The organism is Alysiella filiformis (assembly GCF_014054525.1).
Lineage (GTDB): Bacteria > Pseudomonadota > Gammaproteobacteria > Burkholderiales > Neisseriaceae > Simonsiella > Simonsiella filiformis.
Genome location: NZ_CP059564.1, coordinates 692,060 through 1,614,805, shown reverse-complemented (window position 1 = coordinate 1,614,805; position 922,746 = coordinate 692,060). Strand labels below are relative to the sequence as shown.

The window sequence follows — 922,746 nt, the reverse complement described above, 5'->3', positions numbered from 1 at the left end:
TTTGCCTGCCTGTAAATCGGCGCGCATTTTTTCGTCATCAATTTCTTCAATGCGGGCTTTGGTATGGGCGGTGTCGGTTTTCACGGCAACTTGCCAGCCTGTGTAGCTTTTTGCGTCCACACCAATGTTTTTCAAAGCCATTGCCAGCAAGCCGATGGTTACTTGCTCGCCTGTTGCCAACACCACGTCCAATTCGCGTGGGTCGGGCAGCTCTTGCATTTCGTGCGCCAAAGCCACCAAGCGGTTGGTTTCGCCGCTCATTGCCGACACCACCACCACCACATCATGACCTTCATCACGCGCTTTTTTCACGCGCTTGGCGACATTTTTAATGCGCTCGGCAGAGCCTACCGATGTACCGCCATATTTTTGAACGATTAACGCCATTTTATTGTTCTCTCTGTTGAGTTTGCTGTTTTGTGAAAATGAGCGTGTGGCTGTGCGCCTCGCCCACCATCGCAAAACAAAGAAAAGCCGCATTTTACTATTTTTTACATGGAAAACAAGCCAAATTCACGAAACTTTTTCAGGCAGCCTGAATTGTTTTATTGAAAATGATTTTTGCCGTTTTCGCGCAATAAAATTGTGCATTGGCATTCTGTTTCAGCGCAAAACAAGGTAAAATACTGGCTATTTTTTTGATTATTTTGATTGCCGTTTCGTCATGTGGATTTTTCTTTTTATACTCGTGCCAGCCGCCGTGTTAGCGGTCATGCTGTATTATTACAACAAACAAGAACGCGCTTGGCAAAAAGAAGTAGAACAATATCAAGATACTGCGCTGCTTGACCCCAATCAAGCCGCGTCTGAAATTGCGCCCAATGAAAACGAAGATGAAGAAAATGAAAATGAAGAAAACGACTTTGACTCCACACCCAGCAATCACACCGCAGCACACGATGAAAACGCAATCTATGCCCACATTTTGCCGCAACCGCAAAGCGTGATGGGTTTCAGGCAGCCTGAACGCCAACGCTCCAATCGCAGCGAAGCGCAACCCTACACCGCATTAGAATCCCACAAAGAAGAAAAAACCAACCCCGAACAACCCCAAAATTTTCAACCCAAACAAACCATTTCCGACTCAACAGACCCCATTTCGCCCCAAGCCGCCCACCTCAACGATGAAAACGATGAAGATGAGCAAGCATGGGACGCGCCCCATCATTTTCAAGAAGTGGCGCACGATATGCCATCGGAATCCGATGACAACCCACCCACCCCCACCGAAACGCCGCCCGAACCCGAACCACCCGTTCAGGCAGCCCAACCCACACGCGCCATCACTTTTGAATTGGTTGAACCACCGCGCCGCGATGTGATTACCTTTGAAGAAACGGTACGCAATTTGCGCCACCCTTTGCGTCCGCAACTGGAAACGGTCAAATTGAACACATCAAGCCGCTTGTCCATTCCCAAAGCCAAACGTCCAGCACCCAATTTGGAAATCATCACGCTGGAAACCGCCTTGCGCGATTGGCAAAATGTGGAAGACAGCATTGCCGCCCTGCCCGAACCCATCAAACCCCAACCGCAAGCAGAATTGTTGGCAACCTTTTCATCGGTACGCGAACGCACTTTGCAACGCGATGATTTGTTGTCCAACAAATACAAAGCCCCCAGCGATGCGGAAACCATCGGCATGGACGACATTCGCGATAGCCTGATGCGCCAACGCCGCGCACGTCATCATCAAACCATTGCCGAAGCCCCCATTCACAGCACCATTTTGCACGTCATTCCCGAAAATGAAGTGATGGCAAATTTGGCGCGCACCGATTCGCCCATCAATCGCCGTACCAAAACCAAACGCAGCGCACCTTTAAACGAGGCATCGCTGATTACCGTTCAGGCAGCCCCCACAAAAAAGCACGATGATGATTTGTATCGCGTGCCGCCTACCGAAGACATGCTCATGCGCTTTGCCAAACAACGCCAACAATTAAGTTTGGCGCACCCTGTGGCGGTTGCCGAGCCAGCTTTCGTGCCAGATATGCACTTTGCCGCGCCACAAATCATGGAAAATTATGGCGATTTTCAAAGTTATCATCTGCCACAAGCCTTTTCAGGCAGCCTGAATCACGACCACAACGACCCAGACGAAGAATGGGGCAATCAAGACCCAGCCGCCTACCCCATCAGCACGTCCTACCCCCTGCCCAGCACCCAGTTGCTGCTGCCCCCCCAATTCAATCACGAAGCCGTACAATCCGCCGAACAACTGCTGGAAAACGGCATTTTGATTGAAGAAAAGCTGGCTGAATTTAAAGTGAAAGTCAAAGTGGTGGACGCGGTTTCAGGACCTGTCATCACACGCTACGAAATTGAGCCAGACACAGGCGTGCGCGGCAATGCCGTTTTGAATTTGGAAAAAGACTTGGCGCGACTATTGGGCAAAACGTCCATTCGCGTGGTGGAAACCATACCCGATAAAAATTGCATGGGCATCGAATTGCCCAATCCACGCCGCCAAATCATACGCATCAGCGAAATTTTCAATTCGCCCGAATTTGCCGAAAGCCGCTCCAAACTCACTTTGGCTTTGGGGCAAGACATCACAGGCAGCCCAGTGGTTACCGACTTGGCAAAAGCCCCCCATTTGCTCGTGGCAGGCACCACAGGTTCAGGCAAATCGGTGGGCGTAAACAGCATGATATTGTCGCTGCTGTTCAAAGCCACGCCCGATGACGTTCGCCTGATTATGATAGACCCGAAAATGTTGGAACTGTCGGTTTATGAAGGCATTCCGCATTTGCTCGCGCCCGTGATTACCGACATGAAATACGCCGCCAATGCCTTGAATTGGTGTGTGAACGAAATGGAAAAACGCTACCGTTTGATGTCGCATTTGGGCGTACGCAATCTCACGGGTTACAACATGAAAATCGTGGACGCGCAAATGCGTGGCGAAAAATACGCCAACCCATTCAGCCTCACACCCGAAGAACCCGAGCCTTTGGAAAAACTGCCCTTTATCGTGGTGGTGGTGGACGAATTTGCCGATTTAATGATGATTGCAGGCAAACAAGTGGAACAACACATCGCCCGTCTTGCCCAAAAAGCGCGTGCCGCAGGCATACACCTGATTTTGGCAACCCAACGCCCCAGCGTGGACGTGATTACAGGCTTGATTAAAGCCAATATTCCCACGCGCATTGCCTTTCAAGTGTCCAGCAAAATAGACAGCCGCACCATTTTAGACCAAATGGGCGCAGAAAACCTGCTCGGTCAAGGCGATATGCTGTTCTTGCCACCGGGAACAGGCTATCCACAGCGCGTACACGGCGCATTTGTTGCCGACAGCGAAGTCCATCAAGTGGTTGAATATTTAAAACAATTTGGCGAACCTGATTACATTGACGCCATTTTAAGCCCCGAAAGCGATGATTTCGCCCCAGCAGGCAGCTACAACAGCGACAAAGGCGAATTGTTTGACCAAGCCGTAGAAACCGTGTTGCGCACCCAAAAAACCAGCATTTCCGCCTTGCAACGTCATTTGGGCATAGGCTACAACAAAGCCGCCATTTTGATTGAACAAATGGAAGCCGAAGGCATTTTGTCGGCAGCCGACCGCTCGGGCAAACGCACGATTTTGTCGCGCAACCCCAATGCCGATGAATAACACAAATGGGTTTTCAGGCAGCCTGAAACCCATTCATTTGGCATAAACTAACACTTTTTTACAGTTTCGGTTATAATCGTTAAGTTCGTGTCAAAATGTGTGTTGCGACACGTCCATTCAAATAAGCCCAATCAATTCGCACAAAGGAACACCCATGAACGCACCAGCAACAGAAACCATGAAAACCGATGTTGTTTTAATTGGCGCGGGAATTATGAGCGCGACACTCGGCACTTTGTTGAAAGAAGTCGCCCCCGAAACCACGATTGCCGTTTTTGAACAACTGGACACCGTTGCCAAAGAAAGCTCGCACGAACTCAACAATGCAGGCACAGGACATGCCGCTTTGTGCGAACTGAACTACACCGCCGAACAAGCCGATGGCAGCATCAACATTCAACGCGCCATTGACATCAACGAAAAATTCAAATTATCGGTGCAATTTTGGTCTTATTTGGTCAGCAAAGGTTTGATTGATAAGCCAGAAGAATTCATTCAACAACTGCCCCACATGAGCTTTGTGCAAGGCGAAAAAGACGTGGCATTTTTGAAAAAACGCTACGAAGCCATGGTGCAACACCCCCTGTTCAAAAACATGACATACAGCGAAGACCGCGAAGTGTTGAAACAATGGTTTCCTTTGATGATGGAAAACCGCGATGAAACCACGCCCATTGCTGCCACCCATGTTCCCACAGGCACCGATGTGAATTTTGGCGCATTAACGCGCAAATTGTTTGCCCATTTGGATAATTTAGGCGTTAAAACACATTTAAATCAAACCGTTAAATCATTCATCAGAATGACAGATGGTGGCTGGGCAATCACCATTTTAGACAAAAACACAGGCAAAACACGCACCCATCACGCCAAATTTGTGTTCATTGGCGCAGGTGGTGGCAGCCTGCATTTGCTGCAAAAAACAGGCATTCCCGAAAGTCATCATGTGGGCGGTTTTCCCGTAAGCGGCATTTTCTTGCAATGCAAAAACCCCGAAGTGGCAGAACGCCATTTCGCCAAAGTGTATGGCAAAGCCGCTTTGGGTGCACCACCCATGTCGGTACCGCATTTGGATACGCGCTTTGTGAATGGTCAGCGCACTTTGTTGTTTGGTCCTTTTGCGGGTTTTTCGCCCAAATTTTTGAAACATGGCTCGGTGATGGATTTGCCCAGCTCGGTGCGTCCACACAATTTGACCACCGTGTTGGCGGCTGGTGCGAAAAACTTGGATTTGACGCGCTATTTGATTGAGCAAGTGAAATTGAGCAAAGAACAACGCATGAACGAATTGCGCCAATTTTATCCCGATGCCAAATCGGAAGATTGGGAATTGATTGAAGCAGGTCAGCGCGTGCAAATCATCAAAGACACACCCAAAGAACGTGGCGTGTTGCAATTTGGCACGGAAGTGATTAGCGCGGCTGATGGTTCGGTGGCGGCTTTGTTGGGCGCGTCCCCTGGTGCCTCGACTTCGGTGCAGGCGATGTTGGTTGTGTTGCAAAAATGTTTCGGCAACAAAATCCCTGATTTGGAAGCGAGATTGCAAGCCATGATTCCGTCTTTGGGCAAAAACTTGGCGGAACATTTGGATTTGCTTGACCACATTCAAACCGAAGTGCGCGAAACTTTGGGCTTGAAAAATATGTGGTAATGTGAAATGGCATTTTCAGGCAGCTTGTTTTCAGGCTGCCTGAAAATATTTTTAAAAGGAAAAACAAATGAGTAATAAAACTTGGTCGGGGCGTTTCAACGAACCCGTGTCGGAATTGGTCAAACAATACACAGGCTCGATTGATTTTGACAAACGCTTGGCAAAATGGGACATTCAAGGCTCGCTGGCACACGCGCAAATGTTGCACGAAGCGGGCGTGTTGTCGGCACAAGATTTGGCGGATATTCAACGCGGCATGGCGGAAATTCAGGCGGAAGTGGATTCAGGCAGCCTGAAATGGTCGCTGGATTTGGAAGACGTACACATGAATATTGAACGTCGCTTAACCGACAAAATCGGCGACGCGGGCAAGCGTTTGCACACAGGACGCAGCCGCAACGACCAAGTGGCAACCGATATTCGCCTGTGGTTGCGCGATGAAATCAGCACCATTCGTTTTTTAATCAAAGATTTACAGTCAGCATTACTGGAATTGGCAAGCAACAATGTGCACACGGTTATGCCGGGTTTTACCCATTTGCAGGTGGCACAACCTGTGAGTTTCGCTCATCATCTGCTGGCGTATGTGGAAATGCTGGGACGCGATGATGAACGCATGGCAGATTGCCGCAAGCGCGTGAACCGAATGCCTTTGGGTGCGGCGGCGTTGGCAGGCACCACTTTCCCAATCCAACGCGAAACCACCGCAAAACTGCTTGATTTTGAACAAATTTGCCAAAATTCACTGGACGCGGTTTCCGACCGCGATTTTGCGATTGAATTTACCGCCGCCGCCAGCTTGCTGATGGTGCATTTGAGCCGTTTGAGCGAAGAATTGATTATTTGGATGTCGCCACGTTTTGCGTTTATTGATATTGCCGACCGTTTTTGTACGGGGTCGTCCATCATGCCGCAAAAGAAAAACCCTGATGTACCAGAGTTAGTGCGCGGCAAATCGGGGCGCGTGGTGGGTCATTTAACAGGCTTGATTTTGTTGATGAAATCGCAACCTTTGGCGTACAACAAAGACAATCAGGAAGACAAAGAACCTTTGTTTGACACGGTGGACACCGTGATTGACACGCTGCGGATTTATGCCGACATGATGCGCGGCATTACCGTGAAACCCGAAAACATGAGAGCAGCCGTGTTGCAAGGCTTTGCGACCGCCACCGATTTGGCGGATTACCTTGTGAAAAAAGGTGTGCCGTTCCGCGACAGCCACGAAGTTGTGGCGCAAGCCGTGCGCCATGCCGAAACGCAACAATGTGATTTGGCGGATTTGCCTTTGAGCGTATTGCAAGGGTTCAGTGCTTTGATTGAAAACGATGTTTACGACATTCTCACGCCCGAAGGCAGCCTGAATGCGCGTAACCACGTTGGCGGTACTGCACCCGAGCAAGTGAAGTTGCAAATTGCGCGTTGGCAAAAATTGTTGGCGGAATGATTTTTCAGGTAGCCTGAAACCTTTGCAAAACCCCCAAGCAATGCAACTGCTTTGGGGTTTTCAACAAAAATGACAATATCTACCCAAATTTGCCCCATTCATACCCATTAAAAACTGTAGAAATAAACCGCGTTGTTGACACAACAGGTTGAGAAAAATAAGCTTGTATAGCTAACTAAAACTAAAATCACTACAATATTAAATTTATCATGGCTTACTCCCAAGACTTACGTAAACAAATCCTAAAAAGCGTTGCAAGCGGCATGACGATACGTCAAGCATCCACATTTTATGGCATCAGTACACATACCATTAACCAATGGAAACGAAATGGGATTGAAAGAAAAAAAACGTCAATTCAAACCATTAAAAGTTAATCATGAAGCATTATTAAAAGATGTTGAAAACTACCCTGATGCCTTCCAATACGAACGTGCCAAGCGTTTGGGTGTTACCGCAAGTGCAATTTGTTACGCACTCAAACAGCTCAAAATTTCAGTTAAAAAAGACGAGCCAACACCCAAAACAAGAACCAGAGCAGCGAAATCAGTACCATTTAAAATTGCGTTTTTACAAAAAAATGGGCTATCAAATGGTTTATATTGATGAAAGTGGTTTTGCACAAACCGTTCATCGTCCAAAAGGCTATGCCCCGATTGGGCGGCGTTGTTATGCGACTTACGATTGGCAAATACGTAAACAAACCAATGCAATAGGTGCATTGTTAAATGGGCGTTTGTTTACAGTTGCTTTGTTTCATCATACGATTAATCGTGCGGTTTTTATTCAATGGTTAAAAGAAGATTTAATACCAAAATTGAATAAAAAGAGTGTGTTGATTATGGATAATGCTCGCTTTCATGTCGGTGAAGAGATTCGTCAATTGGTGGCACAAAGTGGGCATAAGCTGCTGTATTTACCTGCATACAGTCCTGATTTGAATCCTATTGAACAATACTGGGCTTATGCCAAAAATACGCGGCGCAAATACATGATTTCTGATATTGAAATTTTATTTGACCGATATTTGTAGTGATTTTGTTTTTAATTGGCTATACAAGGGCTGATTAAGCTTAAAAAGAATGCAAGCTACACTTCATGGGGTGCGCCTAAGATACTGTTCAATCAATGAATGATTGCTTGCCCCTGTAATGGGCGAAATATAAGCTGCTCATGGAAAAATCCTCTCAATTCTTTGGTAGAGAGAATTTAGAGGATTTTTGGGGGTTTTGCAAAGGTTTCAGCCTTTTTTTGCGAATGCGCTGCCTGAAAATGCTATAATCAACCGTTTGTACACAACGAAAAGACTTTGCGCCATGTGGTTCAAACAAATGACTTTTTACCCAATCGCCACCCAAAAGCTGCCTGAATGGGATAAGCTGGCGGAAAAATTGAACAATTTGCCTTTTGTCCCCGTAACGGGTTTGGATTGGTTTAGCGAAGGCTTTGCGCCCCCCCATGCGTTTTCGCCCGAGCTGGTTTTTGTGGCAGACAAAACATGGTCGGTGGCATTGAAAAAATCGGAAAAGGTGCTGCCTGCGGCGGTGGTGCGCGATATTTTGGCAGAGCGCGTGGCGGAAATTGCCGAAAACGAAGGACGCACTTTGGGGCGCAAAGAAAAATTGGTTTTGAAAGAAAACATCATTGACGAATTGCTGCCACGCGCTTTCACGCGCAACAGCCATGTGCAGGCGATTTGTGCCATGGAGTATGGTTTTTTTCTGGTTAATCAAGCTAATGCGCGTAAGTCGGAAAATTTGGTTTCCAAATTGCGCGAGGCTTTGGGTGGCTTGGACGTGCGTTTGCCCCACACCCAACAATCGCCCAGCAGCCTGATGACCGATTGGCTGTTGCGCGGGCAATGCGATGGCGGCTTTGAATTGGGCGACAGTTGCGAATTGAAAGGTTCGGGCGAGGCTGCGCCTGTGATTAAAATCAACAAGCAAGATTTGGCTGCCGATGAAGTGATTCAACACATCAAAAAAGGCAAAACGGTAACGCAACTGGGCTTGGTGTGGCGCGAACAAATTGCGTTTGTGCTGGCTGACAATTTCACGTTTAAGCGCATGCAATATTTGGACGTTTTGCAAGAAGAAGCCGAACAATATGGCGATGATGCCGCCAGCCTTGCCATGGCATCGCAAATTTTGATGGCGGAAAATGTGTCGCAAATGATTGCGGAATTGGTGGGGCATTTGGGCGGTTGGCAGGAAAAATGATGTTTCAGGCTGCCTGAAACCGCTTTTAATCAAGCCAACGAAAGCAAAAAATCTTCAATTTAAGGGAAAAACATGACCATCAAATCCGACAAATGGATACGCCGCATGGCTGAACAGCACGGCATGATAGAACCATTTGAACCCAATCAAATCAAAACTTTAAATGGCGAAAAAATCATTTCCTATGGCACATCAAGCTATGGCTACGACATTCGCTGCGCCCACGAATTCAAAATTTTTACCAACATCAACAGCACCATCATTGACCCGAAAAATTTTGACCCCAAAAATTTTGTCAGCGTAGAAGGCGATTATTGCATTATTCCGCCCAATTCCTTTGCTTTGGCGCGAACGGTGGAATATTTTCGCATTCCGCGCAATGTTTTGACGGTGTGTTTGGGCAAATCCACTTATGCGCGTTGCGGCATCATCGTGAACGTTACCCCATTTGAACCCGAGTGGGAAGGCTATGTTACGCTGGAATTTTCCAATACCACGCCCCTGCCAGCCAAAATTTACGCAGGCGAAGGCGTGGCGCAAGTCTTGTTTTTTGAAAGCGATGAAATTTGCGAAACGTCCTACAAAGACCGCAATGGCAAATACATGGGGCAAACGGGCGTTACTTTGCCCAAAACTTAAAACACGCAAAAAATTTTTTGCCTTCGGCGACTTACTTTTTAAAAAAGTAAGCCAAATGAATTCAAGCTGAACAGTTTCATTTCAAAAATATTTTCAGGCTGCCTGAAAAGATTAAATCATTGAATAAAATGAAAATAATCTTTGTTTTTTGGTTTGTTTGGCTTGCTTTTTCAAAAAGTACACCCTGCGGTGGGCAACAGTCGCCCATGCGGCAACAGAGCGCAAATCCCCATATACCCCTATTTTAGTTGTAGGGTAGTAAAAGGCAGCCTGAAACCATGTCCAACAAAAAAATCGATGCTTATGCCAATCTCATCAAACATTTGCAAATTTTGCCCAATGTGGGCGTGAAAACCGCACAACGCATGGCGCACACATTGCTGCAACACAATCGTCAAGGGGCAGCAGATTTGGTGCAAGCCATTGAATTGGCATTAAAACAGGTCAATCATTGTCAAATGTGCAATACCTTTTGTGAAGACGCATTGTGTGGCATTTGCACCAATGTGCAACGCGACCCCACGCGCTTGATGATTGTGCATATGCCTGCCGATGTGGCAGCAATGGAGGCGGCGCGCTGTCATGATGGCTTGTATTTTGTGTTGATGGGGTATGTGAATCCCACGCAAAACATGGATTTATCACAAATTGCCTTGGAAAAACTGGTGGCGCGGCTTTCAGACAGCCCCGTTCAAGAAATCATCATCGCCACCGCATTCACGGCAGAGGGCGATGCCACCGCCTACATTTTGTCGGAATTGCTCAAACAGCAGCCGTATAAAGTGAGCCGTTTGGCGCGAGGTATGCCACTTGGCAGCGAGTTGGAGTATGTGGACGCTGGCACTTTGGCGCAAGCCGTGTATCAGCGCAATTTGTTACAGGAGCATTCATGATGGCGATTTCAGGCAGCTTTTATTTGGCGGCGTGGTTGCTGGCGGCATTGTTGGGTTGGCAGCAAAACGCGCAATCTGAACCTTTGCGCGACAATGCGCCCGAAAGGGTGGCGGCATCTGAACCGCAAATTGCCGTTCAGCTTGCCCAAAATTTGTTGGACAATGGCGAATTGTTGCAAAAAGCCAAAACCGATTTGCAATCGTTGCCTGAATTTCAGGGCAAAACATTGTTGATATACAATAAAGTGGATTTTTTCAATGGCACGCGACCGCGCATAGAAGTGTCGTTGGAAAACCCCGCTTTGCCCAATACGCTGGTGTTTTACACCTTTGAGCATGGCAAATGGACAAAAGGCGAGGCGGAAGATGTGGCGCACATCAAAAATTTATCGCGCCATTTGGTGCCGTTGGCGGAAGTGGATTTTGCCCAAGTGCCGCACATTGCCCAAGTTTGGCGCGAAAAAGCCAAGCAAGTCAATGCGGTGGAGCAAGAGCCGTATCATGTGGCATTCATTTGGCTGCCTGCACGAAACAAACGTTTTTGGCACACCGCCACTTTGGAGGCGAAAGGCAAACAGTTTTATTTAAGCACGCATTTGGACGGCAGCATTTGGGAATTTAATGGCTTATCGGGCAGCGTGGTTGATGAAAATCAATGAAAATCAAAATATTGTTGATGTACAACAGGCAGCCTGAAACCTTTGTCAAACCCATTATGAAAATGGGGCAGATGTGAAATCCACCCCTACGAACCGAGTTTGGCAAAGTTTTCAGGCAGCCTGAAAACCATTTATCTCAATCATTTATCCAAAAATTGCCCATAATCCATAATGCGCTCAAAGCGGCGATTGAGCAATTCATCGGTGGACAAATCTTGTGCTTCGCGCAACTGGTCTTCAATCACGATTTTGACGCGCTTCATCAATTCGGGATAATCGCGGTGTGCGCCACCAACGGGTTCTTCAATGATGCGGTCAATCAAATTCAATTTGAGCAAACGGTCGGCGGTAATGCCCAATGCGGCGGCGGCATCGGCGGCTTTTTCGGCGGTTTTCCACAAAATGGACGCGCAGCCTTCGGGCGAAATCACCGAATAGGTGGCGTATTGCAACATGTTCACATAATCGCCCACCGCGATTGCCAAAGCACCACCCGAACCGCCTTCGCCAATAATCGTGCAAATCACAGGCACGCGCAATTTGGTCAATTCATACAGATTTTTGCCGATGGCTTCCGACTGATTGCGCTCTTCCGCGCCAATGCCAGGGTAAGCACCAGGGGTATCCACAAAAGTGAGAACGGGCAGCTTGAATTTTTCCGCCATGTGCATCAAACGCAGGGCTTTGCGATAACCTTCGGGGCGCGGCATACCAAAATTACGGCGGATTTTTTCTCTGGTATCGCGCCCTTTTTGATGCCCAATCACCACCACGCTTTGCCCATTGAATCGCGCCAAGCCGCCCACAATGGCATCGTCATCGGCAAAATGGCGGTCGCCGTGCAATTCTTGAAAATCGGTACACAATGCACTGATGTAATCCAAAGTGTAGGGACGCTGTGGGTGGCGCGACACTTGCGAAATTTGTGCTGGCGTGAGTTTGCTGTAAATGGATTTGGTCAAATCATCGCTTTTTTTCTGTAATTGGGCGATTTCTTTGGAAATGTCCACCGCAGAATCGCCTTGCACAAAGCGCAATTCTTCAATTTTTTGGTTGAGTTCGGCAATCGGTTGTTCAAAATTTAAGAAAAAAGGTTTCATTGGACACACTTTCTGAGAAACAATCACCACATCATACGCGATTGTTAGATGTTTTGCACCAGATTTCAGGCTGCCTGAAATCCCATTATTTGAATTTTATGTGATTTTTTGCGTTAAAATGGCGAAAATCACCTTTATTTTAAGCCAATTTCATCTAAACACAAGGACTATTTATCATGAATCCCACATTTCACATTGCCCCCAGCATTTTGTCGGCAGATTTTGCCCGTTTGGGCGAGGAAGTGAGCCGCGTGGTTCAGGCAGGCGCAGATTACATTCATTTTGATGTGATGGACAACCATTATGTACCCAATTTGACTTTTGGTTCAATGGTTTGTCAAGCCATCAAGCCCTATGCAGGCAATGCGCTCATGGACGTGCATTTGATGGTTGAACCCGTTGATGATTTGATTCAAGCCTTTATTGGTGCAGGTGCCGACATCATCACGTTTCACCCCGAAGCCTCGCGCCACATTGACCGCAGCTTGTCGCTCATCAAAGCGGCGGGCAAACGGGCGGGTTTGGTGTTGAATCCCGCCACGCCAGCCTATGTGCTTGAAAATGTATTGGATAAATTGGACATGGTTTTGCTCATGTCGGTAAACCCTGGTTTTGGTGGACAAAGTTTTATTCCACAAACCCTGAATAAAATCAAGCAAGTTCGCGCCATGTTGGACGCATACGCACAACACAACGGCAGGCACATACGCTTGGAAGTGGACGGCGGCGTGAAAGTGGACAACATCGCCCAAATCGCCGCAGCAGGGGCAGACACTTTTGTGGCGGGTTCAGCCATTTTCAGCCAGCCTGACTATGCTGCCGTGATTGCCGCCATGCGCGATGAATTGGCAAAAGTGGCGTAAAATCAAGTAATTTGTGCCACCACCATGGCGGCAACATAATCTTGTTCATCGCTCAAACTCAAATGGATTTTGCCAATGCGATGTTCAGCCAGCCAGTTTTGCAATGCGCTTTCAAACAAAAATTCGGGTTTGCCCAAATCGTTGTGTCCAATGCTGATGTTGTGCAAGCTCACGGGTTCACGAAAGCCTGTGCCTACGGCTTTGGACAGGGCTTCTTTGGCGGCAAAGCGTTTTGCCAAAAAGCGCACTGCGTTGATTTGTTGATGGGCAAATTGTTCAAATTCCAAAATTTCAATGCGGCTTAAAATGCGGCGTGGCAGGGCTTCGCCGTATTTTTTGTACAATTCTTCTATGCGTTTGATGGACAAAATGTCGTTGCCGATTCCGTAAATCATGGTGGTATCCTTTTGTTTTTGGGGTGATTTTCAGGCAGCCTGAAAACATCATCAATCACATCAAGCTGCGCGCCCGATACATGGCTTCTTTCATTTGGCGTATGGCTTCGGGCAGACCCAAAAACACGGCTTGGGCAATCAGCGAATGCCCAATGTTCAGCTCCACAATTTGCGGAATTTGGGCAATGGGGGCAACGTTTTGTATGGTTAAGCCGTGTCCTGCATTGACGGTCATGCCGAGTTTGTGGGCAAATTCGGCGGCGGCGCGAATGCGTTGCCATTCTTGATTTTGATGATGAATGGGGGCATCGGCATAAGTGCCTGTGTGCAATTCAATCACGCGCGCGCCCACATCGTAGGCTGCCTGAATTTGCTGCACATCGGCAGCAATAAACAGCGACACGCGCACCCCTGCGTGGTGCAAGGTTTCCACATAATGCGCCACTTTATCTTGTTGATTTAAAACGTCCAAGCCGCCTTCGGTGGTGATTTCTTCGCGTTTTTCTGGCACAAGGCACACGTCTGCGGGCAGCACTTTAATGGCGTTGGCGAGCATTTCTTCGGTCATTGCCATTTCCAAATTCATGCGTGTTTTGATGGCGTTTTTGATGGCGAACACGTCTGCGTCTTTGATGTGGCGGCGGTCTTCGCGCAAATGCAGGGTAATCAAATCTGCGCCGTGGGTTTCGGCAAGCAGGGCTGCTTCAATGGGGCTGGGGTAAGTGGTGCCGCGTGCATTGCGTAAGGTGGCAACGTGGTCGATGTTCACGCCTAATAACATGATTTTGCTCCTTAAAATGATTTTCAGGCTGCCTGAAAACGGTTTGAATGGTGTGTGAAGGTATTTTGGCTACGTTGAATTTTGTTTCAGGCAGCTTTTTGCGCTCACAAAAACAAAAAAGCTGCCTGAAAATGTGCCATCGAATTTATTTAAAGAAATCGCCCATGCCAGCAGGCAAACCTGCGGTAAATTGCGACATACGCGCCGATGTGGTGGCTTCGGCTTTTTGGTGTGCGTCTTGCAAAGCGGCTAAAATCAAATCTTCCAACATTTCTGCGTCATCGGTGGCTTGGGCGATTAAGTCGGGGCTGATGCTCAATTTCACAATGGCGTGGCTGCACGTTGCCACCACTTTAACCAAGCCGTTGCCAGCTTGACCTTCCACTTCGGTTTGCGCCAATTCGGCTTGGGCTTTTTTCATGTTTTCTTGCATTTTTTGGGCTTGTTGCATTAAGCCGCCTAAACCTGCTTTACCAAACATATTCATCTCCAAAATTAAAGTTTCGTCAAAAATCGCGATTGTAGCAAAGAAACACGCTAAAATGCGCCTTATTTTTAAGGAAAAATCATGCACACATTCAGTTTACACACCCACGATGATGAACACATCGGTTTTGTGGCAATGCTGCCTGATGATGAGGCGCAATCGGGGCAACTTGCCATACGTTTGCTGTCTGAATTGCCGCCGCATTTGGGCAATGTTTTGGGCGATTTGCCCCATTTGGCGCAACAAACCGACTTGCATTGGCACATTGATGGCGACAAAGTGTGGGTAAACGATGCCGATGGGCAAAATTGGGGCAGCATTCAGCAAGAAATTTTTCGCGTTGGCAAACAATATTTTATTTTGAACGATTTAACGGGCGCAATTTAATCATGGAAAGTTTATACATTTTGATTCCCATCAGCATCGTGTTGGCTTTGGCGATAGGCTATTTTTTTTGGTGGTCGGGCAAAAATGGGCAGTTTGACGATTTGGAAGGCCCTGCCCAACGCATTTTAATGGACGATGACGACACTTCTCACACGAAAGAATCCCAAAAATGATAAAAAAAATGCTGCCTGAATTTGCATTCAGCCGCCGATTTGCGCCCTTGTTTGCCACGCAATTTTTGGGGGCGTTCAACGACAATGTGTTCAAAACCGCGCTGTTTGTGATGATTGCGTTTTACGGTTTGGCGCGTGATTCGTGGCTGCCTGAAAGCCAATGGTTGAACGTGGGGGCTTTGCTGTTTGTGTTGCCCTATTTTTTGTTTTCTGCGCTGTCGGGGCAGCTTGCCACGCGCCATGATAAAGCCAAATTGGCGCGTTACACCAAAATGCTGGAAGTGGCAATCATGGCTTTGGCGGGATTGGGCTTTTTGTTGCAATCGGTGTTTTTGTTGATGTTGTGTTTGTTTGTGATGGGGGCGCAATCCACGCTGTTTGGTCCCGTGAAATACGCCATTTTGCCCGAATATTTGCGCGAAAAAGAATTGATGATGGGCAATGGTTTGATTGAATCGGGGACATTTTTGGCGATTTTGTTGGGGCAAATCATCGGCACGGTCATTGCAGGCAGCAGCACACATGTCGTGGCAGGGGTGGTGTTGCTCATTGCCGCCTTGGGTTTGGCAAGCAGCGCGTTCATGCCCAGCACACCGCCGCAAAATCCGCAACAAATCGTATCGCGCCACATCATGCAATCCACCAAACAACTGTTGCGCGACACGAAAAAACAGCCTGAATTGTTCATTGCCATCATTGGGATTTCGTGGTTTTGGTTTATTGGGGCGGTTTACACCACCCAGTTGCCCACCTTTGTGAAAATCCATTTGGGCGGCAACGACAATGTGTTCAATTTGATGTTGGCGTTGTTTTCGGTGGGCATTGCCACGGGGTCGGTGGTTTGCGCCAAATACAGCAAGGGCAAATTGAATCTGGCGTGGGTGAGTGCAGGCGCAATCGGTTTGAGCATTTTGGGGACGATATTGGTGGGATTGACGCATGGTCATGCCTTTTCAGGCAGCCTTTTTCAATGCGTTTACAATGGCGTTTGGCGAATCACGCTGCTCAAACGATGAGCATCGCTCACACGATTTGACGTGGTAGATGCCCCCAAAACCACAATAATCATCGGTTGATTGTCCAAATTCGCCTGAACCACCATAGAACGACCCGCCTCACGAATGTAACCCGTTTTTTGCAAAGTGATGTCCCACACCCCTTCGCGCACCAAAGAATTGGTGTTTTTGTACGATTGCAATCTGCCATTGCTGGTGTACACAGAACCATAATTGGACGTACTCAAACTGCGAATGGTGGCATAATTGCTTGCCGCGCGCACCATCACGCTCAAATCACGCGCGGTGGAAACATTGCGTGGGTCAAGACCTGTGGGTTCATAAAAACGGGTGCTGTTCATGCCCAAACTTTGCGCTTTGGCATTCATTGCCGCCACAAATGCACCCATGCCACCAGGGTAGGTGCGCCCCAAAGCATGGGTGGCACGGTTTTCGCTGCTCATCAAGCTGATGTGCAACAATTCGCCGCGCGTTAAAGTGGTGCCAATAGACAAACGGCTGCCTGTGCCTTTCAAGCGGTCAATTTCGGCTTCGGTAATGGTAATGGGTTCATTCATGTTCAAATTGGCATCAAGCAAGACCATTGCCGACATCAATTTGGAAATGGACGCGATGGAACGCACGCTGTCCATGTTTTTTTGATACAACACTTTGCCCGTGTTGGCATTCATAATCAAAGCCGATTGGGCATTCAACAAAGGACCGTAGGCATAAGATGACGCACCATAAGTGTTAAACGGTGCATTGGACACGGCTGGCTGAAAAGCCACATTTTGCTGTGGTAATTGATTGGCAAAGGCGCGAATGGGGTCATCGCTGGTATCGGCAGCATGAATGGCAGGGAAATTCTGCTCCAAAAACGCGCCCAAAGTGTCATCGTTGGCGTGGGCAACGGTGGAAAACATCATGCTCAATGCGCTCATACCCACCCAAAAATGTTTCTTTAATTTCATCGTTCCTATTTCCTTATCTCAACAAAAAAATGATTTAAATCAATGACTTTTACTTCTCAATCTGAAAAGCCACATTTTTTATGGTAACACTTTCATCACGTCATTTAAAGCATTTGGCGCAAAAATAACGCAAATAATCCAATTTTTACAATAATCTGGCACAAAAAAACCAACACGCCATCACAATGGGGTACAAACACTTGCACCCCATATTGACGCTTTTACAGGCAGCCTTCGTTTTGCAGCAGAGTGAACAATGGCACATGATTGTCGCGGATTTTTTGCGCGCCCGACAAATCGGTAAACTCCAAAATCGCACACGCCTCCACCACATTGCCACCCAAACGGCGAATCAATTCCACACCAGCAAGCATTGTGCCACCTGTTGCCACCAAATCGTCCACCAACAACACACGCGCCCCTGTTTTAATCGCGTCTTTGTGGATTTCAACCGTGGCTTCGCCATATTCCAGCGCATAGCTTTGCGAGATGGTTTCGTAGGGCAATTTGCCTTTTTTGCGAATCGGCACAAAGCCCACATTCAGTTGATACGCCAATGCCGCACCGATGATGAAACCACGCGCGTCCAAACCTGCCACCGCGTCAATTTGCTGACCCATATAGCGATAGGTGAGCAAATCCACCAACAAGCGGAAATATTCGGGGCTTTGCAACACGGGCGTGATGTCGTGAAACAAAATGCCGTCTTGTGGCCAATTTGGGATTTTGCGGATTTTTTCCGCCAATGCGTCCACGGTCATGATTTCGGGGTGAAATTTCATGTTTTTTCCTTTCAGGCTGCCTGAAAATCAATCAATTTGTAAAGGAGCGTGTGATTTAACGGTATCGTCAATGGCTTTCACACGGATTAAGAAATCTTCCAACAAATGCAAAGGCAAAGCACTTGCGCCATCGCATTTGGCTTGGTCTGGATTGGGGTGGCTTTCCAAAAACAAGCCTGCCAAGCGCGTTGCCATGCCTGCCAAAGCCAAATCCAACACCTGACTGCGCCGACCGCCCGATGCCGCCGAACCGCTTTCGCGCTGTTGCAAGGCGTGGGTGGCGTCAAAAATCACAGGGGCATTGGCACAGGTTTTTTTCATCACGCCAAAGCCGAGCATGTCCACCACCAAATTGTCGTAACCAAATTGCGTGCCGCGTTCGCATAAAATCACGTTTTTGTTGCCTGCTTCGGCAAATTTTTCCACGATGTTTTTCATTTGGCTGGGGCTTAAAAATTGCGGTTTTTTCACGTTGATGATGCGACCTGTTGCCGCCATGGCTGCCACCAAATCGGTTTGTCGCGCCAAAAATGCAGGCAGTTGCAACACGTCCACCACTTCGGCAACGGGGGCGCATTGGTAAGGTTCGTGTACATCGGTAATCACGGGGCAGCCGAATGCTTGTTTCACACGCGCAAAAATCTTCATGCCCTCGTCCAAACCCACGCCGCGATAGGAATGCACCGATGAACGGTTTGCCTTGTCAAAAGACGCTTTGAAAACAAGGGGAATGCCCAATTTTTCGGTAACGCGCACATAATGTTCGGCAGCGTGTAGGGTGCTGTCCAAATCTTCCAACACATTGATGCCGCCAAACAAAACGAAGGGCTTTTCGTTGGCAACTTCAATTTCGTTGATTTTAATCATCATTTTGATTTTTCCTTGTTTTTATTTGAAAAATATTGTTTCAGGCTGCCTGAAATGACTTGCCACCCCACTGCACTCCCTCTCCCTATGGAGAGAGAGGACTGGGGAGAGGGTTCTTCGCCCAACAAACCCTCTCTCCAACTCTCTCCCATAGGGAGAGAGAGCCAGATTGTTGGTTATTCAAAATATTCTGCCTAAAATGGATTGATGTTTCAGGCGGCCTGAAATTCATTTGCGCTGCAAAACGGCTGCAAAAAAACCGTCCGTATTGTGTTGTGCCGTGTCCATTTGCAAAAATTTGCCCGTGTTCAAATCCACTTTTTGCGCTGCCAAAATTTCGCCACAATCCAGCAATTCAAATTGCGGATTTTTATCCAAAAATTCGGCAATTTGCATTTCGTTTTCTTCGGGCAAAACGCTGCACGTGGCGTACACCAAACGTCCGCCTTCGCGTACCAATGCGCTGGCTGCCTGTAAAATGCTTTGCTGTTGGCGCAACAAATTGTCAATGGTTTCAGGCGATTGGCGGTATTTCAAATCGGGATTGCGGCGCAACGTCCCCAAACCCGAACAGGGCGCGTCCACCAACACGCGGTCGGCTTTGCCGTGCAATTTGGCAATGCGTGGGTCGTGTTCGCTTTCAATGCGCTCGGGCGTGATGTTGCTCAATCCTGCGCGAGCCATGCGCGGTTTTAAATTTGCCAATCTTTTTTCTGATACATCAAAGGCATAGATTCGCCCTTTGTTTGCCATTTGTGCGCCCATCGCCAAAGTTTTGCCGCCTGCGCCTGCACAAAAATCCACCACGATTTCGCTGCGTTTTGCACCCACCAGTTGCGCCAAAATTTGGCTGCCTTCGTCTTGCACTTCCAAAGTGCCGTCCAAAAACAATTCGTGTTTGTTTAAGGCGGGTTTATTGGGGAAACGAATGCCGTGCGGTGCGTAGGGTGTGGCAATGGCTTGGGGAAACTCGCTTTGCAGTTGCGCCAAAATTTTGTCGCGTTTGCCTTTGAGCGTGTTCACGCGCACATCAAGCGGTGCGGTTTGTGCCACGCTGCGCCCAAAGGTTTGAATTTGCTCGTTTTCCCAATGCACTTGTAAACGCGCAATCAGCCATTCGGGTAATTCGGCAAACGTGTTCAGGCTGCCTGAAAATTCGGTTTTGCGCGATTTGACTTCTGCCAAAAAATCGCCTTCCCCTTCTTCCAATAAATCATGGAGTTGGGAGATGTTGAAACCGCGCCCCAACACCAAAGCAATCAAGGCGGCTTTGCGCGCTTGAACGTGTGGGCGGCGCAAAATGGCGGCAATTTTTTGATAATGACGCAAAGCGGCAAAGGCAGTTTCGGCAATTTCGTGGCGGTCTTGGCGACCGAGTTTTTTATGGTTTTTGAAATAATGCGACAAAACCGCATCGGCAGGCTGCCTGAAAGTCAAAATATCGGTCAAAACTTGGCTGCTGTGTTGGAGTTGAGTGGCATTCACAATGCGATTCCGTAAAGTTGAAAGCGTTATTTTACCGCAAATCAGGCAGCCTGAATTTCACGATTTCGCTTTTTTCTGTTGCAACATTGCCAGCAAATTTTGTGCGTTTTGGCGACCCATTTCTTGGCTGACCAATTTGCCCGAGCCTTCGCGGTTTTCAAACACAAGGTCTTGGACAGGCATTTCGTCCAAAAAACGGCTGGGTTCGGGATATTGCCACGACCCTGCCCGTTTGCGCTTTTTGCAATGCGTGAGCGTGAGTTGTCGCTTGGCGCGGGTAATGCCCACATACATCAAGCGGCGTTCTTCGTCCAATTTGCCCTCTTCCACGCTATCGGCATGGGGGAACAAGCCCTCTTCACAGCCCACCAAATACACAAACGGGTATTCCAAACCTTTGGCAGCGTGAAGGGTGGACAATTTGACCGCGTCCACTTCTTCGCCATCTTTGTTTTCCAGCAAGGTCATCAGCGCGATGGTTTGCGTCAATTCAATGAGATTGCGTTCGCCTTCTTCGCCTTTTCGCGCCAGCCATTCGCACAAATCTTGCACGTTTTTCCAACGGCTTTCAGCCAGCTTAACGCTTTCGGCATTCATTTCCAGCAGATGATTTTCGTATTGAATGTCGGTGAGCAAATCTTGTATCGTTTCGCCAGCGTCATCGCATTCGGCTCGGCGGCGATAATCGTGGAGCAAAGCCATAAATTGCTGTACCGATTCGCGGCTTTTGCTGGACAAATCCGCCAAAGCGTTCAGGCTGCCTGCGGCTTCAAACAAGCTGCATTCGTGCATTTTGGCATAATCGTTGAGTTTGCCCAAAGTGGTGTCGCCAATGCCGCGTTTGGGCGTGGTGGCGGCGCGTAAAAAAGCAGGGTCATCATTCGGATTGGCAAGCAAGCGCATGTATGCCAACACATCTTTGATTTCCGCCTTGTCGTAAAAACTTTGCCCACCTGAAATTTGGTAAGGTATCCGCGCCGAACGCAAAGCGTCTTCAAACACACGCGCTTGATGATTGCCGCGATACAAAATCGCAAAATCGGCATAATTGGCTTGATGAATCAGCTTGTTTCTGGCAATTTGCTGCACCACATACTCGGCTTCGTGGATTTCATCGCGGCATTGGGCAATTTTGACCGCATCGCCCTCGCCCAAATTTGACCACAAGGTTTTGGGAAACAATTTGGGGTTGTTGCCTATCACTTGGTTGGCAACGCGCAAAATTCGCGCGGTGGAACGGTAATTTTGTTCCAATTTGATGATTTTGATGTGCGGATAATCGTCTTGCAAACGGCGCAAGTTTTCCATATTCGCGCCACGCCATGCGTAAATGGACTGGTCGTCATCGCCCACCACGGTGAATTTGCCCTCAAAACCCGTGAGCAAGCGCAACAAGGCGTATTGGCAAGCGTTGGTGTCTTGGCATTCGTCCACCAGCAAATAGCGCAAACGTGCTTGCCATTTTTGGCGAATTTCGGCATTTTCACGCAACAAAATGGCAGGCAGCCTGATTAAATCGTCAAAATCCACCGCTTGATAATGCTGCAATGTGGCTTGATACAGGCTGTATGTTTGGGCGATTTGCATTTGCCATTTGTCTTGGCATTGGGCATACACTTCATCGGCTTGCAATAAATTGTTTTTCCACAATGAAATTTGGTGTTGGGCTTTGAAAATGGCATCGCGGCGATTGTCGCCCAAAATTTCGGCAATGATTTTTGCGCTGTCTGCGCTGTCTAAAATGGAAAAGTTTTTTTTGTAGCCGATGTGTGGGGCTTCTTCGCGCAAAATTCTCATGCCCAGCGAATGAAAGGTGGACACGGTTAAGCCGCGCGTTTGTGTTTTGCCCAGACGTGCTGTGATGCGCTCTTGCATTTCTTTGGCGGCTTTGTTGGTAAAGGTGATGGCGGCAATGTGCTGTGGTTTGTAGCCGATTTGGGTAATCATGTGGGCGATTTTTTCGGTAATCACGCGCGTTTTGCCGCTGCCTGCGCCTGCCAGCACAAACAGCGCACCGCCTAAATATTCAACGGCTTCTTGTTGTTGGGGATTGAGTTTCATGGTGTTGGGTGGGTATGCCGCAAAATGGTAGGGGCTAATGACAATTCGTTTCGCGATTGTTTTTTCATCAAAATCGCCAACTTCTGCGTCAAAAATACGCGCCAATGGGCGGCATTGACTCGCATTTTTTCCTTGAATTTGACAATTTTTCCTGAAAAACCAACTTCGCGCCCAAATTGTCATTAGCCCCTAGGCTGCCTGAAAAAGTAAACGATACGGCAATTATAATTTAAATTGCCATCATCATGATGATGAACGCACAATCTGCCGAATAATCAAACGATTGGGATTGAGCGCATTTTGCAAACGCCGCGACAAGGGCAAAGGCGCACCGCAAATCATCGCCGCCACATACGCGCCACAAATGGGGGCGGTTGCCAATCCGCGACTGCCATGCGCGGTGTTCACAAAGGCATTGGGATAATGGGGACAGGGCGCGTTCAGGCGATAATTTTTGTCCAAAGCCAATTTGGCATACACTTGCCGCATGGCGGTGCTGTTGCCCAATGCGCCCACCACGGGCAAATGGTCGTGGGCATCGCAACGCAAAGCGGCATGACCTTTCAGGCTGCCTGAAAAGGCAAATGATTGATGTAATTGTGGATTTAAATTTGCCAATTCGTTTTGATTGGCAAGCTCATCGCTGTTGCGCCAAGTGTCGTCATCGTTATTGGGCAGGAATGTTGCGCCAAATGTGTGCCAACCGCCCCACGCTGGCGCAATGTAGGACGCGCCCGATAATGCCGTTTTCAGGCTGCCTGAAAAAGCGGTTTCGCGCACCACGCTGGTTTGTCCGCGTATGATTTGAAAGGGCAATTCGCCCACAATGGGGGCGTGTCGGCTGCTTGCGCCCGTGCAAAAAACAATGTGGCTGCCTGAAAACGCGCCTTGACTGGTGCGCATTTGCCAATTTTCGCCATCGTGTTGTGCCGAAATCAAATGGCAATTCAATTTCAAATCAATGTATTGATGAGACAGCAATTGCTCAACCCAAGCCAATGGATTCAACCAACAACCTTGCGCCCAAAACAAACCTCCCTGCGCCACAGGCACACCAGCCAATTCGCTCGCTTGCGCGGCAGTAACGCCACGATACAAATGGGCGTGAAAATCATCTTGCGCCAACAATGCGTTACGCGCGGTTTCCGCCTTATCGTGATTGATGTGCAACACGCCACTCGCGCCCCACGTTTCGCGTTCAGGCAGCACATTCGCCAACAAACGCCGCGCATAGCCATAGCCCGACAACAAAAGTTCCGTTTGGGGCGTATTGTGTGGCGAAATTTTGGCATAAAGCAAACCTTGGCGATTGCCCGATGCGGCATTTGCCACACGCGCTGCCGCGTCCACAACGGTAACGCGCACACCGCGCTGCGCCAAAGCGTGTGCCGTTGCCGCCCCCGCTATGCCCGCGCCCACCACAATAACGTGTTGTGGTGCAGCCATTTCAGGCTGCCTGAACCACATTTTTTCCGCCAAAACAGGCTTTTGTTCAACAGGTGGCGTTTGCCAAACCATGTGTCGTTCGCCAAAAAAATCGCGCAAATGTGCCGAATGCGCTGGCGGTATCAACCAAAGCGTTTGATTGGGCAACACATTTTCCAAAACATTCACGCCAGAAAATTGCACACACGACAACGCTGCCTGTAAAATCGCATCGTCCGACCAATCGGGCAAGGCATTTTCAGGCAGGCAAACCAACAAATGCGGCACACACGAAAATTGCCGCAAAACGGTGGCAGATGGTGGCGCATTCCACGCCATGATTTCATTCACGGTCGCTTATTCCCATTCAAAATGCTTTAAAATGACCCAACTCAAACAGCCTTATTTGTAAAAGGATTTTAATATGAAACACGTTCTCATCATCAACGGGGCAAATTTAAATCTGCTCGGCACACGCGAACCGCACATTTATGGCGCACAAACGCTTGACGATGTGGTGGCGCATTTGGCGCAGGTTGGCGCAGAATATGGCATGAAAATCAGCCATTTTCAACACAATGGCGAAGGCGAAATCGTGTCGCGCATTCATGCCGCGCGTGGCGATGTGGATTACATCATCATCAATGCAGGAGCTTACACCCACACCAGCATTGCCATTCGCGATGCTTTGGCTGGCGTGGCAATCCCCTTTGTGGAAGTGCACATTTCCAATGTTCATGCGCGAGAAGCGTTTCGCCACCACTCTTATTTGTCCGATAAAGCCGTGGGTGTGATTGTCGGTTTGGGAACGTATGGCTATGAAGCCGCATTGCGTTTTATCGCATTACAGGCTGGCTGTTTCAAGACATAAAACATCGCCCCATGTGTGCTGCCCTGATTGGGACAAGGTTAAGCCCCAACCCAATTCTACCGCCACAAATGACAAGGTTTCAACCCAAAAGGAAACAGGATGAAACAACATTGCCCCCTACCCATTCAAAATGGCATCAAACCCAGCTATTTGGTTTTGCCGCACAACCCACAATATGCAGGACAAACGCTGTTGTTTTTTCTGTGCCAACACTTTCCCTTTGTGTCGCAACAGGCATGGCAAGCGCGTTTGAACAGTGGCATGGTGGTCAATCAACACGGCACGCCGCTCAACGAACACAGCCCCTTTCAGGCAGGCGCAACCATTTTCTACTACCGCGAAATCAGCCGCGATGAAGAAACCCCCATACCCTTTCACGAACACATCTTGCATTTGGACGAACACCTGCTCGTGGTGGACAAACCCCACTTTTTGCCCGTAACCCCAAGCGGACGCTTTTTGCGTGAAACCCTGCTCACCCGCTTGCGCTTGCACCCCAAATTGCAGCATTTGAATCTTGCCGCCCTCACCCCCATACACCGTTTGGACAAAGACACCGCAGGCGTGATGTTGTTTTCGCACAATCCGCAAAGCCGCGCCCTGTATCAACAAATGTTTGAGCGCAAAACCATACACAAAACCTATCACGCACTTGCGCCCACACGCTTGGATTGGGACTATCCACTTGAAATCCAATCGCGTTTGGTGCGCGGCGATGATTTTTTTCTGACCAAAGAAGAAAATGGCGAACCCAACGCCCACACCATCGTGCATTTATTGGAAAATCGTGGCGCAAACAGCCTGTATCAATTACACGCCATCACAGGCAAAAAGCACCAATTACGCGTTCACATGATGAAAATGGGTATGCCCATTTTAAACGATATGCTCTATCCCCAAGTTTTGCCAGTGGGCAGCGAAGATTACCGCAAGCCACTCCAATTATTGGCAAAACAAATCACATTCAGCGACCCCATTTCCCACCAAACACGCGTGTTCATCAGCCAACAAAATCTGTGATGCCCACAAAAAAAGCTGCCTGAAACCCATTTTCAGGCAGCTTTTTTGCCGATTTTTTACCACATCGTCCCAAAACGCAATGACGCGCGAGGCCAACCATACAACTCTTCATAAATGCGGCGGCGTTTTTGCTCAACCGTTTCATTTTGCTCGCGTTCGGAAATGGGGTAAGTGCCTTTAACCAAAATATCACGACCCACATTTTGCAAATGGCGGTGTCCCGTCAATGCCATGGAAATGTCCATTTCTTTGTACATGATTTCCAAAGCACGTAACACGCCCTCGCCACCGAATGCGCCCAAACCATACAAAAAGGCACGTCCCGTCATGAAACCACGCGCGCCCAATGCCCATGCTTTGAGCATATCCTGTCCACTGCGAATGCCACTGTCTAGCCACACTTCGGTTTGGCTGCCCACTGCGCTCACAATATCAGGCAGGGCGCGAATGCTGGATAAAGCACCGTCCAGTTGTCGTCCACCGTGATTGGAAACCACAATGGCATCTGCGCCATATTGCACGGCTTTTTCGGCATCTTCGGGGTCTAAAATGCCTTTGATGATGAGTTTGCCGCCCCACAATTCTTTGATTTCTGCCACATCTGTCCAGCTTAAAGTGGGGTCAAATTGCTGTGCCGTCCAATTTGCAAAGGCGTGTAAATCGTGCACATCTTTGGCGTGTCCCACAATATTGCGAAACTCGCGGCGGTTGGTGTTTGCCATTTTCATCAGCCATTCGGGTTTACGCGCCAAATCCCACAAATTGGGCAAAGTGGGGCGAATCACGTGCGATAATCCGTTTTTGATGTCGCGGTGGCGTTGTCCCATGATTTGCAAATCGGCGGTTAAAACCAAAGCCGAGCATTGGGCTTCTTTGGCGCGGCGAATCAGGTTACGCATGAACTCACGGTCACGCATCACATAAAGTTGAAACCAAAATGGTGTGGTGGTGTTTGCCGCCACATCCTCAATGGAACAAATGGACATGGTAGATAGGGTAAAGGGTACACCAAATTTTTCGGCAGCGCGGGCTGCCAAAATTTCGCCATCTGCACAAATCATGCCTGTAAAGCCTGTGGGGGCAAGTGCCAAGGGCATGGTTGTGTTTTGCCCAATCATTTTGCTGGCTAGACTGCGCTTGTCCATGTCCACCAGCACTTTTTGGCGCAATTTAATGGCTTGGAAATCGCTGCTGTTTTCGCGATAGGTGGATTCTGTCCACGAACCTGAGTCCACATAATCAAAAAACATTTTGGGGACTTTGCGTTGCGCCACTTGACGCAAATCTTCAATACAGGTCATTTTGTGCAAATCGTGTGTCATCGGATTTCCTTGATATGATTTTATTTGCAAAAAGCATTTTTTCGCTTTCAAGCTGCCTTGTCGTACATGAAAAAAATGTTTGGGTTAGCTGAAACCTGTTCCCTCCCCTTTTTAGGGATAAGGAACAGATGGCTGGCAATATCATCAAATTGCCGTGAACTGAAAAGCTGCCTGAAAAAATGCGTTATTATAACGGTTTTGGATTTGGCAACAAAAGGATTATTTATGCAAACTTGGCACGATGTTTTGGGCGAACACAAAACGTTGGCGTATTTTCAAAATATTTTAGCCAGCGTTCGCGCGGAACGGGAAAGCGGTCAAACGATTTATCCGCCCGCGTCTGATGTTTTTAATGCGTTTCGCCACACGCCCTTTGCCGATGTGAAGGTGGTGATTTTGGGACAAGACCCCTATCACAATGAAAATCAAGCGCATGGCTTGGCATTTTCGGTGCGACATGGACTTGCCATTCCGCCCTCTTTGCTCAACATTTACAAGGAATTGGCTGATGATATTGTGGGTTTCAGGCAGCCTGAACACGGCTGCTTGACGCATTGGGCAGACCAAGGCGTGCTGCTGCTCAACACGGTTTTGACGGTACGCGCCCATCAAGCGCATTCTCACGCCAATTTGGGTTGGGAAAAATTTACCGATTTTGTGATTGCCCAATTAAATCAACATCGTGAACATTTGGTTTTCATGCTGTGGGGCAGCCACGCGCAAAAAAAAGGCGCGTTCATCAATCGCAACAAGCATTTGGTGTTACAAGCCCCCACCCTTCGCCTTTGTCGGCGTATCGTGGCTTTTTTGGCTGCAAGCATTTTTCGCAAGCCAATGATTATTTACAACAACATCACATCAAACCGATTGATTGGCAAATCTGAATTTTCAGGCAGCCAAATGCCGTTTTTGGCTGCCTGAAATCATTTTTCTTCGGCAAAAGGGTCAATGCGGCGTTGGCGTTTGACCAAAATGCGTACCGCCCCATCGTTGTTTTTGCTCGGTTGGGCATAAGCCAGCACATCGGGGTGTTGCATGAGCCAACGGCGCACCATGGTTTTCAGCACAGGCTTGTAGCCCGATGAACCCAAACCACTGCCATGCACAATTTCGCCACACACACCGCGTTTTTGCACAAATTCAATGAATTCATTCAACACTTCTTGCGCGTATTCTTGCGTGTAGCCATGCAAATCCACATCGGCAACCACCTCATAATGCCCATTGAGCAAACGTTTGATGTCATTTGCGCCCTGCCCGTTTTTGCTGAACGTGTCGGGAATGTCCAAAATCACACCGCTTTCGCCAATGTAAAAGTGGTTTTCTTTGTCGCTTTCCGTGTCTTTGGGGCGCAATTTGATGGGCGAAGTATCACGCGGTGGCACATAATTGGCATGGGCATTTTTGAGTGGCGTAACGTCTTTCATCAAGGCGGCAAAATCAACATCGGCTTGTTCTTGTTGGATTTTTTTGGCTTCCTGTTCGGCTTGTTCGCGCAATTTGGCGGCTTCACGCGCTTGTTTGCCCAAATCTTTTAAAGCATCTTGAAAATTCATCGTTTTTCCTTTTAGAACCTGTATTCATCAGATTAACAGATGGATTTTATCGCAAAATCATGAATACGGATGCTGAACATCAATCGTCATCGCGGCTGTTTTTGCGTGAAAGTTCACGTTCACGGTCGTTGCGTCCGCCATGGGTGTGCAGGCGTTTGCGTAAGTCGTCATCGTTTTTGGGCAAACCGTCTATGCACAGTAATTGATACATGGTGCCACGTACTTTATCGGTGTGGCTCATTTTGCCGCCCAACACCGCCCAATCGCTTTTGCGCGGTGTTATCCAACGTTGATTGTGCCAATCGCCATAGCCAAAGGTTTTGACTTTCGCCCCGCCCGAATCCAAAAAGCGATAGCCTGTCATGCACAATATGCCTTCTGCCGATACGTTGTCGTAGCCCTGCGCGGAACGCTGATTCAAAATGTAGCGCACGCTTCGGTCGGGGGCGATGTGTACGCTGCTCAATAAAATGCGTGCTGTGCCTTTGTGGGTTTCGCTGATGTACAAATCCAGCCAATCGCCTTCGTTGGGATTGGGTAAATCGGGCAAGTCCATTTCGGTTTCTTGAAATTCGCTGCGGGTTTCGGTGAAATTGTCGTTCCAGTCGCGGCTTTCGGCTTGGGCAAAATGGGCAAATGCCAGCAACATCAATCCCACAAATAATTGTTTTTTCATATTTTTTTCCTAAAATCATTCACTTATCGGAATGGGGTTCATTTTTCAATAAAATAAACGCTTCGTGCTTGTTGCGCGGACGTTTGCCTTGCCACACAATGCGTTTTTGCCAATGTGATGACTCTTCTTTGGGGTGAATTTGGTGCAATTCGTAGGCGCAATCGCCTTCGTTTTGAATGGGCAAATGCCCGTATTCTTGCCATGCCAAACGTGCGGCATGGTGTTGTGGCGCAATTTTCAGGCAGCCTGAAACGCCATTTGGCATGGCGGCTTGCATTTGTTGCACAATGGGGCGATAGCTTTTGGCGGCATTGAGCCAATCGGCAAACAGGGTAAAGGTCAGTGCCCACACCAAAGTCATGCCTGCTGCCCAGTTGGTTACGGCTTGGCGACCGCGTATGCGTTTGCGCGTGATGGCAAACAACCACGCGGGGGTAAACAAAATTGCCACCATCATCGGCATGATGTCAATGTCGGGCGTGTGGTAGGGGCTGAAATAGGCGGCGCGTTCTGCCAATTTGCTTGGCACGCCATAGTGAATCGCCACAAATCCCACCCACAAAAACACCGCCGCCGCCCCAAATGCCATAATGCCAAACCAATTCAAAAAGGCGGCAACGCCACGTCTTAAACAGTCTAATTGTGCCGCGCCCAAAATCGCCAAAATGGGCAGCAACACAATCAGGTTGTCTTGATACATTTGGGGATTGAACACCAGCCACATACCAAATAAAAACAACCATGCCACGCTCAATGCGCCCAATTTGTGCCGCAATAGCCCTTTCATGCGAATCGCCGACCAAATCGCCAAAGGATAAGCTGGAAACGCAAACCACAACAGGTGTTTGGCATAATAAGGCAAATTGAAGGCTGCCTGAATGCCGTTTAAGCCACCCCAAGCACCAAAAATGTGTTGCCCCACATAAATTTGAAAAGCGGCAGGATTGATTTTTGCCAAAATAAACAACTGTATGGCAAAGGCAGGCAAAATCAGCACCATTGCGCCCACGGTAACGGTCAGCAATCGGTGTCCAAACCATTGTGGATGCGCCAGCAGGCTCAACGACAACAGCAACACCACCACCGTTGCCAACCACCCCAGCGTTTGCCCCAACAAAATCCCCCCTGCCCCCAACAACAATGCCGCCCACACCACTTGACGATTGGAAACCGCCAATCCCCACAAGCACAAACTTGCGCCTGCAAATGCCACCGACATGCCGCTCACAAAATGCGCCATCGGCAACAAACCTGCTGCACCAATCAAAATCAACACGGTGCTGCGACCGCATTGTCTGCCCAATAATTTGGATGATGCCATGCCGCTTGCGATTAAGCCCACTACGGTAAACACAACGCTTGCCAAACGTGCGGCGGCGTAATCGTTCATGATGTGGGGCGCGAACAGGGTTTTCAGGCTGCCTGCCACCGCCAAATAAAGTGGCGACAAATGAAAATGCGCCTCGCCCAACACCGTGGGCAACCACACGCTTTGGCTTTCGGTAATGGCGGCATAGGTGCGCGGTTCAATAGGATTCCACAAATCGTGCGAAAACACGCCTGCCCACAACCACGCAAACACCAACAGCAACAACAGCCATGGGTATTCGTGTGTGGGGGCTTGGGGGCGATGTTCGGGAGGGGTGTAGGTCAGCATGGGGGGTCTCGCAAGGTTTTTTCAGGCAGCATTTCAGTACACGACAACAAACGGTTGGCATTTCAAACAAACATTTCAGGCTGCCTGATGCGTTTCACGTTGCCAGCACGTTCAATCATTTGCCTGTTCCACATCTTCTTGATTGAGCGATTCTTCTTTCAACATGGCTTGATGTCGGTCTAAAAATTCTTTGGTGCTGTCTTTGCCGCGTAATTGCAAAATGTGGTTGCGAACGGCAGCTTCCACCAACACCGCCAAGTTGCGCCCTGCCGCCACAGGCAGCACCACCGAACGAATCGCCACATTCAAAATGGATTCGGTTTCGGTGCGTATGCTCAAACGGTCAAGCTGTTTCATGTAATCGTCATCGGCATTGACCAGATTGATGATGAGTTTAAGCTGTTTTTTGGGGCGTATGGCGGTTTCACCAAACATGTGGCGTATGTTCAACACGCCCAAACCGCGTACTTCCAAAAAATCACGCAACACAGGCGGACAACGCCCTTCCAAAACCTCGGGCGCGGTGCGGTGCAATTCAACCGCATCATCGGCAACCAAGCTGTGTCCGCGTGAAATCAGCTCCAAAGCCAATTCGCTTTTGCCCAAGCCCGATTTGCCCACCAACAACACGCCCACTTCAAACACGTCCAAAAACACGCCATGTTTGGTGGTGGAAACCGCCAATTCGCGTTGCAAATAAATCCGCAACACATCCATCAAATACGGGCTTTCATAAGTGGACGTGAGCAATGGCACATTGTGGGTGTGGCAATAATCGCGCAAATTTTGCGGCACAGGCAAATCGTTTGCCACAATGATGAGGGCGATGGGAAAATCAAACAATTCATCTAAATTATTGGGCAGATTGTATTGTGCCAATTTATGCAAATATTCCACTTCCGCCACGCCCAACACCTGAACTTGGTTGTGGTGTATGAAATTCAAATGCCCGACCAAAGCCAAAGCAGGTTTGTCGGCATCAACGGCAATGCGGTTGTCCAAACCGCCCGTACCTGCCACCAATGCCATTGCCAATTTTTTCTGATTTTCTTGATACAAACGGCGCACAGAAACGCTGGGCATGGGTTGATTCTCCAAAAATGTTTTCAGGCAGCCTGAAAGGGGTGTTCCGTTCAGGCTGCCTGAAAAATCCGTTTAAGCATTGACTTTAAATTCTTTGCCATTTGCCAAGAAAAGTTTGGGGGCGGTGCCATTGTCAATCACATCGCGGCTGACCACGGCTTTTTTCACCTCTTTCAAATCAGGCAGCATGTACATCGTGTCCAGCAAACAGCGTTCCACAATGGAGCGCAAACCACGCGCCCCTGTTTTGCGTTTCATTGCCAATTTGGCAATAGCAGACAAGGCTTCGGGTTCAAATTCCAAAACCACATCTTCCATCGCAAACAAGGCTTGGAATTGTTTGACCAGCGCGTTTTTCGGTTCGGTCAAAATATTGATTAAGGCAGCCTCGTCCAATTCCGCCAAAGTGGCAATCACGGGCAAACGTCCAATCAATTCGGGAATCAAGCCGAATTTGATTAAATCTTCGGGTTCAACCGTTTGGAAAATTTCGGTAATGTTGGCATCTTCATCTTTGCTGTGTACCGTTGCACCAAAGCCAATGCCGCCTTTTTCGGTGCGCTGGCGTATCACTTTTTCCAAGCCCGCAAACGCGCCACCGCAAATAAACAGAATATTGGTGGTGTCCACATCAATAAATTGCTGATTGGGGTTGCGGCGACCGCCTTGTGGTGGCACGCTGGCAATCGTGCCTTCAACCAATTTCAACAAAGCCTGTTGCACGCCCTCGCCCGATACATCTCGTGTAATGGAGGGGTTGTCGGATTTGCGTGAAATTTTGTCAATTTCATCAATATAAACAATGCCGCGCTGGGCTTTTTCCACATCAAAATCGCATTTGCCCAACAATTTGGTGATGATTTGCTCCACATCTTCGCCCACATAGCCTGCTTCGGTCAGCGTGGTCGCATCCGCCATGGCAAATGGCACGTTCAATTTTCGCGCCAACGATTGCGCCAACAATGTTTTGCCCGAACCCGTGGGACCAATCAGCAAAATATTGGATTTGGACAATTCCACCTTGCCATCTTGTGCAGGCTGGCGCAGGCGTTTGTAGTGGTTGTACACCGCCACCGCTAGGGCTTTTTTGGCGTGGTCTTGACCAATCACATGCTCATTCAGTTGCGCCACCAATTCGGCTGGGGTGGGCAAAGGGTCGTTTTCGTTCCAATCGGGTGCGCTGCTGGTGCTGGCGGCATTGCCATTTAACATGGTGTGGCAATCGCTGACACATTCATCGCAAATGAACACATCATCGCCTTCAATCAAATGTTTTACATCGTGTTCGGCTTTGCCACAAAATGAGCAAATGCGTTGTTTTTGTTTCATAAATATTCTTTCTTATGGGAAAAATCTTTCAGGCAGCCCCAAATGGTCTCGCCGCCCAAAAAACGCATTTTACCAAAATTGCGTGAATGCCTGCACATCGGTGTTTTTCGGCTCGGCTGGCGAACGGGTTGCCGTTCCCAACATAATCAGAGCGATGATTTTTTCTTTCTCATTGCAATCAAACGCGGCTTTGAGCAAAGGCGAATTGACCCACAAACCCGAAAGCCACACATTATCAAAACCTTGTGCGTTTGCCGCCAGTTGTGCCGCATAAGCCGCGCAACCTGCGCTCAAATGCTGTTCCCATTCGGGTTTGCCCGTTTTGGGGCTGGCAATCACCGCCAACACCATGGGTGCCATTTTGCCCACTTTTTCGGCTTTGGCGCGGGCTTCATCGCCCATGTTCAGCTCGGTAACGGTGTCCAACAAAATTTGGCGGAATCGGCTCATGCCTGCTTCGCTTTGAATGACCACAAAACGCCATGGGGTTAAACGCCCATGGTCGGGAACTTGGCTGGCTGCCTGTAAAATGGTGTGCAGTTGCAATTCATCAGGCACGGGCAAGCCCAATGTTTTGGTGGAACGGCGCGTGGTGAGCAATTCAAGTGCATTCATTGTGATTATCCCAATCATAGATAGCAAAAAAGACCTAGCGGTATCAGCTAAGTCTTTTGTTTTGGTGGAGGTAAGCGGGATCGAACCGCTGACCTCTTGCATGCCATGCAAGCGCTCTACCAACTGAGCTATACCCCCAAATTTTGTTGCAACCTTACGTTGCTGTTGAAGACCGCAACTATACGCGCCCAACTTGTTTTTGTCAAAACCCTTTTGCGAAAAAATTTTCTTTTATTTGATTTTTAAAAGAATTTAATTTTCAGGCAGCAATTTATTGGGGTTAAACAAATGGTGCGGGTCAAGCTGGCGTTTAATCGCCCACATCAATGCGATTTCGTCTGCGCTGCGAACGCGCGGCAACCAGTGGCGTTTCAGGCTGCCTATGCCGTGTTCGGCGGCAATGGTGCCTTGATTTTTCAGCACATTTTCGTAAACAATCGCATTGACCGCATCTTCAAATTGATACACATCGTTGTTCAGCACTTCGGGGAAAAAGGTGTTGTAGTGCAGGCTGCCATCGCCCAAATGCCCAAAAACAACCAACTGAATTTGCGGATAATGTTGCCACAAATCGCGTTCACAATCTGCCACAAAATCAGCCACTTTGGCAATCGGCACGGCAATATCGTGCTTGATGTTTGCCCCCAAAACGCGCTGGCTGGCTGAAATGTTTTCGCGCAATGCCCAAAAGTCGCGCCGCGTTTGTTCAGATTGTGCCAACACGCTGTTTTCATAGCCATTTTCGTACAAATATTGCGCCAACACATCGCCCAAATCATCGCGCGGCAAACTGTCGGTTAGCTCAATCAAAACGTGCCACGCTGCCTGAACGGGCTGCGCCAAATTACTGTATTGCGCGGATAATTTTAGTGCAAATTCGCTGATGAGTTCAAAACTGCACAAGCGTTCGGCAAAATGATTTTTCATTTGCGACAACAACTGAACGGCTGCCTGAATGTCGTTCACGCCCACCCACGCGGTGGCTTGCGCTTGCGGTGGCGCAAACAGTTTGAGCGTTGCGCCTGTGATGATGCCAAGCGTGCCTTCGCTGCCAATAAACAGGTGTTTGAGTTCGTAAGCCGTTGTATTTTTGTGCAAAGGCTGTAAATGGGAAACGATTTCGCCATTGGGCAACACCACTTCCAAGCCGATGACCAAATCGCGCATGGTGCCGTAGCGCAACACGTTTAAGCCGCCTGCGTTGCACGCGATGTTGCCACCGATTTGGCATGAGCCTTCGCTGGCTAAACTCAATGGAAAGAAACGGTTGGCTTGTTGGGCGGCTGCCTGAATGTCTTGCAAAATGCAGCCTGCGTCTGCGGTCAGGCTGTTGTCGGCAAGGTTGATTTCGCGTATGCGATTGAGTTTGCTCATGTTTAAGACGATTGCGCCATTTGCCAAGCTGCCGCCCACCAAACCTGTGTTGCCGCCTTGTGGCACGATGGGCAAGCGATGTTCGGCACAAAATCGCACCAAATTTTGGATTTTTTCCACACTATCGGGTTGAACAACAAGGCAATTTTCGCTGGTGTAGCGTTTGCGCTGGTCCAGCAAAAAGGGGCTGGGGTCGGTGGGCAAATTGCTGGGCGAGACGATTTGGGCAATTTGACTTTGCCATTTTTCTTTGAAATTCATGATGTTATCCCTTAAATGGGTTTTCAGGCTGCCTGAAATATTTTTTGAAACAAAAAACGTTCGGCTTTGATGCAACGTGAACTCGGTATGGCAACTGTAAATGTGCCAAGCAACCAGCCCTCTCTCCTCTTGGGAAAGCGTTGGAGAAAGGGTTTGTTGAACAGCTTTCCCTCTCCCCAACCCTCTCCCAAAGGGAGAGGGGGTAAAATGACTTCAACTTATCAATCACTTTTAGTCGCCAAAGGCAAAAATTTTGATTTTGTTGCACACCGCAAAGGCTGCCTAAATATCCGCGCTGCGGTTTTTCATGGCTTGGGCAATGGCTTGGGTACGCGCCAAATCAATTTGCTCGGCAATGACTTTGGGTTTATCCGCAAATTGTTTGGCAATGGCTGAGGTTTGCACCGACTGTGCCGCCGCCAACATCGCCAACAAATAATCGCGTTGCGGATAGGCTGCATTTTCGCGTCCCAAACGCCCTTGCATGTCTGCCACACACACGTTTAAGGCTGCTTGAAAGCGTTCTGGGCGGCGCAATGCGTCCACGTTTTTGAGCAATTTCAGGATTTTGCTGGGCTTTTTGATTTGCAAAACCTGATGAAACATGATGTGGTATTCGCACACCAATTCTGCCAATTCCGCGCAATGTTTGGGTACGCGCCAACGGGCATTGACTTGGCGTACGGGTTCAATGCCACGCCAATCGTGTCCGATGTGTTGCGGCAAAATATCGGCTGGCGTAAGGGCTTTGCCCAAATCGTGCAACAGCGCGGCATAGCGTTCAGGCAGGCTCAAACCCAAATCGGCAGCGCATTGCAACACCAGCAAGGTGTGTTCGCCTGAACAAATTTCGGGGTGATAATCAGCACGTTGGGGTACGCCAAACAGCGCGTCCACTTCGGGCAACAAGACGCGCAATGCGCCGCATTCTCGCAAAATTTCAATCATGCGGCGTGGATTGCGTTCCATCAAACCTTTGGCAAATTCTTGCCACACGCGCTCGGCAACCAGCGCGTCTGCCTCGCCTGCCTGAACCATTTGGCGCATGAGCTGCATGGTTTCGCTTGCCACCTCAAAGCCGTATCGCGCGGCAAATCGGGCGATACGCAAAATCCGCACGGGGTCTTCGGCAAAGGCGGGGGAAACGTGGCGCAAGATTTTGTTTTGCAAATCGGTTTGTCCGCCAAAAGGGTCAATGATGTTACCGTGTTCGTCTTGTGCCATGGCGTTGATGGTCAAGTCGCGGCGCATCAGGTCTTGTTCCAGCGTAACGTTTTTGTCGGCATGAACGGCAAAGGCGGTGTAGCCTTTGCCTGTTTTGCGTTCGGTGCGGGCTAGGGCGTATTCTTCGTGGCTTTGTGGGTGCAAAAACACGGGAAAATCTTTGCCCACGGCTTGAAAGCCTTGTTGTTGCATGGTTTCGGGGTCTGCGCCCACCACCACCCAATCGCGGTCTTTGATGGGCAAGCCAAGCAGTTGGTCGCGGACGGCTCCGCCTACCAGATAAATTTGCATGATTTTTTCCAATGAAGTGGTGTTTCAGGCTGCCCCTTTTGGCGTGCCTGCATTTTAAAGCGTGGGTGTGGCGGCGCAACGCCACGTCTGCACCCAAAAGGTTTTGCCTTCGGCGACTTACTTTTTAAAAAAGTAAGCCAAATACATGAACGCTGAACGGTTTGTGGCTCAAAAAAACTTTTCAGGCTGCCTGAAAATACGGTAAACCCAATATAAAATGGGACACCATGTAGGGTGCAACTTGTTGCACCATTTTCCTGATAAAACATGGATTTGGTGCAACAAGTTGCACCCTACACTTGTTCTATGACCCTATTTAGGCAATGCCCAATAATTGCTCGCGCGTGAGCAGGAACACGAAACCGTCTCCGCCACTTGTTTCCAGCCACACAAAGGGCAATTCGGGGTAGGCGCGTTCCAGCACTTCGCGGTTGTGTCCGATTTCCACCAGCAATACGCCTTTGGGATTAAGGTGTTTGGCGGCACGCAGCAAAATTTCGCGTGTTGCCTCCAAGCCGTCTTCGCCGCTACCGAGTGCGAGTTCGGGTTCGTGCAAGTATTCGGGCGGCAGGTTTGCGACACTTTCTGCGTCCACATAGGGTGGATTGGAAACGATGAGGTCGTAGGTTTTGTCGTCCAAGCCTTCAAATAGGTCGGTGTGAATCAGGCTAATGCGCTCTTCCAAGCCGTAGTCTTCCACATTGACGCTGGCAACTTCCAGTGCGTCTAGGCTGATGTCCACCGCGTCAATTTGGGCATCGGGATAGTGGTGCGCCATTTGAATCGCCAAAGTTGCGCTGCCTGTACACAAATCCAAAGCGGTGTGTATCAATTCATCGTGTTCAATCCATGGGCGCAAGGGTTCGCCCAACAGTTCGTAGATGAAGGAGCGTGGCACAATCACACGCTCGTCCACATAAAAATCAAAGTCGCCTTGTTTGGCGTGGTTGCTTAAATAGGCAACGGGAATGCGCTCTTGCACGCGGCGTTGGATTAAATGCAGCACATGCTCTTTTTCGCTGGGCAACACGGTGGCATCAAAAAAATGGTCAAGCGCATCGGCTGGCAATTTGAGCGTGTGCAAAATCAAATACACGGCTTCATCGTAGGCGTTGTCGCTGCCATGCCCAAAGTGCAACTGGTGGTGATTGAATTGGCTTGTGGCAAAGCGAATCACATCGCGTACGGTTTTCAGGCTGCGTTGCGCTTCGTCAAAAGTTTCGTCTAGGGTTTCGGTAAACATGGTTTAGGCAATTCAAAAAGATTGAAAAATCGCATTATATCGTGAATGGGCTGCCTGAAAACACGTTATAATGCCGTTTTTTTAACCAGAGTTTAAAGGGAATTTTGTGAATATGAAACCGATTCAATTAAGCCTTATCGCGTTGGCAACGGCTGTGGCATTGAGCGCGTGCAACCAAAATGTGGGTACGCCCACCGCCGCTTCTGGCGCAACCGCCGCCCAAGCCGCGTCAGGTGCTGCCTTGCCCAAAGGTTTGGAAAGCAATGTGCAACAAATGAGCTATATTTTTGGCGAAAACATGGGTCGCGAATTGGCGCTGATGAAAAAAGAGGGTGGCGTAGATGTGGACATCAAAGCCTTTACCCGCGCGGTTGAAGACCAATTAACCGACAAACCTTCCGCCTTGTCGCCCGAACAAAAACAAAAAGCGGTGGAAGAATTTCAAAAGATTTTAGAAGCCAACGCGAAGAAAAAATCGGAAGAAATGAAAGCCCAAATGGAAGCGAATCAAGCCAAAGCCGCCGAAACGCTGAAAGCAGGCGAAAAATTCTTGGCTGAAAACAAAACCAAAGACGGCATCAAAACCACCGCCTCAGGCTTGCAATACAAAGTGAACAAAGAAGGCACGGGCGAAACCGCCACCATGGGCGATGGCGTTTTGGTAGAATACACGGGCAAATTGATTGACGGCACCGAATTTGACAGCACCGCTCAACACGGTGGTCAGCCCTTTGCCGTGCCTTTAACGGGCAACAGCGTGATTAAAGGCTGGACAGAAGGCTTGCAACTGATGAAAGAAGGTGGCGAATACACGCTCTACATTCCCACGCATTTGGCTTATGGTCCGCAAAACAGCCCCAAAATCCCTGCCAATTCGGTTTTGATTTTTGATATGAAAATCGTGAAAATTGAAAAAGGTGCTGCCAAAGGTAATGCGCCTGCACCGAAAAAATAAATATAATGTCGTTCAGGCAGCTTTGCCGTAGGGGCTAATGACAATTTGGGCGCGAAGTTGGTTTTTCAGGCAAACACCGCTTCGCTGTCACATTCAAGGAAAAAATGCGAGTCAATGCCACCCATTGGCGCGTATTTTTGACGCAGAAGTTGGCGATTTTGATGAAAAAACAATCGCGAAACGAATTATCATTAGCCCCTACGGCTGCCTGAAAATCAGCAGAGGCTGATGACCATCATGATGTGAAACAGGTTCTCACTTCAACAAACCCTCTACAAGGAACACAAAATGAAAGTATTGTTGCTGGGCGCACCAGGTGCTGGCAAAGGCACACAAGCGCAATTCATTACCCAAGCCTTTAATATTCCACAAATTTCCACAGGCGATATGCTCCGCGCGGCAATCAAGGCTGGCACACCTTTGGGCTTGGAAGCCAAAAAAATCATGGACGAAGGCGGTTTGGTACGCGATGACATCATCATCGGCATGGTGCAAGAGCGCATTGCCCAAGCCGATTGTGCCAACGGTTTTTTGTTTGACGGTTTTCCGCGCACTTTGGCGCAAGCCCAAGCCATGCAAGACGCTGGTGTGTTGTTGGACGCGGTGGTGGAAATTGACGTGCCCGATGAAACCATTGTGGAACGCATGGACGGTCGCCGTGTGCATTTGGCTTCGGGTCGCACTTACCACATCAAACACAATCCGCCCAAAGTGGACGGCAAAGACGATATTACAGGCGAAGACTTAATCCAACGCGATGATGACAAAGCCGAAACCGTGAAAAAACGCCTGAATGTGTACCACGAACAAACCGAAGTTTTGATTGGTTTTTACGGCAATTTGCAAGGCGACAACGCCCCCAAATACCACAAAATCAACGGCACACAAAGCGTTGATGCCGTGAAAAACGATGTGTTAAGCGCATTGGGCAAATAAATATCAGAACCTGTATTCATAAGATGAATGGCTTGATTTTATGGTCAATTATTGCGAATACAAGGCGGATTTTCATGCCAATATTGAACATATTGGCGTGAAAAGCCAACGCAGTAGGCGCATAAAGTGGCGATAAAAGCAAGCTATTGAGATTGTGAATACGGGTTCTCAATATTCAGGCAGCCTGAAAATCATTTTTCAGGCTGCCTGAATCACATCAACTCATCAATCATTATTGAGGAATGCGCAATTTTTGACCCACATAAATTTTATCGGGGTGGCTCAACATGGGTTTGTTGGCTTCAAAAATTTTGGGATACTGATTGGCATCGCCATAATATTTTTTGGCAATGGCAGAGAGCGTGTCGCCTGCCACCACATCGTGATAAACCGTTGCGGCTTCTTGTGCTGCTGCGGCTGCCACTTCTTCTTGCAATTTCATGTGGTTATCCACTTTGGATACACCATGCACATTGCCTGCCGCCAAAACCGCTTTTTCAATCGCCTCTTGATTGGGGGCATAGCCACGCAAAGTAACGGTTTCGCTGGCGGTGTCGTAAATGGCGGTAAACATATTGATGCCCAAGTTTTGTTTGGCAACGTATTCTTGAATTTTGTTTTGGATTTCAAGCGGGTCGTCTGAACCAAACAGTTTTTCGCCTGCGTCTTTAATAAAGCTGAATAATCCCATGTGTTTGTCCTTGTTGAAAAGGTTGAAAAAGCGTCAAAATGACGCGCACATTGTACCGCAAAATCGGCACAATCACAGCGAATTTGGGTAAAACCGTGTATGGATTGGGTTTTCAGGCTGCCTGAAAACCCAAAGACCATCATGCCCCAATTTTCACGCCATTTGCCGCGCCCCACTCTTGCAATTTTGCCAACAGCACCTGCCCCATCGGACTGGGGTCGCCTGTAAATAAAGTTTGCAAGCCATTGTTTTCAATGATGTGGCGGCGCAATGCCAAACGCTCTTCGTGGTTTTCTGCCAAACGAATGGCACATGCCACATATTCATCTACCGTTTGCGTAATCAACCATTCAGGCAGCCCCAAACGTTTGAACAAGCCTTCGTCAATGTGTTCATGCACTTCTGCACCCGTTTTGCACACGCCCACCAAGCCCAAAGTAACCATATCAATAATCCCGTTGGTGTTGCCAAATGGGAAAGGATTGATAAGCATATCGCAGTTGTGCAACACATTCAAATAGCGGTCGTAGGCTTGATGGGGGTGCGCGGTGGCATCTGACCCCAAATACGATTTGATAAAGCGCGTAACATAAGGGTGCGTGATGCCACTAGACTGCCCCAAAGCAAAATGAAAATGCACTTTCACTTTGGCGCGGTCGCGAATCGCCTGACACGCTTGCAAGAAATAGGGATTCAACTTCATCGTGGTGGCAGCCACGCCAATGTGAACGACTTCGGGGTTTTCACGCAATTTGTATTCAATGTTTTGCGGTACAGACGCCGATGGCACATAAGGCAGCGCGTCTTTGGGCAAACGCAACAGGGTTTCGCTGAAACAATCTTCGCTGCCCACATAATCGTCTTCCACAATCACATATTCAATGAAATCGGAATGCGTGGTGGCGGGGTGTCCCAAAGCGATGGCTTGAATGGGTGCAAGGCGCGTGTTGCTGGCAAAAATGGGGGTTAAATCCATGCCAATGCTGGGCATATAGAAAATGGCTGCCTGATGGGTTTCGCAAACTTCACGCAAGGCTTCCACTTTTTCATACAGGCTTTTGCCGTCCAAAACGTGAAATTCGTCAAACACGGCTCTGCCTGCCGCGTCCACCGCATTGCCGCCCAAGCCGATTAAATAAAAATGTTCTTTTGCCGCAATCATGGACGTGGAATGCGTGCGATAAATGGAATGCGATGCGTGAAAATGCTCCAACAACACCACCATCACGGGTTTGCCATTTTTGTAGCCGATTTGTGAAACATCGCGGTCTTGCCAGCCCAAAGCCAACAAATGACGGCGAATCACTTGATTGAGCGATTTTTTCACATCGTGTTTATTGGGCGCGGTGTCGTAGCTGCAATGCATGTACACATCGTGGGAAATGCCGCTTGGCAAGCCGTCCAAATTTTCAAATTCTGCCAAACGCTGGGGAAACCATTGCAAAATCTCGGCGCGTTTGTTAAACGCATTGGGCGTGCCAATGAAACGCGGCGATTGCAAAGCAAATGCCAACGAACCTGCCAATTTGGGCGCGATTTGGTACAAAGCGTCAAATTGAATGCTGATATTGGATTCGGGCAAATACAAAATGGCGAATTTTGCCCACACCGCAGGGTTGTTTGCCAGCTCGTAATCCAAATAGGGGTTGCTGGGATTGGGGTGGCGGTTGTAGGTGAGCAAAATGTGGTCGGCATTGATAAAGGGTGAAGTGGCGAAAATCAATGCCAGCCAGCGTTGTAAAGTCAAGAAACGCTGCGTACCCACATCCGAAATGTTCAAAGCGGGGTCGGTAAATAATTGGGTAATGGCGTTTGCCATGCGCGTACAGAAATACACATAGTATTCCTGTTCCAAATTGGCATTGAATTGCTGGGGATATTGAAATTCAATGTTTTGAATCATGCCAAATTGACTGTCAATTTTGGTTAAAATGGACAGCAATTCATTGCAGGCAGCTTCGTAATCTTTTTGTTCAACGTATTGTTCAAAGCGGGTTAAACTGGGTAAGGGTTCTTGGTTTTCGGTGGACATGGGTTTTCCTTCAATTTTTTCATCAATCATGACAGTACGAGACAAAAATTGTTTGGCTGTCTGCCATTTGTCCCCTCCCCCTTACATAGGGGGAGGGAGTGGGTTTGTAGCAACATCAAAATGGGTTTTCAGGCTGCCTGAAAAATCATTCTTCATCATCGCCATAATATTTCACACCCAATTTAATGGGTTCGCGACCGCGCGCTCTGCGCCACGCATTCGTATCGCGCAAAGAATACACGCAACCGCAATATTCTTGTTGATAAAAATGCTCGCGTTTGCTGATTTCAATCATGCGCGATGAACCGCCACCTTTGCGCCAGTTGTAATCCCAATAGGTTACGCCATCGTATTTGGCGGCGGCGTTGTGTCCGCAACCGTTGATTTGGTTCATGTCTTTCCAGCGTGAAATGCCCAAGCTGCTGCTGATGACGGGAAAGCCATTTTCGTAGGCATACAAAGCCGTGCGTTCAAAGCGCATATCAAAACACATGGTGCAACGAATGCCGCGTTCGGGTTCGTATTCCATGCCTTTGGCGCGTTCAAACCAGTTGTCCACATCATAGTCTGCGTCAATGAATGGCACGCCGTGTTGTTCGGCAAATTTGATGTTTTCGTTTTTGCGAATTTCGTATTCTTTGAGCGGATGAATATTGGGATTGTAAAAATAAATGGTGTAGTCAATGCCGCTTGCCAGCAAGGCTTCCATCACTTCGCCCGAGCAAGGCGCACAGCATGAATGCAACAGCAATTTGTCTGCGCCATTGGGTAAAGTGAGTTTGGGGCGGTCAATTTGGGTAACTTGGGGGTGTGCCATGATTATTGTTTTTTTCAATCAATTTTAAAGTTGGGAAAAGGCAGCCTGAAACATCAATGCGCTTTCGCCTCGCCGTGCAAACGGTACACCGCGCCGCAATAGGGGCATTCAATTTGGCTGTTGGATTGAATCGGCAAAAACACGCGTGGGTGTCCGTTCCACGTTTCGTTGTCTGCGCCAGCGCAATGCAGGGGCAAATCGTGTGGTGTGATGTCGATGATTTGGGGGGATGGGGTGCTTTGGGTCATGATTTTTTCCAATCAAAAATCAAATATTTTATGGGGGAATTTTTTTCAGGCTGCCTCTAACTTGATTCCCTCTCCCGCTCGCGGGGGAGGGTTAGGGTGGGGGTGGTTCGTGGGGCGATACCATTTTTTGTTACTTCAAGCATTTCCCCCACCCTAGCCCTCCCCCGTTGGGGACGGGGGAGGGGACAAGTTCGCGGCATTTCAAATATTTCAGGCTGCCTGAAAACAAGCAAATTTTATGCCAAAGTGCGAATGCCAACCGCGTCTTTCACTTCTACCAGCAATTCACGCGCTTGAACACGCGCTTTGGCTGCGCCTGCCTGTAAAATGTCTTCAATGCGTTTGGGATTGGCAATCAAATCGTGATAAGCATCGGTTTTATCGTCCAATTCTTCGCCAATTTTGGCGGCAAGCAGCTTTTTCGCCTCGCCCCAAGCCAAGCCTTCGTTGAGCTGTTTTTCAAATTCGGCATATTCATCTGGCGTGGCAAAGGCTTGATAAATTTCAAAAATCGCGCTTTCGCCTTTGAATTTTGGCACATTGGGTTCTTTTAAATTGGTCACAATTTTGTTTACCGCTTTTTGGCGTTGCTTGGGCGTGAGAAACAACTCAATCGTGTTGCCATAGGATTTGGACATTTTGCGCCCGTCCAATCCCACCAATAATTCAACGTTTTCATCAATTTGCACTTCGGGCAAAGTGAAAATGTTTTTACCAAAACGATGATTGAAACGCTGGGCAATATCACGCGCCATTTCAACGTGTTGGATTTGGTCGCGCCCCACGGGTACGGTGTGGGCATTGAACATGATGATGTCGGCGGTCATCAAAATGGGGTAGCTGTATAAGCCCATTTCTATTTCAAAATCAGGGTCTTGGTTTTCGGCAAGATTTTTATCTACGGCGGCTTTGTAGGCGTGGGCGCGGTTCATCAAGCCTTTGCCTGTGATGCAGGTCAAAATCCAGTTCAATTCCAAAATTTCGGGAATGTCCGACTGGCGATAAAAGGTGGTGCGCTCCGTATCCAAACCGCAAGCCAACCAAGTGGCGGCAACCGCCTGTGTGGATTGATGAATCTGCTCGGGTTCGTGGCATTTGATGATGCCGTGGTAATTTGCCAAAAACAGGTAGCTTTCCACATTGTCTTGCGCGGCGGCGCGAATGGCTGGGCGAATCGCCCCCACATAATTGCCCAAATGCGGTATGCCTGTGGTGGTTACGCCTGTGAGAACACGTTGTTTTTTCATGATTTTGCTTTCTGTAGGGTTTTCAGGCTGCCTGAAAACGAAAAAAAGGGAAAATTGGCGTGCATTTTACCTTTTTTCAGGCAGCCTGAACATTCAATCATCAGGCAATTCCAATAAACTTGACGCTGGAATGCCCAATGTATCTGCCAATTTATGAATATTCAGTAACGCAATATTGCGCTGACCACGCTCCACGCCACTCAAATAACTTCGGGCAATGCCGCTTTCCAATGCCAATTTTTCTTGCGAAAGCCCCTTGCTCTTACGAAGTTGAACCAAACGCAAACCAAATGATTTTAATGGGTCTTGTTGCATTTTCCTTGCCTACAAAAAGGCAAATCCTAAATGATAAACCTTTATGATATAACGCTTTATAAGTTCACTCTTTATCAGTTCACGCACTATAATTGACATTTTAAAAAACAAAGTGTACGATAATTGTAACTCATAGGTTACATTTTTAACAGACAGCTTTTGATTTACAAGGAGAATTTATGCCACAATTAAAATATCGTGCAAAATGTTTGGATTGCAAACATCAGTGGACAAGCCAACTTCGCTCCGACCCACCACGTTCTTGTCCGCAATGCAATAGCAATAAAATCAGCAGTTCACCACTTTAAATCACTTAAAGGAAATGTATTATGAATAATTTTGACCCAATGAAAGATAATCTTGACCCAATGAAAGAAATTCCATCGGCAATTTCAACCATCGCAAAGGAGAACCCTGTTTTGGCTGCTCTTGTTCTTGGCTTTGGTTGTTTTTGTGCCGCTCTTTTAGGTATAGCCAATCAAAAATAGAAAGGGATACGGATGTCTGAACCAAATACAGAATACACCGAACAAGGTTTTTGGGATAAAGTCAAACGTTACGCCAAAGACATGGGCGAAAGCGTGTTGCAACCTGCCTTAAAACTCTACTATGCAACCCAAGACCCCGATGTACCAATGTGGGCAAAAACAACCGCTTATGGCGCATTGGCATATTTGATTTCCCCCATTGATGCCATTCCCGACTTAACGCCAATTTTGGGCTATACCGATGATTTGGGCGCACTTGCCGCAGCCATCGCCTTGATTGCCGCACACATCAAAGATGAACACACCCAAAAAGCCAAAGAAACGTTAAAACAATGGTTTGATTAACGTGAATTCGGGATAAGTAACTGTCAATTTGCCAATAGACCAGCCCTCTAATTAAGACAAACAAAGCTGCCTGAAAATCATTTTTCAGGCAGCTTTTTGATGATATTGGATCTGATTTTACGGCAAATCATTCTTTTGCGATTTTTTGGCTTTCAGATTTTTGATAATGCCCATGCCTGCAATCGCAATCCAAAACACTTCAATCACAAACGAACCCAAATTGAAATGCACACACAAGCTCAAAATCAACAAAATCGCCCCACCGCCATTGAGTAAATTGTATGACAAAGAAGTCGGTTTCCATTTTTCGCTGACCACCAGCCAAAACGCCAACACCACACACATCATGCCCAAAAAACCCACAATGTGTGCGGTGGTGCTGATGATGTGTGCGACTTCCTCGCCCCATTGTTGCCAATCAAATAAACTGTTCATCTTGATTTCCTTTTTTGTTGGAGACAAATTTCAGGCAGCCTGAAACGCCATTTTCGCATTTTCAGGCTGCCTAAATACCACAAAATCAACGTGTTACAGGCTTATACTTAATCCGTTTCGGTTTCGCACCTTCTTCGCCCAAACGGCGTTTTTTGTCCGCTTCATATTCCTGATAGTTGCCGTCAAAAAACACCCATTTGGAATCGCCCTCACACGCCAAAATGTGCGTGGCGATTCTGTCCAAGAACCAACGGTCGTGCGAAATGACCATCACGCTGCCTGCAAATTCCAGCAAAGCGTCTTCCAAAGCGCGCAAAGTTTCCACGTCCAAATCGTTAGACGGTTCGTCCAGCAGCAACACATTGCCGCCTGCAATCAGCGTTTTCGCCAAATGCAAACGTCCGCGCTCACCGCCCGACAAATTGCCCACGATTTTACTTTGGTCGCTGCCTTTGAAGTTAAACCGCCCCAAATACGCACGCGCAGGCAACTCAAATTGCCCCACTTGCAAAATGTCGCGCCCTTCGGCAATCTCATCAAACACGGTTTTGTCGTTGCCCAAACCTTCGCGGCTTTGGTCAATCAAAGACAATTTGACGGTTTGACCGATTTTCACTTCACCCGAATCAGGCTGCTCTTTGCCCGAAATCAGCTTGAACAGCGTGGATTTACCTGCACCGTTCGCACCAATCACGCCCACAATCGCACCTGCTGGGATTTTGAAACTCAAATCATCAATCAAAACGCGGTCGCCAAACGATTTGGAAACATTCACAAATTCAATCACTTCATTGCCCAAACGCTCTGCCACAGGAATGAAAATTTCCTGCGTTTCATTGCGTTTTTGGTATTCGTAATTGGACATTTCTTCAAAACGCGCCAAACGCGCTTTGGATTTGGCTTGGCGACCTTTGGCGTTTTGGCGCACCCATTCCAGCTCTTGTTTCATCGCTTTAATTCGCGCGGCTTCGGATTTGGCTTCGTTTGCCAAACGCTGCTCTTTTTGTTCCAACCAAGACGAATAATTGCCTTTCCAAGGAATGCCGTGTCCACGGTCAAGCTCCAAAATCCATTCTGCCGCATTGTCCAAGAAATAGCGGTCGTGCGTTACCGCCACCACCGTACCCGGGAAACGCACCAAGAATTGTTCCAGCCATTCAACGGATTCCGCGTCCAAATGGTTGGTCGGTTCGTCCAGCAGCAACATATCGGGCTTGGACAACAGCAATTTGCACAATGCCACACGGCGTTTTTCGCCACCCGACAAATGGGCGATTTTCGCGTCCCATTCAGGCAGCCTTAATGCGTCTGCCGCGATTTCCAACTCATGCTCCGCGCCACCGCTACTGGACGAACCTGCGGCAATAATCGCTTCCAAACGCGCTTGTTCTTCTGCCAGCGCGTCAAAATCCGCGTCAGGCTCGGCATAGGCGGCATAGACTTCTTCCAAACGCTTTTGCGCGGCAACCACTTCGCCCAAACCGCTTTCCACTTCTTCGCGCACGGTTTTTTCGGGGTCAAGTTCTGGCTCTTGCGGCAAATAGCCGATTTTCAAACCGCTCATTGGAATGGCTTCGCCTTCAAATTCCTTGTCCACACCCGCCATGATGCGGAGTACGGTGGATTTGCCTGCGCCGTTCAAACCCAGCAAGCCAATCTTCGCACCAGGGAAAAACGACAGGGAAATGTCTTTGATGATGGTTTTTTGCGGTGGCACAACTTTGCTCACGCGCAACATGGAATAAACGTATTGAGACATATTTCTCGCTCCAAAAAACAAATAATCAAATGCAAAAGCTGCATTTTAACAAATTTCACAAATCAAAATTTTTCAGGCTGCCGAAAGTACACGACAAAACTTGAAAAGGTTGTCTGCAATCTGTCCCCTACCTCGCTGGCGGGGTAAGGTGGGGGTGGCACATTGGTTTTCTAACCCTCAAACACGCCCAAAATGCCGCCATCAAAACAGGTTTGCAAAATGGCTTGGGCGGCAACTTGGTCCAGCACGGCTTTTTGTTTTTTACCAAACACTTGCGATTGGCGCAACAACTCTTCGGCATAAACCGATGAAAAACGCTCATCCACCCAATAAACAGGCAGCCTGAAACGCCCATTGAGCCTATGCCCAAAGGTTTTTGCCAAGCGCGTCATGTCGTGTTCGCTGCCATCGGCGTGGGTGGGTATGCCCACCACCAAAAAATGCGGTTGCCATTCGCGTATCAATTTGGCAATGGCAGCGAATTTTTCATCGTTGCTGCTGCCTGTAACGGTGGCGATGGGGTGGGCAATGTTCACTTCGGTGCTGCCTTGCGCCACGCCTATGCGCGTTTCGCCAAAATCAAACGCCAAAGCGCAACCTTGCGGACGCGACAAATCAGGCATAGCCCACTCCGTTCATCAAATTCACGGCATTGATGCCCAATTTGGATAAGGCTGCACCGTGTTTTTCTTCAATGGGGGTATCAAACAAGATGTGCGAATCGGCAGGGGCAACCAGCCATGCGTTTTCGGCAATTTCGCGTTCCAGTTGCCCTTTTGTCCAGCTTGAATAGCCTATGCTTAAAATGGCTTTGTTGATGCGTTCGTCTTTTGCCAAGCTCTCAATCACATCGCGTGATGTGCTGATGGCGGTGTCATCGGTAATGCTCAACGTGCTTTGCCAATTACCAATGGGGGTATGCACCACAAAACCCCTGTCCACCTGCACGGGCCCGCCCATCATCACAAAATGGTCAATAAAACGCTCGGGAATGCGGTTGCCGCTGGACGCAAAAACCACCTCCATGCCAATGGGCGAAGGTTTGTTGATGATGATGCCCATTGCACCATTTTCATTGTGTTCACAAACATAAACCACGCTGCCTGAAAACAGGCTGTCTGCCAAATTGGGCGTGGCAATTAAAAAGTGATGGGTTAAATTCATGGTTGGCTTGTTCCAATTTTGAAAAATAAGTTTATTCAAAGGTAAAATGGTGGCGCAAAGCGATTTTGCAAGGGCTGACACACATTCAGGCAGCCTGAACACATCAACACATACCCTTAACGTGAACTCGGGACAAGCCACTGTCAATTTGCCAACAAACCCACTCTCTCTCCCTGTGGGAGAGAGTCGGAGAGAGGGTTTATTGAACACTCCCCCAAAGGGAGAGGGCGCAAAGTTACTTAAATTTATCAATCACTTTTACCCCGAACTCGCGTTAATTTCATTCACCATACCCTTATGAAAGACAAGATTATGGCACAAGCATGGTTATATTGGGCATTGGCATCGGCGATTTTTGCGGCACTCACCGCCATTTTTGCCAAAATGGGTTTACAAGGCATTGATTCCGATTTTGCCACATTCATTCGCACGGTGGTCATCATTGGCGCATTGGCACTGTTTTTGAGCTACACCCACAAATGGCAAAGTTTGGGCAGTTTATCGGGCAGAAATTGGCTGTTTTTGATTTTATCGGGCTTGGCAACGGGTGCGTCATGGTTGGCGTATTTCAAAGCCCTGCAACTGGGCAACGCATCGCAAGTTGCGCCCATAGACAAATTCAGCGTGGTGTTGGTTACGCTGTTTGCCGTGCTGTTTTTGGGCGAACGCCCCAGTGGACAAGAGTGGTTGGGCATTGTTTTGATTGGCGCAGGCGTGTTGGTGCTGGCTTTAAAACGTTAAGCTGCCTGAAAGCCACATCAAAAACATGGCAAATGGGCGCAAAATCGGTTAGCATTAGCCCTATTTTTCAGTTGATTTTTGAAGGAAACAAAATGCGAACCATCAACATAGGTTTATTGGGATTGGGTACTGTGGGGCGTGGCGTTGCCGAATTATTGCGCGATAACACACAAGAAATGACACGCCGTTTGGGTTGCGAAATCCGCATCAGCGCGGTTTGCTCACGCAGCCAAGAGCGCGTACAACAACTCTGCCCCCAAGCCGCATGGGAAACCGACCCTTTGACATTGGTGCAACGCGATGATGTTGATGTGGTTTTGGAATTGTTTGGCGGCACCACGCTTGCCAAAGATGCGGTATTGAAAGCCATTGAATGCGGCAAACACATTGTTACCGCCAACAAAAAACTGCTGGCTGAATACGGCAACGACATTTTCGCGCTGGCTGAAAAAAACAATGTGATGGTGCATTTTGAAGCGGCGGTGGCAGGCGGCATTCCTGTGATTAAAGCCTTGCGCGAGGGTTTGGCGGCAAACCAAATTCAATCGGTGGCAGGCATCATCAACGGCACCAGCAATTTCATTTTAAGTGAAATGCGCGAAAAAGGCAGCGCATTCAAAGATGTATTGGCAGAAGCGCAACGCTTGGGCTATGCCGAAGCCGACCCCACTTTTGACATTGAAGGTCATGACGCTGGACACAAAATCACGATTATGAGTGCTTTGGCATTTGGTACGCCTGTGAATTTTGGCGCGTGCTATTTGGAAGGCATCAGCCAATTAGACAGCCGCGACATCAAATATGCCGAAGAATTGGGCTATCGCGTCAAATTATTGGGCATCACGCGCAAAACGGAAAAAGGCATTGAATTGCGCGTTCACCCCACTTTAATCCCCGAAAGTCGCCTGTTGGCAAATGTGAATGGTGTGATGAATGCCGTTCGCATCAACGCCAATATGGTGGGCGAAACGCTGTATTATGGTGCAGGTGCTGGCGCGTTGCCCACTGCCAGCGCGGTGGTTGCCGATTTGATGGACATTGCCCGATTGATGAATGCGCCATCGCAAAACCGTGTGCCGCATTTGGCGTTCCAACCCAGCCAAGTGAAAGCGCAAAATTTTGTGAGCATGGACAACATCAGCAGCAGCTATTATTTGCGCGTTCAGGCTGCCGATGAAGCGGGCGTGTTGGGCAAAATTGCCACTTTGTTGGCAAACGAGGGCGTTTCCATTGAAGCCCTAATCCAAAAAGCGGTGTTGGACAACAATCAAGCCGAAATCGTGATTTTGACCCACCACACCATTGAAAAAAATGTGAAAACCGCCATTGCCGCCATTGAAGCGCAAGATTGTGTATCAGCCCCTGTAACAATGATTCGCATGGAAAGTTTACATGGTTGATTTTGACAAAAAAAATGACGAAAACCTGCCTGAAAACGCCACACAATCGGTTTCAGGCAGCCTGAATGCCGAAAACGAAGCCCAGTTGGCACTCAAAGCGAAAAAACGCCGCACACTCATCATTTGGTTGCGCGTGATTGCTTTGTTGTTTGTGGGATTTTTCTTTTTGGCGCAATGCGGCATGAGCAAACCCAAAGCCAAAGCCGCCATTGTGGAAAGCTGTATCAAAAACGTGCCGTTTGCCCAAAAATGGCAAAACGATTTGACCGCGCGTGGCTTGCAAGACCCCGAAGGCAAATTGGTCGCCCAATATTGCGTGTGCATGTGGGACGCGCCCTTGCAAAAATTGAGCGACAAGCAAATTCAATCGTTTGCCAAAATCAGCACCGCCGAGCAGTTGGCTTTGCTTGGTGGCGAGGCGGCTTTCACAGCGCGTGATAAACAATGTGTGGCAGATTTAAAATAAAGGATAAACCCATGTTACCACACAAAAATATTTTGATTGCCAGTGCGGTTTCTTTTGTTTGCGGTGTGGCGGTGGCAAGTGCTTATTTTGTCAGCGCGCGCGATTCAGGCAGCCTGAACGCCAACCACGCCAACGGCAGCCATTCTACCGAACACGAACCTTTGCCCAGCACCCAAATTTCCGACCACGCCACCGATTGGACGGCTTTGGTGGACACCATGTGCCGCCCCAATTCCGACATCAATCATTTGGCGATGAAATTGGATTTTCCCTTTGCCCGTTGCCAAGACGCCCACGGCACAATAGACAAAGCCTGCGTGAGCGAAGATGCCAAACGTTTTCAGCCAGCCTTGCCGCAACCGTATCAAGCCAATTTGAATGGCATGACGGTGCGTTTGGATTCGGCAGATGGCTGGTACGATATGCACTACATTTTGCCTTTGCAAAATGCCACTTATCACGGTATGCCTTTGCAAGCCTTGGCGGTCAATATTGAAATTGGCGACAGCAACAGCAACGAAATGCGCGGCTGGCAAACGCCCTATGTGGTGGTGCAAGAAGATTTCAGCAAAATCAAATCGGCTTTGGCACAAAATCCGCCTGCCAGCCAAACCGTGTATTATGCCAATGTGCCAGAAAGCAGCAACGCGCAGCCTGAACCCTTTGCCACCGAAATTGAAGCCCAACAAGCCAGCAAACAATTAGGCGGCAACCCCGATTTGGTCAGCAAACAAAGCATGAAGTTGGAAGCCAATTTCAATGAACGCCTGAAAGCGGTTACGCTGGGTTGCGTGTCGCAAAGTTCTTGAACACAATTGCCAAGCTGAAACCTTTGCAAAACCTACTTTTAAACTGATGTAGAGGCGGATTTCATATCCGCCTCTTTTCAATTTATGTATATTCAGTTAAAATAAGAATAGGACACTAACGTATCAGTAAAATGCCTTCCACTAGGTAAAATGGCTCGCATATATCTCTTGATGTTTGCCCATGTCCGTTCTATGGGATTAAGCTCTGGTGAATAAGGTGCAAGCGGCAAGATTTTATGCCCCCATTTGTGCGCCATTTCACGCAAAATACCCATACGATGAAATCGTGCATTATCCAAAATAATGACAGATTTTTTATTTAAAATAGGCAATAAACATTGCTCAAACCATGTTTCAAAAAAAGCACTGGTCATTGTGTTTTGATAAATCATAGGGGCAATCAGTTTGTTGCCGACTTGTGCGGCAACAAGCGATAAGCGTTGGTACTTTTTACCACTGATTTGGGCTTTGATGACCTGCCCCTTTGGGCTACGCGCATAAGGACGAAATAAGTAAGTATCAAATCCCGTTTCATCCAAATAAACACGCTGATAGTCAAAAAATTCAGCCAGTTGATTTAAATAATCTTTTACTTTATTTGGGTCTTGTTCTTTGTATGTGGTGGTCTTTTTTTACGCGTGATACCCATTCTTTTGAGTGCATAAAAAATGGCTGATTTTGAACAATTAAAATGTTCAGCTATTTCATGCAAATAAGCATCAGGGTGTTGTTGTATATGTTCAGCCAATTTTTGGCTGTTCAATTTATTGGCATTTTGCCCCTTTACTTGATGATTTAAGCTGCCTGTTTGCGCTTTCAAGCGTATCCATAGGTAAAGCGTATTTCTGGATATTTGGTAAGCTTGGGCGACTTTACTGATATTTTTGCATTGTTCATAATAGCTTAATGCTTTATTTCGCAGTTCTGTTGAATGTGCCATTTTTTAATCCTAAAAATTAGGGTATTGTACTATTTTATTTTGAATTGACTATAAGAATGAAAATTTCTGCGAACCTAAACGGGGCAGATATGAAATCTGCCCCTACAAACCGAGTTTTGCAAAGGTTTCAAGCTGCCTGAAAAGCCCGATTGTGGTTTTTCAGGCAGTTTTTTGTTTGCCATTTTGCGTATTTTTCGCTATAAAGCGTTTGCTCAACCGATTGGCGGTAGGCTCAAATGTTCTACATTGCGCAGAAATTTGATTTTTTTGATTTTTATGGAAATTGAAACCATGTTATTTTTGATTTGCAGTATTTTGGCGAGCGTGTCGGTGGCGGCATTGCTCAAAGTGGCGCGGCAACGCGGTTTGTCCATTGAACAAATGGTGGCGAGCAATTATGTGATTGCCACGATTTTAACCATCGCCTTTTTGCAGCCGCAAACGCAACTGGGCAGCCTGAATTTTTCAGGCAGCCAAATTGCCCTGTTTGTGGCTTTGGGGGTGTTGTTGCCGACCATTTTTATTGCCATGGGGCGTTCGGTGGCGGTGGCTGGCATTGTCAAATCGGACGCGGCGCAACGCCTGTCGCTGTTTTTGCCCGTGTTGGCGGCTTTTACGATTTTTGGCGAAACCATTTTGCCGCACCGTTTGGTGGGCTTGATTTTGGCGATTTTCGCGCTGCTGTTGGTGCTGCATAAACCGCAAAACAACACCGCCACCAGCGAACAAGGCGCAGCAAAATGGTTGCTTGCCGTGTGGTTGGGTTATGGTGTGATTGATATTTTATTCAAACAGTTATCCAAGCAAGGCGCGGCATTTTCAGGCAGCCTGTTGGTGGTGTTTGTGCTGGCGGGGGCGTTGATGTTTGCATATTTATTGAGCAAAAACACACTTTGGCACAAAAACAATTTGCTCGCTGGCGCATTGCTGGGCTGCCTGAATTTCATGAACATTCTGTTTTACATCAAAGCCCACCAAGCGTTTAAAGACAGCCCCACGCTGGTGTTTGCAGGCATGAACATGGGCGTGATTGTGTTGGGTACTTTGGTGGGCGGATTGGCATTTCACGAAAAAGTGAACAAATTAAATTACTTGGGCGTGATTTTGGCATTGTTTGCCATTGTGATGTTGTATTTTGGGCAAATTTTATTCCAATAAAATCAAGGAGAAATCATCATGATACAAACTTTATCCCCCATCGCTTTTCGCCGCGCCCTGCCTGAAACGCAGCCACACCCCACCGCCCAATATTGGCGCAAATGCCAAGTGGAAGCATTGTTCAATCAACCTTTTTTGGAACTCGTTTTTCAGGCAGCCAGCGTACATCGCCAGCATTTTGACCCACAAAAAATCCAATTATCCACATTATTGTCTATTAAAACAGGTGGTTGCCCCGAAGATTGCGAATACTGCCCCCAATCCGCCCACTACCACACAGGCGTGGAAAAACAAGCCCTATTGAGCGTAGAAGAAGTGGTCGCCAAAGCCAAAATTGCCAAAGAACGCGGTGCAAGCCGTTTTTGCATGGGCGCAGCGTGGCGCGGTCCCAAGCCTGACGATGTGAAATTGGTCAGCGAAATCATCAAAGCCGTCAAAGATTTGGGTTTGGAAACTTGCGGCACATTCGGGTTGCTCCAAGACGGCATGGCAGAAGATTTGAAACAAGCAGGCTTGGATTACTACAACCACAATTTGGACACCGACCCCAGCCGCTACAACGACATCATACACACACGCCGCCATGAAGACCGCATGGACACATTGGGCAAAGTCCGCCACGCAGGGCTGAAAGTGTGTTGCGGCGGCATTGTCGGCATGAACGAAACGCGCCCCGAACGCGCAGGTTTAATCGCCAGCCTTGCCAATCTCAGTCCGCAGCCTGAAAGCGTGCCAATTAACCAGTTGGTCAAAACCGTAGGCACACCATTGGCACACGCCGAAGATTTGGATTGGACAGAATTTGTGCGAACCATTGCCGTGGCACGAATTACCATGCCGCAAAGTTTCATCAGATTAAGCGCAGGACGCACCGATATGCCCGAATCGGTGCAAGCGATGTGCTTTATGGCAGGGGCAAATTCCATTTTTTATGGCGACAAACTGCTCACATCAGGCAACCCCGATGAGGACAGCGACCAAGTTTTGATGAAAAAATTGGATTTATTGGCTTTGCAATAAACAAAAAATTTCAGGCAGCTTGTTTTCAGGCTGCCTGAAATGTTTTTTGTGTTTACGCGGCAATTTCTTCCAAACGCAAACACGCCACTTTTCTGCCCTTCCATTCGCGCAAAGGCGGTTCAGTTTGGGCGCATTGCGCGTTGGCGTGGGGGCAACGCTGGTGCAAAGCACAACCCGTTGGCGGATTAAGCGGACTGGGCAATTCGCCACGCAATTTCAAATCCGTTTTGTGTCCGTTCACGCTGGGCGCGGCGGCGAGCAGGGGTGTTGTGGCGCATTGAAAATGTCATCGCGGCTGCCGTGTTCCACCGCTTTGCCCAAATACATCACCATCACTTCATCGGCAACGTGTTGCACCACCGACAAATTGTGTGAAATGAACACATAAGCCGTGTGAAATTCATCTTGCAAATCCATAAACAAATTCAACACTTGCGCTTGAATGGAAACGTCCAAAGCGGAAGTGGGTTCGTCTGCCACCACAATTTTGGGGTTCAACATCATGGCGCGTGCCAGCGCAATGCGTTGGCGTTGCCCGCCCGAAAACATGTGCGGATAACGCTGGGCGTGTTCGGGGCGCAAACCGACTTTTCTCATCATTTCCACCGCTTTTTCGTGCTTTTCGGCACGCGATAATGAGGTGTGTATGGTCAAAGGTTCGGTGAGTTGATATTCAATGGTTTGACGCGGATTCAGGCTGCCATAAGGGTTTTGAAACACCATTTGGATTTCGGTACGCAACTGTTTTAATTGCGATTTGGAAAGATTGTGCGTGCTGGCATTGTTAATCAACAATTCGCCAGACGATGGGCTTTCAATCAATGTGAGCTGACGCGCCAAAGTGGATTTGCCACAACCGCTCTCGCCCACAATCGCCAAGGTTTTGCCTGCCTGTAATTGAAATGAAATGCCGTTTAAGGCTTTGACCGATTTTTTCGGTTTGCCAAAACCTTGCGCCACAGGATAGTATCGCGCCAAAGATTTTGCTTCTAATACAATATTTTGTGTCATGCTGATTCTCCTGCTCGCGCTTGATTGGTGCGTATGCAGCGCACCACGCCAAAGGGGTGAGATTGAATGGGCGGCGGCGTGTCGCAGGCTGCCTGAAAATGCGGACAACGTGGCGACAACAAACAACCTTGCGGACGGTCATATTGGCTCGGCACGACACCAGCCAAGCTCGCCAGACGTTTTTGCCCCACCGACAATTCGGGAATTGCGGCAAGCAAGGCTTGGGTGTAGGGGTGTTCAGGCTGCCTGAAAACGTGGGGAACTTGATTGGTTTCAATCACTTGCCCTGCATACATCACGGCAACATCACGCGCATTTTCTGCCACCAAGCCCAAATCGTGGGTAATCAGAATCATTGCCATGTGTTTTTCGCGCTGCAATTTGCCCAACAAATCCATGATTTGCGCTTGCACGGTAACGTCCAAAGCGGTGGTGGGTTCGTCTGCAATCAAAAGTTGCGGCTCGCAAGCAATCGCCATGGCAATCATCACGCGCTGGCTCATGCCGCCCGATAATTGATGCGGATAAACATTCAGGCGATTTTTTGCGTCTGGAATTTCAACCAAATCAAGCAATTCCAAAACACGCGCTCGTGCAGCCGCGCCTTTTAAGCCCAAATGGGCTTTCAGCACTTCGGCAATTTGCGTTTCAATGGTAAAACTGGGGTTCAGGCTGGTCATCGCGTCCTGAAAAATCATGGAAATGTCTTTGCCGATGATTTGGCGTTTTTGTTTGGCAGACATGGCTTGCAAATCTTGCCCATTAAACAACAATTTATCTGCCGTAATCGTGGCAGAACTGGGCAACAAGCCCATCAACGCCATCATCGTAACCGATTTGCCCGAACCCGATTCGCCCACCACCGCCAGCACTTGCCCTTTGTTGATGTTGAGCGAAACATTGTCCACCGCCCGAAACGCGCGTTCGCCCTTGCCAAAGGTTACGGCAAGGTTTTGGATTTGTAAGAGTGGTTCTGTGTTCATTTTTGTGTCCTTTTGGGGTTTCAGGCTGCCTGCAACCTGTCCCCTCCCCTGCTGGCGGGGGAGGGTTAGGGTGGGGGTGGCACGTTGCGTTTCTAACCCCCACCCCAGCCCTCCCCCTTGCATAGGGTGAGGGGGTAGGTTTGTGGCAATATCAAAAAATGTCGTGTACTGAAAGGCTGCCTGAAAAATATTTTTACGAAACCTGTTTCAATTTTGGGTCAAGCGCATCGCGCAAGCCATCGCCCGTTAAATTGACCGCCAATGCCGACAGGAAAATTGCCGTACCGGGGAAAATCGCCAGCCATACATTGCTTTGGATGTATTGGCGTGCCGTACCCAACATCGCGCCCCATTCCGCATCGGGTGGTTGCACCCCAAATCCCAAAAAGCCAATCGCGCCCGCTTCCAAAATCGCGGCAGAAAAAATCATCGTGGCTTGCACAATCAGGGGCGCAAGGCAATTTGGCAACACGGTAATGAACAGCAATCGCGGTGTCCCTGCCCCCATCACACGGGCGGCGGTAACGTAGTCGCGTTGCAATTCCACCATGGCGGTGGCGCGTGTTAAGCGGATAAAGGGCGGCAAACACACCAGCGCAATCGTGATGATGGTGTTGGTCATGCTCGGACCCAAGATTGCCGCGATGATAATCGCCAACAACAAACTGGGATAAGACATCAAAATGTCATTGACCAACATCACGGCTTTACCCCAACGTTTCGCCCAAAACGCGGCAGACAAACCCAAACTGATGCCGCCCAACATGGACAAAATGGTCGCGCACAAACCGATAAACAGCGAATAACGCGCACCGTATAACAAACGCGATAAGGTGTCGCGCCCTGCATCGTCTGTGCCAAATGGAAAGGCTTTGTCGCCACCTTCCATAAACATGGGGGGTAATTGCTCTTTGCCTGTGAACAATTCATAGGGGTCGTGCGGGGCAATGATGGGCGCAGCCAACGCCAAAACAATCATCGCCACCAACACCATCAAACCCAACACCGCGCCTTTGTTGGCACAAAATGTGCGGTAAAACAGTTGCCATTGTGTAGGCGGTTTGGGGCGTTGGATTGTGGAAACCGTTGCTTGGTTTGTGCTCATGTTTTTTCCTTTAAATTTTTTGAATTTTATTGCGCAGGTTGCCTGAACTTCTTTACTCCCTCTCCCTTTGGGAGAGGGCTGGGGAGAGGGTAAATTGCCGTTATCTGAACGTTTTTCCCTCTCCCTAACCCTCTCCCAAAGGGAGAGGGGATAAGATTTATGGTACATCAAAAATTTTGTTTTGCAGGCTGCCTGAAACGAAGTTCAGCGTAGCTAAAATATTTTTTACGAATGACGAATACGCGGATTAATCAATCCATACAAAATGTCCACACACAAACTCACCAACATCAGCGCGGTTGCCACCAGCAAAATGCCGTTTTGAACAATCGGGTAATCGCGGTTGTGAAAACCGTCCAACAGCCAATTGCCGACACCCGGCCAACTGAAAATGGTTTCGGTCAAAATCGCGCCCGCCAGCAACATTGCCATTTGCAAGCCAATTACCGTTACCACCGTAATCATCGCGTTACGCAAAACGTGTACCAAAATAATCCGCATGGGCGACAAACCTTTGGCTTTTGCCGTACGCACATAATCTTCGCCCAACACTTCCAAAAACGCTGAACGTGTCATACGCGCAATCATCGCCAAAGGAATGGTAGAAAGCGCAATGGACGGCAACACAAAATGTTTCAAAACATCAATAAATGCACCTTGTTGATTGCTGGTTAATGAGCCAAGCAGCCACGAACCGTAAAGCGGTTTCACGTCCAAAAATTGAAACACGCTAATCACGCCCGATACAGGCAGCCAGCCCAAATAATGCGCAAAAAAGCCCGTTAAAATGGGACCCAGCAAATAAATGGGCATGGAATAACCTGCCAATGCGCCACTCATCAGCGTGTAATCCAGCCACGAGCCGCGTTTTAAGGCAGCCGTGATGCCCAATGCCACCCCCAAAATGGTGGCAATGACCATGGCACACAAAGCCAGCTCCAAAGTTGGCACAAAATGCGATAAAAAGTCGTCCAACACGGGCGTGCGGTCGCGGAACGATGTGCCAAAATTGCCGCTAAAAATGTCTTTTAAATAATTGAAATATTGTATGGGCAAGGGTTGGTCTAGCCCCAAACGTTTCATGGCGGCAGCGTGAACGGCTGGGTCTACCGCTTTTTCGCCCATCATGATTTCCACCACATCGCCTGGAACAAGGCGAATCAGCGTGAATGTGGACAGGGTCAATCCCAAATACACGGGAATCAAAATCAGAATGCGTTTGATAATAAAGGAAAACATGGTTGGCTCGCGTTCTTGTTTTTTGTTTTTAGATTGGGGGGATTGGGTTTTCAGGCTGCCTGAAAACGGCTCAACATCAAAAAACCACCGCCGCAATCCCAAAGCGGCGGCGGTTGTCATTTTAGCATGGGGTGGCGAGCAACATCATTCCACTTTCACGCCATCAAAACGCATATTACCAAATGGGCTGATTTCAAAGCCTTGTACATTTTTCGCGGTAAACACAGTTACCACCGAATGCGCCATGGTTGTCCAAGGTAATTGTTCTTTGAAAATCACTTGGGCTTGTTTGTATTTGTCTTCACGTTGGGCTTTGTCGGTCAGCACACGCGCGTCATTGACCAATTTGTCAAACTCGGCATGGCAGAAACGGGAATAATTGCTGCCTTTTGCTTTACAAGTCAATAAATTGCCCAACCAGTTGTCGGGGTCGCCATTGTCGCCCGTCCAACCCATTAAGTATGCCCCACCTTCGCCATTTTTCAGGCGTTTCAGATATTCGCCCCATTCGTAGCTGACGATTTTGGTTTTCAAACCGATTTTCGCCCAGTCTGCCTGAATCATTTCCGACATCAATTTGGCATTGGGATTGTAGGGGCGTTGCACAGGCATTGCCCACAATTCAATTTCCGTGCCTTCTTTGATGCCTGCTTCGGCTAACAGGGATTTGGCTTTTTCCACATCATAAGGGGCGTTTTTCAGGGTGTCGTTGTAACTCCATTGCGTTGGGGGCATGGGGTTGGTGGCGGCTTTACCTGCACCTTGATACACGGCATTGATAATCGCATCGCGGTTAATCGCCATGTCCAAAGCCTGACGCACTTTCAAATCTTTGAATGGGGCTTTTTCCACATTGTAGCCCACATAGCCCAAGTTAAAGCCCGATTGTTCAATGATATTGATTTTACCTGCTTTTTTCGCGGCTTCCACTTCGGCGGTTTTGGGATAAGCGGAAACGTGGCATTCGCCAGCCGCCACTTTTTGAGCGCGAACGGCTGAATCTTTGGTAATGGCAAACACCAAATTGTCAATATGCACATCGTTCACATTCCAATAATCGGCGTGTTTGGCATAGCGAATTTGCGAATCTTTATTGTAGGAAACGAATTTGAATGGACCTGTGCCAATGGGCTGGGTATTGTAATCTGCCGCTTTGCCTGCTTTTTCCAATTTGTCGGCATATTCAGCCGAACCGATGTAGGCAAAAGGCATGGCAATGTTTTGCAAAAATGGCGCGTCCACTTCTTTTAATGTGATTTTGACGGTGTAATCGTCCACTTTTTCCACATTGGCGATGTTGTCAGGCAGCCCCATATCTACCGCGTAAGGAAATTCGGTTGGATAGGCTTTGTTGAATGCAAAATTGGGGTCGCTCAAACGCTTGAATGTGAACACCACATCATCGGCATTGAATTCACGCGATGGGGTAAAACTTTCGTTGCTGTGGAATTTCACGCCTTTGCGCAAATGGAAGGTGTAGGTTTTGTTGTCTTCGGAAATGTCCCATTTTTCGGCTAGGGCTGGCTGAATTTCGGTGCCATTGCGTGGGAATTGCACCAATCCATTGTAAATGGGGTATGCGCTGGCATCAAAAGACGTGCCGTCCGTCCATTGCGCAGGGTCAAAACCGCTTGGGCTGCCTTCGGAGCAGTAAACCAAGGTTTTGCTGCCTGAACTGCTGGCTGGGGCGGTTTTGGCGGTTTCGCCAGACGCGGGCGCGGTGGATTGGGCGTTGTTGCCACCACCGCAAGCCGCCAACATCAGGCTGGCTGCCAATACGCTGAGTTGTGAGACCATTTTTTTTGTCATGATGCCATTCCTTTATCAGGGTTTGAAATTGGGTTACAAGAAATAAGTTGTAATATAAACGAGTTTAGATTTGTTCGTAAAGTGTTAAATTGCGTTTATTTGCGATATTTTATGATAAAGCGCCTTTTTCAGCAGGAAAACCACACGAAAATGGGATTGATTTTTGGTGATTTTCAGGCTGCCTGAAACAAAATTTCCCCCACCCAAAAAAAAATTTGCGCTAACACAAATGCACTCGGGTCGCAAAAGCGTACAATTACACCCAGTTTCACAACACAGATAAGGAGAATTTTATGAAACGCGAATTGGGTTTCAAACCCATTCCCACCCTGATTGCCATTGCGCTGGCATTGATAATCTGGTTCAGCCCGATACCCGAAGGCGTATCGCCACAAGGTTGGCATTTGTTGGCGATGTTTGTGGGCGTGATTGCGGCGATTATTGGCAAAGCCATGCCCATTGGTGCGATGTCCATTGTGGCGGTGATGTTGGTGGCGGTATCGGGGGTTACGGCAGATAAACCCAGTCAAGCCATAGACCATGCTTTGTCATCGTATGCCAATTCGTTGATTTGGTTAATTGGTATTGCCATCATGATTTCACGCGGTTTGCTGAAAACGGGCTTGGGGGCGCGAATCGCTTATTTATTCATTGCCGTGTTTGGCAAAAAAACCTTGGGGATTGGATACAGTTTGGCATTATCCGAATTGCTGCTTGCGCCTGTTACACCCAGCAACACGGCTCGCGGTGGCGCAATCATGCACCCCATTATGAAATCCATTGCAGGCAGCTACGATTCCGACCCCGAAAAAGGCACCGAAAAACACATGGGCAAATATTTGGCATTGGTCAATTACCATTCCAATCCCATCAGTTCCACCATGTTCATTACCGCCACCGCGCCCAATCCTTTGGTGGTGAATTTGATTGCGGAAGTGGTGGGCAGCGATTTTCGTTTAAGTTGGGGCGCGTGGGCTTGGGCGATGCTGGTACCGGGTTTGGTGGCGTTTGCCTTAATGCCTTTGGTGCTGTATTGGCTTTATCCGCCTGAAATCAAAGAAACCCCCAATGCGGTTGCTTTTGCCAAAGAAAAATTGGCGCAAATGGGCAAAATGTCGCTTGATGAAAAAATCATGTTGGCGATTTTTGTGATTTTGTTGCTGCTGTGGGCGGGTGTGCCTGAAATGCTGTTGGGCAAAGCCTATGCGGTCAATGCCACCGCCACGGCATTCATTGGATTGAGTTTACTGCTGTTGAGCAACGTCTTGACTTGGGACGATATTTTGAAAGAAAAAAGTGCTTGGGACACCATTATTTGGTTTGGTGCTTTAATCATGATGGCAACTTATTTGAACAAATTGGGCGTGATTAAATGGTTTTCAGGCAGCCTTGAAACGACCATTGGCGGTTTTGGTGTCAGTGGCATGATGGCAGGTTTGCTGCTGGTATTGGCGTACATGTACGCGCACTATTTCTTTGCCAGCACCACCGCCCACATTACCGCCATGTTTGGGGCATTTTTGGGGGCAGCCATTTCTTTGGGTTCGCCACCCATGCTCACGGCTTTGATGTTTGCGGCTGCGTCCAGCCTGATGATGAGTTTGACCCACTACGCCACAGGCACATCGCCCGTTGTGTTTGGTTCGGGCTACACCACCATGGGTGAATGGTGGAAAGCAGGTTTCATCATGAGCGTGGTCAATTTCATCGTGTTTGCCGTGGTTGGCGGCGTGTGGTGGAAAATCTTGAATTATTGGTAAACGCATCAATCAAATGTTCAGGCAGCCCAATTTGGTGTTGGGCTGCCTGAAACCATTTCATACACAATCAAACATTCAAATCCGCCACATTTTGCCCTTGCAACATGCGCTGAATGTTTCTGTCCATGCGTTTGGCGGCAAAATCATCGGTGGCGTGCGACAAATCGTGAATCATCGCGCGGATTTGCTCGGCGGTGTGCGTGGGCAAACTGGCGTTCAACTTATCCATTAAACCATTGATTTTTTGGATTTCATCGGCACTCAATAAATCGCTGTCCAAAGTTAGGGCTGCCTGAATTGCGCCAATCAAGCCTTCTGCCTCCACTTTGGCTTCGGCACGGGCGCGGGCAATGGCATCGTCTTTGGCGTTGCTCATGCTGTCGCGCAACATATTCATAATCGTGTCATCGTCCAAACCGTAAGATGGTTTCACTTCAATTTGCGCTTGAACGCCTGTGGTTTGCTCACGCGCCGACACCGACAACAAACCATCGGCATCTACCTGAAACGTAACGCGAATCCGCGCCGCGCCAGCCACCATGGGCGGAATGCCACGCAAAGTGAATTTCGCCAAACTGCGGCAGTCTGAAACCAATTCGCGTTCGCCCTGCACCACATGAATGGTCATGGCGGTTTGACCGTCTTTGAAAGTGGTAAATTCTTGGGCGCGCGCGGTGGGCAAAGTGCTGTTGCGCGGAATGATTTTTTCAGCCAGCCCGCCATACGTTTCCAAGCCCAAAGAAAGCGGTGTTACGTCCAACAACAGCCATTCGCCATCGTTTTTATTGCCAGCCAAAACATTGGCTTGCATGGCTGCACCCAAAGCCACCACCTCATCGGGATTCAAATTATTGAGTGGCGTTTGCCCAAAAAACGCGCCCACCGCCTGTTGAACGTGCAACATGCGCGTGGCACCGCCCACCATAATCACGCCTTTGATGTCGGATTTGGACACGCCAGCGTCTTTCAGGGCTTGCTTAACAGGTTCAAGGGTTTTGGCGACCAAATGCTGGGTCAACGCGTGAAATTCAGCGCGTGTGATGACGGTGCGAAGTGGCGTACCGTCTTGCAATTCGGTGGCGATTTCGGTTTCAGGCAGCCTGCTCAACGCTTCTTTGGCAGCGCGAACCAAACCAAACAACAGTTGCACATCGCGTTCATCGGTAATGGAAAGTTGATGTTTTTCAACAATATGGCAAAACAAGCGGTGGTCAAAATCATCGCCACCCAAAGCAGAATTGCCACCCGTTGCCTTCACTTCAAACAAGCCTTTGGAAAGCTGCAACACGGAAACGTCAAACGTGCCGCCACCCAAATCGTACACCACAAACGTGCCTTCGGCGGCGTTGTCCAAACCGTAGGCAATGGCGGCGGCGGTGGGTTCGTTGAGCAAACGCAACACGTTCAAACCTGCCAAACGTGCCGCGTCTTTGGTGGCTTGGCGTTGCGCGTCATCAAAATAGGCTGGCACGGTAATCACCGCGCCCACCAAATCGCCCCCCAACGATTGCTCGGCACGGTCTTTCAACACACGCAAAATGTCGGCAGACACTTCAATGGGGGTTTTTAAACCATTTTTGGTTTGCAATTCAATGATTTTGTCTGACGCGCCAAAACGATAGGGCAAATGCGTGGTGTCAATTTCAGGCAGTGTGCGCCCAATTAAACGTTTGGCAGATGAAATGGTGTTTTGCGGGTCAAGTTTTTGTTGTTCAAGGGCTTTTTTTCCCACAACCGCATTATCATCGCCCAAATAACGCACCACCGATGGCACGGCAACCGCACCTGTTTCATCTGGCAAACAGCTCGCTGCACCGCTTTTAACGGTGGCAACCAAGCTGTTGGTCGTCCCCAAATCAATGCCCACCGCCAAACGGTGTTGATGGGGCGCAGCAGACATATTCGGTTCGGCAATTTGCAATAAAGCCATGATTTGTTCCTTGATGTGTATTTTTAACGGTGCGTATTTTAGCATTGTTGAGTGCATTTGTCGGTTTTTCAGGCAGCCTGAAAAGTGGATTTATGGGGCTGTTTGTCTTTATTTAACGTGAACTTGGGGTAAGTAACGGTTAATTTGCCAACAAACCAGCTCTCTATCCCTATGGGAGAGAATTGGAGAGAGGTCTTGTTGAACACATACCCTCTTCCACAATGAGAGGGGGTAAAGTTACTTCAATTTATCAATCACTTTTATCCCGAATTCGCGTTATTTAGCGCATTTTTTGCCATTTAGAAGTACCACTTCTAAACCAAAGTCAGATAAATTATTTGTTTTTTGCCTGCTTTGCTTTTAGAATGCCATTTGTTTTTTTATCAAGAATAAGGATTTGGAAAAGATGAATATTGCCAACAACATCACCGACTTAATCGGCAACACCCCTTTGGTGCAACTCAATCGCGTCAGCGAAAATTTGCCTGCCAAAATCGTTGCCAAATTGGAATTTTTCAATCCAGCCAGCAGCGTGAAAGACCGCATTGCCGCCGCCATGATTGCCGATGCCGAAAAAGCAGGCAAAATCAAAGCCAATACCATTATTGTTGAACCCACTTCGGGCAACACAGGCATTGGCTTGGCAATGGTTTGCGCGGCAAAAGGCTACAAATTGGTCATTACCATGCCCGAAAGCATGAGCCAAGAACGCCGTATGCTTTTACGCGCTTACGGTGCAGAATTGGTTTTGACCCCTGCCTCCGAAGGCATGGGCGGTGCGATTGCCAAAGCACAAGAATTGGTAAACAGCAATCCTGATGTGTATTTTATGCCACAACAGTTTGAAAATCCTGCCAATCCCGAAATCCACCGCCACACCACCGCCGAAGAAATTTGGCGCGACACAGACGGTAAAGTGGACATTTTCGTGGCTGGCGTTGGCACAGGCGGCACCATCACTGGCGTGGGCGAAACCCTGAAAGCGAAAAACCCCAATGTGCAGGTTTTTGCGGTTGAGCCAGAAGCCTCGCCCGTGTTGAGCGGTGGACAAAAAGGACCTCACCCCATTCAGGGCATTGGCGCAGGCTTTATCCCCAAAGCATTGAACACGGCAGTGTATGACGGCATCATTCAAGTACCCAACGAGGCGGCTTTTGCCACCGCGCGTGATATGGCGCAAAAAGAGGGTGTGCTGGTGGGCATTTCATCGGGTGCGGCGGTGTGGGCGGCATTGCAGTTGGCTGCCAAACCTGAAAATGCAGGCAAATTGATTGTGGTGGTGTTGCCTTCTTATGGCGAACGTTATTTGTCCACGCCTTTGTTTCAAGATTTGGCATAATTGAATTGGATTTCAGGCTGCCTGAAACTTTTGCAAAACTCAATTCGTAGGGGCAGATTTCATATCTGCCCTGTTTAAACTTGCAGAAATTTTTATTTTTATCAATACAAAATGAAACACCATGTAGGGTGCAACTTGTTGCACCAAATCCATGTTTTATCAGGAAAATGGTGCAACAAGTTGCACCCTACACTTGTCCTATTTTGAAATGCATGAAACCTAAATTGAAAAGGGGCGGATATAAAATCCGCCCCTACATCAATTTAAAAGTGGGTTTTGCACAGGTTTCAGCCTGTTTTTTTACACCGTTTGCGAATATTTGGCTTGCGTTTCTTTGTGGCGCAAGTGGTAATCAAAAATCATGGCAATATTGCGAATCAAAAAACGACCTTTGGGCGTTACTTTCAGGCTGCCTGAAACCGCATTCCACTCAATCAAGCCGAGTTTTGCCATATTGCCCAAATCGTGCATTTCATCGGCAAAATAATCCGCAAAATCAACCCCATATTCCGACAATTCCAGCGCAAAACGGCACATCAAATCTTGAATGATTTGGCGGCGCAACACATCGTCATCGTTCAACTCATAGCCGCGCAAAATGGGCAAATGTCCTGCATCCAAAGCGGCATAATATTCGGGCAACTCTTTTTCATTTTGGCTGTATGTGTTGCCCACCTTGCCAATGCTGCTCACACCAATCGCCACCAAATCGCAATCGGCATGGGTGGAATAGCCTTGGAAATTGCGTTGCAATCGCCCTTGTTTCAGCGCAATGGCAAGCTCATCTTCGGGTTTGGCAAAATGGTCCATGCCAATGAAAACATAGCCTTTTTCGTCCAACAAATGCACGGCATATTGCAAAATGTCCAATTTTTCTTCGCTAGACGGCACGGCATTGGTGTCAATGCGGCGTTGTGGCTTAAAAATGTGCGGCAAATGCGCGTAATGATACAAAGCCAAACGGTCGGGATTGAGTTCCGACAGCACCGTATCCAAAGTGGGTTTGATGCTTTCCACCGTTTGGTGTGGCAAGCCGTAAATCAAATCCACGCTGATGGATTTGAAACCTGCCTCACGCGCCGCGTCTATCACTTCTTTTGTTTCTTCAACGGTTTGAATGCGGTTTACGGCTGCCTGAACTTTGGGGTCAAAATCCTGAATGCCCACGCTCATGCGATTGAAACCCAATTTGCCCAATTTGAACACGCTTTCACGGCTGACTTTGCGCGGGTCAATTTCAATGGAATATTCGCCATCGGGCAGCAATTCAAAATGTTCGCGTATCATTTTGAACACGCGCTCCAACTGTTCATCGTTCAAAAAAGTGGGGGTGCCGCCACCAAAATGCAGTTGCGCCAAAGGGCGTTTGCCGTGCAAATGCGGTTGCAGCAAAGCCATTTCTTTTTCCAAATAAAGCAAATATTCATCGGCTTTGCGCGTGTCTTTGGTGATGACTTTATTGCAGCCGCAGTAGTAGCAAATCACATTGCAAAACGGAATATGCACATACAATGAAACAGGTTCAAGATTGTTTTTAAAGGTTTTTGCCAAAGTGTTTTCATATTCAGGCTGCCTGAAACCCACATGAAAGCGGTCGGCGGTGGGATACGATGTGTAACGTGGACCACTGGCAGGCAAACTGGCGATTAAATCGCGGTCAAAATCAAACAGCGTGTGATTTTCTTGTGTAATTGTGATTGTTTTCATGGATTTGTGTATCGGTTTTCATTTTAAGAAAGGCTATTTTAAAGATTTTGGGCGAATTTGGGGAAAATTTGTTAAAATAGCGCGATTTAAATATACTCGCTTTGATTTGTATCAAAATCAGCCGTTCTGTGTATTTGTTTTTAAAAATTTTTGAAAAATGGGCTTAAATTCATCATGGCGAACCCAATTTTGCACATCAAAACCCAGTGTTCAGAATGTTCATTACGCGAACTTTGCCTGCCTGTTGGTTTACACAAACACGATTTGGAACAACTCAATAGCGTGATTCGCCAAAGTCGCCGCTTAAAAAAAGGCGATTACCTGTTTCACGCTGGCGAAACTTTTGTGTCGCTGTTTGCCATACGCACGGGCTTTTTCAAAACCACCGTTGGCACGCAAGATGGGCGCGACCAAGTTACGGGCTTTTTCATGTCGGGCGAACTGATGGGCATGGACGGCATCGGCAACAACATCTACATCAACGATGCCATTGCGCTGGAAGACAGCGAAGTGTGTGAATTGCCCTTTGCGCGTATGGAAGATTTGGTCAAGCGCGTACCCAGCCTGCAAACGCATTTTATGCGCCTGATGAGCCGAGAAATCATACGCGACCAAAATGTGATGATGATGTTGGGCAATATGCGCGCCGAAGAGCGTTTGGCGGCATTTTTGCTGAATTTATCACAACGTTTGCAAACGCGCGGTTTTGCCGCCAACGATTTCATTTTGCGTATGTCGCGCGAGGAAATTGGCAGCTATTTGGGTTTGAAACTGGAAACGGTCAGCCGAACCTTGTCGCGTTTCAACCAAGAAGGCTGGATTTCGGTGGAACACAAACACATTCAAATTTTGCAAGCCCGTGCATTGAAAGATTTGGTGGCAGGCTGCTCGGGTAAATCCGATGTGATTTGATTTCAGGCAGCCTGAAAACACAAAAAGGCGGATAAAATGCCATTATCCGCCTTTTTGTCATTTTCTCAATTCGCCATGTGCTTGTTTTGCCAAATCAAATGCGCGATTGGCGTGGTCTGCCAACACGGTAAAATGCCCCATTTTGCGCCCTGCCCTTGCTTGCGTTTTGCCATACAAATGCAAATGCGTTTCAGGCTGCCTGAAAACCGCTTGCCAATTCGGTTCACTGCCATTTTCGCCCCACACATCGCCCAAAATATTCGCCATGCAACACGCCGACAGCAAATCGGTTTTCGCAGGCGGCAAACCGCACATCAGCCGCACCTGCTGCTGAAATTGGCTGGATAAACAAGCATCTATCGTGTGATGACCGCTATTGTGTGGACGCGGCGCAATCTCATTAACCAGCAAATGGGCTTCATCGCCCACCACAAACATTTCCACCGCCAACACGCCCACATAATCCAACTCATTCGCCAAACGAATTGCCATGCCACGCGCTTGATTTTGCAGCGTTTCAGGCAGCCGCGCTGGCACAATGGAATACGCCAAAATGCCATTTTCATGATGATTTTCGGCAGGGTCAAACGTGGCAATTTCATCATCGTTCAAACGGCACACAATTACAGAAATTTCCGCACGCAAATCCACCAGCCGCTCCAAAACACAAGGCACACCGCAATGCGCCGCAAATGCCGCCCGCAATTCAGGCAGCGTGTTCACGCGAATTTGCCCCTTGCCGTCATAACCCAAAGTGGCGGTTTTCAAAATCCCCGATAAATAGGGCAAACTTTGTTCGCCAATATCTTCTTCTTTTTCAATGACTTGATAAGGTGCAGTTTGCAAACCCGCTTGGCGTATCCATTGTTTTTCCAAAATGCGATTTTGGGCAATCGCCACACAATCGCCGCTTGGCGACACGCGCGTGTGTTGCGCCAAATCGCGCATGGCTTGGGCGTTCACATTTTCAAATTCGGTGGTGATGGCGGCACATTTTGCCAATTCTTTCAAAGCATTGGCATCATCAAATGCCGCACACAAATGCACATCGGCAAAACGTGCAGCAGGCGCATTCGGGTCAGGGTCAAGCACAGTAACGCGATAACCCATTGTTTTTGCAGCCATTGTGAACATACTGCCCAACTGCCCACCGCCCAAAATGCCCAACATGGCTGGCGGTAAAATTGGATTTATTTTCATTGGTTTAAACCTTTTTTGTTTATTTTCAGGCAGCCTGAAAAGTGCCACTATACTGTCCCCTCTCCCTGTGGGAGAGGGTTAGGGAGAGGGTAAATTTTAAGATTAAAGCCCCCTCTCCCCAGCCCTCTCCCACAGGGAGAGGGAGAGAGATTGCTGCACCCTACTGATTTCAGGCAGCCTGAATGCGTTTCACGGTATCCAGCACTTCTTGCGCGTGATTGGCAACTTTTACCTTGCGCCATTCGTGGACAATCTCGCCTTGTTCATTCAAAACAAAAGTGCTGCGCTCAACACCAAGATGTTCTTTTCCATACATTTTTTTCAATTTCAACACATCAAATTGTTTGCACACACTTTCATCTGTATCGCTCAACAATTCAAATTGAAAGCCCTGTTTCGCGCAAAAATTTTGGTGGGTTTTGACGCTGTCGCGCGAAATGCCGACCACCGTGTAACCCAATGCGCGAAATTCAGGCAGCAAATGGTTGAAATCCAAGCCTTCGGTGGTGCAACCTGCGGTGTGGTCTTTGGGGTAAAAATAGACAATCAAAGGCAAATGTTGTGCCGCGTCAAACACTTCGCCGCTTGATGAAGGAAGAGAAAAGGGCATGATTGCTGTCCTTAATAAAATGGGGAAAATGGGTTTTCAGGCTGCCTGAAAAACAACAACCGCAAACCCAAATCAGTCTTGCGGTTGCGATTTTAGAATCAGTTAAAAGTCAATTCATTCACACGTTCAAAGATATGGGTTTCGGCATTGCCCTCTTCCCACAACTTAATGCGCAAACGCAAGTCGTTCACCGATTCAGCTTGGCGCAAGGCTTCATCATAAGTAATGCGCCCTTCGGTGTACAAACGGAACAAATCTTGGTCAAACGTTTGCATACCGTCCACTTCCGAACGATTCATCAACGACATGGCTTCCATCAATTCGCCTTTGAAAATATGGTCTTGCATGGCAGGCGTGTTAATCAGCAAATCCACAATCGCCGTGCGACCGCCCTCTTTCAAACGCGCCAAACGCTGACCAATGATGCCCACCACGTTCAAAGCCAAGTCCATCAACACCTGCTGATGACGCTCTTCGGGATAGAAGTTCATAATCCGCTCAATGGTTTGCACGGCATTGTTGGCGTGAATCGTGAAAATACACAAGTGTCCCGTTTGTGCCAGTTGCAAGGCATATTCCATGGTGTGTTCGTTACGCACCTCGCCCACACACACCACGTCTGGTGCTTGACGCATGGCAGATTGCACCGCCATAGACCAAGAATTGGTGTCCACGCCCAATTCGCGCTGCGTGAAAATGGATTTAATCGGTTTGTGCAAATATTCCACAGGGTCTTCAATGGTAACAATATGACCTGCCGCGTGTTTGTTGCGCCAGTCCAACATCGCCGCCATGGAAGTGGATTTACCCGAACCCGTTGCACCTGCCAAAATCAGCAAGCCGCGTGGCTGCATTGCCAATTCTTTCAAACCTTGTGGTAATTGCAAATCGTCCACCGTCAAAATTTTGGTGGTAATGCGCCGCCACACCATGCCCACGCGACCTTGCTCGTGATAAGCATTCACACGGAAACGCACACCTGCTGACGACATAACCGAATAGTTCAATTCCAATTCTTTGTCAAATTTGATGCGTTGGTCGGGTGCCATGGTGGAATACACCAGCATTTGCGTATCAGAAGACGACAAGGGTTTCAATGGCACAGGAATCAATTCGCCATTGATTTTGAACGATGGCGGAAAACCTGCGCTGATGAAAATATCCGATGCCAAGCGTTTTTCACACTCGGCAGCCATTTTTTCCAACAAAGGGTGCAACTGTGCTGTACCACCCAACATGGGGGCTTGCCCAGCCATGCCACCACCCATGGGCATACCTGCACCCATGCCCCCAACTGCGGGCATTTCGCCACGCGAAACGGCTTCGCTGGCTGCCATGCGTGCTTGTGCGCGTTCTTTGGCGGCAAGTTCGGGGTGGGTGTTTTTGTAATCATTAACCAAACCTGACAACAGGGCTGCCACATCGGGTTTATTTTGTTCACTCATGACTTTAACTCTTTCATGATGATGATTTTTTAAACAATATGAATGATTCGGTTTCTTTTCAGGCTGCCTGAAAAAATCAGTTAATCATATCGGGGTTTTGGGCTTTGGCGCGCGCGTCTTCCAAAGAAATGATGTTGCGGCGTACCAAATCTTGCAAGCACTGGTCCAGTGTCTGCATGCCGTAGTTTTGACCTGTTTGCAATACGGAGTTCATTTGTGCGATTTTGTTTTCACGAATCAAGTTACGAATCGCGGCATTGGCAATCATGATTTCATGGGCGGCAACACGACCTTTACCGTCTTTGGTTTTCAGCAGCGTTTGCGCGATAACGGCACGCAAAGATTCCGACAACATGGAGCGCACCATCTCTTTTTCGCCTGCTGGGAACACGTCAATGATACGGTCTACGGTTTTGGTTGCGCTGGTGGTGTGCAAAGTGCCAAATACCAAGTGTCCCGTTTCGGCGGCGGTCAATGCCAAACCAATGGTTTCGGGGTCGCGCATCTCGCCCACCAAGATGATGTCGGGGTCTTCACGCAATGCCGATTTCAGCGCGTTGGCAAAACTGTGGGTGTGTTCGTGCAATTCGCGTTGGTTAATCAGCGATTTTTTGGATTGATGCACAAACTCAATCGGGTCTTCAATGGTCAAAATGTGGGCGGGTTCGTTTTGGTTCACATAGTCAATCATCGCCGCCAAGGTGGTGGATTTACCTGAACCCGTAGGCCCTGTTACCAGCACCAAACCGCGTGGGGTTTCGGCAATTTTTTGGAACACACGCGGTGCTTTCAATTCTTCCAAAGTCAAAACTTTGCTGGGAATGGTACGGAACACGGCGGCTGGCCCGCGATTGGTGTTGAACGCATTCACACGAAAACGTGCCACATTGGGCAATTCAAATGAAAAGTCGGTTTCCAAATTTTGTTGGTAATTTTTGCGATTCAAGTCGTTCATCACTGAACTAATCATGTTTCCCACATCTTCTGCACTCATTTCAGGCAGATTGATGCGGCGAATGTCGCCATGAACGCGAATCATGGGGGGCAAACCTGCGGACAAATGCAAGTCAGATGCTTTGTTTTTCACACCAAACGCCAAAAGGTCGGTAATTTGCATGGACATGGTTTAAATCACTTATCGGTAATTGTTCAAATTGGGGTTATTGTAAAGAAATTTGCGCCTTTTGATAAGCCCAATTCCACATAATTTGCCTAATTTAAGGCAAAAACGCACGTTCAGGCTGCCTGAAAGTGCGTTTTGGGGATTATCCTACATAAGTCAGATAATGTTCGTAGTCGGGATTGCGTCCTTGAACGATGTCAAAAAAGCGTTTTTGGATTTCTGTGGTTAATTCGCCACGTTCGCCAATGCCGATTTGACGGTTGTCGATTTCGCGGATTGGGGTAACTTCGGCGGCAGTGCCTGTGAAGAACACTTCATCGGCAACATACAACTCATCGCGCGTGATGCGTTTTTCAACCACTTTCACGCCCATGGCGGTGGCAATTTCCATTACGGTGCGGCGTGTGATGCCGTCCAAAGCCACGTCCAAAGCGGGGGTGTACAACACGCCATCTTTAATCACGAAAATGTTTTCGCCCGAACCTTCGGCAACATAACCAGCCGCGTCCAACAAAATGGCTTCATCGTAGCCGCTTTGATGGGCTTCGGTATTTGCCATGATGGAGTTCATGTAGTTGCCATTGGCTTTGGCTTTAATCATGGTTACATTGGGGTGATGGCGCGTGAAGCTGCTGATTTTGCAACGAATGCCTTTACGCAAACCTTCTTCGCCCAAATACGCGCCCCAAGCCCATGCCGCAACAATCATTTGCACATCATCGGCTTTGGGGGCAATGCCCAATTTGAACGAACCGTAAAACGCCATGGGGCGGAAATAGCACGATGTCAAACCATTGGCTTTAACCACATCAATGTGTGCTTGGTTGATTTGTTCTTTGGTAAAGGGCAAATTCATGCCCACGATTTTGGCTGAATTGAACAGGCGGTTGGTGTGGTCTTGCAAACGGAAAATGGCTGCGCCTTTTGGGGTTTCGTAGGCGCGTACGCCTTCAAACACGCCCATGCCATAGTGCAAGGTGTGGGTCAAAACGTGGGTTTGGGCATTGCGCCAATCAACCAATTCGCCGTTGTACCAAATTTTGCCATCGCGGTCGCTCAATGCAACGGTGGGGGTGGGTGCGCTCATACAGATTCCTTTGAATAATGGTTGTTTAAAAATGGAGAAAGATGTGTTTCAGGCAGCATTACTGTTTAAACAATATGGCAAAAGGCTGCCTGAATGTATTTTTAAGATTGCTGCACATGGCGCAACAACACTTCATTGATTCGCGTTTGCCAACCTTTGCCATCGGCTTTAAAAGCCGCAATCACTTCGGGCGATAAACGCAAAGTAACCATTTGTTTGGTTGGCATTTTTTGTTTACCGCGTGTTTTACGTTGTTGTTCACTGTGTTGATGAAGCATTGCCATAAATTCAGGCGACATCACTTCTTTAATTGGGCGAAAATGCGTCAAATCTTGACGACTTAATTCAGGTACTTCGCCCATATCATCAATCAGCTTGGGTAAACTGTTCATAATTTCTGCTCTCTCTTGAATTGGCTTTGCGAAAACTGATGACACGAATGCCACCTTCAATGGGTGTAAACACGACAACATGCAATCGCTGCTGCAACAATGCCAACGCCACAAAGCGCGGCTCGGGATAATCATGGCGCGTATCTGCACACACCCATGCCGTTTGCCAATCTAAATCACAGACCAAATCAAATGGCAGGTTGCGTTCCCGAATATTGCGCTCGGATTTTTGTGGGTCAAATTCAATTTTCATGATTTATTGTAATAACAATTTAACCCATTCGCAAGTAAAATCAAACCCTTTTTTAAGGCAATTCTGCTCATTTTACCTGCCCATCTTGTCTCAAAACCGATACGATTATACACATGAGCCACGCCGAAACAAACGCAGCCGTATCAAAAAACACGCAAATCGTTTACACTATCGCACATTTTTTCGCGGTATTTCCATTTGGAGCAAAAACATGATGAAATTTTTAAAGATTGTTTCTTGGGGCATCAAATTCATTATTTTGGCAATTTTGCTGATTTTGGCGTTCATCAACACCAATGCGGTGCAATTTTCGTATCTCCCTGGTCAATCGCTGAATTTGCCTTTGATTGTGGTGCTGTTTGGCATGTTTGTGGTGGGGGCGATTTTTGGTGTGTTTGCCATGTTTGGGCGTTTGTTGCGTTTGCGCAGTGAAGTGGCACGTTTGCGTGGCGAAGTGCAAAAAACGGCACGTTTGACTCGCCAAGATTTGTCGGCACCTGCCGAGCAGTCCATTCCCACCATTATTGAAAAGAAATAATCGTATGGATATGGAAATTTGGTGGCTGCTGGTACCGATTATTTTGCTGCCTGTGTTTTTCGGCATGGGCTGGTTTGCGGCACGGGTGGACATGAAAACCGTGCTGAAACACGCCAAAACCGTTCCCACAGGCTTTTATGCCAGCTTGGACGCGCTGGTGGACAAAAACACGGGCAAAGCAGCACGGCATTTGGCAGAAGTGATTGACCAACAACAAGGTTCTTATGATTTGAACTTGACCTTGGGCAAGCTCTACCGTCAGCGTGGCGAAAACGATAAGGCGATTGCCATGCACAAAACGCTGTTGCAATCGCCCGACACGGTGGGCGAAAAACGCGAGCGTGTGTTGTATGAATTGGGTTTGAATTACCAAAGTGCAGGTTTGATTGACCGCGCCGAGCAAATTTTTTTGGAAATTCAAAACGGCAATATGGCAAAACAAGCCAATGAAGTCTTGCTCAATATTTACCAACAAGACCGCGATTGGGAAAAAGCCATCACCACCGCCCAGCTTTTGGCGCACGATGAGCAAACTTATCAATTTGAAATTGCTCAATTTTATTGTGAAATGGCGCAAGCGGCTTTGTTTCGCAATGATTTGGTGCAAGCGCGTGAACACGTTCAGGCAGCCTTAAACGCCAACAAAAAATGCACCCGCGCCAACATGATTTTGGGCGACATTGAGCAAAAACACGCCAATTATGGCGCGGCTATTGCGGCATACACGGCGATTGAATCGCAAAATCACGCTTATTTGAGCATGGTGGGCGAGCGCATTTTTGACGCTTATCAGGCACAAAACAAGGCGCGCGCGGGTTTGGACGTGCTGATTGGCTATGCGAAAACCTTTCCTGCTTTGGATTTGCTGAATGTGATTTATGAAAAATCGCTGCTGTTGGACGGTGAAGCCAAAGCCAACCAGCTTGCCATTGAACTCATTCGCGCCAAGCCTGATTTGAATGGCATGTATCGCCTGTTGGGTTTGCAAATGTCAGATTTGAATCCGCAATGGAAGGCAGACGCAGACATGATGCGCGGTGTAATGGGTCGCCAATTACAAAAGGCGGTGATGTATCGTTGCCGAAATTGTCATTTTAAATCACAGGTTTATTTTTGGCATTGCCCTGCCTGCAACAAATGGGAAACCTTTACGCCCAATAAAATTGAGATTTAAATCATGATGTTATTTTTGTCTTTATTGATGTTGTTTTCGGGCATTGCGTGGGGTGGCTATTTGTTTTGGCGCGACCGCCGCCGTGCCAATAGCCAACCCAAAATCAATTTGTATCAACAAGTTGCCCGCAATCCTACCACGCAAACGTGGTTGCAAAATCATTTGACGGGCAATCCGATTGATGATGTTCGTGCCATACGCACCCAATTTGGCTTGTCCACCGATGACGCGGAAAAGCTGTTGCGCCGCAATGCACATTTGTTGAAAAAATGAATTTCAGGCTGCCTGAAACCCACTTCCCCCATTATGTCCAAACAAATCCTGATTATTTCCCCTTCTTGGATAGGCGATTGTGTGATGACCCAACCGCTCTATCGCCGCCTGCACCAAATCCACCCCAACTGCCAAATTGATGTTTTTGCACCAAAATGGTCAATGGCGGTGTTTGAGCGCATGCCTGAAATTCGCCATGTGCTTGAAAATCCTTTTGGGCATGGTGCTTTACAACTGCGCGAACGTTGGCGCGTAGGGCGCGAACTGGGGCAACGCGGTTATGACCAAGTGATTGTGTTGCCCAATTCGCTCAAATCGGCAATCGTGGCGGCGGCTACGGGCGCGAAACAGCGCACGGGTTATGTGGGCGAAATGCGCTATATCCTATTGAATGATTTACACAAATTGGACAAGCAAAAATTGCCACTGATGGTGGACAGATACACCGCTTTGGCTTGCGATTTTGCAGGGCAATCCAGCCAGCCACGTTTGCACATTGATTCAGGCAGCCTGAACGCCACTTTGCAAAAATACGCTTTACAACGCGACAAAAAAATCATGGCTTTGTGCGCGGGCGCGGAATATGGCTCGGCAAAACGTTGGCTGCCTGAACATTTTGCCGCCACCGCCCAGCATTATGCCGCACAGGGTTGGCAGATTTGGCTGTTTGGCTCACACAAAGATTTTGAAATTTCAGAAGAAATCAATCGGCTTTCAGGCAGCTTGTGTGTCAATTTATGCGGCAAAACCAGCTTGGCAGAAGCCATTGATTTGCTCTCATGTGCCGATGGCGTGGTGTGCAACGACAGTGGACTCATGCACCTTTCGGCGGCGGTGGGCGCAAAATTGGTGGCGGTGTACGGCTCGTCCAGCCCACATCACACGCCACCTTTGAGCGACACCGCACACATTGCCAGTTTGAATTTGGCGTGCAGCCCCTGTTTCAAGCGAGAATGCCCACTCGGACACACCGATTGTTTGCGCCAATTACAGCCCGAAACCGTGATTGCATTACACCAAAAAATGGGCAATTAAAGCCCATTCAGGCAGCCTGAAACCCAGCGCAATCTTCCCACAAAAATTTGATACAAACCAAACTTTGCCATTGGAAAAAACGCCTGATTTCAGTATAATCCAGCAAATTCATGTTAATTTAAATTAACGAATCTCAAACACAACCACCCTCAAAAACGACCACACGGCGAGGCAAACAAATGATTTCTTTGAAAAACAAACAACGTGGCTCTGCCCTTTTTACCTTGTTAAGCGGCATTGTGATTATCGCAACAGTGTTATTTTTGCTGATTAAATTGGCAAACAGTGGCTACACATCAACCGTAGCCGAAACCACCGAAAGCGCAACCGAAACCCGTATCATGCCAAGCGGCAGCCTGAAAATGGGCGATGGCACCGAACCAGGACAGCGCACAGGCAAACAAGTATTTGATAAGATTTGTTTACAATGCCACGCAGCCGATGCCAGCGTAGCCCATGCCCCCAAAGTAACCAAAAATGACGACTGGGCACCACGCATTGCCAAAGGCTTTAACGTATTGATTGACCACGCCATTAACGGTTTCAAAGACAAAGGCACCATGCCACCCAAAGGCGGTGCAGCCGATTTGACCGATGATGAAGTGGCACGCGCTGTGGCTTATATGGCAAACCAATCAGGCGGCAATTTTACCGAACCACCTGTTAAAGGCGACAATGCCGCCGCCAGCGAAGCGGCCGCTCCTGCCGACAACGCCACCAGCCCTGCCCCAGCAGCCGCAGGTTCAGGCAGCGACCAAGCCAAAGCCCACTTTGAATCCAAATGCGTGGCATGCCATGCTGCCAATTCCGCGATTCCCTTTGCCCCCAAATTGGGCAACAAAGCCGATTGGGAACCCCGAATCAAACAAGGCAAAGAAATTTTGTTCAAACACGCCATTGAAGGCTTTACCAACCCCAAAGGCGGTATGATGCCAGCCAAAGGTGGCTTTACCGATTTGAGCGATGATGAAGTGAAAGCGATTGTGGTTTACATGGCAAACCAAGCTGGCGCGAAATTCTAAAATCACAACAAAAGCGTATCTCAACACAATTTGGGATACGCTTTTTTCAGGCAGCCTTTTGTTGCCAAATCAGGGGGTTTTGAAACGCTGAATCGCCACACCCACTTCGTCCACATGCGGCAAAATGCCCTGTTTGACCACGCGAATATCCAGTTGCACAATGCCATCAAATCGCGCAAACAGCAAATCGGCAATGTCCTGTGCCAAAGTTTCCAAAAGCATGAAACTGCGCGTTTGCAAATGCGCGCGCACCACTTCGCACACCACGCCATAATGCACGGTTTCGTTGATGTTGTCGCTGGCAAGGGCAAATTGATTCACACCAATTTCCAAATCCAAAACAAGGGTTTGGGGGTGCTGACGCTCCCATTCGTACACGCCAATCAGGGTTTTTGCCTTCATGCCACGCAGGAAAATTTTGTCCATTTGGTTAAGTTCCGTTAAAATAGCAGAAATCTTATTGTAAACCATTTTTTGGGAGAAATTTATGTTCACCACTTTGTTGATGACCATTGTTGCCTATTTATTAGGTTCATTGTCGGCGGCAATCATCGTGTCGCGCTATTTGGGCATGAGCGACCCACGCACCTATGGTTCGGGCAACCCTGGTGCCAGCAATGTTTTGCGCAGTGGTCGCAAAGACGCGGCTGCCTTAACTTTGTTGGGCGATGCGCTCAAAGGCTTGCTGGCGGTGCTGTTGGCGCGTTTGGTCAGCGATAATGATACCACCGTGGCTTTTGCCGCCATTGCGGTGGTGCTGGGGCATATGTACCCTTTATTCTTTGATTTTAAAGGCGGCAAGGGCGTGGCAACGGCTTTGGGCGTGATTTTGGGCTTGTCTTTTTGGACAACCGTTTGGACTTTGGCGATTTGGTTGGTGGTGGCGTTCAAATTCAAAAAATCATCGCTGGCAGCTTTGGTGGCGGCTGCGTGTGCGCCTTTCATCTTTTTCATTGTGCAACCACATCACCCACAATGGGGTTGGTCTTTGATGTTGATTTCGGCTTTGGTGCTGTATCGCCACAAGGACAACATCAAGCGTTTGCGTGAAGGCAATGAATTGCTGATTGCTGAACCTGCTCAACCCATTAAGCCTGAAAATCAATAATCTGCTTGTTTTGATAAAGGCTGCCTGAACGCTTTTTTTCAGGCAGCCTGAAACCGTTTTTTGTAGGAATGCACCATGCCACGCACACTTCAAGATTGGCTGTCTCATTTGGAAACCGCCCACAGCAATGGCTTGATTGATATGGGTTTAACGCGCGTATCGCAAGTCAAACACAATATGAATTTGCAGCCGCATTGCCCCATTATTGTGGTGGGCGGCACCAATGGCAAAGGCTCGGTGTGCGCGTATTTGTCGCAAATTTACAAGCAGGCAGGCTACCGCGTTGGCACTTTAACCAGCCCACATTTGCTGCGTTTTAATGAACGCATTGCGCTGAACACCGAAGCGGTGTCTGATGAACAAATTGTGGCGGCATTTGAACGCATTGAAGCGGCGCGTGGTGCGATTTCACTCACTTATTTTGAATTTAACACTTTGGCGGCGGTGGACATTTTTATCCGCGAAAATGTGGACGTGATGATTTTGGAAGTGGGTTTGGGCGGTCGTTTGGACGCGGTCAATATTTTTGATGCCGATTGCGCCATCGTTACCAGCATAGACCTTGACCATCAAGCCTTTTTGGGCGATACGATTGAGCAAGTGGGTTTTGAAAAAGCGGGGATTTTCCGCGCCCAACGCCCTGCGATTTGTGGGCAAAATCCGCCACCGCAATCTTTGCAAAATCACGCGGCACAAATTGGGGCGGAATTGCTTGTCATCAAACAGGATTTTGATTTCAGCCGTTTTGAACAGCAATGGTCGTTTCAATTCACACCGCGTTCAGGCAGCCTGAAATTGGCTCAACGCAATCGCAATGCCCTGCCTTTGCCCGCTTTGCGTGGCAGCTATCAAATCAACAATGCGGCTTGCGCTTTGGCGGCTTTGGAATGCCTGAATGCGCGTTTGCCTGTGGATTTGGGGGCAATTAAACGCGGTTTGCTCTTGGTGGAAAACAAGGGGCGTTTTCAGGTGCTGGCAGGTCGCCCCATTACGGTTTTGGACGTGGGACACAATCCCCATGCTGCCCATGCTTTGCGTCAAAGTTTGATTGCCCTGCCCTTTGCCCAGCACCGCATTGCCGTGTTCAGCATATTGGCAGACAAGGACATCGGCGGTGTGTTAAGCTGCCTGAAAGACCAATTTGATGAGTGGTACATCGCCCCTTTGCACTTGCCGCGCGGCATGACTAACGACCAACTGCAACAGCAATTAAGCCAACATCACATTCAACACGTCAAAAGTTTTGACAGCATTGCCCAAGCGTGCCAAGCTGCTTTATCAGCAGCAACAGAAAATGATAGAATTGTCGTATTTGGTTCATTCCACACGGTTGCGGAAGCCATGGCGGTTTGCAAATAAATATTTCATCAGGTAGCCCATTATGTCCAGAAAACACAAGTCCCACAGAAAACAAAAAATCACCCAAAGCAACGCCCCTGCCCCCTTTGCCACCGCAAAAAAACAGGCAGCCACCCCAGCCCCCACGCAGCCTGAAAACACCGCACCTGCAATGGATAACGTTGTTGCCGCAAACACATTGCCCGAAACCGAAACCGCGCCCGAAACGGCAAGCCCTGCCACGCCCATCAATCACCTTGAAAACGAAGTTGAAGTGGCAGAAAATCACAACACGCCAGCCAATGAAGACACGGTTTATTCTTTGGACGCGCATTATGATGCACAACAGGCAAATGCCAGCGTTGCAGCCAGCCTGAATACCGAAAATGCCGCCACCACAGACACAGCACCCGACACCCCATCAGCAGCCCCTGCCGATTCAGGCAGCAGCACAACAGAAAATGTGGCGGTTTCACTCAACGAATACGAGCAATTAAAACGCAAAAATCGCCGCCGTTTGGTGGGTGCAGGTGCTTTGGTTTTGGTTGCAGGCAGCCTGTTTGCCGCCGCCTCCAAAGACAATGTGCAAAACACACCGCAATTAAACCCCGTCAAACCCGTTGAGCAAGTGCAAACCGAAATTTTGCGTCCAGCAGGCAGCGAAAACAAAATTGATTTGAGCATGGACAATGAAAAAGCCGCGCCTTTGGTTTTGAAAAACAACAGCGTAGCCCCACCATTGCCCCAACAAAACAAAGCCAAACCCACCACAATGGCAGCCGCCCCAACGGTCAGCAAGCCCACACCAAGCGTCAGCAAGCCCAGCGCACAAAGCAGCGAAGAGCGAGCCAAAGCGCGTGAAGAAGCCCGAGCTGCCGAAGAACGCCGCCAAAAAGCCCAAAGCAAAGCCGCCGAAGCCGAAGCCAAACGCTTGGAAGCCGAACGTGCCGTTGCCAATAAAGCCCGTGCAGCCCAAGCCGCCGCCGACCGCAACCGCAATGCCGAACGCGCCCAACTGACTGCCGAACGCGCTGCCGAAGAAAAACAACGCGCCCAACGTCAAGCACAAGTTGCCACCGCCAACAGCAATAAAGCCAACAATAACAACAACAAATCAAGCAGTGGTGGCAAATCCAGCATTCAGGCAGGCGCATTTGCCGACAAAGAAGCCGCACGCCGCATGCAGCAGCAATTAAAAGATTTGAATTACGCCGCCCGTTTAGAAGAAGTTCAAACCAGCAAAGGCAAAATGTATCGCGTACGCACAGGCAATTTCAGCAACGAAAGCGAAGCCCGCAGCGCATTAAATAAATTGCAAAACAAAGGGGTAAATGGCATGGTTGTTGGAAAATAATCATGGAATTTAATACCTTTGACGTTTCCGTATCTGGCGTGATTTTGGGTTGCATATTGCTCTCCACATCACGCGGCATGGTTGCCGAATTGTTTGATTTTTTTGGCTGGATTTTTGCCTTGATTTTGGCGCGTGTGTTTGCCAGCAATGTGGCAAGTGCCGCCTTTCCCAATATGCAGCCTGAAAGCATGGCAATTTTGTGCGCCTTTGTGTTGGTTTTCATTTTAACCCGAATTTTTTTGCATCTTTTGAATTACGCACTCAATCATTTTATTCATACCAGCAAATTATCGCGGTTGAATCGCTTATTGGGTGCGGTGTTGGGTATGCTCAAAGGCATTTTATTTGTTACTTTGGGGGTGTTTGTGTTGTCATTCAGCGATTTGCCCAAAAGCAGAGAATGGCAAACCGCCTTTTCATCGCGTTTTTTTGAACGCAATGTGGAAATCATGGCATCGTATATGCCCACATTTTTAGGCAGTCAAATTCATTTTCCCGAACACACTGCCAATGCAGGTGCGCCACCTGCCGCCCCCAAAAAAGAAATACTGACCCCCAACGCTCAATCCAAAAAATCGTCTCAATCAACGGAGTAAAATCATGTGTGGTGTATTGGGTTTCGTGGCAAACGAAGCGGTTAATCAAATTTTGTATGACGGCTTGCAAATGCTGCAACATCGCGGACAAGACGCGGCTGGCATTGTTACCTTAACAGGCAATCGTTTTCATATGCACAAAGGCAAAGGCATGGTGCGCGAAGTGTTCCGCACCCGCAATATGCGTGAATTGGTCGGCAACGCTGGCATTGCCCATGTGCGCTACCCCACCGCAGGCAACGCAGGCAGCTCGGCAGAATCGCAACCGTTTTACGTCAGTTCGCCTTTTGGCATTGTGTTGGCGCACAATGGCAATTTGACAAACACCGAAGAACTCTACGACTCGGTTTACAAAACATATTTGCGCCATGTCAATACCCAATCTGATTCCGAAGTGCTGCTCAATGTGTTCGCCCACGAATTGCGTCAGCAAGTTACCCAAAGCCCCACGCCCCACCAATTAAGTGTGGCGAGCATTTTTCAAGCCGTTACCGAATTGCACAAACGGGTACGCGGTGCTTATGGTGTGGTTGCCATGATTGCGGGATACGGTATGCTGGCGTTCCGCGACCCCAACGGCATACGCCCTTTGGTTTTGGGCAAACGCGAAAATGCCGATGGCACGGTGGATTACGCGGTGGCTTCGGAAAACATCGCCTTTACCTGCGTTGATGGATTTGAAATTGTGCGCGATTTGGACGCGGGCGAAGCCGTGTTCATCACTTTGGACGGACAATTTTTCAGCCAGCATTGTGCTGAAAATGCCAAATTGTCGCCTTGCTTGTTTGAATTTGTGTATTTTGCGCGCCCCGATTCGGTGGTTGATGGCATTTCCATTTACCAAGCGCGTGCCAATATGGGCATCACACTGGCTGAAAAAGTCAAACAACACATCAATTTAGATGATATTGACGTGGTCATGACCATTCCCGACAGCAGCCGCCCCAGCGCAATGGAATTGGCAAAACACCTCAACAAACCCTACCGCGAAGGCTTAATCAAAAACCGCTACATCGGTCGCACCTTCATCATGCCTGGACAAGCCACACGCAAAAAATCGGTACGCCAAAAACTCAGCCCCATTCCCAGCGAATTTGCAGGCAAAAACGTGTTGCTGGTAGATGATTCCATTGTGCGCGGCACCACCAGCCGCGAAATTGTGGACATGGTTCGCGCAGCAGGTGCCAAAAAAGTCTTTTTCGCCTCCGCCGCACCCGAAGTGCGCTACCCCAATGTCTATGGCATTGACATGCCCACGCGCGAAGAACTCATCGCCAACGGCAGAAGCCCCAGCCAAATTGCCCAAGAAATCAATGCCGATTTGTGCATTTTTCAAGATTTGAGCGATTTGGAAAACGTGATTCGTGAATTGAATCCCAAAATTCAAGGTTTTGACTCATCGTGTTTTAGTGGCTGCTACATCACAGGCGATGTGGACGAAGATTATTTAAATGAACTTTCAGCCAGCAAAAAACGCATTTTGGCAGAAAAATACCACCCCACACTCATCAACCACAATGTCAGCATCAACGACAACGAAGACGCTGCCTGATTTTTTCATAAGGAATTTTGCATGACCCCAATGCCAGACGTACAAAGCACCACCGATGTACGCAATATGCCCATCAATCAAGTGGGCATTAAAGCCTTGCGCTTTCCCATTCGTTTCAAAACCGCGCAAAGCGAACAGCACACCATTGCCCATTTTGCCATGACCGTTTATTTGCCTGCCGAGCAAAAAGGCACACACATGTCGCGCTTTGTGGCATTGCTGGAAGAAAATCAACAAGCCTTTGATTTTCAAAAATTGCGCCAACTGACCGAACAAATGTTGGACAAACTGCACACCCATTCAGGCAAAATCAGCATGGCGTTTCCCTTTTTTCGCAAAAAAGCCGCGCCCGTTTCAGGCATACAATCGTTTTTGGATTACGATGTTACCCTGACCAGTGAAATCAAAAACGGGGCGTTTTCAGGCTGCCTGAAAATACTGGTGCCGATTACCAGTTTGTGTCCTTGCTCCAAAGAAATTTCACAATATGGCGCACACAACCAACGTTCGCACGTTACCCTGACCTTGCATTCACACAACGACCAAATCAGCATAGAAGAAATCATTGATTTGATTGAACAACAAGGCTCATCACAACTGTATGGCTTGCTCAAACGCCCAGACGAAAAATTCGTTACCGAAACCGCCTACGAAAACCCAAAATTTGTGGAAGACATTGTGCGCGATATTGCGGTGGCATTGCGTCAAGATTCACGCATTCACGCCTTTGAAGTGGAAAGCGAAAATTTTGAGTCCATACACAATCATTCTGCTTATGCTTACATTGCTTATCCTTAATCCAGTCAGATAAACCCAAAAGGCGAATGGCATATTCGCCTTTTTATTTTGGATAAAAAATTCAGGCTGCCTGAAAACACCGTTTCAGGCAGCCTGAATTGATTTATGCGCTGCGAAAATTATTCAGCAGAAACCACCACCAATTTGATGCTGGCAACCGCGTCAGCGTGCAAAGCCACTTCCACTTCGTATTCGCCAATCGCTTTGAATGGACCTTCTGGCAAACGCACGTTTGATTTAACCACTTCAATGCCAGTTGCTTTAATTGCGTCAGCAATATCGGCATTGGTAACAGAACCGAACAAGCGACCGTCCACACCCGCTTTTTGTGCGATGGTAATGGTTTGACCGTCCAATTTGGCTTTACGCACTTGTGCGTCTGCCAAAATAGCGGCTTGTTTGGCTTCCAATTCAGCGCGGCGTGCTTCAAACTCTTTCAAGTTTGCTTCGGTTGCGCGTTTTGCTTTTGCAGTAGGAATCAAGAAATTGCGTGCATAACCGTTTTTTACAGTTACCACATCGCCCAAGTTGCCCAAACCAGCAACGCGTTCCAACAAGATAATTTGCATAATGTGATACTCCTAATTATTTGTGTTGGTCGGTGTAAGGCAACAGAGCCAAGAAACGTGCGCGTTTCACGGCAACTGCCAACTGACGTTGGTAGTGTGCTTTGGTGCCAGTAATGCGAGCGGGAATGATTTTGCCGTTTTCGGTAATGAAATCTTTCAGCAAATCAACTTGTTTGTAATCCACTTCTTGGATTTTTTCTGCTGTAAAACGGCAGAATTTGCGGCGTTTAAATGTTTGACGAGCCATGTCGTTTAACCTTTATATTCTGTAATGTGTTGAATCCGCAACACGGGGCGAAAAATGCGTTGGCTGCGTTGTGCCAAAAAACCGCTTACGGTAACGATTTCGCCTTGCTTGTGTTGCCATGCTTGGGCATTTTGACCGATGATTTTGGCTGGCAATTCAAATTTGATTTGGCAGGGTATGCCGTTCTCTTCTTGCCAACTGTTGTGTTGCAGCACGACTTCCAATACGGGTATGCCTGATGGGGTGTGGCGCAACACGTCCACTTTGTGTAAGGTGGCGGTCAAGGTAAATTGGTTTTCCAATTATGCTTCGGCAGTTTCTTCGCTTGCTGCTTCGCCTGAAATCAGGCTTTTGGATTTTTCTTCGCGCATCATGGGAGAGGCTTCGGTAATCGCAGCTTTGGTTTGAATGGTCAGATGACGCAATACGGCATCGTTGAAACGGAATGCGGTTTCCAACTCTTCAACAGTAGCAGGCGTGGCTTCAATGTTCATCAACACATAGTGTGCTTTGTGAATTTTATTGATGGGGTAAGCCAGTTGGCGGCGCCCCCAGTCTTCCAAGCGGTGAATTTTGCCGCTTGCTTCGGTAATCATGGTTTTGTAGCGTTCAACCATAGCGGGTACTTGCTCGCTTTGGTCTGGGTGAACGATAAACACGATTTCGTAATGACGCATGTTATCTATCCTTATGGTTTTAAATCAGCCGCCCCTTCATGCAAAAAGGCAGCAAGGTTGCAAAGGGCGCAATGATACGCTTGTTATGCGATAAGGTCAAGTTTTTCAGGCAGCTTTTTGGTGATGTTTTCAGGCTGCCTGATTTTTATGCCAAAACATGCCCGATAAAAACAACAACACGCCAGCCCACACCAAACCGAATCCAACCAATCTTTGTACATCAAACAATTCGTTGAACAACAATAAACCGCAAGTAAATTGTAAAGTGGGCGAAATGTATTGCAACATGCCCAAAAGCGACATGGAAATCCGTTTTGCGCTGGCGGCAAAACACAATAGGGGCAAGGTGGTTGCCACGCCTGCACCCAGCAATACGCTGGTTTGTAGGGTGGTAAGCTGGCTGAAAATCAAAGTGTCTTGCCATGCACACCACGCCAAATACGCCAAAGCAAAAGGCAACAGCAATAATGTTTCCAAAGTCAAACCTGCCAATGCGTCCATGGGCATGAGTTTGCGTATCAAACCATAAGCGGCAAAACTGCTCGCCAGCAACAATGCCACCCATGGAATCTGCCCCACGGGAATCGCCAGCCACAAAATGCCGCCCAAAGCCAACAACAACGCCAGCATTTGCGCGATATTGAGTTTTTCTTTAAACACCAATCTGCCCAAAAACACATTAACCAATGGGTTGATGAAATAACCCAAACTCGCGTCCAACACGCGATGATTGATGATTGCCCACAAATACACCAGCCAATTCAAGCCAATTAAAAAAGCCGACAGCGCGAACGCACCCAACAATTTAGGCTGCCTGAACGCGGCAAGCACAGGCTGGGTTTGACGAAAAACCCACAGCAAAATCAAGGCAAACACCGCCGACCACACAATGCGGTGCGCCAAAATTTGCTCGGCGGGCATGGCGGAATGATTCAAAGGATACCAATAAATCGGAAACAAACCCCACATGACATAACAAGCCACGGCATATTTCCAACCATTTTGTGATGTTTCGGTGTGCATATTGGGCAATTCTCGTGTAAAAAGGCGAATGCTAAACCCAAAGCCGCATAGCCGTAAAGCTGGAAAATCGGTATAATTCGTTTTTTTGAATTTCGCTTTTCAGGCTGCCTGAAACGCATTTTGTTCTTTAAAAACCGCCATTTTGATTTTCAATATGATGAAAGTTTTGCCATGAGTACACTCAATCCCGCGCTGAACACCGCATTCAAAGCCGCTCGCCGCGCTGGCGACATGATGATGCGCGCCGCCCAAAATTTGCCCGCCATCAAGGTGGACAGCAAAGCCTTTAACGATTTCGTATCCGATGTGGACAGACAAGCCGAAGCCATTATCGTGGACATTTTGCAAGAAGCCTACCCACACCACGCCATTTTGACCGAAGAAACAGGGCAAATTGGCAAAAAAAATGCCGATTTCACATGGATTATTGACCCACTAGACGGCACCAGCAATTATCTGCACGGACACCCCCAATACGCCATCAGCATTGCCTTAATGGAAAAAGGCGTTTTAAAAGAAGCCCTTGTTTATGCTCCCGAACGCAACGATTTGTACACCGCATCACGCGGTCAAGGCGCATTGCTCAACGACCGCCGCATTCGCGTTTCCAATCGCATTGAATTGAACCAATGCTTAATCGGCACAGGTTTTCCAGTGGTAAACCAAACGATGATGGACACTTATCTTGCCATTTTAAAAGACTTTTTAAGCAAAACCGCAGGTGCAAGACGAGAAGGTGCAGCCTCTTTGGATTTGTGCGCTTTGGCAGCAGGACGCTTTGACGGCTTTTTTGAGTTTAATCTCAAACCTTGGGACATTGCCGCAGGCGCATTGATTGTACAAGAAGCAGGCGGTATTGTTACCGATATGCAAGGCGAACAAACTTGGTTGGACACAGGCAATATCGTTGCTGCCAATCCCAAAATTTTGGTGCAAATGCTGAAAACCATCAAACAATACGTTTAAGCAGCTTTCAGGCAGCCTGCACTACCCGACAAAAAACGAATTTTGCCTTCGGCGACTTACTTTTTAAAAAAGTAAGCCAAATAAATGAATGCCCAAAGGTTTGTGCATCAACAACATTTTCAGGCAGTCAAAAAGCAGCAAGATACTGTTTTAAAAAAATAAAATAGATACATTGTAAGGTGTTTGGCTTACTCTTCCAAAAAGTAAGTCGCCCGCGCGGCAACAGAACTCAAATGCCCCTATTTTGTTTTTGTCGCGTATTTTCAGGCAGCCTGAAAACCCTTTCCCACAATAAAATACGGTTTACACATGATTATTCACCCACAATTTGACCCAGTCGCGCTGCAAATCGGCTTTGTGGCGATACGTTGGTATGCTTTGAGCTACATTGTTGCCTTTGTGCTGTTTGTGTGGCTGGGGCGCAAACGCATTAAGGCAGGCAACACCTTGTTTACCAACGAAAGTTTGGACAACCTGCTAACCTATGGCGTGTTGGGCGTGATTTTGGGCGGACGCTTGGGCTATGTTTTGTTTTACAACAGCGCGAGCTATTTTGCCAATCCGCTTGCCATTTTGAAAGTGTGGGAAGGCGGTATGTCGTTTCACGGTGGATTTTTGGGCGTGGTGTTCGCCATTTGGCTCTATGCCAAACGCCACAATATGAAATTTTTGCAAGTTTTGGATTTTGTTGCACCGCTTGTGCCTTTGGGTTTGGCATCGGGGCGCATTGGCAATTTCATCAATGGCGAACTGTGGGGACGCATTACCCAGCCTGAAAACTTTTGGGCAATGGGTTTTCCGCAAGCCGCTCATGCCGATATGCTTTTGGCACAAGCCAACGCCCAATACGCACAATGGCTTACACAATATGGCGTGTTGCCGCGCCACCCATCGCAGTTGTATCAATTTGCATTAGAAGGCGTGTGTTTGTTTGTGATTGTGTGGTTGTTTTCGCGCAAACCGCGTCCAATCGGTCAAATTTCATCTGTATTTTTAGCAGGTTATGGCATATTCCGCTTTGTGGCAGAATTTGCCCGCCAGCCCGATGAGCAGTTGGGTTTATTGAACTTGGGCTTATCAATGGGACAATGGTTGAGCGCACCCATGATTGTTTTGGGCGCGATTGGCTTTTTGTATTTTCAACGCAAATCAACATAAGGATTTGAAACCATGGCAAAAAACATCATTCACACCGACAAAGCCCCTGCCGCCATTGGCGCATACAGCCAAGCGGTTCGCGCAGGCAACACGGTTTATTTGAGCGGACAAATTCCGCTTGACCCCACCACCATGCAGTTGGTTTCCGACACCGACTTTGAAGCACAAACCCACCAAGTTTTCAAAAACTTGCAAGCGGTGTGCGAAGCGGCAGGTGGCAGCCTGAACGACATCGTGAAAATCAATGCGTATTTGACCGATTTGGGCAATTTCGCCACTTTCAACAAAGTGATGGAGCAATATTTCAGCCAGCCTTTCCCAGCACGTGCTGCGGTGGGCGTAGCCAGTTTGCCACGCGGTGCGTTGGTTGAAGCCGAAGGCGTGTTGATTTTAAACGATTGATTTTTCAAATAAAAACATTTCAGGCAGCCTGAATTTTGGTTTCAGGCTGCCTTTTTATTCCCCTACAAAAATTTTAGGCATTTGAAAAAGTGATGTGCTCTATCGCCGCGCAGGCGACTTACTTTTTGAAAAAGTAAGCCAAACACCTCACAAAACATCTCTTTTATTTTTTAAAAACAGTGCATTGCTACTTTTAGGCTGCCTGAAAATATTGTTTATGCACAAATCTTTGGGCATTCATTTATTTGGCTTACTTTTTTAAAAAGTAAGTCGCCGAAGGCAAAAAACTTGTGTCATGTTTTTTCCGCTCAACGCAAATTGGGGCAAACCGCCAAAATCGCGCTCAAAATGCTCTCGCCCAAACGCAAAGAACGCTGACCGTTCCAACCAAAATCATCATCGGGCAAATTCGCATTGTCTTTAAACGGCATTTCCAAAGTGTATGCCAAACATTGGAATGTATGACCCACATAGGCGGTTGCCATGGTCATATTGGCTTGATTGGGCGCGTCTTTTTCATAACCAAATTCATCTTGAAAATCGGGCGATGCCTGTTGAAAAGCAGTCTTAAATTGCGTTTCCAAATCGGCAATGCGTTGATTGTAAGACGGCACACCCTCCGTGCCAGCCACAAACACATAGGGAATAATCTCATCGCCATGAATATCCAAAAACATGTCCACGCCAATTTCGTGCATTTTTTCGCGCACATAATGCACTTCGGGGCTGCGTTCCAAGCTGGGATTTTGCCATTCGCGGTTCAAATTTGCGCCAGCCGCATTGGTTCGCAAATTGCCCAAAAACGCGCCATCGGGATTCATATTCGGCACCACATAAAAAGTGGCTTGATTGAGCAAAGCCCGTGCGGTTGGGTCTTGATGGTCAAGCAGGCGCGATAAAAAGCCTTCCATAAACCATTCGGTCATGGTTTCACCTGGGTGTTGGCGAGCGATAACCCAAATTTTCAAATCGCTTTGCGCTTGATTGCCAATGGTCAATAAATTGATGTCGCGCCCCTGAATGGTGCTGCCCAAATCGTCAATTTGACACAAGCCACTGCCCTGCGCTTCGCCCAGCAAATTCAAATGCTGCTCTTCGGAATAAGGCTCAAAATACGCATAATAAATGCTGTTGGACAAGGGCGTATGCTCAATGGTAAACACACCATTTTCATAACGAGATGGCACACGAAACCAGTTTTGGCGGTCGTAAGATGCCACCGCTTGATAATCTTCCCAGCCTGCGGGATAGGCAGATTGTGCCGCGTTTTCGAAGTGCATGATGCAAGGCGTGTATGCCGCGCCCTGCAAACGAAAATAAAACCATTGGGCAAATTCAGAGGCATTGTCGGGGCGAATTGCCAAACGAATGTTGCTGGGGTTGCTCAAATCTTTGACGATGATTGAGCCTGCGTCAAATTGGGTACTGATTTTCATAAGAAAATTCCTTACGATAAAGCATTTCAGGCTGCCTGAAAAGCCATTTTATTGAATTTTGTAATACGTTTCGCCAGCCTGAATGAATTTGTATTGGCTGCGTGCGATTTCGGAAATGGCTTCATAACCATTTTTTAAATCATCAACTTCTGCTTTTAATTCTTGATTACGCGCACTTAATTGTTTGTTGTGTTGTTGCATGTGCCGCGCTTTTTGTTTCATGGCTTCGTGTTGGAATTTCAAGCCGCCATTGCCCAACCAAATTTGATACTGCAAAGCAATCAGCACCAACGCCAGTGCCAATGAGATGAATTTCACTTTCTTTCCTTTTTTGTGCAAATTGCCCGAAAAGCTGCCTGAAAACCCACTTTCAGGCAGCTTTTTTGAGAACCTGTGTGCAAACGCAGATTCTGATATTAAATTGACCTTATTTTTTCAACTGATAAAACGCCGCAATACCAGGGTAGTAAGCTGCTTCGCCCAATTCCTCTTCAATGCGCAACAGTTGATTGTATTTTGCCATGCGGTCGGAGCGGCTCAACGAACCCGTTTTGATTTGCATGCAATTTGTGGCAACGGCTAAATCGGCAATGGTGCTGTCTTCGGTTTCGCCCGAACGGTGGCTCATCACGCTGGTGTAGCGGTGGCGTTTTGCCAAATCCACGGCTTTCAAGGTTTCGCTCAAAGTGCCGATTTGGTTTACCTTAACCAACAAAGCGTTGGCAACGCCTTTGTCAATGCCTTCTGCCAAGATTTTGGGGTTGGTAACAAACAAATCATCGCCCACCAACTGAACGCGGTCGCCCAATTTTTTGGTCAAATATTTCCAGCCAGCCCAGTCGTTTTCGTCCATGCCATCTTCAATGGAGATGATGGGGAATTTTTCCACCAACTGTTCCAAATAATCGGCAAATTCTTCGCTGGTGTACGATTTGCCTTCGGCAGACAAATGGTATTTGCCATTTTCGTAAAATTCGCTGGACGCACAATCCAAGCCCAAAGCCACATCTTCGCCTGCTTTGTAGCCAGCAGCCTCAATCGCCTCCACAATCAAAGACAAAGCCTCTTCGTGGCTGTTCAAATTGGGGGCAAAGCCGCCTTCATCACCAACGGTGGTGGGGAAACCTTTGCTGTCGCACAATTTTTTCAGCGCGTGGAAAATTTCTGCACCGCAACGCAAGGCTTCGCGGAATGAAGTTGCGCCAATGGGCAAAATCATAAACTCTTGAATGTCCAAGCTGTTGTTGGCGTGTTCGCCGCCGTTAATCACGTTCATCATTGGCACGGGCAAAGCCATAGGTCCTGCACCGCCCAAATAGCGATACAAAGGCAAACCTGCATCTTCGGCTGCCGCGCGCGCCACCGCCAATGAAACCGCCAAAGTGGCATTCGCACCCAAGCGACCTTTGTTGTCGGTGCCGTCCAAATCCAACATGATTTGGTCAATGTAAGCCTGTTCGCTGGCATCAATGCCGATTAAGGCTTGGGCGATTTCATTATTAACGTGTTCCACCGCTTTCAACACGCCTTTGCCCAAATAGCGCGATTTGTCGCCATCGCGCAATTCCAACGCTTCTTTTTGTCCTGTGGACGCGCCACTTGGCACCGCCGCACGACCCATCACACCGCTTTCCAGCAACACATCGCATTCTACGGTGGGGTTGCCGCGTGAATCCAAAATTTCACGCGCGAAAATATCCACAATTGCGCTCATATCCAGCTCCTAATTTAACAAGATAAAATGGGACTATGCCCCTACAAAAATCGCGCCAATTATACCTGTTTCACACGCCATTGTGTGATGTGGTGTGGGGATTTTTCAGGCTGCCTGCAAAGAATTAACTGGCTATTTTGGCGTTTTTTACATAAGATACGTTATAATTCTGCCCACTCAATAGAGTAATCATTTAAATGCGACCCTTGCCCTCAACGGGGTTTGCAAGCACACAGGAATGCCCGATGAATACTTTTTATTTGTACACTTTATCGTTAGAAGATTATGAAATGATTGCCACGCACCCCAATTTGAGTGCCGACAAACGCCGCTTGAAACTGAACAATCATTTGCTGATTTCTGGCACCAACCGCCGCGTGATTACCCAAATGCTGCATTTGAGCGCAAAACAAGACATGCAAGCCAGCCAATTAAGCCGCAACGATTTTCACGTTTATGGCTTGCGCTATGAGCAATTACAAGATGTCTTGATTCAGGAATTGCAACTGGCGGCTGGGCATTTTTCGCACACCATTCATAAAGTGAATATGGCGGCATTTTATTATTTGTCGTTTTCCACCCACCGCCAATTAACGGCGGTTTTGGTTAAAGATGAACCCGAGGGCATTTCCACCCGCAGTTGGGAGGGCAGACCCCCTACCCCCATGAACCGTTTTTATGGCGAAGAATGAACTTTTCAGGCTGCCTGAAACCCTCTTCCCCCAAAAATCATTTAAAAATTGAATTATTTGGAGTTTCCCCAAAATGAGTTGGTTAGACAAAATCCTCCCCCCAAAAATCAAACGCGAAACAAACGCCCAATCTGCCGTACCCGAAGGCTTGTGGCACAAATGCGATGCGTGTTCCGCCACTTTGTATGTAACCGATTTGGTGCAAAATGCCCATGTTTGCCCCAAATGCAATCACCACACGGCTTTGAGCGCACGTCAGCGTTTGGATTTGCTGCTTGATGAAAACAACCGCGAAGAAATCGGCGCAAACGTCAAACCCACCGACATACTCAAATTCAAAGACAGCAAAAAATACCCCGACCGCCTTTCCGCCGCCAAAAAAGCCACAGGCGAAGACGATGCCATTGTGGTCATGAAAGGCGAAATGAACGGTTTGCCTGTGGTCATTGCCGCGTTTGAGTTCAAATTTATTGGCGGTTCAATGGGTTCGGTGGTGGGCGAACGTTTTGTGCAAGGCGTGCGCCGTGCGGTTGCCGACCATTGCAGTTTCATTTGCGTTGCCGCTTCGGGCGGGGCGCGCATGCAGGAAGGTTTGAGTTCGCTCATGCAAATGACCAAAACCAGCGCGGCTTTGCATTTGCTCAATGAAAAAGGCTTGCCATTTATTTCGGTTTTAACCGACCCCACCATGGGTGGCGTTTCAGCCAGCTTTGCGTTTTTGGGCGATGTGGTGGTGGCTGAACCCAATGCGCTGATTGGCTTTGCGGGCCCGCGCGTGATTGAACAAACCGTACGCGAAAAATTGCCCGAAGGTTTCCAACGCGCTGAATTTTTGCTGGAAAAAGGCGCGATTGACCAAATCATAGACCGCCGCGAAATGAAACAGCGTTTGAGCGATTTAATCACGCTGTTGCGCCGCCAAGAACGTGTGAGCAACTGATTTCAGGCAGCCTGAAAACATTTTCCCCACAAAATTAAGGAAAAACCATGACCCCATTATACGAAAAAGCCCAAAACTGGCTCGCCCAAGACCCCGACACCGAAACGCGCACCGAATTGCAAAATCTGCTCAATCAAGCCCAATCGGGCGATGCGGCTGCGGAAAAAGAATTGGCGGCGCGTTTTGCCGACCGCTTGCAATTTGGCACGGCTGGCTTGCGCGGACGTTTGCAGGCAGGCAGCATGGGCATGAACCGCGTTTTGGTTGCCCAAGCCGCCAAAGGTTTGGCAAATTATTTGCTGGCAAACGACCGCGAACCCTCCATCGTGATTGGCTACGATGGGCGCAAAAATTCCCAAATCTTCGCACAAGACACGGCTGAAATCATGGCAGGTGCAGGCATCAAAACGCTGCTTTTGCCACGCTTGTTGCCCACGCCTGTGTTGGCTTATGCGATTCGCCATTTCAACACCACGGCTGGCGTGATGGTTACAGCCAGCCACAATCCACCCGATGACAATGGCTACAAAGTTTATTTGGGCAAACAACATGGTGGCGGACAAATCGTGTCGCCAGCCGATATTCAAATCGCCCAACAAATTGATTTGGCAGCACAAATCAACATCAACGATTATGCGCGTAGCCCCAATTTTGACATTTTGGGTGAAGAAGTCATCAATCAATACATTGAAAAAACCGCACAACTTGCCGTTCAGCCAGCCTGCGATTTGAATTATGTGTACACCGCCATGCACGGCGTGGGCAAAGAAACCTTGCTCAAAACCTTTCAGGCAGCCAATTTGCCCCTGCCCCACATTGTGGTCGCGCAAGCCGAACCCGACCCCAAATTCAGCACCGTTGCCTTTCCCAATCCCGAAGAAAAAGGCGCGTTGGATTTGGCAATCGCATTGGCAAAAGAAAAAAATGCCGAATTCATCATCGCCAACGACCCCGATGCCGACCGTTTAGCCGTTGCCATTCCCAATGAACAGGGCGAATGGAAACCCCTGCATGGCAACGTGGTGGGCTGTATGCTGGCATGGCACATTGCCAAAAATCGCCCTGAAAAATCAGGCACTTTGGCGTGTTCGCTGGTATCCTCGCCTGCTTTGGCAAACATCGCGCAAAAATGCGGTTTCGCCAACGAAGAAACGCTGACGGGTTTCAAATACATCGCCAAAGTCCCCAATTTGGTGTTCGGCTTTGAAGAAGCCTTGGGCTATTTGGTGGACCCACAAAAAGTGGGCGACAAAGACGGCATTTCCGCCGCCGTGGTTTTTGTGGATTTGGTACGCAGCCTGAAAGCACAAGGCAAAAGCATTCAAGATTATCTGAATGATTTTACACAAGAATTTGGCGCATACGCCAGCAGCCAAATTTCCTTGCGCGTCAATGATTTGGCAGACATTGGCAAATTAACAGACGCATTCCGCCAAAATCCACCCGCCCAAATTGGCGAAAATGCGGTTGTCCAATCAAAAGATTACATGAATGGCGCAGAACCCAACAACATCTTGGTTTACCATTTGAACAACGGCAGCCGCCTGATTATCCGACCATCTGGCACCGAGCCGAAAATCAAGCTGTATCTGGACGTGAAAGGCGACAACGCCCAACACGCACAAAGCACCTTGCAGCAATTTGAACAAGCCGTACGCGATTTGCTCCGCAGCGAAACTTACGGCAAACACGATTGCTGACGCATTTTCTTCATGCACGAAAATGCCCAATAAAAAACCTTTCAGGCAGCCTGAAAAACCATTTTTGGCTGCCTGAAAGGTTTTTTATGTTGATTTATTTCGCTTTGGCAAAATATTTTGCTTCAATTTGGGCGTATTCGCCATTGTCGCGCACCGCTTTCAAAGCCGCATTCAACTGACCCAAAGTTGCCGCATCGCCTTTACGCACCACAATGCCATAATTTTCCACTTCAAAATCAGGCACTTCAATAATGGAAAAACCTTTATCGCTGTTGTTTTTCACATAATTGCCCACCACCGCGCTGTCGCTGATGGCAGCGTCCACGCCACCGCTTTCCACTTCTTTGAGCAGCAAGGTAACATTTTCAAAACGCGCCACATTGCTGCTGGTTGCGCCAAAAATTTTCTGTGCCGCAAAATCGCCTGTGTTGCCTGTTACCACGCCCACTTTATTCAATTTTTTCAAATCTTCCACGTTGGTAACGTTTTTACCTTGTGGCACCAGCACCACTTGCGTGATTTGGTAGTAGGGTTCGGTAAAATCCATGGTTTTTTTGCGGTCTTCGGTAATGGTAACGGCGGAAGCCACCACATCAATGTCGCCATTGTTCAATGCGGGAAACAGGCTATCCCAAGGCGTGTGTTTGAATTCCACTTCAAAGCCGCCTTGTTTTGCCAAAGCCTGAATCAAATCCACGTCAAAGCCTTGTGGTTTTTGGTTATTGTCCAAAAATTCAAATGGGGCAAATTCGGCATTCAAACCCACGCGCAGGATTTTGCCATTGCTGGTGGCAGCCGTGCCGCTTGCGCTGCTGGCTGGGGTAGCGGCTGGCTGGCTGGCTTGTGGTGCAGTTTGGCTGCCTGAATTTTGTCCACCGCAAGCCGAAACCGCCATTGCCATGCACGAAACCGCCATTGCCAACCATTTGTTTTTGTTTACCAATAACATAAAAAACTCCGATTCAGAAAGGTTTTGAAAATAAGGCGAAATTTTATCACAAGCACAATGTGAACACATCATTTGGGCAAGATTATTTTTTAAACAAAATTATTTTTCATTTTAAAACAAAAAACTGAAATTCAACCGCCATTTTGCATTTGACACCAACGCCAATCGCCAGCATAATACACGCTTTATTGCCGGTGTAGCTCAGTTGGTAGAGCACCTGACTTGTAATCAGGGGGTCGCGAGTTCGATTCCTGCCGCCGGCACCAAATTTAAAAACCCAGTTTTTCGGAACTGGGTTTTTTGCGCTTTCAGGCTGCTTGTTTTACAATATTGGGCTTGTTCTCAAACAGATTGTTTATTCATGTCCGAAATCAAAAATTACATGACCCCACAAGGGCAAGCCGCTTTACAACAGGAATTGTACGATTTGGTTCACAAGCAACGCCCTGAAATTGTGCAGGTGGTTAATTGGGCTGCCAGCAATGGCGACCGCAGCGAAAATGGCGATTATTTGTATGGCAAACGCCGCATGCGCGAAATTGACCGCCGAATCCGCTTTTTAACCAAACGCTTGGAAGACGCGCTGGTGATTGACCCTGAAACGCGCGAACCCACCGACCAAGTCTTTTTTGCGGCAACGGTTACGATTGAACGTGAAAATGGCACGGAACAAATCGTGAAAATTGTGGGCGAAGATGAAATTGACATGAGCAAAAACAAAATTTCATGGAAATCGCCCTTGGCACGCGCCCTGATTAAGGCGCGTGAAGGCGATGGCGTGTGGCTGAATCTGCCCAATGGACGCGAGGAAATCATCATTTTGAAAGTGGAATACATCAAAATTGATTGAAAATCTGTGTTTCAGGCTGCCTGAAAAGGCAAATCGGCAATAACTCAAATTTATGAAAGAAGATATGCAAAATCCACAATTTACCCCATTATTGGAACAACTGAATACGGTCATTTTGGGCAAGGAAGACATCTTGAAACAGTTGCTGACTTGCATTTTGGCTGGCGGACATGTTTTGCTGGAAGATGTACCTGGGGTGGGCAAAACCACGCTGGCGAGCAGTTTGTCGGCGGTGCTGGGTTTGCATTATCAGCGTGTGCAGTTTACCAATGATATGCTGCCTGCGGATTTGATTGGCGTGAATGTGTTTGCGCCCAACGAGGGGCAGTTTGTGTTTCATCAGGGGGCGGTGTTCAATCAGTTTGTGCTTGCCGATGAAATCAATCGCGCATCGCCCAAAGTACAATCTGCGCTTTTGGAGGCGATGGAGGAAGGGCAAGTGTCGGTGGACGGCAAAACTTATCGTTTGCCCACGCCATTTTTGGTGGTGGCAACGCAAAATCCATCTGAACAACTGGGGACATTTCCCCTGCCTGAAAGCCAACTTGACCGTTTCATGATGCGTTTGAGCATGGGCTATCCCGTTGAAAAGGCGGAAACAATGTTGTATCACATGGGCGACCGCCGCCAGCTTGTGCCGAAAATCCCCACTTTGGCATCGCCCGAGCAATTATTGGCTTGGCAAAATCAGGTGCGTGAAATCACGGTGTCGGAGGCGGTGGCGGCTTATGTGTACCGTTTGGTTTCGGCAACGAGACAGGCGGGTTTGTTTGCGGTGGGTTTGAGTCCACGCGCGGGCTTGGCGGTGGTAAGCGCGGCAAAAGCGTGGGCGTTTTTGGCTGGACGCGATTTTGTTTTGCCCGAAGACGTGAAAGCGGTGTGGGTGGCGGTGGGCAATCATCGCGTTCAATCTTTGCAACAACAAAGCAGCGTGGCTTTGCTGGAACGCATTTTGCAAGACGTGGCAGTTTGATTTTCAGGCAGCCTTTTACGCCCCGACAAAAAATGGATTTTGCCTTCGGCGACTTACTTTTTAAAAAAGTAAGCCAAATAAATTAAAGCTGAACGGTTTCGTTTTAAACAAACATTTCAGATAGCCTGCAAAGATTAAACCAAAATACATCTTTTTATTTTTAAAACAGTATTTTGTTGCTTTCAGGCTGCCTGAAACGCCATACCCTCCTTTTATTCCAACACAAAATTTTCCCATCATGTTGTTTTTTAAACCCAAAGAAATTTTACTTTTTTCACAAAATGGCAAAATTGCCGCCCAACACCTTACCCTGCGTCCCACCAAATTGAGCGTCAGCTTGCTGGTGTTGAGTGCGGCAATTTGGATTGGCGCGGTCAATTATCAAGTGAATGTGGCGTATGCGGTGTGTTTTTGGGTGGTGGGATTTGTGGGCGTGGCTGCTTTGCTGACCAAGCGGCAATTATTGGGCTTGCAAGTGTCGTGCGATTTTCACGATGAAGTGTTTGCAGGCGAAACCGCATCGGTGCAATTAACTTGGCACGATGATGCCAAACGTTTGCGCGTGTTTTGGTGGCGCGGCGAATACGCACCCCATTTTGACGAGAAAGACACCCACTCATCTGACGCATGGCAACGCACCGACTTTTCAGGCAGCCTGAACACGCAAAACACCACATGGCACATTCCCATTCAAAAACGCGGCGCATTTCCCCAAGATTTGTATTTGAAAGTGGCAAGTTCCGCGCCATTTGGTTTGTTTCATGCCGAATGTCGCTTGTTGTGGCAGACCAATGCGGTGGCATACGCCGCGCCCTTGTCGCACCAAAATTGGGGCGCAAGCACCAGCAGCAGCGACCCCGAACAAAAACCCCAACACGCCCTATCACAAGGCGAAGACCTTGCCTATTTAAAGCCCCACCAACAAGGTGCAGGTTTGCAAAACATTGCGTGGAAAGTGTATGCCAAACGCGGCGAATTGATGGACAAAGCCTTTGACGCACCACCGCCCGCACAACACAGCACCACCATATCCTACCGCGATTATCCGCAAGGCACACCCGTGGACAAATTGGCAAGTTTGCTGACCTACCGCGTGTTGCAAGCGCACCAATTCAGGCAGCCTTACACACTGGAATTGCCGCATTTGACTTTAACGCCCCAAAATGGCTTGCGCGAAAAATGTTTGAACGCTTTGGCTTTGATGTAGGGGCTAATGACAATTCGTTTCGCGATTGTTTTTTCATCAAAATCGCCAATTTCTGCGTCAAAAATACGCGCCAATGGGTGGCATTGACGCGCATTTTTTCCTTGAATTTGACGATTTTGCCTGAAAAACCAACTTCGCGCCCAAATTGTCATTAGCCCCTAGCTTGATTAAAAAAGGCAGATAAATCATCTGCCTTTTTGATTGCCTATTTTTGCCGACTTTGATACGAAATGCCCATCAACAAAGCAAAAATCGTCATGATGGACAATGTTGCCGTACCGCCATAACTCACAAGCGGCAATGGCACGCCCACCACAGGCAAAATACCGCTTACCATGCCCATGTTCACAAAAGCGTAGCAGAAAAACGTCATCGTCAATGCGCCAGCCAAAGTGCGGCTGTATAAAGTGGGGGCTTTCGCGGCGATGTACAAACCCCGCGCCACAATCAGCAAATACATCAACACCAGCAAAATATTGCCAATCAAACCAAACTCTTCGCTGTACACCGCAAAAATGAAGTCGGTGGTGGATTCGGGAATGTAATCCAAATGCGTTTGCGTGCCTTTCAGCCAGCCTTTGCCCCACACGCCACCCGAACCAATGGCAATCATGGATTGCAAAATGTGATACCCTGCCCCCAAGCGGTCTTGGGTGGGGTCAAGCAAGGTCAGAATGCGGGTTTTTTGATAATCGTGCAAACCATAAAGCCAAATCACAGGCAAAGACGCGGCAAAACCAATAATGGACGCAAACAAGGCTTTCCACGGCAAACCCGCAAAAAAGATGACAAACAAACCCGATGCCATGATGAGTGTTGCCGTACCCAAATCAGGCTGCTTCAAAATCAAAGCCCCTGGCACCAACACAATCAACAAAGCCACCACATAATGATACCAACGCATGGTCATTTCATAACGCTGAAAATACCACGCCACCATCATCGGCAAGGCAATTTTCATGATTTCAGACGGTTGCAAACGAATGAAACCCAAATTCAGCCAGCGTGTTGAGCCATTGACCGTAATCCCAAAAAAATGCACGCCCAACAACAACATCACGCCCAACAAATAAGCAGGCGGCGCAAAATTGCTCAACACCTGCGGACGAATCCGCGCCACCAGCCACAGCAACACAAAACCCAATATGGTGTGCAAGGTTTTGTTGCGCAACTGCCCAATGTCCTGACCATCGGCAGAATACAGCAAAAACATGCTCATCACATAAATCACAAGCATGGCAAAAAACAGCCATGTGTCCATGGGTTCCCAAATCAATCGCTTGATTCTATTGAGAAAGTTATTTTCGTATGGTGTCATTTTGCGGTGTCTGTTTTCTGAATGGGTGATGCAGGCTGCGATGCCGCTTGCGCTTTTGCCCAAGCACGATAAGGCGATTCAGGCAGGTGGTGCGTTTTGCTTTGTGCGCCAGCCAACAAAGGATTGGCAGTGAATTTTGCGCCTTTCACGTCTTTGCTCAATTTGTCTTGCTGTACCAGCAGCAGGTAAAAATCGCTCAACTGACGCGCCAACGGTGCGGCTTTTGCGCCCCAACCTGCGTTTTCCAAAATCACCGCAATGGCAATTTGCGGTTTTTCAACAGGGGCAAACGCGATGAACCACGCATGGTCGCGATGGATTTCTTTTAAGGCAGCCGCATTGTAGGTTTTACCCTGTGCAATTTGCACCACCTGCGCCGTACCCGTTTTGCCACCCATGCTGTATTTCAAGCCACCGCCAATTTTGCGTGCCGTACCGCTGCGTATCACTTTTGCCATCGCGTTTTTCAAATAAACAAAATTGTCATCTTTAAAAGGCAATTCGCGTTCAGGCTGCGGTTCAATCACGGTAATGGTTTGATTTTCATGATTCAAAATTTCTTTAACCAAATGAGGGCGATACACCGTACCATTGTTTGCCAAAATTGCCGTGGCATGAGCCATTTGCAAAGGCGTGTAGGTGTTGTAGCCCTGACCAATGCTCACAGGCACCATTTCCGCAATATTCCATTTGCGGCGATTTTCAGGCAGCTTGGCAAAGCGTTTTTCTTTCCACTCGGGGCTGGGCAACACGCCACGATATTCATTGGGCAAATCAATGCCCGTTTGCTCGCCCAAACCAAATTGTTTCAAATAAGGGTGGGTTTTTTCAATCCCCAACTCAAAGCCCAATTTGTAGAAAAACGTATCGGAAGAAACCTGAATCGCCTTACTCAAATTCGCTGAACCATGCCCACTGCGCACCGAATCGCGGAACAAATGTGAAGTCCCTGGAATGCTCCACGCCCCTGGTGCTGGCACCACGGAATGTTGCGTGATTTTGCCGCTTTCCAGCAAAGCCATGCCCATAAACGGCTTGAATGTGGAACCTGGGGGATAGAGACCTTGCGTAACGCGGTTAATCATGGGTCGTTGCCAATCGGTGTTCAGCTTGTTCCACGTTTCGCCATCAATGCCATCAATAAACAAATTGGGGTCAAAGCCAGGCTTGGAAACAAATGCCAATACACCGCCTGTTTGTGGGTCTATTGCCACCATTGCGCCGCGTTTGCCCGCCATCAGGCGGTCGGCTTCTTGTTGCAAACGAATGTCCATTGCCAAACGCAAGGTTTGCCCTGTTTTGGCAGGCTGCGATTTAATCACGCGAATGATGTTGCCAGCCGCATCGCGTTCCACTTCCTGATACCCTGGTAAACCATGCAGTTGCGTTTCGTAAAACGATTCCAAACCTGTTTTGCCAATGTGGGTTGTGCCACGATATTGGTAGCTCAAATTGTTTTCAGCCAGCACTTTTTGGTCGCGGTCGCTGATTCGCCCAATGTAGCCCAAAAAATGTGCCGTTAAATGCCCAAATGGGTATTCGCGGAAGGTACGCGCATTGATTTCCACGCCTTTAAAACGGTACAACTGCGCCGCCAAACGCGATGCTTCATCGGGCGTAAGGCGAAGTTTTAATGGAATTTTTTCATAAGAACGGTATTCGGCACGAAATTTTTTGAAACGCGCCAAATCCGCATCGCTCAATTCAACATAGTGGCGCAAAGCGGCAATGGTGTCGTCCACATCGCTTTCCAATTCGCTGGGAATCAACTCCAAAGAATAGGCTGGATAATTGTGTGCCAATACCACGCCGTTTTTGTCCACCACTTCGCCGCGAATTGGCGGTGTGGGAATGAGCGTGATGCGATTGCTGGCTGCCTTAACCACATAATCATCGTGGCGTATCACTTGCAAATACACAAAATTGCCAATCAAACCCGCAAACAGCAGCACCATAAACACAAACGCCACCACCAAACGCAAAGTGAAATCACGTTGCAAAATTTGTGCGGCGCGTGTGCTGCCCTTCATTTCGCGTGGGATTTTCCAAGCTGGTCTCATCGCTGTTTCCGTTTGTTGTGAATCAGGGCGTGCATGATTTTGTTGAGAATGGGCCAAATAATCGCCCCCAACACAGGCGCAAGCAAAATCAGCCAGCCTGAAAAACGCTGCTCATTCAAAAAACGAATGCCCACCAATATCAACTCATTGCCCAACAATGCCAACAGCACCAACACCGTTTGAAAACCATAATTGAACATCACAAATTGATGATGATTGGCAATAATCAAATAAGCCGAAATCATGTATGCCAAAGAATGTGCGCCCAATGGCGAAACCGTGCCAATGTCCACCAACAAGCCAACAAAAAACGCCACGCCAATGTTCACCGACTGCGGACGATTGATGAGCCAATAAATCAAAATCAGAGCGGTAAATTCAGGCAACCAATACAGGCTGCCTGAAAAGGGGATAAAGTCAAGAATCATTGCCAACACAAAACTGCCAAAAATCAGCTTGTTGGGCAAACGATGGTAAGAATCTTCGTAATTCATGTTTTATTGAACTGGGGTTGATGCACCGCTTGCGCTGGGTGCCGATGCGCTTTCAGGCTGCCAAACGGGTTTTTGTGGCAAAACCAACACATATTTGCTGCTGCGTAAATTCGCCATGGCTTGCAACTGAACGCGATAATAAGGCGTACCCGCATTGCGGCTGGTTTGCGTAACCCGCGCCACAGGAATGCCAGCAGGATAAATGCTGTCCAAACCCGATGTAACCAAAATGTCGTTGGGTTCCAAATCCGCATCGGTGGGGAAATAACGCAACACCAAATTGCCACCACCGCCATAAATCAGGCTGCGTACCCCCGTGCGTTCAACCATAACGGGAATCACCACCGTGGTATCGGTCAGCAGGCTAACGGCAGCACTTTTGGGGTGCAATTGGGTAATTTGTCCAACCAAACCGCCTTCGTCCACCACCGCATCGCCTTGCGCCAAATCATCTTGGCTGCCCTTATTAATCACAATGCGATTGGATAAAGGCTCACGCCCACTGGACACCACTTCGGCTGTGGTGGTGGCAACCATACCAAATTGTTGCAAACCTGCCAAATTTTTCAGCTCATGCAATTCACGCAACTGCAAAGCGGCTTGTCGTGCCGCCAAAGTCAAACGCGCATTGTCGGCGGTTAGACGTTGGTTTTCTTTCAGCAAATAATCTTGCGATTGAAAAAAATTTTCAAAATATTCATAAAATTCAATGGGTTTATTCGCCACCCATTGAATCGGATAAAGCAAGGTCGCGGCATATTTTTTGCCTTGATGCACGCCCGTGTAGCGATTATCCAACACCAAAAGCACAATGGAAAGCGCACCCAATACCAGCAATTTGGTAATGGGCTTAAAGCCACGCTGCGAAAAAGAAGAATGCGACATAATTCAATTTATGGATTGGTAATGAAAACGGAATTGAGTTTACCAATCATGTCCAATGCTTTACCTGAACCACGCGCCACGCAAGTTAATGGGTCATCGGCAATGGTTACAGGCAGCCCTGTTTCTTCTGCCAGCAAACGGTCAAAGCCTTTGAGCAATGCACCGCCACCTGTTAAAACCAAACCGCGCTCGGCAATGTCTGCGCCCAATTCGGGTGGGGTTTGTTCCAAAGTATCGCGCACCGATTGCACGATTTGGGAAATGGGGTCTGCCAAAGCCTCCAACACTTCGTTTGACGTGATGGTAAATGAACGTGGCACACCTTCTGCCAAGTTGCGCCCTTTCACTTCCATTTCGCTCACTTCTGCACCTGGGAAAGCAGAGCCTATGCGTTTTTTGATTTCTTCGGCAGTGGATTCGCCAATCAACATGCCGTAGTTGCGGCGCACATAATGCACAATGGCTTCATCAAAAGCATCGCCCCCCACGCGCACCGATTGCGAATACACCACACCTGATAGGGAAATAATCCCCACTTCGGTGGTGCCGCCGCCAATGTCCACCACCATTGAACCTGTTGGGTCTTCAATGGGCAAACCTGCGCCTATGGCTGCTGCCATGGGTTCTTGAATCAAATACACGCTGGACGCGCCTGCTGATTGCGCGGCACTGTAAATGGCGCGGCGTTCCACTTGGGTTGCGCCACATGGCACGCAAATCACAATGCGTGGCGATGCCGCCCAACGGCTTTTGTTTACTTTGCGGATAAATTCTTTCAGCATGCGCTCGGTAACGCTGGAATCGCCAATCACGCCGTCTTTCATGGGGCGCACGGCTTGAATGGCACCTGGGGTTCGACCCAACATTTTTTTCGCATCTGCACCCACCGCCAAGGTCAAACTTTTGCCGCTGCCTGACGGGTCCATTTGCATGGCAACAACAGATGGCTCATCAAGCACAATGCCTTTGCCTTTGATGAAAATCAAGGTGTTGGCTGTACCCAAATCAATTGCCATATCATTGGAAAAATAGCGCGCAAAGAAACGGAAAAACATAAAAAAATTCCAAAAATTATTAAAATTCAAATGATTTAATAAACAATATTACCTGTTTCAGGCTGCCTGAAACAGCATGGGCAAACCACAAAAATCATCTCGCCCAAATCGTGTTTTCGGTTATAATTCCGCGTTTAGCGAAAAGTAAGTTCGCAATGATACCTTACATTTAGCAAATTGCCAAAATCAAATTTCAAAGGAATGATGATGTCGCTCACTTTAAACGATGTTGAAAAAATCGCCAAACTGTCGCGTTTAACCTTAAACGACACGGAAAAAGCCGCCACTTTGGATAAACTGAATGCGGTTTTCAATTTGGTGGAAAAAATGCAAAGCGTGAACACCGATGGCGTTGAACCCATGTCGCACCCACACGAAGTGGCTTTGCGTTTGCGCGATGATGTGGTTACGGAATCTGACCGCGCCGAACAATATCAAGCGGTTGCGCCTGATGTTCGTCAGCGTTTGTACATTGTGCCACAGGTGATTGAAGATTGATTTCAGGCAGCCTGAAACCGCATTTTATCAATTAATTGAATTGTTTAATACCATGAAAAAACCATTTGTTTTATTGACTTGCTCGGCATTTATCCTTTCAGGCTGCCAAATCATGACTGAAACCGAAACCACCACCCGCACCACCTATTCGGATTTGTGGACTTCTGCCGAAGTGGCGGCTGATGAAAGCATACACACACCGCCAGCTGCCACCGTCAATCCCGACAACGACCCCAATCGCATTTTGACCAGCAAAACCGAATCGGGCAATCGGGAATATTTGTTCGCCGACAGCATTAAACAAGACAATGGCAAAATCATGGCATTGATTGAATATCGCTATGCCCACACGCAAAAATTGCCGTCTAATGGTTTGCTCTATACGCACAATCATTGGTTTGAAGAAATTGATTGTGCCAATAAAATCCGTACCGTTCTCACCACCACGCACTACAATGCACAGGGCGAAATTGTGGACGCAAACGAATACCCCAGCCCCAAACTCACGCCCGCACAAATGAAATTGTTGGCGCAACCCGATGATGGCGTGATTAAAGAAGTGTGTCAGCGCGTGGGACAAAACAAACCTGCTGCCCCTGCGGTTTCAGGCAACCCTACAGCTACCCCACCAAGCAATCCACCCACCAGCACACCCAACGAAACGGGCGAATCGCCAACGGCAAACAACCCCATTGCACCCCAAGCCGCCAGCGAAACGGCTGCCCCCCAACCCACACCCAAAGAAAACAAACGCAAGAAAAAAGACAAAAACAAACCCAAACCAGCCGAACCCACCAACAACAAAAACGGCGAAATTGATTTTATCCAAAAAGGCAAACAAGAAACCCCAACCACCCAACAGCCTGAAAACCCACCTGCCAACGAAGTGGAAGAAAAAGGGGAAACGGAAACATCATCGCCAACGCACCATACTGCGCCAGCACAAGATGAATTGCCACCCGATTTTTGGACGATTGGCGCACCCAAAGAATGATGTTTCAGGCAGCCTGAAAGTGGAAAATCATGTTTAATGCGCTCTTCAATGAGATTACCAAAGGGATTATGATGCTGTTTGCTTTGCCGCAATTATCGCAACACACATTTTTATACGAGCAAAACGGCAACAAATTTTATTTACAAAACAGCAGCATTATTCTCCAACAGCACCCCATTTACACCTATGCCATAGTACGCGAACAATTTGCACAGCCCACTATTGCAGCAAATGATGTAAACGAATGGCAAAATCCCAACAAATGGGTGGATTACGAAAAACACCACCATGCCATTGATTGTCAAAATAAAGTCATTTGGTCATTTGCCACCAGTCGCCACAGTGCAAGCGGTTGGCAAATTGAGATTTTGCCCAATGAATTGACATCATACCCACCACTTGAATACGACCATTTGATGAACGGCAATGAGCGCGATGGGCTACATGACAGCCAATTAAATCAGCAGCAAAAACAAAAATATCGCGATGAACACAATCCGATTATTCGGGCTGTATGCGTGGCGTAAAAACCGTTTTCAGGCAGCCTGAAAGGTTAAAATCATGAAAAAACACATATTGATGAGCGTGTTCGCCCTATTATTCAGCCAAAGCATTTACGCGGAAACACGGATAAACAAAGATTTGGACGCAGACGGCAAATCCGACCGCGTTTGGCTGCAAAATGATGTGTTGCACATCAAATTATCCAGCCAAAACAAAGTTATCGCCGAACACAATGTTTGCGATGAACCACCCCAGTTAAAAAATGCGCGTGTTGGTTTTATCATCTCGTGCGATGCGATGAGGCACGGCAGTAGTTTTCACTACGCCTACAACCCCACTAACGGCAAAATGCAATACATAGGCTACGATTTTTGGGCTTTGGGCAACGCCGCCAATGACGGTGCAGGTCAAGACAGTTTAAATTTAAAAACAGGCGATTATGTTGCCCAATGGCGTTTGCGCGATACAAAAACAGGCAAATTGCGCGACCACCACATTAAAACACGTTTGCCCAATATTCAGCCGATTGACATTCAGCACCCCGAAATTCATCAAGAATGGCTGATGATTTTTGAAACCATTAATCAAGAAAGATTGCGCCACAAATTGCCCATTCATTAAGTAAAATAACGGTTTCAGGCAGCCTGAAAGGTTTTCCACCATGAAAAAACTTTTATTGATAAGCACATTTTTGTGTTTACTTTCCCCTGTCGCTTTGGCGGCACCAGCCGATTGGTCGGGCTTGTTCAAACCATGGGAAAAAGGTTGCGATACCAGTCCAGCATTGAGCGCGTTTACAGAAAGCATGGGCGTCAATATCAAAGCAAATGGGCAATTAACAAATGGACAATTTTATTTGGTAGAAAATTATTTGGTAGCAAACATTAAGCTGCCTGCCCAATACCTCAATCAAGTGGCGCAAAAAGCCAGCGTTCATAAAAAGCAGGACGAACGCCAAAAATACACCTTTAACCAAATCCGACTGTCGCTCAAAGGACATTATTATGGCTTGCCTGTGGTAGATTACAGCCAAACTTTCATAGCGGACGACACCGCAGGTTCGGAATATACTCATCGTTTATTGCTCGATGTGCCGATTGAACAAGCTCGCCGTGTGCTGGCAAACAAATATCGCCCACGCAAACACTTCAATATTGTTTTGGAAGAAGATGAAACCCTGCAAGCGCAATTATTGGATGTGGATAACAACGGCAAATCGCAGACTGTATTAGAGTGCAGCTATATTTATGGCTGATGGGTTTCAGGCAGCCTGAAAACCACAATATCCATGATTCTAAATTTAAAAAAAGAGAATAATCATGAACTTAAAACAAGCAAAAAATTTAATGTCCCAAGCACAATTTTGGATATTGATTGCCCAATCCAACAAAGGCGAAAATCTCTATGAAATGCTCAATGAATTAAGCGATGATGAGATTTTTGGCTTTAAATATTGGTGGAATTATTTTCATAACATCTCTTATAAACAAGATTTATGGGCAGTGGCTTATGTGGTAATGGGTGGTTGTAGCGATGATTGTTTTATGGATTTTCGGGCTTGGTTGATTGCACAAGGTCAAGAAATTTATGAAAACGCCTTAAAAAATGCGGACAATCTCTGTGATATTTTTGATGATATTGAAGATGGCGACATTCCATTGCGCGAAGATTGGGCTATTGCACAAGAAGTGATTGATGAAAAACATGGCGATAACGCATTTGATAAAATGGCAAAAATGTATTCAGATTTGTATTTTAATGACCCAGAACTTGAATTTGAATGGGACGAAGATGATGAAAATACCATTCGTAAAGTTTGCCCCAAAACTTTTGATAAATGGTGGGAAAACGATAAATTTTAAATTGGCTCAACCTTTCAGGCAGCCTGAAACTTTTTTAATTATTTTTCAATACTTTATTAACGAGAAAAAACCATGCCCACTTACACCTTAAAACAAGCCAGCGAATTATTGCAAAGCAAAAAAATCTCCGCCACCGAATTGGCAAACGAATATTTGAACGCGATTGACACGCAAAATGCCGCCATCAACGCCTACATCACGCTGGACAAAGACAAGACGCTTGCCGAAGCCGCCGCCGCAGACGCACGTTTGGCACAAGGCAACGCCCACGCGCTCACAGGCGTACCCATTGCTTTTAAAGACATTTTCTGTCAAACAGGCTGGCGCACCGCTTGCGCGTCCAAAATGCTGGACAATTTCATCTCACCCTACACCGCCACAGTCGTGCAAAACGTGTTGAATGACGGCATGGTAACGCTCGGTCGCGTGAACATGGACGAATTTGCCATGGGTTCCACCAACGAAAGCTCATTTTATGGCGCAACGCACAATCCCTTTAATGTTCAACACGTTGCAGGTGGTTCATCGGGTGGTTCGGCGGCGGCGGTAGCAGCCCGTTTAGCCCCTGCCGCTTTCGGTTCGGACACAGGCGGCTCAATCCGCCAACCTGCGTCCCATTGCGGTATCACAGGCTTGAAACCGACTTATGGCGTGGTGTCGCGCTTTGGCATGATTGCCTATGCGTCCAGTTTTGACCAAGCAGGTCCAATGGCGCAAACTGCGGAAGATTGCGCGATTTTGCTCAACAGCATGGCAGGTTTTGACGAACGCGATTCCACCAGCTTGGAACGCGAAAAAGAAGACTATACACGCGATTTAAATCAATCACTTAAAGGCTTGAAAATCGGTTTACCCAAAGAATATTTTACCGCCAACAACAGCGCGGACGTTCAGGCAGCCTTAAACAATGCGATTGAATTATTGAAACAACAAGGTGCTGAATTTGTGGACATTTCTTTACCGCAAACCGAATTGTCCATTCCAGCGTATTATGTGTTGGCGTCTGCCGAAGCCAGCACCAATTTGTCGCGCTACGATGGCGTGCGCTACGGTCATCGCGCCAGCCAATTCAAAGACTTGGAAGAAATGTATGGCAACAGCCGTGCCGAAGGTTTTGGCAGCGAAGTGAAACGCCGCATCATGATTGGTACTTATGTGTTAAGTCATGGTTATTATGACGCTTACTATTTGAAAGCACAGAAATTACGTCGTTTGGTGGCAAACGATTTTCAGGCAGCTTTTGAAAAATGCGATGTGATTCTCGCCCCCAATGCGCCCACCGCCGCACCCAAATTGGGCGAATTAAACAGCGACCCTGTTCAAGCCTATTTGTCTGATATTTATACGATTGCGGTGAATTTGGCAGGTTTGCCTGCGTTGAGTTTGCCAGCAGGTTTCAGCGCAACAGGCTTGCCCATTGGCGTGCAACTGATTGGCAATTATTTCCGCGAAAGCCAAATTTTGGGCGTGGCACACCAAATGCAGTTGAACAGCGATTGGCACACCAAAACCCCAGCGTAATCAATAAAATGTGTTTTTCAGGCAGCCTGAACGTCTTTTGGCTGCCTGAAAACGCACCCACCATTCAGACAGCCCCACAATCACAAACCCACTTGACCAAAACTTTGGGACTGAAACCATGTTGATACAACGTTTAAAAAAAACCACATCAACCGAAAAAGACCCAACAGCAAAAAGCTGGTTAAAACGCTTTCCCACTCGTTATCAACCACTTATTGTTGTTCTTTTGAGCTTATCGTTGATATTGAGTGTGATTTTTGCCGTGCAATATTTTCATTCAAACAAACACGGTCATTTGTCGGCACAAATTGATACTTTGGGCAAGCTCAACACCCACATGCGCCAAATTTGGCTCAATGCCGACACCGCCGACAGCAGAGGCAATATTCCACGCCAACTTGATGATTTGTATCAAGAAACCAAATACACCCACGCCTATTTTGCCGCCTTGCAATCGGGCGGCGAAGTGAATGCGGTCAAAATCAAAACGCTGCCTGAAAGCATACTCAAAAGCGATTGGCAAAACATTGTTTACACTTGGCAAAATTACCAATCAGAATTGGATAAAGATGCAGCCGCCATCAACACAGGTCATCGTGGCGACAAGGCGTTTCACAATTTGGTGATTTATGCGCGGCACGCCGATGACAAATTGCAAGACAGCTTTGACAACATCAACAATATTTTGGTAAAAGAAGCCTTGATTGCCACCACCATCAACAAATCTGCGTCCATTGCGGGTGTGGTGCTGATGGTCATCAGTTTCATCATTTTGATTATTTACATTTTCCGCCAATTACACAAAGACGACCAAGTGCTGAAAACCGCCCATTTGGAAGTGCATGAAATTTTGGATACCTTGTCGGAAGGCTTGTTTTTGTTGCACGAAGATTTTCACATCAATATGCAGCCTTCCAAACGCCTGAAAAGTTTGTTGCCACAATTAACGGAAAATGGGCAAAATTTTTTGGCATTGGCTGGCGAAATTTTGAACAACACGCAAAAATTGAGTGCCACCAAAATGTTTATTGAACAGCTTTACAATCCCCGTGTGGTGGAAAAGCTGATTCACAGCCTCAATCCTTTGGACAAAGTGGAAATCACTTGCCCCAAAAATCCCCATGAAACGCGCATCATCGGCTTTCAGTTTACGCGGATTATGAACGGCAACCACATCGCCAAAGTGCTGGTGAGCGTAAAAGATTTAACCGACAGCGTGCGCATTGAAAACCGCTTGCAACGCGAACAAGAACAAAATGATTTGCAAATTGAAATGATTAGCAAAATGCTCAATGCCGAAGAAAGCATCATGCGCAGCTTTTTGCACATTTCTTTGAAACAGTTGGCGCAAATCAACCAAATTTTGAAACAGCCCAACAACAGCAGCAGCGATTTGAGCGACAAATTGCGCTTGATTAGCCAAGAAATTCACGCATTTAAGGGCGAAGCCAGTATGTTGGACATGAGCGCGTTCAGGCTGGCTGCCGAAGCCTTTGAAGACATGATTAAGGATTTGCACCAGAAAAAACAATTATCGGGCAACGATTTCATTCCTTTGGTTACGGAATTGGACAGCTTGATTGAAAAATTGGCGCAAGCCGAAGAATTGCACCGCAAAATCACGGGTCGCTTAAACAATCCGATTCCCGCCCCCACCGCCGCCAGCGCAACGGATTTGGGCACGATTTTGGGCAAATTTGTGGTCAATATGGGCTACCGCCACAACAAAAACGTGATTATGGAAACGGGCGGCTTGGAATATTTGCGCCAAGAAAACGAAAGTTTCCCTGCTGTCAAAGACATCATCATTCAAATTTTGCGTAATGCGGTGGTGCATGGCATTGAACCTGTGCGCGCGCGTACGCTCAATGGCAAATCCAGCGAAGGACACATTAAGCTGAATGTGTTGCCCCAAGCTGGCAAAATCCGCATTACCATTGAAGACGATGGACGCGGCATTGATTTGGATATGTTGCGCAACAAAGCCTTGGAAATGAAATTGGCAAACGCGGAAGAAATCAAAAAATGGAGCGACAATCAATTGTTTTCGCTCATTTTCCGTCCCAATTTTTCCACTTTGCCCGAAGGCGAAAACCACGAAGATGGCGGTCGCGGCATGGGCATGGACGTGGTGCGTTCGCGGATTAAATCGCTCAATGGCAACATTGGCATTCAAACGCAGGCTGGGCAATATACGCGCTTTACGATTGTTTTACCCTTTGACAAATAAGCATTTTAAGGCGATATGCCATTGATGTATTTTGATGTATTAGAGATAAAAAAATGAACGCTGCAACACATAAACTGTTAATTGTTGATGATTCCAATGTGATTCGCAATAAAATTGAACGCGATATTCAAGCTGGGCATTTGTCGGGCTTGCAAGTGATAGGCAAAGCCAAAGATGGGCGCGATGCCTTGGATTTGTTCCGCCGACACCAGCCCGATTTTGTAACCATGGATTTGACCATGCCCAATATGGACGGCTTGTCGTGCATACGCAATATGATTGCGATTAACAGCAACATCAACATTTTGGTGGTATCGGCATTGGCTGATGAACACAGTGGTTTGCTGGCTTTGCAATATGGGGCGCGTGGTTTCTTGCAAAAGCCATTTAGCGATTATGAATTGTTGCAAGCGGTAAAAGAAATGATGGCGCAACCGATTGTGCAGTAATGGTTTTCAGACTGCCTGAACACATGATTTAGAGAAGATAATGAAACAAATCTACCTAATCCGCCACGCGCAAAGTGCTGCCAACGCAGGCAAAACCAGCGACACCGTAACCCACACCAACGCCAAAATTCCCATTACCGAATTGGGGCAACAGCAAGCGGAGCAATTATCCATTTGGTTACGGCAAAATATTGAAAATGTGCATGAAATTTTCGTTTCGCCCTATTTGCGTACCCAGCAAACCGCCGCACCTTATGTGCAAGCCATACACATGCAACCCACCATTTTGCCCAATTTGCACGAATTTAATTATCTGTCTTTCGCCAATATTCAAGGCAAAACGTTTCAAGACGTGAAAACACAATCGGAACACTATTGGGCGTTGAACGATGTGGACTTCAGAGATGGCGATGATTGCGACAGTTTCGCGTCATTTTTCCAACAAATCAGCGATGTTCGCCGATATTTTTCGGCAAAAGACGATGGTGTGTATGTGGTGTTTGGGCATGGTTTTTGGATAGGCGTGTTGTTGTGGCAACTGATTGGGCGATATGCAGACAGCCTGAATATGACAAAATTTCGTGAATTTGAATTATTGGTGCGCCCGAAAAATACCGATGTGTATTTGTGGCAAATGGATAATCAAATAGAAAGCATTGCCAAAGTGCGAAATGCCAATGATGATGTTTAAAATATTTCAGGCAGCCTGAAAACAAAATTTTTCAAATAATTTAAATCTTTAAATCAACAAGAAAGACAAAAAATGACTTGGGAAACCGTAATCGGACTGGAAATCCACGTCCAACTCAACACCAAATCCAAAATTTTCAGTGGCACCAGCACCGCCTTTGGCGCAGAGCCAAATGCCCACGCCAGCGTGGTGGAATGCGCTTTACCAGGGGCATTGCCCGTGATGAACCGCGAAGTGGTGGAAAAAGCGATTAAACTCGGCTTGGCACTCAACGCGCAAATCAACCGCAAAAACGTGTTTGACCGCAAAAACTATTTTTATCCTGATTTGCCAAAGGGTTATCAAATCAGCCAGCTTGCCTTGCCGATTGTGGAACACGGCAAATTGGACATTGTGGTTGGCGATGAAGTCAAAACCATCAACGTAACCCGCGCCCACATGGAAGAAGACGCAGGCAAATCCGTCCACGAAGGCTTGAATGGCGCAACAGGCATTGATTTGAACCGCGCTGGCACACCGCTTTTGGAAGTGGTTTCCGAACCCGAATTGCGCTCGGCAGCCGAGGCAGTCGCCTACGCCAAAGCCTTGCACGGCTTGGTAACGTGGTTGGACATTTGCGATGGCAATATGGCGGAAGGCTCGTTCCGCGTGGACGCGAATGTGTCGGTGCGCCCCAAAGGTCAAGCGGAATTTGGTACACGCCGTGAAATCAAGAACTTAAACTCATTCCGCTTTTTGGAACAAGCCATCAGCTACGAAGTGCAAGCGCAAATTGAAATTTTGGAAGATGGCGGCAAAGTGCAACAAGCCACCATGTTGTTTGACCCCGAAAAAGGCGAAACGCGCGTGATGCGCCTGAAAGAAGACGCGCACGATTACCGCTATTTCCCCGACCCCGATTTGTTGCCCATCATCATTTCGGACGCGCAAATGGACAAAGCCAAATCGCAAATGCCTGAATTACCAAAAGAAATGGCAGCGCGTTTTGTGGCAGATTTTGGCGTGAGCGAATACGATGCGCGTTTGCTGACCAGCTCGCGCGTTCAGGCTGCCTTTTTTGAAACGGCTGCCACGCAATCCAACGGCAACGGCAAATTGGTGGCAAACTGGATAAATGGCGATTTGGCATCTCGCTTGAACAAAGAAGGCATTGATTTGCAAGACAATCCGATTACGGCAAACCGTTTGGCGGATTTGGTGAAAAAAATTGCCGATGGCACGTTGAGCAGCAAATTGGCAAAAACCGCCTTTGAAAAAATGTGGGAAGAACCCGATGCCAGCATTGAGCAAATCATTGAAAAACACGGTTTGCAGCAAATGACGGACACAGGCGCGATTGAGGCGATTGTTCTTGAGGTCATCGCCAACAATGCCAAAGCGGTGGAGCAATTCAAGGCGGGCAATGAAAAGGCGTTGAACGCGATTGTCGGTCAAGTGATGAAAGCCTCCAAAGGCAAGGCAAATCCGACTGCGGTGCAGGATTTGGTGAAGGCAAAATTGGCGTAATTGCGTTAAAATTTGTTAAAAAAACATTTCAGGCAGCCTGAAAAGCCGTTACAATGCTTTTTCAGGCTGCCTGAACCGTTTTTTAATACAAGGAAAAATGCGATGAGTCCCGATATTGCCAAAATCATTTTATCGTTTATTGTGCTGATTAACCCATTTAGTGCGTTGTCCTTATTCCTTGATTTAACACGCAATTACAGCAAACGCGAACGCCGCCAAGTGGCGCAACTGGCTTCGTTGAGCGTTTATATTGTGATTATTGTGTTTGCGCTCACGGGGAATTGGCTGCTGAAAGTGCTGGGCATCAGCGTTGGGGCGTTTCAGGTGGGCGGTGGGATTTTGGTGTTTTTGATTGCGATTTCCATGATGAACAGTGGCAACAATTCCGCCAAACCCGACATCGGCACCAACGAAAGCAATGAAATCACGATTAAACATCGCCCCCAAGCCAATGTGGGCGCGATTGCGGTGGTGCCGCTTGCCATTCCGATGATGATTGGACCGGGGGGGATTTCTACGGTGGTGATTTACACTTCTACCGCGCATTCGTTTAATGATTTAATCAATGTGCTGGTGGCTGGCGGTGTGATTGCGCTGATTTGCTTTATTTGCCTGATGTTGGCGGTGAAAATAAGCGGCTTGCTTGGCGAAACGGGTTTGACCATACTCAATCGGATTATGGGCATGCTGTTGGCGGCGGTGGCGGTGGAAATTGTGGTGGCGGGTTTGAAAGCCTTGTTCCCGATGTTGGTTCACTGATTGATTGGCAAAAGGGCAGATATGCAATCTGCCCCAACAAACCGAGTTTTGCAAAGATTTCAAGCTGCCTGAAAACTCATTCTGCTGCTTTTTCGTCTTCATTTTTGCGATACAACACCAGCAATTTGCCAATGTGTTGAATCAGTTGTGCGCCTGTTGCCGCGCACAATTCGGCACAAATGTTCAAACGTTCTTCGCGCTCATCACCAAACACGCGCACTTTAATCAATTCGTGGGCGCGTAATGCGGTTTCGGTTTCTTGAATCACGGCTTCGGTCAAACCTCTTTGCCCCACCATCACGACAGGGTTTAAGTGATGGGCGCGCGCTTTCAATGCCAATTTGTCTTGTTTGCTTAATGTTTTTTCGCTCATGGCTTAACGACTTCAAAATAACAAAAGCATGATTGTACCCAAATACGCCCATAAGTGAATAAAAATTTTGCCAATTTGTTTAAATTTTGTTACCATTCGCGCTCTTGTTTGTACCCGTAGCTCAGTTGGAAGAGCGTCAGTTTCCGAAGCTGAAGGTCGCTGGTTCGAACCCAGTCGGGTGCGCCAAGAAATTTCCTTTTTTACTCCTTTCTCGTTTTCAGGCAGCTTTTATGGGCTGCCTGTTTTTTATGCGAAATAAAGCAAAATCCAGTCAAATAATGTTTTTTAGCTATGCTGAACTTCGTTTCAGGCAGCCTGAAAACCATTTTCTTGTAAATGCACCGCCAAATGCGGCAAATCATGTTCCATCAAACCTGTTGAACTGGTACATAAAAATAAATGCGCCATGTGTTTATCAAAATAGCTGGGCAAATCGTCCAATGCTGCCCACGCGGTGTGTTCACACTCAAAATCACGCAACCATTGTAAAATTTCGCGTTCACGATGACCATTCAGGCTGCCTGAACGGGGTAAATCGGGGGTTACGCCAATAATCCGCGCATGAAAATCGGGAGAAAATGGGCGACGCAAATCGTCCAAATCGCGCCCCAAACGCCATGTTGATGAAATCACAAATTGCACATTTTTCCATTCAGGCTGCCTGAAAAAGGTTTCCAAAAGCGGTAATTGGCTGAATAAACGCGCATTTGGACGCGATATGGCAGAATGCAATACACCATCAAAATCTAAAAAAATCAACACCTTGAATTATCCCATTTTATCAAATTTGCCCATTTTAACCGAAAATATGCTTGATATGCCAAGCTGTTTTTTTTGGGTTAAATCCAGTAAAATGGCGTTTTTCAGGCTGCCTGTAACCTGTCCCCTCTCCCGCTTGCGGGGGAGGGTTAGGGTGGGGGTTCGTTGATTTTCAAGACAATTAATTTATTCCACAAATTTTCCCCCACCCTAGCCCTCCCCCGTTGGAGACGGGGGAGGAGACAGGTTTGTGGTTATTTCAAAAAATTGTCGTGTACTGAAAGGCAGCCTGAAACCCATTTTTTATCACACGATTGGAAAACACCATGACCCAAGAATCTTTAAGCTACCGCGATGCAGGCGTGGACATTGACGCTGGCGACCAACTCGTTGAAAACATCAAACCCTTTGCCAAACGCACCATGCGCCCCGAAGTGCTGGGCGATTTGGGCGGCTTTGGCGCATTGGTGGAAATCAGCAAAAAATACCAAAATCCTGTATTGGTAAGCGGCACAGATGGCGTTGGCACCAAACTGAAATTGGCGTTTGAATGGGACAAACACGACACAGTCGGCATTGATTTGGTGGCAATGAGCGTGAACGACATTCTGGTTCAAGGTGCAGAGCCGTTGTTTTTCTTGGATTATTTTGCATGTGGCAAATTGGACGTGGCGCGCGCCACCGATGTGATTAAAGGCATCGCGCAAGGCTGCGAAGAATCAGGCTGCGCCCTAATCGGCGGCGAAACGGCAGAAATGCCCAGCATGTACCCAGATGGCGAATACGATTTGGCAGGTTTTGCGGTGGGCGTGGTGGAAAAATCGCAAATCATCAACGGGCGCAACATCAAAGCAGGCGACGTGGTGTTGGGTTTGGCGAGCAATGGGGCGCATTCCAACGGCTATTCGCTGGTTCGCAAAATTTTGGCGCGTGATAATCCCGATTTGGACGCGCCTTTTGATGGCGACAAAACTTTGCGTCAAGCGATTATTGCGCCAACCCGTTTGTATGTGAAACCGATTTTGGCAGCCTTAAAAGAATTTGAAATCAAAGGCATGGCACACATCACAGGTGGCGGCATTACCGAAAATGTACCGCGCGTGCTGCCTGAAAATTGCGTGGCGCAAATTGACGCGAAATCTTGGGAATTGCCCAAATTATTCCAATGGTTACAACAAGGCGGCAATGTGGAAACGGCGGAAATGTACCGCACGTTCAACTGTGGCGTGGGCATGGTGGTGATTGTATCGCCCGAAAATGCGGACAAAGCGGCTGAATTTTTGGCTGCACAAGGCGAAACGGTGTACCGTTTGGGCAAAATCCGCAAACGTGTGGGCGATGAACATCAAACGCAAATCGCGTAAATCTTTTCAGGCTGCCTGAAAATTGAAATTGTTGTGGGGGCGGATTTCATATCCGCCCTTTTCCATGAAATGATTTTTGAGAACAATATGTTGATTTGGCAAACAAATTTTCCCCAATCCGCCCACGCAATCCACGCCATTGCCACTGCCGAAAGTTTAACCCAAGCCTTGTCGCAACGCGGCAATTTTGCCGTGCAACTGGACAAATTGGGCGAAACGCAATCTTTCCCCCATTTTGCCGATTTCAGGCTGCCTGAAACGCTGTTCACGCGCCAAGTCAGCTTGTTTTTAAACGACAAAATGGTGGTGCAAGCGCAAAGTTTGTGCGAAACCACATCGGCATGGCGCGACATTTTGCATTGCGGCAACACTTCGCTTGGCACGATTTTGTTTTCAGGCAGCTTGAACGTGCAACGCAGCGAACTGCAATTTGCTTTATTGCCCAATGGTTTATTGGCACGGCGGTCGTGGTTTACGCTCAATGGCGAAACGCTGTATTTGGTGGAATGTTTTCAGGCTGCTTTAAATGATTTGTTGTAATTGTGTTTCAAGATGATTGATTTTGTGTCTTGAATTTGTTGTTTTCATACACCAGCAAGATAAAATGAATCGCCATTGGCAGATAATATTGATTTAGGTCAAAACAAATTTGCCAAACTTAACTGATAATGCCCTTGTTGTTTGAATATCTTAACAAAAAGGAAATGTTATGGACGTGTTTCAATATATGTTATCCACGCCATTTGGTTTGTTTTCTTTGGTAACGATTTTAATGGTGGTGGTCATCGCGGTGTTCTTGTTCTTTTGGGTAAAAAAGCAGGCTGAACGCGATAGCCAAAACCACAAACAATAATGTGATTTCAGATTCCTCTTGATGTGTGTGTTTGCGGCATGGGCGACCATGCCGCTTTTTTTTTGCGAAAATATGGAGCATCTGTCCCTCCCCCATCTGGCGAGGGGAGGCGCAGGTTCATGGCAAATCAAAAATTGTCGTGTACTGAAAATCAAACGTGCGGTGTAAACGCATCGCTGTAAAAGGCTTTTTCGGGCAACTTGGCTTGTTGCACCAAGGCTTGTTTGCTGCTTTGCACCATGGCTGGCGAGCCGCAAGCGTACACTTCATGTGCCGACAAATCGGCATAATCGCGCAAAACGTGTTCGGTAATGTGTCCTGTTGCGCCTTGCCAATTTTCGCTGGGGCGCGACACCACGGGCGTGTATTTGGCATTGGGCAATTTTGCCAGCAATTCGCGCAAGGCAACTTCGTCATACAAACCGTTTTCAAATCGCACACCGTGGTAAACGTGAACGTGGCGCGTGGCTTGTGTTTCTGCCAAATGCTGCAAAATGCCTTTAATGGGGGCAAAACCTGTGCCTGTTGCCAACAAAATCAGGGGGGCATTGTCTGCGTCTTCATTCAAATAAAATGAACCCAAAGGTCCACGCAAACGCATGATGGAACCCGTTTTCAGGCTGCCTGAAAACAGTTGTGGCGAAAACAAGCCACCTTCATGATGCCGAACGTGAAATTCCAACACCCCATTTTGGCTGGGCGCGTTGGCAATGGAATAGCTGCGGCTGCCATCTTTGAGCAAAATTTCCATGTATTGCCCTGCGTGAAATTGAAACGGCGGTGCTTTGGGCAATGCCACCGACAAAATCGCCACATCGCCACGAATCGCCACACTTGCCACACGCGCAGGCAGGGTGCGAATGGCAATCGCCTTTGCCCCTGCATACGATGGCATGTCCACCACCACATCGCCATCGGCTTGCGAGCAGCAAAGCAAAATTGTGCCTGCCGCAATTTCATCTGCACTCAACACATAATCATCGTATTCGCCGCTTTGCAAAATGTTGCCTGAAACCAGCTTGGCGGCACAACTGCCACACACGCCACTCTGGCACGAATGCGGCAAATTGATGCCATTGCGTATGGCGGCTGCCAAAATGGTTTCATTGGCTTGGCTGGAAAATTGGGTTTGGCTGGGGGAAACCGTAATTTGGGGCATAATCAATACATTCACAAAATAATTGAAACAGCGCGATTTTAACAAATTTCAGGCAGCCTGAAAGTAAGCGGCACCACTTTTTGATTTGCCACAACTTCATTCCCTCTTCTGTGGGAGAGGGTTAGGGAGAGGGTAAAGCTTTTGAAATGGCGGAACATTTGCCCTCTCCCCAGCCCTCTCCCACAGGGAGAGGGGGTAAAAGCGCGGCACGATACCGTTTTCAGGCAGCCTGAAACGGCAAATACACATCAAATCGCGTGGATTTGCCTTCATATTGATAAGCAGGTTTCACGCCACACAAAAATTCGCCCAAACGCGGGCGTTTGACCACCACACGCTTTTTGGCGATTTGCCGCGCTGCCTGAAAAAGATTGTCATCGGCTTGCGGTTCAGGCAGCCCCACCAATTCGTGAAAATACGCCATTTCCTTTTTCACGGCGGCGGATTTTTGCCGTTCGGGGTACATCGGGTCAAGGTAAACCACATCGGGGCGAGCGTGTTGCGCCAACATTTGCGGTGCAATTTGGGCAAAATCCGCGTGAACCAAAACCATGCGCGACACGATTTCTGCCGTTTCAGGCAACATTTGGGCGCGTTGCCAGCCGTCTTGCAACAGCGCAAACACGGCAGGATTTTGCTCAAACATTTGCACGTGCAAGCCCAAACTTGCCAACACAAAACTGTCGCGTCCCAAGCCGCCCGTTGCGTCCCACACAGTTGGGCGCGTGGTGTGATTCACCGCTTTTGCGATGAGTTCGCCACCGCCTTTGGTGCGCCGATATTGCGCGGCACCGCTTGCAAAATCCACTTGTACCCTGCCCTTTTCGCCCACTTTTGCCAAGCTCAAACCGCTTTCATCGTAAAGCAAATACACGCCATGTTCAGGCAGCGTGTTGGCGGAAAAATGGGCAAAATGCGCCAAATAATCGGGTAAATGGGAAAAATGGCTGTAAATCGTCGCGTTCATGTTGGCGTGTTTTGAAAAGAAAAACGCGATGGTAGCAAATTTCAGGCTGCCTTTCATTACCCCACAAAAAAGGTTTTTTGCCTTCGGCGACTTACTTTTTAAAAAAGCAAAAAGCGGAACGGTTTGTGTTGCAAAAAACATTTCAGGCAGCCTTTTTGTGTAAAATACGCCTGTTTGACATTCACAAAAATCAATCAAATCATGATAGAAATCAAAAATCTAACCCTACAACGCGGCACCAAAGTGTTGCTCAATCAAGCCACCGCCACGATTAACCCACGCCAACGTGTTGGTTTGATTGGCAAAAATGGCACAGGCAAATCCAGTTTATTTGCCCTGATTAAAGGCGAAATTGCCGCCGATTCAGGCGAAATCGGCTTGCCCAAAACATGGAAACTGGCTGCCGTAGCCCAAGAAACGCCCGCATTGGACATTTCCGCGCTGGATTATGTGCTGCAAGGCGACACCGAATTGCAGCATTTACAGACAGCCTTACAACAAGCCGAACGCGACAACAACGGCAACCAAATTGCCGAAATCCACGCCAAATTGGACGAAATCGATGCCTACTCCGCGCCAGCGCGTGCCGCCAAATTATTGAGTGGACTGGGTTTTTCGCAAGAAGAACACGCCAAAGCCGTCAAAGCCTTTTCAGGTGGTTGGCGCATGCGTTTGAATTTGGCGCAGGCATTGATGTGCCGTGCCGATTTGTTGCTGCTGGACGAACCCACCAACCATTTGGATTTGGAAACCGTATTGTGGTTGGAAACCCATTTGGCAAATTTGCCCTGTACGCAAATCATCATCTCGCACGACCGCGATTTTCTCAACGCGACCACCACGCATACCCTTGAATTGTCAGCACAAAAATTGCACAGCTATGGCGGCAACTACGATTTTTATTTGAAAGAACGCGCCCAAAGATTAGCCAATCAGCAAGCCGCCTACACCAAACAACAGGCGCACATCAAGCATTTGCAATCGTTTATTGACCGATTCAAAGCCAAAGCCACCAAAGCCACCCAAGCCCAATCGCGCATTAAAGCATTGAATAAATTGGAATTGATTGCCCCCGCGCATTTGGACAGCGAATTTCATTTTGAATTTGCCACGCCCGAGCATTTGCCCAACCCGCTTTTAAAATTGGAACAGGTGGATTTGGGTTACGGCAATGAAATCATTTTGAAAAACATCAATTTATCATTGGAAAATGGGGCGCGATACGGTTTGCTGGGCGTGAACGGTTCGGGCAAATCCACCTTCATCAAAGCCCTTGCAGGCAGCCTGAACGCGCAAAACGGGCAAATTATCCAATCCAATCAACTGAATATCGGCTATTTCGCCCAGCACCAACTGGACACCCTGCGCGATGACCAAAGCCCCGTTTGGCACATTCAAAAATTGTCGCCAGAGGCAAAAGAGCAGGACATTCGCAACTTTTTGGGCGGATTTCATTTTGTGGGCGACATGGCAACGCAGCCGATTGAACCGTTTTCAGGCGGCGAAAAAGCGCGTTTGGCATTGGCGATGTTGGTGTGGCAAAAACCCAATTTGCTGCTGCTTGACGAACCCACCAACCATTTGGATTTGGACATGCGCCACGCGCTGACCATGGCTTTGCAAGGGTTTCAAGGCGCGATGATTTTGGTGTCGCACGACCGCAGCCTGATTGAAGCCACCACCGACCAGTTTTTGCTGATTGATTCAGGCAGCCTGAAAACCTTTGATGGCGATTTGAACGATTACCGCGCATGGCGTTTGGCGCAAGAAAACGCGCTTGCCGCACCAGCCCAGTCCACCCAATCGCAAAACCGCAAAGACGTGAAACGCTTGGAAGCCCAAATCCGCCAAGAAAAAGCCAAACGCTGCAAACCCATCCAACAAAAAATTGACCAAGCCGAAAAAGAAATGGCACGCTTGCAACAAAAACAGGCAGCCTGCGATGAATTTTTGTCGCAAGAAAGTGCCTATTTGCCCGAAAACAAAAGCCAACTGCAAGAAAAATTGGCGCAAGCGGCAGAAGTTAAAGTAAAATTGGCGCAATTGGAAGAAAATTGGCTCACTTGGCAGGACGAACTGGAACAGCTCAACCTTGCCATAGATGCCGAATTTGCAAGCCATTAGCGAATTTTTACTCCAAACAAGCAGGCGCGTTGAACACGCCTTTCACAACCTGAAAATGGTCTTTCAGGCAGCCTGAATTGGGGTTTTCAGCCACAAAAATTCGCGTTCGTTGTGGTAATTTTGCCACATTGTTCAACACATCATTTTTGAAAAACAATTTGCGCGGCACGATTGCACATTGCGCCATTTTGTTTCAAAGGAAAACACAATGAAAAAACCTTTACTCGTTTTGACTGTTGCCATTGCCGCCAGCCCCGCGCTTGATGCGAAAACATACAGTTGCGGCGAAGGTTGCTACACCGATAACTCCAAAGCCAGCAAAGGGCAAGCCAAATTGGGACAACAAATCGGCTACTACACCAGCGTTAAACCGCAAAAACCCGCCGCCGAAGTTGCCAAAGCCGAAACCACACCAGCCGCCAAACCCGTGGTTGCCGCCCCCAAAGCCGTGCAAGTGGCGCGCCGAAGCACCCCATTAACCCAAGTGGCAAGTGCCGCCCCACAACGCCCCACAGCCAACACCACCGCCAAAGCAAGCGGTCGCCGCAGCATTTTGGAGCAAGAATTGAACAACGAACGCAACGCCTTGGCACAAGCACAAAAAGCCTTGGCAGACGGCCGTGTGGTTTTGGGTACAGCTGCCGATGCCAATCACCAAAACAAAGTGCGTCAATTGGAAAGCGCGGTGCTTGACCGCCAACAAAACATTCAAGCATTGCAACGCGAATTGAGCCGCATGTAATTGATTTTTCATGAACCAAAAAGCTGCCCGAACATGGATTCAGGCAGCTTTCGGTTTATGCTTAACGCAAGTTCGGGATAAAAGTCATTGATAAATTGAAGTAACTTTCCCCCTCTCCCTGTGGGAGAGGGCTGGGGAGAGGGCTGATTTACTGGCACATTGACAGTTACTTATCCCAAGCTCACATTATGCTCAATCAATCACGGGGCGATAAGTGCCATTTTTCACATCATCGCCAATTTTGGCGGCTTCGGCACGCACTTGTTCCAGCAATTTTTGCACGTTTTCCAGCGTGGCAATGGGACTTAACAAAGTCATTTTCAGCGATTGCACACCGTTTACTTTGGTTACGCCAATGTTCGCCTCGCCTTGTGCAAACAGGCTGTCTGCCACGTTTTGATTTAAACTGTCCAAAAATTCAACAGGATAATTTTCAGGCTGCACGCGGAACAACACCGATGCAAATTGGGGATTCACCAACAATGCCAAATCATTTTGACTGCGAATGTAATCGGCAACTTGTTGTGATAAATCAATACCATGGTCTATCATAGACGCATACAAATCCTCGCCCAACGCCTCCAAAGTGAACCACAATTTCAGCGCGTCAAAGCGGCGCGTGGTTTGCAGCGATTTGCTGACCAAATTCGGCACACCGTGTTCCGCGTCATACGCCGAATTCAAATATTCCGCCTCGTAGTGCATGAAACGGAAGTTGTGTTCATCTTTCAACAAAAATGCGCCACAGGAAATGCTTTGGAAAAAGTGTTTGTGGAAATCCAGCGTAATGCTGTCTGCCAACTCAATGCCTTGTAAATAATGGCGATATTTTTGCGACAACAGCAATGCGCCACCCCAAGCCGCGTCCACATGCACCCATGCGCCCACGCGGTCGGCGGCGGCACGAATTTCAGGCAGCGCGTCCATTGCGCCAGCGTCTGTTGTGCCTGCGGTGGCAACAATGCACGCCACGATTTTGCCGTCTTGTTCCAGTTGCGACAAGGTTTTATCCAAAGCGTGCAAATCCATGCGACCCAATTCATCACACGGCACGGTTACGACCGATTGAAAGCCCATGCCCATCATTGCCATGTTTTTTTGTACGGAAAAATGCGCGTTTTCCGAACAAACCACTTTCACACGCGACAAGGCTTCGGCAGGCAAGCCATCGCGTTGCACCGACCATGTTTCATTGTTTTCATTGACAAAATGTTTGGCGATACAGGCATCTCGCGCCAACAACACGCCCATTAAATTGGATTGCGTGCCGCCCGATGTGAACACGCCAGCCGTGCCTTTGCCATAGCCTGTTTTTTGTCGCAACCAATCAATGAGTTGCACTTCCATCAGCGAGGCGACTGGGCTTTGGTCCCACGAATCCATAGATTGATTGGTGGCGTTAATCAGCACTTCTGCCACTTGGCTGGCAACCATGGTGGGGCAATGCAAATGCGCCAAAGAATGAGGGTGGTGGACTTTCAAACTTTTGTTTAAAAACAATTCGTTCAGGCGCGATAAAGTTTCAGGCAGCCCCAAACCTTGCGCGGTGGGGGCAAAACGGATTTGTTCGCGCAGTTGGCGAATGCTGCCGCCTATGTACATTTTTTCTTCGCCCAACCATGCGGACACGGCTTGAATGGCGGTGTGCATGGCGGATTCGTAGTCGGCACGCGATTGCGGTGCGGCACAGAGCAAGGCGCGTTGGTGTTGATTCAAATAATTCATTTTATTCCTTACAAATAAAACACTTTTTATCATTTCGGTGCATGGCACAGATTTCAAAATCGCCAGCAATCGCCAAATAGTCTTTCTTCAAAAAAACATTTTGGGGTGTGATTGCTGGGTCATATCGCATAAAAAAGTAAAAGGCTTGACCACCTGAATGTTGCGGTAAATGATTATTTGCCCATTGTTCTATTTCGCTGCATTTGGGCGAATGAAACAAGGGGCTTTTGACAATAAACGTGGCATACTGATTTGGCGAAACACCCGACACTTCATCTAAATAGGGAGCGGGATAAATGTGTGTGGTTTTATCGCCGAACAGCAATAATCCAAAAGCACACGCTATCATAAAAATAATCAGCCATTGATGTTTATAAAGTGATTGCCACATTATCTACTCGCCATTTAACCGATGGTGGCACACAACCATGATAAGCATTTCATTTAAAAATAGAACAAGTGTAGGGTACACGTTATTGCACCATTTTCCTGATAAAACATGGAGTTGGTGCAACAAGTTGCACCCTACACGGAGTCCCTTTTTGTATTTGGGTTACCATAAATTTTAACAAGTTGATTTCAGGCTGCCTGAAAACCCATTGGTGCGATTTTCAGGCAGCCTGAAACCTTATCCGCGAACCGCTTTAATCGCATCTGCCAACGATTGCTTGAATTTTGCCAACAATTCCACGCAATCATCGTGCGTTAAAGTCAAAGGCGGCAGCAAGCGAATCACTGTGCCATTGCGTCCACCGCGTTCCAGCAGCAATTTGTTGTTGAAACACGCTTTTTGCACCGCCACCGCCAAAGCAGGGTCGGCTGGATGCGCGCCTGTGCGGTCGGCAGCTTGGTTTTCGTCCACAATTTCAATGCCTATCATCAAACCGCGTCCGCGCACATTGCCAATGCAGGGAAATTCGGCTTTCAAATCGTTTAAGGCTGCCTGTAAAAATTCGCCACGCACACGCGCGTTTTCGGGCAAATTTTCTTCTTTCATCACGCGCAAGGTGGCTAAACCTGTTGCCATTGCCATTTGGTTGCCACGGAAAGTGCCTGTGTGCCCAGCAGGTTGCCATGCGTCAAATTCTTTTTTGATTGCCAACACCGCCAAAGGCAAGCTGCCACCCACCGCTTTGGACATCATCACAATATCGGGCTGAATGTCGGCGTGTTCAAATGCAAACATTTTGCCCGAACGCCCAAAGCCTGCCTGAACTTCGTCCACAATCAACGCAATGCCGTGTTTGGCTGTTACTTCGCGGATTTTACGCAACCATTTCACGGGCGCAGTAACCACACCGCCTTCGCCTTGAATGGCTTCCAAAATCACGGCAGCAGGTTTAACCACACCGCTTTCCACATCTTCAATAAAGTTTTCAAAATAATGGGTCAATGCGTCCACACCCGCTGCGCCACCCAAACCGAGCGGACAACGGTATTCATGCGGATAGGGCATGAATTGCACACCAGCCATCAAATTATTGACTGCATTTTTTGCGCCCAAATTGCCTGTTAAAGCCAATGCACCGTGCGTCATGCCGTGATAACCGCCTGAAAAGGCAATCACATTGGCGCGACCTGTGTGGGTTTTGGCTAATTTGATGGCGGCTTCGGCAGCGTCTGCACCTGTGGGGCCGCAAAATTGCAACACATAATTTTCGGGAAAATAAGACAACAGCGTTTCGGTAAACGCATCTTTGAGTGGCGTGGTCAAATCCAAAGTGTGTAAGGGCAAACCGCTTGCCAACACGTCTTGAATGCTTTGGATAATGGCTGGGTGGTTGTGTCCCAAAGCCAGCGTGCCTGCGCCTGCCAAGCAATCCAGATATTCATTGCCTTCCACATCGGTAACGCGGCAGCCTTGCGCTTTGGCAATGGCGAGCGGCAATTTGCGTGGATAGCTGCGAACTTGTGATTCCATCGCGTTTTGGCGATTCAGATAGTATTCGTTGCTGGCTTGAACGGGCGAAGTGGGTGTGATGTGATTCATCAACGGGATTCCTTTCATTAAATCAAAGGATAAGAAAAGTTTCATCGGCTGACCATAAGGGGCTATTGATGATTCGTTTGTGTGTTCATCCAAATCGCCAATCTTCCCTATTCAGGCTGCCCTAAGTTATCATCTCTCGTATTTGGGGTTGGAAAAAACGGCTGCGGTGTTGTTGTGAAATGCAGCCGCCACGCAAGACCTTGCGCGGGGCGCGAATTATAGAGCCAAATCTTAAAAAAAGGGGAAAAAATTTTCGCCCCATTCAGGCAGCCTGAATGCCAATTAACAATCACTAATATTCTCTTTGTTTTTAATAATCAATGTCAGTTAAATAAGAGTTGTTTTTCCAAATCGCTCTGGCATAGAATCCGCTCCCTTAATAGAAGGGCATATCATGCGTTTGTTTGGTTTTGTGGCGATGATGGGATTGTGGCTTTTGCCCATCAACATTTGGGCTGAAACAAAAATTTGGAAAGTGGCAAATCAAGCCGTGTATGGTGATGAGCCGCCCAAATTGCGTTTGCACAATGTGCAAATTTTTGACCCCAAAACAGGGCGTTTGTCCAAAGTCATTAACGAAAAACCGATTTTGAAGAAAAATCAAGAAGATGATGAAATTGAATTGCCGCCCGAACCTTTATTAAATGAAGATGGTACGGTCAATTTGCTGGAAAATTACGCCCAAGAACCCATTGCCCCCTCTGAAATGCAAAGGCGCAACGATTGCCAAGCCGCACAAGACAAATTGCAACAAGCCATCAAACAAGGCGAAAGCAACGTCCAAAGTTTGGAAGAGGCGGTGGTGCAATATTGTATTGCGGCATAAACGGCATTTCAGGCAGCCTGAAACATTTTTTCTTTAACCCCAAGAGTTGAATTATGAAAAACACTTTAAAATTCAAAACCCTGTCTGCACTTGTTTTGGGTGCGGCATTGTCGGTGGCACACGCTGCGCCTGTGCCTTTAATGCAAGGTTTGGGCAAATCGGGCGGTGCAACCAGCCATGGCGACACTTTGTCGTCCGACACCAGCCCTTTGCGCGGACCTGCCAATTCATCTCGCGCACCACAGTTGATTTCACTGTCGGCGGCTTGCCCCAATTTGATGGTCATGTCCGATGGCAAAGTGATGGCAATGTGTGTGGATTACATCACGCGCGACCCCAAGCTGACTTTATTGGATAAAGATGGCAATGTTTTGACCCACATCATGCTCAAATCCGCCAGCTTGCTCGGCAGCGTGTATGCCTATGCCAATGAACGCGATGAAGTGATTTTTGTAGATGGACACCACAACCTGATTTCCGTTCGCGCCCAAAACCAAAATGGCAAATGGGTGTTGCACAAAAACTTCTTTGGCAATATTCCTTTGGCAAAAGCCGTGATTGGGCATTGCAAAAAATCAGGCTGCGACAGCGTGGTTGCCATCAACCCGGGTAGCGAAGCCGATGATGTTTGGTTTGTTACCCAAAATGGTGTGGTGGGCGTTGCCAATCGCAAAACCAAAAAAGTGATTCACACCAAAATTGCCAATGGTGAAACGATTGCCAATTCCTTCTCCACCGCATCCAACAACCGCGCTGCGGTGGCAACCACCCATGCTTTGTACATGCTGGATAAAAGCAATGGCAAAATCAACGTACAATGGCGACAAGCCTATGACCGTGGCATTGCACGTAAACCTGGTCAATTAAGCTGGGGTACGGGTTCTACGCCCACATTCTTTGGCACCAATGCCACCCAAGATGAGTTTGTTACCATTACCGACAATGGCAAACAAATGAATTTATTGGTGTATGCCGCCGATAAATCAGGCAAACAAATCTGCAAAACGCCCTTGTTTGGCAGCAACAATTCGGGTACGGAAGATTCGTCCATTGCTTATGGTCGTGCGATTGTAACCAGCTCCACCTATGGTTATCCTTATCCCAAATACCCCGATGGCGCGGGCAAATCCATTCCTGAAAAAGCCCCATTCATCGGCGGCATCACGCGCGTGGACGTGAAACCCGACAATTCAGGCTGCGTTACCAAATGGACGAGCGATTTGCGTTCGGCGGCTTTGCCCAAATTGTCGGTGCCTGACAATTTGATTTACACGATTGAACGCACAGGCCCTTCCGACAACGCCACCGCTTTGGACAGCTACCATTTTGTTACGCTGGATTGGAACACAGGCGCATTGCGCACGAAAAAATTCTGGAGCTTTGGCTTATTGTCCAATCCTTTGCAAACCGTTGGTAACATTGGTTTAGACCACAGCTACTGGCAAGGTACGATGAACGGCATCATTCGCGTATTGCCTTAATCTGAATTGTGCTGTTTGATTATCGCCAAATTTGGGGGATTTTTGCCCTTAAATTTGGCGATTTGGCGTTTTCAGGCTGCCTGAAACGCGATTTCACGATTTTTTATCCAGCAATGGATAGGGATTGATGGCTTTGCCACGCACATAAATGCCATAATGCAAATGCGGTGGTGTGGTTTTGGCATTGCCCGTGTTCCCCACATAGGCAATCACGGTGCCGCGTTTCACATATTGATGTGGTTGGATATTGGCATATTTGTCCAAGTGGGTGTAGTAATGCCATGCACCGCCCGCGCCCACCAACCAAACCGATGTGCCACCCAAACGATTGTTTTCCATTTTCCACACAATGCCGTCAATATTGCTGACAACGGGTGTGCCGCGTTTGGCAAAAATGTCCACCCCTTCGTGTTTGCGACCGCCACCTCGCGGTGCGCCCCATGTGTCAATAAAACGGTGCTTGGGAACGGGATTGGGCAAGGTGTTGGCTTGCGGCAAAGGCTGCAAATGAAACAGCGCAATGTGCCAATAAGCCACACCACGCAATCGCCATTCAGGGGATAAGGCAAAAATCGCGGCAAACAACAGCACCACCAAACTCAAAAATTTTCTCATATTCCATTCTCCGAAAACGCCTTATTCACGCTGTCTGAATGTTTTTATTATGCCAAATTTGATACAATTTGCCTTTATTTTTTGAAAAAGGCTGCCTGAACATGGCTGGTTTAGAAACTTGGATTGGTTTGCGTTATTTACGCGCCAAAAAACGCAGTGGTTTTATGTCGTTCATTTCCATGATTTCCATTGTGGGAATTGCTTTGGGTGTGATTGCCTTGATTTTGGTGTTGTCGGTGGTAAACGGCTTTCAGCGCGACATTCGTGGGCAACTGCTCAACATCGCGCCCCATGCCGAAATGGGCTACGTTGCCGCCACCAACGACAATCAAAATTGGCAACATTTGCAACAACTGATTGCCGATAAACCACAAATTTTGGCAAGTGCGCCCTATATCGCAGGACAAGGTTTGCTTTCCAACGCAGGCGAAGTGCGCGGCGTGCAAATTCGCGGCATTTTGCCCGACCAAGAAGCAAAAGTGATTACCTATGCCGACAAAATGGTTTCAGGCAGCCTGAACGATTTAAAACCCGACAGTTTTGACATTGTGCTGGGCAAAGGTTTGGCAGACACGCTGGGTGCAGAAATGGGCGGAAAAGTTACCGTCATCAGTCCCGAAGGCAATGTTACCCCTGCTGGTGTGGTGCCACGTTTGAAACAATTCAACGTGGTTGGCATCATGGAAACAGGCGTGGACGAAGCCGACCAAACCATGGCATTGATTCACTTGCAAGACGCACAAACGCTTTATCGCGTGGACGATGGCTCGGTGGGTTTGCGTTTGAAACTTGCCAATCCGCAAAATGCCCCTGCTGAAATGGCAAAAGTCATGCCCAATCCACGCGAACAAGGCTTGTGGGTCAATAATTGGACAGACAACAACCGCACCTATTTCAACGCTGTGGAAATGGAAAAACGCATGCTCACGATTTTGTTGGCGTGCATCATCATGGTGGCGGCGTTCAATTTGGTGTCATCGCTGGTGATGGCGGTTACCGATAAGCAATCGGACATTGCCATTTTGCGGACTTTGGGCATGACCCCCAAAGGCGTGATGAAAATTTTCATTGTACAAGGCATGGTGTCGGGCATCATGGGTACGTTTTTTGGGGTGGTTTTGGGTTTGCTGTTGTCGTGGAAAATCGGGGCGATTGTGGCGTGGATAGAAAGCATTTCAGGGCAAAAATTGATTTCTGCCAAAGTGTATTTCATAGACCATTTGCCCAGCGACATTCAGGCTGGCGATGTGTTGAGCGTGGCGATTATTTCTTTAATTTTGTCTTTTTTGGCAACCATTTACCCCAGTTTGAGTGCCGCCAAAACCCAACCTGCGGAGGCTTTGCGCTATGAATAATAATGTGATTATTGATTGTCAAAATGTGGCAAAAACCTACCAAGACGGCAGCCTGAAAGTGGACGTGTTGCACAATATGAACCTGCAAATTCAGGCAGGCGAAAGCGTGAGCATCATAGGCGCGTCAGGCAGTGGCAAATCCACGCTCTTGCATTTATTGGGCGGACTTGACCAAGCCACAAGCGGCAAAATTTTGCTCATGGGGCAAGATTTGGGACAGTTGAGCCAAGCCAAATTGAGCGCCTTACGCAACCAAAATTTGGGTTTTGTGTATCAATTTCATCATTTGCTGGCAGAATTCAGCGCATTGGAAAACGTGATGATGCCCCTGCTCATCGGCAAAATGCCCAAAGCCCAAGCCGAACAACAAGCCACCGAAATGCTCGCCAAAGTGGGCTTGGCGCAACGCATACAACATCGCCCCACCGAATTGTCGGGTGGCGAACGCCAACGTGCTGCCATTGCCCGCGCTTTGGTAACGCGCCCCAAATGCCTGCTCGCCGATGAACCCACAGGCAATCTTGACCGCAAAAATGCGATGAACATTTTGGACATGATGTTGGATTTGCAACGCGATTTGGGTACGGCATTGGTGGTGGTAACGCACGATGATGAATTGGCACACAAATTCAACCGCGTTTTGACCATGCAAGACGGGCAATTACAGGCAGCCTGAAACCCATTCCCCAAAATATTCAAAGGATGAAACCATGAATCCCCATTTGCAACAGCTCCAACCCTACCCCTTTGCCCGCTTGCGTGAAGCCATGCAAGGCATTACCCCGCCCGCGCATTTATCCGAAATTCCGCTCTACATCGGCGAACCCAAACACCCCACACCCCAAGTGGTGAAAGACGCGCTCATCAATTCATTGGACGAATTGTCCAAATATCCACTCACTTTGGGGCTGCCCGAATTGCGCGAGGCGTGTGCAGGCTGGCTCAAACGCCGCTACGATGGTTTAACGCTCAACCCCGAAACCGAAATTTTGCCCGTTTTGGGCAGTCGCGAAGCCCTGTTTTCATTCGTGCAAGTGGTGCTGAATGAGCAGGAAAACCCCGTTATCGTCAGCCCCAATCCGTTTTACCAAATTTATGAAGGCGCAACGTTTTTGGGCGGTGGCGAAATCGTGTTCGCCAACACCACCGCGCCACGCTTTTTGCCCGACTGGTCGCAAGTGAGCGCGGCACATTGGGCGCGTTGCAAATTGGTGTTTGTCTGCTCGCCCGATAATCCAACTGGCAGCGTGTTGCAAAAACAAGATTGGCAAGAATTGTTTGATTTGCAAGACAAATACGGTTTCATCATCGCGTCAGACGAATGCTATTCCGAAATTTATTTTGACGGCAAAAAACCGCTCGGCTGCCTGCAAGCGGCGGCGGAATTGGGACGCGGTTTTGACAAAATGGTCATGTTTACCAGCTTGTCCAAACGCTCCAATGTACCAGGGTTGCGTTCGGGCTTTGTGGCTGGGGACGCGAAATTGTTGAAAGATTTTCTGCTCTATCGCACCTATCACGGCAGCGCGATGAGTTTGCCCGTGCAACGCGCCAGCATTGCCGCGTGGAACGATGAAGCCCACGTTGCCGAAAACCGCGCCCAATATCAGGCGAAATTTGACCGTGTGTTGCCGATTTTGCGTCAGAAATTTGATGTGCGCCTGCCAGACGCGTCTTTTTACATTTGGCTGCACATTCCCGATGGCGATGATTTAAAATTCACGCAAGAATTGTATCGCGCCACAGGCGTGCAAGTTTTGGCAGGGCGATTTTTTGCGCGCGACACGCCACATGGCAATTCGGGCGTGGGTTTTGTCCGCATTGCGCTGGTGGACGAGTTGGAAAAATGCGTGGAAGCGGCAGAGCGGATTGTTGCATGGTACGATGAATATTTTCAGGCTGCCTGAAATATTGCCACAAAGCTGCTCCCTCCCCCTATGCAAGGGGGAGGGCTGGGGTGGGGGTTAGAAACCCAACGAGCCACCCCCACCCTAACCCTCCCCCGCCAGACGGGGGAGGGAACAGGTTTCAGGCAGCCTAAAAATTTTTGTCGTGTACACAAAGGCTGCCTGAAAACATGGCTTGCGCTATAATCGCGTTTTTTCAACCCCAAACAAAAGGGCAACATCATATGAGCATTCAAGAGCAAATCAAAGAATTGGTAACGACAAACCGCGTGGTTTTGTTTATGAAAGGCACCAAACAATTCCCACAATGCGGCTTTTCAGCGCGTGCGGTGCAAATTTTGCAAGCGGTGGGTTGTGAAGATTTCGTTACCGTAAACGTATTGGAAAATGACGATGTGCGTCAAGGCATTAAAGAATACGCCAACTGGCCGACCATTCCCCAGTTGTACATCAATGGCGAATTTGTGGGCGGTTCAGACATCATGATGGAAATGTTTGAAGCGGGCGAATTGGCAGAAGCCTTGAAAGCCTGATTTTGCCATTACCCAAACCCAATCAGGCTGCCTGAAATCCGTTTTCAGGCAGCCTGATTGTTTTTTGCGATGATTTAATCGGCAAAAATATCGTTAAACCACAACACGATACCGTCCCACAACTTGCCAAAAAAGCCAGCTTCTGCCACATCGGTTAAAGCCACGACTTTCTTTTCAGCCAGCACATTACCGTTTTCCACGAATTTCAGAATACCGAGTTCCTGCCCTTTTTGAATCGGCGCGAGCAGGGGTTGGCTGGTTTCCAAAATCGGCTTGATGTTTTCCACCTGACCTGTTGGAATCGTCATGTATGCGTCTTCCAAAAACCCCACTGGCACGGATTTTGCCGCGCCTTTGTAGAGCTTTACCTGTGAAATTTCCTGATTGGCGGCATACATTTTGGGTGTATCAAAACCTTGCAAAGCATAGTTGAGCAATTTGCTGCTTTCGGTGGCGCGGGCTTCATTGCTTGCCGTACCCACCACCACCGACACCACGCGGCGACCATTGCGTTGGCTGGACGCGATGAGATTGTAGCCTGCGCTGTTGGTATGCCCTGTTTTCAGACCGTCCACGCTGGGGTCGCGAAAGAGCAGTAAATTGCGATTGGTTTGGGTAATGCCATTGTAAGCAAATGTTTTAATGGAATAAATGGGATAATATTGCGGATAATCACGAATAATCGCCGCCGACAAAATCACCAAATCGTTTACGCTGGTCAAATGATTTTTGCTGGGCAAACCTGTGCTGTTTTCAAAATGGGTTTTGTTCATGCCCAAGCGTTTGGCTTCATCGTTCATCAGTTGGGCGAATTTGCTTTCATCGCCTGCAATGCTTTCAGCCAGCGTGATGGCGGCATCGTTGCCCGATACCACAATCAAACCTTTAATCAAATCGCTCACGCTAACCGATTTTTTCGTATCCAAAAACATGCGTGAACCTTCGGCTTTCCATGCTTTGTCGGATACTTTTATCATTTGGTCGGGTTTGAGTTTGCCCTCTTCCAAAGCCTTAAATGCCAAATAGGCTGTCATCAATTTGGTCAGCGAAGCGGGTTCAATTTGGTTGTCCACGTTTTTGCCTGCAATGATTTGATTGCTTTGCAAATCTTTAACCAAATAGGCGGTGGCGGCAATTTCAGGCTGCTTGCTGCCCAAATTGTTTTTTTGTGGGAGATTGTTTGTTGCCACGCTGGGGCTGCTGGCGGATTGGGCTTGCACATCGCTGGCGGCAAGATTGGCTTTGGGTGCTGCCAGTACGCTTGCCGATAAAACGCTTGCTAGGGCAAGGGGTAAAAGGGTCTTTTTCATGCTTTTCATTGTTGTTGAATGGGAATAAAAATGCGTTTTCAGGCTGCCTTTCACCAACCAACCAGACTTGACAAAACCGCCTGAAACCTTATCCCCTCCCCTGCTTGCGGGGAGGGTTAGGGTGGGGGAAAGGCAGTTGATGTGGAAGTCAAATTTTTGCCAATCTGCGTTTCAACCCCCACCCTAGCCCTCCCCCTTTTAAGGGGGAGGGAACAGGTGGTTGGCAACATCACAAAAAATTGTGGGTGTAGCGAAAGGCTGCCTGAAAACGAAAAATAGGTGCAATTATAGCAAATTATCGCTTATCGCGCATGGGCGTGGGATTGCGCCACATGTCTTTGATGTCCCATTTTTCCCATGCACCCATAACCCTTTCATCGGCGCGATTGGGCAGCCACATGCCCATGATTAAAGCAAATATGCCCGAAAGCGGCAGCATCATGCTGCACACAGACAAGAAATAAATCGCAATCCAAACCCCACTGGGTTCAAAATACCACGCCAACAACGCCATCACAACAGGCAGCCAAATCCACGCCAACAGCCATTGCCACGAATTAAGACAAAGCCACGCCAAAAATGACGAACCACCCAATACCAAAGCCCACACAATCATCATTTGTTCAGCCACGATTTCATCTCCACAAAAAATGGGGATTATGGCAAAACACGACTTGCCACGCCAAGCCTATGCGCCTACACTTAACGTTTTTTCACAAAACCCATTTATGATTATGACACGCAATTTCTACCCCGAATACCACGATTATTTAACGCGCATTCTCACATCATCGGTTTACGATGTCGCGGTGGAAACGCCTTTGGATTTTGCCGCCAACTTGTCGCGCCGCTTAAACAACACCGTTTATTTGAAACGCGAAGATTTGCAACCCGTGTTTTCATTCAAAATTCGCGGTGCCTACAACAAAATGAGCAAGCTGCCTGAAAACGCCTTACAAAAAGGCGTGATTACCGCCAGCGCAGGCAATCACGCGCAAGGTGTGGCATTGTCGGCACAAAAATTGGGTTGCACCGCCACCATTGTCATGCCCGAAACCACCCCACAAATCAAGGTGGACGCGGTTAAAGCGCGTGGCGGCAAGGTGGTTTTGGCAGGCGTTTCCTACAATGACGCTTACGACCACGCGATGAAACTCGCAGCCCAAAGCGGTTTAACCTACATTGCTCCCTTTGACGACCCCGATGTGATTGCAGGTCAAGGCACGGTGGGCATGGAAATTGTGCGCCAACACGCCAAACCGATTCATGCGGTGTTTGTGCCGATTGGCGGTGGCGGCTTGGCGGCGGGCGTGGCGGCATTCATCAAACAAGTTCGCCCCGAAATAAAAGTGATTGGCGTGCAAACCAACGACAGTTGCGCGATGAAAGTGTCCATCGCCGCAGGCGAACGTGTGGCTTTGAAAGATGTGGGCTTGTTTACCGATGGCACAGCAGTGAAATTGGTGGGCGAAGAAACCTTCCGTTTGTGCCGCGATTTGTTGGACGACATCATCACGGTGGATACGGACGCGGTGTGTGGTGCGCTCAAAGATGTGTTTGATGATACGCGCAGTATTTGTGAGCCTTCGGGCGCGTTGGCTTTGGCTGGCTTAAAGGCTTATGTGGCGCGTAATGGTGTGCGCGATGAAACTTTAATGGCAATCACATCGGGCGCAAACATGAATTTCCACCGCTTGCGCCACGTTTCGGAACGCAGCGAATTGGGCGAGGGCAATGAAGCGATTTTTGCGGTATCCATTCCTGAACGTGCTGGCAGTTTCCGTCATTTTATCAATGTGTTGGCATCGCGCAACATCACGGAGTTCAATTATCGTTATGGCGATGATGATGTGGCACACATTTTTGTGGGGATTCAAACATCAGGCAGCCACGACAGCAACAACATCGCCAGCGATTTTCAGGCAGCCCAAATTCCCTACATTGATTTGAGCAACGATGAAATGGCAAAAGTGCATTTGCGTTATATGGTGGGCGGTCGCAACCCCAAAGTGCAAAATGAACGTTTGATGAGTTTTGAATTTCCCGAGCGTCCACAAGCACTTGCCCAATTTTTGAACCAAATGCAAGGCGATTGGAACATCACGCTGTTTCACTATCGCAATCATGGTGCGGATTATGGTCGCGTGCTGGTGGGCATTGATGTGCCCGAATCAGACAGCGCGGCATTTGACGCATTTTTAGACAATTTGGGCTATGCCTACGAAGAGCAAACGGACAACGCGGCATACCGTTTGTTTTTGGCGGCGTAAGTTTTGGGGTTTCAGGCAGCCTTGCCCTATGCAAGTGGCTCTTTATGGCATATTTTTCAATATTGAAAATTTTGTTAAATATTCTTTAAATTATGTTAAAATTCCCCATTGAGTCTCAATGCGCAAGGCTGTCTGAAACCCATTTTACTGATGATGGTCCAACCCATGCCCCAAACCTTTATTGCTCATGTTAAACAATCTGATGGTACACAACAAACCCTTGCCACACACTTAACCGAAACGGCTGCCATTGCCAAAATTTTGGCAAGCAAGCTGGATTTGGCACCATTTGGCGAATTATTGGGTTTAATGCACGATTTTGGCAAATATTCACATGATTTTCAGGCATACATTCGTGCCATGACGGGCATTGATGCCGATATTGACAACGATTATGAACTGCCCAATGGCAAAAAAATTGACCATTCCACCGCAGGAGCGCAATGGGTGTACCAAAAATTACGCACATTTGGCGGACAAAATGGCATTGGCGAATTATTGGGGCAAATGTTGGGTTTGTGCATTGCCTCTCATCATGGGGCAGGCTTGATTGATTGTTTGAGTCCCGATGGCAGAGCCGTGTGGGACGAACGTTTCAAAAAAAGCGATGATTTAACCCACTTACAAGAATGCCTGCAACAAGCCGACCCTGAAATTCTGCTTCAAGCAAACAATTTGGCAAATGAATCTTTGGTTCAACAATTTAAGAAAAACGTTCAGTTGCTTTTCAGGCAGCCTGAAATCCGCAGCAACCCCAAAATTCAAGCGTTTTATTTGGGGTGCCTGACCCGCTTTTTGTTTGGCTGCTTGATTGATGCCGACCGCATCAACAGTGCCGATTTTGAATATCAACACCAAAAATCACTGCGCCGTTTCAACCAAAAAACCGATTGGCAACCTGCCATAAACAAACTGGAACAACATTTGGCAAATTTTGAAGTCAAATACCCCATTGACACAATCCGCCGCCAAATTTCCGACCAATGCCGCCAACGCGCCCACGATGAACAAGGCATTTACACTTTAACCGTACCCACAGGCGGTGGCAAAACATTAGCCAGTCTGCGCTACGCGCTCCATCACGCCCAAAAACACCATCTTGACCGCATTATTTACATCATTCCCTACACTTCCATCATTGACCAAAACGCCAAAACCGTCCGCGATATTTTGGGCGAAGATTGGGTGCTGGAACACCACACCAATCTCGAACCCGAACAACAAAATTGGCAGGACAAATTGCTGTCTGAAAATTGGGATAAGCCCATTGTTTTTACCACCATGGTGCAATTTTTGGACGCATGGTTTGGTGGCGGCACACGCGGCGTACGCCATGTTCATGCCATGACCAAAAGCATATTGATTTTTGATGAAATTCAAACCCTGCCCATTAAATGTGTGCATTTATTTTGCAATGTTTTAAATTGGCTACAACAATTTGGCAAAAGCAGTGCCATTTTATGCACCGCCACCCAACCTTTACTGCACAAAATCGACGATGAACTTGGCACAATCCAGTTGGCAAACAACCACGAATTGATGGGCAGCGAAAACCTCAATGCCTTATTTGACGATTTATCACGGGTTGAAGTACACCATTGCCAGCAAACAGGCGATTATGATGTTGCCAGCGCAGGCGAATTTTTATTGACCCAATTTCAGGCAAGCCAAAGTTGCTTGTTCATCGTCAATACCAAAAAATGGGCGAAAGATTTGTATGAATACTGCCAAAAACACCATGTTGCCCAAGATGCACTTTTCCATTTAAGCACCAACCAGTGTGCAGCCCATCGCCGCGCCATTTTTGACCAAATCAAATTGCGCTTAAAGAACCATTTACCCGTTATTTGTATCAGCACGCAGTTGATTGAAGCGGGCGTTGATATTTCCTTTGCGTGTGTGATTCGCGCATTGGCAGGATTGGACAGCATTGCCCAAGCAGCAGGTCGTTGCAATCGCCACGGCAAAAAAGAAGGCAAAGGTCAAGTATTTGTTTTAAATTTGAAAGAACCCAACTTTGCCACCGTATTGCCCGATATAGACCAAGGCAAACAATGTGGTGCAAGAACATTACGCGAATGCCCATCATCAACCGCCATTTTGCAGCCTGAAACCATCAATCTTTATTTTCAATACTATTTCTATCAGCGAAAAGATGAAATGGTTTATCGCTTAAAACACAATCACTCGGGCAATTTATTGGATTGGCTGTCGGACAATCCCCGAAACACCTGTCGCCGAGAACTTTTACGACAATCATTCAAAAGTGCAGGACAAGAATTTAAGGTCATTGACGCGCCCACTCGTGCCGTGATTGTGCCTTTTGGCGAAGGCAAAACCTTAATTGCGACATTGTGTGGTGCGTGGCAACCCCAAACCATGCGCGATGAATTGGCAAAAGCACAACAGTTTAGTGTGAATGTGTTTCCCAATGTTTGGCAAGCATTGATGCAACAGGGGGCAATACAAGAAGTTCAGGCAGGCTCAAACATTTATTATGTAACCGACAGCCATTATCATTCCGAATACGGTCTCACCGTTGATGAAACAGGAAAAATGCCTTTTTACGATTTATAAGGAGCAATCATGAACAACACCATTACTTTTCGGGTATGGGGCAGACAAGCACGGTTTACCGACCCGATTACCAATATTGGTGGTGAAAAATTCACTTATCACATTCCCACCTATGAAGCCATAAAAGGCATTTTAAAAAGCATTTACTGGAAACCGACTTTGATTTGGCACATCAAGCGCATTCGTGTGATGAAACCCATTCGCACCCAAAGCAAATCCACCAAACCCAAAGAATGGAACGGTGGCAACACTTTGGCAATTTACACCTTTTTGCAAGATGTGGAATATCAAGTAGAAGCCTATTTTACTTGGAATGAAAATTGGGACGAACTCAAAGAAGACCGCATTGCTGGCAAACACATGGCAATCGCCCAAAGAATGTTAGAACGCGGTGGACGACAAGATGTTTTTTTGGGCGCACGAGATTGTCAAGGCTATGTTGCGCCTTGCACATTTGGTGATGGGCAAGGTTTTTATGATGACATTGACAATTTGGATTTTGGACTGATGTTTCACAGCTTTGGCTACCCCGAAGAAACGGGCAAAAATGAATTGATTAGCCGCTTTTGGGCGGCGAATATGGCACATGGCATCGTTGAATTTCCCAGCGTACACGATTCAGGCAGCCTGAAAACCCGTTTTATCCGTGAAATGAAACCCGAAAAACCATTTCAACGTGAAAAAAATGTCAAATCGGTGGAAAATGAAGCGAAGGAGCTGGGATTATGACTTGGATACAAAAACTTTATCACACTTACGAAGCCGTATCTTGTCAAAATTTAGACAGCACAACACCGCTTACACCCATTGGGCATACCATACAAACAGCCCACATTGTCATTGTGATTGATGGGCAAGGAACGTTCATCACCGCCCGTGTTATGCCACCCAAAACAACCATCATGCTGCCCGCAACCGAATCGTCAGAAAATCGCACCAGTGGCGAAGCCCCACACCCATTGGCAGACAAATTGCAATATGTGGCAAAAGATTATTTGAATTATGGCGGTGGCAAAAAGGCTTATTTTGATGGCTACCTGAAACAATTAACCGCTTGGTGTGAATCATCATCGGCACACCCAAAAGTCAAAGCCATATTAAACTATGTACAAAAAGGTACAGTAATTCAAGATTTGATTAAAGTGGGCGTGTTGCCAGTCAATGAACACAATCAGGTATTAAGCCAATGGGAACAAGAAGGAGAAGCCCCTGAAATTTTTTCAGTCCTACCCAAAACCAAGGGGGAAATTGAATTTGGTTCTGCATTGGTATGCTGGTCGGTAGAGATGGCTGGCGACCCAAACAGCAACACTTGGACAGACAGCAGCATTCAACAAGCATGGACAAATTATTTGGCACAAACCGATGGCGAACAAGGATTCTGCTTTGTAAAAGGCGAAGAAACCACCATTTCTACCATGCACCCAGCCAAATTGCGTCATACAGGCGACAAAGCCAAACTGATTTCCTCCAATGACAAAGAAGGCTATACCTACCGTGGGCGTTTTGACACCGCAGAAGAAGCCGCCAGTGTATCGGCAGAAGTTTCTGCCAAAGCACACGGTGCCTTGCGTTGGTTGATTGGTCGCCAAGGCATCAAAAATGGCGAGCAAGTTACGGTTGCTTGGGCAATAGGTGGGCAAAAAGTCCCATCGCCATTGGCGGACATGTTTTTTGATGTGCATGCCGATACCCATGAAGACACACCCAATGAAACACCCCAGTCTGAAAACCTCAAAGATTGGTCTGCCGACATGGGCGAACAAGCCGCCGTATTGATTAAGAAAAAACTGCATGGCTATCAAGCCAAATTGGACAAACACGAACAAATTTCTTTATTGATGCTTGATTCTGCCACCACAGGTCGCATTGCTTTAACTTACTATCAAGAATTTTTACCCCAAACGTATTTTGCCAATTTGGACGCTTGGATTGATGATTTAACATGGTATCAGCGTTACAGCACAGAAAAGCCCGATGCCAAAAAATCGGATAAAAAACAAAAAATTTGGGCAAAAACCGCACCATCGCCTTTTGCCATTGCACAGGCTGTTTATGGCAAATCATTGAGCGACACGTTGAAAAAACAATTGTATGCGCGCCTGTTGCCTGTGATTGCGGGTGGGCGAAGTGTACCCATTCCCTACGATTGGGTAAAAAACAGTTTTCAGGCTGCCTGCAATCCCAGTAGCCACGATTCAATTTGGGAATGGCAACGCAATATTGGGGTTGCCTGCGCTTTATACAAAGGCTGGCGCGCCCGTCATCATGACTTATTACAACGGAGAACCTACACCATGAGTTTAGATACAGAAAACCGCTCACGCGATTATGTGTTTGGCAGATTATTGGCAATTGCCGAACACATCGAGCGCATGGCATTAAACATGACAAATGAAATGCGTGCCACCAATGCCGAACGCTACATGCAACGTTTTGTGAATAGCCCCTTTAAAACATGGCAGCAATTGGAAATCAATCTTAAACCTTACAAAGAACGATTGCGTAAAGATTATCCTGTACGCATTTCTGAAAAGTTCACTTTACAGAACCCTTTGGCATTTTTAAACAATAAAAACAATGAAATAAGCCAATTACTCGCCATATTAGATGAATTACATCAATCAGGTTGCGATTTGAATCAGCCATTAGAACCCGAATTTTTGCTGGGCTATCACAGCCAAAGAATGGCAAATCGCCAATCCAAGCAGCCTGAATCCAACACACCAGACAACCCAATCCAACAAGCTTAATTGAGGAGCATATTCATGAGCTTAACCAAAAAAATTGATTTTGCCTTAATCATCAGCGTCAAACATGCCAATCCCAATGGCGACCCACTCAACGGCAATCGCCCACGCACCGACTTTCAAGGCTTTGGCGAAATCACCGATGTGTGCTTAAAACGCAAAATCCGCGACCGCTTGCAAGATGATGGCGAGTGCATTTTCGTCCAATCCGATGAAAAGAAAACCGATGGCATGACCAGCCTTGCCAATCGCGCCAAAGATGACAATGTCGGCTTGGGCAAAGATGCGTTCAATGCCAAAAAAGCCAATAAAGACGACACCGCCAAAAAAGCCTGTGCAAAATGGCTTGATGTACGCAGTTTTGGGCAAGTTTTCGCCTTTGGTAAAAGCGAAGAAGGTGCGGGCGTATCCATTGCTGTTCGCGGTCCTGTTACTTTGCATTCGGCATTCAGCGTTGAGCCTGTCAATATTACCAGCACCCAAATCACCAAAAGTGTAAGCGGCGAAGGCGATGGCAACAAAAAATCATCTGACACCATGGGCATGAAACACCGTGTGGATAATGGTATTTATGTTGCCTATGGTGCCATGTCGCCACAACTGGCTGAACGCACTGGCTTTTCTGATGATGATGCACAAAAAATCAAAACGGTATTGACCAAATTGTTTGAAGGCGATGCTTCATCTGCACGCCCCGAAGGCAGTATGCGTGTGCTGAAATTGATTTGGTGGGAACACAATTGCAAATCAGGACAATATTCTTCTGCACAAGTGCATGCCAGCCTGAAAGTCCATGCCGATGGCAGCTATGAGTTGGCACAATTGGCACCAGACTTTACGCCAGAAGAAATCAACGGATTCTAACCATGCGCCCTATCCCACTTTCTGCCTTACAACACCATGCGTTTTGCCCACGCCAATGCGCTTTGATTCACAACGAACAAGCGTGGGCTGACAACTTCCTAACCGCACAAGGCAATGCCCTACACGAACGGGTGGACAATGGCGAACCCGAAATCCGCAAAGGCATTCGCTTTGAACGCAATGTGCATGTTTGTGCAGAAAAGTGGGGTTTAACAGGCATTTTGGATATGGTGGAACACGATTTGCATTCAGGCAGCCTCAAACCCGTAGAATACAAACGCGGCAAGCCCAAACCCACACCCATAGATGAAATTCAACTGTGCGCCCAAGCCCTTTGCCTAGAAGAAATGACAGGCAAAACCATCACCGAAGGCGCATTGTGGTATGGACAAACCCGTCATCGCGTGTGTGTGGCGTTTTCAGACAGCCTGAAAGCCCAAACCACCGAAATCATCACCCAAGTCCAACAATTGCTCAACAGCCAACACACCCCACCACCCCAATACGGCAAACATTGCAAAGCCTGCTCGCTGGTTGAAATTTGTCAGCCCAAGCTGTTTAACCAAGACCGTTCCCCACACTACACCGCACAACTATTTGGCGAAGACTGATGCGCAAACTCCAAAACACACTCTACATCACCACCCAAGGCAGCTATCTGCACAAAGAACGCGAAACCCTAGTCGTTGAACAAGAACGCAAAAAAGTCGCCCAATTGCCCATACATTCCATCGGACACATTTTCTGTTTTGGCAATGTACTGGTTTCCCCCTTTTTATTGGAATTTTGTGGCGAATATGGGGTTAATTTGGCATTTTTTACCGAAAACGGACGTTTTTTAGGGCGATTTGTGGGGCGACAAAGCGGCAACGTCCTATTAAGACGCGCCCAATATCGCCAATCCGAACAAAACCCCATTCCCATCGCCCGCAACATCATTGCCGCCAAAATTCAAGCCAGCAAACGGCTACTACAACGCCAAATCCGCAACCACGGCGAAAACCCAGACATTCAGGCAGCCATAGCCGCACTCAATTCCAGCCTACAACAACTCAAACACGCCCAAAACACAGACACCATACGCGGCATAGAAGGCGATGCCGCCGCCCGTTATTTTGGCGTATTTGGACAAATGCTGTCTGAAAAAGCGGTTTCACCTTTCAAGGCAGAAACCGCCGCCCACCACGAGACGAAGTCAATGCCCTACTCTCATTTTTATACAGCATAGTCGGCAAAGACATATCAGGCGCACTACAAGGCGTAGGGCTAGACCCACAAGTTGGCTTTTTGCACGCCGACCGTTCAGGTCGCGACAGCCTAGCCCAAGACCTATTAGAAGAATTTCACGCATGGCTCATCGACCGCATGGTGTTATCGCTCATCAATCGCGGGCAAATCAAACCCAACGATTTTGTCAAAGAAATCAGTGGTGCCGTCCATATCAAGCCCGAAACACGCAAACTCATCTTCCAAACCCTCCAAAGCAAAAAACAAGAAAAAATCACCCACCCCTTCATCAACGAAGAAGTTGCCATCGGCTTACTGCCCCACATACAAGCCATGTTGCTGTCGCGCCATTTACGCGGCGATTTAGCCGAATATCCCCCATTTTTGGTGCGTTAAACCCACCCAAGCCAGAGTAAAAAAGCAGACGTGGCGTTGCGCCGCCACACCCACGCCCCAGCAGCCCCCACATTTACAGGCAGCCCAAAAGGAAACAAAATGCTCATGCTCATCACCTACGACATATCCCTAGCAGACGAAGGCGGAGCCACACGACTGCGTCATATAGCCGAACATTGTTTAGACTATGGCGTTCGCGTACAATATTCCGTGTTTGAATGCGATATAGTCCCCGACCAATGGGTTGTATTAAAAAACAAACTGTTAAATACCTACAATCCCCATACCGACAGTTTGCGTTTTTACCATTTAGGCAGCAAATGGCGCGGCAAAGTAGAACATCACGGTGCCAAAAAAGCCATAGACATTTACCAAGATACCCTCATTTTATAAATCGCTAACGTGCAGTACACAGCCAAAACCCAAGGGTTTAGCGAATCAAAAAAGTTCCTTAAAAATCAAGAAATCACAATTTAGCACACAGCATATAGGTGCATTTATGCTATACTTTGGTTTCGCCTTTTAGGGTGGCTAGCGAAAACAGGTTCTCAAAGCCAGATGCAGCAAGGCTTCCCAAAGGGGCTTCGGGTACCCACGGGTACCCGTGTGTTTAAACTAATATTTTTACTGGTGTATCTGAATATAAACCAATCGGGTACCCACGGGTACCCGTGTGTTTAAACACTTGCTGATACAACCGTTTGTGTTTGTGCTGTTTCGGGTACCCACGGGTACCCGTGTGTTTAAACTTTGATTTTAGCGGTGATTGTGTTTTTTGTGAAAATCGGGTACCCACGGGTACCCGTGTGTTTAAACAAAGCGCACCCAATCGCTTGTTTTATCGCCCAGTTCGGGTACCCACGGGTACCCGTGTGTTTAAACATACGCAATGAGCTACAAAAGCAGTTTGACGACATCGGGTACCCACGGGTACCCGTGTGTTTAAACAATGGCGAATACACACCCATTCAAGCCTATTTTGTCGGGTACCCACGGGTACCCGTGTGTTTAAACAAGAGACCGTGTTTTAAACGATATTTAGATTGAAGTCGGGTACCCACGGGTACCCGTGTGTTTAAACATCAATTTTATGCACTTTGGCAAAAGCGTCTTTCTCGGGTACCCACGGGTACCCGTGTGTTTAAACAATTTGCAAGGGCAATTTGCCACGATAAACCAATCGGGTACCCACGGGTACCCGTGTGTTTAAACACTTGTATGGGGAAGGTTTAACAGCAGCACAGGTCGGGTACCCACGGGTACCCGTGTGTTTAAACGTTAAACCGAAAGGCAAAAAATGGGCTACCAAGTTCGGGTACCCACGGGTACCCGTGTGTTTAAACACATTAATGTTATCCATCGTTGATGTTGATAGTGCTCGGGTACCCACGGGTACCCGTGTGTTTAAACAGTTTATTGAGAGCTGTCAAATTGATTATGACAAATCGGGTACCCACGGGTACCCGTGTGTTTAAACTATTTTAAGAATTACATATTTAAGTGAACAAAATGTCGGGTACCCGTGTGTTTAAACAAAAGTTATCCGAATTGCGCCATTATGGTTTTACTCGGGTACCCACGGGTACCCGTGTGTTTAAACTCTTACTATCAAAACAATACCCACTCCAACCTATTCGGGTACCCACGGGTACCCGTGTGTTTAAACAACAATGGCAGACATCACACACTCAAAACTGGATTTTCGGGTACCCACGGGTACCCGTGTGTTTAAACTTCGCAATAATCAGCGATGAGTTTGGCATCTTGTTTGTCGGGTACCCGTGTGTTTAAACAACACCTGCACCTGAGATTTGCTCAGGGTCTTCTCGGGTACCCACGGGTACCCGTGTGTTTAAACTGTACTCTTATACGGATTGTACAAACCCTTTGCCATCGGGTACCCACGGGTACCCGTGTGTTTAAACAGTTTCAAGATTTTTTTAAAGATGAATTATAGCTAACCAAAATTAAAATCACTACAATATTAAATTTATCATGGCTTACTCCCAAGACTTACGTAAACAAATCCTAAAAAGCGTTGCAAGCGGTATGACGATACGTCAAGCCTCCGCATTTTATGGCATCAGTACACATACCATTAACCAATGGAAACGAAATGGGATTGAAAGAAAAAAACGTCAATTCAAACCATTAAAAGTTAATCATGAAGCATTATTAAAAGATGTTGAAAACTACCCTGATGCCTTCCAATACGAACGTGCCAAGCGTTTGGGTGTTACCGCAAGTGCAATTTGTTACGCACTCAAACAGCTCAAAATTTCAGTTAAAAAAAGACGAGCCAACACCCAAAACAAGAACCAGAGCAGCGAAATCAGTACCATTTAAAATTGCGTTTTTACAAAAAAATGGGCTATCAAATGGTTTATATTGATGAAAGTGGTTTTGCACACAAACCGTTCATCGTCCAAAAGGCTATTCTCTGATTGGGCGGCGTTGTTATGCGACTTACGATTGGCAAATACGTAAACAAACCAATGCAATAGGTGCATTGTTAAATGGGCGTTTGTTTACAGTTGCTTTGTTTCATCATACGATTAATCGTGCGGTTTTTATTCAATGGCTAAAAGAAGATTTAATACCAAAATTGAATAAAAAGAGTGTGTTGATTATGGATAATGCTCGCTTTCATGTCGGTGAAGAGATTCGTCAATTGGTGGCACAAAGTGGGCATAAGCTGCTGTATTGACCTGCATACAGTCCTGATTTGAATCCTATTGAACAATACTGGGCTTATGCCAAAAATACGCGGCGCAAATACATGATTTCTGATATTGAAATTTTATTTGACCGATATTTGTAGTGATTTTGTTTTTAATTGGCTATAGTTAATCGGGTACCCGTGTGTTTAAACAAGCAAAGCGCGGTTTTCTGCCTGCTCTTTACCGCTCGGGTACCCATGTGTTTAAACAAGCGGAAGTGCAAGATTATTTTGTGCAAGCTGGCTCGGGTACCCGTGTGTTTAAACGTAAGTTATTTTTTGACCCCTTGTTTTGGCTTTTTTCGGGTACCCACAAGTACTCGTGTGTTTAAACCATTACCCATTTTATTTCAAATACTCTCTAAATACCAATTATCCATATAAATAATCCCCAGTCCATTATTCAATGACTGGGGATTATTAAAATCAACACAGTGACAATATTAAAACGAAAAGTTCATATTAAATTATACTTATACCCAATAAATCAATTATTGTTATTGTTGTTATTCTGACGGCGCAACATGGCTGGAATCTCATAGTCATCTAAAACAGATTGACTGGAAAAGTCTGCCGCAACCAAATTCATGCTGCGTGTATTGCGCCCTGAACGGATTACCGTTCCCATGTCTTTTGTGCTGGGCAAATCCAAATCAAGACTCACATTAACCGAAGTGGGGCGATTGCTGCTACTGCTGCGTGGTAAACCCATATCCAACTGATGGCTGCCACGCAAACTGTTGTTGTGTCGATTCAGCATATCGTGATGTTCAGGATTTTCACGCAAACCTGTGGCAATAATGGTAACGCGAATCGCATCTTCGGGCATATTCACGTCTTCTGCTGTACCGAATTTTAACTCTGCATCAGGCGATGCGTATTCGCCCACCACAGACATAATTTCTTGATATTCATCTAAAATCAGGCAATCTGGTGCTGTTGTGATGTTTACCAATACGCCTTTCGCACCGCTCAAACTCACATCGTCCAACAATGGGCTTGAAATGGCTTGTTCAATGGCAATACGCGCACGGTCAGAACCTTTGGATTCGCCAATGCCCATCATCGCCATGCCAACAATGCTCATCATGTTTTTCACATCGGCAAAGTCCAAATTGATGAAACCAGGGCTGGTAACAATTTCGGAAATGCCTGCTACACCATTACGCAACACATTGTTTGCTGCTCGGAATGCTTCGCGTACGGTCGTGCCTTTGCCCAAAGCAGCCAAAAGTTTGTCGTTTGGCACAACAATCAGCGAATCCACATGATTTTTCAGCATTTCAATGCCTTGTTGTGCCACGATGGAGCGTTTGCCTTCGTGTTTGAATGGACGTGTTACCACCGCCACGGTCAAAATACCCAATTCTTTGGCAATTTCGGCAATTACGGGCGCTGCACCTGTGCCTGTACCACCGCCCATACCTGTGGTAATGAACAGCATGTCTGCACCGCTAATGGCTTTGACAATGGATTCTCGGTCTTCCATGGCGGCGGCGCGACCCACTTCGGGATTGGCGCCTGCACCCAAACCGCGCGTTAAACTGGCACCCAACTGAATTTTATTGGGGGCGATGTTGTCCATTAAAGACTGGGCATCTGTGTTGGCACTGATGTATTCTACACCCTGAATCGGGTTTTCAATCATATTGTTAATTGCATTGCAACCACCGCCACCGACACCGATAACTTTAATAACTGCTGGACCTGTGGGTACTTCAACAAAGTTATAAATCGGTTTTTCCATTTTATACATACTCCATCATACCCTTTGGCGGGGCATGTTCAAATCAATAGCAAAATAACCCCGCATTATAAAGAAGTCTAGTCGGCTTGGCAAAAGACTTCTGAAACACAGCCTATTTGGGGCGAATCCTTGTTTTACGTTTTTTGATGTGGTTTGGCAATCCGTTTGAAATGGATATTTAGACTTTCAGGCTGCCTGAAAATGGAAAAACAAGCCAAACCACGCACTTTTCATTTTTTGTTTGTTGCCATCACAATGTTTTGTTAATCCAATCTTTTATGCGAACAAACAAACTTTCTTTGGGTTCATCGTGCTGGTCATAACGATTGTTTTCGTATTCGGGTTCTTCAATGACAGGCTGCGGCTTGGGCTGGCGGCGATTGGGCACACCTGCACTTTGTCCGCGAGGATTGCGCTCTTTGGCTGCCTGCAACAAACCAATCACGGTTGAATAACGTGGATTGCGCACACGTTCAGACAAACCCGCCATTTCTGGGGGAACACCAATGCGTACAGGCAGGTCAAACACATCTTCTGCCAACTCCACAATGCCGCGCAACAGCGATGCGCCACCTGTTAAAACAATACCCGAAGTCAAAACTTCTTCTGGGAAACCCGAACGGCGCAATTCGTTCAAGGTCAATTCCAAAATTTCTTCTACACGCGGTTGAATCACACTTGCCAACACACGGCGTGAAATTTGACGCGAACGGCGGTCGCCCACACTCGGCACTTCCACCATGTCGTCCAAGCCTTCAATGTTTGCCAACGCCACACCATAATTCACTTTGATGTATTCGGCAGAGCTGGAAGGCGTACGCAAAGCGTGTGCCAAATCGCGTGTAATCAAATCACCCGCCACGGGAATCACGGCAGTATGGCGAATCGCACCATTGGTGTAAACGGCAATGTCGGTTGTGCCACCGCCAATGTCCACCACACACACGCCCAATTCTTTTTCATCTTCGGTCAAAACGGCTGACGCACTTGCCAAAGGTTGCAACATGATGTCGTCCACCACCAAACCGCAACGTTGCACGCATTTTTGAATGTTTTGCATGGCGGTAACGGCACCTGTGATGATGTGTACGCGCGTATCCAAACGCACACCACTCATGCCAATGGGTTCGCGCACCCCTGGTTGATTGTCAATGATGTATTCTTGCACCACGGTATGCAACACTTGGTGGTCGGGTGGAATATTGACCGCTTTGGCGGTTTCTTTGGCGCGGTCAATGTCGGCTTGGGTTACTTCGCCATCTTTGATTTTGACCACACCTTGTGAATTCAGGCTGCGAATATGGTTGCCCGCAATACCTGTGGTCAGATTGGTGATTTTGCAATCTGCCATGTGTTCAGCTTCCGACATGGCATGTTTGATGGCTTGGGCGGTGGCATCAATATTTGTTACCATGCCTGCCTTCAAACCACGCGATTGCGCTTGACCAATGCCGACAATGTGAATTTCATCGTCAATCAGTTCGCCAATTAAGGCAATCACTTTTGATGTGCCAATATCCAATGCACTGATGTATTGTTTGTTTTCCATTTCACTGTCTCAATTGAAAATTTAATGATTTGAATTGGGTTCAAGGTTGGTTTCCTCTAACGCCATTTTAGCAGCTTCTTCCGAATTGGCGGCTGCTTTGCTGCGATTGCGCGTGGCAAAACCATCGCCATAACGCATATCCACATAATCCAATAACAAGGCTTGCTCGTGCAATGAATGCTGCCAAGCATTGGCAAAACGACTCAATCGGGTGTTCACATCGCCTTTGCCCAAACGCAACTCAATGCCATTGTTCAACATCATTGACCACGATGAGCGCGGGGTATATTGTAAACGGAGAATGCCCAAACGCAAAGGCTGCAATTCTGAACTGAATATTTTGTATTGGCTGACCATTTGTGCCAACACGGTTAAATCGCCGTCAAATAAGGGCAAAGGTTTGTTGTAGGCTGCCTGAAAAACTTTGCCTTCGCCATCAACCAAACCTGCTACATGACCTTCTTGTACCCATTTGGCAACAGGTTCATGTTCTTTTACCGTAATGCGAATGGCATTGGGGAAAATGCGTTCCACCACCACATCATCAACCCATTCACTTTGACTGGCAAGGCGTTGTGCCTCGTCCAAATCCACATAAAAAAAGCTGCCACTTAAATGTGGTTTCAAACGATTAAACAATTTTTGTTTGTCCACATATTGTAAAGTTTGATGTGATTGTGGCGCAACAATGTCCACCGTGGCAATTTGAAAATAATCGCTGTATGACACCCAACGAATCGCCGCGCCCAGCAAAAACAAACCAATCACACCATACAAAAATTTGGTTAAAGCACCGCTCACGGCATTTTCATTGTACTTCATAAGCAATTTTCAAAATTTGGATACATAAATCAGCAAATTCAATGCCTGCCTGTTTGGCGGCTTTGGGAATGAGGCTGTGGTCGGTCATACCAGGTAATGTGTTGCTTTCCAAAATGTACAATTTGCCATCTGCGTCTTTTAAAAAATCCACACGACCGCAATTATTGCCACCACCAATAGCGGCAAAGGCTTGCAAAGCCAAGTTGCGCATCAATTTTTCATCTTCATCGTTCAAATCAGATGGGCACATGTAAACGGTGTCATCGCGTTGGTATTTGGCTTCATAATCGTAAAATTCATTGGCGGGAATGATGCGTATGCTGGGCAAAGCCTGACGGTTAATCACGCCACAAGTGTATTCGCCGCCCGACATGAATTGTTCTGCCAAAATTTCGCCGTGTAAATTTTGGGCGCGAAGTTCGCGGTATTTTTGTTGCAATTCGCCTGCTTGTTTGATTTTGTGTACACCCACGCTGCTGCCTTCGGCGGCGGGTTTGATGAACAGGGGCAAGCCCAATTCTTGTTCCACTTTGGCAAAATCGCTGTCATCGCGCAAAACGGCAAAAGGTGGAATGGGCAAACCCAAAGCCTGCCACAACAATTTGCTGCGGTATTTGTCCATGCCCAAAGCCGACGCCAACACGCCACAACCTGTGTAGCGCACGCCCAAGGCTTCCAATGCGCCTTGTACTGTACCGTCTTCACCATAACTGCCGTGCAAGGTGTTGAAGGCTGCCTGAAAACCTTGTGTTTTCAATTCAGACAAATCGGTTTCTTTGGGGTCAAATGCGTGTGCGTCCACGCCTTTGCTTTTTAAGGCAGCCAAAATTGCTGCGCCACTGTTGAGCGATACTTCACGCTCGGACGAAAAACCGCCCATCAAAACAGCCACTTTACCAAATTCTTTCATCGTGTGCTTTCTGTTTCACTGCCTTTCAGACAGCCTTTTTATTGTTCAAATGTGTTGTGGGAATGCCTTTTCAGGCTGCCTGAAAAAACGTTTTTTTGCCCCAACAACACCAAAATTCATTCAAAATCATTCAGCAGCAGGTGCGGTTAAATCCAACAAGGCTTGCGGTACGCGACTGATGCTGCCTGCACCCATGTTCAACACCACATCGCCATCTTGCAATACATTCAACAGCGTTTCAGGCAGCGCGGCAACGTCTTCACAAAAAATCGGTTCAATTTTGCCTGCCACGCGCACGGCACGGCTCAATGCGCGACCGTCTGCGGCAATAATGGGGTCTTCGCCTGCGGCATAAACTTCGGTCAAAACCACGCAATCGGCACGATTCAAAATTTGCACGAAATCTTCAAACAAATCGCGTGTGCGTGTGTAGCGGTGCGGCTGAAACGCCAAAACCAAACGATTATTGGGATACGCACCACGCGCTGCCGCCAAAGTTGCCGCCATTTCCACAGGGTGATGACCGTAATCGTCAATCAACAAAGCGCGACCGCCATTGGGCAAATCAATCTCGCCATAGCTTTGGAAACGCCGCCCTACCCCACTGAATTCTGCCAAACCGCGCTGAATCGCCTCCACAGACGCGCCGCATTCCAATGCCACGCCAATTGCCGCCAAAGCGTTCAACACATTGTGTCGCCCTGGTAAATTCAGCACCACATCAAAATTCAAATCGCCTGATTTGCGTTTGGCACACACGCGAAATTGCATTTGTGCGCCCGATGTTTGCACTTGGGTGGCACACAAATCGGCGGTTTCATCGTCAATATTGTAGGTGGCAAAGGGCTTGTTGATGCGCGGCAAAATGGCGCGAACGTGTTCGCTGTCGGTACACAAAAAGGCTTTGCCATAAAACGGCATGCGATGCACAAAATCAATAAAGGCTTGATGTAAATTTTCAATTTTGTGGTCGTAGGTGTCCATGTGGTCGGTGTCAATATTGGTAATCACCGACAACACGGGCGATAAATACAAAAATGACGCATCACTTTCATCGGCTTCGGCAACCAAAAAATCGCTTTTGCCCAACTTGGCATTGGTGCCTGCGGCGGTGAGTTTGCCGCCAATCACAAAGGTGGGGTCTAAACCTGCTGCGCTCAATATGCTGGCGGTTAGGCTGGTGGTGGTGGTTTTGCCGTGTGTGCCTGCAATGGCAATGCCTTCGCGAAAGCGCATCAATTCTGCCAACATCATGGCGCGTGGAATAATGGGAATGTGTTGCGCGTTGGCTGCCTGAACTTCGGGATTATCGGCTTTCACAGCGGTGGAAGTAACCACCACGTCCACATTTTGCACGTTTTCGGCGGCGTGTCCTTCAAACACGCGCACACCCAATTTGTTTAAACGGCGCGTTACGGCACTTTTGGCTTGGTCGGAACCCGATACTTCGTAGCCCAAATTGTGCAACACTTCGGCAATGCCACACATACCTGAACCGCCAATACCCACAAAATGAACTTTTTTAACTTTATTTTTCATCATTTTTACATTTCCTTACCGTGTGTTGCGATATTTCGCGCTTTCAGGCTGCCTTTGCGCCAAAAATCGGTTATTTTAAAGGTGTTAAGATATTTTGACAATTTCTTTATTGATTTTCAGAAAAATGCGTTTTCAGGCTGCCTTACAGCACACAATAAAAATCAAATTAGGGGATATTGAGGATTTGCGCTCTGTCGCCGAAGGCAAAAATTTTCATTTTATCGCGCACCATCAAAATCAATCGCAACCCAAATGACGCGCCACGCCATTGAAACTGTCGTTTAAAATGCGGCAACTTTGCTCATCGGCATTGGCTTGCAACACCAAATCGTTTTTCAATTCTTCGTTGAGGCTCAACAAGCCTTCGTGGTCGCTTTGTTTGGCAAAGCATTGTTCAACACGTTGATAATATTGCGAACAAGCTGACGGCAAGGGCGGCAAAGACACATCAGACGCACGCGAAACCGCCGATGCACTGCGGGCAATGTTTTGAAATTCGGCAATATCGGACGCGGTAATGCTTTGCATGGCTTGGCGGCTGCTTGCCAAAATGTCTTGTTCTTGTGGGCTGTTTAAAAATTTGCGATGCGATGGGCGATGATGCGGCTGCCTGTGCAAAAGTCTGCGATGCGTGTTGGGCAGTGAGCGGTGGGGCAACGGGCGTGCTGTCGGGCTGCTCGGAACAAGCCGCCAGCGTTAAAATGGCAATGATTGAAAGTGAATAAATGGACTTCATAAAATCATTCAGGCTGCCTGAAAAGGCTTTTGGGGCATTTCAGGCAGCTTTGGTTGGGTTGATTAAAACAGGCTGCTCACTTCGGCAACAATGTCATCGGCGCGCATGAACGTTTCGCCAATCAAAAAGGTGTGTACACCGTGCTGGCGCATGAAATCCACATCGGCTTTGTGGCGAATGCCGCTTTCGGTAATCGGGATAAAATCGCGCAAATGCGGCAAAAGTTGCACAGTTTGCTGCAAATCCACGTCAAAAGTCCGTAAATTGCGATTATTGACACCGCGCAAGGGTGTGGTCATTTTGGTGCATTTTGCCAATTCGCTTTCATCGTGCAATTCAAGCAGCACCGCCATGCCCAAGCTGTGCGCCACGTTTTCCAAATGCAATAAAGTGGCTTCGTCCAAAGCGGCGGCAATCAGCAAAATCGCGTCTGCGCCCCACACGCGGGCTTGATAAATTTGGTATTCGTCTATCATAAAATCTTTGCGTAACACGGGCAGCGACACGGCTTCACGCGCTTCACGCAAATAATCAGGCGAGCCTTGAAAATATTTTTCATCGGTCAAAACCGACAAACAGGCTGCCCCTGCTTTTTCGTAATCTTGGGCGTGCTGGGCTGGCTGAAAATCGGCACGAATCAAACCTTTGGACGGACTGGCTTTTTTGATTTCGGCAATGATGGCTGGCACACCTGCGGCGTGTTTGGCACGAATCGCGCCCACAAAATCGCGCACAGGGCTGGCTTCACGCGCCAGTTGTTGCATTTCAGGCAGGGAAAGGTGTTGCTGGGCTAGGGCGACTTCTTGTTGTTTGGTCGCCAAAATTTTTTGCAAAATATCAGACATAAAAACGCACTCAATTCACAGTTGAACGGATTGTAGGGCAAATGTTATTTTTGGTAAAGACACGGTGTGTGTTTTATAATAGCCGTTTTTGATTTTGCCCGATGATTTTCAGGCTGCCTGAAAACAAAAAAAGGTTCTCCACACATTATGCGCTTAACCCAAATCAAATTAGCAGGATTCAAATCGTTTACCGACCCCACCACCATTCATGTGCCAGCGCAACTGGTTGCCGTGATTGGTCCCAACGGCTGCGGCAAATCCAATGTGATAGACGCGGTGCGCTGGGTGCTGGGCGAAGCGTCTGCCAAACAATTACGCGGCGAATCCATGCAAGATGTGATTTTCAACGGTGCTGCCACGCGCCGCCCTGCCCCACGCGCATCGGTGGAATTGGTGTTTGACAACAGCGACCACAGCTTACAAGGCGCATGGGGGCAATATGCCGAAGTGTCCATCAAACGCCAACTCACGCGGCAGGGCGAATCCAGCTACTACATCAACAATCAAGTGGTGCGCCGCCGTGATATTACCGATTTGTTTTTGGGAACGGGCGTGGGCGCGCGCGGTTATGCGGTCATTGAACAGGGCATGATTTCGCGGATTATTGAGGCGCGACCCGAAGAACTCCGCGCCTATATTGAAGAGGCGGCTGGCGTATCCAAATACAAAGAACGCCGCCGCGAAACCGAATTGCGCTTAAAAGACACGCGCGAGCATTTGCAACGCCTGTCGGATTTGCAAAATGAGTTGGCGCGTCAGGTAGAAAAGCTGGAAAAACAGGCTGGCACGGCAGAACATTATCAAAAATTGCAAGATGATTTGGCGCATTGGCAAAATTTGTTGGATTTTGTGCAATGGCAAAACGCGCTGCTTGCCGCCGACCAGTTTAGCGAGGCGCATTATGCGGCACAATATCAACAAGAACAAGCGGTTGAACAACAAAATGCGTTGAGCGACCAAATCCAAACCCTGCGCCAAACCGAGCAGGAACAGCAGCAACATCATCATTCGCTCAATCAGGAATACGCGCTGTTGCGTGAACAAATTGCGCGTTTGGAAGAGCAACTTCGCGCCTATCAAAATCAGCAGCAGCGCATGGAACGCGATAAGGCAAACGCGGCAACGGCTTTGCAAAAAATCCAACAAGAACAAATCGTGATTCGCAGCGAATGCGATTTGATTGAGGCGGATTTGCTGACCCAACAGGAAACATTGAGCGAATTGGCAATGGCGGTGGCGGAACATGAAACAAGGCTGCCTGAATTGGAACAAATGCAACAAAATACGCAATTTGCCCATCAAAATCAGCAAAATGAGCTGAATCGCATCAAACGTGAATTGGCTTTGAAACAGCAGCAACAACAGCACATCATTGCCACGCTGGAAAATCACGCCAAACGTGGCACGGCTTTGCAAGAAGAACAGGCTGCCTTAAATTTGCCGCAAGAACAGGAATTGAACACAGCACAAGAACAAGCAGAAATTTTGCAAAATCAATATGATGAAAGTGAAAGTGTGTTGCTTGATGTGGAAAGCCGTTTGGCGGAAATGAAGGGGCGCGTTCAGGCTGCCGAAACGGAATATCAGCAATATTATCAACAACATTTGAATGCACAAGCGCAACAACAGGCTTTGGCAACTTTGCTGCAAGACCACAATACGGCAGATTTTTGGCAACACACCGAATGGTCGTCTGCGCCTGCGCTGTGGCAGCATTTGACGGTGCCAAGCGAGTGGCAACACGCGCTGAATGTGATTTTGGCGGAGCGTTTGCAAGCGCGTTGGCTGCCTGAATCGGTGCAATGGGATTGGGCAAATTTGCCACAAGGCGCGGCGGCTTGGATTAACGTTTCAGGCAGCCTGAACAAGAAAAATCAGCCTGTTCAAGCCCTTATCAATCAAATTCAGGTAAGCAAGGATTTTCAGGCTGCCGTCCAATATTGGCTGGACGGTGTGCTGTGTGCCCCCAATTTGGCTTATGCGGTGGCGCAACAAAATACTTTACAAAACAATCAACTGTGGCTCACGCCCGAAGGTCATCGGGTGGACAAAATGGGGGTGGTTTTGTTTGATGCCAACAGCAATCTGCAACCGATTCAGTATCAAAATCGCCACGATGAATGGGTGAATGAATTGGCGGCATTGTCGCCCAAATTGGCGCAGGCGCAAGCGTCATTTGAAAAATTAAAAGAAGAATATCAAAAACTTGAAAATCAATACCGCGATATTCAAAGTCAAAATCGCCAGCAGGCTGGGCAATTACAGGCTGCCCAACATCGGGCAAATGAATTGTTTGCGCGTACCAATCAGGGGCAGTTGCGCCGCGAACACATTGAGCGCGAATTGGCACAAATCGCCGAAGATAAACGCCATTTGCTGCAACAACGCGACAATTTACACGATGACATAGACACGCTGGCTTTGAGCGCGGCGGAATTGGAAACGCAATATTTGGCACTTTCCGACAACCATCAGGCGCAACAAAATGCGTTCAAACAGGCACAACTGGCTTTGTTGGAGGCGAATCGGCAATATGGTTTGGCAGAAATCGCGCAACACAAACAGCAGCAGCGTTTGGACAGCTTACGCCAAAAAATTGATGAACTGGAACAGCAAAAAGCCGATTGGCAAGAACGCCAAACGGAATTGAATTTGCAGGACGAAAACGAGGGCGAACCCCACCACGCACAAAGGGTACAACTGAATACTTTGAGCGAACACGCGGCGGAGTTGCAAGACCAAATTGACGCGGCACAAAAAAGGCTGGCTGAAACGCAAAATGCGGGGCGAGAATTGTATGCCCAACAGCAAACTTTGGCGGCACAACTGCCGCAATTTCAGGCAGCCGCGCAAAATACGCTGTTGCAACAACAAGAAGCCCTGTTGAACGCCAAGCGTTATCACGAAAACCTGCACGAGCGCGCTGCCGATTTGAGCCAACTGGAAAAAGCCGCCAAAACCGCACCTTCTGTGTCCAATATGGCGCAAAACATCGCCAAAATCAGCCAAAACATTCAGTCGCTGGGCGCGGTAAACTTGGCGGCATTGCAAGAATTGGCAGAGGCGCGTGAACGCGATGAATATTATCGTCATCAAAGTGGCGATGTTCAGGCAGCCATCGCGCTGCTGGAAGAGGCAATCGCCCAAATTGATGGCGAAACCAAAACCCGTTTCAAAGAAACCTTTGATGCGGTTAATGAAAAAGTGCAAACCTTTTTCCCCACGCTGTTTGGCGGTGGCGAAGCCAGCCTGAAAATGAGTGATGATGATTTGCTCACAGCTGGCGTATCCATTATGGCGCGCCCACCCGGTAAGAAAAACAGCACCATTCATCTGTTGAGCGGTGGCGAAAAAGCCTTAACCGCGATGAGTTTGGTGTTTGCGCTGTTTACGCTCAATCCCGCACCGTTTTGTTTGCTGGACGAGGTGGACGCGCCACTTGACGATGCCAACACCAGCCGTTTTTGCGATTTGGTTAAGGAAATGTCGGCACAAACGCAATTTTTGTACATTTCGCACAACCGTTTGACCATGGAAATGGCAGAACAACTCATTGGCGTAACCATGCAAGAAAAAGGCGTATCGCGGATTGTGTCGGTGGACATTCAGCAGGCTTTGCAAATGGCAGAGAGTTAATCACATGAAATCTTTTTTAAAAAACATCATCATGCTGTGGTTGCTGTTGTTCAGCTTTCAGGCAGCCGCAGATGGCATCAATGCCACACGCCATGAAGGGCGCGTGTTGTCCAATGGCAAACTTGCCATCAGCAGCCGTTTCAAAACCGAGCTGCCTGAACAACTGAAAGAAGCCTTACTCAAAGGCGTACCATTGGATTTTGCGCTCACTTATCAGTTGGAACGCCCTACCCTAACGTCTTATCGCGTGAAATTGAATCAATGGGTCAGCAACAATGAACACACGGTCAATTATCGCCTGTCGTTTCACCCATTGACCAATAAATACCGCGTGAGCGTTGGCACATTTTCCAGCGAATACAACAATTTGGACATCGCCCTACGCGCAGTTGGGGCGATTGTAAACTGGCGCGTGTTGCACGAGGGCGCATTGAGCAACACCGACACGCAAGACATACGCGCCCAAGTTCGGCTGAATTTAAGCACGTCCAAATTGCCCAAACCGTTTCAGCTCAATGCGCTCACGGCAAGCCATTGGGATTTGGATTCGGGCTGGATTAATTTAAACATCAACCCATGATGCTGCTTTCAGGCTGCTTAGGGGCTAATGACAATTTGGGCGCGAAGTTGGTTTTTCAGGCAAAATTGTCAAATTCAAGGAAAAAATGCGAGTCAATGCCACCCATTGGCGAGTATTTTTGACGCAGAAGTTGGCGATTTTGATGAAAAAACAATCGCGAAACGAATTGTCATTAGCCCCTACTACAACTTAACCCTTTTCCAGCAATCTGCCCCACCCTAATCCGCAAACAGGGGTGGGAACAGATTGCCACAAACCCCAAAGTTTTTATGCAAAAATTTTTCATCATCGCAGGCGCATTGGCTTTTTTGGCACTTTACGCCCTCACGCTCACCACCGACAGCAACAGTGCATTGTCCCCCTATTTTTGGTGGGTGGTTGCCATTTGTGGTGCATTTATGTTGGCGTTTTTGGGTGCGATTTTGCGCTATTTATTCCAAATGGTGCGCGACAAACACCATCGCGTGTTTGGTTCACAAATTGCGCGGCGATTGTCGGTCATGTTTACGCTGGTGGCGGTGCTGCCTGCATTGGCATTGCTGGGCGTATCGGCACAATTCATTTCGCACAACATCAAAACTTGGTTTGGCAACGACACGCGCGAAGCCTTGGAACGCAGCTTGGCTTTGAGCAAATCGGCGGTCAATCAATCGCTGGAAACGATTGGCAATCAAGCCATTGTGATTCGCAACCATTTGAGCATAGCCGAACAACAAAATTATCCCCAACAGGCTCTGCACACCGAACAGGCGCGCCAGTTTACCCAACTTGCCATTTGGGACATGAAAAGCCAAACCCTGCTCCACCAAAACAACCCACTCAAACTCATGCAACCCGATGTGGACGACAAAGTTTTTACCCAATTACAACAACAACATCAGTTTAATTTTGCCGAAAAAATCAACGATACGCTCTACGCAAGCGGCTGGCTGGCATTGCCTGAACGCAATGGCACACAACTTGCTTTGTTTTTCAGACAGCCCATTCCGCCCCAAATTGCCGCCGATGCCGAACTCATCGAATCCGCTCGCGCCAAATATGCCGAATTGCTGTTTGCCCGACAAGGTTTGCAAACGTTTTTCCTGATTACTTTGGCAATCGCCGCAACTTTGGCGATTTTATTGGGCTTAACCGCCGCCTTGTATTTTGCGCGTAAATTTGTTGAGCCGATTTTGCAACTTGCCACAGGCACATCTTCGGTGGCACAAGGCGATTTCAGCCAGCGCATTGTCGTTCCCAACAAAAAAGATGAATTGGGTAAACTTGCCGACTTGTTCAACCACATGACCGAACAACTCGCCATCGCCAAAAATGCCGACCAACTGCATCGCCAACAACAAGAAGCCGCACGACATTATTTGGAGCGCGTATTGGAAAGTTTGAGCGCAGGCGTTTTAACGCTAGACGATTCAGGCTGCCTGAACACCCACAACCAAAGTGCCAGCACCATTTTTGATGTGGATTTGAGCCAACTGCACGGCAAAAATTGGGAAGATTGGGCGCACCTGTCGCCACAACACCAAATTTTGAGCGACACCATCGCCCAACTGCTTGATTCAGCCGCCCACCCCAATGGCAGCGAAATCAGCTATTCAGGCACAGACGAAACACGCATACTTTCGGGCAAAGCATTCAGGCTGCCTGCCGAAAATGGCAACGGCTTGGTGTTGGTTTTTGACAACATTACCGCGCTGGTGATGGCACAAAAAGAAGCCGCTTGGGGCGAAGTTGCCAAACGTTTGGCGCATGAAATCCGCAATCCACTCACGCCCATACAGCTTTCTGCCGAACGCTTGGCGTGGAAATTGCACGACAAACTGGACGAACCCAGCCAACAAATCCTAACAAAATCAACCGACACCATTGTCAAGCAAGTGGCGGCACTCAAAGAAATGGTGGAAGCCTTTCGCAATTATGCCCGCGCCCCCAAGCTCAAATTGCAAGAAATTGATTTAAACACGCTTGTCAATGAAGTTTTGGTGTTGTATGAAAGCAGCCCTTGCACATTTTCAGCAGAATTGAGTAATATTCCTATGTTGCTAAAAGCAGACACCACCGCCATTCGCCAAGTTTTACACAATCTGTTTAAAAACGCCGCCGAAGCCGCCGAACACGATAGCCAACCGCACGTTCAAATCCGCACTTGGCGCAATGCACAAACACAAGGTTTAACCATAGAAAACAACGGCAAAGGTTTCAGCAAACACATTTTGCAACACGCCTTTGAACCCTATATTACCGACAAACCCACAGGCACGGGTTTGGGTTTGCCCGTGGTCAAAAAAATCATTGAAGACCACAATGGCAAAATCACGCTGCACAATCTGCCTGAAAACGGTGCAAGCGTGCAAATTGAATTTAATGTGATTTCGGGCGCGTGATGGCTCAAACCGATTTCAGGCTGCCTGAAATCCACACCGCCCCGCATACGTCTATTGACTTTGGAAAACAAAATGCGCAGTACAGATATTTTAATTGTGGACGATGAAATTGGCATTCGTGAAGTGTTACAAGAAACACTGGAAGACGAAGGCTACACCGTTGCGCTGGCTGAAAATGCCGAAGAAGCGCGTCAATTACGCAACCAAGTTCGCCCCGCCATGGTGCTGCTGGACATTTGGATGCCCGACAGCGATGGCATTACCCTGCTCAAAGAATGGGCAACCAACGGTCAGCTCAATATGCCTGTGGTCATGATGAGCGGACACGGCAGCATTGACACCGCCGTAGAAGCCACCAAAATCGGCGCATTGGATTTTTTGGAAAAACCCATTCCCCTGCAAAAGCTGTTGGCAACCGTAGAACGCGCACTCAAACACAGCAACAGCCACACCACCGCCCATTTGTCGCTGGACAAACTGGGCAACAGCGCCATCATCAGCGAACTCAATCGCCAACTGGAACGCGCCGCCCAACAAAACAGCCCCATTTTGCTCTTGGGCGAATCAGGCTCGCCTTTTGAAGCCGTTGCCCGCTATTTCCACAAACCCGATAGCGCGTGGCTTGAACCCGCTCGCCCCGAACACATTGTGGATTCGCCTTTGGAAATGCTGCAAAAAGCCGCAGGTGGCGTGCTTTATCTCAACGACATCGCCCAATACAACAAAACCACCCAACAAAGCATCGCCTTTTTGCTGACCAAAGCCGAACGCTACAACACGCGCATCATCTGCACCAGCACCCAAGCCCTGTCTGAATTGCTCAACCAAGCAGGTCAAGACAATAAACTCATGGGTGTGTTGTCGTCTTTGGTGGTACACATTCCGCCCTTGCGCGAGCATGCCGAAGACATCGCCTTTTTGGTCAAACAAATCGCCGAAGAGTGGGCAGAGAGCCAAAAAATGCCACCAGCCAAATTCAGCCCAGACGCGCTGGAACAGCTCTGCCAATACGACTGGCCGGGCAATTTGGAACAACTGAAAAATGTGGTCAAAAACCTGATTGTGAATGCGGAAAATGGCGAAATTCACGCCCAAGCCGTACACAGTATGCTCAATCAATTTTTGCCCCAGCAAGATGATGAATTGATTAGCGGTTTTGATTTCAACCTGCCCCTGCGCGAATTGCGTGAAGAACTGGAACGCCGCTATTTTGAATACCACATTCAGCGCGAAGGGCAAAACATGAGCCGCGTGGCACAAAAAGTGGGTTTGGAACGCACCCATTTGTATCGCAAACTCAAACAGCTCAACATCAACTTTTCGCGCCGCCACAGCCACAAAGAACACGATGGCGAATAATGCGCTTTCAGGCTGCCTGAAAACTTGGCAAAATCCATCAAACCCATGAACACACAAGGGCAGCAACATCTGCCCTTTTTCCAATTAAATTAATTTGAGAAACAAAATCTTACCCAAAAAAATGTCATCCATTGTAAGAAAACACCCCTTTATCACGACTAAATCCACATCAATCCATTATGAGCATCACATCATGAATTTAAGCACCCATACCCAAGCATTGAGTTTACTGGTTTCACGCCTGTTTATCGCCTACGAATTTTGGGAAGCAGGCATGGAAAAATGGAATGGGCAAAACTGGTTTGCCGATATTCAACAAAAATTCCCTTTCCCATTCAATCTATTGCCTGCCGATTTAAACTGGCAACTTGCCACTTATGCCGAATTGCTGTTGCCCATTGCCTTGGTCATTGGCTTGGCAAGCCGACTGTCGGCAATCGCATTGACCATTTTAACGCTGGTGGCGTGGTATGCCGTTCACGCAGGTTTGGGCTACAATATTGGCAATGGCGGCTACAAAATGGCGGTCATTTATCTGGTTGTTTTAACGCCCATTATTTTGCAAGGCGGTGGTGCGTGGTCGCTGGATAACTTGTTAAAACAAAAGTTTAAATGGGCAAAATTTTTCTGATTTTCACCAACCTTTCACTCACAAATGGAGTAATTCACATGAGCAACAAAAAAATTTCTGTATTGGCATTGGCAAGCGCATTGTCTTTGAGTTTGGCGGCACCCGTAGTGGAAGCGGCACCTGCTGAAAAACCCGCTACCAAAAAAGTCAGCAAAACCAAAGCCAAAAAAGCCAAAGCCAACAAACGTGTCGCCCCTGCTCGCAAAGCCGTTGAAGGCACTTGCGGTGGACACAGCAAAGCCGCCGAAGGTTCATGCGGTGGCAAAGCCAAAGAAGGTTCTTGTGGCGCGTCCAAAGCAGGCGAAGGTGCTTGCGGTGGCAATAAAGCAGGCGAAGGCGTGTGTGGCGGTCAAAAATAAACACCCATTTAATCAAATTATTAACTTGAATCTGTGATGGTTTAATAAGGCGATTATTGTGATAAAATAATTGGCGATTTTCAGGCTGCCTGAACCTGTTTTTTCAGAAATTTTTGATAAATTATCAAGTTGATGAAAATCGGTTTGCCCTGAATATCGTCAATTATTCAATCATTTTAAAAATTTTTATATTTTGGAGTATTTATGAACAAGATTTCTATTGCTGCTTTGGCAGGTGCATTGTCTTTGGCTGCCTGTGGCGAAGCCCAAAAACCCAGCCAACCCGAAGCCCCAAAAACCACCGAAGCCCCAGCAGCAACTTCTGCTCCTGCAAAAGCTGCCGAAGGCAAATGCGGTGAGGGTAAATGCGGTGGCGCGTCTGCTGCTTCTGGCGCAAAAGCCAGCGAAGGTGCATGTGGCGCAGCTTCTGGCGCGAAAGCAGCCGAAGGCACTTGTGGTGGCGCATCAGCCGCAGCCAAATCAGCCGAAGGCAAATGTGGCGAAGGCAAATGCGGTGGCGCAGCTTCTGCTCCTGCAAAATAATGATTTGAAATTCAACTGATTTTTGGGCTGTCTGGGGAATGTTTTTTTACAGAAAAAAGATTTTTCAGGCAGCCTGAATTGTAAGCGACACCAACATCAAGAAAGGAAAAACAAAATGATACAAGGTTCTGGACTCGGCTATCGCCGCGATTTGGCACAAGATTTTTTAAAGCTGCCTGAAAACCACCCCATTGATTTTATTGAAGTTGCCCCCGAAAACTGGATTAAAATGGGTGGCACAGCACGCAAATTGTTTGACCAAGCCGCAGAACAAATCCCCGTGGTGATTCACGGTTTGTCGCTGTCTTTGGGTGGGCAAGCACCGTTGGACATGAATTTGCTTGCAGGCATTAAATCCATGATGAATCAATACAATACACAATTTTTCTCCGACCATTTGAGCTATTGCCAAGACCACGGACACCTGTATGATTTGTTGCCCATTCCCTTTACAGACGAAAGCATAGCCCACACCGCGCAACGCATTCGCACCGTGCAAGATTTTTTGGGTTGCCAAATTGCCATTGAAAACACATCTTATTATTTGCATTCGCCTTTGGCAGAAATGGACGAAGTACAATTTTTGAACGCGGTCGCCCAAGAAGCCAACTGCTTGATTCATTTAGACGTAAACAATATTTATGTGAATGCCGTCAATCACGGTTTGCTCAAACCGCGTGACTTTCTCAATCGCGTGGACGGTGCGCGTGTTGCCTACATTCACATTGCAGGGCATGACGATGAAAACCCCGAATTGCTGATTGACACGCATGGCGAAAAAGTCCAAGACAATGTTTGGGATTTGCTGGCTTATGCTTATGACGTGTTGCCACACATTCCGCCCACATTGCTGGAACGCGATTTCAACTTCCCCCCATTTGGCGAATTATTGGCAGAAGTCCAAAAAATCAAAGACTTCCAAATTAACGCGCACAAAGAGTACCGTCATGTCGCTTGAAAATCAAACCTCTGCCGATTTCAAAAACGAGTTGGCAATGGCGGTACGTCAAGGCGTATCGCCCGACCCTGTGCGCTTTCCGCCTGAACGTTTGGCTGTTTATATGCGCTTGGTTCGCAACAATATTTTTGGTTTTGTGAACCGTTGTTTCGTTGTCGCACCAAAATATTTGGAACGCCAGCAATGGACTGATTTATTGGAAGATTTTGTGCGCGATGGCGAATCGCATTCGCCATTTTTTCAAGACATTGCTGCCGAATTTTTGAAATTTTGCCAAGAAAATCAAAAGCTGCCTGAATGGATTTTGGCTTTGATGGATTTGGAAGTGGCACAGTTGCAAGCGGAAGTGGCGATTGTTGCGCCCAGCGCTGCCGCCGCCAATGACGATGACAACGCGCCCATGCAACCGAATGCCAGTGTGCAACTCAAATCTTATGACACTGATTTTGAACAATATTATCCTGATGATGCGGATTTGAAAGCGGTGGGCAACATGGTCATTTGGCGCGATGGACGAGATTGGATACGCTGGCAATATTTGGACGACATTGACCACATTTTGCTGAATTTGGCAGCAGAAAATCCCTTGTCATTGAATGACTTGCAATCGCAACTGGCGGCAGTCATGCCCGATGGCGATGCGTGGCGCGATATGGTGCGTGCGCGTTGGCAATATTGGTTGGCGGAAAATGTGTTGCAGGCTGCCTGAAAAAGCATTTTTATGAAAAAATCATCTGAAACGCTTGCACCCGATTGGGCAGCATTGCGGCAACATTTATTGCGTTTTGCCAAAATTCAACTGCCCGATTCTCCTGATTCCATTGAAGATTTGGTGCAAGAAACGCTGCTTGCCGCCCACGCCAAACAGGACAGTTTCCAAGCCCAAGCTCAATTTGAGACTTGGGTTTTTGGTATTTTTAAAAACAAAATCAAGGATTTTTTACGCGGCAAGCAACGCTGGCAAGCGGTTTTTGTTGCCGAACAAGCCGAACGGGATTTGGACGATTTGTTTGCCGCCCAATTTCGTGCCAATGGACAATGGCAGCCTGAAACGGAAGTGGCAGATTGGCAGCACAATCAACCCGATGATTTTTTGACAGAAAAACAATTTTTACAGATTTTGCAAATGTGCTTGTACGCGCTGCCTGAAAACACCGCGCGGGTGTTTATGATGCGTGAAATTTTGGGCTTTGACGCGCAAGAAATCCAACACAAATGCGGTTTGAGCAGCAGCCATTATCATGTGTTGATGTATCGTGCGCGTGAACATTTGCGACAATGTTTGCAAATCAAATGGTTTAATACGCTGAATGAAAAAGGAAAAAAATCATGATGAATTGTTTTAAAATCACACAATGGATTTCGCAATCACAAGATGTGGCATTGAGCAGCACACAAAAAATGAGCTTGTATTTGCACATTAAAATGTGCCGAAAATGCCGCAATTATCATCAAAATATTCATTTTTTGCGCGAATTGATGAAAAAAATGTGATTTCAGGCAGCCTGAAACAAATCGCCCTGTTTCTTCATCAAATATTGTTGCAAAGGCTTGGGCAAACCCCAATTTGCCAAATCCGCCAAATCCACCCAAATGCCGTCATTTTCGTTGAAATTTACCGAAAATGCGGCATTTTTGCATTCACATTCATGGGGAATGATTTCCAAAACACGATGTGTTAAGCGATGGGCGATTGCAGCGCATTCACGCAAATCATCAAAATCAATCTCCTTATTTTTCAAAAATTTGTGAAATTCATCGCCCTGTTCAAAACACGGCACGCAATACAAGCCCGCCCAAATGCCTTTTTGGGGGCGTTTTTGTAGGAAAATGCGGTTTTGGTCGCGCAAAATCAGCCAATACAGCGTCATCGCTTGCACTTTAACCGATTTTTTGCGTGGCAATTCAGCTATGCGGTTTTGCTGTTTGGCTTGGCAAATGTCTGCCATGGGGCAAATTGCGCAATTCGGTTTGCGTTGGCACACGGTTGCGCCCAAATCCATCAAGCCTTGCGTGTAGGCTTTCATGTCTTTGTTTTCATTTGGCAAAAGTTGTTCGGCAAAGTCCCAAAGTTGATTTTCAAAGGCTTTGCCTTCGCCGTCCAAAGCGAAAATGCGGCACAAAATGCGTTTGACATTGCCGTCCAAAATCGTTTCGCGTTTGCCGAATGCGAACGCGGCAATGGCGGCAGCCGTACTGCGTCCAACACCTTTTAATTGCTGCAAACTTTCTCGATTTTCGGGGAAATGTCCGCCAAAATCGCGGCAAATTTGCTGGGCGGCAAAATGCAAATTTCGGGCGCGGCTGTAATAGCCCAAGCCTTGCCACAATGCCAAAACTTCATCTTGTTCGGCATTTGCCAAATCTTGCACGGTGGGGAATTTTTCAATAAATCGCGGAAAATATTCTGATACGGTAAGCACTTGAGTTTGTTGCAACATGATTTCAGACAGCCAAATTTTGTACGGGTCGGAAACTTGCCACGCGAGATTGTGCCGTCCGTGTTGTTTTTGCCATGCGATGAGCTTGGTGGAAAAATTGGGGTTCATTTTTGCTGTTTTGTGATGAAAAACGCGATATTATGCGCTTTCAGGCTGCCTGAAAAGGATTGCACATTTATTTTTGGAGCAAATCATGTTGAAAAAAATCATGTCATTCATACCGTTGCGATATAAAATTTTATTATTTATGGGAATTTTGATTTTCACACCATTATTTTTTCAGGAATGGAGTGGCAGAAGCATGAATGTCCCCGTTGTTTTGCAAGAAGGATTTGAAACCGAATGGCGAGTGTGGCGACCATTTGATGTTCATAAGATGGTGCGTTTAGAAATGGCATTTCCGCGTATGCCCAATACCGAATTGGAAAATGCCATTTTAGGCGAATATCAAAAAAGTAAAGGCGAACCCGTACATATTGCATTGACCTTAAATGGAAAAACGTGTGTTTTTGAACAAAATCATGGCGTATTTGCAAGGAGCGATGAGCGCGTATCGCGAGAATTATCGCCTACCCCATTCAATCCAAATTGTGCTCATTTTCAGGAAATGGCGGGGCAAAATCATTGGCATATTAAAGTGATTTGGGTCGGAGATAAATTGCGTGGCACACAAGCTCGATTATTGAGTGATTCGCCTTATGGCTCGTTCAAAAGCATACCCTATGGTATTTACGGCAAAATCATGCAATTCAATTTATTTTTAGGCTGGTTTATTGCACCGATTTTTGTGCTTTGGGTGTTTCTGCAAATTTTCTATGATTTGTTTATTCGCAGATTAAAGAAAAAACAAACGTAAATAAAATATGTTTCAGGCTGCCTGAAACAGCATTTCCTTGAAAAAAAACCTTATTTTCTCTATAATTTAGCGCATTTTTCAGTTTCAGGCAGCCTGAAAACTTTTCAGGCTGCCTTATTTAAATTTTCAATATCATTCAAGGAATTAACATGATTAACATCACCCTACCAGACGGCTCCGTGCGCCAATACGAAGCCCCCGTTACCGTTATGCAAATCGCGCAATCCATTGGCGCAGGCTTGGCAAAAGCCACCGTTGCGGGCAAAGTCAATGGCGTGTTGGTGGACGCTTGCGACCCCATTTCCCAAGACGCAACCGTGCAAATCATCACGCCAAAAGACCAAGAAGGTGTTGAAATCATTCGCCATTCTTGCGCTCACTTGGTGGGTCATGCGGTCAAACAGTTGTTCCCCAATGCCAAAATGGTCATCGGCCCTGTGATTGAAGAAGGTTTTTATTACGATATTTCCACCGAAAAACCCTTTACGCCAGAAGATGTGAGCGCGATTGAAGAGCGCATGAAACAGCTCATCAACCAAGATTACGATGTCATCAAAAAAATGACCCCACGCGCAGAAGTGATTGAAATCTTTAAAAATCGCGGCGAAGAATACAAATTGCGCCTGATTGACGACATGGAAGACGATGTTACCGCAATGGGCATGTACTATCATCAGGAATATGTGGACATGTGTCGCGGTCCGCACGTTCCGAATACGCGCTTTTTGAAAAATTTTAAATTGACCAAATTATCAGGTGCTTACTGGCGTGGCGACAGCAACAACGAGCAGTTGCAACGCATTTACGGCACGGCTTGGGCAAACAAAGATGAGCTGAAAGCCTACATCACGCGCATTGAAGAAGCGGAAAAACGCGACCACCGCAAATTGGGTAAACAGTTGAATTTGTTTCATTTGCAAGACGAAGCCCCTGGTATGGTGTTTTGGCACCCACGCGGTTGGGCATTGTGGCAAATCATTGAACAGCACATGCGCCGCGAATTGACCGCAGCAGGCTATCAAGAAATCAAAACGCCTCAAATTCTGGACAAAACTTTTTGGGAAAAATCAGGGCATTGGGAAAATTACAAGGACAATATGTTCACAACCCAATCTGAAAAACGCGAATATGCGGTTAAGCCGATGAACTGCCCTGGACATGTGCAAATTTTCAATCACGGTTTGCGTTCGTATCGTGATTTGCCCATGCGTTTGGCGGAATTTGGTTCGTGCCACCGCAATGAGCCGAGCGGTGCTTTGCATGGCTTGATGCGCGTGCGCGGTTTTGTGCAAGATGACGCGCACATTTTCTGTACCGAAGCGCAAATTACCCAAGAAGCACAAGCATTTAACCAACTTGTGATGAAAATCTACAAGCAATTTGGTTTTGAAAATGTGAGCGTGAAATTGTCTTTGCGCCCCGAAAAACGTGCAGGTTCAGACGAAACTTGGGATAAAGCCGAACAAGGTTTGCGCGATGCTTTAACCGCTTGCGGCATTGAGTGGGAAGAATTGCCCGGTGAAGGCGCGTTCTACGGTCCGAAAGTGGAATACCACATTAAAGATGCTTTGGGTCGTTCGTGGCAATGTGGCACGATTCAGTTGGATTTTGTGCTGCCTGAACGTTTGGACGCGGAATACGTTACCGAAGACAACAACAAGGCACGTCCTGTGATGTTGCACCGCGCGATTTTGGGTTCTTTGGAGCGTTTTATCGGCATTTTGATTGAGGAACACGCGGGTTCGTTCCCATTGTGGCTTGCGCCTGTGCAGTTGGTGGTAATGAACATTACCGAAAAACAAGCGGACTATGCCCTTGAAGTAACTCAAAAATTGAAACAAGCGGGTTTCCGTGTGGAATGCGATTTGCGTAATGAAAAAATCGGCTACAAAATCCGCGACAACAGCCAATATCGTTATCCGTATCAAATCGTGTTGGGCGACAAGGAAAAGGAAAACGGTCAAGTTGCCGTGCGCCGCAAAGCGGAAGATTTGGGCGCGATGAGCGTGGACGAATTTATCGCGCATTTGCAAGATGAATTGAAAGCGAATTTGGCGTAATTTGGCTTTTCAGGCAGCCTGAACACCTAGCGGTGGGCAATTCAGGCTGCCTGAAATCTGATTTTGAATTGAGAGACAAATATGACCCATAATTTTAATGATGATTTAGAAGAAACAGGCTACAACACTGCCCCATTTTATGCCAAATATGGGCGCATTGGGCGCATGCGCTATTTGGCATACACGGCGATATTAACTTTATGTGCTGTTGTTCCATTTGCGCTGGGTATACTGTTATCGGCATTGATTGGCAGCAAAGATGCCATCGCCATTACTTTAATAACGGGTATTCCAACCATTATTATTGCCATTTACGCCAGATTTGCCCCTGGTATGCGGCGTTTTAATGATTTAAACCGTTCGTCTTGGTGGGCGGCTTTGTTACTCATTCCATTGATTAGTTTGTTCGTGATTTTGTATTTGTCGTTTGCAGCAGGCGATGAAGACGACAACGACTACGGCGAACCTGCTGAACCGCCGACCACACTCATTAAAGTTGTTGGTGTAATTGGATTTGTGATTTTGATATTGATGTCATTCGCCCAATTTGTACCACGATAATCCCACAATGATTTGCACGCATTTTTTCAGGCAGCCTGAAACATCAAAATAAGTAATCTTGCTAGGTTAAAAACGCAAACGCTGTTATGATAGCCGTTTGCATTTTAAGGAAAACGAAAATGAAAGCATTGAGCGATTTTTTGGCAATCATTTTGTTTTTTGCCACCTACAACCTAACCAAAAACATGGTGTGGGCAACCGCAGTTGCCACTGTGGTGGGTGTGGCACAGGCAGCCTACACATGGTTTAAATTCAAAAAATTAAGCCCCATACAGTGGCTTAGCTTGATTGTGATTGTGGGTTTTGGCGGTGCCACCATTTTGCTTAAAGACAGCCTGTTTATCATGCTCAAAACCACTGTCATTTGTTGGTTGAGTGCGCTGGCGATTTGGGTCAGCCATTTAATGGGCAAAAACGGCTTAAAAATGATGTTGGGACAAGACTTTAAGCTGCCTGAAAACGTGTGGCGCAACCTAACCTATGCTTGGATTGCCTTTTTCTTTATCATGGGCGTGGTCAATTTGGCGATTGCCTACCCCTTTACCCCCGAACGCGAAGCCTTTTGGGTACAATACAAAATGTATGGCTATTTGCCCCTAACCCTGATTTTTTCAGTGGCGCAAGGCATGTATATTGTGAAAAACCTTCCCCCCGAAACAGGAGCATAAAATGTATTTCATGTTGATGGCAACCGATGCCGATGGTTCAAAAGAAGCCCGTGCCGCAGCGCGTCCTGCTCATTTGGCGCGATTGCAAGCCTTGCAAGCCGAAGGACGCTTATTGATTGCAGGGCCCAATCCCATGCCCGATGATGAAACCACCATGTCAGGCAGCCTGATTGTGGCAGATTTCCCCGATTTGGACGCGGCACAAGCATGGGCAGAAGCCGACCCCTATGTGGATGCAGGCGTGTATGCCGAATTGCTGATTCGCCCTTTCAAGAAAGTGTTTCCCGAATCATGAATATGCAAGCAGAAATGGCACAGCGTTTGGCGGTGTTAAATTGCCAAATATTTGAATTTGTTGATGAAAGCCATTTGCACATCGGACACACAGGCAACCAAGGCGGTGGACACTACGCCCTGCTTTTGGTCAGCGAGGCTTTTGAAGGCACATCGCGCATCGCTCGCCAACGCCAAGTGCAGGATTTATTGGCAGATTTATTCGCCAGCAAACGCATTCACGCTTTGAGCATTAAAGCCCAAACGCCTGCGGAATATTTTGCTTAACTTGACGGCTCTCTTTCACATCATGTGGAAGAGAGCGAAATTTTAGGGTTTCAACGCCCCATTTCCACTCAAAAACAGGAATGAACATGATGAAAAAAAATCAAATTGTGGCAAGTTTAACCATGTTGTTGGTTTCAGGCAGCCTGTTGGCGCAAACCGTGCTGACCGTAAACGGCAACAAAATTGACAGCAGCGACATTGAACGCCGCGCCAAAAATCTGCAAATCAACAGCCAAGGGCAAATTCAAGACAGCCCCCAAGTTCGCCAATACGTTACCAACGAACTGATTACCGAAACCTTGGTCGCCCAAGAAGCCAAACGTTTGAAATTGGACAAAACCGAAACCTACAAACAAGCCGAAGCAGAAGCACTCAAAGAAATCAAAGCCAAAGGCTTGGACAAAGAAAAAAATTTCAAACAAAATTGGGCAGATTTACAAAACCATTTTCTGATGATGGCTTACGCCAACCACATTATTTCCACAGAAAAAATTGACCCCAACGCGGTGCAAAAAGAATACACCGATTACCAAAAACGCTATCAAGGCAGCGATGAGGTACAACTGGGCGAAATTTTGACCAACGATGCCAAACAAGCCGAAGCCGCACTCAAAGATTTGAATGGCAAAAAATCTTTTGTGGAAACCATGAAAAAATACAGCATTGATGAGGAAGTGAAAGCGGCTGGTGGCATTGTGCCAGAATATGTGCCTTTGGTGGATTTGAAAGAAAGCAATGAGCAAATTTATCAAGCCGTTGCCGATTTGAACAAGGGGCAACACAGCAAAAAAGCGGTGTCTGCCAACAATTTGCATTTGATTTTGTATGTGAACGACAAACGCCAAATTCAAGTGCCAACCTTTGAAGAAATGAAACCCCATATTGAGCAACGTTTGCGTGAAGAGCAAATCAGCCGCGCCGTAGATGAATTGAGTGCAAAGGCAAAAATTGAGCCTGCTCAATAATGGATTTTTTTGAAAAAAGCTGCCTGAAAACACGTTCAGGCAGCTTTTTTACGCATCGGGCAAACGCGACATCCAAATGCCCACGCTCAAACAAATGGCAGAAACCACAATCCCCGACCACCACCACGGCGTTTGCCACATGCGATACAGCACCATGCAGCACGAAAAAGTCATCATGCTCCACGCCATGTATTTGGCTTTGCGTGGAATGGCGCGTTTTTGTTCCCAGTTGCGTACCATGGGCCCGAAATATTTGTGTTCCCACAACCATTTGTGAAATCGGGGCGAGGCGCGCCCAAAGCAGGCTGCTGCCAGCAAGATAAATGGCACGGTGGGCATAATCGGCAAAAAAATCCCAATAATCCCCAATAAAATGGACAAAAATCCCGCCAACATCAACACACCACGAATCAGCGTTTCGCGCAATTTGCGATTTTTGACGGTAAACACAATCACAAATGACGCGATTATCATTGCCGCCAAAAACCAGCCTGAAAATTGCGAAATGGATTGCCAAAAGTGATTCATTTCATTCATGAATTTTCCTTTTGTTCGGGAAACAATGCTTGCCAGCCTGCGTGTCCCATTTCTTCCAGCAGAGCAATGTTGCGTTCAAAAATCACGCTGGCATCGGGAAAGGCTTGGCTGGCTTTTTCTATGCTGTCTTCGCGGATTAAATGCAAGGTGGGATAGGGCGAACGGTTGGTGTAATTGCCAATGTCATCGGCTTGGGTGTCGGCAAATTGAAAATGGGGGTGAAACGGTGCAATTTGAATGATGCCTTCGGCTTGATTATCGGCAATGGCTTGGTCGGCAAATTCAAGTACATCATTAAAAAGCAAAAAATCGTTGAACAAAGTGGGTTGTATCAACAAGGTGGTTTCCACTTCTTCGGCTGGGGTGTGCAGCAGCAGTTGGATTTCATCGTCCAAATCTTGCAAAAAAGCGTCCAAATGTTTGGCGTGGCTCACTTGTATGCGAACCTGTTTTTTCACATAGGGGGCTTTGGCAAAGGGGCAAAAATTCAAACCGATTACGGCTTTTTCCAGCCAATTTTTGGTTTGTTGAATGATGATTTCATTGTTGATTTGCATGGTTTTAAAATGCCTTGTTTTCAATCACTTTGATTTTAACATATTTTGAATTTGATTTTCAGGCAGCCTTTCGCGACCCTACAAAAAGGTTTTTTGCCTTCGGCGACTTACTTTTTAAAAAAGTAAGCCAAATACATGAAAGCTGAACGGTTTCTTTTCAAAAAAACATTTCAGGCAGCCTGAAAAGATTAAACCATTGAATAAAATGGAAGTAAACTTTGTTTTTTGGTTTATTTGGCTGACTTTTTTAAAAAGTACACCCAGCGGTGGGCAACAGTCGTCCGCGCGGCGACAGAGCGCAAATCCCAACACACCCTTTTTTTATTTTTCGTAAGGTAAACGAAAGTCATCCTGAAACGGAACACGCGCCATTCACGATTGCCAATTTGCCAAAGCAAGGCGGGTTTTCAAACCCCAATAGCTTGCCAAACCTGTGGTGCTGTGCACAATTTTGCCATTTTTAATCAACACGATGGTGGGGGTTACTTTCACGCCCCACAGCCGCGACCATTGACCGTTTTCATCGTTAATCGTGTCAAATTGCAAATTATGCTGCTGCAAATATTGGCGAATTTGCGCGTTGCTGCCTGAACCCCACGCCACGCCCAACACCGACACGCCATCGGCGCGTAAATCATCAATCACGGGCGATGTGTGTTTGCAAATGCCACACCACGTTCCCCAAAAATACAGCACCAAAGTTTGGTTGGCACTGGCTTTTGCCAAGGTGTTGTTTTCATTTTGATAAAGTGTGGTAAAGGGCATTTCAGCCGCATTGATGGGTGCGCTGGGGCTGCGCCACCAGTCCATTGCCATGCTGATGAGCAGCAACATCAACAAGGTTTGCGCGATTTGTTTGAGCCAATATTTGAGTTTGTTTTTCATGTTTTTTCCATTTCAGGCAGCCTGAAATCAGAACCTGTATTTGTAAGAGTGATGGCTTGGTTTTATTGTCCATTCTTGCGAATACAAGGCAGATTTTTATGCCAATAGCGAGACGATTGGCATAAAAAGCAAGCTATTGAGATTGTGAATACAGGTTCTTAATCTGTGCCACGCGCCCGATTTTCGTGGAACTGCGCTTGCCAATCGGCAAATTTGCCTTGTTCAATGGCTTCGCGCATTTCTGCCATAATCACTTGATAAAAATGCAAATTGTGAATGGTGTTCAGTTGTGCGCCCAAAATTTCGCCCACTTTGTGCAAATGATACAAATAGGCACGACTGAAATTTTGGCAAGTATAACAAGTACATGATTCATCAAGTGGGCGTTTGTCCATGCGGTGTTTGGCATTTTTGATTTTGATGTCGCCAAAACGTGTAAACAGCCAGCCATTTCGCGCATTGCGGGTGGGCATCACGCAATCAAACATGTCCACGCCATACGCCACGCCATAAACCAAATCTTCTGGCGTGCCAACACCCATCAGATAATGCGGTTTGTGTTCGGGCAAAATGGGGGCAACCGCGCGTATCATGCGGTACATTTCGGGTTTGGGTTCGCCCACCGACAAGCCACCAATCGCCAAACCCGCAAAGCCAATTTCTTCCAAACCGCGCAAAGATTCTTCACGCAAATCTTCATACATCGCGCCTTGCACAATGCCAAACAGCGCGTTGGGGTTTTTCAAATCTTCAAACGCCTTTTTGCTGCGCTCTGCCCAACGCAGGGACATTTGTAAAGATTTTTTCGCTTCGGCATGGCTGGCGTTGCCTTCGGTGCATTCGTCCAACTGCATGGCAATATCTGAATTGAGAACCGTTTGAATTTTCATGGAAATTTCGGGCGATAAAAACAATTTGTCGCCATTGATGGGGCTTTTGAAGGTGCAGCCCTCTTCGGTCAATTTGCGCATTTCAGACAGCGAAAACACCTGAAAACCGCCCGAATCGGTCAAAATGGGTTTGTTCCAACCGATGAATTGGTGCAATCCGCCAAATTGCTCAATCACTTCCAAACCAGGGCGCAACCACAAATGGTAGGTGTTGCCCAAAATGATTTGGGCTTTGATGTTGTGCAAATCGGTGGGGGTCATGGCTTTGACCGAACCGTATGTGCCAACGGGCATGAACACGGGCGTTTCAATTTTGCCGTGATTGAGTTCCAAAGTGCCGCGCCGTGCGTGTCCGTCTTTTTTGTGTAGGGTAAATTTGAGCATGGTTTTTCCAAATAAAATCAAAACGTGTGATTATAACGTTTTTTGGGGCAAAATAGGCTTTCAGGCAGCCTGAAACCCCATTTTACTGCGTTTTTTTGTTAAAATAGCGCGTTTTAAAAACCCATTGGAAAAACAAAATCATGACCGTTAAAACCCGTTTCGCACCCAGCCCCACAGGTTATTTGCACATTGGCGGCGTGCGCACCGCCTTGTATTCATGGGCATTTGCCAAACACCACGGCGGCGAATTTTTGCTCCGCATTGAAGACACCGATTTGGAACGCTCCACCCAAGAATCCACCGAAATCATTTTACACGGTATGGATTGGGTGGGCTTGCACGCCGATAATTCAGGCAGCATTGTTTTCCAATCGCAAAACTTTGACCGCTACAAAATCCTGATTCAACAATTACTTGAATCGGGACACGCCTACCGTTGCTATTGTTCCAAAGAAGAACTCGCCCAAATGCGCGAAAAAGCCGAACGCGAAGGCACCGCCACCTACGACCGCCGTTGGCGACCCGAAAACGGCAAAACCCTGCCTGAAATCCCCAGCGATATTGAACCCGTTATCCGTTTCAAAAACCCCATTGATGGCGTAACCGCTTGGCAAGACAGCGTAAAAGGCGAAATCAGCATTCCCAATGCCGCGCTGGACGATTTGATTATCGCCCGAGCAGACGGCACGCCCACCTACAATTTCTGCGTGGTGGTGGACGACATGGACATGGGCATTACCCACGTCATTCGCGGCGATGACCATGTGAACAACACACCCAAACAAATCAATATTTTCAAAGCCTTGGGCGCAACACCACCCGTTTACGCCCACCTGCCCATGATTTTGAACGAACAAGGCAAAAAAATCTCCAAACGCAGTGGCGACACCGTAGCCATCACCGAATACGATGAAATGGGGATTTTGCCCGAAGCCATGTTGAACTATTTGGCACGATTGGGTTGGGCGCATGGCGATGATGAATTTTTTACCATGAATCAATTCATTGAATGGTTTGATTTAAAAGACGTTTCAGCCAGCCCCAGCCGCATGGACGGCAAAAAATTGCTGTGGATTAACGCCGAACACATCAAAGCCGCCGACAATCAACGTTTGGCAAATTTAATTGAAAACCGTTTGCAAAACAAAGGAATCAATCTTTCAGGCAGCCTGAAACTGGCAGACGTGATTGCCCTCGTCAAAGACCGCGCCCAAGATTTGAACGCACTGGCAAACGAATGCGCCTATTTCTACCAAAAAGCCACGCCCGATGAAGCCGATGTGGCAAAACATTGGAACGATGAAGCCGCCGCGCGCATGCAGCGTTTTGCCGAAAAATTGGCGCAACTTGATGATTGGACAAGCGAAAACATTCACGCCCTGTTCAAACCCTTTTGCGATGAAGAAGGCATCAAAATGGGACAACTCGGTATGCCCCTGCGTTTGGCGGTGTGCGGCACAGCCAAAACCCCCAGCGTGGACGCGGTGTTAGCCCTGTTGGGCAAAGAAGAAGTTTTGCGCCGTTTACGCGCCTAAACTTTTGTTATATCAAACAAAAATCAAAAAAGCGATTTTTTGGCAATAGCCGATTGGATTTATTGCCAAAAATCGCTAAAATACCACTTTCAACACACAAAACCTTTCAAAAGGATAACATCAATGAGCATTGAAAAAATTGCCGACTACCTGTACGTTTCGCGTCAATTAAACGAACGTACCGCAAAACAAGTTGCACAATATGAAATCAAAACAGTAATTTGCAATCGCCCAGACGGAGAAGAAGAAAACCAACCCAGCTTTGAAACCGTAAAAGCATGGCTCAACGCGGCAGGCATTGAAAAAGTCGTGTACATGCCCACCACCATGGAAAGCATGACAGACGCACAATTAAAAGAATTTCAAGACACCGTAGCCCAATCGCCCGCCCCCATTTTGGCGTATTGCCGTTCGGGTACACGCTCCGCCATGTTGTGGGCGTTGAACCAAGCCAAACGTGGTGTAGAAGTGAACAGCTTGATTCGCGCCGCAGATTTGGCAGGCATTGATTTGAGCAAAATGCGCGATAAATTGGAAGCCGTATCGCCCAAGAAAAAATAATTGAAACACACACACCCAAATTGGTACACCCATTTTGGGTGTTGTTTCATTTTCAGGCTGCCTGAAAACAAAAAAAGAGACAACCCCGAAAGATTGTCTCTTTATTTTATTTTTGGGATTAAGCCAAAGCAGCTTTGGCTTTTTCAACCAATTGAGCGAAAGCGGCTTTATCAAATACAGCCAAATCAGCCAATACTTTGCGGTCAAGCGCAATGGCAGCGCGTTTCAAACCGTTCATGAATTTGCTGTATGACAAGCCGTGCTGACGCGCACCTGCATTGATACGGGTAATCCACAATTGACGGAATTGGCGTTTGCGCTGACGGCGGTCGCGGTAAGCATATTGACCAGCTTTCATCACCGCTTGTTTGGCGATGCGATAGACGTTTTTACGGCGACCACGATAGCCTTTGGCTAACGCAATGACTTTTTTATGACGAGCACGAGCGGTAACACCGCGTTTTACGCGTGGCATAGTTTAACTCCTTTTAAGCGTAGGGCAACATTTTGGCAACAGAAGCCAAATCACGTTCATGCACCATAGAAGTGCCGCGCAACTGGCGTTTGTTTTTGGTGGTTTTTTTGGTCAAGATATGGCGTTTGAACGCATGAGCGCGTTTTACACCACCGTTGCCCAAGACTTTAAAGCGTTTTTTCGCGCTTGATTTGGTTTTCATTTTTGGCATGAGAAAACTCCAATGATTGTTAGATAAGGCATCGGGAGATTGTGAACAATACTTAAAACCCGAAACCACGCTTTTTCGCTGCTCAATAAAACACTTTCCTGACGCAGCGTTGAATCAGGAAAGCGCAAGATTATAGCTTTATTTTTTCTTTGGCGCAACCATCATGACCATTTGGCGACCTTCCATTTTGGGGAATTGTTCCACTTGCCCCTCTTCTGCCAATTCGTCTTTGATGCGTTCCAACAGGCGCGCGCCCAATTCTTGGTGCGCCATTTCGCGTCCACGAAAGCGTAAAGTGATTTTCACTTTGTCGCCATCTTCTAAAAATTCGCGGATTTTGCGCATTTTGATGTTGTAGTCGCCATCGTCCGTACCAGGGCGGAATTTGATTTCCTTGATTTGGACTTGCTTTTGTTTTTTCTTGGCTTCATCGCGTTTTTTGGATTGTTCGTATTTGTATTTACCAAAATCCATCAATTTGCAAACGGGTGGTTTGGCGGTGGGGGAAATTTCAACCAAATCCACATCTTGCTCTTCTGCCATGGCCAATGCTTCTTTTAAGCTCACAACGCCGAGTTGTTCGCCTTCTCCACTGATTAAACGCACTTCTTTGGCGGTAATTTCGCCGTTGATTCGTGCTTCGCGTTCTTGCTGTGCGATGATACATCTCCTAAAAAGGTTGGGGAAATTCAAGTTTGCCAAAACAAACTTGCTTTAAAAAATTTTTACAAATTTTACTCGTTTTCAGGCTGCCTGAAAAGTGTAATGCGCTGAAATTTGTGCCTGACGTGGCATTTTTTCGGATTTTTTGCGACAAAATGGGCTTTCAGGCTGCCTGAATGTGCCAACGCGCCCCAATATGTGCATCATGGGGCGCGTTGCGTTTGCTCAAAATTATGATTTATTGGGCGAAGTTTTGGTCATCACAAACAGGAACAACAATGGCCAAATAATCGCGCCTATCCAGAATAGCGGATTTTCCAAAATCGCCATACCGATTAAGCCAGCCTGAATCACATAGTAAGTCATGGCAACAATGGTTTTGCGGATAATCAAACCTTCACGATTGACCATACCCACCACCGCGCAGGCAGCCACCACATTGTGTACGGCAATCATATTGCCTGCCGCACCACCAACTGCTTGCAAGGCAACCACATAAGCTGCCATGGTGCCGTCCAAACCAATTTGTGTGGCGGTACTGAATTGGAAGTGCGAGAACATCATGTTGCTGACGGTGTTGGAACCCGCAATAAATGCACCCAAAGAGCCAATCCAAGGCGAAACCATAGGCCAAGTATCTTCAAACACGCTGGCTGCACCACGCGCCAAAACTTGCGGCATTGCCAATAATTGATTGGCAGCATCGGGCGCAGACGCAGAGTTGATGAACACCTGCACCATAGGCACAGAGAACAACAACGCAGGTGCGGCTGCCAACATGGTTTTGGCAGAATCCGACCAACTTTGTTTCACTTTATCGCCTTTCATGCTGAAAATCCAAATGCACAAAATGGACACCAGCAACAACACGCTACCTGGCGAATAGAGTAATTGGGTTTTATTGGTGATTTTGGTACCAAACAATTCGGCAAAGGTAATCACAACATTGCTGTTTAACCATGCTTTCAAAGGTGCAACGGTGCGCGTGATAATCAAAATGCCAATCACAATTAAATAGGGCGAGAAAGCACGGAACAAACCGATTTTTTTCGCGCTGCTGTCGTCCACACCATCGCTGGGTGGTGGCAAAGTACCCAACCATTCTTGCTCCCAAGAATCGCGTTTGCCAAAATCAAAATTTTCTTTTGGTATCAAGAATTTGGCTTTGGCAGCAGTAACCACAATCGCCAAGCCAATCACGCTGCCCAACAAAGAGGGCAATTCGGGTCCGATGAAACGCGCAGTCAGCATATAAGGCACGGTAAATGCCAAACCTGCAAAAATCGCAAAGGGTGCGGCTTTTAAACCTTCGGCAAAAGAGCGTTTTTCGCCAAAAAAGCGTGTTAAGAAACCACACAAAATCAGGGGAATCAAAGTACCCACAATGCCGTGAATCAAACCCACATTGCCGCCAATTTGAATCAAATAATCAGGCAACTGCATGGGGGCAATGGCGGCGGCAACGTCTTCTTTGTTGCTCAAACCTGTGTTCACGCCAATCAAAATGGGCGTACCCACCGCACCATAAGACACGGGTGTGGATTGGATAATCAAAATCGCCATAACGCAAGCCATGGCGGGGAATCCCAATGCCAACAACAAAGGCGCACCCACGGCAGATGGGGTACCCCAGCCTGTTGAGCCTTCAATCAGCGAACCAAACAGCCATGCAACAATAATCATTTGCACGCGGCGGTCGGGGGAAATGTCCATAAAGCCTTGGCGAATCACGGAAATTGCGCCACTCACTTTTAAGGTATTCAACAGCAAAACCGCGCTGAACACGATGTACAACACGCCAACTGCGGTTAAAACGCCATTAACGGAGGCAGCCGCCACCATCACGGTGGGGGCTTGCCAAACAAATAATGCCAGTAATGCGGTTGCCACATAGGCAATGGGCATGGCAACTTTTGCTGGCAAACGCATGATAACCAGCAATAAAAATACCACCGCAATGGGCAGCAATGCCAATAATGTATACATAAAATCAAATCCTTGAAGTCAAGATAACTGAAATGAAATTGTTGTGTTATCAATCACAAGTATTTTTGTTCCGCAAAATAAATGCGATTGATAATTGACTTATTTTTACACAGTTTAATCAAAATTACAACCGACAACACATGAATCATATCAATGATTTATATTGTATACAGAATGGAGGTTGGAAAATATGCAAAGGGAAAATCACGGCTTTCAGGCTGGAACACCTGCGAAACTCGGTTCGCAAGGGCAGATTTCATATCTGCCTTATTTGGACTTACAGAAATTTTTATTTTATCAATAAATTAAAAAAGAGGCGGATATCAAATCCGCCCCTATGTCAGTTTAAAATTAGGCTTCGCAAAGTTTTCAGGCTGCCTGAAATGTTTTTTGAAACGCAAACCGTTCAACGTTCATGTCTTTGGCTTGCTTTTGCAAAAAGAAAGTCAGTCGCCGAAAGCAAAACCGTTTTTTAATGGCTGTATGCACCACGCAAGGCTTGATTGCGTTTGTTTTCGGTGGCGATGATTTCATCGGCAATGCCCATGGCTTGAAAGCTGTCGGGGTCGGCGAGTTTCCACATGTCGTCCAAGATTTTGCGTTCGCAATTTCCTGTGAGCAACGAGCCTGCGCTGATGAATTGATAATGCTCCGACAACAATTTAATCCAACCGTCAGGCTGCCTGCGGACGATGTGGTGCGGTTTCAACTGGCTGGGGTGCGACAAACCTGCGCTGCCCACAATGTCTGCCAATGCCTTTAAGGTATTGTTGTGGAAATTGCGGACGCGAGCGGATTTATCAGGCACATCAAGGGCTTTTTGACGTGCTGGGTCTTGGGTTGCCACACCTGTTGGGCATTTGTTGGTGTGGCAGGAACGCGATTGAATGCAGCCCACGGCAAACATGAATCCGCGCGCGGAATTGCACCAATCTGCGCCCAAACTCATCATTTTGGCGATGTCAAAACCGCTAATCAATTTGCCGCTTACGCCCACTTTGATTTTGTCGCGTATGCCTGCACCCACCAGCGTGTTTTGCACAAAAATCAATGCGTCCACCAAAGGCATGCCCACGCTGTCCATAAATTCAACAGGGGCTGCGCCTGTGCCGCCTTCTGCGCCATCAACCACGATGAAGTCGGGGTAATTGTCTTCTTCAATCATGGCTTTCACAATCGCCATAAATTCCCACGGCATACCAATGCACAATTTGAAACCAACGGGTTTGCCGCCCGAAAGTTCGCGCAATTTTTGCCAAAAACGCACCAATTCACGCGGTGTGGCAAATTCGGGGTGGGTGGCTGGCGAAATGCAATCTTGTCCCATTGGAATATCGCGGGTTTGGGCGATTTCTATCGTGATTTTGGACGCGGGCAACACGCCGCCTTTACCTGGTTTTGCGCCTTGCGACAATTTGATTTCAATCATTTTCACTTGGTCTAGGCTGGCGCGTTGTTTGAAGGTTTCAGGGTTAAAGCGTCCGTTCTCATCGCGGCAACCAAAATAGGCGGTGCCGAGTTCCCAAATCAAATCGCCACCGTGTTTTTGATGATAGGGGCTGATGCTGCCTTCGCCTGTGTCGTGGGCAAAACCGCCTTCTTTTGCGCCTTTGTTGAGGGCTTCAATGGCGGCGGCGGAAAGTGCGCCAAAACTCATCGCGGAAATGTTGAACACGGATAAATCGTAGGGTTTCAGGCAGCGTTCGTTGCCCACGCGCACGCAAAATTTGTGGTTGTCAATTTTGCGGCTGTTGCCCGAATGCAAAAACCATTCGCTGCCTGTTTGGTTCAAATCTTTCAGGCTGCCAAAGGCGTTGGTGCTGTCCAAATCTTTGGCGCGTTGATACACCAGCGAGCGTTGTTGGCGCGAAAAGGGGACTTCTTCTTTATCGTCTTCCAAAAAATATTGGCGGATTTCGGGGCGGAAATTTTCCAATAAAAAGCGTATGTGTCCGCCAATGGGGTAATTGCGTAAAATGGCGCGGCGTTTTTGGGTGATGTCGTGTATGCCCAAAGCGGTAAAAGCGATGGCAATAATGGCTAACCACCAGATTTTAAACACCAATGAAATGGGAATCAGCGCAATAAACAGCCAAAACAAGCCAAAACGCGGCACGACCAAAAAGCCATAATTGGCGGATTGTGTGTTGCTGGGTTTGGGATAGTGGGGTTGTTCAGACATGGTGTGTTCCTTTGTGTCATTTACAAACATTATTGTACGTTATTTTGCCAAAATGTGTGAGAAAGCGATTTCAGGCTGCCTGCAAAGCCTGTTTCAAAATCTCAACCACTTGTTTTTGTTGTTCATTGCTCAAATCAAAATAAAGCGGCAAACTGATTGCGCCTGCATAATAATCTTCTGCATTCGGAAAATCGCCTGCCTGAAAACCAAAACGTTCGCGGTAATGCGGTTGCGTATGCACGGGTATGTAATGCACGTTCACGCCCACGCCATTTTGTCGCAAATCATCAAAGATGAACTTGCGTTTTTCAGGCTGCACCCAAATCGGATACAAATGCAAAGCCGAACGGTTTTCAGGCTGCCTGAACGGTAAAACCACAGGCAAATTTGCCAATAAATCATCATATTGTGCGGCAAGCTGATGGCGGCGCGACACGAATTCGTCCAAACGCCGCATTTGGCTCACGCCCAAAGCTGCTTGCATTTCGGTCATGCGGTAATTGTAGCCCAAATCCACTTGTTGATAATACCAATCGCCATGTGTTTTTCCTTGCATTTCATCAGCTTGGCGTGTGATGCCGTGCGAGCGCAGTTGCGCCATTTTGTTTGCCAAATGCACATCGCGGGTAGTCGCCACGCCCCCTTCGGCAGTGGTGATGATTTTCACAGGGTGGAAACTGAACACGGTAATGTCGCTGAATTGGCAGTTGCCCACCTTGCCATTTTGGTGGCTTGCGCCAATGGCATGGGACGCATCTTCAATGATTTTGAAACCATATTCTTTTGATAATGCGTGGATTTTTGCCATATCGCAAGGCTCGCCACAAAAATGCACAGGCACCACAATTTTCGGCAGTCTGCCTGAAACTTTCGCAGCAGCCAGTTTTTCAGCCAGCTTTTCGGGGCAAAGATTGCGCGTTTTGGGGTCAATGTCCACAAAATCCACGCTGGCACCGCAATACAGGGCGCAGTTGGCAGAGGCGACAAAGGTAATGGGACTCGTCCACAGCACATCGCCCTGCCCCAAACCCAAAGCCAAACACGCCAAATGCAAGGCAGATGTGGCACTGTTGCTGGCAACGGCATGGGGTACGCCGCAATATTCGGCAATTTTTTGTTCAAATTCAGGCACTTTACTGCCTTGCGTCAAATAATCGGAACGCAAAACTTCGGTAACTGCCGCAATGTCTTCTTCAGAAATGTTTTGTTTGCCGTAGGGTATCATGTTGTTTTTCTTTTCAAATTAAATGGATAAATGATTTTCAGGCTGCCTGAAAATGCTTGCCGCAATTTCGTTCCCTCTCCCTATGGGAGAGGGTTAGGGAGAGGGAAAGCCGTTGAAATTTTGGTACATTTTACCCTCTCCCCAGCCCTCTCCCACGGGGAGAGGGAGCAGGATTGTGGCAACCGTCAAATACCATCATCAAGCCAAGCCTGTTTTAAGGCTGCCTGAACCGTGTCCATGCCAAATCCGCGATACAGCATAAAACGCATTTGTTTTTGTTTTTCGGCGATATTTTGTGCAGGCTGCCTGAATTTTTTGCGCAACACTTCACAGGCATTGTGCAATTCGCTTTCCGAATCGGGCAAATGTTCGGCAATGATGTCGCGGCTCACGCCTTTTGCCGCCAATTCTTGTTGCAAACGCAAACGCCCGTGTTTGGCACTTTTGCCACGCACCCACATTTCGGTAAAGCGTTCATCGGATTGCCAATTTTTGTTGGCAAATTCGTCCAACACGCGCGTCAATTCGGTTTCATCTTGCGCGTGGGGCGCGAGTTTGCGTTGCAATTCCAAGCGGCTCATTTCGCGGCGCGACATCATTTCCATTGCCCGAACGCGCAGGCTTTTTTCGGTATGGGGTTTATCGCTCATTTTGTTTTTGCAAACGCAGTTGTTCGTAGATTTCAGGCAGGCTGTCCACCCACGCATTGGGTTGTGTGTCGGGATTTTGATTCAATTCAGATACATCGCCATAACCAAACGTTACCCCCACCACAGGGCTGCCTGCCGCTTTGGCGCACAAAATGTCGTTGAGCGAATCGCCCACCATCAGCACATTTTGCGGTGCAACGCCCAGCACATCGGCAATGTGCAACAAAGGTTCGGCGGCAGGTTTGCGTTCAGGCAGCGTATCGCCACCCACAATCATGCTGAAATAGCCGTCCAAAGCCAAATCTTGCAACAATTTAACCGCCAATTTTTCACTTTTATTGGTCAGCACCGCCAAAGGCAAACCCAAACTTTTCAACAAACCCAAACCCGTTTCGGTTTGTGGATAAGGGCGCGTGGCATTGGCAATGTTCAAATGATAATGGCGCACAAATTCACTGAAACCGCGTTCCCACAAACTTTGTTCGGCTTGACCGTGGTGGTCGGCGGTAATGGCGCGGTGTACCAGCACGCCCACGCCATCGCCCACATAGCTTTGCACCACATCTTGCGGCAAAGGGTCAAACCCCAAAGCCGCACGCATGGCATTGGCAGAAGCCGCCAAATCGGGAACGGAATCGCATAAAGTGCCGTCTAAATCAAACACCACGGCATGAATGGGAGCGGGAATGGGCATATTTTTGTCCTTTAAAAAATTGGGGAAAGGGGTTTTCAGGCAGCCTGAAACTTTTGCAAAACTCAATTCGTAGGGGCAGATTTCATATCTGCCCTTTTTTCAATTTATTGATAACGCGATTTCGGGATAAAAGTGATTAATCAATTTAAGTCACTTTGCTCCCTCTCCCTGTGGGAGAGGGCTGGGGAGAGGGTATGCTGCTCAACAAGCCCTCTCTCCAACTCTCTCCCATAGGGAGAGTTTGTTGGCAAATTGACAGTGACTTATCCCGAGTTCACATTATTGATAAAAATAAAAATTTCTGCAATTCTAAACAGGGTAGATGTGAAAAACGATAAAAATGATTTGGCTGCCTGTAATCTATCCCCTCCCCCGTCTGGCGGGGGAGGGTTAGGGTGGGGGTGGCTCGTTGCGTTTCTAACCCCCACCCCAGCCCTCCCCCTTTCATAGGGGGAGGGGGTAGATTCATGGCGACATCAAAAATTGTCGTGTAAAGCCACACCAAACCCCATTATAGCCCCAAAAACACCAAAAAGGCTGCCTGAACCACATTTCAGACAGCCTTCGCGCTCAAATTATCCGCTTACTTCGCCGCATTCGCGGTGGGCAAAGATTGATTCCACTTGTTCAAAATCTTTTCATATTCGCCATTGGCTTTGATGTTTGCCAAGCCTTTGTTGATTTTGCCCAACAAATCCTTATTGCCTTTTTTCACCGCATAAACAATGTCCGAACCGCGACCTGCTGGCAAGTTTTGCGACACAAACTTGATGTTATGGTCTTTAAAAGTGGGACTAGCTATATAATATTGCAACACGGTTGAATCCGCCACCACCACTTGCGCGTTGCCCTTGGCAACTTCTTGCAAAGCCAAGAAAACCGAATCACGAATCACCAGTTGTTCTTTCTTCACTTTATAGCGTTCAGGCAAATCCACGCTGGAATCTTCCGTATTGGAAATGGCGATTTTGGCTTGCGTTGCCCAGTCTTTCAAATCAAACTTGGCAGGTTCAAGTGCCGCAATGCGGTATGGCGTGTGATAATAGCTGTCGCTCAAATCCGCAGCAGCCAAACTTTCATCGGTTTCACTCACCGCGCTAACCACCACATCAGCCGTGTCGTTTGCCAGAGTTTTGAAAATGCCTTCCCAATCATGCGGCACAAATTGCACATTGTAGCCCTGATTGCGCGCCACCGCCGTAAACAAATCCACGTCCAAACCTTCAATTTGACCATTTTTGTCTTTGGAAGCAAAGGGGGGATAAGTCGCGTCCGTAACCACACGCAAAGTGGGCAAATTGGCATTTTGAGCCACCACGCTGGCTGCAACAGGCTCGCTGGCAACGGGTGCAGCATGGGTTTGCTCATTTTTTGGCGCGTCATCAGCACACGCCGCCAACATGATGGCGGTTGCCAAAATCGTCAATGTTTTCTTAAAAGCCATTGAAAAGTCCTTTTCTTAAAATGTGAATGGTTCTCAATTTAAGCAAAATGGCATGTGATTGTTTCAGGCAGCCTGAAAAAAAAATCCAACGTATGCCAATGCTTACGTTGGATTATGGCGGATAATGCCCCACCTTACAAGTGCAATCAAACAAAAAATGGATTTTTGTTACATATTATGCAAATAAAATGTAAGAATATTTCACTCAAATGCGCTTTGCCAATTCGCTCGCCTTGCCAACATAAAGCGCAGGCGTTAAAGCCAACAAATCCGCTTTTGCCGAATCAGGAATTGCCAAACCATTGATAAATTGACGCAAACTTTCAGGCGTGATGCCATCTTTGCCGCGCGTCAAATCTTTCAACTGCTCGTAAGCATTCGGCACAGCATAACGGCGCATAACCGTTTGAATCGGCTCGGCCAACAATTCCCAAGTCGCGTCCAAATCCGCCAACAAAGCCGCAGGATTGGCTTCCAACTTGTCCAAACCACGCAAATGCGCCACCCAACCCAAAACCGCATAGCCCACACCCACGCCCATGTTTCGCAAAACCGTGCTGTCGGTCAAATCGCGTTGCCAACGTGAAATGGGCAATTTTTCCGCCAAAAAGCCCAACACCGCGTTTGCCATGCCCAAATTACCTTCGGAATTTTCAAAATCAATCGGATTGACCTTGTGCGGCATGGTGGAACTGCCCACTTCGCCAGCCTTAACCTTTTGTTTGAAATAGCCCAATGAAATATAGCCCCACACATCGCGGTTGAAATCAATCAAAATCGTGTTGATGCGGCTGATGGTTTGGAAAAATTCCGCCATATAATCATGCGGTTCAATCTGAATCGTGTAGGGATTAAACGTCAAGCCCAAACTTTGTTCCACAAACAAGCGGCAATGGGTTTCCCAATCCACATCGGGATAAGCCACCATGTGCGCGTTGTAATTGCCCACCGCGCCATTGATTTTCCCCAAAAATTCCTGTTGATTCAATGCCTTGATTTGGCGATTCAAGCGATACAACACATTGGCAATTTCCTTGCCCAAAGTGGTGGGCGTGGCTGGCTGACCGTGCGTGCGCGACATCATGGGGACATCTGCCAAATCGTGTGCCATTTTTTGCAATTTTTGCTGAATTTCGGCCAATTTCGGCAAAATCACTTCATCTTTTGCCTGTTTCAACATCAGCGCGTGCGACAAATTGTTGATGTCTTCCGAAGTGCAAGCAAAATGAATAAATTCATTGACTTTTTGAATTTCAGCATTGTTTTCAAAGCGTTTTTTCAGCCAATATTCAATGGCTTTCACATCGTGATTGGTGGTGGCTTCAATCGCTTTCACTTCGGCGGCGTGTTCCAAATTGAAATTTGCCATCACATTTTGGATTTCAGCCAGCGTTTCATTTGAAAATTCAGGCACTTCGGCAATGTTTGGCTCGCGCGACAAAGCCACCAGCCACGCTAATTCCACACGCACACGCGCTTTCATCAAACCGTATTCGGAAAAAATGGGACGCAAATTCTCTACCGATTTGGCGTAGCGTCCGTCTAATGGGGAAAGGGCTGAAATGGGGTTAATCATTTGTTTTTCCTATATTATTTAACATAAAAATGCTTTCAGGCTGCCTGAAAATGTTTTTTCTCGGGGAAAACCACATCGGCATAAATTTCCGCGACCATAATTGCAAAATCAATGCTTTTTAATTCAATTAAATCATCGGATTGTGAATAAGTTTGCGCTTTCCAATCATCAACACGGCGATACACCGTTACCGCCATAAAATCTTGTTCCACCAACACATATTCTTGTAATGATGGGATTTTTTGATAATCGCGCAATTTAATGGTTAAGTCGGTCTCGCGTGTGCTTTCGGATAAAACTTCAATAATCACAATGGGTTGTGTGGCGGTGTATTTATCGTCTTGCTTGCCGCAATCCACAATCACATCAGGCAGATAGTAATTTTGCCCCACCTTGATTTTCTGCGTTTCCATGTACACCATGCAAGATGTGCCTTTCAAATGCAGGCGAAACGGCACATAAAAATTGCCTGCAATCACATTGTGCGATTTGGACGCATTGCCCATCGCCCAAATTTCGCCATTGATGTATTCGTATTTCACATCAGGCAGTTGCGAATAATGTGCCAAATATTCGTGTTCGCTGATAACGGTGTTTTCTTGCAATAAAGCGTGCATGATTTTTCCTTTCAGGCTGCCTGAAAACACGGTTTACTCAATCGCCAAACGGTCCAAACGATAACGCATACTGCGGAAACTAATCCCCAATACTTTCGCGGCTTGGGTGCGATTATAACGTGTGTATTCAAGGGCTTGTTGCAAAATTTGGCGTTCCACATCGTCCAAATAATCTTGCAGTTGCGTGTGTCCCATTTGGAAATTGGGCAAACCTGTTGCCGCGAGCCCTTCGGTAAGCGGAAATTGCTCCGCGTCCAAGCTCATGGGCTGATGATTGATTTGCAAATCTTCCACATCAATGGTGTTGTTGTTGGCAAGGGCAACGGCGCGTTCCAAAATGTTTTCCAATTCGCGGAAGTTACCAGGGTAGCCATAGTGCAACAATGCGTCTCGGGCAGAGGCGGTCATGCGTATGCCTGTGCCGTGGTGTTTGTGCAGCAAATGCACAATCAGGCGTTCCAAATCTTCGTGCATTTCACGCAAGGGTGGCATTTTCAGCGTAACCACATTCAGGCGGTAAAACAAGTCTTGGCGGAACGCACCGCTTTCCACCAAATTTTCCAGATTTTTGTGGGTGGCGGAAATGATGCGCACGTCCACTTTCACTTCTTGGGCATCGCCAATTCTGCGAACGGCTTTTTCTTGAATCGCGCGGAGCAATTTCACTTGCATTGCCAAGGGCAAATCCGCCACTTCGTCCAAAAACAATGTGCCACCGTGGGCGTGTTGGAAAAAACCCAAACGGTCTTGGTCTGCGCCTGTAAAGCTGCCTTTTTTGTAGCCGAAAAATTCGCTTTCCATCAAATTTTCGGGAATCGCGCCACAGTTTACGGCAATAAAAGGCTTGTCGGCACGGCTGGACAATTCGTGTATGCTGCGCGCGGCTTGTTCCTTACCCGAACCGCTTTCGCCCGAAATGTAAACGGGGACATTGCTGTCGGCAAGTTTGCGAATCAAACGGCGCACTTCTTCAATTTGCTGCGAACTGCCCAAAATGCGCGGTACGTCATTATCGCGTTTCAGGCTGCCTGAAACTTTGGGGGCGGCAGTTGGCACAATGGGGGTTTCGGCAACAGGGGCAACCGCCGCCACGCTTGCCACGCGCCGTTTTTCCATGCTGGGCGCAACGGCATTGGGCAGGGTAATGTTGTCCACAATTTTTTGCGGCACAACTTGGCTGATGGTGGGCTTATTTTTTTCGCTTAATGTGTTTTCCACATCAGCCCATTCGTTTTGTCCCCATGTGCTGTCGGTGGGTTTGCTCACAACGGGTGCGGCGGCAACGCTTTTTGGGGCTGCCTGAACGGGTGGTGGCGCAATGGGCGCATTTTGGTTTTCATCTTGCACTTTCACGGCAGATTTAACCAAAGTACGCAACTGTGCCAACGTAATCGGTTTTTGCAAATAATCAAACGCGCCAATTTTCAAGGCTTGCACGGCTTGGTCGGCATTGCCAAAGGCGGTAATCAAGGCGGTAATCACGGCAACGGGGGTATCCATATTGTTGCTCATGATGTGTTCCACCACTTCCAAACCCGAGCCATCGGGCATACGCATATCGGTCAGCACCAGTGAATATTTGTTTTCATTTAATTTTTTTTTGGCGATATTCACGCCTTCGGCGGTATCCACGCTCAGCCCCATTTTCATTAGGGTGATTTCCATTAAATCGCGAATATCGGCTTCATCGTCCACCACCAAAATGGGGCGATTCAGGCTGCTTCTAGTCATAGTGATTGGCTCTCGGTAAAATGATTTCAAATGCTTTTTTATCGGGCAAATAGCGCAAATCGCCCTTATTGGCATGGGCTAATTCACGCGCCACATACAAGCCCAAACCCGTTCCCTTGGCATGGGCTTGGGTGGTGTAAAACGGCTCAAACAAATGCGGAATGATTTCAACTGGCACACCGCCGCCATCGTCTTGCACCACCAAAGAAACTTGATGTGGATTGATGTTTTGTGCCACCACTTTGATGGCATTTTTGGCATTTTTGCTGCAATGTCGCCACGCATTGTTACACAAATTCCACAAAATTTGTTGCAAGTGCATGGGGTCAAACACCACTTGGGTTTGCATGGGAAAACTGGATTTTAAACAATCATCGGCATCAGGCTGGGTTAAAATGAACTCCTGCCTGAAACTTTTCCAAAATTCGCCCAAATGAATGTTTTCACGATTGACGCGGTCGCTTTTGTTTAACATGGAAACGTCTTCAATCATTTTATCAATGCGGGCGATGTTGTTGTCAATCATATTGGTCAAACGCTGCAAAATCAGGTCATCGGTCACATCATACGTTTCCATAATCAAACCATTGGCTTGACGCATGGCAGAAAGCGGATTGCGAATTTCATGTGCCAAATTTGCCGTCAGCAAACCCAACGATGCCAGTTTGACCGATTGCGCTTCCATTTGCAATTCGCGTTCGGCACGAATAAACAAAATCAGCAATTCGCCTTCTATTTGAATCACGGGAATGCCACGCACGCTCATGTCGTTGTCGTGTATCATCACGCGGGTTTCAAACGTACGGTTGGGAAAACCACGCCAACGCCGCACCAAATCTTGCACCGCCATAAAGGGATAGCCTATGCGTACATCGGCAAAATATTCATTGGCTTTGCGGTTGCACAGCCAGATTTTGCAATGCCTGTCCACCACCAACACGGCTTCTTGAACTTGGTTCAACACCACTTTATTTAAGGCACTCACGCGCTCAAAGGCGGTACGGTGGCGTTGGACGGATTCGCCTGCGCTGCTCAAATAGCTGGCTGAAAATGAACTCGCCCACGAAATGCCATAACACGCCACACACAGCATACCCGTACGCGCCACCATGGGCAAATACAACCATTTATCTTTATAATCAAATGGATAATATTCCAGCAACATCACAATCAACACCAGCAAACAGGCATAACCTGAATACAGCATCCAATATCGCCCATAATTGAGCAAACACGCCACCACCAAAAATGGCAAAATCAAAATGCCAAATCCCGATGCAATGCCGTCTAGCAAATACATGAGCCATGCTATCATGGTGATGTCTATCACGCTGCTGGCATTGGGCAAGTCGCTGTTTTTTTGGATTTGCCATTCTGGATAGACGATGGTCAGATAAATCACACAACCATACACGCCAAACCACACATACATGCCCACATTTTTGATGCTAATCAGTTGATTGGGCAGTTGTGAAATGTCCCTTTCGCCCAAATTGGCTTGCGATAGGGCGTAAAAAACCATGAGCGCGAAAAAAATCGTCAATCGCGCCAAATTCGCAAAACCGATGACGCGCTTGATTTGTTCGTCCCAATCTTGCCCCGTGGCGGCGGCAAGGCGTTTTTTTAAATTGACTATCATGTTTCGCTCGCCAAAATGCGTTTCAGGCTGCCTGAAAATTCAAGCACCATGCCTTTGCGACCGCGTTTGTTTTCCACATCGGCAATGTTCAGGGTTTGGGTGTGGATTTTGCCACGCGCGCCCACCGTTTCCAGCACACATTCAGGCTGCGAAATCACATTGCACCCAAGTAAACGGTCGCCATCTTGCAAAGCCATCAACTGCAAACCGCGCCCTTTTGCCATGATTTTCATCTCGGCAATGGGAAACGCCAATAAGCGTTTTTCGGCACTTGCCAGCACCACTTTGCAATCGGGATTGATGAGTGCAGAACGGTACACTTTCACAGGCGGCAAGGTGGTTTCGCCCGTATCCAAATTCATCACGGCTTTGCCTGCTTTCAGGCGCGTGTGCAAATCTTCCAATTTGGCGATGAAACCGTATCCGCCTGAATGGGCAAGCAAATAATGCTCATCGGGGCTGCCTGAAAGCAGCGACACCACACTCGCGCCATTTTGCAAATCAATCAAAGAGGCAATCGGCACACCATCGCCGCGCCCTTTGGGAATTTCGGCAGGGTCTAGGCTGTAACTGCGCCCCAAGCTGTCCCACACCAGCACGGTTTGCACGGTGCGTGTGGGCAAAACCTGTTGCAAATCATCGCCTTCTTTAAATGCGATTTGCGACAAATCCACATCATGCCCAGCCCTTGCGCGTAACCAGCCTTTTTGCGACAAAATCAGCGTAATTGGCTCATCGGCGGTGCTTTGCGTGAGCGTGGCGCGTTCGGCAACTTCCACCAAAGTGCGGCGTGGGTCGCCAAATTGTTTCATATCGGATTGCAATTCTTTGATGATGAGCTTTTTTTTCTCATTTTCATCGCCCAAAAGCGTGTTCAGGCTGCCTGATTCTTCGCGCAATTCCTTCAATTCGCTTTCCAGCTTAAAGCCTTCCAAACGTGCCAGTTGGCGCAAGCGGATTTCCAAAATGTCTTCGGCTTGCATTTCGGTCAGCTTAAATTGTTGGATTAAGTCCTGTTTGGGTTCGTCCGATTCGCGTATCACTTTGATGACCTTATCAATGTGCAAAAACGCGGTGTGTCGCCCTTCCAAAATGTGAATGCGCTTTTGCACCGCCGCCAAACGGTGCTGCAAACGGCGCGTTACCGTCATCACGCGGTAGTCAAGCCATTCTTGCAAAATGGTTTTCAGATTTTTTTGCGCGGGGCGATTGTCCAAGCCCATCATCACCAAATTGACCGACACATTGCCTTCCAAACTGGTTTGCGCCATCAGGGTATTGATGAATAAATCGGTTTCGGTTTTGCTGGATTTGGGTTCAAACACAAGGCGTACAGGCTGCTCGCCATCGCTTTCATCGCGGACTTTTTCCAGCAAATCCAACATCAATTTTTTGGTATTAAGTTGTTCTTGGGTCAGATTTTTTTTGCCTGTTTTGACTTTGGGATTGGTTTGCTCTTCAATTTCCGCCAAAATTTTTGCCGAAGAGGTGTTGGGCGGCAATTCGGTAACAATCACACGCCATTGCCCACGCGCCAATTTTTCCACTTCATAACGCGCCCGAACGCGCAGGCTGCCTTTGCCCGTTTCGTAGATTTGACGCAAATCTTTGGGCGATGAAATGATGTGTCCACCGCCAGCAAAATCGGGCGCAGGGACAAGAGCCATCAAATCATCAATTTGCAAATCGGGCTTTTTGAGCAGCGCAATGGCAGCCTGCGTGATTTCATTCAAATTGTGAGAGGGGATTTCGGTTGCCATGCCCACCGCAATGCCACTCGCGCCATTGAGCAAAACCATGGGCAAACGCGCTGGCAAGGAAACGGGTTCTTCAAACGCACCGTCATAATTGGGGACAAAATCCACCGTCCCCTGCCCCATTTCAGACAGCAACAATTCGGCAATGGGTGTGAGTCGCGCTTCGGTGTAGCGCATGGCTGCTGCGCCATCGCCATCGCGTGAACCAAAATTGCCCACGCCGTCAATAAGCGGATAGCGTAAGGTGAAATCTTGCGCCATGCGCACCATGGCTTCATAGGCGGAGCTGTCGCCATGAGGGTGGTATTTACCCAAAATTTCGCCCACCACACGCGCCGATTTCACAGGTTTTGCGCCTTGCGTTAAGCCCATGTCTTTCATGGCATACAAAATGCGGCGTTGCACGGGTTTTTGACCGTCTTGCACGGCTGGCAGGGCGCGACCTTTGACCACGCTCATGGCGTATTCCAAATAGGCGCGTTCGGCATAGGGGGCTAAATCTAGGGTATCGGCAGCGTTCATTTTTGATGACAATCAATAAAAATGCGGCATTTTAATGGAAATTCAGGCTGCCTGAAAGTGAATTGCGGTTTCAGGCAGCCTAAAAAAAGGGATTGCGAAATTGATTCAGAACAATAAACCTTAACACAATACCAAATCAAATTGACACAATTTAATAAAAGAGCAATAATTCTCAAATGAAGAATTTTACATTTTATCAATTTGTTTTTGAGAGAAAAAATCATGAAAAAGACCTTATACGCCCCACAACCCAAATTCAAACACAGCCTGTTATATGGCTTACTGATTTTGGGCTTTCAAACCAGCCATGCAGGCGTGGTACGCGATGATGTGGATTATCAGCAATTCCGTGATTTTGCGGAGAATAAGGGGAAATTTGGTGTTGGTGTAAAAGATAAGCCTATTCCAATTTTAGGAAAAAATGGAGAAACCATTGGAGCAATATTGGGCAACGGTATTCCCATGCCTGATTTTAGTTTTGCTGACAGAAATACAGCCATTACATCATTGATTCATCCACAATATGTTGCCAGTGTTGCTCATATTAGAGATGCAGAGTGGGGAGTGATTAAAAATGCAAATGTATATGAACAAATATTAAAACAACAACAGTCAAATGCCCCCACATTTGGAGGGCAAAATATCAACCCTGATGTGCATCACTTTTCTTATCACATTGTGGATAGAAATGACCCTTTAAAATATTATGACAATAATGAAACAGATGAAAAAGGGGTTAGAAGTAACTCTCTTAAATATGATTATAATATGCCACGATTATTTAAAATGGTTACCGAAGTTGCACCCATTGCAATTTCAGATATTGATGAAAATAAAGACGATTATAAAGATAAGAACTTATTCCCAGAATTAGCAAGATTGGGTTCTGGTAATCAAGCTCTTTTTACAAAAGGTACAAAAGCCACTGATTATACCGAACATAGCACTTGCTCTCGCATACATCAATGTATATCATCAGGACATAAATATCTAATTGGTGGCGTGGGGTTTGACATTGGCGAAGATGATACACCAAGTATAAGGCATGTCAAAAATTTAATTGCGATTAATGCTCCTGTACAAGACAAACCATTCAGTAATTTTTTGCTAAATGGCGATAGCGGTTCCCCCTTTTTGATTTTTGATAAACAAAAAAATGAATGGGTGTTGTTTGCCACATTCAGCAGTTATGCTTACGCTGTCTTTCAAAATAGATTAGCTTTAACCAAACAATCTTATTTTGATGAAATCCGAAAAGATGATATTGGTATTAGTTTAGATAATCAAAAAAACGATGAGAATTATCGTTGGGCTAATCAAAATAATGGTCAAAATGAATTAAAACAAAGCATAATTTCATCATCTGATGGCTCGGTTAATTTAACCCTAGATGTAAAAATTGAAAATGATGATACAAAGAATTGGCAAGATGAAAATGGATTGATTGCCACCAAACAAAATCAACTTAACACAACTTATACTATTATTCCAAAAATAAAATTACTTTCTGAAATAAGGGAGTATTTTAATCATGGCAAGGATTTATACATCAAAGGTCAAAAGGGTACATTACAATTACAAGATTCCATCAATCAGGGAGCAGGCGGACTGTACTTTGAAACCGACTTTACCGTCAAATCCGACAATCCTGATACCACTTGGCTGGGTGCTGGGGTGTCAGTTGCCGATGGCAAAACCGTTGATTGGCAAATCAAAAATCCCCAAAACGACCGATTATCCAAAATCGGCAAAGGCACTTTGCACGTTTCAGGCAGCAAAGACAATTTGGGCGACATCAGCGTGGGCGATGGTACAGTCATCTTAAATCAAACCAATGGACAAGCGTTTAATCAAGTTGGCATTGTGAGCGGTCGCCCCATTGTGCGCCTTGCCAATGACCAACAAGTTAAGCCCGAAAACATTTATTTTGGTTTTCGTGGTGGTCGCCTTGATGTGAATGGCAACAATTTGACCTTTAATTACATTCGGAATTTGGACGAAGGAGCGATGATTGTCAATCATAATGCCAGTCAAGCCGCTACCATCACGCTTAAAGCCGATGCCCAAAATCCCAATCAAGCAGCATTCAATGGCGTATTTGGCGAAACCAATCCATCTCATCACAATGGCAAATTGAATGTGGTTTATGCACCTGAAAATCCGTCTGCCAATCAGCCGTTTTTGCTTTCAGGCGGCATGAATTTGAACGGCAATTTGACGGTTGATTCAGGCAACCTGCTGTTGTCGGGTCGCCCCACGCCACATGCCTACAATCATCTTGATAAAATTGAACCATTTCAAGACAATGATTGGGTCAATCGCACCTTTTCAGCCAGCCAAATTGTTGCCCAAAACAATGCAAAATTGACCGTTGGACGCAATGTGGCTGCCTTAAATGCCCATGTTGCAGCGCAAAACAATGCCACCGTTAAAATCGGTTTTGTGAATGGGGAAACGCCTGTTTGTGTGCGTTCGGATTATTTTGGCACCACAAATTGCACCACACCCAATTACAATGAAACCGTTTTAAATCACATTCCCAGCACCAAAATGACAGGCGATGTGACATTATCAGATAAAGCCGCCTTAACTTTGGGCAAAGCGGATTGGTTGGGCAAAGCCATCACCTCGGGCAAAGATACCCAAATCCATCTTGCTGCCAATGCCAACTGGACGATGACAGCAAATAGCTCGGTGGGCAATTTGACTTTACAAGATGGCGCACAAATCACGTTAAATCCCAATTTTACTGCTGGCAATTCAACTCAATTCAATACATTAACGGTAGAGGGCGATTTATCAGGCAAGGGACAGTTCAACTATTTAAGCCATATTGCGGACAATCAGGGCGATAAGGTTGTGGTAAAAGGGCTTGCCAGTGGCGATTACATTTTTAATGTGAAAGACCATGGTGCCGAACCACAGAATGCCAAAGATTTGGTGTTGATGAAACTGGAAAACTCCACCCAAACTGCGGATAATTTAACAGTAAAACTGCACAACAACCACGACAGCAACAAAAATCATGTGGATTTAGGAGCTTGGCGTTATGAATTGGGGAAAAATAATCAGGATTTTGTATTAAAAGGTAAGAAAAATCCTGATAGCACCCTGAATACAAATACAACAAATACAAGTACACCAAGTACAAATACAAGTATCCCAAGTACAAATACAAGTATCCCAAGTACAAATACAAGTATTCCAAGTACAAATACAAAACCTGTTGAGCAACCTAAACCTGTTGAACAGCCCAAACCTGTTGAACAGCTCAAACCTGTTGAACAGCCCAAACCTGTTGAACAGCCCAAACCTGTTGAACAGCCCAAACCTGTTGAACAGCCCAAACCTGTTGAACAGCCCAAACCTGTTGAACAGCCCAAACCTGTTGAACAGCCCAAACCTGTTGAACAGCCCAAACCTGTTGAACAGCCCAAACCTGTTGAACAGCCCAAACCTGTTGAACAGCCCAAACCTGTTGAACAGCCTAAACCTTTATCCGCACTTACGAGCAAATACACCAATACCGCTTTATCGGCACAGTCTGCCCAAATTGACGGTATGCACCATGTTACCCAACACATCAATCAACGTTTGTGGGATACACCTGAAAAAGGGCGCGGTTTGTGGTTGATGACCGAATATGCCAAACAGAAAAAACACAGCACCCATTATCGCAACTATGAACATACACATCAGTTGTCTCAAATCGGTGCAGACCAAGATGTGGTTGGCAATAAAGGTACTTTGCTATTGGGTGCCGCCTTATCTCATAATAAGGGTAAACAAAATTTTGCCGAAGGCTCTGGCGACAGTGATTTGTTATTGGGCAGCATTTATGGCAAATGGTTTGCACCCAATCGGGTATTTTTGACCTTTGATGGCGGTTTGGGCGTGGGTAAGCAAAAACTTAAACTGGACGACAGCCAAGCACAATACCGACAAAATATTGCACATTTGGGCATCAGTGCAGGTCAAACTTGGCAGTTGGGCGGTTTTGAAATGCAGCCTGCCATCGGTGTACGCTACCAATATTTTTCAGGCAGCCAATATGCTTTAAACGGTGCAACAATAAAGCAAGATAAGCAACATCTTTTGGCTTATCAAGCAGGTTTACGCTTGGCACACAATTGGCACACGCCATCTGGTGCATTGATTAAACCTTATTACAGAGGAACATATACGCGATTATCGGGCGATATTGAAACCCGTGTAAATGAATATCGTTTTGCCCTGCCTTTAAGCCATTATTGGCAACATCAAGCTGGTTTGGCATTGGAAAAAGGACGCTGGGGCGCGCAAATTTATGCCAACCATGAACACGGTTCGCAACAAAGCAAACGCAACGGTGCTGGCGTGATGTTGCAATATCGTTGGTAATGTGAAAGCAAGCCGAAAAGTGATGAATCATGTACTTTTCGGCTTGCTTATTTTGTTTTTGCATACGCCAAATAATCGGTTTAAAAAAACCCACGTTTCGCGTAAAATACGCCCCAATTTTTGCTTGAAAACACGTTTTTCAGGCAGCCTGAAAACCCCATTAACACGAGAAAAAACATGACCGACCAAACCCCCAATCCCCAAATTGAAGAACAATTAGACGAAAACCAAATCATCGCCATTCGCCGCGAAAAACTCAATGAAATCCGCACACAAGGCGTGGCGTTCCCCAACGATTTCCGCCGCGACCGTTTCGCACAAGATTTGCAAAACCAATATGGCGAAACGCCCAAAGAAGAACTTGACCCACAAGAAATCCGCGTGAAAATCGCAGGACGCATGATGTTGAAACGCCAAATGGGTAAAGCCAGCTTTGCCACCGTGCAAGACATGACGGGCAATATCCAACTGTATTTAAACAATAAAGGCGTAAGCCAAGAAACGTTGGACGCATTCAACCGTTGGGACATGGGCGACATCATCGGCGCGGAAGGCACCTTGTTCAAAACCAATCATGGCGAATTGACGGTGCGCGTGTCGGCAATCCGCTTATTGAGCAAATCTTTGCGTCCCCTGCCCGATAAACACAAGGGTTTGACCGACCAAGAAACCAAATACCGCCAACGCTATGTTGACTTAATCGCCAATGCCGACAGCCGCGATATTTTCATCAAACGCAGCCAAATTGTGCAAGCCATTCGCAGTTTTATGGTGGCAGAACAATACCTTGAAGTGGAAACGCCGATGATGCACCCCATTCCAGGGGGCGCAACCGCCAAGCCCTTTGTTACCCACCACAATGCGCTGGATATGCCGCTTTATCTTCGCATTGCGCCCGAATTGTATTTGAAACGCTTGGTGGTGGGCGGTTTGGAGCGCGTGTTTGAAATCAACCGCAATTTCCGCAACGAAGGCATGAGCGTGCGCCACAATCCCGAATTTACCATGATGGAATTTTACGAGGCGTTTTGCGATTACCAACGCATGATGGAAATGACGGAAAACGTGATTCGCGCAGCCGCCAAAGCCGTTTCAGGCAGCCTGAAATTGCAATACAACGGCAAAGAAGTGGATTTGGAAAGTCCATTTGAACGCTTAACCATTTTACAAGCCATCAAAAAATTCAATCCGCACTACACAGACGAGCAACTGCATGACGCAGAATGGCTGAAAAAAGAAATCGTCAAACACGGCGAAAGTCTGCCCCACGCGAGCGGTTTGGGCAGCCTGCAACTGGCTTTGTTTGAAGGTTGCGCGGAAAGCAAATTGTGGAACCCGACTTTCATCATTGATTATCCTGTTGAAGTGTCGCCGCTTGCCCGAGCGTCCGATACCCAAGCGGGTTTGACCGAGCGTTTTGAATTGTTTGTGGTGGGACGCGAATTGGCAAACGGCTATTCCGAGTTGAACGACCCCGAAGACCAAGCCGCGCGTTTCAAAGCCCAAGTCGCCCAAAAAGACGCTGGCGATGATGAAGCCATGCACTTTGATGCGGACTACATTCGCGCGATGGAATACGGTTTGCCCCCAACAGGCGGTTGCGGCATCGGCATTGACCGTTTGGTGATGTTGCTGACGGACGCGCAAACGATTCGTGATGTGGTGCTGTTCCCGCAAATGCGACCTGAATAAAATCCACAAAATGATTTTCAGGCAGCCGAAATTGTTTCAGGCTGCCTGAAAATCAATATTTAGGTCAATTTTATGTATATTCATCCAGATTTTTCTGGCAACAACATCGCCATTGACACAGAAAAATCCTTACCCATTCTTATTGGCACCACCCTGCTCCATCGTCAAGATTTGATTGAATTAAGCGGCGCACCCAATCATGCTCAAATTCACATCAACCAAAATGCACCTGACTGTTGTATTTTAAGTGTAAGTCATGACTTCTTTGCTCAAAAAAGCATTCGCTTTATCATTTGTGAAGACGATGAAATCAGTTTGTATCTCTATAATTTGCAACTGGAACTCAAACCAGAACATCAAAAACGCTTATTGGCAACTTTTGCATTTCTCCAACAAGTGAATGCTGCATTCAGATTGGGTTTTTCCAAAATCAAATTGGAAGCAGCAGGCGATTGTCGTGATGAACAATACAATGGTTATTACACTTGGGCGCGATTAGGGTTTACCATGCCTTTATCCGATGATTTCAGGCTACCTGACAATGCTTTACACGCCAAAGAAGTTGCAGATTTAATGCAAAATGAAAACCATATTGCGTGGTGGAAAGAAAACGGGCAAGGTGGCGAAATGGAATTTGACTTGCACAAAAACAGCAAATCTTTTAAAGTATTAGAATATTATTTGGAAAGTAAAGGCATTTTATCATGCTTACAATTGTAAATAAGCAAGTATCCTATACCAAATATGTGCGTTTTGTTTATCCTCGCAAAATGATTATTGCGAAAAAGACAAGCCATGACACCACACGCATTGCTGGCAACAGCAATCGCCGCTTGGCGGAACTCAAAGCATGGGCGCAATCTCAATATGGTCAAGGACATGAACATATGCCATTGGCAGAAGTAGAAATGACACGCGATGAAATCATGCAAATGTTTCACCCTTCAACCAAATAAATTCGTTTTTGCCCTACCAGAACCCCCATTTTTCAAAAAAATGCTTGACAACACGCATTCAGGCAGCGTAAATTAACGCCAATTTTACAAGATTTTATTCTTAACCCCATTTTTCCGTTTTAAGGTACATTCATGAATCCGTTTCAAACATTCGCAACGTATTATTGGCGCAGCACTTCGGTGCGGTGCTTGTTTGTTGCGTCTGTTTAATGGATTTCTGACAAAGCCGCTCCGATTCATTTTCGTGGCGGCTTGTTTCTTTTGGTGCTTATTGCAATTTCAGTCGCCCGAAAAATTCAATCACATGATTTTTTTAGGAACGAGACCATGATTGCCATGCCAAAAATTCAACACACCCCTTCTTTTCAATCTGTTCAAAAACCCTTGCGCCATTGCTGCCTGATTGTGGACGGCAATGCCCACCGACCTGATTTATTCAATCCCAATACCACTTTTGCCCATGACGATGTGCTTTGCGAAGCCATGCTGCCTGAAATCCGCACCGTTGCCATGATGATTGCGGCAATGCGCCACGATTTCAATCAAGCCAGCCCCCGCATTTTTGCCGATGAAGCCGACTGGTTTGCGGCGCGTATTGTGGTTTTGCAAGTGCGTACTTTCCATTTGGATGTGAAATTGTGTGAAATGCTACACCTTGCCAATCAACGCGCTGCGGCTTTTGCGCGTTTGCATGGTTTGGCGTTTCAGGCTGCCCAAATTCGCCCCAGCTTGCACGCCAAACGCCCCAATCATGTGCTGTTGATGGAATGCGCTTTGGGCGAAAAAGTGTCGGATAATCGCTGCGAAAACAGCCTTGCTTTGCGCCCTTTGCTGGTTAAATTGATGTAAAGATTGGCGCAATATGCCCAAAGTGCGGTAAAGTACACGCCAACACAAACACATTTGTATGTATCAGGGAACACATCATGAAAAAAATCTCTATTGCATTATTAACGGTGGCTTTGGCGGTTTCAGGCAGCGTTGCGGCAAAAGAAAAGGAACTGAACATTGCTGCTGATACTTCGGGCTTGGCAGTGGAAATGTCGCAAAACATCGGACGCATGGCTTTGGGCATGGGCGTGAAAGAGCCTTTGCTCATCAGCAAATCGGGCGAGAGCGTGAAGGTGGCAGGTTCGGGTTCTACCGTTTGCGCGATTAAATTGGCGGGCGATAAAATTCAAGGCGTGTCTTGCAAATAATCGCTTTTCCCACCACGCTGCCTGAAAGCACATTGGCATTTTCAGGCAGCGTTGATTTTTTTAGCGGCAAAGGAAAAATTGTGTTACCATGCGCCCCTTTCATGGTGCGCCAAGCACATTTCTACAAGAAAAAAAGACTGTAAGGAAGAATAACCCATCATGGCAAAATTGACCGAACAAGACATCATCAACTGGGACGGCAACGAAGACGATTACATGAACGAAGACCATTTGGCGTTTTTTCGTGAACGTTTAATCAGCTTGCAAAATGAGTTGATTGAAAAAGCATCTGTAACCACCAACAACATGCAGGAACACGAATCCGCCCCCGACCCTGCCGACCGCGCATCGCAAGAAGAAGAATACGCTTTGGAATTGCGTACCCGCGACCGTGAACGCAAATTATTGGTTAAAATTCAAGATTCTTTGCGTGAAATTGAAGAAGGCGACTACGGTTTTTGCCATGACACGGGCGAACCCATTGGTTTGCGCCGTTTGCTGGCACGCCCCACCGCCACTTTGTCGGTGGAAGCCCAAGAACGCCGCGAACGCATGAAAAAACAATATGCGGATTAAAATCGCCCCTCATTTTCAATCGGAACAGGTTTTTTGTTCCGATTTTTCTTTTTAAAAAGCATTTTCAGGCTGAAACCTTATTCTGGAAAACCCAACCATGTCTGTGAATCATTACGAAAATTTCCCCGTTGGCTCCATTTTGTTGCCCAAAAGATTGCGCCGCCCCATTCACGCGATTTACGCCTTTGCGCGTACCGCTGATGACATTGCCGATGAAGGCGATGCCAACAACGAAAGCCGCTTGCAAGGTTTACAAAATTTGCGCGATGAATTGGATTTAATCCAACAAAATCAATCGCCCAAAAGTGAATTGATGCACATTTTGGTGCGTGAAGCGATTGTGCCTTTCAAGCTGCCTTTGCAGCCGTTTTACGATTTGTTGAGCGCGTTTTCGCAAGATGTGGTCAAAAAACGCTATGAAAATTTTGGCGAATTGGTGGATTATGCGCGGCGTTCTGCCAATCCTGTGGGGCGATTGATGTTGCATTTGTATGGCGAAACCGATGAGCGCAGCTTGGCGCAAAGCGATGGCATTTGCACGGCATTGCAATTAATCAATTTTTGGCAAGATGTGGCGATTGATTGGCAAAAAGACCGCGTTTACATTCCACAAGAAGATTTGCAAAAATTTGGGGTCAGCGAAACGCAAATCGCGGCGGGCAAGGTGGATTTTGCGTTCCAACGCCTGATGGCGCATGAGTGTGAACGCGCTTTTAAAATGCTGAAAGCGGGGTCGCCTTTGGGTCGCACTTTAAAAGGCAGGGTGGGATTTGAATTGCGCATGATTGTGTTGGGCGGTCAAACCATTTTGCAAAAATTGGACGCTTGTAAATACGATGTGTTCACGCAAAGACCTATTTTGCAAACAAAAGATTGGTTGATGATGCTCAAAAAAGCGTGGTAGGCTTTCAGGCTGCCTGAATCAACCAATGTGCGGCTTTTGCCAAACGCTGTGGCACATCGTCAAAATGTCCGCCTTCGTTCATGACGAAAATGCTGTTGCCGCCCCACGCTTGCCATTGCGCGACAATCTGTTCGGTGGCGATTTGCACTTGTGCCATGCGTGGATTTTTGGTTTGGGTTTCGGCATTGCCCAGTGAAAAATAGCTCGCTTGTGGCAAAATGGCAGGGCGATTGGCTTGAACAAAATCCACAAAACCATCAAACCACAGGCTGCCTGATACGCTCGCCACACGCTCAAAATAAGGCGACACGATTGCGCCATACACCGCCCACAATCCCGCCAACGAATAAGCCAACACGCCACGCCAAGCGGCTTGTATGCCAGCTTCGCGTTCAATTTGCGGTATGATTTCGCCACACAAACGGGCTTGATACGCTGCCGCGCCACCGCCAAAATCTGCGCCTTTTTTGAATACGCGCTCGGCTGCCCACGGTGTGAAATCGCGTTCCCAATGGCGATTGAAAATGGCAACCCAAGCCACATTTTCAGGCAGCATTTGCGCCAATTTTGTGGCTTCGTGTTCATCGTTGGGAAAGGTGTAAAACACGCCTGTTGTTGGGGCATTGGGGGCGTTAAACACCCAAATCGTTTGTTCATCAATGAGGTATTTTTGGGGCGACATGGTTTCAGGCAGCCTTCACAGGTTTTAGGGGCTAATGACAATTCGTTTCGCGATTGTTTTTTCATCAAAATCGCCAACTTCTGCGTCAAAAATACGCGCCAATGGGTGGCATTGGCTCGCATTTTTTCCTTGAATTTGACAGCGAAGCGGTGTTTGCTTGAAAAACCAACTGCGCGCCCAAATTGCCATTAGCCCCTAGGGGTTGATGGGAAATTTCACGCGATGCCCCACTTTGCCCGACCAGCGTTGTTGGCATTGCGGACACAAATGTTCGGGCAGATGATGGACATCAAACAAAGGGTGTTGGGCGCGGACTATGCCGTCCAAAGCGCATTCCAGCGTCAATTCATACACCCATTGTTGCGGCACTTTGTCGCTGGGCAAAATGCGGTAGGACAAAATTTTGAGCGGATAATGGCGGCGTTCCAGCTCATCGCACAAACGCGCCATATCGTCTTTGCTGTCAGCACTTTGGGCGCGGCGTTGCCAATACCATGCCAGAGCCAGCTCGCGTTTGCCCACGTTGGCGGTGGGAATGTGTGGCGTGAGTTGTTGACTTTTTTCAATATTGCATTCTGGGCAACCCCAATGGGTGTTTTTGATGGTATCGTAATCGTCCACAAATTCGTGGTGGTAGGCGCAAGCGAATCGGCTTTTGCCACTGCTTTCATAATCCAACAATTTCACATTGGGGTGGCGCAATGTGTATTCACGCGCTTTGTCTTGGGCGGCTGGGGTGCGTTCAGGCTGCTGAAACAGCACGGCAAGCTTATTCCACCATGCCATATCATTTTTCCAACCAAATCAAGCTGACCATGCGCCCTGTTTGCCCATCGCGGCGGTAGGAGAAAAAGCTGTCGCGTTCCAACACGGTGCAATGTTCGCCACCAAAAACGGACGTTACGCCTTCGCGTTTTAAAATCAATTTTGCCAATAAATAGATGTCTGCCAAATACTTACCGCCACCTATGCTGTGAAACGCGCTTTGGGCTTCGGTGTGATTTTGGCAAAATGCGTCCCACACATCTTGTCCCACTTCAAAGGCTTCCGCGCCAATGGCTGGGGCAAGGTAGGCGATGATTTCAATCGGTGCCACGCCCATGGCGGCAATGGTGTTTTGCAACACGCCATTTGCCAAGCCACGCCAACCTGCGTGTGCGGCAGCAACCACCGTGCCTGCGCGGTCGCAAAACAGCACGGGCAAACAATCGGCAGTCATGCTGGCACACGCGACTGTGCCTGTGTTGTCCCATGAAGCGTCTGCGTTGAGTGGGCTGTTCACGCTGTGGGCTGCCTGAACCACATCGCTGCTGTGAATTTGATTTAAATAAGCAATGGGAACAGGTACTTGTGCTTGAACAAGGGCGCGATTGTGGGCAACGTGGTCGGGATTGTCGCCAACGTGTGCGCCCACGTTCAGGCTGGCATAAACGCCTTGACTCACGCCGCCATTGCGGGTGGTGATGAGCGTTTTCACATGGCTTGGGGCAGCCCAGTTGGCATGAAAAAAGCTGCCTGAAATGGGATTGGGTAAATCAATCGCGTGTTTCAATGAATTGTTTTGCATGGTTATTTTCCTTGAAAATGGGGTTTCGGGCTGCCTTACAGTACAGTTTGGTTGCCTGCAATCTGTCCCCTCCCCCGTCTGGCGGGGGAGGGTTAGGGTGGGGGTGGTACTCTGGATTTCTAACCCCCACCCCAGCCCTCCCCCTTTCCTAGGGGGAGGGAGTAGGTTCATGGCAAATCAAAAATTGTCGTGTACTGTCAGGCTGCCTGAAAATCATTCCACCACAATTTTGGGGAAACGGCTGCTGAAATCGCGTCCCTTATCCGCAATCGCCAACGCCACCGCAAAGGCGGCTTGTTGGTAAATTTCAGCAATGGCTTGATTTTGCGTGTGTAAATCGCCCACTTTGCCCTCGTCCATCGCCACGCGCACAGGCAGGCTCAAAGGTAATTGCCCCAACAATGGCACATGAAGTTTCTCGGCAAGTGCCTTACCGCCATCTGCGCCAAAAATCGCCTCGTGGTGTCCACAATTTGAGCAAACGTGCACCGACATATTTTCCAACACGCCCACAATATCAATATTCACTTTATGAAACATATCAATGGCTTTACGCGCGTCAATCAGGGCAATGTCTTGTGGCGTGGTAACGATAACCGCGCCCGTTACAGGGATTTTTTGCGATAAAGTCAGTTGAATATCGCCCGTACCAGGGGGCAAATCAATGAACAGATAATCCACATCGTCCCACTCACTTTGAAACAAAAGCTGCTGCAAGGCTTGTGAAACCATAGGTCCTCGCCACACGACTGCTTGGTCGGGGTCTATCAAAAAGCCGATGGACATGACCTGTATGCCATCTGCGTTTTTCACGGGGATAAAATGCCCATTTTGCTGCTGCGGCTGATGGGCAGCAACGCCCAACATGGTCGGTTGGCTGGGACCATACAAATCCGCGTCCAACACGCCCACGCGCGCACCCATTTTGTGCAAGGCGGTTGCCAAATTCGCGGTGGTGGTGGATTTGCCCACGCCGCCCTTGCCCGATGCCACCGCAATGATGTTTTTCACGCCCTGAATCGTGCGTACGCCTGCCTGAACTTTGTGTGCCACAATGTTTTGATGAATGTCCAATTCCACCGATTTGCCCGTTGCCGATGAAATTTGTTCACACAAATGCTGTGCCAAATGTTGTGCGGGAAAACCGAATTGCAAAACCACGTTCAGGCTGCCTGAAAAGGTTTCATTTGCGGCAATCAGGGCTTTTTCGCTGCCTATGGTACGCTGGCTTTGTGGCAGCACAATATTGTTGATGATTTGAGATAAGTTTTCCATATTATTGATTGGGTATCGCAATAAAAAAACATTAGGATACGCGTTTCGCCAATGAAAAAGCAAGTTTTTACAGCAAACAAAATCGGGATATGAAAAAGGGACAGATGTTTCATCTGCCCCCTCAATTCATTTGAACAAGTTCATCAACCAATTGGCAAAACGCACCAACAGGGCAACCAACTCGTACAAACCTTCCATTATTCACCCCATTTGGGCAACAAATTGTGTGCAATGTGCAACTGGTCCAATACACGCGCCACCACAAAATTCACCATATCATCAATGGTTTGAGGGTGGGTGTAAAAACCTGCGCTCGGTGGCAAAATGGTGCAACCTGCCTGCGCCAATTTCAACATGTTTTCCAAATGAATGGTGGAAAATGGCGTTTCGCGTGGCACAATAATCACAGGGCGGCGTTCTTTAATCGCCACATCGGCAGCGCGTTCGGTCAAATTGTCGGACAAACCATGTGCCACCGCCGCAATCGTTCCCATGCTGGCTGGGCAAATAATCATGGCATCAGCCGTATTTGTACCCGAAGCCATGGGCGCAAACCAGTTTTCTTGGGCAAACACTTGCAAACGTTCAGGCTGCACCGCAAATTTTTCGCACAAGATTTTTTGCGCTTCTTGGGTGCTGCTGGGCAACTGGAAACCCATTTCCTGTTGCGCCACAATTTGCGCGGCTTGTGAATAAAGCAACCACACGGTTTTGCCAGCCGCCAACAATTCTTCCAACAAACGCATACCATAAGGCATGCCCGATGCGCCCGTGAATGCCAAAGTAACGGTTTGAATGCCGTCTGCAATCGTGCCATCTTGTTTGGCTGGGGCTTTGCTTGCGGCTTTTTTGGCAGGCACTTTGGGCTGTTTGGCGAGCATTTTTTCAAATTCGGCAACGCTTTCAGGGTCGGTGTGGTCGTAGTCCATCCAGCCAGCAGGACGGTTCATGCCCTGCTCCAATTTGGCAGCCATGCGGTTGCCCACCACCAAGATTTGACCATTGGGGCGTTCCAATTTGGCGCGCACTTGATACAAATACGCGGCTTTGTCGTAACCACAACGGCGCGCCAATTTGGCAACGCTGCCTGCTTCTTCAATCAACGTTTCAAAATTGACAAAACGGTTTTCATGTACGGTTTTTTTCATGGTAAAGACCTTTATTGTAAACAATCATCGTATTTCAATATGCTTGAAAATAACAAGCTCAAGAACAAAATTGATTATACAAAGTTCATTATTCTAATACAATCTTTTTTTTCAGGCAGCCACCATTCAACAAGGCTGCCTGAAAACCCCATGTCCATTTACATCACATCCAAAACCTTAATACCCAATAAATTCAAACCTTTGTGTAACACTTGTGCCGTGTGATTTGCCAATTGCAAACGGCTGTCGCGCACATCGCCTTCCGCTTTCAATATCGGACAAGCCTCATAAAAACGACTGAATAAAGTCGCCAAACCATATAAATAAGTTGCCAAATAATGTGGATAGCAAGTGTCTGCCACGCTGTTTACCACATCTTCAAATTTCAGCAATTCAAGTGCAAGTTGCTGTTCCAAAGGCTCTTTCAAAATGCAGGCTGCCTGAACTTGCCAATCGCCCGCTTTTTTGAACACACTTTGCACGCGCGTGTAAGCATATTGCAAATAAGGCGCGGTATTGCCCTCAAAAGAAAGCATATTTTCCCAATCAAAAACATAATCGCTGCTGCGGTTTTTGCTCAAATCGGCGTATTTGACTGCGCCCACGCCCACCGTTTCCGCAATTTGCGCGATTTGTTCGGCAGACAAATCGGGATTTTTTTCACGCACCAAATTCGCGGCACGTTCAGCAGATTCATTCAATAAATCAATGAGTTTAACTGTGCCACCGTCTCGCGTTTTGAATGGCTTGCCATCTTTGCCCAACACCATGCCAAAACCAATAAATTCCGCTTGCACATTTTCAGGCAGCCAACCTGCTTTGCGCGATGCCGCAAACAATTGTTTAAAATGCAAATCTTGGCGCGTATCCACCACATAAATCAATCTGTCCGCTTTCAGGCTGCCCACGCGATAACGCATACACGCCAAATCGGTGGTGGCATACAAAAATCCACCGCCTTGTTTTTGCACGATAAATGCGGCAGGTTCGCCCTCTTTGTTTTTAAATTCGTCCAAAAACACCACTTTCGCGCCATCGTCATCAACCGCCAAGCCCATTTCACTCAACTCATTGATAACATTATTCAAATCAGCATTGTATTTGGATTCGCCAGCCACATCATCGCGCGTGAGCAGCAAACCCAATTTCGCATACACCTCCTCGGCATGCTGCAAAGACAATGCCACAAATTGCGCCCACAAAGCCAGCACTGCCTCATCGCCACCTTGTAATTTCACAACATAATCACGCGCTTTTTGGGCAAACTGCTCATCTTCATCAAAACGGATTTTGGCATTGCGGTAAAATTGCTCCAAATCCGCCAATTCAAAATTGGCATTTTCCTGTTGCTGTTCAAGCATATAGGCAATAAGCATACCGAATTGCGTTCCCCAATCGCCCACATGATTTTGGCGAATCACAGTATGTCCCAACTGGTCAAACACACGCGCCAAACTGTCGCCAATAATGGACGAACGCAAATGCCCAACGTGCATTTCCTTTGCCAAATTGGGCGAGGAATAATCAATCACAATGGTTTTCGGCGATTGATTTGGTTCAAATTTCAGGCAGCCTGAAAGCGATTGCGCCAAAAATTCAGGCGACAAACGCAAATTGATGAAACCCGCGCCAGCCACTTCCACCGCAGCAAAAATGTCATTTTGTTTCAAAATTTCTGCCACTTGCAATGCCAAATCGCGTGGATTTTGTTTCAATTTTTTTGCCGCGCCCATCACGCCATTGATTTGGAAATCGCCAAAATCGGGGTTTTTAGCAGCTTGCAACACAACGGGGTTGCCTGAAAGTCCTGCTTGTTCAAAGGCTTGCTCGGCAATATGAGAAATGGTTTGATGTAATTTCATGGTTTATCTTTCAAAAATACAAATGCTTTCAGGCAGCCTGAAAAAAGCTGCCTGAAAGCGGTTTTCAAATCAGAATCGTTCGGTGCAACTGGCTGGTTTTGCACCTTTTTCGCCAAAATTTCTGCCTGTAATCGCACCTTTGGCGCATTTGAACACCGTGCCACGGTAATCCATATACAAACCGCGTTTGGTTGCATCAAGCGGTTGCGTCAGCATCACCACATAAGCATTAGTGCCCATGCCTTCCAAATGAGCATGAATATTGTAATGATTATTGACGCTGGAATTTGCCACTTTAACCCGAATCAAATCATTGATTTTATTTCGGCTTTTATCAAGCGTATCATAATCCCTAGGCTGGCTTAAACGATTGGCTTCATATTCTTGTTTCACCGTGGTCATGATTTGCTTGGCATCTGCCAAACGTCCGCGTTCCAAATATTGCTGATAAGCAGGCAAAGCAAGTGCCGCCAATACACCAATAATGGCAATCACAATCATCATTTCAACCAATGTGAAACCCGTTTGTTTGTTTTTTAACATGGTATGAATCACTTTCCAATTAGGGGCTGCGTGTCATTTCAACATAGCTTTGCAAGGTTACAACCGTATTCTTGTTTTCGCCATTGGCACGCGAAGTAACGCGGAAGTAATCATGAATGGCAGAACTGGACGGGTCTTCACGTTGTCCCATATATTCAATGATATAACGTGCTTTATTGTTTTCCGATGCAATGCTAAAATTTTTAGTGGGGTCAAAAATGTTATCGCGCTCCCAAGCGGGCTTTGAGGATTTGCCATTATCTGCATCTGAAATATTGAAATGCTTTTTATCGTTGTCATTACTCCACACAATTTTTTCAACAGGCGCACACAATCCTTTTTGACAATCTTGCGTAAATACCAAATTGGCACCCACATAACTTGTGCTGCTTGCTCCCTTTGAAATATCATTATAAACTTTATTCAAATATGTTTCACCATCACGCAAACCCACTTCTGCTTCTGTTAAAGCATATTTGCGGTCGGCTTCGTTGGCACTCAGTCGTGATTCAGTTGATGTGGTTTGGCTGGTAATCACCACCAAAAATGCAATCACAATCATCATAATCATGACCATGAATAAAGAAAAACCTTGTTGATTGTATTTATTGTTCATCATTACTTTGCCTTTTCTTAAAGAATCAATCGGTTTGCACAAGTATTGCCTGAACGAACGGTGGTATTGATGATGTAATCACGCGTTTGTGCATTGGCAAGTACGGTATCGCTGGCTTTCATGCGCTTATTGGTATAATACTTCAAGCGAATTTGCACCAAGGCTGGTAATTGATTGCCTATCGTGCTTTTATCTGGACTATCTACAAAAGAGAAATGTTCACTGTTGGTAGGTGAAGTTTCAAGTTCTTTACAGGCATTGGTTTTATCCACATAACCAAAAGCCAAAGTCATGCCGTCTGTGCCCGCAATTCCTGTTGCCAATAATTGTGGATTTTGCCATTTGCCATCTGCACCCAAATCATAGCGCAATAGGGCTTTTTCATCGTCCCATTTTAAGCCTGAATGATTCAAATCACCCAGAACATATAAAGATGCGTACAATTTGCTCAAGCTCAATTCGCCAATTTGTTTTTCATTGGCACGAATGGCAGTTGATGTAATGCTTACATTAGAGGCACTGTATGCACCTACATCTGCTACATTCACTGCTGTACTGCATGTGCTTAAAACCACATCTCCCTTACTGTTCAAAGTGCGTTTTAAGGCATCTGATTCATCTGTAATGTTTACCCGAGTCAGTTGCGTGATATTCGCTTTGGCGGTACTGTCTGTATTATAAACCGCCAAATTCAGCAAAGTGGCTTCGGCAGCTGTGGCACTTTGCCCATAAATGAAAAGCAAACCATCACTGCTGCTGGCTGTATCCAAACCTGATAACCCCTTTAAATCTTTGGCTTTAATGCGGCGCACACCCAATCCATCGGGAATACTGGAATCAATCAAAACCAATCCTTTGGCACTGGCATCTTTGGCTTCCAGTTTAAATGCGCCTTTGTCCAATACTTTATTGTCGCCCGTATTGAAACACCCAAATGCCCCTGCCATACGCGCATCACGCGCCATTTGTACCGAGGCATTGCGAATGTCTTGTTGTACAGAAATGCGTTCTTGTGCGCTGTGGTTTAATTTGCGCGTAATCATGTATGTGCTGCTGGCTGCCACAATCACAATCATTGCCAACATACTGGCAACCAAAAATTCAATCAAGGTAAAACCTTTGATATGTTGGGGAATGTGATGTGCCATGCGTCTGTTTTTATTGTGTTTCATTTTTACTCTCTTTCCAATGCGCCACGATTAGTCTGAAACCACCAGATAATACAATTGCTCACTACCTGCCGTGTCTGGCACGCCTGTTTCGGTTTCCTTTTGATTATTTAAAGAAGACCAAATGACTTTAATCACAGGCTTCACATTTGCGCCAGTATTGTCACATTTCGCATCAGTGAAACTGGGATTTTTTGCTTCTTGCGCCAAAGTGGTGGTGTCGTCCAAACAAATGGTGTATTTCAACTGTACGGTATTAGGCATTTGGCTCAAAACATATTGAAATTCACCCAATTGTGCTTTTGCCAAGTCGGCTTTTGTGATGGAATCGCTGCCCAAAGCACACGCATCTTTTGAGCTGGCAGTAGGCTTGGTTCTGTTTACACAAGTGTTGATTTTCGCCACATTTTTAAAACCTGTTTGTATGTAGTTTTTATAAGAACGCTTCCCTGTTGAATCCAAATCAGGATTAACTTGCATGGCTTCTGCCAAATTTTCAGCAGCTTGTGCCGCAATGGCGTGGTTTTCGGATTCACTCACTGCCGATACCGAACGCAGTTGCGCCGCCATCAAACCCAAAATACCAAAAGTCAATAAAAATACCGACACCAGCACTTCAATCAAGGTTGCACCTTTAACGGATTGCTTTTTCAGCATTTTGGTGCGGTTTGGAGACATTTTTTTCATAAAATCTGCTTTCAATTAAAATCAAAATTACCCATTCAGGCTGCCTGAAAAATCATTTCAAGCCACAACCCAAATTGATTTTATTGCCATCTTGTTGCACTTTTTCATCTTTACCCAAGCAAACCGTTGGCACGCCATTGGGCGTTACCGTAACCAAGCGTTTTTGTGGATTGCGGTCATTTGGGTTTTCCACATCGGTCATGGTTAAACGAACATAGCTGTCGCCAATGGTCAATGATGAGAGACTGCCTGCCTTTTTACTGCCAAATGTGCCATTGGGCATGAATACCAATTCTGTGCTGTCTTTACTGGCTGATTTGCCTGTAATATCAAAAAATTGAACAGAAAGCGATACTTTTTTCTCTTGGGCGCGTGTGCCATTTAAGCTGATGGTACGCAAATCCAAATCTTTGCTGGCATCGTAAGTGCCATTGCGGTCAATATCGGCAAAGGCACGCCAGCCGTTGCTGTCTACTCCACCACAATTATTTAATGGACGACCGTCAATCCGAATATCGGTGCCACACACCACCACGGGCGCATTCAGGCGTACCGCTTCGCCTTTGGCAAAACGCAATAAATTTGCCAACTGCTCGGCACGATTGGTAATACGCGTACTGGCAATGAATTTGGTCAAGCTGGGGGTGGCAAATGCCGCCATAATCCCCATTATGGCAACCACTATCAGTAATTCGGTTAAGGTAAAACCCAAGTTGTTTTTTTTCATCATATTACCCATGTGTTTGAAATGATGGTGGGCGTATTCAGGCTGCCTGAAAAACCCATCAATCGTCTTGTAAAATATTATCGGAAACATTGGCTGCGGTTTCAAACCGCGTATATTGTCCCAAAAAAGTCAAAAAAATGCGTCCCGTAGGTCCATTACGGTGCTTGCCAATAATGCATTCTGCCAAACCTTTGAATTGAGAGTCTTCTTTTGTGTAATATTCATCGCGGAACATGAACATAATCACATCGGCATCTTGTTCAATGGCACCCGATTCACGCAAATCGGACATCATGGGGCGTTTATCGTTGCGCTGCTCCACCGTGCGCGATAATTGTGATAAGGCAATAAGGGGTACTTGCAATTCTTTTGCCAAGGCTTTGAGCGAACGGGAAATTTCGCCCAATTCTGCGGAACGGTTGTCGCTGCGCCCCGAGCCTGACATGAGTTGCAAATAGTCAATCACAATCAAACCCAATTTGCCCCCAAATCGGCGTGCCAAACGGCGTGAACGGGCACGAATTTCCAAAGCGGTTAAGCCTGCTGTTTCATCAATAAAAATGGGCGATTGGCTCAAACTGACCACTGCTTCATTCAATCTTGCCCAATCTTCTTCGTCCAGCCTGCCTGTTTTCAATTTGTTTTGGTCAACGCGCCCAATGGAACTCATCATGCGCAATGCCAATTGTGCGCCACCCATTTCCATGGAAAAAACCGCCACAGGCAACTTGCTGTCCAAGGCAATGTTTTCGGCAATGTTGATGGCAAATGCGGTTTTACCCATAGATGGGCGACCCGCTACAATAATCAAATCGCCTGCCTGCAAACCCGAAGTGATTCTGTCCAAATCCAGAAAACCTGTTGCCGTACCCGTTACTTCATCGGGATTGTCGCGGCGATAGAGCATATCGATGCGCTCAATGTTTTCTCTTAATAATTCATCAATTTCCAAAAAGCCTTGTTTGCCTTTGCTGGTGCTTTCGGCGATTTGGAAGACTTTATTTTCTGCTTCATCAAGCAATTGTTCGGCGGTTTTGCCTTGTGGATTGTAGGCATTTCTAGCAATTTCTGTTCCAACCTCTGCCAACTGGCGCACAATGGAACGCTCGCGCACGATTTCGGCATAGCGGCGAATATTGGCTGCCGATGGGGTATTTTGCACCAATGTGATTAAATAGTTCAGCCCACCTGCGCTTTCGGTTAAATCGCTGCGCGCCAATTCTTCCTGCACGGTAACCACATCGGCAGGACGCATATTGTTGATTAAATTTGAAATGGCACGAAAAATGAGTTTGTGTTCGTGGCGATAAAAATCTTCATCGTTCAAGATATCGGCAATTCTGTCCCACGATTGGTTTTCCAACATCAAGCCGCCCAAAACCGATTGTTCGGCTTCAATGGCTTGGGGCGGTAAATTCAGGTGCGGTGTTTCTTGTTCATTGGTGTATGCTGAATTTTGCATCAAAATTCCCTAATCTGTTTACTTATGATTGATTTACCAAAACTAACGTTTTTCGGCACTTTATCCAAATTATGTTTCGCCAAGCTGAAATTGTGTTTCAGGCTGCCTGAAAACATCACGCCTTGCCTGTGCTGCCAAATCCCCCTGCCCCACGTTGGCTGCTGGCAAATTCATCAACAATTTGAAAATCCACTTGCACCACAGGCACAATCACCATTTGTGCAATGCGCTCAAAGGGTTGAATGGTAAAGGTTTCTGTGCCACGATTCCACATGGAAACCATCAATTCGCCTTGATAATCCGAATCAATCAAACCCACCAAATTGCCCAACACAATGCCATGCTTATGCCCCAAACCCGAACGCGGCAACAGCATTGCCGCCCATTGCGGATTGTTCAAATACACCGCAATGCCTGTGGGAATCAACTGGGTTTCGCCAGTCGCCAAATGAATGGGCGCATCAATGCTGGCACGCAAATCCAAGCCAGCCGAACCTTCGGTGGCATAAGCGGGTAATTGTTGCGCCATGGCTGGATTGATGATTTTGAGTTCAACTTTGGGTTTGTTCATAATTGGTTTCCTTGGATTTCAGGCTGCCTGAAATGCTGATTTTCATGAAAGATTTTGCTCGCGCCACATCGCATAATCACGCAAAGGCGGCACAGGTGGATTCAAACAATGCGGACAAATGCCCACACCTTCTTCCTCATCATCTGCCAAATGGTTGGCGTTGGGGTCAAAACGGCTTTGTTGCAAAACCGCTTGCACCAAGGCTTGCGTTTGTATCGCGTCAAATTCAAAACGCTGCACAATTTCTGCCAATAAATCGCGTTCTGCTGGCGAAAATTGGGCTGCGTATTGTTCAATCAGTTGCCGATAATGTGGGTCGGCGATTTTTTGTGCCAAAATCATCATCATTTACCTTTCAGGCTGCCTGAAAACAGAAACGGCTACCCAAACACCATGAATGCAAAACATCGCGAACACAGTATCGGTAGCCCTTTCTGTTTACGGGATTATGTTCAATCAGTTACCCAAATCCGCCAACAAGTTTTTCGCTTGCTCTTGAATTTCACCAGACGATTCAGAAATCAATTCGCGCAAGGTTTCACGCGCCGCCACAGCGTCATCAATTTCCAAATACATTTTCGCCAATTCAAATTTGGCTTCCAAAGGCTCGGTCATGTCATTGACTGAACCCGACACAAAGCCCACATTGCTTTGACCAGCTTGCTGCCAATCTTGAACATCTTCAATCACTTCCAAAGCGTCCAGATTCACACTGTCCAAGCTGCTGACTTGCGCCAAAGGTCCCGTAGCCAAATCCATCATGCCCACAGGTTGCGACACGGCAGCAGGTATCACGCTGTCAAAATCCACGTCCAAAGCCAAATCGTCCAAGCTCGCGCTGACCACAGGCACGTCCAAAGAAATGAGCGGCTCTTCCACAACAGGTGCGTCAAACGAAATGGGCGTTTCTTCAATCGCAGGCGTGGCAATCACATTGTCCACCGTATCCATCAGATTGAAATCGTCCAAACCCAAATCATTCAATGGCTGCTCTGTGGTGGCAACAGGCGCAATCTCAGAGGCAACAGGTGCAGTAAAGTCATCAAATGCGTCCAAACCAAATGCCAAATCATCTTGGATTGCTGCTGGGGCTGGTTCAGCCGCCACACTTGGAACGGCAGATTCTTCCACCACAAAAGTATCCAACGATGCCAAATCGTCAAATGCCACTTCCGCCGCAGGTGCAATGGGCGTAGGCGACTCGGTAAACGTTTCCAAAGCACCCAAATCCAATGCTGGTGCAACAGGTGCAGCTTCGGTAAACGTTTCCAAAGCATCCAAATCCAAAGATGGCGCAACGGGCGCAACTTCGGTAAATGTTTCCAAAGAATCCAAATCCAAAGATGGCGCAACGGGCGCAACTTCGGTAAACGTTTCCAAAGCATCCAAATCCAAAGATGGTGCAACGGGCGCAACTTCGGTAAATGTTTCCAAAGCATCCAAATCCAAAGATGGCACAACAGGCGCAGATTCGGTAAACGTTTCCAATGACCCCAAATCCAAAGACGGTGCAACGGCTGGCGTATCGGTAAAATCGGTAAACGCACCCAAGCCCAAATCCACATTGGATTCAACAACTTGGCTTACAGACGTAACGGTTTCACCCACGCCCAAATCCAGCAAATCATCAAATGATGTTTCAGGCTCAATCGGTGCTGCTGGCGCAATGGGTTCTGCCACCACAAAATCGTCCAAATTCAAAGCGTCATCAAATGTGGCAAGCGACTCGGGTGCGGCTGCCTGAATGGGGCTTTCGGACGTTGTGGGCACAGCAGTCAATTCTTCAAATGTGGCAAAATCGTTCAAATCGCCCAAATCTTGATTGGCTTTGACTTCTGGCACATTGGCAACTTCAGGCGCAACAAAATCTTCAAATGCGTCCAAACCAAATGACAGGTCTTCTTCCACCGCCGATGTGCTTGCTGGCGTTGAGGCAACGCTGGGTTCGGCTTTATCGGTTTCAGGCAGCACGAAATCTTCAAATGCGTCCAAACCAAACGACAAATCTTCTTCAACAGGCTTGGCTGCTGGCTGAACAAAATCGTCCAAATTCAAATCAGACACAGGCGCGGCTGGTGCAACGGTTTCAGGCTGGCTTTCAACCACAAAATCGTCCAAATCAAACACAGGCTCTTCAACCGCCGCAACGCTGGCTTTTGTTTCTGCTTTGGGCGCAACAAAATCGTCAAACGAATCCAGACTGAATGCGTCATCGTCTTGATTTTTTGGCGCACTTGCCACAGGCGCGGCTGGCTCTGGTTCAAAATCCGACAAATCAAACACGCCAGAATCATCAAACACGGGTTCGGCTGTTACGGTTTCCACCACCGCAGGTTCGGCTTTGGCAACAGGTTTGGCTGGCTCAAAGTCATCTACCACAAAATCATCTAATGAGAATGTTTGCTCGGGTTTGTGTTGTTTACCTGCCTCGCTGATTGCGTCCAATTTGTCCAACGACCAATCGTCTTCATCGGCAACGACAAAATCGCTGCTGCCTGAAACGGTGTTTTGCGCTGGTGGGTCATTATCAGGCAGCGACCAATCGTCATCTTGCGGTGCGGCTTTGGCATTGCCGCTTGCTGCTGGACTTGAAAAATCATTGAAATCATTGAAATCATTGAATGAATCAAAATTATCCAAGCTAAATTCATCTTTTGGTGCAGCCTGATTCACGGGCGATGATTTTTTGTCCAAGCTAAATTCATCTTTATCCAGCCTAAATTCATCATCGCCAAAATAAGGCTCATCATCAATGCTGCTGGCTGCTGATTTTTTAGGCGATGTGGCGGCAGGCCCAAAGTCCATGTCACCACCCCATTCGTCATCGTCTATTGACGCACCTTTGCCGCCCACTTCTTCGGTTTCCCATTCGCTGTCATCAACAACGGTGGTTTTCTTGCGGCGGCGCAACAAGGCATTGGCACCAAAACCGGCTGCCCCCAAAACGGCAGCACCGCCCAAACCCATTAAGCCCAAAGTCAGGTAATCGGTTTCTTCTTCAACGGGCTCTTCTGCCACAGGTGCTGGCACAGGTTCAGGACGTGGCTGGGGCGCAGGCGGTTGCGACACAGACGCTTGCGAAGCGGCAAGTGCCGTATTGCTTGCGGCAGACGCATTTTTGGGTTCAACTTTGCTTGCCACATCTGCTTTGGGTTCGGCTGGTTTTGCCACTTGGCTGCCATCTTGTGCCGCCACATTGCTGGCTGGTTGATTTTTCTTTTCAGGTTCAGTTGCTTTAACCGTTTCGCTTGCTTTGGTTTCGCTGGGTGCTTTTTTCACTTCGCTGGCAACTTGGGCTGGCTGAACAGGTTTGGGTGGCGTTTGAACGGGTTTGCTTTCTTCAACCACTGGGGGCTGAACGGGTTCGGGTTTGTTGTTGCGCGGCTCAACCACATCGCTTTCAACAGGAATCACGTTGGTGGGTTCATGACGTGCTTGGCGCACTTGTTTCACGCGCTCTTTAACGGTTTGTTTTTGGGCGCGTTGGGCGTAGGCATGCCATTGTGATTCGGTGGGAATATACAGGGTTACATTGCGGCGTATGGTGGTGCCGTGTTTGAACGCGCTGGGGTTTGCCAACATCAAGGCACGCATGGCGGTTTGCTGGCTCATGTTGCGTGGGCGATAACGCTCCACAATATTTGCCAAATTTTCGCCTGCGTGGGCGCGATGGCGGCGTGGGCTAACGGCAACTTTGGCGGATTTTTTTACAGAAGTCATTTCGCTGCTTGATGTGTCTAGTGGAACGCTGCTGGCTGCACGTCTTTGTTCAACAACAGGTTTTTTACGTTCAATAAAATCACGCTGCTGCGTTCGTTGTTGGCTTGGGCGCGTGGGTTCTTCTGCGCGTACGGAATGGCTTTCTTGGTGTATGGGGGCTTCTTTGGGGGTGTAGCGCACAGGGTCAATGAATGCGGTGTATTCTCGTGTTTGGCGACCTGCACTCACGGTAAAGGTAATCACGGGTTCGCGCACTGGCGATGTGGAACGCAGGCGCACCAAAACGCGGTCTTCGCCCTGCTTAATCACAGACCCTCGAATCCCACCTGATACGCTTACTGAACCACTGGCAATTAAGGCGCGTGCTTCATCGCCACTCACAACAATGCTGCCTGAAAAAGGCTGACCCAAATGCGATTGAACACTCAATCCGCCCATGCCTGCCACTGCACCAACCGATGTTGCCAATGATAATGAGGTTGCTATTACTTTGATATTCGTTTTCAAAATGAATCTCCCATCCGCCGTTGCCCCAAATCAGAATCAAACAGTCAAACGGACGTTTATTTTAATGCTTAAATTTAAATAGGCGATATGATAGCGGTTATTGCCCCATGCTGCCAAGTGATACGCGCGATTTCTTTAACCACAATTAACGAAAATTCGCCTAAATCGGCATAAGTGCCACACATTTTCAGGCTGCCTGAAACCCCATTTTACGCTTTATCGCGATTGCTGCCCGCCACCATGTCCAACACAAACAAACGACAATCCAAATTGCCATTAAACAGGGGGATTTTGCGTTTGGGTTTTAAGCGCATGAGTTTGGGCATTTCCATGTCGCCCGACAGCAAACCAATCGTCCAGCCTGCATAATGCTGTTTCAACCAGCTACCCAACTGTGGATACAGCGCGTGCAATGCTTGTACTTCCGCCAAACGCACCCCATAGGGCGGATTGGACACCACAATCCCCTTTTCGCCATTGGGTCGTGTGTCTTGCGCATCCAAAGTATTGAAATCAATAAACATATCCACTTCGGCTGCGCGTGCATTTTCTTGGGCGATTCGGGTCATGGCGCGGTCGTTGTCGCTGGCAGCGATTTTGTTTTTGGGTTTATCGTGAATTTGGGCGCGGGCTTCGGCTTTCAATTTCACCCACAAGGCTTTGTCAAAATTCAAAAATTGTTCAAATGCAAAACGGCGGTTTAAGCCAGCCGCACGGTTGAGCGCAATCCAAGCTGCTTCAATCGCAATCGTGCCGCTACCGCAAAACGGGTCTTGGAAAGGCTGCGAGCCGTCATAGCCTGCCAACAGCAACAAACCTGCCGCCAAATTTTCGCGCAATGGGGCTTCGCCTGTGTCTTGGCGGTAGCCGCGTTTGAACAGGGTTTCGCCGCTCGTGTCCACGAAAATGGACACATTTTGCTCGTCCAAAAAGGCGTGAATGCGAACATCGGGGCGATTTTTGTCTATGCTGGGGCGTTCGCCGCAATGGTTGCGGAAACGGTCGCATACGCCATCTTTGATTTTTAGGGCAATAAAATCAAGGCTTTTGACTTTGGCGCGTTTGCCTTCCACTTTCACGCGAAAGGTTTGATTGACTTTAAACCATTCTTGCCATTTGAGATTTTTGGCGGCTTTGTAAATGTCGTCTTCGCTGCGATAGCTGGCGCGTGTGAGTTGCAGCAACACGCGGCTGGCAGTTCGGCTGTGCAAATTGGCGCGGTAAACTTCGTTCAGGCTGCCTTTGCAGGCTACGCCACCGTCAGTGGGGGCGATGTCGGTGCAGCCTTGTTGCGCCAATTCTTGCGCCAAAATGGTTTCTAAACCGCGTGGGCAAGTGGCGAATAGTGTGTATTGGGTGTTGTTCATAAATATTCGTTTCTTGTTTTATTTCAATTTCAGGCTGGCTGAAAAGTTTTTAATATTTCGGATGTGGCGTTTGTTTTTGTAAAACGGCTCGGGCAGTTTGCACAATGTCCCTTGGAATGGCATTTTGATAAACATAGGAAATCCACTCTATTTCTTGACCTTGTTTGGTTTCAATCGTTATCCATGCCCCCTGTCGATTGCGATTGAAATAAATGCCACGCAAATCTTGCCATGCCACGAAAATGGTTTTTTGTCTGCGAAAACGCGGATACAGGGTCAAACCTTCACGGTTCATGTGGGCAATGATGCGCGTGGGTTTGGGCGGTTTCGTTAAATGGCGATAAGCAGCATACACACAGAATAAGAACAGGGCAACACTGCCCACTCTCTCATTCCAAACCAACAAGGATAAGAATACAACAGGGTAAATCAATATCATATTCAACAGAAATAGGGGTGTGATGCTGTCATAATCATTGGTTTGCCAAATATGCTCAAAATCTGGCTGAAATAGGGCTTGGCTGGGTGCTTGTCTCTGCCGTTGGATTTGGTGGTATTCTTTTTGGATTTCACGGACTTGTTGATACGTTAAACGCGGCAGCAGCAAGCGCGTGTACCGCTTTTCGCCATGCAAAACAGTCAAAACCACAGGCGTATCATCACGGCTTACCAAACCTGTAATATCCTCCCATGCAAATTGTCGCAAAACCTGATGACGGTAACCGATGATTTTCAAACCATCATTGTCCATGATGAGCGCGGGCGAACGGGAAAACAAATCGCGCCAACCCAAAGCATACGCCGATACCACGCACAACACCAGCACACCCGTTATCACATACCAACGCAAACCAATTACCCCCAAACTCAACCACGACAGCAAAATAATTACCGTCCAAGCCGTAAAAGCCCATGCACGCCAAATACGTTGCTGTCGGTAGCCGTACCAAATATGGGTTAGTTGTGGTGTGTTGTTCATCATATTCAGGGTAAAAAAGTTTCAGGCTACCTTACAGCACACGACACTTTGTGATGTTGCCACTTTTGTCGTGTACTGTCAGGCTGCCTGAAAACCATCATTCAGCATTATCATGGTTTTCATTGTCTTTTTTGCGTGAAAACAATTTTTTAATTGCCACCCAAATCGGAATCAATGCCAACACCAGCAGTTTGCCAAATTTCGCCAACAACACGCCCAGCATGGCAAACAAACCCAATTTTTTCGCAGCCAAGCCGCCCACCAAAGCCGCCAAACCGTATTCTGCCACTTTGTCGGTGGCGGGGTTGAAATCGGTGTAGCGCAAACCTTCTTTAAACTCAATTTTGCTCAATAAATCTTGTGCCACCAATTTGTCTTGCGCGATGGTTTTGTCGCCTGTAATCAAGGTTAAATTGATGTAACCCTTTCTGCCCAAAGCATAAGTGTTGTAATTGACTGCGGCTTCGCCATTGGGGTCGCTTTTTTCGCGCACGTCCACCGACCAAATCAGGCGATGGGTTTGCGCGTCATAATGTGGTTTTTCAATCCAATCTTTAACCATAATCGCTGAAATGCCTTTTTCGGCACGCACTTTATTTTGTGCTTCTGTGCCATCTTTCAGATTTTGCAACATTTCATCGGCTTTCCAATCTTTTGCGTCATCGTCTTTGATGTAGCCCGATTCTTCGTAGCTCAAATCAAACCACCAATCGGGGGATTTGTCGCCTTGTTCTTTGGGGAAAATCATGCCGTAGCGTTTGGAATTGACCGAGTTGCCAAACATTTCTGCCAACTGATTGGCTTCATTTTTTTGCAAAAAAAACCATGTTTTCAGGCAGGCTCAATGTGGCTTCATTGCCTAATTCAATGGTGGTTTTGCCCTGCACCGCTTTTTTGAACAAAGCGTCCAAAACCTGTTCTTGCGATGAAGTGGACGACACCACCGTTTCAGACGCTGCCTGTTGTGGTGCTGCCTGAACGTTGGACATTGCCAGCAGCAAGCTGGCACACAAAATACCCATGTGTTTTTTGATGAACATGATGGATTCTCCTTGGTAAAATCACAATAATCACGATAAAAACTGTTTGGCTGCCTGCAATCTGTTCCCTCCCCTGTCTGGTGGGGGAGAGAGTAGGTTCGTGGCAACATCAAAAATTGTCGTATGCTGTAAATGTAACGTGAGTTTGGGATAAAAATCATTGATAAATACGCCTTCTCTCCAACTCTCTCCCATAGGGAGAGAGCGAGATTGTTGGTCAATTTACAGTTACTTATCCCCAATTCACGTTCAGTGTAAGGCTGCCTGAAACTCACTCGTGCTTCTGCCCACACGCATAGCAATAGCGGTTAAACGCGCTGCTGCGTGTTTGGCAGTTGCCGCATTTTTTGAATAATTGTACGCTGCAATGTGGACAAAAATCCATGTTTTCATTGGTAAAATCCAAAGGGCGTTCGCAACTGGGGCAAATGTGTTTCGCCAAACGGTTTTGTGCCAAATCGTAGTTTAAGGTTTCGCGTTCGGTAATCGGCTGGGCTTCTTCGGCTTGTTTGCGCTCCAAATAGCGGTACATGGCGGCAATGGCGTATTTGCCCACCAACACGGTTACGGCAATGCCGACCAAATGGCGCACATAGCCGCCATAACTGGGCAAATACGGCACCAGTTCCACAAAAAACGCAAACAGCGCAAAGAAAATAAATCCCCACACAAAGGGAAACCAACGCGACTGCCGTTTGTTTTTAAACAACCAACCCGCCGCCAACAAAAGCGGCAAGGTCAAAGCCAAACGATACAAAAACACTTTCAATTCGGTGGCGCGGTCGGCGGCGGCTTTGAGCGGTTGGGCGGCGGTTTCCAAATCGTTCAGGCTGCCTGAAATTTGCTCAATGGCTTGTTCGGTGTCCAATTTTTGTTGGCGAACTTGCTCCACTTGTTTTTCCAAATCGCGTTCTTTGGCGAGCAGTTGTTCGTATTCGGCGGTGCGTTCAAAGACTTTTTCGTTTTGCTCGCGGTCTTCGCTGATTTTGCGCGTGGCAAGCGAGGCGATGTATTTTTCGCGCTGCGATTGGGTTTCGTTGCGCTGTTTTTCAAGGGCAAGCTGGGCTTGTTCCAAAGCGTTTTCGTGTTCGCCCAAGCGTTTTTCCAGTTGCGATTTTTGCGCGTTGAGTTGTTCATATTGCGCTTTGTCGGCAATGTAGTGCGACAATTCGTGGGATTGTTCCACTTTGGGCAAATCGTCCACGATTTTGCCGCCCAAGCCAATCAGAAAACTGGCAAACACTACCGCCAACAACCACAATCCGCGCCTGAACCATTTTTCGGTACGGCGATTGGTTTCTGCCAATGTGGGGGTAGATTTTTTCGTTCGCATGATGAATCTCCGTGATTTTGGCTGGAAAAAAGCGTTCAGGCTGCCTGAAAATCATTGTTTACTGATAAGAATCTTGATTGGCATTGGGCATCATGAACCACAACACCACATAAATCAAAATTCCTGGTACAGCCACGCTCACACTCGACACAATCACAAACGCAATGCGCACCAAATTGGGCGACCAACCCAAATATTCGGCAATGCCACCCATCACCCCTGCAATCATGCGGTAATTGTAGGAACGGTGTAATTTAACCAATCGTGCCATGATTTTTCTCCTAAATGGTGGTTTCAGGCTGCTATTCTACTCGTTTCAACACACATCACAACACAAAAAACAAATTCAGCGTGAGTAAAACCACATTTTACCCACGCCGAACGCTTGATTTCAGGACAAAATCACAAAGGAATCACGCCTATCATGATGGATGCTGCCAAAGTCAAAAGCGAAATGCCCCAAATCCAAAAAAATGAATAACGAATGTGTTTGCCCATAGACAGTTGCGCCAAACCCAAGCCCATCCACAAAGCAGGCGACAAGGGCGTAACAAACGTGCCAACAATGCTGCCAATCAACATGGCATAACCTGCGGCTGTGGGCGGTACACCTGCTTGTGAAGTAATTTGCTCCACCACAGGAAACAAACCAAAATAGTAAGCATCGGTACTCAACACCAGCTCCAAAGGTATGCCCAATATGCCAATGATGATGTGCAAATAGGGCAACATGGCTTGTGGCAACACTTTCACAATGTCATTGGCAATCGCGTCCAACATACCCGAGCCTTTTAAAATGCCCAAAAATGTGCCAGCCGCCAAAATAATGCTTGCCATCATGATTGCGCCACCTGCATGGGCGTTGATTCGCGCCATTTGCTCTTTGGGGCTGCGGTAGTTGATGATGAGCGTCAATGCGGTTGCAATCATAAACACATAGCCCGATGGCAAGACGCCCGAAAACAGCACCGCCATCGTCAAAACAAACAAGCCCACATTCACCCAAAACAAATGGGGTCGTGCCAATTCATCGTTTTGCTCGTTTTCTGCCACAATCAGGCTGGTTTCAATGGTGGGCAATGCACCCAATTCTTTCACAATGCGTTTTTTCTCGCGCAAGCCCAAAAAAATCGCCAAAATGGTAATCAAAACAATCGCAATCACCTGCACCGTAAACAGGGGTTGATACAATTCGTTCACGTCCATTTTCAATACGGTTGCCACGCGCCCTGTTGGACCACCCCACGGCAACATATTGATGACGCCTGCACTCGCTGCCAACAGCAAAAACAGCAAATAGGGATTCATGTGCAATTTGCGATAAAGCGGAATTAAGGCTGGCACAACCAACAAAAAGGTGGTTGCCCCTGCGCCATCCAACTGCGCCACCACCGACACAAACACCGTTCCCACGCTCACGGCAACAATATTGCCGCGCGTCAGCTTAATCAGCGCATTGATAAGCGGCTTAAACAAACCCACATCGCTCATTGTGCCAAAAAACAAAATGGCAAAAATGAACATAATCACAATCTGAATCACCGAACGTGTGCCGTCTGTGTAGAATGTTTTGATTTGTTCAAGGTCAAATCCTGCCACCACCACGCCAATCAATGGCACCAACACCATGGCGATTACGGGCGAAACTTTTTCGGTTAGCAGCAATGCCACAATGATGGCAATAATGGATAATCCAATTAAAGTGAGCATAAATGTCCCCCAAATGCAAAAAATAGCTAATCAATTTTAATTTTTGTAAAGATTGGGAATGTATCACATTTATGCGGGTTTGGTGCAAAAAATCACGATGATTTATTCTAAAATAAGCCAATCATTTGATTTTCATTTAAATTAAAATGCTTTTCAGGCTGCCTGAAAGCAATGAACGGACTGTTTTTCAAAATGAAATGATGTATTTTGTAAATCAATACCGCGCCACATTGGGGTCAATTTGCTGCGACCACGCATCAATGCCGCCGCTCAAATTGTACAAATTATCAAACCCCAAATGTTCCAAATAACGCGCCACATTCATGCTGCGTATGCCGTGATGACAATACACCACAATCGGCACATCATCGGGCAATTCATTGTTGCGCAATGGAATTAAATTCATGGGAATGTGCAGGCTGCCTGAAATGTGGCACAACGCCACTTCATCATCTTCGCGCACATCAAGCAAAATGCTGTCGGGATTATCTTGCAAAAATTGGGCGGCTTCGGTGGCGGTTAAACTTTGAATGCTCATGGTTTTCTCCAAAAATTCAGGCAGCCTGAATGGTTTTTTTAAAAAACAAACTGTTTTTGCGGTGCAAGTGCGTTTTCGTTCAAACGGGCAATTTGCGTGTCAAACAAAACCTGCTGGCGAAAATCTTTGCCATGGCGTGTGATGAGCAAGCAGCGTTGCAACACATCATCACCCACCACCACAACCATGCGTCCACCATGTTCATTCAGGCGCGATTGGAGCAATTCTGGCACGCTGCTGACGCTGCCGCCAATGTAAATGGCATCGTAAATGCCGTGGCTTTCGCCCAGTTGAAAGCCATCGGTGTTTTCATAACGCACATTATTGATTTGCAAGCGATTTAAAATGGTACGCGCAAATTGCTGTTGCACCGAATCCACATCAAAAGTTTGCACTTCGCTGGACATTTTCGCCAACACCGCCGTGGCATAACCCGAACCTGTGCCAATTTCCAAAACTTTGTCGGTGGCTTGCAAATTCAAGCCTTGCACCATACGCGCCACGATTTTGGGTTCGAGCATGCTGCCGCCATTTGCCAAGCGCAAAGGCATATCGGCATAGGCATAGCCACGCTGCTCGGGCAAAACAAATTCTTCGCGCGGAATGCTTTCCAAAACATCGAGCAAATCAAAATTCAATACGTCCCAAGGGCGAATTTGCTGCTCCACCATATTAAAACGCGCTTGTTTAAAATCCATGTTTTTGTTCCTTATTTTGATTTTCAGGCTGCCTTGCCATACATGATAAAATGAAAAATGAAAAAAGTTGTTGCCTTCGGCGACTTACTTTTGAAAAAAGTAAGCCAAATACATTAAAGCTGAACGGTTTGCGTTTCAAAAACAACATCTCAGGCTGCCTGAAACACAAAATTATACCGCAGCCACAAGCGGCTGACACATTTCAGGCACATTTAATTCGCGCGTGAGCATGGTGCAAATTTGCGACAAATATTCGGCATCGGTTTCATCAAATTGTGCCAATTCGGTATCGTCCACGTCCAAAACGCCAATGATTTGCCCGTGCCGATTGTACAAAGGCAACACAATTTCCGATTGCGACAAGCTGGAACAGGCAATGTGGTCGGGGTGTTCGTTTACATTTGGCACAATCATCACGCGATTTTGCGCCCACGCCTGCCCACACACACCGCGTCCTTTGGCAATGCGCGTACACGCCAATGTGCCTTGAAAAGCGTTTAAAATCAAATTTTCTTGGGTTTTATCCACCAAATAAAAGCCCACCCAAAACCAGCCAAAGGCTTCTTTCAATACCGCGCTGACGTTGGCTAAATTGGCAACAAACAAATCGGCATCGCCACGCAGCAGCATTTGTAGTTGGGGCAATAAAGTGGCATATTTTTCAGATTTACTGGATTCAGGTGTAAAATGAAAGTTGTGCATCATGGTTTTTCTGTGTTTTCTGTTGTAAAAAAGGAAACAAAAGGTTAATCAAGGTTAATAACAAATAAATTATGGGATTTAGTATTGATATACCATTTTGTGAAACTTTACAATACATCATCATTTAATGTTTTAATATCAATAACAAAAATCCGCTCAAAATTGCGATTGTGCGATTTTGAATTTTTCTCACACCAACCCATTTGACAAGGTAATTTATTATGAAAAAAACCGCACTGTTCTTAATCATTGCTGCATTGGTTAGCCAAACCGCCACTGCACGCTTGTTGCCCACCAGCATTCGCGTGGACAATTCCGCTTCTTGCATGGTTGCCGACCCCACTGGCACTTTGCTCAATGTACGCGAAACCCCAGCAGGCAAACGCTTGGGCTCATTAAAAAATGGCACCAAATTGACTTTGACCCATTTTGATGACGATTCACGCGGCAGAACTTGGAGCTATGTGAAATGGGAAGGTCAGCCTTTGCAAAAAACCAACGAAAAACCCAATGAAGGTTGGGTTATCCGTGAATACATTAGCTGCAAATTGTAATCATCTCGCTTGATTTCAAGCAGCCTAAAACCTTTGCAAAACCTACTTTTAAACTGACGTAGGGGCGGATTTCATATCCGCCCTTTTTTCAATTTATTGATAAGAATGAAAATTTCTGCGAACCTAAACGGGGCAGATATGAAATCTGCCCCTACAAACCGAGTTTTGCAAAGGTTTCAGCCTTACAGTACACGACATTTTTGATATTGCCACTAACCTACCCCCTCCCCCTATGTAAGGGGGAGGGCTGGGGTGGGGGTTAGAAACGCGAAGAGCCACCCCCACCCTAACCCTCCCCCGCCAGCAGGGGAGGGGACAGGTTACAGACAACCTGAAAGATTTTTGTCATGTACTGAAAGGCTGCCTGAATGTCATTTCAACAATGCCATCATCATTTTTTCGTAAATTTGCGACAGTTTTTCAATATCGTCAATCAAAATGTGTTCGTCAATTTGGTGGATTGTGGCATTGACAAAACCCAATTCAATCAATTCTTTGGCAATCGCTTTAATGAAACGCCCATCAGATGTGCCGCCCGATGTGGACAATTCGGCTTGCACGCCACACACTTCGTCAATCGCTTGTTGGGCGATTTGGGTCAATTTGCCCGCTTCGGTCAAAAACGGATTGCCCGACAAAGACCACGCCAAATCGTATTGCAATGCGTGTTTGTCCAAAATGGCGTGAACGCGCGTTTTCAGGCTGCTTTCGGTTTGTTCGGTTGAAAAGCGGAAATTGAATTTCACGTTCACATTGGCTGGAATCACATTGGTTGCGCCTGTGCCACCGTTGATGTTGGAAACTTGAAAACTGGTGGCGGGAAAATAATCGTTGCCCGTGTCCCATTCGGTTGCGGCAAGTTCTGCCAAAGCTGGGGCGAGTGCGTGAATGGGGTTTTTTGCCAAATGTGGGTAGGCAATATGCCCCTGTTTGCCATGCACGGTCAGGCTGCCTGAAAGTGAGCCGCGTCTGCCGTTTTTCAGCGTGTCGCCCAACTGTTGTACGGCGGTGGGTTCGCCCACAATGCAATAATCCATGTGTTCGTTTCTGGCTTTGAGTACATCAACCACTTTGGTTGTGCCATCGCGGGCATCGCCTTCTTCGTCCGAAGTGATGAGCAGCGCAAGGCTGCCTGAAAAATGCGGATTTGCCGCCACAAATCTTTCGCAAGCGGTAACGAAACAGGCAATGGCGGTTTTCATGTCTGCCGCGCCGCGTGCGTAGAGTTTGCCTTCGTGTTCGGTGGGCGAAAATGGGGGGAATGTCCACTTATCCACATCGCCCGTTGGCACCACATCGGTATGCCCTGCAAAACACAATACAGGCGCGGTGTTGCCCAGTCGCAACCACAGGTTTTTGGTTTGCCCAAAATTCATGGCTTCGCAAGTGAAACCGATTTTTTGCAAACGTTCGGCGATGATTTTTTGGCAATTTTTATCATCAGGGGTAATGGATTGTTCGGAAAGCAGTTGTTTGGCTAATTCTAGGGTCGGATTCATGTTCAGGCTGCCTGAAAATCAAAAAGCACATTTTAGCGCGAAACCCGCACAAAGTCGTGGCAATCAAACAAATTGATTTTGGCTAAAACATCATTATTCAAATAAGAATGATTTGACCTATATCAAAACAAAGCATGATTTAAAAAAACAAAGCACTTAATTTAAAGAAAAACATTTGCATTGCACACAAAATGCTTGTACATTGCGCTACCCAAAAAAGTTTTTAAAGTTTTAAATAAATATTAACGCTCTAAATTGATTTCAGGCAGCCTGAAATCAAAAATGCGTCTCATAAGGTTCAAGATTATGTTTATGAATGCACAAATGATTCAACTCACACTCAATGAGTTGAACGCCTCATCAGAAGATATTTTGGCTTCCGCACTGATTTCCAATGACGGCTTACCTGTGGTTACGGCACTGTCTGCCGATGTAGATGGCGACCGCGTTGGCGGTATGACTGCCGCCCTGCTGTCGTTGGGAACGCGCGTTACCAAAGAATTGCGTTGCGGCAACATGAATCAGGTTATTGTGCGTGGCGATGAAGGCTACTTGCTGCTGCTGGAAGCCAACGAAGAAATGGTTTTGGTGGTTACCGCCAAAGAAGATGCCAAATTGGGCTTGATTTTGTTTCAAGCACGCAGCGCAATCAAAAACTTATGGAATTAAAATTGTTTTTAGGAATCACACAATATGCAAATGCCTCAACCTCAACAATCATTTGATACGCACACATTAAACAACCACGATAGCACCACACGCACCGTTTACACCACCGATGTGGAAACGTCTTTTCCCGATGGCTGCCTGATTACCTCTCGCACCGATTTAAATGGCATCATCACCCACGCCAACGAAGCCTTCATCACCATGAGCGGCTGGGAACGCGATGAAATCATCGGTCAGCCCCACCACATGTTGCGCCACCCCGATATGCCCAAAGCCGCCTTTGCCGACCTGTGGGCAACCGTGCAACGCGGCGAAAAATGGAATGGCTATGTGAAAAATTTACGCAAAGATGGCGGATTTTATTGGGTTTACGCCACCGTTATCCCCAATATTCGCAATGGTCAAACCGTGGGCTTTACATCGGTGCGCCGCAAACCCGCTCGCGCCAAAATTGATGAAATGCAAAAAATTTACCAAGAAATGCTGCAAAACGAATAAAATAAACAGCAAGACAGTTCAAGAAAGAATATTTCAATTATGCTTAATTTCTTAATTGCCCCCGATTTTCCACCCAAAAATTTCATTGGCTGGCACATGTTCAACACCTGCCTGCAACGCCGTACCAGCCAGCCTGTTCATTTGCTCACGCCCACCGACCATTTGGAACAAATGGAATGGCTGGACAGCAAAACCGTTGATTTGATTTATGCCAACCCTTTTGATGCCACCAAATTGGTGCGCGAAAAAGGCTATTTGCCTGTGGCAATACCTGTGGATAAGTTTGATGAAGTGGTCATTGCCACGCATTTAAACAGCCCATATCAGCATTCTGATGAATTGAAAGCTGGCTGCAAAATCATCGCCACCGACAATTTTGACGTGCGCTTGATTGGCTTGCGTTTGCTCGAATCGGCTGGTGTACACGAACAGGACATCAACTGGGTGCCTGCGTCCACTTTCCCTGTGGCAGCGCGCAATTTGATTGACCAACAAGGCGATGCGGCATTTTTCTTGGCATCGGCATACCACAGTTTCAACAACATGACCCACAGCCAACTGCGCGTTTTGATGGAAAGCAGCCTGAAAGAATTGAGCCATGTGGTGTTGTTGCACCCCAGCCAAGCCGATTCGCAAGCCTTGTTGCAACAGGCTTTTGCCGACATGATTAACCACCCTGCCGACAAAATGGCTTTGGAAGATTTGGGCTTGGAAAAAGGTTTCCGCGTTTTAACCGAAGAAGATGTGGAATTCATGATTGATTTGATTGATACGCTCAAATAAAATTTTAAGCTGTCTGAAAAGTTTTCAGGCAGCTTTTTGCTATAATTCAGGCTGGCTGAAACATTGTGGCAAAATAAACCATGACCCGACTTGAATACATCGCACAAGAATTAACCGCCCGCAAAAAAACCGTTACCACCGCCGAGTCGTGTACTGGCGGTTTGCTTTCTGCTGCGCTGACTTCACTTTCAGGCAGCTCTGCCTATTTTCAACGCGGCTTTGTAACCTATTCCAACCAATCCAAAACGCAAATGTTGAACGTGTTGCCCTCTACCCTTCGCGCTTATGGCGCGGTGAGCGAAGAAACGGCGCGTGAAATGGCTTTGGGCGCATTGCTTGCCACGCGCAACGATTATGCTTTGAGCATCACAGGCGTGGCAGGCCCCGATGGTGGCACAGAAAAAAATCCCGTTGGCACGGTGTGGTTTGGCTTTGCCACCAAGCAGCGCATTTGGGCAAAAAAATACCACTTTCAAGGCGACCGCAACCAAATCCGCCAACAAGCCGTACAATACGCTTTGGCAATTTTGGAACATTATTTAAAAACATCGGACAAATGATGTTCAGACAGCCTGAAAGCACCAATTCATGATTTACGAATGGCACCAACCCATCTGGCACAAATTAACGGCACATTGGGACAATCAACCCAATGCGTGGTTGCTCGTGGGCAAACAAAACACAGGCAAAACCGCCTTTGCCCAACATTTCGTGCAAGCCCTATTGTGTGAAACGCCCCAAAATGGGCATGAGCCTTGTGGCGTGTGTCCGTCTTGCCATTTGTTTGAACAGCAGGCACACCCCGATTTTTACCGCCTCACACCCGAAGACAATGACGATGGCAACAGCAAAAAACTGTTACAAATCAAAATTGATACCGTGCGCCAAATCCTAGAACCTTTGCACCAAACATCGGTGCGTGGCGGTCGGCGCGTGGTGCTGATTAACCCTGCCGAAGGCTTGAACACGCAAGCCGCCAATGCCTTGCTCAAAATGCTGGAAGAGCCACCCGAATCGGTTATTTTTCTGCTGGTGGCACACAACCGCGACCGCGTTTTGCCCACCATCAAAAGCCGTTGTCGGCAACTGATTTTGCCTGCGCCCAGCGTTCAGGCTGCCTTAAATTTTGTTCAGCAGCAAAATTTGCCCGATGCGGAAAATTTATTGGCATTTCACAGCCACGCACCGCTTTTCCAACATCAAGCCGAACAAACACAATTACGCAATCAATTATTGGATTTGTTGAGCCAGCCGCGTTTATTGGGCATTTTGGATTATGCTGCCGAATTTGATAAAGCCAAATTGCCACTTGCCACGCTGTTGGATTGGTTGAGTAAATGGTTGATTGATTTGGGATTGGCGCAACAGCACATTGCCGCCCTGTATTATCCACAACGCGCCGCCAACCTCAACAAATTGGCACAAAAAACCCACGCTGCGGCACTTTTCCGCTTTCAGGCAGCCTTAAACGCGCTCGCCCCTTACGGACACCACAGTTTAAATGTTAAAATGCAAGTGGAAGACTTGTTGTGTGGCTATTTGGCTTTCACACAAAACAAATAGATTTTTAAAGGAAAAAACATGAGTGCAGCACCACAAACCCCACCCCCAGCCGCCGCGCCCAAAGCCGCGCCAGCCAAAATGCTCAGTTTGCGCTTGGAAAGTAAGCCGATTATTTACGCCAGCTACATGTCATTTACCGAATTTGGTGGCGTGTTTGTGCCAACCGAAGAAAAATTTGACATGGGCAGCGAAGTCATGCTGATGTTGGAATTGGTTGGACCTTCCCAAACCGAAAAAATGCTTTTAAAAACCAATGTTTGCTGGATTAACAGCAACCCCAGTGCAGGCGGTCGCCCCAAAGGGATTGGCTTGGCATTCACCAAAGACGAAGCAGGCGTTAAAACCAAAGCCATTATTGAAGCCATTTTAACAGGCTTGTTGAGCAACGAACGTTCAACCTACACCCTGTGATTAACCCAAGCTGCGGCGGATTGTGTTTGACCGCAGCTTTTTTATTGTTAGAAAAATCATGTATTTAATTGATTCACATTGCCACATCAATTTTGAAGGACTGGGCAACAGGCTGCCTGAATTGTTTGAGAATATGACAAAAAATCAAGTCAAACAAGCCCTTGCCATCAGCGTGAGCCGCGAAACCTTTGCCGAAGTGCGCGACATTGCCGAACGCCACGACCACATTTTCGCCAGCGTAGGCATACACCCCGACAACCCCAACGCCGCCGAATTTACCTTTGACGAGTTGGTGCAACACGCCCAACACCCCAAAGTCATCGCCATTGGCGAAACGGGCTTGGATTACCATTGGTGTAGCGGCGATTTAACATGGCAACACGAGCGTTTCATCACCCACATTCAGGCAGCCAAACACGCCAAAATGCCTTTGGTGATACACACACGCAAATCCGCCGATGACACCCTGCGCGTCATGCAAGAACACCAAGCAGAACAAGCCGTTATGCACTGTTTTGCCGAAGACACGCGCATCGCCAAAATCGCTTTGGATTTGGGTTACTACATTTCCTTTTCAGGCATTGTTACCTTCAAAAATGCCAAAGACGTTCAGGCAGCCGCACAATATTGCCCGCTAGACCGCATTTTGGTGGAAACGGACGCGCCTTTTCTCGCGCCCACGCCCCATCGCGGCAAGCAAAATGAGCCTGCTTATGTTTTGCACACAGCAGAATTTTTGGCAAATTTGCGCGGCGACAGCTTGGAAAACATCGCTCACGCCACCTGCGAAAATTTCTATCGCCTGTTTCCCAAAGCCACACGGCTTGCTGCCTGAAAAGCAAAGCTGCCTGAATCGTTTTTCAGGCAGCTTTTTGTTGAATTTATGCCCGTTTTTTCAACAAAACCCCACTCTCAATGTGGTGCGTAAACGGAAATTGGTCAAACAAGGCAGCACGTTCCACCGTATGCGTTTCACTCAAAATATCCAAATTTTCTCGCAAAGTCAATGGGTTGCACGAAACATAAATCACATTATCAAATTGCGCGACCAATTTCAACGTTTCCGCGTCCACACCTGCGCGAGGCGGGTCAATAAAAATGGTTGAAAAATCATAAGATTGCAAATCAATGCCCTGCTCTTTCAAACGCTGAAATTCGCGGCTGCCTGAAAACACTGCTGTCAATTCCTCTGCCGACAAACGCGCAATGCGAATGTTGTCGCGCCCATTTGCCTGAATGTTCCACAAAGCCGCCGCCACCGAAGTTTTGGAAACTTCCGTAGCCAAGACCCGATTGAATTGCGTGGAAAGCGGCAAAGTGAAATTGCCATTGCCACAATACAATTCCAGCAAATCGCCACCCAAATCTGCCGCACAATCTTGCGCCCACGCCAACATTTGTTCACAAATTTTCGCATTTGGCTGGCTGAAACCACCTTCAATTTGGCGATAAACAAAATCCTGCCCAGCCACATTCAATTTCTCGGTAACAAAATCCTCTTTCAAAACAATTTTTTGTCCACGACTGCGCCCAATGATTTTGACCGACAATTTTTCTTGCAATTCACGCGCCGCCACTTCCCACTCTTCGCCCAATTTTTTGTGGTAAATCAAAGTCAGCAGCATTTCGCCACTCAAAGTTGCCAAAAATTCGCATTGATACCAACGCTCACGCAAAATCGGGCTGCCTGAAATTTCCGCCAACAATATGGGCATCAAATCATTGATGCTTTTTGCTGCGACAGGAAATTGCGTCAATTCAATCAAAGAATGCCGCCCAGCTTTTTGCCCTGCCTGAAACATGGCATAGCTGATGCGTTCGCCCTCATGCCAAATGCGAAATTCCGCCCGCATGCGATAATGTTCAGACAACGAAGGCACAATATGCCAATTTTCAATCGCAAAATCTTGCAATAACGATTGTAAATACTGAATTTTGTCATTTAATTGCTGTTGATACATATTTATCCTTATCAAACAAAAAGCCACTTCTGCCCGAAAACAGAAGTGGCTTTTTGATATTGCATTAACGTTTTTGCTGACGCAAATAATCCAAAGTTTTCAATTCGGCAATTGCTGCTGCCAATGCAGCCTGTGCTTTTGCCAAAGACTCGTCATCTTGCGCTTGCTTAATGCTTGATTCTGCTGCTTTTTTGGCAGCTTCGGCACGTTCAGCGTCCATTTCCTCACTGCGAATGGCAACATCTGCCAACACCGTGATTTTATGTGGATTCACTTCCAGCACCCCACCTGCCACCGCCACCAACACTTCTTGCGAAACATTGGGAACAGTTAAACGCAAAGAACCAGGGCGAACCAAGCTCATAATCGGCTCATGTCTTGGGTAAATGCCCAACTCACCATTCACAGTTGGCACCACAATAAAGCTGGCTTCACCTGAATAAATGGTTTCTTGGTTACTTACCACTTCAACTTGCATGATGCTCATGCTCGCCTCCTTAGCTTAACGTTTTGGCTTTCTCAACAGCTTCTTCAATACCGCCTACCATATAGAATGCTTGTTCAGGCAGGTGGTCGTATTCGCCAGAGAGAATGGCTTTAAAGCCAGCAATCGTATCGCGCAATGCCACATATTTACCAGGCGAACCTGTAAACACTTCCGCCACATGGAAAGGCTGCGACAAGAAACGTTGGATTTTACGCGCACGCATAACGGTCAATTTGTCTTCATCAGACAACTCGTCCATACCCAAAATGGCGATGATGTCGCGCAACTCTTTGTATTTTTGCAAAGTAGATTGAACGCCACGCGCCACATCATAATGCTCTTGACCCAAAACCATGGGGTCCAGTTGGCGTGAAGTGGAATCCAATGGGTCTACCGCAGGATAAATACCCAAAGAAGCAATGTCACGGCTCAATACCACCGTTGCATCCAAATGCGCGAATGTGGTTGCAGGAGAAGGGTCAGTCAAGTCGTCCGCAGGAACGTAAACTGCCTGAATGGACGTAATCGAACCTGTTTGCGTAGAAGTAATGCGCTCTTGCAAGCGACCCATTTCTTCCGCCAACGTAGGTTGATAACCCACCGCAGAAGGCATACGACCCAACAAAGCAGACACTTCTGTACCTGCCAAAGTGTAGCGATAAATGTTGTCCACAAAGAACAACACATCGCGACCTTTGCCGTTTTCGTCTTTTTCATCACGGAAATGTTCAGCCATAGACAAACCTGTCAAAGCAACACGCAAACGGTTGCCTGGTGGTTCATTCATCTGACCGTAAACCATTGCCACTTTGTCCAACACGTTGGAATCTTTCATCTCGTGGTAGAAGTCATTACCTTCACGAGTACGCTCGCCCACACCCGCAAATACGGACAAACCACTGTGTGCTTTGGCGATGTTGTTAATCAATTCCATCATATTTACGGTTTTGCCCACACCTGCACCACCAAACAGACCCACTTTACCACCTTTTGCAAATGGGCAAAGTAAATCAATCACTTTGATGCCTGTTTCCAACAATTCGGTTGTGCTGGACAATTCATCAAATTTAGGTGCTGGCTGATGAATCGCACGGAATTGGTCGGCACCAATATCACCTGCTTCATCAACGGGATTACCCAATACGTCCATAATGCGACCCAGCGTAGCCCTACCCACAGGCACAGTAATTGGCGCACCTGTATTATTGACCGCTAAGCCACGTTTCAAACCATCGGTACTGCCCATCGCAATGGTACGCACCACGCCATCGCCTAATTGTTGTTGCACTTCCAAAGTCAGTTCAACATCAACCAGTTTCAATGCATCGTAAACGCGTGGAATCGCATCGCGTGGAAATTCCACATCAACGACTGCACCAATGATTTGTACGATTTTGCCTTGGCTCATTATCGTATCCTAATCTTTATTCAGACAGTTTCAGGCTGCCTTAAACGGCTGCTGCCCCTGCCACAATTTCTGACAATTCTGTGGTAATTGCTGCTTGACGTGATTTGTTGTACACCAAACGCAATTCTTTAATGGCATTACCCGCATTATCGGTTGCTGCTTTCATTGCAACCATACGCGCAGCCTGTTCTGATGCCATATTGTCGCACAATGCTTGATAAACCACAGATTCCAAATAACGGCGAACCAAATATTCCAATACCACTTGTGGGCTTGGCTCGTAACGATAGTCCCAATTAAACTTACTGTCTGATTCCACTTTTTCATTCAAAATGTGCTGACCAATCGGCAACAACACTTCAGAACGTGTTTCCTGTTTCATGGTATTGATGAAACCAGAGTAGATTAAATGAATGGTATCCAATTCGCCATTTTCATAACGCTTAAAAAACTCGTTCAAAGGGCCAAGCAAAACTTCCATTTTTGGGGTATCGCCCAAGTTGGTTGAACTTGCTACCACATTCAAACCCACGCGTTGGCAAGCTGCCAAGCCTTTGCTGCCCAAACACACCACTTCTGTTTCAATTCCTTGCTGTTGGTAATCTTGTACTTGGGCAAAGAATTTTTTCAACAGATTGGCATTCAAGCCGCCACATAAACCTTTGTCGGTGGTAATCAGAACGAAACCCACACGCTTGATTTCGCTGCGGCTTTCCAACATTTTCAAACCATGGTATTCATTGGTTTGGGCAAGTTGGTTCATCACCAATCTGACTTTTTCGGCATAAGGTCTTGCCAAACGCATGCGTTCTTGAGTCTTGCGCATTTTAGAGGTTGATACCATTTGCATCGCTTTGGTGATTTTTTGCGTATTTTGTACGCTGCGAATCTTGGTAAGAATCTCTTTTCCAACTGCCATGTTTCAGACTCCTTCTGTAAAAATCACTCGGGGATTAAGCCGCGTATTTGTTAGAAGTCTTAAACACTTTCATGGCTTCTGTCAGTGTTTTCTCTTGTTCATCAGACAATGCACCTGCTGCATTTACTGCATCAAGCAAATCACTGTGTTGCGAACGCACATACGCCAAGAAATCAGCCTCAAAAGCCAAAGCTTTTGATACAGGCACATCAGAATATGAACCGTTATTGATTGCCCATAAAGTCAATGCCATTTCAGCCGTATTTAAGGTATTGAATTGTTTTTGTTTCATCAATTCAGTAACCACTTCGCCGTGCTGCAATTGTTTGCGTGTTGCATCGTCCAAATCGGAAGCAAATTGCGAGAACGCTGCCAATTCACGGTATTGTGCCAATGCCAAACGAATGCCGCCACCCAATTTTTTGATGACTTTGGTTTGAGCTGCACCACCCACGCGAGATACCGAAATACCTGCATTGATTGCGGGACGAATACCTGAATTGAACAAATCGGTTTCCAAGAAAATTTGACCGTCAGTAATGGAAATCACGTTGGTGGGTACGAATGCAGATACGTCGCCAGCTTGTGTTTCAATAATAGGCAAGGCAGTCAAAGAACCTGTTTTGCCTTTTACTTCACCATTGGTCAATTTTTCCACTTCATCGGCATTGATACGCGCAGCGCGTTCCAACAAGCGAGAGTGCAAGTAGAATACATCGCCAGGGTAAGCTTCACGACCTGGTGGGCGACGCAACAGCAAAGAAATTTGACGATAAGCCACTGCTTGTTTGGACAAATCATCGTAAACAATCAGTGCATCTTCGCCAATATCGCGGAAGTATTCGCCCATGGTGCAGCCTGCATAAGGTGCAATAAATTGCAATGCTGCTGCTTCAGATGCAGTTGCTGCCACCACGATGGTGTGCGCCATTGCACCGTGTTCTTCCAATTTGCGAACCACGTTGGCAATGGAAGAGGCTTTTTGACCCACAGCCACATAAATACAAACAACGCCTGTGCCTTTTTGATTGACAATCGCGTCCAAAGCAACCGCCGTTTTACCAGTTTGACGGTCGCCAATAATCAATTCACGCTGACCGCGTCCAACTGGAACCATTGAATCAATTGCTTTAATGCCAGTTTGCATAGGCTGGTCAACGGATTGACGCGCAATCACGCCCGGCGCAATTTTTTCAATAGGTGCTGTTTTGCTGGTATTGATTGGACCTTTACCATCAATGGGCTGACCCAAAGCATTCACAACACGACCTACCAACTCGCGACCAATCGGCACTTCCAAGATGCGACCTGTGCATTTCACTTCATCGCCTTCTTTGATGTGTTCATATTCACCCAGTACCACTGCGCCAACTGAATCACGTTCCAAATTCATCGCTAAGCCGAAAGTATTATCTGGAAATTCCAGCATTTCGCCTTGCATTACATCTGACAAGCCATGCACCCGAACAATACCATCTGTTACAGAGATAACCGTACCACGAGTACGAACTTCTTGTTTGGTATTATTCAAGTTTTCAATTTTGGCTTTCAGCAAATCACTGATTTCAGCAGGATTAAGCTGCATGAAAACTCTCCTAATTTGTCAAAGTCGTATATAAAGCCTGTAATTTGGCTTGTACCGACAAATCCAATACTTGGTCGTCCACTTCTACTTTAATGCCCCCAATCAATTCGGGTGCCAATTTAAAGGTAGCTTGCAAACGTGTATTAAAATGTTGTTCCAAATCGCTGATGATTTTTGCTCTTTGACCTTCGCTGGCAATTTCGTAAGCTGTGTAAACAATCGCTTCTTTTGTGTGATTACCAGCCAATGATAAACTTTTGTATTGAGCATAAATTTCAGGCAGAACAGCCAATCTTTTTTCTTGCGCAACCACTTGTACAAAACTTTTAAACTCTTTATTTTTGGCAATTTTGGTGTTACTCAATAAAGCCAATAATTCGCTTGCTTGTTCTGTACTGTTTTTATCAACTTGGCTGAGTGCATCAACCACTGTGGATTGTTGCATCAGCCAAGCCAGTTCTGCAAGACTGCCCAGCCAGTTTTCAACTTGCTCTGTTTCGGTAGCAAGTTGAAATAAGGCTTTTGCATAAGGGCGAGCAACAGTTGCGAACTCAATCATAAGCTTAAAGCTCCTGTTTTAAGGCACTCAACATTTTGGCATGTTGTGCTTCATCTACTTCACGACGTAAAATAGCTTCTGCACCTTTTACTGCCAATGTTGCAACTTGCTCGCGCAAGGTTTCGCGGGCGCGGTTGATTTCTTGCTCCACATCCGCTTTTGCTTGTGCTGTAATACGAGCAGCTTCTGTTTCAGCTTGGCTTTTTGCCTCTTCAACCAGTTGATTTGCTCGTTTTTCAGCATTACCTACCATTTCGGCAACCTGTGCGCGACCTTCTGCCAAGAGTTCTGCAACTTTCTTTTCAGCCTGCTCAAAATCACTTTTACCGCGCTCGGCTGCAGCCAAGCCTTCTGCGATTTTATCGGCGCGCTCATCAAGTGCTTTTGCGATTGGTGGCCATACATATTTAATTGTAAAACTAACCAAAATAGCAAAAACAATCAATTGCGCAATTAAAGTTACATTTAAATTCACTTTATTTAACCTTCGTATCAGGGTTAATCAAATCCGTGCATAACATATGCACACGGAATTAGCCACCGAACGGATTAACGAAAGCAAACAACAAGGCGATGGCAACACCAATCAAGAACGCAGCGTCAATCAGACCAGCAATCAAGAACAATTTAGTTTGCAATGGACCAATCAATTCAGGCTGACGCGCAGAAGATTCCAAGTATTTAGAACCTACCATAGCGATACCGATTGACGCACCCAATGCGCCCAAAGCCACAATCAAGCCACATGCAATAGCAATCAGACCCATGTTTTAAACTCCTCAAAGGAAAGGTTGAAAAAGAAAGGAAAAAGTTGGTTTAGTGGTGGTCATGAGCTTGACCGATGTAAACAAAAGTCAATGCCATGAAAATAAATGCTTGTAGGGTAATAATCAAAATGTGGAAAATCGCCCAAGCTGCACCTGCAATAATATGGAAGATGAACAAAACAGGATCCATTAAGCCTACGCTGCCTGAAGCACCCCAAGCACCACCCAAAAGCGCAATCAGCAAAAATACCAATTCGCCTGCATACATATTACCAAATAACCGCATACCGTGCGAAACGGTTTTGGATAAAAATTCCAAAATATTCAAAATGAAGTTAGCGGGTGCCAACCACACACCAAATGGTGCGGTAAACAATTCATGAATCCAGCCACCCAAGCCTTTGATTTTAACGCTATAATAAATACAGAACAACAAAACACCAATTGCCAATGCCAATGATGTGTTCAAATCGGCCGTTGGTACAACACGCAACAAGGCATGGTGTTCGCCTGTCATGCCCTGCCAAATGCGTGGCAATAAATCAACAGGCAGTAAATCCATGGCGTTCATCAGGAAAATCCACACAAACAATGCCAAACCCAATGGCGCAACCACTTTGCGTGATGATTCTTGATGAATGATGCTTTTGCACATGTCATCTACAAATTCGTACAACAATTCTATGGCTGCCTGAAAACGATTTGGCACACCTGCTGTGGCGGCTTTTGCACCACGGAATAAAATGTAGCTACCCAATACACCCAACAAAATGGAGTAAAAAACGGCATCTAAATTGATATATGAAAAATCGGCAATATTTTGTAAACCTTGCCCTTGCGTTACATCGGTTAGACTGGTTAAGCTTTGTAAGTGGTGTTTGATGTAATCCGCAGAAGTAACTGTTTCACCTGCCATAACGATAAACCTTCAAAAAAAATAAAAAAACCAAATGACTTACAGCCAGCAATCCGACAAAAAAGGACAAAAAGTGCATTTTCGGATAAATCAAAAATGAGCTGACCATTAAAATGAGCGCAAGTGTGATTTTCAAACCTGCGGATACCATAAATGAGACACCAGCCAACTGGGGATAGGGCTTTAATCTGTGTACCACATAAACTGCCAATAAGGTGGGCAAGGTGTAGGACAAACCGCCCAACAGCAGTGATATTGCCCAATTTTGACCGCCCCACAAATAAGCCAGCAGCACCAACACAGCTAAAATCATCATTTGGCTTGTTGGCAATTTACTCATAAAATTTGACTTTTCGCTGCTGTTCAAATGATGCAAATATTAAAGAAAACATGAGTTTTCGTCAAGAGAAATGTTAATTTTCGTCAATGCTTATTTGCTTGCTGTTTACAGCATGGGCAATTAAGTTCATCAATTACAAAGGCTTTCATTTTACATGACTTAATCTGGGATTTCTATTTATTTTTTTCGTTTGAAATCTTTTAATTGCTGTTATTTGGTGTTAATTGGTGTGGTTTTTGTGTTAGGGCTGCCTGAAACTTATGGGGCGATTATGTTAAAATCATGCTTTTATTTGACTTAATTCAAAGGATTTTGATTATGGCTGGACACAGTAAATGGGCTAACATTCAGCACAAAAAAGCCCGTGTTGATGCACAACGTGGCAAAATTTTTACCAAATTAATCAAGGAAATCACGGTTGCTGCCAAGCAAGGCGGTGGCGACCCTGCTGCCAATCCTCGCTTGCGCTTGGCTATGGACAAGGCTTGGGACGCGAATATGCCCAAAGACAATGTGCAACGCGCCATTGACAAAGGCACGGGCAATTTGGAAGGCGTGGATTACATTGAATTGCGCTATGAGGGCTATGGCATTGGCGGGGCTGCCTTAATGGTGGATTGCATGACCGACAACAAAACGCGCACGGTTGCCGATGTGCGCCATGCTTTTACCAAACATGGCGGCAATTTGGGCACAGACGGCTGCGTGGCATTCAATTTCGTGCATCAGGGTTATTTGGTGTTTACCGATGCCGATGAAGATGCGCTGATGGAAGCGGCTTTGGAAGCCGGCGCGGAAGATGTGATTGTGGACGATGAAGGCGTGATTGAAGTGATTACCGCCCCGAATGATTGGGCTGGCATTAAGGCGGCTTTGGAACAGGCAGGTTTCACTTCGGTTGATGGCGATGTTACCATGCGCGCGCAAAATGAAACCGTTTTGACAGGCGATGACGCAGCAAAAATGCAAAAATTGCTGGACGCTTTGGAAAGTTTGGACGATGTGCAAAATGTGTACACGTCTGCGGTTTTGCATTTTGATGAATAAGGCAAACGGTGCAGCCTGAAATGGCTTTTCAGGCTGCCTTTTTACCGCGCTACAAAATTAAAGTTTTGCCTTTGGCGACTGACTTTTTAAAAAAGTAAGTCAAATACCTTAATGCTGAATTTTTGTAGCGTAAATCAAAGCTGCCTGAAATGCCCCATTTTGGCGTTTCAGGCAGCTTTGATTTATGTTGGCAAGTTCACTTTACTGTAAAAACTGCCGTGAATTTGCGTCATATTCAAATGATAAGCGCGGTAGGCTTCAAACAATTTGGCATTGGGTGCTTGCGGTTTGTGCCAAAAATCGGCTAAATCTTGTTGGTCGGTCAAACCTGCCATATCGTAATGGGCGCGCCCCAGCACTTTCACAGGCATATTGTGAATCAGGGCAGACAAGCCACTGGTGCTGTTCAACGTTACCATACCCACACCGTAGCGCAAAAACACGGGCAAAGGCACATCATGCACATAATGCACGCGCCCAATTAAATGCGGCTGTTGCGCGATAAATTGGCGAATGTCATCGGCATAATCAATGAACCCCCTGTCCATGGGGTGGTGTTTAATCAGCAACTGGGTGTGGTCGGGCGCATGCTGGGCAAACGATTGCAACACATACAACAAAAATTCACGCACACTGCCAAAATCGCTGTGTATGCGAACTTGGCTGTCGTTGAACACCTGCAAGGGCAAAACGAAAAATCGCCCAAATCGCCCCTGTTTGATTTTGTTCACAAACCAACGTTCGCTCACGGCATAATAGGCGCGTTTGCAGCCTGAAATCAGCCACAACTTCACATAATGCGGAATTTCATGAAAACGATGATGGCGATAGCTCGGAAAATCGCGCCGCCCAAAATACATCGCGCCATAATAACGCATTGCCAGTTGCGCCACAGGCAAAAATCCCCCACGCACAGGCGGTGGATTCAAATCGGCTTGTTTGGGCAAATGTGGCAACTGCGCCACAAAAAAATCGGCATCGCGTGGCAAAGGCGAATGGGCATTCACGCCCGTTTGCTCCAAAGTAACCCAAAATGGGCGAAAATAGCCTTCTTCAAACACCCAAAATTGGGTTTCAGGCAGCGTTTGGCAAATTTGCTTGGCAATGTTGTGATAAGCCCGATTGTCGCCAAAACACACCACCGCATCAATTTGATTTTTCTGAATAAAATCACGCAAATAAATGTGAAAATCCGACAAATTGTCTTTATAAGCAAAGGTGCGTGGACTGTGGGCAGGATAAAACAACTCATCGCCACAATTTAGGTTGATTTTGAACACTTCACAATGGCGTTGCGTGAGCCAATCCGCCAACTGCCGAAAAAAACCACCAATGGGACCTTGCAGCAACAAAATGCGGCGATTGGCAGCCAGCCTGAATAAATTGGGCAAAAGGGTTGCGCTGGACATAACAAAAACGATTCTTATTTAAAAATTTAATAAAAATAGATTGCGAATTATACACACACTTGCCCATTAGCCGAATTTGTCTTGTGTTAAAGCTGGGTAAAACCGTTTTGTGGGCAACATTTCAACACACAGGACAACACATAAGGCATCGCCCCATGCCATTACCCTGATTGGGACGAGGTTACACCCCGACCCAATATCATGAATAATCCATTAAAAAATAGGGGCTAATGACAATTTGGGCGCGAAGTTGGTTTTTCAGGCAAAATTGCCAAATTCAAGGAAAAAATGCGAGTCAATGCCACCCATTGGCGCGTATTTTTGACGCAGAAGTTGGCGATTTTGATGAAAAAACAATCGCGAAACGAATTGTCATTAGCCCCTAGGATAAAAGCTGCCTGAAAATGGCTGTCAGGCAGCTTTGCGTCAAACAAAAAGCAAATTATTTGGCACGTTGTGCATCAACCGCCGCCAACACCGCCATGTTCACAATGCGGCGTGTATTGGAAATGGGCGTAACAATGTGTACAGGTTTGTTTAAGCCCATCAGGATTGGTCCAATGGTAATGCCATTGGTTGCGCTTGCCAACATCATGTTGTAGCTGATGTTGGCGGCTTCCACACTGGGCATCACCAACAGATTTGCGCTGCCTGAAAGCGTGGTTTCGGGGAAAACCTGTTTGCGCATTTTTTCGTCAAACGCCAAATCGGCTTGCATTTCGCCGTCCACTTCCAAAGTGGGGTCAATGTAGCGCAACAATGCCAAAGCCTCGCTCATTTTGCGCGATTCGGCATTTTGCAATGAGCCATAGTTGGAATTGGAAATCAACGCCACTTTGGGTTGAATGCCAAACAATTTCATTTTATTGGCACTCATGTAAGCACAATGCGCCAACTGCTCGGCGGTGGGGTTGTCGGTAACATAGGTGTCGGTGATGAAGAAATTGCCTTTGTTGGTAATCACGGCATTCATCGCAAAGGCGTTGTTTTGTGCGTTGTCGTATTCCAACACATCTTCCAACACTTTGAAATGGTCGCGGTAACGCCCTACTGTGCCGCACACCATGCCATCGGCATGACCCAAACGCACCATCATCGCACCAATCAGCGTGTGGTTTGCCATCAAACGTTTACGCGCCATTTCTGGGGTAACGCCTTTGCGTTGTTGCAATTCGTAGTAAAGTTTCCAGCTTTCTTCGTAGTGGGGATTGTCCACCAAATCCACCAAATCAAAATCTTTGCCTGCCTGAATGGTCAAACCCTGTGCGACAATGCGTGATTCAATGATGTCTTTGCGACCCACCAAAATGGGGTAAGCGCATTTTTGTGTTACCAGTTGCTGCGCGGCGTGCAATACGCGGTCGTCTTCGCCTTCTGCCAACACAATGCGTTTGATGTCGGTACGCGCTTGGGCAAACACGGGGCGCATAATCAGGCTGGTTTTGTCAATTTGTTGATTGAGCTTGTCAATGTAGGCACCCATATCGCTAATGGGGCGCGTTGCCACGCCAGAATCCATGGCTGCCTGCGCCACAGCAGGGGCAATGCGTGAAATCAAACGTGGGTCAAACGGTTTGGGAATCAAATATTCTGCACCGAATTTCAGGCTGGCATCGCCATACGCGCCTGCCACCACATCGTTGGATTCTTCCATCGCCAAATCGGCAATGGCACGAACGGTTGCCAATTTCATTTCTTCGTTGATGGTGCTTGCGCCCACGTCCAACGCGCCACGGAAAATGAAAGGGAAACACAGCACATTGTTCACTTGATTGGGGAAATCGGAGCGACCCGTGCCGATAATCACATCGGGACGCGCTTCTTTGGCAACAGGCGGCCAAATTTCGGGATTGGGGTTTGCCATGGCAAACACAATGGGTTGTGCATTCATGGTTTTCAGCATTTCAGGCAGCAACACGTTTGCGCTGGACAAGCCCAAGAAAATGTCTTTGCCCACCACCGCATCGCCCAACACGCGCTGACCATTGTCGGCAATGGCATAGCGAATTTTGCTTTCGTCCATGCGTTCGCGGTCTTCGCGGGTTTGGTAAATCACGCCTTTGGAATCGCACACGGTCATGTTTTCGCGTTTCATGCCCAAAGCCACGAGCAAATCCAAACACGCAATCGCTGCCGCACCTGCACCTGAACACACCAGCGAAACATCTTCAATTTTTTTGCCCACAAAACGCAAGGCGTTCAAAACGGCGGCGGCGGTAATGATGGCTGTGCCGTGTTGGTCATCGTGGAAAATGGGAATATTGCAACGTTCGCGCAATTTTTTTTCAATGTAGAAACACTCTGGGGCTTTGATGTCTTCCAAATTGATGCCGCCAAAGGTGGGTTCTAATGAGGCGATGATTTCCACCAATTTGTCGGGGTCGGTTTCGTTGATTTCAATGTCAAACACGTCAATATTGGCGAATTTTTTGAACAATACGCCTTTGCCTTCCATAACGGGTTTGCTGGCTTCGGGCCCGATGTTGCCCAAACCCAATACGGCTGTACCATTGGAAATCACCGCCACCAAATTGCCACGCGCGGTGTAGCGATATGACTTGCTGGTGTCGGCATGAATTTCCATGCAAGGCACAGCAACCCCTGGCGAATACGCCAAAGACAAATCATATTGTGTTGCCAAAGGCTTGGTGGGCGCAACTTGAATTTTGCCAGGTACGGGAAATTCGTGGAAATTCAGTGCTGCTTCTCTTAAATGTTCGTCCATAATTCGGGTCTTTCTGTGTGAAAAAATCAAAAGGGGAAAATCAAAACGATTGTACTCTTATTACAGGCTGCCTGAAAGACCGTGAGCCAAGAAAAAATGGCTTTCATCATCACAAAAACTGATGAGGCAATTCAATTTAACCGATTGCCGTAAAACAAAAAGTGCCAATTTGCCATGGCGATACCAATATTTAAAGCTGCCTGAATCCCCGTTCAGGCAGCTTTCATTTTACTGCACCGCAGATGCCGCCGACACCTTTTCATGCGACAACACTTTAACCGCATTGACATTCGGTTTCAAATTGATGGCATAGCCTTGGCTGGGCAACCATTTTTCTTCCACCTTCCACACGCCAGCTTCATCTTCCAAACGCACATACCAATGCACGGTTTTGGGCAAAGCATTAAATTGCACCGCATATTCGGTTTTGTCGCCCGACACGCTGCCTGAATCGGCTTTTAACGTTAAGGTTTGGTCTAGGCTTTTTTTGGCGGGGTGCATAAACAGCAATTTCAAAGGGGCTTTGCGGTCGTAATCGCCACTTACAAACACTTTTGCTGATGTGGCTTCGGGGTTAATCAGCACTTGTGCTTCAATTTGGCGTTTGACCGCTTGCACATCGCGTTCAATGTGCAAATTGATGTGTTTGCCGTCTTTGTAATAGTCGTCTGTTACCAAATCGGCGGCATTGCTTTGCGCCAAACCAAACGTGAAAAACGCCGCAATGATGACAATAATGGGTCCAGACATCAAAATCCAAAATACAGGCTGTTTATAAAAAGGGTCGGTTTCTTTTGCCATGCTTTATTCTCCCATAAAGGTGGTTTTTTCTCGGATTTCGCGTATGGCTTGCTCGCCCTGCTCCAAACGATATTGGAAGGTAAACTCAATGGGGTGGCTGCCTTTACGCGCATATTCAGGCTGGGTGGCAACCTGCACAGGCACATTGATGATTTGACGCGGTGGCACAGCAATGCCATTTTCAGGCAGCCCTGTTAAGTAAATGTCTTCAAAACCTTGTACTTTGGCGGTAACAATTTGCACATCATCGCTGGCATTGCTGATGTGTAAGGTGTAAGCATTTTCCAGCAGACCTTGTTTGTTGGTACGCACCATCACGCCACGGTCTTTGATGATGTCAATTTGCATGGTTTGACGGGTTGCCACGCCTGCAATCAAACCCACCACCGCCAATGCCAACGCCAAACCATAACCCACCACTTTGGGACGCAGCAGGCGTTTTTTGATGTCGGCATCGGTGTATTCGCGTTGCAACACCGCTTCGGTGGTGTAGCGGATTAAGCCGCGTGGGTAATTCATTTTATCCATGATTTCATTGCACGCATCAATACAGGCAGCGCAGCCAATACATTGATATTGCAAGCCATCACGAATGTCTATGCCCACAGGACACACTTGCACACACGCCATACAGTTAATGCAATCGCCCAAAGGTTTGTCCTCGGGTTTGGCGTTTTTCTTGCGCGCACCGCGTGGTTCGCCACGCGCCGTGTCGTAGGAAATGACCAAAGTGTCGTGGTCAAACATCGCGCTTTGAAAACGGGCATAAGGACACATGTGCAAACAAACCTGTTCACGCATGATATGCCCAAACAACCATGTGATGAGACCATACACCGCCGCCGTACCCAAAGCCACATTGCCTGCCGTGCCGTTGAAAATGGCTGGCACAAATTCACGAATTGGCGTAAACCAGCCTGCAAATGTGATGCCTGTCCACGCGGCAACGGCAAAAATCAGCAAATATTTGGTTAATTTGATGCGGATTTTGCGGAAATGCCAAGGTTCTTTGTCCAATTTCAGGCGTTTGTTGCGGTCGCCTTCTACCAAGTGGTCTATCCACAACATGATTTCGGTGTACACGGTTTGTGGGCAGGAATAGCCGCACCACAAACGCCCCGCCACCGTTGTCCACCAAAATAAACCAAAGGCAGACACAATCAGCAATCCTGTTAAATAGAGCAAATCGGCTGGCTCAAACACCATACCGAAAATGTAAAAATGTCGCCCCAAAATGTCAAACCACACGGCTTGGCGACCGTTCCACATCAACCACGGCACACCGTAAAAAAACAACTGGGTGGCAATTATCATGAAAATGCGGATATTGGCGTATTTACCATCGGCTTTTTTGGGGTGAATGCGCTCGGTTTTTTTGTAAAGTTGCACCACCTGTTCTTTCACTTCGGGTTTGGGCTTGTTTTCTGGTTCAGACATGGCTGTGTTCCTTTATATTTTTTTTGAATATGTGGGATAACTTGGCATTATACGCCTTATTTTGCCGTTTTTTTAGCGCATAAATTTCATCTATTGAAATAAAAATTTCAGGCAGCCTGCCAAAGTGGAGCAAAAGCGCAAGGCTGCCTGAAAATGTGTCATTACCAACGATAGGTTGAACCAATCGCGCCAAACACGCCATTGTTATTGGCTTGCACGCTGGTGTGGGTGTAGGCGCAACCGTTTAATGCCAACAGAATGCTTGCCAAAATTAAAGTTTGTTTCATTTGTATTTATCCTTAAAAAATGGGTTTTCAGGCTGCCTGAAACGGGGTTCTGCGTAGCCAAAATCACATCTTCATGTTTTGAAAAAAGGTTTTCAGCGCATCGCGTTGGCTGTGGGCGGTCAAATCCACTTGCAGGGGCGTGATGCTGATTTTGCCTGCTTCGCAAGCGGCGAAATCGGTACCACTTTCATTGTCTGCCACTTCGCCAACTGTGCCTATCCAGTAAATGTCTTCGCCGCGCGGGTTGGTGGCGGGAATGATGCTTTGTGTGTGGTGTCGCCGCCCCAATCGTGTGATTTCAAAGCCTTGCAATTCATGCACTGCCACGGCTGGAATGTTCACATTCCACAAAATGGGCAAGCTCGGCGGCGTTGCCAAAACGTGCGACAACACCGTCCACACGGCACGTTCCACCGTGTCGGCATAGCTGGCAAAACGCGATGAGTTGAGCGAAAAGGCAATGGCAGGGATGCCCATTAAATAGGCTTCGGTGGCAGCGGCAACCGTGCCTGAATAGAGCGTGTCATCGCCCATGTTTGCGCCGTGGTTCACGCCTGAAATGACCAAATCGGGTTGAAAATCGGTCAGCGCGTGCAAACCCAAATGAATGCAATCGGTGGGGGTGCCGCTCACAAAATAAAAGCCGTTTTCAGCCTGCCTGATGCGCAGGGGGCGGTCTAGGGTCAGCGAATTGCTCACGCCACTGCGGTCGCGTTCGGGGGCAACCACGCGCACATTGGCAAATTCGCTCGCCACACGCGCCAGCAGCGCAATGCCTTGCGACAAATAGCCGTCATCGTTGGAAATCAGAATATTCATTGTTTTGCCTTTCTTTTTGGTGGGAAACACATTTTACGGTACAATTTCGTTTTCAGGCAGCTTTTGTGATTGTGGCTGCCTGAAAACCGTATCTTCTCAAATCAAACCCAAGTCGCCATGAACCACGCCGCCGTTTTTTCGCGCAAATTGCGCCATCTGCCTTACTTATCTGAATTTTTTCCCAATACGCACATCAGCGCACCGCAAAAATCATGTGATTGCGTGTTTGGCTGGGGTTATCGCCCCACCGCCAACCGCGCCCGTCAATACGCCCAACAACACGCCCTGCCCTATGTGGCTTTGGAAGATGGCTTTGTGCGCTCACTCGGTTTGGGTGTGGACAATTATCCCACATTTTCATTGATTTACGATGATGTGGGCATGTATTACCACACCAGCCAACCCAATCGTTTGGAAAAGCTGATTTTACAAAGCCATGATTTATCAGATGAAATTTTATCGCAAGCCCAACGCGCTTTACAAACCATGCTGGCGGCTCAAATCAGCAAATACAACCACGCGCCACCGTTTTCAGGCAGCCTGAAACGCGACAATCGCCCACTTATCTTGTTGATAGACCAAACTTTTGGCGACATGGCGGTGCAATATGGCGGCGCAGATGAACAGACTTTCGCGCAAATGTTGGCGCAGGCGGTGCGCGACAACCCCAATGCCGACATCGTCATCAAAACCCACCCCGATGTGTTGAGTGGCAAAAAACGCGGCTATTTCGCCCAAAGCCAAGGGGCTAATGTTCGGATTTGGGCGCAAGATTGCAATCCCATTTCCCTATTAAAACAAGTGGATAAAGTTTATTGCGTTACTTCACAAATGGGCTTTGAAGCCTTGATGTGTGGCAAGGAAGTTCATGTTTTTGGTGCGGCTTGGTATGCGGGTTGGGGCTTGACGCAAGATTATCATCAACAAATCAAGCAATTACAACATGAAAACAGGCGTGCGCCACGCAGTTTGTTGCAACTGTTTGCGGCGGCGTATTGTCAATACACGCGCTACATCAACCCTCACACGGGGAAATTGGGCAATTTATTGGATTTGTTGCATTATTTGCAAAAGGCGATGGACGACAATGAACGTTTGCGCGGCACGATTTATTGCGTGGGCGTGTCGCTGTGGAAACAGGCGGTGATGAAGCCGTTTTTCAGGTTGCCTGCTTGTGATTTGCGTTTTGTGTCGCGCTTGGACAAAATCCCCACCGAAAAGCTGCCTGAAAACAGCCGCTTACTGGTATGGGGGCGCGGCAAAACGGCACAACTGGATTTTGCCCAACGCCACGCGCTGCCCATTTTGCACATGGAAGATGGTTTCATCAGGTCGGTGGGATTGGGTTCCAATCTCACGCCGCCTTTGTCGTTGGTGATTGATGATGTGGGGATTTATTTTGATGCAACCGCGCCTTCTCGTTTGGAATGGATTTTGCAAAACCACGTTTTCAGCCAGCCTGAATTGACTTTGGCAACCGAAATCCAGCAAAAATTGTTGGCGGCAAACATTTCCAAATACAATGTGGGTAACACCGCTTTCAGGCAGCCTGAAACCACCCAGCCCATTTTATTGGTAACAGGACAAGTGGAAGACGATGCGTCCATACAATTCGGTTCGCCACAAATCCGCGATAATTTGGCTTTGTTGAAATTGGTACGCGAACGCAATCCCCACGCCCACATCATCTACAAACCCCACCCCGATGTGGTAAGCGGCAACCGCGTAGGGCAAATCCCCAACGACATCGCCCAACAATACGCCAACCAAATTGAAACCGAAACCGATATTTTAAGCTGCCTGAATGCCGCAGATGAAGTGCATACGCTCACATCGCTCACAGGATTTGAGGCACTGTTGCGCGGCAAAAAGGTGTTTTGCTACGGTTTGCCGTTTTACGCGGGTTGGGGTTTGACCCACGATGAAATCGCCACGCCACGCCGCACGCGCCAGCTCACGCTGCCTGAATTGGTTTGCGGCACGCTGGTGCATTATCCGCAATACATACACCCACACAGCCATCAGCGCATTGACGTATTGGGCGCAATAGAAATTTTGCGCGAACAAAAACGCCACGCCCAGCACCACATTCACCGTTCGTGGCACAGCAAGCAGCACGAAAAAATCAAACAACTGTGGCGCAGCTTGCGCGGATAAATGTTCATTTTTCACACCCAAACAACCACACATCATGCCCAAAATCAAAACCGACCACCGCGAATTTGAATTAAGCCACGGCGCAAACCTGCTGCAAGCCCTTGAACAAACAGGACACGCCATAGAATACCAATGCCGAAGCGGTTATTGCGGTTCATGCCGCGTGAAATTGCGTTCAGGCAGCGTGCGCTACGCCAGTTTGCCAATGGCATTTGTGGCAGCAGATGAAATTTTGCCCTGCTGCTGCATTGTGGAGCAAGACATTGAAATTGCTTGCCAATTACGCGAAAAATGAACGTTCAGGCAGCCTGAAACCTATTCCACGAATAAATCCCGATATTCAGGATTTTTCGCCACAAACGCCACCACAAAACCACAAGTGGCACGAATTTGCCAATTTTCCAAACGCGCCCAATCCAAAGCATGACGCACCAAAGCCGTGCCAATGCCACGCCCACCCAATTCAGGCGGCACAATCGTATGATTAAAAACGCGAATTTCGCCGTCCAAAACATAGCTCAAATAAGCCACATTGCCATTTTCATGGTATTCAAAACGCTGGTTTTGATGAACAATATTCATTTCAAACAATCCTTTCATGCAATTTTTGCCATACTTTCAAAGCATCTGCCGTTTCACGCACATCGTGAACCCGAACGATTTTCGCACCACGTTCCACCGCAAACAAAGCCGCCGCCACGCTGCCTGAAACGCGCTCGCAGGGCATTTCACGCCCTGTGATTTCGCCTATCATGCGTTTGCGCGACACGCCCACCAAATGCGGCAAATTGTATTGCGTGGACAATTTGTCCAAATTTTGCAACAATGCGATATTGTGCGCCAAATTTTTGCCAAAACCCAAACCCACGTCCAACACAATCCGATTCAAAGCCATGCCAGCCTGAACGCAAATGCCAACACGCGCCCCCAAATAATCCGCCACTTCTCGCACAACATCTTGATAATTTGGATTATTTTGCATATTTTCAGGCAAGCCTTTCATGTGCATCAGGCACACGCCCACGCCCGATTGTGCCACCAAATCCACTGCGCCCACATCTTCCAAAGCCTGCACATCATTCACAATATCCAGCGCATTTTTGTCCAAAGCGCGTTGTATGATGACCGTGCGGCGCGTATCCAAACTGATTGGTACTTGCCATTTGGACAATTCGTCCAAAATGGGGGCAACACGCGACCACTCTTCATCAGGCGAAACAGGCAAAGCATTGGGGCGCGTGGATTCGCCACCGATGTCCAAAATGTCTGCACCGTCCAAAAGCAATTTTTCAGCATGGGCGAGCGCGGTTTTCAGGCTGCCTGAATATTGCCCGCCATCCGAAAATGAATCGGGCGTAACATTCACAATGCCCATGATTTTGGGCGAGCTTAAATCAATTTGAAAACGTTGTGTTTGCCAAAGCATTTGATTTTCCTTATTTTTTATCTTAACCATTCAGCCAATTTGGGTAACAGATAAATCGTTGCCCCCACATTCGCCACCACCGTTACCCAAAATACGATAACAAATTCTTGTTTTGTCGTTTTGTGATTGAATAAATATCGCGCCAACAAACCACCGCACCAACCACCTAACAAAGCCCAAGTATGTAAATTGGCTTCTGGCACACGCCATTCGCCATCATTTGCCGCTTTTTTATCTTTCCAATAAAAACCAAATAAAATCAAAGATAAAATACCATAAATCATCGCTAATTTAGGTAAACGCCATGCACACAAGCCCAACCAAATCACCATAACCAATAAAGCCATTATCGCTTTTGCATTCAAATTCGCTTCACGTTCTGCTTGGCGGCGTTGTTGTACACGTTGAATACGTTGGCGTTGTGCGGAAGTAACCGAAGTTGCCGCCCAACGTTTGCCATCTGATTTTTTTGCGGTAAACAAAACCGCTTCACCTTCCTGTGGACGAAATTTTCCTTGATTAAGCGGTAAATCATTAACATGAAAGAAAATTTTTTCTTTAAAATTATCGGTTTGAATAAAACCAAAACCACGCTCATCATTCCATTCCACAATTTTCCCCAAAGTTTGATTTTGAAAATTGGGTTGTGATTGAGGTGGTGTAGATGGTTTTGGGGCAGCTTGAACTTTGGGATTGACTTGCTGATGATTCACTTGGGCGCGGCGTTGTGGGGAACTGACAACCGTTGCTTTCCAACCTTTTGTATCAGGTTCAGCAATCACTTGGACGGTTTCACCGACTTTGGGTTCAATTTGCGGTGAATGCAATGATTTGATATGAAAGAAAATTTTTGTTTTACAATCATCTGCCAAAATAAAACCAAAAGCGCGTTCAGGCTGCCACGATTGAATTTTTCCTATAAATTTTTGTGATGTCGTCATGTAAATTACCTTTAAACTTTGAAATAAAAGCAGCCTGAAAACCATTCCCCAGTTTTCAGGCTGCCTGAATCAAAAATTACGCTTTATTTTCCGTATCGGATTTTACCACCGTTTCTGGCTCATTTTCCGCTTTGTCCATTTGCGGCAATTCGGCAAATTCGCTGTTATCGGCTTGGGCTTGTTCCGCTTCCGATTTCACATTGTGGCTGTAATCTTTGGGCGGAGAAGGCTGTTTGCCCGCCATGATTTCCAGCACTTGGTCGCGGTCAATGGTTTCCCAGTCCATCAAGGCTTTGCACATGGTCTCCATTTTGTCGCGGTTTTCGCTCAAAATTTTGTAGGCAACGGCATATTGTTCGTCCAAAATGCGGCGGATTTCCGCGTCCACTTCCTGCTGGGTTTTTTCAGAAATGTGTTGTGAACGCGTTACGCTGCGACCCAAAAACACTTCGCCCTCATTTTCCGCATACACCATCACACCCATTTTTTCGCTCATGCCAAAGCGCGTTACCATTTCACGCGCCAAAGCGGTGGCACGTTCAAAGTCGTTGGACGCGCCTGTGGAAATGCGCCCCACATACAAATCTTCCGCAATGCGTCCGCCAAACAAAATGGACAGTTGGCTCAACATTTGGTCTTTGTACATGGAAATGCGGTCGCGTTCAGGCAGCTGCCACGTCAAGCCCAACGCACGTCCACGCGGCATAATCGTAACCTTGTGAACAGGGTCGGTAAACGGCAAACTTTCCGCCACAATCGCATGACCTGCTTCGTGGTAGGCGGTGGCGCGTTTTTCGTCTTCATGCATCACCATGCTGCGGCGTTCTGGTCCCATGTAGATTTTGTCTTTGGCATCTTCAAAATCGCTTTGGTCAACCTTTTTCTTGTTGCGGCGACCTGCAAACAAGGCGGCTTCATTGACCAAATTCGCCAAATCCGCACCCGAAAACCCCGGTGTACCACGCGCCAACGTTACCAAATCCACGCTTTCGTCCAAAGGCACTTTTTTGGCATGCACTTTCAAAATTTGTTCACGACCGCGAATATCGGGCAATGGCACAACCACTTGACGGTCAAAACGTCCCGGACGTTGCAAAGCTGGGTCAAGCACGTCTGGGCGGTTGGTGGCGGCAATCACAATCACGGTTTGATTGCTTTCAAAGCCGTCCATTTCCACCAAAAGTTGGTTCAGGGTTTGTTCGCGTTCGTCATTGCCACCGCCCAAACCTGCACCGCGTTGGCGACCCACCGCGTCAATCTCGTCAATAAAAATGATACAAGGCGCGTTTTTCTTGGCTTGTTCAAACATATCGCGCACGCGGCTTGCGCCCACGCCCACAAACATTTCCACAAAATCCGAACCCGAAATGCTGAAAAATGGCACGCCCGCTTCGCCTGCAATCGCTTTTGCCAACAGGGTTTTACCCGTACCAGGGCTGCCTGCCAACAAAATACCGCGTGGCACACGTCCGCCCAAAGATTGATAGCGATTGGGGGCTTTCAAATAATCCACGATTTCTTGGACTTCTTCTTTGGCTTCATCGCAGCCTGCCACGTCTGAAAATTTCACGGTGTTGGCATCTTTGTCCAACAAACGCGCACGGCTTTTGCCAAATGAAAACGCGCCACCTTTGCCACCGCCCGTTTGCGCGCGCATGAAGTAAATCCACACGGCAATCAGCAACAATACAGGCAGCAAACTCATAAACAGGCTGCCCAAAACGCTGGGTTTTTCTTCGGGCGTTACTTTTACGCGGACGTTGTTTTCAGTCAGCGTTTGAATCAATTTGTCGTCCAAAGGGGCATTGGTTACGAACGTGGATTTTTCCGCGTCATTGCGTTCGCCTTTAATGGTGTAGCCTGCTGGCGAACCTTCCAAGTTCACATTATTGATTTCTTTGGCTTTAACTTGTTGTAAAAATTGTGAATATTCAATTTGTTTTGAATCGGCTTTTTTCTCTTGCATGGCATTGATGCCTGCTGCAATGGCAAGAAACAATGCACCCCAAACGAGAATATTTTTGATGTTCCCCACAGAAACACGCTCCTGTTGAATGATGATTTAAAGTGGTTGGATTTTAAAACACGATTAAGCACTTGTCAGCGTTTATTTTTGCCCAATAGATAAATTTCGCTGGAACGATTGCGTGAAGCATCGGGTTTGCGCGTTTGCACGGTGGCAAAAATTTGGCGCATGGCGTTCAAGTATTCTTGATAGCCTGAACCTTGAAACACTTTTACCAAAAATGAACCGCCTGTTTTTAAATGATTTTGGGCAAAATCCAACGCCAATTCGCACAAATAATAGCTTCGCGCTTGGTCTGTAACCGCATTGCCTGACATATTGGGTGCCATATCGCAAATTACAAGGTCAAGCGGACGATTTTGTAGCAGATTTTCAAATTGTGCCAATATGTTTTCTTCACGAAAATCGCCTTGTATGAAATCCACACCTTCTATTGCGTCCATGGGCAGAATGTCTAGGGCGAAGACTTTGCCTGTTGTGCCGACCAATTTGGCGGCAACTTGCGACCAACTTCCTGGTGCGCTGCCCAAATCGGCAAGCACGGTGCCTTGTTTGATGAGTTTGTCTTTTTCGTTGATTTCCAATAATTTGTAGGCGGCACGGGCGCGGTAGCCGTCTTTTTGGGCGCGCTGAACGTAGGGGTCATTGACGTGTTCGTGCAGCCACGCGGGGGAGGATTTGGAGCGTTGTACCATGATTTTCTTTTCTGTTTTGTGTTTTCAGGCTGCCTGAAATTTTGTCGTGCTGCAATTTGAACCCCTCTCCCCTTGGGAGAGGGCTGGGGAGAGGGATTATCGCAGAGGGGTTTCCCTCTCCCTACCCCTCTCCCAAGGGGAGAGGGAATTGGGGGTTGGCACGTTTTAAGTTTGCTGCCTGAAAATCATTTATCTTGTTGCCAAAATGCTTTTTCAGGCAGCCTGAAAACAAATTGGGCTGCCTGAAACATTTGTTTATTCAATATTTTGCACTTGCTCGCGCATTTGTTCAATCAGCACTTTCAGTTCTACGGAAACTTGGGTGCATTCGCTGGCGATGGATTTGCTGCCCAAGGTGTTGGCTTCGCGATTGAGTTCTTGCATGAGAAAATCCAAACGTTTGCCTACGGTGCCTTTGTGTTCGGTAATCAGGCGGCGCACTTCGGCAATGTGGGTACGCAAGCGGCTGAATTCTTCATCTACATCGGCTTTTTGCATAAACAGGGCAAATTCTTGTTTTAAGCGGTCATCGTCTATGCTCAAAATGGCTTCGCCCAAACGCGCTCTGGCGCGCTGAATATGTGATTGCAAAATGCTGGGAAACAGGCTTTCTAGGGCGGTAATCAGGTCGTCCATCAGTTCCAAGCGTTCCAGCAAATGGGCTTGCAATTTCACGCCTTCGCGTTGGCGTGTGGCAACAAAATCCAACAGGGCATGATTGAGCAGGTGCAAAACGTGTTCGCCCAATGATTCGGTGTCGCGTTCTGCGCTCACGATGACGTTGGGGAATTTCAAAATTTCGGCTACGGTCAATTTGCCCAAGCTGGCGTGTTTGTCGCGCCATTTGGCGTTGAGTGCTGCCAGTTCATCTACCAGCTCTTCGTTGATGTGCAGGCTGCCTGAATGTTTGCCGATGTTGCTTAATTGTATGCGGCATTCAATTTTGCCGCGTGTAACGTGTTGGGCGATTTGTTCGCGCATGGCACTTTCTAAATAGCGCAAATCATCGGGCATTTTGAACTGTACGTCCAAAAAACGGTGATTGACGGCACGAATTTCCAAATCAATCCGTGTGTTACTTGATTCGCCTGTGGTGTGGGCAAATCCTGTCATGCTTTTGATGGTCATGGTGTTTCTCGCTGTTATTGTAAAAATAAATTGGGGAAAAGCGACTGAATCTTAACAGAAAATAACGGTTTAATAAACCGCAATTTTGCCTTTCAGGCTGCCTGAAAATATAATGGCGTTTTTTTGGGAAAACATCATGACTTACACACGCCAAAACCGCGCTGCCCATGCTTTGCGCGATGTTCAGATTACGCCAAATTTTTTGCCCCACGCTGACGGCTCGGTGCTGATTGCGTGTGGCAACACGAAAATCATCTGCACCGCCACGATTGATGAAGCCGTGCCGCCCTTTTTGCGTGGCAAAGGCGAAGGTTGGGTTACGGCAGAATACGGTATGTTGCCCGCGTCCACCCAATCGCGCATGAAACGTGAGGCGGCTGCTGGCAAACAATCGGGTCGCACCCAAGAAATTCAGCGTTTGATTGGGCGAAGTTTACGCGCTTGCGTGGACATGAAAAAATTGGGCGAACGCCAAATTTTGATTGATTGCGATGTGATTCAAGCCGATGGCGGTACGCGCACGGCAAGCATTACAGGCGCGTTTGTGGCATTGAAAATTGCCATACACAAAATGTTGGCAGACGGCAGGCTGGCTGAAAATCCGCTTACAGGCAGCGTGGCGGCGGTGTCGGTGGGGGTGGTGGGCGGTGTGCCTTTACTGGATTTGGATTACCCCGAAGATTCAGGCTGCGACAGCGATGTGAATTTGGTTATGCTCAATGCGGAAAAAATCATTGAAATTCAAGGCACGGCGGAAGACGCAGCGTTCAGCATGGCGGAATTGGCGGAATTGATTGCGCTGGGGCAAAAGGGGATTGCGGAATTGACGGTTTTGCAGGGAAAAGCGTTTCAGGCTGCCTGAAAAATTAAGAAACTGCTACTTAATCAAAAAACAGATTAAGTAGCAGCATGATTATGGTTTAGAGAATAAACGGTTTATTTCCCTTTGCCTGAACCACCGCCAGAAGTACGTCCACCACCACTAGGCGGATTGTTACCACGTCTACCACCAGAGGGGTTACCAGTGCGACTTGGGAAATTGGGATTAGCGTTACCAGTATTGTTTACTGCCATAATTAAAGCTCCTAAAAATTAAAGTTAAATGAAGTATCTGTCAAAACTTGGTTTTAATTGGAAAGCAGTTAATCAAAACTTTCGTTCAACAGATGTGCGGAGTATAGAGTGGAAAATACAGGACAAATGGACATTCCAAAGGACAATTCCTTTTTAAAAATGGAATATGCTGATAGGATATTGTTTATAAAAGATAAATTAGATATTCCATTAAAGCAGCTAGCAGAGAAAATTTACAGTTCTTTACGAAAAAATAATCCTAATGATGATAAAGAGGGTGAGGCTGAAAAGAAATATGTGGAAAGTTTCTTAAAAGCAATGCAGCGCTCAAAAGAAAATAAAGGGGTAACTCGTGAAAAAACTATTTTGCGATTAAAAGAAGCATTTACTGTACTTTTATGTTTACCCGAAGTTAAAAAATTAAATTTACCACCTGATTTTGAAGACTGGGAAAATAGAGATAATGCAGAATATATTCTTGATTTGTGTGAAGAATATTTTCAGTTATTGGATAAACATATTGTGGTTCAGCCAAATGAAAGATTCTTAAAGAATTTAAACAACATTATTCAGGCAGCCAATAACGGACATATTCAAGCTCAAACTGCTGTTGGAGAGTTTTACTTTAATGGTGGAACTTTAAATATTCCTAATTTTTCATTGGCGTTTGATTATTTTTCGCATGCTGCAAATCAACATTGTCCACGAGCATTATGGAAATTGGGTTTAATGCAAGAAGACAAGGATTTTGGTCTTTCGCCCAATATGCAACTGGCATTTCGTTATTTTAAACTTTCGGCAGACCAAGATTTTCCTATGGCTTTAAATCGTATTGCCTGTTGTTATGGTAATGGTGATGGAACAGAGCGAGATGATAAATTATTTTTTGAATATGCAAAAAAATCAGCAGACTTAGGAAATGAAATCGGTCAATTATCTGTTGCGTATGCTTATTACATTGGTAAAGGTGTTGAACAAGATTATGAAAAAGCTGTAGAAATTTATAGCCATATACTTTCTATATCATTTCAATACTTACCTCATTGCTTCGCACGTTTAGGATACATGTATTTAAACGGGTTGGGTGTGGAACAAGATATAGATACAGCAAATATGTGTTACGCAACTGTTAAAAGAGTATTTGATAAACGATATCCAGATGCCAAAGATGATATTGAAGGATTTGAACTATTTTTAAATCTTGACCTTGATATTAGACCCTATACTATATTAAATGGGTTCAAAAGGGGTTTAAAGGCGAAATTACTAGGAACAAATTCGATTACACTCAATGAGAGAATGGTATCTCGTTATTCAATTCCTGATGATGAATACAAAATTTTTCGTAATAATTTTCAGAAAGTATAAAATACAAAAAATTAAGGAAAAACCATGAGCAAACAACACGATGACGACAACCGCGAAGACACCATGCGCCTAGACAAATGGCTGTGGGCGGCACGCTTTTTCAAAACACGCTCTTTGGCAAGCAAGCATATTGAACTCGGTCGCGTGGCAGTCAATGGTGTGAAAACCAAAACCAGCAAATACATTGTGGTGGGTGATGTGGTGGATTTAACTTTAAATTCATTGCCTTATAAATTGAAAATCCTTGCGCTCAATCATCAGCGCAGACCCGCACCCGAAGCCCGTTTGCTTTACGAAGAAGACGCGCAAACCGCCGCCCAACGCGAAGCCCAAAAAGCCCTAGACCAAGCCAGCCGAATCACCGCCGCCTACCCAGACGGTCGCCCCACCAAACGCGACCGCCGTCAGCTTGACCGCATGAAACGCGGCGAATGGTAGCCAGTTGAAACTGATTCGCATATAATCGGCGTTCTTATTCTAAAACACTTTTGCAGGCAGCCTTTTCGGTACACGACAAAAATTTTTGGGTTACCTAAAACTCGTCCTCTCCCCCTTGCATAGGGGGAGGGGTAGATTGGTGGCACCATCAAAAATGATGTGTGTATGTGTAAGGCAGCCTGAAAAAATATTTTTATCAAGAAAGTAACACAATGGCAGCATTCAACACCCAAGAAGTTTTGTCCGTACACCACTGGACAGACGCATATTTCAGTTTCACTTGCACCCGCGATGAAAGTCTGCGCTTTGAAAACGGACAATTCGTCATGATAGGCTTGATGGTGGACGGCAAACCGCTCATGCGCGCATACAGCGTAGCCAGCGCAAACTGGGAAGAACACCTTGAATTTTTTAGCATTAAAGTTCAAGATGGTCCTCTGACCAGCCGCTTGCAACACCTAAAAGTGGGCGATGAAATCCTCATCAGCAAAAAGCCCACAGGCACGCTCATTGCCAGCGATTTGAATCCCAATGCCAAGCATTTGTATTTATTGTCCACAGGCACAGGGCTTGCCCCCTTTTTGAGCGTTACCAAAGACCCTGATATTTATGAACAATTTGAAAAAGTGATTTTGGTACACGGTGTGCGCCACAAAGCGGATTTGGCGTATTACGACCACTTTACCAAAGGGCTGCCTGAACACGAATTTTTGGGCGACATGGTGCGCGAAAAATTGATTTACTACCCAGTCGTATCGCGCGAACCGTTTGAACACCAAGGGCGTTTAACCGATTTGCTGCAAAGCGGCAAAATTTTTGAAGACATCGGCTTGCCCCCCATCAATCCGCAAGACGACCGCGCCATGCTCTGCGGCAGCATGCCCATGAACCGCGATACCGCCGCGATTTTGGACAGTTTTGGTTTGGTGGCATCGCCCAAAGTGGGACAACGTGGCGATTATGTGATTGAACGCGCATTCGTTGAGCAATAAACATTTCAAGCAGCCTGAACATCATTTTCAGGCTGCCTGAAATTTTAATTAACGCTAATTCGGGATAAAAGTAATTGATAAATTTAAGTCACTTTTCTCCCTCTCACTTTGGGAGAGGGCTGGGGAGAGGGTGCGCTACTCAACAAAGCCTCTCTCCAACGCTTTCCCATAGGAAGAGAGAGCTGGTTTATTGGCACATTTGCAGTTACCCTACCGATTTCACATCAATTACAATTCAAAATCTTCCAAATCTTCGGTTTTCACTTCCGCGTCAATTTGTCCGATTAAATAAGATGAAATTTCCACCTCTTGTGGCGCAACTTGCACATTATCCGATGACAACCATGCGTTAATCCAAGGAATGGGATTTTGCGTGGCTTTGGGGAAGGCTTGCGGCAAACCCACCGCGCTCATACGCAAATTGGTAATGTATTCAATGTATTGACACAAAATGTCTTTGTTCAAACCAATCATGCTGCCGTCTTTAAACAGGTATGCCGCCCACTCTTTTTCCTGCTCGGCTGCCTGAATGAACAAATTGAAACTGGTTTCTTGCAATTCGGCGGCGATTTTTGCCATATCGGGGTCGTCCGCACCCGCGCGCATCAGGTTGAGCATATGCTGGGTACTGGTCAAATGCAAGGCTTCATCACGCGCAATCAGCTTGATAATCTTGGCATTGCCCTCCATCAGTTCGCGCTCGGCAAAGGCGAAACTGCACGCAAAAGACACATAAAAACGAATCGCCTCCAACACATTCACGCACATCAAACACAAATAGAGTTTTTTCTTCAATTCATACAATGAAATGCTGATGGATTTGCCATTAACGGTGTGTTTGCCTTCGCCCAAAAGATTGTAATATTGGGTATATTCAATCAAATCATCGTAGTAGCAGGCGATGTCTTCGGCACGGGCGATGATGTATTCGTTTTGCACGATGTCGTCAAACACCAAGCTAGGGTCATTCACGATATTGCGAATGATGTGGGTGTAGCTGCGGCTGTGAATGGTTTCGGAAAACGACCATGTTTCAATCCACGTTTCCAATTCGGGAATGGAAACCAGCGGCAACAACGCCACATTGGGGCTGCGTCCTTGAATGGAATCCAGCAAAGTTTGGTATTTTAAATTGCTGATAAAAATGTGTTTTTCGTGTTCAGGCAGGTTTTGATAATCAATGCGGTCGCGGGAAACGTCGATTTCTTCGGGTCGCCAAAAAAAGGAGAGTTGTTTTTCAATCAGCTTTTCAAAAATTTCGTATTTTTGCTGGTCGTAACGCGCCACGTTTACCGATTGCCCGAAAAACATGGGTTCAAGCAAGGCGTTGTTGGCGGTTTTGCTGAATGTGCTGTATTGCATTTCAATGTGTTCGCAAGACATTTTTTGCTTTCCAAATCCAAATGAGAAAAGTTGTATTTTACCAAATTCCGCCCGTGGCTAAATGACATCTTTGTAATTTGATATTTTGTTTTTGGCTATCGCGCTGGGTTTTTCGGGTTGCTTTTCAAGGCAAAGTCCATGTTTGGCAGCGTAACGCAAGGCTGCCTGAAAAATCATTTCAACAATTTGCCGTCTTTAAAAATTTGGCTTTGCATCACGTTGCCATTCACGGCATACACCGTCAAAGTGCCATTGGCAGGTTGAACGCGAAAGGTATGCAGTTGTTCGCGCGACAAAATCATGGGGTCGGTGCGTTTGCTGCCGCCCATTTCGTAGAAATCTTGTACCAAATATTCGCTTTCGCTGGGTTTGGAAAGCAATTTGCGGTAAAAACCGTTTTTCACGCCACTGTCGCTGGGTGCGCCATTTGCGTCAAAATGGGTGATGATGTTGTCTTGTGGCATGGTTGTTTCGGTGCTTGGCGTGTTGTTGCCAAGTGGAATGTTTACGCTGGTGCCAATGCCAACGTGGTTGCCCAGCATACCGCCCAAACCCACGCCCAATGAAATGCCGTTGCCGTTTACGCCTGTGCAGGCAGCCAAAACCACGCTGGCGGTTAAAATCAAAGCCACATTTTTCATGATGATGTTTCCCAAAGTCAAAAAATGGGCATTGTAGCCGCTTTCAGGCAGCCTGAAACGATGTTTACATTGCCAAACGATTTTTCGCATTCCCCGACACAAAAAAGGCATATAATACGCATTTTTCGTTTTTTTGAGATAAGGCAATGGCGCAACAGACTTTTTTAACAGACGAAAATGCCACCTTGGATTTTGGCGCGTCATGGGCGCAACATTTGCGTGCGCCGTGTGTGGTGTATTTGTCGGGCGATTTGGGGGCGGGCAAGACCACATTCACACGCGGTTTATTGCGCGGCTTGGGACACCAAGGTACGGTCAAAAGCCCCACCTACGCCATTGTAGAAAGTTACAACCTGCCTGAAAAAACCATTCATCATTTTGATTTGTATCGTTTCACTTCGCCCGAAGAATGGCACGATGCGGGTTTGGACGATTTGTTTTCAGGCAGCCACATCGCTTTAATTGAATGGGCGCAACAAGGCGGCGAATATGTGCCTGCCGCCGATTTGATTTTCACATTTTCCACACAAGGCTCGGGGCGAGTTTGCACCGTGTCTGCCCACAGCAATCATGGTATTTGGAGTTTACAATCATGGCAGAATTGAGTCGCCGTCAATTATTGGGTGCATCTGCTGGCAGCTTGGTTTTCAGCCTGCCTGCATTTGCCAACACCACCCCCAACACCTTCATCGCCGCGCGAATTTGGCCCGCCCAAGCCTACACACGCATTACTTTGGAATCGCCCAATAAAGTCAAATTCAAATCGTTCACACTGGAAAAACCCCACCGTTTGGTGGTGGACATTGAAAACGTGGCAATGAGCGACATTTTAATCAACTTGGGCAAAAAAGTTCAAAAATCAGACCCCTACGTCAGCAACATTCGCGTAGGACAAAAAGACAGCCAAACCGTGCGCGTGGTGGTGGATTTGAAAGCCCCCACATTGCCACAGGTGTTTTTGCTCAATCCCGTTGCCAATTTCAAGCACCGCATGGTCATGGACATCTACCCCGCCTATGGCGCAGACGATGACCCCATTTTGGCATTGCTCAACGGCAAAAAACAGGAGCAAGCCAAAGCCAACGACAAAAAAGCCCCACCCCAAATCGCCCAAAAAGACGACAAAAAAGACGATAAAAAAGCCAGCGAACCCGATGCCATTCAACCCCAAAAACGCCGTCCCATCATCATGGTTGATGCAGGACACGGCGGCGAAGACCCCGGTGCCATCAGCCCCAATGGTTTGAAAGAAAAAGATGTGGTGCTGGCAATCGCTCGCCTTGCCAAAACCAAATTGGAAGAATTGGGCTACATCGTCAAAATGACGCGCAATGAAGACGTGTTCATTCCACTCAAAAAACGCACCGAAATGGCAAAAAAAGCCCAAGCCGATTTGTTCATTTCCATACACGCCGATTCGGTTAAAAACAACCCCAATGCGCGTGGCACAGGCGTTTACGCATTAAGCGCAAAAGGCGCAACCGATGAAGCCGCACGCCTGCTGGCTGAAAGCCAAAACGAATCCGACATCATCGGCGGCATTGAAATGAGCCACAACAAAGATGTCAATAGCGTTTTGGTGGACATGATGCAAAATCAAACGATTAACGACAGTTTGCGTTTGGGGCGTTTGGTGCTGAATCAACTTGGCAAATTCAACAAAGCCAAAACCGAAGTGATTCAAGCCAATTTTGTGGTGTTGCGTACGCCTGAAATTCCGTCCATTTTGGTGGAAACGGCGTTTTTGTCCAATGCCGAAGATGAAGCCCTGTTGCGTTCCACCGATTTTCGCCAAAAAGTGGCACAAGCCATTGCCGAAGGCGTGAAGCAATATTTGAATATTGCTGTATTGGCAAGACGTTAATTCAAATTTAAAACGCAATATGTTAGAATTTGGCTGCCTGAACGCATTTTCAGGCAGCCTTTTTGAAATTTGGCACATATTTTGCTACACGGTAACAGCAGCTTAAAATGTGATTTTTTGGAGAAACCCTTGTCCCGCCCACCCCACGACCGCATTGAATTGGAAACCGCCGAAGGCTGGATTTCTATCAAAGACTTGCAAAGCGGCAATAGCTGGCTGGGCAATCGTCTTTCCAAGCGCGTGCAAAAACGTGCCGTTGAAATTTTTTCGCTTGCCAAACAAAAATTGTGGCACACTTCCAAAATTTTGGTGGAAATGGGCAACAACATCAAAAATTTATTCGTATCCAAAGCCCACCCCTTTGAACTCACAGGCAAATCCGACCCCAGCACCAATCTGATTGTGTTGCACCCCAGTCCCATCGCCATCACATCAGGCAGGCTGAAATCGGGCGATGTGCTGCTGCTGCCCCATCATCAACACACTTATCAAATTTGCCTTTTTGTTCAACCGATTAACCTTGCCGTACGCCCCAATGAAGCCATAGGCTGCCGCCATTTACAAACGGGCGGTACACGCTACGAGTCGCGCTGGCAATCGTGGGAAATGAGCCAAATGGTCAGCACCCACACTTTGCAAATCAAATAGTGGTTTAAAATACAGTTCATTCATTTAAAAATAAAGCTGCCTGAAAATGTTTTCAGGCAGCTTGACTTATTCACGGCTCACTTGCAAAGGCATAATGCCAGATTGCGCCACCGACAAAATCGTTTTCAAACCCTGCAACTGCGTACCAATGTTTTGCGTTACCGAATCCGCCTCATCTTTATCGGTTTGCGTGATGCGCGGGTCGTGCAAATCGTACAAAAACGCCTCCAACAAACGTTCAGCGTGCATACCATCGCGGCAATAGTGCAACACCCCTGGTTCATTTTCGCCAAACAAAGTCCCCACCACGCTGTTGTAGGTGGTTGCCAAACCCAAAGCACCGTCTTCGCCACCAAATTGCTTAAACAATTCATTGCGCGGAAAGCCACCACATGCCAAGAAAAAATGTCGGCGAAACACCATATTGCCGCCCACCGTCATTTCCAAAATGCGCCACGCATGGTCAATTTTTTCGTGCTGGGCATAGCGTTCCGACAAGCCAACGGGTTTGACTTTCAAGCGAATCAATCCCAAATAATCAAAATGTTGAAAAGAAAAATACGCTGCCGCCAACGCCCCATTTTCATAAGCGTCATCGGCATCCAAAAATGCGATTAAATCCGCCTCGCTTTGCAATGCCCCCCAATTTCGCGCCCGCGCCACACCACCGTTTTCAGGCAGCCTTTCAGCACGAATTTGCGGATATTCCGCCGCCAGTTGCTGAATCAAACGCCAAGTATTGTCGGTTGAACCATCATCAACCAGCCACAGTTGGTTCAATTCAGGTTGCATGATGCAGCTCAATACCGCGCGTTTTAAGGTTGATTCGGCGTTATAACATGGAATAATGATGTCCAATTTCATTTAAATTTTCTCTTCTATCAAAGTCTTAACTTATTGCCCAGCAACCTCATTGGCAAATTAAAGTTGCTTGGCAATAAGATTTGATAACATTTCTCATTTAAATAAGTAAAAAAGCTGCCTGAAACCAAATCACTTTTTCAGGCAGCCTGCTTCAATCCGATTAGTTTTTGTCTTGGTCTACCAATTTGTTTTTGGCAATCCAAGGCATCATGCTACGCAATTGTGCGCCCACTTTTTCAATTTGATGGTCAGCAGTCAAGCGGCGACGCGCGGTCATGCTGGCATAGTTGGTTGCGCCTTCTTGAATGAACATTTTGGCATATTCGCCAGATTGAATGCGGTACAAGGCTTTTTTCATCGCTTCTTTGGTGGCAGGTGTAATCACTTCCACGCCAGTAACGTACTCGCCATATTCCGCATTGTTGGAAATGGAGTAGTTCATATTGGCAATGCCGCCTTCGTACATCAAATCCACAATCAATTTCAGTTCGTGTAAGCACTCAAAATAAGCCATTTCAGGTGCATAGCCTGCTTCAACCAAAGTTTCAAAGCCGCATTTTACCAATTCAACCGCACCACCGCACAATACGGCTTGTTCGCCGAACAAGTCGGTTTCGGTTTCTTCGCGGAAATTGGTTTCAATCACGCCACCTTTGGTGCCACCGTTGGCTGCCGCGTAAGACAAGGCAATGTCGCGGGCTTTGCCAGTTGCATCTTGGTAAACCGCAATCAAAGATGGCACACCGCCGCCTTTCAAAAATTCGCTGCGTACGGTATGACCCGGGCCTTTGGGTGCAACCATAATCACGTCCACATTTTTGGGTGGCACGATTTGGTTGTAGTGAATGTTAAAGCCATGAGCAAACGCCAAAGCCGCGCCTTCTTTCAAATTGGGCGCAATTTCATTTTTGTAAACAACGGGTTGATTTTCATCGGGCAACAAAATCATCACCACATCGGCTTTTTGGGTGGCTTCGGCAACGCTCAAAGTTTCAAAACCAGCCGCCACAGCCTTGTTCCAAGATGTGCCTTGACGCAAACCAATCACCACATTCACACCCGAATCTTTCAAATTCGCAGCGTGGGCATGACCTTGCGAACCATAGCCAATAATGGCAACAGTTTTACCTTTAATCAAAGACAAATCGGCATCTTTATCGTAAAAAACTTGCATTTCTTTTCCTTTTGCAAAAAATAAATGGGAAAACGGTTATCGGAAAAACTGTTTTCAGGCTGCCTGAAAATGCGGTTTTGTGTAAAAACAACATTTTATCGGATTAACACAACGCTTGTGCCGTTGAATTGAGCCAAACAATTAAACGGACAAATTTTACACTATTTTTACCCACAGAAAAAGCTGCCTGAAACGTTTTCAGGCAGCTTTTTTCTTTTTTCAAACGAATTGTTTTAACCTTCAATTTTCACTTCAACGCGGCGACCTTCGGCATTATCGCCTTTGCCACCTGTGCTGTTTTCAGGTTTACGCAATTCCATGCTTTCCGCTTTCACGCCTTGCTTTTTCAAGAAAGCCTGTACCGCTTCGGCACGTTTTTTGGACAATTTGGCATTGCTTTCCGCATTGCCTGTGCTGTCGGTAAAACCACTGATGACCAGTTTTTTGCCTGCTTTGGCGGCTTTCACGATTTCGGCTGCCACTTTGTCGGCTTCGGGAGCCACATCGCTCTTGGCAGTAGCGAAATAGAATTTCACCACACCGTTTTCGTTTACCACGCTGGCTTTATCAGCCGCAACAGGGGCTTTGTCTTCCACAGCAGGTTCAGAAACCGCCGCCTCCACCGCAGGGCTGGCTGAAACCGCCTCGGCAGGGCTTGCAGCAACAGGAGCAGGCTCAGCAACAGGTTCTGCTTTTGCCGCTTGTTCCTCAGCAGGTGCCACGCCACGAACCGCATTTTTGGTATCGGTTGGCAAGGCTTTGCCTTCTGGGTGTGATTTACCCCAAACATAAGCAGTCAGCAAGTGGATTTTCTCTTTGGTCAAGAAACCTTCCCAAGCAGGCATTTGGTTATGGCGACCACCTGTAATGGTTTCAATGATGCCTTTTTCGCTGCCATTCCACAACCAAACATCATCGGTCAAATTCGGTGCCATGCCTTGATTGCCACTGCCATCAGCACCATGACACACGGCACAATTTGCAGCAAAAATCTCTTTACCGCGAATGGCACGCTCTTCATTATGCTCACGACCCGACAAAGACATCACGAAATGCGCCGCATCACGCACACGCTCTTCGCCCAACACAGGTCCCCATGCTGCCATCACACCCAAACGACCTTTGGTAATGGTTTCCTGAATGTGTTCAGGCGTACCACCATAAAGCCAGTCTGTATCGGTCAAATTGGGGAAACCGCGTGAACCTTGCGCGTCCGAACCATGGCATTGAATACAATAAGTATCAAACAGGTTTTTACCCATGGTCATGGCTTCAACATTTTGTGCAGCCTCGGTAACGCTCATGCCCGAATATTTGGCATACAATGCGCCCGTTTCCGCTTCGGCTTTTTTCATTTCATCTTGATATTGGCTCACGCTGCTCCAAGTTTTTCCATTGAAACCAATGCCCTTGAAATCGCCCAAACCAGGGTAAAAAACCAAGTAGCCAATACCAAAAAGGATGGTCATGATGAACATATAAAACCACCAACGTGGCAAGGGGTTGTTGTATTCTTCAATACCGTCCCACGAATGCCCCATGGTTTTAACATCTTCACCTTTTTTCACTTTGACCACGTTTTGCGACAGCAAAAGCCAAACAATCCAGATGATACTGCCTACGACAATGGCAACAATATAATAGTGCCAAAAGGGGGAAGTGAATTGTGATTCCATTATTTTGCTCCGTTATCAGGTTTGATTTGGGCAGGTTCTGGTGTATCGGGGTCGTCAATGATGCTGTGTGCAGCATGATTGTAGTTGCCCTTATTGCGCTTGTTGAACACAATCAACAGCACCAATAAAAAACTCATAAATACGATAACGGTAAACAATACCTTTGCCCAAATCAATTCCATGATGTTTTACCTTTTATTTTTCAATGCCAAACCCAAACCTTGCAGATAGGCAACCACAGCGTCCAATTCAGATTTGTTTTTCAGCTCATCGGCTGCTTTGGCATAATCTTCCTCGGTGTAGGGTACGCCCACTTTATTCAAGGCTTTCATGTGGCGAACCACTTCATCTGCGTCCACTTTATTGCGCGCCAACCATGGGAAGGCTGGCATATTGGATTCTGGCACAACATCGCGTGGATTGAGCAAGTGAATGCGATGCCATTCATCGGAATAGCGACCGCCCACACGCGCCAAGTCAGGACCTGTGCGTTTGGAACCCCATTGGAATGGGTGGTCGTAAACCGATTCGCCTGCCACAGAGTAGTGTCCGTAACGTTCGGTTTCGGCACGGAAAGGGCGAACTTGTTGTGAATGGCAGTTGTAGCAGCCTTCACGCACATAAATGTCGCGTCCTGCTACCTGTAAAGCATTATAGGGTTTGACACCTTCGGTTGGGGTAATCACTTCCTTACTGGCAAACAGGGGAACAATTTGCACCAACAAACCAAAGCTAATCACAATCAATGTGAATACAATCAAAAAACCCACTTTTTCTTCAACTAATGGTTGTAATTTCATTTTTAATCGCCTACTTTCTGTTTAGTGGTGTTGAGATTGTGTCAAAGCAGGGATTTCCGCTTCCACAGGTTTACCCCGCGTGATGGTGCGATACACATTGTACGCCATGATAACCATGCCGCTTACATAGAACGCGCCACCCAAGAAACGAATGAAATAGAAAGGCATAGAACGGCTAACTGATGCCACAAAAGAGTGGGTTAATGTGCCGTCTGGGTTCAATTGGCTCCACATGATGCCTTGTGTTACACCCGACACCCACATTGATGTGATGTACAACACCACGCCCAAAGTGGCAATCCAGAAATGCACGTCAATCAATTTGGTGCTGTACATTTCTTTTTGACCGTACAAACGGGGTACGAGGTAGTAGATGGAACCGATGGTAACAAAGCCCACCCAACCCAATGCGCCAGAGTGAACGTGTCCCACTGTCCAGTCGGTGTAGTGGCTCAATGCGTTCACGGATTTGATGGACATCATGGGTCCTTCAAATGTGGACATACCGTAGAATGATAAAGACACCACCAAGAATTTCAAAATGGGGTCGGTGCGCAATTTGTGCCATGCGCCAGACAGGGTCATGATGCCGTTAATCATGCCACCCCAAGATGGGGCAAACAGGATAATGGACAATACCATACCCAAAGATTGTGTCCAATCAGGCAATGCGGTGTAGTGCAAGTGGTGAGGACCTGCCCACATATAGGTAAAAATCAATGCCCAAAAATGCACCACCGACAAACGGTAGGAGTAAACGGGACGACCTGCTTGTTTGGGTACGAAATAGTACATCATGCCCAAAAATGCGGCAGTTAAGAAGAAACCCACGGCATTATGACCGTACCACCATTGCACCATGGCATCAATCGCGCCATAGTACACTGAGTAGGATTTGAACCAACCTGCGGGAATCGCCATACTGTTCACAATATGCAACAACGCAACGGCTAAAATAAATGCGCCATAAAACCAGTTTGCCACATAAATGTGTTTGATTTTGCGATTGGAAATCGTACCAAAAAACACCACTGCATAAACAACCCAAATAATGGTCAGCAAAATGTCAATTGGCCATTCCAATTCGGCGTATTCTTTACCCGATGTGTAGCCCAAAGGCAGGGTAATCACCGCCAGAACAATGATGAGTTGCCAGCCCCAAAAGGTAATTGCTGGCAAAATATTGCCGCCAAACAAACGAACATTACACGTTCGTTGCACGACATAATAAGACGTGGCAAATAAGCCACAACCGCCAAAGGCGAAAATCACGGCATTGGTATGCAGTGGGCGAATGCGTCCAAAGTGGAACCAAGGCGCAACGTCTGACAAGTTTAAGGCTGGCCAGTAAAGCTGTGCGGCGGCAATCACGCCCACCAACATACCGACTATGCCCCAAACTACCGTCATGATGGCGAACTGGCGCACCACTTTGTAGTTGTAAGTTTGCGTTTCCATGAAAAAAGTCTCCATTTATATGGCGTTTGGTTTGATGGATTTCTGCTTGTGTATCAAAATATTGCACCCAAGCATCACCCAATTCTCTTCATTTTTATCCAAATTGTGTAAACTTAATGCACCATTCAGATAACTTAATTTAGCATTTTAAAACAAAACGGTCTTTCCTACCAAGTAAAATAATGGTAAAACAGCGTTTTCAGGCTGCCTGAAACGGCTTTACGGCATTTTTTGTGCAAGATTAGCCAAATTTGCGCTGGCACCACTTGATAAATATCAAATCAAGCGATTTTTACGTTTTTTTAACACAATTTTGGGTGCAAAATCGGTTTGTTTCCCACACATCATTTTTTATTTTAATTGGATTGATTTATGTTCCACTACACACTTATCCCCCAACCGCAACAACACATTTGGCACATTACTTTGTCGTTTGACCACATTGCTGGCAGCCCCAATTTGCTCAAATTGGCAAACTGGGTGGCGGGCAGCTACATGATTCGGGATTTTTCGCGACACATTTTGGGCTTTCAGGCTGCCTGCAATGGCGAAGACTGCGAAATGTATCAACTGGACAAAAACACTTGGCAATTACCCGACCAAGACGGTCATTATGTGGTGCATTATGCGGTGTATGCCAACGATTTGTCGGTACGCGCCAGCCTGTTGGACACGCAGCGTGGTTTCATTGATGGTGCGTGTTTGTTTTTGTATGCACCCCATCGCCAAAATGAAGTACACGAAGTGGAATTGGCGGGGCTGCCTGAAAATTGGCAAATCGTCAGCACCCTGCCACGCATCAGCGAAACGCATTTTCAGGCAACCAGCTACGCCGAATTGACCGACCACCCCATAGAAATGGGCGAACACATTGAAATTTTGCGTTTTGAGGCACACAGCATACCGCATTTCATCGCATTGAGCGGCTACTACCGCGATTTTGACCGCCAACGCCTGATAGACGACTGCCAACGCATTTGCGAATACGAAATTGACCTGTTTCCGCGCCCTACCCCATTCACGCACTATTTGTTTTTACTGTATTTGGGCGATGGCATTTACGGTGGCTTGGAACACATCAGCAGCACCGCCCTGCACGCCGACCGCAAAGCCCTGCCTGCCTACAACATGGGCGAAGCCAACGCCGCCTACACCGAATTACTGGGCTTAATCGCACACGAATATTTTCACGCATGGAATGTCAAATCCTTCAAACCAACCGTATTCCAACCCTATGATTTGGAAAAAGAAACCTACACCGAACAACTGTGGGCATACGAAGGCATCACATCATATTATGACGATTTGACTTTGGTACGCAGTGGCGTGATTTCAGTCAGCAATTATTTGAATTTATTGGCAAACACCATGACGCGCGTTCAACGCAACGCAGGGCGCAAATGGCAAAGTTTGGCACAATCCAGCTTTGCCGCGTGGCACAAATATTACAAACAAGACGAAAATTCGCCCAATGCCATCACCAGCTACTACCAACATGGCGCATTGTTTGCCCTGTGCTTGGATTTGGTGATTCGTGAGAACAGCGAATACAGCCTTGATTTTGTGATGCAAAATCTCTACCAACGCTTTTTGGACACAGGCGCAGGCACCCAAGAAGGCGAATGGCAAACCCTTGCCAGCGAATACACAGGATTGACTTTAAACGATTTTTTCAACTACGGCTTATACAGCACCGAAGATTTGCCTTTGGCAATGTGTTTGCGTCAAGCAGGCATTGAATTGCGCTGGCTGCCTGAAAACCGCAGCTCGGGCAACGGCAAATTGGTCAGCGAATTTCCCGATTTCGCACCACAAGCCGAACTGGGCTGCCGCTACACGCAAAACAAAGATGGCGCGGTCATTTCCCACGTTTTTTCAGGCAGCAGCGCAGAAGAAGCCACACTCAAACCCAATGACAAAATCATTGCCGTCAATGGTTTAGCTTGTACAGACTTTGCCGCACAAACGCAAACGGCGGTGGGCGATGTGCATGTGTTGCATTTTTTCCGCGAAGGCGTGTTGCGCCACACCGAATTGACGGTTCAGGCAGCCGAACCGCATACCGCCTACTTGAAAATTGTGGACGAAGATTTGTTGCAACAATGGTTATTCAATCAAAAATCGCAATAATTGAATTGAAATCATGAAAAAAATGCTGCCTGAAAACCTTAAAATGTTTTTTCAGGCAGCATTTTTTGCCAAAACGATTATTTTTTCGGCGATGAATCGCGTTTGCGCCACAAATACCACGCCGCCAACGCGCCCAACCACACAAACCACGTTTTCACAAACAGCAAAAACAATTCAAACAAAAAATGCCCACTGGCAATCAGCGCGTGTTTCACGCTCAACCACATCGGTTCGCGATATTGTTTTGCCAAAGATTCGCTGTCGGTCAGCACCGATTTCATCACATTTTCAGGCTGGCTGAAATGCAAATTGACGGTGGCATAATCCACTTTATCTTTCAATTCAAATTGTTGCATTTTCGCCTCATCTTCACGTTCACGCGCGGCAAATTGGTTTTCAATGGTGCGTTCTTTGTCGCTGTGGTCGGCGATTTTGGGCGTGGCTTGTTGATTCAACTGCTGCAAGGCTTGGGCTTTTTGCTGCTCGCGTTGGGCGGTCAAAATTTCACGCTGCATATTGACGAAAATGTCTTGTGCCTCATAATTTTGCTTTTCCAACAATGTGATATGCGGCTGCAAACCATGCAAAAACACCTGCGCTTTATCACGCGGCACACGCACAATCAAATCGGCAGAACTCACATAACGCTCAATATTCAACAACATACCGTCTGATTGTTTGAAAGCATCATGGGCGATGATGGTACTATGCGTTTGATTGGAAACGACAAATCCACCATACTGCACGGCAAGCTGTTCAATCGCCACCGAAGTTTTGCGAACATCATCGGTGCGGAACGTCAAATCCGCGCTGACCACAAATGGGCGGTGTGAAGGCAACGTGTGCGTGGCAACTTCGGTTGGCGGATTGGTCAATTTATTTTCAATGACTTGCGGATTTTGCTGGCTTGCTTGCTCGGTGTTCGCCACATAAGCTGCCACAGCCGATGCACTTGCGCCGGGCGTGTTGGCATCGGCACTCATGCTGGTTTCGGCTGCTGCTGTTTGTTGTACGGCAATCGGCTGCGATTCGTGCTGTCCACCACAGGCTGCCAAAAACGCGCTGGCAATCCAGATGGTAATCATTTGTTTTTTCATGGCAACTTCCTTTCTGTTTGTTTTTTCATACCACCTTTCAGTACACGACAAAAATCTTTCAGGCTGTCTGCAACCTCCCCTGCTGGCGGGGGAGGGTTAGGGTGGGGGTGGCTCGTTGCGTTTCTAACCCCCACCCCAGCCCTCCCCCTTACATAGGGGGAGGGGGCAGGTTTGTGGCAATATCAAAAAATGTCGTGTACTGTAAGAATGCCTGAAATTCATTTTTCATGATTTTGATTCATTTTTTGCTGCACTTTATTGAAAAATCCGCGCAAAATATCAATGTCTTCGGTGGTCGTGTCCGCCCGATTAAACAGCGAATGCAAACGGCGTACCATGCGTTCTTGGTTGCGTTTGTGGAAAAAATCCAAATTTTCCATTGTTTGTTCAAGATGTTGCACCATGCCTGCCACTTGGTCGGCGGTGGCAAGATTGCGCTCGGGAATCAGGTGCGACATATCCGCATTCACTTGGCTGAACAATTCGTAGCACACCACTTGCACCGCCTGCGCCAAATTCAGCGAAAAATAATTGGGGTTGCCCGAAATCGTCATCAGGCGATTGCAATGCTGCACTTCGTCTATGCTCAAACCAAAGGTTTCGTTGCCAAACACCAGCGCAACTTGCTGTCCATTTTGCGCCGCGGCAAGCAAGCTGGGCGTGAGTTCGCGTGGCGTTTGCAAAGGCGTGGTGAGTTCACGGCGGCGGCTGGTTAGGGCGCAACTCAACACCGTTCCCGTCAAGGCTTCGGGCAAGGTGGCAAGGATTTTGGCGTTTTCCAACACGTCCACCGCGCCCGAGGCGAGTATGAAACTTTCTTCGGGCAGCTTAAAATCGGCAGCATTTTCGGCTGAAAATTCAGGTGGTTCAGGTGTCATGGGCGTTTGCATGAGATTGGGGGCAACCAAAACCAGTTGGCTCAACCCCATGGTTTTCATGGCGCGTGCTGCTGCGCCGATGTTGGCAGGGTGGCTGGTGCGGCTCAATACAATGCGAATGTTTTGTAAATATTCGGGGACGGACATTTTGTTTCCTGTTGATTAAATTGATGTAAAGCGCATTGGCTAAAAAAGGAAATCATGCAACGGACTGCTGCATCATTTTCAGGCTGCCTGAATCATCTGAACCACTTTCTCAACGCATCTAAACCGCCAAAATTGATGCACACATCTGCCGCTTGGCGTGTTTTGGCTTTGGCATGAAACGCCACGCCCAAATCCGCCGCTTGCAACATCGGAATATCGTTTGCACCATCGCCAATCGCCACCGCTTTTCCGCCAATTTTCGCGTGAAATTGTTGCAAAATCCGTGCTTTGGCTTGTGCGTCTATCACATCGCCCAATACGCGCCCCGTCAAAACACCGTTCTCAATTTCCAATTCATTGGCAAAGGCTGCCTGAAAACCCAATCGCGTTTTCAATTTTTCTGTGAAAAAAGTAAATCCACCCGACACCAGCACAAATGCCACACCTTTTTCATGGCATTCGCGCAATAAATATGCTGCACCATCGGATAATGTCAATGTATTATCATACACTTGCTGCAAGGCACTTTCAGGCAGCCCCGCCAGCAAAGCCACGCGATTTCGCAGCGATTGTTCAAAATCCAATTCGCCACGCATGGCGCGTTCGGTGATTTCGGCAACTTGGTTTTTCAAACCTGCTTGGGCGGCAATTTCATCAATGCATTCAATGGTAATCAGCGTGCTGTCCATGTCGCTGACGATGAGTTTCACGTCATCGCCAAACGCCCAATCGGGCAACACGGCAAAATCGCATTGTGCGGCGGTCAATTCTGCCGCCACATTTTCAGGCAGGCTGAAATCGCTCGGCACAGGCACGCGCCACACATCGCCCGCGCCATTTTCAGGCAGGCTGAAAAATTGTTTGGTGGCACGCAAATCGGCTTGGGCAAAATGGGCGTGTTGCATCACAAAAACGTGGGTCATGATTTTTCTCGCGCAGACAAAATGCCATTGTAACAAAATCCATTATAATGTCGCTTTGTTTCTTTGCGATTTTGACCATGACCCACCCCTTTCGCCGCAGCCGATTTTTCCGCCACACCCTGCCCGATGCAAATGTGTCCGAACTGGGCAACATACGCTCGCTGCATTTGGGCACGCCCACCATACAAAGTTCCATGAACATCAACAACCCCAGCGAATTGGTGTTGTCATACAGTCGCGCCATGATGTCGTGGTTGCTGTTTGCGCCAGAGCTGCCGCGCCACATCACACAAATTGGCTTGGGTGGCGGTTCGTTTGCACGTTGGTTGCACGCCAAGCTGCCTGAAAGCCAACAAATCGCCATTGAAATCAATCCCCAAGTGATTAACATTGCGCGTACCTCATTTTGCCTTGATTTTGAAGGACAAAATTTCCAAATCATCGAAGCAGATGGCGCAGAATACATTCAAATTTTGCAACAACAAACCGACATCATTTTGGTAGACGGCTTTGACGGTGTGCAAATTATTGATGATTTGGTGGGCGAAAATTTCTTTCACGATTGCCGCATTGCTTTGCGTGAAAATGGCATTTTCGCCACAAATTGGTGGAGCGGCGACAAACGTTATGCTTTGTTTTTACAGCGATTGCGTGGCATTTTCCACAATCGTGTGTTGGAAATTCCTGCTGCCACGCATGGCAATGTGGCGGTGTTGGCGTTCAATTTCATGCCCGAATTAAACATGGAAAAATTGAAAAAACGTGCCGATAAATTGTCCAATCAATATGATTTGGATTTTTTCCGAATGCTTGCCGATGCAAAAGCCAAAAATCCACACAATGGTAAGCAGTTTTTGTTTGAAAAATGAATTTTCAGGCTGCCTGAAAAACAAATGCCGCATTTGAAAAATACGGCAAATGGCGTTTCTTTTTTCAGGCTGCCTGAAACACGTTATAATGGCGGTTTCCATTTTTCACAATAACAAATAATGATAAATATCAACAAATTACGCGAAATGAAATCGCATGGCGACAAAATTGCCATGCTCACTTGTTATGACGCGAGTTTTGCCGCGCTGATGAACCGTGCTGGCGTGGAAATGCTGCTGGTAGGCGATTCGCTGGGTATGGCGGTGCAGGGCAAATCGTCCACCCTGCCCGTAACGCTGGACGAAATGTGTTACCACACCGCAGCCGTGGCGCGTGGCAACACCAATGCGATGATTATTGCCGATTTGCCCTTTGGCGCGTATCAGCAAAGCAAGGAGCAAGCCTTTGAATCATCAGCCAAACTGATGGCAGCAGGCGCACACATGGTCAAATTGGAAGGCGGCGCAATCATGGCAGAAACCACCCGTTTTTTACAAGAACGCGCCATTCCCGTTTGCGCCCACATCGGCTTGACACCGCAATATGTGAATGTGTTTGGCGGCTACAAAGTTCAGGGGCGTGGCGATGCGGCGGCGGCGGTATTGGCAGACGCTTTGGCGCATGAGCAAGCTGGCGCGTCCATGATTTTGATGGAATGCGTCCCCAGCGCATTGGCGCGTGAAATCACACAGCGCGTGGCTTGTCCCACCATAGGCATTGGCGCAGGCGTGGATACGGACGGTCAAGTGCTGGTCATGCACGATATGTTGGGCGTGTTCAATGGCAAAACGGCGAAATTCGTCAAAAATTTCATGGACGGGCAAAGCAGCATTCAGGCAGCCGTAGAAAGCTACGTCCGCGAAGTGAAAGCGAAAAGTTTCCCGAGCGCGGAACATCAATTTAATTGATTTTTCAGGCAGCCTGAATGCGTTTTCAGGCTGCCTGAAATTTTTGATTAAAATGTAGAGTGCAACTTGTTGCACCATTTTCCTGATATAAAACATGAATTTGGTGCAACAAGTTGCACCCTACATAACGTCCCATTTTGTATTTGGTTCACTGTATTTTTTGGTGGACAATGTCCACCCTAGCATTTTTCCATGCGTTTTCAGGCTGCCTGAAAACTTATCCACAAAAAACAAGGAAAAAACCATGCCCAATCCATTTATCCACCACCAAGCCCACATCAACGGACAATGGCAATCTGCCCTTTCAGGCAGCCAAATTGCCGTTATCAACCCAGCCACAGGCGAAACTTTGGGACACGTCCCCAATATGGGCGCAGCCGAAACCGAACACGCCATCGCTGCCGCCCAAGCTGCACTCCCTGCTTGGCGCGACAAATCCGCCAACGAACGCAGCAAAATCCTGCGCAAATGGTTTGATTTGATTGTGGCAAACCGCGAAGATTTGGCACACTTGTTGTCGCTGGAATTGGGCAAACCGATTGCCGAAGCGCGTGGCGAAATTGACTATGGCGCGTCTTACATAGAATGGTTTGCCGAAGAAGCCAAGCGCGTTTATGGCGACACCATTCCTGCCCTCAACCCCAATCAACGCATTGTGGTCATCAAACAGCCCATAGGCGTGTGTGCCGCGATTACCCCTTGGAATTTCCCCAACGCCATGATTACGCGCAAAGTTGCGCCTGCTTTGGCGGCTGGTTGCACCTTTGTGTTGCGCCCTGCATCGCAAACGCCTTTTTCCGCATTGGCTTTGGCGGATTTGGCGCAACAAGCAGGTTTGCCCAATGGCGTGTTCAACATCATCACAGGCAACGCCCAAGCCATAGGCAAAGTGCTGACCACCCACCCCGATGTGCGTAAATTCAGTTTCACAGGCTCAACCGAAGTGGGGCGCGAACTGATGGCACAATGCGCCTCCACCATCAAAAAAGTGTCGCTGGAATTGGGCGGCAACGCGCCTTTTATCGTGTTTGATGACGCGGACATTCAGGCAGCCGTGTTGGGGGCAATGGTCGCCAAATTCCGCAACGCAGGGCAAACTTGCGTATGCGCCAACCGCATTTACGTTCAGCGTGGCATTTACGATGAATTTGTGCAGCAATTTGTTGCCGCCACACAAAACTTGCGCGTGGGCAAACCTTTGGACGAGCAAACGCAAATGGCTTGCTTGGTCAATGAAAACGCGGTGCAACACGCCAACGATTTGCTGGCAGACGCGCTGGCAAAAGGCGGCAGCCTGAAAACAGGCGGCACACATCAAGGCACATTTTATCAGCCTACCGTCATTGCCCATGCCCATGATGAAATGCGTTTGACCACCGAAGAAATTTTCGCCCCCATTGCGCCCATTTTCATTTTTGATGATGAAGATGAAGTGATACAACGCGCCAATGCGGTGGACGTGGGTTTGGCGGCTTATCTGTACAGCCGCGATTTGGCGCGTACCGTGCGCGTGTCGGAGCGTTTGGAATACGGCATGGTGGGCGTGAACACGGGCTTGATTTCCAATGCCGCCGCGCCATTTGGCGGTGTGAAACAATCGGGTTTGGGGCGCGAAGGCAGTTTTTATGGCATGGACGATTATTTGGAAGTGAAATATTTGGCGATTGGCGAAATGGGCTAAATGGGCTAAATGGGCATTTTCAGCCCAAAATGGCGCAAAAAACGTGAAATATGCTTTAAAAAGCGTATTTCACGTTTTTTTATGGCATTCAGGCAGCCTGAAAAAGCATTGACAAGCACCGAACAAAACATTACATTGCGCTACATCAACAATTAACACAAACTCACAAAATCATGATAAAAATTAACCCAATCAGCGAAAACGCGCTCGTCTGCACCCTAGAACCGCCCGCGCATTTAGAAAAACAGCAAAAACTCTGGGCTTTTGCCGACCACATTCAAGATTTGAACTCGGTTGCCGAAGTGGTGGTGGGCATGAACAACGTTACCGTATTTATGGATTATGGTGCTGATTTAACTGAATTTTCTCATCAACTGGAACACATTTGGGGCAACACCCAAGCCGCTCATTATCAAGGCAAACACGTTGACATTCCCGTGATTTACGGTGGCGAATTTGGCATGGATTTGGCGGACGTTGCCCAATATCACCATGTTTCCATTGAAAAAATCGTAGAAGAACACACAAAATACACCTACACCGTGTTCATGATGGGTTTTCAGGCAGGTTTCCCCTATTTGGGTGGGCTGCCTGAACATTTGCACACCCCACGCCACGACACACCGCGCACGCGCGTGGAAGCAGGCTCGGTGGGCATAGGTGGGGCGCAAACGGGCGTTTATCCCTTTGCCTCGCCAGCAGGTTGGCAGATTTTGGGACGCACCCATTTGCCCTTATTTGATGCCAACGCCACCCCACCCACCGTGTTGAGCGCAGGCGATACCGTGCGTTTTGTCGCAGAAAAAATTGAGAAATGAGTTTTCAGGCAGCCTGAAACTGTCAAATTACCACAAACCTGTCCCCTCTCCTTTGGGAGAGGGTTAGGGAGAGGGGAAAACTGGCGATGTTCAACGATTGTTCCCGCTCCCCAGCCTTCTCCCAAAGGAGAGGGAGTGGGTTTGTGGCAAGATTAAAATTGGTCGCATATTTTCAGGCAGCCTGAAAACAATTTTAAAAATAACAGGATAAGCAAAAATGTTAGAAATCACATCATGCAACGCATTGGCAAGCATACAAGATTTGGGGCGATACGGTTGGCGGCGTTATGGCGTGGGGCACGCAGGCGCAATGGACACACTCGCACTCAAAGCAGGCAACATCTTGTTAAACAACGAAGAAAATGCCGCCGCCATTGAAATCGCCTTGGGCGGATTGAGCCTGAAATTTGACCGCGATATGCCCTTTTGCATCACAGGCGCGATTTACGAAGCCTTTTTGGACGATGAACCCGTACATTCCTACTGGCGTTACAGCGCGAAACGCGGTCAAACTTTGCGTTTGGTGCGCGCGGTGCATGGCATGTACGGCTATTTGTGCGTGGACGGTGGCGTGGACGTACCCGAAATATTGGGCGCAAAAGCCACCGATTTAAAAGCGCAATTTGGCGGATTTCACGGTAGAAGTTTGCAAAAAGGCGACAAATTGGGCGTTTTGGGCGACACAGGCAGCCTGAAAAAAGTCGGCATCGCGCCCATTGCTTTGACCAACCGCATTCACGCCTTGCCCTCATCGGAATACGGGCAATTCAACCGCAACGCGCATTTCCGCTTTTGGCAAAACGGCTGGACGCTGCAAAGCGACAGCAACCGCATGGGCTACCGTTTTGGCGGTGGCGTGCTGGAACGCGCCAAAAATGTGGAAATGTTGTCGCACGCGGTGCAATTTGGCACGGTGCAAGTGCCGCCAAGCGGTCAGCCGATTATTTTGATGGCAGACACGCAAACCACAGGCGGTTATCCGAAAATCGCCACGGTGGCGGCTGGCGATTTGGGGCGGTTGGCACAAATTCGCTTTGGCAGCAAGGTGTTTTTCAAAATTGCCACACCGCAAGAGGCGCAAAAATTGAAAAAACGCAATCGGGCGTATTTGAATCAAATCAGGCAAATTGCGGAAGTGAAATCATAAGGAAAAACAACTATGTATGCCACACGTTCATTGTCATTCACACATCAAAAACACATTCAACTCCACGCTTTAAAAGGCAAATTATTGGCAAATAACCGCGATTTGGAAACGGTGGTTTCGGGTTACGGTGGCGGTGGCGAAATCAAAGGCAAAACATCGGGGTCGCTGTTGGGCGGTTCAGGCAGCCTGCGCGGTACGATGAAAGGCAAAATTGACCCTGTTCACATTCGCAGCGAAACTTTTGTGCATGAAGAATTGTTTTTATTGGACGAAACGACTGGGCAAGAGCATTCATTTCATTTTACCGATTGGCAAATTTCATGTCGCCCTGATAATCAAATCATCGTGGTTTGGTGGAACGATGAAAGGCGAAACTCAGTTGTTTATTTAGAAAATCAATCACTTAATCAAAATTATCAAGCACCAGCCAAATTGAGTTACCCCAATTTTATCGGTTCATTTGAAGGTTTTTTGATTGTTTTGGCACGATTGTTTTTGATGATGGCGATTTTGGCGGTGGTTTGGTTTGGGGCAGATTGGCTGTTTTTGCCCACCGACTCATTCACAAAAATCATTTATTATGTGGTGAAATTTTTTGTGATGTGTGGCGTGTTTGGGTTTGCGTGGGCAATGAGCAATGATATTGATTTTGCGAAATATTGTGCGCCCACCGCGCAACGCGATACGGCAAAATTTGAAAATGAAATCAGTGATTTGATTGATGAAGTGCGTGTGTGAATTTCAGGCAGCCTGAAAAATGAAAAACATAAAATACGAAAACCAAATTCAATCTTCCAAAATATTCAGCAAACACGCCACTTATGGCAGCTTACCCATTCCGAAAAACCGTTTATTTTTAACGCCTTCGCTTATTGGTATGCCAGACGTGTTGTGTTTTCGCTATGGTTCGCATGTCTATCGTTTATTTTGGCAAGATTTATCAATGGCTTATTGGGAAGAATGCGAGCGTTTGGCGATTAAAGAATGTCCGCCACCACCCAAATGTCAGCCGAATTTGGACGATGAAAATTGGCGCGCGTGGGACGAAAAAATTTTCGCTTTAACGCACGATATGCCCGAAAAACACAATTTAATCATGCGCCCCAGTTGTGTGATTAAACAAAGTTATTCAGGCAAAATCATCAAAATGTCTTTTCCAAACAAAGAGATTGCCCCTGAAACGGTTTACGAAATGGCATTGTCCATATTGAAACGCGAAAAAACCATGTTGGATTATTTTCCCGATGTGCTTTATACAAAAGAAGATTTTTTCAGCGAACCCAGTCAGGCAGCCTGAAACCATTTTTTGATAAAATTGTACAAAATATTGTACAATAAAACATCTGAAAAGCCCCCACTTTGATTTAAGGAATCATCATGCACACACTTTCTTATTCAGAAGCACGTCAAAATCTCGCCAAAACCATGCAAGAAGTGGTTCAAAATCATGAACCTGTCTTAATCACGCGAACAAAAAACAATGAAGATTGCGTGTTGATGTCGCTGGCACATTACCGTTCTTTGGAAGAAACGGCATATTTGCTGCGTTCTCCCGTGAATGCCCAACGTTTAAATCAAGCCATTCAACAGCTTAAAAACGGCAATGGCATGGAACGGGAATTGTCCGAATGAAACTGATTTTCGCAGAAACGGCATGGCAAGATTATGTTTATTGGCAAACTGCTGACCGCAAAATCCTTAAACGTATCAATCTCTTAATCCAAGACATTCAACGTGAACCATTTGACGGCATTGGCAAACCCGAACCTTTGCGTTTTCATTTGTCGGGCTTTTGGTCTAGGCGGATTGATGAAGAACATCGTTTGATTTATGCCATTGAAAATGAAAGTGTTTTGATTGCCTCTTGTCGTTATCATTATGGCGAATGATGTTCAGGCAGCATTCCATTACCCTACAAATTTTTACTTGCCACTCACCTGTTCCCTCTCCCAAAGGAGAAGGAGTAGATGGCAGTATTTCAACGATTATGGGCAATATTTTATTTTTGTAGGGTAACGAAAGGCAGCCTGAAACCCCTAACTCATTAAAAGGAAAAGAAAAATGCAAGTGGATTTAAACGCCGATTTAGCCGAAGGTTTCGCGGTGGACGAAGCCTTGTTGCAGCGCGTAACGTCCGCCAATATTTGTTGCGGCATACACGCAGGTGGCGCGAAAGAAATCGCCCAAGCCCTTGAATGGGCAAAACAAAATGGCGTTCGCGTGGGCGCACACCCCAGCTTTCCCGACCGTGAAAATTTCGGCAGAAAAAACATGAATTTGCCAGCACACGAGTTACGCGCTTGGCTGTTGTATCAGTTGGGTGCGGTGCAAAGTTTGTGCGACCATTTTGGCGTAGAAATGGCGTATGTGAAACCGCATGGCGCGTTGTACAACCAATCGGCACAAGACCTTGATTTGGCAAATTTAATTTGTGAAACAATCCAACAATTTAACCCCAAATTGAAATTGATGGGGCTTTCAGGCAGCCTGCACATTCAGGCAGCGCAAAACGCAGGTTTGGGCGTGATTTCGGAAGTGTTTGCCGACAGACGTTATTTGCCAGACGGCTCGCTGGTGCCGCGTTCGCGCCCTGACGCTACGGTCGCCAGCGATGATGAGGCGGTGGCACAGGTTTTGCAAATGGTGCAAGAACAATCGGTTACGGCTGTGGACGGTTCTCGTGTTGCGGTGCAAGCGGACAGCATTTGTTTGCATGGCGATGGATTGCACGCGCTTGAATTTGCCGATAAAATTCGCAAGGCTTTGGCGGAGAATGGGATAAGCATTCAGGCAGCCTGAAAAATTCAGAAAACATTTTAATCAAGGAAAGGAAAAACATGTCATCAATCAATGGTTTTGGTACAACATTTTACGGTGAATGTGATTATCAAAGTGATGGTTCATACACCTCAACTTATTGGATAATATTGGCATTTATCCCAGTTATCCCTTTATACAGCGCACGCATTTTGCACAAAGAAGGCACTCGCTATCAATATGTTAAAATACCAATTAACTGGCAACAAGTTTTCCGAATTTGGGCATTTATTGCGGCATGGATAAGCGGCTATTGGATGTGTGTCATGTGGCTAAATCAAGCACAAATCAGCAAAAGAATTGATATATTAATTTTGATTACCTATACCGCCATCATGTTATTGCTACCCAGTTTTTTGCGTTACCAAGCTAAAAAACGCATTGTATTTCAACCCCATGTGCAATTATTGCCCGCCATTTCAAAGATAACCATTTTTATGGTGGTGCTGTTAATCATTGGCGTGGCATTGTTGCAAGTGTATTTACAAATGGAAAATTGATTTTCAGGCAGCCTGAAAATATTTTTTAAGCAGAAACAGAACGAGCGAAGTTTTAATATGGCGCGTTAGCGACATGGGCGCAGCCAAAAAGATTTTTTATTTTTAATCACTTATCAGGAGGATAAATCATGCCCCAACAATCCTCACGCAGAAACGCGCTGTTGGGCGCGGCATTTTTGATGGCAACTTCCGCCATCGGGCCAGGCTTTTTAACCCAAACCGCCACTTTCACGCAAAAATTGGCGGCAAGTTTTGGTTTTGTGATTTTGCTGTCCATTTTGCTGGATATTGGCGCACAGTTGAACATTTGGCGCATTATCGCCGTGTCGGAAAAACGCGCCCAAGACATTGCCAATGAGGTATTCCCCTACGCTGGCTATTTTTTGGCTTTGCTGATTGTGATGGGCGGCTTGGCGTTCAACATCGGCAATGTGGGCGGTGCAGGCATGGGCTTGAATCTGCTGATGGGCATTACGCCTGAAACGGGCGCGATTATTTCGGGCGCGATTGCGATTGGCATTTTCTTGTTCCGCGAGGCAGGCAAGGTCATGGATAAATTCGCGCAAATCATGGGTTTTGTGATGATTGCGCTGACGGTGTATGTGGCTTTTCAAGCCAGCCCACCTGTGGGCGAGGCAGTGGCGCGGACGTTTGTGCCTGAACAGTTGGACGCGGTGGCGATTGTTACGCTGGTGGGCGGCACGGTGGGCGGTTACATCACATTTGCGGGCGCACACCGTTTGTTGGACGCAGGCATTAAGGGCAAAGACGCACTGCCCGAAGTGAGCCGCAGTTCGGTTACGGCAATTTTGGTTGCGTCTGTGATGCGTGTGGTGCTGTTTTTGGCGGTGTTGGGCGTGGTGTCGCAAGGTGTGGCTTTGGACAAAACCAATCCTGCCGCCACACCGTTTCAGCATATTGCTGGCACTTGGGGTTTGATGATTTTTGGCGTGGTGATTTGGGCAGCGTCCATTACTTCGGTGATTGGTGCGGCATACACTTCGGTGTCGTTCATTTCGGGATTCAGTCCCAGCATTGAACGCAATAAAAACGCTTGGATTATCGCATTTATTGTGATTTCAACGGCTGTGTTGGCAACGATTGGTCGTCCAGCCCAAGTTCTTGTTTTGGTGGGAACTTTGAATGGCTTTATTTTGCCGATTGCTTTGGGTTTGATTTTGCTGGCGGCACACAAAAGCAAAATTGTGGGCGATTACAAACACCCCGTTTGGCTGACGATTTTTGGGGCGATTGTGGCGATTTCCATGGCGGTATTGAGCGTACAAACGTTTATCAAATATTTGAGTTCATTCTAAAAAATGGCTGCCTGAAAGCATTGGGCATTTTCAGGCAGCCTGAAACACAAAAATCCTTATGTTCATTGTTGAATGACATAAGGATTTTTGTTTTTTATGGCTTTAATGCAATTTCAGCCTGCCTGAAACCCGTTTTTGCGCCAAACGCGCCAATGCCAAAACCGTCGTTTTACGCAAACCCAACACCTCAAAATGGTGCAACAAATGCAGCGACATATGCGCCCATTTTGCCAATAAGCCTTTTAAAAATATGGTATTTTCCTGTTTTTTGGGATTGGCTGCCACACGCCCCACGCCCTTGTCAAAACCCAAAGACACCAGCGCACCGCTATCTTGATACACAAAAGTTTCATCAAATGCGCGTTCGTTGGCAGCCGCCCACAGTAATTTTGCCAAATAGCTGGCTTGCTGGTGTGCCGCTTGTGCCGTAGCGGGAATGCGACTGCCGTCTGCCAAAGTCAAACTGGCACAATCGCCCAAAGCGTAAACGAATTTTGCCGAAGTTTCCAATTTTTCGTTAATGATGAATTGGTTAATCGCATTGGTTTGCAAATGAAATTGCGTGTTGCGGTCGGCAGCTTTAATGCCAGCCGTCCAAATCACGATGTCGGCGGCAATTTCGCCCTTGTCGGTGATGACCGATTGTTCGGTAATTTCCAGCACCCTAGTGTTGGTGTGCACGCTAACCTGTTTGCGCTCCAAAATCGGCATGGATTGTGCCGATACTTCCTCGGGCATGGCTGGCAAAATGCGCGAAGTGGCTTCTATCAAATTGATTTCAATCCGAAAACGGTTTGCCGAACCAATGATTTGGTGCATTTCATGATAGGCTTCGGTCATTTCCGCCGCCAATTCCACGCCCGTTGCGCCACCGCCAATAATCGCCACATTCAGGCAGCGTTTGTCGGAATGCGAAGTTTGCAAAAATCGCCCAAACAAATATTTTTGAAAACGCTGCGCGTCTTGGGCATTTTCCAGCGTAAAGGCGTGTTCAAAGCCTTTTGTGCCAAACGAATTGGAGCCACTGCCAATCGCCAACACGCATTTATTGAAACTGATGGTGCTTTTGGGAACCAGAATGCTGCCGTCTTCATCGCGCAATTCGCCCACCGTGAGCGTGCGTTCCTGCGGATTGAACGCGACCAATTCGCCCAACATAAACGAAAAATGATTGCGCCGCGCCACGGTGGTGTACAAAATCCCTTCCTGTTGCGGATTGAGCGTGCCAACTGCCACTTCGTGCAAAGTCGGTTTCCAAATGTGGACAATGGCGCGGTCTATCAACAAAATTTTGTCTTTGCCTGCACCGCGACCGTATTTGCGCCCCAATTTTGCCGCCAATTCCAAGCCGCCTGCGCCACCACCCACGATGATGGTATCGTAATGTTGCATGATTTTTCCTATTTAAAATAAATGTTTGTGAATGATTTTCAGGCAGCCTGAAAAAGAAAAATACCGTTTACAGGGAATGGGGAACGGTATTTTTGAAAAGGATTGATGTTGGGTTTTAAAGCCAAATCACTTGCTTTTTAATGGGTAATGGCTGCATTATAAAAAGATTGAAATCATTGGGCAAGTTTGGGATTTTCAGGCTGCCTGAAAAGGGAAAATACCGTTGCCATTGGATTGGGAACGGTATTTTTGTAGGTCCACGCGCTTGATTTGTGATGAAAGGGGATTGTGTTTTCAGGCTGCCTGAAAATATTTTTTCATCAGGAACACGGTTATTTGATGATTGTGGTGGGTGCAAGCACCCACCCTACGCTTGCTACTCTGGCTTTTTTATTTTAATTCCTTTGACTCAATAGATTCATCATCAATAATTGAGTGGTAATAAACTACTACTTTAAGTTCTTTTAATTTATTAACTAAATCATTCATCTTCGAATCATCTATATTTGTACAAATTGTATCATTCTCGCTATTACGTAAATTACTACGTAAATTACTGGGTATTAATTCATTAAACTTTTCAATAATAATTTTCCCATTTATTGTATTCTCTGAACGAGATATCTCACTAATTATTAGTTGATTTAAAATGGTAAATGTAAGCATATTATTTAAATCAATTTGATTCTTTTGAAGTTCTTTTAGTTCATCCCAAAGTGCTTTTCTTCTTCCTATAATTAATTGAGTATCACTAGAACTTAAAATAATATTTTTCTGAATAGAACTAAATGCAAAACATTCAACACCTACCTCAAACTTCTTCTCTTTTAAAATGCTATCCCATTTTTCTCTATCTAAAATATCATATTCTTTATCATCAATCTTAATCTTGTCTATAATTGCATGTCCTTTTCCAGCATTACTAATATAAATACCATGCAGCCTTTCATCATTAAAGAATTGTACTGTTACATAAGGTGTAGTAGCTTCTTTAGCAATGTGTGCTTGTGTCCAAGTAAAATAAGCAGCGAATACTGATACAATCAGACCTGCAATAGATATAATAATAGACATATTATTACTAACTGCTTTTTTATTAACATTATCATTTCCCATAAAATATCTTTCAAAAAATATTAAAATTAAACAAATTATCATAAAAGGGACAAATAGTCCAGATATTCCAAGTAATAATATAACAAAAGTTCTCACAATCATCATTCTATCCCAAACAACAAATTCTCTTTAATCAACCGAATGCGGTCGCGCAAAACCGCCGCCTCTTCAAACTGCAAATCGCGTGCCGCTTGCTGCATTTGTTTTTCCAAACGGGCGATTTCGGCAATCGCGTCTTCTTCGCTGTGGATTTCGGTTTTCTTGGATTTGGATTTGCTTTTAGCAAAACCCGCTCCGCTCGTTTTCAGGCTGCCTGAAACTTGTTCGCCACCATTTTCCGCATACACGCCATCAATCAAATCTTTCACTTTCTTATTGATTTGTTGGGGAATAATGTTGTTGTCCAAATTAAACTGAATTTGCTTTTGGCGGCGGCGTTCGGTTTCGTCTATGGCGGATTTCATGCTGTCGGTGATTTTGTCGGCATACAAAATCGCCACACCGTTCACGTTACGCGCGGCGCGTCCGATGGTTTGGATTAGGCTGCGGTGTGAGCGCAAAAAGCCTTCTTTGTCCGCGTCCAAAATGGCGACCAGCGACACTTCGGGAATGTCCAAACCTTCGCGCAATAGGTTGATGCCGACCAATACATCAAACAAGCCCAAGCGCAAATCCCGAATGATTTCAACACGTTCCACCGTGTCAATGTCGCTGTGCAAATAGCGTACTTTTACGCCCAATTCGCTGTAATAGTCGGTTAATTGTTCCGCCATGCGTTTGGTTAGGGTGGTTACGAGTACGCGCTCGCCTTTTTGTTTGCGGATATTGATTTCACTCAATAAATCATCAACTTGGGTGGCAACGGGACGGATTTCAATTTGCGGGTCTGTCAATCCTGTGGGGCGGACGACTTGTTCCACAATTTGCCCTGCGTGGTCGGCTTCGTATTGTGCTGGGGTGGCGGATACGAAAATGGTTTGCGGCATAACTTGTTCAAATTCATGGAATTTTAGGGGGCGATTATCCCGCGCGGAAGGCAGCCTGAAACCGTAATCCACCAAATTTTGTTTGCGAGACGCATCGCCTTTGTACATCGCGCCAATTTGCCCTATGGTAACGTGGCTTTCGTCTATGAACATGATGGCGTTTTTGGGCAGATAATCCATCAGCGTGGGGGGCGGTTCGCCCTCTTTTTTGCCTGAAAAGTGGCGGCTGTAATTTTCAATGCCTTTGCAAAAACCCATTTCATACAGCATTTCCAAATCAAATCGGGTGCGTTGTTCTATGCGTTGTTGTTCTACGGGTCGGTTTTCTTTGGTATAAAAATCAATGCGTTCACGCAATTCGGCTTTAATCGCTTCGCAGGCGCGGAGTACGGTTTCGCGTGGGGTAACGTAGTGGCTGGACGGAAACACGGTGTAGCGTCCCACGCGCTGGTGCAGGCTGCCTGAAAGTGGGTCAAACAAATCCAAGCGTTCAATTTCATCATCAAATAATGAAATCCGCAGGGCAAATTCGGAACTTTCGGCTGGGTACACGTCTATCACATCGCCGCGAACGCGAAAGCTGGCGCGTTGAAAATCCACATCGCCACGTTCGTATTGCATGGAAACCAGCGTGGAAATGATGTCGCGCTGGCTCATGATGTCGCCCTCTTTCACGGACAAAATCATTTGTTGGTATTCGGTGGGGTCGCCAATGCCGTAAATGGCGGACACGGTGGCGATGATAATCACGTCATTGCGCGTCATCAGGTTTTTGGTGGCGGAAAGGCGCATTTGTTCTATGTGTTCGTTGATTGCGCTGTCTTTTTCTATGAACAAATCACGGCTTGGTACATAGGCTTCGGGTTGATAATAATCGTAATAAGAAACGAAATATTCCACCGCATTTTCGGGGAAAAATTCGCGCATTTCTGCGTAAAGTTGGGCGGCTAGGGTTTTGTTGTGCGCCATGATGATGGCAGGTCTGCCGCTTTGCGCGATGACGTTTGCCATGGTGTAGGTTTTGCCCGAACCCGTTACGCCAAGCAAGGTTTGGTAAGACAAGCCGTCTGATAAGCCGTCCAAAAGTTGAGCGATGGCGGTGGGTTGGTCGCCTGCTGGGGGGAAAGGTTGGTGGAGTTTGAACGGGGAATTTTCGTATTGGATAATTTGCATTTCAGGCTGCCTGAACAATTAAAATTGGGCGAAATTATAACATTTTCGCATTTTCAGGCTGCCTGAAAAAAATCCGCCCGCAATGTTTTCAAAACATGGCAAGCGGATTTCAAAAATCCATTAACAATATTCACAATCCAAAATATCTTGGCGAATGTTTTTCAACAAAAATGCCGCCGCGTCATCGGTAGCCGTTTGCCCAAACACAAACAATTTTGCCACCACTTTGCCCAAAAACACCTTTTTCAAAGCGTCCGCATCGCTCAAAGTGTAGCGCGACAAAAATTCCGAAATGTCTTGTGGCAAAACACGCTCTTTCAGCGCGGTTAAAGTGAAACGCTTGTCGGATTTGATTCTTTGTAAAAGCGTTTGATTTTTATCCAATTTAACGCCTTGTTCTTTTTCTTCGGCGGTAACGCGCGTGAATTGGTCGTAAATTTCCGCATACAACATGTCATTGGGTCCCTCAAAAATGGTAAAGGGGCGGAAATCAATCGCAATATTGCTCGCCACATGACCGCTTTCAAAGCCTTTTGCGCCCAATAATTTTTGCAAAATTTGTGCGGCATCGTAGGTGTATTCGGTGGATAAGGTCTTGATGATATTGGCTTCCATCAGTTGATGCGACACGGGCGCATCGGGCGCAACGTGTTTGCAAGTGTAATCATACAAAACTTGTGAAACGGCATAGCGTTTTTCAATTTCTTTGCATTCAAATTCCACAAATTTGATGTCTTTTTTGGCGAATTTTCGTGTGTTTTCAACAATGTATTCCATAATGCCATGCGACATGCCCACCAACTGCAAGCGGCTGCGAATGAAAATATTTTGAAATGCACGCAAACCCAAAGCATCGTTTTCCGACAAACGCATCACGGCATTGGCGGGCATTTTGGCTGCCACGCGGTTAATCGCATAGCGCACCGCACGCAAACCTTCTGATTTTAAAACGTCAAATTGAATGTATTGTTTTGGCACAAACAGCAAATTAATCATTTTGGACAATCTGCCATTTTTGCGCTCTTTGGCGGCAACCAGCAAAAATTCGCTTTGGGAATTGCCTTGCCAATATTTTTCTGCTTCCACATAAACCGTGCCATCGCCCAAATCTTCGTAATACGATTGCATTTCACGCGCAATGGCGGAACCCGATGTTTTGGGTTCGGTAATCGCCAAGCCGCCGCCTTCGCCATTGAACACGGATTGCAAACCTTGCTGAATTTGTGTTTCATTGCCAAATTCCAGCAGGGGCTGCAAAACCAATGCGCCTTCAATGCCTGTGCGTAGGGTAACGGGTACGCCATAATGCCCTGCAATACGCAAAACTTCTTGAATTTCAAACTGATTGTTTTTGCGTCCACCGTGTTGTTCCAATAAAAATGGCAACAGCAAACCTGCTTGTTTCAATTCTAACCATTTGTTTTCAGGCAGGTATTCCATTAAATTCACGCCATCGGCAAACACGCGCTGAAATGTGCTTTCAATGTGTTGCAAAAACGTGGGGGTGTCCATGTTCAATAATTCGGTATTGGAGAAAGGTAGTGCGTTGTTCATGATGTTTGGCTTTTCAAAAAAATCATTTTAAAAACAAAAGTCTATTTCAATATCCATTCATGAAAATTGTGCCATGAACGCAGAACTAGACTCTAACCCCTATTTAATAGCATAAATAGGGTAAAAACGCAAGATTTTAATGCGATATGCCCTGATTTTCAAATCATTTTACTTTGAATTGTGGGGTGTTCAGACGGTAAAGTGCTTGTGCTATAATTTTGCCTTTTTCAGGCTGCCTGAAAGCCATTTTTGGAAAGGAAAACAATCATGTATCAACACGTTACCCCCTATGCTGGCGACCCCATTTTGAGTTTGGTGGAAACCTTTAAACAAGACCCTCGCCCCAACAAAATCAATTTGTCCATTGGCATTTATTTTGACAACGAGGGCAAAATGCCTTTTCCCAACAGCGTGTTTCAGGCAGCCCAGCGCATTGAAAATCAGGTGCAGCCTTATTTGCCCATGGAGGGACACGCAGGTTTTCGCGCTGCCGTAGCCAAATTGCTGTTTGGCGCAGAAAGTCTTGTTTTGCAAGAAAATCGCGTGGCGGCGGTGCAAACTTTGGGCGGTTCAGGGGCGTTGAAATTGGGGGCGGATTTCATTCATCGCTGGTTTCCCCAAAGCCACGTTTTTGTCAGCGACCCCACTTGGGACAATCATCGCGGCATTTTTGAAGGCGCAGGCTTTGAAGTGGGCAGCTACCCCTACTACGACCCCGCAACCATAGGCGTGAAATTTGACGCGATGTGCGATTTTTTCCGCAGCCTGCCTGAACACAGCGTGGTGCTGTTGCACCCCTGCTGCCACAACCCAACAGGCGTGGATTTGCTGCCCGAACAATGGGATACGATTTTAAACATCGTTGCCGAACGCCAGCTCATTCCGTTTATGGACATTGCCTATCAGGGTTTTGGCGACACGTTTGACAGCGATGCTTATGCGATTCGTCAGGCTGCCAAATTGAATTTGCCGCTTTTTGTAAGTTGTTCATTTTCCAAAAATATGTCGCTCTACGGTCAGCGTGTGGGGGCGTTGATGGTGCTTGCGCCCAATGCGGCACAAGCCGATTTGGTGTTGGGGCAACTGAAATTCATCGTCCGCCGCATTTATTCCAGCCCACCCGCACAAGGCGTGTTGGCGGCACAAGGTGTGCTTGGCGATACAAATTTGGCGGCACAATGGCAAAATGAAGTGTATGAAATGCGCGACCGCATTCGTGCCATGCGTTTGAAATTGTATGAAGTTTTGCGCGAAAAGCTGCCTGAAAAAGATTTTTCGTATTTTGTGAAACAGCGCGGTATGTTCAGCTACACGGGTTTGAGTGTGGCGCAGGTTCAACGTTTGCGCGATGAATTTGCGATTTACGTTTTGGATAGCGGACGTTTGTGCGTGGCTGGCTTGAATGAGGGCAATGTGGAAACGGTTGCCAAAGCATTGGCGCAAGTGTTTGCCGAATAAAAACAATTACATGAAATGGGGACAGATTTCATATCCGCCCCCATCAATTTTTGGGATTATTGTTTTGCCGCTTCAATTTGAATGGTCAAATCCACGTTTTTGCTCATGCCCACATCAACCAAATAATTCATGCCCCATTTGGTGCGGTCAATCGTGGTTTTGAAGTCGCCGCCACACACTTCGGTTTTCAGCATGGGGCTTGGGTAGCAGTTGAATTTGCTTGCTTTTAAAGTAACGGGGTGGGTTTTGCCCAACAGGGTCAAATTGCCTTCTACGGCTTTGACTTTGCTGCCTGAAAATTTGAATTTGGTGGATTCAAATTTCATTTCGGGGAATTTTTCAGCGTGGAACAAATCGGCAGATTTCAAATGCTCGGTAAAGTGGCTTGAACCCGTTTGCAAATTGGCAAGGGGCAAGGTTAAGCTGATTGCGCCTGTGCGTTTGGCGGCATCAAATTGCATGGTGCCGTTTAAATCGTAAAAGCCGCCCACATTGGTGCTGGTGGCAAAATGGTCAATCGCAAAACGGGCGTTGGTGTGATGGGCATCAATTTTGTATTCTGCTGCGCTTGCGCTGGCGGCTGCCAAGGCGATTAAGCTGCTGAATAAAATGCGTTTCATGGTCATTATCCTTAATGTGGGTGGTGAAATGGTGTGATTGTAGCAAAATGCGGCTGCCACATCATTATCTTAATCAGAAAAACTGTTTTCCATATCAAGAAAAATGGCTTTCAGGCTGAAACCTTTGCAAAACTCGGTTCGTAGGGGCAAATTTCACATCTGTCCTGTTTAGACTTGCAGATAAGTAACTGTCAATTTGCCAACAAACCTGCCCTCTCTCCCTATGGGAGAGAGTTGGAGAGAGGGCTTGTTGAGCAGCATACCCTCTCCCCAGCCCTCTCCCACAGGGAGAGGGAGCAAAGTGACTTAAATTGATTAATCACTTTTATCCCGAAATCGCGTTATCAATTATGAAATCTGCCCCTACGAATTGAGTTTTGCAAAGGTTTCAGGCTGCCTGAAACATTGCTTTAACACGAAACCGTTGGACATTCATTTATTTGGCTTACTACTTTTTTAAAAAGTAAGTCGCCGAAGGCAAAATCCATTTTTATGAATTCGTAAAAAAGGCTGCCTGAAACGCGCTGTGGGCAATTTTCAACGACAAAATCAATAAAATAAAATAAATCAATTTTTTAAAGAAAACCTGCCCCAATTTATCGCGGCATTTCGCGCCCACATACACAAAAAATACCGACACCACAGTCAGCCACACCATGATTTGTGTGGCATTGGCATCAAAATGGGCAAAATGTTTTTGCAAAAGCAGCAGTTGCACCACTTTGCCAACCAAATAGCACAAATTGCTCACTTTGGCGATTTCGTGCTTGTTTTGCGTGTGGGCAAACAAATACATCAACACCAATGGCGACATGGCATTGCTCGCCCCACCTGCCACGCCCGACACAAAACCGAAAAAAAGCATTGAACCACCGTGAGTAGGAATGGCAAGCGGTTTAACCCAATGATTTAATTGGGCATAGCCATGTATGGCATAATAAAAGGTCAGCAATGCCATCATCGCATAAACGTATTGCGCGGGCAGCCACAACAGCAACCACACCCCCACCGCGCTGCCCACGGCACTCATCACAATCAATCGCCAATATTGCCGACAATAAGCCCACAATTCTTGCCACAAATGCGGTGTTTTGCCTGCCAACAAAACCATGATGTTCATGACCAAACTGGGCAAAATCATCATCGCAATCGCCTGCGGCAAGGGCATGATGAACGACAAAGACGTGGTACCCACCATGGGAAAACCCATGCCTGTGATGCCATGCAGCGTAGCCGCCACCGCAAAAATCAGTACTTGTGTGATGTAGATGCTGTCCATGAGCGGTCTCCTTATTCAGGGCGATTGGGTGCGCCCCATGGGTGTTTGTAGCGGTTGTAGGCAAACAAGTATTGCTGCGGAAAACGTTTGGTCCAATGTGCCACGTTGTCGTTCATCAAACGCGCATCGTGGCTTTTTTCCCCATTCAGGCTGCCTGAAAGCCCCAAAACCTTTTCAGGCTGCCTGAAACCTATTTCTTCACATTCTCCGACACCCACAAACTCAAATCTTGCTTATTCAACGCCGCCGCCATCAAATCGGGGAATTTATCAGGCGTACACGCAAACGCTGGCACGCCCAAAGTCGCCAAAAATTCCGCATTGCGTTGGTCGTAAAATGGCGCACCATCATCATTTAACGCCAGCAAAACAATCAGTTGTACGCCCGAATTGACCAAATCCACCATACGTTTACGCATGGCGCGTTCATCGCCGCCTTCATACAAATCGGTTACCAAAACCAAAGTCGTGTCATTTGGGCGTGTGATTTGCGTTTGGCAATAATTCAGGGCGCGATTGATGTCCGTGCCGCCGCCCAGTTGCACGCCAAACAGCAAATCCACAGGGTCGTCCATTTCGTCCATCAAATCCACCACCGCTGTGTCAAACACCACCATGCGCGTGTTCAGAGACGGCAAACTCGCCAGCACAGAGCCAAAAATCCCCGAATAAATCACGGAAGTCCCCATAGAACCGCTTTGGTCTAGGCACAAAATCATGTCGCGCACGGCTTTGCGTTTTTTGCCGTAACCAATGCGCGTTTCGGGAATAATCGTTTGATAATCAGGCTGATAGTTTTTCAGATTTTTGCATATGGTGCTGTGCCAGTCAATTTCTTTGAAACGCGGATTGCGCGTGCGCGTGGCGCGATTGAGTGCGCCTTGAATGGCTTGTTGGGTGGGCGATGACCATTTTTTCAGCAATGCTTCAACCACTTTGCGCACAACTTGACGTGCCAATTCCTTATTTTTTTCGGGAATGACGCGGCTTAAACTCATCAAAGTCGCCACCAAATGCACATCGGGCGTGATGTTGGCGAGCATTTCTTTTTCGGTTAATAATGAATGCAAATTCAAGCGATTAACCGCGTCTTTTTGCATGACTTGCACCACAGATTGTGGGAAAAATTCACGAATATCGCCCAGCCACGCGCTGACTTTCGGGGCGGACGCGCCCAAACCACCACGCCGATTTTCGCTGGGGTCGTAGAGTGCGGACAGGGCGTTGTCCATGCGGATTTGTTCGGCGGACAGGTTTGCGCCACAACTTTCGGCGGCGGGTTCGCCCAGAATTAATCGCCAACGGGTTGGGTGTGGGGTATTCATGTTTTTTCCTTTTATTTCAATGCGTGAAATGATTTTTTATTTTTCAGGCAGCCTGAAAGGGAATGGCAATGAAAAACAATAAATCAGAAATATCACAAAATGCGTGGGTGCAAGCACCCACCCTACGCTTGCTGAAACCAATCCTGCTTTGCGCGTATTTTGTGAAAGTAGATATAATACAGAATTGACAAGTTTAGAAAAAGCGATTTTAGGGCATCTTGAAAAAGCAAAACAAAAGTAGCAAGCGAACAACTGTATTTTAATCTCATCGTGTTAAAATACAGTTGTTGCATTTTTCAGGCAGCCTGAAAATCCATTAAAATCCCTTTTCTACATTCAGGAACAAAATAATGAGCAGCAACGGCATTTACGTTTGGGACACCAAACACGGCATTCCACAAAATCACAGCGAAGCCAATAAAATTTTAGACCAATTAAGCGGCTACAAAGAAAGCGCCCCCAATCCCAATATGGCGGCATTTGGCGCAAAAATGGCAGAATTTGTGCGCCAAGCATGGCAGTTTTACGAAGGCGATGACGGATTAAGCATGTGCTTGGACATTGCCGAATACACCGCTACAACACACAAAGCGAAATATTCCTTTGAATTTCCACCCAAACAATACCCAGACAGTTTCAGTTGCGCGATTATTCGTGCGGCTTGCGAAAACAATTTGGCGGTGCTGCATGGCGATTTTGAATGCGTCTTTTTGCCAGACGGCACGGCATTTGATGCGAATAATCAACCGTTTCACTGGCATGATATGGTTGAAGAAAACGAGCAAATTTGGCAAACGCATATTCAAGAATTGATTGCCAAGCAAGATAAGCCGCAAATTCCAGCCAGTGAAGCGAAAAGAAATAGTTTGACATCTAAAATCATTAAAAAACGACTTGGGGAAAAATTTAAAGAATTATTGGAAAAATATGGTGTGAGTTCAAAACAGAGTGTAGATTACTTTATCATTAGGACAGAATTATTTTCTGAATTTTATATTTGTACTCTCACTGAAAAAGATAAATATGACCAAGAATTGTATTTTAAGTTTACGATTGATTTTAATGTAAGAGAAAAATATGTCAATCAATTAGCCACTTTTATACCTAAAGTAACTTGCTCTAATTTAGTGAATTTTTATGGTTTATCTAACGCCAATCTCATTAATCCCAATATTAAGATTAGCGAATATGAAAATGGCTATAAACATTTACGTTGGCGAGTTCGTGAATATGATGAATGGGTGAAATTAATAGAAGCCGCAGCAGATATGGTCATGTATTACTTACCTCATATTGGTACGGTGGAAGATTTTGTGAAATTCATACAAGCCCACAATGCAGGGAAAACCAATTTTGCAGAATTAACCATGCCTGAAACCGACCCAAATTTGCGGAAATTATTTGCATGGTAAATGATTAGGGTTTAGTAAGCGTAGCGTGTAGGTTGGGTTAAAAACCCAACCTATTTTGTTTTCAGGCAGCCATACCCGTTTGGCACAAGCCTTTAAACTCAATTCAGTTTTCGTAGGGTGCGCCGTGCGCACCAATTTTCCCAAAAAAATCAATATTATGGCAAATTCGGTGCGCACGGCGCACCCTACATATTTGCCGTCCGCTAGGACTTTCAGGCAGCCTGCAACAACATTCGCACCGTTTCCGCCGCTTTTTCGCGCAATGTTTCATTGAACGCGCCATGATTTTGTGTGGGCGTTTTCAGGCTGCCTGAAACCGTTTCCGTGCCATTTTGCGCCGCTTTTTCGCCCAACTGTCGCCGTTCGCCAAACTCAAAACTGCTGAACGTCCGTCTCAACAAGGGCAACAATTCCGTAAACACTTCGTCCGACAAACCGCGCAACCAATCGTCTATCATTTGCCATAAATCATTGTTAATCAACAAAATCGTTCCCGATTGATACAAAAAGCCTTCCAACCAATGCGCCGCGTGTTCATACGATTGCGCCGTAGAAAGCGATAGGCTGAATGTTTGCGACATGGTTTCTTCGCTAATACCTTGTTTGTCAAACAAAATCCGCGCGGCATTGCCCGACAACAAAGCGTGGACGTTTTCCGCAGCCATTTGTTTTTTCAGGAAAGTTTGCCACAATGCCGTTAAATCTTCATCGTTGAGCAAACCCATGGCGTAATCCGCCGCCCGAATGCGCGTAAACAGCGATTGTGCTGTGTCCGTGTCAATATTCAGGCAGCCTTGCACGCCACCCGCCGCCAGTCGCGCCAACAAAGTCGCCAATACGCCTTGCAAAGGCGCAGCGTCAAAATCGCGTACGCTGCCATAGCGCACAATGTCCACCAATTCAGGCAGGGCGTGCAAATTGTCGGCTAAATCGTGGCTGTCGGCAGACGCATTGGCGATTTGCGTGGCAATTTCATTCAATAATTCAGGCACATCGGCTGGCAAACACAAACGCAATAAATTCGCCAATTCGCGTAATTGCTTGAAATCAGCCATTTTTTGGCGCACATAATTGGCGACCGCTTTTTCCAGCGTGTTGCCGTGTACGGCGCGTTCGGTCAGTTGAATGTGGTGTTCGGGCTGATACGCCATGCGCCATGTTTCTTTGAACGTGCCTGTGCTGTTGCTGTGGACGTGTTCCGCCCAATGAATATCCAGCAAAATCATTCGGTTAATCAAAATACTGCGTTGCAAATCAAGCGGTTTGCGTAAATCCAATTCTAGGGTTTTGTGTTCGGCAGTTTCAGGCAGCCTGCATTTTTTGCGTTGCGCGGCAACATCGGCAATCAGGGGCAGTTGTGGCGTATCGTCTGGAACGCTGCCAATCTCCGCGCCAATTAACCATTTATTTTTAATTAAATCAATGATGAGCGTTTCGCCCATGCCAATAATCGCGCCAATCGCGTCCACAAAATCCGCCAAATTCGGGCGACTTTGACCGCGCAAGGCAGCAGTCGCGTTCGCCAAACGCACGGTTTCAATGACGTGAGCAGCCGACACGTCAAAACCTTTTTCGCGCAAGGCGGCAGCCGCACGACCAACCCACAACACGCCGTCATCGTCAGGATAACGCCACAAATGCGCATACCAAGCGGGCGCGTGTATGCCTGCGCCATAGCCGCTTGCGAAAGTTAAGCGATTGTTTGTCCAAGGAATAAAGGTGCAAGCGACTTTGCATTTGGGCAAATTTTTAAGTAAGGCGGTGTCGTCTTTGGCGGCGACTTTGGCGGTCAGCGCGGGAACGTGCCACGCGCCACACACGACTGCGATGTTTTGCGCGTCTTTTTCGGCTTGGCGCAACATTTTTCGCATATAGGCTTCGCGTAAGGCATTGTTTGGGCTGGTGGTTTCATGTTCACGCAAGGCGGACACGGCAATTTGGACGGCAGCGAAAATGTCTTGACCGTCTTGGCGTTGTTCCACAAATTGTTCCCAAAAAACTTCGCCATCTGGCAAGCCAACAATTTGGGCTAAATGGTCAAATGGGTCTTGATAAATTTTTGTTTCATTTAAATTTTCATCTGAATGTTCATCTGAATGTTCATCTGAATTTTCATTGTTTTCGCCATTTTCGTTTTTCAGGCAGCCTGAATATTCGTCCGCCAAACTGTGTTGCAAAGGCAAATCAAAAAAACGCACTTCAATATGGTTTTTCGCTGCAAATTGAAGGGTTTGCCATTCTGGCGAATATTCGGCAAAAGGGTAATAAATCGCATTTTGTGGCGCGTCTGGGCGATACGCCAACAGTGCAACAGGCGGTTTCATGTCTGCGTGCGCCGCCAAAGGCAACAACGATTGGGCTTCAGGTGGGGCTTCCAGCAAAATCAAATCGGGCTGTTGGGCGTTGAGCGCATTGAGCAGGTGGCGTGTTGAGCCTGCGCCATGATGTCGGATACCGTAGAATTGGGTGGGCATGGTTTTTTCTTTTCAATAAAATGAATGAGCGGATTGTTCAGGCTACCTGAAATTCACAACATATCCCGCGCTGCACGATACAAGTCTTTCCAATCATCACGTTGTTTGACAACGGTTTCCAAATATTCTTGCCACACGATTTTGTCTTGCACGGGGTCTTTCACGACCGCGCCCAAAATCCCTGCGATTAAATCATTGGCGTTCAAATTGCCATCGCCAAAATAAGCACTTAACGCCATGCCATTGTTCACCACCGAAATCGCTTCGGCTGTGGATAAAGTGCCTGTGGGCGATTTCAATTTCGTTTTGTTGTCGCTGGTTACGCCTGCACGCAATTCGCGGAAAATCGTTACAATGCGGTTGATTTCCGCCAATGCTGGGGCTTCGGCAGGCAATTTCATTGCCGTTTGGAAACTTGCCACGCGGCTGCGGACAATTTCCGTTTCTTCCGCCAAAGTCGCGGGCAAAGGCAAAATCACCGTGTTAAAACGCCGTTTCAATGCGCTGGACAATTCGTTCACGCCCTTGTCGCGGTTGTTGGCGGTGGCGATGACGTTGAAACCGCGCACCGCTTGAATTTCGCTGTTCAATTCGGGTACGGGCAAGGTTTTTTCTGACAAAATCGTAATCAGCGTGTCTTGCACGTCCGAGCCGATGCGCGTTAATTCTTCAATTCGCGCGATTTTGCCTTCACGCATGGCGCGCATCACGGGTGTTTCCACCAACGCGCTTTGGCTGGGACCTTTGGCGAGCAATTCCGCGTAATTCCAACCGTAGCGAATGGCTTCTTCGCCCGTGCCAGCCGTGCCTTGCACCACATAAGTGGAATTGCCCGACACCGCCGCCGCGATGTGTTCGCTGACCCAGCTTTTTGCCGTGCCAGGAAGACCATAGAGTAACAAAGCGCGGTCGGTGGCGAGCGTGGCAACGGCAATTTCCATTAAACGGCGATTGCCGATGTATTTCGGTTTGATTTCAAAGCCATTTTTCAATTTGCCGCCCATTAAATACGTTACAACGGATTGGGGCGAAAGTTGCCAATTTTCAGGAATGGGGTGGCTTTCCTGTTGTTTTAATTCGTGTAATTCTTCGGCAAACTGATGTTCAGCATGTTGGCGTAGGATTTCGGACATTTTGCGGTTTCCTTGTTTTTGGGGTTAATATTTTTTAGCTACGCTGAACTTCGTTTCAGGCAGCCTGAAAATGTAGGGTGCGTACCACGCACCGATTGTACAAAATTTCAATTACCAATGACTAAAATCATAATAATCAGGAAAAATGATATTTTGTTTAATTAATTGATTTTTCAATTCTAACCATTCCGTTTCAGCATTATTTTTATCATAAGCACAATATAAATTCACTCTGGCAAAATCAAAAATATCGTATATCAACTTTTCCATTTCATCAGATAAGGGCTGATAACCTGCCTCAATATGCGCGTTTTGACACGCCTCTTCCCATAAATCCAAAGATTTAATTTCAAGATACAAAGGCATAAGTGCAATCGTTGCCAAAAATATGTGTTGATGACCATATTCTTTGGGAATTTTCTTTGCCGTATTATTCGCAATCACTTTGATGAATTGACAAAAGTACATAATATTTTCCAATTAAATTTCAATGATTTGGTGCGTGATGTGCACCCTACGATTTTAATTCAACAAATTGATACACGACAACTTTTCAGGCAGCCTGCAAAGCCATTTCAAACGCCACACGTTGCTCAAATTGTTCACAAAGCTGTTGATAATGCTCGCGTTTCCAATCTGGAAAATCATCTCGTTGAATATATTGGGCAATTTGCTGCATTTTCTGCGCGACTTCGGGCGTATTCGCCAAACTTGCCGCCAAACGCTCTGGCTCTTGCGAATAAGACTGCGTCATTTCCATCATTCTTTTCACATTAAACAAAACAAATGCCGAAAATGGCGGACTAAACGCGGCAATATTTTCCCCATTGCGCCAAAAATTCGGATATTCAATCATCAAATCAACACCATATTGCTCAAAAATGCGCTCACGATAATCATCAGGCAAATTCAAAAAATGTTGAACCAAATGGCTGGGAATGTGTTTTTTATTGGCAAATACCTTGCCCGAAGCATTGGAAATTCTATTAGAAACAATCTCATAAGTAAAATCCACATGGTCAATCATGCCAATCCAATCATAATCATGCAAAGCCATAGGCAGATGATTTGCCAAAACCTTAACCGCTTGATTTTCATCACAATCCAAAAACACGCACCACATCGGCAAAGACATTCGTTCAATCAGTTGGCGCAATTGGTAATAGCTGTCGCTTTCGCGTTTGTTGGGGCTTAATTCGTCTATGCCAGCCGCTTTCATTTCGGGCGTGAACGGCTGTTCGGTTTGCACCCATTTATTTGATTGAAAAGACAATCTTTCACGCAAAAAACGGATATTTTGTTGCGCGATTTCGCTTTCAGGCAGCCTGAAAAGCCATTTTCGCGCCACATCTTTCACATTTTGACTGCGGTCTTTCAAAGCGGCATTGAGAAAATCCAAATCGTTTGCCGACAAATTTTCTGCAAATAATTCAATGTAATCCGTGCGTTGATTGGCGGGCGCGGTTTTCCAAATTTGGGATAATTGTTCGCGCATTTCATGGGGATTGCGTTGGCGCAAATTCGCCAAATACGCGGTGCGTTGTGCGTGCGGCAATAAAGTCCAATCGTTTTCTTCTGTATTTTCAATGGTTTGATTAGACTGAATTTGCGCGTTCAGCCATTTGCCAAATTCACCCAAAATGATTTCATCGGGAAAAGTCTTTTCAGGGATTTGCGGCAACAATTTTTCAGGCAGCCTGAAACCGCGTTCCGCCATTTTTTTCATTGCAAATTCAATCAAATAATCGTGTTTTTGCGCCAACCAAATCGCCAAAATCCGCGCCGCCGCGTCTGGCAAAACGGGCGTGGGGTCGTGCGGTGCGGTCGCTACGCGCTGAAAAGTCGCGCCAAGCGGCATGGGCAACGCGCCCGCGATGTGTTGCGCGTGTTGCAAAGCCGATTGCGCGAAAAAATCGGGCATGGGCTGTTTGGCGGTTCCCAATAAGGCGGTATTCAGTAGGTTTTTCATGGGGTTATCCTTTCAATGTAGGGTGCGTACCACGCACCGAATTGCCCAATTTTTTTGATGATTTGGGTGCGCTTTTCAGGCAGTCTGAAAAGTTTCGTAGGGTGCGTATCACGCACCGAATTTTCACAATATTTAATTATTTCAGTCAATTGGTGCGCATGGCGCACCCTACGCGACTACGCTTGATTTTCATCATTCATAAATATATGCTCAAAACTATCTAAATTTTCATCAAAAATAATTTGAGCATTCAAAAAATAAATATCTTCGCCATTTGGTGAATAAATTGGTGAACTCATATTATCATTACTCAAATTTAAGAAATAACGAAAGCTAATTTTATTCAATAAAAAAGGGCTATTTATTTTTAAAATATTAGGTTCAATGCCATTTTTATTTAAAAAATATTCATAATCTTTTATCATATAACAACTTTTTACATGTCCATCAGCAAATGAAATGTGCATTTTAGGATTGGCAAAATGTTCATCTAAAAATTGCCAAAGTTTTCTATAATCATTTAAAACTTCACTAGAGATAACATCATCATGAACCATAAATGGAATACACTCCCAGTCTATTTTAATATCAAGTTCATCAGTCAAACCAAATTGTTTTTTCAACCATATCCACAAGTTTTTCATAATTAAAATCCTAAATTTAAAAAATCATCCAACCACAATATTCAGGCTGCCAGCCCCATTCTGCACCGCCAACAATCGCGTTTCGCCAAACTCAAAATCGCGCAACACAAACGCCATAAAATCCGCGCCAGCCGTGTGCGCCAACACGCGGCGCAGTTGCGTTTCCGACAATTCAAGCGGCAACATGCTTGCGCCATCGCTCAACGCCCACGCTTCGCCATCGCGCCACAAATTCACTTGCGCCAACGCCATCGGCTGAACCGTCAAAAACGGATTGTCGGCAAACGCGCTGTGTGCCATTTCCCACGCTTGGGCGATGTTCAGGCTGCCTGAAATGGGCGGCGCGGTGTCCAAAAGTTCCCAAGTTTTTGATAATGCGCGTTTTTGTTGCACGCCATCGTAAAAACACAATTCGCCTGCATAAGTGCCGCCTTGCAACACACTGGGCACAGTGGCTGGCGCACCTTGTATCGTAAAATCAAGCAGATAGGCAAATTGTCCCGTCCCCAAACCGCAGAGCCAATGGGTGTGGCTTTCACCGCGTTCCAGCGTGTGATGGGTGGTGCCGATGTGTTGCCAAATATCCATAACAGGGGTGTTTGCCAACACGGTTTCTTTGGCGATGGGGAAACCGAGTCGCGCCAAAATTTCGGCTTGCCAATTTTGGGGTAATTGATTGATATTTTGGAAACTTTGTTCCAGTAAACTCAATTTGGTTAATCGGTGCAACAACACATCTTGCCGTTCAGACGGTGTGTCCGCCAATTGTGCAACCGCGCCAGACAAGGCGGGCATTTGCGCGTCTATCATGCGTTTGGCGAGTTCGCGGCAACGCTCTTGTGCTTCGTTTTTCCACGAAATCAAGCCATTACGCAACATATCGTCCAGCCACAAACGCAAATCTGCCAAGCCGTCTGTGGCTTTTTGCAAGCGGGCGTTTTGGCGTTTTTGTTGGGCGACTGGGTCGGGGACGGTTTCGGCTTTGGCGGCTTTTTTGACGGCATTTTGGGCGCGTTTGTCCAACCATTCGGCAAGCCAATCTGGGGGCGTGTCGTTTTGGAATTGTGCGCCGTGTTGTGCGTGCATAAACAGTAGGGCAAGTGCATGTTTACACGGAAATTTTCGGCTAGGACAAGAGCATTTGAACGCGGGTTCGCTCATGTCAATGGCGGTTTGGTAGGGATTTTTGCCACTGCCTTGACACAAGCCCCATAGGGCGCGGTCGTTGTGGGCGAGCAGCGTCCATTTTGATGTGCTGACAAGGTTTTTGGCGGCTTTCACGGAGCCTTCGTCTGGGGCGAGTGCCGTGATTTGTTCGGGGGTTAGGGCTTGCATGGCGTTTCTCTTTGTTTGAAATGGCGTGTTGGGGATTGTAATATCTTGATTTTGATTGGACAAGCGTGTTTCAGGCTGCCTGAAATAAACAGGCAGCCTGAAAAGGATTTATCTTTTGTATTTCGCATCAAAATGGCTTGCCGCGCTCGCCACAGTTACATAATTGGCATAGGTTTCCGCCAACAAAACGCGCGGCACTTCCGACAAAGCCACCGTTTCACTTGACCCATTTTGTTTAAAAAACAAATCGTGCAACACGGCTGGAATATTGTTTTCGGGCACAGAGCTGCCTGAAAATGAAATGTACGCCGTCCAATGTTCGCCAAATGCTTTCAAATAGGTGTCAAAACCGCCGCCGTCGCCAATTTCGCCGCGTTGATAACCCAGTTGTGCCGCCACGCCACGCAAGGTAAACGTGTCAGTTGTAAAGCCCATTTTGTCGCCAATCAACGTGTCATCATGGGCGAATTTGGGCAAAGCATGCGTCATTTGTGGGAACAAAAATGCCAATTTGTAATCCTGAAAATGCGTTTTCCATTCATTGACTTGCGTTTCATCTAACAAAACACGATGGGCAATTTGAATGCGTGAATGTTCGTGCAATTCAATTTCATCATTGTCTGCGTTCAACAACATGCCGTCTTCTTCGGGGCGGAATGATTGAAGAATTTCATTATTTTCATCTACTTCCAACCAAACCAAACGGCTGACCAAACGGCGCATAATCGGGTGTGCCAACAAATAAGTTTGCCAATCCGCGCTCGTCCAAGTGCGTTGCAAACACATCGCTTCGTGCAAACGGACTGTCTGTAATTCAAGCGTTTGTTTCCATTCTTTTTTGGCATTGCTCAATGCCGATTTGGCTTCTTTGACCAAATCCGCGTCATCGCTTTGACGTGGCGCAGGTAACGCTTTAATCACATTTTCATTTTCATCTTGCAAAACCCATTTGTCTTTCGCATCCACATAAGCGCAAAATTGGCGCGAACCGTAATCCAAATGCAAGAAACCCTGTTCGTCCAAACCCGCGCTGGGCATGCTGCGGTCGGCTAATTCGTCTGCTGTCCAGCCGTTGCGTTCGGCGATGGCTTCAATCATCGCTTTGGCTTCTGCCTGAATGCCTGCCACGCGATAACGTCTGGCAATGCTCAATAAAAATTGAATAATGGCATGATGATTGCTTTCCGAAAACGCCAACAACATCGCCTGAATTTGCGCGCGGCGTGCATAATGTTTCTTGGTAAAATCGCGCAACATTTTCGCCGCCGCCGCACCCGAACAGGCATTTGCCAATGCCAACATGCCCTTGCTTTTGATGTTGGAGCCGACAAAAGCGTTTTTGCGTTCATTGAATAATTCTTGCTCTACTTCGGCTTCGGTCAATTCTTCTTTTTCAACGCCATAATATCCTCGTTGATATTCATACAAGCGTCTATCCACATTGGCTTTGGCATAAACTTGCGCCTCATAAGCATCAAATTTCAAAGTATCGTGGGCAATGAATTGCGTCAAAGCGTATTCACCAATTTTCTCGCGGCTATGATTGTCCAATAAATTCAAATAAATATTCAATAATGGATTCGGTTTCGGGTCTTTCAATTTTTCAGCCAGCACAAACCACCATTGAACAATGCACGGCTCAACCGTTTCACCATTTTGCCATTTTGCGGCTGGCACATTCGCCAAATTAAACCATTCAAAACTGGGCGACAATTTGCCTTTCAAACCTTTTTCCGCGTCTTTTTGCAAGGCTTGCGGGGTCAAATAGGCGGAAATGTCTTCGCCCAATTTTTCCAAAGCGGTCAAAATTTGCGCGATAACCAATTCTTTTTTCTCTTTTTTCAACAATTCATACAAAGGCTGAACCGCTTCACGATTGCCCAAACGCCCCAACCAATCCGCCGCCAACACACGTTTTTCTTGCTGACTGTTTTGCAATTCGGCAATCGCCATCAAATGCACATTGGGGATTTTTGCCAACAAATCTTGAGCTTGCAAACGCTGAACCTTGCGCGAACCCAAAGCCAAAGGCAAAACCACAGTATGCAATTCATTGGGCAAACTGGGGAAATAATCGTGCAACAAAGTCAGCGCGGCATCGGCGCTGAATTCGGCTTTGGCTGCTTCGTTTTGCGGCGGAATCAAACCAAAGGCTTCGCGCAAAAAATCCATGTTTTCCAAAAAGAATGGGTAAACTTGTTCAGGCTGCCTGAAAAATTTTTTGAAATCATTAGAATACGATTTTTCTTTTAAATAAATTTCCGCCAAATCTCGTTTTGTTACTTTGTATTCAAGGCGTTGCATGGCTTCAAATAATTGGCGCAAATCAATGTGTTGCACATTTTCGACAGTCAAAAAATTCATAAAATAGAAAATGCCATATTGCGCGCCTTGATGCACAGCCAAAGCGTGCAAGAGATTAAATTCAGGGCGTTTTTGCAAAATTTTTTTGTGTTTCAGCCAATCGGGTAAAAGGCGCGTGATGTCATCATTTTCACATTTTTGTTTTAAATTCAAATGGTTGATGATTGCTTGCGCGGCAATTTCAGGCTGCTGAATTTCTGCCCATTTTTCGTATTCGCGCCGTTTCTCACGATAAGAATAAGTGCTGTCGCCCAAACGTTCTGCTTCCAGTTCGGCAGCACGGTGTTTTTGCGCAAAAATTTCCTGAAAACTCGCCACCAAAACATCGGCAAAATCATCAGAAATTGCTTGCACTTCAATCGCTTGAAATGGCGGAATGGGCAAATCAGCCAACGCATTTTCGCTGGACACAGCCATATTCAACCTTTGCAATGCGCTTTGCAAAAGTTGTTGAATGGACTTGGATTTTTCTTGCGACAAGGCTTGTTCCAAAAGGGGAATGTTGTCCGTACACACTTTTTCCAATACTTCAATGGCGATTTTGCGCTGGTTACTGTTGCCGTGAAACAGGTGTTCGCGCAAGCCGTTTTGTACGGTTTCATTGTCCAAATGGCTTAACAATGGCACGACTTGTTGGCGGATTTCTTTGTCTTTGCTCACAGCCAAATCCGTGAAAAAGAAAGGGTATTTTTGGATAAAGGCGATTTCTTGGCTATTGGGAAAATGGTTTAAAAAAACTTGCCGCGCATTAACCGATAATTCGCCCAATTTTTTTCTGACCAAATTCAGATTTTGTTCAAAAAATGCTTGGGTGTCGGGAAATTCAAATAAAACGCGCAAGTTTTCAGAGCCATGCGTATTCCAGCCCGTAGATTGCCACGACTTCAAATTTTGACGTTCAAACCATGTTTCCAATAAAACTTCTTTTGGATTTTCAATGCCTTGATGTTTTAATAAGGCGAGCAGATTTTCATGTGTCCAATCGGGCAATTCGGCTTGCGAAAATGGGGTATGACCGTAAACGTCTTTTCGGCGCGTATAAATTAAAGCGTCAATCAATAAATATAAGTAAGGCACAGGCGCATTGGGGGCGAAATGCCTTGTCATATCGTTTTCTAATGGATTGATTGCGAATAAAAATTCGCTGTAACGCGTGATTTGTGCCAAAGAAAAATGGGTAAATAAGTGCGGATACAGTTGTTTGAAACGCAATGTGTGCAAATCTGCGCGTTTTTTCTCTTCTTCATTTTCTTGATTATCAAAACGGGGTAAGCTGGTCAGACTTGGCACACCCAAAAAACGGTAAATGGGGTAATGATTTTTTCGGCTTTGGGGTAGTTCTTGCAAAATTTCGGAATTTTCGCCTGAAAAAATATACTGCAAAATGCGTTGCGGCAAATCGCCGTCCACTTCCGCCAAAGGCGACAGCCAAGTGGCTAGGGCTTCGTAAGCACTGAAATCTTGATTTTGGTGAAAATGTTTTTGGAAAGCAGAAAGATTGAGCGGCATGATTTTTTCCTTTAATCATTGAAAAATAGGGTTTCAGGCAGCCTGAATTGCCGTTCAGGCTGCCTGAAAATCATTCTGGGCGGTTGGGTGCGCCCCATGGGTGTTTGTAGCGGTTGTAGGCAAACAAGTATTGCTGCGGAAAACGTTTGACCCAATGTGCCACGTTGTCGTTCATCAAACGCGCATCGTGGCTTTTTTCCCCATTCAGGCTGCCTGAAAGCGGCTCAATGTGCAAGGCAAACCCTTTTCCCTGCGGCAAACGTTCGCCCACAAAAAACAGCGTTTGCACATTGTTCATGTTTGCCAATTTGCCTGCCAGCGTCATGGTGTAAGCCGATTGACCGAAAAAATCCACCCACACCCCCTCGCCGCCATCTTGGGGATTGGGAACGTGGTCGGGCAACACGATGGTGGCTTCGCCCGCGCGTAGGGCTTTCATGATTTGTTTCACGCCTTGCAAACTGGTGGGGGCGGTTTTGCCCTTGCCGCGCACGCGACCTGCTTGCATGATTTTATCCAAAGCCTTGATTTTAGGCGGTTTGTACATTGCCGTAAGCGGAAACGGCAAATGTTCGCTGATGTAGCGTCCAGCCAAATCGTAGCTGCCGATGTGTGGGGTAATCAGCAGCAAGCCTTGTTGATTTTTTAACGCATGTTCAATGTGTTGCCAACCATGAACCTGCTTAAACAGCGACACAATGTGTTCAGGCTGCCTGAAAAAAGCAAGGGGCAATTCCAAGCCGCTTTTTACCGTTTCTTGGCACACGCGCAGCACCATTTTGTTGTTGCTGGGCAACTGGGCAATGCGAAGATGTTGGCGAATGCGTTTGCGTTCGGCGGTGGCAAAGGCATACATCACGCAACCCAACACATTGCCCAAAATGTGCAAAATCGGCAGGGGAATATGGGCAAGTATTTGAAATATCAGTTTTAACATAAAATAGAGAGGTGATACAAAAATCCCATTTTAACGCAAAAAACATTTGTTTGTATTTATCATAAAAATCATGCAAACCAATCAAGTGAAATGTTAAAATGGCACGGTTTGTTTTTCAGGCAGCCTTGCGTATCCCACAAAAGATGAATAAGCTGCCTGAAACCCACTTTTCCCTTCAAAGAAAGAATTGATTTTATGAGCGAATATTTATTCACATCAGAGTCCGTATCCGAAGGACACCCCGACAAAGTTGCCGACCAAATTTCCGATGCCATTTTGGACGCGATTTTTGCCCAAGACCCCAAAGCGCGTGTTGCTGCCGAAACCTTGGTTGCCACCGATTTGTGCGTGTTGGCAGGCGAAATCACCACCACCGCCCAAGTGGATTACGAAAAAATCGCGCGCGAAACCGTGCGTCAAATCGGCTACAACGACCCCAGCTTGGGCTTTGCCGCCGACACCTTCAAATTGGTGCTGAACTACGGACAACAATCACCCGACATCGCCCAAGGCGTGAACGAAGGCGAAGGCTTGGATTTGAACCAAGGTGCAGGCGACCAAGGCTTGATGTTTGGCTACGCTTGCGATGAAACGCCCACACTCATGCCCTTTGCCATTTATTACAGCCACCGCCTGATGCAACGCCAAAGCGAAGTCCGCAAAAGCGGCTTGTTGCCATGGTTGCGCCCCGATGCCAAAGCCCAACTGACCGTCGCCTACGACAGCGAAACAGGTCGCGTCAAACGCATTGACACGGTTGTATTGTCCACCCAACACGATGAAAGCATTGCCTACGATGATTTGGTGGCGGCGGTTAAAGAACACATCATCTTCCCCGTGTTGCCAGCCGATTTAATCACACCCGAAACCAAATATTTCATCAACCCAACAGGCACATTTGTCATCGGTGGTCCTCATGGCGATTGTGGCTTAACGGGTCGCAAAATCATTGTGGATACCTACGGCGGCGCAGCCCCACACGGTGGCGGCGCATTTTCAGGCAAAGACCCCAGCAAAGTAGACCGTTCTGCCGCCTACGCAGGTCGCTATGTGGCGAAAAACATTGTTGCAGCAGGTTTGGCGAGCCAATGCCAAATCCAAATTTCCTACGCGATTGGCATTGCCGAACCCACTTCCATCGCGATTGACACCTTTGGCACAGGCAAATTGAACGAACAAGAATTGATTGCTTTGGTGCGCGAACACTTTGATTTGCGCCCCAAAGGCATCATTCAAATGTTGGATTTGTTGCGCCCCATTTATCGCAAATCTGCCGCCTACGGACATTTCGGTCGCGAAGAACCCGAGTTCACTTGGGAAAAAACCGACAAAGCGGAAATTTTGCGCAAAGCCGCGAATTTGTGATTTTGCTGTGATTTGATGTTTTCAGGCAGCCTGAATGGATTTTCAGGCTGCCTTTCAGTACACGACATTTTTTGATATTGCCACAAACCTGCCCCCTCCCCCGCCAGCAGGGGAGGGGACAGGTTGCAGACAGTCTGAAAGATTTTTGTCGTGTACTGAAAGGCTGCCTGAAATATTGTTATGGCTTATTCCCACTCAATCGTGGCAGGCGGTTTACCGCTCACATCGTACACCACGCGGTTAATCCCTTTGATTTCATTGATAATGCGATTGGAAACCTTGCCCAGCAAACTGTATGGCAATTCCGCCCAATGTGCCGTCATAAAATCGCTGGTTACCACCGCACGGAGCGCGACCACATAATCATAAGTGCGCCCATCACCCATCACGCCCACCGATTTCACAGGCAAAAACACCGCAAAGGCTTGGCTGGTCAAATCGTACCACGATTCGCCTTTCTCATTGAAAGTATTGCGTAATTCTTGAATGAAAATGTCATCGGCACGGCGCAACAAATCGGCATATTCGCGTTTCACTTCGCCCAAAATGCGTACGCCCAAACCTGGACCAGGGAAGGGGTGGCGGTACACCATTTCGCGTGGCAAACCCAATGCCACACCCAATTCGCGCACTTCGTCTTTGAACAAATCGCGTAAGGGTTCAAGCAGTTGCAATTTCATGTTTTCAGGCAGCCCGCCTACGTTGTGGTGCGATTTAATCGCGTGGGCTTTGCTGTTTTTCGCGCCAGCCGATTCAATCACATCGGGATAAATCGTGCCTTGTGCCAACCATTTGGCATTGGTCAATTTTTTCTCTTCTGCGTCAAAGACTTCAATAAATTCTGCACCGATGATTTTGCGTTTGCGTTCGGGGTCGGTAACACCAGCCAGTTTGCTCATAAACTGTTCGCTTGCGTCCACATGAATCACTTTCACGCCCAAGTTTTTGGCGAACATGGTCATCACGTTTTCCGCTTCATTTAACCTTAATAATCCGTGGTCTACGAATACGCAAGTGAGCTGGTCGCCAATCGCGCGATGAATCAAGGCTGCCGCTACGCTGGAATCCACACCGCCCGACAAGCCCAAAATCACTTCGTCCGAACCGACTTGGGCGCGGATTTTGGCAACGGCTTCGTCTATGTAATTGGGCATCGTCCAGCTTGGGTTTGCGCCACAAATTTCCAAAACAAATCGGTTAATCAAGGCTTTACCCTGCTTGGTGTGGGTAACTTCGGGGTGGAATTGAATGCCGTAAAATTGTTTGGCTTCGTTTGCCATCATCGCAATGGGGCAAGAATCGGTTTTGCCGATGATTTGGAAGTTTTCAGGCAGCTTCACGACTTTATCGCCATGGCTCATCCACACGTCCAAAGTGTTGGCTTGTTCATCAAAAATGTTTTTGGTTAATTTTGAATCAATGGTTTGCACTTGGGCGTAACCAAATTCGCGCTGGTTGCCTGCCGCCACTTCGCCGCCCAAATGGTGCGCCATAAATTGCATACCATAACAAATCCCCAACACAGGCACGCCCAAGTCAAACAAGCCAATATCGGCATGGTAATTTGCGTCATCGTAAACCGATTGCGGGCTGCCTGAAAGAATAATCCCTTTTGGATTGAATGCCTTAATTTCGCTTAAAGGCATATCGTAGGGGTGCAATTCGCAGTAAACGTGGGCTTCGCGGACGCGGCGGGCAATGAGTTGGGTAACTTGCGAGCCGAAGTCCAGAATCAGGATTTTGTCTTGTTGCATGATTGTTCGCCGAAAAGTGTGAAAAGAATGAAATTGGGGGCGGATTTTATCACAAATGCCCCCTTTTTCAGGCAGCCTGAAACGGCTTTTTTTGCCCAGCGCGCCCAAACGCAAAATGCCCAGCTAGAATAAAAATACAAGAACAATCAATCTATAAGCGATTTTGGGCAAAATTGTAAATGCGATTTTACGTACCATTTGAATGAATTTGGCAGATTTTGCTGGACTTTTACGCGCAAATTCGCCAAAATCACTTTTATTGAAATGGCTATTCAATCCCAATTTTTCGGTTTCAGACTGCCTGAAACCATTTATTTTTGACACATTTCACATTTTAAACGATTTAAATTAACAGGACATTGATAAAATGGATTTACGCAAACTGAAAAAACTGATTGATTTGGTTGAAGAATCAGGCATTGCCGAAATTGAAGTAACCGAAGGCGAAGAGAAAGTCCGCATCACACGTTCGGTAGCCGCGCCTGCGGTGCAAACCGTGTATGCGCCTGCGCCCGTTCAGACTGCCGCGCCTGCACCACAAGCTGCTGCCCCCGTTCAAGCGGCGGCTGCACCAGCCGCCCCTGCTGCGCGTGATTTATCGTCTGCACAAAAATCGCCCATGGTTGGCACATTCTACCGCGCCCCCAGCCCCACCGCCGCCGCTTTTGTGGAAGTGGGTCAGACCGTAAAAGAAGGGCAGACTTTGTGCATTATTGAAGCCATGAAGTTGATGAACGAGATTGAAGCAGAAAAATCGGGTGTCATCAAAGAAATTTTGGTGGAAAACGGTACACCTGTGGAATTTGGCGAACCTTTGTTTATCATTGAATAATAAGGTTTTCAGGCTGCCTGAAAAAAGTAGGGTGCGCCGTGCGCACCGATTTAACCACAAATATGTGAAAATTTTGGTGCGCATGGCGCACCCTACATTTTGATGGAAGGCAGCCTGAAAAATATACAATTCTTTTAATTAAATAATAGTGGTTTTAATCCCACTTCACGCATTTCCACAAAAGGAAATCAATATGTTAAAAAAAGTGTTAATTGCCAATCGTGGCGAAATTGCATTGCGTGTGTTACGCGCTTGCCGTGAAATGGGCATTGCCACTGTGGCGGTGCATTCCGAAGCCGACCGCGACAGCCTGCACGTTAAATTAGCGAGAGCTATGTTATGAGTGGTGAACATAAGTTATATATTTAAGTGCAGCAAAGTCAGCTCACTTTTGGGAATTATGGGAATTCATAGAATGAAAAAACTGCTGTATTTGTTATCTATTGTCGCATTATGCAGTTCATTTCAGGTAATGGCACAAAATACCAAATTAACGGAGCAGGAACGCTTTAATTTAGAAATGGCAAAACGTCATAGCCAAATGGTTCAGAAAGTTAAACTTAAATTAAAAAAATACGATAAAGATACTTTTGAAGATTTTGCTTTTTTAGGATTATCATATTGTATGGATAATTTAGTTCCTTATCCTGAAACGATGAGCCATGTTTATGTTAATTCTTTTAATTTTGGAAAAGCATTATTTCCAAGATTGATAGGACATGATGAGTTAAAGCAGGAACTTAACAAATTTCACAAAAAAAAATTTAAATATAAAAATTTTAATGGCTATTTTGATGTTGTGTACAAATGTCAATCTATTTACAACATAAAGAATCAAAATCTCCGTAAAACTTATCTTCAAATCATCAACAATCCAGAATATCAAGAAAACTGGAATTTTGATTATTAAGGTTTTCCAAAAAAGGAAATTAAAGATGCTAAAAAAAGTGTTAATTGCCAATCGTGGCGAAATTGCTTTGCGCGTACTCCGCGCTTGCCGTGAAATGGGCATTGCTACTGTGGCGGTGCATTCCGAAGCCGACCGCGACAGCCTGCACGTTAAATTAGCCGATGAATCGGTGTGCATTGGACCCGCGCCCAGCCCACAAAGTTATTTGCACATTCCGTCCATCATCGCGGCTGCCGAAGTGACGGGCGCGGATGGCATTCACCCTGGTTATGGCTTTTTGGCGGAAAATGCCAATTTTGCCGAACAGGTTGAAAATTCAGGCTTTATTTTCATCGGCCCCAAAGCAGATACGATTCGTTTGATGGGCGACAAGGTGTCTGCCAAACATGCGATGATTGCGGCTGGTGTGCCTTGCGTGCCTGGTTCGGACGGTGCGCTGCCTGATAATCCCGATGAAATCTTGAAAATTGCCGATAAAGTCGGTTTTCCTGTGATTATCAAAGCGTCGGGTGGCGGTGGCGGTCGCGGTATGCGCGTGGTTGAGAAAAAAGAAGATTTGCTTAAATCGGTGGAAATGACCAAAGCGGAAGCACAAGCTGCCTTTGGCAACCCCATGGTTTACATGGAACGCTTTTTGCAAAAACCGCGCCACATTGAAATTCAGGTGCTGGCAGACGAACACGGCAACGCGATTTATTTGGGCGAACGCGACTGCTCCATGCAACGCCGCCACCAAAAAATCATTGAGGAAGCCCCTGCTCCATTCATCACGCCCGAAGAACGCGAAAAAATCGGCACGGCTTGTACGGAAGCGTGTAAACGCATTGGCTATCGCGGTGCGGGTACGTTTGAATTTTTGTATGAAGATGGCGAGTTTTTCTTTATTGAAATGAACACGCGCGTGCAGGTGGAACACCCCGTTACTGAACTGATTACGGGCGTGGACATTGTGCAAGAACAATTGCGCGTGGCGGCTGGTTTGCCTTTGCAATACACGCAAGACGATATTGTGTTGGAAGGTCATGCTTTTGAATGCCGCATCAATGCGGAAGACCCCTACAATTTCATTCCCAGCCCTGGTACGATTGAATCGTGTCATTTGCCCGGTGGATTGGGTGTGCGTGTGGACAGCCACATTTATCAAGGCTACAAAATTCCACCGAATTACGACAGCTTAATCGGCAAAATTTGCGTACACGGCAAAACACGCCGTCAAGCGATTGCGAAAATGCTGGTGGCGATGAATGAGTTGGCGATTACGGGCATTAAAACCAATGCGCCTTTGCACCGCGATTTGTTTTGCGACAAGGGCTTTGTGGAAGGCGGTGTGAGCATTCATTATTTGGAACATTGGCTTGCTGAACGCAAAGAGAAATTGGCGAAATGATGTTGTAGTAATGTTCAGGCAGCCTGAAAATGGAAAATTCCGTTTTCAGGCTGAAACTTTTGCAAAACTCGGTTCGCAAGGGCAGATTTCATATTTTCCCTGTTTAGACTTGCAGAAATTTTTATTTTTGGGACGCTATGTAGGGTGCAACTTGTTGCACCAAATCCATGTTTTATCAGGAAAATGGTGCAACAAGTTGCACCCTTGTATATTAAAACCAATGTACCATAGCAACCAATCAGCTTATCTGTATCTCGTTTGCACCCAAGAGCCAAGTATGCACTCGCAGCGTAGCTTTGAGAGCAGATAAGCACCCATCAACACAACCGAACAGTTGCCAGAAAACACAACCGAATGCAAGGCAGGTTTATGATGAGTACCCCAATCACAAATTGCGGTGGCATTGATGTTGCCAAACGAAACTTCGTTATCGGCATTTCGTCTTTACACAAAACCAAAACCAAAACCGAAACCAACAACCCCAAAGGCTTTAACCATGCCATTGAATACCTTAAAAAACATCAGGTTCAACTGGTGGTTTTGGAAAGTACAGGTGGTTTGGAAATCCCACTTGCCAAAGCACTTCATGGTGCTGGCATTGATGTGATAATTGCTAATCCGCGTCAAACCCACCAGTTTGCCCAATCACAATCTTTGACCAAAACCGATGCCAAAGACGCCAAAATGCTTGCCTTTTACGCACAAATGATGGCGCAACGTGCAGATTTGCCTACTTTGCTGTATCAACCGCCCAGCGAAGCCGAAGAAGTGCTTGAAGCATTGCTCAATCGGCGCAATCAGTTGGTGGATATGCGAACGGCTGAAAAAAACCGTTTGGAACAAGTGCATATCAGTCAGGTCAAAAGTGTTGAACAAATGATAGCTCATTTGACCCAACTGATTGACGATTTGGAAAAGCAAATCGATGACCATAACCAAACTCATTTTGGCGACAAAGCCCAATTGATTCAGAAAATCAAAGGTGTAGGTACGCTAACCAGTGCCACTTTGCTGTCTATGCTGCCTGAATTGGGCAAGGTGTCGCACAAGAAAATTGCCAGTTTGGTTGGTGTAGCGCCACACCCTAAACAGAGCGGTACGATAAAATTCAAAAGCCGTTGCTTTGGTGGACGAGCGGTGGTTCGCAAAACGCTGTATATGGCTACTGTGGTCGCAGTACGTTTTGAACCGCGCATTAAGGCGTTTTATCAACATTTACTGGGTAAGGGGAAGCCTTACAAAGTGGCAATCAATGCGTGTATGCACAAATTGCTGACGATTTTAAACGCGATGATGCGCGACAATATCGCTTTGGCTTAACGTTTTTTGTATTTTTACCTGACGAGGTTAAAAATACAGTTGCTACACTTGTCCTATTTTTACATAAATTGAAAAGAGGCGGATATGAAATCCGCCTCTACATCAGTTTAAAAGTAGGTTTTGTAAAGATTTCAGGCTGCCTGAAAAATTTAGGAAAAAGATATGTCGCGCGTTTCACGCCCTGTTCTCATGTTTGCGTTTGTGAGCTTATTGATTGTTTTGTCGGGTTTCTTATTTTTGTCTGATGAAAGAAAATCGGTTGAGCCAAATATCATCAAAGCCCCAACAGCCCAAGCCACTTTAACTTGGCGCAAAATGCATAAAAGTGGATATGGCTCTTATCTCATTATTTCCAATAAAAATATTGGAATGTATGAAGTGTATTGCTACCGTGAATTGTGCGGCAATTATCCTGAACACAGCGAAATGTCTTTTGAGATTAAAAACTTGGGATTGGTAAGTTGGGATTATCCAAGTGGTGCATACCATTTTTTAACCCACGCTGAACTGTATGATGAAAATCGCTTGATTGCATCTTATCAAATGAAAGATGAAGAAATATTAAAAAGAATCAATCAGATAAAAGAAGAAAATCACAAAGCATATTCTTCATCTTTGAGAACCATACTGCTTGGTTTGTTTGTTCTGATTTTGGTTTTATGGCAAAAATTTTTTGCTGATGGCGATGATTGAATGTTCAGGCTGCCAAAATTTCAGGGAACAGGTGCGGTATCATTTATAATGGCGATTATTCTTGGAGCAATAAAAGCAATGTTGGATTTTCCATTTTTAATCATTTGTTTATTTGTGTTCATTTTTTTCGTGCAAACTTTGCGCCAACATCAATTTAATTGGCTGTGGTTTGCGGTGGCGATTTGGTTGGTGCTGGGTTTGTTTTCAGGCAGCGTGTTGCCGCGTGTTTTGGGGATAACGCAGCCGTTTAATTTGTATTTGGCGCATTTTTATGTGTTTATGGGCAGCATTTTTTTCTTTCTCAACAGCACGTTCAGGCTGCCTGAACGCAAGGCAACGTGGCACACACCCCAAGTGGGGGCGTATTTGAATTTGTTGGCAATTACGGGTTTGTGTATGCACTTGGCGTTTGGCATGCTGGTTGCGCTAACGTGGTGGACTTATCCACAAGGCTACGCGGCAATGTTGCCTGCCAAATTGTTTGCCATGTATGCGCTTGACCCAATTTTTTGGTATGGCACGCAATTTTTGTTGATGTTGCTGTTTGTTTTGCACCGCAAAATGCTGGGCGAATCGGCACGGATATTCAGTTTGCCGCAAATTCAGGTGGGTGTGTTGCTGTGTTTGCTGTGGCAATTTTTGTATGTCATCAACGCTTATGTGTGGTTGCCGCGTTTATTGCGCTGGCTGCTGCTGAATTTTTGATTGGAAAATCATCATGAATACCACAACTTTACCGATTTTTCGTGTGGCAGGTGTAAGCGAAACCGTGCCACGTTCCGATTGCCAAAATTTTGCGGCAACATTGAAACAGCGTTTTCAGGCAGCCGATTTGCATTTGGTGGCATTCAGCACCACCATTTATGTGATTTATCAATATCTTGATGATGAAAACGTGAAAATGCTGGCAGGCAAATTGGTGTCCACCGATTTTGCGCTGCCTGAACATGCCGATGATGTGTGGGTTGCGCCACAAAATTATGCGGTGTGCGAAAATTGGCAAGCCATCAATGCAAACCAGCTACCCGAACGCAGTTTTCGTGTGGATTTTGAAACTTATCCTGCTTTTGGTTCGCCCAAAATTTATATCGGTTTGTTGGGCGATGTGCAAATTGAAGAAGAAGATTTGTCGGAATAAGCCACTGTGTTCGTCAGATTGATGGCTTGATTTTGCAGGTTCTCAATCCCCACCATTGAAAAGGAAACCCTATGCCACATCAACTTGAATTGTTGTTTCGTCCGCAATCCATTGCGGTGATTGGCGCGTCTGACCGCTATGGCAGCACGGGGCGAGCGGTGTTCACGCATTTGTTGGCGCAGGCGGTTGCGCCTGTGATTGTGCCTGTGAATCCGAGCCACAAAATGGTGGGGGGGCGCAAATCATACGAAAGTTTGGGCGATGCGGTGGCAGAATGGCACACCGATATGGCAATCGTGATTTTGTCTGCCGATAAAATCGGTGGCATTGTGCGCGAAGCCGCCAAACACAAAGTCAAAAACATCATCTTCATCAATGACATTGAACAACCCAACAATGCCATTCGCAGCAAATTGGAACGTGCTGCCGAACAAGCGCGTAAATTAGGCGTGCATTTGCTTGCCATGCCCACCATGGGTTTGATGGGCTGGTTTCAGGCTGCACCGATGAAAGCCTGCGCCTATGTTGGGCAATCGGGGAGCATTGCCGATTGCATGCAAAGTTATTCGGCGGAACGGGGCATTGTATTCAGCCGTTTTATCACGCTCAATCCGCACACTTATCCTGTTAGTACGGGTCAAGTGATTGATTTTATTGCCAGCGAATCGGATACCACCGCCTTACTCATTCACATCAGCGTGTTGGACAATGCGCGTGAATTGTTGAGCGCACTCAAAACCGCCGCCCGTTTGAAACCCGTGGTGGTTTTGACTACCCTGCCTGACGCATATCAAGAAATGCTTTTTGAACAAGCACTTGAACGCCACCACATTTTAACTGTAAACACACTCACGCAATTTTTTACCGCCGCCAAATTGATACACACGGGCATTGCCAGCCGTGGCAAAAATCTGGCAATCATCAGCAACACACCGCAAATCAGCGCACTCACGCTCAAAAGTTTGCCGCATACCGATTTGGTTTTGACGCAAATTGCGGTGGCAACCAGCCGTGCGCTTGCCAAAATGTTGCCGCACAAACCCGAGGGTTTCAATCCGCTTTATTTGCCTGCCGACAGCGCACCCAGCGTGTTTCAGGCAGCCGTGTCGCAATTACTGCAAGATGAACACACCGATGCGGTGTTTTTGATGTATGCGGGATTGAATCATTCAGACAATCAAAGGGTTGCCAAAATGGTTGCCGAGCTGCAAAGCCAATCGCGCAAACCTTTGGTGCTGGTGTGGTTGGGCAGCGCAGACACGCCAGAAGTGCGCCACATTTTCAATCAACACCAAAATTTGCATTTCAGGCAGCCTGAACACGCTTTGCACGCCCTGTCGCAACTGAATCATTATCGCCAACATCAACAGCAGCGTCATCGCGTGGGGGCGTTTCACGATTATGCGTATGCGGCTGCGGCGGCTGGCGAGTTGCACAAACATTTGCGTACCGTGCTGCCCATGTCGGTGCTGCCAACCAGCAAGGCGAATGTGGCGCATTTTCTCGCCGCCCTGAATTTGGAAAACCAAACCGCCTCCAAAAAAAACCACGACAGCACCCTGATTGTGCAATGGGACACGCAAGCGCATTTTGGGCAGATTTTCACGCTGCTCACGCGCCACAAAACTTTGCCTTTGCTGCCGCCACTCACACCTGAAATTGTGGCAAAAGCGTTGAATTATTTGGGTTTGCCCGTTATCGTGTGGCAAGATTGGTTGCTCAATACGGCAGATATTTTGTCGCGGCTGCCTGAAATTCAAAGCACCCACATTGATGTGTTGCACGATGTGAAACGGGGCATTGTGTGCCGCGATGTGAAATTGAATTTGCAAGACCCCAACAGCGTTTCAGGCAGCCTGAATGCGTTTGCGCCCTATCCGCATGAATATGAACAACATATCGTGTTGAAAAATGGCGAAACCGTAACCCTGCGCCCCATTCGCCCCGAAGACGCAAGCCTGTTGCAACGCTTTGTTGCCGAACAAAGCGAAACCAGCCGCTATTATCGTTTTATGAGCAAAAACAGCAAATTGCCGCCCGCTTTGTTGGCACAATTAAGCCACCCCGATTACCAACGCGAATTTGCCCTGATTTTGCACGATGCCACCTTAAACCCATTGGCAATGGCAAATTATGTTGCCGATGACCATGGCGAAAGTTGCGAATTTGGCATCAGCATTGCCGACCATTTACAAGGACAAGGCGTAGGCACATTGCTGCTGGGCAAAATCACCGAACACGCCCAAAAACAAGGCTTTAAACGCATTCGTGCCGAAATTTTGCAAGAAAATGAAGCCATGCAAAAATTGGCGTTAAAATTGGGTTTTGTGCTGTCGCCACACCCACACGACCGCGAAATTATGAATGCCGAATTGATTTTTGCTTGATGATTTTGGCGTTTCAGGCAGCCTGAAACCGTAAGCCACCCTACTTTAACGTAAATTCGGGATAAGTAACTGGCAATTTGCCAACAAACCAGCTCTCTCCCTATGGGAAAGCGTTGGAGAGAGGGCTTGTTGAACAGCAACCCTCTCCCCAGCCCTCTCCCAAAGGGAGAGGGAGTTAAAGTTACTTAAATTTATCAATGATTTTTATCCCGAACTCACGTTACTTTATTTTGACGATACCACCATGACCGCCTATCAAGTTCTCGCCCGCAAATGGCGACCCAAAACCTTTGCCGATTTGGTTGGACAACAACACGTTGTCAAAGCCCTACAAAACGCGCTGGACAAAGGGCGTTTGCACCACGCCTATTTGCTCACAGGCACGCGCGGCGTGGGCAAAACCACCATCGCCCGCATTTTAGCCAAAAGCCTCAACTGCGAAACCCCCAATCACGGTGAACCCTGTGGCGTGTGCCAATCGTGCCGCGACATTGATGCAGGGCGATTTGTGGATTTGCTGGAAATCGATGCCGCCAGCAACACAGGCATAGACAACATACGCGAAGTGCTGGAAAACGCCCAATACGCCCCCACCGTGGGCAAATACAAAGTGTACATCATTGACGAAGTGCATATGCTCTCCAAATCCGCGTTCAACGCCATGCTCAAAACGCTGGAAGAGCCGCCCGAACACGTCAAATTCATCTTGGCAACCACCGACCCACACAAAGTCCCCATTACCGTGTTAAGCCGTTGTTTGCAATTCGTTTTACGCAATATGACCGCGCAACAGGTTGCCGAACATTTGGCACACGTTTTGAAAACCGAACAAATCGTGTACGAACCTGCCGCTTTGGCACTTTTGGGACGCGCCGCGCAAGGCTCCATGCGCGATGCCTTGAGTTTGCTTGACCAAGCCATCGCCATGGGTTCAGGCAGCGTGCAAGAACACGATGTGCGCGACATGATAGGCGCGGTGGACAAACGCTATCTGTATGAATTATTAACCTTTTTGATGGAACAAGATGGCGAAAATCTCATCGCCAAAGCACAAGAAATGTCCGCCAACGCCATCGGTTTTGACAGCTCGTTGAACGATTTAGCCATGTTATTACAAAGACTTGCGCTATTGAAAACCGTGCCGTCTGCCATAGAACACGATGACCCCGAACGCGAACGCCTGTTGCATTTGGCGCAATATTTCAGCGATGAACAAATTCAGTTGTACTATCAATGTGTTATTCATGGCAAAAACGATTTGCCGCTCGCGCCCGATGAGTACGCAGGTTTTGTGATGACGCTGTTGCGCATGTTGGCGTTTGCGCCCTTTGCCGCGAAAAGCACGCCCCACAACGCCACCATTGAAGGCACGCAACTGCACAGTTTGCCCGAAAGCGAAACCGCCAAATCGCCGCCCATTGCCGAAAAAACCGTTTCAGGCAGCCTGAAAAACGATGAAATCGTCAAAAAAACCTTTAATCAAAGCGAATTGCCCCCACCTTCTCCGCAAGAAATCAGGCGGAGCAGCAAGGCGATTCAGGCTGCCGAAAATGTGGTTTCACAAGACGAATCCGTTCAGACTGCCGAAAATATTGTTTCGCAAGACGAATCCATTCAGGCTGCCGAAAATATTGTTTCGCAAGACGAATCCGTTCAGGCTGCCGAAAATATTGTTTCGCAAGATGAATCCGTTCAGACTGCCGAAAGTGTTGTTTCACAAGATGAATCCGTTCAGGCTGCCGAAAATGTGGTTTCGCAAGACGAATCCGTCCAGACTGCCGAAAATATTGTTTCGCAAGACGAATCCGTTCAGATTGCCGAAAATGTGGTTTCGCAAGATGAATCCGTTCAGACTGCCGAAAATATTGTTTCGCAAGATGAATCCGTTCAGACTGCCGAAAATATTGTTTCGCAAGATGAATCCATTCAGACTAGCGAAAATATTGTTTCGCAAGACGAATCCGTTCAGGCTGCCGAAACACGGTTTGCTGCCCCCAGTCCAACGCCTCCCGAAACGTCCGCTCGCGCGTGGGACGATGAGCCAACCTATTATGGCGATTACGATTTTGACAATTTGCCCACCACACCGCCCAGCGCGCTGCCTGAAACCACACCGCCACCCAAAACAACCTTGCCCCCACCCGAATGGGCAAGCGAAAATTGGTTTCACATCACTTCCCACATCGCGCCCGAAGTGGGCGCTGCACAAATGATGTTGCGCCATTTGGCTTGGCTTGATTGGGACGGTTGCACTTTAACTTTGGCTTTGCCCGACAACAAAACGGCACAAAATACCGAATACATCAAACGGATTGAACAGGCTTTGTCGCATGCTTATCACAAGGAAGTGCGCGTGGCAATCGCCGCGTGGCAGCCTGAAATGGGCGTAGAAACCCCCAATATGCGTAACCAACGCATTGCCGCCGAACGTTTGGCACAAGCCAAAGCGCATTTAAACAACAGCCCTGTCGCACAAAAATTGCAATCGCTGTTTAAAGGCAAATGGCGCGATGACACCATAGAATTGAAATTATCTTAAAATTCAAAAAATGATTTTTTTTAACCAACAATAAGGAATCAAACCATGAAAAAACACATGATTTGGCTTGGTGCTGCCGCTCTGGTATTGAGCGCGTGTCAGCCACAACAAAATGCCACCACTTCGGCAGACCAAAAAATCGCCGAAAACGAAAAGAAAATTGAATTGCTCAAACAAGAAGCCGAAATTCAGCGTTTGCAAAAAGAATTGGCAGCCCAAAGTGCGTCATCGCCAGTGGGTCAAGTTTACCAATTGGCGGCTTCGGAAGTGGCAAACACCATTCCACAAGATGCACAAAAAAATGCCAAAGCAGGCGACATTGTGCAAGGCTCGGACGGTCAGCAATACACGTTTGACCCCGACACGGGCAGTTGGTTGCTCTATGGCGCGGTGGGGGCGGCTTTGGGCTATATGGCTGCCAATGCGATGAACAAAAACAAATACGCGCCTGTTACCAAACCCACAGCGGCGGTTTCGCGCGTTTACAATGATTATCGTGCGAAAAACCCCACGCCACCACCTGCACGTCCTGCGGCTGCTCAACCCAGCAGACAGCCTGCTCCTGCTGCTGCACCCACGCAAAATCCACAGCAAAATCAAGCCAAACCCACACCCAATTATCGCCCAACACAACAGGGATACAGCAACACCACCCGTCCAGCCATGCCCGCGCGTGGGGGATTTGGTGGTCGCCGCCGTTAATTGAAACATCAGGCAAAGGCTCAATCCTTTGCAAAACCGACTTTTCAACTGATGTAGGGTGCAACTTGTTGCACCCTACATGACGTCCTATTTTGTATTTGTAAAAATAAAAATTTCTGCAATTCTAAACAGGACAGATGTAAAATCTGCCCCTACAAACCGAGTGTTGCAAAGGTTTCAGGCTGCCTGAAACCAAACAGCCACACTTATCCACACATCAGCAAAAATCACGCTGCTTCGGTTTGCACAATCAGCGTGCCATTTTGCAAACTGGCTTGGCTAATGCGCTTGCCAGCCAAAGCATTGCGGTATGCCGCAAACGCGCTCAAATGCACCGCCACGATTTTGTCGTTAGTGTTGAGCGTGAATTTTTTGCTTTTGATGTTTTTAAACAGCGACAGCAACACATTGGCACCAAAGGGCAAAGTGTAGCGAAAATGCACGCTGTCGTGGCTGCTGCCCACCAAATCCAATTTAATGCTCATCAAATAATGGGCGGTAATTTGTTGCTCGGCAGTTTGTTCTACGCGAATTTCTTTGCCTGTTTGCTGGCTCAATTTGGCAGCAAAATCGTTTAAATCAATGTGCAAATTCATCATTTATTCCTTTTTAATCAATTTACTGAAAAACTTGGCGTTCTTCTGGCAAACGCCCTGCCCAATCGCTGGCAAATTGATAGGCGGTGCGCCCCGAACGGCTGCCACGCATTTGCGCCCAATTTAAGGCTGCATGACGGGCGGTGTCGTCCCAATCCAAGCCAAAATCGGCAAGCCAACTTTGCACGGCTGCCAAATAATCATTTTGGTCAAAGGGATAAAAACTCAACCACAGACCAAAGCGGTCGGACAGGGAAATTTTTTCTTCTACTGCTTCTTTTTGGTGGATTTCGCCACCGTTGCCCACGTTTTCGTGCATGTATTCTGGCATGAGGTGGCGGCGATTGGAAGTGGCATACACCAGCACATTGTCGGCGCGGCGCGACAGGCTGCCATCTAATGCGGTTTTGAGTGATTTGTAGCCTTCTTCGCCATCTTCAAACGATAAGTCATCGCAAAAAACAATAAATTTTTCAGGGCGTTGTGCCAGCACATTGAGCAATTCGGGCAATGTTGCCAAATCTTGCTTGTTCACTTCAATCAGGCGCAAACCGCGTTCGGCATATTCGTGCAATAAGGCTTTGATTAAAGATGATTTTCCTGTACCACGCGCCCCTGTGAGCAACACATTATTGGCAGGTCGCCCCGATAAAAATTGTTCGGTGTTGCGAACCAATTTGCCCATTTGGGCATCAACGGCTGCCAAACGCGATAAGGGAAAGGTGTGCGGACACGGCAAACTGTGCAACACGCCTGCGTTGCCCACTTTTTGCCAGCGAAAGGCGATGGTGTTGTCCCAATCGGGGGCGGCAATTTCGGGCGGTAAAATCGCGTCCAAACGATGCAGCACCGATAGGGCTTTGCGGATTAGGGTTTTCATGATGGCTGTTCCTGAAAATGGTTTTTCAGGCTGCCTGAAATTTTGACGCAGCCTGAAACTCAATAATATTATTGATTTAATTCACGAATATCGCGCCAACCGTCATTGGTTTTCACCAATGTGGCGGAGCGTGTGGATTTTTTATCCAAAATGTCTTTGTGATGTGGGTCGTCTTTGAGCAGCGATTTTGCCCATTTTTCTGGCACAATTTTCGCTTCATACGACACTTGGCTGACGGTGTAGCCGCGCACTGGGGTGGGCTCGGTAAAGAAATTCACTTTTTCGGCTTGGTGTTTGCCCACACACAATACGCCACCGTGAGGCGTACGGCGAATGGCTTGCGAACCGCGCTCGGTTAAGCGGTAAACAGAAACCACTTGTTTGTTTTCTTTGCTTTTTTCGGATTTTAATTCTTGATACAAATCGGCGCGTACCAAATGTGCCATTTGTTTTTCGGCTTGTTCGTTAATGCGTTTGCCTTCGGCGTTGCGTTGCAAAATTTTGATTTCGTCTGCACCCAATAAGCCTTGCAAGGGGGTGGTTTCGGGGGCGATTTGCACCACGTCCAATTCGTATGGCACGCACACTTGGTTGAAGTGGGCGGCGTTGTTGATGGCTTGTTTCATTTCTGATGCGGGGTCGCTGCCGCAGGCTGCCAATGCCAATGTTGCGCCAATGAGCCAGATTTTTTTCATCGCAATTCCTTTACACAAAAAAGTTGAAGAATAGCCCCAATCCACGCACACGACAAGACAAAAATCCACGAATTTCGTACAATAGCACTTATTTTTTGAATAAGGCTACGAAAATGATTCACTTATACGGCATTGCCAACTGCACCAGCGTGAAAAAAGCGCGTACTTGGCTGACTGAAAACCACATCGCCCACGAATTTCACGATTTTAAAAAAGCCGCACCCACGCCCGATTGGGTTTCAGGCTGCCTGAAAAAGGTGGATTTGGCGGTGCTGCTCAACAAACGCGGCACAACGTGGCGCAATCTCTCGCCCCAACAGCAAGCGCAAGCCGACAATTTGGACGGCGCCATCGCGCTCATGTGTGCCAACCCCAGCGTGATTAAACGCCCTGTTTTGTTGCATGGCGATGATGTGGTGGTGGGATTTGATGAGCAGATTTATCGGCAAATGTTTCAGGCAGCCTGAAAATCATGCGCACCCTATTTATTGCCGATTTGCATTTATCCGACAATGCGCCCGATTTAACCGACTTATTTGTGCAATTTTTGCGCGAACAAGCCCCCCAATCGGCGGCTTTGTACATTTTGGGCGATTTGTTTGACGCTTGGACGGGCGATGACGATGATAGCCACACCGCGCAACAAGTTGCCCAATCCATTCAAAAATTCAGTCAATTTGCGCCTGTGTATTTTGTGGCGGGCAACCGCGATTTTTTGTTGGGCAAAAACTACGCCCTGCGCGCCAACATGACCTTGTTGCCTGAAAACCACATGATAACGCTGCACGGCAAACACATTTTGCTCACACATGGCGATGAAATGTGTACCGATGATGTGTCTTATTTGCGCTACCGCAAAATCATACGCAACCCTTTGTTGTGCCAAATTTTATTGTGCTTACCGTTTCGCAAACGCAAGGCGATTGCCGAGCAAATTCGCGCAAAAAGTCGCGCCAAAAAACAGCACAATTATGCCATTTCCGATGTAACCGAACAGGGCGTTCAGGCAGCCTGCCAAAAAAATCGGGCGGTGGACATCATCATTCATGGACACACACATCGCCCCAATACCCATATTCATCAATATCTTGGCAAAAACATCACGCGCCATGTGTTGCCCGATTGGTTTGAAAATCAGGGCGGCTATTTGGCGGCAGATGAAACAGGGTTTGCCTTTTTCAGGCTGCCTGAAACCACAGCACAAACCAATTTAAACAGCTAGTCTCCCCCTTTTTGCGTCCATCATGCACGCAACAAAATGCCGTTTTTCTGCCACAAACGGCATTTTCTGTTTCAGGCTGGCTGAAAATCGCTTACAATGCCAATCGCTGTGCCTGACGCGGCGTTTGAATAACAATCATTTTGGAGAAAACACATGAAAACATTCAGCAAAACCACGCTTGCCGCCTTGATGTTGGCATTGTCGCTGCCTGCGGTGGCAAAAGGCCCGAAAGTGGATTACACCCACGCTGGCGTTACCGCCATTGACATGAAAAATGCCAATAAAGTCAAATGGCTGACCGTAGAGCAAATCCGCGATAGCCTGAAAAACACGCCACCCATGACGGTAACATTTGACATTGATGATACGGTTTTGGTGTCTTCACAATGTTTCTATTATGGCAAAAACACTTTTTCGCCCGATAGTTACGATTATTTGCACAATCAGGCATTTTGGAATTTTGTGGCAGATGGTTGCGACCGCATGTCCATTCCCAAAGAATCGGCAAAAAAATTGATTGATATGCACCAAGCGCGTGGCGACCAAGTGATTTTCATCACAGGACGCACAGGTCATGCCAACAACGACCCCAGCCGTTTGGACGTTTTGGGTACGATTTTGGAACGCACGTTTAAAGTGAAAAACATGCAGCCCATCAATTACACCAATGACACACCCGTTGAACCCTATAAATACGACAAAACCCATTATATTGTGAAACACAAATCGCAACTTCACTATGGCGACAGCAACGATGACGTGCTGGCAGCGCGTGAAGCGGGCATTCGTGGCATTCGCGTGATGCGTCCGCCTGTAAGCACCAATCGCCCCTTGCCAATCAATGGCGGTTATGGCGAAGAGGTGTTGGTGGATTCATCTTATTGATTGAATTGGGGAGAGGGTTTGTTGAACAGCATACCCTCTCCCCAGCTCTCTACCACAGGGAGAGGGGGCAAAGTAACTTAAATTTATAGTCGCTTAAAATTAAAAATACTACTGCGTTGCCCACGCCCTTATGTACCAGATGTACACGGCGGGCGTGGTCGCCTTGTCCTATTTTTATTTTAAGCGACTATATCAATCACTTTTATCACGAAAATGCCGTTTCCTGATTGTGAAACGGCATTTTGTTTTTTCAGGCAGCCTGAAACCCATCAATAGGCAATTTCGCCATCAAACACTTTGACGGCTGCGCCTGTCATCATCACGTCTTCGCCTTCCGACCATATGATGTGCAAATCGCCACCGCGAAGTTGCACGCGCACAGGCTCGCCCGCCGCCAACAAACCCAAACGCACACCCGACACCACCGCCGCACACGCTCCCGTGCCACAGGCTTGCGTTTCGCCTGCACCGCGTTCATACACGCGCAATTTGATGTTGTGTTTGTCCAACACTTCCATGAAGCCCACGTTCACGCGCTCGGGGAAACGCGGGTGTTTTTGCAAAGCGGCACCCCAATCGGCAACGGGCGCGGTTTCCACATCACCCACCAACATTACCGCGTGGGGATTGCCCATGCTCAACAGCGACATTTCCGCGCTGTCCAAATCTTGCACCACGATGTAGGTAAGCTGCCCTGCTTGTTCGTTGCTGCGCAAAATGAAAGGCAAATCTTCGGGCTGAAAACGCGGCTGCCCCATATTGACCGTTACCAAACCGTCATCGTTTAAACGTGGTTTGATGATGCCTTTGGCGGTTTCCACGATGATTTCGTGTTTGTCGCTCAAACCTTGTTCCGCCACAAATTTGACGAAACAGCGTGCGCCATTGCCGCATTGTTGCACTTCGCTGCCATCGGCGTTGAAAATGCGGTAGCGGAAATCCACATCGGCTTTATCGGTGTGTTCGACCAGCAGCAGTTGGTCAAAGCCGATGCCTGTGTGTCGGTCTGCCCATGCTGCGATGGGGGCGGTGTGGGGGTCAAAATTGTGGCGCGTGCCGTCAATGACCATAAAGTCGTTGCCCAAGCCGTGCATTTTGCTGAATGTGAGTTTGTTCATGATTTGCTCCAAAAAAAGGGGGTTTGGCATTGTAGCCGTGAATGCTTGCCAATAACAGCGTATAATGCACCTTTTTGGTTTTCAGGCAGCCTGAATATGACAAATACGCCACACGAAGCCGTGCGCCTGTCCAAACGCATGGCAGAATTGAACCTTTGCTCGCGCCGCGAAGCCGACCAATATATTGAACAAGGTTGGGTTAAAGTCAATGGCAACGTTGCCGTGTTGGGACAAAAAGTCCTGCCCAGCGACCGCATTGATTTGGACAAACTCGCCCACCAACAACAAGCCCAGCGCGTGACCATTTTGCTGAATAAGCCTGTGGGATTTGTGAGCGGGCAGCCTGAAAAAGACTACCGCGCCGCCGTAGAGCTGATTACCGCCGACAACCATTGGGAAGGCGACACCAGCCGCATTCCCTTTGACGTGAAACAATTAAAAGGGCTGGCACCTGCGGGGCGTTTGGACATTGATTCGGTGGGATTGCTGGTGCTGACGCAAGACGGACGCATTGCCAAACAGCTCATCGGCGAACATTCAGGCAGCGAAAAAGAATATTTGGTGCGCGTAAAAGGCAAATTATCGGAAAACGGCTTGGCATTGCTCAATCACGGTTTGAGCTTGGACGGCGAAAAACTGCGCCCTGCCCAAGTTTCATGGCAAAACGAAGACCAGTTGCGTTTCATTTTAAAACAAGGCAAAAAACGCCAAATTCGCCGAATGTGTGAATTGGTGGGTTTGCGCGTGGTGGGCTTGAAACGCATACGCATAGGCAAAGTGAAATTGGGCGCATTGCCCACAGGCAAATGGCGGTATTTGGGCGACAATGAGCGGTTTTGATGATGCGTCAAAAAGGCTGCCTGAAAACACACAATTTGTGTTCAGGCAGCCTGAAACCTTTGCAAAACTCAGTTCATAGTGGCAAATTTCACATCTGTCCTGTTTAGACTTACAGAAATTTTTATTTTTATCAATAACGTGAACTCGGGATAAGTCACTGTCAATTTGCCAACAAACCTGCCCTCTCTCCCTATGGGAGAGAGTTGGAGAGAGGGTTTGTTGAGCAGCATACCCTCTCCCCAGCCCTCTCCCACAGGGAGAGGGAGCAAAGTGACTTAAATTGATTAATCACTTTTATCCCGAAATCGCGTTATCAATAAATTGAAAAAAGGGCGGATATGAAATCCGCCCCTACGTCAGTTTAAAAGTAGGTTTTGCAAAGGTTTCAGCCTGCTTTTATGTTTGTTTAAGATATTGATTTTTTGGTGGTGGTCTTTTCATCATCATGGTATTTTTGTTCCAACTCATACCAATTAATGTGGCGCGTAAAATACATCACACCAAACAAGGTGGCAAACAACAAACACGAACCCACCACCAAATTGTATTCTTGCAAGCGCAGCAGCACAAACATGGTGGCATACGACACAATCAACAAACCCGCCATCAAATGCACCCCCTTTTGGCTTGCCAGCACATATTGCAAATACCACCACAGCAAGCCAATGCACGCCACAGCCCCCAGCACATACGCCGCCACAAAACCAATGTGTTCCGCAAACGACAACAGCAGCAAATAAAACAGCGACAATGCCGCCCCCACCAGCAAATATTGTATGGGGTGGATGTGCCAATCTTGCAAAATCTCACTCAAAAAGAAAACCGAAAACACCATAATCACCAATAGCATACCGTATTTCATGCTGCGGATAATCATGCGGTAATCCATCTCGCCCAAAAGCGGACTGGAATGGTAAGATAAACGCTGCTCTGCCAAATTGTTAATCAACATCAAAACCAAAGAAAACACCACGCACAATGCCAAAAAGTGCCATAATTTTTTGCTCATTTTGTTGCAACTCCATTTTGTTGGTTGGAATAAAAGACGTTCAGGCTGCCTGAAACCTTTCCCCTCCCCTGCTTGCGGGGGAGGGTTAGGGTGGGGGTGGCAAAACAAAAGTCGCGTACCGAAAAGCTGCCTGAAAACGCCATTATCGCAAAGCAAAATGAAATTACCGTGTATCAATCATGAAGATTTCATAAAGATAAAATAATGAAACCATTGCCATGAATCCACATATCCTAATCCTTGAAGATGAACGCGAAATTGCCGAATTGATTGAAATGGCATTGCAACGCGCCCATTACACCACCCAAATTGCCGTTACCGCCGCGCAAGCCCAAGCATTTTTGGCACAAGAAAAATGCGATTTGCTGTTGCTGGACGTGGGTTTGCCCGACATCAACGGCTTTGATTTTTTGAAGATGATTCGCGCTCAATCGCCTTTGCCCGTTATCATGCTCACGGCGCAAGATGAGGAAATTGACCGCATTTTGGGCTTGGAATTGGGCGCAGACGATTATTTGGGCAAACCATTTAGCCCACGCGAATTGTTGGCGCGAATCAAAGCCGTGTTGCGCCGCACCCAAATCATCAACAAGCAGCCTGAAACCCCCATCGCCGCCCCATGGCAAGACGACACCGAATCACATTGCATACGCCATTGTGGACAAGCCTTGCCGCTCACCTTGGGCGAATACCGCCTGTTGCGTACGCTGCTCCATCGGCAAGGGCGCGTGTTCAGCCGCGAAGAATTGCTCATCGCCATGTTTGGCAATCAGCACCCTTCCGACCCCAATACCATCAACACCCACATTCGCGCCTTGCGCCAAAAATTGCGTACCGCCAACATTGACGAGCAAGTCATACGCACACATCATGGTTTGGGATACAGTTTTTCATGTTGAAATATTTTAAAAACATCAGTTTGCGTTTGTTTTTTCTGCTGTTGGGTTTGTGTATTTTGCTCACAGCGTGGGCGTGGTGGCACAACAGCCCGCACATTCGCATACTCATCGGCTTGAATTTGTTGATATTGGCAACTTTGGCATGGTGGCTGGCAAAAAGCATCAACCGCATTCGCCAGTATGCCGAAGCCATGGCTGCCAATCGCGTTGCCCCCAAACCGCAATTTGGCGAAAGCTATTTGGCGCGTTTGGTCAATGCCATTGCCCATTTGCGCGATGAACTGAATCATCGCCAACAGATTGAAAATTATGTATTGGGCTTAACCCACGAACTGAAAACGCCACTCACCGCCCAACACGCCGCTTTGGAATTGCTCCAAGACAGCCATTTGAGCCACGAACAGCACGAATTGATACAGCGATTGTCGCGCAATGTGCAAAAACAGCAGCAGTTGATTACGCAATTATTGGAATTGGCGCGTTTGGAAAATTGCGATGCGCTCACTGCCACGCAAAGTGTGTCGCTGTATGATTTGGCTTTTCAGGCAGCCCAAGATGCCCAAAATGCCTGTTCTGCCAAACAGTTGCACATTCAAATAGATGAAATGCCCCACACACCATATGTGCAGGGCAACCCCATTTTGTTGCGTCAAGCCATAGACAATTTATTGTATAACGCGGTGGATTTTGCCGATTCAGGCAGCCTGATTCACCTTCATTTTGCCCACACCGCACAAACCCTGTGTTTGCACATGGACAATCAAGGCAGCCCCATTCCCGATTACGCGCTGGCAAAAATTCCGCAACGTTTTTATTCGCTGCCACGCGCCAACGGTCGGCGCAGTAGCGGTTTGGGATTGAGTTTTGGTGGCGCAAATCATGCGTTTGCACGGTGGCACGTTCAGGCTGCACAATCGGGAAAATGGGGTGCGTGCCAGTTTGATTTTTGAAAGATAAGGGCTTAATCCACCGCCGCCAACACATTTTTCAACCAAGTCCAAAACACGCCAACCGATTGAATTTGCACACGTTCATCGGGCGAATGCGGCATTTCAATCGTGGGACCAAACGATGCCATTTGCCAATGCGGATAGTGGGTCGCCAAAATGCCGCATTCCAAACCAGCGTGAATCACGCCAATTTCAGGCTGCTTGCCCAGCAATTTTTCGCCTTCACGCGCCAAAATTTGCGTGATTGCCGCGCCCACCACAGGTCGCCAACCCGCATACGCGCCACTTAATTGTGCCGTGCCGCCTGCCAATTCAAACAAATCGCTCATGCGTTGCGCCAAATGGTTACGCGCAAAATCGTTTTGCGAGCGCAACAAACAATACACGTTCAGGCTGCCTGAAACGCATTCCACCTTCGCCAAATTGCTGGACGTTTCCACCAAATTGGCAACGTCCAAATTCATCGCGTCCACACCGTTGGGGCAGGCGTTTAAAACGCGCAGTACGCGCTCTTGGCTTTCTTTTGTGAAACACATGTTGGTGGCAGAATGCGCGTGCAATTCAATTTGGCAATTCTGGTCTTCGCTGGACAGGGTTGCCTTGATTTTTTCAAACAAAACGTGAATTTGATTGTGCAAAAATGCCCATTCACGCTGGCTGAAAAACACCGCTTCGGCTTCACGCGGAATGGCGTTGCGTAAAGTGCCGCCCTGTACATCTGCCAATGCAATCTCATCGCCCAAATCGCGCAAAATCTGCACCAAAATTTTGATGGCATTGCCGCGCTGTTTGATGATGTCTATGCCCGAATGACCGCCTTTCAAACCGCGTACCGTCAGGCGAAACGCCGTGCCTGTTGCCGTTTGCGTGGTGGTGGGCAGGCTGAAAGTCGCGTCCACACCGCCCGCGCAGCCAATGCAAATTTCGCCCAAGGTTTCCGAATCCAAATTGAGCAAAATGTCGCCTTTGAGCCAGCCTGCCTGCAAGCCCAACGCACCGTCCATGCCGCTTTCTTCGCTGGCGGTAAACAGGCATTCCAAATTGCCATGTGCAATGTTGTCGCTCGCCAAAACCGCCAAGGCTGCTGCCGCGCCTATGCCATTGTCCGCGCCCAAAGTGGTGCCACGCGCCTTGACCCAATCGCCATCAACATAGGGCAAAATGGGGTCGGTGGCAAAATTGTGCTGGCTGTCGTGGTTTTTTTGCGCGACCATGTCCAAATGCGCTTGCAAAATCACGCCTTGTGCCTGTTCTTTGCCTTGCGTGGCGGGTTTGCGAACAACAATATTGCCAGTCTTATCGCGTTCGGCTTGCAAATTCAAACGCTTAGCTTCGTCCAAAACAAACTGCTGCACCGCCTCTTCCTGATAAGTGGGGCGTGGAATGGCACACAATTTGGCAAAATAATCCCACACAATTTGCGGTTCAAGTTTGGATAAGGGCATGGTTTTTCCTTTAAAAATGACTTTTCAGGCAGCCTGAAACACGCAAAACCGATTTTCGGGTAAAATTCGGCTGTTTTTATTTTATTTCAGGCAGCCTGAAAATTTTGATTGAATGAAAGACAATTATGTTAAACAAAGACCAATTCGCCGACAACCACTTTATCCGCACCATCATTGAAGACGACCTGCAAAGCGGCAAACACACCGCCATTCAAACCCGCTTCCCCCCCGAACCCAACGGCTATTTGCACATCGGACACGCCAAATCCATTTGCCTGAATTTTGGCTTGGCGTATGTGTTTGACGGCAAATGCAATTTGCGTTTTGACGACACCAATCCCGAAAAAGAAAACCAAGAATACGTTGATTCCATTAAAGAAGACGTACAATGGCTCGGCTTTCAATGGCAAGGCGAACCGCGCTATGCCTCTGATTATTTTGACCAATTATTTGATTACGCAGTCGGCTTAATCAAAGAAGGCAAAGCCTACGTTTGCGATTTAACGCCAGAAGAAATGCGCGAATATCGCGGCACGCTCACCGAAGCAGGCAAAAACAGCCCCTACCGCGACCGCACCGCAGAAGAAAACCTTGATTTATTCATGAAAATGCGTGATGGCGCGTTCCCAGACGGCAGCAAAACCCTGCGCCTGAAAATTGACATGGCATCGGGCAACATCAATATGCGCGACCCCGTGATTTACCGCATACGCCGCGCCCACCACCACAACACAGGCGACAAATGGTGCATTTACCCCATGTACGACTACACCCACGCCATTTCCGATGCCATTGAAAACATTACCCATTCTTTGTGTACTTTGGAATTTGAAGCGCACCGTCCGCTTTACGATTGGGTGTTGGACAACATTCCCAGCCCCAGCCAACCGCGCCAATACGAATTTTCGCGTTTGGAATTGCTGTACTCCATCACATCAAAACGCAAATTAAACCAACTGGTTAGCGAAAACCACGTTTCAGGCTGGGACGACCCACGCATGCCCACCATTTCGGGTATGCGAAGACGCGGCTACACGCCCGAAGGCTTGCGCCTGTTTGCCAAGCGCGTGGGCATTTCCAAATCCGAAAACATCGTGGACATGGACGTGCTGGAAGGCGCAATCCGCGAAGATTTGGAGCATGCTGCGCCGCGTTTGATGGTGGTGTTGAACCCACTGAAAATCACTTTAACCAATTTTGAACAAGGCAAAACGCAAAGTCGCACAGCCGCTTTCCACCCCAATAACGACAGTTTTGGCGAACGTGAAGTGCCAATCAGTTCAACCATTTACATTGAGCAAGACGATTTTGCCGAAGAACCACCAAAAGGCTGGAAACGTTTGACTTTGGGTGGCGAAGTGCGTTTGCGCCACGGTTACGTCATCAAATGCGATGAAGTGGTGAAAGATGAAAACGGTCAAATCATTGAATTGAAATGCAGTATTGACCACGACACTTTGGGCAAAAACCCCGAAGGGCGCAAAGTGAAAGGCGTGATTCATTGGGTGTCTGCCGAACACGCCGCGCCAATCAAGGTGCGCCTGTATGACCGCCTGTTTACGGTGGAACGCCCAGACGCGGTGCGTGGCGATGATGGCGAATATTTGCCGTTTACCGATTTCATCAATCCGCAATCAAAACAAGAAATTACCGCATTTGCCGAAAGTGTGGTGAACGATTTGCCGCCCGAAAGCCGTTGGCAATTTGAGCGCGTGGGCTATTTTGTTACCGACCGCCACGACCACAAACAGGGGCAAATGCCTGTGTTCAATCGCACGGTTACGCTGAAAGATGGGTTTCAGAAGTAATTTTTTGATTTGAAAATGTTTCAGGCAGCCTGAATTGTTGTCCGCTTGGACTTTTCAGGCTGAAACTTTTGCAAAACCTACTTTTAAACTGATGTAGAAGCGGATTTCATATCCGCCTCTTTTCAATTTATGTAAAAATAGGACAAGTGTAGGGTGCAACTTGTTGCACCATTTTCCTGATAAAACATGAACTTGGTGCAACAAGTTGCACCCTACATGGTGTCCCAAAAATAAAAATTTCTGCAATTCTAAACAGGGCAGATATGAAATCTGCCCCTACAAACCGAGTTTTGCAAAAGTTTTAGGCTGCCTGAAACGCAGTTCAGCGTAGCGCAATCATTTTTGCTTATTGGCAAACATCTGCCACAACAACAAAGCCGCCCCCAACCACAATTTGGTTTTGCCACGACCATACGTCATCGCCATTTTCCAAGCAGGATTGTTGTGGGTCATGTCGCTGGCAAGTTGCGCCATGTTCATTAATTGGCTGCTTTTTTGGCTGGGACGCGTTTGCCGTTTGCGTTGGCGCGATGTTTCCACTTTCAAACGTGCCAACTGGCATTGTAATTCCAACAGGGCGCGTTCTTCTTGTTGCGTTAATTCATTTTTTTTCATGTTCAATGGTCTCCTGTTGCGGTGCGCTGCCGTTGAGTATGCGTAAATCGTCTTGTAAGGCTTGCAGGGTGTCGTTCATCAGACTGCTGCTGTTGCGCCACAGGTGCGGAATCCAACACAATAAAGCCAAAGCCAGCAGCAAACACGCCACGGTCGTGCCAAAAAAGACCCAAATTTTGACCTCGTGCGCCAAAACGGTGTTTAAACCAAACATCAGCGCAATCAAGCCCACCAGCAACAAAACCACCGCCACCAACACCGCCGCCAAAATGGTGATGACGCTTGCCAGTTGCTCGTTCAAATCCAAGCGCAATAAGCGCAATCGCAGCAAAAGCAAATCGCTGCCTTGTGAAATGAGCGTTTTGAAATGATTGATTTCTTGTTTTAAATTCATGAAAACCCCTTTCAGGCTGCCTGAAACGTTTTCGCCCCCAATTCCCCATAACTGGGATTGGGGGCGAGACTGCCTTTGATTCAATTAAGGATTAGCGGCGATTCAACAGCACGCCCACCACCAAGCCCGCCAAAGCGGCAAAACCCATGGCATAATAAGGTTTTTCATTCACATAATCATCGGCGCGTTTGGCGTGGTGTTTCACTTGTTCCACAGCGCGTTCTTCCAAGGATTGGAAACGTTCTTGTGCCAAATTCAGTTTGCGTTCCAATTTGGCTTTCAAGGCTTGGGTTTCTTCTTCGCCACGTTCTGCGCCTTCGCGATACAAATCTTCCACATCGCGCAATACGGTGCGGATTTCTTTCAACAAGGCTTCTTTTTGGGCTTCAAATTCACGTTTCATGATGTAACTCCTTGAATAATTATTGAAAAACCATGCTTTGCAGCGATGGTGTTTTCACTATAACACCGACTTTATCCATTTGGCAAGCGAAAAAAGCATTTTTCTTTTTGTCAAAAACGACACAATCTGCCAGCCAAAAACAAAAGTTATGTACAAAAAATGGGTATGAAGGGTGTGGATAAGCCGATTAGTGAAATGAAATTAAATGATAAATTGCCCATGCCTATTTTTTAAGCAGCCCCAATCGCGGTATTGACAAAACGCATTTTCAGGCAGCCTGAAACCTTTGCAAAACTTACTTTTAAACTGACATAGGGGCGGATTTCATATCCGCCCATTTTTCAATTTATTGATAACGCGATTTCGGGATATAAAGTGATTGATAAATTTAAGTCACTTTGCTCCCTCTCTCTGTGGGAGAGGGCTGGGGAGAGGGTATGCTGCTCAACAAGCCCTCTCTCCAACGCTTTCCCATAGGGAGAGAGGGCAGGTTTGTTGGCAAATTGACAGTGATTTATCCCGAGTTCACGTTATTGATAAAAATAAAAATTTCTGCAAGTCTAAACAGGACAGATGTGAAATTTGCCCCTATGAACTGAGTTTTGCAAAAGTTTCAGCCTTTCTTTCTTTGTCCTACAAAAAATGTTTTTTTGACTTTGGCGACTTATTTTTTAAAAAAGTAAGCCAAATACATGAATGCGGAACGGTTTGCGTTTCAAAAAACATTTCAGGCAGCCTGAAAAGTGATTTTTGGTATAAAATCATGTGTTATTTTGTTTCAGGCAGCCTGAAACCCCTTTCCCATAAAAATCAAAGGAACACAAAATGCCCGATTACCGCTCCAAAACCTCCACACACGGCAGAAACATGGCTGGTGCGCGCGCCCTTTGGCGTGCCACAGGCGTGGCAGAATCCGATTTTGGCAAACCCATTATCGCCATTGCCAACTCGTTTACCCAATTCGTACCGGGGCACGTCCACTTGCACAATATGGGGCAACTGGTGGCGCGTGAAATTGAAAAACACGGCGCAATCGCCAAAGAATTCAACACCATTGCCGTTGATGACGGCATTGCCATGGGTCATGGTGGCATGTTGTACAGCTTGCCCAGCCGCGATTTGATTGCCGACAGCGTGGAATACATGGTCAATGCCCATTGTGCAGACGCGCTGGTTTGCATTTCCAACTGCGACAAAATCACCCCTGGTATGCTGATGGCGGCTTTGCGTTTGAACATTCCCACCGTATTCGTGTCGGGCGGCCCGATGGAAGCAGGTAAAGTGATTGGCGCAATTCACATTGCCGACAACCGCAAACTGGATTTGGTGGACGCGATGGTGGAAGCCGCCAACGACCAAGTTTCCAACGATGCGGTCAAAGAAATTGAACAAAACGCTTGCCCCACTTGCGGTTCGTGTTCGGGTATGTTTACCGCGAACTCCATGAATTGCTTGACCGAGGCTTTGGGTTTGTCGTTGGCGGGCAATGGTTCGCTGTTGGCAACGCATTCGGGTCGCAAAGAATTGTTTTTGGAAGCCGCGCGCCTGATTGTGGACATCACCAAACGTTATTACGAACAAAACGATGAAACCGTGTTGCCACGCAGCATTGCCACCAAGCAAGCCTTTGAAAATGCAATGAGTTTGGACGTGGCAATGGGCGGTTCAACCAACACCGTTTTGCATTTGCTCGCCGCCGCACGTGAGGCGGAAGTGGATTTCAAAATGGCGGACATTGACCGCATCAGCCGTCAAGTGCCTTGTTTGTGCAAGGTCGCGCCCAATTCCAAAGATTATTATATGGAAGACGTACACCGCGCAGGTGGCGTGATGGCGATTTTGAACGAATTGGCAAAAGCAGGTAAATTGCACACCGATGTGTACAACGTGCATTCAGGCAGCCTGAAAAATGCTTTGGCAAAATGGGACGTGTCCAACCCTGAAAATGCCGTTGCCATTCAACGCTTTAAAGCCGCCCCTGCTGGCATTCGCACGGTGGAAGCCTTTTCCCAATCACGCGAATGGAAAACCCTTGATTTGGATAGACAAAATGGCTGTATCCGCAGCGTGGAACACGCTTATTCGCAAGATGGCGGTTTGGCGGTGCTGTTTGGCAACATTGCCGAACGCGGTTGCGTGGTCAAAACAGCAGGCGTGGACGAAAGCATTTGGCGATTCACAGGTCGTGCGCGTGTGTTTGAAAGCCAAGATTCAGCCGTTGCCGCGATTTTGGACAACCAAATTGTGGCAGGCGACATCGTGATTATCCGCTACGAAGGTCCGAAAGGTGGACCGGGTATGCAAGAAATGCTCTACCCCACTTCTTATTTAAAATCAAAAGGTTTGGGAAAACAATGCGCCTTGCTCACAGACGGACGTTTCTCGGGCGGCACATCGGGTTTGTCCATCGGACACGCTTCGCCCGAAGCGGCAGAAGGTGGCGCAATCGGCTTGGTACGCGAAGGCGACACGGTCAAAATTGACATTCCCAACCGCAGCATTCATCTTGATGTTTCCGATGAAGAATTGGCGGCAAGACGCGCTGAAATGGAAAGTCGCGGCAGCCGCGCATGGAAACCTGAAAACCGTGAACGCCACGTTTCAGCCGCTTTACGCGCCTATGCCGCGATGACGACTTCGGCGGATACAGGCGCGGTGCGTGATGTGTCGCAAGTTGAGAAATAATTGATATTTAGCTGTCAATAAAGTTTCAGGCAGCCTGAAAGTCAAAAAAATGGCTTTTCAGGCTGCCTGAAAATATTTTTCGCCACATTGCCAAAGAAAATCATGATTAACGATAAATGCTTGAAATCTTGTGAATGTCGGCTCGGAGAGCCGACCTACGCTTGCTATTATTCCACCAAGTAAGAGATAAGACCATGTTTACAATCAATAATCAAAATTTAGATATGAGTCATATTTACTATCAAGAAAAAAAATATGGCATCAATACTCAACAAAAAGAAGTGTATTCTTTCTTATGGAGTGAAAATATAGACCTTTTTCTCAGTATTTGTCAAAAAAATATTGATGATTTCATTTTAGACTGTACGTTTGACAGTTATGATGATTTAAATGGACTAGAAATAGAGTATCTATATAATCTAAATTTTCCAAACTCATCTTCTCTATTAAGAAATAATCCAAATGAGTTTTGCGACTTATTATACAAATATCAAAATTTACTAATATTTACACCAATATTCCACAATAATACATATAACTGGCAGGATAGTAATATTTTTATTATTAATCCTATTCAATCAATTTCAATAGAAAATAATCATATAAAAATACAAGGAATAGGATACTTCCTAAACAAGTAATTGAAAAATACTTTTTATCATTTAAAGCAAACGTACAAGCGTAGTGTGGGTGCTTGCACCCACGCATTCTATTACTTATTGTTTTTCATTGAAATTTCCTTTCAGCACTCGTAGGTCAGCTCTCCGAGCCGACATTCACAAAATTTCAGATACTTATTGCTAAAAAAACTGAGTCGGCTCGGAGAGCCGACCTACGCCATATCCCAATATTTTATAGGGTAACGAAAGGCAGCCTGAAAACCCAAAAATGGCTTTCAGGCTGAAACTTTTGCAAAACTCAATTCGTAGGGGCAGATTTCATATCTGCCCTGTTTAAACTTGCAGAAATTTTTATTTTTATCAATACAAAATGAAACACCATGTAGGGTGCAACTTGTTGCACCATTTTCCTGATAAAACATGGATTTGGTGCAACAAGTTGCACCCTACACTTGTCCTATTTTGAAATGCATGAAACCTAAATTGAAAAGGGGCGGATATAAAATCCGCCCCTACATCAATTTAAAAGTGGGTTTTGCACAGGTTTCAGGCTGCCTGTTTTGACAAAATCACACGTTAAACAAGAAGTGAATCACATCGCCATCTTGCACCACATATTCCTTGCCTTCGGCGCGCATTTTGCCTGCTTCTTTGGCTTTGGTTTCGCCGCCGAGCGCAATAAAATCATCATAAGCAATCACTTGGGCGCGAATGAAACCGCGTTCAAAATCGGTGTGAATCACACCAGCCGCTTGTGGGGCTGTGTCGCCTTTTTTGATTGTCCATGCGCGGACTTCTTTCACACCCGCCGTGAAATAGGTTTGCAAGCCCAATAAATCGTAACCTGCTCTAATTAAACGGTTTAAGCCCGCCTCTGCCATGCCCATTTCGGCTAAAAATTCGGCTTTTTCTTCATCGTCCAATTCGGCAATTTCGCTTTCCAGCGCGGCGCAAATGGCAACAATGGGGGCGTTTTCACGGTTTGCCAATTCGGTTAATTTGTCCAAATGGGGGTTGTTTTCAAAGCCGTCTTCCGCCACGTTTGCCACATACATTGCAGGTTTTGCCGTCAATAAAAACAAAGGTTTGAGCAATGCCAATTCTTCCTTGTCCAAACCGAATGAGCGGATTGGCTTGCCTTCGTTCAAATGCGGCAGCAGTTTTTCCAAAATGGCGACCAGTTTTTGTGCGTCTTTGTCGCCTGCTTTGGCGCGTTTGCCTTCGCGCAAAATGGCTTTTTCCACGCTCGCCAAATCCGCCAAAGCCAATTCGGTGCCAATGGTTTCAATGTCGGCAATCGGGTCAACTTTGCCTGCAACGTGAATGATGTTGTCATCGTCAAAACAACGCACCACGTTCACAATCGCATCGGTTTCGCGAATGTTCGCCAAAAACTGATTGCCCAAACCTTCGCCACGACTTGCACCTGCCACCAAGCCTGCAATGTCCACAAATTCCACAATCGCAGGCTGCATTTTTTGTGGATTGACGATTTTTGCCAATTCTGCCATGCGTGGGTCGGGGACTTCCACAATGCCCACATTCGGTTCAATGGTGCAAAATGGGTAGTTTGCCGCCTCAATGCCCGATTTGGTTAAAGCGTTGAATAAGGTGGATTTTCCCACATTGGGCAAACCCACGATGCCGCATTTTAAACTCATGATGTTGCTTTCGTTGAATCAAAATAAAGGGGCGATTTTAACACAAAGGCTGCCTGAAAAACGCATTTCACGTTTTCAGGCAGCCTGAAAATCAAACCGATGATTTAGCCAAACATTTTCATCATGCTGTCCAAAATGGCAAAGTTCACAAAGTCAATGAAAAACGCGCCCACCAATGGCACAATCAAAAAGGCTTTGTGTGATGAACCGAAAGTGTTGGTAATGGATTGCATATTGGCAACAGCAGTTGGCGTTGCGCCCAAGCCAAAACCGCAATGTCCAGCCGCCAGCACCGCCGCGTCATAATCGCCACCCATGAATTTGGCGGTAACGAAATAAGCATACAAAATCATCACCACGGTTTGCACGCCCAAGATGATTATCATTGGGCCTGCCAAATCTGCCAGTTGCCACAATTTCAAGCTCATCAACGCCATCGCCAAAAACAGGCTCAATGATGCGTTGCCAAACACGTCAATCGCGCGGTCAAACATATCAAATTTGAACACGGTGGTTAAAACATTGCGCAACACCACGCCACAACCAATCGCCCACACAAATTGGGGCAATTTCAAATCGGGCAAGGCTTTAACCATAAACGATGAAAAAGCCAAACAAGCCGCAAACAATGCCATGGTTTCAATGGCAGAAGTCGCGGTAATCAAGCGTTGGTGGCGCGCATCTTCAAAAGTGGTTTCATCGTAAGATTGGGATTTTTCATCAACTGCGGTGGCTTGGTTTTCCAAAGGTTTGCGACCCATTTTATTGACCAAACGGCGTGCCACAGGTCCCCCAATCAAACCGCCTGCCACCAAACCATAAGTGGCTGAAACCATCGCAATTTCCACCGCGCTGGGTACTTTGTAGGTTTCGGTTAAAATTTTGCCATAAGCCGCACCTGTGCCGTGTCCGCCCGTCAATGTGATTGAGCCTGTAATCAAGCCCATAAGTGGGTGTTGTCCCAAAGCGGTTGCCAAACCCACGCCCACCGCATTTTGAATGATGATGAACACGCTCACAATGATTAAGAACGCCACCAAAGGCATACCACCTTGTTTCAAACGCGAAAAATCGGCAGACAAACCAATGGACGCAAAGAAAATCATCATGAACGCACTTTGCAAAGACGCTTCAAAAGTAAACGAAATGCCTTGCGTGTACAAAATGGACATGACCAATGCGGCTACCAAACCACCTGCTACGGGTTCGGGAATGTTGAAATCGCGCAAAAATTTGATTTTTTGCACCAATACACGCCCAATCAGCAACACAATGGTTGCCATAATGAGCGTGTAATAACCATTTAAAACAATGGGTTCTGCTTGCATAATTGACTCCTAATCAAATGAAAAATGCTGTTTCAGGCTGCCTGAAAAACACGGCATAATAGGATAATGGTTAAAGTTTGTCAAAAAATGAAAACGTAAATGCCAAAATCAGGCAAATTTGTTGTGTTTTATGCCAAAATCACAATCAAAAGCAGCCTGAAAAGTCCCAAGGGACAACAATTCAGGCTGCCTGAAACATCAAATGGATTTAATCTTGACTTTGATTTTCGCGTTTTGCCAAACGTTCTTCCCAGAAAGTTGCGCCTTCAATGCCCATTTTTTTCGGGTCAAAGGTATAGTGTTTCACACCTGCTTTTTTCTGTTCTTCATAGTCTTTCAAAGCATGAATGGTCGGTTTGCTCTTTAAGAAAATCACGATGATGCCGACAATATTCAGCCAAGCCATCAAGCCCACGCCCACATCGCCAATTTCCCACACATAGCCCGCGCTGTTTACCGCACCATACGCCACCGATGCCATCAAAATCACTTTCACAAACACGATGAAAAAGGTGTTTTCTTTCACTTTGCGTGTCAAATACGCCATATTGGTTTCGGCAATGTAGTAATACGCCAAAATCGTGGTAAACGCAAAGAAGAAAATGGAAAAGCCCGTAAACACATTACCAAACGAACCAAACACGCTGGAAACCGCCATTTGTGTGAATGCAGGCCCATTGATTTCGGTGGCAGCAGCCACATTTTGCACCAAAAACTGCCCTTTTTCCAAAGTGCCTTGAATATTGTATTGACCCGTAATCAAAATCATGAACGCGGTGGCAGAGCAAACGAACAAAGTGTCCACATACACCGAAAAGGCTTGCACAAAACCTTGTTGTGCAGGGTGTTCCACTTCCGCAGCCGCCGCAGGGTGTGGGCCTGTACCCTGCCCTGCTTCGTTGGAATACACGCCGCGTTTCACGCCCCAACCGATTGCCGCGCCAAAACCTGCTTGTGCGCTAAACGCATCGCTCACAATCATGCCAATGATTTCAGGCAGCTTGCCAATGTTCATAAACACAATCAACAATGCCATCAAAATGTAGCCCAACGCCATAAATGGCACCACAATTTCCGTAACATTGGCAATGCGTTTAATCCCCCCAAAAATAATCATGCCCAAAATCACCAAAATAAACAGCAAGGCAATCAATTTGTTCATGCCCACATCGCCAAACGAAGTTTGCACCAAACTGCCTTCGCCCACCACGCTCACAACCGCGTTGGCAACGCCATTGGCTTGTACCCCTGGTAAGAAAATGCCGCAAGCCACCACCGAGGCAATCGCAAAAATCGCGCCATACACTTTGCCCGTACTGCCTTTGAAAAATTTTTCAAAATAATACGCAGGGCCGCCGCGATATTGACCGTTGTCATTTTCCTTGTAAATTTGCGCCAAAGTGGATTCCACATAAGCCGTGCTTGCGCCCAAAAACGCCACCACCCACATCCAAAACACCGCACCAGGACCACCAAAGCCAATCGCAGCCGCCACACCTGCAATATTGCCCATGCCCACACGCCCCGACAAAGCCACCGCCAAAGCCTGAAACGAACTAATCCCTTCGGGGCTGGTGTTGGGTTTGAACAACAGGCGCAGCATTTCCATAAAATGACGCACCTGCATAAACCGCGTGATAATGGAAAAAAACAATCCAGCACCCAAACACAAATAAATGAGTGCCTTACTCCAAATCAAACCATTTAAGGTACCAATGATTTCCTGCATGATGAATTGCTCCTAAAACATAAAAAGGCGAAACGAACCTTACACTTCGTTACATATTTTGACAATATCATACTTTTTAAGGTGTTTTGTCAATTTATTTTTGGGTATTTTGTAATGTGATTGTTCTCATTTGTTTTTTTAATTGCGCCCAAGCCGATTCAGGCTGCCTGAAAAATCCACTTGACGAAGTTAAATAAAAGTAATTATCATTTACTTTATACCCATAAAATTTTTATGGGTATATGATTTTAATTTTTTACTGTGAACGGTAAAATTTAATGTTATCCTTAAATTTGAGAAATGGAGCAGAAAATGATGTTGTTGAATTTACGTCAATTATCCACATATTTGGGATTGGGTTTCGCACTTATGGCGTGTACCCCCAGCGAGCCACAAAAACCTGCTGACACAGCAAAAGCCGCGTCCGAAAGCGTTGCAGGCAGCCTGAAAAGCCAAAACCCTGATGGCAAACACAAATTCACAGTTGTAACCACCTTTACCGTGATTGCCGACATCGCCCAAAATGTGGCAGGCGACGCGGCAGACGTGCAATCCATCACCAAAGCAGGCGCAGAAATCCACGATTACGAACCCACACCCCAAGACATCGCCAAAGTGCAAAACGCCCAACTCATTTTGTGGAACGGCATGAATTTGGAACGCTGGTTTGAAAAATTTTATCAAGATGCGAAAAACGTGCCAGCCGCCATCGTTACCGAAGGCATCACACCCATTCCGATTGCCGAAGGTTCATACAAAGATTTGCCCAATCCACACGCTTGGATGTCGCCATCTAATGCCTTGATTTATGTGGAAAACATCAAAAAAGCCCTGATTGCCCACGACCCCGCCAACAAAGACATTTACAACAAAAATGCCGAAATTTATGCCCAAAAAATCAAAGATTTGGACGCACCACTGCGCGCAAAATTGGCACAAATTCCTGTGGAACAGCGTTGGCTCGTTACCAGCGAAGGCGCGTTCAGCTATTTGGCGAAAGATTATGATTTGAAAGAAGCCTATTTGTGGGCAATCAACGCCGAACAACAAGGTTCGCCCAAACAAGTTAAAGCATTGATTGATAAAGTCAAACAAAACAACATTCCTGTGGTGTTCAGCGAAAGCACCGTTTCAGACAAGCCCGCTCGCCAAGTTGCCAAAGAAACAGGCGCAAAATACGGTGGCGTGTTGTATGTGGATTCGCTGTCTGAACCCGATGGTGCCGTACCCACCTATTTGGATTTGTTGAATGTTACCGTTTCCACCGTTGCGAAAGGATTTGAAAAAGAATGAACGACTTAACCGCCAGCATTGAAGTTCACGATGTCGCCGTCCGCTACAACAACGGACACACCGCCTTGCACGATGTTTCCTTTCATTTACAAGGAGGCACAACCTGTGCTTTGGTGGGCGTTAATGGTGGTGGTAAATCCACTTTATTCAAATCAATCATGGGCTTAATTAAGCCACAACAAGGGCAAATTCGCCTGTGCGGTTTGCCCATTTCACACGCGCTCAAACAAAATCTGGTCGCCTATGTGCCGCAAAGCGAGGAAGTGGACTGGCTGTTTCCCGTTTCCGTGTACGATGTTGTGATGATGGGGCGATACGGTTACATGAATTTTCTTCGTATTCCCAAGCAGTTAGATAAAGAAAAGGTGCAGGCAGCCATGCAGCGCGTGGACATTGCCCACCTTGCCGACCGCCAAATCAGCGAATTATCGGGCGGACAAAAAAAGCGCGTGTTTTTGGCGCGTGCTTTGGCACAACAAAGCAAAATTATCCTTTTAGATGAACCTTTTACAGGCGTAGATGTCAAAACCGAAAAAGCCATTATGGATTTATTGGACGCATTGCGCCACGAAGGGCATTTGATTTTGATTTCCACCCACAATTTGGGAACGGTGCCTGAATTTTGCGACCAAGTTGTGATGATAAACCGCACCGTTTTAGCCGCAGGCAGCACCGAAAGCACCTTTACGCAACAAAATTTGGAGCGCGTGTTTGGTGGCGTATTGCGCCAAATTCGCTTGGCAGGCAAAGACTTACACGATGATGAAGACGCGCGCGCCATCACCATTTTGGCAGACGATGAAATCCCAGCCGTGTTTTACGGACACAAAGATTGCGATGCGCCATTCGGTTGCGTGTGCAAACAAAATGGCGATGTGAGCCATTGCCAAGACAGTCGCCACAAGCGCGTTGCCAATCAAAATATGAATGCACAACGGCAAAAAACCATTGAAATTAAAGTGGAAAAATAGTTTTCAGGCAGCCTGAAAAATCATTTCACATCAAAAATCAATCAGAAAGGAACATCAACATGTGCTACAAAGAGTAGAACAATCGCATTGAAAGCCAGCACCACCGATGTGCAAGTGAATTTTTGGTTGAATGTGGAAGATTATCCACGCATTCCCGAACACAATCGCATTCGTTCTGATGTGATGAACAATGTGGTGCAAGCCCTTGTGAAACACGATTTTTACCTGCCTGCGGACATTGTGGAAGTCAAAAAATTAAATTAAATCAAAATGCCATGTTAGAACTCTTACTTGAACCTTTTGCCTATGAATACATGAACAAAGCCATGATTTTAAGTGGCTTGGTGGGTGGCGTGTGCGCCCTGCTGTCGGGGTATTTGATGTTAAAAGGCTGGTCGCTGATTGGGGACGCGCTTTCACACGCGGTTGTACCAGGGGTGGCGATTGCCTACGCGCTGGGTTTGCCCTATGCGATTGGGGCGTTTTTTTCGGGTTTGCTGGCGGCATTGGCAATTTTGTGGGTCAAATCCATCACCAAATTGCGTGAAGACGCGGTCATTGGTTTTATTTTTACGACTTTTTTTGCGCTGGGCTTGTTCATCATTTCGCTCAACCCCACTGCCGTGAACGTGCAAGAAATCATTTTTGGCAATATCTTGGGCATTGCCGATGAAGACGTGTGGCAAGTGGTCGGCATTATGGGTGTTTCTTTATTGTTTTTATTGATTTTTTGGAAAGATTTGCTGTTGGTGTTTTTTGATGAAGTCCACGCCAAATCGGTGGGTTTGTCGCCCAAATTTTACCAAATCCTGTTTTTCAGCTTATTGAGCGCGTGTGTGGTTGCGGCTTTGCAAACGGTGGGCGCGATTTTGGTCATCGCCATGGTCATTACCCCAGGGGCAACCGCCTATCAACTTACCGATAAATTCCGCCAAATGCTGGTTTTATCGGCAATTTTTGGGGTCAGCACCAGCGTTTTAGGGGTGTATTTGAGCTACTTTTTGGACGGCGCAACAGGCGGTGTCATTGTGTGTTTGCAAACGGCTTTGTTTATTTTGGCGTTTTTGTTTTCGCCCAAATACGGCATTTGGCGTTTCAGGCAGCCTTTCGGTACACAAGCAAATTAAAGTTTTTGCCTTCGGCGACTTACTTTTTAAAAAAGTAAGCCAAATAAACCAAAAAATAAAAGTTACTTCCATTTTATTCAATGACTTAATCTATTCAGGCAGCCTGAAAAAATACCGTCATCATTTTAAAATTTAAAATCAATCATATCAATATGTTATACAATATTTACAACTGGTTTGCAGCCCCATTATCACACGGTTTCATGCAAAACGCGCTCATCACGGCGGTGGTGGTGGGGGCGGTGTGTGCGGTGCTGTCTTGTTTTGTGGTGTTAAAAGGCTGGTCGTTGATGGGCGATGCGGTTTCCCACGCCGTTTTCCCAGGTGTGATTATCGCGTTTTGGTTGGGTGTGCCGATGGCATTGGGCGCGTTTGTGGCTGGTTTGTTTTGCGCGATAAGTGTCGGATTTTTAAAGCATCACACACGCATTAAGGAAGACACGCTGATGGGCATTGTGTTTGCGGGTATGTTTGCATTGGGCTTGGTTTTGTTTCAAAAAATGGACACCGACCAGCATTTGAAACACATTTTATTTGGCAATTTATTGGGCGTGAACCGCGAATTGTTGTGGCAAACGCTGGCGATTTGCGCCATCATTTTCACGGTTATGATGTTGAAAAAACGCGATTTATTGCTGTATTGCTTTGATGTGAGCCACACGCGTGTGGCGGGTTTGTCGGTCAATATTTTGCATTATGGTTTGTTGATTTTGTTGTCGGCAACCATCGTGGTGGCAATGCAGGCGGTGGGCGTGATTTTGGTGGTGGCGATGTTGATTTCACCAGGGATTACGGCATTTGTGTTGTGCAAACGTTTTGATAAAATGCTGTTGGTGGCAATTTTAAGTTCTTGTTTAACCAGTATTTTTGGGGTTATTTGCAGCTATCATTGGGATTCGGCAACGGGCGCGACCATTGTGTTGTTTCAGGCTGCTTTGTTTGTGTTGGCGGTGCTGTGGGCAAAATGGCGCGTGTTTTTGCACGAGAAAAAACGTTTTCAGGCTGCCTGAACAACAAACCCAAACCACATTTCAATGGTTTGGGTTTGTTGATTTTCAATCGGTTTAGGCATTGAGATTGATTTCGGCACTCACGGTTTCCACTTGCTGCAAAGCGGGGCGTGGTGCAACCGTTGCCGCCGCTTTATTGTCGTGCTGAATGCTGACCGCACGCGCTGGCACAATGGTGGAAATGGCGTGCTTGTAAACCATTTGTGTTACAGAAGTATTGCGCAGCAAAACAACATATTGGTCAAACGACTCAACCTGTCCTTGCAATTTAATACCATTAACCAAATAAATGGATACGGGAACGTGTTCTTTACGCAAGGCATTCAAAAAAGGGTCTTGCAATAATTGTCCTTTGGCTGTCATTATGAGTAGCTCCGTTATTGTATTGTCATTTTAAATTGAAATCGGGCAGTTTGCATGGCGCAAGGGCTGGCTTTATTCTGATTGAAAACGACCATCTTTGTTTATTTTTGTAAAATGCGAATGGCACGAATTGTAACGGCAAATTCACATTAACACCAAATGATTTTTACATTTTTTTAAATCAAAACGCAAAAAAAGCATTCAGGCAGCCTGAAAAGCGCAAAATCAGTTAAAATTAGCCCCCATTAAACCATTGCAACACCCTATTTTTGAGAACAACCATGTTGGCACTAAACATCATCAACCATTTGCTCCGACAAAACCCCGAAGTCATGCGGCAATTAAGCGGCTTCAACGGCATTGTTTTGGGGATACAAAGCGCGAGCGTTCGCGTGGTCGGGCGCATAGACGCAAACGGCTTGCTCACGCCCACGCAGCGCATTGCCGACACCGTGTTAATTGTCCACCCCCAAGCCTTGCCCAAATTTTTACAAGGCGATTTGCCCAATTTCAACGATTTAGCCGTAGAAGGCGACATGGAATTGGGCATGAACGTGATGTTTTGCTTTGCCCAAATCCGCTATGCGCCACACCAAGATTTGCGCCAACTGCTGGGTGATGACACCGCCGATAAACTCACCGCCAAAGCCGCCAAAATCGGTAAAACCCTCCAAATTGTGGGGCAAACTTTGCTGTTTCAGGCAGCTTCCATCAACCAAGCCAGCGAACAAGCCCGAATGCAACACAGCCAAATGCACGAAACACTCAACGATTGCGTGGACGAGTTGGACGATTTACGCAACGAAATCCGCATCATCAACAAACGCCTTGAACAACTGGAAAGCAGCCTGAAATCGTATGACTGAACCCAATTTGCGCCAACATCGGCTTTCAGGCAGCCGCAGCTACCGCCTCTGCCGCCAAATCAGCCTTTATTTAGACGATTATTATTTAGATGGCATCATCGGCTTGATTCCCGTGGCAGGCAGCCTGTTAAGCGGTGCATTGAGCTTGGTTTTTGTGTATGCGGCGGTGTTTAAAATTCGCTCGTGGCGATTGGCTTTGGTGGTTTTGTTCAATATTTTGAAAGATTTGATTATTGGCTTAATCCCCTTTTTGGGCAATATTTTGGATTTTTTCTACAAAGCCAACAAACGCAATTTTGCCCTGCTAGACGGCTTTGCCGCAGGCGATGAACACATCGTGCGCCAAGTCAATCAACAAGCCACCCAAGCCCTGATTGGGTTGTTGATTTTGGGGGCATTGGCAATCGGTTTGATTTATTTTACAGTAGAAATCACATTGTGGCTGTTTGCCCATTTGGCGGCTTTAATGTGATATTCAGGCAGCCTTTCTGTACACGAGCAAATTAAAGTTTTTGCCTTCGGCGACTTACTTTTTAAAAAAGTAAGCCAAATAAACCAAAAAAACAATGATTACTTCCATTTTATTCAATGGCTTAATCCATGCAGGCAGCCTGAAATATTTTTTGAAACACAAACCGTTCAGCATTAAAGTATTTGGCTTACTTTTTTAAAAAGTAAGTCGCCGAAGGCAAAACCGTTTTCTATTATGTATTTTCAGGCAGCCTGAAAAACAAAAACAACAATAAATACAAGGAATAAAATCATGTGCCAACTGCTCGGCATGAACTGCAACACCCCCACCGACATCGGTTTTTCCTTTGTTGGATTCAGCAAACGTGGCGGCTTAACCGACCACCACACAGACGGTTTCGGCATCGGCTTTTTTGAACCCAAAGGCAAAGGCTTGCGCCTGTTTTTGGACAACCACCCCTGCGCCACATCGCCCGTAGCCGAATTGGTCAAAAATTACCCCATTCGCTCCGAAAACGTGATTGCCCACATTCGCAAAGCCACCCAAGGCAGAACCATGCTGGAAAACACCCACCCCTTTCAACGCGAATTGTGGGGCGAATATTGGCTGTTTGCCCACAATGGCAATTTAAAAAATTTCAAACCCGATTTTGAAAATGCCTGCTACAAACCCGTGGGCAACACCGATTCAGAAACCGCATTTTGCTTTATTTTGAACGAATTGCGCCACAATTTCCCCCAAAAACCCAGCAATGAAGTGTTGTTTGCCACATTAACCAAATTGGCACGACACATTCGCGATTTTGGTATGTTCAACATCTTGATTTCCAATGGCGATTTCATGTTTGCCCATGCCTGCACGCTGCTGTATTACATTGAACGCAAAGCCCCATTCGGACAAGCCCATTTGGTTGATGAAGACATTGCCATTGATTTTGAAAAATTCACCACCCCCAACGACCGCGTTGCCGTTATCGCCACCCTGCCGCTGACCGACAACGAAACGTGGGGACAATTCGCCCAAGACGAATGCGTGTGGTTTTCACAAGGCACGATTTTGTGGCGCGATTGCCCTGCCAATCCCGTCTATTTGAGCCGCGAAGAAGGCTTACGCATTGCGCGTGAAGCAGGCGCGGCTGCCTGAACAGAAAAATCGGACGGTGTAGGGGACAACTTATCACACCAAACTCATGATTTATCAGGAAAATGGTGCAATAAGTTTTCCCCTACACCGTCCCCATTTTTAAATGAATTAAGCATAAAATCACGAATGCGCTTGCTTACCACAGTTGCAAATGGCTCAATAAAATCCACACCCCCATGCCCAGCAGCAACACGCCACCACCCAAGCCCGCGTATTTGCCGATTTTTTCGCCCAAAATATGCCCCAATTTCATGCCCAAAGCCGCCATCACCGCCGTGGTGCAACCAATCAGCAATGCCATGATGATGATGTTCACGTCCAAAAACGCCAAGCTCACGCCCACTACCATGGAATCCACGCTGGTGGCTAATGCGGTAACACATAAAATAAAATATTGATTTTTATTGGGAAAATTTTTTTCAGGCTGCCTGAAATGGGGGTCGCTGCTTGTGGCGTTTTCATAAATCATCTTCACGCCCAGCCCGCCCAACAGCACAAATGCCAACCAATGGTCATAGCTTTCAATAAACGGTGCGGCTGCCCAACCCAAGCCCCAACCCATAAGCGGCGTTGCCATTTCCACCAAACCGAAGATGCAAGCATATTGAAATATTTGCATTTTGTTGGGCGACTGAATTTGTGAACCCTTGGCAAGCGAAGCCGCAAACGCATCGGCAGACATGCCCAATGCCAATAAAACTTGTGAAAAAAGACTCATGATTTGTGTGTGGTGTTTTTGTTATCTGAATATTGGGCGCGATTATACGCTATAATCGCCACCATTTTTAAAGATATAACCCCAACAATTTTATGAGAATAACCTTGGTCGCGGCACTTGCCCAAAACCGCGTGATTGGCGCAAACAACGATATGGTGTGGCACATTGCCGAAGATTTTGCCTTTTTCAAACAATACACTTTGCACAAAGCCGTGATTATGGGGCGCAAAACGTGGGACAGCCTGCCACGCAAACCCCTACCCCAACGCCGCAACATGATTATCACGCGCCAAAGTGATTTTCAGGCAGCCAATGCCGAAATTTTCCCCAATTTAAACCATGCCTTAAATGCGTGTTTGGGCGATGAGGAAGTCATCATCATGGGCGGTGCGGAAATTTATGCCCAAGCCCTGCCCCACGCCACCGATTTGCGCCTGACCGAAGTGAAATTGCAACCGCAAGGCGATGTGTATTTCCCCGAATTTTCGCGCGATGAGTGGCAAGAAATGGCGCGTGTACCACAGGTTTCCGCCAATGGCATTGCCTTTGACTGGGTGCATTATGTGCGAAAATAGCATGACACATCAACGAGCCTGAAAATCCACAACGAGAAACAACCATGTCCCGCAAATCCCCCAAAAATTTTGAAGACGCACTCAATCGCCTGCACAACATCACCCAATCCATGCAATACGATGAATTGGCACTGGAAAAATCGCTGGCAATGTATGAAGAAGGCGTGGCGTTGCTGCGTTTTTGTCATGAAAAATTGAATGCGGTTGAGCAGCAACTTTATGTTTTAGAAAACAATGAATTAAAGGAACTGAATCTTGAATCCCATGAATGATTTGGCAAACTGGCAAACCCAAGCCCAAGCCGATACCGAAATCATTTTAGAACGCATTCTGCCCAAAGAAAATCGCGTTCCCGCCACCCTGCACCAAGCCATGCGATACAGCACTTTGGACGGTGGCAAACGCTTGCGCCCCTTGCTGGTGCTGGCGGCAGCAGAATTGGGCAACCGCGTTCAGGCAGCCTGCGAAGCGGCAATGGCGGCGGTGGAGTGCATACACGTTTATTCTTTGGTACACGATGATATGCCCGCCATGGACAACGACAGCTTACGGCGCGGCAAACCCACTTGCCACATTGAATTTGGCGAAGCCAACGCCCTGTTGGTGGGCGATGCGCTGCAAACTTTGGCGTTTGACGTTTTATCGCAAACCACCGATTTGCCAGCGCAAAGACAACTTCGCATGGTGCAAGTTTTGGCAAAAGCATCGGGCAGTGTGGGCATGGCAGGCGGTCAAGCCATTGATTTGGCACACGTTGGTTTGATGATGGTGCAAGAAGATTTGGAACACATGCACAGCCTGAAAACAGGCGCGTTAATCCGAGCGGCGGTGCAACTGGGCGCATTGTCCTGCCCCGATTTGAGCGATGACGCATTGCAACAGCTTGATGAATATGCCAAAAAATTGGGCTTGGCATTTCAAGTGATAGACGATGTGTTGGATTGCGAATCCGACACCGCCACGCTCGGCAAAACAGCAGGCAAAGACGAAGATGCCAACAAACCCACCTATGTGAAATTGCTGGGTTTGAGCAAGGCGCGTGAATATGCCGAAAACTTGATTGCACAAGCCCTTCAATCTTTGGCAAATTTTGACCACCGCGCCGACCGTTTGCGCCAATTGGCACAATTTGTGGTGGCGCGCAAAAATTGATTTCAGGCAGCCTGAAAATCCACAAAAGGTCTTTTTCAGGCTGCCTGAAATGGTTTTGTCCGATTATTGCATCAACAACACATTCACTTGCTGTTCACGCAAATCGGCAGCGATTTTTTCCGCCTCAACCTGTTTCAAACGGTAGCTGCTGCGCACCACGCGCACCGTGTCGCCATTGCGGTTTTTCATGTGCACCACGCGCGATGGCAAGCCCAACAAAGACGCTTTTGCCGCCTGTTTATACGCCAAATTGGGGTCGGTAAACGCGCCCATTTGCAAAGTTACCGTTTCTCTGTTGCCACCTGCATTGCCAGCAGTTTTTTGCATATTGTCCCCTGAATGACTTGCAACTTTCGCTTCCGCTTGATTTTTGGCAACGGAAGGCGCAGGCGTTTTGGGTGGCAAGGCTTGGGCGGCGGTTTCCGCGTGTGCATGGGCGTTTAAAGCGGCAACGGTCATCGCCACAATAATCATACGCAATGATTTTTTCATGATTCATTATCCTTGTTATTTTTGTGGAAAAAATCGGCAAAACATCACCGAATACAAAAATTTTTTAATTGAAAATGGAAAGGGATTGATTTCTTTAATATTGGAAATTATAGCTGAAAAATGAATAAGCAGACTGGCAGCACCGCATTTTTGGATTTTTTTACAAATCACGCAATATGTTGTGGCAAGATAGCGACAAAACTGATTAAGCACAAACAGGCTGCCTGAAAGCCAATCAAATCTTTCAGGCAGCCTGTTTTCACATTGGGGCGATTATGCCGCGTTGTTCAACTCTTTTGCCAAATACAACCACGTTTCAATCACCGTATCGGGGTTGAGCGACACCGTTTCAATGCCCTCTTCCACCAACCACTTGGCAAAATCGGGGTGGTCGGAAGGTCCTTGACCGCAAATGCCCACATATTTATTGTGTTTGCGGCAGGCTGAAATCGCCAAATGCAACATCACTTTCACAGCAGGATTGCGCTCGTCAAAGCTGCTGGCAATGCTGCCGCCACTGTCTCTGTCCACGCCCAAAGTCAGTTGCGTCATGTCGTTGGAGCCGATGGAGAAACCATCAAAATATTTCAAGAATTGTTCCGCCAACAGCGCGTTGCTTGGCACTTCGCACATCATAATCAGGCGCAAACCGTTTTTGCCGCGTTCCAAACCATTGGCTTTCAGGGCGTGAATCACTTGTTCGGCTTCATTCAAAGTCCGCACAAAAGGAATCATGATTTCCACATTGGTCAAGCCCATTTCATCGCGCACATATTTCAAGGCTTGACATTCCAGCGCAAAGGCTTCTTTAAACTCTTCCGAAACATAACGCGCCGCACCACGGAAACCCAACATCGGATTTTCTTCATGCGGTTCGTAAATGTTGCCGCCCACCAAACCCATGTATTCATTGGATTTAAAATCAGACATGCGCACAATCACTTTGCGTGGATACACAGACGCTGCCAAAGTTGCCACGCCTTCTGCGATTTTGTCCACATAAAATGCGGTGGGCGATGCGTAACCTGCAATGCGGTCGCGGATTTCATCTTGCAAATCGCTGTCCAATTTATCAAAATCAATCAAGGCTTTGGGGTGAATGCCAATTTGACGGTTGATGATGAACTCCATACGCGCCAAGCCAATGCCTTCGCTGGGAATATGGGCAAAGCTGAACGCCAATTCGGGATTGCCCACGTTCATCATGATTTTCACGGGCGATTGTGGCATTTTGTCCAAAGAGATTTCGTCCACGCTCACATTCAACAAACCGTTGTAAATCAAACCTGTATCGCCTTCCGCGCAAGATACGGTTACTTCTTGACCTTCTTGCAAAACTTCGGACGCATTGCCACAACCCACCACAGCAGGAATGCCCAATTCACGCGCAATAATCGCCGCGTGGCAGGTGCGACCGCCACGATTGGTTACGATTGCTGCCGCGCGTTTCATCACGGGTTCCCAATCGGGGTCGGTCATGTCGGTAACGAGAATGTCGCCTGCCTGAACGCTGTCCATTTCGCTGGCATCTTTAACCAAACGCACTTTGCCTTGACCCACTTTTTGACCAATGGCGCGACCTTCGCACAACACTTGGCGTTCGCCCGAAATGTTGTAGCGGCGCAAGCTGTTACCTTGTTCTTTTTCTTGCGATTTCACGGTTTCGGGGCGGGCTTGCAAGATGTACAATTTGCCGTCCACGCCATCGCGTCCCCATTCAATGTCCATGGGGCGACCGTAGTGTTCTTCAATGATGAGCGCGTATTTTGCCAATTCGGTAATTTCTTCATTTGAAATGGAAAATTGTTTGCGCTGTTCGGCTGGTACGTCCACCACTTGCACCGATTTGCCAGCCTGTGCTTGTTCGGTAAACGTCATTTTGATGAGTTTTGAACCCATGGTTTTGCGCAAAATGGCGGGTTTGCCTGCACGCAAAGTGGGTTTATGCACATAAAATTCGTCTGGATTGACTGCGCCTTGCACCACCGTTTCGCCCAAACCGTATGATGATGTTACGAAAACCACATCTTCAAAACCGCTCTCGGTGTCAATGGAGAACATCACACCAGCCGCGCCTGTGTCGGAGCGCACCATGCGTTGCACACCAGCCGACAACGCCACCACATCGTGTGCAAAACCTTTGTGTACGCGGTAGGAAATCGCACGGTCGTTGTACAAAGAGGCAAAAACGTGGTGCATGGCTTCTTTAACATTATCCAAGCCATTGATGTTTAAAAATGTTTCTTGCTGACCTGCAAAAGACGCATCGGGCAAATCTTCGGCTGTGGCAGATGAACGCACGGCTACGGAAATTTGGTCGGTGCCTGCATCGGCAACCATTTTGTTCCATGCGGTTTCAATGTCGGCATTCAATTCGGCAGGGAAAGGCGTATCCAAAATCCATTGGCGGATTTCTTTGCCCACACGCGCCAGTTCGGTAACATCGTCCACATTTAAGGCAGCCAAAGCGTTGGAAATGCGTTCTGCCAAGCCTTCGTGCGCCAAAAATGCGCGATAGGCGGCGGCGGTGGTGGCAAAGCCACTGGGTACGCGCACGCCTTTTTCGGTGAGCTGGGAAATCATCTCACCCAAAGATGCGTTTTTGCCGCCCACGCTTTCCACATCGGTCATGCGCAAGTTTTCAAACCAAATGACGTTTTGAGACATGTTTTGTGTCCTTTCGCTGAATTGTTTTGTAAAGATAGGATTACAATGTTTCGGTGCTTATTCTAGCGTTTATGCGGAAAAAAGTCATGTTTTTTGTGTGGCAAAGTGTGTTCAGGCTGCCTGAAATAAAGCGATGAACGGTTTGTAACACATTGTAAGTCCACCGCATTTGATTGTTGATTTTTGTTAATTTGGGTGGCAAAAAAGGTTTTTTCAGGCTGCCTGAATGCGTTTATTTGGCATTTTATGCGATTTGTTTTTGATTTTAAGGGCTTTTGTTGGCTTGTTTGGGGAGATGCAGTGGGAAAATGTAATGTGTTGTAATTTTGTGAATCTTTGGGAAAACGCATTTTGGCTTGCCAACATCGATTGGGTCAAAAAAATATTGCTTGATAAAAAAATCTCAAATCATGCCGCCTCAACACCATGCCAACAACTTAAAATTTATTGCTCAAAATGAAATTTTTTTGATATTTTATACCTAATTTAACCTTTTTTAATACAAAAAATGGATTTTTCCTTTTCTTGCCAGTGGCACTGTGTTATTTTAAAAATAGAAAAAATCAATGATATTGATTTTGAAACCAAATCAATCAAATTGAACAGTGAAAGAAAGGAAATGTGATGAACACACCCTCCACCCCACCCAGTAAATTGGCACAACGCAACATCAATCCGCGCGTGTTTTTGGGCGCGAGCGGCATCATTTTGGCGATTATCATTTTTGCCGTGCTTGCGCCACAAACCGCCGATGGCGCATTCAAAAGCCTGCAAGCCCTGATTGTGGAAAACGCCAGTTGGTACTACATTCTTACCGTGGCACTGATTTTGATGACCACCGTTTATTTGGGCATGTCGCGCTATGGCAACATCAAATTGGGGCTTGACCACAGCAAACCCGAATACAGCGATGTGTCGTGGTTTGCCATGTTGTTTTCGGCGGGCATGGGCATAGGTTTGATGTTTTTTGGTGTTGCCGAGCCTGTCATGCACTTTTTATCGCCACCTTTGGGCGAAGGCAGCAATGTTCAGGCAGCCCGACAAGCCATGCGTTTGACGTTTTTCCATTGGGGTTTGCACGCTTGGGCGATTTACGCGATTGTGGCTTTGATTTTGGCGTTTTTTGCGTATCGGCACAATTTGCCGCTCACTTTGCGTTCTGCGCTTTACCCTTTGATTGGCAACCGCATTCACGGCAAATGGGGCGATGCGGTGGACATTTTCGCGGTGGTTGGCACATTATTTGGCGTGGCAACTTCTTTGGGATATGGCGTGTTGCAAATCAATACGGGTTTGAATTACCTGTTTCCCAACTTGATTGCCGTGAACACGCCCACACAAATCGTGTTGATTGCCATTGTTACCGCCTTGGCAACCCTATCGGTGGTAAGCGGTTTGGACAAGGGCGTGAAAATGCTGTCTGAACTGAATTTGGGTTTGGCGGCGATTTTGTTGCTGTTTATTTTGTTGATGGGTTCAACCGTGTTTTTGTTGCAAGCCTTTGTGCAAAACGTGGGGCATTATGCGTCCAATATTGTGAGCATGACTTTCAATATGTATGCCTACGAAAAAACCGACTGGCTGGCTGGTTGGACCATTTTGTATTGGGGTTGGTGGGTCAGTTGGGCGCCATTTGTGGGTTTGTTTATTGCGCGGGTGTCGCGTGGTCGCACGATACGCCAATTTGTGATGGGCGTGTTGCTGATTCCCACAGGTTTTACATTTTTGTGGATGACGGTGTTTGGCAATTCTGCCATTGATTTGATTTTAAACAAAGGCATAACGCAACTGGGCGATGTGGTACAAAAAGACGTGTCGCTGGCATTGTTTGCCATGTTTGAGCATTTTCCGATGTCGGGCGTGCTAACGGCGGTGGGTTTGTTGATGGTGGTGGTGTTTTTCATCACATCGGCAGATTCGGGCGCGTTGGTTATGGACATGTTGAGCGCAAACGGCGAGGGCAGCAAGGGCGTTGCTTATCGCGTGTATTGGTCGGTGGGTGCTGGCGTGGTGGCGGTGGTGCTGCTGTTGGCAGGCGGTTTGGGCGCATTGCAAACCATGACCATTGCCAGCGCATTGCCCTTTATCACGGTGCTGATGGTGGCGATGTATGGCTTGATGAAAGCCCTTGAAGTGGACATTCAAAAACAAGAAGTGCAACAATTGAGTTTAACCACCCCCCTGCCCGCCATGGGAAGCGGCGCGTGGCGCGAACGTTTGCAAGTGATTATGGATTTTCCCAAACGCGAAACGGTGGAGCATTTCATCAACCACACCGTTCAGGCAGCCTGCCAAGATTTTGCCGATGAATTGCAAAAAACAGGCGTGCTTGCCAGCGTGAAACAGGAGCGTTCGGGCTATGTGATTTTGACGGTACACCACGGCGATGAGGTGGATTTTACTTATAAAGTGAAATCGGTGGCGTATGTGCAACCCAGTTTCGCGCAACAAATTGCCGATGTGGAACAAGCCAATGAAACGCAAAAATACTATCGTGCCGAAGTACATTTGCGCGAGGGCGGTCAAGATTACGACATCATGGCGTGGAGCAAAGAAGGCGTGATTAACGATATTGTTCAACAATATCATACGCATATGCACTTTTTGCACCGTTTGCGTTAAGGAGATGGGTTTTCAGGCAGCTTTTCGTTATGCGACAACACCTTAGGGGCTAATGACAATTCGTTTCGCGATTGTTTTTTCATCAAAATCGCCAACTTCTGCGTCAAAAATACGCGCCAATGGGTGGCATTGACTCACATTTTTTCCTTGAATTTGACAATTTTGTTTGAAAAACCAACTTCGCGCCCAAATTGTCATTAGCCCCTAACAAGCTCAAACCTTTGCAAAACCCACTTTTAAACTGATATAGGGGCGGATTTCACATCCGCCCCCTTTTTCAATTTATTGATAAAAATTGCTGTAAGTCTGAAACCGTTTTCACGCACTCAAACCGTTGAACACTTCAAAATAAGTGGGAAAGGTTTTGTGTGTGCATTTGGGGTCGTTGATTTGCACGCTCACGCCCAGCAGCGACACCAGCGAAAAACACATCGCCATGCGGTGGTCGTCATAAGTATCAATTTCTGCATTATCAATGAGTTGTGTGGGCGGTGTGATGTGGATTGCGTCTTGTTCTTCAATCACTTCTGCGCCCACTTTGCGCAATTCGGTTGCCATTGCCGCGATGCGGTCGGTTTCTTTCACGCGCCACGATTCAATATTGCGAATGCTGCACTTGCCGCCCGTTGCCAACGCCACCACCGCCAACGTCATTGCCGCGTCTGGAATGTGGTTCGCGTCCAAATCAAAGGGCTGGATTTTTTGCTCTGGCGCGCGTGAAACTTCAATAAAATCATCGCCCCACAACACGGTTGCACCGATTTTTTCCAATTCGTGTGCAAACGCCACATCGCCCTGAATCGCGTTTTTGCCCAAACCTGTAACGCGAACGGGGCTGCCTGAAAGCAAACCTGCCGCCAAAAAATAGCTCGCGCTGGACGCATCGCCTTCCACATTCACGATTTTGGGCGCATGGTATTTGGCGTTTTCAGGCAGCCTGAAAATGTGATAATCTTGATTTTCCACATTCACGCCAAATTGTTTCATTAAATTCAAGGTAATATCAATATAAGGTTTGGAGATGAGTTCGCCCTGCACCACAATTTCCCACGCCTTGCCCGTGAGCGGCAGCGCCATCAACAGCGCAGTGAGAAATTGGCTGGACACATTGCCCTTAATGGGGATTTGGCGGACTTGTTTATCAATAAAATCATGAATTTGCAAAGGTGGATAGCCCTCATTGCCCAAATAAGCCACATTCGCCCCTGCAATGCGAAGTGCGTCCACCAAATCGCCAATGGGACGCTCGTGCATGCGTGGCACGCCGTGCAAATGGTAATCGCCGCCCAAAATCGCCAATGCGCCCGTTAAAGGGCGGAATGCCGTGCCCGCGTTGCCCAAAAACAAATCGGCTTGCTTATTCGGAAATTTGCCCGATTGCCCGACCAATTTCAGGCTGCCTGAATCGGTGGTTTGCATGGGAACGCCCAATTTTTCAAGGGCTTCCAGCATTCGGTCGGTGTCGTCCGATTTGAGCAGCGAGCGGATTTCGCATTCGTTGTCCGACAAAGCGGCAAGCAGCAAAGTGCGGTTGCTGATGCTTTTTGACCCCAACAGGGCAACGGTGTTGTGCGCTTTTAATTGGCGTGGCGCGAGTGTGATGGATTCAGTCATGATGTTGATGTAATTGAATAACAAAAAGGCGATTATAATGGTGCAAGCCATTTTCAGGCAGCTTTTTTGTGTTCAGGCAGCCTGAACGCAATTTAATGCTATTCAAATGCGATAAAATGAATTAGCATAATCTTTTTAAGCAACCATACACAAGGAAAAATCATGTCCATTTTATTATCGGTACAAAAATTGGGTCAGCAAATTTGGTTGGACAATTTGTCGCGCAGCTTGGTGCAAAGCGGTGAATTGGCACAATTTTTGCAAAAAGGCGTGAGCGGCGTAACGTCCAATCCCGCCATTTTCCAAAAAGCCTTTTCAGGCGATGAATTGTATTTGCCCGAAATTGAATCTTTGAAAAAACAAGGCTTGGGCGCAAAAGAAATTTACGAAACTTTGGCGATTGCCGATGTTCAGGCAGCCTGCGATGTGATGCGCCCCGAATACGACCGCACACAAGGCAAAACAGGCTTTGTGAGCTTGGAAGTTTCGCCCGAATTGTCGCGCGATGCGGCTGGCACGATTGCCGAAGCCCAACGTTTGCACGCTGCCATCAATCGCCCCAATGTGATGATTAAAGTGCCAGCCACCAACGAAGGCTTGGTTGCGCTGACCGAATTGGTGGCATCGGGCATTTGCGTGAATTTGACTTTGCTGTTTTCGCGCACGCAAACCGTTAAAGCCTATGAAGCCTATGTTGCAGGCTTGCAAAAACGCTTGGAAGGCAAACAAGATGTGTCGCACATTCAAGTGGTTGCCAGCTTTTTCATTTCGCGCGTAGATGGTGCTTTGGACGCAACCCTGCCTGAACATTTGCAAGGCAAAATTGCCATTGCTTTGGCAAAAGCGGCGTATCACGATTGGCAACAATTCTTTGCCACGCCCGAATTCAGCGCGTTGGCAGCGCAAGGTGCAAACAAAGTTTCGCTGTTGTGGGCATCAACTGGCGTGAAAAACCCAGCCTATCCCGACACCTTGTATGTGGACAGTTTAATTGGCGAACACACGGTAAACACCGTGCCAGACGCGACTTTAAAAGCCTTTATGGAACACGGCACGGCTGCCAGCACCTTAACCGTGGAAACGGAACAGGCTTTGGCGCACATCGCAGAAGCGGAAAAATTGGGCATTGGCTTTGAAACGCTGGCAACCCGCTTGCAAGACGATGGCTTGAAACAATTTGAAGAGGCATTTGAAAAATTGTTGTCGCCATTAAATTGATTGAACTGTCAAACTGACGTAGGGGTGGATTTCATATCCGCCCCTAAAAATAGGATAAGTGTAGGGTGCAACTTGTTGCACCATTTTCCTGATAAAACATGGATTTGGTGCAACAAGTTGCACCCTACATGGTATCCCATTTTGTATTTATCAAAATCAAGTCTAAACACCGAGTTTTGCAAAGGTTTCAGGCTGCCTGAAATCGCATCACAAAGTTTGATTCAGCGCGTGATTGATGTCGGCATAGATGTCATCAATATGCTCAATGCCCACCGAAAAGCGCAACAAACCCTCACGAATCCCCAAACTGTTTTTCACTTCGGGCGACATACCGCTATGCGATTGGGTGTAGCTGTGGTTCACAAGGCTTTCCACGCCCCCCAAACTGGACGCCATGCACACCATTTTCAGGTTTTTAATCACGGTGTTGGCTGCCTGAATGCTGTTGTTTTTCAAATAGATGGATACCACGCCACCAAAATCACGCATTTGGCGTTTTGCCAATTCGTGATGTTCATGTTCAGGCAATGCGGGATAAAACACCTTTTCCACCGCAGGGTGATTTTGCAAACGCAAAGCCAATTCACGCGCATTTTGACAATGGCGTTCCATGCGCACCGCCAGCGTTTTGATGCCGCGCAACACCAGCCAGCAATCCATAGGCGATGCGATTGCACCTGCCATAATCAGCATATCATTCAATGATTTGGCAAGATTTTCATCTTTCACAGCCGCCACGCCAATCAGCACATCCGAATGTCCACCCAAATATTTCGTTGCCGAATGAAACACGATATCGCAACCCAAAGCCAAAGGATTTTGCAAATAAGGCGTGGCAAAAGTATTGTCTATGCCCACCCACGCACCGTGTGCTTTGGCTTTTGCCGCCAGCGTTTCAATGTCCACCAAACGCAAAAGTGGATTGGACGGTGTTTCCAACCAAAGCAATTTAACTTGATGATTTGCCAAAATTTCGTCCAATTTTTCAGGCTGGGTCAAATCGGCAAAAATCACGTTCACACTCCAAGGCGCGTAAACTTGCGTGAGCAAATCGTAGCTGCCACCGTAAATGTCGCTGACCGCCACAATCGTGTCGTTGGGGCGCAAAATGGTGCGGAAAATCACATCAATCCCCGCAATGCCGCTTGCAAACGCGAAACCGTGTGTGCCTTGTTCCAATGCGGCAATGGTGTCTTCCAAAGTTTTGCGCGTGGGATTGGCAAGCCTCGAATATTTAAAGGGAATCGGCTCGCCAATTTCGTGCATGGCAAACATGCTGTTTTGGTAAATGGGCGGCATCAGGGCGCGATTGTGTTCGTTGTGGTCGTAAGATGAGTGAATGAGCTCGGTATTGAATTGCATGATTTTTTCCTTTGTATTTTGATTTAAAAATATTTCAGGCTGCCTTTCAATACATGACAATTTTGATTGTGCCACAAACCTATCCCCTCCCCTGCTTGCGGGGGAGGGTGAGGGTGGGGGAAAAATCTATGGAAACAAAGTCATATTTCAGATGTGCCACGAACCACCCCCACCCTAGCCCTCCCCCGCCAGACGGGGGAGGGAATAGGTTTCAGGCAGCCTGAAAATCATTTGCGGCGTTTGCGTTCCCCTGGTAAAGCCATGTCTGCCCATTTCACGATATTGGCGACTTCGGCAGGGTTCAATTCGTAAAATTGTCCGCGTTTCAAACGGTTGGGCAAGCCAATCGGACCAAATCCCACGCGCACCAAACGGCTGACCGTGCAACCCAAAGCCTCAAAAATGCGGCGCACTTCGCGGTTGCGCCCTTCTTTGATGATGACGTTGTACCATTTGTTTGCGCCTTCGCCGCCTTGTGCATAAATGCGTTCCACACGCGCCAAGCCGTCTTCCAACATCACGCCTTCGGTGGTGAGCGTGGACATTTGTTCTTGGCTCAATTCGCCCAACACGCGCACGGCGTATTCGCGTTCCACTTCAAAGCTGGGGTGGGCGAAACGCTGCACCAATTCGCCCGAAGTGGTCAAAATCAACAAGCCGCTTGTGTTGATGTCCAAACGCCCAATCGCCACCCAACGGCTGCTGGCGGCTTGTGGCAGGCGGTCAAAAATGCTCACGCGACCTTGTGGGTCATCGCGCGATACGATTTCGCCTTCTTGTTTGTAATACAAAATGATGCGTGGCAGGCGGTCTGCCCATTTCAATTTAATCGCGTTGCCTTTTACGGTAACTTGGTCATCGGGCGAAACCTTGTCGCCCAAATGCGCCACTTTGCCGTTTACCAACACCCAACCGTTGCCAATCCACTCTTCCATTTCACGGCGCGAACCGACACCGCTTGCCGCCAATACTTTTTGCAAACGTTCGGGTTCAATGCGCGATAAATCGGTGCGTTTTTCACGCAATTCTTGGGCGCGTTCTTGGATTTTTTGGTTAGGCGCACGGACAATCAATTTTTTTGCTTTGGACGCGCGTTGTTTCACATATTCTTTGGGTTCGGAAATGGGGCGATTGTCGCGGTTTTCGGTGCGGGCTGTGCCATTTTGTGAACGCGGTTTGGATGTTGTCCATTCATTTTCTTGGCGGTTTGGGCGTTTCAGGCTGCCTGAAACGGCTTTTTGGGTGGTTGAACGCGGTTTTTTCGGCTTTTGGCTGATGCCATCGCGGAATTGGCGTTTGGATTGAGGCTGTTTGTTTTTGCTCATTTTGGGTTGCTCCATAATGTTTTCAGGCTGCCTGAATTTGGGCAATATTGATGCTGCCGTCCGCTAGGACTTTTCAGGCTGCCTGAAACATTCTTCTGTGGCTTTGGCGACAGGATTGTGTTTAAAAAATAAAATTGTACCGCAAAAACCAAAAAAAATCCCTGAAAAACAGGGATTTTTTATTTTCAGGCTGCCTGAAAGCCATTCATCATGATTTCACATCATTAAACCGAATCTGTTGTCCTTTTGCTAAACCGTCCAGCACCATTTTCGCTTTTTCATGACCTTGATATGCCGCTCTTTCAAAACATGCCAACGCAAGGCTCAAATCCTTATTTGTTCCCTTGCCTTCATAATAAAAAATACCCGCATTGAACAGCGCATCTGCATCGCCTAAAAAAGCAGAATTTTGATAATATTCAAAGGCTTTTGTATCATCTGGCACACCCAGCTTGCCAAGTTCATACAACTGCCCCAAAGCCACCATGGCGCGTTCGTCATTTTGAGCTGCTGCTTGCTCAAAATAGGTTTTTGCCTGTTGATTGTCCACAGGCACACCATCGCCCATCATATAAATCACGCCCAAATTGAATGCCGCGTCCACATCCGACTTTTTTGCTGCTTTCTTCAATAATTCAATCGCTTTATTCATGTCTTTCGGCACACCATCGCCAAACAAATACGCCACGCCCAAACTGTATTGTGCATGGACATCGCCTTTTTTGGCTGCCGCTTGCCATTTCGCCACACGCTGTTCTAGGGGCATAAAATGTTCGTCAATATGGGCTAACACTTCGCTATATTGAACCAATTTTCGGCTATCGGGATTTTTTGCCACGCCTTTGCGACATGTTTCTTTTGCTTTTACCAGTACATCGTTTTCAGGTGGTGCAGTATCCTTCAAAATGCGCTCCACCATTTTCTTGCAACCAGTATAAAACGGTGAACTTTGCATTTGCTCATATGGAAAAACCCAATTCTTGGGTGCAGGTGTTTGTTCCACAGTTGCTTGCGCTGTTGGTGGGTTTTGCGTTGGCTCAACCGATTGTGCTTGATTGCCATCCGAACAAGCCGCAAGCACAAGTACGGAGACCAAGCCAAGAGATAAAAGTTGTTTGTTTTTCATCAAAAAATCCTTATTAAACTTTCAGGCTGCCTGAAAACATTCTTCTGTGGCTTGCGCGACAGGATGGGTTAAAAAAACAAAATTGTACCGCAAAAACCAAAAAAATCCCTACAAAACAGGGATTTTTCGCTTTCAGGCAGCCTGAAACTCATTTTTTCACAAACGGCATTGCCACAAAACGATTGCCCACATACGCCAAAACCAACGCCACCGCCAAAATCACAGGAAAATGCCACAAATAGCCAATAAAATTTTGCTGTTTAAATTCAAACATTTTCCACACGCCAAACCACATAAAAATGACCATACCGTGCGTGAGATACAGGGCATAACTCAAATCCCCCAACTGGCGCAATCCCCAATGATTCAATAAGTTGGCAAAACTGTAACCCTGCACCACCACCGCAAACCACACCGCCAACAACAGGCGTTGTTCCCACGAATAGGCGACCGTTTGCGTGAAAATGTATGCCGTCAAAATCAACATAAATACATGAATGATAATGGGAAAACGTTTTAAGGCTGCCTGAATCGGCTTGGCAAACACCAGCGCAGGCAATGCCAACACAAACAGCCAATAATAACGCCACTCGGAATGCCACAAAACAATCCACCACGCCACCGCAATCGCCAGCCATGCTGCTGGCTGAAACGTGATTTTCCGATGATAAATCATGTGGATAAGTGGCATTATCGCATACACCGCCCATTCATAAACCAAAGTCCACTGCACCCCTGCAATGATTAAATGCGATTGAAAACCTTGAAATCCCACATTTTGAAACAGCAGCCATTGATAAGAAAATTGCATCAATTCGCCAAAATTGTTGAAATTAACTGGTTTAAACCACAATGTGATTGCCAAAACCACGCCCCACACCGCCACATAAAGCGGATAAATCCGTTTGGCACGGGCAATGTAAAACGCACGCCAATTCATTTGTGGCGTGTGGCAAATTTTGATGAAATGCAAATAGCCGCTCATCAAAAAAAACAAAGACACGGAAACCGCACCCAAGTTGATGATAAATAAGCTGTTTGCACCCCACACGCCGCCTTCGCGCCATGTGAAATTGTAGTAAAAATGGTGCGCCACCACCGCACACGCCAAAATGCCGCGCAAACCGTCTAATTGCGTGCTGCGCTGGGCGTGGGCGTTTTCAGGCTGCCTGAACAGGCATTGGAGCGCGAATGCGGCAATGGCGGTGCCAATCGCGCTCATCAAAAACAGGCTGCTGGCGTGGTTCATTCGGTTTCGCTTTCGGCATTTTCTTTTGGCAAATCAGGGGTTTCAGGCAGCACCAATTCGCCCAATTCGGTTAAAGGCGGCAAATCGCCCAAGCTGGGCAGTTGCAAATCCACCAAAAATTGCTCGGTGGTTGCCCACAAAGACGGCTTGCCCACCGTATCGCGCTGCCCAATCACTTCAATCCAACCGCGTTCTTGCAGCGTTTGCATCACAGTTTGCGATACGGACACTCCACGAATCTGCTCAATGTCGCCGCGCGTAACGGGTTGTTGATACGCGATAATCGCCAATGTTTCCATGACCGCGCGTGAATAACGTGGCGTGCGCTGTTCGTTCAGGCTGCCCAAGCGTTCAAACGCGCTTTCCACAATTTGAAATTTCCAGCCTTGTGCGGTTTTGAGTAATTGCAACGCCCTGTTTTGCCAACGATTTTGCAATATTGCCAAACAATCTGCCAATTCGTTTTCAGAAAGGGGCGGCTCGGCAAGTTTGCGTAAAGTGCTTTCAGACAAAGGTTCAGGCTGCGTGAGCAAAGCGGCTTCGATTAAAGATTCATTTGATAAATTCATGATTATTTTAAAATTGATGATTTAAATTGATTTTCAGGCAGCCTGAAACATTAAAATTCCAAAAAATGCCGCTTTTTGCGTGTGGTAAATTGCCATGTTTCGGTGTGATTTTGCCCATTTTCACGATATTGAAATTCAACGCGATAAGGCGTATTAAATTCAAGCACTTCAATGGGGAACAAAGCAAATTCCGTTTTGTGGAGCTGGCGATTGGGGTCGTTTTGCGCGGTCAGGATTTTGGTTTGGGCGATTTCGCCCGTTGGCGCAAAAAGTTTGAATGAAATCATTTCAATATCATTTTGATTGCCATAAAACGCAATGCTAATTGGGTTGCCTGTTTTGCCGTGTTCGGGCATGGGATTGGGCTGCTCTTTGCCGTCATAGCTGGGGTCTATGTTTGCACCAATGGGAAATTTGACCGCCCCCACAAATTGCGGTGGCAACTGGCTCAATTTGATTTCGGTTTTTTGTCCCAAACATTGTGTGGTCAAAACATAGCGATGTGCGCCCGATTGGGGTGGATTGTCGCATAAAATGCGGTCTTGGCTGCTGCCTTGTTTCACCACAAACGCGCTGTATTTGCCACGCGACCACGCCGCGCCTGCCTCGTCATGGTCGGGGTGGAGCATGGCAAGGCGGTGGTAGAGTGCGGTCATCAAGCCGTCCACGCTGCGTCTGCCTGAACGGGCAAAATTGCCAATCGTCAAATTTTCGGCAATGGGTGCGGCATAGCCCACTGCGGTGGCGCGTTCTTGCGGTGTGCTGCCTGAAAAATGCGGATTGCTGCGGTTGCGTTCATCGTGTCCGTCCGCGTCTTTACTTAAATAAAGTGCGTGTTTTTGTGCGGCTTGTTGCAATTCGGGCGATACGGTAAGCGTGTTCAAACCTGCTTGTCTGCGCCATTGGTTCAGGCGGTCTAATCCCAATTTGGCTTCTTTTTTGGGGTCGTATCGCGTTTGGGAAAAATACGCCATGCCCACAATCAAAGCCAGCAAAGGCAACCAAAACAAAACCACACGGCGCATGGTCGGAGAAAGGGTTTCTAACATGATTTTTTGATTTCAATATTGGAATGATTTTTCAGGCAGCCTGAAAACCCAAAATGGACAATTCACTTCATCTGAAATGATTTATTTCATTTTTTTCAAAATGAAATTCATACAATAAGTCGCCATCAACAAAGCCACAAACACACACAAACTGATATACCATTGGTGGTCAAAACGCAAAGGCACAATCTGCCCATTTTCAATGCGATAGTCCATGTATGCCATGCCCAAACCAATTTCTTGCTGCAAGCGATAAGTGTCTTTGCCGATTTGTTTCACGCCAAAACCCATTGAATTGTCATAGGGTTGGCTTTCTTGCCATAATTCATCTTTTTGATTTAATTCAAACAATGGTTTCATACCAACAAAACGTTCACCTTTATCATCGAATCGATACACCGCCACGGAAAACCATTTGTGCGGGGTGTCGCCTTGCTGATAGCGTTGCGTGGCAAAAAGACTAACCGTTTCATTCAACAAAAAACTCAATATGGTGAACAACGTCAGCCAACACAACAAAATCGCCAGCGATGTCATTGCCTTAATAAACAACTTCCTGAAAAACAACAATATGCGTTTCATGATTCATTTTCCTGCTTTTCAGGCAGCCTGAAAGCATTATTCTTGGGGATTTTGCCCATTGCGTGCCGCTTTTTTCGCTTCACGCTGGGCTTTCAATTCCGCTTCGCGTTTGCGGGCGATTTTGAGCCATTGTTCCCACTGATTGGGCGTTTCCAGCGTAATGCGCCCCATTGCCCCTTCACGAAAATCCGTCAAAATCACTTCGGCGGCTTTTTGGTAATTCACGCGACCGCCAGCCAAACGCGCCCCGCGTTTTTGGGCAATCCATTCCAACCACGCCACATCGTCCCAATGGCTAGACGGGTCTTTGTCGGGCGAATAGCGATTTTGCAATAAAATCAAATAATGGCGGCGCAAATAATCCAGCAATGCCAACGCCACTTCTTCTTCGTCCAGCGCATTGCGCCCCACCGCGCCACTTGCCGCCAAATTGTAGCCGCTTTCTTCCACAATGATTTTCGGCCACAACATACCAGGGGTATCGTAAAGCCAAAAATCGTCTGCCAAAAACAGCCGTTGTTCCGCTTTCGTGATACCAGGTTCATTGCCCGTTTTGGCGGATTTTTTGCCTATCATGCCATTGATGAGCGTGGATTTGCCCACATTCGGAATACCACAAATCAACACACGCAAAGGCTTATCCAAACCGCCCCGATTGGGCATCATTTGGCGACAGGCTTGCGTGATTTTGGCGGTTGCGCCTTTTTCCGATGCGTCCAAAGCAATCGCTTGGGTGTGTGCTTGTTGATTGTAATGATTGAGCCAAATAGTGGTGCGTTCAGGGTCGGCAAGGTCTTGTTTATTTAAGATTTTCAGTTTAGGCTTGCCTTTGGACAGTTGCGCCAAAAGCGGATTTTCGCTGGACGCAGGCAAACGCGCGTCCAGCATTTCAATGACCATATCCACCGTTTTAATGCGGTCGGCGATGGCTTTTTTCGCCTTATTCATGTGTCCAGGGAACCATTGGATTGCCATGTTTTTGCTTTCTTTTTTATGGGAACGGATTTTCAGGCAGCCTGAAAATACACGACAAAAATCTTTCAGGCTGTCTGCAACCTGTCCCCTCCCCTGCTGGCGGGGGAGGGTTAGGGTGGGGGTGGCTCTTTGCGTTTCTAACCCCCAGCCCTCCCCCTTACATAGGGGGATGGGGCAGGTTTGTGGCAATATCAAAAAATGTCGTGTACTGAAAGGCAGCCTGAAAAGATGCTGAATACAACAAAACGCAAATTATAGATGATGTGTTTGAATTGCACTACATCATTTGCGCCGAAAAAAAAAATGCGCACACCCCGTTAGGAGTATGCGCCAAGTCTACAAAGGAGAAATAGAGGAGAAATATTCTGCCACATCTCTGTAACAGAACAGGGCGAATTATGTACTTTTCTTTCACACTCGTCAAGTGCTTTTTGCAATTAAATTGCATTAAATTGCTTTAAGTTAAGTAAACACCCACAAAATCCCCAAATCATGCTGCCTGAACAGGCATTCAGGCAGCCTCAAATGTAGTTTAGTTAAATGTCAGCCGCTTCCAAAGGCGTACTGGTGGGTTGGTCAATCAAGGCTTTCATAGACAAACGCACACGACCGCGCTCGTCCACTTCCAAAGCCTTAACCGTAACCACTTGACCCACTTGCAAATAATCGCTCACATTGCGAACGCGCTCGTGGGAGATTTGGCTGATGTGTACCAAACCGTCTTTACCAGGCATGATGGTCACAATCGCGCCCACATTGTTGTCCAACAATTTCACCACGGTGCCTTGATACACTTTGCCCACTTCCACTTCGGCTGTGATTTGTTCAATGCGGCGTTTGGCGGCTTCGCCTGCTTCGGCGGTGGTGGCGGCAATCGTTACCGTGCCATCATCGGCGATGTTGATTTCGGTGTTGGTTTCGGCTGTGATACCGCGAATGGTTTCGCCACCTTTACCAATCACTTCACGGATTTTATCGGGGTTGATTTTCATCGTGTACAAGCGTGGCGCGTGTTGCGACAATTCTTGAGGACCCGCAACAGCTTCTTGCATTTGCGCCAAAATGTGCATGCGCGCTTCTTTGGCTTGCGCCAAGGCAATTTGCATGATTTCTTTGGTAATGCCTTGAATTTTAATGTCCATTTGCAAAGCGGTTACGCCTTCGGTTGTCCCTGCCACTTTGAAATCCATGTCGCCCAAATGGTCTTCATCGCCCAAAATATCGGTCAATACGGCAAATTTATTGTCTTCCAAAATCAAGCCCATGGCGATGCCTGCAACATGCGCTTTCAAAGGCACACCTGCCGACAACAAACTCAAACAGCCGCCACACACGCTCGCCATTGAAGACGAACCGTTGGATTCGGTAATCTCGGAAACCACGCGCATGGTGTAGCTGAAATCTTCGGGTTTGGGCAACACGGCAACCAAAGCGCGTTTTGCCAAGCGACCATGACCGATTTCGCGGCGTTTGGGTGCGCCCACGCGACCCACTTCGCCTGTGGAATAGGGTGGGAAATTGTAGTGCAACATAAAGCGGTCGGTGTATTCGCCGCTCAATGCGTCAATGATTTGCTCATCGCGTGCTGTACCCAAAGTGGCAACTGCCAATGCTTGCGTTTCGCCGCGTGTGAACAAGGCTGAACCGTGTGTGCGTGGCAACACATTGGTTTGAATGTTCAATGGGCGCACGGTGCGTGTGTCGCGTCCGTCAATGCGTGGCTGACCTGCCAAGATTTGCCCGCGTACCACATCGGCTTCCAACTGTTTGAAAATGCCCTTGATTTCGTTTTTTGCCAAAGTGTCGGTTTCTTCGGTAATCAATGCGGCTTCAACGGCTGCCCATGCTTCGTCCAATTTTGCCACACGCGCTTGTTTTTGGCGGATTTTGAAGGCTTCCGCAATCAGGCTGCCTGAAATGTCTTTCACTTTGTTAATCAATTCGGTGTTGGGTTCGGGAGCTTGCCAATCCCACACTTCGGGGTTCACTTCATCGGCAAATTCGTTGATGGCGGTAATCACGGCTTGCATTTGTTCATGACCGTACACCACCGCGCCCAACATCACGTCTTCGGGCAAAATATCGGCTTCGGATTCCACCATCAACACGGCTTGGGCTGTGCCTGCCACCACCAAATCCAGTTGTGAACGGTGTAATTGGTGCTTGCTGGGGTTCAACACATAGGTGTCGTTGATGTAGCCCACACGCGCTGCGCCGATTGGACCTGCAAACGGCACACCGCTCAATACCAAAGCGGCAGACGCACCAATCATGGCGGGAATGTCGCTGTCAATTTCGGGGTCGGCAGACACCACCATCGCCACGATTTGCACATCGTGGTAGAAACCTTCGGGGAACAGGGGGCGGATTGGGCGGTCAATCAAGCGGCTGGTTAAGATTTCTTTTTCGCTTTGTTTGCCTTCGCGTTTGAAGAAACCACCGGGAATGCGACCTGCGGCATAGGTGCGCTCAAAATAATCCACGGTTAAGGGGAAGAAGTCTTGACCTTCTTTCACGTCTTTGTTGGTGGTTACGGCAACCAAAACCACCGTGTCGCCCATGGACACTTTGACTGCGGCTGCGGCTTGGCGTGCGATTTCGCCTGTTTCTAATGTTACGGTGTGTTCGCCGTATTGAAATGATTTAATGTGTTTGTTAAACATGAATTGTCCTTCAAATTTAAAAATATCCGCCGCGAAAATACTATTGATGCACACTTTTTCCCAATGTGCATGGGTAGTATTTCAGGCTGGCGAATGGTTAAAAAAACTTGCGAAGTTTAACACAAAATGGCTTTTCAGGCAGCCTGAAACATCATTTTGCCGCTTTTTGCGTTTCAAATGCTGCCTGAAATTTTTTGCTGCCGTCCAGCGTCCATTCAATTTGCCAATCGTGCCGCGCTTGGGTACACAGGGGCAAATGCACGTTTTCAGCCAGCCACGTTCCGTCATTTTGCCGTTTTAAATCAAAGCGATTGAAACCCATGTCCATATCGCGCATGCTGAAACTTGCCGATAAACTTTGTGTGCTTTCAGGCAGCCCTGTTGCCACAATCCGAAACGGTGCGTTGTTGTGCGACACGTTTTCCAGTTTCAAACGCGCATTTTGCCCAAATGGGCAGCCTGAAACGGCAATTTCACAGCTTTCAGGCAGCGTTTCGCTGGCAATTTGCTGGCTTTGCCACCACCAAATGCCACCCAATTTCAATAAACCAAACACCAATAAACCTACTGCCAAAACGATTTTTTGTTTTTGGTTCATGATGATTTATCTTTTTGTTTGGATTTGATTTTGCGCTTTTGCCGCAAAGCGTAAATCAGGGTAGAAATGCCACCCACGCCCAGCAACACAATAATCGGCACCACCAACAAATACGGCGCAAACGCCAACAACACCGCAAAACCCAATAAAGTCAAACCCAAACTCAAATAGGCGTTGGCTTCGCGGCTGTCCACAATATTGCTGCCACTGTGCCAGTTTCCTTTAAAAGCCTGTGATAATTCAAGCATTTGTCGTGCAACGGCTTTGGCTTGCTGGCGATTCATCGCTTTGAGCTGCCTGAAACGCGCTTGGCGACTTTCGCGCACGGCGGCGGCTTCAATGTCGTTCAAAACGATTTCGGTGGCGTTGTCCAAATCTTTCAAAAAATGATGGCATAATTGGGCAACCGTGTTTTGGTCTTCAATAATCACGTCCAATTCGCGGTTGAAATGCCAACTGGAAAAATTCAAATTGGTTGAACCAACACGCGCCCACACGCCATCGGCAATGGCGGCTTTGGCGTGTATCATCGTGCCGTTCCACTCAAACACGCGCACGCCTGCCTGCAACAGTTCACGGTAGCGCGTTCGCGACACACGCGCAATCCAGCGAATATCGGACGTTTTTGGCACGAGTATGCGTACGTCCACGCCTGCATGGGCGGCGTTTATCAGGGCTTGGGTGTAGAGCCGCGTGGGCATGAAATAGGCATCGGTAATCCAAAGTCGTTGATTTGCCAAAGCAATGGCGTTCAAATCCAAACGCATCATGTTGTTGTCGCTGGGCGTGGTGGCAACCACCCCTGCACGCAGGCTGCCTGAAACCTCATCGCCCGAAAACGCAGGCAAAACAATGCTTTCAGGCAGCTTTTGATTTTGTGAAGACAAGGTATCGGCAAACGCAGCCATCACATCACGCACCGCATCGCCTTGAATTTTCACACCAATATCGCGCCATTCTGCCACATTTTTGTGTGCATTGCCCTGCCACGCAGACGAAATGCACAAGCCACTCACAAAAGCGGTATGACCATCAATCACAAACGATTTGCGGTGATTGCGCGACAGCAAACCCACCCCACTGGCAAAACCAATCGGATTATAAGCCACCAACATCGCCCCTGCCTTTTGCAAAGGTTTAAAAAACCGTTTTAAAACAGGCACAATACAACCAAACCAATCGTACACCAGCACAATTTGCACGCCTTGTTGCTGTTTGCGAATGAGCAAATCGCGCATTTGTTTGCCAAAATCGTTGTCGGCAAAAATGTACATTTCAATCAAAACATAATGTTGTGCCGATTCAATGGCAGCATACCATTCGGGGAAATTTTCGCTGCTGTTGTTCAAAATTGTGATGCTTTGATTGTGGCGGATTGGGGTATTGCTGCTGCGTAAGCGGAGCTGAGCTAGGATTTGGTGATTGAGAGACAACATCTCTTGATTTTTTTCCATATTCATATCAAACTCAATTCTTGATTAATTTTTATTTTGTTGGTACTTGGCAAATGGCTGTTACATCAATCAAATCATCTCCGAAAGCCCCTCCTGCGGAAAACTGATAACAAAACTTCCCTATTGTTTGATGTTCTGATAATTCTTTTCCAACTGGGCAAAGGACATGAATATTTTTTGTTTTAATCATTAACTTACCAATTAAATAATCATCATTAGATTGGCATATTGCAGAATGTATTTCCACTTTATTCTTTTCCCGTTTATCTCTAAACATTTGAGCCAATTTCATTTTTTCATTTTCATTTAAATTTTTACTGAAATTGATATTAAGTTTAAAGATTTTAGTGTCTGTGTCTGGTTCTGTGATTCGAGATGATACAAAAACCTGACTCAAAGGCTGCTCATGTTGGGTTTTCATAATACTGGAAAACCATAAAACCCACCAAATCACAATAAAAAAAACAATAAACAATATTGAGTGAATCCATTTTACATCACGAAAATTTTTAAACTCATTGATTTTATTTCTTAACCAAGAAAACAGGACAACCAATGCAGCCCATAATAAACCCGCAATGCCACCAATTTTCCAATTTTCACTAATTAGGTAAAAACCCAGTAATGAAAAAAAGTACACCACAATAAAAATACCAAGCAATTTCCAATATCTAAACTTTTTATTAGGAAATTCAATAGCAAACCCAAAGCTAAAAAATATCATTAAAACAATGGAGAATGCCACAATCGGTATCAAACCAATATCATAAACTACCAAAGGAAACACATTTATTAAACCCAAATGGTTCAAATAATAATATAAAATTAAGGCATTGAAAAACGCTGCTATGGGTAACAGACCAATAAAAAGCGTTACCAAAGGAGACAAAATTTCTGCAAAACTTTTATTTCCATAATTAAAGCCATCTTCTTGATTAACCAACTTATTCAAATCAAGGCTCAATTTATCTAATTGGGTCGTACATTCTTGTTTCAATTCAACCAAATTGGGTTCATACCTACTTTCAAAACTACATGTATATTGCTTTATTTCATTACGAAGTTCGCTAATTTGTGTTTGTATTTGTTCAATTTCCAAATAACTTATGCGAAAATTTTGTTTAAGAAAATGGATTTTTACTCGCTCAACTTTCCATTTTAAATCAGTTATTTTATGTTCAAAATATTGTTTTTTCATAAAAATACAACATCTCATATCCATTATTTGTAATAAACAGACGTATTTCAGGCAGCCTGAAAATATCACGCTGCCTGAGACAAAGCTGCCTGAGACAAAAAAATAGCCTGAAACATCAATTCTTCATAGACTGCACAGGCGCAGGAATCCGACCACCGCGATTGACAAACACTTCACAAGAACCTTCTTTCACAGGCATAATCGGTGCATAACCCAACAATCCGCCAAATTCCACGCTCTCGCCCACATCTTTGCCCGTTACGGGGATAATCCGCACCGCAGTCGTTTTGCTGTTAATCATGCCAATGGCGGCTTCATCGGCAATAATCCCTGAAATGGTTGCCGCGCTGGTTTTGCCTGCCACCGCAATCATGTCCAAACCCACCGAACACACGGCTGTCATCGCTTCCAATTTATCCAAAGTCAAAACTCCACTTTCGGCTGCCGCAATCATGCCCTCGTCTTCCGACACGGGAATGAACGCGCCACTCAAACCGCCCACCGCGCTGCTTGCCATCATGCCGCCTTTTTTCACCGCGTCATTGAGCAAAGCCAAAGCCGCAGTCGTGCCATGTGTGCCGCACACCGACAAGCCCATGCTTTCCAAAATCCGCGCCACGCTGTCGCCCACCGCAGGCGTCGGTGCAAGCGACAAATCCAAAATGCCAAACGGAATGCCCAGCATTTTCGCCGCTTCTTGCCCAATCAATTCGCCCACGCGCGTGATTTTAAAAGCGGTTTTTTTCACGATTTCGGCAATTTCGGTCAAATCGTGGCTGTCGCAACCCTGCAAGGCTGCCTGAACCACACCCGGTCCCGACACGCCCACATTGATAATCGCGTCCGCCTCGCCCGAACCGTGAAATGCGCCTGCCATAAATGGATTGTCTTCCACCGCATTGCAAAACACCACGATTTTGGCACAACCGAAACCTTCGGGCGTGATGTTTGCCGTTTCTTTGATGATTTCGCCTGCCAATTTGACCGCGTCCATATTGATGCCAGCGCGGGTTGAGCCGATGTTGATGGACGAACACACAATATCGGTGGTTTTCATGGCTTCGGGAATACTGCGAATCAGCGTTTCATCGGCTGGCGACATGCCTTTTTGCACCAGCGCGGAAAAGCCGCCAATAAACGACACACCGATGTCTTTCGCTGCCTTATCAAGGGTTTGAGCGATGGCAACATAGCTGTTTGCACCTGTGGCTGCCGCGATTTGCGCGATGGGCGTAACGGAAATGCGCTGATTCACAATCGGCACACCGTATTTGGCAGACAAATATTGCGCGGTTTTGACCAAATCTTTGCCAATGCGCGTGATTTTGTTGTAAATATTTTGATTTAAGATGTTGATGTCGGGGTGTATGCAATCGTGCAAATCAATGCCGATGGTAATGGTGCGCACATCAAAATTTTGCTCGGCAACCATATTGATGGTTTCTAGGATTTCGTTGGTGTGGAGATTGTTCATGGGGTTTCCTTGAAATAAGATTCGGGTTTTCAGGCTGCTTCTTTGTTATGTACTGAAAAAAAGCAGCCTGAAAAGTATTGATTATTTGATTTTCTTCAAACCCAATAATGGTGTAGGTGAATCATGCCAACCTTGATAAGATAAAGCATACTCAAATTGATTAATTGGCACTTGTCTGCCATCAACCAAAATGGACGTAAACATTTCAAGATTAGGTGAAAAACCTGTACTTTCCGCGCCAGGTTTGGCAATTTCCATAGATGTTCCAAAACCATCAGATGTTTTACCATTGCATTTTAAGTGCTGCTTCACTTTTTTCAACCTGATGTATTTGTCATCAGAAGTAACGACAATACACATTGTAAATTCCATTTTAAAACGCGGTACAGTCCAATCTTTGGGGTAAACCGATAAACTGACTTTATTGTTATCAAACCTGATTTGAGCCAAAGCGATATTATCCACATTATTGCCCCAAGACTTCTCCACCTGATAATCACCAATATAATCTTGCAGCAAAGCCCGTTCTTGCTCATGCAAGATGGTATCTTTAAAACTGGGAAACGTAATTGTTGAATTTTTATGCAGCAGCCGTGAAGTCATGTATCCTCCACCCATCATGCAAGCACTCAACCCCAAACACGATAAACCAATCATGAATTTTTGAGCCAATTTCATTTTTGTTCTCCATATTGAAAAATTTTGTTACGCAATTGTTGAATATCTTCTACTGTAAATGCCACTGTATCATTGCTGAACGCACCATGTAATCTCGGGTCTCTAGCATTGGAAACCAACAAAGGTTCTTGGGTAAACTGCTCAATATCCACATACCATGCAGGCTCTGATTTAGGTACGGTAGATGAGGTGCATTGTGTTACAAGTGCCAATTGTTGATTAGCTTGTGATAAAGTCTTTTGTCTTTGTGTTACGGGTTGTTTTGCCCAATTTAAGAATGTATCGTATGTTTTCAGGCTGTCTGAAACAGATTGGGTACAATATCTTACCCTGCTCCATAAATCGCTGTACATATTAATCCGTGTGGTCATATTTTCATCATTATTCACACTGCGACACGCTTGCACCAAAACCATTCGAGGTGCAGAAGCCGTTGCCATAGAATAACGCTCATAAAATTGAGCGTCATGCTTTAAAAATAAATGGCTTTTTTTACTGAATCGCAAAACTTCCAATCCTGTTAAGCCTGTACAATCATAATGTTCGGTAGGCGATGTTGTCGCACAAGCAGATAATGCGGTAGATAAAATCAATAATTTGATGATTTTCATCTTTTGTTTTCCTTATTTAAAATGATTTTCAGGCAGCCTGAAACCTTTGCAAAACCCTATTTTTTGAACTTTTTTGAAAAATAAATTTATTAAAATTCAATATATTGAAATTTTAAAAAATCAAATTTTAGGAGTTTTGCAAAGGTCTCAGCCTGAAACTTGATTTTACTGCCAATTTTTCTTTTTAGACGTATGCCCAATCCCCACATTAAAACTGTTGGTCGGGTCAAGTTTGCGGTAAAACGCCTTCAATTCGGGCTTGGCTGCGTACAAATGCCCCACATTGTGCTCGGCAGGATATTGTGCGCCACGCGCGTCCAGCAATGCCAACATTTCGTGTTCCAAAGCCAACCAATCGTTGCCCTTTTTCACAATGTAATCTTGGTGGAAAACGTGGCAGAAAAAATGCCCATAATACAATTTATGACTGATTTTATTGGCAATGTGTTCAGGCAGCGTTTCAAACCAATTTTCATCGTTGCGGCGCAAGGCAATGTCCAAAGCCAAAATTTCTTCCACTTCATCGGGGTGGACGGCTCGGTAACGCACCGCCGCGCTCGCCACCGCAAATCGGTGCAACATGGCAGCCTGCGCCTCATCGGGCGTACATTCAAAAAACGCCCCATTTTGGCTGCCTGAAAACAGTTTTTGCAAATATTCACGCGCCTCGTTCACGCCATCGCCACCCATTTTGATGATGAGATGATGTTCAAACTGCTGGCGATAATCCAATAATTTTTGCGGCAAATGTTGCGGCAGATATTGCGACACAAATTGCAAAGCTCGGTCGGAAAAATGCGGTGGCAACACGGGCATTTGTTGTGCGAAACGGTCGGCTTTGGCTTTTAAATCAAACATTTTGGGCAAATTTGCCGTGCCTGCGTGTTTGATGATGTAAAACATGTCTTTACCATATTGCAAAGCCATATCAAAAGCATCACGATGAATGTATTCGCCCAAAATCGGCAAACTCTTGAATTGACTCAACATATCGCGGCGAAGTTGCGTCAAAACCGCCGTGTCGTTGGTGCCAAGGTAAAAAACCGCCGTGTTTTTTTCTGCCACAAAAGTGTCCAAACGCACGGCAAACACCGCCAATTTGCCCGCGCTGCCTGAAACTTCATGATGACGCGCAGGGTCGGCATTGAAACGCGCTGGCGTGTTCGCATTCACATCGCGCACATGGTGGCAATAGGCGTGGTCGTGTCCTTTGCCGCCTGCCTGAATGTCTTTGCGTTGATAGTGATGTCCTTGTAAATTCGTTAAAATTTCTTCTGGCGTGTCGCCCAAATCAATGCCCAAATGATTGACCAATTCCAACTCGCCCTGCGCGTTGATTTGCGCGTACAACGCCATTTCCGTATAGGCGGGTCCGCGCTGCACCAACGCGCCACCCGAATTGTTGCACACCCCACCAATCACAGACGCGCCAATGCAAGACGAACCAATGACCGAATGCGGCTCGCGCCCCAAAGGCTTGAGCAGCAATTCCAGTTCATTGAGCGTGGCACCTGCCAAGCAAACCACTTGTTCGTTGTTGTTAATCAGTTGAATCGATTTGATTTTCATGGTGTTGATGATGACCACATCGCGGTCGTAATCGTTGCCATTGGGGGTAGAGCCGCCTGTTAAACCCGTGTTGGCTGCCTGAAAAATCACAATCACATTTGCCGCCACACACGCTTGCAAGGCTTGCCATTGCTGCAACAACGTGGCAGGTCGCACCACCGCCAAAGCCGCGCCTTTACCAAAACGGTAGCCTTCGCGGTAGGCTTGGGTGTGCTTGGGGTCGGTTAAAACATCGCGCTCGCCCACAATTTGGCGCAGTTGGCTTAAAAGTTGTTGTGTTGTCATGATGTTATCCTTTTTCAGGCTGGCTGAAACGCCACCCATCAAATGCGGTGCATGGCGTTGAAAATTTGCTCGTTTTGCATTCTGATGTCCAACTGCAAGCGTTCACTTTCTGCCGCAAAAATGTCCAGCATTTCTTGGCGCGACTTGGGGCATTTTTCCGTGTCCACCAAAATAATCATGGTAAAAAAATCGTTCATCAGTTGCTGGCTGATATTGACGATGTTGATTTGGTTTTCCGCCAACAGTTTTGCCACTTCATACACAATGCCCACGCGGTCTTTGCCCACAACGATAATCACAGATTGAGTCATGTTTTTCCTTTCAAATGATTTTTCACAATCCAAAAATAAAGCGCATTTTAACGCAAATCTCCGCGTTCAGGCAGCCTGAAACCCTTGCAAAACCATGTTTCATAGAGCATGATTTTATATCTACCCCATTTATTTAGAAACATTTTCATATTTATCAATAAATTTAAAATAAGCGGATATAAAATCTGCCCTAACATATTAAAAGTGGTTTCTGCGACAGTTTTTAGCATTATTAGCAATAAGAAAAAGCACCCAAAAATTAATTTTGGGTGCTTCCATTTTTTAATCAATCATTTAATCACTAAATACATCAAATAATTTAGCAACAACCAGACCTACCGCAATCGGTGCAGCAGCAGTTACCAACAAACCTGCTGCCATGCCGCCGCCCACTACTGAACCAACTGCTGCCAAACCACCCGTCAAAGCAGGAGCACTCAAACCAGTAGCCGCATAACCAATACCAGCAGCAGTTGCCGCACCAGCACCGACACCCACTTTATTTGAAGTTGAATTTTCAGACATAGTCATCTCCTAAAATTTGTTCAAAGTTTAAAAAGGACTTACCCTTAACAGGCAAAATCATTCTACCTAAATTTAAAAATAAATTCAACCATAATTGAATTTATTTTGATTTTAGTGGATTGTTCTTCCCTTTTAATTTTTTAATACTGTTAAGTATGGAAAAATTAAACACCCCACACCCATACAGACTGATTTTTGCCCAAAATGTCCGACAAATACGCCGACTGAATGAAATTTCACAAGAAGAACTTGCATTAAATGCAGGTATCAGCAAAACCTATATTTGTGAAATTGAAAATGGCAGTCGCGCTGTATCCATTGACATCATGGGTAAAATTTCAGACGCACTAAATATGCCTTTGGAGCAATTATTGATACGTGATTTGTTGCAACCCCAAACATGAAAAAACGAGTTGCCGATATACATTTTTCGGCAACTCGTTTCGTTTTTTTGTTACAGTATCAAAATAAAAACCCAGCTCCGAAGAACTGGGTTTTAAAACTGGTGCCGGCGGCAGGAATCGAACTCGCGACCCCCTGATTACAAGTCAGGTGCTCTACCAACTGAGCTACACCGGCAAAGAAGTTGCTATTATGCTCATCTTTTTCATTTTTGGCAAGCGATTTGATGAAAAATCGTCAGCAAAAATCACAAGTTTTTGATAAAATTTAAAATTTATATTCAGCCTGTGCGCGGAATACATTGATTTTTTGCTTTTTGGCACCTGCAAAATTATCCACTTCCTTGCCATGCAAATAGAAAGCATTCAATTTCACATTTTTGTATGGCACATAGTTGGCACCAATTTGAATGCCTTGCACATTTTTGCTGTAATCTTCCACCGAAGACACGCCCGACATCGCACCCACATGACGCACATTCATAAACACATCATACGATTGCGCTTTGCCCCAATCCGCATTTTTGTATTTCACGCCCGCAAACACGCCATGATTGGACACTTTTTTGCCTGCCACATTGCGTACATCGTCTAAATTGGACACGCTGTATGCCGCCATTGCGCTTAAATCGGGGGCAAATTGGGTGTCTGCGCCCACTTCGCCAAACCAAGCGTCTTTTTTGCCTGTTGGGGTTTCGGTGTTTTTAACGTAGGTTAGGGTTGCGCCCAAATTGGTGCGTGGCGTGAGCGCGTATTTGCTTTGCACCGCCGCAATCGCATTGCGATGAACGCCCACACCCAAGCCATTGTCATTAAAGATTTTTGTTACGCGACCCACGGTAACTTTGGTGGGCAAGCCGCCATAGTTGAACGACAATTCGCCACCTGTTACTTCATTGTCCAACACGCGACCATAGGAAGAAAATGCGCCAAATTTACCTGCACGCAATTTCACTTGGTCGTAAACCGTGCCTTCAATAAACAATTTGTTCATGGGAATGTCTTGGTCGCCATTCATTTTGCCTGTTTTCAGGTTCAACTGTGGCTCAATTTCCATTTTTGCCGTCCAGTCTTGATACAAGCGCGCCGACAACCACAAATCGGCATTCAAATGACGTGAATTGGCGCGGGCTTTTTCCACTTCCACACTGTCAAAACGTGCGCGGATTGTGCCGTCAATTTTAACGCGGTCTTCTGTCCATTTTTGTACCTGCCCCAATGGGTTGGCAAACACGGGCATTGCCAAAGCAGCAAACAAGCCTGCAATCATCAATTTGGTGGATTTGAGCATTTTGGTTCTCCGATTTGTGGGTAAAATGACATCGGTGTCATGTGGTTTGTAAAAATAATCCAATTCAAAATTTTTGGATTTGTAAATTCATGTTTGCGTATGCTAATGCAATTGGGCTATTTAGGCAAAATATTTTTACACAAAAATACAAAAAATGCTGCCTGAAAATCACAAGCAGCATAAAATCTTTGTTTTTAAAATGTTTTTATCTGAAACAATGTTGCATTTCTACACCAAAATGCGTTTCAGGCAGCCTGAAAAGCGTGTTTTTTCTGCAAAACCCACTTCACATCATCGCCCAAAGTTTGCACCGAAACGGTTTGCCACAAAGCCTCATTTTGCAAAGCCCACTCGTTTTCAGGCAGCCTGAACAGGCTCTGCGCCCCTGCCCCCAAAATTTTAGGCGATTGATAATGCACGATTTCATCAACCAAATCTGCTGCCAAAACCGCGCTGTTTACGGTGCTGCCTGCTTCAATCATCAATTCGCCAATGCCATTGTCTGCCAATGTTTTCAATAAGTCAGCCAAATCAATGCGCCCATTATCTGCCTGCGCCCGAATGATTTTGACGTGCGGATAAGCGGCAAATTTTGCCACATCATCGCTCAACGTTACCAAAAAAGTGGGATTTTGGTCTTGAATGATGTGGCTGCTTTCGGGGGTTTTCAGGCTGCTGTCCAACACAATGCGCGTGGGCTGGCGCAAAGTGGGCAAAGCGCGCACATTCAAACGCGGATTGTCCGCCAGCACCGTGCCAATGCCCGTGAGTATGGCGCAACTTTCGGCGCGTAAAATTTGCACATCATGGCGCGATAAGTCATTGGTAATCCATTGACTTTTTCCATTTGACAGGGCGATTTTGCCATCCAAACTGGCAGCCGTTTTCATTTTCACAAAGGGGCGATTGCGCTCAATTCTTGATAAAAAGCCACGATTTAATGAACGTGCTTCATGTTCCAATAAACCCACGGCGGTTTCTATGCCCACATTTTCCAGCATATTCAATCCCTTGCCTGCCACCAAAGGATTGGGGTCGCGCATGGCAGCCACCACCCGTTTCACGCCTGCCTGAATCAAACCTTCGGCACAAGGCGGCGTGCGACCATAATGGGCGCAAGGTTCCAGCGTAACATAAGCGGTCGCCCCCTTCGCCCAAGCACCTGCCTGACGAATCGCGTGAACTTCGGCATGCGGCTCGCCCGCTTTCAGATGAAAGCCCTGCCCCACGATTTGTTCGCCATGTGCAATCACGCAACCCACGCGCGGATTCGGCGAAGTGGAAAATCGCCCTTGCCACGCCAACTCCAAAGCACGGCGCATGTGCTTTTCATCTAAATCATTGAAATGATGTTGCATATTTTTCCCTAAATACAATTCAGGCAGCCTGAAAAAACGATTCAGACTGCCTGAAAAAATCCATTACGGCTCAATGCGTACTTTGCTGATGATTTCGTCCAATGCCGCCAAATCCGCGTCTTCACTGGTCGCGCACACATTGTAAACCTGCTTATCTTGCACCGCCACCAAGCAACTTTCATTCAAAGCCGTTTCGCCACTTTCATCGGTTTGGCTAAAATGGTAAGTTAATTGATTTTCCGTCAAATTCGCTTGGCTGTTTTTCAAAGCCGCGTCATTTTTGATGGCTTGCGCCAATTTGTTCAAATAGGCTTTACCATCAGCCACTTCTCCAGCCTGAATCGCATAAATGCCGATGTTTTTATCCGTATCATGTTGCAATAAAAGCAATTCTTCGGCTTGCACGTTTTCGGGCAGCATGGTTGCATCACCCAATTTATCGGCAAAAGCACCCGAAACGGCAATCGCAATTTTGCCATTCTTGCTTTTCAATTCAGCAGGAGCCGTTTCTGCTGGTTGCACCGCCACAGACTCGGCTGGGGCAGACGCTTGCGGTGCTGCCGCCACACCCCCACTGGGCTGACCATTACAGGCAGCCAACATCAGGCTACCGATGATTAAACTTAAAAATTGGGTTTTCATCACTTGTTTTCCTCAAATCCAAAAATCAATCTTATTTTTCAAGCACATTCAGGCAGCCTGAAAATTCAGGCTGCCTGTAAACGTTTCACACCATCAAGGTTTACGCAAAGAAATCACGATTGCCGCGCTGCGTGCTTTCCAAGTAATCGGAATCACAAACGAGCGGTCTTTGCGTGGCAACAAAATTTCATCAGGCGCACCACGCAACACAATCGGCACAGAAATTTCAAATTCTTCGCCAAATTCGCTACGCGCATTACCCGCAATGGTATTTGCCACTTCGCCAACCAAGTCAATCATGAAATCTTCACTCAAATCCTTTTCGCCCATCAAAACCAACAGGCGTTCCAACAATTCACGCGGTGCAGTAAAGTAAACAATACCTTTGCTTTTGCCAGAAATGGCAATCACACCCGTAAAATCCTTGGCAGAAGGCACACTGTTTTCCACCAAATAAGGCGTTCCAACCACCAATTCTTCGGGGTCCATCATTTGATAGAAATATTTTTGTACGCCATCAAGGAATACTTGTAACTTTTCTTCTTTCATTTTAATTACTTTCCATCATTTCCATTAATGCTTGAAAAAGGTCTTCATCGGTAAAGGGCTTGCAAATAAAACCACGCGCACCGTATTCCAATGCTTTAATGCCCGTTGCTTTATCCGATAAAGCAGAAATAACCAAAATATTGGCATCTTCATCCATGGCAGTGATTTCTGAAATGCACTCCAAGCCGTCCATTTTGGGCATGGTCAAATCCATGGTAACCAAATCAGGGCGATGTTGGCGATACAATTCCAAAGCTTCTGCGCCATTGGTTGCCGTTGCCACAACCACAAAATCCATTTCTTTTGACCCGCGTGTGATTCGGTTGCGAATCACATTCGAATCATCAACAATCATAATTGTTTTTGCCATTGTTTTTCCTTAAATTGGATTATGCCACATTTTTGGGGAAGGTAAACGTAAAGCGTGTGTAAGAACCCAAAGAAGTGGAAATATTGATTTTACCGCCAATTGCATTCACACGGTCTTTAATCACGTCCAAACCTACGCCACGACCCGCATCACCCGTGGATTGCTCCAAAGTGGAGAAACCTGAACTGAACATCAATGCCAGCAATTCTTTTGTTCCCAATTCAGCAGCCTGTGCTTCAGTGTATTTGCCCAAGCGAACGGCTTTTGCACGAATGGCTTCATAATCAATACCATGACCATCGTCTTCCAAATTCAACACAAATTGCTCGGGCGATTCCAAAACTTCCATGCGAACATGACCCGCTTCCAATTTGCGATTTTTTTGACGCTCTTCAGGCAGCTCAATACCGTGTACCACCGCATTACGCAATAATTGTACTGCCACTTCATTGATGGTGGTGCGAATGGTTTCATTGCTGATTTCGCTCACGCCCACATAGCTGAAATCCACAATTTTCTTATTGCGTTCAGCCACTTCGCCCACAAAACGTTTGTAATAATCGGCAATATGAGGACGCGCTGCACTGGCTTGATTGCCTTCTGACACATTGCCACCACTGCCCAAACGGCTTACCAAATCTTCAATGGTTTGGGTCAAGTTCATCAATTCTTCCAAATGCACCGCCAAACCCAAGAAATTCTCGCCCGACAAAGTGGCGTTGGCTTGAATTTTTTTCAATTCACTTTCAATGTTCTCCGCAATCACGGTAAAGCCATATAAGCTCAATGCCGATGCCTCACCTTTCAGGCTGTGTACTTCACGGAACACATGCTCGGCTTTGGTACGCAATTCATTTTGGCGTTCACCAGGGGCTTTCAATACGTTGTTGATTGCCATATTGCGGCGTTGTGTGTTGCGCACAAAATCGTCAATCATCACGCGGTCAGAACGCAAAATGGTACTCAACATTTCCAGTTGCATGTCATTTTGTTCGCGTTCATCTTCAATTTTCTTTTCCAGCAACACGGCATCGGTAACGTCTGAAACGTTTACCAATACGCGCGAAATGTCATTACCATGATACACACGGTTGAACTTAAAATCCAAATAACGCAACACATTGGTATTGCCTTCTGGCACCATCATGGCTTGGCGTGTCAATGGGTTCAAGCTGCCAATCAAACGCTCTTTCACACGGGGATTGTATAATTGACCAATGAAACTGTGGGTGGTGTTCAAATCTTCTTGCGAAATCATTGCACCCAACACTTCCACCAAGTTGCGACCGCCTAATTGACGTTGTCCCAACAATTTTTCCAATTCTTTGGAATATTGTGAACCGATGTTCAAGTCTTTGTCCAACAAGAACAAACCTGTACTTACGGTGTTCATAATCTCATCGGTTTCATTGCGGGCTGCATCGGCTTTCGCGTCAGATGCAAGCAATTGGCGCAAGAATACGAATACGAAAATCACAAAGTAAATCACCGCACCCGCAATACCCAAACCTTGTACCCAACCCAAAGTATTGGTTCGTGAAACAATTTTGCCATTCAACACATCAATGGTGGTTTCAATGTCTTCGTTCATTTTATCATGTGAGTTTTGCGCATTCATAACCGCCAAGTCCAAATTGGACGAATTGGCAGTAGGCGAAGTGGCTTCTTTCAAATAATTTTCAATTTGACCAGCCAATGAACCCCATGTTTTGCTTAAATTTTCCATGCGTTCAGCATTGCCATCTTGGGTCAATGAACCCACTTCAATTGAATCGCCATTTTCGGTTTTGGCAACACCACCTTTACGCAAAGCTTCAATGTTGGTGGTCATGATGGTGCTGGCATCGCGCAGCATTTGCAAGCTGTGGGCAATGTGTGGACTGTTTGGGTCTTCGCCATAACTCAATTTCAAGTTAAACAAGTTCTGCATCATGTTGTGCGATGCGTGGTGCAATTCGCTGACTGCCGTCAATTCTTGGTTATTGCGACCGATTTGGGACGACAAATTGAGCGACACCGCCATCAAAGCGGCAATCAGCACCAAGAAAACCGTTACAGACAAAATCAAACCACGATAGCGCGCAAACGTGCTTTGTGATTTTATTTCTGGTGTTTTTGTAGTAGCCATTTCATTAAATTCCTAATCAATCAAAACATTAAAAATTAAAACCTTGATTTTGACTCATCAATCAGCTCGCTTGACTTGCCGACTTTTGCTTTAATTTTGTGCCATCATGGGACTTTGGCATTTTTAAAATTGCCCATTGCTGAATCTTGTATCTTAATCTGAAATGGCTGTTTTGTAAACGAAGTCAGCGCATTTTGATACAAAATTTAACAAAATGGTGTGTGATGTGATTTCAGGCAGCCTGAAATGGTATGCCCTACCCTGTTCAGGCTGCCTGAAATGCCATTTGGCTGATTTTACAATGCCGCAATCACCGCATCGCCCATTTCGGAACAAGACACCAATTTCGTGCCTTCTTCAAAAATATCGGCGGTACGCAAACCTTGTTCCAACACTTTTTGCACGGCATGTTCAATTTGTTTGGCGCGGTTTTCGTCATTCAAACTGTAACGCACCAACATCGCCAGCGACAAAATGGTCGCCAAAGGATTGGCTTTGTTTTGCCCTGCAATATCGGGCGCAGAGCCGTGCGATGGCTCATACAAACCCTTGCCCGTTTCGTTTAAAGACGCGGAGGGCAACATGCCGATGGAGCCCGTCAGCATGGACGCTTGGTCACTCAAAATGTCGCCAAAGATATTGCCAGTGGCAATCACGTCAAATTGCTTGGGCGCGCGCACGAGCTGCATGGCGGCATTGTCCACATACATATGGCTTAATTGCACATCGGGGTAATCTTTTGAAACTTCTGTGAAAATTTCTTTCCACAATTCGGTTGTTTCCAAAACATTGGCTTTGTCCACGCTGCACAATTTTTTGTTGCGTTTTTGGGCTGCCTGAAACGAAACGTGGGCAATGCGGCGGATTTCGCTTTCGCTGTATTTCATGGTGTTGAAACCTTCGCGTTCGCCATTTTCCAGCGTACGAATGCCACGCGGTTCGCCAAAATAAATGTCGCCCGTCAATTCGCGCACGATTAACACGTCCAAACCCGCCACCACTTCGGGTTTGAGCGTGGAGGCGTTTGCCAATTCTTTGTACAACACGGCTGGGCGCAAATTGGCAAACAAATTCAAATCTTTGCGAATCGCCAGCAAGCCGCGCTCGGGGCGCAATGGGCGTTCCAACAAATCGTATTGTGGCGAACCGACCGCGCCGAGCAATACCGCGTCTGCTTGGCGACACAGGTTTTGCGTGAATTCGGGGTATGGCGCACCGTATTGGTCGTAGGCTTCGCCGCCCAAAGGCGCGTAGTCGTATGCCACGTCCAAGCCTTGTTCAATCAATTTGTCCAACACGCGCACGGCTTGGGCGATGATTTCGGGTCCGATACCGTCTCCGCGTAAGATGGCGATTTGTTTGGTCATTTTGTTTTGTCCTTTGTTTTGGTTTAAGAAAAGTTTTCAGTACGCTACAAAATTCTGAAAAATTGCTTGAAAGCAGGCGATACTTTTTTGCTTACCACCTATTTATCCCCTCTCCTGTGGGAGAGGGTTAGGGAGAGGGTAAAACGGGCAATATTCAACGATTTTTCCCTCTCCCCAGCCCTCTCCCAAAGGAGAGGGAGTAAGTAGATTGAGTATCAACGATTTTAGGCAGTATTTCATTTTTTGTAGGGTAGTGTAAGAAAAGTTGAAAAATACATTTGCTGGACGCAATTCTTTTCAGGCAGCCTGAAATAGTGGCTAATCCATTTATGTTTATGATTGCTGACGCTATACATCATATTTTTTATTTTTCCGATAATCTTCAATGGCTTGCATGGTGGTGGGATTGGCTTCGTAATTGATGTTTTGATAATCCAGCGACAAAGGAATGGTATTGGTGTGCGCGATTTGGGTCAGAAACATTTTGAATGCTTGGCTAGGGGTCATGCCAAAACGTTCAATCACCGCAAAAGATTGTTTTTTCAAATCATCATCAACGCGAATATTGATGTTTGCCATATTCACATACTCCTGAAATGTATTGCAGATGTTTTACATTGTAATGCAAAATGACTGATTTGTGTTTTCAGGCTGCCTTTCAGTACACGACATTTTGTAGGTCGGGCATTCATGCCCGACGATGTGCTATGATTTCTGATGTCGGGCATGAATGCCCGACCTACGGAAATGTTTTTTGTCGCGTACTGAAAGACAGCCTGAAAACTCACGGCACAGGTTTGCCCACAGACGCGCTGTAAATCTGAATCCAATCTTCTTCGCTGAAATTCAGGCGCAGCGCGTCCACCGCATTGCGAATGCGCTCAATTTGACCGCTCCCCACAATCGGCATGATTTTCGCTGGGTGGTTGAGCAACCACGCATAAGCCAATGTATCCAAACGATTTTCGCCATATTTTTCGCCCACTTCGCGCAAGGCAGCCTGAATGCGTTGGGCGCGTTCATCGTTGCCGTCAAACAATTTGCCGCCCGCCAAAGGCGACCAAGCCATGGGTTTCATGCGTTTTTCCAGCGCAAAATCCAAATCGCCATTGTCAAACGAAGTCAAGCACATGGGCGAAATTTCAATTTGATTCGTTACCAAATTTTGCCCCAAATGCGATTGCAACATCTTGATTTTACCTACAGGAAAATTGGACACGCCAAAATGTTTGACCAAACCGCGTGAATGCAAATCGTCAAATGCCGCCGCAATTTCTTCGGGATTGGCGCACGGAGACGGACGATGAACCAGCAACACGTCCAAATAATCGCATTGCAATTCGCGCACGGAACGCTCTGCCGACCAAATGATGTGCTGGCGCGAATTGTCGTAATGTTTGCGGCGCATCTCTGGAAAGGTTTGATTGGGAAAGAGAATCCCAAATTTGCTGACCAGTTGCATTTTATCGCGCAAGCTGGGTTTTGCCGCCAATGCTTTGCCAAACGCGGTTTCGTTGGTAAAACCGCCATAGCAGGCTGCGTGGTCAAAAGTGGTGATGCCCAAATTCAACACATTTTCAATTAAATCAATGTATTGTTCGGTATTCAAGCCCCATTCGTGGGCGCGCCAATAGCCGTGAATAATGCGGCTGAAATTTAGGGTGTCGTTTAATTGGATTTGCATGATGATTCCTTGTTTTATTTTAAAAAATCGTTTTTCAGGCTGCCTGAAAATCAATTAAATGCCTGTTTTATCAAAAAATATTTTCAACCCCATTTTCTTTGCCAAATTGCCGAATAAATCATCAATTTGTTTGAGCAAAATGGGGTCGCTTTTGCCGAATAAAGTGGCGGTTTCCATTTCCAAAATCAGGTGGGCTTTGCCATTTTTATCGTAAACATTCAACAAAATCAATTTATTATCTCTGGATAAACACAGGGGACGATATTCGTACATCAAAGAAGAAACCACGCCCAACTCAATGGTCTCAACTTTTTGATTTTCATGAACAATCATGATTTCGCGTTTGCTTAAATCAAATTGTAAACGCGAATTTTTGGGCGGTTTGCGAAAAAGAAATCGGTGCAATGGCGCAAACACATAAACCCCAAAACTCAACATTATCATCAATAAAATCAACGGGATAATCATTATATCAATCACCATAAACGAATATTCCAGCCATTTCAAAGTTTGGCGCACCACCTGCGTTTGATACCAAGCCAGCGTGTACATGGGTGCGGCATATTGCTGTTGCAAAAATTCAATTATTTCTTGATTTTCAATACCTTGTGATAACATTGCCACTGTTTTGGCGGTTTCGGATGAAAGTGGGGGCAACATCAATTTTTCCTTTCAGGCTGCCTGAAAACCAAAAAAAGCGAGCCACAAATGGGCATCAAACCCTTTGTTTTTCGCTTTTATTTTATTGATTTAATTGAACAACCATGGTTGTGCGGCTTTTCGTTGTGCTTCAAAGGCTTTGATTTCATCGGCATGTTGCAAAGTCAAACCAATTTCATCTAAACCATTGAGCAAGCAATGTTTTCGGTGTTCGGTAATGTCAAAATGGAACACTTCGCCACTTGGGGTGGTCAGGCTTTGATTTTGCAAATCAATGGTCAGTTGATAACCTTCGTTGGCAAAGGTTTCTTGAAACAGTTGTTCCACCTGTTCTTCTGTTAAAACAATGGGTAACAAGCCATTTTTGTAGCAATTATTGAAGAAAATATCGGCAAAACTGGGCGCAATCACGGCACGGAAACCGTAATCGTCCAAAGCCCAAGGCGCGTGTTCGCGTGATGAGCCGCAACCGAAATTTTTGCGCGTCAGCAAAATTTGTGCGCCTTGATAACGTGGTTGGTTGAGCGAAAAATCGGGGTTGAGTGGGCGTTTGCTGTTGTCCATACCGGGTTCACCGTGGTCTAGGTAACGCCATTCGTCAAAAGCGTTGGGACCAAAGCCCGAGCGTTTGATGGATTTGAGAAATTGTTTGGGGATAATCGCGTCTGTGTCCACATTGCTGCGGTCAAGTGGCGCGACAAGGGCGGTGATTTGTGTGAAGGCTTTCATCTTGTTGTTCCTAAAAATGTTTTTCAGGCTGCCTGAAAATGCGCCATGCTGTTTTCAGGCAGCCTGAATCAAAAAATCATTGCTCTTCTTGATATTGCACTTTTTCCCAAGTGGTGGCTTCGCTGTGAACGTGGCTGCGCGTGTCGGCACAAGCAGCCAAACCCAATGCCATCAGGGTCAAAATCAATGCTTTTTTCATAATGTATTCCTTTATATTTAAAAATCAATCGGCTTTAATTGCGTCAATGGTTTTGTTCCAACGGGTTTTGGTGCCTTCTTTGGTGCGTTCCCATTGGCTTTCCACTTTGTCGCCAGCGCGTTCCAATTTGTTTTCCACTTTATCGCCCACGCGCGATGCGTCATTTTTGACACCGCTCCAAGTGCTGGAACACGCGCTCAAAGCAAATGCAACTGCGCCCAATAATGCGATTTTTTTCATGATGAACTCCATAAAAATATTAAAAAAAATGTGTTTTGAAAATGTTTAAAATGCTGCGAAACAAGGCGCATTATACGCCATGTTTTCAGGCAGCCAAACTCTACCCAAACATAACACACCTTTTCACAAGCAAAAACCACGCCAAAAACGCGCTTATTTGGCAATTTTTTGCAGCAAATCGCCTGTTACTTTCATGCTTTTGCCAATGAATTCGCTGCTGCTTTTCATCACAGAAGTGGCATTATCCACCACATCAGGGTTTTTACGGATATATTCTGTGGTTTGTTGGATGTTCTCGGTTGTGTCTTGCAAGGCACTTTTTACAGTGCTGGCACAGCCATTAAGCAATAACACACTTGCCAATAAAAAGATTTGTTTTTTCATGATACTGTTCCTTATTTAAATTGAGGGTTAAATTTATTTTGTGATTTCTTGCAAATATTCGCCTGTGGCTTTCATACCTTTGCCGATGAGTTCGCCGCCGCGTTTCAAAGTGGACGTGGCATTGTCCACCACATCAGGGTTTTGACGGACATATTCGGTGGCATGATAAATATTGTTGGACGTGTCTTGTAACGCGCCTTGCATGGTGTTGGCGCAAGCGTTGAGCAATAAAATGCTGCTGAATAAAAAGATTTTTTTCATGTTTTTCCTTTTCAGGCTGCCTGAAAATGTGGGGGACGCACGGCTCACCCTACGAAAACTAAATATTTAGGGAAAAACTGTTACTTTTTTAATTTTAGCTTTTCGGGTTTTATCCACAGCGTGATTGAAAAAATGTTCAAAAACAGGGTCATTATCATCAGGATTCAAACGACCATCTTCCAAATATTCATTCCATCGTTTTTCATCAGAAAAACAATTTAAACTACTGGGGCGATGATAGCCAAATTCATCATCAGGTGCCATGTCAAAACCAATATATTCTGATAAAACTTGATTGGTTTTAATATCTTCAAATGCAATTCTCCCACGCCTAATACCTTTTTGACGGTCAGCGACAGTGGAAATATCGTATATTGTCAAACGATAAGTTGCATAAATATGAAGATTAGGTACGGGATTTCGAACAATATCTGTATCTTTAAGACTATCCCAATCCCTAGCCCAATCTTTTGCTACTTGTGTCAATCCTGCTTCACGCCACCATTCTTTTGTACCACTTATATAGAAATATCTCATTTCAAGGGGATGTTCTAGGCTTTCACCATAAGTATTAGATAGAATATACTCTTTTTTCAACCTACCTTTTTCAAAATACGGCGTAAAATATTTCGCAGTCCATTCATTTTCCCTAATATTGTCTTGGACTGTTTGTACAAATGCAGCATCTGTTAATTTAATAATTTCATCTTTACCTTTATCCCGAACACGGTTTACCCATGAAATGGCTCCTTCATATTGTTCGTGACAATTATTGGTACATTTTTTATGCAAATCAGATAACTGCTGCTGCATCTCTTCCCTCTGTTGCTTCGGGAGAAATCTGTCTACCACAGGGTGGCTACTACCATACCTATATTCATTTCCCTCAATAAAAATACCTGATTGAGCAGGGATTTTTTGATAAACGGTCATTTTACTTTCAGTTTTACAAGCGTGTAATAAATTATTTCTGCGTCTGTGTGCTTCTGGCATCCATTCTTGTTGTTTTAATTTTGCATATTTTTCTTTCTCTATTTTATCTGTAATTTTCAGATAAGTTGGTACGGAAATCAGGCAAATAATAGCAAGTAATACAGATGGTATGATTCTATTGGTAATGAGATAACAAATAACCCCAACACCAATGCTACCAAGAATATAAAAAATCATGATATAAATCAGGATAGTATATCCAAGAGCATATGCAAAACCCATATATTTTCCCCTATCATGAATATCAGGCAGCCTGAAACCCATTTTCCACCCTTTCAGGCTGCCTGAAACATTTTACATCGTGCGAATATCGGTAAAATGCCCCGTAACCGCCGCCGCCGCCGCCATCGCTGGGCTAACCAAATGCGTGCGACCACCATTGCCTTGACGACCTTCAAAATTGCGGTTGGAGGTGGACGCGCAACGCTGTTGTGGTTGCAAACGGTCGGCATTCATCGCCAAGCACATGGAGCAACCTGGTTCGCGCCATTCAAAGCCTGCGTCCAAGAAAATTTTGTCCAAGCCTTCGCGTTCCGCTTGCGCTTTGACCACGCCAGACCCCGGTACAACCAACACGCGCTGAACATTGTCGGCTTTTTTGCGTCCTTTGGCGACTGCGGCGGCTTGGCGCAAATCTTCAATGCGCGAATTGGTGCAAGAACCGATGAACACGATGTCCACCGCGATGTCTTTCAAAGGCGTGCCTGCCTGTAAGCCCATGTATTCCAAAGCCCTTTCCATGCCAGCGCGTTTGACTGCGTCTGTTTCATCGGCTGGATTGGGGACTTTGCCGTTCACGTCTGCCACCATTTCGGGCGATGTTCCCCAAGTTACTTGCGGTTCAATGTCTTCGGCTTTGAAACGGTAAACTTTGTCAAATTCCGCGCCTTCGTCTGAAACCAAAGTGCGCCAGTAGGCTACGGCTTTGTCCCAATTTTCGCCTTTGGGGGCAAATGGGCGGTCTTTCACATAGTTGATGGTGGTTTCGTCCACCGCCACCATGCCGCTTCGTGCGCCTGCTTCAATCGCCATATTGCACAAAGTCATGCGCCCTTCCATGCTCAAACTGCGGATTGCCGAACCGCCAAATTCCACCGCATAACCCGTGCCGCCTGCCGTGCCGATTTGTCCAATGATGTACAGCGCAACGTCTTTGGCGGTAACGCCTTGTTTCAGGCTGCCTGAAACGTCAATCAGCATGGATTTGGATTTTTTTGCGGTAATACATTGGGTTGCCATCGTGTGTTCCACTTCGGACGTACCAATGCCGTGCGCCAACGCGCCAAATGCACCGTGTGTGGAAGTGTGCGAGTCGCCACACACCACCGTCATACCGGGTAAAGTTGCGCCTTGTTCAGGGCCCATCACATGCACAATGCCTTGACTTTCGTCCATAAATGGGAAATACGCCAATGCGCCAAATTCTTTGATGTTGCTGTCCAAAGTATCCACTTGCAATTTGGAAATGGGGTCTTTGATGCCTTGTGCGGTTTCGCCTGTGGGAACGTTGTGGTCGGCGGTGGAAACCACGCTGTCAATGCGCCACAGTTTGCGTCCTGCCATTTTCAAGCCTTCAAAGGCTTGTGGGCTGGTTACTTCGTGTACCAAATGGCGGTCAATATAGAGCAAAACGGTGCCGTCTTCTTCTTCGCGGACAACGTGGCTGTTCCAGAGTTTATCGTAAAGGGTTTGTGCTTGTGCCATGATGATTCTCGTTGAATGTGAATTTGAAAACAGGCATTTTAGATATTTTGGACAAAATTCGCAAGACAATGGCATTAGAATTGGACAATCAACATCATTATTGGACAAAATGTCCAATTTAATGATTTTTTGGCAAGAAAAAAGGGGGCAGATATGCCATCTCCCCCTGCTTTTCAGGCTGCTTTTTACCACACGACAATTTTTGTCGCGCATTGAAAGGCAGCCTGAAAAATCATTACTGTTGATTTTGTTTGATAATGGCTTCCAATTGCGGCATAGGCGCGTAGCCTGCCTGAACTTTACCATTTGGGAACACCATGGTGGGCGTACCGTTAAAGCCAAAACTTTCGCCCAAAGCGGTGGTTTCGTTCACAGGATTTTTGCATTCGGCAACTTTGGGTGGCATTTTGCCTTCGCGCATCCATTCGTTCCACGCTTTGGTGGGATTGGGTTGGCACATGATTTGCACGGCTTTGCGGCGACCATTGGGGTGCAACGAATCAATCGGCATCATGAAATTGTAGATGGTTACATCGGTCATTTTTGCCAATTCGCGCTCCAAGCGTTTGCAGAATGGGCAGTCGGGGTCGGAAAACGCCGCCACCACCAATTTACCGTTACCGCGTACTTCTTTAATGGCTTTGTCCAAAGGCAGGCTGCCAAAATCAATCACGTTCAAATCGGATTTGCGTTCTTCGGTTAAGCTGCGACCTTGTGTGGTTTCAATCAAATCGCCCACAAACATATAAGTGCCGGTTGAATCGGTGTAGGCGATTTGTTTGCCGTTCATCACCACTTCGTAAATGTTGGCAATGGGTGTGGTATTGACTTGCAAGACTTGCAATTTTTGGTCGGCGTAATTTTTTTCCAGCGTGCTGGCGATTTGTTTTGCCACATCATCTGGCACACCTTGACCCACTTTGGTGGGTGCGGCTGCCACTTGGGTGGATTGCATGGGCTGCTTGGCAACGGGGGCGGCTTGGCAACGGGGGCGGCTTGGGCTTTGCTTGCTGGCGTTTCGCCACAAGCAGACAATGCCAAAATTAAGGTGCTTGTGAAAATGCGTAGGGCAATGTTCTGTTTCATATTTTAAAATAATCAAAAGGAAAGGCGTGATTATGCCCAAGCCGCATTCTTTTTGCCAACAAAATTACATTTTTTTCGTTTTGGGGTTGATGTTTTGCGATTTTTTGGCAAAGCTGCCTGAAAAGCGTTTTTCGTTTACAATCCAAATGTTTTGCAAACAATAAGGTTGTTGCTTTCGGCGACTGACTTTTTAAAAAAGCAAGCCAAGTCAATGAATACCCAAAGATTTGAGCCTAAACAGCATTTTCAGGCTGCCTTGCGATACACAACAAAAGTGATTTGGCTGCCTGAAACTTTTGCAAAACTCGGTTTGTAGGGGCAGATTTCATATCTGCCCTGTTTAGAATTGCAGAAATTTTTATTTTTATCAATAACGTGAACTCGGGATAAGTCACTGTCAATTTGCCAACAAACCTGCCCTCTCTCCCTATGGGAAAGCGTTGGAGAGAGGGCTTGTTGAGCAGCATACCCTCTCCCCAGCCCTCTCCCACAGGGAGAGGGAGCAAAGTGACTTAAATTTATCAATCACTTTTATTCCGAAATCGCGTTATCAATAAATTGAAAAAAAGGGCAGATATGAAATCTGCCCCTACGAATTGAGTTTTGCAAAGGTTTCTGCCTGCAATCTGTCCCCTCCCCCGTCTGGCGGGGGAGGGTTAGGGTGGGGGTGGCACATTGGCTTTCTAACCCCCACCCCAGCCCTCCCCCTTTCACAGGGGGAGGGAGTAGGTTTGCGGCACCATCAAAAATTATCATACACTGCAAGGCTGCCTGAAAAAGCATTTCATCATTCAAAACAAGGATTTTTCCATGACCCCCATACTCACATTTGACATTGAAACCATACCCGACACAGCCGCCATTCGCCTGCTGGAAAAGCTGCCTGAAAGCCTAACGGACGCGGAAGTTGCCGAATACGCCTTCCAACAACGCCGTGCGAAAACGGGCAGCGATTTCATGCCCCATCATTTGCACAAAATTGTGGCAATTTCATGCTGCCTGCGTTGGGGCGACAAAATCCACATCGGCACACTCGGCAAACCCGACAGCAGCGAAAGCGAAACCATCGCCGAATTTTTCAAATTGATTGACAAATACACGCCACAGCTCGTGAGCTGGAACGGCGGCGGTTTTGACTTGCCCGTGTTGCACTATCGCGCTTTGGTGCACGGCATTCAGGCTGCGCGTTATTGGGACATGGGCGATGGCGATTTCCGCGACAGCAAAGATTTCAAATGGAACAACTACATAAGCCGCTACCATTCGCGCCATTGTGATTTGATGGATTTGTTGGCAATGTACACAGGTCGCGCCAATGCGCCTTTGGACGATTTGGCGAAAATGTGCGGCTTTGTCGGCAAAATGGGCATGGACGGCAGCCAAGTTTGGCAAGCCTTTTTGGACGGCAAAATCAACGAAATCCGCGATTATTGCGAAACCGATGTGGCAAACACCTACCTTGTTTACCAAAGATTCAGATTGATGACAGGCGCACTCAATCCACAAGAATACGAACACGAAGTGGAAAAATTGCACGAATACCTTGTTGAATTGGCAGATGAAAAAGCCCATTGGGCTGAATTTTTGGACGCTTGGTTGTGATGTTGCGGCAAATCACTTTAATTGGCGTGGGTTTGATTGGCGGCTCGCTGGTGCTGGATTTGAAACGCCACAAGCAAGTCCAAACCGTTTATGGCATTGATTTGGATAGCGAAAACCTCAATCGCGCTCTGGAACGCCACGTTATAGACCGCGCATTTGGCGAAATTTGTGCCGAAGCCATTTCATCGGCAGATTGGGTGGTCGTTGCCACGCCTGTGGCGACTTTGCCGTCCATTTGCGCCAAATTGGCAACATGGCTGCCTGAACACGCCATTGTGAGCGATGTGGGCAGCACCAAAGTTTCTGCGATTGAGGCTTTCAGGCAGCATTTGCCGCGTCATTTTGCGCGTTGCGTGGCAAGCCACCCGATTGCAGGTTCTGACCGAAGTGGCGCGTTGGCGGCGCAATTTGCCTTGTATCAAAACAAAAAATTGATTTTGTGTCCGCACGAACAGCAAGATTCAGCCTGCCTGAACACGGTGGCGAAATTGTGGCAAAGCGTGGGCGCACACACCCACATCATGCCAGCCGATGAACACGATGAGATTTTTGCGGCGGTGTCGCATTTGCCGCATTTGTTGGCATTTGCCTATGTTCATCAAATGCTTGACCACCCCAAAGGCGCACATTATTTGGATTTTGCTGGGAGCGGTTTTCGGGATTTCACGCGCATTGCCGCCAGCAATCCCGAAATGTGGGCAGACATTATGCTGGCAAATCAAAGCAGTATGCTGGATTTGATTGCAGCACAACAAAATCAGTTGGCGTATCTTTCAGGCTGCCTGAAATCGGGCAACAAAGCCGCATTGCGCGATTATTTTCAGGCAGCCAAGCAAATCCGCGAAGATTGGGGCGACAAACAGTAAAAAACGTGAGTTCGTGATAAAAATCATTGATAAATTGAAGTAATTTACTCCCTCTCCCTATGGGAGAGGGCTGGGGAGAGGGTTGCGGCTCAATAGCCCTCTCTCCAACGCTTTCCCATTGGTTGAGAGGGCTGGTTTGTTGGCAAATTGAAACCTTTGCAAAACCTACTTTTAAACTGACGTAGGGGCGGATTTCATATCCGCCCTTTTTTCAATTTATTGATAAGAATGAAAATTTCTGCGAACCTAAACGGGGCAGATATGAAATCTGCCCCTACAAACCGAGTTTTGCAAAGGTTTCAAATTAACAGTGCCTTATCTCAAACTGACGTTAAAAATTAGCCCATCATTTTCCAAAGCATTTGCGTGGCAATGAGCAAAAGCAAAATGCCCATTGCCATTTTCAATTTATCGGGCGACATTTTGTGTGCCACCTTCACGCCCAAAGGGGCGAAAGTCATCGTACACACCGCCAATGCCGCCACCGCAGGCAAATAGATGAATCCCAAAGTGTGTTCAGGCAGCCCTGCCACGCCCCAGCCCGTTGCCACAAAACCCAACAATCCCGACACCGACATCGCCCAAGCCAAAGCCGCCGAAGTGCCTGTTGCCATGTGCATCGGCACATTGCAATACACCATAAAGGGAACGGAAAGCGAACCACCACCAATCCCCACCCAACTGGACAACAAACCAATCACTTTACCTGCCCCCAATAAACCCCATTTTTGAGGTAATTGGCGTGTGGGTTTCGGTTTCAATTTCAACAACATCTGCACCGAAATCACATACAAAAACACAATAAAAAAACCTTGCAAAAACGCCGTGGGCAAATATTTTGCCACCGCCGAACCCACCAAACTGCCCACAACCATAGCTGGCGACAAATACCGCACAATGTGCCAATTGATTGCCTGCCGCTTGTGTTGCGCCCACGCGCTGGACAAAGTGGTAAACACCATAATCGCAAACGATGTCCCCAAGGCAATGTGTTGATTGTATTCGCCAATCACGCCCTGCTGGTGCAACAGCCACAGCACAATCGGCACAATAATCGTGCCACCGCCCACGCCCAACAAGCCTGCCAAAAAACCTGCCGCCGCACCCGCCAGCAGCAAAGCCATGATTAAATCAAATGTCCACATATTTTTTCCTTTACAAATGTGTGGCGAAATTGTACACGCATTTCAGGCTATAATTGCGTTTTCAGACAGCCTAATTTGGGCGTTTATTTGGGATTTTTCAGGCAGCATTGCCCTTTTAGGCAACCTGAAAAACACAGGAAAATCATCATGAGTATATTGGATTGGGCATTGATTTGCCTATTGAGCGGCATGGTGCTGCTGGTGTTGGCGGTGGTGTGGCAAATGTATGTGATGTTGAGCGAAACCCACACCCTAGACCGCTACGCCAACACCCCCCAAATGAAATGGGTGGCAATGTCGCTGTTTTTCAGTTTCAGTTTGAGCGTGTATTGGGTTTGCCCCAACGCACGAAAAAAAGGCGTGATTTTTGTGCTATTGGGTTTGTTGGGCAGCCTGATTTACGGCACAGGCATGTATTTGAAACGCATGGGTTTGCCCCAATAAAAATTGCCAACCCTTTGTTGATGGGGTTGGCAATGTTCAGGCTGCCCAAAAGCCATTTTAATGCATGGAATACACCGCATCTTCAACCACTTGTGTCACATACGACAACATGGTGTAGCGTTTCACAATCACATAAATTGCCACGCTTTCAAACTGCGGCACCAAATAAATAATATGATAATGCAATTTGGTGGTAATCAAAATGCGTTCGGCAACATCGCTCAATTCCAAAACTTTGACCATATTGGCATGGCGTTGCACCATATTGGCACACACTTCGCCAACTTGACGCAAATCCAAAGGCGCATTTTCTTGATAATCCAGCACTTCTTTGGTGCCAAAATTCACGATAACCGCGCCTTGAAAGCCTTCAATGGTGGCGATTTTTTGCATGGTTTTGGGGAAAAGTTTTTGCATTATGTTGTCCTTTGTAGAAAATGCCAAGCCAAATTTTAAACCCAATATGTTATCATTTTGTCAAAAAATATGCCATTTAAAACAGGAGTTCAAGCAATATGAATGAAATGACTTTGGATTTAAAGGGCTTAAAATGCCCCATGCCCATTTTGCACAGCAAAAAAGCCTTGGCAAAACTGGAAAGCGGCACATTGCTCACCGTGCTGGCAACCGATGCGGGTGCGCCCGATGATTTTGTCGCGTTTTGCCAACATACAGGGCATGAATTGCTGTCAAGTACCGCGCAAGATGGGGTGTTTACCCTTGTGATTCGGCGCAAATAACATCAATCAAGCCGCTTTTCCAAATTGTGTCGGGCAGTGAAAGGCAGCCTGAAACCCCATCAAAGCGTTTTCAGGCTGCCTGAATATCAAATATCTTGATTTTAAACGATTTCTGCTTTGGTAATCACCACCGCATCAACAGGCACATCATCGTGGTAGCCATGGCGTTTGGTTGCCACGTTTTCAATCGCGTCCACCGCGTCAAAGCCATCTGTTACTTTGCCAAATACGGCATAGCCCCATTCTTGCACCACAGGTTTGCCGTGCAATTCTTTGCCACGGAAATTCAAGAAATCATTGTGGGCGGTGTTGATGAAAAACTGTGCGCTGGCTGAATGCGGTGCGGAAGTACGCGCCATCGCAATGGTGTATTTGTCGTTTTTCAAGCCATTGTGTGCTTCGTTTTGGATGGATTCGCGGGTGGGTTTTTCGTTCATGTCAGCGTCCATGCCGCCGCCTTGAATCATGAAACCTTTAATCACGCGATGAAAAATCACACCATCGTAAAAACCGTCTTTCACATATTGTTCAAAATTGGCGGCGGTAATGGGGGCGTTTTGGTGGTCGAGTTCCAAAGTAATCACGCCGAAGTTGGTATGCAATTTCACTGCCATTGTGTCATTCCTTCAAAAAATCAGATTGTGGGAAAAAGCCATTTTATGTAAATGGGGCAATTATCGTCAAATTCAAGTTTTCAGGCTGCCTGAACATTTATTTTCGCCCAACTGCCTGTTGATACAACGGCATGACTTTGGGCAATTCGTCTTGAATCAATTTGATTCGCGCATTATTGGTGGGGTGGGTGGACGCGATTTTGTTCAAAACGGTGTTGTTGTTTTCCATGGCGTTCATTTTTTGCCACACGGTTACGGCGGCTTGGGGATTGTAACCTGCTTGTGCCATCAATTTTAATCCGCCCACATCGGCTTCGCGTTCTGCGCTGCGGCTAAATGGTTTTTGTACGCCCAAATCGCTGGCTAAATTCACGCCCAATCCCACCAATTCGGGGTTCACGCCTGTGTATGCCGCCAAAGCGTTGCCGCCTAATTGCGTTAAAATCCCCAAACCCACGCTGCGATTGGCTTCTTTTTTGCTGTGTTCCAGCAGGGCGTGGGTCATTTCGTGTCCCACAATGGCGGCGATTTCGTCATCGCTCAATTTTAATTTTTCCACAATGCCTGTGTACACCGCCATTTTGCCCCCTGGCATTGCCCACGCATTCAATTCATCGGAACGAATCACCGCCAATTCCCAATTAAAGGCTTGTCCTGTTTTGTTGGCGGCTTGGGCGTGTGGCACCATGCGGCGGAACACCTGTTGTATGCGTTGTGATGTGGCAGATGTGTTGTCCAATGCGCCTTGTTTGTGGGCTTGGGCTACGGTGGCGCGGTATTCTTGCGCGGCTTCTTGGTTGAGTGCGCCACTGTCCACCACCGAACAGGCAGATAGGGCAATGAAACTGGCACAAAGCCATGCGTTAAAGGTTTGTTTTCGCATAAATTCAATTCCGAAAAGGGTTTTCAGGCTGCCTGAATCGGCGCGAGCCAAGCACGTTGTTGAAACGACACCCAACCATGTGCCGTGATGATAAAATGGTCAAGCAGTTGAATGTCCAACAAATGCAAAGCCGATTGCAAACGTTGTGTTAAAACAAGGTCTTCGGCAGACGGTTCAAGGCTGCCTGATGGGTGATTGTGGGCAAAAACAATCGCGCTGGCGTGGTGTTGCAATGCCAATTTCAGCACTTCACGAATGTACACCGTGTTGTGCGCCACCGTGCCGCGCGACAATTCTTCACAGCTCATCAACTGATTTTGTTGATTGAGCAACAAAACAAGGGCAACTTCCACCTTTTCGCGCCCAATCCGCAAACGCAAATAATCGCCCACCTGCTGCGGCGAAGACAAAATCGGTTTATCGCGCAAGGCTTCGTGCAACACGCGCCGCCCAATTTCCAACACGGTGGCAAATTGGGCAAAACTGGCTTCGCCCATGCCTTTGTGTTGATACAATTCATCGGGCGTGGCGTGCATGACCGCACTCAAACTGCCAAAATAGCGCAACAAATCACGCGCCAATTCCACCGCATTTTTGCCGCGCGTGCCAACACGCAATAAAATTGCCAACAATTCGGCATCGCTCAATGTGGCAACGCCGTGTTCCAATAATTTTTCGCGTGGGCGTTCGTCTTCTGCCCAATGTTTGATGCTCATACAATCAAGGGAATAACATATTCAGGCAGCTTTTTATTATGTGAAATAAGCTGCCTGAAACATCATTTATTCAAAAATTGCATGGCAAGGCGTGCAATGTCGTCCATGCCAAAGCCGTCTGCGTCTGCTGCGTTGCCATTGGGGGTTAAGCCATTGACGATTTGGGGCAAATATTGTGCCAACAGGCTACTGGCTTGATTGCCATCCAAGCCCATTTGCGCGGCGGCTTGCGCCAAACCGCCACCCAAAGCGTTTTGCAGTTGGTCTGCGCCCACTGGGGCGTTGTCGCCATTGCCCACCCAGCTTTGCACAATGCTGTCCAAACCGCTTTGTTGTAATTGCGCCAACACCGCGCCCACACCACCATTTTGTTGCGTTAATTTTTGAAACAATTCAATGGCTTGAATTTGACCGTTGCCATCTGTGTCAGACAATAAAGACGAGGCGGCAGTAGAAAGCAAAGAATTGAGTAAGCTCATGATGTTTTCCTTCGTTTGAAAGCGACAATAAAAGCCGAAATTCTAACAAATTTATGGATTTGATTTGCGAGATTAACGCAATTTAGCAAACACATTCTCAAAGACCATTTTTGCAACGTTCAGGCTGCCTGAAAAGCATTTGAAAGCAGGAATGTGTGTCTTTTGGTAAACAGGGTGTATATAATTTATCAAGTTAAGTTAATCTTGTTTGGGGGTCAAAATGCACCGCAAAATACCACACTCGGTTTTGATGATGTCGGTGATGTTGTCATCATCGGCGTATGCCCAGTTGTCTTGCGAAAGCAGCTATGGCGTGATAACGCGCGTAGATGGCGTGTTGGGGCAAGCCATGTGTCAAAATCAATCGCAAATTTTCATTGATTTGGTCAAAAATCTGGAAAAAACCAACCCTGCCTACACCCGCACATCGGCAGCCGAAGTGCAAGGGCGATTCAATGATGTGGACATGACTTTGCATTATGCCGCCCATTCCAACACCCTGACTTTCACATCGCCCGAATTGAACATTGCCAACCAAACATTTACAGGCAGCACGCGCAAGGAATCGCAACGCATGTTTACCGATTGGCTGAAAAAAAGCGGTGTCATCGGTCAAATCATGAATCAGCAAGCCAAAACTTCGGCAAGCAGCCCCATTACAGGTGCAGGTGGCATGATGCCATCGGTGTCCAGCAGCGATTTTAATGTGGGCTGGCGCGACAGCAGCAATATTGTTGCCACACACAATGTGGCATTGTCATCGCCTGCCAATGCTTTGGATTCGGCAGACGGCACCTCATCTGCCAACACCACATCATCATCAAACAACCCAAGCAGCAGCCCTGCCAGTATGTTGGGATTGGGCTTGAATGTGGGTTCGTATTCCATTGATGGCAGCAAAGACAATGTGGATACCATTACTTTGCCATTGTCCTACTCGTTTAATATTCAAGAACATAGTGGGCAAAAAATCATTGTGAGCCTGCCTATAACCCTATACCAAGTGGGCAAAGCCAAAGGTTATCACGGTGGCGTGGGTTTGGGCTACCGCTATCCGCTCAACGACAAATGGACTTTAACCCCCAGCGTGCGCTACACCCTATCGGCTTCGGCAGACAGGGCAACGGTGGCTTCGGTAATGAGCGGCTCGCTGATGAGTACCTACACCGTTCCTGTGGGCAAATTTGATGTGGCGTTGGGCAATATGATTGGCTATTACAAAACAGGCAAATTCAAAACAGGCAATTATTCTTTTGACCCCAAAATCAAACAAACCATGTTGCGAAATGGCGTGATGTTGTCGCAGCCCATTACTTTAAAAGGCAAAAAATTGGCGGTGGAATATTCCGTCATTGACACACGCTATGTGGGCGGCAACAAACCCTTTTTGAGCCGAATGCAAGAATATGGCGTAACCGTTGGTTTGCACAAAGATGAAGTCGCCCAAAACAAAAAATGGTCGTCATGGCGCGGTGGCATAACCTATATGCGCGGTAAAAATGTGAAAGGTTTCACAGGCAATGTGGGCTATTGGTTTTAGAATCTGTTCAGGCAGCCTGAATGCTTTTTTTGCGAATAAATGGACTTGAATCAACATGCCGATTTTAGAAAAAATCAAACAATTCAAACTGATACTTTCGCCCATGGCGGGCATCACCGATAAACCGTTTCGCCAGTTGGCAAGGCAATTTGGTGCCGACCACACCGTCAGCGAAATGCTCACCAGCGACCCGACTTTACAAAACACGCGCAAAACCGCCCAACGCAGCGACCATTCAGGCGAACACGGCATCATTGCCGTGCAAATTGCAGGCAGCGAACCCGCTCAACTTGCCGCCGCCGCCCAATACCATGTCGCCAATGGCGCACAAATCATCGACATCAACATGGGCTGCCCCGTGAAAAAAGTGTGCAATGTGTTGGCAGGCAGCGCATTGTTGCAAAACGAAAAATTGGTCAATGAAATTCTGAATGCGGTGGTGCAAGCCGTTGATGTGCCAGTCACTTTAAAAACCCGTTTGGGCTGGGACGATGAACACAAAAACATCATGACCATCGCCAAAATGGCAGAACAGGCAGGCATTGCGGCTTTGGCGATACACGGTCGCACGCGCACGCAAATGTACAAAGGCGAAGCAAAATACGACTTAATCCACCAAGTAAAACAAGAACTTGGCATACCCGTGTGGGCAAATGGCGACATCACTTCACCGCAAAAAGCCGCGCAAGTTTTGGCAGAAACAGGTGCAGACGGCATTTTGATGGGACGCGGCGCACAGGGCAACCCATGGCTGTTTGCCGATGTGAAATATTATTTGGAAAACAACAAATTACCTGAACCGTTGCCCTTTCAGGCAGCCTGCGACACGATTTTGGCGCATTTGCAAACCATGCACGATTTTTATGGCGAAGTGGGCGGCGTGCGAATTGCACGCAAACACATTGGCTGGTATTTGGAGAATTTGCCCGATGGCGAAGATTGTCGCAAACAAATCAACCAAATAGACCATGCCAATCAACAGTTTGACACGCTGGCTGAATTTTTGCGCCAACAAAGTGAAAAACATGAATTTTGGCAACGGGATTATTTTCAGGCTGCCTGAAATATTTTTATTTCAATTTACTCAAATATTCGTTTCCAAATAAACCACTTGCGTTTGCAAATATTCTTCCAAACCGTGTTTGCCGTCTGCGCCGCCAATGCCCGATTTTTTCCAGCCAGCGTGGAAACCTTGCATGGCTTCAAAATTTTCGCGGTTGATGTAGGTTTCGCCAAACTGCAAACGGCGCGTTACATAAAACGCTTCGTTCAAATTGGTGGTGTACACGGAACTGGTCAAGCCAAATTCGCAATCGTTTGCCAAATCAATCACTTCGTCCAAAGTGTCAAAGGTGGCAATCGGCAAGACTGGACCGAAAGTTTCTTCTTTCATGATGTCCATGCCGTTGTTTACATTGGTCAAAACTGTGGGTTCAAAGAAATAGCCTTTGCCTGCCGCGCGTTTGCCGCCATACGCCAAAGTTGCGCCTTGCGACACGGCTCGTTGCACTTTTTCGGCTACGGCTTGCACGGCACGTTCTTCAATCAAAGGTCCCATTTCCAATGCGCCCGCTTCAGCTTCGGCTGGGTTGCCAAAACGCACGGCTTTCATCGCGGCAATCATTTTTTCGGTGAACGCGTCTTTCAGGCTGCTGTGAACGTAAACGCGCTCGGCGCAGTTGCAAATTTGCCCCGTGTTACCCACGCGCGATGCCAAAATGGATTTGACCGCCAAATCCAAATCCGCGTCTTTCAACACAATGGCTGGGGCTTTGCCGCCCAATTCCAGCGAAACTTTGGTGATGTTGTCCGCCGCAGCCGCCATAACCTGACGACCCGCCTCCACCGAACCCGTCAAGCTGACCATATCCACATTCGGGTGGGCTGCCAAAGCGTTGCCGATTTCCGCACCAGCCCCGTTTACCACATTGAACACGCCTGCTGGCAAGCCAACTTCATGCACAATTTCCGCGAAAACGTGGCAGTTAATCGGGGTAACGCTGCTGGGTTTGACCACAATCGTGTTGCCCGTAACCAGCGCAGGTGCCATTTTCCGTGCAATCAGGAAAAATGGGAAATTCCACGGCAAAATCCCCGCAATCACGCCCAATGGACGTTTGAACAGCAAAATGTTTTCGCGTGGGCGGTCGCTTTGAATGATTTCGCCTTCGTAGCGTCTTGCCCATTCCGCTTGGTAATCCATGTAGTCGGCTGTAAACATCACTTCAATGCGTGCCAAGTCTTTGGTTTTGCCGCCTTCGGCAACGATGATGTCGGTCAATTCATCGGCACGGGCGCGAATGCCTGCCGCAATTTGGCGCAAATACGCACCGCGTTCTACGGCTGGCAAGCGTTCCCACGCGCTTTGGGCGGCTTTGGCTGCCTGAACGGCACGGTTCACATCGTCTGCGCTGCCTTTGGGTTCGTGGGCGATGATTTCTTCGGTGGCAGGGTTCAGCACCTTGCGGTATTCGCCAGCAAATTCGGTTTCAAAACGACCGTTGATGTACATTGCGAGCTGTTTCATATTGCATTTTCCTTTGTTGAGAGACGATTGATGTAGTGCAATGTAGTCAAAAAAAGCCGTTTTGACAAGCAGATTTACCTTTCAGGCAGCCTGAAATGACCCACATCAATATCCCCATTCAGAAACATGGTCGCGCCTGTTAAATTCGGTTAAAATGGCGATTTAAGTCATTTGTGGCACAAAAATCATGCAGCACACTCCCGATATTGCCGATTGCATTACCCAAAATTTGAACCAATATTTCCGCGATTTGGACGGACAAACCGCTTGCGGCGTGTATGATATGGTCTTGTTTCAAGTAGAAAAACCGCTTTTGCAGCGCGTGATGAAAGAATGCAAAGGCAACCAATGTCGCGCCGCCGCCATGTTGGGCTTGAACCGCAATACTCTGCGTAAGAAATTGATTCAACACGGATTATTATCATAAAAGCGTTTTCAGGCAGCCTGAAAATTCAATGTAAGGAAACCACCATGCAAACCCTAACCATAATCCAACCCGATGATTTTCACGTGCATTTTCGTGATGGCGATGCGCTCAAATCGGTGGTGCCACACACCGCACGTCAAATGGGACGCGCCTTGGTCATGCCCAATTTGAAACCGCCCATTACCACAGTAGCCCAAGCACTTGAATACAAAAAACAAATTCAGGCAGCCACACCAGCAAATTGCCCCTTTGAGCCGCTCATGACCCTGTATTTGACCGACAACACCACGCCCCAAACCGTGCGTGAAGCCAAGGCAGCAGGCATCGTTGCGTTCAAACTCTATCCAGCAGGCGCAACCACCAATTCCGACAGTGGCGTTACCGATTTGTTTAAGTTATTGCCCGTGTTGGAAGAAATGGCGGCGCAGGGGATTTTGTTTCTCACACATGGCGAAGTAACCGACCCCGAAATTGACATTTTTGACCGCGAAGCCGTGTTCATGGAACGCATCATGCGTCCGATTTTGGCACAAATTCCGAATTTAAAAGTGGTTTTTGAACACATTACCACCGCAGAAGCCGCCCAGCTTGTTTGCGAAAGTGGCGACAATGTGGCGGCAACCGTTACGCCACAGCATTTGATGTACAACCGCAATCATTTGCTGGTGGGCGGTGTGCGTCCGCATTTTTACTGCTTGCCAATTATCAAGCGCGAAAGCCACCGTCAGGCTTTGGTCAAGGCGGTTACGGGCGACAAAGCGCACAAATTCTTTTTGGGAACGGACACCGCACCCCACCCCAAACACGCCAAAGAAAACGCTTGCGGTTGTGCTGGCGTGTTCAGTGCCATGACGGCGATTGAGCTGTATGCCCAAATCTTTGAAAAAGCAGGGGCTTTGGATAAGTTGGAGGCGTTTGCGTCCAAAAATGGGGCGCGTTTTTATGGGCTGCCTGAAAATCCGCGCACCCTCACTTTGGTCAAAAAACCACAACGTGTGCCTGAAAGCGTGGCGTTTGGCGACAGCGTGGTTGTGCCAATGTGCGCTGGCGAAGAGATTGAATGGTCTATCGCAGAATGATTTTTCAGGCTGCCTGAAAATGCGAAAACGTGGCGAAATAAGGGTCTCACCACGTTTTTTGTTGCAAAAATATGTTCAGGCTGAAACCTTTGCAAAATCCACTTTAAAACTGACGTAGGGGCGGATTTCATATCCGCCCTTTTTTCAATTTATTGATAAGAATGAAAATTTCTGCGAACCTAAACGGGGCAGATATGAAATCTGCCCCTACAAACCGAGTTTTGCAAAGGTTTCAGGCTGCCTGAAACTCAATCCGCCCATTCAACCCAGCCAGCCACATAAGTCAGCAAAATAATCCCACCAAAAACAATGCGATAATAAGCAAACGGCACATAATTTTTGCTCGCCACAAATTTCAGCAAAGCGCGTACCGCCAGCAAACCTGCACCAAATGCCGCCACAAAACCCACCGCAATCAACATCACATCATCTGCGGTAAAATCGTTGCGGTGCTTGTAGATGTCGTAGCCCGTTGCCGCCACCATCATCGGCACCGCCAAAAAGAAAGAAAATTCGGTTGCGACTTTGCGCTCCAAACCCCACAACATGCCGCCCATAATCGTGCTGCCTGAACGCGAAGTCCCTGGAATTAAAGCACAAATTTGTGCCACGCCCACCATCAGCGCGTCAATCGGTCGCATGTCGTCCACATTTTTGACTTTGGGAACAAATTGGCTGGCGCGTTTTTCCACCCACAAAATGATGAAACCGCCCACCACCAAAGCACACGCCACGCTAATCGGATTGAACAATACCGCCTTGATTTGCTTATTAAAAAGCAAACCCACCACCGCCGCAGGCACAAAAGCAATCGCCAAATTCAACACAAAACGATTGACCGCATTGTCGCGCCCTATGCCCGTGCAAACGCGAATAAAACGCTGGCGATATTCCACCACCACCGCCAACACCGCGCCCAGTTGTATGGCAATTTCAAACACTTTGCCCTTGCTGTGAAAATTCAGCAAATCGCCAAACACGATTAAATGCCCCGTGCTGGAAATCGGCAAAAATTCGGTTAAACCTTCAATCACGCCCAAAATTAAGGCTTTGAATAACAAAATCATGTCCATAATTTAAACTCACATTGGCAATAAAAAACGATGCCCAGTTTCCCAAACATCGTTTTTGCGTTTTCAGGCAGCCTGAATCATTTCAAAGCGGCTTTGGCAATAGACGCACCTTTGCTTTTGGGTGCAGCAGCTTTGGGTTTGGGGGCTTTCATGCCATTTTCTTCGCGTACTTTTTGTACCAATTCGTCAATGGTTTTCATGCCATTTTCAAATCCTTGATTAAAAATGACTTTGTATTTACCGCCCACAATCAGCGTGGGGGTGCTTTGCACTTGGTATTCGCGCGTGTAATCTGCCATTTGCTTGGCTTGGGCTTGGTTGCTGAATGAATTGTAGGCTTCCAAAACCTTTTTGCCATTGAATGAAGTTTGGGCATTCAACCATTGTGCGGTTACGCCCGCATCGCTCAAATTCACTTTCTCGTCAAAAATCGCGCCGAAAATGGCAGGATTGGCAGCGTATTTTTCGCCAGCTTGGTTTACGGCGGCGGTAATGCGCGCCAAATTCATGTCGCGACCTTCGTCCCACACAACGTGTTCGGTGCGGAAATAGGTGTCTTTGGCGAATGTTTTGGTGTGTTTGAGCAAAATGGGGTCAAGATTTTTGCAGTGAATGCAGAAATAACCAAAAAATTCCAACACTTCCACTTTGTCTTTTTGGATTTGCGGCATGGCTTTGGGCAAGACTTCATAGTCCACGCCTTCTGTGGCTGCCAATGCGCCTGCGTTCAAGCCCAAAGCCAGAGCCGATGCGATGAGTAATTTTTTCAAATTCATGATGTTTTTCCTTGTTTTTAAAGTGAAATGGAGAAGATTATTCGTGGCGTTCATACACACCCACACCATTTAAGCGCATAACGGCTTTGGCGTCATTGGCTTTATCGGCGTGTAATTTGGGGGTTTGAACGCGGTAAACGGTTTTGCCATTGACTTTGGCTTCGGCAATTTGGGCTTGCACGCCAAGCATGGCTAATTTGGCACGTTGGCTTTCAGCATAATCGCGCGAATTGAACGAACCTGCTTGCAACACCACGCTGCCACCTTTTTGGCTGCCTGAATTTTTGGTGTTTTTGGCGATTTGTTCGCGTTTGGCGGCTTCACGCGCTTTTTCAATGTTGCCATTGTCCAAAATTTGCTGCGGTGTGGGTTTGGGTGCAGCAGGGGTTTTGTTGGGGGCGGTGGCAACTTTGGCAGGCTGTTTGACTGCGGGTTTCACCTGTTCTTGGCGAACGGGCTTGGTTTCGCGTGGTTTCACTTTTGGTGTTTGTGGGGCAAAAGTGGGTTCATTTTTGTCGTCTTCTTCAAATGTGGGTTCGTTAAACCGTGTATCGGCATTGGCTTGTGGGGTTTGGTTGGTATCGGCAATGGTGGGTTTGACCACGGGGTTGGGCAAAGTGGTGGTTTCGGTTTTTTGGGGTGTGCTTGCCGCGATGGGTTCGGCTGGGGGATTGTTGTCGTTGGTGGTGGCTGGGGGGCTGACATTGTCGTTGTGCGCCACCACGCCTGAACCCATGCTTGGGGTTAAGGTTTGGGTGGCAGGCGGTGTGTTGTTGGACAACACGGGTTCGGTGGGTTTGAAGGTTTTTTTGCTGTTGCTGTTAATCATCAGCAGTACGGCAACGATAATCAGCGTTGCCAAGACCAAACCCGACAAAAAACCCACCAAACTTTTGGCATAGTGTTTGTTGTCGGGGGATTGATTGGGGGCTTTGTTGGGTTGTTGCGACATGGTGTTGTCCTTTTTCTGAAATGATGTATGTTAATGGGGATATTTTAACCATTTCCCTGTTGTGAATTGCCATTTTTTTCAATTTTTTAACTTTCAGGCTGCCTTAGGGGCTAATGACAATTTGGGCGCGAAGTTGGTTTTTCAGGCAAAACTGTCAAATTCAAGGAAAAAATGCGAGTCAATGCCACCCATTGGCGCGTATTTTTGACGCAGAAGTTGGCGATTTTGATGAAAAAACAATCGCGAAACGAATTGTCATTAGCCCCCTACAGTACACGACATTTTTTGATATTGCCACAAACCTGCCCCCTCCCCCTATGTAAGGGGGAGGGGACAGGTTTCAGACAGCCTGAAAGATTTTTATCATGCACTGAAAGGCTGCCTGAAACGTGTTTACAAAGCACGTCTGAAACCAATGGCGCGTAAAACATGGGCGCGTGTTACGTTTTCATCGCCAGCCAAATCTGCCAAAGTCCGCGCCACACGCAAAATGCGGTGGAAACTCCGCGCGGAAAGCGACAATCTTTCCAAAATTTCGCCCAAGGCTTCACGCGCTTCGGACAAAATGGCGGCTTGTTCGTCCAATTCGCTTGATGACAGGGCGGCATTGGTTTTGCCTTGTCGCGCGTATTGGCGTTCACGCGCTGCCAACACGCGCTGTAATACGGTTGCGCTGTCTTCGCCTTGCTGTGCGCTGACCAATTCGGCGGCGGCAAGTGCAGGGACTTCAATCGTTAAATCAATGCGGTCAAGCAAAGGTCCTGAAATGCGGTCGCGGTAACGTTTGATGGCATCGGGGGTGCAACGGCAGGGTTTGCTGGGGTGTCCCAAATAACCGCATGGGCAGGGGTTCATGGCGGCGATTAATTGAAATTTGGCGGGATAAGTGGCTTGGCGCGTGGCGCGGGAAATGTGGATTTCGCCACTTTCCAAAGGTTCGCGCAACATTTCCAAAACGCGGCGGTCAAATTCGGGCAATTCATCTAAAAACAAAATGCCTTGGTGCGCCAATGAAATTTCCCCTGGTTTGGGGTCTGAACCGCCACCCACCAAGGCGGCTGCACTGGCGGAATGGTGCGGTGCGCGAAACGGACGTTGGGTGTGCTGCGGCAGGCTGCCTGAAAATTGCGGCAACAGCGAATGCAATGCCCACACACTTGCCAATTCATCATCGGTAAGCGGTGGCAAAATGGACGGCAAACGTTGCGCCAACATGGATTTGCCCGTACCAGGAGGCCCCAGCATCAACAGGCTATGTCCGCCTGCGGCTGCAATTTCCAATGCCAAACGGGCGGTGTGTTGCCCTTTCACATCGCGCAAATCGGGCAAATGGGCGTTTTCAGGCTGCCTGAACTGCGCTACCGCTACTTGTTGCAAAGGCTCAACACCATTCAAATGCGCCACCACTTCGCCCAAACTGCGCGCGCCATAAGCGGTAATTTGTGGCATAACTGCGGCTTGTTGGGCATTTTCGTGAGGCAAAATAAAGGCGCGATTTGCCCGTTTGCTGTGCAAAGCCATTGCCAAAGCCCCACGAATCGGACGCAAGCTGCCTGAAAGTGCCAATTCGCCAGCCAATTCATAATCCGCCAACACATCGGGCGCAACCTGACCGCTTGCCGCCAAAATGCCAATCGCAATGGGCAAATCAAAACGCCCCGATTCTTTGGGCAAATCGGCAGGGGCAAGATTGACCGTGATTTTTTGCGTGGGAAATTCAAAACCACTTTGCAAAATGGCAGCGCGAACACGGTCGCGGCTTTCTTTCACTTCGGTGTCGGGCAGCCCCACAATATTGCATTGGGGCAAGCCGTTGGACAAATGCACTTCCACTTCCACCAAAGGCGCGTTCATGCCGCTTAATGCGCGGCTGTTTACCACGGCAAAGCTCATGTTCAGGCAGCCTTATTCTGCGATTTTTTGGGTGTGTTCAACATTTTCGGTGGTGTCAATTTGGGCATTACTGACCGCATTTTGGTTCAACAAGGCTTCCAAAGCCGCCAAACGCGCTTCCACCTCACTCAATTTGCTGCGGGTTTTGATGAGAATTTGTTGTTGAATATCAAACTCTTCGCGTGTAACCACGTCCATTTTATTCAATGCGCCCGAAAGCATGGCTTTGGCATTTTTTTCCAAATCTTTGGCGGGACTATTGGCGATGGTTTCGCTGATTTTGGCGGCGGCATCTTCAAAAAATTGTTTGACAATCATGGTTTTTCCTTGCATGAGCAGAAAATTGAAAAACAGCGATTGTAGCCATTTTCAGGCAGCCTGAAAAGGCAAACCGCGCATTCCCCCAAAAGAAAAAGCGCGGTTGATGACAACATTACCAAGCGTGGCGCAAGCCCACATCAAGCCCATAATGGCGTTTGAATTGATTGCCGTGTTCGGTGTGCAAATTCAAGTGAATTTGATTGTTTTTATTGAAGAAAACATCGGTTCCCACCCGTGCTGCCACGCGGCTGCCTGCGCTTTTGGCGCGGAAATTTTCCTGATTAAACGCCACATCAACGCCACGGTGGTCGCCCACATAATACACGCCCAATTTGGGTTGAAACAACACACCGTTTGCCGAAGTCCATTTGCTTTGCACATCAACACCAGCGCGACTTTGCAACAAAGTGCTGTTTTTCATCATATTGCTGCCTGAAAGTCGCCCAATGGTAACAGACGCATTCGGAATCAGCGTCCAAGTTTCATTCAAAGCCACATTTTTGCCGCCTTGTAGATTCAAGCTGTTGATGCGGAAACGGTCTCGGGCAAATTGGGGGTTTTCGGCGGTGTAGCGCGTGTGGCGTAAAGTCGCATCGCCAAACCAGCCATCGCTGCCTGTTAAGCCACCGTAAGCGGCAAAGGTGTGGCTGCGGATTTTTGAATCATCATACAAATCAACATGATAATCAATATTGTGGCGACCGTATCCCGCCAACACGCCCGCATAGCCATTGCCCATTTCTTTATCCAAGCCGATTTGCCAAGCGTTTGATTTGTCTTTGAAACCCGAAACATTGCCGCCATTCACGCTGCTGTTTTTGCGTTCAGACTGGCTGTTTTCGCCCAAAATCCACGCGCCATGCAAACGTTGCGCTTGGTGCAAAGCAAGTTGGCGTTGGTTCAAGACTTGGTTTTGTGCTTGCAATGCGCTGGTGGCAACTTGCGCGTGTGCCATGCTGCCAACCAAATCGTAGCGGAAATTTTTGTTTACGCTGGGCGTGGTGGTGTTTTGCGCTGGTGTGGTCGTGTTGGGTTGCGCGACTGGGTTCGCGTTTTGTGCAGGTGCAGTCGTGTTGGGTTGCGCGACTGGGTTCGCGTTTTGTGCAGGTGCAGTCGTGTTGGGTTGTGCGACTGGGTTCGCGTTTTGTGCAGGTACAGTCGTATTCGGTTGTGCGACTGGGTTCGCGTTTTGTGCAGGTACAGTCGTGTTCGGTTGAGCGGCTGGCTGCGTGGTGTTTTCAGGCTGCTTTTGGGTGTTGTCGTAAACCAGTTGCCAGTTGTTGCCATTTTGTTTGAGCGCATACAAATATTTGCCAGCTTCCACCACACCTTTGGCATTGCCCAATTTGAATGCGTCTGCGCCACTTGAACCTGTTTTCACAACGGTTAATTTGCCGTCTGTGGTGGCAGGTTCGCTGCGCGTGTTTTCAATGTGCAAAACATGGCTGCCTGAAACCGCACCTTTCACGTCCAACAAATCGCTTTGATTGCCCGCAATGTCGCTGTTCATGTGGAATGCGCCATTGCCCGACAAATCGCCATTGACAGTTAAAGTATTGTATCCATTGGCTTTGCCGATTTTTACGGTGGCATTGTCCAATTTCAGCGTGTCAATTTCGCTGCTGTTTTGAATTGTCCAAGTGCTGTTGTGGGTTAAATTTAAAGTGATGTTGCGGTTTGCTGTTGCATTGGCACTTTGATTGTTCAAAATGCTGGCACCCGATAATGTGCTGTTGTGGGCGTTGAGTGTGATGTTGCCGACCACATCGCCCTCTGCGAATACATCAAGGTTTTCAGGCTGGGCAACCAATAAAGCGGTGCGACCCGATAATGTGCTGTTTTGCAAATTCATGACGTAATTGAATTTGTCTTCTTCATCAGGCGTGAGAAAAATGCCATATTCGGCGGATAAAGTGCTGTTGTTGATGTTTTGTGTAATCGTGGTTTCATCGCCACCGATGTTGTCGGTAACAAATGATGATTTGCCTGTTAAATCCACCTTTGAGTTATTCAAATGAATGTTGTCGCCAATGAATGCGAATGTTTTTTCTGCGCTGCCTGAAATTTGCACATTGTCTGCGGTGATTTTGCCTTTGTTTAAGGTATCAAAACCCATTGTCCAGTTGCCATTCAGTTGAATGCTGTGGTTGCTCATGTTTACGGTGGCATTATCGTATACGCGTACACCACTGGCATTTTTGCCTGTTAATTCAATATCGGCAGAATTATTGACTTTGGCTTTGTCGCCATAGGCTTCAATGGCAGAACCTGCTTGATAATCGTCTTTTTTTTCTTCGTCATATTGTGTCATGTCCACTTGATTGACTTCGGCATAGCTGGGGTTCACAACCAAACGCGCATTTTTGTGAATGTTGGCGGTGGTGTTGCCCACAACATAAATGACCGAACTGTCTTCGGGTTGCATGGACAAAGTGGCAACGGTATTGGGCAAAACTTCCAATTCTGCGGTTTCTTCCGTTGCGAATCTGTTAAGCGCATCGCCATAAATGCCAACCACATGGTCATGTCTTTTTTCAAAACTTTGATTGGGAAAGGACGAAGGTTTGATGCCTGTGCTGTTGGTGGTTTTGTTTTTCACATTGCCCGACACCACAACTTTCAGATTGGTGCTTGCCAAGTCTTCTTTTTGCAATGGTGCGTTATTGTGCGTCCACTCAAAGTAATTTTGGTTATGTTGCCATTGTTCCACATTGTTGGGATTGTTGTAGGTAAAGTTGTAGGTAAAATGGCAAGTTGTGCTGTCATTTTCGGTACAATGACGGACAACTTGTGGGTCTGCCGCCAACGCATTGGGCGCAACAAACGCAGTCGCCACGCACATTGCCAATATTTTTTTAGAGAATGATTTTTTCATTTTGTGTGTTCCTATTCCAAATTAAAAAATGAATGCAGGCTGCCTGAACACCATGCGTTCAGGCAGCCCAAAAACATTATTGCACGCTCACATCTTTGCCGAAAAATTCTTCGCCCAATTTTTTCAACGTGCCGTCTGCTTGCAATTCTTTGATGGCGGTGCTGATTTTGGCTAATGCTTCGTCATTGCCTTTATTGGCAACCAAGCCTGCGCCTTTTTTGTCTTCCGCGCCAGCCGTCCACACAATTTGCAAACCTGAATTGGGGTTTTTCTTCAAATAATCCAAAAACGATAAGCTGTCGTTTAAGGTTAAATCGGCGCGTTGTTGTTGCACCAAAGTTAAGGCTTGCGCCATGCCATCAACAGGCACAATTTCCGCTTCGGCTTTTTTGGCTTCTTCGCCATAGTTGCTGCTCAAAGTTTGGGCGGCTTTAAAGCCTTTGATGTTGGCAAGTGCATTGAATCGGGTTTCGCCTGCGCGTGCCATCATGGCTGCGCCGCTCCAACTGTATGGTTCGGATTTGTCAAATGTGGCTTGGCGTTCGGGCGAAGTCAGCGCAACTTGGTTTGCCACCAAATCAAAGCGACCGCCTTTCAAACCTGCCAGCATGGAATCCCAGTTGGTTTCGTTGAACGCCACTTTTACCCCTAATTTGGCGGCAACGGCGCAGGTTACTTCCACATCGTAGCCTGTAAGTTTGCCGCTTGCATCGTGGTAGGTAAAGGGGGCGTAAGTGCCTTCTGTGCCAACGGTAATCACGCCTTTGTTGTTGATGCGCTCAATCAGGCTGCCTGAAACATTGGACGTGGCTGGCACAACCACAGTATCACAAGCAGAACCTTGTGCAGCAACGGGGACATTCGCGCTGCTGGCGGCTGCTGGTGTGCTGGCTGCTGGCGCATTGCTGCTTTGTGCGGTGTTGTTTTGACCGTTACAGGCTGCCAAAACAAGGGCGGCTGCGGCGGTTAAAGTGAATTTTTGAAACATGATTTTTTCCTAAATGGTTGTGTGATGTGGCGCAAGATGTGTCATCTTATCCCACAAAAAAAGGCGGATTTTACGCAAAATGCGTCTCACAAACAAATACGCAAAACACATATGCTTTATAAACAAACGCGAACTCGGGATAAATCACTGTCAATGTGCCAATAAACCAGCTCTCTCCCCGTGGGAAAGCGTTGGAGAGCGGGCTTGTTGAGCAGCATACCCTCTCCCCAGCCCTCTCCCACAGTGAGAGGGAGCAAAGTTACTGAAATTGTTCAATCACTTTTATCCCAAACTGGCGTTAAACAAAAATGCCATCTGCCTGAATGCTTTTTTATTCCTGAATGCTGTATCCATTCAAATATTTAATGCGTTCGTATGTGAGTTTGGTATCGCATTGCATGTGCAAATAATGGCTTTCGCGGTCGCTGTTGCCTTGGGCGGCGGCTTTCAGGCAGCGTTGGCGTTTTTGGCTTTCCCACGTTTTTTGCTCTTCCACCAAAGTTTGTTGAATGGCAGGGTCAATTTTGCGCCATGCTTGTTTGATTTCGGTGTCGGCACGTTTGTGTTCTTGCTCGGCTTGTGCCAACTGTTCGGCAGCAATGGTGTTGTCCGATTGTGCTGTATCGGGAACGGTGTTGGTTTCAGGCTGGGGCGCGGCAGGTGGCGGTGTGTGCGGTTTGGCAGGTGCGCTGGCAGCCTGTGAAATGGTTGGCACTTCCTTAACCGCCACTTCGGGTGCAGACGGCGCGGCAGGCTTGGGATTTTTAATCAACTCAATGGCTTGTTCGCGGCTGATGGTTTTGCCGTTGATGGTCAACATGTCTTTCACGCCATAAGGCTGCAAGGCAATCGCCAAAGCCGTGCCTATGCTGCTTAAAGTGGTGTCGTTGTAAGTAATGGCAAATTGTTGATTTTGATGTGTTACCGTGTAGGCAAGGTGGGTACTTAACGTGCGTTCATCAATTTGCGTGGCGTGTTGCGACAAGCGTTGTTTGATAATCGCGTTGGGTTTATCCATATCCAAAATAATCGCATTTTGCTGCGCCACGTTCACAATGCGCTTGGGAATGCCCACCAACAATTCTGCCGAACACGCCCCATTTTGATTTTGAATTTGCTGCAAATTGATTTCCAACAAACCTGCGGCAGCCACCAATTTGTCGGCATCCACCAAATCGGGATAATTGCTGCCTGCAATTTTCAAGGCTTCATCGCGCACCATTTTTTGCAAACTTTCACGGACATTGGGCGCAACAGCAGGGTCTTGGCACAGCAAAGCCGATTGTGCCGCTTCATTTTGTGCGCTTTGGGCTTTTTCCTGTTCCGATGTGCAAGCCATTAAGATTAAAGCGGCTGCGCTTGCCACAGCCAAATGTGCCAATTTCATCACAATTTCCTTTTGGTTTTGAAAATGGTTTTTCAGGCAGCTTTGGGGCAAATTTTCCCCCAAAAGGCTGCCTGAAACATCAATTTAAACTGTCCAACCAACGTTCTGCGTCCAAAGCTGCTTGACAACCGCTGGCCGCGCTGGTAATGGCTTGGCGATACACCGTGTCTTTCACATCGCCAGCCGCCCACACGCCTTCAACATTGGTTGCGCCCACATTGCCATCGTTGCCGCCGCGCGTTTTCAGGTAGCCTGCTTCGTCCATATCAAGCTGACCTTTAAAAATGTCGGTGTTGGGTTTGTGTCCAATGGCAATGAACACGCCTTGCACGGCAATGTCTTCGCTGCTGCCATCGTTGTTTTGCAAACGTGCGCCTGTTACGCCCTTGTCATCGCCCAAAATTTCGGCAAGTTGCGCGTTGGTTTTCAAGATGATTTTGCCTTCGCTCACGCGCTTCATCAGTTTTTCCACCATGATTTTTTCGGCGCGGAACGTGTCGCGGCGATGAATCAGCGTAACCGTTTTGGCGATGTTTGCCAGATACAAGGCTTCTTCCACCGCAGTGTTGCCACCCCCTACCACCGCAACATCTTGGTTTTTATAAAAGAAACCATCACAAGTGGCACAAGCTGACACGCCTTTGCCCGCAAATTGCTGTTCGCTGAGCAAACCCAAATATTTGGCAGACGCGCCCGTTGCCACAATCAAGGCATCACAAGTGTATTCACCCATGTCACCTTTGAGTGTAAAGGGGCGATGTTGCAAATCCACCGCATTGATTTGGTCAAACACGATTTGTGTACCAAAACGCTCGGCATGTTGCAAGAAATGTTGCATCAATTCGGGACCTTGTACGCCATTGGCAAAAGCGGGGTAGTTGTCCACTTCGGTGGTGGTCATCAGTTGTCCGCCCTGCTCCATGCCTGTGATGATGACGGGTTGCAAATTCGCGCGCGCCGCATACACCGCCGCCGAATAACCCGCAGGCCCCGAACCCAAAATAATCAATTTGTGATGTTGTGCCATAAAATTGTTCTCCTAAAAATACGATAATGGGGATAACGGGCTGCCTTTCAATACCCCCATGCGCCACACGACAAAAATGGTTTGGCTGCCTGCAATCTATCCCCTCCCCCGTCTGGCGGGGGAGGGTTAGGGTGTGGTGCTTTGGGTCTCTAACCCCCACCCCAGCCCTCCCCCTTTCATAGGGGGAGGGAGTGGGTTTGTGGCAACATCAAAAATTGTCGTGTACTGTAAGGCTGAGACCTTTGCAAAACGCCTAAAATTTGATTTTTTAAAATTTCAATATATTGAATTTTAATAAATTTATTTTTCAAAAAAGTTCAAAAAATCGGGTTTTGCAAAGGTTTCAGGCTGCCTGAAATGTTTTTATTGTTGATGATACTGGCGCGACAATTCATGCACCGCGTCCACCAAAATTTTGGCGTGTTCGGGGTCGGTGTGTTGGTTGATGCCGTGTCCCAAATTGAAAACGTGTCCCGTGCCGTGTCCAAATTCGCCCAAAATGCGGCTGACTTCGGTGCGGATATGCTCGGGCGAACCAAACAGCGCGAATGGGTCAAAATTGCCTTGCAAAGCGACTTTGTTGCCCACACGCGCTCGGGCTTGCGCTAAATCGGTCGTCCAATCCAAGCCCAAAGCGTCTGCGCCACAATCTGCCAAATGTTCCAGCCACTGACCGCCGCCTTTGGTAAACACAATCACAGGCACTTGGCGACCTTCGTTTTCGCGTTTTAATCCGCTTACGATTTGTTTCATGTATTGCAAGCTAAACTCGCGGAATGCGGTGTGGCTCAACACGCCACCCCAAGTGTCAAAAATTTGTACCGCTTGTGCGCCGTGTGCGATTTGCTCGTTCAAATAGGCGGTTACGGCTTGGGCGTTCACGTCCAAAATTTTGTGCAGCAAATCGGGGCGGCTGTACATCATGGATTTGATGGTGCGAAATTCTTTGCTGCCACCGCCTTCCACCATATAGCAAGCCAAAGTGAACGGGCTGCCTGAAAAGCCAATCAAAGGCACACGCCCATTCAAAGCCTTGCGAATGGACGCCACCGCGTCAAACACATAGCGCAAATTCGCCATATCAGGCACACGCAACTGGCTCACAGCTTGTTCATTTTGAATGGGATTCTGAAACTTTGGTCCTTCGCCTGTTTCAAAATACAAACCCAAGCCCATTGCGTCTGGCACGGTCAAAATGTCGGAAAACAAAATGGCTGCGTCCAAATCAAAGCGTTCAAGCGGCTGAATGGTTACTTCGGTTGCCAATTCGGTGTTTTTGCACAAATCCAAAAAACCGCCTGCTTGGGCGCGGGTTGCGCGGTATTCGGGCAAATAGCGTCCTGCTTGGCGCATCATCCAAATGGGTGTGTATTCAACGGGTTGGCGCAACAGGGCGCGGAGAAAGGTGTCGTTTTGTAGGGTTGTCATTTTGTTTTCCATAAAAATTAAAATTACATCATACTCGCAAAGCGTTTTCAGGCTGCCTGAAAATCTTTATCGCGTTAATTGGGCGATTTGTGTTCGCGCCATTTCATGATGGGCAACACAATCGCACAGCAAATCGCCCCCACCAGCAAACCCACCACCAAGCTGCTCAACATTTCCATTATGCCACTGTCCCAATGCAGCGCGTGTAAAGTTTCGTGCAACCAGCCCCAGTTATGCACAAAAATGCCGCCGCCCACCAAAAACATCGCCAAAGTCCCCACCACGCTCAATCCGCGCATAAACCATGGCATGAACCACAACAGCGCATTGCCCAATTTGGCTTTGCCTTGACGCACCAAATAGGCACCAAAATCGTCCAATTTAACCAAAATTGCCACCAAGCCATACACCAGCACGGTCATGCCCACGCCAATGGCAAACAGCACCAAAATCTTGACCATGGTGTCGTAGTCTTTGACCACGCCCAGCGCGATGATGATGATTTCGGCAGACAAAATGAAATCGGTGCGAATGGCACCTTTGATTTTGTCGGCTTCGCTGGTGGATTCGTTTTCTGGCTGCGTGGTGGTTTCGGTGTCGTGATGATGGCGGTGGGCGAATTTGTGCCACAATTTTTCCACGCCTTCAAAACACAAATATGCCCCACCCAACATCAACAACGGCACAATCAAAACGGGCGCAAACACCGCCAAAATCAATGCCACAGGAATCAAAATCAATTTGTTGATGAGCGAACCTTTTGCCACCGCCCAAATAATCGGCAATTCGCGTTCGGCGCGTACGCCTGTAACTTGGTTGGCGTTTAACGCCAAATCATCGCCCACCACGCCTGCGGTTTTTTTGGCTGCCATTTTGGTCATCACTGCCACATCGTCCATAATCGCGGCAATGTCGTCCAATAATGTGAATAAAGAGGCAAATGCCATGTGTGTGTATCCTAAAAAAATAATGTCAAAAAAAATGTCAAAAAAAGGTTTTCAGGCTGCTTGAACAATTTGATGTGGTTTGCCGTCCGCTAGGACTTTCAGGCTGCCTGAACAATTTGATGTGGTTTGCCGTCCGCTAGGACTTTCAGGCTGCCTGAATAATTTGGTGTGGTTTGCCGTCCGCTAGGACTTTCAGGCTGCCTGAACAATTTGATGTGGTTTGCCGTCCACTGGGACTTTCAGGCTGCCTGAAACGTGCTTACTCGCTTACCGCTTTGGGCTTGCGACCGCGCCGCACCGTGGTGGTGGTGGTGCTGTCGCTGTTTTTGCTGCTGGCAGAGGGTTTGGGCGCAACGCGGCTGCCTGAACCGCCACGCATCACATCAAAAAATTCGGCATTGTTTTTGGTTTCTTTCAATTTGTTGAGCAAAAATTCTGCCGCTTCAATATCGTCCATGCCATGCAGCGAGCGGCGCAACAGCCACATTCTTTGCAACTGGTCGGGCGACACCAACAATTCTTCACGGCGCGTGCCTGATTTGTTGATGTTGATGGCGGGAAACACGCGCTTTTCAGCCAGCCTGCGTTCCAAATTCAGCTCCATATTGCCTGTGCCTTTAAATTCTTCAAAAATCACATCGTCCATGCGGCTGCCCGTGTCCACCAAAGCGGTGGCGATGATGGTCAGCGAACCGCCCTCTTCCACATTACGCGCTGCGCCAAAAAAGCGTTTGGGACGATGCAAGGCATTGGCGTCCACACCGCCCGTCAGCACTTTGCCCGAAGTTGGCACAACCGTGTTGTAGGCGCGCGCCAATCGCGTGATGCTGTCCAGCAAGATGACCACGTCTTTTTGTGTTCCACCATGCGTTTGGCTTTTTCAATCACCATTTCGGCAACTTGAACGTGGCGTTGGGCAGGCTCATCAAATGTGGACGACACCACTTCGCCGCGCACACTTCGCGTCATTTCGGTAACTTCTTCGGGGCGTTCGTCAATCAGCAGCACAATCAATTCCACATCGGGATTGTTTGCCGTAATTGCGTGGGCGATGTTTTGCAACATCACGGTTTTGCCCGATTTGGGTGGCGCAACCAACAAGGCGCGTTGCCCCAAACCAATGGGGGAAATCAGGTCAATAATGCGCCCTGTTAAATTTTCGGCTGCCTGAATGTCGCGTTCCAATTTAAGCTGTTTGGTGGGAAACAAGGGCGTTAAGTTTTCAAATAAAACTTTGTGGCGGCAGGCTTCGGGGTGGTCGCCATTAACGGTGTCCAAACGCACCAGCGCAAAATATTTTTCATCGTTTTTGGGGACGCGCACCGTGCCTTCAATCGTGTCGCCCGTGTGCAAATTGAAACGGCGAATTTGATTGGGCGACACATAAATGTCATCGGGGCAAGCCAAATAAGAAGTGCTGGGGCTACGCAAAAAGCCATAGCCATCGGGCAGCGTTTCCAGCGTACCCGAGCAGATAAACTCCTGCCCATCTTTCATCAATTCGCGCACAATCGTAAAAACAAGGTCTTGTTTGCGTAAGCGATTGGCGTTTTCAATGCCCATTTGTTCGGCTTGGGCAAGCAATTCGGTAATGTGTTTGGTTTGAAGTTCAGAAACGTGCATGATTGAAAAGTTTTCGTGAAAAAGCGTTTCAGGCTGCCTGAAACGTTTGTGATGGAAAAAAAAATACAAAATAGGGAAATCTTCGCCTGAAACGGCACAGAATTGGGAAAAAACGCGATTGTAGTATTATCAAGGCATTGTGTCAATTTTGGCGTGTTACAAGCAGGCTTTTGGCGCACCCATCGCGCCCCAAGCCCGCCTGCACATCAATTTGCCAAAACCGTAAAAGTTTTGCCAATAGCCTGCCATTGCTGGGTTTCGCTTTCCAAAGCCGATGAAGTTAAAGGGTTTTCGTCCAGCCAAGTTTGCGCGATTTTCAACACATAGCCCTGCTCATCGCTGTGCGACAACGCCATATTGGCAGGCAAAGCCAAAGGCAAACGCGCACGGCAAAACAGCACCGCCAAACGCAAAGCAAAAATCGCGTGCCACAAACTCATTTTATCGTTTTGAATTTCCGTCATTTTTTTCAAATCGCCACGTTGCGCCAACACCAGCTTGGACAACAAATCCTGTTCAGGACGCGAAAAACCCGACATATCCGCTTGCGCCAAAATGTATGCCGAATGCTTGTGATAAGCGGTGTGGGCAATATCCAAACCCACTTCGTGCAACAACGCCGCCCAACGCACATAATCCGACCAATATTCAAAGGCTTGCACCGTAATGTGTTGCGACAAACCCGTAAAAAACTGTGCCGACAATTTTGCCACACGCGCTGCCTGATTTTTGCTCACATGATAGCGTTCTTGAAACTGAATCACGGTTTCTTCGCGCATGTCGCTGTCCAAATTTCTTTCAATAAAATCAAAAAACAAGCCATCGCGCAAAGCCGCTTCGGTAAACACCATTTCCTTGATGTCCAACTCCTGAAACGCCGCCATCATCACCGCCAAACCGCCTGCAAACACCTCAATGCGTTCGGGTTTCAAGCCCTCCAATTTGGCTTTTTTCACGCTGCCTTCGGCAATGATTTTGTCCGCCAATTTTTGCATGGCAGACAATGTGATACCACGCTCCGCCAAACCGTGTGCCGCAATCACATTCGCAATCGCCTTGGCAGAACCCGATGTGCCAATGGAAATGTCCCAACCTGCACGTTTGTACAATTTGCTGATGCGTTGAATTTCAGCGCGTGCCGTGTTGATGGCAGCCTGAAAATCCTTTTGGCTGATTTTGCCCTGAAAAAAGCGCATAGAATAGGTTACACAACCCAAAGGCAAACTTTCCATGTGTTCAGGCTGCAAATCGCTGCCAATAATGAATTCCGTAGAGCCACCACCAATGTCAATCACCAGCATTTTTTGACCATTATTGGGATAAGTATGCACCACCCCCGTGTAAATCAAACGCGCCTCCTCGCGCCCCGCAATGATTTCAATGGGAAAGCCCAAAGCCGCCTCCGCCTTTGGCAGAAATTCGCCAATGTTTTTCGCAACACGAAAAGTGTTGGTGGCAACCACGCGCACATTTTCAGGCGAAAAGCCGCGCAAACGCTCGCCAAATTGCGCCAAACACGCCAAAGCGCGTTGTTGGCTGGCAGCGTCCAAATTTTTGTGCGCGTCCAAGCCGCCTGCAAATCGCACCATTTGCTTAATGTTTTCAATAACCTGTGGCTGACCGTTGTTATTTTGGCAAATTTGCAAACGGAAACTGTTGGAGCCTAAATCTACTGTGGCTAATGTGGGCATCGCGTTCATATTCGTCAATTTTTGTAAAAAAGAATGATTTTAGCATTCTCACGCGCCGTGTCCACCTTTCAGGCAGCCCAAAAGCACATTTTCCGCAGCGTTGGCAACGTGGCGTTGCGCCGCCACACCCACGCTTTGAGCGCGCGGCACCCCCAGCAAGCAGCCTGAAACAAAATTTACACAACAGCCCTTGAAATATTTTCAGGCAGCCCTATTTAGCGAAACGTAAACCTTTTTTAACCCTTATTCATATTTTGGAGAACGATGATGACAATTCGTCCTTTACACGACCGTGTCGTGATTAAACGCTTGGAAGCCGAAGAAAAAACCAGCTCTGGCATCATTTTAGCCCCCAGCGCAACCGAAAAACCCGATATGGGCGAAGTGATTGCGGTTGGCGAAGGCAAAATCGGTCGCGATGGCAACCGCCGCGCTTTGGACGTGAAAGTGGGCGACAAAGTGATTTTCGGCAAATATTCAGGTCAAACCGTGAAGGTGGACGGCGAAGAATTGCTGGTGATGAAAGAAGAAGACATTTTTGGCGTGATTGCTTGATTTTTCAGGCAGCCTGAAAGTAAAAAATATTCGCGTAGGGTGCAACTTGTTGCACCGAAAAAACAGCGAATTAGCACAAAATGGTGCAACAAGTTGCACCCTACAATTTTGCCCACCGCTAGGTGTTTCAGGCAGCCTGAAAACACACATTTCATTGAAACAAATTGAATTTAAAGGAAAAAATAAAATGGCAGCAAAAGACGTACAATTCGGCACAGACGTTCGTGCCAAAATGGTCAATGGCGTAAACGTATTGGCAAATGCCGTGCGCGTAACTTTGGGCCCGAAAGGTCGCAATGTGGTGCTTGACCGTTCATTCGGCGGCCCCCACATCACCAAAGACGGCGTGTCTGTGGCAAAAGAAATTGAATTGAAAGACAAATTTGAAAACATGGGCGCACAAATGGTTAAAGAAGTTGCGTCCAAAACCAACGATGTGGCAGGCGATGGCACCACCACCGCCACCGTATTGGCACAAGCCATTGTTGCCGAAGGCATGAAATACGTTACCGCAGGCATGAACCCCACCGACTTGAAACGCGGCATTGACAAAGCCGTAGCCGCCTTGGTGGACGAATTGGCAAACATCGCCAAACCTTGCGAAACCTACGAACAAATCGCCCAAGTTGGCTCAATTTCCGCCAATTCTGACGAACAAGTCGGCAAAATCATCGCAGACGCAATGCAAGAAGTCGGCAAAGAAGGCGTGATTACCGTAGAAGACGGCAAATCATTGGAAAATGAGTTGGAAGTGGTTAAAGGCATGCAGTTTGACCGTGGCTACTTGTCGCCTTATTTCGTGAACGATGTGGAAAAACAAATCGCTGGTTTGGACAACCCATTTGTGTTGTTGTTTGACAAAAAAATCAGCAACATCCGCGATTTGTTGCCCGTATTGGAGCAAGTTGCCAAAACTTCACGCCCCTTGTTGATTATCGCAGAAGACGTGGAAGGCGAAGCCTTGGCGACTTTGGTGGTAAACAGCATTCGCGGCATTTTGAAAACCGTTGCCGTGAAAGCCCCTGGTTTTGGCGACCGCCGCAAAGCCATGTTGCAAGACATCGCCATTTTGACTGGCGCAACCGTGATTGCCGAAGAAGTGGGTTTGACTTTGGAAGCCGCCACTTTGGAGCATTTGGGTCAAGCCAAACGCATTGAAATTTCAAAAGAAAACACCACCATCATTGACGGTTTTGGCGACAAAGCCCATGTTGATGCGCGTGTTGCCGAAATCCGCCAACAAATTGAAGTGGCAACCAGCGACTACGACAAAGAAAAATTGCAAGAGCGCGTAGCCAAATTGGCTGGTGGCGTGGCTGTGATTAAAGTGGGCGCGGCAACCGAAGTGGAAATGAAAGAGAAAAAAGACCGCGTTGATGACGCTTTGCACGCAACCCGTGCGGCTGTGGAAGAAGGCGTGGTGGCTGGCGGTGGCGTGGCATTGTTGCGCGCGCGTGCGGCTTTGACCAAAGTGCATGCCGATAATGCCGACCAAGAAGCTGGCGTGAAAATCGTGTTGCGTGCGGTGGAATCGCCATTGCGTCAAATCGTTGCCAATGCGGGCGGCGAAGCGTCTGTTGTGGTGAACAAAGTGTTGGAAGGCGAAGGCAACTTCGGCTACAACGCAGGCAACGACACTTATGGCGACATGATTGCCATGGGCGTGCTTGACCCTGCAAAAGTAACGCGCTCTGCTTTGCAACACGCGGCTTCTATCGCTGGCTTGATGCTGACCACCGAGTGCATGATTGCCGACATTCCCGAAGACAAACCTGCTGCACCTGATATGGGTGGCATGGGCGGTATGGGTGGCATGGGCGGTTTCTAATCCCCACATACCGTTAATTTGAAATTCAGGCTGCCTGAAAACTGGGAAACTGGTTTTTAGGCAGCTTTTGATTTTTATCTGTATCAAAATTCACTAATAAGCAGACTGATTCAATTTAAGAAAAAATATTATTCATTTAAGTTAAATTGTATTAAAATTTCGCAAAAATACCTTATCTTAAAATACCCATCAGGAGTGAATACGATGTTCAAAAACATTTTTCTTATCAGCACGTTGTCTGGTTTTTTAATGGCGTGCAATGGCAATACAACCACCGAACCTCCCAAAGAGAATCCACCTGCATCGTCTCCTGTTGCAGCGACATCTCATGCGGCTTCTGCCACAGCCAGTAATGAATCCAATCCCAATTGGCAAACATTGATGGTGGCAACAGAAGCCAGTTATCCACCCTTTCAACATAAAGACGAATCAGGACAACCCATTGGCTTTGAAGTTGAATTAATGAAAGAAGTGGCAAAAGCAGCTCAATTTAATGTTCATATTGTCCATACCGAACGAAAAATGTGGCGTGAAACATTAAGTGCAGGTAATTTTGATGTGTGGTCGTCCAGCTTTACCATTTCTGATAAAGATGCTGATGTGGCAGATTTCAGCGACCCTTTTTTGCAAGTACAAAATGTGGTTTATGTGTTGGATAATGAGAAAAATGCTGCTATTAAAGATTCCAGTGGCTTAAAAGGCAAAAAAATCAGTATCAGTAAATACAGCAAATCTGCGCCACAAGTGGTGGGGCAATTGACAGGTTCGCCCGATTTGGCTATTCCTGCCGATACTTTCTATTTGGCTTTAAAAAATGTTTATGCAGGTCAAACAGATGGCGTATTTGGGCAAGATTTGGTACTGGGCTATTATGCCCGAGAGCATGGCATGAAAACCAAATCCATCGACATTGGTGAGAAGAAAAAATCACTGGCTTTTGTCGTGAAAAAAGGCAATCAAGCTGTATTGAAAAAACTGAATGAGGGCTTGGCTATCATTAAAGCCAATGGCGTTTACGATGCTTTGGTTAAAAAATATTTTTGATTAATTCATTTTACATTGCCAAAATCAGGCTGCCTGAAAACAGGGAAATGGGTTTTCAGGCAGCCTGTTTTCATTCAAATCGCAAAGGGTGGGCGAAATTTTGTACCCAATAGGTTTGCCAATCTGAATTGGGATTGTAGCCCATGCCCATACCCACATGGGTAAATTGCGGATTCATCAAATTGCGACAATGCCCCTCGCTTTTCAGCCAGCCTTCCATTGCCAATTCTGCGGTCATGGGGTGGGCGTAAATGTTTTCAGCAATGCCAGAATATTGATAGCCTTGCGCCTGAATCCTTTGGGCAAATGTGCTTTGGTCTCTACCTATGTGGCTGTAATAATTGTGTTTTGCCATATCTTGTGCGTGTAGTGTGGCAGCGCGTTCCAATTTCACACTCCAAGCCAAAGGCGGTGCGGCGGCAAAATGCTGATTGCCACATTTTCGCGCTTGCGAACGGGCTTGGTTAATCAAATTCAACATGTGTTGTGGCGTGTCCATTTGCCATGTGGTGCGATGTTGGGTAGACTGGACGGGCTTGGCACAAGCAGCCAACAGCAACACACTCATCATTAAAAAGATTTTTCCATTTCTCATTCTCATGTCCCCATAAACGCAAAATTCTCATTTTACAATATTTCAGGCAGCCCTACCCTTTCAGGCAGCCTTAATGCCCAAACAAAATAATCTGTATTGATTTAACTTGCCAAAACAATCAATCAATACAGATTATGGATAATCACGGTAAAAAAATCATTCAGAATCGGCTTTACCCAAAATGGCTTTGTTCACGATTTGAATTTGATTGCCCTTGATTTTTAAACGATAAACCACAGGCGTGGCATTGGGCAGTTCCAGTGTTGGCAAATCTTTGGGTTGAATATCGTTTTCAATCCAATAAGTTAATGCTTTTAATGCGCTACTGTGGGAAACCACCAAAATATTTTTACCTTGATACAAAGCAGGACGCAAATGGTCATTCCAATAAGGGGCAATGCGCGTTACCGTATCTTGCAAACTTTCGCCTTTGGGCAAAATTCGTGGGTCAATATGGGCATATTGGGCTTCACGAGCGGGCGAACGCACATCACCATCGGACAAAGGCGGTGGCGCAACATCCAAACTTCTGCGCCATGTTTTGACTTTTTTCTCGCCTTCTTTGGCAATCATTTCCGCATGGGTTTTGCCTTCTAAATCGCCATAATGACGTTCATTTAAACGCCAGTATCCCGTTTGTGGGGTATGCACATCGCCCATCACAGCCATGCTTGCCCATGCGGTTTTGATGGCACGTTGCAAGACAGAGGTGTGGACTTCATCAAATTTTAAGCCTGCCTTTTTCATTTGTTCGCCCGCTTTTTGGGCTTGCAAAACACCTTTTGGGGTCAAATCAATGTTACTCCAACCTGAAAAGCGTTTCTCCAAGTTAAATGTGCTTTCCCCATGTCTCAGCAAAACCAATGTGATTTCCTGATTTTCAGAAAGATGATTGGCATAAACAGGGTGGGTTAATCCACCCAATAAAAATACCATGCCCAATACAGCTTGCCAGATTTTGTTCATCATTTTGGGAGTACTCCATTCAAAATATTCATATCATAAAATGAACCATTTAATTTTAACCTACTACAAGGGAATAAAATAACCCAAAATGCTTATGGAGGCAAGCATCATCTTCATTTTTCAAGCATATTCATTCATCAATGCCATTAAGCAATCACATCAACTTGATTTGGGATTGGGGCAATCATTATAGTCAATTCAAAATAAAATAGTACAATACCCTAATTTTTAGGATTAAAAAATGGCACATTCAACAGAACTGCGAAATAAAGCATTAAGCTATTATGAACAATGCAAAAATATCAGTAAAGTCGCCCAAGCTTACCAAATATCCAGAAATACGCTTTACCTATGGATACGCTTGAAAGCGCAAACAGGCAGCTTAAATCATCAAGTAAAGGGGCAAAATGCCAATAAATTGAACAGCCAAAAATTGGCTGAACATATACAACAACACCCTGATGCTTATTTGCATGAAATAGCTGAACATTTTAATTGTTCAAAATCAGCCATTTTTTATGCACTCAAAAGAATAGGTATCACGCGTAAAAAAAGACCACCACATACAAAGAACAAGACCCAAATAAAGTAAAAGATTATTTAAATCAACTGGCTGAATTTTTTGACTATCAGCGTGTTTATTTGGATGAAACGGGATTTGATACTTACTTATTTCGTCCTTATGCGCGTAGCCCAAAGGGGCAGGTCATCAAAGCCCAAATCAGTGGTAAAAAGTACCAACGCTTATCGCTTGTTGCCGCACAAGTCGGCAACAAACTGATTGCCCCTATGATTTATCAAAACACAATGACCAGTGCTTTTTTTGAAACATGGTTTGAGCAATGTTTATTGCCTATTTTAAATAAAAAATCTGTCATTATTTTGGATAATGCACGATTTCATCGTATGGGTATTTTGCGTGAAATGGCGCACAAATGGGGGCATAAAATCTTGCCGCTTGCACCTTATTCACCAGAGCTTAATCCCATAGAACGGACATGGGCAAACATCAAGAGATATATGCGAGCCATTTTACCTAGTGGAAGGCATTTTACTGATACGTTAGTGTCCTATTCTTATTTTAACTGACTATAAAATAAAAATGCAGGATAAATCAGGATTGAATGGTGGCAAAATCGGTTTTGCAGCATAAATTGTGTTAAAATCAAGCCATTTCATTATTTTGATATTTATAAGTATTTTATTGAGATTAAAACCATGATTTCCACCAACAACATCACCATGCAATTTGGCGCAAAGCCTTTATTTGAAAACGTTTCCGTGAAATTTGGCGAAGGCAACCGCTACGGCTTGATTGGCGCAAACGGTTCGGGCAAATCCACGTTTATGAAAATTTTGGGCGGCGATTTGGAGCAAACAAGCGGCGAAGTGGCGATTGAACACGGCGTACGCTTGGGTAAATTGCGCCAAGACCAATTCGCCTACGAAGAAATGCGCGTGTTGGACGTGGTGTTGATGGGACACAGCGAAATGTGGGCAGCCATGACCGAGCGCGATGCCATTTACGCCAACCCCGAAGCCACCGATGAAGATTACATGAAAGCGGCTGATTTGGAAGCCAAATTTGCCGAATACGATGGCTACACCGCCGAAGCCCGTGCAGGCGAATTGTTGCTGGGTGTGGGCATTGAAGAGAATTTGCACAACGCAACCATGGCGGAAGTCGCCCCTGGTTTTAAATTGCGCGTGTTGCTGGCGCAAGCCCTGTTTTCCAAACCCGATGTTTTGCTGCTGGACGAGCCGACCAATAACTTGGACATCAACACCATTCGCTGGCTGGAAAATATGTTAAATCAATATGATAGCACCATGATTATCATCAGCCACGACCGCCATTTCCTGAACGAAGTTTGCACCCACATGGCGGATTTGGACTACAACACCATTACCATCTACCCTGGTAACTACGATGATTACATGCTGGCAAGCGCACAATCACGCGAACGTGCTTTGAAAGACAATGCCAAAGCCAAAGAAAAATTGCAAGAATTACAAGAGTTTGTGGCGCGTTTCTCTGCCAACAAATCCAAAGCGCGTCAAGCCACTTCGCGTTTGAAACAGGCGGACAAAATCAAGGCGGAAATGGTGGAAGTGAAACCTTCTACGCGCCAAAATCCCTATATCCGCTTTGAAACGGACGAGAAAAACAAATTGCACCGTCAAGCGGTGGAAGTGGAAAACTTGTCCAAATCTTTTGATAACACTTTGTTTGAAAAATTGAATTTCATTTTGGAAGCAGGACAGCGTTTGGCGATTATTGGTCCAAACGGTGCAGGTAAATCCACTTTGCTGAAATTGCTGGCTGGGGCGTTTGACGCGCAATATTCTGATGTGCAAGCCGATTCAGGCAGCATTAAATGGGCTGAAAAAGCAACCATCGGCTATTATCCGCAAGACCACGAAAACGATTTTGATGTGGAAATGGATTTGACCCAATGGATGCGCCAATGGGGACAAGAAGGCGATGATGAACAAGTGATTCGCGGTACTTTGGGGCGTTTGCTGTTTGGCGGCAACGATGTGGTCAAGCAAGTGAAGGTGTTGTCAGGTGGCGAAAAAGGGCGCATGCTCTACGGTAAGTTGTTGCTTTTGAAACCGAATGTGCTGATTATGGACGAACCCACCAACCACATGGACATGGAAAGCATTGAATCGCTGAACATGGCTTTGGAAAAATACAAAGGCACGCTGATTTTTGTGTCGCATGACCGCCAGTTTGTGTCGTCTTTGGCTACGCAAATCATTGAGTTAGATGGCAAAGGTGGCTATGAATATTATTTGGGCGATTATGAAAGCTATTTGGACAAAAAGGGTTTGAACAGCTAAAAATTGCTACCCAAAATATATTTCAGGCAGCCTGAATTGCCGTCCGTTCGGCATTTCAGGCTGCCTGAAAATCATTTTGCCATATTGATTCGGCTCAAAAAGCTGCGTGTGCGTTCGTGTTGCGGATTGGCAAACAAATCATCTGGAAAACCCTGTTCCACTATCGTGCCACCGTCCATGACCACCACCACATCGGCAACGTCCAGCGCAAATTTGATTTCGTGCGTTACCACCACCATCGTCCAGCCTTCATTGGCGAGTTCTTTCATGGTTGCCAGCACATCTTGCACCAATTCGGGGTCTAGCGCGGAAGTTGGCTCATCAAACAGCATGAGTGTGGGCTGCAATGCCAATGCCCGCGCAATGCCCACGCGCTGTTGCTGCCCACCCGATAATTGGTGGGGATACAAATCGGCTTTGTCTGCCAAACCCACTTTTTCCAATAAATTCAATGCCAAAGTGCTGGCTTGTTCGGGCGATTTGCCTTGCACCTGCACGGGGGCTTCCATCACATTTTCCAGCGCGGTTTTGTGTGGAAACAGATTGTATTGTTGAAACACCATGCCCGATTTGCGGCGCAATGCCAAAATGTCTTTTTTGCTGGGATTTTGTGCAAAATCAAGGCTTAATTTGGGGTCGTGTTCAAAGCTGATGCTGCCTTGTTCGGGAATTTCCAGCGCGTTCAGGCAGCGCAAAAAGGTGGTTTTGCCCGAACCCGAAGGCCCTAAAATCACGACAACTTGTCCTTTGATGATGTCCAAATCCACGCCGCGCAATATGGTGTTGTTGCCGAATGTTTTGTGTATGTTTCTGATTTTTATCATGATGTTTTCCTTATCGCGCAATGTGGCGGTTGAAATGTTGTTCAATTTTGGCTTGAATTTTGAATAAAATCATGCAGAAACACCAGTAAATGACCGCCGCTTCAATGTAAATCGGCAAAAAATCGTAGGACAAATTGGCATATTGTTGCGCCACGCGGAACATTTCGGTAACGGTTACCACCGATGCCAGCGAGGTGTTTTTGAATAAACCAATAAAATCATTGCTCAACGGTGGCACGGCAACGCGCACGGCTTGTGGCGCAATGATGCGGCGAAAGGTTTGCATATACGTCATGCCGATGGAAAAACCTGCCTCCCATTGCCCTTTGGGTACAGACAAAATGGCGGCGCGTATGGTTTCCGATGCGTAAGCCCCTGTATTCAATGAAAATCCGATAATCGCGGCGGGAATGGGGTCAATGAAAATGCCCAGCGCAGGCAGCCCGTAAAACACAATGGAAATTTGCACCAGCAAGGGCGTACCGCGAATAATGGAAACGTAGATTTGCGTTAAACGCAGCAGAATTTTGTGCCACCAATGTTCCGATGGCGACACGCGCACCAACGCCACACCCACGGCTATGGCAATGCCGAAAATGAACGAGGCAATCGCCAAGGGAAACGACACCAACACCCCTGCTTTGAGCATGGGCATGAATGCGTCCATCATCAACTGGGTGCGGGCATCGGTCATAAAGGGCAATGCCCCAAGCATTTCTTTTATCATGATTTTTTCCTATTTTTGGGTTTGCAGGCTGCCTGAATTTCAACCGCAAGCTGTTTTGGGCTTGCTTGCCAAAATGTTGATGATTTTTTTGGGCGATGGGGTTTCGTTTTCATCGTCATCGCGGTTCAGGCTGCCTGAAAATGAAATCTCTTCGCCATCAAATGCCAAATCGCCACCGTGTTTCAAATTTTGACCGCGCTGCAATCCTGCAAAATCAAACAGTTCCGTATCTGCCAAATGCGATGGCACCACATTTTGCAAAGCGGAAAACATGGATTCAATCCGCCCTGGAAAACGCTTGTCCCAATCGTTGAGCAAATCTTTAATCACTTGGCGTTGCAAATTCGGCTGTGAACCGCACAAATTGCACGGAATAATGGGAAACTGTTTCAGCTCGGCATAGCGTTCCAAATCTTTTTCTTTCACATAAGCCAAAGGGCGAATGACGATGTGTTCGCCATTGTCCGACACCAGCTTAGGCGGCATGGCTTTGAGTTTGCCACCGTAAAACATGTTCAAAAACAGGGTTTGCAAAATGTCATCGCGGTGATGCCCCAAAGCGATTTTGGTGCAACCCAATTCTTTGGCGGTGCGATACAGCACACCGCGCCGCAATCGGCTGCACAGCGAACAGGTGGTTTTGCCCTCTTCAATCACGCGCTTGACCACCGAATAGGTGTCTTCTTGCACGATTTTGTATGGCACGCCTATGCTTTGCAAATATTCAGGCAGCACATGTTCGGGAAAATTGGGCTGTTTTTGGTCAAGATTCACGGCAATCAGTTCAAAATCAATGGGCGCGGACGCTTGTAATTGGCGCAAAATGTCCAAAAGCGCGTAGCTGTCTTTGCCACCCGACAGGCAGACCATGATTTTGTCGCCGTGTTCTATCATGTTGAAATCGTTAATCGCATCGCCAACGGCATGGCGTAAACGTTTGTTTAGTTTGTTGTTTTCCAGTTCTGTTTTGGATTTTTTGGACATGATTGTTTCAATTTATTTTAAAAAACGAATTATATCAAAGCACAAAGGCGTATAATACAAAACTTTTTTTCAGGCAGGCTTTTGGGCAAGCGCATAAAAAATCACAACGCTGCCTGAAAAGCACCAACCCTTGCCTTTCACAAACTTTTATCAATCAAAATCAATATGTTTCAAATCAAAAATGAAGAACAAGCTGGCGTGTGGCGCGTGTTGGCGTTGGCGGTAGCGGCATTTATTTTCAACACCACCGAATTTATTCCAGTTGCATTGCTTTCAGATATTGGCGCGACTTTTGCCATGCCCGTTGCCGACACGGGCTTGATGATGACGGTGTATGCGTGGACGGTTAGCCTGATGTCGCTGCCCTTTATGCTGATGACCGCCAAATGGGAACGCCGCCGTTTGCTGATTGTGTTGTTTGCCGTGTTCATTGTGGGGCATATTTTGACGGTGCTGGCGTGGCGATTTGAAGTGCTGCTGTTGGCGCGGATTGTGGTGGCATTGGCGCATTCGGTGTTTTGGGCGATTACGGCGGCTTTGGTCATGCGTGTTGCGCCCAAAGGCAAGGAGCAGTTGGCATTGAGTTGGCTGTCTATGGGCAGTTCGTTGGCGATGATTTTGGGTTTGCCTTTGGGGCGGATTTTGGGACAAATGCTGGGCTGGCGCAGCACTTTTGTGGTGATTGCGATAATGGCACTCATCATTTTGTTTTTACTTTGGAAATTGTTGCCCAAATTGCCCAGCGAAAATTCAGGCAGCCTGAAAAGTCTGCCGCTTTTGGCGCAACGCCCCATGTTGTTGAGCATTTACGCGATTACCGCGATTGGCGTAACCGCCCATTTCACCACATACAGCTACATTGAGCCATTTATGTTGCAAATTGGCAACATCAATCCCAATATGACCACCGTCATTTTGCTGATGTTTGGCATATCGGGCATGGTGGCAAGTTGGTTGTTTGGGCGATTTCATCAACGGCAGCCGTATGCGTTTATGGTTGCCGCATTGGTGTTGATGATGTTGTCGCTGGTGGTGTTGCTGCCTTTTTCAGGCAGCCCCCCTGCCCTGTTTGCCGTGGTCATCACTTGGGGTTTGGGCATAGGGTGTTTAACGTTGAGCATGCTGGTGCGCGTGTTGCAATACGCCTCCGATGCCACCGATGTTGCCACCGCCATTTATTCGGGCATTTTCAATATTGGCATAGGTGGCGGCGCATTGCTGGGTGGCATGGTGATGAAACATTCGGGCTTGGGCAATATTGCGTGGGTCAGCAGCGCATTGGCTTTATTGGCTTTGATGATTTTTGTTTGCGCCCATCGCAAATATGGCAGCAATTTGCCAAGTGGCAACAGCGATACACCGATTTTACCGCATTAAAGAAAAAAGCATTTCAGGCAGCCTGAAAAAACATGACGCCATAACGTAAAAAGGGGCAGATATGAAATCCGCCTTGACGTTCGTTCAATAATCGGTTTGCAAAATTTTCAGGCTTAAAATGAAACCGTTCAGCTTTAAATTATTTGACTTACTTTTTTAAAAATCAGTCGCCGAAGGCAAAAAAAAGCGTTTCAGGCAGCCTGAAACGCTTTTTTGCTAGTTCATATTCAATTTAACCCATTCACTTTGCAATTTTGCAAACGTTTCATGCAAAGATTCATTGCCCACGTCCACAAGCACATGCGCCACTTCACGATAAATGGGGTCGCGCAAAGCATACAAATCACGCATTTTTTGAAGTGGGTCAGCCACTTGCAACAAAGGGCGATTGCGGTCATTGCCCGTTCGCGCAATCAGCGTTTCAGGCAGCACATGCAAATAAACCACCGTACCACGTTCACGCAACATGGCTCGGTTATCCGCGCGCAAAACCGCACCACCACCCGTTGCCAACACAATATTGTCCAAGCGCGTCAATTCATCAATAACCGCGCTTTCACGTTCCCGAAAACCCACTTCGCCTTCCAGCTCAAAAATGGTGGGAATGCTCACACCCGTTTTTTCACACAAAAACTGGTCGCTGTCATAAAAACGGCTGCCGTGCAAACTGGCAAATTGCTTGCCCAAAGTGGTTTTGCCCGCACCCATCAAACCGACCAAAAAAAGATTGCCTGCTATGAATTTATCCATAGCAGGCATTTTAACGCAAATTAACGCAAAATCAAAGTGATTAGTAGCGCATCACACTGCTTTCCGCACCCATAATGCGTGGGGTAATGAAGAACAGCACTTCATTGCGCTCGTTCTTTCTCTGACGAGACTTGAACAAATTACCCAACACAGGCAAATCACCCAAAACAGGTACCTTGCTAACCACATTACCCAATCGTTCTTGATACACACCACCTACAACCAAAGTGCCACCATCTTCCACAATCGCTTGTGTGGTAACTTGTTTGGTGGAAATCGCAGGTTCACCATCTAAATTGGTAAATGCCGTACTCACATCATCTTTATTGATGGCAATGTCCAACAAAATTTTGCGGTCAGGTGTAACATTTGGCGTTACTTTCAAACTCAATACCGCGTCTTTAAATGCAGTGGTATAAGCACCATTTGCATCACGGGTTTGATAAGGAATTTGGAAACCTTGTTTGATTTCAGCAGCCTTACGGTCTTGCGTTAAAACACGTGGACTGGAAATCGTTTTGGCACGGTTATCCGTTTCCATTGCCGAAATTTCCAAACCCAAAGCACCAGACGAAATAGAACGCACCAAAGAAATGGAACTGGTTGCCGCCGATACAGGCAAATTCACATTAGAACCCAATGTGTGTACGGCACCTGTACCCGAAACCACATTGCGGTTATTAATTGCATTGTCCCAAGTATTGCCCCAGCCTGTACGACCCACGCGGCTGAAACCAAATTTCACGCCCAAATCACGGCTCACGGTATCTTCCGCTTCCACAATACGCGCTTCCACCATCACTTGGTCAGACAATCTATCCAACTCATCAATCAATTTTTCAAATTTGGCAATTACCGTGGCATTGTCGGTTACAATCAAAGTATTGGTTGCAGGGTCAATCAAAACACTACCGCGACTACTCAAAATACTGTTGCGACCATTATTGCCACCCGAACCACCATCGGTAATTTTCAACACTTCTCTGAACTCTTCCACTTTCTTGTATTTTAATTGGAAATTGCGCGTCAATAAGGGCGCCATATTTTCCAATTTTTGTTGGTCTTCCAAAATGGATTGTTCTTGAGCAGAGATGTCCTTGCGTGGTGCAATATTAATCACATTGCCATTGCGTTTCATGCCCAAATCACGCGCGTCCATCACAATTGCCAATGCTTGATCCCAAGGCACATCTTTCAGCACCAAAGTCATTTGCCCTTGAACATTGTCGCTTGCCACAATGTTTGTGCCTGATTCTTTTGCCAAAATTTGCAAAATGGTACGCACATCCACATTTTGGAAATCCAAGGAAACATTTTTACCCGTAAATTTTTGTTGTTTGGCTTGTGCCACACGAGAAGAAGTGCTGTCGCCACGCACAATAATCAACTCATTGTAGCCACTTCTCTTGTTCAAACGGTGTTCCCAAGCACCTTGCATGGTAACGGTAATTTGTGTATCGCCACCCAAACGGCGCGCCACAATATTGCGCACAGGCGTAGAAAAATCGGTTACATCAAGATTTTTTTGGTCTTGTGTTGCAATGGGGTAATCTTTGATGGTAATGATTAAACGGTCATTGCGTACTTGCACTTTGGCATCGGCGCGTGGGTCCAATGAATATTTAATCACACCTGAACCATTTGCACCTTTATTGAAATCAATATTCAAAGGCGCATTGCTGGCGGCGGCATAGCTGCCTGCTGTTTGTGTACCTGATGATGCCACAGCATTGCTGGCTTCATTCACATACACCCACACTTCATTGCCTTTAACTTGGGTGTTGTATTCGCCCTCTTTTGTCAAACCCAACAACACGCGCGTGCGACCATTTGCTTGTGCCGCCACCACTTGATTGAGCAAAGAATCATTAAAAGACAATGTGTTTTGTGATAATTGCATATCGGTATTGGGGAAATCCAATGCAATACGCGCAGGCGAACCTGTGATAAAACCGCTTGGCTCAACCACATCACGGTCAAATTTAACTTTAATCACACGTTGTTGATTGGGCAATACCGATACGTTGATGTCGGTAATGTTGCCCGCAAAGGCTGCCTGAATTGCCATGCCCAAACTTAAAGCAGCAACGGTTTTGGTGAAATTTGGTTTCATAAAAAATAACCTCGTTTAATTTATCAATTATTTGGCTGTTTCATCTGTTGCATCAGCAACCACGCCATTGGCACCCAATTGAATGTGGCGATTGTCCCAACCACCATCGGCATTTTCAACTTTTTCGGTAATGATGATGTGGTCTTGGTAAATGGCACTTACGCGACCATAATTTTCACCCATATAGTTGCCCACTTTTACAGTATAAACATGCCCATCTGCCTGAATCAAAGCCGATAAACCTTTATCGGATTTAACCGAACCCACAAATTTCAATTGCGCCAAAGGATAATTTTCCAATACTTCTTTGGCACGATTCACTTCGGGTGCGCTGCTGCCACCGCTTGGTGTACGCATACGGCGTTCATTAAATTCATGTGGGCTGATTAAACCATGTGAAACATAAGTAACAGGTTGTACAGGTTCGGGTGGTACAGGCTGCTTCACTTTGCTTTTGGCTGCCTGCTTTTGTTGCGTCATCCAATCTTGCAAATTATCATCTTCGCCAACACAAGCGGTTAAAGCCAACACGGATGATAACAATAAAATTTTTACTTTCATAATGGTATCCTCTGTTTAGTTGGCAGGCTGCGCCCCAGATGCAGCATCAGATGCAGGTTTAGGAACATCTACTGCCTTATAAGTGTTTGCCAAGGCAGTCAAGGTCAATTTATTTTTATTTTTGGAGTGCGGTGTAATCGTTACGCCCGATAAAGTCACAATACGCGACATTTTACCCACATCACGCATGAAACTCGACAATTGTTCATAAGACCCCGTTACACTGATTTGATGTGGCAAACGCTCAATATTGCCATCAACTTGGGATTGTTGCGGCAACACAGATGACAAACTCAAACCATTATTGGCAGCAGCATTGTGCAACTCCTGAATCAAACCCGGAATTTCAGCACTGGTCGGCAATTGTTTAATCAAATACTCAATGGATTCTTCAATCATTTTGAGTTCAAGCTGTAAACTTTCCAAGCTGGCTGCCTGAATGGCTTTTTGCTCATACTGTGTTTTTAACTCATCTTCTTTTTCTTCGGCAGCCTTAATGTCTTCCAATTGGGTTTGGAATTGGGCAAAGTAGCCAGCTACCACAATCAGCACCGCCAAAATAATGGCAACCAAAAATTGCACTGCCTTGGGTGCCAAATGCAGTTTTTGAATATCCAATTCATTTTTTTTCTTCATTTTTCATACCTCTTACTGTGGCTGAGCAACACCAGAAGCCGCATTGGCTGGTGCTGGTTTTTGAGCAGGCAGTTTTTGCTCAATCAGCTTCGTATTTAACGTAAATTCTTGCGCTTTGGCTTCTTCGTTTTGCCTGATATTGCCCAAAATGGGATTATTAAAAACCCCCGTACTGGGCAAGGCTTCCATAAACATGGCAACTTTGCTTTCGGTTAAAGCACGACCTGTGATGGTGTAATCGTTGCTCAACGAACCGCCACTGTATGTGCCTTGCAAAGACAACAAATAAACGCCATCGGGAACCAACTGATTCAAACTGTCAATGATGCGTGCGCCTTCAAAACGTTTGTTGTCCAGCTCTTCCACTTTGCTTTTGCGCAATAAGAAATCGTGTTTGCGCTGCTCCAAGGCTTTGATGGCAACCAAGTCTTTATCCAAAGCAGCCAATCCTTCTTCCAAAGTCGCATTGCGTTGATTTTGCGCTTCTAACATTTGGCTTAAAGTCAAATAAATCAAACCAGCCGCCACCACACCAATAATGGCACCCACTGCCATAATCATTTGGAAGTGTTTTTTCAATGCTGCTTCCTTCATCTCGCGATAGGGAAGCAGGTTTACTTTAATTAAATTCATCAAAAATTCCTTTTTCGGTTGAAATGCCACACAATCGTGGCAACAAAATTGGATTTCATTTGTGCAGATACACAACACCATCCCAATTTAGGACAATGTTTGAACCTGCCTGTAAAACATCATGCCATCAATCCCCTTAATGCCAAACCGAATGCGGTGGTTAATGAATGCGAATCTTGCTCAAACTGAGCGACATCACCTTTAACTTTCACATTTGCCAAGCCAATGGGTGCCAGTTGCTGTGTTGGTACACTGGTTTGCAATTGCACTGCCTGAGCCAAACCTGTATTGGGAATGGAACCGCTGCCTGTAATGAAAATTTGCTTAATCACTTGGTCATCGCTGTTGGTGGTAGAGAAAAACTGCATGGCGCGTTGAATTTCTTGTGCCACTTGCACATTAAAATAATCCACAATGGTGGCTTGGTAATCGGAAGGACGCTGACGTTTGCCATAAATCATTTCCAAAGCTTCGCCATCGGTGGTTTGATAGCTGCGTTGAATCAACTGTACCAATTGGTCTAAACCAAATGCGGTTTCGTGGCGATACAAAATGCGACCCGACTCAATAATCAGGGCTTTTAAATTCACATCGCCAATATCAAACAGGGCAATGCGTTCGTAGAAATACTCATTATTGTGCATTTCATTGACATAGGCAAAGGCATTGAACAAGGCAAAAATGTCCACATCAATGTTGATGGCATTCAAGCCTATGTCTTCAACCAAGTCTTTGTATTGTGCCACGCTGTCTTCACGCGCTGCCACCATCAAAACGGTTTTATCGCGCTCGCCCGACAAGGGTGCCAATTCATTCCAATCGTAGTTCATGTCGTCCAAAGCACCCACTCGGCTCACTTCCGACTCCACAAACTCTTGTAAACTCAAATCGCCACCTTCAGCAAACGGCAAATTGTCTTCAATGGTTACCACACCTGCTGGCATTGCCACATTAACGGATTTGCAATTTGTTTTCATCTTGGCATAACATTGTTGCAAATGAGATACAAGCGTGTCAAAATTCGTAATCTCAGTGCCCGAAACCACATTCTGTGGCAATGCCTCAATGGCATATTTTTCCACTTGAATCTGGCTCAGGCTCTTGCCTGAAATTTGAACCATGCGCACATGGCTGGGGCTGATGTCTAGTCCGATAACGTTTTTACCAGACAGATTTTGCGCTGATTTACCTGCTTTTTTGCTTGGTTTATCAACTGCTTTGCTTGTGTTTTTATCGGTTTTTTTAAAACGCATGATTTAAAATCCTTACCTGACGCGTAAAACATTTATAATAAAATGTTCGCAGCTCGTAAATTCAGTAACAGAAAACTCTGAGTTATTTTACTTTATTTTAAAAAACAGTTGGCAACTTTTATTGGCATATCATGATTAAAAATTTCATTTACACCATTTTGGGGCTTTTTTTAGGGCTTTTTCTTTTTGCCGTGGGCTTGGTTACGGTGGCGGTTTTGGTCACTTACCCCAAGCTGCCTGAATTGGACGCGGTCAAATATTACCAGCCCAAAGAGCCTTTGACCATTTATTCTTCTGATGGCGTGATTATTGGCACATACGGTGATGAGCGGCGTGAATTCAGAAACATCAATGAATTTCCGCAAAATTTGAAAAACGCGGTGCTGGCTGCCGAAGACAAACGCTTTTATGAACATTGGGGTGTGGATGTGATTGGCGTGGCGCGTGCCATTATTGGCAATTTAACAGGTGGCGTGCGCTCGGGTGCCAGTACGATTACGCAACAGGTGGCGCGTAACTTTTATTTGACCAACGAACAAACGATTACCCGCAAATTCAATGAAGCCTTGCTTGCCTACAAAATTGAACGCACTTTGACCAAAGACCAAATTTTGGAATTGTATTTCAACCAAATTTATTTGGGACAACGTGCTTATGGTTTTGCGGCAGCGTCCAAAATTTATTTTAACAAAAATGTGCAGGATTTGACGCTGGCTGAAGCCACCATTTTGGCAGGTTTGCCCAAAGCGCCTTCGGCATTTAACCCCATTGTGAATCCAACCCGTGCGCGTGTTCGCCAAGAATACATTTTGAACAATATGTTGGATTTGAACATGATTACGCCTGCTCAACGCCAAGAAGCATGGAATGCCGAATTGATTTACGAACGCCACCGTATGCAAATCAATCAAGATGCGTTGTATGTGGCTGAAATGGCACGTCAATATTTGTATGAAAAATATGGCGAAGACATTTACACCCAAGGTTTCAAGGTTTACACCACCGTGAGCATTGAACATCAAAAGGTGGCAACGGCGGCTTTGCGTAAGGCTTTGCGCAATTTTCCATCAAAAGGCTATCGTGGTGCGGAAGCGCAACTGGATTTGAGCAAAATGGAAGATGTGGAATTGGAATTGGAACAATACCTTTCCAATACCTACACGGTAACGGGCATGATTCCTGCTGTGATTACCGAAATTAAGGGCAACAGCATGGAAGTATTGTTTCAAGGCGGCAAAAAAGCCACTTTGCCCAAACACGCTGGCGTGAACAACAAACATTTGGGCAACAATGCTTTGAAAGTGGGTTCGGTGATTCGCGTGGCTTACGATGGCAACCGTCCTTATGTTACCCAACAGCCTGAAATTCAGGGTGCATTGGTGTCTATGGATACGGAAACGGGGGCAATTCGCGCCATGGTTGGTGGCTACGATTTCCACAGTAAGGCATTTAACCGCGCCACGCAAAGTATTCGCCAACCAGGTTCAACATTTAAACCGTTTGTGTATTCTGCTGCCTTATCCAAAGGTTTGCGCGCCGACACGCTGGTCAATGACGCGCCCTTTACCTATCGCGGTTGGTCACCGAAAAACTCGGACGGCTATTATGCTGGCATGATTCCTTTGCGTACGGCTTTGATGAAATCCAAAAACGTGGTTTCGGTGCGTTTGGCACACGCGATGGGGGTATCGTATGTGCATCGTTATGTGCAACGTTTTGGTTTCCGCCCCGAACAGGTACCGCAAAGTTTGTCTTTGGCATTGGGCAGTGGTTCTGCTACGCCTTTGCAAATGGCGGAAGGCTATGCCACTTTTGCCAATGGCGGCTACAAGGTTACGGGTTATGTGGTGGACAAAATTTATGATACCAAAGGCAATTTACGCGCTGAAATGCAGCCTATGGTGGCACGTCAAAACGCGCAACAAATCATTGAACCACGCAATGCTTATGTGATGACTTCCATGTTGCAAGACGTGATTCGTTCAGGTACGGCAACCCGCGCCAATGCTTTGGGTCGCCGCGATTTGGCGGGCAAAACGGGTACCACCAACGATGCCAAAGACGTGTGGTTTGTGGGCTACAATCCCAAAATTGTTACGGCGGTTTACATGGGCTACGATACGCCACGCAGTATGGGTCGCGTGTTTGGTGGCACATTGGCATTGCCCATTTGGATGGATTACATGCGTTTTGCCTTAAAAGGCATGCCCGATAAAGGTTTCCCTGCCCCCAAAGGCAATGTTCAGCAAAACATCAAACCGCAAATCACGGTGGACAACAGCACCGACAACCCCAATGCGGTACGCCAAGCACCTGCCCGCACCACTCAAAATGAGGAAGAAAATGACGGTCAAGTGAATGACGACAACAGCAACGATAAAGATGACAAAACCGACAGTTTATTCTGATGTCATTTGATTCAGGCTGCCTGAAAAGCAAATCTACCGCTTTTCAGGCAGTTTTTTGATTTTCTGTTAAAATATCGCCATTTTGCGCTTTCAGGCTGCCTGAAAACCGCATTTTTCTTTTCAAACAAATTTTTATTTCAAAAACAAGACCATGAAAAACATCAGAAACTTCTCCATCATCGCCCACATTGACCACGGCAAATCCACACTTGCCGACCGATTTATCCAATATTGCGGCGGCTTGGATTTGCGCGAAATGAGTTCCCAAGTCCTTGATTCTATGGACATTGAAAAAGAACGCGGCATCACGATTAAAGCGCAAACGGCTGCCTTAAACTACAAAGCCCGCAATGGCGAAACCTACCAACTCAACCTGATTGACACCCCCGGACACGTTGATTTTTCTTACGAAGTGTCGCGTTCACTTTCCGCTTGCGAAGGCGCGTTGCTGGTGGTGGACGCATCGCAAGGCGTGGAAGCACAAACCGTTGCCAACTGCTACACCGCCATTGATTTGGGCGTGGAAGTTGTCCCCATTTTAAACAAAATTGACTTGCCCGCCGCCGACCCCGAGCGCGTTGCCCAAGAAATTGAAGACATCATCGGCATAGACGCGGTGGGCGCAGTAACCTGTTCCGCCAAAAGCGGTTTGGGCGTGGAAGACGTGTTGGAAGAGATTGTCGCCAAAATCCCCGCGCCCGAAGGCGATGAAAACGCGCCTTTGCAAGCCGTGATTATTGATTCGTGGTTTGACAATTATGTGGGCGTGGTCATGTTAATCCGCGTGAAAAACGGCACGATTAAATTGAAAGACAAAGTCCGTTTCATGTCCACGCTGGCTGAAACGCAGGTGGAGCAACTGGGCATATTCACACCCAAATCTGTGAATAAACAAGAACTCAAAGCAGGCGAAGTGGGCTTTCTCATTACAGGCGTAAAAGAACTCGGCTCGGCAAAAGTGGGCGACACCGTTACGCTGGCAAACAATCCTGCTGCCGCACCGCTTGCAGGTTTCAAAGAAGTGCAAAGCCAAGTTTTTGCAGGACTTTATCCTGTGGAAAGCCACGATTACGAAGCCTTGCGCGATGCGCTGGAAAAATTGCAACTTAACGATGCCAGCCTGAAATTTGAACCCGAAGTGTCGCAAGCATTGGGATTTGGTTTCCGTTGTGGATTTTTGGGTTTGTTGCATTTGGAAATCGTGCAAGAGCGTTTGGAACGCGAATTTGACATGGATTTGATTACCACCGCGCCAACGGTGGTTTACGAAGTGATTTTGAAAAATGGCGAAAAAATTGAAGTGGAAAATCCGTCCAAACTGCCCGACATCGGCACGATAGACACGATTTTAGAACCCATTATCACCGCCACAATCCTTGTGCCACAAGATTATGTGGGCAATGTGATGACCTTGTGCAACCAAAAACGCGGCGTGCAACGCAATATGCAATATCTCGGTCGCCAAGTCATGCTGACTTACGATTTGCCGATGAATGAAGTGGTGATGGATTTCTTTGACAAACTCAAATCCACATCGCGCGGTTATGCGTCATTGGACTATGAATTTAAAGAATTTCAGCCATCGGATTTGGTCAAATTGGACATCATGGTCAATGGCGACAAAGTGGACGCATTGAGTTTGATTGTGCATCGCCAAACATCGGTGCATCGCGGACGCGAATTGGCAAGCAAAATGCGCGAATTGATTCCGCGCCAAATGTTTGACATTGCGGTTCAGGCAGCCATTGGCGGACAAATCATCGCCCGCGAAAACGTGAAAGCCTTGCGTAAAAACGTTTTGGCGAAATGTTATGGCGGCGACATCACGCGCAAGAAAAAATTGTTGGAAAAACAAAAGGCGGGTAAAAAACGCATGAAACAAGTGGGCAATGTGGAAATCCCACAAAGCGCGTTTTTGGCGATTTTGGAGATTGGGGATAAGTGATTTATTGGATTTTCAGGCTGTTTGCATTTTGCGGACAGCTTGAAAAAATAGTTAGATAATTTGAAAAATACGAGAACATTTCTGGAGAATTTATAATTAACTTCTTGACAAAAATACCTATAAACGGTATTAATTGAATGTTTGGATTAGATTTTTAAATTAATTAGGAGGTGTAAAATGAAATTTTTAAATAAATGTGAAGCCTGCTCTCATATGAATGGATGGATAAATCCAATGGGGCAGTCTTGGAATGGTAATATACGAGTTGATTGTGAACTTGGTATCAGAAGTACATTAGCGGAAGGATGCAGTCAATTTTCACCCAATGTATTTATGTGCACCAACAAATGCTATCACTATAATCATGAAAAATGCAATAAAGGGCACAATATAATTACAGTCCGTAACTGTTTAGATTATGGCGTTATGGATTATTCAGCAGATGAATATTCTGAAGAATCAGAAAAATTAAATTGTATTTTGGAGCTGAAAGAATATATTAAACAGCAATTACCATACACAGATTTTAGTGAAAATGAAGTTGCTGATATTATTAGTTTATATAAAAAATATTACCAAGAAAAAACAAAACTAGCTTGGGATGATGAAGACAAACTAAACGCTCATATCCATTTAACAAGCTCGAATATTAATTTTTCTCCTGAAGTATTAAATATGATATCTAATATTGACATGGATAAACATATTGTTGATAGATTCAAAGGACATGAAGATATTGTAATAACTAAACGAATACTTCAAAACAATAAAGAGTTATCCTTCTTATCTAAATTTTTAGAACTATACTATCATGAGTCAATTCATTTGATGCAAAAACATATATACAGTTCTGTATATAATTACATACAGGCAGTTCAAGAAATAGAAAATTTAGAGCTTGAATTTACTGAAAAGTTTCTGAAAGAAGGTTTTACCTTTAATATTCATACTGGATTTATAGAATCATTCTACAAATATCTGGATAATGATAATAGTAATGCAGATTATGAAAAATATTTGTTCTTGCAATCTATTAAAGAAAATTGTTCTATTGCATTAGAAGTAACAAAAAATTTTGATAATAAATTGACGCTAATTCATTTGATAGAAGCACAAGCTGTATATATGTCAAGATTACATTTAGGAATAGAAAATTTTGATATTCCAAAAAATAATTTATACAACTTGGCTTGGGATGAATTTAAAAAATTTGGTGGGAAAAACCCTGTTGTATTTGTTTTAATTATTGATGCTAGTTTGCGGTATGGTGGACTTAAAACAGATATACCGCATCCAGTAGAAATTTTTAATGCTTTAATACTACTATCTCAAGATTTAGAAAAACTTTTTGAACTGATTGAACAAGAGGTTGAAAATGCCAAATTTATTGGAGTTCTTTCTCGCTCATCTGCTTTTGCAATGTTTTCTAAAAGAACACCACTACAAGAAGATGAAAGTCAAAGAGTTGATAAAAAAAAATTAGCAATAATAGAAGAACAATTATCTACTTTTGTAGAAAAAATTCTTTCCCAACATGGGAACAAACTATCAGAGTTGCTAAAAGATAAATTCTTTGATGCTTTGGAAGAATCTGAAGGATGTGATAATAATAATTATCAAGAACAAGTTACTGAAAAATTAAATTTCTACTTTGACAATAGCAAGATTACAGATATAAATTCACCAGAATTTATTTGTTTTGAATTTTCTAAACAAGTTGCAAAAATACTAGAAAAAAATTTATACAATGCAGAAAAAAATATTAGTGAGATAATGAATTTATACAATGACTATATTATGCATAATGTCGCTTATTTATTTAAAAAATATTTTCAAGATTATAAAAGAATAGATATATTATTTCACTTTTTATTACCAGAAAATAAATATTTTGATGAGAATGAAAACATTTATATGAAAATTATAAGATTTTATACAGAATTAAATAGTATTAATTTAGATGGATATGGTAATATGCCATACTATTTTTATCAAGAAATGCTAAAGACACCAGAAGTGATTAAAAACATATTGTCCCTTAATTTGAGTGATATTTCTACTGCTAATGGTATTTATTGTTGTAACAAGCATTCATATGTTATGTATGATGACATGAATCAGCTTTTTAAACATTTAGATTCATGTGAAGAAAATGATAGTCCATCTAGAGGTTTATGTGCAGAATTTGGCAAAAAATCTATTTTAGATTTTTTTAATTTTGATAATCCAGAAAAATAGGAGATAATCTTATGTCATATCAAAATATTAATTTTACTATCAGTTGGCAATCATCAGAAGATACTGAATTATTTGAAATACTTACTTCGCCACCTAAAACTAGCTCATTTAATAATTTAGATGGTTTTGGTGCACAGTTAGCTGTAATAGAAAAAGAAGTGACATTTCAAAAAGTTTTAGAGCAATTGATTCTATCTTCAGAAATTACTAAAAATCTAAAAGAGCTATTCCAAATTGAGGTTTTTAGTGGTTTTTTTATAATGCTTGTTTTGTATATAATATCACCCATTACAGTAACAAAGGTTCCATCAGAGCTTGAAATATTTTTTAATATATTTGAGCAAGAGAAATTTACATACAAAATTGTGAAAGAACAATTATATCAACTTATGGAAGATAATGATGTCTCACGCCAACAAATTGATTATGGTATAAGCTTCCTTATAGAAAAGAATTTAGTTAAAGAATATGAAAATGGTGATTTAATTATTACAAGAAAACTATTAAAGAAGATTGAAATAAATTTTATTTAATTTGGTTATATTATGAGGTCGGATCTTCGTATCCGACCTACATTTTTCAGGCAGCCTGAAACAAAAAATCATGGAAACCAACATTCAAAAAACCGAGCGTTTAATCTGCGAAATCAACCGCATACACACGCGATTTTGTTCAGACAGCCTGAAAAGATTTTTTCCAATGAAAAACAAAGGTTAATCATGAAAATCCCCAAAAATACTTTATTATCATGTTTATTGAGTTTGATGATTGCCCCCAGTTTCGCCCAAACGCCCACCGCCAGCGCACCACAAAAACCGCAATCGGTTCAATCAGTTGCAAAGATTGATGTGGCGCGTTATATGGGAACTTGGCACGAAATTGCGCGTTTACCCTTGATTTATCAGGAAAAATGCCTTGGCGATGTTCAAGCCCATTACACTTTGCAAGCGGACAATACCGTGCAAATCATCAATTCCTGTCGCCAAGCCAATGGCGATGTGGCGCAATCGGTGGGCAAAGCGTGGCTGCAAAATCAAGGTGGTAGCCAGTTGAAAGTGTCGTTTTTGCCGAAAATATTGCGTTGGTTGCCGATTGGGCGCGGCGATTATTGGATTTTGCGCTTGGACACGGATTATCAAACCGTTTTGATTGGCACGCCCAATCGCCAGTATTTGTGGGTTTTGTCGCGTTCGCCGAAATTGGACGAGCGCGTGTTGCAAGATTATCTGCAAACGGCGCGTGAGCAAGGTTTTGATTTGCGCCAACTGATTGTGAATCCATAAGCCAGCAATTTGCCGCAAAATCGGTTAAAATAATGCATTTTTTGCGTTTCAGGCTGCCTGAAACCCATTTGCAACAGAATAGGAAAATCATTTTGGAATTGAATACAATAGGCTATGCCGCCATTGGTGCCATTATTGTGGGGATTGTCATGCTGTTTACAGGCAGCAAGCAACGCAACAGCGATGGCGAATGGGGTTCGGTATTACAATGGGGTTATCTGCTTGTTATGGTTGGCATATTTGGTGTGCTGTCCATGATTTTGTCGTGGAGCTTTACCGCCGTTTTGTTGAGCTTTACCCTGTTTACAGGTGCCGTGTGGGCTTGGGCAAAAATCGGCAAAAAAGACAAAAACATTTTGGATAACAACCATTTCCGCGATTACATGTCGGGCTTTTTTCCCATTATTGCGGTGGTGTTTGTGCTGCGTACCTTTGTTGCCGAGCCGTTTCAAATTCCGTCCAGCTCCATGCGCCCCAATTTGGTTAAGGGCGATTTCATTTTGGTCAATAAATTCGCCTACGGCATACGCATTCCCGTGTTGAACACGGTTTTGATTCCCACAGGCACGGTGCAACGTGGCGATGTGGCGGTATTCAATTTTCCCGTGGACCCCAAAACCAATTACATCAAACGCATTGTGGGCGTAGGTGGCGATGTTGTTGAATACAAAGACAAAATCCTAACCGTAAACGGACAAACCGAACAAGACAATTTGTTGGACACCCACCAATATCCCGATGACACCCACCCACAAACCATGCGCGAAGCCCAACGTTTTCAGGCAGCTTTTGCCGATAAATCGTTTGAAGTTTTGAAAGTGGCAGACGCTTTATCCATTGAACCACAAACTTTCAACGCCTACCAACACGAATTGTCGGCGCGTGGTTTCAGCAACGATTGGCAGCAACATTGCGAATTTGCCCAAGATGGCAGCGCGTTCCGTTGCAAAGTGCCAGAAGGCAAATATTTTGCCATGGGCGACAACCGCGACAACAGCGCAGACAGCCGCTACTGGGGCTTTGTGGACGACCATCTGATTGTGGGTAAGGCATTCTTTATTTGGATGAATTTTGGCAATATGGGACGCATTGGCAAAAGCATTCAATAAACCAAAAACGGAACATTGCATCACGCAAAATGTTCCGTTTTTTTGTGGCAGACGCATTTCAGGCTGCCTGAAAACAGGCGACCCCACGAAGAAGGGGTTGGCGGTGTCCTTCGTGGGGTCTAAATTCAGCCGCAGGGGTATGGGCGGGTTGCGGCTGAATCTGTGGTGGATTATACAAAAATTTGCCGCAATCGCCAAATGTTTTTTTCAGGCTGCCTGAACGTACGCGACAAAAATCAAAACCGTGTCGCCAAAAGCAAAAATTCGCATTTATTCCGATGTTTCGTCTTTCGGTTTGCTTTCTTTCAAGCGCGTTGCCATAAGCGTGTGCAAACGGCGATTGTCGGCACGCGCCACGGTAAATTGCAAATCGCCCAACACCACTTTTTCGCCACGCACAGGCAAATGCCCCAATTCGTGTATCACCAAACCGCCTATGGTGTCCACTTCTTCGGTGCTGAAATCGGTGCCAAAATGTTGATTAATCGCGTCAATTTCCGTTTTCGCCTTAATGTGCCAACGCTCGGCAGACACGGCAACAATCTCGCCACCATCGGTTGCGTCAAATTCATCTTCAATTTTGCCCACGATTTCTTCAATCAAATCTTCAAACGTAACCAAGCCCGAAATGCCACCGTATTCATCAACCACAATCGCCATGTGATTGTGCTGCTCTTGAAATTCTTTTAACAAAATATTCAATGGCTTACCCTCTGGCACAAACACGGCTGGGCGAACGATGTTTTCCAATTTAAACTGCTCGGGATTGAGCATGGATTTGAGCAAATCTTTGGCGTGCAAAATGCCAATCACATGGTCTTTGTCATCGGCAATCACGGGGAAACGCGAATGCGCCGTGTCCACCGCATAGGCGATGACGCGCTCCATGCTGTCGGTGCTTTTCATCACGTCCATTTGGGCGCGGCTTATCATCACATCACGAACGTGCATTTCATTGAATTTTAATATTTTTTCTAGGCGAGATAGGGTTTCGCTGTCTATCAAATTTTGGGCATGCGATTGGCGCAAAATGTCGTTGAGTTGATTGATGTTGTCGGGAACGCTGCTGCCTGAAAGTCGGTTGAATAGGCGGCTTAATGGATTGGATTGTGTGTCCATATTGTTGATTGATATAAAAAATTGAAAATGGTTTTCAGGCAGCCCAAGCACATTCAGGCTGCCTGAAAAAAGATTTTAGCTGCGAATGCGCTCAATTTTCGCGCCCACGCCACCGAGTTTTTTCTCGATGTGTTCGTAGCCACGGTCTAGGTGGTAGATTTGTTCCACAATGGTTTCACCATCTGCCACCAAACCCGCCATCACCAAGCTGGCAGACGCGCGTAAATCGGTTGCCATAACCGTTGCGCCCGACAATTTTTCCACGCCCTGCACCAAAGCGGTGTTGCCTTCGGCAGAAATGTTCGCGCCCATGCGATTCAGCTCGGGAACGTGCATAAAGCGGTTTTCAAAAATGGTTTCGGTTACTTTACACGCGCCTTCGGCAATGGCGTTCATTGCCATGAATTGCGCTTGCATATCGGTGGGGAATGCGGGGTGTTCGGCGGTGCGAATGCTCACGGCTTTGGGGCGTTGCTGCATGTCTATGCTAATCCAATCATCGCCTGCTTCAATAATCGCGCCTGCTTCCACCAGTTTGTCTAAAACCACATCCATGGTTTTGGGCGCGGCGTTGCGCAACACCACTTTGCCGCCTGTCATCGCCACCGCACACAGGAATGTGCCTGCTTCAATGCGGTCTGGCACCACGCTGTGTTCGCAGCCGTGCAATTCATCTACGCCCTCAATGGTCATGGTTTGTGTGCCTATGCCTTGAATTTTTGCGCCCATTTTGACCAAGCATTCTGCCAAATCCACCACTTCTGGCTCAACGGCACAATTTTCCAACACGGTTGTGCCTTGCGCCAAAGTCGCTGCCATCAGCAGATTTTCTGTGCCGCCCACCGTTACCACGTCCATGACCACGCGCGCGCCTTTGAGTTTGCCGTTGGGCGCGGTGGCTTTCACATAGCCGTGTTCAATCACGATTTGTGCGCCCATGGCTTCCAAGCCTTTCAAATGCTGGTCCACAGGTCGCGCACCAATCGCACAACCACCAGGTAAACTCACTTCGGCTTGACCAAATCGCGCCAAAGTTGGTCCCAAAACCAAAATGGACGCGCGCATGGTGCGCACCAAATCGTAGGGGGCGCAGGTGTTGTTTACGGTGCTGCCGTTGATTTCAAATTCGGCAATGTTGTCGGTCAAAACGCGCGCGCCCATGCCTTGCAACAATTTTTGCGTGGTTTTCACGTCTGCCAGCATGGGGACGTTTTTCAAACGCAAGGTGCCGCTTGTGAGCAAACCTGCACACATCAAGGGCAAAGCGGCGTTTTTCGCGCCCGACACGGTGATTTCGCCATTTAATTTGCCGTTGGCAACAATTTTGAGTTTATCCATTTAATTACTTTCTAAAACAAAATCAATGATTTATTTTGAATAAAAATGAGCGATATTGTTCACGCCTGTTTTCAGGCTGCCTGAATACGCAAATCGCGCCATTATAGCCCAAACCACCCCCATTAGGGGCGAATCGCCATTCATTTTGTGTTAAAATACGCCCTATTTTTCTGTCAATATTTTTCATTGAAACCCAATACCATGCAAAACAACGCCACCCAAATCACCCAAAACGGCATTGCCGCCATCGCCAACGCCGCCGACCAACAAACACTTGAACTCGTCAAAGCCCAATATTTGGGCAAAACAGGCGAACTGAATGTTTTATTGAAACAACTGGGGCAGATGTCGCCCGAAGAACGCAAAACCGTAGGCGCACACATCAACGAATGCAAAAACCAATTTCAGGCAGCCTACGACAACAAACGCGCCCAATTAGAAGAACAAAAATTACAAGCACGACTCGCGGCAGAGGCATTGGACATTACCCTGCCTGCGCGTGGGCAAAGTGCTGGCGGTTTGCACCCCGTTACTTTGACTTTACAGCGCGTGGTGGAATTGTTTCACGGCATGGGTTTTGACGTTGCCGATGGACCTGAAATTGAAGACGATTTTCACAATTTCCAAGCCCTGAATATCCCACAAAACCACCCCGCGCGCGCCATGCAAGACACCTTTTATGTTGAAAATGGCGATGTGCTGCGTACCCACACGTCCCCCATTCAAATCCGCTATATGCTGGACAAGCAAAATCCGCCCATTCGCATCATCGCCCCAGGGCGCGTGTATCGCGTGGATTCGGACGCGACCCACTCGCCCATGTTCCACCAATGCGAAGGTTTGTGGGTGGAAGAAGGCGTGAGTTTTGCCGATTTGAAAGCGGTGTTTACCGATTTTATCCGCAACTTTTTTGAACGCGATGATTTGCAAGTGCGTTTCCGTCCGTCCTTTTTCCCGTTTACCGAGCCGTCTGCCGAGATTGATATCATGGGCGACAACGGCAAATGGCTGGAAGTGGGCGGCTGCGGCATGGTTCACCCCAATGTCTTGAAAAACGTGAACATAGACCCTGAAAAATACACGGGTTTCGCCTTTGGCATTGGTTTAGACCGCTTTGCGATGTTGCGTTATGGCGTAAACGATTTGCGTTTATTCTTTGATAATGACTTGAATTTCTTGAAACAATTTCAGAAATAAGTTTTCAGGCAGCCTGAAAAATGAAACGCACCCATTTGCTCATGCTTTGTTACCTTGTGGCGATTGCTGCCCTGTTTGCCCACACTTATTGCGAACGCCAATCTTTGCACCATTTTGATTTTAAAGCAGGATTGGGCGACAATCAGGCAATGGGCGAATGGTGGCTGGCGCGCGCTGAATGGGCTTTTTTGGCAGGTTTGTTTGGCGTGATTTTAGCTGGGGCATTCGCACCGTTTCGGAACAAGTGGGAAAATTTGGCGTTGGAAATCAGCACGATTGGCGCTTATGTTTTGATTGCGGTGTTGGTTTGAGTTTTCAGGCTGCCTGAAAATAAGGAAAACATATGCAGAATAATGAAAAATTAACCTTTACCGAGTTGGCAATTTTGGCGATGGAAATGGTCAATCGCCCAATTACACCGTCTGAATTATGGGAATTTGTTTTACAAAATCAGTTACATCATCGTTTGAAAACATTTGATGAAGCGACACAAAATTTTATTGGAAAAACGCCAAAAGACTCATTTCAATCAAATATTTATACAAATACTGAATATTTTGAATTGATTCCAAACACTAAACCTAAACAATATATTTTAAAACAAACCCTTTTCAGGCAGCCTGAAATTCCAAAGTCGTCCAAAAAAGCCGCTTTTCACGAACGCGATTTACACACCGTTTTAAGCTATTTTTTGCATAAAAGTGCTTATTTTCAAGCTTATGCCAAAACCATTTTCCATGAAGAAAGCACCAAAACCCAAAAAGGCGCGGACAAATGGCTTTATCCCGATATGGTCGCAGCACATTTTGAATACGCCAGTTATCAAAAAGGCAATGTTTTGAATTTTATTAAGAAATTTGATATTTTGCCGATTAAATTGTTTTCTTTTGAACTCAAAAAAGAATTGGATTACGGCAATTTTAAAGAAGCCTTTTTTCAGGCAGTCAGCAATTCCAGTTGGGCAAATGAAGGCTATTTGGTGGCGTGCGACATCAAGCAAGATAATCAATTTATTGAATCGTTGCAAAAATTAAGTCAAAGTTTTGGTATTGGCATTATCCATTTGAATTTAAATGATATTACGCAAAGCAAAATTGTGTCGCCAGCCCAATTTAAAGACAAAATGGATTATTCTGTTGTGCATGAATTGGCGAACAAAAATCCCAATTTTGCCCAATTTTTGAAAACCATTACCGATTTTGAACCGCAAAATCCCAGTCGTTTTACTGCGGAATTTGACAAAATTTTGTCAGAAAATGAATTACAAGATTATTTGCAAAAGCATGGCATGATTTGATTTCAGGCAGCCTGAAACCCCATTTTTAAATTAAAAACAAAGAGATAAAAAAAATGCAATTCCCCTACTCATGGCTCAAAACCCAAGCCAATCCCAATTTAAGTGCCGACCAACTCGCCCACCTGCTCACCATGGCAGGGCTGGAAGTGGAAGAAACCACCCCAGCCGCCCCCGATTTTTCGGGCGTGGTGATTGCCGAAGTCAAATCGGTGGAAAAACACCCCGATGCCGACCGCCTGAACGTTACCCAAGTGGACGTGGGCAAAGGCGAATTGTTGCAAATCGTTTGCGGTGCGCCCAATGTGCGCGTGGGCATTAAAGTGCCGTGCGCTTTGGACGGTGCGCTGTTGCCCAACGATTTCAAAATCAAGCCCACCAAAATGCGCGGTGTGGTGTCCAACGGTATGCTCTGCTCCGCCAAAGAATTGGGGCTGTCTGAAGACGTGGACGGCTTGCTGATTTTGGACGACAACGCACCCGTTGGACAAAATGTCCGCGAATTTTTGGATTTGGACGACACCATCTTCACGCTGAAAATCACACCCAACCGCACCGATTGTTTGAGCATCAAAGGTTTGGCACGTGAAGTGGCAGCTTTGACAGCTTGCGAAGTGAATTTCCCACAAATTCAATCGGTTCAATCTGAAAGCAAGCGCACACAAGCCGTGCAAATTGACGCGCCCGAAGATTGCGGACGTTTCATTTCGCGCGTGATTGAAAACGTGAACGCGCAAGCCCAATCCCCCAAATGGCTCACGCAACGCCTTGAACGCGCAGGGATTCGCAGCATTTCCGCGCTGGTGGACATCGGCAATTATGTGATGTTGGAAATCGGTCAGCCCATGCACGTTTTTGACGCGGATAAACTTTCAGGCAGCCTGCACGTTCGCCGCGCCCAAAATGGCGAAACTTTGGCGTGTTTGAACGAAAAAAACGTGATTTTACAAGATAATACACTGGTCATTGCGGACGAAAAACAGGCTTTGTCCATCGCAGGTTTGATGGGCGGTGCGTCCAGCGCGGTTTCCGATGAAACGAAAAATGTGGTTTTGGAAAGCGCATGGTTCACACCTGAAATCATTTCAGGAAAATCAAGACAATACGGTTTCGGTTCAGACAGTTCCTTCCGTTTTGAACGCGGTGTGGATTACCAATTACAACGAGACGCGATTGAACGCGCCAGCGAATTGATTTTGGCGATTTGTGGCGGTCAAGCTGGCGAAATCGTTGAAGCAAAAGGCATTTTGCCCGAACCCCAAACCGTGTCCATTCGCACCGAGCGTGTGGAAAAAGTGCTGGGCGTGGCGATTGCCAGCGCGCAAATTCAGGCGATTTTGGACAAATTGGGTTTGAATCCTGTCCAAAATGAAAATGGTTTTACCGTTACCGCGCCTTCCTTCCGCTATGATATTGAAAGAGAAGAAGATTTGATTGAAGAAATCGCGCGTGTTTACGGCTACGAAAACATTCCAGACGATTACACTTCGGGCAAATTGGCGATGTTAAGGCTGCCTGAAAACAAAAATCCGCGTTTTGGTGTATCACAAAAATTGGCAGCGCGTGGTTTTCAGGAAATTGTCAGCTATGCTTTTGTGAATGAGGATTGGGAAAAAGATTTTGCGAATAATCAAGACCCTATCCGTTTGCAAAACCCATTGGCGGCGCAATATTCGGTGATGCGTTCTACGCTGATTGGCGGTTTGATTGAGGTTTTGCAAAACAATTTGAACCGCAAACAAAACCGTGTGCGCGTGTTTGAAATGGCGCGAACGTTCCGCAAAGAAAACGGTATTTTTGTGCAAAATGAACGACTTGGCGGTTTGGTTTACGGTTCGGTGCTGCCTGAACAGTGGGGCGAAAAAGCGCGTGCTGCCGATTTTTACGATGTGAAAGCGGACGTGGAAAGCGTGTTATCTGGACAAAATGTCCAAATTGAATATGTGCGTGCGACACACCCTGCGCTGCACCCCACACGCAGCGCAAATGTGTTGATTGGTGGCGAAAATGTTGGCTTTATCGGCGAATTGCACCCAAAATGGTTGCAAAAATACGATTTGCCCAATGCGCCTTTGTTGTTTGAATTGGACATGGCGGCGGTGTTGGCAAGCGAAAAAACGCGCTATCAGGCGATTTCCAAATTCCAGCCTGTGCGCCGTGATTTGGCGTTTGTGCTGCCTGAAAATGTGGATTTTGCGACTTTGCAAGCGGCTTTGTGGGCGGTGCGTTCGGATTACATTCAAGAGATTGAATTGTTTGACGTTTATCGCGGTGCGGGGCTGCCTGAAAACCACAAATCTTTGGCGGTTAAAATTGTGTTGCAAAGCCATGACGGCACGTTGAATGATGAAACGGTTGAGCCGATTGTGCAGCAACTGATTGAATCGGCAGAAAAAATTGGTGCAAAATTGCGTTAATGTGAAAAACAGGCAGCCTGAAAGGTTTTCAGGCTGCCTGAATTCTAAAATTTAGAAAGGAATAATATGAAAATTTATTTTACTGATTTTTTTAATGTATCTCCGATTGATTTAAGTAATTATGGTGCATTTAATATTTCATTAATCAATGATTTACCAGCATTCATTGACCCTTTTTTATTATTTAACAGCGATAAATCTGAATACCAACAATTACATCATCAAATCATTGAATATGTAAAATTTTTACGAGATATGTCAGCTCAATCTAATATGGATACAGGGTTATTAAAAACATTGTACCAATTTCCTGAAGTTAAACAAAATTGGTTAGGTTATAGCAAAATCGGTAATGGGGGTTCTGGTTTGGGTAAAAAATTTAGTAATGCTCTTCATGAAAATTTGCATGCAATTTTTCATAACTTCGGAGAAGAGCAGATTACTAAAGGAAGTCATTTAGAGAAACTATGTTTAGTTGAAAGTGGCATTGGTAGAGATAATATTAGTGATTTTACTACAAATTTAATCAAAGGCTTTTTATGTGAATATACACAAAATTTTGCAATTCAATATATTGAGCAAAATAGATTAAAAGAAGTACCTGTTTCACATGTTGAATTTAATTATCAAACAAAATCTTGGGTAACTAAACGATTCATCCTACCTTATATTGATGGTGATTTCATATTATTGACACCAAAAGATATTCTTACAAAAGATGAGGAATGGATTAATCGTTCTGATATGATTAGAGATTTTGATGATATTGTTGCTTCATTACCAAATGATAGCTTACGCAGTCAAATTAATAGTTATTTACAGGGTATATTATCCGATAGCCCAGATAAAAAAGAGCAAGACTATGCAATTCAACAGGCATTTAAGAAATTTCCTTATTTAATTGATTATTACATGAAATTTAAAGAAGATAACGGAGATGAGGCTGTTGCGTTAAGTGAATTAAAATTAGATGAAACTGAACAAGTATTAATTAATAATATTAGAAATTTTGTTAATCTTTTAAAAAATAGTTATTTTTATCAATATACTGATGATACTTACCAAGCAGCATTAAAACGTGTTCATTTCTTGAAACAAGTCGTAGAAAATAACGATGGGTATAAATTGTTTTATTATAAAAACAATCCTATTAAACGAGAATCTGATTTGCAAGTTATCTATAAACTTACTTGGTATGCTACTGATGATGATGTCAATGCTGAAGTAAATAATGGAAGAGGTCCTGTTGATTATAAAATTTCTCGTGGTTCAAAAGACAGTACAATCGTAGAATTTAAATTAGCAAGTAATCCTAAATTGAAACAAAATTTACAACATCAGGTTAGGGTATATGAAGATGCCAATCAAACTAAAAAATCAATAAAAGTAATTTTATATTTTTCCGAAAGTGAATTATTAAAAGTATTAAAGGTATTAAAAGATTTAAAATTAGAAGGACAAGAAAATATTGTTTTAATTGATGCAAGTAAAGACAATAAAATTTCTGCATCTAATGTGAAATAGTTTTATTTCAGACAGCCTGACCGTTGTTTCAGGCTACCTTTTTTCACGCGCTTTCCCAATAATCCACATAAAGCTGCAAATCCACATTGCCCTGCCACTCGTTCACGGTGGGGCGATACACCACGCGGATTTTTTCAGGCAGCTCATCTTCGCAACGCCAAAACACGGCTTCAAATTCGCAACCGTCTTTTTGTACCCATGCTTTTTTGTGTTTTTTCTCTGCGCCCATAAATTGTTGTCGCACAACGGTAAATTCATCGTTGAAAGTGGGCGCGGGGAAACCTTGTCCCCAAACTTGATTGTTGATGAGCGCGGCTTGTTGCAAATTGATGTCGCGCACGTTCAGGCTGCCGTCTGTTAAATAGGTTTGCGACAAAATGGCTTCATCAACCAAACTTTGCACAACTTCTTCAAATTGTTGGCAAAATTCTTCAAAACGGTGGGCGACCATGGTCAAACCTGCTGCCATGGCGTGTCCGCCAAATTTGATTATCATATCGGGGCAACGTTTTGCAATCAAATCAAGCACATCGCGCAAATGCACCCCCGCGATGGAACGCCCCGAACCGCGAATTTCGCCATTGCCAGACGGTGCAAACACAAACACGGGGCGGTAAAAGCGGTCTTTCAAACGGCTGGCGACTATGCCGACCACGCCTTGATGAAAACTGTCGTGGTACACCGATAGGGTGGTTTGCGTTTCAGGCAGCCTGTCGGGGCAAAGTGCCAATACGTTTTGCAACATATCTTGTTCAATTTCTTGGCGTGTGTGATTTAAATCGTTCAATTCATTGGCGATTTGTTGTGCGGTTTCCAAATTGTCTGCCAGCAAACAGGCGATGCCCACGCTCATGTCGTCCAAACGCCCTGCTGCGTTGATGCGTGGTGCGAGTCCAAATCCCATGTCAAACGGTTGGGCTTTGCGCCAATCGCGCCGCGCTGCCCGAAACAGGGCTTGCACACCGTGCGACATTTGCCCTGCGCGTATGCGTTTTAAGCCTTGCGAAACCAAAATGCGGTTGTTGTGGTCAAGCGGCACAACATCGGCAACCGTTCCCAAAGCCACCAAATCCAGCAATTTGTCCAATTTGGGTTCAGGAAAAATGCCTTTTATCCCCTCTCCCCTTGGGAGAGGGCTAGGGAGAGGGGCATGATTGGCGTTTTGCCCTCTCCCACTGGGAGAGGGGGTATTTTTCAGGCTGCCTGAAAAAAAGCCGCGCGAACGCAATTCGGCACGCAAGGCAATCAAAACGTAAAAAATCACGCCCACGCCCGCCAAATTTTTGCTGGGAAAGGTGCAACCGCGCTGATTGGGATTGACGATAATGCAATCAGGCACGCTGTCGCCAGCGTGGTGGTGGTCGGTAACGACCGTGTCCATGCCCAAAATTTTGGCGCGTTCCACCCCTTCGCGGCTGGAAATGCCGTTGTCCACCGTCAAAATCAGGTCTGCGCCCAAATTTTTGGCGATGTCGGCAAGCTCTGGGGTTAAGCCGTAGCCGTGTTCAAAGCGATTGGGGACGAAAAAATCCACCACCGCCCCCATGCTTTGCAAACCTTTCATGGCAACGGTGCAGGCGGTTGCGCCATCGGCATCGTAATCGGCAATGACGATGATTTTTTCTTGTTGCTCAATCGCTTGGGCAAGACGCTGGGCGGCGGCGGTGCAATGGGTCAATTCGGTAAACGGTATCAGTTGCGCCAAGCCATCTTGCAATTCATCGGCAGATGCAACTTGCCGCGCGGCATAAAGTTGCGCCAACAAAGGCGGTGCGCCAGCCTGTTCCAGTTCGGCTTGCAGTTGGGGATTGACGGGGCGCGTGGCGATGTGTTTTTGGTAAGACATGATGGCTGGCGAAAACAAAAAGGCGCATTTTACCGCAAAATGGGGTTCAGGCTGCCTGAAAAGCGGTTTTCGCGTATAATTTGCGCCATTTTTCAACTTTTTATTTTGTTTCAGGCTGCCTGAAAATTGCCACAAACCTATCCCCTCCCCTGCTTGCGGGGGAGGGAACAGATTGGTGGTAGCCCCAATATTGTTGCCCATACTTTCAGGCAGCCTGAACGTGAATGTAAACCATGAAACCCAGTATTCTCAATAAATTACAGATTTTATCCGAACGATTAGAAGAAGTTACCGCGCTTTTGGGTTCGCCCGAAGCCGTGTCTGATATGGAAAATTACCGCAAACTCAACCAAGAACATTCGGAACTCACGCCCATTGTGGAGACGTATCAGGCATACCGTTTGGCACAAAGCGATTTGGCGGACGCGCAAGACATGTTGTCCGACCCCGATATGAAAGATTTTGCCGCCGAAGAAATTCAGGCAGCCAAAGACAAAATTGAAACCCTTGATTTTGAATTACAAAAATTGCTCCTGCCCAAAGACGCAGACAATGACAAAAACATTTTCATTGAAATTCGCGCAGGCACAGGCGGCGATGAAGCGGCTTTGTTTGCAGGCGATTTGTTGCGTATGTATGTGCGCTATGCCGAACGCCATCGCTGGCAAACCGAAATCGTCTCCGCCAGCGAAAGCGATTTGGGCGGCTACAAGGAAGTCATCGTGCGCTTGGCAGGCGTGGGCGCGTATGGCAAATTGAAATTTGAAAGCGGCGGACACCGCGTTCAGCGCGTACCCGCAACAGAAAGCCAAGGGCGCATTCACACATCGGCTTGCACCGTTGCCGTGATGCCCGAAGCAGACGAATTGGAAGAAATCCAGTTAAACGCCAATGATTTACGCATAGACACTTTCCGCGCCAGTGGTGCAGGCGGTCAGCACATCAACAAAACGGATTCTGCCGTTCGCATTACCCATTTGCCCACAGGCATGGTGGTGGAATGCCAAGACGGACGCAGCCAACACGCCAACAAAGCCCAAGCCATGAAAGTGTTAGCCGCCCGTTTGAACGACATGCAAAAACGCGAAGCCCAAGCCAAAGAAGCCGCCGAACGCAAATCCCTGATTGGCAGTGGCGACCGCAGCGAGCGCATTCGCACCTACAATTACCCACAAGGGCGCGTTACCGACCACCGCATCAATTTGACTTTGCACAAGCTGGATTTTGTGATGGACGGCGATATGGAAGAAATCACGTCCGCGCTGATTGCCGAACATCAGGCGGAATTGTTGGCGGAAATGGGGGATTGATTGTTTTGCCCACCGCTAGGTGTTTCAGGCAGCCTGAACGCCCTAGCGGACGGTAAAATGTGGGGTACAATTTGTTGTATAGTCAATTCAAAATAAAATAGTACAATACCCTAATTTTTAGGATTAAAAAATGGCACATTCAACAGAACTGCGAAATAAAGCATTAAGCTATTATGAACAATGCAAAAATATCAGTAAAGTCGCCCAAGCTTACCAAATATCCAGAAATACGCTTTACCTATGGATACGCTTGAAAGCGCAAACAGGCAGCTTAAATCATCAAGTAAAGGGGCAAAATGCCAATAAATTGAACAGCCAAAAATTGGCTGAACATATACAACAACACCCTGATGCTTATTTGCATGAAATAGCTGAACATTTTAATTGTTCAAAATCAGCCATTTTTTATGCACTCAAAAGAATGGGTATCACGCGTAAAAAAAGACCACCACATACAAAGAACAAGACCCAAATAAAGTAAAAGATTATTTAAATCAACTGGCTGAATTTTTTGACTATCAGCGTGTTTATTTGGATGAAACGGGATTTGATACTTACTTATTTCGTCCTTATGCGCGTAGCCCAAAGGGGCAGGTCATCAAAGCCCAAATCAGTGGTAAAAAGTACCAACGCTTATCGCTTGTTGCCGCACAAGTCGGCAACAAACTGATTGCCCCTATGATTTATCAAAACACAATGACCAGTGCTTTTTTTGAAACATGGTTTGAGCAATGTTTATTGCCTATTTTAAATAAAAAATCTGTCATTATTTTGGATAATGCACGATTTCATCGTATGGGTATTTTGCGTGAAATGGCGCACAAATGGGGGCATAAAATCTTGCCGCTTGCACCTTATTCACCAGAGCTTAATCCCATAGAACGGACATGGGCAAACATCAAGAGATATATGCGAGCCATTTTACCTAGTGGAAGGCATTTTACTGATACGTTAGTGTCCTATTCTTATTTTAACTGACTATACCATATCAGTAATACATTGTTTAAAAGGGATAAATCATGGATAAAAATTTTGCCATTGAAATGCAAACCCACGCTTTAAAATCCATAGAACATTTGTCTTCCATTTTATTTTTACCCGAATTTGACACATTACCGCCCGAATTCCGCGCCCAATTACACCGAAACATTGGCGTTTTGATTGGTGAAACACAAATGACGATTTTGGAAGAAATTTACCGTTTTTATCCCGAATTGGACGATTTACAGGATAAATGATGTTTCAGGCAGCCTGAAAGGAAAAATGCATGATTTTAATGAAGAAAATATTGTTTAAAATCATTAAATTGATTTTATTTATCCTGATTTGGTGGGGTATGGCGACAATAAGCGAATGGCAAATGCCACTCAAAAGTCGCCCCGTTACCCAAACTGAATTTTTCCGATTCTGTGTGTTGGTTGATGGCAAAATCCAATCGCAAAGTTTGCAAGATTACAAAAAAGGTGAAGATGTTTTGTGCCACACACCCGTACCTGATGATGGAAATGGTTGGTTTAATTACAAATATTACTTTGACATCACACCCGAACAAACTTATCGCTTAATCAGTTACGCCGATAGCCCTGCTGACCCTTATATTTACCACTATCGCATTGAAAATCAAGAAATTGTACCGATTGATGTGCAATACGGTGGTTTGATGAATCAAATGGCTGCTTGGTTTTATGGTTTGATTTTAACGGCGATATTGTGGGCGGTGGGATACAGATTGTATTTAAGGTATCTCAGTAAGCGTCGGTCGGCTCTCCGAGCCGACATTGATTTCCCATAATCAAAAATTCATCATTGCATAAAATAAAGGTTTATCATTCAACATCATTTGCGATTGGCATTGCCAAATACTTCCGAATGCGTGTCCAAATAATGCAATTCCAGCGTATTGTCATCATCGGAAATTTTGTAAAGCAAAACCAAATCATTTTTCACATGACAATCACGAAAACCTTTCAGGCTGCCTGTTAAAGCATGGTCGCGGTATTTTTCGGGCAATGGGGTGCGATTAACCAAACAGCCAATCACTTCGCCCCATTCCGCACTAATCAGATGTTCAAAATGCTTTTTGGCATTGCGTTTAAACGAGTTGAAAATCTCAATTTCGCGTGGCGCATTCATTGGGACAAATCCGTCATCATGTCATCAAAATTGGCATATTTACTTGATTTTCCTTGTGATTGCTCCAACTGATTTTGTTCAATGATTTGCAAAACTTTTGCCGTTGGTTGCGGCTCTGTCGCGTGATAATCAAACGACAATGGCACTTTGCGCGTTGCCACCACTTGATTGAAAAACAATTTAATCGCTTGTGTTGGCGAAAGCCCGTAACTTGCCAAAATTTGCGTGGCTTCGGCGCGTAAATCATCGTCAATGCGAACATTAAAATTGCTGCTTGTCATCATTTACCCCTTATTTGCATATTGATTGCATGGTCATTGTAATGAATTTTGTCTTTTTTTGGAAGAAATTTACCGTTTTACCCCAAACCTGAAAACCTATTTCGCCAACACCGTTTGTGCCTGAATTTGCCGTTCACGCCGCATTTTCAGGCAGCCGTCCAAAATGCTCAATGCCAACGCCAACACAATCAAACCGTAAGTCGGCAGCGATTTTGCCGACACTTCCGCCCCCAAAATCAGCCACGCCACGCCAAACAGCAACACAGGTTCCAAATAACTCAAAATGCTGAACAATGGCACAGGCAAATCCCGATTCGCTTGCAAATTCAAACCCAATGCCACCGCGCTGGTCAAACCCAACATCGGCACCAACACAAAATATTTTGCCGACCAATTCGCCACTTGCCCAAATCCGCCCGTCCACCACAAATATGCCACTGCGCAGGGCGCAATCAAGGTCAAATCAATCAGCAAACCCGTGAGCGCAGGCACATTCGCATGGCGGCGCAACAAATAATATGGCGGATAACCCAAACACACCGCCCACATGCTCCACGCCACCGCACGGGTTTGCCACAATTCATGCGCCACCGCACAGGCTGCCAACGCCAACGCACCCATCTGCCAATGATTCAATTTTGTTTTAAAACAAAGCCTTCCCCCCAAAGCCAACACCAAAGGAAACAGAAAATACCCCATTGCCGTGTCCACCCCCATACCATTCACAGGCGCATACATAAACAGCCACAACTGAAACGCAAACAAAGGCGTAGGCAACACCACCAACAGCCATTTTTTCGGTTGCCCACGCAGGCTCAACAGAAATTTGCCCACTTCGCGCCCACCGCCCAGCACCCACACCAGCAAACACAAACCAAACCACATGGTTATCATGCGCCACGCAAACACATCGGTGCCTGTCATCGGTTTGAGCCAGCCACTGTATAAATACAAAACGGCAAACAAAATATTGGAAGCAATCGCGGCAATCATGCCTTTTTGTAGGGAAGTGTTCATGGTTTCAGGCTGCCTGAAAAAGAAAATCGCCATTTTAAAATGTTCTCGTGATAAACTTTTGCTGATTTTGCCCCAAAATGAAATTTTTTTTCTAAAAACAGCTTTTTTTGAACGCCATTATCAAAACATGAACCCACACCCATTAGACAAACTTGACCGCCAAATCTTGAACCTGTTGCAAGACGATGCCACCACCCCCTTGGCAGAAATTGCCGAAAAAGTGCATTCATCGCCCGCCACCTGCCAGCGCAGAATCCGCCAAATGCAAGACAATGGCGTGATTTTAAAACAAGTGGTGTTGGTCAATCCGCTTGCGGTGGGGCGCAGTTTGAGCGTGTTTGTGGCGGTGGAAGTGGAAAGCCAAAACCCCATGTTGCTGGACAAATTCGTTCGCAGTTTGGATAGGGAAAATGATGTGGTCAGTTGCTATGAAATTTCGGGCGAATACGATTATTTGCTGCTGGTTCATGCCGAAAATATGGCGAATTATCATCAATTTACGCGCCGCATTTTGACTTCCGATAACAACGTTCGCGCCTTCAAAAGCCAATTTGTGATGGATTTCAATAAAGTGGAAACAAAAATCACATTGTGAATGGGCTTTCAGGCAGCCTTTCAGTACACGACAAAAATCTTTCAGGCTGTCTACAACCTGTCCCCTCCCCTGCTGGCGGGGGAGGGTTAGGGTGGGGGTGGCTTTTTGCGTTTCTAACCCCCACCCCAGCCCTCCCCCTTACATAGGGGGAGGGGTCAGGTTTGTGGCAATATCAAAAAATGTCGTGTACTGTAAGGCAGCCTGAAACACCATTTTTCATTATAATTCATTTATTTTTATCCAAATCCAACCCACCATTATGTCGCTCAATCAACAACACATCAACGCACGCCGCCGCTTGCAAAATCAGCTTAATCATCGGTTTAGCAATCCCGATTTGCTCAAACAGGCACTCACCCACCGCAGCCACAGCCCACAAAACTACGAACGCCTTGAATTCATTGGCGACAGCATTTTGGATTACGTCATCGCCAAAATGCTCTACGAAACCTTTCCCAAGCTGCCCGAAGGTCGCTTATCGCCCCTACGCGCCCAGCTTGTGAAAGAAAGCACCTTGGCAGAAATCGCCCGTCAATTAAACATTGGCGATGCCCTGCTTTTGGGCGTGGGCGAACTCAAAAGTGGCGGACACGACCGCGCCTCCATTTTGGCAGATGCGCTGGAAGCCATTTTTGCCGCCATCAGTTTAGATGCCGATTTCATGACCGCCGAAAAAATCATTCGCCAACTTTTTTCCGAAAAAATCAACCAACTTGACACCAACACCAGCGCAAAAGACCCCAAAACCCAACTGCAAGAATGGCTACAAGCACAAAAATGGGCATTGCCCAAATACCGCATTGAACAACAAACAGGCGAAGGCAACGATGCGCGTTTTGACGTATCGTGCGATTTGGGCGAATTGGGCTACATCAGCCATGCCACCGCCTCCAGCCGCCGCGCCGCCGAACAAGAATGCGCCCAACAAGCCTTGCAATGGCTCAAAAATCGCTTTCCAAACAAATGATGGCTGCCTGAAAGGATAAATCATGAATCCCATGTTGATAATGGGCGCATTATTGGGCGCAGGCATAGCCGTGATGTTGATGTGGCTGGGTGTGAAAACGGCTGTGGTGCGCTATCCTGTGTTGATTGTGCCTGTACCCCATCATGCGCCAACCGATTTTCTGTTTCGTGCGTGGTGCGATGCCAACCGCTTTACACGGCAAGACAATGGCATTTATCGCCAAAATGGGGCATTCAGCACCAGCGAAATCGGTTTTAAAAACAATGCCATGTACATTCAAGAATGCCTGCATTTGGGCATTTTTGAAGTGCGCTTTGCCCTGAATGCGCCCATTATGCTCGGCAAACCCATGCGCCGCCACAAAATCAAACAATTAAATAAATTATTGAAACATTGGGATATTGCACCGATTGAATTTGAAAAATAAGAACCTGTGTTCGTAAGATTGATGGCTTGATTTTCTTGTCCATTCTTACGAATACAAGGCGGCTATTGAGATTATGAACACAGGTTCTAACGTTCAGCTTTAATGTATTTGGCTGACTTTTTGAAAAAGCCCATCTCCAAAGGCAAAATCCCTTTTTTGTGTGAAGGCTGCCTGAAACATTTCCCAAAATGTTCAGCCAAAAGGCTATAATTCCGCCCATTATCCATTAAAAAACCCATTGAATTTATGAACACGCCATTACTTGACACCATTGATACGCCGCACGATTTGCGCCAACTGTCTGCCGAACAACTGCCCCAACTCGCCAGCGAATTGCGCGAATTTTTGTTGGACAGCGTTTCCAAATCAGGCGGACACTTTGCCAGCAATTTGGGCGTGATTGAATTGACCATCGCCTTGCACCACGTTTACAACACCCCCGAAGACCATTTGGTTTGGGACGTGGGACACCAATCCTATCCCCACAAAATTTTGACAGGGCGCAAAAACCGCATGGACACCATACGCCAATACGGTGGCTTGGCAGGCTTTCCCAAACGCAGCGAAAGCGAATACGATGATTTTGGCGTGGGGCATTCGTCCACGTCCATTGGCGCGGCTTTGGGCATGGCGGTGGCAGACAAACTTTCAGGCAGCCCTGCACGCAGCGTGGCAATCATTGGCGATGGCGCAATGACGGCAGGTCAAGCCTTTGAAGCCTTAAATTGCGCTGGCGATATGGACGTGAATTTATTGGTGATTTTGAACGACAATGAAATGTCCATTTCGCCCAATGTGGGGGCTTTGCCCAAATATTTGGCGCGAAACGTGATGCGCGATTGGCACGGCGTGTTGCACGAATTGAAACAGCAATCCAATAAAGTGTTGGACAAACTGCCCGCACCTGTCAAAGAACCCGTTAAAGAAATCGCCGAAAAAGCCGAACACAAATTCAAAGCCATCGCCAGCGAAAGTGAACACATCAAACAATCGTTGTCGCTGTTTGAAAATTTTGGTTTTGAATACACGGGCGCGATTGATGGACACAATCTGCCCCAACTGATTGATGTATTAAAAGATTTACGCCAACGCAAAGGTCCTCAACTGCTGCACATCATCACAAAAAAAGGTCAGGGCTACAAATTGGCGGAAAACGACCCCGTGAAATACCACGCCATTGGCAAAACCCCTGTTTCAGGCAGCCTGAAAGACGAAACCGCCAAACCCAAACCCACCTACACCCAAATTTTCGGACAATGGCTGTGCGACCAAGCCGCCGCCGATGAACGGCTCATCGCCATCACACCTGCCATGCGCGAAGGCAGTGGCTTGGTGGAATTTGAACAGCAATTTCCCACACGCTATTTTGACGTGGGCATTGCCGAGCAACACGCGGTTACTTTTGCCGCAGGCTTGGCGTGTCGCGGTGCCAAACCTGTGGTGGCGATTTACTCCACCTTTTTGCAACGCGGCTACGACCAGCTTTTGCACGATGTGGCATTGCAAAATTTGCCCGTGATGTTTGCCATAGACCGCGCAGGTATTGTGGGCGCAGATGGTCCCACCCACGCAGGGGCGTACGATTTGAGCTTTTTGCGTTGCGTACCCAATATGGTCATTGCCACGCCCAGCGATGAAAATGAATGTCGCCTTTTATTATCAACGTGTTATCAGCTCAATCAACCGAGTGCGGTGCGTTATCCGCGCGGTTCGGGTTGCGGAGCGGCGGTTTCAGGCAGCCTGAACACTGTGGAAGTGGGCAAAGGCATTATCCGCAAACAAGGCGAAAAAATCGCCATCATCGCCTTTGGCAGCATGGTACAGCCGAGCTTGGCGGTGGCGGAAAAATTGAACGCCAGCGTTGCCGATATGCGTTTTGTGAAACCTTTGGACGTTGATTTGATTGTGAAATTGGCAAAATCACACGATTACATCGTTTGCGTGGAAGAAAACGCCCAAATGGGCGGTGCAGGCAGCGCGGTTTTGGAAACCATGGCGCAACACGGCTGCCTGAAACCGACTTTGCTGTGTGGCATTCCCGACATCGTTACCGAGCATGGCGACCCAAATATTTTGTTGCGCAATATGGATTTGGAGGAAGAAACTTTGTTGGCAAAAATCCAAGCCTTTGTACAGCAATGATTTTTCAGGCTGCGTTTTTTGGTCAAGAGTGCTGTGGATATTTTGAGTAAAAATAATCAAAGATTTTTTGAAACAAGGTTCAGGTTGCTTTCTCCAAACAAAAACCAAAATTGGGTAGGCAATCTGAAATATTACAATTATGAAAAATATTTTAAAAAACAGCATATTGGTTTCATTTATTGCTTTCACAATGAGTGGGTGCTTTTTGTTCCCTTTTGGAGACCGTGTGGCAAAACGTTATGATTTCTATCATGTTTTGCCTGATGATACGCCCATTTTTGGCATTGTCGCCCCCAAAGGCAGCAAATTGCACTATGTCCAATTCAGCTCAACAGGGCAAAAACCGCAAGCACTGTCATTGTCCCAAGCCTTGAATTTAAAGCACAATATCAGCAAAATTGAATTTGCCCAAGCCCAAAAATGGGGCGATTTCATGATTGATGAAATCGGTATGGGCGACACAAATTTGAGTGTGATTGTGCAGCCGATTGATTTAAAAAGCCCAATTAAAACAGATTGGTATGAATGTGCCTTAAACAGCAAAATTCATTTCACGCCCCCAAATTGGCAGCCTGAAAAAAATTGGCAAGCGCAAAACAAACACTTGTCAGGCTGTGAAATGGCGAATCAGGTGCGTGTTTTTGTGGGCGGAAAACCGTTTGTTTTCAATGAAGTCCATTTATTCAAATTGCCGCCCAGTTATCCTGCTGTTCCCAATCAAGAAGACAGAATCATATGGCGTGCATTTTTACCAAAACATGAAAATTCACTTTTTAAATTCAAAGCGTTATTTTTTGACGATGCGCAAAATTTGACCCGATTTTACGGTACAATCCAAAACCCTGCACGTTTGAAACATGATTTGCATGGCGAATGTGATTACGCCGCAAATGAATATGTTGATGTGAGCATTAACCAGCAAAATCAAAGTTTTTGGGCTTGGACGCGCTGGGACGGTCGCCCCAAAGAATGCGCTGACGTTACATTAGATGAAATGCCTGTTCTTGCGATATTTGAACAATCTGTTTCAGGCAGCCTGAAATGAAATCCAGCACAGCTAAAAATCAATTTTGAAAGAAAAACATGGACATAGAAACCTTTTTGGCACAAGAACAAAATGCCGCAAACGGCTATCGTTGCGGTTTTATTGCGATAGTGGGTCGCCCCAACGTGGGCAAATCCACGCTGATGAACCATTTAATCGGGCAAAAAATCAGCATTACCAGCAAAAAAGCCCAAACCACACGCCACAAAGTAACAGGCATTTACACCGATGACACCGCCCAATTCGTGTTTGTGGACACCCCTGGTTTCCAAACCGACCACCGCAACGCCTTGAACGACCGCCTGAATTTGAACGTAACCGAAGCCATGAGCGGCGTGGACGTGATTGCATTCGTGATTGAAGCCATGCGTTTTACCGAAGCCGACCGCACCGTGTTGAAACAGTTACCCAAAAACACGCCAGTCGTGTTGGTTGTGAACAAAATTGACAAAGACAAAGCCAAAGACAAATTCGCACTCAACCAATTTATTGATGAAGTGAAACAAGAATTTGATTTCATTGCCAGCGAAGTGGTCAGCGCGAAACACGGTTTACGCATTGCCAATTTGCTTGCCACGCTCAAACCCATGTTGCCTGAAAGCATTCCCCTTTACCCCGAAGACATGATTACCGACAAATCCAGCCGTTTTTTGGCAATGGAAATTGTGCGCGAAAAACTGTTTCGCTACTTGGGCGAAGAATTGCCCTACGCCATGAACGTGGAAGTGGAACAATTCAAACAAGAAAACGGCATGAACCACATCTACATCGCCGTGCTGGTGGACAAAGAAAACCAAAAACCCATCGTCATCGGCAAAGGCGGCGAAAAGCTGAAAAAAATCTCCACCGAAGCGCGTTTGGACATGGAAAAATTGTTTGATTGCAAAGTGTATTTAAAAGTGTGGGTAAAAGTGAAATCGGGCTGGGCAGACGATGTGCGCTTTTTGAATGAATTGGGCTTGTAAATGTTATAATTCGGCAACTTTTGGCGTGTTCAGGCAGCCTGAAACACCCCAACTCCCATCAATATATCAAAAAACGGAACGAAAACATGAACATTCAAATCATCACACACCCTTTGGTTCGCCACAAATTGAGTTTAATGCGCGAAGCCGATTGCAGCACAGGCAAGTTTCGCACTTTAACCAAAGAATTGTCGCGCTTGATGGCGTATGAAGCCACGCGCGATTTTGAAATTGAGCCACACGAAATTGACGGCTGGGACGGCAGCAAAATCCAAGGCGAACGCATTAAAGGCAAAACGCTTACCATTGTGCCGATTTTACGCGCAGGCTTGGGTATGCTAGATGGCGTGTTGGATTTGATTCCCACCGCCAAAATCAGCGTGGTGGGCTTGCAGCGCGATGAGGAAACCTTGCAGCCTGTCCCCTATTTTGAAAAATTGGTGGACAATATGGACTTGCGCCCCGCCTTGATTATTGACCCCATGTTGGCAACGGGCGGCTCTATGGTTGCCACCATTGACATGCTCAAACAAAAAGGTTGCCGCAACATCAAGGCTTTGGTGCTGGTTGCCGCGCCCGAAGGCGTGAAATTGGTCAATGAAGCCCACCCCGATGTAACCATCTACACCGCCGCTTTGGACAGCCATTTGAATGAAAATGGCTACATCATTCCTGGTTTGGGCGATGCGGGCGACAAAATTTTTGGCACAAAACATGCTTAATTTGTTCAGGCAGCCTTCATTTTGACATCAGGAAAAATCCCATGTTTGCCAAAATCTTCCGTTTTGAAAAAGCATTAAATCAAGCAGCCAACGACTCGGACGATGATGAAAACATCATCTTGCCCGATGGTTGCATGAAATACCATTTTAGCGCATTCAATGAGCGCGATTTGGTAAACAGGGAGCTGTACACGCAGGCTGAATTGACCGAATTTGTGCATGAACACGCTTTGGTGAGCGTGAATTTGGGCAAATATGCCGATAAAGTTTTTCAACTGATTGAATCTCATCATCATTTGAATCAGTTGATTTTGCAAGCCGATTATGAACACCCTTTGCGTCAAGCCCAGCAAATTCAATTAGGCGGCTTGTACAACAAAGCGGCGGTGCGTACGGTATTGGCGGCATTGCGACAAAGCGATTTTGCCGCCATCATCGCGCATTTTACCGACAATGAAATTTTAAGCGATGAATTGATGATGATATTCAATGGCATAAAAGCCGTTTTTGAATTTGCCGAATGTGAAAACAAAGTTGTGATTGCGTATTTGGCTTAAACATAAAGGATAAGAAAATGAATTTTAAAGACAATTTGGCAAGCATGCCCAGCATTGACCATGTGAAAGGTTTGGACGTTTGCGATGAAAATGGCAATGTGATTCATCACATTCCTGCCGTAGAAGGCAAACTGGGCAGCCTGAAACTGTATCACGCTTTGGCACAACAATTTAACGGCACGCTCCATACCCAAGCTGCCGAACAGGGCTTAACGTGGTTTGCCGAACACGTTGAAGACGCGCTGCACAATCCCAACAAACACCCCAATGTGGATTTGCTCTTGCGCGTGAAAAACGACAATTTGGTTTACCAACTAAATGTTTTGTAACATATTGTTTCAGGCAGCCTGAACGGAAATCATCATGAAAATATTGTTTATCGCCGACCCCTTGCACACATTCAAAACCCACAAAGACACCACCTACGCCATGATGCGCGAAGCCTCATCACGCGGCATCATGCTGTATCACGCTTTGAGCAGCAATTTGTTTGTTTACAATAATGTGGTATCGGCAAGGGTCTCGCCCTTCAAATTCATCGGTGCGAAAAACGATGGCGACAAGCATTGGTTTCACGCTGGGCAATGTGTGCCAGCCGCGCTCAATCGCTTTGATGCCGTGATTATGCGCACCGACCCGCCTTTTGATATGCAATATTTGTATGCCACCCACTTGCTTTCATTAGCACAACAGCAAGGCGCAAAAGTGTTCAATAGCGGACAAGCCATGCGCGAATTGAATGAAAAATTGGCGATTTTTCAATTTTCTGAATGGACTGCCCCCACTTTGGTCAGCACCCGCGCCAGCGACATCAAAGATTTTTTAGCCAAACACCAAGACATCATCATCAAACCTTTGGACGGCATGGGCGGCATGGGCATTTTCAGGCTGCGCGAAAAAGACCCCAATATCAACAGCATATTGGAAACGCTGATGAACCGCGACACGCGCACCATTATGGCGCAACGCTACCTGCCTGAAATCGTATTGGGCGACAAACGCATTTTGGTGATTAATGGCGAAGTTGTCCCCTATGCTTTGGCGCGGATTCCGCAAGATGGCGAAACACGCGGCAATTTGGCAGCAGGCGGTCAAGGCGTGGTGCAAGAATTGAGCAAACGCGACCGCGAAATTGCCGAAAGCCTTGCCCCCCAACTGAAAGAAAAAGGCGTGCTGCTGGCAGGTTTGGACGTGATTGGCGATTATTTGACCGAAGTGAACGTAACCAGCCCCACAGGTTTTCAAGAAATCATGAAACAGAAATTTTATGATGTCGCTGCCATGTTTATGGACGCGGTGGAAAAAGAAAGCTACGAATTGTACAAACTCTCGGAGCGCAACTGATGGATTTGCACGCCATTCGCCAAGAATATTGCCAAAAAGAATTGTCGGAACACGATTGCCTGCCTGAACCTTTGGCGCAATTTCAGCTTTGGCTCAACGAAGCCATGTCTGCCCAAGTGCATGAACCCACCGCCATGAATGTCGCCACCGTGGGCGAAGACGGTAAACCGCAAGCGCGTATGGTTTTGCTGAAAGAAGTAAACGAGCAAGGTTTTGTTTTCTTTACCAATTATCACAGCCGCAAGGGGCAAGCGATTGCCGCCAATCCTTTTGTGGCATTGACATTTTTTTGGGCAGAATTGGAACGGCAAGTGCGCGTGGAAGGACGCATTTTCAGGCTGCCTGAAAACGAATCCGATGATTATTTTGCCAGTCGCCCCTACACCAGCCGTTTGGGGGCTTGGGCGAGCGAACAAAGTCAAGTCATTGAAAACAAAAACGTGTTAATCGCCAGAGCCGCGATGTTTGGTGCGAAACACCCGCTTAAAGTGCCGCGTCCGCCACATTGGGGTGGTTATGTGATTGCGCCCGAGCGCGTGGAATTTTGGCAAGGTCGCCCCAGCCGCTTGCACGACCGCATTGTGTATCGCCAAAACGAAAATGTCTGGCTAAAAGAACGACTTGCACCATAATGGGGTTAATTCATTTACTTGTTGCACCCTATATGGTGTTCCATTTTGGATTTGATTTGCCATACAACCCCATGGCACAAAATCAGGCTGCCTGAAACAAGACGTTTTCAGGCAGCCTGAAACCTTTGCAAAACTCGGTTTGTAGGGGCAGATTTCATATCTGCCCCGTTTAGGTTCGCAGAAATTTTCATTCTTATCAATAAATTGAAAAAAGGGCGGATATAAAATCCGCCCCTACGTCAGTTTAAAAGTAGGTTTTGCAAAGGTTTCAGCCTGATTTCCATCACCGATTATTGCCCCCAAACTTCTTCCACAATTTCACGAATGAAGTTCAGTTTTTGCCATTGTTCTTCTTCGCTCAACACATTGCCTTCTTCGGTGGAGGCGAAACCGCATTGCGGGCTTAAACACAGTTGGTTGATGTCCACAAATTGCGCGGCTTCTTGAATGCGGGCGATGATGGCTTGCTTGTCTTCCAATTCGCCCGATTTGGACGTTACCAATCCCAAGACAACCTGTTGATTTTTAATGAAACGCAAGGGTTTGAAATCGCCTGCGCGGTCGCTGTCGTATTCCAAATAAAAGCCATCTACGTTGCAGCCGCCAAACAAAATTTCCGCAATCGGCTCATAACCGCCCGATGAAAACCACGTTGAACGGAAATTGCCACGGCAAATGTGCATGGTGATTGCCATGTCTTGCGGTGCGGCGGCGCGAATGTCGTTGAGCATTTGCACATAGCGTTTTGCCACCGCGTCCACGTCCACACCTTGTGATGCGTACAGGGCGCGTTTTTCTTCGGAACAAAATTCGCCCCAAGATGTGTCGTCCAACTGCAAATTGCGGCAACCCAAATCGTAAAATGCGTGTACCGCTTCAATGTAAGTGGCGGTAATATCGGCAAATAATTGTTCTTGATTGTTGGCATAAATTTCAGGCAGCTTGGGCTGTGCCGTGCGCACGCAAGTAATCAAATGCAACATGCTGGGCGATGGAATCGTGAATTTCACAGGATAGCCAGCCGCTTCTTCGTGCAAACGTTTGTAGTGGTCTAAAAAGGGGTGAACGTGTGCCCATTGAATTTTATCAATGATTTCAAGGGTTACAGGGCGGTGCATGTGGGCTTTGAAATGGGTGCTGTATGTTTCGGTGTCGCGCAATTCCACACCCACCAGCTCAAACAGAAAATCCAAATGCCACCAAGTGCGGCGAAATTCGCCATCGGTTACGGCTGGCAAACCGACTTGTTTTTGCTGTTCAATCAGTTTGGCGATTTCTTGGTCTTCCACTTGGTGTAATTGTGCGGGGCTGCATTCGCCGCAAACGCATTGTTTACGCGCCAATTTGACCGCTTCGGGACGCAAAAAACTACCCACAATATCAAAACGATAGGGGGCGCGGTCGCGCAATGTGGCATGGGGAAACAGTTGAGACATGGTTTATCCTTTCGTTTTTAAAGTGGGTATTTTAACCGATTTGTCCACAAGCGCAAAAAAGCTGCCTGAAAAACATAAACCTTTTTCAGGCAGCTTTTTGCGATACGCCACAATTTTTTATTTTTCAATCATTTGGCACGATAGGGTTGTGGGCTGGCTCAAATCGCTTTGCTTATCGTGAATGCGATAATCGGCGCGACATTGTTGCGTGTTGCCCCAAATGACTTTCAGGCTGCCTGAATTGGCAATGCCGCGCGTCATCAACACACCGCCTTGTCCAATCAAGCCGACAAATTGCCCTTTTTCATCAAACACTTCTGCGGCAATCGGCGGTAAAGTTTGCCCATCTGCCAACACCACGCGGAAAGTGTGCAATGCCCCTGCGGTGGTGTCAAATTCCACCAAATTCACGCTGTGGGCGCGTGGCACAAGGTCTTTGCCTGTGGCGGCGACTTCCACTTCATCGGGCAGATTGTCGGTGTTGATACCAATGTGGTTCACGCGATAGGGCGTGATGTATGGCACAATGCCGTTGCCAAATCTGTCCAATTTGCCGTTGAGCAAACCGCGTATGCCTGCACCTGTGGCGTGTTTGGCGTGTATCACGGCAAAGGTTTCGCCCAATTCGCGGCTCAATGTGATACCGCGTGGGTGCGCCACCACCGCGCCCGATACGCCAAAGCCCCATTGATTGCCATTGCTGTAACGGCTGGTATTCACATTGAGTGCAAAGGGGCTGGCGCGATAAGCCAATGATGCGGAATAGGTATTTTGCTTATCTGGGTGCGCTCGGCTGCCTGAAAGCCCATAGCTGAATTGGCTTTCATCGCCCAAAGTGCCATTCAACGCCACGCGCGTTAAGCTGTGGTCGCGATTTTTTTGGTAGCCCAAATCAAGCCAATGGCTGTTGCGCCAATGGCTTGGGTTGTCCAAAGGCACAAGCATATTGGCGTAAATTTGATTGTGTTTCACACGCGTTGCCACATCGCGGCTTTGCAAAAAGCCCAAATTGTATGTTAAACGTTTGAAATGGTTGCTGTATCCCACTTGGTATTCGTGTTGGGCTTTGCTGTGTGCGTATTGGCGCGTGCTGGCACCGCTCACATAAATCGCGCCGCCCTTTTCACCCAATTTTTGGTTGAGCGAAATTTGGTAGCGGTGCTTGGGCGCATTGCCATGGATAAAGCTGGCGTTGGGTACATCACGCACCGCGTCCAACAAAGAAAAATGCTTATCCGACAAATATTTTTGCCATTTGGCATACACATAGGTGTGGGTGGTGGCAAAATTTTTGTGATACGACAAACTCAAACTGTTGCTGCGATGGTGTTTGCCCTGTGTTTTCAACTGGGCTGCCTGAAAATCGCCTTCCCACGAACCCAAACGGTTGGAATAAATGCCCCCCAACACGCCTGCGCCATAATCTTTGCTGATGGTTGCGCCCGTTTTTAAAGTAAACGCATTGCCCACACCGTATTGCACAGACGCTTGGGCGATATTGTGGGGATAAATGTGGCTGCCTTCGCGGTAGCGTCCCAGCGTGGCTTCGTAACGCCAATGTTTGGGACGCAACATTTGCGATGAAATGGCGGTTGGCACCACAAATTCACGTTGCGAGCCGTCTGCCTCCAACACTTCAACGTGCAAATCGCTGCCATAGCCAATGGGCGATAAATCATTGATTTCAAATGAACCTGCTGCCACATTGGTTTCGTAAATCACGTTGCCGTTTTGTCGCACCGTAACCCGCGCATTGCTGTTTGCCACGCCGCGTACCACAGGCGCGTAGCCCGTTACCGAATGGGGCAACATGCGCGTATCCGACACCAAGCTGATACCCCGTATGCCAAAATTGCTGTTCACATTGCTGCGCGTGTAAAAATCGCCCAAAATCAAGCGGCTGTGCCAAGTGTCAATGTCGCGCTGCACATAGGTTTCGTTGCTGCGATACGGTCGCGCATTGCCCTTGTTTTCCCAAGAATACGACCCCGAATGACGCAAAGACCACGCGCCCAAATTGCCGCCTGCCTGAATCCCAAAATATGCCGAATGCCTGTTGTCGCTGTCGTTTTGATGATATTGGTATTGATTGAATTGGTATTTCACATAGGCGGCAGGCACGCCACTTTGCCATTGCGATGGGGAAATGTAATCTTTGGGGCGTTGCACCACCAAATTGCTGGGCAAATCAATGCTCAATCGTTGGCTGGACACATCAAATTGGCTTTTGGCATCGGGCAGAATTTGCGTGATGTCGTGGCAAGTGTGGGCTTGCATTTCGTGGGATAAAGCCGATTTTTTCAAATCCAACAACGCAAACAATTCGGGTGTGAAACACAATCCCGACATGGGTTTTTCAGGAATATCGTCAAATTTCAGGCGGAAATTGCCGCGTTTGTTGCCATTGACCCAAATTTCGCTGTCGTATTCGCCCGCCTCAATGGGGTTGCCAAAACGAAAACGTGATACATCAACCGTTTGACCATTGATGGGAACAAGCCAATTACTGTCAAATTCCACCGCTTCGGCTGGGTTTTCAGGCAGCGTTTGGGCAACAAGATTTGCCCACGCCAACAACAATAACGCGCCCCACCCTGTTTTCAAAAACAAATGATTCATGGTTTCGCATTCCTTTTTCAGGCAGCCTGAAAATCAAAAAATCCATTTAAAATATTGATTTATCAATCATGCTGCAAAGGCGAAACATTGCCATAATCGCCGCCATAATCATTGATGATGTACCACGCCACCTGATTGGCTTGCGGCACAGCTTTTTTCAAAGTGTAAGATTGTTCCGAAAAAGGCGCGAGCATATCCGCATTTGCCACTTCGGTAAGCGTTTGTTTATCCTGATTTAATGCAATGTTGGCATAAGTAATGTAATACGGTGTAGGATTTTTAACCGTTAAAGTTTGCCCCGATAAATGCCATGTAACTTTCGCATAAGCATCGTCCACAGGATAGGGCAATTTGGCAGGGCGATAGAAAAACTTCAATTTGCTGCGCACACTCACTTGCACCTGACTTTGCTGTTCATCGCCTTTGGGTGGAATATCCAACACATTGAAATAAAATAAACTTTCACGGTCATTTGGCAAATTGCCACCTGTTTGGCGAATGCGTATGGTTTGGCTCGTTTTGCCATTCACACGGCTAATGGGTGGCGTGAGCGTAAAAGGCAAAGATTCGGCTTGATGATGAGGCGTTTCCAACCATGCTTGTACCAAAGATGGGGTGTCGTGCACATTTTTGATTTGCACCCCAATGCTTTTCTTTTCGGCAGGATAAATGACCCGCGTGCCTGTAATCACAATGCCAGCTTGGGCAAGGAAACTGGCACACAATAAAGCAAATATTGTCCCTATTTTCAACATGATGGCAATCCTTTGGCTGATTCAGGCAGCCTGAAATAAAATAAAGTCCCCGATTTCATGGGAAGTCGGAGACTTTTTCAATTTAATTTAAATCAAATGCTTATTTGTATTGAACCACAAAAGGTGCTTGTGCTTTAACTGGACCTGGTGTGGCATTGCCTTTTGGTGCATACAATTGTGCCGCAAATTTGAATTCAATACGACCTTCTGGATTGCTGCTATAGTTTGGCAAATCTTTCTCAATCGTATTGTTTTCACCAAATTGCAAAGGATTGTCTGCGCTCTCGGCATTGAATAAACGCACATACACATTTTGCGCACCACCATGACCGTACATATTATTCAATTCATTACCAGTCAAGCCTTTTTCAGCATTTTCAGTGGTAACAAATGAGTTGTTTTTATCAATGTGAACGCTCAATTTGCTTTTACCTGTCAATGAGGTAGCTTCTGGACATTTATTGAATGCCAAAGAAAATTCTTTTTTGTGGCTGCCCACTTTGGTGCTGTTCAAGGCGAATTGTTCTTGACCTGCACCGCCACTCAAATTCAACTCTTCTGCCAAAGTACCCAAGCCATTACTTTCAAAATCAGGCACACAAGTACTTACATTGATGTGGTCAACAATGTTTTTAACGAATGAGGTCGGAGCAGTCAAAGAAACTTCGCCAGCAGCCAAAGCCGAACCACTTACCATAGCAGCAGAAACGCCCAATGCAATCAATAATTTTTTCATCATAATTCTCCCAAAATGTAGAGATGTTGAGTTAAAAGTTAATGCTCGTTAAGAGCGATTTGCATTGTAATACGCTATGTTTACAAAAGCAACATTCAATTACACAAAGTGCCAAAATACAACACAATATGACACATTACGCAAATGCCTGTTGCAATTCAAAACGTGGCACGGTTTGGTTGTGGTGTTGCACGCTTTGGGCAAACATGGCTAATGGGCGCACCCACACGCCAAAATCGCCATACAAAGCACGATACACCACCAGCTTTTCGGCGGTTTCGGAATGGGTGGCAATTTCCAGCACTTCATACAAATTGCCTTTGTAATGGCGGTAAATGCCGCGCACAATGGGCTGGTTTGACATGGTTTTCCTTTTATTATCAATCAATGAAAAAAGGCGGACACTCAATCCGCCCCAGTTTAAGCATGGCTTGGCTTTTCAGATTAGGCGGTTAATGTGCCTTTGGTGGACGGCATTTTGCCTACCATGCGTTCATCGTGTTCCACCGCCATACGCAGGGCGCGTCCAAATGCTTTGAAAATGGTTTCGGCTTGGTGGTGGGCGTTTTTGCCGCGAATGTTGTCTATGTGCAGCGTCATCATGGCGTGATTGACCAAGCCGTGAAAAAATTCGCTGAACAAATCCACATCAAATCGCCCAATCAGGGCGCGTGTGTATTCAACGTGGTATTCCAAACCTGCTCGCCCTGATAAATCCAAAACCACTCGGCTTAATGATTCGTCAAGTGGCACATAGGCGTGTCCGTAGCGGCGTATGCCCATTTTGTCGCCCAAGGCTTGTTTGAGGGCTTGTCCCAAGGTAATGCCGATGTCTTCTACGGTGTGGTGGTCGTCTATGTGCAAATCGCCTTTGCAAACAATGTCTAAATCAATCAAGCCGTGTCGGGCGATTTGGTCTAGCATGTGTTCTAAAAATGGCACGCCTGTGTCAAAGTGGGCTTTGCCTGTGCCGTCTAAATTGATGGAAATGGTGATTTGGGTTTCGCTGGTGTTGCGGGTAACGGTTGCTTGGCGCATGGTTGTTTTCCTTTAATTTTATCGTCAATTCATTTAAAAACAGCACAAGTGTAGGGTGCAACTTGTTGCACCATTTTTCTGATAAAACATGAATTTGGTGCAACAAGTTGCACCCTACATTGTCCTATTTTCTATTGGTTTTAAATTATTTCAGGCTGCCTGAAAATGAAAATGCCAACACAAACACAATCACGACAATGGCTATCATCAACCACAACCATGTTTGATTGTGGCTGCTTTCGCTGTGGGTGGTGGTGGGCTGGATTTTGGCTGCCTGAATATTGTCGCTGTGCTGTTGCAAGACGCGCAACACTTGCTGGTTTTGTTCAGGTGTACCCAAGGTCAGGCGCAGGCAATTTTCCAATAAAGCGTGGCTGCCGTGCAATTTTTTAACCAAAATTTTGTTTTCTTTCAATAAATTGAATGCGGTTTCGGCTTGCGGCAAACGCACGGTAATGAAATTGGCTTGGCTGGGGAAAACGTGGGTTTCAGGCAGGCTGTTTAATTCGGCGGTCATTTTGTCGCGTTCTTGTTTCAAAATGGCGATTTTTTCGTCTATCCAATCCATGTGTTGCAAGGCGAATTTGCCTGCGCTCAAACTCAACTGGTTCATGTTGTAGGGTGGCGTAATTTTTGCCAATTCGTTCATGATGTTAGCGTGTCCCACCGCATAACCCAAACGCAATCCTGCAAAGCCAATTTTGCTCAAAGTGCGCAACACGACCATGTTTTCAGGCTGCCCTGCTTGTGGCAAAAAGCTGTCATCGCTGAATGCGCCATAGGCTTCGTCAATCACGACTATGCCTTGGGCGGCTTGAATGATTTGTTCCACATCGGCGCGCGCAAACGGTACGCCTGTCGGATTGTTGGGATAGGCAAGGTAAATCAAGGCAGGATTGTGGGTTTCAATGGCTTGCAACATGGCGGCGGTGTCCAGCGTGAAATCTTCGCGCAATGGCACGCCCACATAATTCAAGCCCAACAAAGCGGCATTGTGGCGATACATCACAAAAGCAGGTTCGACCGACAACACGGTGGCTTGCGGTTGGGCAACCAGCAGGGTCAATAATTGAATGAGTTCATCAGAACCATTGCCCAATACGATTTGGGCGGTGTCGGGCATGGCAAAGGCTTGGCGCAAGGCTGCCTGTAAGCCACTTGTGTGGGGATTGGGATAGCGATTGATGGGGGCGGCAGCGAGTTGTTGTGCCAATGCCTGTTGCAGGTGTTCGGGATATTGGTAGGGGACTTCCATTGCGTCCAGTTTGATGAAATCACTTGGCAAATCAGCCACTTGATAGGCGGTCATTTTTTGAATATCGGCACGAATAACAGAATGGGGCATGGGAAAACTCGCTTTGAATTGATGAATGAAAGGGGTTGAAAAAAGGTTTTCTTTTATCACAAAATGGGGGTGGGGTAAAGTTTCAGGCTGCCTTTTGGTACAAACAACAATCTTTGAGCTGCTGCAACTTGCTCCCTCTCCTGTGGGAGAGGGCTGGGGAGAGGGAAAAATCGTTGAGCATTGGCAGTTTTACCCTCTCCCTAACCCTCTCCCACAGGAGAGGGGACAGGTGGGTGGCAAAAATTGTAGGGTAATGAAAGGCTGCCTGAACATCATTTTAGGTTTGATTTTTAACCAAATTTGCGCCATCTCGCCAATGCAAACGGGCAAAAATCCAACTGGACAAAAACGTACACAAACCCACACACACAAAGGTGTAACGAAATGCCTCATGAATGCGCGCGCTGCCCATATATTGGCTAAAAAGCTGCAAGGTGGTCGCACCCAAAGCAATGCCCAATCCCACCGCAAGCTGTTGATTAACCGCCATTAAACTTGTGCCACTGCTGTTTTGGTGGTCGCGCAAATCGGCAATGGTGATGCTGTTCATGCCGCTAAATTGTATGGAATTGCACGCGCCCAATACGAAAAGCGGCGGCACCAGCCACAACACAGGCAAATTGGGCGGCAAAAATGCCAATGACGCAATCAGGCAACCAATAATCCGCGTGTTGTAGCTCAACACGCGCCGATAGCCCCAACGCAACATCAAGGGCGCAACCCAAGGTTTCACCACAATCGCCGCCAACGCCACAGGTGCCAACGCCAAACCTGCTATGCTGGCGCGGTGTCCCAAGCCCACTTGCAACAACAAGGGCAGCAAAAAAGGCATGGCAGAAATCCCCAAACGGCTTATCAAATTGCCCCACAATCCCAAACGAAACGTCCGCACTTGAAACAAATCCAAGCCATATAAAGGCTGTGGGCTGTGTTTGGCATGGCGATAATATGCCCACCACGCAAGCAAAGCACCACTCGCCACCAGCATCGCGTTTACCGCCGAATGGGGACGATGTGCCAATTCCATCGCCAAACTGAATCCCATCGCCCCACCGCCAAACAACACAAATCCCCATTTATCAAAATGCAAAGCGTGGCTGCCTGAATGGTAAAAATCGGGCAAAATCCGCAAAGTCAGCCACGCGGCAAACGCGCCAATCGGCACGTTGATGAGAAAAATCCAATGCCAACTGGCGTATTCAGCCAAATAGCCGCCCAAAACAGGTCCTAAAATGGGACCAATCAAAGCGGGCATGATGATGAAATTGATGATGCGCAACAAATCACTTTTGGCATATGCTTTTACCATCACCAAACGCGGTGCCGATGTGAGCATTGCGCCACCCAAACCTTGAATCACACGCCCAAACACCAAAAATGGCAAATTGGGCGCGCTGGCACACAACACACTCCCCAGCACAAAAATCAGCAGCGACACAAACACCACCTTGCGCGTACCAAAACGGTCGCAAAGCCACGCATTGAGCGGCATGAGCAAAGCCAAAGTCAGCGCATACGCCACCACCGCCAACTGCATATTCAAAGGCGATTGTTGCAAATCACGCGCAATGAGCGGCAGGGCGGTATTCAAAATGGTGGTATCCAGCATTTGCATGAAAATAATCATCGCCAGCAAGCTGGGCAAATGGCGCGATGGAGGCATTTGGCTCATGTTGTATCCTTTTTGTTTTTTGGGGAAATGCGGTTTCAGGCAGCCTGAAACCTTTGCAAAACTGTATTCGTAGGGGCGGATTTCATATCCGCCCTGTTTTGATGTGCCAATATTTTTAATTTTATCAAATATTTGTGGAAAGGGCGGATATGAAATCCGCCCCTACGTCTGTTTCACAATGGGTTTTGCAAAAGTTTCAGCCTTTCAGTACACGACAAAAATCTTTCAGGCTGCCTGCAACCTGTCCCCTCCCCTGCTGGCGGGGGAGGGTTAGGGTGGGGGTGCACGTTGCGTTTCTACCCCCCACCCCAGCCCTCCCCCTTGCATAGGGGGAGGGGGTAGGTTTGTGGCAATATCAAAAAATGTCGTGCACTGAAAGGCAGCCTGCAACCTGTCCCCTCCCCTGCTGGCGGGGGAGGGTTAGGGTGGGGGTGGCACGTTGCGTTTCTAACCCCCACCCCAGCCCTCCCCCTTGCATAGGGGGAAGGGGTAGGTTTGTGGCAATATCAAAAAATATCGTGTACTGAAAGGCAGCCTGAAAGATTTTTGTCGTGTACTGTAAGGCAGCCTGAAAACTTGCTACAATCCCATTTCCTTAACTGAAATTAACACACACAACATCATGCAGATTTTACCCGATACACGCCCCTATCCCACCGACCCCGTTAAAAATGATTTGTTGTTGTATGCCAGCCAAATTGCCCACGCCACATCACAAGCGCAACGCACCTTGGCAAAAGAACAATTACACAGCAAAATCAACGAAATGCTGATACAAAATTTTTATTTGGGTTTGTCCGTAGCCATGTCTATGGCGGCAAACGAGCAAGTTTACGCCATTTTAATGGACGAATTGGACAAAGTTTTACAAGCCAAAACCGACACCGAAATCCAATGGTTTGCCCTGCCCGTGGTGGTGGTGGCAGGCGCAAAACAAGCCCAAAATTTACCGCTTGCCGCACCCAGCATGGAATTGGCAGCGTGTTTGGCGAATTATCCCACTTTGCGACCTTTAAGCCATGCCACATGGTTGCCGCATTTGCTCCGCGCCGATGATTTTGCCGCCATCAAAGCCGATGCGTGGTTTGCCGCCAAACAAAACATTCAGGCAGCCCAACAATTTGCCCAAAGTTTACCCCAACGCGCCCAAGCCGTGCCAGCCGACCAATCGGTACACGTTTTGTATGCCTTGGCTTATGGTGGGGCAGAAATTTTGTCCGTTTTGGGACAAAATTTGCGTGAAGCCGCCCTGCCGCTCATGCAAGTGTGGCAGCAAAGTTTGGCAACACAAGGTTTAACCCTGTTTACCAATCCCCTGTCGCCCAACACCCCATTGGCAGCTTTAACCGATGCCAGCCACATGCGTTTGCGTATGGCTTTGGACGTGTTTGCAGCCAATGCGATTCGCGCGATTCGCTTGCAAAGTCCGCGCGTGGGCGTGGTGATGGCGGCGCAAGAAGGCGGCAAATTGCTGTTTGGTTTCAACACCACCGACCAAGCCTTTGAGTTGCCCCAACTCACGTTCACATGGGCATTGTCGCCACGCGAAAGCATTGGTGTGGTGCAACAAAATTTTCTGAATTTAATGGCAGATTGCCAAGTGGAACACATTTATCAACTGGATAAACCTTTGTTGGAAAATGAAACATTGCCCACCTATTCACGCGCTTTGCAATATGCGGGACACAATCCCTTTTTAGCGGCAATGTGATGTTCAGGCAGCCTCGCCCACTTTGCAAGGCTGCCTGAAAACACAAAAAATATTGAAATAGGAATATGCCATGTCCGACCCCATCAAATCCACCAGCAAATTTTTGAGCTACGTTTTGCGTCATCACCCCGAAAGCATTGGCATTGAATTGGACAGCGAAGGCTGGGTTGATGTATCCATTTTGCTGACCCAAGCCGCCGCACACCAGCGCGACATCTCCCCCCAGTTGCTGCACGATGTGGTGGCAAACAACAACAAAAAACGCTTTACCCTGTCGCCCGATGGCACGCGCATTCGGGCGGCGCAGGGGCATTCTACCGCACAAGTGAACATTCAACACCAAGCCATTGAACCGCCTGCCATTTTGTATCACGGCACGGCACAGCATTTTTTGGCAAGCATTGAGCAGCAAGGCTTACGCGCAGGTCAGCGTCATCATGTGCATTTGTCGGCAGACGCGCAAACGGCTCAACAAGTGGGGCAACGGCATGGCAAACCTGTTGTTTTACAAGTCAATGCTGCGGCAATGCACGCGGCTGGATTTGAATTTTATTTGAGCGACAATCGGGTTTGGCTAACCCAAGCCGTGCCACCTGAATTTTTGGCACCCGCGTTCGCAAAATAAATGCTTGGATTTTATGGATAAGTTTTGCAAATACAAGGCGATTTTCAGGCAGCCTGAACGCCACTTCATCATCAATCTCCCCATACCCAAAATATGAATCATCAGCGACCTTTACTCGGCTTTGCGCTGGCTTTGCTGGCAAGCATGACTTGGGGAACCCTGCCCTTGGCAATTCAACAGGTTTTGAAAATCATGGACGCGCCCACTTTGGTGTTCAGCCGCTTTGTGGTGGCGGCGGTGGTGTTGTGCGCGTTTGGCGCGTGGCGCGGCACTTTACCGCAACGTTCGCGTTTTACCCAACGGCATGGCGTGTTGTTGCTGATGGGCAGCGTGGCTTTGGCGTTGAATTTTGTGTTGTTTTCATTGGCTTTGCATTATGTTTCGCCCACCACCACGCAGGTTTTGTGGCAACTTGCCCCATTTGGCATGATGATAAGTGGCGTGCTGGTGTTTGGCGAAAAACTGGGTTGGTTTCAAAAATGGGGTGCGGTGTTATTGGTGTTGGGATTGTTGGCATTTTTCAATCAAAATTTGGGCGAAATGCTGCAATTTGGCACTTACGCCAAAGGCATTTTGCTGGCGGTGGGCGCGAGTTTGATTTGGGTGGGCTATGGCGTGGCGCAGAAATTGTTGCTGCCTGAATACAGTTCCGCGCAAATTTTGCTGTTGATTTATGCTGCCTGTGCGCTGTGGTTAAGCCCCATGGCAAGCCCCACGCAAATTGGCGATTTACACGGTGTGGCATTGCTGTGTTTTGCCTATTGTTGCGTGAACACGCTGGTGGGCTATGGCGCGTATGGCGAGGCTTTGAACCATTGGGACGCGTCCAAAGTGAGCGTGATTACCACGATGTTGCCGATTTTTACGATGATTTTTTCGTGGCTGGCTCATGCGTTTGCGCCAGAAATGTTTCCTGCTTTGCAAATGAATGTGTTGAGTTATGTGGGGGCATTTGTGGTGGTGTTGGGGGCGATTTTGGCGGCGGTGGGCGATAAATTGTGGGCGCGGAAAAAAATTCAGGCAGCCTGAAAACCATATTAATGAAAAATGAAAAAAGAAAAACATCATGTCTCGACAACGCTCACTTTTTCAAGCAGCAGATTTACCGCATTTGGATGACATTTTGCCTGAACATCAAGCGCGGTTTGGCGAACAACATATTTTTGTTTTGAAAACCGATTTTTAAGGCGCGAACCGTTGCGTGCCACAAACCCAAAGCGTGGGTATGGCGGCGCAACGCCATGAAACCAACTCAAAATACCCAAAACATTCAATAAAAAGGAACACTTATGTTAGTCAGCAAAGAAACCAACCAAGCCATTGAAAACATGGCGCAAGATGCCGACATTCAAGGACGCAGCCTGTGGCAAGACGCTTGGCGGCGTTTTAAACGCAACAAAGCGGCTTTGGTCAGCATGTTGATTTTGTTGATGATTGGCGCGTTTGTGGTGCTGGTGCCTTGGTTTGCGCCTTTTGGCTATGCCGACACCGATTGGGGCAATATGCAAGCCGCGCCATCGTTTGCCAACAAGCATTATCTTGGCACGGATTCGTTGGGGCGCGATTTGCTCACGCGCGTGGCGATGGGCGGACGCATTTCGCTGATGGTGGGCATTGCTGGCGCGTTGGTGGCGGTGTTGGTGGGGACGATTTATGGTGCGACTTCGGGCTATTTGGGCGGCAAGGTGGACATGTTGATGATGCGTTTTTTGGAGATTTTGAACGCTTTTCCGTTTATGTTTTTTGTGATTTTGTTGGTTACTTTGTTTGGGCGCAATTTGTTTTTTATTTTTGTGGCGATTGGCATGGTGTCGTGGCTGGACGTGGCGCGGATTGTGCGCGGGCAAACTTTGAGCTTGAAACGCAAGGAATTCATTGAGGCGGCTCATGTTTGTGGTGTGTCGGGCAAAAACATTGTGTTGCGCCACATTGTGCCGAATGTGTTGGGCGTGGTGGTGATTTATGCGTCTTTGCTGGTGCCGAGCATGATTTTGTTTGAGTCGTTTTTGAGCTTTTTGGGCTTGGGCGTGCAAGAGCCGATGACCAGTTGGGGCGCAATGTTGGAAGAAGGCGCGAAAACCATGCAAGTTGCGCCATGGCAACTGCTTGTGCCATCGGTGTTTTTGGTGATGACTTTGTTTTGCTTTAATTTTATTGGCGATGGTTTGCGCGATGCGCTTGACCCAAAAGACCGTTGAGTGGCTTTCAGGCAGCATTTCGCCATACGATAAAAATCGGTTGGCTGCCTGAAACCTGTTCCCTCCCCTGTGGCGGGGGAGGGTTAGGGTGGGGGTGGTGCGTTGGCTTTCTAACACCCACCCCAGCCCTCCCCCTTTCATAGGGGGAGGGAGTAGATGGGTGGAAACATCACAAATTGTCGTGTACTTTCAGGCTGCCTGAAAACCCAAAAAACCATTTTAAGGAACAAACAAAATGACACAACCCCTATTACAAATCAAAGATTTACAAGTCAAATTCAAAACCGAAGACGGCATGGTTACTGCCGTAAACAACCTGAATTTTTCGCTCAACCAAGGCGAAACTTTGGGCATTGTGGGCGAATCGGGTTCGGGCAAATCGCAAACGGCTTTTGCGATTATGGGTTTACTGGCGAAAAATGGACAAACAAGCGGCTCGGTGCAATTCAATGGCAAAGAAATTTTGGGGCTGCCTGAAAAAGCCCTCAACCAAATCCGCGCCGAACAAATCGCCATGATTTTTCAAGACCCCATGACTTCGCTCAACCCCTATCTGCGCGTGGGCGAGCAGTTGGCGGAAGTGCTGATGTTGCACAAAGGCATGAGCAAAACCGATGCGTGGGCAGAATCGCTGAAAATGTTGGACGCGGTCAAAATTCCCGAAGCCGCCAAGCGCATTAAAATGTATCCCCATGAATTTTCAGGGGGAATGCGCCAGCGTGTGATGATTGCCATGGCATTGTTGTGTCGCCCCAAATTGCTGATTGCCGATGAACCCACCACCGCTTTGGACGTTACCGTGCAGGCGCAAATCATGGCTTTACTCAATGATTTAAAACGGGATTTCAACACCACCATCATCATGATTACCCACGATTTGGGCGTGGTGGCAGGCATTTGCGACCGCGTGTTGGTGATGTATGCAGGGCGCACAATGGCGTATGGACCAACAGACGAGATTTTCTACCACCCCACGCACCCCTACACCATGGGCTTGCTGGGCGCGGTGCCACGTTTGGACGCGCCCGATGGCGAGGAATTGGCAACGATTAAGGGCAATCCGCCCAATTTATTGCGTTTGCCCACAGGCTGCCCATTTCAGGAGCGTTGCGACAAAGCGATGGACATTTGCCGCCAAGAACCGCCCGAATTGAAGTTTTTGCCCAAAGAACGCCAAAGGGCTTGCCATTGGGAACACCCTTATCATTCAAATGTTTAAATGTTTTTCAGGCAGCCTGAATTGACAAAATAAAAAAGGACAACAAAATCATGACACAACCCCCACTACTGCAAGTCCGCGATGTACAAACCCATTTTGACATCAAACAAGACGGCGCATTTTTCTGGCAAAAACCCGCCACGCTCAAAGCCGTGAATGGCGTGTCGTTTGACCTGTATGCAGGCGAAACGCTGGGCGTGGTGGGCGAAAGCGGTTGCGGCAAATCCACTTTGGCGCGCACGATTATTGGCTTGGTTAAAGCGCGTTCAGGCAGCATCAAATTCAATGGCGAAGAGCTGGTCGGGCTGCCTGAAAAAGCCATGCGCCTGAAACGCAAAGACATTCAAATGATTTTTCAAGACCCACTTGCCTCACTCAATCCGCGCATGACGGTGGGCGACATCATTGCCGAGCCGCTCAAAACCTTTTTTCCGCATTTGAATCAACAAGAAATGCAAACGCGCGTTAAAGCCATCATGCAAAAAGTGGGCTTGTTGCCCAATCAAATCAACCGCTATCCGCACGAATTTTCAGGCGGACAATGCCAGCGCATTGGCATTGCACGCGCCCTGATTGTGGAACCCAAATTGATTATTTGCGATGAACCCGTTTCCGCTTTGGACGTTTCCATTCAAGCACAAGTGGTTAATTTATTGAAAAAATTGCAAAAAGAAATGGGTTTGGCATTGATTTTCATTGCCCACGATTTGTCGGTGGTCAAACACATTTCCGACCGCGTTTTGGTGATGTATTTGGGCAATGCGGTGGAATTGGGTACAGACCAAGCCGTGTATGCCGCGCCCAAACACCCCTACACGCAAGCCCTGATGTCTGCCGTGCCATTGCCCGACCCCAAGGCGGAGCGCGAGAAAAAAATCCAGCTTTTGGTGGGCGATTTGCCCAGCCCCATCAATCCGCCAAGCGGTTGTGTGTTTCGGACGCGCTGCCCCATTGCCGATGGCGCGTGTGCCGAAAGCAAGCCCACATTGCACGGTACAGAACAACATCAAGCAGCCTGCCTGAAAATTTAAACCATAAAAAACCGTCCAAAAATCAAATTATTGGGCGGTTTTCACTTGTTTCATTGGTTTTGTTTTAATCGTTTAATTTCTTCTTGCTGCATGGCAATGATGGTTTCTTTATCTTTGAGTTTTTCGCTTAAATATTCAACTTGCATTTGCAATTTTTCAATTTCATTTTGTAAATACTCATTATCGCAATTAATTTGTTTATGTCCTGTGCTGTTGTCGCCAATATCGCCCATTACAATACCAAAAAAAGCATTTTGTTTACTTAATTTCAATAAATCAAGCACATCAATTTGAAACACTTCTGCCACTTTTTCCAACTGGTGCAATTTCAACTGATTCTCTCCACTTTCCCAACGTGCATAGCTGCTTTTGGAAATACTCAATTTTTCAGCCATTTCTTCTTGCGACCAATTCTTGACCTCTCTCAACATTTTGATGGTTTTTGCCACAGTCATTTCCCCACTCCAAAAATTGGGATTTTATCCCTAAAAAAGAGAAAAATCCACTAAATTCAGGGAAGTAAAATATCAAATAATCCTTTATGATACAAATACTTCATTCAAACCCAACCTTCAACTTTTAGGAGTATGACTATGAAAATGAAATTTTTTCATTTGTGTGGTATGAGTATCGCTTTGTCTGGTTTATTGTTAAGCAATACAGCTTTGGCAAATCCTGAGCCACATTGCCCAGCAAAAGCAATCAGCAAAACTTTTTTCCGTAACAATCAAGGAAAAACGGTTGGCGAAGTCCAATTATATTGGTCAGAAAAATGTGGTAAAAATTGGGCAAAAGTCATCAGTTATGATGCAAAAAATTACCCAGTTGGTGCAGCTTGGTTGGAAAATGCCAAAAATGATGGCGAGCGCGTGAAATTCCATACCCTTAAAGAGGATACGGGTTCTTCCAATGGAACGTACTATGCTAATGAAATGTATTCACAATCTATTTATGGCAGAAATCTCACAGTAAGGGCAGCAGGAACACTTGTCCCACAAGGCAGAGACACATATGCCTACAATGGACATATGGTTCAAAAAACCCAAGCATATTGATTTTTAAAATTCAATCGCTCAACAATTCATTTTTTGATTTGTTGAGCGATTTGTTCATATCAAACTAATTTTCAGGCAGCCTGCACATCAAATCCCGAATGGCGCAACAGCGCGTCCATGCTCGGTTCACGCCCACGGAATGCCTTGAAACTTTCCGCCGCGCTGCGACTGCCGCCCACCGCCAAAATTTCGTTCCAGAAACGCGCCCCCGTGCCGCGCACATCGTCCGTTTCCTCAAATGCCGCATAAGCGTCCGCGCTCAACACTTCCGCCCACGCGTAGCTGTAATAGCCAGCCGAATAGCCGCCAGCAAAAATGTGGCTGAAACTGTTGGCAAAACGATTGTATTCAGGCGGTTGCACCACCGCCACTTCACGGCGCACTTCTGCCAAAGTCTGCGCCCAATGATTCAGGCTGCCTGAATCTTCCGCGCTGAACACGCGCATATCAAACAGCGCAAACTCCATTTGGCGCACCAAAAACAGACCGCGTTGGAAGTTTTTTGCCGCCAGCATTTTGTTGAACAAGGTTTCAGGCAGCGTTTCGCCCGTTTCTTCGTGTGCCGACATTTCTGCCAACACTTTGTATTCCCAAACAAAATTTTCCATAAATTGACTGGGCAATTCCACCGCGTCCCATTCCACGCCATTGATGCCACTCACTCCCAATTCGTCCACGCGCGTGAGCAAATGGTGCAAGCCGTGTCCCATTTCGTGAAACAGCGTGATGATTTCATCGTGGCTCAAACGCGCCTCTTTGCCGTTTACGGGTGGCGTGAAATTGCACACCAAATAGGCAGTAGGTGTTTGAATTGTCCCTGCTTTTTCGCCTGTGATGAAACGGCGGCGACCGCGATAATCGCTCATCCACGCGCCACCGCGTTTGCCTTCACGCGCATACAAATCCATGTACACCCCGCCGATGATGCCGCCGCCTTTTTCCAATTCAAAATAGCGCACGTCTTTGTGCCAAGTGGGAACGGTTTTTTCCGTCAAATTCACGCCATACAAACGCTTGATTTGCGCGAACAAACCCGATAACACCTTGTTGGCAGGGAAATATTTTTTCACTTCGGTTTCGGAAAAGGCGTATTTCGCTTGGCGCAATTTTTCGCTGGCATAGCCCAAATCCCACGATTGGATTTCAGGCAGCCCCAATTCTTTGGCGGCAAATTCGCGTACTTCGGCTAAATCTTTTTCGGCAAACGGTTTGGCGCGGCTGGCTAAATCTTTCAAAAAATCCACCACTTGTGTGGGCGTATCCGCCATTTTCGTTACCAGCGACAATTCGGCATAATTTTTGTAGCCGAGCAAGTTGGCTTCTTCCAAAGCAATTTCAAGGCAGCGTGTGATGTTTGCCGTGTTGTCCCATTCGGGTTTGCCCAATTCGCTGGCGCGGGTGGCGTAGGCGCGGTAGATTTGTTCGCGCAAATCGCGGTTTTCCGCGTATTGCATGATTGCCATGTAATGCGGTGCTTGCAAGCCGACTTTGTAGCCCGATTTGCCTTCGGCTTGCGCGGCAGCCTGAAACATGGCGAGCGCGTATTCAGGCAGCCCAGCCAACTGACGCTCATCTTCAAAATAAAGCGCAAAATCATCGGTCGCGTCCAACACATTTTGCGAAAATTGCGCGGAAAGTTGGGCAGATTCGGTTTGCAAAGCCGCCAAACGCGCTTGCTGTTCAGGCGGCAATTCTGCACCGCTCAACACAAAACCGCGTAAGTCATTGTTTAATTTAACCTGTTGCGCGTCATCCAAACGTTTGAAACGGTCGGAATTTTTGATTGCTTTGAAACGCGCGTAAAGTTCAATATCTTGCCCGATTTCCGTGAAAAATACGGTAACTTCGGGCATCAATTCATTGTAAACCGCGCGGAGTTCTGGTGTGTCCACCACCGAATTGAGGTGCGCCACCACCCCCCAAATGCGCCCCACGCGCTCGGTGATGTCGGTTAAGCTTTCCACCGTGTTTTGCCAAGTGGTTTCGCTTTGTGCTTTAATTTCAGCAATTTGGGCGCGTGCTTCGGCAATCGCGCTTTGCATGGCGGGTTTGACATGTTCCACGCGAATGTCGGCAAAACGCGGCTCGTGTTGCAAATTCAATAAAATGTTTTCGGACATGGTGTTTTCCTTTGGTAAATGGGGTTTCAGGCTGCCTGAAAATTGGGGACGTGCCACACATTTATCCCCTCTCCCTGTGGGAGAGGGTTAGGGAGAGGACTTTGGCGTTTTTTTCCCTCTCCCCAGCCCTCTCCCACAGGGAGAGGGAGTGGAGTTGCTGCACCCCACTTTTCAGGCAGCCTGAAACAACTTTGCGACAAAAATTTTCTGTATTATGGGGCTGCTTTGAGAAAAAACAATGCAAATTATGTGAGATTATGTTAAAACACGTTTTTTAACTTTTTAATTGGGAGAATTGCCATGTCGGTACAACACGACTTGCCCGTGCGCCCCACTTGGGCATTTTTAATGAAAAACAAAATGGCGTTTTTGGGATTTGGTTTTGGCGCAGGGCTTGCCCCCAAAGCGCAAGGCACATGGGGTTCGCTGGTGGGCATGATGTTGGCAGGCTTGCTGCTGGGTTCAGGTTTGGGCAAACTGGGCTTGTTTGTTTTGGCGGCGATTTTATTTGTGGCAGGCATTTGGATTTGCAACGAAACCGAATTGGCATTGGGTCGCGTCCACGATTACCGTGGCGTGGTGTGGGACGAAATTGTCGGCATCATGTTTGTGTATGCGCTTGTGCCACAAGGATTTTTTTGGTGGATTTTTGCTTTTGGCGCATTCCGCCTGTTTGACATTGCCAAACCACAGCCCATTGCCTTCTTTGACGAAAAAGTACGCGGCGGTTTTGGCGTGATGTTGGACGATGTAGTGGCGGCGGTCTATGCCGTGTTGCTGGTGCAATTCGTGAATTTATTTTTGTGATGCACGTTCAGGCAGAGCCGTACCGTACGCAACAGAAAACGGTTTTGCCTTCGGCAACTGACTTTTTGAAAAAGTCAGCCAAACACATGAAAGCTGAACGGTTTGCGTTTCAAAAAACATTTCAGGCAGCCTGAAACCTGTGCAAAACCTACTTTTAAACTGACATAGGGGTGGATTTCATATCCGCCCCTTTTTTTCAATTTAGGGTTAATTCATTTAAGTAATTTTTCTCCCTCTCCTTGTGGGAGAGGGCTGGGGAGAGGGTATACCTCAACAAACCCTCTCTCCAACTCTCTCCCACAGGGAGAGAGGGCTGGTTTATTGGCACATTTACAGTTACTTATCCCAAGTTCACGTTTTTGTAGGGTGATGAAAAAGCCACAAAAAAGTTGCCTGAAAGCCATAAAACGGTTTTCAGGCAGCCTGAAACCCAAAAAAACCGCATTATCCCAAACCATTCAGGATAATGCGGTTTTCATTTCAACAATCTAAATCAGATTATTTTTTCAAATCATAGCGGTCAGCGTTCATCACTTTAACCCAAGCGTTGGCGAAATCTTGTGCGAATTTTTCGCCAGCGTCATCTTGTGCATACAATTCAGCGTAAGCACGCAAGATGGAGTTAGAACCGAACACCAAGTCCACACGGGTTGCCGTGAATTTGGTTGCGCCAGATTTGCGGTCTACGATGTTGTAGCTGTTGCGACCAGTGGGTTCCCACTTGTTGCCCATGTCCACCAAGTTGCGGAAGAAGTCGGTGGTCAAAACGCCTACGCGGTCGGTAAACACGCCGTGTTTGCTGTCGCCGTGGTTCGCGCCCAATACGCGCAAGCCACCCACCAAAACGGTCATTTCAACAGCAGTCAAGCCCAATAATTGTGCGCGGTCAAGCAACAACTCTTCTGGGGTTGGCTCGTAGTGTTTTTCTTGGTAGTTGCGGAAACCATCGTGAATCGGTTTCAAGTATTCAAATGATTCAACGTCAGTTTGCTCTTGCAAAGCATCGCCACGACCTGCTGCGAAAGGCACTTTCACGTTGAAACCAGCGTCTTTAATCGCTTTTTCAACGGCAGCCGTACCGCCCAACACAATCAAATCTGCCACAGACACATTGGTTTCAGCAGACAATTTTTCGTAAACCGCCAAGGCTTTTTGCAAGCGAGCAGGTTCGTTGCCTTCCCAATCTTTTTGTGGAGCCAAACGGATACGCGCACCGTTGGCACCGCCACGGTAGTCGGATTGACGGAATGTACGCGCTGAATCCCATGCAGTTGCCACCAATTCGCCAATGCTCAAACCAGATGCCAAGATTTTTTCTTTCAGGCTGCTGATTTCGGCTTCGCTGGGCACATATTTGGGTGCAGGGATTGGGTCTTGCCAAATCAAATCTTCTTGTGGCACCAATGGACCATGGTAGCGAGATTTAGGGCCCATATCGCGGTGGGTCAATTTGAACCATGCACGCGCAAAGGCATCATCAAATGCCGCTTGGTCATCGCGGAAACGCTCTGAAATTTTGCGGTATTCTGGGTCTTTAATCAAAGCCATATCGCCATCGTTCATGGTGATTTTGCGTTTGATTGTTGGGTCGTTTTGGTCGGCAGGCATGTCTTCTGGGTCCATTTCAGATGGTTCCCATTGTTTTGCGCCAGCAGGTGAGCGAACGATTTCAAATTTGTCTTCGTATTTGAACAACAATTTGAAGAATTCGTTGTCCCAACGGTCTGGATTGGTTGTCCATGCGCCTTCAATGCCAGAAGTGATTTTTGCCAATGATTTGTCATCGGTTTTCCAGCCCAAACCTTGGTCGGCGATGTCAGCCGCTTCGGGTTCTGCGCCCACTTCTTTGGCGTTGCCGTTACCGTGTTGTTTACCGATGGTATGACCACCTGCTACCAATGCCACGGTTTCTTCGTCATTCATACCCATGCGGCTGAATGTGATGCGCATATCGCGTGCGGTTTTGATGGGGTCGGGGTTGCCGTCCACGCCTTCTGGGTTGATGTAAATCAAGCCCATCATTACGGCAGACAAGGGGTTTTCCAATTCGCGGTCGCCGCTCCAACGGTTGCCTTTTGAACCTGTGGGTGCCAACCATTCGGTTTCTGAACCCCAGTAAGTGTCTTTTTCAGGGTGCCAAATGTCTTCACGACCGAATGCGAAACCGTAGGTTTTCAAACCAGCAGCTTCATAACCCATGGTACCTGCCAACAGAATCAAGTCAGCCCAAGAGATTTTGTTGCCGTATTTTTGTTTGATGGGGTAGAGCAAGCGGCGTGCTTTGTCCAAGTTGGCGTTATCGGGCCAAGAGTTCAATGGGGCAAAGCGTTGGTTGCCTGTGTTGCCACCACCGCGACCGTCCATGGCACGGTAAGAACCTGCTTGGTGCCATGCCATACGCGCCATCAAACCACCGTAGTAGCCGTGGTCGGCAGGCCACCAGTCTTGGCTGTCGCGCAACATATCGGCGATGTCTTTTTTCAGGGCTTCAACGTCCAATTTTTTCAATTCTTCGGCGTAGTTGAAGTCTTTGCCCAAGGGGTTCACTTTGGTGTCGTGTTGGTGCAAAATGTCCAAGTTCAGGGCTTTTGGCCACCAAGCCATAGGTCCTTGTTGGTCGGAAGTTACGCTACCGTGTACGGGGCAGCCTGTTACAGAGTGATTTGCTGACATGGTTTTGTTTCCTTACAAATATCCAGTTAAAATAAATGACAAATGGGTGATAGCCTTAAATTTAAACTATCGCTTTCAAAAAGAGCATTGCATTTCGCTATAAAACGAACTATACGCTAATTTGTGCGTCATGCAAACTGATTTTTGATTTATTCTCACAAACACATCATTGATTTTGTATATCAAGTAACGCTTTGTTTCGGCTCAAATTTAGGTGGGCATTTATACCATATTTTCAGGCTGCCTGAAAATCATTTAGCGGTTTTCTTGATTTCAAACAAAGTCTCTTTAAATAAGGAAAAAACATGGCTAAAACGCAGTTGGGTTGGGTGTATGTGCTGCACAATCCTTCGTTTAAACACAATATGATTAAAATTGGCTTTACCAACAAACCCACGCCACAACAACGGGCGCAGGAATTGTCCAAACACACTGGTGTGCCTACGGAATTTGAGGTGCTGTATGCGGTGCAAGTGTATGGCGCACAGGATTTGGAAACGCGCGTTCATCAGCTTTTGCAACACAAACGGGCAAGCCACAATCGTGAATTTTTTGAATGCAGCGTTGATGAGGCGGTGAAGACGATACGTCAAACGGCGGGCAAAAATGTGCTTGATGAAATGGATTTGCGGGGCGGCAATGCGGCGGCGTTCAGGCAGCCTGAAACGGCTAAAAAAACCAATTCGCGCAAAAAAAATTCGCCCAACAAACAGAAAAATCGCGGTTTGATTGTGATGATGATGATTGTGTTGATTTTGTTTTTGGCGGCAATGTTGGTGGTGGGCTGGAATGTGGAGCAAAAGGAAAAGGCGCAATCGCCACACAATGCGTCTCAAAGCCAAACGCTGCCTGAACGTGCTGCAAAACACAATGATGTGCCTGCCGATGATGTGGCGGCAACATGGCAAAAAATCGCGCCTGAAATCCGTGCCACTTTGCAAGAGGAACAGGATAAATGGTTGCAAGATAAGCAAAATCATTGCGCCCAATCCGCCAATCGCTTGCAATGCGAACGCGAATGGAATGGGCAAAGGGTGAAATATTTGCGTGGGTTTATCATTTAGAACCTGCATTCACAATCTTAATGGCTTGCTTTTATCGCTACTTCATTCGCCTACTGCGTTGGCTTTTCATGCCAATAGTCTCGCTATTGGCGCGAAAAGCCGCCTTGTATTCGCAAGAATTATCCATAAAATCAAGCCATCAATCTCATGAATACAGGTTCTTAAATTTTCAGGCAGCCAAAAATCATCATTTTGGCTGCCTGAAAGGTTTTACAGACGATTTTATTTCATTTGTTGTTGATACCATTCAATAAATTCATCGGCTGGCGCAAAACCCAACAACGCGCTGCTGCGGCTGCCGTCCGCTTTCAACACAAACAAACCTGGGGGACCAAACAAGCCGTATTCTTTGAGCAAGGCTTGATGTTCGGGCGTGTTGGCGGTTACGTCAATTTGCACCAAACGGTTCATCGGCACGGCTGCCTGAACGCTGCTTTGGGGGAAAGTTTTGGCTTCCATTTCTTTGCACGAAACGCACCAATCGGCATAAAAATCCAACAAAATCGGCTGCGCGGGGTTGTCTTTTAAGGCTGCCTGAATGTGGTTTTTCAAGGCGGCAACATCGGTGAATTTGTGATGTTGTTCATTGCTGTGCGGCAATTTGGGGTGCAAAGTCAAAAAGCTGTGCAAGGCGGTTTCTTGTCCACGCGCACTTTGCACGCCAAACCACAAACCACCCATTGCCAACAAAGCAGCAAGCAAACTGGCGGTCATTTTCAGGCTGCCTGAAACCTGCTTGCGCGTGTGCCAAAGCATGAAAATGGCAGGCACAATCATCAAAGCCGTGTACAAACTTGCCGTGAGCGCGTAGGGCAAAAATCCTGCCGCCAAATACACCGCCACCGCCAACAAAATCACACCAAATGCGTATTTGATGCCGTTCATCCAAGCCCCAGCGCGTGGCATGATGTGTCCGCCAAATGTGCCAACAATGATGAGCGGCACACCCGTTCCGATTGCCAAAGTGTACAAAGCCAAACCGCCCAAAAAGCCATCGCCCGTTTGCCCAATGTAGCCCAAAGCAAACGCCAACGGTGGCGCAACGCAAGGTCCAACAATCAAAGCAGAAAGCATGCCCATAATGAACACGGAAACGATTTTACCGCCCGACAACTTATTGCTTTGGCTTTGAAAATACGATTGAACCGCACTGGGCAACTGAATGTTGAACACGCCAAACATGGACAAAGCCAGCACCACCATCAAAGCCGATGCCGCCAACACCACCCAAGCCTGTTGCAACCAAACCGTGAGCAATGCGCCCGTTAAACCAGCCAACACGCCCACCAAAGTGTAAGTTACCGCCAAGCCTTGCACATAAATCAGCGAAAGCAAAAAGGCGCGGCTTTTGCTGCCACTTTTGTCGCCCACAATAATGCTGGACACAATCGGCAAAAGCGGATACATACACGCAGTAAAGCTCAATCCCAAACCCGCAATGAAAAATGCCAACAAATTCATGCCCAAAGTATCGCGCGATAATTTGAATTTGCTGTCTGAATCGGTGGCATCAGCAGGCGCGGACGAAAGCGGAACAGCCGTTATCTCGTTCGCCGCGCCCTGTGGCTTTTTTACAAAGGGGTTTCCATTGGCGTTGTTGTCGGCGGTATCGCCATAAATGCCGCTGCCTGTAATGGTTAATTGTTTTTCAACAGGCGGATAGCACACGCCCACATCGGCACAACCTTGATAACGCAAAGTTAAAGTGTTGATGTTGGTGTTGGGCTGATTGAATTGCCATTTGCCCTGTGCGTTTTTGTAGTAAACGATTTGTTTGCCAAAAAATTCGTCTTCTTTTTGTTTGCCTTCGCTGAATGTGGGTGCAGCCAAGGCGTTGGGCAAATCGGTTTCGGCTTCAATTTTGCTTTGATACATATAGTAGCCATCGGCAATTTTAAAATCCACCGTAACGCCATTTTCGTCAATTTGCGCGGTTGGCACAAAGGCTTGCTCGGGCGGCAACAAATCTTCGGGGCTGATGGCAGCCTGAACCACATGGCTCAAACCGAAAGTTGCCATCAAAATGAACAATATCTTTTTGAATAAAGTCATTATCTTTCCTTAAAAAATGAAATTAAAATGGGGTTCAGGCTGCTTTTTTTATCGTCAATCCAATACAAAATGGGATACCATGTAGGGTGCAACTTGTTGCACCAAACCCATGTTTTATCAGGAAAATGGTGCAACAAGTTGCACCCTACACTTGTCCTATTTTTAAAAGCCGCCTGAAAAAACGGCATATTATGGCGATTTATGCCCACACCGTCTTTATTCAATAAACGCATTTTCTGATTGATAAAAATCATGTTTTTCAAAAAACAAAACAAAAACAAAAATTTAACAAAAACAAACACAAAGTAAAAACAAGAAAAAGCCGCCTACACACCATATTGCGTGTTCAGGCAGCCTGAAACCTTTGCAAAACTCGGTTTGTAGGGGCAGATTTCATATCTGCCCCGTTTAGGTTTGCAGAAATTTTCATTCTTATCAATAAATTGAAAAAGGGCGGATATGAAATCCGCCCCTACGTCAGTTTAAAAGTAGGTTTTGCAAAGGTTTCAGCCTGAAAAAGGATTTGGGCTTAAAACCTGCATTCACAATCTCAATAGCTTGCTTTTATGAATACAGGTTCTTAATCCAAAATATTACCGTCTTCGTCCCAGCTTTGTTCTTCCACCACTTCATCGTTTTGCAAAACGCGCTCCATGCGTTTGTTGCCGTTTTGATACCAATCTTGCAACACGCCCGAGCGTTTGCCATTTTGGTAGTTCAGTTGGGCGGTTAAATTGCCCTTTTCGTCCCATGAAATCAGGTTCATCATTTCGCCATTTTGCACCGTCATGTCGTGTTGCAATTTGCCGTTGGGATACCAAATTTTGCTTGAACCGTGTTCAATATTGTTTTCAAAAGATTTTTCGCTGCGTTTGGTGCCATCGCTGTACCAGCGCGTGCCAACGCCTTGAATTTTGCCTTCTTGATACAGCACTTCTTCGGATTTGTTGCCGTTTTCAAACCAGCGTGTCCAAGTGCCGTCTGGCTGACCGTTTTTAAAATGCCCCACCATTTTTTTGCTGCCACTGGGGTAAAAGTCGGCAACATCGCCATTTTCGGGGTGTTTGCGTACCGTTTGCGACAAATCGGGTATGCCATGCGTTGCCGCCACATGGCGCACATCGGCATGCGCCCAAGCTGCCATACCCAACAAACCCACACACAAAAAATAACGTAAATTCATCACACTACCTAACCATTTCCAAAAAATAAACACAGTGCAAATTGTAGCATTGCCCATGCCAAAAATTAAGTTTTGGACGTTCAAAATGCCATTTGGCTGCCTGAATGTGTTGCAAGCACACCATTTCAGGCTGAAACCTTTGCCGCGATGCGGTGGTGGGCGCACACCAAAAAGGCAGCCTGAAAAATACAGGCTGCCTGTGGCGTGGCGATTAGCGGATTAAACCTTTTTGGCGCAAATCATTCAGCTTTTTTTGTGCGTCAGCATCACCTTGCGCGGCGGCTTTTTCAAACCATGCTTTGGCTTGCGCATCATCTTGTTTCACGCCCAAACCTTGCACATACATCATGCCCAAATTGTATTGTGCAGTAGCACTACCTTGTGCGGCGGCTTTTTCGTACCATGCTTTGGCTTGCGCATAATCTTGTTTCACACCCCAACCTTCGTCATACATCATGCCCAAATTGTTTTGTGCGACAGCATGACCTTGCGCGGCGGATTTTTCAAACCATGCTTTGGCTTGGGCATAATCTTGTTTCACGCCCAAACCTTCCGAATACATCATGCCCAAATTGTTTTGTGCGCGAGCATGACCTTGCGCGGCGGCTTTTTCGTACCATGCTTTGGCTTGGGCATAATCTTGTTTCACGCCCCAACCTTTCTCATACATCATGCCCAAATTATTTTGTGCGTCAGCATCACCTTGCGCGGCGGATTTTTCATACCATGCTTTGGCTTGGGCATAATCTTGTTTCACGCCCCGACCTTCGTCATACATCATGCCCAAATTGTTTTGTGCTTCAGCCAAACCTTGCGCGGCGGCTTTTTCAAACCATGCTTTGGCTTGGGCATAATCTTGTTTCACACCCCAACCTTGCGCATACATCAAGCCCAAATTGTTTTGTGCGGCAGCCCAACCTTGCGCGGCGGATTTTTCATACCATGCTTTGGCTTGGGCATAATCTTGTTTCACGCCCCGACCTTGCTGATACAGATAGCCCAAATTGTTTTGTGCGCCAGCCAAACCTTGCGCGGCGGCTTTTTCAAACCATGCTTTGGCTTGCGCATAATCTTGTTTCACGCCCCAACCTTGCTCATACAGATAGCCCAAATTGTTTTGTGCGGCATCATCACCTTGCGCGGCGGCTTTTTCAAACCATGCTTTGGCTTGGGCATAATCTCGTTTTACCCCATCCATGCCAGATACATAACGCATACCCACATTATTTTGTGCTTGTGCATTGCCCTGTTGTGCCAATTTCAAATTGGTGGCAAAGCTGTTTTTGGATTGACCTGAAACCGATGTGCTGGTGCTTGTTGTGGTTATGGCTGCGGCAACAAGCAATGCCAATGCAACTGCCAACACAGCAAGCAATAATTTATTCAATTTGCGGGGGACGGTAAAGAATGGCATGGTTTCCAATCCATGTTGTTAAAAAAATAAAGCAAAAAGTTTATATTTTTTCGCATTTTTTGGCAAGCTGTGGCGCGATTTTTTTCAGGCTGCCTGAAATCACACCAACTGTTCGCCCCAACGCAATTTTTGGCGCAACGTGCGATAATATTGGTAATTTTGCGGCTGCCACACCCGAATGTGGTGTTCAAAACGCGACATCACAATTTTGTCCATGCTTTGAATGTCGGTGTGGGCTTGTCCGTCAAAATGCACCCGCGCATCGTAGGCTTTCGTTACCAAAATTTCAATTTGGCTGCTGTCGGCAATCACAATCGGGCGGTTGCTTAAAGCCTGCGGACAAATCGGCACCAGCGTAAACGCATTTAAGCCAGCCTGAATAATCGCACCGCCCGATGCCAAAGCATAAGCCGTAGAACCCGTGGGCGTGGACACAATCAAACCATCAGAACGCTGGCTGTAAACAAATTCGCCATTGATGAACACCTCAAATTCAATCATTCTGCCCGACAAACCGCGCGACAAAACCACATCATTCAAAGCCAAATTTTGTGAAATGCCCACATCATCACGCCACACATGGGCTTGTAATGCGACACAATTTTGTTCAATGTATTGCCCAGCCAATATCAAACGCAAATCGTCCAACATGGTTTGTGCCGACACAGGCGTTAAAAAACCCAAATGCCCCAAATTCACGCCAATCAACGGCACCTGATGTTGCGCCACCCAACGCGCCGCCGACAAAAACGTGCCATCGCCACCCAACACAATGATGACATCGCTCCACTCGCCCATGTGCTGTTGGGCAATGGCATGGCAATGTTGCGCCAGCCAATTTTCGCTGACTTCATCGCCATACACCAAGCTCTTGGGGTCTATGCCCACAGATTGATTTTGCGCGCGCAAAAAAGCCACCAACTGCCGCAAATACGGCATGGCTTCGGGCGTTTCGGGGCGAACAATAATCCCAATTCTTTGCAATGAACGATTCATAAGCGGCACACTTCACACAAAAAAACAAATTGTAATGCAAAAAAATGGTTTTCAGGCAGCTTTTTGCGCGAAAACGGCTTTATTTAGGGGATTTATTGCTGCTATAATCCGCGCTGTGGAAAAAATTACACACGATTACATTTGATAAGGAGCAACACCATGGCACTCGTATCCATGCGCCAACTGTTAGACCACGCAGCCGAACACAGCTACGGCTTACCCGCCTTTAACGTCAATAACTTGGAACAAATGCGCGCCATCATGGAAGCGGCAAATCAAGTGAATGCCCCCGTGATTGTGCAAGCCAGCGCAGGCGCACGCAAATATGCAGGTGCGCCCTTTTTGCGCCATTTGATTTTAGCGGCGGTGGAAGAGTTCCCCCACATTCCCGTTGTCATGCACCAAGACCATGGCGCATCGCCCGATGTGTGCCAACGCGCCATTCAGCTCGGTTTCAGCTCTGTGATGATGGACGGCTCTTTGTTGGAAGATGGCAAAACGCCTTCCACTTATGAATACAATGTGGACGTTACACGCAAAACGGTGGCATTTGCCCACGCTTGTGGCGTGTCGGTGGAGGGCGAAATTGGCGTTTTGGGCAATTTGGAAACGGGCGAGGCAGGCGAAGAAGATGGCGTGGGCGCGGTTGGCAAATTGTCGCACGACCAAATGCTGACCAGCGTGGAAGACGCGCGCCGTTTCGTGCAAGACACGGGCGTGGACGCATTGGCGATTGCGATTGGCACCAGTCATGGCGCGTACAAATTCACGCGTCCGCCCACAGGCGAAGTGTTGCGCATTGACCGCATTAAGGAAATTCACGCTGCCTTGCCCAACACGCACATTGTGATGCACGGTTCCAGCTCTGTGCCGCAAGAATGGTTGAAAATCATCAACGAATTTGGCGGCAACATTGGCGAAACCTATGGCGTGCCAGTAGAAGAAATCGTGGAAGGCATCAAGCATGGCGTGCGTAAAGTGAACATTGACACGGACTTACGCCTTGCCAGCACGGGCGCAATCCGCAAATTCATGGCGGAAAACCCTGCCGAATTTGACCCACGCAAATATTTGGGCAAAACGGTGGAGGCGATGAAACAGATTTGCATTGACCGTTATTTGGCGTTTGGCTGCGAGGGCATGGCGGACAAAATCAAGCCGATTTCTTTGGAAAAAATGGCAACGCGCTATGCCAATGGCGAATTGAAACAGGTTGTGAAATAAACTTTCAGGCAGCCTGAAACGTGAAAAATCGCCCGAAAAACCAAAATTTGTGGTTTTTTGGGCGATTTGTGTTTTTCAGGCTGCCTGAATGTGTTGGCGCAAAGCCTGTTCATCCAAAAAATAATGGCAAATTTCCGTGTCGCCATGCAACAACACGGGAACCAGCTCATTGTATTTTTCTTCCAATTCGGGAAAATCGTCAATTTCCACAATTTCCACATCAAAACCCAGTTCGGCTTGCAAAGGGCGCAACGCATCGCGCATTTGGTGGCACAAGCCGCAATAGGGGCGAAACATCAGGGTCAAAACCATGATTGGCTTTCTCTCAAAAAAATTTCAGGCAGCCTGAACAACATTTGGGCTGCCTGACAACATCATTTCACCACTTTCACACTTTGAATCACAATCGGTGCAACAGGCACATTTTGGTGCATCATGCGCGTGGTGGTGCGAACTTGCGCGATTTTATTGACCACGTCCATGCCTTTGCTCACTTTGCCAAACACGGTGTAGCCGTAGCCATCAACGGTTTTGGCGGTGTGGTTTAAGAAATCATTGTTGTTCACATTGATGAAAAACTGGCTGGTTGCCGAATGTGGGTCGTTGGTACGCGCCATGGCAATGGTGCCAATGGTGTTTTTCAAGCCGTTGTTGGCTTCGTTGGCGATGGGTTTGTCGGTGGTTTTTTGCAACATTGCCGAATTGAATCCCCCACCTTGAATCATGAAACCATCAATCACGCGGTGGAAAATCGTGTTGCTGTAAAAGCCTTTGTTGGCATAATTGACAAAATTGGCAACGGTTTTGGGGGCTTTTTTCTCGTCCAGCAGCAATTCAATTTCGCCTTCGCTGGTTTGCATGACAACTTTGGTTTCAGCCAGCGCGTTTGCCGACAATGCCACGCTCAAAATTAAAATGGCGATTTTTTTCATGATGATGGGTTTTCCTGATGTTCACTGTGGGTGGGTTTTTCTTGGGCTTTTTGTTCGCGTTTTTCAGCCAGCCGCGCTTTCAGTTTTTCAACGGCTTCGGCAACATTGGGTTGCGACAGGGCATATTGTTGCTCTTCGGGGCTGATTTCGCCTTGAAAACGGTTGTTTAAATTGAAACGTTTACCGCCCATTGCCAAATTGATTAAATATTTGGGGCGGCGGCAATGGTTGGTCAAAACGCGCCCAATGATTTGTGGGTCAAATTGGGGCAAGGCGGCAATCAAATCCTGTTCGGTTTCCACCGCCAGTGGGCGGAAACGGCGAAAAACTTCGTATTTTTTGTAGATGTGTTCGGCAACCAAATCGGTTTGCTTGCGTTTGCTCAATGTTTGCACGGCTTGTTTTAAAGCTGCGCCCAAAGCGGTTTCTTGTGTCATGGTTTTGTGTTCCATCAAAATGAAAAGAAGTTTTCAGGCTGCCTGAAAAATGGGTCGTGCCACCATCTTGCCCCCTCTCCTTTGGGAGAGGGCTGGGGAGAGGGAAAAATCTGCGCCACTTTGCAAATTTTGCCCTCTCCCTAACCCTCTCCCACTGGGAGAGGGAATGGGTTGGTGGCAAGCTCACTCATTTTCAGGCTACCTGAAACAAATTTTGCGGATTGTAACAAATCCCCATTAAGCTGTGAATTTGCTTAATACATTTTTTAAAACATTCACATCAGGCAGCGTTTCAATTTGCGCTGCGCCCAAGTTTTTCAGCGTGATGAAACGCATTTTGCCTTCGTCCACTTTTTTGTCGTGGCGCATGTGGGCAAGCCATTCTTCTTCGCTGAATTTGGGGGGCGTGTCGGGCAAATGGGCGGCGCGTATGATGTTTTTCACACGCTCAATTTCATCGCTGCCGATGTAGCCCAATTGCTGCGACAATTCGGCTGCCATCACCATGCCTGCTGCCACCGCCTCGCCATGCAACCAGTTGCCGTAGCCCATTTGCGCCTCAATGGCGTGTCCGAAAGTGTGTCCCAAATTCAAATGGGCGCGTATGCCTTGTTCGGTTTCGTCTTGGGCAACGATGTCGGCTTTCATTTGGCAACAATGGGCAATCATTTGCGCGAGCAGCGTGTGGTCTTTTTGCATGATGGCGGCGATATGCTGTTCCAGCCACGCCAAAAATGCCACATCGCCCAACAGCGCGTATTTGATGACTTCTGCCATGCCTGCTGAAAATTCGCGTTCAGGCAGCGTGGCAAGCGTGTTCAAATCTGCCAACACCAGCTTGGGTTGATAAAACGCGCCTATCATGTTTTTGCCGCGTGGGTGGTTGATGGCGGTTTTGCCGCCCACCGATGAATCCACTTGGCTCAACAAGGTGGTGGGAATTTGGATTAAGGGTACGCCACGTTGGTAAGTGGCGGCGGCATAGCCCACCGTGTCGCCAATCACGCCACCGCCCAAGGCGATGAGTGTGGTTTTGCGGTCGGCATGGTTTGCCAGCAGGCTATCGTAAATGTGGTTGAGTGATTCGTGATTTTTGTGCTGTTCGCCATCGGGCAAAATGATGGAAAAGGCATCAATGCCATTGTTTTGCAATAATTTTACCAATGGCTGCAAATACCATTGTGCCACGGTGGTGTTGGTAACAATGGCGGCTTTTTTGCCAATGTGCGGTGCGAACAGATTGAAATCATTTAAAATATTTTTGCCTATCACAATGTCATAGCTGTGCGATGGGGCTTGAACTTGGACGGTTTGCATGATTTTTCCTTTAATTTAAATATTTTAGGCAGCCTGAAACTGTTGGTTTGCCACAATTTTATCCCCAGCCCTCTCCCACAGGGAGAGGGAGTTGAATGGGTGATGCGATGAAATTTCAGGCTGCCTGAAACCCAATCCCAGCAATCAGTCAAAATGGCTTAAATCGCGCCAAGTAAACGATTGCCACCAGCACCAAAGTTGCCCCCACATAGCTTTGCCAAAATACCGCGCTGCGTGGCGCATTTTTCAGGCAGCGTATGCCCAGCAAAATGTAACCAATCACCAAGCCCAATTTCAAGCCAGCCCAGCCCAATACCGACCAATTGCCCATGTAAAACAAACTCGCACCTGTGATGAGCAACAGGGTGTCGTTGATGTGTGGGGCGATTTTCCAGATTTTGCCAAATGAGGTGTAGGGTTTCATCATCAATTTGATGGCGCGAAATTGAAACAAAATCACGCTGATGACCACAAACATCATGTGGCTGTGTTTGAGTGGTAAATACAGATTATCCAAGGGTGTTCCTTTCGGGCAGTTTTTCAATCGCCACAATAAAGGGCGGATTGTTTTTTTGGTTGATGAAAGCGTAGTGCAAAACGCGAAATTGCGTTTGCGGTAAATTTTGGGCAAACTGCATAATGACGTGGCTTTCCAGTTTGCCTGTTTCGTGTCCTGTGTACAAGACCAAAACCAACAAGCCATTGTTTTTTAAAAGATGAAGTGTGGCTTGTATGGCGCATAAGCTGCTTTCAGGCAGCGTGGTAATGTGGTGGTCGCCACGCGGCAAATAGCCAAAATTGAACACCGCCGCCGCCACGTTTTGCGGCACAAATTGGGCGATGTTTTCGTGGCTGCTGTGGATTAAATCCACACAATGAAGCATTTGCTTTTGCTGTAATTTTTCGCGCGTGGCGGCAAGCGCGGCTGCCTGAATGTCAAAAGCATACACGCGCCCCGTTTCGCCCACGCATTGTGCCAAAAACAGGGTATCGTTGCCATTGCCCATGGTGCCGTCTAGGGCGATGTCGCCCACTTTCAGGCAGCCGCGCAGCAATTCGTGGGCAAACGGCAAAATCGGTTTCAACTGCATATTTTTGTGGCTGGAAAAAGCGTTTATTTTAGCAAAATTCGGTTCAGGCTGCCTGAAATCCGCTTTTTTTGTAAATTTTTCTTGACAATATAACGGGATTTGTTAAATATTCACTTTGAATAAATGGCAAAATTTTTGCGATTTGGGGGGATTTATCCCATTTTTCAAACAAAATACAAAGGATTATTTCATGAAAACACATTTGAAACCCCTGTTGTTGGCTTTGGGTTTAACGTTCGGTTTAGCCGCTTGTGGCGGACAAAATTCAGGTTCAGGCAGCCAAAATGCCGCGCCCGCCAGCAAGCCTGCCGCCCAATCCACCGAATTAGCCGAAAAACAAGAAATCGTCATCAACAATGGCGCAGAACCCGAATCGCTTGACCCACACAAAGTCGGTGGCGTACCCGAATCCAATATTTTGCGCCAAATGTTTGTGGGCTTAACCACCACCGACAATGACGGCAACACCATCGCAGGCATTGCCGAAAAATGGGAAACTGCCGACAACAAAGTCTGGAAATTCACCCTGCGCGATGCCAAATGGAGCAATGGCGACCCCATTACCGCCGATGATTTTGTGTACAGTTTCCGCCGCTTAACCGACCCTGCCACCGCCTCGCCCTACTCCACCTATTTGGCAGACGTGAAAGTGGTCAATGCCCAAGACATTGTTGATGGCAAAGCCAAACCCGACACGCTGGGCGTTAAAGCCATTGACCCCAAAACCCTTGAAATCACATTGAGCGAACCCGTTCCCTATTTGCCCGACACGCTCATTCACTCTGCCGTGAAACCCGTAAACAAAAAAGCCATTGAACAACATGGCGACAAATGGACGCTGCCTGAAAACTTTGTGGGCAACGGTGCATACAAACTCAAATCTTGGACGGTAAACGACAAAATCGTCATGGAACGCAACCCCAATTATTATGACGATGCCAACACCAAAATCAATCAAGTTACCTTCTTGCCCATCGGTTCAGCCGTTACCGACATGAGCCGCTTTAAAGCAGGCGAAATTGACGTTACCTACAACGACATTCCCACCGAACAATTCGCCTCTTTAAAAACCGAAATGGGCGAACAAATGAAAGTGTCGCCCTATTTGTGTACCTATTATTTTGAATACAATCACAAAAAAGCCCCATTTGACAACGCCAATGTCCGCAAAGCCCTGTCGCTGACCTTTGACCGCGACCTGTTTGCCAGCAAAATTGTGGGTCGTGGCGAAACGCCAGCTTATATGTTCACGCCCCCAGCCGCGCAAGGCATGAAAGAATTTGTGCCAGAATGGAAAACATGGGACATGGCAAAACGCATAGAAGAAGCCAAAAAATTGCTCAACGAAGCGGGCTACAACGAAAGCAATCCATTAAAATTTGAATTGCTCTACAACACCAGCGAAAACCACAAGAAAAATGCCGTTGCCGCCACCGCCTTGTGGAAAGAAAAATTGGGCTTTGTGGAAGCCACTTTAAACAATCAAGAATGGAAAACCTATTTGGACACACGCCGCACGCAAAAACACCAAATGTCGCGCGGTGGCTGGTGTGCCGATTTCAACGAAGCGTCCACATTCTTGAACACGTTTAAATCCGACAGCAGCAGCAATTATGGCAAATACCAATCCGCCAAATTTGACGATTTGATGAAACAAACTTTAAGCGCAAGCGTTACCCCCGAACAACGCGCCGATTTGTATCAACAAGCCGAAGCGGAATTGGATAAAGACGCTGCCACCATTTTTGCGTACCACTACATCAGTGCGCGTTTGGTGAAACCTTATGTTCAAGGCTATTCCGACAAAGACCCCATGGACAATTTCCAAGTGAAATATTGGGCTGTGTTGAAACACTAAACCGAGCTTTGTGGGGCGCGTACCATGCACACTAATGAGGCGTGTCGCGCCCCCTGTATTTTGCTTTTCAGGCTGCCTGAAAACACTTTTTTGGAGCAAAAACCATGATTTTGGACATTCCCCCACACATGGAACAAAGCATTGTTCAAATTTCAAAAAATCAAGGCATTAGCGCAAACGAATTGATTATGCAATGGCTGCATCAAGCGGTTAAACAAGCACAAAATCAATCTGAAGAATTGGATTTTGTCGGTATGTGGGCAGACCAAGAAATCAGCGTTGATGAACACATGACACAATTACGCAAAGGACGAACATTTTGATGTTGATTGATACTGATGTGTTGATTTGGCTGGCTCGTGGCAATGAAAATGCCAAAAATATTCTATTAAATCAAAATACAAAATACATTTCCGTCATCACCTATATGGAAATGTTGCAAGGCATGAAAAACAAATTGGAGATGAACGCTTTTTTAAAATTTTTAAAGCAATATCCATTTGAAATTTTGCCATTAAACGAAAAAATCGGTGAAATGGCGAGTCATTTGGTCAAAAATCACGCATTAAGCCACAATATGCAAATGGCAGATGCGCTGATTGCCAGCACGGCAATGGTTTACAATCAATCTTTATTATCAGCCAATTACAAACATTATCATTTTATTGATGATTTAAATTTGATGAAATTCACGGTTTAAACCTTTCAGGCAGCCTGAAAACGCATTTTCAACAAAAAAACAATTATCTTAAACAAAACAAGGCACAATCCCATGATTAAACTGATTTTCCGCCGCATTTTGGAAGCCATTCCCACCTTATTTGTGTTGATTACCGTATCCTTTTTCATGATGCGGCTCGCCCCTGGCAGCCCATTTACGGGCGAACGCAATTTACCGCCCGCCGTGTTGGCAAACATTGAAGCCAAATACCATTTAAACGACCCGATTTGGTTGCAATATTTCAATTATCTCAAACAGTTGGCACAAGGCGATTTTGGACCTTCGTTCAAATACAAAGATTTCACGGTAAATGAATTGTTGGAAAAAGCCCTGCCTGTATCGGTGGAAATTGGCTTGTATGCCTTTATTTTGGCGGTGATTTTGGGCGTGGCATTGGGCGTGTTGGCGGCATTGAAACAAAATTCGTGGCTGGATTACACCCTCATGACTTTGGCGATGACGGGGGTGGTCATTCCCAGTTTTGTGAAAGCCCCACTTATGGTGTTGATTTTTGCGATTATTTTAAAATGGCTGCCTGCTGGCGGTTGGAATGATGGCGCGTTGATGAACCTGATTTTGCCCGTAACCGCCTTGGCATTGGCGTATGTGGCGAGCATTTCGCGGATTATGCGCGGTGCCATGATTGAAGTGATGAACAGCCCCTTTATCCGCACGGCAAGGGCGAAAGGGTTGTCCACGCGCTACATTGTGTGCAAACACGCGTTGCGCCCTGCCATGCTGCCTGTGATTTCGTATTTGGGACCTGCGTTTGTGGGGATTATCACGGGTTCAATCGTGATTGAGACGATTTTTGTGTTACCAGGGATTGGGCAACTGTTTGTGAATGGCGCACTCAACCGCGATTATGGCATGGTGTTGAGTTTGACGATTCTGGTGGGCGTTTTGACCATCGTGTTTAACGCGATTGTGGACATTTTGTATGCCGTGATTGACCCGAAAATTCGGTATTGAATGATTCAGGCAGCCTTTTATGAACCTACAAAAATGGATTTTGCCTTCGGCGACTTACTTTTTAAAAAAGTAAGCCAAATACATTAAAGCTGAACGGTTTCTTTTCAAAAAAATATTTCAGGCAGTCTGAAAAGATAAGCTACTGAAATAAAATAAAAATAGTTATTGTATTTCAAGTTATTTGGCTTACTTCTTTAAAAAGTACACCTAGCGGTGGGCAACAGTCGTCCGCGCGACAACAGAGTACCAACCCCAATACACCCCTTTTTATTTTTCTGTAGGATAATGAAAGGCTGCCTGAACCATCAACCATGCCAATTCACTGGCGGATTTTTGCCAACATTTTGGTGGTGGACGTTTGGTGCAAAAACGGTATGCTGTGAACCTGTCCACCACGCGCCAAAGTTTCTGCCGCGCCAACGATGTTTTCAGGCAGCCAATCGCCGCCTTTTACCAAAATATCGGGTTGAATTTGCTCAATTAAATTAAAAGGCGTGTCTTCATCAAACCACGTTACCGCGTCCACACTTTGCAGCGCAGCACACACGGCAGCGCGGTTCGCCAATGGGTTAATGGGGCGGTCATCGCCTTTGCCTTGACGTTTCACGGAAGCGTCTGTATTCAAAGCCAAAATCAGGCTGCCGCCCAAAGCACGCGCCTGCGCCAAATAGCTGACGTGTCCGCGATGAATGATGTCAAAACAGCCATTGGTAAACACAATCGGTCGCGGTAAATGGGCAAGTTGCGCCAAAATGTGTTCGGGCGCGATGATTTTTTGTTCAAAATCAGGTGTTTCGTACATGATTGTTCCTTTTTGATTGGGGATTGTTTTTCAGGCTGCCTGAAACCTTATTTTTTCACAAAAACCAAATCCCACACACCATGTCCCAAACGCTTGCCACGCGCCTCAAATTTGGTTTCAGGGCGATAGCTGGGCGTGGGCGCGTAATCGGCAGCCGTATTTTGCAAAGTTTCAGGGAAACTGCTCAATACTTCAAGCATTTGCACCGCGTATTCTTCCCAATCGGTTGCCAAGTGAATGTAGCCACCGCTTTGCAATTTGGGCAACAATTTTTCAATAAACGGAATTTGAATCAAGCGGCGTTTGTTGTGGCGTTTTTTGTGCCAAGGGTCGGGAAAGAAAATGTGTATGCCATATAAACTGTTGTCAGACAACATATTTTCCACCACTTCCACCGCGTCATGGCGCATCACTTTGATGTTGCGAATGTTTTGTTCTGCCATGATTTTGCACAAATTGCCCACACCCGGCCCATGTACGTCAATCGCCAAAAAGTCGGTTTCAGGCAGCGTTTGGGCGATTTGCGCGGTTGCCACGCCCATGCCAAAGCCGATTTCCAACACTTTGGGGTTATCGCGACCAAATTTTTGATTTAAATTGATTTTTTCATTGATGTAATCCACGCCAAAATCTGCCCAGTTGTCGTCTATGGCTTTTTGTTGGGCGGCGGTCATGTGTCCTTGTCGCAACACAAATGATTTGATGCTGCGGCGGTGGATTTCTTGTTCAGTCATCTTTTGCACCGTGAAATTGTTGTAAAATGGCGTGGATTATAGACGATGGCGCGAATATTTGTAACAATTCGCCTTTTTATTTCACATTTTCAGGCTGCCTTTCAACACCCTACAAAATTAAAGGTTTTGCCTTCGGCGACTTACTTTTTAAAAAAGTAAGCCAAATACATGAAAACTGAACGTTTTGCGTTCCAAAAAACATTTCAAGCTGCCTGAAAAAATATTACCCGATTAAATCAACATTATGAAAAAACAAACCAAACACTTCCCCTTTTTGCACATTCAAAAACAGCGTTTTCATTTTTTCTATGACAATGCCAGCCAAGCCACTGATTTACCAAGTGAAAAACAATTTTACCAATGGATTTGGCACGCGCTGAAAAACGCATACCGCCGTGCCGACATCTCATTGATTCTATTAGACGAAAACGAAGCCCAAGCCTACAACCGCGATTATCGTGGCAAAGATTACGCCACCAATGTATTGAGTTTCGCGCACAACGAAGGCGAATTTTCCTTTGTGGAACAAGATGATGTATTGCGTGGCGATTTGATTATTTGCCCCCAAATTGTCGCCAAAGAAGCCGCCGAACAAGGCAAGTCACTGCACGACCATTTCGCGCATTTGACCATACACGGCACGCTGCACCTGATGGGCTACGACCACATGACAGACGATGAAGCCGAAGAAATGGAAAGTTTGGAAACCCAATTATTGGCACAACTGAACATTGCCGACCCCTATTTTCAGGCAGCCTGAACATGAAAAAAGCATGGTTTATCATCATGTTGATGATGTTGAACGCCTGCGCCAGCAGCCACCCCAATTTAAGCACACGCCAAAAAGTGATTTATGGCGCAAACGTGATTGTGTACACACCCCTTTGTTTTTTATACGGAATTTGCCCCGATATTTCGCCAGAAGAATGATTCAGGCAGCCTGAAACATTTTTGCTATAATTCGCACAATTTTTTTCGTGAAACAAAACCATGACCGAACACAAAGCCCGCAAACGATTTGGACAAAATTTCCTGCAAGACACGCGCATCATCAGCGACATTGTGCATGCCGTTCGTCCGCAAGCCGATGATATTGTGATAGAAATTGGACCAGGTTTGGGCGCAATCACCCAGCCACTCACACAAAAACTGAACCGTTTGCACGTTTGCGAAATTGACCGCGATATCATACAATTTCTGAAAAAACAAACCTTTGCCGAAAAATTGACCATACACGAAGGCGATGTGTTGGCATTTGATTTCCGCCAAATTCTGGGTAAGAAAAAAATTGTCGGCAACCTGCCCTACAACATTTCCACGCCCCTCTTGTTCAAATTGAGCGAAGTGGCGGACGAAGTGATTGATATGCACTTTATGCTGCAAAAAGAAGTGGTTGAGCGCATGGTTGCCCAACCCAAAAGCAACGATTATGGGCGTTTAAGCGTGATGTTGCAGTATTTTTTTGATATGGAAAGCCTGATTGATGTGCCGCCCGAAAGTTTTCAGCCAGCCCCCAAAGTGGATTCGGCGGTTGTCCGCATGATTCCTGTGGCAAATCGCATTGGCAAGGCAGAAAATTTCCAGTATTTCAGCAACTTGGTCAAACAAGCCTTTCATCAACGCCGCAAAACGCTGCGCAATAATCTGAAAGACATTGCCAGCGATGACGATTTGCAAGCGGTCGGCATTTCGCCCCAGCAACGCGCGGAAGAGATTGCGCCTGAATGCTATGTGCAACTGTCCAATTATTTGATTAATAAGCGTGAATGATTTTTTTCAGGCAGCCTGAAAACGCGAAGGAGCATCAAAAATGAGCAATGTTTATTATACTTTTCAACTGGATAATCATTTGAAACAAGCCTTTTTTCAGGCTGCCAAGCAATCCAATCGCAGCAATGCAGAATTATTGCGTGAATTTATGCAAGATTTTGTTCAAAAACAAACCATTGCAAAACAAAAAATCAGTTTAGCTGAAAAATTAAGCACTTACCCACATCAAGCGGCTGATGTGGATTTTGAATTTGAGCGCGAAAAGTAATTTTCAGGCAGCCTGAAAGGATTTTTTCATGATGATTCAAAATTTATCAGATTTACAACAAGCCCATCAACAAGGCAAAAAATTCAAATATTTGCCTTTTTGGGGACACACGCCTAAATCGGACAATCAAATTGACAAAGCGGTTTTCAGTCAATGGTTTCCGCGAGATTTTGTGGTGGACAATATTATTTACCCCACCGCCGAACATTTTATGATGGCGAAAAAAGCGGAATTATTTGATGATAATGTGATTTTGGCGCAAATTCTTGCCAGCAAACACCCAAAACAAGCCAAAGATTTGGGACGACAAATTGCCCATTTTGATGAACAAATTTGGTATCAACATCGTGAAGACATTGTCTTTCAGGCAAATTGGGCGAAATTTTCACAACACGAAGATTTAAAAGCATTTTTATTAAACACGGGCGAGCGCATTTTGGTGGAAGCCAGCCCTGTTGATAAAATTTGGGGCATTGGTTTGGCGCAAGACAGCGCATTTTTGGAAAACCCATTAAAATGGCAAGGTTTGAATTTATTGGGTTTTGCGTTGATGAAAGTGCGCCAGCAATTATTGTTATCCCATTAAGAAATTAAGAAGATTGTTTCAGGCAGCCAAACAATCTAATCGCAGTAGCGCAGAATTATTTCGCGAATTAATACAAGATTTTATTCAAAAACAAGCAGTTTATTTGATAGAAAAAGAAAAATGAATACATTAAGTATCCAAGCCTTAATCAATGCCATTTCACGATTGCACGAAGGTTACACACGTTATCTACAAGATACGACCGATGAGCAAATCCGCGATGGATTAATTCAACGCTTTGAATTTACATACGAAATCAGCCATAAAATCTTGAAACGCTATTTGGAATACACTTCTGCCAATCCCAGCCAATTTGACACCATGCCCTTTCAAGATTTAATCCGCACCGCCAATGAGCAAAATTTATTGCTCAATGATTGGTCTAAATGGAAACAATACCGCGATATGCGTAATCGCACCAGCCACACTTACGATGAAAAAACCGCCTTGGCAGTGGTGCAAGGCATACCAGATTTTTTGGCAGAAGCTCAATTTTTACAAAACAGCCTGATTTCACGATTGGGAAAAACATGAAAAAATTGCATTTATCTGAATCAGAAAAAAAGATTGTTGAACACATTTTGCAAAAACACATTCCACAACGCGTGGTTTGGGCGTTTGGTTCTCGTGTGCATGGCAATGTGAAACCGTATTCAGATTTGGATTTGGCAATTTTGGGCGACACCCCTTTGAATTTAGCCGAACATGCTGATTTGGCAGATGATTTTTCCGAAAGTGATTTGCCATTTAAAGTGGATTTGGTGGACTGGAATCAGATTGATGATGGTTTTCAGCAAATCATTCGAGAAAACCATTTGATTTTACAAGAAAAAACGAAAGCAAAAAATGACCATAACCAACCCCAATAAAATCATGGTGAGCTTTAAAAATGTTCACAAACATTTCAAAGATTTACACGTTATCAATGGCGTGAATTTGGACATCAAACAAGGCGAAGTGGTGGTGGTGTGCGGACCTTCGGGCTCGGGCAAATCCACGCTGATTCGCACGGTAAACCAACTGGAAAGCATACAGTCGGGCGAAATTTGGGTGGACGGCGTGAACGTTGCCGACCCCAAAACCGATTTGAACAAAATCCGCACCGAAGTGGGCTTTGTGTTCCAACATTTTAATTTGTATCCGCATTTGAGCGTGTTGGACAACATCACGCTCTCGCCCATTCAAGTGAAAGGCATGAACAAGGCAGACGCGGAAAAATTGGCAACTGAATTGTTGGAAAAAGTCGGTTTGGCGCACAAAAAAGACGCGCTGCCCACCCAATTATCGGGCGGACAACAGCAGCGTGTGGCGATTGCGCGTGGTTTGGCAATGCAGCCGCGTGTGATGTTGTTTGATGAACCCACTTCCGCGCTTGACCCCGAAATGGTGGGCGAAGTGCTGAAAGTGATGAAAGATTTGGCACAATCGGGCATGACCATGATGTGTGTAACGCACGAAATGGGCTTTGCGCGTGAAGTGGCTGACCGCATTATTTTCGTAGACCACGGGCAAATTTTGGAAGACCGCGACCCAGACGATTTTTTTGAAAATCCACAAACCGACCGCGCCAAACAATTTTTGAGCCAAATCATGTCGCATTGATTTTTCAGGCAGCCTTACAGTACACGACAAAAATCTTTCAGGCTGTCTGCAACCTGTCCCTTCCCCTGCTGGCGGGGGAGGGTTAGGGTGGGGGTGGCGCTTTGCGTTTCTAACCCCCACCCCAGCCCTCCCCCTTACATAGGGGGAGGGGGCAGATTTGTGGCAATATCAAAAAATGTCGTGTACTGTAAGGCAGCCTGAAACCCAACCATCACCCAATTTTCCCATTGGCTTGACCATCAAAAAGGCGGATATTCAATCCGCCTTTTTTTGATTTTTTACCTGAAAATCAAACGATTATTCGCTGGTTTTCGTTTCCACCAAAATCATCTCTTTGGGAGGCTCAGCCGCAGGTTTGGCAGGCACATCGGCACGGCGCAAGCCTTTGGGCAAAGGTGGCTCAACACGCGCGGCAGCCGCAATCATCGCGCCTACGCTGGTTTCCACCCATTGCAAATCGCCCAAATCCATGTTCGCCAACATTTGTTTAAAAGCATCTTGCTTTTTGGGCGATGCGGTTTCTTCCACCACATCTTGTGCTGCCGTTTCCACTTGCGCGGCAATGGCAAGCACATCAATGCTTTCATTTTCACTTGGCAAATCAACTTCTTGTGATTCAGACAATGTGCTTTCTTCGCCCACCGCCACATCGTTTACCGATTCAGGCAGCACATTTGCCAGCGCGTTTTGCACATTTTCGGCTGCCTGAACAATCCATTGCTGTTCATTTTGGCTGCCGTCATCGTCTTCAAACGCAATGCCAACGGGCAGCGTGTTTGCCAACACAGGCATTTCAGATGCCACATGCACAATCAAGGCTTGTTGCGCTTCGGTTTCGCGGCGAATGCGCTCTGCCACCAAAGTGCTTTCTGCTGCCAAATCAGGGTATTGGCGAATCACATGCGCCACCGCGTCTTCCACGCACGTTGCCACATCAAGCACATTCAAATAATGCACCATTTTCGCTGCCGAAGGAATGCCGCGTTTTTGATTTTGATTGCGATTTTGCGGATTGCGCTGATTTTTGCTGCCGCGTGGCGATGGATTATCCTGCTCCGAACCAATGCGCACAATCAAAGGTTTTTGTTTTTGATTGGGATTTTTTTGTTTGCGCGGTTTTTGCGTTTGCGGCTCGGGCGCGACAATCGCCTCATCGTAAACGGGCGTTTCCGCGCTCAAATGGGCAGCCTGAACAGGGCTATGCTCCTTGTTTTGATTGCGCTGACGCTGTTTTTTCTCGGCTTTGGCGGCATTTTCAGGCAGCGCGTTTTTCGCAAGCGGATTTTGCGCCTGATTCACGGCTTGTGGGCGTTGATGTTTGTTGTTTTCTTTTTGATTCAAAGCCTGATGTGCCTTATCGCCTTGCTCGCTGGTGCGATTTTTGTTGTTGGCGCGGCGATTGGGGTTGTTGCGCTTATTGCTGGTGCGCGTGGCGTTGGCATCTTTTTTCAGGCTGCCTGAACGCGATTTGGGTTCTTCCGCCACCGCAGGGCTGCCTGTAAACAAGCGTTTGAGCCAACCCTTAAAGCTAGTCCACCACGATTTGTTTTCGCTCACCACAGGCGCAGGCGAAGCGTGTTTCACGCCTTTTACAGCAGGTTCGGGGCGCGTGGCTTTTTCGCCTTTGCTGTTGGAAAATGGCACGGTATCCGTTTTTTCAGGCTGGCTCACACGCTTGTAGCTGGGCGGCGCGTCTTCCGCCACATCGTCCACACGAATGCGCGAAATTTCATAATGCGGATTTTCCAAATTCGTGTTCGGAATCAGGAACACAGAAACGTCCAAACGCTCTTCCATGCCAAACAATTCAGCGCGTTTTTCGTTCAACAAAAAAGTTGCCACATCAACAGGCACTTGCGCGTGGACTTCGCCCGTGTTTTCCTTCATTGCCGCATCTTGAATCAAACGCAAAACGTGCAAAGCGGTGGATTCAATGCTGCGAATCACGCCCGTGCCAGCGCAACGCGGACAAGCAATGTGGCTGCTTTCCGCCAAAGCAGGCTGCAAACGTTGGCGCGACAATTCCAACAAACCAAAACGCGACAATTTGCCCATTTGCACACGCGCACGGTCTTTTTTCAGCGCATCGCGCAAGGTGTTTTCCACATCGCGTTGGTGTTTTGCGTCTTCCATGTCAATGAAATCAATCACAACCAAGCCGCCCAAATCACGCAAACGCATTTGACGTGCCACTTCTTCTGCCGCTTCCATGTTGGTTCGGAATGCGGTTTCCTCAATGTCCGCACCGCGCGTGGAACGTGCAGAGTTCACATCAATGGAAACAAGGGCTTCGGTGTGGTCAATCACAATCGCGCCACCGCTTGGCAAGCTCACGGAACGCGCAAATGCGGTTTCAATTTGCTGCTCAATTTGCAAACGTGAAAACAGGGGGGTGTGGTCGGTGTAGAGTTTCAGTCTGCTCAAATTATTGGGCATCACATAACTCATAAATTCAGAGACTTGCTCGTAAACTTCGGGGTTATCCACCAAAATTTCGGCGATGTCGGGGCGATAATAATCGCGAATGGCACGAATCACCAAAGAGCTTTCCATAAACAGCAAATAGGGCTGTTTGTGGGCGGCGGCGGCTTCTTCAATCGCGCGCCACAGTTGCAATAAGTAATTGAAATCCCATTGTAATTCTTCTGCGCTGCGTCCAATGCCTGCGGTGCGTGCAATCATGCTCATGCCGTGTGGCACGTCCAGTTGTGCCATGGCTTCTTTCAATTCGGCGCGGTCTTCGCCCTCAATGCGGCGCGATACGCCACCGCCACGCGGATTGTTGGGCATCAGCACCAAATAGCGTCCTGCCAAGCTGATGAAGGTGGTTAAGGCTGCGCCTTTGTTGCCGCGTTCGTCTTTTTCAACTTGAACAATGACTTGCATGCCTTCTTTCAACACATCTTGAATGCGGACTTTGCCGCCTTCGTAGTCTTGAAAATAGGCGCGAGACACTTCTTTAAATGGCAAAAAGCCGTGGCGTTCCACGCCATAATCCACGAAACAGGCTTCCAAAGAAGGCTCAATGCGCGTAATCACGCCTGTGTAGATGTTGCCTTTGCGTTGTTCTTTGCCGAGGGTTTCAATGTCCAAATCCAGCAGGGTTTGTCCATCAACGATTGCCACGCGCAATTCTTCGGAATGGGTGGCGTTGAAGAGCATTCTTTTCATGTTTATAACCTTTATTTTCAAAGATTTAGAACCTGTTTTCGTAAGATTGATGGCTTGTTTTGATTGGTAATTCGTGCGAATACAAGGCGGCTTTTCATGCCAATATTGAACATATTGGCGTGGAAAGCCAACGCAGTAGGCGCATGAAGTAGCGGTAAAACAAGCGATTAAGATTATGAATGCAGGTTCTTAAACACGTTTTCAAGTTTGACTGCCGCTCGCGTGGTGGCGCGTGTGCGCTGCGATGTCGCGGCAATAAGACGATAAAAAAGAGCGGTTTGGTGTTTCAGGCTGCCTGAAAGTGATACCGCAACACAATCGTAAAATGTTGTCGGAAATGGCTGAACTTTCAGTTACTTGTCCCCTCCCTCGCTGGGGGGCTGGTTAGGCTGGGGGGTGGAAATTCAACGTGCCACCCTTACCCTAGGGGCTAATGACAATTCGTTTCGCGATTGTTTTTTCATCAAAATCGCCAACTTCTGCGTCAAAAATACTCGCCAATGGGTGGCATTGACTCGCATTTTTTCCTTGAATTTGACAATTTTTCCTGAAAAACCAACTTCGCGCCCAAATTGTCATTAGCCCCTAGCCCTCTCCCACCAAACGGTAGAGGGGACAGATTGCAGCAAGCATTTTTTGTTGCATATTCAATTTCATTTAAATTCGGTTAGCCATCGTCTATGATTTTGTATTCAAACACAATTTCTACCGCCGTAGGCCATTGGCGATAAAAAAGAAAACGTGCAAAGTGCTTTTTTTGTAAAATGGCGACATACGGCTTTTTGCAATCACAATCGGTGTACAGGCTGCCTGAAAATCGTTTTTACAATAAAATCAAAGCCGTATTGCTTGTATTCACCGTGTTTCAGGCTGGCTGTTTGCCGCCAAAAACAAGTTTGGAATTATAGAGAAAATGCCCACAATTAGCAAAGACTTGGTTAATCATTTAAAGGTGGCTGAACATGACGCTGGACAACGATTGGATAACCATTTGATTAAAATATTAAAAGGTGTGCCAAAAAGCCACATTCACCGCATTATCCGTGCTGGCGAAGTGCGCGTGAACAAGGGGCGCGTTCAGGCGGATTATCGCATTCAAGCTGATGATTTGATTCGCATTCCGCCCATTCGCGTTGCCGAGAAAACGCATGCAGGCAGCCTGAAAACCCCTGCCCCTGCGCGTGAATTTGAGATTGTGTTTGAAGATGAATATTTGCTGGTTGTGAATAAACCCAGTGGCGTGGCGGTGCATGGCGGTAGCGGCGTGAGTTTTGGCGTGATTGAGCAACTGCGCCAGTCGCGCCCCAACACCCCATATCTGGAATTGGTACACCGCTTGGACAAAGACACCAGTGGCTTGCTGATGGTTGCCAAAAAACGCAGCGCGTTGGTCAAATTGCACGAAATGCTCCGCAACGACCACCCCAAAAAAGTGTATTTGGCGTTGGGCGTGGGCGCGTGGCAGCCTGAAAATCGCCATGTGAAACTGCCCCTGATTAAATACACAGGCGCGGCTGGCGAAAAAATGGTGCGCGTTGATGAAAATGGGCAGTCTGCCCACACCATTTTTCAGGTGCTGGACGTGTTTTCAGGCAGCCCAACGCATTCGGTGGGCATAGCGGCATTGAGTTTGGTGCAGGCGACTTTAAAAACAGGGCGCACCCACCAAATTCGCGTGCACATGCAAGCGCAAAATTGCCCCATAGCAGGCGATGAGCGTTACGGCGATTATCAAGCGAACAAACGTTTGCAAAAATTGGGTTTAAAAAGAATGTTTTTGCACGCACACCGTTTGGTGTTGAACCACCCCATTTCAGGCGAAGTGCTGGATTTGCAAGCCAATTTGCCCGATGAATTGGCGCAATTTTTGACACAATTTCAGGCAACCTGAAAACCCCAAAAGGCACACGAAATTCACTTATGATGATGTGTGTTTTATGCGATAATGCTTGCCGATTTTTTCGTTAAATGGACTTTCAGGCAGCCTTGCCGTGCACGACACAAAACTTTCAGGCTACCTGTAACCTGTCCCCTCCCACGCTGGCGGGGGAAGGTTAGGGTGGGGGTGGCACGTTGGATTTCTAACCCCTCCCCCTCCCCCTTTCATAGGGGGAGGGAACAAGTTTCTGGCAATTTCAAAGATTTTTGTCGTGTACCAAAAAGCAGCCTGAAAACCATTTTCCCCCAATTTCAACACATGGAAAACAACATCATGGCAACTAAACAAGAAAAAGACGCAGTCAGCGCAAAAACCGATGCGAGCGAAAAAAGCAAAGCACTCGCAGCCGCACTCGCACAAATTGAGAAAAACTTTGGCAAAGGCGCAGTCATGAAAATGGACGGCAGCCACCAAGAAGAAAATTTGCAAGTCATTTCAACAGGTTCTTTAACTTTGGATTTGGCATTGGGCGTGGGCGGTTTGCCACGCGGTCGCATTGTGGAAATTTTCGGGCCCGAATCATCAGGCAAAACCACATTGTGCTTGGAAGCCATTGCCCAATGCCAAAAAAATGGCGGCATTTGCGCCTTTATTGACGCAGAAAATGCCTTTGACCCCGTTTACGCACGCAAATTGGGCGTGCAAGTCGAAGACCTGTACGTTTCCCAACCCGACACAGGCGAACAGGCTTTGGAAATTTGCGACACGCTGGTGCGTTCAGGTGGCGTGGACATGGTCGTGATTGACTCGGTGGCAGCACTCGTCCCCAAAGCCGAAATTGAAGGCGAAATGGGCGACAGCCATGTCGGTTTACAAGCACGTTTGATGAGCCAAGCCTTGCGTAAACTCACAGGCAGCATCAAAAAAACCAATACCTTGGTGGTGTTCATCAACCAAGTTCGCATGAAAATTGGCGTGATGTTTGGCAACCCCGAAACCACCACAGGCGGCAATGCCTTGAAATTCTACGCATCGGTGCGTTTGGACATTCGCGGCAGCACCCAAATCAAAGCCAAAGAAGGCGATGACCCCATCGGCAAAGAAACCAAAGTTAAAGTGATTAAAAACAAGGTTGCGCCACCGTTTCGCACCGCCGAATTTGACATTTTGTATGGCGAAGGCATCAGCTACGAAGGCGAATTGATTGATTTGGGCGTGAAAGCCGATGTGATTCAAAAATCAGGCGCATGGTTCAGCTACAACGGCGCAAAAATCGGTCAAGGCAAAGACAACGTACGCAACTGGTTGAAAGAAAACGCCGAAATCGCCGCCGAAATCGACCAAAAAATCCGCAACCACGCAGGTTTAGACAGCCTGATTGAAATGGGTTCGCCAGAAGATGAAGATGGCGACACACATGGCGAATTTGCCGAAGAATAAACAACCCAAATGTTTTCAGGCAGCCTGAAAAGCACACAGCAATTTTTGATGTTGCCACAAACTTGCCCCCTCCCCCGCCAGACGGGGGAGGGGACAGATTACAGGCAGCCTGAAAACCCACCAACCCAAACAAGGACAACAAATCATGAAATGGACAGACTCCCAACGCATTGCCGAAGAACTGTTTGACACACACCCCGATATTGACCCCCAAACCGTGCGTTTTACCCAGTTGCGCGATTTGATTTTGGCATTGCCCGATTTTGACGATGACCCAGAACGTTGTGGCGAAAAAATCTTGGAAGCCGTGCAAATGGCTTGGATAGACGAAGCCTCATAAATCCCAACAAAACAAAAAGCTGCCTGAAAACAACAAACAACTTGTTTTCAGGCAGCTTTTTTATTTTATGAGCAATTACTTACCTTCTTCACTGTCCAAGAAACTTTTCAGTTTATCGGAGCGCGTGGGGTGGCGCAATTTACGCAAGGCTTTGGCTTCAATTTGGCGAATGCGCTCGCGGGTTACATCAAATTGCTTGCCCACTTCTTCCAGCGTGTGGTCGGTGTTCATGTCAATGCCAAAACGCATACGCAGCACCTTCGCCTCACGCGGAGTCAGGCTTTCCAACACATCGGCAGTTACCTCACGCAAGCTGGAATACATTGCCGCATCAGCAGGGGCAACGTTGTTGGCATCTTCAATGAAATCGCCCAAATGTGAATCATCGTCATCGCCAATCGGGGTTTCCATGGAAATGGGTTCTTTGGCGATTTTCATGATTTTGCGGATTTTGTCTTCGGGCATTTCCATGAGTTCTGCCAATTTGGCTGAATCGGGTTCTTCGCCTGTTTCCTGCAAATGCTGACGTGAAATGCGATTCATTTTGTTAATCGTTTCAATCATGTGCACAGGAATGCGAATGGTACGCGCTTGGTCAGCAATGGAACGGGTAATCGCTTGGCGAATCCACCACGTTGCATAAGTGGAAAATTTGTAGCCACGGCGATATTCAAATTTGTCCACCGCTTTCATCAAGCCGATATTGCCTTCTTGAATCAAATCAAGGAATTGCAAACCGCGATTGGTGTATTTTTTCGCAATGGAAATCACCAAACGCAAGTTGGCTTGAATCATTTCTTGCTTGGCGGCGGCGGTTTCTTTTTCGCTTACCACCATGTTTTTGCTGATTTCTTTCAATTCTTCAATGGAAATGCGGGCATTTTTTTCCAAATCAGACATGATGGTTTGCTTTTCCAAAATGGCGTGGCGGAAACGGCTCAATGTTTCGCTCCACACTTTATTTTTGGCGACTTCTTCTTCCACCCAATTCAGGTTGGTGGCGTTGGGCAGGAAGTTGGCGATGAAGTAATCTCTGTCCATGCGCACGCGGTCAAGGCAGATGTCGCGGATTTCGCGTTCCAATTTGCGGATTTGTTCCACTTTGCCGCGCAGGTTTTCGCTCAAATTTTCAATTTGGCGGGTGGCAAAGCGCACTTCCAGCAGTTTGTCGGCAATGGCTTTTTGGTGTTCCAAATATTTGGCGTGTTTGCTGTCGTGTTTGTCCAAAGCCTTAATCATCAAGCCGTAACTTTTTTCAATTTGCTTAAAGTGTTCAATCACTTGGGCTTTGAGTGCTTCCAAATCTTGGCTTTCCATGCCGCCGCCTGTGGCATCGCCTTCATCGTCTTCGTCTTCATCGCCATCGCTGGTATCGGCATCGTCATTGTCGGTGCTTTCGCTTTCTAAATGCCCCAAACCCAGTTCGTTGAGCAACACTTCGTTGGGGTCAATGATGGCTTCTACCACTTCATCTACTTTGATTTCGTCTTTTTTGACTTTATCAATCAGTTCCAAAATTTCATTCACGGAACCGGGGCAGGCTGAAATGGCTTGAATCATGTTTTTCAAGGCATTTTCAATTTTTTTGGCGATGATGATTTCGTCTTCGCGCGTGAGCAATTCCACTTGTCCCATTTCGCGCATGTACATGCGTACAGGGTCGGTGGTGCGCCCAAATTCGGAGTCGGCTTGTGATAAGGCGGCTTCGGCTTCTTCTACTGCGTCTTCATCGGTAATGGCGGTGCCGTTTTCGTTCATCAGCAGTGCGTCTGCATCGGGGGCTTCTTCGGTAACTTGAATGCCCAAGCTCTGAATCATGCTGACCACGCTGTCAATTTGCTCTTCGCCCGACATGTCATCTGGCAATGCGTCATTGATTTCGGCATAGGTAATGTAGCCGCGTTCTTTGCCCAATAAAATCAGTTGGCGTAAACGGGCGCGTTGCTCTTCGGGTGTGAGTGGACGATTGGTGTCGTTGCTTTGTTCATCGTCATTATCGTGGTAATCTGTCATGGCGAACTCGTTTTGTTGAATTAAAATAATCAGAACCGTGTTTCAGGCTGCCTGAAAAAGGCTACAGCATAAAAGTATTTTTCAATTTTGCGACAATATGGCGTTCAATAAGGAAATTACAAGCGCGTGATTATACCAAATCGCACAAAATACCGTAAAAAATGCTGCCTGAAACATTGAAACGCTGCCTGAAAAAGCGGAAAATCGCGTTTTTCGCTTTAAAATGGAATGCAGGAAAATACCATGAGCCACTCACTTCACCCCCAAACACTCGCCATTCGCGGCAGCAAAGCACAAACGCATTACAACGAACACCATCAAGCCCTGTTTTTGACCAGCAGCTTTATGTTTGACACCGCCGAAGATGGCGCGGCACTGTTTGCCAAAACCAAACAAGGCTTTACCTATTCTCGCACCGCCAATCCCACCGTCAGCACGTTCCAAAGTCGCATCGCGCAGTTGGAAAATGGCGAAGCGGGCATTGCCACCGCCACTGGCATGGCGGCAATTCAGGCAGCCTTGCTCACATTTTTGAATGCGGGCGACCATTTAATCAGCAGCCGCAGCCTGTTTGGTACCACCGCAGGTTTGCTCACGGGACACATCGCCCGTTTTGGTATTGACATCACGTTTGTGTCGCAAACCGATGTTTCAGAATGGGAAAAAGCCATTCGCCCCAACACCAAAATGCTGTTTTTGGAAACGCCCTCCAACCCATTGGGCGAAGTGGCTGACCTTGAAAAATTGGCAAAATTGGCACACGAAAACCATGCTTTATTGGTGGTGGATAATTGTTTCTGCTCGCCAGCCGTGCAACGTCCTTTGGATTTTGGCGCGGATTTGTCGGTGCAATCTGCCACCAAAGCGATAGACGGTCAAGGTCGCGTGTTGGGCGGCATTGTGTGCGGCAAAAATGAATTGATTCAACAAATTGCCTTGTATGTCAATTCAATGGGATTGAGTTTGTCGCCCTTTAATGCGTGGACTTTATTGAGCGGCGCGGAAACCATGCTCTTGCGCGTGCGCGAACAAAATCAGGCAGCCTTAAAAATCGCCCAATGGTTGCAACAACAGCCACAAATTCAACAGGTTTACTATTCAGGGCTGCCTGAAAACCCCCAAGCCGATTTGGTACGCAAACAGCAAAATGGCTATGGTGGCGCGGTGTTGGCATTTGAAGTGGCAGGCGGTCAAGCAGCCGCATGGCAAGTGATTGACCGTGTGCAAATTTTCTCCAAAACGGCAAACTTTGGCGATGTGCGCTCCACCATCACCCACCCTTGGACAACCACCCACGGCAGAATGTCGCCCGATGACAAACACGCCGCCAACATTCGTGAAGGCTTGGTACGCATTTCAGTTGGCTTAGAATATGTTGATGATTTGATTTGGGATTTGGCGCAAGCCCTGAAAGGCGAATAAAATGTCAGAAGCGGAATTTGCCAGTTGGGCATTGAAAATTTGTTTGACCGTTTTGGTGATTTTTTTGGCGTTCATCATTTACAATTTGGGCAAAGAATCCAAAGCGGGCAAATTGGGTATGTTTATTTTGTTTTTGGTGCTGTTTTTGGGCGTGGCGGGGTTTTTGTTTAAAGAATTTTTAATCAAAATGTTGATGTGATTTCAGGCTGCCTGCAATCTGTTCCCTCCCCTGCTGGCGGGGGAGGGTTAGGGATATTGCTGGCAATGTTGTGTACCGCAATAGCCAACACATTTTATCAATGGAAACAACACCATGTCGCACCCCTATTTCCGTGAAGACACCCTGCTGGGCAATTTGAGCGAGGTGGCACAACGCCACAAAATCCCTTATGAAATTTCCAACAGCACCGAAGGTTATGAATATTTAAGCGATTTGGCGCAACTTTACGAATTTGGCACAGGCTTGTTGCCCGAAGTCACATACAGTTATCGCCAACAATGTGAATCGGCACGTTATGGCTTTGAATATGCAGGACATTTGGTTTCGCTGATTATGGAAATCAGCAATCGCAAACACGCCATTTGCCTGTTTAACCACTTAAATTCATTTACAGGCAGCCATGTTTTCATTTTGCCACAAGCGTCTGATTTGCTGAAATTGTTTCAAAAAGCGCAACCTTGCGATTATTTTATGTCGGATATGTCGGGCAGTTTTATGCTGGCGGCAAATTGGCACAGTTTCACTTACGCAACGTGATTTCAGGCTGCCTGAATTTTCATTTTTACCACAAGGAACAACAACAAAATGGCTGTGATTATCCACACCCCCGAAGAACAAGAAAAAATGCGTGAACTCGGTCGCTTGGTCGCCGAAGCGTTGGATTACATTGGCGATTTCATCAAACCCGGTATCACCACCAATGAAATTGACAAGCTGGTTTACGATTACCATGTGAATGTGCAAGGTGGCTATCCAGCACCCTTGAATTATGGCAATCCGCCCTATCCCAAATCGTGTTGCACATCGGTCAATCATGTGATTTGCCACGGCATTCCAGACGATAAACCTTTGAAAGAAGGCGATATTCTCAATATTGATTTGACCATCAAAAAAGACGGTTTTCATGGCGACAGCAGCCGCATGTTTACCGTGGGCAAAGTTTCGCCACAAGCGCAACGCCTGATTGATGTTACCCACGAATCGCTGATGGCAGGCATTGCCGCCGTAAAAGCAGGGGCAACTTTGGGCGACATTGGTTTTGCGTGTCAGCAAGTGGCTGAAAATGCAGGCTATTCGGTGGTACAAGAATTTTGTGGACACGGCATTGGGCGCGATTTTCATTGCGAACCGCAAATTTTGCATTATGGCAAACGCGGTCAAGGCATGGTGTTGCAAGCAGGCATGATTTTCACGATTGAGCCGATGATTAACCAAGGCAAACGCCATTTACGCATTTTAAACGATGGTTGGACAGTCGTTACCAAAGACCGCAGCTTGTCGGCACAATGGGAACACGAAGTGCTGGTTACAGAAACAGGTTGCGAAATTTTGACCGTTTCGCCACGCACAGGTCAGCCTTAATCATTTGAAAAAACTGAATTTTCAGGCAACCTGAAACCTTTGCAAAACCTTTTCAGATTGCCTGAAACAGAAAAACTGTCGTCATTCCCGCGTAGGCGGGAATCCATTTTTAACTTTAAGAAACAAAAGTTTGTGTCATTCAACTTTGGATTCCCGCCTACGCGGGAATGACGGTGTTAAAAATTTCCGCAGTTTTGCAAAAGTTTCAGCCTTGCAATACACAATGCCAAAAGGCTGCTTGCCCCTTTTTCATTTCAAGAAAACAACATCATGAAAAATCAAAACAATTTATGCTGGCTGGACATGGAAATGACTGGCTTAAACCCCGACACCGACAAAATCATTGAAATCGCCATGATTATCACCGACAGCGATTTGAACGTGTTGGCACAATCGCCCGTGTACGCCATTCATCAAGACGATGCCATTTTAAACGCTATGGACAAATGGTGTACCGACACCCACACGCGCACAGGCTTGGTAGACCGCGTTCGCGCATCGCAATACACCGAAGCACAAGTGGAAGAAGAACTCTTGGCGTTCATGCAAACTTGGCTGCCTGAAAACGCCACCCCCATGTGCGGCAACACCATTCATCAAGACCGCCGCTTTATGGTGCGCCACATGCCGCGTTTGGAACAATATTTCCACTACCGCAATTTGGACGTGTCCACGCTGAAAGAACTGGCGCGGCGTTGGAACCCCACCGTGTACAAAGGCATAGTCAAAAAAGGCGCACACAAAGCCTTGGACGACATTTTGGAAAGCATTGAAGAGCTGAAACATTATCGCCAAACCTTTTTAAAAGTGGAAAGCAAATGATTGATTTGCATTGCCATTCCACCGTTTCTGATGGTGCATTGTCGCCGCAAGAAGTGGTGAAATTGGCAGCCGAAAACGGTTGCCAAATGCTCGCCCTAACCGACCACGACCACACAGGCGGCATTGCCCCTGCGCGTGCCGAAGCGGAAAAATGCGGTATCCGTTTGATTTCAGGCGTGGAAATTTCGGTAACATGGCGCGGCACCACCATACACATGGTCGGCTTGGATTTTGATGAACACAACGAAAATCTGCAAACGCTGCTCGCCCAAACCCGCGCAGGACGCATAGACCGAATCGCCCAAATGGCTGAAAAATTAGCCAAAAAAGGCATTACAGGCGCATTTGATGGTGCAATGGCACTGGCAGCCGCCAATCCCGAAATGGTGTCGCGCACGCATTTGGCGGATTTTTTGTTGCAACAAGGACACGTCCGCAATAAGCAGCAGGCATTCACCAAATATTTGGGCGAAGGCAAATGCGCGTTTGTGCGCCACCAATGGGCGGATTTTCAGGCAGCCGTTGCCGCGATTTTGGGCGCAGGCGGCATTGCCGTGATTGCCCACCCCATGCGTTACGATTTATCGGCAACAGGTCGGCGCAATTTGTTCAGCGAATTTAAGGCTTTGGGCGGACACGCCATTGAAGTGCATAGCGGCAACTGCCAATTAAATGAGCGTTTGAGCTACGCTTTGTTGGCGCAAAAATTCGGTTTGTGGGCAAGTTGTGGCAGCGATTTTCATCGTTTGGGCGGATACAGTGGCGGCACATTGGGCGTTTGCCCCGAATTGCCGCCCATTTGCGAACCCGTGTGGCGGCATTTTCAGGCAGCCTGAACGTTTCTCAAAACAAACTGCCCTGTTGCACTTCAATGCGTGGCGTTTTCACCGCAAAACCCCAATCTGCCAAATGCGCTTTCAAAACAGGAATATTGTAAAAAGAATGACTTTGGGTCGTGTTTTGAAACAGGATAAACAATTCATCAAAACTTTGTTTTTGTTGAAATAAAACATCTGCCCATGTTTTCAATTCCGCATCGGTGTAGCGATAATCGTGGCGTTCGGCGGCGGATTGCCCTTGCCACCAATTACCGTTGCGCCCGTGCAAGCGCAAATAAGCGGTGCGGTTGAAACTGTGAAATGCACTTTCAGGCAGCCCAATTTGGCTGGGATAATCCACATTGCACCAAATCAAATTCTGATTTTTTTCAAAATAAACAAACACTTCATCAATGTGCCAAGTGGGGGAACGAAATTCCATCACCAAAGGGTAATCGGCAAACCAGCCACACAATGCAGCCAAATAACGCCGATTCGCTGGCGTGCGCTCAAAGCTGTGCGGAAATTGCACAAACAAATGCGCCAAATGTTCGCCAAATGGTTGAATGGTTTGTAAAAATGCGTGGGCGTGTTGTGCGGTGGCGGTGCGCGTGTGGCTGAAATCTTGGTGCAATTTGAGCGTGAATTTCAGTCGCCCAGCCGCCTTGTCCAGCATACCAAGCAGCGATTTTTGCCCAATCGGTGCGTGAAAAGTGCTGTTAATTTCAACACAATCATAATGTTGTGCGTAGTGGTGCAGAAAATCGGGGCTTTTCGTGCCGTGCGGATAGAGCGTGCCAAGCAGCGCGGTGTCGCTGTAACCGCCTGTGCCAATGTAAACTGGATTAGACATAAATGATTGTTTTATTGAGAAATAAAGTAAACCAAATACAAAATGGAACATCATGTAGGGTGCAACTTGTTGCACCAAATTCATGATTTATAAGGGAAATGGTGCAACAAGTTGCACCCTACAATTATCCTATTTTGAAATGCTTAATTCAGGACTTTTTTCAGGCTGCCTGAAATGTTTTTTTCAACGCAAATCGTTGGGCATTCATTTATTTGGCTTACTTTTTTAAAAAGTCAGTCGCCGAAGGCAAAACCCATTTGTTACGCTGCCTGAAATTTCAAAATTCGGTTTGCGCGACACTTAAAATGTGCCAATTTTCGCCATTGAAATGCAAACGCGACACGCTGGCATTGGGCGGACTTTTGTACAAAATCGCGCTGCTGTCCAAACTTTTGAGCAAAGCCACAATCGCCATGCCGTGCGTTACCACCAACACACGCCCATTTTTGGGGCTGTTTGCCAGCACATTGCCCATGCCGCGCCACAGTCTGCCCACAAATTGCGCTTCCGTTTCCGCGCTGGGGTCAAGCCGCGATGCGGTTTCCGCCATTTGGTTGTATGTGCCGTGGCGATATTGATGCAACCATGTTGCCGTGTCGGGCAGATTTTTGGCTGCTACAATCGCGTCATACAATATTTGGGCAGGTTTGCCTTCAAATTCCCCAAAATGGTATTCGCGCAAATCTGCCACCCGATTGATGGGCAAATCCTGTTTTGCGCCTTGTAAAATCAATTCGGCGGTGGCTTGGGTGCGCGGCAAGGTGCTGCAAAACGCTGCCTGAAAATGACATTGGCGCAATTTTTCGCCCAAATTGTGTGCCATTTGTCGCCCATTTTCGGTTAAAGGCGAATCTGCCCAACCTTGCAACTGCGCTTGGGTGTTGAACTCGGTTTCGCCATGGCGCGTCAGGTAAATTTCCAAATCCATAAAATCAATAATCGCATTGAAAGAAAGCGCATTTTAGCCGATTTTGGCACATTCAGGCAGCCTGAAAACCTGAAACCGCCCGCAAATCATGCTAAACTTGCACCATTTTTATCGCAACGAAATCATCATGAACACACCAGCCAAACTCACCATAGCCAGCCGCGAAAGCGCATTGGCAATGTGGCAAGCCCGCCACATTCAAGCCCAATTACAAGCCCTGTATCCCAGTTGCCAAATTGACATTTTGGGCATGACCACCCAAGGCGACCAAATTTTGGATAAAACCCTGTCCAAAATTGGCGGAAAAGGCTTATTCATCAAAGAATTGGAAACCGCACTACACGAAAACCGCGCCGATTTGGCGGTGCATTCCATCAAAGATGTGCCAATGGATTTGCCCGAAGGTTTCGTACTAGTAGGAATTGGCGAACGCGCCAATCCGTTTGACGCTTTCGTTTCCAATCAATACAACAGCTTGGCAGATTTGCCCAAAAATGCGGTGGTTGGCACGTCCAGTTTGCGCCGCGAAGCACAAATTCGGGCGCGTTTTCCCCATTTGCAGGTCAAACCCTTGCGCGGCAACGTGCAAACCCGTTTGGCAAAGCTGGACAATGGCGATTATGATGCCATTATCCTCGCCGCCGCAGGGCTAGAACGCCTTGAATTGCACAGCCGAATCCGCGAGATTTTGTCGCCCACCGACAGCCTGCCTGCCGCAGGACAAGGCGCATTGGGCATAGAAATTGCCGCCCATCGTGTTGATTTGGTAGAAATTTTGTTGCCACTCAATCATGCCAAAACCGCCGCCTGTGTTACCGCCGAACGCGCCTTGGCACGCGCTTTGGGCGGCAGTTGCCAAGTGCCACTTGCCGCCTATTGCACCGCCGATGAACACGGCATTTTGACGCTCAACGGCTTGGTGGCGCACCCCGATGGCTCGGTCATGCTCACCGCCCAAGCACAAGCCCCCGCCACCTATGCAGACGCTCTGGGACGTGCCGTTGCCAAAAAATTGGCAGACGATGGCGCAAATGAAGTGATTCAAGCCGTTTTGACAGAAAGTGCTTCATTCTAAAAACACAAAAAGCAGCCTGAAAACCAACAATCTGGTTTTCAGGCTGAAACTTTTGCAAAAATCGGTTCGTAGGGGCAGATTTCATATCTGCCCCGTTTGAGCTTGTGGCAATTTTCATTTTTATCAATAAATTGAAAAAAGGGCGGATATGAAATCCGCCCCTACGTCAGCTTGCAAGTGGGTTTTGCAAAAGTTTCAGGCTGCTTTTTTGTTGATTTTTGTGATTAGTCGCGTTGCGAAACCATCACAGGCAAACCGCGTACCGCCGCCATGGTTTCATTGGTTTTTTGTTGGTATTTTTTCAGCGCAGCCAAGTCTTCTGCCGCCAATTTGGGCGTGGGCAAAGCCACCGTAGCGGGATTGACGTGCTGACCGTTAATCCGCACTTCATAATGCAAATGCGGTCCTGTGGAACGCCCTGTGCTGCCCACCAAACCAATCACATCGCCAGCCTTAACGCGCTTACCCACATTCACGCCACTGATGTAGGCACTCATGTGTCCATACAGCGTTTCCATGCCGTTTTCGTGGGTCAGCATAATGGTGTTGCCATAGCCGCCTTTCCAGCCGCTAAAACTCACCACACCATCGCTGGGGGCTAGGATTTTGGTGCCTGCTGGGGCGGCATAGTCTATGCCCGTGTGCATTTTAATCGTTTTCAAAACAGGGTGTAAACGAATGCCATAAGGCGATGAAATGCGTGTGAAACTTTCAATCGGCTGACCGTCAAAGCCTTTTTTCAGCGATTCGCCATATTCATCGTAAAAATTGCCGCCTGAATCGCCATGGTCAAAATAGTAGCCATAGTAAGTTTTGCCGCTTGTGGTGATTTCGGCTGCCAAAATATTGCCTGTGGCGATTTCTTGTCCGCGAAAATACAGGCTTTCATACAGAATGCTGATTCTGTCGCCTTGTTTTAATTCATCTAAATCAAATTTATCGCTGAAAATTTCGCGCAAATTGGTGCGAATTTCCACAGGCACGCCTGCTTGCGCCAATGAGCCTGTTGATGATGTGCCCACCACCACCGAGCGCAAAGAGGGCATGGTTTCGGTGTCTATATCGTCAATGTTCAAAGACCATTTGCCGTTGATTTTGCCAATGGCAACCAAATTGCGTTCGCCATTGTCGTCATCGCTGAAAAATTGAACATCGGTTACATTGCCTGTGGAATCCACGCGCGCGCTGATGATTTGCCCTGCACGAAGTTGCAACATTTTGGTGTCAATGGGGCTTTCTTTCAGGAAATTTTGAATGCTGTTTTCGCTCACACCCAAGCGTTTTAACACCAAAGTTAAGTTGTCGCCTGTTTGCACTTCTTCGTCATACCAGTAGCTGCTGCCCAGTTGTTTGTCGCTGATTTTGGGCATGGGCAATTCTTGTAGCACACGTTCTATTTTGTAGCCTTCGGCGCTTAATTTGGGGATTTCGTTTCCGACTGCTGCCAGTGCCAATCCTGAAAATGACAATGCGATTGCTGTGGCAATCATGCGGCGTTTGCGTAGGGGTTTATTTTGGGTTGTCATAAAATAATGGGTCATCATTTTTACGATAATTGGGTAATTATATTCGCTTTTCTTGCTGTTTTGTTTCAAAATTTACAAAAAAATACATTTTGGCACATCAAATGCCATCGGATAATGGGACGATTTGGGCTGTTTTCAGGCTGCCTTGCGCCACAAAAAATAAAATGGGGGCATGTGTTGTGGTAAAAAAATAGGTGTTTTTTTTGCGCCAATACACGCTACAATACGCGCATTTTTGTTGGCATGACTGGTATGTTTACTCTGATTTTACCCACGTTGTCGCGTCCCACTTCGGCGCATTTGCCGCCCTTGAATTTGCTGGCTTTGAATGAGATGTGGCGTTTTGGCACATGGTTGCCGCACGATTTGACCACAGGGCAGATTTATTTGCGTTATTTGTGTGGCAAATTTGCGCTGCCTGAAAATGAGGTTTTTGCCAGCCCCGTGTGGCTGCAAATGGGCATGAACAATATGACGATGATTGATGGCGCGTCCATACAAATTGGCATGGGCGAGGCGCAATCCTTGTGTGATGGTTTGAATGAATTTTATCGCCACGATTTTGCTTTATCCCCCATTCGGGCGGATTTGTGGCGTTTCAGGCTGCCTGAAAAACCGCAATGGCAATCGCCCATGTTGTTTGACGCTTGGGGTTTTCAGGCTGGCGATTTGAGCGAGCAGGCTTCGGGGCAAAATCGCAACGCATGGCTGCAACTGCAAACCGAAATCCAAATGTGGCTGCACGCCCACCCCATGAATAAAGTCCGCCAAAAAAATGGCTTATCGCCCATCAACGGCATTTGGCTGTGGAACGCGCCCACACATGAAACGCTGCAACACCAGCCCCAGTTAATCGGCAGCAGCAGCACATGGGCAAACGCCACCACCCTGCCCCTGCACGATGCGCCATACAGTTTTACCGTGTGGCAACAAATCTGCCAAGAAAAAAATCTGCCACTTGGCGAAACGGCTTTGTTTTTGGACGATTTGACCACATCGGCGCAAACGGGCGATGAATTTGCCTATCATCGCATTTTGCAACAATGGGAAACGCATTTTTTTGCCCCCATTTGGTCTGCGCTCAAATCGGGTACGCTGCCTGAAATGCGCTTGATTTGCGAACAGGGCATTTTGCACATCAAACAACGCGCACATTGGGCATTTTGGAAACGGGCAAAAAACTTCACAGGGCAATTTGAATAAATTGGCGCAACGGCTCATCGCCCCGCTTGATTTTGCTGCACTGCCAAACGCGCTTTTTTGCGTTCTTCCAAAATGCGACCGCGATATTCGCCCATGCTTTCCAATTCGCCCACAAAGCGCGACAGTTCGCTCAATGCGCTTTCATACACATTTTTTTTAAAATCAATTACTTCGGAAATGGTTGCCCAATAATCGTGCCATTTCCAGCAGTCAAATTCGGGGCGCGTGGCTGCCTGTAAATACACATCGCCATCTTGCCCCAAAAAACGCAAGGCAAACCAAATTTGCTTTTGCCCACGATACGAACCGCGCCATTCACGTTTAACCCAATGCTGTGGCACATCGTAGCGCAACCAATCGCGCGTTCGCCCCAAAATCCGCACCTGATGGGGCTGCAAACCCACTTCTTCAAACAATTCACGAAACATGGCGGCTTCCGCGCTTTCCGATGGTTTGATGCCGCCTTGTGGAAATTGCCATGAGTTTTCTTTCAGGCGTTTGCCCCAAAATACTTTATTGTTTTCATTCAATAAGATAATGCCAACATTGGCGCGATAGCCGTCTTTATCCAAAGCCATAGCCAAAAACCTTTTTTGCAAATTCAAATGGGCGCGATTTTCCCATATTTGCCGCAATAGGGCTATAATTGCGCCGTTAAAATCATCAGGACACCACCATGCAGCCCTATTTGCAACTCATGCAACACATTTTGGACAACGGCACAGACAAAGCCGACCGCACTGGCACTGGCACGCGCTCGGTGTTTGGTTATCAAATGCGTTTTGATTTGGCGGCGGGTTTTCCGCTTTTGACCACCAAAAAATTGCATTTGCGCTCCATTATTCACGAACTGTTGTGGTTTTTGCGTGGCGAAACCAACATCAAATATTTAAAAGAAAACAACGTTTCCATTTGGGACGAATGGGCAGATGAAAATGGCAATTTGGGGCGCGTGTATGGCGCACAATGGCGCAGTTGGCGTGGTGCAAATGGCGAAACCATAGACCAAATTGCCCATCTCATTCAACAAATTAAGCGCAATCCCGACAGTCGCCGTTTGATTGTGTCGGCTTGGAATCCTGCCGAAGTGGACGACATGGCTTTGCCTCCGTGTCATGCTTTGTTTCAATTTTATGTGGCAAATGGCAAACTTTCTTGCCAACTTTATCAGCGCAGTGCCGATGTGTTTTTGGGCGTGCCGTTCAATATTGCCAGCTACGCGCTTTTGACGATGATGGTGGCGCAAGTTTGTGATTTGCAAGTGGGCGAATTTGTGCATACGCTGGGCGATGCGCATTTGTATCGCAATCATTTTGAACAGGCGCGTTTGCAATTATCGCGTACGCCCAAAAGCCTGCCTGAAATGCACATCAACCCAAATGTGAAAGACATTTTCGCGTTTCAATTTGATGATTTCGCATTGCGCGATTATGAGCCGCACCCACACATTAAGGCGGAAGTGTCGGTGTGATATGACAAAGTGGAATGGGGTTTTGCCGCGTATGCCCATGCCAATCCAAATTGCATTGTTCAGCATATTGATGTTGCTTGTGCCGTTACAGATTTGGTGTACGGGTTACACATGGTGGGAATTTGAAAGCCATTTCACAACCCATTATGTGGATTTGCCCTCTTTTGAATTGACTTTGCTTATCCCCATTACGCAAACGGGTTCATTCCCCAATGCGGTGGGTATGGCAGCATTATTGGGTGTGTTGCTGTTGTTGCTTTGTTGGCGACACCATGCTTGGCAAACGATTGTGCTGATGTGTCTTTTATCGGTTGGCGGCACGCAATTTGCCAAATCGGCACTCAAACAAATGACCCAAGCGCCACGTCCCTATGTGGTTTATTTGAATCAAAATACTTTGCCATTTATGGGCTATAAAGCCAATTCGTTTTACAGGCTGCCTGAAAACGTTCAAACCCAAGCCATTCAAGAAAGTTTCACACCACCACTTGCGGAATATCTGCTTACAGCAGAAAGAGGCTTTTCCTTTCCGTCTGGGCATACGATTTTTGCGGTATCGTGGTTATTGTTGTTTGTTGGGCTTTTACCGCGTTGGAGCAAAAGTGTCTTGCTGCCCATTTTAACGATTTGGGCGGCGGCAGTATCATACAGTCGCGTGAAATTGGGTATGCACTATCCGATTGATTTATTGGTGTCCATTTTATTGGCGTGGGCGTGGCATGGTTTTTTGTTTGCGCGCATTTTGCCGCAACTGGACGCGCATTACCCCAAATAGTTTGTTTTTTTGTAAACCGAAATAAGGAAAAAAAATCATGAATTTAATCATTGAAGATTTGCTTGTTGGCAACGGTGCCGAAGCCGTTAAAGGCAAATACATCACCGTCCACTACACAGGCTGGCTCACAGACGGCACGAAATTTGACAGCAGCCTTGACCGCAATCAACCATTTAGCGTTACTTTGGGTGTGGGTCAAGTGATTCGTGGCTGGGACGAAGGTTTCAACGGCATGAAAGTGGGCGGCAAACGCAAATTAACCATTCCGCCTGAAATGGGCTATGGCGCACGCGCGATTGCGGGTGTGATTCCCGCCAATTCAACCTTGATTTTTGAAGTGGAATTGTTGGACGTTCAAGATTAAAAAACACGGTTTCAGGCAGCCTGAAAAAATGTACCAGCAACTTGCTCCCTCCCCTGCTTGCGGGGGAGGGTTGGGGAGGGGGAAAAATCTTGGCAATACAGTTCATGTGATGGTTAAAGCCCAAGTCTTACCCCCACCCTAACCCTCCCCCGCCAGCAGGGGAGGGGACAGGTTACAGTCAATCATCAGACTGCCTGAAACCGCATTTTGGGAGCAAAAAATGTATTTTGTTGATAGAACCGCAGTTGTGTTAAAACCCACCGCCGTATTTTTAACATGGCTCAAACAAAGCGATGATGATTTTCCCGATTTGACTTTGGAGCAACTTCGCGCGAATTGCAATGTGTTTCTCGTGCCACAATTTGACGAACCCGAACAGGTCATCGCCTATTTTGACGACCGCTACGAAAACATCTTCGCCGCCGAATTGGCAAGCTGGGAAATTGACCCCAAACAATATCCCAAAGACATGAGTTTGCAAGCCTTTTGGCAATTTTTTGAATTGGAAATCCACGACAATGTGCTGGATTTGGAAGAAGCCCAATTCAACATCAGCAATGTGATAGACAATATGCGATGAACGCTTTTCAGGCAGCTTTTGTGCCATCGCGTTGGCGCAAAATGGGAATGGTGTTTTTGACGATGTGCTTGATGGGGTGCGTGATGGCGTTTCATTTTGGCACTGTGCGCCTTGTTTTGTTGGCGGCAATCGGCATAAGTGGCGCGTGGGCTTGGCGCGAATCACCCCATTTTGTGCAACACCTTGATGTGCAAGATGATGTGGCTTATTTAACCATACAAAATCAAACCGTTGAGGCAAATTTGCGTTCAGGTAGCCTGATTTCGCGCCACGTCTGTTTTTTGCGCTGGCAATGCGAAAATCGCACCATTTGGCAATGCGTTTTGCCCGATATGCTGCCTGAAAATGATTTTCGCCGCTTGCGTTTGTGGGCGTTGTGGTGCCAGTATCGTTGAGCCGCCAGCCACCCAAAGCGTGGGTATGGCGGCGCAACGCCATGCTTTTGCATATTCTGTTGTTTTCACACCATTTATGTTAAAGTACGCCCTTTTGTTTTGTCTTATTTTGAAATTTTAGGAAAACCGATAATGATGTTGTTCACACGCCGTTTGCGTCCGATTTGCGCTGCTTTTGTTTTGCTGTTCAGCCCCATAAGTGCTTGGGCAACCAACGACAAAATCCACTACCCCAACACAGGTGGGCACCGCGCTTCGCTTTCGGCTGCCGAAAAATTGGCTGATGAACAACGCCGCACCCAAATCGTGCAAAACGCCCAACACATTTTCACGCTCACAGGCGCGGAAATTGCGTGGTCGCGCGGACAAAATGCTTTGGCAATCAATACTTATATTGATGTGTTCAACAAAACCCGTTCGCCCCAAGTGGCAGAACGCGCCATGGAATTGGCGATTGACAATAAATCGTACACCGCCGCCGAACAGCTTTTCAAACAATGGCAAAAAGTGCAGCCTGAATCCAGCCCTGCTTTGCGCCGCATGGCTTGGTTGCGTGCTTTGTATTCGGGCGATTATGCTTATGTGGCGGAACATTTGCCTGCGGTTTTGAGCGAATCGGACGAAAAACAGGGGCGAAACATTTTCTTGCATTTGGCGCAAACGAGTGTGAATCAACGCGGTTTGGTTGCCGCCACTTACGATGCGGTTGCCCAAGCCGCCAGCCAGCAGCCTGAATGGATAGAGGCGCAAATCAGCGATTTGCTGTTCAATATTGCTGCGAAACGCAATGCGCGTGCGATTCAATCTTTGCAAAATTTAGCCAAAATAGACAGCGACTTATCAGAAGCCACACGCCTTGCGCTCTCGGTGGCGGTGCGCGATAACCCCAAATTGTTGGGCGAATTTTTCAGCAGCATCAACACGCAAAATCTGCCCCTCACTTGGCAAGAATTGGAATTGGAAAACCTGATTCAAAACAAGCAAACCGCCCAAGCCTATGCCAAATTGCAGCAACTGGCAGAGCGTTATCCCGAACAAAATTTTGCTTTAAGGGCGGCTGTGTTGTCGTTTCAAGAACGCAATCCGTGGCAGGAAACCTTGTCGCATTTCAACAAAGCCTATCAAAACAGCAAAACGCTGGCTGAAAAATCGCACATCGCCATTTTAGCCGCGCAAAGTTTGATGGACGCAAAACAAGACAAAGCCCAAATTAACCTTTGGATTGAACGCATTACCGCCCCCGAATACGCGCTAGACCGCCACATCATGCAAATGGCACAATTAGGCGAAGAAGAAAAATGGCAAGAAATTCTGGACATCAACACACAAGTGCAAAAACAGGGTTTAACGTCCAGCAAAATTTTGGGTCGCCATCATTATCAGACGTTTTATCTGTTTGCGTTGAGCAAAAGCAGCCTGCCTGTACAGAAAAAAATGTGGGAAATCAACCGCATTATCAAGCAAAGCCAAAGCAATCTTGACGATGAAGAAAACCAAAGCATTTACGATAATGCCCTGTATCATCGCGGTTTGCTTTATTTGGACGAACTCAATCAGGTGGAAAAAGGCTTGGCAGATTTGCGCCGCTATTATGCCAACAATCCCGATTCATCTAACGCATTGAATGCTTTGGGATACAGCCTGCTAGAATATGGCAACAATTTGCACGAAGGCTTTGCGTTAATCAAAAAAGCCTATCAAAAAGACCCCGAAAATGCCGCCATCAACGACAGCATGGGCTGGGCATATTTCAAACAAGGCGACAGCAAAACCGCCCTGCCCTATTTGCAATACGCCTACAAACACGAATCCGACCCCGAAGTGGGGGCGCATTTGGGCGAAGTGTATTGGGTGCTGGGCGACAAAGCCAAAGCGCGTGAAATTTGGCACGAAAGCTGGTTAAAAAACAAAAAACACAAAGTTTTATTGAAAACCTTAAAACGCCATCAAGTGCAATTTAAATAATTGCAGGCAGCCTGAAACAACAACTTGGGGAAAATGTGCCAATGAGCCATTTTCCCCTTTTTATGCCAAACCCGATTATTTGCACCATTTTGCCCATAAAATCGCCCAAAAAGCGCATTTTTACCCCCCAAAAACCATTCAGGCAGCCTGAAAAAGCCCCCAACGCCGCATTTTTTGTAAAAAATACAGATTTTTTTCACTATTCACTTGATTTGCAATAAATTATTCAGCATAATTCGCGCTTATTTTTCTTTTTAACCCATAAAAGGTACTCTAAAATGACATTGACCAAAGCAGAATTAGCCGATATTTTGGTGGAAAAAGTAAGCAGCATCAGCAAAAATGACGCAAAAGAAATCGTTGAGTTATTTTTTGAAGAAATCCGCATTACTTTGGAAAGCAACGAAGAAATCAAAATTTCAGGTTTTGGCAACTTCCAATTGCGCGATAAAAAACAACGCCCAGGTCGCAACCCCAAAACAGGCGAAGAAGTACCCATCTCCGCACGCCGTGTGGTAACGTTCCATGCCAGCCAAAAATTAAAAGGCATGGTGGAGCATTACTATGATAAACAACGTTGATTGGTCATTGCCCCCCTTGCCCGCCAAACGCTATTTTTCATTGCGAGAAGTGTGTGAATTGGCACAAGTTGAGCCAGAACAATTGGCACAATGGCAACGTCAAGAAGGCAGCATTATTGGCAAAGGCGGCAATTATTTTACCCGTTTGGACGTGATTAAAATCCGTCAATTACAACACGGCATTGCCGATTCATTTGGACAACAACTGTTTGATGCACAAGGTAATCCTGCCATTGAAACCGATGAGTTGCGCGATGAATTGGAAAAAATGTTGGTCAAAATAGAAAAAATGCTTGCCAACTGACAAAAACAGTACTATAATTTGTTTCTTGATTGAGTCGGAGTGTGGCGCAGCCTGGTAGCGCACTTGCATGGGGTGCAAGGGGTCGAAGGTTCGAATCCTTTCACTCCGACCAAAAATTTAAAGGACTTGGTTTTTTAACCAAGTCCTTTCTCATTTTGATGAGTGTCAATCGTATGGCTGTGATATTTAAGCTGCCTGAAAAGTAAAACACAACTTTTCAGGCAGCTTGATTTAGCTAGCTCAATCAATACCAAACCATTCTTTTGACAATATTGCGATTTTGATTTTGAAGGGGTATTTGGTGGAATGGGGGCTTGCTGTCAAAACGCCAAATATTGAGATGGAAAGGCAGGGGAGTTTGTTTTAATTCATGCGTTCAATCTCCATTTCAACCAAGCTTTTTGCCTGATTCAGTAAATCTTCGCTTTGTTTTTTCAAAGCAAAACTTTGTACCACTTTATCAGCAATGATTTCTTGAATATCTTTGGGCAAAATCGGAATTACCACTTCCAAAATTTCAGATGGTTTCCAATGCTGAATAATAGAACCACCTGCATCTCGTTCGGCTTGCAGTTGCACCGCTTGCGAATTCAGCACCAATGCCAAATAATCAGGCAAAATTTCATCCGTTTTCAATGACAAATGCACAATCGCCCCAGAAGTAATCATCTCCAAATCAGACGGCACACGGTAAGCAATGCCCACCGTTCCGTCTTTTGACAACAAAATTGTGTCTTTTTTGGGACGAATGATGTCGGCAAAATCCACAGGATTGACAAACTTATCCGTTTGGCTAATCCCAAATTTGGAAAAATCCGATACACGCACAAAAGGTAAACCTTCATCACGATAATTTTCCGACCCAACTTCTACCGACTTTTGCAAATCAACCAATTCACCCAATGTTTTATGATTGTGTTGTTTTAATTTTTGCAATAATCGCTCAAATTTTGGCTGGTAATATTCCGCATCAAGGCGACCGCTTACCCCAAAAGATTGGCTAAATGATTGTACCGATACATTTTCAGGCTGCCTGAAAAGCATATTTTCCAGCAAAGTCCATTCTGCCAATCGTGCAAAATATAGGGATTTTTCCAATAAAATTAAATGCTTAGCAGGATTTACCCCCCCCACAATCTTGTAAGTTATTGATATTTAATGAAATATTTTCAATTTCTAACTCAACATTGGACTTAGCTTGAGCTAATAATTGCGTGGCTTGTTCTCGTAAGTCATTGCTTTGGCGTAAAAATTCAGCGATTTGGGTTTGGATTTTTTCATCAATAATTGGTAGTGGAATATTTAACAACTCCTCCTTATTAATTGCCGTCAAAATCGTTCCTGAACAATTTTTCTTTAAAATCTGTTGCATTAAAGACGATTTAAACAAAACCAATAAAGTTTCTGCATTGATTTTATCCGATGATAAAACATAAAATCCTGTTGAGCATAACGCATTATCATAATGTGCTGGCACAATCGCACAGCTTTGCAATGAACCTTCAATACTAGAAATCATCACTTGATTGGCTTGTACTTTTCGTCTGGCACGAGAAGGCAACTCTTTGCCCAAAGCACGAGTTGAACCTGTGATTTCACCCGATTTTCCAATATTGGACAATTCAATATAATCATATTCTTGATTATCTTTTGGGGTGTAATTTTCATCATTTAAACGACAAACATCGCCCAATTTTGCAAAACCATTAGAATGTGAAAAAATATGATTTTTCAACAATTCATAAATGGGTTGATAATATTCCGCATCCAATCTGCCCGTTTGTAAAAAGCTATCTTTTAAAGATTTAATATTCACAGGTTTACAGGCTGCCTGAAAGTCCTTTAAACCCAGATGTTCTAATAATAGGGTTTCGGCTTCTTTATATAAAATTTCTGATTGTTTTTGACTTTTAAAAATATTGATAAACATACTGTCAATTTTATTTTGCAGTTCTGATGAAAAATTAGGTACTGGAATACGATATAAATCAGGTTTACTAATAAAAGAAATGAGTAAATTTGTCTTATATCTATTTTTAAAAGCCGTTCCGTATTTTGAAATTAAATAAGTTAGCAATACATATTTGCTAATTTTTTCATTAACAGTCATTTTATAAAGACTGCCTGAAACCAAGGTCTTGTCTGGAAAGTCGTTTGGCACAATTGCTACTTTCTCAACTTTACCTTTGACTTCTATTAAAATTTCACCAGATTTTATTCTACCTTTTACATATCTTTCCCAATCTTGATTATCTACATAAGAAAAGTTATCAGCTCTTATGAATGGTGTTGCCAAATCAGTTGCTTGCAAGAAAATGGGACAATCTTTCTCTTGTGCAACTTCGCTATCTATAATTTTTGTATTTTCGTAAACTACACGATAACCATCCAATACAAATTCAGATAGATTTCTTAAGTTGGGAATGTTTTTAAAGAAGTTTAAAAATTCTTTTTTGAAATATTCTGAATCAATTCTGCTGTTATCATTATCTTTTAAAACCTCACTAAATAAAATCTCACTCACTTCCAGCCCATTTAACAATGCCTGATATTTGGCATTATCAAATGGGCTTAATCCTTTCCCACAAAAGACAATTTTTCCTTTTTGGCAAATTCTAAAAAGGCTTCGGCAATACCATCTTGGGTAACACCATCATGATTAAACAAATCATGAGCCACAATTAAATGTCCATGACTGTCTAGTATTGGTGTACCGTCTGTATCTTTGACATAGATTTTGTCGCCTGAATTGTCCTTACTTGGGCTTTGCATGGTTGCAAAGAAAATGGGGTAATCATCTACTTTGGGGCATAATTCATCGTGCCATTTTTGTACAAACAACACTGATGTTTTGGTGCCTGTATGCGGTTTAAATACATTACCATGCAACCCCACCACCGCCAAAATACGGCAACGCTCGGCAATAAAATCACGAATGTATTTATCGCTAGAATTATTAAAACGACCTTGTGGCAAGACAATCGCCATTCGCCCACCGTCTTTTAAAAAATCCAAATTGCGTTCAATAAACAAAATATCTCGCCCGACTTTGGATTGTTGTTTGCCTTTGCTATTTTTACCCAGTTCATAACGGGCAAGAATTCGGGTTTCTTTAATATCGCCTGCAAAAGGGGGATTTGCCATCAGCACATCAAATTGAAAATCGCGATTTTCATTTTTTGTTTTACGTAATTCTTCTAGTTTCCACCAGCCGTTACCATAGATTTTCATCCAATTTTCATCTTTGGTATTATCGCCCCAACGTTCATAATCCAGTGTATTTAAATGTAAAACATTGGTTTGCCCATCACCTGCGATTAAGTTTAAAGTACGAGCGACACGCACTGCTTTTTCATCAAAATCAATGGCAAACACTTTTTCTTGTACATAATCCAATTGTTCAGGCAGCTTTTCTTCGGCAGTAAATAAATGGGAACGCTCCAAACCTTTTTTTTTAAGCTGTTTTTCCCAAACATGAAAAATGGCGTGAACAGGGAAACCACAACTGCCTGCCGCCGTGTCAATCACGGTTTCAGACGGTTTGGGGTCTAGCATTTTGACACACATATCAATCACATAGCGTGGCGTGAAATACTGTCCTTTTTCGCCTTTGCTGGATTTGTTAATCAAATACTCAAAGGCTTCATCCACCACATCAAGATTGGAATTGAATAATTTAACTTCTTCCAATGACGATACACAAATCGCCAAATGTGAAGGTGAAAGACTAATTTTGCTACTTTCTTCAAATACGCCTTTCCATTTCTTTTTGGCTTTGTCAAACAAAGCTTGAATTTTGCTTTTTAATTCGCTTTCGGTATCGCCATAATTGCGAAATTCCAAATGGCGACTTTTATTTCTGGTACTTTCCATTTCATCATAAAGTTTGGTAAAGATGAGTTGGAATAATTCTTCAAAAACATCCACACCAGCATTTGCTAATACTTCATCTTCCATTTCAATCACCAAATCTTTTAGTGATTTTCGTTGTGTGGCGATTTTGTCATTTTTAATTAAATCATCAATCGTCCAGCGTTCTTGCAAAATATCAGACAATTTTTCGTGAACGCTTGGAATATTGGGAATGTCTTTAAAATAATTGGGGTCTCGGCGGTTGTAATAGGAAATGCTATCGCCATTTGTCCACACACCAATAGGCGCACCTGTCGCATTACAATAGGATTTGAGTTGTTCTTTACCATCTTTGAGTTTTGGCTTTTTCAGCTCCACCATAATGTAAACGCTATTTGGCATATCCTTATCAAAAATCACAATATCGGCACGCTTTTTCTCACGCCCAAAAACCACCGAATATTCCAATTCCATGCGTTCATAGGGATAGCCATATTCATTGTGCAATTTCAGTAAATAAAGCTGACGAACGGTTTCTTCGGGTGTTAATTTGATTTCTTTTTTGCGAACCAAACATTGTGCATAAGGCACATCACCATTTTTACTGTATTTAAGCACAATGCTCTGTTCCAATTTTGTAATATGTTCTTGGGTAAATTGGGTTAATTGGTAATTGCTGTCTTTTAAAATTTGCGATAATTTCATTTTTTACTTTCTAACTAAATCCATTTATTAAAATGGCTGCCTGAAAAGCCATTTCCACAACCTTTCAGGCAGCCTGAATTTTCAAATCAAATTAAATCAACGATTTAACCCAACCCTCAACACTCGCCAACGCACCAGCCAGTTTCGCCACATCCGAACCACCAGCCTGCGCCAAATCAGGACGACCGCCACCTTTACCGCCCACTTGTTCCGCGACAAATTTCACCAAATCTCCTGCTTTTACCTTTTGTGTCAAAGGTTTGGATACGCCCGCACACAATGCCACTTTGTCATCGTTCGCGCTTGCCAGCAACACGACAATATTGTCGCCTTTGCCCGTCAAATCGCCCACGATGTCGCGCAATGCACCTGCGTCCGCGTCAATTTGCGCCACCACCAAACGTGCCACGCCCAAATCTTGCGCTTTGTCCAGCAATTTCGCGCCTGCGTGTACCGCCAATTCGGTTTTGGCTGCCTGTAAAGATTTTTCCAAATCTTTCAAAGTCTTGGCATTGGTTTGGATTTTGCTCAAAACGTCTTTCTCACCTTGTGCTTTCACTTCGGCATAAATGTTTTTCAGCAAAACTTCTTGATTTTGCACAAATTCCACCGCTTTCATGCCTGTAATGGCTTCCACACGGCGCACGCCTGCCGCAATGCCGCTTTCGCTGATGATTTTGAACAAGCCGATTTCGCCCGTCCGTGCAACGTGCGTGCCGCCACACAATTCGGTGGAAAATTCGTCCATCATCACCACGCGCACAAATTCGCCATATTTTTCGCCAAACAACATCATTGCGCCTGTTTTTTGTGCGTCTTCCAACGACATGGTTTCCACTTTCACAGGCACGTTTTGCATAATGGCAAAATTGACTTTTCTTTCAACTTCAATGATTTGCTCTGCGGTCATCGCTTGGTTGTGGGAAATGTCAAAGCGCGTTAAATCGGCATTTTGCAAAGAACCTTTTTGCTCAACATGATTGCCCAACACTTCGCGCAAGGCTTGGTGCATTAAGTGGGTAACACTGTGATTTTTCGTGATTTGTTCACGAATGGCGTTGTTCACTTGTGCGGTAATGGTGTCGCCCACTTTCAGGCTGCCTGAAACCAATGTGCCGATGTGTCCAAACACGCTGGCTTTGATTTTTTGGGTATCTTTGACTTCAAATTGCACATTATTGGCAATTAAATTGCCCACATCTCCCACTTGACCGCCACTTTCGGCATAAAATGGCGTTTTGTCCAACACGATAATGCCGTTTTCTCCATCACGCAATTCGTTCACGCTTTCGTTGTCTTTGAAAATCGCCAAAACGGTGGCTTGTCCTTCGCGTTCGGTGTAGCCTGTGAATTGGGTTTCTGCGCCATCGTAGTGCAACTGCACGTTGGCTTTGAAGTTTTGGGCAGCGCGAGCGCGGGCGCGTTGGGCTTCCATTTCGCGGTTGAAACCGTCTTCGTCCATTTCAATGTCGCGTTCGCGGCAAATATCGGCTGTTAAATCATAGGGAAAGCCGTAGGTATCGTACAATTTGAAGATGATTTCGCCGTCCAAACGTTTCAGGCTGCCTGAAAGCGTGTTTTCCAACAAACCCATGCCTTTTTCCAATGTTTCGCCAAAACGGGTTTCTTCGCCACGCAAAGCGTCCATGATTTGCGTTTGTTTTTCGCGCAATTCGGGGTAGGCATCGCCCATTTCTTGAACCAAATCAGGGACAAGTTTGTAGAAAAACGGCTGTTTTTGACCCAATTTGTAACCGTGTCGCACGGCACGGCGAATGATGCGGCGCAACACATAGCCACGCCCTTCATTGCTGGGCAACACGCCATCGGCAATCAAAAATGAGCAAGAGCGAATGTGGTCGGCAATCACTTTCAGGCTGGGTACGCCCATGCTGAATGGGGTGTGGGTTTCACGCGCCACCGCTTTGAGCAAATTTTGAAACAAATCAATCTCATAATTGCTGTGAACGTGTTGCAACACCGCCGCCATGCGCTCCAAGCCCATGCCAGTGTCCACGCTGGGTTTGGGCAAGGGGTGCATATTGCCCTGTTCATCGCGGTTGAATTGCATGAACACATTGTTCCAAATTTCAATGTAGCGGTCGCCATCTTCTTCCGCGCTACCGGGTACGCCGCCCCAAATGTGTTCGCCATGGTCGTAGAAAATTTCGGTGCAAGGGCCGCAAGGACCTGTGTCGCCCATTTGCCAGAAATTGTCTGATGCGTAGCGACCGCCTTTGTTGTCGCCAATTCTGATGATTTTTTCGGCAGGCAAGCCGATTTCATTGTGCCAAATGTTGTAGGCTTCATCGTCTTCGGCATACACGGTGGCGAGCAATTTTTCTTTGGGCAGATTCAACCATTCGGGCGAAGTGAGAAATTCCCAAGCAAAATGAATGGCTTGCTGTTTAAAATAATCACCAAAGCTGAAATTGCCCAACATTTCAAAAAAGGTGTGGTGGCGCGCGGTGTAGCCCACGTTTTCCAAATCATTGTGTTTGCCGCCTGCGCGTACGCATTTTTGGGCGGTGGTGGCGCGGTTGTAATCGCGTTTGTCAAAGCCGAGAAACACGTCTTTAAATTGGTTCATGCCTGCGTTGGTAAACAGCAAGGTGGGGTCATCGTGCGGCACAAGGCTGGACGATGAAACGATTTGGTGTCCTTTGGATTCAAAAAATTGCAGGAATTTTTGTCTTAATTCGGAAGTATTCATGATATTTTTTCATTAAAATAAGGTTGGAAAAAGGTTTCAGGCTGCCTGAAAAGCCATCACTAGGGGCTAATGACAATTCGTTTCGCGATTGTTTTTTCATCAAAATCGCCAACTTCTGCGTCAAAAATACTCGCCAATGGGTGGCATTGACTCGCATTTTTTCCTTGAATTTGACAGCGAAGCGGTGTTTGCCTGAAAAACCAACTTCGCGCCCAAATTGTCATTAGCCCCTAGTGAATAATTTGATTTTGGCGCAACATTTGTTCCCATTCCAAGCGATAACGTTGCAATTCATCAAAATCGGGAAAATCGTCTATCATATTGCGGCGTTGAATTTCGTCCAGCAAATCGCCTAATAATTCAATGGGTTCTACTTCGCTGCCATACAATTCGGCATCAAATGCCACACCGAGTAATTGTTCTTGCTGGTCCATTTCAATCAAAATTTCATACATGAAATCGGTTAATGAAACGGCTATCAACTCATAATTTGCCCATTCTTCCTGCTGGCACGAACGCGCCGTATCCGCATGATGCCAAAAGCAATAAACGGGCGTGGGTTCGCCAAAATCATCTTGATAGCTTTCCGATGGGCATTCGGCAAACAAGCCTTGTTGGTCTTGCAAGGTGTACACCGTTTGCGTCAAAACGGCGGTGCGGACAAATTCGCTGTAAGCAGGGTCATTGACATTCATTCGGATTCATTCTCTTCAAAATCATCGTTTTCAGGCTGGCTTTGCATGGCATTTTTGATTTCCTGATACAAAGCACGGAAATTTTTAGGCGGTTTGTTTTGTTCCTGCTCCTTGCGCGTGTTGCGAATCAGCGTGCGCAGCACCGACACATCGGCATGGGGATAATCCACCATAAATTGTGTGAGCGCGTCATCGCTGGCAATCAGGCGACTTCGCATTTGCTCCACGCGCTGCAAAAAGGCATTATGTGCTTGATTTTCGCCACTTAATTTTGCCAAAAATTCGCGTATGGGCGTGGGGTCAAGGTCGCGCATCAATCGCCCGATGTATTGCGCTTGGCGTTTGGTTGCGCCATTGGACGTGATTTTTTTGTAATCCTTAATCGCCTGCAACAAATCTTCGGGCAAACCGATTTTTTTGATGGTTTGGTCGGACAATTTCGTCAAAGCCATGCCCAAATCTTGCAATTCGTTCATTTCTTTTTTCTTGGCGGTTTTGCTGACCCATTCTTCTGGTGTTTCACTCATGGGGTATTTTCCTTGTGATTGGGGTTTCAGGCAGCCTTTCGCTGCCCTACAAAATTAAAGTTTTTAAAAATAAAAAAGTTACTTATCCCAAGTTCACATTTTTTATTTGGCGGACTCGCTCTCGCTGTCTGAAACGCGCTCTATGCCCTCTTTGGTTTTCACTTCGCTGCGTAAACTGTTGATGAACGCCAAAATCAAATCATTGCTGCTGATTTGCGCCAAAGTTTGTTTCACATCTTTCAGCGATTTTTCATCGTGCGAAATGGACTTAATGCTTTGCACTTCAATGATTTGTGGCACGCCCAACCATTCCACAAAAGCATAAGCAGGTTTGCCATTTTTCGGCACCGCCTTCATCAATTCCGCATAAACTTCAGGCGGCAAAGCCTGTTTTGCCGCAGCAGGCACCAACTCTTGCGTGGGCGACCATGCCAAATCCACCGATTTGCCAGCCTGTAAATCCGCCAAATCCTTTTTCGCCGCTTCACGCGCCAAACGGGTGCTTTCGCTGTTTACCCAATCGTCTTTCACGCGCTCGCGCACTTCACTCAAAGGCTGGGTGGTTTCATTGCGCGTTTCGGTGGCGCGAACAAACCACGTTTCGCCATTCACAGAAATCGCATCTGAATTGTGTTTTTTCGCAAACACTTCATCGCTGAACAAAGCCTCCACCACCGCATTGGGGATTTTGCGTTCCGCCGCATTGGCGCGTGTCAGCCATTCGCCATCTGATTGTGTTGTTAAGCCTTTTTTCTCGGCAGCCGACTTCAAATCATTGGGGTTGTCAAAAGTTAATTGTCCCAATTCATTGCTCAACTGACCCAATGCTTGCTGGGCTTTGCGTTCCTGAATTTGCTTTTTCAGGCTGGCTTTTTGCGCTTCAAAGCTGTCGCCCGACACAATATCGGTAACTTGAACAATGTGATAGCCAAAATCCGTTTCCACCACGCCGCTCACCGCGCCTTTTTCCAAAGCAAAAGCCGCATCTTCCAAAGCCTTGCTGCCCAAACCGCCATTTTGCGAAAATTCGCCCAAATCGCCGCCCTTGCTCGCGCTGCCTGAATCTTGCGAATGCTGTTTTGCCAACGCCGCAAATTGGCTGGGATTTTGCTGCAACTCAGCCGCCACTTTTTCCGCTTGCGCCTTGGCTTTGGCTTTCGTGTCCGCGTCAGCAGAGGCTGGGGCATTGAACAAAATGTGGGCAATCCGGCGTTTGCTTGGCACATTGCCTTTTTGCGCTTCAAAAGCCTGTTTCAATTCATCATCGCTTACCGTTTGCTTGTCCAACAAATTTTGGGCAGACAATTTGATGTATTCAAATTTAACCGCTTGTGGTAAAACATAATTTTTCTTATTGGCATCATAAAATTTTTGCAATTCTGTATCGCTGCTGTTCACTTTGCCAATGAAATTTTGTGGCGCAACAGGCGCACTGCGCATCACACGCGCCGCAAAAGTCGCATTGAGTGCTTGGGCAGCCTGATAATCGGAAACCACATTCGCATTAAGGGCTTGCAACAAACCCACCGTCAGCAAGCGTTCGCGCTCCATTTGCATAAAACGCGCCTCGCTGATGTGCGCTTGTTCCAAAGCCTGCTTGAACAAATTGGGGTCAAACTTTTTGCTTGCGTCATGAAATTGTGGATTGTCCACAATCATTTGCTTGATTTGCTCATCAGAAACCACAATGCCCAATTTTTTCGCCCCTTCCAACAAATAGGCTTGATTGAGCAATGTTTCAAAAACCGCTTGGCGATTTGCCACACCGCCCGATTGTTCGGTATTGCGAATCGCTTCGTCCAATTGATAACGTGTAATGCGCTGGTCGCCTACTCGCACAATGTATTGATTGTCTGCCCCGCCCTGAAAGCCCGCAATACCAAATCCAATAAACGAGATACCGATTAAACCCAACACCACTTGTGCAGGCGTACGGTATTTTTCAATCGCTTTAAACATAATTTTGTGTGATTTTAAAAAATTCAAAGGGGCATATTTTAACCGATTATCTTTGTTTTCAGGCAGCTTTTTCAGCCCAAAAAACACAAAAAGGCTGCCTGAAAACCCCATTTCAGGTTTTCAGGCAGCCTTTTATGCCCACAAAAGATTAGTGAACGTCTTTCCAAAATTCTTTTTTCAAGAAATACGCCAATGGCAACATTACCGCAAACAAGAAAATCAACACAACATAACCAATTTGTTTGCGTTGAACCTGTGCAGGTTCAGCCATATACGCCATAAAATTGGTCAAATCGCGCACATAATCATCGTAATCGGCGGTAATCACTTTGCCGTCTTTGGTCATGCGGGTCAATTTGCCCGTGCTTTCCCAATACAAATCAGGGGTTTTGCCACCATGACCATCATCTTTCCAAATAGGCTGACCGTTTTCGTCCAATTTAACCGCTTGCACGCCCTGTTGTTCCCACAACACATGGGGCATACCCACTTTGTCAAACACCACATTGTTCCAACCCGTTGGGCGTGTGGGGTCTTTGTAGAAACCGCGCAGATAAGCGTAAATGTAGTCCGAACCACGCGAACGGGCAATCAAAGTCAAATCAGGTGGCGCAGCACCAAACCATTTTTTCGCATCGGCAGGTTTCATGTGCGCTTGCATCACATCGCCCACTTTATCGGTGGTAAACATCAGATTTTTCTTGATTTCATCTTCGGTCAAACCGATGTCTTTCAAACGATTGAAACGCATCATGGAAGCCGAGTGGCAAGACAAGCAGTTGTTCACAAAAATTTGTGCGCCGCGTTGCAAACTCACTTGGTCGCGAGGGTTCAATTCAACGTGTTCGTAATGACCGCCGCCACTTGCATTCGCCATACTCATGGGAACTGCCAACAACAAGGCAGCAATCGTGTTTTTCAATGCTTTTTTCATTTCAGGCAGCCTCTTAAATATTGACAGCAAACAGGTATGAACCAATCAAGGTAATGGCAACATACACAAAGAACATCACTTTTTGCTTGGTTGTTCCCATGGTAACACGCTCTGGTACGGGTTTATCCACGTCCATTTTGGTGTAAATGGGCATCAACAAGAAGAAGGCAAAGTAAATGATGGACAAAATGCGCGCCACCCAAGTACGCAGGTCGGTTGCCACCATCGCACCCAAAATACCCAAGCCAATGAAAGCAATAATGAACAACACCAATGCCGTTTTGAAAATGGGACCACGATAACGGATTGATTTGGTCGGCGAACGGTCAAGCCATGGCAACAAGGCAATCAACACAACCGCCGCACCCATTGCCAACACGCCCCAAACTTGCGTACCCGCAAAAGACGGTACAGCACGCAAAATTGCATAAAATGGTGTGAAATACCAAACGGGTGCAATATGTGGTGGTGTAACCATGGGGTTGGCTGGGTCAAAGTTCGGTTTTTCCAAGAAATAGCCACCGCCTTCGGGCGCAAAGAACATCACACCACAGAAGAAAATCAAGAACACCACCACACCCAAAATGTCTTTAACGGTGTAGTAGGGGTGGAATGGAATGCCGTCCAATGGAATGCCGTTGGAATCTTTGAGTTTTTTGATTTCCACGCCATCTGGGTTGTTGGAACCCACTTCGTGCAGGGCAATCAAGTGTGCCACCACCAAACCAATCAATACCAAAGGCACGGCAATAACGTGCAAGGCAAAGAAACGGTTTAAGGTTGCGTCAGACACGTTGAAGTCGCCGCGAATCCATGTGGACAAGTCTGGACCAATCACGGGAATGGCGGCAAACAGGTTAATAATCACCTGCGCACCCCAAAATGACATTTGACCCCATGGCAGCAAATAACCCATAAAGGCTTCTGCCATCAATGCCAAGAAAATCAATGAACCAAACACCCACACCAGCTCACGCGGTTTTTTGTATGAACCGTACACCAAGCCACGGAACATGTGCAAATAAACCACAATGAAGAACATGGACGCACCTGTTGAGTGCATGTAGCGGATAATCCAACCGCCCGATACATCGCGCATGATGTATTCCACTGCCGCAAATGCCACAGGCAGGTTTTGGGCATTGGTGGTGCCATCTGGTTTGAAGTTCATGGTCAAGAAAATGCCGCTCACGACTTGAATCACGAGTACCAGCAATGCCAATGAACCGAAAAAATACCAAAAGTTGAAGTTTTTGGGCGCGTAGTATTGTCCAACATGTTCGTTGTACATTTTTGATAGGGGGAAACGCGCGTCCACCCAATCGAGCAAGGCTTTTGCCTTATGGCAGCTTTTTTGGTTTTCCATTTGTGTTCCCCTTATCAGTCTTCACCAACGAGAATAACGTTGTCGCTCAAATATTTGTAGGGCGGAATCACCAAGTTGCTTGGTGCGGGTACGCCTGCAAATACGCGACCTGCTAGGTCAAATTTGGAGCCATGACATGGGCAGAAAAAACCGCCTTTCCATGCGCCACCGCCCAAATCGGCTGCGCCCACATCGGGGCGATAGGTGGGCGAACAACCCAAATGCGTACAAATCCCAATCGCCACCCAAATGTTTTCTTTGATGGAGCGTGTGGGGTTTTTGGCATATTCGGGCTGCTGGTCTGCTTCGGACTTGGGGTCGGTTAGGCTGCCGTCCAGCGTTGCCAAATCTTTGATTTGCTCAGGGGTGCGATTGAGTACGAAAATGGGCTTGCCGCGCCATTCTGCTGTCAATAGCTGTCCTGATTCTACTTTACTGACATCAATTTCCACTGATGCACCTGCTGCCTTCGCTTTTTCCGATGGCAGCCAGCTCGCGGCTAACGGGGTTACCACACCTGCTGCTGCAACTGCGCCTGCACCTGCGGTTGCGAGTGTGAGAAAGCGGCGGCGTTCCTGATTGATTTCATTATTATCCATTATTTTATATCCTAAGTATTGTGAAATACCGAGTCATTAAACAGCTTTCATTTTAACCGATTTTTGGGCTTTGCTTAAAGTTTTTTTAAAATTAGGTAAAGTTTTCAGGCAAAATTTGATTTGAAACAGATTTTGCTGTGGCGTTTCAGGCTGCCTGAAAGGGGGGCAAAAGCGGCTTTTGGGGGCATTTGGGCAGGGGATTCAGGCGGGATTATTTTCATCAAAAAAATGATGGTGTATGCCAAATTGTTGTGCCAATGCTGCGCCCAAGGCTTGTACGCCATAGCGTTCGGTGGCGTGGTGTCCTGCGCTGATGAAGGCAACGCCTGTTTCGTTGGCAAGATGATATTGTGGCTCGGAAATTTCGCCTGTGATGAACACGTCTGCACCTGCGTCTATGGCTGCCTGAAAATAGCCTTGTGCACCGCCTGTGCACCACACGACTTTGTTCAGGCTGCCTGAAAAATCGCCAATGCAAGTGGGTTTGCGCCCCAAAACGCTTTGCAAATGCGCGGCAAGCAAGCCCAAATTACCTTGATTGGGCGGCAGCGTACCCAAATTCAACAAATTTTGTTCGCCAAATTGCTGTTCAGGCAGCCAGCCGCATTTTTCGGCAAGTTGGGCGTTGTTGCCCAATGTGGGGTGCGCGTCCAAAGGCAGGTGGTAGGCGAGCAAATTGATGTTGTGTTTCAACAAGGTGGCGATGCGTTTGCCTTTCCAACCTGTGAGGGTAAGGGGTTCACTTTTCCAAAAAAAGCCGTGGTGTACCAACAACATATCGGCTTGTTGCGAGGCGGCAAAATCAATGGCGGCTTGGCTGGCGGTTACGGCGGTGATGATTTTGTTGATTTGGGGCGTGCCTTGTACTTGCAAGCCGTTGGGGGCATAGTCTTTAAACTGATGGGCTTGTAAAATGGTGTTGCACCATTGCACGATTTCATTGCGTGTGGTCATCAAACATCTTTCCAAATAAAAAAGTGGAATTGTAAAGGTTTTCAGGCTGCCTGAAACGCCATTTTCACTTTTTATTGCCCATGCAAAAGATTTTTAACAAATGAATTTGGACTTGGTTATAATGCGCACGCTTTTGTCATTTTATGACGCACAAAAGCCTGTTTTTGATTAACATCACAAGGAAAAATTATGCCACAAGGCAAGTTACAAACCCAAAAATCCATGCAACAAATCAATACAGCATTTGCCGTGCTGTTGCTGGGCATGGTGGGTTATTTTGTTTACTGGGGATTGGGCTACACCAATCACAACCACACCATTTTGTTTTTATTGGCAACGCTGTTTGGCGTGTTTATGGCGTTCAACATTGGCGGCAACGATGTGGCAAACTCATTTGGCACATCGGTGGGTGCAGGCACACTGACGGTCAAACAAGCCCTGCTCATCGCCGCCATTTTTGAAGTGAGCGGCGCAGTGATAGCAGGCGGCGAAGTAACCGCCACCATACGCAGTGGCATTGTGAATTTGGACGCGCTGCCCATGCAACCGCTTGATTTGGTGTTTATTATGATGTCGGCATTGTTGTCATCGGCATTGTGGCTGCTGTTTGCCACCTACAAAGGGCTGCCCGTATCCACCACCCACGCGATTATTGGCGGCATTGTGGGCAGCGCATTGACTTTGGGCTTTCTCATTTCAGGCGGCACACAAACCCCATGGGGCATTGTGAAATGGGAACAAATGATTTCCATTGTCGTATCGTGGGTGCTGTCGCCCGTATTGGGTGGCGTGGTGGCGTATGCGGTCTTTTCATTGGTCAAAAAATACATTTTGGACTACAACCAAGAAATTGAAAAACAACTGAAACACATCAAAGCCAAGAAAAAAGAATACAAAGAACAACACAAAATCCGCTTTGACGCACTTGATGAGCAAGAAAAAATCTTGGTTTCCAACGCCATGGCGCGTGATGCCCAACTTTATGCCGATGCCGATGTGGATTTTGACCCCAGCGAATTGGAGTCCAACTATTACAAAGGCTTATACGAAATTGAAAAAGAGAAAAACGACATCGATGCCTACAAAGCACTCTATTCATGGGTGCCTGTGATTGCGGCGGCGGCTGGCGTGATTATGTCGTCTATGTTGATTTTCAAAGGTTTGGGCAATTTGAATTTGAACTTGGACACCATCACCAGCACCTTATTGATTTTGATGATTAGCGCAGGCATTTGGCTGACCACTTTCATTTACGCCAAAACCTTGAAACGCAAAGATTTAACCAAATCCACATTTTTGATGTTTTCGTGGATGCAGGTGGTAACGGCAGCAGGATTTGCATTCAGCCATGGTGCCAACGACATTGCCAATGCCATTGGTCCTTTTGCCGCGATTATGGACGTGTTGCGTACCAACGACATTGGTGTATCCACACCCGTGCCGCCTGTGGCTATGCTGACTTTTGGCGTGGCTTTGATTGTGGGCTTGTGGTTCATCGGCAAGGAAGTGATTCAAACGGTGGGCAAAGGCTTGGCAGAATTGCACCCTGCTTCGGGTTTTACGGCAGAATTGTCGGCGGCAGGCGTGGTGATGGGGGCTTCGGTATTGGGGCTGCCTGTATCCAGCACGCACATTTTGGTGGGCGCGGTGTTGGGCATTGGCATGGTCAATAAAAATGCCAACTGGCAAATGATGAAACCCATTGGCTTGGCTTGGGTGATTACTTTGCCGTCTGCTTCGGCATTGGCGATTGTGATTTTCTTGATTTTACGCAGTATTTTTGGCTAAATTCACACAATTCAGGCTGTCTGAAATTTTCAGGCAGCCTGAAACCTTTGCAAAACTCGGTTTGTAGGGGCAGATTTCATATGTGCCCCGTTTAGGTTCACAGAAATTTTCATTCTTATCAATAAACTGAAAAAAGGGCGGATATGAAATCCGCCCCTACGTCAGTTTAAAAGTAGGTTTTGCAAAGGTTTCAGCCTGAGTTTTTATTTTAAATTGAAAAAAGCGAGTTTCCTCATGTTTTCATCAAATGAAATCATCAACAAAGCGCAAATCCATTCTCAATGGCTCACGCACCAAATCAACCAAAATCGCCTGAATTTGGCTTTGCTGGAAACTTGGTTAGCACGCCCCATTACGCCAACCGATTTTGCTGCTTTCTGTGATTGGACAAAAATCCAAGCCGATGAAAATGAAAGCGAACTTGCCAGCCAACTGCGTATTTTGCGCCGACACGTTATGGCGCACATCATGATACGCGATTTGAATCGCCAATCGGATTTGGCGGAAGTAACGCGCACCATCACCGAATTTGCCGATTTTGCCGTGAACACCGCTTTGCAATTTGCCCACGCTTATTATGTGGGTTTGTATGGCGAACCGATTGGGCAATACAGCCAACAAAATCAATCTTTAAGCGTGGTTGCCATGGGCAAAGCGGGTGGATTTGAATTGAATGTTTCGTCTGATTTGGACTTGATTTTCATCTACCCCGAAAGCGGCTACACCAACGGCAAACGCGAACGCAGCAATCAAGAATTTTTCATCAAAGTGGGACAAAAACTCATCGCCCTGCTCAATGACATCACGCCCGATGGACAAGTTTTCCGCATTGATATGCGTTTGCGACCCGATGGCGACAGTGGCGCATTGGCGTGCAGCGAAACGGCTTTGGAACACTATCTCATCACACAAGGGCGCGAGTGGGAACGCTACGCATGGTGCAAAGGGCGCGTCATCACGCCCTACCCCAACGGCATTGCCAGTTTGATTCGCCCTTTTGTGTTCCGCAAATATTTGGACTACAACGCCTACCACGCCATGCGCGAATTGCATCGCCAAATCAAACAGGAAGTGCAAAAACGCTGCATGAACAACAACATCAAACTCGGTGCAGGTGGCATACGCGAAATTGAGTTTATCGCGCAAATTTTCCAAATGATACGCGGCGGACAAAACCGCAGCCTGCAACGCAAAGGCACGCAAGAAACCTTACACCAGTTGCGCGATTTGGGCATTTTAAGCGGCGAAATTGTAGATAAACTCTTGTCTGCCTACGTTTTTTTGCGCGATGTGGAACACCGTTTGCAATATTGGGACGACCAACAAACCCAAACCTTGCCCGATAACCCCACCCAACAGCAATCGCTGGCACACAGCATGGGTTTTGCCGATTGGGACGCTTTTTCAGGCTGCCTGAAACAACATCAAACCTTTGTTAATCAAATCTTTAATGATATTTTGGGCGATGAAACCGACCACGCTGAATCGCATCACCCCTTGTCGTTTTTGTGGCAAACGCTGCCTGAAAATGCCGACACGGTCGCCCAAAAATTGCGCGAATTGGGTTTCAACGACACCCCCACTCTGGCAAACAAATTGGCTCAAATCAAACAAAGCAGCAAATACCGCCAACTTTCCGCCACCGCCCAAATCCGCTTTGACGCGCTCACACCGCGCCTGGTTGAAGCCGCCCAACACAGCGACAAACCCGATGCCTGCCTGATTCGGCTGTTGGATTTTTTGGAAAGCATCAGCCGCCGTTCTGCCTATTTGGCGTTTTTGCAACAACACCCTGCCGCGCTGCAACGGGTTGCCCAACTCATGTCGCAAAGTGCGTGGTTGGCAGATTATTTGCGCTTGCACCCTGTGTTGTTGGACGAATTGCTCTCATCGCAACTGATGTTGGCGATAGATTGGCGTCATGCCGCCCAAGAGCTTTCAGGCAGCCTGAACGCCTGTGGCGATGACACCGAAGCCAAAATGGACGTGTTGCGCCGTTTTCAACACGCCCACATTTTCCGCCTGACCGTGCAAGACTTGGCAGGCTTGTGGACGCTGGAAGCATTGAGCGATGAACTGTCGCAACTTGCCGATGTGGTGCTGGAACAAACCCTACAACACGCATGGCAAAGCGTGCCAAAACGCCATTGCGACCACCCCAAATTCGCCATTGTCGCCTACGGCAAATTGGGCGGCAAAGAATTGGGCTACGCCTCCGATTTGGATTTGGTTTACATTTACGAAGACGACTTTGCCGAAGCCGCCGACACCTACGCCAAACTCGCACGGCGACTGAACACATGGCTTTCAGGCAGCACAGGCGCAGGCACATTGTATGACGTGGATTTGCGTTTGCGACCCAACGGCGAAGCAGGATTTTTGGTACACAGCCTGTCGGCATTTGAAAAATACCAGCGTGAACAAGCATGGACATGGGAACACCAATCGCTCACACGCGCCCGTTTCATTTGTGGCGATGCCCAACTGGGCGCAAAATTAGAACAAATCCGCCGCACAATCCTGACCCAAGAACGCGACAAAAACCAATTAAAACAAGAAATCATCGCCATGCGCGAAAAAATGTTCGCCACCCACCCACCGCACGACAATCACGTCAAATACGCACGAGGCGGTGTGGTGGACGTGGAATTTATCGTGCAATATTTGGTGCTGGCTGAAAGTCGCCATGAAAGCAAAATGCTTGAAAATTATGGCAATATTGCCCTACTTGGCATGGCAGCACGGCGCGGTTTCATACCGTCCGATTTGGCAGAACGCGCCGCCGCCGCCTACCGCCACTACCGCCAAATTCAGCACAACAAAAACCTGCGCGATGTGGCGCGTACCGAAGTAAACGATGAATTGCTGAATCATTACGCCAGCGTCAAAAGCTTGTGGCAACAGGTTTTTGGCGAAGAAGTGCGTTTTCAGGCTGCCTGAAAAACAAAAATGAAAATAAATTGCATTCACTTAACCAAAAAACGTATAATTTCACATTCCCCATGAAAAAAGGACAATATCCATGAAATTCCCCTATTCCATTTTATTTGTCAGCGCAGCATTGGCGGCTTGCCAACCCCAAACCTCACAACCCACACCGCCCACCCCAGCGCCGTCCGCACCGAGCAGCGCGTCAAGCGCGTCAGCCGCAGCACCCGCCATTGCCAGTGCCAGCGTTCAGGCAGCCAGCGAAACCAAACCAGCCGCCGCATTTGGTGCAGAATTGAGCCAATACAAAGCCTATGTACAAGATGAAGTTGCCCAACTTGTTCAAAAAACACAACAATTTACTGCCGCCATCAAAGCAGGCAAATTGAACGAAGCCCAAGCCCTCTACCCCCAAGCACGCGCCCACTACGAGCGCATTGAACCCATTGCCGAATTGTTTGAAGACTTGGACAGCGCGATTGACGCGCGTGAAGACGACTTCAAAGCAGGCGCAAAAGACCCCGCATTCACAGGTTTTCACCGTTTGGAATACGCTTTGTGGGTGGACAAAAACACACAAGGCATGGAAACCATTGCCGACCGCCTGAATGCCGATGTTGAAAAATTAAAAAATGAAATCAACAATTTGGATTTCCCTGTAAGCAGCGTGGTGGGTGGCGCAGCAGAGCTGGTTGAAGAAATCGCATCAGGCAAAATCAGTGGCGAAGAAGACCGTTACAGCCACACCGATTTGAGCGATTTCCAAGCCAATATGGACGGTGTGCAAAAAATCGTGGATTTGTTCCGCGTTCAAATTGAAGCGCAAGACGAAAAAATGTTGCCCAGCGTGGAAACAAAAATCAAACAAATCAACGACATTTTAGCCAAATACAAAACCGATTCGGGTTTCCAAACTTACGACAAATTGAGCGAAGCCGACCGCAAAGCCTTGCAAGCCCCCGTTCACGCCCTTGCCGAAGATTTGGCAAAATGGCGCGGTTTATTGGGTTTGGATTAAAAATCTGCCATACCGTACACGGCAAAACCGTTTTTTGTCGTGTACCGCAATTTTTGGCTTAAAGATTTGAATCATCATGTTTTTTTGCCCCATTCATCGGTTTGGAGCTTGACCATGTCCCACAAAATCAGCAAACGTCATTTGTTCAAAACCGCCTTTGCCCTTGCGGGTGCAAGCGCGTTGGGCGCGTGTGTGCGTGAACGCGAATCGGTGTCCAATCTCAACACATCATCTGAAAAATCATTGCGTTACGATTGCCATGGCAAACATCAGGCAGGCATTACCACGCCCCACCAGCATTTTGCCATCATCGCCGCTTTTGATGTGATGGTTAAAGATGTTGCCGAATTGAAAAAAATCTTTCAAATCATCAGCCAACGCATTGAATTTTTAACACAAGGTGGCGAATTGCACGACAGCAATCGCCAATTACCGCCATCAGGCAGTGGCTTATTGGGCAAAACCCTTGCGCCCAATGGTTTGACGATTACGGTGGGCGTGGGTGCCAGCCTGTTTGACCAACGCTTTGGTTTACAAGATAAAAAACCGAAACATTTGGTGGAAATGCCCGATTTTCCCAACGACAAATTGCAAGCCGATTGGTGTGATGGCGATGTGTCGCTGCAAATTTGCGCCACCAACCCCGAAACCTGCCAAAATGCCCTGCGCGATTTCATCAAGCAACTGGCGGGTTTGGCTTTGATTCGTTGGGGCATAGATGGCTTTTTGCCGCAATCGCCACAGGGTCAGGCACCGCGCAATTTGTTTGGTTTTCGAGATGGCACGGCAAATCCTGATGTGGCGCAGGAAAACATCGCCAATCAGGTGTTGTGGACGGGCGTGGCAGCCAATGCTTTGGACGAGCCTGCTTGGACAAAAAATGGGACATATCAAGCAATTAGGTTGATTCGGCAATTTGTGGAATTTTGGGACAGAACGCCTTTGCAAGAGCAGGAAGCGATTTTTGGGCGTGACAAATACTCGGGCGCACCTTTGGGCATGAAACACGAACATGACCCCATTGATTATCAAAAAAATCAACAAATTGCATCAGACAGCCACATTCATTTGGCCAATCCGCGCACACCTGATTTCATGGCGAAACACCAGCTTTATCGGCGACCGTTTAATTATTCGCGTGGTTTGTCCAAAGCGGGGCAGCTTGATGTGGGTTTGATTTTTATTTGTTATCAGGCGAATTTGGCTGATGGTTTTGTTTTTGTTCAAGAAAAATTGAATTTGGAACCTTTGGAAGAATACATTCAGCCTTTTGGTGGGGGCTATTTTTTTGTGTTGGCTGGCTTTGAAAAAGGGGGGTATTTGGGGGAAAGTTTGTTGGCTTAACCTGATTGTGCTTGCATTTGAAACAGGCACGCCAATATCGCCCTTATCTAGGGGCTAATGACAATTCGTTTCGCGATTGTTTTTTCATCAAATTAGCCCCTAGTTTGCCGAAAACTTTCCGCCAATAGGGCAAGCAACTGATTTTCAGGCAGCGTACCGTCTAAACGCAATGTGAGCCAATGGCGTTTGTTCATGTGATAAGCGGGCGCAAAACCGTCTTGTTCACTTAATTGTGCCACCCATTCGGGTGGCAATTTGACGTTTAAAATCGCCACTTTATCCTGAATCGGCAAAGCAATTTGGCTGCCTGAAACCTGCTGCATCACCGCAAACCATTTGCGATTGTGCGTTTGGCGAAACACGGCACAAGTGGGGTGTTTGCGAAACAAATATTCAGGCAAAACGCCATATTGTTCCGCAATGTGTTTCAAGATGAAATCGGTTTGTGATGACATGGTTGGCAACCTGAATGTGCAACAGAGTTGTTAGGCTTTATCAGGCAGCACGGCATTGAGCAACATCGCCACCAATGCACACAAACCCACGCCTGCCAAAGCAATGTCGCCAGCCTGAACCACCATGCCGCCCAAACCAATCGTCAAAGTGCTGCTGACAATCACCAGATTTTTCGGTTTCATCAAATCCACTTGCGCGTCCACCAGCGTTTTCAATCCCAAAGAAGCAATCGTGCCAAACAGCAACAACATCACGCCACCCATCACTGGCAACGGAATGGACGCCAAAAACGCATTGAATTTCCCCAAAAACGCCATGCCAATCGCAAAAATCGCCGCCCACGTCATAATCACAGGGTTGCTGTTTTTGGTAATCATCACCGCGCCCGTTACTTCGCCATAAGTGGTAACAGGAGGCCCGCCAAGCAAACCCGCCACACACACGCCCAAACCATCGCCTGCCAAGGTTTTGTCCAAACCAGGGTCTTTGGTGTAGTCCTTGCCCGTAACCGCGCCAATCGCCATGATGCCACCAATGTGTTCAATCGCAGGCGCAATCGCCACAGGCAGCATAAACAATGCCGCAGACCAATTCACTTCGGGCTTGGTAAACTCGGGTACGGCAAACCATGGCGCGTCCATCACAGCCTGAAAATTCACTTCGCCCATGATTGCCGCCAAAATGTAGCCAGCCGACACCCCAATCAAAATCGGAATCAACTTCATCATTTTGCTGCCAAACACGGTAACCACCACCGTTACCCCAAACGTGAATGCCGACAAAATAATCGCCGTGCCATATGCCACCACTTGCGTGTCGCCGCCCTTGCCCACCGCCATGCTGCTGGCTGCCGCCGCCACCGACAAACCAATCACCATAATCACAGGCCCAATGACCACAGGCGGCAACAATTTATGCACCGCCTCCAAACCACGCCAGCGCACCAAAGCGGCAAACACAAAATACATAAAGCCTGCCGCAAACAAACCAAACATGGTCGCGCCCACGCCCCATTGCTGCTTGGCGGCAATAATCGGCGCAATAAAGGCAAACGATGAACCCAAAAAAATCGGCACTTTGCGTTTCGTAATCAACTGAAACAGCAAAGTACCGAGACCCGCACCCAGCAAAGCCAGCGCAGGATTCAATCCCGTTAATAAAGGCACAAGCACCGTTGCGCCAAATGCAACAAACAAAATTTGCGCCCCCGCAATCGCGGTTTTAGCATGATGTAACATTTTGTGAAACCCTGTTAAAAAAACGGCGCGAATTATAACTGAACTTAACCGAAAATTGTACTCACTTATGGCAAAACGCATTTCAGGCTGCCTTACAAATCCCACTCATCTGTACAACAAATATTTTTTCAGGCAGCCAAGTAAAAAATCTTTTACAATAATTATTTTGGTTTAACAGTAATTTTGCTACACAAACGGAACACAACCATGACTGCCACCACCCACGCCCCCAAAAAACGCATACGCGAAATCCCCTACAACTACACCTCCTATTCCGACAAAGAAATCGTCTGCCGCTTGCTGGGCGATTATGCTTGGGACATTTTGGAAAACCTGCGCCAACACCGCAAAACAGGACGCTCCGCCCGAATGCTGTTTGAAGTGCTGGGCGACATTTGGGCGGTGGTACGCAACCCCTATTTGGTGGACGATTTGCTCGAACACCCCAAACGCCAAGCCGCGCTGGTGCAAGCCCTGCGTCATCGCTTGCACGAAATCAACAAACGCCGCGATGACAATGCCGAAGTGCTGAAACTGGTTCAGGCAGCCGAAAGCGCGGTCAATCAATTTGAAAACAGCTTTGCCACCACCCAACTCAAACGCGAACAAATCCTCAAACGATTGAGCCAAATCACCGCCAAACACAACATCATGTTTGACGGCTTGGCGCGTGTTACCCACGTTACAGACGCAACCGACTGGCGCGTGGAATACCCCTTTGTCGTCATCAATCCCGATACCGAACAGGAAATTGCGCCACTGGTTCGCGCCCTGATTGAGCTGGATTTGACGATTATCCCACGCGGCGGCGGCACAGGTTACACAGGCGGTGCCGTGCCTTTGGACGCAATGTCAGCCGTGATTAACACCGAAAAATTGGACAAACACAATGGCGTAGAATACGTTGAATTGGCAGGATTGGAAGGCAAACACCCTATTATCCATTGCGGTGCAGGCGTGGTAACGCGCCGCGTGGAAGAAACCGCCTCTGCCGCCAAACTCGTGTTTGCCGTAGACCCCACTTCCGCAGACGCATCGTGTGTGGGCGGCAACGTTGCCATGAACGCAGGCGGCAAAAAAGCCGTGTTGTGGGGAACGGCTCTGGACAATTTGGCGTGGTGGAAAATGGTCAACGCGCAAGGCGAATGGCTCAAAATTGAGCGCGTGAAACACAATTTCGGCAAAATCCATGACGAAGAAGTCGCCCTGTTTGACGTACACACTTTGGCAGACGATGGCGAACGCATCATCAAAACCGAACGCCTTGAAATTTCAGGCAGCAAATTCCGCAAAGTCGGCTTGGGCAAAGACGTTACCGACAAATTTTTGAGCGGCTTACCCGCCGTGCAAAAAGAAGGCACAGACGGCATCATCACCAGCGTGGCTTTCGTGTTGCACCGCATGCCCGCGCACATTCGCACCGTGTGTTTGGAATTTTTCGGCACGGTTGCCAACGCCACGCCTTCTATTGTGGAAATCCGCGATTATATGCTTGCACATCAAACAGTTAAACTGGCAGGTTTGGAACATTTGGATTGGCGATACGTCCGCGCAGTCGGCTATGCCACCAAAGCGGCAGGCAAAGGTCGCCCGAAAATGGTTTTGCTGGCGGACTTGGTTTCGGACGATGAAAACGAAGTCGTGGCAGCCTGTAAACACATCATTTCATTGGCAAATGCGCGAGATGGCGAAGGTTTCATTGCCGTGTCGCCCGAACAACGCAAAACCTTTTGGCTAGACCGCAGCCGCACCGCCGCCATTGCCCGTCATACCAACGCCTTTAAAATCAACGAAGACGTGGTCATTCCATTGGAACGCTTGGGCGAATATTCGGACGGCATTGAACGCATCAACATTGAATTATCCATACAAAACAAGCTCAAACTGTGTGCCGCGCTGGTGGATTACCTTTCAGGCAGCCTGCCTGTGGAGCAGCTAGACAGCGATTTGCCCAAACACGAATTGCTGGGCGACCGCGCCAAACACGCCTTGGATTTCGTCCACCAAGTGCAAGCACGTTGGCAATGGCTGTTGGACAATTTGGACGCGCCTTTGTCTGAATATTCAAATCGTTATGGCGACAAAATCGTCTTCGCCAAAGAAGCCAACTTAAACGAAAGCTGTTTCATCGCATTCCGCGATTTCAGGCTGCGCGTTTCCATCAAAGAAGACGTGATGAAACCTTTGGAAGACATTTTCAGCAGCCAAGCCGACAGCAAAATCATGGCAGGTTTGGGCAAAATCCACGCCAAAACCGTGCGTTCGCGCGTGTTTGTTGCACTGCACATGCACGCGGGCGATGGCAATGTCCACACCAATATCCCCGTCAATTCAGATGATTACGAAATGCTGCAAACCGCCCACCAAGCCGTAGCGCGGATTATGCAACTGGCACGCAGCCTGAACGGTGTGATTTCAGGCGAACACGGCATCGGCATCACCAAATTGGAATTCATGACCGATGAAGAAATGCAACCCTTTTGGGCATACAAACAACGCATTGACCCCAAAGGCAATTTCAATCGCGGCAAACTGATGAAAGGCGCAGATTTGCGCAACGCCTACACCCCATCGTTTGAATTATTGGGATTTGAAAGCCTGATTATGGAACAATCCGCATTGGGGCGCATTACCCACGCGGTAAAAGATTGTTTGCGTTGCGGAAAATGCAAACCCGTGTGTTCCACCCATGTGCCACGCGCCAATTTACTGTATTCGCCACGCAACAAAATTTTGGGCGTGGGCTTGCTTGCCGAAGCCTTTTTGTACGAAGAGCAAACACGGCGTGGCGTGTCGCTGAAACACTTTCACGAATTGGGCAACATTGGCGACCATTGCACGGTGTGTCATCGTTGCGTCAAACCCTGCCCAGTGAAAATTGATTTTGGCGATGTAACGGTGGACATTCGCAATTTTCTCTTAAAATCAGGCAAGGCGAAATTCAATCCTGCGGTGGCGGCAGGCATGGCATTGCTCAACGCCAAAGACCCAACTGCCGTCAAAATCCTGCGTAAAGGCGTGGCAGAAACAGGCTTTAAATTGCAAAACTTGGGCTACGATTTGGCGAAAAAGTTTCATCTCAACACCGAAAAACAAAAAGCCACCCCCAAAGCCACCACGCAAAAAGCCCATATTCAAGAACAGGTTGTGCATTTCATCAACCGCCCCCTGCCGCGCCACATTCCGCTCAAAACGTCTCGCGCCCTGCTGAATATTGAAGACAGCAAAACCATTCCCATTATCCGCAACCCACAAGTGGGCGAAGACGCGGAGGCAGTGTTTTATTTCCCTGGTTGCGGCTCGGAAAAATTGTTTAGCCAAGTGGGTTTAGCCACGCAAGCGATGTTGTACCACGCTGGCGTGCAAACGGTGTTGCCGCCCAGCTATTTGTGCTGTGGCTACCCACAAAATGCAGGTGGCAACAAAGACAAAGCCAATCAAATGGTTACAGAAAACCGCGTTCTGTTTCATCGCATGGCAAACACCTTGAATTATTTGGACATCAAAACCATCGTGGTAAGCTGCGGAACGTGTTACGACTCGCTGGCGGGTTATCGTTTTGAAGACATTTTCCCCAACAGCCGCATTGTGGACATTCACGAATTTTTGTTGGAAAAAGGCTTGAAATTAGAAGGGATTAAGGGGCAACAGTATTTGTATCACAACCCTTGCCACACCCCCATCAAAACCATGGACGGTGCGAAACTCGCCAGCGAATTGATGGGCAAAACCGTGCCTTTGAGCGACCGTTGTTGTGGCGAAAGCGGCATGTTTGCGGTGAAACGCCCCGACATCGCCACGCAAGTCAAATTCCGCAAACAAGAAGAAATCACCAAAAATCTCAAAACCTTACCGCAAGGCGAAAATGTGAAAATGCTGACTTCCTGCCCTGCCTGTTTGCAAGGTTTGAGCCGCTATTCGGACGACAACAACTTGCCAGCCGATTACATTGTGGTGGAAATGGCAAAACACATTTTGGGCGAAAATTGGCAAAATGAGTTTGTGGAAAAGGCGAATAATGGGGGGATTGAAAGGGTGTTGTTGTAAAAAATATTTTCAGGCTGCCTGAATCAAAAAATCAAGCAATTTATGAAAAAAATTGATAAAATAACACTTCATCTTTTTATTTCTGCTGTATTTTTTGATTCAGGCAGCCTGAAAACCCACTGTTAAGGAATCATTATGCCCCAACCCATTGCCCCGCGCCCCAAAGCCACTCCAAAACCACGCCACACTTCATCTCATAAAGCATTGATTTTGTTGGTGGCATTTATTTTATTGGGTGGCTGGACTTTGGGGCAATTTTTTGGCAAATCAGGTGGTGGCGGCATACCCATTGGCGCAGCAGATGTTTTGACCCAACAGCAAATTGAAACGCGCCAACAAACTTTCAGCCAGCCTGTACAATTAAACGTCAGCAGCGAAAATGCCGCCCAATTTTTGGCAAATCCATCGCCCACACAGCAAAACAATCCCAACCTATCCCATATCAAACAACAATTTGCACAAAACCCTTTTGACCGTGTGCTTGCCCTAACCGTATGGGACGATGTGGCGGAAGACGGTGATGTGATAGACATCATCACACCCAATTTCACCACCCAAGTCATGATACGCCACACACCACAAACCGTGTATTTACCAGCCTCATCAGGCAGCTTACCCATACAAATTCGTGGCGTACGCGATGGTGGCGGAGGCATTACTTTGGCATTGCAAGGCACAGGCGTTCCGATTAGCGCACCCGTGTTGGCAGAAGGGCAAGTCATTGAATTGATGTTGCATTAAAAATAAAAAGGACGTGCTATGGCAACCATTTATCGTTACTTGCCCGTGCTGACGCTGATTTGTTTGTTGATTATCGTTGGGCAGTTTTTGGCAAATGCAAGCGTTGGCATTTTGGCATTTTTGGCGGCAATACGTTGGTATGTGTTTTGCGTGTTGCTGGTATTGTTGTTTTTGGTGTGGGCAACTTGGCGACATTGGCACGGCAACGCCCCCGAATGGATTTATGGAGTCATACCTGTGGACATTTTAGACCGATTAAGCAACTTGGCGGAAATTGAAGCCGCAGCACAAAAATTAGACCAAGAAACCATCATCATTGACGCAGCAGCATTGGAACGCGATTTACAAAGCAAAGTGGTGGGACAAAACGCCGTTTGCCGCGATTTGGCACAACAAATGCGGCGGCGATTGGCACTCATGCAGCGCAACAAGCCTGTTGGCGTATTTTTATTTGCAGGCTCCCCAGGAACAGGCAAAACCTACCTAGCCAAAGTGTTGGCACAAACATTAGAACGCAAATTATTGCATTTTGATATGACCCAATACGCAGCAGGCGCATTCAGCGCATCACAACTGTTTGGCATGACACGCGGCTATGTGGGTTCAGATAACTACGGTTCACTCACGGCTGGATTGCGCGATTTTCCAGAAGCCGTTGTGTTGTTGGACGAAATTGAAAAAGCCCACCCCGATATTTTGAAAAACTTTCTCACCGCGTGGAATGACGGTTTCATCACAGAAGCGTCAGATGGCAAACAAATTGATACGAGCAAAGCCATTTTTATTTTAACGTCTAATGCGGCAACGGACGCGCTGTCCATTTTGCAAAAAGATTTGCACGATGACCCAGACGCTTTACGCGCTGCTTCGGTTGCCACTTTGCGTGAACACGGTTTCGCGCCCGAAGTGTTGAACCGCATTGACCGCATTTTTGTGTTTGCGCCATTTAGCGGTTTGGACATTGCGCGTGTTTGCGCTTTGGAAATGGAAAAGATGATTAACAGCTACGGTTTACAAGTGGCTGGCAAAGGCATAGAACCACAAATCATTGTGCAACTGATGCACCGCTACAAACGCATGGGCGTGGCAGCCAGCAGCCGCGATTTGGTGCGCGTTTTGGAAGAATCCATCGCCGATTCTTTGATTCAAGCCAAACAGCAGGGCTACGATACCATTGAATTGCGTTTGGAAAATGGCAAAGTTGCCGCAAAATTGTTGCGCCATTCATTGCCCCAATCTGCTCAACCCAGACACCATATTATTCCCCAAAAATGATTTTCAGGCTGTTGTTATCAACAAAGCAGCCTGAAAAACCCAATCAGAACCAAGCCCATGAACCGCAGAAACCATCGCCATAACCGTTATTCACGCCCCCGCAGTTTGTGGGAACACTCTAAACCGTTTCGCCAATTATCGTATTGGATGATTTTTGTGGGCGTGTTGTTTTTGCTGGGAACGTGGTCAGCTCATCAGCAAAACCATGCACAAGGGGTGGCAGCAGCCCAGTCAATCCCAACACCAGCACCCCATCAGCCAACACCGCAAACTGTCCCCATTCAGCCAGCCATCGCGCCTCCCGTGCCTGTGCAAACGGCGCAGCCTGTGCAAAATGGTTTGAGCAATTATCCTTTGGCAAACAAAACTTTGGGCAATAATGTCAATCCCCACAACACCCTACCCTTAACGGGCTTTGACGCTTACTACATGAACGAAGACCAGCCAAGTATTGTTGTTGCCAAAGAAAATGTGGCACAAGTGGCAATGAATTACGCTTATGCTGAATTTCACAATATTCCATCGGAAAAGTTTTTGGGCTATTGGGTGGGCAAATTGCGCGTACCACAAGATGGCTTGTATGAAATCTCCGCCAATTTAAGTTGGTCAAGTGTGCGCGTTTTGATTGATAAACACATTATTGTTGACAAGAACAACAGTTTCCCCAGCCAAACCATTTACTTGACCAAAGGCGAATATAAGCTGGAAGTGGAATACAACAATAATTGGCATACTGTGGGTTTTCAACTTAATGTTAAACCGCATAGCCCATCGGTTAGCCGCAATGATTTGCGTCAAAACCTTGCCAGCCTGAATTTACCCAATAATACGGTGGTCTATGCCGCCAGCGTGTATGAAAGCAACAACCAAGGCAACCGCATCAACATACAAACCCCCAATCACGAAACACGCCCCTACATTTTATTGCTTTCCAGTTATGACTCGGTGAATTGGGAAGTGGTCGGCACAACGCGCCCTGTGTTGATTTTGTATGACAACAAAAGCAATGTACGCGCCTCGGGTTTGTCCAACACTTTGGCTGTGGATTATTCAATTCACTACAACGCATTTGCGCGACAACACGATTGCCATTGTAGCGGCAGTGGGCATTTCACTTGCAGCAGCTCCGAGCACAAAAACGCCAATGAAATCTTGCAAGATGTGCAAAGCACATTGGGCTATCCTTTGGTGGGATTCAGTGGAGAATACGCCACGTCCGCTTTAACGGTGCCGCAGGCGTCGGTAAACGCCAATTTTCTCAATGAAATCAAACTTGCCGAGCAAAAACGCGCCGCCGAAGAAAAAGCGTGTCAAGCGCAAGTGAAACGCGGTTTTGAAGATTTGGTGCGATAAATCGTTTCAGGCTGCCTGAAAATGATGGTTTAATGATTTGACATAGTGAAATTGTGTGGGTGCAAGCACTTACCCTACGCTTGCTATTTTAATTAAGCACCTGATATAAAATCATCAATCACTTCACTTAAATTTCCACCATAAAATTTTTCAATAGATTGGGTTTCATGATTATATAAATATAAATTATCATTTGCTTCTTCAATTAAAATATAATTCCCACATCCATCATGCGAAATAGCAAGAAAATTTATTAATAAATTATTATTTTGAATAATTTTACGAAATGAATGATTTAATTCAAGTAATGTATCATTTCCAAAAAGAGGATTGATATGGATAGAATAGATTGGAATGCCAATAAAACAACTACCATAGTTTTTTATTATTTCATAAAAAAATGGATTAAATTTAATATTCAATATTTCTCCCATTTTGATAATTTCATTATCTGTATTAGGAATACCCATAAAATTATTATTTTTTAAAAAAAATTGATTTAATTTTGATAGTAGCGTTTGCATAACAAGAATCCTTATGTTTTTGTTGAACAACGTAGCAAGTATAGGGCGTGCGCTTGCACCCACGCATTCTATTACTTATTGTTTTTCATGATAATTTGCTTTCAGACTGCCTTTCGTTACCCTACAAAAATATTGGGATATGGCGTAGGTCGGCTCTCCGAGCCGACTCCGTTTTTTTCAGCAATAAGTATCTGAAATTTTGTGAATGTCGGCTCAGAGAGCCGACCTACGCGTGCTTTTTCTGGCAGTCTCATCTTTGGTAGGGTAGTGAAAGGCTGCCTGAAAAATCACAAACGCACTTCAATCCCAGCCGCTTGCATGGCTAATTTTGCCTCGCGTATGCTCACTTCGCCAAAGTGGAAAATGCTTGCCGCCAACACCGCGTCCGCTTTACCTTGCAATACGCCTTCCACCAAATGCTGCACATTGCCCACGCCACCCGATGCAATAACGGGAATGTCCACCGCCTCGGAAATGGCGCGTGTGAGCGGCAAATTGAAACCGATTTTTGTACCGTCTCTATCCATTGAAGTTAAAAGGATTTCGCCTGCACCGCGCTGTTGCATTTCACGCGCCCATGCCACCGCGTCCAAGCCCGTGTCTTTTCTGCCGCCGTGTGTGAACACGTCCCAGCGCGAATTTTCCGCATTGATGGCTTTTGCGTCTATTGCCACCACAATCGCTTGTGAGCCGAAAAATGCGCTCGCTTCACTGACCAAATCGGGATTCGTTACCGCCGCCGTGTTGATGCTGACTTTATCGGCACCCGCGTTGAGCAAACGGCGAATGTCCGCCACGCTGCGTACACCACCACCTACGGTGAGCGGAATGAACACTTGGCTTGCCACTTCTTCTATCACATGCAAAATGGTGTCGCGGTTGTCGCTGCTGGCGGTGATGTCCAAAAATGTGATTTCGTCTGCGCCTTCATCGTTGTAGCGTTTGGCAACATCAACGGGGTTGCCTGCGTCTCGCAAGCCGACAAAATTCACGCCTTTGACCACGCGACCGTTGTCCACGTCCAAACAGGGGATAATGCGTTTGGCTAACATTTTGTTTTTCCTTATATTAAAAATTTCAGGCTGCCTGAAAAGATTAAGCCATGGAATATGGTAAATCAAATACAAAATGGGACACCATGTAGGGTGCAACTTGTTGCACCAAATCCATGTTTTACCAGGAAAATGGTGCAACAAGTTGCACCCTACACCTGTCCCGTTTATCAATGAAACTAAAACTTTTGCAAAACTCAATTCGTAGGGGCAGATTTCATATCTGCCCTTTTTTCAATTTATTGATAACGCGATTTCGGGATAACAGTGATTAATCAATTTAAGTTACTTTGCTCCCTCTCCCTGTGGGAGAGGGCTGGGGAGAGGGTATGCTGCTCAACAAGCCCTCTCTCCAACGCTTTCCCATAGGGAGAGAGGGCAGGTTTGTTGGCAAATTGACAGTTACCTATCCCGAGTTCACGTTATTGATAAAAATAAAAATTTCTGCAATTCTAAACAGGGCAGATATGAAATCTGCCCCTACAAACCGAGTTTTGCAAAAGTTTCAGGCTGCCTGAAACGGTTTTTCCTTTTCAGGCAGCCTGAATTGCGGTTTAGCTGACCCAACCAGCCACCATTTTTTGTCCATCGGCACTGAACAAATATTGCGCGATGCCAAACCAGCCAATGGAACCCAACACCGCAATGGTCAAATTTTTGCCCATGCTGCTAGAAAAGCGTTCCACCATTTCCAAAACAAAAACGGTGTAAATCCACAATGCGCCCCATGTTGCCAACATAACCGTGTCAAAATTGGGTGCGCCATTCCATTCCATAATGGCTTTAACCACAATCGCCATCACGTTCAAACCAATGGCTTCAAGCAAAGAATTGACATCGCGGTTGGCAGACCAAATGCACCAAAAACCCACCGCAAACGCCATCAACATAAATGAACCGTTCATAATTGAATATTCCTTTCAAAAAATGCAAAAAATCATGCAAGCAATTTGTCTGCCAACTGTTGTGCTTGGGCAAAATCAATGCTGCCTTCGTAAATGGCGCGACCTGTGATTGCGCCTGCAATCCCTTGGTCGGCAACTTGGCACAAGGCGCGAATGTCGTCCAAATTGGTCAAACCGCCCGATGCGATAATGGGTACATCAACCGCTTGCGCCAATTTGACGGTGGCTTCAATGTTGACACCGCTCATCATGCCGTCTCGCCCAATGTCGGTGTAGATGATGGCATTGACCCCATCGTCTTCAAATTGTTTTGACAATTCAATCACATGAAAATCGGTAACGGTTGCCCAACCGTCTATGGCAACCATGCCGTCTTTCGCGTCCAAACCCACGATGATGTGTCCCGCAAATTCGCGGCAGGCTTGGCGCACAAAGTCGGGATTTTTAACCGCTGCCGTGCCGATAATCACATCGTTCAAACCCAAATTTAAATATTTTTCAATGGTTTGTAAGTCACGTATGCCGCCACCCAGTTGCACGGGTATGTGGGCGGAAACCGCAGCCAAAATCGCTTGTATGGCAGGAAAATTTTTCGGTTCGCCTGCAAATGCACCGTCCAAATCCACCAAGTGCAAACGCCGTGCGCCTTGCGCGTACCAATGTTGCGCCATTTCAGCAGGGCTGTCTGAAAACACGGTGGCTTGTTCCATTAAACCTTGTTTGAGGCGCACGCATTGTCCGTTTTTTAAATCAATCGCGGGTATCAGTTGCATGATTTTGTTTCTTTTTGTTAAAAAAATGGGTCTTATTTTAACATAAATTGGCTTTTTAAAACAGTTCAGCCGCATTTCAGGCAGCCTGAGACCTTTGCGAAACCCCAAAGCAATGCAACTGCTTTGGGGTTTTCAACAAAAATGGCAATATCTACCCAAATTTTACCTGTTCATACCCATTAAACAGCCCATTTCAGGCTGCTTACCGCCTTTTCAGGCAGCAATAGGCGCAATTAGCCTTAACTTGTTGGCTGCTTTCAACAAATTCAAACACATCACTTTTAAATTCATTTGCCCTTTGACTTTTTCTAAACCAAAATAACTCGCCCGTTTACACTTAAATAGTCGGTGCAAAATGGCAAAACTCTGCTCCACACGATAACGCACTTTTGCCAATTCTTTGTTGCGTTCTATAACCAATTAAAAACAAAATCACTACAAATATCGGTCAAATAAAATTTCAATATCAGAAATCATGTATTTGCGCCGCGTATTTTTGGCATAAGCCCAGTATTGTTCAATAGGATTCAAATCAGGACTGTATGCAGGTAAATACAGCAGCTTATGCCCACTTTGTGCCACCAATTGACGAATCTCTTTTTACCGACATGAAAGCGAGCATTATCCATAATCAACACACTCTTTTTATTCAGTTTTGGTATTAAATCTTCTTCTAGCCATTGAATAAAAACCGCACGATTAATCGTATGATGAAACAAAGCAACTGTAAACAAACGCCCATTTAACAATGCACCTATTGCATTGGTTTGTTTACGTATTTGCCAATCGTAAGTCGCATAACAACGCCGCCCAATCGGGGCATAGCCTTTTGGACGATGGACGGTTTGTGCAAAACCACTTTCATCAATATAAACCATTTGATAGCCCATTTTTTTGTAAAAACGCAATTTTAAATGGTACTGATTTCGCTGCTCTGGTTCTTGTTTTGGGTGTTGGCACGTCTTTTTTTAACTGAAATTTTGAGCTGTTTGAGAGCGTAACAAATTGCACTTGCGGTAACACCCAAACGCTTGGCACGTTCGTATTGGAAGGCATCAGGGTAGTTTTCAACATCTTTTAATAATGCTTCATGATTAACTTTTAATGGTTTGAATTGACGTTTTTTTCTTTCAATCCCATTTCGTTTCCATTGGTTAATGGTATGTGTACTGATGCCATAAAATGCGGAGGCTTGACGTATCGTCATGCCGCTTGCAACGCTTTTTAGGATTTGTTTACGTAAGTCTTGGGAGTAAGCCATGATAAATTTAATATTGTAGTGATTTTAGTTTTGGTTAGCTATATTTTTCGGCAAGAGTAAGTTGGCTCTTCGAGCCGACCTATGAATGCTTCAGTTTTGTAGGGTGCGCACGGCGTACCCTACATTTTGTCGCTGGAATTTTCAGGCTGCCTGAAAAACACCGCGCGTGTGGCACAAGAAAGTTTTTGGGCAAATGCGATTAACAGGGTAAAATGGGGTTTTCAGGCAGCCTGAAAAAGCCAATTTGTATCAGCAAAATAGGATAATTTAAAATGGCAAAATTCTTAAATACCAGCGCAACCACTTATTATTTAGAAGAATTGATTAAAAATTCGCGCGAACGCCTGTTTTTAATCAGCCCTTATTTAAAATTAAACGACCGCATTAAAGAATTGCTGGAAGACAAAAACCGCATGAAAATAGACATTCGCATTGTGTACGGCAAAAGCGAATTGCAACCAGCCGAAGCCAGTTGGTTGAAAACATTGAATTATGTGAGAACCAGTTATTGCCAAAATTTACATGCCAAATGCTACATCAGTGAAAACGAGTGTATTATTACCAGCTTGAATTTATACGAATTCAGCCAAGTCAATAACAATGAAATGGGCATTTTATTGACACGCGATGATGACGGAAAAGTCTATCAAGACGCTTACGAAGAAGCACAACGCATTATCCGTATCAGCGAAGAAGTCAAAATTTCGTTGGACGTGGTAAACAAAGATAACAGTGAAAATACAGAAAATCATCAACAAAATAACGGCTTAACCACCACAAAATTAGCCGAGAAACTTGGCATAGACCGCACGGAATGTAACAAGCGTTTGTGTGAGGCAGGTTTGCAAGAATTGAACGGCAAAAATTATTTCTTAACCGAAAAAGGCAAACAATCAGGCGCAACTTTGAAAAAAGGGCAATTTGGCTATTTTATTGTTTGGTCGGCGGATTTGGTGGTGTGAATGGGTTTTCAGGCAGCATGAAAAGGAAAAATCATGAACAATCCCATAGAAATTTACCAAAGCGCAGACGGTGAAACCCAAGTGAACTTATTGATTTACTATGGGAAAACATTTTCATGGTTACAACAATATGACGAAGGTTTATTAAACGAACCGCGTGGCGAACAAGGCGGCAGGCTGCCTGAAATTGACGAAGCACGTTCCGCATTAGCCAATTTAAAACAACAGCTTATGCAACGTGGCGAAGCCAGCGAATTGTTTGCGATTGAACGCGAAGACGGCTTGTCGGCGATTTTGGGCAATTTGGCGCAAACGGTTTTTGGTGAAGCCGCGTATCCAAGCATTGAAAGCAAGGCGGCACATTTATTGTATTTTATTGTGAAAAATCATCCGTTTGCCGATGGCAACAAACGAAGTGGCGCGTTTTTGTTTGTGGATTTTTTGCACCGCAATGGGCGTTTGTTTAATCAACACAATCAGCCCATTATCAACGATACAGGTTTGGCGGCTTTGACTTTATTGGTGGCTGAATCCGACCCGAAACAGAAAGATGTTTTGATTAAATTGATTATGCATATGTTGCAGGCAACCTGAAAGACAAAATGATGTTTACCAAAACCATTGATTTTCCACCAATTGGGCAATTAAGCACACAAGGACAACGCAAAACGTGGGAGGGCGAGTGGCTTTTACCTGAATTCGGCAATCAAGCGTTTGATGTGTTGATTGATGGCGAAAAAGATGCGCCAACTCTGCAACAACAGCAAGTTTTGCGTGATTTTATGGCACATTGCGGCGAAATTCTTGCTTGGATAAATGCCAATTTGCCCGATATGTTAAACGAATGGGCTTTGCCTGATGGCGTGGTTGTGAACGCAGAAAATTTGTGGCAAAACCTTGAACCCGATTGCATTACTTTGGATAATCCCAATAACAAAAACAGTTATTACGGCAATACTGGCGATATGTTGTTGTCGCTCGGTTTTATGACCCCTTGGTCGCAGGATTGTGGTGTGCAGATTTATTTGCGTAATGGTGTGATTTTTGATGGTATTGGTTCAGAATAATGAAATCATGCCCAAATATTTTTCAGGCAGCCTGAAAAATGTTTTGATGACATATTCATACATTATTTCAAAATAAAGGTAATCATGTTATTGACAGATGTGAGCAAAAGAATGGTGGCGATTTGGCTAGGTACTTGTGATAGAGACAGTGAAGCCGAATTACAATACATGAACAAAACAGGAAAACGCAAATCGCAATTATCCAAAGATTTGAACAGTCCCATTGATTTGGACTTATTTCTGTGGCAAACAACTGATAATGATGAAATTTTGCCTGTTGAGCAGTTGGTTAAGCAACTTCATTGTGATTATGATGTTGATGAAATCGTTCGCGTTGCAAAAGAAAAAGGTGTCTTGGCTGGCAATCGTATGTTCAGCTATCATTTTTCGGAATTTACTGAAAATGAGCCCAATAAAAGCTATTGCGGTTTAACTTTTATTGGCAATTTTAAAATGTTTTAATCTGTATTGTTGCATTTTCAGGCAGCCTGAAACCAAGTTCAGCGCAGCCAAAATTCCCAATTTCTTATTTTTATTAACCAAAAAGGTCAAACAAAATGACAAAAAACGTGGTCGTAATCGGCGCACAATGGGGCGACGAGGGCAAAGGCAAAATCGTAGATTGGCTCGCAGAGCAAACCACAGGCGTGGTGCGCTTTCAGGGCGGACACAACGCGGGACACACGCTGGTGGTCAATGGCAAAAAAACCATTTTGCGCCTGATTCCAAGTGGCATTTTGCATGAAAACTTGGATTGCTACATCGGTTCAGGCGTGGTGGTGTCGCCCGAAGCCTTGTTGGGCGAAATTGACGAGTTGAACGCGGCTGGCGTGAAAAACGTGGCAGGACGCTTGAAAATCGCCCCTACCGCGCCCTTGATTTTGCCCTACCACATTGCGCTTGACCAAGCCCGCGAAAAATCGCGCGGTGCAGGCAAAATCGGCACAACAGGTCGCGGCATTGGACCCGCTTACGAAGACAAAGTGGCGCGCCGTTCGGTACGCGCTGGCGATTTGTTCAACCGCGATTTGGTGGCGGAAAAAGTCCGCAACAATCTGGCTTTGTACAATGTGCAACTGGAACATTTGCATGGCGAACCCACATTGGCGTTTGACGATGTGATGGCGAAAATTGACGCATTCCGCGAACGCATTTTGCCGATGATTGCCGATGTGTCGCGCACTTTGTACGAGAAAAATCAGCGTGGCGAACGTTTGCTGTTTGAAGGCGCACAAGGCACTTTGCTGGACATTGATTACGGCACTTATCCCTTTGTTACTTCATCAAATTGTGTGGCGGGCGCGGCGGCGGCTGGCGCAGGTGTGCCACCGCATATGTTGAACTATGTGTTGGGCATTGTGAAAGCCTACACCACGCGCGTGGGTTCAGGGCCTTTCCCAACGGAATTGTTTGACGAAGTGGGCGCAGGCTTGGCAGAACGCGGACATGAATTTGGTTCGGTAACGGGTCGTCCGCGCCGTTGCGGTTGGTTTGACGCGGCTGCTTTAAAACGCTCAATCCAAGTAAACGGCATCACAGGCATGTGCATCACCAAATTGGACGTGATGGACGGCATTGAAAAAATCCAAATTTGCGTGGGCTACACCTTGCCAGACGGCTCCACCACCGACATTTTGCCCTTTGGCGCAGACGCGGTTGCCAACTGTACGCCCATTTACGAAACTTTGGACGGCTGGACGGAATCCACCTTTGGCGTGAAATCGTATGACGCGCTGCCAAGCAATGCAAAAAAATATTTGAAACGCATTGAAGAAGTGTGCGGTGCACCGATTGCGATTGTGTCCACAGGTCCTGACCGTGAAGAAACGATTTTGATTCAGCACCCGTTTGAATAATTCGCGGAAAATATTTCAGGCTGCCTGAAAATGCGGCAAAACGTAGGGTAAGCCATGCGCACCAAATGCCCACAAAATACCAAAGTGATGTGAACATTTGGTGCGCATGGTGCCCCCTACATTGTGTCCTATTTTACTTCACCATAAACGCTGCCTGAAAAAGTTTCAGGCAGCGTTTTTTGTTTTTTATGGTGGACTTTCAGGCAGCCTGAAACCGCATTCCCACGCCATCAATACGGTGGCAACAACCGCCTAAACCCATGCGCCAACACAATCGCCATAAACCCCACATTCCGCAAACAGGTCATCGCACCACCCCATGCCAACGGTTTTTGTGCTTGGCGATTGGCTTGCACTTCAATGGCTTGGGTGGCTAAATCGGCAAAATAATCGTGCCGCAAAACGGGTTCGCACCACGCGCCCGACACGGCTTGCCACAAACTTTCGCCATGCCGCACGCCCACCACGCCACCGAAAATCGCGCACGTTGTGTCCGTGTCGCCACCCCACGCAATCAGTTGCTGCATGCCTTGCAAGGGCGTGTTACGGTATTGCTGCCACGCGGCGCATACGGCTGGCACGGTGTGGTACACATAGCCCGAAATCCCCGTTTTTGCATTTGGCTGAAAATTTTTCACTTTTTCAATCAATTCATTATCATCAATATGGCGGAATGCGAAATGCAAAATTTGTGCCGTATCCCAATCCGCATGGCGCGTTTCCGCCCACGCCAGCAGCGCAATCAACAATGCGCCTTGTTCGGCTTTCGGGTCGGTGTGTGTCAGGCGTGTGCTGGCTTTAACCCATTCTTTTAATTCGTCAATATCATCAATCAACACGCCTAAAACGGCTGTTCGCATTGCGCCACCGTTGCCTGCGGAAAACACGCCCGTTTCGCGCAAACCGAAACACATTTTCACAATCGCGCGTAAAGTCGCCAAACCAATCCCCGCAGGCAGCCTGAACAGCCAAAAGCGCAATCGCCACGCCAATGATTGTTTGAAAATCAACACATTGCCACCGCTTGCGATGTGGGCTTGTACAGTCATAATGGCGTGCTCGGTGTCATCGGAAACCATGCCGCCGTGTAGGATTGGAATTAGGCGATAGTGGGCTTTTTCGGGCGACATTTTGGCGATGCGTTTGGGTGTCATGCCTTCAAATGGCAAACCGTAGGCATCGCCCACAGCCGTGCCAAGTAATGCACCGTAGAGTGATAAATGTTTATTTTTCATGAAAATATCCTTTCAGTTTCGTAGGGTGCGCCTTGCGCACCAAATGCCCACAAAATACCAAAATGATGTGAACATTTGGTGCGCACGGCGCACCCTATTTTCTATTGCTTTCAACATAAAAGCTGAAACTTTTGCAAAACTCGGTTTGTAGGGGCAGATTTCATATCTGCCCTGTTTAGAATTGCAGAAATTTTTATTTTTGGGACACCATGTAGGGTGCAACTTGTTGCACCAAGTCCATGTTTTATCAAGAAAATGGTGCAACAAGTTGCACCCTACACTTGTCCTATTTTTACATAAATTGAAAAGAGGCGGATATGAAATCCTCCTCTACATCAGTTTAAAAGTAGGTTTTGCAAAAGTTTCAAGCTGCCTGAAAAAAGTTTCAGGCAGCATTTTTTGTTTTTTATGATGGATTTTCAGGCAGCCTGAAAAGCACAAAATGGCTTTTTTAGGCTGCCTGAAACATTTTACGCAACAAAATCAATGACGGAAATGGCGCACACCCGTTACCACCATCGCCATGCCGTGTTCGTCTGCTGCTGCGAACACTTCTTCATCGCGCACCGAACCTGCTGGGTGAATCACGGCTTTAATGCCTTGCTGGGCAATCACGTCCACGCCATCGCGGAATGGGAAAAATGCGTCCGAAGCGGCACACGCGCCGTTCAAATCAAAACCGCCATCTTGGGCTTTACGCGCGGCAATGCGGGTGCTGTCCACGCGGCTCATTTGCCCTGCGCCTATGCCGTAAGTTTGTCCGCCTTTGCCAAACACAATCGCGTTGGATTTGACAAATTTCGCCACGTTCCACACAAACAGCAAATCTTGCCATTCTTGTTCGGTGGGTTGGCGTTGGGAAACGACTTGCAAATCGGCGCGTGAAATTTGATGAATATCAGGGGTTTGCACCAACAAACCACCGCCCACACGTTTCAATTCAAAACGGTTCGCGCCTGCCTGTAAAGGAATTTGCAACACGCGCACGTTTTTCTTTTCTGCCAAAATCGCCAATGCCTCATCGCTGAATTGGGGCGACATAATCACTTCCATAAATTGATTGTCGGTGATTTGCTTGGCGGTTGCGCCATCTACTTCGCGGTTGAACGCAATGATGCCACCAAATGCGCTGGTGGAATCGGTCGCATACGCCAAACGGTAGGCGTTGAGTGGGTTGTCGGCAACGGCAACGCCGCAAGGATTGGCGTGTTTCACAATCACACAAGCGGGTTGTTCAAATGCTTTGACCGCCTCCCAAGCCGCGTCTGAATCGGCAATGTTGTTGTATGACAATGCTTTACCTTGCAACTGGGTGTAGGCGGACAGGCTGCCTGAACTGGGGTAAATGTCGCGGTAAAACGCGGCTTGCTGGTGTGGGTTTTCGCCATAACGCATTTCTTGTACCTTAATCCAGCTTTGATTGAATTGTTCAGGAAATGCGTTGATTTGTGGTTCGCCAGACAGTTTTTCATCAGAAACGCTGGTCAAATAATTGGCAATCATGCCATCGTATTGCGCGGTGTGGCTGAATGCTTTGCGCGACAAATTGAAACGCGTTTTGTCGGAAAGGCTGCCTGAATGGTTTTTTAACTCGTTGATGATGTGTTCAAAATCGGCATTGTCGGTAACAATGGCAACGTGTTGCCAGTTTTTCGCGGCGGCGCGCACCATCGTAGGTCCACCGATGTCAATGTTTTCAATCGCGTCTTCCAGCGTGCAGCCTGCTTTGGCAATCGTGGCGGCAAAGGGATACAAATTCACGCACACCAAATCAATGTGGTCAATGCCGTGTTCGCGCATGGCGGCGATGTGTTCGTCCAAATCGCGTCTGCCCAAAATGCCGCCGTGAATTTTGGGGTGCAGCGTTTTGACGCGACCGTCCAACATTTCGGGAAAGCCTGTGTAATCTGCCACTTCAATCGCGGGGATTTGGGCATCGGCAAGCATTTTTGCCGTGCCGCCTGTGGACAAAATTTCTACGCCCATTTCGTGCAGGGCTTGGGCAAATGGCACAACGCCTGTTTTGTCGGACAGGCTAATCAAGGCACGTTGGATTGGCATGGTGTTTCCTTGTAAAGTTGCGTTAAAAAATGTGATTATAGCAGTTTCAGGCAGTCTTTCACTACCCAAAACAGCTTGGAACAGCTGCCTGAACATCACAGCGCACGCAATTTTTGCACCGTTTCTGCCACATTTTCCGCTTGCGTGATGGCGGAAATCACCGCGATGCCGTCTGCGCCAGCCGCGCGGATTTGTGGGGCGTTTTCGGGCGTGATGCCGCCAATTGCCACCAAAGGTTTGTTGCCGCACATTTCACGCGCCACGCGGATAAAATCCAGCCCAACAGGTGCAGACGCATCGGCTTTGGATTGGGTGGGAAAAATCGCACCAACCGCCAAATAATCCAAATATTTCAAAGACAAACTGTGTTGCAAATGCGCCCGATTGCTGTTGGACATACCCAAAAACACTTTGTTGTTGCACAACAGCGCGGCTTGTTCGGGCGGCATATCGCTTTGCCCAATATGCACCCCGTCCGCGCCCATTTGCACCGCCAATTTCACATCATTGTTCATCACAAAAGGCACATTGTGTTGGCGGCACAAATCGCGGCAAGCGTAAGCCAGATTTTTGATTTGTAAATCATTTTTCAGGGCAAATTCGCCTTTTTCACGAAATTGGAAACACGTTATGCCGTTTTGCAAAGCGGTTTCCAACACGCCCAATAATTTTTGCTCTGGCGAACCTGTGGGCAAATGGCGACAATCTTGCGTGCCTGCAATGAAATACAAAGACAAGATTTTTTGATGAAACATTTTGATTTTCCTGTGTTTTCAGGCAGCCTGAAACAATTGCGCGTATTGTTCATCGCTCAATGCCACAATGCCCAATTCGGTCATCATTTCGCGCACTTTTTGCCAACGCGCGGCATCGGCACGAATGGGGCTGACCAAACGCGGCAGGGTGTCGTCAATAATCGCGTTCATCAAATCATCGGCTTGGGTTTGGGTGTAGCTGTAATAATATTTCTTGGCTAAATCGGGATTTTGCTGACACAATGTCGTCATTTCGCTGCTGATTTGCAGAAATTGCGCGATGATGTCGCCTTTTTTTGCCAAAATGCTTTGGGTCGTCATCAATTCCAATGCGGAAAAATTGGCAAACGGGCTTTGGTGTTGGTCTATGAACACAAAATCCAGATTTTTGTGTTGCGCTTCAATCGCTTCAAAATTGTAAAAACACAGCCATGCACCGTCTAAATCCTGATTATTCAACAGATTATCAATGTGATGAAAATCGGCTTGCACAAATTCAATTTGGTTTTCAGGCAGCCTGAAACCTTGTTTTTCCGCATAACGGCGCAAAATTTCGTAGCCAATGCGATTGGTTTTGGGTTCGGCGGCTGGGGTGCAAATCCGCACTTTTTCGCCATTTTGTAATTTGGCAACACGGTCGTGGCGCAACAAAACGCCCCCATCTGTTTCAAAAAAGCAGCCCAATGCACGCAATTGTGGGTGATGGTGTTCAAACAAATGCAGTGGCTCATTGCTGTGTAAATCAATGTTTTCTTTGAGTAAATCTTCAAATCCATCATAATGATCGCTCGGTTCAATCAATTCAACAGCAATACCATGTTCGGCATAACGTCCGCTTTGAATGCCTGCAATCATGGGCAAGTGGTCGGGATTCAAAAACCATTCCAGAGTGATTTTTAAGGTTTGCATGATGTTTTATCCTTTTGAAAAATAAGAAAAATATTTTCAAGCAGCCTGAAAATCCGCCATCGCCCAATGATTGACCGCGCCATGACCGTGTCCCACACCGATGGGGTGGGAAATGGCATCGGTAATCGCTTGTTTTGACAATGAAATCGCGCTTAAAATGTCTTTGCCTTTTGCCAATTCCGCCACAATGCACGCGGAAAAGGTGCAACCCGTGCCATGCGTGTGGCGTGTGTTAAAACGCGGCTGTTCCAACACGGTCATTGTTTCGCCTGAAAACACCCAATCGCGGCATTTCAGGCTGCCTGAATTGCCCAAATGTCCGCCTTTGATGACAATGTGTTGCACCCCAAAATCGCGTAAAATCCGCGCGGCGCGTTCGGCAGATGCGTCATCGTGTACCGCCACGCCTGTCAGCATTTCGGTTTCGGGCAAATTGGGCGTGATGATGTCCGCCAAAGGCAGCAATTCGCGTTTCAAGGCGTGCAATGCACTTTCTTGCAACAGGGGCGCACCGCCTTTTGCCACCATCACAGGGTCCAACACCAATGTGCCAAATTTTTGTTTTTTAACTGAATTTGCCACACATTCAATCATTTCAGCCGTGCCCAGCATGCCGATTTTGTACGCGCTGATGTCAAAATCCGCACCGATGGACTGAATTTGCGCTGCCACATTTTCCAATGAAATCATGTGAATATCATCAACACCCAAAGTGTTTTGTGCCGTAACTGCCGTAATCACACTCGTGCCAAACACGCCGCGCATTTGAAACGTCTTCAAATCCGCCTGAATGCCTGCACCGCCGCCGCTGTCCGAACCTGCAATGGTTAAAACTTGTTTTGTCATGATTTTTCTCCTAATTGAATGATTTTTATTGAAAAATTGAATTTCAGGCTGCCTGAATCTTCATTTCATTTAAAAAAACAAAATAAATCAAAGCATTGAAATTTTCGCCATGTGTTGCACTTGCTCGCTTGTGATGCCAGCCAATGTGTCCAACAAACGCCATGCAAACGTGCCAACTTGATGATTTTGCAAATTTTTCGCTGCCAATTCGCCAGCCACCGCATACACCGTACACGCCTCACAAACCGCCTCAAACGCCTGTTCACGCGGCGCGACCGCCAAAAACGCCCCCACCACCGCGCTCAACAAACACCCCGATGCCGTAACACGCGCAAAAAAATCCACCCCATTTACCAAACGTGCCACGCGCACCCCGTCCGAGACATAATCCACCGCACCGCTCACCACCGCCACGCATTGCCATTTTTGCGACACCGTTTGGGCAATTTGCGCCACATCGCTCTCGCCCGAACCTGCGTCCACGCCTTTGCTTTGCCAAACCATACCTGCCAAATGCGCCATTTCGCCTGCATTGCCGCGTATTGCTGAAAATGCGATGTTTTCGCGGAATTGGGCGACCGTTTCGCGGCGTAACGTGCTGGCAGCCACCGCCACAGGGTCAAGCACCACAGGCACATTGGCGCGATTTGCCGCCACACCAGCCACCAACATCGCTGCCACTTTTTCATCAGACGGTGTACCCAAATTCAACACCAAAGCCCCACTGATTGCCGCCAATTCCGCCATTTCGGCAGGGCTTTGCGCCATCATGGGCGTTGCCCCCAATGCCAGTAAACCGTTTGCCGTGAAATGAGCGGATACCAAATTGGCAATGTTGTGAATCAAAGGTTGATGTTCACGAACTGCATTTAAATAATGAAAATTCACGGTTTTTCCCTTTGTTGGTTTTCAGGCAGCCTGAAATGGGTTTAACTGAAAAAATACAACCCCACCATCGCCACCAAATATACCCACCCCAATACCGCCAAAGCCAAAATCCACACCGATTGTTTGCCGCATTGTCCGTGCAAATGCCAAGTCAGCCACGCAAACACAGGCGCAGAAACAAAACTTGCCGTCATCGCAAACGGAATCATTTTGCCAATCGCATTATTGAAAAATTGCATGACCAACCACGCGCCCAGCAAAGCGGCAAGTGTCCAATAGCGCAAATGTTTGGCTTCGCTTGCAGGGTCTGATTTTTGTTGGGTTAATAAGATGAAAGCCTGATGATTGCCGCGTGAATAACCGTCCACCGCCACAATGGTTGTGCCATAAATGCACATCAATGCCATGAAAGTCATGGGCAAACGCGTCCATTCGCCCATGGACTGTGCGTACAGATTCAGGAATTGCCCAACAAATTTGCCGCCTGATAAGGGTTCGGTATGTTGCCCATATTGCACCCATGCGCCCAATGCCATAAACATCAACGCCAAAACAATAGTCATGGCATAACTCACATGAAAATCACGGCGATATTGGTGGCGATAATCGGGCGAAAGGCGCACCTTTTCCACCACCCAAAATGAACTGGACACACTCAATTCCATAGGCGCAGGCATCCAGCCCATCAAAGCCACCAAAAACGGTACGGCAGCCCATACCCATGGCGACGGTTCGCTGAACGTTTCAGGCAGCTTGTGTTCAGGCTGCCCCCACGCCATGCCCAATGCCAACACGGTAATCAGGGTCAATATCAGCATAATCCATTTGGAAACGCGGTCTAATTTTTGATATTGCTTGCCCCAAAGCAAAATGATGAAACTGAAAATAATCAGCGTATTCAGCCAACTTAACGACCAATCCACAGGCAGCATCATGCCCAGCAGCACCGCCGACAACAATGTGCCGCCTGCAATATTCACAAGGGTGGCAAACAAATTAAACAAGAAAAACAAAATCAAATAAAATCGCCCACATTCCGCATAGCCTTGTAACAGGTTTTTTTGATTCAAAATGCTGTAATCAAATGCCAAACGGAAAAAAGGGTATTTCAATAGATTAACCAAAACAATCAAGCCAGCCAATTGCCAGCCGTAATACGCACCAGCCTGTGTGGACGCAATGATGTGCGACCCACCCACGCAAGACGATGCCATGATGACACCCGGTCCATAACGTTGAAAAAGTTGATTTTTTTGCATGAGACTGTTCCCAAAAACGGGGAACAACCGCGAACCAAACAGAAAACAAGAAACAGCACCCTTATGCCACGAAAAACGCGTACACAAAGGTGCTGCATGAATGCGATAAACAAACAAAATGGTTCATAATCATTAGTTTCCTACGCCAGTATTAACTGTATCAGGTTCAACGGGTGTTTCTCAGCCGCCCATTCAGGCAGCACCCCGACTAAAATATCAAGAAACTGTATTCTAATTCAAAATCATGAAATTGTCTGTAATTTATTTTTCAGATGCGCTTTTTGTGCCACGTTGGTGCAAAATCGCCATGCTCAAAGTCGCACCAATAATCAAAACCATGCCCACGCCCGACACCAACGACAACCTTTCGCCCAACAAAAGCATCGCCAAAATGACCCCAAAAACGGGTTCAAGCGCAATCAGCAAACCCGATACATTGGCTTGTGCGCCGCTCATGCCCTTGTTCCACAGCCAATAGGCAAACCAACTGCACCCCACGCCCAAATACAGCAAACTGAACACGCCTTTCGCCTGCCAGTTTACCGACAGGTTTTCAGCCAGCCCCAAACTGAACGGCACACACAAAATCGCCGCCAAAACCAATGAAACCGATGTGTAAGCAGGTGCGCCAATTTCGGCAATCAATTTTTGTGTGGGACGATATGCCGCACAGAAAAACAATCCTGCCAATAAAACCAAAACACAGCCAAATAAATCTACCGAACCGCCTTCGCCATGTCCGCCCCACACCAGCAAACCCACGCCCATAAAAGCGATTGTGCCACACAGCCAATCCCACCATTTGGCTTTGTCGCCAAAGAAAAAATGCCCCAGCAGCACCATTAAAATCGGTTCAAGCCCCACTATGGTGGTTGCGCTGGCGGCTGATGTGTATTTCACGCCCATAAATTGCAACATCAGCACCAAAACATAATTGATAAACGACAAGAAAATCAAATTCTTCCATTGATTTTTGGGGATTTTGCCCAAATGGCGGCGGCAAGTGGGCAACACAATCAGCGCGGCAATCACAAAACGCGCTTGTACCATCAATGCCGCGTCCAGCATTTCGTAGGCGTATTTGGCGGCAACAAAGGAGCTGCTCCAAATCACGATTGCCAACATTTGATACAACAATAACATCTTGTTTCCTTATTGTTTTAAAAAAATTTCAGGCTGCCTGAAAAACCATTTTCGGCATTTCAGGCAGCCTGAAAATCACATTCTCCACATCACGCCAAATGCGATACGGGCAAAGAAGTGGTGTTTTTCACCGATTTCATCACAAAGCTGGATTTGGCATCGCGCACACATTCGTGTGAGAGCAATTCATCTAACACAAAATGGGTAAAATGCTGCATATCGGTAAAAAAGGCGTGCAACAAATAATCGGTTTCGCCCGTCAGCGCATAGCACGCCAGCACGGGCGACCAATTACCAACGGCATGGGCAAATTCTTCACGCGCATTGGGGGCTTTGTTGATGGCAACGCTGATGAACACCTGTAAATCCAAACCCACCGCTTGCGGCGAAAGCAATGCCGCATAACGCATAATAATGCCCGATTCTTCCAACTGCTTCAAACGGCGCAAACAGGGCGATGGCGACAATGCCACACGCTCCGACAATTCCACATTGCTCAAACGTCCGTTTTCTTGCAAGGCTTGCAAAATTTTTAAATCGGTTTTATCCAAAGTGAGGGTGGTCATGGTTGTTCCTTTTTATGGTTGGGATAAGACAAATTTATCTTATCACAATTTAACCTGATTTAAAGCAATTTTTGGATTAAAGTGGGATTTTATCGGCATTTTATTGCGTTCAGGCTGCCTGAAAAGGCTTTATCAGCCTTGCCATTGCCAATTACTCTGAAATGCGCCAAACACCGCGTTGGGGTATTTGTCGCGCCCCAAGCTGCCGTTGTAACGTGCCAAGGCATTGTGCATATTGCCGTTTTCCATATTGTTGTAGTGGCGCAAAATGGTGCAGCCATAGCGCAAATTGGTGCGAATATCAAACAAATTGTGGTCGGCGTGTCCGATGTATTTTTGCCAAAAGGGCATGACTTGCATTAAGCCTTTTGCGCCCACGCCGCTCACGGCATATTGGCGAAAACGGCTTTCCACTTGAATGAGACCCAAAATCAACTGCGTGTCCAAATCGGCACGGCGCGATTCGTATTGCACCATAATCAGCAAACGGCGGCGTGCCAACTCGCTGTCGGGCATAAATTGCACCAAACGCGCCGACATTTCATTGAGCCAACGCTGCCCATCAATGGCGTGTTCAAACACCAAACGGGGTGGGCTGGCATTGTCCACCGAACCTCGCATGACCGAGGCGATGTCGTCCGACAGGGTTTCTTCGCGTTGTGCGCCTGCCTGAATGTGCGGTGCCAGCAACAGTGCGCCCGTTCCCAATGCGAATTGGCGGCGTGATAAATTCAAATTGCGCGTCATTCATTTTCCTTTACAAAAAAGCCACAGCGCGAAAATAGTCAATTTACACAAAAATTGCAATAATGCGGATAAAAAAATCTTGTTTCAGGCAGCTTGCTGCGCCGCGAATGGTATAATTGCCCCATTTTTGACGCACAACGAGCCCAACCATGCACTACGACCACATCACTTTTCATTTGGACGCGGATTATCCCGCCGATTTGCCCGCGCATCACGCCACACACCACATGGGTTTTTATTTTGCATGGGCGGTATCGCAAAATCTGCACAGCGAAGCGGCGGCAAAATTGCCCCAATTTGATTTATTGCAAGGCGGTTTGATTTCAGGCAGCATTTTCGTGTTAAATCAACTGGGTGGCGGCATAGACGAAACCTGTTTCAACGATTTGGGCAAACGCTTTACCCAATTTTATTATCACGATGACGATGAAGGCTACGGACATTTTCTCAACGACTATTTCAACACATTGAATTTAAAAGACGAAAGCGAATTTTATCGCACCGAAGACAACGCCGAAAACCAACAACGCCTGAATCAAACCTTTCAGGCAGCATTTGAACAATGGCAACACAGCTTAGCATAAAAAACCATGAAACTCATCATTTTAGACCGCGATGGCGTGATAAACCACGACCGCGATGATTTTGTCAAATCGCCAGACGAATGGCAAGCCATAGAAGGCAGCATGGACGCAATCGCCTTTCTCACCCAAGCAGGCTACACGCTGGCGGTGGCAACCAACCAATCGGGCATAGGTCGCCAATTTTTTACCGTGCAAACGCTCAACGAAATGCACAGCAAAATGCACAAATTGGTGCAACAAGCAGGTGGCGAAATCAGTGGCATTTGGTTTTGCCCCCATTTGGCAGAACACAAATGCGATTGCCGCAAACCCCAATCGGGCATGATTGTGGATATTTTAGAGCGATTTCAAGCCAATGCCGAAAACACATGGTTGGTGGGCGACAGTTTGCGCGATTTGCAAGCCATTGCCAATGTGGGCGGCAAACCCGTGTTGGTACGCACAGGCAAAGGCGAAAAAACCCTTGCCAAAGAACGCGATAAGCTGCCTGAAAACACCTTAATCTTTGACAGCTTATTGGCATTTTCCCAATTTCTCATTCAAGAAGACGAAGAATGTTAATCATCAAAAACCTCATTCATTGGCTGATATTGTTGGTCAGTGCCATCATCATGTTTGTGTGTGTGCTGCCAGCCGTTTTCATACCACAGGGCGCAAACAAAGTGGGACGCGCATGGGCAAGATTGCTGTTGTGGTCGCTGAAAAACATCGTTGGCTTAAAATACGAAGTGCATGGCGCGGAAAACATCCCCCAAAATCCTGCCATTATCTGTTCCAAACACCAAAGCGGTTGGGAAACATTGGCTTTGCAAGAAATTTTCCCCTTGCAAGTGTATGTGGCAAAAAAAGAATTGTTTTTGATTCCCTTTTTTGGTTGGGGCTTGAAAATCGCCAAAACCATAGGCATAGACCGCAAAGCAGGCGCACAAGCCACCGCCCAATTACTGCAACAAGGCTTGGCGCGTAAAAAGAAGGCTTTTGGATTACCATTTTCCCCGAAGGAACACGAATGCCTGTGGGCGAACGCGGCAAATACAAAATTGGCGCAGCGAAAATGGCGAAAATGTTTGAGATGGATTTGGTGCCTGTTGCGCTCAATAGCGGCGAATTTTGGGCGAAAAATGCGTTTTTGAAACGCGCAGGCACCATTACCGTTGTGATAGGCAAGCCCATTTCCCACACCGCAGGCGATGAACGCGAATTGATGAAATTGTGCGAAAATTGGATTGAAGAACAACAAGATAAAATTACCAATCCCATTTATTTGTCGCAAAAATAGGACGGCATTTCAGGCTGCCTGACATTACCCTAAAAATCGGTTGTGCCTTTGGCGACTTACTTTTTAAAAAAGTAAGCCAAATAAACAAATGTTCAATGGTTTCTTTTCAAAAAAATATTTCAGGTAGCCTGAAAATGTTTTTGAATTTCAAATTATTGAATATTAATAAGTTTATCTTATTTTTTAAAAAAGTTAAGTCGCCAAAAGCAAAACTTTTAATCAAACAAATCCTGCTGTTGCTGTGGCAAAACTTGTACTTGGCAGGTGTCATCGGCAAAACGCAGGGTCAATTTTTGTCCTGTTTTTAAGCTGTGGGCTTGGCGCACCACTTTGCCTTTGCTGTCGCTTGCCACCGCAAAGCCGCGCCGCAACACCGACAAGGGCGACACCGCTTCCAAATGCGCGGTGTGGTGGTGCAAACGTTGCCATTGTTGCTGGATATGGTGCTGCATGGCGTGTTGCAAACGCTGTTGGTAATCGTTGAGGGCTTGGCGTTGTGCCATATGGTGTTGTTTGGGGTGGTGGCGTTGCAACTGTTGCGCCAAATCATCAAGGGTTTGGCTGTGCCGTTGATAAAGTTGTTGCACGTTTTTTTGTAAAATCAAATGCTGTTGCCGCAAAATTTGCACATATTGCTCGCGGCTGGGGCTGACCAATTCCGCCGCCGCCGTGGGTGTGGGGGCGCGAACATCGGCAGCCATATCGCTTAATGTGAAGTCGGTTTCATGCCCCACGCCACACACGATGGGAATTTGGCTGCCTGAAATCGCGCGAACGGTGCTTTCTTCATTAAATGCCCACAAATCTTCCAAACTGCCACCGCCACGACACACGATTAGCACATCAACTTCACGGCGAACATTTGCCATTTCAATGGCTTGGGCGATTTGTTGGCTGCTGCCTGCACCTTGCACTGCCGTGGGGTAAACGCACAAAGTCAAATGTGGCGCACGGCGGCGCAGGGTGCTGACCACATCGCGCAAAGCCGCCGCCGCCAAACTGGTAACAATACCGATTTTTTGTGGCATTTCAGGCAGGCTTTTTTTGCGTTCGATTTGAAATAAACCTTCGTTTTGCAAGCGATTTTTCAGTTGCTCAAACTGAATGTGCAACACCCCTGCGCCAATTTGACGCACTTCTTGCACTGCAATTTGAAATTCGCCACGCGCGGCATAAATGCCCACTTTGCCGCGTATTTCAATTTGCGCCCCCTCGCGCAGGGGCGTGGGCAAACGCGCAACAACGTGCTTGAACATGGCACAACGAATTTGCGCGTGTGCATCTTTCAGCACAAAATAGTGATGTCCACTGCTGGCGCGGGTCAAATTGCCCACTTCGCCAGCTATCCACAAACCCGACAGTTGTCCGTCCAGCAAAGTGGTGGCAATTTCGTTCAATTCCGATACGCTCAACGCCACGGTTGGCGCACTCAACAAATCCAACATTGTTTTTCTCATGATATTTTTCAGGCAGCCGCGCATTCTATCTGAATCCAAGCCATTTCCCCAAATGGATTTTGAGCAGAAGATTGAAACCTTTGCAAAACCTTTCAGGCTGCCTTTTTCTACCCTACAAAAAATGGGTTTTGCCTTCGGCGAATTACTTTTAAAAAAAGTAAGCCAAATATAGCTAAATAAAAATAAAATCACTACAAATATCGGTCAAATAAAATTTCAATATCAGAAATCATGTATTTGCGCCGCGTATTTTTGGCATAAGCCCAGTATTGTTCAATAGGATTCAAATCAGGACTGTATGCAGGTAAATACAGCAGCTTATGCCCACTTTGTGCCACCAATTGACGAATCTCTTTTTACCGACATGAAAGCGAGCATTATCCATAATCAACACACTCTTTTTATTCAATTTTGGTATTAAATCTTCTTTTAGCCATTGAATAAAAACCGCACGATTAATCGTATGATGAAACAAAGCAACTGTAAACAAACGCCCATTTAACAATGCACCTATTGCATTGGTTTGTTTACGTATTTGCCAATCGTAAGTCGCATAACAACGCCGCCCAATCAGGGCATAGCCTTTTGTGTGCAAAACCACTTTCATCAATATAAACCATTTGATAGCCCATTTTTTTGTAAAAACGCAATTTTAAATGGTACTGATTTCGCTGCTCTGGTTCTTGTTTTGGGTGTTGGCTCGTCTTTTTTTAACTGAAATTTTGAGCTGTTTGAGTGCGTAACAAATTGCACTTGCGGTAACACCCAAACGCTTGGCACGTTCGTATTGGAAGGCATCAGGGTAGTTTTCAACATCTTTTAATAATGCTTCATGATTAACTTTTAATGGTTTGAATTGACGTTTTTTTCTTTCAATCCCATTTCGTTTCCATTGGTTAATGGTATGTGTACTGATGCCATAAAATGCGGAGGCTTGACGTATCGTCATACCGCTTGCAACGCTTTTTAGGATTTGTTTACGTAAGTCTTGGGAGTAAGCCATGATAAATTTAATATTGTAGTGATTTTAGTTTTGGTTAGCTATAATTTCTGACATGATGAAATTTCCCTAAATGATGAAAACGTCATTTTATCTTTTAAATTAAAAAATGTAAACCATAATTATCAAATTGAAAACTTAAATTTATTGTTTATGCATTTCATTCCGTTAAGATAATTAACATTATGAAAAATCAAGATAACCTTATTCACCCGATACGTCTAACTTTTTGCAACAATGTGCGTTTGATTAGGCGTTTAAAAGACATTTCACAAGAAGCGTTGGCTCTTGAAGCTGGAATTAGCCGTGTATACATGAGCGGTATTGAAAGCGGAACAAGGGCTGTTTCCATTGATATAATGGGAAAAATTGCCGATGCACTCAACGTTGAAGTTACAGATTTACTTAAAACCGATTACAATGTGGATAATTTAATCAATAAGAAATAATTAAACAATTAAAACAGTCATTTAGTCAAAAACCAAATGGCTGTTTTATTCATTCTTAATACCAACATGAACTCAGAATAAACTTTCAAATGTGCCAGTCCGCGTAGGCTGCGTACCCAACCACCATTTCATTTCAGGCAGCCTGAATTTCGGTGCGTGGTATGCACCCTATAAAATGCGATTTCCCATTTCAGGCAGCCTGAAAATCGTTATAATCGCGTTTTCCTTATTTTCACAAAGTTCAACATCATGAAAGCCAGCCAATTTTTCATCTCCACGCTCAAAGACGCGCCAGCCGAAGCCAGCTTGCCCAGCCACAAACTCATGCTCCGCGCAGGTTTAATCAAAGCCAACGCCTCGGGCTTGTATACTTGGATGCCCATGGGCTTGCGCGTTTTACGCAAAGTGGAAAACATCGTCCGCGAAGAAATGAACCGCGCAGGCAGCGTGGAATTGCTCATGCCCGTGATTCAGCCAGCCGAATTGTGGCAAGAAAGCGGTCGCTGGGAATTTTACGGCAAAGAATTGTTGCGCATCAAAGACCGCAAAGATGCCGATTTCTGTTTCAGCCCCACTTGCGAAGAATTGATTACCGATATTGTTCGCAAAGAAATCAATTCATACAAACAGTTGCCCAAAAATTTCTACCACATCAACACCAAATTCCGCGATGAAATCCGCCCCCGTTTTGGCGTGATGCGCGCACGCGAATTTGTGATGAAAGACGCTTACTCCTTCCATGCCGATTTTGCCTCTTTGACACAAACTTATCAAGCGATGTATGACGCATATTGCCGTGTTTTCAATCGTTTGGGTTTGAAATACCGTCCCGTTGCTGCCGACACGGGCAGCATAGGCGGCACAGGCTCGCACGAATTTCAAGTGCTGGCTGAAAGCGGCGAAGACGTGATTGCATACAGCGACAGCTCCGACTACGCGGCAAACGTGGAATTGGCGCAAACCTTGCCGCTTTCAGGCAGCCGCGCCGAACCCACGCAAACCTTAACCAAAGTGCATACGCCCAATGTGAAAACCATACAGCAACTGGTTGAATTTTTAAACATTCCTGTTGAAAGCACCTTAAAATCCATCGTGGTGGAAAGCGAAAACGAGGGCGAACTTGTGTTGCTCTTGTTGCGTGGCGACCATGAATTGAACGAAATCAAAGCCGAAAAATTGGCAGGCGTGAAATCGCCTTTAACCATGGCGCAGCCTGAACAGATTTTGGCACAATTTGGTGCCAATGGCGGTTCGCTCGGGCCCGTTGGTTTTAAAGGGAAAGTGTATGCCGACTTCGCCACCGAAAAAGGCACAGATTGGGTCATCGGTGCCAACGAAGACGACTTCCACCACACAGGTTTCCATTTTGGGCGCGATGCTGCCGAACCCGAATTTGTGGATTTGCGCAATGTGATTGAGGGCGACCCCAGCCCTTGCGGTTCAGGCAGCCTGAAATTGGCGCGTGGCATTGAAGTGGGACACGTTTTCCAGTTGCGCGACAAATACGCCAAAGCCATGAACGCCACCTTTTTGGACAACAACGGCAAAGCACAAATCATGGAAATGGGCTGCTACGGCATAGGCATCACGCGCGTGGTGGCGGCAGCGATTGAACAAAACCATGATGAAAAAGGGATTATTTGGACAGAAGCCATGTCGCCCTTTACCGTTGTGATTGTGCCGATGAACTACAAAAAATCCGATGACGTGAAAAACGCCGCCGACCAAATTTATGCCGATTTACTGGCTGCTGGCGTGGACGTGTTGCTGGACGACCGCGATGAACGCGCAGGTGTGCTGCTCAACGACAGCGAATTGTTGGGCATTCCGCATCGCATTGCCGTAGGCGACCGCGCCTTAAAAGAAGGCAATGTGGAATACGCCCACCGCCGCGATGGGGTATCCGAAAACGTGGCTTTGAGCGAGATTGTGGCGAAAATCAAGAATTTGTTGGCGTGATGTGGTGTTCAGGCTGCCTGAAAAAGCACTGGCTTAATCTTTTCAGGCAGCCTGAAACCTTTGCAAAACCTACTTTTAAACTGACGTAGGGGCGGATTTCATATCCGCCCTTTTTTCAATTTATTGATAAGAATGAAAATTTCTGCGAACCTAAACGGGGCAGATATGAAATCTGCCCCTACAAACCGAGTTTTGCAAAGGTTTCAGCCTAAAATCCTGTTCCCCAAGCAAAAAAAAACCAACCGAATCATCGGTTGGTTTTGAATTTGTGGTGGCGATGGGGAGACTTGAACTCCCGACCTCACGATTATGAGTCGTGCGCTCTAACCAGCTGAGCTACATTGCCACTTGAAAGAGCGCATTTTATTGTGAATGGGCGGTGTTGTCAAATGATTTTGAATGTGCCATTGTCTGTGGTCGCAGAAGTGAAAATGCCGTACAAGGCGACAACGCCCACCGTGTACGAGTAGTAAACGCTATAATGCTTTTTCAATTCTGCGACTGTATTTGATTGTATTTTGTGATAGGGTATAAAATCGCGTTTTTTGGCGTTTCAGGCTGCCTGAAACGCTTTTTGACCACACAATCAAGATAGGAAAACCATGTTTCCACAAAATTTACCGCGCGGTGCGATTATGGCAGACGTTGCCGCCTACGAATTGTCGGCAGACGACAAACAGCGTTTGCTTGACCCCAACATTGGTGGCGTGATTTTGTTTCGCCGCAATTTTCAAAACGTGGCGCAACTGAAAAAATTGTGCAGCGACATCAAATCGTTACGCAATCCCGAACTCATCATCGCGGTGGACCACGAAGGCGGTCGCGTACAGCGTTTTATTGATGGTTTTACCCGCTTGCCAGCCATGCGCGTGCTGGGCGAAATGTGGGACGAGCATGGCGCAGAGGTCGCCCAAACCGCCGCCGAACAAATCGGCTGGGTACTGGCAACCGAATTGGCAGCCTGTGGGGTGGATTTGTCGTTTGCGCCCGTGCTGGATTTGGATTGGGCGCAATCCGATGTGATTGGCAACCGCAGTTTTCACAGGCAGCCTGAAACGGTGGTGGCATTGGCATTGGCATTGCAACGCGGTTTGAATCGCGGCGGCATGAAATCGTGTGGCAAACATTTCCCCGGACACGGCTTTGCCACAGGCGACAGCCACCACGTTTTACCCGAAGACCATCGCCCATTAAATCAATTAAAACAAGATGATATTTTGCCCTTTGCCGCGTTGGCACAACAGGGCATGGCAGCGGTTATGCCCGCTCATGTGGTGTACCGTCAAGTTGATGATTTGCCTGCTGGGTTTTCGCAGATTTGGTTGCAAGACATTTTGCGCGATGAATTGGGATTTGATGGCGTGATTTTTTCCGATGATTTGACCATGGAAGGCGCAGGCAGCGCAGGTGGCATACGCGAACGCGCCGCCGCCGCCTTTGCCGCAGGTTGCGATATTGTGTTGGTGTGCAACCGCCCCGATTTGGTGGACGAATTGCGCCACAATTTCAGCCAGCCTGACAACACGCATTTGGCAAAACGTTGGCAAAATATGGCTTGCACCATCACGCGCGATGTAGCCGCAGCCATGATGCAAACCGCCGAATTTCAGGCAGCCCAAGCCTTGTGTGTGCGCCTGTCCACGCCCAAAGATTTGGCAAATGGCGTGCAAGTGGGCGAAGCGTTTTAATATGCGCCATTTATTGCAAATGATGTTGATGTGTGCGGTGGCATTTCAGGCAGCCTGCACATCGGTGGTGTGGAACGGCGGCGTGTACGATGCCGACCGCGCCATAGACACCCACATCACACACACTTTGGCACACGACCAAATTCACGCCTTTGGGCGCACCGCCGCAGGGCATTTGCTGATGATGGGCGAGCGGCATTGGTATGCCGTGCGCGATGATGTATCGCAAGATTTACAGCGCGTGCTGCAAGCGCAACTGCCAGCCGCTTACCAAATTACCGTACCCTACACAGGCAGCAAATCGGACACGCTGCCGATTGTGGTGCATGAAAATCAACAATTCAGCAGCCAATTTTGTTTGGATTACGCCATTCAAAACGCCAAAAATCCCCAGCAGCAAGCCCAAGAAAACCACATCTTGCGCCAAATGCAATTTCAACAACAAATCAATCCCAATCTTTATCGCAAATGTTTTGCGATTGTGGGCAGCCTGCACGCGCCATTGTCGTCATTGCACGGGCAAAATCCGCCCCAGTCTCGCAGCAAAATTGCCGTACAATTACAAATAGAACAACAACATACCCAAATTCAATCCAATAAACTGGCGCGAAACATTTTGCTCACGCCTTTGGCTTTGATGGCAGATGTGGCGGGTGGATTGGTCATGCTGCCTGCGTTGATATTGGGCGATTTATGGGAATAACACACACTCGGAATAAAAAATAAATGAAAATTTTTGAAATAAGCCAAATACATTCAAGCTGAACGATTGGCGTTTCAAAAAACATTTCAGGCTGAAACTTTTGCAAAACTCGGTTTGTAGGGGCAGATTTCATATCTGCCCTGTTTAGAATTGCAGAAATTTTTATTTTTATCAATAACATGAACTCGGGATAAGTCACTGTCAATTTGCCAACAAACCTGCCCTCTCTCCCTATGGGAGAGAGTTGGAGAGAGGGCTTGTTGAGCAGCATACCCTCTCCCCAGCCCTCTCCCACAGGGAGAGGGAGCAAAGTGACTTAAATTGATTAATCACTTTTATCCCGAAATCGCGTTATCAATAAATTGAAAAAAGGGCAGATATGAAATCTGCCCCTACGAATTGAGTTTTGCAAAGGTTTCAGGCTGCCTGAAAACATCAACCACTGAAATACAATAAAAGTTACCGTTTTCATTCAAATTGTTTGGCTTACTTTTTCAAAAAGTCAGGCGCGACTTTCAGGCAGCGCACACAAAATCCCAGCCACAATAATCGTGATGATGCCCACAATCTCCCAAAAATCAATCGGTTCACCCAAAAACGCCATACCATAAATTGCCGAAAACACAATCGTCAAATACGACAAAGCCGCCACCGTGAATTTACTTCGCCCTTCCGAATAGGCTTGCGTCATTGCCAGTTGCGCCAACAAGCCTGCTGCCCCCACGCCCAGCAAATGCGGCAAACTCTGCCAAGTGAGCGTATGCCAACCTGCTGCCGTAGCCATGATTGCCGAACCCACCGTTGCCACCGCCGAAAAATAAAACACAATCCGCCAAGCAGGTTCGCCAGCCTGCGACAATTCGCGCACCTGCAACAGCGCAAATGCCGCAAACAAACCCGCGCCCAAATTCAACAGCGTTTCCCACCACAAATTCGCCTGAAAACTGGGGCGCAACATCAACGCCACCCCCACCAAACCCAGCAGCAAAGCCAACCACGTTTTGGCAGATGGCGGCTCTTTCAGCCAAATCAGCGACAGCAATGCCATGAAAATGGCAGATGTGTAGCTCAACGTAACCGAAGTTGCCAAAGGCAAATATTGCAAACCGTAAAATGCCAACAACAGCGAAACCGTGCCAGCCGTGCCACGCCACAAATGCCCCAAAATCAAGCGGCTTTTGAGCGTTTGGCGGCGCGACAACACCGAAATGGCAATCGCACTTGCAGGCAGCACCGACCGCCAAAACGCCAATTCATAGGCATTCATGTGAAAACGCACGGTCGCGTTTTTAACCAAAATCCCCATAATCGCAAACAAAAAAGCGGCAACAATCATCCATGCCGAACCGAGTTTCAGTTTCATTTTTCCATCAAAAATCATCACATCATTTGCCGATTTTAGCATTTTTGTGGTGATTTTTTGGGTTTCAGGCTGCCTGAAAGTCGGCGATAAAAGCAAAATTTTTGCCTTCGGCGACTTACTTTTTAAAAAAGTCAGCCAAATACATTCAAGCTGAACGATTGGCGTTTCAAAAAACATTTCAGGCTGAAACTTTTGCAAAACTCGGTTTGTAGGGGCAGATTTCATATCTGCCCTGTTTAGACTTGCAGAAATTTTTATTTTTATCAATAACATGAACTCGGGATAAGTCACTGTCAATTTGCCAACAAACCTGCCCTCTCTCCCTATGGGAAAGCGTTGGAGAGAGAGAGCTTGTTGAGCAGCATACCCTCTCCCCAGCCCTCTCCCATAGGGAGAGGGAGCAAAGTGACTTAAATTTATCCATCACTTTTATCCCGAAATCGCGTTATCAATAAATTGAAAAAAGGGCAGATATGAAATCTGCCCCTACGAATTGAGTTTTGTAAAAGTTTCAGGCTGCCTGAAAAAATAAGCCACTGAAATAAAACAAAAATTACTATATTCATTCAAGTTGTTTGGCTGATATGAAAAGCTGCCTGAAACAGCGTTTTATCTGTTTCAGGCAGCTTTTTGTGCGGATTAGTTTACTTCATCACTTTGATTTTCTTCATTTTCCGAGCCATCGTTTTCCTGCTCCGCAATCCGCTCCAAGCTCACCAAAGTCGTGCCTTCGTCCAAATTGATTAAACGCACGCCCTGTGCCGCACGCCCTGTTTCACGAATTTGCGCCACTTTCGTGCGAATCAACACGCCGCCCGATGTAATCAACATCAAATCATCATTGGGCGAAACCAGCGTGGCTGCCACCAATTCGCCATTGCGCTCGCCCGTGTCAATCGCAATGATGCCCTGACCGCCCTTGCCTTTGCGCGAATAATCGTCAATGGGCGTGCGTTTGCCGTAGCCGTTTTGCGTGGCGGTCAAAACTTGCAAATCGCTGCCCAATTCCGCCACCAACAAGCTGACAATTTTGCCGTTTTCAGGCAATTTCATGCCGCGCATACCGCCCGAACCGCGTCCGCTTGGGCGTACGCCTTTATTGGTTTGCAGATTCAATTCGCCTGAATTCTCGTCTTCATTTTCAGAGATTTCATCATTCAGGCTGCCTGAAACGTCTTCATCGTCATCGCCAGCATTGCCTGCGTAATATTCATTGAAACGAATCGCCTTGCCCAAATTGGAGAACAACATGATGTCGTCCGAACCGCTTGTTTTCACTGCGCCAATTAAGCTGTCGCCTTCTTTTAAAGCAATGGCTTTAATGCCGATTTTGCTGACGTTTTTGAATGCCGAAAGCTGAACTTTTTTCACCATGCCCAAAGCAGTCGCAAAGAACACATATTCATCTTCTGGGAAATCGCGCACAGGCAAAATGGCAGAAACCTTTTCATTTTCATCAAGTTGAATCACATTGTTAATCGGACGACCGCGCGAATTTCTGCCGCCTTCGGGCAAGCGGTACACCTTAATCCAATGGCATTTACCCAAATTCGTGAAACACATCAAATAATCGTGCGTGTTTGCCACGAATAAAGTTTCAATGAAATCTTCGTCTTTGGTGGCAGCCGCCTGTTTGCCGCGCCCACCGCGTTTTTGCGCCTGATAATCGCTGGTCGGCTGGGTTTTGATGTAGCCGCCATGCGTGAGCGTAACCACCATTTCGCGTGGCGGAATCAGGTCTTCATCGGCAATGTCGCCACCACCAAACACATTGATTTCACTCATTCTTTCATCGCCAAACTGGGTTTGCATGGCGGTGAGTTCATCGTCAATGATTTGGCGCACGCGCTCGGGCTTGGCTAAAATATCCAGCAAATCCACAATAATCGCCATTAAATCTTTGTATTCTTTAACGATTTCATCTTGGTCAAGACCCGTCAAATTCCGCAAACTCATGCGCAAAATGGCACGGGCTTGCTCTTCGCTTAACCAATAACCATCTGATTGCAAACCGCATTTTTCAGGCAGCCATTCGGGTCGCGCCATGCTCAAATCCAAATCGCTGCGATTCAACATTTCGCTGACCAAACCCGATTGCCAAGCACGGCTCAACAAGGCGACCCTTGCCGCGTCCGCATCGGCAGATTGTTTAATCAAAACAATCATTTCGTCAATATTGGACAGGGCAACCGCTTTGCCTTCCGCGATGTGTCCTTCCGCGCGCGCTTTTTTCAGGCGAAACAAGGTTCTGCGCGTTACCACTTCGCGGCGATGGCGCAAAAATTCGCTCAAAATCTGTTTTAAATTCAACACTCTGGGCTGACCATCTACCAAAGCCACCATGTTCATGCTGAATGTGTCTTGCAGTTGTGTGAGTTTAAACAGTTGATTTAAAACCACTTCTGCGTTTTCGTTGCGTTTGAGTTCAATGACGATGCGTGTGCCGTCTTTGTCGGATTCATCGCGCAATTCAGCAATGCCTTCAATTTGTTTTTCGCGCACCAATTCGCCAATTTTTTCAACGAGTTTGGATTTATTGACTTGGTAGGGGATTTCGTCCACGATGATGGCTTCGCGTTCGCCATTCTTACCGATTATTTCTAAATGGGTTTTGGCGCGAATCACCACGCGACCGCGCCCTGTGTGGTAGCCTGCGCGTACGCCATTTAGCCCAAAAATCGTGCCGCCTGTGGGAAAATCGGGTGCTTTAATCAAATCAATCAATTCGTTAATGTCGGTTTCGGGGTCGCGCAACAGTTTCAGGCAGCCTGAAAGTGTGTCGCGCAAATTGTGGGGCGGAATGCTGGTTGCCATGCCCACGGCAATGCCTTCTGAACCATTCACCAATAATGCGGGAAAACGTGTTGGTAAAACAAGGGGTTCACGTTCGCTGCCGTCATAGTTGTCGCCAAAATCCACGGTGTCTTCTTCAATATCGGCAAGCATTTCGTGGGCGATTTTTGCCATGCGGATTTCGGTGTAACGCATGGCGGCGGCGGCATCGCCATCTACCGAGCCGAAGTTGCCTTGACCGTCCACCAGCGTGTAGCGCATGGAAAAGGGTTGCGCCATGCGAACGATGGTTTGGTACACCGCGCTGTCGCCATGTGGGTGGTATTTACCGATGACATCGCCCACCACACGCGCGGATTTTTTGTATGCGCTGTTCCAGTTGTTTTTGAGTTCGTGCATGGCATACAGGGCGCGGCGGTGTACGGGTTTGAGTCCATCGCGCACATCGGGCAAGGCACGTCCCACAATCACGCTCATGGCGTAGTCCAAATAGGACTTTTTCATTTCGTCTTCTAGGCTGACGGCGATGGTTTCTTTGGCAAATTGGTGGTCGTGGATTTCACTCATGGCGATGTTCCGAAAATTCATAAAAAAACGTGCAATTTTAACATAAAAACAAGGTTTCAGGCTGCCTGAAAAAGCAAAAAACGCTGCCTGAAACGGTTTTTTCAGACAGCGTTTTTTACGGAAAAAGGCTTATTTACCTGCTTTCATGTTTTGCCACAATTTGGTTTGCAATTTCACGGTATCAGCCGATTTGGGCAACACCACAAAACTGTTGGCGCGCACTTGTTCGCTTGGGAAAATGGACTGATTATCGGCAAATTCTTTTTGCATTAAGCCACGCGCGTCTTTGCTGGCTGGCGCGTAGGTTACAAAATCGCCATTTTTGGCAGCCACTTTGGGGTCAAGTGTGTGGTTGATGTATTTGTGGGCATTGGCAACGTTTTTCGCGTCTTTGGGAATCATGAACGAATCAATCCAAATGCCCACGCCTGTGTTGGGGGTTAAAACGTCAATATTGATGTTGCCGCCAGCTTCTTTGGCGCGGCGTTTGGCAATGTTCAAATCGCCACCGTAGCCAATGGACACGCAAAATTCGCCTTTTGCCAGATTGTCAATGTAGCTTGATGAGCTGTAACGTTTCACATAAGGGTGCAAGGTTTTGAGTGTATCAAAGGCTGCCTGAATGTCGGCTGGGTCTTCGCTATTGGGATTTTTGCCGATGTATTTCAACACCAAAGGCACTTGCTCGGTGGGGCTGTCAAAAAAGCTGATGCCGCACGATTTCAATTTTTCGGCAATTTCAGGCTTGAACACCAAATCCCATTGATTTTCAGGCAATGTGTCGCTGCCCAAGGCTTTTTTGACCGCTTCGGTGTTGATTGCCAAGGTGTTTATGCCCCAAAAATAGGGTACGGTATATTGATTGCCTTCGTCCACTTGGCTCATCAATTTGAGCAATTCGGGGTCAATGTTGTTGTAATTGGGGATTTGGCTTTTATCAATTTTTTGATACGCGCCTGCCTTGATTTGGCGACCCACATTGGACAACGATGGCGCAACCAAATCGTAGCCCGAATTGCCTGTTAAGACTTTGGCTTCCAACACTTCATTGCTGTCATAATAGGCTTCTTTGACGTTGATGTTGTTTTGTTTGGCAAAATCAGCCACTGTGGTGGGGTCCACATAATCTGACCAAACATAAATGTTCAAATCTTTGGAAGCGGCTGGGCTGGGGGCGGAGGCAGCAGATGCGCTGCTGCCTGATACTGCACTCTCAGCGTTGTTGGTGGATTTCGAACCTCCGCCACAGGCTGCCAAAAACGCAGCAGCCAGCGCAGAAACCAACAGTGTTTTTTTATTCATGAATTGCTTTCTGATAAAAATATAAAGACATGGGCGAAAAAACACGTTTTCAGGCTGGCAATGGTACACGATAAAAATCTTTAAACTGCCTGACATCTGTCCCCTCCCCCTTACATAGGGGGAAGGGCAGATTGCTTTGTCGTGTACTGAAAAGCTGCCTGAAAATCGTGTTTTGGTTTCGCCAACACGATTGTGCCGTTCGGAAAATACCTAGTTCCAAACACGTTGGTCGGCAGGTGCGATTAAACGAAAAAATGCGTACGCTTGCAAGAAAAAAATCACTTTTTTTGCACAATCAGGCAGCCTGAAAACACATTCGCTGAATTTAAGCCAATAAATGCGACTTTTGTTTGGGTTACACCTTAAAAAACGCGCAATAATCCCCTTTTTCAACTTAACCGATAAACAGGACAAAATCATGTTTCAAAATTGGACTGAACACACCGCCCACGTTAAACAATCTTTTGCGAAATTGGGCAAAGCGCACCCCAAAATGTTGCAAGCCTACGGCTCTTTGGAGCAAGCTGCTGCTGCCGAAGCCTTGGACGAAAAAACCCGCGAATTGATTGCCATTGCCGTGGCAATCACCACCCGTTGCGAAAGCTGCATCAGCGTTCACGCTGAAAAAGCCATTAAAGCAGGCGCAACCGAAAGCGAAATCGCAGGCGCATTGGCAACCGCCATTTCTTTGAACGCAGGCGCGGCTTACACCTACGCCTTACGCGCTTTGGAAGCGGTAGAAACACAAAAATAATCATTCCATCACACACACATCACAAAAGCTGCCTGAACGCATTTCAGGCAGCTTTTCTCATCAAGGCAAAGCCAAAATCGCGTCCCGATTAGACGGCGAAAACACCAACTCGGCTGCCTGAACGCGCGGCAACCATTGCCATGCCGTGTGTTCAGTCAATTTCGGCACGCTGCCTGTGGCGATTTGGGCGCGAAACCAATGCTCGGTGTTGTGGGTAACGCCTGCTGCATAGCGGTGTCGCCAATGCGGATAAATTTCGTACACCACTTGCGTTTCACAATCGTGTAATTGATGATTTTGCAACACAAAGCCCGTTTCCTCTGCCACCTCGCGCAAGGCTGCCTGAAAAGGCGTTTCGCCCTGCTCCAAGCTGCCCGTTACCGATTGCCAAAAATTGGCACGGTCGGCGCGTTCCAGCAGCAGGATATTGTGGTCGGCATCGTGCAACACCACCAACACAGAAATCGGTTGTTTGGGGGATTTTTGTTCAGGCAACATGGTTAATTTTCTTCATCATCATCAAATTCTTTGCCCAAATTTTGGCTGTGCTTGGCGTGAATTTGCGCTTTGAGCAACGCCAAATCGCTGGGATTTTGCTCATCAGGCAAAATGCGAATTTCACGTTGCGGAAAGGGAAAGTCAATGTTTTCCTCATTAAATCGCTGCCAAATGGTCAATAAAATGGCAGAATTTAAGCCAGCAAAGCCATTTTCAGGGTCTTTAACCCAAAATCCCACGCGCAAATCAATGCCATTTTCGCCAAAATTGGTCAAAAGGGCTTTGGGTTCGGCAGCAACCCGTTCTTGTTCGGCGGCGGCTTCTTGCAAAATGCGAAGGGCTTTGGTCAAATCGGTGTGGTATGCCACCTGCACGTCCAAACTTTGATACAACGCCTTGCCCGTGTACGATTCGTTAATCACGGTGCTGGTTACAAAAGTTTCATTGGGAATCAGGGCTTCGGGGCCTGACGCGCTGCGTAACACCACAAAACGCGCAGTGATTTCAGTAACGTAGCCTGTAAAACCGTTTACCGTCAAGCGGTCGCCCAAGCGAATGGAGCGGTCTGCCAAAATGATGAATCCCGAAACGTAATTGCTGGCAATTTTTTGCAAACCAAAGCCCAAACCCACACCCAAAGCACCACCAAACACCGACAAAATCGTCAAATCAATGCCCACCAAAGGCAGCGCAATCAAAATGGACAACACCATCAAACCTGCCTGCATGATTTTGGATAACACAATTCGCAAATTCATGTCCAAGCGTTCGGTGTTCATCAGTTTGCCGCTCAACCAACGCGCCAGCGACATCATCGCCACCATCATCAGGCTGACCCACAATAAACCCGTGAGCAAAGTCCACATATTGAGTTTGCTTTTGCCTATGCTCAATTCAATGCCGCGTAAAGCCCCAATGATTAAATCGTCAATACCCGACACCCACAACAGAAAAAACACCCACAAAATCAATGACAACAACGATTCCCAACGGCGACTGCGCCATTTTTCAGGCAGCAGCAAATGCAATCCACCCAAAATCAGGCGGATTGCCAACATCCAGTTGGCGGCAAACACCAGCAAACGCAACCACACCGCATCCGCCCCCACGCTCGCCCACCACGCCACCAAACCTGCCGAGCCAAACAGCAACAACATAAATGGCAACATCGCTCGCGTCAGCAAATGTTTCAGCCACGCATATTGGATTTGATTCAGTTTGTTTTTGTTGATGAAATTGGCTGCCAGCCATGCCACAATGCTCAAAGCCGCCACCACCGCCAATTCCACCCAACCGATTGTTTGATTGAAACTGCGTCCCAATAATGTGGCGGCAAATTCTTCTCGCGCAAACAAATTGCTTAATGTTTCGCCCAGTTTTTCGCTGATGGGATAAATGTCTTGCATGGTTTGATTGTTCCTGATGTGGGGTAATGGAAAAAGGGCGGATACACTCCGCCCCTGTATGATGAATGGGTTTTCAGGCTGCCTGCAATCTGTCCCCTGCTCATGGGGGATAGTTAGGGTGGGGGTGGTACATTGGCTTTCTAACCCCCACCCCAACCCTCCCCCTTGCATAGGGGGAGGGTGTACACAAATTGCAGGCTGCCTGAAATGCGATTTTAGCGATAAATCACACGTCCCGATTCGGCTTCAATGAACACATAGCCTTCGTCCACCAATTTGCGTACCCAACGGTCAATGTCGCTTTCGGTTTGATTCAGGCTGCTCAAACTGTTGATTAAATGCGCCCGCAAAGCAATCAGCGAACTGGGGCGATTGGGCGATTTCATCATGTGCAACACCCGTTCCCACGATTCACGGGTGGGGTCTTGGTTTTTTTTGTTGTAAAAATTTTTTTTGGGGGCATTGCCATTGTTGTAATGGTTGGAGGGTGCGGGGCGGCTTGCCCACATCAAATCATCGCCATTCACAAACACGCGCTTGCTGTTGATTAAATTGGCAACGATTTTGTAAATTTCCTGTTCAGACAGGCTTACCAAAGCTTCGGCGGCTTTTTCGCGTATGCCTTTTTTCAAAGCCGATTGCGTGTTGGGCGAAAATTTCACACCCATTTCGCTGTTTAAACGGCTCAAAAAGCGGGCTTTCAATTCCATATCACGCGCTTCATTTTCGCTGACATAGCTCACGCTTTGACCACACACCCAAAGTAATTGTTTTTCTTGGAATTTTTGTAACCAATTTTGTGCCGTTTCTTCCAAAGGAACGCAATTCCACATATTCGCAATGGTTTTCAACTGTGATAAAGCCGCATGAGTTTTTTTCGGCAAAACATCGGGATTGGCAAAATAATGGCGTTGGGCGTGTGCCACAAAATCATCATCGCCAAACAAATACGTTAAAGTGCCATTTTCGTTTTCCACAATAAAGCCGCGCTCAATGCTGCGGTTGATGGCTTGATGAATATATTGTTGCAAATCAGCGTCTTCGCACACAATTTCGGGGGCATTTTGCCAAATTTTTTGTTTGAAATGACGCGCCAAATTGGTTTCCAAAATCTCGCGGCGTTTGAAAGTCAGCAAATTGCTTTTGGCGGCTTCGCGCAACAGCCCAAAGGTACGCGCCATATATTGGCGATTCAACTGTTCGCTGCTCAAATGCACCACCACTTTATTGTTTTGTTCTTCTGTTGGGTTTTCGGTAGATTCGGCTGCCTGAATGGGGGTTTCGGCAACAGGGGGCGTGTCGGTGGGGGCGTTTTGGGGTTGGTGGAAGGCGTTGATTTTTTCAATCGCATCTGCCAAATTGATGGCGGTGGCAACTTTGTTGTTTTTTTCTTCCATGCAAACTTGTTTAACCAAAACGTTAAAGCCTTGGTCGCGCGATAAAATCCACACTTGTGCTTCTTTGTCGCTTTGTATGATTTTGCCCAAATGGTAGCTCAAACAAAAATCCAAGGCATTGGGGGCTGCCCAATACACTTTGATGATATTGACCCGTTCTGCGCCAAAATGTTGAAACAGAAAATCAAATTGTTCTATTGATGGGGCAATTTGGTTTGCACCAATAAACAGCCAAATGTGGGTATCGGCAGGAATGTTGTTCACATTGGCGCGATGAATGTTTTCGTAATCAATCATCAAATGTTTCATCTTCAAAATTCTCCTTCAAAGTCAATCTTGCCATAATATGGCTGAATTTTAACATAATTGATTTAGTTGTTTGAATTTAAAATCATGTGCTGTTGCCCGCTCGGCTACTCTGCGTAAGCCCATTCTAGGTGGCGCAGGGTTTCGGCTGATAGGCGTGCTTGTGGTCGCTGGCGCACAACGTGTTGATAGGCGGCTGCCACGCTTTCCATGCCGCCGTATTTTGCCAACCAAAGCACCACCACGGCGGTGCTGCGTTCGTATCCCAAAGCGCAACACACATACACGCTGCGGTATTGATTGTGCAGGCTGTTGAGCGTTTGGGCGGCTTGGCGCAAATCGGCAACGCTGGGCGCAACCAAATCCAACCATGGGATATTCACATAATGTGCCACGGTGTGTGGATAGGGGTATTCGGCACTCAAATCCAATACGGCTGGACACGGTGGCGCGGCAAACAGGCTGCCCAATTCAATTTTTGGGGTGATGAAATGGCGTGGGTGTTGGCGTGTCCACCATTTGGCGATTTCGCTGCCGATGATGTGGTAGGGCAACAGCAAAATCCGCATTGCCAAGGTGTGTTTGCCATTGGCTTGTTTTTGAAAGGCGTTTGCGCCAAACACGCCGTAAATCAATGCCATTATCAAGCACGATACCACGCCCCACAGCAGCCACCACGACAGTAAATTTGCCAAAATCAGCAAAATCATCGCGCCAAATAAATACAGGGCGGCATAGCGTGTGTGGCTGAATGGGTTGGGACGATGCCATTGGGGGGCTTGGGCGTTTTCAGGCAGCCACCACATTATCCAACTGGCAACAAAAATGCCTGTTGGCACGTCAATAAAGTGGTGTTGCCAAGTGGTCAGCACCGATATGCCGATTAGGCTGAACCAAATGACGGTCAATTTTCGCGCCCACGCTGCCTGAAAACGCCGCCAATAAAATGCCCCCACCACCATCGCCAACATGATGTGCAACGATGGGGCTTGATTGTATGGCGCGTCAAACAGCGCAACGGTGGCAAACAGGCTGCCTGAAATGCCCGAAGTGGGCGGTTTCTGCCACGACATTTGTAGGGGAAACAGCACAAAACACAAAATCGCCACACATTGTGTCGCCAAAAGTTGGCGTACCAAATGGCGTTGTTCATCGTGGTTGCGGCACAGGAAAATCGCCAAAACATACAGCACATTCAGCGACCAATACGGCACAATGCTGATTTCAATAAAAGGTATGTAGGCTTCCCACGCAAAGGTGATTTCGGTAAGCGGCACACGCCACGCGGAAAGCCAATTTGCCAGCCCATAAGTGGCGTAAAAAAACACCACCACAAAAGCACACAATTTGGCAGAATGAACAAATGTTGGGGAAGAATTGGAGCGCATCTTTAATTATGATTATGTTATTGTGGGATTTCAGGCTGCCTGAATGCGGTTTACCAATTAACCGTGGTATCGCTGTTGTTCACAAATTGTTCATTGGGGGCATGATTCAGGCTGCCTGCGGCGATTTCTTCGCCTTTTACCGCCAAGCTGACGGTAAAAATGCCATTTTCATCAATCCATTGCTGGATTTTGCGGAAACCTGCCAGCTCAACCAACTGGTCAATTTCCTGCTGGCTGCGGCAGCGCATGACCCAATTTGGGCGACCTGCCTTGTGGCTGGTTAGCGCACGCGCGATGAGTTCCTGCTGTGGGTGGTGTGGCTGATTGGTGTAGATGAGATAGCCACCCTTGGCGATTGCCTCGCCAAAGCCTTTGAGCGATTGCAATACCAAATCGTTGTCATCAAACAATTCGTGCAAACCCGACACAATGCCCAAGGTTGGACGCGGTTTCAATTTTTTGTAATTATCGCGGTTGAAAGCGTCTGCCTCTTCAAAAGTGGCGATGTGTGCCAAGCCGCGTTCCTCAATCATTTTTTTGCCTGCCTGAACATTCAGGCTGCTGTAATCGCGCAAACGAATGCTGTCGGGCAAAACGCCATGTGCAAATGCGTCCAAAATGTAGCGACCGTGTCCTGCGGCAATGTCCAAAACATGCACTTTTTTGTTGGCGGCGCGGAGTTTTTCGCTTGCCAGTTGAATGGCTTGTTCCATGTTTGCCTTGCGTTGGCGTATGCCGCGCCAGCCTACGGCATTTAAGTAAATGCGGTCTATCCAATCGCCAAATGCGTTTTCGCCACGCGCTTGGTTGCGGTAAACATAATCCAAAGTGCTGCCTGAATCAAAGCCCGTTACCACGCCCGTTTGCAAGCCATAGCTGAATTTTGCCCCCAAACGAATCACCGCGCCCTGTATCGCCCAATACGCGCCACGCCAAGAATAAGGCGACAAGGGCATTGCCAATTTGTCTGCCAACACACGGCTGGGGCTTGCCAAATGATTTTTTGTTACATCAACCACTTGCACAGGCTGGGCAAAACGCTGCTCAATAAATTGACGCATTTTTTCAAACACTTGGGCGCGATTGTGTTCGCCCAACGTGTCGTGATAAAAACCTTCAAAAACATGGCGTTCTTTGATGTGGCTGCCCAAATTGTTGTAAAAATCGTGTTGTGGCGCGTGGTGTACCACAAAATCGCTGCCTGAAATCAGCAGTTGAATGGGCGTGGTAATCGCATGGGCATTCGCCACAATGCGTTGCGACAAATCGTACAATCCCAACAAAATCCGCACCGAAATGGCTCGGGCAATGAGAGGGTCGTTGTCGTAGCTTTGCTGGCGTTGTGGGTCGTGGGTCAAATAGTGGGATTTGACGTAGCTGTTCACAAAAAAATTGCCGCGCAAAGCATACGCCAAACGCAAAGCAGGTCGCGCCAATGGCACATACAGTTTCACTTTAAAAGCAGGCGATGCCAAAATCGCGCAACGAATACGGGGCGCATAATCGTTCAGCCAGCCTGAAACCAACACCGCCCCCACGCTTTGTGCAATCACGCAAATGTTTTCGGGGGCAATGCCGTGTTCGCGCTGAATGTGTTTGATGAAACAATCCACATCGGCAACCGAAGTGCCTATGCTGGGGCTGTCGCCGCGTTCGCCTTGGCTGTTGCCGTGTCCACGCGCGTCCCACGCAAAGCAGGCAAAATCGGTCAAACCCAATTCTTCATACACAAACATCATGCGTTGCGAATGTTCGTGTCCGCGATGAAACAAAACAATGGCGCGTTGGTTGTCGCCTTGCGCGGCAGGACGGTAGCGGTAAAACAGGGGCGAACCATCTGCACCAATAAAAGTAAGTTGCTGTTCCATAATGAATTTTCCTATACCGAAGTGTTCATCAAACGGAGGGATTTGAGTTGCTGCTGTTGGGGCAAATATTCAATCAAACCCACAAATTGCTGGCGCAAATCATAAGCCCGAATGGGCGAATGCGCGTTCAGGCTGCCTGAAAAGGTGGCGCGTTGCCCAAAACGCAATTTTTGCACCGTTTCATCGTCCAAATCAACGCGCGGCAGATGTTGCACCAAAACATCGCAGGGCAACAGCAGCGCATCGCGTTCCATTTCACTCAAAGCCGTCAATTTTTCCAGCGTGTGCGTTTGCGCGATGTGGAAACCAGCCGTTGCCGTGCGGCGCAGCGCGGTCAAATGGGCAAACGTGCCGATGTGCTTGGCAATGTCTTCCGACAAAGTGCGAATGTATGTGCCTTTGCTGCAACGCACATCAATCACGGCTTGGGGAAAAGCAAATTCAAGCAAATCAATTTGATAAATGCAAATTTCACGCGCTTTGCGTTCAATGCTGATGCCTTTGCGGGCGTATTCGTAAAGCGGTTTGCCTTCGTGTTTTAGGGCGGAAAACATGGGCGGCACTTGGCGAATTTTGCCCGTGAGCGCAAGGCAGGCTGCCTGAAACGCATTTTCATCAAAAATTTGATTTGAAATTTCAATGATTTCGCCTTCGGCATCGCCTGTGGTGGTGGCTTCGCCCAATTTCAAAGTGGCGGTGTAGGCTTTGTCTGCGTCCAACAAATATTGGGCGAATTTGGTCGCTTCGCCAAAACACACGGGCAACAAGCCGCTTGCCAAAGGGTCAAGCACACCCGTATGCCCCGCTTTTTCGGCGCGATACAGGCGGCGGGCTTGTTGCAAAGCGGTGTTGCTGCTCACGCCTATGGCTTTGTCCAGCAATAAAACGCCATTTAGGGCGCGTTTTTGGGGTTTGTGTGGGGTCATGTTTTGCTTTCAGGCTGCCTGAATGTCAATCAAGTTTTCTTTTTAAACAACACCGCAACATTGCGTACCAATGGATTTTTCGCATCTTCAAAAAAGCCTTGTGGATTTTTTGTGAATTTGCGCCATTTTGCCAGCACGATGTCATGCTGTGTTTTTTTCTGCTCTGTTACATGAACCGCTATGGACTGTTTGGTTGTAGCAGCTTGAACAGGTGGTGCAGAAACAGTTTGTTGTGGCATTGTTTTTGGTGCAGTAGCCGCCACTTGGCTACTTACCGACTTTTTTTGCAAATGAATATCCAAAGCATAACGCTCAAAAATGGGGGCAGACAAATTCAAACATGGGCGTGCTTGTGATTCATATTCAAATACTGTCTCGCCATCTAAACGTAAGCGGTAAAAATCAATGCCAGTAGTAATGGTGCGTAGGCTACCATCTTTTTCTTTGCGTGAAAGGGTTTTGGGTTTACCAAACGAATAAAATTCATGTGTTAAATAATGAATAAAACGGTACATTTTTTCTTCATTCACATCAAAACCCATCACGATTTTTTGGGCAATGGTTTCAATATCATCATCGGTTTCAAAATCCAAATGCTTGATGGATTGGTTTAAACCACTGTGTGCATAAAAAGCATTGCCAAAAATGAAACAAGGTTTTTTCATCATCATGGCATACACACCCACACCTGAATTGATTAAAGCCACACGATCTGCCAATTCCAATAAATCAATAAAATTGGTATTTTCAGGTACATATTGAGCATGGCGCAATTGTGGCGACTCCGTTTCAAGAGGATGTTTTTTGCACAACACCATCCAACCTTTGGATTTTAAATTTTCAGCCAAGCGGTCAATCACATTCATAAACTTGCTAAACGATTGAATATTGCCAGCCATGTATTTAATGACCGTATCAGAAGGACGTTGCATGGGCACAAACAACACTTTTTTGCCCCCCAATTGCAATTTCTCTGCCAATACTTCGCCACCCATTCTGACATCTTGCTGTTCCAATGTCTGCGCATCATTCAAATAATGCTGAATGTCATTTTGCGTTTGGATAATTTCATCATCATTGAGCAGCTTATCCCACCATGTTGCCTGATAGCTGTCGGAATCGGCATTGAAACCATTTGGGTCAAAAAACCAGCTATCGGGCAAAGCACCCCGTTCATAGCAATAATATGCAATGCGATTTTGACGACACCATTCATAAATCGCCAATCGCGCAACATTACCATATGGGTTTGGAAACAGGATTTTTTTAATGCGGTAAATATTTAAAAATTGTTTAAAATCTTCTTCTTTTAATACACCATGCGCATCAATAAAATCATATTCTCCTGCATAAATGATTTTGCCTAAATGTGGTATCACATTACGAATACACGCTGCCGCATGCGTTTTAGGTTTACCAAAAAATAAAATATTATCTTGGCTCTTGTCTGCAACAGATAAAGCCTCGGGGTGCGCACCAGTTTCTACAAATTGTTTAAATTTATCTACCCAAATCGTGCGATTTTCAGACAGACTTTTCGGTGCATAAAAGCTGGCATCTTTTGGACGTGGGTGCCATAAATGCACCACAAATAAATTCATCATCATTGCTGGACGAGCGGCAATTGCCAAGTGTGAACGAAATCCTTTATAAGTTGCGGTATTCCATGTTTTTTGGTCTAAATAATAATCTTGGCTTTTAGGAATAATATTCTCTTCACATAATAATCTGTGATACAGTTCAAAATCTTCATAACCATGCCCCCTAAATGCCAAATCATGTCCACCTACCGATAAATAATGATTTCGGTCTACAATCATTACCGATGAACAAAATGCCATATTTTCAATTGCTTGATTATCGCCTTGCAAATAGCGCAAATAAAAATCAGTAAATTTAATTTCAGGTTCGGCTGACAAAAATTCCCTTGTGCCATCTTGGGTTAAATACAGGCAAGGAATAGCCAAAAAACTCTTTTTGTACTTACCAATTCCCCATGCTTTCATTAAAGTAAGCAAACGCAACCAAAAATCAGGCGCAACACGCAAATCCACATCTAAAAAGCTCACTGCTTGCCCATTGGCATGCTGTACACCAAAATCACGGCATGCGCCAATGGAAAATGCTTTACCCAATGTATCATGATAAATGTAGCGAATACCGTATTCCTCACAAATAGCCTGACATTGCTTTTGATACAATTTGGCAGAACCCGAATCCACTACCATAAACTCAATGGTATAATTGGCTGGCTGGCTGGCTGGCTGGCTGGCTGGCTGGCTGGCTGGCTGGCTGGCTGGCTGGCTGGCTGGCTGGCTGGCTGGCTGGCTGGCTGGCTGGCGTAATTCTGCGCACAAATCGCGCAAACGCAATAACAAATGTTCTGTACTTTCACTTTCACAGCGAAATGGAATAATGACAGACAGTGCATACATCATAAAAAAATCCTTTCTTGATTGATATTATTCAATTAAAAACCCGTTTGGGTCTGCTCAAAATACTTTTTCAACACCAATAAATTCGTGATTAACTCTTGTTTTTCATCAAAAAACGGCTGCATCCACGCTTGGGCATGGGCGATGATTTTTTGCGCGGCAGCAGGATTATTTTGATAATAAAGCAATTTTTCATCAAAATCGGCATAATCATCTTGCAAATGCACATAATGCACATTCGGCTGCAACAAGCCTTCCATCAGCCACGTTTCGTATTTGGGCGTGGTCATGAAACACAGCGAATTGGACGCCATAATCCACTTCAAATTGGTGGCGACATCGTTGCCTTCTATGCTCAAAATGAATTTGTGGCGCAACTGGTCGCGCACACTCATGAATGCGCCATGCCACGGCTTGCCCTGCGATGAATGATGAATGCAAGCAATATCACATTGTTGATGATGATGAAATTGCTGCACAAAACGCATTCGGTGTGGCTGATATTCAAACGCTGCGCCACGCCACACCAGTTTGTCGTTTTTTTCTGCATAATCAAAGGGATCGGGGTAAATGTAAAAATGGCGCACGCTGTCCAGTTTCAAAATCACGTTATTTTGATTGTTGTCGGCAATAGGGCGGCTTTTGACCAAAGTGGGCTGCGTTGCAATGTCGCGCACATCGCCAAATTCGTGGGCAAACACCGAATCAGCAGGAAAATAGCGCAAATAATCCGCCAAATCATAAAAATAAGCCGAAAAACCGCGTTTTTTAAAGCCGCCCACCGTGTTCAGGCTGCCTGAAAGGGCAAATTGTCCATCTAATTTGTTGTAATAATTGACCCTTTTGGCGATGTGTTGCTGGGCGGTTTCAGGCAGCCGCGCGTATTCTGCCAGCACATTGTCCAACGATTTTGCCAGCCACGCATGGGGCAACAGGCTCAAATGAACGCGGCTGGCATAATATTTGATTTTGTGTAGGCGGCGGTGGTTGATGCCTTGTGGCGTGAAATTCATGGCGTGGCTTTCAGGCTGGTGGCAGCATCGCGCGATTGAATCACGGCAAGTGTGCCATTTTGTAAAGAAAAAGTCATGCTGTTTAACAAAAATTCATTGCTTATCAATGCAATGGGCGCGTCAAAATCGGCTTGTTGCAAGGGATAACGCACATTGTGCAAACTCAACTGCCGCAAAGGGGTTAAACCGATAAACGACAGGTATTTTTTGTCGCCCTCGCGTTGGATTGTGTGGCTGCCTGAACGGTAAAAACGCAAGCTATTGTCTTGTTCCACAAAGTGAAATTTTGCCACAAAATCGGCAAATCGCGGCTGGTGCGCCAAATAAACATTGGCAAGCAAATGGTCAAGCCGCCCACCGCCCAATGCCCCCAAAATGATGATTTTTTCAATCTTTTCAGCAGCATAATTTGCCAAAATGTGTTGCAAAGCGTATTCCAAATCGGTGTCGTTTTTTTCAGGCTGCAAACGCACAATGTGGCGACACGGTGGTGGCGGTGCGCTGTCAAAATCGCCTATCGCCCAATCGGGCAAATGTCCGTGTTGCCACAGGGTTTGTGCGCCTGCGTCCACGCCCACCAGCAAATCATGTTGTTGATTTAATGTATTTAAATTGGGATTGGGCGCACCTGCACAAAAAATCAGCGTTTTCATCGTTTCAGGCTGCCTGAAATCAATCTTCAATCGGTTTTTCGCTGGCAACTTGCTCAATCAAGCTGGACAAATGCACACCGCGTTCCAAAGATTCATCGTATTGAAAATGCAATTCGGGAATGCGAAACAATTTGATTTGCTTGGACAATTCGCTGCGTAAAAAACCTTTGGCGTGTTCCAAAGCGGCTGCGCTGCTGTCGCGGTCGCCATTTAACACGGTGTAATGCACGGTGGCGTGGCTGTAATCGCGGCTCACGTCCACATCATTGATGGTGATGAAACCTGCGCGTGGGTCTTTCAGGCTGGTGCGTACCAGTTCTGCCAATTCGCGCGTGATTTGTTCTTTGACGCGGTCTATGCGGGCAAAACCATTGCGTTGTTGTTTTTTCATGTTTTTTTCCTGTTTGAAATTTTGAACGATATTATAGTGCAACGTGTTAAAATCCACCTAATTTTAGCCAAAATGAAAGCAAAATCATGCAAAAAGTCATTGCCATAGATGGACCCTCCGCCTCGGGAAAAGGCACAATCGCCGCGCGTGTGGCACACGCTTTGGGTTGGGATTATTTGGATTCGGGCGCATTGTATCGCCTTACCGCGCTGCACGCCCAAAATCAGCAAGTGGCTTGGCAAGATGAACAGGCGGTTGCCGATTTGGCGGCACATTTGCCTGTGGCATTTTCAGGCAGCCAAATTCTGTTGGCAGGCAACGATGTGAGCCAAAGCATACGCAGCGAACAAATCGGCATGGGCGCAAGTGCCATTGCCGCCCTGCCCTTGGTGCGCCAAGCATTGCTGCAACGCCAACGCGATTTTTTGGGCGAACGCGGCTTGGTGGCAGATGGGCGCGATATGGGTTCGGTGGTGTTTCCGCAGGCAGCCTTAAAAATATTTTTAACCGCCACCCCACAAATCCGCGCCGAACGCCGCGCCAAACAACTGAACATCGCCACACAAAGCCCTGAATTTGAACGCATTTTGGCAGACATCATGGCGCGTGATGAAAACGACCGCCGCCGCAGCGTTGCCCCATTACGCCAATTACCCGATGCGCGTTTGCTGGACACCACCCATTTAACGATTGAACAGGCGGTACAGCAGGTTTTGGATTGGTTTCAGAGCCTGTGTTCGTCAGATTGATGGCTTGATTTTATTCATCATTCTTGCGAATACAAGGCGGATTATGAAAACAGGTTCTCAGGCAGCCTGAATTTCCAAATTGTCAATCAAGCGCGTTTTGCCCAAACGCGCTGCCGCCAAAACCACCAAATTTTTGTCGCCCAAACGCGCCACATTCAGGCTGCCTGCCTCGCGGATTTCCACATAATCCACCGTCCAGCCATGTGCCGATAAAGTGCTTTTGGCGGCATTTTCCAAAGCCGCATAATGGTGGTTGCCTGCCGCCACTTGCGTGCCAATCCATTGTAATTGTTGATACAAACGCGGTGCTTCGGCACGCTCATCGGCATTCAAATACTGATTGCGGCTGGACAAAGCCAAACCATCAGCCGCTCGCCCCGTATCCACAGGCACAATGCGAATCGGCACATTCAAATCATCAACCATGCCCTGAATGATTGCCAACTGCTGATAATCCTTCTTGCCAAAACAAGCCGTATCTGCTTGAACAATATTGAACAATTTGCAAACCACAGTCGCCACCCCACGAAAATGATGCGGACGAAACGCGCCACACAATTCATTTTGCAAATGCGGTGGCTCAACATGATAATTTTGCGCCACATTGGGGTACAGCTCACGCTCATCGGGCGCAAACAGCACCGCCACACCTGCATGGCGCAATTTATCCGCATCTTGCTGCAAAGTGCGCGGATATTGTTCAAAATCCTCGCCCTGCCCAAATTGCAAACGATTGACAAAAATGCTCACAACCACATGATTTTCTTCTTTTTTGGCTTGCTCAATCAAAGCCAAATGCCCTTCATGTAAATTGCCCATGGTTGGCACAAACGCCACGCTGGAAACGGTTTTGCGCCACGCGCGTAATTCAGCAATGGTGTGAATGATTTGCATAAAATTCGCCTAAAATCAAAACAAAACGCGCATTATACGCCAAAAGCCGCCTGAAAACGCGAATCCCATTTTTCAGGCAGCTCTTATTAAAAAATTGCACCCATTTTATTTTAATCATGAAAATTTCAAATTAATGCAAGTTTGTGATAAAAATGATTGGTAAATGTAAGTAACTTTGCCCCCTCTCCCAATGGGAGAGGGCTGGGGAGAGGGTATGCTGCTCCACAAACCCTCTCTCCAACGCTTTCCCAAGGGGAGAGAAGGCTGGTTTATTGTTTCATTTACAGTTACTTATCCCGAATTCACATTCAAATTAAATCCACTTCCAACCAATCGCGTAAGGCATTGCCCACGCAAATTTTATCTGCCGAACTCAACATGGCATGGCTGATTTGCGTTTCGGTAACGCAATGATTTTGCATGAATTGTTCACGCGCCACGCTGGGCAAAATGTGCAAATCCAAACTTGGGGTAAACCATTGATTGTCTTTATAAATCATCACGCTGCTGCGCCCACCTTCCAGCAAATCGCCACGCTCATTAAACAGCAAAGCGTCAAATGCGCCGCTTTGCTCGGCGGCTTGCCATGCGCGGTCATATTCGCTGCGGTGGCTGATTTTGTGGCAACGCAAGGGGTTTTCATTGGGCAAAATGGTGTTGCTGATGATGATTTTTTGTTTGCCAATCAAGGTGTTCAATTCGGCAAGTTCGCTTTTCAGGCTGCCTGAATGTGGCAAAATCAATTTGCAACGGTAAATTTTGCCACCATCACAATCCGCCAAAACGCGCTGAATGTGCGCCTGCGCCTGCTCACGCGAAAAGGGCATATTCAATGCGTAAGCCGATTTTTCCATACGCAACAAATGTTTATCCAATAAAGCAATATTGCCATTTTCCACGCGCATGGTTTCAAATAAATCAAAATTGGGACGCAACTGGCTGATAAATTTGGCTTTCCAAGCACATTCGGTGTATTCATCATCGGCTTGGCTGTCTATGACAATGCCGCTTCCCACGCCGTAAATGCCTTGCCACGCGCCATTTTGTGGGCGCAGTTGTAAGGTGCGAATCACCACGTTCAGGCAGCCTGAATAGCCCAAATCGCTGTTTTCAGGCGACAAAAAGCCGATTGAGCCTGTGTACAAGCCGCGCGGTTCGCTTTCCAGTTGGGCGATGATTTCCATGCTTTTGCGTTTGGGTGCGCCTGTGATGCTGCCGCAGGGGAAGGCTGCCTGAATCAACTGTGCCACCGAAGTATGCGGTTTCAGTTGGGCGCGAACGGTGCTGGTCATCTGCCACACGCTGCCAAACGCGCTGATTTTAAACGGTTCTGGCACGGAAACGCCGCCAATTTGCGCCAATTTGCCCAAATCGTTGCGGAGCAAATCCACAATCATGGTGTTTTCGGCACGGTTTTTGGGGTCGTTGTGCAGATTTTGGGCGCGTTCATCGTCCAAACCATCGTGCAAAATGGGGGCTGTGCCTTTCATGGGTTCGGTTTGCACCACGCCATCTGATTGAATTTTCAAAAACAATTCGGGCGAAAAACACAAAGTCCAATCGTTTTCAGGCAGCCGCGCCAACACGCCAAACGGCACTTTTTGACGCAAATGCCGATACAGTTGCACGGGCGAACCGTAGGCACGCAAATGCAAACGCACGGTGTAATTGATTTGATAGCAGTCGCCTTGCTTGATGTGTTCGTGAATCTTTTCAATGCTTTGGCGATATTGCTCTGCCGAAACATTCATTTGTGGCGTGGAAATGGCGCAGGGTTCATCGCCAGCCTGCTCTGCCAGCCAAGTTTGCGGCTGGGCGATGGGCGTTTTTTGGGCAAACCACACGATTTTCAGGCTGCCTGAACCCAAATCGCCCAATTTTTGCAATGGCAAACCCCATTCATAATCGGCAAAAATCGCACTGTGCCAACCGCGTTGCCAACCTGCTTGCAAGCGTTCGTCCAACTGGTTAAGTTGTTGTGGCGATAGGGTTTCTTGTTCACAAAAATCGTGCAATAAAATGGCGTGGTCGGCACACGCATCGTCAAATAAAACAAAGGGATTCATGATGTTCAGGCTGCCTGATTGTTGATTTATTGTCATTTTAAAAATAGATTTGGTGCAATTTTTTCATTAAATTTTGTGATTGAGCGTAAAGCCATTTGCCAATATGGGGCGCGTGTTGGCGTTGGCTGGCGGCGGTGTGGCTGTATCGTCAAGCGGCAAATTGTTGAGCAGACGGTATTGTATCCGCATAAATTCATCAATCACATCTTGTTGAATGGAAAGGCGAATTGCCAAGGGCGAGGCAAACCGCACCACCAAACGATACACTTTATCATCGTGTGGCACGCGGCTGATATGCGGTTCGGCGGCGGGTGTGATGAACAGTTTTTGCAACTGCACGACTTCAAAATAATCGGCAATTTCATCGGTGTGTCGGCGCGTTTGGCGGTGCAACACGGCTTGCAAGCGCGGCACAATGACATCGGAATCCAAATGAATTGGCACGGGAATTTCAAATAAATGAACCACATAATGCCCCAAAATATTGTCGCGATAAAGCGGTGCGCTCAACAGCAAACTGTTGGGAAACGACACGGTTTTGCCCGACAATCGCCCAATCAGGCTGTGCGAACCGATTTGCATGACCAGCGTGTTGAGCAAGTTGATGTCCACCACCCGTCCGCGTATGTGGTTGATTTCAATAAAATCGCCTACGGAATATTGCTTGGTTACGGCGCGCAGCAGGCTGCCTGAAAGACACATCAACAATTCTTTCAACGCCAAAACCAATGCCGCTGCCACCGCCATCATGGACAATGCCAAATGCTGAATTTGCGTTGCCCACACGCTAAACAAACCCAAAATCATCATCGCCAACATCACGTTGCGGCTCATGACCAAAAAGCGGCGTTTTTGTTCCAATTCCCAATCGTTGTGGTGGTGCAAATGGGCGCGTAGCCACAGGCTGCGTCCCAGCACCGCACCCACAATAATCAGCAACGAATAAAACCATTGACTGTGTTGCGAAAAATAATCAAAAATGTGTGTTTCACTTATCATTTTATGCGCTTTCAGGCTGCCTGAAAAAGGCAAATTGTAGCCGAAAATGCCTGTTTTAACGAAAAGAAATTCATGCAAAACGATTTAGATTTCAACCACACCACACCGCCGCTTGCCGAACGCTTGCGCCCCACCACTTTGGACGAAATGGTGGGGCAAAGCCATTTGATTGGCGCACACCAGCCTTTGCGTTTGGCTTTGCAAAGTGGCGTGCCGCATTCCATGATTTTGTGGGGCAGCACGGGCATAGGCAAAACCACTTTGGCGCGGATTTTGGCGCAAGGTTTTGGGGCACAATTCATTGCTTTATCGGCGGTTTTGTCGGGCGTGAAGGAAATCCGCGACACCATCGCCCAAGCCCAAATCGCGCAACAACAAGGCAAACGCACCATTGTTTTCGTTGATGAAGTACACCGTTTCAACAAAGCGCAACAAGACGCATTTTTGCCCCATCTTGAAAGCGGCTTGCTCACATTCATTGGCGCGACCACCGAAAATCCGTCTTTTGAAGTGAACCCTGCCCTGCTTTCTCGCGCCCAAGTTTATGTTTTGAAACCGTTAAATGAAACGGAATTGGCGCAACTGTGCCACAAAGTTTTCAGGCTGCCTGAAAACCATGGCGTGCAGCTCAACGCGGCAGCCCAAAATCTCATCATCAAAAATGCCGATGGCGATGCGCGTCAATTATTGAACATGCTGGAACAAATGCTCAACGCCGCCCACAGCCAACACCGCAACCACATAGACGAGACCTTTGCCGCACAAACCTTGGGCGAACGAATCCGCCGTTTTGACAAAGGCGGCGAACAGTTTTACAACCAAATTTCCGCCCTACACAAATCGGTACGCGGCTCGCACCCCAATGCCGCCCTGTATTGGTTTTGCCGCATGCTGGACGGTGGTGCAGACCCACGTTATTTGGCGCGGCGCATTGTCCGCATGGCTTGGGAAGACATTGGCTTGGCAGACCCCCGCGCCATGCACATTGCCAACGATGCCGCACAAACCTACGAACGGCTCGGCTCGCCCGAAGGCGAATTGGCACTGGCGCAAGCGGTGTTGTATTTGGCAAGCGCGGCAAAATCCAACGCAGGCTATGTGGCATACAACAAAATGCGCGAATTTGTGCAACAAAATGGCAGCCAACCTGTACCTGTGCATTTGTGCAACGCGCCCACCAAATTGATGGCAGAATTGGGCTATGGACACGATTACCGCTACGCCCACGATGAACCACACGCCTATGCCGCAGGCGAAAGCTATATGCCCGACACGCTGCCAGAACCCGATTTTTACCAACCCGTGCCGCGCGGTTTGGAAATCAAAATTGGCGAAAAATTGAATTGGCTCAAACAACTGGACGATTTGGCACAAGAATGATGTTGGCGGATATGCATCAAATTGATGGCTGGACTTTATCTGCCAAAATCCCCATTTTTATGCATTTTTTTGTATAATAATTGCCATAAGCCCCAATCTCAATCATATATGGGGCAACTGCCCATTTTCATGAGATTCTTTTGGAGAAAACAATGCAATCATACTTAAAATTACTGACCGCATTGCCCCTGATGTATTTGGCAGCCTGCGACAGCAACACACCCACAAGCACCGCCCCCAAAGCCAGCGAGCCAGCACCCACCGCCGCCGCCAGCACACCAGCAAGCGACAAACCCAATTATGTGGTAATTAGCCAATATTCCTATCCCCCATTTGCCACACGCGCGGCAGACGGCAGCTTGGTGGGCATGGACATGGATTTGCTCAACGCCATTGCCGAAAAACAAGGCTTTACCTTAACCTTTTTGCCACACAATATGTCGGGCTTGCTGGAAAACGTGAATGAAGGACGCGCCGACATTGTTGCCACAGGCGTAAACATCACGCCCGAACGTTTGGAAAAATACGAATTTTCCAAACCTTATTTGGAAGGCAATTGGGTGGCATTGCTCAATCGTGAAAAAAATAAAGTGGGTTCGTGGGCAGAATTGAAAAACAAAGCCATTGCCGTACAAGAAAGCAGCCTGTCTGAAACCCAACTCAAATCCACCGAAATCACCAATCAACCCCTGTTGGTTAAAACCGTGTATTTGGGCTTGAATGCGGTAAACAAAGGCGATGCGGTTGCCGTGTACGATGTGGACAGCGTGTTGAACACCTATTTCAAAGACAACCCCAACTACTACACCGTGGTGGACGAAAAATCAGGCAAAATCCCATTTGGTTTTGTGATGAAAAAAGGCAACACCGAATTAAAAGCCAAATTGGATAAAGGCATTGACGAAATTCAAGCCGATGGCACATACCAAAAAATCCTTGATAAATGGTATCCCAAAGCCGAAGGCAGCGACAAAAATCAAGCCAAATAATTCAGCCTAAAATCAAACAGCGAAAACACAATCCATTGTTTTCGCTGTTTGATTTTGGCTTTCAGGCTGCCTGAATGTTTTTGCTGGGCAAGAAAATCGCGCTGGCAATCATCGTTAAAATCATGCCCAAAAATCCACTTCACACAATGCCTTTCAAGCATTTTTAAATTGAAGGCGACTGTGGAATGATGTCATCATTTCCCTTGTTTTTCCAACTGTTTTTTAAACATTTCTTCCTTGAATTTCTGATGGTTTCTTTCCAATTCAGTTGGAATCAAATTGGGATTATTGGATTTGATTTCATGCTTGCATTTTGTGCTGTATCTACCCACATAAGCGCATTCATTGGGCGAATTGGGCGGCATGATGTCGCTACACGCCACCAAAAGCCAATGACCCAATACCATTAAAACGCATTTTTTCATCATGATTGTCTCCGTTTTGTGTGTTACACCAATATCCACTCATCGCCTTGTTTTTGCAAACGTTTCAGGCTGCCTGAATTGTCGTTCATGCCATAATCCACCACCACACAAATGCCCTGTTCGCGCAATTCGTTGATTTTTTCAATGGCTTGGGCATAATCGGCAAGTGCCACACGCACCGCTTCGGGGCGCGAACTTGCCGCCAAATACGCCCCAAACACGCGCAAATCAAAACTGAAACCTGTGGCAGGACGCGACCGCCCAAAATATTCGCCTAAACCGTCATAGCGTCCGCCACGCGCCACCGCGTCATGGTGTTCGGGCGCGTAGGCGGCATAGAGCAAGCCTGTGTGGTAGTTGTCCACGCGCACTTCGGCAAAATCAATATGCACCGCTTGATGGGGAAAGGCATGGCAAACTTGTTCTAAAACATCAATGGCTTGCGATACGGCTGTGAGTTGCGGCAAACGCTGCTTGGCTGCCTGTAAAATGTCGCGTCCGCCATACAATTCAGGCAAGGTGGCGAGTGCGTTTGTCCAAATGTCGTCCAGTTGCCAGCTTTTTGCCAAATCGCGGACGGCTTCGCGGTCTTTGTTTTGCATGGTGGCAAGCAACTGGCGGCTTTGATTTTCTTGCAGATTTGCCGCTTGTGCCAATGCGCGGAACACGCCCAAATGCCCCAATGACAAAATGGCGTTGTTGATGCCGCCCAATTTCAGGCTTTTTATCATTAAATCAATGAGTTCAATATCGGCGGCTGTGCCTGCGTAGCCATAAAGTTCCGCGCCTGTTTGGTAGGGTTCGCGTGTGGCGAGCAAGCCGTCTGGTTTGGCGTGCAACACGCTGCCTGAATAGCACAAGCGGTTAATGCCTTGATTATGCGACAATAAATGTGCGTCAATGCGGGCAACTTGGGGCGTGATGTCGGCGCGTATGCCCAACTGTCGTCCGCTTAATTGGTCTGGCACGCGTATGGTTTTGAGCGACAAGCCTTCGTCTATGTGGGTGAGCAGCGAATCGCTGTATTCCATAAGCGGTGGGTGGACGAGTTCAAAGCCGTGTACGCGAAACAGGGCAAGGATTTGTTCTTTCACGCTTTCCAGTTGGCGAGCGCGTTCGGGGAGTATGTCGGCGATGTGTTGGGGAAGTTGCCATGTTTGCATGGGGGTGTCCTTGAAATATCATTTACAAAATTTAACTTTACCATAAAATGCGGTTTCAGGCTGCCTGAAACCTTTGCAAAACCTACTTTTAAACTGACGTAGGGGCGGATTTCATATCCGCCCTTTTTTCAATTTATTGATAAGAATGAAAATTTCTGCGAACCTAAACGGGGCAGATATGAAATCTGCCCCTACAAACCGAGTTTTGCAAAGGTTTCAGCCTTTCAGTACACGACATTTTGTAGGTCGGGCATTCATGCCCGACAATGTGCCGTGATTTCTCATGTCGGGCATGAATGCCCGACCTACGGAAATGATTTTTTGTCGTGTACTGAAAGGCTGCCTGAAACCGATGGTGCTTGCCACCGCCCCCCTGCGTGGGTATGGCGGCGCAACGCCATGAAAAATCTTCAATATCAACCCATCATTAAAGATTCGGCTGCTTGTCTGCCCACGGCTGAATTTGCTCAATTTGGGCTGCCAGTTTCAATAAAATGTCTTCACGCCCGTGTGCGGCGACAAATTGTACGCCTATGGGCAAGCCTTCGTGTTCGCTCATCGGCACGCTCATGGCGGGCGAGCCGCTCATGTTAAATGGCGCGGTAAAACCAATGTATTCAAAGGTTTTGGTGCTTTCGCTGGCAACCATGGTGTTGAACCACCCGCCCAAACCCAGTCTGCCCAACAGCATATTGCTCAATCCGTTTTGCAACACATTGGGCGACATTTCGCCCACTTTGGGCGTGGTGCGCGGACACACGGGGGTCAGCAACACATCGTATTCTCGGAAAAATTCTTCGCAAACTTGCTGTTGCGCCAACATGATTTGCCGCGCCCATGCCATTTCGCCTGCGCCAATGCGTTTGCCCAAATCCAAAATCGCCCATGTGCTTGGCTCTACATCGCGCCATGTTAAAATTTTGCCCATTTGTCTTTCAAAAAAATAGGCGTATTTGGCGATTTCGCCCGACACCAACACCAGCAGGGCGCGTGAGAGCGTTTCTGCGCTGGCAAATTGGGGCGTGCCGTCCACCAATATGTGTCCTGCTTGTTCTAAAATTTCCATGGCGCGTCCGAGTCCGCGCATGATGGGGGCTTGGGTTTCGCCGCCCATCCATGGTTGGGTGTGTATGGCGATTTTTAGGCGTGGCAATTCGGTTTTCAGGCTGCCTGAAAACACGCCCAGTTCACTTTCGGGCAAACCCAAACGCGGATTTTGTCGCAACAAGGACACGGGCGGCGGTGGGCAACGATAAAGCGAATGCGATTGGGTGCGAGCGGCAATGTCCAACATGAGTGCGCTGTCGCGGACGCTGCGTGTGATGACGTGTTCGCAAACCAAACCTTGCCACGCTTCGCCGCCTGCGGTGGCAACCCGACCGCGTGTCGGTTTCAAGCCAAACACGCCACAATTATGGGCAGGCAAACGGATTGAGCCACCCCCATCGCCACCATGCGCGATGGGAACAACACCTGCCGCCACCGCCGCCGCCGCGCCCCCCGAACTGCCGCCCGAGGTGTAATCCAAATGGTAAGGATTGCGCGTGATGCCGTGTAAACGCGATTCGGTGTAGGGCATCAAGCCCCATTCAGGCAGGGTGGTTTTGCCGAAAATCCGCAAACCTGCGTTCACATAGGCTTGGGTTAAGACGCTGTTTTCATTGGAAACATAATCGCGCATCAGCGTGCTGCCTGAACACATGGGGGCTTTTTCCCATTCGCAAAGCAAATCTTTAAGCAAAAATGGCACGCCCGACAACACGGCTTTGGGGTGTTTGGGGAATTTTTCGGAGAAAGCGCGTTGGCGCAAATCGTGGGCAATGAGATTGATTTTGGGATTGACTTCGTCCAAACGATTTAAGGCAGCCTGTAACACTTCATCGCTGGAAACCTGTTTATCGCGTATCAGTTGAGCCAAGCCAATGGCATCGTATTGGCGGTATTCTGCAAAAGTCATGGTTGCGCCCCAATCATAAAAATTTTTATTGAATGGGCGATATTGTAATTTAATGTTGGATAATAGGTAAATGATTGAGCTTGATTTTTTCGTGGCGAAAATGGGGACAATGCGATAAAAAAACACAGCCGTTCAGAAAACGATTCCAAACGGCTGTGTGCTTGCATTCAAAGCAACAATTAGCGTTTTTTACCTGTTACAGTAGCCACCGCCAAATTGCTGTTGCGTTTCAAAGCGGTGCTTTGTACGCCTGCTGGGTAGTTGATGTCAGACAAGTGCAGAATGTCGCCTGCCACCACTTTTTCACAATCCAATTCCAAAGCGGCTGGAATGTTTTTGGGGTCAACAATCACATCAACCACAGTGGTCAGCAAAGACACGCGACCAGATTGCAATTTTACCGCGTGGGATTTTTCCGCATTCACAATGTGAACAGGCAATTTCATGCGTACAGGTTGGTTTACATCAATCGCTTGGAAATCAATGTGTTGCACTTGGCGTTTAACGGGGTGCATTTGGTAATCGCGCACAATCACGTCTTGCTCTTTGCCATCAATGCTCAATTTCAACACTTGGGTAAAAAAGGCTTCTTTTTGCAAAGCGAAGTACATTTCTTTGTGGTCAACGGTAATCGCTTGGGTTTCGCCCACACCGTACACAACGGCTGGGACTTTGTTTGCATGACGCAGGCGGCGGCTCGCACCCGTACCTTGCTCTGAACGAATAGTTGCTTGAATAACAGTCATGTTGATTCCTTAAAATCAAATTAAAATCAAAAACATCGCTACCGAGCGGCGACCCACTCTGCGATGCGTGAAAAATTCAAGCCGCCCCAAAAACAGGGTTTTTCAGGCAGCCTGAAAACGTAAACCGCGTATTTTACAACAAAAATAAAGAATTGGGTTGCACCAAATCTTCATTAAACAGATAAGATACGGATTCTTCATTGGAAATTCTTCGTACCGTTTCCGCCAACAAGCCCGCAATGGACACTTGGCGAATGCGCGAACTGGCTTGGGCAGCTTCGGACAATGGAATGGTGTCGGTGATGACCACTTGGTCAATGTCGGAGGTGTTCAAACGCTCCACCGCACCACCTGAAAACACGGCATGGGTCGCATACGCCAAAACGCGCTCTGCGCCACGCTCTTTCAGGGCGGAGGCGGCTTTGCACAAGGTGTTGGCGGTGTCAATCATGTCGTCAATCAGCAAACAGGTTTTGCCTTGCACATCGCCAATGATGTTCATCACTTCGGCAACGTTGGCTTTGGGGCGGCGTTTGTCAATAATCGCCAAATCCGTTCCCAACATTTTGGCAACAGCACGGGCGCGCACCACACCGCCAATATCGGGGCTGACCACAATCAGGTTTTCAATGCGTTGTTGCATGATGTCGTGGGTCAAAATGGGGGTGGCGTAGATGTTGTCCACAGGTTTGTTGAAAAAACCTTGAATTTGGTCGGCGTGCAAATCCACGGTCAAAACGCGGTCAATGCCTGCCGCCTCCAGCATATTGGCGACCAAACGGGCGGAAATCGGCACACGGGCGGAACGTGGGCGGCGGTCTTGTCGCGCATAACCAAAATAGGGAATGGCGGCGGTAATGCGTCCTGCCGATGCGCGTTTGAGGGCATCTGCCATGGTCAGGATTTCCATGAGATTGTCGTTGGTGGGGGCGCAAGTGGGTTGCAAAATGAACACATCGCGTCCACGCACATTTTCCAGTAATTCTACGGAAATTTCGCCGTCAGAAAATTTTTTTACGGACGCATTGCCCAGCGTGGTATCCAAATGTTTGGCGACACGTTGTGCCATTTCGGGATTGGCGTTGCCTGTAAACACCATTAAGCTATCGTTAGCCATTTCGTCTTCACCTGATGGGTTGGGTTTGTTTCTGGTTTTGAGATTGGGAAACATTGTGTTTGCCCTTTCGCGGATTGGGGGAATTGCCCTTGTGAGGCAGCCTGAATTATACGCGATTGGCTTTTCAGAATGAAGTGTAATGTTGTTTTGGGTTAAATTTTGTGAAAATGTTTTTTCAGGCTGCCTGAAAATTTTTGAAATATTTTGGAGAAAACAAAAACGTGTTTGCAAACCTCATTCTGCAAACACGTTTTATTTGGCTGGGGAGGAAGGATTCGAACCTTCGCATGCTGGAATCAAAATCCAGTGTCTTAACCGCTTGACGACTCCCCAAAAAAGGGATTCCGATTGGCTGGGGAGGAAGGATTCGAACCTTCGCATGCTGGAATCAAAATCCAGTGTCTTAACCGCTTGACGACTCCCCAAGTTCGGAAAGCACGCATTATGCTGTGTTGCGTTTGTTTTGTCAATGCGTCTTGCTCAATCTTTTTTTATCTATTTGATAATATTGAGAACAAAGGGTGTTGCGCCACACTTTGAATGCACCACGTTTGCCAATTTTCAGGCAGCCTGAATTGGATTGCCTGCGCCTGCTCGGGCGTGGCACATGACAAAAACAGACACGCGCCTGAACCCGTCATGCGTGGTTCGCCATATTGCGCCAAGGTTTGAAAGGCTGCCTGAACTTGGGGATAATCTTGTAAAACAACATCTTGCATATCATTTCGCAAGGGCTGCATGTTTGCCCAAGTGGGCTGTGGATTGCTGGGGCTGTTGCGCGGCAAATTGGGGTGGGCAAAAATGCGCGGCGTGGCAACATGTTCATCGGGGCGAAGCAGCACATAATATTGTTGTGGTATGTCAAAATCTTGCAAAATTTCGCCCACGCCACGCGCAAAGGCGGTGCGCCCAAAAATGAAAAATGGCACATCTGCACCCAATTTCACACCCAAATCAATCAGTTGCTGCTGATTGAGCCGACAATCCCACAAATGATTCAGCACCAACAGCACGGTGGCGGCATTGGAACTGCCCCCACCCAAACCGCCACCCATGGGGATTTTTTTGTTTAACCAAATGTCTGCGCCGCATTTCAGGCTGCCTGAATGTTGGCGCAACAATTTGGCGGCGCGTACGGTCAAATCGTGTTCGGGTTCAACGCCTTGTGTGGGCGTGTGCAAGATGATTTGTCCGTCATCACGCGGCTGTATGCTCAATTCATCGCACAAATCAATGAGCGTGAAAATGCTTTCCAGCGCGTGATAGCCATTGGGCAAACGCCCAATAATCCGCAAATCCAAATTGAGTTTGGCGGGCGATGGGTAATGGGGCAAGTGTTCAGGCAGCATGGTTTGGGTTTCCAATCAGTTTCGTGCGGTGCATTGTGTGGGGCTTTCAGGCTGCGTTTGGGTGGTTTCAAAATGGGTAAATGCCATGCGAATGCTCATTTGGGCATTTTCCAGCAACAAAATGCGTGGCGTGTTGTCTTCGTTGAGTTCGCGTGAGATTGTCCAGCCTAATTGTTGCAATTTGCCTTGCGCGTTGAAATGGTGGGGTTCGTTTGGCACCCATTCGCCATTTGCCCACGTTGCCATGTGTTCAATGGGCAGGTTGTAGCCCAAAAGCTGTTCGCTCAATGCCTCTGGCGTATCGGCGGTGTAGATTTTGCCATTGGCATCTTTCGCCAATACGCCCAATTTATCGCGGCAAAGTTGCCCTACGGTATTGCCCACAGGCGTGTTCACATCAATGGTTTCCACCCCGTTTTGGCGCGACCAGTCAAAATTGGCGTAGCTGCCTTTTTCGTTGATTTTCACGCCCAATCTGCCGCTTGCGTCAAAATTTTGTTCGGGGCGTTGGGTTTGCCATTGTTCGGGTTGGGTCATTTGGGTGGATTGACAGGCTGCCAACATCATCAGGCTGCCTGAAAACAACATCAATTTGATTTTTTTCATATTAAATTTTCGCCTTCAAACCATTTTGGAAACGCAAATAGCAAGTGTAAACGCTCAAAGCAATCATCAACCAAATCACCAAATGGGCAAACACATTCAGGCTGCCTGCAAACGCATACCACAACGCCAAAACCCCAAACACCGCCGCACGGTCGCTTTTACCAAAACCATCATAACGGCGACCGTTGAAACCGTGAATTTTGCCCAGCAAACCAAAAATCTCCGTCAAAGCCGCCAACCAAATCAACAAGCCCACCGAAAATCCCCCCAAAGGCGCAACAAACGCAAACGGCAAATACAATGCCGCATCAGCAAGCACATCGCCCGCCTCGTTAAAATAACCGCCCTGTGCCGATTCTTGCATAAACTCACGCGCCATAATGCCGTCAATCGCATTCAAAATCATGCGCAGCAGCAACCAAATCGGCTGCAAAAAAAACAGCCACGACACCCCCGCAAACACACTCAAAATCACCCCCAACAACACCGAAACGATTGCCGCAAATTGCGTAACCTGATTGGCGGTAATGCCGTTTTGCACCAATTTTTGCGCCATGGGGCGCACCCATTCTTGAAATTTGGGTTTAAAAGCATAAGTACTGAACATGATTCAATCCAACAAAAAAATAAAGAAACGAAATGATAACACAGATTTTCAGGCAGCCTTTTGGCGGAATACGGGATTTGCACCCAATGGCAACTTGGGCGATGAAACATTGAATGCCATTTGGCACACTCAACAAGTTTGCGCTTGCAAGCCGACCCAATTTCACACATAATCCACCCGTGTAATCCAATTTCACAAAGCAAAAAATATTTGATTCAAAAAGGAAAAAACATGAAAATCAGCAGTTTTGGCGAAGTATTGTGGGACGATTTTGCCACAGGAAAAGTATTGGGCGGGGCACCGCTCAACGTCATGGTGCGTTTAAGCAACTTGGGCGCAGACACCGCCATCATCAGCCGTTGCGGTCAAGATGCAGACGGCGAAGCCCTGTTGCAACAAGTTGCCGCCAAAAACGTGGCAACCCACCTGATTCAAATTGACCCCCAACACGCCACCAGCTTGGTTAAAGTTTCATTGGATTCAAAAGGCGTTGCCAGTTACGATATTGTCTATCCATGCGCTTGGGACAAAATCGCCCTGCAAGCCGATGCCATTGAGCGCGTACAGCAATCGGACGCATTCGTGTTTGGCAGCCTGTCGGCACGCGATGAAGTATCGCGCCAAACGCTCAACGCATTGTTGCCACACGCCAAATACAAAATTTTTGACGTGAATTTACGCGCACCGCATTACAACCTCGCCCACATTGTGGATTTAATGAAACAAGCTGACTTAATCAAACTGAACGATGACGAATTGCAAGAAATCGCCACATTTCTCGGCTCAAAATACCATTCAATCGAACAAAATATGCGCCTGATTGCCGAATTAACGCAAACGGCACAAATTTGCGTTACTTTGGGGTCGCACGGTGCCGTTTTATGGCAAGATGGCACATTCCACCACCACAGCGGCTTTCGCGTGGCAGTAGCCGACACCGTGGGTGCTGGCGACAGCTTTTTGGGCGGCTTGATTTTCCAACTGCTCCACCGCACCGAACCTGCGGCAGCATTGCAATTTGCTTGCGCCTTGGGTGCATTGGTTGCCGCCGAACACGGTGCAACGCCAAACATCAGCTTGGCGCAAATTGAATCATTCATCAATCCATAATCAAAAGGCTGCCTGAACGCGCATTGAGCATTTCAGGCAGCCTGTTTTTAATGAGCACAAAACAAAAAACAGTACTTTAAAAGTACTGTTTTGCATATTTTGGTGCCTAGGACCGGAATCGAACCGGTACGACCGTTTTAGGGTCGGCGGATTTTAAGTCCGCTGTGTCTACCAATTTCACCACCCAGGCAAACATAAAACTGATTTGGAGGCGGGGGCGTGGATTCAAACCAGCCTGTATAAGGGTTGCACCCCTTATCGCATCAACACTCTGCCACCCCGCCAATGAAATGGATATTTGGAGGCGAAAGCCAGAATCGAACTGGCGTCCACGGATTTGCAATCCGCTGCATTACCACTATGCTATTTCGCCCTTGCTGCCACCGAAACGGCACATAAAAAAATGGAGCGGGAAACGAGTCTCGAACTCGCGACCTCAACCTTGGCAAGGTTGCGCTCTACCAACTGAGCTATTCCCGCTTGGTATCGCAATCAGAGTGGAGCGGGAAACGAGTCTCGAACTCGCGACCTCAACCTTGGCAAGGTTGCGCTCTACCAACTGAGCTATTCCCGCCCTGATTGTGATTTGGTTAAACTGTGGAGCGGGAAACGAGTCTCGAACTCGCGACCTCAACCTTGGCAAGGTTGCGCTCTACCAACTGAGCTATTCCCGCGTTTTCTTTTGCTTAATCAGCGAAAGAAGTCGCCATTATAAGCCAAATAAAAATCTTGTCAAGCCATTTTGATTAAAATTATTGAAATTCTTTCCAAGCCATTTTCAAATAATAAACCATAGACCACACAGTTAAAAATACTGCAATAAACATCAATACGTTACCCATCAAATGCAAATTGATGCCCCAACCCAATAAATCGCGCGAATCAATCAACAACATCATAATCGCACTCATTTGTGCCGCCGTTTTGAATTTGCCAATGCTGGCAACCGCCACACTGTTTCGTTTGCCCATTTGCGCCATCCATTCGCGCAATGCGGAAATGGTGATTTCGCGCCCAATGATAATCATGGCAAACCACGCATAGGTTCTGTCCAATTTAACCAATAAAATCAATGCCACAGCCACCATCAATTTATCGGCAACAGGGTCTAAAAACGCACCAAAATCAGAGGTTTGCTTTAAATGTCTTGCCAAATAACCGTCTAGCCAATCTGTGATGCCCGCCACCATAAAAATGATGGCAGCCGACCAGTTAATCACTTCCCAGTGTATGAAATTTTTTGGCAAATAAAACAATATGGTAAAAATGGGAATTAAAGCAATCCGCAACCAAGTAAGCATTATTGGGATATTTTTCGGCATGGTATGTGTCAATTTCTCGGATAAACCGCAGTCATTTCTTTGTTAAAATACGCAAATTATAGCGGAATACAGCTTATTTTTTTCATTTTCCTTGCTTTTGATTCAAATATTTTTTGGATACCGCTTTTCAGGCTGCCTGAAATGGGGTTTTTCCGCTACAATTATCGCAATTTCGCTCTGAAAACGAGCCACTTTCCACAAAATAGGATAAAGTTTAAAGATGAAAATCGCAATCATTGATTACGGAATGGGCAATTTGCATTCCGTTTACAAATCCATTCAAACAGCAGCCCAAGGCACATCAGCCCAAATCATGCTCACCGCCAATCCCGAAGACGTGCTTCACGCCGACAAAGTGGTTTTTCCAGGACAAGGTGCCATGCCCGATTGCATGAACGCACTCAATCAGAGCGGATTGCGTGAAGTGGTATTGGAATCATTGAAAAATAAACCTTTTTTTGGGATTTGTGTTGGCGCACAACTGTTGTTTGACCACAGCGAAGAAGGCGATACACAAGGATTGGGTTGGTTTTCAGGCAGCGTCAAACGATTCAGCCAAAATCAGCATGATACAGATGGCAAAAAACTGAAAATTCCACATATGGGTTGGAATATCGTTTCACAAAAACAAAGCCACCCACTATTTAAAGGTATCGCACAGAATGAACGATTCTATTTCATTCACAGCTATTATTTTGTGCCAAAATCACCAGAAATCATTTTAGCTACAAGTGAGTATCCCAATGAATTTGCATGTATTATTGGTAGGGACAATGTCTTTGCCACACAATTTCACACAGAAAAAAGTCATCATGCTGGGCTAGTGTTATTAAAAAATTTCATAGATTGGTAAACCATGAACAAAATGCCGTTGCTGACGGCATTTTGTTTTTTTGTTTATGTGATTTGAATTGATGGATATTGAATGGATAAGCAAAAAAGCAAAACCCCAGCACCTAATAAAATAAAAGGAGCTGGGGTAGAGAATAAGGAGTTTGGCGATGACCTACTTTCGCATACGGAGTATACTATCATCGGCGCAGGGATGTTTCACTGTCCTGTTCGGGAAGGGAAGGAGTGGGTCCAAACCGCTGTGGTCGCCAAACGTAAAGGGGGTAAATTGGGAAGCCAATAAAACAAAGGTTTTGTGTTTGTATTGATTTTGTATTTTTGGTGATGACTGAGTCATCAGTAAGCTTTGTCATTTGTAGTAGAACTGTTTAAAGTTATTCAAATGATAGAGTCAAGCCTTACGGGCAATTAGTATCGGTTAGCTGCAAGTGTTACCACTCTTCCACACCCGACCTATCAACGTTGTGGTCTACAACGACCCTTGAATGTGGTTAAACCACAGGGGAAGTCTCATCTTTGGGCGAGTTTCGCGCTTAGATGCTTTCAGCGCTTATCTCTTCCGAACTTAGCTACCCGGCTATGCTTCTGGCGAAACAACCGGTACACCAGAGGTTCGTCCACTCCGGTCCTCTCGTACTAGGAGCAGCCCCCGTCAAACTTCCAACGCCCACTGCAGATAGGGACCAAACTGTCTCACGACGTTTTAAACCCAGCTCACGTACCACTTTAAATGGCGAACAGCCATACCCTTGGGACCGACTACAGCCCCAGGATGTGATGAGCCGACATCGAGGTGCCAAACTCCGCCGTCGATATGGACTCTTGGGCGGAATCAGCCTGTTATCCCCGGAGTACCTTTTATCCGTTGAGCGATGGCCCTTCCATACAGAACCACCGGATCACTATGTCCTGCTTTCGCACCTGCTCGACTTGTCGGTCTCGCAGTTAAGCTACCTTTTGCCATTGCACTATCAGTCCGATTTCCGACCGGACCTAGGTAACCTTCGAACTCCTCCGTTACGCTTTGGGAGGAGACCGCCCCAGTCAAACTGCCTACCATGCACGGTCCCCGACCCGGATAACGGGTCTGGGTTAGAACCTCAAAGCCACCAGGGTGGTATTTCAAGGACGGCTCCACAGAAACTGGCGTTTCTGCTTCAAAGCCTCCCACCTATCCTACACAAGTGACTTCAAAGTCCAATGCAAAGCTACAGTAAAGGTTCACGGGGTCTTTCCGTCTAGCAGCGGGGAGATTGCATCTTCACAACCATTTCAACTTCGCTGAGTCTCGGGAGGAGACAGTGTGGCCATCGTTACGCCATTCGTGCGGGTCGGAACTTACCCGACAAGGAATTTCGCTACCTTAGGACCGTTATAGTTACGGCCGCCGTTTACTGGGGCTTCGATCCGATGCTTGCACATCTTCAATTAACCTTCCAGCACCGGGCAGGCGTCACACCCTATACGTCCACTTTCGTGTTAGCAGAGTGCTGTGTTTTTAATAAACAGTCGCAGCCACCGATTCTCTGCGACCCTGATAGGCTTACGGAGCAAGTCCTTAACCTTACAGGGCATACCTTCTCCCGAAGTTACGGTATCAATTTGCCGAGTTCCTTCTCCCGAGTTCTCTCAAGCGCCTTAGAATTCTCATCCTGCCCACCTGTGTCGGTTTGCGGTACGGTTTTGATTCAACTGGAGCTTAGTGGCTTTTCCTGGAAGCGTGGTATTTGCTGCTTCGTGTCCGTGGACACTCGTCATCACGTCTCGGTGTTAAGAAGGAGCGGATTTGCCTACTCCTTCCACCTACAGGCTTAAACAATCTATTCCAACAGATTGCCAGCATAACCTTCTCCGTCCCCACATCGCATTGAATCAAAGTACGGGAATATTAACCCGTTTCCCATCGACTACGCATTTCTGCCTCGCCTTAGGGGCCGACTCACCCTACGCCGATGAACGTTGCGTAGGAAACCTTGGGCTTTCGGCGAGCGGGCTTTTCACCCGCTTTATCGCTACTCATGTCAACATTCGCACTTCTGATACCTCCAGCAGCCTTTACAAGCTGCCTTCACAGGCTTACAGAACGCTCCCCTACCATGCTAGTAAACTAGCATCCGCAGCTTCGGTTACAGATTTGAGCCCCGTTACATCTTCCGCGCAGGAAGACTCGACCAGTGAGCTATTACGCTTTCTTTAAATGATGGCTGCTTCTAAGCCAACATCCTGGCTGTCTGTGCCTTCCCACTTCGTTTACCACTTAATCTGTCATTTGGGACCTTAGCTGGCGGTCTGGGTTGTTTCCCTCTTGACACCGGACGTTAGCACCCGATGTCTGTCTCCCATGATTGCACTTTCTGGTATTCTGAGTTTGCAATGGGTTGGTAAGTCGCAATGACCCCCTAGCCATAACAGTGCTTTACCCCCAGAAGTGATACATGAGGCACTACCTAAATAGTTTTCGGGGAGAACCAGCTATCTCCGAGTTTGTTTAGCCTTTCACCCCTATCCACAGTTCATCCCCGCATTTTGCAACATGCGTGGGTTCGGACCTCCAGTACCTGTTACGGCACCTTCATCCTGACCATGGATAGATCACTCGGTTTCGGGTCTACACCCAGCAACTGATCGCCCTATTAAGACTCGGTTTCCCTACGCCTCCCCTACTCGGTTAAGCTCGCTACTGAATGTAAGTCGTTGACCCATTATACAAAAGGTACGCAGTCACACCATTAAAGGTGCTCCCACTGTTTGTATGCATCAGGTTTCAGGTTCTATTTCACTCCCCTCCCGGGGTTCTTTTCGCCTTTCCCTCACGGTACTGGTTCACTATCGGTCGATGATGAGTATTTAGCCTTGGAGGATGGTCCCCCCGTATTCAGACAGGATTTCACGTGTCCCGCCCTACTTGTCGTGCGCTTAGTACCATGATACTGTTTTCGGATACGGGGCTATCACCCACTGTGGCGGACTTTTCCAAGTCCTTCTCCTAACAGTGCCATTATCACGCACAGGCTTTTCCGCGTTCGCTCGCCACTACTTGCGGAATCTCGGTTGATTTCTTTTCCTCGGGGTACTTAGATGGTTCAGTTCTCCCGGTTCGCTTCGCCAGTCCTATGTATTCAGACTGGGATACACATTGCTGTGTGGGTTTCCCCATTCGGACATCGCGGTATCATTGCTTTTTTGCCAGCTTCTCCGCGCTTTTCGCAGGCTTACACGTCCTTCTTCGCCTATCATCGCCAAGGCATCCACCTGATGCACTTATTCACTTGACTCTATCATTTGAAGAACCTTTGACTTTGCAGAATACAGCGTTGACAACCATATTCTACTTAGATTCTCAAACAATAAAGCTTACTGCTTTGTTGTGATACCCATCTTGCCTTTTGTGTTTCAAGACGGGTATTGATACAATCATCACCCAAATACTGTTGTTCAATTCTTTTTAACCTGAGTTTTGTTTCAGGCTGCCTGAAATCAGTTTGCAAACTGATTTCAAACCAAATCAAACCAAAATTGTCTTTGTTTGTTGATTTCGGCTTTCCAATTTGTTAAAGAGCGATGCAATCAATTAACTGATAAAATCATCAGCAAATTGCAAATTAAAACAAGCAAGCTAGCCATTCTACACAAACTCGCTTTAATTTGCAATTTAAAAAAGAAAAATAATCAAAAATAAAAAATTAAACTTTTTAAGCTTAACTCTTTTTAAAAGTTTTTTATTTTATTTTTATTCCACTTTCAGGCTGCCTGAATCTTGGTGGAGGCAAACGGGATCGAACCGATGACCCCCTGCTTGCAAAGCAGGTGCTCTACCAACTGAGCTATGCCCCCAGTATTCCTTTGTTTTGCAACTGGTGGGTCTGGTAGGACTTGAACCTACGACCCCACGCTTATCAAGCGTGTGCTCTAACCACCTGAGCTACAAACCCATGAACTTATTTAAAACAAATCAAAGAAACATCAAAATTTAAAATTTAAAAATAAACAATCTTAAACCTTATCATTTCTTCTTTAATCTGCTTTTTAATTCTTGCATCTATAATACGATTACCGATAAGTGTGAGTGCATTCAACCTCTTCTTTTCTCTAGAAAGGAGGTGATCCAGCCGCAGGTTCCCCTACGGCTACCTTGTTACGACTTCACCCCAGTCATGAAGCATACCGTGGTAAGCGGGCTCCTTGCGGTTACCCTACCTACTTCTGGTATCCCCCACTCCCATGGTGTGACGGGCGGTGTGTACAAGACCCGGGAACGTATTCACCGCAGTATGCTGACCTGCGATTACTAGCGATTCCGACTTCATGCACTCGAGTTGCAGAGTGCAATCCGGACTACGATCGGTTTTCTGGGATTGGCTCCACCTCGCGGTTTGGCTACCCTCTGTACCGACCATTGTATGACGTGTGAAGCCCTGGTCATAAGGGCCATGAGGACTTGACGTCATCCCCACCTTCCTCCGGTTTGTCACCGGCAGTCTCATTAGAGTGCCCAACTTAATGATGGCAACTAATGACAAGGGTTGCGCTCGTTGCGGGACTTAACCCAACATCTCACGACACGAGCTGACGACAGCCATGCAGCACCTGTGTTGCGGTTCCCGAAGGCACAGCTCTATCTCTAAAGCCTTCCGCACATGTCAAGACCAGGTAAGGTTCTTCGCGTTGCATCGAATTAATCCACATCATCCACCGCTTGTGCGGGTCCCCGTCAATTCCTTTGAGTTTTAATCTTGCGACCGTACTCCCCAGGCGGTCAATTTCACGCGTTAGCTACGCTACTAAGGCATCAAGTGCCCCAACAGCTAATTGACATCGTTTAGGGCGTGGACTACCAGGGTATCTAATCCTGTTTGCTACCCACGCTTTCGAGCATGAACGTCAGTATTATCCCAGGGGGCTGCCTTCGCCATCGGTATTCCTCCACATCTCTACGCATTTCACTGCTACACGTGGAATTCTACCCCCCTCTGACATACTCTAGCTTGCCAGTTTCAAACGCCGTTCCCAAGTTGAGCTCGGGGATTTCACATCTGACTTAACAAACCGTCTGCGCTCGCTTTACGCCCAGTAATTCCGATTAACGCTCGCACCCTACGTATTACCGCGGCTGCTGGCACGTAGTTAGCCGGTGCTTATTCTTCGGGTACCGTCATCACGAACTGGTATTATCAATCCGCTTTTCTTCCCCGACAAAAGTCCTTTACAACCCGAAGGCCTTCTTCAGACACGCGGCATGGCTGGATCAGGGTTCCCCCCATTGTCCAAAATTCCCCACTGCTGCCTCCCGTAGGAGTCTGGGCCGTGTCTCAGTCCCAGTGTGGCGGATCATCCTCTCAGACCCGCTACTGATCGTCGGCTTGGTAGGCCTTTACCCCACCAACTACCTAATCAGACATTGGCCGCTCAAATAGCGCGAGGCTCCTAAAAGTCCCCCGCTTTCACCCTCAGGTCGTATGCGGTATTAGCTATCCTTTCGGACAGTTATCCCCCACTACTCGGTACGTTCCAATGCATTACTCACCCGTTCGCCACTCGCCACCAAGTACAAGTACTCGTGCTGCCGTTCGACTTGCATGTGTAAAGCATGCCGCCAGCGTTCAATCTGAGCCAGGATCAAACTCTTATGTTCAATCTCTAACTTACAACTTCTGGTCTGCTTCAAAGAAATTAACAAGAAATAAATATGAAAAACACATTCAATCTTGTAAACTCTCAAAACAGTGTGAGGCTCAATACACTCACACTTATCGGTAATCATTTATTTAAAGAACTAAAAAATTCAACTAAACATTTCTCCGCCGCCGTAGCAGCGAAAAACCGAATTATGCCCATATCACACAAAAACGTCAAGCAACACAAAACAAAATTCCCTCACAACCAACACACGAATCTGTTTTTAAAAGAAATTTAATTTCAAAAAACTTTTCAGACTAAAACTTTTGTAAAACTCGACGTGTAGGGGCGGATATGAAATCCACCCCTATCTCAGTTTTAAAGTAGCTTTCGCAAAGGTTTCAGACTGCCTGAAATCACTATTTATTCAACAGATTGAATTTTAACAATAATTTTCCCTTTGGCTCGCCCACTTTCGCTGTATTCTAGGGCTTTTTGCGTGTTGTCAAAAGTGAAGATTTGGTCAATCACTGGGGTCAATTTACCTTGTTCTGCCCAAATTTTAATGCTTTCCAACCGTTTACCTGATGGCTGCATAAATAAAAATTCATAGCTTGCCCCATATTTTCGGGCGGTTTTGTGGATTTTGGCGGAAATGAGGCTGAAAATCATCTTTTTCCACCAAGCCAAACCCCATTCATCGGCAAATTGTGCGGTGGGCATACCCGCCACGCTGATGATTTTACCGCCTTGTTTTAAAATTTCAAATGATTTCAATAAGGTATCGCCACCCAAGGTATCCAGCACACCATCAAAATCTTTCAATTTTTCGTTGAAATTTTCTTTTTTATAATCAATAACTTCATCTGCTCCCAAAGTTTTTACCCAAGCTGTGTTTGCGGTGCTGACGGTGGTCGCCACATGCAAACCCAAAATCTTGGCAATTTGAATGGCAATGCCGCCCAATCCACCTGTTCCTGCATGAATGAGCACTTTGCTACCTGATTTTAAACCCATTTTTTCAAATGCTTGCATGGCGGTTAATGCAACCAACGGTAAACTTGCGGATTCGTTGAAATCCAAATTGCTGGGTTTTTGGGCAAGATGTGCGGCTTTGATGGCGATAAATTGTCCAAACGCCCCCGTACGCAAGGTATCGGTGCGGGCAAAAACTTCATCGCCCACGGCAAAATTTTTGACATTTTTGCCCACAGCCGCCACCACACCTGCAAAATCATTGCCCAAAATCAAGGGAAAATGAAAGGGCAAAATCAATTTTAAATCGCCATTTTTAATTTTAAAATCAAGTGGATTAATGCTGGCTGAATGCACTTGCACCAACACATCATCATCGCCCCACATGGGCATGGCTACGGTTTGTTTTTGCACGGGGGTTTTGCCATATTGTTGGATTGTCATGGCGGTCATTTGGGTGGGTAGGTTCATTTTATATTCTCATATGTTTAAAAATTTAAACTTATTTTACTGTAAAAATGGCGGAAGTCAAGCAACTTTTCAGGCTGCCTGAAACGCTATTCTTGACGACTGGGACAATATTTTTTCATCAATTCAACCAGTTCGCCCATTTTTTCAATTTCGTCTTTCATGGCGAGTGAATAAAAGCGTTCTTTGCCGATTTGCACAACACTCACGGCGTTGGCTTGCAACATGATTTTGAGGTGATGCGATACGGCTGGGCGCGACAAATGCAGGTTTTCGGTAATGTCATTGACTTTCATTTTGCCGTTTTCCAGCAGCAACTTTAAGATTAAATGGCGGTTTTCGTCTGCCAACACGGTAAAAATGGGTATGCAATCTTTCATCAGACGCATGGCATGGGCTTGTTCATTCATGATTTTGACAATAAGTTTAAAAATGTAAACGCATTTGGATTTAAAAAACGGACAAATGACAACCTGAAACAAACCAAATAATTGCATGAAAAACCCATTTGATTATTTGAAAATCGTGTTTCAGGCTGCCTGAAATGCCCAATGATGATTAGTGCAAACCTTGAATGAAATTGCCCACGGCTTGCATGTCTTCTTCGCTCATGCGTTTGGCGATGTCTTCCATCATGTGTGCGGGGCTGCTGCGTTTGCCGCTTGCGTAGTTTTTCAACTGTTCCACCACATAGCTGGCGTGTTGTCCGCCCAAACGTGGGTATGCGGTTTTAACCGATGTGCCGCCAGCAGGCATACCTGCACCAGCAGGCCCGTGGCACGACATACAGGCAGGCACTTTTTTATCGGGAATGCCTGCGCGGAAAATTTTTGCGCCATATTCGGGATTTTGTTTGGGATTGGCTTCGCCTGCTTTGGCATTTTGTTTGGCGTAGTAGGCGGCAACGTTGCGAATGTCTTCATCGCTCAAACCTTGCACCATGGGCATCATCACTGCCGCCGAACCTGTGGTGCGTTTGCCTTCTTTAATGTCTTTGGTTTGCTGATAAATGTATTCAGCGTGTTGCGAAGACAATTTGGGATACATGGCAATGCCACTGTTGCCGTCTGCGGCGTGGCACGCGGCGCAAATTTTCTCGGCGATTTGTTTGCCTTTTGCCACATCGGCTGCGGTTGCGCTCAATGCTGAACCTGCGACCAATGCCGCAACCAACAAATGGATACGTTTCATGGAAAATGCTCCTGATTTTCAAGGCATTAAATTGAATGCCTGTATTTTTATATTCAATGTGTTGGCTTTTAAGCTACCAACTCAACCCGTATTTAAACGCTGTATTTTATACCAATTTGACATTGCTTTACACCCAATTTATGCCAGAACCCAAATGGTTTGACGCAAAACAAATTTAATTGCGGTTCAGGCTGCCTGAAAAAGCCGAATTGTGCCACCAAAACGTGTTATGCTTGCGGCTGTTTTCACAATATGCGTTCAGGCAGCCACCGCAAGCAAGCTGCCTGAAAAATCAAAGGAATTGCCCCATGAGTTTATTTCAAAATGCCCAATTTTTCACCACCGTCAATCATTTAGAAGATTTGCCCGACACCCAAGCCGAAATCGCCTTTGTAGGGCGAAGCAATGCAGGAAAATCCAGTGCAATCAACACATTGTGCAACCACGTTCGCTTGGCATACGTTTCCAAAACCCCAGGCAGAACGCAACACATCAACTATTTTCAGTTGGCAAACGGGCATTTTATGGTGGATTTACCAGGCTACGGCTACGCACAAGTGCCAGAAGCCGTACGCACCCATTGGGTCAAATTATTGGGCGATTATTTGCAAACACGCCAACAAATCATCGGCTTGGTGCTGATTATGGACGCGCGCCACCCCCTAAAAGATTTGGACAAACAAATGCTGGATTTTTTTGCACTCACAGGCAAACCCGTGCACATTCTGTTGTCAAAATCCGACAAACTTTCCAAAAACGAGCAAATCAAAACGCTGGCTGCGGTTAAAAAACAATTACAGCCTTTTGCCGAGCGTCAGGCTTTGTCGGTGCAACTGTTTTCCAGCCTGAAAAAACAAGGCATTGATGAAGTGGAACACACCGTGGCACAATGGTTCGCGCAAAACTTGCCCAATCACAGCGAAATTTAACCGCTTATTAACGCAATTTTAGGGATTCCGCCCTTATGATTGTGCTTTATCTTTATCGCCTAAACAAAGGAAATCAATCATGAAATTTTTGAAATTGGGTCTTATCGCCACATTGGCAAGCATGGCAATCCACGCACAAGCCGCAGGCAAAAATGAATTGGACAGCACCATTCAGGCAGCCTACCAATGCAAAGCACAAGGCGTAAAAAGCAGCATTCCCTTAAACGTGATGTACGGTTTGAAAAACGGCAAAGTGGTGGTGGCACAAGCCAAAATGTCCAACGGTACATTGTCCAAAGGTTTGTGGGCAAACGCCACACAAAACAATGTGTTTACCAGCCGTGAAGCAGACGGCACCATTTGGACAACCACACCACACAACCACAACAACATTCATCGCGTAGATGGTGGCATTTTGTCGGTACGCCAAAATGGTAAAAATGCGATTGTGCTGGAAAACTGCAAACTTGACCCCAAAGCCACAGCCCAATTAAATGGCTAATTTGCTTGACTGAACACCACTCGCGCCAAAATACCTTTTAAAATCAAGAGGAATTTTGGCGCGATGTGATTATTCTCGTTTCAATGCAACATTGTCCCACCAATCATCATTCACAAAACCGTCTGTATATTTCTCGCCCATTTTCGGCACATCAATAGGGATTTTGTGTTCTTTGGCACAATCAGGGACAAATTTAGGGGGTTGGCGTTGTCAAACACAGGGTCGGTTAAAAAGCGGTGTCCGTCCAGCTCCAAAATGGCACTGGCGTGTCCAAGCCAATAATAGGCGAAGTTTTCAGGCTGCCTGAAACTGGTTTTATCCAATAAAATCATTGGCAAACGATGTTTTGGCGTGTAACCGTCATAACGCACAAAACCGCCTTTGCCTGTGGCTTTGTCGGGATAATAGGGCAAATCATCGGTATAAAGATTGGTAAATTACCCGTTTTTGTAATAGGGCAAATGGGCAAAACGGTTTTCATCGGGCAATGCACCCAAATTGCGGTAGAGCATTATGCCCAAAATGGCGATGATAAGCGTGAGTACGCCCAAAGTGGCTAGGGGCTAATAACAATTTAAAAAAGTGGCAAAGAGTTTAAGATGTTGTTTCCACACAAACACCTTTAAATCTTTGCCATGTCCCGAACCACACTTACAGATGAAACATGGTCAAGACTGTTTCCCATTTTGAAACAGCTTGGCATTTATCGCAAGAAAAATCTACGCAAAACTGTTGAAGGCATACTGTTTCGTTTGCGTACGAGCTGCCAATGGGCTGATATACCAAGCTGTTTTGGCAAATCCAATAGCATTTGTCAAAGTTTTAATCGTTGGTCTAAACGCGGTATTTTTACTAAACTATTTAAACAATTAGTTGATAATCCCGATATGGAATGGGTCTTTATGGACGGCAGCCATATTCGTGTACACCAACATGGTATGGGGGTACAATCCATAACACATGAAGCGGTTGGTAAAAGTGTGGGTGGTCATACATCTCAAATTCATTTGTCGGTTGATGCTTGTGGTAATCCAATAGAATTTATCATTACGGCTGTTCATGTAAATGATATTGTTGTTGCACCTAACTTATTGGAACAATTGGATTTAAGCCATAATGAAACCGTGTGTGCTGATAGGGGTTTTGACAGTGATACTTTGCGTAAACTGATTAACACCAAATAAAGCAAAGCCAATATTTCGTACAAGAAAAATAGAGAGCATCTTAATGTCAATACAGATTGGTACCTGTATAAAATCAGGCATTTGGTAGAAAACGCCTTTGCACGTTTAAAGCACTTTCGTGCAGTTGCAACGCGATATGATAAATTAAAACGCAATTATGAAAGTACCGTTTCATTGGCTTGTGCTTTGATTTGGTTGAAATTATAGGTGAATTGTCATTAGCCCCTAGGGTGAATTTGAGGAGTTTTTTCAATAAAGGTTTCATTGTGGATTAAATAAATCAAATTATTAGGGGGTTATGTCCTAATGGTTTGGCTTGGGTTGTAAATAGCGGTATTATAAGAAATTTAGGTTATTTTGAAAAATTAAGGGTTGTTATGGGTTTGTATAATTTGAAATTATATTTCAATCAAGACTTTATTTCCGCCTGTTGAAACTTAAAATTTCATGGGGACGACCCACATACTATTTTGAGTTCATCGCAATCCAAAATAGCCTGTTATACCTTGAAAGTTTTATGGAGATTGACTATGACCAACTATAAAAGTGATGGGGCTGTACTAGATAACTAGGGAAATCTAATTTCAGGTTAGAATAATCCCTATGAGAAAAAGTCGTTTAAGTCAGTACAAGCAAAACAAACTCATTGAGCTATTTGTTGCAGGTGTTACCGCTCGCATAGCAGCCCAATTAGTTGGTGTTAATAAAAATACAGCTGCCTATTACTTCCACCGTTTACGCTTGCTTATCTATCACAATAGTCCACATCTGGAAATGTTTGATGGTGAAGTAGAAGTTGATGAAAGCTATTTTGGTGGACAACGCAAAGGCAAACGCGGTCGCGGTGCGGCAGACAAAGTGGCTGTATTCGGGCTTTTGAAACGTAATGGCAAGGTTTACACCGTTGCCGTACCCAATACACAAACCGCCCGATTATCCGTGAGCAAGTCAAACCTGACAGCATTGTTTATACCGACTGTTATAAAAGTTATGATGTGCTTGATGTGAGTGAATTTTCACATTTTAGCTTCGCAGAAACTTCGTTTTCGCATCAATCACAGCACACATTTTGCTGAACGACAAAATCACATTAACGGAATTGAGAACTTTTGGAATCAAGCAAAACGTCATTTGCGTAAGTTTAACGGCATTCCCAAAGAGCATTTTGAGCTGTATTTGAAGGAATGTGAATGGCGTTTTAACAACAGTAAGATAAAAGTCCAAATTTCCATTTTAAAACAATTAGTAAAACAGGATTTGTTTTAGTTATCTAGGACAGCCCCTTTTGAATCATACAAGTATGTTTTGACATAGTGATTTTCCTTGATAAGATGATTTTTTATTAAGATATTGTAAATGTAGAAATTGCTAGCGTTGTTTACAGTATTGAAAGACAATACTGCCATGAATATCCATAAAAATACCCGCCTTACTGTACACCATCGTCAAGCTATCTGGTTAGCCTACACGCAAGATAAGGAAAGCATTACTTCATTGGCTCGCCGTTTCATGGTTAGCCGCCCAACCATTTATCGTGTACTGGCGGCTGCTCGTTTGCGCTTACTTAAGCACCAACAATCGTTTTAAACAAGCAAAATACGGTATGAAACGATTAGCAAAAGTAGAGCGAGAACTTCAAGAGAAACTCAAAAAGCAAGCGCAACGCTACAACAAATCCTATCCAGGCGAAATGGTGCATGTGGATACCAAACGCCTACCTTTACTTAAAGGACAAAAAGCAACGGATAAGCGAGAGTATCTTTTTGTTGCAATTGATGATTTTTCTCGTGAATTGTATGCTGCCATTTTGCCAGATAAAACTGCCACAAGTGCGGCTAAATTTCTGACTGAACAAGTGATAGAGCCTTGCCCATACCAGATTGACTGCATTTATTCAGACAATGGCAGCGAATACAAAGGCGGGGTGAATCATGCGTTTGCTGTGGCGTGTTTTGAAAACAATATCAATCAAAAATTCACTCGCCCAGCACGTCCGCAAACCAATGGCAAAGCGGAGCGGGTAATACGAACCTTGATGCAGATGTGGCATGAGAAAACTGAATTTACCTACCGATGGCATCGTCAAAAGGAATGATGTCGTTTTGTGAATTTTTATAATACGGTAAAGCCCCACAGTTCATTAAATGGCGATACGCCATTTGAGGTGCTACAAGCTTATTTTTCTCAACCTGTTGTGTAAACAACGCGGTTTATTTCTACAGTTTAATGGGTATGAATGGGTCAAGTTTGGGTAGATATTGCCTTTTGTTTGCTTTGGGGTTTTGCAAAGGTTTCTGCCTTGCCCCCAATTATCATTTTACCTAATACCTATTTATCAAAATTTTTGATTTTCAATAATAAATCATCGGCATTATAATAATTGTTATTTCAACCATTTAGGAACACAAAATGACTTACCCTGTCAAATCCTATGCTGCATTTAGTGCCACCACACCGCTTGCCCCACATAGTTTTGAACGCCGAGAACTCCGTGAAGACGATGTTTTGATTGATATTTTGTACTGTGGCGTGTGCCATTCAGACTTGCATATGGCTCGCAATGATTGGGGCTGGACACAACACTATCCGCTGGTGCCGGGGCACGAAATCATCGGTCGTGTTGCCAAAGTCGGTAAAAATGCCAAAAAATTCCAAATCGGCGACTTGGTCGGTGTGGGCTGTATGGTGGATTCTTGCCGTGAATGCAGTCCTTGCCAGCACGGTTTGGAGCAATACTGCGAAGTGGGCAACATCGGCACTTATGGCGGTATTGACCGCTTTGACGGCACACCAACACAAGGCGGTTACAGTACAGGCGTGGTAGTGAGCGAAGATTTTGTGTTAAAAATCTCTGAAAACTTGGACACCAAAGCGGTTGCCCCTCTTTTGTGTGCAGGCATTACCACCTATTCGCCCCTGCGTCATTGGAATGTTAAAGCTGGTTCAAAAGTCGCTGTTGTGGGGCTTGGCGGACTTGGGCATATGGCGGTTAAACTTGCCAAAGCAATGGGAGCGGAAGTTACGCTTTTTACTCGCTCACTGGGCAAAGCCGATGATGCTTACCGTTTGGGGGCAAGCCGTGTGGTGCTTTCCAACGATGAAAGCCAGATGAAAGAAGTTGCCAATACCTTTGATTTGATTATTGACACCGTGCCATATACCCACGATTTAAAATCGTATATGCCAACTTTGGCGTTGGACGGTACGCTGGTGCTGGTGGGTTTGGTGGGCGAACTTAAAGAAACCATCAACACTGTGCCGATGATTGTCGGTCGCCGCAGTATTTCTGCCTCTGTGATTGGTGGCATTAAAGAGACCCAAGAAATGCTGGACTTTTGTGCTAAGCATAACATCGTGCCAGAGGTGGAAATGATTGATATGCAAAATATCAATGATGCGTATGAAAGAATGCTCAAATCCGATGTGAAATATCGCTTTGTGATTGATATGGGGAGTTTGAAAGCGTAATTTCTTTTTGGGTTAGGAAAACACCGTTTTCAGGGTTGGAAACGGTGTTTTTTACTTAGAGCTGTATCGTATAAGCAAAAAGACTGACAATCATCAAGAAATTTAGCTTAAACTTCACTATCAATTTTTTCCCCAATCGTATTCATATATGCCTGTAAGTCAATAGCAGGAACTGTTCCAATTGCTTGTTGCAAATAACGGGTTAATTGCATAAAGAAAGTAATTAATGAGTTTTCAGGCTGGCTAAATACCAATGATTGAAAAGTGCGATTCTGATAATAATCATGAATGCGCTTTTTAAAATCCGTTTTCTCATTAATATCTTCTTCGCCATCATACTGAACAAAGAAACTACCATAATCCACAATACAACCCAAATCAATCCCTTCTAAGTCAATTAAAGACTTAATATGCTTTTCAATAGTATCATTATTATTATGTGTAAAAGAGTTGGTAGTGGTTAAAATCCCACCAATGATTTTTGTTAGCGGACGAGCAGGTTGCTTTTGCCCAGAATTAATCATAGATGTTGATGTACGGTCTAATCTTCTGACACTGGCAATTTTTTGACCTGCATACTGAATGTAATTAATATCGCCAACATTACCCTGAATATCAGGTTTTACCTCAAAAACAGCATAAACGCCTTCGGCTGGAATATACTTAAAGCCATTTTGATTAAAAATAAATGGTGTAAACCAATTATCATAAATGACAATATCAATTTGGTCGCTGGTATTTCCGTGACAATCAATCACAATCGCCTTATCTACACTATAACGATTTGGTAAATAATTTTGCAACCATTCAATCCAAGCATTTTCCAAGGCATCGCCTTTTGAACCTGGATGATGAATAAATTCACGATTGGTGCTCAATTGACTTTGCATTTGCCCTTGCATACCACGAAACAAGGCTGATAAATCAACATTATTCATAAACAACTAACCTACTTTCATCAACAATAAAGAAATTAAAATCGGGGCTGTCCTAGATAACTAAAACAAATCCTGTTTTACTAATTGTTTTAAAATGGAAATTTGGACTTTTATCTTACTGTTGTTAAAACGCCATTCACATTCCTTCAAATACAGCTCAAAATGCTCTTTGGGAATGCCGTTAAACTTACGCAAATGACGTTTTGCTTGATTCCAAAAGTTCTCAATTCCGTTAATGTGATTTTGTCGTTCAGCAAAATGTGTGCTGTGATTGATGCGAAAACGAAGTTTCTGCGAAGCTAAAATGTGAAAATTCACTCACATCAAGCACATCATAACTTTTATAACAGTCGGTATAAACAATGCTGTCAGGTTTGACTTGCTCACGGATAATCGGGCGGTTTGTGTATTGGGTACGGCAACGGTGTAAACCTTGCCATTACGTTTCAAAAGCCCGAATACAGCCACTTTGTCTGCCGCACCGCGACCGCGTTTGCCTTTGCGTTGTCCACCAAAATAGCTTTCATCAACTTCTACTTCACCATCAAACATTTCCAGATGTGGACTATTGTGATAGATAAGCAAGCGTAAACGGTGGAAGTAATAGGCAGCTGTATTTTTATTAACACCAACTAATTGGGCTGCTATGCGAGCGGTAACACCTGCAACAAATAGCTCAATGAGTTTGTTTTGCTTGTACTGACTTAAACGACTTTTTCTCATAGGGATTATTCTAACCTGAAATTAGATTTCCCTAGTTATCTAGTACAGCCCCTTATTTTATTCCATAAATTTCACCACTTCATCAAAGGCTTTGCGTGCCTTTGGCTTGATGTCTTTATCACGATAGCCAAAAGTACACATCACCGACACCGCCCACTCGGCAGGGTCAAACAAGCCTTCATCGGCAAGAATTTGATTCACTTCCTTGTAATCAAAGCCTTCAATCGGACAAGAATCAATGCCCATCATCGCCGCCCCCGTCATCATATTGGCAAGGGCGATGTACGTTTGTTTGCTTGCCCAATCGTATAGACTGCGGTCAGAGTCCAAAATGGCAATGTCTTCTGTTTGGAATTTTTTGTACACCACCAACGCTTTTTCACGAGCCTCACCAGTTAAGCCCCGTCTGTCCATAATCTGCCCAAAATAAGGCGTGTCATAGCGGGCGTTTTTCTTTGCCAAAATTGCCACAATATGACTTGAAGTTTCCATCGTGGGAATGCCCCAGCAGTAAGGTTTTAATTTTTGGCGTAAATGGGCATTTTGTAGCACCAAAAACTGCCACGGCTCAGACCCCACCGAGCTTGGGGAGAGTCGCCCCATTTCCAAAATGGCATAAAAATCGTCATCGCTGATTTTCTTATTGCCATCGTACGAGCGAGTGGAGGCACGGTAATGAAATGCGTTTAAAATATCGTCTTTATTAAAAAAGGTCATCATTGCTCCAAAATTGGGTAAAAAAAGCGATTAAAATTTGCTTATTATACCTTGGTTTAGGTATTTTGAAAAATTGAGAATTTTGATGATTGAGTATTATTAAAAATGATAATGGGGGATTTTCAGGCAGCCTGAAAGGTTGTTTGCAATAAAAACACCACTTTCATCATAAAAGCGGTGTTTTTATCACAATTTACACAAACCCTCTGACATACTGTCTTGGCACAAACCGCACCTCATCGCTATCCGCTCCATTTTGCTGATATTGGGCATTGAGCACCCAATAGGGGTCTCGCAGAAGCCCACGCCCCACCGCCACCAAATCAGCATCGCCAATGCCCAAAATATGGTCAGCCACAGACGGATTATCAAGCATTCCCACCGCAATCACAGGTTTAGCTGTTGCCTGTTTGACTTTGCGGGCAAAATCCACCTGATAGCCTGCATAAAATTCTGGGTGATTGCCTTTATGTAGTACGCCATCGCCACCACCGCTCACATCAAACACATCTGCCCCTGCGTCAGAAAATCGCTTGGCAATCGCTACGCCATAGTCCAAATCAAAACCATCTTTGCCGTATTCTTGGGCGGAAATTCGCACGATTAAAGGCATATTCTCTGGCATTACTTTTTTGGCAGCCTGAATAATTTCCACACCAAAAAGCGCTTTGTCTTGACCGTATTCATCGGTGCGTTGGTTGGATTTGGGCGAATAAAATTGATGAATCAAATAACCGTGTGCCGCGTGAATTTCAATGGTATCAAAACCTGCCTCCACCGCTCGTTTGACTGAATCGGCAAAGGCTTGCACCAAGTCTTTGACTTCGGCTGTGGTCAATTCTCTTGGTGTGATGAGATTTTGCCCAGCATAATCAAGCTCACCATAATGGATAGGACTTGGGGCAACGGCGTTTGGCTCATCTTGGGCTTTTCTGCCTGCGTGGGCGATTTGAATGCCGATTTTTGCCCCTTGTGCGTGAACACTGTCCACCAATTTTTTAAAGGCGTGTTGTTGCTCATCGTTCCATAATCCCAAGCAGCCCCCGCTAATGCGACCGTTTGGGGCAACATTGGTCATCTCAACGATAATTAAGCCCACACCGCCCACCGCTCGGCTGGTGTAATGCACCAAATGCCAGTCGTTTGGCACGCCATCTTTGGCAGAATATTGGCACATTGGGGGCATCACCACACGATTTTTTAGGTCAATGTTTTTGATGGAAAATGGGGTTAAAAGCGTGCGAAGTTTTGCCATTGTTTTGAATCTCTTAGGTAAATTTTGGGCTATTGTATAAAATTTTGGATATTGTGTGAAATTGAGAATTTTGATGGGTGGGTATTATTTAAAATAATAATTGAAGTTTTTAAGGCAGCCTGAAAATAAAAAACACCGCCCCCATTCAAGCGGTGTTTTATTTCACTTACAACTCATCGACCATTTCTTTAAACAATTGATAAGCATAATGCTGTTTGTCTTCATCAAAAATATAATTGGTTAAAATCAGCTCATCAACATTGAGTCTATTTTGAAAATCAATCAGTTGATGTTTGACGCTTGCCTTATCGCCCACAAATGACCCAGCAAGCATTGCCATTGCCGAATATTTTTCTTGGGGCGACCACAAAGCGTCCATATCAGGCACAGGCGGACACACGCCACGAGACACGCCACGCACCAAATCCCAAAACAACTGTTGAAGGCTTGTTTGCAAAAAGTGGGCTTCATCGTCTGTATCCGCCACCACCGCATTGACACAAACCATCATATAAGGGGCATCTAACACAGCAGATGGTTTAAATTCACGCCGATAAATCTCTACCGCCAGCTCTAACATTCGTGGGGCAAAATGGGCAGCAAAGGCATAAGGCAGGCCAAGTCGCCCTGCCAAATACGCACTTTCGGTACTTGACCCCAAAATATACAAAGGCACATTTAAACCCATCGCAGGATAGGCTTTGACTTGCCCTTGTACGCTGTCATCGCCAAAGTAGCGTTGCAGTTCACTGATGTCGCTGGCAAATTCATCAGACACATCTCGCCTGCCACGCCGTAGGGCAAGGGCGGTCATTGGGTCGGTGCCAGGGGCTCGCCCAAGACCCAAATCCACCCTGTCGCCATACAAGGTTTTAAGCGTGCCATACTGTTCGGCAACTTGCAAAGGGCTGTGGTTAGGGAGCATTACCCCTCCGCTACCGACACGGATTTTTTGTGTTTGTGAAAGCGTGTGGGCGATGAGAATTTGTGTGGCAGAACTTGCCAAATGGGGCATATTGTGGTGTTCGGCAATCCAAAATCTTTTAAAATCAAGTGGTTCTAAAAATTGTGCCAAGTGTACCATAGCGTCAATGGCATCTTTGGCACTTTGCCCTTGACGCATTGGAGCAAGGTTTAGGGCGGAAAGTGTGGGGATTTTAATGGTGTGGGACATCGTTTATCCTAATATGTTCATTTCATACGCCAATAGTGTAACAGATTGATGATATGATAAAAAATGGATTATTTTGATAAGTGCTTATTATTAAAAATGATAATAGGGATTTTACAAAGCTGCCTGAAAAGCATAGCGGGCAGCAAAAAGTAAAAAACACCGCTTGAATTAAAAACCCAAACGGTATTTTATGCTTTATCACACATTCAAAGGCGTATGGGGTTTACCTTTGACAGGTGGTAGCCAGTTTCCGCCATCGCAATTATATTGCCACAAAAGGTCGGGGTAGCCGTAATGGTCGGCTCGCTCTGGGTCAAATTCGCTTTGAATTTCATCATAGCGTTTTTCTTTAAGCAGTGTGGCGATATTGGGATTTAACATCACCGCCTTACCCAATGCCAAAAATTCACAAAATCCTGTCTCAAAAGCGTTTTCAATCGCCTGCCCTGTCAAGAGATTGCCCACGCCAATCAAAGGCAACTTGCCGCCAATGCGTGCGTGAATTTGTTCAATACGGGTTTTGCTTTCGTCCGCCCCACGCCGTGCTTTGTTATAAAAATCCCAAAGCGAAATGTGCAAATATTGCAAAGGCTTATCTACCAAAGCATCAATTAAATCAAAGGTATCTGCCATTGTCAAACCATTGTCGCCTGCCTCTTCGGGCGAAAAACGATAGCCAATGATAAAGTCAGATTTGCCGTATTTTTCACGCACGCCCACCACCGCATCAATAATAGAAAGTGGAAAACGCAAACGGTTTTCTAAACTTCCTCCCCATTCATCGCTGCGATGATTAAATTCACGAGAGAAAAACTGCTGAATCAAATAGGCATTCGCTCCGTGAATTTCCACACCTTCAAACCCTGCACGAATGGCTAAATCGGTTGCATTAGCAAATGATTGAATTAAATGATGAATTTCCTCTACACTCGCTGCACGAGTGCCACTTTGGGCGTGGTTGCTTGCTGAAATTTTGTCTTTACTGTTTAAATCGCTAATGGCGTGTATGCCACCGTGATGGATTTGCAAAATGGCTTTTGTGCCTTGATTTTGTAGGATTTGTGCTGTTTCTTTTAAGCTATCTAAATGCGTCTCATCAAGGGCGGACGGTTGCCCAACAAATGCCTTACCACCGTCTGCCACCAATGTCGCTGCGGTGATAAACATTCCCATATTTTCCCCACGATTTTTGATAAATTGGCGCTCCTCATCGCCTAGCGTGCCATCAGGATTAGAACCCAAATGGGTCATTGGGGCAACGACAAGGCGGTTTTTGATTTCTACGCCATTATTGAGGGTGTAGGATTGGAATAATTGACTCATTTTTTTAGCCTTTTTAAATTAAAATTGAGATAATTATAGCGTAAAATTAAATTTGATAAAATGTTTATTTTTGACTTTCAGGCTGCCTGAAAAACAAAAACACCATTTCTAATCTTAAAAACGGTGTTTTTAAAATTACCAATGTAGCACCGCACTCTCTTCTACTGGCACACGCCCCAAGTGGTGTTTGTTTTGCATTGCGTCCCAATCAGGGTAGCCAAATGAAATGCCGTGCAAAAGTTTATAATCATCAGAAATGCCCAGCTCCTCACGCACATCTTTGGCAAACATCGCAAGGGCAAGCTGTGGAATACCGCCAAAGCCACGAGCGGTTAGCGAGAGCAAGAAAGTTTGCGAATGGATTTACGAGTTTTGACGGTGGTTTCAAAGTCTAACATTTTGTTTTCTCATTGGATTGGTTAAAAGTTGGGATTATTTTAGTGTAAAATTAAATTGTAAACAATGCTTATTTTTGGAAAGCAGGTTTTCAAAAATGGAAAACGGGTTTTCAGGCTGCCTGAAAGTTTATTTTGCCTATTTTGAAAAGAAAAACACCGTTTGAATGGCTCAAACGGTGTTTAAGAAACGCTTAAAAATATTGATTGATATGGCTTTCAAAATCCTTTAAATCTTGTTCAATCGTTGGATTTTTAATCACATCATAACAAGCGAAAGTCGGCAATGGTGTCATTGCAAAAAATCTAAAATTACAATGTATGGGGAAAAACAAATCATCAAGCCCTTTACCAGCAAATAAATATTCGTTTGCATTATCAAACGCATTTTTGGGTGCGTTGAAAGTAGCAGAGAGCATATATTTTTTGCCTTTCATCAATCCGCCTGTGCCGTAATTGATATTCGGATTAGCTGATGAACGACCATCCGTGTTGCACAAAATGCCACCCATTCCTGCGGTAAAGACATCGTCCATATATTTTTTGGCAAGCCACGGTATCATCATCCAGTTGCTTGGAAATTGGAAAATCACTGCGTCCGCCCATTGCCATTTTTCAAGCTCATCGGCAACGGCATAATCGGTAACTTTACTGTGCTTGACGGTTAAGCCTTTGTTTTGCAATGCTTTGGTAGCGATATCAATTAAGGACTTTGTTAATTCGCCTTTGGAGAAATCATAAGGCTGGTGGGCGTTGATGATTAAGATGTTTTGCATAAAAATACTCATTCAATGGTTAAAATCAATAGGCATATTATACCCAGTTTAATTGGTTTGATAAGACGGCTAAAAATGAATACAATGGTCAAAAATTTTGAACAATCAGGCTAAAAAATGCATAACCACCACGATTGGCGACTGTTTTTATCGCTTGCCCACACCCAAAGTTTTACCAAAACCGCCGCCCAACTGGGTTTGGCTCGTTCGTCCGTGTCGCAAGCGATTAGCACCTTAGAACAAAAATTGGGCGTACGCTTATTTCATCGCACAACACGGCAAGTTACCTTAACTCAAGCAGGGGAGCAACTGTTTGATGAGCTGTTGCCTTTGTTTGCCCAAATGGACAGTAAAATCAATGAAATTTTAAATAAAAATAACGAATTACAGGGCATACTTCGTATCAATGGCACACCCAACAGTTTTGCCCTATTGTGGGATAAACTTTGTGCCTTTGGTCGGCAAAACCCCAAGATTTGCTTGGAGCTGAGTGCTGATTTTCGTTTTGTGGACATCATCAAAGAAAAATTTGATGCTGGTATCCGCACAGGTGATGTGCTTGGGCAAGAAATGGTGGCGGTAAAAATCTCTGAACAAACAACAATGTGCTGTGTGGCAAGCCCTGCTTATTTTACGCATTATCCCATTCCCCAAACGCCAGAAGACTTAAAACACCACAACTGTATCCGCTTTCGTTTGCCGACACACGGTGGTTTGTTAAATTGGTCGTTTTTATCGCCTGATACCCAAGAGGTCATCAGCCAAACGGTGGGCGGTCAATGGATTTTTAATGACACGCAAATGCTTATCTCATCGGCTTTGGACGGTGTGGGCTTGGTGTGGATTGAGCGGTCGCTTGTGCGTGAATACTTAGACAATGGGCGGTTAATCAGCGTATTAGATAAATGGGCGATGATTTATCCGCCTGATTATTTGTATTATCCTCATCGGCAAATTTCACCCAGTTTAAGGTCGTTGGTGGAATTTTTGAGGGTTTAGGTTTTCAGGCTGCCTGAAAAGGTTATTTTGCCCATTTTAAAACAAAAAACACCGCCCTTATCACAAAAGCGGTGCTTTCAAATCATCAAACCTTAACCACAATCTTACCAATCTGCTGATTGCTTGCCATATATTCGTGAGCTTTAACCATTTCATCAAAGGCAAAGATTTTGTCAATTTCTGGGCGTAACTGACCGCTTGCCAAACCGTCATAGACAAAGGTTTTGGCTTGTGCCAATTTTTCAGGGACGGTGGTAATTTCAAAGAGTTCATACCCCCGCACGGTCAAATGCTTACCCAAAATCGCAAAGACTGGCACAGCAATATCATCGTGGCTTAATGCCCCATAAATGATGTAACGACCATCTTGTGCCATTGCATTGATGATTTTTGCCGCCTCTTGTCCGCCCACAGGGTCAAATACCACATTGACACCTTTGCCATTGGTGATTTCAAAAAGTTTGGCGGTTACATCGTCTTCGCTTGTGGCAATCACAAAATCCGCCCCTTTTTCCAAAAGTACATCGCCTTTGGCGTGGGTGCGAGACAAGGCAATCACCGTTGCCCCTTGCATTTTGGCGATTTGAATGCTTGCCAGACCGACCGAACTGGTTGCACCGCCTAGCACCACCACATCGCCTTTTTGTACTTTGCCAAACTCAATCAGTCCGCCATAAGCGGTAACAAACGCCATCCAACTGGCGGACGCTTGTTCCATTGATAAATTATCAGGGTGCTTAACAACGGCGTGTTTGGGCATATTGACGATTTCGCCATAAGTGCCATATTCGGTAAACATAAAAGATGGAATAATGCTGACCTTATCGCCAATGGCAAGCTCGCTCACGCCCTCGCCAATCGCCACGACCACGCCTGCCCCTTCATAACCCAAAGTCGCAGGGAATACAGGGTCAATCACATAAGCCCCTTCTCGGTACATCATTTCGGCACGGTTTAAGCCAATGGCTTGGATTTGGATTTGTACTTCGTGTGCTTTTGGTGCAGGAATTGCCACATCAACGATTTGCAAGACATCAGGCGAACCTGTTTTGGTAAATTGGATTTGTTTGCTCATTGTTTTGACCTGTTATTAAAAATGAGCGTATTTTAGCGTTTTAAAATAATAATAAGAATGGCGAAAAATGGGAAAGTGATTTTTAAAAATGGAAAATGGGCTTTCAGGCTGAAAGGTTATTTTGCCCATTTTAAAAACAAAAACACCGCTTGAATGTCTCAAACGGTGTTTAAAATCAGCCAATTACTCTACTTTCACTAATCATAAAATTGGCAATGCGTTTGGCGATTTTCCAATGACCATTTTCTTTGACATAGGTATCATTGTAACGCACACTGTGGTCGTGCAGGATTTCTTTGCCATCTTTGGTCTCAACCAATTTCACCGCACAATAGTTGATGGCGGTGGCATTATTTTCATCAATAAACGACACGGTATGCTGTCCATTGATGTGATATACGCTGTGAAATGGTGTTAAAAAGTCGCTAAACACTTTTTCAATCTGGGCAACGCCATTCATCTCAAACACGAGTTTGCCACCAATAAAGGTATGAACAATGGCATTATCGGTAAAAAGTGGCATTTGCTCGGCGACTTTTTTCTCGTCTGCTAAATTGGAAAAAGTATCTACCAAATCTTTTAAGGCTTGGCGTTCGGTGTGGATATTAAAACTCATAAAATGCTCCGTACATTGGATTAACTACTACTTAAATAAAAATTACACTCGCCCAATCCCTATGCTTTGTTGTTTAAAGGCATTAGGATTATCAAAAATCTTACCAATCAAATCGGCAATGCTCGCACGAGACACCGCCCGTCCTTTGAAGGCTTCGCCTTTTTGAGTTAAGACATAATCCATCGTGCCATTATCAAACCACGCAGGGCGGATAATGGTGTATGAAATTGTAGAATTTTCAATGATTTGGGCGGATTTTTTATAAGGGTCTAAAATAGAGCCGTGATTTTCGCCCGTCTCGTTATAAATCCCCATAGAACTTATCCAAATCAAATGCTTAACCTCATTCTCCTGCACCGCCTCCACGACATTTTGTGCCATTGGTTCAAGGCTGCCTGACAGTCCTGCATAAACATAATCTTGCCCACGCATTGCTGTGTTTAAGGCATCTAAATCCAAAACATCGCCTTCAATAACCGTTGCACGGTCTGCAAATTGTTGGACGCTGTTTTTGTTTCGCACAAATAAAGTTAATTGATGATGAGGGTTTTCTAACAGTCTAGGAATGACAACTTGTGCCAAACTGCCACTGGCACCAAGCATTAAAATACGCTTCATTTTCGGTTTCTCCTAATAAGGAATGAGGTGTATTATAATCAATCATTTTGTTAAAATATATAAGCAAAATCAAAACAGACTGTTTAGGATATTGGAACAATGCCACACTTTGATGACTTATATTTATTTTTAACGATTGTACAAACAGGCAGTTTTACCAAAGCTGGCGAAAAATTGGGCGTATCTAAATCTGCACTATCGCAAAGTATCAGCCATTTGGAAAACCGCTTAAATATACGCCTGTTAAACCGCACCACAAGAAGCGTCTCACCCACGCCAGAGGGTTTGTCTTTGTATAACGACCTTGCACCGCATTATTTTGCCATTGGCGAGGGGCTTGCCAAACTGACCGAACATCAAGCACACATCACAGGCACAGTACGCATTAACGCCAACGAGCTTGCGATACAAACGGTGATTTTGCCCAAACTTGCCCCTATTTTGAGCCAAAACCCACATATTGTCGTGGAAATTTATAGCGATAACCGCTTTGTGGATATTGTGGCAGAAGGCTTTGATATGAGGGTAAGGCTTGGCGGCACGGTCGCAAGCGGTATGATTGCGGTCAAAATTTCACAAATGGTGCAAATTACGCTGGTTGCCACGCCCAATTATTTGAAAAATAAAGACATTCCAAAAACAATCAGTGATTTAAACCATCATCATCTTATCAATCTGCAACTGGATAAAAATAAACCGCCAATGGACTGGGAATTTTGGGTCAATGACAAGGTGGTCTCTTACACGCCCAAAAGTCAAATTTTAATGAATGGCAATTTGCTTGATGCCATTTTGCAAGATTTGGGCATTGGGCTTGTGGGGCTGTCGCAAGTGGAGCGTTTCATCAAAACAGGCGAACTTGTTGAAATTTTACCAGAGTTTAGAATGACTTATGAACCATTTTATGCCTATTATCCTAGCCGAAAACACCATTCAAAGGCGTTTGAGGTGGTATTAAATGCGTTAAGGGAATAAGTTTTTAGGCAGCCTGAAAGTTTATTTTGCTCATTTTAAAACAAAAAACACCGCTTATCATCACGATAAACGGTGTTTTTTATGCCTACAAATATTTGGTAATCTCCCGAAACTGCTCCAACTCTTTTTGTGGGTCGTCCGTCTCCAGAATGTGGCTCATACAATGGTCAATGTGGTCGGCAATCAGCAGGCGTTTGGCTTTGGTAATGGATTTTTCTACCGCATAAAGTTGTTGGGCGATGTCATTGCAAGGGCGTTCATCTTCTAACATTTGAATGACGGTGTTCAAATGCCCATACGCCCGTTTTAGGCGGTTGATTAACGCAGGGTGGCTTTCGTGGGTGTGGGGGCAGTCGTGCGTGGGCATTTTCATCAGCTAAATAAAAATAAAATCACTACAAATATCGGTCAAATAAAATTTCAATATCAGAAATCATGTATTTGCGCCGTGTATTTTTGGCATAAGCCCAGTATTGTTCAATAGGATTCAAATCAGGACTGTATGCAGGTAAATACAGCAGCTTATGCCCACTTTGTGCCACCAATTGACGAATCTCTTTTTACCGACATGAAAGCGAGCATTATCCATAATCAACACACTCTTTTTATTCAATTTTGGTATTAAATCTTCTTTTAGCCATTGAATAAAAACCGCACGATTAATCGTATGATGAAACAAAGCAACTGTAAACAAACGCCCATTTAACAATGCACCTATTGCATTGGTTTGTTTACGTATTTGCCAATCGTAAGTCGCATAACAACGCCGCCCAATCAGGGCATAGCCTTTTGTGTGCAAAACCACTTTCATCAATATAAACCATTTGATAGCCCATTTTTTTGTAAAAACGCAATTTTAAATGGTACTGATTTCGCTGCTCTGGTTCTTGTTTTGGGTGTTGGCTCGTCTTTTTTTAACTGAAATTTTGAGCTGTTTGAGTGCGTAACAAATTGCACTTGCGGTAACACCCAAACGCTTGGCACGTTCGTATTGGAAGGCATCAGGGTAGTTTTCAACATCTTTTAATAATGCTTCATGATTAACTTTTAATGGTTTGAATTGACGTTTTTTTCTTTCAATCCCATTTCGTTTCCATTGGTTAATGGTATGTGTACTGATGCCATAAAATGCGGAGGCTTGACGTATCGTCATACCGCTTGCAACGCTTTTTAGGATTTGTTTACGTAAGTCTTGGGAGTAAGCCATGATAAATTTAATATTGTAGTGATTTTAATTTTAGTTAGCTATAGACATAATTAAAGCCCCACACTTTAAAATTAAAGTAGGGGCTATCAAGCCTTGTTCGTAAATGATTGCTCAATCGGCAAAAGATACTGTTACAATTAGCCCCTATCGGAGCTTTAAATATACAAGGGCTTGATTGTAATTATTAAAAACAAAAGAAATGAAATATATCAAAAAATTAGTGGTTTAAAGGTCTTAAAGGAGAATGCAACTTATGCAATGAAACAACAATACCGCTAAAAAATCAGTCAATATTATGAATGGCTTGATGAAATAAAAGCAGAATTGGCTCGTCTATATGACAAAAAAGCTGACTTATTGGCAATGGTTCGTAAGACTAATAATAACACCCACCAAATCAAAGAAATGATTCGTACGACTTGTGGGCGTGGTGGATAAATTTGGTATGAAAGAAAAAATTATTAATATGGTAAAAAGTATTGATAATTGGTTGTTTTTATGTAAAAATTATTCTTAATGTAAAGAGTGCTAACAATGAAAAATATCTTATTTTTAGTAACAGGAACAACTACGCAGATTATTACCGAAACTGTTGGGCATTAGCTTGCGACCCAAACAAGAAAGAAAAATGGATTCCTGATGAGATTCATATTTTGACAACTGCACATGGTTTTAATTTAATTAATACTCGCTTATTAAAAAAGGGTGTGTTTGAGAGATTTAAGCAAGATTACCCAATCTTAAAGAATATTCAATTTGATCAATCATACATTACAGTTATTCATCATAATGGCGATAAATTAACTGATTTAAAAACACCTGATGATAATGAATTGGCGGCCGATTTGATTTGTCAAGCTGTACGAGAATTTACCAGCGATGATAATGTATGTTTGCATGTTTCTATTGCAGGCGGACGAAAAACGATGGGCTTTTATGCAGGTTATGCCTTATCTTTGTATGGGCGTTCACAAGATAAAATGTCGCATGTTTTAGTAGAAAGCGAATTTGAAAGTGCGGTTGGGTTTTATTATCCCACCCCAAAAGATATGTTTGTAGAACAAAAATACACCAATAAACGCCTTAATGCCAAAAATGCCAAAGTTTGGCTGGCTGAAATTCCGTTTGTGCGAATGCGTGAAGCAATTTATGATAAACATCAATTAAAAAGTAGTGATAGTTTTAGTCAAGTGGTTGAAAAAATTAACCAATCTTTTGGTGAAGTTAAATTAACTTTAAATATTGCAGAACAAATAATTGTGGTTAATGATAAATTTATCATTGATGATTTAGAACCAAAAGAATTTGCCTTTTTATATTGGTTTGCTGATTTAAAAAAGCAGGATAAAGAAGGTATTATTGCACCCACCAAAAAATGGAGCAATGCAAACAAAGATGAAAAAGATGCCATTGATAATTTGACTGATGAATTTAAAGTCTATTATGATGAGTTTAAGAATGTCAGTGATGATTTTCGTATGGATAAAGCCATTTTTGAAAACCTAAAATCCAAATTAAAAGCAAAGCTAGAACAGCATTTGGGTGTGGAATTATCCCAAAAAGTCGCAATTATCCAAGATGGTCGTGGCAAGCCATTTTATTTAAATGTTTTGCTTAAAAATATTGAAATTTTAGACAGTTTTAATAAATGATTGGAGAATGTAATGGTTAGAATACCAAACATTAATGTACCAAGTGAAAAGCCAGAAAATAAATTACTTTGGCACAGTTTAAATTGTGAGCTAATTACCCCAATGTATGGTGGTGGCATTGAAAGCACCAAAGTAGATAAAGATATGCCCATTCGTGCCAGTAGCATTCGTGGTAATTTGCGTTTTTGGTGGCGATTATTAGCCAAACATAAATGGAAGATTACTGACATTCAAAAAGTTGAAAGTGAACTTTGGGGCGGTGTTAGTAACAATAATGATGATGGTAAAGCAGGTAAGGTGTTATTAAAAATTGCCAAGCAACCAAAAGTGAATGAGCAACAACATTTGGTTGATTATAACGATAAAAGTTTATCAGCTTTGCGTTATGTGTTATTCCCTGCTTATAATGAAAAAGACAAAAGTAAAAGTCCACACAAATTATTAAAGGCAGGTTATCAATGGACATTGCAAGTTGCATTTAGCCACGATATTAGTGAAAACCAAAAAAAGCAAGTTTGGGAGAGTATTCGTTGGTGGGCTAATTTTGGTGGTGTGGGTGCAAGAACACGGCGTGGCTTGGGTGCTGTTAAGGTAGATGAAAATGAATTTTTTCAGTCAGTCATTGCTCTATCTGAGATTGTAGATTTGGGTTTTGGCGTGCAAACTTTTTCTGCAAGCAATCCAAATTCTGCTTGGGTCAATGCTGTTAAAAAATTAGAAACTTTTAGACAAGTTGGTGCAGGTCGTAAAGACCATAATTCTCGCAGTCATTGGAGCGAACCTGATACCATTCGTGATTATACGGAGCAAGCACTACCTGAACATAGTGAGCGAAAAACACAAAATAATGCTTTCCCAAGAGCAAGTTTTGGTTTGCCGATTATCTTTAAATTTAAAGGTAATAATCTAAAAGGTGATGATGATTCATCTAATAAAGACCCAAGAACAACCACTTTAACCTTACAATTTGAAGATGAAAAATATGAAAGATTAGCAAGCCCACTTATTTTACGCCCCTATCTTGATGAACAGGGCGAATGGCATTCGTTGGCTTTGGTTATTGATGATGTTTTATGTGATATGAATGGTAGTAGTTATAAGCCGATTTTAACAGACATAAATCATGATCAAGTGAAATTAGATGATGAGTGTGTTTTTTGGAATGAAGATTATGCTGATGAAGTAAGACCATTACAAAATCGCCATAATAAACCACTTCAAGCCTTTTTAAAATATTTTAAAGGATAATTAACAATGAGTGATTATATTGTCATTATTTCTATTGGACCTGTACAAAGTATGATTGCGTCCGCTCGCAAAAGTCGTGATTTGTGGAGTGGTTCGTGGTTATTATCAGAGCTTGCCAAAGCCTGTGCCATATCATTAAAAAAAGATAACGCAAAATTAATTTTTCCTTTTGTGGAAAATGATGAATTTTTAAAAGAAAATTCGGATTTTTCGGTAGGTAATAAATTACAAGCGGTTATTACAACTGATACTAAGGAACGATTGGAAAGCATTTTAAATAAAGCCAAACAAGCGGTTCAAAATCGCTATCATCAAGAAGCGGATAATGCCTTAAAACAGCTTAATCAAAATGATATTCGTCTTGATATTTGGCAATCACAAATTGATGATTTGGTAGAAATCCAATGGGCGTGGGCAAAAATTGAAAATAATGATTATATTGACGCCAGTCAAAAAGCAGGTGCAGTTCTAGCCAGCCGTAAAAATACGCGTGATTTTAGCCCATTGGCAATTTGCCCTTTTCAATCAGAATTACGATTGCCTAAATCCTCATTAGATGGGTTAAGAGAAACGGTATTAAAAGAAAATACTGAAAAACAGACCAATTTAACTCGCAGAAAACTATCACTAGCAGCATCTGAACAATTAGATGTATTGGGCGTGATTAAGCGTTTGGGTTTTGGAAAAGATGAAAGTGGTAAAAAAGTAGCGGAACAATTTACGCCCATCAGTCGTGTTATGGCAGATGCTTGGATTTTGGAAATTGACCAGCAAGAACCCAATCAGTTGGCTAAAATTATTGAGATTTATAAAAAATTGGAAAGTCTGAATGTTGTTAGTAAAGTTACTGGCAATAAAGACAAAAATGAACAAAGCATTTATAAGGATTTTCCTTATGATGCCGAACTTTTGTATCAAAATCGCTTAGATGCAGAGATTAGAGATTGGAAAAAAATTAATGCTAAAAATGATGATTTAAATCAAGCTGAAGAAATATTGAAACTTCTGGGAGAGTTACAACAATTATTGAGAAATGATTTAAGAGAATACGGCGAACCGTATCGTTATGGGGCGTTATTATTAGCTGATGGCGATCGTATGGGCGAATTATTGGATAAAGCCAAAACCCAAAAACAACATCAAGCTATTACCAAAGCCTTATCCGCATTTGCAGGTGATGTAGCGGATATTATGCGTAAACATCGTGGGCATTGTATTTATGCAGGGGGCGATGATGTATTGGGGCTTGTGCCATTAGATAAAGCCTATGCCTGTGCCAATGCATTACGACTTTCCTTTGCTGAAAGTTTAAGAGAAGTAGCTAATCAATTAGGCGTGGAAGATAAAAATAAACCTTCTTTATCTGTTGGGCTTGCGATTTGCCATTTAATGACCCCATTTGGCGTGGTGCGTGAAATGGCAGACATTGCCGAAAAATATGCCAAAGGCGACCATATTAAAATAGAAGATGAAAAAGAAAATCACGAACGCCGAAATGCATTGGCTATTTTATTATCGGTGCGTGGTGGTAGTGATATTCAAGTAAGGTTTAATTGGAATGATGAACAGGGTTTAGAAAGTTTTAAAACTTTTGTGGATTACTATCTAAAAAAACAGATCCCAAGCCGTGTGGCGTATGATATGCAAGCAATTTATTTAAGAACACAGCAGTTTGGCAAACAAGATGGTGGCGATGATGATAAAGAACTGCGTCAAAATATTCAATTAGCAGAATTAACCAGAATGTTAAAACAAGCTCGTACAGATACAGGCAAAGAAATTGACAATGGCATTATTGAGCAGTTAAACAATCGGGGTAAAGATATTGGACTTGATAGATTGGCTGATGAATTGATTATTGCTCGTTGGCTGTCTGCTAAAACCCAAAAAGAATTGGGCAAGGAGTAAAAAATGAATGCGTATTTAATAGAATCCTTAGCACCCTTAGTATTTCGCAATGCCAAGCCATTTGGTCATCAAGCCAATGCACAAGAATTGGCATTTCCTAACCCAAGTACAGGAGCGGGACTAATTCGTTATTTGGCATTAAGTCAAGGCAAGGTGGATAATAGTCATTATGATACAAACTATCAAGATTTATTAAAAATTCAATGCTTTGGTGTTTATTTGGCTCGTTTTGACGATAATAAAGCAATACAGATTTTTGTGCCAAAACCTGCCAATGCCTTGTGTTTGGAGAATGACAATAAACAGATTGAACTCATTCGTCTTCTACCAAAAGCCTTTGATGGTGATTGTGGTAGTGATTTACCAGCTGGTTTATTGCCCATTCAGCCAGAAAAAACATTAAAAGGTAAACCCAAAGGCAATATCAATTACTGGCGACTTGAAGATTTTATAAAATGGCAACAAGGCGAAAAATTGGAATACGATACCATTAAAGAAGGTATTAGTACGATTCCTAATGATATTCGTACCCATATTATGCGTGATGATGACACACATGCAACAGTAGATGGTAAATTATTTCAAACAGCCAGTTTTGATTTGGGCTATCAAAAAAATAATGACGGATTTGATAGTCATCGTTTGGGATTTGTTATTTTATCTAAACAAGAATTAGACGATGATTTGGCGACTTTGGGCGGTGAAAGACGATTATCTTATTTTAAAAAATTGAAGAATCAAATACTGTTTACTAAACCAACGGCTGATGAAATTAATCAGGCAGGTGGATTTAGTTTGTCTTTTATGACGCCTGTTATTTTTGAACAAGGGTATTTACCTCGTTGGATTGATAAAAATACAATGACAGGTCAATTGCCAAGCGGTACAAAAATTAAACTTATCTCGGTTGCGGTAGAACGCTGGCAAGCCATCTCAGGGTGGGATAGTCAAGATTGGAAACCCAAAGCCACCAGAAAAGCAGTATCAGCAGGGGCGGTATATTGGTTTGAGTTATTAGATAATAATCAATGTAAAGAACAAGATATTGATTTTTTAACCGCACCATTAGCTGATAATGCCTATGACCAAGCCGATGGTTTTGGTATGGCATTATTAACCGCTTTTAAACCCAATACTTAATTTCAATCAAACTTAATGTTAAGGAATATGTGATGAACAAGTCTATTTTTTATTTGCATAATTTAACTGCTCTACACGCAGGTACAGGACAAGGCGTGGGCGTGGTGGATTTGCCGATTGCACGAGCCAAAGCAACCAATTTGCCGATTGTCGCAGGTTCATCTATCAAAGGCGTGTTGCGTGATGAAATTTTTGATATTTTTGTCAAAAAATCACCTTATAAAGAAATGACAGATGAAGAACGAAAACAAATAATTGATAAAAATATTATCAATCCTTTGTTTGGTAAAAATGAGAATGCCGACCATGCAGGTGCGATTGCCTTTGGTGATGCCAATTTATTGATTTTGCCAATTCGCTCTTTTGCAGGTGTGGTGGCTTATGCAACTTGCCCATTTATTTTACGCCAATATCAAAGAGATGTGGGCAAAGATAAAAAAATACCACAGCTTAATGATAATGCTTTAATTAGTAATGATAGTATTTTGTTGATTAATGATACGCAAATTGCCTTAGAAGATTTAGATATTGTGGCTAACAAAGAAGAACTGGCAAGTGATTGGGCAACCGATATTGCACACGCCATTTATCCAAACAGTCCAGAATGGCAAGACGAATTTAAAAAACGCTTTGTGATTTTACCTGATGGTATTTTCTCATTTTTGGCGGATACCGCAACCGAAATTCGCACACGCATTAAAATAGACCGTCATACTCGTGTCGTACAAGATGGTGCATTATGGACGGAAGAGAATTTACCTGCCGATAGCGTACTTTGGGGTGTGCTGGGAGTTTCACAAAGCCGTGATAACAATAATAAAAAATCTGCTGATGAATTGGCAGGATTATTGCCAAAAGATGAAATCAATCTACAGATTGGCGGTAAACATACCGTTGGGCGTGGTTTTTGCCGTTTGCTAATTGCAGATACAAAGGAGCAAAAATAATGCAAATTCGTACACAAAAATATGCGGAAATTGCTTATCCTTTGGTTGCTAATATGAAAGTTAATAAGGAATTCAAGCAAACAGATCCAGAAAAATACAAGAGACAATATGAATTGCAAAACGAGTATCGTACACAAGCATTAAATCTACCGACAATGATTTTGCAATCTGGATTGGCACAATCTATTGGCTTTTTAATGGCAAAAGCTAAAAATGATAGTTCTGAAGCAAAAGCAAAAACCAAAGCCTTTCAAAAACTATTGGAGCATTTGGAAAAACTATTAAAAGATAGCGTCAAGCCAAATAAAACATTGCACGAAACTATTTTGGAAAGTGATATTGTCCAATACCAACGCCTAACCCGTAATGCCATTGAAGCGTCTAGCTGGTTAAAACGCTATACGCAGGCATTGTTGGAAAAAGATAAAAAACAGGAGCAAAATAATGCAACTGATGCGTAACAATTTAATTCCTTTATTTAAGCAGATAAAGTCTGCCAACGCAGGTCTGTTAATGCAAAAAGGCTTAAAAGAATGGGATACCGATAGTGAAAAACCAACCAAAAAAGCCTTAATTGAAAAAATTGCTGGTGCAAAAGCTGATGATTTGTATTTATTGGCATTTAATCGCTGGCTGAATTGCACTTTTGATAACGATGAATTTGTTCATTTGTCTGCTAAGGTAAATGGTCGTCTATTTACAGGCTTGGCATTGGGCGGTGCATTAGAAACTGGGGCAATGATTCATCATACTTATGGTATGCCAATGATTGCAGGTTCTAGCATTAAAGGAGCGGTGCGTGCTTATGCTGAATATATTTTTGCAAAGCGAAAAATAGTAGATAATCAAGAGGTTATTGATTATCGTATTGAAATAAAGCAAGGAAAAGAAATTAAGCACTTTCAATTTGATGAGGATAAACAAGCCATTTTAAATGTTTTGTTTGGCACAGAAAGCGATGACGACAATGCCGAAGCGGGCTATTTGATTTGGCATGATGCGTGGTGGATTCCAAATGTTGATAAAAAAGGTCGTTTAACGCAATCTAATAATTGCCCTTTTGTTGGTGAAATTGTTACTGTTCATCATCAAGATTATTATCAAGGTAAATTAGATGAAGCCTTAGACATTGAAAGCCCAATTCCCAATCAGCAAATCGCTATGATAGGCAGTTTTTATTTTAGCATTCAGGGGGATAAAGCGTGGGCAGATTATGCACTGGACTTATTAAAAGGGGCATTGCAATATCAAGGCTTGGGTGCCAAGGGCAGTAATGGGTATGGGTATTTTGATAATATTGATGGTTTAGAAAGTGAGCTTAAAAAGCGTTATAATGCCAATAAACCAGTTCGTGATGATATAGATCCTATCACTGCAAAAATCATACAAAAAGCAAGGGGAATTTCTGAAAAAGATTTGCCACTTCAATTAAGTAAAAAGAAGAATGGCTTCTTTAATGATTTGGAATTGGATAAAAATAATCCCGATGATTGTAAAAAAGTGGCACAAGTCTTTATTGAAGAGTATTCAGATATTATTACTCAATGGGCTGATGCTCCAACAGGTAGTAATCTTGCAACGGCATATCAATTTATTGAACAGTATCGTTAACATATCCCCATTATTGATAAAGCCAGTTTATCAATCAATGGGGATAGGTTTAAATTATTTAAGTTTTTCTAGTTCTTGTTTGAATTGCTCTTTATTTTTAACCCAAATAACAGTAATCCTTTTATCTGTACATTTAGCTAAAAAGTCGTTTGTTTGATTTTCATTGCTGTTGTTATCACGAATAATAGATGATAGCACCAATACACTACTGAATTTACCAAGCTGAAAATGTCCATTCAGTTGTTTCCTAAACTCATCTGGACTTTTATTGGCAGGAATATCTGATTTTAATTCCATTACATACAGTTTATCATTTCTTAGTAATAAAATATCAGTTTCATTACCACTTTTCTTACCAATTTTTGGGACTAAACCAGTTTTGATTTCTTTATCTGGATTAATATAGCCAATTAAAAACAAAATCACTACAAATATCGGTCAAATAAAATTTCAATATCAGAAATCATGTATTTGCGCCGCGTATTTTTGGCATAAGCCCAGTATTGTTCAATAGGATTCAAATCAGGACTGTATGCAGGTCAATACAGCAGCTTATGCCCACTTTGTGCCACCAATTGACGAATCTCTTCACCGACATGAAAGCGAGCATTATCCATAATCAACACACTCTTTTTATTCAGTTTTGGTATTAAATCTTCTTTTAACCATTGAATAAAAACCGCACGATTAATCGTATGATGAAACAAAGCAACTGTAAACAAACACCCATTTAACAATGCACCTATTGCATTGGTTTGTTTACGTATTTGCCAATCGTAAGTCGCATAACAACGCCGCCCAATCGGGGCATAGCCTTTTGGACGATGAACGGTTTGTGCAAAACCACTTTCATCAATATAAACCATTTGATAGCCCATTTTTTTGTAAAAACGCAATTTTAAATGGTACTGATTTCGCTGCTCTGGTTCTTGTTTTGGGTGTTGGCTCGTCTTTTTTAACTGAAATTTTGAGCTGTTTGAGTGCGTAACAAATTGCACTTGCGGTAACACCCAAACGCTTGGCACGTTCGTATTGGAAGGCATCAGGGTAGTTTTCAACATCTTTTAATAATGCTTCATGATTAACTTTTAATGGTTTGAATTGACGTTTTTTTCTTTCAATCCCATTTCGTTTCCATTGGTTAATGGTATGTGTACTGATGCCATAAAATGCGGAGGCTTGACGTATCGTCATGCCGCTTGCAACGCTTTTTAGGATTTGTTTACGTAAGTCTTGGGAGTAAGCCATGATAAATTTAATATTGTAGTGGTTTTAGTTTTGGTTAGCTATAAAACAAAAACACCGCTTGAACCTCAATCCAAACGGCATTTTCATCAATCCCCCACCACCGTAAACACCTTATTTTTCAGGCGATATTCACTCTTTTCATCGTAGGCAAATTGGGTAATGGTCGGTTTTCTTTGGCAAAGCTGACGCATTTTGGCGGTGCTTTGTTGGTGTAGATGTCCGTCAATGCACACACCGTCAATGTTGCCAGCAAGCATATCTTGTTCAGAGTAAGAGGCATCGCCACCAATCAAAATATCATACTCGCCCATATCCACCACCACCGCCAAATGCCCCAGCGTATGTCCTGCGGTTGGCACAAGGCGGATTTTGCCGTCTTTGGTGAGTTTATGACTTTGTTCAAAACTTTCAAACGCCCCATCATTAAAGGCGATACCGTCTGGCTTAAACCAATCAGGATAGTGCATTGTCAAATAGCCGTTCATCACCGCATTTGGGGCGTTGATTGCCTGTTTTTCGGTTTGGCTCATCACAAATCGGCTGTTTGGAAAATGGGCAATACCGCCTGCGTGGTCGCCGTGCATATGGGTCATTACCACCGTGTCAATGTGCAGGGGGTCAAAGCCATTTGCCTTTAAAACTTCGCCCACTTCTTCGTGTTTTTTGACCCCACGCCGTTCGCAAAACTGCATAAATGGATGCCACCACGGTTGATAGCCCTTGTCATTGGCTCGACTGCTTTCGCCTGTATCCACCAAAATCAAACCCTCATCGTGTTCAATCAGCCAGCAACCAATCGGCAATTTGGGCGACCATTTTTTATCGGTCAGCACATCAAGCACACGAGCAGGACGGGCAAAAAAGCGTGCCACTTGATGATGAATTTTGATTTGTACCCAACCTGTTGCCAGACAATGCACTTTAATCATTGTTAAAACCTTGTTTTGTCAAATTGAGTATATTTTACAAGGCATAAACAAGCCATACAAACACCAAAATGCTTGTATTTAACAGGATATACAGATAAAATTATCAAAATGTATGCTTATTTTGAAAAAAGATGAACGATTTAAGAGTAATCAAAACCCATCTGGCAATCCAAAGCGCTTTGATTGAATTATTGGACGAAAAGCCGTTTGAAAAAGTGCAAGTACAAGAAATCATTGAAAAAGCCTTGATTAACCGCACCACTTTTTACCGTTATTATTCGGGCAAAAGCGACTTGGTCGGCAAATTGATAAAAGAGGTGAAGGCACAATATCAAGACCTGCTCAAAAAGCGTTTTGAAAGTGATAATTTACTGCGATTTATGCAAACCATCGGCAACCGCTTATTGGAAAAAAGACAGCTGATTTTGGCACTTTGGCAAATTAAAACCCCACGCCATCATTTGTATGACGATATGCACACGCTGTTAAAAAACGCCTTTATCGCCCACGCCAAACGGATAACATCAGATGATAAAAATTGGGCTGATAAAAATTGGGACTATCAAGCCCATATTTTTGCCACCATTGCCCTTGAAAGCCATAAATATTATTTTGAACAAGGCAAACTTTTGCCCATTCCACAGGTGTTTGAGGCGTGGATAGAAATGGTGCAGGTGTTGAAAAGCGTTCAGGCTGCCTGAAAAATGAGTTTTGCAAAAACACCGCTTGAAATCCAAACACAGCCCCCATATCATAGCCAATAACAAAATAAAAGATGGTCTATCACAATGACTGATATGAGAAAACTGGATTTAAATCTCCTCAAAGCCTTTGTGGTGCTGCTTGATGAGCAGAATGTCAGCCGTGCCGCTCATCGCTTGTCGGTAACACAGCCTGCGATGAGTGGCATTTTAAACCGTTTGCGGGCAAGTTTTGACGACCCGCTTTTTGTGCGGGTGCAGCACGGCATTGTGCCGACCGACCGTGCGATACAGCTTGGGGCGATTGCCAAAAAAGTGCTGGCTGATGTGGAGACGATGCTCACACCTGCCCAATTTGAAGCACAAACTTTAACGATGACTTTAAGAATTGGGGCAATGGATTACATTCAACAAATTATTGCCCTGCCTTTGATTTTGAAATTAAGACGGCTTGCACCCAATGTGCAGGTTGCCTTGTTGCCTGTGCAGGGGCAAAATATTAAGGCATTGTTTGAACAAAATAAAATTGATTTGGCAATGACCAGCCATCAACATATCACGCCTGATATGTATCAGCAAAAACTGTATGATGAACGCTATATTTGTGCAATGAGCAAAACGCACCCTATGGCAAATACGCCTTTGACGGCAGAAACATTCAGCCATTTGCCCTTTGCGATGCTCTCGTACAATGGCGGCGAATTTCGTGGGGCGACCGATTTGGCATTGCAATCGCTGGGTTTAAATCGCAAGGTGATGGTGTCGGTAAACAATATTTTGCTGTTGCCTCAGTTGCTACAAGAATCGGATTTGGTGGCGGTGCTGCCTGAAAAATTGGCACAAACTTTATCCAATGTGGTACTCAAATCCCCACCGATTGCGATTGATGGTTTTTCAATGCACCTTGCGTGGCACGAACGCACACAGGGCGATGTGGCACACCATTGGTTGCGCGAATTGATTATGCAAATGGCATAAACCCATTCAACGATTTTCGCTGAAAAAACCGTTCAGGCAGCCTGAAAAATGAAAGGCTGCCTGAAAACCCATACACGGTATGGGAACAAATCGGGCTAATCTGCCCCAAGTTTATCTTTCAAATAATTGATTCAATAGGTTAAAAATATCCTGCCTCACCACTTCTTTTTCACGATTGCTGTTGAGTACCGCATAACGCTGCGGTTGGCTGGCGGCGCGTTGCAAATAGGTTTCGCGCACGGCACGGTAAAATTCGGCTGGTTCTTGTTCAAAGCGGTCTTTTTCGCGGCTGCGTTCAATGCGTTGCAATGCCACTTCCAATGGCACATCCAAAATCAGGGTAAAGTCGGGCTGAAAATCGCCTTGCACCCATTGTTCCAATGCGGCAATTTGGGCGTATGGCAAGCCGCGTCCACCGCCTTGATAAGCAAAGGTGGCATCGGTAAAACGGTCGCAAACCACATTGATGCCCTTGTTTAAATTGGGAAAAACCACATCGTCCAAATGTTGCTGACGGGCGGTAAACATGAGCAGGGTTTCGGCTTTGGGGGTCATTTTGCTGGCGGGGTTCAACACGATTTCGCGTAATTGTTCGCCCAAAGGGGTGCTACCTGGTTCGCGCGTGAACACCACGGGCAGTTGTTGGGCGGTAAACCATTCTTGAATCACGTTTAATTGAGTGGTTTTGCCTGCGCCGTCAATGCCGTCTAATGTGATGAATTTGGCTGCCATGATTTTTCCTTTTATAACAATGAGAAACAATGTCATTATGGTATGATAAAATGTTTTTTTCAATCAAAATTTCACAGGAACACGTTTTATGTCGCAATTTTTTGCCATACACCCCGATAATCCGCAAGAACGTTTGATTAAACAAGCGGTTGAAATCATCAAAAAAGGGGGGGTGATTGTTTTCCCCACCGATTCATGTTATGCCTTGGGCTGCCATTTGGGCGATAAAAATGCCATGGAACGCATTTTAGCCATTCGCCAAATTGATTTGAAACATCATCTTACTTTAATGTGTGCCGATTTGAGCGAGTTGGGCACTTATGCCAAAGTGGACAACAGCCAATTTCGCCAACTGAAAGCGGCAACCCCAGGGGCGTACACCTTTATTTTGCAAGCCACCAAGGAAGTACCCAATCGCACCTTGCACCCAAAACGCAAAACCATCGGCTTGCGTGTGCCTGATAATGCGATTGCCCTGGCTTTGCTCAAAGAATTGGGCGAACCGATGTTGTCTTGCACGCTCATGTTGCCCGAAGACGATGAACCTTTAACCGACCCCTATGAAATCCGCGACCGCTTGGAACACAGCGTGGATTTGGTCATAGACGGCGGCTGGTGCGGCACCGAACCCACCACCGTTATTGACATGACCGATGGCACACAGTTGGTGCGCCAAGGCAAAGGCGATGTGGCTTTGTTTGGTTTTTAGGCGCGGCTTTCACTAGCCTACAAAAAGGTTTTTGCCTTCGGCGACTTACTTTTTAAAAAAGTAAGCCAAATACATTAAAGCTGAACGGTTGCTTTTCAAAAAAATATTTCAGGCAGCCTGAAACCTTTGCAAAACCTACTTTTAAACTGACGTAGGGGAGGATTTCATATCCGCCCTTTTTTCAATTTATTGATAAGAATGAAAATTTCTGCAAACCTAAACGGGGCAGATATGAAATCTGCCCCTACAAACCGAGTTTTGCAAAGGTTTCAGCCTGAAAATGCAAATTACTCAAATCAAATAAAAATGGCTATTGGCTTACTTTTTTAAAAAGTAAGTCGCTCGTGTGGCGACAGAGCGCAAATCCCCAACACACACCATTTTATTTTTTGTGGCATCGTGAAAGACTGCCTGAAACGTTTTCAGACTGTTTGGCTTGTTATACAATAACACCCTTTCCGATAAAACAAGGGCAAATCATGCAAAAATGGACATGTGCCATCGCCACCATTTTGTTGGCACAAATGGCTTTGGCAAAAGGCGTGGCAGTGCGCGATGCGTTTGCGCGTCCCACTGTGGCGGGCATTCAGCAAGGCGGCGCATTCATGCAACTGACCAACACCGACCCCACCGACCACGTTTTGATTGGCGCAAGCGTGAGCAAAAAAGTGGCAGCATACACCGAATTGCACACCCACATCAACGAAAATGGTGTGATGAAAATGCGCCAAGTGAAAGACGGCATTGTGCTGCCAGCAGGTCAAACTGTGGCTTTGCAAGCTGGGGGGTATCACATCATGTTTTTTGATTTGAAACAGCCGCTTACTGCTGGACAAAGTTTCAATCTGAAATTGAAATTCAAAAACGGACAATCAAAAAATGTGAAAGTGCAAGTCAAAAAAATGGGCGACACGCATTCACATCATCATGAACACCAACACGAGCCACACGGCGAACATCATCATTCACATTAAACAATATTCAGGCAGCCTGAAAATTCATTCAGGCTAAAATCTTTGCAAAACTGCATTCGTAGGGGCGGATTTCATATCCGCCCTGTTTTGATGTAGCATTATTTTTCATTTTTATCAAATGGTTGTGAAAAGGGCGGATATGAAATCCGCCCCTACGTCAGTGTGCAAATGCTGTTTGTAAAAATTTCAGGCAGCCTGAAAAGATTTACGCTGCCAAAGTCCCCAACAATTCGCCCATTTTGGTTGGCACACCAGCCTGTAAATTGGCGTTGAGCAACACTTTGTTTTCCTGAAACAAATTGATAACGGTTGAACCCAAACGGAACGCGCCCATTTCCGCGCCTTTTGCCAAATGCACGGCTTGGTCGCCATCGGCAGGATAGTCCCACACGCGAATGGCTTCGTTGCGCGGTGGATTGACCACGCCGTGCCACACGGTACTCATGCTGGCGGTTACGGTTGCGCCCACCAAAATTTGCACCATCGTGCCAAACTCGGTGTCAAACACGCAAATCACGCGCTCGTTTCGCGCAAACAAGTTGGGAACATGTTGCGCCAAAAAGGGATTGACGGAAAACAGTTCGCCCGATACATAAATCATTTTCCGCAATGTGCCAGCGCAGGGCATATGCACACGATGATAATCGCGTGGCGACAGATAAGTGGTTAAAAACACACCATTTTCAAACTGTTGTGCCAAATCGGTGTCGCCAGCCAGCAAGTCTGCCAAACTGAACATATGCCCTTTGGCTTGCAACAGCAAATTGCCGTGAATGGCACCGCCTTCGCTCACGCGACCGTCAGCAGGCAGGGCGATTTCGTGGCTGCCTGAAACGATGGGTCGCGCACCGTCTTTCAATTCGCGCGTGAAAAATTCGTTGAAATTTTTGAAATCGCTGGGTTGGGATTTTTGTGCTTCGTGCCAATCCACTTTGTAGCATTTGGCGAAGTACTTAATCACAAAATGCGTGAATCTGCCCCATTCTTTTTCGGCAAACCAGCCTGCCAAGCGCGTGATTGCCAGTTGTGGCAACAAATAGTGAAAGGCAATTTTGGCGCGTTGGCAACAAGTGGGTTTGGGATAAGGTTTTAAATTCATGGTGTTTTTTCCTGTTTTGAAAACTGGCGAAGTACGCCCATTTTCCATTTGTCGTAGGGGCGGATTTCATATCCGCCCCTTGTTGGGTTTATCCATTTCAAATGCTGGCGGGGCAGATGTGAAATCTGCCCCTACGAATACAGATACCGAACTGTCAGGCTGCCTGAACATTCATTTTACGCATTCATCTCGTTCAATTTTTGCAAGGCGGCAATGGCATCTTCGCTGTTTAAAGCGGCGGCTTTTTCCCACCAATACCGTGCATTGGCATACTGCTGCACATTGGCATACAACACGCCCAAATTGAATTGGCTGGGCGTGTGATTTTGTTGGGCGGCGGCTTCGTACCAATCGGCTGCCAAGTCCAAATCTTGCGCCACATTTTCGCCAAGCAAATACTGTTGCGCCAAATCGTGTTGCGCTTCGGCAAGCCCTTGTTGCGCGGCTTGTTCCCACCAATCCAATGCGGCTTTGGGGTCGCTGCCCAAAAGCATATAGCCCAAATGGTATTGCGCGTTTGCCAAGCCCAACTCGGCGGCTTTTTGACAAAATTGTTTTGCCAAATCAAGGTTTTCTGCCACACCTTGACCGTTTTCATACAGCATTGCCAAATTGTGATGTGCTTGGGCATTGCCGTTTTCAGACAGCTTTGTCCATTCGGCAAAGGCGGTGGCAAAATCGCCTTGTTCATAGGCAATCATGCCCAAATCGGTTTGATTTTCCATAATTTTTCCTTTTCAGGCAGCCTGAAATTTACATTGTTGTCCAATTTTCCACAGTTAAATCAAAGTCTGTGAAATCTTTTTCATTGTTGCTGACCAAAATCAGGTTCAACGAAATCGCATGACTGGCAATGAGCGTATCAAAATTGGCTTTGTGTTTACCTGTTTGCATGATTTTGCCAAACACTTCGCCTGCCTTATCATCAAAAGGTAAAATTTTGATTAAAGAAGACAATTTTTGAAATGTCGCAGCAGATTGATGCACATTCAAACCGCGTTGCAATTCAGCCCAAGTAATCGCACTCATGACCACTTCGCCCACAAAACATTCACTGAATTTTTTTACAATACTTGGCGGTGTGTTTTTCATCAGATAAATGCAAATGTTGGTGTCCAACATGTATTTCGGCACGATTACCATGTGCGTTCATTCTCCGCCAATGTTTCACGTTGAATATCTTGTTCATTGCCCAGTTGTGCAAACAATTCAGGCACATTCGCCAAAGTTTGCACAGGTTCAATAATCAATTTGTCGTTTTCTTTGTGAATGACAACTGGCACATTCGGTTCAAATGCCAAAGATTTTGGCAAATGAATGGCTTGCACATTGCCAGCCATTAAAGGCATGGTGGTCAGCATTTTGATTTACTCCCATTTTGATGATGTTCAGGCTGCCTGAAACACAGGCACACTCATCTCTTCGCCTGCTGCGGCAGTAAGGGCTTCGTTTAACACGGCAAAAAATTCGCGTTGGTCGCGCGTTGCCAGCCATGCGCCGTTGTGGTGGGCAAAATGGTAGCCACCGCTTTTGGCGGCAATCCACAATTCTTGGTTGGGCGTGTGGCGATTGACGATGATTTGTGTGCCATCATCGGCGGTAATGGTCAAAACATTGCCTGCGGTTTCGCAATCCAAATCGCTGTCGTCCAACGCGGTTTCAATGTGGGTGAAAAGTGCATCGGAATGTTGCAAAAATTCGGTTTCGGTCATGATTTATGTCTCTAAATGTTTTAAAATAAGTGGCTTATTTTGCCATATTTTTCAGGCTGCCTGAAAGTTTTCATATCATGAAAAAAATATTTTTGCTTATCAATGTGTTAATATTGAGTGCCTGTGGTTTCAAAGGCGATTTGTATCTGCCCAAAGAAAACGATAAAAACCAATTTGGCATCATTCAAACGGGATTGGAAACCCAATCCACCCAACCCCAAACCGAGACAAAACCATGATTCAAACCTGTGAACAAATCCCCTACCCCCAATTAGCCGAACAATTTGGCACCCCACTTTATGTGTACAGCCAAGACGCGCTCACACAAGCCTATCGCGCTTATGAAACGGCATTTTCAGGCAGCCAGCCTTTGATTTGCTATGCGGTTAAAGCCAACAGCAATTTGAGCATTATCCAGCACTTTGCCCAACTGGGTAGCGGCTTTGACACCGTGTCGGGTGGCGAAATTGCGCGTGTGTTGGCGGCAGGTGGCAGTGCCGACAAAATCATCTTTTCAGGCGTGGGCAAAACGGTTGCCGAAATGCAATTTGCTTTGCAAAACAACATCAAATGTTTCAACGTAGAAAGCCTGCCCGAACTTGACCGCTTAAACGAAGTGGCAGGCAAAATGGGCAAAATCGCCCCCATCTCCCTGCGGATTAACCCCGATGTGGACGCGAAAACCCACCCCTACATCTCCACAGGTTTGAAAGCCAACAAATTCGGCATTGCCATGTCAGATGCGGAACGCGCCTATCAACACGCCGCCAGCTTGCCGCATTTGCAAATTGTGGGGATTGATTGCCACATCGGTTCGCAATTATTGGATTTGTCGCCATTGAGCGCGGCGTGCGAACGCATTTTGCATCTGATTGACAAATTGGCAGCACAAGGCATTGAATTGCAACACATTGATTTGGGCGGTGGCGTGGGCATCAACTATCGCCCCAACGACAACCCACCCGATTTGCAACCCTATGCCGACAAGGTGGCACAGTTGTTGGCAGGACGCGATTTGGCGTTGATTTTGGAACCGGGTCGGAGCTTGGTGGGCAATGCAGGCAGCCTGATTACCCGCGTGGAATACGTCAAACAGGGCGAAGAGAAAAACTTTGTGATTGTGGACGCTGCCATGAACGATTTAATCCGCCCTGCCCTGTACCAAGCCTATCACCACATAGACAATGTGGACGGCAGCCGCCAAAACCGCATGGTTGCCGATATTGTGGGCGCGATTTGCGAAACAGGCGATTTTTTGGCACAAGAACGCGAAATTGCCGCCCAACAAGGCGATTTATTGCGCGTACACAGCGCAGGCGCGTATGCCGCAAGCATGGCAAGCAATTACAACACGCGCAACCGTGCGGCAGAAGTGTTGGTTTCAGGCAGCCAAGCACGTTTAATCCGCCAGCGCGAAACCTTTGACGATTTAATCGCACACGAAAAGGCGTGTTTGGTGGAATAGAAGATGTAGGGTGCAACTTGTTGCACCAACCTCTGTTTCATTGGAAAAATAAAACATTGCCCACCATCGTTGAGATGCCGCAACCTACTCCCTCTCCTGTGGGAGAGGGCTGGGGAGAGGGAAAAATCGTTGAGCATCGCCAGTTTTCCCCTCTCCCTAACCCTCTCCCACAGGAGAGGGAACAGGTGGGCGGCAATCAAAAAATTGTAGGATAATGCAAAGCTGCCTGAAAACGCATTTTTGCTTTTCAGGCAGCCTTTTTATCGCCAAAAATCAATTATCCAATTTCGCACGGATAATTTGTTTCACAATTTCATCATCATTTTCAACGATTTGAACGCGCTGCGGCAAATCTTCCAAACCCACCAATTTGGCAGGACGCGGAATCGCCACCTCGCCCACCGCTTCACGAATCGTTTCGTCAAACTTGGCGGCAAGCGCGGTTTCCAAGCAAATGATGGTTTCGTTGGGCAAACGCACTTCACGCGCCACTTTTACGCCATCTGCGGTGTGGGGGTCGAGCAATGCTTTATCGCTTGCAAACACCTGTTTGATGGTTGCCAAACGGTCGGCGTGGGTGGATTTGCCCGATGTGAAACCGTATTTTTCGCGGATTTCAGGCAGTCTGTTGCCCAAATCAAAACCTGTGCCTGCGCCCACTTTTTCCCACAAATCAACAATTTGCTGGCTATCACGCCCCACCAAATCAAACACAAAACGCTCAAAATTGGACGCTTTGGAAATGTCCATAGATGGGCTGGACGTAACGTAAGTTTGCGCGGTGCTGCGTGGGCGGTATTCGCCTGTTTGGAAAAATTGGTCAAGCACGTCATTTTCATTGGTGGCGACAATCAGGCGGTCAATCGGCAAGCCCATTTGTTTGGCGATGTGTCCCGCGCAAATGTTGCCGAAATTGCCGCTCGGCACGCAAAAGCTGACGCGCTCGCTGTTGTTCGCTGTGGCGCGGAAGTAGCCTGCGAAATAGTAAACGACTTGCGCGACAATGCGTCCCCAGTTGATGCTGTTTACCGTACCGATGTGGTATTTTTCTTTGAATGCGTGGTCGTTTTGCACGGCTTTGACGATATCTTGGCAATCGTCAAACATGCCTTTTACGGCAATGTTCACGATGTTTTCGTCTTGCAAACTGAACATTTGGGCGCGTTGGAAGGCGGACATTTTGCCTTCGGGCGAAAGCATAAACACGTTTACGCCTTTTTTGCCGCGCAAAGCGTATTCGGCTGCCGAACCTGTGTCGCCACTGGTCGCGCCCAAAATATTCAACTGTTTGTTTTCTTTCGCCAAAACGTATTCAAACAAATTGCCCAAAAATTGCATCGCCATGTCTTTAAACGCCAGCGTAGGTCCATTAGACAAGGCTTGAATTTTGATGCCGTCCGACAGGGTGCGAACGGGCGTGATGTCGGCGGTGCCAAACACGTCTTCGGTGTAGGTGCGCGATACGATGTCGTGCAAATCTTCGGCTGGGATTTCGGGCGCAAACAAGCTGATGATTTCAAAAGCCAAATTTTTGTAACTCAAATTGCGCCAGTTTGCCAACATGGTTGCGCTGACTTGGGGATAGCTTTCAGGCAGCATTAAGCCGCCATCGGGTGCCAAACCCATTAACACGATTTGGCTGAATGTTTTGCGTTCGGTTTGACCGCGTGTGCTGATGTAATTCATGTTTTTTTCCTAAAAATGACTTTCAGGCAGCCTTCCAGTACACGACAAAGAATGGGTTTTGCCTTCGGCGACTTACTTTTTAAAAAAGTAAGCCAAATACATTAAAGCGGAACGGTTTCGTTTCAAAAAATATTTCAGGCAGCCTGAAAAGATTAAGCCATTGAATGAAATGGAAGTAGGCTTTGTTTTTTGGTTGATGTGGCTTACTTTAATAAGTACACCTAGCGGTGGACAACAGTCCCCCACGCGGCGACAGAGCGCAACATTTTTCAATTTTTGTAGAGAATGGTGTAAGGCTGCCTGAAATCGCCAATTATTGTTTGAAGATTTTTTTGTAGCAAGCGGTTACGGTTTTCGCGCCCACTTCGGCAATCACTTTGGTGCGACCATCGGGGTGAATCAGTTGGGTCATGTCGGCGGCGGTCAGTTGCATGGGTGCTTCTTCGCTCACGCAGCCGCAGATTTTGTTTTCCCATTCGGTTTGTTTTTCTTGGCTCATGGCAAGGGCGATTAAACGCCATTCGTTGCGGCTTTGCAATTCGCTAACACATTGATTTTGTACATACATATTGAATAAATTTTTGCCGATTGCGCCCGCGCTGCTGCCAATATTGCCCAATGAATCTGTGGAACCTGTGCCACCACACGCGCTCAATGCCAACAGGGTGGTTAAGGTTAATGCGATTTTTTTCATGGTTTTATCCCCAAATGGTGTGAAAAAGAAAAACGGTATTATCGTGATAAAGTGGCTTAAATTCAAGCGAAAATCGGTTTCAGGCTGCCTGAAAATCATCGCCCGTTCATGCGCCGCATTAAATACAGAAAATACGCCCCACCCATTAAGGTGCTGACCAAACCAGCAGGCAATTCGTAGGGAAACAAAAGTTGTCTGCCCACCGCATCTGCCAACACCATCACGCTCGCGCCCAACAAAGCCGATACGCCTAATTGTTGCGCCACGCCACGCGCCCCCAACAACACCGCCAAATGCGGCGCAAGTAAACCAACAAAACTCAACGCCCCCATCAATAAGGTGGCACCTGCTGTTAAGCTGGCGGTTAAAATCAGCAAGATGCCGCGCGTTCGTGCCACGTTCACGCCTGCCGATTGCGCCACCACGCCGCCCAATCCCAGCAATGCCAAACTGCGCGAAAATGCCCCTATCATCACCATCAATATCATGGATAATGCCAACATGCTCCATGCCAGCACAGGTGTTGCGCCATAGCTTGAACCCGACAACCACACCAGTAATTGCTGCACACGCAAATCGCCCGATGCCGACAACACGCGCAACACCGAATCACTCAACGCCGCCAATGCCACACCCGTTAGCATAATGGATTCGGGCGAAAAGGCTTTGTGCCGATTCAAACCCAACAACAACAGCAATGCCAACCACGCCGACACCACACCAATGGCATAAAATGTGCCGCTCCCCAATGCCACATCAAACACCATCAACGCCACCGTAACGCCCATCGCCACCGCCGAACTGATGCCCAATAATTCGGGACTTGCCATCGCATTGCCCGTGAGTCGCTGCAATACCACGCCACTTGTTGCCAACATCGCGCCACACGCCATCACCAAAATCACACGCGAATGATTCAGTTGCAACAAAAACACATCGCTGCTGATGAACCAACCTTGTTCATCTTGATGAACGATGAGGGCTGCCACCACGCTCATTATCCAAATCAAGGGCAATGTTTTCAATAATAAGGATTTTTTGGGCAGTGCAAATGTTTGGCTCGTGGCTGTCTGAACGTGGGCGGGCGCATGATTGCCCATCAACCACAACAACAAAGGCGCACCCAACAAGGCACTGACCGCACCAGCAGGCAAATCCCAGCCAAAATAATGTTTCAATAAAACCAAAATGTTGTCGGTAAACAGCAACAGCAATCCACCATAAATGGCTGCGGCAATGAGTTTTTCAGGCAGCCTGCGTGTGCTGCTTTGGTTTGCCAACGTTGCTGCTGCCAAACCCGTAAATCCCATCATGCCCACCATGCTGACCACATTGGCAATCAAAAACGCCACCAGCACCAACACCAGCAAACGCACCGTTTGAACAGGTATGCCCAAAGCGGCTGCCTGTTCATCGCCCAAAGCCATGGCAGCGAGCGGTTTGAGCAATATGGCACTTGCCACCGCCACAAGGCTCAATCGCCACAATAATTGCAGGCTGTCATGCCAACTGTCTTGCAACAATGAGCCGCTCCCCCACAGCATGATGCCTCGTGTTTCTTCGGAAAAAAACAGGGTCATCGCGCCACTGATTGCGCCCAAATACAAACTCATGACCATGCCCGCCAGTACCACCGCCAAAGGACGCCATTCACGCCCAGCCGCCAAATACAACACCGCCAACAAAGCCAAAATCGCCCCCACAAATGCCCAAATTGCCCCGCCCCACGCCAAATAAGCTGGCGCAAACACGGTAATCAGCAATAAAGCCGTTTGCGCCCCTGCCCCCACCGCCAAAGTGCCGTCTGAAGCCAAAGGATTGCGCATGATGTTTTGCAATAATGCGCTTGCCAATGCGCTTGCCATGCCTGCCAAAATCGCCATGCCCATTCGGGGTAAAATGTGATTGTGTAAAATGAAATTCGCCATTTCATCGCCGCGATTCAGGACGACAATCCACAACGACAACATCATCGCCAACACGCTAAACAGGGCAATATTGCGCCACGCTGGCTGCCTGAACACGTTTACCATGGCATTTCCTTTTCCGATGGCAATTTTTCTGCCAACAATCGCGCAAATTGCTGCATAGAAGGCAATGCACCATAGCTCCACGAAGGCGGCAACACGCGGCGATGTTGCGTTTGTGAAAATGGCAAACGTTGCCACAACGCACTTTTCGCCAAATTGGGGCGCACGTTGATGGGGTGCGGTTGCACGATAATCAACAGGGTTTGTGGTGGCAGTTGGCTCAAATCGCTCAACGCAATGGGGGCAAAACCCCACTGATTCGATGCGCCCGTCCACGCATTGTTCAGCGACAATTTGTCCAACACCACTTGAAACAGCGATGTTTTGCCATAAATGCGCAAATGTCGCGCGTCCACAAATTGCACCACCGCCACGGGTCGCTGACGATAGGGCGCAAGCGTTTGGGCTGCCTGAAACAGGGTTTCATCGGTTTGGCGTATGAGTTTTTCGGCGGCGGCGGTATCGCCCACAATTTGTCCCAATTTCCGTGTGGCGGCAAGCACTTGTGGATAAGTGATGCCCTGTTCGTTGGCAAATTGAATTTCATGCACTGGGGCAATGCGTTCAAATTGCGGTTTCAAAAACGCAAACCATGGCGATTGCACAAAAAAATCGGGTTTGACGCGATACAAATGCGCCAAATTGGGCTGAAAACGCAAACCTGCGTCCTGCGTGTGCGCGGGCATGGACGGATAATTGACCCAATCGCGGTAAGCGCGTTTGTCGCCCAAACTCACGGGGGCATGACCGATTGCCGCCAAGGTTTCTGCCGTTGCCCAATCGGAAGTGGCAATGCGTGGCGCGGCATGGGCAAAAGGCACACCCAATATCAACCACAATGATATCGCTTTCAGGCAGCCTTGCCCTTTTTTCAGGCTGCCTGAAAAACCTTTGGCAACCCATTTCAAAACATTCATCATCATTTCATTTTCGCTTTCAGAACCTTGTTTTTTTAAGATTGATGGCTTGATTTTATTGACCATTTTTGCGAAGACAAGGCGAATTTTCATGGCAAGGCGATGGGGCGTGCGGTTTGAGGGTGGGCAATGATGTTCATCGCCACGCTGTAAATGTCGTGCAACACTTCGGTGGTCATGATTTCATTTGGCGTACCCGATTTGAGCAATTTGCCGCCTTTGAGCGCAACCAATTCATCACAAAATTGTGCCGCCAAATTGATGTCGTGTATCACAATAATCACGCCCAAACCCAGTTGCCGCGACAGATTTTGAACCAAATTCATCACTTCAAGCTGATGGGCAATGTCCAAAGCTGCCAAGGGTTCGTCCAACAGCAAAAAGCGGCTTTGTTGCGCCAAACACATTGCCAGCCAAATGCGCGAACGTTCGCCACCCGAAAGCGTGTCCACCATTTGATGGGCAAATGCGGTGGTGTCGGTCAATTTCATGGCTTGTGCGATGGCTTGGCGGTCGGCATCGCTTTCGCGTGCGAGCCAACTGCGCCACGCATAACGCCCCATGGCGATGAGTTCACGCGCCGTGAGTGCGGTGGCAGAGGGCAAATGTTGCGGCAAATAGGCAACCTGTTGGGCATATTCACGCGCTGTGTAGTGTTGCAATGGGCGTTCATTCAGTTGCAGGCTGCCTGAACGTGGCACGTTTTGCCGCGTGAGCAATTTGAGCAAAGTGGATTTGCCCGAACCATTGTGTCCAATTAAACCGTAAACGCGATTGGTTTGAAATGTCAGCGAGATGTCGTCCAGCAGCACGCGCTCTGGCACGGCAAAAGAAATTTGTTGAAGTTGAAACACCGTAATGATTTTCTTGAAAATTAAAATAAAATGGCTCGGATTATATTGATTTTGATTTTATCTCTCAATATCAAATGCCCATCATTCACTTACTTTTACACAGGCTGTGGATAAAACCACCACACGCATTCAGGCAGCCTGAAATTCGCCCAAATGCCCACGCCATTTCATCTATAATGCCTGATTTTTTTACCCTCAACATCAAGAGATTTTCAATTATGAAACAAAAAACTTTAAGCACCCTTTCGCTGGCAGTATGGCTTGCGCTCAACAGCACGGCTTGGGCAAACGATGTCCAACAGAACGATGTCCAACAACAAGAATTGGATACGGTGGTGGTCAAATCAAGCGGCACCATGTTCAAATTGGGCGAAGTGCCATTTCGTCAAGCCAAATCGGCAGTTGCCCTGACCGCTCAACAGTTGCAACAAGAAGGCGTGCAAAAAGCCGATGAATTGGGTCGCTATCAGGCTGGCTTTACCAATCAACCTTTTGGCAGCGACACCAACACCAACTGGTTTCGCATTCGCGGCGCAGAAGCCACCCAAGCGGTAAACGGTTTGCCCGCTTTTCAATATGGCTTTTTCACGCCCTACACCGAAACCTTTGGCGTAGAAGCCGTTGAAATGACCAAAGGGGCAGACGCGATGACCTTTGGTGCAGCCAACGCAGGCGGCTTAATCAACTACATCAGCAAACGCGCCAACCGCGAACAGGTGGGCAAAGGCGAAATCCGCGCCAATGTGGGCAATCGCCAACAATACGGTTTAGCCGCCGATTATTCAGGCAGCCTGAATGCCGATAAAAGCCTGCGTTATCGCGTGGTGGCATCGGCGCGTCATGCCGAAGGCGAATGGCAAGACAGCGACAACCGCACCCTATACATCGCCCCCACCTTGCAATGGGACATTGCCCCCCAAACGCAGTTGGACATTTTGTCATCGTATCAACGCGACAAAGGCACGCCCAGCAGCAATTTCCTGCCACAAGAAGGCACACTCAAAGCCTTTCCCGATGGCAGCCACATCAACCCACGCCACAATTATGGCGACCCCAAAAACGACACCGAAAGCAACAAACAATTCAGCTTGGGCTATGAATTGAAACACCAATTTGGCAAAGGCGTGTCGTTCAACAGCAGCTACCGTTACAGCAACACACAAAACTTCCATCGCGGCGCATATTTGTATCCATCAGCCTATGCCGCCGATTGGTCGCCACTTGAACCCAGCGCGGCAGGCTACACCCTATCACGCGGCGTGGTGTTTAACGATGGCAAAATGCAATCGCACAGCGCCGACAATCGCCTGAATTGGCAATTCAAAAATGCTTGGCTCAACAACACATTAAGCGCAGGTGTGGATTATCGCCGTCAAAAAGTGGACGCGCTTTACACCCTATTTGGCACAACCGCCTCCACCGATTTGCGTAACCCCAGCGTAGGATACGGTCAAAACCAAGACGTGAGCAGCGCACCGCGTACCCACATTCAGGCAGAGCAGTTGGGCTTTTATTTGCAAAATCAAGCGCGAATCAACAAACTCATCACCTTGGGATTGGGCATACGCCACGACCGCGCCGAACAAACCGAACACACGCGCACCCAAAAAGTCAAAGAAAATCATACATCTTATTCAGGTTCGTTGATGTATCATGCGCCAGCAGGATTCAATCCTTATATCAGCTACAATGAATCGTTCAGGCTGCCTGTGGGCTTGGGCGGCAACGATGTGCTGTACGACCCTGCCATCACCAAACAAACCGAAATTGGCGTGAAATACCTGCCCAAAGCGGTGGACGGCAGCCTTTCCGTAGCCGCATTCCGTGCCAAAGACAAGGGCGCATTGTTGTCCAAAGATTTGGGGGCAACGGTGTCCAACCCCAGCATGGTGGAACGCAAAGGCGCAGAAATTCAAGCCGATGTGAATGTGTTGGACAATTTGAATGTGGGCTTGGCATACACTTATTTGAAATCCACCAGCCAAGACAGCACAGGCAACACGCGCAATCCCTTGTTGCCCAAACACACTTTGGCTTTGAAAACCGCCTATCAATTCAACGAAGGCAAACTCAATGGGCTGACTTTGGGTGCGGGTATGCGTCATGTGGGCAGCAGCGTGAGCAGCCAGGGTTCTTTGTATTCGGCAGCCAAAGTGCCGTCCAGCACGATGTTTGATTTGATGGCGCGTTACGATTTTGCGAAAAATTGGCAAGCCCAAATCAATGTGGACAATGTTGCCAACAAACGCCATGTGAGCGGCTGTGATTATTATTGCTATTATGGGCAAGGTCGCAATGTGAATGCGTCTGTGAGCTACAAGTTCTAAAAATGGGTTTTCAGGCAGCCTTTCAGTACACGACAAAAATCTTTCAGGCTGAAACCTGTGCAAACCCACTTTTAAATTGATGTAGGGGCGGATTTTATATCCGCCCCTTTTCAATTTAGGTTTCATGCATTTCAAAATAGGACAAGTGTAGGGTGCAACTTGTTGCACCATTTTCCTGATAAAACATGGATTTGGTGCAACAAGTTGCACCCTACATGGTGTTTCATTTTGTATTGATAAAAATAAAAATTTCTGCAAGTTTAAACAGGGCAGATATGAAATCTGCCCCTACGACTTGAGTTTTGCAAAGGTTTCAGGCTGCCTGAAACTACTGCCCACGCAAAAACAGCGCGTCCAAATCCTGCAAACCAATCTTGACCCAAGTGGGGCGACCGTGATTGCACTGATTGCTGCGCGGCGTGTTTTCCATGTCGCGCAACAGGGCGTTCATTTCAGGCAGCGTTAATTGCCGCCCTGCCCGCACCGAACCATGACACGCCATGGTGGAAAGCAGTTGATTTTCATATTTTTCAACAATTTGGCTACTGCCCACCTGCGCCATTTCACGCAACACATCTTGCGCCAAACTTGCCACATCTGCCTTGCTCAACATATTTGGAACGGCTTTAACGGCTATGGTTTTGTCGTCAATTTGCGCCAAATGCAAGCCATATTCGCGGATTGAGTCGCCAAAATCCGCCAAAGTCGCCAACTGTTCAGGCGTGGCGGTAAAGGTAACGGGTATCAGCAACAACTGCGTTTTCAGGCTGCCCAAATCGCGTTGCGCTTTCAATTTTTCGTAATTCACACGCTCGGCGGCGGCGTGCATGTCCACCAAAATCAGGCTGTCTGCCGTTTGCGCCAAAATGTAAATCCCCAATAATTGTGCCAAGGCAAATCCCAAAGGATACTCTTGATTTGATTGATTATTTTGTGGCGATATTGATTCAGGCTGCCGCGCGGCTGGGGCGGAAACCACATCGTCATCGCGATACAATTCGGCATAAGTGTTCATTGCCGCCTGCCGCTCGCGCAGCGACAATCGCCCCTGTTGTGGCGCACGAAACGCCGAATACTGCACGGGCGCGACTTTCGTTTTTTCATCGGCAACACTTTTCAGGCTGCCTGAAAAAATCGGGGCGTCATCGCTGGGCGTGGGTAGGCGTTGTGCCAAAATCGCGCTCACATTGCCCACACTTTCGGTTTCATCGGCACGGGTTTGCGCCAACACCTTGTTCAAGCTGTGAAAAATCAACTGATGCACCGCTTGGCTGTCGCGGAAACGGATTTCGGTTTTGGTGGGATGCACGTTCACATCAACCATGTCGGACGGCACGTCCAAAAACAGCACAAAAGCAGGCGTGGTTTGATTGTGCAACACATCACGGTATGCCTGTTTCACCGCGTGGAGCATGACCTTATCGCGCACAAACCGATTGTTTACAAAGCAAAATTGCATATCGGTTTTGCCCTTGGCAAAGGTCGGTTTGGAAATGAAACCGTGAACGCGCAAGGGGTTTTCGCCACTGTCAATCGGCAAACAGGCTGCCTGAAATTCATCGCCCAAAATCATCGCCACACGCTGCAAAGGCGATTGTGCGGGATAATCAAATACATCTTTGCCATTGTTTTTTAAAGAAAAAGCAATTTGTGGGTGCGACAGAGCCAAACGCTGCAACATGACCACACAATGCGCGTATTCCGTGTTTTCCGATTTCAAAAACTTGCGCCGCGCAGGGGTATTGAAAAACAATTCGCGCACCTCCACCGTGGTGCCGATGGGGTGGGCGGCGGCAGCGATGGGCGACAATTTACCGTCTTCGGCGCGGATTTCGCTGGCGTGGGCACATTGTGCCGTGCGGCTGGTTAAGCGCAAACGCGACACCGAGGCAATGCTCGCCAAGCCTTCGCCACGAAAACCCATGCTGGCAACGTGTTCCAAATCGGATAAGTTTTTGATTTTGCTGGTGGCGTGGCGCGACAATGCCAAGGGCAAATCATCGGCAACCATGCCCATGCCGTTGTCGTGTACCTGAATCAGCTTAATGCCGCCGCCTGCCAATTCAATGGCAATGCGTGTTGCGCCAGCGTCTATGCTGTTTTCAACGATTTCTTTTAGGGCATTGGCGGGGCGTTCTACCACTTCGCCAGCCGCGATTTGGTTGATTAAATGGTCGGGAAGAAGATGAATTTTGGACATAAAAATGATTTTTTCAATATTTTGGGTGGTAGAATGCGGTTTCAGGCTACCTGAACGCACACAACAAAAATCTTTGCTTGCCTGAAATCGGTTCCCTCCCCTGCCTGCGGGGGAGGGTTAGGGTGGGGGTGGCTCATTGGCGTTCTCACCCCCACCCCAGCCCTCCCCCTTTCACAGGGGGAGGGGGTCGGTTCGTGGCAACATCAAAAATTGTCGTGTAGTGCAACGCTGCCTGAAATCACACCGTTTCCGTTTTTTTCACACGCGGTTTGCGAAACGACAATTTGGTTTGCGCGGTTTTCTCGTCCCAATCCACAAACACATAGCCACCGTTTACCAGCTTGCCAAACAGCAATTCGTCTGCCAAAGCCTTGCGCACGGTTTCTTGAATCAGGCGATTCATTGGGCGCGCGCCCATTTGTGGGTCAAAGCCCTTGTCTGCCAAATACTTGCGTAAATCATTGCCAAATTCGGCACGCACGTTTTTCTCTGCCAACTGTGTTGCCAAATTTGCCAAAAATTTGTCCACCACTTGCTCAATCATCGCCAATGACAAGGGCGCAAATGGCACAATCGCGTCCAAACGGTTGCGAAACTCGGGCGTGAATTGTTTTTTGATGTCCACCATTTCATCGCCGCGCTCACGTTTACTGACAAAACCAAATGTGGGCTTGCTCAATGCTTCTGCGCCTGCGTTGGTGGTCATAATCAAAATCACATTGCGAAAATCGGCACTGCGCCCTGTGTTGTCGGTCAGCCTGCCTGCGTCCATCACTTGCAACAATACGTTGTAGATGTCGCGGTGGGCTTTTTCAATTTCGTCCAGCAACAACACGCAATGGGGGTGTTTGTTGATGGCTTCGGTGAGCAAACCGCCTTGTTCATAACCCACATAACCGGGGGGCGCACCAATCAAACGCGACACGGCATGGGCTTCCATATATTCAGACATATCAAAGCGTTGCAACGACACGCCCAGCGATTGTGCCAACTGTTTCGCCACTTCGGTTTTGCCCACGCCCGTGGGTCCTGAAAACAGAAAACAGCCAATCGGCTTTTCAGGCAGCCCCAAACCCGAACGCGCCATTTTCACGGCAGATACCAGCACATCAATCGCTTTATCTTGCCCAAACACTTTGGTTTTCAAATCGCTTGCCAAGGTTTTCAGCACCTGTTTGTCATCGTGCGACACGGTGGTTTCGGGTATGCGGGCGATTTTGGCAACCATTTCTTCAATTTGCGTTTTGCCGATGGTGTGAATGCGGTTTTCAGGCTGTTTGATGCGTTGTGCTGCTCCTGCTTCGTCAATAATATCAATGGCTTTATCGGGCAAAAAACGCTCGTTGATGTATTTTGCCGACAATTCGGCGGCTGCCTGAAACGCCTCATCGGTGTAGGCAACTTCGTGGTGTGCCTCAAACATCGGTTTTAAGCCTTGCAAAATTTGCACGGTTTCGCCAATGCTCGGTTCAAGCACATCAATTTTTTGGAATCGGCGATTCAAAGCGTGGTCTTTGTTGAAAATGGTGCGAAATTCTTCATAAGTGGTTGCACCTATGCAACGCAAGCTGCCTTTGGCAAGGGCGGGTTTGAGCAAATTGCTCGCGTCCATATTGCTGCCTTGCGTGCTGCCTGCACCGATAACCGTATGAATTTCATCAATAAACAAAATGGCGTTTTCCACTTGCGCCAATTCTTTCAACACCGCTTTCAAACGCGCCTCAAAATCGCCACGGTATTTTGCGCCAGCCAGCAATGCGCCCATGTCCAGCGCAAAAACGGTGGCGTTGGACAAAATTTCTGGCACTTGTTGCTGTTCAATTAAATACGCCAAACCTTCTGCCAATGCGGTTTTGCCCACGCCCGCCTCGCCCACCAAAAGCGGATTGTTTTTGCGGCGGCGACACAAAACCTGCAACAGGCGTTCCATTTCCATTTTGCGCCCAATCAGTGGGTCAATGCGCCCAGCTTGAACTTCGGCGTTCAAATTGATGGCGTAGGTTTCCAAAGGATTGTCGGCAGATTGGTTTTCGTCATCGTCCTCGGCTTTCAGGCTGCCTGAACGCGGCACATCATCACCAGCACCTACCCCATGCGAAATGTAGCGCAACAACACCACGCGCGACACACCATGTTTTGCCAAAAAATACACCGCATGGCTGTCATCTTCATGCATCAGCGCAACAAGCGCGTCTATGGGAAGCGCGTCCCTTTTTTTTGCCAATTTTGCTTGAAGCACGGCACGCTGAATCACACGCCCAAGCCCCAAACTCATTGGCACAGCCTTATCACGCTCATGGCGATTCAAACGTTTGGGCGTACTTTCATCAATGCAATCAAGCAACTGTATGGTCAGTTTCTCCACATTGGCACCACACGCCACCAGTGTATCGCGCACATCGTTGCTGTGTTCAATCAAGCCCAAAAGCAAATGCTCCAAACCGATGATGTCGTGATGAGAAGACTCGGCATCTTCATGAATTTGTTGCAAAATGTATTCTAATTGTTCGCTAATCATTCTGTTTCCTCAACAATGCACATCAGGGGAAATTGGGCTTGTGCCGCGTGATTCAAGACTTGCTGCTGTTTGCTTTCGGCAATGTCGCGCGTGTAAATGCCACACAAACCCTTACCCTCATGATGCACCTGCAACATCACCGCCACAGCACGGCTTTCAGGCAGGTTAAAAATGTCCATCAGCACTTCAACCACAAAATCCATGGTGGTGTAATCATCATTGAGCAAAAACACACCATAGCGTTTGGGTGGGGCGATTTTGTGGCGTTGCCCCTGTAAAGAAAAATCGGTTAAACTCATTTGATTTGTGCCATTTTTGTTGCATAAATGATTATTTTAATAAAATTTGAGAAATTACCCAAATAAAACTTGACCCCATGCACAAATATCGGTAAAAAGCACAACAGCGAGTAACACAAGAAAAAGTTGTTTTATTGCATTGTTAAAAAAACACTTTGATTCAGAGATTTTTAAAACCATGTAAACCGATTTTTCAGGGTTGCTGCGCTGTTTTTTTAATTTTTTTTGTATGAAAGTAGCACAACTATGGCAACTGGTATCGTAAAATGGTTCAATGACGCAAAAGGTTTTGGTTTCATCACCCCTGATGAAGGCGGCGAAGATTTGTTCGCACACTTCTCTGCCATCAATATGGAAGGTTTCAAAACTTTGAAAGAAGGTCAAAAAGTTTCTTTTGAAGTAACCACAGGACCCAAAGGCAAACAGGCTTCCAACATTCAGGCAGCATAAAGCGTTTTACCCAAACAGGCGATAGATAACAGCGCGTATCTACCGCCTGTTTCGCATTTCAAGAACCTGTATTGGTCAGATAAAAGGAACACCCATGGCACATTATGCAATTGGCGATTTGCAAGGCTGCTACACCGAATTAACACAATTACTTGAAAAAATTGAATTTAATCACGGCACCGACACGCTTTGGTTGGTGGGCGACATTGTCAATCGTGGCACGCAATCGCTGGCGTGTTTGCAATTTTGCAGGCAGCATGAAAGCAGCGTACAAATCGTGTTGGGCAACCACGATTTGCATTTGCTTGCCATTTGGCACGGCTTTGGCAAACTGAAAAAAGGCGATACCGTGCAAGACATTTTGAACCACACCGATGCCAAAAAAATGCTTAATTGGCTACAAAATCAAGCACTTTTGCGTCAAAACGATGAATGTGTGCTGGTACACGCAGGTTTGTTTCCCGAATGGTCGGTGGCAGAAGCTGCCGAATATTCGCACGAATTGGAACAGGTTTTGCGCGGCAAACACGCCAAACATTTTTTTGAAAACATGTATGGCAACACGGCAAAATGGTCGCCACAATTAAAAGATTGGGACAGGCTGCGCTTTATCGCCAATGCCTTTACGCGTATGCGCGTTTTGCTGCCTGAAAATGTGTTGGACTTTGATTTTAAATCGGTTTATGCCGATATTGTGCCGCCCAATTATGCGTGGTTTGACGCGCCACATCGCCAAAACACCAGCCACACGGTGGTGTTTGGGCATTGGTCGGCATTGGGTTTGGTGCAAAAAAATGGCGTGATTGGCTTGGACACAGGCGCATTGTGGGGCGGACAATTAACGGCTGTGAATTTGGCAAATCACACGATTCATCAAGTGCAAAGTCAATCGCACAAACCGATAAAAAAATGAATTTCAGGCAGCTTTTGTGGTATAAAAGCTGCCTGAAATTGGAATTATGATTTAAGTCTGTATTAAAAATTAAGGATAATTAACATGCAAATTGAATCACTGAAAATTAAAAATTTCAAAGGTTTTAAAAATGCTGAAATGGTAGATATTCCTACATTTGCCGTAATTGTAGGGGCAAACGGTTCTGGCAAATCCACTTTATTTGATGTATTCGGCTTCTTAAAACATTGTTTAACATATAATGTCAGTCATGCTTTACAAGTGCGTGGTGGATTTGAACAAGTATTAAGTCGCGGAGCAAAGAAAACGGAATGTATTGAATTTGAAATTAAATTTCGCACTAAAATTGTTAATACCGAACGACTGGTAACCTATGGTATCCAAATTGGTTTGGAAAAAAATAAACCGATTATTCGTAATGAAATTTTAAAATACAAACGTGGTCGTTATGGTTCCCCTTACCATTTTTTGAAGTTCAGCAATGGAGAAGGTTATGCCATTACAAATGAAGAAGATTTTGGTAAAGAAGATGAAGACCTTGACCGTGAAACACAAACCATTTCCCCAGATGTATTGGCGATTAAGGGACTTGGGCAATTTGAACGTTTCAAAGCAGCAAAAGAGTTTCGCCAATTAATTGAAAATTGGCATGTTTCAGATTTCCACATTAACCTTGCACGCGGCAGTAAAGACATGCTGGGCGAATACGAGCATTTATCGGTAACAGGGGAAAATTTACAGGTTGTTGCACGTCATCTTTTTGAAAATAAGCCAGATATTTTTCAAGAAATTGTGGAAGCGATGAAACATCGCGTACCAGGCATTGATGATGTTGAACCCATTCAGACAGCAGATGGACGACTGATTTTGGGTTTCAAAGATGGAACATTCAAAGACCCATTTATTGACCGTTATGTGTCAGATGGCACAATCAAAATGTTTGCTTACTTAGTTTTACTTTACGACCCAAATCCGCACCCATTATTATGCGTAGAAGAACCCGAGAACCAACTCTACCCAAGTCTACTGTTTGAATTAGCGGAAGAATTTCGTGCTTATTCTAAAAAAGGCGGTCAAGTTTTTGTTTCCAGCCATTCGCCTGATTTTTTGAATGCGGTCAATTTGGATGAAGTATTTTGGCTGGTAAAAGAAAATGGCTACACTCAAATTAAACGTGCACAAGATGATGAACAATTAGCTGCTTTTATGGCTGAGGGAGACCAAATGGGATATTTGTGGAAAGAAGGCTTTTTTAAAGGAGCAAATCCCAAATGATTAACCAATTTGTATTTTTTCTTGAAGAAAAATCAGCAGAAATCATGCTCAATGAAATTTTGCCTAAAATATTACCCGAGCATATTCAGTATCAATTCATTATTTTTGAGGGCAAGCAAGATTTGGAAAAACGTTTGCCTAAACGTTTAAAAGGCTGGCTGAATGCTGAACAAATACAATTTGTGGTATTGCGCGATAAAGATTCAGGTAATTGTTTAGAAATTAAAGAAAATTTGAAAAAAATTTGTATTGATGCAGGAAAGCCCAATACACTAATTCGCATTGCTTGCCATGAATTAGAGAGTTTTTATTTGGGGGATTTGCAAGCAGTTGCTCGTGCTTTTGGTAAAGAAACGCTCAGAAAATTACAACAAACTCGCAAATTCAAAAACCCTGATGAATTAAGCAATCCTGTACAAGAGCTGGACAGATTGGTAGATGGTGGATATCAAAAAATATCAGGTTCAAGAAAAATTGCCCCATTCATGGATATTGAAAATAACCGTTCTACCAGTTTTAATCAATTGTTAAGCGGCATCAGAAAAATAGCAAATTTATCATAAAGAAGGAAAAAAAATGACCATCATCGTAACAGGCGCAGCAGGCTTAATCGGCAGCAACATCGTCAAAGGCTTAAACGCGCGCGGCATACGCGACATCATCGCGGTGGACAACCTGACGCACGGCGACAAATTCCGCAACCTTGCCGATTGCGACATCGCACATTATTTGGACAAACACGAATTTTTACGCCAAATTTGCGACCATCAATTTCCGTTTGACAACATTCAGGCGGTGTTTCATCAAGGCGCGTGTTCCGACACCATGAATCATGACGGTAAGTACATGATGCAAAACAATTATCAATACACTTTGGATTTGCTGGATTGGTGTCAAGATGAGCGCATTCCATTTTTGTATGCGTCCAGTGCGGCGGTGTATGGCAAAGGCGAAGTGTTCCGCGAAGAACGTGAATTGGAACAACCCCTTAATGTGTATGGCTATTCCAAATTTCTGCTTGACCAAGTGGTGCGCGAGCGCATGAAATCGCGTTTAACGGCACAGGTGGTGGGTTTCCGCTATTTCAACGTTTACGGTATGCGCGAACAGCACAAAGGGCGCATGGCTTCGGTGGCATTTCATCATTTTAATCAATATCGTACGCAAGGTTTTGTGAATTTGTTTGGCGAATATGGCGGCTATGGCGCAGGCGAACACAGCCGCGATTTTGTGAGCGTGGAAGATGTGGTAAAAGTGAATTTGTATTTTTTGGATAACCCTGAAAAATCAGGCATTTTCAATTTGGGCACAGGGCGCAGCCAGCCATTCAACGATTTGGCAGCCGCCACCGTCAATGCCTGCCGCGCTGCCGAAGGCAAATCGCCCCTCACTTTGGCGCAAATGGTCAATGAGGAGCTGATTCGCTACATTCCCTTCCCCGACAGCTTGAAAGGCAAATACCAAAGTTTCACGCAAGCCGACATCAGCCGTTTGCGCGAGGCAGGCTATGCCGATGAATTTTTGACGGTAGAACAAGGCGTTGAACGCTATGTGGCGTGGATGTTGAACAATTTGGCATAAAAATGAATATGGTATCTTTGAAATACAATCGTGGCAAAATTTTCCGTTTTGCTTTGATTTGTGCGGCGGCAGCTTTGGGCAGCGTGGGCGGCTTATATGGCAGCACGGGTTTGTATCTTGCCACGGTGTCGTGGTTGGGGGTAATTTTATTTGGGGTGTTTTCGCTGCCTGCTTTGTTGTGGCTGGCGGGCAACAGGAAAACACAGGTTACTGTTTCGCCAGAACAAATCGTGTTTCACATGAAGGTGCATGTGAATCGCAAAGTGGTGCAAGAATATGCGGTGGCATGGCACGATATTGCGGCAATCCGCTTTTCAGGCAGCCTGCTGTTGCTGACGCTGCACGATGAAACCGCCCCCAAGTTGCTGCAAGCCAATTTTGCTTTATTGCAAACCGATTGGGCAAAATTCCAAACTTGGCTGCCCCAAATCCACACCGCCACACCCGAACAACGCGCCAAATTGTTGGCGAATTTTTAGGCAGCCTTTCAGTACACGACAAAAATCTTTCAGGCTGTCTGCAACCTGTCCCCTCCCCTGCTGGCGGGGGAGGGTTAGGGTGGGGGTGGCTCTTTGCGTTTCTAACCCCCACCCCAGCCCTCCCCCTTACATAGGGGGAGGGGGCAGGTTTGTGGCAATATCAAAAAATGTCGTGTACTGAAAGGCAGCCTGAAAACATTTTCCGCCTATTTGAAAGAACAAAATGAATTTAATCAACGACTTTATCAACCGCTTGGGCAAAAATCTCAAACACCAACTCAAATGGGCAAAACGCCAAAACCTTGAAGCATGGCGCATTTACGACAAGGACATACCCCAATTTCCTTTTGCCATAGACGTTTATGGCGAACACATTCATTTGCAAGAATACGACACAGGCTGGTTGATGCACCCCGATGATTACCAAAAATGGTTGGACGATGTGTGCGATGCCGTGCAATTTGTAACTGGCTTACCCAAACAAAACATACACTTAAAACAACGCGCCCGACAAAAAGGCACAGCCCAATACGAAAAAACAGGCGCAGCAGGCGAAGATTTCATTGTGCGCGAACACGGTCGCCAATTTTGGGTCAATTTGGATAAGTATTTGGATACAGGGCTGTTTTTAGACCACCGCAACACGCGCCACAAAGTGGGCAACAGCGCGGCAGGCAAACGCTTTTTGAACTTGTTTTCCTACACAGGCAGCTTTACCGTTTACGCGGCAACAGGTGGCGCGGTGTACAGCGAAACCGTAGATTTATCCAATACTTATCTGGATTGGGCGAAACGCAATTTTCAGCTCAATGGCGTGGATTTGAACCAGCACCAAATTGTACGCGCCGATGTGTTTCAATATTTGATTCAGGCAGCCGAACAGAAAAAACAGTTTGACATCATTGTGTTAGACCCACCCAGTTTTTCCAACAGCAAAAAAATGCGCGATATTTTGGACATTCAACGCGACCAAAACACCCTGATTGATGGCGCGATGAAATTGCTTGCACCACAAGGCGTGTTGCATTTTTCCAATAATTTGCGTACATTTACCCTAAACGATGAAATTGCCCAGCGTTATGCGGTAAAAGATGTTTCCAAACAATCGGTTCCCGATGATTTTCGCAATAAAAAAATTCATCAATGTTGGGAAATTCGCCATCAATCGTCAAATGCGTTTCAGGCAGCCTGAAACCAAAAAACAAAAGGAAAATCAATATGTTCAATACACAAAATACCCTGCTGTTGGTTGTGGACATTCAACAACGCCTGTTGCCCGTTTTGCACGACAAAGACAACTGGTTGAGCAACAACAAAAAAATCATCACAGGCTTAAACGCCTTGGGCGTAAAAGCCGTGATGACCGAACAGTACCCCAAAGGCTTGGGCAGCACGCTGGACAGCATTCGCGCCCTGCTGCCTGAAACGCCCGTGTTTGAAAAAACGCGCTTTTCCGCGATGATTGACGATGTGGCGCAATACATCATCACGCAAAACATTGAAAATGTGATTGTGATTGGCTGCGAAACCCACGTTTGTGTCTTACAAACGGTGCTGGATTTGCGCGACAAAAACCTGAATGTGTATGTGCCACACGAATGCGTTACATCACGCACTTTGGACAACAAAAACAATGCCTTGATGCAAATTCAGGCAGCAGGCGCGGTGGTCAGCAACATTGAAAGCCTGCTGTTTCATTTGATGAAAGACGCGCAACACCCTGCTTTTAAAACCATTTCCCAGTTGGTCAAATAATTGCACGCAAAAAAAGCTGCCTGAAAAAACACACTTTTCAGGCAGCTTTCGTTTTGGTGTCGTGGTTTGTGCGACTTTTATGATGTTATTCGGTTTCCAACACGCCCATTTGCAAATAATTGGGCAAGCCCATGCTGGCAATCAAATCCAATTGATTTTGCAGCCAATCCATGCGTTCTTCATTCACATCTTTTTGCTGTTCAAGTAATTGGCGTGAAACATAATCTTCCTGCTGTTCGCAAATGGCAATGGCGTGAATCAGGGCTTGGTGTTTTTCTTCTTCTTTTGCCAAATCGCATTTGATGATTTCTTCGGGCGTTTCGCCAATCAGCAATTTGCCCAATTCTTGCAAATTCGGCAAGCCTTCCAAAAACAACACACGCTCAATAATGGCATCAGCCTGTTTCATTTCCACGATGGAGCTTTTGTAGAAATGTTCGCCCAATTCTTCTAAACCCCAGTTTTTCAAAATGCGGGCGTGTAAAAAATATTGGTTAATCGTTACCAGCAGCAAACCCAAGTTTTTATTGAGTTGCTGAATGGCAATGCGGTCGCCTTTCATAATGTTGCCCCCATCAATGACCGTGAGTGGGGTCGCTGCCTGCTGCCAAGATTTGGGTTTGCAGGTAATTTTGTTCGCCCATCATTTGAATTAAACGCAGTTGTTGTTCCAACCAATGTGCGTGGTCTTCTTCGGTGTCTTTGAGTTGTTCAACCAACAGTTGGCGGCTCACATAGTCTTGTTTTTCTTCGCACAATTTGATGCCTTTTTTCAAATTGTCGCGCACTTCAATTTCGGTGTCCAAGTCAAATTGGAGCATTTCGGTTACGTTTTTGCCCACTTTAACGGGTGCAGAAACCATTTTGGGCGTGCCGCCCAGCATGATGATGCGGCGAATGAAACCTTCGGCGTGCAGGGTTTCATCTTCCATTTCATGACCAATGCGTTCAAACAATTTGGTCAAGCCCCATTCGGCATACATGCGTGAGTGAATGAAATATTGGTCGCGTGCTGCCAATTCGTTTTCCAGCAAAAAATTCATGTAATCAATGACTTCTTTATCGCCTTGCATGATGTTTTATCCTTTATACAATCAAAATTGAAACTGGGGCGCATGATAAACACATTGCCACCAAAATGCAAATTTCATTTTAAAATACAAATAATTATCATCAATAAATCAAATCAAACATGGCGATTGATTTTGATTTTTTTGTACAGAATCAAATGTCTGTATTGCGACTGATTGCTGTTTGTTTGTGTGTGGCTGAAATGGGGGGATTTTATTTGCATTTTTTTACATTTTATGCGCCACACAATACCATTTTCAGGCAGCCTGAAACCTTTGCCAAACTCGGTTTGCAGGGGCGGATTTCATATTTGCCCTGTTTAACATGAACTTGGGATAAGTAACTTAAACCCGCCCTCTCTCCCTATGGGAAAGCGTTGGAGAGAGGGTTGGTTGAGCAGCACACCCTCTCCCCAGCCCTCTCCCACGGGGAGAGGGCGCAAAGTAACTTAAATTTATCAATCACTTTTATCCCAAACTCGCGTTGTTTATGTTTGCAAAAATTGTGATTTTTATCAATAAATTGAAAAAGGAGCGGATATGCAATCCGCCCCTACGTCAATTTAAAAGCAGGTTTTGCAAAGGCTGCCCATCTTTTCAGGCTGCCTAAAACCTTATCCCGCCAATTCAATGGCAGCCGCCAACAGCGACAATCGCGCCATCACGCCATACACATACAAGCGGTTGCAAGTGCAATCCAACTGGTCGGCATTGGGACGCGCCATGCCCAATTCGTCCCATTGTTCAAAAACGCGTTTGCAATGTGCTTCGGTTTCGGCATCGTTGGCGCTGCCTGCGCTGGGAATGCTGTGTTCCAAAGGCACAAACACCATGCCGCCTGCGTTCAAATTCTCATCGTTGCGGCGACCTTCATGCACGCGGAAAAAACCGCCAATCACAAATCTGTCCATCATGTACACAACGGGTTCGCAAACGGCATTGTCCATGGTTTCGTAGGTGTAAATGCCTTCTTGAACAATCACTTCCGACACTTCCAAGCCTTCTTTGATTTTTGCCATTTTGTTGCGGTTTTTGCGATTCAGGCTGCGGACTTCATCGGCAGATTTCACGCTCATCACGCCCATGCCGTAAGTGCCTGCGTCTGCTTTGACAATCACAAAGGGTTGGTCGGTAATGCCTTTTTCATCGTATTTGGCTTGGATTTTTGCCAAGACGCGCTCAACGGCTGCTGCCAAAGCGTCTTCGCCTTCGCGTTCTTGAAAATCCAAGCCGCCCACGTATTCAAAATAGGGGTTGATGTGCCATTCATCTATTTGAATTAAATCGGCAAATTGTTGGGCTACTTGATTGTAGGCGGCAAAATGTTGGGTTTTGCGGCGTGTTGTCCAGCCACCGTGCAGGGGCGGCAGCACGTTTTGTGCCAAACCTTGCAAAATATCGGGTACGCCACCTGATAAATCATTGTTTAACAAAATGAAACAGGGAGAAAAGCCATCTGCCAAATGCACACGGTTGTCGGTACGCAAAAGTGGCTCAATCAATAATGTGTTGCCCAAGGCGGTTTCAAATTCGGTGGCTTGGGTCAGCTCGGGGTTGAAACTGCCCACGCGCACTTCAAATCCCGCATCGCGCAAAATGTTGGACAAGGCAAAAACATTCTGTAAATAGAAGGTGTTGCGCGTGTGGTTTTCGGGAATGAGCAGCACGGATTTGGCGGTTTCGCAAGCGCGTTCTACCGCGTCTTGGGCGGCAATCGTGGCAAGTGGAATGAAATGGGGATTGAGATTGTTGAACCCACCTGGAAACAGGTTCATGTCTATGCTTGCCATTTTGTAGCCTGCGTTGCGAATGTCCACCGAGCCGTAAAATGGGGGTTGGTGTTGCTGCCATTGGGCGCGAAACCATGCTTCAATTTTGCTGTGGTTTTGCAAGATTTTGGTTTCAAAGTCTTTTAAATAGGCGGCATAGTTGGGGTGAATTTGGGGTAATTGCATGATGTTTATCCTTGTTGATTGAACGGTGGCATTATAAACACAAATTGGTGTTTTCAGGCAGCCTGAAATGCAGACAAGTTGCCCCACCTTACCCAAATACAAATTGGCAAAAGGCTGCCTGAAACATTGCACTTTTTTCAGCAAAATGGGGCAATCAATGCTAACATTATGGCTATTTTTGCAACCCATTCACACCCCGATTTTCAACGGATAGCAACCATGATGCCCCACAAACCTGATTCAGCACTCACGCTGCCACAAGCCTTGGCAGCCTACAATCAAGCCGATTATGAACGTGCCATTGCCGCCCTGTTGCCTTTGGCAGAACAATCGCCCATTGCCCGTTTTTACTTGGGCGAAGCCAGCACCCACGGCTATGGCGTTGCCCAAGACAGCGTTCAGGCAGCCAAACATTACCAACAAGCCGCCGAACAAGGCTATTTGGCAGCCCAAGCCAAATTGGGCGAATGCTACGCCAAAGGCATTGGTGTGGAACGCAATTTCCGCTTGGCAGCCAAATGGTTCATTCAGGCAGCCGAAAGCGAAGAACATCGCCCCAACCAAAAATTGGACAGCGCAAAAGCCTTTTTTGAACAAGGCGATTACGAATCTGCCGTGCGCGTGTTCACCGAATTGAGCGAGCAAGACCAACACAAAGCCACAGCCCAATTTTACTTGGGCGAAATTTACGCCGAAGGCAAAGGCGTAGCAGCCGACTTAAACCGCGCCGTGCAGCACTACACCCAATCTGCCGAACAAGGCTACGCCGCCGCACAAGCCAAATTGGGTCAATTATACGCGGTGGGCAATGGCGTGGCACAAGATTTCCGCGCCGCTGCCGAATGGCTGGGCAAAGCCGCCGAACAACAAGAAAACCAACCCGAAAACCTGTTGGAAAAAGCCCAAACCCACACCCAAACAGGCGATTATGCAGACGCACTTGCCATTTACCGCGAATTGGCACAACAAACCCATGCCGAAGCCCAATTTCAACTGGGCGAGCTGTATCACAAAGGCTTGGGGGTGGATTTGAACACGCGCCGTGCCGCCGATTGGTATTTTCAGGCAGCCACGCAAGGGCATTTGGACGCATTGCACCATTTAAAAGATTTGGCAGAACAAGGCGATGCCAGCATTCAATACGATTTGGCGCGACTGTACGCCTTGGGCTTGGGCGTATCGCGCGATGACGCTGCCGCAGCCGAATGGTTTACCCAATCTGCCGAACAAAAACACACCCCAGCCCAAGCCAAATTGGGCGAATTGTATGCCTTGGGCAAAGGCGTGAAACAAAGCTACGCACAAGCTGCCGATTGGTATCGCCAAGCCGCCATCAGCGCAGGCGAAATTGCCGAAACCGAAGTTGCCGACACCGCCAAAACCGACTTGCAATCTGCCCACACCGAAAAGCAGCCTGAAAGCGACACCAGCACCGAAGCGCAAGTTGCCAAAATCCAACAAGCCATTCAAGGCAACGACTTGAAAGCCGCCGCCTTGGCAGCCAGCGCAGCCGCCAGCGCAAGCGAAAAAAAAGAACTGGTCAAAAAAACCGAACCACTTGAAAACGACCCAGACGAAATCGCCGCAGGCAACGCCATTGGCGAAGCCCTAACCCAAGATTTGGACAACGAAAAAGCCAGCGAAACGCAGCCTGAAACCCCCAGCCAAAATGATGGCGAAAACAAGGCAAATGCAGAAAATGCAGAAAATGCAGAAAATGCGGAAAATGCAGAAAATGCGGAAAATGCCGCCAGCCAATCCGAAATCCAACACGACAAACTGAGCCCAGAAGACATTGACGCCATGTTGGTCAATGGCATTGCCGCCTACGACCGTGGCGAATACGCCACCACCTATTCCATTTTCAGCTATTTGGCAGAACAGGGCAACGCACAGGCGCAACACTATTTTGGCTTGATGTACGACAAAGGCTTGGGCGTGGAACAAGATGAACGTCAGGCAGCCGTGTGGTATTTGCGCGCGGCAGAACAAGGCTATGCGCCAGCCCAATACAATATTGGCGTATCGTATGCCACAGGTTCGGGCATTTTGCAAAATTACCGCCAAGCACACCATTGGTACGAACGCGCTGCCGAACAAGACTATGCCTCGGCACAAGTGAATTTGGGCGAATTGTATGCACACGGCTTGGGCGTGGAGCAAGATTTTGCCAAATCCGCCCACTGGTTTGAACGCGCCGCGCAAACCAACGACCCCATCGCCCAATACAATTTGGCGGTTGCCTATGCCAACGGTCAAGGCGTGGAAAAAGACGATGCCAAAGCCGTAGAATGGTTTACCAAAGCCGCCGAAAATGGCGACCCTGCCGCCCAATACAATTTGGGCATACGCTATGAAAATGGCGAAGGCGTGAAACAAAGCTACACCAAAGCGGCAGAATATTATCAACAATCTGCCGAACAGGGTTTCCCCAACGCGCAAAACAATTTGGGTTTGCTCTATGCCGATGGCAAGGGCGTGAAACAGGATTTTGACAAAGCCGCCGATTGGTGCGAACAAGCCGCCGACCAAGGTCATGTGGACGCGCAATTCAATTTGGGTTTGCTCTATCAGGCTTTGAACACGCAAGAAGGTTTGCGTCAAGCCGCCGCGTGGTATTTGAAAGCGGCAGAGCAAGGTCATGCCGAAGCGCAAACCAATCTTGCCATTTCCTATTTCAACGGCTGGGGCGTGGAGCAAAGCGATGATGAGGCAATTAAATGGTATCGCGCTGCCGCAGGGCAAAATGTGGTTGCCGCGCAATATGGTTTGGGCTGGCTGTATTTCAATGCCGAACCCAAACGCTTGGATTTAGCCGAACATTGGTGGCAAGCCGCCGCCGACCAAGGCGATGAACACGCCAAACAAGGCTTGGCGGAAATTCGCACTTTGCGTCAAAAAGGCAATAAATAATTGATGTGCAGGCTGCCTGAAAACAGAATGGGGAGGGTGTTTTCAGGCAGCTTTATCATGTTCAATTCATCATCAGATTGTTTGTGAAAGGAAAATCATGTCCAAGTTGAATATTGGTATTGTGGGCGCAACGGGCTACACAGGCGTGGAGTTGTTGCGATTGTTGGCACAACACCCCCACGCGCAAGTGCAAATCATCACCAGTCGTGGCGAGGCTGGCGTGCACATTGCGGATTATTTTCCCAGCTTGCGCGGTGTGTACGATTTGCGTTTTCAAGACCCTGAACATGCTGATTTGTCGCAATGTGATGTGGTGTTTTTTGCCACGCCACACGGTGTTGCCATGCGCGATGCGCCTGCTTTGCTGGAAAAGGGCGTGAAAGTGGTGGATTTGTCTGCCGATTTTCGTTTGCAAGATGTGCCAACTTGGGAAAAATGGTACGGTATGCCTTTTACCGCGCAGGCTGCCTTAAAACAGGCGGTGTATGGCATCAGCGAATTGAATCGCGCCCAAATCCAACAAGCGCAGTTGGTGGCAAACGCAGGCTGCTACCCCACTTGCGTGTCGCTGCCGCTTATCCCTTTGTTGAAAAACAAGGTTTTACAAGATGGTATGCCGATTATTTCAGATTGCAAATCGGGCGTGTCGGGGGCGGGGCGCAAAGCTGCCGTTGGCACTTTGTTGTGCGAGGCGGGCGACAATTTCAAAGCATACGGTGTGGCAGGACATCGCCACCTGCCTGAAATTCGCCAAACCATTGCTTTGTTTGATGAAAAATTGGCAGAGAAATTCATTTTTGTGCCACATCTCACACCGATGATACGCGGCATGCACGCCACCACTTATGTTCATGTGCAAGACAACATCAATCCCCATGATTTGATTGCGGATTTTTATTCAGGCAGCCCGTTTGTGGACGTGATGCCCATAGGCAGTACCCCCGAAACGCGCAGCGTGCGTGGCGCAAACATTTGCCGCATTGCCGCGCAACGCGCCCCCGAATACACCGACAATGTGTGGATTTTGATGAGCGTGCAAGACAATCTGGTCAAAGGCGCGGCAGGGCAAGCGGTGCAAAACATGAACCTGATGTGTGGGCTGCCTGAAACAGCAGGTTTAAGCCAAGTGGCATTGTTGCCGTAACAACAGGCTGAAACCTTTGCAAAACTGCGAAAATTTTTATTTTCATCAATAGATTGAAAAAAGGGGCGGATATGAAATCCGCCCCTACGTCAGTTTAAAAGCAGCTTAAGTTTCAGGCTGCCTGAACTGTTTTATTGCAATCAATTAACCGACTTTATCGCCCGCTTTTGCGCCTTCATGCACGGTCAATAATTTCAACTGACCGTTGCCGTCTGCCGCCGACAAAATCATGCCTTCGGATACGCCAAATTTTGCCATTTTGCGTGGCGCGAAATTCACCACCGCAATCACCATCGTGCCGTTCAATTCAGCAGGATTGGGGTAGCTTGCCGCAATGCCCGAAAAAATCGTGCGTTGCTCAAAACCCAAATCCAAATTAAATTTCAACAACTTGGTGCTGCCTTCCACCGCTTCGCAATTCAGCACTTTTGCCACGCGCATGTCCACTTTCACAAAATCATCAAAGCTGCATTGTGCCGATACGGGCGTGTAACCTTCTGGGAAATCAGCCTTTTTCTCTTCCACTTGGGTTTGGGGCTGGGCTTCAATGTTTTGTTTGTTGGCTTCAATCAAAGCGTTCACTTGTTTTTCCTCAATACGTTGCATTAAATGTTTGTATTCATTGATTTTGTGGTTTTCAGGCAGCGTGGAGACGGTTTGCGCCCAATCCAGTTTTTCAATATTCAAAAATTCGGCTGCCTGAACCGCCAATTTGGGCAACACGGGCGACAAATACGCCGCCAAAATCTTGAATGCGTTAATCAATTCGCTGCACACTTGGTGTAATTGATTGTCTGCACCTTCTTGTTTTGCCAATTCCCAAGGCTTGTTCTCGTCCACATATTCGTTCACCAAATCCGCCAAAGCCATGATTTCACGAATGGCTTTGTTGTATTCGCGGTCTTCGTAATCTTGGGCGATTTGTTCTGATTTTTCAGTTAATTGCTTAATCAAATCGCTTTGGGAAACATCTTTCAGGCTGCCTGAAAAGCGTTTTTGGATAAAGCCGCTTGCCCGTGCCGCAATATTGACGAATTTGCCAACCAAATCGCTGTTCACACGCGCGATAAAGTCGTTTAAATTCAAGTCAATGTCTTCAATTTTGCTGTTTAATTTGGCGGCGATGTAGTAGCGCATCCATTCAGGGTTAAGCCCTTGTTCCAAATACGATTTGGCTGTGATGAATGTGCCGCGTGATTTGGACATTTTTTGCCCGTCCACCGTCAAAAATCCGTGTGCAAAAATACCGCTTGGGGTGCGGTAGCCCGAATATGCCAACATTGCCGTCCAAAACAGGGCGTGGAAATACAAAATGTCTTTGCCGATGAAATGGTAGAGTTCGGCTTGGCTGTCTTTGCCAAAATAGTCGTTGAAATTCAAACCAATGCGGTCGCACAAATTTTGGAAACTTGCCATGTAGCCCACAGGCGCGTCCAGCCAAACGTAGAAATATTTGTTGGGCTGATTGGGGATTTCAAAGCCGAAATAAGGTGCGTCTCGCGTGATGTCCCAGTCGGCAAGTTCGCCATCTTTGAGCCATTCGTTCATTTTGTTGCGGGCTTCGTCTTGCAAATGGGGTTTGCCTTGCGCGTTGTTGCCCGAAGTCCATGTGCGTAAAAAGTCGGCACAATCGCTTAATTTAAAAAAGAAATGTTCGGTTTCTTTCATCACGGGGGTTGCGCCCGATACCACCGAATAGGGTTGGATTAAATCGGTGGGGGCGTAGGTGGTGCCGCACACTTCGCAGTTGTCGCCGTATTGGTCTTTGGCGTGGCATTTGGGGCATTCGCCTTTGACAAAACGGTCGGGCAAGAACATTTGTTTTTCGGGGTCAAACAGTTGATTGATGTTTTTACTGATGATTTTGTCGTTGGCTTTCAATGCCAAGTAGATTTGTTCGGAATACTGTTTGTTTTCAGGGGAATGGGTGGAATAATAATTGTCGTAGCCAATGCCAAAACCTGTGAAATCGGACAAATGTTCGCCATGTGTTTTTTCAATGAGTTGTTCGGGCGTGATGCCTTGTTTTTGCGCGGCAAGCATGATGGGCGTGCCGTGTGTGTCGTCCGCGCAGCAGTAGTAACATTCGTGTCCGCGTGATTTTTGGAAACGTACCCAAATGTCGGTTTGAATGTGTTCCACCATGTGTCCCAAGTGGATTGCGCCGTTGGCGTAGGGCAGAGCGGAGGTTACCAAAATTTTGCGTTGATTTTTCATGATTTTTTGATTTACGTTGGTTTGAATGATGTTGAATTATGCCATAATTCTGCTTTTCGTGCTTTCAGGCTGTCTGAACGGTTTATTTTTAAACTTTTTCTTGGAAAATACCATGTTTTTAAAAAAATATTTATTGATTTCATCTGTATTATTGGCTATAGGCGCGTGTTCTAAACAGGAAGAAACCCAAAATACAACACCTGTTCCCAATACTGCTGCAACAACCCCATCTATGACCTATCGTGTTGGTACTGATTTCACTTACGCCCCCTACAATCAACGCACACAAAATGGTGGCATAACAGGTTTGGACATTGACATCATGAATGCCATTGCCAAAAATCAAAATTTTCAAGTGGAATATGTGGCATTAGAATGGGACAGTTTGATGAAAAGTGCCAAAACACAAAATTTGAGTGTGGTTATGGACGGCATTGCAGCAGATGATTTAACGGATTATCCCGATTATGTGCTGTCGCAATCTTATATGCGTTCGGGCGATTGCATTTATGTTGCCAAACCCGAAAACAGCAGCAATTGGCACAAACAAACGGTTGCGACACATTTAGACGATTTTCTTGATGAGGAATTGATTAAAGTACATGGCGTGGGTAAAAGTAAAATTGAACACATTCGCACTTTGTTGCAAGGCTTTCAATATTTGGCAGCGGATAAGGTGCAAGCGGTGGTAAGCGATTGTGGGGCATTACGCCATGTGGCGAAAAATCCCTTATTTAAAGATTACACTTTTTATGAAAGCAAATTGCCCAACTCTGAATTGCCTGAAACTGCCGATTTGGGCTTTGGCGTTTTGAAAAGTGATACAGAATTGCTCAACAAAATCAATACTGGTTTGCAAAACATTAAACAAAGTGGCGAGTTGGACGCAATTATCAAAAAATGGAATTGATAGGGTGTATTCAGGCTGCCTGAAACCAACTTAATCCATAAAATAAGTATGTGGTTTAAATGGTTACTTGTTTTGCTGTGTTTGATTTTGGTCATCATGGCATGGCTGGTACTGCGTTTGCCCCAACACCGCCGTGCAATACATCAAGTATTTGTATGGCTTGCTGAAATCATCTTGTTGGTAGCAATGTTGGCGGCGAGTATTGCCTATTACCAGCGTTATTTTTAGTTCTCAGTATCTTGACATAACAAGCTGCCTGAATGATTTTTCAGGCAGCTTTTTTTTGAAATAAAATTACCAAAAAAACTCGCTCAAAATGCGCAAAATAGGGTTAAAAAAACGCAAAAAATGAGTTAGAATATCAGCATGGTTTGATTTTATTGATAATAATGGCACAGGAGAGCAGTTCAAATGAAGCAAAAATGGTATCTTTTACACTTATGTGCAGCAATGTTATTGGCAGCTTGTGGCGATGATTCAGGCAGCAATGCGACCAATACCACCAAAGCAACATCAGCCCAACAACACAGCAGCAGTGCCACAACCACCATCAAAGTGGCAACAGATGCCACCTATCCACCATTTCAATATCGTGATGAAAAAAACAACATTTTGGGTATTGAAATGGACGTACTCAATGCCATTGGTCAAAGCGAGGGATTGAAAATGGATTTCAATCACTATATTCGCAATGATTATCAACATGTTTTGACAAATAATCACTTTGACCTGTTTGCATCGGCATTTTATGGCAATGCCAAATACCCTGATGATGTGGTTATGAGTAAACCTTTTATGGAAGCCTACATTGTTGTGGGTTTATGTGATGATAAAGCAGGCAATGCCAATATTCAAAACATTGCCCAATTACAGGGTAAAAAAATTGCCGTGAGTAAATATTACGGTCAATCCATGATTGATTTGGCTGCCAAATTAACAGGTTCACCCAATAATGTGATGGTGGTTGATACGTTCTATTTGTCCGCGCGAGAACTGTATAATCAACAGGTAGATGGCGTTTTAGGCGCAAACTATGTATTGGCACATTTTGCCAAAGAAATGAAAAAAGAAGACACAACCCGTTTCCTCCGTGTAGAAAGTGAAGAGCCACGCCAATTGGTGTTTTTGGTTAATAAAAACAATACGGCATTGCTGGAAAAACTGAACAAGGGCATTGATACGGCAAAAGCCAATGGCACCATTAAAAATTTGGAAAACAAATGGTTAGGTGGCTTAAAACCCGTTCAGTAATATTGTCATTGGCTTTTTCGCTACCTAAAACACTAAGTAAATGTACCATCATTTCTACCGCTGTAAAGCGTGGCGATGGTGTAATTTTGTAGGGCAGTGAAATTTTTAATGAAAATCAATTAAGCCAAAATGAATCTCGCTTTTTACCCACAGTCTTACATTCCCCCCTTTTGGCTGCGTGGTGGACACGCGCAAACGGTGTATGCCAAATTTTTGACATCGCCCGCCCCCCATTATCGCCGCGAATTGCTCGCCGACAGCCATGGCGAAGACCAAGTGGCTTACGATTTTGTGGATGCGCCCAACCCCAATGCGCCTTTGGTGGTGCTGTTTCACGGTTTGGAAGGCAGCAGCCACAGCCATTATGCCATTGAACTGATGAAAGCCGTGCAAGCGCGTGGTTGGCATGGGGTGGTGGCGCATTTTCGCAGTTGTGGCGGTGTGCCATCTGGGCGTTTGTATCACAGTGGCGATACGCGCGAAATGGGGCATATGTTGTCGCTGTTGCGCCAGCGTTATGAGCGGATTTATGCGGTGGGCGTGTCGTTGGGCGGCAATGCTTTGGCAAAATATTTGGGCGAACAGCGCGAACACGCCATACCCCACGCGGCGGCGGTGGTGTCTGCCCCCATTGATTTGAATGCGGCTGGTGCGGCTTTGGGTCAAGGCATTGCCAAACGCTTGTACACCCCCTATTTTTTGCGCACTTTGCTGACCAAAGTGCCGCCCAAAGCCAACTGGCAATGCCGCAGCTTGCATGATTTTGATGATGCCTACACCGCACCCATGCACGGTTTTCGTGATGCGGTGGATTATTACACGCAATGCCAATGCAAGCCGTTTTTGCGCGATATTGTGCGCCCCACTTTGTTGCTCAATGCGAAAAACGACCCGTTTTTGCCTGCCGCGCATTTGCCCACGCAAGATGAGGTTTCAGGCAGCGTGCATTTGTTGCAGCCTGAACAGGGCGGTCATGTTGGATTTGTGAGCGGTACAGGACGCGGTCATTTGCGTTGGCTGCCTGAAACGGTGTTGGATTTTTTTGTTTCATCAGCAGCCTAGGGGCTAATGACAATTCGTTTCGCGATTGTTTTTTCATCAAAATCGCCAACTTCTGCGTCAAAAATACGCGCCAATGGGTGGCATTGACGCGCATTTTTTCCTTGAATTTGACAATCTTGCCTGAAAAACCAACTTCGCGCCCAAATTGTCATTAGCCCCTAAAACGCGATTATTTTTCCGCGCCCACAATCACAATGTTCAATTTTTCAGGCTGAATATGACGCTGCCAAGCGCGTTTCACGTCTTCGGCGGTGAGCGCGTTGATTTTATCGTTGTAAGTATCCAGCCAATCATTCGGATAATTGTGGTAAGCCAAATGAATCAAATTGTTCAACAATTTCTGATTGCTGTCCAAACGCAAAGGAAAGCTGCCTGTGATATTGGCTTTGGCTTGTTGCAATTCACTTTCGCTGGCACCGTTTGTGATGAAATCGCGCAACACCTGTTGGGTGGCTTTTAAGGCAGCATCGCGATTTTTGTGGGCGGTGGTAAATTCAATGGTAAAGGGCGCGGCTTGGGTGTACGCGTCCATGTCGCTGCTTGCGCCATAGGTGTAGCCATATTGGTCGCGCAACACTTTCATCAAACGGCTGTCAAATCCACCGCCGCCCAGCACATAATTGCCCAAAATCAGCGCAAAATAATCGGGGCTGTTGGCGGTTAAAACGGGCAAACTCAACACAACCGTGCTTTGCGAGCTGTGGGGAAATGGCACGAGTTTTCTTTGCGAATCATGCACATCAACAGGCGGCACACTTTGGCTGGACGCGGCTTTTTCAGGCAGCCCTTTTAAAGTTTGCGCCACCAATTCATTGGCTTGTTCGCGGTTGATGTCGCCCACTATCGCCACAATCGCCTTGTTTTGCGCGTAATATTGGCGATGAAAATCCACAATATCATCACGTTGTACCGATTGGATTTTTTCTACCGTTTGAAACGCGCCTTTGCCATAGGGGTGGTGGGGGTAGTTCAAACGCGAAATTTCACGTTGCGCGATGAAACTGGGATAACTTTCACTTTGTTGGAGCGACAAACTGGCTTGATTTTTAATGCGTTGCAGCGCATTTTCATCAAAACGCGGCTGGGTTAAGGCTTGGTTGAGCAAATCGGCGGTGGCGTGCAAAGTGTCGGCACGGCTGAGCGTGCGAAACGCCATGCTGCTGAAATCCACCGAGCTGTTGCCCGATATGTTTGCACCCAAGCTGCTGATTTTTTGGTTAAATTCATCTTCATCAAGCAAGCGTGTGCCACTGGTCAATAATTCCGATGTGGCGGCGGCAATATTGCTTTTGCCTTCGGGTTCGGCAGCCGAGCCTGCGCCTTTAAACAGCACCACATAATCCACAATCGGTAATTGGTGGCGTTCCAGCAACAGCACTTCGGTGCCTTGTGGCGTGTGCCAGCGTTGAATATCCAGCGCGTGTGCCATGGGCGCAAGTGCCAACATCAATAATGCAGACAAAAAGGTAGGACGTAACATATTATTCCTATTCAAAATAAAGGGATTTGGGGTTTCAGGCTGCCTGAAAAATCATTTTTGGCGAACCGCAACACGTTTCTGTTTCATCGCGTGTGGATACATCACAATGTACACTTCACGTTGTGGCGTGAGCAATTTTGCCGCCGCCTGAATTTCTGCTGCCGACACCTTCAACACGCGCTGATACAACTCATCTTCTTGTGAAAAATCAAAACCATTGCTTTCCAAAGTACCCAACCAAGCAGCCTGATTTGCCATGCTGTCGCGGCTGAAAATCAGGCTGCTTTCCTGAATCACACGCGCTTGCTGCAATTCCGCTTCCGACACGCCATTTTGGGCAATATCCGCAATTTGCGCTTCAATTTCCGCCTTCAACTGCGCCGTACTCACCCCCTCGCGCGGCATGGCTGAAATGTGAAACATTTGCGGCTGACGGCTGATGATGGTGTAGCTGCTGTCCATTTCCAAAGCCAGTTGCTTGCCGCGCACCAAATTCGTTTCAAAACGCGATGCCGAATGGCTGCCCAAAATCGTTGCCAACATATCCAAAGCATAAGGCGTGGTGTCGTTGATGGTACGCAGGTGTGGCACGCGGTAGCCCAACAGCATAATGGGTTGTTGCGTGTTGCCATAGGCGTGTGCCGACACCGCCTTTTTCACTTCTTTTTCTTGCAAATTTTGGCGTTCAGGCAGCTTTTTGGCGGGAATGTGGGCGAATTTTTGTTTGACCAAATCAAGGGTTTCTTGGGCATTCACATCGCCCACAATCACCATGGTGGCATTGTTGGGCGCATACCATTTTTTGTACCAATCGCGCAAATCTGCCGCTTTCAAACCATGCAAATCGCGCATATGCCCAATCACCGCCGTGCGGTTGGACGGCTTATCGTAGGCGCGAAACAGCATTTGTTCATACATATTGTTGATGGGATTATCGTCCACGGTTTGACGGCGTTCTTCGCGTATCACTTTCATTTCATTGTTAAAATCGCGGTTGCTGAAATTCAGATTGACCATGCGGTCGGCTTCCATTTCCAGCAGTTTGGGCAAATGTTCTTTTGCCGCATTTTCGTGAAACACCGTTTCGGTGGGGCTGGTATAGGCGTTCAACACCCCACCCATTGCCGACACGCGCCGCGAAAATTCGCCCGATGGCACATTGGGTGTGCCTTTAAACATCATGTGTTCCAAAGCGTGGCTCAAACCGCTTTTGCCCACTTTTTCGTCCACCGAACCCACGCGATACCAAATTTGCGACATGACCACTGGCGCACGGTGGTCTTCGCGCACAATGACCTGCAAACCGTTGGGCAAGGTGGCTTTGAGCGTTTGCGCCCACGCGGGCATGACCCACGCCAGCAACAGCGCGGTAAAAAGTGTTTTTCTGCCAAACATGATTTGGATTCCCCCAATAAAAAAGCCCATTATACCGCTCGCCGCCCAAAAATGGCGCTGCCCACGCGCACCATGTTTGCGCCGCATTCAATCGCCACAGCCATGTCGCCGCTCATGCCCATAGACAGTGTGTCGGCTTGCGGTGCAATGTTTTGCAAATCGCGCAATAAATCTGCCATTTTTTCAAACTGTTGGCGCAATATTTCATCGCTGGCATTGGCACTTGCCACACACATCAATCCGCGTAAATTCAAATGCGGCAATGCCACAATCGCTTGCGCCAAAGGCAACATTTCATCGGGCGCGATGCCGTGTTTTGCCGTTTCGCCTGAAATGTTGATTTCCATGCAAATTTGTAAAGGCGGCAAATGTTTGGGGCGTTGTTGGCTTAAACGTTGCGCGGTTTTCAGGCTGCTTACGGTGTGCAACCAATGGGCGTGTTCGGCAACGGGGCGCGTTTTGTTGGATTGAACGTGTCCGATAATGTGCCATTCAATGTGTGGGCAATCGGCTAAATCGTATTGTTTTTGTTGAAATTCTTGAATGTAATTTTCGCCAAATGCGCGTTGTCCGTGTTGATACAACAGGCGAATGTCGCTGGCGGGAAAGGTTTTGCTCACGGCAATCAGTTGCACGCTGCCTGCAATGCGCTGGGCGGCGGTTTCAGCCAGCCGAATTTGTTGCAAAACGTGTTGGCGATTTTGTTCCAGAGTATCCATGATTTGTCATGTTAAAGATTGTTAAGTATGATTATGGGTTTTTGTGTTGGGAATGGGTTTTCAGGCTGCCTGAAAAATTGGGTCGTGCCACGATTTCGCTCCCTCTCCCCGTGGGAGAGGGCTGGGGAGAGGGGATACGCACTAAATTTGAACGGTTTTGCCCTCTCCCTAACCCTCTCCCACAGGGAGAGGGGATAAAGTTTGTGGCACATTGCCAGTTTGACTATGTCCACACAAAAAACCCTAAATTTTAACATATTTTGTTCAAAGGAATTTTGTGATGAACGCTGTAATGATGGGCGTGTTGGTGATGCTGATTTTATCGGTGGCGCGGGTACACGTTGTGTTGAGTTTGGTCATTGGTGCATTTGTGGGCGGACTGTGGGCAGGCTTGCCATTGGCAGACGTGCTGGACGCGGCTGGCAAAGTGTCGCAAAAAGGCGTGATGACCCATTTTCAAGACGGTTTGGCAGGTGGTGCAAAAATTGCTTTATCCTATGCCATGTTGGGCGCGTTTGCCATGGCGATTACGCATTCGGGTTTGCCCAAACAAGTGGCAGGCATGGCAATACGCAAAATTGACGCGCAAAACCACTCGGGTGGCAGCCTGAAATGGATTTTGCTCATGGGCTTGCTGGCAATGGGCGTGATGAGTCAAAACGTGGTGCCGATTCACATTGCGTTTATTCCGATGATTGTGCCACCTTTGTTGTTGGTGTTCAACAAATTGCAAATTGACCGCCGTTTGCTCGCCTGTGTGATGACTTTTGGTTTGGTAACCACTTATATGTTTTTGCCCTATGGTTTTGGCGCGATTTTCTTGAATAAAATTTTGCTCGCCAACATTCAAAGCGCAGGCATGGCGGTACAAGGCATCAACGTGATGTCGGCAATGGCGATTCCTGCTTTGGGCATGGTGGTGGGTTTGATTTTGGCGTTTGTGCATTATCGCAAACCGCGCGTTTATCAAGACAAACACAGCGATGCCCAAGCCCACGACCAAGCCATTGTTCAGCCAGCCGTTTCCACCTATCGCAGTTGGGTGGCGGCGGCGGCGATTGCGGTGTGTTTTGCCATTCAGTTGCTTTACGATGACGCTTTGTTGTTGGGGGCTTTGGTGGGGTTTGCCGTGTTCATGATGTTGGGCGTGGTGCGCCGCAATGAAGTGGACGATGTGGTCAATCAAGGCATACGCATGATGGCGATGATTGGTTTCATCATGATTGCCGCGCAAGGCTTTGCCGAAGTGATGAAAGCCACAGGCGAAATCAAACCTTTGGTTGATGCCAGTGCCGCCCTGTTTTCAGGCAGCAAAGCGGCGGCGGCGTTTGCCATGTTGGCGGTGGGCTTGCTGGTAACGATGGGGATAGGCAGTTCCTTTTCCACCTTGCCGATTATCACGGCGATTTATGTGCCATTGTGCATGAGTTTGGGCTTTTCGCCTTTGGCAACGGTGGCGATTATCGGCACGGCAGGGGCATTGGGCGATGCAGGTTCGCCCGCGTCCGACTCCACCTTGGGCCCCACTTCGGGTTTGAACGTGGACGGTCAGCACGACCACATGAAGGACAGCGTGATTCCCACTTTTATCCACTACAACATTCCCCTGTTTGTGGCAGGCTGGATAGCGGCAATGGTGTTGTAAATGACTGAATCCGAAGAAAGATTAACCGAATTGGAAATTCGCCTTGCCTTTCAAGACGATTTGCTTGCCGATTTAAACGACACCATCGTCCAAATGCGCCAAACTTTGGATTTGCAGCAAGAACAAATGCGTTTGCTGTATCAAAAAATCCAAAATATGCAAGAAAATGGCAACGATAAACCCTACACTTTGGCAGAAGAAATGCCACCGCATTATTGAATGGGCTTTCAGGCAGCCTTTTATTACCCTACAAAAATAAAATATTGCCCACAATCGTTGAGATGCCGCCATCTGCCCCCTCTCCTGCTAGGGAGAGGGAAAAATCGTTGAGCATCGCCAGTTTTCCCCTCTCCCTAACCCTCTCCCAAAGGAGAGGGAACAGGTGAGTGGCAAACAAAAAATTGTAGGGTAATGAAAGGCAGCCTGAAACTTGAAACTGACGTAGGGGCGGATTTCATATCCGCCCTTTCACAAATATTTGATAGAATTGAAAACATTGGCACGTCAAAATGGGGCGAATATGAAATTCGCCCCTACGAATGCCGTTTCGCACCATTTTCAGGCAGCCTGAAAACAAAATTCAGCCGCCCAACCCATTTTCAAAATAAGGAAAAAACACCATGAACAAACTCGCCCTGTATTTGGCAACCGCCCTGCTGGCTGCCTGTGGCATCAGCCCCAAATCCACCAACGCCCCCACCGTGCAAAAACAAGACCCACTCATGGATTTGGTCAAACCCCAAACCAACGCGCCACAAATCCCCCCAAGCAACGAACAACCCTTTTTCAACCAGCCAGCCAACAGCTTGGCAACCACAGGCTATTTAGCCAATCCCAATGTGCAACAATTTGTCGCCTACCAGCAACAGCACAAAGGCATCAACCCAGCCGTGTTAAACGATTTTTTCAATCGCGCCCAATTCAAATCCAACATCATCGGCATCATGGACAGACCGTCCACCTCACGCCCATGGTATGAATTTGCCAAAGGCAACACAGGCGCAGCCAAAATCAACGGTGGCAAACGCTTTTATGCTGCCAACCGCCACATCATCGACCAAGTGGCACGCGAATATGGCGTACCAGCCGAAATCATCGTGGCGATTATTGGCATAGAAACCAACTACGGTGCCAACATGGGCAACATTCGCGTGGCAGACTCATTGGCAACCTTAGCATTTGAATACCCCAGACGTGGTGCCTATTTCCAACAAGAATTGGGCGAATTTCTGAAATTGGCACAAGAAGAACGCCGCGACCCATTCAGTTTTACAGGCAGCTTTGCAGGCGCAATGGGTATGCCCCAATTCATGCCGTCCAGCTTTCGCAAATGGGCGGTGGATTATGACCGCAACGGCAGCCGCAACATTTGGAGCAGCACCCCCGATGTTGCCGCATCGGTTGCCAACTACATGAAAGTGCACGGTTGGCAAACAGGCGGCAAAGTGGTCGTGCCCGTATCCTTGCAAATCACACCGCAATTACAAGCCATTATGGACGAAAAAACCGCGCTCAACTACACCGTAGGGCAACTGCGCCAAATGGGCGTAACCCCATTGGAAAGCGTAGCCGACCACGAAAAAGCCATACTGTATCGCTTGGAAACCGCACCCAATCAATACAGCTACTTCATCGGCTTAACCAATTTCTACGCCATTTGGAAATACAACAACAGCCGCATGTATGTAACAGCCGTGCGCGACATTGCCAATGGCGTGGGTGGCGGCAGATTGTGATTTTCAGGCAGCCTGAAAACAAAAAAACCGTGTCAAAAATGATGTTTTGGCGCGGTTTTTGGCATTTTGGGGCGTGAGCGTGGCGTATCGCCGCCACACCCACTCTTGGGTTGTTGGTGCGAAACAGTTTGTGCTGTAAAATCAAATTTGTAGCAAGCTGTGCGTGGAATGCGCTACGCTTGTTTTTATGGTTTGTATGAATAATTAAGGTTTTGTATGATGAAAAATGCGTTTTTTGAATTTATTGGATTGTTGGGCTATGATGATGATATTGCACACAAAATGGCAGCATTGTTTGACAGTTTAACAGGCGACAGAAAGCTGTTTGGCGAGTTTTTGCTCAAAGAGTGTGATGGTGATGAAGAAAGTTTGGCGTCTTTGTTTCATGCGGATTTTGAAGATGATGAGTTGGCATTAAATTATTGGGTGGTTTCTTATTTGTTTGACAATCTTATCGAGTATTATCGTGATGATTATAAAATTGACTATGACAATTTAAGCGAATACATCAGCGAGCAGATTGGGCAAACGTTTCAAGTATCTTATGAAGAGTATAACAAAATTCATCGCCAAAACAATCAGTTTAATGTATTTAGCGATGATTTTATTACCAGTTTTAGGTATGTTTGCCAGCAATTAGAAAACCAAAGTGAGTTTACACTGTTGCATGTATTGAGCGGTAACGATGATGTGAATTATTTTGTGATTGATAAAGCAAATAAGCCCAGACTATTCACACTTGCAGATGAATTGGGTTTGGTCGTGGAATAAATGTGTGTCTGAAAAGCAAAAAACCGTGTCAAAAAAGATGTTTTGGTACGGTTTTTTGCGTTTTGGCTGCCTGAAAATGGTTGTGTGGCATTTTGGTGTGAACGTGGCGTTGCGCCGCCACACCCACGCTTTTAGGGGCTTGGCACATCACGCATTGCATTGCAAAATTATGTAAACAAAATGGTGGATTTTTATCGTCAAGCAGCATAGAATGACAAGGCATTTTTCCCCTTTCAGGCAGCCTGAAAACCACGCTGCCTGAAAAATTTTTACTTTTTTTGATTGAAAACACAGGAACTTCAAATCATGCGCGAATTTCCCATCTACAACTTCTCCGCAGGACCTGCCGTGCTGCCTGAAAGCGTATTGCGTACCGCCCAAAGCGAAATGTTTGACTACAACGGCACAGGCTTTTCCGTGATGACCATGTCGCACCGTTCAGACGTGTTCGCCAGCATTTTGTATCATGCCGAACAAGACCTCCGTCAGCTTATGGACATTCCCAGCAATTACAAAGTCTTGTTTTTACAAGGCGGCGCATCAGCCCAATTCAACCAAGTCGTGATGAACTTCGCAGACGGTTTCAAGCGCGTGGACAGCGTGGTAACAGGCAACTGGTCAGAAATCGCCCACTCGCAAATGGGCAAACTCACAGACGCGCAAATCCACCTTGCCGCAGACGGCAAACGCGATTACAACTACACCAACTTGCCCCCCGTGCAAAATTGGGACATCAGCAAAGATTCCGCCTTTGTGCATTTCATCATCAACGAAACCGTACACGGCTTGCAATACCGCGAAGTGCCGAAATTGGAAGACGGTATGCCCCCTTTGATTTGCGACATGTCATCAGAAATTTTATCGCGCAAAATCAATGTGTCCGACTTTGGCGTGATTTACGCAGGCGCACAAAAAAACATCGGGCCCAGTGGCGCAACCATCGTGATTATCCGCGAAGATTTGCTTGACCGTTGCTCCGACCGCATTCCCGATGTGTGGAATTACAAATCGCACATTCAACGTCAAGGCATGTACAACACCCCCGCCACCTACCCCATTTACATTTCAGGCTTGGTGTTCCGTTGGTTGCAATCGCAAGGCGGCGTGGCGCAAATGGAAACCATCAACACCTTAAAAGCCAAAACCCTGTATGCCGCCATTGACGGCAGTGGCGGTTTTTACAAAAACCACGTTCACCCAGGGGCGCGTTCCAAAATGAACGTGATTTTCAGCACAGGCAACGCGGAATTGGACGAACTGTTCGCGCAAGAATCCACCACGCGCGGTTTGCAACTGTTGCGCGGCTACAAATCGTTGGGCGGTATGCGCGCCAGCATTTACAACGCCATGCCTTTACAAGGCGTAGAAGCATTGATTGATTTCATGAAGGAATTTCAAAAACGCTACGGCTGATTGGCGTTTGAAACCCAAACTGACGCAAGGGCGGATTTCATCTCCGCCCTTTTTGAATTGATTGATAAAAATAAAAATATCGTTAATTCGTTTAAAAATAAGCCAAGTGTGGGGCGCAATTCGTTGCGCCATTTTTCTGATAAAACATGGATTTGGTGCAACACATCGTGTCCCATTTTGTATTGGATTGACCCTAGGGGCTAATGACAATTTGGGCGCGAAGTTGGTTTTTCAGGCAAAATCGTCAAATTCAAGGAAAAAATGCGCGTCAATGCCACCCATTGGCGCGTATTTTTGACGCAGAAGTTGGCGATTTTGATGAAAAAACAATCGCGAAACGAATTGTCATTAGCCCCTATCAGCAAGCCCAAATGTGTGAGCCGCGTTTTGCCAAGTTTCAGGCTGCCTGAAAAGGAAAAAACCTTTTTCAGGCGGCTTTTTGTTGCCCCACCCAATCCACACCGCACACCGAAAGCCAGCCTGAAAAATCAGGCATTGCGCTTTTACGCCCATGCAAATAATGCTAAAATCCGCCCCAAATTTTGTCGCCCAAAACCCAACGACAAATCAAGACAAAAATTTCTTGCACAAGGGAGCATAACAATGAACATTACCGTATTAGGCACAGGCGCATGGGGAACCGCCTTGGGCATGCACTTCGCCCTGCACCAACACCAAGTGAACATGTGGACGCACAACGCCGAACACGCCCAAACCATGCAAGCCACACGCCAAAACGAACGCTATTTGGCAGGATTTCAACTGCCCGACAATTTAACCGTACACAGCGATTTGGGTGCCGCTTTGCAAGGCAGCGAACTGATTTTGATTGTTACCCCCGTTGTTGGTTTGCGCGACAGCGTCAATTTGATTAAAGAACATGGCGCAGGACACCTGCCCATTTTAACCGCCTGCAAAGGCTTTGAACTGGATAGCGGCTTGCTCACATTTGAAGTGGTACAACAAGTGCTGCCTGAAAACAACAAAATTGGCGTATTATCAGGACCCAGTTTCGCCCAAGAACTCGCCAAACAACTGCCCTGTGCCGTGTGCTTGGCATCCAACAACACCGCGTGGATAGACGAATTGACCCAACAACTCAATACCAGCGTCATGCGTCTGTATGCCAACCACGACATGATAGGCGTGGCAGTAGGCGGAGCGGTCAAAAACGTCATGGCAATCGCCACAGGCTTATCCGATGGTTTGGGCTACGGCTTAAACGCACGCGCCGCTTTGGTAACACGCGGTTTGGCAGAAATCACACGCTTGGCAGTTGCCATGGGCGCACAGCCCAAAACCATGATGGGCTTGGCAGGCATGGGCGATTTGATTTTAACTTGCACAGGCGCACTTTCGCGCAACCGCAAAGTGGGCTTGGGTTTGGCAGAAGGCAAAACCCTGCACCAAGTTTTACGCGAAATCGGACACGTTGCCGAAGGCGTGCCCACCATAGAAGAAGTCCACAACGCCGCCGCCAAACACCAAATTGACATGCCCATTACCGATATGCTTTATCAACTGGTTCGCAACGAACTGGCGGCTTCCGATGTCATGGAACGCCTGATGCAGCGCGAACCCAAAAGCGAATAAAAAACCCTTTCAGGCAGCCTTTTCACAGCAAAAGGCAGCCTGAACATTTGCAAACAGACCTCAACCCATTTTACCCTTGCCGAGACATTTATGAGCACACTAGCGCAACTGGAAAGCAAATTACATCAACTGCTTGATAAAATTAACCAAAACAAAATTGAACAAATCAAATTACAACAAAAACTTCAAGCAGCGCGTGATGAATTAAACCATCAAGCGGCGCGATTTCGCAGCGAATTGGAAGAGCAAGCCCAACTGTTTGAATTAGAAAAAAGCAAACAAATCAACGATGCAGCCAGCCAAAAATTCATGAGCGAATTGGAAAACAAAATTGCCAATCACGCCCACCAAATCAATTTGCTGGAAAAAGAACGCCAAAATTTGCGCGACCAAATCACCTTTTTGCAAAGCAGCATGCAAACGCGCGAGCGTGAATGGCAAGAAAAATTTGACACCGCCCAAACCATTTGGCACAACAAACGCGATGAATTAAAAGAAAAATATCAACAACTTGTGGCACTCACCACCCAAAAAGAGCAAGATTGGGAAACGCGCTTGCAAGAAAGCGAAATCGCACTCAACGCCAACGAACAAGAATGGCAAGACAAATTCAGCGAAGCCGCCCAAATCGCCGACCAACAACGCCGCGAATTGGAACGCAAACTCTATACCACCGAACAATTTGCCGAACAGCAATTACAAGAATGGCAAGTCAAAATGAATTTGTCGGAAGACAATTTTGACAAACAAATTAAAGCCTTGGAAACGCAACTGGCAGAAGCCGAAAGCGAAAATGCCACCTTAAACACCCAACTGCAAAACGCCCAAGACGAAGCCACCCAACAAAATCAAAAATGGCAAGAAAAATTAAACGCTGCCGAAAAACAGGTGCAAGCCTTTGAATCCAAACTGTATGTGGCAGAAAAAGCGGCTGAACGCCAAATCAATGAATTGAACGACAGCAAATCGTTTTCCGAACAGCAACTGGCTGAATTGCAAGAAAAATTACGCGCCGCAGAAAACGCATTGGCTGAAAAAGACACGCAACTGAACAACATGCAAACCAAGCTGCTGGACAGCGAAGCCGCCGCCATTGAAGTGGCACAAACTTTGCAAAACCAAATTCAGGCTGCACACGATGAAATGGAACGTACCCAATCTCAAATTGATGAATTAAAACAAAAACATGAAACCGAATTGGCAGAATTGGGACACACTTTGGGCGAAAAAATCAGCAGCTTAACCGAGCAACTGAAAAACGAAAAAGCCGCCTTGCAAACGCAAATGCTCAAATTAAACAGTCAAAATCAGGAATACCGCAGTATGCTGTTGCAAAATGCCAGCAAAATCCGTCATTTGCTGTCGCGCCTGCCTGTGGTTGAGCGTGATGAACGCCTTTTTGTTGAGGAATAACGCATGAATATTGAACAAATTAATGTTGCCATTTTAAATCGCCAATTTACCATTGGCACGCCCAATAGCGAACGTGAAACTTTGCTTCGTGCGGTGGATTTGCTCAACCAAAAAATCAATGCGATTCAAAGTGCTGGGCGCAATATGGAAACGGATAAAGTCGCCATTATGGCTGCCTTAAACTTGACCCACGATTTGCTTAAACTGGATAATCAAAATAAAGCATTGGCAGAAACCGAATTTGAAGGTAAAATTGCGTCTTTGATTGAACTGTGCGACAGTGCAATCACCGAATTGGATTGAATTTCAGTTTTACCCTGCGATGAGCGCGAAGGCATACATTTCCTTGAACCAATAAGTTTGCTTCGGTTGTCGGGAGCAGTAGCAGGTGCGAGCGTTCCCTTTGTCGGAATGCACCCGAAGCTACCCGAGATGACCACCTTGTTTCCAAGGTTCAAGCGGACTCAGCCCGAACGCCATTTGCGGGGTTCCCCATTCAAAAACATCGTTCATGATTGTGAACGGTGTTTTTTTGTTTTTCAGGCAGCTTGAAAAACAAAAAATAATGGATTTTTAAGAAACAATACCATAAAATCTAAAAATTTAAACTCATTTAAAAGTTAAAACAAATCATGAATACGCCTGAATATGTTCAATCTCTCAAGCTGGAAAATTTTTCATTACTACCCAATGAAACATTTCAATTTTCTCCACATTTAAACATCATTATTGCTGAAAATGCTTGTGGTAAAAGTCATTTATTGAAGCTTTTGTACACATTGTTGGCTGTTACGGGTAATGAAAAAAATGCTTTACACAAAACCAATTTGCAAAAAATCTTTGCTGACAAATTATTGAATGTATTTCGTCCAGATTCATTGGGGCGTTTGGTAAAACGACAGCAAGGTAGCAGCCGTTGTGAAGTTGAGTTGAGAATGAATTCAGGCAGTAAAACCAGCTTAACTTTTTCCAATCATGCCAGCAGCCAAGTCAATATCAAAAATTTCCCTAACGAATACAATGCCACGCCTGCATTTTTACCTACACGTGAATTACTGACACTTTGTCCTTGGTTTATTTCTTTGTATCAAACGCAAAATATTCCGTTTGACGAGACATGGGTGGATACCTGCCAACTTCTGAATGTACCAACACTAAAAGGTGTGAGCGCACAAAGAGCACAACTACAGCTTCAACCACTAGAAGATGCCATGGGTGATAGGGTGGTGGTGGATAGCAGTGGGCGATTTTATTTGGGTAAAGTGGAAGCACCTTTGGTTGCCGAAGGTGTGCGTAAACTGATGATGATTGCACGTTTGATTGCTAATGGTGCATTATTGGATAAAGGTTATTTATTTTGGGACGAACCCGAAGCCAATTTAAATCCCAGATTCATCAGGGTAGCGGCTGAAATGATTTTTCAATTATCGCAACAAAATATTCAGGTTTTCATTGCTACTCATTCTTTATTTTTATTGCGTGAATTGGAAATTTTGCAGGACAAGCATAAAAAAGAAAATGATGAACACATTAAAATGAGATATTTTTCTTTGACAAAAGATAAAGACATAATTCGATTGCAGCAAACTGATAATTATGATGATGTAGAAAGTATTGTTGCATTAGATGAAAGTTTGGCTCAATCTGACCGTTATTCACAAATTTAACAAAGGTATTTCATCCATGACACAACAAATAAGCATTGATGAGGATGCTTTGAGATTTACCTTTCATTCAGGTATTCAGGCAGTTAAATACGATGATTGGGTACACTACAGAAATCAATTTCAAAATAAATGCTGTACCGACAATAAAGCAGTAGATATCATCGCTCACAACGGTCAAATCACTTGGTTATGTGAAGTTAAGGATTTTCGGCAGGGTAGACGTGATCCAAATAAACCACCGTTAGAAATGGAAATTGCCCAAAAAGTGCGTGATTCATTGGCTGGTTTGGTGTCTGCTCAATTTCACGCGAATGAGCAAACAGAACAACAATTTGCAAAAGATGTGCTTCATTGCCAATCCATTTGTGTGGTTTTGCACATTGAGCAATCAACGGGGCAAAAACAACAGTATCATCTACCCGATTTACAAGACAAACTCAGAAAATTACTCAAAGCCATAGACCCTCATGTCTTGGTACTGAATAAAGATATGCCCCACTCCAAAATTGTGTGGCAAGTTGCCTATATTTAACCAATTTATTATCTTGAGATTGAATTATGCTCCATTTATACAATACTTTAACGCGCCAAAAAGAAAAATTTGAACCACTGAACCCCAAAAACGTCCGCATGTACGTTTGCGGCATGACGGTTTACGATTATTGCCATTTGGGACACGCGCGTGTGCTGGTGGTGTTTGACATGATTGCGCGTTGGTTGCGCCAGCGCGGTTATCCGCTCACTTATGTGCGCAATATTACCGATATTGACGATAAAATCATCGCGCGCGCCAATGAACGCGGCATTTCCATTCAAGAATTGACCGCCCAATTCATTCAAGCGATGAACGAAGACTCGGACGCGCTGGGTGTGCAACGCCCCGATGTGGAACCCAAAGCCACCGAACACATCGCCCAAATGATTGAAATGATTGAACAACTCATTGCCAATGGCAAAGCCTACCCTGCCGCCAATGGCGATGTGTATTATGCGGTGCGCGAATTCGCGGCTTATGGGCAATTATCGGGCAAAAGTTTGGACGATTTGCGCGCGGGCGAACGGGTGGAAGTGGACGGCTTCAAACGCGACCCTTTGGATTTCGTATTGTGGAAAGCCGCCAAACCCGAAGAACCGCATTGGGACAGCCCTTGGGGTGCTGGCAGACCCGGTTGGCACATTGAATGTTCTGCGATGGGCGACAATATTTTTGGCAAAACCTTTGACATTCACGGTGGTGGCGCGGATTTGCAATTTCCACATCACGAAAATGAAATCGCGCAAAGCTGTGGCGCACACGGCACATCTTGCGGACACCAGCACGACCAAAAGGAAATTGAAAGCCACGTTAAGTATTGGTTGCACAACGGTTTTATTCGCGTGGACAATGAAAAAATGTCCAAATCGCTGGGCAATTTTTTCACAATCCGCGATGTGTTGAAAAAATACGCCCCCGAAGTGGTGCGCTTTTTCATACTCCGCGCCCACTATCGCAGCCCTTTGAATTATTCAGACGCGCATTTGGACGATGCGAAAAATTCGCTCTCGCGTTTGTACAACACTTTGAATTTGGTTGCGCCTGCTGCTTTTGATTTGTCGGAAAATGCCAATGATTACACGCGCAAATTTTTTGCGGCAATGGACGATGATTTCGGCACGGCAGAAGCCATGGCGGTTTTGTTTGAATTGGCAAATGAAATCAATAAAAATCAATCGGCTGAACTTTCAGGCTGCCTGAAAGCCTTGGGCGGTGTGTTGGGTTTGTTGCAAGACAATCCGCAGGCGTTTTTGCAAAGCGGTGGCAGCGAGGCGGGTTTGTCTGCCGATGAAATCAACGATTTGATTGCACAGCGCAAAATTGCCCGCGAAACGAAAAACTGGGCAGAATCCGACCGAATCCGCGATATTTTGGCAGAACACAAAATCACGGTGCGCGATGGTGCCGATGGCACAACTTGGACGCGCGGATAAGTTTTTTCAGGCAGCTTGAATGTTTTCAGGCTGCCTTTTTGCTACACGACAAAATGAAAGTTGAACTGACTTTTTGCGGTTTCTGCTTTCAAAACGTTTCAGGCAGCAAAATTGCGTTTTTCAATCCAACAAATACGACCATCTATTTGATAATATAAAGGAAATATCATGCAAACAGACGTTCAAATCGCCCAAGCAGCCAAACTGCAACACATCAATCACATTGCCGCCCAAATCGGTTTGCAAGCCGAACAGTTGGAACATTATGGCAAATACAAAGCCAAAATCAATCCGCAAGACGCATTCAGGCTGCCTGCAAAACGCGGCAAACTCATTTTGGTTACCGCCATCAACCCCACCCCCGCAGGCGAAGGCAAAACCACCGTTACCATCGGCTTAACAGACGCGCTCAACCACATCGGCAAAAACGCGATGGTTGCCATGCGTGAGCCTTCGCTCGGGCCCGTGTTTGGCGTAAAAGGCGGCGCGGCAGGTGGCGGCTACGCGCAAGTCGTGCCAATGGAAGACATCAATTTGCATTTTACAGGCGATTTTCACGCCATCAGCGCGGCAAACAATTTGCTCGCTGCCATGTTGGACAACCACATCTACCAAGGCAACGCGCTGCAAATTGACCCCAAACGCGTGTTGTGGCGGCGCGTGGTGGACATGAACGACCGACAATTACGCAACATCATCAATGGCTTGGGCAAACCCACCGATGGCGTGATGCGCCCAGATGGTTTTGACATCACCGTTGCCAGCGAAGTGATGGCAATTTTCTGTTTGGCAAAAGATTTGGTGGATTTGAAACAGCGTTTGGGCAACATTTTGGTGGCATACAGCGTTTCAGGCAGCCCGATTTACGCCCGAGATTTGAACGCCCACGGCGCAATGACCGCCCTTTTAAAAGACGCGCTCAAACCCAATTTGGTGCAAACCTTGGCAGGCAGCCCCGCGCTGGTTCACGGTGGACCTTTCGCCAACATTGCGCACGGTTGCAACTCGGTGCTGGCAACCCAAGTGGCGCGGCATTTGAGCGACTACACCGTAACCGAAGCAGGATTTGGCGCAGACTTGGGCGCAGAAAAATTTTGCGACATCAAATGCCGATTGGCAGACATTCAGCCCGATTGCGCGGTGGTGGTGGCGACCGTCCGCGCCCTCAAATACAACGGTGGCGTGGCAAAAGCCGATTTGAATGCGGAAAACGTGGACGCGGTGCAACGCGGTTTACCCAATTTATTGAAACACATCAATAATTTGCAAAACGTGTTTGGTTTGCCCGTGGTGGTGGCGTTGAACCAATTTGTGTCCGACAGCGAAAACGAATTGGCAGCAATTCAGGCAGCCTGCACACAAATTGGCGCACAATGCGCCTTAACCCAAGTATGGGAAAAAGGCGGCACAGGCGGCGTGGATTTAGCCGAAAAAGTCGTACAAGCCATTGAAACCCATACCCCAAAATTCAAATTCGCCTACGATGTGAATTTGCCCATTGCCGACAAAATCACCGCCATCGCCACCCAAATTTACGGCGCAGCCAAAGTGGAATTTGCCGCCGAAGCCCAAGCAGAAATGGCAAATTTGGCGCGTTTGGGCTTGGACAAACTGCCCATTTGCATGGCAAAAACACAATATTCATTGAGCGATGACGCCAATTTATTGGGCTGCCCCAGCGATTTCACCCTACACGTTCGCGGCATGACCGTATCGGCAGGCGCAGGTTTCATCGTGGCATTGTGTGGCAACATGATGAAAATGCCAGGTTTACCCAAAGTACCCGCCGCCGAAAAAATTGATGTGGACGAAAATGGCGTGATTTCAGGGTTGTTTTAAAGTTTCAGGCAGCCTCTCACTACCCCACAAAAAGGTTTTTTGCCTTCGGCGACTTACTTTTAAAAAAAAGTAAACCAAATACATTCAAGCTGAACGGTTTATTTTCCAAAAAACATTTCAGGCAGCCTGAAAAGATTAAACCATTGAATAAAATGAAAATAACCCTTATTTTTTGGTTGATTTCGCTTACTTTTTAAAATAAAGTAAGTCGCCGAAAGCAAAACCCATTTTGTGTCGTGAGCATTCAGCCCAACCTTGCACCAAATGAAATACTGAAAACTTGTTTTCGCCCCCACAATCGGCTATATTCACGCGCCAAACAACCAAGAAAGCAAAACCATGGCATTGAATATCCAAATCATTCCCGTTACCCCCTACGCCCAAAACTGCACCCTACTGTGGGACGATGAAACCCACGAAGCCGTGCTTACCGACACAGGCGGCGAAGCCGAATACCTGTGGCAACTGGTGCAAGACAAAGGCTTAAAATTAAAAGAAATTTGGCTCACGCACGGACACCTAGACCACGTTGGTGGCGTGGTCAAAATGCGCGAATTGAGCAACAACGTCCCCGTTATCGGACCACACGAAGAAGACCTGTTTTTATTGGAAGATTTGCCCAACAAAACACGCGAATACGCACCACAAGGCTTTGAATTTTCGCCCAGTTTTCTGCCCACACGCTGGCTGAACGAAGGCGAACAAGTGCATTTGGGCAAATACGTTTTTGACATCATGCACATACCAGGACACACCCCTGGACACATCGTATTTTATTGTGCCAGCGAAAAATTGCTGATAGGCGGCGATGTGCTGTTTAAAGAAAGCGTAGGACGCACCGATTTTCCACGCAGCAGCACCGAAGATTTGTTGCACGGCATCAAAACCAAGCTCTACACCCTACCCGATGACGTGCTGGTCATCGCAGGACACCGCGACCCCACCACCATTGGGCATGAAAAACAGCACAACCCCTATGTTCGCGGATAAATATTCTTTTAAAAAACAATACACTGAAAAATGAAACGCACATCGCGTTTGACAGATTTTCAAAAATCCGTATAATACGAATCTTCAATTCCCTGATAGCTCAGTCGGTAGAGCGACGGACTGTTAATCCGCAGGTCGCTGGTTCGAGCCCAGCTCGGGGAGCCAGATTTAAGCCACCTAAACAATCGTTTAGGTGGTTTTCGGCTTTTTGGGAATTGGAAACTGTACCAAATTTGTATCCCTTTTGATAAACAAAAAAGCCCTAAATCGTTGGGATTTTGGGCTTTGTGTAAAATGAAATTTAGGGGTATTTTCTGCTGGTATGCAAAACACGCAAAATCAAGATTTCGTTCAATTGCACTTGATAAACCAAGACGTATTTTGGGTGGGCGACAAATTCGCGTGTACCACTTACTCTGCCATTTTTACCCATGTAGGGCATATTACCGATTTTTTCAGCCGTCTCAAATAAAAGTTCAGATAAATCAATGGCTGCCAATGGATTATCCAAACAAATAAAATCCACAATTTCGTTTAAATCGGCATTGGCTTCATCAGACCAATTAACCAGCATTTTGCACTCTTGCAGCCAATTTATGACGCACACGCGCCACCACTTCATCATGTGGGATAGCAGGTTTGGTACTGTGTAAAGCAGCCTCTACTTTTTCCCGAAACCAAGCATCATAATCTGCTTCTTCTGTGTCAAAAAATTGATGAGTGAGCAATTCAATAATGAAATCGGCTTTGTTTGTACCGTGTTTTGCAACAATATGTTCAAGTTTTTGGTTGATATTGTCGGGTAAAACCAAATTTAAAGTTGCACTCATTTTCATGTCCTTTTTGTGAGCAATTTGACTATGATTTTACTGGATAATTTTAAGACCGTCCACCCAACACCCTGAACTTGGCGACTGGGTAGTCATGCCATTCAGCCATTTTTGGTGCCACTTATCGCACTCGTCAAATCCCATTTTTGATTGATTTTCCGCAAAAAAGGCGGATATGAAATCCGCCCCACAAATCAAGTTTTATAAAAATGACACATTCGCATGTTTAAGGCAAAACCAAAGCCATAAAAATCGTATTGCTGCCGCGTTGCACCAAAATGGGAATGTGCTTGCCACCTTTGCCCAAGGCTTCGGTAAAGCTGGTTTGGTCGCGCACGGGCATGCCTGCCACTTCTCGAATGATGTCGCCACGGCGCAAACCTGCGCTGGCGGCAATGCCTGTGGCGTTTTGCACCACCAAATAATCGCCGCCCGATGCCAACACCAAACCTGTATTGGGCGATTCAAACACCCCTTCTCCTGTGATGGTTTGGGTGTTTTGCTCGTCTTTCACAATATTGCTGCCATCGGATTGTGCGCCTAGGGTCACTTCCACGTCCATTTTTTGTCCTTTGCGCCAAATGTTTAGGGTAATGGTTTTACCTGGTGCGCTTGAACCAATTTTTAAGGGCAAATCGTTGGACGAACGCACTTCTTCGCCATTCACGCCGCGAATGATGTCGCCCACTTGCAAACCCGATTTTTCGGCAGGGCTGCCTGAATTGACTTTGGAAATCAAAGCCCCTGTTGGTTTATCCAAACCAAATGATTTTGCCAAATCAAAGCTCACTTCTTGAATAATCACGCCCAATTGACCACGCTGTACTTTGCCTGTGCTTTTCAGTTGGTCGGCAACATTCATTGCCACATCAATGGGAATGGCAAATGAAATGCCCATAAATCCACCACTGCGGCTGTAAATTTGTGAGTTGATGCCCACCACTTGTCCTGCCAAATTGAACAAGGGTCCGCCTGAATTACCAGGGTTAATTGCCACATCGGTTTGAATGAATGGTGTGTAGCTTTCATTGGGCAGGCTGCGGTTTTTGGCGGACACGATGCCTGCGGTTACGCTGTTGTCAAAACCAAATGGTGCGCCAATTGCCGCCACCCATTCGCCCGATTTCAATTCGCTGGGATTGCCGATTTTGGCAAATTGCAAATCGCTGGCATCAATTTTCAGCAAGGCGATGTCGGTTTTGTCGTCTGTGCCGATGATTTTGGCGGCGTATTCGCGTTTGTCGTTGAGGGTAACTTTGGTTTTGTTGAAGCCTTTAATCACATGGGCATTGGTTAAAATGTAGCCATCGGCGCTGATAATCACGCCTGAACCGAAATTGTCGCCATTGTCTTCGCCGTATTCGGGTACATCGGGGGCGTTTGGCACGATGCGTTTGAAAAATTCAAAGAATGGGTCATCGTTGGGCAAATCGTTGTCGGCATTGCTGCGTGGATTTTTCTCGTTCACGGCTTGAATATTGACCACGGTGCTGCCTTCTTGCGACACCAACTGGGCAAAATCGGGCAGCAGCATGCCCACATTGCCCGCTTGCGATGGCGCAACTTTTTTCACAAACTCGCCTTCGGGTTGGCTGGCGATTTGGGTGGGGGTTTTGTGGTCGGTTTTGGGGGGATTTTTTTCGTTTTTATCGCAAGCACTCAACGCAAAAGCGGCAGACAGGGCGATAAGCAAACTGGTTTGGGCAAATTTGTTCATTGTATTCCTTACAAAAATCGTGCATTTTGCCTTGTAAAATGCTGCCTGAAACGCATTTTTCAAGGGGGAAAACGCATTTTTCAACCTGCCAAGGCACATGAAGTGGCGATAAAAACAAGCCATTAAGATGATGAACACAGGTTCTGAAACACAAATGGGTATTATCCCACCCCTTTTTTGTATAAAATGCGGTTTAGAACACCGACTTCCCATTTTGATTATGACCGCCATTACCGAACAAGCCATTCAGGATTGCATGACGCAAATCCGCCAAAAACAAGAACCCCATCATTCACTTGAAATCCAAAAATACGCCCAATTACGCTTGATGGATTTTGCCCCCCTGCTGGGCGAATGGGGCATTGACGACCCCAAAAACACCCCCAAAGCCAAACCCTTACCCAATGTTGCCCAAGCGTTTCAGGCAGCCGAACTTTCGGCTGAACAAAAAAGCAAGCTGTTGAATTATTTGCAACAAGCCGCCAAACAAGGCAGCACCACCGCCATGTTGTATTTGGCATACGCCTATGCGGTGGGCAAATTCATCGCGCAAAACCCCACCAAAGCCGTAGAATGCGCCCGCATTGCCTTGAAACACCAAGATTATCGCGCTGCGCGATTGTTGGGCGAAATGTTGGCGTTTGCCCCTGCTCTGGCAAGCGATGTGTTGCAAAACGATGTGCAAATTGCCGCCCAAAATTGGGTTAAAACCCACCCCAAGCTCGCTCAAAACGCCGAGCAAATCCCCCAACTCATCACGCAATATTTGCACAACCCGATTGTGGCAAAATTTGTCGCCAAACAAAAATTGCAACAAGCCAAAACCATGGGCAGCCCCATTGCCGACCAGCGCATTCGCGGATTGAGCATGATAGGCGTGTTGTCGTCCAGCCAACCTGCGCGGCAGTATCAGAGCATTGAAAATTGGCTGGAAAACCAACTCGCCGCCGCCCACATGCCCATAGAAAGCGATGACGACATGATGATTTTGCCCGAACACATGCCATTGATGGTGCAAGAAGACGATGACGTTCCCGTGTGGCACAAAGCTGCCATTGTGGGCGGTTTTCTGTTGAGCGGTGCCATGATTACCCTGTTGATTATCCGCTTTTTGGTCAAATAAAGGATTTTCAGGCAGCCTGAAAAACTGTTACCATTGCATTTTCAATTTCATTTTAAAAGGAATATGCCATGACGCGCATGGTTCACTGCATCAAGCTGGGCAAAGAAGCCCCCGCAATGAAATTTCAACCCCTGCCCAACGAATTGGGCAAACGCATTTTTGACAACGTTTCACAAGAAGCATGGGAAGCGTGGACGCGCCACCAAACCATGTTGATTAACGAAAACCGCCTGTCGCTTGCCGACCCACGCGCGCGCGAATATTTGGCACAGCAAATGGAAAATTACTTTTTTGGCGAAGGCGCAGACCAAGTGCAAGGCTATGTGCCACAAGCATAAAAAGCATTTTCAGGCAGCCTGAAAACGGTTTCTTAACAATATTTTTCGTCAATCGCTACCAAATTGGCGAAAAAACAGATAAAATCGCTGTATTGTATTTTGCGAATGCAAGCTCTAAATTGGGGTTTGCCCATTTTTGTATTTTCCCACCAAATTTTTTTAAGGATACATCATGTCTATTGAACAACAAGTGAAAAGCATCGTTGCCGAACAGTTGGGCGTTGCCATTGAAGAAGTGAAAAACGAATCATCTTTCCAAGATGATTTGGGCGCAGATTCTTTGGACACGGTTGAATTGGTTATGGCTTTGGAAGAAGCCTTCGGTTGCGAAATCCCCGATGAAGACGCGGAAAAAATCACCACCGTACAAGCCGCCATTGATTATGTCAACGCCAAACAAGCGTAAGGCGAAGCCACATTAAAAGATGCAAAACAGCCTCTGATTAACAGCTCATGCTGTCAATTGGGGGCTTTTTCATCACAATGCTTTTTCGTTTGAAACATCAAGAGAATATCATGAATCAAAGAAGAGTGGTCATCACAGGATTGGGGCAAATTTCCCCCGTTGGCAACGATGTAGAAAGTGCGTGGCAAAACCTGTTGGCGGGCAAAAGCGGCATTGGCACCATCACCAAATTTGACGCATCGGATTTGCCCTGCCACATTGCTGGCGAAGTGAAAGACTTTGATATTACACAATATCTGCCCGCCAAAGAAGCGCGCCGCATGGACGCATTCATTCATTATGGCATAGCTGGCGCATTGCAAGCCATTAACGATGCCCAATTAGACGCATTCACCGAATTGGACAAAGACCGTGTGGGCGTGAACATTGGCTCGGGCATTGGCGGTTTGCCTTTAATTGAGGAAACGGCGCGTCATGTGGTGGCAAATGGCGGTCGCAAAATCAACCCATTTTTCATACCTGGCAGCCTGATTAACTTGATTTCAGGACACGTTACCATTTTAAAGGGCTATCGCGGACACAATTATGGCATCGTATCGGCATGTGCCTCTGGCACACACGCGATTGGCGAGTCGGCTCGCCTGATTCAATATGGCGATGTGGACGTGATGATTGCTGGCGGTGCTGAAAGTGCGGTTTGCACTTTGGGTGTGGGCGGTTTTGCGGCAATGAAAGCCCTGTCCACGCGCAACGATGACCCCACCACCGCATCGCGCCCTTGGGACAAAGACCGCGATGGCTTTGTGATGGGCGAAGGTGCTGGTGTGTTGGTGTTGGAAGAATTGGAACACGCCAAAAAACGCGGCGCAAAAATTTATGCGGAATTGGTGGGATTTGGCGCAAGCTCCGATGCGTATCACATTACTGCGCCCAATGCCGAGGGTCCTGCTTTGGCATTATCACGCGCCATTCAAAACAGTGGTTTGCCTGTTGAGGCGATTGATTATGTGAACGCACATGGCACTTCTACGCCATTGGGCGATGCGAATGAAACCAATGCGATGAAAGCGGTGTTTGGCGACCACGCGAAAAAATTGTTGGTCAGCTCCACCAAATCCATGACGGGGCATTTGTTGGGCGCAGCAGGTGGTGTGGAAGCGGTGTACAGTGTGTTGGCAATCCGCGACCAAATTGCGCCACCCACCATCAATTTGTTTAATCAGGATTTTGATGCGGGTTGTGATTTGGATTATTGCGCCAATCAAGCGCGTAAGGCAAACATCAATGCGGTTGCGTCCAATTCGTTTGGTTTTGGTGGCACCAATGGCACTTTGATTTTCAAACGATTTGATGGCTAACTGCCTGAAATGGGTGCGGTGCCGCTCCCCAAAGCGTGGGTGTGGCGGCGCAACGCCACGCTCGCAACAAAAAACGTGCCAAATTGTTGAATTTGACACGTTTTTTTGATTTCAGGCTGCCTGAAAATCATTTGGGACGGCGATAAGTATCGTGGCAAGATTGGCAGCTTGCGCCCACATTGCCAAATGCGGTTTTGATGTCTTCCAATTTGCCTGTTTTTGCCACTTCGTTTAATTTGTCTACGGCGGTTAGGAATTTGTCTTGTTCGGCTTTAAAGGCTTCGGGATTTGCCCAAATATTGGGCAGGGCATCGCCATTGCCATTGGGGTCGTTTTGGAAATGTTCAAATGGCACACGCGCTTCTTTGCTGAATTGCTCGGCGGCTGCCTGAAAGGCTTCGGGGCTGAACGCTTCATCGCCTTTTGCCATTTTGCCCATTTTGGACATGGTGGGCATAAACGATTTGAAAGCGGCTGAACGGTCTTCGGAAATGCTGCCTTTGCCGCCTGCCACGGCTGGGGCTGAACCGTTGGCGGCTGGGGTGCTTTCTTGTCCGCCACAGGCTGCCAACAACACGCTGGCACAAGCGAAAATCAACAGGGATTGTTTCATGGTATGGTTTCCTTATCAATGTGGTGTTATGATTGTTGCGCTTACAACGCGAAAAACGCGCAATCATACTTGAAATTTCATTAAAAAACAAAGGAAACATTATGGCAATTTTGATTACGGGCGCATCGGCAGGATTTGGCGCGGCAATGGCAAAAACGTTTGTTCAGGCAGGCTACGCGGTGATTGGCACGGCACGGCGTGAAGATAAACTGCTTGATTTGCAACAAGAATTGGGCGAATTATTCCAACCCATTGCCATGGACGTGTGTGATAAAAACAGCATTCAGGCAGCCTTAAACCACATCAACATGCTGCCTGAACATTTTCATGAAATTGATTGTTTGATTAACAACGCGGGCTTGGCTTTGGGTTTGGACAAAGCCCACCAAGCCGAGTTTGACGACTGGGAAACCATGATACACACCAACATCATCGGTTTAACCTATTTAACGCGCCAAATTTTGCCGCAAATGGTGCAACGTGGTCGCGGTTTGGTCATCAATATGGGTTCTATTGCGGGCAATTATCCCTACCCTGGGGGCAATGTGTATGGGGCAACCAAGGCTTATGTGCGCCAATTCAGCTTGAATTTACGCGCCGATTTGCACGGCACAGGTGTGCGTGTCAGCAATATTGAACCAGGCTTGGTGGGCGGTTCGGAATTTTCCAATGTGCGTTTTAAAGGCGATGATGAACGCGCCGCCCAGTTGTATGAACACGCCAACGCGCTCACGCCGCAAGACATTGCCGACACCGCTTTGTGGCTCTATCAACGCCCTGCCCACATGAATGTGAACAGCATTGAAATCATGCCCACCACGCAAAGTTTTGCCGCGCTCAATGTACATAAAACGCCACCTGCCAGCGTTTCAGGCAGCCTGAACGATACCCCCAACCCATCGCCTGAACCTGAAACGGGATTGTTGGGCAAAATCGCGTCATTATTCAAATAAAAAAACATTTCAGGCAGCCTTTCAGTACACGACAAAAATCTTTCAGGCTGCCTGCAACCTGTCCCCTCCCCTGCTGGCGGGGGAGGGGGTAGGTTTGTGGCAATATCAAAAAATGTCGTGTACTGAAAGGCAGCCTGAAAACCCACACAAAAACAGGGCGGATAATCCAATCCGCCCTTTCATTTATCCCATCAAATTATTTGACCTGTGCGCCACCATACACGCCATTTACGCCCTTTTCCGCGCCATCAATCACGGTAAACATGCCGCCCAAATTGCTGTTGAGCGATGTGGCATTGATGTTGCCGCCATAAAATCCGCCTTTGGTGTAAACATTGTTTTGCGTACCTTCAAAGCTGTTGCCTTTGATGTCGCCACCAAAACGCAAATCGCCCGCGCTGCGTTTGATGGACACGTCCACTTTTTTCGTATCAAAATTGGCGGTGGCAGACATGGCATTGCCCAAACCTTCATATTGACCGTCTTTGCCCACAATCGCGCTGCCTGCGTATTCAATCGTGCCAGAACTGCGGTTGAGCGTGGCTGGCAAACCAAACACAAACAAATGGCTGTTGCCTTCCGCGTCATTGTAAACGCCATAGCGCAAATTGCGGAAACTGCCCGTGTCGTTGCTTTCTTCGCCCCAATGGTTGATGGTGCCTTTTGCCACGCTGCCCACCCAACTGGGTTTGCTGGCATGAAGCGGATTGGTCGCATCACCTGTTACCTTGCCATTGTCATCAACCGCGTCAAAATCGCTGGCTTTCATTTGGCTCAAAGCAATGCCATTTTCAGTAAATTGATTTTCATACGAATTGTTCAACAAATTAATGCGCGTGTTGTTTAAAGTGAAACTTTTGCTGCTCACACCGCGTTTGTCATCATCAATTTTTTGGTATTGCAGCGAACCATCTTGCTTAATGCTGACCACATCGGCAGCAAAACGCGACACCATCTCATAATTTTCATTGAAAAAACTGCTGGGGACACTCATCACACCGCTTTCGCCACCAAAGCCTTTGGCGATTTCAGGACGCAAATCAGCAGTGGGTTTGTCATCTTTGCTGGCAGTGGGTTTTTCTGTGGTGCTGCTTGGATTGTTGTTGCTGGCAATCGGTTTTTCCGTGGTGTTGCTTGGATTGGGGTTGCTGGCAACAGGTTTTTCTGTGGTGTTGCTTGGATTGGGGTTGCTGGCAACTGGTTTTTCTGTGGTGTTGCTTGGATTGGGGTTGCTGGCAACAGGTTTGCTTGGATTGGAATTGCTGGCAACAGGTTTTTCCGTGGTGCTGCCTGAATTGGTGTTGCTGGCAGTCGGTTTTTCCGTGCTGCTGCTTGGATTGGTGTTGCTGGCAACGGGTTTTTCCATGGTATTTCTTGAATTATTGTTGCTGGCAGTCGGTTTTTCTGTGGCGCTGCCTGAATTGTTGTTGCTGGCAGTCGGTTTTTCTGTGCTGCTGCTTGAATTATTGTTGCTGGCAACGGGTTTAGCTGCGGTGCTGCCTGAATTGGCGTTGCTGGTCAAATTGTTTTGCACCGAGCTGGTTTTCACGCCGCCGCTTACCGAACTGCTGTTGCTGCTGCACGCCGCCAAAGTGAAAGTGGCTGCCACCGCCAAAACCAATGTGTTGAAACGAAATGCCTTCATTTTTTGTATCCTTTCAATTAAGTCAAAATCCAATATCGTCAAAAAGTTTTCACAACTTCCATCACAAGCTGTTTTTGTTTGCGCCTTGCCCAAGCGTGGCTGCTGTTGGTGCGGCTGTATGACCACACCAACTGTGGCATCAATCCACCATATTGCCATTTATCGTGCGCCAACGACACCTGCCACACACGCTCACGATTGCGCTGCTTTTGCCACACAAAATGTTCGTTTAGCGACACGCCTTTGTGTTTGCGCTGCGCCCAAGTTGCCTGAACCTGCGTGTGCAAACCACCCAATCCACGCCAATGCGCCCACCACGCCACGCCCACACTTTGTCGCGTGTAGGCTGCCTGATTGTCGCGCCCTGCCCACTGGCGATGTTGTGGCACAAAAGTTTGCCAGCCCCCATGTGCCAAAATCGTTTGCTGTGGCGTAAGGCGAAAGCTGCCTGTTAAAGCCCATTGTCCATATCGCCCATTGTGGTATGCCGCCTGATTTTTATCGCGATGATGTTGGCGATAATATTCCGCCGAAACCGAGCTTGCCCAACGTGGCGAATGTTGTCGCGTGGTCATGAGCTGTATGCCTGTGGCGTGTGCCAAGGCATTCATCTTCAAGGTTTTATTTTTCACAGGGCGGTGTTCAAATTCATCAGAACCCGCCAACTGCCATTGGTAAAACGGCAACACGCGCCACGTTTGCTTGGCGTTTTGGTATTGCCAGCCCAAATGGGCGCGTCCAAAGGCATGGTCGTATTGTGATTTGCCGTCAAAAAAATGCGTTGTGCCAGAAAAATGGCTTTGAAACAAGATATTATGGTGTCGCCATACAGGGGTATTTTTGCTGATGTTCACGCGATAATGCACGCCCCATGCTTTAACGGGCGCGTGCGCATGACAAGCCATGGGCGTACAGTAGCTGGGGGGCGAACGGTTCACATTGGCTTGACGCGATACACTGACGCTGCCTGATGTTTGCCATTGATTGTGTTGCACAATGCGTTGCAAATGCGCTTGCACATTCTCCTGCACCGTTTCAGGCAGCCTGAACGCATTTTGGGTGTGTTCAAACGCATTTTGTGCTTCGCGCCATTGTTTGTCTTCCATTAACGTGGCGGCGGTGTCCAGCGCAATGCGGCTGTCGTGCGGAAAATCGCGTTGCAAAGCCAGATGAATCGGTACGGCTTGACGATAATTGCCTTGCCAACGCGCCAAAGTGCCATTGGCACGGCGTGCGATTTGCTCATCGGCTTGCGGCAGGATTTGGTAGGCGCGATTGAGGGCTTGCAATAAATTCGGGTCGTGGCTATTGAGCGCGTGTTGCATCACCTGATGAAACAGTTGTGGGTGCGTGTGCAAATAATGGTTGTCAATTTCGTATGTGGGTGTGCTGGATTGTGTGTGGGGCAAAGGGTGTGGGCGCAATGATTCAAAGCCTGTCTGAATGTGGGTGTTGATGGCAGGATTATCGCGCGTTAAATCGGCATTTGGCACATCAACATCAATGGCATTTGCCGTTGCCGACAAAAGCAATAAAGGCGGTATTGCACACCATGTGTACCCTGTGTGTTGCAACATATTTTGTGTGTTTGTGAAATAATTTGTAATCGTATTTAATTTTAGGTATATTTACGCGGCTTGTAAATAGGAATAATTTTAATTCAGATTGTTGATTTTAGGAATGTGAAATCTTATGAAATTTCAAACCAAATTGGGTGCAGGCATTTGCCTGTCGTGGTTATTGAGTGCCTGCTCGGGCAGCAGCATTGAAGAACCCAAAGTGTTTGTCAGCCTCAACACCGCCCAAGCCGTGAGCGAAAGCCAAGTTCAAACCCAAGACAGCAGCCGCGCAACCGTATCCACCCATGGTGGCGAAGTGCTATCGGCAGGCAGCCTGATGGTGTACAAAACCCCCGATGGCAAATATTACCCCTTGGGCGAATCCAATACCCTCATACGTCCCGTGTATTCATCGCCCGACAAAACCTTTGGCACCAAACAATACATGCAAAACACCGACAACGGCGGCAAACTGTTTGCCTGTTGCACAGGCGCAGGGGTAGATGTGCCAGCCGCCCACGTCAAAAGCAGCTACTACGGCGCATGGTTGGCAAAAGACGGCACAAGCAGCCTGTTTAGCGGTGGCGTGTTGGCAGACCCTGCCCATATGCAAGGCGGTGCCAACAATCCCAACAAAGGCAAAGCCAGCTACGATGTGTTGGCGGTGCGCGTGAAAAATGGCGAATTGGTCAATTCATCCTACACACCCAAAAACGCCAACCATGCCGATGCGCCCACCGTCATTTCACGCCTAACCGTCAATTTTAATACGGGCAAACTGGGCGGCACAATTTTGGGCAACCGCGATTTTGGCAATGACATTGTGATGAAAGACGTATCGGTAAACGGCAACACCTTTCAAGGTTCAGCCGTTTCAGGCAGCGCAACGGGCGCGGTAGAAGGCGCATTTTATGGCGCACAAAGCACTTGGAGCCAATACACCGCCCAAGACCGCCATTCGGGTAACGAAATAGGCGGCATTGTGAAATTTGGCAATGCCAATTTGGACGCGGCATTTGGCGGCTCACGCACCGCATTGGACACCACCACCACGTCCACCGATTTGAACCCATTGAGCAATGGCGAAAACCGATAATCGCATTTCAGGCAGCCTGAAACCTTTGCAAAACTCGGTTTGTAGGGGCAGATTTCATATCTGCCCCGTTTAGGTTCGCAGAAATTTTCATTCTTATCAATAAATTGAAAAAAGGGCGGATATGAAATCCGCCCCTACGTCAGTTTAAAAGTAGGTTTTGCAAAGGTTTCAGCCTGAAAATCCCCAAATCAATTTTTAGGATTAGATGATGAAAACCCCCTTTAAATTGGGTGCAATATCCCTGCTGGTGTTGCACGCCTTTCCCGTTTATGCAGACGACAGTCCCCCCAACAACAATCAAGAATTGGAAACCGTCAAAGTACGCGGCAAACGCACACCCGCACGTTTGGGCGAAAACAAAACCAAACGCGAAAAATTAGACCAAAATTTGGTACAAGACATACGCGACATGGTGCGCTACGACCCATCGGTCAGCGTGGTAGAAGGCGGACGTGGCGCATCCAACGGCTTTGCCATTCGCGGCGTGGACAAAGACCGCGTGGCAATCAATATAGATGGATTGGCACAAGCCGAAAGCCGCTCATCAGAAGCCTTTCAAGAATTGTTTGGCGGCTATGGCAATTTCAACGCCAACCGCAACGCCAACGAATTGGAAAACATCGCCGAAGTAGCAGTGAAAAAAGGCGCAGATTCCATCGGTTCAGGCAGTGGTGCATTGGGTGGCGCAGTTGAATTCAAAACCAAATCGCCCACCGATGTGGTCAGCGAAGACCAACCCTTTGCCGCCTCCGCCAAAACAGGCTACACCAGCAAAAACCGCGAAACCATGACCTCAATGGACGTGGCAGGACGCATCAAAAATCTGGACGCACGTTTGGTCTATACCCACCGCCACGGACACGAAACCAAAAACCACCCCGTCAGCCAAGACACCCACAACGTCATCGCCCAAGGCGAACAAATCGGCGACCGCAAACGTGGCGAAAGTGTTTACAATTTAGGGGCTTATGGCAAATTACGCAGTTCGCCCGACCCACAACATTATCGTTCCAAATCCACCTTGTTTAAATTGGGCTATCATCTCAATGAAAACAATTACCTGCTTGGCACATTTGACGAATATCGCCAAGACCGCACCACCCACGAATTGTCCAATTTATGGGGTTCGCGCAGCTATTCAGGTACCGAGCCTTCCAATGAGCAACGCCGCCGCCAAGATGTGACCTACACCAAACGGCGCGGCATAGCCTATGAAAATCGCGCCGAAACAGGCTTGTGGGACAAGCTGAACGTGGGCTACGACAAACAAAACATTCAGATGAGTACCATGACATGGGACATTCCCGTCAATATTGCCCAAACAGGGGTCAATTCGGAAGTGTTGTACATGTTTCGCCGCATCACACAAGACACCGCACAATGGTATGCCAAAGCCGATAAGGATTTGAATTTCAATAAAATCCAATGGAATATGAGCTATGGCATAGGCGGCAGCAAAGCCACCAATCAAAACGACAATTTTTCAGTCAGCGTGAAAGCCTTTGCGCCCACCATGCTCACCAGCAATCGCGGCGACAGCGAATTTTTGATAGAAGCCCAAAGCAAAAAACACCACGCATTCATCAACAATGTGTTTCGCGTGGGCGATTTTCGCATTGGCGTGGGGGGGCGTTATGATTGGATTAAAATGTCCACACTGCCCAATGATAAATTCATCAAAGCCATGACGCAAAAGGGTTTGAACGATGCCACCGCCAAATTCAAATCGGGCAACACGGCTTTGAGCTTGGATTGGCAATTTGCGCCAAATTGGGCGGTGCAAAGCAAGGTTTCCACCGCGTTTCGTGCGCCCACCACCGATGAAATGTGGTTGGCATTTCCCCACCCCGAATTCAATCTGAAAGCCAACCCTGCCTTAAAAGCAGAACAGGCACGTAATTTTGAATTGGGTTGGGCTGGTGGCGGTAAATGGGGCAATGTACAGGTGTCGGGTTTCCAAACACGCTATAAAGATTTCATTGATTTGGCGTATTTGGGCAATGAAACTTTGGAATATTTTGACGGCAAAACAGGCACGTTCCAGCCCGAAGTGTCGGGACAAAAAGCCCCCACTTATCAAAATGTGAATCAGGATAAAGCCACCATCAAAGGCGTGGAATTGAATGGCAGGCTGAATTTGGGGCATTTTGGTTTACCACAAGGCACGTTTGGCACGCTCACCGCCAGCTACCAAAAAGGCAACATGACCAAAGGCAATGGCGAAAAAGCCGCCATGAATGCCTTGCAACCTTTTGGTGCGGTGCTGGGTTTGGGCTATGAACACCCTGAACAAAAATGGGGTTTGACAACCAACATCAGCTACACCAAGGCAAAAAAACCGTCTGATACCATACACAGCAATGAGGATGTACGCAATCCGTGGCCTTATGCGCGGCATGGCAAAAATTACACTTTGGTTGATGTGTTGGGGCATTACAATGTGGGCAAACACCTGACGGTACGCGCTGGGGTGTTTAATGTGTTGAACAAACGCCATTTTACTTGGGATAGCTTGCGCAGCATTCGTGAATTTGGCACGGTCAATCGTGTGGATAATTGCAATAACAGCAATGGCGCACCACAACACGCCACTTGCGCCCACAATGGCATTCAGCGTTTTACTGCACCTGCTCGTCATTTTGCATTAAGTTTGCAAGCGAAATTTTGATTCAGCTCTCTCTCCCTGCTGGAAAGCGTTGTAGAGAGGGTTGGTTGAGCAGCATACCCTCCCCCCAGCCCCCTCCCATGGGGAGAGGGGGTAAAGTTACTTAAATTTATCAATGACTTTTATCTGGATTCAGGCAACGATGGCTGCCTGAATGCTCGCCAGCGTTTGGCTGTCGTCAAAGCGGGCAAAAACGTGTAAATCATTGGATTGGCTGGATTTGTATGCCAATGTTTTGCTGTCGTCTTGCCAAATCAGGGCGGATTGGTTTTGGAATGCTGCTGCGTTTTCGCCCAAAACATCTGACCATTTGAAATTGCCATTGCGGTCGCTGAACAATTCGCGGCTGGCGGAAAAATCCAGTTTATCGTTGGCATTTAAATCGCTGACAATATTCAGGCTGCCTGAAAGCAAGCTGGACGCGGTAAATTGGAAGGTATCTGTGCCATCGCCACCCACCAACACGGTTTGGGCATTGCCTGTTTGCAAAACATCATTGCCTGCGCCACCAAATAAAATTTGGGCGGTATCGCTGCCTGAAAGTGTGTCGTTACCATGTGTGCCGTTGATGATTTTGCTGCCTGAATCCAACCAAGTTTGCCATTCAGTGTGGTTGGCAATGCCCAAATTGATGTTTGTGCCTGTGGGGGCATAGGTTAAATCATTGCCTTTGGCGGTGGGCGACAAAAGGTAGCCTGTTGCACCCAAAAAGGCGTGGTTGTCATCGGTGGTGTGGGTGGCGGCAACCGCCAAAATGGGGCTGTCCCATTCGCTGCGTGCCACAAAGCTGCTGACTTCCACCATGTCATCGGCATTTTGCCAGTTGCTGCCGAGCTTGATTTCCAAATGGTCGGAAAAGCCGTCTCTGTCTGTGTCTTTGCCGTTGAGCGCGGTGGCTGTGCGGAAATCTGTGCCGATGCGTTTTTCTTGGTAATCGGTTAAGCCGTCTTTATCGGTGTCGTCTTCAAGATAGTTTTTGTCAATGCGATAACCTTTACTGAAATGCTGCTTAATGCTTTCATCTTTTTCGTAAAAGCTATTCATATAATGTTTCCCCCATAAATCGCCACTTTTGAATGTGAAATTTGTGGTATTGGGGTATTTGCCTAATCCGCGAAAACCAGCCATAGCAAATGCAATGGTCGGGCTAACCAATGCTGTGCCAATGACTGCGTGCCATGGAATACCTGCGCTTACCCATTCTTTATCAATCACATACGAATTGCTTTTCAGCTTGTTTACGGTTTCGGTTTTATCGCTGTTGTCTATCCAGTCTGTTTGATAAAACTGCTCACTGGTTTCCAATGCTTCTTGTACACTGAGGCTTGAATTTTCACTTGCCGTGATTTTGGCAGGATTGAAAATGGCATTGTGTTTAAATGCAGTACGGCGGTCTGCGGTTTGTTGCATGGTGTATGCTGAAAAATACTGCGACAAATAACCACCCAAAGATTGCCCTGTGGAATAAACATTTTTGGGTTGGTATTTTTGCATTAAATTCGCAGCAATTTCTTCAAAACCTGAAACTTGGTCGGGTTTTCCCTTAAATGTCAGTTGTAGGTCGCTCCATACATCAGCCAATCGGGTGGGTTCCGTACCACGAAATGCCACCACCACATTTTCATAGCTGCCATTGGCTTTTTTACCATTACCAAAAATGGCATAGTCCAAACCATTACTTTGGCTTTCGGCTTCTAAAACTTCCCATTTGCCAATGGCTTCATCATTGAGTGTCAATTGGTTCAAAAAATAATTTTTATCTGACCAAAAACCCTTTTTCAAAGATGCTTGTTCTATGGCTGCCTGATTTTTATCATTGAATGCTTGTTTTAAAATATCGCCGTCTGTATATGCCAAACTCGCAAACATACGCAAATCACGCTCCGATACGTCCCAAGTGTTCGGATTGCGGTCAAATGCGTCAATCACGCCATCGTGGTCGCTGTCGGGTGCGTAAGCTGCCACAATGTTGTTTTCAATCGCGGTTTCGCCTTTGGCAGAAATGTAGCGTTGCAATATTTCGTTTTCATTTTTGAGTATTTTGGCGGTATCCAACAGATTTTTGCCGTCAAATGTGTGGGCGGTGCTGCCTGAAACGCTGTCCATTTTGCCAGATGCATAAATAATCTGTGTTTCTGTAGGTCTGCCAACTTGATATACATCACCAATGGCGTGTTGTGCTGTATTGCCGAATTTATCGGTCGCCATCGCGCTCACGTCCACGCGGTTTTCGCCCAATTTAGCCACCATTTCGCTGGCTGGCACGGTTAAAGTCCAAGAGTTGCCCGACACTTTTGCCGTTTTCATTTCGCCACCGTTGATTTGTACGCGCACAACGGCACTCGCGTCCGCGTCCACACCGTTCAGGCTGCCTGAAAGGGTTACGGTTTGCGTATCGGTGGTCAATTTGTCCGCCATTTTGTTGAGCGTCACTTGGGGCGTGGCAATGTGCGTGTCCACAAAATATGCCGCCGCCAGCAATTGACCTTGCACCGTTTTGCCATTCGCTTGTGATATGGCACCGATTTCAACTGCATTTTCGCCTTGTTTTTGCACCAGCTCGCTGCCTGAAAGCGTTAAAGTCCACTTTTCGCCCACCGTTTGCGCCTTGTGGTTTTTGCCGCCTATGTTGAGCGACACCGTGGTTTGCGTGGCATTGGGGTCGGCTTTCAGGCTGCCTGAAAGCACAAAAGATTGATTTTGATTGCTTTGGCTGATATTGGGTAAACCGTCCCAACCCACAATTGGGGCAGTAAGAGTGGGTTCCGCGTTTTGTGTGGGTGTGGCTGATTCAGTTGGTTTGTTTGCCAATGAAGTTGCCGAACCATTTGTGGGCGACACAGATGGCACATTGGTTTTTGTTGGCGATGGTGTTTCAGGCTGCTTGGGGGCGTTGTTTGCCACATCATTGTTTTGATTGGCAGCGTGCTGATTTTGGGGAGATGGGGATTTGCGCCCACCGCCACCGCCAGCTACCGCCGCGCCCACACCACCCAGCAGCAACGCGCCACCCAAAATTTTCCAGCCAGCCCCATCGCCAGCCGATGACACGGTGGACGCTTGCACCGCCGCATGAGTCGCCACTTCATGTGGCACATCAACCACAGCAGCAGGAGCAGCAGGAGCAGCAGACGGTGCCACAATCGGTGTTTCAGGCAATGCAGGGGCAAATGTCGCTTCCTGTTCCAGCTCGCCCCATAATTGGCGTTGGCGGCGGCGTTTTTCTTGTTCTTCGGGCGACAAATTGATGGGTTGTAAATCAATGATTTCATGATTTTGTTCGTGTGGCGCGATGTGATTTGTGGCTTTCATATTTGTCTCAAAAAATTGCAGAACGGGCATTTTACATAAATTTGCTAAATTTTGTAAAATGCCCTAATATAGCTACTCTATTCTCAACCACAATACAAAGGAAAAAACATGAAATACGCAAAAACCTGCGCTGTATTGACCTTGGCAACCCTGCTGGCAGCCTGCGGTGGCGGCAACAAAGAAGCCAAAGCACCCAAAAAACCCGCTCACGATGAAAAACCTGCGGTTCAGGCAGCCGCACCTGTTGCCACCGCGCAACAAAACGCCGTGTGCCGTGCCACCACCGATGATGAAATCGCCAGCCTGTTTGACCGTTGGAACAATGCCCTGAAAACAGGCAAACCCGCCAATGTGGTCGCCAACTACGCCAACGATTCCATTTTGTTGCCCACCGTGTCCGACAAAGTGCGTTACAGCCCTGCCGAAAAAGAAGATTATTTTGTGCATTTCTTGGAAAAATCGCCCGTGGGTGAAATCAACGAGCGTTACATTCAAATCGGTTGTAACACCGCTTTGGACGCGGGTGTTTACACCTTTACCTATTTGAAAACAGGCGAAAAAGCCACAGGTCGTTACAGCTACACCTATAAATGGGACGGCAACCAATGGTTGATTACCAGCCACCATTCATCGCTGATGCCTGAAAAATTGTTGGCAGCCGCCAAAGCAGCCAAACCTGCTGCACCTGCTGCCGCAAGTGAAGTGCAACAACACTGATTTTTCTGCATAGCCCGAAACCTTGGCAAAGGTTTCAGACCCTAAAAAAACGCTGCCTGAATCCCAGTTTCAGGCAGCGTTTTTGGCTGATTTTTATCGGAAAGTCGGTTTTTGCGCTTTACGCCATTCGTAAAAATAGCCCAATACAGTTGGCACGGCACTCAACAGCAATTTAAACCACCAAGCGGTGTACCACGGTAAAGCGGCAGGGTCGGCACCGCCACGCATTGCCCAGCCGTTGAACCAGCACCACCAGCACGCCACCCATGCACCCAATGCCAGTGGATAAGTCATCGCATTGAGTTTGCCCACGCGCCACAGCCAAAATACCGCCACCGCCCACACCGCCGTGCTGCCTGTAACCCACAATATCGTGCTGATGCCCACGCCTGTGTATGCCGCCAACACATAAGTCAGCCCCACCCAAATGGCAAACAAAATTGCCATAATCAATTCTTCTGGTTTGTTGAACATTTTGTATTCCTTGTTTGATTGATGATGTTGTTTCAGGCAGCCTGAATGTTCACACGCGCACCGCATTCACACATTCGCGCACCAAATCCGTGCCACGATAAACCATGCCACTGTACACCTGCACCGCCGTTGCGCCCAAAGCCAGTTTTTCCTTGGCATCGCTGCCTGAAAGCACGCCGCCTGCCCCAATCACAGGCACTTTACCGCCCAAATGTTGCACCAAATTGTGCAACACCGCATTGGCTTTTTCGCGCACAGGCGCACCGCTCAAACCGCCCTGTTCTTGGGCGAGTGGGTGGTTGCCCAACACGGTTTTGTCGGTGGTGGTGTTGGTGGCAATCACACCGTCCATTTCGTTTTGCAAGACGATTTGGGCGATTTCGGCGATTTGGTTTGCGTCCAAATCGGGGGCGATTTTCACGGCAAGCGGCACATATTTGCCATGCGATGTGTGTAATTGGGCTTGACGGTTTTTCAGGCTGCCCAACAATTTGTTCAATTCATTGCCGCCTTGCAAATCGCGCAGATTTTTGGTGTTGGGCGATGAAATGTTTACCGTGATATACGATGCGTGGGCATAGGCTTTTTCCAAGCAAATCAAATAGTCATCGGTGGCGTTTTCAATGGGGGTGGTGGCATTTTTGCCGATGTTGATGCCCAAAATGCCATTGAATTGGGCTTGTTGCACATTGTGTATCAAGTGGTCTATGCCCAAATTGTTGAACCCCATGCGGTTGATGATGGCTTCATGCTCGGCAAGGCGAAACAGACGCGGTTTGGGGTTGCCTTCTTGCGGACGTGGCGTTACCGTACCGATTTCAATAAAGCCAAATCCCAAATCAGCCAAAGCATTGATGTATGCCCCGTTTTTGTCCAAACCTGCCGCCAAGCCAATCGGGTTGGGCAAATCCAAGCCCATCAGTTTGGTGGGGCGCGTGTGGTTTGGCACAATGGGCAGCATACCCAATGCGTGCGCCCGATTTAAGGCACCCAGTGCCAAATGGTGTGCTTGTTCCGCGTCCATTTTGAAAATGAGCGGGCGCAAAATTTCATAAATGGTCATGATGGGCTTTCTGTGTGTTAATTTTCGTAATTATAGCGTAAAACGGTTTCAGGCAGCCATTTACCGCAAAAGGCTGCCTGAAACCGCATTTTTTGGTATGATTGCGCCCCTTTGAATTTCAAATGTTTTTTGAATCATGATTCCCATTCACGCCGAACAAATCAACCAACTTTTGCCCCAAACACAATGCCGCGAATGTGGCTTTTCAGGCTGCCTGCCCTATGCCCAAGCCCTTGCCCAAGGCGAAACCACCACCAATTTATGCAGCGCAGGCGGCGAAACCGTAGCACAAGATTTGGCAGATTTATTGGGCGTGGCATACCAAAGTCCCGTCAAAATCCAAGCCAAAGTGTTGGCGTGGATAGACGAAACCGTGTGCATAGGCTGTACCGCGTGCATACGCGCATGTCCTGTTGATGCGATTATGGGCGCGTCCAAATACATGCACACCGTGTTGGCAGATGAATGCACAGGTTGCGGTTTGTGCGTGGCACCCTGTCCCGTGGATTGCATACACTTGCAGCCCGTGGCAGACGCATTTTTACCGCGCAATCGCCATTTGGCAGACGAAAATGCCCACGAAACGCGCTTTCAGGCAGCCAGCCACGCCCAAGCGCGTTACCAATGGCACACCCAACGCAAAGCCCGCGATGACGCAGAACGCCGCGCCAAAATCGCCCAACGCGAAGCCGCCACCCAATCCCTACAACAACAAAAACCCGCACCACAAAGCACATTCAGCCCAGCCGATTTGATTGCCCAAGCCATGAAAAAAGCCCAAGCACAACAAACACAAAGGGTAGAAACCAACAACCGAGACCATTTCCGCGAAACACAAATCCGCAAAGCCCAAGAAAAAGCCACATACAGCCGCGCCATGCACAAAATGCAATACGGCAGCGACAGCGAAAAAGCCGAAGCCCTACAATGGTTGCGCCAATACAAAGCCGAACAAGAACGCTTACAAGCTGAAAAAAGCGCGTCCTAATGCAAAAAATTTACGCGCCTTTGCACATTTTCGCGCGATATTGTGCGATACTTTTTGCAGCAACAGCATTTATTTCACAACCCATTTTTGGAGCAACATCATGAAACACACTATTTTGAAAACTTTGGCAGTTGCCAGCGTAGCCATTTCTTTGGGCGCGTGTTCATCTTACGGCACAGGTTTGAGCAGTCAGCAAACCAATGCGGCTTTGGGCGCGGTGGCAGGTGGCGTGGTGGGCAACCTGATTGGTGGCGACACAGGCGCAACTTTGGGTGGCGCAGCTTTGGGCGGTGTGATTGGCAGCCAAATCGGTAAATGATTGAATTTGCCACAACCATTCAGGCAGCCTGAAACCTCAACCAACCCATTTCAAAACACATACAGGGGGCAGATTTCATATCTGCCCTTTTTTATTGATTGATAAAGCCATGTGGTGTGCAACTTGTTGCACCAAATCCATTTTTTAAGTGAATGAACCCTAAATTGAAAAGGGGCGGATATGAAATCCACCCCTACATCAGTTTAAAAGCAGGTTTTGCACAGGTTTCAGGCTGCCTGAAAATTATTACAAACTGCCGTATGAATGCAAACCCGTTAAAAACATGTTCACGCCCACAAACGCAAATGCCGTAATGAACAAGCCAATAATCGCCCACCACGCCAGCACCTTACCGCGCCAGCCAGCCACCAAGCGCAAATGCAGCCAAATCGCATAATTCAACCACACGATAAATGCCCAAGTTTCTTTCGGGTCCCAGCTCCAATAGCGTCCCCAAGCGTCTGCCGCCCACAATGCGCCCAACACGGTGGCAATGGTAAAAAACAAAAATCCCACCGCAATGGCTTTGTACATTGCTTCTTCAATTTGGGCGGCATCGGGCAGCCATTTTATGCCGCGCAATGCCAACAGTTCCGCCACACCAAACGCCGCCGCCATGCAAAACGCACCATAGCCAATAAAATTGGCTGGCACATGAATTTTCATCCACCACGATTGCAAAGCAGGGATAAGTGGTTGAATTTCATGCGCCCCACGTTCCCAACTGTACCACAGCGTGAATGCCACCAAAGCCACCATAATGGTGTACACAAACACGCCCAATTTGTGCATGGTGAATTTGCGCTCATAATACAAATACATCAAACCCGTAATCACCATAAACAAAATAAACACTTCATACAAATTGGATACAGGGATATGCCCCGCGTCTGGGCGCAACAAATAGCTTTCGTGCCAGCGCACCAGCAAACCCACAAAGCCCGCAAACGCCGCCGACCACGCCAAACCCGAAGCCATGCCCAGCAACAAATTCGGTTGGGGCGAAACGCCATTTTCAGGCAGCCTGCGTTCTTGTTTCCACGCCACGATTGCACCCAAAGCGTACAAAACAAAAGCAAAAATCGTTAAAGCCGATTGCCACATAATCGCCGATTGGCTGCTCAACAAATAGCGCAACAAAAATTTGCCTTGTGGCGGTTCACCAGCGTGGGCGATGTTGCCGTTGTACAAACCCACCGCCATGTATGCCAAAGCCACGCTGCCCAAAATAAACCAACGCATGGGCTTGAAAAACCAACCCAAAGCGGTGGCAATGGCGGCACTTGTCCACAAAATGGCGACTTCATACACGTCCATGTGGTGCGGCATTTTGATTTGCACCAGCACGGCAATCGTGAGTATGGCAATGGCAAACAGCCAGTCGGTTATGGACAGATTTTTCCACCACGCTTTTTCGCGCAACAATTCGTGTTGCGGCAAGCGCGTGGTGGGGGGCGTTTCGGCTGTGCCGTGTTCAGGCAGCCTTTCGTTGAGTGTAGGGGTGTGTTCATTCATAATTTATTGCTCATTATTTAAAATTTATTTGGAATGTTTTTCATGTGTGGGGTCTATCATAAAAATAACAAAATAGCCATCTTCGTAAAAACCGAACAACCTAAAAGGCTTCCTATCTTTGCCATAGTGATAAATTTCACGTTCAGTATGTTCATCAAATGGTTGATTGTGGTCGCGCACTCCGCATTTATCCCATTTAGAAATAGGGATACTGACAGTTTCAGAAACACCACCTTGTTTGCGTAAAAACAGTTTATCTACTTCTGTAATACTTAAATCTTTACCAATGGTTTCATCTAAAAAATTTTGAAAATCTTTGGCTGCTTTTGAATTACTTAATTTTTTAAAATCAAAACCATTTTGCATTTTATCTGCCAAACGAATTTTGAATTTAATTTCACGTCTATCCAAACAAACGCCCTTTTGTGGTGCTGTTCTGGAGTCCAGTTGTCCCATTGAAATTAATCTCCCTGATATAATTTGCCATAAAATGCCCTCATATCATCAGGCAAAATGATTTCTTGTGATGCATCACCATGGTTAGCAGCTGCTCTATCACGAGCTAAAATCCAAGGGGCATCTTGATGAGTCAAGGCTTCCAATTCATTGGCAGATTTATCCCCATAAGTTTGCCAAACTGAATAAAGTACATTTAATACAGGCTCATTATCAGCGAATATATTTTCACATCCAGTTAGCATTGGAATATTATTCCAACCATATTCTTTGTATTTTTGATACAATTCTTTTGAAACAGGACCATGTCGCCATGCTTGAAATTGCGTGTCATTTACTAAGCCTTTTTTTAACAAAGTTTGCGTCCACGCTTCTGCGTAATAGCACAGTTTTTGTAGTTTTTTAGGAGACATAGTAGCTTGACTTAAAAACCAATTTGCAACATCAAAAATAGAATAAGACATGATTAACACTCCAAAATGTGTAATAAAAATTTATAAAAGAAATGGTGATTTTCAGGCAGTCCGAGAGTTTACCTGAAAAACCCTATTGGTTGCCTGAAAATTGATGTGTTTAAGATTAAATTTATTGGGGAAATTGATTTTCAGGCAGCCTGAAATCTTGATTTTGAAATGCAAGCGTTGAGCATCAAGGTATTTGGCTTACTTTTTTAAAAAGTAAGTCGCCGAAGGCAAAACCCACTTTTGATAGGTCAATCAAAGGCTGCCTGAAAAACTCATTTTTCCCTGTTTTCCCCCAAATCCCGCGCCAGCGTTTCCAATTTTGCCAAATGTTCGGGAAATTCGCGGTTCAAATCACGCTCGTTGCGGCTGGACGACATGGCAAATCGCGCACCATTTTTATCCCACAAAAACCATGCCCGTTTTTCGCGTATGTAAAACATGAAAATCACGCCCAAAGTCAAAAACAGTGAACCGATGTACACCAAGCTCGCCCCTGGGGATTTGGTCATTTGCAAACCCGACATGTTCACTTGTTTGAAACCGTCCAGTTGCAACAACACGGGTGCGGTAAAGCGGGTCATGGCGGTGTAGCCGTCCAAGCTGTTTAAAATAAAGCGATTGCGCTCTTCGCCAGCAGGCATTTCAGGCAGCCCTGCTTGGCGCAAGGCGTGGTCGAGTGCCACATTCATTGTGCCATACAAAATTTGGTACATGAACTCGCCCGTTTTTTGCTGGTCGGCGGCTGGCACGGTATTTTTGATGTGTTCGTTAATCGCAAGGTAGCCGCCTTCGGCAAATTGGCGCAACAGGTTTTCCACCGCCATTTTGAATTGGGGACGCGTGGCTTCGTTCACATTCAGCACCGACATCGCCACAATTTTATCGCGTTCAGCAGGCTGCAACAGGGTGTGGCGAAATGCCATGAAACTGTCCAATTTGCGGTTGTGGTCGGCTGGAATCATCAGCCAGCGATAGGGGTCGTTCACATTGCTGCGCTCGCCTGTGGCGTAAAACAGTGCGCCTTCGCGTTGCAAGGGCAGCATGTAATTCACATATTCGTGTGCTTGACCTGCATTGTCGCGGATTTTGTAGGTGATGGTTGGTCCCACATTTTGGAATTTTTTGTCTTGATTGACGCTGCGTACTTCGTGCATTTTGTTTTCAGGCAGGCTGTCGTTGTCGCGCAAATTTTCCACGTTAAACACGCGCAATTCGCCAAATTCCAATTTGTATTGTCCCGCGCTGCCCAAATCCAAAGGGAATTGGCGTTGCGACACCGCCTTCAATTCAGCAGGCTGGCTGAAACCGCCCAAATGCCAGCTTTTGAGCGTGATGTCCGAACCGCCATCGCCATAGCTGGATTGGTAAATGGTGATGCCGTTTACCGTGAGTGGGTGATTGACGCGTATGGTTTTTTCAATTTTTGCGCCTGTTTTTTTGTCGGTAACGATGATGTCGCTGGCAAAATCTTTGGGCATGCCTGTGTCGTAAAATTCCACAAAAAACTTTTTCAATTCCAATGTGAATGGCAGTTTTTGTAAGAGTAAGCCTTTGTCGGCATTTAAAAAAGTTTGGTCTATGGTTTGACCTTCCACCACTTCGGTGTTGCCGCGAAAGGAAATGTTGTTTTCGCTCAATGTGCTTTCGGGCTTGAAATCGCGCGCAAACAGGCTGGTGGTATCGGCTTTAATCTGCCCTGTCATCATGCCCACTTTGAGCAGCAAATTGCTGTCAATCAAGCCGCCCACGCAAATCACAATCAGCGCAAGATGGGCAAAAATGTAGCCCCATTTGTTCATTGCCCCCTTTTTGGCAGCCACGATGACGCTGCCATCTTCGCGCTGTTCGGTTTTGGTTTGAAAACCTTGAATTTTCAAATATTGTTGCACAATTTCCGCGTTCAGGCTGCCTGAAAGCGTGGCGGTGTGTTTCATGTGTGCCAATGATTTGGCGGTGGCGTTCAGGCGAAACGATTTCATTTCACGCAAATAAGTGGGCGTGTTGCGCCACACACACAGCCCCGTGGAAATGACCAAAAACAACATAATCACCACAAACCACGATGAAGCATAAACATCAAAAAGCCCCAAAAAACCAAATATTTCCGCCCAAAATGCGCCAAATTGCACCACATAATTTTGTGGCGGCTGATTTTGTTGCACCACCGTGCCAATAATGGACGCAATCGCCAAAATGGACAACAAAGCCACCGCAAAACGCATGGAACTCAAAAAAGCAAACCATGGACGGCGAATCAAAGGAAGGGAATTTTTGGGCGCAGTGTGATTCATAAAATGTGGCGATAAAAAAAGCGTTATTTTAACCCCTTTCAGGCAGCCTGAAAGCCCCTTGCCCTTGAAAAAAACAAACAAGCCCATATCAAAAGACAACCACAAAGCCAAAAAATTGCTATAATTCCAAAAGGACTATTTTGCAGTTTAAACCATTTTAACAATTAAAACAGGAACTAGGATTATGGACATTGAAATTGCCAAGACACAATTTGTGCGCTTATGGGAAATTCAGAACCAATTGTTGCTCAACGATATTGATGTGGAATTGCGTACCGCCCTCACCTATGGCAAGCGCGAATGCACCGTTTATATTGGCGATGCCACTTCCATGAAAGACGTACAAGCCTATTACCAATTAAAAGGCTTTGCCTGCCATTTGGACGAAGACAAAAAAATCATGGTCATTAGCGGCTGGGCATTATCATAAACATTTTAAACAACACACACACCTTCAATCATCAAGGAAATCAAAACAATATGAAAAAATTATTATTAAGCAGCCTTTTATTGGGCATGATGTCGTTGGCAAACGCAGGCGATTTTGTCAATCACGCCAACAACAAACCCATTGACATTCCCACCAAAGGCAAACAAATTCAAGTGTTGAATTTTTGGGCATCGTGGTGCGGTCCCTGCCGCAAAGAAATGCCCGCCATGAGCGAATGGTACAAACAAAAAGGCAAAAAAGAAAAAATCGCCATGATAGGCATTGCCATTGACCAACCACAAAACATCACCCAATTTTTGAAAACCACGCCCGTGAGCTACCCCATTTGGCGTTACACAGGCAACGACAGTCGCCAACTCATGCAATCACACGGCAACAAATTGGGCGCATACCCCTTTACCGTGGTGCGCATGCCCAACTGCTCAACCACTTGGACAACCGTGGGCGAATTGTCCATTGAACGATTGGAAAAATCCATTCAAGGCGTGAAAAATGCTTGTTTAAAAGCCTAATTTGAACCACACAAGCTGCCTGAAATCGTTTCAGGCAGCTTTTATCTTAAATCGCAAGAGCCACACCATGAACCAAGAAAACCATCAAGAAAAACAATCGCTCATCGAATTTCCCACCGATTTTAATTTGAAAATCATGGGCGCGGAACACCCCGATTTTGTATCCGAAATTTTAAAAGCCATTCAACAACATGCGCCCAATACCAACGAAAGTCATGTGAAATTGCGCCCCAGCTCGGGCGGCAAATTTGTGGGGGCAACGGTAACGGTTCATGCCGAAAATCAAGAACATTTGGACAACATTTATCGTGCCGTAACATCACACCCTATGGTTAAAGTGGTGTTTTGATTTTCAGGCAGCCTGAAACATTTTTCTGAAAATAAAATCATGAAAATCAAAAAATTGGGCAGACAAGAATACGCGCCCGTGTTTGAAGCCATGAAACACTTCAACGACACGCGCACCGAATCCACCGAAGACGAATTGTGGGTGGTGGAACATTTTCCTGTTTTCACACAAGGGCTTGCTGGCAAAGCGGAACATTTGTTGCGCCAAAGCCACATTCCCGTGGTGCAAATTGACCGTGGCGGACAAATTACCTATCACGGTTTGGGACAAGTGGTTGTTTACACAATGATAAACTTTAAGCGCAGAAAACAGGGTGTGCGCCACATTGTTTCCGCTTTGGAAAATGCGATTATTGCCACACTTGCCGATTATGGCATTACCGCCGCCGCCGACCCACAAAAACCAGGGGTTTACGTTGGGGCGCGGAAAATCGCGTCTTTGGGATTGCGGATTAAAAATGGCTCGGTTTATCATGGGCTTGCGCTGAATGTGAACATGGATTTGTCGCCGTTTCAGCAGATTAATCCTTGCGGCTATGCGGGCATGGAAATGGTGCAAATGGCGGATTTGTTGCCGCAAAATCAAATGCCCACTTTTGACGAAGTGGCGGATAAATTGACGGCACATTTGGTGCGCGAATTGGCGTAGTTTTTCAGGCAGCCTGAAACATGAACCACCTCCAATTACCCCATTGGCACGCACCCGAACAAGTGCGCGATATTTTGCTGAATTTACCCGATAAAAAACGCAACCGCGCTTTATATGAACTGATTTGGCTGTTTGACTTTGATTATCCACAAGATGCAAGAGAATACGAAAATCAACTCGCCACACTGCGTCTGCTTTGGCACGACCCGCGTTTTCAAAGCTTGGAAAACATCAAATATTGGTTGGAGGAAGTGCTCAATGGCAATCCGCAAGCATGGCTTATCTTGCAGCCTGAAATCATACCTCTGTTGGACGTACTCCACACCGAAACCCGCTCTGTCTATGGCGACCACGGCGGTATGACCCAAAGCACGGAAATTTTAGAACCCTTTATTACCCAAATGTTTGCGTACAATACACCAGCCGCGCACGATGTCATATGGGGTTGCCTGTATTGGCATAAAACACTGCGCCAAATCCGTCCAGACTGGGATAACTGGTTAAAAAACATGATTCAAAACAAGCAAACATCATGATTTTCAGGCAGCCTGAAAACCCTTTGTGTATTGATAAAAACAACAAATGAATGTGTCATAAACCACAATCCATTTAAGGGGATGATCCATGAATTATTATGAACAGTTGGGCGTACATCATGATGCGTCTTTAAATGAAATTGAACGCGCCATTAAATCAGCAGCACAAACCCAAAAAATAGACATCAATACCTTGCGCCAAATTGCCAACACTCTGCGAAATCCCGAACAACGCCGCCAATACACACAAGAATTGCGCCGCACCCAACCTGATTTTTTCAAAGCAGAAGTGCTGAATGTGGATAACGAACCCGAAGTTGCCCCTGCTCCACACCGTAAAAGCAAAAAACGCGGGCAAATAGGTGGGGAATCACTCAATTTATTAAGCCGAAAATTTTTGATGGCGGCATACATTATGGGTTTGGTGGGTTGTTTATTGCCATGGGTAAATACAAATTTGATGAGCATACTGGTTAAAAATTCTTTTTTTGGGAATTTTATGACGGGTTATTTGGCTTGGAATTATCCTGTGATGTGGGTGGTAGCGATTGTTTTGGGCATTAATTTGTATCAGATATTGCGTTCGGATTGGGACGAACAACCTGCCCCCAGCCTAGTTAAAAAACTGTGTTTATCTGTTTCCATGATTTCCTGCGTGTTTTTATTTAAAAGCAAATTTCATCCAGAGCAGGCTTATTCATTTTTATTTGGCGCGTATTTGGTTATGGCAGCAGCCGTGTTGATTGTTGTCAGCCATTGGATAAAATCCGAAACAGAAATGTCATCTTTTCAGGTAGCCTGAAAATATTTTTTAATTTAAAAGACAAAGAGTTAAAATTATGACCACCGAAACCACCAACCCCCTAGACAATGCCCAAGGCGTAAAACACAAAGGCGCAAGCAAAACCGCGCGCATTCCGATTAAAATCGTGCCTTTGGAACAAAAACTGAAAAAACCCGAATGGATACGCGCCAAAATTCCAACAGGTAAAAAATTCTTTGAAATCAAGAATATTTTGCGCGACCAAAAAATGCACACCGTTTGTGAAGAAGCGTCTTGCCCCAATATTGGCGAATGTTTCAGCAAAGGCACAGCCACATTCATGATTATGGGCGACATTTGCACACGCCGTTGCCCGTTTTGCGATGTGGGACACGGTCGCCCCAATCCGCTTGACCCCGATGAGCCAAAAAATTTGGCAGAAAGCGTGGCGGCAATGGGTTTGCGCTACGTTGTCATCACTTCAGTGGACAGGGACGATTTGCGCGATGGTGGCGCACAGCATTTTGCCGATTGCATCAACGCCATTCGTGAACGCAGCCCGAATACGAAAATTGAAATTCTCGTGCCAGATTTCCGTGGGCGTTTGGACATTGCCTTGGACATTTTGTCCAAAAATCCGCCCGATGTGATGAACCACAATTTGGAAACCCACCCGCGTTTGTACAAACAAGCGCGTCCCGGTTCGGATTACAAGCATTCTTTGGAATTGTTGAGAAGATTCAAGGAAATGCAGCCACATATTCCCACCAAATCGGGCATTATGGTCGGCTTGGGCGAAACGGACGATGAGGTGCGCGAAATCATGCGCGATATGCGTGAACACAATATTGAAATGATTACCGTTGGGCAATATTTGCAGCCGTCTGACGGACATTTGCCTGTGTTGCGCTATGTTACGCCCGATATGTTCAAGCAATTTGAAAAAGAAGCCTATGAAATGGGTTTTACCAATGCGGCGATTGGCGCGATGGTTCGGAGTTCATACCATGCCGATGTGCAAGCGGAAGAGGCTTTGAAAGAAAGCGGTTGCGGTCATCATTGATTGCTGCTTTTCAGGCAGCCTGAAACCTTTGTTACACCGCATTGTGTCGGGGCAGATTGCATATCTGCCCCATTTTTGTGTCAAATTGATGGCGATTTTTATCGTGCAAGTTCATCGTGATGTGGCGGTATCCGCGTTATAATAAGCGCATTTTTGTTTCAGGCAGCCTGAAAAATGACCCGATTTCGCACCGACAAATCCCTAGAACACGCCGAACGCATTATGTTGGTTTCGGTTTTATTATCAGACACTTATTCAGGCAGCAATGAAAGCCGTGAACGTCAATTTCAGGCAGCCTGCGCCGAAGCAGCCGAATTGGTCAAAGCCACAGGTGGCGATTTGGTTTGCACCGAAACCGCCAAACGCGACAAAGCCCACACCGCCCTGTTTGTCGGCACGGGCAAAGCCGAAGAGTTGGCACAAAAAGTTCAAGAAAATCAAATTGAATTGGTGGTTTTCAATCATGAATTGTCGCCAACCCAAGAGCGCAATTTGGAAAAAATCCTACAATGCCGCGTGCTCGACCGCGTGGGCTTGATTTTGGCGATTTTCGCCCAACGCGCCCAATCGCAAGAAGGCAAATTGCAAGTGGAATTGGCACAATTACAACATTTGTCCAGCCGATTGGTGCGTGGATACAAGCACTTACAAAGTCAAAAAGGCGGCATTGGCTTGAAAGGGCCGGGCGAAACGCAACTGGAAACCGACCGCCGTTTAATCCAAACCAAAATCACACAATTACGCAAACAGCTAGACCAAGTCAAAAAACAACGCGAAACACGCCGAAAAGCGCGACTTTCAGGCAGCCTAAAAACGTTTGCGATTGTGGGCTACACCAATGCAGGAAAATCCACCTTATTCAATCGCTTAACCAAAGCCGATGTGTTGGCAAAAGACCAACTTTTCGCCACTTTGGACACCACCGCAAGGCGCGTTTACCTCAACGAAAACGCCAGCGTGATTTTGACCGATACCGTTGGTTTTGTTCAGGATTTGCCGCACAAATTGGTGTCGGCATTTTCCGCCACTTTGGAGGAAACGGCTTTGGCAGACGTGCTGTTGCACCTTGTGGACGCGGCTGACCCCGAGTTGGAACGCAAAATTCAAGACGTGAACGCGGTTTTGGCGGAAATTAAGGCGGACAAAATTCCGCAAATTGTTGTTTACAATAAAATTGATTTGCTGCCTGAAAACGAGCAAAATTCAGGCTACCTGAAAAATCATTTGGGCGAAACGATTGCCGTGCGCGTGTCTGCTGTAAGCGGTGCGGGTTTGGCGGATTTGCGTGCAACTTTGACGGAGCAAGCATCATGAGCAGAAAAAAACCTTTCAGAAAACCCAAAAAATCTTTGAAATTAAGCACCTTAATTTGGCTAACGTTTTTCTTTTTGTTTATGGGATTGGTGGGATTGCCCTATTTGAATACGCACCGTTACGATGAAAACAATCCGCCACCACACACTTTTCTGATTGTTTTGGGGGAAGTCAATCGCGTTACGCCACACTTTATCACCTATGCAGATTTGCAAAATAAGTCCAATATTTCAGGGCTTTTGACGGAAGACGCGCAATTTCCCTATCAAAATTTGGACGCAGAATTCAGAAAACGCGGTAAAAACACATACGAATTGAAACTGAAAAGCGAAATTTTCACCCAAATTTTTCAGTACAAAGTGGACGAAGCCAATCAAAAAGTCGTACCCATTTCTTTCAGAACAACGGGTTGGATTATTTGGATGTACGCGCTGTTTTATTTGATTGTGGCGACCGTGTTGATTGCGATTGGGCAATGGTTGCGTTTTTGGTGGAAAACTTCATTTGCAAAAGACTGATACCATGAACCGAAAACACAAACACAAGAAAAACAATAAATCATTTCAAATCATGACGTTAATTGGCTTATTGTTTTTCTTTTTGCTGATGGGGGGCATGGTGTTACCGCGTTGGCACACCCATGTTTTTAATGATAAAAATCCTGCGCCCAAGCCTTTTCCAATCGCAACCCGATTGTTTGACGACCAAACTGTCCCCCATATTATCTTGTACGATGATTTTGATTTGAAAGGCGATATTACCCGACCATGGGAGCAGAATGCACAATTTCCACATCAACATTTTGATGCAGAATTGAATGTTGCACACAATCACGTTTATGAATTGAAATTCAAAACCAAGTTGTATCAAGCCGTTTATCGTTACCGATTTGATGCAAAAAATCAAAAAATCATACCTTTATCACATCAATTAACGGGTTGGTTTATGTGGTTGGATGCGCTGATTCATACGATTGTTGCCGCCGTTTTGATTACACTGGTGCAATGGTTCAGATTGAAATGGAAACAGAAAAAAGCTTATTGATTATTGAAAAAAGGACAATAAAATGAACCCTTTAATTTTAGATGCCCCATCTGAAAACACCCCCACGCCCGTGATTGTGGCGTTGGATTTTGCCAATGAAAATGAGACTTTGCATTTTGTTCGTCAGCTAGACCCCAGCTTGTGCCAGTTGAAAATTGGCAAGGAATTGTTTACCGCCACAGGTCGGCATTTGGTGGAAAAGCTGATACATCAAGGTTTTAAGGTGTTTTTGGATTTGAAATACCACGACATTCCCAACACGGTCGCGCAAGCCTGCAAGGTCGCGGCAGACATGGGCGTGTGGTTGGTGGACATGCACGTTTCGGGCGGCAGACGCATGATGGAAGCGGCTGCCGAAGCCCTTGCCCAGCACACACATCGCCCCAAATTGATTGGCGTAACCGTGCTGACCAGCATGAGCGAAAGCGATTTGGCGGAAATTGGGCTGCCTGAAAATCCGCAAGATTTGGTGTTGAAATGGGCAAAATTGGCGCAAAATTCGGGCTTGGACGGTGTGGTGTGTTCCGCGCAAGAATCGGCTTTGTTGCGCCAAAATTTGGGCGATGATTTTTGGTTGGTTACCCCTGGTATCCGCTTGGACACCGCCCACAATGCAGACGACCAACGCCGAATCATGACACCCAAACAAGCACTTGCAGCAGGTTCTAGCTATTTGGTCATGGGGCGACCGATTACCCAAGCCGATAATCCTGTGGCGTTGTTGCGTGAAATCAATCAGCAGGCGGCGAGTCTTGTTCAGGCTGCCTGAAAACCCATTTAACGAAATAATGAAATAAAATGAAAAATTTACCCCAAATCTCTCAATTTCAAAATGCCAAAGTTTTGGTGGTGGGCGATGTGATGCTCGACCGCTATTGGTTTGGCGATGTGAGCCGCATTTCGCCAGAAGCCCCTGTTCCCATTGCCAAAATTGGCAAAACCGAACACCGCGCAGGCGGTGCAGCCAATGTGGCGCGTAACATTGCCGCTTTGGGTGGGCAAGTGGCGTTGTTGTCGGTGTCGGGCGATGATGAGGCGGCGGATACGCTTGCCGATTTGCTGGCGCAAGATGGCATTGCCAACCACATTTTACGCAGCCAACACGCGCCCACCACGGTAAAATTGCGCGTTTTGTCCAGAAATCAACAGCTTATTCGTTTGGATTTTGAAGAAAATCCCGATTCAGGCAGCCTGAACGATGTGTTGCAGCAATTTGGCAAATTGGTGGGGCAATATGATGTGGTGATTTTGTCCGATTATGGCAAAGGCGTGTTGAACCATGTGGCGGTGATGATTGCCACCGCGCGCGCCATCGGCAAACCCGTGTTGATTGACCCCAAAGGCAGCGATTACGACAAATACGCCAACGCCACCTTGCTCACGCCCAACCGTGCCGAATTGCGCGAAGCCGTGGGCAGTTGGTACAGCGAAAACAGCCTCACGCGCAAAGCCCAACAATTACGCGAAAATTTGGGCTTGGAAGCCTTGTTGCTCACACGCAGCGAAGAGGGCATGAGTTTGTATCGCGAAAACCAAATTGACCACCAAGCCACCCGCGCCCAAGAAGTGTACGATGTTTCAGGGGCGGGCGACACCGTGATTGGGGCGATGGGTTTGTGTTTGGCGGCAGGTTTCAGCCTGCCTGAATCTATGCACATTGCCAATGCGGCGGCTGGCGTGGTGGTGGCAAAACTCGGCACAGCCGTGTGTGGCTTTGACGAATTGACGGCGGCTTTGGCGCAAGAACAGGAAAGCACATCATGACTGCCCCCATGTACACCCTCTTGATTTTGACCTTGATTTTTGCCAATTTGCCTTTTATCACGCAGCGCGGATTGGGTTTTATTGCATTGAAAAACAAAACCATTTTGCACCATTTGGGCGAATTGGCATTGGGTTTTGTGTTGATTGGCGCATTGGGCTATGTGCTGGAAAGCCGTTCGGGTATGGTTCACCGTCAAGGCTGGGAATTTTATGTTGTGGCGATTTGCCTGTATTTGGTGGCGGCATTTCCTGCCTTTGTGTGGCGGTATTTTTGGCACGGTCGCAATCGCGAATGAACCGTTGGCGCATCGCAAAAGCAGCCTGAAAACACATTGCGGTTTTCAGGCTGCTTGGTTTATGTTGTTACAGCACGTTTTGCGGTGTGCCTGCCACAAACAAATTCACGTTTTTTTCCATAATGTTGGTCATGTTTTCAAGGGCTTCGCTGCTTGCCCATGCCATGTGTGGGGTAACAATCAAATTGGGCAAATGCGCCAACAGGGGATTGCCTTCGCGTGGCGGTTCGGTGGTCAGCACGTCAAAGCCTGCGCCACCCAGTTTGCCGTATTTTAAGGCTGCCAACACGGCTTGCTCGTCTGCCAATCCGCCGCGTCCCACATTGATTAAAATGGTGTGGGGTTTCATCGCTTGCAATTCGGCTTCGCCTATCATGTTTTGCGTGTCGGCATTGAGCGGACAATGCAGCGAAATGAAATCGGCTTGTTCAATGGCTGCCTGAAATGGCACATAGCCCTCGCGCACGGTGGTGGCATTTTTGTGTTCGCCAAAAATCACGTTCATGCCAAAGGCTTGTGCATAGCCTGCCAAAGTTTTGCCAATGTTGCCGCGACCAAAAATCGCCAAAGTTTTGCCGTTCAAATCGTGAATGGGCGCACCATAATGGCAGAAAAAGGGCGCGTTTTGCCACACACCAGCCGCCACATCGCGCATATAGGCAGGCAAATTGCGGCTCAATGCCAACATCATCATGAAAGCGTGTTGCGCCACGCTGTCGTTGCCATAGGCGCGGACGTTGCACACGGTTACGCCTGCGTTTTTGGCGGCAGGTAAATCAATGTTGTTGTAGCCTGTGGCGGCAAGGCAAATCAATTTCAGATTGGGCAATTTTGCCAAAAGTTCTTGATTGAAAACCACTTTATTGGTTAATACGATGTCGGCATCTTTCACGCGCTCGTGGGTTTCTTCGGGCGAAGTCAGGGCGTATTCCACATATTCGTGTTCAAAATCAAAGTGAAATGGGCGTGTGGGCAGGGTGTCGCGGTCTAAAAAAACGATTTTCATGGGAATTTTCCTTTTGATGATGGGGGAATGCGTTTTCAGGCAGCCTGAAAGCCATTTGCGATACTACCATAAGCAGTGCGCTTGTGGGCGAGTGTTTTGGGGCAGACATGGCACGCTGTTTTTGTAAATATGATTTAAATGATGTAAATATTGTATTAAAATTGCACGTTTTTGCAATTAAATTGCTTTCAGGCAGCCTGAAAGCCTTTTTTGGAGAGATGATTTTATGTACAACAAAGACGTTTCTTGCTTTGCGCAAGAAGGCTTTTTTGAAAGCGTGCATTGTTCGGTCAATGCCATCAGTTCGCCCTTGTGGGATTGGCTGATTTGGATTTTGTTGGGTGTGGGTTTGTTTTTCAGCATCAGCACAGGTTTGGTGCAGTTGCGCTTGTTTTTACGCAGCATCAAAGAAATCAAAGGCAGCCGACAAAACGCCAACGACCCACACGGCATCACCGCCTTTCAAGCCTTTGTAACAGGTTTGGCAAGCCGCGTGGGTACGGGCAATATTGCAGGGGTTGCCATTGCCATTACCGCAGGTGGCGCAGGTGCCGTGTTTTGGATGTGGGTAACGGCTTTAATCGGCATGGCATCGGCATTTGCAGAATCAAGCTTGGCGCAATTATTTAAAGTGCGCGACAAAGAAACAGGCTTATTCCGTGGCGGGCCCGCTTATTATATCGCACACGGTTTGGGACAACGTTGGTTGTCGGTGTTGTTTTCAGTCAGCCTGATTTTGTGTTTTGGCTTTGTTTACAATGCCATTCAAGCCAACACCATTGTACAAGCCGTACAATCTGCCGCCAGCATGACCCCATCGCACGGCGTGAGCGAAGAAACATGGGACAACTACAAACACGGCATTGCCGCCGTATTGGTTATCATGACCGCCCCAATTATTTTTGGTGGCGTAAAACGGGTGGCGCGTGTTGCCGAAGCAATCGTGCCATTGATGGCTTTGCTGTATTTGGGCGTGGCATTGTTTGTGATTTTGACCAATTTGGGTGGCATTCCCAAAATGTTTGCGTTGATTTTTGAAGATGCGTTTACCGTCAAAGCGGCAGGTGGCGGCTTGTTGGGTGGCTTGATTTCACAAGCGATGATGATGGGCATCAAACGCGGTTTGTATTCCAACGAAGCAGGTCAAGGTTCTGCGCCCAATGCGGCGGCGGCGGCTGATGTGAAACACCCCGCATCGCAAGGTTTAATTCAAATGCTGGGCGTGTTTGTGGACACGATGTTGGTGTGTTCGGCAACCGCATTCATCATTTTGTTGTCGGATTTTCAAGCCACGCCCGAATTGAGCGGCATTCAATTAACGCAGGCAGCCTTATCCAGCCAAATTGGTGCTTGGGCGCAACAATTTTTGGCGGTCATTTTATTTATGTTTGCGTTTTCCACCATCATTGGCAACTATGCTTATGCAGAAACCAACGTGCGCTATTTGCACGGCAATGCGGCATTGATGACGGTGTTTCGCATGATTGTGTTGGCATTTGTGTATTTTGGCGCGGTGGCAAAAGAAGCCGCCATTGTGTGGGATATGGGCGATTTGAGCATGGGCATTATGGCACTCATCAATTTGATTGCGATTGCATTGCTGTATAAACTGGTGCTGCTGTTGCTGAAAGATTACACCAGCAAAGTGAAAATGGGCAAAACCGAACCCGAGTTCAAATTGAGCGAACACCCCGTTTTAAAACGCAAAATCAAAACCGATATTTGGTAAGGCAATAACAGGCTGAAACCTTTGCACAACCCATTTATCAACTGACAAAGGGGCGGATTTCATATCCGCCCCTTTTGCAAATGATTGATATGCTCAATCAAACACAAAATGGGACACCATGTATGGTACAACTTACACCCGACAAACCAAGTTGTACAAAGGTTTCAGATTTTTAAAACGACTTTTGAATCTGCAAAAACGCATTGGATTTTTTAAAATGAAACAAAGCATTATTGCCATCGCGTTTGTTCCATTGCACCACCAATTTGGGCTGAAAGCCTTTCCATTGCACTTTGCGGTGTGCCAAAGTCATTTGCGCGTTGATTTCCCTGTCTTTGCGGCGAATATTGAAAAAATCGGGTGCTTGATAGCGGCGTTTTGCCACACCCACATGCACGCTGTGTTCCAAACCATTGTGCCAACGCGCCGACCATGCCATGCGCACACCGTGTCGGCGATAGGCATCGCTTTTGTCTTGCGCCTGTTTGAGCGAAAAATCGTATCCCAACGACACAACCTGATTGCGTTTGGCAAAAAACTGCCAGTTCAATGACGCATTGCCACGCACCCCATCGCGCAACAATTGGCGGCGGCGAAAACGCTCCTTGCCCACTTCCAGCTCGGCGGAAAGGCGATGTTGTGGATTAAGCCAGCTTTGCTGTTCCCAATGTGCCCCCCATTCTTGCGAATAGGGCTGCCCACCATACCACACTTTCTCATAATAGGGCATAAAGGCAAGTTGATGTTTTTTGCCGATTTTTGCCAAACCTGTGCTGGCGCGTGCGGTGATTTCATCGTAATCGTGGGCGTTCCAATACACGCGTCCATTCACATCTAACTCATTGCGCCAAAACATATTTTTGTGCAAATTCAAATCTTTGGACGCGCCTGCACGGTAGCCTATGCCTTGTGCGCGTTTGGCTTTGGGCGGCTGCCAAAATAATCCGCCAATTTCTACCCGTTCCACTTTGGGGGAATTGTTGATGTTGCTGTCGCGAATGAAATTGGCACTGCCATAAAAATGCCATTTTTGGCGCGATTTGAGTTCGTCCAAATAAGGTGCAATGCCTTGGCGTATGTGTTCAGGCAGCGCGTTATCTTTTTGTAATGCAAGTAATTGTTTTTGAGCTGCGCGGTCGTGTCGCGCATAAAATTGGTTCAACGCCAAATCCAAACGCACCGTGGGCAAATTGGGATAACGTGCCAACACTTTTTCGTAGGCGTCTGCGGCTTGGGCGTTGTTGCCATCTGCTGCGTTCACTTTGGCTTGGGCGAGTGCCAGCAATTCGGCATCATAATGCTTTGAATTTTCAGGCAGCTTTTGGTAAATCGGTATGATTTCGCGCAAAGCCGCCACATTGTTCAACAGCACGGACGATTCCAAAGCCTGATACAGCAAACGTGGCTGCTGCAACAAATCTTGTTCGCTGAAATTGGGGGCGTTGTCATTGGGCGTGGCGGTGGGCGATTGTGGCAAAGCGTCAAATGGCGTTTCAGGCTGGCTGAACGGGTCGGCGATGGGTTCGCGCGACACAGGGGCAAGCGTGTCTGCCCATGCAAGCGGCACAGTTGCCCCCAAAATGAGAATGGGATAGAAATTGGGTTTCATTTTTATTTTTGTGATGAATACAAGTATGCCGTATTTTATACTGATATGCTGCCATCGTGTATGTGCTGCCTGAAAACAAAATCGCCCAATTCACAATGCGAAATTGGGCGATTTGAGCTTGAATTAAACCGAATGGGGTTTAACAATCAATACATTTTGGGTGGCAAAGTTTGGCTGCGCAAGCGTTTTTGCAAGCGTTTTACGGCAGCCGCTTTTTTGCGTTTGCGTTCGGTGGTGGGTTTTTCGTAGGCTTCGCGGGCGCGCAATTCGGTCAGCAAACCTGTTTTTTCAATTGCACGTTTAAAACGGCGCATTGCCACTTCAAAGGGTTCATTTTCTTTTACACGAACAGAAGGCATGTTTAAAATCCTTATCAAATAATCAGTTAAAAATTAAAGTGCGGCAGCATTCAGGCTGCCTGAAACGCGGTTTTTTCATTGGCAAAAGCTGCCAAAAGGCGGAAACCACATCGCCCAATGATGAAAAACATCACCTCCTAACCACCCAGCGCGTTGATTTTGTCGCGCTGTAAAATAATTTCAGCCGCGTTGAACACGGCTGTTTGTATGCTTAAATTGGGGTGGATTATCGCATTTTTTGTGCGTGAGGTCAAATTCAGGCTGCCTGAAAATGGCATTCAGGCAGCCTGAATTGTTGTTTTGGCGCAAATCAGCCGTGTTCGTGCTTGGTTTCATTCAATTTGGGGAACAGCACCAAGTGTTTGTCCAACTCGCCAATGGCTGCCAAGTCTTTGTTGGGGTAGTCCAAATTCAGCAGGAAGTGGCGAATGCAATTCAAACGAGCGCGTTTTTTGTCGTCCGATTTGATAATCGTCCAAGGGGCGTAGCGCGTGTGGGTGTTGAGAAACATGTGGTCTTTGGCGGCGGTGTAGTCGTGCCAACGGTCAAGCGATTGAATGTCAATCGGCGACAATTTCCAATGTTTCAATGGGTCGTAGCAACGGCTGACAAAGCGGCGGGCTTGCTCATCGCGCGATACGGAAAACCAAAATTTAAACAGATGAATGCCGCTGTCCACCAACATTCTTTCAAAATCAGGTGCTTGGCGCATAAACAGGGCGTATTCGCCCTCGGTGCAAAAGCCCATGACGCGCTCTACGCCTGCGCGGTTGTACCATGAGCGGTCAAACAGGGTAATTTCGCCTGCGGTGGGCAGGTTTTCAATATAGCGTTGGAAAAACCATTGTCCGCGTTCTTTGGCGGTGGGTTTTTCCAAGGCAACCACACGCGCACCGCGTGGATTGAGGTGTTCCATATAGCGTTTGATGGTGCCGCCTTTGCCTGCGGCATCGCGTCCTTCAAACAAAATGACGATTTTTTGGTCGGTTTCTTTTGCCCAAGTTTGCACTTTGAGCAATTCAATTTGCAGTTTTTTCTTTTCTGCTTCGTATTCTTTGCGGCTCATGCGTTGGGCATAGGGGTAGCCTTCGGGCAAGGGGGCAAAATCGGGGTCTTTACCCAAAACAACATCGCGCCATTTGTCCACGATAACGCGCGTTTCGGGTGTGAGTTCAATTTCTTCAAATGGGTCGGGTTGATGCGTGAATTCGCTCATGGTATGCCTTTCATTGGTGGGAAATTTTGCTTATTTTAACGCGATTTTGCGATGGTGTGTCATGCTTTTTATGAGATAAAACAAATGATGTGCGAACTTTTTTCAGGCTGCCTTACAGTAGACAACAAAAATGAAATAAGGGGATATTTGGGATTTGCGCTCTGTCGCCGCGCGGGCGACTGACTTTTTGAAAAAGTCAGCCAAACAACTTGAAATACAACAGCCATTTTGATTGTATTTCAGCAACTTCAATTTTCAGGCTGAAACCTTTGCAAAACTCGGTTTGTAGGGGCAGATTTCATATCTGCCCCGTTTAGGTTCGCAGAAATTTTCATTCTTATCAATAAATTGAAAAAAGGGCGGATATGAAATCCGCCCCTACGTCAGTTTAAAAGTAGGTTTTGCAAAGGTTTCAGGCTGCCTGAAATATTTTTTGAAAAGAAACCGTTCAGCTTTAATGTATTTGGCTTACTTTTTTAAAAAGTCAGTCGCCGAAGGCAAAATCCATTTTTTTAGTACATTGAAAGGCTGCCTGAAAAGCGGCTTTACCCCTGTTTGCCGTCCAAACGCGCTTGGGTGAGCCACGGTGCGTATCGCCAAAAATAAATCAACAACGCCACCGCAAACAGCACCGCCGATGTGCGATAAGCATGAACATAGCCCACCGCACTCACATTCATCAACAAAGCCGCCACACCACGCAACACCGCCGCCACCGCCATGCAATAAAACGCCACATTCAAACCCTTGGGCGCAGGATAAAGTGGACGCGCGGTATGCCCCAATGCGGTGCGCGTCATCATGCCTATGGTCAGCAAACCAATGCCGCCCACGCCAATCAGGTGTATGCCCAAACTCGCCATTTTGCCGTAGCCGCCTGCAAATTGTGCCGCCCCCAAAATCGCCAAACCCAAACTGGCAAACGCATAACCCAAATGCAAAATCCACAACATGCTTTCAGGCAGCACACCGCGATGAAACCAACGGTATGTTTGCACCAAACCCAATAATCCAGCCGCCACGCCCAACACGCCAGCCAAAGGCAAAGCTGCCTGAAACAGCAACAACATTGCCATGCCCATAGGCAAAATCAAAGCCGCCAACATTGCCCACATGGGCGATTGAACTTGCTGAATATTCAAACGTTTGGCAGTAAAAAACGGAATAATGCGATTGCCAATCAAACCAATGAACCCCGACACCAGCACCAAACCCGCCACCAAACCATGATGCAAAGCCATCGGATTAAACGGCTGCAAATACGCATGAAACACCGCATGGCTCGCCCCAAACAGCAGCAAGGCAAACACGGCAACATAATTGCGCGAATTGCGGCTTTTCCACACTGAAATGCCCATGCCAACCGCCGACAACGCATAAAATGCCGTCCCCACCACCGCGCTGACGCCCACACCGCCATCAAAATACACCGCAATCCGCGCCAGCAGCCACAACGCCACCAATGTCATCAAAAACGCACCGCGCACAGGCGGCTGCCCCGTCCAAGTCGCCACCGCCGTAAGCAAAAATGCCACCACAATCGCGCCCGTGTAGCCCCAAATCATCTCGTGGGCGTGCCAATATTGCACGGGCAAACTTGCCGTGCCTGCATAGCCAAATCCCCACAACAAAATGGCAAGCGCACCATAAATCGCCGCCAACAAATAAAAAGGGCGAAATGCCATCGCCCAAATGGGGTGAGAAACGCATTTTTGTAACATTTTTGCTGTTCCTTGATGATGGAAATGGGTTTTTCAGGCAGCCTGAATCGGTTTGGCAAAATTTCAACCTAACGGTCAAACGCCACTTTGGGCAAAGCAAATTCCGCCAATTTTTCAAACAATTCACGCTCTTCAAAACGGGCATGGTCGCGCAACAAAGTGGCGAATGTTTTGTTCCATTCGGGATTGTCAAATTCGGCGTGGCGATACAAATGGCGTAATTGAGCGTGTTCCGCTTCAAAACGTTGGCGCAAACTGGGGTCGGGCAAAGCCTGCCACAAAGGGGCAAATTGGCGTTCTTCATCTTGAAAATGCTGTTCCAAATCAAGATAATGTGCCTCAATTTCCGCCTGATGATTGGCGTGTGGCTCGCGCAAAATCCGCGCACACAATGCCAAAGTGTGATGATGTTCTTGCGACAAATGGATTAAATCGGGGTGGCGTTTAAGCGGTTTCATGGGGATTCCTTTTTCAGGCAGCCTTAGGGGCTAATGACAATTCGTTTCGCGATTGTTTTTTCATCAAAATCGCCAACTTCTGCGTCAAAAATACTCGCCAATGGGTGGCATTGACTCGCATTTTTTCCTTGAATTTGACAATTTTGCCTGAAAAACCAACTTCGCGCCCAAATTGTCATCAGCCCCTACGATACACGACAAAAATACAATGGGGGGCATGTCGCCGAAGTCAAAACCGTTTGTTGTTGCGTACTGAAAAGCTGCCTGAAAATTGATTCAACAAAATCAAGTACGCAACTGCTCGGCTGCCTGAATCGCAAAATACGTCAAAATGCCGTCTGCGCCAGCGCGTTTGAATGCCAACAGACTTTCCAAAATCACCTTATTTTCGTCCAGCCAGCCATTTTGGATTGCCGCCATCAACATCGCGTATTCGCCCGACACCTGATAGGCAAAAGTGGGAACGCCAAATTCATCTTTCACGCGGCGCACCACGTCCAAATAGGGCATACCAGGTTTGACCATCACCATGTCTGCGCCTTCGGCAATGTCCAGCGCGACTTCGTGCAGGGCTTCGTTGCTGTTGGCGGGGTCTTGCTGGTATTGGTCTTTGGTGGATTTGCCCAAATTCCCTGCGCTGCCCACCGCATCGCGGAAAGGTCCATAAAATGCGGATGCGTATTTTGCCGAATACGCCATAATGCGCGTGTGAATATGCCCATTTGTTTCAAGGGCTTGGCGGATTGCGCCTATGCGTCCGTCCATCATATCCGATGGCGCGACCACTTGTGCGCCTGCTTCCGCGTGGCTCAATGCCTGTTTGACCAACACTTCTATCGTTTCATCGTTCAACACATAGCCTGTTTCATCGGTTAAGCCGTCTTGTCCGCTCAATGTGTAGGGGTCCAGCGCAACATCGGTCATCACGCCCAATTCGGGAAATTCGGCACGCAAGGCGCGGACGGCTGTCTGAACCAAACCTTCTGGATTGTAGGCTTCACGCGCATCGGCGGTTTTGTTTTGGGTAACAACGGGAAACAATGCCAACATGGGTATGCCCAATTTGCAAGCGTGCTCTGCCGTTTTCAGCAACAAATCAATGCTTTGGCGTTTGATTTTGGGCATGGACGCGATTTCTTGCTCCTGATTTTTGCCTTCCAACACAAACACGGGGTAAATCAAATCGTTGGGCGTTAAAACGGTTTCGCGCATGAGTCGGCGTGAAAAATCATCGCGGCGCATACGGCGCATGCGCGTGGTGGGCGCGTGGCGTGGGGGAAAATTCATCTTGATGCTTTCTTGAATAAGGTTCTCAATTCACAACACCATTTTGGGCTTGTGTACCGAACAACCATTTTAGCATTTTCAGGCTGCCTGAACACCTACCCAATGTGAAAATGGCTGCCTGAAATGGTTTCAGGCAGCCACAAAAATGATGAACACCGCTTTTTAAAATGTTTGTTTGATTGCGGTGGCAATCCAATCGGTTAGCGTGCTGGGCAACACACCCCACACCAGCAACAACAGCGCGTTCAGCGACAAAATCCACTTGCTTTCCAAATCGCCGCCCAATTCTCTTTGGTCTTGTGCAGGGTCAAAATACATCACTTTAACCACGCGCAAATAGTAAAACGCGCCAATCAAACTCATCACCACCGCAAACACCGCCAAAGCCGTAGCCCACGCATAGTTTGAACCCAACAAGGCTTGCAACACCGCAAATTTGGCATAAAAACCCACCAAAGGCGGAATGCCTGCCATGCTAAACAGCACCAACAACATCACAAAAGCGTACCACGCATTGCGTTGGTTTAAGCCAGCCAAGTCGCTGATGTTGTCGCATTCATGCCCTGCGCGACTGATGAGCATCAACACACCAAAGCCTGCCAAACTCATCAAAACATATGCCACCGCATAGTAAATGGCTGCCTGAATGCCCACCACGCTGCCCAAAAATGCCAGCAAAATAAAGCCCATGTGCGACACAGTTGAAAACGCAAACATGCGTTTAATGTTGGTCTGCATAATCGCTGCCAAATTGCCAACAATCAGCGACAACACCGCCAAGCCCGCAAACATCAACAACCAATCACCCATTTGCAATGCCAAACCGCTTACCAAAATGCGGAATGCAAACACCGTTGCCGCAATTTTCGGCACCGAACCCACAAAAGCCGTAACCGAAGTGGGCGCACCTTGATACACATCTGCCACCCACATGTGGAAAGGCGCAGCACCAAATTTAAACGCCACCGCCGCCACAATAAACAACACGCCCAATTTCAACAGCCACGCATTCACTTTGCCCGCGTGTGCCGCCAAGAAGATTTCTTGGAATTGCAGGCTGCCTGTTGCGCCATAAACCATTGAAATACCATACAATAAAATGCCCGATGCCAATGCACCCAACACAAAATATTTCAATGCCGCTTCCGATGCTTGGGCAGAATCACGGCGCAAAGCAATCATCGCGTAAAGTGCCAACGACAGCAATTCCAAACCCACATAGGCGGTAAGGAAATGGCTCGCGCTTATCATCACGCTCATGCCCACGGCGGCAAACATCGCCAATGTGTAAAATTCGCCTTTGAAAATGCCACGCGATTGATTGTAAGGTTTGGCATACACAAACAGCACCGCCGTGCCCAAATACACCGCCAATTTGCTCAATTGCGCCACACCATCTGCCACATACATGCCATTGAATGCCACCATCGGCTCGGCAGACCACACGGCAATTTGCCCAAAGGCTGCCGCCAACATTGCGCCTATGCTCAAATAATGGGTGATGTAGCGGTTTTCATCGCTCGTCCACAAATCTGCCAGCAACACGGCAAACAAGGCGCACAACAGCACGATTTCAGGCGTGGCGGCGGCAATATTCAAATCTGTCCAATTCCAATTCATACATCACCTCAAATCTTGCTTTGTGCCACTTGGGCAATCAAATCTTGTGCGGCTTGCTGCACCACCGCCACAAATGGCTCGGGATACACGCCCATGCCCAGCACCGCCACCGCCAAAATCGCCAAAATGGCAAATTCACGGCAGTTGATGTCTTTCATTTCTGCCACTTCTGGGTTGGTGATTTCGCCAAAAATGGTGCGTTTGTACATCCACAAGGTGTATGCCGCGCCATAAATCAGCGTGAATGCCGCCAATAAACCTATCCATAAATTGACTTTTACCGCGCCCATAATCACCATAAATTCGCCAACAAAACCCGAAGTCGCAGGCAAACCTGCATTCGCCATGCCAAACAACATCATGAATGCGGCAAATTTGGGCATCACGTTTACCACGCCACCGTAATCGGCAATATTGCGTGTGTGCAAGCGGTCATACATCACGCCTATGCACATAAACATGGCGGCAGACACGAAACCGTGTGAAATCATTTGCACAATCGCACCGTGCAAGCCCCAAGTGTTCAATTCGCCCAAAGGGCTGCCTGAAAACAGTCCTGCAAACAGGAAAATGCCCAGCGTTACAAAACCCATGTGGCTGATTGATGAATACGCCACCAGCTTTTTCATATCGGTTTGCACCAGCGCGACCATGCCGATGTAAATCACGGCAATCAGGCTCAACACCACCACCGCAGGCGCAAAATAGCGAGACGCATCGGGCAAAATCGGCAAAATAAAACGCAAGAAACCGTATGCACCGATTTTCAGCGTAATCGCCGCCAACACCATAGAGCCGCCCGTTGGGGCTTCAACGTGGGCATCAGGCAGCCAAGTGTGCACAGGGAACATCGGCACTTTCACCGCAAACGACAGGAAAAACGCGACAAACAACACCTGTTGCACGCCCAAAGGAATCTGCTTAATCGCTTGCAAATCGGTAATGGCAAAACTTTTGGCTTGATAACCCAAATAAATCAACGCCACCAACATCAACAGCGAGCCGAGCAATGTGTACAAAAACAACTTCATTGCCGCATAAACGCGTCTTGGGCCGCCCCACATACCGACAATCAGGTAAAGCGGAATGAGCATGGCTTCAAAAAACACATAGAACAAAATCGCGTCTTGCGCGGCAAATGCGCCGTTAATCAAGCCCGACATCATCAGAAATGCCGCCATGTATTGCGCGGTTTTGTGCTGAATGACTTCCCAGCCAGCCAGCACCACCATCAGCGTGATGAAGGCGTTCAAAATCACAAACAGCACAGAAATGCCGTCCACGCCCAGCGCGTAGTTGAGATTAAGCGCGGGTATCCAAGCGTGCAATTCGGTAAACTGGTAGCCGCCATTGGCACGGTCAAATTGCGTGAACAGGGGCAACGTAACCAAAAAGCCCGCCGCCGCGCCCAAAAACGCCAATATGCGTGCCAACGGTGCACGGCTGTCTGACCCTGTTGCCAAGACCAGCACGCCTGCCACAATCGGCACCCAGATTGCCAAGCTGAGTAAGTTGTTGAAAAACATAGTAGTAGCCTGTTTTCTCTTTTATTTAAATTGAAACTGTTTGTGGTGGCTGCGGTTTCAGGCAGCCTGAAAATCATTTTTGCGTTTCTGCCAACATTTTTTCATGTAATTTGGCAATGCCATTTATATCCGTATCGTGCGACAACATTTCCAGACCATTCACATAAGCCGTTGCATAATGAAAAACATCAAATTTGCGTTTGTCTAAATTTTTCTCAACGCCATTGCGTTCCGCGTCAAATTTATCAAAACGATACAAATCTCGCGCCAAATCCGCAATTTCTTGTGTGATTAAAAAGGGTTGAAATTTTGCCAATTCTTGTTTCAGCATTGCCAATTTTTCATTATCTTGCCAATTTACACCACGCAAAACTTCATAATAAATCAATGAACTAATGGCAAATTTCACATCATCTTGCTGCGACAATTCAACAAATTTGGTTAAAACTTCGGCATATTGTGTGTCATCGGCATTGTCGTCATACAAATAAATCAAGAAATTGGTATCCAATAAATAAATCATTTATTTGGTCTCCAATTTTGCCAATTTTTTTTGTACCAATGAAAGCAAGGCTTGCTTGACTTCGGTTTGCTCGCTTTCTTCCAAACGCTCAATTTTGAGTTGATTTAAATTGACATCAAAAGCTTCATTGAGCAAATCCACAAAAGCCATATTATTGGGATATTCAATCAATTCGCCATAAACCACACCGTCATCTAAATTGCGTTTCAAGCGATACGCTTCGCCCTGCGCCAACTGACTGATGACCAAAGACGAATGCGTGCTAATCAAAAACGTGGTATTCGGAAACAATTTTTTCAGTAAGGGTATGATTTTAACCTGCCATTCATTGTGTAAATGGCTTTCTATTTCGTCAATCAGCACCACGCCACGCACGCGGGCGATTTGCTGTTCATTGGTAAAATAGCTGTAACCCGCGATAATGGATTGCACCATTTTCAAAATGGACGTGAAACCGCTTGATAAATCCGAAAGTTCACGCTTTTCATTTTCTACTTTAATAAAAACTTTGTAACCAGATTTTTCTAAAAACTTTTCATCAATCCGATTGTCAATTTTATTCAGTAATGAAATCAAAATTTCCAATTCCACTTTGCGATTATTTTCTTGTGCTTGAAACTCATTAGCAGAATTGGCGCGTTGAATAATCCATTCTTTAACATTGGTATCCATATTGAGATTTTTGATTTTTTCTGCTGTGTAGTCATTATTAAAAATCCCAAATAAATCGTTTAAATATTTTTCCCTTCTTTTTTCATGGCTTTCTAATTCAGGAATGGCAGAGTTTGTATTTTGAATACCACCACGACCTTGTGCCGCCAAATAAACAATCGGACAATCATGAACATAACTTGAAAAATAATTTGTTTGTTTATTTAATAAAAATTCACTTTCATCAACATATTGAATGAAAATAGAATTTCTTACCTGTTTAAAAGGTAAATATTTTGTTTTAATCCAGTTACCTTTCACCAGTACAGATGAATTTGTTAAAAACAAAACCGCAAACAAACATTCCAACAATTTTGTTTTGCCCACACCATTTGCGCCGATAAATGTGTAAACACGTTGATTGGGCGCAAAATCCACTTCTATTGTGCCTACGCCTTTTACACCTTCAAAGCGAACCACGCCATTTAATAAATCGTTCATAGCCAATCAACCTATTTTGTTTTTCAGGCTGCCTGAAAATCATTTAATCAATAATAAAGAAAGTGTTATGGGAAAAACCACACCGCCCACATATATCAAAATCCACAACAATAAATTATCCGTAAATTTACGAAGTAAATTGAAATAGCCCCAAGAGTACAACGCCAAAATCACAAAATTCATCACAAAAGGCAATATGCCTTGCCAGCTTAATAATGAACTCAATAAGGCATAAGCCACCGCCCATTGCCAAGCAGAAGAACGGTCAGCATAAGCATCTTGTAATTTTGCAATCAATAAATAAATGAAAATACCCACTTCAAGTACACTCTTTTTATTTTCAGGCAGCCTGAAACATCACTTAAACCACAAATTCCAGAAAAACGCCACAATCAACACCAGCACGCCAGCCACCATCACCGCCGCATAAGTGTAGATGAAACCCGTTTGCGCTTTGCGGACTTGTGCGGCGATGTTACCCACCAGTTTGGCGGAATTGTTCACAATGCCGTTGTCAATAATCATCGTGTCGCCCACTTTCCAGAAGAAATTGCCCAATTTGCGGCTGCCTTTGGCAAACACGTTGAAATACAAGGTGTCCAAATAATATTTATTGTCCAATAAGTTGTAAATTGGTTTGCAGGCTACCTGAATTTTCGCGGGTAAATGTGGGGCTTTCACATACAAGAACCACGCTGCCACCACGCCTGCAATCGCCAAGTACAACACAGGGCTAACCAAGCTATGCGTTACCATGCCGAAAATGCCGTGATAATGTTCCGCCATGTGGCTCATCACAGGGTGCGCTTCGTGATTCACATAAATCACATCTTTAAAGAAATCGCCATACAACAAAGGCTCAATCGTCAATGCACCCACCAACACAGACGGAATCGCCAAGAAAATCAAGGGGAAAGTTACCACCCAAGGGCTTTCGTGCGGATTGTCGTTGGGCGACAAGCCGTGATGATGGTCGTGGTTGTCGTCCGCATCGTGTTCGTGATGGGCGTGTTCATCGGCATGATGGTGTGCGCTGTGGTCGGTTTCGCGCCAACGCTCTTTGCCGTGAAACACGATAAAGTATTGACGGAACGCATAAAATGCGGTTACAAACACGCTCGCCAACACCGCAAAATAGGCAAAACCGCTACCTGTAAGATGACTGAATTTCACGGCTTCAATAATGGAATCTTTGGAATAAAAGCCTGAAAACAAAGGCGTACCAATCAGCGACAAATTGCCCAGCAACATGGTAATCCAAGTAATCGGCATGTATTTACGCAAATTACCCATGTGGCGCATGTCTTGGTCGTGGTGCATGCCGATAATCACGCTGCCTGCCGCCAAAAACAGCAAGGCTTTGAAAAACGCGTGCGTCATCACATGAAACATGGCAATGGAATAAGCCGACACGCCCAACGCCACCGTCATGTATCCCAGTTGCGACAAGGTGGAATAGGCAATCACGCGCTTGATATCGTTTTGGATTGTGCCAAGAAAGCCCATAAACAAGGCGGTAATCGCACCAATCACCATAATCACGCTCAACGCGGTGGTGCTTAATTCGTACATGGGCGACATGCGCGATACCATAAACAAACCTGCCGTAACCATCGTTGCCGCGTGAATCAGCGCGGAAATGGGCGTAGGACCTTCCATGGAATCAGGCAGCCAAACGTGCAAAGGAAATTGCGCGGATTTACCCATCGCGCCCACAAACAGCAACAGACAAGTTACGGTAATCAAGTCCGTACCCAAAAATTGCATGCCGACCACATTGGGCAAATAGGCGAACACGTCCGCATAACGCAGGCTGCCACCGAAATAGCCCAGCACCAAACCAATGCCCAGCAAAAAGCCAAAATCGCCCACGCGGTTCACGAGAAACGCTTTTAAGTTGGCGAAAATCGCGCTGTCGCGTTTGAAATAAAAGCCAATCAACAAATACGACACCAAGCCCACCGCTTCCCAACCGAAAAACAGTTGAATGAAGTTGTTGGACATAATCAACATCAACATGCTGAATGTAAACAAAGAAATGTAGCTGAAAAAGCGTTGATAACCTGTTTTTTCATCGTGCATGTAGCCGATGGTGTAAATATGCACCATCAGCGACACGGACGTTACCACCACCATCATCATGGCGGTGAGACTGTCCACCAAAAAGCCGACCGAAAAATCCACACCGCCCATGCTGAGCCATGTGTACACGTTTTCGTCAAACTTGGCGCGTGTGCCAGTCGCAAAACCGTACAACACATAGGCGGACAACAGCGCGGAAATCGCCACACCTGAAATGGTGGCGGTGTGCGCGCCTTTGCGTCCGATTTGATTGCCAAACAAGCCTGCCAGCAAACAGCCCACCAATGGCGTGAGCGCGATGATTAAATATAAAGTCATGTCGTTCATTTGATTGAACCTTTTTTGATTTTTAAAAACTTTTTCAGCTAAATTTTTTGTTTTGCGGCGTATTTTCAGGCTGCCTGAAAAACACGAAAGCTGGCTATCGTTTTTTTACGATAAAGTCATTTCCGTACACTTCAATTTTTAAATTCTCTGATTGCTCAATCATTTTTAATACATTTTCAATACTGGTATCTTTTACTCTTAAAGAAACTTTCCCAGAAATGCTGGCATCAACATAAAATTTTTTACCTGTTTCTTGTCCAAGAATTGCAAATAATTTTATAATCTCAATATCTTGAAAAACTGCAGAGATGTTTTTTTGTTGAACAGTAATTGATGTATTTTTAGATGTTGTTACCTCATTGGTATTTGCATAAGCCAATCCATTCAACATCAAAGCCAAAATAAGTAATGTTTTTTTCATATTAATCATTCCTAAATATTCAAAATTCTTTTCAGGCTGCCTGAAAATTCAAAAATTATCGCGTTTTTCATTGGCAATTTCCAATCTTCTGGTTACGGCAAATCCAAAAATCAAGCCGCCAATCAGCGCAAAATAAATATTCCAAAAAAACATACCCACTGGAAACAGGAAAAACACCACGCCAGCCAATGCACTCATGATGATTTCATTGCGCGTAACCGTCAGCGAAAACAGGCTTTGATACAGCCACGAACCGATTGCCGCGCTACCACAAGTCGCCAATAAATACAGCAATCGTGCGCCATTGGTGGCGGTTAAAATATCGGTTTCGCTGAACATGATTTTGACCTTTCAGGCTGCCTGAAAAAGTTAGGCTTGATGCGTAGGGTGCAACTTGTTGCACTAGAACCCACTTTTGAGCGGTGCAACAAGTTGCACCCTACCCAATTAGCCTTTCAGCGTATTCAATTCGGTAACGTTAATCGTTTGTCGGTTGCGGAACACCAGCACCATAATCGCCAAACCAATCGCGCTTTCTGCTGCCGCCACCGTCAGCACGAAAAACACGAAAATCTGCCCAGCCGTGTCGCCCAAATATTGCGAAAAGGCAATAAAATTGAAATTCACCGCCAGCAACATCAATTCAATAGACATCAGCAACACCAACACGTTTTTGCGGTTCATGTAAATGCCCATTGCGCTAATCCCAAACAAAAGTGCTGCTAAAACAAGATAATGGGTCAAGGTAATCATGCTTGGTTCTCCGTGTTTTCAGGCTGCGTGTTTTTGGGGATTTGCACTTCGGCAGCCATTTTGACCATGCGTAAACGCCCTTCTGCTGCGTTTACTTTCACTTGGTCGGCAGGGTTGATGTATTTTTCGTTGGTGGATTTGCGGTGTACCAAAGCAATGGCTGCCACCATGCCCAACACCAGCAGCACCGCCGCCAATTCAAATTGCAACAAATAGGTGGTATAGAGCTGTTTACCCAAATCGCGCACATTGCTGTAATCGGCAGGAATGGTTTTCATGTCGCCATACACCGACAAATTGGTGTCGGGCGCAAGCAACACGGCAATCAGCACCAAAGCCATCAACACGCCTACGGTAAACGCGGCAGGGGCGTTGCGCCAAAAACCTTTACGCATTTCTTCCACGTCTATGTTCAACATCATGACCACAAACAGGAACAGCACCATCACCGCCCCCACATACACCACCACCAGCGTGATGCCCAAAAATTCCGCTTGCATAAGCAGCCACATCATTGCCGACATACAAAACGTCAGCACCAAATACAGGGACGCATGAACGGGGTTTTTTGCGGTAACGGTTTTGAGTGCGCCAAATAAAATCACGGCAGCAATAAAGTAAAATAAAGCAAGTTGGAAAGTCATGTTGATGCTTTCTTTTTAATCAAAATGGGGCGTAGGGTGCAATTTATTGCACTAAACAATGTTTTTGCATGGTGCAACAAGTTGCACCCTACTTTTCAGGCAGCCTGAAAATACATTAACGATATGGCGCGTCAGCCGCTTTGCGTTTGGCGATTTCGGCTTCGTATTTGTCGCCGATTGCCAGCAAAATGGGTTTGGTCATGTGCAAATCGCCACGTTTTTCGCCATGGTATTCAAAGATGTGGGTTTCCACAATCGCGTCCACAGGGCAGGCTTCTTCGCAAAATCCGCAGAAAATACACTTGGTTAAATCAATGTCGTAGCGCGTGGTGCGGCGTGTGCCGTCTTCGCGCTGTTCGGATTCAATGTTGATTGCCATGGCAGGGCAAACCGCCTCGCACAATTTGCAGGCAATGCAACGCTCTTCGCCATTCGGATAGCGTCTTTGCGCGTGCAAGCCGCGAAAACGCACCGATTGCGGGGTTTTTTCTTCGGGGAAGTAAATCGTGTCTTTGCGAGCGAAAAAGTTTTTGAGCGTTACGCCCATGCCTTTAACCAACTCGCCCAGTAAAAAGGTTTTGACTAAATTTGCCATAATGTTGTTCCTACCCTTTTGGTAGTGGTTTTTTTATTTAAAAATCAATTGGTAAATGGTTTTCAGGTTGCCTGAAAAATCTTTTGGCAGATATGCCAACAATATTTGCACTACGACAACCTGTCCCCTCCCCTGCTTGCGGGGGAGGGCTAGGGTGGGGGCAAACCGCCACACGCTTTCAGTATTTCGTTTAACACGCCTTCCGTATTACGCCACAAAAATACCACAAATGCTGTTCCGCCAATGTCATGTTTTTGCGGAGATTTTGGGCATGGGGTTTTAAAATTCGGTTTCGGCTTGTTGCTGGCATTTTCCCCCACCCTAACCCTCCCCCGCAAGCAGGGGAGGGAACAGATTGCTGGTCAATTAACGGTTTCAGGCTGCCTGCAATATTCGTAATTGAATGAAAAATTGCTCAACCAATTCAATCACTTCATCTTGATATTTTGCCCATTCATGCCAAATTTGTGGTCGCCCTGCCTGTTCCCATTCATCCAACAGCATGGCGTTGCAAATTTCCATTTCCGACCAAATGTCATACAAATCAGGATATTGGTTTAGCCATTTATCGGAATGGGCAACAAAATTGGCAAAATAAATCACATTTTGGGTAATCAATGAAATGTCTTGGTTAATTTGCTTTTTAATTTGCTTGCGCTTTGACTTGTTCATTTTTCAGGCTGCCTGAAACGGTGGGGCAAGCCCCACCCTAGGGATTTCGCTGGACGCGCAGTCCTCATTTCCACAAGCTCAAAGGTGACACCATCCACAAACCCAGCAGCACAATGCACACAAAGGTAATCGGAATCAGCACCTTCCAGCCCAAACGCATGATTTGGTCGTAGCGGTAGCGTGGGAATGTGGCGCGTATCCACAAATAGCCATACAGCACAAACGCCATTTTCGCAAACATCCAAAACGCGCTGGGTGCACCAATCACGCCCCAACTTTGTGGGAAGGGCGACAGCCAACCACCCAAAAACATGATTGCCGTGAGTGCGCCAATCAAAATCATGAAAATGTATTCCGCCAAGAAAAACAAGGCAAAGGCAAAACCCGAATATTCCACATGGAAACCTGCCACAATTTCGGACTCGCCCTCTGCCACGTCAAATGGGGCGCGGTTGGTTTCGGCTACGGCTGAAATCAGGTACACAATGAATGCGGGGAAAAGCGGCAACCAGTTCCACGAAAAGATGGAACCGCCTGCTATGCCTTGTGCTTGGCTGGCGACAATGTCTTTGAAATTCAGGCTGCCTGAAACCATAATCACGCACACCAAAGCCGCACCCATTGCAATTTCATAAGAAATGGTTTGTGCCGATGAACGCATCGCGCCCAAAAAGGCGTATTTGGAATTACTCGCCCAGCCTGCAATAATCACGCCATACACCGACAGCGATGTAATCATCAAAATATACAGCAAACCTGCGTCCACATTGGTCAAAACCCATTCTTCGGAAAAGGGAATCACCGCCCAAGCCGCAAACGCGGGCGCAAGCGACAACATGGGGCCAATGTAAAACAAGGCTTTATTGGACAAAGTGGGGCGCGTTACTTCTTTAAACAGCAGTTTCAACACGTCTGCAAAGGGCTGAATCAAACCCCAAGGCCCAACCACATTCGGGCCCGTACGCAACTGCATGAAACCAATCACTTTTCGTTCAAAATAAGTGAGATACGCCACGCTCAAAATCAAGGGGGCTAAAATCAGCACAATTTTAACCAAAATGGACACAATCAAACCGATGTCTTGTCCCAATAAATTTTGAAACCATTCTTGCATGATTATGCCCTCGTCAATTCAATCACGTTCATCAAACCGCCCAAAACGGCATTGTCGCTGTGGTGTGGCAGATGAACCACATTTTCAGGCAGGCTGTTGTCGGCACGCACCGATACGGCAACACGCGCACCGTTTTGCACGGCTTGCGCGGCATCGCCATCAAGCAAACCAAAACTTGCCAATGTAATGGGATTGACCCTTGCCACAGGTTGCGCGGCATGGCTGGTTTGTTGCAAAGACGTGGCTCGGCGCACAATCGGGTCGCCATGATAAATGCCCACGCCACCCACGCGCACCATTTTGTGCAAGCTGCCTGAAACGCTGCTGCCACGCCAAGTGCTGTGGTTGTTCAATTTTTCAGGCAGGGTTTGGGTGGAGATGGCTTCGGCAAGCACTTCTTCGCTGCTATTGAAATCAAAGCCTTGCAATTCAAACACATTGCCCAACACGCGCAAAATTTTCCACAAGGGACGCGCCTCGCCCAAAGTTTTGACCACGCCATGAAACGATTGCACACGCCCTTCCATATTGATGAAACTGCCCGAAGTTTCGGTAAATGGCACAATCGGCAGCAAAATGTCGCACACTTCGCGCAAGGTTTCGCTTTCGTAAGCGGTAAACGCCATCACGCTGGCGGCTTGTTGCAAAGCGGCAACGGCTTGGCTGCCACCCAAAATGTCCACATCGGGTTCCACATTCAGCAGCACAACGGCTTTTTTCGGCTGCGCGACCAAATCGGCAACGTTCGCTTGGTTGAAACCGACCACGTCTGCGCCCACGCTGTTGGCGGCGGTGGGCAACACGCCCAAAATCGCGCCTGTTTGCGCTGCCAGATTTTGTGCTGCTGCGTAAATGCCTGCATAATCATGATGATATTGCACATCTGCACCCAAAATGATGGCGGCACGTTCGGCATTTTTCAGGCTGCCTGCAACGTGTTCAGGCAAACGTTGCAAATAATCCGCCCATTGATGGGGATGAACCACGTCTTGCGCCAACAGGGGCATGTGCAATTCTTCGCGGTTGGCGGCAACCACGCTCAACGCCATGCCTTCTTTGGCGGCGCGGCGCAAACGGGCGGTTAAAAGTGGCTGTTCGCTACGCAAATTCGCGCCCAACACCAGCACCGCATCGCAAGCGAGTAATTGTTCAATGCTTTGTCCCAACCATTGCGCCCCGTTCAGGCTGCCTGAAAGTCGGCTGTCGTTTTCGCGCAGACGGGCGGTGGTGTTGCGTATGCCCAAGCCGTCTGCCCATTTTTTTGCCAAATGCAATTCTTCCAAAGTATTCATGGGGTTGGCAAACACCGCAATTTGCTCTTTGCCATCTTCTTTGGCAATGCAATCAAGGGTGTGGCGAACGTATTCCAAAGCGGTTGTCCAGTCCACATCGCGCCATTCGCCGCCGTGTTTGATTTTGGGCGTGGTCAAACGGCTTTCGTGGTACAAACCTTCATAGGCGAAACGGTCGCGGTCGGCAATCCAACATTCGTTAATCGCTTCATTTTCAAGCGGCAACACGCGGCGCACGGTGTGGTCTTTCGTTTGAACAATGAGATTGCTGCCCAAAGCGTCATGCGCGGAAATGGATTTGCGGCGCGACAATTCCCACGAGCGCGAATCGTAACGATACGGCTTGCTGGTCAAAGCACCCACAGGACACAAATCAATCACATTGCCCGACAATTCGGTTTCCACCGCCTTGCCGATAAAGGGCATGATTTCGGAAAACTCGCTGCGGTGTGCCATGCCGATTTCTTGCATGCCCGCGATTTCTTCCGTGAAACGCACACAGCGCGTGCAATGAATACAACGGCTCATTTCGGCAGCCGAAACCAAAGGTCCCATGTCTTTGCCGACTACGGCGCGTTTTTCTTCTTGATAGCGGCTACCTGATTTGCCATAGCCCACCGCCAAATCTTGCAACTGGCATTCGCCACCTTGGTCGCAAATGGGGCAATCAAGTGGGTGGTTGATGAGCAAAAATTCCATTACGCCCTGTTGCGCCTGTTTGGCTTTGGCGGAATGGGTATGCACCACCATGCCGTCTGTAACAGGTGTGGCACAGGCAGGCAGGGGTTTGGGGGCTTTTTCCACGTCCACCAAGCACATGCGGCAGTTGGCGGCAATGGACAATTTTTTGTGGTAGCAAAAATGGGGAATGTAAGTGCCAAGTTGGTGTGCCGCCTCAATCACGGTTGCACCTTGTTTGACTTCCACTTTTTTGCCGTCTATTTGGATTTGTAACATGGTTCGTTCCTAGTTACGTTTTTATATTTAAAAGGAATGTGTTTCAGGCTGCCTGAAAAAGGGGCAGCGTTTCATTATTTTTTGGGAACAGAGTTTTCAGGCAGCCTGAAATCAATCTTCCCATAATCTATCCCATTTGTAGAGTGCGCCATGCGCATCATTTTTTACAGCAATTATTTAATATTTCAATGTGTTTGGTGTGCAGGGCGCACCCTACTCTACCGTCCTATTTTTTACTGCATTTCATGCCCGTCTTAATAACTCCCCCAATATCTACATTCACTTCAACAGTATTATAATTATAATAAAATGCAATTAAAACACTAATACCAATTACAGCAATAGCACTATAAATGAGCATAGAAATACCTGCTATCGTGGTAGCAGTCGTAGGGTTTTCAACGCCAACACTCTCAGCAAAATTAAAAAAATTTGCTTGATAAACACTATCTTTAAAAACTTCATCAGTTATGGAGCTACCCATAACATTTTTAGCAGCATTACTATTCGTAACAGCACCTACAACCAATGATAAAGCTAATAAACCTAATATCCATTTACTAGTTTGTTTAACAGTTTCTGCTTGCTTCATTAAATCAAAAAGCTCACCAACAATAATAAATTCATCAACTTTATTATTTATTGCAGTTTCAAGCTCTTCTTTATTTTCAACAATCAACATAATTATAAATACCTAAATTGAGTATAAAAAATATTCAAATACCACAAATTTCAGGCAGCCTGAAAAAGCTTTACCACCCACCCCACTTATGTTCTTTCATCGGCTTGCCATGCTCAATATAATGCTCAAATTCAGCGCGGAAATGCTTGGTAAAACTGCGAACGGGGAACACCGCCGCGTCCGCCAACGCGCAAATGGTGCGTCCAGCCATATTGTTGCCCACGCTGTCCAGCAAATCCAAATCATCGGGGCGACCTTTGCCAGTCGCAATGCGGTGTACCACGCGATACAGCCAGCCTGTTCCCTCACGGCAAGGTGTACATTGACCGCACGATTCTTCGTGGTAGAAATACGCCAAACGCTCCAAAGCCTTGACCATGCAAACATCTTCGTCCATCACAATCACCGCGCCCGAACCAAGCATTGAGCCAGCTTTGGCAATGGAATCGTAGTCCATATTGCACGCCATCATGATGTCGGCAGGCAACACAGGCGCAGACGAGCCACCTGGAATCACGGCTTTCAATTTCTTGCCGCCACGCATACCGCCCGCCATCGCCAACAATTCGGCAAATGGCGTACCGAGCGGCACTTCGTAATTGCCAGGGCGTTCAACGTGTCCTGAAATGGAAAACAGTTTCGTGCCGCCTGCACCTTCCACGCCCTGCGCCAAGAATTTTTGTCCGCCATCTTTGATGATGAACGGCACGGAGGCAAACGTTTCCGTGTTATTGATGGTGGTGGGTTTGCCATACAAACCATAGCTGGCTGGGAATGGCGGTTTAAAGCGTGGCTGACCTTTTTTGCCTTCCAAACTTTCCAACAAGGCGGTTTCTTCGCCACAAATGTACGCGCCATAGCCATGGTGGGCGAACAGCTCAAAATCAAAGCCCAAGCCCATGATGTTTTTGCCCAAAAAGCCTGCTTGACGGGCTTCGACTAATGCGGCTTCAAAGCGTTGATAACCTTCAAAAATTTCGCCGTGAATGTAGTTGTAACCCGATGCCGCGCCCATGGCGTAGCCCGCGATAATCATGCCTTCAATCAGCGCGTGGGGGTTGAACATGATGATGTCGCGGTCTTTGAATGTGCCTGGTTCGCCCTCGTCTGTGTTGCAGACCACATATTTTGCACCTGGAAAAGAGCGCGGCATAAAGCTCCATTTCAAGCCCGTTGGGAAACCTGCGCCACCGCGACCGCGCAAAGCCGAAGTTTTCACTTCGTCAATGATGTCGTTTTGGGGGATTTTTTCGCTCAAAATTTTGCGTAACGCGCTGTAACCGCCACGCGCTTGGTAAGCGGCGAGTGTCCAGCAGTTGGGGTCTTGTGTGGGGACGTTTTCAAAAATCACGCCTGATTGATAAATTGCCATGTTTTCTACCTATTTATTTTATTTTCAGGCAGCCTGAAATAGTCAATCTTCCACTCATTTGTCCCCTCCCCCGTCTCCAACGGGGGAGGGTTAGGGTGGGGGCAATCGCTGCCACAATATTTCAAAATCTGTTCTAAAACTGCTTCAGTATTCTGTAAAACTTCATTATTCCAAAATCGCACAACACGATAACCCTGACTGTTTAAAAATTCGGTTCGCGCATTATCGTAAACGATTTGTTCGGCGTGTTGTCCACCATCTAATTCAATAATTAATTTGTGTTCCATGCTGACAAAATCAGCGATGTAACTGCCTATTGTCTGTTGTCGGCGGAATTTGATGCCGTTTAATTGTTTCTTTCGCAAAAAATACCATAAATGTTGTTCTGCCAACGTCATATTTTTGCGTAAATTTTGTGCATAAGGTTTTAAAACTCGGTTACGGGTTGTTTCTGGCATACTGTTTTGCCCCCACCCTAGCCCTCCCCCGTTTGGGACGGGGGAGGGAACAGGTTACTGCTTATTCTGCTGTTTCAGGCTGCCTGAAAGACTTTTTTCTGCCATTTTCAATTTATACCAACATTATTTTGTCGCTACTGCAATCTGTCCCCTCCCCCGTCCCAAACGGGGGAGGGTTAGGGTGGGGGCAAGCAAAGCAGCCTGAAAATGCCTCGCTTTAATGCAGGGTACGTATTACGCACCGTTTTATTTGTGAATTTGTCAATTTTTTGGTGCGTGGTATGTACCCTAAACTTTGATTTTAATATCAATTCTTTAAGGGTTATACCTTTTATTTCCACCCGAAGTAATACAATATCGTCCACCACGAGGTCCATAACACACTTTATAATCTACACAAGCACAATCATTACCACTACTATGATATTGTTTTTTACGACTTACTTTACCATCTAGCGTAGGATTTTGATTTGATTTCATAACCTTTTTATTATTACTTTGTTCTTTCTTCTTATTATTGCTTTGTTCTTTTTTGTGATTTACAACAGTATTCTGCTTTGATGTCGTTACAGTATTACTTTTTTTAGAACTGCTTTTTTCCAAAGAAGTTGTATCTACAACCTCATTATCTATATCATCAGTGGCTTCACTACTTTCTCCACTCAACAATTTATCACACATTCCATTTGGAATACCTTTTTCAACCAATTTATGCTGATATTCTACCGCCATAGATTGAGCTTTATTAACTGCTGCATCTGCTGCTTTTTCTTGCGAACCATGCTTTTTAATTTGTTTTTTCAAATAATTTGCAGACAAAATTTCATCAAAATAAATACCTATATTTGCAATATCTGCTCTATCATATTCACCACAAATTTGATATTTAGCACTCTCTTTTGCATAATCAGATAAATATTTTTCAAGCTCACCATCACTATTAATATTTTGAGCTGTTGAAATTACTGGAACAAATAACATAAATAATGTAATTAGTTTTTTCATGTTTTATCCTTAAATATATTTTCAGGCAGCCTGAAAATGCCACACTACCCATGTAGGGTGGACATCGTCCACCATTTCATTGAATGATTTGAATGTTTTGGTGGACAGTGTCCACCCTACCATTTCCCATATCCCAAAAGCAGCCTGAAAAACCTTTACTGCAATTCCGCCAATTTCGCGTCAATCGCTGCCGCGTCCATAAAGCTGCACATTTTGTGATTATTCAACAGCATAACGGGGGCATCGCCACACGCGCCCATGCACTCGCCTTCTACCAGCGTGAATTTGCCGTCTGCGGTGGTTTCGCCATAGCCTATGCCCAGTTTTTGTTTCAGGTATTCGCCTGCGTCCACGCCACCGCGCAAGGCGCACGGCAGGTTGGTGCAAACCGTGAGCTTGTATTTGCCCACAGGTTGCAAATCGTACATATTGTAGAACGTTGCCACTTCATAAGCGGCAATGGCAGGTATGCCAATGTAATTTGCCACAAATTCAATGGTTTCGGGTTTCAGCCAGCCCAATTCCACTTGGGCAATCCGCAACGCGCCCATCACCGCACTGCGGCGTTGGTCGGCGGGGTATTTGGCTAATTCAATGTCAATTTCTTTTAATGATTGTGCGGATAACATTTTATCATCCTAAAATAAAATAATAATTTGATTTTCAGGCTGCCTGAAAAATCGTTTTGCCTATTTTTAACGCCAACCTGCTTTTTTCCGTGCAAAATAACGCATAATCCAAGGCAAAGCTAAAAGCGGTAATGCTAAACCTATCCAAATCAGTGGGTTACTATCGCCAGCTTTGAATTTAGTTTGAATAAAATGATACAAACCGACAATCATGGCTAAATAAGCATACGTTCTTATCACTTGCGGAAAATACAACGGTAATTCTTCGTACTCCGTCAAAGTTGAATGTCCCATTGCCACTTCTTCTGAATATTGCCCATGAATTCGTGCGCTATAAAAGGGAATAATGGGAATGTGTAAAATCGTAAACCAATAAGTTGCAATATACGAACCATCTTCTTCTTGACAGCATTCGCCAACAAATTGCGTTCCAATGCCATTAAATGTACTCATTTTTATATATTCTCGTTTTCAGTTTATATATTCTCGTTTTCAGCCTGCCTGAAAGCTATCTGTCCACTTCGCCAAATACAATATCTTGCGTACCGATAATCGCCACCACGTCTGCCAGCATATGCCCACGCGCCATTTCGTCCATGCCTTGCAAATGGGCAAAACCTGGGGCGCGGATTTTCAGGCGATACGGCTTATTTGCACCATCGGAAATCATGTAAATGCCAAACTCGCCTTTGGGGTGTTCCACCGCCGTGTAGGTTTCGCCTTCGGGAACGTGCATGCCTTCGGTGAACAATTTGAAATGGTGAATCAAATCTTCCATACCTGTTTTCATGTCGGTGCGTTTGGGTGGCGCGACTTTTTGGTCTTCCACAATCACGGGCAAATTCGGATTGGCGCGTAACCAGTCGGCACATTGTTTGATAATCCGTACCGATTGACGCATCTCATTGACACGACACAAATAACGGTCGTAGCAATCGCCATTCACGCCCACAGGAATGTCAAAATCCACTTGGTCGTACACTTCGTAAGGGGTTTTCTTGCGAATGTCCCACTCCACGCCCGAACCGCGCAACATCACGCCTGTAAAACCTTTTTGCAAGGCACGTTCAGGCGACACCACGCCTATGCCCACCGTGCGTTGTTTCCAAATGCGGTTGTCGGTCAGCAGGGTTTCCAGCGTGTCGATGTTTTTGGGGAAACGTTCGCAAAATGCGTCAATGAAGTCCAACATCGTGCCTTCGCGCGATTTATTCAATTCTTTCAATACTTTGGCGTTGCGGTATTTGCTGGATTCGTATTTGGGCATAAAATCGGGCAAATCGCGGTACACGCCCCCTGGACGGAAATAAGCCGCATGCATACGCGCCCCCGATACGGCTTCGTACAAATCCATCAACTCTTCACGGTCGCGGAAAGCGTACAAAATCGCGGTCATTGCGCCAATGTCCAGCGCGTGCGAACCCACGCCCATTAAGTGATTCAAAATGCGCGTTACTTCGGCAAACATGGTGCGTATGTATTTGGCGCGAATGGGGACTTCAATGCCCATCAATTTTTCAATCGCCATGCAATAGGCTTGCTCGTTTACCATCATGGAAACGTAGTCCAGCCTGTCCATATACGGCAGGGCTTGCAGATAAGTTTTTGTTTCAGCCAGCTTTTCCGTGCCGCGATGCAATAAACCGATGTGTGGGTCGGCACGGACGATGGTTTCGCCCTCCAATTCCAAAATCAGGCGCAATACGCCATGCGCGGCTGGGTGTTGAGGACCGAAGTTGATTGTGTAATTGCGTAATTTAGCCACCGTAGTTCTCCTCGCGTACTATGCGCGGTGTGATTTCACGCGGCTCAATGGTAACAGGTTGATAAACCACGCATTTTTCATTTTCATCGTAACGCATTTCCACATGACCTGAAATGGGGAAATCTTTGCGGAATGGGTGTCCGACAAAACCGTAGTCGGTCAAAATGCGGCGCAAATCGGGGTGATGATTGAAAATAATGCCATACATATCAAAGGCTTCACGCTCATACCAATCTGCGCTGTTGTAAATGGGGGTAACGGTTTCCACCATGGGCAGATGGTCGTCTTGCGCCCACACGCGCACGCGAATGCGCTGATTGTTTTTCACGGAAACCAAGTTGCTGACCACCGCAAAGCGTTTGCCGTGCCACACTTGGTTTTTGTAGGTGCTGTAATCCACACCGCACAAATCCACCAAACTTTCAAAATGCAATTCGGGGTGGTCGCGCAAGGTGGTCATGATGTCCAAATAGTGTTCAGGCTGGCATTCAACGGTGATTTCGTCAAATGCCAAGCTGATTTTGCTGGCTTTTTCGCCCAAAATTTCGGTGCAGGCTGCCTGTAAATCAATAACGTGCATTTTTCGTTCCCAGTTTATCTTTTTCGTAGGGTGCAAGTTGTTGCACCAAATCAATTAAATCAATGTGTTAATATGGTGCATCAAGATGCACCCTACTTTTTCAGGCTGCCTGAAAAACGGCTACACCACAATTTTCATGATTTGCCATGTTTGTTTCTGTTTGGCAAATGACAGGGTTTGACCGATTTGCCAAATTTTGCGTGTACCATAAATTTCTGCATCGGTTTGCCCTTTTACATACATTTCGGCTTGATTGCCGTTGATGGTAATGCGGCAAATCTGTTTTTCATAAGAAAAATAATGGAATGTGCCATGATGAATGTATGCCAAAAAATCTTCTAATGGCTGCACATAACCCGTTACATGGGTAAGCGTCAAATTTTTATCGCACAGTTGGCGAATGGTCTCAAAATCGGCTTGAATGACCGCATTCATGTAATCGTCAAAAATTTTTTCAATAATCGCCTGTTCCGTCATCATCATGGCTTTCATTATCTGAAAAATCTTTTCAGGCTGCCTGAAATGCTCGCCGCACAATTAAAGCGAATGGCTTTCGCTAATCATAAAATGGGCAACGCGCTTGGCAATCAGCCACTTACCGTCTTGTTTAACAAAATCATCAAGATAGCGAACGGAATGCGTTTGAATTTCGGTTTCATTTGCCAATTTCACCATGCAATACAGCACCGCGCTGGCAGTCGTTTCGCTGTGAAACGTAACCGTATGCTGACCATTGGCGTGATACATCGTTTTGAATTGCTTGGTAAAATCGGTAAATACCTGCTCAATTTGCTCATGACCTTGCATTTCATAAACCAGTTGACCGCCAATATGCGTGTTCACAACCGCATCGGAGGTAAACAGTTGCACAACTTGGTCGTGAATGCGCCATTCGTCCGCCAAATTGGAAAAGGTATCCACCACATCGCGTAGGGCTTGGCGGTCTAATAATTGTTGCAATTCGTTCATTTAATACACCTTTATGCTTTCAGGCAGCCTGAAAAAAATCTTAATGTCGCGCAATCGTATAAGTCCGCTTAATTTTGCCCTGCAACTGAATCAAGCCATACAACAAAGCCTCCGCAGTGGGCGGACAACCTGGTACATACACATCAACAGGCACAATGCGGTCGCAGCCACGCACCACCGAATAGGAATAGTGATAATAGCCACCCCCATTGGCGCACGAACCCATAGACAACACCCAACGCGGTTCTGCCATTTGGTCGTAAACGCGGCGCAAGGCGGGTGCCATTTTGTTGCACAAAGTGCCAGCCACAATCATCAAATCCGACTGGCGTGGCGATGGGCGGAAAATAATCCCAAAGCGGTCAAGGTCATAACGTGCCATGCCCGCGTGCATCATCTCCACCGCGCAGCACGCCAAACCAAAGGTAACAGGCCACAAAGAGCCTGTACGCACATAATTCAAAACGGTGTCCGCGCTGGCGGTAACGAAACCTTTATTTAAAACGCCTTCTATTCCCATTCCAGCGCACCTTTTTTCCATTCATAAACAAAGCCCACCGTCAAAACGACAATGAACACCAACATAGACCAAAACGCATACGCGCCCGTTTCCGCCATCAAATCTTTAAATACCACCGCCCACGGAATCATAAAAGCGACTTCCAAATCAAACAAAATGAACAAAATCGCCACCAAATAATAGCGCACATCAAATTTCATGCGCGCGTTTTCAAAGGCTTCAAAGCCGCATTCAAAGGGTGTGTCTTTTTCGTGGTAGTGACGTTTGGGCCCGAGCAAATTGCCCAACACAATAAACGCTATGCCTGCCACCAAACCAATGATGAGAAAAATCAAAACGGGAAAATAGTTTGCCAACATGATTGACCGCATTTCAAAAGTAAATTTTTGTAACGCGCCATTTTAAACCCTTTTGGGCGAGTTTAAAAGTTGCCGATTTAAAAATATTTAAGCATATCAATTTTTTAAATGATAAAAATTCCCATTCGCAAAAAACTGGGCTTTCAGGCTGCCTGAAAAACCCCACCACATGAATCAATTTCATTCACAAAACACAAAATTAGCAGTTGCATTCATGTAAAAAAACAGCGATTATCACGTTTTTGGTTAATCTAAATGATGATGGAGCATTTGCTATGAACACATTTCACTTATCTGGTTACCCTCGCGTGGGCGCAAAACGCGAATTGAAATTTGCCGTAGAAGCCTTTTGGAAAGGCGCAAAAAGCGAAGCCGAATTGCAAGAAGTGGCGGCTGAAATCCGCCGTTTGAACTGGGCAACCCAAAAAGCCGCAGGTGCCGATTTGCTGCCTGTGGGCGATTTTTCTTTCTATGACCATGTGTTGGATTTGTTGTGTGCGGTTGGCGCAATCCCCAAACGTTTCGGCTTTGACCCTGCCAATTTGACTTTGGAACAGTATTTCCAACTCGGTCGCGGCAACGCCACCCAATTTGCCATGGAAATGACCAAATGGTTTGACACCAACTACCACTACATCGTACCCGAATGGTATGCCAACACCGAATTTTCGGCACATTCTGCGCGTTTAATCGCACAAATCAAAGAAGCCAAAGCACAGGGTTATGACATCAAACCCACTTTGGTTGGTCCTTTGACTTTGTTGTGGTTGGGTAAGAAAAAAGAAGAATTTGGTTGCACCATCAAAACCTTGTTGCCCAAATTGCTGCCTGTTTATGCACAATTATTGCGCGAATTGGCTGCCGAAGGCGTGGATTGGATTCAAATTGACGAACCCATTTTGGCGGTGGACGCTGGCGAGGCTTGGACAAACGCCTTCCCCGAAGTGTACCAAGAATTGACCAACACAGGCGTTCGCATCATCATCGGCACTTACTTCGCTGGCGTGGGCGAACACGTTAAATTGTTGAGCAGCCTGCCTGTACACGGTGTACACATTGACTGCGTGCGCGATTACCCACAACTGGAAACCTTTGCCGACCACTACCCCAGCAGCAAAGTATTGTCCATCGGCTTGGTGGACGGTCGCAATGTGTGGAAAGCGAATTTGACCAAAATCATCGACACTTTGCAGCCTGTAAAAGAAATTTTTGGCAACAATTTGTGGATTGCGCCAAGCTGCTCATTGTTGCACAGCCCACAAGATTTGGCGGTGGAAGAAAAACTTGACCCCGAAATCAAAAACTGGATGGCATTTGCCGCCCAAAAATTGGTGGAATTGGGCATCATCAAACAAGCTCTGGAACACGGCAAAGACAGCGTTCAGGCTGCCTTAAAAGTCTCTGACGAAGCCGCCGCCGACCGCGCCACCAACAAAAAAATCCACAACGCTGCCGTACAAGCACGTTTGGAAAGCCTGCCTGCTGGTGCAGACCAACGCAAATCGCCATTCGCAACGCGCATCAAAGCGCAACAAGAATGGATGAAATTGCCCATTTTGCCCACCACCACCATCGGCTCATTCCCACAAACGGCTGAAATCCGCGCTGCGCGTGCCGCATTCAAAAAAGGCGAATTGTCTGCGGCTGATTATGATGCGGCAATGAAAAAAGAAATTGCCTACTGCGTTGAAATTCAAGAAAAATTGCAATTAGACGTACCCGTACACGGCGAAGCCGAACGCAACGACATGGTGGAATACTTTGGCGAACAGTTGGCAGGCTACTGCTTTACGCAATTTGGTTGGGTACAATCTTACGGCTCACGCTGCGTGAAACCGCCCATCATTTTCGGTGATGTGTCTCGCCCCAACCCAATGACGGTTTACTGGTCTTCCTACGCCCAATCTTTGACCAAACGCCCCATGAAAGGCATGCTGACAGGTCCTGTTACCATGTTCAAATGGTCGTTTGTGCGCGATGATGTGCCTTTGAGCGTGGTGGCAAAACAAATCGCTTTGGCTCTGAACGATGAAGTGTTGGATTTGGAAAAAGCAGGCATTAAAGTCATTCAAATTGACGAACCCGCAATCCGCGAAGCCATGCCATTGAAAAAATCACAATGGAATGAATACTTGGATTGGGCTTGCGAAGCCTTCCGCTTGTCATCAACAGGCGCAGAAGACAGCACGCAAATCCACACCCACATGTGCTATTCCGAGTTCAACGACATTTTGCCCGCCATTGCCAGCATGGACGCGGACGTGATTACCATTGAAACTTCACGTTCCGACATGGATTTGCTTACCGCATTTGGCGAATTCAAATACCCCAACGACATCGGTCCAGGCGTGTACGACATTCACAGCCCACGCGTGCCAGCAGAAAGTGAAATTGAACACCTGTTGCGTAAAGCAATGAATGTGGTGCCCGTTGAGCGTTTGTGGGTAAACCCCGACTGCGGTTTGAAAACACGCGGTTGGACGGAAACCATTGAGCAACTCGAAAAAATGATGAGCGTAACCCAAAAATTGCGCACAGAATTGAACACATCAAAATAATTGATGTGAAGTGAAAAACAGGCTGCCTGAAAGGGGGAAAACCTTTTTCAGGCAGCCTGAAACCTTTGCAAAACCCACTTTTAAACTAACGTAGGGGCGGATTTCATATCCGCCCTTTTTTCAATTTATTGATAAAAATGAAAATTTCTGCAAACCCAAACGGGGCAGATATGAAATCTGCCCCTACGAACCGAGTTTTGCAAAGGTTTCAGCCTGAAATGCAAAAATCCCTGAAACCGAAAAAGTTTCAGGGATAAAAATTTGGTGGTCAGAGGCGGGATCGAACCGCCGACACACGGATTTTCAATCCGTTGCTCTACCGACTGAGCTATCTAACCAATCGCTGTAAAAAACGTATTAAAACAGAAAACGCGCCCTTTGGCAAGCCCCAAATGCCACTTTATTTGCACACCGAATCGCCCTTTTTTCCAAAAAGTCGCCATCGGCAACAACAAAAGGTTTTATCACAATGTAAAAATGATGATAAAATAGGAAAATATCCGAATTTATTTCAACATACCAACACACACTTTTAATAGGAATAGGCTTAATAATGAAACACATCAAGCTGCCCAGTTCAGTTTTTTTTAGGGAGGGATTATGGACGATTTAAATCCGATGATGCTTGCCGCAGGTGGTGGAGGCATTATTCTGATTGCCATTTTGTTGATGATGAAACAAAAGCAACAAAAAGCAGCAGCCCAAAGCAGCAAAAAAACCAGCAAAGGCAAGAAAAACAAAGCCAAACAAGCTGAATCTGTTGCCATGGAAAACCAAGCCGAAACCGAAGGCGAAACAGCAGAAGAAGACGGCGAATGGGGCTGGACAAACGAAGCCTCTGCCCAATTTGTTGATGATACCAAAGTTTCGGTGCAAGACGTTGATGCCTTAACCGAATTTAATGTTTACAAACAATTTGGCTATTTTGAACAGGCTGCCGAATCATTGAGTCTGTATTTGCAAAACAATCCAGACAAAGCCGACACCGCCTTGGTCAGCGAACTGATTGATTTGTGGATGGAAGCCAAACGCGTTGATGATGTTTCCAACGCCCTGCTTTCTTACCAAGCCCTGCTTTCTACCGAAGCCGTAACCGATTATGTGAAACGCGGTTTGGCATTGGACGAAAACCACTTGGGCTTGCGCGTGCTGGCTGAATCGCGCTTGGGCTGGACGGTAACACAAACCGCCCAAGAAATTGGCGAACAAACAGGTATGCCACCTGTACAAGAACAAAACAGCAAAGCCATGCGCAACAAGAAAAAATTGCAAGAGGAAGAAGAATCAGCCCGCTTGTTGTCGCGCAAATTGCTGGTTACAGGCTCGGCTGGCTTGGGTCAAGTCAGCAACGAAGAAAAAGGCGCGGTGCTGGCATTCATGAATCCCGAACAAAGTGTGCGCTTGTTGCGCGGTTCTTTGTCTTACGAAGCCGCCAACAAATATTTGAACAAAGCCATTCGCGCATCGGGTCGCCCTGCTGCCTTGTTGATTGACGCGCTGACTTTTGATTATCGCGCCAACAATTTAAACGGCTTTGCCAGCCATTTGTGGAATTTGTATTTCAGCTTGGGACAATATGGTCGCCAAGTCAAAGAACGCATGTTGGGCTGGGGCTACAATTTGGGCAACCACCCCGTGTTTGACAGCTTGGAAGCCAACCCTGCCGACACCGCCGTTTTGCGTGAAATTGGCATTCAACAAGGCTTTTTGGATGCGGGCGCGAGCGTGAAAAAAGCCCGCCACAAATCACTGGTCATTGAAAATGCCGATGTGGACGCGGAACCACGCACCCCTGCCGAACGCGCTTTGAAAGAATCCGAATCTTTGTTGATGTATGGTCAATTAGACCAATCTATGGAGATTTTGGAACAAGCCATTCGCGATTACCCACAAGAATCTCAATTGTATGTTGCCTTGTTTGATTTGTATGAACGTGCGGAAGAGTGGGAGCGTTTGGAAAAATTGTTGCAAGAACTTCGCTTGCAAATTCAATCCTTACCCGAAGAAGTGGTGTTGGCAATGAGCCAATTACTGCAACGTTTTAATAATGGCTCATTTGGACATTAAAATATGAACAATAGTATCCCACAAGTAAAAACGGTAAAGCTGATGTTTGTTGCAATGGACGAACAGCAACAAGCCATGTTTAAAATGGCATTCAAAATGCACAGCACCACCAATTATCAAGTGATTGGTGCGGATTCCGCAGTTGATAAACCCGAATTGGTCATTGTGGACGCAGACAGCCCCATGGGTGTATCGGCATGGCACAAAGCCAAAACCGATTATCCCAAAAGTGTGGTGGTTTTCTTTTCTAAAAATCCACCCAACATTACTGCGCCTTATTTGTCTAAACCGATTAAATTTGACACTTTGTTTTTGAGTTTGCGCAACTTGATGCAAGGCAATGGCGTTTGGGTGGCACACCCTGGTGCCAACAATGCGGTACACAGTGGCGCAAGCCAACAAATGCGCAGCGCTGCACCCAATCAACAAACGCCCGTTCAACAAATGGTTCAGGCAGCCCAACAGCAGCCTGCCGCACAACCTCAACGTGCGGTGGAAGTAACCATTCCGCGTTTTGACCCACGTTTGGGCGTATTGGGCAAATTCCGCGAATTGCTGGCTCAACCCAAAGATACGGTTATTTTGTTTGAAAACAAACCTGTATTGGCAATTTTCCCCAATGCTCAACGTGTTTGGGTGCCCGATTCCAATACGCTGCAACAATTGTGTCGCCAAGAAAACCCTGCCTTAACGGTTAAAGCCATCGCCGAAGACAGCCCCATTGTGGAACGCGCCAATGCCACCATCACATCGTGCATGTGGCAAGTGGCAGTTTGGACGGCAAATGGTCGTTTGGCACACCCTTTAAATCCGAATACTTTATTCCATTTGCGCGGCTGGCCCAACTTAACCCGTTTGGCACCGCTGCCTGAATCCATGCGTTTGTCGGCATTTTTGACCAAAACCACGGTAAGCTTAAACATGTTGTACAAAATGATGCCTTTGGAAATGAGCGACATTTTGAACTACATTGCGGCAACTTATTTAACGGATTATTTGGTGATTACGCAACAGGCAGCCGAAAGCACTTCTGCCACAGCCACACAAGCCAAAGTACAAGTTGAACGTCCGCAACCAACCGCGCGTCCTGCATCGGCAACACGCCCCAACAACGTCAATCAGTATGATGATGACGACGATGATGACGATGAAGAGGAAGAAAAACCGAAGAAAAGCGGTCTGCTCAGTCGTTTGATGAAAAAACTTTTGAATAAATAACAAATAAAAAGGTACTGAATCATGTTAGTAGAAAATAAGATTATCTTTACAGGACCTGTGGGTGTGGGTAAAACCACGGCAATTGCCGCCTTGTCTGACGAACCCCCTATTCAAACCGATGCCAGCGCATCGGACATGACGGCGGTACGCAAAGGCTACACAACCGTGGCAATGGACTATGGTTTGATTCAATTAGATGAAAACACCAAAGTGCATTTGTATGGTACCCCTGGTCAGGAACGCTTTGATTTCATGTGGGACATTTTGAGTCAAGGCAGTATGGGTTTGATTCTGCTTTTGGATAACACCCGTGCCAATCCTTTGAAAGATTTGAAATTCTTTTTGGATTCATTCTCTGATTTATTGGAAACCGCGCCTGTTGTGATTGGTGTTACCAAAATGGACATTCGCGCCGTGCCAGGTATTGATGTGTACCAAAAATACCTGTTGCAACATGGTTTGAATGCACCCGTTTTTGAAGTTGATGCGCGTAATGAAGACGATGTTAAACAACTGGTTACTGCCATGTTGTTTCAAATTGACCCAGGTTTAGAGGTGTAAATATGGATTCAACACTGTCATTACAAACCAATTTGTATCCGCGCATTACCCCTGCTGGCGCGTTTTATGCGATTGCCAACAAAAGCGAAAGTGCCAGCCGCACTTTATTGTCCAACATTTTGAAAGCCGACAGCAATGAAATGCTGACGCAAGAAAAATTGTTGCAATGGGCTGAAACCAACGATGTGAGCGCGGCATTGAACTTGCTTTATCGCATGCAACGCTTGGAATTTTTGTATGGCGAAGAAAAAGCAAACGAAACCACCTTTACCGAAGGCGATTTGAAGGATTTGTTGCCACATTTGTCGGACAACCAAAAAGCCTTGTTGATTGACCAAGATGGTTTCTATTTTGCCAATGCGGGCTTTAACCACGAGGCGGCAGAAGAAGTTGCCATTTTGGCAAGTGAGGCAATTCGCCTGTCTGAACGCCACGCTTTGTTGATTAAAAACAATTTGAACATCTACCAAAATGCGTGGGGTCTGTGCGACCCTACTGGGCAAAGTGAATTGACCTTCTTCCCAATTTACATCAATGATGCCAAATACATTTTGGTAACAGGCGGTGCGCCACAACTGCACAAAGAGGCTTTTGTTGCTTTGGTTCGCACTTTGTATCACACGATTGATTCGGTTGCTGGCATGTAATGGCAGCCTTATGTAAATGATTGATTGGAATTAAAAATGCATGCACAACTTTTGACTTCTATTTTAAGTGATTTGAACAGCTCTTCTGCCGATATTGTTGCATCTGCGGTGATTTCTACTGACGGTTTGCCTGTGGCGCATTTGTTGCCTGCCAATGTGGACGCTGACCGCATTGGTGCGATGTCGGCGGCTTTGCTGGCATTGGGCAACCGCACCGCGCAAGAATTGGCTTGTGGCGAATTGGAACAGGTGATTGTAAAAGGCAAATTGGGCTACACCCTGTTGATTCAGGCAGGCGGCACCAATGTGTTGTGCTTGACCGCCAAAGAAAGCGCGAAATTGGGCTTGATTTTGCTGGACGCTCGCCGCGCTGCACGCAGCATTGTGGACGTGAGCAAGTAACACTTTAACAAAAAGAAAATGGGTAAAGGCGATGGCTTTTACCCATTTTTGTTTTCAGGCTGCCTGAACACCTTAATGATTAAATTTATTATAGTCAGTTAAAATAAGAATAGGACACTAACGTATCAGTAAAATGCCTTCCACTAGGTAAAATGGCTCGCATATATCTCTTGATGTTTGCCCATGTCCGTTCTATGGGATTAAGCTCTGGTGAATAAGGTGCAAGCGGCAAGATTTTATGCCCCCATTTGTGCGCCATTTCACGCAAAATACCCATACGATGAAATCGTGCATTATCCAAAATAATGACAGATTTTTTATTTAAAATAGGCAATAAACATTGCTCAAACCATGTTTCAAAAAAAGCACTGGTCATTGTGTTTTGATAAATCATAGGGGCAATCAGTTTGTTGCCGACTTGTGCGGCAACAAGCGATAAGCGTTGGTACTTTTTACCACTGATTTGGGCTTTGATGACCTGCCCCTTTGGGCTACGCGCATAAGGACGAAATAAGTAAGTATCAAATCCCGTTTCATCCAAATAAACACGCTGATAGTCAAAAAATTCAGCCAGTTGATTTAAATAATCTTTTACTTTATTTGGGTCTTGTTCTTTGTATGTGGTGGTCTTTTTTTACGCGTGATACCCATTCTTTTGAGTGCATAAAAAATGGCTGATTTTGAACAATTAAAATGTTCAGCTATTTCATGCAAATAAGCATCAGGGTGTTGTTGTATATGTTCAGCCAATTTTTGGCTGTTCAATTTATTGGCATTTTGCCCCTTTACTTGATGATTTAAGCTGCCTGTTTGCGCTTTCAAGCGTATCCATAGGTAAAGCGTATTTCTGGATATTTGGTAAGCTTGGGCGACTTTACTGATATTTTTGCATTGTTCATAATAGCTTAATGCTTTATTTCGCAGTTCTGTTGAATGTGCCATTTTTTAATCCTAAAAATTAGGGTATTGTACTATTTTATTTTGAATTGACTATATATTGAAGTAAATCAAATAATTGATTTTTAAGTTCATCAAAAGACAATTCATCGGTTTCACTTCCACCCCATGCCAAATATGTTTGCTGCATACGCTGAAATAATGCCTGTTGTGAAGTCGCCAAAATATGCGAAAACCGAACTGTATTAACCATGATATTCAACACGCCCAAAAAGCGTGTTTCAGTTTTAACAACATGAAATTTCAATATATTGCCCGACACATCATAAATGGCGTATTCATGGTTCAATACATCAATCGGTTCTATTTTTTGTTCAATTTCATCAATGGTTTGAAAAATATCCAATGAATTGCCTTCAAATACAAAAAAGGGCGCGGTTAAGATTGGCTTGTCCATGATTTTTTCCTTTCAGGCTGCCTGAAAACTCAACTTCCCAATAAATTCAACAAATCTTCTTCCGACAAAATCGCCACGCCCAAGCTCTGTGCTTTTTCCAATTTGCTGCCTGCTTCTGCACCTGCCACCACAAAATCGGTTTTCTTGGACACGCTGCCTGACACTTTGCCGCCAGCCGCTTCAATCATTGCGGCGGCTGCATCGCGTTTCAACGTGGGCAAAGTGCCTGTTAAAACAAAGGTTTTGCCTGAAATTTGCGTGTTCAGGCTGCCTGAAACCGCATTTTCAGTATGGGGCGAATGCCATTCGGGTAAATTCGCCAAAAAGTCGGCAACTTCGCGCAATAGGGCATGATTTTTCGGGATTTGTCGCCAAGTTTGCCATTCGGCTGGCAACACTTTGTCGTTGAGCAAACCGTCCACCATACCGCCTGCCAAATCCCACAATTCTTGGGCGCGTTTTTCGCTGATTTTGATTTCAGGCAGTCGCGCAATCCACCGCGCTGGACTTGCCAATTCGCGCACGTCCACGCTGATATTTTGCGATTGGGGTTCAACAAATTGCAATAATGCATGCAGGTTTTTCATGTTTTCAGGCTGCCTGAAATAGGCGGCAATGGACTGCGCCACCACGCCCCCAATATCGGACAAACACGCCAACACGGGCTGGGGCGCACGGCAAACGGTCGCCACATCGCCAAAGGCAGCGGCAAGCTGTTTGGCGGTGCTTTCGCCAACGTGCCGTATCCCCAAGGCGAATAAAAATCGGGATAACAAGGGTTTACGGCTGTTTTCCACGCCTTGCAAAATGTTTTCTGCCCATTTGCTTGCGCTGGATTTGGGGTCTTTGATTTTTTGCAATTTTGGGATATCCAGTTGATAAATATCGGCAAATGTTTGCAAAATATTTTGTTCCACCAAAGCCTCAATTTGCTTGTCGCCCAAGCCAACGATGTCCATCGCTTTGCGGCTGGCGAAGTGAATCAGCCCTTGGCTGCGCTGCGCTTGGCAGACCATGCCGCCTGTGCAACGCGCCACCGCTTCGTTTTCTTCGCGCACAATGGGGCTGGCGCAAACGGGGCAGTTTTCAGGCAGCCTGAATGCGGGAAATTGTGGCTCGGTGCGCGTTTCAGACTGGCTGAACAAATCGCCTTGTCCTGAAATTTCAATGGTTTGCATGGGGCGATGTTCCAGCACAACGCGCAAAACTTCGGGAATCACGTCCCCAGCGCGGCGCACCACCACCGTGTCGCCCACGCGCACGTCTTTACGCGCCACTTCGTCCTGATTGTGCAAAGTGGCGTTGGTTACGACCACACCGCCCACCGACACGGGTTTGAGCCGCGCCACAGGCGTGATTGCGCCCGTGCGCCCCACTTGCACATCTATGCCCTCCACCACCGTAAGTGCTTCTTCTGCTGGGAATTTGTGCGCGATTGCCCAGCGTGGGGCGCGTGAAACAAAGCCCAACTTTTCTTGTTGCGCCAAATCGTTCACTTTGATGACCATGCCATCAATTTCGTAGGGCAAATGGGGGCGTTTGGTGGACATTTGCTCGTAAAATTGCAAAACTTCGGCGATATTGGCACAGACTTTCCAGTCGTATTGCCCCCACCCTAGCCCTCCCCCGCAAGCAGGGGAGGGGATTGGTTTTTTGGTACTGCAAACATTTTCAGGCTGCCTGCAATCTGCTCCCTCTCCCTTTGGGAGAGGGCTGGGGAGAGGGATTTCGCTGTTTTGCCCTCTCCCTAACCCTCTCCCAGAGTGAGAGGGGACAAGTTCGTGGCACGATTGAGATTGTGGCAAACTGAAACCCAGTTCCGCCAACCACAACAATTCTTCCGCATGGGTTTTGGGGCGATTTTCTGCCACGATACCGTCAAATCGCGCAATACCGTAGCCGAAAAAATGCAATTTTCGTTCTGCCGCAATTTTGGAATTGAGCTGGCGCAGGCTGCCTGCTGCCGCATTGCGCGGATTGGCAAAAGGCTTTTGCTGTTGCGCGATTTGGCGTTCGTTTAGGGCGATGAAATCGGCTTTCAACATCAACACTTCGCCACGCACTTCAATCATGGTTGGAATGCGATTACCGTGTAATTTCAATGGGATATTGCGTATGGTTTTCACATTTTCGGTAACATCTTCGCCCACCGCACCGTCTCCGCGCGTGGCTGCCTGAACCAATACGCCATTTTGGTAAAGTAAGCTAATCGCCAAACCGTCAAATTTCGGCTCAATGGTGTAAGCTGTTGATGATACGCCCAAATCTTTGCAAACGCGCTCGTTGAACGCCAAAGTTTCCGCATGGTCAAACACACCATTTGCATTTTGCGGCGAAAAAGCATTGTTCAGCGACAACATCGGCACGGCATGGGCTACGCTGGCAAATTCGCTCAAAATCGCGCCGCCCACGCGCTGAGTGGGGCTTTCAGGCAGCCTGAATTGCGGAAACTCGGCTTCTAGGCGTTCCAATTCGCGGTAAAGTTGGTCGTATTCGCTGTCGGGGACGGTGGGCGCGTCCAAAGTGTAATATTCGTGGGCGTAGCGGTTGAGTTGCTCGGTTAATTGCTTGATTTTGTTTTGCATGATGATTTTTCAAAAACAGAAAAGATGACGCATTTTAACGAAAAAAAGCTGCCTGAAAACGGTTTTTTTCCTTTTCAGGCAGCCTGAATATCGCAACGATTAACGTGGCAAATGATTGTCCAAAGCCACCGCCGCGCCCGTCAAACCAGGGTATTTGCTCAACACCACATACACAGGAATCGCTGCCAAATACGCATCAAAACGCCCCTTGTTTTCAAAACGGCTGCGGAATGGCGATTCTTTAAAATAATCAATGAAACGCGGAATAATGCCACCACACAAATACACCCCACCGCGCGCGCCCAAAGTCAAAGCCAAATTGGATGCAACCGTACCCAACATCGCGCTGAAAATGTCCAAAGTCAAACGGCAAAGGGGCGATGTGCCGCTCAAAGCGCGGTCGCTGATTTCGGCTGGGGTCAATTTTTGGCGTTTCACGCCCTCGCGTTCTGCCAGCGCGTCATAAATCAGCACCAAGCCTGCGCCGCTCAAAAAGCGTTCGGCGGAAACGTGCCCAAATTTCTTTTTCGCATATTGCCAAATCATCACTTCCGTGTCGTCAAATGGCGGAAAGCTGACGTGTCCACCCTCGCCTGCCAACGCCACCCAGCCCGATGGCGATGAAACCAAACCGCTTACGCCCAAGCCCGTTCCCGGACCAATGACGGCTTTTGGCGCATTTTCAATCGCTTGTGAACCGCCAATTTGAATCAACTCATCGCTTTTCGCTTGGGTGATTGCCAATGCTTGCGCGGTAAAATCATTGATGAACAACAAAGTTTCCAATTTCAAGGCTTGGCGCGTGGTTTCAATGGAAAACGCCCAATGGTGGTTGGTCATTTGCAACCAATCGCCAATCACAGGGTTGGCAATCGCCACGGCAGCGTGTTTGATTTCGGGATTGCCTGCGCGTTTTAAAAATTCTTTTGCCGCGTCCACAATCGTGTCATAATCGTTGCAAGGCAAAACTTCAATATTTTCAATAACCTGATGTGAAGTTTCCAAAGCAAAACGGGCATTGGTGCCGCCAATATCCGCCACCAAACGGGGGTAGCTGCCTGAAATCGGTTTAGTTGTTATAGAAGACATTTGCATTGACCTTTTCTGAATTTAACACATAACTGATTGGATATTCTTGTGATTTTTTGAGCAGTGCCTGTTCGTAAACCGCCTTTTTCTCCGCCCCTGCAATCGCCAAATACACAAAAGGCGTGGCTTCAATCGCCGCCAAAGTCATGGAAATGCGCTCGTGTGGCGCGGTAACGGGCGTGGTGTGAATGAGCGTTTGGGGATAATCGGCACGAATCGCATCATCAAATTGCGGTGCTTGTGGGAAAATGCTGGCGGTGTGTCCGTCTGCGCCCATGCCCAAAACCAGCACATCGGGCTGAACATAATTTTGCAATGCAAATTCAATGGCTTGATTGATGTTTTTCAGGCTGCCTTCATCGGCATGGTCGGCAATCATGGGCAAATATTTTGCGGCAGATGCTTGATTTTGCAACAAATGTTGTCGCACCAAACCCGTGTTGCTGTCGGCATGGCTGGTGGGGACAACGCGCTCATCAACCAAAGCAATCTGAACCCGCGCCCAATCCAAATCCTGTTGATTGAGTGCCTGAAAAAACGCAATCGGCGATTTGCCCCCCGACACGGCAAGCGTGGCATGGGCTTGTTTTTCCAGCGTATCGCGCAAATTTTGGGCAACCGCCAATGCCAATTTTTCGGCAGATTGGGCGGCATTTTCCGTTTGAATGAATGTTGGCATAAAAATAACTCTCTGTTTGTTAAGATATTTGATTTTCAGGCAGCCTGAAATTTTTGCAAAACCCACTATTAAACTGACGTAGGGGCGGATTTCATATCCGCCCTTTTTTCAATTTATTGATAAAATGAAAATTTCTGAAATCCCCAACGGGGCAGATATGAAATCTGCCCCTACGAACCGAGTTTTGCAAAAGTTTTAGCCTGAAATGAATAACAGCCCTATTTTGACACAAAAAAGCTGCCTGAAAAACGCCAAAATGTTTTTCAGGCAGCTTTTTTTGTGATTTATTTTTTGGATTTGGCGGATTTGGGTTCAGCCGATTGCGCGTATTTTTGCACCAACTGGGCAAATTGCGCGGCGGTTTCAGGGTGTTTCAAACCAAAGGCGAGCGTGGCTTCCAAATAGCCGATTTTGCTGCCACAATCGTAGCGTATCCCATCAAAAGCGTGTGCCAAAACAGGCTCATACTCCAACAATTTGGCAATGCCGTCAGTCAGTTGGATTTCGTTGCCTGCGCCGCGCCCAACCGTTTCCAGCAATTCAAAAATGCGCGGCGTGAGAATATAACGCCCCACCACCGCCAAATTAGAAGGCGCATTTTCGGGTTTCGGCTTTTCCACAATGCTTTGAATGCGTTGAAATTGTTGCCATGGCGACACCTCCACAATACCATAAGAGCCAGTTTCTTCGGGCAAAACGGTTTCCACACCCAACACGCTGCTGCCTGTTTTTTCATAATTTTCAATCATTTGTTTTAATGCACCTTTGGGCGCATCAATCAAATCATCGGCAAGCAACACCGCAAATGGCTCATCGCCAATCGCCGCTTGGGCGCACAACACCGCGTGTCCCAAGCCCAAAGCCTCCGCTTGGCGAATGTACAGGCAGGTAACGTGGTGGGGCAAAATGTTTTGGACGTGCGCCAACAATTTGTCTTTTTGACGCAAAGCCAATTCGGTTTCCAGCTCATAGGCTTTATCAAAATGGTCTTCAATGCTGCGTTTGCTGCGCCCTGTTACAAAAATGATTTCGGTACAGCCCGCGTCAATCGCCTCTTCAACTGCATATTGAATCAAAGGTTTATCCACAATCGGCAGCATTTCTTTCGGTGTGGATTTGGTTGCAGGCAAAAAGCGCGTTCCCATGCCCGCCACAGGAAAAACGGCTTTGCGGATTTTTCGGTGTTGATTTGCCATGATGTTTCCTTAAACAAAAATATGCCGCGATTTTAACAAATTACACGCCATTACGTTGAAAATATTTTCAGGCAGCCTGAAACCTCAAATTTTACACGCACCGCCCACGCAATTATCGTCTTCGGCAGCAGCGTCCACGCCATTTTCCACCACCACACCGTCAAATTGTTGAAACAGATTGTCCAAATTGTCCAAATCCAAATCGTTTTCGTCCATGATTTCAGTCCTTCCATTGGGTAAAACGCCCATTTTAAGCCAAATTTGCCTTTTCAGGCAGCCTGAACATCATCTCTTTTCAAAAACCAAGAATATCGTTATATTTATCAAAATTTTTTTGTAACCGAATTGGGAGAACCAAACATGGCTCAAATCACACTGGCAGGCAATGCCGTTGAATTGGCAGGACAATTTCCACAAAAAGGCGACACCATTGCCGATTTCGTATTGGTGGGCAACGATTTGGCAGACGTCAAATTAAGCGATTTTGCAGGCAAACGCAAAATTTTGAACATTTTTCCCAGCGTGGACACAGGCATTTGCGCCACTTCCGTGCGCGTGTTCAACGAAAAAGCCAGCCAATTAAACAACACCGTGGTATTGTGCATTTCAGGCGATTTGCCCTTTGCCCAAGCACGCTTTTGCGGCGCAGAAGGCTTGAACAATGTGAAAACCGCCTCCGCATTCCGCAACCGCGATTTTGCCCAACAAATTGGCGTGGCAATGGTTTCAGGCGCATTGGCAGGCTTAACCGCACGCTCTGTGATTGTGTTGGACGAAAACAACCGCGTTTTGCACAGCGAGCTGGTTCCCGAAATCAAACAAGAGCCGAATTATGAAGCGGCTTTGGCGGTTTTGTAAAAACTTGTGTTCGTAAGATTGAAATGGGGTTGTTGGGGAGCGTTCAATGACCGCAGCAGCCCCATTTCAAAAAATAAATCAAAATAAAAACAAACACATTCAAAAATACCCACACAAAACCCTTGACCCAATTTTCAAGTTTCCATATAATGCAAATCTTTCAAGCCAGTCGGGGCGTAGCGCAGTCCGGTTAGCGCACCTGCTTTGGGAGCAGGGGGTCGTGAGTTCGAATCCCACCGCCCCGACCACACTTGAAAACACACAAATTCATCACGTCCAGATTAGTATGCGCCCGTAGCTCAACTGGATAGAGCACCGACCTTCTAAGTCGGGGGTTACGGGTTCGATTCCTGTCGGGCGTGCCAAGTTTTATGGTGGTTGTAGCTCAGTTGGTTAGAGCATCGGATTGTGATTCCGAGGGTCGTGGGTTCGAGTCCCATCTGCCACCCCAATAGAAAAAACCGCATTGTTTTACGCAATGCGGTTTTTTGCATTTCAACCCGCGCCACACAATACACCACCACCCCAAAAGCGTGGGTGTGGCGGCGCAACGCCACGTTTGCGATGGCAAAAAAACCGCAATTCTGTGCTGAAATTTCGCTTTTTCAGGCTGCCTGAAATATAATGTCGCTTATTTTTCATTGAACAAAAGGCTGTGGCAACATGGATACGGATATTTTGATTGTGGGCGCAGGTCCTGCTGGCTTGGCATTTGCGCGTCAGTTTAAAAACAGTCGCTTACGCATTACGATGATTGAAAAAGCACCATTGGAAAGCATACAAAACCCCGCCTACGATGGTCGTGAAATTGCCCTTACCCACCGTTCGCGTGAAATCATGCAAAATTTGGGTATGTGGCAACGCATTCCTGAAAATGAAATTTACCGCCTGCGCGATGCCAAAGTGTACAACGGTACTTCCGATTACACGCTGCATTTTCCCCAACCCAGCCAAGCGCGTGGCGGCAAAACCGACCGCTTGGGCAATTTGATTGCCAATCATCATATTCGCCGTGCCGCTTACGAAGAAGTGGCGCAAATGCACAATGTTACCCTGCGCTGTGGCGTGGGCGTGAAACACGTTGAAACCAACGCCCAACGCGCTTTGGTGCAACTGGACAATGGCGAAACGCTCACCGCCAAATTGCTGATTGCTGCCGACAGCCGAATGTCGCAAACACGCCGACAACTGGGCATTGCGGCTGATATGCACGATTTTGGTCGCACCGTGATTGTGTTTCGCACCAAACACACAATCTCCAATCAACACACCGCCAGCGAATGCTTTTTCTACGGTCGCACACTCGCGCTTTTGCCTTTGGAAGAACATTTGACCAACTGCGTGATTACCATCAGCAACACCAAAGCCCACGAATTGCTGGATTTGCCCCACGAACAGCTCGCCAAAGAAGCCGAAAAAATGCTGGGCGGCAAATTGGGCGAAATGGAAATGGCAGGCAGCGTACACAGCTATCCGCTTATGGGCGTTCACGCCAAGCGTTTTTGTGGCACGCGCTGCGCTTTGATTGGCGACGCGGCGGTGGGCATGCACCCCGTTACCGCTCATGGCTACAATTTAGGCTTGGAAAGCACCGATATTTTGTCTCAACAAATCTTGCAAGCCGATTCGCGCGGTAAAGACATCGGCAGCAGCGATGTGCTGGAAATGTACAATATCAAACACCAACTGCACACGCGCCCTTTGTATCACGGCACCAATGCGATGGTAACGTTTTTCACCACCGAAAACGCCCCAACCAAATTGTTGCGCGATGCCGTTTTGCGCGTGAGCAACAATTTACCGCCACTCAAAAAATTGATTAGCAAGCAATTAACGGGTTAAAGCCGCTTTCAGGCTGCCTTGCACCGCCCAATACATTGTCTTTGCCGTTTCAGGCAGCGTTCAAAATGACGCAGGGCAAACCAAGGCAGCCTGAACCCCTTGGGCAACGGAATCCATCATGCCATTAAGTTCAGAATTTATCGCCGCGCGACACGCTCACGCACTGGGCAAAACCGCCGAAGCATTCACGCACTACCACCAAGGCGCACAACAAGGCAAAGCCGACTGTTTCGCGCCCTTGGCACATTGCTACGCCCAAGCCACAGGCACCGAAGAAGACGTGGCAAACGCCCTGCATTGGTACAAAAAAGCCTTCAAACACAACCCACAAAGCGAAATTTGCAACCACATCGCCGAACTCTATTTGCGCTGGCGCAACAGCAAGCAAGCCATTTATTGGTGGCAAAAAGCCATCAACTTGGGCGACAAAACCGCCCTGCTCAACTACGCGCGACACCTATCACACAAACAAAGCAGCAAAGCCGAACTCACGGTCAGCAAACTGCTGCACCAAATGCTTGCCGACACCCATTTAAACGACCAACAAATGCGCGAAGTGCTGGATTTGATTCGCCAATTAAGTTAATGCACATTCAAACCCCACGAAAATAAAAGGTTAATCCGCTTGTTATCCCAAACTCGCATTAAAATAGCATGAACTCGGGGTAAGTAACTGTAAATGCACCAACAAACCAGCCCTCTCTCCCTTTAGGAAAGCGTTGGATAAAGGGTTTACCGAACAGCACACCCTCTCCCCAGCCCTCTCCCACAGGGAAAGGGAGCAAAGTTACTTAAATTTATCAATCACTTTTATCCCAAACTGAAACTTTTGCAAAACTCAATTCGTAGGGGCAGATTTCATATCTGCCCTGTTTAAACTTGCAGAAATTTTTATTTTTATCAATACAAAATGAAACACCATGTAGGGTGCAACTTGTTGCACCCTACACTTGTCCTATTTTGAAATGCATGAAACCTAAATTGAAAAGGGGCGGATATAAAATCCGCCCCTACATCAATTTAAAAGTGGGTTTTGCACAGGTTTCAAACTCGCATTAAAATAACATGAACTCGGGGTAAGTAACTGTAAATCCACCAACAAACCAACCCTCTCTCCCTTTGGGAGAGAGTTGGAGAGAGGGTTTATTAAACAGCACACTCTCTTTTATCCCCAACTCGCATTAAAATAACGTGAACTCGGGGTAAGTAACTGTAAATGCACCAACAAACCAGCCCTCTCTCCCTTTGGGAAAGCGTTGGATAAAGGGTTTACCGAACAGCACACCCTCTCCCCAGCCCTCTCCCACAGGGAAAGGGAGCAAAGTTACTTAAATTTATCAATCACTTTTATCCCAAACTGAAACTTTTACAAAACTCAATTCGTAGGGGCAGATTTCATATCTGCCCTGTTTAAACTTGCAGAAATTTTTATTTTTATCAATACAAAATGAAACACCATGTAGGGTGCAACTTGTTGCACCAAATCCATGTTTTATCAGGAAAATGGTGCAACAAGTTGCACCCTACACTTGTCCTATTTTGAAATGCATGAAACCTAAATTGAAAAGGGGCGGATATAAAATCCGCCCCTACATCAATTTAAAAATGGGTTTTGCACAGGTTTCAAACTCGCATTAAAATAGCATGAACTCGGGGTAAGTAACTGTAAATGCACCAACAAACCAGCTCTCTCCCTTTGGGAAAGCGTTGGAGAGAGGGGTTACCGAACAGCACCCCCTCTCCCACTCTGATGGGGGAAGGTTAGGGTGGGTGCGGCTCGTTAGGTTTCCAATCCCCCAAAAATGTGTGCCAAAACGCAACACCCACCCCACACCACCCACAATTAAGCGTAAAAGCGATTGACAAAACCAAGACAATTATTAACAATAACACCCATATTTCAACAGGCACCCCCACGCAAAGCCCACGCTTTGCCAGCTTATTGAAAATAAAGCAGTAAACAACCAAGCCCCATTTTGGGGCAAACAAGTTGAGCAAAACCCAAAATTTTGCCCAACATCAAATTTCAAATGTTTATTTCCATTTTTTTATCATTAAGGAATAACCCCATGAAAAAACAAGACTTGTTTAAATTCAGCTTAACAGCCGTATGCTTGGCAGTATTGTCTGCTTGCGGTAGCAGTGGCGGTGGCAAACCCACCATCACCACTACCCCAACCACCAGCAGCACTGCCGCACAAGACGCAGCAGCCAAAGCCGCTGCCGAAAAAGCAGCCGCAGAAAAAGCCGCTGCCGAAGCCAAAGCTGCTGCTGAAAAAGCAGCCCAAGACGCAGCCGCAAAAGCAGCTGCCGATAAAGCCGCCAAAGATTTAGCCGCAGCACAAAAAGCAGCAGCAGACGCACAAAAAGCCGCAGCCGATGCACAAGCAGCAGCCGCAGCAGCAGCCAAAAAAGCCGCCGATGATTTGGCAGCCGCAAAAGCCGCAGCCCAAAAAGCCCAAGACGAAGCCGTGAAAAAAGCCGCTGAAGAAGCAGCCAAAAAAGCATTGGCAGACAAAGAAGTCGCAGACAAAGCCGCAGCCGAAAAAGCCGCAGCAGAAGCAGCCGCCAAAAAAGCAGCAGAAGAAGCCGCACAAGCTGCCAAAGCTGCTGACAAAACCCCCAACCCATTTGGCAACAAAGACCAATTGACTGCTGAACCTTACACAACTGGCAATGAATCATTTGTGGGCATCAAACAAACCGTAAAAGTGAACTCCAACTTGGCAACCAACACATCTGAAGCCAAAGACAGCACTTCTGACGTGCCAACACCCATGACCGTGCAAAACCCACACCCCAGCTTGGACACCATTGTAGTGGCAGAACCACGCAACGATGCCAAAGCCGCGCGTGTGTATTTGGAAGATTTTGATACTCGTTTTTTAAGCAAGCGTCCAACTGGAGTAAATATTGATGGCGCTGCAGCTACTGCTAATCAAGGCAATCGTGAATTGGCAAATATCTATAAAACAGAATTAACCAATGGCATGCCAAAAGATTTTAATGCAGAGACAGAAGCAAAACGCAAAGAGTTAATTTCTGCATCTAAAAATGCAACAACTGCTGCTGAACAAGCACAACAAGCGTACAATGCTATCGTTCAAGAAATGAAAGACATTAAAGATAAAGTTGATGCAGTAGATAGGGCAATGGATGCTGCTTTAGCAGAGTATAAAAAGACTAATCCAACTGCAACACAATTACCACCTTCTGAAACAGCTGGATACAAACTTCAGTTAGATACTTTATATGCAAAACAGTCAGCTTTAAATGGAAAAGAGGCTGAGGCAAAACAAACATTACATTCCGCTACATCTGCAAAAGATAAAGCTGCCGCTACATTACGTTTATTTGAAGATGAAAACGGTACAACACCAACAGCTCAACAAACTACTAGAACAAAACTATTAGGTTCAGAATATGTTGAAACAAAAACTAACACCATTGGTACTCAAACGGGTGGTGTTTGGATTTTCGGTTTAGAAGATGTTCATATTAAACATCAAAACTTTACTGAATATGGTAAAGATGCAGCACAAAATCCCAATACCGTTAAAAATGGCTATGTTTATCAAGGTAAAGACATTAATGGCAATATTCTTGTAAAAGGTTATTCCGTTAAACCTGTTACTTTTGCAGGAACAGCTCCTACAGAGCAAGAAAAAATTAATGGTCGTACATTAGATAAAACAGTAGCAGAAGTTTATGGCTATCGTTCACAAGCTCGTAATAATAATGGAGATGGTTTTGAAAGTCCATTGGATGTTATGGATTATAGTAGTACACCTAATTCTCTTAAACAGGATAAATCAGGTAACCCCTATCCATTACCATATAATAACTTACCTTTAGTAAATGATTACTATGGTGCAAGATTACACAATGTACAATATGGTCGTGTTACCTCTGCATTGAATGGCTATGCTGCAACCGAAGACTACCTTAAAAAAGGTGTGGATATGGGGGGTAATGTACCCACTTATGTAGCCAGCTTTGGTGAATATGGTACAAAGGGTACTGAAAACCATTACTTCTATCGTGGTATCAACAACGTTGGCTCAGAAGAATTGAAAGCCCTGAAAAAAGATACCCAAAATGGCATCATCACTTATGCAGGTCATGCTGTGGCTTATGGTTTGAACAACAACTACCGTGGCGATGTGGCTATCCCAACCGCAATTGGTGCGAAAGCGGGCTTTGTTAGTGGTAACCACGCTGCATTGACTGTAAACTTGGCTAATGGCGAAGTAATAGGCAACATTCACAATAAATGGTATGACAGCGTAAATTCGCCAACTGCATTGCTCCCAGTTAAATTGGTTGAATTTAAAGGTGTGATTGCTGATAACGGTAACATTGCTGGTACAGCAACGCGCGTTGATAACCAATCAACTGGTGTATTCGGTGCAACCTTGTTCGGTAAAGGTCAAGAAGTGGGTGGTTCATTCGCATCTGAAAACCACAAAGATGGTAAATGGGGCGGTGTATTTGGCGGTATCCGTCAAGCAGACCCTGTGAAAGCAGCAAAAGAAGCTGGCATGTCAGTTGGTACCGATGGTAAAAACTAATCCCATCATGCAATTGGCTTAATCAGCTAATTCAACAGAAACTTGGCGAAACACACACCATGGTGTTTTGCCAAGTTTTTGTTCAAATGTTTTGTTAGGGTAAATGGTTTTTGCCCAAAATCCATTTGCCATGGCAAAATGCAGTATGAAACCTTTGTAAAACTGCGGACATTTTTAACGCTGGAATGACGACAGCCGACCTACGCCTGCTCGGGTTCGGATGTGGGGTGGCTCATTGGATTTCTAACCCCCACCCCAACCCTCCCCCTTGCATAGGGGGAGGGGGTAAATGGCTGGCAACACCACCAATTTCAGGCTGCCTGAAACCTATCCACTCCCACGCTGGCGGGGGAGGGTTAGGGTGGGGGTGGCACCTTGGGTTTCTAACCCCCACCCCAGCCCTCCCCCTTGCATAGGGGGAGGGGGTAAATGGCTGGCAACACCACAAATTTCAGGCTACCTGAAACTTATCCCCTCCCACGCTGGTGGGGGAGGGTTAGGGTGGGGGTGGCTCGTTGAGTTTCTAACCCCCACCCCAGCCCTCCCCTTGCATAGGGGGAGGGGGTAAATGGCTGGCAACACCACAAATTTCAGGCTGCCTGAAACTTATCCCCTCCCCTGCTGGCGGGGGAGGGTTAGGGTGGGGGTGGCTCGTTGAGTTTCTAGGGGTAAATGGTGCAACAAGCTGCACCCTACATGGATACAAATTGCATTTCAGGCAGCCCACACGCAAAAACAAGGATTCCCCATAAATTATTGTGTGTTCCAACACACTTGCCCATCAACCCATTAGACAAGGAAAGCCTATGTTTCAAACAAAAAGGAATTTTGATGAATAAACTCGCAAAATGGCTGATGTTCACATTGAGCATTTGTGCGGCATTGGCACATGGCAGCGACAAACTGCCTGAAATGCCCGAAGCCCCAGTTCTCAATAGCGACATCATCTCCCAACGCAAGCAAGAGCGCGAACAAGCCGAAAGTTTGCGTCCCAAACAAGATGATTTGTTGCGCCAAACCCAACTCAAACAAGCAGATGACGGCAGCCCCAAGCCACCTGCCAATTTGAGTGATGAAGAATTGTTGGCACAACCACAAATTTTGGAAAAATTGTTGGTTATCAATCTGTTGAGTACAAATGTGCGGAATTTGGAACATTTGTCGCAACTTTATGTCAAAACCAATAATCCCGACCCTTCATTGCTGGACTGGGCGCAAGCGGCTTTGCTGGTAAACAAAAATTTGAAACAAGCGATTCGGGCGTATCGCAGCCTATCGGCAAGATTCCCCAATAACACGTTTATTCGTTTTCAGCTTGCTGCTTTGCTTTACCAAAATCAGGAATTTGAAGCAGCCAAATCGCAATTTGAAAAATTGCGCGCTGCCGATAATATGGGTGCGGAAGAAATTGCCACTTTTGACCAATATTTGCAAGCCATTGCCAACAAAGAACAATGGAACTTTTCATTGGACGGCAATTTTTTGCGTGATAAAAACATGACCGAATTGGCAGACACTGGTACACAAATGGTGTTGGACAACGGTGGCGTTATCACACAAAGCACGCCCAAAGAATCGGGTTCAGGTATTGGTTGGAATTTGGGTGCTTCGCGCCAATGGTCGTTTGACAAGGGTCGTTTCTCTTCATTTGACAGCAGCATTTCTCATAAATATTATTGGAATAATAAAAAATTCAATGAGTTGGGAATTTATGCTTCAGCAGGTTATGGCTATGCCGATGCGCGTACGCGCGTGCAAATTGCGCCTTATTTCTACAAACGCTTGTATGCTGGCGGTATGAACAACAATGAGGGCGAAAAACCCAAATTGCATTCTTACACCGACACTTTGGGCGTGAGCTTGTCGTCAATGTATTGGATGACACCCAAATTGCGCGGCACGGTCAGCTACTCGTTTGGTAAAGACCGTTACAGCGATGACGCGCTCAATGCGCGTAACCGCAGTAGCTCGCATTCTTTGGGTGGCAGCATGATGTATTTGCGCAATCCAAAACAATATTTTGGTGTGGGCTTGGACATCAGTAAACGCAATGCGGTTACTGAAAGCAACAGCTACAAACGCCCTTCTGCTCGTGTATTTTGGGGTCAGGAGTGGGTTGGCGGTATCAGCACCAATTTGTCGTTTAATGTGGCAAAACGTCAATATGATGGCACGCATTTTGTGGGTCTTCGCCAAGAGAATAAGGAATACAATACTTCTTTAACTGTTTGGCATAAGGCTTTGCATTTTAAAGGCTTTACCCCCAAGCTGAATGTGAACTGGCACAGAACCAAGAGCAATATCCCGATTTATTCATACCGAAAAAACCAAGCGTTTATTCAGGTTGAAAAATCGTTCTAAATCAAAAACCACCGATGGCATTTTGTGTTGTCGGTGGTTTTTTGTGGCTGCCTGAAACCTTGGCAAAACTCAATTCGTAGGGGCAGATTTCATATCTGCCCTGTTTAAACTTGCAGAAATTTTTATTTTTATCAATATATAGTCAGTTAAAATAAGAATAGGACACTAACGTATCAGTAAAATGCCTTCCACTAGGTAAAATGGCTCGCATATATCTCTTGATGTTTGCCCATGTCCGTTCTATGGGATTAAGCTCTGGTGAATAAGGTGCAAGCGGCAAGATTTTATGCCCCCATTTGTGCGCCATTTCACGCAAAATACCCATACGATGAAATCGTGCATTATCCAAAATAATGACAGATTTTTTATTTAAAATAGGCAATAAACATTGCTCAAACCATGTTTCAAAAAAAGCACTGGTCATTGTGTTTTGATAAATCATAGGGGCAATCAGTTTGTTGCCGACTTGTGCGGCAACAAGCGATAAGCGTTGGTACTTTTTACCACTGATTTGGGCTTTGATGACCTGCCCCTTTGGGCTACGCGCATAAGGACGAAATAAGTAAGTATCAAATCCCGTTTCATCCAAATAAACACGCTGATAGTCAAAAAATTCAGCCAGTTGATTTAAATAATCTTTTACTTTATTTGGGTCTTGTTCTTTGTATGTGGTGGTCTTTTTTTACGCGTGATACCCATTCTTTTGAGTGCATAAAAAATGGCTGATTTTGAACAATTAAAATGTTCAGCTATTTCATGCAAATAAGCATCAGGGTGTTGTTGTATATGTTCAGCCAATTTTTGGCTGTTCAATTTATTGGCATTTTGCCCCTTTACTTGATGATTTAAGCTGCCTGTTTGCGCTTTCAAGCGTATCCATAGGTAAAGCGTATTTCTGGATATTTGGTAAGCTTGGGCGACTTTACTGATATTTTTGCATTGTTCATAATAGCTTAATGCTTTATTTCGCAGTTCTGTTGAATGTGCCATTTTTTAATCCTAAAAATTAGGGTATTGTACTATTTTATTTTGAATTGACTATAAAATGAAACACCATGTAGGGTGCAACTTGTTGCACCAAATCCATGTTTTATAAGGAAAATGGTGCAACAAGTTGCACCCTACACTTGTCCTATTTTGAAATGCTTGAAACCTAAATTGAAAAGGGGCGGATATAAAATCCGCACCTACATCAATTTAAAAGTGGGTTTTGCACAGGTTTCAGCCTGAAATTTTGCTCATGAAAAAAGGCGGGTATGAAACCCGCCCGATATTTGGTTTAAGGCAAATTAAGCGCGTTTGCGGAATTCGCCTGTGCGCGTGTCAATTTCAATTTTGTCGCCGTTTTCAACGTAAGACATCACTTGAATTTCGGTGCCGCCTACCAAACGTGCGGTTTTCATGACTTTGCCCGAAGTGTCGCCTTTTACGGCTGGCTCGGTGTATTCCACTTCGCGTACGATGATGGTGGGCAATTCCACTGAAATGGGGTTGCCTTCGTAGAAGGTTACTTCGCAATCGTCTTCCATGCCATCTACGATGAATTTGAGTGCATCGCCAATGTTTTCGGCTTCAATTTCGTATTGGTTGAACTCTTCGTCCATAAACACGTACATGGGGTCGGCAAAGTAGCTGTATTTGCAGTTTTTGCGCGCCAAAACAATCACGTCAAATTTGTCATCGGCTTTAACGATGGTTTCAGACGCTGCGCCTGTGAGCAGGTTTTTCAGTTTCATGGAAACTTTGGCTGAGCTGCGTCCGCCTTTGATGTATTCGGTTTTTTGCACAACCATGGGGTCGTTGCCAATCATAAACACGTTGCCTGCGCGGAGTTCTTGTGCGGTTTTCATAAAATAAACGCTTTCAAAAATCAAGATTAAACAAAACGCGCGATTTTATCTTAATTTTTTGTTTTGATAAAGTTTGTGCTGCAATAAATTCGTTGCTGATGGGTGGAAAATGGGATTTTTTCGCATTCAGGCTGCCTGAAAACACTTTTTGGCACAAAAATATTGCATAATTGCCCTTTCATCGTTTTCAGGCAGCCTGAAAGGACTTTCCCATGACTTTAATTCACCCCACCGCCATCATCGACCCCAAAGCGCAATTAGACAGCAGCGTGCAAGTGGGCGCGTATTCCATCATCGGCGCAAACGTGCAAATTGGCGCAAACACGCGCATTGGCGCACACGTTGTGATTGAAGGACACACCACCATTGGCGAAGACAACCACATTTTCCAATTTGCCAGCTTGGGCGCACAGCCGCAAGACAAAAAATACCGCGATGAACCCACCCAACTCATCATCGGCAACCGCAACACCATACGCGAATTCACCACTTTCAACACAGGCACGGTAACGGGCATAGGGCAAACCCGTTTGGGCGATGACAACTGGATTATGGCATATTGCCATTTGGCGCACGATTGCGTGGTGGGCAACCACACCATTTTTGCCAACAACGCCAGCTTGGCAGGACACGTTGAAATTGGCGATTATGTGGTTTTGGGTGGCTACACTTTGGTGTTTCAATTTTGCCGCATTGGGGCGTATGCCATGACCGCATTTGCGACTGGCGTACACAAAGACGTGCCGCCCTATTTCATGGCATCGGGCTACCGCGCCGAACCTGCTGGACTCAACAGCGAAGGCATGAGACGCAACGGCTTTACCGCCGAACAAATCGCCAATGTCAAAAATGCCTATAAAGACATTTATTTGCGCGATTTGTCGCTGGACGAAGCCAAAAATCTCATCAACCAACACGCTGAAAACCACAGCGAATTGCAAATTTTGCGCGATTTTTTAACCGATTCCAAACGCGGCATCATTCGCTGAAAAACACGTTTCAGGCAGCCTTGCGCCATTTTGCCAAGCTGCCTGAAACAAACATCTTGACAAACAACAATAAAAATAATGGGTTAAACAATGGACAACACCATTCAATTACTCAACAAATCCCAACGCCAATCTTTGGGCGATGGCTTAAATTGGCTCAATCAATCATGGCATTTGCTGAAAACCCGTTTTGGCAAATGGTTGCTTGTTGGCACAATTTTTTTGTTGCTCAATATTGCGGTAAGTTGGATTTTGGGATTTTTGGCACAATTATCGGGCGTGTCATGGATTTTTGATTTGATAGACAGCGTGTTTGACACATTTATGGTTGCAGGTTTGATTTTAGCCATTGCCTCACACGCTGAAAATGGCGATTTTGAGATTGCCGATATGTTTTCAGGCTTTCAGTTGCCAGTTCAAAAGATGATTGTTGTGGCGTTGATAATGCATCTGCCCATTTTGTTGGCAAACCTGTTTGCAATAGAACAACTGCCTTTATCTATCAAATGGTTGTTGCATTTATTGTCGTATGTGATGTGGTTTATGTTGCCATTGGTGGCTTTGCATGGGCTTGAACCGCTTTCGGCTTTAAAAATGAGCATTTCAGGCAGCCTGAAAAACATTTTGCCAGCATTGGGGTTTGTGATTTTGATGTCTTTTGTGTTTGGCGGTTTCATGTTGGGATTGGTATTCATATTGATGTTGCTGCTTGGCACAAACGGAATCACAATGAACAGCATAAACCCATTGGCAACAGAACAATCGGCAACAGCATCATTGTTGATGATTTTGATTTTTTATTTTCCCTTTTTATTGATGATGTTGTTTGTATTGATGTCGGTTTATTTTTCCTACCGCAATATTTGGACAAACTCGCCATTGAAATAAAATCCATCATGGTGCAATGTGTTGTACATGATGTAAACTCGGGATAAGGAACTGCAAATGTGCCAACAAACCAGCCCTCTCTCTCTATGAGAAAGCCTGAAACCTTTGCGAAACCCCAAAGCAGTTGCATTGCTTTGGGGTTTCGCAAAGGTTTCATTCTGTAAAGGCGCGTTTGCAATCAATCTGCTACAATCGCGCTTTTACTCTTTGCCATTGTCATTTGATTGCATGGCGTTTTATTTTAACAGACTGATTATGTTGTCGTTTATTCAAACCGTACTCGCCTTTTTGGTGGCGATTTTGTTGTTGGTGAGCCTGCACGAATTGGGTCATTTATTGGTGGCGCGTTGGTGTGGGATTAAAGTGTTGCGTTTTTCGGTGGGATTTGGCAAGCCGTTTTACACCAAAGTTTGGCGCAATATTGAATGGTCGCTTGCCCCCATTCCGCTTGGCGGCTATGTGAAAATGGTGGACACGCGCGAAGGCAAAGTTGCCGAAGCCGATTTGCCCTATGCCTTTGATAAACAACACCCTTTAAAACGCATTGCCGTGGTGGTGGCAGGGCCTTTGGTCAATTTGGTTTTGGCGATTGTTTTGTATTTTGTGGCATTTGGCGTGGGTGGGGTAACCGAAATCCGCCCTTATGTTGGCACGGTGCAAACGCCCTCTATTGCCAGCAAAGCGGGTTTTCAGGCTGGCGACAAAATCTTGCGCGTCAATGGCGTGTCGGTCAATAATTTTGCAGACGCGCAAACCGAAATCATCTTGAATTTGGAATCGGGCAAAGTGCTGGTGGACGTGGAAACCACCACAGGCAGCACCGCCCAACGCATCATTGACGCAAAAGGCAGCAGCGAAGCCGAAAACGTTGCCAAACGCCAAGCCAGCTTGGGCATATCGCCCATGAAACACAGCGAAATCATCGGTTTTGTTGCACCAAACAGCCCTGCCGAAAAAGCAGGTTTACAGGCAGGCGACCAAATCACCGTGATGCTCCATCAAAACGTTACATGGCAAGAATGGTCAAAAATCGTGCGCGAAAACGCAGGGCGCAATTTGCCCATTACCTATGTGCGTAATGGGGTCAGCCACACCAGTACTTTGCGTCCCGAGCCTGTTGAATTGCCCGACCGCAGCCAAATTGTGGGGCGCGTGGGTTTGGCAGCGCAGGCAGACCAAGCGTGGGCAGCCCAAGTGCGCCACCACTACACCCCCACATTAAGCCAAGCATGGCAACTGGGTTGGGAAAAAACCCATCACTATGCAGCCTTAACCTTGGGCTTTTTTGGTAAATTGATTATGGGGCAAGCCTCGTTGAGCCACATTTCAGGGCCGCTTACCATTGCCGATGTGGCAGGGCAAACGGTGCAAATTGGCTGGCAGCCTTATGTGGAATTTTTGGCTTTGGTGAGCATCAGTTTGGGCGTGATGAATTTGCTGCCTGTACCCATGTTGGACGGTGGTCATTTGGTTTATTACACTTGGGAGCTGATTCGCGGCAAACCATTGAGCCAACGCGCCCAAGAATGGGGTTTGCGCATGGGTGCAACGTTGATGTTGATGATGATGTTGTTGGCGTTTTTCAATGACATTACGCGATTGTTTTTGGGATAACCTTTCAGGCAGCCTGAAAAGCAGACACCGTTTTCAAATTAAATCAAAAACTGTTTTTGGATAAAACTATGGATTTCAAAAAAATTACCGCATCGTTAATTGCATTGGGCATCATCAGCCCTGCTTTTGCCGAAGATTTCCGCATCAGTGATTTTCGCATTGAAGGCGAACAGCACACATCAGAAGCCACCGTGCGTTCGCTGCTGCCTGTTAAAGTGGGCGACACCTACACCGAACAAACAGGCGAAGACATCATTCGCAGCCTTCATGCAAGCGGTTTTTACGAAAACGTGCTGCTGGAACAAAACGGCAATACACTCATCATCACCGTAAGCGAACGCCCCGTGATTAGCAGCGTGAGCATTGACGGTGCAAAAGTTTTGCCCAACGATGCCATTTTAAAACAAATGGCAAGCATGAAAGGCGGCGCAGCCACCAAAGATTCCGAACTGATTGTGCAAGGACGCGACAACCACAGCCACGATGAAAAATTAGCCGATTACGAATCAGGCAGCAATTACAACACCAGTGCCGCGTTGGCATCAACAGGCTTGGCAAAAGGCGACTTTTTCAGCCAAGAAGCCTTACAACGCGCATTGCAAGCCTTGCACGGCGCATATCAAGAGCAGGGCAAACAAGGCGTGAAAATCACGCCCGAAGTGCAACCTTTGGCGCAAAATCGCGTTGCCATCAAAATCACGGTTGATGAAGGCACCACCACGCGCGTTAAAGAAATTGACTTTGTGGGCAACGAAGTCTTTTCCGACCGCAAATTGGCAAATCAAATTGGTTTAACCGATGGCACCATGGTTTCTTGGCTGACCAAGAGCAACGTGTTTTCTTGGGAAAAATTTTCGCAAGACAAAGCCCGTTTGGAAGGTTTTTACCATCGCAAAGGCTATTTTGATGCCAAAGTGGATTTTGACGGTGTAAACCGCGAACCGCTCAACGAAGAAAAAACACGCGAAAAAATCACCATTACCGTTTACGAAGGCAAAAAATACCATTGGGGCGACATCAACTTGGTGGGCGACACCAAAGATGTGCCAAAAGAACAATTATTGAAACACCTGAAAAAACTCAAAAAAGGCAAATTGAGCGACAATGCCGCCCTACAAACGGCTTTGGGCAACATTCGTTTGGATTTACAGGCAGCAGGCTATGCCTATGCCAATGTGGACGCCAAAGCCATTCACAAAGACGATGGCACGCTGGACATCAACATTGAGCTTGCACCAGGGGCGCGTATTGCCGTGCGTGAAATCAACATCACAGGCAACAACAAAACCCGCGATGAAGTGATACGCCGCGAATTGCGCCAAATGGAAAGTGCCACTTACGACCAGAAAAAAATCAACCGTTCGCGCCAACGTTTGAATCAGTTGGGTTATTTTGACAATGTGGAATTGCTCGCCAAACCCACCGCCAACAACGACCAACAGGTTGATTTGGACGTGGCGGTGGCAGAACGCTCCACAGGCAGCATCAACGTTTCCGCAGGTTGGTCGCAAGACGATGGCTTGGTGGTATCGGGCGGTGTGGCGCAGGACAATGTATTTGGTACGGGCAAATCGGCATCGGTAAGCGTATCGCGCAGTAAAGTGAACCAAAATGCCAACTTGTCGTTTATCGACCCTTATTTCACACCCGATGGCGTGAGCATGTCATACAGCTTGTTTGGCAGCAATTACAATCCCTACAAATCCAACAGCAGCCCACGCAGCTACAAAATCACACGTTATGGCGGTCAAGTGATGATGGGCATTCCCATTACGGAATACGACCGCATCAACATGGGCTTGGGTGCGGAAAATCTGAAAATTGGTTTGTATCCCCAATCGCCTGTGCGCTATCAGCGTTTTGTGCAAGAAAATGGCGACCGCAACTGGATTTACAAAGGCATGGCAAGTTGGTATCGCAACACCACAGACGATGCCTATTGGCCCACAAGTGGCTACCAAACCAGCCTGACTGCCGATGCGGGTTTGCCTGGTAGCGGCATTCAATATTATCAATTGGGACATCAAAACACTTGGTATTTCCCCATTACCACGCGCTTGACGCTGATGTTGAACGGTCAAATTGGTTACAGTGGCAAATACGGTAAAACCAAAGAATTGCCGTTTTTGTACGCGCAATCGGGTGGTGGTTTGGGTTCGGTGCGCGGTTTTGAAAGCGGCACTTTGGGCCCGAAATTTTACGATACCACTTGCTACACCAACAGCTCTGGCACCGAAAACTGTTATGCCAACAGCGTGGAAAGCTATGGCGGTAATTTTGCTGCCAATGCCAATGCGGAATTGCTGTTCCCCTTCCCTGGCATGAAAGACAGCCGCAGCGTGCGTTTGAGCCTGTTTGCTGATGCAGGCAGCGTGTGGGACAACAAAACCTACAACAGTGGCAATTACAGCAGCACCAATTTGAACGGCACCAATGGTTTTTATGAAAACACGCATAAATCTACCTTCAAAAATGAATTGCGCTACTCAACTGGCGCGGCTTTGACGTGGATTTCGCCCATGGGTCCGATTAAATTGAGCTATGCTTACCCATTGAAGAAAAAAGACAAAGACCAAATCCAACGTTTCCAATTCCAATTGGGTACGGTATTTTGATAAAAGGGACATGACTTATGTTTAATTTTCACAAATTATTGCGTCAATCGGCGATTGTGTTTGCCGTTTCAGGCAGCCTGAACGCCACCGCGTTTGCCGAAAACATGAAATTTGGTTATGTTCATGCCGAACGCCTGTACAGCCAATCCAAAACTGCACAAGGCATTGAATTGACTTTAAAAAAAGAATTTGCCAAGCAGCAAAAGCAGTTGTCTGATTTGCAAGCCAAAGTGGTGCAGTTGCAACAAACTTTGTCTTCGGGCAAATTGAAAGGTCAGCAAGCCATTGAAACGGAACGTAAACTTCAAGAGGCGATGTATGAACACCGTTTGGCGTTGAATCGTTATTTGGAAGAATACAATTTCCGCCGTTCGGAAGAATTTGCCGCGCTGCAAAACCGCGCCAATGAAGTGATTGAAAATTTGGCGCAACAGGAAAAATACGATTTGATTGTGCAAGAAGCGGTGTTTGTGAATTTGCAATACGACATCACCGACCGCGTGATTCAGTTGCTGGACAGCCAAAAATGAGATTCAGGCTGCCTTAGGGGCTAATGACAATTCGTTTCGCGATTGTTTTTTCATCAAAATCGCCAACTTCTGCGTCAAAAATACTCGCCAATGGGTGGCATTGACTCGCATTTTTTCCTTGAATTTGACAGCGAAGCGGTGTTTGCCTGAAAAACCAACTTCGCGCCCAAATTGTCATTAGCCCCTACGGTATGCGACAAAAATAAAATGGGACACCATGTGGGGCGCAACAAGTTTGTGTCCTACACCTGTTCTATTTTTGAATGAATTGAATGTAAAATCATCTGGAAAATCAATATGTTTACCCTATCGCAAATCGTTGAAAAATTGGGTGGACAATGGCGTGGCGATGATGTTGCCATTCGCGCCGTTGCGCCAGCCGCCAAAGCGCAAAGCCATGAAATCACATTTTTGGCAAACCCCAAATACAAGCAAGATGTGCACGACAGCGCAGCAGGCGCAATCATTGTTGCCGAAAAAAATGCCGATTTGTTTCCACAACGCAATTTGATTGTGGTGGCTGACCCTTATTTGTATTTTGCGCAAGTGGCGCGGCTGTTTTATCCGATTGTGGCGGCAAAGGCGGGCGTACACCCCACCGCCGTGATTGAGCCGAGTGCAACCGTTCCTGCAAGCTGTGAAATTGGCGCACACGTTTACATTGGTGCCAATGCGGTGTTGGGCGAGCGTTGCCGCATTTTGGCAAACACGGTGGTGGAACACGATTGTGTTTTGGGCGATGAAACGGTGTTGCACCCCAATGTAACCATTTACCACGGCTGCAAATTGGGCAAACGTGTGGAAATCCATTCAGGCAGCGTGATTGGCGCAGACGGTTTTGGTTTGGCGTTCACGGGCAAAGATTGGTTCAAAATCCCACAAACGGGCGCAGTGCATTTGGGCGATGACGTGGAAGTGGGCGCAAACACCACCATAGACCGTGGCGCAATGTCCGACACGGTGGTGGGCAAAGGCACGAAAATTGACAATTTAATCCAATTGGCGCACAACTGCCAAGTGGGCGAACACACCGTGATTGCGGCAATGACGGGCATTTCAGGCAGCACCAAAATTGGCAGCTATTGCGTGATTGGCGGTGGCGTTGGCACGGTGGGACACATTGAAATTGCCGACAAAACCCACATTGGTGGCGGCACCAACATCACGCACAGCGTCAATGAAAGCGGTCAGCACATTGCCAGCATTTTCCCCATGTTGCCCTACAAAGAATGGGCGCGAAACGCGGTTCACATCAAAAATTTGAACGAAATGCACAAACGCATTAAAGAACTTGAAAAACAAATTGCTGAATTAAATTCAGAAAAATAATTGAAAAAATGAAAAAGCTGCCCATTTTCAGGCAGCTTTTGCTTTGAAAACAAAACGGAACACCCATGACCCCCATTCCCCTGCGCCGTGCTGTGTATGCAGGCAGCTTTGACCCGCCCACCAATGGGCATTTGTGGATGATTGCCGAGGCGCAAAATCTGTTTGATGAATTGATTGTTGCCATTGGCATCAATCCTGAAAAGAAGAGTACCTACACCGTGGCGCAACGCAAACAAATGTTGCAAGCGATGATTGCGCCTTATCCCAATGTGCGCGTGGCTTCTTTTGAAAATCAATTTTTGGTCAATTATGCCAACAGTGTGCAAGCCCGTTTTATTGTGCGCGGCATTCGTTCCAATTCCGATTATGAATATGAACGTGCCATTCGCCACATCAATGCCGATTTGCAGCCGAATATTCAAACGGTTTTTTTGATGCCGCCGCGTGAAATCACCGAAATTTCTTCTACCATGGTTAAGGGTTTGATTGGGGTGGACGGCTGGCAACAGGTGGTCAGCCGCTATGTGCCGCCTGCGGTGCATCGTTTGATGTTGCAGACGCATTTGTCGTAAATTCAGGCAGCCTGAAACCTTTGCAAAACTCAGTTCATAGGGGCAAATTTCACATCTGTCCTGTTTAGAATTGCAGAAATTTTTATTTTTATCAATAACGTGAACTCGGGATAAGTAACTGTCAATTTGCCAACAAACCTGCCCTCTCTCCCTATGGGAGAGAGTTGGAGAGAGGGCTTGTTGAGCAGCATACCCTCTCCCCAGCCCTCTCCCACAGGGAGAGGGAGCAAAGTGACTTAAATTTATCAATCACTTTTATCCCGAAATCGCGTTATCAGTAAATTGAAAAAAGGGCGGATATGAAATCCGCCCCTACATCAATCTTAATAAAATGAGTCAAGGTTTCAGGCTGCCTTTCCGTACACGACACCAAAAACCTGCCCCCTCCCCCTATGTAAGGGGGAGGGCTGGGGTGGGGGTTAGAAACGCAACGAGCCACCCCCACCCTAACCCTCCCCCGCCAGCAGGGGAGGGGACAGGTTGCAGGCAGCCTGAAAGATTTTTGTCGTGTACTGTAAGGCTGCCTGAAACCGCATCACACCCCCAAAAACCAAAATTTCACCAACCAGCACACCGCCACCAGCCACACCATGCTGGGTACATCTTTGTGGCGTTTGGTAAACAGCTTAATCAAAGCATAGCTGATGAAACCCAAAGCAATGCCATCGGCAATGGAATAGGTAAAAGGCATAAAGGCAATGGTCAAAAAGGCAGGAGCGGCTTCGGTCATGTCTTCCCAGTCAATTTCCAAAGCGGATTTCATCATTTGCACGCCAATGTAGAGCAGGGCAGGGGCGGTGGCAAACGCTGGCACGGCTTGCGCCAAAGGCGAAAACCACAAACACAACAACATCAACACCCCCACGGTAATGGCGGTTAAACCTGTGCGACCGCCTGCTGCCACGCCAGACGCGCTTTCCACATAGGGCGTTACCGATGATGTACCCAAAGTTGCGCCTGCAATGATGGCGGTGCTGTCGGCAAACAGGGTGCGTTTGAGTCGGGGGATTTTGCCGTCTTTGTCCAGCAAACCTGCGCGGTGTACTGCGCCAACCAGTGAACCTGTGCTGTCAAACAAATCCACCAAGAAAAACACGAAAATCACGGCAATCATGCTGCTGTTGAACAAGCCGTTGAAATCCATTTGTCCGAATGTGGGGGCGATTGATGGCACTGCCGATACCACGCCTTTGATTTCGGTTAGCCCAAATGCGGCTGCCAAGCCTGTAATCGTCAAAATGCTGATGACCAATGCGCCGCGTACATGAAAATAATCCAAAGTAACGGTCAAAATAAAACCCAATAATGCCAAAATCACTGGCAAATTGGGGGATTTTACGCCGTCTTGAATCACATACAGGTCGTTCATTTTCAATAAGGTGGCATCGCTGGCGATGATGATGCCCGAACTTTTGAGCGCAATCAATGCCAAAAATAAGCCAATGCCTGCTGCAATCGCCATTTTCAGGCTTTTGGGCAAGGCATTGACCAACATTTCGCGTATTTTAAAACAACTGAATAAAATGAAAATCACACCCGACACAAACACCGCCGCCAGTGCCACTTGCCAATTCACACCCATGCCTTTTACCACGCTGAATGTGAAATAGGCGTTTAAACCCATACCAGGGGCAAGCGCAATCGGATAATTGGCAAACGCCCCCATAATAAAACAACCTATGGCTGATGATATGCAGGTTGCCACAAACACCGCGCCAAAATCCATGCCCGTTTGCGACAAAATGGCTGGATTGACAATCGTGATGTAACACATGGTTAAAAAGGTGGTAAAACCCGCTATGATTTCAGTACGCACGCTGGTACCGTGTTCGGAAAGTTTGAAATAACGTTCCAAAAAAGATTGAGATGTGGAAGATGACATGATTTGAGTTTAACCCAGAGTGAAAAAGGATGTAAATTTTAGCGTGTTTCAGGCTGCCTGAAAACAACTTACTCTAACAATGGCACACAATTTGGGCATGAAAGTGTGTGTAATCGCAAAAAGTCTGCAAAATACTGTTCAGGCTGCCTGAAAATGGGGATAATCCGTTTTCAGGCAGCCTGAACAGTACACAACCAAAATCAAAATTTTTGGGCTGCCTGAAATCTGTCCCCTCCCCTGCTGGCGGGGGAGGGTTAGGGTGGGGGTGGCTCGTTGGGTTCTAACCCCCACCCCAGCCCTCCCCCTTGCATAGGTGGAGGGGGTAGATGAGTGGTAACATCAAAAATTATCGTGTACTGAAAGGCAGCCTGAAAAGCACAATCATCACAATGTGGCTGAATTTTCAATTTCCCAATCCGAAAGGAAAAAAATGGCTCAAAAGCTCAACAATTTTGACATGGTTATTTTTGGCGCAACAGGCGATTTGGCAATGCGCAAATTGTTGCCTTGTTTGTATCAAGCGCACGCGGCGGGTTTGTTGCACCCACAGGGGCGCATTTTGGGCGTATCGCGCAGCCAACTGAACACCAGCGATTTTCTCGCCAAAGTGGAAAAAGACAGCAAAATCCACATCAAACAGCATTTTACCGATGAATTGTGGCAAAGTTTTATTCAACGCATTCAATATCTTACTGTTGATGTGAACACGCCCGAACATTTTCAAACCTTGCGCCAAACGGTGCAATCGCGCAGCCAAACCGATAATGTCATCATTTATTTGTCCACCGCGCCCAAGTTTTTTGCGCCTGCCTGCAAAAATTTGGCAGAGGTGGGCTTGAATGCCGACAACGTTCGCATTGTGCTGGAAAAACCTTTGGGTACGGATTTGCCTTCTTCCCAGCAAATCAATGCCGATGTGGCACAATATTTTAAAGAAGAACAAATTTATCGCATAGACCATTATTTAGGCAAAGAAAGTTTGCAAAATGTGTTGCCTTTGCGTTTTGGCAATGTGTTTTTTGAGCCGATTTGGAACAAGGATTTTGTCAAATCGGTGCAAATTACCATTGCCGAACAATTGGGCGTGGAAGAGCGCGGCGAATTTTACGACATCACAGGCGCATTGCGCGATATGGTGCAAAATCACATCATACAAATGCTGTGTTTTGTGGCAATGGAGCAGCCCAAATCTTTGAGCGCAGACGATGTGCGCGATGAAAAATTGAAAGTCGTGGCAGCCTTAAAACCGATGACTTCGGCTGATGTGGATAAAAATGTGGTTCGCGCCCAATATGTTGCCCACGAATCGCAAAAAGGCTATTTGCAAGAAAACAATGTGCCTGCCAACAGCCGCACCGAAACCTATGTTGCCATTCGCGCCGAAATTGACACACCACGCTGGCAGGGCGTGCCGTTTTATTTGCGTACGGGCAAACGCTTGGCGGCGCGTTCGGCAGAAATTGTGTTGAATTTCAAAGAACAAGAAAATGGCTTGTTTGGCAATCACGCCAATCGTTTGGTCATTTCTTTGCAGCCTGATGAGACGGTTTCTGCCAAAATGTTTGTGAAACAAGTGGGCAATGGCTTAAACGTTCAGGCAGCCGAAATGGTGTTGGACATGGGCAAAACGTCCAACGAACGCCGTGCCGAAGCCTATGAATTGCTGTTGCGTGAAGTGATAGATGGGCGTTTGAGCCTGTTTAATCGCCGCGATGAGCTGGAAAAAGCATGGGAATGGGTGATGCCGATTTTGGAAAATTGGGCAAATTCGCCCATTGCACCACACACCTATGCCGCGTCAAGCTGGGGACCCAAAGCCGCACAAGATTTGTTGGCGCAAGACGGCAATGTTTGGTTGGAAGAGCAAATTTAATGCGATATTGGGGGCGGATTTCATATCCGCCCCTTTGTTTTGGGCGTTTCAGGCTGCCTTACCGTACATGACAATTTGTGGTGTTACCACCCAATTTACCCCCTCCCCCTATGTAAGGGGGAGGGCTGGGGTGGGGGTTAGAAACCCAACGTGCTGCCCCGCCAGCGTGCGATGGGACAAGTTACAAGTAGCCTGAAACCTTTGCAAAACCTTCTTTTAAACTGATGTAGAGGCGGATTTCATATCCGCCTCTTTTCAATTTATGTAAAAATAGGACGAGTGTAGGGTGCAACTTGTTGCACCATTTTCCTGATAAAACATGGATTTGGTGCAACAAGTTGCACCCTACATGGTGTCCCAAAAATAAAAATTTCTGCAAGTCTAAACAGGGCAAATATGAAATCTGCCCTTGCGAACCGAGTTTTGCAAAAGTTTCAGCCTAAAAGTTTCGTTCTGTACTGTAAGGCTGCCTGAAAACCCTTTCCCCCATTCACGCCACCCACGCCCATGCGTTTTGGCGCAAAATATCGTGCCATTGTGCCAACAAAGCGGCATCGTGTGGCGGCAACAGTTTGACCACAATACCGTGTTGCGCGTGGCTTGCCAATTTGCCCAAAGTGCGGATTTGACCACGGTCGGGCGCACGGTGGGCGCGTACGCCAATGAGTAATTGGGTGGGTTGTTGTTGCAGTTGTTGCAGCAGATTGGCGATTTCTTCGCGGCTGGCAATCACGCCACAATCGCGCCAATCTTGTCCAAGCAGGTGTTTGTACCAATCGGGATTGTCGTGTGGCGCGTCCAGCAGCACCGCCCAATACGCGCTGTGGCTGCTGGGTGGCGCGGCAAGCACAATGGGCGCAGCGATTGGGTCGGGTTGATAATCATGGTCGCTGTCGGTGATGGTGCGCTGCCATTTTTGTATGATGTTTTGATAATAAGGTTGTTGCACATTCAATTCAATGCGATGGCGTTGGCATTGCCAAGCGCAAAATCCCCACGCCAACAAACGCGGCAATATGCCGTAACACACAATGCTGCCCAACAACAAACTGCCCCAACTGGCGGCATGGGTGGTGTCGTGGCTGTTGCGTCCTGCCGCAACCGCATCGGCATGGGGGGTGGCAAAACCGATTTTTTCAGGCAGCCACGACAAGGCATTGACGCTGTTGAGAAAATGCTGGCTGTTCAACAAGGTGCTTTCCCAGTTGAAACTGTATTGGCGCACGGTAAGCAAAAACAGGGCTGCCGTAAACATACCGCCCAAAGCCGACAAAGCCAGTTGATGAGCATAGGCATTTTTGCGCCACAAATGGCGTTTTTGCGTGGCTTGTTCGGCATAAAGTTGCGCCAAGGCTTGCCCCACGCCATTGTTTTGACGCGGAAACAGCATGGGCAAAAAGGGCGGTTTACGCGGTTTGCGCCACAGCAGGCTAAACAGCCACAACAGCAACATCACGCTATTCATGCCCAGCACGCCAAGCAAAATCAGGAAAAAATTCAATTGTGTGTGTTTCATCAAACCGTAAGTGCTGGTAAAACCAAACACAAACCAAATCAACAGCGCAATCCGCAACAGCCAATGCAAACGCTGTTGATGATTTTGGAGCGTGTGCCGCAAATGGTGGTCGCGGTCGATGATTTGGGCGCGTTGGTGGAGTTTGTGCAGCGTGTCGCCTTGGATATGGCGCAGGCTTTCGGTGGCGGCGTGTGGGTCGTTGGGGAAGATGTGTCCGCGTTGTTCCAGCAGTCGCACCAGTTCGGTCAGTAAATACATGATGGTCTTTCAAAAATGGGGTTCAGGCTGCTGTTCAATGCCTGACAAACACAGATTCTTTATTTTAACGTGAACTCGGGATAAGTAACTGCCAATTTGCCAACAAACCTGCCCTCTCTCCCTATGGGAAAGCGTTGGAGAGAGGGCTTGTTGAGCAACATACCTTCTCCCCAGCCCTCTCCCACAGGGAGAGGGAGCAAAGTGACTTAAATTTATCAATCACTTTTATCCCGAACTCGCGTTATTTTAAGGCAGCCTGAAAGGTTTTTTATCGCATAAATTTGGTTTTTGGGGCAAATTTGGTTATGATTGCCAACAATTCATTTTGCAACAAATGATTACAAGGAAAAATACCATGAAAATCATCATCTTGGGTGCGGGCGTTGCGGGCGTTGCCAGCGCATATTATCTCAATCGCGCAGGACACGATGTTACCGTCATAGACCGCCAAGCAGGTGTGGCAGATGAAACCAGCTATGCCAACGCAGGACAACTGTCTTTTGGCTACACAACACCGTGGGCAGCACCCAGTATTCCACTCAAAGCATTGAAATGGTTGGGAAAAGCACATTCACCTTTGTTAATCAAACCCGATGGCAGCCTGTTTCAACTCAAATGGCTGGCGCAAATGACCGCCAACTGCACCGCCGCAGCCTATGCGCGTAACCAATCGCGCATGATGCGGATTTCAGAATACAGTTGCGCCCTGTTTGCCGAATTGGATGCCACCGAAAAATTGGATTATGAACAACGCTCGGGCGGCACTTTGCATTTGTTCCGCGATAAAAATTTGTTTGATTTGCACCAAAAAAGCATGGGCGTGTTGGATTCATTTAACGTGCCATATCAAACACTTGATGCCGATGGCGTGTTGCAATTTGAACCTGCTTTGGCGCACATCAAACACGAAATTGCAGGCGGATTTGAATTGCCCAACGACCGCACGGGCGATTGTCGCATATTCACACAAAAATTGGCGAAATTGTGCCAAGAACGCGGCGTACAATTTCAATTTAATTGTGCCATTCACGATTTTCAGCTTTCAGGCAGCCGCGTCAATGCGGTACGCACCAGCGCAGGCGATTTAACTGCCGATGTGTTTTTGTGTGCATTGGGCAGTTTCAGCCGCCCCATCTTGCAAAAATTGGGTTTGGATTTGCCCATTTATCCGATTAAAGGCTATTCGCTGACCATTCCCATTCACAATGCCGACAATGCCCCCCAATCCACCGTGTTGGACGAACGCTACAAAGTGGCATTGACCCGTTTCAACCAGCGCATTCGCGTGGGCGGCATGGCAGAATTGTCGGGATACGAATTGCAACGCCCACCTGTGCATCGTGAAACCTTATCCATGGTTGCCCAACAATTATTCCCCCACGCAGGCGACATTGCCCAAGCCGAATATTGGAGCGGCTTGCGTCCCGTTACCCCCGACAGCACCCCCATCGTGGGGCGCACGCGCTTGGACAATCTGTTTACCAACACAGGACATGGCACTTTGGGTTGGACGATGAGTTTGGGTTCAGCCAAAATCGTTGCCGATTTGATAGACCACGACCGCGCAGACGTGAAATTTGACGATTTAAACATGATGCGTTACGCCTGTTAAAGCGTTTCAGGCAGGCTTTCGCTACCCTACAAAACATGAATTTTGCCTTCGGCGACTTACTTTTTAAAAAAGTAAGCCAAATACATGAAAGCTGAACGGTTTGTGTTTCAAAAAACATTTCAGGCAGCCTGAAAAAGAAAGTGACTGAAATAAAAGTAAAGTTTCTATTTGGATTTGAGTTGTTTGGCTTACTTTTTCAAAAAGTAAGTCGCCCGCGCGGCGACAGAGCGCAATCTCCAATACACGTCTGCCTTATTTTTATAGGGTAATGAAAGGCAGCCTGAAAGCGTGTTTTTCGTTTAAAATAAGCGTTTTTGATGATTTTTAGGAAAACAAAATGTTGGACGTTCAATTATTACGCAATGATGTTCACGCAGTGGCGGCACGTTTGGCAGGTCGCGGTTTTGCGTTGGATACCCATCAATTCAATGAATTGGAGGCACAACGCAAACAACTGCAAGTGCAAAGCGAAGAATTACAAGCCCAAGTTAATGTTTTATCAAAACAAATTGGCGAATTGATGAAACAAGGCAAACGCGATGAAGCCGAAACCGCCAAAACCCAAGTGGCTGAAATCAAAAAGCAACAAGAACAACTCAACCAAACCCTGCCCAACATTCAGGCAGCTTTGGACGATTTGCTGTTGAGCGTACCCAATTTGCCACACGAAAGCGTGCCTGTGGGCGCAGACGAAACCGAAAATGTGGAAATCCGCAAAATCGGTACACCCAAAACCTTTGATTTTGCTGTAAAAGACCATGTGGATTTGGGCGCGGCTTTGGGTTTGGATTTTGAAACAGCCGCACAATTATCGGGCGCACGTTTTTCATTGATGAAAGGGCAAATTGCGCGTTTGCATCGCGCTTTGGCGCAGTTTATGCTGGACACGCACACCACGCAACACGGCTACACCGAATGCTACACCCCCTATATTGTGAGCGATTCCACGCTGATTGGCACGGGTCAGTTGCCCAAATTTGGCGAAGATTTGTTCCACGTTACGCGCGGCGGCGATGAATCCAAATTGACGCAATATTTAATTCCCACCGCCGAGGTTACACTCACCAACACCGTGCGCGAGCGCGTGCTGCCTGAAAGCGATTTGCCGATTAAATTGACCGCCCATTCGCCCTGTTTCCGCAGCGAAGCAGGTTCACATGGCAAAGACACACGCGGTTTGATTCGCCAGCACCAATTTGACAAAGTGGAAATGGTACAAATCGTCCACCCCGACAAATCGTATGACGCGCTGGAAGAAATGGTGGGACACGCAGAAAAAATCTTGCAATTACTGGAATTGCCCTATCGCGTGATTGTGTTGTGTACGGGCGACATGGGCTTTGGCGCAACCAAAACCTACGATTTGGAAGTGTGGGTGCCAGCACAAAACACCTATCGTGAAATTTCAAGCTGTTCAAATTGCGAAGATTTCCAAGCACGCCGCATGAAAGCCCGTTTTAAAGATGAAAATGGCAAAAACCGTTTGGTGCATACTTTGAACGGTTCAGGTTTGGCGGTGGGGCGCGCTTTGGTGGCGGTGTTGGAAAACCACCAAAATGCCGATGGTTCAATCAACATTCCTGTGGCATTGCGTCCGTATTTGGGTGGCGCGGAGAAATTGGGTGGTTAAACCCATCCAAAATTAGGGTATGTGTTTTATCAGTAGGTCGGCTCGGAGAGCCGACCTACGCTTGCTATAATGATTAAATAACTTTGCAAGGCTGCATATTCCATTGATAAATCATATTACCATCATTTAAAGCATAATATAGTTTATCAGACATAAAAATTGAACCTCCTAACATAGGGTCATGCCATAAATCAATATCACAATTCAATACAGATTGATTTACTTCAAGTGTGTTTGGTTGTATAGGAACACCATTAGTGGAATATCTTTTTGCTCCTTGAATATAAATAAAATCTTCATTAGATTGTGGATATTTTACATATTGCCTATGTTCGCATAAATTTAAAAAATAAAAAACCTCATCAGACCACAATTCTCCAGTTTCATATTCATAAATTCGTAATGGTGTCAAAGTCGTCTGACCTAAATTAAATTTTTGTAAAACGTTAGCACAAGATTTTCTTAAAATTATTCCACCACCCTTTACTTTAAATAAATTCTCATTACTATTTATGGTAAGATACTCATTTCTATAGCCAACCAAAACTAAAATCACTACAATATTAAATTTATCATGGCTTACTCCCAAGACTTACGTAAACAAATCCTAAAAAGCGTTGCAAGCGGCATGACGATACGTCAAGCCTCCGCATTTTATGGCATCAGTACACATACCATTAACCAATGGAAACGAAATGGGATTGAAAGAAAAAAACGTCAATTCAAACCATTAAAAGTTAATCATGAAGCATTATTAAAAGATGTTGAAAACTACCCTGATGCCTTCCAATACGAACGTGCCAAGCGTTTGGGTGTTACCGCAAGTGCAATTTGTTACGCACTCAAACAGCTCAAAATTTCAGTTAAAAAAAGACGTGCCAACACCCAAAACAAGAACCAGAACAGCGAAATCAGTACCATTTAAAATTGCGTTTTTACAAAAAAATGGGCTATCAAATGGTTTATATTGATGAAAGTGGTTTTGCACACAAAAGGCTATGCCCTGATTGGGCGGCGTTGTTATGCGACTTACGATTGGCAAATACGTAAACAAACCAATGCAATAGGTGCATTGTTAAATGGGCGTTTGTTTACAGTTGCTTTGTTTCATCATACGATTAATCGTGCGGTTTTTATTCAATGGTTAAAAGAAGATTTAATACCAAAATTGAATAAAAAGAGTGTGTTGATTATGGATAATGCTCGCTTTCATGTCGGTGAAGAGATTCGTCAATTGGTGGCACAAAGTGGGCATAAGCTGCTGTATTGACCTGCATACAGTCCTGATTTGAATCCTATTGAACAATACTGGGCTTATGCCAAAAATACGCGGCGCAAATACATGATTTCTGATATTGAAATTTTATTTGACCGATATTTGTAGTGATTTTGTTTTTAATTGGATATATTATCCCTTTCAATCCATAATTTATCTGGCAATACACTTAACTTATTAAAACTCCTAAATGTATTCTGAATATCAACAATTATTCCCAATAATTTTCTATCTTTTGATAGAATTTCGGGATTGTTTGGATTTCTTTCTAGTAAAGAAGAATTATTATGATATTCACGGTAGTTAAAAAAATTACCAAAATCAATGCCTATAGAATAAATATTGACATACTCAAAAGACATTGAACCAACATAAACATTATTTGGCATGATAACCCTTTCAGAAATTTAAAACGATCTATTGTACAGAACAATAGACCGCTTAGCCTAAAAAGATTTTATTGAATATCAATCTTTAATGAAAACTCACTTGGTGCATACACGCTTTTTGAGTGGCTAATTTGCCATTTCTGCTCTGCACTAAATCCAATGGTTTCCCCATCTTTCAAGACCAAACCTGAACTGATGATGTAGCAAGGTAGGGTGGGTGCTTGCACCCACACAATTTCAATATGCCAAATCATTAAGCCATCATTTTCAGGCTGCCTGAAATAGCATGATGAAAATGCCTGCGCTTGCTTTGTCGTGATTCATTTCAATTCAATTTAAAAATGAAAATACTGGCTATTCTACAAAATAATAGGCAGCTTAATCTAAAAATATTTTCATGCGCCTTAAACCATCATGGCGATTTCATGGTTGGGCAAATGGGGTTGCGCCACTTTCAGGCAGCCTGAAAAATGTAAATTCAAGTTGGCATGGGTTTATTTTTCAGTTGTTTTTAGAGTAAAATGCCACATTAACACATCTCATCATATTTAGGAAAATGAAGCATGAATGCCAGTAAAAACAGCACCTACCAGCGCATTATTGACGCCAGTTTAAAATTGTTTAACGAAAACGGCGAACGCGCCACCAGCACCAATCACATTGCTGCCCATTTGAGCATTAGCCCAGGTAATTTGTATTACCACTTTGCCAACAAAGATGAAATCATCATGCAGTTGTTCAAACGTTACAGTGGCGCGATGTTGGACTATTTGAGCAACACCCCCCTGCCTGAAAACGTGGTCGGTTGCGTGGACTACATGAACGGCGTGTTGGCAATCATGTGGGATTATCGCTTTTTGTTCAGCGATGTGAACACGCTGCTCAATCGCAGTGCCGCATTTTTGGGCGAACACAATGAATTTACCCATGTGCAAATTGCCCCATTGTTGGTTAAACTGCTGACCAAATTGCAAGAATCCCAACTGATTCAAATTGACGAAATCGGCAAACAAGACTTGGCAATCAATATGTGGATGATTACCAAATACTGGTTTGATTTTGACAATTCCATGAACAAAGGGCAGTTTGACGAAAACTCCAAATCACGCGGCATTTATCGCACATTGAGTTTGTTGCGCCCCTATCTTTTGCAAGCGCACATTGGCGAATTTGACGCATTGTTGGGCAAAATTGAAGCCGATAATCGCGTTTAATCCCCAAAAAATCACAAAAAGGCTGCCTGAAAACGATTCAGGCAGCCTTTTTTGGGTCTGTTAATGTTCTGTTGGCATGGGCGAAACCAGATTGCTTTGCCCAATATGATGTGCATTCAAAAACGAAGTTGCCAATTCCGCACAGCAACCACAGCAAGTGGCGACCCCTAATTGATTTTTCAAATCGCTTAAAGAATGCGCCCCTGCTGCCACCGTTTCTTTGATTTGATGGTCGGTAATCGCATTGCAAATGCACACAAACATGACTGGCTCCTTCATAAAATTCATTTATTGGTTTGCATGGATTTGTCAATGATAATGGGATTGAATTGCGATTGCAAGTTATTCTTATTAAAATTCGTGTTTCAGGCAGCCTGAAACCTTTGCAAAATCCACTTTAAAACTGACGTAGGGGCGAATTTCATATTCGCCCCTTTTTCAATTTATTGATAAAAATGAAAATTTCTACAAGCCCAAACGGGGCAGATATGAAATCTGCCCCTACGAACCGAGTTTTGCAAAGGTTTCAGCCTGACAATATGCGACAAAAATGGTTTGGCTGCCTGTCATCTGTCCCCTCCCCCGTCTGGCGGGGGAGGGTTAGGGAGCAGGTACGCGGCAACATCAAAATTTGTCGTCAGCCTGAAAACAAAAAATACTCGGTTTCGCATTCAAAACCGAGTATTTTCAATTTGGGCTGTCTGAAAAAGCGTTTACACAATTTGTTTTTCTGCATTAAACACAGCGCGGCGGCTGAGTGATAAATTGGCTTGTTTTCTGTCCAAAGCCAAATACAAAAACATGTTTTCGCGGCTTTTGCAAGGACACATCAAATGATATTGGGTATTTAAGGTGATGAGCATATCGTGAATGTCATCGTCCATTTTTAACATTTTGATGGTTTTGATTTTGGCACGAATCACATCGCTGCCGCGAGCGGCAATCACTTCTAAATCAAAATGACTTTGTTTGTTGCCATAGGCAAGCAGCATACCGCTTTCAAAATCCACAATAGCGGCAGCGATTGCGCCTTCTAGTGTGAGTAGTCCATCAACCAGTTGTTGTAAATTCATCAAAATTCCTTTGTGGTTGAAACGCCGCCTGTGCTTGGCGGTGCAACGGTTTTTTTATTTTCATGGTGGACAATATGGTGTTATCAACTCGCCCTGTGGTTTAAAATAAAATACCGTAATGGTGCAAATTAAGGGTTGATTTTGGTTTGTGGGTGTGTGTGGGAATAAATATGCGTATTTTCGCCCAAAATTGGTATTTTGAAAATAGTCAAACGCATTTTTCCGCCTATAATAAGCGTTTTTTGTTGGCATTGATGAAATGAGCAAAACCCTTTTTCCGCGCACCTTATCCATCGCACCGATGTTGGATTGGACAGACCGACATTATCGCCACATGGCACGACAAATCACGCGCCACACTTGGCTCTACACCGAAATGATACACGCGGGCGCAGTTGTGCATGGCGACCCGCAACGTTTTTTGGCAAAACACGAATGTGAAAACCCTGTGGCTTTGCAACTGGGCGGCAGCGACCCCGAACTTTTGGCAAAAGCCGCAAAAATCGCTACGCAATTTGATTATGATGAAATCAATTTGAATTGTGGTTGTCCCAGTCCGCGTGTGCAAAAGGGGGCGTTTGGGGCGTGTTTGATGGGCGATGTGGATTTGGTTGCAGGCTGCCTGAACGCCATGCAAAATGCCGCGCCCGATTGCGAAATCACGGTCAAACACCGCATTGGCATTGATAAACAATCGGAATATCAAGTGGTTGCCGATTTTGTTGGCACTTTGCGCGAAAAAACGGCTTGTCGCACCTTTATCGTTCACGCGCGAAATGCGTGGCTGGACGGTTTGTCGCCCAAGGAAAACCGTGAAATTCCGCCTTTGAAATACGATTTTGTGTATCAATTAAAACGCGATTTTGCCGATTTGAACATCATCATCAATGGCGGCATCAAAACCAACGATGAAATTGCCCAACATTTACAACACGTTGATGGCGTAATGGTTGGGCGCGAAGCCTATCACAACCCCATGCTCATGCGCGATTGGGACAGGCAGTTTTATGGCGACACGCTGCCTGAAATCCGCCTTGATGAGTTGGTTGCGCGACTTCACACCTATGCCAGCCAACAAATCCAACTCAATCAAGGTACCACCTTGCGACACATGGCGCGGCATTATTTGGGCTTAACGCACGGTTTGCAGGGCGCAAAAATCTGGCGCAGAATGCTTTCCGATGCCGATTTGCTCAAAACCAATCGCGCCGATTTGATTTTGCAAGCGTGGCAGCAGGTGCAAAATGACATTCAGACTGCCTGAAAATGGTGTCGTGCCACAATTTTGCTCCCTCTCTCTGTGGGAGAGGGCTGGGGAGAGGGCAAATGTGCCACAAACTGAACGGCTTACCCTCTCCCTAACCCTCTCCCACAGGGAGAGGGGATAAGGTGGTGGCACATCAAAAAAACTTTATTTTATGATAAAAAGACAATCCCTATGACCCAACAATCCCAAATCCAAGATTATTTGCAAACCCAAGCCCTGAAACTGAATGCCGATGATGTGGCAATCGCCTTTGCCGCCACGCAAGCCGTGTTGCAACACGCCCAAGCCCACATTGACGATGCCATTATTGCGTATCCCACCCTGCCTGAAACGTGGCGCACACAAATGATTTTATTGAAAAGATTGTTTATGGCAATGGATTCGGTGTATTCGCGCCACGCGGTGCAAACGGTGGCGGCATACGGTTGGCTGCCTGAAACAGCGCAATTACAGCGTTTGGTGCAAATGGGCGCACCCATTGAAGACACCTTGCCGCTCAACGCACACACCGTGTGGCAACATTTGCCCTGTCGTACCGCCCAATCGGGGTGGGCAAACGTGGCAGATAATGTGGTAAACTGGCTGGATTTGGGTGAATTGCAAGGCGAACACAACCGCCGCGCCCACACACAAATCAGCCTGCCCATTTGTGGCGAAAATGGCACCGTTTATGGCGTTTTGCATTTGGAACACAGCGCAATGCTGCCTGAAAATGCGTTGGCAGATTGGGTGGGTTTCATTTTGGCGATTTTGCCGATTGTGCGCGAATTGTGTCCGCAAAATCAAGACAATAACGATGATGAAAATTGACATAACTGCTTGTCTGAAAAAGGAATGCAATCATGCGAGAAATTCAAGAATTTGACCGATTGACACGAGTCAGTTTACAAAATGCCGCACAACAATTAAAAGGCAAACACAGCACATTTGAATGTGAAACAGTCATATTACAACATGACATTTGGAAATGGGTTTTCTTTGGTGTTTTGTTTGTTGAAATTGTGATTGTTCATTTTGTGCTTGGGGTTCTGTTTATCTTAATTGGTGAATTTTTATGGCATGCGTATGTATTTTTACTCACATTTACGTTGATTTTGACTTTATTGTTTCTGTTTTTTCGCATCATGCCTATTCTCCGATTGAGTCAAAAGGGGTGGAGTCCCATTAAAATTAAATTAGATGAACTGCGGCAAAATTTACGGATTGAGTTCACCGACCAATCCCGTAAAGATAGGATTTATGGTTTTCATTCTGGGATAACCGTGTATGGTATTTTTCCTTTACCCACTCACGCCACAGCGCAAGACCGACAATTACAAGAATACATTTATCAAGAGCTGAAACAGAAAACGGGTTTGCGTTTTCAGGCAGCTTTGCAAGATTGAATTAAAAAACAATGATAAATCAAAATATGAAAGAAACAACATGACAAACAACCCCATTCAACACATCACATCATGCCGCCTGCCCACCGAATACGGCGTATTCCAAATGCACGGATTTGTGGACACGCGCACCAATCAAGAACACACCGCCTTGGTCATGGGCGACATTTCAGGCAACGCGCCCGTACTCTCGCGCGTACACAGCGAATGTTTGACAGGCGATGCCCTGTTTTCACAAAAATGCGATTGCGGTCCCCAACTGCAAGCCGCCATGCAAGCCGTACAAGCCGAAGGACGCGGCGTGATTGTTTATTTGCGCCAAGAGGGACGCGGCATCGGTTTGATTAACAAAATCCGCGCCTATCGCCTGCAAGACGAAGGCATGGACACGGTTGAAGCCAACTTGGCTTTGGGTTTGCCTGTGGACGCGCGTGATTTCACCATCGCCAAACACATTTACGACCATTTGGGCGTGAGCAGCATCAAACTGCTGACCAACAACCCCGAAAAAATCCAAACCCTGCGCGATTGCGGCATCAATATTGCCGAACGCATGCCCCTCAAAGTCGGCTTAAATCCCGAAAACGAAGGCTATTTGAACACCAAAGCCGATAAACTCAACCATTTATTGAAAGACTGAATATGCTGTTGGCGTTGGCGACTTTATTTGCATTGGCGGCGGCGATTGTGCATGGCTACATTTTCTATTTGGAAGTGGTGGCGTTTGGCACGCAAGCCTTTCGCAAAACCTTCCACACCCAGCCTGAACACGAACCCTTTTTACGCGCCCCCTTCAACAATTTGGGCGTGTACAATTTGGCATTGGCGGTGTTTACCATATTGGGTGTGGCGTTTCGTTTGAGCGCACATTCGCCTTATGGACAAGGATTTGCCTTGGGTTTGATGATGTGTGCATTGGGTACCATGGCGGTGGCAGGCGCGTATTTGTTCGTTACCGCCGCCGACAAGCGCGTTCCCGCCTTGGTGCAAATGGTGCCAGCGATTTTGGGCTTGATTTGTTTGGGATTTGCCTGATTTCAGGCAGCCTGAAACGAAAAAAGTCGGCTTGGGCAACCGACTGATTTCATCAAAAACACAAAAATGCAGGCAAAACGATAAGCCGAGTTCTGTCGTTGGACAGTCATTCATCTAGGCGCAACATCGCTGCTGCGCTCATCAGCAACCTACCCGAACACTCGGCGAGCAGCGTCAATGTGTTCTGTTTGGTCTTGCTACAAATGGGGTTTAGCCTGCCGCAAGCTGTTGCCAGTTGCGCGGTGCGCTCTTACCGCACCATTTCACCCTTACCTGTGCTGTCTGAAATTCGGGCAGCCATTGGCGGTTTAGCTTTCTGTTCCACTTTCCGTCGTGTTACCACGCCCAGCCGTTAGCTGGCATTTTGCTCTGTGTAGCTCGGACTTTCCTCCCCCAAAAAAATTGGCGGCGACTGTCTGTTTTACCTGCAACGTTGATTATACGCGACAAAACAACAAAATCAAACAAAATAAATTGCCCAGATATGGGGTTTTGTGGTATAAAGCACGTTTTAATTTTTTAAATTTAAGTTTGGAGATTCATCATGGCACGAGTTTGCAAAGTAACGGGTAAACGCCCGATGTCAGGCAACAATGTATCACACGCCAACAACAAAACCAAACGCCGTTTTTTGCCAAATTTGCAATCACGCCGTTTTTGGGTTGAAAGCGAAAACCGTTGGGTGCGTTTGCGCCTGTCTAACGCAGCTTTGCGTACCATTGACAAAAATGGCATTGACGCGGTTTTGGCTGAATTGCGCGCCAATGGCGAAGCAATCTAATCATTTTATTTATTAAGGAGTTATCATGCGCGATAAAATCAAATTGGAATCCACCGCAGGTACAGGTCATTTCTACACCACCACCAAAAACAAACGCACCATGCCTGGCAAAATGGAAATCAAAAAATTTGACCCCGTTGCCCGCAAACACGTTATTTACAAAGAAACCAAATTGAAATAATTTCAAATCGTTTCAAAATAAAAAACCGTTGTTGAATCATCAAACAACGGTTTTTTTTTGCGTATTCAGCCATGTAGGGGGCAACTTGTTGCAGGCAAATCCATGTTTTATCAGGAAAGTGGTGCAACTTGTTGCCCCCTACACTTGTCCTATTTTTAAATGAATTAACCCTAAATTGAAAAAGGGGCGGAGTGCATCCACCCCTTTTTTTAATTGTGAACCAAAGTGCCTTCGTCTTTGCCCAAAACCACGTTTTTCAGCGCGTCTTGTTTTTGAATGCCAAACACCACGATGTTCATATCGCGTTCGCGGCACAAGGTAAAGGCGGTTGCGTCCATCACTTTCAGATTTTTTTCAATCGCTTCATCAAAGGTTACGCTTTGATAACGGGTGGCTGATGGGTCTTTTTTGGGGTCGGCGGTGTAAATGCCGTCCACATTGGTGGCTTTGAGCATCACATCGCAACACATTTCTGCACCACGCAAGGCGGCTGCGGTGTCGGTGGTGAAAAAGGGATTGCCTGTGCCTGCGGCAAAAATCACGATTTTGCCTTCTTCCAAATATTGAATGGCTTTGGGGCGGGCATAGGTTTCGGCAATTTGCTGCATGCTCAATGCCGATTGCACACGCGCTTTTGCGCCAATGCTTTCCAAGGCTTCTTTCAATGCCAAGGCGTTCATGACGGTGGCGAGCATGCCCATGTAGTCGGCTGTGGCTCTGTCCATGCTGCCTGCTTGGGCGGATACGCCACGGAAAATGTTGCCGCCACCCACCACAATCGCCACTTCCACGCCCAAATCGGATACTTCTTTGACTTGGCGTACGGTTTGCATGATGGTTTCGCGGTTGATGCCAAATGGGTCGCTGCCCATCAGCGATTCGCCCGATAATTTCAATAATACGCGTTTGTATTTCAATTCACTCATGATTTCACTCTTTCAATTTTTGATGCCAAAATGCAGCGCAATTATACGCGGATTGCGGCAAATTTTCGCGCCAAGCTGACAAAAATTGTTGTGCGAAACGTGTTTTCAGGCTGCCTGAAACGGTGGCGTTTGCCAGCCTAATTGTTGCAACAAAGCCATGGTCTCGCAAACGGGCAAACCCATCACGCCCGTAAAGCTGCCTGAAAGGTGCGCCACAAACACACCGCCCACGCCTTGAATGCCATATGCGCCTGCCTTATCCAAAGGCTCGCCTGTGGCGATGTAGCGCGTGATTTCGTCATCGCTCAAATCGCGGAAAACCACATGATTTTCTTGCACCACATGGCGCATTTGCCCCGCCAACGACACGCAAACTGCCGTCAAAACTTGATGGGTGCTGCCTGAAAGTTGGCGCAACATTTGGTGGGCGTGTTGTGGCGATTCGGGTTTGCCCAGAATCAGATTGTGGAGTGCAACCGTGGTATCGGCACTCATTAGGGGCAGATTTTGTGGGGGAAATTGTTGTTGGGCTGCCTGATTTTTTTCTATCGCCATACGCAAAACATAATCGTGGGCGGTTTCGTTGGGATAGGGCGTTTCGTCAATTTCGGCGGCTTGCACCGACACCGTGTAGCCCAGTTGGGTCAAAATTTCGCGGCGGCGTGGGCTGTTTGATGCCAAAAGAATGTTGTTCATCACAATTCCTTTTCGTTTGTTTTCAACACAAAGCCCATTTTACCGTTTCAGGCAGCCTGAAACAAACATTGAAAGCCAACATGAATTATTTTAATATACCCCAACTTTTATTTTGAGAAACAAAGCCATGGAATCCATCATTGAATTGCGCCACTTGCGAACTTTGGTCGCCTTGGCAGAAACAGGCAGCGTGTCGCTGGCGGCGCAACGGGTTTTTCTGACCCAATCCGCCCTATCGCACCAAATTCGCGTATTGGAAAACCATTTTGAAACCCCCCTTTTTGAACGCAAAACCATGCCCCTGCGATTCACACCTGCTGGCGAACGCCTGCTCAAATTGGCACACGAACTGCTGCCACGCGTTGCCCATGCCGAGCGCGATTTAATGCAAATCATCGGCGGCGAAGCAGGCGAATTGCGCTTGGCAGTAGAATGCCACACCTGTTTTGAATGGCTCATGCCCGCCATGGGCGAGTTTCGCCCCAAATGGCAGCAGGTGGAATTGGACATCGTATCGGGTTTTCAGGCAGACCCAGTGGGTTTATTGTTGGCGCATCGTGCAGATTTGGCAATCGTTTCCGAAGCCGAACCCATAGCAGGCATTGCCTACCAGCCGCTTTTTTCGTATGAAATGGTGGGCATTTGCGCCCCCGACCACGCCCTTGCCCACAAAGCCATTTGGGACGCAAACGATTTTGCCCACGAAACACTGATAACCTATCCCGTTCCAGATGATATGCTTGATTTATTAAGAAAAATTTTGCTCCCCAAAGGCATCAACCCCACACGCCGCCACAGCGAACTCACCATTGCCATAGTGCAACTGGTTGCCAGTCGGCGCGGATTGGCGGCATTGCCCTATTGGGCGGTCATGCCCTATTTGGAAAAAAACTACGTTGTCGCACGCCAAATTACCGAACACAAATTGCACAGCGAACTGTATGCCGCCATGCGCGTGGAAGACGAAAAACACATCTATCTCAATGATTTTTGTGAAATTGTTCGCCAACAAAGTTTCGCCAATTTGGTCGGCTTGCGCCCCTTGGAAATGGGCTTTCAGGCAGCCTGAAACTGCCCTACAAAAAAGTTTTTTTGCCTTCGGCGACAGAGCGCAAACCCCAATACACCCTCCTTTTTATTTTTTGTAGGGCAGCGAAAAGCAGCCTGAACACATTTCTGCTAAAATCCCCATTCTTATTTTGAGAAAACCACATGAATGCCCCACAAGAAATCCGCTTACAACCCCAACGCGATATTTTAGTTTTGGTTTACGAAAATCAAACATTTGAATTATCAGCAGAATATTTGCGCGTGTATTCGCCCAGCGCACAAGTACGCGGACACGGCACAGGCAACGCCATTTTGCAAACAGGCAAACGCCACGTCAAAATCACCGATTTAGACACGGTGGGCAACTATGCGCTCAAAATCAGCTTTTCCGATGGACACGATAGCGGCTTATATTCATGGGATTATTTATGCGATTTGGCGCAAAACCACGCCGCCCATTGGCAAGATTATTTACATCGCCTCCACCATGCCAACGCCAGCCGCGACATTCAGCCAGCCTGAAATATTTTTGAATTTATTACCCCAAACTCAAATCATTTATGAATAATTTGAATGAACTTATCCCCATTTTGTTAATCGCCATCACCTGCGCCACCACCGCATGGGGATTGAACAACACCTTGATTTTTCAACGCTACCAATTCAAAATTGGCGAAATCCGCTACAACAAACAATACCGCCGACTCATCACATCAGCCTTTTTGCATGCCGATTGGCTGCACCTGTTTTTCAATATGTTCACGCTGTATTTTTTCTCGCGTGTGATTGTGTATGTTTATGGTGTGTGGTTGTTTTTGTTGCTGTATTTTGGTGCGGTGCTGGCAGGCAGTCTGTTTTCATTGTGGCTTTACAAAAATCGCCCCAGCTACACCGCGATTGGCGCATCGGGTGGCGTATCGGGTGTGTTGTTTGCCGCCATTGCCATTGCGCCTTTGCAAACCATTTACCTGTATTTCATACCCGTAACCGCTTGGATTTTCGCCACTTTATATTTTGCCTATTCCGCAACCATGATGCTCAAACCACGCCAATGGGACAACACAGGTCATGCCGCCCATTTGGGGGGCGCGGTGTGCGGCATGGCGTTTGTGGCGATTTTAACGCCCATGTTGATTGCGGCTAACGCATTGTTTATTGGCATCATGTCGCTGCCTTTGTTGTATTTGGCGTATGAAATTTTGATTAACAAGCGTGGGCGTTGATTGATGAAAAATGCACATTATTTTTTGGTGATTATGTTGATTTCCGCATGCCAACAACAGCCACAATCGGCACAAAATCACGACCCAATACGCGCCAATTTTGTTTCAGGCTGCCTGAAAGCCGCAGCAGGCAATAGCCAAGTGGCATACATTCAATCGGCTTGCGAATGCGTTTACGATACCAGTGAAAAAGCCTATGCCAACCCAGCAGAATGGCAAAAAGTGGTACAGCAATTCAACGACACCGAAATCCGCGATGAAAAATTGAAAAAAATCGCCGAGCAAGCCATAGCCCAATGCGGCTAAAAAGCATTCAGGCAGCCTGAAAACCATTTAAACCATTTATTTTGAAAGAAAATCATGTCCGAACAAGACAAACAAACCCATTTTGGTTTCCAAACCGTAAACGAAAGCGAAAAAGCCCACAAAGTCGCCCAAGTCTTTCATTCAGTTGCCAAAAATTATGACATCATGAACGATGTGATGTCGGGTGGTTTACACCGCGTGTGGAAACACTTCACCATCAACACCGCGCGCGTTCCCAAAGGCGGCAAGGTGCTGGACATTGCAGGTGGCACAGGCGATTTGTCGCGCGGCTGGGCAAAGCGCGTGGGCAAAGACGGCGAAGTGTGGCTGACCGACATCAATTCCTCCATGCTCAGCGTGGGGCGCGACCGCTTACTCAACGAAGGCATGATTTTGCCCGTTGCCGTGTGCGATGCGGAAAAATTGCCCTTTCCAGACAATTACTTTGATTTGGTTTCTGTGTCATTTGGTTTACGCAATATGACCCACAAAGATGTGGCATTGCGCGAAATGCACCGCGTGTTGAAAGTGGGCGGTACACTTTTGGTGTTGGAATTTTCCAAAGTTTATGAACCGCTTGCGCCCATTTATGATGCTTATTCATTTAAATTGCTGCCGCTTATGGGCAAGCTGATTGCCAAAGATGCCGATAGTTATCAATATCTTGCCGAATCAATCCGCATGCACCCCGACCAAGAAACACTCAAACAAATGATGTTGGACGCGGGTTTTGACCAAGTGGATTACCACAATTTGACCGCAGGCGTGGTGGCTTTGCACAAAGGTTTGAAATTGTGATTTCAGGCTGCCTTTCAGTACACGACAAAAACTTTTGGGTTGCCTGAAATCTGTTCCCTCCCCCGTCTGGCGGGGGAGGGTTAGGGTGGGGGTGGCACGTTGCGTTTCTAACCCCCACCCCAGCCCTCCCCCGCCAGACGGGGGAGGGGGTTAGATGGATAGCAACGTCCAAAATTGTCGTGTACTGAAAGGCAGCCTGAAAAAGAATGAGCCATATTCATCAATTTGATTTTTTTATTTAAGAAAGTGCATTATGACACGCCCCAGCAGCACCCAAACCATACTGGATTATACCGATGTGCCACGCCACGTTGCCGTGATTATGGACGGCAACGGGCGTTGGGCAAAAAAACGCCTTTTACCGCGTGTAATGGGACACAAGCAGGGCTTGGACGTGTTGGAAAACATGTGCCGCGTGTGCGCCGCCAAAGGGGTGCAATATTTGACCGTGTTTGCCTTTTCCACCGAAAATTGGCGGCGACCTGCCGATGAAGTGTCGTTTTTAATGGGCTTGTTTTTGGTGGCTTTGCAGAAAAAAGTGCAAACCATGCACAAAAACGGTTTGCGCTTAAAAGTGATTGGCGACCGCAGCCGCTTTTCAGCAGAAATTCAGCAAAGCATTGTTGCAGCAGAAAAATTAACCGAAAACAACACGGGCTTAACCCTGACCATCGCCGCCGATTATGGTGGACGCTGGGACATTTTACAGGCAGCCAACGCCCTGCTCAAAGAAGGCAAAACCGAAATCACCGAAAGCGATTTGTCAGCAAAATTGATGTTGCCCGATGCGCCCGAACCCGATTTGTTCATACGCACAGGTGGCGAAACGCGCATCAGCAATTTTATGCTGTGGCAAATGGCTTATGCGGAATTTTATTTTACCGATACGCTGTGGCCCGATTTTAAAGATGATGAAATTGACAAAGCATTTCAATCATTTGGCAAACGCGAACGCCGTTTTGGGCGCACTTCCGAGCAATTACCACCCGAGCAACAACGCCCTTAATTAATGAATTATTTGCATAAAAAGCCGCCTGAAATGAATTTTTTAGGCGGCTTTTGGCGTTTGAATCAGGCAAAATGCAATATCGCCCAACCTTTTTCTTGCGCGTGAGCCAACAAAACCGCATCGGGATTCACCGCCACAGGGTCGGAAACCTGTTCCAGCAAGGGCAAATCGTTTTTGGAATCGCTGTAAAAATAAATTTTGTCATAGCTTTGTCGCGTTTCGCCACGCGCTGCCAACCATGCGTCCAAGCGCGTGATTTTGCCTTCGCGCAAACTGGGCGTTCCCACAATTTCACCTGTAAAACAATGATTTGAATCCACCGCCAATTTTGTGCCAATGATGTTTTCAATGCCAAACAAATGGCAAATGGGCGTGATGATGAATTCGTTGGTGGACGAAATCACCAGCAATTCATCGCCTGCTTCGCGGTGGCTTTGCACCTGCATTTGTGCCATTTGTGTGATGTGTGGCATGATGTATTTTTGGGTAAATTCTTGATGTAATTCAGATAATTGGCTGGCTGAAAATGACTTAATCGGCTCAATCGCAAAACGCACAAAATCGGCAACATTCAGGCAGCCATTTTGGTAATCTTGATAAAATTGCGCGTTTTTGGCAGCCGCATAATCCGCGTCCATCAAGCCTTTTTCAATCAAAAATTGGGGGAAAGCGTTGTCGCTGTCGGTGTTGATGAGCGTGTGGTCCAAATCAAAAATGGCTAAATTTTTCATGTTCTTATCCTATAAAATGTTTCAGGCAGCCTTTCACGACACCAAAAAAAGTTTTTGCCTTCGGCGACTTACTTTTTAAAAAAGTAAGCCAAATAAACCAAAAAACAAAGATAACTTCTATTTTATTCAATGGCTTAATCTTTTCAGGCTGCCTTTCAGTACACGACAAAAATCTTTCAGGCTGCCTGCAACCTGTCCCCTCCCCTGCTGGCGGGGGAGGGTTAGGGTGGGGGTGGCTCGTTGCGTTTCTAACCCCCACCCCAGCCCTCCCCCTTACATAGGGGGAGGGGGTAGGTTTGTGGCAATATCAAAAAATGTCGTGTACTGAAAGGCTGCCTGAAACGTTTTTTAAAACGCAAACCGTTCAGCATTTTACTTTCAGTTGCCGAAGGCAAACCTTTCATTGTGGCGTGTACGGTAAGGCAGCCTGAAATCAATGTTGTTCCTGTTCTTTCAACAGTTTGCGCAACAGGGGCAAGGTAATCGGCTTGCCCAAATTGATGGAATAATTGGCTAAATCATTGAACATACACAATAAACTGTCCATATCCTGCCGCCAATGTTCCAATAAATATTCGTAAATGCTGGGGTCAATATTCAGTTGGCGCGTTTTTGCCATATTGTTGAGTGCGTCAATTTTTTCCTGCTTACTCAAAGATTTAACTTCATACGACAAACAATATGCCAAACGTGTCCGCAAATCATCGCGCAATTTGCTGTTCAATTTTACAGGCGGCACATCGGCACTCAACAGCAAATGCCCCCTGCGCGTATTGCGGAACTGATTGAATAAATTGAACAAAACAGTTTGTTCTTTGCGGTTGAGTTTTTCAATTTGGTCTATGGCAACATAATCGGCGTGCATCACTTCATCGCCCAAAGTGTGCTGCGCGGCATCAATGTAAACGGCGCGGCTGCCATTTTGCCAAGCCTGTCCCACCCATGCTTGCAAAATATGGCTTTTGCCAGAACCCTGCTCGCCCCAAATGTACAAAAACTGGTCATGTTCTTGTTGCAAAATGTAAATTAACTCGGCATTGGCTGTGCCGAGCAATTTATCAAAACGGGGATAAGCGGGTTCGTCAAAATCAAGGGAAAGTTGGTTCACGGTTGGTTTTTCGGTAAAAATTAAGCAAAAAAAGCGTTATTTTAACGCGAAATGCGTTTTCAGGCAGCCTGAAAATGCGTTCAGACTGCCTGTTTTTCAAGCCAATTATTTCAATTTCAGCAAATGAATCAAATTGGTGATTTTGACCATATTGCCATTTTCCAGCTTCATCATGCCATTACTGACCAGATTTTTGAACATCATTTCCGCTTCGCTGTGGCTCACTTGCAAGGCTTGCATCAATTCGCCCAACACCTGCTCTTTTTTCTTGGGATAGCCCTTGGTCAAAACCTCAATCGCCTCATTCAAACGCGAAAGCAAATACGCAAAAGCAGACTCATCTGTTTCATCGCCATCTTTATCATCATGATTTTTCGCCACTTTATCCAACAAAATTTGCTGTTTCAACATGGAGCTTTCTGACAAACTGTTTTTCCAATTTGGGCTTTCTTTGGGCAGCAGCGAAGGTTTTTTTGCCACAGGAATTTTGGGCTGCTTGCTTTTGGTTTTGCTGCCTGAATTTTTTTGTGGCTGCTGCATTTCAGGCAGCTTGGTCAATGGCGGATTGAATTGCCCTTGGCTGGGATTTGTTTCTTTTTTGGGTTCAGATGAATGGGTGGGATTTTTGTCATTTTCGGATTCATCTGATTCATTTTCTTCATCATTTTGAACCACGTCCAGCAGCATCACATTGGCTTCGGGAAAACGATTGAGCAATTTGTCCACCAATTTGACCACTTTTTTGCGTGGCGAATCAATCAAAAATCGCGCTTCGGGTTGCGATTTAAGCAATTTTTTTAATTGATTGCTTAAAATTTCTGCCAATTTTTCATCTTTGCCCACTTTCACAAAAGCCACTTGTGGGTGTGCCGCCGCAAATGCCTGTGCCAGTTGGCGATTGTTTTTCTTTTTGGCAAACAAAAACACTTGGCGCGTTTCGCCCGTGGGCGCAACACAACCTACGCTGGATTTGTCCAAATCAATCAATAAATAAGATGTCATTTCTCTTGCTCCTTCAAAATAAAAATGTGAAAAAACCGTTTCAGGCTGCCTGAAATGTTTGTGTAAAACGAAACCGTTCAGCTTACTTTTTTAACAAGTAAGCCGCCGAAGGCAAAAAACTTTTTGTAGGGCAGTGAAAGGCAGCCTGAAAATCTCACACAATCGCCTTGGCAAAGGTTTGAATAATCGGCTCAATCAAATCGTGTTTCGTTTTCAACGCCGCCTTGTTCACCACCAAACGGCTGGAAATATCCACAATGTGTTCAACCGCTTGCAAACGATTCGCCCGCAAAGTACTGCCTGTGGAAACCAAATCCACAATCGCATCGCTCAAACCCACCAAAGGCGCAAGCTCCATAGAGCCATACAATTTGATGATGTCCACATGCACCCCTTTTGCCGCAAAATGCGCCGCCGCAATGTTGGGGTATTTCGTTGCCACGCGCAAACGGCTACCAGCTTGGGCGGCTGCCTGATAATCAAAGCCTTCACGCACCGCCACCATCATTTTACAGGCAGCAATTTTCAAATCCAATGGCTGATACAAACCTTCGCCACCATGTTCAATCAACACATCTTTGCCCGCAATGCCAAAATCCGCCGCACCATATTGCACATAAGTTGGCACATCGCTGGCACGCACAATCACCAAACGAATGTTGTCGTGGTTGGTTTCAATAATCAATTTGCGCGATGATTCGGGGTTTTCCGCAGGCACAATGTCTGCCGCCGCCAACAAGGGCAAAGTTTCATCAAAAATCCGCCCTTTTGACAAAGCAATGGTTAAATGATTCATTTTTCAAAACCTTTCAATACCGAGCGCAAATCGCCCGCAATTTGGGTCGCGTTCAAGCCATAAGGCTCAAACAACACCACCTTACCCTGTTTATCCAAAATATACGCCCCCGAAGTGTGGTCCATATTGTAAGCCGTTGCCGATTTCACTTCGGTTTTTGCCGCCACAATGCGATACTGTTTTTTCACACTTTCAAGGTCTTGGCTGCCTGTTGCCGTTAAGCCGATGAATTTGGGGTGAAATTGTTGCACATAACGCCCAATTAAATCAGGCGTATCGCGTTGCGGGTCTATGCTCACAAACACCACCGCCACATCATCGGCTTGCGTCCCAAGCTGTTTTAAGGCTTCGCTGTACACCAGCAATTCGCTGGGGCAAACATCGGGGCAATGCGTAAAGCCAAACGCCAACAGCACCACCTTACCTTTCAGGCTGCTCAACGCAAATGCTTGCCCCAAAGCATTGCTCAAAGTGAAATCGCCGCCCATTTTTTCTTGTCGCACATCGCTGCCAGCCACATCGCTGGGCAACCGAGCCGCCGACACCGCAGGCGATGCCGATTTTTGTGGGGATACGCTTTCAGGCTGGCAAGCGGTCAATAAACACACCGCCAAGCACAATAATCGCCATTGCATGATTTTCCTTTATTTTAAAAAAATTGGGCAATGAGATGGACACAAACTGCTGCCAAGCAAGGCAGCACCCTTTCCCAAAAACCATATCATAACCGCAAATGGCTGGAACAACAAACGCAAAAAATCCCTTGATGTTCAATCAAGGGATTTCGTTAAAATGGCGCGGTGGACGGGGCTCGAACCCGCGACCACTGGCGTGACAGGCCAGTACTCTAACCAACTGAGCTACCACCGCGCATGAATCACTCGGCAAAACCAAGCATTCAAAAAGTGGTGGGTGATGACGGAGTCGAACCGCCGACATTCTGCTTGTAAGGCAGACGCTCTACCAACTGAGCTAATCACCCTGATTCCTGTTTTTTCTTTTGCCGTAGCAGCGAAAGACCGTATTAAACCACCATTCTGTTTGCCGCGCAAGCCTTGTTGTGCATTTTTTTGTTGCGATAATTTCATTTTGTTGTTTTTAAATGAAATTAAATTTGACGCAAGGGGCTTTTTTTGGTGCTGTTTTTGTCTTTGGTGGTTTGGGTGGCGGGCTTGGTTTTGGCTTTTTTCTCTTGCTGCTTGATGCTTTTGTCCAAAACTTGACCCAAGGTGCTGACCATTTTGCCACGCGCTTTTTGGTTAAGCAGGCGTTCTAAATCGCGGTCGTTGGTGATGTAGCCCATTTCCACCAGCAAGGTGGGGCAATTCGCGTTTTTTAACACGAAAAAGTTTTCTTTACGCACGGGGCGTATGGGGTTGAAGGTGCTTTGTACGTTACGCGCAATGTGCATACTGCGTTTGCCCATTTCGTGGTTTTTGCCTGCTGCAAAGGCATTGACCCCATGAGCGCGTGGCGTGGGTGCGCTGTCCACATGCACCGACACAAACAGCTTTTTGCAATGGGCGCGCGCATAATTCAAACGCTCTTGCAAGCTGACGGTTTTGTCCACGCTGCGGGTCATGGCTACGCTGTATCCTTTTTGCTTGAATTCGCGTTGTAATTGCTTGGACATATCCAAGGTAAAGGTTTTTTCCAAGTGCAATTTGCCTTTGTAGGTGCGTACTGTGCCAGGGTCTCTGCCGCCGTGTCCTGCATCAATCACAATATCGGCGGCAAGGGCTGCCTGAACACCCATACACGCACAGCACAGGCATAGAAAATGTCGTAATTTTTGCATTTTTGTATCTTTTTTTGGTTTTTGGACGAAAATTATAACAAGTTTCGCCTTTTTCAGGCAGCCTGAAATGCGTAAAGCTGCCTGAAACGCTATAATTTGCTTTTTTTGATTGTGGGCGCGGTAAATTATTGCGTTCTTTTTCGGATTTTAAATATGAAACAAAGAATTATCACAGCATTGATTTTGTTGCCCATCATGTTGGGCATGTTGTTTTGGGCGAATGGGGGCATTTGGGCGGCGTTTGCTGGGCTAATTGCTTTGTTGGCTTTGTGGGAATACAGCCGTTTGATGTTGTTTACGGGCAAGCAGCAGGTGGGCTACATTGGGGCAACGGCGGCGTTTATGCTGATGGCGTATTGTGAACAATGGGCGTTACCGCCTTTTGCTTGGGCGGTGGTGTTGGCGTTTTGGTTGTTGTTGATGCCAGCATGGTTGGCATTCAAATGGCAATTACAAGGGGCGGGGACGCGCACTTTATTGCTGGGCTGGCTGATGATGATGCCATTTTGGTATGGTTTGCTGATTTTGCGACCTGATGATGAGTCGGCTGTGCCTTTGTTGTCGCTGATGTGTGTGGTGTGGCTGGCGGATTCGGGCGCGTATTTTGTGGGACGCAAATGGGGCAAACACAAACTCGCCCCCACATTAAGCCCCAAAAAAAGCTGGGAAGGCGCATTGGGCGGCTTGGTTTTGGTGTGGATTTATGCGAGCGTGGCGCGTGGCATGGGCTGGTTTGGGTTTGAAAGCGGTTGGCTGACCACGCTGTTTGCCATGACGGTATTGACCTTTGTGAGCATAGGTGGCGATTTGCTGGAAAGCTGGTTCAAGCGCGTGGCAAACATCAAAGACAGCAGCAATTTGCTCCCTGGACACGGCGGTGTGTTTGACCGCGTGGACAGCATGATTGCGCTGATTGGCGTGGCGGCGGCGGTGCTGGTTTTGTTGGGATAAGGGGATTGGGATTCAGACAGCCTGAAATCCAATCTTCCACATGAAACAAAGAACACAGATAAAGGAAACCATGATGTTAGAAAACGGTTTTGTTTTGCTCAATAGCCATGAATTTGATATTCATAAACTGATTAACGATTTAAAAACAGACTGGGGGATTTCAGCCCAAGTAGAGCAGCATCAGGATTCATTTATCCTGAACATTGGCGATTTTTTGTGTGCGATTGCACTGATGCCAGCCCCTATTCCCAATGGCGAAGCGATACAATTCGCCAAAGGCAATTACTATTGCCCGAATGCGGTAGCTGCTGCCGAAGCCCACAAAGCGCATTTGATGGTTACGGTCATGAACCAAGCCGAAAACAGCGAAGTAGCTGGTATGAGCTTATACAGCAAAATTGTTTCAGGCTGCCTGAAACAAGAAAATGCCACCAGCGTTTACACTTCGGGAACGGTTTATACGGCTGATTTTTATCAGAAAGTAGCGAAAGAATACCTGCCTAACAATGAAATTCCGATTATGATTTGGGTTTATGTGGGCTTGGGGCAAAATGAGCAGGGCAACCAGCTTTACACATCGGGCATGGCGAAATTTGGCAAAGATGAAATGGAGATTTTAAACAGCAAAATCAATATGGGTACATTACACGCTTCATTGAGCAGTATGTGCAGTTACATCATCAGTTCAGGTTTGGTCTTGAAAGATGGGGAAACCATTGGATTTAGCGCAGAGCAGAAATGGGCAATCAGCCACTCAAAAAGCGTGTACGCACCAAGTGAGTTTTCATTAAAGATTGATATTCAATAAAATATTTTTAGGTTAAGCGGTCTATTGTTCTGTACAATAGACCGTTTAAAATTTTATAATGAAAGAACTTTATGTATAATCAACAAAATGTATGGGTATCATACCCAAGTTATGCTTATATAAAAAGTTATACTATTGGTATGAATATTCCAAAACTACATAATTATCCAGCTTATCGTAAGGCACAATTAGAATATTATGCCGATTCAACCAATAAAGAAAAAAGTGAAAAATTAAAAGAATTGGGTAAATATAGCTATGAACTTGACTTACAAATAAAGAGCTTTGAAAAATTTAAAGTTTTTCCGAATAGCTTATATGTTGATGGAGATGATAAAAAGAAACTTCCTGATTATCACGAATATGTTTTTCAAACTCTTGGTGGAGCTATCATTGTCAATGAAGCCTGTGCCAATATTTTAAAACAATTTAAGTTAGGCGATAGTACATTAACTCCTTTAAAAATTCGTGATGTATTCAGTGATGAGATATTATATTCAGGAACTATTTATTTTTTTCATTTATGTGAAATAAGAAATTATGTCAAAATTCCACAATCCCACGATAAGTTGCATTATTCTCCTAGTGGAACTTATCCATCCTATTCTGACTATAATCTTTGTTTAGACCACGATTTATTAGAAATTGATAAATCAGCTCTTGAATGTGATGTGGATATATGGCATGACCCTAGCTTTAGAGGTTCATATTTTTTCTCTGAAAAACTTCGTCAAGCTTTTATCCATGCAAATATGTTAGATAAGTGGAATCTGAAATCTTGTCAATTGGTTTAATTTGATACTATTTTTTTATTTGGAAGAATCTATTATGAGCGTTTACCCACAAGCAAGCGTAGGTCGGCTCTCAGAGCCAACCTACGCTTGCTTATTGTTTTTCATTGAAATTTACTTTCAGGCAGCCTGAAAATGATGGCTTAATGATTTGACATATTGAAATTGTGTGGGTGAAAGCACCCACCCTACTACTATTTTGCGTTTTGCAAAAATTTCATGCTACCTGAAACCCATTTCACATCAAATTAAGCCAAAATCTTTTCCACAATCTCGCGCACATCTTTGGATAAGGCGGGCAATGCCACAATCGCCTCCAATTCCGCACACATTAAGGCTTGACGTTGTGGCTCAATCCGTTTCAACAAATTAAACGCGCGCGCCAAACCTGCCGCCACTTGTGGATTGAATGCGTCAATTTTTTTGATGTGTTGCGCCACAAAAGCGTAGCCTGAACCGTCAAGCGCATGAAAATGCGGTACATTTCGCGCAAATGTGCCAATCAGGGCGCGGACTTTATTCGGATTGTCCAAAGCAAAACGTGGGTGATTTAAGGCTGCCTGAACCTGCGCCAAAGTATCTGCCCTGCGACTGCACGCAATCAATGAAAAATATTTGTCCATCACAAGGGCTTGATGGTCAAATTTCGCGGCAAATCGCGCCAACAATTCATCGCGTTTCGCGCTCGCATTGCTGTTGATGGACGACAACACGCCCCATTCGTGGGTCATGTTTTTACGTGCCATTTCATCATAATGTTCAAATACTTGCTCAATGGTTGCCGCTTCGTCAAAACGATGAATCAAGGGGAAACACGCATATTGCAAGGCGCGAAGTCCCGCATCTTTCGGATTGTATTCATAAAATGCGATTTCTTTGCCGCGCTTGTCGGCATTTTCCAGCTCACGCGCATTCAGTGCTGTCGCCAACAATTCGCCATGCAAAGCGTGGGCGATTTCGTCCAATAAGGCTTCACGCGCCATGGTGGTTTGCATGGGGTTGATGTGGTCGCGTTCGCCCCACAGTTCGGCTTCGGCTGGCACTTGCAACAGCATGGCTTTGAATGCCGCGTCCAGATTGTTGTCGTTCAGGATATTGCGTAAAGCTTGGATTAACAAGGGGTTTTGTGGCAAATCATTGCCTTGTTGCAATGCGGTTTCGTTGGCAAAAATGGCGCGGCGCAACAGGGTTTGTCCTGCTTCCCAACGGGCAAATTCATCGTCATCGTGCGCCAAAAGTAAGGCAAGTTGTTCATTGGTATAATCAAATTGCAAATGTACAGGCGCGGAAAAACCGCGCAATAATGATGGCGTAACTTGGCGCGCGTTTTCAATCAAAAATTCAAATGATTGCTCGGCTTGATTGAGGGTTAAAACGGTTTCCGTTTGCTCCCTCTCCCTTTGGGAGAGGGCTGGGGAGAGGGTTTGCGTGTCATCGGTTTCCCCTCTCCCTAACCCTCTCCCAGAGGGAGAGGGAATATTGGTTTCAGGCTGCCTGAAAGCGATTTTTGTGCCTTTTTCATCAAAAAATGCGATTTTAATCGGCATCATCATCGGCTTTTTGTCGGCAGCAGGCATATCGGGCGTGTCGGGCAAAGTTTGCTTGATTTTTAAAATGTATTTTTGTTCGCTGGGTGAGTAGTTCCCTGAAATTTGGAGCGTGGGCGTACCCGCTTGCGAATACCATAAGGCAAATTGTTCAAAATCAAAGCCATTTGCGTCTGCCATTGCCGCGCGGAAATCATCGCAGGTTACGGCTTGACCGTCATGGCGTTCAAAATACAATTTCATGCCCTTTTGGAAACCGTCTTCGCCCAAAAAAGTGTGGTACATGCGCACGACTTCCGCGCCTTTTTCGTACACGGTCATGGTGTAAAAATTGTTCATTTCCACATAGCTGGCGGGGCGGACGGGGTGTGCCATGGGGCTGGCATCTTCGGCAAATTGGTGTGTTCTCAATAATTTAACGTTTTCAATGCGGCGCACGGCACGGCTGGCGCGGTCGCCTGAAAATTCTTGGTCGCGGAACACGGTCAAGCCTTCTTTGAGCGAAAGTTGAAACCAATCGCGGCAGGTTACACGGTTGCCTGTCCAGTTGTGGAAATATTCGTGGGCGATGACGGCTTCTACGCCTTCAAAATCGGCGTCTGTGGCGGTTTGGCTGTCGGCAAGCACATATTTGGTGTTGAAAATGTTTAAGCCTTTGTTTTCCATTGCGCCCATATTGAAATCGCCCACCGCCACGACCATGTAAATGTCCAAATCGTATTCTAAACCGAAGCGTGTTTCGTCCCATTTCATTGAATTTTTTAAGGATTCAATGGCAAAGGCAACTTGGTGGGCATCGGCTTGGCGCGTGTAAAATTCAATTGCCACGCGGCGACCGCTTTGGGTGATGAAAAAATCCGATGTCAAAGCCAAATCGCCTGCCACCAAGGCAAACAAATAAGTGGGTTTGACAAAAGGGTCATGCCACACGGCAAAGTGTCGCCCATCGTTCAGGCTGCCTGAACGGATTTTGTTGCCATTTGACAGCAAAACGGGGAATTTGTCGGCATTGGCGCGAATTTCGGTGGTGAATTCGCCCATCACATCGGGGCGGTCGGGGTGGAAAGTGATTTTGCGGAAGCCTTCGGGTTCGCATTGAGTGTAGAGATTGCCGCCGCTTTCGTATAAGCCATTGAAAGATTTGTTTTTGCTCGGCTCAACGCGCGTGTGGACGGTCAGCGTGAATGGCTCGGTTGGCATATTCGGCAAAATTAGTGTTTCGTCTTGGCGAGCATAGGCGGTTTCAGGCAGCGTTTCATCGTTTTTTTTGATGGAGATGAGTTTCACATCGCCTTGCAAAATGAGTTCGGTTGCGCCATTTTGCGGCTCAATGTGCAGCGTGGCAAACACGTCTGTGTGTTCATCGTTGATTTCAAAGAGCAAATCGGTTTTGGGAACAAGGTGGGTGGGGGCGGTGTAGTCTTTTAAATATTTGACGGTTTGGGTCATGATTTTTTCCTTAAAATGGGTTTTCAGGCTGCCTGTAATCTGTCCCCGCCCACGCTGGCGGGGCAGGTTTGTGGCAACATTCAAAAATGGGGATAGGGTGTCATTCAATCGGCAAGTTTGTCCACACATTGCGGTAGGCGGTGTATATGACGCCCGCGTTCAAAATCGGCAAAAGCAATGCCATGATGATGAACAAGGGTACCATAGTCAGGATTGTAGCCGTTATGCCAGCAAGTGAATCATTTAATGCAAATGAGAGCAGGCTAAACAAGATGCCCAAGATAAAAGCCAAGCCAAAACCAATGACAAAGAAACCCAAATTCAAAGCAATCATGGGGGCGATGTTTTTCAGGCTGCCTGAAAAGCTCATTTTGATGGCGGTAAGCGGTTTCACATCGTGCAGCACCACCAAGGGGATACTGAAAAAGCCCACCATCATCATGAAAAAATACGACAACACAAAGAAAATGATGAATATGATAAGGCTATTGGTATTGATGTCGTTACTCATGATGTTGCCACCACCCAATAAGGCAAAAAATGCACCCCCCATCAACAAAATATACAGCAAGACAATGGGGATAAAACACAAGATTAAAATCAGCAAATCTTGCCATTTATGTTGAAATGCGGCAAATAAATGATTGACTTCCAATTCATCTCCTTCTGCCAAAGCCGCCATGCCCAGCAGCAAACCGCCTGTGAATAAAACGTTTAACATGCCGCTCAATATTTGTGCCACATTTGTCAAAATCAGGCTGTCGCTGGAAAAGGTAAGCGCGGTGCTGACCACCGTGATACACAAATTCATGATGAATGAAATCAACATCCATCGCCAAAATCGCGCTTTGGTTAAATGCCAAGCGTGTTTGAGCCAAAATATGCCATCTGAAAACGGCTGTTTGTTGGCAGATTCCAACAATATCAGTTCTTGTTCTTGAATGATTTGATTTTCCATGATTGTTTAACCTTTGAGGTTGGGGTTGAGAAAAGGGTGGTGGTACACGCCAGCAATCTTTAAAAGCTGCCTGAAATCCATTCCCTCCCCCTTATATAACGCGAAATCGGGATAAAAGTAATTGATAAATTTAAGTAACTTTACTCCCTCTCCCTGTGGGAGAGGGTGGGGGAGAGGGTATGCCCAACGCTTTCCCACAGGGAGAGAAAGCCAGCTTGTTGGCAAATTTACAGTTACTTACCCCGAGCTCACGTTATATAGGGGGAGGGGGCAGATGAGTGGCAATGCAAAACAGGCAGCCTGAAACCTTATTTTTGCTTTTTATTGGGGATTTTCAAACCCAGCCATTTGATGTAGCTGTGTTCGTCCAATTCTTTAACCGTAATTTGAAAATCGCCAATCAAAATGCGGTCGCCAGCCACAGGCACATCGCCAAATCGCTCGCGGAACACCGATGCCAAACTGCGCGTTGCGTCCATATCATCGCCCAGTTTCAAACCATAGGCAAATGCCAGTTCGCCCACTTTCGCATCGGGTTTGACCACAAATTCGCCATAAAATTGTTGTTCGTCTTGGTGTTTGCGTACATCGGCAAATTGGGTGGCAAATTCATCGGCTTTGCTTTGCGGCAACACATACCACACCACATCGCCTGCCTGCATTTGGGTGGTCATGTTTACGGTAATCGTTTCATTGTGGCGAATCAGGGCAAACAAACGCGCATCGGCAAAATCGTTCAGGCGCGTCATGGCGTAGGGGTGGCTGTTTTCGGCTTGCGAATTGGGCGCAACTTGAAACGATTGCAAACCCACCGACAAATGATTGCCCAACCAAATTTCGCGGCTGTCCAAAGGTTCGGGCTTGGGGGGCAGCACCATGCCCAATTTGCGCGCCAAAAAGGGTATGGTGGTGCCTTGTATCAACAAAGACAAAATCACCACCGCAAATGCCACATCAAACAATAATTGCGCCTGCGGTATGCCATTCATCAAGGGCATAATCGCCAAAGTAATCGGCACAGCACCGCGCAAACCCACCCAACTGATGTATGCCAATTCTTTACCCGAATAGTGAAACCACTTAATGGCGGTGTACACCGCCAAAGGTCGCGCCACAAAAATCAAAAAGGCGGCAATCACCAAGGCGTGTGCGCCCTGTCCCAACAAGCTGGACGGCGTAACCAGCAAACCCAATACCAAAAACATCACGGCTTGCGCCAGCCATGCCAAGCCGTCCATCACATTCAAAACGTGTTGGGTGGCGGCATTGCGTAAATTGCCCACAAACACGCCCACCAAATACACCGCCAAAAAACCACTGCCTTCAAACAAATTGCTCACGGCAAACACCAATAAACCGCCCGAGGCAATCATGATGGCATACAAGCCTTCTGCCAGCTTGATTTTTGCCAACAAATGCGCCAAAGCATGACCCGCTGCCACACCAAAGAGCAAACCCAAACCCATTTGTTTCAACAGCATGAGCAAGGTGCTGGCAAGTGTGGTTTCGGCAGGCTGCATAATCATGCCAATTAACACGCTCACCAACAAAATTGCCATGGGGTCGTTTAAGCCGCTTTCCAGTTCCAATGTGGCTTGAATCCGCGCATTGAGCCGCACGCCACTGTTGCGCAACAGCGAAAACACCGCCGCCGCATCGGTTGAACCCACAATGGCTGCCATCAGCAATGCCATTTTCCAGTCGGCACCCAAATAAAATGTGGCAAACAAACCCAATAAGCCCACGCTGGCAAGCACCCCCCAACTTGCCAATACAAGGGCGGGTTTGAGCGCAATGCGGAAGGTTTCAAATTGGGTACGCAAGCCGCCGTCGAGCAAAATGATTGCCAAAGCCAGTTGGCTGACCAAATTGGCGATGTTGTAATTGCTAAATTGTATGCCAAAGCCTTCTTCGCCTGCGAGCATACCCACCCCCAAAAAGGCGAGCAGCAGGGGCATACCCAAACGGGCAGACAATCGGCTGGCAATCACGCTGACAAACAACAGCAAAGCCATGACTAAAAAAAGCATATTGAGTGTGGTCATTTTGGTGTGCTTTCGTGTGGGTAATAATGTGGATTATATATTAAAAATGATAATATTCATAGGTTTATATGAGTTTTTTGCATGAAAATTGGGGGCTGGCTGCCTTTCACGACCCTACAAAAAAATAAAATGGCGTGTGTTTGGGATTTGCGCTGTATCGCTGCGCGAGCGACTGTTGCCCACCGCTAGGTGTACTTTTTTAAAAAGTAAGTCTCCGAAGGCAAAATCCATTTTTTGTAGGGTCGCGAAAGGCTGCCTGAAAAAAGAGCGGAGAGGAAATCCGCCCTTGTGTGGGTTTGAAAACCTGTGGTGGGATTGTCTAAATTTTCCCAATCAGGTTTTCGGTACTTTGGCGCACGGCTGCGTCCAAATCCAGCAAATCGTCTATGCTGTTCAGGCTGCCTGAAACGTGCTGCGACAAGGCTTGTTCCACCAATTTGGCAATGTCGGTAAAGCCGATTTGTTCGCGCAAAAAGGCGGCAACCGCCACTTCATTTGCCGCGTTGAGTACGCATGGCGCACTGCCGCCCGCATACATGGCGTCATACGCCAATTTCAGGCAGGGGAAACGAACAAAATCGGGTTCGGCAAAAGTTAAGGCTTTGATTTGGCTGAAATCCAATTTACCCACGCCCGAATCAATCCGTTCAGGCAGCCCCAAACAGTAGGCAATGGGCGTACGCATATCGGGCTTGCCCATTTGCGCCAGCACCGAGCCATCGGCATAGCGCACCATGCTGTGTATGATGGATTGTGGGTGAATAACCACTTCCAGTTGCTGGGGTGGGCAGTTGAACAAATGGTGGGCTTCAATCAATTCCAAGCCTTTGTTCATCATGGTGGCAGAATCCACCGAGATTTTTTGACCCATAGACCAGTTGGGGTGTTTGACCGCTTGCGCTGGTGTGATGTGGGGCAAATCCGCCAAATCGGTGTGCAAAAACGCGCCACCCGATGCCGTTAAAACAATGGATTCAATGCCATGCACGTTCAGGCTGCCTGAAAAATCGCGCGGCAAAACCTGAAAAATCGCATTGTGTTCACTGTCTATGGGCAGGACTTTTGCACCGTTTTGCTGGGCGGCATTCATGAATAAATTGCCTGAAACAACCAGCGTTTCTTTATTTGCCAAATAAATGGTTTTGCCAGCCTGTGCCGCCGCCAAAGCCGAAGGCAAACCTGCCGCACCCACAATCGCGCACATCACGCCCGACACTTCGGTGGCGGTGGCGACATCAATCAGGGCTTGTTTGCCGTGCAAAACTTGGGTGGGGCTGTTGATTTGCAACAGCAATTCGCGCAACTGTGCCGCGTGGTGTTCATCGGCAACCACCGCAAATTGGGGGCGATGTTGCTGGCATTGTTGGGCGAGTTTGGCAACTTGGGTGTGTCCAGCCAAAGCGAAAATGCGAAAACGGTTGGGGTGTCGTGCCACCACGTCCAAGGTGGACACGCCTATGCTGCCTGTGCTGCCAAGAATGGTTAAAATTTGCATGATGATTTCCGTGAAAAAATAAGCGAAATTATAGCGTAAAGTTTCAGGCAGCCTTTTGCTGCCTTCGGTAACTTAACTTCTAAAAAATGAATGCCCAAAGATTTGCGCCTAAACAGCATTTTCAGGTAGCCTGAAAATCAATCTTTCAAAATCTGCGCCAATTCAGCCGACCGCGTTGCTGCCGCATGAACGCCTTCTGTCAAACCGTCCGCCACACCACATTCTTCAAATTTCGTCAGCGCAGCGAAAGTTGTGCCGCCTTTTGATGTAACCTGTTGCTGTAAAATGAAAAAATCTTCGCCCGACTGTTCTGCCAACGCCACCGCACCGCGAAAGGTGTTCAACGCCAATGTCCGTGCCGTCTCATCGGCAAAACCCAAACCTGCTGCTGCTTTCTGCAATGCATTCATCAAATAAAACACATATGCCGAGCCGCTGCCTGAAATTGCCGTAATCGCGTTCATCATTTTTTCATCGTTTAACCAAATGGTTACGCCACAGGCTGCCATGATTTTTTCGGCAATCGCGCAATCAGACGCACTCATGCCCTCTGCCGCAAACAGCCCCGACACGCCCAATCCCACCGCACAGGGTGTGTTGGGCATCACGCGGACAATGCGGTGTGTGCCAAGCCAATTTGCCAGCGTGTCCACTGCCAAACCTGCTGCCAGCGATAAAATCAACGCACCGCCGTGTCGCACATTTTGCAGCGCGGCTTTCATGTCTTGCGGTTTTACGGCTAAAATCAGCACATCTTGGGGCGACAAGGTTTCAGGCAGCCTGAAATCGGTGGCGACATGAAAATCCTGTTGCAAACGCGCATTTTTTTCTGCGCTGCGATTGGCGACAAAAATCGCGTCATCGGGCGATTGGGCGCGTAATCCTGCGATAATCGCGCGCGCCATATTGCCACCGCCTAAAAAATAAATCGTCATGGTTGTTTCCCATTTGGTTTAAAATAATTGAATTTTAGCTTGAAACAAAATCCACATGAACAAAATCCTGTTTTCTTTGCTGTTGATGTCGTGTGTGCCTGCTTGGTCGGCGGTGTGCAATTCGGCGCAAATTGATGAAATCATTGCCCCAGCCACCGCGCAAAATCACAGCGTGGAAGTACAATGCACCGCCCACTTGCCCCACAACAGCACCGTTTCCAAACGCCTGTATTTTTCAGGCAGCCAAGCCAGCGATGTTGCGCTGCATTGCAACGGCAGCACCATCGCGCCCACCCACACGCAAGGCGGCGACAGCGTGGTGATTCGTTCGGTGCAACACGCCAATGGACAATGGTCGCGCCCCGAAAACATTGCGCTCAATGCTTGTCGCGTACACGGTTCGGTGCGGATTTTGGGCATGGGCGCAAATGGTGAAGCGGAAAAAGTCAAACTGTCTTCGCAACAACAAGGGCATACCGAACGCGCCCAAGCTGCCGCGCCACGCGCCATACACTTGAATAATATGACGATAATCGGGCAAAATCGTGTGCCGCTTTATCTTGCACCAGGGGTGAATGGGGTGCGCGTTTCAGGCAGCCGAATCACGGGCAAAAGCAGCAGCGTTGCCATTTATTTGGACGCAGAAAGTGGCAACAACCACTTTACCCACAACACCATAGACACCCAAACCGCCAGCCGCGAACTCATCGCCATAGACGGTTCAGCCAACAATGTGTTTGAAAACAATCGCTTTTCATCGCTCAATCGCGGCGGCATTTATTTTTACCGTAATTGTGGCGAAGGTGGCACAATCCGCCATCAAACGCCAAGCGGCAACACCGTGCGCAACAATGTGTTTTTCTATCGCAAATACAATGGCAAACTGCCAGCCGTGTGGCTGGGGGCGCGAAATGGCAATCGCAGCTATTGCGAAGCCGATTCGGGCTATGCCTTTGGCAGCAGCAGCGATAACCGCGATTTTGCCGATAATAATCTGATTGAAAACAATAAAATCCACAAATTGTCGCCACAAAAAATGTTGCGCGACCATGGCAATGGCAACCGCATTGTGGGCAATGTTACGGTAAATTGATTTCAGGCTGCCTGAAAATACACGATAATTTTGGTAATGACCACAAATCTGTCCCCTCCCCCGTCTCCAACGGGGGAGGGCTAGGGTGGGGGCAAATCGGTAGAAACAAATGAATTTTGATAAAAAATCCACGAACCACCCCCACCCTAACCCTCCCCCGCCAGACGGGGGAGGGGATAGGTTTTAGGCAGCCCAAAGATTTTTGTCGTGTACGAAAAAGCTACTTGAAAATTCATCATTATTTTTTAATCAATAGAAAGCAAATCATGAAATTTTTAAATAAACAATCCCCCAATTTCCAAAGTGAATTGCAAAACCTGCTCGCCTTTGAAACCGCGCAAGACCCGAAAATTGACCAAATTGTTGCCGACATTTGTGCCGATGTGAAACAGCGCGGCGATGAGGCGGTGGTGGCATACACCAACAAATTTGACGGCACAAACGCGCAAAGCATGGCAGATTTGACTTTATCGCAAGACGATTTGCGTGCAGCCTTTTTCAGGCTGCCTGAAAACGTGCAAAATGCCCTGAAAACAGCCGCTCAACGCATTGAATCCTATCATCAAAAACAAAAACAAGAATCGTGGACATACACCGATGAAGACGGCACACTTTTGGGACAACAAATCACGCCATTAGACCGCGTGGGCATTTACGTCCCCGGTGGCAAAGCGGCATATCCCAGCAGCGTGATGATGAACGCCATGCCCGCCCACGTTGCAGGCGTACCCGAAATCATCATGGTTGTGCCAACGCCCAAAGGCGAGCGCAACGACATTGTGTTGGCAGCCGCCTACATCGCAGGCGTAACGCAGGTTTACACGATTGGTGGCGCACAAGCGATTGCCGCTTTGGCGTATGGCACCGAAACCGTGCCGCAAGTGGACAAAATCACAGGGCCGGGCAATGCCTACGTTGCAGCCGCCAAACGCCGCGTGTTTGGCGTGGTCGGGATTGACATGGTGGCAGGCCCGAGCGAAATTTTGGTCATCGCAGACGGCAGCACGCCAGCCGATTGGGTGGCTATGGATTTGTTTAGCCAAGCCGAACACGATGAAATCGCACAAGCCATTCTCATTTCAACATCAAAGAATTATCTGGACGAAGTGCAAAACAGCATGGACAAATTGATTGAAGAAATGCCACGCCGCGACATCATTTCAGCCAGCCTGAACAATCGTGGCGCGATGATTTTGGTGGACAATTTGGACGAGGCTTGCGAAGTCGCTAACTACATCGCGCCCGAACACCTTGAATTATCAGTAGAAAATTCCGAACAATGGGCGAAAAAAATCCGCCACGCAGGCGCGATTTTCATGGGCAAATTCACCAGCGAAAGTTTGGGCGATTATTGCGCGGGCCCCAATCACGTTTTGCCCACCAGCCGCACCGCGCGTTTTTCATCGCCATTGGGAACATATGATTTCCAAAAACGCAGCAGTCTGATTCAAGTTTCAGAAGATGGCGCACAAAAATTGGGCAAAATCGCCAGCGTGTTGGCGCATGGCGAAATGCTGACCGCACACGCTCGTGCAGCAGAAATGCGTTTGAAAGATTGATGATTTTGGGGTGGAAAATCACATCCCAATCTTTTTCAGGCAGCCTTTCACTACCCGACAAAAAGGTTTTTTGCCTTCGGCGACTTACTTTTTAAAAAAGTAAGCCAAATACATTAACGCTGAACGGTTTCGTTTTAAACAAATATTTCAGGCAGTCTGAAAAGATTAGCCCATTGAATAAAATGGAAATAACCTTTATTTTTTGTAGGGCAGTAAAAGGCAACCTGAAACGATTTCAATAAGGAAAAACGATGTTAAATAAGATTGTTTATTCAATGATTTTATCATTGGGTTTGGCAGCTTGTGCGACCCAATCCGCGCCACAAACCGCAACCGCACCCCAATACGATGCGGCTGCGTTGGTGGGAAAATGGCATTGCCACGCGCAATTTGAAGAAAATATGGATTATGCTTTTGACATAGATTATCACGCTGATGGCACCAGCCGCGACAAAGGCATTTTAACCGTGCGATTGAGCGAAAAAGATTTGGCATGGCAATTTGAAGCACAAACGCAAAGCAAATGGCGCATTGACGGTGCACATTTCTTTGAACAACAAGCCGCCAAACCGATTGTCAAACTCGTGCCGATTGAAAACAAAAACACGCGCAGATTGTTAAAAGCGTTTGAAAAAAACAATCCCGAAGTGCTTGAAATGAAAAAAGAATTGTTAGACAGTTTGAGTAAATTTGATGATGAAGTATTTCGTGGCAAAATCATTGCCTTAAATGATAAGCTATTTCAAGTAGAAGTAGAAATTGATGACATGAAAGTCATGAGGACTTGCCAACGCATTTGATTTTACAAAGAAAAAAGCTGCCTGAAAACACATTTCAGGCAGCCTTTTGTGATTTTAGGCGCGATAATAAGGCGACACGCGCATATTACTTAAACTGAATGTCTCGCTTTTCACATTGTGCGATTGCTGCCAACTGCGCACGGTGCTGGGCGCGACAGCTTGTTGCCACGTTTGCGCCAACCTTGCCGCTTGGGGTGCATTTTCATGCAAGCTGACCGCCACCCATTCACGCGACACAGGCACGGACAATGTGTACAAACTCGCACAATCGGCATGATTCAGGCAGCTTTGCGGCAACACGCCCACGCCCAAACCTTGTTTGATGAGCAAAATCAGCGTGTGGGCATCATCGCTGCTCAAAAGTGGCGCAACTGCCGTGTGCCGCCTGAAAAATTGCAGCAACAAGGCATTGCCAAACGCCGCCTCATCATATGCCAACAAAGGGCGAGTGGATAAAATATCTTGATGATTTTGCGATGAAATATCGTCTAAACTCAATAAAACGCACGGGTCGGTGTGTAAAGTTTGCACCGCATAATCGGCAGGCAAAGGCGCATCGGGGCGCACCAAAATGGCAACATCCAAATTTTTGTGGCGCAAATCGTCCAACAAGGCCGCTTGTGGCGCAACAAATGCGCGTGTGCTGTCGGGCAAATGGGGCAGCAACTGGCTCAATACGGTGCTTTGCAATGAAGTTTGCACGCCCATTTTCAGGCTGCTTGCCAGCGCGTTTGCCGTGTCGGTCAAAGACATTTGTGCAAACAAATTGCCAATTTGTTGGGCAATGGGCAAGGCACGTTCGCCTTGTTCGCTCAACACCGCACCGCGCCGATTGCGGTCAAACAGGGGATAGCCCAAGTGTTTTTCCAGATTTTTGATTTGCGCGCTCACGGCACTTTGGGTAATGCCTTGTTGCTCGGCGGCGGCGGCAAACGTCCCACTGTGGCAAATGCTTAAAAAGGTTTGAATTTCGCGTATCATGTTCTTTCTCCCAAAATATTTTGATGATTTACATTAAGGTTGTGAAGGTATCATAAGCAAATTTGCTCATCAAAATACACAATAAAATCATGAACCCATAACGCAAAAAGCGTGTGCCGCCACGCATTGCCAAGTGTGCGCCCACCACGCCGCCCAACAAATTCGCCACACCCAAAGGCACCGCCCAATGCCACAAAATGTAGCCATGTGGCAGAAAAAAAGTTAAGGCAGCAAAATTGGTGGTCAAATTGATGATTTTGGCAGACGCGGTGGCGGTCAAAAAATCATAAGCAAAAAAACGCACAAACACAAAGGTAAACAGGCTGCCTGTACCCGGTCCCAAAATGCCATCGTACAAACCGATGATTGCGCCAAACAACAAACCCAATCGCCATTCTTTTGATGTCAATGCCGTGTTGCGGGCGATTTGCCCCAAATCTTTTTTGCAAAATGTGTACACCAACATGAGCAACATCATGATTAACATGGCAGGTTTCATATAATGCACGGGAATGTGCGCCACCCATTTCGCGCCCAAATAAGACGCGCCAAACGCCAACACCGCCGCAGGCAGCAACATGCGCCACGGCACGGCAATTTTGCGGACATATTGTTGCGCCGCCATTGCCGTCCCCAAGCTGGAAGCCAATTTATTGCTGCCTGAAACCGTGGCAATGGGCGTGCTGCTTGGCATTAAGCCAAATAGGGCAGGCAACTGCAACAAACCACCGCCGCCCACCGCAGCGTCCATCACACCTGCTGCAAAACCCGTTAAAAGCAGTAAAATAATGGGGGTATCCATAAACCAACACGCCAAAATGAGGCGATTTTAATAGAAATTTTTGTTGATGAATAGAAATTAAGGTCAAAAAATATGATAGGTCTGATTCAGCGTGTGCGCGAAGCACGAGTGTGTATCAACGATGAAACCGTGGGCGAAATTGGCACAGGATTGCTGGTTTTGCTGGGCGTTGAGCAAGGCGATGACGCGGCAAAAGCCAAACAATTATTGGATAAAATATTGAATTATCGCGTTTTTAGCGATGAAAATGGCAAAATGAATTTGAATGTGCAACAAGCAGGTGGTGCGCTGTTGGTGGTGTCGCAATTCACTTTGGCGGCAGACACCAAAAGTGGCACACGCGCCAGTTTTTCACGCGCTGCACCGCCCGATTTGGCGCGTGATTTGTATGCCCATTTTTGCCAGCAAGCCGCCCAAAAAATCCCCACCCAAACAGGGCAATTTGCTGCCGATATGCAGGTGCATTTGTGCAACGATGGGCCCGTTACATTTTGGTTGCAAGTGTGATTTCAGGCAGCTTTTCAGCGTTTGTGGGACGCTGGAACGCTGCCTGAAATGGTTTTTGAGATGATTGTTCATCAAATTGAATTGATTTATGCAATTTTCACAACAATGTCGTCCAAACCCGCAATGCTGCCGTGCAACACATCGCCTTGAACCACCGCGCCCACGCCTTCGGGTGTGCCAGTGAAAATCAAGTCGCCTGCCTGTAAAGCAAACAATTCCGACAATTTGGCAATCGTTTCTGCCAAATTCCACGTTAAGTGGCTGATGTTGCTGTGTTGTTTGGTTTCGCCATTCACATTCAAGCGAATTTCGGCTGCCTGAATGTCGCCCACATAATCGGCAACAGGGCAAATCGCACCAATTGGTGCAGAAAAATCAAATGCCTTGCCAATTTCCCAAGGGCGACCTGCGTTTTTCATGGCGGCTTGCAAATCGCGGCGCGTCATGTCCAAGCCCACGGCATAGCCATAAATGTGCGCCAAAGCGTTTTCGGGGCGAATATTGGCACCGCCTTTGCCAATGGCAATGACCAATTCCACTTCATAATGCAAATTTTGCGTTAAACTGGGATAGGGCATTGCCACTTCGCCTTGGGGGGGCACGGGCAAAATGGATTGCATGTCGTTGTGTTTACAAAAGAAAAAAGGTGGTTCACGCTCGGGGTCTGCGCCCATTTCACGCGCGTGGGCGGCGTAGTTGCGCCCCACGCAATACACGCGGCGCACAGGAAATTGCGCTTGGCTGCCACGCACAGGCAAACCGACCAGATTCATGGGTTCAATCACATATTGGCTCATGGTGTTTTCCAAATCAAGTTGATAAAATCAATCCAATGGCGTTTCAGGCTGCCTTTTGGCAAAATCTGAAACATGAAAAATTCAAATATAAAATAAAACTATGATACAAATTATTCATCAAAACCCCAGCTGGCTGCTCGTCAATAAACCCGCAGGCATGTTGGTACACCGCTCGTGGCTGGACACACACGAAACCGTATTTTTAATGCAAACCCTGCGCGACCAAATTGGGCAACACGTTTACCCCATACATCGCCTAGACCGTCCCACTTCGGGCATCATGCTGTTTGCGCTCAACAGCGACACCGCGCGGTTGTTGGTGCAACAATTTGAAAGCCAGCAAATCCAAAAAGACTATCTTGCCATCGTGCGCGGTTGGACGGCAGATTCAGGCAGCATAGATTATCCACTTAAAGTACAACTTGATGATATTGCAGATGAATTAAGCAATCCCAACAAGCCAGCCCAAGCTGCGCGCACCGATTATTGTACCTTGGCGCGTACCGAATTGCCGTTTAGCAGCAATCCGCGTTTTGTCAGTTCGCGTTATTCGCTGTTGCACATCACGCCACACACGGGGCGCAAACACCAAATTCGCCGTCATTTGAAACACATTTTCCACCCCATTGTGGGCGACACCACGCACGGCGATTTGCGGCAAAACAAGGCGGTGCAACAATTTTGTGGCAACACGCGCCTGTTGTTGCACGCGCAAAGTTTGCAATTTTTGCTGCCTGAAACGGGCGAAATGCGGCAATTTCACGCGCCAGTTGATGAAGATTGGCAAAATGTGTGCCGCGCATTTGGTTTTGAGGTGGAATCGGCGTAAAATCAAAAATTTCACATTTTCAGGCAGCCTGAAACGCAAAAAAGCCCGAACAAAACGTTCAGGCTTTTGAAATTTGGTGGGTCGTGAGCGATTCGAACGCTCGACCAACGGATTAAAAGTCCGCTGCTCTACCGACTGAGCTAACGACCCAATGAAAGATTTGAATTGTACGCGCCATTGTGTTTTGCGTCAAGCCCAATCGGTGTAAAAAATCGCCATTTTTCTTAATTGCTTATTTTTAAAATTAATTTAAATGCGTTTGCTTGAAATCAGCAAAATATGACAATTATCGGCACTTTCAGGCTGCCTGAATGGTGGTGAAACCATTTTGTCAATGCAAAAACAAATACTTGCAAGCTCATCACAATCACTTGATTTTATGTTAAAATGACGCAAAAGTCAGATTTGAAAGACAGAACTTATGTTTAATCCCCTACAACATCGCATCAACATTGATGCTTTGCGTAAATATGCTCAAAAAAATTTCCCCACGCTTTGCCAACCGCGTCCCCACGATGCCCACAAAGGCACTTGTGGCACGGTTTGTGTGGTTGGTGGGGCAAAAGGCATGGTTGGTGCGGCTTTTTTGGCTGCCGATGCGGCTTTGCAAACGGGTTGTGGCAAAGTGTTGGTGGGCTTGAATCAAAATCCCAATCCTGTGCCGTTTTTTCCCACACGCCCTGAATTGATGGTGGATTATGCGGTTGATGTCCTCAAAACACACCATCAAATTGTGGATACTTGGGTGGTGGGCTGTGGTTTGAGTCGCAATGAAACGGCAGGTCAATTACTCAAAGCCATTTGGAACAGCAGCACACCACAATTGGTGTTGGACGCAGACGCGCTGCATTTGTTGGTGGACATTTCCAAGCAGCTCAATCCCACCAAACGTGCCGATTTGGTGCTGACCCCACACCCTGCCGAAGCCGCGCATTTGCTTGACACGGGCGTAACGCAGGTGGAGGCAAACCGCTCTTGGGCGGCGCGTGAATTGGCATCGCGTTACCGTGCGTGGGTGGTGCTGAAAGGGCATGAAACGGTCATTTCATCGGCGCGTGGGGCTTTGCAAGTGAATGAAACGGGCAATGCGGGCTTGGCAACGGCAGGTTCGGGCGATGTGTTGTCGGGCATCATTGGCAGCTTGTTGGCGCAAGGCTTGGAGGCGGAAGAGGCGGTGCCTGCTGCGGTGTGGCTGCACGGTGCGGCAGCAGACATTTTGGCGCAAATGCAAATCGGCCCGATTGGTTTGATGGCGGGCGAATTGGCGCAAGCGGTGCGTTGGTTGCACAATCAACTGGCAAGCACACCCAGCATGACTTTATAATCATGATTGTTTTGTCTGATTGATTTTCATCAACACACTTGCAAATCCAATGAGTTTTACTGAATCAACGCTATACTCAACTCTTTTTTCTGAATTGATTTAATTGAAACATCTTTAATTTGAATTAAAAATAAATGAAAAAATGATTTCAAATAGACCAGTTAATTTCAGAAAACAGTTGAGCATAGCGTTGATAAATTGGTGGTTAATGAGAATAAATGACTTGCCTTGTGGAGGTTTGTATCCCTTCTGCGGAAAAATTTGTATTAAAACAAAATGTTAATCCGTTTCTTATCCCGAGTTCGCGTAAAATTTAAGTACTACTCGTGTTAATTAATTATTTATGGAGATGTATATTATGGATTTAAAAGAAAGTGATATTTTAGGTGATGATGTAAATAAACACTGGTACTATATCGCCAAAGCTCGTGCTATGCAAAATATTTTGCACAATGTTCAAGCAAAAACAGTACTTGATGTGGGTGCTGGGTCTGGTTATTTCTCTCGCTATCTGCTCGAGCATTCTAATGTTCAAGTAGGTGTATGTGTAGATATCAGTTATCCAACTGAATATGATGACACACATTCAGGAAAGCCTCTGTATTTTAGACGGTCTATTTTGGATACGGCTCAGGCAGGTATTGCACCTGTTGATTTATGTTTAATGATGGATGTGTTGGAGCACGTTGAAGATGACGTGGGTTTATTAAAAACCTATGTTGAGCAAGTGCCAAGTGGTACAAAATTTTTAATTTCAGTGCCTGCATTTCAATTTTTGTGGAGCAGTCATGATGTATTCTTGGAACATTATCGCCGTTATACACGCCAGCATTTGGCAGCAACTGTTCAATCATCAGGCTTAAATATCATTCAAAACCATTATTATTTTGGGGCGGTCTTCCCAATTGCACTAACAATGCGTTTATTTGAACGCATTTTTCCAAAAAAAGAAACCAAATCCCAATTGGTCAAACACCACCCTTTAACAAATGCCATACTGTTAACGGCTTCCCAAATGGAAATCCCATTTCAAAAATGGAATAAATTGGCGGGATTAACCGTTTTTTGTTTGGCAGAAAAACCTTAAATCAATATTAAAATCATAAGATTAAAAAATTATGCAAACACTTTTTTCTCCCAAATCTCAAACCAAATTACTGGGTGTTTTGGTTTTGAGCTGTCTGATTTTTTTGCTTTATCCTGATTATTTACCCTTAATTGACTTGCCACAACATGCCGCACAAGTTACAACTTTGGATGATTTAACCAAAGGAAAAAGTGTTTGGCAAAACATGGTATTTACCAATTTTGATACACCTTATTTAACCTCTTATTTATTATGGTGGTTTTTTTATCAGTTTATGGACATCAGCACTGCTTCTAAGTGGGTGATGGTGGTTGTTTTTTGTTTGTATGTTATCAGTATCAGACAGCTACGTTTGGCTTATGGCAAAGATAAACTATTGGATTTTTTGGCGTTAAGTTGTTTTTTTGGATTTGCATATCAGTGGGGATTTGTCAGTTTTATGATGAGTGTACCTGTTGGTATTTTCTTTTTAATTTCGTGTAAAAATTATTTTGAAACCCACAAACCAAAACAGTTGGCAATCGTTTTTGCTTGGGGTGTTTTATTGTATTTTAGCCATATTTTGGGTTTTGCATTTTTTTGTTTTGTGGCGTATTGCAATTTTTTGGCATCATTTAAGCAACACAATTGGCAACAACGTTTTTATTTTACTGGCGTATTTCTATTATTTGCCATCATACTGGTAAGAATTATTTTAAAACCTGACCCTGCATTTTTTGAAGGTTATCCAATAGGTTATGTTGAGCAACATCCCTTTTTGTGGAAAACACAAGAATTGCTGTATTTGCCTTGGCACATGAATGATATTTATCATTATCATCTGGCATTTTATGGTGTGCTGATTTTGCCGATTTTTATGGGATACCGATTAAGTCGTCAGTGGCAACTTTATGTACCATTGATTGCTTGTTTGATTATTTGGTATGCATTGCCACATATTGCATTTCAGACTGCCTTTTTATATCAAAGATTTGCAATATTTGTACCGATTTTTTATGCGTTAATTTGGCTACCCAATACAGATTTGCGTGGTGGGCGTTATAATATCGCACAAGTGGCTACGGTATTTTTTATGGTAAGTATCTTGGCTATTTTATATAAAAATCACAATGATAATGTACAGTTTCAATACTCCAACATCAGGCTTGATTTTGAAAAAACCAAACAAGACATGCAGCCAAACAAACGTGCCATGTTTTTGTTTGATGAAGCTTCACGCCATGATTCTAGCATTACCACCGATAGAAACTATCTCCATTTTGCACAGTGGTATCAAGCAGAAAAACACGGCTGGGTGGATTTTAGTTTTGCGACATCACCCGCGATGATTGTGCGTTTAAAAGCAGAAGAAATTTATCCCAATTACAAGAAAAATCGTGGTGCAGTAAAAGGAAATTTAACCCAAATTTTAGATTGCAGCATTTATGATTATTTGGTTATGCGAGTGGTGGATAATCCGATAGATGATGTTAAAAGCTGGCTTAAACAAAATCCCAGTTGCCAAAATAAGGTTTTGGTTGCACAGCATGGTACATGGTTATTATGGGGTAATGAAAAATAAAATGATATTCAAACAGTTTGGAATCTATTCACTCATTGGGATATTGAATACTTTAATTCATGTTGTGGTATTTGGTTTGTTGCTTGCAAATGATGTGTCTGCCACATGGGCAAATGGTATGGCATTTTTCTCTACCGCTACATTTAGTTATTGGGCAAATGCCAAATGGACATTTCAACAATCTTATCAAAACCTGTCGTCTTATATGGCATTTGTGGCATGGATGGGCAGTTTGGCGATATTTTCAGGTTGGCTTGTGGATTATTTGGCATGGACATCGTGGTTAGCCATACCTTTTTTTATGGTATTGAGTGTGATATTGGGGTTTTTGGGTGCAAAAAAACTGGTTTTTCGTAAAGGAAATTCATCATGAGTATTGTGATTTCTTTGGTTATTCCTGTTTTTAATGAAGAGGATAGCATACCGTTATTTTATCAAACTGTTCGTGAATATGTGCCTTTACACGATTATCATGTTGAATTGGTGTTTTGTAATGATGGTAGTACCGACCAAACCGAGGTACTATTAAATCAGCTCGCTCAACAAGATAAATGGGTTAAAACACTGCACTTTACACGCAATTTTGGTAAAGAGTCTGCTCTGTTTGCAGGGTTAGAGCACGCGACAGGTCAAGCAGTGATTCCCATAGATGTTGACTTGCAAGACCCTATTGAATTGATTCCCAAAATGCTTGCTCATTGGCAAGCAGGTGCCAGTATGGTACTGGCAAAACGCATAGACCGCAGTGAAGACCACCCATTTAAAAGATGGAGTGCCAATCTTTTTTATCGCATACACAATAAAATGAGCAATATCCATATTGAAGAAAATGTGGGTGATTTTCGCTTATTATCACGTTCTGTGGTGGATGCCTTGATTGTTTTGCCTGAAAGAAATCTGTTTATGAAAGGCATATTTGCATGGGTGGGTGGCGATACTGCTATTGTTGGCTATCATCGCCCAAAACGTGTGGCAGGACAAACCAAGTTTAATGGTTGGAAATTGTGGAATTTGGCATTAGAGGGCATCAGTGGTTTTTCTACTGTACCTTTGCGAATTTGGACGTATGTGGGTTTGGTATTTTCAGGCAGTGCATTTTTGTATGGTTTATGGATCATTGTCAGTACACTAATGTGGGGAAATGATGTTAAGGGTTATCCATCGTTATTGGCATGTATTTTGTTTTTAGGCGGGATACAGCTTATTAGCATTGGTGTTTTGGGTGAGTACATTGGACGTATTTACATAGAAACCAAGCAACGCCCACGTTATGTATTAAAATCATTCGCGAAATCAGAAAAGAATGCATGATAAATGCGATATTCAACTTTTTTTATCATTAATTTACTTGAAAAATGATTTCAAATAAAACTGTTAATTTCAAAAAAGAGTGAGCATGGCGTTTTTAAATAACCATCATCAGGCTGAAACCTTTGCCCCCCCAAAAATCCTCTAAATTCTCTCTACCAAAGAATTGAGAGGATTTTTGGGGGGGCAAAGGTTTCAGTATTGTTCAATAGGATTCAAATCAGGACTGTATGCAGGTCAATACAGCAGCTTATGCCCACTTTGTGCCACCAATTGACGAATCTCTTCACCGACATGAAAGCGAGCATTATCCATAATCAACACACTCTTTTTATTCAATTTTGGTATTAAATCTTCTTTTAACCATTGAATAAAAACCGCACGATTAATCGTATGATGAAACAAAGCAACTGTAAACAAACGCCCATTTAACAATGCACCTATTGCATTGGTTTGTTTACGTATTTGCCAATCGTAAGTCGCATAACAACGCCGCCCAATCAGGGCATAGCCTTTTGTGTGCAAAACCACTTTCATCAATATAAACCATTTGATAGCCCATTTTTTTGTAAAAACGCAATTTTAAATGGTACTGATTTCGCTGTTCTGGTTCTTGTTTTGGGTGTTGGCACGTCTTTTTTTAACTGAAATTTTGAGCTGTTTGAGTGCGTAACAAATTGCACTTGCGGTAACACCCAAACGCTTGGCACGTTCGTATTGGAAGGCATCAGGGTAGTTTTCAACATCTTTTAATAATGCTTCATGATTAACTTTTAATGGTTTGAATTGACGTTTTTTTCTTTCAATCCCATTTCGTTTCCATTGGTTAATGGTATGTGTACTGATGCCATAAAATGCGGAGGCTTGACGTATCGTCATGCCGCTTGCAACGCTTTTTAGGATTTGTTTACGTAAGTCTTGGGAGTAAGCCATGATAAATTTAATATTGTAGTGGTTTTAGTTTTGGTTAGCTATAAAACCCATGGTGCAAGGTGTTGCACCCTACCCTTGTCCTATTTTTAAATGTATCAAGTGAAAAAGGGGCGGAAATCCGCCCCTACGTCCGTTGAAAAATGGGTTTTGCAAAGGTTTCAATCTGCCCTTTTTTATCAATCAGCTTAATGACGATGGATGGGATTGTATTTTTTCTCCAAAGCGGCAAACAGCCAGCTCAAACAAATCGTCATCAGCAAATAGATGATTGCCACCGTGTAAAGCGGCTCTTCGTAAATGGAATAGCGACCTGAAATGGTGCGCTGCACATACGCCAATTCCGCCACCGCAATCGCCGATACCAAAGAGCTGTCTTTCAACAGCGTGATAAACTCGTTGGCAATGGGCGGCAGCATGCGGCGCAAAGCCTGCGGCAAAATCACAAAACGCATCGCCTGTGCATAGGTCAAACCCAATGAACGCGCCGCCTCCATTTGCCCTTTGTCTATGGACTGAATGCCTGCACGGAAAATTTCGGTGATGTATGCGCCTGCATTCACGGTTAATGCCAGCGTACCCGCAATCAATGCCCCGTGGTTGCGGCGCAATTCGGCTGCCAAATCGCCACTAATCAGCCAGCCATCGTTGGGGTTAATCAGCGCAACCGACCACACAAAGTGCCAAATAAATATCTGCACAAACAAGGGCGTACCGCGAAACAGCGTAACGTAAATCAATGAACTGGTACGCAAAATCCACGTCAAAATTTTGGCAGGCAAACCGCCTTTTTCAAAACGCACAATCCGCGCCAATGCACCAAATAAACCCAAAATCGTACCACCAAATACCGCGATTGCCGTCAATTTTAAAGTCAGCAACGCGCCATCAAGGAACATCTGGCGGTATTCCCAAATAATGTCAAAACGAAAATCCATAATAACCACACAGAAAAAATATTGCGTAAAAAGCGCGTTATTTTACAGCAAACATTTCAGGCAGCCTATAAAATCGTTAAAATAATGCCATTTTGTTCAAACGGATTCGGTTTTATGGATATTTGCTTGGGGCACATCACACAGCCCATTTTCGCCGCCAGCGCGGTAACAATTGGCAATTTTGACGGCGTGCATTTGGGGCATCATCACATTTTGCAACGCCTCGCACACGAAGCCCAAGCGCGTGGCTTGCAAAGTGTGGCGGTGATTTTTGAACCCCAACCCAGCGAATTTTTCAGCCAACAACTGGGGCGCGAACCCAGTTTGCGGCTCACGCCCCTGCGCGATAAATTGCGGCTTTTGGCACAAACAGGCTGCCTGAATGCCGTGCGCGTGTTGCGTTTCAATCCCGAATTTGCCAATCAAAATGCCCACGATTTTATTGAACACATTTTGCGACGCGAACTCAACACGCGCTATTTGCTCATTGGCGATGATTTTCGTTTTGGCAAGGGCAGAACGGGCGATTTTGCCCTGCTCGCGCAACAAACGGATTTTGTTACCGAACAAACCCCCAGCATTTTGATTGCAGGCGAACGCGCCAGCAGCACCGCCGTGCGCCAAGCCCTACAACAGGGGCGTTTGGACAAAGCCAAACAGATTTTGGGGCATGATTATGTGTTGAGCGGTCATGTGAAACACGGCAAAAAATTGGGGCGACAACTGGGCAGCCCCACCGCCAATGTGCATTTGCCGCCACACCGTTATGCTTTAAATGGCGTGTTTGTGGTTGCCGTTACAGGCAGCTTTGGTGTGAAACATGGCGTGGCGAGCTTGGGCTACAACCCCACCGTGTCGCAAGAAAAACGCAGCCAGCTTGAAGTTCATTTGTTTGATTTTTCAGGCGATTTGTATGGCGAACGTTTGGAAGTTGCCTTTTTGCACAAATTGCGCGATGAACGCAAATTTCCCGATTTGGCAACATTACAGCAGCAAATTCATTGGGATATGGCGCAAGCCCGCGCTTGGTGCGATTTATCAGGATAAATGACCCTTCGTTTTGCGCTTGCTTGGGCTGTGCCAGTCCGCTTTGCGCCCTTCATCAAAAATCCCACCCCCTGTTTGATTCAAAATGGGGTGGGATTTTTGTGGCAAATTTGTTACAAAAGTGCCATTCAAAAAATTTATTATCATCACAACCTTTTCCCATATTCGTTAAAAATCAGCATTTTTTGTTAAATTTTGTGTTGATTTCGCTTTCAGGCAGCCTAAAATGATGAGCAAAGACACAAAAAAAGATTGCACAATTAGCATTTTAACGATATAAATAACGCCCATATCAAAAATCAAAAGCAGCTTAACAAACACCTTATTACTTGAAGGATAATGTCATGAAACTTATGGATTGGTTCAAACAAAAATTTGTTTCACACGAACAAACCGTAGCGGTACAACAAGATACCAAACCTTTGATTTCCATTACCATTGTGCCATCATTACCCAAAACGGCTGCGCCCGTGGTAGAAAGTGAAATCATTTTTAACAATGTGCATGAAAAAATCAATGTATTACAAAACGATTGTTTTCCCGAATTGGCGATTGTGCATGGCGAATACCGCGCGTGGTGCGAAAAAGTACAACAAATCATGCGCGAAAAAAAATCCTGCGATTACAACCCTGCGGCTGTGGGCAGCCTGTTGATGTCCACCATTGAACAATGGTTGCACAATGAGGGTAAGGCATTGATTCAATTTACCGAATATGGCGAATTGATGTCGGCTCATGCGCGTTTTCAACGTTGCGCTGGCTCCATTTTGGTCAAACACCAGCGTGGCGAATTTTTGGACGCGGTAGGCATGTTGCGTTCCGATTTCAAAGCCCACGCCAATGAAGTGGAACAGGCTTTGGCAAATTTGCTCACTCGCGCCAGACGTGATTATTGTGGCACCGATTGCACCAACTGCCATTCGGATAAACCCACCGCACATTGATTGCGCCATCAAATCCAAGGCTGCCTGAAACCGATATTCAGGCAGCCTGAAATTTTTGCAAAACTCGGTTTGTAGGGGCAGATTTCATATCTGCCCTGTTTAGACTTGCAGAAATTTTTATTTTTATCAATAACGTGAACTCGGGATAAGTCACTGTCAATTTGCCAACAAACCCGCCCTCTCTCCCTATGGGAGAGAGTTGGAGAGAGGGCTTGTTGAGCAGCATACCCTCTCCCCAGCCCTCTCCCACAGGGAGAGGGAGCAAAGTGACTTAAATTGATTAATCACTTTTATCCCAAAATCGCGTTATCAATAAATTGAAAAAAGGGCAGATATGAAATCTGCCCCTACGAATTGAGTTTTGCAAAAGTTTCAGCCTGAAATTTTTGTAAAACCTACTTTTAAACTGATGTAGAGGCGGATTTCATATCCGCCTCTTTTCAATTTATGTAAAAATAGGACAAGTGTAGGGTGCAACTTGTTGCACCATTTTCCTGATAAAACATGGACTTGGTGCAACAAGTTGCACCCTACATGGCGTCCCAAAAATAAAAATTTCTGCAAGTCTAAACAGGGCAAATATGAAATCTGCCCTTGCAAACCGAGTTTGGCAAAGGTTTCAGCCTAACTTTTTTCATGCCATTGGGCGACACACCAGCATGTAATTGACCGACACATCATCTTGCAAAAAATAATGGCGCGTTAAGGGGTTATAGCCCATGCCACGCGCGTCATGCACGTTCAGGTTTGCCAAACGACACATTCTTGCCATTTCTGCTGGGGTAATGAATTTGTGCCAATCGTGTGTGCCTTTGGGAACGAGATTCAGCACATATTCCGCGCCCAAAATGGCGTGTATCATGGATTTGGCATTGCGGTTGATGGTGGAAAAAAACACCCAACCCTCTGGTTTGACCAACTTGGCGCACGCGCGAATGATGGATTCAGGCTGGGGAACGTGTTCCAGCATTTCCATGCACGTTACCACGTCAAAACTGTGTGGCATTTGCGCTGCCAAATCTTCCACGCTGATACAACGGTAGGATACATTGGCAATGTTTTCGGCTTGCGCGTGTTGTTGGGCTGCCTGTAAGGATTTTTCTGCCATGTCCACCCCCAACACGGAGGCGGCACCATACTTTGCCATGCTTTCCGACAAAATGCCGCCGCCACAACCCACGTCCACAATGGTTTTGCCGTGCAAATGGGCGTGTTGGTTGATGTAGTCCAAACGCAAAGGGTTGATGTCGTGTAGGGGTTTAAATTCGCCTGTTTTGTCCCACCATTTGTCGGCGAGTTTGCTGAATTTTTCAATTTCGGTGGCATCTACATTGTGTGTGGTCATGATGTTTCCATGCTGTTTTTTGTGGGGGAAGAAGGTTTCAGGCAGCCTGAAACGCCCAATTATTGTTCAGGGTCAAGCTCTGCCATTGCCGAACGCAAACGTTGCCACGCCATGTGTTGATGTTCATGAAAGGCGTTCCACAAAGCGTCTTCGCTCATCACGCTGTATTCGCCTTGGGTGGTCAAATCCACTTTTGCGCCATTTTCAATGGCTTCGTAAAATTCACGGTATTCGCCGTCAAAATAAAAATCGTTGAGTTGCTGCATGATGGCGCAACTTTGTTGCCAATCTTGTTGCGCTTGTGCCAGCTTGGGCTGCAACTGTTGCCATTGGCGATACAAATCTTGAATTTGATTGATTTTGTCTTGCATGATGTTTTTCCTTATTAAAAATCAAACAGCTACAACCATTCGGGTACAGGCTGCCGAAGCACACCCCATTCAGGCGGATAATCCACCCCAGTTAAATACAAACCATCGGGCATAAACGTGGGCGGTGCGCGTAAACGGCTGCGTTGGGCAAACATTTCGGCAAATTGCGCCACCGTCAATCGCCCTGCCCCCACATACACCAACGCACCCACAATATTGCGTACCATGTGGTGCAAAAACGCATTGGCGTGAAAATCCATTTTGATGAAATGGGGGCTGCCTGAAAGCGTGATTTGATACATGGTTTTCACAGGCGATTTGGCTTGACATTCCGCCGCGCGAAACGTGGAAAAATCGTGTTCGCCACACAATAACTGGGCGGCTTGGCGCATATTGTCCAGATTAAGGGGATAATGCGTCCAGCCCACGCGCCCCATCAACAAAGGCGAACGCACAGGCGAAGATTGCAACACATAACGATAATGCCTGCCAAACGCATCAAATCGCGCATGAAAATGCGGCGCAACCGCTTGGGCATGCCACACCGCAACACCATCGGGCAAATGGGCATTCACACCGCGTACCCACGCGCTGATGGGGCGTTGAGCATGGGTATCAAAATGCACCACCTGTGCGGTGGCGTGTACGCCCGTGTCGGTGCGCCCTGCGGTGGTGGTGTCTATGGGTTCGCCTGCAATTTGCGCGAGTGCGTGTTCCAAAGCCGCTTGCACGGTGGCAATGCCTTGGGCTTGTTTTTGCCAACCGAAAAATTGGCTGCCGTCATACGACAAAATGAGCGCGTAACGTTGGGTTTGCATATCACATTATCATCAAACAAAAACCCGAATGAAAAGGGGCATTCGGGTCAAAAAGGGGGTTCAGGCAGCCTGAAACCCCATTTTGTGATTTTTTTAAAATAAATTATCAATATTGTCGCCACCGCCATTGGAACGCGGTTTGTTGAGCGGTTTCAATGGTTTTTCAGCAAACGAATCGCTGTTGCGGCTGCCTGAACTGCGGCTGCCACTTGACGCATCATCATTGCGTGTGCTGCGCGATGTGTTGGTGCGGTTGCTGGGTTGTATGGGGCGTTCGCCAGATGTGCTGTCGCTGCGTGGCACAAAACGCGGTTTGTTGGTGGGTTCAAGCGTGCGTTCGCCTGCAATTTTGTTGGTGGGTGTGAGGGTGCGTTCGCCCGTATTGCGTTCGCTGTTTGCCGAATCTGCGTCATTGTTGTTGGCAACGGCAGGTTTGGGTTTGGGTTTGTAAATCGGTTTGGGGCGTTCTGTTCGGGCTGGGCGTTCGGGGGCAATGGCAACATCACGCGCATTGATTGCCGCGTTGTCGCCATTGAGTTCTTTGGCAATTTTATCGCCATGGCTGTTTGCCGTTGTGTTGTCGGTGGCATTGGCAGCCGTTTTGGGTTTGGCGTTTTCCCCCGAGGCTTGGGCGCGAGGCACAGAAGGCAAAGCCCGACCATCTGGCGACAAACGGTCTATGCTTTGCGAAGGCGGCGCATCGGTTGGCAAAATGGTGTTTTTGTTGTTGCTTTGTTTGGTGAGGGCAAAATAAACAAAAACAATCAAGCCAATCACCACCACCACGCCCAACAGCAGCAAACCAAGCAAAATATTGCCGAAAGTTAATTTTGATTCTGATTCATACGACATAATAATTGGGTATTTCGTTTTCAGGCAGCCTGAATGCTGCGTTAATCATCACGACCCCACATGGCGCAAAACAATCGCCTTGCCCCATATTGGGTTTTAATAAGCGGATTTGTGTTCTTCAAAAAGCGTTACCACGCGCAACACGCCTGCGGTGGTACTCACACGGTGGGTAACGGCAGCCTGTTGAGCGGGGGTTAAAATGCCCATCACATAAGTAATGCCACCATAGGTTACCACCTTCACATGACCAGGGTAAACCACATGGCTGATGCCCAACAAATTGGCGCGAACACGAGCCGTAATGGCAGTATCGTTGCTCACATCAACCACCGAGCGGTTGATGGGGCTAACCGTAATATAATTGTAAACCGACAAAGCACTTTGCTCCGAGCGGGCAATTTGTTCGGCAAGCTGGCTATCGGCTGTGCTGGCAACCTGTCCCGTCAGCAAAATGCGGCGATTGTAGCTGGTAACCGCCACATGAGGCGTATAATTGATGTAGCTGTTTTTGCGGAGCAAGGCTTGCGCTTTGGATTTGATGCGTTGTTCCATCACTTCATCATCGGCTTGCGAGCCACCACTGCGGCGGTCGGCTACCGAAGCCACAGCCGCGCCACCGCCAATAATGCCTGCGGCACAACCGCTTAATCCTGCCGCCAACAGCACAGCAGCAATCATTGAGGGATAAGGGAAATGTGGGCGTTTCATTGTGAATATTCCTTTTTAAAGTGCGAGGCAAATCTTTTAAAAAAGTGATTTTAACGGTTTTTGTGCTTGGCGGTAAAGGTTTATGGTAGGCAAGGTTTTTCAGGCAGCCTAACAATACACAACAAAAATCGTTCAGGCAGCCTGAAAGCCCTGTGCATTTGAGCGCGAAACGTGGCGTATCGCCGCCACACCCACTCTCAAAAGGCGGCAGCACACAACGATTGCGCCACCCCAACAAGTAACAATCTTACAAAAACAACACAAATTCGGTATAATATCGCCCCAAATTACCCCATTTTCCGTTTTTCAGGCAGCCTGAAAACCCCACTAAACTGTAATTAAGCTACAAAATACCCAAGGACACCCACCATGAAACCGCTCCACCCCAAACTGGCCGAAATCACCCAAGCCATTATTGAACGTTCGCGCCCCACACGCACCGCCTATTTGAACCGCATTCGCGCCCTCAAACAAAACGGCAAAGTAGAACGCGACCAACTGGGCTGCTCCAACTTGGCGCACGGCTATGCCGCCATGCCCAACGCCATCAAAATTGAAATGCAAAAAGCCCACGTTCCCAACATCGGCATGATTAGCACCTACAACGACATGGTTTCGGCACACCAGCCCTTCAAACACTTCCCCGATTGGATTAAAGACGAAGTACAAAAACACGGTGCCACCGCCCAAGTTGCAGGTGGCGCACCCGCCATGTGCGATGGCATTACCCAAGGCTACGAAGGCATGGAAATGTCGCTGTTTTCGCGCGATGTGATTGCCATGAGTACCGCCATAGGCTTATCCCACCAAATGTTTGATGGCGCAATGTTTTTTGGCGTTTGCGACAAAATCGTACCGGGTTTGGTCATCGGTGCATTGTCGTGTGGGCATTTGCCAGCGATTTTCGTGCCAGCAGGCCCAATGGTCAGCGGCATAGGCAACAAAGAAAAAGCCCGCACACGCCAACTTTTTGCCGAAGGCAAAGTGGGACGCGATGCCCTGTTGCAAAGCGAAATGGCATCGTATCACAGCCCTGGTACTTGCACCTTTTACGGCACGGCAAACTCCAACCAAATGATGATGGAATTGATGGGTTTGCATTTGCCAGCCGCCGCATTTTTCAATCCCAACACCCCCATGCGCGAAGCCCTTACCCGCCAAGCCGCCGTACAAATGGTACAGTCGCTGCAAAACCAAACCGCTAAACCCATAGGCGAAATGCTGTCTGAAAAATCTTTTGTGAACGCGATTATCGGCTTAATGGCAACAGGCGGCTCCACCAACCACACCATGCACTTGGTGGCAATGGCGCGCGCGGCTGGCGTGATTTTGAATTGGGACGATTTTGACGCGATTTCAGCCATTGTCCCCTTGTTGATTCGCGTGTATCCCAACGGTCAAGCCGATGTGAACCATTTTGCCGCAGCAGGCGGTTTGCCCTTTGTGATACGCGAATTGCGCGAAAACGGCTTGTTGCACGATGATGTGGACACCGTCATGGGACACGGCATGGCAGCCTACACCCAAGAACCGTTTTTATTGGACGGCAAATTGGTGTGGCAAGACGCGGTTGCCGAAAGCCGCGACAGCGAAGTGTTGCGCCCATTCAGCCAGCCTTTTTCGCCAGACGGCGGCTTAAAATTGATGAAAGGCAACATCGGACGCGGCGTGATTAAAGTTTCTGCCATGAAAGCCGAAACCTTTGTCATTGAAGCCCCCGCCATCGTATTCAACGACCAAAAAGAAGTGCTGGACGCATTCCAACGCGGCGAATTGGAACGCGATTTTGTGTGCGTGGTACGCTATCAAGGCGCAAGAGCCAACGGCATGCCCGAATTGCACAAACTCACGCCCCCATTGGCGATTTTGCAAGACCGTGGTTTCAAAGTCGCATTGGTAACAGACGGACGCATGTCGGGTGCAAGCGGCAAAGTGCCAGCCGCCATTCACATGTCGCCCGAAGCCCTGATGGGTGGCGGCATTGGCAAAATCCGCACAGGCGATTTAATCCGATTCAATGCCCACACAGGCGAATTGAACGTGTTGGTAGATGAAAAAACCTTTGCCGAACGCGAAGTGCCAACCCCCGATTTGTCCAAAAACACGCACGGCATTGGACGTGAATTGTTTGCAGGTTTCCGCGCCCAAACCAGCAGCGCAGAAACAGGTGCAATGAGTTTTGGCGGCGATTTCGCATAAAAATCCCAAAAACAGGTTGAGACCTTTGCAAAACTCGGTTCGTAGGGGGCAGATTTCATATCTGCCCTGTTTAGACTTGCAGCAATAAATACAAGATGGCGCGCCATGTAGGGTGCAACAGTTGTACCCCACGACTACATCATCGGTTCAGGTTCGGCATTGAAAGATGGGCAATCCGCCACTCAAAAAGCGTGTATGCACCAAGTGAGTTTTCATTGAAGATTGATATTCAATAAAATATTTTTAGGTTAAACGGTCTATTGTTCTGTACAATAGACCGTTTTAAATTTTATTTTTAGAGATAAGGTATGAAAAAAGTTTGGTCGGCATCCATTGATTTGGGGCGTATTACTGCTTATCGGATAGGGTCAAGCTATGATGGCTTATTTGATTATCGCACTTATCGGCTCAATGAAATTGCCATAAGACAAAATCCTACACATCCTGATAGTCTAATTTTAAAACAAAAAAATCAGGAAGATTGGAACAGAATTTGTAAAGCAGCAGCGGCAGCAGATTTTGAAAAATCTCCTGTTTTTCCGAATAGTTTGTGGGCAGATAAAATGGATTACCCCAAAGATGATGAATATGTATTCTTTGCCAATGGCAGGATTGTATTCAATCAACAATGCGGTGAAATTTTTAAACAATTCAATTTAGGGCAAAGCGATTTCGCTCCTATACACATCTACGACATAGAAACAGGCGAATTATGGAAAGAGGAAACCTTTTATATTTTAGATGTATCTGAACAAAGAAGATATATGCTGAACCCACAAAGTCATTCTAAATTCAAATTTATTCGTTACCCAAGTGGATTAGAAATTTATTCGCCAAGATATGGTATCAGGGACAATTATGTGGAACTTTCTGCCTCTGCCCAAGAGTGTAATGTGGATTTGTGGCATGACCCTTTACTTTTACACTCTTATTTTATGTCTGAACCCTTGCAGGCTGCCTTATCAGAAGCGGATATGGCACATAAATTTGGCTTTGCTTTATGTAAATTGATTTAATTTTGGGGAACACTTGCTCACGCGGTGTTGCCACACAATTTTATCTTTTTTCAGGCTGCCTGAAATGAAATATTGTTCCCCCCAATCACGCCATGAGTGAATTGGGGCTATTTTTTGGGTTGCCACCGCCTTTAAGCGTGGGTGTGGCGGCGCAACGCCACGTTTGCCCATTGAAAGAAAATGGCTTTAAATGGCGCATTCTGGCTAAAACTTTTGCAAAACTCGGTTTGTAGGGGCAGATTTCATATCTGCCCTGTTTGGGATTACAGAAATTTTCATTTTTATCAATAACGTGAACTCGGGATAAGTCACTGTCAATTTGCCAACAAACCTGCCCTCTCTCCCTATGGGAGAGAGTTGGAGAGAGGGCTTGTTGAGCAGCATACCCTCTCCCCAGCCCTCTCCCATAGGGAGAGGGAGCAAAGTGACTTAAATTTATCAATCACTTTTATCCCGAAATCGCGTTATCAATAAATTGAAAAAAGGGCAGATATGAAATCTGCCCCTACGAATTGAGTTTTGCAAAAGTTTCTGGCTGCCTGAACGCGCATTCCGCGCTAAAATAATGGGTTTTTAAACACAAAATTCATCATGTTATTTTCACTTAATCAATTTCCCCCATCGCGTTTTCGTACCGAAAGCCGACAACTGATTGCTTTGGCTTTACCCATGATGTTGGCGCAAATCGCCGCCGTGGGCGTGGGCGTGGTGGACACCATCATGGCTGGCGCGGCAGGTAAAGATGATTTGGCGGCGGTGGCTTTGGGCAGCTCAGTGTTTGCAACGGTGTACATCACGTTTTTGGGGATTATGACTGCGCTTAATCCGCTCATCGCGCAAATGCACGGTGCGGGCAAAACCGATGAAGTCGGCGAAATGGGGCGACAAGGCTTGTGGTTTGGCGTGTGCATGGGCGCGGTGGGCATGGTGCTGTTGCTGGCATTGATTGCGCCTTTGAAGGGCTATTTGAATTTGTCGGATTACATTGAAACGCAATTTGGCGATTATTTGTTTTACACCGCGCTTGCCATGCCTGCGGCAATGATTCATCGGGCTTTGCACGCTTATGCGTCTAGCTTAAATCGCCCCAAGCCGATTATGTGGGTGAGTTGGGCGGCTTTGATTTTGAATATTCCGCTTAATTATGTGTTTGTGTATGGCAAATTTGGGCTGCCTGAAATGGGCGGTGCGGGTTGCGGTTTGGCGAGTTTGTTGGTGTTTTGGTTTAATG

Annotated in this window: 908 protein-coding genes, 24 tRNA genes, 3 rRNA genes, 2 other RNA genes, 17 pseudogenes, 1 CRISPR repeat array and 1 riboswitch (2 of these 956 only partly in view); of the genes and pseudogenes, 437 read left to right on the top strand and 517 right to left on the bottom strand. The window is 46.6% G+C overall.

The features are described 5' to 3' along the window. Window positions 1-387 carry the 5' portion of an aspartate kinase gene (locus H3L97_RS08025; RefSeq protein ID WP_097115089.1) on the bottom strand. Its footprint begins 834 nt before the window's first position, so 387 of the gene's 1,221 nt are visible here — the first part of the coding sequence; its start codon is at window positions 385-387; the stop codon falls past the left edge of the window. A 277-nt stretch (window positions 388-664) separates the two neighbouring features. Between H3L97_RS08025 and H3L97_RS08020 the strand changes: the two genes are divergently transcribed. The 9 genes and pseudogenes from H3L97_RS08020 (at window position 665) to H3L97_RS07985 (ending at window position 11,130) form a co-directional block, all read left to right on the top strand. Next, on the top strand, window positions 665-3,622 hold the full coding sequence (locus H3L97_RS08020; protein ID WP_097115091.1) for a DNA translocase FtsK: 2,958 nt from the start codon (window positions 665-667) through the stop codon (window positions 3,620-3,622). Window positions 3,623-3,776: 154 nt separating this feature from the next. Then, window positions 3,777-5,273 (top strand): malate dehydrogenase (quinone), encoded by a 1,497-nt coding sequence (mqo, locus tag H3L97_RS08015; RefSeq protein WP_097115092.1) that lies wholly within the window; start codon window positions 3,777-3,779, stop codon window positions 5,271-5,273. 67 nt (window positions 5,274-5,340) lie between these two features. After that, a complete protein-coding gene (argH, locus tag H3L97_RS08010; protein ID WP_097115093.1) occupies window positions 5,341-6,720 on the top strand; it encodes an argininosuccinate lyase in 1,380 nt (459 codons plus the stop codon). 209 nt (window positions 6,721-6,929) lie between these two features. Beyond that, window positions 6,930-7,191, top strand: a pseudogene (locus H3L97_RS11820) (IS630 transposase-related protein); the annotation flags it as partial. After that, window positions 7,118-7,753: an IS630 family transposase gene (locus H3L97_RS08005; RefSeq protein ID WP_342354093.1), complete on the top strand. Its 636-nt coding sequence runs from the start codon at window positions 7,118-7,120 to the stop codon at window positions 7,751-7,753. The pseudogene H3L97_RS11820 and the gene H3L97_RS08005, both read left to right, overlap by 74 nt. 283 nt (window positions 7,754-8,036) lie before the next feature. Beyond that, window positions 8,037-8,939: a recombination-associated protein RdgC gene (locus H3L97_RS08000; RefSeq protein WP_097114741.1), complete on the top strand. Its 903-nt coding sequence runs from the start codon at window positions 8,037-8,039 to the stop codon at window positions 8,937-8,939. A gap of 72 nt (window positions 8,940-9,011) precedes the next feature. Beyond that, a complete protein-coding gene (gene dcd, locus H3L97_RS07995; RefSeq protein WP_097114742.1) occupies window positions 9,012-9,578 on the top strand; it encodes a dCTP deaminase in 567 nt (188 codons plus the stop codon). 278 nt (window positions 9,579-9,856) lie between these two features. Beyond that, window positions 9,857-10,471, top strand: coding sequence for a recombination mediator RecR (recR, locus tag H3L97_RS07990; protein WP_097114743.1), 615 nt, complete (start codon window positions 9,857-9,859; stop codon window positions 10,469-10,471). Continuing rightward, window positions 10,468-11,130 (top strand): hypothetical protein, encoded by a 663-nt coding sequence (locus tag H3L97_RS07985; protein ID WP_097114744.1) that lies wholly within the window; start codon window positions 10,468-10,470, stop codon window positions 11,128-11,130. Before recR ends, H3L97_RS07985 begins: the two co-directional genes overlap by 4 nt. Before the next feature lie 140 nt (window positions 11,131-11,270). Here the strand turns inward: H3L97_RS07985 and H3L97_RS07980 are convergent, their stop codons facing one another. Continuing rightward, window positions 11,271-12,230 carry an acetyl-CoA carboxylase carboxyltransferase subunit alpha gene (locus tag H3L97_RS07980; protein WP_097114745.1) on the bottom strand — a complete coding sequence of 320 codons (960 nt, stop codon included), beginning with the start codon at window positions 12,228-12,230 and terminating at the stop codon, window positions 11,271-11,273. Window positions 12,231-12,406: 176 nt separating this feature from the next. On the opposite strand from H3L97_RS07980, the gene rpe reads away from it, so the two are divergent. Next, entirely contained in the window at window positions 12,407-13,093 is a 687-nt protein-coding gene (rpe, locus tag H3L97_RS07975) for a ribulose-phosphate 3-epimerase (protein ID WP_097114746.1), read from the top strand. Window positions 13,094-13,095: 2 nt separating this feature from the next. Here the strand turns inward: rpe and acpS are convergent, their stop codons facing one another. The 3 genes from acpS to H3L97_RS07960 all read right to left on the bottom strand — a co-directional run bounded on the left by acpS (window position 13,096) and on the right by H3L97_RS07960 (window position 14,750). After that, complete coding sequence (gene acpS, locus H3L97_RS07970) at window positions 13,096-13,488, bottom strand: holo-ACP synthase (RefSeq protein WP_097114747.1); 393 nt, start codon at window positions 13,486-13,488, stop codon at window positions 13,096-13,098. Window positions 13,489-13,543: 55 nt separating this feature from the next. Beyond that, entirely contained in the window at window positions 13,544-14,269 is a 726-nt protein-coding gene (gene pdxJ, locus H3L97_RS07965) for a pyridoxine 5'-phosphate synthase (RefSeq protein ID WP_097114748.1), read from the bottom strand. Between the two features lie 145 nt (window positions 14,270-14,414). Then, entirely contained in the window at window positions 14,415-14,750 is a 336-nt protein-coding gene (locus H3L97_RS07960) for a YbaB/EbfC family nucleoid-associated protein (RefSeq protein WP_097114749.1), read from the bottom strand. An 87-nt stretch (window positions 14,751-14,837) separates the two neighbouring features. Between H3L97_RS07960 and H3L97_RS07955 the strand changes: the two genes are divergently transcribed. The 3 genes and pseudogenes from H3L97_RS07955 to H3L97_RS07945 all read left to right on the top strand — a co-directional run. After that, complete coding sequence (locus tag H3L97_RS07955) at window positions 14,838-15,143, top strand: HLGFF motif protein (protein ID WP_097114750.1); 306 nt, start codon at window positions 14,838-14,840, stop codon at window positions 15,141-15,143. Between the two features lie 2 nt (window positions 15,144-15,145). Then, complete coding sequence (gene ccoS / locus H3L97_RS07950; protein WP_097114751.1) at window positions 15,146-15,316, top strand: cbb3-type cytochrome oxidase assembly protein CcoS; 171 nt, start codon at window positions 15,146-15,148, stop codon at window positions 15,314-15,316. Beyond that, a pseudogene (locus H3L97_RS07945) lies at window positions 15,313-16,275 on the top strand (MFS transporter); the annotation flags it as partial. The gene ccoS and the pseudogene H3L97_RS07945, both read left to right, overlap by 4 nt. Before the next feature lie 17 nt (window positions 16,276-16,292). Here H3L97_RS07945 and H3L97_RS07940 read toward each other — a convergent pair. From H3L97_RS07940 to mnmC1, 8 genes are all read right to left on the bottom strand, one after another. Continuing rightward, window positions 16,293-17,255 (bottom strand): D-alanyl-D-alanine carboxypeptidase family protein, encoded by a 963-nt coding sequence (locus tag H3L97_RS07940; protein WP_371271277.1) that lies wholly within the window; start codon window positions 17,253-17,255, stop codon window positions 16,293-16,295. Between the two features lie 251 nt (window positions 17,256-17,506). Further along, window positions 17,507-18,067 (bottom strand): adenine phosphoribosyltransferase, encoded by a 561-nt coding sequence (locus H3L97_RS07935; protein ID WP_097114753.1) that lies wholly within the window; start codon window positions 18,065-18,067, stop codon window positions 17,507-17,509. Between the two features lie 27 nt (window positions 18,068-18,094). Further along, complete coding sequence (kdsA, locus tag H3L97_RS07930; protein WP_097114754.1) at window positions 18,095-18,937, bottom strand: 3-deoxy-8-phosphooctulonate synthase; 843 nt, start codon at window positions 18,935-18,937, stop codon at window positions 18,095-18,097. Beyond that, on the bottom strand, window positions 18,934-19,086 hold the full coding sequence (locus tag H3L97_RS07925; protein WP_182073066.1) for a hypothetical protein: 153 nt from the start codon (window positions 19,084-19,086) through the stop codon (window positions 18,934-18,936). Before H3L97_RS07925 ends, kdsA begins: the two co-directional genes overlap by 4 nt. Window positions 19,087-19,162: 76 nt before the next feature. Next, a complete protein-coding gene (locus H3L97_RS07920) occupies window positions 19,163-20,419 on the bottom strand; it encodes an RsmB/NOP family class I SAM-dependent RNA methyltransferase (RefSeq protein WP_097114755.1) in 1,257 nt (418 codons plus the stop codon). 57 nt (window positions 20,420-20,476) lie between these two features. Further along, the gene (gene rep, locus H3L97_RS07915) at window positions 20,477-22,480 is read right to left on the bottom strand and encodes a DNA helicase Rep (protein WP_097114783.1); all 2,004 of its coding nucleotides are present in this window, start codon (window positions 22,478-22,480) and stop codon (window positions 20,477-20,479) included. Then, window positions 22,477-22,605 (bottom strand): hypothetical protein, encoded by a 129-nt coding sequence (locus tag H3L97_RS12065; protein ID WP_257011020.1) that lies wholly within the window; start codon window positions 22,603-22,605, stop codon window positions 22,477-22,479. The genes rep and H3L97_RS12065 overlap by 4 nt, the downstream gene beginning before the upstream one ends. Before the next feature lie 118 nt (window positions 22,606-22,723). Then, the gene (gene mnmC1 / locus H3L97_RS07910; RefSeq protein WP_306454131.1) at window positions 22,724-24,256 is read right to left on the bottom strand and encodes an FAD-dependent 5-carboxymethylaminomethyl-2-thiouridine(34) oxidoreductase MnmC1; all 1,533 of its coding nucleotides are present in this window, start codon (window positions 24,254-24,256) and stop codon (window positions 22,724-22,726) included. Between the two features lie 73 nt (window positions 24,257-24,329). Between mnmC1 and aroQ the strand changes: the two genes are divergently transcribed. Together aroQ and H3L97_RS07900 are read left to right on the top strand one after the other, a co-directional pair. Further along, entirely contained in the window at window positions 24,330-24,776 is a 447-nt protein-coding gene (gene aroQ / locus H3L97_RS07905) for a type II 3-dehydroquinate dehydratase (protein WP_097114757.1), read from the top strand. A 99-nt stretch (window positions 24,777-24,875) separates the two neighbouring features. Further along, window positions 24,876-25,796 carry a pseudouridine synthase gene (locus H3L97_RS07900; protein ID WP_097114758.1) on the top strand — a complete coding sequence of 307 codons (921 nt, stop codon included), beginning with the start codon at window positions 24,876-24,878 and terminating at the stop codon, window positions 25,794-25,796. 56 nt (window positions 25,797-25,852) lie between these two features. Here the strand turns inward: H3L97_RS07900 and H3L97_RS07895 are convergent, their stop codons facing one another. Then, window positions 25,853-27,118: an alpha-hydroxy acid oxidase gene (locus tag H3L97_RS07895; RefSeq protein WP_097114759.1), complete on the bottom strand. Its 1,266-nt coding sequence runs from the start codon at window positions 27,116-27,118 to the stop codon at window positions 25,853-25,855. Between the two features lie 225 nt (window positions 27,119-27,343). On the opposite strand from H3L97_RS07895, the gene ung reads away from it, so the two are divergent. Further along, on the top strand, window positions 27,344-28,039 hold the full coding sequence (ung, locus tag H3L97_RS07890; RefSeq protein ID WP_244958345.1) for a uracil-DNA glycosylase: 696 nt from the start codon (window positions 27,344-27,346) through the stop codon (window positions 28,037-28,039). Window positions 28,040-28,041: 2 nt separating this feature from the next. Here the strand turns inward: ung and H3L97_RS07885 are convergent, their stop codons facing one another. The 10 genes from H3L97_RS07885 to prmB all read right to left on the bottom strand — a co-directional run bounded on the left by H3L97_RS07885 (window position 28,042) and on the right by prmB (window position 38,427). Then, window positions 28,042-28,674 carry a Smr/MutS family protein gene (locus tag H3L97_RS07885; protein ID WP_097114761.1) on the bottom strand — a complete coding sequence of 211 codons (633 nt, stop codon included), beginning with the start codon at window positions 28,672-28,674 and terminating at the stop codon, window positions 28,042-28,044. Between the two features lie 79 nt (window positions 28,675-28,753). Continuing rightward, entirely contained in the window at window positions 28,754-29,350 is a 597-nt protein-coding gene (locus tag H3L97_RS07880; RefSeq protein WP_097114762.1) for a CNP1-like family protein, read from the bottom strand. A gap of 19 nt (window positions 29,351-29,369) precedes the next feature. Further along, the gene (locus H3L97_RS07875) at window positions 29,370-31,007 is read right to left on the bottom strand and encodes a hypothetical protein (RefSeq protein WP_097114763.1); all 1,638 of its coding nucleotides are present in this window, start codon (window positions 31,005-31,007) and stop codon (window positions 29,370-29,372) included. A gap of 111 nt (window positions 31,008-31,118) precedes the next feature. Continuing rightward, window positions 31,119-32,090, bottom strand: a complete 972-nt coding sequence (hprK, locus tag H3L97_RS07870; RefSeq protein WP_097114764.1) for an HPr(Ser) kinase/phosphatase — start codon at window positions 32,088-32,090, stop codon at window positions 31,119-31,121. A gap of 72 nt (window positions 32,091-32,162) precedes the next feature. Further along, window positions 32,163-33,419 carry an ATP-dependent Clp protease ATP-binding subunit ClpX gene (clpX, locus tag H3L97_RS07865; protein WP_097114765.1) on the bottom strand — a complete coding sequence of 419 codons (1,257 nt, stop codon included), beginning with the start codon at window positions 33,417-33,419 and terminating at the stop codon, window positions 32,163-32,165. Window positions 33,420-33,488: 69 nt separating this feature from the next. Next, window positions 33,489-34,034, bottom strand: coding sequence for a nitroreductase family protein (locus H3L97_RS07860; protein WP_179655868.1), 546 nt, complete (start codon window positions 34,032-34,034; stop codon window positions 33,489-33,491). A 62-nt stretch (window positions 34,035-34,096) separates the two neighbouring features. Continuing rightward, window positions 34,097-34,172 (bottom strand) — tRNA-Ala (locus tag H3L97_RS07855). Between the two features lie 114 nt (window positions 34,173-34,286). Next, the gene (locus H3L97_RS07850) at window positions 34,287-35,669 is read right to left on the bottom strand and encodes an FAD-binding oxidoreductase (RefSeq protein ID WP_097114767.1); all 1,383 of its coding nucleotides are present in this window, start codon (window positions 35,667-35,669) and stop codon (window positions 34,287-34,289) included. A gap of 282 nt (window positions 35,670-35,951) precedes the next feature. Further along, window positions 35,952-37,184 carry a multifunctional CCA addition/repair protein gene (locus tag H3L97_RS07845; RefSeq protein ID WP_097114768.1) on the bottom strand — a complete coding sequence of 411 codons (1,233 nt, stop codon included), beginning with the start codon at window positions 37,182-37,184 and terminating at the stop codon, window positions 35,952-35,954. A 316-nt stretch (window positions 37,185-37,500) separates the two neighbouring features. Beyond that, a complete protein-coding gene (prmB, locus tag H3L97_RS07840; RefSeq protein WP_097114769.1) occupies window positions 37,501-38,427 on the bottom strand; it encodes a 50S ribosomal protein L3 N(5)-glutamine methyltransferase in 927 nt (308 codons plus the stop codon). A 112-nt stretch (window positions 38,428-38,539) separates the two neighbouring features. On the opposite strand from prmB, the gene bamJ reads away from it, so the two are divergent. Then, complete coding sequence (gene bamJ / locus H3L97_RS07835) at window positions 38,540-39,382, top strand: BamJ family beta-barrel-assembly machinery protein (protein ID WP_097114770.1); 843 nt, start codon at window positions 38,540-38,542, stop codon at window positions 39,380-39,382. A 288-nt stretch (window positions 39,383-39,670) separates the two neighbouring features. Further along, window positions 39,671-40,318: an adenylate kinase gene (adk, locus tag H3L97_RS07830; protein WP_097114771.1), complete on the top strand. Its 648-nt coding sequence runs from the start codon at window positions 39,671-39,673 to the stop codon at window positions 40,316-40,318. Window positions 40,319-40,550: 232 nt separating this feature from the next. Here adk and lysM read toward each other — a convergent pair whose 3' ends face one another. From lysM to H3L97_RS07800, 6 genes are all read right to left on the bottom strand, one after another. Continuing rightward, on the bottom strand, window positions 40,551-41,009 hold the full coding sequence (gene lysM / locus H3L97_RS07825; protein WP_097114772.1) for a peptidoglycan-binding protein LysM: 459 nt from the start codon (window positions 41,007-41,009) through the stop codon (window positions 40,551-40,553). A gap of 139 nt (window positions 41,010-41,148) precedes the next feature. Beyond that, window positions 41,149-43,041 carry a UDP-glucose:protein N-beta-glucosyltransferase gene (locus H3L97_RS07820; protein WP_097114784.1) on the bottom strand — a complete coding sequence of 631 codons (1,893 nt, stop codon included), beginning with the start codon at window positions 43,039-43,041 and terminating at the stop codon, window positions 41,149-41,151. A gap of 145 nt (window positions 43,042-43,186) precedes the next feature. Then, window positions 43,187-43,858 (bottom strand): epoxyqueuosine reductase QueH, encoded by a 672-nt coding sequence (locus tag H3L97_RS07815; RefSeq protein WP_179655869.1) that lies wholly within the window; start codon window positions 43,856-43,858, stop codon window positions 43,187-43,189. Window positions 43,859-43,911: 53 nt separating this feature from the next. Next, window positions 43,912-44,106 (bottom strand): zinc-finger domain-containing protein, encoded by a 195-nt coding sequence (locus H3L97_RS07810; RefSeq protein WP_097114773.1) that lies wholly within the window; start codon window positions 44,104-44,106, stop codon window positions 43,912-43,914. Between the two features lie 236 nt (window positions 44,107-44,342). Beyond that, window positions 44,343-45,353, bottom strand: a complete 1,011-nt coding sequence (gene trpS, locus H3L97_RS07805) for a tryptophan--tRNA ligase (protein WP_097114774.1) — start codon at window positions 45,351-45,353, stop codon at window positions 44,343-44,345. A gap of 93 nt (window positions 45,354-45,446) precedes the next feature. Beyond that, the gene (locus tag H3L97_RS07800; RefSeq protein ID WP_097114775.1) at window positions 45,447-45,668 is read right to left on the bottom strand and encodes a helix-turn-helix domain-containing protein; all 222 of its coding nucleotides are present in this window, start codon (window positions 45,666-45,668) and stop codon (window positions 45,447-45,449) included. Between the two features lie 179 nt (window positions 45,669-45,847). On the opposite strand from H3L97_RS07800, the gene H3L97_RS12060 reads away from it, so the two are divergent. Genes H3L97_RS12060 through H3L97_RS07790 form a run of 3 tightly spaced genes read left to right on the top strand, consistent with a single transcriptional unit; the run spans window position 45,848 to window position 46,501 of the window. Further along, the gene (locus tag H3L97_RS12060) at window positions 45,848-45,976 is read left to right on the top strand and encodes a hypothetical protein (RefSeq protein ID WP_257011021.1); all 129 of its coding nucleotides are present in this window, start codon (window positions 45,848-45,850) and stop codon (window positions 45,974-45,976) included. A 21-nt stretch (window positions 45,977-45,997) separates the two neighbouring features. Next, entirely contained in the window at window positions 45,998-46,156 is a 159-nt protein-coding gene (locus tag H3L97_RS07795) for a hypothetical protein (protein ID WP_179655870.1), read from the top strand. A gap of 12 nt (window positions 46,157-46,168) precedes the next feature. Further along, window positions 46,169-46,501, top strand: a complete 333-nt coding sequence (locus H3L97_RS07790; RefSeq protein ID WP_097114776.1) for a YkvA family protein — start codon at window positions 46,169-46,171, stop codon at window positions 46,499-46,501. Window positions 46,502-46,618: 117 nt separating this feature from the next. On the opposite strand, the gene H3L97_RS07785 is transcribed toward H3L97_RS07790, so the two are convergent. From H3L97_RS07785 to H3L97_RS07770, 4 genes are all read right to left on the bottom strand, one after another. Continuing rightward, the gene (locus tag H3L97_RS07785; protein ID WP_097114777.1) at window positions 46,619-46,936 is read right to left on the bottom strand and encodes a CBU_0592 family membrane protein; all 318 of its coding nucleotides are present in this window, start codon (window positions 46,934-46,936) and stop codon (window positions 46,619-46,621) included. A gap of 85 nt (window positions 46,937-47,021) precedes the next feature. Further along, window positions 47,022-48,695, bottom strand: a complete 1,674-nt coding sequence (gene ettA, locus H3L97_RS07780; RefSeq protein ID WP_097114778.1) for an energy-dependent translational throttle protein EttA — start codon at window positions 48,693-48,695, stop codon at window positions 47,022-47,024. A gap of 170 nt (window positions 48,696-48,865) precedes the next feature. Further along, complete coding sequence (gene ruvX / locus H3L97_RS07775) at window positions 48,866-49,318, bottom strand: Holliday junction resolvase RuvX (RefSeq protein WP_097114779.1); 453 nt, start codon at window positions 49,316-49,318, stop codon at window positions 48,866-48,868. Then, the gene (locus H3L97_RS07770) at window positions 49,311-49,859 is read right to left on the bottom strand and encodes a YqgE/AlgH family protein (protein WP_097114786.1); all 549 of its coding nucleotides are present in this window, start codon (window positions 49,857-49,859) and stop codon (window positions 49,311-49,313) included. Before H3L97_RS07770 ends, ruvX begins: the two co-directional genes overlap by 8 nt. 312 nt (window positions 49,860-50,171) lie before the next feature. Here H3L97_RS07770 and H3L97_RS07765 point away from each other — a divergent pair, with 312 nt between their 5' ends. From H3L97_RS07765 to H3L97_RS07750, 4 genes are all read left to right on the top strand, one after another. Beyond that, on the top strand, window positions 50,172-50,600 hold the full coding sequence (locus H3L97_RS07765) for an EamA family transporter (protein ID WP_097114780.1): 429 nt from the start codon (window positions 50,172-50,174) through the stop codon (window positions 50,598-50,600). 92 nt (window positions 50,601-50,692) lie between these two features. After that, a complete protein-coding gene (locus tag H3L97_RS07760) occupies window positions 50,693-52,000 on the top strand; it encodes a homoserine dehydrogenase (protein ID WP_097114787.1) in 1,308 nt (435 codons plus the stop codon). Then, window positions 51,993-52,466: a hypothetical protein gene (locus H3L97_RS07755; protein WP_224446370.1), complete on the top strand. Its 474-nt coding sequence runs from the start codon at window positions 51,993-51,995 to the stop codon at window positions 52,464-52,466. The genes H3L97_RS07760 and H3L97_RS07755 overlap by 8 nt, the downstream gene beginning before the upstream one ends. Window positions 52,467-52,477: 11 nt before the next feature. Beyond that, window positions 52,478-53,275 carry a hypothetical protein gene (locus tag H3L97_RS07750; RefSeq protein ID WP_097114781.1) on the top strand — a complete coding sequence of 266 codons (798 nt, stop codon included), beginning with the start codon at window positions 52,478-52,480 and terminating at the stop codon, window positions 53,273-53,275. A gap of 92 nt (window positions 53,276-53,367) precedes the next feature. Here the strand turns inward: H3L97_RS07750 and H3L97_RS07745 are convergent. Then, window positions 53,368-54,215, bottom strand: a protein-coding gene (locus H3L97_RS07745; RefSeq protein WP_182073065.1) for an IS630 family transposase whose coding sequence is annotated in 2 segments (ribosomal slippage) — window positions 53,368-53,900 and window positions 53,900-54,215 — 849 coding nt in all. Because the reading frame shifts where the segments join, the coding sequence is not laid out codon by codon here. Window positions 54,216-54,506: 291 nt separating this feature from the next. Between H3L97_RS07745 and H3L97_RS07740 the strand changes: the two genes are divergently transcribed. Both H3L97_RS07740 and bioB read left to right on the top strand, forming a co-directional pair. Then, window positions 54,507-55,373, top strand: a complete 867-nt coding sequence (locus tag H3L97_RS07740; RefSeq protein WP_097114377.1) for a hypothetical protein — start codon at window positions 54,507-54,509, stop codon at window positions 55,371-55,373. Between the two features lie 18 nt (window positions 55,374-55,391). Beyond that, entirely contained in the window at window positions 55,392-56,393 is a 1,002-nt protein-coding gene (gene bioB / locus H3L97_RS07735) for a biotin synthase BioB (RefSeq protein ID WP_097114297.1), read from the top strand. Between the two features lie 52 nt (window positions 56,394-56,445). On the opposite strand, the pseudogene H3L97_RS07730 reads toward bioB, so the two are convergent. From H3L97_RS07730 to H3L97_RS07710, 5 genes and pseudogenes are all read right to left on the bottom strand, one after another. Further along, window positions 56,446-57,404 (bottom strand): annotated as a pseudogene (locus H3L97_RS07730) (dipeptide ABC transporter ATP-binding protein). Continuing rightward, window positions 57,401-58,387, bottom strand: a complete 987-nt coding sequence (locus H3L97_RS07725; protein WP_097114298.1) for an ABC transporter ATP-binding protein — start codon at window positions 58,385-58,387, stop codon at window positions 57,401-57,403. The pseudogene H3L97_RS07730 and the gene H3L97_RS07725 overlap by 4 nt, the downstream one beginning before the upstream one ends. 193 nt (window positions 58,388-58,580) lie before the next feature. Continuing rightward, complete coding sequence (locus tag H3L97_RS07720) at window positions 58,581-59,492, bottom strand: ABC transporter permease (RefSeq protein ID WP_097114299.1); 912 nt, start codon at window positions 59,490-59,492, stop codon at window positions 58,581-58,583. Window positions 59,493-59,717: 225 nt separating this feature from the next. Next, window positions 59,718-60,731 (bottom strand): ABC transporter permease, encoded by a 1,014-nt coding sequence (locus H3L97_RS07715; protein ID WP_097114378.1) that lies wholly within the window; start codon window positions 60,729-60,731, stop codon window positions 59,718-59,720. A 144-nt stretch (window positions 60,732-60,875) separates the two neighbouring features. After that, window positions 60,876-62,540 carry an ABC transporter substrate-binding protein gene (locus H3L97_RS07710; protein WP_097114300.1) on the bottom strand — a complete coding sequence of 555 codons (1,665 nt, stop codon included), beginning with the start codon at window positions 62,538-62,540 and terminating at the stop codon, window positions 60,876-60,878. A 293-nt stretch (window positions 62,541-62,833) separates the two neighbouring features. Between H3L97_RS07710 and H3L97_RS07705 the strand changes: the two genes are divergently transcribed. Continuing rightward, entirely contained in the window at window positions 62,834-64,300 is a 1,467-nt protein-coding gene (locus H3L97_RS07705; RefSeq protein WP_034291122.1) for a DASS family sodium-coupled anion symporter, read from the top strand. A 67-nt stretch (window positions 64,301-64,367) separates the two neighbouring features. Here the strand turns inward: H3L97_RS07705 and hscA are convergent, their stop codons facing one another. Beyond that, the gene (hscA, locus tag H3L97_RS07700; RefSeq protein ID WP_097114301.1) at window positions 64,368-66,230 is read right to left on the bottom strand and encodes a Fe-S protein assembly chaperone HscA; all 1,863 of its coding nucleotides are present in this window, start codon (window positions 66,228-66,230) and stop codon (window positions 64,368-64,370) included. Window positions 66,231-66,298: 68 nt separating this feature from the next. Beyond that, a complete protein-coding gene (locus H3L97_RS07695; protein ID WP_179655827.1) occupies window positions 66,299-66,436 on the bottom strand; it encodes a hypothetical protein in 138 nt (45 codons plus the stop codon). A gap of 200 nt (window positions 66,437-66,636) precedes the next feature. On the opposite strand from H3L97_RS07695, the gene cysK reads away from it, so the two are divergent. Next, a complete protein-coding gene (cysK, locus tag H3L97_RS07690; RefSeq protein ID WP_097114302.1) occupies window positions 66,637-67,569 on the top strand; it encodes a cysteine synthase A in 933 nt (310 codons plus the stop codon). A gap of 300 nt (window positions 67,570-67,869) precedes the next feature. On the opposite strand, the gene hemN is transcribed toward cysK, so the two are convergent. After that, window positions 67,870-69,276: an oxygen-independent coproporphyrinogen III oxidase gene (gene hemN, locus H3L97_RS07685; RefSeq protein ID WP_097114303.1), complete on the bottom strand. Its 1,407-nt coding sequence runs from the start codon at window positions 69,274-69,276 to the stop codon at window positions 67,870-67,872. Between the two features lie 174 nt (window positions 69,277-69,450). Here hemN and fnr point away from each other — a divergent pair, with 174 nt between their 5' ends. Further along, window positions 69,451-70,188, top strand: coding sequence for a fumarate/nitrate reduction transcriptional regulator Fnr (gene fnr, locus H3L97_RS07680; RefSeq protein WP_097114304.1), 738 nt, complete (start codon window positions 69,451-69,453; stop codon window positions 70,186-70,188). Window positions 70,189-70,245: 57 nt separating this feature from the next. Here fnr and H3L97_RS07675 read toward each other — a convergent pair whose 3' ends face one another. From H3L97_RS07675 to H3L97_RS07645, 7 genes are all read right to left on the bottom strand, one after another. Continuing rightward, on the bottom strand, window positions 70,246-71,388 hold the full coding sequence (locus tag H3L97_RS07675) for a 5-(carboxyamino)imidazole ribonucleotide synthase (RefSeq protein ID WP_097114305.1): 1,143 nt from the start codon (window positions 71,386-71,388) through the stop codon (window positions 70,246-70,248). A gap of 169 nt (window positions 71,389-71,557) precedes the next feature. After that, window positions 71,558-71,998 (bottom strand): peroxiredoxin, encoded by a 441-nt coding sequence (locus H3L97_RS07670; protein ID WP_097114306.1) that lies wholly within the window; start codon window positions 71,996-71,998, stop codon window positions 71,558-71,560. 98 nt (window positions 71,999-72,096) lie between these two features. Further along, window positions 72,097-73,272 (bottom strand): PilT/PilU family type 4a pilus ATPase, encoded by a 1,176-nt coding sequence (locus H3L97_RS07665; protein WP_371271264.1) that lies wholly within the window; start codon window positions 73,270-73,272, stop codon window positions 72,097-72,099. Window positions 73,273-73,519: 247 nt separating this feature from the next. Next, a complete protein-coding gene (locus H3L97_RS07660) occupies window positions 73,520-74,560 on the bottom strand; it encodes a type IV pilus twitching motility protein PilT (RefSeq protein WP_097114308.1) in 1,041 nt (346 codons plus the stop codon). Window positions 74,561-74,708: 148 nt separating this feature from the next. Further along, window positions 74,709-75,653 (bottom strand): branched-chain amino acid transaminase, encoded by a 945-nt coding sequence (locus H3L97_RS07655; protein WP_097114309.1) that lies wholly within the window; start codon window positions 75,651-75,653, stop codon window positions 74,709-74,711. 101 nt (window positions 75,654-75,754) lie between these two features. Further along, window positions 75,755-76,045, bottom strand: a complete 291-nt coding sequence (locus H3L97_RS07650) for a BrnA antitoxin family protein (protein ID WP_097114310.1) — start codon at window positions 76,043-76,045, stop codon at window positions 75,755-75,757. Further along, the gene (locus H3L97_RS07645) at window positions 76,020-76,298 is read right to left on the bottom strand and encodes a BrnT family toxin (protein ID WP_097114311.1); all 279 of its coding nucleotides are present in this window, start codon (window positions 76,296-76,298) and stop codon (window positions 76,020-76,022) included. Before H3L97_RS07645 ends, H3L97_RS07650 begins: the two co-directional genes overlap by 26 nt. 214 nt (window positions 76,299-76,512) lie before the next feature. Here H3L97_RS07645 and H3L97_RS07640 point away from each other — a divergent pair, with 214 nt between their 5' ends. From H3L97_RS07640 to H3L97_RS07620, 5 genes are all read left to right on the top strand, one after another. Further along, complete coding sequence (locus H3L97_RS07640) at window positions 76,513-76,836, top strand: LapA family protein (protein WP_097114379.1); 324 nt, start codon at window positions 76,513-76,515, stop codon at window positions 76,834-76,836. Between the two features lie 4 nt (window positions 76,837-76,840). Then, window positions 76,841-78,010, top strand: coding sequence for a lipopolysaccharide assembly protein LapB (gene lapB / locus H3L97_RS07635; protein WP_097114312.1), 1,170 nt, complete (start codon window positions 76,841-76,843; stop codon window positions 78,008-78,010). 3 nt (window positions 78,011-78,013) lie between these two features. Next, a complete protein-coding gene (locus H3L97_RS07630; protein ID WP_097114313.1) occupies window positions 78,014-78,283 on the top strand; it encodes a hypothetical protein in 270 nt (89 codons plus the stop codon). Between the two features lie 33 nt (window positions 78,284-78,316). Next, complete coding sequence (gene waaF, locus H3L97_RS07625; protein WP_097114314.1) at window positions 78,317-79,318, top strand: lipopolysaccharide heptosyltransferase II; 1,002 nt, start codon at window positions 78,317-78,319, stop codon at window positions 79,316-79,318. Window positions 79,319-79,497: 179 nt separating this feature from the next. Then, entirely contained in the window at window positions 79,498-80,340 is an 843-nt protein-coding gene (locus H3L97_RS07620) for a c-type cytochrome (protein WP_097114315.1), read from the top strand. A gap of 69 nt (window positions 80,341-80,409) precedes the next feature. On the opposite strand, the gene folB is transcribed toward H3L97_RS07620, so the two are convergent. Then, window positions 80,410-80,766 (bottom strand): dihydroneopterin aldolase, encoded by a 357-nt coding sequence (gene folB, locus H3L97_RS07615; protein WP_097114316.1) that lies wholly within the window; start codon window positions 80,764-80,766, stop codon window positions 80,410-80,412. A 61-nt stretch (window positions 80,767-80,827) separates the two neighbouring features. Between folB and plsY the strand changes: the two genes are divergently transcribed. The 6 genes from plsY (at window position 80,828) to folE2 (ending at window position 87,086) form a co-directional block, all read left to right on the top strand. Then, window positions 80,828-81,448: a glycerol-3-phosphate 1-O-acyltransferase PlsY gene (plsY, locus tag H3L97_RS07610; RefSeq protein WP_097114317.1), complete on the top strand. Its 621-nt coding sequence runs from the start codon at window positions 80,828-80,830 to the stop codon at window positions 81,446-81,448. Between the two features lie 75 nt (window positions 81,449-81,523). Further along, window positions 81,524-82,807 (top strand): bifunctional tetrahydrofolate synthase/dihydrofolate synthase, encoded by a 1,284-nt coding sequence (folC, locus tag H3L97_RS07605; protein WP_097114318.1) that lies wholly within the window; start codon window positions 81,524-81,526, stop codon window positions 82,805-82,807. Between the two features lie 22 nt (window positions 82,808-82,829). Then, on the top strand, window positions 82,830-84,140 hold the full coding sequence (locus H3L97_RS07600; RefSeq protein WP_097114319.1) for an SPOR domain-containing protein: 1,311 nt from the start codon (window positions 82,830-82,832) through the stop codon (window positions 84,138-84,140). Window positions 84,141-84,142: 2 nt separating this feature from the next. Continuing rightward, complete coding sequence (locus H3L97_RS07595; protein WP_097114320.1) at window positions 84,143-84,736, top strand: CvpA family protein; 594 nt, start codon at window positions 84,143-84,145, stop codon at window positions 84,734-84,736. Window positions 84,737-84,740: 4 nt separating this feature from the next. Beyond that, window positions 84,741-86,288, top strand: a complete 1,548-nt coding sequence (gene purF / locus H3L97_RS07590; RefSeq protein ID WP_097114321.1) for an amidophosphoribosyltransferase — start codon at window positions 84,741-84,743, stop codon at window positions 86,286-86,288. Window positions 86,289-86,309: 21 nt separating this feature from the next. Then, complete coding sequence (gene folE2 / locus H3L97_RS07585) at window positions 86,310-87,086, top strand: GTP cyclohydrolase FolE2 (RefSeq protein ID WP_097114322.1); 777 nt, start codon at window positions 86,310-86,312, stop codon at window positions 87,084-87,086. 119 nt (window positions 87,087-87,205) lie between these two features. Here folE2 and rplI read toward each other — a convergent pair whose 3' ends face one another. From rplI to rarD, 5 genes are all read right to left on the bottom strand, one after another. Further along, window positions 87,206-87,655: a 50S ribosomal protein L9 gene (rplI, locus tag H3L97_RS07580; RefSeq protein ID WP_097114323.1), complete on the bottom strand. Its 450-nt coding sequence runs from the start codon at window positions 87,653-87,655 to the stop codon at window positions 87,206-87,208. Window positions 87,656-87,671: 16 nt separating this feature from the next. Continuing rightward, a complete protein-coding gene (gene rpsR / locus H3L97_RS07575) occupies window positions 87,672-87,902 on the bottom strand; it encodes a 30S ribosomal protein S18 (RefSeq protein WP_002641495.1) in 231 nt (76 codons plus the stop codon). Window positions 87,903-87,907: 5 nt separating this feature from the next. Further along, window positions 87,908-88,204 (bottom strand): primosomal replication protein N, encoded by a 297-nt coding sequence (priB, locus tag H3L97_RS07570; RefSeq protein ID WP_097114324.1) that lies wholly within the window; start codon window positions 88,202-88,204, stop codon window positions 87,908-87,910. Then, entirely contained in the window at window positions 88,205-88,579 is a 375-nt protein-coding gene (rpsF, locus tag H3L97_RS07565) for a 30S ribosomal protein S6 (protein WP_097114325.1), read from the bottom strand. A gap of 129 nt (window positions 88,580-88,708) precedes the next feature. Beyond that, on the bottom strand, window positions 88,709-89,602 hold the full coding sequence (gene rarD / locus H3L97_RS07560) for an EamA family transporter RarD (protein ID WP_097114326.1): 894 nt from the start codon (window positions 89,600-89,602) through the stop codon (window positions 88,709-88,711). A 171-nt stretch (window positions 89,603-89,773) separates the two neighbouring features. Between rarD and H3L97_RS07555 the strand changes: the two genes are divergently transcribed. The 3 genes from H3L97_RS07555 to H3L97_RS07545 all read left to right on the top strand — a co-directional run bounded on the left by H3L97_RS07555 (window position 89,774) and on the right by H3L97_RS07545 (window position 92,128). Beyond that, a complete protein-coding gene (locus H3L97_RS07555; RefSeq protein WP_097114380.1) occupies window positions 89,774-90,568 on the top strand; it encodes an inositol monophosphatase family protein in 795 nt (264 codons plus the stop codon). 309 nt (window positions 90,569-90,877) lie between these two features. Further along, window positions 90,878-91,726 carry a prolipoprotein diacylglyceryl transferase gene (gene lgt, locus H3L97_RS07550; RefSeq protein WP_097114327.1) on the top strand — a complete coding sequence of 283 codons (849 nt, stop codon included), beginning with the start codon at window positions 90,878-90,880 and terminating at the stop codon, window positions 91,724-91,726. Window positions 91,727-91,738: 12 nt separating this feature from the next. Beyond that, on the top strand, window positions 91,739-92,128 hold the full coding sequence (locus H3L97_RS07545) for a RidA family protein (RefSeq protein WP_097114328.1): 390 nt from the start codon (window positions 91,739-91,741) through the stop codon (window positions 92,126-92,128). A gap of 308 nt (window positions 92,129-92,436) precedes the next feature. Here the strand turns inward: H3L97_RS07545 and H3L97_RS07540 are convergent, their stop codons facing one another. The 3 genes from H3L97_RS07540 to eno all read right to left on the bottom strand — a co-directional run bounded on the left by H3L97_RS07540 (window position 92,437) and on the right by eno (window position 95,278). Beyond that, on the bottom strand, window positions 92,437-93,564 hold the full coding sequence (locus H3L97_RS07540) for a M14 family metallopeptidase (protein ID WP_097114329.1): 1,128 nt from the start codon (window positions 93,562-93,564) through the stop codon (window positions 92,437-92,439). A 48-nt stretch (window positions 93,565-93,612) separates the two neighbouring features. Further along, the gene (locus H3L97_RS07535; protein WP_097114330.1) at window positions 93,613-93,882 is read right to left on the bottom strand and encodes a septum formation initiator family protein; all 270 of its coding nucleotides are present in this window, start codon (window positions 93,880-93,882) and stop codon (window positions 93,613-93,615) included. Window positions 93,883-93,991: 109 nt separating this feature from the next. Further along, the gene (gene eno, locus H3L97_RS07530; RefSeq protein ID WP_097114331.1) at window positions 93,992-95,278 is read right to left on the bottom strand and encodes a phosphopyruvate hydratase; all 1,287 of its coding nucleotides are present in this window, start codon (window positions 95,276-95,278) and stop codon (window positions 93,992-93,994) included. Between the two features lie 245 nt (window positions 95,279-95,523). On the opposite strand from eno, the gene H3L97_RS07525 reads away from it, so the two are divergent. The 3 genes from H3L97_RS07525 (at window position 95,524) to H3L97_RS07515 (ending at window position 98,610) form a co-directional block, all read left to right on the top strand. Continuing rightward, complete coding sequence (locus H3L97_RS07525; RefSeq protein ID WP_097114332.1) at window positions 95,524-95,970, top strand: hypothetical protein; 447 nt, start codon at window positions 95,524-95,526, stop codon at window positions 95,968-95,970. Window positions 95,971-96,043: 73 nt separating this feature from the next. Beyond that, window positions 96,044-96,910, top strand: a complete 867-nt coding sequence (gene accD / locus H3L97_RS07520; protein ID WP_097114333.1) for an acetyl-CoA carboxylase, carboxyltransferase subunit beta — start codon at window positions 96,044-96,046, stop codon at window positions 96,908-96,910. 47 nt (window positions 96,911-96,957) lie between these two features. After that, window positions 96,958-98,610, top strand: coding sequence for a phospho-sugar mutase (locus H3L97_RS07515; RefSeq protein ID WP_097114334.1), 1,653 nt, complete (start codon window positions 96,958-96,960; stop codon window positions 98,608-98,610). A gap of 94 nt (window positions 98,611-98,704) precedes the next feature. Here the strand turns inward: H3L97_RS07515 and H3L97_RS07510 are convergent, their stop codons facing one another. Next, window positions 98,705-99,559: a basic amino acid ABC transporter substrate-binding protein gene (locus H3L97_RS07510; protein ID WP_097114381.1), complete on the bottom strand. Its 855-nt coding sequence runs from the start codon at window positions 99,557-99,559 to the stop codon at window positions 98,705-98,707. 190 nt (window positions 99,560-99,749) lie between these two features. On the opposite strand from H3L97_RS07510, the gene H3L97_RS07505 reads away from it, so the two are divergent. The 4 genes from H3L97_RS07505 (at window position 99,750) to H3L97_RS07490 (ending at window position 102,589) form a co-directional block, all read left to right on the top strand. Then, window positions 99,750-99,825, top strand: a tRNA-Thr gene (locus H3L97_RS07505). A 95-nt stretch (window positions 99,826-99,920) separates the two neighbouring features. After that, window positions 99,921-100,409, top strand: coding sequence for a transcription elongation factor GreB (gene greB / locus H3L97_RS07500; RefSeq protein ID WP_097114335.1), 489 nt, complete (start codon window positions 99,921-99,923; stop codon window positions 100,407-100,409). Between the two features lie 64 nt (window positions 100,410-100,473). Beyond that, window positions 100,474-101,382 carry an AAA family ATPase gene (locus H3L97_RS07495; RefSeq protein WP_097114382.1) on the top strand — a complete coding sequence of 303 codons (909 nt, stop codon included), beginning with the start codon at window positions 100,474-100,476 and terminating at the stop codon, window positions 101,380-101,382. 238 nt (window positions 101,383-101,620) lie between these two features. Continuing rightward, window positions 101,621-102,589, top strand: coding sequence for a DUF58 domain-containing protein (locus tag H3L97_RS07490; RefSeq protein ID WP_097114337.1), 969 nt, complete (start codon window positions 101,621-101,623; stop codon window positions 102,587-102,589). A 205-nt stretch (window positions 102,590-102,794) separates the two neighbouring features. Here H3L97_RS07490 and rodA read toward each other — a convergent pair whose 3' ends face one another. Genes rodA through H3L97_RS07465 form a run of 5 tightly spaced genes read right to left on the bottom strand, consistent with a single transcriptional unit; the run spans window position 102,795 to window position 108,401 of the window. Further along, complete coding sequence (rodA, locus tag H3L97_RS07485; protein WP_097114339.1) at window positions 102,795-103,907, bottom strand: rod shape-determining protein RodA; 1,113 nt, start codon at window positions 103,905-103,907, stop codon at window positions 102,795-102,797. Continuing rightward, complete coding sequence (gene mrdA / locus H3L97_RS07480) at window positions 103,904-105,967, bottom strand: penicillin-binding protein 2 (RefSeq protein ID WP_097114340.1); 2,064 nt, start codon at window positions 105,965-105,967, stop codon at window positions 103,904-103,906. The genes rodA and mrdA overlap by 4 nt, the downstream gene beginning before the upstream one ends. Then, window positions 105,964-106,461 carry a rod shape-determining protein MreD gene (mreD, locus tag H3L97_RS07475; RefSeq protein WP_097114341.1) on the bottom strand — a complete coding sequence of 166 codons (498 nt, stop codon included), beginning with the start codon at window positions 106,459-106,461 and terminating at the stop codon, window positions 105,964-105,966. The genes mrdA and mreD overlap by 4 nt, the downstream gene beginning before the upstream one ends. A 3-nt stretch (window positions 106,462-106,464) precedes the next feature. Continuing rightward, window positions 106,465-107,346 carry a rod shape-determining protein MreC gene (gene mreC / locus H3L97_RS07470; protein WP_097114342.1) on the bottom strand — a complete coding sequence of 294 codons (882 nt, stop codon included), beginning with the start codon at window positions 107,344-107,346 and terminating at the stop codon, window positions 106,465-106,467. Between the two features lie 8 nt (window positions 107,347-107,354). Then, the gene (locus tag H3L97_RS07465; RefSeq protein ID WP_097114343.1) at window positions 107,355-108,401 is read right to left on the bottom strand and encodes a rod shape-determining protein; all 1,047 of its coding nucleotides are present in this window, start codon (window positions 108,399-108,401) and stop codon (window positions 107,355-107,357) included. Between the two features lie 207 nt (window positions 108,402-108,608). Between H3L97_RS07465 and gatC the strand changes: the two genes are divergently transcribed. The 13 genes from gatC (at window position 108,609) to H3L97_RS07400 (ending at window position 119,415) form a co-directional block, all read left to right on the top strand. Further along, window positions 108,609-108,899, top strand: coding sequence for an Asp-tRNA(Asn)/Glu-tRNA(Gln) amidotransferase subunit GatC (gatC, locus tag H3L97_RS07460; protein WP_097114344.1), 291 nt, complete (start codon window positions 108,609-108,611; stop codon window positions 108,897-108,899). A gap of 52 nt (window positions 108,900-108,951) precedes the next feature. Further along, window positions 108,952-109,893: a surface-adhesin E family protein gene (locus H3L97_RS07455; RefSeq protein WP_143269134.1), complete on the top strand. Its 942-nt coding sequence runs from the start codon at window positions 108,952-108,954 to the stop codon at window positions 109,891-109,893. Between the two features lie 29 nt (window positions 109,894-109,922). Next, window positions 109,923-110,420, top strand: coding sequence for a hypothetical protein (locus H3L97_RS07450; protein WP_097114346.1), 498 nt, complete (start codon window positions 109,923-109,925; stop codon window positions 110,418-110,420). A 34-nt stretch (window positions 110,421-110,454) separates the two neighbouring features. After that, complete coding sequence (locus tag H3L97_RS07445; RefSeq protein ID WP_097114347.1) at window positions 110,455-111,018, top strand: hypothetical protein; 564 nt, start codon at window positions 110,455-110,457, stop codon at window positions 111,016-111,018. A gap of 40 nt (window positions 111,019-111,058) precedes the next feature. Further along, entirely contained in the window at window positions 111,059-111,652 is a 594-nt protein-coding gene (locus tag H3L97_RS07440; protein WP_097114348.1) for a hypothetical protein, read from the top strand. A gap of 91 nt (window positions 111,653-111,743) precedes the next feature. After that, window positions 111,744-112,259: a DUF4240 domain-containing protein gene (locus H3L97_RS07435; RefSeq protein ID WP_179655828.1), complete on the top strand. Its 516-nt coding sequence runs from the start codon at window positions 111,744-111,746 to the stop codon at window positions 112,257-112,259. A 72-nt stretch (window positions 112,260-112,331) separates the two neighbouring features. Further along, complete coding sequence (gatA, locus tag H3L97_RS07430) at window positions 112,332-113,780, top strand: Asp-tRNA(Asn)/Glu-tRNA(Gln) amidotransferase subunit GatA (RefSeq protein WP_097114350.1); 1,449 nt, start codon at window positions 112,332-112,334, stop codon at window positions 113,778-113,780. After that, window positions 113,756-113,905 (top strand): hypothetical protein, encoded by a 150-nt coding sequence (locus tag H3L97_RS07425; protein WP_179655829.1) that lies wholly within the window; start codon window positions 113,756-113,758, stop codon window positions 113,903-113,905. Before gatA ends, H3L97_RS07425 begins: the two co-directional genes overlap by 25 nt. Further along, window positions 113,899-116,010 (top strand): ATP-binding protein, encoded by a 2,112-nt coding sequence (locus H3L97_RS07420; RefSeq protein ID WP_097114351.1) that lies wholly within the window; start codon window positions 113,899-113,901, stop codon window positions 116,008-116,010. The genes H3L97_RS07425 and H3L97_RS07420 overlap by 7 nt, the downstream gene beginning before the upstream one ends. Before the next feature lie 53 nt (window positions 116,011-116,063). Further along, window positions 116,064-116,459: a response regulator gene (locus H3L97_RS07415; RefSeq protein WP_097114352.1), complete on the top strand. Its 396-nt coding sequence runs from the start codon at window positions 116,064-116,066 to the stop codon at window positions 116,457-116,459. Between the two features lie 40 nt (window positions 116,460-116,499). After that, window positions 116,500-117,150: a histidine phosphatase family protein gene (locus H3L97_RS07410; RefSeq protein ID WP_097114353.1), complete on the top strand. Its 651-nt coding sequence runs from the start codon at window positions 116,500-116,502 to the stop codon at window positions 117,148-117,150. A 72-nt stretch (window positions 117,151-117,222) separates the two neighbouring features. Next, entirely contained in the window at window positions 117,223-118,656 is a 1,434-nt protein-coding gene (gatB, locus tag H3L97_RS07405) for an Asp-tRNA(Asn)/Glu-tRNA(Gln) amidotransferase subunit GatB (protein WP_097114354.1), read from the top strand. A 102-nt stretch (window positions 118,657-118,758) separates the two neighbouring features. Further along, a complete protein-coding gene (locus H3L97_RS07400) occupies window positions 118,759-119,415 on the top strand; it encodes a MarC family protein (protein ID WP_097114355.1) in 657 nt (218 codons plus the stop codon). A 76-nt stretch (window positions 119,416-119,491) separates the two neighbouring features. Here the strand turns inward: H3L97_RS07400 and yhbY are convergent, their stop codons facing one another. Next, window positions 119,492-119,788 (bottom strand): ribosome assembly RNA-binding protein YhbY, encoded by a 297-nt coding sequence (yhbY, locus tag H3L97_RS07395; protein ID WP_097114356.1) that lies wholly within the window; start codon window positions 119,786-119,788, stop codon window positions 119,492-119,494. 110 nt (window positions 119,789-119,898) lie between these two features. Between yhbY and H3L97_RS07390 the strand changes: the two genes are divergently transcribed. Then, window positions 119,899-119,974: transfer RNA gene (locus H3L97_RS07390), tRNA-Arg, on the top strand. Window positions 119,975-120,094: 120 nt separating this feature from the next. Here the strand turns inward: H3L97_RS07390 and H3L97_RS07385 are convergent. Next, window positions 120,095-120,550 carry an HAD domain-containing protein gene (locus H3L97_RS07385; RefSeq protein WP_097114357.1) on the bottom strand — a complete coding sequence of 152 codons (456 nt, stop codon included), beginning with the start codon at window positions 120,548-120,550 and terminating at the stop codon, window positions 120,095-120,097. 323 nt (window positions 120,551-120,873) lie between these two features. Here H3L97_RS07385 and purM point away from each other — a divergent pair, with 323 nt between their 5' ends. The 3 genes from purM (at window position 120,874) to H3L97_RS07370 (ending at window position 122,764) form a co-directional block, all read left to right on the top strand. Further along, on the top strand, window positions 120,874-121,911 hold the full coding sequence (purM, locus tag H3L97_RS07380) for a phosphoribosylformylglycinamidine cyclo-ligase (RefSeq protein WP_097114358.1): 1,038 nt from the start codon (window positions 120,874-120,876) through the stop codon (window positions 121,909-121,911). 87 nt (window positions 121,912-121,998) lie between these two features. Next, on the top strand, window positions 121,999-122,451 hold the full coding sequence (locus H3L97_RS07375; RefSeq protein WP_179655830.1) for a chorismate--pyruvate lyase family protein: 453 nt from the start codon (window positions 121,999-122,001) through the stop codon (window positions 122,449-122,451). Window positions 122,452-122,620: 169 nt separating this feature from the next. Next, window positions 122,621-122,764 carry a DUF3149 domain-containing protein gene (locus tag H3L97_RS07370; RefSeq protein WP_101597829.1) on the top strand — a complete coding sequence of 48 codons (144 nt, stop codon included), beginning with the start codon at window positions 122,621-122,623 and terminating at the stop codon, window positions 122,762-122,764. Window positions 122,765-122,915: 151 nt separating this feature from the next. Here the strand turns inward: H3L97_RS07370 and H3L97_RS07365 are convergent, their stop codons facing one another. Together H3L97_RS07365 and H3L97_RS07360 are read right to left on the bottom strand one after the other, a co-directional pair. Next, window positions 122,916-123,923 (bottom strand): 2Fe-2S iron-sulfur cluster-binding protein, encoded by a 1,008-nt coding sequence (locus H3L97_RS07365; RefSeq protein ID WP_097114383.1) that lies wholly within the window; start codon window positions 123,921-123,923, stop codon window positions 122,916-122,918. Between the two features lie 220 nt (window positions 123,924-124,143). Beyond that, entirely contained in the window at window positions 124,144-124,890 is a 747-nt protein-coding gene (locus H3L97_RS07360) for a class I SAM-dependent methyltransferase (protein ID WP_097114384.1), read from the bottom strand. Between the two features lie 201 nt (window positions 124,891-125,091). Between H3L97_RS07360 and H3L97_RS07355 the strand changes: the two genes are divergently transcribed. Next, entirely contained in the window at window positions 125,092-127,014 is a 1,923-nt protein-coding gene (locus H3L97_RS07355; protein WP_097114385.1) for an ATP-binding cassette domain-containing protein, read from the top strand. Between the two features lie 7 nt (window positions 127,015-127,021). Here the strand turns inward: H3L97_RS07355 and H3L97_RS07350 are convergent, their stop codons facing one another. Beyond that, window positions 127,022-127,201, bottom strand: coding sequence for a hypothetical protein (locus tag H3L97_RS07350; protein WP_097114360.1), 180 nt, complete (start codon window positions 127,199-127,201; stop codon window positions 127,022-127,024). Window positions 127,202-127,222: 21 nt separating this feature from the next. Between H3L97_RS07350 and H3L97_RS07345 the strand changes: the two genes are divergently transcribed. Then, a complete protein-coding gene (locus H3L97_RS07345; RefSeq protein ID WP_097114361.1) occupies window positions 127,223-127,756 on the top strand; it encodes a hypothetical protein in 534 nt (177 codons plus the stop codon). 192 nt (window positions 127,757-127,948) lie between these two features. Here the strand turns inward: H3L97_RS07345 and H3L97_RS07340 are convergent, their stop codons facing one another. The 3 genes from H3L97_RS07340 to H3L97_RS07330 form a co-directional block, all read right to left on the bottom strand. After that, the gene (locus H3L97_RS07340) at window positions 127,949-129,481 is read right to left on the bottom strand and encodes a pyridoxal phosphate-dependent decarboxylase family protein (RefSeq protein ID WP_097114362.1); all 1,533 of its coding nucleotides are present in this window, start codon (window positions 129,479-129,481) and stop codon (window positions 127,949-127,951) included. A gap of 1 nt (window position 129,482) precedes the next feature. Further along, a complete protein-coding gene (locus tag H3L97_RS07335) occupies window positions 129,483-129,872 on the bottom strand; it encodes a hypothetical protein (RefSeq protein ID WP_097114363.1) in 390 nt (129 codons plus the stop codon). Window positions 129,873-130,109: 237 nt separating this feature from the next. After that, window positions 130,110-131,471: a diaminobutyrate--2-oxoglutarate transaminase gene (locus H3L97_RS07330; protein WP_097114364.1), complete on the bottom strand. Its 1,362-nt coding sequence runs from the start codon at window positions 131,469-131,471 to the stop codon at window positions 130,110-130,112. A gap of 394 nt (window positions 131,472-131,865) precedes the next feature. Here H3L97_RS07330 and H3L97_RS07325 point away from each other — a divergent pair, with 394 nt between their 5' ends. Together H3L97_RS07325 and H3L97_RS07320 are read left to right on the top strand one after the other, a co-directional pair. Next, window positions 131,866-132,297, top strand: a complete 432-nt coding sequence (locus tag H3L97_RS07325) for a hypothetical protein (RefSeq protein ID WP_097114365.1) — start codon at window positions 131,866-131,868, stop codon at window positions 132,295-132,297. Window positions 132,298-132,350: 53 nt separating this feature from the next. After that, window positions 132,351-133,778, top strand: a complete 1,428-nt coding sequence (locus tag H3L97_RS07320; RefSeq protein ID WP_097114366.1) for a hypothetical protein — start codon at window positions 132,351-132,353, stop codon at window positions 133,776-133,778. A gap of 93 nt (window positions 133,779-133,871) precedes the next feature. Here the strand turns inward: H3L97_RS07320 and H3L97_RS07315 are convergent, their stop codons facing one another. Continuing rightward, entirely contained in the window at window positions 133,872-134,393 is a 522-nt protein-coding gene (locus tag H3L97_RS07315; protein ID WP_097114367.1) for a M23 family metallopeptidase, read from the bottom strand. 101 nt (window positions 134,394-134,494) lie between these two features. Here H3L97_RS07315 and H3L97_RS07310 point away from each other — a divergent pair, with 101 nt between their 5' ends. The 4 genes from H3L97_RS07310 to grxD all read left to right on the top strand — a co-directional run bounded on the left by H3L97_RS07310 (window position 134,495) and on the right by grxD (window position 138,188). Beyond that, complete coding sequence (locus tag H3L97_RS07310; RefSeq protein WP_097114368.1) at window positions 134,495-135,748, top strand: lipoprotein-releasing ABC transporter permease subunit; 1,254 nt, start codon at window positions 134,495-134,497, stop codon at window positions 135,746-135,748. Then, window positions 135,741-136,424 (top strand): lipoprotein-releasing ABC transporter ATP-binding protein LolD, encoded by a 684-nt coding sequence (lolD, locus tag H3L97_RS07305; protein WP_097114369.1) that lies wholly within the window; start codon window positions 135,741-135,743, stop codon window positions 136,422-136,424. The genes H3L97_RS07310 and lolD overlap by 8 nt, the downstream gene beginning before the upstream one ends. A gap of 34 nt (window positions 136,425-136,458) precedes the next feature. Beyond that, window positions 136,459-137,655 (top strand): succinyldiaminopimelate transaminase, encoded by a 1,197-nt coding sequence (dapC, locus tag H3L97_RS07300; protein ID WP_097114370.1) that lies wholly within the window; start codon window positions 136,459-136,461, stop codon window positions 137,653-137,655. A gap of 224 nt (window positions 137,656-137,879) precedes the next feature. Continuing rightward, a complete protein-coding gene (gene grxD, locus H3L97_RS07295) occupies window positions 137,880-138,188 on the top strand; it encodes a Grx4 family monothiol glutaredoxin (protein ID WP_097114386.1) in 309 nt (102 codons plus the stop codon). Window positions 138,189-138,262: 74 nt separating this feature from the next. Here grxD and H3L97_RS07290 read toward each other — a convergent pair whose 3' ends face one another. Together H3L97_RS07290 and H3L97_RS07285 are read right to left on the bottom strand one after the other, a co-directional pair. Then, window positions 138,263-139,498, bottom strand: a complete 1,236-nt coding sequence (locus H3L97_RS07290) for a D-alanyl-D-alanine carboxypeptidase family protein (protein ID WP_097114387.1) — start codon at window positions 139,496-139,498, stop codon at window positions 138,263-138,265. A 295-nt stretch (window positions 139,499-139,793) separates the two neighbouring features. Next, a complete protein-coding gene (locus H3L97_RS07285) occupies window positions 139,794-140,129 on the bottom strand; it encodes a hypothetical protein (RefSeq protein WP_143269136.1) in 336 nt (111 codons plus the stop codon). Window positions 140,130-140,232: 103 nt separating this feature from the next. On the opposite strand from H3L97_RS07285, the gene ilvA reads away from it, so the two are divergent. From ilvA to H3L97_RS07235, 10 genes and pseudogenes are all read left to right on the top strand, one after another. Then, window positions 140,233-141,768 carry a threonine ammonia-lyase, biosynthetic gene (gene ilvA / locus H3L97_RS07280; RefSeq protein WP_097114388.1) on the top strand — a complete coding sequence of 512 codons (1,536 nt, stop codon included), beginning with the start codon at window positions 140,233-140,235 and terminating at the stop codon, window positions 141,766-141,768. Window positions 141,769-141,933: 165 nt separating this feature from the next. Then, window positions 141,934-144,345: a CRISPR-associated helicase/endonuclease Cas3 gene (locus tag H3L97_RS07275; protein WP_097114389.1), complete on the top strand. Its 2,412-nt coding sequence runs from the start codon at window positions 141,934-141,936 to the stop codon at window positions 144,343-144,345. 9 nt (window positions 144,346-144,354) lie between these two features. Next, window positions 144,355-145,074 (top strand): type I-C CRISPR-associated protein Cas5c, encoded by a 720-nt coding sequence (gene cas5c / locus H3L97_RS07270; RefSeq protein WP_097114372.1) that lies wholly within the window; start codon window positions 144,355-144,357, stop codon window positions 145,072-145,074. Then, the gene (gene cas8c / locus H3L97_RS07265; protein ID WP_097114373.1) at window positions 145,071-147,098 is read left to right on the top strand and encodes a type I-C CRISPR-associated protein Cas8c/Csd1; all 2,028 of its coding nucleotides are present in this window, start codon (window positions 145,071-145,073) and stop codon (window positions 147,096-147,098) included. Before cas5c ends, cas8c begins: the two co-directional genes overlap by 4 nt. Before the next feature lie 15 nt (window positions 147,099-147,113). Next, on the top strand, window positions 147,114-147,959 hold the full coding sequence (gene cas7c, locus H3L97_RS07260) for a type I-C CRISPR-associated protein Cas7/Csd2 (RefSeq protein ID WP_097114374.1): 846 nt from the start codon (window positions 147,114-147,116) through the stop codon (window positions 147,957-147,959). Window positions 147,960-147,961: 2 nt separating this feature from the next. Then, a complete protein-coding gene (cas4, locus tag H3L97_RS07255) occupies window positions 147,962-148,570 on the top strand; it encodes a CRISPR-associated protein Cas4 (RefSeq protein WP_097114375.1) in 609 nt (202 codons plus the stop codon). Then, window positions 148,570-149,582 (top strand): annotated as a pseudogene (gene cas1c / locus H3L97_RS07250) (type I-C CRISPR-associated endonuclease Cas1c). Before cas4 ends, cas1c begins: the two are co-directional and overlap by 1 nt. A gap of 99 nt (window positions 149,583-149,681) precedes the next feature. Continuing rightward, entirely contained in the window at window positions 149,682-149,975 is a 294-nt protein-coding gene (gene cas2 / locus H3L97_RS07245) for a CRISPR-associated endonuclease Cas2 (protein ID WP_097114376.1), read from the top strand. 191 nt (window positions 149,976-150,166) lie between these two features. Beyond that, window positions 150,167-151,059: a CRISPR direct-repeat array (repeat unit 32 nt; unit sequence TCGGGTACCCACGGGTACCCGTGTGTTTAAAC). Window positions 151,060-151,577: 518 nt separating this feature from the next. Further along, the gene (locus tag H3L97_RS07240) at window positions 151,578-151,928 is read left to right on the top strand and encodes an IS630 transposase-related protein (protein ID WP_182073064.1); all 351 of its coding nucleotides are present in this window, start codon (window positions 151,578-151,580) and stop codon (window positions 151,926-151,928) included. A gap of 70 nt (window positions 151,929-151,998) precedes the next feature. Beyond that, window positions 151,999-152,289, top strand: a pseudogene (locus tag H3L97_RS07235) (transposase); the annotation flags it as partial. A gap of 499 nt (window positions 152,290-152,788) precedes the next feature. Here the strand turns inward: H3L97_RS07235 and ftsZ are convergent. The 6 genes from ftsZ to H3L97_RS07205 all read right to left on the bottom strand — a co-directional run bounded on the left by ftsZ (window position 152,789) and on the right by H3L97_RS07205 (window position 159,417). Next, complete coding sequence (ftsZ, locus tag H3L97_RS07230) at window positions 152,789-154,048, bottom strand: cell division protein FtsZ (protein WP_097114897.1); 1,260 nt, start codon at window positions 154,046-154,048, stop codon at window positions 152,789-152,791. A 250-nt stretch (window positions 154,049-154,298) separates the two neighbouring features. Next, the gene (gene ftsA, locus H3L97_RS07225; RefSeq protein ID WP_097114891.1) at window positions 154,299-155,597 is read right to left on the bottom strand and encodes a cell division protein FtsA; all 1,299 of its coding nucleotides are present in this window, start codon (window positions 155,595-155,597) and stop codon (window positions 154,299-154,301) included. Between the two features lie 21 nt (window positions 155,598-155,618). Beyond that, window positions 155,619-156,419 (bottom strand): cell division protein FtsQ/DivIB, encoded by an 801-nt coding sequence (locus H3L97_RS07220; RefSeq protein ID WP_097114890.1) that lies wholly within the window; start codon window positions 156,417-156,419, stop codon window positions 155,619-155,621. Beyond that, complete coding sequence (locus H3L97_RS07215) at window positions 156,406-157,329, bottom strand: D-alanine--D-alanine ligase (RefSeq protein WP_097114889.1); 924 nt, start codon at window positions 157,327-157,329, stop codon at window positions 156,406-156,408. The genes H3L97_RS07220 and H3L97_RS07215 overlap by 14 nt, the downstream gene beginning before the upstream one ends. A gap of 126 nt (window positions 157,330-157,455) precedes the next feature. Continuing rightward, window positions 157,456-158,871 (bottom strand): UDP-N-acetylmuramate--L-alanine ligase, encoded by a 1,416-nt coding sequence (gene murC / locus H3L97_RS07210; RefSeq protein ID WP_097114888.1) that lies wholly within the window; start codon window positions 158,869-158,871, stop codon window positions 157,456-157,458. 234 nt (window positions 158,872-159,105) lie between these two features. Beyond that, window positions 159,106-159,417 carry a hypothetical protein gene (locus H3L97_RS07205; RefSeq protein WP_143269187.1) on the bottom strand — a complete coding sequence of 104 codons (312 nt, stop codon included), beginning with the start codon at window positions 159,415-159,417 and terminating at the stop codon, window positions 159,106-159,108. A 14-nt stretch (window positions 159,418-159,431) separates the two neighbouring features. Between H3L97_RS07205 and H3L97_RS07200 the strand changes: the two genes are divergently transcribed. Next, a complete protein-coding gene (locus tag H3L97_RS07200; protein ID WP_179655879.1) occupies window positions 159,432-159,593 on the top strand; it encodes a hypothetical protein in 162 nt (53 codons plus the stop codon). 73 nt (window positions 159,594-159,666) lie between these two features. Here the strand turns inward: H3L97_RS07200 and trpC are convergent, their stop codons facing one another. Next, the gene (gene trpC / locus H3L97_RS07195; protein ID WP_097114886.1) at window positions 159,667-160,449 is read right to left on the bottom strand and encodes an indole-3-glycerol phosphate synthase TrpC; all 783 of its coding nucleotides are present in this window, start codon (window positions 160,447-160,449) and stop codon (window positions 159,667-159,669) included. A gap of 147 nt (window positions 160,450-160,596) precedes the next feature. Here trpC and smc point away from each other — a divergent pair, with 147 nt between their 5' ends. From smc to H3L97_RS07140, 11 genes are all read left to right on the top strand, one after another. Next, entirely contained in the window at window positions 160,597-164,085 is a 3,489-nt protein-coding gene (gene smc, locus H3L97_RS07190) for a chromosome segregation protein SMC (RefSeq protein WP_097114885.1), read from the top strand. A gap of 4 nt (window positions 164,086-164,089) precedes the next feature. Beyond that, complete coding sequence (locus H3L97_RS07185) at window positions 164,090-164,665, top strand: DUF4390 domain-containing protein (protein ID WP_097114884.1); 576 nt, start codon at window positions 164,090-164,092, stop codon at window positions 164,663-164,665. Window positions 164,666-164,934: 269 nt separating this feature from the next. Beyond that, the gene (locus H3L97_RS07180; RefSeq protein WP_097114883.1) at window positions 164,935-167,046 is read left to right on the top strand and encodes a sensor histidine kinase; all 2,112 of its coding nucleotides are present in this window, start codon (window positions 164,935-164,937) and stop codon (window positions 167,044-167,046) included. A gap of 72 nt (window positions 167,047-167,118) precedes the next feature. Then, window positions 167,119-168,405: a sigma-54-dependent transcriptional regulator gene (locus H3L97_RS07175; protein WP_097114882.1), complete on the top strand. Its 1,287-nt coding sequence runs from the start codon at window positions 167,119-167,121 to the stop codon at window positions 168,403-168,405. Between the two features lie 193 nt (window positions 168,406-168,598). Then, window positions 168,599-169,036: an HvfX family Cu-binding RiPP maturation protein gene (locus tag H3L97_RS07170; protein WP_097114881.1), complete on the top strand. Its 438-nt coding sequence runs from the start codon at window positions 168,599-168,601 to the stop codon at window positions 169,034-169,036. A gap of 38 nt (window positions 169,037-169,074) precedes the next feature. Continuing rightward, entirely contained in the window at window positions 169,075-169,395 is a 321-nt protein-coding gene (locus H3L97_RS07165; protein WP_097114896.1) for a hypothetical protein, read from the top strand. A gap of 204 nt (window positions 169,396-169,599) precedes the next feature. Then, entirely contained in the window at window positions 169,600-169,938 is a 339-nt protein-coding gene (locus H3L97_RS07160) for an HvfA family oxazolone/thioamide-modified RiPP metallophore (protein WP_097114880.1), read from the top strand. 115 nt (window positions 169,939-170,053) lie between these two features. Next, a complete protein-coding gene (locus tag H3L97_RS07155; RefSeq protein ID WP_097114879.1) occupies window positions 170,054-170,896 on the top strand; it encodes an HvfB family MNIO-type RiPP peptide maturase in 843 nt (280 codons plus the stop codon). Next, window positions 170,886-171,605, top strand: coding sequence for an HvfC family RiPP maturation protein (locus tag H3L97_RS07150; protein WP_097114878.1), 720 nt, complete (start codon window positions 170,886-170,888; stop codon window positions 171,603-171,605). The genes H3L97_RS07155 and H3L97_RS07150 overlap by 11 nt, the downstream gene beginning before the upstream one ends. A gap of 12 nt (window positions 171,606-171,617) precedes the next feature. After that, on the top strand, window positions 171,618-172,229 hold the full coding sequence (locus tag H3L97_RS07145; protein ID WP_097114877.1) for a sigma-70 family RNA polymerase sigma factor: 612 nt from the start codon (window positions 171,618-171,620) through the stop codon (window positions 172,227-172,229). Then, window positions 172,226-172,390 carry an anti-sigma factor family protein gene (locus tag H3L97_RS07140; protein ID WP_097114876.1) on the top strand — a complete coding sequence of 55 codons (165 nt, stop codon included), beginning with the start codon at window positions 172,226-172,228 and terminating at the stop codon, window positions 172,388-172,390. The genes H3L97_RS07145 and H3L97_RS07140 overlap by 4 nt, the downstream gene beginning before the upstream one ends. 2 nt (window positions 172,391-172,392) lie before the next feature. On the opposite strand, the gene mutY is transcribed toward H3L97_RS07140, so the two are convergent. Beyond that, window positions 172,393-173,445 carry an A/G-specific adenine glycosylase gene (mutY, locus tag H3L97_RS07135; protein WP_097114875.1) on the bottom strand — a complete coding sequence of 351 codons (1,053 nt, stop codon included), beginning with the start codon at window positions 173,443-173,445 and terminating at the stop codon, window positions 172,393-172,395. A gap of 193 nt (window positions 173,446-173,638) precedes the next feature. Between mutY and H3L97_RS07130 the strand changes: the two genes are divergently transcribed. The 7 genes from H3L97_RS07130 to H3L97_RS07100 all read left to right on the top strand — a co-directional run bounded on the left by H3L97_RS07130 (window position 173,639) and on the right by H3L97_RS07100 (window position 179,008). Continuing rightward, window positions 173,639-174,193: a hypothetical protein gene (locus tag H3L97_RS07130; protein WP_143269185.1), complete on the top strand. Its 555-nt coding sequence runs from the start codon at window positions 173,639-173,641 to the stop codon at window positions 174,191-174,193. Window positions 174,194-174,342: 149 nt separating this feature from the next. Further along, window positions 174,343-176,253, top strand: coding sequence for a threonine--tRNA ligase (thrS, locus tag H3L97_RS07125; RefSeq protein WP_097114873.1), 1,911 nt, complete (start codon window positions 174,343-174,345; stop codon window positions 176,251-176,253). An 81-nt stretch (window positions 176,254-176,334) separates the two neighbouring features. Next, a complete protein-coding gene (locus tag H3L97_RS07120; RefSeq protein ID WP_097114872.1) occupies window positions 176,335-176,814 on the top strand; it encodes a DUF805 domain-containing protein in 480 nt (159 codons plus the stop codon). A gap of 119 nt (window positions 176,815-176,933) precedes the next feature. Continuing rightward, on the top strand, window positions 176,934-177,482 hold the full coding sequence (locus H3L97_RS07115) for a septation protein A (protein WP_097114871.1): 549 nt from the start codon (window positions 176,934-176,936) through the stop codon (window positions 177,480-177,482). 1 nt (window position 177,483) lies between these two features. Further along, the gene (locus H3L97_RS07110; protein WP_097114870.1) at window positions 177,484-177,777 is read left to right on the top strand and encodes a YciI family protein; all 294 of its coding nucleotides are present in this window, start codon (window positions 177,484-177,486) and stop codon (window positions 177,775-177,777) included. Then, window positions 177,774-178,043, top strand: a complete 270-nt coding sequence (locus tag H3L97_RS07105) for a BolA family protein (RefSeq protein WP_097114869.1) — start codon at window positions 177,774-177,776, stop codon at window positions 178,041-178,043. The genes H3L97_RS07110 and H3L97_RS07105 overlap by 4 nt, the downstream gene beginning before the upstream one ends. Window positions 178,044-178,129: 86 nt before the next feature. After that, the gene (locus H3L97_RS07100; protein WP_097114868.1) at window positions 178,130-179,008 is read left to right on the top strand and encodes a peptidylprolyl isomerase; all 879 of its coding nucleotides are present in this window, start codon (window positions 178,130-178,132) and stop codon (window positions 179,006-179,008) included. Between the two features lie 48 nt (window positions 179,009-179,056). On the opposite strand, the gene H3L97_RS07095 is transcribed toward H3L97_RS07100, so the two are convergent. The 4 genes from H3L97_RS07095 to tgt form a co-directional block, all read right to left on the bottom strand. Beyond that, a complete protein-coding gene (locus H3L97_RS07095) occupies window positions 179,057-179,422 on the bottom strand; it encodes a YbaN family protein (RefSeq protein ID WP_097114895.1) in 366 nt (121 codons plus the stop codon). Window positions 179,423-179,541: 119 nt separating this feature from the next. Further along, entirely contained in the window at window positions 179,542-180,102 is a 561-nt protein-coding gene (locus H3L97_RS07090) for a DUF1415 domain-containing protein (RefSeq protein WP_097114867.1), read from the bottom strand. Window positions 180,103-180,474: 372 nt separating this feature from the next. Further along, the gene (locus tag H3L97_RS07085) at window positions 180,475-180,987 is read right to left on the bottom strand and encodes a protein disulfide oxidoreductase (RefSeq protein ID WP_097114866.1); all 513 of its coding nucleotides are present in this window, start codon (window positions 180,985-180,987) and stop codon (window positions 180,475-180,477) included. Between the two features lie 158 nt (window positions 180,988-181,145). Beyond that, window positions 181,146-182,261: a tRNA guanosine(34) transglycosylase Tgt gene (gene tgt, locus H3L97_RS07080; protein ID WP_097114865.1), complete on the bottom strand. Its 1,116-nt coding sequence runs from the start codon at window positions 182,259-182,261 to the stop codon at window positions 181,146-181,148. A gap of 140 nt (window positions 182,262-182,401) precedes the next feature. Here tgt and gltX point away from each other — a divergent pair, with 140 nt between their 5' ends. Next, window positions 182,402-183,796: a glutamate--tRNA ligase gene (gltX, locus tag H3L97_RS07075; protein WP_097114864.1), complete on the top strand. Its 1,395-nt coding sequence runs from the start codon at window positions 182,402-182,404 to the stop codon at window positions 183,794-183,796. Window positions 183,797-183,919: 123 nt separating this feature from the next. Continuing rightward, window positions 183,920-184,357: a protein tyrosine phosphatase family protein gene (locus H3L97_RS07070; RefSeq protein WP_097114863.1), complete on the top strand. Its 438-nt coding sequence runs from the start codon at window positions 183,920-183,922 to the stop codon at window positions 184,355-184,357. Window positions 184,358-184,475: 118 nt separating this feature from the next. Here the strand turns inward: H3L97_RS07070 and rplT are convergent, their stop codons facing one another. From rplT to pseC, 7 genes and pseudogenes are all read right to left on the bottom strand, one after another. After that, window positions 184,476-184,832 carry a 50S ribosomal protein L20 gene (gene rplT, locus H3L97_RS07065; RefSeq protein WP_097114862.1) on the bottom strand — a complete coding sequence of 119 codons (357 nt, stop codon included), beginning with the start codon at window positions 184,830-184,832 and terminating at the stop codon, window positions 184,476-184,478. Window positions 184,833-184,845: 13 nt separating this feature from the next. After that, window positions 184,846-185,043 (bottom strand): 50S ribosomal protein L35, encoded by a 198-nt coding sequence (gene rpmI / locus H3L97_RS07060; protein ID WP_002641005.1) that lies wholly within the window; start codon window positions 185,041-185,043, stop codon window positions 184,846-184,848. Window positions 185,044-185,181: 138 nt separating this feature from the next. Then, a complete protein-coding gene (gene infC / locus H3L97_RS07055; RefSeq protein WP_097114894.1) occupies window positions 185,182-185,703 on the bottom strand; it encodes a translation initiation factor IF-3 in 522 nt (173 codons plus the stop codon). A gap of 84 nt (window positions 185,704-185,787) precedes the next feature. After that, window positions 185,788-185,913, bottom strand: a complete 126-nt coding sequence (locus H3L97_RS12055; protein WP_257011028.1) for a hypothetical protein — start codon at window positions 185,911-185,913, stop codon at window positions 185,788-185,790. A gap of 24 nt (window positions 185,914-185,937) precedes the next feature. Next, window positions 185,938-187,695 (bottom strand): annotated as a pseudogene (locus tag H3L97_RS07050) (L-lactate permease); the annotation flags it as partial. A gap of 469 nt (window positions 187,696-188,164) precedes the next feature. Continuing rightward, a complete protein-coding gene (locus tag H3L97_RS07045; RefSeq protein ID WP_097114893.1) occupies window positions 188,165-189,874 on the bottom strand; it encodes an FMN-binding glutamate synthase family protein in 1,710 nt (569 codons plus the stop codon). 70 nt (window positions 189,875-189,944) lie between these two features. Next, the gene (gene pseC, locus H3L97_RS07040; RefSeq protein ID WP_097114859.1) at window positions 189,945-191,099 is read right to left on the bottom strand and encodes a UDP-4-amino-4,6-dideoxy-N-acetyl-beta-L-altrosamine transaminase; all 1,155 of its coding nucleotides are present in this window, start codon (window positions 191,097-191,099) and stop codon (window positions 189,945-189,947) included. A gap of 30 nt (window positions 191,100-191,129) precedes the next feature. On the opposite strand from pseC, the gene H3L97_RS07035 reads away from it, so the two are divergent. Further along, window positions 191,130-191,327: a hypothetical protein gene (locus H3L97_RS07035; RefSeq protein ID WP_143269183.1), complete on the top strand. Its 198-nt coding sequence runs from the start codon at window positions 191,130-191,132 to the stop codon at window positions 191,325-191,327. Here H3L97_RS07035 and recX read toward each other — a convergent pair. The 8 genes from recX to parC form a co-directional block, all read right to left on the bottom strand. Then, entirely contained in the window at window positions 191,285-191,749 is a 465-nt protein-coding gene (gene recX / locus H3L97_RS07030) for a recombination regulator RecX (RefSeq protein ID WP_097114858.1), read from the bottom strand. The two genes, H3L97_RS07035 and recX, sit on opposite strands and share 43 nt — an antisense overlap. Beyond that, window positions 191,739-192,443, bottom strand: coding sequence for a phosphoglycolate phosphatase (locus H3L97_RS07025; protein ID WP_097114857.1), 705 nt, complete (start codon window positions 192,441-192,443; stop codon window positions 191,739-191,741). Before H3L97_RS07025 ends, recX begins: the two co-directional genes overlap by 11 nt. 583 nt (window positions 192,444-193,026) lie before the next feature. Then, the gene (locus H3L97_RS07020) at window positions 193,027-193,887 is read right to left on the bottom strand and encodes a transporter substrate-binding domain-containing protein (RefSeq protein WP_097114789.1); all 861 of its coding nucleotides are present in this window, start codon (window positions 193,885-193,887) and stop codon (window positions 193,027-193,029) included. A gap of 205 nt (window positions 193,888-194,092) precedes the next feature. Next, the gene (gene purB, locus H3L97_RS07015; protein WP_097114790.1) at window positions 194,093-195,463 is read right to left on the bottom strand and encodes an adenylosuccinate lyase; all 1,371 of its coding nucleotides are present in this window, start codon (window positions 195,461-195,463) and stop codon (window positions 194,093-194,095) included. A 35-nt stretch (window positions 195,464-195,498) separates the two neighbouring features. Beyond that, complete coding sequence (locus H3L97_RS07010; protein WP_097114791.1) at window positions 195,499-196,080, bottom strand: Uma2 family endonuclease; 582 nt, start codon at window positions 196,078-196,080, stop codon at window positions 195,499-195,501. Window positions 196,081-196,113: 33 nt separating this feature from the next. Continuing rightward, window positions 196,114-197,811, bottom strand: coding sequence for a sigma-54-dependent transcriptional regulator (locus tag H3L97_RS07005; protein WP_097114792.1), 1,698 nt, complete (start codon window positions 197,809-197,811; stop codon window positions 196,114-196,116). Continuing rightward, window positions 197,804-199,450, bottom strand: a complete 1,647-nt coding sequence (locus tag H3L97_RS07000) for an ATP-binding protein (RefSeq protein WP_097114793.1) — start codon at window positions 199,448-199,450, stop codon at window positions 197,804-197,806. The genes H3L97_RS07005 and H3L97_RS07000 overlap by 8 nt, the downstream gene beginning before the upstream one ends. Continuing rightward, on the bottom strand, window positions 199,447-201,729 hold the full coding sequence (parC, locus tag H3L97_RS06995) for a DNA topoisomerase IV subunit A (protein WP_097114794.1): 2,283 nt from the start codon (window positions 201,727-201,729) through the stop codon (window positions 199,447-199,449). The genes H3L97_RS07000 and parC overlap by 4 nt, the downstream gene beginning before the upstream one ends. Window positions 201,730-201,951: 222 nt before the next feature. Here parC and H3L97_RS06990 point away from each other — a divergent pair, with 222 nt between their 5' ends. The 9 genes from H3L97_RS06990 to hpnC all read left to right on the top strand — a co-directional run bounded on the left by H3L97_RS06990 (window position 201,952) and on the right by hpnC (window position 211,436). Continuing rightward, complete coding sequence (locus H3L97_RS06990; protein WP_182073063.1) at window positions 201,952-206,109, top strand: S6 family peptidase; 4,158 nt, start codon at window positions 201,952-201,954, stop codon at window positions 206,107-206,109. A 177-nt stretch (window positions 206,110-206,286) separates the two neighbouring features. Continuing rightward, entirely contained in the window at window positions 206,287-207,801 is a 1,515-nt protein-coding gene (gene lysS, locus H3L97_RS06985) for a lysine--tRNA ligase (RefSeq protein WP_097114796.1), read from the top strand. Between the two features lie 72 nt (window positions 207,802-207,873). Continuing rightward, entirely contained in the window at window positions 207,874-208,521 is a 648-nt protein-coding gene (locus tag H3L97_RS06980) for a hypothetical protein (RefSeq protein ID WP_097114797.1), read from the top strand. Further along, window positions 208,506-208,757: a hypothetical protein gene (locus tag H3L97_RS06975; protein ID WP_097114798.1), complete on the top strand. Its 252-nt coding sequence runs from the start codon at window positions 208,506-208,508 to the stop codon at window positions 208,755-208,757. The genes H3L97_RS06980 and H3L97_RS06975 overlap by 16 nt, the downstream gene beginning before the upstream one ends. Window positions 208,758-209,084: 327 nt before the next feature. Then, window positions 209,085-209,606 carry a hypothetical protein gene (locus tag H3L97_RS06970; RefSeq protein WP_179655873.1) on the top strand — a complete coding sequence of 174 codons (522 nt, stop codon included), beginning with the start codon at window positions 209,085-209,087 and terminating at the stop codon, window positions 209,604-209,606. Window positions 209,607-209,683: 77 nt separating this feature from the next. Continuing rightward, window positions 209,684-209,956, top strand: a complete 273-nt coding sequence (locus H3L97_RS06965; RefSeq protein ID WP_097114799.1) for a hypothetical protein — start codon at window positions 209,684-209,686, stop codon at window positions 209,954-209,956. Then, complete coding sequence (locus H3L97_RS06960; RefSeq protein WP_179655874.1) at window positions 209,947-210,099, top strand: hypothetical protein; 153 nt, start codon at window positions 209,947-209,949, stop codon at window positions 210,097-210,099. The genes H3L97_RS06965 and H3L97_RS06960 overlap by 10 nt, the downstream gene beginning before the upstream one ends. Before the next feature lie 16 nt (window positions 210,100-210,115). After that, window positions 210,116-210,532, top strand: coding sequence for an RNA polymerase-binding protein DksA (dksA, locus tag H3L97_RS06955; RefSeq protein ID WP_097114800.1), 417 nt, complete (start codon window positions 210,116-210,118; stop codon window positions 210,530-210,532). Between the two features lie 97 nt (window positions 210,533-210,629). Further along, complete coding sequence (gene hpnC, locus H3L97_RS06950) at window positions 210,630-211,436, top strand: squalene synthase HpnC (RefSeq protein WP_097114801.1); 807 nt, start codon at window positions 210,630-210,632, stop codon at window positions 211,434-211,436. A gap of 4 nt (window positions 211,437-211,440) precedes the next feature. Here hpnC and H3L97_RS06945 read toward each other — a convergent pair whose 3' ends face one another. From H3L97_RS06945 to H3L97_RS06825, 25 genes are all read right to left on the bottom strand, one after another. Further along, entirely contained in the window at window positions 211,441-212,118 is a 678-nt protein-coding gene (locus H3L97_RS06945) for an alpha/beta hydrolase (protein ID WP_097114802.1), read from the bottom strand. Window positions 212,119-212,313: 195 nt separating this feature from the next. Beyond that, window positions 212,314-212,904 (bottom strand): hypothetical protein, encoded by a 591-nt coding sequence (locus H3L97_RS06940; RefSeq protein ID WP_097114803.1) that lies wholly within the window; start codon window positions 212,902-212,904, stop codon window positions 212,314-212,316. 1 nt (window position 212,905) lies between these two features. After that, complete coding sequence (pgeF, locus tag H3L97_RS06935) at window positions 212,906-213,685, bottom strand: peptidoglycan editing factor PgeF (protein WP_097114804.1); 780 nt, start codon at window positions 213,683-213,685, stop codon at window positions 212,906-212,908. Window positions 213,686-213,898: 213 nt separating this feature from the next. Next, a complete protein-coding gene (gene apbC, locus H3L97_RS06930; RefSeq protein ID WP_097114805.1) occupies window positions 213,899-214,960 on the bottom strand; it encodes an iron-sulfur cluster carrier protein ApbC in 1,062 nt (353 codons plus the stop codon). Window positions 214,961-215,157: 197 nt separating this feature from the next. Beyond that, on the bottom strand, window positions 215,158-215,718 hold the full coding sequence (locus H3L97_RS12190) for a flavin prenyltransferase UbiX (RefSeq protein WP_244958359.1): 561 nt from the start codon (window positions 215,716-215,718) through the stop codon (window positions 215,158-215,160). A 548-nt stretch (window positions 215,719-216,266) separates the two neighbouring features. Further along, window positions 216,267-217,970: an arginine--tRNA ligase gene (argS, locus tag H3L97_RS06920; RefSeq protein ID WP_097114807.1), complete on the bottom strand. Its 1,704-nt coding sequence runs from the start codon at window positions 217,968-217,970 to the stop codon at window positions 216,267-216,269. Between the two features lie 69 nt (window positions 217,971-218,039). Continuing rightward, complete coding sequence (locus tag H3L97_RS12050; protein ID WP_097114808.1) at window positions 218,040-218,513, bottom strand: type IV pilin protein; 474 nt, start codon at window positions 218,511-218,513, stop codon at window positions 218,040-218,042. Between the two features lie 19 nt (window positions 218,514-218,532). After that, complete coding sequence (locus tag H3L97_RS06910) at window positions 218,533-219,132, bottom strand: pilus assembly PilX family protein (protein WP_097114809.1); 600 nt, start codon at window positions 219,130-219,132, stop codon at window positions 218,533-218,535. Between the two features lie 14 nt (window positions 219,133-219,146). Continuing rightward, the gene (locus H3L97_RS06905) at window positions 219,147-220,301 is read right to left on the bottom strand and encodes a PilW family protein (protein WP_097114810.1); all 1,155 of its coding nucleotides are present in this window, start codon (window positions 220,299-220,301) and stop codon (window positions 219,147-219,149) included. A gap of 27 nt (window positions 220,302-220,328) precedes the next feature. Next, window positions 220,329-220,985 carry a type IV pilus modification protein PilV gene (gene pilV, locus H3L97_RS06900; RefSeq protein ID WP_097114811.1) on the bottom strand — a complete coding sequence of 219 codons (657 nt, stop codon included), beginning with the start codon at window positions 220,983-220,985 and terminating at the stop codon, window positions 220,329-220,331. 52 nt (window positions 220,986-221,037) lie between these two features. Then, entirely contained in the window at window positions 221,038-221,802 is a 765-nt protein-coding gene (locus tag H3L97_RS06895) for a GspH/FimT family pseudopilin (RefSeq protein WP_143269176.1), read from the bottom strand. Next, window positions 221,771-223,174 carry a replicative DNA helicase gene (dnaB, locus tag H3L97_RS06890; RefSeq protein ID WP_097114812.1) on the bottom strand — a complete coding sequence of 468 codons (1,404 nt, stop codon included), beginning with the start codon at window positions 223,172-223,174 and terminating at the stop codon, window positions 221,771-221,773. The genes H3L97_RS06895 and dnaB overlap by 32 nt, the downstream gene beginning before the upstream one ends. Window positions 223,175-223,289: 115 nt before the next feature. Further along, window positions 223,290-223,745, bottom strand: a complete 456-nt coding sequence (dut, locus tag H3L97_RS06885) for a dUTP diphosphatase (RefSeq protein WP_097114813.1) — start codon at window positions 223,743-223,745, stop codon at window positions 223,290-223,292. Between the two features lie 42 nt (window positions 223,746-223,787). Then, window positions 223,788-224,093, bottom strand: a complete 306-nt coding sequence (locus H3L97_RS06880) for a hypothetical protein (RefSeq protein WP_097114814.1) — start codon at window positions 224,091-224,093, stop codon at window positions 223,788-223,790. A 108-nt stretch (window positions 224,094-224,201) separates the two neighbouring features. Continuing rightward, window positions 224,202-227,972: a motility hub landmark protein FimV gene (locus tag H3L97_RS06875; RefSeq protein ID WP_182073062.1), complete on the bottom strand. Its 3,771-nt coding sequence runs from the start codon at window positions 227,970-227,972 to the stop codon at window positions 224,202-224,204. A gap of 209 nt (window positions 227,973-228,181) precedes the next feature. Beyond that, window positions 228,182-229,339, bottom strand: coding sequence for a THUMP domain-containing class I SAM-dependent RNA methyltransferase (locus H3L97_RS06870; protein ID WP_097114816.1), 1,158 nt, complete (start codon window positions 229,337-229,339; stop codon window positions 228,182-228,184). A gap of 49 nt (window positions 229,340-229,388) precedes the next feature. Continuing rightward, a complete protein-coding gene (locus H3L97_RS06865; RefSeq protein WP_143269177.1) occupies window positions 229,389-230,321 on the bottom strand; it encodes a hypothetical protein in 933 nt (310 codons plus the stop codon). A 94-nt stretch (window positions 230,322-230,415) separates the two neighbouring features. After that, window positions 230,416-231,135 carry a DUF2167 domain-containing protein gene (locus tag H3L97_RS06860; protein ID WP_097114818.1) on the bottom strand — a complete coding sequence of 240 codons (720 nt, stop codon included), beginning with the start codon at window positions 231,133-231,135 and terminating at the stop codon, window positions 230,416-230,418. Continuing rightward, window positions 231,122-231,358, bottom strand: a complete 237-nt coding sequence (locus H3L97_RS06855; RefSeq protein WP_097114819.1) for a hypothetical protein — start codon at window positions 231,356-231,358, stop codon at window positions 231,122-231,124. Before H3L97_RS06855 ends, H3L97_RS06860 begins: the two co-directional genes overlap by 14 nt. Before the next feature lie 271 nt (window positions 231,359-231,629). Beyond that, entirely contained in the window at window positions 231,630-232,691 is a 1,062-nt protein-coding gene (locus H3L97_RS06850) for a zinc ribbon domain-containing protein (protein WP_097114820.1), read from the bottom strand. Between the two features lie 58 nt (window positions 232,692-232,749). Further along, entirely contained in the window at window positions 232,750-232,962 is a 213-nt protein-coding gene (locus tag H3L97_RS06845; protein ID WP_097114821.1) for a PspC domain-containing protein, read from the bottom strand. A gap of 131 nt (window positions 232,963-233,093) precedes the next feature. Continuing rightward, on the bottom strand, window positions 233,094-234,401 hold the full coding sequence (locus H3L97_RS06840) for a CitMHS family transporter (RefSeq protein WP_097114822.1): 1,308 nt from the start codon (window positions 234,399-234,401) through the stop codon (window positions 233,094-233,096). A gap of 214 nt (window positions 234,402-234,615) precedes the next feature. Next, window positions 234,616-234,939 carry a rhodanese-like domain-containing protein gene (locus H3L97_RS06835; RefSeq protein WP_097114823.1) on the bottom strand — a complete coding sequence of 108 codons (324 nt, stop codon included), beginning with the start codon at window positions 234,937-234,939 and terminating at the stop codon, window positions 234,616-234,618. Window positions 234,940-234,977: 38 nt separating this feature from the next. Continuing rightward, window positions 234,978-235,637: a protein-L-isoaspartate O-methyltransferase family protein gene (locus H3L97_RS06830; RefSeq protein WP_097114824.1), complete on the bottom strand. Its 660-nt coding sequence runs from the start codon at window positions 235,635-235,637 to the stop codon at window positions 234,978-234,980. A gap of 171 nt (window positions 235,638-235,808) precedes the next feature. Further along, window positions 235,809-236,339 carry a GAF domain-containing protein gene (locus H3L97_RS06825; RefSeq protein WP_097114825.1) on the bottom strand — a complete coding sequence of 177 codons (531 nt, stop codon included), beginning with the start codon at window positions 236,337-236,339 and terminating at the stop codon, window positions 235,809-235,811. A 221-nt stretch (window positions 236,340-236,560) separates the two neighbouring features. Between H3L97_RS06825 and H3L97_RS06820 the strand changes: the two genes are divergently transcribed. Further along, window positions 236,561-236,893, top strand: coding sequence for an SH3 domain-containing protein (locus tag H3L97_RS06820; protein WP_224446373.1), 333 nt, complete (start codon window positions 236,561-236,563; stop codon window positions 236,891-236,893). A 371-nt stretch (window positions 236,894-237,264) separates the two neighbouring features. On the opposite strand, the gene dapE is transcribed toward H3L97_RS06820, so the two are convergent. Further along, window positions 237,265-238,392 (bottom strand): succinyl-diaminopimelate desuccinylase, encoded by a 1,128-nt coding sequence (gene dapE / locus H3L97_RS06815; protein ID WP_179655768.1) that lies wholly within the window; start codon window positions 238,390-238,392, stop codon window positions 237,265-237,267. A 312-nt stretch (window positions 238,393-238,704) separates the two neighbouring features. On the opposite strand from dapE, the gene H3L97_RS06810 reads away from it, so the two are divergent. From H3L97_RS06810 to H3L97_RS06780, 7 genes are all read left to right on the top strand, one after another. Further along, complete coding sequence (locus tag H3L97_RS06810) at window positions 238,705-239,061, top strand: roadblock/LC7 domain-containing protein (RefSeq protein WP_097113660.1); 357 nt, start codon at window positions 238,705-238,707, stop codon at window positions 239,059-239,061. Between the two features lie 24 nt (window positions 239,062-239,085). Further along, on the top strand, window positions 239,086-239,559 hold the full coding sequence (locus tag H3L97_RS06805; protein ID WP_097113514.1) for a PAS domain-containing protein: 474 nt from the start codon (window positions 239,086-239,088) through the stop codon (window positions 239,557-239,559). A gap of 39 nt (window positions 239,560-239,598) precedes the next feature. Next, complete coding sequence (locus H3L97_RS06800; RefSeq protein ID WP_097113515.1) at window positions 239,599-240,342, top strand: PhnD/SsuA/transferrin family substrate-binding protein; 744 nt, start codon at window positions 239,599-239,601, stop codon at window positions 240,340-240,342. Window positions 240,343-240,422: 80 nt separating this feature from the next. After that, entirely contained in the window at window positions 240,423-240,902 is a 480-nt protein-coding gene (locus tag H3L97_RS06795; RefSeq protein ID WP_097113516.1) for a CinA family protein, read from the top strand. 28 nt (window positions 240,903-240,930) lie between these two features. Beyond that, on the top strand, window positions 240,931-241,905 hold the full coding sequence (gene holB, locus H3L97_RS06790) for a DNA polymerase III subunit delta' (protein ID WP_097113517.1): 975 nt from the start codon (window positions 240,931-240,933) through the stop codon (window positions 241,903-241,905). 18 nt (window positions 241,906-241,923) lie between these two features. Further along, window positions 241,924-242,316, top strand: coding sequence for a PilZ domain-containing protein (locus tag H3L97_RS06785; protein WP_097113518.1), 393 nt, complete (start codon window positions 241,924-241,926; stop codon window positions 242,314-242,316). A gap of 58 nt (window positions 242,317-242,374) precedes the next feature. Beyond that, a complete protein-coding gene (locus H3L97_RS06780) occupies window positions 242,375-243,151 on the top strand; it encodes a TatD family hydrolase (protein WP_097113519.1) in 777 nt (258 codons plus the stop codon). A gap of 46 nt (window positions 243,152-243,197) precedes the next feature. On the opposite strand, the gene trmA is transcribed toward H3L97_RS06780, so the two are convergent. Genes trmA through H3L97_RS06730 form a run of 10 tightly spaced genes read right to left on the bottom strand, consistent with a single transcriptional unit; the run spans window position 243,198 to window position 251,234 of the window. After that, window positions 243,198-244,283 (bottom strand): tRNA (uridine(54)-C5)-methyltransferase TrmA, encoded by a 1,086-nt coding sequence (trmA, locus tag H3L97_RS06775; RefSeq protein ID WP_097113661.1) that lies wholly within the window; start codon window positions 244,281-244,283, stop codon window positions 243,198-243,200. Window positions 244,284-244,341: 58 nt separating this feature from the next. Next, complete coding sequence (locus tag H3L97_RS06770; RefSeq protein ID WP_097113520.1) at window positions 244,342-244,764, bottom strand: F0F1 ATP synthase subunit epsilon; 423 nt, start codon at window positions 244,762-244,764, stop codon at window positions 244,342-244,344. 10 nt (window positions 244,765-244,774) lie between these two features. Further along, the gene (gene atpD, locus H3L97_RS06765) at window positions 244,775-246,172 is read right to left on the bottom strand and encodes a F0F1 ATP synthase subunit beta (RefSeq protein ID WP_097113521.1); all 1,398 of its coding nucleotides are present in this window, start codon (window positions 246,170-246,172) and stop codon (window positions 244,775-244,777) included. Window positions 246,173-246,212: 40 nt separating this feature from the next. Further along, window positions 246,213-247,091 (bottom strand): F0F1 ATP synthase subunit gamma, encoded by an 879-nt coding sequence (gene atpG / locus H3L97_RS06760; RefSeq protein WP_097113522.1) that lies wholly within the window; start codon window positions 247,089-247,091, stop codon window positions 246,213-246,215. A gap of 34 nt (window positions 247,092-247,125) precedes the next feature. After that, entirely contained in the window at window positions 247,126-248,676 is a 1,551-nt protein-coding gene (gene atpA, locus H3L97_RS06755; RefSeq protein WP_097113523.1) for a F0F1 ATP synthase subunit alpha, read from the bottom strand. A 10-nt stretch (window positions 248,677-248,686) separates the two neighbouring features. After that, window positions 248,687-249,235 carry a F0F1 ATP synthase subunit delta gene (locus tag H3L97_RS06750; RefSeq protein ID WP_097113524.1) on the bottom strand — a complete coding sequence of 183 codons (549 nt, stop codon included), beginning with the start codon at window positions 249,233-249,235 and terminating at the stop codon, window positions 248,687-248,689. Window positions 249,236-249,239: 4 nt separating this feature from the next. Beyond that, a complete protein-coding gene (locus tag H3L97_RS06745; protein WP_097113525.1) occupies window positions 249,240-249,710 on the bottom strand; it encodes a F0F1 ATP synthase subunit B in 471 nt (156 codons plus the stop codon). A gap of 58 nt (window positions 249,711-249,768) precedes the next feature. Then, window positions 249,769-250,002, bottom strand: a complete 234-nt coding sequence (gene atpE, locus H3L97_RS06740) for a F0F1 ATP synthase subunit C (protein WP_097113526.1) — start codon at window positions 250,000-250,002, stop codon at window positions 249,769-249,771. Between the two features lie 49 nt (window positions 250,003-250,051). After that, window positions 250,052-250,918, bottom strand: coding sequence for a F0F1 ATP synthase subunit A (atpB, locus tag H3L97_RS06735; RefSeq protein ID WP_097113527.1), 867 nt, complete (start codon window positions 250,916-250,918; stop codon window positions 250,052-250,054). After that, window positions 250,908-251,234 (bottom strand): ATP synthase subunit I, encoded by a 327-nt coding sequence (locus tag H3L97_RS06730; protein WP_244958344.1) that lies wholly within the window; start codon window positions 251,232-251,234, stop codon window positions 250,908-250,910. The genes atpB and H3L97_RS06730 overlap by 11 nt, the downstream gene beginning before the upstream one ends. 342 nt (window positions 251,235-251,576) lie before the next feature. Here H3L97_RS06730 and H3L97_RS06725 point away from each other — a divergent pair, with 342 nt between their 5' ends. Further along, on the top strand, window positions 251,577-252,305 hold the full coding sequence (locus H3L97_RS06725) for a YebC/PmpR family DNA-binding transcriptional regulator (RefSeq protein ID WP_097113528.1): 729 nt from the start codon (window positions 251,577-251,579) through the stop codon (window positions 252,303-252,305). 182 nt (window positions 252,306-252,487) lie between these two features. On the opposite strand, the gene H3L97_RS06720 is transcribed toward H3L97_RS06725, so the two are convergent. The 6 genes from H3L97_RS06720 to surE form a co-directional block, all read right to left on the bottom strand. Beyond that, the gene (locus H3L97_RS06720; RefSeq protein ID WP_097113529.1) at window positions 252,488-253,714 is read right to left on the bottom strand and encodes a capsule biosynthesis protein; all 1,227 of its coding nucleotides are present in this window, start codon (window positions 253,712-253,714) and stop codon (window positions 252,488-252,490) included. Between the two features lie 442 nt (window positions 253,715-254,156). Beyond that, window positions 254,157-256,439 carry an NADP-dependent malic enzyme gene (locus H3L97_RS06715; RefSeq protein WP_097113530.1) on the bottom strand — a complete coding sequence of 761 codons (2,283 nt, stop codon included), beginning with the start codon at window positions 256,437-256,439 and terminating at the stop codon, window positions 254,157-254,159. 228 nt (window positions 256,440-256,667) lie between these two features. Then, a complete protein-coding gene (locus tag H3L97_RS06710; protein ID WP_097113531.1) occupies window positions 256,668-257,240 on the bottom strand; it encodes a FixH family protein in 573 nt (190 codons plus the stop codon). A 3-nt stretch (window positions 257,241-257,243) separates the two neighbouring features. Continuing rightward, window positions 257,244-258,677 carry a cytochrome c oxidase accessory protein CcoG gene (ccoG, locus tag H3L97_RS06705; RefSeq protein ID WP_097113532.1) on the bottom strand — a complete coding sequence of 478 codons (1,434 nt, stop codon included), beginning with the start codon at window positions 258,675-258,677 and terminating at the stop codon, window positions 257,244-257,246. A gap of 161 nt (window positions 258,678-258,838) precedes the next feature. After that, entirely contained in the window at window positions 258,839-258,964 is a 126-nt protein-coding gene (locus H3L97_RS12045; protein ID WP_257010976.1) for a hypothetical protein, read from the bottom strand. 63 nt (window positions 258,965-259,027) lie between these two features. Then, window positions 259,028-259,783: a 5'/3'-nucleotidase SurE gene (surE, locus tag H3L97_RS06700; RefSeq protein ID WP_097113533.1), complete on the bottom strand. Its 756-nt coding sequence runs from the start codon at window positions 259,781-259,783 to the stop codon at window positions 259,028-259,030. A 117-nt stretch (window positions 259,784-259,900) separates the two neighbouring features. Here surE and H3L97_RS06695 point away from each other — a divergent pair, with 117 nt between their 5' ends. After that, window positions 259,901-261,940, top strand: coding sequence for a capsular polysaccharide biosynthesis protein (locus tag H3L97_RS06695; RefSeq protein ID WP_097113534.1), 2,040 nt, complete (start codon window positions 259,901-259,903; stop codon window positions 261,938-261,940). Between the two features lie 34 nt (window positions 261,941-261,974). Continuing rightward, window positions 261,975-262,235 carry a class I ribonucleotide reductase maintenance protein YfaE gene (gene yfaE, locus H3L97_RS06690; RefSeq protein WP_097113535.1) on the top strand — a complete coding sequence of 87 codons (261 nt, stop codon included), beginning with the start codon at window positions 261,975-261,977 and terminating at the stop codon, window positions 262,233-262,235. Window positions 262,236-262,255: 20 nt separating this feature from the next. On the opposite strand, the gene H3L97_RS06685 is transcribed toward yfaE, so the two are convergent. The 6 genes from H3L97_RS06685 to H3L97_RS06660 all read right to left on the bottom strand — a co-directional run bounded on the left by H3L97_RS06685 (window position 262,256) and on the right by H3L97_RS06660 (window position 268,156). Continuing rightward, a complete protein-coding gene (locus H3L97_RS06685) occupies window positions 262,256-262,522 on the bottom strand; it encodes a GNAT family N-acetyltransferase (protein WP_097113663.1) in 267 nt (88 codons plus the stop codon). A gap of 1 nt (window position 262,523) precedes the next feature. Further along, on the bottom strand, window positions 262,524-263,366 hold the full coding sequence (gene folP, locus H3L97_RS06680) for a dihydropteroate synthase (RefSeq protein ID WP_097113536.1): 843 nt from the start codon (window positions 263,364-263,366) through the stop codon (window positions 262,524-262,526). Between the two features lie 17 nt (window positions 263,367-263,383). Then, window positions 263,384-264,307: a DUF1294 domain-containing protein gene (locus H3L97_RS06675; RefSeq protein ID WP_179655769.1), complete on the bottom strand. Its 924-nt coding sequence runs from the start codon at window positions 264,305-264,307 to the stop codon at window positions 263,384-263,386. A gap of 76 nt (window positions 264,308-264,383) precedes the next feature. Continuing rightward, complete coding sequence (gene ftsH / locus H3L97_RS06670) at window positions 264,384-266,342, bottom strand: ATP-dependent zinc metalloprotease FtsH (protein WP_097113538.1); 1,959 nt, start codon at window positions 266,340-266,342, stop codon at window positions 264,384-264,386. A gap of 65 nt (window positions 266,343-266,407) precedes the next feature. Continuing rightward, on the bottom strand, window positions 266,408-267,028 hold the full coding sequence (gene rlmE / locus H3L97_RS06665) for a 23S rRNA (uridine(2552)-2'-O)-methyltransferase RlmE (protein ID WP_097113539.1): 621 nt from the start codon (window positions 267,026-267,028) through the stop codon (window positions 266,408-266,410). Between the two features lie 255 nt (window positions 267,029-267,283). Continuing rightward, window positions 267,284-268,156: a YicC/YloC family endoribonuclease gene (locus H3L97_RS06660; protein WP_097113540.1), complete on the bottom strand. Its 873-nt coding sequence runs from the start codon at window positions 268,154-268,156 to the stop codon at window positions 267,284-267,286. Between the two features lie 136 nt (window positions 268,157-268,292). On the opposite strand from H3L97_RS06660, the gene rph reads away from it, so the two are divergent. From rph to H3L97_RS06640, 4 genes are all read left to right on the top strand, one after another. Beyond that, window positions 268,293-269,018 carry a ribonuclease PH gene (gene rph / locus H3L97_RS06655; protein WP_179655771.1) on the top strand — a complete coding sequence of 242 codons (726 nt, stop codon included), beginning with the start codon at window positions 268,293-268,295 and terminating at the stop codon, window positions 269,016-269,018. A 320-nt stretch (window positions 269,019-269,338) separates the two neighbouring features. Further along, window positions 269,339-270,598, top strand: coding sequence for a tetratricopeptide repeat protein (locus H3L97_RS06650; RefSeq protein ID WP_143269091.1), 1,260 nt, complete (start codon window positions 269,339-269,341; stop codon window positions 270,596-270,598). A 24-nt stretch (window positions 270,599-270,622) separates the two neighbouring features. Continuing rightward, window positions 270,623-271,036 (top strand): RNA-binding S4 domain-containing protein, encoded by a 414-nt coding sequence (locus H3L97_RS06645; RefSeq protein WP_097113542.1) that lies wholly within the window; start codon window positions 270,623-270,625, stop codon window positions 271,034-271,036. A gap of 212 nt (window positions 271,037-271,248) precedes the next feature. Continuing rightward, window positions 271,249-272,028 (top strand): ferredoxin--NADP reductase, encoded by a 780-nt coding sequence (locus H3L97_RS06640; RefSeq protein WP_034295383.1) that lies wholly within the window; start codon window positions 271,249-271,251, stop codon window positions 272,026-272,028. 228 nt (window positions 272,029-272,256) lie between these two features. On the opposite strand, the gene nrdB is transcribed toward H3L97_RS06640, so the two are convergent. Both nrdB and H3L97_RS06630 read right to left on the bottom strand, forming a co-directional pair. Next, window positions 272,257-273,390, bottom strand: coding sequence for a class Ia ribonucleoside-diphosphate reductase subunit beta (nrdB, locus tag H3L97_RS06635; protein ID WP_097113665.1), 1,134 nt, complete (start codon window positions 273,388-273,390; stop codon window positions 272,257-272,259). A gap of 194 nt (window positions 273,391-273,584) precedes the next feature. Next, the gene (locus H3L97_RS06630) at window positions 273,585-274,142 is read right to left on the bottom strand and encodes a NemA protein (RefSeq protein WP_371271222.1); all 558 of its coding nucleotides are present in this window, start codon (window positions 274,140-274,142) and stop codon (window positions 273,585-273,587) included. 56 nt (window positions 274,143-274,198) lie between these two features. Between H3L97_RS06630 and tsaE the strand changes: the two genes are divergently transcribed. The 3 genes from tsaE to H3L97_RS06615 all read left to right on the top strand — a co-directional run bounded on the left by tsaE (window position 274,199) and on the right by H3L97_RS06615 (window position 276,564). After that, entirely contained in the window at window positions 274,199-274,657 is a 459-nt protein-coding gene (gene tsaE, locus H3L97_RS06625) for a tRNA (adenosine(37)-N6)-threonylcarbamoyltransferase complex ATPase subunit type 1 TsaE (RefSeq protein WP_097113543.1), read from the top strand. After that, window positions 274,645-275,916: an N-acetylmuramoyl-L-alanine amidase gene (locus H3L97_RS06620; protein WP_097113544.1), complete on the top strand. Its 1,272-nt coding sequence runs from the start codon at window positions 274,645-274,647 to the stop codon at window positions 275,914-275,916. The genes tsaE and H3L97_RS06620 overlap by 13 nt, the downstream gene beginning before the upstream one ends. 129 nt (window positions 275,917-276,045) lie before the next feature. Then, complete coding sequence (locus tag H3L97_RS06615; RefSeq protein WP_143269092.1) at window positions 276,046-276,564, top strand: hypothetical protein; 519 nt, start codon at window positions 276,046-276,048, stop codon at window positions 276,562-276,564. Between the two features lie 66 nt (window positions 276,565-276,630). Here H3L97_RS06615 and H3L97_RS06610 read toward each other — a convergent pair whose 3' ends face one another. The 6 genes from H3L97_RS06610 to ccoN form a co-directional block, all read right to left on the bottom strand. After that, window positions 276,631-277,428, bottom strand: coding sequence for a glycosyltransferase family 2 protein (locus tag H3L97_RS06610; protein WP_097113546.1), 798 nt, complete (start codon window positions 277,426-277,428; stop codon window positions 276,631-276,633). 160 nt (window positions 277,429-277,588) lie between these two features. Further along, window positions 277,589-278,602: a ketol-acid reductoisomerase gene (ilvC, locus tag H3L97_RS06605; protein ID WP_097113547.1), complete on the bottom strand. Its 1,014-nt coding sequence runs from the start codon at window positions 278,600-278,602 to the stop codon at window positions 277,589-277,591. 233 nt (window positions 278,603-278,835) lie between these two features. Then, window positions 278,836-280,278, bottom strand: coding sequence for a cytochrome-c oxidase, cbb3-type subunit III (ccoP, locus tag H3L97_RS06600; RefSeq protein WP_097113548.1), 1,443 nt, complete (start codon window positions 280,276-280,278; stop codon window positions 278,836-278,838). Next, on the bottom strand, window positions 280,278-280,460 hold the full coding sequence (locus H3L97_RS06595; protein ID WP_097113549.1) for a cbb3-type cytochrome oxidase subunit 3: 183 nt from the start codon (window positions 280,458-280,460) through the stop codon (window positions 280,278-280,280). Before H3L97_RS06595 ends, ccoP begins: the two co-directional genes overlap by 1 nt. A 6-nt stretch (window positions 280,461-280,466) precedes the next feature. Further along, complete coding sequence (gene ccoO, locus H3L97_RS06590; RefSeq protein ID WP_097113550.1) at window positions 280,467-281,078, bottom strand: cytochrome-c oxidase, cbb3-type subunit II; 612 nt, start codon at window positions 281,076-281,078, stop codon at window positions 280,467-280,469. A gap of 21 nt (window positions 281,079-281,099) precedes the next feature. Beyond that, the gene (gene ccoN / locus H3L97_RS06585) at window positions 281,100-282,536 is read right to left on the bottom strand and encodes a cytochrome-c oxidase, cbb3-type subunit I (protein WP_179655772.1); all 1,437 of its coding nucleotides are present in this window, start codon (window positions 282,534-282,536) and stop codon (window positions 281,100-281,102) included. 372 nt (window positions 282,537-282,908) lie between these two features. Here ccoN and H3L97_RS06580 point away from each other — a divergent pair, with 372 nt between their 5' ends. Then, entirely contained in the window at window positions 282,909-284,666 is a 1,758-nt protein-coding gene (locus tag H3L97_RS06580) for a M61 family metallopeptidase (RefSeq protein ID WP_097113552.1), read from the top strand. Between the two features lie 77 nt (window positions 284,667-284,743). Here H3L97_RS06580 and H3L97_RS06575 read toward each other — a convergent pair whose 3' ends face one another. The 3 genes from H3L97_RS06575 to serB all read right to left on the bottom strand — a co-directional run bounded on the left by H3L97_RS06575 (window position 284,744) and on the right by serB (window position 287,711). Next, window positions 284,744-285,763 (bottom strand): DUF4349 domain-containing protein, encoded by a 1,020-nt coding sequence (locus H3L97_RS06575; RefSeq protein WP_097113553.1) that lies wholly within the window; start codon window positions 285,761-285,763, stop codon window positions 284,744-284,746. 218 nt (window positions 285,764-285,981) lie between these two features. After that, on the bottom strand, window positions 285,982-286,788 hold the full coding sequence (locus H3L97_RS06570) for an RNA methyltransferase (protein ID WP_097113554.1): 807 nt from the start codon (window positions 286,786-286,788) through the stop codon (window positions 285,982-285,984). Window positions 286,789-286,880: 92 nt separating this feature from the next. Continuing rightward, the gene (gene serB / locus H3L97_RS06565) at window positions 286,881-287,711 is read right to left on the bottom strand and encodes a phosphoserine phosphatase SerB (protein ID WP_097113555.1); all 831 of its coding nucleotides are present in this window, start codon (window positions 287,709-287,711) and stop codon (window positions 286,881-286,883) included. A gap of 77 nt (window positions 287,712-287,788) precedes the next feature. Between serB and H3L97_RS06560 the strand changes: the two genes are divergently transcribed. From H3L97_RS06560 to H3L97_RS06505, 12 genes are all read left to right on the top strand, one after another. Further along, window positions 287,789-288,580: a polyamine aminopropyltransferase gene (locus H3L97_RS06560; protein ID WP_097113667.1), complete on the top strand. Its 792-nt coding sequence runs from the start codon at window positions 287,789-287,791 to the stop codon at window positions 288,578-288,580. Window positions 288,581-288,700: 120 nt separating this feature from the next. Beyond that, on the top strand, window positions 288,701-289,489 hold the full coding sequence (gene panB / locus H3L97_RS06555; protein ID WP_097113556.1) for a 3-methyl-2-oxobutanoate hydroxymethyltransferase: 789 nt from the start codon (window positions 288,701-288,703) through the stop codon (window positions 289,487-289,489). A gap of 244 nt (window positions 289,490-289,733) precedes the next feature. Continuing rightward, window positions 289,734-291,170: an NAD-dependent succinate-semialdehyde dehydrogenase gene (locus tag H3L97_RS06550; RefSeq protein WP_097113668.1), complete on the top strand. Its 1,437-nt coding sequence runs from the start codon at window positions 289,734-289,736 to the stop codon at window positions 291,168-291,170. A gap of 173 nt (window positions 291,171-291,343) precedes the next feature. Further along, window positions 291,344-291,988 (top strand): 5-oxoprolinase subunit PxpB, encoded by a 645-nt coding sequence (gene pxpB, locus H3L97_RS06545; RefSeq protein WP_097113557.1) that lies wholly within the window; start codon window positions 291,344-291,346, stop codon window positions 291,986-291,988. Window positions 291,989-292,205: 217 nt separating this feature from the next. Beyond that, entirely contained in the window at window positions 292,206-293,135 is a 930-nt protein-coding gene (locus tag H3L97_RS06540) for a 5-oxoprolinase subunit C family protein (protein WP_097113558.1), read from the top strand. 12 nt (window positions 293,136-293,147) lie between these two features. Further along, window positions 293,148-293,873, top strand: coding sequence for a hypothetical protein (locus tag H3L97_RS06535; protein WP_097113559.1), 726 nt, complete (start codon window positions 293,148-293,150; stop codon window positions 293,871-293,873). A gap of 19 nt (window positions 293,874-293,892) precedes the next feature. Further along, entirely contained in the window at window positions 293,893-294,432 is a 540-nt protein-coding gene (locus H3L97_RS06530; protein ID WP_097113560.1) for a hypothetical protein, read from the top strand. Between the two features lie 80 nt (window positions 294,433-294,512). Then, the gene (gene yefM / locus H3L97_RS06525; protein ID WP_097113561.1) at window positions 294,513-294,767 is read left to right on the top strand and encodes a YoeB-YefM toxin-antitoxin system antitoxin YefM; all 255 of its coding nucleotides are present in this window, start codon (window positions 294,513-294,515) and stop codon (window positions 294,765-294,767) included. Beyond that, window positions 294,764-295,024 carry a Txe/YoeB family addiction module toxin gene (locus H3L97_RS06520; RefSeq protein ID WP_097113562.1) on the top strand — a complete coding sequence of 87 codons (261 nt, stop codon included), beginning with the start codon at window positions 294,764-294,766 and terminating at the stop codon, window positions 295,022-295,024. The genes yefM and H3L97_RS06520 overlap by 4 nt, the downstream gene beginning before the upstream one ends. A gap of 172 nt (window positions 295,025-295,196) precedes the next feature. Beyond that, complete coding sequence (pxpA, locus tag H3L97_RS06515) at window positions 295,197-295,934, top strand: 5-oxoprolinase subunit PxpA (protein WP_097113563.1); 738 nt, start codon at window positions 295,197-295,199, stop codon at window positions 295,932-295,934. Between the two features lie 38 nt (window positions 295,935-295,972). Then, window positions 295,973-296,452, top strand: a complete 480-nt coding sequence (locus tag H3L97_RS06510; RefSeq protein ID WP_097113564.1) for a hypothetical protein — start codon at window positions 295,973-295,975, stop codon at window positions 296,450-296,452. A gap of 128 nt (window positions 296,453-296,580) precedes the next feature. Beyond that, window positions 296,581-297,768 (top strand): NRAMP family divalent metal transporter, encoded by a 1,188-nt coding sequence (locus H3L97_RS06505; protein WP_097113565.1) that lies wholly within the window; start codon window positions 296,581-296,583, stop codon window positions 297,766-297,768. Between the two features lie 102 nt (window positions 297,769-297,870). Here H3L97_RS06505 and H3L97_RS06500 read toward each other — a convergent pair whose 3' ends face one another. The 4 genes from H3L97_RS06500 to H3L97_RS06485 all read right to left on the bottom strand — a co-directional run bounded on the left by H3L97_RS06500 (window position 297,871) and on the right by H3L97_RS06485 (window position 303,989). Beyond that, the gene (locus tag H3L97_RS06500; RefSeq protein ID WP_097113566.1) at window positions 297,871-299,160 is read right to left on the bottom strand and encodes an NAD(P)/FAD-dependent oxidoreductase; all 1,290 of its coding nucleotides are present in this window, start codon (window positions 299,158-299,160) and stop codon (window positions 297,871-297,873) included. Between the two features lie 390 nt (window positions 299,161-299,550). Then, complete coding sequence (locus tag H3L97_RS06495) at window positions 299,551-300,381, bottom strand: hypothetical protein (protein WP_143269093.1); 831 nt, start codon at window positions 300,379-300,381, stop codon at window positions 299,551-299,553. Continuing rightward, complete coding sequence (uvrB, locus tag H3L97_RS06490; RefSeq protein ID WP_097113568.1) at window positions 300,378-302,435, bottom strand: excinuclease ABC subunit UvrB; 2,058 nt, start codon at window positions 302,433-302,435, stop codon at window positions 300,378-300,380. The genes H3L97_RS06495 and uvrB overlap by 4 nt, the downstream gene beginning before the upstream one ends. Window positions 302,436-302,555: 120 nt before the next feature. Next, on the bottom strand, window positions 302,556-303,989 hold the full coding sequence (locus H3L97_RS06485) for an acyl-CoA dehydrogenase family protein (RefSeq protein ID WP_425321615.1): 1,434 nt from the start codon (window positions 303,987-303,989) through the stop codon (window positions 302,556-302,558). Between the two features lie 267 nt (window positions 303,990-304,256). Here H3L97_RS06485 and H3L97_RS06480 point away from each other — a divergent pair, with 267 nt between their 5' ends. Next, complete coding sequence (locus tag H3L97_RS06480) at window positions 304,257-305,447, top strand: amino acid aminotransferase (protein ID WP_097113569.1); 1,191 nt, start codon at window positions 304,257-304,259, stop codon at window positions 305,445-305,447. 56 nt (window positions 305,448-305,503) lie between these two features. Here H3L97_RS06480 and H3L97_RS06475 read toward each other — a convergent pair whose 3' ends face one another. From H3L97_RS06475 to H3L97_RS06460, 4 genes are all read right to left on the bottom strand, one after another. Further along, window positions 305,504-306,067, bottom strand: coding sequence for a YceI family protein (locus H3L97_RS06475; protein WP_097113570.1), 564 nt, complete (start codon window positions 306,065-306,067; stop codon window positions 305,504-305,506). A 490-nt stretch (window positions 306,068-306,557) separates the two neighbouring features. Further along, window positions 306,558-307,346, bottom strand: coding sequence for a sulfite exporter TauE/SafE family protein (locus tag H3L97_RS06470; protein ID WP_097113571.1), 789 nt, complete (start codon window positions 307,344-307,346; stop codon window positions 306,558-306,560). Between the two features lie 11 nt (window positions 307,347-307,357). Then, a complete protein-coding gene (locus H3L97_RS06465) occupies window positions 307,358-307,564 on the bottom strand; it encodes a hypothetical protein (protein WP_179655773.1) in 207 nt (68 codons plus the stop codon). Next, complete coding sequence (locus H3L97_RS06460; RefSeq protein WP_097113572.1) at window positions 307,537-308,670, bottom strand: vWA domain-containing protein; 1,134 nt, start codon at window positions 308,668-308,670, stop codon at window positions 307,537-307,539. The genes H3L97_RS06465 and H3L97_RS06460 overlap by 28 nt, the downstream gene beginning before the upstream one ends. Window positions 308,671-309,020: 350 nt before the next feature. Between H3L97_RS06460 and H3L97_RS06455 the strand changes: the two genes are divergently transcribed. Beyond that, on the top strand, window positions 309,021-310,082 hold the full coding sequence (locus H3L97_RS06455) for a hypothetical protein (RefSeq protein WP_097113573.1): 1,062 nt from the start codon (window positions 309,021-309,023) through the stop codon (window positions 310,080-310,082). A gap of 212 nt (window positions 310,083-310,294) precedes the next feature. On the opposite strand, the gene H3L97_RS06450 is transcribed toward H3L97_RS06455, so the two are convergent. From H3L97_RS06450 to H3L97_RS06415, 8 genes are all read right to left on the bottom strand, one after another. Beyond that, complete coding sequence (locus H3L97_RS06450) at window positions 310,295-312,556, bottom strand: DUF5682 family protein (RefSeq protein WP_097113574.1); 2,262 nt, start codon at window positions 312,554-312,556, stop codon at window positions 310,295-310,297. 53 nt (window positions 312,557-312,609) lie between these two features. After that, complete coding sequence (locus H3L97_RS06445; protein WP_097113575.1) at window positions 312,610-313,689, bottom strand: ATP-binding protein; 1,080 nt, start codon at window positions 313,687-313,689, stop codon at window positions 312,610-312,612. A gap of 111 nt (window positions 313,690-313,800) precedes the next feature. Next, window positions 313,801-314,169, bottom strand: a complete 369-nt coding sequence (locus tag H3L97_RS06440) for a hypothetical protein (RefSeq protein ID WP_143269094.1) — start codon at window positions 314,167-314,169, stop codon at window positions 313,801-313,803. Between the two features lie 73 nt (window positions 314,170-314,242). Further along, window positions 314,243-315,658, bottom strand: a complete 1,416-nt coding sequence (locus H3L97_RS06435; RefSeq protein WP_097113577.1) for a DUF5691 domain-containing protein — start codon at window positions 315,656-315,658, stop codon at window positions 314,243-314,245. Window positions 315,659-315,834: 176 nt separating this feature from the next. Beyond that, the gene (locus H3L97_RS06430) at window positions 315,835-316,302 is read right to left on the bottom strand and encodes a hypothetical protein (protein WP_097113578.1); all 468 of its coding nucleotides are present in this window, start codon (window positions 316,300-316,302) and stop codon (window positions 315,835-315,837) included. A 24-nt stretch (window positions 316,303-316,326) separates the two neighbouring features. Further along, window positions 316,327-317,637, bottom strand: coding sequence for an SWIM zinc finger family protein (locus H3L97_RS06425; protein ID WP_097113579.1), 1,311 nt, complete (start codon window positions 317,635-317,637; stop codon window positions 316,327-316,329). Window positions 317,638-317,745: 108 nt separating this feature from the next. Continuing rightward, complete coding sequence (locus H3L97_RS06420) at window positions 317,746-321,510, bottom strand: DUF4132 domain-containing protein (RefSeq protein WP_097113580.1); 3,765 nt, start codon at window positions 321,508-321,510, stop codon at window positions 317,746-317,748. 70 nt (window positions 321,511-321,580) lie between these two features. Further along, window positions 321,581-322,447 carry a lysophospholipid acyltransferase family protein gene (locus H3L97_RS06415; RefSeq protein ID WP_097113581.1) on the bottom strand — a complete coding sequence of 289 codons (867 nt, stop codon included), beginning with the start codon at window positions 322,445-322,447 and terminating at the stop codon, window positions 321,581-321,583. A 195-nt stretch (window positions 322,448-322,642) separates the two neighbouring features. On the opposite strand from H3L97_RS06415, the gene metK reads away from it, so the two are divergent. Beyond that, on the top strand, window positions 322,643-323,812 hold the full coding sequence (gene metK / locus H3L97_RS06410) for a methionine adenosyltransferase (protein WP_097113582.1): 1,170 nt from the start codon (window positions 322,643-322,645) through the stop codon (window positions 323,810-323,812). Window positions 323,813-323,997: 185 nt separating this feature from the next. Here the strand turns inward: metK and guaA are convergent, their stop codons facing one another. Next, window positions 323,998-325,566 carry a glutamine-hydrolyzing GMP synthase gene (guaA, locus tag H3L97_RS06405; protein WP_097113670.1) on the bottom strand — a complete coding sequence of 523 codons (1,569 nt, stop codon included), beginning with the start codon at window positions 325,564-325,566 and terminating at the stop codon, window positions 323,998-324,000. A gap of 367 nt (window positions 325,567-325,933) precedes the next feature. Between guaA and accB the strand changes: the two genes are divergently transcribed. From accB to H3L97_RS06350, 11 genes and pseudogenes are all read left to right on the top strand, one after another. Further along, complete coding sequence (gene accB, locus H3L97_RS06400) at window positions 325,934-326,398, top strand: acetyl-CoA carboxylase biotin carboxyl carrier protein (RefSeq protein ID WP_097113583.1); 465 nt, start codon at window positions 325,934-325,936, stop codon at window positions 326,396-326,398. A 193-nt stretch (window positions 326,399-326,591) separates the two neighbouring features. After that, window positions 326,592-326,726, top strand: a pseudogene (locus tag H3L97_RS06395) (biotin carboxylase N-terminal domain-containing protein); the annotation flags it as partial. Between the two features lie 87 nt (window positions 326,727-326,813). Then, entirely contained in the window at window positions 326,814-327,308 is a 495-nt protein-coding gene (locus H3L97_RS06390; RefSeq protein WP_097113585.1) for a hypothetical protein, read from the top strand. Between the two features lie 25 nt (window positions 327,309-327,333). Then, entirely contained in the window at window positions 327,334-328,695 is a 1,362-nt protein-coding gene (gene accC / locus H3L97_RS06385) for an acetyl-CoA carboxylase biotin carboxylase subunit (RefSeq protein WP_097113586.1), read from the top strand. 354 nt (window positions 328,696-329,049) lie between these two features. Then, window positions 329,050-330,015: an IS110 family RNA-guided transposase gene (locus H3L97_RS06380; RefSeq protein WP_425321614.1), complete on the top strand. Its 966-nt coding sequence runs from the start codon at window positions 329,050-329,052 to the stop codon at window positions 330,013-330,015. A gap of 162 nt (window positions 330,016-330,177) precedes the next feature. Then, window positions 330,178-330,708 (top strand): hypothetical protein, encoded by a 531-nt coding sequence (locus H3L97_RS06375; RefSeq protein ID WP_097113588.1) that lies wholly within the window; start codon window positions 330,178-330,180, stop codon window positions 330,706-330,708. A 78-nt stretch (window positions 330,709-330,786) separates the two neighbouring features. Continuing rightward, window positions 330,787-331,413: a hypothetical protein gene (locus tag H3L97_RS06370; RefSeq protein ID WP_097113589.1), complete on the top strand. Its 627-nt coding sequence runs from the start codon at window positions 330,787-330,789 to the stop codon at window positions 331,411-331,413. A 13-nt stretch (window positions 331,414-331,426) separates the two neighbouring features. Then, the gene (locus H3L97_RS06365; protein ID WP_097113590.1) at window positions 331,427-331,846 is read left to right on the top strand and encodes a GyrI-like domain-containing protein; all 420 of its coding nucleotides are present in this window, start codon (window positions 331,427-331,429) and stop codon (window positions 331,844-331,846) included. A 71-nt stretch (window positions 331,847-331,917) separates the two neighbouring features. Further along, complete coding sequence (locus H3L97_RS06360) at window positions 331,918-334,233, top strand: bifunctional acetate--CoA ligase family protein/GNAT family N-acetyltransferase (protein ID WP_097113591.1); 2,316 nt, start codon at window positions 331,918-331,920, stop codon at window positions 334,231-334,233. 244 nt (window positions 334,234-334,477) lie between these two features. After that, complete coding sequence (gene dnaX / locus H3L97_RS06355) at window positions 334,478-336,772, top strand: DNA polymerase III subunit gamma/tau (protein ID WP_182073061.1); 2,295 nt, start codon at window positions 334,478-334,480, stop codon at window positions 336,770-336,772. Between the two features lie 45 nt (window positions 336,773-336,817). Further along, on the top strand, window positions 336,818-337,474 hold the full coding sequence (locus tag H3L97_RS06350) for a hypothetical protein (RefSeq protein WP_097113593.1): 657 nt from the start codon (window positions 336,818-336,820) through the stop codon (window positions 337,472-337,474). A gap of 227 nt (window positions 337,475-337,701) precedes the next feature. On the opposite strand, the gene H3L97_RS06345 is transcribed toward H3L97_RS06350, so the two are convergent. From H3L97_RS06345 to H3L97_RS06335, 3 genes are all read right to left on the bottom strand, one after another. Beyond that, window positions 337,702-338,073, bottom strand: a complete 372-nt coding sequence (locus H3L97_RS06345; RefSeq protein WP_097113594.1) for a hypothetical protein — start codon at window positions 338,071-338,073, stop codon at window positions 337,702-337,704. Window positions 338,074-338,092: 19 nt separating this feature from the next. Continuing rightward, a complete protein-coding gene (locus H3L97_RS06340) occupies window positions 338,093-338,950 on the bottom strand; it encodes an ATP-binding protein (RefSeq protein ID WP_097113595.1) in 858 nt (285 codons plus the stop codon). Window positions 338,951-339,018: 68 nt separating this feature from the next. After that, on the bottom strand, window positions 339,019-339,645 hold the full coding sequence (locus H3L97_RS06335) for a hypothetical protein (RefSeq protein ID WP_097113596.1): 627 nt from the start codon (window positions 339,643-339,645) through the stop codon (window positions 339,019-339,021). 113 nt (window positions 339,646-339,758) lie between these two features. On the opposite strand from H3L97_RS06335, the gene H3L97_RS06330 reads away from it, so the two are divergent. The 3 genes from H3L97_RS06330 to aphA all read left to right on the top strand — a co-directional run bounded on the left by H3L97_RS06330 (window position 339,759) and on the right by aphA (window position 341,752). Next, window positions 339,759-340,112 carry an arsenate reductase gene (locus H3L97_RS06330; RefSeq protein WP_097113597.1) on the top strand — a complete coding sequence of 118 codons (354 nt, stop codon included), beginning with the start codon at window positions 339,759-339,761 and terminating at the stop codon, window positions 340,110-340,112. Between the two features lie 2 nt (window positions 340,113-340,114). Next, a complete protein-coding gene (locus H3L97_RS06325) occupies window positions 340,115-340,867 on the top strand; it encodes a UDP-2,3-diacylglucosamine diphosphatase (protein WP_179655777.1) in 753 nt (250 codons plus the stop codon). A 153-nt stretch (window positions 340,868-341,020) separates the two neighbouring features. Beyond that, entirely contained in the window at window positions 341,021-341,752 is a 732-nt protein-coding gene (gene aphA / locus H3L97_RS06320; RefSeq protein ID WP_097113599.1) for an acid phosphatase AphA, read from the top strand. Window positions 341,753-342,021: 269 nt separating this feature from the next. Here the strand turns inward: aphA and dapF are convergent, their stop codons facing one another. Beyond that, window positions 342,022-342,870 (bottom strand): diaminopimelate epimerase, encoded by an 849-nt coding sequence (gene dapF, locus H3L97_RS06315; RefSeq protein ID WP_097113671.1) that lies wholly within the window; start codon window positions 342,868-342,870, stop codon window positions 342,022-342,024. 96 nt (window positions 342,871-342,966) lie between these two features. Between dapF and H3L97_RS06310 the strand changes: the two genes are divergently transcribed. Continuing rightward, window positions 342,967-343,710 (top strand): pseudouridine synthase, encoded by a 744-nt coding sequence (locus tag H3L97_RS06310; protein ID WP_097113600.1) that lies wholly within the window; start codon window positions 342,967-342,969, stop codon window positions 343,708-343,710. Between the two features lie 406 nt (window positions 343,711-344,116). On the opposite strand, the gene H3L97_RS06305 is transcribed toward H3L97_RS06310, so the two are convergent. After that, the gene (locus tag H3L97_RS06305) at window positions 344,117-344,719 is read right to left on the bottom strand and encodes an inner membrane CreD family protein (RefSeq protein ID WP_097113601.1); all 603 of its coding nucleotides are present in this window, start codon (window positions 344,717-344,719) and stop codon (window positions 344,117-344,119) included. Between the two features lie 218 nt (window positions 344,720-344,937). Here H3L97_RS06305 and H3L97_RS06300 point away from each other — a divergent pair, with 218 nt between their 5' ends. Then, entirely contained in the window at window positions 344,938-345,618 is a 681-nt protein-coding gene (locus tag H3L97_RS06300; protein WP_097113602.1) for a response regulator, read from the top strand. Next, window positions 345,612-346,568: a histidine kinase dimerization/phospho-acceptor domain-containing protein gene (locus H3L97_RS06295; RefSeq protein ID WP_224446376.1), complete on the top strand. Its 957-nt coding sequence runs from the start codon at window positions 345,612-345,614 to the stop codon at window positions 346,566-346,568. The genes H3L97_RS06300 and H3L97_RS06295 overlap by 7 nt, the downstream gene beginning before the upstream one ends. 11 nt (window positions 346,569-346,579) lie before the next feature. Here H3L97_RS06295 and pepD read toward each other — a convergent pair whose 3' ends face one another. Next, window positions 346,580-348,013 (bottom strand): beta-Ala-His dipeptidase, encoded by a 1,434-nt coding sequence (pepD, locus tag H3L97_RS06290; RefSeq protein ID WP_097113603.1) that lies wholly within the window; start codon window positions 348,011-348,013, stop codon window positions 346,580-346,582. Between the two features lie 125 nt (window positions 348,014-348,138). Between pepD and H3L97_RS06285 the strand changes: the two genes are divergently transcribed. Continuing rightward, a complete protein-coding gene (locus H3L97_RS06285) occupies window positions 348,139-349,821 on the top strand; it encodes a glutamine--tRNA ligase/YqeY domain fusion protein (protein WP_097113604.1) in 1,683 nt (560 codons plus the stop codon). Window positions 349,822-350,157: 336 nt separating this feature from the next. Here the strand turns inward: H3L97_RS06285 and H3L97_RS06280 are convergent, their stop codons facing one another. From H3L97_RS06280 to H3L97_RS06270, 3 genes are all read right to left on the bottom strand, one after another. Beyond that, window positions 350,158-350,436 (bottom strand): hypothetical protein, encoded by a 279-nt coding sequence (locus H3L97_RS06280; protein ID WP_097113605.1) that lies wholly within the window; start codon window positions 350,434-350,436, stop codon window positions 350,158-350,160. Further along, window positions 350,423-350,830 carry a phage holin family protein gene (locus H3L97_RS06275; RefSeq protein WP_097113606.1) on the bottom strand — a complete coding sequence of 136 codons (408 nt, stop codon included), beginning with the start codon at window positions 350,828-350,830 and terminating at the stop codon, window positions 350,423-350,425. The genes H3L97_RS06280 and H3L97_RS06275 overlap by 14 nt, the downstream gene beginning before the upstream one ends. A gap of 91 nt (window positions 350,831-350,921) precedes the next feature. Continuing rightward, entirely contained in the window at window positions 350,922-351,233 is a 312-nt protein-coding gene (locus tag H3L97_RS06270; protein ID WP_097113607.1) for an ElaB/YgaM/YqjD family protein, read from the bottom strand. Between the two features lie 825 nt (window positions 351,234-352,058). On the opposite strand from H3L97_RS06270, the gene ilvD reads away from it, so the two are divergent. Beyond that, window positions 352,059-353,918, top strand: a complete 1,860-nt coding sequence (gene ilvD, locus H3L97_RS06265; protein WP_097113608.1) for a dihydroxy-acid dehydratase — start codon at window positions 352,059-352,061, stop codon at window positions 353,916-353,918. A 194-nt stretch (window positions 353,919-354,112) separates the two neighbouring features. Then, window positions 354,113-354,559 (top strand): hypothetical protein, encoded by a 447-nt coding sequence (locus H3L97_RS06260; protein WP_143269096.1) that lies wholly within the window; start codon window positions 354,113-354,115, stop codon window positions 354,557-354,559. A gap of 548 nt (window positions 354,560-355,107) precedes the next feature. Here H3L97_RS06260 and ychF read toward each other — a convergent pair. From ychF to H3L97_RS06245, 3 genes are all read right to left on the bottom strand, one after another. Next, window positions 355,108-356,199, bottom strand: coding sequence for a redox-regulated ATPase YchF (gene ychF, locus H3L97_RS06255; RefSeq protein ID WP_097113610.1), 1,092 nt, complete (start codon window positions 356,197-356,199; stop codon window positions 355,108-355,110). 104 nt (window positions 356,200-356,303) lie between these two features. Beyond that, window positions 356,304-357,527 carry a sodium/glutamate symporter gene (gltS, locus tag H3L97_RS06250; RefSeq protein WP_097113611.1) on the bottom strand — a complete coding sequence of 408 codons (1,224 nt, stop codon included), beginning with the start codon at window positions 357,525-357,527 and terminating at the stop codon, window positions 356,304-356,306. A gap of 208 nt (window positions 357,528-357,735) precedes the next feature. Beyond that, entirely contained in the window at window positions 357,736-359,256 is a 1,521-nt protein-coding gene (locus H3L97_RS06245; protein WP_097113612.1) for an alanine/glycine:cation symporter family protein, read from the bottom strand. A 312-nt stretch (window positions 359,257-359,568) separates the two neighbouring features. Between H3L97_RS06245 and H3L97_RS06240 the strand changes: the two genes are divergently transcribed. From H3L97_RS06240 to H3L97_RS06220, 5 genes are all read left to right on the top strand, one after another. Continuing rightward, window positions 359,569-360,549 (top strand): metal ABC transporter substrate-binding protein, encoded by a 981-nt coding sequence (locus tag H3L97_RS06240; RefSeq protein ID WP_224446377.1) that lies wholly within the window; start codon window positions 359,569-359,571, stop codon window positions 360,547-360,549. Beyond that, window positions 360,546-361,520 carry a metal ABC transporter ATP-binding protein gene (locus H3L97_RS06235; protein WP_097113613.1) on the top strand — a complete coding sequence of 325 codons (975 nt, stop codon included), beginning with the start codon at window positions 360,546-360,548 and terminating at the stop codon, window positions 361,518-361,520. Before H3L97_RS06240 ends, H3L97_RS06235 begins: the two co-directional genes overlap by 4 nt. 87 nt (window positions 361,521-361,607) lie before the next feature. Next, window positions 361,608-361,784 carry a hypothetical protein gene (locus tag H3L97_RS06230; protein ID WP_179655774.1) on the top strand — a complete coding sequence of 59 codons (177 nt, stop codon included), beginning with the start codon at window positions 361,608-361,610 and terminating at the stop codon, window positions 361,782-361,784. Window positions 361,785-361,795: 11 nt separating this feature from the next. Then, window positions 361,796-362,647, top strand: a complete 852-nt coding sequence (locus H3L97_RS06225; RefSeq protein WP_097113614.1) for a metal ABC transporter permease — start codon at window positions 361,796-361,798, stop codon at window positions 362,645-362,647. A 152-nt stretch (window positions 362,648-362,799) separates the two neighbouring features. Next, complete coding sequence (locus H3L97_RS06220; protein WP_224446378.1) at window positions 362,800-363,657, top strand: metal ABC transporter permease; 858 nt, start codon at window positions 362,800-362,802, stop codon at window positions 363,655-363,657. Between the two features lie 54 nt (window positions 363,658-363,711). Here H3L97_RS06220 and hfq read toward each other — a convergent pair whose 3' ends face one another. Continuing rightward, the gene (hfq, locus tag H3L97_RS06215) at window positions 363,712-364,020 is read right to left on the bottom strand and encodes an RNA chaperone Hfq (protein WP_097113615.1); all 309 of its coding nucleotides are present in this window, start codon (window positions 364,018-364,020) and stop codon (window positions 363,712-363,714) included. A 281-nt stretch (window positions 364,021-364,301) separates the two neighbouring features. Between hfq and H3L97_RS06210 the strand changes: the two genes are divergently transcribed. The 3 genes from H3L97_RS06210 to H3L97_RS06200 all read left to right on the top strand — a co-directional run bounded on the left by H3L97_RS06210 (window position 364,302) and on the right by H3L97_RS06200 (window position 366,501). Then, window positions 364,302-364,886 (top strand): hypothetical protein, encoded by a 585-nt coding sequence (locus tag H3L97_RS06210; protein ID WP_097113616.1) that lies wholly within the window; start codon window positions 364,302-364,304, stop codon window positions 364,884-364,886. Then, window positions 364,879-365,358 carry a DUF4112 domain-containing protein gene (locus H3L97_RS06205; protein ID WP_097113617.1) on the top strand — a complete coding sequence of 160 codons (480 nt, stop codon included), beginning with the start codon at window positions 364,879-364,881 and terminating at the stop codon, window positions 365,356-365,358. Before H3L97_RS06210 ends, H3L97_RS06205 begins: the two co-directional genes overlap by 8 nt. Window positions 365,359-365,649: 291 nt before the next feature. Next, window positions 365,650-366,501: a class II glutamine amidotransferase gene (locus H3L97_RS06200; RefSeq protein WP_097113618.1), complete on the top strand. Its 852-nt coding sequence runs from the start codon at window positions 365,650-365,652 to the stop codon at window positions 366,499-366,501. Window positions 366,502-366,637: 136 nt separating this feature from the next. Here the strand turns inward: H3L97_RS06200 and H3L97_RS06195 are convergent, their stop codons facing one another. Next, the gene (locus H3L97_RS06195) at window positions 366,638-367,219 is read right to left on the bottom strand and encodes a manganese efflux pump MntP (protein WP_097113619.1); all 582 of its coding nucleotides are present in this window, start codon (window positions 367,217-367,219) and stop codon (window positions 366,638-366,640) included. 92 nt (window positions 367,220-367,311) lie between these two features. Between H3L97_RS06195 and H3L97_RS06190 the strand changes: the two genes are divergently transcribed. Genes H3L97_RS06190 through H3L97_RS06180 form a run of 3 tightly spaced genes read left to right on the top strand, consistent with a single transcriptional unit; the run spans window position 367,312 to window position 368,946 of the window. Further along, complete coding sequence (locus H3L97_RS06190; RefSeq protein WP_097113620.1) at window positions 367,312-367,794, top strand: dihydrofolate reductase; 483 nt, start codon at window positions 367,312-367,314, stop codon at window positions 367,792-367,794. Between the two features lie 44 nt (window positions 367,795-367,838). Further along, the gene (xseB, locus tag H3L97_RS06185; protein ID WP_097113621.1) at window positions 367,839-368,066 is read left to right on the top strand and encodes an exodeoxyribonuclease VII small subunit; all 228 of its coding nucleotides are present in this window, start codon (window positions 367,839-367,841) and stop codon (window positions 368,064-368,066) included. Then, window positions 368,050-368,946: a polyprenyl synthetase family protein gene (locus H3L97_RS06180; RefSeq protein WP_179655775.1), complete on the top strand. Its 897-nt coding sequence runs from the start codon at window positions 368,050-368,052 to the stop codon at window positions 368,944-368,946. Before xseB ends, H3L97_RS06180 begins: the two co-directional genes overlap by 17 nt. 63 nt (window positions 368,947-369,009) lie before the next feature. On the opposite strand, the gene H3L97_RS06175 is transcribed toward H3L97_RS06180, so the two are convergent. The 3 genes from H3L97_RS06175 to H3L97_RS12040 form a co-directional block, all read right to left on the bottom strand. Further along, window positions 369,010-369,438 (bottom strand): SPOR domain-containing protein, encoded by a 429-nt coding sequence (locus H3L97_RS06175; protein WP_097113623.1) that lies wholly within the window; start codon window positions 369,436-369,438, stop codon window positions 369,010-369,012. Window positions 369,439-369,711: 273 nt separating this feature from the next. After that, window positions 369,712-372,105, bottom strand: a complete 2,394-nt coding sequence (gene ppsA / locus H3L97_RS06170) for a phosphoenolpyruvate synthase (protein ID WP_097113624.1) — start codon at window positions 372,103-372,105, stop codon at window positions 369,712-369,714. Between the two features lie 40 nt (window positions 372,106-372,145). Further along, window positions 372,146-372,274 (bottom strand): hypothetical protein, encoded by a 129-nt coding sequence (locus H3L97_RS12040; RefSeq protein ID WP_257010977.1) that lies wholly within the window; start codon window positions 372,272-372,274, stop codon window positions 372,146-372,148. A gap of 57 nt (window positions 372,275-372,331) precedes the next feature. Here H3L97_RS12040 and H3L97_RS06165 point away from each other — a divergent pair, with 57 nt between their 5' ends. Continuing rightward, window positions 372,332-372,565, top strand: coding sequence for a hypothetical protein (locus H3L97_RS06165; RefSeq protein ID WP_143269097.1), 234 nt, complete (start codon window positions 372,332-372,334; stop codon window positions 372,563-372,565). 164 nt (window positions 372,566-372,729) lie between these two features. Continuing rightward, the gene (locus tag H3L97_RS06160; RefSeq protein WP_097113626.1) at window positions 372,730-374,727 is read left to right on the top strand and encodes a BCCT family transporter; all 1,998 of its coding nucleotides are present in this window, start codon (window positions 372,730-372,732) and stop codon (window positions 374,725-374,727) included. A 318-nt stretch (window positions 374,728-375,045) separates the two neighbouring features. On the opposite strand, the gene aroA is transcribed toward H3L97_RS06160, so the two are convergent. Continuing rightward, window positions 375,046-376,341, bottom strand: a complete 1,296-nt coding sequence (aroA, locus tag H3L97_RS06155) for a 3-phosphoshikimate 1-carboxyvinyltransferase (RefSeq protein ID WP_097113674.1) — start codon at window positions 376,339-376,341, stop codon at window positions 375,046-375,048. Window positions 376,342-376,503: 162 nt separating this feature from the next. Here aroA and tal point away from each other — a divergent pair, with 162 nt between their 5' ends. Next, a complete protein-coding gene (gene tal, locus H3L97_RS06150) occupies window positions 376,504-377,559 on the top strand; it encodes a transaldolase (RefSeq protein WP_097113627.1) in 1,056 nt (351 codons plus the stop codon). 207 nt (window positions 377,560-377,766) lie between these two features. On the opposite strand, the gene H3L97_RS06145 is transcribed toward tal, so the two are convergent. The 18 genes from H3L97_RS06145 to H3L97_RS06060 form a co-directional block, all read right to left on the bottom strand. Further along, window positions 377,767-378,921, bottom strand: a complete 1,155-nt coding sequence (locus H3L97_RS06145) for a trans-sulfuration enzyme family protein (RefSeq protein ID WP_097113628.1) — start codon at window positions 378,919-378,921, stop codon at window positions 377,767-377,769. 227 nt (window positions 378,922-379,148) lie between these two features. Next, on the bottom strand, window positions 379,149-380,246 hold the full coding sequence (locus H3L97_RS06140) for a pseudouridine synthase (protein ID WP_097113675.1): 1,098 nt from the start codon (window positions 380,244-380,246) through the stop codon (window positions 379,149-379,151). 208 nt (window positions 380,247-380,454) lie between these two features. Then, window positions 380,455-381,372, bottom strand: coding sequence for a tetratricopeptide repeat protein (locus H3L97_RS06135; protein WP_097113629.1), 918 nt, complete (start codon window positions 381,370-381,372; stop codon window positions 380,455-380,457). 148 nt (window positions 381,373-381,520) lie between these two features. Continuing rightward, window positions 381,521-382,621, bottom strand: coding sequence for an acyltransferase family protein (locus H3L97_RS06130; RefSeq protein ID WP_097113630.1), 1,101 nt, complete (start codon window positions 382,619-382,621; stop codon window positions 381,521-381,523). Continuing rightward, window positions 382,618-383,190, bottom strand: coding sequence for an SMC-Scp complex subunit ScpB (gene scpB, locus H3L97_RS06125; protein ID WP_097113631.1), 573 nt, complete (start codon window positions 383,188-383,190; stop codon window positions 382,618-382,620). Before scpB ends, H3L97_RS06130 begins: the two co-directional genes overlap by 4 nt. A gap of 50 nt (window positions 383,191-383,240) precedes the next feature. Further along, on the bottom strand, window positions 383,241-384,239 hold the full coding sequence (locus H3L97_RS06120) for a CAP domain-containing protein (protein WP_097113632.1): 999 nt from the start codon (window positions 384,237-384,239) through the stop codon (window positions 383,241-383,243). A gap of 81 nt (window positions 384,240-384,320) precedes the next feature. Continuing rightward, window positions 384,321-384,821 (bottom strand): hypothetical protein, encoded by a 501-nt coding sequence (locus H3L97_RS06115; protein ID WP_097113633.1) that lies wholly within the window; start codon window positions 384,819-384,821, stop codon window positions 384,321-384,323. A 36-nt stretch (window positions 384,822-384,857) separates the two neighbouring features. After that, complete coding sequence (gene ylqF, locus H3L97_RS06110) at window positions 384,858-385,796, bottom strand: ribosome biogenesis GTPase YlqF (protein ID WP_097113634.1); 939 nt, start codon at window positions 385,794-385,796, stop codon at window positions 384,858-384,860. A gap of 536 nt (window positions 385,797-386,332) precedes the next feature. Further along, a complete protein-coding gene (pnp, locus tag H3L97_RS06105) occupies window positions 386,333-388,459 on the bottom strand; it encodes a polyribonucleotide nucleotidyltransferase (protein ID WP_097113635.1) in 2,127 nt (708 codons plus the stop codon). A 151-nt stretch (window positions 388,460-388,610) separates the two neighbouring features. Next, window positions 388,611-389,057, bottom strand: coding sequence for a hypothetical protein (locus H3L97_RS06100; protein WP_097113636.1), 447 nt, complete (start codon window positions 389,055-389,057; stop codon window positions 388,611-388,613). After that, the gene (locus H3L97_RS06095; protein ID WP_224446379.1) at window positions 389,054-390,517 is read right to left on the bottom strand and encodes a phospholipase D-like domain-containing protein; all 1,464 of its coding nucleotides are present in this window, start codon (window positions 390,515-390,517) and stop codon (window positions 389,054-389,056) included. Before H3L97_RS06095 ends, H3L97_RS06100 begins: the two co-directional genes overlap by 4 nt. 25 nt (window positions 390,518-390,542) lie before the next feature. After that, window positions 390,543-391,709 (bottom strand): cation:proton antiporter family protein, encoded by a 1,167-nt coding sequence (locus H3L97_RS06090; RefSeq protein ID WP_143269098.1) that lies wholly within the window; start codon window positions 391,707-391,709, stop codon window positions 390,543-390,545. A gap of 115 nt (window positions 391,710-391,824) precedes the next feature. Next, window positions 391,825-393,183 carry a PFL family protein gene (locus H3L97_RS06085; protein ID WP_097113639.1) on the bottom strand — a complete coding sequence of 453 codons (1,359 nt, stop codon included), beginning with the start codon at window positions 393,181-393,183 and terminating at the stop codon, window positions 391,825-391,827. Window positions 393,184-393,264: 81 nt separating this feature from the next. Beyond that, window positions 393,265-393,861: a hypothetical protein gene (locus H3L97_RS06080; protein ID WP_097113640.1), complete on the bottom strand. Its 597-nt coding sequence runs from the start codon at window positions 393,859-393,861 to the stop codon at window positions 393,265-393,267. Then, entirely contained in the window at window positions 393,858-394,472 is a 615-nt protein-coding gene (locus H3L97_RS06075) for a hypothetical protein (protein WP_097113641.1), read from the bottom strand. The genes H3L97_RS06080 and H3L97_RS06075 overlap by 4 nt, the downstream gene beginning before the upstream one ends. A gap of 165 nt (window positions 394,473-394,637) precedes the next feature. Continuing rightward, a complete protein-coding gene (gene dld, locus H3L97_RS06070; RefSeq protein ID WP_097113676.1) occupies window positions 394,638-396,326 on the bottom strand; it encodes a D-lactate dehydrogenase in 1,689 nt (562 codons plus the stop codon). Window positions 396,327-396,364: 38 nt separating this feature from the next. After that, a complete protein-coding gene (locus tag H3L97_RS06065) occupies window positions 396,365-396,637 on the bottom strand; it encodes an ACT domain-containing protein (protein WP_097113642.1) in 273 nt (90 codons plus the stop codon). Between the two features lie 294 nt (window positions 396,638-396,931). Beyond that, complete coding sequence (locus tag H3L97_RS06060) at window positions 396,932-397,162, bottom strand: hypothetical protein (protein WP_097113643.1); 231 nt, start codon at window positions 397,160-397,162, stop codon at window positions 396,932-396,934. A 155-nt stretch (window positions 397,163-397,317) separates the two neighbouring features. On the opposite strand from H3L97_RS06060, the gene H3L97_RS06055 reads away from it, so the two are divergent. Further along, complete coding sequence (locus tag H3L97_RS06055; protein ID WP_097113644.1) at window positions 397,318-397,566, top strand: helix-turn-helix domain-containing protein; 249 nt, start codon at window positions 397,318-397,320, stop codon at window positions 397,564-397,566. A 99-nt stretch (window positions 397,567-397,665) separates the two neighbouring features. Here H3L97_RS06055 and H3L97_RS06050 read toward each other — a convergent pair. From H3L97_RS06050 to H3L97_RS05965, 19 genes and pseudogenes are all read right to left on the bottom strand, one after another. Further along, window positions 397,666-397,741: transfer RNA gene (locus H3L97_RS06050), tRNA-Thr, on the bottom strand. Window positions 397,742-397,831: 90 nt separating this feature from the next. After that, window positions 397,832-398,854 (bottom strand): hypothetical protein, encoded by a 1,023-nt coding sequence (locus tag H3L97_RS06045; protein WP_097113645.1) that lies wholly within the window; start codon window positions 398,852-398,854, stop codon window positions 397,832-397,834. 245 nt (window positions 398,855-399,099) lie between these two features. Then, window positions 399,100-400,212: a bifunctional diaminohydroxyphosphoribosylaminopyrimidine deaminase/5-amino-6-(5-phosphoribosylamino)uracil reductase RibD gene (ribD, locus tag H3L97_RS06040; protein WP_097113646.1), complete on the bottom strand. Its 1,113-nt coding sequence runs from the start codon at window positions 400,210-400,212 to the stop codon at window positions 399,100-399,102. A gap of 63 nt (window positions 400,213-400,275) precedes the next feature. Continuing rightward, entirely contained in the window at window positions 400,276-400,854 is a 579-nt protein-coding gene (locus H3L97_RS06035; RefSeq protein ID WP_097113647.1) for a hypothetical protein, read from the bottom strand. Window positions 400,855-400,947: 93 nt separating this feature from the next. Further along, window positions 400,948-401,403, bottom strand: a complete 456-nt coding sequence (locus tag H3L97_RS06030; RefSeq protein WP_097113648.1) for a chemotaxis protein CheX — start codon at window positions 401,401-401,403, stop codon at window positions 400,948-400,950. Between the two features lies 1 nt (window position 401,404). After that, window positions 401,405-401,773: a response regulator gene (locus H3L97_RS06025; protein ID WP_097113649.1), complete on the bottom strand. Its 369-nt coding sequence runs from the start codon at window positions 401,771-401,773 to the stop codon at window positions 401,405-401,407. Window positions 401,774-401,792: 19 nt separating this feature from the next. Beyond that, complete coding sequence (locus H3L97_RS06020) at window positions 401,793-403,901, bottom strand: ATP-binding protein (RefSeq protein ID WP_097113650.1); 2,109 nt, start codon at window positions 403,899-403,901, stop codon at window positions 401,793-401,795. 296 nt (window positions 403,902-404,197) lie between these two features. Further along, window positions 404,198-405,268: a 3-isopropylmalate dehydrogenase gene (gene leuB, locus H3L97_RS06015; RefSeq protein ID WP_097113651.1), complete on the bottom strand. Its 1,071-nt coding sequence runs from the start codon at window positions 405,266-405,268 to the stop codon at window positions 404,198-404,200. Between the two features lie 348 nt (window positions 405,269-405,616). Then, window positions 405,617-405,847: a type II toxin-antitoxin system RelB/DinJ family antitoxin gene (locus H3L97_RS06010; RefSeq protein WP_097113652.1), complete on the bottom strand. Its 231-nt coding sequence runs from the start codon at window positions 405,845-405,847 to the stop codon at window positions 405,617-405,619. A 205-nt stretch (window positions 405,848-406,052) separates the two neighbouring features. Beyond that, on the bottom strand, window positions 406,053-406,952 hold the full coding sequence (locus H3L97_RS06005) for an aldo/keto reductase (protein ID WP_097113677.1): 900 nt from the start codon (window positions 406,950-406,952) through the stop codon (window positions 406,053-406,055). A 54-nt stretch (window positions 406,953-407,006) separates the two neighbouring features. Continuing rightward, a complete protein-coding gene (locus tag H3L97_RS06000; RefSeq protein ID WP_097113653.1) occupies window positions 407,007-407,612 on the bottom strand; it encodes a hypothetical protein in 606 nt (201 codons plus the stop codon). A gap of 90 nt (window positions 407,613-407,702) precedes the next feature. Beyond that, window positions 407,703-408,341, bottom strand: a complete 639-nt coding sequence (gene leuD, locus H3L97_RS05995) for a 3-isopropylmalate dehydratase small subunit (RefSeq protein WP_097113654.1) — start codon at window positions 408,339-408,341, stop codon at window positions 407,703-407,705. A 76-nt stretch (window positions 408,342-408,417) separates the two neighbouring features. Then, entirely contained in the window at window positions 408,418-408,540 is a 123-nt protein-coding gene (locus H3L97_RS12035; RefSeq protein ID WP_257010978.1) for a hypothetical protein, read from the bottom strand. 24 nt (window positions 408,541-408,564) lie between these two features. Beyond that, entirely contained in the window at window positions 408,565-408,780 is a 216-nt protein-coding gene (locus H3L97_RS05990) for a hypothetical protein (protein ID WP_097113655.1), read from the bottom strand. Window positions 408,781-408,933: 153 nt separating this feature from the next. Beyond that, window positions 408,934-409,164, bottom strand: coding sequence for a putative periplasmic lipoprotein (locus H3L97_RS05985; protein ID WP_097113656.1), 231 nt, complete (start codon window positions 409,162-409,164; stop codon window positions 408,934-408,936). A gap of 33 nt (window positions 409,165-409,197) precedes the next feature. Continuing rightward, window positions 409,198-409,425 carry a hypothetical protein gene (locus tag H3L97_RS05980; RefSeq protein ID WP_097113657.1) on the bottom strand — a complete coding sequence of 76 codons (228 nt, stop codon included), beginning with the start codon at window positions 409,423-409,425 and terminating at the stop codon, window positions 409,198-409,200. 66 nt (window positions 409,426-409,491) lie between these two features. Beyond that, window positions 409,492-410,640 (bottom strand): hypothetical protein, encoded by a 1,149-nt coding sequence (locus H3L97_RS05975; RefSeq protein WP_179655776.1) that lies wholly within the window; start codon window positions 410,638-410,640, stop codon window positions 409,492-409,494. A 72-nt stretch (window positions 410,641-410,712) separates the two neighbouring features. Further along, window positions 410,713-412,122 (bottom strand): 3-isopropylmalate dehydratase large subunit, encoded by a 1,410-nt coding sequence (leuC, locus tag H3L97_RS05970; RefSeq protein ID WP_097113659.1) that lies wholly within the window; start codon window positions 412,120-412,122, stop codon window positions 410,713-410,715. A 235-nt stretch (window positions 412,123-412,357) separates the two neighbouring features. Further along, window positions 412,358-413,208, bottom strand: a pseudogene (locus tag H3L97_RS05965) (DsbC family protein). Between the two features lie 810 nt (window positions 413,209-414,018). On the opposite strand from H3L97_RS05965, the gene H3L97_RS05960 reads away from it, so the two are divergent. Beyond that, window positions 414,019-414,810, top strand: coding sequence for a 3'-5' exonuclease (locus tag H3L97_RS05960; protein WP_097114962.1), 792 nt, complete (start codon window positions 414,019-414,021; stop codon window positions 414,808-414,810). Further along, entirely contained in the window at window positions 414,810-415,676 is an 867-nt protein-coding gene (locus tag H3L97_RS05955) for a prephenate dehydrogenase (protein ID WP_097114963.1), read from the top strand. The genes H3L97_RS05960 and H3L97_RS05955 overlap by 1 nt, the downstream gene beginning before the upstream one ends. Window positions 415,677-416,014: 338 nt before the next feature. On the opposite strand, the gene H3L97_RS05950 is transcribed toward H3L97_RS05955, so the two are convergent. Next, entirely contained in the window at window positions 416,015-416,821 is an 807-nt protein-coding gene (locus H3L97_RS05950) for a sulfite exporter TauE/SafE family protein (protein ID WP_097114964.1), read from the bottom strand. 147 nt (window positions 416,822-416,968) lie between these two features. Here H3L97_RS05950 and H3L97_RS05945 point away from each other — a divergent pair, with 147 nt between their 5' ends. Next, complete coding sequence (locus H3L97_RS05945) at window positions 416,969-417,265, top strand: hypothetical protein (protein ID WP_097114965.1); 297 nt, start codon at window positions 416,969-416,971, stop codon at window positions 417,263-417,265. A gap of 57 nt (window positions 417,266-417,322) precedes the next feature. On the opposite strand, the gene H3L97_RS05940 is transcribed toward H3L97_RS05945, so the two are convergent. Continuing rightward, complete coding sequence (locus H3L97_RS05940; RefSeq protein WP_097114966.1) at window positions 417,323-417,682, bottom strand: hypothetical protein; 360 nt, start codon at window positions 417,680-417,682, stop codon at window positions 417,323-417,325. Window positions 417,683-417,780: 98 nt separating this feature from the next. On the opposite strand from H3L97_RS05940, the gene H3L97_RS05935 reads away from it, so the two are divergent. Then, entirely contained in the window at window positions 417,781-418,005 is a 225-nt protein-coding gene (locus H3L97_RS05935; protein WP_097114967.1) for a sulfurtransferase TusA family protein, read from the top strand. Between the two features lie 101 nt (window positions 418,006-418,106). On the opposite strand, the gene H3L97_RS05930 is transcribed toward H3L97_RS05935, so the two are convergent. From H3L97_RS05930 to H3L97_RS05915, 4 genes are all read right to left on the bottom strand, one after another. Beyond that, the gene (locus H3L97_RS05930; RefSeq protein ID WP_097114968.1) at window positions 418,107-418,619 is read right to left on the bottom strand and encodes a peptidylprolyl isomerase; all 513 of its coding nucleotides are present in this window, start codon (window positions 418,617-418,619) and stop codon (window positions 418,107-418,109) included. A gap of 97 nt (window positions 418,620-418,716) precedes the next feature. Next, window positions 418,717-419,502 (bottom strand): M48 family metallopeptidase, encoded by a 786-nt coding sequence (locus H3L97_RS05925; RefSeq protein ID WP_097114969.1) that lies wholly within the window; start codon window positions 419,500-419,502, stop codon window positions 418,717-418,719. 23 nt (window positions 419,503-419,525) lie between these two features. Continuing rightward, window positions 419,526-420,218, bottom strand: coding sequence for a RadC family protein (radC, locus tag H3L97_RS05920; RefSeq protein WP_097114970.1), 693 nt, complete (start codon window positions 420,216-420,218; stop codon window positions 419,526-419,528). A gap of 62 nt (window positions 420,219-420,280) precedes the next feature. Beyond that, a complete protein-coding gene (locus H3L97_RS05915; protein WP_097114971.1) occupies window positions 420,281-420,697 on the bottom strand; it encodes a YidB family protein in 417 nt (138 codons plus the stop codon). A gap of 220 nt (window positions 420,698-420,917) precedes the next feature. Here H3L97_RS05915 and H3L97_RS05910 point away from each other — a divergent pair, with 220 nt between their 5' ends. Then, window positions 420,918-422,237: a hypothetical protein gene (locus H3L97_RS05910; protein WP_097114972.1), complete on the top strand. Its 1,320-nt coding sequence runs from the start codon at window positions 420,918-420,920 to the stop codon at window positions 422,235-422,237. A gap of 55 nt (window positions 422,238-422,292) precedes the next feature. After that, the gene (gene dusB, locus H3L97_RS05905) at window positions 422,293-423,300 is read left to right on the top strand and encodes a tRNA dihydrouridine synthase DusB (protein ID WP_097114973.1); all 1,008 of its coding nucleotides are present in this window, start codon (window positions 422,293-422,295) and stop codon (window positions 423,298-423,300) included. Between the two features lie 21 nt (window positions 423,301-423,321). Here the strand turns inward: dusB and aldA are convergent, their stop codons facing one another. After that, window positions 423,322-424,764, bottom strand: a complete 1,443-nt coding sequence (gene aldA / locus H3L97_RS05900; protein WP_097114974.1) for an aldehyde dehydrogenase — start codon at window positions 424,762-424,764, stop codon at window positions 423,322-423,324. A gap of 187 nt (window positions 424,765-424,951) precedes the next feature. On the opposite strand from aldA, the gene H3L97_RS05895 reads away from it, so the two are divergent. Beyond that, window positions 424,952-425,191 carry a Fis family transcriptional regulator gene (locus H3L97_RS05895; RefSeq protein ID WP_097114975.1) on the top strand — a complete coding sequence of 80 codons (240 nt, stop codon included), beginning with the start codon at window positions 424,952-424,954 and terminating at the stop codon, window positions 425,189-425,191. Between the two features lie 44 nt (window positions 425,192-425,235). Then, window positions 425,236-426,270 (top strand): dihydroorotase, encoded by a 1,035-nt coding sequence (gene pyrC, locus H3L97_RS05890; protein ID WP_097114976.1) that lies wholly within the window; start codon window positions 425,236-425,238, stop codon window positions 426,268-426,270. A 248-nt stretch (window positions 426,271-426,518) separates the two neighbouring features. Here the strand turns inward: pyrC and H3L97_RS05885 are convergent, their stop codons facing one another. From H3L97_RS05885 to ppx, 13 genes and pseudogenes are all read right to left on the bottom strand, one after another. Beyond that, window positions 426,519-427,343, bottom strand: coding sequence for an undecaprenyl-diphosphate phosphatase (locus tag H3L97_RS05885; RefSeq protein ID WP_097114977.1), 825 nt, complete (start codon window positions 427,341-427,343; stop codon window positions 426,519-426,521). A gap of 77 nt (window positions 427,344-427,420) precedes the next feature. Then, entirely contained in the window at window positions 427,421-428,119 is a 699-nt protein-coding gene (locus H3L97_RS05880) for a thiol:disulfide interchange protein DsbA/DsbL (RefSeq protein ID WP_097114978.1), read from the bottom strand. Window positions 428,120-428,156: 37 nt separating this feature from the next. Continuing rightward, window positions 428,157-429,071, bottom strand: coding sequence for an SPOR domain-containing protein (locus H3L97_RS05875; protein WP_097114979.1), 915 nt, complete (start codon window positions 429,069-429,071; stop codon window positions 428,157-428,159). Between the two features lie 393 nt (window positions 429,072-429,464). Further along, window positions 429,465-430,964 (bottom strand): YifB family Mg chelatase-like AAA ATPase, encoded by a 1,500-nt coding sequence (locus H3L97_RS05870; protein WP_097114980.1) that lies wholly within the window; start codon window positions 430,962-430,964, stop codon window positions 429,465-429,467. A gap of 12 nt (window positions 430,965-430,976) precedes the next feature. Beyond that, window positions 430,977-431,282, bottom strand: coding sequence for an accessory factor UbiK family protein (locus H3L97_RS05865; RefSeq protein WP_097114981.1), 306 nt, complete (start codon window positions 431,280-431,282; stop codon window positions 430,977-430,979). 115 nt (window positions 431,283-431,397) lie between these two features. Continuing rightward, a complete protein-coding gene (locus H3L97_RS05860) occupies window positions 431,398-434,160 on the bottom strand; it encodes an autotransporter outer membrane beta-barrel domain-containing protein (RefSeq protein ID WP_097114982.1) in 2,763 nt (920 codons plus the stop codon). A 76-nt stretch (window positions 434,161-434,236) separates the two neighbouring features. Next, entirely contained in the window at window positions 434,237-435,148 is a 912-nt protein-coding gene (locus tag H3L97_RS05855) for an amino acid ABC transporter substrate-binding protein (protein ID WP_097114983.1), read from the bottom strand. A 331-nt stretch (window positions 435,149-435,479) separates the two neighbouring features. Next, window positions 435,480-436,535, bottom strand: a complete 1,056-nt coding sequence (locus H3L97_RS05850) for a lysozyme inhibitor LprI family protein (RefSeq protein ID WP_143269195.1) — start codon at window positions 436,533-436,535, stop codon at window positions 435,480-435,482. A 79-nt stretch (window positions 436,536-436,614) separates the two neighbouring features. After that, entirely contained in the window at window positions 436,615-437,562 is a 948-nt protein-coding gene (gene trxB, locus H3L97_RS05845; protein ID WP_097114985.1) for a thioredoxin-disulfide reductase, read from the bottom strand. A 363-nt stretch (window positions 437,563-437,925) separates the two neighbouring features. Further along, window positions 437,926-438,990 carry a uroporphyrinogen decarboxylase gene (gene hemE, locus H3L97_RS05840; RefSeq protein ID WP_097114986.1) on the bottom strand — a complete coding sequence of 355 codons (1,065 nt, stop codon included), beginning with the start codon at window positions 438,988-438,990 and terminating at the stop codon, window positions 437,926-437,928. Window positions 438,991-439,064: 74 nt separating this feature from the next. Beyond that, window positions 439,065-439,937, bottom strand: a complete 873-nt coding sequence (locus tag H3L97_RS05835) for a DUF808 domain-containing protein (protein WP_097114987.1) — start codon at window positions 439,935-439,937, stop codon at window positions 439,065-439,067. Between the two features lie 259 nt (window positions 439,938-440,196). Continuing rightward, window positions 440,197-441,560 (bottom strand): annotated as a pseudogene (gene rho, locus H3L97_RS05830) (transcription termination factor Rho). Window positions 441,561-441,766: 206 nt separating this feature from the next. After that, on the bottom strand, window positions 441,767-443,260 hold the full coding sequence (gene ppx, locus H3L97_RS05825; protein WP_097114989.1) for an exopolyphosphatase: 1,494 nt from the start codon (window positions 443,258-443,260) through the stop codon (window positions 441,767-441,769). A 24-nt stretch (window positions 443,261-443,284) separates the two neighbouring features. Here ppx and H3L97_RS12030 point away from each other — a divergent pair, with 24 nt between their 5' ends. The 4 genes from H3L97_RS12030 (at window position 443,285) to H3L97_RS05810 (ending at window position 446,678) form a co-directional block, all read left to right on the top strand. Next, on the top strand, window positions 443,285-443,419 hold the full coding sequence (locus tag H3L97_RS12030; RefSeq protein WP_257011033.1) for a hypothetical protein: 135 nt from the start codon (window positions 443,285-443,287) through the stop codon (window positions 443,417-443,419). Window positions 443,420-443,518: 99 nt separating this feature from the next. After that, window positions 443,519-443,806, top strand: coding sequence for a co-chaperone GroES (locus H3L97_RS05820; protein ID WP_097114990.1), 288 nt, complete (start codon window positions 443,519-443,521; stop codon window positions 443,804-443,806). A 187-nt stretch (window positions 443,807-443,993) separates the two neighbouring features. Further along, the gene (groL, locus tag H3L97_RS05815; protein ID WP_034296174.1) at window positions 443,994-445,634 is read left to right on the top strand and encodes a chaperonin GroEL; all 1,641 of its coding nucleotides are present in this window, start codon (window positions 443,994-443,996) and stop codon (window positions 445,632-445,634) included. A gap of 204 nt (window positions 445,635-445,838) precedes the next feature. Next, window positions 445,839-446,678 carry an ABC transporter substrate-binding protein gene (locus H3L97_RS05810; protein ID WP_097114991.1) on the top strand — a complete coding sequence of 280 codons (840 nt, stop codon included), beginning with the start codon at window positions 445,839-445,841 and terminating at the stop codon, window positions 446,676-446,678. Between the two features lie 70 nt (window positions 446,679-446,748). Here H3L97_RS05810 and H3L97_RS05805 read toward each other — a convergent pair whose 3' ends face one another. Continuing rightward, window positions 446,749-447,273 (bottom strand): CAP domain-containing protein, encoded by a 525-nt coding sequence (locus H3L97_RS05805; protein ID WP_179655891.1) that lies wholly within the window; start codon window positions 447,271-447,273, stop codon window positions 446,749-446,751. A gap of 156 nt (window positions 447,274-447,429) precedes the next feature. Further along, a complete protein-coding gene (locus H3L97_RS05800; RefSeq protein ID WP_097114993.1) occupies window positions 447,430-448,242 on the bottom strand; it encodes a 2,3-bisphosphoglycerate-dependent phosphoglycerate mutase in 813 nt (270 codons plus the stop codon). Between the two features lie 238 nt (window positions 448,243-448,480). Between H3L97_RS05800 and H3L97_RS05795 the strand changes: the two genes are divergently transcribed. After that, window positions 448,481-449,328, top strand: a protein-coding gene (locus H3L97_RS05795; RefSeq protein ID WP_182073071.1) for an IS630 family transposase whose coding sequence is annotated in 2 segments (ribosomal slippage) — window positions 448,481-448,796 and window positions 448,796-449,328 — 849 coding nt in all. Because the reading frame shifts where the segments join, the coding sequence is not laid out codon by codon here. A 129-nt stretch (window positions 449,329-449,457) separates the two neighbouring features. Then, window positions 449,458-451,086: an ABC-F family ATPase gene (locus H3L97_RS05790; RefSeq protein ID WP_097115016.1), complete on the top strand. Its 1,629-nt coding sequence runs from the start codon at window positions 449,458-449,460 to the stop codon at window positions 451,084-451,086. 71 nt (window positions 451,087-451,157) lie between these two features. Here the strand turns inward: H3L97_RS05790 and H3L97_RS05785 are convergent, their stop codons facing one another. From H3L97_RS05785 to ttcA, 3 genes are read right to left on the bottom strand one after another with little or no spacing between them, the layout of a single operon-like run. Further along, window positions 451,158-451,910, bottom strand: coding sequence for an amino acid ABC transporter ATP-binding protein (locus tag H3L97_RS05785; RefSeq protein WP_097115015.1), 753 nt, complete (start codon window positions 451,908-451,910; stop codon window positions 451,158-451,160). A 10-nt stretch (window positions 451,911-451,920) separates the two neighbouring features. Then, window positions 451,921-452,637, bottom strand: coding sequence for an amino acid ABC transporter permease (locus H3L97_RS05780; protein ID WP_097115014.1), 717 nt, complete (start codon window positions 452,635-452,637; stop codon window positions 451,921-451,923). 39 nt (window positions 452,638-452,676) lie between these two features. Continuing rightward, window positions 452,677-453,621, bottom strand: coding sequence for a tRNA 2-thiocytidine(32) synthetase TtcA (gene ttcA / locus H3L97_RS05775; RefSeq protein ID WP_097115013.1), 945 nt, complete (start codon window positions 453,619-453,621; stop codon window positions 452,677-452,679). Between the two features lie 165 nt (window positions 453,622-453,786). Between ttcA and H3L97_RS05770 the strand changes: the two genes are divergently transcribed. Then, on the top strand, window positions 453,787-454,998 hold the full coding sequence (locus H3L97_RS05770; protein WP_097115011.1) for a sugar transporter: 1,212 nt from the start codon (window positions 453,787-453,789) through the stop codon (window positions 454,996-454,998). A 216-nt stretch (window positions 454,999-455,214) separates the two neighbouring features. Here the strand turns inward: H3L97_RS05770 and H3L97_RS05765 are convergent, their stop codons facing one another. The 6 genes from H3L97_RS05765 to pilM form a co-directional block, all read right to left on the bottom strand. Next, window positions 455,215-455,757 carry a shikimate kinase gene (locus tag H3L97_RS05765; protein ID WP_097115010.1) on the bottom strand — a complete coding sequence of 181 codons (543 nt, stop codon included), beginning with the start codon at window positions 455,755-455,757 and terminating at the stop codon, window positions 455,215-455,217. A 31-nt stretch (window positions 455,758-455,788) separates the two neighbouring features. Beyond that, window positions 455,789-457,861 (bottom strand): type IV pilus secretin PilQ, encoded by a 2,073-nt coding sequence (locus H3L97_RS05760; RefSeq protein WP_097115009.1) that lies wholly within the window; start codon window positions 457,859-457,861, stop codon window positions 455,789-455,791. Between the two features lie 27 nt (window positions 457,862-457,888). Next, window positions 457,889-458,422, bottom strand: a complete 534-nt coding sequence (locus H3L97_RS05755) for a pilus assembly protein PilP (RefSeq protein ID WP_097115008.1) — start codon at window positions 458,420-458,422, stop codon at window positions 457,889-457,891. Between the two features lie 15 nt (window positions 458,423-458,437). Next, window positions 458,438-459,058 (bottom strand): type IV pilus inner membrane component PilO, encoded by a 621-nt coding sequence (locus tag H3L97_RS05750; RefSeq protein ID WP_097115007.1) that lies wholly within the window; start codon window positions 459,056-459,058, stop codon window positions 458,438-458,440. Window positions 459,059-459,070: 12 nt separating this feature from the next. Further along, entirely contained in the window at window positions 459,071-459,691 is a 621-nt protein-coding gene (locus tag H3L97_RS05745) for a PilN domain-containing protein (RefSeq protein ID WP_097115020.1), read from the bottom strand. Window positions 459,692-459,810: 119 nt separating this feature from the next. Further along, entirely contained in the window at window positions 459,811-460,944 is a 1,134-nt protein-coding gene (gene pilM / locus H3L97_RS05740) for a type IV pilus biogenesis protein PilM (RefSeq protein WP_097115006.1), read from the bottom strand. 131 nt (window positions 460,945-461,075) lie between these two features. Here pilM and H3L97_RS05735 point away from each other — a divergent pair, with 131 nt between their 5' ends. From H3L97_RS05735 to lepB, 6 genes are all read left to right on the top strand, one after another. Continuing rightward, window positions 461,076-463,352 (top strand): penicillin-binding protein 1A, encoded by a 2,277-nt coding sequence (locus H3L97_RS05735; RefSeq protein ID WP_097115005.1) that lies wholly within the window; start codon window positions 461,076-461,078, stop codon window positions 463,350-463,352. Window positions 463,353-463,503: 151 nt separating this feature from the next. After that, a complete protein-coding gene (gene lepA, locus H3L97_RS05730) occupies window positions 463,504-465,297 on the top strand; it encodes a translation elongation factor 4 (RefSeq protein ID WP_097115004.1) in 1,794 nt (597 codons plus the stop codon). 177 nt (window positions 465,298-465,474) lie between these two features. Then, a complete protein-coding gene (locus H3L97_RS05725) occupies window positions 465,475-467,535 on the top strand; it encodes a hypothetical protein (protein ID WP_097115003.1) in 2,061 nt (686 codons plus the stop codon). Between the two features lie 11 nt (window positions 467,536-467,546). Further along, window positions 467,547-468,068: a hypothetical protein gene (locus H3L97_RS05720; RefSeq protein WP_097115002.1), complete on the top strand. Its 522-nt coding sequence runs from the start codon at window positions 467,547-467,549 to the stop codon at window positions 468,066-468,068. A 186-nt stretch (window positions 468,069-468,254) separates the two neighbouring features. Beyond that, complete coding sequence (locus H3L97_RS05715) at window positions 468,255-468,818, top strand: lipocalin family protein (RefSeq protein ID WP_097115001.1); 564 nt, start codon at window positions 468,255-468,257, stop codon at window positions 468,816-468,818. Between the two features lie 92 nt (window positions 468,819-468,910). Next, window positions 468,911-469,927: a signal peptidase I gene (gene lepB, locus H3L97_RS05710; protein WP_097115019.1), complete on the top strand. Its 1,017-nt coding sequence runs from the start codon at window positions 468,911-468,913 to the stop codon at window positions 469,925-469,927. 270 nt (window positions 469,928-470,197) lie between these two features. On the opposite strand, the gene H3L97_RS05705 is transcribed toward lepB, so the two are convergent. Both H3L97_RS05705 and murA read right to left on the bottom strand, forming a co-directional pair. Beyond that, window positions 470,198-471,046 (bottom strand): CorC family transporter, encoded by an 849-nt coding sequence (locus tag H3L97_RS05705; protein ID WP_097115018.1) that lies wholly within the window; start codon window positions 471,044-471,046, stop codon window positions 470,198-470,200. A gap of 75 nt (window positions 471,047-471,121) precedes the next feature. Beyond that, window positions 471,122-472,384 carry a UDP-N-acetylglucosamine 1-carboxyvinyltransferase gene (gene murA, locus H3L97_RS05700; RefSeq protein ID WP_097115000.1) on the bottom strand — a complete coding sequence of 421 codons (1,263 nt, stop codon included), beginning with the start codon at window positions 472,382-472,384 and terminating at the stop codon, window positions 471,122-471,124. 201 nt (window positions 472,385-472,585) lie between these two features. Between murA and pheS the strand changes: the two genes are divergently transcribed. From pheS to H3L97_RS05675, 5 genes are all read left to right on the top strand, one after another. Then, the gene (gene pheS / locus H3L97_RS05695; RefSeq protein ID WP_097114999.1) at window positions 472,586-473,581 is read left to right on the top strand and encodes a phenylalanine--tRNA ligase subunit alpha; all 996 of its coding nucleotides are present in this window, start codon (window positions 472,586-472,588) and stop codon (window positions 473,579-473,581) included. Between the two features lie 20 nt (window positions 473,582-473,601). Further along, window positions 473,602-473,892, top strand: a complete 291-nt coding sequence (locus tag H3L97_RS05690) for a hypothetical protein (RefSeq protein WP_097114998.1) — start codon at window positions 473,602-473,604, stop codon at window positions 473,890-473,892. A 32-nt stretch (window positions 473,893-473,924) separates the two neighbouring features. Then, window positions 473,925-474,878: a hypothetical protein gene (locus tag H3L97_RS05685; protein WP_097114997.1), complete on the top strand. Its 954-nt coding sequence runs from the start codon at window positions 473,925-473,927 to the stop codon at window positions 474,876-474,878. A gap of 53 nt (window positions 474,879-474,931) precedes the next feature. Beyond that, window positions 474,932-477,292, top strand: a complete 2,361-nt coding sequence (gene pheT, locus H3L97_RS05680; RefSeq protein ID WP_097114996.1) for a phenylalanine--tRNA ligase subunit beta — start codon at window positions 474,932-474,934, stop codon at window positions 477,290-477,292. 66 nt (window positions 477,293-477,358) lie between these two features. Continuing rightward, window positions 477,359-478,816, top strand: a complete 1,458-nt coding sequence (locus H3L97_RS05675; RefSeq protein WP_097114995.1) for a DUF4136 domain-containing protein — start codon at window positions 477,359-477,361, stop codon at window positions 478,814-478,816. A gap of 43 nt (window positions 478,817-478,859) precedes the next feature. On the opposite strand, the gene recJ is transcribed toward H3L97_RS05675, so the two are convergent. Further along, complete coding sequence (recJ, locus tag H3L97_RS05670) at window positions 478,860-480,662, bottom strand: single-stranded-DNA-specific exonuclease RecJ (protein ID WP_097115017.1); 1,803 nt, start codon at window positions 480,660-480,662, stop codon at window positions 478,860-478,862. Between the two features lie 233 nt (window positions 480,663-480,895). On the opposite strand from recJ, the gene prfA reads away from it, so the two are divergent. The 4 genes from prfA to H3L97_RS05650 all read left to right on the top strand — a co-directional run bounded on the left by prfA (window position 480,896) and on the right by H3L97_RS05650 (window position 483,764). Continuing rightward, entirely contained in the window at window positions 480,896-481,972 is a 1,077-nt protein-coding gene (gene prfA / locus H3L97_RS05665; RefSeq protein ID WP_097114994.1) for a peptide chain release factor 1, read from the top strand. 130 nt (window positions 481,973-482,102) lie between these two features. Then, window positions 482,103-482,950, top strand: a protein-coding gene (locus tag H3L97_RS05660) for an IS630 family transposase (RefSeq protein WP_182073065.1) whose coding sequence is annotated in 2 segments (ribosomal slippage) — window positions 482,103-482,418 and window positions 482,418-482,950 — 849 coding nt in all. Because the reading frame shifts where the segments join, the coding sequence is not laid out codon by codon here. A gap of 41 nt (window positions 482,951-482,991) precedes the next feature. Then, window positions 482,992-483,210, top strand: coding sequence for a hypothetical protein (locus tag H3L97_RS05655; protein ID WP_097114093.1), 219 nt, complete (start codon window positions 482,992-482,994; stop codon window positions 483,208-483,210). 29 nt (window positions 483,211-483,239) lie between these two features. After that, window positions 483,240-483,764, top strand: a complete 525-nt coding sequence (locus H3L97_RS05650; RefSeq protein ID WP_097114094.1) for a hypothetical protein — start codon at window positions 483,240-483,242, stop codon at window positions 483,762-483,764. Window positions 483,765-483,808: 44 nt separating this feature from the next. Here H3L97_RS05650 and H3L97_RS05645 read toward each other — a convergent pair whose 3' ends face one another. The 3 genes from H3L97_RS05645 to H3L97_RS05635 form a co-directional block, all read right to left on the bottom strand. Next, the gene (locus H3L97_RS05645; protein WP_097114095.1) at window positions 483,809-484,105 is read right to left on the bottom strand and encodes a type II toxin-antitoxin system YafQ family toxin; all 297 of its coding nucleotides are present in this window, start codon (window positions 484,103-484,105) and stop codon (window positions 483,809-483,811) included. Beyond that, window positions 484,102-484,389: a type II toxin-antitoxin system RelB/DinJ family antitoxin gene (locus H3L97_RS05640; protein WP_224446381.1), complete on the bottom strand. Its 288-nt coding sequence runs from the start codon at window positions 484,387-484,389 to the stop codon at window positions 484,102-484,104. Before H3L97_RS05640 ends, H3L97_RS05645 begins: the two co-directional genes overlap by 4 nt. 93 nt (window positions 484,390-484,482) lie before the next feature. After that, on the bottom strand, window positions 484,483-485,436 hold the full coding sequence (locus H3L97_RS05635; RefSeq protein WP_224446382.1) for an EamA family transporter: 954 nt from the start codon (window positions 485,434-485,436) through the stop codon (window positions 484,483-484,485). A 94-nt stretch (window positions 485,437-485,530) separates the two neighbouring features. Here H3L97_RS05635 and H3L97_RS05630 point away from each other — a divergent pair, with 94 nt between their 5' ends. The 11 genes from H3L97_RS05630 to pdxH all read left to right on the top strand — a co-directional run bounded on the left by H3L97_RS05630 (window position 485,531) and on the right by pdxH (window position 494,799). Then, complete coding sequence (locus H3L97_RS05630) at window positions 485,531-485,998, top strand: Lrp/AsnC family transcriptional regulator (RefSeq protein WP_097114195.1); 468 nt, start codon at window positions 485,531-485,533, stop codon at window positions 485,996-485,998. Between the two features lie 259 nt (window positions 485,999-486,257). Next, complete coding sequence (gene rnc / locus H3L97_RS05625) at window positions 486,258-486,965, top strand: ribonuclease III (protein ID WP_097114098.1); 708 nt, start codon at window positions 486,258-486,260, stop codon at window positions 486,963-486,965. Window positions 486,966-486,987: 22 nt separating this feature from the next. Beyond that, window positions 486,988-487,392, top strand: coding sequence for a hypothetical protein (locus H3L97_RS05620; protein WP_097114099.1), 405 nt, complete (start codon window positions 486,988-486,990; stop codon window positions 487,390-487,392). A gap of 246 nt (window positions 487,393-487,638) precedes the next feature. Next, window positions 487,639-489,534 (top strand): 1-deoxy-D-xylulose-5-phosphate synthase, encoded by a 1,896-nt coding sequence (dxs, locus tag H3L97_RS05615; protein ID WP_097114100.1) that lies wholly within the window; start codon window positions 487,639-487,641, stop codon window positions 489,532-489,534. 226 nt (window positions 489,535-489,760) lie between these two features. Beyond that, window positions 489,761-490,579: a hypothetical protein gene (locus H3L97_RS05610; RefSeq protein WP_143269126.1), complete on the top strand. Its 819-nt coding sequence runs from the start codon at window positions 489,761-489,763 to the stop codon at window positions 490,577-490,579. A gap of 38 nt (window positions 490,580-490,617) precedes the next feature. Further along, window positions 490,618-491,544 carry a GTPase Era gene (gene era / locus H3L97_RS05605; RefSeq protein ID WP_097114102.1) on the top strand — a complete coding sequence of 309 codons (927 nt, stop codon included), beginning with the start codon at window positions 490,618-490,620 and terminating at the stop codon, window positions 491,542-491,544. 86 nt (window positions 491,545-491,630) lie between these two features. Then, a complete protein-coding gene (gene upp, locus H3L97_RS05600) occupies window positions 491,631-492,266 on the top strand; it encodes a uracil phosphoribosyltransferase (protein ID WP_097114103.1) in 636 nt (211 codons plus the stop codon). Between the two features lie 41 nt (window positions 492,267-492,307). Further along, a complete protein-coding gene (locus H3L97_RS05595; protein WP_097114104.1) occupies window positions 492,308-492,823 on the top strand; it encodes a hypothetical protein in 516 nt (171 codons plus the stop codon). Between the two features lie 17 nt (window positions 492,824-492,840). Continuing rightward, window positions 492,841-493,152 (top strand): DUF2322 family protein, encoded by a 312-nt coding sequence (locus tag H3L97_RS05590; protein WP_097114105.1) that lies wholly within the window; start codon window positions 492,841-492,843, stop codon window positions 493,150-493,152. 34 nt (window positions 493,153-493,186) lie between these two features. After that, window positions 493,187-494,167, top strand: coding sequence for a glutathione synthase (gshB, locus tag H3L97_RS05585; RefSeq protein ID WP_097114106.1), 981 nt, complete (start codon window positions 493,187-493,189; stop codon window positions 494,165-494,167). Next, window positions 494,167-494,799 carry a pyridoxamine 5'-phosphate oxidase gene (gene pdxH / locus H3L97_RS05580; RefSeq protein WP_097114107.1) on the top strand — a complete coding sequence of 211 codons (633 nt, stop codon included), beginning with the start codon at window positions 494,167-494,169 and terminating at the stop codon, window positions 494,797-494,799. The genes gshB and pdxH overlap by 1 nt, the downstream gene beginning before the upstream one ends. Window positions 494,800-495,089: 290 nt before the next feature. On the opposite strand, the gene H3L97_RS05575 is transcribed toward pdxH, so the two are convergent. The 8 genes and pseudogenes from H3L97_RS05575 to H3L97_RS05540 form a co-directional block, all read right to left on the bottom strand. Then, complete coding sequence (locus H3L97_RS05575; protein WP_097114108.1) at window positions 495,090-496,235, bottom strand: 5-methyltetrahydropteroyltriglutamate--homocysteine S-methyltransferase; 1,146 nt, start codon at window positions 496,233-496,235, stop codon at window positions 495,090-495,092. A 117-nt stretch (window positions 496,236-496,352) separates the two neighbouring features. Beyond that, the gene (locus H3L97_RS05570) at window positions 496,353-498,854 is read right to left on the bottom strand and encodes a fimbria/pilus outer membrane usher protein (RefSeq protein WP_097114109.1); all 2,502 of its coding nucleotides are present in this window, start codon (window positions 498,852-498,854) and stop codon (window positions 496,353-496,355) included. A gap of 62 nt (window positions 498,855-498,916) precedes the next feature. Beyond that, window positions 498,917-499,609 carry a fimbrial biogenesis chaperone gene (locus H3L97_RS05565; protein WP_097114110.1) on the bottom strand — a complete coding sequence of 231 codons (693 nt, stop codon included), beginning with the start codon at window positions 499,607-499,609 and terminating at the stop codon, window positions 498,917-498,919. 100 nt (window positions 499,610-499,709) lie between these two features. Continuing rightward, on the bottom strand, window positions 499,710-500,348 hold the full coding sequence (locus H3L97_RS05560) for a fimbrial protein (protein WP_097114111.1): 639 nt from the start codon (window positions 500,346-500,348) through the stop codon (window positions 499,710-499,712). Between the two features lie 133 nt (window positions 500,349-500,481). Beyond that, on the bottom strand, window positions 500,482-500,709 hold the full coding sequence (locus H3L97_RS05555) for a DUF1653 domain-containing protein (RefSeq protein WP_097114112.1): 228 nt from the start codon (window positions 500,707-500,709) through the stop codon (window positions 500,482-500,484). 80 nt (window positions 500,710-500,789) lie between these two features. After that, window positions 500,790-501,380, bottom strand: a pseudogene (hisB, locus tag H3L97_RS05550) (imidazoleglycerol-phosphate dehydratase HisB); the annotation flags it as partial. A 148-nt stretch (window positions 501,381-501,528) separates the two neighbouring features. Then, on the bottom strand, window positions 501,529-502,728 hold the full coding sequence (gene hisC / locus H3L97_RS05545; RefSeq protein ID WP_097114196.1) for a histidinol-phosphate transaminase: 1,200 nt from the start codon (window positions 502,726-502,728) through the stop codon (window positions 501,529-501,531). A 277-nt stretch (window positions 502,729-503,005) separates the two neighbouring features. Continuing rightward, a complete protein-coding gene (locus tag H3L97_RS05540) occupies window positions 503,006-504,400 on the bottom strand; it encodes an MFS transporter (protein WP_097114114.1) in 1,395 nt (464 codons plus the stop codon). Window positions 504,401-505,022: 622 nt separating this feature from the next. Between H3L97_RS05540 and H3L97_RS05535 the strand changes: the two genes are divergently transcribed. The 6 genes from H3L97_RS05535 to oppF all read left to right on the top strand — a co-directional run bounded on the left by H3L97_RS05535 (window position 505,023) and on the right by oppF (window position 511,184). Beyond that, window positions 505,023-506,111: a conjugal transfer protein gene (locus tag H3L97_RS05535; RefSeq protein WP_097114115.1), complete on the top strand. Its 1,089-nt coding sequence runs from the start codon at window positions 505,023-505,025 to the stop codon at window positions 506,109-506,111. Between the two features lie 70 nt (window positions 506,112-506,181). Next, a complete protein-coding gene (locus H3L97_RS05530; protein ID WP_097114116.1) occupies window positions 506,182-506,736 on the top strand; it encodes an RNA 2'-phosphotransferase in 555 nt (184 codons plus the stop codon). A 93-nt stretch (window positions 506,737-506,829) separates the two neighbouring features. Then, entirely contained in the window at window positions 506,830-507,765 is a 936-nt protein-coding gene (locus H3L97_RS05525; protein ID WP_097114117.1) for a DMT family transporter, read from the top strand. Between the two features lie 260 nt (window positions 507,766-508,025). Continuing rightward, the gene (oppC, locus tag H3L97_RS05520; protein ID WP_097114118.1) at window positions 508,026-508,934 is read left to right on the top strand and encodes an oligopeptide ABC transporter permease OppC; all 909 of its coding nucleotides are present in this window, start codon (window positions 508,026-508,028) and stop codon (window positions 508,932-508,934) included. 235 nt (window positions 508,935-509,169) lie between these two features. Then, window positions 509,170-510,153 (top strand): oligopeptide ABC transporter ATP-binding protein OppD, encoded by a 984-nt coding sequence (gene oppD, locus H3L97_RS05515; RefSeq protein ID WP_097114119.1) that lies wholly within the window; start codon window positions 509,170-509,172, stop codon window positions 510,151-510,153. Between the two features lie 50 nt (window positions 510,154-510,203). After that, on the top strand, window positions 510,204-511,184 hold the full coding sequence (gene oppF / locus H3L97_RS05510; protein ID WP_097114120.1) for a murein tripeptide/oligopeptide ABC transporter ATP binding protein OppF: 981 nt from the start codon (window positions 510,204-510,206) through the stop codon (window positions 511,182-511,184). Between the two features lie 50 nt (window positions 511,185-511,234). Here the strand turns inward: oppF and H3L97_RS05505 are convergent, their stop codons facing one another. Further along, on the bottom strand, window positions 511,235-511,639 hold the full coding sequence (locus tag H3L97_RS05505) for a helix-turn-helix domain-containing protein (RefSeq protein ID WP_097114121.1): 405 nt from the start codon (window positions 511,637-511,639) through the stop codon (window positions 511,235-511,237). A 138-nt stretch (window positions 511,640-511,777) separates the two neighbouring features. Here H3L97_RS05505 and H3L97_RS05500 point away from each other — a divergent pair, with 138 nt between their 5' ends. Then, entirely contained in the window at window positions 511,778-512,239 is a 462-nt protein-coding gene (locus tag H3L97_RS05500; protein ID WP_097114122.1) for a hypothetical protein, read from the top strand. 71 nt (window positions 512,240-512,310) lie between these two features. Here the strand turns inward: H3L97_RS05500 and H3L97_RS05495 are convergent, their stop codons facing one another. After that, window positions 512,311-514,359, bottom strand: coding sequence for a M3 family metallopeptidase (locus H3L97_RS05495; RefSeq protein WP_097114123.1), 2,049 nt, complete (start codon window positions 514,357-514,359; stop codon window positions 512,311-512,313). A 42-nt stretch (window positions 514,360-514,401) separates the two neighbouring features. Here H3L97_RS05495 and H3L97_RS05490 point away from each other — a divergent pair, with 42 nt between their 5' ends. Beyond that, window positions 514,402-514,623 carry a hypothetical protein gene (locus H3L97_RS05490; protein WP_143269127.1) on the top strand — a complete coding sequence of 74 codons (222 nt, stop codon included), beginning with the start codon at window positions 514,402-514,404 and terminating at the stop codon, window positions 514,621-514,623. Between the two features lie 36 nt (window positions 514,624-514,659). Then, window positions 514,660-515,166: a phosphatidylglycerophosphatase A family protein gene (locus H3L97_RS05485; RefSeq protein ID WP_097114124.1), complete on the top strand. Its 507-nt coding sequence runs from the start codon at window positions 514,660-514,662 to the stop codon at window positions 515,164-515,166. A gap of 498 nt (window positions 515,167-515,664) precedes the next feature. Here the strand turns inward: H3L97_RS05485 and katG are convergent, their stop codons facing one another. Next, a complete protein-coding gene (gene katG, locus H3L97_RS05480; protein ID WP_097114126.1) occupies window positions 515,665-517,839 on the bottom strand; it encodes a catalase/peroxidase HPI in 2,175 nt (724 codons plus the stop codon). Between the two features lie 305 nt (window positions 517,840-518,144). On the opposite strand from katG, the gene H3L97_RS05475 reads away from it, so the two are divergent. After that, window positions 518,145-518,903, top strand: a complete 759-nt coding sequence (locus H3L97_RS05475) for a GIY-YIG nuclease family protein (RefSeq protein WP_097114127.1) — start codon at window positions 518,145-518,147, stop codon at window positions 518,901-518,903. 222 nt (window positions 518,904-519,125) lie between these two features. Here the strand turns inward: H3L97_RS05475 and dsbD are convergent, their stop codons facing one another. Both dsbD and H3L97_RS05465 read right to left on the bottom strand, forming a co-directional pair. Next, window positions 519,126-520,955, bottom strand: coding sequence for a protein-disulfide reductase DsbD (gene dsbD, locus H3L97_RS05470; protein WP_097114128.1), 1,830 nt, complete (start codon window positions 520,953-520,955; stop codon window positions 519,126-519,128). Between the two features lie 580 nt (window positions 520,956-521,535). Beyond that, the gene (locus H3L97_RS05465) at window positions 521,536-522,138 is read right to left on the bottom strand and encodes a toxin-antitoxin system YwqK family antitoxin (protein ID WP_179655814.1); all 603 of its coding nucleotides are present in this window, start codon (window positions 522,136-522,138) and stop codon (window positions 521,536-521,538) included. A 55-nt stretch (window positions 522,139-522,193) separates the two neighbouring features. On the opposite strand from H3L97_RS05465, the gene H3L97_RS05460 reads away from it, so the two are divergent. Further along, window positions 522,194-522,361, top strand: a complete 168-nt coding sequence (locus tag H3L97_RS05460; RefSeq protein ID WP_179655815.1) for a hypothetical protein — start codon at window positions 522,194-522,196, stop codon at window positions 522,359-522,361. Here the strand turns inward: H3L97_RS05460 and H3L97_RS05455 are convergent. Next, a complete protein-coding gene (locus tag H3L97_RS05455) occupies window positions 522,350-523,552 on the bottom strand; it encodes a tetratricopeptide repeat protein (protein ID WP_097114131.1) in 1,203 nt (400 codons plus the stop codon). The two genes, H3L97_RS05460 and H3L97_RS05455, sit on opposite strands and share 12 nt — an antisense overlap. 99 nt (window positions 523,553-523,651) lie before the next feature. Then, a complete protein-coding gene (locus H3L97_RS05450; RefSeq protein ID WP_097114132.1) occupies window positions 523,652-524,548 on the bottom strand; it encodes an NAD(+)/NADH kinase in 897 nt (298 codons plus the stop codon). A 159-nt stretch (window positions 524,549-524,707) separates the two neighbouring features. On the opposite strand from H3L97_RS05450, the gene fba reads away from it, so the two are divergent. Next, window positions 524,708-525,772, top strand: coding sequence for a class II fructose-bisphosphate aldolase (gene fba / locus H3L97_RS05445; protein ID WP_097114133.1), 1,065 nt, complete (start codon window positions 524,708-524,710; stop codon window positions 525,770-525,772). 75 nt (window positions 525,773-525,847) lie between these two features. Here fba and H3L97_RS05440 read toward each other — a convergent pair whose 3' ends face one another. From H3L97_RS05440 to mnmM, 6 genes are all read right to left on the bottom strand, one after another. Beyond that, window positions 525,848-526,084: a glutaredoxin family protein gene (locus H3L97_RS05440; protein WP_097114134.1), complete on the bottom strand. Its 237-nt coding sequence runs from the start codon at window positions 526,082-526,084 to the stop codon at window positions 525,848-525,850. Window positions 526,085-526,146: 62 nt separating this feature from the next. Then, window positions 526,147-526,704 carry a peptidylprolyl isomerase gene (locus tag H3L97_RS05435; RefSeq protein WP_097114135.1) on the bottom strand — a complete coding sequence of 186 codons (558 nt, stop codon included), beginning with the start codon at window positions 526,702-526,704 and terminating at the stop codon, window positions 526,147-526,149. Further along, the gene (locus tag H3L97_RS05430) at window positions 526,701-527,141 is read right to left on the bottom strand and encodes a ProQ/FINO family protein (RefSeq protein ID WP_097114197.1); all 441 of its coding nucleotides are present in this window, start codon (window positions 527,139-527,141) and stop codon (window positions 526,701-526,703) included. The genes H3L97_RS05435 and H3L97_RS05430 overlap by 4 nt, the downstream gene beginning before the upstream one ends. A 237-nt stretch (window positions 527,142-527,378) precedes the next feature. Then, window positions 527,379-528,458: a 3-dehydroquinate synthase gene (gene aroB / locus H3L97_RS05425; RefSeq protein WP_097114137.1), complete on the bottom strand. Its 1,080-nt coding sequence runs from the start codon at window positions 528,456-528,458 to the stop codon at window positions 527,379-527,381. 148 nt (window positions 528,459-528,606) lie between these two features. Next, window positions 528,607-528,975, bottom strand: a complete 369-nt coding sequence (locus tag H3L97_RS05420; RefSeq protein ID WP_097114138.1) for a SirB2 family protein — start codon at window positions 528,973-528,975, stop codon at window positions 528,607-528,609. Beyond that, window positions 528,968-529,549 (bottom strand): tRNA 5-(aminomethyl)-2-thiouridylate-methyltransferase MnmM, encoded by a 582-nt coding sequence (mnmM, locus tag H3L97_RS05415; protein WP_097114139.1) that lies wholly within the window; start codon window positions 529,547-529,549, stop codon window positions 528,968-528,970. Before mnmM ends, H3L97_RS05420 begins: the two co-directional genes overlap by 8 nt. A gap of 190 nt (window positions 529,550-529,739) precedes the next feature. Between mnmM and H3L97_RS05410 the strand changes: the two genes are divergently transcribed. The 4 genes from H3L97_RS05410 (at window position 529,740) to oppB (ending at window position 533,100) form a co-directional block, all read left to right on the top strand. Further along, window positions 529,740-531,407, top strand: coding sequence for an ABC transporter substrate-binding protein (locus tag H3L97_RS05410; RefSeq protein WP_097114140.1), 1,668 nt, complete (start codon window positions 529,740-529,742; stop codon window positions 531,405-531,407). Between the two features lie 104 nt (window positions 531,408-531,511). Beyond that, window positions 531,512-531,730, top strand: coding sequence for a hypothetical protein (locus H3L97_RS05405; protein ID WP_097114141.1), 219 nt, complete (start codon window positions 531,512-531,514; stop codon window positions 531,728-531,730). Further along, window positions 531,730-532,107: a type II toxin-antitoxin system VapC family toxin gene (locus tag H3L97_RS05400; protein WP_097114142.1), complete on the top strand. Its 378-nt coding sequence runs from the start codon at window positions 531,730-531,732 to the stop codon at window positions 532,105-532,107. Before H3L97_RS05405 ends, H3L97_RS05400 begins: the two co-directional genes overlap by 1 nt. 72 nt (window positions 532,108-532,179) lie before the next feature. Next, window positions 532,180-533,100, top strand: a complete 921-nt coding sequence (gene oppB, locus H3L97_RS05395; protein WP_097114143.1) for an oligopeptide ABC transporter permease OppB — start codon at window positions 532,180-532,182, stop codon at window positions 533,098-533,100. A gap of 319 nt (window positions 533,101-533,419) precedes the next feature. On the opposite strand, the gene rfaE2 is transcribed toward oppB, so the two are convergent. Both rfaE2 and trmB read right to left on the bottom strand, forming a co-directional pair. Then, window positions 533,420-533,902: a D-glycero-beta-D-manno-heptose 1-phosphate adenylyltransferase gene (rfaE2, locus tag H3L97_RS05390; RefSeq protein WP_097114144.1), complete on the bottom strand. Its 483-nt coding sequence runs from the start codon at window positions 533,900-533,902 to the stop codon at window positions 533,420-533,422. A 47-nt stretch (window positions 533,903-533,949) separates the two neighbouring features. Next, window positions 533,950-534,636 carry a tRNA (guanosine(46)-N7)-methyltransferase TrmB gene (gene trmB, locus H3L97_RS05385; protein WP_097114145.1) on the bottom strand — a complete coding sequence of 229 codons (687 nt, stop codon included), beginning with the start codon at window positions 534,634-534,636 and terminating at the stop codon, window positions 533,950-533,952. Window positions 534,637-534,880: 244 nt separating this feature from the next. Between trmB and ybeY the strand changes: the two genes are divergently transcribed. The 8 genes from ybeY (at window position 534,881) to H3L97_RS05345 (ending at window position 538,862) form a co-directional block, all read left to right on the top strand. Next, entirely contained in the window at window positions 534,881-535,396 is a 516-nt protein-coding gene (gene ybeY, locus H3L97_RS05380; RefSeq protein WP_097114146.1) for an rRNA maturation RNase YbeY, read from the top strand. 2 nt (window positions 535,397-535,398) lie between these two features. Beyond that, window positions 535,399-535,566 carry a hypothetical protein gene (locus H3L97_RS05375; RefSeq protein ID WP_179655817.1) on the top strand — a complete coding sequence of 56 codons (168 nt, stop codon included), beginning with the start codon at window positions 535,399-535,401 and terminating at the stop codon, window positions 535,564-535,566. Between the two features lie 60 nt (window positions 535,567-535,626). Then, on the top strand, window positions 535,627-536,406 hold the full coding sequence (rsmA, locus tag H3L97_RS05370) for a 16S rRNA (adenine(1518)-N(6)/adenine(1519)-N(6))-dimethyltransferase RsmA (RefSeq protein ID WP_097114147.1): 780 nt from the start codon (window positions 535,627-535,629) through the stop codon (window positions 536,404-536,406). 40 nt (window positions 536,407-536,446) lie between these two features. Beyond that, the gene (locus tag H3L97_RS05365) at window positions 536,447-536,674 is read left to right on the top strand and encodes a hypothetical protein (RefSeq protein WP_097114148.1); all 228 of its coding nucleotides are present in this window, start codon (window positions 536,447-536,449) and stop codon (window positions 536,672-536,674) included. A 28-nt stretch (window positions 536,675-536,702) separates the two neighbouring features. Then, window positions 536,703-537,260 carry a riboflavin biosynthesis intermediates N-glycosidase gene (locus tag H3L97_RS05360; protein ID WP_097114149.1) on the top strand — a complete coding sequence of 186 codons (558 nt, stop codon included), beginning with the start codon at window positions 536,703-536,705 and terminating at the stop codon, window positions 537,258-537,260. A 120-nt stretch (window positions 537,261-537,380) separates the two neighbouring features. Then, on the top strand, window positions 537,381-537,794 hold the full coding sequence (locus H3L97_RS05355) for a nucleotidyltransferase substrate binding protein (protein WP_034292575.1): 414 nt from the start codon (window positions 537,381-537,383) through the stop codon (window positions 537,792-537,794). Further along, window positions 537,791-538,129, top strand: a complete 339-nt coding sequence (locus H3L97_RS05350) for a nucleotidyltransferase family protein (protein WP_097114150.1) — start codon at window positions 537,791-537,793, stop codon at window positions 538,127-538,129. The genes H3L97_RS05355 and H3L97_RS05350 overlap by 4 nt, the downstream gene beginning before the upstream one ends. A gap of 4 nt (window positions 538,130-538,133) precedes the next feature. After that, on the top strand, window positions 538,134-538,862 hold the full coding sequence (locus H3L97_RS05345) for an amino acid ABC transporter ATP-binding protein (RefSeq protein WP_097114198.1): 729 nt from the start codon (window positions 538,134-538,136) through the stop codon (window positions 538,860-538,862). 297 nt (window positions 538,863-539,159) lie between these two features. Here the strand turns inward: H3L97_RS05345 and H3L97_RS05340 are convergent, their stop codons facing one another. Then, window positions 539,160-542,033: an Rne/Rng family ribonuclease gene (locus tag H3L97_RS05340; protein ID WP_097114151.1), complete on the bottom strand. Its 2,874-nt coding sequence runs from the start codon at window positions 542,031-542,033 to the stop codon at window positions 539,160-539,162. 913 nt (window positions 542,034-542,946) lie between these two features. Here H3L97_RS05340 and H3L97_RS05335 point away from each other — a divergent pair. The 3 genes from H3L97_RS05335 to iscX all read left to right on the top strand — a co-directional run bounded on the left by H3L97_RS05335 (window position 542,947) and on the right by iscX (window position 545,692). Further along, complete coding sequence (locus tag H3L97_RS05335; protein ID WP_097114152.1) at window positions 542,947-543,924, top strand: RluA family pseudouridine synthase; 978 nt, start codon at window positions 542,947-542,949, stop codon at window positions 543,922-543,924. A 321-nt stretch (window positions 543,925-544,245) separates the two neighbouring features. Continuing rightward, a complete protein-coding gene (gene recA, locus H3L97_RS05330) occupies window positions 544,246-545,352 on the top strand; it encodes a recombinase RecA (RefSeq protein WP_097114199.1) in 1,107 nt (368 codons plus the stop codon). 145 nt (window positions 545,353-545,497) lie between these two features. Next, window positions 545,498-545,692: a Fe-S cluster assembly protein IscX gene (iscX, locus tag H3L97_RS05325; RefSeq protein WP_097114153.1), complete on the top strand. Its 195-nt coding sequence runs from the start codon at window positions 545,498-545,500 to the stop codon at window positions 545,690-545,692. 75 nt (window positions 545,693-545,767) lie between these two features. On the opposite strand, the gene rpoD is transcribed toward iscX, so the two are convergent. Both rpoD and H3L97_RS12025 read right to left on the bottom strand, forming a co-directional pair. Continuing rightward, the gene (gene rpoD / locus H3L97_RS05320; protein ID WP_097114154.1) at window positions 545,768-547,705 is read right to left on the bottom strand and encodes an RNA polymerase sigma factor RpoD; all 1,938 of its coding nucleotides are present in this window, start codon (window positions 547,703-547,705) and stop codon (window positions 545,768-545,770) included. A 130-nt stretch (window positions 547,706-547,835) separates the two neighbouring features. Next, window positions 547,836-547,961, bottom strand: coding sequence for a hypothetical protein (locus H3L97_RS12025; protein WP_257010989.1), 126 nt, complete (start codon window positions 547,959-547,961; stop codon window positions 547,836-547,838). Here H3L97_RS12025 and metZ point away from each other — a divergent pair. The 6 genes from metZ to H3L97_RS05290 all read left to right on the top strand — a co-directional run bounded on the left by metZ (window position 547,949) and on the right by H3L97_RS05290 (window position 552,367). Next, the gene (gene metZ, locus H3L97_RS05315; RefSeq protein WP_097114155.1) at window positions 547,949-549,127 is read left to right on the top strand and encodes an O-succinylhomoserine sulfhydrylase; all 1,179 of its coding nucleotides are present in this window, start codon (window positions 547,949-547,951) and stop codon (window positions 549,125-549,127) included. The two genes, H3L97_RS12025 and metZ, sit on opposite strands and share 13 nt — an antisense overlap. Before the next feature lies 1 nt (window position 549,128). Then, window positions 549,129-549,326, top strand: coding sequence for a DUF2788 domain-containing protein (locus H3L97_RS05310; RefSeq protein WP_097114156.1), 198 nt, complete (start codon window positions 549,129-549,131; stop codon window positions 549,324-549,326). 114 nt (window positions 549,327-549,440) lie between these two features. After that, window positions 549,441-549,884 (top strand): hypothetical protein, encoded by a 444-nt coding sequence (locus tag H3L97_RS05305; RefSeq protein WP_097114157.1) that lies wholly within the window; start codon window positions 549,441-549,443, stop codon window positions 549,882-549,884. 48 nt (window positions 549,885-549,932) lie between these two features. Beyond that, complete coding sequence (gene map, locus H3L97_RS05300) at window positions 549,933-550,709, top strand: type I methionyl aminopeptidase (RefSeq protein WP_097114158.1); 777 nt, start codon at window positions 549,933-549,935, stop codon at window positions 550,707-550,709. Between the two features lie 270 nt (window positions 550,710-550,979). Next, window positions 550,980-551,531, top strand: coding sequence for an oligoribonuclease (orn, locus tag H3L97_RS05295; protein ID WP_097114159.1), 552 nt, complete (start codon window positions 550,980-550,982; stop codon window positions 551,529-551,531). Then, window positions 551,528-552,367 (top strand): PHP domain-containing protein, encoded by an 840-nt coding sequence (locus H3L97_RS05290; RefSeq protein ID WP_097114160.1) that lies wholly within the window; start codon window positions 551,528-551,530, stop codon window positions 552,365-552,367. Before orn ends, H3L97_RS05290 begins: the two co-directional genes overlap by 4 nt. 7 nt (window positions 552,368-552,374) lie before the next feature. On the opposite strand, the gene H3L97_RS05285 is transcribed toward H3L97_RS05290, so the two are convergent. Together H3L97_RS05285 and H3L97_RS05280 are read right to left on the bottom strand one after the other, a co-directional pair. Beyond that, window positions 552,375-553,202: a DUF72 domain-containing protein gene (locus H3L97_RS05285; RefSeq protein ID WP_097114200.1), complete on the bottom strand. Its 828-nt coding sequence runs from the start codon at window positions 553,200-553,202 to the stop codon at window positions 552,375-552,377. A 277-nt stretch (window positions 553,203-553,479) separates the two neighbouring features. After that, window positions 553,480-554,130 carry a histidine phosphatase family protein gene (locus tag H3L97_RS05280; RefSeq protein WP_097114161.1) on the bottom strand — a complete coding sequence of 217 codons (651 nt, stop codon included), beginning with the start codon at window positions 554,128-554,130 and terminating at the stop codon, window positions 553,480-553,482. A 127-nt stretch (window positions 554,131-554,257) separates the two neighbouring features. Between H3L97_RS05280 and hemC the strand changes: the two genes are divergently transcribed. Then, the gene (hemC, locus tag H3L97_RS05275) at window positions 554,258-555,205 is read left to right on the top strand and encodes a hydroxymethylbilane synthase (RefSeq protein WP_097114201.1); all 948 of its coding nucleotides are present in this window, start codon (window positions 554,258-554,260) and stop codon (window positions 555,203-555,205) included. A 224-nt stretch (window positions 555,206-555,429) separates the two neighbouring features. Here the strand turns inward: hemC and H3L97_RS05270 are convergent, their stop codons facing one another. Further along, complete coding sequence (locus tag H3L97_RS05270; protein ID WP_224446383.1) at window positions 555,430-556,731, bottom strand: M23 family metallopeptidase; 1,302 nt, start codon at window positions 556,729-556,731, stop codon at window positions 555,430-555,432. 252 nt (window positions 556,732-556,983) lie between these two features. Between H3L97_RS05270 and H3L97_RS05265 the strand changes: the two genes are divergently transcribed. Continuing rightward, entirely contained in the window at window positions 556,984-557,934 is a 951-nt protein-coding gene (locus H3L97_RS05265) for a hypothetical protein (protein ID WP_097114162.1), read from the top strand. 14 nt (window positions 557,935-557,948) lie between these two features. On the opposite strand, the gene H3L97_RS05260 is transcribed toward H3L97_RS05265, so the two are convergent. Continuing rightward, the gene (locus H3L97_RS05260; RefSeq protein ID WP_097114203.1) at window positions 557,949-558,512 is read right to left on the bottom strand and encodes an RNA pyrophosphohydrolase; all 564 of its coding nucleotides are present in this window, start codon (window positions 558,510-558,512) and stop codon (window positions 557,949-557,951) included. A gap of 98 nt (window positions 558,513-558,610) precedes the next feature. Here H3L97_RS05260 and H3L97_RS05255 point away from each other — a divergent pair, with 98 nt between their 5' ends. From H3L97_RS05255 to H3L97_RS05215, 9 genes are all read left to right on the top strand, one after another. After that, entirely contained in the window at window positions 558,611-559,405 is a 795-nt protein-coding gene (locus tag H3L97_RS05255; RefSeq protein WP_097114163.1) for a thymidylate synthase, read from the top strand. Window position 559,406: 1 nt separating this feature from the next. Continuing rightward, a complete protein-coding gene (locus H3L97_RS05250; RefSeq protein ID WP_179655818.1) occupies window positions 559,407-560,180 on the top strand; it encodes a phosphatase PAP2 family protein in 774 nt (257 codons plus the stop codon). 37 nt (window positions 560,181-560,217) lie between these two features. Then, a complete protein-coding gene (locus H3L97_RS05245; protein ID WP_097114165.1) occupies window positions 560,218-560,544 on the top strand; it encodes an FKBP-type peptidyl-prolyl cis-trans isomerase in 327 nt (108 codons plus the stop codon). Window positions 560,545-560,764: 220 nt separating this feature from the next. Beyond that, complete coding sequence (locus tag H3L97_RS05240) at window positions 560,765-561,124, top strand: hypothetical protein (RefSeq protein WP_097114166.1); 360 nt, start codon at window positions 560,765-560,767, stop codon at window positions 561,122-561,124. After that, a complete protein-coding gene (locus H3L97_RS05235) occupies window positions 561,121-561,519 on the top strand; it encodes a protein YgfX (RefSeq protein ID WP_097114167.1) in 399 nt (132 codons plus the stop codon). The genes H3L97_RS05240 and H3L97_RS05235 overlap by 4 nt, the downstream gene beginning before the upstream one ends. Before the next feature lie 132 nt (window positions 561,520-561,651). Continuing rightward, on the top strand, window positions 561,652-563,484 hold the full coding sequence (locus tag H3L97_RS05230; protein ID WP_097114168.1) for a tetratricopeptide repeat protein: 1,833 nt from the start codon (window positions 561,652-561,654) through the stop codon (window positions 563,482-563,484). 278 nt (window positions 563,485-563,762) lie between these two features. After that, complete coding sequence (locus H3L97_RS05225) at window positions 563,763-564,065, top strand: integration host factor subunit alpha (protein ID WP_097114170.1); 303 nt, start codon at window positions 563,763-563,765, stop codon at window positions 564,063-564,065. Beyond that, entirely contained in the window at window positions 564,049-564,369 is a 321-nt protein-coding gene (locus H3L97_RS05220; protein WP_097114171.1) for a hypothetical protein, read from the top strand. Before H3L97_RS05225 ends, H3L97_RS05220 begins: the two co-directional genes overlap by 17 nt. Window positions 564,370-564,404: 35 nt before the next feature. Continuing rightward, a tRNA-Pro gene (locus H3L97_RS05215) sits at window positions 564,405-564,481 on the top strand. A 251-nt stretch (window positions 564,482-564,732) separates the two neighbouring features. Here the strand turns inward: H3L97_RS05215 and H3L97_RS05210 are convergent. The 12 genes from H3L97_RS05210 to H3L97_RS05155 form a co-directional block, all read right to left on the bottom strand. Next, window positions 564,733-565,467: a restriction endonuclease subunit S gene (locus tag H3L97_RS05210; protein ID WP_097114172.1), complete on the bottom strand. Its 735-nt coding sequence runs from the start codon at window positions 565,465-565,467 to the stop codon at window positions 564,733-564,735. Window positions 565,468-565,480: 13 nt separating this feature from the next. Further along, a complete protein-coding gene (locus H3L97_RS05205; protein WP_182073103.1) occupies window positions 565,481-566,893 on the bottom strand; it encodes a restriction endonuclease subunit S in 1,413 nt (470 codons plus the stop codon). Between the two features lie 47 nt (window positions 566,894-566,940). Further along, on the bottom strand, window positions 566,941-568,926 hold the full coding sequence (locus H3L97_RS05200) for a type I restriction-modification system subunit M (RefSeq protein ID WP_097114174.1): 1,986 nt from the start codon (window positions 568,924-568,926) through the stop codon (window positions 566,941-566,943). Window positions 568,927-569,017: 91 nt separating this feature from the next. After that, a complete protein-coding gene (gene alaS, locus H3L97_RS05195) occupies window positions 569,018-571,639 on the bottom strand; it encodes an alanine--tRNA ligase (protein WP_097114175.1) in 2,622 nt (873 codons plus the stop codon). Beyond that, on the bottom strand, window positions 571,596-571,796 hold the full coding sequence (locus tag H3L97_RS05190; protein ID WP_182073102.1) for a hypothetical protein: 201 nt from the start codon (window positions 571,794-571,796) through the stop codon (window positions 571,596-571,598). The genes alaS and H3L97_RS05190 overlap by 44 nt, the downstream gene beginning before the upstream one ends. A 73-nt stretch (window positions 571,797-571,869) precedes the next feature. Further along, on the bottom strand, window positions 571,870-572,334 hold the full coding sequence (locus H3L97_RS05185; RefSeq protein WP_097114176.1) for a DUF2750 domain-containing protein: 465 nt from the start codon (window positions 572,332-572,334) through the stop codon (window positions 571,870-571,872). After that, window positions 572,331-572,861 (bottom strand): ribosome biogenesis factor YjgA, encoded by a 531-nt coding sequence (yjgA, locus tag H3L97_RS05180; RefSeq protein WP_097114177.1) that lies wholly within the window; start codon window positions 572,859-572,861, stop codon window positions 572,331-572,333. Before yjgA ends, H3L97_RS05185 begins: the two co-directional genes overlap by 4 nt. 102 nt (window positions 572,862-572,963) lie before the next feature. After that, window positions 572,964-574,820: a SurA N-terminal domain-containing protein gene (locus H3L97_RS05175; RefSeq protein WP_097114204.1), complete on the bottom strand. Its 1,857-nt coding sequence runs from the start codon at window positions 574,818-574,820 to the stop codon at window positions 572,964-572,966. 148 nt (window positions 574,821-574,968) lie between these two features. After that, on the bottom strand, window positions 574,969-575,754 hold the full coding sequence (locus H3L97_RS05170) for a cytochrome c1 (protein ID WP_097114178.1): 786 nt from the start codon (window positions 575,752-575,754) through the stop codon (window positions 574,969-574,971). Window positions 575,755-575,767: 13 nt separating this feature from the next. Continuing rightward, window positions 575,768-577,120, bottom strand: a complete 1,353-nt coding sequence (locus H3L97_RS05165) for a cytochrome b (protein WP_097114179.1) — start codon at window positions 577,118-577,120, stop codon at window positions 575,768-575,770. A gap of 14 nt (window positions 577,121-577,134) precedes the next feature. Beyond that, window positions 577,135-577,719 (bottom strand): ubiquinol-cytochrome c reductase iron-sulfur subunit, encoded by a 585-nt coding sequence (gene petA / locus H3L97_RS05160; protein ID WP_097114180.1) that lies wholly within the window; start codon window positions 577,717-577,719, stop codon window positions 577,135-577,137. Between the two features lie 201 nt (window positions 577,720-577,920). Next, window positions 577,921-578,673, bottom strand: coding sequence for a Nif3-like dinuclear metal center hexameric protein (locus H3L97_RS05155; protein ID WP_097114181.1), 753 nt, complete (start codon window positions 578,671-578,673; stop codon window positions 577,921-577,923). Window positions 578,674-578,862: 189 nt separating this feature from the next. On the opposite strand from H3L97_RS05155, the gene H3L97_RS05150 reads away from it, so the two are divergent. The 4 genes and pseudogenes from H3L97_RS05150 to efeB all read left to right on the top strand — a co-directional run bounded on the left by H3L97_RS05150 (window position 578,863) and on the right by efeB (window position 585,751). Continuing rightward, window positions 578,863-580,461: an inorganic phosphate transporter gene (locus H3L97_RS05150; protein ID WP_224446384.1), complete on the top strand. Its 1,599-nt coding sequence runs from the start codon at window positions 578,863-578,865 to the stop codon at window positions 580,459-580,461. A 234-nt stretch (window positions 580,462-580,695) separates the two neighbouring features. Further along, window positions 580,696-583,401 carry a bifunctional [glutamate--ammonia ligase]-adenylyl-L-tyrosine phosphorylase/[glutamate--ammonia-ligase] adenylyltransferase gene (glnE, locus tag H3L97_RS05145; RefSeq protein ID WP_097114182.1) on the top strand — a complete coding sequence of 902 codons (2,706 nt, stop codon included), beginning with the start codon at window positions 580,696-580,698 and terminating at the stop codon, window positions 583,399-583,401. Window positions 583,402-583,621: 220 nt separating this feature from the next. After that, window positions 583,622-584,407: pseudogene (gene efeO / locus H3L97_RS05140) on the top strand (iron uptake system protein EfeO); the annotation flags it as partial. Window positions 584,408-584,521: 114 nt separating this feature from the next. Further along, complete coding sequence (efeB, locus tag H3L97_RS05135; RefSeq protein WP_097114206.1) at window positions 584,522-585,751, top strand: iron uptake transporter deferrochelatase/peroxidase subunit; 1,230 nt, start codon at window positions 584,522-584,524, stop codon at window positions 585,749-585,751. A gap of 92 nt (window positions 585,752-585,843) precedes the next feature. On the opposite strand, the gene H3L97_RS05130 is transcribed toward efeB, so the two are convergent. Together H3L97_RS05130 and H3L97_RS05125 are read right to left on the bottom strand one after the other, a co-directional pair. After that, window positions 585,844-586,206 (bottom strand): MmcQ/YjbR family DNA-binding protein, encoded by a 363-nt coding sequence (locus H3L97_RS05130; protein ID WP_097114184.1) that lies wholly within the window; start codon window positions 586,204-586,206, stop codon window positions 585,844-585,846. A 30-nt stretch (window positions 586,207-586,236) separates the two neighbouring features. After that, window positions 586,237-587,445 carry a uracil-xanthine permease family protein gene (locus tag H3L97_RS05125; RefSeq protein ID WP_097114207.1) on the bottom strand — a complete coding sequence of 403 codons (1,209 nt, stop codon included), beginning with the start codon at window positions 587,443-587,445 and terminating at the stop codon, window positions 586,237-586,239. Between the two features lie 207 nt (window positions 587,446-587,652). On the opposite strand from H3L97_RS05125, the gene H3L97_RS05120 reads away from it, so the two are divergent. The 4 genes from H3L97_RS05120 to H3L97_RS05105 all read left to right on the top strand — a co-directional run bounded on the left by H3L97_RS05120 (window position 587,653) and on the right by H3L97_RS05105 (window position 594,861). Further along, window positions 587,653-591,492, top strand: a complete 3,840-nt coding sequence (locus H3L97_RS05120) for a DUF3683 domain-containing protein (protein ID WP_097114185.1) — start codon at window positions 587,653-587,655, stop codon at window positions 591,490-591,492. Between the two features lie 135 nt (window positions 591,493-591,627). After that, window positions 591,628-592,233: a hypothetical protein gene (locus H3L97_RS05115; RefSeq protein ID WP_097114186.1), complete on the top strand. Its 606-nt coding sequence runs from the start codon at window positions 591,628-591,630 to the stop codon at window positions 592,231-592,233. 18 nt (window positions 592,234-592,251) lie between these two features. After that, entirely contained in the window at window positions 592,252-593,508 is a 1,257-nt protein-coding gene (locus H3L97_RS05110) for an AAA family ATPase (RefSeq protein ID WP_097114187.1), read from the top strand. A 57-nt stretch (window positions 593,509-593,565) separates the two neighbouring features. Beyond that, the gene (locus H3L97_RS05105) at window positions 593,566-594,861 is read left to right on the top strand and encodes a PA14 domain-containing protein (RefSeq protein WP_097114188.1); all 1,296 of its coding nucleotides are present in this window, start codon (window positions 593,566-593,568) and stop codon (window positions 594,859-594,861) included. Window positions 594,862-594,953: 92 nt separating this feature from the next. On the opposite strand, the gene H3L97_RS05100 is transcribed toward H3L97_RS05105, so the two are convergent. The 8 genes and pseudogenes from H3L97_RS05100 to H3L97_RS05065 all read right to left on the bottom strand — a co-directional run bounded on the left by H3L97_RS05100 (window position 594,954) and on the right by H3L97_RS05065 (window position 599,376). Further along, window positions 594,954-595,385: an SMI1/KNR4 family protein gene (locus H3L97_RS05100; protein ID WP_097114189.1), complete on the bottom strand. Its 432-nt coding sequence runs from the start codon at window positions 595,383-595,385 to the stop codon at window positions 594,954-594,956. Between the two features lie 287 nt (window positions 595,386-595,672). Further along, on the bottom strand, window positions 595,673-596,437 hold the full coding sequence (gene hisF / locus H3L97_RS05095; RefSeq protein ID WP_097114190.1) for an imidazole glycerol phosphate synthase subunit HisF: 765 nt from the start codon (window positions 596,435-596,437) through the stop codon (window positions 595,673-595,675). A 554-nt stretch (window positions 596,438-596,991) separates the two neighbouring features. Then, the gene (locus tag H3L97_RS05090; protein ID WP_097114192.1) at window positions 596,992-597,342 is read right to left on the bottom strand and encodes a phosphate transporter; all 351 of its coding nucleotides are present in this window, start codon (window positions 597,340-597,342) and stop codon (window positions 596,992-596,994) included. 32 nt (window positions 597,343-597,374) lie between these two features. Next, complete coding sequence (hisA, locus tag H3L97_RS05085) at window positions 597,375-598,115, bottom strand: 1-(5-phosphoribosyl)-5-[(5-phosphoribosylamino)methylideneamino]imidazole-4-carboxamide isomerase (RefSeq protein WP_097114193.1); 741 nt, start codon at window positions 598,113-598,115, stop codon at window positions 597,375-597,377. A gap of 213 nt (window positions 598,116-598,328) precedes the next feature. Continuing rightward, window positions 598,329-598,526: pseudogene (locus tag H3L97_RS05080) on the bottom strand (transposase); the annotation flags it as partial. A gap of 24 nt (window positions 598,527-598,550) precedes the next feature. Beyond that, the gene (locus H3L97_RS12185) at window positions 598,551-598,697 is read right to left on the bottom strand and encodes a transposase (RefSeq protein ID WP_371271256.1); all 147 of its coding nucleotides are present in this window, start codon (window positions 598,695-598,697) and stop codon (window positions 598,551-598,553) included. Then, window positions 598,643-598,993, bottom strand: a complete 351-nt coding sequence (locus H3L97_RS05070) for a transposase (protein ID WP_182073101.1) — start codon at window positions 598,991-598,993, stop codon at window positions 598,643-598,645. The genes H3L97_RS12185 and H3L97_RS05070 overlap by 55 nt, the downstream gene beginning before the upstream one ends. 32 nt (window positions 598,994-599,025) lie before the next feature. Further along, on the bottom strand, window positions 599,026-599,376 hold the full coding sequence (locus tag H3L97_RS05065) for an IS630 transposase-related protein (protein WP_182073064.1): 351 nt from the start codon (window positions 599,374-599,376) through the stop codon (window positions 599,026-599,028). 272 nt (window positions 599,377-599,648) lie between these two features. On the opposite strand from H3L97_RS05065, the gene H3L97_RS05060 reads away from it, so the two are divergent. From H3L97_RS05060 to H3L97_RS05040, 5 genes are all read left to right on the top strand, one after another. Beyond that, on the top strand, window positions 599,649-600,338 hold the full coding sequence (locus H3L97_RS05060) for a phospholipase D family protein (protein WP_097115171.1): 690 nt from the start codon (window positions 599,649-599,651) through the stop codon (window positions 600,336-600,338). A gap of 33 nt (window positions 600,339-600,371) precedes the next feature. Next, window positions 600,372-600,932: a type II toxin-antitoxin system death-on-curing family toxin gene (locus tag H3L97_RS05055; RefSeq protein ID WP_097115170.1), complete on the top strand. Its 561-nt coding sequence runs from the start codon at window positions 600,372-600,374 to the stop codon at window positions 600,930-600,932. Window positions 600,933-600,940: 8 nt separating this feature from the next. Beyond that, window positions 600,941-601,405: a hypothetical protein gene (locus H3L97_RS05050; protein WP_143269217.1), complete on the top strand. Its 465-nt coding sequence runs from the start codon at window positions 600,941-600,943 to the stop codon at window positions 601,403-601,405. 84 nt (window positions 601,406-601,489) lie between these two features. Further along, window positions 601,490-601,867, top strand: a complete 378-nt coding sequence (locus H3L97_RS05045; protein ID WP_097115168.1) for an immunity 22 family protein — start codon at window positions 601,490-601,492, stop codon at window positions 601,865-601,867. Between the two features lie 95 nt (window positions 601,868-601,962). Then, window positions 601,963-603,261 (top strand): adenylosuccinate synthase, encoded by a 1,299-nt coding sequence (locus tag H3L97_RS05040; RefSeq protein WP_097115167.1) that lies wholly within the window; start codon window positions 601,963-601,965, stop codon window positions 603,259-603,261. A gap of 230 nt (window positions 603,262-603,491) precedes the next feature. Here H3L97_RS05040 and H3L97_RS05035 read toward each other — a convergent pair whose 3' ends face one another. The 10 genes from H3L97_RS05035 to H3L97_RS04990 form a co-directional block, all read right to left on the bottom strand. After that, entirely contained in the window at window positions 603,492-604,496 is a 1,005-nt protein-coding gene (locus H3L97_RS05035; RefSeq protein ID WP_097115166.1) for an ADP-ribosylglycohydrolase family protein, read from the bottom strand. A 483-nt stretch (window positions 604,497-604,979) separates the two neighbouring features. Beyond that, window positions 604,980-606,557, bottom strand: a complete 1,578-nt coding sequence (gene purH / locus H3L97_RS05030; protein ID WP_097115165.1) for a bifunctional phosphoribosylaminoimidazolecarboxamide formyltransferase/IMP cyclohydrolase — start codon at window positions 606,555-606,557, stop codon at window positions 604,980-604,982. Window positions 606,558-606,652: 95 nt separating this feature from the next. Further along, the gene (gene thiE, locus H3L97_RS05025) at window positions 606,653-607,312 is read right to left on the bottom strand and encodes a thiamine phosphate synthase (protein ID WP_097115164.1); all 660 of its coding nucleotides are present in this window, start codon (window positions 607,310-607,312) and stop codon (window positions 606,653-606,655) included. A gap of 18 nt (window positions 607,313-607,330) precedes the next feature. Beyond that, window positions 607,331-608,221, bottom strand: coding sequence for an ABC transporter substrate-binding protein (locus tag H3L97_RS05020; RefSeq protein ID WP_097115163.1), 891 nt, complete (start codon window positions 608,219-608,221; stop codon window positions 607,331-607,333). A gap of 36 nt (window positions 608,222-608,257) precedes the next feature. Beyond that, the gene (thiD, locus tag H3L97_RS05015; protein ID WP_097115162.1) at window positions 608,258-609,067 is read right to left on the bottom strand and encodes a bifunctional hydroxymethylpyrimidine kinase/phosphomethylpyrimidine kinase; all 810 of its coding nucleotides are present in this window, start codon (window positions 609,065-609,067) and stop codon (window positions 608,258-608,260) included. Window positions 609,068-609,154: 87 nt separating this feature from the next. Further along, a complete protein-coding gene (gene thiM, locus H3L97_RS05010) occupies window positions 609,155-609,955 on the bottom strand; it encodes a hydroxyethylthiazole kinase (protein ID WP_097115161.1) in 801 nt (266 codons plus the stop codon). 41 nt (window positions 609,956-609,996) lie between these two features. Further along, complete coding sequence (locus H3L97_RS05005) at window positions 609,997-611,214, bottom strand: NRAMP family divalent metal transporter (protein WP_097115160.1); 1,218 nt, start codon at window positions 611,212-611,214, stop codon at window positions 609,997-609,999. Window positions 611,215-611,334: 120 nt separating this feature from the next. After that, window positions 611,335-611,431: riboswitch (TPP riboswitch) on the bottom strand. Window positions 611,432-611,475: 44 nt separating this feature from the next. Further along, the gene (locus tag H3L97_RS05000) at window positions 611,476-612,351 is read right to left on the bottom strand and encodes a DMT family transporter (protein WP_097115173.1); all 876 of its coding nucleotides are present in this window, start codon (window positions 612,349-612,351) and stop codon (window positions 611,476-611,478) included. Window positions 612,352-612,446: 95 nt separating this feature from the next. Beyond that, complete coding sequence (locus H3L97_RS04995) at window positions 612,447-612,923, bottom strand: Lrp/AsnC family transcriptional regulator (protein ID WP_097115159.1); 477 nt, start codon at window positions 612,921-612,923, stop codon at window positions 612,447-612,449. Between the two features lie 132 nt (window positions 612,924-613,055). Next, window positions 613,056-613,670 carry a lytic transglycosylase domain-containing protein gene (locus tag H3L97_RS04990; RefSeq protein ID WP_097115158.1) on the bottom strand — a complete coding sequence of 205 codons (615 nt, stop codon included), beginning with the start codon at window positions 613,668-613,670 and terminating at the stop codon, window positions 613,056-613,058. Window positions 613,671-613,819: 149 nt separating this feature from the next. Here H3L97_RS04990 and H3L97_RS04985 point away from each other — a divergent pair, with 149 nt between their 5' ends. The 3 genes and pseudogenes from H3L97_RS04985 to H3L97_RS04975 all read left to right on the top strand — a co-directional run bounded on the left by H3L97_RS04985 (window position 613,820) and on the right by H3L97_RS04975 (window position 615,533). Beyond that, window positions 613,820-614,254, top strand: a complete 435-nt coding sequence (locus H3L97_RS04985; RefSeq protein WP_097115157.1) for a DUF7832 domain-containing protein — start codon at window positions 613,820-613,822, stop codon at window positions 614,252-614,254. A 6-nt stretch (window positions 614,255-614,260) separates the two neighbouring features. After that, window positions 614,261-614,815, top strand: a complete 555-nt coding sequence (gmhB, locus tag H3L97_RS04980; protein ID WP_097115156.1) for a D-glycero-beta-D-manno-heptose 1,7-bisphosphate 7-phosphatase — start codon at window positions 614,261-614,263, stop codon at window positions 614,813-614,815. Beyond that, window positions 614,809-615,533: pseudogene (locus tag H3L97_RS04975) on the top strand (lysophospholipid acyltransferase family protein). Before gmhB ends, H3L97_RS04975 begins: the two are co-directional and overlap by 7 nt. Window positions 615,534-615,748: 215 nt before the next feature. On the opposite strand, the gene xseA reads toward H3L97_RS04975, so the two are convergent. The 4 genes from xseA to H3L97_RS04955 all read right to left on the bottom strand — a co-directional run bounded on the left by xseA (window position 615,749) and on the right by H3L97_RS04955 (window position 617,993). Further along, on the bottom strand, window positions 615,749-616,978 hold the full coding sequence (gene xseA / locus H3L97_RS04970) for an exodeoxyribonuclease VII large subunit (RefSeq protein WP_425321630.1): 1,230 nt from the start codon (window positions 616,976-616,978) through the stop codon (window positions 615,749-615,751). Between the two features lie 203 nt (window positions 616,979-617,181). Continuing rightward, window positions 617,182-617,328, bottom strand: a complete 147-nt coding sequence (locus H3L97_RS12180) for a transposase (protein ID WP_371271256.1) — start codon at window positions 617,326-617,328, stop codon at window positions 617,182-617,184. Next, the gene (locus tag H3L97_RS04960; RefSeq protein ID WP_182073098.1) at window positions 617,274-617,597 is read right to left on the bottom strand and encodes a transposase; all 324 of its coding nucleotides are present in this window, start codon (window positions 617,595-617,597) and stop codon (window positions 617,274-617,276) included. Before H3L97_RS04960 ends, H3L97_RS12180 begins: the two co-directional genes overlap by 55 nt. 45 nt (window positions 617,598-617,642) lie before the next feature. Next, the gene (locus tag H3L97_RS04955; RefSeq protein ID WP_182073064.1) at window positions 617,643-617,993 is read right to left on the bottom strand and encodes an IS630 transposase-related protein; all 351 of its coding nucleotides are present in this window, start codon (window positions 617,991-617,993) and stop codon (window positions 617,643-617,645) included. A 182-nt stretch (window positions 617,994-618,175) separates the two neighbouring features. Between H3L97_RS04955 and H3L97_RS04950 the strand changes: the two genes are divergently transcribed. From H3L97_RS04950 to H3L97_RS04940, 3 genes are all read left to right on the top strand, one after another. After that, window positions 618,176-618,439: a helix-turn-helix domain-containing protein gene (locus H3L97_RS04950; RefSeq protein WP_097115298.1), complete on the top strand. Its 264-nt coding sequence runs from the start codon at window positions 618,176-618,178 to the stop codon at window positions 618,437-618,439. Between the two features lie 91 nt (window positions 618,440-618,530). Then, the gene (locus H3L97_RS04945; protein WP_179655919.1) at window positions 618,531-618,692 is read left to right on the top strand and encodes a hypothetical protein; all 162 of its coding nucleotides are present in this window, start codon (window positions 618,531-618,533) and stop codon (window positions 618,690-618,692) included. Next, complete coding sequence (locus H3L97_RS04940) at window positions 618,689-620,398, top strand: proline--tRNA ligase (protein ID WP_097115296.1); 1,710 nt, start codon at window positions 618,689-618,691, stop codon at window positions 620,396-620,398. The genes H3L97_RS04945 and H3L97_RS04940 overlap by 4 nt, the downstream gene beginning before the upstream one ends. Window positions 620,399-620,667: 269 nt before the next feature. On the opposite strand, the gene H3L97_RS04935 is transcribed toward H3L97_RS04940, so the two are convergent. After that, window positions 620,668-620,744: transfer RNA gene (locus H3L97_RS04935), tRNA-Met, on the bottom strand. A gap of 256 nt (window positions 620,745-621,000) precedes the next feature. Between H3L97_RS04935 and nagZ the strand changes: the two genes are divergently transcribed. Together nagZ and H3L97_RS04925 are read left to right on the top strand one after the other, a co-directional pair. Then, entirely contained in the window at window positions 621,001-622,086 is a 1,086-nt protein-coding gene (nagZ, locus tag H3L97_RS04930; RefSeq protein WP_097115294.1) for a beta-N-acetylhexosaminidase, read from the top strand. Beyond that, complete coding sequence (locus tag H3L97_RS04925) at window positions 622,058-622,789, top strand: hypothetical protein (protein ID WP_143269225.1); 732 nt, start codon at window positions 622,058-622,060, stop codon at window positions 622,787-622,789. The genes nagZ and H3L97_RS04925 overlap by 29 nt, the downstream gene beginning before the upstream one ends. A gap of 502 nt (window positions 622,790-623,291) precedes the next feature. Here the strand turns inward: H3L97_RS04925 and H3L97_RS04920 are convergent. The 3 genes from H3L97_RS04920 to H3L97_RS04910 form a co-directional block, all read right to left on the bottom strand. Next, window positions 623,292-624,248: a DMT family transporter gene (locus tag H3L97_RS04920; RefSeq protein ID WP_179655889.1), complete on the bottom strand. Its 957-nt coding sequence runs from the start codon at window positions 624,246-624,248 to the stop codon at window positions 623,292-623,294. A gap of 543 nt (window positions 624,249-624,791) precedes the next feature. Then, window positions 624,792-627,512: a DNA gyrase subunit A gene (gene gyrA / locus H3L97_RS04915; protein WP_097114952.1), complete on the bottom strand. Its 2,721-nt coding sequence runs from the start codon at window positions 627,510-627,512 to the stop codon at window positions 624,792-624,794. 129 nt (window positions 627,513-627,641) lie between these two features. Continuing rightward, window positions 627,642-628,814, bottom strand: coding sequence for a polyamine ABC transporter substrate-binding protein (locus tag H3L97_RS04910; RefSeq protein WP_097114951.1), 1,173 nt, complete (start codon window positions 628,812-628,814; stop codon window positions 627,642-627,644). Between the two features lie 418 nt (window positions 628,815-629,232). On the opposite strand from H3L97_RS04910, the gene H3L97_RS04905 reads away from it, so the two are divergent. Then, window positions 629,233-629,568, top strand: a complete 336-nt coding sequence (locus H3L97_RS04905; protein ID WP_097114949.1) for a carboxymuconolactone decarboxylase family protein — start codon at window positions 629,233-629,235, stop codon at window positions 629,566-629,568. A gap of 60 nt (window positions 629,569-629,628) precedes the next feature. On the opposite strand, the gene nudB is transcribed toward H3L97_RS04905, so the two are convergent. The 10 genes from nudB to rbfA form a co-directional block, all read right to left on the bottom strand. After that, on the bottom strand, window positions 629,629-630,066 hold the full coding sequence (gene nudB, locus H3L97_RS04900; RefSeq protein ID WP_179655887.1) for a dihydroneopterin triphosphate diphosphatase: 438 nt from the start codon (window positions 630,064-630,066) through the stop codon (window positions 629,629-629,631). Window positions 630,067-630,068: 2 nt separating this feature from the next. Then, entirely contained in the window at window positions 630,069-631,472 is a 1,404-nt protein-coding gene (locus H3L97_RS04895; RefSeq protein WP_097114948.1) for a mechanosensitive ion channel family protein, read from the bottom strand. 215 nt (window positions 631,473-631,687) lie between these two features. Continuing rightward, on the bottom strand, window positions 631,688-633,178 hold the full coding sequence (locus H3L97_RS04890) for a PIN domain-containing protein (protein ID WP_097114947.1): 1,491 nt from the start codon (window positions 633,176-633,178) through the stop codon (window positions 631,688-631,690). A gap of 104 nt (window positions 633,179-633,282) precedes the next feature. Next, entirely contained in the window at window positions 633,283-634,563 is a 1,281-nt protein-coding gene (locus H3L97_RS04885) for a phosphatase PAP2/dual specificity phosphatase family protein (protein WP_097114946.1), read from the bottom strand. 50 nt (window positions 634,564-634,613) lie between these two features. Continuing rightward, entirely contained in the window at window positions 634,614-636,434 is a 1,821-nt protein-coding gene (locus H3L97_RS04880; RefSeq protein ID WP_371271286.1) for a bifunctional alpha/beta hydrolase/class I SAM-dependent methyltransferase, read from the bottom strand. Window positions 636,435-636,442: 8 nt separating this feature from the next. Beyond that, complete coding sequence (truB, locus tag H3L97_RS04875; protein ID WP_097114944.1) at window positions 636,443-637,357, bottom strand: tRNA pseudouridine(55) synthase TruB; 915 nt, start codon at window positions 637,355-637,357, stop codon at window positions 636,443-636,445. Between the two features lie 29 nt (window positions 637,358-637,386). Beyond that, window positions 637,387-639,795, bottom strand: a complete 2,409-nt coding sequence (locus H3L97_RS04870) for a glycosyltransferase (RefSeq protein WP_244958354.1) — start codon at window positions 639,793-639,795, stop codon at window positions 637,387-637,389. A gap of 32 nt (window positions 639,796-639,827) precedes the next feature. Then, window positions 639,828-640,805 carry a glycosyl transferase family 90 gene (locus H3L97_RS04865; protein ID WP_218839697.1) on the bottom strand — a complete coding sequence of 326 codons (978 nt, stop codon included), beginning with the start codon at window positions 640,803-640,805 and terminating at the stop codon, window positions 639,828-639,830. Continuing rightward, window positions 640,802-641,488, bottom strand: a complete 687-nt coding sequence (locus H3L97_RS04860; RefSeq protein ID WP_224446386.1) for a thiamine diphosphokinase — start codon at window positions 641,486-641,488, stop codon at window positions 640,802-640,804. The genes H3L97_RS04865 and H3L97_RS04860 overlap by 4 nt, the downstream gene beginning before the upstream one ends. Continuing rightward, entirely contained in the window at window positions 641,478-641,849 is a 372-nt protein-coding gene (gene rbfA / locus H3L97_RS04855) for a 30S ribosome-binding factor RbfA (protein WP_097114942.1), read from the bottom strand. Before rbfA ends, H3L97_RS04860 begins: the two co-directional genes overlap by 11 nt. Before the next feature lie 86 nt (window positions 641,850-641,935). Here rbfA and cmk point away from each other — a divergent pair, with 86 nt between their 5' ends. Further along, entirely contained in the window at window positions 641,936-642,598 is a 663-nt protein-coding gene (gene cmk, locus H3L97_RS04850) for a (d)CMP kinase (protein WP_097114941.1), read from the top strand. Window positions 642,599-642,655: 57 nt separating this feature from the next. Here cmk and panC read toward each other — a convergent pair whose 3' ends face one another. The 3 genes from panC to H3L97_RS04835 all read right to left on the bottom strand — a co-directional run bounded on the left by panC (window position 642,656) and on the right by H3L97_RS04835 (window position 646,557). After that, on the bottom strand, window positions 642,656-643,492 hold the full coding sequence (gene panC, locus H3L97_RS04845; RefSeq protein WP_097114940.1) for a pantoate--beta-alanine ligase: 837 nt from the start codon (window positions 643,490-643,492) through the stop codon (window positions 642,656-642,658). A gap of 308 nt (window positions 643,493-643,800) precedes the next feature. Beyond that, window positions 643,801-645,558, bottom strand: coding sequence for a bifunctional chorismate-binding protein/class IV aminotransferase (locus H3L97_RS04840; protein WP_097114959.1), 1,758 nt, complete (start codon window positions 645,556-645,558; stop codon window positions 643,801-643,803). Between the two features lie 66 nt (window positions 645,559-645,624). Then, on the bottom strand, window positions 645,625-646,557 hold the full coding sequence (locus H3L97_RS04835; protein WP_097114958.1) for a mechanosensitive ion channel family protein: 933 nt from the start codon (window positions 646,555-646,557) through the stop codon (window positions 645,625-645,627). A 72-nt stretch (window positions 646,558-646,629) separates the two neighbouring features. Between H3L97_RS04835 and H3L97_RS04830 the strand changes: the two genes are divergently transcribed. Both H3L97_RS04830 and H3L97_RS04825 read left to right on the top strand, forming a co-directional pair. Beyond that, a complete protein-coding gene (locus H3L97_RS04830; protein ID WP_097114939.1) occupies window positions 646,630-647,937 on the top strand; it encodes a replication-associated recombination protein A in 1,308 nt (435 codons plus the stop codon). 152 nt (window positions 647,938-648,089) lie between these two features. Next, window positions 648,090-648,926, top strand: a complete 837-nt coding sequence (locus tag H3L97_RS04825) for a substrate-binding periplasmic protein (protein WP_179655885.1) — start codon at window positions 648,090-648,092, stop codon at window positions 648,924-648,926. Here the strand turns inward: H3L97_RS04825 and H3L97_RS04820 are convergent. The 12 genes from H3L97_RS04820 to H3L97_RS04765 all read right to left on the bottom strand — a co-directional run bounded on the left by H3L97_RS04820 (window position 648,914) and on the right by H3L97_RS04765 (window position 656,896). Beyond that, window positions 648,914-649,069, bottom strand: a complete 156-nt coding sequence (locus tag H3L97_RS04820) for a hypothetical protein (protein ID WP_179655884.1) — start codon at window positions 649,067-649,069, stop codon at window positions 648,914-648,916. The genes H3L97_RS04825 and H3L97_RS04820 overlap by 13 nt on opposite strands. A gap of 51 nt (window positions 649,070-649,120) precedes the next feature. Beyond that, window positions 649,121-649,354: a hypothetical protein gene (locus tag H3L97_RS04815; protein ID WP_143269193.1), complete on the bottom strand. Its 234-nt coding sequence runs from the start codon at window positions 649,352-649,354 to the stop codon at window positions 649,121-649,123. 20 nt (window positions 649,355-649,374) lie between these two features. Next, entirely contained in the window at window positions 649,375-650,514 is a 1,140-nt protein-coding gene (locus tag H3L97_RS04810) for an ATP phosphoribosyltransferase regulatory subunit (RefSeq protein WP_182073100.1), read from the bottom strand. A 216-nt stretch (window positions 650,515-650,730) separates the two neighbouring features. Then, complete coding sequence (locus tag H3L97_RS04805) at window positions 650,731-650,928, bottom strand: hypothetical protein (protein WP_143269191.1); 198 nt, start codon at window positions 650,926-650,928, stop codon at window positions 650,731-650,733. A 13-nt stretch (window positions 650,929-650,941) separates the two neighbouring features. Beyond that, on the bottom strand, window positions 650,942-652,471 hold the full coding sequence (locus H3L97_RS04800; RefSeq protein WP_097114956.1) for an amidase: 1,530 nt from the start codon (window positions 652,469-652,471) through the stop codon (window positions 650,942-650,944). 179 nt (window positions 652,472-652,650) lie between these two features. Next, the gene (locus H3L97_RS04795; RefSeq protein ID WP_097114936.1) at window positions 652,651-653,217 is read right to left on the bottom strand and encodes a 50S ribosomal protein L25/general stress protein Ctc; all 567 of its coding nucleotides are present in this window, start codon (window positions 653,215-653,217) and stop codon (window positions 652,651-652,653) included. Window positions 653,218-653,350: 133 nt separating this feature from the next. After that, a complete protein-coding gene (locus H3L97_RS04790) occupies window positions 653,351-654,334 on the bottom strand; it encodes a ribose-phosphate pyrophosphokinase (RefSeq protein ID WP_097114955.1) in 984 nt (327 codons plus the stop codon). A 257-nt stretch (window positions 654,335-654,591) separates the two neighbouring features. After that, window positions 654,592-654,667: transfer RNA gene (locus H3L97_RS04785), tRNA-Gln, on the bottom strand. Between the two features lie 16 nt (window positions 654,668-654,683). Beyond that, window positions 654,684-654,759 (bottom strand) — tRNA-Gln (locus H3L97_RS04780). A 66-nt stretch (window positions 654,760-654,825) separates the two neighbouring features. Next, the gene (ispE, locus tag H3L97_RS04775; RefSeq protein ID WP_097114954.1) at window positions 654,826-655,683 is read right to left on the bottom strand and encodes a 4-(cytidine 5'-diphospho)-2-C-methyl-D-erythritol kinase; all 858 of its coding nucleotides are present in this window, start codon (window positions 655,681-655,683) and stop codon (window positions 654,826-654,828) included. Between the two features lie 15 nt (window positions 655,684-655,698). After that, the gene (locus H3L97_RS04770; protein WP_097114935.1) at window positions 655,699-656,289 is read right to left on the bottom strand and encodes an outer membrane lipoprotein LolB; all 591 of its coding nucleotides are present in this window, start codon (window positions 656,287-656,289) and stop codon (window positions 655,699-655,701) included. Between the two features lies 1 nt (window position 656,290). Further along, on the bottom strand, window positions 656,291-656,896 hold the full coding sequence (locus H3L97_RS04765; RefSeq protein ID WP_097114934.1) for a CDP-alcohol phosphatidyltransferase family protein: 606 nt from the start codon (window positions 656,894-656,896) through the stop codon (window positions 656,291-656,293). On the opposite strand from H3L97_RS04765, the gene H3L97_RS04760 reads away from it, so the two are divergent. Then, complete coding sequence (locus H3L97_RS04760; protein ID WP_182073099.1) at window positions 656,895-657,068, top strand: hypothetical protein; 174 nt, start codon at window positions 656,895-656,897, stop codon at window positions 657,066-657,068. The genes H3L97_RS04765 and H3L97_RS04760 overlap by 2 nt on opposite strands. 59 nt (window positions 657,069-657,127) lie before the next feature. Then, window positions 657,128-658,006 (top strand): carbohydrate kinase family protein, encoded by an 879-nt coding sequence (locus tag H3L97_RS04755; protein ID WP_097114933.1) that lies wholly within the window; start codon window positions 657,128-657,130, stop codon window positions 658,004-658,006. A gap of 100 nt (window positions 658,007-658,106) precedes the next feature. Here H3L97_RS04755 and H3L97_RS04750 read toward each other — a convergent pair. The 7 genes from H3L97_RS04750 to pgsA form a co-directional block, all read right to left on the bottom strand. After that, window positions 658,107-658,196 (bottom strand) — tRNA-Leu (locus H3L97_RS04750). Window positions 658,197-658,212: 16 nt separating this feature from the next. Continuing rightward, window positions 658,213-658,290, bottom strand: a tRNA-Cys gene (locus H3L97_RS04745). A 15-nt stretch (window positions 658,291-658,305) separates the two neighbouring features. Further along, window positions 658,306-658,379: transfer RNA gene (locus H3L97_RS04740), tRNA-Cys, on the bottom strand. A gap of 31 nt (window positions 658,380-658,410) precedes the next feature. Continuing rightward, window positions 658,411-658,486: transfer RNA gene (locus H3L97_RS04735), tRNA-Gly, on the bottom strand. An 18-nt stretch (window positions 658,487-658,504) separates the two neighbouring features. After that, a tRNA-Gly gene (locus H3L97_RS04730) sits at window positions 658,505-658,580 on the bottom strand. 24 nt (window positions 658,581-658,604) lie between these two features. Beyond that, a tRNA-Gly gene (locus H3L97_RS04725) sits at window positions 658,605-658,680 on the bottom strand. A 78-nt stretch (window positions 658,681-658,758) separates the two neighbouring features. Beyond that, the gene (pgsA, locus tag H3L97_RS04720; RefSeq protein ID WP_097114932.1) at window positions 658,759-659,328 is read right to left on the bottom strand and encodes a CDP-diacylglycerol--glycerol-3-phosphate 3-phosphatidyltransferase; all 570 of its coding nucleotides are present in this window, start codon (window positions 659,326-659,328) and stop codon (window positions 658,759-658,761) included. Window positions 659,329-659,548: 220 nt separating this feature from the next. On the opposite strand from pgsA, the gene hisH reads away from it, so the two are divergent. Continuing rightward, complete coding sequence (gene hisH, locus H3L97_RS04715) at window positions 659,549-660,181, top strand: imidazole glycerol phosphate synthase subunit HisH (protein WP_097114931.1); 633 nt, start codon at window positions 659,549-659,551, stop codon at window positions 660,179-660,181. Window positions 660,182-660,321: 140 nt separating this feature from the next. On the opposite strand, the gene rrf is transcribed toward hisH, so the two are convergent. The 8 genes from rrf to H3L97_RS04675 all read right to left on the bottom strand — a co-directional run bounded on the left by rrf (window position 660,322) and on the right by H3L97_RS04675 (window position 668,430). Then, window positions 660,322-660,433 (bottom strand): 5S ribosomal RNA (gene rrf / locus H3L97_RS04710). A 134-nt stretch (window positions 660,434-660,567) separates the two neighbouring features. After that, window positions 660,568-663,455: ribosomal RNA gene (locus tag H3L97_RS04705) — 23S ribosomal RNA — on the bottom strand. A 483-nt stretch (window positions 663,456-663,938) separates the two neighbouring features. After that, window positions 663,939-664,014: transfer RNA gene (locus tag H3L97_RS04700), tRNA-Ala, on the bottom strand. A gap of 21 nt (window positions 664,015-664,035) precedes the next feature. Beyond that, window positions 664,036-664,112 (bottom strand) — tRNA-Ile (locus H3L97_RS04695). A gap of 161 nt (window positions 664,113-664,273) precedes the next feature. Continuing rightward, window positions 664,274-665,812, bottom strand: a 16S ribosomal RNA gene (locus H3L97_RS04690). The 16S, 23S and 5S rRNA genes sit together here with 2 tRNA genes alongside, the layout of an rRNA operon. Window positions 665,813-666,219: 407 nt before the next feature. After that, a complete protein-coding gene (locus H3L97_RS04685) occupies window positions 666,220-667,242 on the bottom strand; it encodes an NADP-dependent oxidoreductase (RefSeq protein ID WP_218839705.1) in 1,023 nt (340 codons plus the stop codon). Between the two features lie 86 nt (window positions 667,243-667,328). Continuing rightward, a complete protein-coding gene (locus H3L97_RS04680) occupies window positions 667,329-667,649 on the bottom strand; it encodes an ArsR/SmtB family transcription factor (RefSeq protein ID WP_097115286.1) in 321 nt (106 codons plus the stop codon). Between the two features lie 148 nt (window positions 667,650-667,797). Continuing rightward, a complete protein-coding gene (locus H3L97_RS04675) occupies window positions 667,798-668,430 on the bottom strand; it encodes a c-type cytochrome (protein ID WP_097115283.1) in 633 nt (210 codons plus the stop codon). A 159-nt stretch (window positions 668,431-668,589) separates the two neighbouring features. On the opposite strand from H3L97_RS04675, the gene H3L97_RS12020 reads away from it, so the two are divergent. The 3 genes from H3L97_RS12020 (at window position 668,590) to H3L97_RS04665 (ending at window position 669,861) form a co-directional block, all read left to right on the top strand. Next, window positions 668,590-668,718 (top strand): hypothetical protein, encoded by a 129-nt coding sequence (locus H3L97_RS12020; protein WP_257011046.1) that lies wholly within the window; start codon window positions 668,590-668,592, stop codon window positions 668,716-668,718. Window positions 668,719-668,738: 20 nt separating this feature from the next. Continuing rightward, window positions 668,739-669,359, top strand: coding sequence for a ribosome biogenesis GTP-binding protein YihA/YsxC (gene yihA, locus H3L97_RS04670; protein ID WP_097115281.1), 621 nt, complete (start codon window positions 668,739-668,741; stop codon window positions 669,357-669,359). Between the two features lie 79 nt (window positions 669,360-669,438). Further along, window positions 669,439-669,861: a hypothetical protein gene (locus tag H3L97_RS04665; RefSeq protein ID WP_097115279.1), complete on the top strand. Its 423-nt coding sequence runs from the start codon at window positions 669,439-669,441 to the stop codon at window positions 669,859-669,861. Between the two features lie 110 nt (window positions 669,862-669,971). On the opposite strand, the gene H3L97_RS04660 is transcribed toward H3L97_RS04665, so the two are convergent. Continuing rightward, window positions 669,972-670,274, bottom strand: a complete 303-nt coding sequence (locus H3L97_RS04660) for a hypothetical protein (RefSeq protein ID WP_218839704.1) — start codon at window positions 670,272-670,274, stop codon at window positions 669,972-669,974. Window positions 670,275-670,496: 222 nt separating this feature from the next. Here H3L97_RS04660 and H3L97_RS04655 point away from each other — a divergent pair. From H3L97_RS04655 to H3L97_RS04640, 4 genes and pseudogenes are all read left to right on the top strand, one after another. Next, window positions 670,497-671,252, top strand: a pseudogene (locus tag H3L97_RS04655) (IS5 family transposase). Between the two features lie 396 nt (window positions 671,253-671,648). Beyond that, window positions 671,649-672,311 (top strand): annotated as a pseudogene (locus H3L97_RS04650) (transposase). Window positions 672,312-672,449: 138 nt separating this feature from the next. Continuing rightward, a pseudogene (locus tag H3L97_RS12140) lies at window positions 672,450-673,268 on the top strand (integrase core domain-containing protein); the annotation flags it as partial. Window positions 673,269-673,454: 186 nt separating this feature from the next. Next, window positions 673,455-674,513, top strand: coding sequence for an NAD(P)-dependent alcohol dehydrogenase (locus H3L97_RS04640; protein WP_097115300.1), 1,059 nt, complete (start codon window positions 673,455-673,457; stop codon window positions 674,511-674,513). 107 nt (window positions 674,514-674,620) lie between these two features. Here H3L97_RS04640 and H3L97_RS04635 read toward each other — a convergent pair whose 3' ends face one another. The 8 genes and pseudogenes from H3L97_RS04635 to H3L97_RS04600 form a co-directional block, all read right to left on the bottom strand. Further along, entirely contained in the window at window positions 674,621-675,451 is an 831-nt protein-coding gene (locus H3L97_RS04635; protein WP_097115301.1) for a DUF6602 domain-containing protein, read from the bottom strand. Between the two features lie 60 nt (window positions 675,452-675,511). Continuing rightward, window positions 675,512-676,003, bottom strand: a pseudogene (locus H3L97_RS04630) (transposase). A 228-nt stretch (window positions 676,004-676,231) separates the two neighbouring features. Beyond that, window positions 676,232-676,891 (bottom strand): NAD(P)H-dependent oxidoreductase, encoded by a 660-nt coding sequence (locus H3L97_RS04625; RefSeq protein WP_097115248.1) that lies wholly within the window; start codon window positions 676,889-676,891, stop codon window positions 676,232-676,234. A 193-nt stretch (window positions 676,892-677,084) separates the two neighbouring features. Continuing rightward, window positions 677,085-678,146, bottom strand: a complete 1,062-nt coding sequence (locus H3L97_RS04620; protein WP_097115247.1) for an NADH:flavin oxidoreductase/NADH oxidase — start codon at window positions 678,144-678,146, stop codon at window positions 677,085-677,087. 166 nt (window positions 678,147-678,312) lie between these two features. Further along, on the bottom strand, window positions 678,313-679,320 hold the full coding sequence (locus tag H3L97_RS04615; protein WP_097115245.1) for an LLM class flavin-dependent oxidoreductase: 1,008 nt from the start codon (window positions 679,318-679,320) through the stop codon (window positions 678,313-678,315). Window positions 679,321-679,518: 198 nt separating this feature from the next. Next, on the bottom strand, window positions 679,519-680,643 hold the full coding sequence (locus H3L97_RS04610) for an NADH-dependent flavin oxidoreductase (protein ID WP_097115244.1): 1,125 nt from the start codon (window positions 680,641-680,643) through the stop codon (window positions 679,519-679,521). Window positions 680,644-680,778: 135 nt separating this feature from the next. Further along, window positions 680,779-680,988, bottom strand: coding sequence for a nitroreductase family protein (locus H3L97_RS04605; RefSeq protein WP_218839701.1), 210 nt, complete (start codon window positions 680,986-680,988; stop codon window positions 680,779-680,781). 244 nt (window positions 680,989-681,232) lie between these two features. Beyond that, window positions 681,233-681,814 carry an NAD(P)H-dependent oxidoreductase gene (locus tag H3L97_RS04600; RefSeq protein WP_097115243.1) on the bottom strand — a complete coding sequence of 194 codons (582 nt, stop codon included), beginning with the start codon at window positions 681,812-681,814 and terminating at the stop codon, window positions 681,233-681,235. Between the two features lie 117 nt (window positions 681,815-681,931). Here H3L97_RS04600 and H3L97_RS04595 point away from each other — a divergent pair, with 117 nt between their 5' ends. Continuing rightward, window positions 681,932-682,813: a LysR family transcriptional regulator gene (locus tag H3L97_RS04595; protein ID WP_097115241.1), complete on the top strand. Its 882-nt coding sequence runs from the start codon at window positions 681,932-681,934 to the stop codon at window positions 682,811-682,813. A gap of 85 nt (window positions 682,814-682,898) precedes the next feature. Here H3L97_RS04595 and H3L97_RS04590 read toward each other — a convergent pair whose 3' ends face one another. From H3L97_RS04590 to H3L97_RS04580, 3 genes are all read right to left on the bottom strand, one after another. Further along, a complete protein-coding gene (locus H3L97_RS04590) occupies window positions 682,899-683,888 on the bottom strand; it encodes a zinc-dependent alcohol dehydrogenase family protein (RefSeq protein ID WP_097115240.1) in 990 nt (329 codons plus the stop codon). Between the two features lie 175 nt (window positions 683,889-684,063). Next, window positions 684,064-684,504, bottom strand: coding sequence for a nuclear transport factor 2 family protein (locus tag H3L97_RS04585; RefSeq protein WP_097115238.1), 441 nt, complete (start codon window positions 684,502-684,504; stop codon window positions 684,064-684,066). 42 nt (window positions 684,505-684,546) lie between these two features. Continuing rightward, window positions 684,547-685,122 (bottom strand): NAD(P)H-binding protein, encoded by a 576-nt coding sequence (locus H3L97_RS04580; protein WP_097115237.1) that lies wholly within the window; start codon window positions 685,120-685,122, stop codon window positions 684,547-684,549. 99 nt (window positions 685,123-685,221) lie between these two features. Between H3L97_RS04580 and H3L97_RS04575 the strand changes: the two genes are divergently transcribed. Then, window positions 685,222-686,097, top strand: coding sequence for a LysR family transcriptional regulator (locus H3L97_RS04575; protein ID WP_097115235.1), 876 nt, complete (start codon window positions 685,222-685,224; stop codon window positions 686,095-686,097). An 85-nt stretch (window positions 686,098-686,182) separates the two neighbouring features. Here H3L97_RS04575 and H3L97_RS04570 read toward each other — a convergent pair whose 3' ends face one another. Genes H3L97_RS04570 through H3L97_RS04555 form a run of 4 tightly spaced genes read right to left on the bottom strand, consistent with a single transcriptional unit; the run spans window position 686,183 to window position 687,304 of the window. Next, on the bottom strand, window positions 686,183-686,464 hold the full coding sequence (locus tag H3L97_RS04570; protein WP_097115233.1) for a metal-sensing transcriptional repressor: 282 nt from the start codon (window positions 686,462-686,464) through the stop codon (window positions 686,183-686,185). Between the two features lie 28 nt (window positions 686,465-686,492). Continuing rightward, entirely contained in the window at window positions 686,493-686,639 is a 147-nt protein-coding gene (locus tag H3L97_RS12175; protein WP_371271256.1) for a transposase, read from the bottom strand. Next, window positions 686,585-686,908, bottom strand: a complete 324-nt coding sequence (locus H3L97_RS04560) for a transposase (protein WP_182073098.1) — start codon at window positions 686,906-686,908, stop codon at window positions 686,585-686,587. The genes H3L97_RS12175 and H3L97_RS04560 overlap by 55 nt, the downstream gene beginning before the upstream one ends. Window positions 686,909-686,953: 45 nt before the next feature. Further along, a complete protein-coding gene (locus H3L97_RS04555) occupies window positions 686,954-687,304 on the bottom strand; it encodes an IS630 transposase-related protein (RefSeq protein WP_182073064.1) in 351 nt (116 codons plus the stop codon). A gap of 479 nt (window positions 687,305-687,783) precedes the next feature. Between H3L97_RS04555 and csm6 the strand changes: the two genes are divergently transcribed. Genes csm6 through cmr6 form a run of 7 tightly spaced genes read left to right on the top strand, consistent with a single transcriptional unit; the run spans window position 687,784 to window position 695,810 of the window. Beyond that, entirely contained in the window at window positions 687,784-688,956 is a 1,173-nt protein-coding gene (gene csm6, locus H3L97_RS04550; RefSeq protein WP_218839702.1) for a CRISPR-associated ring nuclease Csm6, read from the top strand. 12 nt (window positions 688,957-688,968) lie between these two features. Next, on the top strand, window positions 688,969-690,204 hold the full coding sequence (gene cmr1 / locus H3L97_RS04545) for a type III-B CRISPR module RAMP protein Cmr1 (RefSeq protein ID WP_097115251.1): 1,236 nt from the start codon (window positions 688,969-688,971) through the stop codon (window positions 690,202-690,204). Window positions 690,205-690,210: 6 nt separating this feature from the next. After that, a complete protein-coding gene (gene cas10, locus H3L97_RS04540) occupies window positions 690,211-692,112 on the top strand; it encodes a type III-B CRISPR-associated protein Cas10/Cmr2 (protein WP_097115253.1) in 1,902 nt (633 codons plus the stop codon). A 3-nt stretch (window positions 692,113-692,115) separates the two neighbouring features. Next, entirely contained in the window at window positions 692,116-693,252 is a 1,137-nt protein-coding gene (locus tag H3L97_RS04535; protein ID WP_097115255.1) for a type III-B CRISPR module-associated Cmr3 family protein, read from the top strand. A gap of 32 nt (window positions 693,253-693,284) precedes the next feature. After that, on the top strand, window positions 693,285-694,199 hold the full coding sequence (cmr4, locus tag H3L97_RS04530; protein WP_097115257.1) for a type III-B CRISPR module RAMP protein Cmr4: 915 nt from the start codon (window positions 693,285-693,287) through the stop codon (window positions 694,197-694,199). Next, window positions 694,199-694,660: a type III-B CRISPR module-associated protein Cmr5 gene (cmr5, locus tag H3L97_RS04525; RefSeq protein WP_224446389.1), complete on the top strand. Its 462-nt coding sequence runs from the start codon at window positions 694,199-694,201 to the stop codon at window positions 694,658-694,660. Before cmr4 ends, cmr5 begins: the two co-directional genes overlap by 1 nt. Continuing rightward, a complete protein-coding gene (gene cmr6 / locus H3L97_RS04520; RefSeq protein WP_224446390.1) occupies window positions 694,644-695,810 on the top strand; it encodes a type III-B CRISPR module RAMP protein Cmr6 in 1,167 nt (388 codons plus the stop codon). The genes cmr5 and cmr6 overlap by 17 nt, the downstream gene beginning before the upstream one ends. A 54-nt stretch (window positions 695,811-695,864) precedes the next feature. Here cmr6 and H3L97_RS04515 read toward each other — a convergent pair whose 3' ends face one another. The 4 genes from H3L97_RS04515 to H3L97_RS04500 all read right to left on the bottom strand — a co-directional run bounded on the left by H3L97_RS04515 (window position 695,865) and on the right by H3L97_RS04500 (window position 697,987). Further along, a complete protein-coding gene (locus H3L97_RS04515) occupies window positions 695,865-696,236 on the bottom strand; it encodes a hypothetical protein (protein ID WP_143269219.1) in 372 nt (123 codons plus the stop codon). 113 nt (window positions 696,237-696,349) lie between these two features. Further along, window positions 696,350-696,676: a transposase gene (locus H3L97_RS04510; protein ID WP_182073097.1), complete on the bottom strand. Its 327-nt coding sequence runs from the start codon at window positions 696,674-696,676 to the stop codon at window positions 696,350-696,352. Continuing rightward, the gene (locus H3L97_RS04505) at window positions 696,663-697,058 is read right to left on the bottom strand and encodes an IS630 transposase-related protein (RefSeq protein WP_182073096.1); all 396 of its coding nucleotides are present in this window, start codon (window positions 697,056-697,058) and stop codon (window positions 696,663-696,665) included. The genes H3L97_RS04510 and H3L97_RS04505 overlap by 14 nt, the downstream gene beginning before the upstream one ends. A gap of 86 nt (window positions 697,059-697,144) precedes the next feature. Then, complete coding sequence (locus tag H3L97_RS04500) at window positions 697,145-697,987, bottom strand: N-acyl homoserine lactonase family protein (protein WP_097113953.1); 843 nt, start codon at window positions 697,985-697,987, stop codon at window positions 697,145-697,147. A gap of 131 nt (window positions 697,988-698,118) precedes the next feature. Between H3L97_RS04500 and H3L97_RS04495 the strand changes: the two genes are divergently transcribed. Both H3L97_RS04495 and H3L97_RS04490 read left to right on the top strand, forming a co-directional pair. Beyond that, entirely contained in the window at window positions 698,119-698,688 is a 570-nt protein-coding gene (locus H3L97_RS04495; protein WP_097113952.1) for a TetR/AcrR family transcriptional regulator, read from the top strand. An 87-nt stretch (window positions 698,689-698,775) separates the two neighbouring features. Beyond that, a complete protein-coding gene (locus H3L97_RS04490) occupies window positions 698,776-699,666 on the top strand; it encodes a LysR family transcriptional regulator (protein WP_097113951.1) in 891 nt (296 codons plus the stop codon). A gap of 111 nt (window positions 699,667-699,777) precedes the next feature. On the opposite strand, the gene tmk is transcribed toward H3L97_RS04490, so the two are convergent. Then, window positions 699,778-700,398 (bottom strand): dTMP kinase, encoded by a 621-nt coding sequence (tmk, locus tag H3L97_RS04485; RefSeq protein WP_179655799.1) that lies wholly within the window; start codon window positions 700,396-700,398, stop codon window positions 699,778-699,780. A gap of 88 nt (window positions 700,399-700,486) precedes the next feature. Between tmk and H3L97_RS04480 the strand changes: the two genes are divergently transcribed. Further along, window positions 700,487-701,107, top strand: coding sequence for an L-threonylcarbamoyladenylate synthase (locus H3L97_RS04480; RefSeq protein WP_097113950.1), 621 nt, complete (start codon window positions 700,487-700,489; stop codon window positions 701,105-701,107). Between the two features lie 479 nt (window positions 701,108-701,586). After that, on the top strand, window positions 701,587-702,081 hold the full coding sequence (locus H3L97_RS04475; protein WP_097113949.1) for a copper chaperone PCu(A)C: 495 nt from the start codon (window positions 701,587-701,589) through the stop codon (window positions 702,079-702,081). Between the two features lie 205 nt (window positions 702,082-702,286). Here the strand turns inward: H3L97_RS04475 and asd are convergent, their stop codons facing one another. From asd to cyaY, 5 genes are all read right to left on the bottom strand, one after another. Beyond that, window positions 702,287-703,180 (bottom strand): archaetidylserine decarboxylase, encoded by an 894-nt coding sequence (gene asd / locus H3L97_RS04470; protein ID WP_097113948.1) that lies wholly within the window; start codon window positions 703,178-703,180, stop codon window positions 702,287-702,289. 176 nt (window positions 703,181-703,356) lie between these two features. Further along, window positions 703,357-703,905 (bottom strand): tetratricopeptide repeat protein, encoded by a 549-nt coding sequence (locus tag H3L97_RS04465; RefSeq protein ID WP_224446391.1) that lies wholly within the window; start codon window positions 703,903-703,905, stop codon window positions 703,357-703,359. Between the two features lie 28 nt (window positions 703,906-703,933). Beyond that, window positions 703,934-704,323: a type II toxin-antitoxin system VapC family toxin gene (locus tag H3L97_RS04460; protein WP_218839684.1), complete on the bottom strand. Its 390-nt coding sequence runs from the start codon at window positions 704,321-704,323 to the stop codon at window positions 703,934-703,936. Further along, window positions 704,317-704,541 (bottom strand): antitoxin, encoded by a 225-nt coding sequence (locus H3L97_RS04455; protein WP_097113946.1) that lies wholly within the window; start codon window positions 704,539-704,541, stop codon window positions 704,317-704,319. Before H3L97_RS04455 ends, H3L97_RS04460 begins: the two co-directional genes overlap by 7 nt. A 27-nt stretch (window positions 704,542-704,568) precedes the next feature. Further along, window positions 704,569-704,895 carry an iron donor protein CyaY gene (gene cyaY, locus H3L97_RS04450; protein ID WP_179655803.1) on the bottom strand — a complete coding sequence of 109 codons (327 nt, stop codon included), beginning with the start codon at window positions 704,893-704,895 and terminating at the stop codon, window positions 704,569-704,571. A gap of 74 nt (window positions 704,896-704,969) precedes the next feature. On the opposite strand from cyaY, the gene lptM reads away from it, so the two are divergent. Beyond that, complete coding sequence (gene lptM, locus H3L97_RS04445; protein ID WP_143269115.1) at window positions 704,970-705,131, top strand: LPS translocon maturation chaperone LptM; 162 nt, start codon at window positions 704,970-704,972, stop codon at window positions 705,129-705,131. Next, complete coding sequence (gene lysA / locus H3L97_RS04440; RefSeq protein ID WP_097113944.1) at window positions 705,128-706,357, top strand: diaminopimelate decarboxylase; 1,230 nt, start codon at window positions 705,128-705,130, stop codon at window positions 706,355-706,357. Before lptM ends, lysA begins: the two co-directional genes overlap by 4 nt. Window positions 706,358-706,630: 273 nt before the next feature. On the opposite strand, the gene thrC is transcribed toward lysA, so the two are convergent. From thrC to H3L97_RS04415, 5 genes are all read right to left on the bottom strand, one after another. Next, window positions 706,631-708,043 (bottom strand): threonine synthase, encoded by a 1,413-nt coding sequence (gene thrC, locus H3L97_RS04435; protein ID WP_097113943.1) that lies wholly within the window; start codon window positions 708,041-708,043, stop codon window positions 706,631-706,633. A 313-nt stretch (window positions 708,044-708,356) separates the two neighbouring features. Further along, complete coding sequence (locus H3L97_RS04430) at window positions 708,357-708,836, bottom strand: hypothetical protein (RefSeq protein WP_224446392.1); 480 nt, start codon at window positions 708,834-708,836, stop codon at window positions 708,357-708,359. After that, a complete protein-coding gene (gene fhuB, locus H3L97_RS04425; RefSeq protein ID WP_097113942.1) occupies window positions 708,833-710,770 on the bottom strand; it encodes a Fe(3+)-hydroxamate ABC transporter permease FhuB in 1,938 nt (645 codons plus the stop codon). Before fhuB ends, H3L97_RS04430 begins: the two co-directional genes overlap by 4 nt. Then, window positions 710,764-711,690 carry an ABC transporter substrate-binding protein gene (locus tag H3L97_RS04420; RefSeq protein WP_097113961.1) on the bottom strand — a complete coding sequence of 309 codons (927 nt, stop codon included), beginning with the start codon at window positions 711,688-711,690 and terminating at the stop codon, window positions 710,764-710,766. Before H3L97_RS04420 ends, fhuB begins: the two co-directional genes overlap by 7 nt. A gap of 83 nt (window positions 711,691-711,773) precedes the next feature. Continuing rightward, complete coding sequence (locus tag H3L97_RS04415; protein ID WP_097113941.1) at window positions 711,774-712,538, bottom strand: ABC transporter ATP-binding protein; 765 nt, start codon at window positions 712,536-712,538, stop codon at window positions 711,774-711,776. A gap of 74 nt (window positions 712,539-712,612) precedes the next feature. Between H3L97_RS04415 and H3L97_RS04410 the strand changes: the two genes are divergently transcribed. Then, window positions 712,613-714,865 (top strand): TonB-dependent siderophore receptor, encoded by a 2,253-nt coding sequence (locus H3L97_RS04410; protein WP_220457431.1) that lies wholly within the window; start codon window positions 712,613-712,615, stop codon window positions 714,863-714,865. A 328-nt stretch (window positions 714,866-715,193) separates the two neighbouring features. On the opposite strand, the gene mutL is transcribed toward H3L97_RS04410, so the two are convergent. From mutL to clpS, 3 genes are all read right to left on the bottom strand, one after another. Beyond that, entirely contained in the window at window positions 715,194-717,065 is a 1,872-nt protein-coding gene (gene mutL, locus H3L97_RS04405; RefSeq protein WP_097113960.1) for a DNA mismatch repair endonuclease MutL, read from the bottom strand. A 238-nt stretch (window positions 717,066-717,303) separates the two neighbouring features. Beyond that, window positions 717,304-719,583 (bottom strand): ATP-dependent Clp protease ATP-binding subunit ClpA, encoded by a 2,280-nt coding sequence (gene clpA, locus H3L97_RS04400; RefSeq protein WP_097113939.1) that lies wholly within the window; start codon window positions 719,581-719,583, stop codon window positions 717,304-717,306. Further along, entirely contained in the window at window positions 719,580-719,882 is a 303-nt protein-coding gene (gene clpS / locus H3L97_RS04395; RefSeq protein WP_097113938.1) for an ATP-dependent Clp protease adapter ClpS, read from the bottom strand. Before clpS ends, clpA begins: the two co-directional genes overlap by 4 nt. A 246-nt stretch (window positions 719,883-720,128) precedes the next feature. Here clpS and H3L97_RS04390 point away from each other — a divergent pair, with 246 nt between their 5' ends. From H3L97_RS04390 to H3L97_RS04355, 8 genes are all read left to right on the top strand, one after another. Continuing rightward, entirely contained in the window at window positions 720,129-720,332 is a 204-nt protein-coding gene (locus tag H3L97_RS04390) for a cold-shock protein (protein ID WP_002641241.1), read from the top strand. A gap of 94 nt (window positions 720,333-720,426) precedes the next feature. Further along, the gene (locus H3L97_RS04385; RefSeq protein WP_097113937.1) at window positions 720,427-721,245 is read left to right on the top strand and encodes a symmetrical bis(5'-nucleosyl)-tetraphosphatase; all 819 of its coding nucleotides are present in this window, start codon (window positions 720,427-720,429) and stop codon (window positions 721,243-721,245) included. Between the two features lie 84 nt (window positions 721,246-721,329). Further along, the gene (locus H3L97_RS04380) at window positions 721,330-722,520 is read left to right on the top strand and encodes an AAA family ATPase (protein WP_097113936.1); all 1,191 of its coding nucleotides are present in this window, start codon (window positions 721,330-721,332) and stop codon (window positions 722,518-722,520) included. After that, window positions 722,517-723,083, top strand: coding sequence for a DUF4276 family protein (locus H3L97_RS04375; RefSeq protein ID WP_224446393.1), 567 nt, complete (start codon window positions 722,517-722,519; stop codon window positions 723,081-723,083). The genes H3L97_RS04380 and H3L97_RS04375 overlap by 4 nt, the downstream gene beginning before the upstream one ends. 13 nt (window positions 723,084-723,096) lie before the next feature. Next, complete coding sequence (gene rfaD / locus H3L97_RS04370) at window positions 723,097-724,101, top strand: ADP-glyceromanno-heptose 6-epimerase (RefSeq protein ID WP_097113935.1); 1,005 nt, start codon at window positions 723,097-723,099, stop codon at window positions 724,099-724,101. 2 nt (window positions 724,102-724,103) lie between these two features. After that, complete coding sequence (locus H3L97_RS04365) at window positions 724,104-724,580, top strand: hypothetical protein (protein WP_097113934.1); 477 nt, start codon at window positions 724,104-724,106, stop codon at window positions 724,578-724,580. Between the two features lie 223 nt (window positions 724,581-724,803). Beyond that, window positions 724,804-725,772, top strand: a complete 969-nt coding sequence (locus H3L97_RS04360) for a class I SAM-dependent methyltransferase (RefSeq protein ID WP_097113933.1) — start codon at window positions 724,804-724,806, stop codon at window positions 725,770-725,772. A 26-nt stretch (window positions 725,773-725,798) separates the two neighbouring features. Next, entirely contained in the window at window positions 725,799-726,335 is a 537-nt protein-coding gene (locus H3L97_RS04355; RefSeq protein WP_097113932.1) for an isochorismatase family protein, read from the top strand. Window positions 726,336-726,420: 85 nt separating this feature from the next. Here the strand turns inward: H3L97_RS04355 and bfr (H3L97_RS04350) are convergent, their stop codons facing one another. Then, complete coding sequence (gene bfr, locus H3L97_RS04350; RefSeq protein WP_097113931.1) at window positions 726,421-726,897, bottom strand: bacterioferritin; 477 nt, start codon at window positions 726,895-726,897, stop codon at window positions 726,421-726,423. Window positions 726,898-726,910: 13 nt separating this feature from the next. Continuing rightward, entirely contained in the window at window positions 726,911-727,408 is a 498-nt protein-coding gene (gene bfr, locus H3L97_RS04345; protein WP_097113930.1) for a bacterioferritin, read from the bottom strand. Between the two features lie 155 nt (window positions 727,409-727,563). Here bfr (H3L97_RS04345) and H3L97_RS04340 point away from each other — a divergent pair, with 155 nt between their 5' ends. Next, window positions 727,564-727,734: a hypothetical protein gene (locus tag H3L97_RS04340; protein ID WP_179655797.1), complete on the top strand. Its 171-nt coding sequence runs from the start codon at window positions 727,564-727,566 to the stop codon at window positions 727,732-727,734. A 285-nt stretch (window positions 727,735-728,019) separates the two neighbouring features. On the opposite strand, the gene gshA is transcribed toward H3L97_RS04340, so the two are convergent. Then, the gene (gene gshA, locus H3L97_RS04335; RefSeq protein ID WP_097113928.1) at window positions 728,020-729,360 is read right to left on the bottom strand and encodes a glutamate--cysteine ligase; all 1,341 of its coding nucleotides are present in this window, start codon (window positions 729,358-729,360) and stop codon (window positions 728,020-728,022) included. A 219-nt stretch (window positions 729,361-729,579) separates the two neighbouring features. Here gshA and H3L97_RS04330 point away from each other — a divergent pair, with 219 nt between their 5' ends. Further along, window positions 729,580-732,273, top strand: coding sequence for an SEL1-like repeat protein (locus H3L97_RS04330; RefSeq protein WP_179655796.1), 2,694 nt, complete (start codon window positions 729,580-729,582; stop codon window positions 732,271-732,273). A gap of 94 nt (window positions 732,274-732,367) precedes the next feature. Continuing rightward, complete coding sequence (argC, locus tag H3L97_RS04325; RefSeq protein WP_097113926.1) at window positions 732,368-733,417, top strand: N-acetyl-gamma-glutamyl-phosphate reductase; 1,050 nt, start codon at window positions 732,368-732,370, stop codon at window positions 733,415-733,417. Between the two features lie 144 nt (window positions 733,418-733,561). Here argC and metG read toward each other — a convergent pair whose 3' ends face one another. Continuing rightward, on the bottom strand, window positions 733,562-735,634 hold the full coding sequence (metG, locus tag H3L97_RS04320) for a methionine--tRNA ligase (protein WP_097113925.1): 2,073 nt from the start codon (window positions 735,632-735,634) through the stop codon (window positions 733,562-733,564). Window positions 735,635-735,746: 112 nt separating this feature from the next. Between metG and H3L97_RS04315 the strand changes: the two genes are divergently transcribed. The 4 genes from H3L97_RS04315 to H3L97_RS04300 all read left to right on the top strand — a co-directional run bounded on the left by H3L97_RS04315 (window position 735,747) and on the right by H3L97_RS04300 (window position 738,857). Beyond that, window positions 735,747-736,544, top strand: coding sequence for a substrate-binding periplasmic protein (locus H3L97_RS04315; RefSeq protein WP_179655795.1), 798 nt, complete (start codon window positions 735,747-735,749; stop codon window positions 736,542-736,544). 48 nt (window positions 736,545-736,592) lie between these two features. Then, window positions 736,593-736,772: a protein MIGRI gene (locus H3L97_RS04310; RefSeq protein WP_097113923.1), complete on the top strand. Its 180-nt coding sequence runs from the start codon at window positions 736,593-736,595 to the stop codon at window positions 736,770-736,772. 183 nt (window positions 736,773-736,955) lie between these two features. Continuing rightward, complete coding sequence (locus tag H3L97_RS04305) at window positions 736,956-737,795, top strand: substrate-binding periplasmic protein (RefSeq protein ID WP_097113922.1); 840 nt, start codon at window positions 736,956-736,958, stop codon at window positions 737,793-737,795. A gap of 129 nt (window positions 737,796-737,924) precedes the next feature. Next, window positions 737,925-738,857 carry a YheT family hydrolase gene (locus tag H3L97_RS04300; RefSeq protein WP_097113921.1) on the top strand — a complete coding sequence of 311 codons (933 nt, stop codon included), beginning with the start codon at window positions 737,925-737,927 and terminating at the stop codon, window positions 738,855-738,857. 169 nt (window positions 738,858-739,026) lie between these two features. On the opposite strand, the gene H3L97_RS04295 is transcribed toward H3L97_RS04300, so the two are convergent. The 3 genes from H3L97_RS04295 to H3L97_RS04285 are packed head-to-tail and all read right to left on the bottom strand — an operon-like array spanning window position 739,027 to window position 742,451. Next, window positions 739,027-740,337 carry a M16 family metallopeptidase gene (locus H3L97_RS04295; protein WP_097113920.1) on the bottom strand — a complete coding sequence of 437 codons (1,311 nt, stop codon included), beginning with the start codon at window positions 740,335-740,337 and terminating at the stop codon, window positions 739,027-739,029. Between the two features lie 51 nt (window positions 740,338-740,388). Next, window positions 740,389-741,732: a M16 family metallopeptidase gene (locus tag H3L97_RS04290; protein WP_097113958.1), complete on the bottom strand. Its 1,344-nt coding sequence runs from the start codon at window positions 741,730-741,732 to the stop codon at window positions 740,389-740,391. Between the two features lie 29 nt (window positions 741,733-741,761). Further along, window positions 741,762-742,451 carry a YggS family pyridoxal phosphate-dependent enzyme gene (locus H3L97_RS04285; protein WP_097113919.1) on the bottom strand — a complete coding sequence of 230 codons (690 nt, stop codon included), beginning with the start codon at window positions 742,449-742,451 and terminating at the stop codon, window positions 741,762-741,764. 280 nt (window positions 742,452-742,731) lie between these two features. Here H3L97_RS04285 and H3L97_RS04280 point away from each other — a divergent pair, with 280 nt between their 5' ends. The 4 genes from H3L97_RS04280 to H3L97_RS04265 all read left to right on the top strand — a co-directional run bounded on the left by H3L97_RS04280 (window position 742,732) and on the right by H3L97_RS04265 (window position 746,603). Beyond that, window positions 742,732-744,096, top strand: a complete 1,365-nt coding sequence (locus H3L97_RS04280; protein WP_097113917.1) for a Na+/H+ antiporter family protein — start codon at window positions 742,732-742,734, stop codon at window positions 744,094-744,096. Beyond that, window positions 744,097-744,315 carry a SlyX family protein gene (locus H3L97_RS04275; protein WP_097113916.1) on the top strand — a complete coding sequence of 73 codons (219 nt, stop codon included), beginning with the start codon at window positions 744,097-744,099 and terminating at the stop codon, window positions 744,313-744,315. A gap of 401 nt (window positions 744,316-744,716) precedes the next feature. Further along, window positions 744,717-745,832 (top strand): lytic murein transglycosylase B, encoded by a 1,116-nt coding sequence (gene mltB, locus H3L97_RS04270; protein WP_097113914.1) that lies wholly within the window; start codon window positions 744,717-744,719, stop codon window positions 745,830-745,832. A 216-nt stretch (window positions 745,833-746,048) separates the two neighbouring features. Further along, complete coding sequence (locus H3L97_RS04265) at window positions 746,049-746,603, top strand: hypothetical protein (protein WP_143269113.1); 555 nt, start codon at window positions 746,049-746,051, stop codon at window positions 746,601-746,603. Window positions 746,604-746,631: 28 nt separating this feature from the next. Here H3L97_RS04265 and H3L97_RS04260 read toward each other — a convergent pair whose 3' ends face one another. Further along, the gene (locus tag H3L97_RS04260; RefSeq protein WP_182073095.1) at window positions 746,632-746,895 is read right to left on the bottom strand and encodes a hypothetical protein; all 264 of its coding nucleotides are present in this window, start codon (window positions 746,893-746,895) and stop codon (window positions 746,632-746,634) included. A 14-nt stretch (window positions 746,896-746,909) separates the two neighbouring features. Between H3L97_RS04260 and serC the strand changes: the two genes are divergently transcribed. The 11 genes from serC to H3L97_RS04205 all read left to right on the top strand — a co-directional run bounded on the left by serC (window position 746,910) and on the right by H3L97_RS04205 (window position 757,651). Beyond that, on the top strand, window positions 746,910-748,016 hold the full coding sequence (serC, locus tag H3L97_RS04255) for a phosphoserine transaminase (protein ID WP_097113911.1): 1,107 nt from the start codon (window positions 746,910-746,912) through the stop codon (window positions 748,014-748,016). A 603-nt stretch (window positions 748,017-748,619) separates the two neighbouring features. Beyond that, window positions 748,620-749,609, top strand: a complete 990-nt coding sequence (locus tag H3L97_RS04250) for an NAD(P)H-dependent glycerol-3-phosphate dehydrogenase (protein ID WP_097113957.1) — start codon at window positions 748,620-748,622, stop codon at window positions 749,607-749,609. A gap of 90 nt (window positions 749,610-749,699) precedes the next feature. Further along, window positions 749,700-751,022 carry a coiled-coil domain-containing protein gene (locus H3L97_RS04245; RefSeq protein ID WP_097113909.1) on the top strand — a complete coding sequence of 441 codons (1,323 nt, stop codon included), beginning with the start codon at window positions 749,700-749,702 and terminating at the stop codon, window positions 751,020-751,022. 3 nt (window positions 751,023-751,025) lie between these two features. Continuing rightward, window positions 751,026-751,325, top strand: a complete 300-nt coding sequence (locus tag H3L97_RS04240; protein ID WP_097113908.1) for a cell division protein ZapA — start codon at window positions 751,026-751,028, stop codon at window positions 751,323-751,325. A gap of 8 nt (window positions 751,326-751,333) precedes the next feature. Next, window positions 751,334-751,515: non-coding RNA, 6S RNA (ssrS, locus tag H3L97_RS04235), on the top strand. A gap of 139 nt (window positions 751,516-751,654) precedes the next feature. Next, window positions 751,655-752,689 (top strand): AAA family ATPase, encoded by a 1,035-nt coding sequence (locus H3L97_RS04230; RefSeq protein WP_097113907.1) that lies wholly within the window; start codon window positions 751,655-751,657, stop codon window positions 752,687-752,689. Between the two features lie 16 nt (window positions 752,690-752,705). Beyond that, on the top strand, window positions 752,706-753,221 hold the full coding sequence (locus tag H3L97_RS04225; protein WP_143269112.1) for a cysteinyl-tRNA synthetase: 516 nt from the start codon (window positions 752,706-752,708) through the stop codon (window positions 753,219-753,221). Window positions 753,222-753,247: 26 nt separating this feature from the next. After that, window positions 753,248-754,657: a cysteine--tRNA ligase gene (gene cysS / locus H3L97_RS04220; protein ID WP_097113905.1), complete on the top strand. Its 1,410-nt coding sequence runs from the start codon at window positions 753,248-753,250 to the stop codon at window positions 754,655-754,657. Window positions 754,658-754,825: 168 nt separating this feature from the next. Then, window positions 754,826-756,496: a formate--tetrahydrofolate ligase gene (locus tag H3L97_RS04215; RefSeq protein ID WP_097113904.1), complete on the top strand. Its 1,671-nt coding sequence runs from the start codon at window positions 754,826-754,828 to the stop codon at window positions 756,494-756,496. Window positions 756,497-756,835: 339 nt separating this feature from the next. After that, a complete protein-coding gene (locus H3L97_RS04210) occupies window positions 756,836-757,486 on the top strand; it encodes an MBL fold metallo-hydrolase (protein WP_097113903.1) in 651 nt (216 codons plus the stop codon). Between the two features lie 89 nt (window positions 757,487-757,575). Beyond that, a tRNA-Asn gene (locus tag H3L97_RS04205) sits at window positions 757,576-757,651 on the top strand. A 136-nt stretch (window positions 757,652-757,787) separates the two neighbouring features. On the opposite strand, the gene H3L97_RS04200 is transcribed toward H3L97_RS04205, so the two are convergent. The 3 genes from H3L97_RS04200 to H3L97_RS04190 all read right to left on the bottom strand — a co-directional run bounded on the left by H3L97_RS04200 (window position 757,788) and on the right by H3L97_RS04190 (window position 760,033). After that, entirely contained in the window at window positions 757,788-758,060 is a 273-nt protein-coding gene (locus H3L97_RS04200) for a type II toxin-antitoxin system RelE/ParE family toxin (protein ID WP_182073094.1), read from the bottom strand. Continuing rightward, window positions 758,050-758,316, bottom strand: a complete 267-nt coding sequence (gene relB / locus H3L97_RS04195; RefSeq protein ID WP_218839681.1) for a type II toxin-antitoxin system RelB family antitoxin — start codon at window positions 758,314-758,316, stop codon at window positions 758,050-758,052. Before relB ends, H3L97_RS04200 begins: the two co-directional genes overlap by 11 nt. A 226-nt stretch (window positions 758,317-758,542) precedes the next feature. Further along, a complete protein-coding gene (locus H3L97_RS04190) occupies window positions 758,543-760,033 on the bottom strand; it encodes a Do family serine endopeptidase (protein WP_097113901.1) in 1,491 nt (496 codons plus the stop codon). Window positions 760,034-760,187: 154 nt separating this feature from the next. Here H3L97_RS04190 and H3L97_RS04185 point away from each other — a divergent pair, with 154 nt between their 5' ends. From H3L97_RS04185 to fabF, 4 genes are all read left to right on the top strand, one after another. Continuing rightward, window positions 760,188-761,156, top strand: coding sequence for an SEL1-like repeat protein (locus H3L97_RS04185; RefSeq protein WP_143269111.1), 969 nt, complete (start codon window positions 760,188-760,190; stop codon window positions 761,154-761,156). A 68-nt stretch (window positions 761,157-761,224) separates the two neighbouring features. Then, the gene (locus H3L97_RS04180; protein WP_097113899.1) at window positions 761,225-761,494 is read left to right on the top strand and encodes an oxidative damage protection protein; all 270 of its coding nucleotides are present in this window, start codon (window positions 761,225-761,227) and stop codon (window positions 761,492-761,494) included. 169 nt (window positions 761,495-761,663) lie between these two features. Further along, a complete protein-coding gene (gene acpP, locus H3L97_RS04175; protein ID WP_097113898.1) occupies window positions 761,664-761,900 on the top strand; it encodes an acyl carrier protein in 237 nt (78 codons plus the stop codon). Window positions 761,901-762,010: 110 nt separating this feature from the next. Continuing rightward, window positions 762,011-763,258, top strand: coding sequence for a beta-ketoacyl-ACP synthase II (gene fabF, locus H3L97_RS04170; protein WP_097113955.1), 1,248 nt, complete (start codon window positions 762,011-762,013; stop codon window positions 763,256-763,258). On the opposite strand, the gene H3L97_RS04165 is transcribed toward fabF, so the two are convergent. Together H3L97_RS04165 and H3L97_RS04160 are read right to left on the bottom strand one after the other, a co-directional pair. Next, window positions 763,255-763,416, bottom strand: a complete 162-nt coding sequence (locus H3L97_RS04165; RefSeq protein WP_179655794.1) for a hypothetical protein — start codon at window positions 763,414-763,416, stop codon at window positions 763,255-763,257. The two genes, fabF and H3L97_RS04165, sit on opposite strands and share 4 nt — an antisense overlap. Next, window positions 763,386-763,871 carry a c-type cytochrome gene (locus H3L97_RS04160; protein WP_097113897.1) on the bottom strand — a complete coding sequence of 162 codons (486 nt, stop codon included), beginning with the start codon at window positions 763,869-763,871 and terminating at the stop codon, window positions 763,386-763,388. Before H3L97_RS04160 ends, H3L97_RS04165 begins: the two co-directional genes overlap by 31 nt. A 101-nt stretch (window positions 763,872-763,972) precedes the next feature. On the opposite strand from H3L97_RS04160, the gene H3L97_RS04155 reads away from it, so the two are divergent. Continuing rightward, the gene (locus tag H3L97_RS04155) at window positions 763,973-764,824 is read left to right on the top strand and encodes an SDR family oxidoreductase (RefSeq protein ID WP_097113896.1); all 852 of its coding nucleotides are present in this window, start codon (window positions 763,973-763,975) and stop codon (window positions 764,822-764,824) included. A 196-nt stretch (window positions 764,825-765,020) separates the two neighbouring features. On the opposite strand, the gene H3L97_RS04150 is transcribed toward H3L97_RS04155, so the two are convergent. Then, window positions 765,021-766,469 (bottom strand): HupA family protein, encoded by a 1,449-nt coding sequence (locus H3L97_RS04150; protein WP_097113895.1) that lies wholly within the window; start codon window positions 766,467-766,469, stop codon window positions 765,021-765,023. A gap of 38 nt (window positions 766,470-766,507) precedes the next feature. Beyond that, on the bottom strand, window positions 766,508-768,046 hold the full coding sequence (locus H3L97_RS04145; protein ID WP_097113894.1) for a surface lipoprotein assembly modifier: 1,539 nt from the start codon (window positions 768,044-768,046) through the stop codon (window positions 766,508-766,510). Between the two features lie 115 nt (window positions 768,047-768,161). Between H3L97_RS04145 and H3L97_RS04140 the strand changes: the two genes are divergently transcribed. Together H3L97_RS04140 and H3L97_RS04135 are read left to right on the top strand one after the other, a co-directional pair. Continuing rightward, window positions 768,162-769,124: a Slam-dependent surface lipoprotein gene (locus tag H3L97_RS04140; RefSeq protein WP_097113893.1), complete on the top strand. Its 963-nt coding sequence runs from the start codon at window positions 768,162-768,164 to the stop codon at window positions 769,122-769,124. 208 nt (window positions 769,125-769,332) lie between these two features. Next, complete coding sequence (locus tag H3L97_RS04135) at window positions 769,333-771,792, top strand: TonB-dependent hemoglobin/transferrin/lactoferrin family receptor (RefSeq protein ID WP_097113892.1); 2,460 nt, start codon at window positions 769,333-769,335, stop codon at window positions 771,790-771,792. Between the two features lie 129 nt (window positions 771,793-771,921). Here the strand turns inward: H3L97_RS04135 and H3L97_RS04130 are convergent, their stop codons facing one another. After that, the gene (locus H3L97_RS04130) at window positions 771,922-775,101 is read right to left on the bottom strand and encodes a calcium-binding protein (protein ID WP_097113891.1); all 3,180 of its coding nucleotides are present in this window, start codon (window positions 775,099-775,101) and stop codon (window positions 771,922-771,924) included. 108 nt (window positions 775,102-775,209) lie between these two features. Between H3L97_RS04130 and H3L97_RS04125 the strand changes: the two genes are divergently transcribed. Beyond that, window positions 775,210-775,818 carry a DUF4440 domain-containing protein gene (locus tag H3L97_RS04125; protein ID WP_097113890.1) on the top strand — a complete coding sequence of 203 codons (609 nt, stop codon included), beginning with the start codon at window positions 775,210-775,212 and terminating at the stop codon, window positions 775,816-775,818. Between the two features lie 93 nt (window positions 775,819-775,911). Here the strand turns inward: H3L97_RS04125 and H3L97_RS04120 are convergent, their stop codons facing one another. Together H3L97_RS04120 and H3L97_RS04115 are read right to left on the bottom strand one after the other, a co-directional pair. Then, window positions 775,912-776,292 carry a hypothetical protein gene (locus tag H3L97_RS04120; RefSeq protein WP_097113889.1) on the bottom strand — a complete coding sequence of 127 codons (381 nt, stop codon included), beginning with the start codon at window positions 776,290-776,292 and terminating at the stop codon, window positions 775,912-775,914. Window positions 776,293-776,341: 49 nt separating this feature from the next. Then, window positions 776,342-777,355 (bottom strand): quinone-dependent dihydroorotate dehydrogenase, encoded by a 1,014-nt coding sequence (locus H3L97_RS04115; protein ID WP_097113888.1) that lies wholly within the window; start codon window positions 777,353-777,355, stop codon window positions 776,342-776,344. A gap of 139 nt (window positions 777,356-777,494) precedes the next feature. Between H3L97_RS04115 and H3L97_RS04110 the strand changes: the two genes are divergently transcribed. Next, the gene (locus H3L97_RS04110; protein WP_371271241.1) at window positions 777,495-778,343 is read left to right on the top strand and encodes an RnfABCDGE type electron transport complex subunit B; all 849 of its coding nucleotides are present in this window, start codon (window positions 777,495-777,497) and stop codon (window positions 778,341-778,343) included. A gap of 100 nt (window positions 778,344-778,443) precedes the next feature. Further along, window positions 778,444-778,662, top strand: a complete 219-nt coding sequence (locus tag H3L97_RS04105) for a glycine zipper 2TM domain-containing protein (RefSeq protein WP_097113886.1) — start codon at window positions 778,444-778,446, stop codon at window positions 778,660-778,662. A gap of 246 nt (window positions 778,663-778,908) precedes the next feature. Here H3L97_RS04105 and ccsB read toward each other — a convergent pair whose 3' ends face one another. The 4 genes from ccsB to H3L97_RS04085 all read right to left on the bottom strand — a co-directional run bounded on the left by ccsB (window position 778,909) and on the right by H3L97_RS04085 (window position 783,319). Continuing rightward, on the bottom strand, window positions 778,909-780,177 hold the full coding sequence (ccsB, locus tag H3L97_RS04100; protein WP_097113885.1) for a c-type cytochrome biogenesis protein CcsB: 1,269 nt from the start codon (window positions 780,175-780,177) through the stop codon (window positions 778,909-778,911). A 24-nt stretch (window positions 780,178-780,201) separates the two neighbouring features. Then, the gene (locus H3L97_RS04095) at window positions 780,202-780,633 is read right to left on the bottom strand and encodes an MAG6450 family protein (protein ID WP_097113884.1); all 432 of its coding nucleotides are present in this window, start codon (window positions 780,631-780,633) and stop codon (window positions 780,202-780,204) included. Window positions 780,634-780,638: 5 nt separating this feature from the next. Continuing rightward, window positions 780,639-781,097, bottom strand: coding sequence for a Panacea domain-containing protein (locus tag H3L97_RS04090; protein WP_097113883.1), 459 nt, complete (start codon window positions 781,095-781,097; stop codon window positions 780,639-780,641). 272 nt (window positions 781,098-781,369) lie between these two features. Next, entirely contained in the window at window positions 781,370-783,319 is a 1,950-nt protein-coding gene (locus tag H3L97_RS04085) for a cytochrome c biogenesis protein ResB (RefSeq protein WP_224446406.1), read from the bottom strand. 253 nt (window positions 783,320-783,572) lie between these two features. On the opposite strand from H3L97_RS04085, the gene H3L97_RS04080 reads away from it, so the two are divergent. The 13 genes from H3L97_RS04080 (at window position 783,573) to H3L97_RS04020 (ending at window position 792,128) form a co-directional block, all read left to right on the top strand. Then, window positions 783,573-783,818: a hypothetical protein gene (locus tag H3L97_RS04080; protein WP_097113882.1), complete on the top strand. Its 246-nt coding sequence runs from the start codon at window positions 783,573-783,575 to the stop codon at window positions 783,816-783,818. 50 nt (window positions 783,819-783,868) lie between these two features. Continuing rightward, a complete protein-coding gene (locus H3L97_RS04075; RefSeq protein ID WP_097113881.1) occupies window positions 783,869-784,351 on the top strand; it encodes a TlpA disulfide reductase family protein in 483 nt (160 codons plus the stop codon). A 67-nt stretch (window positions 784,352-784,418) separates the two neighbouring features. After that, entirely contained in the window at window positions 784,419-784,700 is a 282-nt protein-coding gene (locus H3L97_RS04070; protein WP_097113880.1) for a YbeD family protein, read from the top strand. A gap of 39 nt (window positions 784,701-784,739) precedes the next feature. Then, window positions 784,740-785,348 (top strand): lipoyl(octanoyl) transferase LipB, encoded by a 609-nt coding sequence (lipB, locus tag H3L97_RS04065; RefSeq protein WP_097113879.1) that lies wholly within the window; start codon window positions 784,740-784,742, stop codon window positions 785,346-785,348. A 20-nt stretch (window positions 785,349-785,368) separates the two neighbouring features. Then, window positions 785,369-785,884 (top strand): hypothetical protein, encoded by a 516-nt coding sequence (locus H3L97_RS04060; protein ID WP_097113878.1) that lies wholly within the window; start codon window positions 785,369-785,371, stop codon window positions 785,882-785,884. An 88-nt stretch (window positions 785,885-785,972) separates the two neighbouring features. Continuing rightward, window positions 785,973-786,686 (top strand): J domain-containing protein, encoded by a 714-nt coding sequence (locus H3L97_RS04055; protein WP_097113877.1) that lies wholly within the window; start codon window positions 785,973-785,975, stop codon window positions 786,684-786,686. A gap of 37 nt (window positions 786,687-786,723) precedes the next feature. Further along, window positions 786,724-787,710: a lipoyl synthase gene (gene lipA, locus H3L97_RS04050; protein WP_097113876.1), complete on the top strand. Its 987-nt coding sequence runs from the start codon at window positions 786,724-786,726 to the stop codon at window positions 787,708-787,710. 174 nt (window positions 787,711-787,884) lie between these two features. Continuing rightward, a complete protein-coding gene (gene hflX / locus H3L97_RS04045; RefSeq protein WP_097113875.1) occupies window positions 787,885-789,024 on the top strand; it encodes a GTPase HflX in 1,140 nt (379 codons plus the stop codon). After that, the gene (locus H3L97_RS04040) at window positions 789,021-789,542 is read left to right on the top strand and encodes a hypothetical protein (RefSeq protein WP_097113874.1); all 522 of its coding nucleotides are present in this window, start codon (window positions 789,021-789,023) and stop codon (window positions 789,540-789,542) included. Before hflX ends, H3L97_RS04040 begins: the two co-directional genes overlap by 4 nt. Window positions 789,543-789,546: 4 nt before the next feature. Continuing rightward, the gene (locus tag H3L97_RS04035) at window positions 789,547-790,068 is read left to right on the top strand and encodes a hypothetical protein (protein ID WP_097113873.1); all 522 of its coding nucleotides are present in this window, start codon (window positions 789,547-789,549) and stop codon (window positions 790,066-790,068) included. Between the two features lie 22 nt (window positions 790,069-790,090). After that, window positions 790,091-790,837: an orotidine-5'-phosphate decarboxylase gene (gene pyrF, locus H3L97_RS04030; RefSeq protein ID WP_097113872.1), complete on the top strand. Its 747-nt coding sequence runs from the start codon at window positions 790,091-790,093 to the stop codon at window positions 790,835-790,837. A 29-nt stretch (window positions 790,838-790,866) separates the two neighbouring features. Continuing rightward, a complete protein-coding gene (gene rfaE1, locus H3L97_RS04025; protein ID WP_097113871.1) occupies window positions 790,867-791,832 on the top strand; it encodes a D-glycero-beta-D-manno-heptose-7-phosphate kinase in 966 nt (321 codons plus the stop codon). Beyond that, window positions 791,829-792,128, top strand: a complete 300-nt coding sequence (locus H3L97_RS04020; protein ID WP_097113870.1) for a DUF2818 family protein — start codon at window positions 791,829-791,831, stop codon at window positions 792,126-792,128. Before rfaE1 ends, H3L97_RS04020 begins: the two co-directional genes overlap by 4 nt. A 67-nt stretch (window positions 792,129-792,195) precedes the next feature. Here the strand turns inward: H3L97_RS04020 and H3L97_RS04015 are convergent, their stop codons facing one another. Continuing rightward, window positions 792,196-793,134, bottom strand: a complete 939-nt coding sequence (locus H3L97_RS04015; protein ID WP_097113869.1) for a D-2-hydroxyacid dehydrogenase — start codon at window positions 793,132-793,134, stop codon at window positions 792,196-792,198. Between the two features lie 226 nt (window positions 793,135-793,360). On the opposite strand from H3L97_RS04015, the gene H3L97_RS04010 reads away from it, so the two are divergent. Beyond that, complete coding sequence (locus H3L97_RS04010) at window positions 793,361-794,863, top strand: alanine/glycine:cation symporter family protein (RefSeq protein WP_097113868.1); 1,503 nt, start codon at window positions 793,361-793,363, stop codon at window positions 794,861-794,863. A gap of 172 nt (window positions 794,864-795,035) precedes the next feature. Here H3L97_RS04010 and H3L97_RS04005 read toward each other — a convergent pair whose 3' ends face one another. Beyond that, window positions 795,036-796,472, bottom strand: coding sequence for a surface lipoprotein assembly modifier (locus H3L97_RS04005; RefSeq protein ID WP_097113867.1), 1,437 nt, complete (start codon window positions 796,470-796,472; stop codon window positions 795,036-795,038). A gap of 146 nt (window positions 796,473-796,618) precedes the next feature. Further along, window positions 796,619-796,831 carry a 30S ribosomal protein S21 gene (gene rpsU / locus H3L97_RS04000; protein WP_097113866.1) on the bottom strand — a complete coding sequence of 71 codons (213 nt, stop codon included), beginning with the start codon at window positions 796,829-796,831 and terminating at the stop codon, window positions 796,619-796,621. A 38-nt stretch (window positions 796,832-796,869) separates the two neighbouring features. Here rpsU and H3L97_RS12015 point away from each other — a divergent pair, with 38 nt between their 5' ends. Further along, window positions 796,870-797,004: a hypothetical protein gene (locus tag H3L97_RS12015; RefSeq protein WP_263480788.1), complete on the top strand. Its 135-nt coding sequence runs from the start codon at window positions 796,870-796,872 to the stop codon at window positions 797,002-797,004. 7 nt (window positions 797,005-797,011) lie between these two features. Here H3L97_RS12015 and H3L97_RS03995 read toward each other — a convergent pair whose 3' ends face one another. From H3L97_RS03995 to H3L97_RS03845, 31 genes are all read right to left on the bottom strand, one after another. Continuing rightward, window positions 797,012-797,167, bottom strand: coding sequence for a hypothetical protein (locus H3L97_RS03995; protein WP_179655793.1), 156 nt, complete (start codon window positions 797,165-797,167; stop codon window positions 797,012-797,014). Continuing rightward, window positions 797,142-798,047: a polyphosphate kinase 2 gene (ppk2, locus tag H3L97_RS03990; protein WP_097113865.1), complete on the bottom strand. Its 906-nt coding sequence runs from the start codon at window positions 798,045-798,047 to the stop codon at window positions 797,142-797,144. Before ppk2 ends, H3L97_RS03995 begins: the two co-directional genes overlap by 26 nt. Before the next feature lie 545 nt (window positions 798,048-798,592). Beyond that, window positions 798,593-799,768 carry an NnrS family protein gene (locus H3L97_RS03985; RefSeq protein WP_097113864.1) on the bottom strand — a complete coding sequence of 392 codons (1,176 nt, stop codon included), beginning with the start codon at window positions 799,766-799,768 and terminating at the stop codon, window positions 798,593-798,595. A gap of 68 nt (window positions 799,769-799,836) precedes the next feature. Continuing rightward, window positions 799,837-800,226, bottom strand: coding sequence for a hemerythrin domain-containing protein (locus H3L97_RS03980; protein ID WP_097113863.1), 390 nt, complete (start codon window positions 800,224-800,226; stop codon window positions 799,837-799,839). Between the two features lie 285 nt (window positions 800,227-800,511). Continuing rightward, window positions 800,512-801,513, bottom strand: coding sequence for a porphobilinogen synthase (gene hemB, locus H3L97_RS03975; protein ID WP_097113862.1), 1,002 nt, complete (start codon window positions 801,511-801,513; stop codon window positions 800,512-800,514). Between the two features lie 162 nt (window positions 801,514-801,675). Next, complete coding sequence (gene nuoN, locus H3L97_RS03970) at window positions 801,676-803,133, bottom strand: NADH-quinone oxidoreductase subunit NuoN (RefSeq protein WP_097113861.1); 1,458 nt, start codon at window positions 803,131-803,133, stop codon at window positions 801,676-801,678. Between the two features lie 8 nt (window positions 803,134-803,141). Further along, entirely contained in the window at window positions 803,142-804,659 is a 1,518-nt protein-coding gene (locus H3L97_RS03965; protein WP_097113860.1) for an NADH-quinone oxidoreductase subunit M, read from the bottom strand. A gap of 73 nt (window positions 804,660-804,732) precedes the next feature. Further along, window positions 804,733-805,182: a type II toxin-antitoxin system VapC family toxin gene (locus H3L97_RS03960; RefSeq protein WP_097113859.1), complete on the bottom strand. Its 450-nt coding sequence runs from the start codon at window positions 805,180-805,182 to the stop codon at window positions 804,733-804,735. Beyond that, window positions 805,183-806,334 carry an AAA family ATPase gene (locus tag H3L97_RS03955; RefSeq protein WP_097113858.1) on the bottom strand — a complete coding sequence of 384 codons (1,152 nt, stop codon included), beginning with the start codon at window positions 806,332-806,334 and terminating at the stop codon, window positions 805,183-805,185. Window positions 806,335-806,373: 39 nt separating this feature from the next. After that, entirely contained in the window at window positions 806,374-806,652 is a 279-nt protein-coding gene (locus tag H3L97_RS03950) for a hypothetical protein (RefSeq protein WP_097113857.1), read from the bottom strand. A gap of 39 nt (window positions 806,653-806,691) precedes the next feature. Further along, window positions 806,692-808,743, bottom strand: a complete 2,052-nt coding sequence (gene nuoL / locus H3L97_RS03945; RefSeq protein ID WP_097113856.1) for an NADH-quinone oxidoreductase subunit L — start codon at window positions 808,741-808,743, stop codon at window positions 806,692-806,694. 94 nt (window positions 808,744-808,837) lie between these two features. Beyond that, window positions 808,838-809,164, bottom strand: coding sequence for a hypothetical protein (locus tag H3L97_RS03940; RefSeq protein ID WP_097113855.1), 327 nt, complete (start codon window positions 809,162-809,164; stop codon window positions 808,838-808,840). A 48-nt stretch (window positions 809,165-809,212) separates the two neighbouring features. Then, entirely contained in the window at window positions 809,213-809,503 is a 291-nt protein-coding gene (locus H3L97_RS03935; protein ID WP_097113854.1) for a hypothetical protein, read from the bottom strand. A gap of 108 nt (window positions 809,504-809,611) precedes the next feature. Beyond that, the gene (gene nuoK, locus H3L97_RS03930) at window positions 809,612-809,917 is read right to left on the bottom strand and encodes an NADH-quinone oxidoreductase subunit NuoK (RefSeq protein ID WP_034293445.1); all 306 of its coding nucleotides are present in this window, start codon (window positions 809,915-809,917) and stop codon (window positions 809,612-809,614) included. Continuing rightward, window positions 809,914-810,561 (bottom strand): NADH-quinone oxidoreductase subunit J, encoded by a 648-nt coding sequence (locus H3L97_RS03925; protein WP_097113853.1) that lies wholly within the window; start codon window positions 810,559-810,561, stop codon window positions 809,914-809,916. The genes nuoK and H3L97_RS03925 overlap by 4 nt, the downstream gene beginning before the upstream one ends. Before the next feature lie 115 nt (window positions 810,562-810,676). Beyond that, window positions 810,677-811,156: an NADH-quinone oxidoreductase subunit NuoI gene (nuoI, locus tag H3L97_RS03920; RefSeq protein WP_034293441.1), complete on the bottom strand. Its 480-nt coding sequence runs from the start codon at window positions 811,154-811,156 to the stop codon at window positions 810,677-810,679. 375 nt (window positions 811,157-811,531) lie between these two features. After that, a complete protein-coding gene (locus H3L97_RS03915; RefSeq protein WP_097113852.1) occupies window positions 811,532-811,828 on the bottom strand; it encodes a hypothetical protein in 297 nt (98 codons plus the stop codon). A gap of 64 nt (window positions 811,829-811,892) precedes the next feature. After that, complete coding sequence (gene nuoH, locus H3L97_RS03910) at window positions 811,893-812,942, bottom strand: NADH-quinone oxidoreductase subunit NuoH (RefSeq protein ID WP_097113851.1); 1,050 nt, start codon at window positions 812,940-812,942, stop codon at window positions 811,893-811,895. Between the two features lie 2 nt (window positions 812,943-812,944). Beyond that, a complete protein-coding gene (gene nuoG / locus H3L97_RS03905) occupies window positions 812,945-815,191 on the bottom strand; it encodes an NADH-quinone oxidoreductase subunit NuoG (protein WP_097113850.1) in 2,247 nt (748 codons plus the stop codon). Window positions 815,192-815,417: 226 nt separating this feature from the next. Beyond that, entirely contained in the window at window positions 815,418-815,873 is a 456-nt protein-coding gene (locus H3L97_RS03900) for a hypothetical protein (RefSeq protein WP_097113849.1), read from the bottom strand. A gap of 70 nt (window positions 815,874-815,943) precedes the next feature. Next, window positions 815,944-817,245 carry an NADH-quinone oxidoreductase subunit NuoF gene (gene nuoF, locus H3L97_RS03895; protein ID WP_097113848.1) on the bottom strand — a complete coding sequence of 434 codons (1,302 nt, stop codon included), beginning with the start codon at window positions 817,243-817,245 and terminating at the stop codon, window positions 815,944-815,946. Window positions 817,246-817,250: 5 nt separating this feature from the next. Next, window positions 817,251-817,703 carry an endonuclease domain-containing protein gene (locus tag H3L97_RS03890; RefSeq protein WP_097113847.1) on the bottom strand — a complete coding sequence of 151 codons (453 nt, stop codon included), beginning with the start codon at window positions 817,701-817,703 and terminating at the stop codon, window positions 817,251-817,253. A gap of 315 nt (window positions 817,704-818,018) precedes the next feature. After that, on the bottom strand, window positions 818,019-818,708 hold the full coding sequence (locus tag H3L97_RS11815) for a hypothetical protein (protein ID WP_097113846.1): 690 nt from the start codon (window positions 818,706-818,708) through the stop codon (window positions 818,019-818,021). A gap of 155 nt (window positions 818,709-818,863) precedes the next feature. Then, window positions 818,864-819,337, bottom strand: coding sequence for an NADH-quinone oxidoreductase subunit NuoE (gene nuoE, locus H3L97_RS03880; protein ID WP_097113845.1), 474 nt, complete (start codon window positions 819,335-819,337; stop codon window positions 818,864-818,866). Between the two features lie 66 nt (window positions 819,338-819,403). Further along, window positions 819,404-819,790, bottom strand: coding sequence for a hypothetical protein (locus H3L97_RS03875; RefSeq protein ID WP_002642676.1), 387 nt, complete (start codon window positions 819,788-819,790; stop codon window positions 819,404-819,406). Window positions 819,791-819,845: 55 nt separating this feature from the next. Beyond that, window positions 819,846-821,102 (bottom strand): NADH dehydrogenase (quinone) subunit D, encoded by a 1,257-nt coding sequence (gene nuoD, locus H3L97_RS03870; RefSeq protein ID WP_097113844.1) that lies wholly within the window; start codon window positions 821,100-821,102, stop codon window positions 819,846-819,848. Then, window positions 821,095-821,682, bottom strand: a complete 588-nt coding sequence (locus tag H3L97_RS03865; protein ID WP_097113843.1) for an NADH-quinone oxidoreductase subunit C — start codon at window positions 821,680-821,682, stop codon at window positions 821,095-821,097. The genes nuoD and H3L97_RS03865 overlap by 8 nt, the downstream gene beginning before the upstream one ends. Before the next feature lie 120 nt (window positions 821,683-821,802). After that, on the bottom strand, window positions 821,803-822,165 hold the full coding sequence (locus tag H3L97_RS03860) for a nuclear transport factor 2 family protein (RefSeq protein ID WP_179655792.1): 363 nt from the start codon (window positions 822,163-822,165) through the stop codon (window positions 821,803-821,805). 54 nt (window positions 822,166-822,219) lie between these two features. Beyond that, window positions 822,220-822,651: a nuclear transport factor 2 family protein gene (locus H3L97_RS03855; protein ID WP_097113841.1), complete on the bottom strand. Its 432-nt coding sequence runs from the start codon at window positions 822,649-822,651 to the stop codon at window positions 822,220-822,222. Window positions 822,652-822,691: 40 nt separating this feature from the next. After that, the gene (locus tag H3L97_RS03850; protein WP_097113840.1) at window positions 822,692-823,171 is read right to left on the bottom strand and encodes a NuoB/complex I 20 kDa subunit family protein; all 480 of its coding nucleotides are present in this window, start codon (window positions 823,169-823,171) and stop codon (window positions 822,692-822,694) included. Next, window positions 823,162-823,530, bottom strand: a complete 369-nt coding sequence (locus H3L97_RS03845) for an NADH-quinone oxidoreductase subunit A (protein ID WP_097113839.1) — start codon at window positions 823,528-823,530, stop codon at window positions 823,162-823,164. The genes H3L97_RS03850 and H3L97_RS03845 overlap by 10 nt, the downstream gene beginning before the upstream one ends. 275 nt (window positions 823,531-823,805) lie before the next feature. On the opposite strand from H3L97_RS03845, the gene metE reads away from it, so the two are divergent. Further along, a complete protein-coding gene (gene metE, locus H3L97_RS03840) occupies window positions 823,806-826,088 on the top strand; it encodes a 5-methyltetrahydropteroyltriglutamate--homocysteine S-methyltransferase (protein ID WP_097113838.1) in 2,283 nt (760 codons plus the stop codon). 262 nt (window positions 826,089-826,350) lie between these two features. Here metE and H3L97_RS03835 read toward each other — a convergent pair. Further along, window positions 826,351-826,426, bottom strand: a tRNA-Phe gene (locus H3L97_RS03835). Between the two features lie 262 nt (window positions 826,427-826,688). On the opposite strand from H3L97_RS03835, the gene H3L97_RS03830 reads away from it, so the two are divergent. The 5 genes from H3L97_RS03830 to H3L97_RS03810 are packed head-to-tail and all read left to right on the top strand — an operon-like array spanning window position 826,689 to window position 830,983. Next, entirely contained in the window at window positions 826,689-828,155 is a 1,467-nt protein-coding gene (locus H3L97_RS03830) for a type IV pilus assembly protein FimV (RefSeq protein ID WP_097113837.1), read from the top strand. Between the two features lie 3 nt (window positions 828,156-828,158). Beyond that, the gene (locus tag H3L97_RS03825) at window positions 828,159-829,373 is read left to right on the top strand and encodes a DNA-binding transcriptional response regulator (protein WP_097113836.1); all 1,215 of its coding nucleotides are present in this window, start codon (window positions 828,159-828,161) and stop codon (window positions 829,371-829,373) included. Window positions 829,374-829,394: 21 nt separating this feature from the next. Continuing rightward, window positions 829,395-829,934, top strand: a complete 540-nt coding sequence (locus H3L97_RS03820; RefSeq protein WP_097113835.1) for a GTP-binding protein — start codon at window positions 829,395-829,397, stop codon at window positions 829,932-829,934. Window positions 829,935-829,936: 2 nt separating this feature from the next. Then, the gene (locus H3L97_RS03815; protein ID WP_097113834.1) at window positions 829,937-830,581 is read left to right on the top strand and encodes a peptidase M23; all 645 of its coding nucleotides are present in this window, start codon (window positions 829,937-829,939) and stop codon (window positions 830,579-830,581) included. A 36-nt stretch (window positions 830,582-830,617) separates the two neighbouring features. Beyond that, window positions 830,618-830,983 (top strand): roadblock/LC7 domain-containing protein, encoded by a 366-nt coding sequence (locus H3L97_RS03810; RefSeq protein ID WP_097113833.1) that lies wholly within the window; start codon window positions 830,618-830,620, stop codon window positions 830,981-830,983. Window positions 830,984-831,077: 94 nt separating this feature from the next. On the opposite strand, the gene H3L97_RS03805 is transcribed toward H3L97_RS03810, so the two are convergent. The 7 genes from H3L97_RS03805 to H3L97_RS12010 all read right to left on the bottom strand — a co-directional run bounded on the left by H3L97_RS03805 (window position 831,078) and on the right by H3L97_RS12010 (window position 838,102). After that, a protein-coding gene (locus tag H3L97_RS03805) for an IS630 family transposase (RefSeq protein WP_182073065.1) occupies window positions 831,078-831,925 on the bottom strand; the annotation gives its coding sequence in 2 pieces (ribosomal slippage) (window positions 831,078-831,610 and window positions 831,610-831,925; 849 coding nt in all). Window positions 831,926-831,959: 34 nt separating this feature from the next. Further along, window positions 831,960-832,337, bottom strand: coding sequence for a hypothetical protein (locus tag H3L97_RS03800; RefSeq protein WP_097115266.1), 378 nt, complete (start codon window positions 832,335-832,337; stop codon window positions 831,960-831,962). Window positions 832,338-832,366: 29 nt separating this feature from the next. After that, window positions 832,367-834,922: an NAD-dependent DNA ligase LigA gene (locus tag H3L97_RS11920; protein ID WP_244958353.1), complete on the bottom strand. Its 2,556-nt coding sequence runs from the start codon at window positions 834,920-834,922 to the stop codon at window positions 832,367-832,369. Window positions 834,923-835,021: 99 nt separating this feature from the next. Next, window positions 835,022-836,011, bottom strand: coding sequence for a glucokinase (locus tag H3L97_RS03785; RefSeq protein WP_097115276.1), 990 nt, complete (start codon window positions 836,009-836,011; stop codon window positions 835,022-835,024). Continuing rightward, window positions 835,992-836,690, bottom strand: coding sequence for a 6-phosphogluconolactonase (pgl, locus tag H3L97_RS03780; RefSeq protein ID WP_097115267.1), 699 nt, complete (start codon window positions 836,688-836,690; stop codon window positions 835,992-835,994). Before pgl ends, H3L97_RS03785 begins: the two co-directional genes overlap by 20 nt. A gap of 284 nt (window positions 836,691-836,974) precedes the next feature. After that, a complete protein-coding gene (gene galU / locus H3L97_RS03775; RefSeq protein WP_097115269.1) occupies window positions 836,975-837,886 on the bottom strand; it encodes a UTP--glucose-1-phosphate uridylyltransferase GalU in 912 nt (303 codons plus the stop codon). An 84-nt stretch (window positions 837,887-837,970) separates the two neighbouring features. Beyond that, on the bottom strand, window positions 837,971-838,102 hold the full coding sequence (locus H3L97_RS12010; RefSeq protein ID WP_257011045.1) for a hypothetical protein: 132 nt from the start codon (window positions 838,100-838,102) through the stop codon (window positions 837,971-837,973). A 144-nt stretch (window positions 838,103-838,246) separates the two neighbouring features. On the opposite strand from H3L97_RS12010, the gene tpx reads away from it, so the two are divergent. From tpx to H3L97_RS03730, 9 genes are all read left to right on the top strand, one after another. Continuing rightward, window positions 838,247-838,744: a thiol peroxidase gene (gene tpx / locus H3L97_RS03770; RefSeq protein WP_097115271.1), complete on the top strand. Its 498-nt coding sequence runs from the start codon at window positions 838,247-838,249 to the stop codon at window positions 838,742-838,744. A gap of 170 nt (window positions 838,745-838,914) precedes the next feature. Continuing rightward, window positions 838,915-838,992, top strand: a tRNA-Pro gene (locus tag H3L97_RS03765). A gap of 40 nt (window positions 838,993-839,032) precedes the next feature. Beyond that, window positions 839,033-839,109: transfer RNA gene (locus H3L97_RS03760), tRNA-Arg, on the top strand. A 9-nt stretch (window positions 839,110-839,118) separates the two neighbouring features. Continuing rightward, window positions 839,119-839,195, top strand: a tRNA-His gene (locus H3L97_RS03755). Next, window positions 839,168-839,362: a hypothetical protein gene (locus tag H3L97_RS03750; protein WP_143269221.1), complete on the top strand. Its 195-nt coding sequence runs from the start codon at window positions 839,168-839,170 to the stop codon at window positions 839,360-839,362. The genes H3L97_RS03755 and H3L97_RS03750 overlap by 28 nt, the downstream gene beginning before the upstream one ends. A 45-nt stretch (window positions 839,363-839,407) precedes the next feature. Then, window positions 839,408-840,586, top strand: a complete 1,179-nt coding sequence (gene ubiM, locus H3L97_RS03745; RefSeq protein WP_097115273.1) for a 5-demethoxyubiquinol-8 5-hydroxylase UbiM — start codon at window positions 839,408-839,410, stop codon at window positions 840,584-840,586. 118 nt (window positions 840,587-840,704) lie between these two features. Continuing rightward, the gene (locus tag H3L97_RS03740; protein WP_097115274.1) at window positions 840,705-841,172 is read left to right on the top strand and encodes an SEL1-like repeat protein; all 468 of its coding nucleotides are present in this window, start codon (window positions 840,705-840,707) and stop codon (window positions 841,170-841,172) included. 1,483 nt (window positions 841,173-842,655) lie between these two features. After that, the gene (locus H3L97_RS03735) at window positions 842,656-845,157 is read left to right on the top strand and encodes a hypothetical protein (RefSeq protein ID WP_179655918.1); all 2,502 of its coding nucleotides are present in this window, start codon (window positions 842,656-842,658) and stop codon (window positions 845,155-845,157) included. An 831-nt stretch (window positions 845,158-845,988) separates the two neighbouring features. Next, window positions 845,989-847,518: a porin family protein gene (locus H3L97_RS03730; protein WP_179655917.1), complete on the top strand. Its 1,530-nt coding sequence runs from the start codon at window positions 845,989-845,991 to the stop codon at window positions 847,516-847,518. Window positions 847,519-847,660: 142 nt separating this feature from the next. Here H3L97_RS03730 and H3L97_RS03725 read toward each other — a convergent pair. Further along, window positions 847,661-848,508 (bottom strand): IS630 family transposase gene (locus H3L97_RS03725; protein WP_182073065.1). Its coding sequence is split into 2 segments (ribosomal slippage): window positions 847,661-848,193 and window positions 848,193-848,508, totalling 849 coding nucleotides; the frame shifts between segments, so codons are not numbered across the junction. 299 nt (window positions 848,509-848,807) lie between these two features. Continuing rightward, window positions 848,808-849,368, bottom strand: a complete 561-nt coding sequence (gene efp, locus H3L97_RS03720; protein WP_097115152.1) for an elongation factor P — start codon at window positions 849,366-849,368, stop codon at window positions 848,808-848,810. Between the two features lie 212 nt (window positions 849,369-849,580). Between efp and lpxA the strand changes: the two genes are divergently transcribed. The 7 genes from lpxA to coaD all read left to right on the top strand — a co-directional run bounded on the left by lpxA (window position 849,581) and on the right by coaD (window position 857,905). Next, complete coding sequence (lpxA, locus tag H3L97_RS03715) at window positions 849,581-850,357, top strand: acyl-ACP--UDP-N-acetylglucosamine O-acyltransferase (RefSeq protein WP_097115151.1); 777 nt, start codon at window positions 849,581-849,583, stop codon at window positions 850,355-850,357. A gap of 90 nt (window positions 850,358-850,447) precedes the next feature. Further along, a complete protein-coding gene (locus tag H3L97_RS03710) occupies window positions 850,448-851,245 on the top strand; it encodes a hypothetical protein (protein ID WP_097115150.1) in 798 nt (265 codons plus the stop codon). Window positions 851,246-851,512: 267 nt separating this feature from the next. Beyond that, the gene (gene rseP, locus H3L97_RS03705; protein ID WP_179655903.1) at window positions 851,513-852,859 is read left to right on the top strand and encodes an RIP metalloprotease RseP; all 1,347 of its coding nucleotides are present in this window, start codon (window positions 851,513-851,515) and stop codon (window positions 852,857-852,859) included. 68 nt (window positions 852,860-852,927) lie between these two features. Continuing rightward, window positions 852,928-855,474, top strand: a complete 2,547-nt coding sequence (gene bamA, locus H3L97_RS03700) for an outer membrane protein assembly factor BamA (RefSeq protein ID WP_097115149.1) — start codon at window positions 852,928-852,930, stop codon at window positions 855,472-855,474. Between the two features lie 17 nt (window positions 855,475-855,491). After that, window positions 855,492-856,004: an OmpH/Skp family outer membrane protein gene (locus H3L97_RS03695; protein ID WP_097115148.1), complete on the top strand. Its 513-nt coding sequence runs from the start codon at window positions 855,492-855,494 to the stop codon at window positions 856,002-856,004. A gap of 297 nt (window positions 856,005-856,301) precedes the next feature. Next, on the top strand, window positions 856,302-857,333 hold the full coding sequence (gene lpxD, locus H3L97_RS03690; RefSeq protein ID WP_097115147.1) for a UDP-3-O-(3-hydroxymyristoyl)glucosamine N-acyltransferase: 1,032 nt from the start codon (window positions 856,302-856,304) through the stop codon (window positions 857,331-857,333). A gap of 65 nt (window positions 857,334-857,398) precedes the next feature. Then, window positions 857,399-857,905, top strand: coding sequence for a pantetheine-phosphate adenylyltransferase (gene coaD / locus H3L97_RS03685; RefSeq protein WP_097115146.1), 507 nt, complete (start codon window positions 857,399-857,401; stop codon window positions 857,903-857,905). A 535-nt stretch (window positions 857,906-858,440) separates the two neighbouring features. Here coaD and H3L97_RS03680 read toward each other — a convergent pair. Continuing rightward, a complete protein-coding gene (locus H3L97_RS03680; RefSeq protein ID WP_097115144.1) occupies window positions 858,441-859,787 on the bottom strand; it encodes an NCS2 family permease in 1,347 nt (448 codons plus the stop codon). 430 nt (window positions 859,788-860,217) lie between these two features. On the opposite strand from H3L97_RS03680, the gene zwf reads away from it, so the two are divergent. Next, window positions 860,218-861,660, top strand: a complete 1,443-nt coding sequence (gene zwf / locus H3L97_RS03675; protein WP_097115143.1) for a glucose-6-phosphate dehydrogenase — start codon at window positions 860,218-860,220, stop codon at window positions 861,658-861,660. A gap of 490 nt (window positions 861,661-862,150) precedes the next feature. On the opposite strand, the gene H3L97_RS03670 is transcribed toward zwf, so the two are convergent. Then, window positions 862,151-863,434, bottom strand: coding sequence for a DUF2868 domain-containing protein (locus H3L97_RS03670; RefSeq protein WP_097115142.1), 1,284 nt, complete (start codon window positions 863,432-863,434; stop codon window positions 862,151-862,153). 355 nt (window positions 863,435-863,789) lie between these two features. Between H3L97_RS03670 and H3L97_RS03665 the strand changes: the two genes are divergently transcribed. Further along, the gene (locus H3L97_RS03665) at window positions 863,790-865,046 is read left to right on the top strand and encodes a D-amino acid dehydrogenase (protein WP_097115141.1); all 1,257 of its coding nucleotides are present in this window, start codon (window positions 863,790-863,792) and stop codon (window positions 865,044-865,046) included. 337 nt (window positions 865,047-865,383) lie between these two features. Beyond that, window positions 865,384-866,676, top strand: coding sequence for a serine--tRNA ligase (gene serS, locus H3L97_RS03660; RefSeq protein WP_097115140.1), 1,293 nt, complete (start codon window positions 865,384-865,386; stop codon window positions 866,674-866,676). A 73-nt stretch (window positions 866,677-866,749) separates the two neighbouring features. Here the strand turns inward: serS and H3L97_RS03655 are convergent, their stop codons facing one another. After that, window positions 866,750-867,265 carry a hypothetical protein gene (locus H3L97_RS03655; protein ID WP_097115139.1) on the bottom strand — a complete coding sequence of 172 codons (516 nt, stop codon included), beginning with the start codon at window positions 867,263-867,265 and terminating at the stop codon, window positions 866,750-866,752. Between H3L97_RS03655 and H3L97_RS03650 the strand changes: the two genes are divergently transcribed. Both H3L97_RS03650 and H3L97_RS03645 read left to right on the top strand, forming a co-directional pair. Next, the gene (locus tag H3L97_RS03650) at window positions 867,251-867,601 is read left to right on the top strand and encodes an IS630 transposase-related protein (protein WP_182073092.1); all 351 of its coding nucleotides are present in this window, start codon (window positions 867,251-867,253) and stop codon (window positions 867,599-867,601) included. The genes H3L97_RS03655 and H3L97_RS03650 overlap by 15 nt on opposite strands. A gap of 45 nt (window positions 867,602-867,646) precedes the next feature. Next, on the top strand, window positions 867,647-867,946 hold the full coding sequence (locus tag H3L97_RS03645) for a transposase (protein WP_182073093.1): 300 nt from the start codon (window positions 867,647-867,649) through the stop codon (window positions 867,944-867,946). Window positions 867,947-868,071: 125 nt separating this feature from the next. Here the strand turns inward: H3L97_RS03645 and H3L97_RS03640 are convergent, their stop codons facing one another. Then, a complete protein-coding gene (locus tag H3L97_RS03640) occupies window positions 868,072-868,341 on the bottom strand; it encodes a hypothetical protein (RefSeq protein ID WP_097115213.1) in 270 nt (89 codons plus the stop codon). A 68-nt stretch (window positions 868,342-868,409) separates the two neighbouring features. Next, on the bottom strand, window positions 868,410-868,595 hold the full coding sequence (locus H3L97_RS03635; protein WP_097115214.1) for a DUF4261 domain-containing protein: 186 nt from the start codon (window positions 868,593-868,595) through the stop codon (window positions 868,410-868,412). A gap of 309 nt (window positions 868,596-868,904) precedes the next feature. Here H3L97_RS03635 and H3L97_RS03630 point away from each other — a divergent pair, with 309 nt between their 5' ends. After that, the gene (locus tag H3L97_RS03630; RefSeq protein WP_097115215.1) at window positions 868,905-869,555 is read left to right on the top strand and encodes a TetR/AcrR family transcriptional regulator; all 651 of its coding nucleotides are present in this window, start codon (window positions 868,905-868,907) and stop codon (window positions 869,553-869,555) included. 60 nt (window positions 869,556-869,615) lie between these two features. Here the strand turns inward: H3L97_RS03630 and H3L97_RS03625 are convergent, their stop codons facing one another. Together H3L97_RS03625 and H3L97_RS03620 are read right to left on the bottom strand one after the other, a co-directional pair. Next, window positions 869,616-869,819, bottom strand: a complete 204-nt coding sequence (locus tag H3L97_RS03625) for a bacterioferritin-associated ferredoxin (protein WP_097115216.1) — start codon at window positions 869,817-869,819, stop codon at window positions 869,616-869,618. A 449-nt stretch (window positions 869,820-870,268) separates the two neighbouring features. Further along, complete coding sequence (locus H3L97_RS03620) at window positions 870,269-870,628, bottom strand: hypothetical protein (RefSeq protein WP_097115217.1); 360 nt, start codon at window positions 870,626-870,628, stop codon at window positions 870,269-870,271. 259 nt (window positions 870,629-870,887) lie between these two features. On the opposite strand from H3L97_RS03620, the gene dusA reads away from it, so the two are divergent. The 5 genes from dusA to H3L97_RS03595 all read left to right on the top strand — a co-directional run bounded on the left by dusA (window position 870,888) and on the right by H3L97_RS03595 (window position 874,315). Further along, on the top strand, window positions 870,888-871,892 hold the full coding sequence (gene dusA, locus H3L97_RS03615; RefSeq protein ID WP_097115218.1) for a tRNA dihydrouridine(20/20a) synthase DusA: 1,005 nt from the start codon (window positions 870,888-870,890) through the stop codon (window positions 871,890-871,892). Between the two features lie 174 nt (window positions 871,893-872,066). Next, window positions 872,067-872,705: a hypothetical protein gene (locus H3L97_RS03610; protein WP_097115219.1), complete on the top strand. Its 639-nt coding sequence runs from the start codon at window positions 872,067-872,069 to the stop codon at window positions 872,703-872,705. Between the two features lie 32 nt (window positions 872,706-872,737). Then, entirely contained in the window at window positions 872,738-873,280 is a 543-nt protein-coding gene (locus H3L97_RS03605; RefSeq protein WP_097115220.1) for a hypothetical protein, read from the top strand. 40 nt (window positions 873,281-873,320) lie between these two features. Beyond that, complete coding sequence (gene ribA / locus H3L97_RS03600; protein ID WP_097115221.1) at window positions 873,321-873,920, top strand: GTP cyclohydrolase II; 600 nt, start codon at window positions 873,321-873,323, stop codon at window positions 873,918-873,920. A 2-nt stretch (window positions 873,921-873,922) separates the two neighbouring features. Beyond that, the gene (locus tag H3L97_RS03595) at window positions 873,923-874,315 is read left to right on the top strand and encodes a DUF1304 domain-containing protein (RefSeq protein ID WP_097115222.1); all 393 of its coding nucleotides are present in this window, start codon (window positions 873,923-873,925) and stop codon (window positions 874,313-874,315) included. A gap of 65 nt (window positions 874,316-874,380) precedes the next feature. On the opposite strand, the gene rnpB is transcribed toward H3L97_RS03595, so the two are convergent. After that, an RNA gene (gene rnpB, locus H3L97_RS03590) (RNase P RNA component class A) lies at window positions 874,381-874,743 on the bottom strand. A 116-nt stretch (window positions 874,744-874,859) separates the two neighbouring features. Here rnpB and rpmB point away from each other — a divergent pair. Next, window positions 874,860-875,096, top strand: coding sequence for a 50S ribosomal protein L28 (gene rpmB / locus H3L97_RS03585; RefSeq protein WP_097115223.1), 237 nt, complete (start codon window positions 874,860-874,862; stop codon window positions 875,094-875,096). Window positions 875,097-875,121: 25 nt separating this feature from the next. Beyond that, window positions 875,122-875,277, top strand: coding sequence for a 50S ribosomal protein L33 (gene rpmG, locus H3L97_RS03580; protein WP_097115224.1), 156 nt, complete (start codon window positions 875,122-875,124; stop codon window positions 875,275-875,277). A gap of 209 nt (window positions 875,278-875,486) precedes the next feature. Here the strand turns inward: rpmG and pyrH are convergent, their stop codons facing one another. Further along, the gene (gene pyrH / locus H3L97_RS03575; protein ID WP_179655912.1) at window positions 875,487-876,203 is read right to left on the bottom strand and encodes a UMP kinase; all 717 of its coding nucleotides are present in this window, start codon (window positions 876,201-876,203) and stop codon (window positions 875,487-875,489) included. 105 nt (window positions 876,204-876,308) lie between these two features. Continuing rightward, complete coding sequence (locus H3L97_RS03570) at window positions 876,309-876,899, bottom strand: Maf family protein (RefSeq protein WP_097115226.1); 591 nt, start codon at window positions 876,897-876,899, stop codon at window positions 876,309-876,311. 127 nt (window positions 876,900-877,026) lie between these two features. Here H3L97_RS03570 and H3L97_RS03565 point away from each other — a divergent pair, with 127 nt between their 5' ends. From H3L97_RS03565 to uppS, 6 genes are all read left to right on the top strand, one after another. After that, entirely contained in the window at window positions 877,027-877,968 is a 942-nt protein-coding gene (locus H3L97_RS03565) for a LysR family transcriptional regulator (RefSeq protein ID WP_097115227.1), read from the top strand. 143 nt (window positions 877,969-878,111) lie between these two features. Then, entirely contained in the window at window positions 878,112-878,471 is a 360-nt protein-coding gene (locus tag H3L97_RS03560; protein ID WP_097115228.1) for a gamma-butyrobetaine hydroxylase family protein, read from the top strand. 38 nt (window positions 878,472-878,509) lie between these two features. After that, complete coding sequence (locus tag H3L97_RS03555; protein WP_097115229.1) at window positions 878,510-879,172, top strand: rhomboid family intramembrane serine protease; 663 nt, start codon at window positions 878,510-878,512, stop codon at window positions 879,170-879,172. Window positions 879,173-879,175: 3 nt separating this feature from the next. After that, window positions 879,176-879,478 carry a hypothetical protein gene (locus tag H3L97_RS03550; protein ID WP_097115230.1) on the top strand — a complete coding sequence of 101 codons (303 nt, stop codon included), beginning with the start codon at window positions 879,176-879,178 and terminating at the stop codon, window positions 879,476-879,478. 54 nt (window positions 879,479-879,532) lie between these two features. Next, on the top strand, window positions 879,533-880,276 hold the full coding sequence (gene ubiE / locus H3L97_RS03545) for a bifunctional demethylmenaquinone methyltransferase/2-methoxy-6-polyprenyl-1,4-benzoquinol methylase UbiE (protein ID WP_097115231.1): 744 nt from the start codon (window positions 879,533-879,535) through the stop codon (window positions 880,274-880,276). A 253-nt stretch (window positions 880,277-880,529) separates the two neighbouring features. Continuing rightward, a complete protein-coding gene (uppS, locus tag H3L97_RS03540; RefSeq protein ID WP_097115047.1) occupies window positions 880,530-881,282 on the top strand; it encodes a polyprenyl diphosphate synthase in 753 nt (250 codons plus the stop codon). A gap of 65 nt (window positions 881,283-881,347) precedes the next feature. Here the strand turns inward: uppS and H3L97_RS03535 are convergent, their stop codons facing one another. The 8 genes from H3L97_RS03535 to H3L97_RS03500 form a co-directional block, all read right to left on the bottom strand. Next, on the bottom strand, window positions 881,348-882,016 hold the full coding sequence (locus tag H3L97_RS03535; RefSeq protein ID WP_097115046.1) for a histidinol-phosphatase: 669 nt from the start codon (window positions 882,014-882,016) through the stop codon (window positions 881,348-881,350). Window positions 882,017-882,449: 433 nt separating this feature from the next. Beyond that, window positions 882,450-883,124, bottom strand: coding sequence for a DnaA regulatory inactivator Hda (gene hda, locus H3L97_RS03530; RefSeq protein WP_097115045.1), 675 nt, complete (start codon window positions 883,122-883,124; stop codon window positions 882,450-882,452). Between the two features lie 105 nt (window positions 883,125-883,229). Next, window positions 883,230-884,126, bottom strand: coding sequence for a hypothetical protein (locus H3L97_RS03525; protein WP_097115044.1), 897 nt, complete (start codon window positions 884,124-884,126; stop codon window positions 883,230-883,232). Between the two features lie 154 nt (window positions 884,127-884,280). Beyond that, complete coding sequence (gene hisG, locus H3L97_RS03520) at window positions 884,281-884,922, bottom strand: ATP phosphoribosyltransferase (protein ID WP_097115043.1); 642 nt, start codon at window positions 884,920-884,922, stop codon at window positions 884,281-884,283. Then, window positions 884,919-885,557: an SCO family protein gene (locus tag H3L97_RS03515; protein WP_097115042.1), complete on the bottom strand. Its 639-nt coding sequence runs from the start codon at window positions 885,555-885,557 to the stop codon at window positions 884,919-884,921. Before H3L97_RS03515 ends, hisG begins: the two co-directional genes overlap by 4 nt. Before the next feature lie 158 nt (window positions 885,558-885,715). Further along, window positions 885,716-885,792 (bottom strand) — tRNA-Asp (locus H3L97_RS03510). Window positions 885,793-885,828: 36 nt separating this feature from the next. Then, window positions 885,829-885,904, bottom strand: a tRNA-Val gene (locus tag H3L97_RS03505). A 126-nt stretch (window positions 885,905-886,030) separates the two neighbouring features. Next, on the bottom strand, window positions 886,031-886,720 hold the full coding sequence (locus H3L97_RS03500) for an N-acetylmuramoyl-L-alanine amidase (RefSeq protein ID WP_097115041.1): 690 nt from the start codon (window positions 886,718-886,720) through the stop codon (window positions 886,031-886,033). Between the two features lie 153 nt (window positions 886,721-886,873). On the opposite strand from H3L97_RS03500, the gene H3L97_RS03495 reads away from it, so the two are divergent. The 3 genes from H3L97_RS03495 to H3L97_RS03485 all read left to right on the top strand — a co-directional run bounded on the left by H3L97_RS03495 (window position 886,874) and on the right by H3L97_RS03485 (window position 889,273). Beyond that, window positions 886,874-887,671, top strand: a complete 798-nt coding sequence (locus tag H3L97_RS03495) for a phosphatidate cytidylyltransferase (RefSeq protein WP_097115049.1) — start codon at window positions 886,874-886,876, stop codon at window positions 887,669-887,671. Window positions 887,672-887,741: 70 nt separating this feature from the next. Then, window positions 887,742-888,479, top strand: coding sequence for a DUF4261 domain-containing protein (locus tag H3L97_RS03490; protein ID WP_179655895.1), 738 nt, complete (start codon window positions 887,742-887,744; stop codon window positions 888,477-888,479). Between the two features lie 71 nt (window positions 888,480-888,550). Beyond that, the gene (locus tag H3L97_RS03485) at window positions 888,551-889,273 is read left to right on the top strand and encodes a hypothetical protein (RefSeq protein WP_097115039.1); all 723 of its coding nucleotides are present in this window, start codon (window positions 888,551-888,553) and stop codon (window positions 889,271-889,273) included. Between the two features lie 245 nt (window positions 889,274-889,518). Here H3L97_RS03485 and pepN read toward each other — a convergent pair whose 3' ends face one another. Both pepN and H3L97_RS03475 read right to left on the bottom strand, forming a co-directional pair. Continuing rightward, window positions 889,519-892,266: an aminopeptidase N gene (gene pepN / locus H3L97_RS03480; protein ID WP_097115038.1), complete on the bottom strand. Its 2,748-nt coding sequence runs from the start codon at window positions 892,264-892,266 to the stop codon at window positions 889,519-889,521. Between the two features lie 100 nt (window positions 892,267-892,366). Further along, entirely contained in the window at window positions 892,367-893,224 is an 858-nt protein-coding gene (locus H3L97_RS03475; protein WP_097115037.1) for a BPSS1780 family membrane protein, read from the bottom strand. Window positions 893,225-893,345: 121 nt separating this feature from the next. On the opposite strand from H3L97_RS03475, the gene H3L97_RS03470 reads away from it, so the two are divergent. Next, window positions 893,346-893,528, top strand: coding sequence for a hypothetical protein (locus H3L97_RS03470; protein ID WP_143269205.1), 183 nt, complete (start codon window positions 893,346-893,348; stop codon window positions 893,526-893,528). Between the two features lie 4 nt (window positions 893,529-893,532). Here H3L97_RS03470 and H3L97_RS03465 read toward each other — a convergent pair whose 3' ends face one another. The 3 genes from H3L97_RS03465 to proC all read right to left on the bottom strand — a co-directional run bounded on the left by H3L97_RS03465 (window position 893,533) and on the right by proC (window position 897,699). Then, window positions 893,533-895,269, bottom strand: a complete 1,737-nt coding sequence (locus H3L97_RS03465) for a potassium/proton antiporter (RefSeq protein ID WP_097115036.1) — start codon at window positions 895,267-895,269, stop codon at window positions 893,533-893,535. Window positions 895,270-895,588: 319 nt separating this feature from the next. Continuing rightward, window positions 895,589-896,764, bottom strand: a complete 1,176-nt coding sequence (ispC, locus tag H3L97_RS03460; RefSeq protein ID WP_179655894.1) for a 1-deoxy-D-xylulose-5-phosphate reductoisomerase — start codon at window positions 896,762-896,764, stop codon at window positions 895,589-895,591. Window positions 896,765-896,901: 137 nt separating this feature from the next. Then, window positions 896,902-897,699, bottom strand: coding sequence for a pyrroline-5-carboxylate reductase (gene proC, locus H3L97_RS03455; protein WP_097115034.1), 798 nt, complete (start codon window positions 897,697-897,699; stop codon window positions 896,902-896,904). Between the two features lie 55 nt (window positions 897,700-897,754). On the opposite strand from proC, the gene H3L97_RS03450 reads away from it, so the two are divergent. From H3L97_RS03450 to H3L97_RS03440, 3 genes are all read left to right on the top strand, one after another. Further along, window positions 897,755-898,792: a right-handed parallel beta-helix repeat-containing protein gene (locus tag H3L97_RS03450; protein WP_097115033.1), complete on the top strand. Its 1,038-nt coding sequence runs from the start codon at window positions 897,755-897,757 to the stop codon at window positions 898,790-898,792. Window positions 898,793-899,058: 266 nt separating this feature from the next. Beyond that, a complete protein-coding gene (gene hisD / locus H3L97_RS03445) occupies window positions 899,059-900,351 on the top strand; it encodes a histidinol dehydrogenase (protein ID WP_097115032.1) in 1,293 nt (430 codons plus the stop codon). A 251-nt stretch (window positions 900,352-900,602) separates the two neighbouring features. Further along, on the top strand, window positions 900,603-901,151 hold the full coding sequence (locus tag H3L97_RS03440; RefSeq protein WP_143269203.1) for a hypothetical protein: 549 nt from the start codon (window positions 900,603-900,605) through the stop codon (window positions 901,149-901,151). 54 nt (window positions 901,152-901,205) lie between these two features. Here H3L97_RS03440 and H3L97_RS03435 read toward each other — a convergent pair whose 3' ends face one another. Next, entirely contained in the window at window positions 901,206-902,132 is a 927-nt protein-coding gene (locus H3L97_RS03435) for a LysR family transcriptional regulator (RefSeq protein WP_097115030.1), read from the bottom strand. A gap of 28 nt (window positions 902,133-902,160) precedes the next feature. Then, window positions 902,161-902,934, bottom strand: a complete 774-nt coding sequence (locus H3L97_RS03430; protein WP_097115029.1) for a sulfite exporter TauE/SafE family protein — start codon at window positions 902,932-902,934, stop codon at window positions 902,161-902,163. 72 nt (window positions 902,935-903,006) lie between these two features. Between H3L97_RS03430 and dtd the strand changes: the two genes are divergently transcribed. Beyond that, window positions 903,007-903,441: a D-aminoacyl-tRNA deacylase gene (gene dtd / locus H3L97_RS03425; protein ID WP_097115028.1), complete on the top strand. Its 435-nt coding sequence runs from the start codon at window positions 903,007-903,009 to the stop codon at window positions 903,439-903,441. An 86-nt stretch (window positions 903,442-903,527) separates the two neighbouring features. On the opposite strand, the gene H3L97_RS03420 is transcribed toward dtd, so the two are convergent. Beyond that, on the bottom strand, window positions 903,528-904,238 hold the full coding sequence (locus H3L97_RS03420) for a fumarylacetoacetate hydrolase family protein (RefSeq protein ID WP_097115027.1): 711 nt from the start codon (window positions 904,236-904,238) through the stop codon (window positions 903,528-903,530). 100 nt (window positions 904,239-904,338) lie between these two features. Here H3L97_RS03420 and truC point away from each other — a divergent pair, with 100 nt between their 5' ends. Beyond that, a complete protein-coding gene (gene truC / locus H3L97_RS03415) occupies window positions 904,339-905,067 on the top strand; it encodes a tRNA pseudouridine(65) synthase TruC (protein WP_097115026.1) in 729 nt (242 codons plus the stop codon). A gap of 74 nt (window positions 905,068-905,141) precedes the next feature. Here truC and H3L97_RS03410 read toward each other — a convergent pair. Then, a tRNA-Lys gene (locus H3L97_RS03410) sits at window positions 905,142-905,217 on the bottom strand. Window positions 905,218-905,488: 271 nt separating this feature from the next. Here H3L97_RS03410 and H3L97_RS03405 point away from each other — a divergent pair. From H3L97_RS03405 to H3L97_RS03385, 5 genes are all read left to right on the top strand, one after another. Then, on the top strand, window positions 905,489-906,391 hold the full coding sequence (locus H3L97_RS03405; protein ID WP_097115025.1) for an NAD(P)H-hydrate dehydratase: 903 nt from the start codon (window positions 905,489-905,491) through the stop codon (window positions 906,389-906,391). Window positions 906,392-906,749: 358 nt separating this feature from the next. Beyond that, a complete protein-coding gene (locus H3L97_RS03400; protein WP_097115024.1) occupies window positions 906,750-907,478 on the top strand; it encodes a class I SAM-dependent methyltransferase in 729 nt (242 codons plus the stop codon). A 31-nt stretch (window positions 907,479-907,509) separates the two neighbouring features. Beyond that, window positions 907,510-909,039, top strand: coding sequence for a hypothetical protein (locus tag H3L97_RS03395; protein WP_097115023.1), 1,530 nt, complete (start codon window positions 907,510-907,512; stop codon window positions 909,037-909,039). Then, entirely contained in the window at window positions 908,942-909,412 is a 471-nt protein-coding gene (locus H3L97_RS03390; RefSeq protein WP_097115022.1) for a GtrA family protein, read from the top strand. Before H3L97_RS03395 ends, H3L97_RS03390 begins: the two co-directional genes overlap by 98 nt. After that, window positions 909,409-910,350, top strand: a complete 942-nt coding sequence (locus tag H3L97_RS03385; RefSeq protein WP_224446397.1) for a glycosyltransferase family 2 protein — start codon at window positions 909,409-909,411, stop codon at window positions 910,348-910,350. Before H3L97_RS03390 ends, H3L97_RS03385 begins: the two co-directional genes overlap by 4 nt. 234 nt (window positions 910,351-910,584) lie before the next feature. Here H3L97_RS03385 and H3L97_RS03380 read toward each other — a convergent pair whose 3' ends face one another. The 3 genes from H3L97_RS03380 to H3L97_RS03370 all read right to left on the bottom strand — a co-directional run bounded on the left by H3L97_RS03380 (window position 910,585) and on the right by H3L97_RS03370 (window position 912,215). Continuing rightward, window positions 910,585-910,884: a transposase gene (locus tag H3L97_RS03380; protein WP_182073093.1), complete on the bottom strand. Its 300-nt coding sequence runs from the start codon at window positions 910,882-910,884 to the stop codon at window positions 910,585-910,587. 45 nt (window positions 910,885-910,929) lie between these two features. Further along, entirely contained in the window at window positions 910,930-911,280 is a 351-nt protein-coding gene (locus H3L97_RS03375; RefSeq protein ID WP_182073092.1) for an IS630 transposase-related protein, read from the bottom strand. A 185-nt stretch (window positions 911,281-911,465) separates the two neighbouring features. Beyond that, window positions 911,466-912,215 (bottom strand): amino acid ABC transporter permease, encoded by a 750-nt coding sequence (locus tag H3L97_RS03370; protein ID WP_097114438.1) that lies wholly within the window; start codon window positions 912,213-912,215, stop codon window positions 911,466-911,468. A 114-nt stretch (window positions 912,216-912,329) separates the two neighbouring features. Between H3L97_RS03370 and ribF the strand changes: the two genes are divergently transcribed. Continuing rightward, window positions 912,330-913,262: a bifunctional riboflavin kinase/FAD synthetase gene (gene ribF / locus H3L97_RS03365; protein WP_097114437.1), complete on the top strand. Its 933-nt coding sequence runs from the start codon at window positions 912,330-912,332 to the stop codon at window positions 913,260-913,262. A gap of 344 nt (window positions 913,263-913,606) precedes the next feature. Beyond that, complete coding sequence (locus H3L97_RS03360) at window positions 913,607-914,206, top strand: hypothetical protein (protein WP_097114435.1); 600 nt, start codon at window positions 913,607-913,609, stop codon at window positions 914,204-914,206. 634 nt (window positions 914,207-914,840) lie between these two features. Here H3L97_RS03360 and ubiG read toward each other — a convergent pair. The 5 genes from ubiG to H3L97_RS03335 form a co-directional block, all read right to left on the bottom strand. Continuing rightward, the gene (ubiG, locus tag H3L97_RS03355; RefSeq protein ID WP_097114434.1) at window positions 914,841-915,551 is read right to left on the bottom strand and encodes a bifunctional 2-polyprenyl-6-hydroxyphenol methylase/3-demethylubiquinol 3-O-methyltransferase UbiG; all 711 of its coding nucleotides are present in this window, start codon (window positions 915,549-915,551) and stop codon (window positions 914,841-914,843) included. A gap of 59 nt (window positions 915,552-915,610) precedes the next feature. Further along, window positions 915,611-915,922: a DUF4298 domain-containing protein gene (locus H3L97_RS03350; RefSeq protein WP_097114433.1), complete on the bottom strand. Its 312-nt coding sequence runs from the start codon at window positions 915,920-915,922 to the stop codon at window positions 915,611-915,613. Window positions 915,923-915,951: 29 nt separating this feature from the next. Then, on the bottom strand, window positions 915,952-916,740 hold the full coding sequence (gene truA / locus H3L97_RS03345; RefSeq protein ID WP_097114432.1) for a tRNA pseudouridine(38-40) synthase TruA: 789 nt from the start codon (window positions 916,738-916,740) through the stop codon (window positions 915,952-915,954). A gap of 93 nt (window positions 916,741-916,833) precedes the next feature. After that, window positions 916,834-917,592, bottom strand: coding sequence for a hypothetical protein (locus tag H3L97_RS03340; protein WP_097114431.1), 759 nt, complete (start codon window positions 917,590-917,592; stop codon window positions 916,834-916,836). Window positions 917,593-917,688: 96 nt separating this feature from the next. Then, window positions 917,689-918,300 carry a BON domain-containing protein gene (locus tag H3L97_RS03335; RefSeq protein WP_097114430.1) on the bottom strand — a complete coding sequence of 204 codons (612 nt, stop codon included), beginning with the start codon at window positions 918,298-918,300 and terminating at the stop codon, window positions 917,689-917,691. Window positions 918,301-918,669: 369 nt separating this feature from the next. Between H3L97_RS03335 and edd the strand changes: the two genes are divergently transcribed. Next, on the top strand, window positions 918,670-920,499 hold the full coding sequence (gene edd / locus H3L97_RS03330) for a phosphogluconate dehydratase (RefSeq protein WP_097114429.1): 1,830 nt from the start codon (window positions 918,670-918,672) through the stop codon (window positions 920,497-920,499). Window positions 920,500-920,807: 308 nt separating this feature from the next. Beyond that, entirely contained in the window at window positions 920,808-921,515 is a 708-nt protein-coding gene (locus H3L97_RS03325; RefSeq protein WP_097114428.1) for a hypothetical protein, read from the top strand. A gap of 85 nt (window positions 921,516-921,600) precedes the next feature. On the opposite strand, the gene H3L97_RS03320 is transcribed toward H3L97_RS03325, so the two are convergent. Further along, the gene (locus H3L97_RS03320; RefSeq protein WP_182073091.1) at window positions 921,601-921,957 is read right to left on the bottom strand and encodes a hypothetical protein; all 357 of its coding nucleotides are present in this window, start codon (window positions 921,955-921,957) and stop codon (window positions 921,601-921,603) included. Window positions 921,958-922,106: 149 nt separating this feature from the next. Between H3L97_RS03320 and H3L97_RS03315 the strand changes: the two genes are divergently transcribed. Beyond that, window positions 922,107-922,746 carry the 5' end (the start) of an MATE family efflux transporter gene (locus H3L97_RS03315; protein ID WP_097114427.1) on the top strand. It continues 737 nt past the right edge of the window, so the window shows 640 of its 1,377 coding nt (coding positions 1-640); its start codon is at window positions 922,107-922,109; the stop codon falls past the right edge of the window.

Excerpts from the sequence above, each read along its gene's own strand:
- cas5c (WP_097114372.1), top strand. The coding sequence starts at position 144,355 with ATGAACAACACCATTACTTTTCGGGTATGGGGCAGACAAGCACGGTTT.
- H3L97_RS03340 (WP_097114431.1), bottom strand. The coding sequence starts at position 917,592 with ATGTCGTATGAATCAGAATCAAAATTAACTTTCGGCAATATTTTGCTT.
- H3L97_RS05855 (WP_097114983.1), bottom strand. The coding sequence starts at position 435,148 with ATGTTTCAAAAATTCACTTTAACCGCCGCAGCCGCCCTTGTTTTGGCA.
- yjgA (WP_097114177.1), bottom strand. The coding sequence starts at position 572,861 with ATGAGTGAAACACCAGAAGAATGGGTCAGCAAAACCGCCAAGAAAAAA.
- H3L97_RS07025 (WP_097114857.1), bottom strand. The coding sequence starts at position 192,443 with ATGCCCATTCCCGCTCCCATTCATGCCGTGGTGTTTGATTTAGACGGC.
- H3L97_RS05725 (WP_097115003.1), top strand. The coding sequence starts at position 465,475 with ATGAAATTTTTAAATAAATGTGAAGCCTGCTCTCATATGAATGGATGG.
- H3L97_RS04295 (WP_097113920.1), bottom strand. The coding sequence starts at position 740,337 with ATGTTACGTCCTACCTTTTTGTCTGCATTATTGATGTTGGCACTTGCG.
- H3L97_RS03535 (WP_097115046.1), bottom strand. The coding sequence starts at position 882,016 with ATGAAAAATTTAGCCATTTTTGATTTGGACCACACGCTCATCAACACC.
- H3L97_RS04510 (WP_182073097.1), bottom strand. The coding sequence starts at position 696,676 with ATGGTTTATATTGATGAAAGTGGTTTTGCACAAACCGTTCATCGTCCA.
- H3L97_RS04995 (WP_097115159.1), bottom strand. The coding sequence starts at position 612,923 with ATGACCACCCTCACTTTGGATAAAACCGATTTAAAAATTTTGCAAGCC.
- panB (WP_097113556.1), top strand. The coding sequence starts at position 288,701 with ATGATAAATATCAACAAATTACGCGAAATGAAATCGCATGGCGACAAA.
- pyrC (WP_097114976.1), top strand. The coding sequence starts at position 425,236 with ATGCAAACCCTAACCATAATCCAACCCGATGATTTTCACGTGCATTTT.
- H3L97_RS12055 (WP_257011028.1), bottom strand. The coding sequence starts at position 185,913 with ATGATGCACATATTGGGGCGCGTTGGCACATTCAGGCAGCCTGAAAGC.
- H3L97_RS06080 (WP_097113640.1), bottom strand. The coding sequence starts at position 393,861 with ATGAAATTGGCTCAAAAATTCATGATTGGTTTATCGTGTTTGGGGTTG.
- tmk (WP_179655799.1), bottom strand. The coding sequence starts at position 700,398 with ATGGCAGCCAAATTCATCACATTAGACGGCATTGACGGCGCAGGCAAA.
- H3L97_RS05235 (WP_097114167.1), top strand. The coding sequence starts at position 561,121 with ATGAACGCTTTTCAGGCAGCTTTTGTGCCATCGCGTTGGCGCAAAATG.
- H3L97_RS05305 (WP_097114157.1), top strand. The coding sequence starts at position 549,441 with ATGTCGCACCCCTATTTCCGTGAAGACACCCTGCTGGGCAATTTGAGC.
- H3L97_RS06695 (WP_097113534.1), top strand. The coding sequence starts at position 259,901 with ATGAACCACGCCGCCGTTTTTTCGCGCAAATTGCGCCATCTGCCTTAC.
- H3L97_RS05360 (WP_097114149.1), top strand. The coding sequence starts at position 536,703 with ATGATGATTCAAAATTTATCAGATTTACAACAAGCCCATCAACAAGGC.
- H3L97_RS05280 (WP_097114161.1), bottom strand. The coding sequence starts at position 554,130 with ATGGATTTGGAAATTTACCTGACGCGCCATGGCGAAACCGAGTTCAAC.
- H3L97_RS05260 (WP_097114203.1), bottom strand. The coding sequence starts at position 558,512 with ATGGCTTTGGATAAAGACGGCTATCGCGCCAATGTTGGCATTATCTTA.
- H3L97_RS04685 (WP_218839705.1), bottom strand. The coding sequence starts at position 667,242 with ATGAACCTACCCACCCAAATGACCGCCATGACAATCCAACAATATGGC.
- rpsU (WP_097113866.1), bottom strand. The coding sequence starts at position 796,831 with ATGCCTTCTGTTCGTGTAAAAGAAAATGAACCCTTTGAAGTGGCAATG.
- ychF (WP_097113610.1), bottom strand. The coding sequence starts at position 356,199 with ATGAGTTTAAAATGCGGCATCGTGGGTTTGCCCAATGTGGGAAAATCC.
- H3L97_RS06450 (WP_097113574.1), bottom strand. The coding sequence starts at position 312,556 with ATGCCCACCCAATTCTACGGTATCCGACATCATGGCGCAGGCTCAACA.
- H3L97_RS04200 (WP_182073094.1), bottom strand. The coding sequence starts at position 758,060 with ATGCTGGTTAATTGGTCTGATGAAGCCAATGCCGATTTAAACGAAATT.
- H3L97_RS06895 (WP_143269176.1), bottom strand. The coding sequence starts at position 221,802 with ATGTTTCCGATAATATTTTACAAGACGATTGATGGGTTTTTCAGGCAG.
- cas10 (WP_097115253.1), top strand. The coding sequence starts at position 690,211 with ATGAGTGATTATATTGTCATTATTTCTATTGGACCTGTACAAAGTATG.
- H3L97_RS06540 (WP_097113558.1), top strand. The coding sequence starts at position 292,206 with ATGTTAGAAATCACATCATGCAACGCATTGGCAAGCATACAAGATTTG.
- ispC (WP_179655894.1), bottom strand. The coding sequence starts at position 896,764 with ATGCAAATTTTAACCATTCTTGGCAGCACAGGCAGCATAGGCGTGTCC.
- oppC (WP_097114118.1), top strand. The coding sequence starts at position 508,026 with ATGTTAGTCAGCAAAGAAACCAACCAAGCCATTGAAAACATGGCGCAA.
- pxpA (WP_097113563.1), top strand. The coding sequence starts at position 295,197 with ATGCAAGTGGATTTAAACGCCGATTTAGCCGAAGGTTTCGCGGTGGAC.
- nuoI (WP_034293441.1), bottom strand. The coding sequence starts at position 811,156 with ATGGCAAATTTAGTCAAAACCTTTTTACTGGGCGAGTTGGTTAAAGGC.
- leuC (WP_097113659.1), bottom strand. The coding sequence starts at position 412,122 with ATGGCACAAGCACAAACCCTTTACGATAAACTCTGGAACAGCCACGTT.
- H3L97_RS05760 (WP_097115009.1), bottom strand. The coding sequence starts at position 457,861 with ATGAAACCAAATTTCACCAAAACCGTTGCTGCTTTAAGTTTGGGCATG.
- H3L97_RS05935 (WP_097114967.1), top strand. The coding sequence starts at position 417,781 with ATGAATGAAATGACTTTGGATTTAAAGGGCTTAAAATGCCCCATGCCC.
- H3L97_RS05410 (WP_097114140.1), top strand. The coding sequence starts at position 529,740 with ATGAAAACACATTTGAAACCCCTGTTGTTGGCTTTGGGTTTAACGTTC.
- dxs (WP_097114100.1), top strand. The coding sequence starts at position 487,639 with ATGAACACGCCATTACTTGACACCATTGATACGCCGCACGATTTGCGC.
- metK (WP_097113582.1), top strand. The coding sequence starts at position 322,643 with ATGAGCGAATATTTATTCACATCAGAGTCCGTATCCGAAGGACACCCC.
- H3L97_RS04570 (WP_097115233.1), bottom strand. The coding sequence starts at position 686,464 with ATGCCCACGCACGACTGCCCCCACACCCACGAAAGCCACCCTGCGTTA.
- H3L97_RS07110 (WP_097114870.1), top strand. The coding sequence starts at position 177,484 with ATGTATTTCATGTTGATGGCAACCGATGCCGATGGTTCAAAAGAAGCC.
- H3L97_RS04085 (WP_224446406.1), bottom strand. The coding sequence starts at position 783,319 with ATGCGTTTTGCGGTGGCTTTGTTGTCCATTTTGGCGATTGCGTCCATT.
- accD (WP_097114333.1), top strand. The coding sequence starts at position 96,044 with ATGAGTTGGTTAGACAAAATCCTCCCCCCAAAAATCAAACGCGAAACA.
- H3L97_RS04125 (WP_097113890.1), top strand. The coding sequence starts at position 775,210 with ATGAAATACGCAAAAACCTGCGCTGTATTGACCTTGGCAACCCTGCTG.
- H3L97_RS05885 (WP_097114977.1), bottom strand. The coding sequence starts at position 427,343 with ATGGACATGATTTTGTTATTCAAAGCCTTAATTTTGGGCGTGATTGAA.
- H3L97_RS05525 (WP_097114117.1), top strand. The coding sequence starts at position 506,830 with ATGAATCATCAGCGACCTTTACTCGGCTTTGCGCTGGCTTTGCTGGCA.
- H3L97_RS04490 (WP_097113951.1), top strand. The coding sequence starts at position 698,776 with ATGACTGATATGAGAAAACTGGATTTAAATCTCCTCAAAGCCTTTGTG.
- H3L97_RS06205 (WP_097113617.1), top strand. The coding sequence starts at position 364,879 with ATGACTGAACCCAATTTGCGCCAACATCGGCTTTCAGGCAGCCGCAGC.
- H3L97_RS05105 (WP_097114188.1), top strand. The coding sequence starts at position 593,566 with ATGAACCGCAGAAACCATCGCCATAACCGTTATTCACGCCCCCGCAGT.
- H3L97_RS03465 (WP_097115036.1), bottom strand. The coding sequence starts at position 895,269 with ATGACCACACTCAATATGCTTTTTTTAGTCATGGCTTTGCTGTTGTTT.
- clpX (WP_097114765.1), bottom strand. The coding sequence starts at position 33,419 with ATGAAACAAAAACAACGCATTTGCTCATTTTGTGGCAAAGCCGAACAC.
- cmk (WP_097114941.1), top strand. The coding sequence starts at position 641,936 with ATGCAAAAAGTCATTGCCATAGATGGACCCTCCGCCTCGGGAAAAGGC.
- H3L97_RS04005 (WP_097113867.1), bottom strand. The coding sequence starts at position 796,472 with ATGAAACCCAATTTCTATCCCATTCTCATTTTGGGGGCAACTGTGCCG.
- H3L97_RS05060 (WP_097115171.1), top strand. The coding sequence starts at position 599,649 with ATGGCAAAATTCTTAAATACCAGCGCAACCACTTATTATTTAGAAGAA.
- H3L97_RS04580 (WP_097115237.1), bottom strand. The coding sequence starts at position 685,122 with ATGAAGCGTATTTTAATGCTTGGTGCCAGTGGCAGTTTGGCACAAGTT.
- H3L97_RS06805 (WP_097113514.1), top strand. The coding sequence starts at position 239,086 with ATGCAAATGCCTCAACCTCAACAATCATTTGATACGCACACATTAAAC.
- mnmM (WP_097114139.1), bottom strand. The coding sequence starts at position 529,549 with ATGCAGTTGAAACCGATTTTGCCGTTTGCCCACGAATTGCTGCGCGGC.
- H3L97_RS03610 (WP_097115219.1), top strand. The coding sequence starts at position 872,067 with ATGACCCAACAATCCCAAATCCAAGATTATTTGCAAACCCAAGCCCTG.
- lysS (WP_097114796.1), top strand. The coding sequence starts at position 206,287 with ATGACCGACCAAACCCCCAATCCCCAAATTGAAGAACAATTAGACGAA.
- H3L97_RS03670 (WP_097115142.1), bottom strand. The coding sequence starts at position 863,434 with ATGTATTTACTGACCGAACTGGTGCGACTGCTGGAACAACGCGGACAC.
- H3L97_RS03380 (WP_182073093.1), bottom strand. The coding sequence starts at position 910,884 with ATGAAAGTGGTTTTGCACACAAAAGGCTATGCCCTGATTGGGCGGCGT.
- H3L97_RS03985 (WP_097113864.1), bottom strand. The coding sequence starts at position 799,768 with ATGTTACAAAAATGCGTTTCTCACCCCATTTGGGCGATGGCATTTCGC.
- H3L97_RS03570 (WP_097115226.1), bottom strand. The coding sequence starts at position 876,899 with ATGAACAACATTCTTTTGGCATCAAACAGCCCACGCCGCCGCGAAATT.
- H3L97_RS05705 (WP_097115018.1), bottom strand. The coding sequence starts at position 471,046 with ATGGACACACAATCCAATCCATTAAGCCGCCTATTCAACCGACTTTCA.
- bamA (WP_097115149.1), top strand. The coding sequence starts at position 852,928 with ATGGATTTCAAAAAAATTACCGCATCGTTAATTGCATTGGGCATCATC.
- H3L97_RS06280 (WP_097113605.1), bottom strand. The coding sequence starts at position 350,436 with ATGAAAAAAAATGAATTAACGCAACAAGAAGAACGCGCCCTGTTGGAA.
- trpS (WP_097114774.1), bottom strand. The coding sequence starts at position 45,353 with ATGAAAAAACAACGTGTTCTCACAGGCGTAACCACCACAGGCATACCG.
- H3L97_RS06750 (WP_097113524.1), bottom strand. The coding sequence starts at position 249,235 with ATGATTGAGTTCGCAACTGTTGCTCGCCCTTATGCAAAAGCCTTATTT.
- H3L97_RS05685 (WP_097114997.1), top strand. The coding sequence starts at position 473,925 with ATGCAGAATAATGAAAAATTAACCTTTACCGAGTTGGCAATTTTGGCG.
- pdxH (WP_097114107.1), top strand. The coding sequence starts at position 494,167 with ATGGATTTGCACGCCATTCGCCAAGAATATTGCCAAAAAGAATTGTCG.
- tgt (WP_097114865.1), bottom strand. The coding sequence starts at position 182,261 with ATGCTCAAATTTACCCTACACAAAAAAGACGGACACGCACGGCGCGGC.
- H3L97_RS04560 (WP_182073098.1), bottom strand. The coding sequence starts at position 686,908 with ATGAAAGTGGTTTTGCACACAAAAGGCTATGCCCTGATTGGGCGGCGT.
- H3L97_RS08000 (WP_097114741.1), top strand. The coding sequence starts at position 8,037 with ATGTGGTTCAAACAAATGACTTTTTACCCAATCGCCACCCAAAAGCTG.
- H3L97_RS07705 (WP_034291122.1), top strand. The coding sequence starts at position 62,834 with ATGAAACGCGAATTGGGTTTCAAACCCATTCCCACCCTGATTGCCATT.
- H3L97_RS06090 (WP_143269098.1), bottom strand. The coding sequence starts at position 391,709 with ATGAAAAAACAATATTTTGAACATAAAATAACTGATTTAAAATGGAAA.
- hpnC (WP_097114801.1), top strand. The coding sequence starts at position 210,630 with ATGTCTGTGAATCATTACGAAAATTTCCCCGTTGGCTCCATTTTGTTG.
- H3L97_RS06505 (WP_097113565.1), top strand. The coding sequence starts at position 296,581 with ATGCCCCAACAATCCTCACGCAGAAACGCGCTGTTGGGCGCGGCATTT.
- atpB (WP_097113527.1), bottom strand. The coding sequence starts at position 250,918 with ATGGCAGGTGAAACAGTTACTTCTGCGGATTACATCAAACACCACTTA.
- H3L97_RS05555 (WP_097114112.1), bottom strand. The coding sequence starts at position 500,709 with ATGTCAAACCAGCCCATTGTGCGCGGCATTTACCGCCATTACAAAGGC.
- metG (WP_097113925.1), bottom strand. The coding sequence starts at position 735,634 with ATGAAAAATCAACGCAAAATTTTGGTAACCTCCGCTCTGCCCTACGCC.
- H3L97_RS07140 (WP_097114876.1), top strand. The coding sequence starts at position 172,226 with ATGATGAATTGTTTTAAAATCACACAATGGATTTCGCAATCACAAGAT.
- H3L97_RS06380 (WP_425321614.1), top strand. The coding sequence starts at position 329,050 with ATGCAAGGCAGGTTTATGATGAGTACCCCAATCACAAATTGCGGTGGC.
- H3L97_RS03555 (WP_097115229.1), top strand. The coding sequence starts at position 878,510 with ATGAATAATTTGAATGAACTTATCCCCATTTTGTTAATCGCCATCACC.
- H3L97_RS07410 (WP_097114353.1), top strand. The coding sequence starts at position 116,500 with ATGAAACAAATCTACCTAATCCGCCACGCGCAAAGTGCTGCCAACGCA.
- H3L97_RS06595 (WP_097113549.1), bottom strand. The coding sequence starts at position 280,460 with ATGGAATTGATTTGGGCAAAGGTATTGTTTACCGTTATCGTATTTATG.
- tsaE (WP_097113543.1), top strand. The coding sequence starts at position 274,199 with ATGGCGCAACAGACTTTTTTAACAGACGAAAATGCCACCTTGGATTTT.
- ybeY (WP_097114146.1), top strand. The coding sequence starts at position 534,881 with ATGAAAAAACAAACCAAACACTTCCCCTTTTTGCACATTCAAAAACAG.
- asd (WP_097113948.1), bottom strand. The coding sequence starts at position 703,180 with ATGAATTTAAAACCTTATCCCAAACCCACTTGTTGCCAACGCGCCAAA.
- H3L97_RS04760 (WP_182073099.1), top strand. The coding sequence starts at position 656,895 with ATGATTCAATCCAACAAAAAAATAAAGAAACGAAATGATAACACAGAT.
- accC (WP_097113586.1), top strand. The coding sequence starts at position 327,334 with ATGCTAAAAAAAGTGTTAATTGCCAATCGTGGCGAAATTGCTTTGCGC.
- H3L97_RS03375 (WP_182073092.1), bottom strand. The coding sequence starts at position 911,280 with ATGGCTTACTCCCAAGACTTACGTAAACAAATCCTAAAAAGCGTTGCA.
- H3L97_RS07850 (WP_097114767.1), bottom strand. The coding sequence starts at position 35,669 with ATGAATTTCAAAGAAAAATGGCAAAGTCAAATTGCCCAAATCGTCTCG.
- H3L97_RS07275 (WP_097114389.1), top strand. The coding sequence starts at position 141,934 with ATGCCCCAAACCTTTATTGCTCATGTTAAACAATCTGATGGTACACAA.
- nagZ (WP_097115294.1), top strand. The coding sequence starts at position 621,001 with ATGTTTCCACAAAATTTACCGCGCGGTGCGATTATGGCAGACGTTGCC.
- ccoO (WP_097113550.1), bottom strand. The coding sequence starts at position 281,078 with ATGAAATTACAACCATTAGTTGAAGAAAAAGTGGGTTTTTTGATTGTA.
- H3L97_RS06115 (WP_097113633.1), bottom strand. The coding sequence starts at position 384,821 with ATGAAACGCATATTGTTGTTTTTCAGGAAGTTGTTTATTAAGGCAATG.
- H3L97_RS06610 (WP_097113546.1), bottom strand. The coding sequence starts at position 277,428 with ATGAAATTGGACATCATTATTCCATGTTATAACGCCGAATCAACCTTA.
- fnr (WP_097114304.1), top strand. The coding sequence starts at position 69,451 with ATGGCGAACCCAATTTTGCACATCAAAACCCAGTGTTCAGAATGTTCA.
- H3L97_RS03865 (WP_097113843.1), bottom strand. The coding sequence starts at position 821,682 with ATGCACGTTATTGATTTACAGGCAGCCTGCACCGAAATTTTGGGCGAA.
- H3L97_RS05440 (WP_097114134.1), bottom strand. The coding sequence starts at position 526,084 with ATGGTTTTGACCCTGATGTTTCGCCCCTATTGCGGCTTGTGCCACCAA.
- H3L97_RS06000 (WP_097113653.1), bottom strand. The coding sequence starts at position 407,612 with ATGTTGCCCCCACTTTCATCCGAAACCGCCAAAACAGTGGCAATGTTA.
- H3L97_RS07440 (WP_097114348.1), top strand. The coding sequence starts at position 111,059 with ATGAAAAAACTTTTATTGATAAGCACATTTTTGTGTTTACTTTCCCCT.
- H3L97_RS06865 (WP_143269177.1), bottom strand. The coding sequence starts at position 230,321 with ATGATGAACAACACACCACAACTAACCCATATTTGGTACGGCTACCGA.
- adk (WP_097114771.1), top strand. The coding sequence starts at position 39,671 with ATGAAAGTATTGTTGCTGGGCGCACCAGGTGCTGGCAAAGGCACACAA.
- H3L97_RS03605 (WP_097115220.1), top strand. The coding sequence starts at position 872,738 with ATGCGAGAAATTCAAGAATTTGACCGATTGACACGAGTCAGTTTACAA.
- H3L97_RS03845 (WP_097113839.1), bottom strand. The coding sequence starts at position 823,530 with ATGTTGGCAAACTATTTTCCCGTTTTGATTTTTCTCATCATTGGTTTG.
- H3L97_RS03980 (WP_097113863.1), bottom strand. The coding sequence starts at position 800,226 with ATGAAACCGCTTAAACGCCACCCCGATTTAATCCATTTGTCGCAAGAA.
- nrdB (WP_097113665.1), bottom strand. The coding sequence starts at position 273,390 with ATGCAATACAGCACATTCAGCAAAACCGCCAACAACGCCTTGCTTGAA.
- zwf (WP_097115143.1), top strand. The coding sequence starts at position 860,218 with ATGGCTCAAAAGCTCAACAATTTTGACATGGTTATTTTTGGCGCAACA.
- H3L97_RS05635 (WP_224446382.1), bottom strand. The coding sequence starts at position 485,436 with ATGGCGATTTTCTTTTTCAGGCAGCCTGAAACCATGAACACTTCCCTA.
- relB (WP_218839681.1), bottom strand. The coding sequence starts at position 758,316 with ATGAGTGCAACTTTAAATTTGGTTTTACCCGACAATATCAACCAAAAA.
- guaA (WP_097113670.1), bottom strand. The coding sequence starts at position 325,566 with ATGCAACAAGACAAAATCCTGATTCTGGACTTCGGCTCGCAAGTTACC.
- rarD (WP_097114326.1), bottom strand. The coding sequence starts at position 89,602 with ATGCACACCGAAACATCACAAAATGGTTGGAAATATGCCGTGGCTTGT.
- pyrF (WP_097113872.1), top strand. The coding sequence starts at position 790,091 with ATGAACCCTTTAATTTTAGATGCCCCATCTGAAAACACCCCCACGCCC.
- H3L97_RS07720 (WP_097114299.1), bottom strand. The coding sequence starts at position 59,492 with ATGAGCACAAACCAAGCAACGGTTTCCACAATCCAACGCCCCAAACCG.
- H3L97_RS03820 (WP_097113835.1), top strand. The coding sequence starts at position 829,395 with ATGTTAGTAGAAAATAAGATTATCTTTACAGGACCTGTGGGTGTGGGT.
- H3L97_RS03785 (WP_097115276.1), bottom strand. The coding sequence starts at position 836,011 with ATGTCTTCTATAACAACTAAACCGATTTCAGGCAGCTACCCCCGTTTG.
- H3L97_RS05535 (WP_097114115.1), top strand. The coding sequence starts at position 505,023 with ATGCAGATTTTACCCGATACACGCCCCTATCCCACCGACCCCGTTAAA.
- H3L97_RS04815 (WP_143269193.1), bottom strand. The coding sequence starts at position 649,354 with ATGATGAAAAAATGCGTTTTAATGGTATTGGGTCATTGGCTTTTGGTG.
- H3L97_RS05125 (WP_097114207.1), bottom strand. The coding sequence starts at position 587,445 with ATGTTACATCATGCTAAAACCGCGATTGCGGGGGCGCAAATTTTGTTT.
- H3L97_RS04365 (WP_097113934.1), top strand. The coding sequence starts at position 724,104 with ATGAATATGGTATCTTTGAAATACAATCGTGGCAAAATTTTCCGTTTT.
- bamJ (WP_097114770.1), top strand. The coding sequence starts at position 38,540 with ATGAAACCGATTCAATTAAGCCTTATCGCGTTGGCAACGGCTGTGGCA.
- H3L97_RS06620 (WP_097113544.1), top strand. The coding sequence starts at position 274,645 with ATGGCAGAATTGAGTCGCCGTCAATTATTGGGTGCATCTGCTGGCAGC.
- H3L97_RS06130 (WP_097113630.1), bottom strand. The coding sequence starts at position 382,621 with ATGAACCACGCCAGCAGCCTGTTTTTGATGAGCGCGATTGGCACCGCC.
- H3L97_RS03815 (WP_097113834.1), top strand. The coding sequence starts at position 829,937 with ATGGATTCAACACTGTCATTACAAACCAATTTGTATCCGCGCATTACC.
- H3L97_RS05960 (WP_097114962.1), top strand. The coding sequence starts at position 414,019 with ATGACCCCCATACTCACATTTGACATTGAAACCATACCCGACACAGCC.
- H3L97_RS05185 (WP_097114176.1), bottom strand. The coding sequence starts at position 572,334 with ATGAATGTCAATGACCCTGCTTACAGCGAATTTGTCCGCACCGCCGTT.
- rbfA (WP_097114942.1), bottom strand. The coding sequence starts at position 641,849 with ATGAAAAAACAACAACGCAATGGTTTTGCCCGCATAGACCGCGTCAAA.
- H3L97_RS07750 (WP_097114781.1), top strand. The coding sequence starts at position 52,478 with ATGTTACCACACAAAAATATTTTGATTGCCAGTGCGGTTTCTTTTGTT.
- H3L97_RS04675 (WP_097115283.1), bottom strand. The coding sequence starts at position 668,430 with ATGAAACGTATCCATTTGTTGGTTGCGGCATTGGTCGCAGGTTCAGCA.
- H3L97_RS06415 (WP_097113581.1), bottom strand. The coding sequence starts at position 322,447 with ATGTTAAAACTGATATTTCAAATACTTGCCCATATTCCCCTGCCGATT.
- H3L97_RS07885 (WP_097114761.1), bottom strand. The coding sequence starts at position 28,674 with ATGAATTTTCAAGATGCTTTAAAAGATTTGGGCAAACAAGCGCGTGAA.
- lepA (WP_097115004.1), top strand. The coding sequence starts at position 463,504 with ATGAAAAACATCAGAAACTTCTCCATCATCGCCCACATTGACCACGGC.
- H3L97_RS07790 (WP_097114776.1), top strand. The coding sequence starts at position 46,169 with ATGTCTGAACCAAATACAGAATACACCGAACAAGGTTTTTGGGATAAA.
- hisH (WP_097114931.1), top strand. The coding sequence starts at position 659,549 with ATGAAAATCGCAATCATTGATTACGGAATGGGCAATTTGCATTCCGTT.
- H3L97_RS07595 (WP_097114320.1), top strand. The coding sequence starts at position 84,143 with ATGGAATTTAATACCTTTGACGTTTCCGTATCTGGCGTGATTTTGGGT.
- pilV (WP_097114811.1), bottom strand. The coding sequence starts at position 220,985 with ATGAAAAAAATGTCTCCAAACCGCACCAAAATGCTGAAAAAGCAATCC.
- H3L97_RS05495 (WP_097114123.1), bottom strand. The coding sequence starts at position 514,359 with ATGTCCGAAAACATTTTATTGAATTTGCAACACGAGCCGCGTTTTGCC.
- H3L97_RS06120 (WP_097113632.1), bottom strand. The coding sequence starts at position 384,239 with ATGTTAGAAACCCTTTCTCCGACCATGCGCCGTGTGGTTTTGTTTTGG.
- H3L97_RS05120 (WP_097114185.1), top strand. The coding sequence starts at position 587,653 with ATGACTGCCACCACCCACGCCCCCAAAAAACGCATACGCGAAATCCCC.
- H3L97_RS05375 (WP_179655817.1), top strand. The coding sequence starts at position 535,399 with ATGAAAAAAGCATGGTTTATCATCATGTTGATGATGTTGAACGCCTGC.
- H3L97_RS04095 (WP_097113884.1), bottom strand. The coding sequence starts at position 780,633 with ATGGGACAACTGGACTCCAGAACAGCACCACAAAAGGGCGTTTGTTTG.
- H3L97_RS05620 (WP_097114099.1), top strand. The coding sequence starts at position 486,988 with ATGAATCCCATGTTGATAATGGGCGCATTATTGGGCGCAGGCATAGCC.
- H3L97_RS03400 (WP_097115024.1), top strand. The coding sequence starts at position 906,750 with ATGGATTTAAAAGAAAGTGATATTTTAGGTGATGATGTAAATAAACAC.
- H3L97_RS06475 (WP_097113570.1), bottom strand. The coding sequence starts at position 306,067 with ATGAAACGCATTTTATTCAGCAGCTTAATCGCCTTGGCAGCCGCCAGC.
- surE (WP_097113533.1), bottom strand. The coding sequence starts at position 259,783 with ATGAATATTCTGATTTCCAACGATGACGGCTATTTGTCGCAAGGCATT.
- H3L97_RS06365 (WP_097113590.1), top strand. The coding sequence starts at position 331,427 with ATGAATACCACAACTTTACCGATTTTTCGTGTGGCAGGTGTAAGCGAA.
- H3L97_RS07490 (WP_097114337.1), top strand. The coding sequence starts at position 101,621 with ATGTTGTTTTTTAAACCCAAAGAAATTTTACTTTTTTCACAAAATGGC.
- H3L97_RS07810 (WP_097114773.1), bottom strand. The coding sequence starts at position 44,106 with ATGACCCAAAGCACCCCATCCCCCCAAATCATCGACATCACACCACAC.
- H3L97_RS03810 (WP_097113833.1), top strand. The coding sequence starts at position 830,618 with ATGCATGCACAACTTTTGACTTCTATTTTAAGTGATTTGAACAGCTCT.
- nuoF (WP_097113848.1), bottom strand. The coding sequence starts at position 817,245 with ATGGCAATTTATCAATCAGGCGTGATTTTTGAAAACGTCCCCACACAA.
- H3L97_RS04315 (WP_179655795.1), top strand. The coding sequence starts at position 735,747 with ATGTTTTTAAAAAAATATTTATTGATTTCATCTGTATTATTGGCTATA.
- yfaE (WP_097113535.1), top strand. The coding sequence starts at position 261,975 with ATGCCCAAAATCAAAACCGACCACCGCGAATTTGAATTAAGCCACGGC.
- H3L97_RS07350 (WP_097114360.1), bottom strand. The coding sequence starts at position 127,201 with ATGGCGCAATGTGCAATCGTGCCGCGCAAATTGTTTTTCAAAAATGAT.
- H3L97_RS05355 (WP_034292575.1), top strand. The coding sequence starts at position 537,381 with ATGAATACATTAAGTATCCAAGCCTTAATCAATGCCATTTCACGATTG.
- H3L97_RS06485 (WP_425321615.1), bottom strand. The coding sequence starts at position 303,989 with ATGAACAACGCACTACCTTTCTCCAATACCGAATTATTGAACATGGAC.
- ubiM (WP_097115273.1), top strand. The coding sequence starts at position 839,408 with ATGGATACGGATATTTTGATTGTGGGCGCAGGTCCTGCTGGCTTGGCA.
- H3L97_RS06575 (WP_097113553.1), bottom strand. The coding sequence starts at position 285,763 with ATGAAAAAACAAATGATTACCATCTGGATTGCCAGCGCGTTTTTGGCA.
- H3L97_RS04835 (WP_097114958.1), bottom strand. The coding sequence starts at position 646,557 with ATGATAAGTGAAACACACATTTTTGATTATTTTTCGCAACACAGTCAA.
- H3L97_RS05720 (WP_097115002.1), top strand. The coding sequence starts at position 467,547 with ATGTCATATCAAAATATTAATTTTACTATCAGTTGGCAATCATCAGAA.
- H3L97_RS04180 (WP_097113899.1), top strand. The coding sequence starts at position 761,225 with ATGACGCGCATGGTTCACTGCATCAAGCTGGGCAAAGAAGCCCCCGCA.
- H3L97_RS05245 (WP_097114165.1), top strand. The coding sequence starts at position 560,218 with ATGAATTTAATCATTGAAGATTTGCTTGTTGGCAACGGTGCCGAAGCC.
- H3L97_RS06825 (WP_097114825.1), bottom strand. The coding sequence starts at position 236,339 with ATGCACAACTTTCATTTTACACCTGAATCCAGTAAATCTGAAAAATAT.
- trxB (WP_097114985.1), bottom strand. The coding sequence starts at position 437,562 with ATGGCACAACATCACAAATTGATTATTTTGGGTTCGGGGCCTGCGGGT.
- H3L97_RS06560 (WP_097113667.1), top strand. The coding sequence starts at position 287,789 with ATGACCCACCCCTTTCGCCGCAGCCGATTTTTCCGCCACACCCTGCCC.
- dapF (WP_097113671.1), bottom strand. The coding sequence starts at position 342,870 with ATGAACAAACTCACATTCAGCAAAATGCACGGCTTGGGCAACGACTTT.
- H3L97_RS05500 (WP_097114122.1), top strand. The coding sequence starts at position 511,778 with ATGAAAATGAAATTTTTTCATTTGTGTGGTATGAGTATCGCTTTGTCT.
- H3L97_RS06425 (WP_097113579.1), bottom strand. The coding sequence starts at position 317,637 with ATGCAAGCCCTAACCCCCGAACAAATCACGGCACTCGCCCCAGACGAA.
- H3L97_RS06715 (WP_097113530.1), bottom strand. The coding sequence starts at position 256,439 with ATGGACGAACATTTAAGAGAAGCAGCACTGAATTTCCACGAATTTCCC.
- H3L97_RS07105 (WP_097114869.1), top strand. The coding sequence starts at position 177,774 with ATGAATATGCAAGCAGAAATGGCACAGCGTTTGGCGGTGTTAAATTGC.
- H3L97_RS05930 (WP_097114968.1), bottom strand. The coding sequence starts at position 418,619 with ATGGCAGTGAAATTGCATACCAACTTCGGCGTGATTACTTTGGAACTC.
- ccsB (WP_097113885.1), bottom strand. The coding sequence starts at position 780,177 with ATGAATGAACACACCCCTACACTCAACGAAAGGCTGCCTGAACACGGC.
- H3L97_RS04620 (WP_097115247.1), bottom strand. The coding sequence starts at position 678,146 with ATGGCAAAACTTCGCACGCTTTTAACCCCATTTTCCATCAAAAACATT.
- H3L97_RS06010 (WP_097113652.1), bottom strand. The coding sequence starts at position 405,847 with ATGGCAAACATCAATATTCGCGTTGATGATGATTTGAAAAAACAATCT.
- H3L97_RS07360 (WP_097114384.1), bottom strand. The coding sequence starts at position 124,890 with ATGAACGCGACGATTTACAGCCATTTTTCCCATTTACCCGATTATTTG.
- grxD (WP_097114386.1), top strand. The coding sequence starts at position 137,880 with ATGAGCATTCAAGAGCAAATCAAAGAATTGGTAACGACAAACCGCGTG.
- dcd (WP_097114742.1), top strand. The coding sequence starts at position 9,012 with ATGACCATCAAATCCGACAAATGGATACGCCGCATGGCTGAACAGCAC.
- H3L97_RS07845 (WP_097114768.1), bottom strand. The coding sequence starts at position 37,184 with ATGCAAATTTATCTGGTAGGCGGAGCCGTCCGCGACCAACTGCTTGGC.
- H3L97_RS05270 (WP_224446383.1), bottom strand. The coding sequence starts at position 556,731 with ATGACAACCCAAAATAAACCCCTACGCAAACGCCGCATGATTGCCACA.
- hisD (WP_097115032.1), top strand. The coding sequence starts at position 899,059 with ATGAAATTTTTAAATAAACAATCCCCCAATTTCCAAAGTGAATTGCAA.
- yihA (WP_097115281.1), top strand. The coding sequence starts at position 668,739 with ATGAGTTTATTTCAAAATGCCCAATTTTTCACCACCGTCAATCATTTA.
- H3L97_RS06660 (WP_097113540.1), bottom strand. The coding sequence starts at position 268,156 with ATGACCATCAAAAGCATGACAGGATTTGCCCACACCACAGGCGAATCA.
- H3L97_RS05400 (WP_097114142.1), top strand. The coding sequence starts at position 531,730 with ATGTTGATTGATACTGATGTGTTGATTTGGCTGGCTCGTGGCAATGAA.
- bfr (WP_097113930.1), bottom strand. The coding sequence starts at position 727,408 with ATGCAAGGCGATAAAGAAGTCATTGATTACATGAATTTTTTGCTGGAA.
- aphA (WP_097113599.1), top strand. The coding sequence starts at position 341,021 with ATGAAAACATTCAGCAAAACCACGCTTGCCGCCTTGATGTTGGCATTG.
- H3L97_RS05990 (WP_097113655.1), bottom strand. The coding sequence starts at position 408,780 with ATGAAAAAAATCGCATTATTGGGCGCAGTTGCATTTGCTTTGAGCGCG.
- H3L97_RS05365 (WP_097114148.1), top strand. The coding sequence starts at position 536,447 with ATGAGCAATGTTTATTATACTTTTCAACTGGATAATCATTTGAAACAA.
- truA (WP_097114432.1), bottom strand. The coding sequence starts at position 916,740 with ATGCAAACCCAACGTTACGCGCTCATTTTGTCGTATGACGGCAGCCAA.
- H3L97_RS04575 (WP_097115235.1), top strand. The coding sequence starts at position 685,222 with ATGCCACACTTTGATGACTTATATTTATTTTTAACGATTGTACAAACA.
- H3L97_RS07150 (WP_097114878.1), top strand. The coding sequence starts at position 170,886 with ATGTCGCTTGAAAATCAAACCTCTGCCGATTTCAAAAACGAGTTGGCA.
- H3L97_RS07215 (WP_097114889.1), bottom strand. The coding sequence starts at position 157,329 with ATGAAAGAATTTGGTAAAGTGGCTGTTTTGATGGGCGGTTTTTCGTCC.
- H3L97_RS04420 (WP_097113961.1), bottom strand. The coding sequence starts at position 711,690 with ATGATGATGAATGTTTTGAAATGGGTTGCCAAAGGTTTTTCAGGCAGC.
- H3L97_RS07130 (WP_143269185.1), top strand. The coding sequence starts at position 173,639 with ATGAATGTCCCCGTTGTTTTGCAAGAAGGATTTGAAACCGAATGGCGA.
- serS (WP_097115140.1), top strand. The coding sequence starts at position 865,384 with ATGTTGGACGTTCAATTATTACGCAATGATGTTCACGCAGTGGCGGCA.
- H3L97_RS03730 (WP_179655917.1), top strand. The coding sequence starts at position 845,989 with ATGAATAAACTCGCAAAATGGCTGATGTTCACATTGAGCATTTGTGCG.
- H3L97_RS07555 (WP_097114380.1), top strand. The coding sequence starts at position 89,774 with ATGAGTACACTCAATCCCGCGCTGAACACCGCATTCAAAGCCGCTCGC.
- H3L97_RS06270 (WP_097113607.1), bottom strand. The coding sequence starts at position 351,233 with ATGAAACGTGAATTTGAAGCCCAAAAAGAAGCCTTGTTGAAAGAAATC.
- H3L97_RS04160 (WP_097113897.1), bottom strand. The coding sequence starts at position 763,871 with ATGAAACAATCCCTGTTGATTTTCGCTTGTGCCAGCGTGTTGTTGGCA.
- pdxJ (WP_097114748.1), bottom strand. The coding sequence starts at position 14,269 with ATGTTATTAGGCGTGAACATCGACCACGTTGCCACCTTACGCAATGCA.
- H3L97_RS04795 (WP_097114936.1), bottom strand. The coding sequence starts at position 653,217 with ATGACTGTTATTCAAGCAACTATTCGTTCAGAGCAAGGTACGGGTGCG.
- H3L97_RS07895 (WP_097114759.1), bottom strand. The coding sequence starts at position 27,118 with ATGACACACGATTTGCACAAAATGACCTGTATTGAAGATTTGCGTCAA.
- rodA (WP_097114339.1), bottom strand. The coding sequence starts at position 103,907 with ATGACACCATACGAAAATAACTTTCTCAATAGAATCAAGCGATTGATT.
- H3L97_RS05045 (WP_097115168.1), top strand. The coding sequence starts at position 601,490 with ATGTTATTGACAGATGTGAGCAAAAGAATGGTGGCGATTTGGCTAGGT.
- H3L97_RS07145 (WP_097114877.1), top strand. The coding sequence starts at position 171,618 with ATGAAAAAATCATCTGAAACGCTTGCACCCGATTGGGCAGCATTGCGG.
- H3L97_RS06065 (WP_097113642.1), bottom strand. The coding sequence starts at position 396,637 with ATGACTCAATCTGTGATTATCGTTGTGGGCAAAGACCGCGTGGGCATT.
- serC (WP_097113911.1), top strand. The coding sequence starts at position 746,910 with ATGCGCGAATTTCCCATCTACAACTTCTCCGCAGGACCTGCCGTGCTG.
- H3L97_RS04475 (WP_097113949.1), top strand. The coding sequence starts at position 701,587 with ATGCAAAAATGGACATGTGCCATCGCCACCATTTTGTTGGCACAAATG.
- H3L97_RS06785 (WP_097113518.1), top strand. The coding sequence starts at position 241,924 with ATGAGTGCAGCACCACAAACCCCACCCCCAGCCGCCGCGCCCAAAGCC.
- H3L97_RS05645 (WP_097114095.1), bottom strand. The coding sequence starts at position 484,105 with ATGAATGCGCCACGCGAAATTGAGATTTTCAACTCGTTTAAACGCAAT.
- pnp (WP_097113635.1), bottom strand. The coding sequence starts at position 388,459 with ATGTTTAACAAACACATTAAATCATTTCAATACGGCGAACACACCGTA.
- H3L97_RS07160 (WP_097114880.1), top strand. The coding sequence starts at position 169,600 with ATGAACAAGATTTCTATTGCTGCTTTGGCAGGTGCATTGTCTTTGGCT.
- H3L97_RS05810 (WP_097114991.1), top strand. The coding sequence starts at position 445,839 with ATGTTCAAAAACATTTTTCTTATCAGCACGTTGTCTGGTTTTTTAATG.
- H3L97_RS04280 (WP_097113917.1), top strand. The coding sequence starts at position 742,732 with ATGAACGCTGTAATGATGGGCGTGTTGGTGATGCTGATTTTATCGGTG.
- H3L97_RS07325 (WP_097114365.1), top strand. The coding sequence starts at position 131,866 with ATGCGTTTGTTTGGTTTTGTGGCGATGATGGGATTGTGGCTTTTGCCC.
- H3L97_RS06990 (WP_182073063.1), top strand. The coding sequence starts at position 201,952 with ATGAAAAAGACCTTATACGCCCCACAACCCAAATTCAAACACAGCCTG.
- lipB (WP_097113879.1), top strand. The coding sequence starts at position 784,740 with ATGAAAATCAAAAAATTGGGCAGACAAGAATACGCGCCCGTGTTTGAA.
- H3L97_RS03435 (WP_097115030.1), bottom strand. The coding sequence starts at position 902,132 with ATGATACGCGAAATTCAAACCTTTTTAAGCATTTGCCACAGTGGGACG.
- H3L97_RS11815 (WP_097113846.1), bottom strand. The coding sequence starts at position 818,708 with ATGAAAAAACTAATTACATTATTTATGTTATTTGTTCCAGTAATTTCA.
- oppF (WP_097114120.1), top strand. The coding sequence starts at position 510,204 with ATGACACAACCCCCACTACTGCAAGTCCGCGATGTACAAACCCATTTT.
- folB (WP_097114316.1), bottom strand. The coding sequence starts at position 80,766 with ATGGACAAAATTTTCCTGCGTGGCATGAAGGCAAAAACCCTGATTGGC.
- H3L97_RS03550 (WP_097115230.1), top strand. The coding sequence starts at position 879,176 with ATGAAAAATGCACATTATTTTTTGGTGATTATGTTGATTTCCGCATGC.
- H3L97_RS05155 (WP_097114181.1), bottom strand. The coding sequence starts at position 578,673 with ATGACCACACGCAATGAAATCGTGCAATGGTGCAACACCATTTTACAA.
- H3L97_RS04865 (WP_218839697.1), bottom strand. The coding sequence starts at position 640,805 with ATGAATTTCACGCCACAAGGCATCAACCACCGCCGCCTACACAAAATC.
- H3L97_RS06275 (WP_097113606.1), bottom strand. The coding sequence starts at position 350,830 with ATGAATTTAAAACAAGAAATCAATCATTTCAAAACGCTCATTTCACAA.
- H3L97_RS03395 (WP_097115023.1), top strand. The coding sequence starts at position 907,510 with ATGCAAACACTTTTTTCTCCCAAATCTCAAACCAAATTACTGGGTGTT.
- H3L97_RS06820 (WP_224446373.1), top strand. The coding sequence starts at position 236,561 with ATGAAAAAAACCGCACTGTTCTTAATCATTGCTGCATTGGTTAGCCAA.
- H3L97_RS05165 (WP_097114179.1), bottom strand. The coding sequence starts at position 577,120 with ATGGAAAACCAAAAAAGCTGCCATAAGGCAAAAGCCTTGCTCGATTGG.
- H3L97_RS06240 (WP_224446377.1), top strand. The coding sequence starts at position 359,569 with ATGATGTTGTTGAATTTACGTCAATTATCCACATATTTGGGATTGGGT.
- H3L97_RS06285 (WP_097113604.1), top strand. The coding sequence starts at position 348,139 with ATGTTAAACAAAGACCAATTCGCCGACAACCACTTTATCCGCACCATC.
- H3L97_RS04585 (WP_097115238.1), bottom strand. The coding sequence starts at position 684,504 with ATGAGTTTTAATATCCACACCGAACGCCAAGCCTTAAAAGATTTGGTA.
- H3L97_RS08005 (WP_342354093.1), top strand. The coding sequence starts at position 7,118 with ATGTTGAAAACTACCCTGATGCCTTCCAATACGAACGTGCCAAGCGTT.
- H3L97_RS06685 (WP_097113663.1), bottom strand. The coding sequence starts at position 262,522 with ATGAATATTGTTCATCAAAACCAGCGTTTTGAATACCATGAAAATGGC.
- H3L97_RS07415 (WP_097114352.1), top strand. The coding sequence starts at position 116,064 with ATGAACGCTGCAACACATAAACTGTTAATTGTTGATGATTCCAATGTG.
- H3L97_RS03360 (WP_097114435.1), top strand. The coding sequence starts at position 913,607 with ATGAAACTTATGGATTGGTTCAAACAAAAATTTGTTTCACACGAACAA.
- H3L97_RS07375 (WP_179655830.1), top strand. The coding sequence starts at position 121,999 with ATGTTGATTTGGCAAACAAATTTTCCCCAATCCGCCCACGCAATCCAC.
- H3L97_RS04355 (WP_097113932.1), top strand. The coding sequence starts at position 725,799 with ATGTTCAATACACAAAATACCCTGCTGTTGGTTGTGGACATTCAACAA.
- H3L97_RS03350 (WP_097114433.1), bottom strand. The coding sequence starts at position 915,922 with ATGCAAGACAAAATCAATCAAATTCAAGATTTGTATCGCCAATGGCAA.
- H3L97_RS03965 (WP_097113860.1), bottom strand. The coding sequence starts at position 804,659 with ATGTTTTTCAACAACTTACTCAGCTTGGCAATCTGGGTGCCGATTGTG.
- H3L97_RS04925 (WP_143269225.1), top strand. The coding sequence starts at position 622,058 with ATGGCGTGCAAGTGGGCGAAGCGTTTTAATATGCGCCATTTATTGCAA.
- H3L97_RS04360 (WP_097113933.1), top strand. The coding sequence starts at position 724,804 with ATGAATTTAATCAACGACTTTATCAACCGCTTGGGCAAAAATCTCAAA.
- H3L97_RS04480 (WP_097113950.1), top strand. The coding sequence starts at position 700,487 with ATGTCGCAATTTTTTGCCATACACCCCGATAATCCGCAAGAACGTTTG.
- H3L97_RS07925 (WP_182073066.1), bottom strand. The coding sequence starts at position 19,086 with ATGGGAGAGAGTTGGAGAGAGGGTTTGTTGGGCGAAGAACCCTCTCCC.
- nudB (WP_179655887.1), bottom strand. The coding sequence starts at position 630,066 with ATGTTGCCTGAACAAAAATCCCCCAAACAACCGATTTCTGTGTTGGTG.
- H3L97_RS05715 (WP_097115001.1), top strand. The coding sequence starts at position 468,255 with ATGAAAATCCCCAAAAATACTTTATTATCATGTTTATTGAGTTTGATG.
- H3L97_RS03490 (WP_179655895.1), top strand. The coding sequence starts at position 887,742 with ATGATGTTAGAAAACGGTTTTGTTTTGCTCAATAGCCATGAATTTGAT.
- lpxA (WP_097115151.1), top strand. The coding sequence starts at position 849,581 with ATGACTTTAATTCACCCCACCGCCATCATCGACCCCAAAGCGCAATTA.
- H3L97_RS04595 (WP_097115241.1), top strand. The coding sequence starts at position 681,932 with ATGCATAACCACCACGATTGGCGACTGTTTTTATCGCTTGCCCACACC.
- H3L97_RS04955 (WP_182073064.1), bottom strand. The coding sequence starts at position 617,993 with ATGGCTTACTCCCAAGACTTACGTAAACAAATCCTAAAAAGCGTTGCA.
- rnc (WP_097114098.1), top strand. The coding sequence starts at position 486,258 with ATGTCGCTCAATCAACAACACATCAACGCACGCCGCCGCTTGCAAAAT.
- H3L97_RS05475 (WP_097114127.1), top strand. The coding sequence starts at position 518,145 with ATGGCTAAAACGCAGTTGGGTTGGGTGTATGTGCTGCACAATCCTTCG.
- H3L97_RS07880 (WP_097114762.1), bottom strand. The coding sequence starts at position 29,350 with ATGAAAAAACAATTATTTGTGGGATTGATGTTGCTGGCATTTGCCCAT.
- H3L97_RS05655 (WP_097114093.1), top strand. The coding sequence starts at position 482,992 with ATGGATAAAAATTTTGCCATTGAAATGCAAACCCACGCTTTAAAATCC.
- H3L97_RS04275 (WP_097113916.1), top strand. The coding sequence starts at position 744,097 with ATGACTGAATCCGAAGAAAGATTAACCGAATTGGAAATTCGCCTTGCC.
- H3L97_RS06940 (WP_097114803.1), bottom strand. The coding sequence starts at position 212,904 with ATGGCATGGTGGAATAAGCTTGCCGTGCTGTTTCAGCAGCCTGAACGC.
- tpx (WP_097115271.1), top strand. The coding sequence starts at position 838,247 with ATGGCTCAAATCACACTGGCAGGCAATGCCGTTGAATTGGCAGGACAA.
- H3L97_RS07070 (WP_097114863.1), top strand. The coding sequence starts at position 183,920 with ATGAGCATTGAAAAAATTGCCGACTACCTGTACGTTTCGCGTCAATTA.
- H3L97_RS06980 (WP_097114797.1), top strand. The coding sequence starts at position 207,874 with ATGTATATTCATCCAGATTTTTCTGGCAACAACATCGCCATTGACACA.
- H3L97_RS06345 (WP_097113594.1), bottom strand. The coding sequence starts at position 338,073 with ATGATGAATTTGCACATTGATTTAAACGATTTTGCTGCCAAATTGAGC.
- H3L97_RS07155 (WP_097114879.1), top strand. The coding sequence starts at position 170,054 with ATGATACAAGGTTCTGGACTCGGCTATCGCCGCGATTTGGCACAAGAT.
- H3L97_RS04145 (WP_097113894.1), bottom strand. The coding sequence starts at position 768,046 with ATGTTGCAACACACAGGGTACACATGGTGTGCAATACCGCCTTTATTG.
- H3L97_RS04390 (WP_002641241.1), top strand. The coding sequence starts at position 720,129 with ATGGCAACTGGTATCGTAAAATGGTTCAATGACGCAAAAGGTTTTGGT.
- H3L97_RS05350 (WP_097114150.1), top strand. The coding sequence starts at position 537,791 with ATGAAAAAATTGCATTTATCTGAATCAGAAAAAAAGATTGTTGAACAC.
- leuD (WP_097113654.1), bottom strand. The coding sequence starts at position 408,341 with ATGAAAGCCTTCACACAAATCACCGCCCTTGTCGCGCCACTTGACCGC.
- H3L97_RS03475 (WP_097115037.1), bottom strand. The coding sequence starts at position 893,224 with ATGGAAAATCAAATCATTCAAGAACAAGAACTGATATTGTTGGAATCT.
- xseB (WP_097113621.1), top strand. The coding sequence starts at position 367,839 with ATGTCCCGCAAATCCCCCAAAAATTTTGAAGACGCACTCAATCGCCTG.
- folC (WP_097114318.1), top strand. The coding sequence starts at position 81,524 with ATGCCACGCACACTTCAAGATTGGCTGTCTCATTTGGAAACCGCCCAC.
- H3L97_RS05955 (WP_097114963.1), top strand. The coding sequence starts at position 414,810 with ATGTTGCGGCAAATCACTTTAATTGGCGTGGGTTTGATTGGCGGCTCG.
- efeB (WP_097114206.1), top strand. The coding sequence starts at position 584,522 with ATGTCCCACAAAATCAGCAAACGTCATTTGTTCAAAACCGCCTTTGCC.
- H3L97_RS03565 (WP_097115227.1), top strand. The coding sequence starts at position 877,027 with ATGGAATCCATCATTGAATTGCGCCACTTGCGAACTTTGGTCGCCTTG.
- H3L97_RS05850 (WP_143269195.1), bottom strand. The coding sequence starts at position 436,535 with ATGAAATTGGCACATTTGGCTGTGGCAAGCGCAGCCGCTTTAATCTTA.
- H3L97_RS07165 (WP_097114896.1), top strand. The coding sequence starts at position 169,075 with ATGAGCAACAAAAAAATTTCTGTATTGGCATTGGCAAGCGCATTGTCT.
- H3L97_RS06390 (WP_097113585.1), top strand. The coding sequence starts at position 326,814 with ATGAAAAAACTGCTGTATTTGTTATCTATTGTCGCATTATGCAGTTCA.
- gshB (WP_097114106.1), top strand. The coding sequence starts at position 493,187 with ATGAAAATATTGTTTATCGCCGACCCCTTGCACACATTCAAAACCCAC.
- hemN (WP_097114303.1), bottom strand. The coding sequence starts at position 69,276 with ATGAAAACAATCACAATTACACAAGAAAATCACACGCTGTTTGATTTT.
- H3L97_RS04495 (WP_097113952.1), top strand. The coding sequence starts at position 698,119 with ATGAACGATTTAAGAGTAATCAAAACCCATCTGGCAATCCAAAGCGCT.
- H3L97_RS06245 (WP_097113612.1), bottom strand. The coding sequence starts at position 359,256 with ATGCAGGAAATCATTGGTACCTTAAATGGTTTGATTTGGAGTAAGGCA.
- clpA (WP_097113939.1), bottom strand. The coding sequence starts at position 719,583 with ATGATTAGCGAACAATTAGAATACATTTTGCAACAAATTCATGAAGAT.
- groL (WP_034296174.1), top strand. The coding sequence starts at position 443,994 with ATGGCAGCAAAAGACGTACAATTCGGCACAGACGTTCGTGCCAAAATG.
- H3L97_RS03640 (WP_097115213.1), bottom strand. The coding sequence starts at position 868,341 with ATGCCAAATAATGTTTATGTTGGTTCAATGTCTTTTGAGTATGTCAAT.
- H3L97_RS06305 (WP_097113601.1), bottom strand. The coding sequence starts at position 344,719 with ATGAGCAAAAAATTATGGCACTTTTTGGCATTGTGCGTGGTGTTTTCT.
- H3L97_RS06200 (WP_097113618.1), top strand. The coding sequence starts at position 365,650 with ATGTGCCAACTGCTCGGCATGAACTGCAACACCCCCACCGACATCGGT.
- H3L97_RS05100 (WP_097114189.1), bottom strand. The coding sequence starts at position 595,385 with ATGCAAACGCTACTATCAAAATTAAATCAATTTTTTTTAAAAAATAAT.
- H3L97_RS03740 (WP_097115274.1), top strand. The coding sequence starts at position 840,705 with ATGCCATTAAGTTCAGAATTTATCGCCGCGCGACACGCTCACGCACTG.
- H3L97_RS05150 (WP_224446384.1), top strand. The coding sequence starts at position 578,863 with ATGCCACAAGGCAAGTTACAAACCCAAAAATCCATGCAACAAATCAAT.
- H3L97_RS04060 (WP_097113878.1), top strand. The coding sequence starts at position 785,369 with ATGAACCACCTCCAATTACCCCATTGGCACGCACCCGAACAAGTGCGC.
- H3L97_RS04600 (WP_097115243.1), bottom strand. The coding sequence starts at position 681,814 with ATGCAAAACATCTTAATCATCAACGCCCACCAGCCTTATGATTTCTCC.
- lysA (WP_097113944.1), top strand. The coding sequence starts at position 705,128 with ATGATTCAAACCTGTGAACAAATCCCCTACCCCCAATTAGCCGAACAA.
- dnaB (WP_097114812.1), bottom strand. The coding sequence starts at position 223,174 with ATGCAAAATTCAGCATACACCAATGAACAAGAAACACCGCACCTGAAT.
- H3L97_RS05800 (WP_097114993.1), bottom strand. The coding sequence starts at position 448,242 with ATGATGAACAAAATCTGGCAAGCTGTATTGGGCATGGTATTTTTATTG.
- ppk2 (WP_097113865.1), bottom strand. The coding sequence starts at position 798,047 with ATGAGCGAATTCACGCATCAACCCGACCCATTTGAAGAAATTGAACTC.
- H3L97_RS06855 (WP_097114819.1), bottom strand. The coding sequence starts at position 231,358 with ATGTTCATCAAAAAACACATGGGTATTTTGTGTGCCAGCTTGCTGCTG.
- pepN (WP_097115038.1), bottom strand. The coding sequence starts at position 892,266 with ATGACCCAAACCGTCAAATATTTAAAAGACTACACCGCCCCCACCCAC.
- H3L97_RS04555 (WP_182073064.1), bottom strand. The coding sequence starts at position 687,304 with ATGGCTTACTCCCAAGACTTACGTAAACAAATCCTAAAAAGCGTTGCA.
- H3L97_RS12040 (WP_257010977.1), bottom strand. The coding sequence starts at position 372,274 with ATGCGGTGGACTTACAATGTGTTACAAACCGTTCATCGCTTTATTTCA.
- murA (WP_097115000.1), bottom strand. The coding sequence starts at position 472,384 with ATGGATAAACTCAAAATTGTTGCCAACGGCAAATTAAATGGCGAAATC.
- H3L97_RS03635 (WP_097115214.1), bottom strand. The coding sequence starts at position 868,595 with ATGATTTGGCATATTGAAATTGTGTGGGTGCAAGCACCCACCCTACCT.
- H3L97_RS03430 (WP_097115029.1), bottom strand. The coding sequence starts at position 902,934 with ATGGATACCCCCATTATTTTACTGCTTTTAACGGGTTTTGCAGCAGGT.
- H3L97_RS07545 (WP_097114328.1), top strand. The coding sequence starts at position 91,739 with ATGGCAAAAAACATCATTCACACCGACAAAGCCCCTGCCGCCATTGGC.
- H3L97_RS07655 (WP_097114309.1), bottom strand. The coding sequence starts at position 75,653 with ATGAGCGCACCCACCCCCACCGTTGCATTGAGCGACCGCGATGGCAAA.
- H3L97_RS07445 (WP_097114347.1), top strand. The coding sequence starts at position 110,455 with ATGAAAAAACACATATTGATGAGCGTGTTCGCCCTATTATTCAGCCAA.
- H3L97_RS04960 (WP_182073098.1), bottom strand. The coding sequence starts at position 617,597 with ATGAAAGTGGTTTTGCACACAAAAGGCTATGCCCTGATTGGGCGGCGT.
- H3L97_RS04615 (WP_097115245.1), bottom strand. The coding sequence starts at position 679,320 with ATGTCCCACACCATTAAAATCCCCACACTTTCCGCCCTAAACCTTGCT.
- H3L97_RS04105 (WP_097113886.1), top strand. The coding sequence starts at position 778,444 with ATGAAACACACTATTTTGAAAACTTTGGCAGTTGCCAGCGTAGCCATT.
- H3L97_RS05040 (WP_097115167.1), top strand. The coding sequence starts at position 601,963 with ATGACAAAAAACGTGGTCGTAATCGGCGCACAATGGGGCGACGAGGGC.
- H3L97_RS05505 (WP_097114121.1), bottom strand. The coding sequence starts at position 511,639 with ATGACTGTGGCAAAAACCATCAAAATGTTGAGAGAGGTCAAGAATTGG.
- H3L97_RS06335 (WP_097113596.1), bottom strand. The coding sequence starts at position 339,645 with ATGAAAAAAATCTGGCTCATTGGCGCAACATTGGCATTGGCAGCCTGC.
- yhbY (WP_097114356.1), bottom strand. The coding sequence starts at position 119,788 with ATGAGCGAAAAAACATTAAGCAAACAAGACAAATTGGCATTGAAAGCG.
- plsY (WP_097114317.1), top strand. The coding sequence starts at position 80,828 with ATGTTCACCACTTTGTTGATGACCATTGTTGCCTATTTATTAGGTTCA.
- cas4 (WP_097114375.1), top strand. The coding sequence starts at position 147,962 with ATGCGCCCTATCCCACTTTCTGCCTTACAACACCATGCGTTTTGCCCA.
- H3L97_RS03485 (WP_097115039.1), top strand. The coding sequence starts at position 888,551 with ATGTATAATCAACAAAATGTATGGGTATCATACCCAAGTTATGCTTAT.
- lgt (WP_097114327.1), top strand. The coding sequence starts at position 90,878 with ATGATTATTCACCCACAATTTGACCCAGTCGCGCTGCAAATCGGCTTT.
- uvrB (WP_097113568.1), bottom strand. The coding sequence starts at position 302,435 with ATGCAAATTATCCAATACGAAAATTCCCCGTTCAAACTCCACCAACCT.
- H3L97_RS07800 (WP_097114775.1), bottom strand. The coding sequence starts at position 45,668 with ATGCAACAAGACCCATTAAAATCATTTGGTTTGCGTTTGGTTCAACTT.
- H3L97_RS05130 (WP_097114184.1), bottom strand. The coding sequence starts at position 586,206 with ATGTCATCACAAACCGATTTCATCTTGAAACACATTGCGGAACAATAT.
- thrS (WP_097114873.1), top strand. The coding sequence starts at position 174,343 with ATGATTAACATCACCCTACCAGACGGCTCCGTGCGCCAATACGAAGCC.
- H3L97_RS06975 (WP_097114798.1), top strand. The coding sequence starts at position 208,506 with ATGCTTACAATTGTAAATAAGCAAGTATCCTATACCAAATATGTGCGT.
- H3L97_RS06035 (WP_097113647.1), bottom strand. The coding sequence starts at position 400,854 with ATGAAAACCCAATTTTTAAGTTTAATCATCGGTAGCCTGATGTTGGCT.
- atpG (WP_097113522.1), bottom strand. The coding sequence starts at position 247,091 with ATGGCAGTTGGAAAAGAGATTCTTACCAAGATTCGCAGCGTACAAAAT.
- H3L97_RS06430 (WP_097113578.1), bottom strand. The coding sequence starts at position 316,302 with ATGAAAAACTTGTGGATATGGTTGAAAAAACAATTTGGTTTGACTGAT.
- ribA (WP_097115221.1), top strand. The coding sequence starts at position 873,321 with ATGACAAACAACCCCATTCAACACATCACATCATGCCGCCTGCCCACC.
- H3L97_RS12050 (WP_097114808.1), bottom strand. The coding sequence starts at position 218,513 with ATGTTAAAAAACAAACAAACGGGTTTCACATTGGTTGAAATGATGATT.
- H3L97_RS04410 (WP_220457431.1), top strand. The coding sequence starts at position 712,613 with ATGCCCATCATTCACTTACTTTTACACAGGCTGTGGATAAAACCACCA.
- H3L97_RS07985 (WP_097114744.1), top strand. The coding sequence starts at position 10,468 with ATGATGGCGATTTCAGGCAGCTTTTATTTGGCGGCGTGGTTGCTGGCG.
- H3L97_RS06160 (WP_097113626.1), top strand. The coding sequence starts at position 372,730 with ATGAACACACCCTCCACCCCACCCAGTAAATTGGCACAACGCAACATC.
- H3L97_RS05435 (WP_097114135.1), bottom strand. The coding sequence starts at position 526,704 with ATGAAAAAAATCGCCATTTTAATTTTGAGCGTGGCATTGTCGGCAAAC.
- H3L97_RS03915 (WP_097113852.1), bottom strand. The coding sequence starts at position 811,828 with ATGAACAAGTCAAAGCGCAAGCAAATTAAAAAGCAAATTAACCAAGAC.
- H3L97_RS04185 (WP_143269111.1), top strand. The coding sequence starts at position 760,188 with ATGGGTATTATCCCACCCCTTTTTTGTATAAAATGCGGTTTAGAACAC.
- H3L97_RS03645 (WP_182073093.1), top strand. The coding sequence starts at position 867,647 with ATGAAAGTGGTTTTGCACACAAAAGGCTATGCCCTGATTGGGCGGCGT.
- truC (WP_097115026.1), top strand. The coding sequence starts at position 904,339 with ATGATACAAATTATTCATCAAAACCCCAGCTGGCTGCTCGTCAATAAA.
- H3L97_RS07420 (WP_097114351.1), top strand. The coding sequence starts at position 113,899 with ATGTTGATACAACGTTTAAAAAAAACCACATCAACCGAAAAAGACCCA.
- H3L97_RS03440 (WP_143269203.1), top strand. The coding sequence starts at position 900,603 with ATGTTAAATAAGATTGTTTATTCAATGATTTTATCATTGGGTTTGGCA.
- uppS (WP_097115047.1), top strand. The coding sequence starts at position 880,530 with ATGACACGCCCCAGCAGCACCCAAACCATACTGGATTATACCGATGTG.
- dksA (WP_097114800.1), top strand. The coding sequence starts at position 210,116 with ATGGCAAAATTGACCGAACAAGACATCATCAACTGGGACGGCAACGAA.
- H3L97_RS04765 (WP_097114934.1), bottom strand. The coding sequence starts at position 656,896 with ATGTTCAGTACTTATGCTTTTAAACCCAAATTTCAAGAATGGGTGCGC.
- hscA (WP_097114301.1), bottom strand. The coding sequence starts at position 66,230 with ATGGCTTTATTGCAAATTGCCGAACCGAATATGTCTGCTGCGCCCCAT.
- dusA (WP_097115218.1), top strand. The coding sequence starts at position 870,888 with ATGAGCAAAACCCTTTTTCCGCGCACCTTATCCATCGCACCGATGTTG.
- hemC (WP_097114201.1), top strand. The coding sequence starts at position 554,258 with ATGAACACACCAGCCAAACTCACCATAGCCAGCCGCGAAAGCGCATTG.
- ribF (WP_097114437.1), top strand. The coding sequence starts at position 912,330 with ATGGATATTTGCTTGGGGCACATCACACAGCCCATTTTCGCCGCCAGC.
- cysS (WP_097113905.1), top strand. The coding sequence starts at position 753,248 with ATGCTCCATTTATACAATACTTTAACGCGCCAAAAAGAAAAATTTGAA.
- H3L97_RS06675 (WP_179655769.1), bottom strand. The coding sequence starts at position 264,307 with ATGACGACATCACAAAAATTTATAGGAAAAATTCAATCGTGGCAGCCT.
- H3L97_RS04300 (WP_097113921.1), top strand. The coding sequence starts at position 737,925 with ATGAATCTCGCTTTTTACCCACAGTCTTACATTCCCCCCTTTTGGCTG.
- H3L97_RS05115 (WP_097114186.1), top strand. The coding sequence starts at position 591,628 with ATGCCCCAACCCATTGCCCCGCGCCCCAAAGCCACTCCAAAACCACGC.
- H3L97_RS07740 (WP_097114377.1), top strand. The coding sequence starts at position 54,507 with ATGTTATTTTTGATTTGCAGTATTTTGGCGAGCGTGTCGGTGGCGGCA.
- H3L97_RS06005 (WP_097113677.1), bottom strand. The coding sequence starts at position 406,952 with ATGCAAATCCAATTAAACGACACCCTAAATTTCAGCCGCATTATTCAC.
- H3L97_RS06030 (WP_097113648.1), bottom strand. The coding sequence starts at position 401,403 with ATGAAAGAAGAAAAGTTACAAGTATTCCTTGATGGCGTACAAAAATAT.
- H3L97_RS03405 (WP_097115025.1), top strand. The coding sequence starts at position 905,489 with ATGTTTAATCCCCTACAACATCGCATCAACATTGATGCTTTGCGTAAA.
- prfA (WP_097114994.1), top strand. The coding sequence starts at position 480,896 with ATGAAACCCAGTATTCTCAATAAATTACAGATTTTATCCGAACGATTA.
- H3L97_RS03335 (WP_097114430.1), bottom strand. The coding sequence starts at position 918,300 with ATGAAACGCCCACATTTCCCTTATCCCTCAATGATTGCTGCTGTGCTG.
- H3L97_RS04075 (WP_097113881.1), top strand. The coding sequence starts at position 783,869 with ATGAAAAAATTATTATTAAGCAGCCTTTTATTGGGCATGATGTCGTTG.
- holB (WP_097113517.1), top strand. The coding sequence starts at position 240,931 with ATGATTTACGAATGGCACCAACCCATCTGGCACAAATTAACGGCACAT.
- H3L97_RS04305 (WP_097113922.1), top strand. The coding sequence starts at position 736,956 with ATGAAGCAAAAATGGTATCTTTTACACTTATGTGCAGCAATGTTATTG.
- nuoN (WP_097113861.1), bottom strand. The coding sequence starts at position 803,133 with ATGAATTGGAATTGGACAGATTTGAATATTGCCGCCGCCACGCCTGAA.
- H3L97_RS05755 (WP_097115008.1), bottom strand. The coding sequence starts at position 458,422 with ATGAAAGTAAAAATTTTATTGTTATCATCCGTGTTGGCTTTAACCGCT.
- pepD (WP_097113603.1), bottom strand. The coding sequence starts at position 348,013 with ATGCCCTTATCCAAACTTGAACCGCAAATTGTGTGGGATTATTTTGCC.
- ruvX (WP_097114779.1), bottom strand. The coding sequence starts at position 49,318 with ATGCCTGATTTGTCGCGTCCGCAAGGTTGCGCTTTGGCGTTTGATTTT.
- pgl (WP_097115267.1), bottom strand. The coding sequence starts at position 836,690 with ATGCCAACATTCATTCAAACGGAAAATGCCGCCCAATCTGCCGAAAAA.
- H3L97_RS07115 (WP_097114871.1), top strand. The coding sequence starts at position 176,934 with ATGAAAGCATTGAGCGATTTTTTGGCAATCATTTTGTTTTTTGCCACC.
- scpB (WP_097113631.1), bottom strand. The coding sequence starts at position 383,190 with ATGAATTTATCAAATGAATCTTTAATCGAAGCCGCTTTGCTCACGCAG.
- rpe (WP_097114746.1), top strand. The coding sequence starts at position 12,407 with ATGAATCCCACATTTCACATTGCCCCCAGCATTTTGTCGGCAGATTTT.
- H3L97_RS07510 (WP_097114381.1), bottom strand. The coding sequence starts at position 99,559 with ATGTTATTGGTAAACAAAAACAAATGGTTGGCAATGGCGGTTTCGTGC.
- H3L97_RS05405 (WP_097114141.1), top strand. The coding sequence starts at position 531,512 with ATGATTTTGGACATTCCCCCACACATGGAACAAAGCATTGTTCAAATT.
- dusB (WP_097114973.1), top strand. The coding sequence starts at position 422,293 with ATGCCGATTTTAGAAAAAATCAAACAATTCAAACTGATACTTTCGCCC.
- nuoG (WP_097113850.1), bottom strand. The coding sequence starts at position 815,191 with ATGTTACAAATCCAAATAGACGGCAAAAAAGTGGAAGTCAAACAAGGT.
- cmr6 (WP_224446390.1), top strand. The coding sequence starts at position 694,644 with ATGCAACTGATGCGTAACAATTTAATTCCTTTATTTAAGCAGATAAAG.
- H3L97_RS06340 (WP_097113595.1), bottom strand. The coding sequence starts at position 338,950 with ATGAAAACCCTAATCCGCAAAGCCCTATCGGTGCTGCATCGTTTGGAC.
- H3L97_RS06535 (WP_097113559.1), top strand. The coding sequence starts at position 293,148 with ATGTATGCCACACGTTCATTGTCATTCACACATCAAAAACACATTCAA.
- waaF (WP_097114314.1), top strand. The coding sequence starts at position 78,317 with ATGTCCAAACAAATCCTGATTATTTCCCCTTCTTGGATAGGCGATTGT.
- H3L97_RS04990 (WP_097115158.1), bottom strand. The coding sequence starts at position 613,670 with ATGACGCGCAATTTGAATTTATCACGCCGCCAATTCGCATTGGGAACG.
- H3L97_RS03500 (WP_097115041.1), bottom strand. The coding sequence starts at position 886,720 with ATGCAAAAATTACGACATTTTCTATGCCTGTGCTGTGCGTGTATGGGT.
- H3L97_RS06550 (WP_097113668.1), top strand. The coding sequence starts at position 289,734 with ATGCCCAATCCATTTATCCACCACCAAGCCCACATCAACGGACAATGG.
- ubiG (WP_097114434.1), bottom strand. The coding sequence starts at position 915,551 with ATGACCACACACAATGTAGATGCCACCGAAATTGAAAAATTCAGCAAA.
- ilvD (WP_097113608.1), top strand. The coding sequence starts at position 352,059 with ATGCCCGATTACCGCTCCAAAACCTCCACACACGGCAGAAACATGGCT.
- H3L97_RS05780 (WP_097115014.1), bottom strand. The coding sequence starts at position 452,637 with ATGATAAAAGAAATGCTTGGGGCATTGCCCTTTATGACCGATGCCCGC.
- clpS (WP_097113938.1), bottom strand. The coding sequence starts at position 719,882 with ATGAGTTTAACCGATTTTTCTTTACAGGGGCAACGCCACAAAATCGCC.
- H3L97_RS05785 (WP_097115015.1), bottom strand. The coding sequence starts at position 451,910 with ATGATAAAAATCAGAAACATACACAAAACATTCGGCAACAACACCATA.
- H3L97_RS06470 (WP_097113571.1), bottom strand. The coding sequence starts at position 307,346 with ATGGACAGCATCTACATCACACAAGTACTGATTTTTGCGGTGGCGGCT.
- H3L97_RS06135 (WP_097113629.1), bottom strand. The coding sequence starts at position 381,372 with ATGAAAAACAAACAACTTTTATCTCTTGGCTTGGTCTCCGTACTTGTG.
- H3L97_RS06945 (WP_097114802.1), bottom strand. The coding sequence starts at position 212,118 with ATGTCGCCCCAAAAATACCTCATTGATGAACAAACGATTTGGGTGTTT.
- H3L97_RS06965 (WP_097114799.1), top strand. The coding sequence starts at position 209,684 with ATGAAAAAAATCTCTATTGCATTATTAACGGTGGCTTTGGCGGTTTCA.
- fba (WP_097114133.1), top strand. The coding sequence starts at position 524,708 with ATGGCACTCGTATCCATGCGCCAACTGTTAGACCACGCAGCCGAACAC.
- katG (WP_097114126.1), bottom strand. The coding sequence starts at position 517,839 with ATGTCAGCAAATCACTCTGTAACAGGCTGCCCCGTACACGGTAGCGTA.
- folE2 (WP_097114322.1), top strand. The coding sequence starts at position 86,310 with ATGACCCCAATGCCAGACGTACAAAGCACCACCGATGTACGCAATATG.
- H3L97_RS06330 (WP_097113597.1), top strand. The coding sequence starts at position 339,759 with ATGATTCACTTATACGGCATTGCCAACTGCACCAGCGTGAAAAAAGCG.
- ilvC (WP_097113547.1), bottom strand. The coding sequence starts at position 278,602 with ATGCAAGTTTTTTACGATAAAGATGCCGATTTGTCTTTGATTAAAGGT.
- recJ (WP_097115017.1), bottom strand. The coding sequence starts at position 480,662 with ATGTCTTACCAAAAACACATCGCCACGCGCCCCGTCAATCCCCAACTG.
- H3L97_RS04910 (WP_097114951.1), bottom strand. The coding sequence starts at position 628,814 with ATGAATAAAAAAACACTGTTGGTTTCTGCGCTGGCTGCTGCGTTTTTG.
- H3L97_RS03710 (WP_097115150.1), top strand. The coding sequence starts at position 850,448 with ATGGACAACACCATTCAATTACTCAACAAATCCCAACGCCAATCTTTG.
- H3L97_RS03665 (WP_097115141.1), top strand. The coding sequence starts at position 863,790 with ATGAAAATCATCATCTTGGGTGCGGGCGTTGCGGGCGTTGCCAGCGCA.
- H3L97_RS12060 (WP_257011021.1), top strand. The coding sequence starts at position 45,848 with ATGCCACAATTAAAATATCGTGCAAAATGTTTGGATTGCAAACATCAG.
- H3L97_RS06235 (WP_097113613.1), top strand. The coding sequence starts at position 360,546 with ATGAACGACTTAACCGCCAGCATTGAAGTTCACGATGTCGCCGTCCGC.
- H3L97_RS07785 (WP_097114777.1), bottom strand. The coding sequence starts at position 46,936 with ATGAACAGTTTATTTGATTGGCAACAATGGGGCGAGGAAGTCGCACAC.
- metE (WP_097113838.1), top strand. The coding sequence starts at position 823,806 with ATGAACACATTTCACTTATCTGGTTACCCTCGCGTGGGCGCAAAACGC.
- argH (WP_097115093.1), top strand. The coding sequence starts at position 5,341 with ATGAGTAATAAAACTTGGTCGGGGCGTTTCAACGAACCCGTGTCGGAA.
- H3L97_RS05005 (WP_097115160.1), bottom strand. The coding sequence starts at position 611,214 with ATGCAAAAAAATCAACTTTTTCAACGTTATGGACCGGGTGTCATCATG.
- H3L97_RS07465 (WP_097114343.1), bottom strand. The coding sequence starts at position 108,401 with ATGTTTTTCCGTTTCTTTGCGCGCTATTTTTCCAATGATATGGCAATT.
- rph (WP_179655771.1), top strand. The coding sequence starts at position 268,293 with ATGACTTACACACGCCAAAACCGCGCTGCCCATGCTTTGCGCGATGTT.
- gatC (WP_097114344.1), top strand. The coding sequence starts at position 108,609 with ATGTCGCTCACTTTAAACGATGTTGAAAAAATCGCCAAACTGTCGCGT.
- H3L97_RS05875 (WP_097114979.1), bottom strand. The coding sequence starts at position 429,071 with ATGTCGCAACAACCCAACAAAGCCCCCAATCAATCCCCCGACAACAAA.
- H3L97_RS03735 (WP_179655918.1), top strand. The coding sequence starts at position 842,656 with ATGAAAAAACAAGACTTGTTTAAATTCAGCTTAACAGCCGTATGCTTG.
- H3L97_RS04290 (WP_097113958.1), bottom strand. The coding sequence starts at position 741,732 with ATGTTTGGCAGAAAAACACTTTTTACCGCGCTGTTGCTGGCGTGGGTC.
- H3L97_RS03940 (WP_097113855.1), bottom strand. The coding sequence starts at position 809,164 with ATGAAAAAAACATTACTTATTTTGGCTTTGATGTTGAATGGATTGGCT.
- H3L97_RS06310 (WP_097113600.1), top strand. The coding sequence starts at position 342,967 with ATGACAAATACGCCACACGAAGCCGTGCGCCTGTCCAAACGCATGGCA.
- hemE (WP_097114986.1), bottom strand. The coding sequence starts at position 438,990 with ATGACAACCCTACAAAACGACACCTTTCTCCGCGCCCTGTTGCGCCAA.
- proC (WP_097115034.1), bottom strand. The coding sequence starts at position 897,699 with ATGACGATTTATTTTTTAGGCGGTGGCAATATGGCGCGCGCGATTATC.
- H3L97_RS03925 (WP_097113853.1), bottom strand. The coding sequence starts at position 810,561 with ATGACTTTCCAACTTGCTTTATTTTACTTTATTGCTGCCGTGATTTTA.
- H3L97_RS04665 (WP_097115279.1), top strand. The coding sequence starts at position 669,439 with ATGAAATTTTTGAAATTGGGTCTTATCGCCACATTGGCAAGCATGGCA.
- H3L97_RS04535 (WP_097115255.1), top strand. The coding sequence starts at position 692,116 with ATGAATGCGTATTTAATAGAATCCTTAGCACCCTTAGTATTTCGCAAT.
- H3L97_RS07240 (WP_182073064.1), top strand. The coding sequence starts at position 151,578 with ATGGCTTACTCCCAAGACTTACGTAAACAAATCCTAAAAAGCGTTGCA.
- H3L97_RS05770 (WP_097115011.1), top strand. The coding sequence starts at position 453,787 with ATGTTTCAAATCAAAAATGAAGAACAAGCTGGCGTGTGGCGCGTGTTG.
- prmB (WP_097114769.1), bottom strand. The coding sequence starts at position 38,427 with ATGTTTACCGAAACCCTAGACGAAACTTTTGACGAAGCGCAACGCAGC.
- purM (WP_097114358.1), top strand. The coding sequence starts at position 120,874 with ATGACCCAAGAATCTTTAAGCTACCGCGATGCAGGCGTGGACATTGAC.
- H3L97_RS05285 (WP_097114200.1), bottom strand. The coding sequence starts at position 553,202 with ATGTCTAATCCAGTTTACATTGGCACAGGCGGTTACAGCGACACCGCG.
- lapB (WP_097114312.1), top strand. The coding sequence starts at position 76,841 with ATGGATATGGAAATTTGGTGGCTGCTGGTACCGATTATTTTGCTGCCT.
- H3L97_RS07365 (WP_097114383.1), bottom strand. The coding sequence starts at position 123,923 with ATGCCCCAAATTACGGTTTCCCCCAGCCAAACCCAATTTTCCAGCCAA.
- H3L97_RS06570 (WP_097113554.1), bottom strand. The coding sequence starts at position 286,788 with ATGTCCGTCCCCGAATATTTACAAAACATTCGCATTGTATTGAGCCGC.
- trmB (WP_097114145.1), bottom strand. The coding sequence starts at position 534,636 with ATGACTGAACAAGAAATCCACCGCCGCAGCATCAAATCATTTGTGTTG.
- H3L97_RS03515 (WP_097115042.1), bottom strand. The coding sequence starts at position 885,557 with ATGCAATGGCGATTATTGTGCTTGGCGGTGTGTTTATTGACCGCTTGC.
- fhuB (WP_097113942.1), bottom strand. The coding sequence starts at position 710,770 with ATGGTAAACGTGTTCAGGCAGCCAGCGTGGCGCAATATTGCCCTGTTT.
- trpC (WP_097114886.1), bottom strand. The coding sequence starts at position 160,449 with ATGTCTGATATTTTGCAAAAAATTTTGGCGACCAAACAACAAGAAGTC.
- bioB (WP_097114297.1), top strand. The coding sequence starts at position 55,392 with ATGATACAAACTTTATCCCCCATCGCTTTTCGCCGCGCCCTGCCTGAA.
- H3L97_RS07650 (WP_097114310.1), bottom strand. The coding sequence starts at position 76,045 with ATGAACAGTTTACCCAAGCTGATTGATGATATGGGCGAAGTACCTGAA.
- H3L97_RS06060 (WP_097113643.1), bottom strand. The coding sequence starts at position 397,162 with ATGTCTGAAAATTCAACTTCAAATAAAGTGGGTGTCGGTGCTGGTGCG.
- H3L97_RS04135 (WP_097113892.1), top strand. The coding sequence starts at position 769,333 with ATGAAAACCCCCTTTAAATTGGGTGCAATATCCCTGCTGGTGTTGCAC.
- cysK (WP_097114302.1), top strand. The coding sequence starts at position 66,637 with ATGAATATTGCCAACAACATCACCGACTTAATCGGCAACACCCCTTTG.
- H3L97_RS12010 (WP_257011045.1), bottom strand. The coding sequence starts at position 838,102 with ATGGACGAAAACGATTTGGATTTGGACAATTTGGACAATCTGTTTCAA.
- H3L97_RS12045 (WP_257010976.1), bottom strand. The coding sequence starts at position 258,964 with ATGAAACAAACTTTAATTTTGGCAAGCATTCTGTTGGCATTAAACGGT.
- H3L97_RS05540 (WP_097114114.1), bottom strand. The coding sequence starts at position 504,400 with ATGAGCCAAATGCCTCCATCGCGCCATTTGCCCAGCTTGCTGGCGATG.
- H3L97_RS07725 (WP_097114298.1), bottom strand. The coding sequence starts at position 58,387 with ATGAACACAGAACCACTCTTACAAATCCAAAACCTTGCCGTAACCTTT.
- H3L97_RS04120 (WP_097113889.1), bottom strand. The coding sequence starts at position 776,292 with ATGTTCAACAAACCAGAAGAATTGATTATGGCAATTTTGTTTGCCATT.
- H3L97_RS03800 (WP_097115266.1), bottom strand. The coding sequence starts at position 832,337 with ATGGACAAGCCAATCTTAACCGCGCCCTTTTTTGTATTTGAAGGCAAT.
- H3L97_RS04950 (WP_097115298.1), top strand. The coding sequence starts at position 618,176 with ATGAAAAATCAAGATAACCTTATTCACCCGATACGTCTAACTTTTTGC.
- H3L97_RS06480 (WP_097113569.1), top strand. The coding sequence starts at position 304,257 with ATGTATCAACACGTTACCCCCTATGCTGGCGACCCCATTTTGAGTTTG.
- H3L97_RS06710 (WP_097113531.1), bottom strand. The coding sequence starts at position 257,240 with ATGGCAAAAGAAACCGACCCTTTTTATAAACAGCCTGTATTTTGGATT.
- gltX (WP_097114864.1), top strand. The coding sequence starts at position 182,402 with ATGACCGTTAAAACCCGTTTCGCACCCAGCCCCACAGGTTATTTGCAC.
- H3L97_RS04375 (WP_224446393.1), top strand. The coding sequence starts at position 722,517 with ATGATTAACCAATTTGTATTTTTTCTTGAAGAAAAATCAGCAGAAATC.
- H3L97_RS04790 (WP_097114955.1), bottom strand. The coding sequence starts at position 654,334 with ATGGCTAACGATAGCTTAATGGTGTTTACAGGCAACGCCAATCCCGAA.
- H3L97_RS05450 (WP_097114132.1), bottom strand. The coding sequence starts at position 524,548 with ATGAATCGTTCATTGCAAAGAATTGGGATTATTGTTCGCCCCGAAACG.
- dsbD (WP_097114128.1), bottom strand. The coding sequence starts at position 520,955 with ATGACTTTATTCAAAAAGATATTGTTCATTTTGATGGCAACTTTCGGT.
- H3L97_RS05590 (WP_097114105.1), top strand. The coding sequence starts at position 492,841 with ATGAATTTTAAAGACAATTTGGCAAGCATGCCCAGCATTGACCATGTG.
- H3L97_RS05090 (WP_097114192.1), bottom strand. The coding sequence starts at position 597,342 with ATGAACGGTTCATTTATGTTGATGGCGTTTGCGGTGGGTTTTTGGTGC.
- H3L97_RS03860 (WP_179655792.1), bottom strand. The coding sequence starts at position 822,165 with ATGATGATGACGGAACAGGCGATTATTGAAAAAATTTTTGACGATTAC.
- ccoG (WP_097113532.1), bottom strand. The coding sequence starts at position 258,677 with ATGTCTGAACCAGAAAACAAGCCCAAACCCGAAGTGAAAGAACAGGTG.
- aldA (WP_097114974.1), bottom strand. The coding sequence starts at position 424,764 with ATGAAACAGCTCGCAATGTACATCAACGGTCGTTTTGAAACCGAATTT.
- H3L97_RS07330 (WP_097114364.1), bottom strand. The coding sequence starts at position 131,471 with ATGAATCACATCACACCCACTTCGCCCGTTCAAGCCAGCAACGAATAC.
- H3L97_RS04190 (WP_097113901.1), bottom strand. The coding sequence starts at position 760,033 with ATGAACAAATTTGCCCAAACCAGTTTGCTTATCGCCCTGTCTGCCGCT.
- H3L97_RS07710 (WP_097114300.1), bottom strand. The coding sequence starts at position 62,540 with ATGACAAAAAAAATGGTCTCACAACTCAGCGTATTGGCAGCCAGCCTG.
- H3L97_RS05345 (WP_097114198.1), top strand. The coding sequence starts at position 538,134 with ATGGTGAGCTTTAAAAATGTTCACAAACATTTCAAAGATTTACACGTT.
- H3L97_RS07120 (WP_097114872.1), top strand. The coding sequence starts at position 176,335 with ATGACCCATAATTTTAATGATGATTTAGAAGAAACAGGCTACAACACT.
- mutL (WP_097113960.1), bottom strand. The coding sequence starts at position 717,065 with ATGTCCAAAATTCATCTTCTTCCCGACCATTTAATCAACCAAATCGCG.
- lipA (WP_097113876.1), top strand. The coding sequence starts at position 786,724 with ATGACCACCGAAACCACCAACCCCCTAGACAATGCCCAAGGCGTAAAA.
- H3L97_RS04460 (WP_218839684.1), bottom strand. The coding sequence starts at position 704,323 with ATGGTAATCGTGCCGAAATACATGTTGGACACCAACATTTGCATTTAT.
- murC (WP_097114888.1), bottom strand. The coding sequence starts at position 158,871 with ATGATGAAAAATAAAGTTAAAAAAGTTCATTTTGTGGGTATTGGCGGT.
- H3L97_RS06970 (WP_179655873.1), top strand. The coding sequence starts at position 209,085 with ATGATTGCCATGCCAAAAATTCAACACACCCCTTCTTTTCAATCTGTT.
- fabF (WP_097113955.1), top strand. The coding sequence starts at position 762,011 with ATGAATCAAAGAAGAGTGGTCATCACAGGATTGGGGCAAATTTCCCCC.
- mrdA (WP_097114340.1), bottom strand. The coding sequence starts at position 105,967 with ATGAGACCAGCTTGGAAAATCCCACGCGAAATGAAGGGCAGCACACGC.
- dnaX (WP_182073061.1), top strand. The coding sequence starts at position 334,478 with ATGACCGCCTATCAAGTTCTCGCCCGCAAATGGCGACCCAAAACCTTT.
- galU (WP_097115269.1), bottom strand. The coding sequence starts at position 837,886 with ATGGCAAATCAACACCGAAAAATCCGCAAAGCCGTTTTTCCTGTGGCG.
- aroB (WP_097114137.1), bottom strand. The coding sequence starts at position 528,458 with ATGCAAACCGTCCAAGTTCAAGCCCCATCGCACAGCTATGACATTGTG.
- atpA (WP_097113523.1), bottom strand. The coding sequence starts at position 248,676 with ATGCAGCTTAATCCTGCTGAAATCAGTGATTTGCTGAAAGCCAAAATT.
- H3L97_RS07525 (WP_097114332.1), top strand. The coding sequence starts at position 95,524 with ATGAATACTTTTTATTTGTACACTTTATCGTTAGAAGATTATGAAATG.
- H3L97_RS03890 (WP_097113847.1), bottom strand. The coding sequence starts at position 817,703 with ATGCCAGAAACAACCCGTAACCGAGTTTTAAAACCTTATGCACAAAAT.
- H3L97_RS07315 (WP_097114367.1), bottom strand. The coding sequence starts at position 134,393 with ATGAGAAAATTTTTGAGTTTGGTGGTGCTGTTGTTTGCCGCGATTTTT.
- H3L97_RS05750 (WP_097115007.1), bottom strand. The coding sequence starts at position 459,058 with ATGAAGAAAAAAAATGAATTGGATATTCAAAAACTGCATTTGGCACCC.
- H3L97_RS07180 (WP_097114883.1), top strand. The coding sequence starts at position 164,935 with ATGCAAAAATTTTTCATCATCGCAGGCGCATTGGCTTTTTTGGCACTT.
- H3L97_RS07935 (WP_097114753.1), bottom strand. The coding sequence starts at position 18,067 with ATGAAATTTCACCCCGAAATCATGACCGTGGACGCATTGGCGGAAAAA.
- pgeF (WP_097114804.1), bottom strand. The coding sequence starts at position 213,685 with ATGCAAAACAATTCATTGAAACACGCGATTGATTTACCCAATCCCATT.
- H3L97_RS06520 (WP_097113562.1), top strand. The coding sequence starts at position 294,764 with ATGAAACTGATTTTCGCAGAAACGGCATGGCAAGATTATGTTTATTGG.
- H3L97_RS04755 (WP_097114933.1), top strand. The coding sequence starts at position 657,128 with ATGAAAATCAGCAGTTTTGGCGAAGTATTGTGGGACGATTTTGCCACA.
- thiE (WP_097115164.1), bottom strand. The coding sequence starts at position 607,312 with ATGTTTCATCAAAAAATCTTGTCTTTGTATTTCATTGCAGGCACGCAA.
- acpS (WP_097114747.1), bottom strand. The coding sequence starts at position 13,488 with ATGATTTACGGAATCGGCAACGACATTTTGTCCATCAAACGCATAGAA.
- H3L97_RS03680 (WP_097115144.1), bottom strand. The coding sequence starts at position 859,787 with ATGTCATCTTCCACATCTCAATCTTTTTTGGAACGTTATTTCAAACTT.
- H3L97_RS03325 (WP_097114428.1), top strand. The coding sequence starts at position 920,808 with ATGAAAAAAGTTTGGTCGGCATCCATTGATTTGGGGCGTATTACTGCT.
- H3L97_RS05265 (WP_097114162.1), top strand. The coding sequence starts at position 556,984 with ATGTTTACTCTGATTTTACCCACGTTGTCGCGTCCCACTTCGGCGCAT.
- H3L97_RS04285 (WP_097113919.1), bottom strand. The coding sequence starts at position 742,451 with ATGGATACTCTGGAACAAAATCGCCAACACGTTTTGCAACAAATTCGG.
- argS (WP_097114807.1), bottom strand. The coding sequence starts at position 217,970 with ATGAAATTACATCAAACCATTTCTCATATTGCCGAGCAAGCCTTTGAA.
- H3L97_RS07820 (WP_097114784.1), bottom strand. The coding sequence starts at position 43,041 with ATGTCCACCGAAAACCAAGAACCCTTACCCAGTTTAACCCGCTTTGAA.
- aroA (WP_097113674.1), bottom strand. The coding sequence starts at position 376,341 with ATGACTGAATCCATCACACTCGCGCCACGCCAATTAAAAGCGCACAAC.
- gltS (WP_097113611.1), bottom strand. The coding sequence starts at position 357,527 with ATGCAAGCAGAACCCATTGTTTTAAATGGTTATTACACGCTCATTATG.
- cmr5 (WP_224446389.1), top strand. The coding sequence starts at position 694,199 with ATGCAAATTCGTACACAAAAATATGCGGAAATTGCTTATCCTTTGGTT.
- H3L97_RS05170 (WP_097114178.1), bottom strand. The coding sequence starts at position 575,754 with ATGAAAAAAGCATTGAAAAACACGATTGCTGCCTTGTTGTTGGCAGTT.
- H3L97_RS05575 (WP_097114108.1), bottom strand. The coding sequence starts at position 496,235 with ATGTCTCAACTGTTTCCCCATGCCACATTGCGCGACCGCGCCCCCTAT.
- bfr (WP_097113931.1), bottom strand. The coding sequence starts at position 726,897 with ATGAAAGGCGACCGCATTGCCATTCAGCAACTCAATAAAAACTTGGGT.
- mreC (WP_097114342.1), bottom strand. The coding sequence starts at position 107,346 with ATGTCGCATTCTTCTTTTTCGCAGCGTGGCTTTAAGCCCATTACCAAA.
- rpsR (WP_002641495.1), bottom strand. The coding sequence starts at position 87,902 with ATGGCTCGTCAAACATTTAAACGCCGCAAATTCTGCCGTTTTACAGCA.
- H3L97_RS06720 (WP_097113529.1), bottom strand. The coding sequence starts at position 253,714 with ATGTCCAGCGCAACCCTTTTGCCCAATTTATTCAGGCTGGCTGCCAAT.
- greB (WP_097114335.1), top strand. The coding sequence starts at position 99,921 with ATGTCCGAAATCAAAAATTACATGACCCCACAAGGGCAAGCCGCTTTA.
- H3L97_RS06810 (WP_097113660.1), top strand. The coding sequence starts at position 238,705 with ATGAATGCACAAATGATTCAACTCACACTCAATGAGTTGAACGCCTCA.
- H3L97_RS05220 (WP_097114171.1), top strand. The coding sequence starts at position 564,049 with ATGATAAACAACGTTGATTGGTCATTGCCCCCCTTGCCCGCCAAACGC.
- ubiE (WP_097115231.1), top strand. The coding sequence starts at position 879,533 with ATGTCCGAACAAGACAAACAAACCCATTTTGGTTTCCAAACCGTAAAC.
- H3L97_RS06360 (WP_097113591.1), top strand. The coding sequence starts at position 331,918 with ATGCCACATCAACTTGAATTGTTGTTTCGTCCGCAATCCATTGCGGTG.
- H3L97_RS04055 (WP_097113877.1), top strand. The coding sequence starts at position 785,973 with ATGAATTATTATGAACAGTTGGGCGTACATCATGATGCGTCTTTAAAT.
- H3L97_RS03960 (WP_097113859.1), bottom strand. The coding sequence starts at position 805,182 with ATGATTTATTTATTGGATACCAATTTCTTGATTTATTTGTATGACGAC.
- rpmI (WP_002641005.1), bottom strand. The coding sequence starts at position 185,043 with ATGCCAAAAATGAAAACCAAATCAAGCGCGAAAAAACGCTTTAAAGTC.
- H3L97_RS05870 (WP_097114980.1), bottom strand. The coding sequence starts at position 430,964 with ATGAGCTTTGCCGTGGTAAACAGCCGCGCATTAAGCGGCATGAACGCG.
- H3L97_RS04230 (WP_097113907.1), top strand. The coding sequence starts at position 751,655 with ATGAATACGCCTGAATATGTTCAATCTCTCAAGCTGGAAAATTTTTCA.
- H3L97_RS06210 (WP_097113616.1), top strand. The coding sequence starts at position 364,302 with ATGTTGGCACTAAACATCATCAACCATTTGCTCCGACAAAACCCCGAA.
- H3L97_RS07185 (WP_097114884.1), top strand. The coding sequence starts at position 164,090 with ATGAAATCTTTTTTAAAAAACATCATCATGCTGTGGTTGCTGTTGTTC.
- aroQ (WP_097114757.1), top strand. The coding sequence starts at position 24,330 with ATGAAACACGTTCTCATCATCAACGGGGCAAATTTAAATCTGCTCGGC.
- H3L97_RS06910 (WP_097114809.1), bottom strand. The coding sequence starts at position 219,132 with ATGATGAACAATAAATACAATCAACAAGGTTTTTCTTTATTCATGGTC.
- H3L97_RS07640 (WP_097114379.1), top strand. The coding sequence starts at position 76,513 with ATGAAATTTTTAAAGATTGTTTCTTGGGGCATCAAATTCATTATTTTG.
- H3L97_RS03525 (WP_097115044.1), bottom strand. The coding sequence starts at position 884,126 with ATGACATCTTATTTATTGATTGATTTGGACAAATCCAGCGTAGGTTGT.
- H3L97_RS03825 (WP_097113836.1), top strand. The coding sequence starts at position 828,159 with ATGAACAATAGTATCCCACAAGTAAAAACGGTAAAGCTGATGTTTGTT.
- H3L97_RS03370 (WP_097114438.1), bottom strand. The coding sequence starts at position 912,215 with ATGGATTTTCGTTTTGACATTATTTGGGAATACCGCCAGATGTTCCTT.
- ccoP (WP_097113548.1), bottom strand. The coding sequence starts at position 280,278 with ATGGAATCACAATTCACTTCCCCCTTTTGGCACTATTATATTGTTGCC.
- H3L97_RS07355 (WP_097114385.1), top strand. The coding sequence starts at position 125,092 with ATGATAGAAATCAAAAATCTAACCCTACAACGCGGCACCAAAGTGTTG.
- H3L97_RS07630 (WP_097114313.1), top strand. The coding sequence starts at position 78,014 with ATGATGTTATTTTTGTCTTTATTGATGTTGTTTTCGGGCATTGCGTGG.
- lolD (WP_097114369.1), top strand. The coding sequence starts at position 135,741 with ATGAATAATAATGTGATTATTGATTGTCAAAATGTGGCAAAAACCTAC.
- alaS (WP_097114175.1), bottom strand. The coding sequence starts at position 571,639 with ATGAATACTTCCGAATTAAGACAAAAATTCCTGCAATTTTTTGAATCC.
- H3L97_RS05630 (WP_097114195.1), top strand. The coding sequence starts at position 485,531 with ATGAACCCACACCCATTAGACAAACTTGACCGCCAAATCTTGAACCTG.
- H3L97_RS06835 (WP_097114823.1), bottom strand. The coding sequence starts at position 234,939 with ATGAGCATTCAAAGTTTAACCGCCACCGAAGCCGCCCAATTTTTGCAA.
- H3L97_RS05595 (WP_097114104.1), top strand. The coding sequence starts at position 492,308 with ATGTTTGCCAAAATCTTCCGTTTTGAAAAAGCATTAAATCAAGCAGCC.
- H3L97_RS04940 (WP_097115296.1), top strand. The coding sequence starts at position 618,689 with ATGAAAGCCAGCCAATTTTTCATCTCCACGCTCAAAGACGCGCCAGCC.
- H3L97_RS07600 (WP_097114319.1), top strand. The coding sequence starts at position 82,830 with ATGTCCAGAAAACACAAGTCCCACAGAAAACAAAAAATCACCCAAAGC.
- H3L97_RS07345 (WP_097114361.1), top strand. The coding sequence starts at position 127,223 with ATGAAAAAACCTTTACTCGTTTTGACTGTTGCCATTGCCGCCAGCCCC.
- mutY (WP_097114875.1), bottom strand. The coding sequence starts at position 173,445 with ATGAACCCCAATTTTTCCACCAAGCTCATCGCATGGCAAAAACAACAC.
- H3L97_RS05820 (WP_097114990.1), top strand. The coding sequence starts at position 443,519 with ATGACAATTCGTCCTTTACACGACCGTGTCGTGATTAAACGCTTGGAA.
- H3L97_RS07045 (WP_097114893.1), bottom strand. The coding sequence starts at position 189,874 with ATGTCTGAACAACCCCACTATCCCAAACCCAGCAACACACAATCCGCC.
- cas8c (WP_097114373.1), top strand. The coding sequence starts at position 145,071 with ATGACTTGGATACAAAAACTTTATCACACTTACGAAGCCGTATCTTGT.
- H3L97_RS07900 (WP_097114758.1), top strand. The coding sequence starts at position 24,876 with ATGAAACAACATTGCCCCCTACCCATTCAAAATGGCATCAAACCCAGC.
- H3L97_RS04210 (WP_097113903.1), top strand. The coding sequence starts at position 756,836 with ATGGCATTGAATATCCAAATCATTCCCGTTACCCCCTACGCCCAAAAC.
- H3L97_RS06510 (WP_097113564.1), top strand. The coding sequence starts at position 295,973 with ATGTCATCAATCAATGGTTTTGGTACAACATTTTACGGTGAATGTGAT.
- mqo (WP_097115092.1), top strand. The coding sequence starts at position 3,777 with ATGAACGCACCAGCAACAGAAACCATGAAAACCGATGTTGTTTTAATT.
- H3L97_RS06095 (WP_224446379.1), bottom strand. The coding sequence starts at position 390,517 with ATGAATATGGAAAAAAATCAAGAGATGTTGTCTCTCAATCACCAAATC.
- ettA (WP_097114778.1), bottom strand. The coding sequence starts at position 48,695 with ATGTCTCAATACGTTTATTCCATGTTGCGCGTGAGCAAAGTTGTGCCA.
- H3L97_RS05895 (WP_097114975.1), top strand. The coding sequence starts at position 424,952 with ATGCAGCACACTCCCGATATTGCCGATTGCATTACCCAAAATTTGAAC.
- H3L97_RS04240 (WP_097113908.1), top strand. The coding sequence starts at position 751,026 with ATGAATATTGAACAAATTAATGTTGCCATTTTAAATCGCCAATTTACC.
- H3L97_RS12190 (WP_244958359.1), bottom strand. The coding sequence starts at position 215,718 with ATGCCTTATGGTATGCGTTTGTTGGAAGAATTGTTGGCGGCTGGCAAA.
- mltB (WP_097113914.1), top strand. The coding sequence starts at position 744,717 with ATGAACAAACTCGCCCTGTATTTGGCAACCGCCCTGCTGGCTGCCTGT.
- H3L97_RS04330 (WP_179655796.1), top strand. The coding sequence starts at position 729,580 with ATGATGCCCCACAAACCTGATTCAGCACTCACGCTGCCACAAGCCTTG.
- hflX (WP_097113875.1), top strand. The coding sequence starts at position 787,885 with ATGACCCGATTTCGCACCGACAAATCCCTAGAACACGCCGAACGCATT.
- H3L97_RS04250 (WP_097113957.1), top strand. The coding sequence starts at position 748,620 with ATGAACATTACCGTATTAGGCACAGGCGCATGGGGAACCGCCTTGGGC.
- H3L97_RS06725 (WP_097113528.1), top strand. The coding sequence starts at position 251,577 with ATGGCTGGACACAGTAAATGGGCTAACATTCAGCACAAAAAAGCCCGT.
- hemB (WP_097113862.1), bottom strand. The coding sequence starts at position 801,513 with ATGAATTTTCCCCCACGCCACGCGCCCACCACGCGCATGCGCCGTATG.
- H3L97_RS07675 (WP_097114305.1), bottom strand. The coding sequence starts at position 71,388 with ATGAAAATAAATCCAATTTTACCGCCAGCCATGTTGGGCATTTTGGGC.
- H3L97_RS06905 (WP_097114810.1), bottom strand. The coding sequence starts at position 220,301 with ATGAAACACAATAAAAACAGACGCATGGCACATCACATTCCCCAACAT.
- hprK (WP_097114764.1), bottom strand. The coding sequence starts at position 32,090 with ATGCCCAGCGTTTCTGTGCGCCGTTTGTATCAAGAAAATCAGAAAAAA.
- metZ (WP_097114155.1), top strand. The coding sequence starts at position 547,949 with ATGAGCCACTCACTTCACCCCCAAACACTCGCCATTCGCGGCAGCAAA.
- lysM (WP_097114772.1), bottom strand. The coding sequence starts at position 41,009 with ATGGGATTATTCAGCTTTATTAAAGACGCAGGCGAAAAACTGTTTGGT.
- H3L97_RS05985 (WP_097113656.1), bottom strand. The coding sequence starts at position 409,164 with ATGAAAAAACAAATCTTTTTATTGGCAAGTGTGTTATTGCTTAATGGC.
- ccoS (WP_097114751.1), top strand. The coding sequence starts at position 15,146 with ATGGAAAGTTTATACATTTTGATTCCCATCAGCATCGTGTTGGCTTTG.
- H3L97_RS07085 (WP_097114866.1), bottom strand. The coding sequence starts at position 180,987 with ATGAAAAACAAACTCAAATATTGGCTCAAACAAATCGCGCAAACCTTG.
- H3L97_RS04890 (WP_097114947.1), bottom strand. The coding sequence starts at position 633,178 with ATGAAACATTTGATGATTGATTACGAAAACATTCATCGCGCCAATGTG.
- H3L97_RS04070 (WP_097113880.1), top strand. The coding sequence starts at position 784,419 with ATGAACCAAGAAAACCATCAAGAAAAACAATCGCTCATCGAATTTCCC.
- H3L97_RS07370 (WP_101597829.1), top strand. The coding sequence starts at position 122,621 with ATGGACGTGTTTCAATATATGTTATCCACGCCATTTGGTTTGTTTTCT.
- H3L97_RS07940 (WP_371271277.1), bottom strand. The coding sequence starts at position 17,255 with ATGAGCGCATTGAGCATGATGTTTTCCACCGTTGCCCACGCCAACGAT.
- H3L97_RS06840 (WP_097114822.1), bottom strand. The coding sequence starts at position 234,401 with ATGCTCACTTTAATTGGATTATCCATTATTGCCATCATTGTGGCATTG.
- H3L97_RS06640 (WP_034295383.1), top strand. The coding sequence starts at position 271,249 with ATGGCAGCATTCAACACCCAAGAAGTTTTGTCCGTACACCACTGGACA.
- H3L97_RS05975 (WP_179655776.1), bottom strand. The coding sequence starts at position 410,640 with ATGGGTTTTGCATATGCTCTTGGATATACTATCCTGATTTATATCATG.
- ilvA (WP_097114388.1), top strand. The coding sequence starts at position 140,233 with ATGACACGCAATTTCTACCCCGAATACCACGATTATTTAACGCGCATT.
- leuB (WP_097113651.1), bottom strand. The coding sequence starts at position 405,268 with ATGACCAAACAAATCGCCATCTTACGCGGAGACGGTATCGGACCCGAA.
- xseA (WP_425321630.1), bottom strand. The coding sequence starts at position 616,978 with ATGTTGGATTTGTTGAGTGCGCCAACCGTGGCGTTGAGCGTATCGGAA.
- purH (WP_097115165.1), bottom strand. The coding sequence starts at position 606,557 with ATGCCAATCCAACGTGCCTTGATTAGCCTGTCCGACAAAACAGGCGTT.
- H3L97_RS03625 (WP_097115216.1), bottom strand. The coding sequence starts at position 869,819 with ATGTTTGTGTGCATTTGCAATGCGATTACCGACCATCAAATCAAAGAA.
- H3L97_RS07815 (WP_179655869.1), bottom strand. The coding sequence starts at position 43,858 with ATGGCACACCCCCAAGTTACCCAAATTGACCGCCCCAAACTCACTTTA.
- gshA (WP_097113928.1), bottom strand. The coding sequence starts at position 729,360 with ATGCAATTACCCCAAATTCACCCCAACTATGCCGCCTATTTAAAAGAC.
- pseC (WP_097114859.1), bottom strand. The coding sequence starts at position 191,099 with ATGATACCCTACGGCAAACAAAACATTTCTGAAGAAGACATTGCGGCA.
- H3L97_RS06145 (WP_097113628.1), bottom strand. The coding sequence starts at position 378,921 with ATGCAATTCAATACCGAGCTCATTCACTCATCTTACGACCACAACGAA.
- H3L97_RS05940 (WP_097114966.1), bottom strand. The coding sequence starts at position 417,682 with ATGCAAAAACTTTTCCCCAAAACCATGCAAAAAATCGCCACCATTGAA.
- H3L97_RS05915 (WP_097114971.1), bottom strand. The coding sequence starts at position 420,697 with ATGAGCTTACTCAATTCTTTGCTTTCTACTGCCGCCTCGTCTTTATTG.
- rpmG (WP_097115224.1), top strand. The coding sequence starts at position 875,122 with ATGCGCGATAAAATCAAATTGGAATCCACCGCAGGTACAGGTCATTTC.
- purF (WP_097114321.1), top strand. The coding sequence starts at position 84,741 with ATGTGTGGTGTATTGGGTTTCGTGGCAAACGAAGCGGTTAATCAAATT.
- tal (WP_097113627.1), top strand. The coding sequence starts at position 376,504 with ATGTCCATTTTATTATCGGTACAAAAATTGGGTCAGCAAATTTGGTTG.
- dapE (WP_179655768.1), bottom strand. The coding sequence starts at position 238,392 with ATGAATCCGACCCTAGAATTAGCCAAACAACTGCTTTCCGAACAATCC.
- H3L97_RS05225 (WP_097114170.1), top strand. The coding sequence starts at position 563,763 with ATGACATTGACCAAAGCAGAATTAGCCGATATTTTGGTGGAAAAAGTA.
- rlmE (WP_097113539.1), bottom strand. The coding sequence starts at position 267,028 with ATGGTACAACGCTCCAAATCCTCCCCCGCGTGGCTGCACGAACACGTC.
- rpsF (WP_097114325.1), bottom strand. The coding sequence starts at position 88,579 with ATGCGTCATTACGAAATCGTGTTTATCGTTCACCCAGACCAAAGCGAG.
- H3L97_RS05020 (WP_097115163.1), bottom strand. The coding sequence starts at position 608,221 with ATGCAAACCTTAAAAATCACTCTGGAATGGTTTTTGAATCCCGACCAC.
- H3L97_RS04590 (WP_097115240.1), bottom strand. The coding sequence starts at position 683,888 with ATGAGCAAACAAATCCAATTTACCAAAACAGGTTCGCCTGATGTCTTG.
- pgsA (WP_097114932.1), bottom strand. The coding sequence starts at position 659,328 with ATGCCGAAAAATATCCCAATAATGCTTACTTGGTTGCGGATTGCTTTA.
- H3L97_RS06055 (WP_097113644.1), top strand. The coding sequence starts at position 397,318 with ATGGAAAAATTAAACACCCCACACCCATACAGACTGATTTTTGCCCAA.
- H3L97_RS04610 (WP_097115244.1), bottom strand. The coding sequence starts at position 680,643 with ATGAGTCAATTATTCCAATCCTACACCCTCAATAATGGCGTAGAAATC.
- oppD (WP_097114119.1), top strand. The coding sequence starts at position 509,170 with ATGACACAACCCCTATTACAAATCAAAGATTTACAAGTCAAATTCAAA.
- H3L97_RS06300 (WP_097113602.1), top strand. The coding sequence starts at position 344,938 with ATGAATCCACATATCCTAATCCTTGAAGATGAACGCGAAATTGCCGAA.
- thiD (WP_097115162.1), bottom strand. The coding sequence starts at position 609,067 with ATGACAAAACAAGTTTTAACCATTGCAGGTTCGGACAGCGGCGGCGGT.
- cmr4 (WP_097115257.1), top strand. The coding sequence starts at position 693,285 with ATGAACAAGTCTATTTTTTATTTGCATAATTTAACTGCTCTACACGCA.
- H3L97_RS04895 (WP_097114948.1), bottom strand. The coding sequence starts at position 631,472 with ATGCAAGACATTTATCCCATCAGCGAAAAACTGGGCGAAACATTAAGC.
- H3L97_RS05735 (WP_097115005.1), top strand. The coding sequence starts at position 461,076 with ATGATTAAAAATTTCATTTACACCATTTTGGGGCTTTTTTTAGGGCTT.
- H3L97_RS05805 (WP_179655891.1), bottom strand. The coding sequence starts at position 447,273 with ATGAGAAATGGAAAAATCTTTTTAATGATGAGTGTGTTGCTGTTGGCT.
- H3L97_RS03830 (WP_097113837.1), top strand. The coding sequence starts at position 826,689 with ATGGACGATTTAAATCCGATGATGCTTGCCGCAGGTGGTGGAGGCATT.
- H3L97_RS07010 (WP_097114791.1), bottom strand. The coding sequence starts at position 196,080 with ATGCACGCTTTATTGCAAGAAAACACCGTTATCAGCGAACACGAATAT.
- H3L97_RS04840 (WP_097114959.1), bottom strand. The coding sequence starts at position 645,558 with ATGAATCCCTTTGTTTTATTTGACGATGCGTGTGCCGACCACGCCATT.
- H3L97_RS05675 (WP_097114995.1), top strand. The coding sequence starts at position 477,359 with ATGAAAATTTATTTTACTGATTTTTTTAATGTATCTCCGATTGATTTA.
- H3L97_RS07290 (WP_097114387.1), bottom strand. The coding sequence starts at position 139,498 with ATGAAAAAGACCCTTTTACCCCTTGCCCTAGCAAGCGTTTTATCGGCA.
- parC (WP_097114794.1), bottom strand. The coding sequence starts at position 201,729 with ATGAACGCTGCCGATACCCTAGATTTAGCCCCCTATGCCGAACGCGCC.
- folP (WP_097113536.1), bottom strand. The coding sequence starts at position 263,366 with ATGCTTTGGCAAACACAACGTTTTCAAATTGATTTAAGCTCGCCCAAA.
- H3L97_RS04340 (WP_179655797.1), top strand. The coding sequence starts at position 727,564 with ATGTCTGTATTGCGACTGATTGCTGTTTGTTTGTGTGTGGCTGAAATG.
- H3L97_RS11920 (WP_244958353.1), bottom strand. The coding sequence starts at position 834,922 with ATGCAAAACAAAATCAAGCAATTAACCGAGCAACTCAACCGCTACGCC.
- H3L97_RS06225 (WP_097113614.1), top strand. The coding sequence starts at position 361,796 with ATGTTAGAACTCTTACTTGAACCTTTTGCCTATGAATACATGAACAAA.
- H3L97_RS03620 (WP_097115217.1), bottom strand. The coding sequence starts at position 870,628 with ATGAATTTACAACAACTGGTTGATGGACTACTCACACTAGAAGGCGCA.
- H3L97_RS07435 (WP_179655828.1), top strand. The coding sequence starts at position 111,744 with ATGTCCCAAGCACAATTTTGGATATTGATTGCCCAATCCAACAAAGGC.
- H3L97_RS05925 (WP_097114969.1), bottom strand. The coding sequence starts at position 419,502 with ATGCGAAAACAAACCTTTAACGCATGGCTTTGTGCCAGTTTCATTGCC.
- H3L97_RS06140 (WP_097113675.1), bottom strand. The coding sequence starts at position 380,246 with ATGAGCAAAAACAAACAGCCTCAATCCAAACGCCAATTCCGCGATGGC.
- H3L97_RS05910 (WP_097114972.1), top strand. The coding sequence starts at position 420,918 with ATGCACCGCAAAATACCACACTCGGTTTTGATGATGTCGGTGATGTTG.
- rfaD (WP_097113935.1), top strand. The coding sequence starts at position 723,097 with ATGACCATCATCGTAACAGGCGCAGCAGGCTTAATCGGCAGCAACATC.
- H3L97_RS04155 (WP_097113896.1), top strand. The coding sequence starts at position 763,973 with ATGGCAATTTTGATTACGGGCGCATCGGCAGGATTTGGCGCGGCAATG.
- apbC (WP_097114805.1), bottom strand. The coding sequence starts at position 214,960 with ATGGAAAACTTATCTCAAATCATCAACAATATTGTGCTGCCACAAAGC.
- H3L97_RS07875 (WP_097114763.1), bottom strand. The coding sequence starts at position 31,007 with ATGCTGACCTACACCCCTCCCGAACATCGCCCCCAAGCCCCCACACAC.
- pheS (WP_097114999.1), top strand. The coding sequence starts at position 472,586 with ATGCAAAACAACGCCACCCAAATCACCCAAAACGGCATTGCCGCCATC.
- H3L97_RS04870 (WP_244958354.1), bottom strand. The coding sequence starts at position 639,795 with ATGATGTATGCACTGTCTGTCATTATTCCATTTCGCTGTGAAAGTGAA.
- H3L97_RS04905 (WP_097114949.1), top strand. The coding sequence starts at position 629,233 with ATGTTTCAAAATTGGACTGAACACACCGCCCACGTTAAACAATCTTTT.
- H3L97_RS04010 (WP_097113868.1), top strand. The coding sequence starts at position 793,361 with ATGTACAACAAAGACGTTTCTTGCTTTGCGCAAGAAGGCTTTTTTGAA.
- H3L97_RS07035 (WP_143269183.1), top strand. The coding sequence starts at position 191,130 with ATGATTTTCAGGCTGCCTGAAAATGCTTGCCGCAATTTCGTTCCCTCT.
- nuoH (WP_097113851.1), bottom strand. The coding sequence starts at position 812,942 with ATGCAAGAATGGTTTCAAAATTTATTGGGACAAGACATCGGTTTGATT.
- H3L97_RS06830 (WP_097114824.1), bottom strand. The coding sequence starts at position 235,637 with ATGGATTTTAAACAAGCGCGTTTTAATATGGTGGAGCAGCAAATTCGC.
- H3L97_RS05790 (WP_097115016.1), top strand. The coding sequence starts at position 449,458 with ATGATTTCCACCAACAACATCACCATGCAATTTGGCGCAAAGCCTTTA.
- H3L97_RS07335 (WP_097114363.1), bottom strand. The coding sequence starts at position 129,872 with ATGTGGCAATCACTTTATAAACATCAATGGCTGATTATTTTTATGATA.
- H3L97_RS04505 (WP_182073096.1), bottom strand. The coding sequence starts at position 697,058 with ATGGCTTACTCCCAAGACTTACGTAAACAAATCCTAAAAAGCGTTGCA.
- H3L97_RS05745 (WP_097115020.1), bottom strand. The coding sequence starts at position 459,691 with ATGAATTTAATTAAAGTAAACCTGCTTCCCTATCGCGAGATGAAGGAA.
- H3L97_RS05650 (WP_097114094.1), top strand. The coding sequence starts at position 483,240 with ATGATTTTAATGAAGAAAATATTGTTTAAAATCATTAAATTGATTTTA.
- H3L97_RS05485 (WP_097114124.1), top strand. The coding sequence starts at position 514,660 with ATGTCGGTACAACACGACTTGCCCGTGCGCCCCACTTGGGCATTTTTA.
- H3L97_RS07955 (WP_097114750.1), top strand. The coding sequence starts at position 14,838 with ATGCACACATTCAGTTTACACACCCACGATGATGAACACATCGGTTTT.
- H3L97_RS04985 (WP_097115157.1), top strand. The coding sequence starts at position 613,820 with ATGCACTACGACCACATCACTTTTCATTTGGACGCGGATTATCCCGCC.
- hisF (WP_097114190.1), bottom strand. The coding sequence starts at position 596,437 with ATGTTAGCCAAACGCATTATCCCCTGTTTGGACGTGGACAACGGTCGC.
- H3L97_RS03650 (WP_182073092.1), top strand. The coding sequence starts at position 867,251 with ATGGCTTACTCCCAAGACTTACGTAAACAAATCCTAAAAAGCGTTGCA.
- H3L97_RS05530 (WP_097114116.1), top strand. The coding sequence starts at position 506,182 with ATGTCCGACCCCATCAAATCCACCAGCAAATTTTTGAGCTACGTTTTG.
- H3L97_RS05230 (WP_097114168.1), top strand. The coding sequence starts at position 561,652 with ATGATGTTGTTCACACGCCGTTTGCGTCCGATTTGCGCTGCTTTTGTT.
- H3L97_RS05980 (WP_097113657.1), bottom strand. The coding sequence starts at position 409,425 with ATGAAAAAAATCTTTTTATTCAGCAGCATTTTATTGCTCAACGCTTGC.
- cas2 (WP_097114376.1), top strand. The coding sequence starts at position 149,682 with ATGCTCATGCTCATCACCTACGACATATCCCTAGCAGACGAAGGCGGA.
- H3L97_RS03450 (WP_097115033.1), top strand. The coding sequence starts at position 897,755 with ATGAACAAAATCCTGTTTTCTTTGCTGTTGATGTCGTGTGTGCCTGCT.
- dld (WP_097113676.1), bottom strand. The coding sequence starts at position 396,326 with ATGACAACACAACAACTTTTAAGCCAACTGCGCCAAATTGTGGGCGAG.
- H3L97_RS08020 (WP_097115091.1), top strand. The coding sequence starts at position 665 with ATGTGGATTTTTCTTTTTATACTCGTGCCAGCCGCCGTGTTAGCGGTC.
- H3L97_RS04140 (WP_097113893.1), top strand. The coding sequence starts at position 768,162 with ATGAAATTTCAAACCAAATTGGGTGCAGGCATTTGCCTGTCGTGGTTA.
- ung (WP_244958345.1), top strand. The coding sequence starts at position 27,344 with ATGCAAACTTGGCACGATGTTTTGGGCGAACACAAAACGTTGGCGTAT.
- H3L97_RS07980 (WP_097114745.1), bottom strand. The coding sequence starts at position 12,230 with ATGAAACCTTTTTTCTTAAATTTTGAACAACCGATTGCCGAACTCAAC.
- H3L97_RS06795 (WP_097113516.1), top strand. The coding sequence starts at position 240,423 with ATGACCCGACTTGAATACATCGCACAAGAATTAACCGCCCGCAAAAAA.
- H3L97_RS07455 (WP_143269134.1), top strand. The coding sequence starts at position 108,952 with ATGAAAAAACCATTTGTTTTATTGACTTGCTCGGCATTTATCCTTTCA.
- H3L97_RS07320 (WP_097114366.1), top strand. The coding sequence starts at position 132,351 with ATGAAAAACACTTTAAAATTCAAAACCCTGTCTGCACTTGTTTTGGGT.
- H3L97_RS07515 (WP_097114334.1), top strand. The coding sequence starts at position 96,958 with ATGACCCCATTATACGAAAAAGCCCAAAACTGGCTCGCCCAAGACCCC.
- rpoD (WP_097114154.1), bottom strand. The coding sequence starts at position 547,705 with ATGACAGATTACCACGATAATGACGATGAACAAAGCAACGACACCAAT.
- H3L97_RS04035 (WP_097113873.1), top strand. The coding sequence starts at position 789,547 with ATGAACCGAAAACACAAACACAAGAAAAACAATAAATCATTTCAAATC.
- lpxD (WP_097115147.1), top strand. The coding sequence starts at position 856,302 with ATGTTTACCCTATCGCAAATCGTTGAAAAATTGGGTGGACAATGGCGT.
- H3L97_RS03995 (WP_179655793.1), bottom strand. The coding sequence starts at position 797,167 with ATGAAACCAAGCACGAACACGGCTGATTTGCGCCAAAACAACAATTCA.
- H3L97_RS04215 (WP_097113904.1), top strand. The coding sequence starts at position 754,826 with ATGCAAACAGACGTTCAAATCGCCCAAGCAGCCAAACTGCAACACATC.
- H3L97_RS05240 (WP_097114166.1), top strand. The coding sequence starts at position 560,765 with ATGTATTTTGTTGATAGAACCGCAGTTGTGTTAAAACCCACCGCCGTA.
- H3L97_RS06075 (WP_097113641.1), bottom strand. The coding sequence starts at position 394,472 with ATGAAAATCATCAAATTATTGATTTTATCTACCGCATTATCTGCTTGT.
- atpE (WP_097113526.1), bottom strand. The coding sequence starts at position 250,002 with ATGGGTCTGATTGCTATTGCATGTGGCTTGATTGTGGCTTTGGGCGCA.
- H3L97_RS06020 (WP_097113650.1), bottom strand. The coding sequence starts at position 403,901 with ATGGCTACTACAAAAACACCAGAAATAAAATCACAAAGCACGTTTGCG.
- H3L97_RS04500 (WP_097113953.1), bottom strand. The coding sequence starts at position 697,987 with ATGATTAAAGTGCATTGTCTGGCAACAGGTTGGGTACAAATCAAAATT.
- H3L97_RS07310 (WP_097114368.1), top strand. The coding sequence starts at position 134,495 with ATGGCTGGTTTAGAAACTTGGATTGGTTTGCGTTATTTACGCGCCAAA.
- H3L97_RS07765 (WP_097114780.1), top strand. The coding sequence starts at position 50,172 with ATGGCACAAGCATGGTTATATTGGGCATTGGCATCGGCGATTTTTGCG.
- H3L97_RS07620 (WP_097114315.1), top strand. The coding sequence starts at position 79,498 with ATGATTTCTTTGAAAAACAAACAACGTGGCTCTGCCCTTTTTACCTTG.
- H3L97_RS04265 (WP_143269113.1), top strand. The coding sequence starts at position 746,049 with ATGATGAAAAATGCGTTTTTTGAATTTATTGGATTGTTGGGCTATGAT.
- H3L97_RS07220 (WP_097114890.1), bottom strand. The coding sequence starts at position 156,419 with ATGAAGTACAATGAAAATGCCGTGAGCGGTGCTTTAACCAAATTTTTG.
- H3L97_RS04385 (WP_097113937.1), top strand. The coding sequence starts at position 720,427 with ATGGCACATTATGCAATTGGCGATTTGCAAGGCTGCTACACCGAATTA.
- iscX (WP_097114153.1), top strand. The coding sequence starts at position 545,498 with ATGAAATGGACAGACTCCCAACGCATTGCCGAAGAACTGTTTGACACA.
- petA (WP_097114180.1), bottom strand. The coding sequence starts at position 577,719 with ATGGATAATAATGAAATCAATCAGGAACGCCGCCGCTTTCTCACACTC.
- H3L97_RS03560 (WP_097115228.1), top strand. The coding sequence starts at position 878,112 with ATGAATGCCCCACAAGAAATCCGCTTACAACCCCAACGCGATATTTTA.
- hisA (WP_097114193.1), bottom strand. The coding sequence starts at position 598,115 with ATGCAACTGATACCCGCGATTGATTTAAAAAACGGACAATGCGTGCGC.
- H3L97_RS03385 (WP_224446397.1), top strand. The coding sequence starts at position 909,409 with ATGAGTATTGTGATTTCTTTGGTTATTCCTGTTTTTAATGAAGAGGAT.
- H3L97_RS06420 (WP_097113580.1), bottom strand. The coding sequence starts at position 321,510 with ATGCCGCTCAATCTTTCTGCTTTCCAAAAACATTTTCACCAAAATCAA.
- H3L97_RS06190 (WP_097113620.1), top strand. The coding sequence starts at position 367,312 with ATGAGAATAACCTTGGTCGCGGCACTTGCCCAAAACCGCGTGATTGGC.
- hisG (WP_097115043.1), bottom strand. The coding sequence starts at position 884,922 with ATGAATCATTTAACCATTGCTTTGTCAAAAGGGCGGATTTTTGATGAA.
- H3L97_RS05310 (WP_097114156.1), top strand. The coding sequence starts at position 549,129 with ATGTCAGAAGCGGAATTTGCCAGTTGGGCATTGAAAATTTGTTTGACC.
- H3L97_RS07540 (WP_097114329.1), bottom strand. The coding sequence starts at position 93,564 with ATGAAAATCAGTACCCAATTTGACGCAGGCTCAATCATCGTCAAAGAT.
- H3L97_RS06845 (WP_097114821.1), bottom strand. The coding sequence starts at position 232,962 with ATGGCACGATTGGTTAAATTACACCGTTCCTACAATTACCGCATGATT.
- era (WP_097114102.1), top strand. The coding sequence starts at position 490,618 with ATGGACATAGAAACCTTTTTGGCACAAGAACAAAATGCCGCAAACGGC.
- H3L97_RS05570 (WP_097114109.1), bottom strand. The coding sequence starts at position 498,854 with ATGAATCATTTGTTTTTGAAAACAGGGTGGGGCGCGTTATTGTTGTTG.
- H3L97_RS04150 (WP_097113895.1), bottom strand. The coding sequence starts at position 766,469 with ATGAAGGCATTTCGTTTCAACACATTGGTTTTGGCGGTGGCAGCCACT.
- H3L97_RS05945 (WP_097114965.1), top strand. The coding sequence starts at position 416,969 with ATGAGTATATTGGATTGGGCATTGATTTGCCTATTGAGCGGCATGGTG.
- pxpB (WP_097113557.1), top strand. The coding sequence starts at position 291,344 with ATGATAAAAATTAACCCAATCAGCGAAAACGCGCTCGTCTGCACCCTA.
- coaD (WP_097115146.1), top strand. The coding sequence starts at position 857,399 with ATGACCCCCATTCCCCTGCGCCGTGCTGTGTATGCAGGCAGCTTTGAC.
- H3L97_RS06530 (WP_097113560.1), top strand. The coding sequence starts at position 293,893 with ATGAAAAACATAAAATACGAAAACCAAATTCAATCTTCCAAAATATTC.
- H3L97_RS04800 (WP_097114956.1), bottom strand. The coding sequence starts at position 652,471 with ATGACTTTTGCAGAATACCGCCAATACGATGCCATTGGCTTGGCTCAA.
- H3L97_RS06435 (WP_097113577.1), bottom strand. The coding sequence starts at position 315,658 with ATGAAAAACCTACTGAATACCGCCTTATTGGGAACCGCCAAACAGCCC.
- recA (WP_097114199.1), top strand. The coding sequence starts at position 544,246 with ATGGCAACTAAACAAGAAAAAGACGCAGTCAGCGCAAAAACCGATGCG.
- H3L97_RS05050 (WP_143269217.1), top strand. The coding sequence starts at position 600,941 with ATGATGTTTACCAAAACCATTGATTTTCCACCAATTGGGCAATTAAGC.
- H3L97_RS06500 (WP_097113566.1), bottom strand. The coding sequence starts at position 299,160 with ATGCAACATTACGATACCATCATCGTGGGTGGTGGCGCAGGCGGCTTG.
- H3L97_RS07400 (WP_097114355.1), top strand. The coding sequence starts at position 118,759 with ATGAGTCCCGATATTGCCAAAATCATTTTATCGTTTATTGTGCTGATT.
- H3L97_RS05070 (WP_182073101.1), bottom strand. The coding sequence starts at position 598,993 with ATGGTTTATATTGATGAAAGTGGTTTTGCACAAACCGTCCATCGTCCA.
- mreD (WP_097114341.1), bottom strand. The coding sequence starts at position 106,461 with ATGAATTACGAAGATTCTTACCATCGTTTGCCCAACAAGCTGATTTTT.
- rpmB (WP_097115223.1), top strand. The coding sequence starts at position 874,860 with ATGGCACGAGTTTGCAAAGTAACGGGTAAACGCCCGATGTCAGGCAAC.
- rplT (WP_097114862.1), bottom strand. The coding sequence starts at position 184,832 with ATGCCACGCGTAAAACGCGGTGTTACCGCTCGTGCTCGTCATAAAAAA.
- rfaE1 (WP_097113871.1), top strand. The coding sequence starts at position 790,867 with ATGAAAAATTTACCCCAAATCTCTCAATTTCAAAATGCCAAAGTTTTG.
- H3L97_RS03935 (WP_097113854.1), bottom strand. The coding sequence starts at position 809,503 with ATGTTCAGCGAAACCGATATTTTAACCGCCACCAATGGCGCACGATTG.
- nuoL (WP_097113856.1), bottom strand. The coding sequence starts at position 808,743 with ATGAACGACATGACTTTATATTTAATCATCGCGCTCACGCCATTGGTG.
- H3L97_RS05035 (WP_097115166.1), bottom strand. The coding sequence starts at position 604,496 with ATGAAAAATAAACATTTATCACTCTACGGTGCATTACTTGGCACGGCT.
- ftsZ (WP_097114897.1), bottom strand. The coding sequence starts at position 154,048 with ATGGAAAAACCGATTTATAACTTTGTTGAAGTACCCACAGGTCCAGCA.
- H3L97_RS06780 (WP_097113519.1), top strand. The coding sequence starts at position 242,375 with ATGTATTTAATTGATTCACATTGCCACATCAATTTTGAAGGACTGGGC.
- H3L97_RS05765 (WP_097115010.1), bottom strand. The coding sequence starts at position 455,757 with ATGCCTGCTATGGATAAATTCATAGCAGGCAATCTTTTTTTGGTCGGT.
- H3L97_RS06260 (WP_143269096.1), top strand. The coding sequence starts at position 354,113 with ATGTTTACAATCAATAATCAAAATTTAGATATGAGTCATATTTACTAT.
- H3L97_RS03390 (WP_097115022.1), top strand. The coding sequence starts at position 908,942 with ATGATGTTAAAAGCTGGCTTAAACAAAATCCCAGTTGCCAAAATAAGG.
- H3L97_RS05460 (WP_179655815.1), top strand. The coding sequence starts at position 522,194 with ATGCCAAAAATTAAGTTTTGGACGTTCAAAATGCCATTTGGCTGCCTG.
- H3L97_RS07100 (WP_097114868.1), top strand. The coding sequence starts at position 178,130 with ATGATGAAAAAAAATCAAATTGTGGCAAGTTTAACCATGTTGTTGGTT.
- ttcA (WP_097115013.1), bottom strand. The coding sequence starts at position 453,621 with ATGTCCAAAAAATCCAAAACAGAACTGGAAAACAACAAACTAAACAAA.
- H3L97_RS07340 (WP_097114362.1), bottom strand. The coding sequence starts at position 129,481 with ATGAATTATTTGAATCAACACCAACGCGCCTTGCTCTGTGCCGCACCG.
- H3L97_RS06175 (WP_097113623.1), bottom strand. The coding sequence starts at position 369,438 with ATGAAAAAATCATTGCGTATGATTATTGTGGCGATGACCGTTGCCGCT.
- H3L97_RS06375 (WP_097113588.1), top strand. The coding sequence starts at position 330,178 with ATGTCGCGCGTTTCACGCCCTGTTCTCATGTTTGCGTTTGTGAGCTTA.
- H3L97_RS07715 (WP_097114378.1), bottom strand. The coding sequence starts at position 60,731 with ATGTTTTCCTTTATTATCAAACGCATTCTGATTTTGATTCCCGTGTAT.
- H3L97_RS07795 (WP_179655870.1), top strand. The coding sequence starts at position 45,998 with ATGAATAATTTTGACCCAATGAAAGATAATCTTGACCCAATGAAAGAA.
- H3L97_RS03695 (WP_097115148.1), top strand. The coding sequence starts at position 855,492 with ATGTTTAATTTTCACAAATTATTGCGTCAATCGGCGATTGTGTTTGCC.
- accB (WP_097113583.1), top strand. The coding sequence starts at position 325,934 with ATGGATTTACGCAAACTGAAAAAACTGATTGATTTGGTTGAAGAATCA.
- H3L97_RS04810 (WP_182073100.1), bottom strand. The coding sequence starts at position 650,514 with ATGCAAACATGGCAACTTCCCCAACACATCGCCGACATACTCCCCGAA.
- H3L97_RS04040 (WP_097113874.1), top strand. The coding sequence starts at position 789,021 with ATGAGCAGAAAAAAACCTTTCAGAAAACCCAAAAAATCTTTGAAATTA.
- H3L97_RS05190 (WP_182073102.1), bottom strand. The coding sequence starts at position 571,796 with ATGCGAGTCAATGCCACCCATTGGCGAGTATTTTTGACGCAGAAGTTG.
- serB (WP_097113555.1), bottom strand. The coding sequence starts at position 287,711 with ATGACCCACGTTTTTGTGATGCAACACGCCCATTTTGCCCAAGCCGAT.
- H3L97_RS05865 (WP_097114981.1), bottom strand. The coding sequence starts at position 431,282 with ATGATTGTCAAACAATTTTTTGAAGATGCCGCCGCCAAAATCAGCGAA.
- H3L97_RS07175 (WP_097114882.1), top strand. The coding sequence starts at position 167,119 with ATGCGCAGTACAGATATTTTAATTGTGGACGATGAAATTGGCATTCGT.
- H3L97_RS07170 (WP_097114881.1), top strand. The coding sequence starts at position 168,599 with ATGAATTTAAGCACCCATACCCAAGCATTGAGTTTACTGGTTTCACGC.
- H3L97_RS04825 (WP_179655885.1), top strand. The coding sequence starts at position 648,090 with ATGCAATCATACTTAAAATTACTGACCGCATTGCCCCTGATGTATTTG.
- H3L97_RS07760 (WP_097114787.1), top strand. The coding sequence starts at position 50,693 with ATGCGAACCATCAACATAGGTTTATTGGGATTGGGTACTGTGGGGCGT.
- purB (WP_097114790.1), bottom strand. The coding sequence starts at position 195,463 with ATGATTAACCCCATTTCAGCCCTTTCCCCATTAGACGGACGCTACGCC.
- H3L97_RS05110 (WP_097114187.1), top strand. The coding sequence starts at position 592,252 with ATGGCAACCATTTATCGTTACTTGCCCGTGCTGACGCTGATTTGTTTG.
- H3L97_RS04130 (WP_097113891.1), bottom strand. The coding sequence starts at position 775,101 with ATGAAAGCCACAAATCACATCGCGCCACACGAACAAAATCATGAAATC.
- H3L97_RS03850 (WP_097113840.1), bottom strand. The coding sequence starts at position 823,171 with ATGGGAATAGAAGGCGTTTTAAATAAAGGTTTCGTTACCGCCAGCGCG.
- H3L97_RS04015 (WP_097113869.1), bottom strand. The coding sequence starts at position 793,134 with ATGAAAATCGTTTTTTTAGACCGCGACACCCTGCCCACACGCCCATTT.
- H3L97_RS04115 (WP_097113888.1), bottom strand. The coding sequence starts at position 777,355 with ATGACCATTTATGAAATTTTGCGCCCGCTCATTTTCAAAATGGACGCG.
- H3L97_RS03955 (WP_097113858.1), bottom strand. The coding sequence starts at position 806,334 with ATGAACGATTTATTAAATGGCGTGGTTCGCTTTGAAGGTGTAAAAGGC.
- gatB (WP_097114354.1), top strand. The coding sequence starts at position 117,223 with ATGACTTGGGAAACCGTAATCGGACTGGAAATCCACGTCCAACTCAAC.
- kdsA (WP_097114754.1), bottom strand. The coding sequence starts at position 18,937 with ATGATGATTAAAATCAACGAAATTGAAGTTGCCAACGAAAAGCCCTTC.
- H3L97_RS04090 (WP_097113883.1), bottom strand. The coding sequence starts at position 781,097 with ATGTCTTATTCTATTTTTGATGTTGCAAATTGGTTTTTAAGTCAAGCT.
- H3L97_RS04465 (WP_224446391.1), bottom strand. The coding sequence starts at position 703,905 with ATGGAAAATCAAACCGATTTGGGCATGATTGCCTATGAACAAGGCGAT.
- H3L97_RS05950 (WP_097114964.1), bottom strand. The coding sequence starts at position 416,821 with ATGTGGACATTTGATTTAATCATGGCTTTGCTGCTGGCGGGTGCGGCG.
- panC (WP_097114940.1), bottom strand. The coding sequence starts at position 643,492 with ATGCAAATCATTCACACCATTGCTGAATTACGCGCGTGGCGCAAAACC.
- radC (WP_097114970.1), bottom strand. The coding sequence starts at position 420,218 with ATGAGCATCAAACATTGGGCAGAAGACGAACGCCCACGCGAAAAATTA.
- rsmA (WP_097114147.1), top strand. The coding sequence starts at position 535,627 with ATGACCGAACACAAAGCCCGCAAACGATTTGGACAAAATTTCCTGCAA.
- H3L97_RS05560 (WP_097114111.1), bottom strand. The coding sequence starts at position 500,348 with ATGATGAAAAAATTATTGATTGCATTGGGCGTTTCTGCTGCTATGGTA.
- H3L97_RS04430 (WP_224446392.1), bottom strand. The coding sequence starts at position 708,836 with ATGATTTTCAGGCAGCCTGAAACCGATTTTCGCTTGAATTTAAGCCAC.
- ftsA (WP_097114891.1), bottom strand. The coding sequence starts at position 155,597 with ATGGAAAACAAACAATACATCAGTGCATTGGATATTGGCACATCAAAA.
- H3L97_RS06730 (WP_244958344.1), bottom strand. The coding sequence starts at position 251,234 with ATGATGATTTTAGCTGTGTTGGTGCTGCTGGCTTATTTGTGGGGCGGT.
- H3L97_RS06880 (WP_097114814.1), bottom strand. The coding sequence starts at position 224,093 with ATGATGATGATTTTGGCACAAAAAATCGCCGACCCACATTATCGGCAA.
- glnE (WP_097114182.1), top strand. The coding sequence starts at position 580,696 with ATGTTTTCATCAAATGAAATCATCAACAAAGCGCAAATCCATTCTCAA.
- H3L97_RS06350 (WP_097113593.1), top strand. The coding sequence starts at position 336,818 with ATGAAAAAACACATGATTTGGCTTGGTGCTGCCGCTCTGGTATTGAGC.
- H3L97_RS12035 (WP_257010978.1), bottom strand. The coding sequence starts at position 408,540 with ATGAAAAAAGCATTGATTTTGACCCTGATGGCATTGGGTTTGGCTGCT.
- H3L97_RS06580 (WP_097113552.1), top strand. The coding sequence starts at position 282,909 with ATGTTCCACTACACACTTATCCCCCAACCGCAACAACACATTTGGCAC.
- H3L97_RS07645 (WP_097114311.1), bottom strand. The coding sequence starts at position 76,298 with ATGAAAATTGAATTTGACCCACAAAAATCCGAGCGCAATATTCGGGAA.
- H3L97_RS07670 (WP_097114306.1), bottom strand. The coding sequence starts at position 71,998 with ATGCCCTTTTCTCTTCCTTCATCAAGCGGCGAAGTGTTTGACGCGGCA.
- lptM (WP_143269115.1), top strand. The coding sequence starts at position 704,970 with ATGAAAAAAATATTTTTGCTTATCAATGTGTTAATATTGAGTGCCTGT.
- H3L97_RS04830 (WP_097114939.1), top strand. The coding sequence starts at position 646,630 with ATGCAAAACGATTTAGATTTCAACCACACCACACCGCCGCTTGCCGAA.
- H3L97_RS07755 (WP_224446370.1), top strand. The coding sequence starts at position 51,993 with ATGGTTGATTTTGACAAAAAAAATGACGAAAACCTGCCTGAAAACGCC.
- H3L97_RS03875 (WP_002642676.1), bottom strand. The coding sequence starts at position 819,790 with ATGAGTACATTTAATGGCATTGGAACGCAATTTGTTGGCGAATGCTGT.
- H3L97_RS05640 (WP_224446381.1), bottom strand. The coding sequence starts at position 484,389 with ATGATGACAAGCAGCAATTTTAATGTTCGCATTGACGATGATTTACGC.
- nuoK (WP_034293445.1), bottom strand. The coding sequence starts at position 809,917 with ATGATTACCTTGACCCATTATCTTGTTTTAGCAGCACTTTTGTTTGGG.
- map (WP_097114158.1), top strand. The coding sequence starts at position 549,933 with ATGGCTGTGATTATCCACACCCCCGAAGAACAAGAAAAAATGCGTGAA.
- H3L97_RS05055 (WP_097115170.1), top strand. The coding sequence starts at position 600,372 with ATGAACAATCCCATAGAAATTTACCAAAGCGCAGACGGTGAAACCCAA.
- H3L97_RS07495 (WP_097114382.1), top strand. The coding sequence starts at position 100,474 with ATGCAAAATCCACAATTTACCCCATTATTGGAACAACTGAATACGGTC.
- H3L97_RS04310 (WP_097113923.1), top strand. The coding sequence starts at position 736,593 with ATGTGGTTTAAATGGTTACTTGTTTTGCTGTGTTTGATTTTGGTCATC.
- ccoN (WP_179655772.1), bottom strand. The coding sequence starts at position 282,536 with ATGGAAACGCAAACTTACAACTACAAAGTGGTGCGCCAGTTCGCCATC.
- dapC (WP_097114370.1), top strand. The coding sequence starts at position 136,459 with ATGAATCCCCATTTGCAACAGCTCCAACCCTACCCCTTTGCCCGCTTG.
- H3L97_RS05455 (WP_097114131.1), bottom strand. The coding sequence starts at position 523,552 with ATGCCATTCTTTACCGTCCCCCGCAAATTGAATAAATTATTGCTTGCT.
- H3L97_RS06770 (WP_097113520.1), bottom strand. The coding sequence starts at position 244,764 with ATGAGCATCATGCAAGTTGAAGTGGTAAGTAACCAAGAAACCATTTAT.
- H3L97_RS04455 (WP_097113946.1), bottom strand. The coding sequence starts at position 704,541 with ATGCTGACCACCATGCCTTTAATGGCTGGCAATGTGCAAGCCATTCAT.
- H3L97_RS04635 (WP_097115301.1), bottom strand. The coding sequence starts at position 675,451 with ATGAATAATGTTGATTTATCAGCCTTGTTTCGTGGTATGCAAGGGCAA.
- smc (WP_097114885.1), top strand. The coding sequence starts at position 160,597 with ATGCGCTTAACCCAAATCAAATTAGCAGGATTCAAATCGTTTACCGAC.
- H3L97_RS06195 (WP_097113619.1), bottom strand. The coding sequence starts at position 367,219 with ATGAGTCTTTTTTCACAAGTTTTATTGGCATTGGGCATGTCTGCCGAT.
- H3L97_RS06045 (WP_097113645.1), bottom strand. The coding sequence starts at position 398,854 with ATGCTCAAATCCACCAAATTGATGATTGCAGGCTTGTTTGCTGCTTTG.
- H3L97_RS07660 (WP_097114308.1), bottom strand. The coding sequence starts at position 74,560 with ATGCAAATTACCGACCTTTTGGCGTTTGGTGTGAAAAACAAAGCATCT.
- H3L97_RS03420 (WP_097115027.1), bottom strand. The coding sequence starts at position 904,238 with ATGAGCCAATATGTGATTGAACCCATGAATCTGGTCGGTTTGCCTGTG.
- H3L97_RS07960 (WP_097114749.1), bottom strand. The coding sequence starts at position 14,750 with ATGTTTGGTAAAGCAGGTTTAGGCGGCTTAATGCAACAAGCCCAAAAA.
- H3L97_RS04245 (WP_097113909.1), top strand. The coding sequence starts at position 749,700 with ATGAGCACACTAGCGCAACTGGAAAGCAAATTACATCAACTGCTTGAT.
- rep (WP_097114783.1), bottom strand. The coding sequence starts at position 22,480 with ATGAAACTCAATCCCCAACAACAAGAAGCCGTTGAATATTTAGGCGGT.
- H3L97_RS04680 (WP_097115286.1), bottom strand. The coding sequence starts at position 667,649 with ATGAATGAACAAGCCCATGCCATGCGTCTGATGAAAGATTGCATACCC.
- H3L97_RS05175 (WP_097114204.1), bottom strand. The coding sequence starts at position 574,820 with ATGTTTAAAGCGATTGAAAAATACCGTACGCCTGCACAAGTGGTGTTG.
- H3L97_RS04380 (WP_097113936.1), top strand. The coding sequence starts at position 721,330 with ATGCAAATTGAATCACTGAAAATTAAAAATTTCAAAGGTTTTAAAAAT.
- dut (WP_097114813.1), bottom strand. The coding sequence starts at position 223,745 with ATGAACAAACCCAAAGTTGAACTCAAAATCATCAATCCAGCCATGGCG.
- H3L97_RS04885 (WP_097114946.1), bottom strand. The coding sequence starts at position 634,563 with ATGCGCTCCAATTCTTCCCCAACATTTGTTCATTCTGCCAAATTGTGT.
- H3L97_RS06085 (WP_097113639.1), bottom strand. The coding sequence starts at position 393,183 with ATGAACAATCTCCACACCAACGAAATCCTAGAAACCATCAATATGGTT.
- H3L97_RS12065 (WP_257011020.1), bottom strand. The coding sequence starts at position 22,605 with ATGCGAGTCAATGCCGCCCATTGGCGCGTATTTTTGACGCAGAAGTTG.
- H3L97_RS06850 (WP_097114820.1), bottom strand. The coding sequence starts at position 232,691 with ATGCGAACGAAAAAATCTACCCCCACATTGGCAGAAACCAATCGCCGT.
- H3L97_RS06455 (WP_097113573.1), top strand. The coding sequence starts at position 309,021 with ATGAGCAGCAACGGCATTTACGTTTGGGACACCAAACACGGCATTCCA.
- H3L97_RS04080 (WP_097113882.1), top strand. The coding sequence starts at position 783,573 with ATGGACATTGAAATTGCCAAGACACAATTTGTGCGCTTATGGGAAATT.
- hfq (WP_097113615.1), bottom strand. The coding sequence starts at position 364,020 with ATGACAGCCAAAGGACAATTATTGCAAGACCCTTTTTTGAATGCCTTG.
- H3L97_RS05340 (WP_097114151.1), bottom strand. The coding sequence starts at position 542,033 with ATGAAAAGAATGCTCTTCAACGCCACCCATTCCGAAGAATTGCGCGTG.
- pilM (WP_097115006.1), bottom strand. The coding sequence starts at position 460,944 with ATGCGTTTTAAAAAAACCGATAAAAACACAAGCAAAGCAGTTGATAAA.
- H3L97_RS04020 (WP_097113870.1), top strand. The coding sequence starts at position 791,829 with ATGACTGCCCCCATGTACACCCTCTTGATTTTGACCTTGATTTTTGCC.
- ribD (WP_097113646.1), bottom strand. The coding sequence starts at position 400,212 with ATGCAACATCATTTCAATGATTTAGATGAAAAGCACATGCGCCGTGCT.
- ppx (WP_097114989.1), bottom strand. The coding sequence starts at position 443,260 with ATGAACGCGATGCCCACATTAGCCACAGTAGATTTAGGCTCCAACAGT.
- H3L97_RS06370 (WP_097113589.1), top strand. The coding sequence starts at position 330,787 with ATGTTGGATTTTCCATTTTTAATCATTTGTTTATTTGTGTTCATTTTT.
- H3L97_RS05880 (WP_097114978.1), bottom strand. The coding sequence starts at position 428,119 with ATGAATTTGAAAAAATTACTCATCGCATCGGCTCTGGCTTTGGGCTTG.
- H3L97_RS03900 (WP_097113849.1), bottom strand. The coding sequence starts at position 815,873 with ATGTTGATTGTTGAAAATAAAGAAGAGCTTGAAACTGCAATAAATAAT.
- yefM (WP_097113561.1), top strand. The coding sequence starts at position 294,513 with ATGCACACACTTTCTTATTCAGAAGCACGTCAAAATCTCGCCAAAACC.
- upp (WP_097114103.1), top strand. The coding sequence starts at position 491,631 with ATGAACATTCAAATCATCACACACCCTTTGGTTCGCCACAAATTGAGT.
- H3L97_RS05860 (WP_097114982.1), bottom strand. The coding sequence starts at position 434,160 with ATGAAAAAATCATTCTCTAAAAAAATATTGGCAATGTGCGTGGCGACT.
- H3L97_RS05835 (WP_097114987.1), bottom strand. The coding sequence starts at position 439,937 with ATGGCATTTGCCTCTTTATTCACATTATTGGACGACATTGCCGCGATT.
- H3L97_RS07020 (WP_097114789.1), bottom strand. The coding sequence starts at position 193,887 with ATGGCTTTTAAGAAAACATTGACGATTTTGGCAACCGCCATCATGTTG.
- atpD (WP_097113521.1), bottom strand. The coding sequence starts at position 246,172 with ATGAGCCAAGGCAAAATCGTACAAATCATTGGTGCAGTCGTTGATGTG.
- recX (WP_097114858.1), bottom strand. The coding sequence starts at position 191,749 with ATGAGCGATAAACCCCATACCGAAAAAAGCCTGCGCGTTCGGGCAATG.
- gmhB (WP_097115156.1), top strand. The coding sequence starts at position 614,261 with ATGAAACTCATCATTTTAGACCGCGATGGCGTGATAAACCACGACCGC.
- dtd (WP_097115028.1), top strand. The coding sequence starts at position 903,007 with ATGATAGGTCTGATTCAGCGTGTGCGCGAAGCACGAGTGTGTATCAAC.
- H3L97_RS07860 (WP_179655868.1), bottom strand. The coding sequence starts at position 34,034 with ATGAATGCACTTGAATTGCTCACCACGCGCCGTTCCACCAAAACATTG.
- H3L97_RS06495 (WP_143269093.1), bottom strand. The coding sequence starts at position 300,381 with ATGATGATTGTGAGAACTTTTGTTATATTATTACTTGGAATATCTGGA.
- H3L97_RS06445 (WP_097113575.1), bottom strand. The coding sequence starts at position 313,689 with ATGTCCGAAATCCTACGCCAACATGCTGAACATCAGTTTGCCGAAGAA.
- nuoE (WP_097113845.1), bottom strand. The coding sequence starts at position 819,337 with ATGTTATCCGCACAATCATTAAAAGAAATTGACATTGAATTAGCCAAA.
- H3L97_RS06100 (WP_097113636.1), bottom strand. The coding sequence starts at position 389,057 with ATGAACCAAAAACAAAAAATCGTTTTGGCAGTAGGTTTATTGGTGTTT.
- H3L97_RS06870 (WP_097114816.1), bottom strand. The coding sequence starts at position 229,339 with ATGAACAACACCCAATACACACTATTCGCCACTTGCCCACGCGGTTTA.
- H3L97_RS07450 (WP_097114346.1), top strand. The coding sequence starts at position 109,923 with ATGTTTAATGCGCTCTTCAATGAGATTACCAAAGGGATTATGATGCTG.
- H3L97_RS06800 (WP_097113515.1), top strand. The coding sequence starts at position 239,599 with ATGCTTAATTTCTTAATTGCCCCCGATTTTCCACCCAAAAATTTCATT.
- gyrA (WP_097114952.1), bottom strand. The coding sequence starts at position 627,512 with ATGAGTGAAATCCACGACCACCAATTTGCCAAAGAAACCATCGCCGTC.
- edd (WP_097114429.1), top strand. The coding sequence starts at position 918,670 with ATGAAACCGCTCCACCCCAAACTGGCCGAAATCACCCAAGCCATTATT.
- orn (WP_097114159.1), top strand. The coding sequence starts at position 550,980 with ATGAAAAATCAAAACAATTTATGCTGGCTGGACATGGAAATGACTGGC.
- H3L97_RS04770 (WP_097114935.1), bottom strand. The coding sequence starts at position 656,289 with ATGAAAAAAATCAAATTGATGTTGTTTTCAGGCAGCCTGATGATGTTG.
- H3L97_RS06025 (WP_097113649.1), bottom strand. The coding sequence starts at position 401,773 with ATGGCAAAAACAATTATGATTGTTGATGATTCGAATGTGATTCGCAAC.
- H3L97_RS03630 (WP_097115215.1), top strand. The coding sequence starts at position 868,905 with ATGAATGCCAGTAAAAACAGCACCTACCAGCGCATTATTGACGCCAGT.
- H3L97_RS07770 (WP_097114786.1), bottom strand. The coding sequence starts at position 49,859 with ATGAATTTAACCCATCACTTTTTAATTGCCACGCCCAATTTGGCAGAC.
- H3L97_RS07090 (WP_097114867.1), bottom strand. The coding sequence starts at position 180,102 with ATGCAAATCAACAATGAAATCATCATTCAACAAACCAAAAATTGGCTG.
- recR (WP_097114743.1), top strand. The coding sequence starts at position 9,857 with ATGTCCAACAAAAAAATCGATGCTTATGCCAATCTCATCAAACATTTG.
- H3L97_RS12030 (WP_257011033.1), top strand. The coding sequence starts at position 443,285 with ATGATTTTAGCATTCTCACGCGCCGTGTCCACCTTTCAGGCAGCCCAA.
- rplI (WP_097114323.1), bottom strand. The coding sequence starts at position 87,655 with ATGCAAATTATCTTGTTGGAACGCGTTGCTGGTTTGGGCAACTTGGGC.
- ispE (WP_097114954.1), bottom strand. The coding sequence starts at position 655,683 with ATGCTGCCTGAACACTTGCCCCATTACCCATCGCCCGCCAAACTCAAT.
- pyrH (WP_179655912.1), bottom strand. The coding sequence starts at position 876,203 with ATGAGTGAATTGAAATACAAACGCGTATTATTGAAATTATCGGGCGAA.
- H3L97_RS04640 (WP_097115300.1), top strand. The coding sequence starts at position 673,455 with ATGACTTACCCTGTCAAATCCTATGCTGCATTTAGTGCCACCACACCG.
- cmr1 (WP_097115251.1), top strand. The coding sequence starts at position 688,969 with ATGGTTAGAATACCAAACATTAATGTACCAAGTGAAAAGCCAGAAAAT.
- ppsA (WP_097113624.1), bottom strand. The coding sequence starts at position 372,105 with ATGTCTCAAAACGTCATTTGGTTTGAAAACTTGCGCATGACCGATGTG.
- pheT (WP_097114996.1), top strand. The coding sequence starts at position 474,932 with ATGCAATTCCCCTACTCATGGCTCAAAACCCAAGCCAATCCCAATTTA.
- H3L97_RS05065 (WP_182073064.1), bottom strand. The coding sequence starts at position 599,376 with ATGGCTTACTCCCAAGACTTACGTAAACAAATCCTAAAAAGCGTTGCA.
- H3L97_RS05250 (WP_179655818.1), top strand. The coding sequence starts at position 559,407 with ATGACAAAGTGGAATGGGGTTTTGCCGCGTATGCCCATGCCAATCCAA.
- H3L97_RS04625 (WP_097115248.1), bottom strand. The coding sequence starts at position 676,891 with ATGACCTTTTTTAATAAAGACGATATTTTAAACGCATTTCATTACCGT.
- H3L97_RS05290 (WP_097114160.1), top strand. The coding sequence starts at position 551,528 with ATGATTGATTTGCATTGCCATTCCACCGTTTCTGATGGTGCATTGTCG.
- H3L97_RS04225 (WP_143269112.1), top strand. The coding sequence starts at position 752,706 with ATGACACAACAAATAAGCATTGATGAGGATGCTTTGAGATTTACCTTT.
- ylqF (WP_097113634.1), bottom strand. The coding sequence starts at position 385,796 with ATGGCAATCCAATGGTTCCCTGGACACATGAATAAGGCGAAAAAAGCC.
- H3L97_RS07005 (WP_097114792.1), bottom strand. The coding sequence starts at position 197,811 with ATGACTAGAAGCAGCCTGAATCGCCCCATTTTGGTGGTGGACGATGAA.
- H3L97_RS06165 (WP_143269097.1), top strand. The coding sequence starts at position 372,332 with ATGCGTTTATTTGGCATTTTATGCGATTTGTTTTTGATTTTAAGGGCT.
- H3L97_RS03595 (WP_097115222.1), top strand. The coding sequence starts at position 873,923 with ATGCTGTTGGCGTTGGCGACTTTATTTGCATTGGCGGCGGCGATTGTG.
- thrC (WP_097113943.1), bottom strand. The coding sequence starts at position 708,043 with ATGAATTACATCAGCACACGCGGTCAAACCGAACGCAAAACATTCAGC.
- rfaE2 (WP_097114144.1), bottom strand. The coding sequence starts at position 533,902 with ATGTACGAAACACCTGATTTTGAACAAAAAATCATCGCGCCCGAACAC.
- cas7c (WP_097114374.1), top strand. The coding sequence starts at position 147,114 with ATGAGCTTAACCAAAAAAATTGATTTTGCCTTAATCATCAGCGTCAAA.
- H3L97_RS07000 (WP_097114793.1), bottom strand. The coding sequence starts at position 199,450 with ATGATAGTCAATTTAAAAAAACGCCTTGCCGCCGCCACGGGGCAAGAT.
- hisC (WP_097114196.1), bottom strand. The coding sequence starts at position 502,728 with ATGCCCCATTCTGTTATTCGTGCCGATATTCAAAAAATGACCGCCTAT.
- truB (WP_097114944.1), bottom strand. The coding sequence starts at position 637,357 with ATGACCCCACACAAACCCCAAAAACGCGCCCTAAATGGCGTTTTATTG.
- oppB (WP_097114143.1), top strand. The coding sequence starts at position 532,180 with ATGATTAAACTGATTTTCCGCCGCATTTTGGAAGCCATTCCCACCTTA.
- H3L97_RS06460 (WP_097113572.1), bottom strand. The coding sequence starts at position 308,670 with ATGAATACCCCACACCCAACCCGTTGGCGATTAATTCTGGGCGAACCC.
- H3L97_RS05335 (WP_097114152.1), top strand. The coding sequence starts at position 542,947 with ATGCCCACAATTAGCAAAGACTTGGTTAATCATTTAAAGGTGGCTGAA.
- H3L97_RS05200 (WP_097114174.1), bottom strand. The coding sequence starts at position 568,926 with ATGAAATTATCGCAAATTTTAAAAGACAGCAATTACCAATTAACCCAA.
- H3L97_RS05690 (WP_097114998.1), top strand. The coding sequence starts at position 473,602 with ATGAAACGCACCCATTTGCTCATGCTTTGTTACCTTGTGGCGATTGCT.
- H3L97_RS03495 (WP_097115049.1), top strand. The coding sequence starts at position 886,874 with ATGAAACAAAGAATTATCACAGCATTGATTTTGTTGCCCATCATGTTG.
- H3L97_RS06220 (WP_224446378.1), top strand. The coding sequence starts at position 362,800 with ATGTTATACAATATTTACAACTGGTTTGCAGCCCCATTATCACACGGT.
- H3L97_RS05430 (WP_097114197.1), bottom strand. The coding sequence starts at position 527,141 with ATGACACAAGAAACCGCTTTGGGCGCAGCTTTAAAACAAGCCGTGCAA.
- H3L97_RS06645 (WP_097113542.1), top strand. The coding sequence starts at position 270,623 with ATGAGCAAACAACACGATGACGACAACCGCGAAGACACCATGCGCCTA.
- H3L97_RS06630 (WP_371271222.1), bottom strand. The coding sequence starts at position 274,142 with ATGCGAAAAATCGTTTGGCAATGTAAACATCGTTTCAGGCTGCCTGAA.
- H3L97_RS05565 (WP_097114110.1), bottom strand. The coding sequence starts at position 499,609 with ATGTTGAAAATAGGGACAATATTTGCTTTATTGTGTGCCAGTTTCCTT.
- H3L97_RS03855 (WP_097113841.1), bottom strand. The coding sequence starts at position 822,651 with ATGAACGAATTGCAACAATTATTAGACCGCCAAGCCCTACGCGATGTG.
- H3L97_RS07665 (WP_371271264.1), bottom strand. The coding sequence starts at position 73,272 with ATGCCCATGGGTGGTGGCATGGCTGGGCAAGCCCCCATGTTGGGTGGT.
- gatA (WP_097114350.1), top strand. The coding sequence starts at position 112,332 with ATGCCCACTTACACCTTAAAACAAGCCAGCGAATTATTGCAAAGCAAA.
- H3L97_RS06295 (WP_224446376.1), top strand. The coding sequence starts at position 345,612 with ATGTTGAAATATTTTAAAAACATCAGTTTGCGTTTGTTTTTTCTGCTG.
- H3L97_RS05255 (WP_097114163.1), top strand. The coding sequence starts at position 558,611 with ATGCAGCCCTATTTGCAACTCATGCAACACATTTTGGACAACGGCACA.
- efp (WP_097115152.1), bottom strand. The coding sequence starts at position 849,368 with ATGAAAACCGCACAAGAACTCCGCGCAGGCAACGTGTTTATGATTGGC.
- H3L97_RS05465 (WP_179655814.1), bottom strand. The coding sequence starts at position 522,138 with ATGAATTTACGTTATTTTTTGTGTGTGGGTTTGTTGGGTATGGCAGCT.
- eno (WP_097114331.1), bottom strand. The coding sequence starts at position 95,278 with ATGAGCGCAATTGTGGATATTTTCGCGCGTGAAATTTTGGATTCACGC.